We start from the raw sequence: 911,265 nt of genomic DNA on the forward strand, positions 1-911,265 counted from the left end.
CGATGGACATCTCGATCTCCTTCGCCGACTTCCCGACCGAGAAGATCGGCGAGACCTCCCGCGCGTACCGCCAGCTCGGCATCGGCTACGCGAACCTGGGCGCGCTGCTCATGGCCAGCGGCCTCGCGTACGACTCGGACGGTGGCCGCGCGGTCGCGGCGTCGATCAGCAGCCTCATGACCGGCACCGCGTACCGGCGCTCGGCCGAGCTGGCCGGGGTCGTCGGCGCCTACGACGGCTACGCCCGCAACGCGTCCGCGCACACCAGCGTGATGCGCAAGCACGCCGAGGCCAGCACCGCGATCGCGACCGTCGGCGCCGTCGACGTCGCCATCAAGGAGGCGGCCACCGCGCAGTGGCGGCTGGGCAACGAGATCGGCGCGAAGCACGGCTGGCGCAACTCGCAGGCCAGCGTCCTCGCCCCGACCGGCACCATCGGCCTGATGATGGACTGCGACACCACAGGCGTCGAGCCCGACCTGGCCCTCGTCAAGTTCAAGAAGCTCGTCGGCGGCGGCTCGATGCAGATCGTCAACCAGACCGTGCCGCGGGCGCTGCGGACCCTCGGCTACCAGGAGGAGCAGGTCGAGGCGATCGTCGAGCACATCTCGGCGCACGGCCACGTCATCGACGCCCCCGGCCTGAAGCTCGAGCACTACAGCGTCTTCGACTGCGCCATGGGCGAGCGCACCATCGCGCCGATGGGCCACGTCCGCATGATGGCGGCGATCCAGCCGTTCATCTCCGGCGCGATCTCCAAGACGGTCAACATGCCGGAGTCGGCGACCGTCGAGGACGTCGAGGAGATCTACTACCAGGGCTGGAAGCTGGGCCTGAAGGCGCTCGCGATCTACCGCGACAACTGCAAGGTCGGCCAGCCGCTGTCCGCGGTGTCGTCGTCGAAGAAGGAAGAACCGGCGCCGGTCGTCCAGGAAGTCGTGAAGACTGAGAAGGTGATCGAGTACCGCCCGGTCCGCAAGCGGCTGCCGAAGAAGCGGCCGAGCTCGACCGTGTCGTTCTCCGTCGCCGGGGCCGAGGGCTACCTGACCGCGTCGTCGTACCCGGACGACGGCCTCGGCGAGGTCTTCCTCAAGATGTCGAAGCAGGGCTCCACCCTGGCCGGCGTCATGGACGCGTTCTCGGTGGCCATCTCCATCGGCCTGCAGTACGGGGTGCCGCTGGAGACCTACGTCTCGAAGTTCGTCAACATGCGCTTCGAGCCGGCCGGCATGACCGACGACCCGGACATCCGCCTCGCCTCCTCGGTGATGGACTACATCTTCCGCCGCCTGGCCCTGGACTTCCTGGACTTCGACACCCGCTCGGAGCTGGGCATCCTGACCTCCGCGGAGCGCGCCGCCCAGCTGCGCGCCGAGGCGGCGGGCACGACCGGCGAGACGGCGGAGGTCGTGGACCTCACCGAGATGCGCAACTCGGCCCCGGTCGTCAAGCCGGCCGCCGCGGAGAAGCCCGCCAAGCCGGCCGAGATCGACCCCCCGCGCCGCATCGGCTCCTCGACCGAGCTGCTGGAGCTCGTCCAGGGCAAGGCCGCCGACGCGCCGCTCTGCTTCACCTGCGGCACGAAGATGCGCCCCGCGGGCTCCTGCTACGTCTGCGAGGGCTGCGGCTCCACCAGCGGCTGCAGCTGATCATTGCGACAGCGAACGGCCCGGCCATCACGGCCGGGCCGTTTCCGTGTTCCCTACGCTGACCAGGCGGTCGCCAGACGGTCGAGGTGGTCCTTGTACTCGATCCGCTCGTACCAGTCCGCCGGCCAGCCGGAGGCGGTGCCGGCGGCGCCGGCGAAGGAGCCGGCCAGGCAGGCTATCGAGTCCGAGTCGCCGGACGAGGCGGCGGCGCGGGCGATGACGTCCACGGGGGAGTCGGGGAAGAGCAGCAGGCAGTACAGGGCGGTCGCCAGCGCCTCCTCGGCGATCCAGCCCGCGCCGCCCGCCGCGCACGGGTCGGCGTCCGGGCCCAGGTAGCGCACCTGGTCCTCCAGGCCGGTCAGGGCGGCCAGGCACTCGTCCCAGCCGCGGGCGATGAACTGCTCCGCAGACTCGGTCATCGGCTGGCGCCACAGGTCGTCGCCCAGCCAGTCGGCCCGGTAGACGGAGCGCTGCGACGCGCAGCGGTCGCGCAGGGCGGGGAGCAGCTCGGCGACGGGCAGGCCGTCCAGGAGCCAGCGGATCGTCAGGGCGGTCAGCTCGGAGGCGGCCAGGCCCGTCGGGTGGCCGTGGGTGATGGCGGCCTGGAGCTGGGCGGCGCCGGCGCGCTCGTCCTCGGAGAGGCCCGGGACCAGGGCCATCGGGGCGACCCGCATGTTGGCGCCGCAGCCCTTCGAGCCGGCCACCGTCGCCTTCCACCACGGCAGGCCGCGCTGCAGGGCGTCGCACGCGGCCATGCAGGTGGTGCCGGGGGCGCGGTTGTTCTCGGGGCTGCGGGCCCACTCCACGAACAGGCGTGACAGGTGGGGCTCCAGCCGCGCCGCCTGGAGCGGCCCCTCGGCCAGGGCCAGGACCAGCGCGTCGCCAACGGCCAGCGTCATCTGGGTGTCGTCGCTGACCAAGGGCCTGGGCGGGAGGTCGCGGGGGCCGCGGCGGCCGAACGTGGCGGTGATCTGCTCGAAGGTTTGAAACTCGACGGGGTAGCCGAGCGCGTCACCGAACGCGAGACCGAAGAGGGATGCCTTCACCTTGGACATATGCGCAGTTATACCCGGACGACCTCGATCCGGTTGGCCGGTTGGCGGGCGCAGACCGCGCGGGCGCGGGCCTCCGCCCGGTCCGACAGGGCGAGGAGGCGTACGCGTCCGGGCGTGGAGGCGACCGACGCGTCGAGACGGTCGGGGGCGGTCACCGGGAGGTGGTTGTAGATGGCGCCCGCGGTCGCGCCCGACGTGCGCTGCATCGTGGAGAGGAAGAGCGTGAGGCGGTACGACTCGTAGCCGGAGTCGTCGCCCACGACGAGCACCGGCGCGTCGGCCGGGAGCCGGGCGTACGCGCGCAGCAGCAGGTCCGCCTGCGCCGTGCGGGCCGCGTCCGGGCCGATGAGCCAGGACCGGCCCCAGGACCCGCCGAGATGCGGCTGGTACGGCGTGTCACCCCGCCCGGCCCCGGTGAGCGCCACGATCGCGATGAGGGCGGGCACGGCGGCCGGCAGCGAGCGGTGGCGGCGGACCCGGACGGGGGCGGGCAGGTGCAGCGCGACCGCGCCCGCGCCGATCAGCAGCAGGGCGAAGACCAGGTACAGGGCCTTGTTCGCGTAGTACCCGCTGCCGACGCCGAAGAGCCGCTGCCCGATGAGCAGGATGCCGGCGAACGCCGCGACGGGGACGAACGACAGGGAGTACCGCCGCCAGATCCTGCTCCTGCGACCGCGCCTCGTCAGCAGGCCGGTGGCGACGAGCGCGGCCAGCGCGGCGAGGGCGTCGCGGCTGAGGACCAGGTAGCCGATGGTGAACAGCGCGCTTGCCTGGTCGGCCAGGAGCAGGCCGTACGCCATGGGCACGGTCGCGGCCGCACCGCACGTGACCGCCAGGACGAGCGCGACCGGGCGGCGGGCCAGTCGGCGCCAGTGCGTGCCCAGCCAGATGAGCGCGGCCAGGCCGACCGGCGGGAGGTACAGGTAGTAGGTGAACCCTACGGCCGTGAGCAGGCCGGCTATGAGCAGCAGCTGGTCGCGGGTGCGGGCGACCGGGCGGGCCAGCAGCGCCAGCAGCAGCACCGCCTCGGCGAGGCCCAGCACCTGGCTCGGGTAGCCGAAGCTGAGCAGCTCCAGCATCTCCCCGGCCGCGCACACGGCCGTGATGAGCGCGGTGAGCGGCAGGCACCGGGCCGGGGTCAGCGCGCCCGCGCCGATCCACTGGGCCGCCCAGACCAGCGCCAGAGCCAGGAACGTGTACCCGGCGACGGCGAACCACAGATAGTGCGTCAACATCGCGGTACCGCTGCCGAAGTTCGAAGCCGAGGACCGGACGAACCCGTCGAGGAGGCCGGCCAGCAGGTGCGAGCCCTGCGGGTAGTCGATCATGCCGCCGTAGACGTAGCGCTCCGCCCGCGCGTGGTCGGTGAACAGGTAGCCGCCGGTGCGCCGGATCGCGTCGAAGACCGCCGCGTGCCGGGCCAGGTCCTCGCCGTCGAGCATGATCGCCAGGCGGCGGTCCGCGTCCGCGGGCCAGACCGGCCAGGCGGCGACCAGGCCGACCACCGCGGCGCCGGCGCCGGCGACCGCGTCGGACCCGCGCGGACGCGGCAACTGGAGGCGGCGACCGGTGCGGGCGGCGAGCAAGATCAGCGCGGTCGCGGCGGTCCCGGCCACGGCGATGGGGTGCAGGCCCCACGGCCAGAACGCGAAGACGAGGCCGGCCGCGCACGTCGCGCCGAGGAGCAGGCCGGCCGCGAGCATCAGGCGGTCGAGCAGGCTCCGCCCGCCGCGCAGCAGGGCCGCTGTCGCGATCAGCAGCAGGGGTGGGACCACGAGGGCCGCGTGGGCCGCGTACAGCGCTGTGACAAGCAGCCACGCGCCCACGACCAGTGCAGGTATGCGTAGTTGTACACGCCGGGGGGTGGGGATCGGCACGTACGAATAACGGGTTTTCTGGTACATCGGTTATTTGCCGGAAAACTTTGGGTCTGTCCTAATCGTTACTAGTTATGTGATTACGCTGCGTGATCGGTATGACCCGAAGTCCAACGGGCTCGGCCTGCTCCGGCTCGGGCTCGCGCTGTCGGTGCTGGTGGCGCACGCGTGGCCGCTCGGCCTCGGGCGGCCGAACCCCGGCGAGTCGCTGACCCGCGGCCAGGCCGACCTCGGTTCCCTCGCCGTCGACGGGTTCTTCGTGCTTTCCGGGTTTCTGGTCGCCGCGTCCGCGCGCCGGGGCAACGCGGCGCGGTTCCTCTGGCACCGCGTGCTGCGGATCTTCCCGGGGCTCTGGGTGTGCCTGCTCGGCACGGCGCTCGTCGCCACGGTCACCGGGCACTCGGGCGGGCTCGGGTTCGTGCGGAAGAACTTCTTGGGGGCCGTGCACCAGTGGGGGATCGGCACGCTGTTCACGGACACGCCGTACGGGCGGCTGGTGCAGGGCAGCGTCGCGAACGGGTCGCTGTGGAGCCTCGTGTACGAGCTGCTGTGCTACTGCGGGCTGGCCGTCCTGGTCATCGCCGGGCTTCCGCGCCGCGCGCCGTGGGTCGTGCCGGTGCTGGCGGCCGGGGCCTACGTGGTCATCGCGGCCGATGCGGTGCATGATCCGACTGTCCCGAAGTACCGTGGCGGCCTCGGTCCCCTGCCGATCTGGGGCTACGTCGACTTCCAGCTCGCGGTGTACCTGGGCTTCCTGTTCCTGCTCGGCGCATCGATGCAGCTCTACGCGCACCGTGTTGTGCTGCACCCGGCGATCGCCGGCGGTGCCGCTCTGGCCCTGCTCGGCAGCCTGGTCTACGGCGGCTTCTTCGCCGTCGGCTACCCGGCGTTCGCCTATCTGCTGGTGTACTGCGCGTGCGTCGTCCCGCCCCGCCTGCACGCGGTGGGCCGGGAGCAGGACTACTCCTACGGCATCTACATCTATGCGTTTCCGGTGCAGCAGACCGTCGCCCACCTCGGCGGGGCCTCCTGGGGGCTGCTCCCGTACATCACGGTGTGCCTGCCGCTGGCGCTGCTCGTCGCCGCCGCCTCGTGGCACCTGGTCGAGCGGCCCGCGCTGGCGCTGAAGCATCGACCACTACTGTTTGCGCGATGGGGATTTCGGTTGTCTGGCGCGGGGCTTTCGGCTCGGCGGAGCTCTCCGCGCTTCACGCATCGGCATTCGGCGGACCCGGAGCCGCCCGCGACTGGTGGGCCCAGGTCAACGCCCACAGCCTCGGCTGGGTCACTGGCCGGGACGGGGCGGAGCTCGTCGGGTTCGTGAACGTCGCGTGGGACGGCGGCGAGCACGCGTTCGTGCTCGACACGATGGTCGCGGCCGCCTACCGCCGCGGTGGCGCGGGAGCACGGCTGGTGGCCCTGGCCGCCGAGCACGCCAGGACCACCGGATGCCGCTGGCTCCACGTGGACTTCGAACCCCACCTCACGAAGTTCTATGTGGAAGCGTGCGGCTTCACCCCCACGCCGGCCGGGCTCATCTCACTTCTTGCTCTTCCGTAGCGCCTTCAGGTCGGTGTGCGCCTTCTTCGCGGCGTCGCGGATCGGGGTGACCGCGGACTTGATCGCGTCCGCGTCCGCGCCCGGGCGCACGGCGAGCAGTTTGTCGGCCTGCCCGGTGAGGGCCTGCTTGACCGCGTCCGCGCCCGGCTGCTTGTCCGCCATCTTCGCCGCCACGGCGAGTTCGGTGTCGATGGCCGCGGTCAGGCGTACCTTCGGCCCGGTCAGCAGGAACACGCGGTAGTCGTTGACCATGCTCTGCGCGTCCGTGCGCAGCGCCGCCGCCGTCGTCTCGCCGTCCACCTTGGTCTTCAGGGCGGTCAGGCCGGCCCGCTGGTCGGCGACGAGCTTCGTGAGCGTGTCCTTGTGGGCCGCCGTGAGCTGCTTGGCGTCGGCGATCGTGCTGTCGTACTGCTTGAGTGCGGCCAGCCGCTTGTCGATCCGCGCGTCGACGGCCTGCTTGGCCGAGTCGAGGGTGGGCGCGGCCTGCGCGGGCGCGGCCAGTGTCAGGGCCGCGGCGACGGCGACGGCGGCCGCCAGGGCGGTGCGGGTCATGCGGTTCATCAGTCGTCGTCCTCCGGGGTCTGGGCGTCCTTCGCGAGGTCCTGTCCGACCTGGTCGAGCAGGTCGTCGGCGCTCGGACCCACCGTGGTGGTGGTCTGCGCCGGTGCGGGCGCGGGCGTTTCGGCGGGCTGATGGCGCCCCCTGGCGCATCCGCCGAGCAGCAGCACGCCGACGGCCAGCGCGATGGCGAGCGTTCGTCTCATGGCGCCAATGGTGCGGGCCGCGGGTAAGCACTACCCGCGGCCCGATGTAAGGGTTTCGTCAACCCCGTGCGCGGACCGGTACCGCCGCCGTCACCTCGACCTCGAGCAGCGCGCCCGCGCGGAACAGCCGGGCGATCTCGACTGTCGTGCTCGCCGGGGCGGGCTCGGGGAACAGCTCGCGCCGGACCTTGCCGTACTGCGGCAGCAGCCCGAGGTCGGTCACGAACGTCCGGATGTGCGCCACGTGCTCGAAGCCGCCCCCGTGCGCGGCCAGGATGCCGTGGATCACGTCGAAGATGTACCGCGCCTGCGCCTCCATGTCCCCCGGGTGCACGACCGCGCCGTCCTCGTCGGCCGCGATCTGCCCGGCCAGGAACAGCAGCGCCACGTCGCCGGTGTCGACGCGCGCGACGTGCGAATAAGGGCCCGCGGGCCGGACCACGCTCCGTGGGCTGTCCAGAATCACCATGATCGTGACGCTAGGGTTTCCGATCGGATGTCACCAGCGAATGTCTGGCATGGTTGCCATGTCGTGTGCGAATGTCGGACGCGTGCAGACCGAAATGCTCGAGGTGTTCCGCGAGGTGGCCCGTCAGCGCTCCATCACTGGCGCGGCCGCGACGCTGCGGTACACCCAGTCGGCCGTCTCCCGTCAGATGGCCGCTCTGGAGGCCGAGTTCGGAGCCCCGCTCTTCGACCGCCTCCCACGGGGCGTGGCGCTCACCTCCGAGGGCCGCTGCCTCCTGGAGCACGCGACAGCCGTCCTGGACCGCCTGACCGCCGCCCGCCGCGAGGTGCGCGCGGTCACCGACGCCCTCATCGGCCGCCTGCGCGTCGGCGCCTTCGCCACTGCCGATGCGGCACTCGTACCGCGAGCACTTGCCCGCTTCCGCGCGTCGCACCCGGACGTGGAGATCGCGCTGATCGAGGGCCTGACCAGCCGTCTGCTGGCGTCCCTGCTTGTCGACGACGCGGACGTGGTGCTGGTCAGCTCAACGGCCGACCGCCCGTTCACCGACGACCGCTTCGAGGTCCACCACGTCGCGGCCGAGCCGCTGCTGCTGGCCGTGCCGGCCGCCCATCCGCTGGCCCGTTCGGTGCCGCACCACGCCGACGCCCGCGCGGACGCGTCCTCGCACGCTGATGCCCGCGCGGATGCGTCCTTGCACGCCGACGTCCGCGCGGACGCGTCCCTGCACGCCGGCGACCGCGCGGATGCGTTCACCGGGCCGGTATCGGCGCCGATGGCGGACGGGGCGTTGGCGGACGCCGCCGGCGCCGGTCGAGTGGTGCGGCTGGAGGAGCTGGCCGATGCGTCATGGGTGGCGGGGGCGGCGCGCCCGGAGGAGACGCTGCTGGCCGCGAGCGCCCGCCTCGGCTACCGCCCGCGCATCGACTTCGTGGTGCAGGAGTGGACGGCCAAGCTCGGCTTCGTGGCCGCCGGCCTGGGGGTGACGCTTGTCCCCGCGTTCGCCGCCCGGATCGCCCCCCGCGACGTGGTGCTCCTCCCGCTGGACCCGGCCGAGGTCCCACCCCGCCTCGTCGTGGCCGCCACCCTCGCCGGCCGCACCGTCCCGTCAGTCGTCGCGGCCTTCCTGTCCCTCGTCCGCGCGGAAGCGGCGATCGGCGCCGGCGCGATCGGCGGTTGAGGGGCCCTTGCCGGTGCCCGGTTGAAGGGCCGGTGCCGGTGCGCGGCCCGGCGCATCGGGCCCGGTCAGGTGGTCGAGTTGCGGATCCGGCGGAGGCCCACGGCGGCCGAGACGCCCGCGGCGGCCACGTCGGCCAGGGTGAACAGGAGGCGGGAGACGAGCGTCAGGGCCCAGGCGGTCGGCCACGGGATGCCCAGGCCGGCCAGGGCGATGCCCATCAGGAACTCGCGGGCCCCCAGGCCCGAGGGGGCGACGATGACGAACGTGCTGATGCTCATCGCCAGGGCCATGGCGAAGACCGAGCCGACGATGCCGTGCAGGCCCGGGAGGTGGGCCCGGACCAGGAACCAGATGTGCAGGCCGGCCGTGACGTAGCCCACGGCGCACCAGGCGCTGCTGACCAGGACCGGCTTCCAGGTGATGGGGCGGTCCAGGGCGGGGCGGCGCAGGATGCGCATCGCCCGGCTCACCAGATACGTCAGCAGCGGCGGGTAGCAGCACGCCAGGCCGAGCGGCAGGAGTATGACCGCGCACCAGACGGCGATTTTGGCGAACGTGCGGTGCTCGGACGCGTCCGCGCCGTCGAAGGCCACGCCGAAGCCCGGGGCGGTCAGGATCAGGCCGACCGTCACGCCCAGGCCGGTGACCACGGCCGAGCCGATGAAGACCTTGGCCCGGGAGACGCCGACGCGACGGCCCAGCTCCATCTGGACGACGTACGCCCAGACCGTCCCCGGCAGGTACTTCCCCAGCGCGCCGATCAGCTGGATGGGCGCGGCGTCGCGGATGCGCAGCGGGTGGTCCAGGTTGCCCACCATCGCCCGCCAGGCCATCATCGTGGCCCACAGGCACGCGACCGCGCACGCCAGCGAGGCGGCCAGCGACGGCCAGGACAGGCTGCGGAACGTCGCCGAGACCGACGACCACTGCTGGACGGTCGTGGCGACGATGAAGTATGCGATCGCCACCGCCGCGAGGATGCGCACCGCCAGCACCAGCCGGGCGCGCCAGGGGCGGGCCGGTTTCGCCGGCGCCGCGGAGGTCGCCGTCCCGTCGTCCATCGCCACCCCACTCACGGTCGGTCACGCTAGCACGCCACCTGGAGACCCTAGGATGGCGCGATCAGAGACGAGTAGCTGAGGAGCCCGCGTGCGGTACGTCGTCATCGGTGGGGGCATCGTCGGACTGGCGGTTGCGCATCGGCTGGTCCAGGACCGGCCGGATGCCCGGGTCACGGTCGTGGAGAAGGAGAGCGGGTGGGGCGCGCACCAGACCGGGCACAACTCGGGGGTGATCCACGCCGGGGTGTACTACAAGCCGGGTAGCTTGAAGGCCACGCTCTGTAAGGCCGGGAGCGCCTCGATTGTCGAGTTCTGCGACAAGCACGGCATCGCCCACAAGGTCACCGGCAAGCTCATCGTCGCCACCGACGCGTCCGAGCGTCCGCGGCTGCACGCCCTGTTCGAGCGCTCGGTCGCGAACGGGTTGCCGGTGCGGAAGGTGAGCCAGGCGGAGGCTCGGGAGTACGAGCCGCACGTCGCCTGCGTCGAGGGCATCCACGTCGCGTCCACCGGGATCGTGGACTACAAGGCCGTCTGCGCGAAGCTGGCCGAGCTCGCGGCCGAGGCCGGGGCCGTGATGCGCCTCAACACCGCCGTGACCGGCATCCGCTCGGGCGCGCGGGAGGTCGTGGTGCGCACGACGACCGGCGACATCACCGCCGACGTTCTCGTGAACTGCGCGGGCCTGCACGCCGACCGGGTCGCCCGGCTGGCCGGCATCCAGCCGCCGGCCCGCATCATCCCGTTCCGTGGCGAGTACTTCGAGCTGCGCCCCGACCGCCGGCACCTCGTCAACGGCCTGATCTATCCGGTGCCGGACCCGCAGTTCCCGTTCCTGGGCGTCCACCTGACCAAGATGATCGACGGGAGCGTCCACGCGGGCCCGAACGCGGTGCTGGCCCTGGCGCGGGAGGGGTACTCGTGGGGCCGCATCCGCCCGCGCGACGTCGCCGAGGTCGCCGTGTACAGCGGGCTGTGGCAGCTGGCCCGCAAGCACCTGCGGTACGGGGTCACTGAGGTCCGCCGCTCCCTGTCGAAGCGCCGATTCGCCGAGAGCCTGGCCCGTCTTGTCCCCGAGGTCACCGCGGCCGATCTGGTCCCGGCCGAGGCGGGCGTCCGCGCGCAGGCGATCACGCCGGCCGGCGACCTCGTCGACGACTTCCTGATCGTGACCGAGGGTCACCAGGTCCACGTCCTCAACGCCCCGTCGCCGGCCGCGACCAGCTCGCTGGAGATCGCCAAGTACATCACCGCGCGCCTGCCGTTGTAAGGTGCCCGCGTGCGAAGGGTGCTGCTCGCCGTCGTTGCCCTCTCGGCCATGCTCGTCGCCGCGTGCGACGACGCCGGCGCGAGCCCGTCCACCCCGCCGTCGACCGCCCCGGCCGCCGCCGCGGGCGGTGCCTGTCAGCTCCTCGACTTCGCGACGGTCAATGCGAAGCTGGGCCTGCAGCTCTCTGTGGCCGCGGGCGCGTCGATGGACAACTCGTTCACCTGCGTCCTGGAGCCGTCCAGCGGCGGGTACCCGGACCTGGTGCTCGCCATCACCACGACCACCATCGCCGCCGACGTCTTCACCACCACCATCCAGCCCTCGGGCGCGCAGGCCGTGCCGGGCCTCGGCGCTGTCGCGTACCAGCTCCAGACCCCGCCCGCCGACAAGTCCGGCCCCGGCGTCCAGATCGGCTGGCTGGCCGGCAACAAGCGCATCATCACGCTCTCGCTGCACCTGCCCGCGGGAACCGCCGACGACAAGGCCGCGGCGTCCGGGCCGAAGATGGTCGAGCTGGCGAAGCTCATCGATTTGAGCAGCCTGTAGAGCCGGCGGCGGCGCACGAACCCGGCCGGGCCGGAACACCGAGCCGCCCCGGAACACCGAGCCGGGCCGTGTGTCCGGCGGCGTGGCCGGCTGCCCGGGATCACAGGCCGGCTGTGGCGCGGGCTGTCGTGAACTGCGTTTCCGGGTCGCCGAAGTAGCGCCAGGGCCAGGTCGTCGGGTGGCGGCCGGAGAGGGCCAGGTGGGGGCGGGCGGCGGCGGGGTCGCCGGCCTGGTGGTAGAGGGCGGCGAACGCCTGGTGGGCCGGGATCGTCCACGGGTGGGTGGCGTAGGCCGCGTGGCCGGCCAGGAGGCGGGCGGCGGCGGTGTCGGTCTCGCGGCGGACCGTCGAGTCGGCGAAGTAGCGCCAGGCGCGCCAGAAGCGGCCGACGACGGTACCCCGCAGGAGGCCGTCGACGTAGCCCTCGAGGTGTGCCAGCGCGACAAGCGCGTGCAGCGGGTGGCCGTCGGGACGGTCGGCGGTTCGGGTGCGGGCGAACGCCAGCACCTTGTCCTGGGTGCCGTACCAGCGGTGGGTCAGGGCGGTCAGGTGGCGGGTGTGGGCCGCGTACAGGTCGGGGGCCAGGACGCAGGCCCGCTTGAACACGTCGGCGGTTTCGGTCCTGTGCTGCGGAGCGCAGATGACGGCGCCTGTCAGCTCGCTCCAGGGGACCGGATCGTCGCGGGACAGGGCGGCGGCCTGGCGCAGTGCGGTGCGCGCCTCGGCCACCAGGGCCTGCTGCTCCTGGACCAGGCGCTCGGTGGCGACCGGGGTGGCGTGGTTGTCCTCGCGCACGGCCCACGCGGCGGCCGAGAGGGAGGCTCCGAGCAGGAGCCAGCGCTCCGGGCGGTACGCCTGCCGGGCCGCCATGCCGCGCAGCAGCTCGATCCGCAGGGCGCCGGCGGGGCCCAGGACGGCCACGGCGTGCTCGCGGCGGTCGGCGTCCTCGGTGCCGGCGATCAGGTCCAGCGCGGGTGTGGGGTCGCCGTCGTCGGCCAGCGCCCACTGGGCTTTTTCGAGGTACTCGTCCGTGAAAGCCCGGTCAAAACCCACCATCTCAGACTAAGCACCGAAATCACTGCGGCATCGGCCCGATCGATAAAAATCCGCGAATCACCCGGGGGTGCGCTCGTCGTAGCGGGCCCGGGCAGCGGCGATGTCGGCCTGGTGCCGGCGGGCCCAGGTGGTGAGGGTCAGCAGGGCGGCCTGGAGCTCGACGGCCATCGGCGTCATCGAGTACTCCACCCGCGGCGGCACCGTCGGATAGCTCGTGCGCACCAGCAGCCCGTCGCGCTCGAGATTGCGCAGCGTCAGGGTCAGCATGCGCCGGCTGATGCCGGGGATGGCCCGCTCGAGGGCGGAGAAGCGGATCGGGCCGGACGCCGCCGCGACCAGGATGCACACGCTCCACTTGGAGCCGATCCGATCAAGGACGTCCTCCACGGAGCAGAGCCCGGCGGCGTCGGCGGACGGGGCGCACGCACCGGCGGGCGCCGACCCTGCACAGGAGGCGCCCGCCGAAAGGAAGTCCATGGTGCTATGCCGCGGCGACGAAGACCCGGGACGCGACCTCGCGCGGGAGCCGGATGCGCTCGCCCTCACGGTCGATCGAGACGCCGTCGCGCTCCTGGGCGACGGTCACGGTGGCACCCGGGTCGATGCCGGCCGTGTGGAGTTGGCGGAGCACGTCGGCGTCGGTCTGGACGGATTCGCAGATGCGGCTCACGACCACCGAGCCGGCCAGGCCCGGGAACGCCAGGTTGCGCTCCGGGTCGGCCACCTCGTCGGGCTCGCCGCCCTGGAGGGTGTCGAGGCCGGGGATCGGGTTGCCGTAGGGCGAGCGGGTCGGCCGGCCGAGCAGTTCGTAGACGCGCTGCTCGACGGCGTCGCTCATGACGTGCTCCCAGCGGCACGCCTCCTCGTGGGCCTCCTCGTACGGCAGGCCGATGACGTTCACCAGGAGCAGCTCGGCCAGGCGGTGCTTGCGCATGACCGCGACCGCGTGCTCGCGGCCCTGGTCGGTCAGGGCCAGGTGGCGATCGCCCTCCACAATGAGCAGGCCGTCGCGCTCCATGCGGGCGACGGTCTGGCTGACGGTGGGGCCGCTCTGGTGCAGCCGCTCGGCGATGCGGGCGCGTTTCGGTACGACGCCCTCCTCTTCGAGCTCGAGGATCGTCTTCAAGTACATCTCGGTGGTGTCGACTAGGTCATTCACTGCCCCTGCCCTCCCGGTACGCGATGGTACTCGCTGCGTACGACAAGATTGGGAGGTGACAGCCAACCGGGCGATCTTGAACGTCGCCGCTCTCGCCGAGCTGGTGCGGTCCGCCCAACCGCCGACTCTTCTCGATGTGCGCTGGACCCTTGCGAAGGACGGCCGGGCCGCATACACGGCCGGACATCTGCCTGGCGCGGTCTTCGCCGATCTCGACGAAGACCTCTGTGGGCCGCCGGGCGCCGGTGGGCGCCATCCGCTGCCCGATCCCGCCGCGCTGGAGGACGCGCTGCGGAGACTTGGGGTCCGCGCCGGCCACCCGGTGGTGGTGTACGACGCAGGCGGCGCCAATCCTACCGGGGCCGCCGCGCGGGCCTGGTGGACGCTGCGCTGGGCGGGAATCGAGAACGTCCGCGTTCTCGACGGCGGTTACCAAGCGTGGGTCGAATCCGGACAAACGGTCACCACTGAGGTCCCGGATGTCGACGAAGGTGACATAACGGTCAGGCCGGGCGGCATGCCGGTCTGGACCGAGGTGGAGGCGAGCGACCCCCGCAACACGCTGCTGGACGCCCGGATCTCCGCCCGCTACCGGGGCGAGATCGAGCCCGTGGACGCCAGGGCCGGGCACATTCCGGGAGCACACAACCGGCCCGCGGCGGAGACGGTCGACGAACACGGGCTGCTGAGACCCGCCGAAGCACCGGGCCACGAGGTCGGCGCCTACTGCGGCTCCGGCGTCACCGCCGCCCAGCTCGTCCTCCAGGGAGCGGCGACGGCCCTCTACGTCGGCTCCTGGAGCCACTGGATCACCGATCCGAGCCGCCCGATCGCGACGGGGGAAGCATGAGCACATTGGTGGTGTGGGACGAGCGGCTGCTGCGGTACGACATGGGAGATCATCCCTTGGACCCGGTCCGCGTCGAGCTGACCATGGACCTTGCGCGCCGCCTCGGCGTCCTGGACCGGCCGGGCGTCACGATCGAGCCCGCGGAGCCGGCCACCGACGCCATGCTGGAGACCGTCCACGACCCCGACTACATCGCGGTGGTCAAGGCCGCCTCGACCGGCCGCCGCATCGGGATCATGGGCCTCGGCACCACCGACAACCCCACGTTCGTCGGCATGCACGACGCGAGCGCGCTCATCACCGGCGCGACCCGGCGGGCGGCGGAGGCGGTGTGGACGGGCGCGTCCGCGCGGGCGGTCAGCATCTCCGGCGGCCTGCACCACGCGATGCCGGACCGCGCGTCGGGCTTCTGCGTGTACAACGACCCGGCCGTCGCGATCAAGCGGGTGCTCGAGCTCGGGGCGCAGCGGGTGGCGTACGTCGACATCGACGTCCACCACGGCGACGGCGTCCAGGAGGTGTTCTGGGACGACCCGCGAGTGCTCACGGTCAGCCTTCACGAGTCACCGCGCACCCTGTTCCCCGGCACCGGCTTCCCGGACGAGACCGGCGGCCCGGGTGCGCCCGGCTCGGCGGTCAACGTGGCGCTGCCGCCCGGCACCGACGACCGCGCGTGGCTGCGGGCGTTCCACGCGGTGGTGCCCGGCGTGCTGCGGGCCTTCCAGCCGCAGCTGCTGTTCACGCAGTGCGGCGCGGACACGTACCGCCACGACCCCCTGGCCAACCTCCAGCTCACGGTCGACGGGCAGCGCGCGGCCTACCTCGCGCTGCGCGACCTGGCCGACGAGGTCGCGGACGGCAAGTGGGTGGCGAGCGGGGGCGGCGGCTACGCGCTCGTCGAGTGCGTGCCCCGGGCCTGGACCCACCTCATGGCGGTGATGACCGGCGAGGCGCTCGACGGCGCGACACCGACCCCGGCCGAGTGGCGGGACCTGGCCGCGCGCCGCCGCCCGGGCGCGCCGGTGCCGCAGACGATGTCCGACGGCGGCGACGCGGGCTACGACGCGTGGGTGCCGGGCGAGTCCCCGGACGCGGTCGACCGCACGATCATGGCGACCCGCCGCGCGGCGTACCCGTTCTTCGGCCTCGACCCCCACGACCCGCGGGACTGAAGGCCATGGACCTCATGACCCGCGCGGGACTGATGCAAGCCGCCGGGCCGCGGGACTAGTGCTGGACCGCGGCCTCGAGACGGGTCAGGCGCTGCTTGATGCGGTCGAGTTCGGCGAGCATCTGGGACTCGGCCGCGGGTGACGTACCGTAGGCGGCGTCCGGCGATGCGGCGAGCCGCAACATGGCGATCTCGTCCTGCAACGCGATGAGCGTCTGCGCGACCACGTCGAGGAACTGGTCGACCTCGTCCTCGTCATACCCGCGCTTGCCGAACGGCGCTCGAGCGAACCGCAGCGCCTGCACCTCGGCCGGGGTGAGCATCATGGCTGACACCGTAACCCAGACGGGTGGAGACTATGCGGGTGAACGACGTTTCGGCCACACGGGCCGCGGATGTGCTGCTCGCGGACGGCACCACTGTCCACTTGCGACCGATCCGGCCCCAGGACGCGGACCGGATCGTGGCGCTGCACTCCCGGTTCTCGGAGCGCACGCGCTACCTCCGGTACTTCTCCGCGTATCCCCGCATCCCGCAGCGCGATCTCGACCGCTTCGTGAACGTCGACCACCACGACCGGGAGGCGTTCGTCGTCGAGCACGCCGGCGAGCTGATCGCGGTGGGGCGGTACGACCGGCTGGGTCAGGGCTCGCACCAGGCCGAGGTCGCGTTCGTCGTCGAGGACGCCCACCAGGGCCGCGGCATCGGCTCGGTCCTGATCGAGCACCTGGTGGCGGCGGCGAGCACCGAGGGCATCACCGAGTTCGAGGCCGACGTCCTGCCGGTCAACCAGGCGATGCTCCGCGTGTTCATGGCGGCCGGCTTCCACATCGAGCGCGCGTTCGCCGACGGCGTCGTGCACCTGTGGTTCCCGATCAAGACCACCCCCGACTCCCTGCGCGTGCAGCAGGCCCGGGAACAGCGCGCGGAAGCGCGTTCGATCGCCCGGCTGCTCAACCCCAAGAAGGTGGCCGTGTTCGGCGCGCGGGCGCGTGGCACGGGGGTCGGCGCCGCCCTCCTGGCCCACCTCAAGGGCGCCGGCTTCGCCGGAGAGCTGATCCCGGTCCACCCGTCGGCCACCGTCGTGGGCGGCCTTCCGGCAGTGCCAAGCCTGGGGGGTACTGCGGGTGCCGATCTCGCGGTGATCGCGGTACCCGTGGAGTCGGTGCCCGCGGTCGTCGCCGACTGCGCCGCGGCGGGCGTGCACGGCCTCGTCATCGTGTCGGCCGGCTTCGCCGAGTCCGGCCCCGCGGGCGCACTGGCGCAGGCCGCGCTGCTGCGGGCGGTGCGCGATCACGGCATGCGCCTGGTCGGGCCCAACTGCCTCGGGGTGGCCAACACCGATCCCGGCATCCGGCTCAACGCCACCCTGGCCCCGCTGCTGCCCCGCGCCGGGCGGGTGGGGTTCTTCTCGCAGTCGGCCGCCCTGGGCACGGCGCTGCTGGCCGAGGCCGACCGCCGCGGGCTGGGCCTGTCGACGTTCATCTCGGCCGGCAACCGGGCCGACGTCTCCGGCAACGACGCGCTGCAGTACTGGCGGGAGGACCCGCACACCGACGCCGTCCTGCTGTACCTGGAGACGTTCGGCAACCCGCGCAAGTTCGCCCGCATCGCGCGGGAGCTGGCCCGCCGCAAGCCGGTGGCCGCCGTGGCCAGCCCGGTCCGCCCACCCGCGCTCGACGCCGTCACGGTGGGCCCGGACGCGCGCGGGGTGGCGGCGCTCTTCGCCAACTCCGGCGTCATCCGGGTCGACACGGTGGCCGAGCTCTTCGACGTCGGGCTGCTGATCGCCGGGCGCCCGCTGCCGACCGGTGACCGGGTCGCCGTCGTCACCAACGCGGCCGCGCTGGGGGTGCTGACGGTTGCCAAGGCACCGGCCGCGGGGCTGCGGATCGCGGACGGGTACCCCCGCGACCTCGGTCCTTCAGTGAACGACGTCGACTTCGTGCGGGCGGTGCACGCGGCGCTCGACGACGAGTCGGTGGACGCGGTGATCGCGGCGTACGCGCCCGCGCTGGCCGAGGGGGACCAGCTGGGCGTGGCCGAGCTGCTGCGGGTGTCGACGGCCGGTGCCCCGCGCCCCCTCGCAGTGGTCATGCCGGCCGACCCGTCGTTCACTGTCGCCCCGGGCTACGGCGACGACGACCCGGCCGCGCTGCCGATGTTCCCGGCGATCGAGGAGGCGGTGCGCGCGCTCGGTCGCGTGGCCCGCTACGCCGCCTGGCGCCGGGAGCCGGTCGGCGCGCTGCCGGAGCTGCCCGACGTGGACACGGCGCGCGGGAGCGAGGTCGCGGCCCGGCTGGCGGGCGCGGACGCGGAGGACCGGGGCCAGGCCGACGAGCTGCTGGCCGCCTACGGCATCCCGGTCGTGCCCAGCCGGTGGGCCGCCGGCGACCGCGTCGTCGACGTGGCCCGGCTGATGGGGCTGCCGGTCGCGCTGAAGGTGGCCACGAAGCCGTGGCGGCACCGGATCGACCTGGGCGCGGTCCGGCTCAACCTGACGTCCCCGGACGCGGTGGCCGAGGCGTACCAGGAGCTGGAGCGCCTGTTCGGCCGCGGCGTCGAGGTCGTGGTGCAGTCGATGGTCGCCCCGGGCGTCGCCTGCGTCGTCGAGGTCGTCGACGACCCGTCGTTCGGCCCCGTCGTCGGCTTCGGCCTCGGCGGCGAGGCGGCCGACCTGCTGGGCGACCGCGCGTGGCGCCCCGTGCCCCTGACCGACCGCGACGCCGCCGCCCTGGTCCGCGCACCCCGGGCCGCCCCGCTGCTCACCGGCTACCGCGGCGCCGACCCGGTCGACCTGGACGCCCTGGCCGGCCTGCTCCTGCGGGTCGGCCGGCTGGTGGACGAGCAGCCGCTGCTGTCCTCGCTGACCCTCAACCCGGTCCTGGCCCGCCCGTCGGGCCTGGCCGTCCTGCACGCGAGCGCCGAGTTCGCCCCGCACCAGCCCCGACCCGACAGCGGCCCCCGCCGCTTGTAGCAGCAGGGGCCGCGCTCGGTCGTGCTCGTTACGAGGCGTACGCCTCGAGGCGCTTCGCCCGCGACGGGTGGCGCAGCTTCAGCAGCGTCACCTTCTCGATCTGGCGGATGCGCTCGCGGGAGAGGCCGAACTCGCGGCCGACCTCGTCGAGGGTGCGCTGGCGGCCGTCGTCGAGGCCGAAGCGGAGGCGGATGACCGCCTGCTCGCGCTGGGACAGCGTGGAGAGGACGATCTCGACCTCGGAGCGGAGCATGCCCGCCGAGACGCTGTCGGCCGGCTCCTCGCGCGGGTCGATCCGGGCCACGAAGTCGCCCAGGGCGCTCTCGCCGTCCTCGCCGACGGCCTGGTCCAGGCTGACCGGCTCGCGGTCGTACGAGATCAGCTCGATGACCTGGTACTCCTCGACACCCAGGGCGGCGGCGATCTCGGCGACCACCGGCTCGCGCCCGAGCGATGCGGACAGGTCGCGGCGGGCCCGGACCATGCGGTTGACCTGCTCGACCATGTGCACCGGGATGCGGATGGTGCGGGCCTGGTCGGCCATGGCGCGGGTGATGGCCTGGCGGATCCACCAGGTGGCGTAGGTGGAGAACTTGTAGCCCTTGGTGTAGTCGAACTTCTCGACCGCGCGGATGAGGCCCAGGTTGCCTTCCTGGATGAGGTCCAGGAACGCCATGCCGCGGCCCGTGTACCGCTTCGCGATGCTCACGACCAGCCGGAGGTTGGCCTCCAGGAGGTGGGCCTTCGCGGCGCGGCCCTCGCGGACCACCACCTCGTAGGTGTTCATCCACGCCGGGTGGACCATGCCGGTGGCGAGCTTCTCCTCGGCGTACAGGCCCGCCTCGATCTTCTTCGAGAGGTCGACCTCCTGCTCGGCGGTGAGCAGCTTGGTGCGGCCGATCGTGTTGAGGTACGCGCGAACCAGATCCGCTGAGACGCCCGTGTTGTCGAGCGCGTGCTCCTGCTCCTGCTGCTCGTCGGCCTCAATGTCGACGGCACTGATTTCCGTGTTCTCACTCAGCGGCTGGGCCACTTCGCTCGCCTCCCGTGTGGATTGACAAGTGGCGCGATCATCCTTGCGAGAAGTAGCTTCGCTGAGCGGGCGTGAAGTGGCGGTGAGGCGGCGGAGCCGTGGCACGAATCCGTGAGTCTCAGATCTCCAGCAATACGGTCCGCGGTCCCACGTTCACGCTCTCCACCAGCATGTGGGTGCGGAATCGCCCGGTTTCGACGGCTGCGCCCCGGTTTCGCAGCGCGGAGCAGAAGTGCTCGATCAGGGGCTCCGCCGCCTCCGGGCGCGCGGCCGCGATCCAGGTCGGGCGCCGGCCTTTGCGGGCGTCGCCGTAGAGGGTGAACTGCGAGACGACGAGCAGCGGCGCGCCGACGTCGGCGGCCGACTTCTCGTCGTCGAGGATCCGCAGCTCGTACACCTTGCGGGCAAGCGTTTCGGCGGTGTCGGAGGTATCGGTGTGGGTCACCCCGACGAGCACCAGCAGGCCGTCGGCGATCGAGCCGACGACCGTGCCGTCCACGGTGACCGATGCGCGCGAGACCGTCTGGACTAGGGCGCGCACGGCAGCAGGATCCCCCGCTCGACCAGGTGCGAGACGAGCGGCACGGCGACCTCCGCGAGCACCGGCGCCGGCACTTCGTGGGCGACCGCGAGGAGATCCACCTGGTCCTGCAGCGCGACCGAGCCGTCGCAGGCGCCGACGAGCGTCAGCGCGACCGGGTCGACCTCCTCGACCCAGCGCAGGCCGTCGGGCAGGGCTAGCTGCTGCGACCCGACCTCCCAGCCCTCCGCCCCCATGGTGGCCTCCTGGCGCAGCGTCAGCCCGGGCGCGGCCCGGAACCGGGTGCGCAGCAGATCGGCGCCCCGCAGGAAGTCCTGCCGCGAGAACCAGTCCGAGATCAGCGGGCCGAGGTCGCCGCCGACGGTGTGCCGGAGGTCCTCGATGCGCACCGTGGGGTCGGCGTGCCCGCCCGCGCGCAGCGTGATCAGCCCGAACCCGACCCCGTCGACCTTCTGCGCGTCGAACCAGTCGAGCCAGGCCGCGGCCAGCCCCGGCTGCCGCGCCGCGTCCTCGGAGGCGTCGGCCAGCCACAGGTTGACATACGCGAGAGGGTCGGAGACCTCGCGCTGGATCACCCACGCGTCGAGGCCGGTGCCGGCCAGCCAGTCGTTGACCCGCTCGCGCCAGTCCTCGCCGGAGACGTGCAGCCAGTTGGCCAGAAACTGCATGTGCCCGCCGTCGGCCAGCAGCGCCGGCGCGGCCGCGACGAGCTCGGCGCAGACCGCGTCGCCCGGGCGGCCGGAGTCGCGGTAGGTGTGCGCGGTGGTGCCGGGCCCGGCCACGAACGGCGGATTGCTCACGACGAGGTCGAAGCGCCGCCCCGCGACCGGGCGCGTGAGGTCGCCCTCGAGGAGCTCCCACTCGAGGCCGTTGAGCGCGGCGGTCGTGGCGGCGAAGCGAAGGGCCCGCGGCAGTACGTCGGTGGCTGTCACCTGCCGCGCGTGCGTCGACAGGTGCAGGGCCTGCACGCCGCACCCGGTGCCGAGGTCGAGCGCGGTCCCGACGGGGTGGCGCACGGTCGCGGCGGCCAGGGTGCTCGAGGCGCCGCCGATGCCGAGCACGTGATCGCCCGGGAGCGGCCGGCCCGGGCGCATCCCGGCGGACAGGTCGGCCACGACCCACCAGTCGCCGTACGGCTCCAGCTCGACCGCCGCGCGGACGCCCGCACCGTCGGCCTCGAGCAGCGGGACCGCCGCGTCGAGGGGGAGCGGGGCGAGCGCGGCCGCGACCCGGTCGAGCGGCTCCGTCTGCCCGCAGATGAAGAGCCGGATCAGGGTGTCGAGCCGCCCGCCGCCCTCCTGGGTGATGCGCAGCGCGGCCCGGAAGTCGTTGCGCGCGGTAGCGGCCGCGGCGTCCTCGCCGAGACGGGCTCGGATTCCGGAGGCGGTGTATCCCGCGGTGCCGAGGGCCTCGCGCAGGCGGGTCAGGTCGGAGCTGTCAAGCAGTGCGTCCACACCGCCATCCTGGTACGTCAGCGTTGATCGATGCCTATGCAGGCCAGCACCCGGGTCGCGTCCGCGGTCAGGAAGAGCTGAAAGTGGGTCGGCGGATTCTCGATCTTCGCCTCACCGACGCGCAGCGGCCGGTCACCGGCGGTCTGCAGGACGTCGATCGCCTCGGCCGAGCCGAGCATCGGCGTGCCGATCCGGGCCATGTGCTGGGCGCGCCGCAGGTAGCTGCGCGCGAGCTGGTCGGCGGGCAGGGTGTGATCCCACACGACGTATTCGGCACCGGCCTGGATCGCGTCCCGGCACGCTTCGAAGGCCGCTCCCGGCTCCTCACCGAGGAGCCGGAGCAGTGCTTCACGTTCCATGAGCAATATGACCACAAAGCACGGATTTTGACCAGGTTCCTATGCGCAGTTCTTGAGCTGTTTGCGGACGTCGGTGGGCACGGACTCGCAGCTGTTCTTGGCCGCGCCGGAGACCGCCACCCACATCTTCTGGGCGCCGTCGAAGCGGAAGAGGACCGTCGCCCGGTCACCCTCCGTGTGCGCGGTCGCGAAATCGGCGGCGCAGCTGATGTCGGTGAGCCCCTTGCCCAGCTGGACGGCCGCGGCGATCGCGGGGTCGGCGGCGAGGGCCTTCTCGAGGGTGGCGTTGTCGACGGGGCAGCCGGCCTGGGGGCTGGCGCCGGGCTTCAGCGGCGCCGGGCCGCTCTGCGGCAGGAGTGTCGTCTGGTCGGGCGTCGGGACATACGGCGTGGACGGGCCCTGGGGTGACCCGCCGGAGCAGGCCGCGAGGGTGACGGCCGCTCCGGCGAAGACAGCGAGGAGTGTGTATCTCACCCCGGCAATTTACGACACTCGATCGGGTTAGTTCAGGCAACCCTTGAGGTGTGTCGCGACGTCGTCCGGCACCCGGTCCCGGCAGACGCCATCGGTCCCGCCGACGACGGCGGCCCACGTCTTCTTCGCGGCGTCGTATTTGAACAGCACGACCGCCTGATCCATGTTCTCCGGCGTCGCCGTGGCCGTGGCCCAGCCGCCGTAGCAGCTGACGTCCTTGAACCCCTTGCCCAGGAGGATGGCGTCGGCGACCTGCTTGTTGGCCTTGAACGCCTTTTCCAGCACGGCGGCGGTCACCGGGCAGCCGGAGGCCGCCCCGCTGGCCGCGCCGCCGGACGCGGCCTTGCTGCTCGGCGCCTTGTCCGGGCTCGCCGCCTCGCTCACGGGGACGACGGCCTTCGTCGACGCGGGCGGGGCGGAGGTGACCGGCTCGGCCTCGTCGGCGCAGCCGGCCAAGGCGGTCGCGGCGAGCAGCAGGCCCGGTAACGCGACTGGGAGTGCGAATCGAATATTCACACGCGGCATCGTGGGGCCGCCCCGGGCCGCTGTCGACGTCGGGTTCACGACACCGCTATTGCCCTGCGGCAAGGAACCGCTCCAACACCTCCACGACCAGCGCATGATCGTCGGCCTGCGGCAGACCTGACACCGTGACGACGCCGACGACGCCCACATTGCGGACGCGGACCGGGAACGCGCCCCCGTGCGTGGCGTACTCGGCCGGGTCCACCCCGTAGGCCGCGTCGAACACCTTGTCCCGCGCCGCCAGCCGCCGCCCCACCAGGTACGACGAGTTGTGCAGCCGCTCCACCACCCGGACCTTGCGCTCGATCCACCGGTCGTTGTCGGGCGCGGTCCCGGCCAGCGCGGCGTGGAACAGCTGCTGGCCGCCCCGCCGGATGTCGATCGTGATGCCGAGCGAGCGCTCCTTGGCCGTCTCCACCAGCAGGCACCCGAGCGCCCAGGCGTCGTCGTTGTCGAACCGGTCGAACAGCAGCCGGGCCTCCTGGGCCTCCAGCTCCTTGATCAAGTCTTCCACGCGGCGTTCTCCCTTGTTGAAACCCGACTGTCGGGTTTGGGGTCGTCCCGAGTCACCGGCGGCCCCGGCCCGGAGGATTGTCCAGCATGAGAACCCGGACGTTCACCCTGTACATCGCGGCCACACCCGATCGCGTGTGGCGCGCACTCACCGAGCCCGAGCTGACCCGCCGCTACTACCTCGGCCTGGCCGTCGAGTCCACCTGGCAGCCCGGCGCCCCGATCCAGTTCCGCGCGGCCCAGGGCCCGGTCCCGGATGCCCTCTACGGCGAGATTCTGCACGCCTCGCCGGGTCAGACCCTCATATACAGCCTGCTGACCGGCGTCGGACCCGAGCCGGAGCCACACTGCTGGCTCACCTGGGAGATCACGCAGCCCGAGCCGGCACTGACGCGGGTCGCCCTGACCTGCGACGACCTCGAGGACCGCCCCGACTGCGAGCGCGACGAGGCGTGGTCGCGCATCGTGAGCGGCCTGAAGACCGTCCTGGAGACCGGCGCGCCGCTGGTCAGCTGATTCGCGGGTGGGCCGCCGGGGCCGATCGGTCAGCTTTTGGCCGCTTTGGCCTCGGCCTTCATCTGTTTCTTGTACTCCCTCACCTTGGCCAGCGAGGGACCGTCGACGATGTCGGCGACCGAGCGGTGCGACCCTTCCTCGCCGTAGCCCCCGGCCGCGGCGCGCCACCCCTCGGGCTGCACACCGTACTGCTTGCCGAGCAGCGCGACGAAGATCTGCGCCTTCTGCTTGCCGAACCCGGGCAGCCCCTGGACCCGCCGCAGCAGCTCGTGCCCGTCGGCCACGCCGTCCCAGAGCCCGGCCGGGTCCCCGTCGTACCGCTCGGCGAGGACCCGGCACACCTCCTGCACCCGCCCGGCCATGGCCTTGGGAAACCGGTGCAGCGCGGGCGGCGTGGCGAAGATCTGGATGAGCGGCTCCGGGTCGTACTCGGCCAGCTCGTGCGCCGTTGGCTCGTGCCCGAGCCGCCGCACCAGCACGTACGGCGACGAGAACGCCTTCTCCAGCGGAATCTGCTGATCCAGCGTCATCCCGATCAGCAGCGCCAGCGGACTGCGCGTGAGGTACTCATTCGCAGCATCATCAATCGGCAGCGTGATGGCCATGCCGACCATCTTGCCCGGCCCCCGGACGCCCACGCAGCCGAGTCACCCATCCGCCGGCGCGCGGATGCGGCGGGGTCAGCGCGGGGTGGGCGGGCGGGTGAAGCGGGCGCGGGACCAGAGGTAGCCGGCGATGGCCATAGCGGCGGTCCAGCCGAGGGCCCACCACAGGTGGGAGCCGGCGGGAGCGCCGTTCAGGGCCTCGCGCAGGGACTCGATGATCGGGGTGTAGGGCTGGTGCTCCGTGAACGCCCGCACGCCCGCCGACATGTGCTGGGTCGGGGCGAAGGCGCTGCTCAGGATCGGGAGCAGGGTGATCGGCAGGGCGGCGTAGCTGGCGGCCACCACGGTGCGCACGGACAGGCCCATGGCTGTGGTCAGCCAGGCCGCCGCGAACGCTGACAGCGCGACGACGCCGGTCACGGTCAGCCAGCCGGTGAGGGTGGCGTGGGGGCGGTACCCCATGGCGAGGGTCAGCAGCAGGATCAGCAGCACGCACAGAAGGGTCCGCAGGACCGTGCCCAGGACGCGGCCGGTCAGGACCGCGGCGCGGGAGATGCCCATCGTGCGGAACCGGTTGATGATCCCCTCGTTCATGTCGGTGGCCACGGCGACGGCGGTCTGGCCGACGGAGTAGCCGACGCAGAGCACGAGGATGCCCGGGACGACGTAGGCGAGGTACGCGGACGTGCCCAGGGTCGTGGCGCCACCGAAGATGTAGACGAACATCAGCAGCATCAGGATCGGGGCGATAAGCGCGCCGAACATCGTGGACGGGTTGCGGCGGTTGTGCCGCAGGTCCCGGCGCAGCATGGTCAAAGCGTCCCTCATGACACGGGCTCCTTCGTGGCGTGGCCGGTCAGGGCGAAGAAGACGTCGTCCAGGTCCGGGGTGTGGACCGTCAGCGCGTCCGGATCGACGCCCGCGGTCTCCAGTCGGACGAGCAGAGAGCGAAGGTCGGCGGGGGTACCGTCGGTCGGCACCTGCAGCACCAGTGCCTCGTCATCGCGGGCCGCGGTGGGCAGGGCGACGGCGGCGGCGCGGAGCGACTCCGAGGATGAGAACACCAGGCGGACGTGGGCGCCGGGCACCCGGCGCTTGAGTGCGTCCGGGGTGCCGGAGGCGACGATGCGGCCCTGGTCGAGGACGGCGACCTGGTCGGCGAGCTGATCGGCCTCGTCGAGGTACTGCGTGGTCAGGAAGATCGTCACCCCGCCCTTGGCCAGGTCGCGGACGATCTCCCAGACGGTGCGGCGGCTGCGCGGGTCGAGGCCGGTGGTGGGCTCGTCGAGGAAGATCACGCGTGGGCTGCCGACGAGCGTCATGGCCAGGTCGAGGCGGCGCTTCATGCCGCCGGAGTACGTCGCCGGGGTGCGCTTGGCCGCCCCGGTCAGCTCGAAGCGCTCCAGCAGCTCGCTCGCGCGGTCGCGGCCGGCGCGCCGGGGCAGGTGCAGCAGGTCGGCCATGAGCAGGAGGTTCTCCTCGCCGGTGAGGAGGCTGTCGACGGCCGAGAACTGGCCGGTCAGGCCGATCGCGGCGCGGACCTTCGCGGGCTCGGTGGCCAGGTCGTGGCCCGCGACGGCCGCCGTGCCGCCGTCGGGCGGGATGAGCGTGGCCAGGATGTGCACCATCGTGGTCTTGCCGGCGCCGTTGGGGCCGAGCAGCGAGAAGATCGCGCCGGCCGGGACGTCGAGGTCGAGCCCGTCGAGGACGACCTGGTCCCCGTACGACTTGCGCAGCCCGGAGACGGTGATGCCGGAGTTGGTCATGTCGGGTCAGCCATGCCGGAGTCGGTCATGGCATCACTATGGCACCACGCTTGGCGCCATTCAAGTGGCTTTTGGCGCCATGAGGTCGTGGCCGGGGGTCCATGGGGGCGGGAGCCCCCTACCCGGGGCGGGAGCGAAGCGGCCCCGGAATCCTAGGCAAGCGTCTTGTGATACGCCTCCATCCAGTCCTGCTGGGCTCGGACCAGGGGGCTCGGCTGGTTCGCCACGTGTTCGAAGATCGTCGCGACGGTCGGCTCGGGCATCGACATGCATGCATCTCGGGTCTCCTGCGCGAGCCGGTCGGACTCGGCCGCCAGGTCGGCGTCGAACTCGGGCGACGCCCAGCCGCGGGCCCGGATCAGCGCGTCGAGGCGGGCGATCGGGTCGCGCCGGCGCCACACCTCCACCTCCGCGTCCGCGCGGTAGCGGCGGGGGTCGTCGGACGTGCTGTGGCCGGCCATGCGGTACGTCATCGCCTCGATCAGCACCGGCGGCCCGCCCCGGCGCAGCGACTCGGCGGCCCGGGCGGTCACGGCGTGCACGGCGAGGACGTCGTTGCCGTCGACGTGGTACGACTCCAGGCCGAACCCGACCGCGCGGCGGTGCAGCGGGGCGCCCATCTGGCGGCTGGTGCTCGTCGAGATCGCCCACTGGTTGTTCTGGCAGAAGAAGATGACCGGCGCGTCCGCGACGGCCGCCCAGTTCAGGGCCTCGTTGACGTCACCCTGGCTGCTGGCGCCGTCGCCGAAGTACGCGAGGACGACGTCGTCGGCGCCGTCGAACCGGACGCCCACCGCATACCCGGTGGCGTGGAGTGCCTGCGTGCCCAGGACCAGGCTGTAGATGTGGAAGTTGTAGCGGGCGGGGTCCCAGCCGGAGTGCGCGACGCCGCGCCACTGGGCCATCAGCTCGGTCGGGGTCACGCCCCGGCAGCGCGCGGCCGCCTGCTCGCGGTAGCTGGGGAACACGTAGTCGCTCGGGCGCAGCGCCCGCATGGAGCCGACCTGGGCCGCCTCCTGTCCGAGCGACTGGAGCCACAGCCCGAGCTCGCCCTGCCGCTGCAGCGCCAGCGCCTCCTCGTCGAACCGGCGGGCCAGCACCATGTCCCGCAGCAGGGCCCGGCACAGCTCCGGGGTCACCGTGAGCGGGGCCTCGTCATCGTCGCGTAGCGTCCCGTCCGGCGTGAGCAGCTGGATCATGATGCTTCTCCCCTGAGGTGTCGCCTCCTGCTCATCATCCTCCCCGTGGCCGCCTTATCGATGGCGCCATCGGCGCCATGCAATTTGCCATACTTGCGGGCATGGACCTGACCAGCTACGTGGAGGGCCTGCGCGCCGAGCTCCTCGCGGCCGCGGGTCCCGAGGAGTCCGCCCTGGCCGAGCGCCTGGCCGCGGCCGTCGCCTCGGCCACCCGCCTGGCGATGCTCGACGCGCTGACCGACGCGGCCGACGAGATCACCCGCGACCTGGCGCCGGGGTCGGTCGAGGTGCGGGTGCGGGATCGCAACCCGTACTTCGTCGTGACCACGGCGGCCAACGAGCCCGCGCCCGCGCCTCCGGCGGAGCCCGAGCCCGCCCCCGACGGCCCGGTCGGCCGGATCAACTTCCGGCCGCCGGAGCAGCTCAAGCAGCGCATCGAGGAGGCGGCCGCGCGCGACGGGCTCTCGGTCAACGCGTGGCTGACCCGCACGCTGAACGCCGCCCTCAACGCCGCCTCGGCGGGCGCGCCGGCACCGGCCGCGACCGCGCCACGAACCGGGGCGAAAGGGACGTTCGTCGGCTGGGTGGGGTAGCTACGCGAGGTCGCGCCACGTGTCGGTGGTGGCGAAGAAGCGCAGCAGGCCCAGCAGGCGACTGGCCGGCGGGGCGGTCCAGTGCCGGGCCGACGACGGGTCCGGGTCCCGCAGCCGGGCGAGAGCCCAGGTCAGGTGGTGCCAGAGGACGCGCGGCTCCATGTTGGGCTCGCCGTATCCCCGCAGCGCCCACGGCACGACGGTGAGCGGGAGCTTGGCGAACTCGGTGGCGGGGTCGGCCAGCATCGCGTCGCCCCAGTCGACCAGGCCGGTCAGCGTGCCGGACTCGACAATGATGTTCTGCGGTGCGACGTCGCCGTGGATCGGTACCGGCAGCGGGGCGATCGGCACCCTCGGGGCCAGCCGGTCGAACCATCCGGCCAGCCACTCGGCCGCCTCCTGGTCCATGCGCCCCTCCGCGCGCAGGTCCGAGACCAGGGCCCACGGGTCGGGCGGCGGGCCGGCCACCGGGAGCCCTGGCGCGGGCGCGATGCGGTGCAGCTTCGCGAGTTCGCGCCCGACGCTCTCGAAAAGCTTCGGCGGCAGTACCCCCTGCGTCTGCAGATCCACCCCGCGGACCCGCTCGGTGACCAGGTAGGGGACCGTGCGGTCGAACTCGATCACGGCCGGGGTCAGGACACCGGCGCGGCGGGCGGCGGGAATGATCACCGCCTCGGTGAAGAGGGCGGCCGCGTCCGCGCGGGCGCGGGGAATCCGCAGGACGAGGTCGTCGCCCAGCAGGTACACGAGGTTGGCGCCACCGGGCGGCCCGGGGTGGACTTTCTCGGCCGGCACTGCGTGTCGCGCGGCGATCGCCTCCGGTAACCCGTCCACGGTAGGTGACTCTGTCACCCGTAGGCGTAGGACGACAACGGATGCGGGCCGGGCTCACCGGCCGTAAGGTGCCTCTGTGCTGAAGGGATTCCGGGATTTCATCTCGCGTGGCAACGTCATCGAGCTCGCCGTCGCAGTGGTCATCGGCGCCGCGTTCAACGGCGTCGTCACCGCGTTCACCGACGGCTTCCTCAAGCCGCTGATCAGTCTGACCGGCGGCATCGGGGTCGACGACAAACAGGGCCTCCAAGTCGGTTCGCAGGTGCTCAACTGGCCCGCGTTCGTCAACGCCGTGATCACGTTCATACTGACCGCGGCCACCGTGTACTTCCTCGTAGTCCTGCCCATGAACAAACTCGCCGAACGCCGTAAGCGGGGCATCGAGCCCGAGCCGGAGGCCCCCAGCGACGAGATCCGCCTCCTGACCGAGATCCGCGACCTCCTGGCCACCGGCACCACCCAGCGCGACCAGGCCGGCCCCATCACCGGCCCCGGCGGCGTAGCACCGGGCACCCCGGTCAAGCCGACCGACCGGTAGCACCACCGCCACGACGCCCGTTCTTGCGCCCCGCGAGGGCCCGCTGCACTGATGCCGCGGCTCTTCGCGGGGCCGCGTGCTGTCGGGCCCACGTTGCTGAGCCGCACGCAATGGAGGCCAGGCGCAGCTGGGCCGCACGCCGTTGGGGCTCGGGCGCTGCTGCGCCGCAGGCTGTTTGGCTTGAGCGCGGCTGTGCCGCAGGCTGTTTGGCTTGGGGCGCGGCTGTGCCGAATGCTGTTGAGGTCGCGCGCTGCTGGGCCGCGCGCTGCTGGGCCGCGCGCTGTTGAGGCCGGGCGCTGCTGGGGCCGGGCGCTGCTGGGCCGGGCGCTGCGGCACGGCACGGTATTGAGCTCGGGCGCTGCTGCGCCGAATGCTGTTGAGCTTGGGCACTGCTGGGCCGGAAGCTGTTGAGGCCGCGCGTTGCTTTGGGACGGACGCCGGATCGACACCGCAAGGCAGAGCCGATGCGCGTCCCCGCTCTCGTCTTGCCGCGGCCACGCCCGTGCTCGGACGTGTCGCACGAGGGGGAACATACCTTCGCGCGGATGCGCCTTGCCCGGGCTCACCTACGCGCGGGCGCGCCTATTTCTGCGGACACATCTATCGCCGGACGCACCTATCCGCGGACCCAACGAAGCGCCGGCGCGAGGACCACCGGAGCGCTACTCGGCATCGATGACCTTGTGCTCACGCTCGGTCAGGGCCTGCTCCGGATTCGGATGCGAGGTCGGCTTGCGCCGAAACTTGTTCCGGAACCGATTCTCTTCCCGCACGGGCGCATCATTGGCCAGCAGCACCGCAACCATGGGCAGAAACACACCACCGGCGACGCAAATGGAGATCCACAGCCAGAACAGCGGAGGCCGAGTAGCCACAAGAATGGCCGCGACAACCACGCAGGCAGCCCGCAGCAGCATCATCAGCACGTAGCGAATCTCACGGGCACGCAGCTCCTGCTCAGGGCTCCGCGCCGCATCGGTGATCAGCTGTGGACGATCCCTGCGACCCATTGGATCGAGTCTGCCACGAACCACAGCCAAACGCCGGACCAGGACACAACCCATCCACCCTCTCCGCCCACGGCCGAGCCCCCACCAGCCTCCCGGCGCGCCCCATCTCCCGGAACCCACCCCGCCCAGCCAATAACCGGGACGCCCAGCCCCCACACCCTGAACCCCGACCCAGCATCCATGAACCACTCCACGCACCGCCCCGCACCAACGCCTCCCCGGCACCAACGCCCCGGAGCCCGCGCACCACAGCCGCACCCGGCACCGGGCCCCGCACCCACGCGCCGCAACCCGCACCCAGGCGCGCCGCCCCGTCCGCGCGCCGCGCTCGGCCCCCGCTTCCGGCCCTCGCGCCGCCTCCGTGCGCCGGTTCCGGCCCCCGCGCCGCGTCCACGCGCCGGTTCCGGCCCCCGCGCCGCGTCCACGCGCCGCGCGCGGGAGCGCGCCCTGCCCACGCGCCGTATCCGCGCGTCGCGCCCGGCCCGCGCGTCGCGCCCGGCCTGCGCGTCGCGCCCGGCCTGCGCGTCGCGCCCGGCCCGCGCGTCGCGCCCGGCCCGCGCGTCGCGTCCGCGCGTCGCGCCCGCTCCCCGCGCCGCGCCCGCTCCTCGCGCCCGCTCCTCGCGCCCGCTCCTCGCGCCGCGTCCGCTCCTCGCGCCGCGTCCGCTCCTCGCGCCGCGTCCGCTCCCCGCGCCGCGTCCGCTCCCCGCGCCGCGTCCGCGCGTCGCGTCCGCGCGTCGCGCGCGGGAGCGCGCCCAGCCCGCGCGCCGCGTCCGCGCGTCGTGCCCGCATTTGCGCGTGCGCGTTTGCGCCCTACGCCGGTCCGCGTCCGTGTGCCGCGTTCACATACCGCGCGCACCGCACGCCGGTCGGGCAGCCAGGTCGCGGCCGCGCTCTAGAGGTCGTCCTGTCCGCGCCCCGTCTGCGTCCGCGCGGCGCGTTCACGCATCGCGTTTTCGTGCCCGCGTCCGCGCGCTTCGTGCCCGCGTCCGCGCGCTTCGTGCCCGCGTCCGCGCGCTTCGTGCGCGTCCGGCAACGCGTGCCAGCCCGCTACTTGCGCCGTCGCCTCGTTCGCGCGCCGCGCCCGGTGTCCGCGTCCGCGCGTTGCGCGCCGTGTGCGCATCCGGGCGTTGCGCGCCGTGTGCGCATCCGGGCGTTGCGCCTTCCGGCCGAGCGGTGGCTGTGCGGCGTTCGGCGGTCGGGTGTTGCCCGTGCGTTTCTGGTCTGGGCTGCGGCGTGCGGTTGGCGGTGGGTGCTCGTCAGGGCCTTGCGCCTAAGTTCTGTACCGCTCGGGCGCCCAAAGTGTTGCCGGCGGCCAGAGCCTCGGCAGGGGGGCGGCCCGTGAGCCAGGCGGTCAGGAAGCCGGCGGCGAAGGCGTCGCCTGCGCCGGTCGGGTCGACGATCTTCGCTACCGGCGTTGCGGGGGCGGCTGTGGTCTGGGTGGCGTCGGCATAGGTGGCGCCTGCTGGGCCCGCCTTCACCACTGCGGCCTTCGCGTGCTGCCGGAGGTCGGCCGGGTTGGTCGAGCCCAGGACCTGGGCCTCGTCCAGGTTCGCGAACAGTAGGTCGACCGGCGGTACCGATGCCAGGAATTTTGGGCCTCCTCGGGATTGCAGAGGAGCGGCTGAGGCGGCGTCCAGGCTTGTGGTCAGGCCGCGGCGGTGGGCCTCCTCGAGGGCGTAGCGGCCCGCGGGGGCGCAGTCTTCGTCGAAGAGGACGTACGCGGACAGGTGGAGGTGGCGCAGCGACGGCAGCGCCAGGGCGCGCTCCACGTCCTCTCGGGACAGGAGGCGGTTGGCGCCGCGGTCGGTGAACATCGTGCGCTCCGCGTCCGAGGTCAGGACCACCACGGTGCCGGTGGCCACGCCCGGGACGCGGCGGATGCTGGTGATGACGCCGGCGGCCTGGAGTTCGGCTGTGCGGGCGTCGCCCGGCTCGTCGGCGCCGGCCACCCCGGCGAAGGCTACGGGTGAGCCGGCGGCGGCCAGCCAGACCGCGGTGTTCGCGGCCGAGCCGCCGCCGGCTGTGCGCACCCGCGCGATGGTGTCGGAGCCGATGGCCAGAGGGCCCTCGTGCACGGTGAGGATGTCGGTGACCACATCACCGATGACGAGGACTGTCACGGGTCAGATCGCCGCGGCGATGCGGGCGGCCAGGTCGGCGTTGCGCAGGATGATGCGGACGTTCACGTCCAGGCTCTTGCCCTCGGTCGCGGTGTGGAAGTGCGCGAGGAGGTACGGCGTGACGTCCTTGCCCGTGACGCCCTCCCGCTCCAGGCCGGCCAGGCCCTCGGCCAGCACCCGGTCGTGCAGCGCCGGGTCGAGCTGCTCCTCGACGGGCAGCGGGTTGGCCACGACCAGGGCGCCCTGGTGCACGTCGTGCGCGCGGGCGGCCCGGATGATCTCGGCGACGGCCCCGGGGTCGTCGGCCGACCAGTCGAGGTCGAAGCCGGCGTCGGTCAGATAAAAGCCGGGGAATCGGCGGGTACCGTAGCCGACCACCCCGACACCGAGCGTCTCCAGCCGTTCCAGGGTGGCGTGCACGTCGAGGATGGACTTGACGCCCGCGCAGACGATGGCGATGGGCAGCCGGGACAGGGCCGTGAGGTCGGCCGATTCGTCGAATGTCGAAACCGCGTCCCGGTGTACTCCACCCAGCCCGCCGGTCGCGAAGACCCGGATGCCGGCCCGCACCGCGATGGCCGAGGTCGCCGCGACGGTCGTGGCTCCGTCGGCGCGCGTGGCCGCGGCCGGGGCGAGGTCGCGCACCGACAGCTTGATCACGCCGTCGCGCTCGGCCAGGTGCCGGATCTCCTCCTCGGACAGGCCGACCACGATCTCGCCGGCGATCATGCCGATCGTCGCCGGTACGGCGCCGGCCTGGCGCACCGTCGCCTCGATCTCCTTGGCCACGGTGAAGTTGGCCGGCCGCGGCAGGCCGTGCGAAATGATCGTGCTCTCCAGGGCGACGACAGGCGCACCGGACTGCAGTGCGGCCTCGACGTCGGCCCCGAGACGAATGGCGTGGTTGATCACCAGGTCACGATAGCCCGGCCAAGTTATCCTCAGGCCGGGCCGGAGTTATCCACAGGGGGAGGTTGGTGCGGGCCAATTCGCGGTGGGCCTGGCAGACTGGGGGTGTGACGACCTCTCCCGAGAACGGTGGTGGAACGCTCACCGACCAGCGCGTCGACGAGCAGACCAGCACCGACTACCGCTACGACGCCGGTGACCACGAGCGCTTCTCGCATTACACGCAGAAGGACAAGCTCATGCAGGCGATGATCGAGGGCACGCCGGTGCGCGCGCTCTGCGGGAAGCTCTGGGTGCCCTCGCGCGACCCGAAACGGTTCCCGGTCTGCCCGGTGTGCAAGGACATCTACGAAAACGTCGTGCAGAACGACGACCCGACACCCCCGAGCTCGTGACGTTCGGCTCGGTTCGGCGCATCGCCGGCCGACGCCCGCTAAGCTGTCAACGCCTTCGCGGTCCGCGCTGACGCGAGGGCGTTTTCATGCGGCCGTGCTCCCACTTCCGAGTGGCGGGAACGGCCCGGGTCTCCGCGTCGCTCGGCTGCTCGCGCGGCCGGTGACGGGTGCGATTCGGCTTCGTGGCGCGGCGGGCGGCTGCCCGGTGAGCGGTGCGGCGGGCTTCGGCCCGGCGAGCTGCTGAAGCGGACGGATCAGCGCGGGTCGGGCCGATCCTGGCCGGCGGTCGCTGGGTGACGTCGCTGAGCCGCTGTGCCGTGCGGCGGCGGATGACCTGGCCGTGGTCCGGCTCCTTCGGGGTGGCGGGCCGGGCGGCTCCGGGTCGGCGGGCGGCAGTTCGGGCCGGCTGAGGCTTCGGCCGGCTGAGGCTCGGCTGGCTGCGGTCGGGCCGGCTGCGGGTCGGGCCGGCTGCGGGTCGGGCTGGCTGCGGTCGAGCCGGCTGCGGGTCGGGCCGGCTGCGGGTGGAGCCGGGCTGAGATTGGCTGGAGCTGGAGTGCGCCGGGGGAGTGGCGGGCAACGGCGACGGCGGTGGGCCGCACGAGTGTGGGCCGCCGGGTGGAATTGACGTGAGGGACGTTTCGGGGAGGGGTGCCGCATGCCGCCGCGTCCGGTGGGGGTGCAGCAAGGTCAGTCGCTCCGGGTGTGGCAGCGCAAGGCCCTGATGGAGTACCTGCGCGGGAAGCGCGAGGACTTCCTCGCGGTCGCCACGCCGGGCGCCGGGAAGACCACGTTCGCGCTGCGGGTGGCGACGGAGCTGTTCGCCGACGGCACCATCGACAATCTGACGGTGGTCACGCCCACGGAGCACCTCAAGACGCAGTGGGCGCAGGCGGCCGCGCGGGTCGGGATCGACCTGGACGCCGGGTTCCGCAACTCCGACGTGCACGCCGCGTCCGACTTCCACGGCACCGTGGTGACGTATGCGCAGGTGGGGATCGCGCCCGCGGTACACAAGCGCAGGACCCTGACCCGGCGGACCCTCGTGGTGCTCGACGAGATCCACCACGCCGGCGACTCGAAGTCGTGGGGCGACGGGGTGAAGGCGGCGTTCGAGCCGGCCGTGCGGCGGCTGATGCTCACAGGGACGCCGTTCCGGTCGGACGAGAATCCGATTCCGTTCGTCGAGTACGAGCGGGGGCCCGACGGCATCCAGCGGTCCCGGTCGGACACCGTGTACGGGTACTCGGAGGCGCTACGGGACGGCGTCGTGCGGCCGGTGATCTTCCTGGCGTACTCGGGAGAGACCCGCTGGCGCACGTCGGCCGGTGACGAGCTGTCGGCCCGGCTCGGTGAGCCGATGACGCAGGACCTCATCGCGCAGGCGTGGCGGACGGCGCTCGACCCCAAGGGCGACTGGATGCCCCAGGTGCTCAAGGCCGCCGACGCCCGCCTGGACCGGCTCCGCTCCGGCGGCATGCCCGACGCGGCCGGCCTGGTAATCGCCAGCGACCAGCAGAACGCCCGGGCCTATGCGAAGGCGATCAACGAGATCACCGGCGAGAAGGCCGTCGTGGTCCTGTCCGACGACGTCGGCGCGTCCGGCCGGATCGCCGCGTTCTCCGCGTCGACGGAGAAGTGGATGGTCGCGGTACGGATGGTGTCCGAGGGCGTGGACATCCCCCGCCTGGCCGTCGGCGTGTACGCCACGAGCGCCTCCACCCCCCTGTTCTTCGCCCAGGCCATCGGCCGGTTCGTGCGGGCGCGGCGCACCGGCGAGACGGCCACGGTCTTCGTCCCGAGCGTGCCCCACCTGCTGGAGCTGGCCGCCGAGTTGGAGGCCCAGCGCAACCACGTGCTCGGCGAGCCGAAGACCAAGGACGGCTACGACGACGACGAGCTCGAGCGGGCCAACCGCGAGGAGAAGGCCAGCGGCGAGCTGGAGGGCAGCTTCGAGGCCCTGGGCGCGACCGCCGAGCTCGACCAGGTCATCTTCGACGGTGCCACCTTCGGCATGCCGGCGCAGACGGGGTCGGACGAGGAGGAGGAGTACCTGGGCCTGCCCGGCCTCCTGACCCCCGACCAGGTCACCGCCCTGCTCACCAAGCGCCAGTCCGAGCAGATGGCCGCCGAACGCCGCCGCGGCACCAACGCCCCCGTGGCCGAGCAGGCCGCCCCGGAGATCCCGCCCCAGCCCCGGACCGCCGGTGAGCGCCGTATCGTCCTGCGTCGCCAGCTCAACACCCTCGTCGCCGCCCACCACCACCGCACCGGCCTGCCCCACGGCAAGATCCACGCCGAGCTGCGCCGGCTGTGCGGTGGCCCGCCGAGCGCTCAGGCGACGATCGAGCAGCTCGAGGAGCGCATCGCCACCATTCAGACGCTGTAGGGGCGCTTGGGGTTGGCTGGTTTGTCCGTTAAGTCGGGCACTCCGTGCCGCGACTTAACGGATTTTTCGCCCGACAACCTTTAAATCCGATATGTCGGTTGTGAAGCGGTCGACATATCGCGCAAAGCGGGCATGGATCCGGGGCGGATTGGCGGCAGGTACCGCACCCCCCGAAGCGGTAGACGGCCGCGTCGATCCATATTCGGGCGTGACTCCTTGCCCGCCGGCTGGCTGCGAGCGTGCCTGGCGTACACGGGGTCAGGGCCGGTCGGCGGATGTGGCTGCTAGAGGCCCAAGGACGAGCAGCGGCCGCGGAGACGCCCGGGACGCCGTCGGCTCGCTGTGGCGGTCGAGGAGCGCCGGCGAGACGACCGCGGACCCTGATCCGGCCTCCTGGAGGCCGGCTGAGCTGCGCCGGGCACGAAAAGACCGCAGGGGACCTCGGAAGGTCCGCCTGCGGTCGGCGTATTGGTCTCAGCTGGTCGGGAGCTCAGTGCCGCGCCACGTGAAGTCCGGGGCTACTGAGTACTCGACTGCGATCTTGACCAGCTGATCGGCGTACTTGTTGGCGTGATGTCCACAGAAGATCAGGTCGCCGCCTTCGGCGAGCCTGACCCGGAGTTTCCCTGCCGCGTTACAGCGGTCGCACCGTTCCTCGGCGGCGGGGGGCGCTGCCGTTTCCGGCGGCGGCGTGAGGGTCGGGGTCATCGCCTTCCTCCTCTGATCGTCACCGACGAACGCTTCCTTGCGTCGTTCACAGATGGTTCAACACTGCCTTGCCCGACATCGTTCCCGCCTTGCGGACAGGACCCATGTCACATTTGCTACCCACTCACGAGCACCGGACCCACGAGGATCTGAATACCCGCTACGTGCTTCCTATCGCGCCAAGCTTGCGATCACAAGTGGCTTGGCGCGCCGCCACGGGTCTGTAATGCCCGTGGTGAGCGGAAACACACCCGGGCCGCCCTTTGGGGACGGCCCGGGTTCGCGCAGAGCGAAAAACGATCGTTCAGTCGAGGTAGTCGCGCAGGACCTGCGAACGCGACGGGTGGCGCAGCTTCGACATCGTCTTGGACTCGATCTGACGGATGCGCTCACGGGTCACCCCGTACACCTGCCCGATCTCGTCAAGGGTGCGCGGCTGGCCGTCGGTGAGGCCGAAGCGGAGCCGCACGACGCCCGCCTCGCGCTCCGAGAGCGTCTGCAGGACCTGCTGGAGCTGGTCCTGCAGGAGCGAGAACGAGACCGCGTCGACGGCCACGACCGCCTCGGAGTCCTCGATGAAGTCGCCCAGCTGGCTGTCGCCCTCGTCGCCGATGGTCTGGTCGAGGGAGATGGGCTCCCGGGCGTACTGCTGGATCTCCAGCACCTTCTCCGGCGTGATGTCCATCTCCTTGGCCAGCTCCTCCGGGGTGGGCTCGCGGCCCAGGTCCTGGAGCAGCTCTCGCTGGATGCGCCCGAGCTTGTTGATGACCTCGACCATGTGCACCGGGATGCGGATGGTGCGGGCCTGGTCGGCCATGGCGCGGGTGATGGCCTGGCGGATCCACCAGGTGGCGTAGGTGGAGAACTTGTAGCCCTTGGTGTAGTCGAACTTCTCGACCGCGCGGATGAGGCCCAGGTTGCCTTCCTGGATGAGGTCCAGGAACGCCATGCCGCGGCCCGTGTACCGCTTGGCCAGCGACACGACAAGCCGGAGGTTGGCCTCGAGCAGGTGGTTCTTGGCCCGCTCGCCGTCGCGCGAGATCCACAGGAAGTCGCGGCGGCCGGGCATCTGCATCGGCTCGCCGGCGTCCTCGGCCGCGCGCAGGCGCTCGGCCGCGTAGAGCCCGGCCTCGATCCGCTTGGCCAGCTCCACCTCCTGCTCGGCGTTGAGCAGCGGGACCTTGCCGATCTGCTTGAGGTAGGCCCGCACCGAGTCGGCCGAGGCGGTGAGCTCGGCGTCGCGCCGGGCCTGCTTGAGGGCCTCGGACTCGTCGTCGTCCCACGCGAAGTCGTCGTCGGTGGCCGTGGCCTCCGCGTCGGCCTCGGCGGCCTGGGTCGCCTCGACCGGCTCGTCGACGACGACGTCCTCGATCTCGGCGGCCAGGGCGGCGTCGTCGATCTCCTCGAGCTCCGGCTCCTCGCCGGGCACGCCCGGGTTGGCGGGGTCGGCCGGTGCCTTCTTGGCGCCGTCCGGTGCCGCCTTGACCGGTCCGGCCTTCTTCGCCGCCGCCTTCTTGGCCGGCGCGGCCTTCTTCGCCGCGGCCGCGGCCGGAGCCCCGGCAGCGGGTGCCGCGGCAGCCGCGGCGGATGCGGTGGGCGCCGTAGGCGCGGCCTTCTTCACGGGGACCTTCTTCGCCGCCGCCGGGTCCGGGACGGACTCGACGGCTGTCAGCGGCTTGGCCGCGGGAGCCTTGCGGGCCGGTGGCGCGGCCTTCGCGGTGGCCGCCTTGGATGCGGGGGTCGCCGATCGAGCCGCTGCGACCCGGCGCCGGCTGTGAGCGGAGTCGTCGACCACGACGGTGACGCCCGCCTCGGCCAGGCTCCTCAGCAGCTTCTTGGCGTGCGCGGGGGTTACGTCTGCCGTGTCGACCGCCTGGGCGACCTCCGCCGACGTCAGGTGCCCACCATTGGAGGCGGCACGCGCAATCAGCGTGTCGGCGAGGGAACGTACGTCAACGCTGGGCTGGTGAGCTGCTGTCACGAACGACCTTCCGGTGCGATGAGCGAGCGACGGCCGGTGCGGCCGGGTTCGCGCACGGCGCGGCCGTGCTGAGTGGCCGGGTTGCTTGTGTGGTGGCGCCCGTGTGGGTCGTGACTCCGGGCGGATTCACGAACGACAGCGGGCAGCGCGTGAATTGTAACGCTCTCTCGCCCCAACATCCCCTCTTGAGGGTGCGGGACGCGCGTCTTGTGACCGAACGGATGGGCTTCGCGGGTCGCGAGCGGCTCTTTGTAAGGATAGTGACCATGAACCAATCGGCCGAACTGCTGGCCCTCGCCGTCTCCGTCGCCCGCGCCGCCGGCGACCTGGCCACCCGCATGCGGGCCGACGGCGTGGCCGCCGTCGCGACCAAGTCCACGGCGACCGACGTGGTCACCGCGGCCGACCGGGCGGTCGAGCAGCTTGTCCGCGACCGGCTGCGCGAAGCCCGCCCCGGCGATGTCGTGTTCGGCGAGGAGTACGGCGGGGGGCAGGAGCGCGCGGCCGTCCGCTGGATTCTCGACCCGATCGACGGGACCGTGAATTATCTGTACGACATCCCGGTTTATGCGGTGTCGCTGGCCGCCGAGGTCGACGGCGTGGTGGTGGCGGGGGTCGTCATCAACGCCGCGACCGGCCGGGAGTGGACCGCGACCCTCGGCGGGGGAGCGTACTGCGGCGATCGCCGGCTGCGGGTCTCCGGCGAGACCGACCTCGGTCAGGCGCTGGTCGGCACCGGGTTCGGCTACGCGGCCGGGCGCCGCCTGCACCAGGCCCGGGTGCTCACCGGCCTCATCGGGCACATCCGGGACGTCCGGCGGATCGGCGCCGCCTCGATCGACCTGTGCCTGGTCGCCGAGGGGGCCCTTGACGCCTACTACGAGAAGGGCCTCAACCCGTGGGACCACGCGGCCGGCGGCCTGGTCGCGGCCGAGGCGGGCGCCCTGGTGACCGGTCTGGACGGCAATGCGCCGGGCGTCGACATGGTGATCGCCGCTCCACCGGCCCTGCACGCGCAGCTGCACGATCTCCTCAGCAAGCTCGACGCATCCGGCGGTCCCTGACCGCACGCGTTTCGAAACAACGCTTTTCAGAAAAGCAGACTGCGTTTCGAAAGAACTGCATTGCCGGACTCGGGAGCGCGTTGGGCGCGTCCGTCGCTCCCGCCAGGTCCGCGATTGCGGACCCGGCACGCCTCAAGAACCCGCTGAAGCCGGTTCAGAAAGCCGAGAGCCAGCCCTCAGCTGTCGTCCTTCGCGCACGTCCCCGGGGGCAGCTCCGGGTTGCCGAGCGCGGCAATTGCCTGGTTGACCTCGGTCGTGGTCGGCAGCTGCTTGAACTTGCCGCCGAGGATGATCTCCACCTTGTCGTCCTGGCGGGCCTTGTCGAACTCGGCGGTCGCCCGGTTCAGGAAGTACGCACGCACGAGCCAGGCCGCGCCCACCGTCGCCGGGCCGTAGCGGATCACCGCTACCTCGTCGCCGGGCTTGTTCACGGGCGGGTTCGGGGCCGCGGTGACCACCTTCGCCTCCTTGAACTGGCGGCTGAGCAGGTCGTTGGCCACGTCGGAGCCGGCGCCCGAGCGGCTGGTGGCGTTGAAGATGGTGACCTTGACGTCCTGCTGCCGGGGCAGCTTGGCGTCGGCCAGCACCGAGCCCTCGGGGCACTTGCCGCCCTCCGCGGCCGGACCGCCCTGGTGGTCCTTCACCACAGCGACGATCACGAAGATCGCCGCGGCCACTATGAGGACGCCCACCACCGCGAGTGCCCTCACCCGCGCAAAACTCATGGCCCGCTCCCCGCGCCCGCGTCGACCGGCAACGCGCTGGCTGCCGACCCATATCAAGTTCCGTCACCAGAGATGACGCTCTGGCTGCCGGAGAGGTTAGCGCCTGGCCGGGAGAACCGCTGAAGTCCCCACCGTGGATACCGCAAAGTTCCCACTCCCCGTTGCTTGACGACTGCCCACGGAAAACGGTTGGGGCGGGTATCGTCGCATCGCCGTGAGGGGGTCGGCGCGCGTGAGCGGCCCGGACGGTGCAAGATCGTTGTGTCGCCTCGGTCACAGTGGGAACAACTTTCCGCGTGCGGGCGTACAACAAACGCACGAGGGCGGTAAGGTACGCCGCCTTTGGACGTTGTAGCCGACGTTGCTATGGGCGCCCAACCACCCGGCGACACGAAAATTGGGAGTGTGAACACCGATGGCCACCGACTACGACGCGCCACGTCGCGACGAGGTCGACCTCGGGGAGGACAGCCTCGAGGAGCTCAAGTCCCGGCGAACCGACGCGCAGTCCGCGATCGTCGACGTCGACGACACCGATCTCGGCGAGAACTTCGAACTCCCGGGCGCCGACCTGGCCGACGAAGACATGACGGTCAAGGTGCTGCCGATGCAGACGGACGAGTTCCGCTGCTCGCGCTGCTTCCTGGTCCACCACCGCAGCCAGCTGGCGACCGAGCGCAACGGGGAGCTGATCTGCCGCGAGTGCGCGTGAGTGGCGTCACGCCCGCGCCCGTGTCCACGGGCTCGGCGTCGCCGCCTCGGCGTGCGATCGGCACCGTGTGTGGGAACAGCGTGAAAAGGGCATGAAAACGGCGGCTCCGCAGCAGCGGAGTTGATCGCGCGGAACTGGCGTCGGCGTGCTGCAGTGATGTGAGCGGCGATCGATTACCTCCGGAGGTTTCACGATGGTCGAGCCGGTGCCCGCCGACGAGGCGGCCGAGAACGCTCCTGTCCAGCCGGAAGGGCAGGCCGGACCAGGCTCCCTGGCCGGCCCGGCGGACGAGGCGGAGCTCTCACAGGCCGTTGTCGCGCTGACCGGTGACGACGTCCCGGCCAAGGAGCGGCGGCGGCTGCTGGGCCGGCTGGTCCGCCTCGAGGTCGGTGAGCGCGGTGTGCGCGACCTCTTCCGACCCAAGAAGGCGCTGGGCTGGATCGCCGACTCGGTGACCCGGGTCGCGCCGCACATCCCGGTGCGCGATCTGGAGACGCTGCGCGCGCACTACGACGGCCTGGAGGGCGACGCCCTGGCCGAGCGGCTCATCCGCAACGCGGGCCGGGTGACGGCCGGCATCGGCGCGACCGGCGGCGGGGTGGCCGCGGTCGAGTGGGTCGCGACCCCGACCCTGCTCTCGGCGCCGATGCTCCTGGCGGCCGAGACGGTCGCCGTGGTCGCGGTGGAGATGAAGCTGATCGGGGAGCTGCACTCGGTCTACGGCCGCCCGATCCACGGTACGGGTTCGCAGCGCGCGGTCGCGCTCGTCCAGGCGTGGGCCGAGCGCCGGGGCATCAACCCGCTGCGGGTCGGCGGCAGCGTGGCGGCGGCCATGGGCACCGCGGTGCGCAAGGAGCTGCGGGACAGGCTGCTGAAGCGGTTCGGGCGCAACCTGAGCACCATGGGGCCGTTCCTGACCGGTGCGGCCGTCGGCGGCTTCCTGAACCGCCGGGCGACCCACTCGCTGGGCCACGAGATCCAGAAGGACCTCAAGGGCCTGGGCGAGGGTGGTCAGCGGGTCATCGAGGCCTGAGCCTCGCGCAGCGCCGCCACCAGCGCATCCGGGTGGCGGGTGCTGATCAGCCAGTACGGCGTCGGGTCGGCGTCGTCGCGCACGTCCACGCGCACCGCCGGGCCGATCCAGGGCCGCTGCACGACGAACGCCTCCGGATCCGCGTACGGGCCCAGGAGGTCGTGCTTGTCCGCGGCGGAGACGGGCGTCACCTCACCGACGTACCGCAGCGGGATGTGCGCGTCGTCGACCCGCAGCTCCCCGTTGGACACCTCGATGCGGATGCGGCCCAGCCACCACAGTCCGCCGACCGTGAGCGGCAGCAGGATCAGGTAGGCGATCCACGTCGCCGCGCCCGGTGCGCCCAGCTTCACCTCGGCGGCCAGGGCTCCGGCGACCGCCAGCGCGGGCAGCCAGAGCCACCATGACAGGCTGAGTCGCTCGCGGTACGGGTTGGGCTGCGTCACTTGGCCAGGGTAGGTGTTGGCGCCGGCGCGGGGCGGGGCAGGATGGGTGTCGAAGGAAAGGACGCCGGAGGAATGGACGTACACGTGCGGCAGCTGGACCCCGGTCTGCCGGTGCCCGCCTACGCGCACCCGGGTGACGCCGGTGCCGACCTGTATGCGGCGCGCGACGTCGAGCTCGCGCCGGGCGAGCGGGCGCTGGTGCCGACCGGGATCGCGATCGCGCTGCCGGAGGGGTACGTCGGGCTGGTGCACCCGCGCTCCGGGCTCGCCGCGAAGCTGGGCGTCACGGTCGTCAACGCCCCCGGGACTGTCGATTCGGGCTACCGGGGCGAAATCCTGGTGAACCTCATCAATCACGATCGAGTGATATCGGCAAAGATATCCCGGGGTGACCGAATTGCCCAGCTTGTGATCCAGCGCGTGGAGCGGGCACACTTCCACGTCGTCGACGACCTTCCCGATACTGTGCGCGGGGCTGGTGGCCACGGGTCCACCGGCGGGCATGCCGGGCTCGTCCCGGCCGCGAGGACTGCGGTACCGACCGCGAACTTGGAGGCAGAGCAGTGATCTTCTCGCGCAATCGCGGGAGTGGCCGGCACGCCAAGTCGGGCCCGGAGGGCCGCGAGGCGCTCGACCGCGACCTGGACGGGGACCTCGACGCGTTCGAGGACGACGGCGAGCCGCGGGCCGGCAAGTCGGACCGGGCGGACGGCCCCTACGACATCAGCGAGGCCCCCGAGGGCATCGCGCAGCTCGACCTCGGCGCCCTGAAAGTTCCCGCGGTCGAGAACGTCGAGGTGCGGGTCCAGGCCGACAACGACGGCAAGATCCAGCAGATCGTGCTGGTGTTCGAGGAGAGCGCGCTGCAGCTTGGCGTGTTCGCGGCGCCGCGCAGCGAGGGCATCTGGGACGAGGTCCGGGCCGAGATCCGCAAGCAGCTGTTCAACGACGGCGTTGCGGCCGAGGAGGTCCAGGGCGACTACGGCACCGAGCTGCGCGCCCGGGTGCGGACCCCGGACGGCCTGACCGACATCCGCTTCGTCGGCGTCGACGGGCCACGCTGGCTCGTGCGCGCCGTGTTCCAGGGCCCGGCCGCGGTCGACCCGCAGGCCGCCCCGCCGCTGCTGGAGTGCCTGCGCAACCTGGTCGTCGAGCGTGGCAACGAGGCCATGCCGGTGCGCGAGCCGCTGTCGCTGCACCTGCCGAAAGAGGTCACCGAGGGCGGAGCCGAGGCGTCCGGGGCCGACCCGGCCACGCCTGCGGCCGGGTCCGCCGCCGCCGACGGCGGGGATGGTAGCGCCTCGGGCCGCCGCCGGCCGTCACCAAGGCCACGTCGCAAGTAGGGAAAAAGCGCGTACCGTCGTAATGAGGGTGTCATAGCGGCCGAAGGAGAGGGTGGCACCGTCATCATGGCCACGGACAGTGAAAACGCGGTCGAGGATCATCAACGCGGCCTGCGGAAGTTCTTCCGCCGGCTGACCGCGAGCGACTCGGAACTCGACGCGGAGGAGCTGCAGCGCGACGCGCAGCAGTGCGGAAGCATGCCGGCGCTGAAGTGCCAGCGCGGGCAGGTGGTCAGCCTCAAGGGGCGGCTGCGGACAGTGGTGTACACGCCGCGCACCAATCTGCCGACGCTCGAGGCGGAGCTCTTCGACGGCAGCGACCTGGTCACACTCGTGTGGCTGGGGCGCCGCCACATCGCCGGCATCGAGCCGGGTCGAGCGATCACGGCGAAGGGGCGCATCGCCGTGCGGGATGGCCGTAAGGTGCTCTACAACCCGTACTACGAGCTCGACACGCCGCGTTGAGCCCCGACACGCCGCGGATGAGGCTCGACACACCACGATGAGGACGGATGCAGCCAGGTAGCCCAGGAAGGCCGACCACGCCCGAGGCCGCGACATCCACGACCCCGCCCGGGAACAAGGCGACGGACGACGAGGAGCCGCTCCCTCCGTTCTCGGTGCAGATGGCGCAGCAGCTCGGCGGGGTGCGCGGGCTCGTCGAGTCCAGCATCCCGATCACGCTGTTCATCGTGGTCAACTTCCTGGGCGACCACTTCAAGTGGTGGTCGCTGCAGACGTCGCTCATCATCGCCGTCGGCGCTGCGCTGTCGCTGGCCGTGTATCGGCTGGCCCGCCGCGAGCCGATCCGCCACGCGCTCAACGGCGTCTTCGGCATCGCGATCGGGGCGTACATCGCCTGGAAGAGCGGCGACGCCAAGGACGTCTACCTGCCCGGCATGCTGCTCACCGTCGGCTACGTCATCGGCATGCTGGGCTCGATCGCCCTCGGCCGGCCGCTGGTGGGCTGGCTGTGGTCGGTCACCCTGGACGGCGGCGCGACCCGCTGGTACGACAACACCCGCCTGCGCCGGGCCTTCATGTGGCTGACCGGGCTGTGGGCCTTCGTCTACGCGCTCAAGCTCGGCGTGCAGATCCTCATCTACCGGGACACCAGCGCCGACTCCGACGACCTGCTGGGCATCGCCCGCCTGGCGCTGGGCTGGCCGCCCTACGCCCTGCTGGCCGCGCTCACCGTGTGGCGGGCCCGCATCATCCTCCGCGAGGAGCCGGCCGCAGCGGACGAGCCCGCGGAGGCGGGCTCGTAAGGCGCTGACGGGGGCGACGGCCCGGACCACCGCGGACCCGGGCCCCGCCGTTAGGGCTTCTTCTTGGAAGAGATGCTGTCCTCGCCCAGGATCACGGCGCGGACCGTGTCCTCCATCTCGGAGGTCACCACGAAGACCAGCTCGTCGCCCGACTCCAACGGGTCGTCAGGGGTCGGGACCAGGACGCGGCGGCCGCGCAGGATGGCGACAAGGGCGGCGTCGTGGGGGAGCGGGACGTCGCGGACCGGGTGGCCGACGTAGGGCGCCGTCTCCGGCAGGGTGATCTCGACCAGGTTGGCCTCGGACTGGCGGAAGGTCATCAGCCGGACCAGGTCGCCGACCGACACCGCCTCCTCGACGAGGGCCGCCATGAGCCGCGGCTTGCTGACCGAGACGTCGACGCCCCACTGCTCGTTGAACAGCCACTCGTTCTCGGCGCGGTTGATGCGGGCGACTACGCGCGGCACCGCGAACTCGGTCTTGGCCAGCAGCGAGACGACCAGGTTGACCTTGTCGTCGCCGGTCGCCGCGACCACCACGTCGCACGAGGACAGGTCGGCCTCCTGGAGGCTCGTCAGCTCGCAGGCGTCGGCCAGGATCCACTCCGCCGCCGGCACCCGCTCCGGCCGCACCATCCTCGGGACGCGCTCGATGAGCATGACCTGGTGGCCGTTGTCGACGAGCTCCTTGGCGATGGACCGGCCCACGTTGCCGGCCCCCGCGATCGCGATGCGCATGGTCAGTGTCCCCCCTCGGGCGCCGAGCCGGTGACCTTCGCCACGGAGGCGGACAGCTCGTCGGTCAGCAGCATGAAGGCCAGGTCACCGTCCTGGATCACGGTCGACTCGGTGGGCAGCATCGCCAGACCGAAGCGCATGAGATACGCCAGCCGCGCCCCGCTGCGGGCCTCGAGCTGGGCGACGGTGTGCCCGATCCAGTCGGGGTGCATCGGCACCTCGACGATCGACACGGTGCTCGTCGGGTCGCGCCAGACCTCGACGTTGCCCTCGGGGACCAGCTGGCGCAGCATCCGGTCGGCCGTCCAGCGCACGGTGGCGACTGTCGGGATGCCGAGGCGCTCGTAGACCTCCGCGCGCTTCGGGTCGTAGATGCGGGCCACGACCCGCTCGACGCCGAAGGTCTCGCGGGCCACCCGGGCCGAGATGATGTTGGAGTTGTCGCCGGACGAGACGGCGGCGAAGGCGTCGGCCCGCTCGATGCCGGCCTGCAGCAGGACGTCACGGTCGAAGCCGACCCCGTTGACGGTCGTGCCGTGGAACTCCCCGCCCAGGCGGCGGAAGGCGTCGGCGTCGACGTCGATCACCGCGACCGAGTGTCCGCGCTGTTCGAGGCTCTGCGCCAGCGTGGAGCCCACGCGGCCGCAGCCCATGATCACGACATGCACGTGTCCCCGCCTCCGTGTCCTGATGCACTCGAACACGAGGATGTCATGGCCGGGCGGCGACCGGTGCAACGGGAGGCGGCACTGCCCGTACGCTTAGGCGTCGTGGCCAGTCCCACCTCCCTCGCAAAGCGGCTGCTTCTGGGCCGACCGTTCCGCTCGGACCGGCTGAAACACACGCTGCTGCCCAAGCGCATCGCGCTGCCGGTGTTCGCCTCCGACGCGCTGTCGTCGGTCGCGTACGCCCCCGACGAGATCCTGCTGACCCTCTCGATCGCGGGCGCGACGGCGCTGACGATCTCCCCCTGGATCGGTCTCGCTGTCGCAGTGGTGATGCTCACAGTCGTCGCCAGCTACCGCCAGAACGTCCATGCGTACCCGTCCGGCGGCGGCGACTACGAGGTGGCCACGGTCAACCTCGGGCCCCGCTTCGGCGTGGCCGTGGCCAGCGCGCTGCTCGTGGACTACGTGCTCACCGTGGCCGTCTCCACCGCCTCGGGCGTGGCCAACCTGGGCTCCGTCGTGCCGTGGGTGGCGACCCATAAGGTGGCGATCTCGATCATCGCCATTGCCCTGCTCACGGCGATGAACCTGCGGGGCATCCGCGAGTCGGGCGCGGCGTTCGCGATCCCGACCTACGGGTTCATGATCGTCATGATCGGCATGGTGATCACCGGGTTCTTCAAGATCTTCGTGCTCGGTGACGATCTCCGGGCGCCGAGCGCCGACCTGGTGATCCACGCCGAGCACTCGAACATGAGCCAGATGGCGATGGCGTTCCTGCTGCTGCGGACGTTCTCGTCCGGCTGTGCGGCCCTGACCGGCGTCGAGGCCATCTCCAACGGCGTGCCGGCGTTCAAGGAGCCGAAGAGCAAGAACGCGGCGACCACGCTGCTGCTGCTCGGCGCCCTCTCGATCACGATGCTGCTGGGCATCATCCTGCTGGCCAACAAGACCGGTCTGCGGTACGTCGAGGACCCGAGCCAGATCGAGAGCGGCCCCGCCAACTACGTGCAGAAGACGGTCACCACGCAGCTCGGGCAGACCGTCTTCGGGGCCGGCTCCATCCTGCTGTACGTGGTGGCCGTCATCACCGCACTGATCCTGTTCCTGGCCGCGAACACCGCGTTCAACGGCTTCCCGGTGCTCGGCTCGATCCTGGCCCAGGACCGCTACCTGCCGCGCCAGCTGCACACCCGCGGCGACCGGCTGGCCTTCTCCAACGGCATCATCCTGCTGGCCCTGGCCGCGATGGTCCTGATCATCGGGTTCAACGGCGAGGTCACCCGGCTGATCCAGCTGTACATCGTGGGCGTGTTCGTATCGTTCACGCTCTCCCAGGCCGGCATGATCCGGCACTGGAACCGGCTGCTGCGCACGGTCCGCGACAAGCAGGCCCGCAACCGGATGATCCGGTCCCGGACGATCAACATGATCGGCCTCACGCTGACGGGCGCCGTGCTCATTGTGGTGCTCATCACCAAGTTCCTGCTCGGCGCCTACATCGCCATCATCGCCATGATCGTCATCTACTTCCTGATGGTCGGCATCAAGAAGCACTACGACACGGTCGCCCGGGAACTGGAGCCGTCCGAGGTGCGGCCCGTGCTGCCCGCCCGCAACCACGCCATCGTCCTGGTCTCCAAGGTCCACCGCCCGACGCTGCGGGCCGTCGCCTACGCGCAGGCCACCCGGCCCGACTCGCTGACCGCGCTCACCGTCAACGTCGACGACCACGACACCCGGGCGCTGCAGGAGGAGTGGGAGCAGCGGGGGATCCCCGTCCCGCTGACGGTCGTCGACTCGCCCTACCGGGAGATCAACCGCCCGATCCTGGACTTCGTGCGCGGCAAGCGACTGAAGGCGCCGCGCGATGTGGTGACCGTCTTCATCCCCGAGTACGTCGTCGGCAAGTGGTGGGAGCACCTCCTGCACAACCAGAGCGCGCTGCGGCTCAAGGGCCGGCTGCTGTTCGAGCCGGGCGTGATGGTCACCAGCGTGCCGTGGCAGCTCAGCTCCATCGACGGCGTCGACATCGACCGGCTGGACGCCACGCTGATCCGCGGTCCGAAGCGGGGGCCGCGCTCATCGGTCACCCCCGAGCCGTGACCGAGCCGCTCGAGCTGGAGGTCGGCGCCGTCGCGCACGGCGGGTTCTGCGTCGCCCGGCACGAGGGCCAGGCCGTGTTCGTCAGGCACGCGCTGCCGGGGGAGCGGGTCCTGGCCCTGGTCACCGAGGAGCGCAAGGGGTTCCTGCGGGCCGACGCCGTGCAGATCCTGCGGCCGTCGCCCGATCGTGTCGTCCCGCCGTGCCCGTTCGCGGGGCCGGGCGCGTGCGGTGGATGCGACTGGCAGCACGTGTCCTGGGAGGCACAGCGCCGCCTGAAGGCGCAGGTGCTCCACGAGCAGCTGCAGCGGCTGGGCGGCCTGAGCGACGTTCCGGAACTGTCCGTGCTGCCCCTCCCCGGCGGTCCGCTGTCGTGGCGTACCCGCGTGCAGTACGCGGTCGACGGCGAAGGGCGGGCCGGCTTCCACCCGCACCGCAGCTCGGCCGTGATCCCGATCGACAGCTGCCGCATCGCGCACCCGGCGATCCAGGCCCTGCCCATCACGGATCGCGAGTGGCCGCCCGGCTCCACTGTCGAGGCGGCCGTGTCGTCGCTCGGGGACACCGCGATCCTGCCGCGGGCCAACCGCACCGGGCCGCCGTCCGCGCCGGTGCCGCAGATCCGCGAGCACGCGGCCGGGCACGAGTGGCGGCTGGCCGCGGGCAGCTTCTGGCAGGTCCACCCGCACGCCGTCGAGGCGTTCACCGGCACCGTGCTGGAGCAGCTCGCACCCGCGGCGGCCGAGCGGGCCTGGGACCTCTACGGGGGCGCCGGCGTGTTCGCGGCCGCGCTCGCGCCGCACTGCGGCCCGGTCACCGTTGTCGAGTCGGATGCCCGCGCGGTCGCGGCCGGGCGCCGGGCCCTGCGCGACCTCACCAACGTGACGTTCGCCCGCGGCGACGTGGCCCAGGTGCTGGCCAACCCGCGCTGGCGGCGGGTCGACCTGGTCGTCCTGGACCCGCCGCGCTCGGGCGCCGGCCGGGCCGTGGTGGCCGCGATCGCCGCCCGGGCGCCGCGGGCCGTGTCGTACGTGGCCTGCGACCCGGCCGCCTTCGCCCGCGACGTACGCACGTTCGGTGAGCTCGGCTACGAGCTGAGCGCCGTCCGCGCGTTCGACAGCTTCCCGATGACCATGCACTTCGAGACCATCGGGCTGCTCACCCCGCGCCGGGGCGCCGCTTGAGGGTCCGCGCGTAGTCCTGGAACCGGGCCTTCGCGATGACCTTGCGGTCGGGTGTGCGGAACACGATGCCCTCCGCGCGTCCGCGCGTGTCGTCGAGCCCGACGAGCGTCTCCGGGAGGCGCTCGGCCAGCAACGCCTGCATGCCGGCGATGGACTGCGGCAGCGCGTCGGTGCGGAACAGCCGCGGCGTGACCTCCAGCCCGGCGGCCTTCGCCAGCCCCTGGAGGGCCTCCTCGTCCGCGTAGGGCTGGCCGCCCGCCTCACGCCAGGCCGAGATCTGCGCCTGCGGCCAGGTCAGCGCGGTCGCCCAGTCGTCGAGCAGCACCACGTCGAACAGGCGCCACCCGAAGCGGCTCGAGTCCTTCGTGTACTGCTTGGCCGCGCCGCCGACCTTCCCGCCGTACAGCTCCATGAAGTAGACGTGGATGCCGCCGGCGTGCCCCTCGGCCAGGCGGTCCGCGACCGGGCGCAGCTGCTCGACGATGCCCAGCGCGGGGTTGGCGATCAGGTCGCCGCGGGCGTGCAGGAACTCCTCGCGGGAGCCGATCAGGTAGCTCCCGTCGGGCAGCAGCACGATGCGGCTGTTGGTGCCGTCGACCTTCTCGGTCGCGATGACGTCGCCGGAGAACGCGGTCGCGGACTCGAGCAGGACGCCGTTACGGGGGTCGAGCTCGTGGTAGGTCGGGATCGACGGGTACTTCGTGAGCGAGTTGAGCACCCGGAGATCCGCTGCGCGCACGTCGAAGCGAGTCATCGGATCAGGATGGGCCACGGAAAAATAGCGCCGCGACCGAATTTCGCCCGCGTAGCGTCCCCTGCACTGCATCGAAGGCGGGTGAAACCAATCATGGCGAAGCTCAATGTGCGCAAGGTGCGCGCGGCGATCGGGCGCGGCCCGGTCGCGGGACCGGCGCGGGTGGCCGGTCCGACCTACGAGGGCGGCGCCGGATACGCCCGCGACCTCAAGTCCGAGCTGTTCCTGCTGGCCGTGACCAACATGGTCGGCGAGCAGACGTTCTACGAGCCGGCCGCCGAGCGCGACGAGCGGTACTCCCGCCTGGTCCGCGCGGCCGCGGTCGCCGACCCGGACTGGACCGGGCGCTTCCTGGCCTGGCTGCGGACCGGCGCGAACATGCGCACCGCGGCCGTCGTCGGCGCGGCCGAGTTCGTCAAGGGGCGCCTGGAGGCGGGTGCGCCGTCCACCGGCGAGAACCGGCGGGTGGTCGCGGACGTCCTCCAGCGCGCCGACGAGCCGGGGGAGCTGCTGGCGTACTGGATGTCGCGGTACGGCCGGGCCGTCCCGAAGCCGGTCAAGCGCGGCATCGCCGACGCCGTCCAGCGCCTCTACACCGAGCGCAACCTGCTCAAGTACGACACCGCGAGCCACGCGTTCCGGTTCGGCGACGTCGTCGACCTCACGCACCCGGGCCCGGCCGCGCCGTGGCAGGGCGACCTGTTCGCCTATGCCCTCGGCCGCCGGCACGGCCGCGAGGACCTGGCGGTGCCGGCGTCCCTGGGCGTGATCGCGGCGAACGAGCGGCTGCGCGCGGACGCGGCGGCCGACCCGGCTGTCCTGCTGGACGCCGAGCGGCTGCGCGAGGCGGGCATGACCTGGGAGGACGCGCTGTCGATGAGCGGCGGGACGGCCGTGGACAAGGCCGCACTGTGGACCGCGCTGCTGCCGTCGATGGGCTACATGGCGCGGCTGCGCAACCTGCGCAACTTCGACCAGGCCGGCGTGGCCGACGACGTGGCGGCCCAGGTCGCGGCGAAGCTGGCCGACCCGGAGCAGGTCGCGCGGTCGCGGCAGCTGCCGATGCGGTTCCTGTCGGCGTACCGGGCGGCACCGTCGCTGCGCTGGAGCTGGGCGCTGGACCAGGCGCTGACGGCGAGCCTCGCGAACGTGCCGGCCCTGCCGGGGCGGACGCTCGTGCTCATCGACACGTCGGGCTCCATGCACTCCGGGTTTTCGCGCGACGGCACGCTGATGCGCTGGGACGCGGCGGTGGTCTTCGGCGTGGCCCTGGCCACCCGGTGCGCGGGCGCGGACGTGGTGTCGTTCTCGACCGGCTCGACCGTGTTCAAGCTGCGCAAGGGCGAGTCGGTGCTGAAGGCGATCGAGCGGTTCCGGGCCGAGGGGCACTTCCACGGCCAGGGCACCAACACGGCGACGGCGGTGCGCAAGCACTTCAAGAGCCATGACCGGGTGGTGATCCTGACGGACGAGCAGGCCTCCTTCGACGGGTCGGTGTCGGATGCGGTACCCCGCGACACGCCGATCTTCACCTGGAACCTGGCCGGCTACCGGCTGGGCCACGCGCCCGCGACGGCGAACCGCTGGACGTTCGGCGGCCTGTCCGACGCCGGGTTCGGGATGATCCCGCTGCTGGAGGCCGGGCGCCACGGCGACTGGCCGTTCTGACCCCCGTAGACTCCCCCTGTCTTCACGGGCAGGGGGAGTCTTCAGTGGCAACGCAGACGCTGCGGGAGCGGCTGACCGGCGGTGCGCCGCTCGTCGCGGTCAGCTTCGGCGACGAGGACCCCGCGGGCCACGCCGCGCGGGCGCGCGCGCTCGGGGTCGACCTGGCCGAGCTGCGCATCGACTGGCATCGCAGCGCCGAGCCGGCCGACGTGCTCGCCGCGATCGCGCCGTTCCGGGCGGCCGGCCTGCCGACCCTGGCCACGATCCGCTCCAAGGCCGAGGGTGGCTACTGGTCCGGCGACGACGCGGCCCGGCTGCGGCTGTTCGCGGCCGTCCTGCCCGCGGTCGACGCGGTTGATGTCGAGCTCTCCTCGGACCAGGTCCTGCCCGGCGTGGTCGCCGCGGCCCGGGCGGCCGACCGGCCGGTGATCGTGTCGTACCACGACTTCGACCGGACACCCGGCGCCGCCGAGCTGCGGGCGAAGGTCGAGGCGGCCCGGGCGGCCGGGGCGGACGCCGTGAAGATCAGCACCATGGCGCAGGGCTCCGAAGACCTCAGGGTGCTGGCCGGGCTGCTCGTGGAGTACGACCGCATGATCGTCATCGGCATGGGCGCGGAGGGCGCCGGGTCGCGCGTCTTCTTCCCGCTGCTCGGGTCGCGGATCACGTATTCGGCGATCGGCGGCCGTCCCGCCCCGGGCCAGCTGCCGTTCGAGGAGACCAAGCGGCTGCTGACAACCTTCTCGCCGGAGTACGCCGCCTCCGCGGAGGCGGCGGCATGAGCTACCCAGTTGATCCGGATGAGGAAGAGGGGCGGCCGCGGCGGGACCCCTGGCGGGCGCTGCGCAAGACGGTCGCGCAGATCGTCGTCGTCTTCACCATTCCGTTCGTCTTCGCGATCGGGCGGGCCGCGCTCGGGCTCAACAAGCTCAAGGTCGACCGCAGCCCGGCCGACTGGACCGTCTGGGGCATCGGGATCGCGCTCATGGTCGCGGCGTCCGGGCTGGCGATCCAGGCCCTGCGCGGCAAGGCGCCGGCGGCGCTCGGGGAGCGGGCCGCGTGGGTGGCCGGCGGCGTCTGGCTGCTCGGGCTCGTGTTCACCATCGTGTATTCGCAGATGGTGCCGCCGCCCGTCCGCTGAGCCCATACCGGTCGGCGCGGGTGGCGGGCGACCTCTATCTTCTTGAGGCATGACCCAGCCCCCGACCACGCCCGAACCGGACGAGCCGGTCGAGGTGCGGCCCGCCGCGTACGACCCCTCCCAGTCGTACGTCGTCTACCAGGCCGCCCAGCCGCCCGCCTATCTCCAAGGCTTCGGCATCCCCCTCTCCACGGCGCAGGCCGGGTTCGACCCGATGATCAGCCCGGACTACAACGGCTGGTGGCAGCGCAGCACCACGATCTTCAAGGGCGCGTGGAGGCAGCTGGCGATCCTGCAGCTCATCGGGTTCGTGCTGACGCTCGTGGTGGTCATCCCGGAAGGCATCTGGAGCCTGAAGGTGACGGCCGACTTCATCGACGCCGCCAACGCGAGCGAGGCCACGCCGTCGCTGACGCCGCTTGTCGCCCCGTTCGCGCTGCTGTTCCTCGGCACGGTGGTGGCCGGAATGGTCGGCAGCATGATCACGGTGGCCGGCAACCAGATCGCGGTCACCGTCGCGGCCGGGCAGCCCCCGCGCCTCGGGCCGGCGTTCGCCCTGGCCGTGCGCCGGTTCCTGCCGCTGTGGGGCTGGAGCCTGCTCAGCGCGCTCATGATGCTCGTCGGCTTCTGCCTGTGCATCCTGCCCGGCATTTACCTCTACGCCGTGTTCCTGATCCTGCCGGCGGTCGTCACCTTCGAGCGCGGCTCCGGGGCGATCGCGCGCTGCTTCCAGCTGGTCCACCGCGACTTCGGCGCGGCGATCGCCCGGATCGCGACGATCATCGGCCTCACGCTGCTCGTCGGCCTGGTCTCGTACTTCGTCGGGCAGATCATCGAACGGACCATGGGCGGCGTCCCGGAGTCGACGCTCGGGTCGACGAGCACCGGCGCGCAGCGCTTCACGATCACCACGACCGCGATCGTGACCATCGCGGTGAGCCGGCTCGTCACCACCCTGCTGGAGACGGCGATGAAGCTGTTCACCGACGTGCTCACCGTGACCGCGTACGCCGACATGCGGGCCGGCCTCGACCCGCAGCTGACCACCGCGCACCTGGCCGCCGAGGCCGGCGTCCCGGTGGCACCGGCCGCGCAGTGGACAGCGCCACCGCCGGCCGCCGCCTGAGTGCTGCCGAAAACCCAAGGCGTTTTGGGGGTACCGCACCAAAAGCCCGATTTGCCGGAGAATACTGCTAGGCATGGGAGTCAGCCGGAGGGGCCTGCTCGCCGCCGGGTTCGCGGCGCTGGCCCTGCCCGGCTGCGGCGGTGGTGCGGCACCCCAGGCCGAGCCGGACCACAAGGTCGAGGTCTTCTCGTGGTGGGCCGGGCCCGGTGAGAAGGAGGGCCTCGAGGCCCTCGTCGCCGACTTCGCGAAGCACAACCCCGGCATCGCCTTCGACAACGCGGCGGTGGCGGGGGGCGCCGGCACCATCGCCCGGACCGTCCTCGCCACCCGCCTGCAGAACGACGACCCGCCCGACTCCTACCAGGCGCACGCCGGGCGCGAGCTCACCGAGGACATCCGGGCCGGATACGTCGAGGACCTCCGCGACCTCTACGAGGAGCAGGGCTGGCTGGACAAGCTGCCCGGCGGGCTGGTGCAGGCGATCACGGTGAACGGCGCCATCCACTGCGTGCCGGTCAACATCCACCGCTCCAACCTGCTCTGGTACCGCCCCCAGACCCTGGCCTCGCTCGGCCTCACGCCCCCGGCGACCTGGGCCGACTTCCTGACCCAGGCCGATGCGATAGCGAAGCGCGGCCTGACGCCGCTGTCGATAGGCCCCGGCTGGACGCAGAAGCACCTGCTGGAGAACGTGCTGCTCGGGGTGCTCGGGGCGCAGACCTACGCGGGGCTGTGGACCGGCGGCACCGACTGGTCGAGCGCGCCGGTGCTGGCCGCGCTGCAGGTCTTCACCGACGTGCTGGCCCGCTCCGACGTCGCCACGCCGGCCGGGGACTGGCAGCCCGCGCTGGACCGGGTGGTGACCGGGAGCGCCGCGTACAACCTCATGGGCGACTGGGCCGACGCCTATCTGCGGACCAAGGGCCTGGTGTTCACCGACGGTTACGGGGTCGTCGCGAGTCCGGGGACCGACCGGGTGTACAACTTCCTCTCCGACTCCTTCACGCTCCCGCGCGGTGCCCCACACCCCGGCGCGGCCCGCAAGTGGCTGGTCGAGTGCGGGTCGGTGGACGGGCAGGACGCGTTCAACCCGCAGAAGGGCTCGGTCCCCGCGCGGATCGACGCCGACCGGGCGAAGTACACGGGCTATCTGGCGGCCGCGGTGGCCGAATGGGCCGACGCCGGCACCCGGGTAGTGGGCTCGCTCACCCACGGGGTGGTCGCGGACACCGCCTGGAACGCGAAGATCGACACCGCGCTGTCCACGTTTGTGCAGGACCGGGACGCTGTCGCGTTCGCCCGGGCCGTCGCGGCCGGGCGGACCGTTTCCTGAGTGCGGCCGGGATGTGTGGAACCTGTCAAGATTCGTTCGGCCAACGTGCAGTGCTGCACGGCCGCACTAGACTCGGCGGGCATGAGCACAGAAGAGAACGAGGCCGCGTCCTTGCTGAGCACGGTGCAGGCCCCGGGCGATCTTCGTAATCTGACCGCTGAGCAGCTCGACGTGCTCGCCGCGGAGATCCGCGACTTCCTGATCTCGAAGGTCTCGCGGACCGGCGGTCATTTGGGTCCGAACCTCGGCGTCGTCGAACTGACGCTCGCGCTGCACCGCGTCTTCGACTCGCCCAAGGACCGCATCCTCTTCGACACGGGCCACCAGGCATACGTACACAAGATCGTCACCGGTCGCCAGGACGGCTTCGACCTCCTGCGCCGCCGCGGCGGGCTCACGGGCTACCCGAGCCAGGCCGAGAGCGAGCACGACATCATCGAGAACTCGCACGCCTCGACCGCGCTGTCCTACGCCGACGGCCTGTCCAAGGCGTTCGCGCTGCGCGGCGAGCCCCGCCACGTCGTCGCGCTTGTCGGCGACGGCGCCCTCACCGGCGGCATGTGCTGGGAGGCCCTCAACAACATCGCCGCGGCCAAGAACCCCGTGGTGATCGTGGTCAACGACAACGGCCGCTCCTACTCGCCGACCATCGGCGGGCTGGCCGACCACCTGTCCAACCTGCGCCTCAACCCCGGCTACGAGAAGGTCCTCGACCTGGTCAAGGACTCCCTCGGCCGCACGCCGCTCGTCGGCGCGCCTCTCTACGAGGTGCTGCACGCGGTCAAGAAGGGCATCAAGGACGCCGTCGCGCCGCAGGCCATGTTCGAGGACCTGGGCATCAAGTACGTCGGCCCGGTCGACGGCCACGACCGTGAGGCGGTCGAGTCGGCGCTGCGCAAGGCCAAGAACTTCGGCGCCCCGGTGATCGTCCACGCGGTGACCCGCAAGGGCTTCGGCTACCGCCCCGCGATGGAGGACGAGGCCGACTGCCTGCACGGCCCGAGCAGCGCCTTCGACATCGAGACCGGCAAGCTGCTGGCCCCGGCCTCGGTCAAGTGGACGGGCGTCTTCGCCGACGAGCTCGTCGCGATCGCCGACGAGCGGGCGGACGTCGTCGGCATCACCGCCGCCATGGCCGAGCCGACGGGCATCGCCAAGCTCATGCGGAAGTACCCCGAGCGGGCCTACGACGTCGGCATCGCCGAGCAGCACGCCATCACGTCGGCCGCGGGCCTGGCGATCGGCGGCCTGCACCCGGTCGTCGCCGTCTACGCCACGTTCCTCAACCGCGCGTTCGACCAGGTCCTCCTCGACGTGGCAATGCACGGCCTCCCGGTCACGATCGTCCTCGACCGGGCCGGGATCACCGGGCCCGACGGCCCGTCGCACTACGGCATCTGGGACATGTCGGTCTTTGGTGTGGTACCGGGGCTGCGCCTGGCCGCCCCCCGCGACGCCCAGACGGTCCGCGAGGAGCTGCGCGAGGCGGTCGGCATCGAGGACGGCCCGACGATCGTGCGCTTCCCGACCGGCTCCGTCCCGGCCGACCTGCCGACCCTGCGCCGGGTCGGCGGGGTCGACGGCTTCGGCGGCGTCGACGTGCTCGCCGAGGGCGAGCGCAAGGACGTGCTGCTGGTCAGCGTCGGCGCGTTCGCCCACATGGCGGTCGACGTGGCCGCGCGCCTCGGCGAGCAGGGCTACGGCGTGACAGTCGTCGACCCCCGCTGGGTCCGCCCGGTCCCGGTCGAGCTGGTCGGCCTGGCCCGCGAGCACCGCCTGGTGGTCACGCTCGAGGACGGCATCCGCACCGGTGGCGTCGGTGACGCCGTCGCCAAGTCGCTGCGCGACGCGGACGTGTGGGTTCCGCTGCGCGACCTCGGCGTCCCGCAGGGCTGGCACCCGCACGGCTCGCGCAACGAGATCCTGGCCGAGCTGGGCCTGACCGCGCAGGACGTGGCCCGCCAGGTCACCGAGTGGGTCAGCCGCATGGACGAGCCCGCGCCGCTGCCCGCGGGCCCCGCCCGCACCAGGGCCCCGCGCCGCTGACGGCTTCGCAACCGAACGACGGACATGGGACTCTCTCTCCATTGAGGAGAGGGAGTCCGTGCCCGAAGCGATCATCGAGCTCGACGTCAGTGCCGCCTGGGAGCCGCCCGAGCGGCCCGGCCCGGCCGTCGCCCGGCGCCGCCGGAAATGGCGGCGGGTGCTGCTGACGCTTGCCGTGTTCGCCGCGGCCACGCTTGTGCCCGCCGGGGCGGCCGCCGGCCACGGGCTCGACCCGCTCTACGCGGTCGAGTTCCAGGTGCTCGCGGTCGACGCGGCCGGCGGGCGGATCCTGGTGCACCGCTACGGCCCGACCGGGACCGACCCGGTGGCCGAGGCGCTCGACGCCCGGACCGGCCGGGTGCTGTGGCAGCGCGCCGGGCGGACCGACCAGTCCTACGTCGGGCTTACCGATCAGGTCGGGCTGGTGCAGACCGAGCGGACCGACAGCGACGGGGCCTTCACCGGCTACCTCCAGGCGTTCGACGCGGCCACCGGGCACGACCTGTGGCGGCGGGACGACGTCCGCCCGGTCGGGCTGGCCCCCGGCGGCACCGTCGTCGTCCAGGAGCAGGCGTGGCCCGGCGAGGACGACGGCTTCGACCCCTCCTACGGCAACCCCGACGACGCCTCGGTCGCGCTGCCGCAGCTGCCGCACCACGAGCGGTTCATCGGGCTGGACGAGCTGACCGGCGCCGCCAGATGGACGACCGACCTCGCCCCGGGGACGCTGCCGCGCTTCGACTACCGCGACTATCCGCGGATCTCCGGCTTCGCCGAGCTGTCGGCCGCCGGGGTGCTGCGCAACCGCGACCTGACTACCGGGGCCGTCACCTCCCAGTACCCGCTGAACCTCGACGGCACCATCGCCCAGCACTGGGCGGGCCTGCCCGGGCAGGAGGTCGTGCTGGCCGCCGGGCGGGACGGGGCCTCGGTCTACGACTGGGCGACCGGGCGGCGGCTGTGGCGGTGGACCAGCGAGCTGCCCGCGTTCAACGGCCCCGTGCCGTGCCTGCGCGTGCACTACTGCGTCTTCGGCGACAGCGACACCGCCGTGCTCGACGCGGCCGACGGGAAGGTGCTGTGGCGGGCGCGCGGATACACGGCGCTGCTGCGCGACCTCGGCGACCGGCTGCTGATGTTCCGCCAGGTCAAAGACGACATCCACCCCAGCGACGTGGCCGCGTTCGACGGCGGCACCGGGGCCGTGCTGTGGCGCCGGCAGGGGTGGTTCCTGGCCAATGGATACTTCAACGCGCCCCGGGTCGGCGGCACCTTCGTCTGGCGGTCGACGAGCACCACCGACGCGGTCATCGGGCAGCTCGACCCGCGCGACGGGACGGTCCGGGTGATCGGGCGGGCCCCCGACTTCTACGGCACGCCGCAGTGCACGGCCACCGCGACCCGGGTCGCCTGCCTCGCCATAGGCGTCCTCTACGTCTGGCCGCACCCGTGAGCGCTCCGGGGCGTGTGACGGGGCCGGTCGGCATGGGTTCGGCCGGGTGGTCGTGCGTCCCGGGCCGGGTGGAGAGCGCGTGAGCGGTCCGGGGCTTGTGACGGGGCCGGTCGCCGCGGGTTCGGCCGGGTGGTCGTGCGGCCGGGGCGGGGTGGAGGGCGCGTGAGCGGTCCGGAGCTTGCTACAGGGCCGGTCGCCGGGCTGATCGAGCTGGGGGACACGACCGAGGCGTGGGCGCCGCCGCCGGCGCCGATCCCGGCCCGGCAGCTGCTCGCGGTCGTCGTCGCGGTGCTCACCGCCTTCGCGGCCGTGGCGCTCGCGGCCGACGGGCCCGGGCTGGCCCCACCGGTGTTCACCCTGCCGGACCGGGTGATCGACGCGACGGTCGGCGGCGGGCGGCTGTTCGTGACCCGCTACGAGCCGGACACGGCCGGCCGGTTCGAGGCCCGGACCATCGGCGGGCGGCTGTTGTGGACGCGGCCGCGGGCGCAGGAGTCCGAGCGGCTGCTGTTCGCCTACGACGGGGTGGCGGTGGTCGTCGCGTTCGACGGCGGCGGGTCGGCCGCGCCCTACTCGGTGACCGCGCTCGACGCCGACAGCGGGGCCGAGCTGTGGCACCGCGACACGGCGATCGTGAACGGCTACGCCGACGGCCGGTTCGTGCTGCGCGACGTCGGCGCCGAGGACGGCTGGCGGGGCGACCAGCCGGTGCGCCTGGAGGCGGTCGAGGCACGGACCGGAGCCTCGGCGTGGACGGCGACCCTGGCGCCCGGCTCGATGCTGAGCTGGCCGGGGGACGGCTACGCGATCACCTCCATCGACGAGCTGACCCTCGACGGCAACGTCCAGCGCCACGACCCGGCCACCGGCGCGGTGACGTTCGCCCAGCGGCTGGCCGGGTTCGACCGCGAGGCGGCGACCGACTTCTCGATCTACGGCGGCGAGGCGGTCGTCGGCCGGCCCGGGTCGCGCTCCGCCGACGTCTACAGCCTGGCCTCGGGCCGGCTGGTGTGGCAGTACGAGACGGCCCTCGACTGGGGCCTGTTCGCCTGCGGCGCCATGCGCTGGTGCACCGCGAGCGGCGAGGGCATCCGGGCGTTCGACGCCGCGACCGGGCGGGCGGCGTGGGGGATCGGGGAGTACAACGACGTCTTCGGGCTCAGCGGCGACCGGCTCGTGCTGGGCAGCCTCGGCAACACGGCGTCGATCGCGCATCGCACGGTGGTCGTCACCGTCGACGCCCGCACCGGGGCGATCCTGGACCGGCTGGACGACTGGGTCGGCACGTTCGGCGGGGTCGGCGACGAGTTCCTGCTGTCGCACACCGACGCCGGGCAGTGGGTGGGGGTCGTCGGCCTCTACAACGCGCGCACGGGCGCGATGCGGATCGTCGGCCGCGGCCGGATCGGCCCGGCCCCCCAGTGCCGGCGCAGCGAGGGAGCCGTCGTCTGCATCGGCAACGGGCTCAACGTCTGGCGCCTACCGTGACCGCTCCCCAACCCAGCGCCGACGTCCCGGTGACCGCATCCACCGAGCGTGCTGACGGCTCCGCGCTCGCGTCCACCGAGCGTGACGACGGCTCCGCGCTCGCGTCCACCGAGCGTGCTGACGGCTCCGCGCTCGCGTCCACCGAGCGTGCTGACGGCTCCGCGCTCGCGTCCACCGAGCGTGCTGACGGCTCCGCGCTCGCGTCCACCGAGCGTGCTGACGGCTCCGCGCTCGCGTCCACCGAGCGTGCTGACGGCTCCGCGCTCGCGTCCACCGAGCACGCCGAAGGCTCCGCGCTCGTGTTCGGGCGCCGTGGTGACTTAGGGCTGCGCGCGGGTGCGTTGAGGGCTCCGCGCTCGCGTCCGGGCGCGGGGGTAATCCGGGGGCTGCGCGCGGGCGCGTCGAGGGCTCCGGGGTCGCTTCCGCGCGTCGGGGTGATCCGACGGCTGCGTCCGAGCGCTTTGACGGCTCGGTGCCTGCGCTCGGGCGCGGTGGTGATTCAAAGGCTGCGCGCGGGCGCGTTGAAGGCTCCGCGCTCACATCCGGGCGCGGGGGTAATCCGGGGGCTGCGCGCGGGCGCGTCGAGGGCTCGGGGGTCGCTTCCGCGCGTCGGGGTGATCCGACGGCTGCGTCCGAGCGCTTTGACGGCTCGGTGTCTGCGCTCGGGCGCGGTGGTGATTCAAAGGCTCCGCGCGGGTGCGTTGAGAGCTTGGTTGCTGCGCTCGGGCGCGGTGGTGATTCGGGAGTTGCGCGCGGGCGGGTTGAGGGCTCCGCGCTCGCGTCCGGGCGGGGTGGTGATTCGAGGGCTGGGCGCGGGTGCGTTGAGGGCTTCGTGGCTGCGCTCGGGCGCGGGGGTGAGGTGGTGATCGAGCTTGGGGATGTGGGCGTGCCGTGGACGCCGGTGGTGGGTCCGCGACCGCGCGTGGAGGCGCGGCGGCGGCGCCGGGCGGTGGCGTTTGTGGTGGTGCTGCTCGTAGGGGCGGGGCTGCTCGTCGCGTCCGCGCGTGAGCGGCCCGGGGCGCTGTTCAGCCTGCCGGGGTGGCCGGCGGGCGTCGAGCTCGCCGACGGGCGCGTGTACGTCACGCGGTCGCAGCCCGACGTCGTCGAGGCCCGCACCGCTGAGGGGCGGCTGCTGTGGTCGCGGCCGCGCAGCTCCACCGACCAGGGGCTGGCCGCGGTCACGGGTGGGGTGGCGGTGCTGAGCACGCAGTACGGCGGCGAGAGCACCCGCGAATCGCTCAGCGTCGTCGCCGTCGACGCGGAGACCGGCGCGGAGCTGTGGCGGCGCGCGGGCGCGCGGGTCGAGGGGCCGGCCGGCGACCTGTTCCTGCTCGAGGACGTCGCCGGGCCCCACCGGCTGCTCGGCCTCGCGGCGCGCACCGGCGCGCCCGTGTGGTCGGTGGACCTGCCGGCCGACGCGCTGCTCTCGTGGAACGGTGTTGAGCTGTCGTCGCTCGACGAGCTCGATCCGGACGGCACGCTGATCCGCCGGGAGCCGCTCTCCGGGGCCGTGACGGTCAGGCGGTCGCTGCAGCAGTGGCCCGGCAAGGGGGTCTACCTCTTCCAGGTCCTCGCCGGGCAGGTCGTCACCTGGCCGGCCGACCACCCGGGCGCCGACGTGTACGACCTGGCCACCGGGCGGCTGCGATGGCCCTTCCCGGGGGAGTTCAGCCCGCAGCTCGTCGACTGCGGGCCGGGGCGGCTGTGCACTGTCGGCGGGGACGGCGTGCGGGCCTACGACGCGGCGACCGGGCGGCCGCTGTGGGTGATCCGGGAGTACAACGAGATCTTCGGCCACGGCGGGGACCGGATGATGCTCGGCGGCTACGGCAACTCGGCCGCGGCGTCGCACGAGCCTGTCGTGTTCACTGTCGACTCCCGCACGGGCGCGCGAATCCACCGGCTCGACGGGTGGATCGCCACGAACTCCACCGGGGACGGGCGGACAGTCGTGTTCCACCCCGACCCGGGCCGGCGCGACGGCATCGTCGGCCTCTACGACCGCTGGCACAGCGGTGTGCGGGTCCTCGGCCGCGGCGTCTTCCCCATCGGCCCGTACTGCGCGATCGGCCACGGCCTCGTCGCCTGCGTCAACGGTGACCTGATGGTATGGAGGATTCCGTGAGCGCGCGCGGTCGCGGGCTCGTCGCGTGCGTCAACCGTGACCTGATGGCGTGGAGGAATCCGTGAGCGGTTCGGCGGGCGGCACAGGACTGTCGCGGCCGTCGGGGTGCCGCGGTGCCGGTGTGAGCGCGCGCGGTCGCGGGCTTGTCGCCCGTGTCAACGGTGACCTCATCGGCTGGAGGGTTTCGTGAGCGGTCCCGAGCACGGCGGCGGCGTGATCGAGCTCGGTCAGGCCGACTCCTGGGTGCCGGAGGAGACGCCGCGTCCGCGCCGCGGGCTCTCCGGGCCCGGACGACTGGTGCTCGCGATGCTGGTGCTGGCCGTCGCTGTTGCCGTGCCCGTGCGGTCGGAGCCGGCGCTCGGGGCGCTCCTGCACATCGGCACCGGGGGCTCCGCGGTGACGCTCGGGGGCGGCCGGATCTACGTCATTCGGGCCGGGCAAGGGCTTGAGGTGTACTCCGCCCACGGCGCCCGGCTCTGGACGCGCACCCTGAGCGAGGCGCAGCAGCTCGACTACGGCACCGCCGGCGCGACGGTGATCGGCGGCCGGGGCGGGCCGGGCGCGGCCCTCGACACGGTCACCGTCCTGGACCCGGGCACCGGCGCCGAGCGGTGGACCCGCAGCGGCGTGGCGGCCGCGGGGCGGGCCGGGCGGCTGGTCGTACTGCTGGACACCAGCCAGTGGCGGGCCGACCCGCCGCTGCCGCCGGTCCACCTGATCGCCGTCGACGAGTCGACCGGGGCGCCGGTGTGGGACGTGCAGGTCCCGGACGGCTCGATGCCCGAGTACGCGCATGCCGGCGACATCAGCTGGGACCTCACGTCGCTCACCGTGCTGGACCCGGACGGGACCCTGCGCGAGTACGACCTGGGGACCGGCGCGGTCGCGCGCACCAGCCACCTGCAGCGGCCCGGCGGCCCGATCGGGTCGGTCACGCTCGGCCCGGGCGGGCGGCAGGTCGCGGTGGCCGGTACCGAGGTCGGGGCGGGCGAGCAGGTGTACGACCGCGCGACCGGGCGACTTCTGTGGCAGGTCGATGACAGAGAGTATCGGCTGGACCCGTGCGCGCCGCAGCTCTGGTGCCGTCCGGACGGCGGAAAGCTGCTCGCGTACGACGCCGCCACCGGGCGGGAGGCGTGGCGGGTGGACGGCTTCGACACCGTCCTGGCCGCCGAGGGCGGTGCGCTGGCACTTGGCAGTCTGGGCCGGATGGACGCCGTCACGGGCGCCACCGTCCTCGTGGTCGACGCCCGCACGGGCGCGGTGCGGGCCCGGCTCGACGGCTGGCATCCGGTGCCGGTCCAGGGCGGCGGCGTCGTCGTGTGGCACCGGCCGGAGGGGGAGCTGACGGCCACCGTGGGGCTGCTGAACCCGGCCAGCGGAGCGGTAGCCGTCTCCGGCACCGGCGACGGGTGGGGCGGCCAGCCGTCCTGCGCCGCCGACGACCGCATCGTGGCCTGCGGTGTCGCCGGTGACCTGACCGCCTGGCCCCGCCCGGCGGCGGCCCGACCCTAGCGGTCGACGGCGGCCACGCGCCGCGACCGCGCCCGCGGGCAGCGGCTTCCCGATGACCCGGCGCCGGAGTCTGACCGCGATGGCAGGTCGCGGGCAGTGGGCGATGGCAGGTGGGCGATGGCCGGCGGCGGGCGACGGCGGGGCGGCCGGCGTTGGGCGATGAGCGGTGGCAGTGCGGCCGGCGGTGGGCGGTGGGCGGTGGCAGGGCGGTGGGCGGTGGCCACTGGATCGGTTTTGGCCTGCGGTGGCGGCGGTGACCTGACCGTCCGGCCCTTTCCGGCGGTCGGCGGCGCCAGCAGAATGGGAGTGTGCCGCCGAGCACGTTGCCCGCCGCCGCTGATGGCGTCCCCGTCGCCGTGATCGAGCTGGGGGACGTCGCGGAGTCGTGGGATGCCGACCTCGACGGGGGGCCGGTCGGGCTGCCCCGGGGGTGGGGGCTGCTGCTGAGTCTCGGGCTGGTGCTGTCGCTCGTCTCGGCCGTGCCGCTGCGGGAGACGGTGACGGAGCTTGCCCGGCAGCCGCTGCGCAACGGCGCGTTTCAGCTGGCCGGAGACGTGCTGCTGGTGCTCGAGAGCGATCGGACGCCCACGCCGGTCGAGGCGTTCGACGGGGGTGGGGACGCGCCGCGGTGGACGTTCACGCCGGACGGGCTGTCGACGCTCGCCTACGCCTCCGCGGCGCCCGGGGACGTCGTCGTGCTGTGGCCCGATCTGTGCCGGTCCGGGGTCACGGGGACGACCGTCGGTGTGGACCGGCGCAGCGGGCGGGTCGTGTGGCAGGTGCCGGGCGTGCCGGTGCGGACCGCGGCCGCCGTGCCGGGGACCGTCGTCATGCGCAGCCTCTGGTCGGACGGGTGCGGCGCGCTGGCGGCGGGGGCGCCGATCGGCGGCGCGCTGCGGTGGCAGGACCTCGGGGCCGGGGGCGCGGTGCGGTGGGAGGTGCCGGTCGAGGCGGGCACGCGGGTGGCCGTCGACTCGGCCGAGAGCGGTGCCGGCTGGGCGGCGCTCACCGATCGGGACGGGGCGATAAGCATCGCCGACTTCGCGACCGGGCGGCGGGCGGCGGCCGGGGCGCTGCGGGCCGGGCCGGGAGAGCTCGTGGCGGCGGCCGGAGACCTGCTCGTCATCGCCGGCATTGACGGGCGGGCGGATGTGTCGGTGCTCAGGGCGTACAGACGCGGCGTTTGGGATGTGCCGATCTGGCAGGTGAGTGTGCCCACTGGGGCGGCGTCCGGGCGGACCGACAGGTTCACCGTGCGGCCGTGCGGGCCGGTGCTGTGCGTGGCCGGGCAGCGCACGATGGTGCTCGATCCGGCGACCGGGGCGGTGCGCTGGACGCCGGGGGTGCGCGCGGAGCTGGTGGCCGCGCCGGGCGGGCGGCTGGCCACGGCCGGGTCGCCCTCGTCGGCGCTGCTCGACCCGGTGACCGGGCACGCCACCGCCGCGCTGCCGGGGTGGTCGCCGCTCGGCGCGGACGCGACCCGGATGCTGCTCGGGACCGCCGCGGGCGCGGACGCGACGCTGCTCGGCTGGCGGGACGGTGACCGGGTGGCCCCGCTCGGGACCGTCGAGGGGCGCCTCATCGCCTGCGCGCTCGACGGTCCGCGGCTGGCCTGCTCCACCGACTCCGACGAGGTGGTGCTCCTTCGACTGGCGACCTAGGCCGGCAGCGGGGACGCTTGGAGCGTGGGCGAACTGATCGATCTCGGTGAATCACACGGGGCTGTCGACGGTGACGCGCTGCTCGAGTGGCCGCCGCCGCGGACCGCGCGTAGCCGGCAGTGGCCGATCGTGCTCATGCTGACGTTCGTGATCCTGTTCGCCACCGCGTCGCGGCCCGGGAGCGCGATCGAGGAGGCGGGCACGCTCGTCGAGCACACCTCGGCCCTCGTCGCCGATCGCAACGCCGTCTACGCCATGCGGGAGGAGCCCGCGCTCACCGCGTTCGACTGGACCACCGGTCGGGCGAAGTGGACCCGCTCCCTGGCCGGTGACGCCGGAGGGCAGGCGTGGCTGGCCGCCGACCGGGCGTACGTGCGGCACCGGCCCTGCACCGCGACTGTCGGCTGGAGCCTGGAGCGGCTCGACCCGGAGACGGGGCGGCAGCTGTGGTCGCGCGGAGGCGCGCCGGTCGCCGTCGTCGCCGGGCCGGCCGGGTCGGCGCCGGGGCTGCTCACCGTCGACGACCGGGCCGCCGTCTGCCCGCCGGTCGTCCCGGGCCGCAACGCCCAGCCCACGACAGTGCACCTGGCCGGGGTCGACGCCGAGAACGGCGACATCCGGTGGGCGTTCGACCTGGCCGCCGGGGCCCGCGTGGTCGTGCCCGACGTGCCCGGGAGCGGCTGGTTCGCTGCCTGGTTTCCGGGCGGCCGGGCCGAGGTGCGCAGCACCGTCACCGGCGGCGTGACGGCCGTGGCCCAGGTGCCGGAGCTGGCCGACACCCCGCCCACCAGTGTCCGGATCGTCGGCGACCGGCTGGTCATCGTCGCGGTCCGCGCGGACGGGGCACTGATCACGACGTACACCGGCAGCGATTTGCAGTATCAATGGCACACCCTGTTCACCTCGGCCGAGCAGGCCCCCATCGCGGAGCTGGCCTACGGGCCGGTGGTGGTGGCGTGCGGCCCGATGATCTGCGTGCCGAACTGGCGCGACCTCGCCGTCCTCGACCCGGCCACGGGTGCGGAGGTGTGGCGCCGCCCGGTCCAGCTCGACGCGGCCGGCCCCGGCGCCCTTGTCGCCCGCGACCGCGAGGACTTCACGCACGTGCGGATCATCGACTGGCACTCCGGCGATGACCGGGCCGACCTCGCGGGCTGGGCCGTGGTGCCGGCGGCCAGTGAAGGCGCTGACGGCTCGGACGACGACGACATCGGCTTCGCGCCGGTCGGCTCCGCCCTCGTGCAGCACCCCGAGGGCGACGGCGCCCGGGTGGCCCGCATCGACCTGCGCACGGGCGCGATCACGCCGCTCGGCCTGGTCACCCCGATCCCGTCGCGCTGCGCCGTGCGCCACCACCGCCTGGTCTGCGTGGCCGGCGGCGACGCGGTGCGGCTCTGGCGGTTGCCCGGGTAGCTACCCTGGCCCCGGGGCTTTCACCGGGACTTCACGTCCGCTGCCCCAGACTGTTCCGGATCGGCTGGGGGTGAGCAGGGCGTGCGCGTGCTGGTGATCGAGGACGAGACGAATCTGGCCGACGCGATCGTCCGAGGGCTGCGGCGGCAGGGGATGGCCGTCGACGTCGCCTACGACGGGACCAGCGGCCACGAGATGGCGATGGTCACCCGCTACGACGTCGTGGTGCTCGACCGGGACCTGCCGGGCGTGCACGGCGACGACATCTGCGCCGACCTGGTCGCCTCGGGGGCGCTGACCCGGGTGCTGATGCTGACCGCCAGCGGCAGCGTCGCCGACCGGGTCGAGGGCCTGCAGATCGGGGCCGACGACTACCTGCCGAAGCCGTTCGCGTTCGACGAGCTCGTCGCCCGGGTGCAGGCGCTGGGCCGGCGGGCCACCCCGGCCGCGCCGCCGGTGCTGACAATCGGTGATCTTGTACTCGACCAGGCCAAACGGGTCGCAACGCGGGCCGGGCAGCCGCTGGACCTGACCCGCAAGGAGTTCGGACTGCTGGAGGAGCTGCTCAAGGCCCGGGGCGCTGTCGTGTCGAGCGAGGAGCTCCTGGAGCGCGTCTGGGACGCCAACGCCGACCCGTTCACGACGACCGTGCGGGTGACGATGATGACGCTGCGCAAGAAGCTCGGCGACCCGGCGCTCATCGAGACGGTCGTCGGCGCCGGGTATCGGACGCGGCCACCGCAATGACCATCTACGACGCGCGCCGCACCGCGATCTTCCGCCCCACCCTGCGCCTGCGGCTCACGCTGCTCAACGGCATCCTGCTCGTGGGGGCCGGGCTGGTGCTGGTGGTGCTGGCGTACATCCTCGTCGACGGCGCGCTGAAGCCGGCCGACCAGCTCCAGCACGGCACGACGGTGGTGCTGCAGGACGGCCGCGAGGTCGACGCGCACACCTGGCAGGAGGAGCTCGTCGACTCGGCCGAGTGGGAGCTGCTGACCCGGGGCAGCCTGGCCCTGCTGCTCATCGGCGCGGTCGGGGTGGCCGGCGCCTACGTGGTGGCCGGGCGCTCGCTGCGGCCGCTGCAGCGGGTCACGACCACGGCCCGGCGCCTCTCCGGTGAGTCCATGGACGCCCGGATCAGCTACGACGGCGCCGACGACGAGGTGGCCGAGCTGGCCAAGACGTTCGACGCGATGCTGGACCGGATAGCCGGGGCGTTCGAGACCCAGAAGCGCTTCGTCGCCAACGCGTCCCACGAGCTGCGCACGCCGCTGGCGGTCATGCGGACCGAGGTGGACGTGACGATGGCGGACCCGGACGCCGACGTGGAGGAGTACCGCCGCATGGCCACCGTCGTGCGCGACGCCTCGATGCGGGCCAACGCGCTCGTCGAGTCGCTGCTGCTGCTGGCCCGCACGGAGGCCCAGGCCGGGCGGCGGCTCGGCCGGAAGGTCGACGCGGACCTGGCCACCGGGGTCACTGTCGCGCTGTCGGCGATGGGCCGGGAGATCCAGCGGGTCAAGCTCGACGTCACGACCGAGCTGGCCCCGGCCGGCGTGGTCGGCGACCCGGCCCTGCTGGAGCGGCTGGCCGGCAACCTGATCGAGAACGCGGTCCGGTACAACCACCTGGCCGGGCGGGTCTGGGTGCGCACCGGCGCCGACGAGACCCTGGCCTGGCTGGTGGTCGGCAACACCGGCTTCGAGGTCGAGCCGGCCGACCTGCCGGCGCTGTTCGAGCCGTTCCGCCGGGGCGGGCGGGAGCGCACCGGCGCCCGCGGCACCGGCCTGGGCCTGTCGATCGTCCGGGCCATCTGCGAGGCCCACGGCGGCGGCGTGTCGGCGGTCGCCCTCGACGGCGGGGGGCTGGAGGTTACCGTGTCCCTGCCCGCCGCGGCCGTCACTCCCGTGCTTTCCGGTACCGCGCCGGTTGTGACGGGCGGCACACCCGCTCAGCCCACACCGGTTGCGCGCCGATGAGGTCAGCGTTCTCCCGATAGCGCTGATGGTGGGATGGGGGCGGGGCGAATGCGCCTGCGCAGCTGGCTCGTCGTCGGCATCAGCATGGCCCTGCTGCTGGCCATCGGGGCCGTCGGCATCTCCGTCAACCGCTCGGCGCTCAACGCCGCCGAGACCGCCCACCGGGCCGACTCGCTGGCCCTGGCCACCAACAACGGCGGCCTCGCCGCGCAGGTGCTGCTGGTCTCGGCCAGGGACCTCAACGACTTCGTGACGAACCATCCGCTGTCGATGACCCCGCAGGACCCGGGCGACACGGCGGCGCTGCAGGAGTATGCGAAGAAGTCCGCGAACTTCGGCTACGGCCTGGTCATGACCGACCTCACCGGCAACCCGCTGAACGCGACAGGGCCGGCGAACATGTTCCCCGGCACGCTGTCGGCCGGGTTCAAGCCGCTCATCTCGTCGCTGGCCCTGGGCAAGCCCGGGTTCTCCTCGATCATGACGGTGCGGGACACGCTCGTGCAGGCCGTGGCCGTGCCCATCGTCGTCGGCAGTGCGCCGGTGGCCATCCTGTACGGTTTCATCCCGCTCGTGCGCAGTCAGCTGCAGGAGTACATCGTCAAACTGAAGGACGACTCGCACGTCTCCATGCTTGTCGACAACGCCGGGATCGTCGGCGCGGCGAGCGACCCGGCGCTGCTGGGGACCCGCGCCGACCCGGCCATCACCGCGAAGATCGCGACCACCGAGTCGGTGTTCGTCACCTACTCCGAGCACGGGCACTCGATGATCGCCACCGTCAACGGCGGCCTGCCCGGCGGCTGGGCCTACGTGCGCACCCAGTCGACGGCCACCTTCGACGGCCCCGTGCGCAGCCGGAGCCTCACGATCAACCTCGCCCTCCTGACGATGCTCCTCGTCGGCGTGGCCGGTCTCGCGATTCTGGGGTACCGCAGCCAGCTCGTCCGCCGCCGCGCCGAGGAGCGCTTCTCGGCGCTCGTCGAGCACGCCCCCGACGTCGTGACGGTCCTCGACAGCGACGGGAAGGTCCTTTATGCCAGCCCCAGCGGTCAGCGCATACTCGGCCTGTCGGCGGTCGGCTCGCCCGTGTTCGACCTGATCCACCCGGACGAGCGCCCGCTGGTCCGGGAGCGGTTCGCGGCGCTTGTCCACGACCGGGGCGGCCTGGAGCGGATGCAGGTCCGGGTCCGCCAGGCGGGCGGCGACCACCGCTGGTTCGACTTCACCGCCTCCAACCAGCTGCACAACCCGGCGCTGGAGGGGATCGTCATCAACGCCCGGGACATCACCGACAGCCGGGAGATGCAGGACCGGCTGGCCCACGACGCCCACCACGACCCGCTGACCGGCCTTCCCAACCGGCGCCGGCTGCAGCAGAGCCTGGCCGATTCGCTGGAGTCGGCCCCGGTCGCGGTGCTCTTCGTCGACCTGGACGGGTTCAAGCCGGTCAACGACGAGCTCGGGCACGAGGCCGGCGACGAGCTGCTGCGCCAGATCGGGGTGCGGCTGAGCGCGTGCCTGCGCCCGTTCGACGTGCTGGCCCGGGTGGGCGGGGACGAGTTCGTGATCCTGCTGCCGGGGGTGGGGACGGCGGCGGAGACCGCGGCGGTGACGCAGCGGCTGAAGGCGTGCGCGGACGCGCCGTTCGAGCTGGCCGGGCACGAGGTGCGGATCGGGGCGAGCATCGGCGTGCACGTGGCCGCGCCGGGGGAGCACCCGGACGCCGTGCTGCGCACCGCGGACGAGGCGATGTACGCGGTCAAGCACCGCTCCGACCGGGCCGGGCGGCATCGCGCCTGACGCTCAGGGGGCCGGTCGGAGCCGGCTCATTCCCGGGCCGGTCCAGGTGGTCGGTGCGGGGCCGGTCCAGGGTGGTCCGGGCCGGCCGCCGGTCCTTTACGGGCTGGCCAGGGCCGGTTCCTTGGCCGGCTCCGCCGGCTTCGCCACGAGGCTGACCGTGAGCGTCGTGCGGACTGCGCCGCGCTGGACGACCTCGATCGTCAGCGCCGTCACGCGTGTGGGTGTCACGTGATCCCCTTCGGCTCCGGACCCGCCGCCGTTCACCTGTCTACCGCTCCCGTCCTGCGTGCGCACCGTAGTCGCCCATGTCGTACGAACCCGTACGGTTCCATCACTCGGCGTAGAGTGATCCACCCTCTACGGACGGTGTAACACGCTCGGAAGCGCCCGCCACGCTATGGTCTATATCACAGAGCGTCACGAAGTCTCAGATACGTCGTGTTACCGACGGTCACGAACGCAAGAGGGTATGGGTGGTTTTTGCGCATATGGCGAAAACCCGTTTTCCGGGCTACCCACAGAGGGGGACAACTCCTAGGTTCTCGGGACATGGCCGTCAGCGACGACGTCGCGCCCGACGAGTGGGAGTGCCGCGTCTTTCTCGCCGTGGCCGAGCACCGTCAGCACACCAAAGCGGCGGAGGCGCTCTCCCCGACCCGCCCCGCCCACCTGCGCGACCGCCCGTATGCGCGCCAGTTGGTCGGTAAGACCATCGCGCGGATCGAGCGGTGGTGCGGCGAACCGCTCTTCGAGGGCAACCGCGGGCAGTTGCGCCTGACCGAGCGCGGGCGCGAGTTCGAGAAGGCGGCCCGCAGCGTCGTCGGGGAGTACGAGCTGATGCGCCGGGCGGCCCCGAGCGACGGGCTGCCGCGCCTGGCGTGCCTGCCGCACCACGCCGCGTTCGTCGCGCCCGCGCAGGCCCGGCTGCTCGAGCGGTTCGGGCGGGCGCGGATCGCCGTGGAATACCTGGAGCCGCATCGGCACGCGGCCTCGGAGCTGCACCGGCATGCGCTGCTCATCGGCTCGCCGGCGGTGCCCGGGGGCCGCTCCGTGCGGCTCTACACCGCGCGGCTCGAGGCAATGGTGCCGGCGGCGCACTTTCCGGGTGTGCGGCTCGCGCTTCCGGAGCTGCTGCGGCGCTACCGGCCGATCGCGCACCTGACCGGGGTGCCGGAGGAGCGGCGGGTGGCCTGGGGGCTGGACCGGGCCCCGGGGGCGAACTCCGGGCGGCCCATCGGCGACACCGCGGGTGCCGTGCTGCGGCTGCGGCACGAGACGGCGGCCCGGTGGGACGGGCGGGTGCTCGTCGCGCCGTCCGATGTGGCGCTGCCGTTCAAGTCGGGGATGGAGTTCGGCGGGCGGTATGCGGACCGCTTCAAGTGGGTGCCGGTCGTCGCTGATGCGCCGTTGACGTTCGAGGTGCACCTGACGGTTCGGCCCTCGGGCGCGGACGACGGGGTCGAGGCGGCGGTGGCCGCTGTGCAGACCGCGGCTCGCGCGCTGCCGCACCTCGGGGGGAGCTAGCGGCGTCCCGCGCTCACCTGGCGGCGGCCCGCGCTCAGCACCTGGCGGCGGCCCGCGGGCACTCAGCGGCGGCCGCGGGTCAGCGGGATGAAGACCTCGTCGACGATCTCGACGAGGACGTCGTCGGGGACGCTCGGGTGGCCGCGCATGGCGTACTCCGCGCGCAGCAGCATGATCGGTGTGGTCGCCACGCGGATGTGGACGGCGGCCGGTGGGACCTCCCCGCGCGCGGCGGCTCGCTCCAGCATGGCCAGCCAGGTGCGGTCCATCGTGTCGGCGCCTGATCGTTCGCGCATCCGGGACAGCAGCTCCGGGTCCTCGGCGGCGGCCGCCAGCAGGCCGCGCAGGATCGCGCCGTGGGGGGACGCCCAGGTCTCGTTGGCCCGGCGGAGCAGTTCCAGGGCGTCGGTGCGCAGGCTGCCGGTGTCGGGGCTCGGCATGTTCTCGTCGGAGAGCATGCGGTAGGCGGCAATGCCGAGCGCGGCCCGGCTCGGCCAGCGGCGGTAGATCGCGTTCTTGTTGGTGCCCGCGCGGGTGGCGACGCGGTCCATGGTCATGCCCGCGTAGCCGGACTCGCGGAGCTCGTCCGCGGCCGCGCGCAGGATCGCCTGCTCCAGCTCCTCACCCCGCCGCCTGGTGGTCATGGGTTGTAGGGTACGCCCTGTACCTTATAAGGTACTGGACGTACCCTATTAGCGGGAGGTCTTGGGGTTATGCGGGTGTTCGGCATCAACTACGACGCCGGGTTCGTCAGCGGCGGGTCCACGACGCACGAGCCGTTCGATCCGGCCGTCGTCGCCCGGGACATGCGGGTGATCCGGGAGGAGCTGCACTGCGACGCGGTGCGGATCACCGGAGGGGTCCAGGACCGGCTGGAGATCGCCGCCCGGCTGGCCGCCGAGGCGGGGCTCGAGGTCTGGTACTGCCCGTTCAACAACGGGCTCGACCGGGACTCGCTCATGGCGTTCGTGCTCGAGGCGGCGCAGCGCGCGGAGCGGCTGCGGCGCGCGGGCGCGGCTGTCGTGTTCCTCACCGGGTCGGAGATCAGCATGTTCACCGACGGGTTCCTGCCGGGCAAGGACCTGGCCGAGCGGTTGGCGATGTTCGGCGACCCCGTGCGGCTGCGCGCGGCGGTCCCGGCGGCCCGGGCGGCGGTGCACGAGTTTCTTACAGCGGCGGTGCCGGCCGTGCGGGAGCGCTTCGGCGGACCGATCTCGTATGCGTCGGTGCCGCTGGAGGGCGTGGACTGGGCGCCGTTCGACATCATCGCCAGCGACGCCGCGTATCGCGACGCGTCGAATGCGGCGGCGTTTCCGGAGTCGCTGGCGGCGGCGGTGGGGCAGGGGAAGCCCTACGCCGCGACCGAGTTCGGCTGCTGCACCTTCCTCGGGGCCGGCGAGGTCGCGGGGCAGGGGGAGCCGGTCACCTTCGGGCCGGACGGGCGGGCGCTCACGCTGACCCGGGAGCTGCAGCGGGACGAGGAGGGGCAGGCGGAGTACATCCTGTCGCTGCTGCGGGACCTGGAGGCCGGGGGAGCGTCGGCGGCGTTCGTGTACACGTTCGCCAACCGGCACCTGCCGGGCGAGTTCGACCTCGCGGCCCGCGGGATCGTGCGGGTCCTCGACGACGGGTCGTGGACGCCCAAGGCCGCCTTCCACGCCCTCGCGGCCTACGGGGCGGCCAGGCGTTCGAAGTAGTCCCGCACGCCCGCGGCATGGTTCACGGCGACCATGAGGGCGGCCAGCGCCTTGGCCGATGACAGGTTGCCGGCGAGCACCGCGCCGACCCGCGCGGCCAGGCCGTTGGGCGGCTGCGGAGGGCGCGGCGCGCGGGTGCGCGAGGTGACGACCACCGGGATGTTCCACTCGACCAGGTCGGCGATCGTGGCGAGGAGGGTCACCGGGACGTTGCCCTCGCCGGTGCCCTCCAGCACGATGCCGCGGGCCCCGGCGTCGGCGAGCGTCATCAGGAGCTGGGCGGCGATCCCCGGGTACACCCGCAGCAGCCCGATGTTGGTGTCCGGATGACCTTGCGGTGCCGGTGGGCGCGGCGGGGGGTCGGCCGTCAGCGCGACGCCGGCCGGGCTCACTCGACCGAGCGGCGGGGCCGGCCGGGAGGTGAATCCGTCCGCGTCCGCGCGCACCCAGCGCGCGGCGTGCAGCTCGTCGCCGATGCAGGCGACCGCGCCGACGCCGTGCAGCCGCGGGTCGCCGGCGGCGCGCACGGCGGTGCGCAGGCCCGGGCCGGGGGTCGTGAAGACGATCGCTCCCCGCTCCGCGGCCCGGCCCGCGACCAGGTCGGTCAGGTAGGCGGTCGCCTCGAGGGTGTCGGGGCCGTGCGGGACGACGACGCCGGCGAAGCCCTCCTCACCCAGGGCCCTGCGCACGCGCCGGGCGATGGCGGCCATCGTCTCCTGGGTGGTGTCCCAGTCGATCTCGGCCGGCGACTCCTCGACCACGACGCCCGACGGTGGCGCCTCCGCGCGTGTGGTCGGCGTGGTCAGCAGGAGCACGCCGCTCACTGGAGGCGCTCCTCCAGGCGCTCGATGCGGGCCAGCAGTGCGTCGAGGGAGGGGGCGGCCTGGGCCTGGAGGTGGACGTACCCGGCCAGGGCCGCCGTCACCGCCCGGCGGGTCAGGCGCAGCTCGGCGCCGAGCGAGCGCAGGGCCTGCCCGGCGACGCCGTCCGGCTCGGCGACGAGGCCGAGCAGGAGGTGCTCGCAGCCGACGTAGTTGTGCCCGAGCGCCGTCGCCTCCGTCACGGCCAGCTCCAGCGCGGCCGCCGCGGGGCCGCTGAACTGCCCGCCGGTGCCGTCCTCGGCACCGGCCCGGACGGCGGCCGGGACGCGGGCCGGGTCGATGTCGATCGCCCGCAGGACCTGCAGCGCCAGGTTCGCGCCCTCGTCGAGCATCCCGGCGAGCAGGTGCCCGGTGTCGAGGGCGGGCGCGCCGACGGCCCGCTGCGCAGCCAGGCGCAGGACGGTGCGCATCCGCGCGGTGAAGTGCGGGAGCCGGGCGGCGAGCGCGTCGTCGTCGAGGTCGCCCAGGACCGTCTCCCGGATCGCCGTCACCCGCCGGACGGCCTGCTCGAGGGCCCGCTGGCAGATCGCGGAGACGGGCACGCCGGTGGCCTTGACCGCCTCGGCGAGCTCGTCGGGCAGGTAGACGTTGATTTTCGGCACGCTCTAGATATACCCCCACAGGGGTTACACCGTCGAGCTCGGGCGCCGGCTCAGCCGATCGCGGCGCTGTGGGCCCGCATGAAGGGCAGCGGGTCGACGGCGTTGCCCGGCGAGGTCGGCGGCGTGCTCACGTGGACCTCGAAGTGCAGGTGCGGGGCGGAGGAGTTGCCGGAGCTGCCGACGTAGCCGATGACCTGGCCGGCCGCGACCTTCTGGCCCGCCTGGACGACGCCGCGGCGGACCATGTGGCAGTACAGGGTGGAGACGCCGCCGGCGTGCTGGATCTTCACGTACCAGCCGCAGCCCCCGATCGCCGCGCTGCCGGCCTGGTCGCAGCTGTGGCCGGCCTCGATGTTGCACACGACCTCGACGACGGTGCCGGCCGACGCGGCGTGGATCGGGGTGCCGACGAACGACATGATGTCGACGCCCACGTGGTTGGGGTTGGTCGGCGTGCGGAAGCCGGGCCGGGCCGAGAAGCCGGGCAGTGGGCTCACCCAGCGGCTCTGGCCGGCCTCGGCGGCGGGTGCGGGAGCCGCGGCGGCGGGCGCGGGCGCGGCGAGGGAGTCGCAGGACGGCGGGGCGGTGGCGCGGTTGACGTAGGCGTCGGAGACGTACGCGCCGGTATCGAGGCGGTCCCACCTGTCGGTGACCCGCATGGTGCCGGCGATCTGCTCGCCCGGCAGCTGGCAGACGATGTTCAGCGGGGTGCCGTTCGCCAGGCCGGCGTAGAGCACGGCGGCGCGGGCCGGGCCGCTGCGGGTCTTCAGCGCAACGGCGCCGGAGGCGACGGTGCCGGCGGTCGTGGCGGCGGTGGCGGGAGCCGCGGCGGCGGCCGGGGCGGCGACGGTCTGCGCGTCGGTGCACGGCGGGAACTGCTGGCCGTGGCGCACCCAGGCGTCGCTGACGAACGAGCCGTCGGTGAGGCGGTCCCACTGGTCGGTGACCCGGACCGGGCCCTGATTGATCAGCTGGCCCTTGACCTGGCACTCGACGGAGACCGCGGTGCCGTTCGGGAGGGTGCGCAGCGGGCGGGTCCAGACGGCCGCGCCCGCGCGGACGTTCAGCGGGCGCTTCGGGGACACGACCGTGGCGGTGGTGGCCGCCTGGGCGCCCACCGGTATCAGCAGCGTGGCCGCGGTCGTGGTGGCCGCCACGGCCGCGGCGAAGATCGTTTTGCGCATGGTGCACCCCCGGGGACGAGATGATTCCGCGCTCGGGCCGGGGGGACCACGAACCCCGCCAACGCTAGGCGTGACGGGGTCCGCGGTCCTACATTTCCGGATTCATTCACCCATTCGGGGCGTTTGCCACGCCTTCCGCGAGGAAGCGGGCGCCGGTGACCTTCTCGGAGATGCCCTCCCGGTCCAGGTAGGGGCTGACGCCGCCGAGGTGGAACGGCCAGCCCGCGCCGAGGATCATGCACAGGTCGATGTCGCGGGCGTCGGCGACGACGCCCTCGTCGAGCATCAGGCGGATCTCCCGGGCCAGCGCCTCGGTCGCCTCCGCGCGCAGCTGCTCGGCGGTCGAGGGGGTCGAGCCGACCTCCAGCAGGGCCAGTACCTCGGGGTCGGGGTTGCCGTCCCGGTCGGTGAAGCCGCGCTTGCCGGCCTCGACGACCCGGCCCAGGTTCGCCGAGACACCGAAGCGGTCCGGGAACGCGTGGTGCAGCGTCTCCGCCACGTGGTGCGCGACGGCCGGGCCGACCATCGTGAGCAGGGCCATCGGGCGCATCGGCAGGCCCAGCGGGTCGAGCGCCGAGTCCGCGACCTCGATCGGGGTGCCGTTGTCCACCGCGGCCGTCACGACGCCCAGGAAGCGGGTCAGCAGCCGGTTGACGACGAAGGCCGGAGCGTCTTTGACGAGAACCGACGACTTCTTCAGGGCCTTGCCGACGGCGAACGCCGTCGCCAGTGTCGCGTCGTCGGTCCGGTCGGCCCGGACGATCTCCAGCAGCGGCATCATCGCGACCGGGTTGAAGAAGTGGAGGCCGACGACGCGCTCCGGGTGGGCCAGGTCGGCCGCCATCTCGGAGACCGACAGCGATGAAGTGTTGGTGGCCAGGACGCAGTCGTCGCGGACGATCGCCTCGACCTCGGCCCAGACCTGCTTCTTGACCTTGAGGTCCTCGAACACCGCCTCCAGCACGAGGTCGGCGTCGGCGAACGCGGCCTTGTCGACGGAGCCGGAGATCAGGCCCTTGTACTTCGCGGCCCGCCCCGCGTCCAGGCGCCCCTTGCCGACCAGCTTCTCGATCTCGGCGTGGACGTAGCCGACGCCCTTGTCGACGCGCGCCTGGTCGAGGTCGGTGAGGACCACCGGCACCTCCAGGCGCCGCACGAACAGCAGCGCGAGCTGCGAGGCCATGAGGCCGGCACCCACGATGCCGACCTTCGTGACGTCGCGGGCCAGGCCGCGGTCCGGGGCGCCCGCGGGCCGCTTGGCCCGCCGCTGCACCAGGTCGAACGCGTAGAGGCTGGCCCGCGCCTGGTCGCCCATGATCAGGTCGGCGAGCGCGTCGTCCTCGGCTGCGGTACCCACCGAGAAGTCGGCGTCTTTCGCCAGGGCCAGCAGCTCGAGCGCCCGGTTGGCGGAGTGCACCGCACCGTGCAGGCGCTCGTCGAGCTGGTGCTTGGCGAAGTAGAGCACGCCGTCCCACATGTCCCGGTCCACCTCGGGCCGGGTGACGGTGATCGAGCCGTCGACGACGCCCTCGGCCCACGCGAGGGAGCGCTCGAGGTAGTCGGCCGGCTCGAAGATCGCGTCGGCCAGGCCCATCTCGTGCGCCTGGGCCGGGCGCAGCTGCTTCTGCGTGAGCGGGTTCTGCAGGATGACCTGGGCGGCGCCGGCGATCCCGATCAGGTTGGGCAGCAGCTGCGTGCCGCCCCAGCCCGGGACCAGCCCGATCGCGACCTCGGGCAGCGCCAGCGCGGCCGCGCCCGAGGAGACCGTCCGGTAGTGGCAGTGCAGGGCGACCTCGAGGCCGCCGCCCATCGCCGCGCCGTTGATGAACGCGAACGTCGGGACGGGCGAGTCCTTGAACTTGCGGAAGACCCGGTGGCCGTACCGGCCCAGCTCCAGCGCCTGCGCCCGCTCGGTGAGCAGCGGCATGCCGGTGATGTCGGCGCCGACGCAGAAGATGTAAGGCTTGCCGGTCAGGGCGATGAACTTCGGGTTCGCCGCGACCGCCTCGTCGATCGCCGCCTCCAGGCTCGCGAGGCCGCCGGGGCCGAACGAGTTGGGCTTGGTGTGGTCGAAGCCGTTGTCGAGCGTGATGAGCGCGGCGCGCTCGCGGCTCGGGAGCGTGACGAAGCGCAGCAGCGCCTTGGTCACGACCTCGTCGGGAAAGCTCAGCGCGGCTGTCACTTCTCGCCCTTCCAGTTGGGGTTCTCCCAGATCACGGACGCGCCCATGCCGATGCCGACACACATCGCGGTCAGGCCGTAGCGCACGTCGGGCCGCTCGGCGAACTGCCGCGACAGCTGCGTCATCAGGCGCACCCCGGACGACGCGAGCGGGTGGCCCACAGCGATGGCGCCGCCCCACTGGTTGACCCGCGGGTCGTCGTCGGCGATCCCGAAATGATCCAGAAACGCCAGCACCTGTACCGCAAAAGCCTCATTGAGCTCGAAGAGCCCGATGTCGTCGATGGACAGCCCGGCCAGGCGCAGCGCCTTCTCGGTGGAGGGCACGGGGCCGAAGCCCATGACCTCGGGCTCGACGCCGACGAACCCGTAGGACACCAGCCGCATCCCGATCGGCAGCCCCAGCTCCCGGGCGACGTCCTCGGCGGCGATGATCGACGCCGTCGCCCCGTCATTGAGCCCGGCCGCGTTGCCCGCGGTGACGCGCCCGTGCGCCCGGAACGGCGTCTTGAGGGTGGCCAGCTTCTCCAGGCTTGTCTCGCGTGGCGCCTCGTCGACTGTCGCCAGCCCCCACCCGGTCTCCGGGTCGCGCGTGGCCACGCTCACCAGGTCGCCCTGCAGCTTCCCGGCGGCGTACGCGGCGGCCGTCTTCACCTGCGACGCGTACCCGAACCGGTCGGCCCGCTCCTTGGTGATGCCCGGCAGCCGGTCGTGCAGGTTCTCCGCGGTGGAGCCCATGACGAGCGCGGACGGGTCGACGAGCTTCTCGGCGAGGATACGCGGGTTGGGGTCGACGCCCTCACCCATCGGGTGCCGGCCCATGTGCTCGACCCCGCCGGCGATGGCCACGTCGTAGGCCCCGAACGCGATCCCGCCGGCGACGGTCGTGACAGCGGTCAGCGCGCCCGCGCACATGCGGTCGATGGCGTAGCCGGGCACCGTCTTGGGCAGCCCGGCCAGCAGCGCCGCCGTCCGCCCGATCGTCAACCCCTGGTCGCCGGTCTGCGTGGTGGCCGCGATGGCCACCTCGTCGACCCGCTCCGGGGGCAGCTGGGGATTGCGTCGCAGCAGTTCCCGGATACAGCGGATGACGAGGTCATCGGCGCGAGTGTTGGCGTACATCCCACCGGCCTTGCCGAACGGGGTACGCACGCCGTCGACGAAGACGACGTCGCGGACAGCACGGGACACAGAAGTCCTCCTAGTGGCGAATTACGAGCCATGTTACTCGCCAGTAGGTCTGCCTGTGCTGTGAACCCTTTCACCCACACGCTCCGGCCCGGCCGCGGGCGTCGCGGCGCGCCGGGTGCTCGGCCAGGCGGCCGTTTCGGTCAGGCCGGGCCCGCGCGCCCGGATGAGGTGGCGGGCGCGCTGGGCGATGGGCTGCCGGTGTCGTCGGGGGGTGGAGGGGCCCGGCTATTCGGCCGGGGTCGTCAGGGCCTGCGTCAGGCCGGGGGAGACCAGGGCCACCTGCCAGGGGCGGGCGCCGTAGCCGGAGAGGACCGCGGCCACGGCCTCCTCGGAGAGCTCCTCCGGCGGGGACCAGGCCAGCCGCCGTACCGAATCCGGGGTGATGAGGTTTTCCGGAGGCAGGTGGTGCGCTGCCGCCAGGCCGGTGACCAGCTCGCGGCACCGGGCTAGGCGGGCGGCGGCGACCGGGTCGCGCTCGGCCCAGCGGTGGGGTGGGGGCGGACCCTCCGAGGGGGGAGTGGTCGGCAGCTCCTTGTCCGAGAGGGCCCGGGCGTCGGAGAGGGCGGTCAGCCAGGTCGGGGCCAGCCGGCGCACCGAGCGGCCGCCGAAGCCGGCCAGGGCCAGGAGGGCGCGTTCGTCCTTCGGGTCCGCCTCAGCGGCGGCGATGATGGCGGCGTCGGCCAGGACCCGGCCCGGGGAGGCGTCCCGGCGCTGGGCTATCTCGTCGCGGGCGGTCCAGAGCGCGCGGACGCGGGCCAGGGCGCGGGCGCCGCGGACCCGGTGGATGCCGGAGGTGCGCCGCCACGGGTCGGCCCGGACCCGCGGGGGGTCGCCGGCCGAGGCAACGAGGGCGGCGAACTCCTGGGCGGCCCATTCGGTCTTGCCCTGCTTGGCCAGCTCCTCGACGAGGATCTCGCGCAGCTGCAGCAGCAGCTCGACGTCCAGGGCCGCGTACGTCAGCCAGGAGGTCGGCAGGGGCCTCGTCGACCAGTCGGCGGCCGAGTGGTGCTTCTCGAGGGTGTACCCGAGCAGGCTCTCGGTGAGCGCGGCCAGCCCGACCCGCTCGAACCCGCACAGGCGGGCGGCCAGCTCGGTGTCGAACAGGCGGGTCGGGCGCAGGCCCAGCTCGGTCAGGCACGGGAGGTCCTGGCTGGCGGCGTGCAGGATCCACTCCGTGGGCGAGATCACCTCGTCGAGCTCCGGCAGCTGGCCGAACGGGAGCGGGTCGATGAGGACGGTGCCGGCGCCGGCCCGGCGCAGCTGCACCAGGTAGGCGCGGTGGGTGTAGCGGTAGCCGGAGGCGCGCTCGGCGTCGACGGCTACCGGGCCGGTGCCGGCGGCGAACCGTTCGACGGCGCGCGCCAGCTCGGCCCGGTCCACGATCGGCTCGGGGGTCCCGTCTCGGGGGGCGGTCAGCAGGACGGGCTCGGTCTTTGGGTCCGGAATGTCCGGACTGTCTGCCTCTTCGTCCCGACGCCGCACGGGGGGTTCGTCGGTCACGTCGACCACCGTACGTTGCGGCACAGTTCGCCGTGTGCAGCCGGTCCGGCGCGTCGGCGTTCTTGAGTGTGTAGAGACACTGTGAAAGGGACAGACAGCCTCTCGCTGTAGCCGGTACGGTTCGCGGGCGCGGGCGGTCCGGTTCTGTACAGAGGCTGCTTCGACGGTCGCGGCACTTGTGCGGGCCGTCTAGGGTGAGGGCCGACTGCGGTATTGCCGATCGCTCCCGAGCGTGAACTGGCAAAACGGGACACTACGTGCGGTGTGCTCCAAACGGTGAGGAACCGTGACAGGAAGGATACGAGAAGCATGACGGCCGGGTATGACCCCTCCAACCCGGTGGCTTCCGGCAGCTCGGAGTACGACGACCGGCCGCGGCACGCCGCACCCGGCGACGACTCGGAGCGACTCGGTCCACTTCCCCCTCGGATCACCCAGACCGGCTCGTTCCCGGCCGCGCCGCCGAACCAGGTCACCGGACAGCTCCCGGCCCAGCCCACCAGCGCGAGCCCGCTGCCGGCCCAGCCCACGTCGCTGCCGCCGCAGTCCACCAGCTCCTGGCCGGTGTCCGCCCCCGCCGGGCCGCCCCCGCACAGCGGGCCGCCGGTGAACACCGCCCCGCGCCGCAGCCCGCTGGCCGCGATCGCGCTGGTCCTGGTCGTCCTGCTGCTGATCGTGGCCGGCATCCAGACGGCGTTCATCGTCGACCTGGAGAAGAAGGTCGACAAGGCCGACGCCGCCGCCAAGGCCGCCGCGACCGCCGACGCGTCCCGGCTCAAGACCCTCGAGGACCGGGCCGACAAGCTCGAGCAGAAGACCGGCGGCAGCCTCAACGCGGCCGAGGTCGCGGCGAGCGTGCGGCCGAGCGTGTTCCGGGTCAGCACGAAGTATGCGATCGGCACCGGCTTCGCGATCGGCAAGTCCTCCGGCGGTGGCACGAACCTGATCACGAACTACCACGTGGTCGCGGACGCCTACGAAAAGGGCGAGAAGGACGTCAGCCTGGAGCGGACCGACCAGCGCTTCCCGGGCAAGATCATCGAGGTACACCCGGACAAGGATCTTGCGGTCCTGCACACGGAAGAAGAGTTCGCCAAGCTCTCCGCCGCGGCCGCCGCCCCGAAGGTCGGCGAGCCCGTCCTCGTCATCGGCTCCCCGATGGGCCTGGAGGACACCGTGACGACGGGCGTCGTGAGCGCCTTCCGCACCCTCAACGGCGAGCAGCTCATGCAGTTCGACGCGGCCATCAACCCGGGCAACTCCGGCGGTCCTGTGTTCAACGCCAAGAAGGAGGTGGTGGGCGTCGCAACGCTGAAGGCCCAGCAGGCCGAGGGCATCGGCCTCGCCATTCCGATCTCTGTGGTCTGCGACACCGTCCCGTCCGTCTGCTGAGACCCGCTGTACCCCATGCAGCTTTCCCCGGTGACAACCCGGGGACGCACCAACCCGCCCGGCGCTTTCCCGGTCGCGCCGGCGGTCGTACGACTCCCACCGGCGCGCTGACCGGCGGGGCTTTCAGGAGGTAAGAGACCATGACATACCCCCAGGGGAACCCGAACGACGGCTACGGCTTTCCCGACCCGAACGCCCCGGCCGGCGCCTACCCGCCGCCGCCCGGGCAGGCTCCCGCCTCCGGCCCGCCCGGCTACCCGGCCACCGCGCCCGCGTCGCCCTACGGCGAGCAGCCCCAGCCGCAGCAGTACGCGCAGCCGCAGCCCCAGCAGTACACGCAGCCCCAGCCGGGCCAGCCGTACCCGCCGGCGGTGCCGCCGCAGCCGCAGCCGACCCACGACCAGGGGACGTCCCAGCTGCCCGCGTACGGCAACGAGGGCGCCTACAGCCTCGACCCCTCGGTCTCGGCCCCGCCGACCGCCGCGCTGGGCCAGCCGGCCCCGCCGATGTCCGCGCCGCCCATGTCGGGCCCGCCGATGTCCGGCCCGCCGATGGGCTACGGCCCGGTCTCCGGCCCGCCCACCACCGGGTTCCCCGGCGCGCCGATCGGCTACCCGGGCGCCGAGCCGCCGAAGAAGCGCGGCATCGCCGTCCCGCTGCTGGCCAGCCTCCTGGCCCTGGCGGTCATCGCGGCGGGCGTGTTCGTGGGGCTGTACATCGACAAGTCGGGCAAGCTCGACAAGTCCGAGAAGCAGTCGGCGCAGCGCCAGGCCGCCCTGGACCAGTCGAACAAGGACCTGGAGCAGACCCGCAAGGACCTCACGGCCAAGGCCGACGAGCTGACCAAGGCCCAGCAGGACCTGCGCGGCACCCAGGCCGACAGCACCGAGGCCAAGCGCCAGCGCGACGTCATCGGCACCTGCCTGAAGCTGCTGTTCGAGGCGCTGGACGCGTCGGCGGCCGGTGACAAGACGACCACTCAGAACAAGATCAATGAGATGGACAAGCCGTGCAACGAGGCTCAGGTCCTGCTCGGGATCTAGTCCGGTAAAAAGGCGCCCCCGTTGCCGGGGGCGCCTTTTCATGAGTACGCATTTCATGAGTGGAGTGCGGTGACGCCCGGTGGTGGCAGGCCGGCCGTCGAGGCCAGCAGCGCGCACCACGCGTGCACGTGGGCCTGCATGTCCTCCGTCGTCGGCGTCCACGAGGCGCGGATCTCCAGGTCGGCCGCGGCCGGCGGCCCCGCGAGATCCCCGAACCGGGTCGACATCGTCTGCGTGACGGTGCCACCGATCGCCGTGTACGCCGCGCTGTGCCCCTCGAGCGCGTCCACCAGCCAGCTCCAGCCGACGCCGGGCAGCAGCGGATCCGTGGCCATGTCGGCCTCGAGCTCGGCTGTCACGTACGTCACCAGCCGCATCGTGCCGTCCCACGCGTCATGGCCGGCCGGGTCGTGCAGCAGGATCAGCCGCCCGGTCGCCACCTCCTCGCCGTGGCGCAGCACGGTGCCGCCGATCGCGTGGGCGTACGGGGCCAGCCGCTGCGGTGCCGGGACCTCCTCCAGCGTGATCTCCGGCCGGGTGGTCGCGGCGCGCAGCTCCTCCACCGCCCGGGTGAACGTGGGGGGAGTCGCGGTCGATGGCGCCATAACGGAAGACTAAGACCGAAACGTGCGCAGGGGGTGCCGCCGCGCCGCCCGGACACGCACAGTGAAACGATGGACGGCACCATGAAGCTTCTGTTGCGCGCCGTACGCGGCGAGGTCGTGCCCCGCCCACCCGTCTGGTTCATGCGCCAGGCGGGCCGCTCACTGCCCGAATACCGCGCACTGCGCGCGGACGTGGGCATGCTGGAGTCCTGCCGCCGGCCCGACCTCGTCTGCGAGATCACCCTGCAGCCGGTGCGCCGGCACCAGGTCGACGCCGCGATCCTGTTCAGCGACATCGTGGTACCGCTGCAGGCCGCCGGCATCGACCTGGACATCGTCGCCGGCACCGGCCCCGTCGTCGCCAGCCCGGTCCGCACCATGGACGACGTCACCGCGATCCGCCCGCTCGACCCGACCGACGTCGCGTTCGTCGACACCGCCATCCGCCTGCTGCTGGCCGAGCTGGGGCAGACCGAGACCGCACTCATCGGGTTCGCGGGCGCCCCGTTCACGCTGGCCAGCTACCTGGTCGAGGGCGGCCCGTCGCGGCACCACGCGAAGACGAAGGCCCTCATGTACGGGGCGCCGGACGTGTGGAACGCCCTCTGCGCCCGCCTGGCCGCCATCACCCGGACCTTCCTGGAAGTCCAGATCGCCGCCGGTGTCGACGCCGTCCAGCTCTTCGACTCCTGGGCCGGCTCCCTGTCGGAGGCCGATTACAGGCGCTTCGTGCTCCCCCACTCCAAGGCCGTCCTCGACGGACTCTCGGTCCCCAAAATCCATTTCGGCGTGGGTACCGGCGAGCTGTTGCCGGCAATGGCCGAGGCGGGCGCGGACGTGGTGGGCGTCGACTGGCGCACGCCGCTCGACGTCGCCGCTTCGCGGGTGCCGGGGAAGGTGCTGCAGGGAAACCTGGACCCGTGTGTCCTGACGGCCCCGTGGCCGGTGGTGGCCGCCGAGGCGCGGCGCGTCATCGCCGAGGGCAAGAAGGCGCCGGGCCACATCTTCAACCTGGGGCACGGGGTGCTGCCGGAGACGGACCCGGACGTCCTGACCCGACTCGTCGAGCTGATCCGCAACGCTTAGTGGTGCGCGGTTGACGGTACGTGTTTTCGTCGATGATCCGTTAGGTCCGGCGTGCTAGGTTGTGGAGAAGCAGCGCGCCGGCAACCCGGGTCGCACCGTTCAGCCGTTCATGGCCTCGCGTTGGCCGGGTGATGGGGTGATCGCCGGTCATGAGTCAGGTCGCCAGCCGTGGTCGCCGGTCGGCTGCCGGAGCGGTCAGGACTCGGGCCGCCAGCGGGGCCAGCCGTGGTCGCCGGCCAGCTGGGACAGGCGCGATCCGAGCATCAGGTGCGTGGCCGGCTCGACCGACTGCAGGCGGTAGTGGACGAGCTCGGCGATCTCGGGGGCGCGATACTCGGCGTGCTCCAGCAGCTGCAGGGTGACCGACCACCAGTAGCGCTCCTCGTCCGAAGCGTGCGGAGCGCCCGCCCGGAACCAGTCCGCCAGCCCGTCGATCAGGTCGTCGCCGACGCCGTCGGGGTCGGTCAGGCGCAGGGCCGCGCAGACCCGGGCCACCACGTCGTCGTCCCAGCCCGACAGGTGGCCACGGACCAGGGTGTGCAGCGACGCGTGGCCCAGGGCGCCGGCGGCGTCGATCTCCAGCGAGAAGACGTTGTCGCGGGCCAGGCGCTCGTGGAGCACCGGCAGCACGCGGGTGTCGCGGCGGCGGGCCAGGCCCAGCAGCGCCTCGCACCGCGTGTCGTCGTGCGGGTCCTCCAGCCGCGCCACGAGCGCGTCGCGGATGGTCCTGGTGTCCACTTCGGACAGTTGGGTGCCGAGGGCGAAGCAGGCCCAGTCGCGCACGTCGTCGTCGGGGTCGGCGCTCAGGCGGATCAGGGCGTGGACCGTGTCGTCGGGGACGGACTCGCCGAGGACGCTGGGGAGGGCCTGCGCGACGGCCCGGCGTACTGACGGGTCGGGGTGGCGGGCCAAGGGGAGCAGCAGGGGGAGCGCGGCGTCGTCGTAGCACCAGGCGACCGCCTCGGCCAGCTCGGCCGGGGTGGTCGTGGGGGAGTTGAGCAGCGCGGCGATGCTGCGGGCGGTCGGCTCCACGTCGTCGACCGGCGCGTCGAGCGGCGCTGGATGGGCGATATGTGCGGGAAAATCGGAAATGGGCGAATCGTCCGAAAAACCGGAGTTCCCGGAGTGGCCCAGGGCGGCCTCGTCGTCGGCCGCTGTCCAGGAGCCGGCGCCCGGCCAGGACTCGTCGGGCCAGCCGGCCTCGTGGGGTGCGGCCGGCCAGGGGAACTCCTGAGCAGGGCCGTCGGAGGGCGTTGTCGTCCAGGGGCGCTCGGGCGGGCGGCTGCCGTCGGTGTGGGTGCCCTCGGCGGGCCACGGTGTCTCCGCAGTGGCGCCGGGGCGGGTGCCGTCGGCACTGTCGGGACCCTCGGAAGGGGTGGCGGCCTCGGCTGGGGACTGCGGCCACGTCGTGTTGGAGGCGGCTGGGGAAGGCGCGTCGGAGGGTGTGCGGGCGTCCGGGATCGTGTAGCCCGTGAGATCGCCGTATTGCGTGACGAATCCCGTCATATCGGCGTTGGGGTTTCCGAAGCCGCTGGAGCCGGCGAAGTGGGGGATGTCGTTGCGGAGCGGGCCTACCTCGTTCGCGGCCGGCCTCGTCTGGTCGGGGGCGAAGCGGGGCGGCGCCGCGGCCTGATCCGGCTCCGGGGTGCGCAGGTCGGCCAGGTCGGCGATGACCTCGGCCAGTGGGCTCAGCGCCAGCTCGTCCAGCTCGTCCAGGCGGTCCAGGCGGTCCAGCTCGGACTCCGGGGACGGCTTCGGATCCGAGGGTTCCCGGGCGGCGGGGACGAAGAGGTCCGCGGCTCTCGGGAACAGGCCGGACACGTCGGTCGGGCCGCCGGGAATCGGGTCCGGCGGCTCTTCGGGCGCGGGGCGGGAGGACGCGAGGTCGCTCATCCCCGAGAGTGTGCGCGCCTTGGCTCGGATCTTCCAGAGGGGTTCGCCCCTCAGATGGACAAGGTCGGCGGACGATCACCCTACTCGCTGACATATCGACCGGGTGACGGTCGCCCGCGTCAGCGGGCCCGGGTGTTGAGGCGCAGGGACTGCCAGGAGCCGTCGGCGGCCCAGCCACCGTCAACGGAGAGGGTCGTGCCGTTGATGAAGCCGCTCTTCGCCGGGTCGGCCAGGAACGCGACAGCCCGCGCGATGTCGTCCGGCTGGGCGAATCGGGCCATCGGGACGTGGTCGGTGATATCGGTGTCCACGTAGGCGCCGCTCGACTGGGACGCGTCGTCCATCTCGGTCTTCACCCAGCCCGGGCAGACCGCGTTGACGCGGACGCCGCGGCCGCCCCACTCCACGGCCAGGGTCCGGGTCAGGCCGATCAGCCCGTGCTTGCTGGCGTTGTACGCGACCCGGTCGGCCACGCCCAGGAGGCCGGCCACCGAGGCGATGTTGACGATCGAGCCCGTGCCGCGGACCAGCATGCGGCGGCCGAACGCCTGGCTGAGCAGGAACGGGCCGGTCAGGTTGACGTCGAGGACGCGGCGCCACTCGGCGGCGGTGGTCTCCTCGGCCGGCGCGATCGAGGCTATGCCGGCGTTGTTGACCAGGACGTCGGCGCGGCCGTAGCGGGATTCGACGGCGGCCACGAAGCGGTCGACGTCCGCGTCGTCGGAGACGTCGCCCTGGAAGGAGAAGAAGTCGGGTACCGGCTCGCGGTCGATGACGGCCAGCCGGTAGCCCTCCTCGGCCAGGAGCTCCGCGGTGCGGCGGCCGATGCCGTGAGCCGCGCCCGTGACCACTGCCACCCGTTCATCGCCCATCCCGCGACAATAGACTCCACGTATGAACAAACGGGTCGTGGTCGTCGGTGGAGGGATCGCCGGGCTGGCCGCGGCGCATCGGCTGCACACGCTGCGGCCGGACCTGGACGTCGTGCTGCTCGACCAGCGGGACCGGCCCGGCGGCAAGCTGTCGACGGGCGAGCTGGCCGGGCGCCCCGTGGAGCGCGGAGCCGAGTCGTTCCTGGTCGGGGGGCCGAGCGCGGCGATCGAGCTGGCCCGGGAGGTCGGGCTCGGCGACGCCGTCGTGCACCCGACCGGGGCCAGGGCGGCCGTGGCCATCAACGGGGTCCTGCAGGACCTGCCGACCGGCACCCTGATGGGCATACCGCTCCAGGGCGCCGAGGAGGCCGCGGCGACACCCATCCTCGGGACGGATCGCGACGTCAGCGTCGGCGAGCTGATCAGGCCGCGGCGCGGGGACGAGGTCGTCGACCACTTCGTCGAGCCGCTCCTCGGCGGGGTGTACGCGGGCCGCGCCGATCGCCTCTCGGTCCGCATGGCGCTCCCGGCCCTGGCCAAGGCGGCCGAGCACCACACCACGCTGAGCGCCGCCCTCGCCGAGGCCACCGCCTCGAGCGCCGGGCGGGAGCCGGGCGCGCCGATCTTCGGGGCCATCGACGGCGGCATGAGCCGGTTCGTCGACGCCATCACCGCCACCCTGCCCGACGTCCGCACCAACACGACGGTCCGCGAGCTCGAGCAGCACAACGGCGGCTGGCGGCTCACGACCGGCCCCACGCGGGACCCGCGGACACTCGACGCCGACGCCGTGATCCTGGCCGTCCCGGCCGCGCCCGCCGCGCGGCTGCTGCAGCGGGCCATCGACCTGGAGTACGCCAGCATTGCCCTTGTCGCCCTCGTGCTGCCGAGCACCAAGCTGCCCGACCTCTCGGGCTTCCTGGTCCCGGCGACGGAGGGGCTCACCATCAAGGCGGTCACCTTCTTCGACCGCAAATGGGCCCACCTGCGCCGGCCGGACACCACGATCCTGCGCGCCTCCATCGGCCGGCACGGGGACGAGGAGCAGCTCCAGCGCACCGACGAGGAGCTGAAGGACCGGGTCCGCACCGAGGTCGCCCGGCTCATCGGCGTCGACGCGCTTCCGGAAGAGCTCGCCTTCGGGGTGTACCGCTGGGGCGGCGCCCTGCCCCAGTACGCCCCCGGCCACCAGGCCCGCATCCGAGCACTCAGGGAAAGCCTGCAGGACACGGCGCCGATCGCGGTCGCGGGCGCGGCCTACGACGGCGTCGGCATCCCCGCCTGCATCACGTCCGGGCGGACGGCCGCCGCGGCGGTCCTGGCCAGATTGGGAGAATGAGCAGCATGACGAGCACGAACGCCGCCCGCATCAAGGAGATCAACGACACCATCCGCTACACCATGTGGTCGGTGTTCCGGCTCGAGGCGCCGTTCGGGGCCGGTGAGCGGGACGCGGCCGAGGTCGCGGCCTTCTTCGCCGACCTCGCGGCCAAGGACGTGACGGTGCGCGGGACCTACGATGTCGCGGGGCTGCGGGCCGACGCCGACGTGATGATCTGGTGGCACGCGGCGAGCGCCGAGGCGCTCCAGGAGGCGTACTCCGGCTTCCGCCGCACCGGACTCGGGCAGCGCCTGGCCCCGGTGTGGTCGCAGATGGCGCTGCACCGGCCGGCCGAGTTCAACAAGAGCCACATCCCGGCGTTCCTCGCCGACGAGCACGCCAAGGAGTGGGTCTGCGTCTATCCGTTCGTCCGTTCCTATGAGTGGTACCTCCTGCCCGACGAGGAGCGCCGCGCGATGCTCGCCGAGCACGGGCGCCAGGCCCGCGGCTTCCCCGACGTGCGGGCGAACACGGTGGCCAGCTTCGCCCTCGGCGACTACGAGTGGATCCTGGCGTTCGAGGCCGACGAGCTGCACCGCATCGTCGACCTCATGCGTGAGCTGCGCGCCTCCCGGGCCCGCCGCCACGTCCGCGAGGAGGTCCCGTTCTACACCGGCCGCCGCCGCGAGCTGACCGACCTCATCGCCAACCTTCCGTAGCGCCGCTCATTGCATGAGGTTCGACCAGCCGGACCAGACGCCGAGGCCCTTCAGCCACAGCTGGGTGACCAGGTTGCCGTTCGACACGGCGTAGATCTCCGTGTTGGCCGTCCACGGGTTCAGCACGACCACTGGGTCGGTGTCCAGGGCGCCGCCGATGCCGACCCAGGGCGTCCAGCCGCCGCCGGGCATCACGAGGGTGTACTGCAGGTCGCCCCCGCCCACCGCATAGATCTCGGTCGAGCGGTACTGCGGGTTGTAGAAGATCGCCGGGTCCCCGGAGAGCGAGCCGCCCAGGCTGTTCCAGTTCGACCACTGCGTCCCCGAGTAGTACTTCTGGACCAGGCGGCCCGCGGACGAGCGGGCGTAGATCTCCGTGGTGCCGTACAGGGGGCTGCGGAACGCCGCCGGATCGCCGCGCAGGTCGCCGCCGAGGTCGTTCCAGCCCGACCAGCCGGCCGCGAAGTACTTCTGGACCAGGCGGCCCGACGACGAGCGGGCGTAAATCTCGGTGGTCCGGTAGACGGGGTTGTAGACGATCTCGGCCGGGTCGCCCACGAGGTCGCCGCCGAGGTCGTTCCAGGCCGACCAGCCACCGGAGTAGAAGCGCTGCATCAGGTGGCCGTTGGAGCCGCGGGCGTAGATCTCGGTCGAGCCGTAGCGGGGGCTGTAGAACACGACCGGGTCCCCGGCGATGTCCCCGCCCAGGTCGGTCCAGTCCGACCAGCGGCCCGCCTGCCAGTACTTCTGCGCCAGGTGGCCGTCGCGGGTGCGCGCGTACACCTCGATGGTCTTCGCGGTCGGGTTCTGCAGCACGTGCGGGGTGCCGGCGATCCCACCGCCGAAGTTGCTCCAGCTCGACCAGCCGTAGCCGGGGGACCAGTACCGCTGCGAGAGGCCGTGGCCCGCGTCCGTGTAGACCTGCATCTGTGCGGTCGGCGCGTGCGGGACCGCGGCCGGCTGGGCGATCAGCGGCTCGGGCGGGTCGATGCCGGCCAGGCGGCGCAGCTGATCGAGGGAGCCGTTGAACACGTCCTTGTCGTAGTTGCCGGGCTGGGTGTTGTCGCCGCCGGTGTACTGCCAGAGCGTCCACTTCGACCAGCCGCCCGGCAGTTTCGGGGTGGTGCCGCTCCAGCTCGCGATGTCGAGGGGGTACGACGAGAACTGGGTGGTGCTGCCGACGCACTGGTTCCACCAGGTCGCCGCCGTGTAGATCATGGCCTTGCGGCCGATGCGCACCTGGATCTGGTCGAGGAACGCCTGGATCCAGGCGCGCATCGCCGTCTGGTCGAGGTCGTAGCACGGGCCGATGTTGCGGAAGTAGGGCCACTCGAGGTCGACGAACGGGACAAGGGTCTTGGAGTCGTTCACCCAGGCCGCGTTGTCGATGAAGATGTTCGCGTCGCCGACCGGGTCGGCGTGGTCCGGCCGGGCCCACGTGTACGCGCCGGCGAGGAGCCCGGCCCGCTTCGCGTCGGCGAGGTCGCGGGCGAAGTACGGGTTGATGTAGTTGTTCGTCTCGGTTGCCTTGACGTAGGCGAACTGGACCCCCTGCGCGGCCTGGCCGGCCCAGTCGATCGTGCTCGACGCGCTGTGGTCGTGGCTGGAGACGTCGATGCCCTTGACCGTGTACTGCGGCCCCGGCGTCGCGGCCGCCGCCTCGGCCCGGTCGTGCGCCCCGGCCTGCGCGTGGCCGTTCGCCCCGGCCTCCGCCCGGTCGTTGCCGGCCGGGGGAGTGGCCGGATTCAGCAGCCCGGCGAGCATCACGATCGCAAGCACGCTTCGCATTGGGGCACGTTATCCGGACGATTCGGTCTTACGTGGCGTTTCTGAAATGTCCGACACAAGTGATCGGACATTGCACATATATGACCGGTCAGGCGATAAGTCCGAAAAGTCGCGCACGCAGTGCCCGACTTTTCGGACCGGCGCGGGTGGGCTAGGCGCGCGTCTTGGTGCGGAACAGCAGGGCTGCCGCGAGGATCGAGACGAGCATGATGCCGGCGCACCATGCGACGGCGCGCCACGGGGCGGTGCCGACCGGCTGGTCCAGGAGGAGGCCGCGCAGGCTCTCCGTGATCGGGGTGACCGGCTGGTTGCCGGCGAAGCCGCGCAGCCAGGAGGGCATCGTGTCGATCGGGACGAAGGCGCTGCTCGCGTAGGGCAGGAACGTGATGCTGAACGTGTAGCCGCTGGCCGCCTCCGGGGTGCCGGCGAGCAGGCCCATGCACGCGGACAGCCAGGAGACGGCGGCGATCGTCAGCACCAGGATGCCGACGGCGGCCAGCCACTGGCCGGCGTGGGCGTGCGGGCGGAAGCCGAGGGCGAACGCGACGCCCAGGACGAGCGCGCTGGAGACGACGTTGCGGGCCAGGCTCGCGAAGACGTGGCCGGAGATGACCGCGGCGCCGCCGACGTCGAGGGTGCGGAGGCGGTCGACGATGCCCTCCTTGAGGTCGTTGGCGACGGAGACCGCGGTCATCGCCGAGCCGAACGACACGCACAGGAGCATCACGCCGGGCACGACGTAGGTGACGTACTCGGTGCCGGTCTGGATGGCCCCGCCGAACAGGTACACGAAGACGATCATGAGCATGACCGGCAGGGCGATCGACATGATCAGGGCCTCGACGTTGCGCCGGCCGAGGCGCAGTGCGCGGCCGCTGAGGACCGTCCACTGGGTCAGAGCGGTGCTAGACACCGGCTTCGATCCTTTCTGCTCCGGGGGTCGATGTGGTGAGGGAGAGGAAGACGTCGTCGAGCGTGGCGCTGTGCAGGGAGAACCGGCGGACGCCCGAGCCCGCCGGGTCGATCTCGTCGAGCACTGAGCGCACGTGGGCGGCGCTGCCGTCGGTGGTCACGCCCAGGGTCAGCGCGGCCTCGTCGCGCTGGACGACCCGGGCGCCGAGCCGGGCCGCGGCGGCGTCGAACGACGGGCGGTCGGCCAGGTGGAGGTCCAGGCGCTGGTCGCCGAAGCGGCTCTTGAGCTCGGCCGGGCTGCCCTCGGCGACCACGCGGCCGTGGTCGACGACGGCGATGCGGGCCGCGAGCCGGTCGGCCTCCTCCAGGTACTGCGTCGTCAGGAACACCGTCCGGCCCGCCGCGACGAGCCCGTCGACGACGTCCCACATGGCCTGGCGGCTGGTGAGGTCCAGGCCGGTGGTCGGCTCGTCGAGGAAGATCACCGGGGCCGACGCGGTCAGGCCGGCGGCCAGGTCGAGGCGGCGCCGCATGCCGCCCGAGTAGTGCCCGGCCCGCCGGTGCGCGGCCGCGGTCAGCTCGAAGCGCTCCAGGAGCTCCTCGGCCCGGCGCCGGGCGGCGCGGCGGGACAGCCCGGCCAGCCGGCCCATCATCCGCAGGTTCTCGGCCCCGGTCTGCAGCTCGTCGACGGCCGCGTACTGCCCCGTGAGGCTTATCGCCCGGCGCACCGCCGACCGCTCCCGCACGACGTCGTGCCCGGCCACCCGGGCCGTGCCGCCGTCCGGGCGGACGAGCGTGGTGAGGATGCGCACCGTCGTGGTCTTCCCGGCGCCGTTGGGCCCGAGCAGGCAGAACACCGTGCCGGCAGGCACCTTCAGATCCACGCCGGTCAGCACGTCGAGCTTCCCGTAGGACTTGCGCAGCCCCGCCACCTCGATCGCGTATGGCGTACGCTCTTCTGCGTATGTCGTACTCGTCATGCGTACGTTATACGCAGAAGTAGAATGTCCAGTCAATGAGCGCGCACGAAAACGGCATACCGAAGGTCCTCGCGGCGGCCTGGGGGCTGAAGGAGCGGCCGGGCAAGGGGCCGCGGCCGGGGCTGACCCTGGACCGGATCGTCGCCGCCGGGGTGAAGGTGGCCGCGACCGAGGGGCTCGGCGCGGTGTCGATGGCCCGCGTCGCCGGCGAGCTGGGCGCGGCCACCATGTCGCTGTACCGGTACGTGTCGGCCAAGAACGAGCTGCTCGATCTCATGGTCGACGCCGCCATCGGCCCCGCCCCCGAGACCGACCCGAGCCTCGGCTGGCGCGAGGGGCTGCGCGGGTTCGCCTACAGCTACCTCGCCCTGCTGCGCCGCCAGTCCTGGGTGGTGCGCGTCCCGATCAGCACCCCGCCGATCACCCCGCACCAGATCGGCTGGATGAACCACGGCCTGGCCGTCATGCGCGAGACGAACCTGCGCCACGACGAGCGGCTCTCCACGATCATGATGGTCAGCGGCATGGCCCGGAACTGGGCGCTGCTCACCGCCGACATCGACGCCGCCGCCCACGCCGCCGGCGGCACCACCGAGCAGGCGATGTCCGAGTACGGGCGGCTGCTGTACACGCTCGTCGACCCGGTGCGCTTCCCGGCGATCGGCGAGCTGATCGAGTCCCGGGTCCTGGAGACCTCCAGCGCCCGCCCCGACGACGACTTCGAGTTCGGCATCGAGCGCTTCCTCGACGGCCTCGACGCCCTGATGCAGCGCCGAAAATAGCCTTTCGAGTGGTTTTCGCCCACTCCCTCGCCCCCCGGTCGCGCGTTGCATACCTTGCGACCAAGGACCTGGGGAGAAGCGGAGCGCCGGTGACAACAACTGTCGAGCGGCGGACCCCGGTGGCTCCCGCCGCATCCCGCACCGGGTGGCGCATCCCCGCGTGGGTCCCGCCGGCCGCCCTCACCGGCCTGGTCGCCGTGGGCCTGGAGTTCTACGGGGTCCCGTTCCCGACGACCGCGATCTTCCTCCTGTACCTCCTGGGCGGCATCGTCGCGCCCGGCACCCTGATCTGGCGTGCGGTGCGGGGCCGCTCGGGCTGGATCGTCGAGGACCTCGGCGCCGGGCTCGCGCTCGGCTACGCCGGGGAGGTGCTCGCCTACATTCCGGCCCGGGCGATCGGGCTGCCGCTCCTGGTGCTCGTCTGGCCGGTCGCGGTCATCGGCGCCTTTCTCGCGGTACCCCCGCTGAGAAGGTTTTGGCGGTTCAGCTCCGACGCCCGGGACCGCACGCCCCTGTGGTGGTCGCTCACCCTGTCCGCGACGGCGGCCGTCGTCTTCTACTGGAGCTGCGTGCGCTTCTTCCGCACGCACGACCTGCGCGAGCCGGGGATGCTCAGCCCCGACGCCGACTCGCCGTTCCACCTCGCGCTCATCGGCGACGCCAAGCACCACATGCCGCTGCTCTCCCCGTGGCTGTCCGACCAGCCGGTCCTGTACCACTGGTTCGTCTACGCCGAGATGGCCGCCACCTCCTGGGTCACCGGCATCGAGCCGCACGTCCTGCTGGTCCGCCTGGGCCCGATGCCGATGCTGTTCGGCCTGGTCGCGCTCCTGGGCGTCATCGGGCGGCGGCTCACCGGGGTCTGGTGGGCGGGCGCGGCGGCCGCCGTCATCACGTTCTTCGTGCTGACCCCGATGCCCTACCACTGGCCCCTGGAGGGCTGGTTCTCCGCGTTCGGCACCAACGCGTTCGAGGACGGCTCGTCACTGCGGGCCCAGCTGTGGACGAGCCCGACCCAGACGTTCGGGGCGCTGCTGTTCGCCGGGCTGGCGCTCGCCCTCATCGAGGCCCTCGCCGGGCACACCAGGGCGCGGTGGCTGCTTGTCACGGTGCTGATCGCGGCGGTGACCGGGGCCAAGGCGACGTTCCTGCCGATGCTGCTGGCCGGGCTGCTGCTCGTCGTCGCCGTCCGGCTGATCACCCGCCGCCGGGTGCACCCGGGCGCGCTCTACGCCGCCGGGGTCACGCTCCTGGGGCTGCTGTTCGCGCAGTTCGTGCTCTTCGGCGGCGCCTCGCAGGGCATGGCCATCGACCCGCTGCACTTCGCGCAGATCTCCGGCGCGCCGTACACGCTGAAGTTCGCCGCGCCGGAGTACCCGCACCCGCTGTGGCGGCTGCTCGTCGTCACCCTGCTCACGGTCCTGTGCTGGGCCTGCATCTGGCCCGGGCTGCTCGGGCTCGGCCGCCTCGCCCCGACCATCCAGCACGCCCGGCGGGTGCGCCGCGACCTCGGCATCGCCGCCGACCCGGTGATCGCGATGTTCGGCATCGGGCTGTCCGGCGTCGGCGCGCTCATGGTCTTCGGGCACGAGGCCGGGGCCGAGGGCTGGTTCATGGTCTCCGCCCGGCCCTACCTGTCCCTCGCGTCAGTGGTCGGCCTGGTCCTGCTGACCCCGCGCGGGCTTCCCGACCGGCCGATGCTGCGGCAGGTGTCGCTCGCGACGGGCGCCGGCGCGGCGGTCCTGCTGGTCGTGCACAAGATCGGCTCGATGCACACGCCGAAGCTGCAGAACACCGGCAGCCTGGCCGTGACCACCGGGGCCCTCATCTGGCCCTACCTGCTCGCCTACGGCCTGCTCGGTGCCGCCGGCTACTGGATCCACCGGCACCGCGCACCGGTCTGGCGCACGCTCGTCTGCGCGATGCTCGCCGGCGCGTGCATGATCACCGCGCTGCAGCACGTATACCTCATGACCCGCGCCTCCTACCTCGGCGGCTGGCGGGGCGTCGTGCAGATCGCGACGTTCGTCACGCCCGGCACGCAGGAGGCCGGGCGGTGGCTGCGCGATCATTCGGACCCGGACGACCTCGTCGCCACCAACGCCCACTGCGTCGGCGACCCCTACGCGCTGACCGGCTGCGACAACCGGCACTTCTGGTTCTCCGCCTACAGCGAGCGGCGCTTCCTGGTCGAGGGCTGGGGCTTCACCAACCGGGCCCACGAGGAGGCGGCCCGGGCGGGTGTCAACGCAATCTTCGCGCCGTACTGGGACCCGCAGAAGCTCGCCGACAACGACGCCGCGTTCTACCACCCGACGGCTTCGACAGTCGGTCTCCTGCGGGACAAGTACCACGTCAAGTGGCTGATGGTCGACGAGGGTTACCTGCTGCTGCCCTCGACCTGGATCCAGGACTACGCGCAGTTCCGGTATCGCGCGGGCCGGATCGCCGTCTATGAGATGAGGGGTTGATGAGCACGCTTCTGGACACCCGACAGGACCGCCTGGCCTCGGTGCTCGCGTGCCCTCGCTGCCGCGGCTCATTGAGCTTCGACCTGGTCTGCGTCGTCTGTGGCCCGGTGGGCACCCGGCACGGCGCCACGCTGGACTTCGGGGGCTTCGGCGAGTCCGAGCTCAAGGCCGACGCGCTCAACCGGGTCAAGGAGCTCGTCAAGACCCGGTTCCACCGGCTGTATCCGGCCGCCATCAAGGTGCTCTCCCCGGTCCAGGACCGCCCCGGGCTCGTCATGCCGTTCCTGCGCAGCTTCGACCTCGACCGGGACCTCGTCGCCGACTTCGGCTGCGGCACGCACCGCCGCGACGAGCGGGTGATCTGCATGGACGGCGGGTCGTACGGCAACGTCGACATCGTCACCGACCTGCGCCGGCTGCCGCTGGCCGACGGGAGCCTGGCCGGCGGGGTCAGCATCGCCGTGCTCGAGCACGTCCCCGACCCGGCCGCCCACATCGCCGAGATGCACCGCGTCCTGCGCCCCGGCGGGCGGATGCTTGTCTTCGTGCCGTTCATGCAGCCGTTCCACGCCTCGCCGTACGACTTCCAGCGGTACACCGAGGTCGGGCTGCGCGAGCAGTTCGGCGCGTTCGACGTGCTGTCGGTCAAGGTCGGGGCCGGGCCGACGTCGGGGATGCTGTGGGTGCTGCAGGAGTGGCTGGCCATGCTGCTGTCGTTCGGCAGCCGGCGGCTCTATCGGGCCATCCTGCCACTGACCTGGGTTTTGTCGCCCTTGAAGGTGCTTGACCTCCTGCTGATCCACCACCCCATGGCGGCGCAGGCGGCGTCGGGGTTCGTGATCGAGGTACAGAAGCGGCCTTGATCTTCGGTTTTGGTAGAACTGACCCCATGAACGATCCGCGCGCGCAACGACTCTTCGGCGGCTCGCCCGGCGACATCGCCGGCAGCCCCTTCCGGGCCGACCGGGACCGGATCGTCGCCTCGCCGTTCTTCGCGCGGCTGGCCGGGGTCACGCAGGTGATCAGCCCCGGCGGCTCGGGGCTCCTCGTGCACAACCGGCTCACGCACAGCCTGAAGGTGGCCTCCGTCGCCCGGGGGATCGTCGAGCAGCTCGGCTCCTCGCCGGAGTCGCGGACGCTGCTGGACAAGCTGGGCGGGTGCGACCCCGACGTCGTCGAGGCGGCCGCGCTCGCCCACGACCTCGGGCACCCGCCGTTCGGGCACCTCGGCGAGCACGTGCTCGACCGGCTCGCGCGGGAGCGGCTCGGGCTGCCGGACGGGTTCGAGGGCAACGCGCAGTCGTACCGGATCGTCACCAGCACCCAGATCCGCGGGGCGACGATCGGGCTCGATCTCACCGCGGCGGTGCGGGCGGCGCTGCTGAAGTATCCGTGGACGCGGCGGACGTACCCGGACCCGCATCCGATGCACATGCACCCCACGCCCCGCGGCGCCGGCGGTGACCCGGCGGTCGGCTCGGGCAAGTTCGGCGCCTACGTGACCGAGCTCGCCGACGTCCGCCAGGCCCGCGCCCCGTTCGCCGGCCGCCTCGCCGACTGGCAGCAGACCGCCGAGGCGTCGGTCATGGACACCGCCGACGACATCGCCTACGCCATCCACGACCTCGAGGACTTCCACCGCGTCGGCGTCCTGCAGCAGGGCTCGGTCGCGACCGAGCTCATCGCCTGGCTGCGCGACTTCGACGCCCTGCGCAACCTCGGCGACACCCAGCTGCGGGCGACGGGGCGCCGGCCGGGCCGCTCCGTGGAGCTCCTGCGCCGGACGCTCGTCGCGAAGGACAGCTGGATCTACGACGACGACGCCTTCGCCGCCGCCGTCGCCCACGTGCGGACCGAGCTGGCCGACGGGCTCCTGGCCGCCCCGTTCGACGGCTCCATCGACGCCGAGCAGGCCGTCGCCCGGTTCTCGGCCCGCTGGACCCGCCGCCTCATCGACGCCGTCCACGTGCGCCCCGACCCGCCGGTCCGCTCCGGGCACGTCCTGCTCGCCTCGGCCCAGTGGCACGAGGTCCAGGTCCTGAAGTTCATCCACCACCGGTTCGTGCTCGAGCGCCCCGACCTGGCCCTGCACCAGCGCGGCCAGGCCCGGCTGCTGGCCAGCCTGGTCGAGGCGCTGCACGCGTGGCTCACCGACCCGGGGGAGGAGGCGCGGCTGCCCCGCCGCCTCTACGACCTGGTGGAGCTGGCCGAGGCGGAGACGGTCGAGCTGTCCCCGGCCGACTACGGCCTGGACCGCATGGACGTGCCGGCCATGGCGCGCGGGCGGGCGATCGTCGACTTCGTCGCCGCGCTCACCGACGGGCAGGCGTCCGGGCTGCTCGACGCGCTGTCGGGGCGATCGCGTCAACTCTGGACCGACGCCTTCGTCCTGTGAGAGCCGCGCCCCTCGCGGGTACGACCGCTCCCGGCCACGCCGGGAGTTCGTATTGTGAGGGCCATGCTGGTTTTGCGTGCCATGACCCAGGACGAGCTCGAGGCCCGGCTGCCCGTGCTGCACGAGGAGTACGCCGACGACGAGCTGCGGGCCGGGCGGGACCGGCCCGAGACCGTGCGCTCCAACGTCGCCGCGCTGTTTCGCCAGCTCCTGCCGGACGGGGTGGCGACGCCGGGGCACCTGCTGTTCAGCGGCGTCGACGACGGTGGGGCGGTGGTCGGGTGGATCTGGCTCGCGCTGCCGGGCGTGAAGCGGCCCCAGGCGTGGGTGTACGAGGTGCAGGTCGACCCGCCCTTCCGCCGGCGCGGGTTCGGGCGGGCGCTGGTGCTCGCGGCCGAGGACGAGCTGCGCTCCCGCGGGGTGTCCGAGCTCGGCCTCAACGTCTTCGGGCACAACGCCGGGGCCCGGTCGCTCTACGAGTCTCTCGGCTTCTCGGTGAAGTCGATCACGATGTCCAAGGATCTCGCGTGACCTCGCGTCTGGTGGTCATCGGGGGCGACGCGGCCGGGATGAGCGCCGCGTCGCAGGCGCGGAAGCGGCGGCCCGCCTCCGACCTGGAGATCGTCGCCTTCGAGCGCGGGCAGCACGTGTCGTACTCGGCCTGCGGCATCCCCTATCTGGTCGCCGGCGACGTCACCGACCCGGATGCGCTTGTCGCCCGGCACCCGGCGGAGTTCCTGAAGCTGGACATCGATGTCCGCCTGTCGAGCGAGGTCGTGGCGATCGACCTGGACCGGCGGTCGGTGGTCTTCCGTTCGGCCGCCGGCTCCGGCGCGTCCGCGCGCGAGTCGGTGCTGGGCTTCGATCAGCTCGTCATCGCCACCGGGGGCGTGCCCACCCGGCCCGACGTGCCCGGCTCGCTGTCCGTCGGCATCCACGGCGTGCAGACCCTCGAGGACGGGATCCGGCTGCTCGGGTACCTCGACCGCCACCAGCCGCGCAGAGCCGTCGTCGTCGGCGGCGGGTACATCGGCCTCGAAATGGCCGAGGCCATGCTCCGCCACGGACTCGACGTCACGCTCGTGGACGCGGCCGAGCAGCCGATGCGTACCCTCGACCCGGACATGGGCGGGCTCATCGCCGACGCCCTGCGGGCCGAGGGTGTCACGCTGCGGCTGGGTGAGCGTCTCGAAGGCTTCGCGAGCACGGCCGGCCGGGTCACGGCCGTGCACACCAGCGGCGGGGAGATCCCGGCCGACCTGGTCATCCTCGGCCTCGGCAGCCGCCCCGACAGCGGCCTGGCCCGGGCCGCGGGCATCGCCGTGGGCGAGACCGGCGGCGTCCGCACCGACCGCCGCATGCGCACGTCCGCCGAGGGCGTGTGGGCGGCCGGCGACTGCGTGGAGACGCTCCACCTGGTCTCGCTGCGCCCGGTCGCCATCGCCCTGGGCACCCACGCCAACAAACAGGGCCGCGCCGCGGGCATCAACATCGGGGGTGGCTACGCCACGTTCCCAGGCGTCGTGGGTACCGCGGTGTCGAAACTCTGCGGCACGGAGGTCGCCCGCACCGGCCTGTCCACCGCGGAGGCGGCCGCCGCCGGGTTCGCGGCCTACAGCGTGACAACCGAGTCGACGACCCGCGCCGGCTACTACCCGGGCGCCCGCAAGATCAAGACAAAGATCATCGCCGAGCGCACGACCGGCCGCCTGCTCGGCGCGCAGATCGTCGGCGAGGAGGGCGCCGCGAAACGCATCGACGCCCTGGCGGTGGCGCTGTGGCACGGGATGACCGTCGAGGAGATGACGTCCCTGGACCTCTCCTACGCGCCGCCGTTCGCGCCGGTCTGGGACCCGGTGCTCATCGCGGCCCGGAAGGCGGCCGAGGCGCTAGGTTCCTTCTCATGATCACATCCACGTTCGCGTCGCTGTCGGCTTCGGACCTGTACCGGATTCTGCGCCTGCGCTTCGAGGTCTTCATCGTGGAGCAGCACTGCGTGTACCCGGAGCTGGACGGGCGGGACACCGAGCCGGCCACGCTGCACATGTGGCTCGACGCCCCGGACGGCTCGGTCGCGGCCTACCTGCGCGTCCTGACGGAGCCCGACGGCTCGGCCCGCATCGGCCGGGTCGTCACCGCGGCGCCTTCCCGGGGCAAGGGGCTGGCCGGTCAGCTGATGGCCGCCGCGCTCGAACGGCTCGGCCCCGACCGTCTGGTGGTGCTCGACGCCCAGACGGTCGCGACCGGGCTGTATGAACGCTTCGGCTTCGTGGTGACCGGCCCGGCGTACGACGACGAGGGGATTGAGCACGTGCCCATGGCCCGGCGGCCCTAGGGCGTCTCGGCTCTCGCTCGACGCCTTCGGGCCTCATACCTTGGGGCCGCACACCTTCGGGCCCGCGCCTTGGGCTCTGCGCCTTTGGTTTTCCGCCTTTGGGCTCTGCGCCTCGGTTTGACGCCTTGGGTTTTACGCCTTTGGGCTCTGCGCCTTGGGTTTTACGCCTTGGGCTCCAGCTTGATCGACAGGCTGTTGACGCAGTGGCGGGTGTTCTTGGCCGTCATACGCTCGCCGCGGAAGACGTGGCCCAGGTGGGAGTCGCAGTTGGCGCAGCGGATCTCGGTGCGGACCATGCCGTGGCTGTGGTCGTCGATCTCCTTGACGGTGCCGGGGATGGCATCGTCGAAGCTCGGCCAGCCACAGTGGGAGTCGAACTTGGCGTCACTCGCGAAGAGCTGGATCCCGCAGGCGCGGCAGCGGTAGACGCCCTCGGTCTTGGTGTCGACGTACTCCCCACTCCACGGCGCCTCGGTGCCGGCCAGCCGCAGCACCCGGAACTCGTCCGGGGTCAGCCGGGCCTTCCACTCGGCGTCGGTGGTGGGCAGGGTGTCGAGTGGCTCAGTCATACCCCAACGGTAGGCCGCGGGGGCTTATCAGACCATTACGGTTTCCTTCCTCGACGTGCCCGGCCTCGACCGCCGCCCGGCGCCGAACGCTCGCACCAATCCGGACTTTCGGCGCAAACCGGCCGAATCGTTTTGCCTCGGCGTTTCGTTGGTCTACCGAAAGCCACGATTCGGACTTTTGTGGTGCAATGGCACGAACCGGCTTTGGGAGTAGGGACCACCATGAGGCTGCTGTACAAGGCCGTCGCGCTGGGCGCCGCCGGCGCCGCGAGCGTCACCCCGCTGGCCACCGCCGCCCACGCGGCCGAGGCGCCGACCCAGCACCCCCAGGACCTGAGGGCGACTGACGCACCACTGAGCGCGCTGCAACTGGCCGACGCGGAGACCTCCCTGGCGCCCCACTCCCAGAGCTCCAACACCCCCACTACGACGAACACCGCATGGCACGGCTCAGCCGCCGCGTCGACCAACACCGACTACGCCGCCGCGGACGACAGCGGTTACGGCGCCGCCAACGCGGCCGGTGACGACGACGGCTACGGCTCTGGTCGCCACGCGCGCACGTGGGGCGACGACCACCGGACCCGCGGCGCCGTGAACGACAGTGGTTATGGCGCCGCCAACGCGGCCGGTGACGACGACGGCTACGGCTCTGGTCGCCACGCGCGCACGTGGGGCGGCGACCACCGGACCCACAGTGCGGCAAACGACACCGGCAACGGCTACGGCGGCCAGACCAACAGCAACGGCGCCCGAGGCAATGGCAACAGCGCCCATGGCAACGGCAATGGCGGCTGGGTCCACGGCAACGGCGGGCACGGTAACGGCAACGGCGGGCAGGCGGGCGCTGGCGGCTACGGCAACGGTGGCTGGAGTAACGGCGGCCAGGGCAACGGCCACAGCGGGCTCGGCAACGGCGGGCACGGCGGCGGCTGGGGTCACGGCAGCGGCGGCCACGGTAACGGCAACGGCGGCCACGGGAACAGCAATGGCTACGGCGGCGGGCCCGGGAGCACGCATACCGGCGGCGGTGGGCACGGTCAGGGCAACGGCTTTCCGGGCGGACCCGGCTCGACCACGCCGGGCGGCGGCGGTGGGCAGGGCAACGGAACCGGCTCGACGACACCCGGCGGCGGTGGCGGTCAGGGGAACGGAACCGGCTCGACCACGCCCGGCGGCGGTGGTGGGCAGGGGAACGGCAACGGCGGTCCGATCACGGGCGGCAACAGCGGCCCGGGCGGCGGGGGCCAGGGCAACAGCGGTTCGACTCCCGGCGGCGGCTCAGGCACCGGCGTGAGCCCCAGCGGCGGCGGCACCGGAACCGTGGCCGGCACCCCCGGCGGCGGTGGCGCGGCGACAAGCATTCCGAGCACCAGCACGACGGGCACCGGAGCAGGCGCGGCCGCGGCGATCAGCGGGCTTCCGGTCACCGGCCCGAACTCCTCGATGATGACGACCATCGGCTTCGCCTTCATCATCGGCGGCGCGGGCGTGCTGTACCTGACCCGCCTCGGCGGCGAACGGGACGACGAGCGAACCAAGCGCCGCGTCCCCGAACCCCGCCGCCGTCGTACCCCCAGCGAAGAAGACCTGACCGACCACTACGCGCGCCGCCCCCGCCCCGCCCGCTCCCGCCGCGCCAACTGACCCTCCGCGCCACCTAACCTCGGGCCATCGGTCCGGACCCACGTCGCCTCGCGCTGGGCTACTTCGGCTCGCGCGGCCCTGCGTGGGTGGCGGGTTGCCCGCGTCCGCGCGTGGTGCCCGCGTCCGCGCGTGGTGCCCGCGTCCGTGCGTGGTGGCCGCGTCCGTGCGTGGTGGCCGCGTCCGTGCGTGGTGGCCGCGTCCGTGCGTGGTGGCCGCGTCCGTGCGTGGTGGCCGCGTCCGTGCGTGGTGGCCGCGTCCGCGCGTGGGTGCCCGGTGCTACGCGCATTCGCGCGTGTGGCCCGCATCCGCCCGTGCGTGCCCTGCGCTCCGCGCGTCCGCGCGTCCGCGCGTCCACGCGTCCGCGGGTGTGTGTGGTGCGTTGCTCGCGTCCGGGCTTGTGGGCCCCGCGCCGGCTGCGTCCGCGCTTCCTGCTGCTGCGCTGCCCGGGGTCGCGCTGCTGCGTGGGGCTGCGTCTTGCTGGTCGCGGCCGCGCCTCGTGCGGCGCTGCTCGGGTTCGCGCTGCTGGCCGCGGCTGGGGCTCGTGGTGCTGCGTCGTGCCGGCTCGGGTTGCTCGTCGGTTCGTGGTGTGTTGGGGCTGTGGTGCGTGCTGTTCGTCTTCGGCCGGTGGTTGGCCTGGACTTGGCCGCGTCGTGTGGGCCCGGTCAGCTCCGGAACGCGGCGTTGAACGCAGACAACGGGTGGGGGAGTGGGTGGGGCTTGTGGGCGTGTCGGCGGGTGGGGGCGGCGTATGGTCCTTGGCATGGCCGATGCGCTTGAGGTCGAGGTCGCCGGGCGGGGTGTGCGGCTCACGAGTCCGGACCGGGTGGTGTTTCCCGAGCGGGGGTACACCAAGCGGGACGTGTTCGAGTACTACCTGGCCGTCGGGGACGGGATCATGCGGGCGCTCGGGAATCGGCCCACTACCCTGCAGCGGTTTCCCGAGGGGATTGACGGGGAGACGTTCTTCCAGAAGCGGGTGCCGACGCGTGGGGTGCCGGCGTGGATCGAGAAGGCGCAGATCGCGTTCCCGTCCGGGCGCAAGGCGGATGAGCTCTGCCCGGCCGATCTGGCCCACGTGGCCTGGGCGGCGCAGATGGGGACCATCGTGTTCCACCCCTGGCCCGTGCGGCGCCAGCACGTCGACCAGCCCGACGAGCTGCGGATCGACCTCGACCCGCAGCCGGGGACCGACTTCTCCGACGCGGCCGCGGTGGCGGAGGTCCTGAAGGGGGTGCTCGACGAGCTCGGGTTCATCGGGTGGCCCAAGACGTCCGGCGGGCGCGGGCTGCACGTGTACGTGCGGATCAAGCCGCAGTGGTCGTTCGTCGAGGCCCGGCATGCGGTGATCGCGCTGGCCCGCGAGGTCGAGCGGCGGGCGCCGGAGCGGGCCACCACCAAGTGGTGGAAGGAGGAGCGCGGGGAGCGGGTGTTCATCGACTTCAACCAGATGGCCCGGGACCGGACGATCGCCTGCGCGTATTCGCTGCGGGCCAACCCGCGGGCCACCGCCTCCACGCCGCTGCGGTGGGACGAGATCGGGTCGGTCGAGCCCAACGACTTCGACCTGCGCACGGTGCCGCAGCGGATCAAGGAGCTCGGCGACGCGCACGAGGGCATCGACGACGTCGCCCATGACATCGGCGTGCTGCTCGAGTGGTTCGAACGGGACGCGGCCAACGGCGAAGGCGACATGCCCTACCCGCCGGAGTACCCCAAGATGGAGGGCGAGCCGATGCGCGTCCAGCCCAGCCGGGCGAAGAAGCCGGAAGCCTAACCGGCCAGGAGGAACTCGACCACCGCGTCCGGCCGGCTCAGCGCGAGCAGATGCCCGCCGGGCACGACAGTGGCGTCCAGGCCCAGGCGCTCCCTGGCCACCCGCACCTGGAAGTCGGCCGGAAACAGCCGGTCATCGCGCCCGCACAGCACCCGGGTCGGCACGGCGGGCCACGCGGGCAGCGGCCACGGATCGGCGAACGGCGTCCCCGACTGGAGCGCCTCCTCGCCCATCGCCTGCGCCGCGATGTCCGGCGGCACGTCGTGGAAGAACGTCACGGCCGGGTCGAACGCCGCATCCGGGTCCCGCCCCTCACGGCGGTCGAGCTCCCGCTTCGCCACGTCCTGCCCGGTTGCGGTCCACCACTCGCCGCCGGTCTCCCCGGGCCGCGGAATCATGGCGTTGACCAGCACGATCTCCCGGGCCGCGAGCCGATCGCAGGCGAGCGGCGCGCTCAGCCCGCCCATCGACTGTGCGACCAGGACGGGGCCGTCGTCAGCGGCGCCGGCCGGGGAGCCGGCCGCCGCCACGATCGCGTCGGCATAGGCGGGCAGGTCGGCCGCGTCGTCGCCGGCCGGAAGCTCGACGGCGACGGCCGCGTGCCCGTGGGCCTGCAGCAGCGCGACCACGCGGTGCCAGTACCACGCGCTGCCGCCGGCCCCCGGGACCAGGACGAACGAGGTCACGGGCTACTTCTCGCAGGTGGTGTTGGCGGGGGGAACCTTGAGGTCGATGAAGTAGCGGTTGACGGCGTCGATGATGCAGCCCGTCTGGGGGTAGGCGGTGTGGCCCTCGCCCTTCCAGGTCACCAGGGTGCCCACGCCAAGCATCTTGGCCAGGGCGGGAGCCTGCTCGTACGGCGTGGCCGGGTCGCCCAGGGTGCCGATGACGACGATCGGGGCGGAGCCGGTGGCGGCGCCCGTCGGGTACGGGTCGCGCTTGCCCGGCCACTGGGCGCAGATCAGGTTGAGGGCGAGCGGGCCGCCGAACAGCGGGTACTTCTGCCGCCACTGCGACTGCAGCGTGCGGTCCTGCTCGACGGTGGGTGTGTCGTCGGAGTCGGCGCAGTTCACGGCCGAGTTGGCGTCGAACATGTTGGAGTATTTGCCGTTGGCGTCGCGCTCGGCGTAGGAGTCGGCCAGCTGGAACATCCGCGCCGGCTTGCCGTTGCGCAGGTCGTCCATGGCCTGGGCGAGCAGCCGCCAGCTCGACTCGCTGTAGAGCGACGACACCACCGCGGTGAAGACCCAGCCCGACGTCGCCTTGCGGCCGCCGGCGCCGGTGACCGGGTTGGCGCGGGCGTCGGCGATGGCCTTCATGACCACGGCGCGGGCGTCGGGGCCGATGGGGCAGGAGGAGGCGTTGCTCTGGCACCACTTGCTGAAGTTGGTGAACGCCAGCTCGAACCCGGCCGCCTGCTTCTCGGCCGACTCCTGCATCGACTGGGTCGGGTCGACGGCGCCGTCGAGGACCAGGGCCCGCACGTTCTTCGGGAACAGCTGGGCGTAGACGGCGCCGAGCAGCGTGCCGTAGCTGTACCCGAGGTAGGTCAGCTGCGGCTCACCGACGGCGGCGCGCAGGGCGTCGAGGTCGCGGGCGGTCTGCTCGGTGGAGAACAGGCGCAGGTCGTCGCCGTATTTGGTGCCGCAGCTCTGGGCCAGGTTGCGGGTCAGCGTGACGAATGACTGGAAGCCCTCGTCGCTGACCGGGTCGGGGTCGATCCCGAAGTTCTGGTCGAGGTCGGCGTCGGAGAAGCACTTGACGGGGGAGGAGCGCCCCACGCCGCGCGGGTCGAAGCCGATGATGTCGAAGCGGCGCACGATCTCGGCCGGGAGGAACACCGAGCGGTAGATGCCATATTCGAAGCCGGAGCCGCCCGGGCCGCCGGGGTTGATGAACAGCGAGCCGACCCGGTCGCGCTGGGTGGTCGAGCGGCCACGGACCATGGCGATGTCGTACGTCCCGCCGTCCTTCGGATGCGCCCAGTCCTTCGGCACCTTCACGGTGGCGCAGGTGAAGTTCACGTTCTGCGGCGGGTTGGGGAAGATCCCCTTGTACACGTCCGGGCACGGCTGCCAGTCGGCGGCCGGGATGTCCAGGCCGCCGGACTGGTTGGCCTTGCCGCCGGGCCCGCCGGACGGTGCCGTGGACGCCTTGCCGAGCGGCCGGCCCGAGGTCGGCTGGGTGAACTGGGTGCCCGACGTGCAGCCGGCGGCCAGCGCGAACACCAGTGCGAGGGGGAGGAGGCGCCGCAGCTTCACGGACGCCCCGCCAGCACGGACTCGACGTCGAAGCGGATCGGGCGGTCCAGCTGCTCGTAGGTGCACGAGCGCGGATCGCGGTCCGGCCGCCACCGCTTGAACTGGGCGGTGTGGCGGAACCGGTCGCCCTCCATGGCGTCGTAGCCGACCTCGACGACCAGTTCGGGCCGCAGCGGTACGAAGGAGAGGTCCTTCTTGCCCGTCCAACGGCTCACGCCGCCGGGCAGGCGCGTCCCCGCATCGGCCGGCTGCGACTCGAGGCTCGTGGCCTGCGTGCCGGGGGCCTGGCCCGCCCAGTTCCACGGGTGGTCCTCGACGTTCTCGCGGTATTGTGCGAGCTCCTCGACCAGCTCGGCCCGCCGCTCGCGGGTGAAGGAGGCGGCGACACCGATGTGGTGCAGCCGGCCCTCGTCGTCGTACAGCCCCAGCATCAGGGATCCCACGATCGGCCCGTCCTTGTGCCAGCGGAACCCGGCCACGACGGCGTCCGCCGTGCGGGAGTGTTTGATCTTGAACATGGTGCGCTTGCCCGGCTCGTAGATCCCCTCGGCCGGCTTGGCGATGACCCCGTCGAGGCCGGCGCCCTCGAAGCGCTCGAACCAGTCCTGGGCCACCGCGATGTCGGTCGTCACCGGCGTGACGTGCATCGGGGCCTCGACGCCGCCGAGCGCCTCGGCGAGGCGGGCCCGGCGCTGCGAATACCCCTGCTCGACAAGGGAAACCTCATCGAGCGCGAGCAGGTCGAACGCGACGAACGAGGCCGGGGTCTGCTCGGCGAGCAGCTGCACCCGGGACGCGGCGGGGTGGATGCGCTGGCCGAGCAGCTCGAAGTCGAGCTTGGGCTCGCCGGTGTCGCGGCGGATCACGATGATCTCCCCGTCGACCACGCACCGCGCCGGGAACTGCGCCTTCACCTGCGCCACGACCTCGGGGAAGTATCTGGTGAGCGTCTTGCCGCCGCGGCTGGCCAGCTCGACCTCGTCACCGTCGCGGAACACGATGCACCGGAACCCGTCCCACTTCGGCTCATAGCTCATGCCGGGCGCGCTGGGCAGGCTGGGAATGCTCTTGGCGAGCATCGGTTCGACTGGCGGCAGGACGGGCAGCTCCACGGGCCCAAGTCAACCACACGGGTACGACAAAATTCAGAACCGCGCGAACGACCGGACCGTCATCCGCGGCCCGAAGCGCGGCGCCGCGATCCCGGCCCGGGCGATCAGGCCGCACACCCGCCCGCGGTGCGGCGCGAACGGCGCGAGCAGCTCCAGCATCTGCTCGTCGGTGCCCCGGGCCGCGCCGGTCAGGGCGAACGTGACGTGGTTCTTGATGTGGTAGTCGCCGACGGAGACCGCGTCGGCGTCGCCGTAGGCCACCCGGGTCACCTCGGCCGCCGTCCACGGCCCGATCCCGGGGATGCTGACGAGGCGGGCCGTGCAGTCCGCCGCGTCCGTGCACCGCTCCAGCACCGCCGCCACCGCCGCGGCCCGGCGCAGCGTGTCCGCGCGCTTCTGCTCGACGCCGAGCGGGTGGAACGCGTAGTACGGCTGCGCGGCGATGACCTCGGGCTCCGGCGGCAGGTGAAGTCCGGGCCGGGGCCCGGGCGCGGGCTCGGAGAACTTGCGCAGGATGCGCACGTAGGAGAAGTGCGCCTCCTTGCCCGTCACTTTCTGCCCGAGGATCGCGCCCAGCAGCGGCTGGAACACGCGCCCGGTCGCGCCGAGGCGCAGCCCGGCGTGCTCCCGCGCGAGCCGGTGGATGAGGGGGTGCGCCCGGGCCAGGTCGTCGAAGCCGGTCAGGTCGTCGCGCAGCCCGGCGATCGCGTCCGCGCGCTCCAGGAGCCAGCCCGCCCCGGGGCCGAAGGCCTCCCAGGTCAGGTCGTCGCCGCGCAGCACGAACCGGATGGTGCCCGGCCCGGACGGCGTGCGGGTGGCGAACCACGACTCGCGGGCGCCGATGACCATGGTGATGTCGCCCTGCAGCGGCGTGAGCCCCCGCATGGTGCCGGCCAGGTCGTAGCGGAGCGGAACCTTCACGCCGCGGCCCGCGACAGGGCCCGGTGCAGCAGGCGCGCGTCCCCGAGCATGGCGCGCAGCTTACGCTCCAGCCCCGCGATCGGCACCAGGTTCTGCGGCGCCCGCGGGTCCTTGTACGCCTGCGAGGCGAACCGCGGCAGCGTGACCGCCGACAGGTGGGCCAGGGCCACGGCGTCGGCCGGCGTGAGATCGGCCGAGCACTCCGCCCGCACGATGCCGGACCAGGGTGCGCCCGCGGGCCCGGGCAGCCGCAGATACCAGGCGAACCGGTGCCACGACGTGCCGAGCACGAACACTGGCGTCCGCTGCCCGCCCCGCAGCCCGGTCACGACGGCCGTGAGCTCGGTCGGCAGGTACTCGACCCGGTGCGTCTTGATGTAGCCGAGCGCCCGCGGCAGGTGCGCCCGCTCCTGCAGCGGCCCGTCGACGATGAGCAGGTCACCGTCGGTGCGCTCCTCACCGGACACCCCGACCTCCAGGGCCCGCATGTGCCGCTGCACCCCGAGCGCCAGATCTTTGGGCTCACCACGGGAAATTCTTCTTGGTGGGTACCGCACATTGCCCGCCCCCACCGCCGCGAGGTTCTCGGCCGGGGTGAACAGCCCGCGCTCGATCCGGGTCGTCGCCACGCGCGCCGAGCCCCGCTCCAGCTCGCAGCAGACGACCCCGGCGGCGTACGACGCGGCCACGCCCGGATGCGTCGTCCCCTCGTCGTCGGTGATCCAGACCCGGGCGTCGATGCGCTGCACCCCGTCGACGATGAGCACACTGCCGGGCGCCGCCAGACCGGCGGGCGGGTCGATCGCCCGCCACGCGTCAGCGGGCAGCTCCACGTCGGGCTGGATCTGCGCGGTGCTCTGCCCGGGCGGCCCGGACTCGCTCGCGTCGAACGACTGCCCGTACGCGGGGTCCCAGGCGTCGACGTGCAGCTTCACAGGCCGACCCGTTCGATCTTGGCCGTGCGCGCGTCCCGGCGGACCTCGAAGCGCACCGGGATCCGCTCGGCCAGGGCGCCCACGTGCGTGACGACGCCGACCATCCGGTCGCCCCGGGCGGCCAGGTTCTCCAGCGTCACCGCGACCGTGTCGAGGGTCGTCGCGTCAAGGGTGCCGAAGCCCTCGTCCAGCACGATCGACTCGAGGCTGGCGGAGGCCGCCGACAGCCCCGCGAGCTGCTCCGACAGGGCCAGCGCGAGGGCCAGCGAGGCCTGGAACGTCTCGCCGCCGGAGAGGGTCCGCACGGCCCGGCGCAGGCCCGCGTCGTGGTGGTCGACGACGAAGAACTCGCCCTTCTCGTGGCCCAGGTCGTACTGCCCGGAGGTGAGCTCCCGCAGCGTGCGCGAAGCGCCTTCGACGAGCGTGTCGAGGGCCTCCGCGAGCAGCCACCGCTCGAACCGGTCGGCCCGCAGGTGCTGGGCCAGGGCCTTGGCCACCTGGGCCTCCCGGGCGACCTCGTCGCGCTGCTCGCGCATCCGGGCCGCGTCCGCGCGCCGCTCCTCGATACGCCGCTTGGCCGCGTCCGCGCGTTCGAGGGCGATCGCGGCGTCGCGGGCCGGGTCGCCGCCGGGCACGGCCAGCCCGGCCGCGGTGAACGCGGCGGCGAGCTCGTCGCGGACGCCGGCGACCCGCCGCTCGGCCGCGCGGACCTCGTCCTGCGCCGCGGGGCGCCCGGCCCGGCGGCGACCGGCCTCGCCGACGGCCCAGCCGTGCAGGGTGGCCCAGGCGTCGGCCAGGTCGTCGCGGTTGGTCGGCGGCGGCCCGAACGCGGCAAGCCCGTCGCGGGCACCGTCGAACGCCCGCCAGGCGCTGCGCAGCCGCTCCTCGGCCTGGTCGGCCTGGCGGGCGGCGCCGCGGTGGGCCTCGCGGGCCTTGCGCACCTCGGCCCCGGCCTGCTCCAGGCGGCGGGTCAGGGCGGCGATGCCGTCGAGGTCGCGCTGCAGGGCCTCGGGCGGGGGTGCGCCCTCCAGGTCGCGCTCCAGCCCGGCGATGCGCTTGTCGAGCTGGTCGGCCTGGGCCCGGGCGGTGGTCAGCGCGCGGTCGAGGTCGCGGGCCGCGCGGTCGCGCTCCTCGACGGTCTTGTCGGCGGCCGTGCTGCGCTTCCGCGCGACCTCGCCGGCCTTCTTCGCAGCGACCACGGCGGGCTCGTGCGGCATCGGCGGCAGCGCGTGCACCGGCTGCTCACATACCGGGCAGGCCGCACCGACGGTGAGCCCGGGGCGCAGCGCGGCCGCCTGATCGGCCGCCATCGCCGCGTTGTACGCCTCGAACGCGGACTCCAGGGCCTGGCGCGCCGCCGTCGCGTCCGCGCGCGCCGACGCCAGGGCCCGGGCCGCGCGCTCGTGCTCGGCCTCGGCGCCGGTCAGCGTCGAGCGGACACCGGCCGCCTCGGCGAGCAGCTTGGCCCGCGAGGCGTGGTGGTCGAGCAGGCGGCGCAGGGCGTGCGCGTCGCCGGCCGCCTGCAGCTCGCCGCGGAGCTTGTCCTCGCGCTCCTCGGCCGCGCGGGCGGCGTCCATGGCCCCGGCGACGGCGGCCCGCGCGGTCGCGGCGGACGCGGCCAGGCCGGCGGCGTCGGCGGGCACCGACACCGCGGCCAGGCGGCCGATCTCGGCGTCGAGCGTCGCCAGCGCGGCCGCCGCCTGCTCGGCGAGGTGCCGGGCGTCCTGCAGCTGCGGCGCGATCCGGTCGACGGCGGCCGCGACCGCGCGCAGCGCCTCGACCCGGGAAGCGGCCGCGGCCAGCGCGGCGTCGTCGATGTCGGCGAACGCGTGGAGCTGGTCGTCGAGCACCTTGAGCTTCGTCTCGGCGGTGGTGGCCTCGCTCTGGGCCTTCTCCCGGATGCGGCCGTACACCTCCAGCCCGAGCAGGTTGACCAGGATCTTCTGCCGCTCGGCCGGCTTCGCGTGCAGGAACGCCGCGAACTCGCCCTGCGGCAGGACCACGCACTTGGTGAACTGCTCGTAGGGCAGCCCGACGACGGTCAGGACCGCGGTGTCGACCTCGCCCGGCGTGCCCGCCAGGACCTCGGCGATGTCGGACTGCTCCAGGCCGAACTCGAGCTTGGCGAGGTCGAGGCCGGGGGTCAGCATCTCCAGGCCGGCGTGCTTGGTGCTGACCGTGCCCTTGGTGTCGCGGCGCACGACGCGGGTGAGGACGTAGCGCTTGCCGGCCGACTCGAAGATCAGGCGGACTCGCGCCTCGGCGGCCGACGGCGCCAGGGCGTTGCCGATCGCGCGCCGGTCGCCCCACCGCGGGACGGTGCCGTACAGCGCGAAGCACATGGCGTCGAGGACCGTCGACTTGCCGGAGCCGGTCGGCCCCACGAGCGCGAAGAAGTCCGTGTCGGTGAAGTCGACAGTGGTCGGCTCGCGGAACACGGTGAACCCGTCGAGATCCAGCCGAACTGGCCTCATGAGTGCATCACCTCGTCGTGCAGCCGGTGGAACAGTGTCACTGTCGCCTCGTCGGCGTGGCCGCGCTGGCCGAGGTAGTCGGCGAACAGCTCGCCCGCGGAGCGTCCGGCCCGGGCGGCCTCGGCCCGGCCCGCGCCGGGGCCCGGCAGCAGTTTCGGGTCGATGCGCACCTCGAGGGCCTTGGGCAGCAGGTCCTGGACCTCCTCGCGCAGGCCGGCCCGGGGCGCCTCCTGGACGTACACCCGCAGCCAGGCGTTTCCAGTGTCAAGCGTGGACAGCTGGGCGAGCGTGCCCCGCACCGTGCGCAGCGACGTGGCGACCGGCAGCGGGATCTCCCGGACCCGGGCGGCGGTGGCCTTGGTGACGTCGACGATCGCGACCGAGACCAGGTTCTCCTCCTCGCCGAAGTCGATGGGCAGCGGGCTGCCGCTGTAGCGGATCGGGCAGGGGCCGGCGATCGCCTGCGGCCGGTGGAGGTGGCCGAGGGCCGCATAGTGCAGCGACGAGGGGAAGACGGCGGCGGGGACGGCGTAGCCCATGATCGAGTGGGCCTCGCGCTCGCCGCCGCCCATCGTGGCGCCGATGACCGTCAGGTGCGCGGTGAGCAGGTTGACGGTGTCGTCGCCGAACCCCTGGGCCAGCCGGGCGATGAGGTCGCCGACGTAGCCCGCGTAGGACTGGGTCATCTCGGCCGCGGTGAGCTCGAACATCTCGCTCGCGCGGACGGCGTAGCGCTGGGAGAGGAACGGCAGCGCGATCAGGCGCCACTGCTCGCCGTCCCGGGTCGTGCCGGAGATCAGGTGGTCCTCCGGCTTGCCGATGGCGCCGCGGATGGTGATCCCGGCCGCGTCGGCCCACGGGCGCAGCGCGTCGAGGGCCTTGCCGTTGTCGTGGTTGCCGCCGATGACGACCACGTCCGCGCCGGTCTTGCGCAGCGCCGACAGGCCGCGGGTGACGATCTTCGTCGACTCGGCGGTCGGGCTGGCCGTGTCGTAGAGGTCGCCGGCCACGATGATCAGGTCGGGCTGCTCCTTCTTCGCGACGTCGACGAGGCCGCCGATCGCCGCGATGTGGTCGTCGTTCCTGGACTGTCCCTTGAGGACCTTGCCGACGTGCCAGTCCGACGTGTGCAGGACACGCAACCTGATGACCCCTTCCTAGAACGGGATGTCGTCGTCGCTGATGCCGCCCGCGCCCACGTGGGCCACGACGGCGAACGGGTCGGTGGCGTGCTGGGCGATCGAGCGCAGCGTCGCGGCCGGGGGCGGGCCGGCCTCCGCGGGCCGGGTCGCCCAGGACGGGAACGGGAACTCGATGCACAGCGGCACCGGGATCTCCGGCTGCGACACGAACATGGTGCCGGGCTTGGCCAGCAGGGCCCGCTGGCGCTGTGCGGGCGGGAGGAAGCCGTACTCGGGACGGGACGCCTCGGCCGGGTCGAGCCGCCCGACGACGCGGATCGCCGAGTTGGCCACGATGCGCCGCTCGACCTCGCTGGCCGTCTGCTGCGCGCCGATCAGCACCACGCCGAGGGAGCGGCCGCGCTCGGCGATGTCGAGCAGCACCTCCTTGATGGGGCTCGTGCCCTCCCGCGGTGCGTACTTGTTGAGCTCGTCGAGTACCACGAACAGCAGTGGTTTGGCGGTTCCGGCCTTCTCCTTGCGCTCGAACTCGGTCCGCAGCGTGACACCGACCACGAAGCGCTGTGCCCGGTCCGGCAGGTTGTGCAGGTCGACCACGGTGACCTGGGCCGACTCCGCGGTGTTGATCTGGTGCGGCTTGCGCTGGGCGAGGTCGCCGCGGATCAGCCGGGACAGGTCCTTCTTGCTGCCGATGAGCCGGCGGGCGAAGGCGTTGACCGTGCCGAGCCCGACCGCGCTGCCGGCCCACTGGCCGCGGGTGGCGTCGTCGGTGATCTGCTCGACGAGGTAGTCGACGAGGTCCGCGTAGGAGTTGAGCCGGGTCCCGTCGACGGCGACCCCGCCCTCGGCCGGCTGCGCGATGCGGGCCAGGTGGGCGGTGACCGAGTGGACGACCATCGTGTACTGCTGGCGCTCGTCGTCCGCGTCCGCGAAGACGTAGGGCAGCAGGCGGTCGGTGCAGAACTCGGTGAGCGTCCAGTAGAACGCGTCGACGCCGGAAAGGCGACTGCTGACGTCGGGGGTACCGGATGCGTCGCCCACGCGCGGCGGAGCGTAGACGCGCACGTCCGGGAAGGGCCCCGCGACCAGCCCGAGGCGCGCGTAGGCGTCCTCGGTGGCCTGGTTGAGCCGGCTGTTGGGATGGTCGAGGAAGAGCAGGTCCTCGCCCTTGACGTTGAAGATCAGCGCCCGCGTGTTGGCGGTCTCACCGGCCCCGCCGAGGACACCGGAGCGGAAGACGGAGTAAAGCAGGAATGTCGCGAAGCTGGTCTTCGTGGCCACGCCGGAGATGCCGGAGATCGACACGTGGGCGCCGCGGGAGCCGTCGAGGAAGTCGGCGTTGAGGAACATCGGGGCGCCGTCGCGGCCGAAGCCCATCGGGATGGTGCGGTCCATCCGGTCGAAGTAGAGCGCTCCGGCCCGCGCGTCACCCTGGGCCCGATGCACGAGCGCGCCCGGGGTCGGAGGGACGTACACCTCCGGGTCGACCCGGGTCGTGGTGATCTCGGCCGCCTCCTGGATGGTCGCGGGCAGCGTGCCGTCGGCGACGAGGAAGACGTCGGAGTCGAACACGACGCCCTCGTGGCGGGCCCGGACCGCCGTCACGACACCGGCGATGGTGATCGGATCGTGCTCCGGCAGGTCACGCTCTGTCACGACGACGTCGTCGAGCTGTAGGTACGCCCCGTCCTCGACGGCGACCCAGAACGTCAGCGGCGTGGCGTCGGCGGTGCCGAGCACCCGCCCGACCACCGGCCCCGCCGCGGCCGCGGCCGCCTCGTCCTCCATGTGCTCGACCCCCAGTACAAGTGTTCGCCTGTGCATCGTGCCCCACCGGGGCCACCAGGTCGAAGTCACCACGCGATCGGGTATAGATGAGTGTCCCATTCACCCGGACAAAACCGCACAAACTCGGTCGCGACACGCCTTTGTCCACAGGGTCCGGGGCCCTTGTCCACAGGGGTGTGGACAGGACTGTGGTCAACGCGCGTGCCGCAGGAACAGCAACCCGTCGTCGAGCAGTACGTGACGCAGTGTGAGGTTCTCCGGTGCCGCAATGGGCGCGCCCGCCGTGATCCGGGTGGCGCCGGGGCCGGCCAGGAGCGGCGAGACGGTGAGGCACAGCTCGTCGACGAGCCCGGCCGCGGTGAGCGAGCCGAACAGGCGCGGCCCGCCCTCGCTGAGGAGGTGCGCGTGGCCCCGCTCGCGCAGCTCGGCGACGGCGGCCACGAGGTCGACCTCGCCCTCGCCGGCGGCGACGATGTCGGCCACGTCGGCCAGGGGGCCGGGGTCGTGGCCCGCGCAGGTGATGATGATCGGGCGCACCGGGGCGTCGGCCAGGGCCTGGTGGGCCGGGTCGAGGTCGAGCCGGGCCGAGGCGATGACAAGCACCGGATACTCGCTCAGCCCGTTCGCCAGGCGCCAGTCGCGCCGGGCGGCGTCGAGGCGCAGCGCGTGGTACCCCTCCTCGCGCAGCGTCCCCGCCCCCACGACGAGCGCGTCGCAGAGCATCCGCAGCACGCCGAAGATGCGCTTGTCGGCCGGCCCGGACAGCGGCGCGCTGCGCCCGTCGACGTGCCCGGCCCCGTCGAGACTCGTCACGAAGTTGAGCCGGAGCCGGGGCCCGGGCGGATCTCGATAGAGGTCGATCAGGTCGGGATCCTGGACGGGCGTGGGCCACAGCTGCTGCACCCGTGAACTTTACCGGGTGGGAGATCGCCGCGTAGGGCTGCGCCGCGGGGGTTCGGCACCCGACAATGGCTGCACCATGGCTCGCGAGATCTATCAGCTGCGCATCGCGCTCGACGGCGTCGACCCGCCGGTCTGGCGCCGGGTCCTCGTGCCCGGCGCGTTCACGCTCGACCGGCTGCACCGGGTGATCCAGCTCGCGATGGGCTGGGGCGACCGCCATCTCCATGTGTTCGACATCGACGGAGAGCAGTACGCGGTGCCCGACCCCGACGGGCTGCTCGAGGTCCGCGACGAGCTCGACCACCGCATCGACGCGGTGGCGGCCAAGGGCGCGCGGCTGCGGTACACCTACGACTTCGGCGACTGGTGGGAGCACGAGGTCGTGGTCGAGGACGTGGTCCCGGCCGACCTCGGCCTGCGCTATCCGATGTGCACCGGCGGCGAGCGCGCCTGCCCGCCCGACGACGTCGGCGGGCCGTCCGGCTATCGCGAGTTCCTGGCCGCCTACGCCGACCCGTTCCACCCCGACCACGAGGCCATGCGCGCGTGGCTCGGGCGCGACTTCGACCCCGCCGCATTCGACGCCGGCCGGGCCGGCACCCTCCTGCGCCGGATGACGTAAAACGGCCGGCGCGTTACCCCGCGGACCGCGTGCGCAAACGTGGCGTCGGCAACTTTCACGTGACGTAGGGCCCTAACTTCCCGCCGTCACTGTACGTAACTGTGGATCAAGGCTCCCACCTGCGCAAATCGGGCGAAAAGCGGGCGCAGAAATCTCGCGGTAACGAAATGGGAACGCTCCCATTGCCCCATTGACACGTCGGCGTTCACAGTCCAGTCTCATGGGAGCGCTCCCGCGGCTGTGGCCGGTGCCACACCCCGCGGCCGTGGGAGACATCAAAATCGCATGTCCGCCATACCGCCGGTGGGGCTTCCCCATGCCCACCGCCGTGAGCATCACACCCCCACACACCACACCCATCACGACCTGAGAGAGGGGTCAGGATGAGCTTCACCTCGCGCCGCATGCGATCCGTCGCCGCGGCTGCGCTGACCGTCGGGCTCGCCCTCGGCATCGGCGCCTGCAGTGCCAAGAAGGACGACGGCGACGCCGGCAACAACGACACCGGACCGGTCACGATCTCGCTGTCCTACTTCGGCACGCCCGGGTTCACCCAGGCGGTCAAGGACTTCGAGGCCGCGAACCCGAACATCAAGGTCGACGTGAAGAACGAAGGCCAGACCAAGGACTTCGTGCCGAAGCTGGCCCAGCAGCTCTCCGCCGGCAGCGGTGCGAGCGACGTGGTCATGCTCGAAGAGGGCATGCTCCTGCAGTACCTGAAGGACAACAAGCCCTTCGTGAACCTGCTCGACCTCGGCGCGAAGTCGCTGGAGAACGAGTACCTGCCGTTCAAGTGGAAGAACGCGTTCACCGCGGACGGCAACAAGCTCGTCGGTCTCGGCACCGACGTCGGCCCGCTGGCCATGTGCTACCGCACCGACCTGTTCCAGCAGGCCGGCCTGCCGACCGAGCGCGACAAGGTCAGCGCCCTGTGGAAGACGTGGGACGACTACGTCAAAACCGGTGAGACCTTCAAGTCCAAGAACCTCAAGGCGACCTGGCTCGACTCGGCGACGTCGGTCATGCAGCCGTACATCATGCAGAACAGCGACACCTGGTTCTACGACAAGAGCGACAAGTACATCGGCGACACCAACCCGGTCGTCAAGACCGCGTACAACCTGGGCCTCGACATGGCCAGCAAGGGCCTGACCTCGAAGCTCGCCCGCTGGTCGACCGACTGGGACGCCGCGTTCAAGAACGCCGCGTTCGCGACGGTGCCGTGCCCGCCGTGGTACACGGGTGTCATCAAGGAGCGTGCCGGCGACGCCGGCAAGAACAAGTGGGACATCGCCACCATCCCCGGTGGCGGCGGCAACTGGGGCGGCTCGTACCTGGGCATCCCGACCCAGAGCAAGCACCAGAAGCAGGCGTTCGAGCTCATCAAGTTCCTGACGGGCAAGCAGGGCGGCATCGACGCCTTCAAGGAGGCCGGCCCGCTGCCGTCGTCGCAGTCGGCCCTGGCCGACCCGCAGATCGCGAGCGCGACGAACGACTACTTCAACAACGCGCCGGTCGGCAAGATCTACGTCGACGCCGCGAAGACCCTGAAGCCGATCTACCTGGGCCCGAAGCACCAGGCCCTGTGGGAGAACGCCTTCGAGCCGGCCATGCAGGCCGCTGAGCAGGGCAAGCTGAGCGCTCAGGCCGGCTGGGACAAGGCCATCAAGGACAGCAAGGCGCTGGCCGAGGGCTGATCGGAACCCCGATCGACACCGGGCGGAGGTGGCGGCAACTCGCCACCTCCGCTCGCCAGCGACCGGCTACGGAAGAAGGACCTCCACACCATGACCTCCAACGTCGGGGTCGCCGGGCCCCGCCACGGGCGAAGGGATCCGGTGACGCCGCCGCCGCGGCGCACGTCGCGGTTCGGCAAGCTGGACATCAAGTACTCGCCGTACATCTTCGTCGCCCCGTTCTTCCTGCTCTTCGCGGTGTTCGGCGCATACCCGCTGGTCTACACCGCGGTGCTGTCGCTGCGCAAGAACACGCTCACCGGCGGTGACAAGGGCTTCGTCGGGTTCGAGAACTACACGAAGGTGCTCACCGACGAGCACTTCTGGACCGTCATCGGCAACACGTTCGGCCTGTTCATCATCTCCACGGTGCCGCAGCTGATCCTGGCCCTGATGATCGCGAGCTGGCTGAACAAGAAGATGCGCGCCCGCACCGCGATCCGGATGGGCATCCTCATCCCGAACATCACCTCGGTCGCCGCGGTCGGCATCGTCTTCGGCCTGATCTTCGCCGACCGCTACGGCCTGGCGAACTGGCTCCTGCAGACCGTCGGCTTCGACCCGGTCGAGTGGCGCAACCACCGCTGGTCCTCCTGGACCGCTATCGCGTTCATGGTCGACTGGCGCTGGACGGGCTACAACGCGCTGATCTACCTCGCCGCGATGCAGGCGGTGCCGAAGGAGCTCTACGAGTCGGCCTCCCTCGACGGGGCCTCGGCGATGCGCCGCTTCTGGCGGATCACGGTGCCGCTCATCCAGCCGACGATCCTCTTCACGGTGATCATCTCGACGATCGGCGGCATGCAGCTGTTCACCGAGCCGCTGCTGTTCAACTACGGCCGCGTGCAGGGTGGCTCGCTCAACGAGTTCCAGACGGTCGCGATGTACATCTACGAGACCACGTTCTCCAACAACTTCAACGTGGGTCGCGGCGCCGCGATCTCGTGGCTGCTGTTCCTGATCATCCTGATATTCGCCCTGGTCAACTTCGCACTGGTGCGCCGATCGGTGAAGGGGCAGACGCGATGAGCACCATGACGCCGGCCCGGCCCCACCGGACCACGCCGGCCCCGCCGCCCAAGAAGCGCTCCGGCCGCGTCCGCAGCGCCTCCGCGGCGCTGTGGGACGCCAGCCCGCTGACCTACCTGGCGCTGATCATCACGATCGTCCTGTCGGTCTTCCCGATCGTCTGGTCGTTCATCGTGGCCTCCCGGGACAACAGCGCGGTGACGGACATCCCGCCGCCGCTGCTGCCCGGCGGCAACTTCTTCGACAACGCGCAGCGCGTGCTCGACAACACCGACGCCAACTTCGTCTACGGCCTGATCAACTCGGCAGTCGTCTCCGGCTGCGTCACGCTGTCGGTGGTGTTCTTCTCCACCCTGGCCGGCTTCGCGTTCGCCAAGCTCAAGTTCCGCGGCAAGAACGCGCTGCTGCTGGTCATCATCATGACGATGATGATCCCGACGCAGGTCAACATCATTCCGCTGTACCTGCTGATGGTGAAGCTGGACTGGACCAACACGCTGCAGGCCGTGATCTTCCCGTTCCTGGTGAAGGGCTTCGGCGTCTTCATGATCCGGCAGTACGCGGAGTCGGCGATCAGCGACGAGCTGATCGAGGCGGCGCGGATGGACGGCGCCTCGACGTGGCGCACGTACTGGAGCGTCGTGCTCCCGGCGCTGCGCCCGGCCGCGGCCGTCCTCGGCCTGCTGACGTTCATGGAGACGTGGAACGACTTCCTGTGGCCCTACGTGGTGCTCAACGGGGACACGCCGACCGTCCAGGTCTCGCTGAACATTCTGGCGACCGGTTACTACAAGACGGACTACGTGCAAGTCTTTACCGGGACAGCTCTGGCGATCATCCCGCTGCTCCTCGTGTTCGTCGCATTCGGTCGCCAGATCATCGGCGGCATCATGGAAGGTTCGGTCAAGGCGTAATGAGCAACATCGACCCGCTGACGTTCCCACCCGGTTTCCTCTGGGGGGCGGCTACCGCGTCGTACCAGATCGAAGGGGCGGCCGCCGTTGACGGCCGCACCCCGTCGATCTGGGACACGTTCAGCCACACCCCCGGCCGGACCAAGGGTGGCGACACCGGCGACGTGGCGTGCGACCACTACAACCGCTACCGCGAGGACGTCAAGCTGATGGCCGACCTGGGGCTGAGCTCCTATCGGTTCTCCATCGCCTGGCCCCGCGTGCAGCCGGGCGGCCGCGGGTCGATCAACGGCAAGGGCATCGACTTCTACCAGCGGCTCGTGGACGAGCTGCTGGGGCACGGGATCACCCCGTGGGTCACGCTGTACCACTGGGATCTCCCGCAGGAGCTCGAGGACGCGGGCGGCTGGCCGGCCCGCGACACCGCATACCGGTTCGCCGAGTACGCCGCGCTCGTGCACGGCGCACTCGGCGACCGGATCAGCAACTGGACCACGCTCAACGAGCCGTGGTGCTCGGCCTTCCTGGGCTACGCCTCCGGCGTGCACGCCCCGGGCCGCAAGCACGCGCCGGACGCGCTGGCGGCGACGCACCACCTGCTGCTGGGCCACGGCCTGGCGGTCCAGGCGATCCGCGCCGCCGACCCCGCGGCCAAGGCCGGCATCACGCTGAACCTCTACGCGATCTCCCCGGCCGACCCGTCCCGCGCGGACGACCTCGACGCCGTCCGGCGCATCGACGGTCTGGCCAACCGCATCTTCCTGGATCCGGTACTGCGAGGTGCCTACCCCGAGGACGTGCGGCAGGATTTGGCCGGGGTCAGCGACTTCGGCTTCGTCCAGGACGGGGACCTGGAGGTCATCTCCACGCCGCTGGACCTGCTGGGCATCAACTACTACAGCCGCCACGTCGTCGGCGCCCCCGACCCGGACGTGCCGGCCGAGCCCTACTGGCGGGCCTCCACGTCCTGGCCGGGCAGCGAGCACGTGCGGTTCCACAAGCGGCCCGGCCACCCGGTCACCGACATGGACTGGGAGGTCGACGCGCCCGGCCTCACCGAGACCCTGGTCCGGGTCGCGCGGGAGTACCCGGCGATCCCGCTGTACGTCACCGAGAACGGGGCGGCGTACGTCGACGTCCCCGACGCGAACGGCGAGATCGCCGACATCGAGCGGGCCGAGTACTTCGACGCCCACTTCCGGGCCTGCCTCGACGCGATCGCACAGGGTGCGCCGCTGCAGGGCTACTTCGCCTGGTCGCTTCTCGACAATTTCGAGTGGGCATGGGGGTACACCAAACGCTTCGGGCTTGTCGCAGTCGACTATGCGACCCAGACGCGCACCCTGAAGACCAGCGGGCACCGCTACCGCGAGGTCATCCGGCGCAACGGCCTGGCTGAGTAGCGTGCACCGCCCGACACTCGACGAGGTCGCGGCCCTGGCCGGTGTCGGGCGCGGCACCGTCTCGCGGGTCATCAACGGTTCGCCCCAGGTGAGCCCGGAGGCCCGTGCGGCGGTGCAGAAGGCGGTCGACGCGCTCGGCTACGTACCCAACCGCGCGGCCCGCGCACTCGTGACCCGCCGGACGGACTCCGTGGCGCTCGTCGTCTCCGAGTCCGAGGAGCGGGTCTTCGGCGAGCCGTTCTTCGCCGGAATAGTGCGTGGCGTCAGCTCGCATCTGGCCGACACCCAGATGCAGCTGTGGCTCGCGATGGCGCAGTCGGTGGCCGAGCGCGTGCTGGTCGAGCGCCACCTCAACGACCAGCACGTCGACGGCGTCCTGCTGCTGTCACTGCACGACGACGACCCGCTGCCCGGCCTGCTGGCCGGGCGGGGGCTGCCGACCGTCCTGGGCGGGCGCACCGCGCTCATGCTCGAGACGGGCACCACCGGCGGCGAGCACAACGGGCACGCCATCTCCTTCGTCGACAACGACAACGAGGGTGGCGCCCGGCTGGCCGTCGAGCACCTGCTCAACCTGGGGCGCCGCTGTGTCGCGGCGATCGCCGGTCCGCAGGACATGGGGGTCGGCAAGGCCCGCCTGCGCGGCTACCGTGAGGCCCTGCGCCGCGCGGCCCACCCGTTCGACGACCGTCTCGTCGCATACGGCGACTTCAGCGAGGCGAGCGGCGCCGAAGCGATGTACCGCCTGCTGCATCTCAACCCGGGGCTCGACGCCGTCTTCGCCGCCTCCGACCTGATGGCCGCCGGGGCCATCCGCGCCCTGCGTGAGCAGGGCCGGGCCGTCCCCGCGCAGGTGGCCGTGGTCGGCTTCGAGGACTCCGCCGTGGCCCGGCAGACCCTGCCGCCACTCACCACCGTGCACCAGTCGGTGGAGGGTATGGGTCGCGAGATGGCCAGGCTCCTGCTGGCCCGCATCGCCGGCGGGCCGGCCCACTCGACCGTGCTGGACACGCACCTAGTGGTGCGCGAGTCGGCCTGAGACTGTGCCTTCCCCGGTGGGCACGCAAGGAGGCAAAACGTGCGCTTCGGCCACTTCGACGACGAACGTCGCGAGTACGTGATCGACCGGCCTGACACGCCGCTGCCCTGGATCAACTACCTGGGGACGGAGTCGTACTTCGGCATCATCTCCAACACCGCCGGCGGCTACTCGTTCTATCGTGACGCGCGGCTGCGCCGCCTCACCCGCTACCGGTACAACAACGCCCCCTTCGACTTCGGCGGCCGCTACCTCTACCTGCGCGACGCCGGCAGCGGCGAGTACTGGTCGCCGACCTGGCAGCCGACGCAGACCGAGCTGGACGAGTACGAGTGCCGCCACGGGCTCTCCTACACCCAGATCGCCTCCGGCTACAAGGGCATCAAGGCCAAGGTGTCGTACTTCGTCCCGCTGGGCGAGACCCTGGAGGTCTGGCGCCTGCAGCTGACGAACGAGCGGGAGTCCGCCGCCGAGCTCTCGGTCTTCTCCTCGGTGGAGTTCGCCCTCTGGGACGCCCAGGACGACGCCACCAACTACCAGCGCAACTTCAACACCGGCCAGGTCGAGGTCGAGGACGGGGTGATCTACCACAAGACGGAGTACCGCGAGCGCCGCGACCACTTCGCCTACTTCGCCTGCTCCGAGCCCCTCGCCGGGTTCGACACCCAGCGTGAGGCGTTCCTCGGCCCCTACCGCGCCTGGGACCGCCCGATCGCCGTCGAGCGCGGCACCTCGTCCGACTCGGTAGCGCACGGCTGGCAGCCGCACGGCTCCCACCACGTGCGGATCACCCTGGAGCCGGGGGAGAGCCGCGAGATCGGCTTCGTGCTCGGCTACTGGGAGAACCCGAAGGACGCCAAGTTCGACCCGCCCGGCTCGCAGACCATCAACAAGCAGACGGTCCGCCCCGTCATCGAGCGCTGGCTGCAGCAGGAGACGGTCGACGCCGGGTTCGCCGCGCTGCGCGCCAACTGGGACCGGCTGCTCGGCACCCTGCAGGTGCACACCCCGGACGGCGACACCAACCGGATGGTCAACATCTGGAACGCGTACCAGAACATGGTCACGTTCAACATGAGCCGCTCGACGTCGGGCTTCGAGACCGGCATCGGCCGCGGTATGGGTTTCCGCGACTCCAACCAGGACCTGCTCGGCTTCGTGCACATGATCCCGGAGCGGGCCCGGGAGCGGATCCTCGACATCGCGGCCACCCAGCTGTCGACCGGTGGGGCGTATCACCAGTACCAGCCGCTGACCAAGCGCGGGAACAACGACATCGGCTCGGGCTTCAACGACGATCCGCTGTGGCTCATCCTCGGCGTCGCGGCGTACCTGAAGGAGAGCGGCGACCTCTCCATCCTCGACGCGCCGGTGCCCTACGACAACGAGGCCGGCAGCGAGCAGCCCCTCTACGACCATCTCCAGCGCTCCCTGCAGTACACCCTCGATCGTCTGGGCCCGCACGGCCTGCCGCTCATCGGGCGGGCCGACTGGAACGACTGCCTCAACCTCAACTGCTTCTCCGACACCCCGGGTGAGCCGTTCCAGACGACCGAGAACGCCACCGGCGGGGTCGCCGAGTCGGTCTTCATCGCGGGGCAGTTCGTGCTGGCGGCCAAGGAGCTGGCCGGGATCGCGCTGTGCGTGGGCAAGCCGCACCAGGAGTACCTCGACGCGGCCGAGAAGATGGCCGGCACGATCGCCGAGCACGGCTGGGACGGCGCCTGGTTCCGCCGGGCCTACGACTTCTACGGCAACGTCATCGGCTCGGCCTCCAACGACGAGGGGCAGATCTTCGTCGAGCCCCAGGGCATGTGCATCATGGGCGGCGTCGGCGTCGAGGACGGTCTCGCGGTGAAGGCCCTGGCCAGCGTGCGCGAGCGGCTGGCCACCCCGCACGGCGTGGTGCTCCAGCAGCCGGCCTACAGCTCCTACCGGCTCGAGCTCGGCGAGATCTCGTCCTACCCGCCCGGGTACAAGGAGAACGCCGGCATCTTCTGCCACACCAACCCGTGGATCATGATCGCCGAGGCGATCGTCGGCAACGGCGACGCCGCCTTCGACTACTACCGGCGCATCCTGCCCTCGGCCCGCGAGGCCATCAGCGAGGTGCACCGGTGCGAGCCGTACGTCTACGCGCAGATGATCGCCGGCAAGGACGCCCCGACCCACGGCGAGGCCAAGAACTCGTGGCTCACCGGCACCGCGGCCTACAACTTCACCGCGATCAGCCAGTGGATCCTCGGCATCCGGCCGGAGCTGACAGGCCTTCGCGTGGACCCGGTGATCCCGACCGATTGGCCCGGGTTCACGGCGGTTCGCCAGTTCCGGGGAGCGACGTACCGGATCTCCGTGACGCGCGGTGCGGTGCGGGCGCTCTCGGTCGACGGCCAGGACTTCGATCCCGCCGGAGTCCTCCCGTTGGCCCCCGAGGGCTCGGTCGTTGAGGTGAACTTGACGGTTTCCTGAAAGATCGCTGGGGCTGCTGGGTGGCCCGGTGACGGGATGTGCGCACAATGAGGCGTGAACATCCCGTCCCCGGGCCGCCCGCGTTCCGCCGGCCGGCCCACGCTCGATGAGGTCGCCCTGCGGGCCGGCGTCGGCCGCGGCACCGTCTCGCGCGTGGTCAACGGCTCACCCCAGGTGAGCCCCGAGGCCCGCGCGGCGGTCCAGAAGGCGATCGACGAGCTGGGGTACGTGCCCAACCGCGCCGCCCGCGCCCTCGTCACCCAGCGCACCGACTCCGTCGCCCTCGTCGTCTCGGAGTCCGAGGAGCGGGTCTTCGGCGAGCCGTTCTTCGCCGGCATCGTGCGCGGCATCAGCTCCGCCCTGGCCGGCACCCAGCTCCAGCTGTGGCTGGCGATGGCCCAGTCCCCGGCCGAGCGCGAGCGGGTCGAGCACCACCTGACCAACCAGCACGTCGACGGCGTGATGCTGCTCTCCCTGCACGACGCCGACCCCCTGCCGCTGCTGCTGGAGCGCCGCGGCCTCCCGGTCGTCCTCGGCGGCCGCCCGGCCCAGATGCTGGCCGACGACGAGCAGCTCAACTTCACCGCCCAGCTGTCGCAGCTCTCCTACGTGGACGCCGACAACGAGGGCGGCGCCCGCATCGCCGTGGGCCACCTCCTCGACCGCCAGCGCCGCCGGATCGCCGCGATCGCCGGCCCCCAGGACATGGCCGCGGGCGTCTCCCGGTTGGCGGGGTACCGCGAGGCCCTGCAGCGCGCGGGCCTTCCGGTGGACGAGAAGCTGATCGCGTACGGCGACTTCTCGGAGGCCAGCGGGGAGCGCGCGATCCGCGAACTGCTGGAGTCCGACCCGTCGATCGACGCCGTCTTCGCCGCTTCCGACCTGATGGCCGTCGGCGCCTTGCGGGGCCTGCGGGCGCTCGGCAAGCGGGTGCCGCAGGACGTGGCCCTGATCGGCTTCGACGACGTGGCCATCGCCCGCCAGACCGACCCGCCGCTGACCACCGTCCACCAGCCGGTCGAGGCGATGGGCCGGGAGATGGCCCGCCTGCTGATCGCCCGCATCGGCGGCGCCGCGTCCTCGTCCGTGATGGTGGAGACCCACCTGGTCCGCCGGCAGTCGGCCTGACCAGGGGCTTGTCGTTTCGCCGCTCCGGGCGGCGTTTGTTTTTCCGCCGCCCCGGGCATGCCGGTCATCGGAGGAGGTGGCGATTTCGATGAGCAGTGAGTGGAAGAAGCGTAAACGCCGCGCGGAGAGTGTGGCCGAGGACGCCTGGGACTACCTGAACTCGGCCCTGGACAGCGCCCGCTCGTTCGGCGGCACCGTGAAGGACCGCGCCGGCGACCTGGCCGACACCGCGTCGGACCGGTACGACACCGCGTCGGACCGCGTGGGCTCGGCGTACGCCAAGACGTCGGACCGCGTCGGGTCGGTGTCCTCGGAGGCGTGGAAGCGCGCCAACCGCGCGCTGGACGCCCTGTCGGGCAAGCAGCCCCGCAAGCCGTGGGGCTGGATCGCCGTAGCCGTCCTGGGCGGCGTGGCGGTGGGCTGGGCGGTGGCGGCCTCGGCGCCGAAGGCCATCCAGGCGGCGACCGACCGCTTCAGCGACGAGCCGGACGAGCTGTCGAGCACGGCTGACGCACCGGCCCCCTACGAGCGCGTCGTGCCGAACCCGAACGAGCCGGTGATCCCCCCGACGCCCTGACAACCGCGGCGACGCCCCGATCGTCCACCGCTCTGGTGCGTCTCCTCTATGTGCAAGCCAGCGACGAACAATCTGCGCAGCTGCTCCGGCCGCTTCGACCCGGCCGACTGCTTCGGTGAGGGCCGGCACCCGCTTATCGGGTGCCGGCCCTCAAGCGTCGATGGCGTCACAAACGACATCGGGGTTCTCGACTCGTCGAAGTCATCGAGGGAGTTCGCCGTCCGGAGCCGCGCTCAGGTCGCGGCGGGCGCGATCTGCGAACGCAAGCCACGCAGCACGCCGCCAAGGTCATCACCTCTTGGCTGTTCGAGGATCGTGCGTGGCGGGGCCGAGCGCGGCGGCGGCGAGCGCTCCGGCCGGTGCGTCGTCCCGGGCGGCGACGACCGTCCCCGCGAGCAGTGCGAGCACACCGGCGGCCTGAGGCGCCGTTAAGGTTCGCATGCTGCCGGAAACTGGGGCGGCGTCAGGAAACCTCCGTGGAACGTGGCCGTCACGAGCTGAGCCGACATTGAACCAGGCGAGCGATCGAACCGAACGGAGGCCGCCATGGCCGCAGCTGACACCGAAGTCCACGTCATCACCGCCGAGGTCCGCGAGGGCACCTACGGCGGCAAGGTCGCGGCCGTCGAGCCGGGCGGCGCCGAGCTCATCCCGCTGTCCGACCGGCACGGGCGGCCGCTGGACCTGTTCTGGACGTGGATGTCGCCGAACCTCGAGTTCGCCACGATCTTCGTGGGCGTCATCTCGATCCTGTACTTCAAGCAGTCGTTCTGGGCGGCCGTCGCGGCGATCGTGGTGGGTACCGGGCTCGGCTCGCTGACCCATGGGGTCCTGTCGTCGCGGGGGCCGCGGGCCGGCGTACCGCAAATGATCCTGAGCCGTATCGGGTTCGGGCACCTCGGCAACATCCTGCCGGCCGGGCTCAACGCCGTCGTGGCGGGCGTCGGGTGGTTCGCCGTCAACAGCGTGTCCGGCGCGTTCGCGCTGGCCACCCTGACCGGCTGGGACAAGCTGCCGTGCCTGTTCATCGTGGTGGTGGCCCAGGTCGTCATCGCGTTCTTCGGGCACAACCTGGTGCAGGTCTTCGAGCGGTACGCCTTCCCGGTGCTCGCCGTCGCGTTCCTGCTCGCCGTCGCCTGGACGTTCGCCAAGACCGACCCCGGGGCGGCCGCCGCGAAGGGCGGCGGCGGCATCGGCGGCTTCCTGCTGACGGTCGGCGCCGCATTCGGCTACGCGGCCGGGTGGAACCCGTACGCCACCGACTACACCCGCTACCTCGAGCCGGACACGAGCCCGCGGGCCGTAGGGCTGTGGGCCGGCCTGGGCGTCTTCGTCTCCTGCACGGTCCTGGAGGTGGCCGGCGCCGCGTCCGTGACGATCCCCGGGCCCATCGGCGACAACCTGACCGGCAACTTCACCCAGCACCTGCCGGTCTGGCTGGCCGACGTCACGCTGCTGGCCATCGCCGTGGGGGCGGTCTCGGCCAACGTCATCAACATCTACTCGGGCGCGATGTCGTTCCTGGCGCTGGGCATCCGGCTCCCACTGAACCAGCGGCGGGCGATCGTCGCGCTGATGTTCGGCGTGGCCGGGTTCGTCCTCGCCTGGACGGGGCTCAAGGACGCGGGCGCGAAGTACGAGGGTTTCCTGCTCGTCATCTCCTACTGGATCGGCCCCTGGCTGGGCGTGTACCTCACCGACTGGTACCTGCGGCGGGGCAAACGGGTCGACGGCTTCCTCTTCGACCGGCGGCACAACCCGTGGGCCGGCGTGCTGGCGATGGCGATCGGCATGGCGGTGTCGGTCCTGCTGTTCTCCAACCAGCAGGACTACACCGGGCCGGTGCCGGCGCACGTCAAGCAGTTCGGCGACTCGACCTTCGAGGTCGGGTTCGTCGTCTCGGCCGTCCTCTACTGGATTGGCTTCCAGCTGCAGGGCGGCAAGGACCGCGAGGAGACGCTCACGTTGGCTCCCGCAGGAAGCTGACCGGCTCCTCCACGCCGTTCCACCGCACCGTCGTCTCGGCCGGTCGCGTGCGCGCCACCTCGCGGCCGGCTCGCAGCACCAGGTACCGCGGCGCGACCAGCCGCACGGCGTCCACCTCGGACGGCGCGTCGAAGACGACCAGGTCGGCCGGGCCGCCCTCCCGCACCCCGTAGTCCTCGAGGCCCAGCGCGGCCGCCGGGTTCACGGTGATCATGTCGATCAGCCGGCGCAGCTCGGCGTCGCCGCTCATGTGGCCGAGGTGGGCGAGCACGAACGCCGCCTGCAGCGGGTCGCCGTAGCCAAGCGGGTACCACGGGTCCATGATCGAGTCGTGGCCGATGCACACGTTGACGCCAGCCTCCTGCAGCTGCTTGACCCGCGTGTGCCCGCGGCGCACCGGGCCGGTGTCGAAGCGGCCCTGCAGCACGGCGTTGTCCAGCGGGTTGGTCACCATGTGCAGCCCCGCCCGGGCGATGTTGCCGACCAGGCGGTAGGCGTAGGCGGCGTTGTACGAGTGCATCGCCGTGGTGTGGCTGGCTGTGACCCGGCCGGTGAGGCCCCGCCGAATCGTCTCGGCCACCATCACCTCGATGAAGCGCGAGTGCTCGTCGTCGGTCTCGTCGCAGTGGATGTCGACGCGCAGCCCGTGCTCGTCGGCCAGCGCGAACGCGAAGCGGACCGACTCGACGCCGTCCTCCCGGGTCAGCTCGTAGTGCGGGATCGCGCCGATCACGTCGACGCCGAGGCCGACCGCCCGGCGCATGAGGTCGCGGCCGCCGTCGTAGGACAGGATGCCCTGCTGCGGGAATGCGACCAGCTGCAGGTCGATCGTGCCGCGCACCTCCTCCCGGAGCTCGGCCAGCCCGCGCAGCGCCCGCAGCTCGGGGTCGCACACGTCGACGTGGCTGCGCACGGCCTGCACGCCGTTGGCCAGCTGCCACCGCAGCGCCTGGGCCGCCCGTGCCTTCACGTCCTCGACGGTCAGCTCCTTGACCCGCTCGGCCCACACGGCGATGCCCTCGAAGAGCGAGCCCGACACGTTGGGCCGTGGCTGCCCGACGGTGAGCACCGCGTCGAGGTGGATGTGCGGCTCGACCAGCGGCGGCGTGACGAGCCGGCCGCCGAGGTCGATCGTGCGCGCGGCGGGCCCGGACGACGACACGATCCGGCCGTCGGCGATGGCGATGGCGCGCGGCGCGGTCTCGCCCGCCACGAGCGCGTTATCCAGCCTGAGGTCGATCATTCGCCAGCTCCCCCAGGGTTCGCCGCCCGCTCGCGGAACCTCACGAGCTCGCGGCGCAGCGCCACGCCGAGCCGGTCGGCCCGCACGTGCAGCTCGTCGCGCATCCGCAGCGGCAGGCCGGTCAGCGTCATCGTGCTCTGCAGCGCCAGATCCTCGGCCAGGACGGCCTCCTCGAACGCGCACTCGCGCGCCACGACGTCGGGGCCGGGCCGCTCGGCTCCGCCGATGCCCCACAGCAGCATCTTCGTGTAGATGCGGGTCCGGGTCAGCGACTCGGGCTGGGCGAAGAACAGGATCGTCTTCACCGCGCCCGCGTCGAGCTCCTCGAGGCGCAGCATCAGCTGGAACGGTGCGCGGTACACGTACGTGGCCCGGCGCCGCTGCCGCACCGGCCGCACCCCGTCGAGCACGCCCGGGTCCTCCGGGTTGTCGAACCACTGCTCCTGCACGCTGCGGCACCCGTCCGGATCGCCCTGCACGGTGTACTCCGGCACGGCCCGCTCCTCCCCGGCGCCGAACGTCCCGGCGTGCACGAACGGGAAGTGGGCGACGTCGAGGAAGTTGTCCGCGACCACGGCCGCCGCGACGCTGGTCCGGGCCGGCGGCAGCCAAGCGCCCGCGAACTGTCGGTCCTCGCGATCGGGATCGTCGAACAGCTCCGTCAGCGGCTCCTGCGGGGCCAGCCAGACGAGCCCCCAGCGCGTGGTCACCGCATGCGGGGCCGGCTCGACGTGCAGATCCTCGTCCACGCTCCAGGCCTCGCCGAGCAGCTCCGCGGTGAACGGCAGCTCGGCGACCAGCCCGACCGGATGCCACGCCCGCCGCAGGGCCGAGTCTTCGTTGGTGCACAGCTCGGGCGGATCGCCGGGCGCCGGCGTCGCGCGGTCGAGCCAGACGCGGCCGTCGCGCTCCTGCACCGCAGGCCCCGGCGGGAGGTCGGCGCGCGGCGGGACGGCCTGGCCGGGCGCCGACGGGATGGCCACGCAGCGCCCGTCCGGCCCGAACTCCCAGCCGTGGTAGGCGCACCGCAGCGTCCCGCCGGTCGGGGTCGCCGCCGACAGCGGCACGAGGCGATGCGGGCACCGGTCGGCGAAGGCCCGCACCGGCCCGCCGTCGGCGAACCGGACCAGCACGAACGGCAGCCCATCGAGCTCGACCGCGAGGGGTCTGGTCGTGACATCGGCGCTGCGCGCGACGGGCGTCCACTGGCTCACCCGATCATCATGCGCCCCGGATGTTTCGGTCGGAACCGCTCCCGCGGGCCAACCGCGCCGGTCAGCGGTTACAGCCGCCGAGCGTCGCACCGTGACGCACCGGGCCAGGCGACAGGCTCGGCGGGCACAGGAGCGGAGGCAGCACACCTGTCGTCGCGAGAAGGCGCTCGCTACGAGAAGACTCCGGTCATACGGCGCCGTCGTGAGGTCGGCCAGTCAACCGCTTGGTCGCGGGCCGGAGGGACGGCACGCGGATGTGCGTGCCGTCCCATGGTGCCGGTGGCGGCGGGCCTCGGCGATGAGGACTGCTTGCCGGTGCCGGTGCCGGGCTTCGGCGGTGCGGCTCGGCCGGCCATTGGAAGGCCGTTCGCGGGGGCGTGGATCGTGCGGGGGCGCGGGTGGAGGCGAAGCCTCCCCCGCCGCGAGCGAAGCGAGCTAGGAAGCAGCGTATTTGCGCAGTTCGCGCCTTGCCAGGGAGGCTCGGTGGACCTCGTCGGGGCCGTCGGCCAGGCGTAGGGTGCGGGCGTTCGACCAGAGGGCGGCCAGCGGGGTGTCCTGGCTCACACCGGCGGCGCCGTGGGCCTGGATGGCCTTGTCGATCACCCACTCGGCCATCGACGGTACGGCGATCTTGATGGCTTGGATCTCGGTGTGGGCGCCCTTGTTGCCCACGGTGTCCATCAGCCAGGCGGTCTTCAGGACCAGGAGGCGGGCCTGCTCGATGCGGACCCTGGACTCCGCTATCCACTCCTGGATGACGCCCTGCTCGGCCAGGGGACGGCCGAAGGCCGTGCGCTCGTTGACGCGGATGCAGAGCAGCTCCAAGGCGCGCTCGGCCATGCCGATGAGGCGCATGCAGTGGTGGATGCGGCCGGGGCCGAGGCGGGCCTGGGCGATGGCGAAGCCCTGGCCCTCGCCGGCGATGAGGGCGTCGGCGGGGACGCGGACGTTGTCGAACACCACCTCGGCGTGCCCGCCGTGGGACGCGTCCGTGTAGCCGAACACGTGCATGCCGCGCTTCACGGTGATGCCGGGGGTTTCCCGCGGTACCAACACCATTGTCTGTTGCCTGTGTCGTTCGGCCGTGGGATCGGTCTTGCCCATGACGATGAGGACCTGGCAGTTGGGGTTCATCGCGCCGGACGACCACCATTTGCGGCCGTTGATGACGTAGCCGTCGCCGTCGCGTTCGATGCGGGTCGCGATGTTGGTGGCGTCGGAGGAGGCCACGTCCGGCTCGGTCATGCAGAACGCCGAGCGGATCTGGCCCTCGAGGAGCGGCTTGAGCCAGCGGTCCTGCTGCTCGGGCGAGCCGAACTGGGCCAGGACCTCCATGTTGCCGGTGTCGGGGGCGGCGCAGTTGAGGGCCTCGGGGGCCAGGCTGGGACTGCGGCCGGTGATCTCGGCCAGGGGGGCGTACTGGAGGTTCGTGAGCCCGGCGCCATGGGTGGTGTCGGGGAGGAAGAGGTTCCAGAGGCCGCGCTCCCGGGCGGCGCGCTTGAGGTCCTCGATGACGGGCGGGCGCGCCCACGGGTCAGCGGCCGACTCGAGCTGCTGGTCGAGGATGGGCTCCGCGGGGTACACCTCGTCGTTCATGAAGTCTGTGAGCTTTTCGTGCAGCTCGGCCGTGCGCGTGTCGAATCCGAAGTCCATCAGCTCTCTCCGTTGATCGCTGCGATGCCCTCGTCGAGCAGGGGCGGGACGAGCGCCCCGATCTCGTCGAAGCCCTTGCCGACGGTCTGGCCGTGCGTGAAGCGGTAGTGGATCCCCTCCAGGACGACGGCCAGCTTGTAGCAGGCCAGGCCGACGTACCAGTGCAGGTCGTCGCTGAGCGGGGCGGTGCGGGCGTAGCGGGCGAGCAGGTCGTCGCCGCTCGGGAAGCCGGCCGCGGCGCCGAGGCCGTCGGCTATCGGGTTGCGGCCGACCTTGATGCGGTCCAGGACGTTCCAGTACGCCAGCAGCAGCCCCAGGTCGGTCTGCGGATCGCCGATCGTGGCCATCTCCCAGTCCAGGACGGCGGCGACGTGCAGGGTGTCGAGGTCGACGATGAGGTTGTCGAGGCGGTAGTCGCCGTGCACGATGGCCGGGCGCGGGCTGGCGGGAATCGTCGCGGCGAGCCGCTCGCGCAGGGCGTCGGCGGCGGGCAGGTCGCGGCTGCGGGAGCCCTCGAGCTGCTTGCTCCACCGGCGCACCTGCCGCTCCAGGAAGCCCTCCGGCCGGCCGAACTGCGCCAGCCCGGCCTCCGCGGGGTCGACCAGGTGCAGCTCGGCGAGGGTGTCCATCATCGCGAACGCGACCCGGCGGCGGCCGTCCGCACCGAGCGGATCGGTCTGCTCGCGGTGCCTGAGGACGGCGCCGGGCACCCGCGACATGAGGTAGAACGGCGCACCGAGCACCGTGTCGTCTTCACACAACAGCAGCGCCTCCGGTACCGGCACAGCCGATGCGCCGAGCGCGGAGATGACGCGGAACTCGCGGGCCATGTCGTGCGCCGTGGCGAGCACATGGCCCAGCGGCGGCCGGCGCAGGACGAACACCTCGTTGAGGACGTACGTCAGGTTGGATCGGCCGCCGGCCACGAGCTCGGCGGTGAGCGGCGCGCCGACCAGGCCGGGGGCCTTCGCATCCAGGTAGGACTGCAGGCGGGGCAGGTCGAGACCGGGCGGGGTGGTCATGCGCTCAGTCCATGGTTGAGACACGTTCTCTGTCAAGGCAGTCGCGGCAATGTGTCCGGGTTTGCCGCTTTCCGGGCATCGGCAAACGTTCCGCTGCCGACACCGCTGCGAAACGGCGCGGAAACTCGCGGTAGGCAACCTGTGCGCAGTACCGGAGAGCAAGGCGTACACCAAAGGCGGCGTGCACCTCAGCCACAGGACGAACGGGAGGTCGACTCAGATGCTGCTACGGCTGAGAGTTGCACTACCCGACCGTCCCGGCTCACTCGGGCAGGTTGCCCGGACGCTGGGTGTGGTCGGCGCGGACATTGTTTCGGTAGTAGTACTGGAGCGTGTCGGCGGCCGTGCGGTGGACGACTTCACCGTTGCATGGCCGGCTTCGGGCTCGGTCGACCGCGTACTCACCGGCCTCGCCGCGATCCCAGGCGTGCGCGTGGACGGTGTGTGGCGCGGCACCGAGCTCTCGGAGCCGAGCAGCGGCCGCGAGGTCGCGCTAATCGGACAGGTGGCGGCGAACCCCGATCACGGCCTGGCGACGGTCGTGGACGCGGCACCGGCACTGTTCGGCGCGGACTGGGCGGTCGCGATCCGGGTCGGATCCGACTGGGCGGGCGGCGGCGCGCGCGCCCGGGCATGGTCCGACTCTTCGGTGGTCAGCGCCAGTTGGCGCGCTCCGGATGTCCCCCCTCAGGTGGACATCGCACCACTCCGGCCCCGTGCGTTGAGCGCAGCTGACGGCGTTTATCTCGCTGTCGCGCCTTTCCAGCGCGGAGGTCTGGTCCTTGTTGTCGGACGCGGCGGGGCGGACGGCGACGCGGGAGCACCACCGTTCCACAGTTCCGAGGTGGGACGGCTGGCGCAGTTGGTCGGTGCAACCGCATCTGTGCTGGGGGATCGGCTGGCGGGGCCGGGTTTGGCGGAACTTGGCCCCGCCGGCACAAACTCCTCACGGGTGGCCTGATGGGCCTCTGGCGAATCCGGGCCACAGTCGACGACCGGCCCGGGTTCCTGTCGGTGCTCACCGCGTCGCTGGCCCTGCGGAAGGTCAACATCCTCTCCGTGCAGGTGCACACCACCGAGTCGGGCGCCGTCGACGACTTCCTGGTCGAGGCGCCGGACGGCCTGTCGCGGGCCGACCTGGCCGACGCCGTCATCCGCGGGCGCGGGCGCGACGCCTGGATCGCCCCGGCCGACGTCCGCGGGCTCATCGACGAGCCCACCCGGGTGCTCGCGCTGGCCACCAAGGTGCTGGACGGCAGCGCCTCGCTCGAGCAGGCGCTCGACTCGCTCCTCGGCGATTGCGACATCTCCTGGCGCTCCACCGGCGCCGGCGGCTTCACGGCCACCGGCATGCAGTTGGCCGACCCGGCGGGCGGCATGCTCTACATCCGGCGTCCGGCCCCGGCCTTCACGCCGGCCGAATACGCCCGCGCCCAGGCCCTTGTCGAGCTGACCCGCGCCGCGTCGAGGCACACCGCCGCCTGAGACCAGCCTGAGAAAGCCCCCTCGATCCGTCGAGGGGGCTTTTTCGTTGTGTCTGTCTACGTGTAGCGTGTCGACATGTCGGTCGGGTACATGTCGGGGGGCGACGTATGAGCGCGTTGGAGTACGCCCGGATGCAGTTCGGGCTCACGGCGTCGCTGCACTTCACGTTCGTCATGGTCACGCTCGGGCTGGTGGTGCTCGTGGCCGTCATGCAGACGCGGTTCGTGGTGACGGGGCAGGACGTGTACGGGCGGATGGCCCGGTTCTGGGGGCGGCTGTACGCGATCAACTACGCGGTCGGGATCGCGACCGGGCTCGTCATGGAGTTCGAGATCGGGCTCAACTGGAGCGGGCTGTCGCGGCTCACCGGCGATGTGTTCGGGGCGCCGCTGGCGCTGGAGACCCTCGTCGCGTTCGTGCTCGAGTCGACGCTGCTCGGCATGTGGATCTTCGGCTGGGGGTGGCTCGGGAAGCGGCTGCACCTGGCGCTGATCTGGGCAACGGCCGCGACCGCGCTGCTGTCGGCGTTCTGGGTGATGGTGAGCAACGCGTTCCTGCAGCGGCCGGTCGGGTACACCATCGATGCCGGCGGCACCGCCCGGCTGACCGGCTTCGGGGCGCTGCTCACCAACAGCGCACTGTGGTTCGCGCTGGTGCACGCGGTCGCGGCCACCATCGTCGCCGGGGGAGTGCTCGTCGCCGGAGTGTCGGCCTGGCGCCTTCGCCGGAGCCTGGCCGGGCCCGACCACGAGCTGTTCCGGCGCTCGCTGCGGCTCGGGATCCGGGTCGGGCTGATCGGGACGTTCTTCACCATCGGGTTCGGGTACGCGCAGTTCGGCTGGATCGGCGCCAGCCAGCCCATGAAGATGGCCGGCGGCGGCGAGCGCGCGCTGGAGCGGCAGGCCGAAATGGTGCAGCGGTTCGGCCCCGGAAACTACCTGGTCAGCGACAACGTGGGCGCCGCGCTCGGGTTCATGGTCATGGTGGCCAACCTGCTGTTCCTGATCCTGGTCGTCGCGCAGGTGCTGACGTACCGCGACGTGCTCATCCGCAAGCGCTGGGCCCGGCCGGTGTCGTGGCTGCTCACCGCGCTCATCCCGATCCCGGTGCTGGCCGCGCTGGCCGGGTGGTTCGTGCGGGAGGAGGGCCGCCAGCCCTGGGCGGTGTACGGGCTGCTGCGCACCGCCGACGCCGTGTCGCCGATGAGCGCGGGGGCGCTGCGACTGTCCACGTTCCTGTTCTCCGCGCTGGTGATCGCGCTGGCGCTCGCCGACTGGTGGCTGCTGGCCCGGGCCGCGGCGCGAAAACCCGGCGGCGACCCGGACGCCGCGTTCGGCCAGGAGGACGACGGCGTGCGTATCGACAGGCAGGAGGTCACGGTGTGAGCACCCTCTGGTACTGCATCCTCGGCGCGATATTCGTCGCCTACTTCGTGCTGGGCGGGCTCGATCAGGGCGTGGCGATGCTGCTGCCGGCGATGCGCGGCGACGACGCGCGGCGGCGGGCGCTCAACGCGATCGGGCCGATGTTCCTCGGCAACGAGGTCTGGGTCGTCGGCGCGGCCGGCGTGCTCATCGCCGCCTTCCCGCGGCTGGAGGCCGAGCTGTTCCACGGGGCGTATCCGGCGCTCATCGCCGCCGTCCTCGGGCTCGTCGCGTTGAACGCCGGTGTGCAGCTGCGCTCCCGCGGCCGGCGGCGGGGCGGGTTCGACGCGCTCATCGCCGCGGCCGGGCTCACCCTCGCCGGGGCCTGGGGCCTGGTCTTCGGGTTCATGCTGCACGGCCCGGGCGCGTTCACCGCGCCCGCCGTCTGGCTCACCGCTGCGGCCAACGTGCTCCTGGTCGTAGCGCACGGGGCGGCGTTCCTGCGACTGCCGCTGCTGAGCCGAGCCGGTCCGGTGGCCGGCGCGGCAGTGCTGCTGGCCCTCGGCGGGTGGTACCTCACCGCGCCCGAGCACATCCGCAACCCGGCGCTCGCCACCGCGCTCGCACTCGCCTGCGCGGGCGCGGCGGTGGCATCCGCGTTCGCCCCGAAGCCGTGGGTGTTCACCGCTGTGGCCTGCGCCCTACCGGTCGTCGCGGCCGCGTCGGCGCTGTTCCCGGGCGTGCTAGCGTCCACGCTGGACCCGGGCGCGACGGTGACCGTCGACGGGGCGGCCGCCGGCGAAGCGACGCTGCGGCTGCTCGCACTCGGCGCGGCGCCGCTGCTCCCGGTGCTCGTCGCCGTCCAGGCCGCCGGCTGGTGGCTCTTCCGGCGCCGGACGTCTCTGTACTGGTAGGGCGGCGCGACACGTGGACAGAAGACTGCTGCGGATCGGCCCGGTCCGGCGCTACGCGATGGTGCTGGCCGGATCGGCGCTGGTGGCCGCGGTGCTCGTGGTGGCCCAGGCGGTGGGGCTGGCGACAGTGCTGGTGGCCGCGGCCGACGGGAGGCTCGATCGGCACGCGCTGACGATCACCGCGGCGGCCGTACTGCTTCGAGGACTGCACACCGGCGCGCTCACCGCGATCGCCGGGCGCGCGGCCGCCGGGGTGAAGGCGCACCTGCGCGAGCAGCTCCTCGACGCGTCCGCGCGGCGCGGGCCGGCCTGGCTCAGCGGGCGGCGGGCGGGGGAGCTGGCCACGCTGGCCGGGCGCGGGGTCGACGGCCTCGACGGATACCTGACCGGGTATCTGCCGCAGGTCTTCCTGGCCGCGTTCGTCCCCCTCGCCACTCTCGGCTGGCTCGCGTTCACCGACTTCGCCTCGGCCGTCGTCGTCGCGCTCACCCTGCCGCTCATCCCGGTCTTCGGCATCCTCGTCGGCAAGTCCACCGGCGCGCGGACGCAGCGCCAGTGGCACGAGCTGACCCGGCTCGGCGGGCACTTCCTGGACACGGTGCGCGGGCTGGCGACGCTGCGCGCGTTCGGGCGCGAGGCCGCGTACGTGCGGCGGGTGCGGGAGAACGCGGAGGGGTACCGGCGGGCGACGATGCGCACGCTGCGCCTGGCGTTCCTGTCGGCGCTGGTGCTGGAGCTGGTGGCCACGGTCTCGGTGGCGCTCGTCGCGGTGCCGGTGGGCCTGCGCCTGCTCGACGGCCGGCTCACGCTCGGTGTCGCGCTGGCGGTGCTGCTGCTGGCCCCGGAGGCGTACCTGCCGCTGCGGGCGCTCGGCGCCAGGTTCCACGCCAGCCAGGAAGGGCTGGCGGCGTCGGCGGAGATCGATGCGGTGCTGGATCGGGCTCCGAACGCCACGACCGAGGCCCGGCTGCCGTCACCCGACGCGCCGATCGCGCTAGACGGGGTGGAGGTCCGCTACGGCGACGTCGTCGCGCTGCGCGACGCCACGCTGGCGATCGAGCCGGGTGACCGGGTCGCGCTCGTCGGGCCGAGCGGCGGCGGCAAGTCGACGCTGCTGTCGCTGATCCTGGGCTTCACCGAGCCGGCCGCCGGGCGCGTCCTCGTCGGCGGCGCCGACCTGCGCGATCTCGACTCCGCCGCGTGGCGGGCCCGGCTGGCCTGGCTGCCGCAGCGGCCGCACCTGTTCGCCGGCACGGTCGCCGACAACATCCGCCTGGGCGCGTCCGCGCGCAGCCTGGACGACGTCGTCGCGGCCGCGCGGGCCGCCGAGGCCGACGGGTTCGTGCGGGCGCTGCCGGACGGGTATGACACGGATCTCGCCCTCCACGGCCTCTCCAGCGGGCAGCGGCAGCGGCTGGCGATGGCCCGGGCGTGGCTGCGCGCGGACGCGTCGGTGCTGCTGCTCGACGAGCCGACCGCGCGCCTGGACCCGGCCAGCGAGGCGGCGATCGTCGCGTCGGCGGCCCGGCTCGCGACCGGGCGGACCGCGCTGCTCGTCGCCCACCGCCCCGCGCTGCTGACGATCGCCACCCGCATCGTGACCGTCGACGGCCACCTCACCGAGGCCCGCCGCCCGGTGGTGGCCGCATGAGGCTGGGCTTCGGCGTCGTGCTGCGCCTCGCCTTCGCGGGCCTGCTCGGCGTGCTCACCGAGGCGGCCGGGATCGGCCTGGTGGGCACGGCGACGTGGATGATCGTGCGCGCGGCCGACCGGCCGCCGTTGGCCGCCCTCGCCGTCGCGATCGCCTCGGTGCGGCTGTTTGCACTGCTCAAGGGCGGCATCCGGTACTCCGAGCGGCTCGCCGGGCACGATGTCGTCCTCCGGGTGCTGGCATCGCTGCGCACCCGGGCGTTCGCCGCGCTCGTCGACCGGCGCGGCGTCGTCCCGGGCGCCGCGCCGGGTGACGGGCGTGGCGTTGCCCGTGGCGCGGCGCCTGGTGATGGGCGCGGTGTTGTGCGTGGCGGCGCGTCTGGTGATGGGCGCGGTGTTGTCCAGGGCGACGCGTCGGGTGATGGGCGTGGTGATGCTTCGGGTGATGTGCGTGGTGTGATTCGTGGCGATGCGCCGGGTGGCCGGCGTGGTGTGGTTCGTGGTGTGGCGCCGGGTGGCCGGCGTGGTGTGGTTCGTGGCGCGGCGCCCGGTGGCCGGCGGGGTGTTGTCAGTGGCGATGCGCTGGGTGGCCGGCGTGGCGTTGTGCACGGCGATGTCTTGAGTCGTGTGGTGTCCGATGTGGACGCCGTGCAGGACCTTCTGCTGCGCGCCGTCCTGCCCGCCGCCGTCGCCGCCCTCGTCGGGGCGCTGACGGTCGCCGGGTTCGCGCTCGTCTCCACGCCCGCCGCGCTGCTCCTGCTGGCCGGCCTGCTCGTCGCCGGCGTGCTGCTCCCGATGCTCGCCCGGGCCATGTCCGGCCAGAGCACCGAGCTCGCGACCGCGCGGGCATCGGTTGTCGAGTCTACTGTGGACATCGCGCACGGCGCGGCCGAGCTGCTGGCCTTCGGAGCCATGCCCGCTGCACTGGCCGAGGCGTCCGCGCGGGGGCAGCGCCTGGCCCGGCTGGAGACGCGCGCCGCGACTGTCGGCGGCCTCATCGCCGCGGCGGCGGCGTTGGTGCCGTCCGGGAGCGCGCTGGCCATAGCCCTGCTCGTGTCCGGGCCGTCGGTGCCCGTCCTTGCGCTGATCGCCCTGACGGTCGGCGAGGTGGTGGTGCCACTCGCCGCCGCGTCCGCGCGGCAGACCGAGGTCCGGGCCGCGGTACGCCGGGTGCGCGAGTTCGTCGACGGCGTGCCCGAGCAGTCACCGTCCCGCCCGCATCCGAGCGACACGGACGTGACCGGCAGTGACGCCGCGGGCGGGTGGTGGGCGCGCGGGCGCGTCGACGGCGCGCCCGAGTCGTCGCCGTCCCGCCCGCATCCGAGCGACACGGACGTGACCCGCGGTGACGCCGCTGGCGGCCGGCGGGCGCGCGGGCGCGTCGACGGCGCGCCCGAGCCGTCGCCGTCCCGCCCGCATCCGAGCGACACGGACGTGACCGGCAGTGACGCCGCGGGCGGGTGGTGGGCGCGCGGGCGCGTCGACGGCGTGCCCGAGTCGTCGCCCCGGCCGCATCCGAGCGATACGGCGCCGGTCGGTGGTGACGCGGCGGATGGCCGGCGGGCGGGTGGCTTCGGGGACGGCGCGGTGGTTGTGGAGTCGTCGCGCCGGCGGTCGGGCGACGCCGGTCCGGTCGGCGGGGGCGTGTTCGGCGGGCAGCGGGTCTGGCCCGAGCCGGTCTCGCTGCGGCTGGAGGGCGTCTCGGTGCGCTACCCGCACGGTGCCCGCGACGTGCTCAGCGCGGTGGACCTCGAGCTGCCGGCCGGCCGGCGGGTGGCGGTCGTCGGGGCGAGCGGGTCCGGGAAGTCGACGCTGCTGGCCGTGCTGGCCGGGGGACTGGAGCCGACGGGCGGGCGCGTTGAGGGCCGCCCGGCCGGCGCCGAGCCGTGGCAGGTGGCCGGCGGTGTCTTCGCCGACGCGCACGTCTTCCACGCGACCGTGCGCGAGAACCTGCTGCTCGACCGGGACGGCTTCACCGACGACGACCTGCGGGCGGCGCTCGGCGCGGCCGGGCTGGTGGAGTACGGCGAGCGCCTCGACGAGCTCGTCGGCGAGGACGGCGGCCACCTGTCGGGCGGCCAGCGCCAGCGGCTCCTGCTGGCCCGCGCGCTCGTCGACCCGCCGCCGGTACTGCTGCTCGACGAGCCCACCGAGGGCCTCGACCAGGCGGCGGCCGCCGCCGTCCTCGCGACCGCGCTGCGGGCGGCCGGCGAGCGGACCGTTGTCGTCGTCACCCATCGCCGGGCCGACCTGGCCGGCTTCGACGAGATCGTGACCGTCGACGACGGACGAGTGACGATCGTCCCGGGTGCTTCGGGACTTCTGGCACTGACGTGAACGCTGTGGGATTCTGGGAGACGTGGGTGTGCCCAGACCCGTCCGCCCGATCGACGCCTACGTCGACGACCTGAACGCGGCCCTGCGCGGGCCGCGGCGCCCGCGCGCGGAGATGATCACCGAGGCCCGCCACAGCCTCGAGGACGCCGCGCTCGCCTTCGCCGACGACGGCCTCCCGGACCTCGCGGCCGAGCGCCGCGCGGTCGCCGAGTTCGGGACGCTCGACGAGGTCGCGCCGGCCTACCAGGAGGAGCTCGCGGTCCAGCAGGGCCGCCGCACCGTGACCTGGATCGCCCTGGCCCTGCCGCTGGTCAACGTCCTGGCCCCGCTGATGTGGTGGGACAGCCCGTGGAGCCGGACGGACAACGTGAAGCCGTACTACTGGCTGCTGGTCGACCACTTCATGTACACGTCGTTCATAGCCGCCGTGATCGCCGCCCTGGTGCTTGTCGGCTTCTCGCGCGGCAGCCTGCGCTACGCCCGCCTGGTCGGCGTGGGCGCGGTGACGTTCCTGCCACTGCACGCGCTCCTCGGCGCCGCGGTGCTCGGCCTGAGCCTCTACCAGTGGCCGGCCGCGGTGACCTGGCCGCCGCTGATCGCGGGGATGGCCTTCAACCTGGGCGCGTTCGTCTACGCGGGCCTGCTGTCGGTCCGGTGCGTGCAGGTCACGGGCGGCCTCAGGACCCGCTCGGTCGCGTAGCCTGCCGTCGCTTCGTCGCTTCGTCGCTTCGTCGCTTCGTCGCTTCGTCGCTTCGTCGCTTCGTCGCGGGTGTCGGCTCGCGGGTTGTCGGCTCGCGGTCGCCGTGCTGCAGTCGGTCAGTTCGCGGGGGCCGGTGGGGGCATGAGGACCGCACCGATGGTGTCGGTGAACTCCTGCCAGGCCGAGCGCTCCTCGGACAGCACCTTCCGGCCGGCGCTGGTGAGGCGGTAGGTGCGCCGCTCGCGGCCGCCGACCGTTGACCAGGCGCTCTCCACGTAGCCGGCCCGTTCCAGGCGGCGCAGGGCGGGATAGACGGTGCCGGTGGGCAGCGACAGCGTGCCGCCGGAGCGCTCCTGGAGGGCTTCGATGATGGCGTACCCGTGGCGGGGTTCGCCGTCGAGCACCGCGAGCAGGAGTGCGTCGAGATGCCCGCGTAGCGCGTCCGCCTTCATGTGTAGCGAGTCTACGGGTTCCAGGTCCGTACCGCTATGGCAGGGGGTTCGGGCCCGTGGCCTTGGCTTCCGGCGCGCGGACCCGGCTCGTCGTCGCTCGGGCGCGTCGCTCGGATGCGCGGCTCGGGCACGTGGCTTGGACGAAGGGCCCGGGCGCGTGGCTTGGACGGGGGGCTCGGGCGCGTGGCTCGGGCGCGTGGCTCGGGCGCGTGGCTTTGCGTCGCTCCCACGCGGGGCTTGCGGGCGGGGACGGTCGTGGCTCGGGCGCGTCGCTCGGGGGCGTGGGCGTTTGGCGCGTAGGCGCAGGTGTGGGTCCGGGCGGGGGCGAGGCGCCGGCACGAGGGCGCGGACGGTTGTCGCTCGGGCGCGTTGGTCGACGGCGTGGGTAGTTGTCGCGCGGGCGCGGGCGGGGATGTGGGCGTGGGGGATTGGATGCTTGTCGCGCGGGGGCGGGGCGTGGGTGGTGCTGCGGGGCCGGGGCGTGGGCTTGGATGGTTGGTTGTCGAGTGCGTCGCTCGGGAGTTGGGTGGTTGTTGCGCGGGCGGGGCTGGGGCGGGGGAGCGGGGCTGGTCGTTGGGGGGCGGGTTTAGGGATTGTGGGCCTGGGCAGGACCGGAGCGTTCATACGATCTGGGGGGAGCGGCATGAGGGGGCGGACGGGGACCGCGCGGGGCGTGGACCGGCAGTGGCCGACCGGGCTCGGGGTGGCGCTGGCGATCGCGTCCGGGCGGATGCTGGCGCAGCGTCGGGGAGTACAGCGGCCGGCTCTTTGGGGGTTTGGCAATGCCGGTGCCGTTGATGCGGGCGCGGTCGCGTCGTGGCTGACCGGGCAGCTGCCTCCGGGGGAGTATCAGGGGCTCGTCATCGGCTCGCCGCACGGCGCGGCGCTTCATCTCGCGGGCGCGCTCGGGGTGCCTTGGCTGCCGGCCGCTTTTGAGCTGGCGACTCCGGACGTCGCGCGGCGCAGTGGGAGTGTGGGGAGTACCGCCGAGGACAACACCGCAGCGGCGGACGCGGGCGAGCGGGGCGCGGGTGCGGTCCTCGCCGCGAATCCGGACGTCGCGGTGCGTCAGGTGTACGACCCGGTCTGGCGTGGCTGGTCGGCCTCCGCGGCGGCGTATGCGGTGGTGCGGTGGTTACGGCTGCCCGCCGCGTACCGCGACTGGATCGCCGACCACCTGCGCCCGGGCGCGCCGATCATCGTCACGCGCGACGTTGGCCGGTGGCCGACGGTGGCCGGGCGGCCCGGGTACGCGTTCCAGCTCGGCAGCCGCGCCTCCGGGCTGACCCCCGACGACTACCTCGACCGCCGCGCGGTCGCGGTCCTGGGCGAGCCTGCGGTGGACAGCGACGGCGAGCAGAGCGTCGATCGCACCCTGGTCGAGGACCTCCGCCGCTTCGCGTCCGCGCACGGCCACCCGGTCCGCCAGATCCTGTACCGCCACCCGGACGTCCTGAGCGGCGCGGTGGCCGACCTGTACCGCACCTGGCTGCGCGCGGGCGCGCGCACCGGCAACCGCCTCGTGGTGGAGTGCGGCCGCCTCCTGGACCCGTGGCACGTGATCCGGGCGGGGCTGGTGCCGTACTGGTGCGAGTTCCCGCTCCGCTCGGCCGTCCGCGCCGCGTCGTGGTGGCTGGCCGGCAGCGAACCTTTCACGAGCGTCGACGTGTACCCCTCCCCGCCGGGCCTGACGTTGCCGACGACCGCCCCGGCCGCCGACTGGGACGCCGTCGCGGCGTTCGCGACCCGCCACGGGGCGGTGGACGCCCGCTGCGCCCGCGCGTATCCGACAGGCACCGTCCCGCCGCACCATACGACCCAGGCGCTGCGGGCGCAGCCGTCGGACCTGCCGTACCTGCCGTATCTGGACGCGGGGGCGGCGTTGACCGGGCTGGCCGACCGCGGTCAGACGGACGGCCTGCTCATCCTCTGAGCCGCCGACGCACCACGACGAGGGCCAGCACGCCGACGAGCACCGCTCCCGCGCCGGCCGCCCACTTGGCCGTGTCGCCGTCCGCCTTGGGCCGGGGCGGCTCGGCGGTTTCCGGCGGTGGCGGTGGGGTGGACGGGAGCTGTGCGGTGAGCGCGGCGACGGGGTTGACGATGCCGAAGCCGTACTCGTCGTCGCGGCCGGGCTTGCCCTTGTCGGTGGCGGTGGCCGTGATGCGGTGGACGACCGCGGCGGCGGGCAGGTCCGGAAACCTGGCCCGGACGAGCGCCGCGACCCCGGCCACGATGGCCGTCGCATCACTCGTCCCGGTGCCCAGCCGATACTTGTCGCCGAGCCCCACGGACATGACCTTGACCGCGGGCGCGGCCACGAGAACCTCCGGCCCGGTCGCCGCGATGTCGGCATGCGCACCACTGCTGTCGGTCCCACCGACGGCCAGAACGCCGGGAAGCCTGGCGGGGAACGCGACCGAGGTCGACGCCGGTCGGTTGCCTGCCGCAGCCACAACCACCACATCGGACCGCAGAGCGCGTTCGATCGCCTTCTCGAGCCGATCGTCCTCACCGGTCTGCGCGGCGATACAGATGACCTGGGCGCCCTGGTCGATTGCCCACTCAACACCGGCCGCCATCGGCTCCGGCGACCCGAACCCGTCCTCGCGCGTGATGACCTTCAGCGGCAGGATCGTCGCCTTCGGCGCCACGCCCAGGACGCCGCCATCGTGCTGGACCCCCTGTCCGACGATCAAGGCGGCCATTGCCGTGCCGTGCCCGATCCGGTCGCTCCGGCCGTCGCCGTCGTTGCCCTCACCGAATCCCTTGCCGGGCCGCACGGCCCCGGCGAGCTCGGCGCGTGTGTCCTCGACCCCCGTGTCCGCCACCGCGACGATGACGCCGTCGCCCTGACTGAACTGCTGCGCCTCCGGAATCCGGAGCGCGGCCAGGTGCCATTCGCTGTCCCGGATGCTGTCGGCGCCGGCCGGAGTCGGGTTCGCGACGAGCGCGAGCATGACCGCCGCCAGCACCGCACCGGCGCGCCGTCGCCGGCCGGTCAACGATCGATTCCCAGCACGCCGGGGCCGGGGTCGTGCGGTCGTTCAGGGGGCGCCTCGATCACCGGGGGCACGCCTTCCCGCACCGGCCACCGTTCGTCCTGGTCGCCCTCGGTCCGGCCGGCGCGGCGTCGCTGGCGGTACGCCTCGTACGACGGGTCCCGGTAACCGTCGGAAGCTCCGCGTGCTCTGTGCGCGCGGGTCTGGTCGGGTGCGATGATCTGGCTTCCGGCAGCTCGGCGTCGAGCGGTGGGCGGGGTAGCTCCGGCCCGTTGGACGGCTCCGCCGATCGGTGCTGTCGTGGATGGCGGCGGCGCTACCGAAGTGCTCGGCGGTTTCGGCGCGCTGATGACCCCGCCCGGGCCGAGGACCGACGGCGCCGTGGGTTGGCTCGACGTCGGGTGACTCAAGCTGGTTCCCGGGCCTCCGCCGATCAACCCGGAGAAATCCGGCTGCGGTGCCGGCGAAGTCCAGTCGCCGGGGCGGCCGGTCAGGACCGGGCCTGTGCCGCCGCCGATCGGGCCTGCGGTGGTCGGGCCGGCGTCGGTGAGGGCCGGACGCGGCGGGTCGAACACCGGCGCCGGGAGCAGCGTCGATTGCGCGCTCCCGCTCGACGTGCGGCTTTCGAGCCGAGCGATCCCGCCGCTCGGCGCGCCGGGGTCGACGGTTTCGGTGCTGTCGGCCGGGGCCAGCATCGGCTCGGGCAGGGGCGTGTCGATCAGGGCGGTTGCCTTGACGATCGTGGCGTCGGTGGTGATGAGGGTCTGCCTGGCCTCGCGGTCGAGGTCGGGGCGGCCGACGGTGATGGGTAGGCCCGGGGCGGTCGGGTGTTTGTGGAACTCGGTCATCAGGGATTCGAGGAGGCGGCGGGCGTCGCGGAGGGCGGCGTAGGTCTGGTCCACGCCGGTCGTGATGCGGCTCGTGGCGGCGGCGGTTGTGGTCATGACGTCGAGCAGGCCATTGATGCGGGCTACGAACGCGGCGGCGGCCTCGCTGCGGTCCGGGGGCCAGGACTCGGTCAGGCGGTCGCGGTGGGTGCGGAGGTTGTCGCGCTGCTGTTCCAGGGCCGCGCGGAGGCGGTTCAGGGTGTTGACGTGGGTGAAGCCGGCGTCCGGATCCTCGGCGGCCAGGGATCTCCACAGGTCCGGGAGGCGGTAGGACAGGTAGGTCTCCGGCATCAGCGGCCGCCCTCGACGGTCAGGTCGGTGCGTGCCTGGGCGTCGGCCTCGGTGTACGCGTCGGCTATGGCGTGGGCGGCCTCCGCCATCGCGGCGCCCTCGTGGATGAGGGTGTCGAGGACGTCGAAGAGCTCGATCAGCCGGTCGCGGTAGGTGAGCGCGGCCCGGTGCACGTCCGGGCTGGCCGTTGCGGTGCCGAACAGGCCGGCCGCGGAGAAGAGGTGCAGGGTTTGGGTCTTCTCGCGGACAGGTGGACGTCCAGGTCGTGCTGGAGGTCGGTGGCGAAGGTGTGCAGGGCCGCCGGATCGGTGGTGAAGCCCTGGTGATCACCCACTGCGGCCTCCCCGTCGCTGTGCGGATCGGAACACTCGCGACCGTACCGGAGGGGTCAGGGGTGCGGCGACCCCGAAGTGGTGCTCGTGAAGAAGGCGCGAATCGGGAACGGCCACTTCGGGGCCGGGGTGGGGTTCGTCCAGCCGGGGAACGGGTTGCGGGTCGGGGGGAATGTGGTGCTGGGGAACGGGTTGGTGGAGCCGGGGAAGGGGTTGGGGTCGGGGGTTGTGGTGCCCGGGAACGGATAGGTCGGGGTGGTTGTGGACGGGGTGGTCGGGAATGTCGGGGATTGTTGCTGGGTCGGGATCGCCGACAGGCGGCCGGTGTGGAGGCCGCAGCCGTCGAGGCCCTTGTCGTAGCCGTCGAAGAAGGAGAGCTGGCGCTGTTCGGGGGTGCCGTGGGCGCCTTCCTGGAACCAGGGTTCGTCCTTCGGGTCGCCGACGGAGACCAGGCCGGCTTTCAGCTCCTCGACGTCGCCGGTCTCCAGGTCCAGGTCGCCGCTGCGGACCGAGTCGCCGAGCGAGGCGCCGGAGAGGCAGTCGGCGTTGAGCTCCTGGAAGATCGTGTACTGGTAGCTGATGCCCAGGCGTTCCTGAATCGCGTGGCCGTATTCGTGGGTCAGCAGGTAGAAGACGAAGGCGTCGCCCATTTTGGTGTAGATCTGCTCCGACCAGGCGCTGTCGTAGGCGATGAAGTCACCGATCGGGCAGTAGGCGGCGTTCTGCGTGGGGATCGCCTGGGTGCCGCACATGACCTCGCCGTCCTCGGTGTATGGGATGACTTTGGTCACGGGTTGGAAGCCCACGATCTTGTGGGCCCAATAGTGTTCGGCTACCCGGACGGCGGTGCTCATGTCGGCGGAGAAATTGCCGCCCGAGGCGGATTCGGCGCGCGCGGGGGATTGCCACAGCAGGATCCAAAGTGCCGCGAAAACCGGGGTGACCAGCCACTTCATGGCCGGGTGGTACCCGGGAGCGGCCCCCGAAAGAGGACCGCTCCCGAATGGCAACTCAGGCCGATAGGGCCACCGGCGAGCGGCCGGCGGTCAGCTGGGCCGAGCCGTCAGCGACCGGACGGCAGCCGGGCCGGCAGTGTCACCGGCGACCCGACGGCGGTCAGGCGGCCGGTGGCCGGCCGGCGGGTCACGCCGACAGCGCCACCGCCGTCGGCTCGACGGGGCTCGGCAGGGTGCCGTCGCCGCCCAGGTAGGCGTGGATCGAGGCGGCGGCCGCGCGGCCCTCCGCGATCGCCCACACGATCAGGGAGGCGCCGCGGTGCATGTCGCCCGCGATGAAGACGCCGGGGGCCGAGCTCTGCCAGGTGGAGTCGGTGTCGATGCCGCCCCGGCGGTTGCGGGTCAGGCCCAGGTTGGTCAGCAGCGGGCCTTCCTCGGTGCCCTCGAAGCCGATCGCGAGCAGGACCAGCTCGGCCGGGTACTCCCGCTCCGTCCCCTCCACCACGGAGACCACCCGGCGGCCGTCCACTCTGGACACCTGCACCTCGGCGATGCGCACCGCCGTCAGGTTGCCGTCGTCGTCGCCCTCGAAGGACGTCACGGCCACCGCGAACGCGCGGTCGCCGCCCTCCTCGTGGGCCGGGTAGTTGCGCAGGATCCACGGCCAGGTCGGCCACGGGTCGCGGGACTCGTCGCGCTCGCTTGGCGGCAGCGGGTACTGGTCGAGCTGCAGGACCGACGCCGCGCCCTGACGGTGGGCGACGCCGAGGCAGTCGGCCGCCGTGTCGCCGCCGCCGATGATGATGACGTTCTTGCCGGCCGCCGAGATCGCCGCGGAGGGCTGCTTGCCGGCCACTACCCGGTTGGACTCGACCAGGTGCTCCATGGCCAGGTGCACGCCGTGCAGCGGGCGGCCCGGGGTGTCCGGGGTGTCGCGGCCGGCGAGGGCGCCGCAGGCGAGCAGCAGCGCGTCGTGCGACGCGCGCAGGTCGTCGACGGACACCGTCACACCGACGTTGACGCCGGTCCGGAACTCGACGCCCTCCGCGCGCAGCTGCTCGAGGCGGCGGTCGACGTGCTCCTTCTCGAGCTTGAAGTCCGGGATGCCGTAGCGCAGCAGGCCCCCGAGCGCGTCGTCGCGCTCGTAGACCACGACGTCGTGCCCGGCTCGGGCCAGCTGCTGGGCCGCGGCGAGCCCGGCCGGGCCGGAGCCGACGACGCCGACGCTCTTGCCCGAGCGCTCGGGAGCGGGGCGCGGCACGATCCGGCCCGCGGCCACGGCCCGGTTGATGATCTCGACCTCGACCTGCTTGATGGTGACCGCCTGGCCGCCGGCGATGGACAGCACGCAGGCCGCCTCGCACGGTGCCGGGCACAGCCGCCCGGTGAACTCCGGGAAGTTGTTCGTGGCGTGCAGAGACTCGATCGCGAAGTCCCAGTCACCGGTGCGGACCAGGTCGTTCCAGTCGGGGATGCGGTTGCCGAGTGGGCATCCGTCGTGACAGAACGGGATGCCGCAGTCCATGCACCGGCTGGCCTGCTCGCGAATGAGCTCGTCCGACGCCGGCGGATAGACCTCACGCCAGTCCCGCAGTCGTACCGGCACAGGCCGACGAGCCGGCAGCCGCCGCTCGTAGCGCAGGAAACCGTTCGGGTCAGGCACGGGAAACCTCCATGACAGCCGCATCCACGTCGCGGCCGGCAGCCTCGGCGGCCCGCATTGCCTCCATCGCGCGCTCGTAGTCGCGCGGCATGACCTCGGTGAACTCTGCCACTGCGGTGTCCCAGTCGGCGAGCAGGCGCTCCGCGACCGCGGAGCCCGTCTCGGCGCGATGCTCCTCGACGTACAGCCGCAGCCTCTCGGGGTCCGTGACGGGGCGCAGGTCGACAAGTTCGGCGTTCACCAGGCCCCGGTTCAGGTTCCAGACGTACGCCACGCCGCCGGACATGCCCGCCGCGAAGTTGCGGCCGGTGTTGCCGAGCACGACGACGGTGCCGCCGGTCATGTACTCGCAGCCGTGGTCGCCCACGCCCTCGACGACCGCGAGGGCGCCGGAGTTGCGCACGGCGAAGCGCTCGCCGGCCCGGCCGCGCATGAACAGCTTGCCCGCGGTGGCGCCGTAGAGCACCGTGTTGCCGCCGATGGTCTGGTCCTCGGCGACGAACGGGGCGCGCTCGTCGGGCCGCACGATGAGCCGGCCGCCGGAGAGGCCCTTGCCGACGTAGTCGTTGGCCTCGCCGACCAGCCGGAGCGTGACGCCGGTGGGGACGAAGGCGCCGAAGGACTGCCCGGCCACGCCGCGCAGCGTGATGTCGACGGTGTCGTCGGGCAGGCCGGTGCCGCCGACCCGCCGCACGACCTCGCCGCCGAGCATGGCCCCGACCGAGCGGTGCTCGTTGCGGACCGCGACCTCCAGCTTGACCGCCTCGCCGGCGTCGAGCGCCGGGCTGACCGCGGCGATGAGCTGGTTGTCGAGGGCCCGCTCGAGGCGGTGGTCCTGCTTGGTGGTCTGGCGCCGGGCGGCGTCGTCGGCCAGCGGCGGCACGTGCAGCAGCGGCGAGAGGTCGAGCCCGCCGGCCTTCCAGTGGTCCACGGCCGGGCGCACGTCGAGCAGCTCGGTGTGGCCGATCGCCTCGTCGAGGGTGCGGAAGCCGAGCTCGGCCAGGTATCCGCGGACCTCCTCGGCCAGGAACCAGAAGAAGTTCTCGACGAACTCCGGGGAGCCGGTGAACCGCTTGCGCAGCACCGGGTTCTGGGTGGCGATGCCGACCGGGCAGGTGTCGAGGTGGCAGACCCGCATCATGATGCAGCCGGAGACGATGAGGGGCGCGGTGGCGAAGCCGTACTCCTCGGCGCCGAGCAGCGCCGCGACCACCACGTCGCGGCCGGTCTTGAGCTGGCCGTCGACCTGGACGCTCACCCGGTCGCGCAGCCCCGACAGCAGCAGTGTCTGCTGGGTCTCGGCCAGCCCGAGCTCCCACGGCGTGCCGGCGTGCTTCAGGGAGTTGAGCGGCGAGGCACCGGTACCCCCGTCATGTCCGGAGATCAAAATGACGTCCGCCTTGGTCTTCGCCACGCCGGCGGCGACGGTGCCGACGCCGACCTCGGAGACCAGCTTGACGTGCACCCGCGCGGACGGGTTGACGTTCTTGAGGTCGAAGACCAGCTGGGCCAGGTCCTCGATCGAGTAGATGTCGTGGTGCGGCGGCGGCGAGATGAGCCCGACGCCCGGCGTCGCGTGGCGGGTCTTGGCGATCCAGGGCCACACCTTGTTGCCGGGCAGCTGCCCACCCTCGCCGGGCTTCGCGCCCTGGGCCATCTTGATCTGCAGGTCGTCGGCGTTGACCAGGTACTCCGTGGTGACGCCGAACCGCCCGCTGGCGATCTGCTTGACCGACGAGCGGCGGCGGGCGTCGTGCAGCCGGTCGACGTCCTCGCCGCCCTCACCGGTGTTCGACTTGCCGCCGATGTTGTTCATGGCGATGGCGAGCGTCTCGTGGGCCTCGGCCGAGATGGAGCCGTACGACATGGCGCCCGTCGCGAAGCGCTTGACGATCTCCGCGGCCGGCTCCACCTCCTCGATCGGCACCGGCTGGCGCACCCCGGTGCGCAGCTCGAAGAGCCCCCGCAGGGACCCGGCCCGCCCGGCCAGCTCGTCGACCTTGCCGGTGTAGCGGCGGAAGACGTCGTACTGCTTCGAGCGGGTCGCGTGCTGGAGGAGGAAGACGGTCTCGGGGTTGAACAGGTGCAGCTCGCCCTCGCGCCGCCACTGGTACTCGCCGCCGACCTCGAGGCGCCGGTGCGCGCGCTCAGCGTCGTTGGCCGGGTAGGCCCGGGAGTGCCGCGCGGCGATCTCCGCGTGCACCTCGGCCAGGCCGATGCCGCCGATCTTGCTCGGTGTGCCCGTGAAATACCGCTCCACGAAGCGCGGGTCAAGGCCGACGGCCTCGAAGACCTGGGCGCCGCAGTAGGACGAGACTGTCGAAATGCCCATCTTCGACATGATCTTCAGGACGCCCTTGCCGAGCGCCTTGACGTAGTTGTAGATCGCCTTGTCAGGGTCCACGCCGGCCAGCGCGCCGGTGCTGATCAGGTCCTCGACGCTCTCGAAGGCCAGGTAGGGGTTGACCGCGGAGGCGCCGAAGCCGGACAGCAGCGCCACGTGGTGCACCTCGCGGCAGTCGCCGGACTCCACGACGAGCGACACCTGGGTGCGGGTCTGCTCGCGGACCAGGTGCTGGTGGACGGCCGCGGTGAGCAGCAGCGACGGGATCGGGGCCAGGTCGACGGTCGAGTCGCGGTCGGAGAGCACCAGGATGCGCACGCCGTCCTCGATGGCCTCGGAGACGCCGCGCATGATCTCGACGAGCCGGCGCTTGAGGCCCGTCGCGCCGTCGCGCACCGGGTAGAGCCCCGAGACCCGGACCGCCTTGAAGCCCGGCAGATCGCCGTCCTCGTCGATGTGCAGGATCTTCGCCAGGTCGTCGTTGTCGATGACCGGGTACGGCAGCGCGATCTGGCGGCACGAGGCCGGCCCGGGGCGCAGCAGGTTGCCCTCCGGGCCGATGGTGGCCGCGACGCTGGTGACCAGCTCCTCGCGGATCGCGTCCAGCGGCGGGTTGGTGACCTGGGCGAAGAGCTGCGTGAAGTAGTCGTACATCAGCCGCGGGCGGGTGGAGAGCACCGCCACGGGGGTGTCGGTGCCCATCGACCCGAGCGGCTCGGCGCCGACCCGGGCCATGGGGCCGATGAGGATCTTGAGCTCCTCCTCGGTGTAACCGAACGTCTGCTGGCGGCGCTGGACGGAGTCGTGGGTGTACACCACGTGCTCGCGCTCCGGCAGCTGCTCGAGGTCCATGAGGCCCGCGTGCAGCCACTCCTCGTAGGGCTCGGCCGCGGCCAGCTCGGCCTTGATCTCGTCGTCCGTGCGGATGCGCCCGGCGGCGGTGTCGACGAGCAGCATCTTGCCGGGGGCGGAGCGGCCCTTGGCCACGATGGTGGCCGGGTCCAGGTCCAGCACGCCGGCCTCGCTGGCCAGCACGACCAGCCCGTCGCTCGTCTGCCACCAGCGGCCCGGGCGCAGCCCGTTGCGGTCGAGCACGGCGCCGACGACCGTGCCGTCGGTGAACGCGACGCTGGCCGGCCCGTCCCACGGCTCCATGAGGCACGCGTGGAAGCGGTAGAAGGCCCGGCGGTGCGCGTCCATCCGCGGGTCGTTCTCCCAGGCCTCCGGGATCATCATCAGTACCGCGTGCGGCAGGCTGCGCCCCGCGAGGTGCAGCAGCTCCAGGACCTCGTCGAAGTTGGCCGAGTCCGACGCCTCGGGCGTGCAGATCGGGAACAGCCGGCGGATGTTGCCCGGCAGGTTCTCGCTGGCCAGGAGCGCCTCGCGGGCGGCCATCCAGTTCCGGTTGCCGCGGATCGTGTTGATCTCGCCGTTGTGGGCGATGATGCGGTACGGGTGGGAGAGCTCCCAGGACGGGAACGTGTTCGTCGAGAAGCGGGAGTGCACGAGCGCGATCGCGGAGGCGACGCGCTCGTCGGACAGGTCGGGGAAGAACGAGACGACCTGGTCCGGGGTGAGCATGCCCTTGTACGTGATCGTGCGGGACGACAGCGACGGCAGGTAGAGCTGGAGCCCGCGCTCCCGGGTCTCCCGCTCGGCCTGCTTGCGCACGCAGTAGACGACGCGGTCCAGGTCGAGGCTTTCCAGTACCGTGCCCGGCGCGCCGAGCTTCTCCGCGCTGAGGAACACCTGGCGGATGCGGGGCATGGCGGCCAGCGCGGTGGCCCCGAGGTCGGTGGCGTCGACCGGCACGTCGCGCCAGCCGAGCACGTGGGCCCCCTCGACGAGGGCGTACTTCTCCAGGACCCGCTGCGCGCGAGCGGCGGCGGCGTCGTCGGTGGGCAGGAAGGCGAGGCCTGTCGCGTACTGCCCGGCGGGGGGCAGGGCGAACGGGACGACCTCGCGCAGGAACGCATCCGGGATCTGGATCATGATGCCCGCGCCGTCGCCGGTGTTCGGCTCGGCTCCGCGGGCGCCACGGTGGTCCATCCGGCGCAGCGCCGAGAGCCCCTTGAACACGACATCGTGGGACCTGCGGCCGTGGATGTCGGCGACGAAGGCCACCCCGCAGGCGTCGTGCTCAAAGGCCGGGTCGTACAGACCCTGCTGCTGCGGTCCGGGGAAAACCATCGGGCCTCCTGACGTCATCGATTGCGAGTCGGGACAACGTCGGCCCTAAAGGAGCGGTCTTGCCAGTGTACGCGAAGAGCGGACGCAAGTTGCATGATCGGTACCCGAGTCCGTACCACCATGCGAGCGCGCCCGCCGCGTATGTTGCCGCACAACGTACCGTGCGTGCGGGCGTGAACCTACTGCGTGAGATCGTGACAAATCCCACGGGCCGGGGCCGCTCCCGCTCGTTACAGAACTGTCACGCAACCTCTGACAGTCCGGAAGACGTCTGACGAATGGATGGCCGCGAGCTTGCGGCCTTCCTACGATGTTGCAAGATCTCTCGCGTTTCGAACCAGGTGGCATGAACACGGGATACACCGGTGTCGTAACCGGTACATGCTCTAGCCCAACGAAGGAGGTGTGGACATGGGAGTCTCCGCACGCGCACTGGCCACGATCGCCGCTCTGACAAGCGTCGCACTTCTCGCTGCGGCCTGCAGCAACAGCGACGATTCGGTCAAACCGAAATGGACCGGCTCGGACAGCAGTGCCGGCGGCCCCTCGGCTTCCGCGTCCGCCGCCGAGTTGCCGAAGGCGGCGATCGCCGCGCCCAACGACGGAGCGAACAACGTCTCCACCGCGACCGACTTGGCGCTGCAGGCCGATCCGGGCAGTAACGCCCAGGTGACGCTGACGGATGCCTCGGGTGCCGCGGTGGCCGGCGGGATCAGCGCCGACGGGAAGTCGTGGGTTCCCGGCTCGCAGCTCAAGTACGGCACGCAGTACACCGCGACGGTGACCTCGGCCGGCGACAGCGCCGGGAAGAAGGTCACGTTCACCACGATGGCGAAGCCGGGCAAGACGGTAAACGTCTCCACGGCGGTCGCCGACAACAAGACGTACGGCGTGGGCATGCCCATCGTCGTGCGGTTCGGCTCCAGCGTCCCGCAGGAGATGCGGGCGGCGGTGGAGAAGCGGCTCATCGTCACCACGAACCCGCCGCAGGTCGGCACCTGGTACTGGTTCAACGGCGGCGAGGTGCACTACCGGCCGAAGGAGTACTGGCAGGCCGGCACGAAGATCAACGTCCGGCTCGCGGTCGGCGGTCTCCAGCTCACCAAGACGGGCTGGGGCTCCAAGGACGTCACGAGCACGTTCAGCATCGGCGACCGAATCGTCATGACGACCGACGACAAGACCCACCAGATGACGGTGGAGCAGAACGGCCAGGTCATCAAGACGGTCCCGGTCAGCCTGGGCAAGGCCAAGACCCCGTCCTCCAGCGGGAGCATGGTGGTCATGGACAAGAACGAGTCCGAGCTGTTCGTCGGCACGGACCCGGAGGACCCCTACCGCGAGACCGTGTACTGGACGCAGCGCATCACCAGCGGCGGCGAGTACATCCACGCGGCCGACTGGTCCGAAGGCGACCAGGGCAAGCGCAACGTCTCGCACGGCTGCACCAACGTGTCGGTGGCCAACGCGAAGTACCTGTACAACCTGACCAAGATCGGCGACGTCGTGATCGTCAAGAACACGACCCGCAAGCTCGCCTGGGGCAACGGCTGGACCGATTGGGACAAGCCCTGGGACGAGTACGTGAAGGGCAGCGCACTTCCCCCGCCGGGCGACGCGACGGTCGTGGTCCCCTCGACCTCCGCGGCTCCTTCCGCCTCGGCGGCGGCGTAGTCGTTCTCACCAGGGCAGTAAGGCTTCCGGGGCCGCCGTGCATCACGGCGGCCCCTTTGCCTGCCGCAGAATGGTCGCCGTGCATCCACACTTCGGCCCCGTGGGCGCGACGGTCGTGGCACTGCTCGCCGCCTGGTTCGTGGTGCGCATCGCCCGCTCCCCGGTGACTGTCGCCCGCCGCCGGGCGCAGATCGAGGCTCGGCCTGACGGCCGGACAAGATTCCATCGGCGGTACGTCCTGAGCTGGTGGCTGCTGACGCTCGTCGCACTGGTGCCACTGTTCACCGACCCGCGACTGCGACCTTCCGACTACGGTCTGCAGCGGCCGTCCTTCTCCGGGTTCGCGTTCGCGCTCGGCGCCTTCGCGGCGATGGTCGGCCTCCTGGCCCTGCGGGGCCGCCGGGTGGTCAGCGCACCGCCGAGGGTCGCGTTCCTCCTGCCTCGCAACGGCCGCGAACGCGCGTGGGGCGTCGCCACCGCATGCACCGCCGGCATCGGCGAGGAGATCGTGTTCCGCGGCGCCTTCCTGGCCTTTGCGGTGGGCGTGCTGCATCTGCCGTTCATCTGGGCCGCGCTCGCGGTGAGCCTGTTCTTCGGCCTGGGCCACCTGTACCAGGGCTGGACCGGCGTCACCGCCACGACGCTCTTCGGCCTCTGCGCCACGGTGCTGTACTCGTTCAGCGGCAGCCTGTTACTGCCGATCCTCGTCCACACCGCCGTCGACCTCGGCCCTTTCGTGTTGATGCGCTACTCGCAGCCGGCAAGTGTCGGCTCCACGATCCCCGGATGATCAGACTCATCGACGGGCGCTAGCCTCTCGCGCATGGCACTGGTCCGGCGCACAACCGTCCTAGGCTCCAACAGCAACCGGGTCGTGGCCGCGGCCACCGTCGCACCCGCAAACCTTGCCCAGCCACCCGCTGCGGCTCCTGCACCCACCGCCGCTCCCGCCGGCGCCGGGTCCCCCGCTCCCACGGACCAGGAGGCCACACAGCGAATCCCGGCACCCGAGATGGGCGCCGCCGTCACCGTCGGCCCGGACGCCCCACCCCCGGCCCCGGGCAGCGAAGCGGCCGCCGTCACCACCCAGCCGGCCGGCATCGGCTCCCTGATCGCCGCCTTCGTCCTGGTGGCCGCGGGCGGCGCCGGCTCCTGGTCCCTGTACCACTACGGCATCAACGCCGACGAGATCCACCTCCCCGACGCCACAGCCCTCTTCGGCGTCCTGTTCGCCTTCGCCACCGCCGTCGAGCGGGTCCTGGAGCCGTTCGCCCGCTTCATGCCGGGCCGCCACGCGAAGGGCGACCTGGAGAAGGCCGTGGCCAACATGGCGAACAAGTACCACGACGCCACGCTCGACGACCTGATCCAGGTGGCGCACGCCAAGTCGATGGTCGACCGCGGCCGCGCCGACCGCGGCCTGATCTCCTGGGGCATAGCCGTAGCCCTGGCCACGGTAGCCTCCGCCTCAGGCGGCCTGTACCTGCTGCACTCCATAGCCGGCGACGGCTGGCACGGCATCCCGGTCTGGATCGACGCCATCATCACGGGCGTCGTGGTGGGCAGCGGCACCAAGCCCCTGCACGACGTCATCAGCAAGGTCCAGAAGAACAAGGAAAAGTCCGAAGACACCACCGCCGCCTGAGCGCGGTTCTACCCTTTTTCGGCTTTTGCGTCTTCTTGAGGATCGGCGCTCGGGGTCCGCTGAGCGCCGATCTGCTCCGATACCGTCGCAGTGCACACGGTGTTGGGGAGGGGCGCGGTGGGTGATCAATCCGGCTTCGTGGCCGATCCCGGTACGGTGCGCGCCTTCGGCGCCGACCTGCAGCGCGACCTGGACATCCACCTGTCCGCCGAGAAGGTCGAGACGCTGCATCTCTTCTCCGGCGCCCCGGTGTTCGGTCTGCGCGCCGTCAGCGCAGAGGTCCAGCAGACGGCCAGGGACTACGTGGCCCGCCTGCAGGACCTGTTCGAACTGATGGAGGTACTGCTCCACAACGGCGCCGTCCTGGCCCGGGCCGCCCACTCCGTAGCCGACGCCTACGAGTCCGCGGACACCCTGACCGCCGATCAGGTGAGCGGCGCCCTCGGCAACGCCAGGGCTTCCGTGTCGGCGGAGACGAGCGCGACCGACCCGGAGACGGGCAGGCTCGTCTGATGGTGGAGTCCTATGGCGGGTACCGGTTGCCGGACCTCTGGAAAATCCTGCAGGACGAGGACCCGGAGTCGGGCTTCACCCACGTCAACACCCTGAACCGCCTGCGCACGGCGCTGACCCAGCAGCGCGACAACCTCCGCGCCCACCGCGACCGCCTGACCGAGGGCTGGCCCCCAGACCGAAGCGAAGCCGCCACCGCCTTCGTCGCGCAGATCAACGACATGATCGACGCGCTCGAAGCCACAGCCGGCGCGGCGGGCTACGTGTGCATCGGCGTCGACGAGGCGTTCGCCGCAATCCGCGATGCCAGGCGGCAGCTGGAGCCGCTGGTAGCCGACTACGGCCGCCGTCCGATCGGCGCCGGCCTCGCCGTGCCCACCACGGACAATGCGGCAGCGGACGAGCAAGCCCGAAACATCCTCATCGCCGCCGACGCAAAGGTCGTTGCCGCCGCTCGGAAGATCAACGTGGGCATGCCCAAGTATCGCCGAGTCGGTATCAGCGGTGAGCCGATCAACGTCGGTACGGACTCGGGCAGCCAGTCGCTGTCAGCTGGAGGCGGAGGCGCTGTTGCGACCGGAACCCGTACGCCACCACTGCCCGCCCCTGCTTTTGATCCTCCGCCGCCGTCAGATCCGCGAGATGCGGCGACTATCGCGGACAGCCCAGCGCTGGCCAGCGGTTGGCCCGCAGGCGGTGGCGGGATCCCCAGCACTGGCTCGCCGGGTGTGATCGGGGGTGGAGACCGGACGCAAACAGCAACTCCTGGATCATCGCCCCTTGTTCCGATCCGACCCGGCGTCCTGCCTCCAGGAGGGGTAATACGGCCCGCACGACCCCAGCAGACTGACGGGCCGCCGGTGTCGCCAGTGACCGGCCAATACATCCGGCCGGGCGCCCCAGATGCAAAAGCCGGTCAGGCGAGGCGCGGATCGGTTTCGGGGTCGGAGACGCGCGATACTCGATCCACCAGCGGCACTGCAGGCGGATATCGGGATCGTTCTTACGAGGAGTACATCGAGCGACGCAGGCACAGGAGGAAGACCGAAGGCAACGAGGTCTGGCCGGTCGCTGAGGGCGTGCCGCCGGTGATCGAGCCGCCGAGCGAACGACCACACGATCCGGGCCCGGGTGTCCTGGGCATCGACCGTTGATCGCCGTCGGCCGCTTGACTTTCGGCGGGGCCGCCGTCGCCCTGCTGCTGCTTGTCACTGCGGGCACCGCGATCGCCGACACCGTCCGAGACAGGCAATGGCACCTTGTATCGCTCGGCATCGCTGATGCACACAAGGTGAGTCAGGGCGAAAGTGTGATCGTGGCAATACCCGACACAGGCGTGGATACCAGACACGCGGAGCTCACGACAGCCGTTCTCTCGGGTAAGGGCCTCGGCGAGGGAAACACCACCGATGGAAGGACCGATACCGACGGACACGGAACTGCTGTGGCCGGCCTCATTGCGGGACGCGGCCTGCCGAACGGTGGGGGCGTTCTCGGCATTGCGCCGAAGTCGATGATTCTTCCCATTCAGACCACCAGGGGCGGTGACAGCATTGGCTCGCCGGCACTGTTGGCCGAAGGCGTCGATTGGGCAACCACCCACGGCGCCAAGGTGATCTGCATCGCTGCGGTGACCAACGAGGACCCACGACTTCAGGAGGCCGTTGAACGTGCACTGACAGCCGACGTGGTTGTGGTTGCGGGCGTCGGTAACACCCCGGAACAGACTGAGGTCGGCTTCCCGGCAAAGCTTCCGGGTGTACTGGCGGTAGGCGGAACCGGCCGTAACAGTGAGCACGCCAGTATCTCAGCGACTGGGCCGGAGACGCTGGTCGCTGCTCCCGCGGCGGATATCGTGTCCACCAGACCGGCCGGGCAATATGCATCCGGCTCAGGGACGAGCTATGCGACGGCGATTGTTTCTGGGGTGGTGGCGCTGGTGCGGGCCAAGTTTCCCGGCCTGTCGGGGCCGGAGGTGGTTCGGCGGATCACCGCTACCGCGGTGGACAAAGGTAAGCCCGGCCGCGACGAGGAGTTCGGTTTCGGGGTCGTCGATCCGTTGGCTGCGTTGACGGCGACCCTCCCCTCCGCCGCCCCCCAGGTGTCGGCGGTGCCGTCGGAGGTGGGATCGGGGCCGGTGGGGGGCGGTGGGGGTGTCGGTGGTTGGGGCGTATGGATCGGGGTGGTTGGGGTTGTGGCCGTCGGGGTCGTCGGCGTGTTGCGGTGGAGGAGGTGGAGGGCGGGATCCTGATCACCTCGCCCGGGTTGTGTGGGGATCACCCGTTGCGGGTAAGCGCGGCCAAATGCGGGATACGGTCTTCGACACGCTCATGCCGCTGGGGATCGCGCTCGGAGCGGCGCTCCTGGCGTTGCTTGCGGTGCACATCGTGCATCGGGTGCTGCTGCGCGCCGGGCGGCGGTCGGCGCTGGCTACCGAGTTGGCTGAGCGGGCGCATCGGCCCACGCAGTGGGTTGTCGTGCTGTGCGCTGTCTACTTCTCGGTTCGCAGTAGCGCTGACGAGGCGTCGTGGCGGCATGCGTTTCTGCATGCCGATCAGCTGATCATCATCGGGGCGGCGGCGTGGCTCGTTGCGGCGCTGCTCGTGGTGGCTGAGGATGCGGCGCTCGCTCGGTTCCGGACCGATGTGCCGGACAACCGGAATGCTCGGCGGGTGCACACGCAGGTGGTCATGATCCGGCGGGTCACCGTGGCGGTCGTGGCGGTGCTCGCCGTGGCGGTGATGCTCATGACGTTTCCGCAGGCGCGGATCGTCGGGACGTCGGTGCTGGCCAGCGCCGGGTTCGCCGGGGTCATCGCCGGTCTGGCGGCCCAGAGTGTGCTGCGCAACATGTTCGCGGGGCTGCAGCTCGCCTTCTCCGACGCGGTACGGCTGGGCGATGTCGTGATCGTCGAGCAGGAGTGGGGGCGGGTCCAGGAGATCACGCTGTCCTATGTCGTCGTGCACGTGTGGGACGACCGGCGGCTGATCCTGCCCACGTCGTACTTCACCGAGAAGCCCTTCGAGAACTGGACCCGCAGCGAATCGGCCCTGCTCGGCGCGGTCATGTTCGACGTCGACTGGTGGCTGCCGGTGCCCGAGATGCGCGAGGAGCTGCGCCGGGCGCTCGAGTCGACCGACCTGTGGGACGGGCGGGTGTCGGTGCTGCAGGTCGTGGAGGCCACCGGCAGCGCCATGCAGCTGCGGGCCCTCGTCAGCGCCGAGGACGCGCCGAAGCTGTGGGATCTGCGGTGCTTCGTGCGTGAGCACCTCGTCACCTGGCTGCGCGACACCCATCCGGCGGCGCTGCCGCGGGTGCGGGCCGAGATGACCTCGGCCATGCCCCTGCACGCGACGCTCACCGGGCAGACGCTCACCACCGACGGTGACTCGCGGGTCTTCAGCCACAGCGTCGACGGGCGGGCCCGCGCGGAGGCGTTCACCGGACCGGAGTCGTAATCACCCGTACGGCCGGGCGCCGACACGACGAGCGGCCAAGCGAATTGTCCGAAAAGACCGGCCGACCTCAGTGAACCGCCGGTGGACGGCGTCTCAACTGATGGGGCCAGGGCCGGGGCAGCGGATACGCCCCGTGAAGGAAGGGCTAGCCTCAGAGTGTGACTCGACGCGCCAAAATCGTCTGTACGCTCGGCCCGGCCACTGCGTCGGCTGAGCGGCTCCGTGGCCTTGTCGACGCCGGAATGGACGTCGCGCGGCTCAACTTCAGCCATGGAAGCCACGAGGACCACGCCTCGGTGTACAACCTCGTTCGGGAGGCCGCCATCGGCGCCGGCCGCCCCGTGGGCATTCTCGCGGACCTCCAGGGGCCCAAGATCCGTCTCGGCAAGTTCGCCGACGGGCCGCATGAGTGGAAGAACGGTGACACCGCCGTCATCACGAGTGACGTGATCCTCGGTACCAAGGACCGGGTCTCGTGCACTTACACGAAGCTTCCGCAGGAGGTCAAGGCCGGCGACCGGCTGCTCATCGACGACGGCAAGGTCGCCGTCGAGGTGACCGCCGTGAACGGCAACGACATCAGCGTCCTCGTGACCGAGGGCGGCATGGTCTCCAACAACAAGGGCATCTCGCTGCCGAACGTGGCCGTGAGCGTGCCCGCCCTGTCCGACAAGGACGCCGAGGACCTGCGCTTCGCGCTGCGCCTCGGTGCGGACTGGATCGCGCTGTCCTTCGTGCGCTCGCCTGACGACATCAAGCTCGTCCACGAGATCATGGAGGAGGAGGGCATCCGCCGGCCGGTCATCGCGAAGGTCGAGAAGCCCGAGGCGGTCGCCGCCCTCGAGTCGATCGTCAGCGCGTTCGACGGCGTGATGGTCGCCCGCGGTGACCTCGGTGTCGAGATGCCGCTGGAGCAGGTGCCGCTGGTCCAGAAGCGCGCCGTGCAGCTGTGCCGCGAGCAGGCCAAGCCGGTCATCGTCGCGACCCAGATGCTCGACTCGATGATCGAGAACGCGCGGCCGACCCGGGCCGAGGCGTCCGACGTCGCCAACGCCGTGCTCGACGGCGCCGACGCCGTCATGCTGTCGGGGGAGACGAGCGTCGGGAAGTACCCCATCCTGACCGTCGCGACGATGGCCCGCATCGTGGCCACCACCGAGGGTGGGGCCTTGACCGTGCCGCGCCTGCAGCACGACCCCCGCACCCGGGGCGGCGCGCTGACCTCGGCCGCCTCCAACATCGCGCGCAACATCGGCGCGAAGGCCCTGGTGGCGTTCTCCCAGAGCGGCGACACCGTGCGCCGCCTGGCCCGCCTGCACTGCGAGCTGCCGCTGCTGGCGTTCACCCCGGAGCCCACGGTTCGCAACCAGCTCACCCTCAGCTGGGGCGTGCAGACGTTCGACGTGCCCTACGTGGAGCACACCGACGAGATGTTCGAGCAGGTCGACCTGGCCCTCGTCGGGCTGCCCTGGCTCTCGCCGGGCGACGACGTGGTCATCGTGGCCGGCTCGCCCCCCGGCACCCCGGGCTCCACGAACACCCTGCGGGTCCACCAGCTGGGTGCGCTCAGCTGAGCAAGTAAGTTGTCCGTGTGAACGGACAAGTTGCGGTGGACGACCTCGTCCGGCTGCTCGATCTCGAGGCGCTGGGGGACGATCGGTTTCAGGGCGTCAGCCCGCCGGTCGGCCCCCAGCGTGTTTTCGGCGGTCAGGTCGCCGCCCAGGCCCTGGTCGCCGCCGGTCGCACGGTCGAGCGCACAAGAACAGTGCATTCCCTGCATGGGTACTTCGTCAGGCCCGGCGACCCCGAAGAGCCGATCACGTACGCCGTGGAGAACATCCGCGACGGGCGCTCGTTCTCGGTGCGCCGATCGGTCGCGCAGCAGCACGGCAAGGTGATCTTCTTCATGTCGGCGTCGTTCCACCGCCAGGAAGAGGGCTTGGACCACGCCGAGCCCGCCCCGCTCGACGTGCCCGCCCCCGACGAGGTGCCGACGATGGCCGAGCGGTTCGCGAAGTACGAGGACCGGGCCGGCATCTGGGCCGTCCTCCCGCGCCCGATCGACCTGCGCTACGTCGGCGAGCCCGGCTGGGTGCCCGCCGGTGACCGCCCGGCCGAGCCGCGCCAGCGGGTGTGGATGCGCCTGGACGGCAAGCTGCCCGACGACCCGGTCCTGCACACGTGCGTGCTCACCTTCGCCTCCGACCTCACGCTGCTCGACTCGATCCTCTCGGCGCACGGCGCGGTCTGGGGCCCGGGCGGGTTCATCGGGGCCAGCCTCGACCATGCGATGTGGTTCCACCGCCCGTTCCGCGCCGACGAGTGGTTCCTGTACGACACCGTCAGCCCCTCCGCCTCGGGCGCCCGCGGGCTGGCCACCGGCCGGATGTTCACGCTCGACGGCCGACACATCGCGACCACCGTGCAGGAGGGGCTGCTGCGCCGCGTGGGTGGCTGAGCGTGAGGTGCCGATCACGCCGGTCTGACGCGCCGCGCGGGCGGCCGGGCGGCACGGTCGGCGGCTGAAGACAGCGGCGGCTGGCGTGGGAGGATAGGGGTATGCGCCTTTCGGCCCGAGTGGATTACGCGTTGCGCGCGGTGGCGGAGCTGGCGGCCTCGTCGACCGACGGCAAGCTGGTGACCGCGGACCGGCTGGCCGCCGCCCAGCAGATCCCGCCGAAGTTCCTGGAGAGCATCCTGCTCCAGCTGCGCCGCGGCGGGGTCGTCGTCGCCCAGCGCGGACCCGAGGGCGGATACCGGCTCGCCCGCCCGGCCGCCGAGATCTCCCTCGCCGAGATCATCCGGGTGATCGACGGCCCGCTCGCCAACGTGCGGGGGCAGCGGCCGGAGGATCTCGGATACCACGGTGCCGCCCAGGCCCTCCAGGACGTCTGGATCGCGCTGCGGGCCAACGAGCGCCTGATCCTGGAGACGGTCACCATCGAGGACGTCGTCACCGGCGAGCTGCCGGAGCGGGTCCGCGACCTGGTTGCCGACCCTCGCGCCTGGGTGTAGGCCCGTCCACCAAGGACGCTATTTCCTATCGGAAAAATAGGGGATAGGATCGGCGCGTGATCGTTGTCGTCTCAGGGAACCCCAGACCCGGCTCGCGGACGCGGCACCTCGCCGACGCGGTAGGTGCGGCCCTCGCCGAGCGGATCGGGCCGGCGAAGCCGCGCACCGTCGACGTCGCCGAGCTCGGCGTGGGGCTGCTCCAGCCCGGCGACGCGGCGGTGGCCGAGGCCGTGGCCGCGCTGCGCGGGGCGAGCCTGCTCGTGGTCGCCACCCCGACGTACAAGGGAAGTTACACGGGTGTGCTCAAGGTCCTCATCGACCAGCTGCCCGCCGAAGGGCTCAGGGACATTCCGGCCGTCACGGTCGTGACCGCCGGCGTGCGGCCGCAGGCCGAAGCGGCCGAGCGCCACCTGCGGGAGCTGCTCGGCGAGCTCAAGGCCGCCCTTGTCGAACCGGGCCTGGCCGTGACCGAGGCGGAGCTGGCCGACATCGACGCGACGGTCGCCGGCTACGTGCGGGGGTTAGCTCTGCAGAGCCGCGGCTGACGCAAGCAGGGCGTCGTGCTCGCCCCGGCCGTCGCTGCGCTCGATGAGCTCGTTGAGGGAGCGGGCGATGCTCACCAGCGCGTACGTCTGCGTCACCCGCAGCGTGCGGTCCATCTCCAGGTCGTCGGCCATGTCCAGCTCGGCGCGGATGCTGTGCAGGAAGCCTTCGGCCGCCTGCAGGTACGGGTCGTGCGCTTTCGACATAACCCGAGGGTAGGGCCGCGAACCGCCCAAGAAAGCCAAACCGCGGATCAGCGCGGCTGCCAGGCGGCCGGGGGCGTGGTCAGCCGGCGCACGTGCGCGGGCATCCGGCCGCGCACGACGTCGGCCAGGCTGACCTCGTCGAGCACGTTGCGCACCGCGGCCCGCACCGCGACCCAGAGCTGCTGGAGGTGTTCGGCGGTTCCGGAGTACATGGCCTCCTCCGGGCGCACGCCGCGCACCTCCGCCAGCGGCCCGTCGACCGCGCGCAGCACGTCGCCGACCATGATCTCCGAGGGCTGCCGGGTCAGCACGTAGCCGCCGTCGACCCCGCGCTGGCCGCGGACCAGACCCGCGCGGCGCAGGTCACCCAGCACCGCCTCGAGGAACTTGCGTGGCATGTCCTGCTCGTCGGCCAGGCCTGCGGCCGACACCACCGCGGGATAGGCCGCGGCGAGCCCGAGCGAGGCACGAACCGCATAGTCCCCGCGCGCCGAGATGTGCATCGAACTCCTGCCTTTCCGGCCGGGCTGATGGCATTGGTGTCCTATACCAATATGTACGGTCGCCGCTCCGGCGTGATCGCCGGGGTAGCGTTGTCGGATTATGCGGACGGAAGAACCACGGCGGGGCGCCGACCACAACGTCATGCGCGAGGTCAACCGCTCGCTCGTGCTGGCCCTGGTCAAGGAGGGCGGCCCGGTGTCGCGGGCGAGCATCGCGCGCTCGACGACGCTGGCCAAGCCCACCGTGTCGGCGATCGTCGACGAGCTGATCGCCGAGGGCCTGGTCCGGGAGATCGGGCCGGGCTCCACCGCGGTCAGCGGCGGCCGCCCGCCCATCCTGCTCGAGTTCAACGCCCGCTCGCTGCTGGTCGTCGGCGTGCACATCGGCGCCCGGCGGACCACCATCGCCATCGGCGACGCGACGGGCGAGGAGGTCGCCCGCCGCGAACTGCCGACCCCCAAAGATCAAACCCCGGCGGTGGTACTCGCGCAGGTCGCCGCCGAGGCGAAGGACGCGATCGCCGGCGCGGGGCTGCCGGGCGCGAAGATCGCGGCGGTCGGCGCGGTCCTGCCCGGGCTCACCGACTTCCACACCGGCATCTGCCTGCTGGCCCCCAACCTCGGCTGGCGGGACGTGCCGGTCCGCGACCTCCTGGCGGCCGCGCTCGACGACGCGCCGGTCTACGTCCACAACGCGGGCCAGGCCGCGGCCGTGGCCGAAAACCTCGAGGGCGCGGGGGAGCGGGTGGGCGACCTCGCGCTGCTGTACACCGGGACCGGCCTGTCCGCGGGCGTGCTCTCCGACGGCCGGGTCTTCCACGGCGTCGGCGGGACCGCGGGCGAGATCGGGCACAACGCGGTGCCGGGCAACACCGAGCCCTGCAACTGCGGCAAGGTCGGCTGCCTGGAGACGGTGGCGTCGGGCCCGGCGATCGTGCGCGCGGCCCGCCGGGCGGGGCTCGACGGCTACGACGCCCGGGACGTGACGGCGGCCGCGCGCGCCGGCGACCCGGTGGCCCGGCAGGTCATCGCGGAGGTCGGCGAGCACCTAGGGCTGGCGGCGTCGTGGCTCATCAACGCGTACAACCCGGCGCTTGTCGTCGTCGGGGGCGGGCTGGCCGCCATCGGCGAGCTGTTGATGGACCCGCTGCGGGCCGCCGCGGCCAAGCACGCCCTGGCCCCGGCGCTGCGCGGGGTCGAGATCCGGGCCTCGAAGCTGGGCGCGGACGCGGAGGTGCGCGGCGCGGTACTGCTGGCGTTGCAGCACTCGGAGACGTACTACCGGGTGGTTTTCCGGGCCTGAAACGAGGTTAGTTCTGTTCTTGAACAAACCCCCCGACGCGGCGTAACGTGTGCGGCAACCCGCCTACACCCCGCCCTCCGAAGAGGTTTTTCATGAACGATTACCAGCCCCAGCGCGAAGACAAGTTCTCCTTCGGACTCTGGACCGTCGGCTGGCAGGCCCAGGACGTCTTCGGCGGCCCGACGCGCGCGCCGCTGGACTCCGTCGAGGCCGTCCACCGCCTGTCCGACCTCGGCGCGGCCGCTGTCACGTTCCACGACGACGACCTGTTCCCGTTCGGCAGCGACGACGCGACCCGCGACAAGCTCATCTCGCGGTTCAAGGACGCGCTGAACGAGACGGGCGTCCGGGTGGAGATGGTCACCACCAACCTGTTCGGCCACCCGATCTTCAAGGACGGCGGGTTCACGTCGAACGACCGCGCCGTGCGCCGCTTCGCCCTCAAGAAGGTGCTGCGCAACATCGACCTGGCCGCCGAGCTGGGCGCGGAGACCTACGTCCTGTGGGGCGGGCGCGAGGGCGCCGAGTCCGGCGGGTCCAAGGACGTGGCGGCCGCCCTCGACCGGTACCGCGAAGGACTCAACCTGCTCTGCCAATACGTGCGCGAGCAGGGGTACGACATCCGCTTCGCCATTGAGCCGAAGCCCAACGAGCCCCGGGGCGACATCCTGCTCCCGACCATCGGCCACGCCCTCGCGCTCATCTCGACGCTCGACGAGCCCGACCGGGTGGGCCTCAACCCCGAGGTCGGCCACGAGGAGATGGCGGGCCTGAACTTCGCCCACGGCATCGCCCAGGCGCTGTGGCACGGGAAGCTGTTCCACATCGACCTCAACGGGCAGCACGGCCCGCGGTTCGACCAGGACCTGCGCTTCGGCGCGGGCAACCTGCGCGGCGCGTTCTGGACCGTCGACGTGCTGGAGACCGGCGGTTACACCGGCTTCCGCCACTTCGACTACAAGCCCCCGCGCACCGAGGACTACGACGGCGTCTGGGCGACCGCGGCCGCCTGCATGCGCAACTACCTGATCCTGCGCGAGAAGGTCCGGGCGTTCCGGGCCGACCCGGAGGTGGTCGCCGCCCTCGCCGACGCGCGCGTCGACGAGCTGCAGCAGCCGACCCTGGCCGAGGGCGAGACCATCGCGTCGCTGCGCGAGGAGGAGTTCGACGTCGACAAGCTCGCGGCGCGCGGCAGCGCGTTCGAGGTGCTCGACCAGCTGGCGATGGAGCACCTCCTCGGGGTTCGTTCATGACCCTTGTCGCGGGGGTGGACACGTCCACCCAGTCGACGAAGGTGGTGGTCTGCGACGCGGACACCGGTGCGGTCGTGCGGGAGGGCCGCGCCGGGCACCCCGACGGCACGGAGGTCGCGCCCGCGCACTGGTGGACGGCGTTCCAGGAGGCGACGGCGGGCGGCCTGCTCGACGGCGTCGCGGCGATCGGCGTCGGCGGCCAGCAGCACGGCATGGTGCTGCTGGACGAGGCCGGTGAGGTCGTCCGCGACGCGCTGCTGTGGAACGACACCCGCTCCGCCGGCGCGGCCGAGGACCTCATCGCCGAGCTTCCCGGCGGCGCGGCCGGCTGGGCCGAGGCGGTCGGCCTGGTGCCGGTGGCCAGCTTCACCGTCACCAAGCTGCGCTGGGTCGCCCGGCACGAGCCCACCGTGGCCGACCGGGCGGCGTCGGTCATGCTGCCGCACGACTGGATCACCCACCGCCTCCGCGCGGACGGCGGGGAGCCGACCACGGACCGGGGCGACGCCTCCGGCACCGGGTACTGGTCTGCGGCGACCGGCGCCTACCGGACCGACCTGGTGCGCCTGGCGTTCGGGCGCGACCTCGCGCTCCCGCGCGTCGCCGGCCCGGCCGAGGTGGTCGGCGAGACCGCCGCGGGCGCGCTGCTGGCCGCGGGCACCGGCGACAACATGGCGGCCGCGCTCGGGCTGGGCCTGCGCCCCGGTGACCTGGTGGTGTCGCTCGGCACGTCGGGCACGGTGTTCGGGGTCTCGGCGGCGCCGGTCGCCGATCCGAGCGGCACCGTGGCCGGGTTCGCCGACGCGACAGGGCACCACCTGCCGCTCGTCGCCACGATGAACGCGGCCCGGGTGCTGACCGCCGTGGCCGGGCTGCTCGGGGTGTCGCTGTCCGCACTCGCCGAGCTGGCGCTGGCCGCGCAGCCGGGGGCGGGGGGACTGACGCTGCTGCCGTACCTGGACGGGGAGCGCACGCCCAACCTGCCCGACGCGCGCGGGCTGCTCAACGGGCTCACGCGCGGAAATGCGACCCCGCAGAACCTGGCGCGGGCCGCGTACGAGGGCATGCTCTGCGGTCTGGCCGACGGGCTGGATGCTGTGCGGGGTCTGGGAGTACAGGTGCAGCGGGTTTTGCTCATCGGCGGGGCGGCCGCTTCACCGGCCGTCCGGTCGATCGCCGCGGGCCTGCTCGGGGTGCCGGTCAGCGTGCCCTCGCCGGGGGAGTACGTGGCCCTGGGGGCGGCTCGGCAGGCGGCCTGGGCACTCAGCGGTGCGGCGGAGGCGCCGGACTGGCCGGTGTCCGCGGTGGACGCGGCCGCAACGGAGGAGTCGGGCGTGCGCAAGGTCTACGCCGACGTGCGCGACCGGGCGCGGCCGCTCCTGCATTGACCTCAACGGCGGTTGAGGTTGCACGCTTGCAGGCATGCTCGAATTCAGTGATGTGGAGCAGGCGTACCTGGCCTCACAGAGGCTGGGGCGCCTGGCCACGATCCTGCCCGGCGGCTACCCGCACAACAACCCGGTCGGCTTCGCCCTCAACGCCGCGCTCGGCACCATCGACATCGGCGGCCACAACCTGGGCGCCAGCAGGAAGTTCGCCAACGTCCGGGCCAACCCGAAGGTCAGCTTCGTGGTCGACGACATCGTGTCGCACTCGCCGTGGCAGGTCCGCGGCATCGAGATACGCGGCGAGGCCGAAGCGCTGTCCGATGTGGACCCTCTGCACTCCGGCCTCAGCCGCGAACTCATTCGTCTGCATCCCACCCGCATCCGCAGCTGGGGTCTTCTGTCGCCGGTTCCCTAGCCTGGCAGGCGAGCTCAGTCGTCGGGCCACTCGCCGGTGAGGCGGCGCACACCCGCCGCCCCGCCGCGGTCGATCGCGGCCTTGACCACGGCGAAGATCGCTCCCTGCAGGGCGGCCGCGGCGAGGACCTCGCCCCAGCCGTACTCCTGCGAGGTGGCCTCGGGCGCTTCCGGCTCGCCCGAGATCCGCTTCCACACCTGCTTGAACACGATGCCCGCCGCAATACCGCCGGCCACGCTGAAGGCGATGCTGAACGGCTTGTACAGGATCTTGTTCACATCGTCTCCTGGCGGCTGCGGTAGCCGACGAGCCCGGCCAGCACCAGCAGGGCCGAGCCGACGATCCACGGCGCCGGGTGCTCGCGGGCCGAGTCGAGCAGCCGCCGCATCCCGCTCTGCAGCGCCGTCCTGGGATGCGTCCGCAGCTCCCGGCCGGCGTACGCGGCGTTGACCGCCACCTGCTCGGCCCCCTCCCGCACGCGCAGCTTGGCCGCCTCGACCCCCGAGGACACGCGATCCTTGGCGTTCTCGACAGTGGTGTGCACGGCCTCCTGGGCGCGGGCCTTCACGTCGGCCTTGGCCGCGAGCGCCTCGACGGTCTCGCCGAGCCCGGCCCGGGTCCGGGTGATCTCGGCCCGCAGCGCCTCCGGGGTCGACGGGGTGTGGCTGTGCCCGCTCGCGGTGTTGCCGCTCGTGGTGTGACCGTTGGTCGTGTGGCCGTTCGTGGTGTGGCCGTTCGCACTGTGCTGCGAGTCGGTCGCGGTCATCGGGTGCTCCCGTTGTGGCCGTTGTTGGTGTAGTGCTTGATCGACGCCGACACCGTGTCGACGTCGGCCTTCACGCTGGCCACCGTCTCCTGCGGCATGGCCGGGACGGCCTGCTTGACCTGGCGCTTCCCGACGAGCGCCAGCACGCCCGCCACCGCGAACAGCGCAACACCGACGATCAGCGCGGCCAGCCAGGCCGGCATGACCGCGGCGAGCCCGATGATGAGCGCCGCCAGCATCGCCCCGACGCCGTACAGCGCGACAACCCCGGCCCCGCCGAACATCCCGACACCGAGACCGGCGCGCTTACCCTTTTCGGTGAGTTCGATCTGAGCCAGCTTCAGCTCGTCGCGTACCAGCGTGGAGACCTGCTCGGCGGCCAGCTTCACGAGCTCGGCCGTGGACGCAGTGCCCCGATCAGCAACATGCAACGCCGGCGCCACGGCCGGGCGGTCGTTCAGGGTGGACGTCATGGTTTCTCCTCTCGCCCGTACCCACCTTGTTCCCACCCCGCGCCAGGGCTAACCCGCAACCAGCACCAGTTCGACCCACACCACCCCAGCTCTCCCACCCAACCCAACCCACCCCTCCGTCCCACGCCACCCGACCCCACCCCAAGCCGCCCGCCCGTCGCCTCACCGACGTCGCCCGCTCGGTCGCGTTGCTCGGTCGCGTGCCGCTCGGTCGTTCGTCGCCCAGACCGTGCCGCCCCAGACCGTGCTGCCGAAACTGCACTGCCCGAACCGTGCGCCAGACGGTGCCGCCGAAGCCGTGTGTCCGGACGGTGCTGTCCAAACGGTGTGGCCGAAGCCGGGTCTGGACGGTGCCGTCCAGACGGCGCCGGGCCGAATCGGGGTCGGCTGAACCGGGGTCGGCCGAAGCGGGGTCGGCCGAAGCGGGCATCGGTGGTGTGGCGCGTGGTTGCGTGCGTCTTTGCCCGGTCGGGTCGGCGGCGGGTGCGTCTGTCGAGGGCTCTGCGGTGGTCAGAAAGGCGGGAGGTCGGGCGGGTCGGTGGGGGTCATGGCTTGGGCTTTGCGGCGCGCAGTTGCTCCAGCACCAAGGGGTCGATGGCGCCGTCGGCCAGGCGCTCCTCGAGGTTCTCGACGCCGGCCCAGGCGGCCAGGGAGGTGTAGCCGAGTGCTGTCACGCGCTCGTGTACCTCGTGGGCCAGGTCGTCGACGAGGGGGAGGAGGGTGGTGGGGTCGGGCTTGGTGAAGTACAACTCCCAAAGGCTTATTAACTGTGACATCCGGCCCACCGGATCGGGGTCGTCGTCGACGCGCAGGTCGATCTCGGTGTCGGTCGCTCCGCCGTAGCCGGCGCCGTGGCGTACCGAGTAGAGGGCGGCGCTCTGCCGGCCGCGGCTGTCCCCGCCCGCGGCGTCGCCCGCGGCCAGTGCGGCGTGCAGGCGGCGGGGCAGGGAGAGGGCGGAGCCGGCCAGCCAGGCGCGCTCCATCTCGGCGACGACCTCGGGGCCGGTCAGGATGTTGCCCTGGATCGCGTAGCCGTCGCCGGTCACCCCGCCCGCCCACGCGAAGCACTCCGGGCCCGTGTAGGACGCGCCCGGGCCGGTCGGGGCGACGACGCCCACCTGGCGCTGGGCGCGGCCCGGGTCGGCGGCGACCAGGCCGGCGATGACGTCGGCGGCGGCGGTGCCGGTGCGCAGCAGTGCCAGGCCCTGCTCGCGGAACGCCAGGTTGGCGAACGCCTGCGTCGCGAGGGCCCCGACGCCGCTCACGGCGGCCGGGACGACCGCCCCGACGGCGAGGAACTTGCTGGCCACGGCCACACCGAGGGACTGCCCGTCGGCCGAGCGCCCGACGATCGAGAACGTCATGGGCAACACCGTACGGCAAATGCTTCCGTTCGAAAGCTTTAGCCGCCCGCGATGACACCCGGCGGCTGGGACAGGCACACGAACGGGCCGCGCACCCCGGCGCTGAACCGCTCGGCCGCCCGCAGTGCCGTCTCCACCCGCCGCTGCGGCGCCATCCGCGACTGCGCGGTCGCGAACAGGGCGCCGAGCGCGATCTCGTCGCCGACGCCGACCGCCGCATAACCGTCCGCCGCCTCGGCGACCTGGTAGTCGTCGTGCACGGTGAACAGCCGGCCCTTGACGCCGACCAGGAACGTGCCGCCCTCCTCGCGCTCGCTGTCCCGGCGCGCCCAGCCGCCCGCCTTCAGGCACTCGCGGACCGTGTCGATGAAGCGGGTGGCCATGAACCGCTCGATGTCACCGACGGGCTTCGGGGGCTTGAGGGAGTACCGGATCAGCTGCCCCATGCGGAAGGACGTGGTGAAGCCGAAGAGGTACCCGTTGTTGTGGAACACCTTCGAGTCGGCCCGCACGGTCAGGCTCCAGCCCGAGGCGCCCGCGCTGTCGCCGCCGATGTACACGGTGCCCTGGTGGACCAGGCCCACGATCGCCGTCATGCCGCACCGCCGCCGGGGCGGGCGTGCCGGGCCAGGCCGTCGAGCATCAGGTCGAGGGCGAAGGCGAAGCGGTCGTCGCCGCTGCCCTCGATCATTGTGGGGGCCAGGGCGACCAGGTTGGGGAACTCGTCGGCGGGCAGGCTCGCGAAGTAGTCACGGACCTGGTTGAGGTACGGCTCGGCGTCGGCCTCGCTCTGCCGGCCCAGGTCGGCGTGGACGGCCTGCTCGAGAGCGTCAGCGACGATGACCATCGACATCTGGTCCATGCTCCACGCACAGATCCGGTCGGGAATACCCGCCCCCCGCAGCACCGCCAGCATCGCCTCGGTGTACCGCAGCGAGTTGGGCCCGGTCGGGATGTTGGCCCGGGCCACCCGCACCAGGTCGCGATGGGCCGCGAACACGTTGCGGCTGGCGAAGCAGCTGCTCTTGACCTCGGCCACCCAGTCGTGCGCGTCCGCGCGCGGTAGCGGGATCTCGCCGACGACCCGGTCGAGGAGCTGCTCCAGCAGCTCGTCCTTGTTGGCGAAGTATGCGTAGAGCGAGGCCGCGCCGGTCCCCAGCTCCTGCGCCACCCGGCGCATGCTTACCGCGTCGAGCCCGTCGCGGTCGACGAGGCGCAGGGCGGTGCTCAGCACCGCCTCCGCGCTCAGGGGTTGGCGGGCGGCATGCGCTTTCTTCGGCGCCCGCCACGGTGGCGCGGGGATGTCGGCAGACGGCACCTCGACATCGTACTGACTTCTCGCTTGACGCGAACACCGTTCGAATGTAGAACGATGTTCGTGAAAAACGAACAGCGTTCCAAACATTGGCTGGTACTCGCCGTGGTCCTCGCGGCCGAAGTGATGGACCTGCTCGACGCGACGATCATCGCCATCGCGGGCCCGTCCATCCGGGCCGACCTCGGTGGCGGCACCGCCTTCCTGCAGTGGCTCGCGGCCGGGTACACCCTTGCCTTCGCCATCGGCCTCGTCACCGGCGGCCGGCTGGGCGACATCTTCGGCCGCCGCCCCATGTTCCTGGCCGGTGCGGCCGGCTTCACGCTCATGTCCCTGCTCTGCGCGGTCGCGCCCGGCCCGGCCTGGCTCGTCGCGTTCCGGGTCCTGCAGGGCCTCTGCGGCGCCGTCCTGATCCCTCAGGGCCTGGGCCTGATCAAGGCCGCGTTCCCGCCGGAGAAGCTCGGTGCCGCGTTCGGCGCGTTCGGCCCCGTGATGGGCCTGTCCGCGGTCGGCGGCCCGATCCTGGCCGGCGTACTCGTGGACGCCGACCTCTTCGGCACCGGCTGGCGGGCCATCTTCCTGATCAACCTGCCGATCGGCCTGGCCGCATTGGCGGGCGCCGCGTTCGTGCTGCCCCGAAACGACGACCGCGACGCCGGCCTGCGCCTGGACCTCCCCGGCACCGCGCTGCTGGCCGGCGCGCTCCTGCTGCTCGTCTACCCCTTGGTCCAGGGCCGCGAGCTGGGCTGGCCGGCGTGGTGCTGGGCCGCCATGGCCGCGTCGCCGCCCGCCCTGTGGCTCTTCGCCCGCTACGAGCGCCGCCGCGTCCGCGCGGGCCGCACGCCGCTCGTCGAGCCGTCCCTGCTCGCGAAGCGCCGCTTCAACGCCGGCCTCGTCGTCGGCCTGATCCTGTTCGCCGGCATGATGGGCCTCTCGCTCATCCTCAGCGTGTACCTCCAGCTGGGCCGCGGCTACACCCCCGTCCGCGCCGGCCTCACCCAGGCGCCGTGGGCTCTGGGCACCGCGCTGGGCGCAATAGCCGCCTACGGCCTCAACACCCGCTTCGGCGGCCGGAAGGTCCTGGTCGGCGGCGTCGCGGTCATCGCCGTCGGCGTCGCCGCGTTCCTGGTGACGCTCGCCGCGACCGGCACCTCGACCTCGCCGTGGCCCCTCCTGCCGGCGCTGCTGGTGCTGGGCTTCGGCATGGGCGCGTCGATGACCCCGTACTTCGATCTGGTGCTGGCCGCCGTGGACCCTCACGAACTGGGCTCGGCGTCCGGCACCTTGACCGCCGCCCAGCAGATCGGCGGGGCCATGGGTGTCGCCACGCTCGGCACCGCGTACTTCTCCTGGGGCTCACTGCACCGCGTCCTATGGCTGGAGCTGGCTCTCCTGGCCGCCGCCACCGCGCTGTGCTTCCTGCTGCCACCCCGAGCCCGCGAGGACCCCGAACCCGCCCCCGAGCACGAACCGGCCCAACCAGCCGCCGCCCACTGACCGTCCCCGCACCGCTCTCGCCCGGCCCACGAGCACGACGGGCGGCGGCGGGAGTCGGGCGCCGGTGACGAGGGCGCGGGGCAGTCGCCCGGCCGGCCGGGCCGTCAGGGTGCCGGCGGGGGAGCGGCTGCGCGTAGGGCGGCGACGGCGGTGGCGATTGCGGGGCGGGTGACGGAGGACGCCCGGACGGCCGCGGTGATCCGGCGCTCCAGGGGGTCGCGGAGCGGGTGGGCCGTCACGTTGTAGCGCGCGTCGACGGCCAGTTCGGGCAGCAGCGTCACCGAGAGGCCGGCCTCGACGTGGGCCAGGAGCGGGCCGTAGGAGGAGAACAGCGCCGTCAGGTCCGGCTCGAAGCCCGCGCGGCGGCCGGCCCGGGTGATCAGGTCGTGGGTCCACGATCCCGGGCGCTCGGCGGACCAGAGCGCGTCCGCGAAGTCCGGCAGGTCGGCGACCCGGCTGGTGGTCGCGGCGGTCACCAGGACCACGCGGTCGGTGGTCAGCGGGGTGTGGATCACGTCGGCGTCCACGGGTGCGGTGCCGTCGAAGAGGTCGGCGGTCACGGCTACGTCGCACGCGCCCCGGCGCAGGGCCGGCACCCCCTCGGTCGGGTCGAGCTCGCGCAGGTCGACGCGCAGGCCGGGAGCGGTGGAGCGGAGCCGGTGGATGGCGGCCACGACGAAGGTGTTGACGGCGCTGGTGAACGCGCCGATCGTCAGGCGGCCGGTGGCGTCCAGGCCGGCCAGCTCGGCCCGCGCGGTCTCCATCTGATCCAGGATCGTGCGGGCGTGCCGGGCCAGGGTCCGGCCGGCCTCGGTCAGGCGCAGGCGGCGGCCGGCCCGCTCGAACAGCCGGGCCCCGGCCTCCCGCTCCAGCACTGCGAGCTGCTGCGACACCGTCGACGGGCTGAGGTGGGCGGCCTGCGCGACCGCGCGGACCGTGCCGAGCGCGGCCAGGTCGGCGAGCAACTTCAGCCGCCACGGGTCGAGCATGCCGTTGTTCTACGTTACCGAACAGGCTGTCCGCAATTGTGAGCTGGAGCTGCACACCGCACGGCCGTAGCGTCGGGGCATGGCGGACTTCTGGAGCGACGTCGAGCGGCACGTGGTCCGTTACGGCGGGGTGTTCACACCCGAGATCATCGTCGGGGCCGAGGGCAGCTACGTCGTCACCGAGAGCGGCCGGCGGATCCTCGACTTCACGTCGGGGCAGATGAGTGCGATCCTCGGGCACTCGCACCCGGAGATCGTGGCGACCGTACGGCGGCAGGTCGGCGAGCTCGACCACCTCTTCAGCGGCATGCTGTCCCGGCCGGTCGTCGAGCTGTCCCGGCGGCTGGCCGAGTCGCTGCCGGCGCCGCTGTCCAAGACGCTGCTGCTGACGACCGGCGCCGAGTCCAACGAGGCGGCCGTGCGCATGGCGAAGCTTGTCACCGGCGGATACGAGATCGTGTCGTTCGCCCGCTCCTGGCACGGGATGACCCAGGCCGCGGCCGGCGCCACCTACAGCGCCGGCCGGCGCGGCTACGGCCCGCCCTCACCCGGCAACTTCGCCATCCCGGCCCCGGACGGCTACCGGCCCGAGTTCACCCGGCCCGACGGCTCGCTCGACTGGGAGCGCCAGCTCGACACCGGGTTCGCGCTGTTCGACGCCCAGTCCTCCGGTGCGCCCGCCGCCTGCCTGGTCGAGCCGATCCTGAGCTCGGGCGGCGTCATCGAGCCGCCTGCCGGGTACCTCCGCCGCCTGCACGAGAAGTGCCGGGAGCGGGGCATGCTGCTGATCCTCGACGAGGCCCAGACCGGCCTGGGCCGGACCGGCACCTGGTACGCCTTCGAGCGCGACGGCATCGTCCCCGACATCATCACGCTCTCCAAGACCCTCGGCGCCGGGCTTCCGCTGGCGGCCGTTGTCACGTCGGAGGAGATCGAGCAGGCGGCGTACGAGCGCGGCTTCCTCTTCTACACGACCCACGTCAACGACCCGCTGCCCGCCGCGGTCGGCAACACCGTCCTGGACATCCTGGAGCGCGACGGCCTCGTCAAGCGCGCGGCCGAGCTCGGCGACCGGCTGCGGCGTGGCCTGCTGGAGCTGCAGTCCCGGCACGAGACCGTGGGCGACGTGCGCGGCCGCGGCCTGCTGCAGGGCCTCGAGCTGGTGACCGACCGGGCCACGAAGACCGGCGCGGACAGCCTGGGCGCCGCGGTCACCCGGCGGTGCCTGGAGCTGGGCCTGCACATGAACGTCGTCCAGCTGCCCGGCATGGGCGGCACGTTCCGCATCGCGCCGCCGCTGACGAGCACCGACGAGGAGCTGGAGCGCGGCCTGGCCATCCTGGACGAGGCGCTGGCCGGCTGATCAGCCGAGGTGGTGGCGCACCGCGTACAGGGCGGCCTGGGTGCGGTCCTGGACGCCGAGCTTGGTCAGGATCGCGCTCACGTGGGTCTTGACGGTCTTCTCGGCCAGGTTCAGGGCGCGGGCGATCTCACGGTTCGAGCGGCCGCGGGCGACCTCGGCCAGGACCTCGCGCTCGCGGGCGGTCAGCCGCACGCCATCCGCCGGGCCCGCCTCCGTGAGCAGGCGGGCCACCTCGGGGTTGAGCAGGACGTGCCCGGCGTGCACGGCGCGGATGGCGGCGGCCAGCGCCGGCGGGTCCACGTCCTTGTACACGTAGCCGGCGGCGCCCGCGCGCACGGCCGGCAGCACCGCGGCCGGCTCGGTGAAGCTGGTGATGACCAGGACCCGGGCCCGGGCCGCGGCCGCCGTCAGCGCGTGCAGGGCCTGCACGCCGTCGCCGCCGGGCATGCGCAGGTCGAGGAGGATGACGTCCGGATCGGTGCGCGCCGCCTCGGCCACGCAGGACGTGCTGTCGGAGGCCTCGCCGACCACCTCGATGTCGTCCTGCACATCGAGGAACGTGCGCAATCCCTGCCGTACCACCGGATGATCGTCGACGACGAGGACGCGAATGGGCTCAGGCAACCGGCACCTCCATGGTCACGGTCGTGCCCTCACCCGGCGCCGAGCGGATCAGCAGCCGCCCGCCCACCGCGCGGGCGCGCTCGTGCATCGAGATCAGGCCGAGGCGGCCCTGCCGGCCGGCGGTCGAGAAGCCGCGGCCGTTGTCGGCGACGGTGAGCGTCACACCCTGGGGCGTGCGGCGGAGCTCGACGGTGATCCGGGTCGCGGCCGCGTGGCGCAGCGCGTTGTGGAGCGCCTCCTGCGCCACCCGGTAGGCGGCCTCCTCGGACGCCGCCGGCAGTCGCGGGACAGGGTCCATCGCCAAGGACACCCGCGCCTCCTGTACCCGCTCGAGCAGCTCGATCTGCCGACGCAGCGCCGCGGCCAGGCCGTCCCCGGCCAGGTCGACGGGGCCCAGACCGACCACGATGGACTTCAGCTCGGCGGTGGCCTCGGCGGCCAGCCGCCGGACCACGTCCAGCTCCGCGGCCGCGCGGGCCGGGTCGCGCGCGATGAGCGTGAGCGCGGCGTCGGCGGTGAGCCGGAGGCTGAACAGCTTCTGCGTCACCGCGTCGTGCAGCTCCCGGGCGATCCGCTGCCGCTCCTCCACAATGGACAGCTCGCGGCTGCGCTCGTAGAGACGGGCGTTGACGATGGCGATCGCGGCGTGCGCGGCCAGGAGCTTCAGCAGCTCCTCGTCGTCGGCGTCGAACGACCCGCCCTGCTTGTTGGCCAGGAACAGCTCACCGAGGATGTCGGCACCGTCCACAATGGGCATCCCGAGGAAGTCCACCATCTCGGGGTGGCCGCTGGGCCAGCCCTCGAAGCTCGGATGCCGGCGGATGTCGGCCGCGCGGACCGGGTTCGGGTCGTGCAGCATCGCGCCGAGCAGGCCGTGCTGCCGCGGGATGGGGCCGATGCGGCGCCACTGCTCGGCGGTGAGGCCGTCGGCCAGGAACTCGCGGAACGAGCCGTTGCCGTCGGGGATGCCCAGCGCCGCGTACTGCGCGCCGAGGAGCCGCCGGGCCGCGGAGACGATCGTCTGCAGGACCTCGCGCACCGAAAGGTGGGCGGTGACGGCCAGCACCGCCTCGCTCACCTCGCGCAGCTCGTCGCGATCGCACTCGCCCACACCGACCACCGTACGCAGGGCGGGTCCTAGGTCCAAAGGTCCGGGCCCACCGCGACCGCGGCCCGATGGCAGCCGGATCGGGGCGCCATAGCGTCGGACCCATGAACAAGCCAACCGCCATCGTCACCGGCGTCTCACGCGGTCTCGGCAAGGCTCTCGCGGAGGGCCTCACGGACGCGGGCTGGACGGTCATCGGCGACGGGCGCACCCTCACCGCCCGCCAGCGCGGCCACGTCCCCGGCGACGTCACCGACTCGTGGCACCGCGGGCTGCTCGTCGAGACCGCACTGGAGACCGGCCGGCTCGACCTGCTCGTCAACAACGCCGGCATCCTGGGCCCGAGCCCGCAGCCGTTCCTGGCCGACTACCCCGAAGCCGAGCTGCGGCGGGTCTTCGAGGTGAACGTCGTCGCGCCCCTCGCCCTCACCCAGCTCGCCCTGCCCGCACTGCGCGACCACGGCGGCGCCGTCGTGAACATCAGCTCGGACGCGGCCACGGGCGCGTACCCGGGCTGGGGCGGCTACGGCGCCGCCAAGGCCGCTGTCGAGCAGCTGAGCAACGTCCTGGCCGCGGAGGAGCCGAAGCTGCGCGTGTGGTGGGTCGACCCCGGCGACCTGCGCACGCAGATGCACCAGGAGGCGTTCCCGGGCGAGGACATCGGCGACCGCCCGCTGCCCGAGTCGGTAGTGCCCGCGCTCCTCGACCTCCTCGCGACCCGGCCCGCGTCCGGCCGCATCAAGCTGTGAGCGCCGTCCTGGACTTCACGCTGCCCGCGTCGCTCGAGGCGCACGAGCCGCCGGAGGCGCGCGGTCTCGGCCGCGACGGGGTCCGGCTGCTGGTGGCGTCGGGCGCCGGGGTGGCGCATCGGCGGTTCACGGAGCTGCCGGAGCTGCTGCGGGCCGGGGACGTGCTCGTCGTCAACACGTCAGGGACGCTGGCGGCGGCGGTGGGAGTGCTGGGGGTACCGCTGCGGCTGCACTTCTCGACGCGGTTGCCCGACGGGCGATGGGCGGTCGAGGTCCGCGACGCTTCCCGGCGCCCGCACCCTGGCGCGGCCGGTGAGCTGCGGCTTCCCGGCGGGGCGAGCGTCACGCTGGAGGAGCCGTACACCGGTGGGCGGCTGTGGGCGGCGACCGTGCGCACCGGGGTGCCGGTGCCGGAGTTCCTGCGCCGGCACGGTGAGCCGATCCGCTACCCGTACGTCCGCCGCCGGTGGCCGCTGGCGTCCTACCAGACCGTGTTCGCCCGCGAGCCCGGCAGCGCCGAGATGCCGAGCGCCGGCCGGCCGTTCAGTGAGCGGGTCGTGACCCGCCTGGTCGCCGCGGGCGTGCGCTTCGCACCGCTTGTCCTGCACACGGGGGTGGCCTCGCCCGAGGCGCACGAGCGGCCGTATCCGGAGTGGTTCGCCGTCGCCGAGACCACCGCCCGGCTGGTCAACGACACCCGGGCCGCGGGCGGGCGGGTCGTCGCGGTCGGCACCACCGCCGTGCGGGCGCTGGAGAGCGCGGCCGGGCCGGACGGCCGGGTGGTGGCGCGCAGCGGGTACACCGATCTGATCGTCACCCCGCAGCGGGGTGTGTCCGCCGTCGACGGCCTGCTGACCGGATTCCACGAACCGCGGGCCTCACACCTCGACCTGCTGGCCGCGGTGTCGGCGCCGGACGTGCTCGCCGCCGCGTACGCCGAGGCGGTCCGCGAAGGCTACCTGTGGCACGAGTTCGGGGACGTGAACCTGCTGCTGCCGTAGCCCGGACCCGGCCGCCGCGCGGTGTCAGGCCGGGAGGGCGTCCATTGCCCGGTAGATGCGTACGTCCGAGATCGGGTAGGCCGTGCCGAGAGCCTGGGCGAAGAGGCCCACCCGGAGCTCCTCGATCATCCAGCGGATCTCGCGCAGCTGCGGCGTCATCGGCATCGCGGCCAGGAGCTGGTCGTACTCCTTCTGGATCTCCTGGACCGTGAGCATGCGGTCGCGGTCGCGGCCGGTGTCGGTCGGCACCTTCTCCAGGCGCTTCTCGATGCCGCGCAGGTAGCGCTCCAGGTCCGGGAGGCGCTGCCAGCCGGTGTCGGTGACGAAGCCGCGGTACACCAGCTTGGCGAGCTGGCCGCGCATGTCGGTCAGGGCCGGCAGCAGCAGCGGGTTCTTCGTGCGGGCCAGGCGCTGCTCGACGTCGTACGACGCGGCCAGGATCTTGCGGACGCTCGACACCACCTCCAGCGTCAGATCGACCAGGTCGGCTCGCACCTTGTCGCGCAGGGCCGTGAACGCGGCCTCGTCCCACGCCGGGCCGCCCGCGTCGGTCATGAGCTGGTCGATGGCGGCGGCGGCGCAGTCGTCCAGGAGGTCGACGGCGCTGCGGTGGGGGTTGCGGCTCAGCGCCAGCTTGTCGGCGTTGGAGAGGCGGCCCTGGACGAAGCGGGCCGGCGGGGGGAGCGTGAGCTGGAGGAGGCGGCGGGTGCCGCGCCACATCTCGTACTCCTGCCGGGCCGGGATGTCGAACGCCTGGACCGCCACCGACTCGCCCTCGTCGACCAGGGCCGGATACACGGTGAGGGTGTGGCCGGCGACGGTGCGGTCGAGGCGGCGGGGCAGGGTGCCGAACTCCCAGCGCGTCGTGCCCTTGCGCACCACGTCCACGGCGGCCTCGGCGACCGTCTTCTCCAGGCGCGGGGCCAGGCGTGCCCGCAGTACACCCAGGTCCTTGCCTTCGCCCAAGACCTGGCCGGCGTCGTCGACGATGCGGAACGTCATCTTCAGGTGCTCGGGGACCTTCGACAGGTCCCACTCGGCGCGGGGGACCGAGACGCCCGTCATGCGGCGCAGCGCCAGCTCGAGCGAGTCGAGCAGGTCGGCGGCCCGGGGCGGCATGTCGAGGAGGGCGTCGCGGGCGGTGTCGGGGGCCGGGACGAAGTTGCGGCGGGTGGCCTTCGGCAGGGACTTGATCAAGGCGGTGACGAGGTCCTCGCGCAGCCCGGGGACCTGCCAGGCGAAGTCGGCGTCGCGGACCGAGCCGAGCAGCGGCAGTCCGATGTGGACGGTGACGCCGTCGGCCTCCCGGCCCGGCTCGAACTGGTAGGTGAGCGCGAAGCGGCGGCCGTCCTGCTCCCAGGCGTCGGGGTACTGCTCCTGGCGGATCTGGTCGGCGCCGGCGTTGACGAGCATGGCCGGGTCGAACGTCAGCAGGTCGGGGGAGTCGCGGCGGGTCTTCTTCCACCAGCTGTCGAAGTGCCGGCCGGAGACCACCTCGGCGGGCAACCGGTTGTCGTAGAAGTCGAAGAGCGTCTCGTCGTCCACGAGCAGGTCGCGGCGGCGGGCGCGGGCCTCGAGCTCCTCGACCTCGCCGAGCAGGCGGCGGTTCTCCTCGAAGAACGCGTGAGAAGTCTCCCAGTCGCCCTCGACGAGCGCGTGGCGGATGAACAGCTCACGGGAGAGCGCGGGGTCGATCCGGCCGTAGTTGACCTTGCGGTTGGTGACGATCGGGACGCCGTAGAGCGTCACCCGCTCGACCGCCATGACCGCGGCCTGCTTGCGCTCCCAGTGCGGCTCGCTGTACTGGCGCTTGACCAGGTGCTGGGCGAGGGGCTCGATCCACTCCGGCTCGATCTTGGCGGCGACCCGGGCCCAGAGGCGGGTCGTCTCGACCAGCTCGGCCGCCATCACCCAGCGCGGCGTCTTGCGGAACAGGGAAGAGCCCGGAAACACGGCGAACTTCGCGTTGCGGGCGCCGAGGTACTCGCTCTTGTCCCCTTCCTTCAGCCCGATGTGCGAGAGCAGGCCGGCCAGGAGCGACACGTGAATCGGGTAGGCCGCCGCCGGCTCCTCGTTGGGCGTCACGTCCATCGTCTTGAGGACCTGGCGCAGCTGGCTGTAGATGTCCTGCCACTCGCGGACGCGCAGGTAGTTGAGGTATTCGGCCCGGCACAGCTTGCGGAACTGGTTGCTGGAGAGCTCCTTCTGCTTCTCCTGCAGGTAGTTCCACAGGTTGATGAAGCCGGTGAAGTCCGAGTCCTTGTCGGCGAACCGGGCGTGCGACTGCTGGGCCTGGGCCTGCTTGTCGGCCGGGCGCTCGCGCGGGTCCTGGATGGACAGCGCCGCGGCGATCACCATGACCTCGCGCACGGCGCCGTTCTTCTCGGCCTCCAGGACCATCCGGGCCAGCCGCGGGTCGACCGGCAGCTGCGACAGCTTCCGGCCGAGCGGGGTCAGGGCCTTCTTGTCATCGAGGGCGCCGAGCTCTTCGAGCAGCTGCACGCCCGCGGTGACGTTGCGCTTGTCGGGCGGGTCGATGAACGGGAACGCGCCGAGGTCGCCGAGGCCGAGCGCGATCATCTGCAGGATGACCGACGCCAGGTTGGTGCGCAGGATCTCCGGGTCGGTGAACTCGGGCCGCGCGTTGAAGTCGTCCTCGCTGTAGAGGCGGATGCAGATGCCGTCGGACGTGCGCCCGCACCGGCCCTTGCGCTGGTTGGCCGATGCCTGGGAGACGGGCTCGATCGGCAGTCGCTGAACCTTCAAACGGTGGCTGTACCGCGAGATCCTGGCCGTCCCCGGATCGACGACATACTTGATGCCGGGGACGGTCAGCGAGGTCTCGGCCACGTTGGTGGCGAGCACGACCCGGCGCCCGGAGTGCGGCTGGAACACCCGGTGCTGCTCGGCGAAGGAGAGCCGCGCAAACAGCGGCAGGATCTCCGTGTTGGGCAGGTCCAGCTTGGTGAGCGCGTCGGCGGTGTCGCGGATCTCCCGCTCGCCCGAGAGGAACACCAGGACATCGCCCGGGCCCTCGTCCTGCAGCTCCATGACGGCCATGGCGATCGCGTCGAACTGGTCGACCTCGTCCTCGCCCTCGTCGGGCGCCACGAGCGGCCGGTAGCGGACCTCGACCGGGTAGGTGCGGCCGGAGACCTCGACGATCGGGGCGTCACCGAAGTGCCGGGAGAACCGCTCGGGGTCGATGGTCGCCGACGTGATGATGAGCTTGAGGTCGGGGCGGCGGGGGAGGAGCTGCTTGAGGTACCCGAGGATGAAGTCGATGTTGAGGCTGCGCTCGTGGGCCTCGTCGATGATGAGCGTGTCGTACCGGCGCAGCAGCCGGTCCTGCTGGATCTCGGCCAGCAGGATGCCGTCGGTCATCACCTTGACCATCGTCTGCTCGGACGACTGGTCGGTGAAGCGCACCTTGAAGCCGACGGTCGCGCCCAGCTCGGTCTTGAGCTCCTCGGCGACCCGCTCGGCGACGGTCCGGGCGGCGATGCGCCGGGGCTGGGTGTGGCCGATCTGCCCGCTGACGCCGCGGCCCAGCTCCAGGCAGATCTTGGGCAGCTGGGTCGTCTTGCCCGACCCGGTCTCGCCGGCCACGATCACCACCTGGTGGTCGCGGATCGCCGCCAGGATCTCGTCCTTGCGCTGGCTGACCGGCAGCTGCTCCGGGTAGGAGATCTCCGGCCGGGCGGCTCTGCGGGCGGCGACGCGCTGCTCGGCCCGCTCGACGTCGGCCTTGATTGCCTCGGCGATGCCCTGGGCGTTGCGCGAGCGCTTGGCCCCGTCGATCCGGCGCCGCAGCCGATGCTGGTCCTGGGGCATCAACCCGGCGAGGCGAGCGCGCAGCTCACTCAGGCTGGTCGGCTGGGGCGTTTCAGACATGGCGTCCGCAAGCTTAGGCACGCGGCGCCGCGATTGCCCGTCAATTTTGGCCCGGGGGCCGCGTCGAGCCCGTTTTGTAGCCGGCGTCACCGCCTCGCGCCGCCCGGACGGCCGTCGAAAGTTGCGCAGGCGGCTTGTCGAGCGTTGCGCGGGGCGGCCTGTCGAGTGTCGCCCGGGCGGCTTGTCGGGCGTTGCGCGGCCGGCTTGTCGGGCGTTGCGTGGGCGGTGTCGCGCGAGGTGCGGTGCGCGGGGCCGCGCGGGCGTGACGTGCTGCCGCGGGCGTGGCGCGGCATGGTGCTGGCGGGTCGTGGCTCGGCGCTGCCCTGCCTGGTGCGCGGCCGTGGCTCGGCTGGTGGGCTGCGTGGTGCGTGGGTCGTGGTGCGGCGGCGGGCTGCGTGGTGCAGCGGGCGTGGCTTGGCGGTGGGGTGCGGTGTGTTGCCCGGGGGTCTGGGCGGGCGGGTGCGGTAGTGGGCGGGTTGGGGCCCCAAGTTGGGGGCGGCCCGATGTGACGCTTAGTCACTCCAGTCACTAATGTCACACCCATGGCCTTGCCCGCGGTCCCCAATCAGCCGTCGCCCTCCGGCGCGGTCCCGCCCCGTCAGACCCCGCGGCATGCGGCGCCCAGCCAGACGTTTTCCGCCGGCACCTTCGCGACAGGTGCCTTTCCGACGCTCTCCCCGGCCCGCCCCGGCCCGGCCCGGCCGCGCCCACCCAAGGCGCTGACGCTCGGCACGGTGGAGGAGGACGACCTGCGCGACGACGCCGCGTATCAGGCCATCGGCTTCTACGACCTGGCCCTGACCGGGCGCAGTGCGAAGTCGGCGCAGTTCGTGCAGTGCCGGTTCAACCGCACCGACATCACCGGCACCGCCCTGTCCGGCGCGATCCTCACCGACTGCCTGCTGGAGCGCACGACCCTGGACCACGTCCACGCCGACCACTCCGTCCTGCACCGCGTCACGCTGCGCGACTGCGGCCTGGCCGGGCTGCAGTGGCTGGGTGGGACGCTGCGGGACGTGACGGTCCGCGACTGCCGGGCCGAGCGCAGCGTGTTTCGCGACGCCCAGCTGCACTCGGTGTTCTTCACCTCGACCGACCTGGTCGGCGCCGACTTCACCGACGCCGACCTGACCGGGGCCACGTTCAGCGGCTGCGACCTGTCCGACGCGGTCTTCACCGGCGCCCACGCGGCCGGTGCCCGCTTCGAGTCGTGCACCATGGCCGGCGCCGCCGGCATCGAGGGCCTGGCCGGCGCCACGATCGCCGGCGCGGACGCGGACGAGCTGCTGTCCCTCTTCGCCACGGCCCTGGCGATCACTCTCACGGATGACTGACGTCTATCCGACGATTGCCGCTACCCGGGCCACCCGAGGTTGGGGCGCTTCCGCGCGGTCACCTCGATCTCGATCTTCATGCGCGGGTCGGAGAGGCCGCACACCTGCATGGTGGCCGCCGGGCGTACGTCGCCCATCCAGCGCTGCAGCACCGGGAAGCACGGCTCGAAGTCGGCCGCGTCCGGGAGCAGGTAGCGGACCCGCACCACGTCGGCCGGGGCCGCACCCGCCTGCTTGAGTGCGGCGTCGATGTTGCGCCAGCACTGCTCGGCCTGCGCCACCACGTCGTCCGCGATCGTCATCGCCGCGTAGTCGAAGCCGGTCGTCCCGGACACGTGGACCCAGTCGCCGTCGACGACCGCGCGGGAGTACCCGATCTCCCGCTCGAACGTCGACCCGCTCGAAATCAACCGCCGTTCGTTCATACCTCAGACGCTAGACGGCAGCTGTCCCAGCTGGCGCATGAGATCCACATCATCACTCATCACCCAGATGTCGGTGATGCGGCCGTCGCGCACGGTCAGGATGTCGTTGACCCGGATTTTCAGCCGCTTGCCGGTCGCCTCCGCGCGTCCGAGCGGCGTCTCATAGGGCCCGACGTGCCGCACGTGCATGTAGAACCCGATGACGATCTGGTCGCCGGTCTCGATCCGGTGCACCAGCTCGGTCCGGCGGTCCGCGAACGCCGCCTGCAGCCCGCGCGCCCGCGCGGCGAGCTCCTCCGCGGTGACGGGCACCCCGTTCACCGGGACGGGGTCGGCGTAGTACTTGCGGAAGTCCGCCGCTTCACTCGGCTGGTCCCAGAGCGCCAGCACTGCATCGAGGTCCATGGCTCAATGGTGCCGGGCACCGATCGGGTTCCAGGCATGCTTGTCGACATGCCGTCCACCTTCACCAGAGATGAACTGCTGGCCGCGGCCGGCCGTCTATTACCGGATGTGCTCGTGCCCGGGCTCGACGTCCTGCTCTGCGGCATCAACCCGGGCCTGTGGTCGGCCGCCACCGGGCACCACTTCGCCCGCCCCGGCAACCGCTTCTGGCCGGCCCTGCACCGCTCGGGCTTCACACCGCGGCAGCTTCGCCCCGACGAGCAGGACCTCCTGCCGACGTGGGGCCTCGGCATCACGAACCTGGCCGCTCGCGCCACCGCCCGCGCCGACGAGCTGACTCGCGCGGAGCTCACCGAGGGCGCGGCGATCCTGCGGGCGAAGGTGGCCGACTACGCCCCGAGGTGGCTGGCCGTCCTGGGCGTCACCGCGTACCGGACCGCGTTCGGCATCCAGGGCGCCAAGGTCGGCCCGCAGGAGTCGACAGCCCTAGCGCCGACCCGCCTGTGGATCCTGCCGAACCCGAGCGGCCTCAACGCCCACTACCAGCTCGCCGACCTGGCCGAGGAGTTCGGACGCCTACGCGAGGCCAGCGGCGCCGGCCAACGGGGCTGACAAGGCCGACCACCGAAGCTGACGAGGCCTGGCACCGGCGTAGGACAAGCGCAGCTGGCCACAAGCCTGGCTGTCGCGAGCGCGGCTGCCACGAGGGCGGCTGTCACGAGGCGGCCGGTCGCAAGGGCGGCTGGCCACAAGCCTGGCTGTCACGAGCGCGGCTGTCACGAGCGCGGCTGCCATGAGGGCGGCTGCCACGAGGGCGGCTGGTCGCAAGGGCGGCTGGTCGCAAGGGCGGTTGGTCACGAGCGCGGCTGGTCACAGGGGCGGCTGGTTACTGACCCGGCGGTTGAAGCTGACCAGGCCGGCTCTCCGCGCGAGGCGGGTGGACGGCCACGGTCACGGCGGGCGAAGGCGGAGCGTCGCGACGGCTGCATGAGGGGCGGAGGGGCGGCGTGGCGGAGGGCTGCGTGGCGGAGGGGTGTGGGTGGCGGAGAGGCGGCGTGGCGGAGGGCGGCGTGGCGGAGGGGTGTGGGTGGCGGAGAGGCGGCGCGGCGGAGGGGTGTGGGTGGCGGGTCAGGTGAGTTCGGCGGGTGGCTCGTAGCGGGAGGCGCGCTCGGCCAGGAGTTGGCCGAAGACGCCGCTCGGGCGGGCGCAGTCGGCGCAGACGAAGTTGTCGTCCAGGCGCGGGCTGCCGCAGTGGTCGCAGGTGCCTCGGTCGCGGGGATCCTGGTAGCGCAGCAGGGCCTCGGTCAGGGCCCTGACGACCGGCGCGCGCAGGGCGATGACCTGCTCGCCGACCCGCACCTCGGCCACCGCGGGCCCGGGTGCGGGGTCGAACACGTCGAGCCGATCGTTGAACTCCCGCAGCGCCCGTGCGACAGCATCGTTCATACCTGCACCCTAGAAGCCCGGCCGCCCCGCGCCGACCCCGGGACCGCGCGGATGGCAACCGGCCGACCCCGCCACGCACCACGACCCGCGGGGGCGGCAGCGACGAGAGCCGGCCGCGCGGGTGCGGCGAGCGCCCAGCACCGCGGCAGTGAAAGCAGGTCGCGGGGGCGTTCGGCTCCGCGGTGGTAGAGGCCGGTCACACGGAGGCGCGAGCGTCCGCTGTTGCGCTGGTGAAAGCCGGTCGCGCGGGGGGCGAGCATGGCGGTCGTGAGGGCAGTCGCGCGGGGGCGAGCGCCGCGGTTGTGAGGGCGGTCGCGCGGGGGCGAGCATCGCGGTTGTGAGGGCAGTCGCGCGGGGGCGAGCGCCGCGGTTGTGAGGGCGGTCGCGCGGGGGCGCGCATCGCGGTTGTGAGGGCGGTCGCGCGGGGGTGTGCGCCGCGGTTGTGAGGGCGGTCGCGCGGGGGGCGTGTGCTGCCGTCGCGCGGGCGGTCACGGGTGGGCGGGCACCTCGGCGGCGGTGCGGGTGGCCAGCACCGGGGCCAGCAGCGCGATCGCCAGCGGTAGCACGGCCAGGCCGAGCAGCGCGTGGCCCAGGCCCGTCACGTCCGCGAGGGCGCCGATGAGCGGCGGGCCGACCAGGATGGAGCCGTATCCGATGCTCGTCACCACGGCGATCGCCGCCGCGGGCCGGCCGGTCTCGCCCGCCGCACTGATCGCGGCCGGAAAGACCAGGCAGATGCCCAGACCCCAGAAGATCGCGCCGGTGTACGTCACGAGCGTCCACGGTGCCAGCACCGTCGCGAGCACCCCGGCCAGGCCCGCCAGCGCCCCGAGGCGGACGGCGGCGGCCCGGCCCAGGCGGGCGACGGCGGTGCTGCCGGCGAACCGGCCAGCGGTCATCGCGGCGGCGAACGCGGTGTAGCCGATCGCGGCGTCGGCCTGGCTGAAGTGGCGGCCGGTGTCGAGGTACAGCGCGAGCCAGTCGCCCGCTGCGCCCTCGGCCACGGTGGCGCAGAACGTGACGAGGCCGATGACCAGGATGACGCGGCTCGCTCGGAAGCGCGGGCGCTCGCCGGGGCCGGGCTCGGCGGTACCCACGCGCTCGTCCAGATAGAGGGTGAGCCCGGCCAGCGTCACGGCGAGGGAGGCCAGCGCGGCCATCGCGAGATGGGTCGCGACGTCCAGGCCCGTCCGGGCGGCCAGGGAGCCGGCCGCGGCGCCGCCGATCGAGCCGAGGCTCCAGCAGGCGTGGTACCGCGGCATCCACTCGCGGCCGGCCTGCCGGTCGACGTGGCTGCCCTGCACGTTCATCGCCACGTCCCAGGAGCCGTAGGCCAGCCCCAGCAGGAACAGCGCCCCGGTGAGCGTCAGGAGATCCCCGGCCAGGCCGACCGCGCTCAGCGCGACGGTGGCGACGATCGCGGTGGCGGCGACCCAGGTGCGGCTGCCGAGGCGGCGGCAGGCGATCCCGGTGAGCGGCATCGAGACGAGTGAGCCGATGCCGAGCGCGAGGAGGGCCCGGCCGAGCTCACCGTTGGTGATCCCGAGCCGCTCGACGACCGCCGGGATCCGCGCGACCCAGCCGCCCACGACGGCGCCGCTCGCGGTGAACACGAGGGCCGTGCCGAGCGCGGCCTTGTGCACGCGTGGTCAGTACTCGTCGGGGCGGCGGAAGATGACTGTCTGGTCGGCGCCGCCGGGCGCGCCGTTCGGGGTGGCCCCCGGCTGGATGACCTGCGTCGGGCCGCTGGGCTGGCCGCCGAGGTCGTGGTGGCCGGCCGGGCCGCCGCCGAAGTTCGGGTTGATCATCTGGGTGGCGGCCGACGGGTTGCCGTAGGTCGCCGGCTGCGGGGAGCCGTAGGTCGTCGGCGCGGACGGCGGCGGGTTGTACGCGGGGAAGCCGCCGGCCGGGGCCGGCACGACCGGGTGCATGCCCGTGTCCGGCTCGTTGCGATCCTTGCGGCGGAAGTAGAAGAGGCTGCCGATCAGGCCCAGCGCGCCGACGATCGCGATGATGCCGACCCAGAGGCCCAGGCCCATCCCGCCGCCGCTGCCGCTCGTCCGCTCGGTCGCGGGCTCGGACGCCTGCGGGACCGCGACCCCGCCCCCGTCCGCCGGCGGGGCGAACGTCTCGTCGCCGGCGAGCGTCGGCTGGTCGGACGCGTTCGCCGACGACGTCTTGGTCGGCTTGACCGACTTGGTGGCCGTGGGCGACGCGCTCGGAGCGCCGGTGGCCCTCAGCGTGAAGTTCTCGGTGTTGCCGCCCTGGACGCCGATCCGCCCGGCCGCCTGGCCGCCGGTCTTGATGGTCATCACGATCGCGCCGCCGGCCGACTTGTCCGGGGCCAGGGTGCCGTTGGCCCGGCAGCTCGCGGTCCGGCCGCCGCCGCCGATGTTGCAGCCGGGGTTGTCGCCCGCCTCCATCACCGCGTTGGGCGGGGTCTGGACCCCGATGACGACGGTGGCCGGCTGCTTCGCGTTGTTCTTCACGGTGAAGCGCAGCTGGACCTTGTCGCCGGCCTTGCCCTGGACGGCGTTGTCGGCCTTGAGCTCGAGCGGGTCGGCGGCCCAGGCGGGGGCCGCGGACACCGCGAGCAGGCCGATGCCGAAGGCCGCGACGACACCCGCCGCCGCGCTCCAGCGCTGAAACCTCCACACGTTACCCATAGCTTTGGCGGACACTAGCAGCATTCACGAACGATCGCCGCCCACCGGGCTGGTGGACGAATCGCTCAGACTACGTGTTTCGGACATAGGTGCTGTCTGAAACAGGCGAAACAGCCACCACAGCGACGGTGTCAGAATGACGGCACCCGCGAGGACGGCCCACAGCGTGGCCCGCATCACGGCCGGCGCCGCCGCGGTGCCCGCGACGGTGGTCGACGGTGGCAGCAGATAGGGGTACTGCGCGGCCGCCCACCCCCACAGCACGGCCGCGACGGCCAGGCCGGCGGTGACGCGGACGGCGACGTAGCGGCCCGCGGCGAGCAGCGCGATCGAGGCCAGCCCGGCCAGCACCGACACGACGATCAGCGCGCCCGGCACCGGCCGCCAGAGCCGTTCGGCGAGCCAGCCGGCGTCCAGCTCGACGGCGACCAGGCCGACCGCCGCGAGTACCCCCGCGCCCGCGCCCGCCCACAGGGCTCGGCGACGCATGGGGGGTACCAGATCCGGCTCGTGGTTCTTGGCATCCTGGCACAGGAATACCGCGGCGAGATAAGCGCACACGGTGACCGCGAGGACACCCGTGGCGACCGAAGTCGGGTTCCACCACGCGGTGAGCAGGTCACCCCGGCCCGCGGTCCACGGCGGCACCCGCGCGGACGCGATGCCACCGGCCACGGCGCCGAGGAAGAACGGCGTGACGAGCGACGAGAAGGCGAAGAGCGCACCGAAGATCCGCTGCTGCGTGAGCGTGGTGCTGGTCTTGCGGAAGGCGAAGCCGGCGCCGCGGCCGATGATGCCGAGGGCGGCCCCGGTGAGCGGGATGTACATGGTCGCGGCCACGCCGGCGAACACGGCCGGGAAGCCGGTCCAGAGCAGCACCACGGCGAAGATCAGCCAGACGTGGTTGGCCTCCCAGACCGGGCCGATCGCGTGCTCGATCAGCTTGCGCGTCCGCGCGCCCGTGCGGGCGCCTCCGGCGAAGAGGTCCCAGAACCCGGCGCCGAAGTCGGCGCCGCCGAACAAAGCGTAGGCGGTGACGGCGGCGAAGAGCACGCCGAGGAGCGCGTCGGCGGCCGTCATCACGGCACCGGGAACGTGGCGACGTCGGACTCCTGGGGCGCGACGGGCACCGGGCGGTCCCTGGCCAGGCGGCGCAGGACGTACACGGTGGCGATCGTCATCAGGTAGTACACCAGCAGCAGCACGTAAAGACCGGTCCGCAGGCCCGGCGCCGTGTTCACCGCGTCGTGCGTGCGCAGGATCCCGTAGACGACCCACGGCTGGCGCCCGGTCTCGGTCGTGGTCCAGCCGGCCTCGAGGGCCAGGACGGCGGCGGGTCCGCACAGCGCGGCCGCGCGCAGGAACCACCTGTTGGTGAGCCAGCCGCGGCGCCGCCACCAGATGAAGCCGAAGATCGCCGCGACGCCGAGCATCGCGAAGCCGGCCGCGACCATGAGCTGGAACGACAGGTGGACGACGTTGACCGGCGGCTGCTGGTCGGCCGGCACCGTGTTCAGCCCGCGGATCTCCGCGTCGGGGTCCCAGTGGGCCAGCAGCGAGAGGCCGTTCGGGATCTCGATGGCGTAGCGCAGCTCCCCGTCGACAGCGACGCCGCCGAGGTGCAGCGGCGCGCCGCGCTCGGTCGCGTAGAGGCCCTCCATCGCGGCCAGCTTGACCGGCTGGTAGTCGGCGACGAAGTGCGCGGCCCAGTCGCCGACGCCGACCTGGACGGGCGCCATGACGGCGGCGACGGTGAAGGGCACCAGGAAGCCCAGCCGGTGGTACCTGTCCACGCGCCCGCGCAGCATCCCCACGGCGTAGACGGAGGCCATGCAGAAGCCGGTGACCATGAACGCGGCCACGATCATGTGCACGGACTGCGGCCCGGTCGCGCGGTTGAACATCGCGCCGAGCGGGTCGACCCCGGTGATCTTCCCGTCGACCAGGTCGAAGCCCTTCGGCTGGTTCATCCAGGCGTTCGCGCTGACGACACAGAACGTGCCGACGACCCCGGCCACCAGGATCGGCACCCCCGACCACAGGTGGACCCTCGGCGAGAGCCGGTCCCAGCCGTAGAGGTAGATGCCGAGGAATATCGCCTCCACGAAGAACGCGAAGCCCTCCAGGGTGAACGGAAGGCCGATCACCTGGCCGTAGGTGCCCATCAGGCCCGGCCAGAGCAGGCCCATCTCGAAGCTCAGGATGGTGCCGGAGACGGCTCCGACGGCGAACAGGACGCCCATGGCCCGGGCCCAGCGTCTGGCGAGGATCTTGTACTCGACCGAGCCGGTGCGGTACCCCCGCCACTCCATGAACAGGGTGATGGCGGGCATGGCGACCCCGAAGCTGGCGATGATGATGTGCCAGCCCAGCGACAGGGCCATCTGGGTGCGGGCGGCGGCGAAGTCACCGGGTGTGGCCGCCTCGGCGAAGAAGGACAACGGTTCCACATGCCCGTTCTATCCCCGTCCGGGCAGCTCAAGCCCGGCGGGACGTGTGAAAGCGGTGTTGAACACGTTCGGTTACTTTCGGCGGCTTATACGTGTAGCATGGCTACACGTACCATGCCTACATTTCAGCCGGTCCGCTGAACTGGGCCAGCCCCAGCAGCAGGAGCAGGACGACGAATCCGATGTAGACCAGCCGGCGCCGGCGGATGTTCTCGTACGCGTGCCACCAGGCGATTGCGGCCTCGGCCGCCGGGCCCGCGATGAAGGCTTTGCGGCGCGGGACGACGATCGGCGCCAGGCGGACCGCGGTGGAGACGTAGCGCTGGACCGCGCGCCGCTGGCCGGCGCCTTCCGGGGTGACGGTGATCTGCCGGTCGTCCTCGATGTGCTCCGCGTCCTCGGCCGCGTAGTAGCGTTCCGAGCGGCGGTGGAAGGTGCGGTCCAGGTAGTCGTCGGCCGCGCCGTCCTGGCCGAGCCGGGTGCGCTGCAGCTCCAGCCAGGGCCAGCGGGTGGCGACGTCGGTGAGCACGTCCACATACAGGTAGTCGGCGTCCTCGTCCCCGCCGACGACCCGCGACGAGTCCCGCCGCAGCGGCTCCAGGTGACGGCTGACGAACGCGACGTAGCCCGGCGGCGGCTCCGATGTCATCCGCATCACACCCACGCGCATGCCATCATCGTCGCGCTGCCGCCGTTGTTTTGGGAACGCCCCGGCTTCGGCAAATACGGCGGTGTTGCGCGCGGGTGCGATGATCGGCCCCGTGGGCTCCGCGTTACCCGTCGGCCGGGAGGTCCTCATCCCCGGCGAGCTGTCGGTCGCCATCGACGAGGGTGGCATCCGCACGGCCTCCGGCATGCTGCCCGCGCTGCTGTACACGACGAACGGCCTCGAGCGGCACGGCCAGCGCGAGATGGTCTTCGCGATCGCCCGCACCGGCGCGCCCGCGCCCGGCTTCCCGCTCACCATGGCCCGCACGGTGCACCGCTTCGCCGCCGAGGGCCGCCTGGTCGACGCGGGCGACGTGAGCGTCTTCGGCCGGCCCGGGGTCGACATCGACGAGCGGGTCACCGGATTCGTGTACGCCGACCCGCCGGCCGCCCTGCCGTCCACAGTGGAGCTCGCCCGCCCGCCGCTCATCGCCCTGCCCCTGCTGGGCGGGGAGACGGCAGTGGTCCAGCGCTTCGGCCACGCCCGGGTGCTGGCGCTGCTCGGTGCGCAGGAGCGGTACTACCCGCACCCGTGGTGGTTTCGCCCCGGCCGCGCCGCGGTCCTGGACGACGCCGAGTTCCGGGCTGCGACGATGCTCTCCCGCGCGCCCGCCTACAACCTGCCGTTCCTGCACGTCGTGCACGACGGCGACCGGCTCGAGCTCTCCGTCTCGCCCGACGAGCTGCCCGCGCTGCGCGAGGCCATGCGGGAGGCGCCGGAGGTGTGCGCGTACCTGCCGGGCCTGGCCGGGACCCCGAAGACGTACGTGTGGTCGCCCGGCCAGTCCGGTCCGGCCGCGATCGTCGCCCCCGGCGGCGAACGCGCGACCCGGCTCGCCTGCAACTTTCTGCTGATCGTGCGCGGCGACGGCCAGCCGACGGCCCGTCAGGTCGAGGACGGTTTCGCGGTACTGCTGACCGGCGCCATGCACGCCCGTCTCCTGCAGGCGGTGGAGGCCGGCCGTCCGGTGGAGATCGGCCTGCCGGACGGCGCGGTCCGCTCGCTGGCGTTCCGGGTCGGCGCGGACGCGACCTCCCTGGCCGACGTCAACGCCCTGCCGCCGACCATGCTCTCCGGGGTACCGGCCGCCACCACCATGCCCGCGCCCGCGCCCGCCGCGCCCACCCCCGCCGCCCCGCCGCACGGGCGGATCGTGCTGCTGACGAGCGAGGAGCAGCTGCGGCAGGCCACGACACCGTCGGAGCTGAGCGACTTCCTGGACCGCGCCCGCCGCGTGGTGGAGGGCCTCTTCGCGGGCGTGCGCCACCACACCGAGGAGCTGATGGTCGAGTTCCGGCTGGCCCCGAACCGCCCGGTCCGGGTCCGCATCATGGCCCGCCCCATCGCGCCGCCCCGGGAACTGCTGGTGGTCCTGGAGCGGCAACTCCAGGCCCTCCCGCCCCCGACGATCCACTACACCGAGGTGGCGTTCCAGCTCCACCTGCCGATCGGGGGCTCGGCCTAGCGGCGGGCGGCCCTCAGGGCCCACCACACCAGGGGTACCTGGAGCGGCAGCCGTCCCCACGCGACAGCGCGCCGCGCGGGTGTGGCGTCGCGCCAGTCGACGGCCATCTGCACGTTCGCCGGGAAGACGGCCACGAAGAACCCGGCCGCCGCCAGCGCCGCCCCCCTTCGGGTCCGCGGGTGCGCCAGCCCCGCGGCCAGGGCGAGCTCGCACGCCCCGCTGACGTACGTGTACGCCCGCGCCGGCCCCGGCAGCGACCGCGGCACGATGCTGTCGAACGGGCGCGGACGCGCGAGGTGCGCGACGCCGGCCACCCCCAGGAGGGCGGCCAGCGACAGCGCGGACCGGCTCGTCAAGACGAGAGCCGGATGATCATCTTGCCGGTGTTGGCGCCCTTGAGCATGCCCAGGAACCCGTCCACGGCGTTCTCGATGCCGTCGACGAACGTCTCGTCGGCGCGCACCTTGCCGTCGCGCAGCCACTGCGCCATCTCCTCCATGAAGGCGTCCTTGCGCGACCAGTGGTCGAGCACCAGGAAGCCCTGCATGGTGAGCCGCTTGCTGATCAGCAGGCTCAGGTTGCGGATGCCCTTGGCGTCCGGGGTGTTGTACTGCGAGATCGCCCCGCAGATCGCGATCCGCCCGTGCAGGTTCATCCGGAACAGCGCCTCTTCCAGCTGCTCCCCGCCGACGTTGTCGAAGTACACGTCGATGCCGTCCGGAGCCAGCCGCTTCAGCTGCCCGCGGATGTCGCCGTCGCGGTAGTTGAAGGCCGCGTCGAAGCCGAGCTCCTTGGTCAGGTACTCCACTTTGGACGCCGACCCCGCGGAGCCGATCACCAGCCGGGCCCCGCGCAGGCGGGCGATCTGCCCGACGATCGACCCGACCGCGCCGGCCGCGCCCGAGACGAACACCGTCTCCTCGGGCTTCATGCGCGCGACGTCGAGCAGCCCCGCGTATGCGGTGAGCCCCGGCATCCCGAGCACCCCCAGATACGCCGAGGCCGGCGCGGCCGCGGTGTCGACGACCCGGACGTGCGCGGCGGGCAGCAGCGCGTACTCCCGCCAGCCCAGCCCGTGCAGCACGCTGTCGCCGACCTTGACCGACGGGTCCTGCGACGCGACGACGGTCCCGACCGCACCACCCTCCAGCGGCGCCCCGAGCTGGAACGGCGCGACGTACGACTTCACGTCGTTCATCCGCCCCCGCATCGCCGGGTCCACGGACATCACGTCGTTGCGCACCAGCACCTGCCCGGCCGCCGGTTCCGGCACCTCCTCGGTGCGCAGGTCGAAGTCGGACGGCGCCGGGAACCCGTCGGGCCGCGCGGCCAGATACCAGACGCGGTTGGTGGCGGCACTCACTTGGCGACCTCGATGTGCACGTCGATGTTGCCGCGGGTCGCGTTCGAATACGGGCACACCTGGTGCGCCGTGTCCGCCAGCTCCTGCGCCTGCGCCGCGTCGGCGGCCGGCAGCGTCACCGTGAGCCAGACCTCCAGCCCGAACCCGCCGGCGCCGTTCGGCCCGATCCCGACCCGGGCCTGCACCTGCGAGCCTTCGACGAGCGGCAGCGTGTTCTGGCGGCGGGCCACGCTGCGCAGGGCGCTGTGGAAACAGGCCGCGTACCCGGCCGCGAAGAGCTGCTCGGGGTTCGTCGCCTCCCCGCCGCCACCCATCTCCTTCGGCGTGCGAACGTCGAAGTCGAGGATCCCGTCCGAGCTGGTGACGTGGCCGTTGCGCCCGTCGCCGGTGGCGTTGACCTCAGCCGTGTACAGCACCTGCATCGATTTCTCCCTGTCGCTGGAGTGCGGCGGTGAGCCGCACGAGGGTGTCGCGGAGCTCTTCGAGCTCGCCTACGTCCAGGCCGCCGTCGCAGACCAGCCGGGCCGGGATGCCGGACGCCGGCGTGCGCAGCGCCTCACCCTGCTCGGTGAGCCGCACGGTGACCGAGCGCTCGTCGTCGGTGCGTCGCTCCCGCGCCACGAGGCCGGTGGCCTCGAGGCGCTTCAGCAGCGGCGACAGCGTGCTGGAGTCCAGCTGCAGCGCCGCGCCGAGGTCCTTCACTGTCCGCTCGTCGCGCTCCCAGAGCGCGAGTAGCACGAGATATTGCGGGTAGGTGAGCCCGAGCTTGTCGAGCAGCGGCCGATAACGCCCCGTCACCGCCCGCGTGGCGGTGTAGAGCGCGAAACAGACCTGCCGGTCCAGTGGGAGCACGTCCACACCAAGAGCCTATCGCACGATTAGATCGCGCACGACATAAAAAAACTGAGATACAAACAACCCATGCCGCGTCGGTACTGCCTGTGGTCCTCGATCGCCGCACCACTCCTGCTCATCGGCGGCTGGACGCTGGCGGCCGCCGTCCAGCCGGACGCCTTCAGCTCGACCCGCGACACCATCAGCGCCCTCGCCGCCCGCTCCGCCGACCACCGCTGGATCATGACGCTGGCCCTGGTCGGCGTGGGCGCCTGCCACCTGGTCACCGCCCGCGGCCTGCAGCCACTGGCCCTGCCGGCCCGCGTCATGCTCGGCGTGGGCGGCGCGGCAACAGTCCTGGTGGCCGCGTTCCCACTGCCCGCCTCCGGCCCGTCAGCCATGCACCAGAGCGCCGCGACGGTCGCCTTCGCCAGCCTGTCCCTGTGGCCCGCCCTGTGGCGCCAGCCCGGCAGCACCGCGGTCCGCCCACCGGCAACCGTCATGATCCCGGCCACCGCGATCCTGGCCGCCCTGGTCCTGCTCTTCACCGCCGCCCTGGCCACCGGGACCCTCGTCGGCCTGGCCGAGCGCGTGGCCGCCGGGGCCCAATCCCTCTGGCCCTTGGCGACGGTCCTCCTGCTGCGCCGCCCCGCCACCCGCTGACCCTCACACGCCACCACCCGCGCGTCGGCGCGTCGCGGTGCGGATCGTCTGCGCTTCCGCGCGTCGAGAACGCGTCGGGGGCGCCCGCGCGGCCGGGCGGTGCGTGGGCTGTGTGGGTGTGCTGATGGTGCTGGTGGTGGCGGTTCAGTTGGTGATCAGGGTGGCGGCTTTCTCGGCGATCATGTAGACGGGGGCCATGGTGTGGCCGCGGTTGATTGTCGGCATGACCGAGGCGTCGACCACGCGCAGGCCGGTGACGCCGTGGACGTTGAGGTCCGGGTCGACCACCGCGTCCTCGCCGGTGCCCATGCGGCAGGTGCCAACCGGGTGGTACAGGGTTTCCGAGTGCTCGCGGATCGACGTGGCCAGGGTGGTGTCGTCCGCGGGGCCGGTGTACGGGGGCATCGGCGGGCCGGCGTACGGCTTCATGGCTGTCGTGGCGGCCAGGCGCTCGGCCTGGCGCAGGCCCCACATGAGCATCTCCAGGTCGCCCGGGGTGCTCAGGTAGGCCGGTTCGATGATCGGGGGTTCGGCCGGGTTGGCGCTGGCGGGAGTGACGGTGCCGCGGCTCGTGGGCTGCAGGAGGACGGCGCCGATGGTCAGGCCGTGGCCCGGGGGGTCCACCTGGCCGTGCTCGATGAAGGGCACGGGGGCGAAGATGAGCTCGATGTCGGGCGGGCCGCCATTGCGGGACAGGAAGGCCACGGCCTCGGCCACGTTCGAGGAGAGCATGCCCTTGCGGGTCAGCAGGTAGCGGGCCACGTTGCCCAGGGACTCGGCGGCGACCATGGTGATCGGCTCCGGGCAGGTGAGCACCACGCCGGCGCTCAGGTGGTCCTGGAGGTTCGCGCCGACGCCGGGGAGCTCGATCAGCGGGTCGATGCCGGCCGCGCGGAGGCGGTCGGGGTCGCCGATGCCGGAGAGCTGCAGGATGTGGGGGGAGCCGACGGCGCCTGCGCAGAGGAGGACCTCGCGCTGGGCGGTGAGCTCCCTGACGGTACCGTCGGCGGCTCTGTATGAAACGCCTGTGACGCGCTTGACCTTGCCGGGGCCGGACAGGCGCAGGCGGTCGACGGTGGCGCCCGTGACGACCGTGAGGTTGGCGCGGCGCATGGCCGGGCGCAGGTAGGCGTCGGCGGCGCTGTGCCTCGCCCCGCGGCGCTGGGTGACAGGGGTCGGGGAGCAGCCGCTGTTGTCGGGGCCGTTGAGGTCGGGCGTCGCGCGGATGCCCGCTTCCGCGCACGCGGCCAGGAACGCGGCTGTGATCGGCGAGGGGCTGCGCAGCTCCTCGATGTGCAGCGGGCCGCCCGGGTGTGTGATGCGCTCGAAGTGGGGGAGGACCTCGTCATACGACCAGCCGGGCACGCCCCAGCCGTCGTAGTCGGCCGCGCAGCCACGGATCCACATCTGCGCGTTGATCGACGTCGAGCCGCCGAGCACGCGTCCGCGCGGCCAGAACAGCTCACGGCCGGCCAGCGCCGGCTGGGGCGCGGTCCGGAAGTTCCAGTCGTAGGCGGTGGTGAACAGCTTGCTGAACGCGGCCGGGATGCGGATCTCCCGCGCCTTGTCCGGCCCGCCGGCCTCCAGCAGCACCACGCGGTTGCCCGGGGCGGCGGACAGGCGGTTGGCCAGCACGCACCCGGCCGGACCGGCCCCGACGACGACGTAATCCGCGCTGTCCGGCGCGACGGTTGCAGCAGGCATGGCGGCGCCTCCTCGACGCCGACCCTACGCCGTTAGCGGTACCCGTCAATGCCCAAATGCTTTTCCGGGTTCGACACCAGATAGACGCCCGCGATCCGCCCCTCGGCCATCGAGATGCTGAGGGTGTACCGCACCCGCCCGCCCATCAGCCGCGCCGGCTCGCCGTTGATCTCCGCCGGGGCGTCGGTGAGCGTCCGGCCGGCGATGGCGACGAAGAACCGGATCGCCTTGTCCCGGCCGACGATCGGCTTGCGGGCCGCGCGGACGCGTCCGCCGCCGTCGCTCCACACCACGACATCCTCGTGCAGGAGCCGCTCGAGCCGCGCGAGGTCGCCCCGCCGGGCCGCGGCCAGGAAGCCGTCGAGCACCCGGGCCAGCTCCCCGGCATCGGCACTGAACCGCGCCTTGCCGTCCAGCGCCGCGACCGCGCGGTGGTACAACTGCCGGCAGTCCTCGGCCGAGCGCTCCAGAATCTGCCCGATCTCCTGGTACGGCAGCGCGAACGCGGTCTTCAGGACGTACACGGCCCGCTGGGGAGGGGTCAGGCGCTCCATGAGGTGCAGGACCGCGATCGAGAGGTCGGAGGTGTCGACCGCCCCGAACGGCGACGGGTCGGTGGACACCGGCTCCGGGAGCCACGTGCCGACGTACGACTCCCGCCGCACTTTCTGCTTGTGCAGTGTGTCGAGGGCCAATCGGGTCACGATGCGCGTGAGGTAGCGCCGGGGCTCCGCGACGTCCCCGCGGTCCTGCCCGCTCCATCGCAGGTACGCCTCCTGCAGCACGTCCTCGGCATCGTGGACGCTGCCGAGCATCCGGTACGCCAGCCCGAACAGCATCGGCCGCGACTCTTCAAAAGCGCTCACAAGCTGCACGATGGCTCCCGCGCGCCGGACGTGACAATCCCGGGTGTGGCCTTGACCACTGTGTTGTCTAGGGTCAGCCTCATGACCACGACCTGGCGCCACCTCCCGCCCGCCGCCCGCGCGATCGCCAACGCCGCCGTGGCCGCCGTGGAGGCCGCCCGATCGAAGGACGCGGAGGCGTACGACGAGGCCGTGGAGAAGCTGGCCGCGCTGGACTCCGAGCAGACCGGCCGCGTGCTGGGCGCCGTGGTGCGCACCCTGCTGGAGGAGCGCCACCCGGACGGCCTGGACGGCGACGACATCCGCGCGGCCCTGGAGCACGCGGTGCGCGCGGCCGCGACGTGGCGCGACGTGGACCCGCAGGTGATGGTCGTCCTGCTGGTGGGCGCGCTGGGCATCCACGAGACCGACGAGGAGGCCCCGCTGCCGCCCCGCGCGCTGGCCGAGCACGCGCCGCTGCTGATCGACGACCTGCTGGCCGAGCGCAGCTTCGCGGCGCTGCTGACGCGGGCCTTCGCCGAGATCGAGCGCGCCGAGATAAACGACTGACTCCCGCTGGCGGTGTCCGGCTTGTCCTCGGCCGGCCCGCGCTTGTGCCCAGCCGTCTCGCGCCTGTGTTCGGCCGTTCTCACGCTTTTGCTCGGCCCGCCTCACGCCTGCGCTGGGCCGTTCTCACGCCTGCGTTCGGCCGGTCTCGTGCTCGTGGTCGGCCGTCTCTTGCCTGTATTCGGCTGGTCTCGTGCTCGTGGTCGGCCGTCTCTTGCGTGTGCTCGGCCGTCTCGCGCCTGTGGGGGCGGGTCAGCGGAAGCCGTTGCGGAAGCGGCGGAAGAAGCCGCCTTCCTGGGGGAGGGGCGGGGCGGCCGGTGGGGCAGTGGCGCGCTGGCGGGCGATCGGGCGGTCGTAGTCGGTCCGGGCGATGGCGTCCACGACCTGGTCCTCGGTGAAGTGCTCGGAGCCCTCGATCATCGGCACGAAGCCGACCAGGATGCCGTCGCGCATGACCTGGGCCTCCAGGCCCGCGGTGCCGTCGGTGTCCCAGACGGCCAAGCGGCCGTCGAAGAGCTGGACCCGGACGCCGAACTGCGACAGACCGGCCTTTGCCATTTCCAGATGGGCCGGCACGCCGCGTTGGCGGAGCGCGTCGACGACCCTGCGCGCCTCGAACTCATCCATCCCGGAACATTAGCTCCAAATGCTGTGAGCTGGCTGAACGCGAAGCGCCCCCGGCCGTGTTCACGGAACTCGGCAGAGGGCGCAGATCGCGATCGTGACCCCGGCTCACCCGGCCGGCGATGGCCGGCGTCGATCGTGCAGGGGCTGCTCTTACTTGGACGGCTGCGGGAGATCGCAGTTGATCTTCGGGTTGACCCCGAGATAGTTCAACGGGCCCGCGATGATGGTGACCGCGATGGTGCCGGCCTTGGCGCAGTTCGCTTCGTCGCTGTCGAAATAGCCACGCTGGCCGGCCGCGACGATGCCGATGATCAGCCAGATGACGACAATAATTCCGCCGATCGAGGAACCCCGGCCCACAGCTGCCTCCTTGTCGATGAGATCGACGGATTGATACCCCCGGGCCATGCAGCGGCAAACAAGCCACCCGGTAGCGGCGTGATCACGAGCGTGACCTGGGTCGCAACCGGTGTCGGCTTGGCAGCAAAGGGGGAGTGCCGGGCAGCCGCGGGCGCCTAGCGTTGCCGGTGCATGTCTTACGACAATGAAAATTCAGGGAGCGCGGCAGATATGAGCGACGACTACACCAACTTCAGCACCGACCTCGACGGCAACGGCACCGAGGACCCAGCGGCGATCTACACCCTCGACGACGGCAGCAACGTGCTCGTCGGCGACCTGGACCACGACGGGCAGATGGACATCGCCGCCCTGGACAGCGACGGCGACGGAGTCTACGAGCAGGCGTACGACCCGGCCACCGGCACCGTGACGGACCTGACCGACGGCGCGGGCATCGACAGCTCGGGCACGGACGGCGGGGCGGACCCGGACTACAGCGCCGAGTACGACGGTGAGGGCGGCAACCTCGACGGCGACGTGGCGAGCGGGGCCGAGCCGAGCGGCGGCTACTACGACGCCGCCGCGGTGTCGGACATGATGGCGATGCAGCACGAGACGTCGATGGCGATCATCAACAACATCTGACGCGTGTTCCTGACATGAGGTGGCAGGAATAGCGGCCAGGATGGGGCTCATGACTGGATTCGCGAGCCTCATCATGGTCAACATCGACTGCGCCGAACCGCCGGTGCTCGCCACCTTCTACAGCGAGGTCCTGGGCTGGGACGTCACGCACAGCCAGGACGAGTACGCGATGATCAGCGACGGGGCTACCTCGATCGGCTTCGGCCAGCTGCCGGGCTACGCGGCGCCGACCTGGCCCGAGGGCCCGACGCCGAAGCAGTTCCACCTCGACTTCTACGTCGACGACCTGGCCGACGCCGAGGAGCGGGCGCTGAAGCTTGGCGCGACGAAGCCGGAGTTCCAGCCGGGCGGCGATCGGTACACGGTGCTGCTCGACCCGGCGGGCCACCCGTTCTGTGCGTGCCTGCGCTCGTAAAACGGTTATATCGTCTGACGGGGTATAAGTCCGATATGTCGTGGCGCGCCAGCGCCCGACATATCGGCCCGGGTTCGCGTTGGCCCGGGTTCGCGTTGGCCCGGGTTCGCGTTGGCCCGGGTTCGCGTTGGCCCGGAGTTTCGCGGCTTGCGTCGATCGCGCTCCGGCTCGCCGCGGCACGTATTGGCTGCGGCGCGGTTGCGGTGTGCGGTGACTGCGGCGCGGGGCGGGGCGGTTGCGGTGTGCAGCGGCTGCGGCGAGGGGCGGCTGCGGTGTGCGATGGCTGCAGGCGCGGGGCGGTGTGCGGTGGCTGCGGCGTGGAGTGGTTGTGGTTCGCGGTGGCCGTGCTGCGGGCTCGGCGGGGCGCAGGTTGGTGGTAGGCGTTGGCCGCACCTCGCGTTGGCCGCACCTTGCGTGGGCCAGGGTGCGTGCTGGCCGTGGCTGCGGCAACGCTCGTGCTGGTCACAGCCTCGCGCTGGCCAGGGTGGGCGCCGGTCACAAGCAGCGGCTCGGGGTTGGCCACGGCGTGCGGTGGTGGGAGTGCGGGGGTCTGGGCTATCTGGCGGGGGTCTGGGCTACTTGGTGAGGGAGGAGCCGGAGACGGATGGTGGGCGGGCGCCCAGGAAGAAGATGCCGGGGAAGCCGTCTGTCTCGAAGCCGGCGCTCGGGTTTTTGCGCAGTGTGGAGCTCTCGATCGACATGGTGCCGGTGCGGTCGTTGCTGACGAAGAAGACTGCGCCGCCGCCCTCGTTGGCCTTGTTCTGCTCGATCAGGGTGCCGGCCAGTTTGACGGTGAAGTTGTCGCCGTCGCAGTAGATCGCGCCGCCGCTGCCGCCGCCCGGGGTGCCGGCGCGGGCTGGGTTGGCGCCTCGGCCTACGGCCGTGTTGTAGGAGAAGATGCTGTTCAGGACCACCCAGGAGACCTGGATGCTGGACAGCGCCCCGCCGTTCGCGCAGACGCCGCCCTGGCCGGAGGAGCCGCCGAAGGTGCTGCCGACGATGTAGACGGGCTTGTTCTGGTACTGGCTGAGCACCCGTACCGCCGCGCCGCCCAGGTCGGGGCCGGTGTCGTCGCAGCGGTTGCGGACGAACTTGGCGTTGACCGCCTTGAACCGGCCGCCCCGCACGAAGACGGCGCCGCCGCCCCCGCCGTCCGTCTTGTCGCCCGTCGAGTTGCCGTCGGCGAGGACGATGTTCTGCACGGTCAGTGCCGGGGTGGCCTGGTCCTGGCAGTGGTCGGTGGTCCACTCCAGGTCCTTGTCGCAGGTGTTCTGGTACAGGATCCGGCGCTTGCCCTCACCGCTCAGCGTGACCTTGCCGCCGCCGTCGATGACGACCTTGGGCGAGCGGTTGCGGATCTTGGCGGTCTCCTTGACGACGATCGTGAGCGGGCTCGGGCCGCAGTTGAACGTGATCGTCCCGCCCGCCTTCACGGCCGCGACGAAGCGCTCCGAGGTGCAGCTGGCCGGCGTGCCGTCGCCGATCACCCAGGTCGGCTGGGCCACGCTCTCGGCCTTGGCCTCGGCCGGGACCGCCGCGTGCCCGTCGGGATTGCCGAAGGCGAACGACTGGGCCGCCTGTGCGGGACTCGAACCGCCGGGTGCGGCCCCCACGCTACCGGTGCCGCCGGGGTCGTCCGACGCCGCGTCCGAGGGCGCGGCCGCGGCGGACGCGAAATGGTCCCCGGGGTCCGTCGGCAGCGCCTCGTCGTCGCCGCACGCCGTGAGCCCGAGCACCGCCACCAGCAGGATCGCCCCGAACCGCGTTCGCATGCGGCGATGGTAGCGGTGCCTCGCGGTCGCCGGCTCCCTCCCCGGCCGCGGGCTGCGCCGACCCGCACCCCGGGCGGTGCGCACAGGGCCGCGGACGCGTCGTTGCGTGCGGCCGGCGAGGACTGCGCGCCGCTGCTCAGCGGCGGCGGCGCAGCTCGCGCTCCCAGTCGACGGCGGCCGCCTCCAGGGTCTCGGTGGTCAGGTCGAGGGTGACCGGGTAGTCGAACGTCACCGCCTGCTCGTCGCCCAGCCAGCCAGGTGCCGTGGCGCGGGAGAAGCCGACGACGATGCGGGGCTGGCCGACCTCGTGCTCGTCGAACGTGAACGACAGGTCCGCGAACGTCAGCCGCTCCTGCGGCTCGATGCGCCCCTTGGCCGCCTTGAGCAGCCAATCCCCGAGGCGCTTGGCCTCCTCGGCACTCAGCACCGGGCCGCGGAACCGCCAGGCGCGCCCGTCGAGCGTATCGACCGTACCCTCGACGAGCAGTGGTTGGTCGATCTGCTTGATCGCTCGTAACTCGACGTAGGCCCCGGTGCGCGTTTGCAGTCTCACGCGCCCAGCATTGCAAACGACACGTCGGGCCACACCACACGAAAGGCCGGATACGGTACCCCCATGAGACCGCAGTTGGCCGAAGAGCTGGACATGCAGCCCCATCCGGAGGGCGGCTGGTATCGCGAGACCTGGCGCTCCCCGCACACCTTCGCCCCGCCCGGCTATGCGGGCGAGCGCAGCGCCGCCACCGCGATCTACTTCCTGCTCAACCCGGGCGAGGAGTCGGCCTGGCACCTGGTGCGCTCCGACGAGCTGTGGTTCTGGCACTCCGGCGGCCCGCTGACACTGCGCCTGGGCGGCTCCGGCCCCCGCCCCGGCGCCGGCACCGAGATGGTTCTCGGTGCCGACGTGGCCGGGGGCCAGCGCCCGCAGATCCTGATCCCCGGCGGCGTCTGGCAGGCCGCCGTCCCCGCCGCCGACCAGCCGGTCCTGGTCAGCTGCGTGGTGGCACCGGGCTTCGACTTCGCCGACTTCCGGCTCGACGACTAGTCAGCCCACGACGCGCCGGGCGAACCGGAACGCGTAGATGGGCGAGATCTTCACGCCGTCGCGCTCGGTTGAGGCGTGGACGATCCGGCCGCCGCCGATGTAGATGCCCACGTGGCCCGAGGACGGGAAGACCAGGTCGCCGGGCTGGAGCTCGCCCCGCGACACCGGACGCCCCATCCCGGCCAGGCCGCCGGTCGAGCGGGGCAGCGAGATGCCCAGCCGGCGGAAGGCGGCGACGACCAGGCCCGAGCAGTCGTACCTGTCCGGCCCGGTCGAACCGAAGGAGTACCCCTTGCCGACCTGCGCCATCGCAAAGCCCACCACACCGCCGGAGTTGCCGGAGTAGACGGTGGTGGCGGGGCCGCCGGTGCTGCCGGTGCGCGTCCGCGCGGGCCTGCGGGTCGGTGGCCGGGCCGTCTGCGGGCGCACCGAGCGCTGGGACCGGGTCGCCGAGCGCGAGGCGCGGGTCGACGACTCCGCCCGGGCGGCCCGCGGCGGGGCGGCGGCCGGGGCCGGGGGTGGGGCGGCGGCGACCGGCGGCGGTGGTGCCGGCGGCTGCGGGATGCTCCGGGTCGCGGAGCGCAGTTCGAGGAGGCGGTCCGGTATCGCCTCGGCGGCGATCGCGGCGGATCCGGAGCCGTGGGCGGGCGCGGCGTGCGTCGTGTGGCCGCTCATGAGGGCACCGGTGAGGACGGTGCAGGCGATGGTGCAGACGGTCGTGGCCGCGGAGAGGCTGCGGCGCAGGTCGTAGCTGTACAGATGGGGCTCCCCGTTCGGCCCGGGGCACTCATGCGCTCTTCCGAAACAACACAGTCCGTCGCGGCGGCGGGCAATGCACCCGTCGCCGCGCCGGATCGGAAGACCCGGGCAAATGATCTGCTTGCCGAGAGCCAAACTAGAACCGCGAGATCCAATATGTCGGGCATTTGCCGAAAAATACCCACATCGGCGCGGTTCATTGCGGAGGAAAAAGCCCGTCAATCACCGGGCTCCGAGATGTCCGCGACCGTCGCATTCAGCACGTCGATGGCCGCGTCCGCGCGTACCGCGAGGGCCAGACCGAGCCGGCCGCCGCCGAGGCTTATCTCGCGGCCGCGGATGCGCTCGTCGGCGATCACCGGCCACGCCGTGGTGGCGCCGAACGGCGTGATGGTGCCGCGCTCGTAGCCGGTCACGGCCTTGGCCGTCGCGGCGTCCGGCATCGACATGCGGGCCACGCCGAGCAGGGTGCGCAGCTTCGGCCAGGAGATGACCCGGCCGCCGGGGACCAGGACGAACCGGTAGTCGTCGGCGGAGAGCCGGACCACTATGGTCTTGACGATGTCGGCGATCTCGACGCCGCGCGCCGCGGCCGCCTCGGCCAGGCCGGCGACGGGGCCGTGCTCGACGACCCGGTAGTCGATGCCGGAGGCGGCCACCGCCTCCACCGCCGGGCTGGTCACCGCTCCACCAGCGGGCGGACGCGCTCGGCCACGAAACGTACGAACCCTTCGGGGTCCGGATCGTCGGCCGTGGGCTGCAGAATCACGCGGTCGGCCCCCGCCTCGGCCCACTGCCGGACCCGCGCGGCGACCGCGTGCTCGTCGCCGGCGGCCATGACGTCGAGATCGTCGGCGTAGCCCCACCGGGTGCGCTCGGCCGCGAGACGCGCTGTCGCGTCCGGGCCGGTCGCGCAGTGCAGGTAGACCACGAGGTGGGAGGGGTCGGTGCGGCCCGCGGCCGTGCGGCCCTCGTCGGCAAGGGCGCGGGCGCGGCGTACCCCCGCCACATCCGTGCCCGCGGTGAGCAGCGTGCCGTCGCCGACCTCACCGGAGAGGCGGATGGACTTCGGGCCCGTCGCGCCCACCAGGATCGGCGCGGGGCCGGTCGGCGGCCAGTCCAGCGCCACGTCGTCGAGGCGCACGTAGCGGCCCTGGGTCGAGACCCGCGCGCCGGCCAGCAGGGCCCGCAGCGCCAGCGTGTACTCCCGCAGCAGCGTCAGCGGTGACTCCGCGCGGGCGCCGACCTGGCCCATCCAGTCCTGCACGCCGTGCCCGACGGTAATGATCGGGCGGCCCGGGAACAGCCGGAACAGCGTGGCCACCTCCATCGCGGCGACCGCGACGTTGCGCAGCGGGACCGGCAGCAGCCCGACGCCCACCCGAAGATTCGAGCTCCAGGCCAGCGCGGCGGCGGCGGTGGTGAGGCCGCCCTCCAGGAAGCAGTCCTCCCACAGCCACAGCTCCTCGAGCCCGGCGGCATCGGCGGCGGTCACGACGGACCGCAGCCGCTCCGGCGGCAGCTGCGGCAAGAACACGGCACCCAGGGTCGTCATGTGGATCAGTCTTCCACCCGACTGAAGGTGGCGGTGGCACGGAATGGAACGCGCACAGGGCATGACGCACACACACGCCGTCGTCCTCGGCGGCAGCATGGCGGGCCTGCTCACCGCGCGGGTGCTGACCGAGCACTTCGAGCGGGTGACGATCGTCGAGCGCGACTCCCCGACCGGCGGGTGGACGGGTGATCCGCATGCCGATCCGCGCGAACGGGAGGTGCGCCGAGGGGTGCCGCAGGGCCGGCACGCGCACGGCCTGCTCGCCGCCGGCCTCAACGTGATCGAGCGGCTGTTCCCGGGCGCCACCCGGGAGCTGGCCGCGGCCGGGATGCCGACCGGTGACGTGCTGGGCAACGTGCGGTTCTGCGCGAACGGGTATCGGCTGAAGCAGGTGCCGGCCGGGATGGACGCGGTGTCGTTCAGCCGGCCGTATCTGGAGACGTGGATCCGCTCCAAGGTGTTCGCGCTCCCGGGCGTGGCCGTGCGCGGCGGGCACGACATCGTCGGGATCGAGGCCGACGCCGCGCGGACGCGCGTGATCGGGGCCCGCATCCAGGCCGCCGGAGAGCCGGCGGAGACGCTCACCGCCGACCTGGTCGTCGACGCCACCGGCAAGGGCTCCCGGGCCCCGCGCTGGCTGGCCGAGCTGGGCTACGAGCGTCCGCGCGAGGAGCGGCTGCAGGTCGACCTGGCCTACGTGTCCCGCCCGTACCGGGTCGACCCGGCCCTGCTCGACGGCGACATCGCGATCATCATCGGCCCGTCGGTGGCGGCGCCGCGCGGGGGCGCGGTGATGCTGCAGGAGGGCGGCCGGGCGGTGATCACGCTGTTCGGCATCCTCGGTGACCACTCACCGCTCGACGACGCCGGCTACCGCGCGTACGCCAAGCGGCTGCCGCTGCCCTACGTGTCCGACATCATCGAGGCGTCCGAGCCGCTCGCCGCCGAGGCGGTCAAGTACCGGTTCCCGGGCAGCACCCGGCACCGCTACGACCGCCTCCGGCGCTTCCCGCAGGGCTTCGTGGTGCTCGGCGACGCGATGTGCTCGTTCAACCCGATGTACGGCCAGGGCATGTCGGTCGCGGGCATCGAGGCGCTCAAGCTGGGCTCGCTGCTGGAGCGCGGCGAGCTCGACGCGCTGCGGTTCTTCCGGGAGGTCAAGCCCGTCGTCGACATCCCGTGGCAGATCGCCACCGGCGGCGACGCGGCGCTTCCGGGCGTGCAGGGCGGCCCGAAGGACATCGGGACCCGCATGGTCAACCGGTACCTCAACCGCCTCTACGCCGCCGCCGAGCACGATGAGGTCGTCTCGCTGGCGTTCAGCCGGGTCACCAACCTGCTCGACCCGCCGACCGCCCTCATGCGCCCGCGCATCGCCCGGCGGGTGTTGGGCAGGCGACGCTTGGCGGCCGCTTAAGGGCGTGACGTGCGACGATCGGGAGGTGCCGTACCGCCGGATCGCCGACATCGACTTCGCCGCGCTCACCCGGGGGCCGTTCCACCCGTCCCCGGACGACTGGGCCGACGAGGTGCTCTACTTCCTGATGGTCGACCGCTTCTCCGACGGCGGCGAGCGTGGCTACCGGGACAGCGACGGCACCACCGTCATGACCGGCACCACGCCGCCGCTGCGGGAGGCGGACCGGGGCAACGCGGTCCGGACCGCCGCCGACGCCGCGCGGTGGCGTGACGCCGGCGTCGGCTGGGTGGGCGGCACCCTGAACGGCCTGCGCTCCAAGCTGGGCTACCTGCGCCGCCTCGGGGTGAGCGCGATCTGGGTGAGCCCCGTGCTCAAGCAGGTCAGCGGGGCCGCGTCGTATCACGGGTACGCCATGCAGGATTTTCTCGCGGTCGACCCGCACTTCGGCACCAGCGAGGACCTCAAAGCCCTGGTGGCGCAGGCGCACGCCGAGGGACTCCGGGTCGTGCTCGACGTGGTGCTCAACCACGCCGGCGACGTCTTCGGTTACGAGGGCGACGCGCAGCCGGTCTGGACCGGGCAGCGCTATCCCGTCCGCGGCTTCCGCGCCCCCGACGGCCTCGCCAGCCTTCCCGTCGGCCCGATCCCGCAGTCGTACCCCGACGGCGGCGTCTGGCCGGCCGAGCTGCAGAGCACCGCGACGTTCACGGGCAAGGGGCGCATCGTCGACTGGGACCGCTATCCGGAGTACCTGGAGGGCGACTTCGAGGACCTCAAGGACATCGCGCTCGGTACCGGACCGGCCGACGACTACACGCCCTCGGCCGCGCTGCTGGCGCTGGTGCGGGCATACCAGTACTGGATCGCCTACGCCGACCTCGACGGCTTCCGGGTCGACACGGTCAAGCACATGGACCCGGGCGCGGCCCGCTACTTCGCCTCGGCGATCCACGAGTTCGCGCAGTCGATAGGCAAGGAGCGCTTCTACCTGATCGCCGAGATCACCGGCGACCGCGCGTTCGCCTACAACACCCTCGACGCCGTCGGCATGGACGCCGCGCTCGGCCTGGCCGACGTGCAGGACCGCCTGGAGCGCACGGCCAAGGGCGGCACCGACCCGGCCGAGTACTTCGCGCTGTTCCGCAACTCGCTGCAGGTCGGCCGCGACTCGCACGCCTGGTTCCGGGACAAGGTGGTGACCGCCTACGACGACCACGACCAGGTCCGCAAGGGCCCGTGGAAGGCCCGCTTCGCGGCCGACGAGCCCGGCCGCCGCCTGGCCCTTGTCGCGCTCGCGCTCAACGCCGCCACGCTCGGCATCCCGTGCATCTACTACGGCTCCGAGCAGGGGTTCGACGGCCAGGGCGGGCACGACCGATACATCCGCGAAGCCATGTTCGGCGGCGAGTTCGGCCCGTTCCGCAGCCGGGGCGGGCACGCGTTCGACGAGGACCACGAGACGTACCGCCAGCTCAAGCAGATCCTCGCCGTCCGCCGCCGGCTCCCGGCCCTGCGCCGCGGCCGGCAGTACCTGCGCCCGGTCTCGGCCGACGGGGTCGTCTTCGGCCCGCCCGCCCCGCGCGGTCTCCTGCCCTGGTCGCGCATCTTCGCCGATCATGAGGTACTGATAGCCGTCAATACTGATGCGGACCGGGTGCGCACCGCCTGGGTCACCGTCGACAACGACCTGCACGCCGAGGGAGACCTGCTGACCTGCCGATACTCCAGTGAGCCGGCGTTCGCCGGCGGTCGCGTCTCGGTCTCGGCCCGCAACGGCAAGGCGGTCCAGCTGACCGTCCCACCGGCCGGGATCGTCATCTACGAATAGCTGTCGATGAACAACCAGACACGGTAATATCACCGGTCGTTACATCGATCACCGGGAGTGCGATGTGCGAACGCGTGAAGTGCCTGACCACATCTTCGAGAAGCTGATCGGCGCGCTCGTCGGCGAGTCGGCGATCGCGCTGCTGACGCAGCGGGCCCGCGGGGCGACCCTGCACGCCGGCGAGGCGTTCGGGCGGGTGCTGGCCTGGCTCTGGGAAACCGCTGACGACGTCGTACCGTATGTGGCCGATCTGATCGCGCAGGTCCGCTACCACGCGCCCGGGGCGTGCCCGGAGATGTCGCTCGACGACGTGCTCGGGGCGGTAGGCCGGGCCGCCGCCCCCATGCCACCGGCCGAGGCCGCGGCGATGCTGGCCACCCTGCGGGCGGGGCTGCCGGCCTACCTCTGACGCCACTGCCGGAGCAGCTCGGCCTCGCGCGCTCGGCTGAGCCGGCCGGGCTGCGCGGGCTCCAGCCGGGCGTCGCGGATCGTCTGCGCGAGCGGCCGGAACGTCAGCCCGGCCGCGATCGCCCTCGCCGGATCGGCCCGGTTGACCGCGGCCTCCTCGTCGGCGGCCGGCCAGAGCGGCAGGTCCTCGTGGCCGACGCCGCGCGCGAGCAGGAACTCCGGATCGACCCAGGTCAGGGTGGCGTCGGTGCCGTCCTGCATTGCGGTCAGCAGGTCGCCGAACGAGAGCCGCTCCGCGGGCCCGCTGGGGTGGAAGATCCCCGGCCGGGACCGCGCGGTCATCTCCAGTGCCCAGGCGGCCAGGTCGCGGGCGTCGATGAGCTGGATGGGCTCCTCCGGCCGGCCGGGCGCCAGCACCTCGCCGCCCTCCGCGATCCGCTTGACCCACCAGGTGAACCGCACCAGGTGGTCGTACGGCCCCACGACGTAGGGCAGGCGCAGGATGAGCGGGCGGCCGAAGCGCTCCTGCGCGACCCGCTCGCAGGCCGCCTTGAGGCCGCCGTACGAGTCGTCGTCACGGAGGCGGGCGTCCTCGGTGTAGCCGGCCGGCGGGTCGTCGTACACGGACACCGTCGAGATGAACGTGTAGAACCCGGTCTCGAGCACCTCGGCGAGCCGGGTGACCTGCTCGGGCCGGTACGCGCTCACGTCGATCGTGGCGTCCCAGCTCCCCTCGGCCACCTCGCCGAGGTCGCCGTCCCGGTCCGCGATGATGTGGCGGGCCTGCGGGTACAGCTGCCGCCCGGTCTTGCCTCGATGCAGCAGAGTGACCTCATGCCCGGCGGCCAGCGCCGCCTCGACGATGTGCCGCCCGACGAACTGCGTCCCGCCGACGATGAGCATCCGCATGCACGCATCTTCGCAGAGGTGCGGTGCCGGAATGCCTGGGTCGTTCGGGTGGCGGCTGCGTATGATCAACGGAGTGCTTCCGGATAGGCACGGACAGTACGGTGCCTGCATGGCCCCTGTGGCGGCGTTGGCACACTGGTGGGACGGGCCGCCGCGCCGCCAGGTCAGCCACCTGAGCGGGGTGGTGCCGGACCTGCTCGCCGTGGCCCTCGACCCGCTGCCGGCCGCCGCGCCCGCCGTGGTGTCGTTCCGCCCGGCCCCGCCCGGGTCTCCTGGTGATCAGGTGCACGACGTGCTGCGCGGGCTCGACCGGGCGGCCGTCGCCCTCTTTCCGGCCTGGCTGCCGGGCGCCGAGGCCCTCGACGGATCGAGCGCGCTCGGCGTGGCCGCGGTCCGGGCCCTGGCCGAGCGCACGGCCGCCGGCTCGCACAACTTCGGCCCGTTCCTGGCCGACCTCGCCGCCCGTGCCCTGTCCGGTGTCAGCGGGTCCACCTTCCCCGCGGAGGTGCGCGCGGCCGGGCTGGCCCGGGTCATCGCCGCCGCCTACGGCCGCGACCACCTCGTCGTCATCGCCGAGCTGCCCGGCGACGCGGACCCGGCCGCCGAGCGGGCGCTGGTGCACGCGGCGGAGTGGCTGGTCCACCACGCCGACGTGACGGTCTGGCTCGCGGGCGCCCCGCTGCGCAGCGTCGACCGGGTGCGCTCCGTGCGGTTCACCCTGCCGCCGGCGATCGCCACCCTGCCGGTCCCGCCGGTCCGCCCGGCCGCGGGGGCGCGCGTGACGTACCCGCCGCGCTCGGGGGTGCCGCGCGCCGACAGCCCGGCCGAGCAGGCCCTCGAACGCGCCCTGGCGGGGTGCGACTGGGCCCACGGCCGGCACTGGAACCACGACTACGACCCGGCCCCGCTGGGCCGCCGCTACCGCCTGGACCTGTACTGGCCGGCCGAGCGCCTGGTGGTCGAGGTCGACGGCGACGAGCACCGGGGCGTGACCCAGTTCGCCGACGACCACCGCCGCGACGTCCACCTCCAGCTCCACGGCAACCACGTCCTGCGCTTCACGAACGAGGACGTCCTGGCCGACGTCCGGCTCGTCGTCCACAACATCAGACAGCTGCTCGAACGGCGGCGGAAAGGCTCTTCGCGATGAAACCAGCTCTGGTCAAGATCCTCAAGGTTCTCCAGGAAAACGGCCCGATGGACAACAAGCAGCTCAAGGCGGCGGGGGCGGGCGAGCTCACCGGAACGGACAAAAACAAGCTGAACGATCAGGGCCTGGTCGTCACCGAAAAGGTCGGGCGGGCGTTCGTACACACGCTCACGCCGGCCGGTCGCGAGCAGCTCCCGTCGCTGGAGCAGCCGGTGGTGCGGCGGCCGGTGCCGGCCTCCGCGCCGAAGCGGCCGGGCGCCGGCCTGTCACCGAATCAGATCCTGGCCGTTGTCGTGCTCATGGCCGAGGCTCGGGAGCTGACGAATGCCGAGTTCGCCGAGATCGCCGGCTTCCCGCTCAACGGCCGGGACAACGCGAGGCTCGTGAAGCTCGGCCTGGTCGAGACCGACAAGAGCACCCGGCCCTTCTCCCACCAGCTCACCGACGCCGGCTGGAGCCTGGCCCGGACCCTGCACGAGACCGAGCCGCCGAAGGAGGGCCGCTCGGCGATCCGGACCCTCTTCGCGCTGATGGCAAACGTCGGGCGGGCCCTGGATCGGCTGCAGATCAGCCACGGGGAGTTCTTCAAGCAGACGCAGGGCACCGTGGACGCGGCGCCGGCCGGCACCGCCGGGCCGGAGGACCTGGAGGGCGCGATCCGGGCCGCGTACGCCGAACTCGCCAACCCGCCCGGCGCCTGGGTCGGCCTGGCCGATGTGCGGGACCGGCTGCCGGACGCCGACCGGGCGGCCGTCGACGCGGTGCTGCGGGCCATGCTGTCCCAGCCCGGCGTGCGGGTCATTCCGGTGGCCAACCTGAAGGCGCTGCAGCCCCGGGACCGCGCGGCCGCGGTACGGATCGGCGGCGAGGACAGTCACATGATGGCGATCAAGTCGTCATGATCACCGAGATGCAGCGGGCGGTGCTGCGCTCCTTCGACTTCAACCCGGCGCCGACGCCTGACGACGTGTGGCGCGACTCCCGGTACAACGTGCCGGAGCTGCACGAGAAGACGGCGAAGGAGATCGTCAGCGGCACCAACCGGGCCCGGCGGGAGGACATCTCCAAGCCGCTGAGCGTGGCGATGCAGGGCCGGGCCGGCTCGGGCAAGACGCATCTGCTCGGCGCCATCCGGGAGACGATCCAGGCCAACGGGGGATACTTCGTCCTGGTCAACATGATCAGCGGCCGGACGTTCTGGTCCAGCACCGCCCTGTGCATGGTCGAGTGCCTCGATCAGCCGGCGAAGGGCTGGACCAGTCAGCTGGTGCGGTTCCTGCGCACGCTCAGCGTCGACCTGCACCTGCCGACCGAGGTGCGCGACGCGATCGCCGGTGACAAGGCGCTGACCAGGTCGGACCTCGACGCCTTCATCGATGCGCTGCGGACCGAACACCGCGACGTCGGCAAGCAGTGTCAGGACACCGCCCGGGCTCTGGTGCTCAACGGGTCGAAGGACTTCGAGGCCCAGGACGTCGGCTACGCGCACCTCATCTCCGAGCTCGGTGACCCCGAGGGGCGGCGGCGGTGGGGCCTGTCGCAGGCGGTCCGCAGCCCCCAGCAGATCGTGCAGGACATCTCCCGCTTGATGGCGCTGCCGATGGACCCGACCGTGATCGCGATCGACCAGATCGACACCCTGTTCGCCCAGACCACCACCACGGTGTTCGGCCCCGCGGAGACCCTCGACGACGAGAAGGCCGGCCTCCTCGGTCAGGTCGCCGACGGGCTGCTGGTCCTCCGCGAGATCACCCGCCGCACGCTCGTCGTGGTCTCCTGCCTGCCCGACACGTGGGCCCTCATCGAGCGCAACGCACCGGGCCCGGTGAAGGAGCGGTTCCGGCTCGAAGAGTTGCCCGACTGGATCCCTACCGATGAGATCGCCGAGGCGATCGTCGCGCGGCGCCTGCGTGCCACCACCTTCGGGGCCGCGTACGACACCTGGCCGATCCGCCCTGAGGCGTTCAAGGGAATCCGTTACAAATACACGCCCCGTGCGCTGCTGCGTATGGTCGAGGCCCACGTGCACCGGTGCCTCGACGAGGAGCGGGTCGTGGAGCTGGACCGGTTCCCGGACAACGTGGATGATTCGACGTCAGCGACCGTGCGGAAGGCCGAGGCCCCGCCGGACCACCTGGCGGCGATCGACGTGCGGTTCGCGGAGCTGGTGGGGGCGCTCGACGTGTCCGCGGCGCTGCAGCACACGACCGAGGACGCCCAGATACCGCCGTTGCTGGCCGCCGGGCTCACCGCGTGGATCGACGAGCAGGCGCCGACCGGGGTCACCTACAAGCACGACCCGCTGCCGAGCCGGAAGCCCTCGCTGCACGGGCGGCTCATCGAGGTGCTCGACGAGTCGATCGAGAACGAGGCGCACTGGGGGTTCCGGGCGATCAACAGCCCGAGTGCGGTGGCCGTCATCAGCCGGGTCAAGGCGGCCTCGACGATGGCCGGGCTCGACGCGGCCGTGCCGCAGCGGCGGCTGATCGTGCTGCGCAACTCGCCGTGGCCGACCGGGAAGCGCACCGGCGAGGTCGTGGACGCGTTCCACGCGGCCGGCGGGGTCGTGGTCAGGATCTCGGAGCGGGACCTCAAGGTCTTCGCCGCCCTGCAGCACCTCGCGGTGGCGCCGCCGCCGCATTTCCAGGAGTGGCTGCAGTCGAGGCGGCCGGCCAGCGGGACCGCGCTGTTCGCGGAGACGCTGACCCCGCCCGCTAACGCGTCCGCGCGTGAGGTGGCCGAACCGCCCGCGTCCGCGCGTGAAGTGGCCGGATCGCCCGCGTCCGCGCGTGGCGTGGGCGGGCCGCCCGCGGTTGCGGCGGGCACGATCACGCTGGGGAAGGAGGCGGAGTCCGGCGCGGCGTTCACCGTCGGGCTGGAGTCGCTGCGGCGGCACACCGTGGTGTTCGCCGGGTCCGGGTCCGGCAAGACGGTGCTCATCCGGCGGCTCGTGGAGGAGTGCGCGCGGGCCGGGGTCTCGTCCATTGTGCTCGACCCTAACAACGACCTGGCCCGGCTCGGCGACCCGTGGCCCGCGGCGCCCGCCGGGTGGGGGCCGGGCGACGACGAGCGGGCCGCGGACTACCTGGCGAACACCGATGTCGTCGTCTGGACGCCGCGGGTGACGAGCGGGCGGCCGCTGGCGTTCCAGCCGCTGCCGGACTTCGCGCCGGTGCTCGACTCCGCCGACGAGTTCGACCAGGCCGTCACGTCCGCGGTGGAGGCGCTGGCCCCGCGGGCCGGGGTGCACGCCGGGACCCGGGTCGCCCAGCAGGGGCGGGCGGTGCTGACCGAGGCGCTCGTGGCCTACGCGCGGGCCGGGCACTCGGGGCTGCGCGGGTTCGCGGACTTCCTGGCCGACCTGCCCGAGGGCGTCAGCCGGCTGGCGAAGGCGGCCAAGCTGGCCGGGGACGCGGCGGAGACGCTCAAGGCCTCGATGGTGACCGATCCGCTGTTCGGCGGGCAGGGGGCCGCGGTCGACCCCGGGGTGCTGCTCACGCCGCCGGCCGGGAAGCGGGCCCGGGTGTCGGTCATCAACCTGGCCGGGCTGAACTCCGACGAGCAGCGGCAGAGCTTCGTGAACCAGCTGCAGATGGCGCTGTTCGCGTGGATTAAGCGGAATCCGGCGGGGGATCGGCCACTGGGCGGGCTGTTCGTGATGGACGAGGCGCAGACGCTGGCGCCGGCGACCGGGAGCACGCCGTGCACCGCGAGCACGATCGCGCTGGCCGCGCAGGCGCGCAAGTACGGCCTCGGGCTCGTGTTCGCGACGCAGGCGCCGAAGGGGCTGCACAACCAGATCTCCGGCAACGCGACGACGCAGTTCTTCGGGCTGCTCAACGCGCCCGCGCAGATCGATGCGGCAAAGGAGCTGGCGCAGGCCAAAGGCGGGCGGCTACCCGATATCGGGCGGCTGTCCAGCGGGTCGTTCTTCGCGGCCGGGGAGGGGTTCTCGTTCGTGAAGATCGCCGCGCCGATGTGCCTGTCGCACCATCCCTCGGCGCCGCTGACTCCGGAGGAGGTGGTGCGGAGGGCGCGCGGGTGAGGTACCGCCGCGCCCTCCGCAGTGTGCATCAGTTGAGTGTGAACTTTTGGGCGGCGCTGCCGTTGCAGTCCCAGATCTGCAGCCGGGTGCCGTTGGCGGTGGCGCCGTTGGGGGCGTCGAGGCAGCGGCCGGACTGGGGGTTGCGCAGCGAGCCGTCGGCCTGCTGCTGGAAGACCTGGCCGCCCACGCCGTTGCAGTCCCAGAGCTCGACCTGGGTGCCGTTGGCGGTGCCGTTGCCGTTGATGTCGAGGCAGCGGCCGAGGGTGCGCAGGGCCCCGTTGGACTGGTGGAACCAGTGCTGGTCGGCGGCGTAGGACTGGCAGTCCCAGAGCTGGACGGCGGTGCCGTTGACCCCGGAGTCGTCGGCGGCCACGTCGACGCACTTGCCGCCGGGGCCGACGTTCGTGCCGCCGCCGTTCACGGCGAACTTCTGCGCCGCGGAGCCGTTGCAGTCCCAGATCTGCAGGCGCGTGCCGTTGCCCGTGCTGCCGTTCGGGGAGTCGAGGCAGCGGCCGGACTGCGGGTTGCGCAGCGAGCCGTCGGCCTGCTGGACCCACTGCTGCCCGCCGACGCCGTTGCAGTCCCAGAGCTCGACCTGCGTGCCGTTGGCCGTGCCATTGCCGTTGATGTCCAGGCAGCGGTTGATGGTGCGCAGCGAGTTGTCGGCGAAGTGCGTCCAGTGCTGGTCCTCGGCGAAGTTCTGGCAGTCCCAGAGCTGCACGCCCGCGCCGTTGGTGCCGGTGTCGTCGGCGGCCACGTCGACGCACTTGCCGCCGGGGCCGGCGATGGTGCCCTGCGGACCGTTCGGCACGTTCGTCTGGCCGCTGTAGCCGACGCTGACGACGTTCGTCTGGATCGCGTTCTCGGCGGCGTCGGTCGGGTATCCGGCCACCATCGCACCCTCGAACCAGGTGCCCCGGTTGCGGTTGGAGTTGTCACCGCCGATGCCGAGGATGATGCCGCCTTCCTGGTGCATCGGGCGGTACCCGGCCTTGTCTGTCGGCAGCGCGCCGTTCCACCAGGTCGTGAGCCCGCCGGACTGTGAGTTGCCGCCTTTGAGGGCGTACGTGGTCTGGCCGTTGTTCTTGAGGACGGCGGTGACGTACGCCGAGTTGTTCCCCGGGTTCGGGTTCGACCCGTTGCCGCCCTGGAACATGCCGTTCTCCATGTCCGCCTCGATCCACGGGCCGGAGCCCTGGCACGGCGGGAAGAAGCAGGTCGTGGCGATGCTGACGGCGTCCATGTGGCCGTTGCCGGTGTCGAACGGCGTCGACTCGGCGTTGCCGTAGTCGAAGCAGCAGTCCGAGTTCACGTGCGTGCCGCTGGCGACCATGTAGACGCCCTCGGGCTGGCCGTTGACGGCGACACCGGGGGCGCGGCCGTTGAAGCGGTAGCCGACGCCGGGTGACACCCACAGCCCGTACACCTTGTGGCCGCCCGCGGTCACGGCGATCTCGGCCGCGTCCGCGCCCCGGTCGCCGGAGCCGGCACCGCCGTCGGGCGCGATGGTGAGGTCGCTGTGGTTGCTCGTCTGGTCGTAGATGCGCGTGATCCGGCACGTGGTGCCGTTGCAGAACGCGTCCTGGTCGGCGGCGTTGGCGTACCCGCCCGCGGCGAGCAGCCCGATGTTGTGCGTGGCCCCGCTGTCGGCCCGCTGCACGGTGTAGAGCGGCCCGTTGTACGCCGCGAACAGCGCCCGGGTCGTGCTGTGCGCGGCCACGCAGGCCGTGCCGTTGGAAGCGTAGATGTCGCACGGCAGGGGCCCGGCGGCCTGCGCCGTCCCGGTGAGCCCGACAATGCCGGCGGCGGTGAGGGCCAGGCTCGCGACGAGGGAGAGGACCACTCTCCGCCGCCGGCCTGGTCGTGATCGACTGACCACGGAGGACCTCTTTCGTTCGGGGGTGTGATGGAGCCCGATGGCGGTGGACCCCGGCAACGCATTGGTGTCTCAGTATGGTTGTTCACGATCGTCTTTGGTAGAACATGTTGATAAGTGTTGGATCACCGGCGTTTCGGTGTGACGGGACTGTCATATACGCCCGATCGGCGTGTCGTGAGCCATCGGGGTTGCATGGTTATGCAGAGTCTCGTATATGCTTGAGGCGTGTCCAAGGTCCTGAACTCCCTGCCTCTTGGTGAGCGCGTCGGTATTGCCTTCTCCGGTGGGCTCGACACGTCGGTTGCGGTTGCGTGGATGCGCGACAAGGGCGCCATTCCGTGCACCTACACGGCTGATCTCGGGCAGGCCGATGAGCCCGACATCGCCTCCGTGCCCGGGCGGGCGACCGCCTACGGGGCGGAGATCGCCCGGCTCGTCGACTGCCGGGCCAGCCTCGTCGAGGAAGGGTTCGCGGCGCTGGCCTGCGGGGCGTTCCACATCCGATCGGGCGGGCGGGCGTACTTCAACACGACGCCGCTCGGGCGGGCGGTGGCGGGGACGCTGCTCGTGCGAGCGATGCTCGAGGACGACGTGCAGATCTGGGGCGACGGCTCGACGTTCAAGGGCAACGACATCGAGCGCTTCTACCGCTACGGGCTCCTGGCCAACCCGGCGCTGCGGATCTACAAGCCGTGGCTCGACGCCGAGTTCGTTGGCGAGCTGGGCGGGCGCAAGGAGATGTCGGAGTGGCTGGTCGCGCACAACCTGCCGTATCGCGACAGTACCGAGAAGGCGTACTCCACCGACGCGAACATCTGGGGCGCGACGCACGAGGCCAAGTCGCTTGAGCACCTCGACGCGAACATCGAGATCGTCGACCCGATCATGGGCGTGCGGTTCTGGGACCCGGCCGTCGAGATCCCGGCGGAGGACGTGACTGTCGGCTTCGCCCAGGGGCGCCCGGTCAGCATCAACGGCAAGGAATACGCCTCCGCCGTCGACCTGGTGCTGGAGGCCAACACGATCGGCGGGCGGCACGGCCTGGGCATGTCCGACCAGATCGAGAACCGGATCATCGAGGCCAAGAGCCGCGGCATCTACGAGGCGCCGGGGATGGCCCTGCTGCACGCCGCGTACGAGCGGCTCATCAACGCGATCCACAACGAGGACACGGTCGCGGCGTACCACAACGAGGGCCGCAAGCTCGGCCGGCTCCTGTACGAGGGCCGCTGGCTCGACCCGCAGGCGCTCATGCTGCGCGAGGCCCTGCAGCGCTGGGTCGGCTCGGCCATCACCGGCGAGGTCACCCTGCGCCTGCGCCGCGGCGAGGACTACTCGGTCGTGGAGACGGCGGGCCCGGCCCTGTCGTACCACCCGGACAAGCTCTCGATGGAGCGCGTCGAGGACGCCGCCTTCGGCCCCGTGGACCGCATCGGCCAGCTCACGATGCGCAACCTGGACATCGCCGACTCGCGGGCGAAGCTGGAGCAGTACGTCACGCTGAACGTCATCGGCAGCCCGCACCCGATGCTCATCGGCGCCAACCAGACCCCGTCGGCCGACCTCCTGGGCGCCATGCCCGCCGGCGGCGCGGCCGCGATCGCCGCCCGCGGCCCGGCCCTCGTCACCACCGACGCGGACGCCGAGCTGCTCGACAGCGCGGCAATGGAGTTCGGCACCGACTGACCCCCCAACCCTCCGGGAGATCATGGCGGCGCACCGGCCGGGCCAGGACAGCCCGGCCGGCTGCGCCGCGCCCGCCGTCGACGGGGGCCCGCTCGGCGGCTGTCACAGGCGGGGCATCGCCGGGGACCAGCGCACCGGTGGGGTGCCGGCCGCCATCAGCGCCGCGTTGATCCGGCTGAACGGGCGGCTGCCGAGGAAGCCCGACGTGTTCATGGGGCTGGGGTGGCCGGCCCGCAGGACGACGTGCCGCGGGTTGGTGATCAGGGGTGCCTTCGCCTTCGCGGCCGCGCCCCACAGCACGAACACGACCGGCTCGGCCCTGTCGTTCAGCGCCCGGATCGTGGCGTCGGTGACGTTCTCCCAGCCGTGGCCCTTGTGCGAGTTCGGGGTACCGGCGCGGACCGTCAGCACCGCGTTCAGGAGCATCACGCCCTGGCGGCACCAGGCGGTCAGGTCGCCGGACGGGGGCGGTTCGACGCCGAGGTCGTCGCGCATCTCCTGATACACGTTGCGCAGTGACGGCGGGACCGGCACGCCCGGCGGCACGCTGAAGCTGAGGCCGTGGGCCTGGCCGGGCTTGATGTACGGGTCCTGCCCGAGGATGAGCACCCGCGTCGCCGCGAGCGGGCACAGCTTGTACGCGGCGTAGATGTCCTGCTTGCGCGGGTACACGGGGCCGGAGTTGTACTGCTCGACAACGAACGCGGAGAGCGCGGCGACGACGTCGGGGTCGACGTAGGGGCTGACCGCCGCGCGCCAGTCGTCGGGCATGAAGTCCAGCAGGTACACGGGCTTCGTCGGTTCGGCCATGGCCGGCAATCTATCGCGTCCGCGGGAGGCGGACGGCCGCGGCGACGCCGGCCGCCGCGATCAGGGCCATGAGGGCGAAGACGACGGCGAACGGCGCGGCCGGCGCGGCCGGGCGCACGGTGAAGACGGCGCCGGTGACCGCGACGCCGGTGACGGCCGCGACCTGCCGGATGGTGCTGAACATCCCCGATGCGGCGCCCGCGGCGGACGGGTCGACGGCGGCCATGGCGGCGACCGACAGCGGCGACCACGCGACGGCGTTTGCCGCTCCGAGCACCGCTGCTCCACACGCAGACCACCACGGGTGTACGTCAAGCACGACGACGAGCCCGATGAGCAGCATGCTCGCGGTGAGCAGCGCCAGGCCCACGATCGCCGGCCGGCGGGGCCCCGCACGGTCGACCCACCGGCCGCCTGCCGGCGACAGCAGCGCCGCGATCACCGCGTCCGGGGCCATGACCAGTGCGGCCTCCAGCGGTCCGAGGCCGCGGACCTCCTGCAGGTACAGCATCGCCGGCAGCGCGGACGCGATGACCACCGTCCCGAGCGCGGCCACCGCGACGCTCGCCGCGCGGAACCCGGGCGAGCGCAGGACCGCCGGCGGGGTCAGCGCCACGGGCCCGAGCCGCCGCTCGCGGGCGACGAAGGCGGCCAGCAGTACCGCCGCCGGCCCGCCCGCGGCGGCGATCCCGGCCGCCGGAAGGTCCCGCCAGGCCAGCAGCGCCCAGACGAGCAGGCCGAGACCGGCGGTGCTGAGCAGCGCCCCGGGCAGGTCCAGCCCCGCGGCGTGGCCGGGGCTGCCCGGAATCCAGCGGAGCCCCAGCAGCAGCGCGGCGCCACAGAGCGGGACGTTGACCAGGAACACCCACCGCCAGTCCAGGGCCGCGGTCAGCACCCCGCCGAGCAGCGGCCCCAGCAGCGCCCCGGCCGACGCGACGGTGCCCCACAGCCCGAGGGCCCGCCCGCGCTCGCCGGCGTCGAACAGCCGCCGGATCAGCGTGAGCGGCTGCGGCGCCATCGCGGCCGCGGCCAGCCCCTGCACGACGCGCAGCAGCACGAGCCAGCCGATCGACGGCGCCACCCCGCACAGCGCCGAGGCCACCGCAAACCCGGCCATCCCGGCCAGGAACACCCGCTTCGGGTCGTACCGATCACCCAGCCGCCCGGCGACGAGCAGCGGCACCGAGAACGCCAGCAGGTATCCGGCCGTCACCCAGAACACCCCGGCCACCCCGGCCCGCAGGTCCTGCTGGATGCGCGGGCTCGCGACGGCCACGATCGTCGTGTCGAGCAGGATGACGAAGAACCCGGCGAGCAGCGCGGCCAGCCCCGCCCACCGGCCCGTCACCGGCCGGGCGCGCGGCACGCGGCCAGGGGCGGGCGCTCCGCCCGGGAACGCCGGCTCCACGGAACCTCCGTCAGGAGATCGAGCCTGCCGGGGCTACCAGCCTCTGGCGCGCCACTGCGGGATTGACGGGCGCTCGGCCCCGAGCGTCGAGTCCTTGCCGTGGCCGGGGTGGATCGTCGTCGAGTCCGGTAGCGGGCCGAAGACCTTCGCCTCCAGGTCGCCCATCAGGGAGTTGAAGTCGGCTGGGTTCGTCGTCTTCCCGGGACCGCCGGGAAACAGGGAGTCGCCGGAGAAGAGGTGGCCGCCGTCCTGCGCGTAGTACAGCGCGATCGAGCCCGGGGTGTGGCCCACCAGGTGGATCACCGAGAGCGTGCTCGCGCCGACCTGGAGGGTGTCGCCCTCGTGCAGGTAGGCGGTGACGGCCGGGATCTCGGGGGCGTCGGCCGGGTGGGCCAGGGACTCGGCGCCGGTGGCGGCCAGGACCTCCTCCAGGGCGATCCAGTGGTCCGGGTGGCGGTGGGTGGTGACGACCGCGCGGATGCCGCCCGGCTCGATGAACTGCAGCAGGCGGGGTGCCTCGTTGGCCGCGTCGATCAGGACTGCCTCGCCGGTGGCGCGGTCGCGCAGCAGGTACGCGTTGTTGTCCATCGGGCCGACCGACAGCGACGTGATCTCGAGTCCGGTGGTCATTTCCAAGCCTCCAGGTCGGGCCGGTCGCCGGTGAGGTCCGTGCCGTCGCTGCGGCCAGTGAGCCAGGCGGCCAGGGCGTGGACCTCGCCGGTGACGGTCGGGGCGTCGGCGACGGCGAGCAGGGTGGTGCCGTCGGGGGTGGTCAGGGTCGCGGCGCGCGGGGTGGCCGGGTCGTGCAGGATGCGCCGGGAGAACGCCTCGGGCCAGTCGGACGGCCGGTAGGCGGCGTCGAGATCGACGTGGTGCAGCTCGACCTCGCAGAGGCGGGACCAGACCAGGCGGGCCGCGGGGATCTCGGTGCCGGAGGGCAGGGCGACGACCGCGGACCAGGACTCGGCGGGCAGGGCGTCGATCGCGGTGGCGAGGCGGGTCGCGGCGGCGGCCAGGTCGGCGCGCTGGACTTCGGCGGGGCGGCCGGCGCCGGCCTCGATGTCGGCGTCGCGGGCGGCCGGGGAGGCGTAGGCGGGGGTGCGGACGCTGGTGCGGGCCCAGGTCAGCAGGTTGACGTACGCGTCGGCGTTGCGGGCCAGGTGGGTGACCACGTGGCCGCGGGTCCAGCCCGGGCACAGCGACGGCCGGGTGAGGTCCAGGTCTTCGAGGGTGGCGAGGAGGCGGGTGGTGGCCCGCTCCAGCTCGGCGTTGAGGGCCAGCGGATCGGCGGTCACCGCCCCACCCTAGCGCTGCCGGACGCCCACCTCGCGCGGGAGGTCGCCGACGGCCCAGTGCAGTTCGTCCTCCCAGTCGGCGACGCTCAGGTCGACGGTCTCGAAGGACAGGCGGGCGCCGATGGGCTTGCCGAGGTACCCGGCGAAAAGATCATGGACCGCGACGAGCCGCTGGCCGACCGCGAAGGCCGCGGGGTCGCCGCCGGCGGCCGGGCGGACCTCCAGGCGGCCGTACACGCCCATGTCCGCGTCCGTCCCGCGCTCCTCGACGATCACGTCCAGGATCTCGTCCTCGGCGCCGACGTGGAAGCCGTAGCAGGCGCCGCCGAAGGTGAGCCAGAACCGCATGAGCGAGTCGTCCTGCCCGGGGGAGACGTGCCACTGGACGTCGGCCCGCTCCAGGCGGAGTCCGACGGCGCCGGCCAGCACATGCGAGGGGAGCACGCCCCGACCATAGCCCCGATATTCGGTTTCGCGTTGCGGACGCGCTACCTACCGTGGGTTTCCGAACGCTCGTTCGGATCGGAAGGACTACCGTGAGTATCGACCTGTCGGCCCTCGGCTGGGACGACGGCTTCGCCGAGTGCTTCCGGCGCGCCTTTGCGCTGCCCGGGCACCGGCCGGCGCGCGTGAGCCGGGTGGACCGGGGCGTCTGTACCGCGCTCACGTCCGCCGGGCCCGTGCGCGCCAGTGTGGCCGGCGGACTGCTGGCCCGGGCCGCGCACGACCCGCGGGCGCTGCCGTGCGCGGGGGATTGGCTCGTGGTGCGGGAGTGGCCGGACGGGCGCGTCACGGCTGAGGCGGTACTTCCGAGACGCACGGCAATTGTCCGGGCCACCGCCGGTGAGGACTCCTTCGGCCAGGTGCTGGCGGCCAACCTCGACGCCGTCGCGGTGGTCGAGCCGGTCGACCCGTCGCCCGACATCGGCCGGATCGAGCGCCTCCTGGCGCTCGCCTGGGAGTCGGGGGCGCGGCCGCACCTCGTGCTGACGAAGGCGGACCTGGCCGCCGACCCGGAGGCCCTCGCGCTGCAGATGCCCGGGCGGGAGTCCGGGGTGGCCGTGCACGCGGTCAGCGCGCGGACCGGGCTGGGCCTGGACGGGCTGCGACCCCTCGTGGCGCGCGGGCGCACGCTCGGGCTGCTGGGCCAGTCCGGGGCCGGGAAGTCGAGCCTGGTCAATGCGCTGGCCGGGGCGCCGCTGATGCAGACGCGGGCGCTGCGGGCCGACGGGCGGGGCCGCCATACCACCACATACCGCGCACTCATCCCCATGCCGGACGGCGGTGCCGTGCTGGACACCCCGGGCGTGCGGCTTGTCGGCATGTTCGACGCGGTCGCGGGGCTCGACCGCGCATTCGGGGATGTGACGCTGCTCGCGCAAGGCTGCCGTTTCCAGGACTGCCGGCACGGTGACGAGCCGGGCTGCGCCGTCCGGGCGGCCGTCGAGGACGGCGAGCTCAGCGCCCGTCGCTTCGCCAGTTGGCAGAAACTGCAAAAAGAGCAGAAGCTGGCATCGGTACGGCGGGTCCGTCGCGAAAGCCGCGAACGTCGACGACCGGCCAGGGGATGAGCAGCGGCGTTTCCCCCGTTCGAGAGCGGTCGGACGGGTAGGGCGCCAGAAAATGTCATACCCCCTGGCTAGAGTTGTCGGCTGGCACCGGGACGGTGTTCCGACCTGCTGAATGACCGGTCGATTACTCGCCAAGGGGAAGCATGTCCGACCGCTTGATCATCCGTGGCGCACGGGAGCACAATCTCCGCGACGTCAGTCTTGACCTGCCGCGCGACGCGATGATCGTGTTCACCGGGCTCTCCGGCTCGGGCAAGTCGAGCCTTGCGTTCGACACGATCTTCGCCGAGGGCCAGCGGCGTTACGTGGAGTCGCTGTCGTCCTACGCGCGGCAGTTCCTCGGCCAGATGGACAAGCCCGACGTGGACTTCATCGAGGGCCTGTCCCCGGCGGTCTCCATCGACCAGAAGTCGACCTCGCGCAACCCGCGCTCGACGGTCGGCACGATCACGGAGGTCTACGACTACCTCCGGCTGCTCTACGCGCGCGTCGGCGAGCCGCACTGCCCGGTCTGCGGCGAGCTGATCACCAAGCAGACGCCGCAGCAGATCGTCGACCGGGTTCTCGCGATGGAGGAGGGCACCCGCTTCCAGGTGCTCGCGCCGGTCGTGCGGGGGCGCAAGGGCGAGTACATCGACCTGTTCGCCGAGCTGCAGTCCAAGGGCTACGCCCGGGCCCGCATCGACGGCGTCGTGCACCCGCTGACCGAGCCGCCGAAGCTCAAGAAGCAGGAGAAGCACACCATCGAGGTGGTCGTCGACCGGCTCGCGGTGAAGAAGTCGGCCAAGCAGCGCCTCACCGACTCGGTGGAGACCGCGCTCAAGCTGGCCGCCGGCATCGTGATCCTCGAGTTCGTCGACGTGCCCGAGGGCGACGAGCACCGCGAGCGGCTGTTCTCCGAGCACCTCGCCTGCCCCAACGAGCACCCGCTGTCGATCGAGGATCTCGAGCCGCGCTCGTTCTCGTTCAACGCGCCCTATGGCGCCTGCCCCGACTGCACCGGCATCGGCACCAAGAAGGAGGTCGACCCGGAGCTGATCATCCCGGACCCCGAGCGCACGCTGCGCGACGGCGCCGTTGCGCCGTGGGCGACCGGGCACACGCTCGACTACTTCCTGCGGCTGCTGGAGGCGCTCGGCGACGAGGAGGGCTTCAACCTCGACACGCCGTGGCAGGGGATCTCCTCGCGGGGCCAGAAGGCCATCCTCTACGGCTCCGACGACCAGGTCCACGTCCGCTACCGCAACAAGTACGGGCGCGAGCGCTCCTACTACACCGGCTTCGAGGGCGTGGTGCAGTGGATCGAGCGGCGGCACGCCGACACCGAGAGCGACTGGTCCCGGGACAAGTACGAGGGGTACATGCGCGACGTGCCCTGCGGTACCTGCGGCGGCACCCGGCTCAAGCCCGAGATCCTGGCCGTGACGATCGACGGGCGCAGCATCGCCGAGGTCTGCAACCTGTCCGTCGGCGAGTGCGCGGACCTGCTGGGGCAGATGGAGCTCACCGACCGGCAGAAGATGATCGCCGAGCGGGTGCTCAAGGAGATCAACGCCCGGCTGCGCTTCCTGGTCGACGTCGGCCTCGACTACCTCTCGCTCGACCGGGCGTCCGGCACGCTGTCCGGCGGCGAGGCCCAGCGCATCCGGCTGGCCACCCAGATCGGCTCCGGGCTGGTCGGCGTGCTCTACGTGCTCGACGAGCCCAGCATCGGCCTGCACCAGCGCGACAACCACCGGCTCATCGAGACCCTGGTGCGGCTCAAGACCCTCGGCAACACGCTCATCGTCGTCGAGCACGACGAGGACACCATCCGCACCGCCGACTGGATCGTCGACATCGGGCCCGGCGCCGGCGAGCACGGCGGGCGGGTCGTGCACAGCGGGCCCTACGAGGGGCTCATCGCGAGCGAGGAGTCGGTGACGGGGGCGTATCTCGCCGGTCGCCGCAGCATCCCGACGCCGGAGATCCGCCGGCCCCGCACCCCCGGCCGCGAGCTCGTGGTGGTCGGCGCGCGCGAGCACAACCTGCACAACCTCACGGTGTCGTTCCCGCTCGGGCAGCTCACCGCGGTCACCGGGGTCTCCGGCTCCGGCAAGTCGACGCTCGTCAACGACATCCTGCACGCCGTGCTGGCCAACACCGTCAACGGCGCCCGGCTCGTCCCCGGCCGGCACACCCGCATCTCCGGGCTCGACCTCGTCGACAAGGTCGTCGGCGTGGACCAGTCGCCGATCGGCCGCACGCCGCGCTCCAACCCGGCGACGTACACCGGCGTCTTCGACAACATCCGCAAGCTCTTCGCCGAGACGACCGAGGCGAAGGTGCGCGGCTACGGCCCCGGCCGCTTCTCGTTCAACGTCAAGGGCGGCCGCTGCGAGGCGTGCGCCGGCGACGGCACGATCAAGATCGAGATGAACTTCCTGCCCGACGTCTACGTCCCGTGCGAGGTCTGCAAGGGGGCGCGGTACAACCGCGAGACGCTGGAAGTGCACTACAAGGGCCGGACGATCGCCGAGGTCCTGGACATGCCGATCGAGGAGGCGTCGGGCTTCTTCGAGGCCATCCCGGCGATCCACCGCCACCTGAAGACGCTCGTCGACGTCGGCCTCGGCTACGTGCGCCTGGGCCAGCCCGCCCCGACCCTCTCCGGCGGCGAGGCCCAGCGCGTGAAGCTGGCCTCGGAGCTGCAGAAGCGCTCGACGGGCCGCACCGTGTACGTCCTGGACGAGCCCACCACCGGCCTGCACTTCGAGGACATCCGCAAGCTGCTCATCGTCCTGCAGGGCCTTGTCGACAAGGGCAACTCGGTGATCGTCATCGAGCACAACCTCGACGTCATCAAGGCGGCCGACTGGATCATCGACATGGGCCCGGAGGGCGGCCACAAGGGCGGCACGGTGGTCGCGGCCGGCACCCCGGAGGAGGTGGCCGAGATCCCGGAGAGCTACACCGGCCAGTACCTCCGCCACGCCCTCCACCTGAAGGGCGACCCCACCGGCGACCCGGCCGCCCGCGACCGCGCCGCCCAGTCCAACGGCACCAAGCCCGCCCCGACCGCCCGCAAGTCCACGACGGCCGCACGGTCCACCGCCGCCAAGTCCACCCCCGCGAAGGCCGCCCCGGCCAAGGCGGCCCCGGCCCCGGCCCCGGCCAAGGCCACTGCGGCCCGGACGACAGCGACGAAGACCACTGCCGCGGCGGCGACCAAGGCGGCGGCTGCTACGAAGACGGCAGCGGCGAAGAAGGCGGCACCGCGCAAGACGGCCGCGAAGAAGGCCACGACGAAGAGCTGACCCGACCGGCCGCCGCCCGCCCGCCTGGCTCCTCGGCGGACGGTCGGCGGCCGCACCGCTCGCCGGCCGATGTGGAGACCCCGGGCACCGCCCCGCAGCACCCACATCGTCAAGCGATGACCCATGCGCTCTGCTGCGACCCGAAATCCACCGGCGGGCTTCGGTGGCCCCGCCCGGCCGCGCAGCAGACTCAAGCGGCGTCACGCCACGCGCTCCGATCCCGGCCGCCGTCCGCGCGCGCTCGACCCGGACATGGGCCGGCCCGGCGGCTGCTTGAGCGGGGCTCGAAGGTCCTCGGCCCCGCACTGCCCGCGCTCGGCCTCGACAGTGATCAGTTCGGGCTCCCGGCCGGACGGTCGCCTGGCCGGCCTCGTGCCATCCTCTGCGTCATCGACCGCCGCGGGCTGACCGGCATCCTGGCGATGATCTCTTGACGCCCATCGGAGCGTGGTCTCGGCGATCGTGGCGCCGAACAGGACCCGCCTGACATCAGCCATCTCCTCGTAGGGCGCATATGTGCTCGCCGCCGGTGTGGCCACGATAAGTCGGGCGCTCCGCGCCGCGACTTATCGGACTTATACCCTGTCAGGCGATATGGCGCTTATATCCGTTTCGCGGGCACAAAACTCGCGATGAGCGGAGCGGGGCGGCGGTCAGGTTGCGCTGCTACGGTGGCCGCTGGCGAGGCTGACCTCAGGAGGAACCGCGTGCCAGAAGAGGACGTCTTCAACCTTTGCTCCGCGCGCTCCGGGCGCCGGGCGCTGCTGCTCGGTGCGAGTGCCATGGGCGTCGCCGTGCTGGCCGGCTGTGGCGGCGACGATGCAGCCCCGCCGAGCGCCGCAGGCAGCCCGGGCGGCTCCAGTGCGCCCGCCGCGCCGGCCACGACCGGGGGCAATCCGTTCGACGACGGCGGGTCGTCGGGCGGGGCCGGGCAGCAGGTGCCGGGCAACTCGCTCATCGGCGTGGGCGAGGTCCCGGTCGGCGGTGGCGTGATCGTCAAGGACAGCGTGCTGGTGCTGCAGCCGACGAAGGGGGCCTTCAAGGCGTACGAGGCGGCCTGTCCCCATGAGGGTGCGATCCTCGACCCGCCGTTCGACGGGAACCCGATCATCATGTGCCCGCGGCACAACTCGAAGTTCAAGGTCGCGGACGGGAGCAAGGTGTCAGGGCCCACGCCGCGCGGGCTCAAGGGGATCAAAGTGGATGTCAAGAGCGGGTACGTCGTGCGCAGTTAGTCGTAGCCGTCCGTGATGCCTAGATTGCGGATTGGGTGCCGAACTCCCAGTTTTTGTTGAGCATTGAACCGTATCCTCCATGATCTGTGTATCTCTGGCCAGAGCCTGCGGGCACCCGACCATTGGAGGAACTGGATGAGTGAGACGACCCGCCGCGCGGTGCTGGCCGGGGCGGCCGGCGTGACGGCCGTGAGCGTCCTGGCCGCCTGCGGCGACGACAGTGGCTCGGACAGCACTGCGAGCTCCGGCTCGACCCCGGGAGGGCCGATCGCCAAGAAGGCCGACATCCCGGTCGGTGGTGGAAAAATCGTTTCTGCTGATGGGGGTACCGTCATCACGCAGCCCGAGGCCGGAACGTACAAAGCGTTCACAGCGATCTGCACCCACCAGAACTGCGTCGTGACGAGCGTTGCCGACAACACGATCGACTGCAAGTGCCACGGCAGCTCGTTCTCGGCCAAGGACGGCTCGGTGACCAACAAGCCCGCGACCGCGCCGTTGAAGGAGAAGACGCTGCGGTTCGAGGGCGACGACATCTACGTGACGAAGTAAGACCTGACAGTCCGCGCTGCGTTGGGCGGACGCCAGGGCCGGTTGCCGCGTTCGGTGACCGGCCCTCAACTTTTTGTCGTACCCCCCGGATAGTCTCGAACCGTGCCAGACCCGTCCACGTATCGACCAGCACCCGGGACCATTCCGGACACCCCGGGCGTCTACCGCTTCTACGACCCGTCCGGGCGGGTCATCTACGTGGGCAAGGCCAAGAGCCTCCGGCAGCGGCTCAGCAGCTACTTCGCCGACCTGTGGACGCTGCACTCGCGCACCCAGCAGATGGTGACGACGGCCGCGCGGGTCGACTGGGTGACGGTCGGCACCGAGGTCGAGGCGCTCCAGCTGGAGTACAACTGGATCAAGGCGTACGACCCGCGCTTCAACGTCCGCTACCGCGACGACAAGAGCTACCCCTACCTGGCCGTCACGCTCGACGAGGCGTACCCACGGCTGCAGGTGATGCGCGGGTCGAAGCGCAAGGGGGTGCGGTATTTCGGGCCGTATGCGCACGCGTGGGCCATCCGCGAGGTGCTCGACCTGCTGCTGCGCGTCTTCCCGGCGCGCACGTGCTCGGCGGGGGTCTTCAAGCGGGCCGGGCAGATCGGGCGGCCGTGCCTGCTCGGGTACATCGGGAAGTGCTCGGCGCCGTGCGTCGACCGGGTGAGTGAGGACGAGCACCGCCAGATCGTCGAGGGCTTCTGCGACTTCATGGCCGGCAAGACCGACACCATGGTCAAGCAGCTCGAGAAGGACATGTACGAGGCGTCCGACGAGCTGGACTTCGAGCGCGCGGCGCGGCTGCGCGACGATCTGGGCGCGCTGCGGCGGGCGATGGAGAAGCAGGCCGTTGTGCTCGGCGACGGTACCGATGCCGATGTCGTCGCTTTTGCCGACGATCCGCTCGAAGCGGCAGTGCAGGTGTTCCATGTGCGGGGCGGCCGAGTGCGGGGGCAGCGCGGCTGGATCGTCGAGAAGACGGAGGACCTCACCCCGGGCGACCTCGTGCACCACTTCTGCACGCAGATCTACGGCAGTGAGGCGGCTGGCGCGGGTGCCGACGCGGCCGACCTGCCGCGCGAGCTGCTGGTGCCGGAGCTGCCGGCCGACGTCGACGCGCTCGCCGACTGGCTGAGCCGGCTGCGCGGGAGCCGGGTGTCCATCCGGGTGCCGCAGCGCGGGGACAAGAAGACGCTCGCCGAGACTGTCGCGCGCAACGCACTGCAGTCGCTGCAGCAGCACAAACTGCGCCGCGCCGGCGACCTGAGCACGCGCAGCAAGGCCCTGGAGGAGATCGCCGAGGCGCTGACGATGCCGGCCGCGCCGCTGCGCATCGAGTGCTACGACATCTCGCAGATCCAGGGCACCGACGTGGTCGCCAGCATGGTCGTGTTCGAGGACGGGCTGTCGCGCAAGAGCGAATACCGGCGCTTCGCGATCAACGGCGCGACCGACGACGTGTCGGCGATCTCGGAGGTGCTGCGGCGGCGGTTCGCGCGCTACCTCGACGCCAAGGTCGAGATCGACGAGGCCGCCGAGGTCGACCCCTCCCGCCCCGGCATCGACCCGACGACCGGTCGGCCGCGCAAGTTCGCCTACCCGCCGCAGCTCGTCGTCGTCGACGGCGGCCAGCCCCAGGTCAACGCGGCCGCGCAGGTGCTGCTCGACCTGGGCATCGACGACATCACGGTGTGCGGCCTGGCCAAGCGCCTGGAGGAGGTGTGGCTGCCCGACGACGAGTTCCCGGTCATCCTGCCGCGCGCCTCCGAGGGCCTGTACCTCCTGCAGCGGGTCCGCGACGAGGCGCACCGCTTCGCCATCACGTACCACCGGCAGAAGCGCTCGAAGCGCATGACGACCTCCGCCCTCGACGACGTGCCCGGCCTCGGCGAGATCCGCCGCAAGGCGCTGCTGCGGCACTTCGGCTCCCTCAAACGGCTGAAGTCGGCCACCCTTGACGAGATCGCCGAGGTCCCGGGCATCGGCCGCCGCACCGCCGAAGCCATCCAGGCCGCCCTCAACGGCGACCCCCTCGCCTCCGCCCGCCCTCCGGCCGACCGCACCACCCCGCCGGTCGACGTCACCTACGAGCCCGACCCCGACGCCAACCACGCCGCCCCCGCATCGCGCGCTCCAGCGTCGCCCAGCGCTGCATCGGCCGATCCCGCGTCGCCGGATTCTGCGCTGCCGGATTCTGCGTCTCCGGATTCTGCGTCTCCGGATTCTGCGTCGCTTGGTCCCGCGTCGCTGGAGCCGGGTCTTAGCCCCGCCGAGCCGGCCGAACGGGCGCACCGCCCGTCGTCCGGGGCCGATGCGGAGCCGGCCGAGCCCGCGCAGCGCTCGCCTTCCGAGGTCGAGTCGGCCGCGGGGTCCGGGGACGGGCCGAGATCTGCGCCGGAGCCCCGGCCCGGGGTGAGTTCGGATGCGGCCTACGCTTCGTCGGCGGATGGCGACCAGGCCGGCGTCGCGGGCGGTGCGGTCGATCGGGCGGCTGTCGGGTCGGGCGTGAAGGCCGGCGGCGATCTGGTTGACGGTTCGTGAGATCAGTCGTCAGCGCTGGCTTGTGAGGCCGCCGACGAGAGACTCGGGCCCCTCCTGGACAGGTCGGTGAAGGCCTTGGGGCTCGGGCCGGCCCACCTGCGAGGGTCTCGGGTCCGTGGTGGGCCGCCTATTGGGGTCCCGTGCCGGCCCGCCTTCGAGGAGTTCGCGGCCGCGCTGACGATCACGCTCCCGGCGGCCGGATCCCGCGCTGACCCGTGCCGGCCCGTCGCCGGGCATCGGACCCCCGTGCTGTCCATTGACGAGAGCGGCGGTGGTTTGCGCCCGGTGCTCGTCCGGCGGCGGTCGTTGTGGGCTCGTTCGGGGGTGCGGTGGAGGTGCCCGGGGCGTCGGGGCGGGGCTGTGGTGACACGGATGGGGGATATGGCGCTTCTGGGGCTGGAGGGGCTGGAGAGATCTGCGACACGCCCGAGCGCGGGTCGGGAGCGCAGAAAAGGCGGTTCGGGCTGGCTGTCGGTGGGGTGGGGTGGGCACCGGGGGGTTTACCGCGAACTAGTGCAAACCGACCGACCGTCCGATGCCGATGGCGCAACGACATAAACTCTTCGACGTGTCGAGAGAAGGCGACGTGCCCAGAGACGCCGGCGCGTCCGACGGTGGCGTGCTGTCGCCTGGGGGTGACGGTGTGTCCGATGGTACCGACAGTGCTCGCGACTTCACCTCAGGTGAGTATGTAGCAGCGCTGCGTGACGAGGTCGAGGACGGGTTCGGTGTGGTCGACCCCGACGGGGGAAGCCAGGCCGGGCGGAACGCCACCGACCTGGTGATCGTGACCGGGGTGTCCGGGGGTGGGCGCAGTACCGTCGCGCGGGCGCTCGAGAACGTCGGGTACTACGTGGTCGACAACCTGCCGCAGGCGCTCCTGCTCGACATGGCCGAGCTGGCCCACGCCGCCCAAGGGGCCGCCCGGCGGACCGCGATGGTGCTGGACGTGCGCAGCCACGCGTTCTCGACCGACCTGCCGGGTGCGGTGAAGTCGCTGCGCGAGCGGGGGTTCAATCCGCGGATGGTCTTCGTGGACGCCGACGACGAGGTGCTGATCCGCCGCTTCGAGAGCGTGCGGCGCTCGCACCCGCTGCAGGGCGCCGGGCGGCTCTCCGACGGCATCGCGGCCGAGCGGAAGCTGCTGCAGGAGGCCCGTGAGCAGGCCGACGTCCTGATCGACACCAGCCACCTCAACGTCAACCAGCTGCGCGGGCGCATCGAGGAGATGTTCGGCGAGGAGGACACGACCCAGATCCGGGTCACCGTCCTGTCGTTCGGCTTCAAGTACGGCCTGCCGCCCGACGCCGACTTCGTGCTCGACGCGCGGTTCCTGCCCAACCCGTACTGGGTGCCGGAGCTGCGGGAGCACACCGGGCGCGAGACCGACGTCAGCCGCTACGTGCTCGGGCAGCGGGGGGCGATCACGTTCGTGGAGACGTACGCCCGGCTGATCAACGCGACGGCGCCCGGGTTCGAGCGGGAAGGCAAGCGGTACCTGACGATCGCCGTCGGCTGTACCGGTGGCAAGCACCGCAGTGTGGCCATCGCCGAGGAGCTCGCCCGGCGGCTGCGGGAGATGCGGCTGTCGGCCTCGCCGCAGCACCGTGACCTGGGACGCGAATGACGAGCCGGCATACGGGCGGCAATGGGGCCGCACGGAAACCGGCCGGTGAAGGCAAGCCGCGCCCGGACGGTCCCGGCGCGACCGCGACGGTCCGCCCGGGCGACGCCGAGGCCGTGCGGGTCGTGGCGTTCGGCGGCGGTCACGGGTTGTCCGCGACATTGCGGGCGCTGCGTGGAGTACAAACGCAGATGCCTTTGGAAATCACGGCCGTCGTGACGGTTGCCGACGACGGTGGGTCAAGCGGGCGACTGCGCCGGACCCGGGACATTCTGCCGCCGGGCGACCTGCGGCAGGCCCTGGCCGCGCTGGCCGACGAGGCGGCGATGGCGGAGCTGTTCCAGCACCGGTTCACCGGCGAGGATGACATCGCCGGGCACCCGGTCGGCAACCTGGTGCTCGTCGCGCTCCTGGAGCAGGCCGGCGATCCGGTGGCCGCGCTCGACCGGGCGGCGGCGATGCTGCGGTGCCACGGACGGGTGCTGCCGATGTCGCGGGACCCGCTGCACATCGAGGCGGATCTTTCGGACGGCGACGAGGTCGTCACCGTGCGCGGGCAGCACGAGGTCGCCGTGACCGCGAAGACGATCGACCGGGTGCGGCTGACCCCGGACCCGCCCGAGGCGTGCGCCGAGGCGGTCAAGGCGGTCCGCGAGGCCGACTGGCTGCTGTTCGGGCCCGGCTCGTGGTTCACCAGCGTGATCCCGCACCTGCTGGTGCCGGGGCTGGCCGCGGCGATCACCGCGAGCGCGGCCCGGCGCCTGGTCACGCTGAATCTGGCCGCCGACAGCGAGACGGCGGGATTGACACTGCCGGAACACCTGGCCGCCCTGCGCCGTTACCTACCCGGGCTCCAGGTCGATGTAGTTCTGGCCGACGGGAAAGCCGTAGGCGACCCCGAACCGGTCCATCGTGCGGCAGAATCGCTTGGTGCGCGGCTGGTGCTGGCTCCGGTCGCCGTCAGTGACGGGGCACCCCGCCACGACCCGCAGGCGCTGGCGATGGCCCTCGAGCCATTGCTGCGCGTCGACACCCGGGCGGCCGGCCGGAGCAGCGGCAACGGCCGGGTGGGTGCGAAGAACCAGACGAGTGCGCGAAACGCGAACGGCACGGGTAGTGCGCGCGGCAAGGACATGACGCTGAACACGAAAACCGCGAGGTGACTTCAGGATGGCGATGACCGCTGCGGTCAAGGACGAGCTGAGCCGGGTGGACGTGGCGAAGCCCTGCTGCCGGCGAGCCGAGATGGCCGCGCTGTTGCGCTTCGCGGGAGGGTTGCACATCGTCTCCGGCCGGGTGGTCGTCGAGGCCGAGCTCGACACCAACGCCGCGGCCCGGCGGCTGCGGCGCGAGGTGTCGGAGGTGTACGGGTACGGCAGCGAGATCCATGTCCTCGCGTCGGGCGGCCTGCGCAAGGCCAGCCACTTCATCGTCCGCGTGGTCAAGGACGGCGAGGCCCTCGCCCGCCAGACCGGGCTGCTTGACGTGCGGGGACGTCCGGTGCGCGGGCTCCCGCCGCACGTCGTGTCCGCGAACATGTGCTGCGCGGTCGCCGCGTGGCGCGGCGCGTTCCTGGCCCACGGCTCGCTCACCGAGCCCGGCCGCAGCTGTGCGCTGGAGATCACATGCCCGGGGCCCGAGGCGGCGCTCGCGCTCGTCGGGGCGGCCCGGCGCATCGGGATCACGGCCAAGGCCCGCGAGGTGCGCGGGGTCGACCGGGTAGTGGTCAAGGACGGCGACGCGATCGCCGCGCTGCTGACCCGGATCGGCGCCCACCAGAGCGTGCTGACCTGGGAGGAGCGCCGGGTCCGGCGCGAGGTCCGGGCCACCGCCAACCGGCTGGCCAACTTCGACGACGCCAACCTGCGCCGCTCGGCCCGGGCCGCGGTGGCCGCGGCCGCGCGGGTGGCCCGGGCGATGGAGATCCTGGCCGACACCGCCCCCGACCACCTGTCGAGCGCCGGGACCCTGCGGCTGGAGCACCGGCAGGCGTCGCTCGAGGAGCTCGGTGCCCTGGCCGACCCGCCGCTGACCAAGGACGCGATCGCCGGCCGTATAAGGCGTCTGCTCGCCCTGGCCGACAAGCGGGCCCGCGACCTGGGCATCCCCGACACCGAGTCGGCCGTCACGCCGGAGATGCTCGTCGGCTGAGACCGGGCTCACACGCCGGATCGGGTGACCTACGTCCGTGACCAGCGATGCAGGCCGCGCCGGGGCTCGGGCACGTACTCTCAAACGTGGGCTCCGACACCCCCGCGAGGTCGTGACCGGTTCGAGACGATAGGGTTCCCCGTGTTCGGCGATGAAGCCGACTCGGGTCGCTCCTCGCTGTTCGATCGCCGCCGCGACACGCGGCCGGGCCCAGCACCATCGGGTGGGTCCGGACCGGCGGGACCAGGGTGGGCGAGCCAATAACACTCATCTGGCGCACGGCAACGGCATGGCAAACACCGCCGGGGTGCGACGAGTACGAGGAGATGTGTCGAAGTGACCATCCGGGTTGGCATCAACGGCTTCGGCCGTATCGGCCGCAACTTCTTCCGTGCGGCCCTGGCCAAGGGCGCGGACATCGAGGTTGTCGGCGTCAACGACCTGACCGACAACGCGACGCTGGCGCACCTGCTGAAGTACGACAGCATCCTCGGCCGGCTGGGCGAGGAGATCAAGGCGACCTCGGACGAGATCACCGTCGCGGGCAAGACCTTCAAGGCCCTGGCCGAGCGCGACCCGTCGAAGCTGCCCTGGGGCGACCTGGGCGCGGACGTCGTCATCGAGTCGACGGGCATCTTCACCGACGCCGAGAAGGCCAAGGTCCACGTGGCCGGCGGCGCCAAGAAGGTCATCATCTCGGCCCCGGCCAAGAACGAGGACCTCACGATCGTCTTCGGCGTGAACGAGGACCAGTACGACCCGGCCAAGCACACGATCATCTCCAACGCGTCGTGCACCACCAACTGCCTCGCCCCGATGGCGAAGGTCATCAACGACACGTTCGGCATCGAGCGCGGCCTCATGACCACGATCCACGCGTACACGCAGGACCAGAACCTGCAGGACGGCCCGCACAAGGACCTGCGTCGCGCCCGCGCCGCGGCCCTGAACATCGTGCCGACCTCGACCGGTGCGGCCAAGGCGATCAGCCTGGTCATCCCCGAGCTCAAGGGCAAGCTGGACGGCTACGCGCTGCGTGTGCCGATCCCGACCGGCTCGGCGACCGACCTCACAGTCACCGTGGGCCGCGACACCAGCGTCGAAGAGGTCAACGCCGCGATCAAGGCGGCCGCCGAGGGCGCGCTGGCCGGCATCCTCACCTACACCGAGGACCCGATCGTCTCCAGCGACATCGTGACCGACCCGGCGTCGTGCATCTTCGACGCGGGCCTGACCAAGGTCATCGGCAACCAGGTGAAGGTCGTCGGCTGGTACGACAACGAGTGGGGCTACAGCAACCGCCTCGTGGACGCCGTCGTCCTGGTCGGCACCGGCCTGTGAAGACGCTCGACGACCTCCTGAGCGAGGGCGTCGCCGGTCGGCGCGTGCTGCTGCGCGCCGACCTGAACGTCCCGCTCGACGGAGACAGGATCACCGACGACGGCCGCATCCGGGCCGTCCTGCCGACCATCAACGCTCTGCGTGAGGCCGGCGCGGCGAAGATCACCGTCATGTCGCACCTCGGCCGCCCGAAGGGTGCGCCGGACCCGAAGTACACCCTCGCGCCCGTCGCCGCCCGCCTCGCCGAGCTGCTGGGCACCGATGTCGCCTTCGGCCGCGACGGCGACCTGGTCCTGCTCGAGAACCTCCGCTTCAACGCGGGGGAGACGAGCAAGGACGAGGGTGAGCGCAAGGCGTTCGCGCAGGAGCTGGCCGCGCACGGCGACGTGTACGTCGACGACGCGTTCGGCGCCGTGCACCGCAAGCACGCCAGCGTGTACGACGTGGCCGCGCTGCTGCCGCACTACAGCGGGTATCTGGTGGCCAAGGAGCTCGAGGTCCTCGGCAAGCTGACCGGCGAGGCCGAGCGGCCCTACGTCGTCGTGCTCGGCGGCTCGAAGGTCTCGGACAAGCTCGCCGTCATCGAGGCGCTGCTGCCCAAGGTCGACAAGCTGCTCATCGGCGGCGGCATGTGCTTCACCTTCCTCAAGGCCCAGGGCCACGAGGTCGGCAAGAGCCTGCTCCAGGACGAGATGCTCGACACCTGCAAGGACCTGCTCGAGCGGGGCGGCGACAAGATCGTGCTGCCCTCCGACGTCGTCGTGGCGACGCAGATCAGCGACGACGCCGCCACCAAGACGGTCGGCATCGACGCGATCCCGGCCGACGAGCTCGGCCTGGACATCGGGCCGCAGAGCGTGGCGGAGTTCGCGGGCATCCTGACCGGCGCCAAGACGGTCTTCTGGAACGGCCCGATGGGCGTGTTCGAGAAGCGCCCGTTCGAGGCCGGCACCCGCGGTGTCGCCGAGGCGATCACCAAGGTCGACGGCTTCACGGTCGTCGGCGGCGGCGACTCGGCCGCGGCGGTGCGCGCGCTGGGCATCCCGGAGGACGGCTTCAGCCACATCTCCACCGGCGGCGGCGCCTCCCTCGAGTTCCTCGAGGGCAAGGCCCTGCCGGGCATCACGGCACTGGAGGCCTGAGGCGATGGCCGAGGTCACCGGACGCCGTCCGCTCATGGCGGGCAACTGGAAGATGAACCTGAACCACCTCGAGGCCATCGCGCTCGTCCAGAAGCTGGCCTTCACGCTTACCGAGCAGCAGCTCAACGACGTGGAGGCGGTGGTGCTCCCGCCGTTCGTCGACATCCGCAGCGTGCAGACGCTCATCGACGGCGACAAGCTGCTCATCGGCTACGGCGCGCAGGACATCTCCGCGCACACCGCCGGCGCCTACACGGGCGAGATCTCCGGCGCGATGCTGGCCAAGCTCGGCTGCCAGTACGTGGTCGTCGGGCACTCGGAGCGGCGCCAGTACCACGCCGAGGACGACACCCTGGTCAACGCCAAGGTGAAGGCGGCGCTGGCCAGCGGCATCGCGCCGATCCTGTGCGTGGGCGAGGGCCTGGAGATCCGCGAGTCGGGTGAGCACGTGGGATACACGCTCGCGCAGCTCGACGCGGCCCTCGAGAAGGTCAAGACCGACGAGGTCGAGAAGATCGTCGTCGCGTACGAGCCCGTCTGGGCCATCGGCACCGGCAAGGTGGCCACGCCGCAGGACGCGCAGGAGGTCATCGGGGCGATCCGCACCCGGCTGGCCGAGAAGTACACCGGCGGCACGGCCGACCGGGTGCGCATCCTCTACGGCGGCTCGGTGAAGCACGACAACGTCGCGGCGATCATCGAGCAGCCCGACATCGACGGCGCGCTCGTCGGCGGCGCGAGCATCGACGCCGAGGGCTTTGCCCGGATTGTCCGGCTGGGTAAGTAGTCGCAGGAACACCAGACGTCGCGGGGCCCTCACCGGGCCCCGCGACGTTGTGTTTTGTGACGCATCCGCTGTACCGCGGCGCATGAACGACGCCTAAAGTGGCTCCGTCCACCACCCCTTGACCAGGCGCCGAGGCTCACAAGGCCGCTATCGACAGGCGTCGTGAGGATCAGCATGCGCCGTCGTCGGACAATCATTGCGACAATCTCCGGCCTGGTGTTACTGGCCGCCGCCGGATGCAGCGACGCCGACGCGAAGAACGGGCCGCAGCCGCCGCGGACCGGCGGCACCGTGCACGTGGTGGTGAGCTCCAAGCCCACGCACCTCGACCCGCAGCGGGTGGCCACGGCCACCGAGGCCAACCTCAGCCGCCTGCTCACCCGGACACTCACCACGTTCCGGTCCGAGCCGGGCGCCGCCTCCAGCGAGATCGTGGGCGACCTGGCCACCGACGCCGGCCGGCCCAGCGAGGGCAACCGGGTCTGGGACTTCCAGCTCAAGGACGACGTGCGCTGGGAGGACGGCACCCCGATCACCTGCGCCGACGTCAAGTACGGCGTCGAGCGCAGCTTCGGCGGCGCCTTCTCGGTCGCCCAGCCCTACGCCAAGACGTACCTCGCCAACGCCGAGAACTACGCCGGGCCCTACAGCGGTGGCCAGGAGCTCTCGTCCGTCCAGTGCGCGGACACCCGCAACATCAGGTTCACGCTCAACCAGCCGATCGGCGATTTCGGGTACACCGTCGCCATGTCCGTCTTCGCGCCGGTCCCCGCGAAGCAGGACACGAAGGACGGCTACGACAAGAAGCCGTTCGCATCGGGACCTTACAAACTGCAGGAAAACACCGAACAGCAGATGGTGTACGTCCGCAATCCGTTCTGGAACCGCACGACCGACAGCGTCCGCAAGGCGTACCCCGACAGGATCGTCGTCCAGGTGAACGGCGACCTGCCCACCGTCACGTCGAACCTGATCACCAGCGACGGGGAGAACGCGGACACGCTCGACCTGGACAAGAACGTCGCCCCGAACTTCGTGCAGCAGGTCATCAACGACCCCGCGCTGTCCGCCCGCGCCGTCCAGGGCAGCTACGGCGGGGTCCGGTACCTCGCGATCAACACGAAGCGCATCGCGAACCTGGACTGCCGCAAGGCCCTCGTGTACGCCTTCGACAAGCGCAAGTTCCGGGCCGCGGCCGGAGGGTCGGTCTACGGCGACTACGCGACGACGATGATCGCGCCGCAGCTCAAGGCCCACAAGGACTTCGACCTCTACGACAGCGCCAACAACGTCGAGGGCAAGCCCGACGTCGCGCTCAAGCTCATGGACGACCAGCAGAAGGCCGGCAAGCCCTGCGCCAACACGCTCACGCTGTCGATCCCCGACCAGAAGGACGTCCGGCGGCTGGCCGCGACGATCGTGGAGACGTACCAGCAGATCGGCATCCAGATCAAGATCAATGGGATCGACCCGAACACGTACTTCGACGTGATCGGCAACCCGGCCAACGCCAACGACCTGCTCTGGGCCGGCTGGATACCGGATTGGGCGAACGGCTCGGCGGTCATCCCGCCGCTGTTCGACGGCCGGCTGATCCCGACGAAGGCCGGCGCCACGAACAACCAGGACTATGCGCTGCTCAACAACCCGGAGATCAACGACCAGATCTCCGCGGCGCTGGCGGAGTCGGTGCCGGACCGGCAGTACCGGCTGTGGGGCGAGCTGGACCAGCGCATCGCCGAGCAGGCGGCGACGATCCCGATCGTCTACATGAAGGCGCTGCGCATGGCGGGCACCAACATCCGTGGCGGCTTCATCCACCCACAGTTCGGCCAGCCCGACCTGTGCGCAATCGGACTCGCCTAGTAAGCTGTCGGACGCTGTGCTTGACGACGAACACTGACCGCCCATCGAGAGGACGACCGCGCCATGACGGCGTTCGCCTACACCCTGATCGTGCTGCTGGTGATCACCAGCATTCTGCTGACCCTGCTCGTGCTTCTGCACCGCGGCAAGGGTGGCGGCATGTCCAGCATGTTCGGCGGCGGTGTGTCCTCCAGCCTCGCCGGCTCGTCGGTGGCGGAGAAGAACCTCGACCGCTACACGCTGCTGGTCGGGATCATCTGGTTCGCGTGCATCGTCGGCCTCGGCCTGTGGCTGAAAATCGTGGAAAACGGCGGCGCCTGACCGAGGTTTGTCCACCGTAGGACGGGCCCCGCTCCGATTTGGGAGCGAAGCCCGCCAACATCGGAGTGGGTGTCCACTAGACTCGTGCGCGCGGCCTGCGAAAGTTGCAGGCCGCGCGCAGGTGTTTACGCCCACACTCCTGCACTCCGTAAGACGTCGTACCCCCCCGACGAACAAGGAGAGAGCAGCCGTGGCAGCTGGTAATGCCATCCGCGGAACCCGAGTCGGCTCCGGCCCTGTGCGTTGGGCCGAGCGCGGTGAACAGGCGCCCCGCAACGTCGTCGCCTACTGGTGCTCGAACGGGCACCGCACCGAGCCGACCTTCGCGGCCGAGATCACGCCTCCGGACACCTGGGACTGCCCCCGGTGCGGCCAACCGGCCGGCCGGAACGAGCAGGCCCCACCGGAGCGGCCGCGGGCCGAGCCGTACAAGACCCATCTGGCCTACGTGAAGGAGCGGCGCACCGACGCCGACGGCGAGGCCATCCTCCAGGAGGCTCTGGCCCGCCTCCGTCAACGCACAGGTCGATAACCAACTGACAAGGGCGCCGGTCTCGACCGGCGCCCTTGTCACACGAGACTGCGGAATCTCGGCGGAAGCTCGTGCGCCGCCGCCGAATCCAGCAGCCACAGCGTCAGATCTCTTCCGTGGACTCCGGCCGCCGGAATCTGCCGCGGCCCGGCCGAGGCGAGGGCCAGGCCCACAGCGGAGGCCTTCCCGGCCCCGGAGGCGATGAGCCACACCTCATCGGCCGTGTTGATCGCCGGCAGCGTCAGCGTGGTCCGCACCGGCGGCGGCTTGGGGCTGCCCCGCACCGCCGAGACCGGCCGCGTCTCCAGGGTCACCGGGTGCTCCGGGAACACCGAGGCCACGTGGCCGTCCTCGCCGACGCCCAGCAGGACGACGTCGAAGTGCGGCAGCTCGGCGTGGCCCGGTCGGGACGAGTCGGCCAGCTCGGTGGCGTAGCGGGCGGCCGCCGCCTCCGCGTCGTCGCCGTCCGGCCCGTCGCTGGCCGGCATCGGGTGCACCCGGGCCGGGTCCAGCTTCAGCCCGTCGAGCAGCGCCGCCCGGGCCTGGGTCTCGTTGCGCTCCGGGTCACCGGCGGGCAGGAACCGCTCGTCGCCCCACCACAGGTTGACCCGCGACCAGTCGACCGCGTCGCGCGCCGGGCTGTCGCGGATCGCCTGGTAGATCTGCGCGGCGATCCGCCCACCGGTCAGCACGACGGTGGCCTCGCCCCGCTCGGCCTGCGCATCAGTGAGCCGCACGATGAGCCGGGCCGCAGCGGACTCCGCCAGCAGGCGCGGCTCGGTGTGTACGACGACCTTCGACTGGGTCATGAAGCCCTTCCGCGAGTGTTCACGACGCCACCGCTTCCTGCAGCGGCTCGGCGGTCTCCGGCTTCTCGGCCAGCGCCGGGTCCTTCCAGATGTGCACCCGCGGGGCGCCGCGCTCGGTGAGCAGGCGCTTGCCCGTGCCGGCGGCCAGGGCGGCCGCGTAGGGCTGGTCGGGGTCGAGCCGGCGCAGCTCCTCGGCCAGCTCGTCGCCGAGCGGGCGGCGGCTCAGCGGCAGGATGCGGTCCGGCTGGCCGGTGCGCTGCAGCGTCGCCACGCCCGCGTTGAGGTCGCGGACGAGGTTCATGGAGTTGCCGTCCTCGAGCTCGAGCTCGACCGCCTCCATGATCTTGCCGCTGCCCTCGCGGCGGGTCGGGTGGACGCCGAGGCGGGCCTCCAGCCAGCCGCCGAGGAGCAGGGCGGTCGGGTCGTGCTCGGGGGCGACGACAGTCACCTTGCGCACGCCGGTGCGGTTGGCGTCGAACGCGCCGGCCAGCAGGGTGCGCCACGGGGTGATCCGCGACCAGGCCAGGTCGGTGTCGCCGGGCACATAGTCGTCGGAGCGCACCTGCAGTGCGGCCACCGGGTCCGCGGCCTGCGCGCTGTCGGTGATGCGCCGGTCGGCGACGACGCCCAGCGGGTCGTACGCGATCCGCTCCGGCGGGGCGCACTGCCACCAGGTCACCACCGGCACGTCCGGGGCGAGCAGCGGCATGACGACCGACTCGGCGTGCAGCGCCAGCCGGCCCTGCATGCGCATGACGACGGCCTCGCACGGGCCGAGGCGTCCGCCCACGACGATCTCGGCGTCGAGCCGGGACCGCTGCTGGGTGACGTCGGCCCGCACGATGATGAGCAGCCGGCAGGGGTGGGCGGAGGCGGCGATGGTGGCGGCCGCCTCGGCCTCGCGGACCTGCCGCTCGTCGACCACCGCGATAAGGGTCAGCGCCAGGCCACTGGTCAGGCCGCCGGCACTGCGCCGCTCGTTGGCCAGGGCCTTGACCACCTCGATGCCGGTGGTGTCCCACAAACCGATCATGTCCATGTCTCCCTCTATGCCCGGCGCCAGGCGCGGCCCTCGCGGGCCAGCATCTCGTCGGCGGCCCGCGGTCCCCACTCGCCCGCGCGATACGGCTCGGGCGTCGAGCCGGCCCACGCCTCCTCCAGCGGGTCGATCACATTCCAGCTGGCCTCGACCTCGGCCGAGTCCGGGAACAGCGTCTTGTCGCCGATGAGCACGTCGAGGATGAGCCGCTCATAGGCCTCGGGGCTGGCATCGGTGAACGCCTCGCCGTATTGGAAGTCCATCGCGATGTCGCGGACCTCCATGGTCGTGCCCGGCACCTTCGAGCCGAACTTCAGCATCACGCCCTCGTCCGGCTGGACCCGGATGACCAGCTGGTTGTTGCCGAGCATCTCCACGTCGGCGTCGCTGAAGGGCAGGTGCGGCGCCTTCTTGAACAGCACGGCGAGCTCCGTGACCCGCCGCGGCATCCGCTTGCCGGCCCGGATGTAGAACGGGACCCCGGCCCACCGGCGGTTCTGGATGCCCAGGCGGGTCGCGACGTACGTCTCCGTCTTCGAATCGGCCGGGACGTCCTTCTCCTCCAGGTATCCGGGCACGCGCTCGCCGGCCACCCAGCCCGTCAGGTACTGCCCGCGGACCGTGTTGGTGAACACGTCGGTCGGCGGCTTGATCGCGTTGAGCACCTTGAGCTTCTCGGTGCGGATCGCGTCGGCGTCGAACGCGGTCGGCTCCTCCATCGCCATCAGCGCCAGCAGCTGGAGCAGGTGGTTCTGCAGCACGTCGCGGGCGGTGCCGACCTTGTCGTAGAAGCCGGCCCGGGTGCCGATGCCGACGTCCTCGGCCATGGTGATCTGCACCGAGTCGACGTAGTTGGAGTTCCACACCGGCTCGAACAGGTTGTTGGCGAAGCGCAGCGCCATGATGTTCTGGACGGTCTCCTTGCCCAGGTAATGGTCGATGCGGAACACGTCCTGGCCGGTGAAGGCGTCGTCGACGAGGTCGTTGAGCTGCTTGGCCGAGGCGAGGTCGTAGCCGAACGGCTTCTCCACCACGACCCGCCGCCAGCCGCCGGACTTCGCGTTGTCCGACATGCCGGTGCGCTCCAGCTGCTTGAGCACGACCGGGAACGCCGACGGCGGGATCGACAGGTAGAAGGCGGCGTTGCCGGGGATGCCCGACTCGTCGTGCAGGTCGTCGAGGGTCTGGGCCAGGTGGTCGAACGCCTGGTCGTCCTCGAACGAGCCGGGCACGAACTTGATGTTCCCGGCCAGCCGCGACCACACCTCCTCCCGCCACGTGGTGCGGGCGCCGTTCTGGGCCGCCTTGCGCGCCAGATCCTCGAAGTCGCCGTCACCCCAGTCGCGCCGGGCGAAGCCCAGCACGGCGAAGCTGGGTGGCAGCAGACCCCGGTTGGCCAGGTCGTAGACGGCCGGGATCAGCTTCTTGCGGGCCAAATCACCGGTGACGCCGAAGATGACCAGCGCACACGGCTCGGGAATCCGAGGCAGTCGCCGGTCCTGCGGGTCCCGCAGCGGATTGGTCATCAGTTCTCACCCTCCGAGGGCGGCCAACAGTTCTTCTGTACCGGTTGCCCGGTCGGTCAGATGCAAACGCAGCACCGGCCCGTCCGCAGTGCGGGCGGCCGCGGCTTGGAGCTCGCCGAACGTGTACGACTTCCCGGGCACCCGCACATCGTGGGTGACCGCGCCGGTGATGATCAGGGTGGCGCCGGGGCGCGTACCCCAGCCGAACGTCACGGCCCGGTCGACCCGCCCGGCCAGCGCATCCCGGGCCTGCGCGATGCGCACGTCGCCGACCGGGTCGAGGTGGGCCGCGATGGCGACCCGGCCCCCGGGCGGCACGGCCCGGGCCAGCTCGTCGATCGCGCCGATGAGCGTCGTCGCGCCGGTCTCGCCGTACACCTCGACGGCCCCTTCGACCAGGGCCGGAGTCTCGGCGGGCCGGCCACCGTCCAGCCGGCGCAGCAGGTCGTTGTCCGTGTCGACGGCCGGCGGCGCGAACGACCCGGCGACCATCGCCGCCTGCTCCCAGACGAGCAGATGCGCACCGAGCGGCCCGTTGACGCAGATGTCGGGCCGGATGCCACCGCCCGGCATGATCGCCCGCCCGAGCACGCCGCCGACGGTCACGCCGAGCACGTCGGCCCCCGCGTGCCCCCACGACGACGGATTCTCCAGCGCGACAGTCACCAGCGCGGACCCGAACAGCCGCTCGATCCAAGGCCCCAGCCCGTCGATCCCGGTCCCGTCGGAGGCGACGGCGAGCTTGTCCCGCCCGCTGCGCACAGCCGCAGCGATCGCCTCGCCGAGCGCGACGCCCGGCAGCACGGGGGCGGGATGCGTGGCGGCGTCGGCCGGGCCGGGGGAGGGGCCGAACCCCGCGGGCGCGGCGAACCCGATGGGCCGTCGCTGGGCGGGTGCCGGCGGCGCGGTGAATGCCTCGGCCTCGGCCAGGAGGGCGGCGGTGTCGGCGCCGGCCAGGCCGGCCGGGACGAGGGCGTAGGCGCTGAGGGCGGACGCCGTCGGGGGAGCGAGAAAGAGCGGCGCGCCGAGCTCGCGGGCGAACGTCTCATAGGGGGAGCCGGGCGCGGTCACCACAACGAGACGCCGGCCCGGATCATGCCGGCCGGCGTCTTCGAAAGCCTGGAGGAAAGCCCGCCGCAGCGCATCCGTCAGCACGGTCGGGGCGGGCGCGGCCAGCACGACGACCGTGCGGCTCACGTCGGCCAGGACGGCGTGCAGGCGGTGCGGATCGGCGGTGTCGAGCACAGTGAGCGGGAGGCCGAGCGTGGCGGCGATCGCCGCGGCGCCGGCGCCCGGCCCGCACAGCACCACCCGGTCGAGGCCCTGCGCGCGCAGGTCGGACCGTAACGAGGCGATCCGGGAGGTCAGCTCCGGGCCGGGCAGAAAAGGAAAGGGGGCGGGTACGTCCGCCGGACGCGCGGTCGCCGCGACACCGAACACCGAAAGTCCGGCCGCCGCGACAACCTCGTCGAGCAGATCAGTCACCCGCCACCCCCTGCTTGCCATCTCATCGTGCGACACATGTCTCACCGGCGACGATGGATTCGGCCGGCGGCGGCGCGCACGAACGCGAGGTCCGTGCGCGCCAGGTTCACCCGGACGTCAGGACGCGGAGTTCAGCGCGTTCTGGACGGTGTCGATCATTTCCTTGCCGCTGACGTTGAACTTCTCGACGCCCTCGCGCTCGAGGACCTCCACGACGTCGTCGTAGTCGATGCCCAGCGCGGCCAGGGCGTCCATGACCTGCTGGGCCTCGGCGTAGCTGCCGGTGACGGCGTCCGGGCGGACCTCACCGTGGTCGGCGAACGCGTGGATCACCGCTTCCGGCATGGTGTTGACAGTGCCCGGGGCGACGAGCTCCTCGACGTAGATGACGTCGCGGTACTCCGGGTTCTTGGTCGAGGTCGAGGCCCACAGCGGCCGCTGCGGCTGCGCGCCCGCGTTGGCCAGGGCCTGCCACCGGTCCGAGGAGAACAGCTGCTCGTAGAGCTTGTAGGCCAGCTTCGCGTTGGCGATCGCGGCCTTGCCCTTGAGCGCCTTGGCCTCGTCGGTGCCGATCTTGTCGAGGCGCTTGTCGTATTCGGTGTCGACCCGCGACACGAAGAACGACGCCACCGAGCCGATCTTGGACAGGTCGTGGCCGTTGGCCTTGGCCTGCTCCAGACCGTCGAAGAAGGCGTTGATGACGGCCTCGTAGCGCTGCAGCGAGAAGATCAGCGTCACGTTCACGCTGATGCCCTTCGCGAGGGTCTCAGTGATCGCCGGCAGGCCCTCCTGGGTCGCCGGGATCTTGATGAACAGGTTGTCGCGGTCGACGAGCCACCACAGCTCCTTCGCCTCCGCGTGGGTGCGGTGCGTGTTGGCGGCCAGGGCCGGGTCGACCTCGATCGAGACGCGGCCGTCGATGCCGTTGCTGGCGTCGGCGGCCGGCTTGAGCACGTCACAGGCCCAGCGCACGTCGTGCGCCATGATCGAGCGCATCGCCTCGGGCACCGAGGTCTCGCGCAGGGCCAGGTCCTTGACCTGCTCCGCGTAGTCCTCGGCCGCGGTGACGGCCTTGGCGAAGATCGTCGGGTTGGTGGTCACGCCGACGACGTGCTGCTCGCGGCGGAGCTTGTCCAGTCCGCCACTGGTCAGCCGCTGCCGGGAAAGGTCGTCGAGCCAGATCGCCACACCAGCGGCGGCGAGCTCGGCCAGCCGATCGGAACTCATCGTGGTCTCCTTCTTGCTTTCAGTTGCCGGTGGTGAAGCCGGTGATCGCGCCGACCTTGGCGAGGGAGGCGTGGGCCGCCGCCACGACCTTGTCGACGGTGAAGCCGAACTGCTCGAACAGCACCGTGTAGGGGGCGCTCGCGCCGTAGTGCTCGATGCTCACGGCCTCGCCGGCGTCGCCGAGGTACTTCTGCCACGACATCGCGATCCCGGCCTCGACCGTCACCCGGGCCTTCACGCCGGTGGGGATGACCTGCTGGCGGTACGCGACGTCCTGCTCCTCGAACCACTCCTGGCACGGCATCGACACGACCCGCGTGGGCGTGCCGTCGGCCTCGAGCCGCTCCTGGGCCTGGACGGCCAGCTGCAGCTCCGACCCGGTCGCGATGATGATCACCCGCGGCTGCCCGTCGGAGGCGTCCTTGAGGATGTAGCCGCCCTTGGCCACGTTCTCGGCCGGCGCGTAGACGCTGCGGTCGAGCGTCGGCAGGTTCTGCCGGGTCAGCGCCAGCGCCACCGGCTGGTCCTTGCGCTCCAGGGCGGCCTTCCACGCCTGCGCGGTCTCGTTGGCGTCGCCGGGGCGCACCACCGCGAGGTTCGGGATCGCCCGCAGCGCCGACAGGTGCTCGATCGGCTGGTGGGTCGGGCCGTCCTCGCCGAGGCCGATCGAGTCGTGCGTCCACACGTAGACGACCGGCTGCTTCATGAGGGCGGCGAGGCGCACTGCGGGCCGCATGTAGTCGGAGAAGACCAGGAACGTGCCGCCGTAGGGCCGCGTGGGCCCGTGCAGCTTGATGCCGTTGAGGATCGAGCCCATGCCGTGCTCGCGAATGCCGAAGTGCAGGGTGCGGCCGTACTCGTCGCCGGGGAACGCCTTCGTGGCGTACTCCGAGGGCAGGAACGACGGCTCGCCCTCCATCGTCGTGTTGTTGCTCTCGGCCAGGTCGGCCGAGCCGCCCCACAGCTCCGGCAGCACCGCGGCCAGGGCGCCGAGCGTGTCACCCGACGCCTTGCGGGTGGCGACACCCTTCTCGCTCGCCGGGAACTCGGGCAGCGCCTTCTCCCAGCCGTCCGGCAGTGCGCCGGCCAGGAGGCGGTCCAGCAGCGCGGCCCGCTCGCCGGCGCTCTCCCGCCACTGCGCGAAGCCCTTGTCCCACTCGGCGTGCAGCGCCTTGCCCCGCTCGATCGCGCCGCGGGTGTGCGCGAGGACCTCGTCGGCGACCTCGAACGTCAGCGCGGGGTCGAAGCCGAGGACCTCCTTGGTCGCCTTGACCTCGTCGGCGCCCAGGGCCGAGCCGTGGATCTTGCCGGTGTTCTGCTTCTTCGGCGCGGGCCAGCCGATGATGGTCCGCAGCGCGATGAACGTCGGCTTGTCGGTGACGGCGTGGCCGGCCTGGATCGCGTCCCAGAGCGCCTGCACGTCCTCCTGGTAGACCCCGTCGCCGGCGTCGTGGCCCTTGCGCCAGTCGACGACGTGCACGTCGAAGCCGTACGCCTCGTAGCGCTTGGCCACGTCCTCGCTCTTGGCGACCTTGGTGTCGTCCTCGATCGAGATCTCGTTGTCGTCGTAGATGACCGTCAGGTTGCCCAGCTTCTGGTGGCCGGCGAGCGCGCTCACCTCGTGGCTGATGCCCTCTTCGATGTCACCGTCGGAGCACAGGACATACACGTTGTGGTCGAACAGGCTCTGCCCGAGGGCCGGCTCCGGGTCGAACAGGCCGCGCTCGCGGCGGGCCGCCATGGCGAAGCCGACCGCGTTGCCGATGCCCTGGCCGAGCGGGCCGGTGGTGGTCTCGACGCCGGAGGTGTGCCCGTGCTCCGGGTGGCCGGGGGTCAGTGAGCCCCACTGCCGCAGCGACTTCAGGTCGTCGATGCTCAGGCCGTAGCCGGCCAGATACAGCTGGATGTACAGCGTCAGGCTGGAGTGGCCGCAGGAGAGCACGAACCGGTCACGTCCGAGCCAGTTCGGATCGGTCGGGTCGTGCTTCATGACCTTCTGGAACAGAAGGTAGGCGGCCGGCGCGAGGCTCATCGCGGTGCCGGGGTGGCCGTTGCCGGCCTTCTCGACGGCGTCCATCGCCAGCACCCGGACCGTGTCGACCGCGCGCCGGTCGACGTCGGACCAGGAAAGCTCGGGACCCTTGCCCTTTTCAACGCTCACGGCGGTGCTGCTCCTGTCGAACGGCGTGTGTAAAAAATCCTCGAGGGTTATCAGGTCGACCCTACCCACGATCGGGTGGCCCCACGCGCAGTCGACCATGTTTCGGACATCGGCGACACTGCCTGCGGCAACGGTAATCGATGGCCGCATCGGGCCGCCGGGCCCCGGATGAGCAGTGATCCGGGCAAGGTGGCCACGCCGGGACGAGTTAAGCTCTGCGCGAAATTCGACCCCTGGCCAGCCGGTCGGTTGCCGGTCCCGGGGTCGCCGTCCGAGCAGCCACGATCCTGTTCTACGATGCGGGAGCCCGCTGATCTCGGCGGTGCACCGGCTCGGCCCTCGCCCCGGAAGGTGGCAATCCAGACGTGACGCAACTCGTCGACCACAGTGCCATCGCGAAGCGTCCGGCTGGTCCCACCGAGAGCCCTGTCCGCCCCACCACCGCGGCCGCCCTGGCCCGCCGGCAGCAGCAGGAGGCGGCCGAGCGCCGCGCCGGCGTCGCCGCGGTCGTCAAGGCCTACGTCTCGCTGACCAAGCCGCGGATCGTCGAGCTGCTGCTGGTCACGACCGTCCCGGTCATGTTCCTGGCGGCCAAGGGGCTGCCGTCCCTGTGGCTCGTGCTCGTCGTGCTCGTCGGCGGCTCGCTCGCGGCCGGCGCGGCCAACGCGCTGAACTGCTACATCGACCGCGACATCGACCAGCTGATGAACCGCACCAAGCGGCGCCCGCTGGCCACGCACACGGTCTCCCCGCGCAGCGCCCTGATCTTCGGCCTCACCCTCGCCGCGGTCTCCACGGCGCTGATGGCCACCTTCACCAACCTGCTGGCCACGGCCCTGACCGCCGGCGCGATCGTCTACTACGACCTCGTCTACACGCTGTGGCTCAAGCGGACCACGCCGCAGAACACGGTGTGGGGCGGCGCGTGCGGCGCGGCCCCGGTGCTGATCGGCTGGGCCGCGGTCACCGGCGGGCTGTCGTGGACCGCGTGGATCCTCTTCGCCGTCGTCTTCCTCTGGCAGCCGCCGCACTTCTACGCCCTGGCCATCAAGTTCAAGGCCGACTACGCCCGGGCCGGCATCCCCATGCTGCCCGTCGTGCGCAGCCTGCGCCGGGTCGGGCTGGAGACGGTGATCTACAGCTGGCTGACGGTCGGCGCCTCGCTCGCGCTCTGGCCGTTGGGGATGACAGCCCTCTACGGCGTGGTCGCCGTCGTCACCGGCGCGTTGCTGCTGGTCGAGGCCCACCGCCTCTACGGCCGGGCCCGCCGCGAGGAGCCCCTGAAGCCGATGCGGCTGTTCCACTGGTCGGTGACCTACCTGACCCTGCTGTTCGCCGCCGTCGCGATCGACGTCTTCCTGCAATAAGGGAAAGTTTCACCCGGAAACGCCCGAATTTTTCGCCGCAACTCGCGTCACTCTTCCGAGGGTTCACCGCGCGTGATGCATGTCTCGCTGTGCGCGCCCCGAGGTCGTGAAGAAAGTCCGGATATTTACGGACATGGCGGGGCAAATAGCGGAGCGTTACTGCTAAACATGATCGTAAGAACGGTCACACCGCACCCGGAGTTCACCCGCACGTGGCTTTGCGCCCCTCTAGTCTGGCGCTCATGGCAGATGGTTCCGATACGACGATGACCCTCAACCGCCCGGTGCCGGGCGGCCTGATCGCCGGCCTCAAGTCCTTCGCGGAGGACCACGGCGGCGCGAAAGCGGTCATCGAGTACGTCGGCCGGCGCGGTGCTCGCATCGTGCTCGTCGGGGAGGACGGCGTCTGGGGCGACCAGATGGCCGATGGCACCGACACCGCGCGCGCCGCCTGCGCCCAGGCCGGGGTCAAGATCGAGAACGCGTGGGAGCGGGAGCTCCTCGAGCACATGCGGCCGAGCAACGACCTCTGGCGCTCCATGGGGCGCCGGACGCTCTCCCGGTAGTGCCGGCCCGCCGCGGGTACAGTCGCGGCGTGACCCAAGATCCAAACCAACACAACGTTCACCAGGATCCAGACCGCGATACTTCCCCGTCCAATGCGACCCGGGCCGCCGCCCGGGTCGCTCTCGTTACCTGCGCCGAACTGCCGGACCTCGACGAGGACGACCGCTCGCTCATCCCGGCCCTGGCCGCCCTGGGCATCCCGGCCGAGCCGGTCGCCTGGGACGCCGCCGGGGTCGACTGGGCCGCCTACGACCTCGCCGTGGTCCGCAACACGTGGGACTACGCGAAGCGGCGGGCCGAGTTCACCGCCTGGGCCCGCTCGGTGCCCAACCTGGCCAACCCGGCCGCCGTCATCGAGTGGAACACCGACAAGCGGTATCTGCGCGAGCTCGCCGCGGCCGGCCTGCCGATCGTCCCGACGACCTGGGTCGAGCCCGGCGACGCCTTCGTGCCGGAGGGCACCGGCGAGATCGTGGTCAAGCCCGCGGTGAGCGCCGGCAGCATCGACACCGGGCGGTACGACCTGGCCACCCAGGCGCCGCTGGTGGCCAAGGAGGTCCGGCGGCTGCAGGACGCGGGCCGGCTCGTGATGATCCAGCCCTACCTGGACGCGGTCGACACGGCCGGCGAGACCGCGCTGCTGTACTTCGCCGGCGAGTTCAGCCACGCGATCCGCAAGGGCGCGATCCTGACCGGTCCGTACGTCGAGGGCAGCCAGCTGTACCAGCACGAGGAGATCTCGCCGCGCACACCCTCGGCGCAGGAGCACGCGCTGGCCGCCCGGGTCCTCGAAGCGCTCCCGGTGCCGGCGGCCGACCTGCTGTACACCCGCGTCGATCTGCTGCCGTCCCCGGACGGCCCGGTGGTCATCGAGGTCGAGCTGGCCGAGCCGTCGCTGTTCTTCGGCTACGCCCCCGGCTCGGCCGACCGCTTCGCCGCGGCCGTGCAGCGACGCCTGAGCAGGAGCGACGGCTAACAAAACCGGAGCCCCCGCCGATGTCAAGACCGTGAAACGGCGCATCGGCGCGGGCCTGGTCCTGCTCTCCGCCCTGGTCACCGGGGTGGCCGGGTGCAGCATGCTGCCCGGCTTGAGCGGCGCCACGCCGGGCGGGACGGGCGGCGAGACCAAGCGCGACGGCAAGGTCGTCAACCTGCCGGAGAAGACGGTGTACTCGCGCGGCGACGCGGTCGACCCCAACGCCTCCAACACCACCGGCGCCCCGGTGCGCGGCCCGATCGCGTCGCTCTCGCCGTTCCCGTCGCGCACCCAGACCCGGCCCACGCCCAGCTTCAGCCCGACCGACTGCATGGGCGTGTATCGCCAGGGCGTCGTCAACGGCGCCGACGTCACCCCCGCCGCGACGTCGGCCGTGGTCAGCTGGTGGAACATCGGCGACCCGTCGCTCGTCGAATACCGCCTCGCCGCCGTCCCGCAACGCCTCTACCAGGGCCCGCAGCCGGCCTGGGTCTGGCAGACGGTGGCCCGGGGCGCCGGCTGCAGCCGGGTCAGCGCGACAGTCACCGGCCTGACCTCGGGCGATCCGTACGTCTTCGTCGTCCACGCGGTCCTGAAGAAGTACGAGACATTGCCGCCCATCATCCCGGAGGTGGCCCGCAGCAGCGCGACAGTCATGCTGTAGGGCATGGGCAACCACCGCGCACCCGAGCCGCCAGAGCCGATCCAGCCGTCCCTGCTGACCTTCCACGACGCCGCCACCGGCGAGTACACGGCGCTGAGCGCGTCCGAGCTCGGCGAGTGCGCGGCCCAGGTGGCCGGTCTGCTGCGCGAGGGCTGCGGGCTCGGCGACGGCGGCCGCGCGGCGATCCTGCTGCCGCCGCACTGGCTCACCGCCGCCGTGCTGATGGGCGGCTGGTCGGCCGGGCTGGCGCTGTCGCTGCAGGGCCGGGCCACCGCCGGGCTGGCCGTGCACGAGCCGGGCGCCGACGCGCCCTACGACGTCTCGTTCGTCGCCGCCGACCGGATCGGGTCGTACCTGGAGAACGTGCCCCCGGCCAAGCACCAGTTCACGCTGTTCACCGAGGAGCCGCCGCCGGGGTACCGCGACCTCGAGACGGCCATCGACGAGTTCTCGCCGCACCTGCCGGCCTTCGGCCGCACCCGCCCGGGCGACGCCGCCACGCCCGACGGCACCAGTTACGGCGAGTGGGGTGCCCTGGCCGCGGAGGTGGCCGGCCAGATCGGCCTGCGCCCCGGCGACCGCCTGCTCGTCGACGCGGGCGAGCACGAGCACCCGCTGAAGTGGCTGTTGGCCCCGATGGCGGCCGGCGCATCGGTCGTCATCTGCGCCAACGCCACCCCGGAGGTCCTCGCGGCCCTGACCGCCAGCGAGGGGATCACCCACACGCTGCGTTAGACAACCTGCTGGTTGTTAAACCGCCGAGTTGTCGGTACCGTCGCAGCCATGGCGGTTCTGACGCAAGCCCAGAACAGTGATGACCTCAGCGTCGTCTTCGCGGCCCTCGCCGACCCCACGCGCAGGGCCATTCTCGAGCGCCTCGCAGAGGGCGAGGCCACGGTGCAGCAGCTGGCCGAGCCCTTCGCGATGACCCAGCAGGCCGTCTCCAAGCACCTGAAGGTCCTGGAGACGGCCCGGCTGATCTCCCGTACCCGCAACGCCCAGGCCCGGCCCTGCGCCCTGGAGCCCGAGCGGCTCACGCAGGCGGCCGGCTGGATCGAGCGGCACCGCGCACTGTGGGCCGATCGCCACGACCGCCTGGCCGCCCACCTGGACCGGCTGTCATGACCGGCCCGGAGCTTGCGGAGGGGCCGGTCATCGGGGGGCGCAGTTCGACGGTCGGGTGCCCGGAGCGAAGCGGAGGGTGCATGACCGGCCCGGAGCTTGCGGAGGGGCCGGTCATCGGGGGGCGCAGTTCGACGGTCGGGTGCCCGGAGCGAAGCGGAGGGTGCATGACCGGCCCGGAGCTTGCGGAGGGGCCGGTCATCGGGGGTGCAGCTCGGCGGTCGGGTGCCCGGAGCGAAGCGGAGGGCGCATGACCGAGGTCGGCGAGCTGACGTTCAGCCGCATCCACCAGGCGGCGCCCGCGCTGCTGTTCGACTGCATGACGCGGCCCGAGCACCTCACCCACTTCTGGGGCCCCACCGGCACCACCACCCCGCTCGATGGCATCGTGGTCGAGCTGCGCCCCGGCGGCCGCTTCGAGACGACGATCGTCGGCGCCGACGGCGGCACCCACACCATGCGCGCCGTCTACGCCGAGATCGACCGCCCGCACCGCCTCGTGTGGGTCGAGCCCGGGGTCGAGGGCGGGATGCGCACCGAGGTCACCTTCCACGACCTCGGCGACGGCCGCACGGAGGTCATCACCCACCAGACGAACGTGCCCGAGGCGTTCCGCCGCGCCGAGGCCCGCGCGGGCTTCGCCACCAGCCTCGACCGCTTCGACGCCTACCTGACCACCCTGTGAGGAGCATCATGCCCACCGTCACCTCCGCCGACGGCACGCCCATCGGCTACGACACCACGGGCCGCGGCCCCGCCCTGATCCTCGTCGACGGCGCCATGTGCCTGCGCGCCGGCGGCCCGATGCCGCTGCTGGCCAAGCACTTGCAGGACCACTTCGAGGTGTACTGCTACGACCGCCGCGGCCGCGGCGAGAGCGGCGACACCGGGCCCTACGCCGTGGCCCGCGAGGTCGAGGACCTCCAGACCGTCGTGGCGGCCGCGGGCGGGTCGGCGCGCGTCCACACGATGTCGTCAGGCGCCGCGATCGGCCTGGCCGCGGCCGCGCAGGGCACGGGCATCACCGCCCTCACCGCGTACGAGCCCCCGTTCGGCAGCGACTCGCCCGAGTACACAGCCGAGCTGACCCGGCTGCTGGCGTCCGGCGCGCGCGGCGACGCCGTGGCCCTGTTCATGGCCAAGGTCGGCCTGCCCGCGCCGGTCATCGACCACATGCGGCTCGCGCCGGGCTTCGCGAGCCTCGAGGCGATCGCGCCCACCCTCGCCTACGACGACGCCGCCCTGCGGGAGCCGCTCGACTGGTCGGCGATCCGGGTGCCGTGCACGATCGTCGCGGGCGGGGCCAGCCCCGAGTTCCTGCAGCACGCCGCGCGCACCACCGCCGAGCGAATCCCGGGCGCCGCGCTGGAGGTCCTCGAGGGCCAGGACCACAACGTGGACGCGGCCGCCCTGGCCCCGCTGCTGATCACACTGCTGAGCTGACCGCACGGCTGGGCTAATCCCACGGCTGGGCCGATCGCACGGCTGGGTTGATCGCACCGCTGGGTTGATCGCACGGCTGGGCCGATCGCACGGCGACCTGATCAAGCCGCCGAGCCGAGCATGTGCCTGTGCCTGCGCCGGCGCAGGCGGATCCCCGTCAGCGCCGCAGTGACGCCGATCAGCAGCACGGTGGAGCCGATCCCGTGGACCAGGCCCTCAGGCTGCGGTGGCCGCCCGCTTCATCCCGTAGGCGTCGAGGGCCCGGTCGACGAGCAGCCCGGCCGCGCTCAGGTCTCCGCCGATGCCGCTCTTCGCCAGGTTGGCCCGCATCACGTCCGGGTGCACCAGCAGCCCTTCGAGCGCGGCCCGCAGCCACGACACGGCCGAGCCGGTGGCGACGAGCAGCTCACGCAGCGGCCGCCACTCGGCGTGCCAGGCCCCGGCCGCCTGCTCGTGCTCGTGGACCATCGCCGCCAGGAGGTTGGCCACGAGCCCGGGCGCCGCGGCCGCGCACCCGAGCGCGCATACGGCCGCCGGTGAGCCGGTCGACAACTCGTCGACCTCGGGCTGGGCCAGCAGCGTCAGGTCGCGGGCCACCTTGGCCACCGCCCCGGCGGCCGCGCCCAGTGCACCGGCGAGGTCGGCGATGCGGGTGCGCTCGGTGTGCCAGGGCATGGCCGGCTCGCTCAGCCCGAGCAGCGTGGCCAGCCCCTCGACCACGTCGGGCCCGGCGTCGCCGAACGGGGCCAGGGTCCCGGCCGCCCCGCCGAACTGCACGGCCAGTCGCTCGGCCCGCACCTGGTCCAGCCGCCTGCGGGCCGCGTCGAGCCCGCCGAGCCAGCCGGCCGCCTTGAGCCCGAACGTGGTCGGCGCGGCCCGTTGCAGCCCGGCCCGCCCGACCATGACCGTCTCCCGGTGCTCCCGGGCCAGCCGCGCGGTCAGGTCGGCCGCGGCCCGCAGGTCGGCCAGCAGCGGCCGCAGCGCCCGGGCGGCGACGAGCATGCCGGCCGTGTCCAGCACGTCCTGGCTGCTCGCGCCGCGGTGCACGGCCTGCGCCGCGGGCTCGGGCACGGCCGCCCGCAGCGCCCGGACCAGCGGCACCACTGGGTCACCGCTCTGGGCCGCGGCCGCGCCGATCGCGGCGACCGAGAACGAGCGCGGGCTCGCGCAGGCCAGGCCGATCGCGTCGGCCGCATCCTGGTCGAGCAGGCCGGTGAACGCCTGCACCTCGGCCAGGGCGGCCTCGACCTGCAGCATCGCGGTCAACCAGGCGTCGTCGGCCACCGCCGCCGCCACCTCGCCCCGGGCCAGCACCCCGCCGAACAGGCTCGCGTCAGCTCCCACACCCTTCCTATCGGGCCTTCCGCCTGCCGGAAGAGACTTTGCGGCAAGCCGTCCGCCGCTCGAAGGTTGAGGGCATGAGCGGTACGGAGCGCAGCGGAGTGGCCGCGATTCATGAGTGCAGGGTGGAGTTCATGTCGGCGCCGGAGCTTGCGGAGGTGTTGGCGTGAGCGGTACGGAGCGAAGCGGAGTGGCCGCGATCCGGCAAGCGCAGGGTTGGGTCAGGTCGGCGCCGGAGCCTGCGGAGGTGTCGGCATGACCTTTCTCGTCGACGCACCGCTCGGGGCCGGGACCCGGGACGTCATCGAGCCGGCGACCGGGGCCGTGCTCGGCACTGTCGGGCTGGCCGCGCCGAGTGACGTGGCCCCGGCCGCCGCGGCCGCGGCCAGGGCGCAGCGGGAGTGGGCGGCCGCCTCGTTCGAGGAGCGGGCGGGGGTACTGCGCCGCGCGGGCGCGCTGTTCGAGACGCGGGCCAAGGACGTGGAGGAGTGGCTGGTCCGCGAGGCCGGCTCGATCCCGCCCAAGGCCGGCGTGGAGACGCACGTGGCCGCGCAGGAGTGCTACGAGGCCGCCGCCCTGGCCGCTCGCCCGCTCGGTGAGATCCTGCCCAGCGCGCTGCCCCGCCTGAGCCTGGCCCGGCGGTCACCGGTGGGCGTGGTCGGGGTCATCGCGCCGTTCAACTTCCCGCTGATCCTGGCCATCCGCGCGGTGGCGCCGGCGCTGGCCGTCGGCAACGCCGTGGTCCTCAAGCCCGACCCCCGCACCGCTGTCGGCGGCGGGTTCGCGATCGCCGCGATCCTGCGAGAAGCCGGGCTGCCGGAGGGTGTACTTCACGTGCTCCCCGGCTTCGCGGACGTGGGCGCGGCCCTGGTCGAGGACCCCACCGTGCGCGTCATCGCCTTCACCGGCTCGACGGCGGCCGGGCGGAAGGTGGCCGAGCTCGCCGGGCGCCACCTCAAGCGGGTGCACCTGGAGCTCGGCGGCAACTCGGCGCTCATCGTGCTGCCCGACGCCGACCTGGACCGGGCCGTCTCCGCCGGAGCCTGGGGCGCGTACCTGCACGCCGGGCAGATCTGCATGACCACCGGGCGTCACCTGGTGCACGAGTCCATCGCCGACGAGTACGTCGCCCGCCTCGCCGCGCACGCCGAGGCCCTGCCCGTCGGCGACCCGCACACGGAGCAGGTGGCGCTCGGGCCGCTCATCGACGAGGGGCAGCGGGACAAGGTGCACGCGCTCGTCACCGCGACCGTGGACGGGGGCGCGCGGCTGGTGGCGGGCGGGCGGTACGACCGGCTGTTCTACCGCCCGACGGTGCTCGACGCCGTGCCGACCGGCGCGCCGGCCTACGCGAACGAGGTCTTCGGGCCGGTCGCGCCGGTGGTGCGCTTCGCCACCGAGGAGGAGGCGGTCGCGCTGGCCGCCGACTCGGAGCTCGGGCTGTCGCTGGGCATCCTGACCGGCGACGCGATGCGCGGGCTGGCCCTGGCCGAGCGGATCTCGACCGGGATCGTGCACATCAACGACCAGACCGTGAACGACGAGGCGGTCGCCCCGTTCGGGGGCGTGCGCGACTCCGGCACCGGGGCGAGGGCCGGCGGGTCGGGCAATATCGACGCCTATACGGATCTGCGCTGGATCACGATGCGCGGATCGATTCCGCAGTATCCGTTCTAGCGGCCCGATACCGCGGCGCCCCTGCGTCGGTCGGCGCCGAAGCCGGCGCCGACCGACTGCGTCTCTTCGGTGCAGGTATGTGTCGCCTGACAGCCGGCGCCGACCGACTGCGTCTCTTCGGTGCAGGCATGTCGCCCGACAGTGTGGCTACAGGAAGTCCGTGAACCCCGGACGGAAGCGGTCGTCCGGCTTCCCGATTGTGGTGAACGCGAGCCCACCCCGGGGTTCGACGCCGGGCAGATGTTCGATCATGCGATCGTGCTCAATCACACACGACAATGCCTGCGTCAGGTCGGACTCGAGCTGGTGGACCGCCTCGTCGAGGTCCTCCTCCCGCCGTGACCAGTCGATATCTGCCTCCCGCAGCTGCTGGCCGGCCAGTTTTGCAATGGCCTGCGGATCGGTGACCGCAACCTCCAGGCGGCAGTAGATCTGCATGATGAGCGGTTCCGTGAGCCCCATTGCAAGAGAATTGCACATGCTCCATACCGCACCATAGAAAGTGCAGATGAATTTACAACTTGGCAATGAGAGGTAGCCCTGGCGGTTATGGGTGAAAGATTCGTGGTGATCCCGTGGAGGCGGCGCTCGAAGCCGATCGCGGCGGGCAGCATCGGGCCGTGCCTTCGACGCTGCCGACCCACCCTCTCGCGGTCCTGCCGCTGAAGCTCTGGAAGCCCCGCTGGTTCGACGGGGTCGCCCTGGCCACCGGCGCATGCGCGCCCGACTTCGCCTACGCCCTCGACGGGCCCGGCATCCTCATCCCCAGCCACACGATCGCGGCCCTGTTCTGGTGGAGCCTGCCGACGGCCGTCGTCGTCGCGCAGCTGTGCCGATGGGGCGCGCCGGCCGTCGCCGCCAACCTGCCGCCGTGGTTCCACGTCCGCGACTTCGGCGTGCTCGGCCGGGTGCGGCACCGCTGGTGGATCACCGCGTCCTCGGCGCTGCTGGGCGCGGTCAGCCACCTGCTGTGGGACCTGGTCACCCACCCCGGGCCGGTCGCCGCCTGGTGGCCGATCCGCGAGGCCAGCGACGCCGCGGCCGTCGTCCTGATGCCTGTCTTCTTCCTGTACGTCGCGGTGCGGCGCAAGCTGCGCGAGTGGCACGGGGAGCCGCCGGCGCTCACGGCGCGCCCGGGGCGGTTCTGGGGTGCGACGGCCGCGGTGCTCGGCGCCGGGTGCGCGCTCACGCTGGCGCTCGGTGATCGCGAGTACTACACCGGGCACGTGCACGTCTTCCTGGTCCGGCTCATGGTCGCCGGGGCGCTGGCGCTGCTGGCCGGAGCGCTCGCCGTACAGTCGCAGCGTGCTGACGACCGAGCGCCTCGTGCTGCGGCCCTTTCGCGCCGCTGATGCCCCTGTGCTGTCCGCTTACCGGTCGGATCCGGCGATCGCGCGGTACCAGGGCTGGGACGCGCCCTTCGCGTTGGCGGCGGCCGAAGCCTTCGTGGCCGGGCTGGACGGGCGCGATCCGCGGGCCGAGGGATGGTTCCAGTACGCCGTCGAGCGTGCGGCCGACGGCGTGCTGCTCGGCGACGTCGGCGTCAACCGGCACGACGAGGGGCGGCAGGCCGAGATCGGGTTCACGCTGGCCGCCGGGCACCACGGGCGGGGCTACGGGGCCGAGGCCGTGCGCCGGGTCGTGCACTTCCTGCTGGCCGAGGAGGGGCTGCACCGGGTGCACGCCTCGGTCGACGGGCGCAACGGCCCGTCGGCCCGGCTGCTGGAGCGGGTCGGCTTCCGCCGCGAGGGTCTGGAGCTGCAGAGCCAGTGGTGGAAGGGGGAGTGGACCGACGACCTGCGCTACGCCGTGCTGGCCAGCGAGTGGTCCTCGGTCCGGGCCGGCTCCTGAGCGCTCGCGGCCGTCACCCGGGCCAGGAGGTTCAGCGTCGCCGTCCACACCAGGCAGGCGCCGAGCATGTGCAGGATGACGACGGGCCAGGGCAGGCCGGTGAAGTACTGCACGAACCCGACGACGCCCTGCGCCAGCTCGACGGCCACCAGGATCGCCGCCGCCCGCGTGACCCGCAGCGGTGCCCCGAGCGCGCGCAGGCCGAACCACATGGCCACGGAGAGCCCGACGAGCACGAAGACCACGTCGGTGTGCAGCTGCGACACCGACTCCGGATCGAACCCGGTGCGCGCGGCCTTGCTGTCACCGGAGTGCGGTCCACTGCCGGTGACGACCGTGCCCAGGACGAGTACCCCCGCGGAGATCACGGTGATGAGCACGCCGGCGCTGCGCATCGCCCGCGGCGCCGTCCACCGCGGCGACGCTTCGCGCGTGCGGTCCCACAGCGCGTAGGCCAGGGCGATGAGCACCATGGACAGCAGGAAGTGGGCCATCACGGTCCACGGGTTGAGCGCCATGCGCACCGTGATGCCGCCGAGAATCGCCTGCGCCGCGACCCCGGCGAGCACCAGCAGCGCCGGCCGCAGCGCGGTCCGCTGCCGCCACGCGGCGGCCAGGGCCAGGATGGCGAGCACGCTCACGACGCTCGTGAGCGTCCGGTTGCCGAACTCGATGAGCCCGCGGTTGCCCATCTCGGCCGTCGTGACGTACGAGTCGTCGGTGCACCGCGGCCACGTCGGGCACCCGAGCCCGGACCCGGTCAGCCGCACGAGCCCACCGGTGCAGACGATGCCGATGTTGGCCACGAGCGACGCGAGCGCCGCCCCCCGCAGCGTCCCGGGCCGCTCCAGCCACGCCTTGAGCCAGTTCACGGGGCCCGATACTACGCCTCGCTATATATCGGGTCCCCAACGGGAGCCGCGGAGTTTGGTTAGGTTTACCTTTCGTGCGGTGGATCACCCGGGCGGTGGTTTGCCGTGGGTTCGCGATTTACGTAACGTTGGTGTTGTGAAAAACGTGGAGACGGCTGCTGCGCTCGACATGCGCACCCGCGACCGCGTTTCCGAGCTGCTGCTGCAAGGTGCCGCGACCGCGACCGAGCTCGGGCAGATTCTCGGGCTGAGCCCGGCCGGCGTACGTCGCCACCTCGACGCCATGCAGGCCGACGGGCTCGTCGAGTGCCGGGAGCGGCTCGAGCGCGGACCGCGCGGGCGGGGCCGGCCGGCGCGGGAGTTCCTGCTGACCGCGGCCGCGCGCGAGACGTTGCCGCACACCTACGACGGCCTGGCCTCCTCCGCGCTGCGCTGGATCGCCGAGCACGGCGGGCCGGCGGAGGTCGCCGCGTTCGCCGCCGCCCAGGTGGAGGGGCTGGAGGAGCGCTGCAAGGCGGCCATGGCCGAGGCCGGGTCCGACCCGCTCGCCCGGGCCGAGGCGCTCGCCCGGGCCCTGACCGCCGAGGGTTACGCTGCCGGCGCGACGGCGATCGCCACCGGCGGGCAGCTGTGTCAGCACCACTGCCCGGTGGCCCACGTGGCCGCGGAGTTCTCCCAGCTGTGCGAGGCCGAGACCCAGGTGATCTCGCGTCTCGTCGGCACGCACGTCCAGCGGCTCGCCACCATCGCCAATGGCGACGGCGTCTGCACCACCCACATACCGGCGACCCATCATGTTTCAGCTCCAGGTCAGACCGGAGCCCGTCCAAGTAGGCAAAGGATCGTGAGATGACGACTGCCGATCAGCTGGCCGGTCTCGGCCGGTACGAGTACGGCTGGGCCGACTCCGACTCCGCGGGGTCCTCGGCCCGCCGCGGCCTGAACGAGGACGTCGTGCGCGACATCTCGGCGAAGAAATCCGAGCCCGAGTGGATGCTCGACCTGCGGCTCAAGGGCCTGCGCCTGTTCGGCCGCAAGCCGATGCCGGCCTGGGGTGCCGACCTGTCGCACATCGACTTCGACAACATCAAGTACTTCGTCCGCTCGACCGAGAAGCAGGCGGCGAGCTGGGACGAGCTGCCCGAGGACATCAAGAACACGTACGACAAGCTGGGCATCCCCGAGGCCGAGAAGCAGCGGCTCATCGCGGGTGTGGCGGCGCAGTACGAGTCCGAGGTCGTGTACCACAAGATCCGTGAGGACCTCGAGGAGCAGGGCGTCGTCTTCCTCGACACCGACACCGCGCTCAAGGAGCACGAGGAGCTCTTCAAGGAGTACTTCGGCACCGTCATCCCGGTCGGGGACAACAAGTTCGCCGCGCTCAACACCTCGGTCTGGTCCGGCGGCAGCTTCATCTACGTGCCGAAGGGCGTGCAGGTGGAGATCCCGCTGCAGGCGTACTTCCGGATCAACACCGAGAACATGGGCCAGTTCGAGCGCACGCTGATCATCGTCGACGAGGGTGCCTACGTGCACTACGTCGAGGGCTGCACCGCGCCGATCTACTCGTCGGACTCGCTGCACTCCGCCGTGGTCGAGATCGTCGTGAAGAAGAACGCGCGCTGCCGGTACACCACCATCCAGAACTGGTCGACAAACGTCTACAACCTGGTCACCAAGCGCGCCGTCTGCCACGAGGGCGCGACGATGGAGTGGATCGACGGCAACCTGGGCTCCAAGGTCACGATGAAGTACCCGGCCGTGTACATGACCGGCGAGCACGCCAAGGGCGAGGTCCTCAGCGTCGCCATGGCCGGCGAGGGCCAGCACCAGGACGCCGGGGCCAAGATGGTCCACGCCGCCCCGCACACGTCCTCGACCATCGTGTCGAAGTCGATCGCCCGTGGCGGCGGCCGCACCTCGTACCGCGGCCTCGTGCAGGTCCTGGAGGGCTCGCACCACTCGAAGTCGACTGTCAAGTGCGACGCGCTGCTCGTCGACACGATCTCGCGCTCGGACACCTACCCGTACGTCGACATCCGCGAGGACGACGTCTCGATGGGCCACGAGGCCACGGTGTCGAAGATCAGCGACGACCAGCTGTTCTACCTGATGTCGCGCGGCCTCACCGAGGACGAGGCCATGGCGATGATCGTGCGCGGCTTCATCGAGCCGATCGCCAAGGAACTGCCCATGGAGTACGCGTTGGAGCTCAACCGGCTCATCGAGCTGCAGATGGAGGGCGCAGTCGGATGACCGCCCCTGCACTTGTCCCCCCGAAGACCCGGGCGCAGCAGGTCCGAAGCTTCGACGTCAACGACTTCCCGGTGCTCACCGGCCGGGAGGAGGAGTGGCGCTTCACGCCGCTCAAGCGTCTTCGCGGGCTCGACGCCTCGGTCTCGACGATCTCGGTCGCTCCGAAGATCTCCGTCTCCGAGCTTCCGGCCGGCGTCACCGTCTCGACCATCGACCGCAGCGATCCGCGAGTCGGCTCGGCGCTGACGCCGTTCGACCGGATCAGCGCGCTGGCGGCCGGCTCGGCCACGGAGGCGCTGCTCATCGCCGTGTCCGCCGATGCGATTCTCGACGAGCCGGCGGTGGTACGGCTGGTCGGTGATTCGGTCGACGCCTCGTTCGGCCACACTGTGGTGGAGGTGGGCCGGTTCGCCGAGGCCGTCGTGGTGCTCGAGCAGACCGGAACTGTCACCCTGGCCGACAACGTCGAGGTGCTCGTCGCCGACGGCGCGAAGCTGACGTTCGTCACCGTCACGGACTGGGCCGCGGACGCCGTCCAGGCCCAGCACGTGCGCTTCCGCATCGGCCGCGACGCCAGGGTCACGCACGTCCAGGTGACCCTCGGCGGCGACCTGGTGCGGCAGTACACGAGCGTCGACTACACCGGCCGCGGCGGCGAGATCGAGGCCTACGGGCTGTACTTCGCCGACGCCGGCCAGCACCTCGAGCACCGCCTCCTCGTCGACCACTCGGTGCCGGACTGCCGCAGCTACGTCGCCTACCGCGGCGCGCTGCAGGGCGCCGACGCGCACACGGTGTGGGTCGGCGACGTGCTCATCCGCGCGGAGGCGACGGGCACCGACACATACGAGATCAACCGGAACCTGGTGCTGACCGACGGCGCCCGGGCCGACTCGGTGCCCAACCTCGAGATCGAGACGGGCGAGGTCGCCGGGGCCGGGCACGCGTCGGCCACCGGCCGCTTCGACGACGAGCAGCTGTTCTACCTGATGTCCCGGGGCATCCCGGACGAGCAGGCCCGCCGGCTCGTCGTGCGCGGCTTCTTCCACGAGCTGCTCGCGAAGATCCCGGTCGAGGAGCTGCGCGACCGCCTCGGCGCGGCCATCGAGGCCCGGCTGAACGAGGCCGGCGCCTGATGATGCGTGTGTGCCCGGCGGCCCAAGTTGCCAAGGGTGAGGTCGTGCAGGTCACCGTCGAGGGGACCGAGATCGCGCTCGTCCACGCCGACGACGGCAACTTCTACGCCGCCCGCGACGAGTGCTCGCACGCGGCTGTCGCGCTGAGCGAGGGCGAGGTCGAGGGCTGCACCCTGGAGTGCTGGCTGCACGGCTCGCGCTTCGACCTGCGCACCGGCGCCCCCAGCGGGCTGCCCGCCACCGAGCCGGTCCCGGTCTACCCGGTCGAGGTTCGCGACGGCGACGTCTACATCGACCTGAACCCGAGCAACGGAGTTGTCAAGTGAGCGAGCTTTCGATCAGCAACCTGCAGGTCTCGGTCAAGCTGCCCGACGGTGAGCTCAAGCCGATCCTCGCCGGCGTCGACCTGACCGTCCGGGCGGGGGAGACCCACGCCATCATGGGCCCCAACGGCTCCGGCAAGTCGACGCTCGCCTACTCGATCGCGGGCCACCCGCGCTACGAGGTCACCGGCGGCTCGGTGACCCTCGACGGCCAGGACGTGCTGGCGATGAGCGTCGACGAGCGGGCCCGGGCCGGGCTGTTCCTGGCCATGCAGTACCCGGTCGAGGTGCCCGGCGTGTCGGTGGCCAACTTCCTGCGGACCGCCAAGACCGCCATCGACGGCGAGGCGCCGAAGCTGCGCACGTGGGCCGGCGAGCTGCGCGGGGCCATGGAGAAGCTGCAGATGGACCCGGCGTTCGCCCAGCGCAACGTCAACGAGGGCTTCTCCGGCGGCGAGAAGAAGCGCCACGAGATCATGCAGCTCGAGCTGCTCAAGCCGAAGATCGCGATCCTCGACGAGACCGACTCCGGCCTCGACATCGACGCCCTGCGCATCGTGAGCGAGGGCGTCAACCGGGTGCGCGAGCAGGGCGACACCGGCCTGCTGCTCATCACGCACTACACGCGGATTCTGCGGTACATCAAGCCGGACTACGTGCACGTCTTCGTCGGCGGCCGGATCGTCGAGGCGGGCGGCTCGGAGCTGGCCGAGCAGCTGGAGACGACCGGTTACGAGCGCTACCTCGCCGGTGCCGGCCCGGCCTCGCTGTAAGGGGTTTCACATGACCGCCCTGGACGTCGAGTCGCTCCGCAAGGACTTCCCGATCCTCGACCGCACCGTCAACGGCAAGCCGCTGGTGTACCTCGACTCGGGCAACACCTCCCAGAAGCCGCGCCAGGTGATCGACGCCGTGCGGGAGCACTACGAGCGGCACAACGCCAACGTGGCCCGCTCCGTGCACACGCTCGGCACCGAGTCGACGGAGGCATACGAGGGGGCGCGCGAGCGGATCGCCGCCTTCATCGGGGCCCCGTCGCCGACCGAGCTCGTGTTCACGAAGAACTCGACCGAGGCCATCAACCTGGTCGCGCACTCGTTCGGCGCGGGCTCCGCCCTGGGCGGGACCGACGACCCGCGCTTCCGCCTCGGCCCCGGCGACGAGATCGTCGTGACCGAGATGGAGCACCACTCGAACATCGTGCCGTGGCAGCTGCTCGCGCGGCGCACCGGCGCGACACTGCGCTGGTTCGGCCTGACCGACGAGGGCCGCCTGGACCTGTCGAACATCGACGACCTGATCAACGAGCGCACGAAGCTCGTCGCGGTCGTGCACTACTCCAACATCCTGGGCACGATCAACCCGGTCGAGCTGCTCATCGCCAGGGCCCACGCGGTCGGCGCGCTGGTCCTGCTCGACGGCTCCCAGTCCGTCCCGCACGTCCCGGTCGACGTGGCCGCGCTCGGCGCCGACTTCGTGGCCTTCACCGGCCACAAGATGCTCGGCCCGACCGGCATCGGGGCGCTCTGGGCCCGCTACGAGCTGCTCGACGCCATGCCCCCGTTCCTCGGCGGCGGCTCGATGATCGAGACGGTGTCCATGACCGGCACGACGTTCATGCCGCCGCCGGCCCGCTTCGAGGCCGGCACCCCGCCGATCGCCCAGGCCGTCGGTCTGGGCGCGGCGGTGGACTACCTGGTCGACGTCGGCATGCCGAACGTGGTGGCGCACGAGAAGCTGCTCACCGCGTACGCGTTGGACGCGCTCGGGTCGTTGGGGTACATCCGGATCATCGGCCCTTCCGACACGGTGGACCGGGGCGCGACCATCTCGTTCACCGTCGACGGGGTCCACCCCCACGACGTGGGGCAGATCCTCGACGACGAGGGCGTGCAGGTCCGGGTCGGCCACCACTGCGCCCGCCCCACGTGCGTCCGCTTCGGCGTGCCGGCCACGACCCGGGCGTCGTTCTACCTGTACACGACCACCGAGGAGATCGACGCCCTCGTCCGCGGGGTCGAGCGGGTCCGGAAGGTCTTCGCCTGATGCAGATCGACCAGCTGTACCAGGAGATCATCCTGGACCACTACAAGCACCCGCACGGCCGTGGCCTGCGCGAGCCGTTCGACGCCGAGGCGCACCACGTCAACCCGACGTGCGGCGACGAGGTCACCCTGCGCGTGCTGCTGAAGGCCGGCAGCGTCGCCGACGTGTCCTACGAGGGCATGGGCTGCTCCATCAGCCAGGCGGCGGCGAGCGTCCTCTACGACCTGGTGAAGGGCGCGACGGTCACCGACTCCCAGCGCCGCCAGGAGGCGTTTGCCGAGCTCATGGCCGGCCGTGGCCAGGTCGAGCCGGACGAGGCGGTGCTGGAGGACGCGGTGGCGTTCGCGGGCGTGGCCAAGTATCCGGCGCGCGTGAAGTGTGCCCTGCTGCCCTGGATGGCCTACAAGGACGCCCTGGCCCGGGCGTCCGCTGATTCTGATTCTGGTGCATCTGAGGAGAAGGCATGACAGCCGCGCTGGCCGACATCGAAGAGGCGATGAAGGACGTCGTCGACCCCGAGCTGGGCATCAACGTCGTCGATCTGGGCCTCGTGTACGGCATCCACGTCGACGAGGAAGAGAACATCGCCACCCTGGACATGACCCTGACGTCGGCGGCCTGCCCGCTGACCGAGGAGATCGAGGACCAGGCCCGCAGCGCCCTCTGCACGGGCCCGGGCGGCGGCCTGGTCTCCGACATCCGCATCAACTGGGTCTGGCTCCCGCCGTGGGGCCCGGACAAGATCACCGACGAGGGCCGCGACCAGCTGCGCGCGCTGGGCTTCAACGTCTAGCCCGCTCACCCCCTCCACTCCACTCCGCCCCGCCACCGCCTGCCGGTCGGCGGGGCGTCGTGCTCCCGCGATCCGCCGATATGTCGGGCGCTCACGCGCCACGCGAGCGCTCGACATATCGGACTTATCGCCTGACGGGGTATTCGGGCCGGTAGTCCCCACCGCGTGCTATGTCGGTTCTGGCGGCGCTACTCGCCGACGATCTGGTACTCGCCCCCGCACGCCTCGGCGAGGGTCGGGCCGAACAGCGCCGCCGGCGTGTACGCGCCCGGCTTCCCGGCCCCGTCGAGCAGGAGGCGGACCACCTCGGCCGGGACCGTGCCCGTCCAGAGCTGCGCCTCGCCGACGCGCAGCCAGCCCTCGCGGACGCTGCCGTCGGCCCAGTGGGCGACCGCGTGGCCCCAGGAGTGCTCGCGGGGCTTCGGCCTGGGCTTTGTCGACACGGCGGCCAGGCGGCGGCGGGCGAACGAGCGGACCGGGCCGAGCGCCAGCAGGGCCGTCGCCACCGGCAGCACCGCGCGGGCCACGGGCGACGCCGGGGCCTCGCTCGACGCCGACACGACGTCGGGTGCGCCGCTGGCCCGCTGGGCCGCCATCAGCTCGCCCAGCGGCATGCCCGCCGTGGTGACGCTCGAGCCGTCGGGCAGGACCAGGTGCAGGGGCTCGGCGGCGAGGCGGGCGGGGACGAGGCGGCCGGAGCGGTACCGGCGGCCCTGGAACCGCCCGCCGCCCGCGAGCCCCGGCAGGCCCTCCACGATCGTGCCGGCCAGCGCGTCGCCGACCACGCCGCCCTCGCCGGCCAGGGACGGCACCATGTCGACCCGGACCCGCAGCGGCGCCGGCCGGCCCTCACAGAGCTTCACCACGACGCTTTCGGTGGCGGTCACGCCGAACCCCGCGCCGGTGACGGCGGTGCGCCCGGCGGACGCGAACGCCGGGCCCCGCTCGAGCGTGGCCGCCACCGCCGCCAGGTCGTTGGCCAGGTCCAGGTAGTGGGTGTGCGGCAGGCACGCGTCGAGCAGCGGCCCGGCCGTCTCGATGAACGGGCCGATGGTGTTGACGACCACGGCGGGCCGCTCGCGGCGGATGGCGTCGGCCGTCGCCGGCACCGAGCCCGCCACCACGGTGCGCGCCCCGTCCGCCGCCGCCCGCAGCCGCTCCGCGTCGCGCCCGACAAGCACCGGCTCGATACCCCGGTGCCGCAGCTCGCCGGCGATCGCGCGCCCGCTGCGGCCGGTACCGCCCAGAATCCACACCTCAGTCATGGCACAGCTCCGCCCTGGTGCAGCGCTCGTCCCGATGACGACACGCAATGTCATCACCATACTGCCGACGACACGCAATGTCATCACCGCTACACTTGGGAAATGGCCCGATGGCGACCCGACGCTCGCGAGCGCCTGCAGCAGGCGGCGATGGAGCTGTTCGCCGAGCAGGGTTTCGCGGCGACGACGGTGCCGGCGATCACCGCGCGGGCCGGCCTGACGACCCGGACATTCTTCCGCCACTTCGCGGACAAGCGCGAGGTCCTGTTCGCCGACGAGGCCGAGATCCCGGCGTTCGCGGCGAAGCTCATCGCCGAGGCCCCGGAGGGCCGGCCGCTCGCGATGATCCTGGGCGGCCTGCGGGCGGTGGCCGAGGCGCACTTCGAGGGCCGCAAGCCGGCGCTGCGCCGGCGCCGGGCGATCGTGGCGTCCGACCCGGGCCTGCGCGAGCGCGACCTGCACAAGCGGGCGGTGCTGGCCGAGGTGACGCGGGAGGGCTTCAAGGCGCAGGGGCTCGACGCGGTGCGGGCAGGGCTGCTGGCGGAGACGGCGGTGACCCTGATGTACGTCTCCGTCAGCGAATGGCTCGACACCGACGACGACCGCAGGCTCGTCGACATCATCGACGCCGCTCTTGCGACCCTGCGCGCCGAGCTGCAGTAGATAAATCGCTGGCCGGGCGGTGCCGGCGGGCGGCATCATCTGGCGCATGAGTCGACGCCCGGGATTGTCGTTGCTGGAAACCGTTGCCCTCGGCGATGGGGTCGAGCGACAGCAGTCCGGCTCTCTGACGGAGGCGAGCCGCCGGCCCCGGTCATGAGCGCGGTGGTCCTGAGCGGACTCCTCGCCGGATACGCCGTGGCCGTCCCGGTCGGGGCGATCGGGGCGCTCATCGTCACCCTCGCCTCGCGGCACTCGTGGAAGGTCGGGGCCGCGGCGGCGCTCGGGGTGGCTACCGCCGACGGGCTCTACGCCGTCATCGCCGTGCTCGGGGGCGCGGCCCTCGCCGGGGTCATCGCGCCCGTCTCCGGGGTGCTGCGGTGGGTGGCGTTCGGAGTGCTGCTGGTGCTCGCGGGCAAGATGGCGTGGGATGCGCTGCGGCATCGGCGGGAGGCGGCCACCGCGCGCAATGCCGACGGCCGGATGGCCAGACCGCTCGGAGCCTATGTGAGCCTGCTGGGCCTCACCCTGCTGAACCCCGCGACGATTGTGTACTTCGGGTCCCTGGTCCTGGGCCGACGAGCCGACGAGGGCCAGCCGGCCGCGGCCGCGGCGGTCTGGGTGGCGGCGGCGTTCGTGGCCTCGGCCAGCTGGCAGCTGTTCCTCGCCGGCGGTGGGACGCTGCTCGGGCGGCTGCTCACCGGGGCGCGGGGACGGCTGTGGACGGCGCTCGGCTCCAGCGCGGTCATCGCCGCCCTGGCCGTCAGCCTCATCGTGTCAGGTGCTTGAGCGCCTCGCGGGCCGACAGCGCGGACAGGCCGGGGTGGGTGTCCACAAAGGACCTCACCCGGGCCGGGTCCGTCTTCGCGTACTCCCGCAGGGCCCACCCGATGCCCTTGCGGATGAAGAAGTCCGGCTCGGTCTGCCAGCGCTCGCAGTAGTCGAACAGGCGGTCGGCGTCGGTGCGGGTGCGGTACTTGAGCTGGTGCAGGATCGCCGTGCGCACCAGCCACAGGTCGGTGCCCGGCTCGGTCCAGGCGTCCATTGTGGACACCAGGGGCGGGAAGGCGGTCACCAGCGGACCGACCACACTGGACGCCAGCGCGTCGACCGTGTCCCACCACGACTTCGTAGTGATGAGCTCGCGCAGGACGGGCACGGCCGCCGGTGACAGCAGCCGGACGTGGCGGATCAGGTAGTCGCAGGCGAAGTACTGGTACTCCCGCTCCGGCAGCGCCCAGCACGCGCGGGCCACGGCCAGCACGTCCGGCTCGGCGGTGGGGCGGGCGGCCTCTCGCAGTACACCCACTGTCAACTGGCGGCGGGCGACGCTCTGGATCCCCAGGAACTCGAAGCGCTCCCGCATGTATGCGCGCATCGGCGCGGCCAGTCCGGGGTCGGCGGCCGCGCCGAAGGCGTGCTGTAGGTGCTCGACGAGGTCGACTGTCACAGGCTGTTGGTGCTGAAGGTGTCGCACTGGCGCGGGTCGCCGGTGCTGAACCCCTGCGTGAACCACTTCTTGCGCTGGGCCGACGTGCCGTGGGTGAAGCCGTCCGGGTTGACCTTCTGCCCGGCCTTCTTCTGAATCGTGTCGTCGCCGATCGCCTCGGCCGTCTGGATGGCCTCGTCGATGTCCTGCTGGGTGATCGACTTGAACAGGGCGTCGCCCTGCGGGTCCTTCGTCTCGGTCGCGTGGTTGGCCCAGGTGCCGGCGTAGCAGTCGGCCTGCAGCTCCAGGCGGACCGACCCCGAGTTGGCGCCCTGCTGCCCGCCCTGCTCGGCCTTGGCGTTGGTGCCGAGCAGGTTCTGGATGTGGTGGCCGTACTCGTGGGCCAGCACGTACGGCGCCGCGAACTCGCCGGACGCGCCGAAGCGGCTGTTGAGCTCGTTGTAGAAGGTCAGGTCGATGTACACCATGCTGTCGGCCGGGCAGTAGAACGGCCCGACGCCGGAGTCGGCCGCGCCGCAGCCGGTGTTGACCTGGTTGCTGAAGAAGTTGGTCTTGGCCTGCGTGTACTGCTTGCCGAACGCGGCCGGCATCTCGGTCTTCCAGTACGCCTGGACCGAGTTGATGTAGAGCACGTTGCGGCAGTCGGCGTTCTTGAAGCGGTCCTTGTTCGACTTGTCACACGACTTGTCGATGTTCGCGTTGTCGGCCTTGTTGTCGCCGCCGCCCCCGCCGAGCAGGCCGCTGCCGAACAGGCCACCGCCGCCGCAGAGGACCACGGCCAGGATGATCACCGTGATGATGATCCCGCCCTTGCCGCCCCCCATCGGGATCGGGATCCCGCCGAGGCCGCCTCCGCCGAAGCCGCCACCTCCACCGCCACCCGACCCGCGCAGGTCGTTGACCTGGCTGGTGTCGAGATCGGCGTCGTCGTTGAACTCCATGGGTCCACCTCGGGGGTAAGTCGGAATCGACCGGTATCTGGTGCGCACGTACCCGTTGATCTTGTGACGTAATCGTGTGGCGGAGCGCCCCGGGTCGCAAGGTAGACTATCGGCGTGATCACGCAGAGGGAGTGACCCCAGTACGACACCTGGAGTCCGTCTTCGTCCCTTCTGCCCGAGAGTGAGTTCGTACCGTGATCACGGCCAACAGCCTTGAGCTGCGCGCTGGCGCCCGCATCCTGCTCAGCGACATCAACCTGCGCGTGCAGCCCGGCGACCGCATCGGTCTCGTCGGGCGCAACGGCGCCGGCAAGACCACCACCCTGAAGGTCCTCGCCGGTGAGGGCACGCCGCACGCCGGCAACGTGGAGCGCCGCGGCCCGGTCGGATACCTGCCGCAGGACCCGCGCACCGGCGACCTCGAGGTGACCGCCCGCGACCGGGTGCTCTCCGCCCGCGGCCTCGACACGATCTACGCCGAGATGAAGGCGCTCGAGGCGAAGCTCGGCGACGACGAGCGGCTGATCCGACGCTACGGCCAGCTGGAGGACCAGTTCGCGGGGCTGGGCGGCTATGCGGCCGAGGCCGAGGCCGCGCGGATCTGCGCCAACCTGGGCCTGCCGGACCGCGTCCTGGCCCAGACCATCGGCACCATGTCCGGTGGCCAGCGCCGCCGCATCGAGCTGGCCCGCATCCTCTTCCGCGACGCCAGCGCCACCGGCGGCGGCATCCTGCTGCTCGACGAGCCGACGAACCACCTCGACGCCGACAGCATCTCCTGGCTGCGTAACTTCCTCTCCAGCCACAAGGGCGGCCTCGTGGTCATCTCCCACGACGTCGACCTGCTGGACGCGATCGTCAACAAGGTGTGGTACCTCGACGCCAACCGCGCCACCATCGACTTCTACAACGTCGGGTGGAAGCTGTACCAGCAGCAGCGCGAGACCGACGAGAAGCGCCGCCGCCGCGAGCGGGCCAACGCCGAGAAGAAGGCCGGCGCCCTGCTGGCCCAGGCCGACAAGATGCGGGCCAAGGCCACCAAGACGGTCGCCGCCCAGAACATGGCCCGGCGCGCGGAGAAGATGCTCGGCGGCCTCGAGGAGGTCCGGGTCGCCGACAAGGTGGCGAAGGTCCGCTTCCCCGAGCCGAAGTCCTGCGGCAAGACCCCGCTCACCGCCAAGGGCCTGTCCAAGTCCTACGGCTCGCTCGAGATCTTCATGGACGTCAACGTGGCCGTCGACCGCGGCTCACGCGTGGCCATCCTCGGCCTCAACGGCGCCGGTAAGACCACGCTGCTGCGGATGCTGGCCGGCGAGCTGACCCCCGACACCGGCGAGGTCGTCTCCGGTCATGGACTGCAGCGGGGGTACTACGCGCAGGAGCACGAGCAGCTCGAGGTCGACCGCACCATCCTGCAGATCATGCGCTCCGCCGCCCCCGAGCAGAACGACACCGAGCTCCGCAAGATCCTCGGCGCCTTCCTCTTCACCGGCGACGACGTCGACAAGCCGGCCGGCGTGCTGTCCGGCGGCGAGAAGACCCGCCTGGCCCTGGCCACCCTGGTCTGCAGCGGCGCCAACGTGCTGCTGCTGGACGAGCCGACAAACAACCTGGACCCGATCAGCCGCGAGCAGGTGCTCGACGCCATCGCCCGCTACCCGGGCGCGATCGTCCTGGTGACGCACGACCCGGGCGCCGTGCAGGCCCTGAAGCCGGACCGCGCGATCCTCCTGCCGGACGGCGTCGAGGACACGTGGAGCGACGATCTCCTGGAGCTCGTCGAGCTGGCCTGATCTCCCCGCGCGGCTTCGCGCGGCGGGCAGGGGGTTCAGGGGGCCTCGGAGTCCGCATGGTTCGTCAGCGTTGCCAGGTCTTTCCGCGTCGCGGCGCGAAATGTCGGACGCTGCGCGTCACGCTTCGCTCGACATTTCGGACTTATGCCCCGCCGGGTGGCATGTCGGTTTCCTACCACGGTGTCACGAGTACCGCCTCGATGATCATGGCAGCGATCGCGCCCAGCCCGACCAGGATCAGCGGGGCCGGGGGCAGGGCGCCGGCCGGGCGCTCGGGAGCCACGGCGGCGACGGTCAGCCACGGGAAGAACGGGAGCCAGGCGTGCTCGACGCCGCCGCGGGCCAGGCCTGCGACGATCGAGAAGAGGACCGCCGCGCCCGCGCCCACCAGGAACGGCCACATGGCGGTGTTGCGGACCTTGCGGGCGCTGGCGATTAGGGGTGGGCCGGCGGCCAGCAGGAGGACCACGACGCTGATGGCGCTCCACCAGAGCACCGAGCGGTACGGCGCCACGCGGGCCGCGTAGTCCGTCTCCGCGGCCACGAGGCCGGCGGCCCAGCTGAAGCCGAGCAGCTGCGCGCCCAGGACCGGCAGCAGCGCCCCTACGCCGCTGAGGACGTTGAGGGAGGGTCGGCGGCGGGCGAAGTACACGCAGACCAGCGAGAGGCCCAGCCACGGCGCGGAGTAGGAGAACAGGGCGGCCACGCCCACCAGGAGCCCGGCCAGCAGCGCCCAGCCCGCCGGCGCCCAGCCCTGCATCCGGCGCCGGCTCGCCCGCAGTCCCGCGACGATCGCGGCCGCCCCGAGCACCGCGACGAGACCGTCCAGGCTGACCGCCGTCCAGATGGCGTACGGGGCCAGCACCAGCACCGGAAGGTAGCGGCGGGCCGCCTCCTCGCCGACCGAGTCGCGCACCGCGGCAAGCACGAGCGGAATCGCCAATATCGATACGGCGGCGATCAGGAAACCGAGCACAATGTGGTTGGTGACGCCGATTTGCCGCAGCGCCCACAAAAAGAAGACGGGGCCCGGAGGATGGCCCCGGGAAGCTACCGAGTGGTACCCGGCGTCGGCCGTGAAATGTCTGAGGTATTCGAACGGATCGTCACCGACCCGGTTGACGTCCCCCAGATATTCCTCGGGCGAACCTAAGGTTTTCGTAAGACCCGACCAGCCATCGACAAGCGCCAAAGCGATTGCCCACGCGAGGCCCAACATGTACCCGAAAAGCTGAATTTCCCGCCACCTCAGGCGGGTGAACCGGGGCCCGGCGGCGGCCCAGAGCACGCCGGCGGCCACGAGCGGCGCAAGCGCCGTGCCCGGACCGACTCTGATCTTGTACCTGCCGAGGAAGGGGGCACTGGCGGTCCCCAGACGGGCGTCGAGCTGCACCGCAAGCGCGGCAAATGCGAGTCCCAGGAGGGCCAGCAGGAGCCAACACAGCGCATCGAGGCGCTCACGGTGCGCAGTCCGTGAACGGTTGACGGACGGTTCGCTCATCACGGCGCATCACGGTATCGGGTAGGCGACAATGCTCTGCGTGTCGGTTGGCGCCCCGTCGATATCTAGCGCATGATCGTTCGAGGCGGTCTAATAGGTGGGACCGCACCAACCGCTCTGTCTGGGACGTGAGGGATCAGCATGGCAGCCACCGCCACCACCAGCACCGAGAAGGGTCGCCGGATCATCGGCGCCGAAAGGCAGACGCTGGCGAAGGACCTCGTGAAGCGGTACACCAACGGTGAGAGTATCCGTGCACTCGCCGCTTCCACCGGCCGTTCCTATGGATTCGTACACCGGGTTCTGACCGAATCCGGCGTGCAGCTGCGTCAGCGGGGCGGCGCTCGGCGTCGCAAGAAGGCGTGAACGCCTCCACCTCCTCGGCGAGCGCGGAGCCCCGATCGGGTGACGCGCGATTCGACCTCGACGGGCCGGTCGCGACGGTGACGTTGTGCCGGCCCCAGGTTCTGAACGCGCAGACGCCCGCGCTGTGGGCCGATCTGCGCGAGTTCGGCCGCACGTTGCCGGGCGACGTACGCGTCGTGGTGATCCGTGGCGAAGGGCGGGCCTTCTCAGCCGGGCTCGACACCAAGGCCGCCGTGACGACGCTCGGCGAGCTCGCCGCCGCCCCCGACGCCGACGAGCGCATCGCCGGCTTCCAGGAGGCGTTCTCCTGGCTGCGGCACCCGTCGCTGATCACGATCGCGGCCGTCCAGGGCCACGCCATCGGCGGCGGCTTCCAGCTGGCCCTGGCCTGCGACTTCCGGGTCGTGGCCGACGACGTCGCGTTCAGCATGGCCGAGATCAGGCTCGGCCTCGTGCCCGACCTCGGCGGCACCAAGCGCCTGGTCGAGCTGGTCGGCTACGCCCGCGCGCTCGAACTGTGCGTGACGGGGCGGCGCGTGGCGGCGGCCGAGGCGTCCCAGATCGGCCTGGCCAATGTGGTGGTACCGCGGGAAGAGCTCGACGACGCCGTGAAGGACCTCACGGCGGCGGTGCTCGAGGGGCCGCGCGACGCCGTCATCGAGATCAAGGCCCTGCTGGCCGCGGCCGCCGGGCACACGTTCGCGCAGCAGGAGGCCGCGGAGCGCGCGGCCCAGCAGCGCCGGATCGCGGACCTCTCGGGCCGCGGAGAGTAAGAAGACCTAGGTCCAAAGCCCCGGTCGCGATGGGGAAGCTGTCGTGCCCTCGAAAAGTTGTCGTACCTGCCGGGCACAATCGGAGCCGGCAGGTACGACGGGTTTGGGGGCGTGTTCATGTCATCGCCGATGAGCAGCATGACGGGGTGGGAGACCCTGCGCTCGCTGCGCAAGGCCGACGAGCTGGCCGGCAAGAAGCTCGGCCGCGACACGACCAAACGGATCATCCGCTTCGCCCGGCCCTACCGGCGCGACATCGCGGTCTTCCTGGTCACCGTGGTTCTCGGGGCCGGCACCGGGGTCGCGACCCCGTATCTCGCGGGCGACGTGATCAACAAGATCAACCAGGGCGGCCCCGACGCCGGGAACGCTGTCGTGCGGGTCGCGCTGCTCATCGGGGCGCTCGCGCTGGTGGACGCGCTGCTGTCACTGGTTCAGCGTTGGTACTCCGCGCGGATCGGTGAGGGCATCATCCTCTCGCTGCGCCGGCTGGTGTACGACCACGTCCAGCGCATGCCCCTGCAGTTCTTCACCCGCACGCAGACCGGGGCCCTGGTCAGCCGCCTCAACAACGACGTGCAGGGCGCGCAGCGGGCGTTCACGTCAACCCTGTCGGGCGTGGTCAGCAACGTCATCCAGCTCGTGCTCACGGCCGCCGTCATGCTGACCCTGAGCTGGCAGATCACGGTGCTGTCGCTCGTCATGCTGCCGCTGTTCATCCTGCCCGCGCGCCGCGTCGGCAAGCGGCTGGCGGCGATCACGCGGGAGGCGTACCAGCTCGACGCGAAGATGAACGCGACGATGACCGAGCGGTTCGGGGTCGCCGGCGCGCTGCTGGTCAAGCTCTTCGGCCGCCCCGACGCCGAGGCCGAGCGGTTCGCCGAGCGGGCCGGGCGGGTCCGTGACATCGGCATCCAGACCGCGATGTTCAGCCGCGTCTTCTTCGTCAGCATGCTGCTCGTGGCCTCGCTGGCCCAGGCGCTGACCTACGGGCTCGGCGGCTGGTACGCCGTGCACGGGCACATCACCGCCGGGACGGTCGTGACACTGGCCCTGCTCCTCACGCGCCTCTACGGCCCGCTGACGGCCCTGTCCAACGTGCGCGTGGACGTGATGAGCGCACTCGTCAGCTTCGAGCGCGTCTTCGAGGTGCTCGACCTGGCCCCGTCCATCGCCGAGCGCCCGGATGCGCGGGAGATCCCGCGGGGTGCGGCGGACGTCGAATTCAGGAACGTCCATTTCCGGTACCCGTCCGCCGCCGAGGTGTCGCTGGCGTCCCTGGAGGACGTGGCCACCCTCGACCGGACCGTCACCGAAGAGGTGCTCCGGGGCATCTCGTTCACCGTCGCGCCCGGGAAGATGGTCGCGCTCGTGGGGCCGTCGGGCGCCGGCAAGTCCACGACCGCCATGCTGCTGCCGCGGGTGTACGACGCCACGGAGGGGGCGGTGCTGGTGGGCGGGGTCGACGTACGCGACGCCACCCTGCAGTCCCTGCGCGACACGATAGGCGTCGTCACCCAGGACTCCCACCTGTTCCACGAGACGATCGCGGAGAACCTGCGGTACGCGAAGCCGGACGCCACCGACGAGGATCTCTGGACGGCCCTGCGCCGGGCCCAGGTCGGCGACCTCGTGGCCACCCTGCCCGACGGCCTCGACACCGTCGTCGGCGAGCGCGGCTACCGGTTCTCGGGCGGCGAGAAGCAGCGCATCGCGATCGCCCGGCTCCTGCTCAAGGCTCCGTCGATCGTGATCCTGGACGAGGCCACCGCACACCTCGACTCGGAGTCGGAGGCCGCGGTCCAGCGGGCGCTGTCCGAGGCCCTGTCCGGCCGCACCGCCCTGGTGATCGCCCACCGCCTGAGCACCATCCGCGACGCGGACGAGATCCTGGTCGTCGACGGTGGCCGCATCGTCGAGCGCGGCACCCACGAGGCTCTGGTCGCCGCGGGCGGGTTGTACGCGGAGCTGTACCGCACCCAGTTCGCCATCGTCGACTCCCCGCTGCCGCGCTCCGCCACCCCGCCGGTCCCGACCCCGTAGGCATCCGCCCGCGTCGCCGGGCTGCTCGGGCAACGGGCGCGCGCCCGGTCTTCCGGCTGCTCACGCTCGGGCGCGCCCGGTTTCCCGACTGCTCGGGCTCGGGCGTGCGCCCGGTTTCCGGCTGCTCACGCTCGGGCGCGCCCCGGCCTCCCGGCTGCTCGGGCTCCGGCGTGCGCCCGGTTTCCGGGTGCCAGGTGAGTGTGCGGAAGGGGCGAGGGCGGGGTGCGGGTTCGGGGGCACCCCGCCGGTTCGCTGTATTTGGCGCCGGTTTCGGTGCGGCGGACCGCGATCGTCAGGCCAGGAGGGGCCAGGCGAGCTGGAGGTGGGTGGCCGCCAGCGACGGGGTCTGCGGGTAGTCCTGGCTCGGGAGGCTGACGCGGATCGCCTCGATCCAGTCGCGGTACGTGGCGCTCTGCGGCAGGCCGGCCAGCGCCGACAGGGCGACGTAGGTGAATGCGCCGTTGGGACGGCCGTTGAACGTGGCGTCGTAGGCGTACTCGGTGTCGGCGCAGCCGGCCAGCAGCAGCGCCGTTGGGCGGTGGTCGGCGGGCCGCGGCCGGTCCGGGACCCGGTGCGGGCCGGCGCCGGTGACTGCGGTGTGGAGCCGGGGCGTGGCGGCGGTGTGACGGCGCGGTGGGAGGTGGGTGTCGATGGTGCTCGCCCGCCGGCGGTCCTGCGGCGTGAGGAAGGTGGCGGGCGGCAGGAAGCGGGTGCGGGTCGGGTGGTCGCCCAGCGGGCGGTTGAGGCGGGTCAGGGTGCCGGAGTGGCAGGAGTCGGAGATCAGGACCGTGCGGACGCCCGGGCCGCTCCGGGCGAACAGGTCGTGCAGGTCGTCGTCCAGAAGCGGGCCGTTCTCGGCGATGTCGTGCGGGCACAGGGCCTCGTCGCGGTGGTCGGGCTCGTCGCCGCCGGTGTCGGGGACCCACGTGCCGTGGCCCGAGTAGGTGATGACGACCGTGTCGCCGCTCGTGGCGGTGGTCAGGAGGTGGCGGATGCCGGCCCGGATCGCCTCGCCGGTCGCGGCGCCGTCGATGAGGCTGTCGATGGCGAAGCCGCGGGCGCTCAGCGCCGCGGCCCAGTCCTCGGCGTCGTTGCGGCAGCCGGCCAGGTCGTTCTCGGTGCCGGGGTAGTCGTTGATGCCGATGCACAGTGCGAGTTTCATGGTTCCCCCGTAACTCGGTGCGAGACCTTACGCATCGATGGCGTTACGGAGCGTGCTGGCGGTTGGGTGTGCGTTATCGGCTTATGGGCGCGTCCTGCCGCTACCCACAAATCGGACACCCTCCGCTACGGCGGTGGGAGCGGGCCGGGCCGCCGGGAGCCGTCGCGCAGGAAGGGACCGCGGGGCTCCGCGTCGTTCCCGGGGGCCGGCTCCGCCGTGGGCGGGGCGATACGGGCGCGTTCGGTGGGGATCGGGTCGGCCACGGTGAAGAGCCGGCGGAGGTCGGCCAGCAACGCCTCGTCGTCGGCCTCGTCGGGGGTGGTCATGACCGGGTCGGCGGGAGGTCCGTCCGGTGAGCGGTGGCGTCGGCGCGATGGTCGCCGGGTAACGCGGTGGGCTGCGGCTGCATGGGTGGTTCTCCGTCCCCGTGGGGCGCCGCCGAAGTGGGGGGTTGCGGCGCCTTGCCGCTGACATGAGGACGGGCCGGTCGTTCCTGATACAAGTCAGGCGAAATCATTCGGATCCTGTCGTTCTCGACCCGGCGCTCTGGCTCTGTGTGCGGGCAAAGGGCCGTTGACCTTCGGATTCCGTCGTCGAACGATCGTCCGGCGGGACCGTTCGTTCGGGCTCGTACTGTCCGGAATCGGGCAGCCTGCGCTCCCGGTCGTTCGGGCCCGGCCAACCGATCTCGCCGGGCCTCCACCGCCCATCGGACGGCCGCGGGGGTACGGCGGGCGGTCAGATGGCGGTGATGACGCCGCCGTCGATGCGCAGGGCGGTTCCTGTCAGGTAAGAGGCCGCCGGGGAGAGGGCGAAGGCGGCGACGCGGCCGAACTCCTCCGGGCGGCCCATGCGCCGCAGCGGGATCGTGGCGGACCGGTCGGCCTGGGCCTTGGCCGGGTCCGGGGCGGCGGCCATCAGCTCGAGGTTGCGGTCGGTGAGGAAGGCGCCGGGCAGGAGAGAGAAGACGCGGATGCCCTTCGGGCCCAGCTGGTTCGACAGGTCCTTGGCCAGGCCCGCGAGGCCCGGGCGGAAACCGTTGGAGATGGCGAGCGTGCTCAGCGGCTGGCGTACCGATGAGGAGAGCACCAGGCCGATCGCCGCCGCGTCGCCGGGCGGGCGCTCGCCCAGGGCCGCGGCCAGCGTGCGGGCCAGGCGGACGGTGCCCATGAACAGCGTGGCGAAGGCGGCGTGCCAGTCCTCGTCGGCCACGTCCAGCACGCCACCGTGCGGCGGCCCGCCGACCGAGATCAGCGCACCGTCCAGCCGGCCGAACCGCGTCCGGGCCGCGGCCACCAGCCGGTCACCGGTGTCGGGGGCACCCAGGTCGGCGACCAGGCCCACGGCCCGCTCCGGCCCCAGCGCATCGACGGCCGCCTTCACCGTGGCCTCCGTGCGCCCCGAGACGACCACGTTCGCGCCGTCCGCCGCGAGAGCCTGCGCGGTGGCGAACCCGAGGCCGCGGGAGGCGCCGGTCAGCACGTACACGCGATCGCTCAACCCGAGATCCATGCGCGCGATCCTACGGCGGCCAGGCGGGGCTGAGGGCTCAACCTAGCCTCCTAGGAAGCCGACGGCGGGCGTGAAGGTGGAGCATGTGGACGGCGGGCGGGCGAGGCCGGGTCGGAGCATGGTGGTGCGTCAGCGGCGGCGGAGGCGGAGGCGGGACCAGAGGGAGCGCGGGCGGGGGGTCGGGGGAGCGGTGCCGTCGTACGCGTACTCGCGCTCCCGAGCGTCCAGCTCTTCGCGGGCCAGGGGAGGCAGCGCGGTACCCATGGAGCGGGCGAAGTCCCAGCCGTCGCGGAGAGAACCCTGCGGTGGGCGGGACTCGGCCCAGGCGGCGAAGCGCTTCGGCCAGTCCTTGCCGTACGACGCGGCCAGGAACGGCCAGCGGGCGGCCACCTCGCCGGCGCGTTTGCGGCGCAGGGCGCTCTTCGTTGCCAGGACCGCCGCCGGGTCGAAGCCCTCCGGTAGTTCACCGCCCGCGACCAGGGCGGCGACCAGGGCCTGCTGCGCGGTGGCCAGGTCGGTCATGTGATCACCGGCCAGCCGGCGGCGGTGGCGATCGCGTCCAGCTCCGCGGTCAAGGTGGCGGCGGCGGGGTAGTCGCCGTCGCGCTCCAGCATCAGGGCCGGTGGGGTGGTGCGGGCGCAGAGGTCCTTGATCAGGGTGAGGACCTCCGCCGGCACGGCGTCCGTGTGGGTGTCGTGATAAAAGCCGCCGGCCTCCGTGCCGCCGGCCACGTGGACGTACGCGATGCGCTCCAGCGGGAGCTCGTCGAGCAGCGCGGTGGGTGACTCGTGGCGGTTGCGGGCGTTGGCGTAGACGTTGGCGATGTCCAGGAGCAGGGCACAGCCGGTGCGGTCGAGGATCTCGGTGAGGAACTGGGCCTCGGTGAGCTCCGGGTCCGGCCAGTCGAAGAGGGCGGCGATCGGCTCCAGCGCCAGCGGTACCCCGCCCAGCGCCGACTGCGTGCGCCTGACGTTGGCGACGATCGCGGCGACCGCCTCGCGGGTGCGGGGGACCGGCAGGAGGTGCCCGGCCTCGACGCCGCCGGCCCGCACGAACGCGATGTGCTCGCTGACCAGCGGGGCGTTGAGCAGCTGCGCGCATTCGTAGAGGTGGGCGGCGCGTTCGTCGGCGATCGGCTCGGCGCCGCCCAGGGAGAGCTTGACGCCGTGCGGGACGACGGTGACGCCGCGCCCGACGAGCTCGGCGAGCGCGTCGGGCACCGGCGCGTGCGTGTGGATCGACTCGGCGACGACCTCGGTGAAGCGCAGGCCCGGGAGGCCGGCGACGTAGCCGGCGATCTCGGGGCGCCAGCCGATGCCGACGCCGTACCGCGGGCCGCTCATCCCCCGCAGCCCCCGCCGCCGCAGCTGGAGCCGCAGCTCGAACCGCTGCTGCAGCTGGAGCTGGAGCCCGAGTCGCCGGAGCTGGAGCTGGAGCAGCCGTAGGAGGTGCTGCCGCCGGAGTAGCCGGAGCCGGTCAGGGCGATGTTGCGCTGCAGCTCGGCCTCGGCCGCGAACGCGGGGTCGGCGACCAGGAACGCGCCGACGCCGAAGAGGCCGACGCTCAGGGCCGCGGCCTGCGGGCCGTAGGTGGCCCATGAGGGCTTCTGGCCGGGGGAGAGGTGCTGCGCCGCACTGCGCATCCGGGCGAGCAGGCGCTTGCCGCTCGACGACACCCGCGGTACCCCCAATAGGAACAGTGCAATGACGAGCACCGGGATCATCATGAGCACCAGGTTGGTCACCGGGCGCTCGTTGGCGATACCGGCGAACACCCGGGCGATGCCGAGGGCGACGACCGCGAAGACGACGAGGGCGCCCATCCGCACGGTGCGGCGGGCCTGGCTGTCGAGGATCCAGCCGGCCTGGGCCAGCTCGGACTCGGCCCGGTCGAGGACGGCCCGGACGGTCGGGTGCGTCTGCACGCCGGTGGTGGTGATGCCGTTGGCGGCCACCGAGTAGATGGCCCGGTCGAGCTCCGGCGCGCCGGTCGGCGGGATCGCGGTCTGGCGGAGCTTGCCCTGCTTGTCGGTCTCGATCGAGCCGGCGGTGCGCAGGGCGGCGAGGGAGGAGTAGACGGCGAGGCGGCGATCCCCGTTGATCAGCGCGGCCTGGGTCGGGGTGAGGTCGCGGGCGCTGCGCAGTGACGGGCCGCCCGTGATCGAGCGCCGCCAGATGAGCACGCCGATGATCGCGACAGCGGCGAGGCCGAAGTACAGCCACAGGAACTGCGGGCCCGGGATGCCCCAGGTGTCACCCGGGGCCGCCACGATCGAGGTCTCCATGTCGCAAGTGTGGGTGCGGGTGTCGAGCCGGGCGTGTCACCGGCCGGACACTTGAGCAAACCTTGTGGCTACTTTTTTCGGACTGCCGCTTCAACCAGGCTCAGTACGGCCTCCAGGTCCTCGACCGGCCGGCCGGTCGCGAGGTGCAGGACGAGGCCGTCGTAGGCGAGCTCCAGGAACTGGGCCAGGGTGGCGATGGGGACGTCGTCGCGCAGGACGCCGGCCTCGAGCTGGCGCTGGAGGCGCTCGCGGGTGGCGGCGGTGATCGCCTCGGCCCGGGCGGCCCAGCGCTTGGCGAACTCGGGGTCGGTGCGCAGCCGCCGGGAGACCTCGAGCTGGCTGCCGAGCCAGCCGGTGACGTCGGGCTCGCCGGTGCCGGAGGCCGAGGCCTCCGAGAGCAGGTCGCGCATGACTTGGACGAGGCCGTGCTGGGCGACGGTGGCTACCATGGTGGCGGCGTCGTCCTCGGCGACGGCCAGGAAGAGCGAGTCCTTGTCCCGGAAGTGGTGGAAGATCGCGCCGCGGGACAGGCCGATCTCCTCTTCGAGCCGCCGCACGGTCGCGCCCTCGTAGCCGTGGCGGGCGAAGCACGTCCGGGCGCCGGTGAGAATCTCCTTCCGGCGCGCGTCGAGCTGGTCCTGGCTAACCCTGGGCACCCGTCGATTATGCAAGCCGTACATACGGTTTGCGAACAGGATGGTTTCGGCCGCGTTTCTTGCTGGCTTTTTGCCCGGATTTGCACCGGTATGCCAAGCCGTACGTGAACCTGACTATCTGTTCGATATCAATCCGGTCACGTACCCTGCCCGCGTGCCCCTGTTGTTGCTCAGCCTGGACGACACCCTGCTTGACAGGGCTGGGGCGTTCCGCGCTTGGGCGGCGGAGTTCCTCGGGCAGATCGGCGCGCCTGAATATGATCTCGAGTGGCTGCTCTCGATCGACGCCGACGGCATGAACTCCACCTGGGACGTCGCCGAGGGGCTGCGGGGGCGGTACGGGCTGCGGTACAGCGCGCTCGATCTGGTCGAGGAGATCCGGCAGGCGATCATGGACCGGATCCGGCTCGATCCGCTGACCGCCTGCGCCCTGGCCATCGCCGAGGACTCCGGCTGGGTGCCGGTCGTCGTCACCAACGGTGAGTCGCGGCAGCAGGAGGAGAAACTGCGCAAGACCGGCCTTGACCGGTACCTCGCCGACTGGGTCATCTCCGAAGAGGTGGGCGTGCGCAAGCCCAACCCGCGCATCTTCGCGATCGCCGCCGAGCGGGCCCGGATGCGCCTGACAAACGCCTGGATGATCGGCGACAGCCCGGAGGCCGACATCGGCGGGGCGGACGCGGCCGACATCCGCAGCGTCTGGCTGCACCGGAGCCGCTCCTGGATCGAGACCCGCTACGCGCCGACCCGGACGGCCGACGGGGTGATCGCGGCGATCGCCGAGGCCATGGCGTCGCGATAATTCGCTTGCCGGCCCGGCCGGGGTGCTCCACCCTGGCACCAACCACGACTCTTCGTTTCGGAAGGAGGCGAGTCACATGGATGCCGTCACGGCGCGCTTTCGCCTGCCCATGAACTCACCCTTTCTGACTCTGGAGACCTCGCGTTGCGCGACCATAACCACGCTTCGTCACGCCGCCGTTTCGATGACGACGACCCGGCCTTTCTGAAGCGCCTCTCACACGACTTCGACATCGCCTGGGACTCCGCCGAGGAGCCGGCCGGCGATGGGCACTACACCTCCTGGGACGCCCCCGGCGTCCTGCACGGCCCCGAACCCCGCCCCGGGTGGGTGGTCACGGAACTGGCCGCGCGGGACGTGGACCTCGGCGTGCTCAAGACCGGCAAGGAGGCCGACGTCCACCTGGTGGAGCGGGCGATCCCGGACGGGCGGCGCTCGCTGCTGGCGGCCAAGCGGTACCGGGACGCCGACCACCGCATGTTCCACCGCGACTCCGGCTACCTGGAGGGCCGGCGGGTCCGCGAGTCCCGGGTCACCCGGGCCATGCAGAGCCGCACCTCCTTCGGGCGCGAGGCCCTCGCGGGGCAGTGGGCGGCGGCGGAGTTCTCGGCGCTGGCCCGGCTGTGGGAGCTCGGGGTCGCGGTGCCGTACCCGGTGCAGCTGCTCGGCACGGAGCTGATGCTCGAGTTCGTCGGCGACGACGACGGCACCGCCGCCCCTCGCCTCGCCCAGACCCGGCCCGCGCGGCCGGAGCTGGAGTCGCTGTGGTGGCAGCTCGTCGACGCCCTGCGGGTGCTGGCCCGGGCCGGCCTGGCCCACGGTGACCTGTCCCCGTACAACCTGCTCGTGCACGGTGAGCGGCTGGTCCTGATCGACCTGCCGCAGGTCGTCGACGTGGTGATCAACCCGAACGGGTCGCAGTTCCTGGCCCGCGACGTCAACAACGTGGCGCGCTGGTTCGCGGGCAAGGGCTTCGCCGTCGATCCCGAGCCGTTGATCGTGGAGCTCCTGCACGACGCCGGCGTGCGTTGAGCGACGGCAGGCCGCCGGCTGCTTGAGGCGGCGGCCGTGGACTGCGGGCCCGCCCGGCTTCGTGATCGGGCGGGCCCGCAGCGGGTGCGGGTCGCAGCGGGGAGGGTGGTCCGCTGTTGCCGCAGCTCAATCGGGTGGTGGCCGATAAGTCGGGCACTGCGTGCCGCGCTCCGCTCGACTTATCGTACTTATACGGCGCCGGGGTATATGTCCGTAAAATTTACGGCGTGAAGTGTCTGGATTGTTCGTGAACAGCCAACGGTGATCAACGTGCACGATGATCATCCCACAGGCTCGGCAGCGGCCACACTGATGGGGAGGCCTGCGCCTTCGAGCCCGGCCGACCGCCGCACGGGCCGCGGCGCGCGCCCGCGCCGCGCCCCGCCTCGTGCTCGTGCCCGTCGAGCCGATCAGCCCGGTGCGGCCCGGCCCGAGCGAACGCGCAGGCGATGCACTGCCCGTCGTGGGTCCGTGCGCGCCCGACTGTACTTATGGCGGGCTCGTTCTTTTGTGATCGCGATCACGGAACAATGAGCAGCTTTCCGGTGGTCCGGCGGCCCTCCAGGGCGACGTATGCGTCGGCCACCGCATCCAGTGGATAACGCCCCGTAACGGCGGCCTCGACAACGCCGTCGGCCACCCATCCGAACAGCGTTTCCGCGCGCTCCAGCAATTCTGCCCGCGACGCGATGAAATGGCCGAGCGTCGGCCGGGTGAGGAAATAGGAACCGGACATCAGGCGCATCGGGTCGAATGGCGGGACCTGGCCACTGGCCGCGCCGAACAGCACGAGCGTCCCCCGCGGCCGCAGGGCCTGCAGGCTCGTCTCGAACGTGTCGGCGCCCACGCCGTCGTAGACCGCGTCGACACCGGTGTCCCCGGTGACCTTGCGCACGGCGTCCAGCGCGTCGGCGTAAGCAACTGCCACAACCGCCCCGTTGCGTACCGCCAGATCCCGCTTCTCCGGCGTGGAGGCCGTCGCCACCACCCGGCCGCCGAGATGCGTGACGATGCGCGTGAGGAGCTGCCCCATGCCACCCGCGGCCGCGTGGACGAGCACCGCCGCGCCCGGCCGCACGGCGAACGAGTCGTGGGTCAGGTAGTGCGCGGTGAGCCCCTGCAGCATGACCGCGGCGGCCTGCTCGGTGCTGACGCGCTCCGGCACCGGCACGAGCCGCGCGGCCGGCACGAGGGCCTGCTCGGCGTGGCTGCCGGGGACGCCGGTCCAGGCCACCCGGTCGCCGGGGGAGAAGCCGCGCACGTCGTCGGCGAAGGACAGCACGGTGCCCGCCCCCTCGCTGCCCAGCCCGGCCGGCAGGGCCAGCTGATAGGTGCCGGTGCGCTGGTACACGTCCATGTAGTTGACCCCGCTGGCCCCCACCAGCACCAGCACCTCACCGGGGCCGGGCTCCGGGTCCGGGCGGTCCCGGACGCTCAGGACGGAAGTGTCGCCGTACTCCTCGAACATGACTGCGCGCATGGGACAGCCTCCTCGCCGTTTGTCAGGTTCTTGTCTACCCCAAACCGCCGATCGGATTTGTCGTACCCCTGCCGTAGCATCCGGGCAGTCATTGGAGGTGACGTCGAGTGGGCCCCACCCCGACCCATCGTCTCGCGATCGACCTGGGCACCTGCCACACCGTCGCGGTCGTGCGCCGCGGCGACGAGGCACCGCGGGCGCTGCTCTTCGACGGCTCGCCGGTGATGCCGTCCGGCATCTACGCCGACGAGCAGGGCCGGGTCACGGTCGGCCGCGACGCCGAGCGGCTCTCGCAGCTGAGCCCGGAGCGCTTCGAGCCCTACCCGAAGCGCAGCATCGACGAGGGCGCGGTCCTGCTCGGCTCGAGCGAGGTCACCGTCGTGGAGATGCTCGCCTCCCTGCTGCGCCGGGCCGCGGAGGAGTCGCTGCAGGCCGGCGTCAACCCGGTCGGCTCGACGGTGCTCACCTGCCCGGCCGACTGGGGCGGGCAGCGCCGGGGCGTGCTGCTGGAGGCGGCCCGGGCGGCCCAGCTCGGCCCGGTGGTCCTGGTCGACGAGCCGATCGCGGCGGCGGAATACTGCCTGCGCGTCCTCGGCCAGCAGGTCGCCCCGCTGCAGAGCCTGGCGGTGTTCGACTTCGGCGGCGGCACGCTCGACGTGTCGGTGGTCCGCCGCGAGTTCGACGGCCTGCGGGTGCTCGGCATCGGCGGCCTCGACGACCTCGGCGGCGTCGACATCGACGCGGCCCTCGTCGGCCACCTCGGCCAGCTCATCGGCTACCGCAACCCCGAGCTCTGGCAGCGCCTGTCGAACCCGGACAGCACCGCCGCCAAGCGCGACCGGCGCGAGTTCTGGAGCGAGGTCCGCGCGGCCAAGGAGATGCTCTCCCGGGCCGCCTCCGCCCCCGTGCACCTGCCCGGCACCGACGAGGCCGTCCACCTGACCCGGGAGGAGCTGGAGCGGGTCGCCGGCCCCCTGATCGACCGGGCCGTCGACGAGACCCGCCGCGTGCTGGAGCGGGCCGGCGTCGACGTGCGCCAGCTCGCCGGCATCTTCCTGGTCGGCGGGTCCAGCCGCATCCCGCTGGTGGCCAGCCGCCTGCACGCCCGGTTCGGGGTGGCGCCGGTGGTGCCCGAGCAGCCGGAGCTCCCGGTCGCCTACGGCGGCATCCTGGCCATCGGCGGCCGGGCGCAGCCGGCGCAGTACGGCGCGCCGCCGCCCATGCACACCCCGCCGCCGATGCACACACCCTCGTCGGGGATCCCCATGCCGGTCTCGGCGACGCCGGTGTCACCGTCGGCGCACCCGGTCTCGGTGCCGTTCCCGGTGTCCGCGCCGTTCCCGGGCGCTCAGGCCTCGCCGGCCCCGCCGATGCCGCCGCGCATGATCCCCCAGCAGTCCGGCCCGCCGGGCGCGCCGCCGATGGCTCCCGGGCAGCCGGCCTACGGCGTGGGCGTCCCGGTCGTGCAGCAGCCGCGCCGGCGCCGGACCGGGCCCTGGATTGCGCTCGTCATCGTGCTGGCGATCATCGGCGGCTGCGTGTACGGCGGCAACCGGCTCTTCGGCTGGGCGGGCGACCAGTTCCAGTCGGTCAAGGACGGCTTCCCCGACCTCGGCAACGGCGACTCCGGGCCGGGCAAGTCCGAGGGGCTCACCGTCGGCGAGCCGATCAGCCTGGGCGCCGGCGGCAAGGTGACCGCGGTGGCCGGCGCCGGTGCGGTGTTCACGGCCGTCGTCAACTCGGGCAAGGTCGACGTCGACGCCTACCCGACGACCGGCGCGAAGCGCTGGACGGCCAACGTGCCGATGGAGCCCGAGGACGTCTCCCTGCGGGTCGTCGGCGACCTGCTCATCGTCGACGGCGAGCGCGACACCCAGCGCGACGGCAAGAACGCCCGCAGCGTGATCAGCATCGGCGACGGCGCCGTCAAGTGGACCGACAAGTGGGACAGCAGGATCGACCTGTTCTACGCCGGCACCGACGCCATCACCGAGATCCGCGACGGCGACACCGCGGTGCAGCGCACCGACCTGCTGACCGGCAAGGCGCGCTGGTCGCACAAGGGCAAGGGCGGCTTCATCACCACCGGCGACCGGCTCGTGCAGCCGTCGCTCGTCTGGCCGGCCGAGAAGCGCAGCGGCGCGCTCGTGCCCAGCTATGCGCTGACCTTCCAGAACCCCATCCCGTTCCAGGAGTCGCTGGACGTCGACCCCGGCACTGTCGTGCAGATGCAGTCGGAGGGCAAGGCCGGCGTCGTCGACCTGTCCAACGGCCAGCTGAAGGCCAACGGTACCGTCGCCTCCGCCGGCGACCTGCCGTGGATCGCCTACGCCGGCCTGGCCATCTTCAAGAAGAAGGACGCCGACAACTCGATCGTCGCCTACCGGCTCTCCGACTTCGGCCTGGCGTGGGAGTTCAAGACGACCGCCGGGGTCGACATCGAGGACTTCCGCCCGTGCGGGGAGGCGCTGATCTGCGTCAAGGCGAAGCAGTCCAGCTACAGCCTCATCGGGGTCGGCACCGCCGACGGCAAGCCCAAGTGGACCAAGCCGGAGAAGGACGAGCCGAACTGGTACGTGCTCGACGGCCGGCTCGTCCTCGGCGGCGGCGCGTTCACCAGCATCCAGGACCCGATCGTCAGCGACCCGGGCAACGGCAACGACAAGTACGCGCTGGGCGCCGGGCTGTCCTCGAAGAACGCATACGCCGGGTCGAGCGGCCGGGTCGCCATGGTGACGATCCGCCTCACCGGGACCGACACGGTGTGGCAGGTCGCGGTGGTCGGCACGGCCGACGGCAAGGTGATCGGCACCGCCGACTACGACAAGGACAACATCATCACCGACGTCTCGATGAGCGCCGACACGGTCGTGCTCATCGACGAGAAGACCCGCAAGATCTACCGCTTCGGCATCCCGGGCGCCAAGTAGGGCCGTCCGCCCGGCCGCCACGCCGAGCACCGCGAGGAGAAACGGGTTTCCCGCCGCCGCGCCGGGCACCGTGACGACGAACGGGCTCCACGCCGTCGCGCCGGGCACCGCGAGGAGAAACGGGTTCCCCGCCGCCGCGCCGGGCACCGTGACGACCAACGGGCTCCACGCCGTCGCGCCGGCAGGGCCGCGAGGTCTGGGCGGATGACGGAAACGGCGCCGCGTCCACAGTGGACGCGGCGCCGCTCGTTCGGCCGGAGGTGGAGTCCTACGCGGCGATCATCTTGCGCAGGACGTACTGCAGGATGCCGCCGTGGCGGTAGTAGTCCGCCTCGCCGGGGGTGTCGATGCGCACGACCGCGTCGAACTCGGTGCCGCTGTCCGTGGTCACCTTCACCGTGCGCGGGGTGGTGCCGTCGTTGAGCGCCTCGACGCCGGTGATGGTGAACGTCTCGGTGCCGGACAGGCCCAGTGAGGCGGCCGACTCGCCCTGCGGGAACTGCAGCGGCAGGACGCCCATGCCGATCAGGTTCGAGCGGTGGATGCGCTCGTAGGACTCGGCGATGACGGCGCGCACGCCCAGCAGTGCGGTGCCCTTGGCCGCCCAGTCGCGCGACGAGCCGGAGCCGTACTCCTTGCCGGCCAGGATCACCAGCGGCACCCCGGCCTCGGCGTAGGCCACCGAGGCGTCGTAGATCGTCGTCTGCTCGCCGGTGAGGTGGTTGACCGTCACGCCGCCCTCGGTGCCCGGCGCGAGCTGGTTGCGCAGCCGGATGTTGGCGAACGTGCCGCGGATCATGACCTCGTGGTTGCCGCGCCGGGAGCCGTAGGAGTTGAAGTCCTTGCGGTCCACGCCGTGCTCGGCGAGGTACTTCCCGGCGGGCGAGTCGGCCTTGATGGAGCCGGCCGGCGAGATGTGGTCGGTGGTGACCGAGTCGCCCAGCTTGGCCAGGACCCGGGCGCCGCTGATGTCGCTGACCGGCGACGGCTCGGGTGCCATGCCCTCGAAGTACGGGGGCTTCCGGACGTACGTCGAGTCGCCCGCCCAGTCGAACGTGTCACCGGTCGGCGTGGGCAGCGAGCGCCACTGCTCGTCGCCGGCGAACACGTCGGCGTAGCGGGTGGAGAACAGGTCGGCCCCGATCGCCGCGGCGATGGTGTCCTCGATCTCCTTCGGGTTCGGCCAGATGTCGCGCAGGTAGACCGGCTGCCCGTCCGAGCCGGTGCCCAGCGGGTCGTTGGTGAGGTCGATGTCCATCGTCCCGGCGAGGGCGTAGGCGACCACCAGCGGCGGCGAGGCCAGGTAGTTCATCTTCACGTCCGGGTTGATCCGGCCCTCGAAGTTGCGGTTGCCGGACAGCACCGACACGACGGTGAGGTCGTGCTCGTTGACGGCCTGGCTGACCGGCTCGGGCAGCGGCCCGGAGTTGCCGATGCATGTCGTGCAGCCGTAGCCGACGAGGTTGAAGCCGAGCTTGTCGAGGTACGGCGTCAGGCCGGAGCGCTCGTAGTAGTCGGTGACGACCTTCGACCCGGGCGCGAGCGTGGTCTTGACCCACGGCTTGCGGGACAGGCCCTTCTCGACGGCGTTGCGGGCCAGCAGGGCCGCGCCGATCATGACGTGCGGGTTGGACGTGTTGGTGCAGGACGTGATGGCGGCGATGACGACGGCGCCGTGGTCGAGCTCGTAGTCCTCGACCCGGACCGGCTTGGAGGTGCGGCCGTTGGCGCCCGACGCGGCCGAGACGAGCTCGTGCGGCTTGTCGCCGTTGGAGTCCTGGTTGTTGGCCGGCGGGTCGCTGGCCGGGAACGACTCGGCGCTGGCCTCGTCGGCCGGTCCTTCGACCCCGTCACTGGCGCCGGTGCCGACGTAGTCGTCGAGCACGCCGCGGAACAGCTGCTTCGCCCTGGCCAGCGGCACCCGGTCCTGGGGCCGCTTCGGGCCGGCCAGGGAGGGCTCGATGGTGCTGAGGTCGAGCTCGAGGCGCTCGGAGTAGTCCGGCTCGGCGGCCGGGTCGTGCCACAGGCCCTGCTCCTTGGCGTACGCCTCGACCAGCGCGACCTGGGCCTCGTCGCGGCCGGTGAGCTTCAGGTACTTGATGGTCTCGTCGTCGATCGGGAAGATCGCCACCGTCGAGCCGTATTCGGGGCTCATGTTGCCGATCGTCGCCCGGTTCGCCAGCGGCACCGCGGAGACGCCCGGCCCGTAGAACTCGACGAACTTGCCGACCACGCCGTGCTTGCGCAGCATCTCGGTGATGACCAGCACCAGGTCGGTCGCGGTGGTGCCCTCGGGCAGCTCGCCGCTGAGCTTGAAGCCGACGACCCGCGGGATCAGCATCGACACCGGCTGGCCGAGCATCGCGGCCTCGGCCTCGATGCCGCCCACGCCCCAGCCGAGCACGCCGAGGCCGTTGACCATCGTGGTGTGGGAGTCGGTGCCGACGACCGTGTCCGGATACGCCTGCCCGCCGCGGCTCATGATGACCCGGGCCAGGTACTCGATGTTCACCTGGTGCACGATGCCGGTGCCCGGCGGCACGACCTTGAACTCGTTGAACGCCGTCTGGCCCCAGCGCAGGAACTGGTAGCGCTCCCGGTTGCGCCCGTACTCCAGCTCGACGTTGCGCTCGAAGGCGTCCGGGCGGCCGAAGAGGTCGGCGATGACGGAGTGGTCGATGACGAGCTCGGCCGGGGCGAGCGGGTTGACCCGCTTGGGGTCGCCGCCGAGCTCCACGACCGCCTCGCGCATGGTGGCCAGGTCGACCACGCAGGGCACGCCGGTGAAGTCCTGCATCAGCACGCGGGCCGGGGTGAACTGGATCTCGACGCTCGGATCCGCCGCCGCGTCCCACCCGCCGAGCGCCCGGATGTGCTCGGCGGTGATGTTCGCGCCGTCCTCCGTGCGCAGCAGGTTCTCCAGCAGGATCTTCAGGCTGTACGGCAGCCGCTCGGCGCCCTCGACCTTGCCGATCTTGTAAATCTCGTAGCCGGCGTCACCGACGCTCAGCTGACTCTTTGCTCCGAAGGAGTCGAGGCTCGCCACGGCGTGTGCTCCTCTTCCGTCAAGTCGTTCGGTCTTCCTGGTCGCGCTGCTTGCTGTACGCCAGTCTTCCCCAGCGCACGGCCGTCCCAGGCTGCGGGGTGTCGGGTGCCCGGGAGGCACCCCATGCTCAAGAAAACCGTACGTCCGTCTTGCTATGAGCGCAAGTCTGTCCCGCCCCGCGGACACGCGCCGGCTTCGCCCGATATGACGCAGTATCGAACCGTCACCCGTGAACGGCGCCCGTCGATCGCCGCGCAATCCGGGAATGGCGATCCGGACCGTTCATGGCGCAATTACCGGCTCCGCCGAGGACTACCACCGCCGGCCGCGCGCCGCGCGGGCGGACGGCCGGCGACGAGCCGACGCCGGCGGCCGTGCACCGTGCCCGGGCCGGAGGCTGAGGACTGGGACCGGGGCTACGGGAGCCGGTAGGGCTCGGCTCGGCGGGCGGCCAGCCACGACTCGACGTCCGCGGCCGTGCGCGGCAGGCCGTCCGACAGGTTGCGCGCACCCGACGGCGTGACCAGGACGTCGTCCTCGATCCGCACCGCGAGGCCGCGAAGCTCGGCCGGTACCAACTCGTCTTCGGGCTGGAAATAGAGCCCGGGCTCGACGGTGAGCACGTAGCCGGCGTCGAGGTTGCCCTCGCGGTAGCGCGCCTTGCGGGCGTTGGCGCAGTCGTGCACGTCGAGGCCGAGCATGTGGCCGAAGCCGTGCAGGGTCCAGCGGCGGTACAGGATGTTCTCCTTCTCCATCGCCTCGTCGACGCTCACGGGCAGGACGCCGAGGTCGGCCAGGCCCTGGGCGAGGACGCGCATGCACGCCTGGTGCACGTCGTCGAACGCGACGCCGGGGCGGATGGTGTCGATGCCGGCCTGCTGGGCCGCGAACACGATGTCGTAGACGGAGCGCTGCAGCGGCGTGAAGATGCCGGAGACCGGGATGGTGCGGGTGACGTCGGCGGTGTAGAGGTTGCGGTTCTCCACGCCCATGTCCATGAGGAGCAGGTCGCCGGGGCGGGTGGCGCCGTCGTTGCGCATCCAGTGCAGGATCGCCGCGTGCGGGCCGCTGCCGACGATCGAGCCGTAGCCGACGTCGTTGCCGTCGTGGCGGGCCCGCAGCCAGAACAGGCCCTCGATCAGCCGCTCGCTCACGGGGCGGTCGGCCGGGATGGCCCGGGCCGCGTCCTCGAAGCCGCGCACCGTCGCGTCGATGGCCTCCTGGAGCTGCTCCAGCTCCCAGGCGTCCTTCACCAGCCGCAGCTCGGACAGCGTCTGCGCCAGCTCGGCGTCGCGCTCCGGGCTCGCCGAGCGCACGGCCGCGTCGACGAGCGGGTCGAAGCCGCGCAGCACCCGGGTGCGGCCGGGCGCGATGTCGTCAAGGGCGGCCGGCAGCTCCGACACGTGCGCGGTCTGCAGCTGCAGCTCGGTCGCCTTCTCGGCCAGGGTGTGCCGGCGGCCGATCCACAGCTCGCCGTGGTTGCGGTCGGTGAAGAACTCGTCGGTGTCGCGGGGCGAGCGCGGCCGCACGTAAAGGGTGGCGTCGCCGGAAGGGCTGACGATCAGGACCGACTCGGGGTCGTGCTCGCCGGTGAGCCAGACGTGCTCGGTGCCGGGGCGGAAGCTGTAGTTGGTGTCGTTGGAGCGCACCCGCTCGACCCCGGCCGGGATGATCAACGTCTCACCCGGGAACGCGGCGGCGAGCTCGGCCCGGCGCTTGGCGTGGTCGGGAGCCTCCGGGCGGGGCGCGACATCGAGGGACGAATCGCGCCAGCCGGTGCGCATGAACTGCCGGAAACGCTCCGGAAAGTCAGGGTCGTGCGACTGACTGCCGGTTGCCTCGTCCATCGGGTCCCCACTTCCCCAAGCGTGGAAATTCGTGCTGCACCTGCGACCGTACCCCGTGCGAGGATGCAAGCCATGGCGGGTCTTCTCACGTTCGTCAGCGCGCGGGGCGGCGCGGCGGCGCAGCGGGACGCGGTCGCCGACGCACTCGGGCTGCTGCGCCACCGCGGCCCGGACGACGAGCGGATCGTCGCCGACGACGACGTGATCTTCGGGGCCGAGCACCTGACTGTCGCCGAGACCCGGACGACCCAGCCGGTCACCTACCCGCCGGCCGGGGTCACCGCCGGGCGATACATGATCGTCCTGGACGGGGCCATCCTCAACGCCGCCGAGCTGCGGGCCGAGCTGGAGGAGGACCGCCGGGCCGAGTTCGGGGCCGGCTCCGACGCCGAGGTCATCCTGGCCGCCTACCACCACTGGGGCCCGGGCGCGGTGAGCCGCCTGCGCGGCATGTTCGCGTTCGTGATCTGGGACTCGTCGGCCCGGCGGGCGTTCGGGGCCCGGGACCCGTTCGGCCTCAAGCCCCTCTTCCAGCTGCAGACCCCGCAGGGCGTGTACCTCGCCAGCGAGAAGAAGGCCCTCCTGCCGTTCACGCAGGAGGAGAAGGCCGTCGACACGAAACGGCTCCAGTACTACCTGACCATGCAGTACGTCCCCGAGCCCGGCACCATGCACCCGGAGGTGCGCCGGCTCGGCGCGGGGGAGACGTTCGTGTACACCCCGGGCGGGCCGTTGGCCAACCGGCGGTACAACCAGCTGCACTTCCGCCCGGGCCCGGTCGACGAGGAGGCCGTCGTGCGCCGCATCGCCGACGCCCTCCGGGAGAGCGTGCACGCGCACATGCAGGCCGACGCCGAGGTCGGGGCGTTCCTGTCCTCCGGGATCGACTCGACGGCGATCGTCGCCCTGGCCGCCGAGAAGGACCCGAACCTGCGCACGTTCACCGTCGGCTACGACGCGGCCGGGCCGGGCGCGCAGTACTCCGAGATCGACATCGCCGAGCAGTCCGCCCGCGCGCTCGGCGTGCCGCTCACCGCGACCGTCGTCACCGCGGCCGACTTCATGCGGGCCCTGCCTCGGATCATCTGGCACCTCGACGACCCGGTCGCCGACCCGGCCCTGGTCCCGCTGTTCTTCCTGGCCGAGCGGGCCGCCCGGGACGTCACGGTGGTGCTCGGGGGCGACGGGGCGGACGAGCTCTTCGGGGGGTACCCCATCTATCGGGAGCCTTTGTCGTTGTCGGGGGTCAGCCACCTGCCGGGCTCGATGCAGCGCGGGCTGCGGGCGGTGTCGCGGGTCATTCCGCAGGGCGTCAAGGGCAAGAGCTTCCTGGAGCGCGGCACGACACCCATCGAGGAGCGCTACTACGGCAACGCGCGGATCTTCACCGACGAGGAGAAGGCCGCGCTGCTGCGCCACTACGAGCCCGACGTGCGCCACACGGACATCACCGGCCCCGTGTTCAAGGAGGCCGGCGCGCTCGACGACGTCACCACGATGCAGTACATCGACCTGTACACGTGGCTGCGCGGCGACATCCTGGTCAAGGCCGACCGCATGACGATGGCGCACTCCCTCGAGCTGCGCACGCCGTTCCTGGACCGGGCCGTGTTCGACGTCGCGGCCGGCCTGCCCAGCGAGCTCAAGGTGCCGCCGCGCTCCCAGGAGACGAAGGCGGCGCTGCGGCGGGCCCTGGCCGGTGTGGTACCGGAGCCGATCGTGCACCGCAAGAAGCTGGGCTTCCCGGTGCCGATCCGCCCGTGGCTGCGCGGCGAGATGTACGACTGGGCCCACGGCCTGCTCGACACCTCCGGCGCCGATGACCTGCTCGACCTCGACGTCGTGCGGGGACTGCTGCGCGGCCATCGCAAGAAGGAGGCCGACCACTCCCGCAAGATCTGGACGGTGCTCGTCTTCTGCGTGTGGCACGCGGTCTTCGTGACCGGCACCATGCGCCCGAGTTTCACGGGCGCACCGTTGGAGGAGGTGGAACCATTTCAGGCTACGGAGTGGTGATCGGTGAGGCGCTCATCGATCTGCTCGAGTCCACCTCGGGCGGTGAGCTCGTCTACCGCCCCGCGGTCGGCGGCGCCCCGTTCAACGTCGCGGTCGGCATCGCCCGCCTGGGCGCGGACGTGCATTTCGTCGGCTCCTTCGGCGACGACCCGTTCGGCCATCGCCTGCTGGACTTTCTCGACAAATCCGGCGTCGGTACCGATGGTGCGCAGACGATCCCGGACGTGGCGACGACGCTCGCCGTCACGACGTTCCAGGGCCACGAGCCGACGTTCCGGTTCTACGGCTCGCCACCTTCCTACGGCCTCCTCGACGCCGCACGCGTCGACGTCGACCGCGTGGCCGGGGCGCGCCTGCTGTACTGCGGGTCGATGTGCCTGCTCGCCCCGCCCGTCCTCGCGGCCGCCCGCCGGGCCTGGGCCGTCCCCGGACCCGTCCGCGTCTTCGACCCCAACGTCCGCCCCGTCGTGGGCCTCAACCCGGACGTGGTCGAGGAGTTCGCCGCCACCGCCGACCTGGTCAAGCTGAGCTCGGCCGACGCCACCGCCCTCTGGGGCGAGTCCCCGGAGGCGGCCACCGAACGTCTCCTGGCCGCGGGGGCGGGAGCCGTCGTCGTGACCCTCGGCTCACAGGGTGCGCTCGTCGCCAAGGGCTCCGCGTCGGTACTCGTCCCCGCCCCGCAGATCACACCCGTCGACGCCACCGGCGCGGGCGACGCCACGATGGCCGGCCTCAGCTGGGGCATCCTGTCCCAGGGCAAGCCGGCCGACCTGGGGGAGTGGGCGACGCTGACCCGCGTCGCGGTCCACGTGGCCGGCTACGTCTGCGAGTCTCCCGGCGGCGCGGTCGCCATGCCGACGGTCGCCGACCTGCGCGCCCGGTTCGTCGACCTCGCCGTGTGACGGCCGGCCGGTGACCACGCCGGGTGACGGGCGGCGGCCCTCGCATCCGGTTCGTAGACTTGGCCGGGTGACGCCCAGGCGGTTCGGCCGTTACGTGACGGGATCGAAGGCGGCGGCCGTGGGGGTCGCCGCGGTCATCGTCGTGCTCCGGGTCCTGTACGAGTTCGGCGTCACTCCGTCGAACACGCCCCTCTGGCTCGCGGTCGCGCTGCTGCTCGCCCCGATCTTCGTGCTCAGCGCCGCCTTCATCGTGTTCGGCATCGTCTTCCGCCCGCTCGTGGACCCGCCGCCGGCCGCGCTGCGCGTGCGCGGCGACGCGTTCGTGGTGCCCGGCTCGCCGATCCTGATGGGCCGCCTGACGATGGGCTGGGCGCTGCTCGGGACCGTGTTCCTGGAGAGCGACCCGACGGTCTCCCCGACCACGCGCTTCGGCATCAACGCCGGCGCCGCCCTGGTCATCGCCGGCGCGATCATCCCGCTGCTGCGCGGCCCCCGGATCGTGGTGAGCCCGGCGGGCCTGAACATCCGGGCCGGCGGCCGGCGCATCCTGGCCTGGGACGACCTCGTCCGGGTGCCGGCCAACCCGCTGCCGATGACGGTCCGCGCCCCGAAGCTGGCCCTGAGCATCCGCCGCCCGGGCCGCACCGATCCGGGCTGGCTGCTCATCCCGCTGGAGCTGCTCGCCGTCGAGCCGGTCTTCCTCGGCTCGGTCGTCGAACACTACGTCGAACACCCCGACCGTCGCGGTGCGATCGGGACGGCGGAGGAGTACACCCGCCTGACCGGCGTCGCGGCTTAGGGGCCCGGCACCTCGGCGCGCGTCGCTATGCTCGGCCGATGGAGCCCGCAGTCCAACTCTGCCGGTGCGTCGGGCACTCGACCGACACCCGGCCGCCCCGGGTCACGTTCCACGCGGAGCGCCAGGACACCGGCTCCCCGGTCTGGCACCGCCTGCTGGCCCTGATCGACGAGGCCGCCGCCGACGGCCGCCAGGAGTTCACGCCGCTGCGCGACATGGACGCCGACGAGGTCCGCCAGGTCGTCACCCTGCCCCCGACGATCGCGAAGCTGACGAACGTCCGCCGCCTGTCGCTCTACGGCACGAACCTGGTCCGCCTGCCTCCCGAGATCGGCGCGATGACCAGCCTGGAGGACTTCGACCCGTACTGCTCGCACCGCCTGCACTGGTACCCCTACGAGCTCACCCGCTGCACGAACCTGAAGACCAGCCGGGTCAGCACCCGCGTCCTCTACGGCAACTTCAAGTTCCGCCCGCCGTTCCCCTCCCTGCACAGCACCACCGGCGCCGACCTCACCACCCTGGACCCGGCCGTGTGGGGCGCCGACGGGGCCCGCACCTGCAGCGTCTGCACGACCGCGCTCACCGGCGAGCTCCACCAGGCCTGGATCTCCCTCCGGGTGGCCACCGACGTCCTGCCGTTCCTGGTCAACGCCTGCTCCCAGCGCTGCATCGCCGCCCTCCCGGCCCCGGAGCCCGGCTACGTCCCGACCCCGCACACCGGCGGCCCGTCAGTCGAGCAGCCACCACCCCGCCGCTGACCCACACCCTCCGCGGACCCTTGCTCTGCGCCGGCCCTTGCTCCCGGCGCTTCCGGGCGATTCACGAGCATCGAAGCCGATAGACGATGGCATTCCGGCTGATGCTCAACCAGGATGACCGGAATGTCGGCCGGTGCGGATGAAGGCGGTCCATTCGACGCGTTCCTCCGTCGGGAGGCGACCGCCGGCTTGGCGCTGCCGCCCGGAAGGCTGAGCGCGACCGAGGCCGTGCTGCACCTGCACCGCGCGGCCAACGCGGTCCGCCAGCACGTCGAACAGGAAGTCCTCCGCCCCCGCCAGCTCACCTGGACCGGCTTCGTCGTCCTGCGCACCGTCTGGGCCGCCCGCCGCATCGAAACCCGCCACGTCGCCGAACAGGCCGGCATCTCCAAGGCCACCCTCACCGGCGTCGTCGACACCCTCTCCGGACGCGGCCTCGTCAAACGCACCATCCACCCCGACGACGGTCGCCTCGTCGTGCTCCAGCTCACCCGCGGCGGCCACCGCCTCCTCCGCGAGCTGCTTCCCGAGTCGCAGCACGCCGAGGCCTACGCCCTCTCGTTCCTCGAACCGGCCGAACTCAGCCGCATCACCGCCGCGCTGCGCGGACTCGTCGATCACCTGGAGCGGCGAGGGCGAGGTGGCCCGGCTCTGTCGGATGGGTGACGGTTCCACCTGGGGGGCAACCCGCGGCGGTCACCATGCGCGCATGAACGCTTTGATCGTGCTCGGCGTTGTGGTCGTGCTGGTGATCGTGCTCGTCTGGTGGGCGGTGGCCACGTACAACTCGCTGGTCAAGGCCCGGACCCAGGTCGACGCCTCATGGGCGCAGATTGATGTGCAGCTCAAGCGGCGGCACTCGTTGATTCCGAATCTCGTCGAGACGGTGAAGGGGTACGCCGCGCACGAGCGCGGGACCCTCGAGGCCGTCGTGGCGGCACGCAACGCGGCGGCTCAGGCGGCGCCCGCCGGGCCGGCGCAGCTCGCGCAGGCCGAGGGGCAGCTGACGCAGGCGCTGGGGCGGCTGTTCGCGCTGTCCGAGGCGTACCCGGACCTGAAGGCCAACCAGAACTTCCTGCAGCTGCAGAGCGAGCTGGGCGGCACCGAGGAGAAGATCGCCTACGCCCGGCAGTTCTACAACAGCGCCGTGCAGACCTACAACCAGAAGATCCAGACGCTGCCGGCAAACCTGATCGCCGGCGTGGGCGGGTTCCAGGCGCGGCCGTACTTCCAGGCCGCCGGCGGCGAGCGGGCCGACGTCAACGTGCGGTTCTGACGCGATGGACCCGCAGTTCCTCGTCGAGGCGGCGATCGCGCTGGCCGGGCTCGGGGCCTGGCTCGCCGCGTTCGGGGGCGCGCTGTTCGTGACACGGCCCCGGCCGGTCGCCGCCCCGCCACCGACGCAGGACTTCGGCGGCAGCGAGTCGCCGGCCGTCGTCAGCATGATCACGGGGCGCTGGGAGCTGACCGAGGACGCGGCCGAGTCGACGCTCATCGACCTGGCGGCGCGGCGGGTGCTCGAGTTCCGCCAGCCCGGCAACGACCCGCTGCAGACGACGGTGCATGTGCGCGAGGCGGCGCCGTCCGGCCTCAACGCGTACGAGACGATGATCTTCGAAAGGATCAAGGCGCTCGCCATGGGCGGGATGGTGCCGCTGACGGCGCTCACGTTCCGTGACGAGGCGCAGGCGGCCGGGTGGACGAAGCGGCTGAACGCGGCGATCGTCGCCGACGCGCGGTCGCGCGGGCTGTCCCAGCGCCGGTTCTCCAAGCCGGTCGTGACGGCGCTGAGCGTGTTTGCGCTGGTACCGGCCTTTGCGCTCACCCTCGCGGCGCTGCTCTACAACCGGCGCACCGGCGGCGACTCGGGCGTCTCGTTCGTGCTCGGCATCTTCATGTGGTTCGCCCTGTTCTACGTGGCCGGCAAGTCCCGCGGCGAGCGCGACACCCCCGCCGGCCGGCAGGCGGCCGCGCGGTGGCTCGGCCTGAAGGCGTACCTGCGCGCGCACGAGAGCTTCGCCGACCTGCCCCCGGCCGCCGTCACCGTCTGGGACCGCTACCTGTCATACGGCGACGCCGTCGGCGCCACCCGCGTCTGCGCCGCCGTGATCGACCTGGGCATGGGCAACCGCAACAAGGTCTGGAGCTCGTTCGGCGGGACGTGGCACCGCGTCAAGGTCAAATACCCGAGCGTTTTTCCACGGTACGGCCAGAAAGCCCTGCGGCTCGCGCTGAAATCCGTCGCCGCTCTGGTGATTGCCGCGCTGATCACGCGGTACAACGCGATCGCCTTCGACTTCGCCCCCGACTCGGTGACGAGCTGGGTGGCGCTGGCGGTGCGGATCCTGATCCTGTGGCCGCTGCTCTACGGCGGGTACACGCTGCTCGGCACCCTCGTCGACGTCCTCACGCCGGTCACGGTGACGGGGGAGGTGCTCTGGCTGCAGACCTGGAAGACGCGCAGCCAGGGGGAGGACGAGCCGTCGATCCCGGTGCTGCACCACCTCGCGGTGGATGCGGGGGTCACGGACCGTACTGTCGCCTGGGCCTGCCCTTCCGAGATCGCCGCGAAGTGCGACGTCGGCGACATCGTGACACTCACCGCACGACGCTGGACGCGCCGAGTGCTCTCGCTCCAGGTCGACGCCGGCGCGCGGATGCGCCGGCAGACGTACGGCGACGAGAAGACCGACGCCCTCATCCTGAACGCCATGAACGCGGGCGCACCGGCCCTGGCCACCGCGGTCCACCCGACAACTGTCACAGCATCGTCCCTGGTCACGGCCGAAGAGGCCGGCCGCGTCCTGGGCCGCCAGGTGACCTTGGCCGGCCGCGGCGGTGACGCCGACGGCGGTGGCGGCGGTGGTGGCGGTGGCGGCGGTGTGGCCATCGGGCCGATGACGCTTGCCGAGTACGTGGCGGCCGACCGCTCCGCCCTCCTCGTCACGGTCGTGACGGGCACGGCCGCCCGCTTCGCCATTGGCACCCACCGCGGCGGCACCCCCGTACCAGGCGTGGGCGAGGAGGCGTTCGCCTCAGGCCGCTGGGCGGTGGCGCGGCGGGGGGAGACGGTGATCAAGCTGGAGCAGCGCACTTCGGGCACCATTCACCAGCCGTACCTGGTGTGGCTGCTGGGTCTCGCGGTCGCCCGCCTACCCTGACCCGCGCAGCGGCGTTTCGCTTGGTCGTTCGCCTGCTCTGACTTGCGCGGCGGCGTTTCGTGCGGTCGTTGCCGGGCTCTGACCTGCGCGGCGGCGTTTCGCTTGGTCGTTCGCCCGCTCTGACTTGCGCGGCGGCGTTTCGTTTGGTCGTTCGCCCGCTCTGACTTGCGCGGCGGCGTTTCGTTTGGTCGTTCGCCCGCTCTGACTTGCGCGGCGGCGTTTCGTTTGGTCGTTCGCCGGCTCTGACCGGTGTTGCGGCGCTTGGTGCGGTCGTTCGCCGGCTCTGACCGGTGTGGCGGCGTTTCGTTGGTCGTCCACCTGCTCCGACCCCCGCGGTGACGTTTCGCGCGGTCGTCCGCTTGCCGTGACCTGTGCGGCGGTGCTTCGTTTAGTTGTTCGCCTGCTCTGACCTGCGCGGCGGCGCTTCGCGCGGTCGTTCGCCAGCTCGGACCGGGCGGCGGCGCGCTTCGTTTGATCGTCTACCTGCTCCGACCTGCGCGGCGGCGTTTCGTGCAGTCGTCCGCTTGCCGTGACCCGCGCGGTGACGTTTTGCGCGGTTGTCCGCCTGCCGTGACCTGCGTGCTGGCATTTGCTCACTTCACTCGGTGCACGTTGCGCAGCGCCCGTTGTGTGCGATGCGCGGCCCGTGCACTGCGCGGCGCGCGTTGTGTGCGCTGCACGACCTGAGCGGTGCGCGACTTGTGCGGCCCGTGCACTGTGCGGTGCAAGATCTGAACGGTGCGCGACTTGTGCGGTGCGCGACTTGCACGGTGCATGTTGTTTGCGGTGTGCGACTTTTTGCGGTGCGCGATCTGAGCGGTGCGCGACTTGCACGGTGCACGGTGTGAGCGGTGCGCGACTTTTGCGTGCGCGATCTGAGCGGTGAGCGACTTGGGCGGTGCGCGACTTGCGCGGTGCACGTTGTGTGCGGTGCGCGGTCTGAACATGGGCGGCCCGGCGTGGGCGGTGCGCGGGCTTGGGGCACGTGTCTTCGCGTTCCGGCAACACGGCGTTTGCGCGTTTGCGCGTTTGGGTCGGGTGGTGCGCGGTTTGGTGGTGGGCGTTCGCGGTTCCACGCGGTGCTTGAAGATTTTCCGTCGACGACGCGCGGCCGCCTCACTTGAGGACGACGTTCGTTGGGTAAGAGGATTCCCGGAAGACAGCTGTAGCCACCTTCGCAAGGAGATTGCGCATGTCCGACCGTCCGCGCCCGCCGTCGCCGTACGACTTCCTGCCCGCGGTGCCGGCGTTCAGTTTGACCAGCGAAGACCTGACCGACGGCGGCTCGCTGCCCGACGCCCAGGTCTACGAGCGCGGCAACACCTCCCCGCACCTGGCCTGGTCGGGCGCGCCGGAGGGGACCAAGAGCTTCGCGGTCACCTGCTACGACCCGGACGCCCCGACGGGCGGCGGCTTCTGGCACTGGATCGTCTACGACATCCCGGCCTCCGCCACCGAACTCCCCACCGGCGCCGGCACGGGCGACAAGGACGGCTTGCCCGACGAGGCCATCCACGCCCGCAACGATTACGGCACCCGCGACTTCGGCGGCGCCGCCCCGCCTCCGCAGGACGCCCCCCACCGGTACTTCTTCGTCGTCCACGCCCTCGACACCGACTCCCTCGGCGTCGACGCGGACGCCTCGGCGAACGTGGTCGGCTTCAACCTGACCGCCCACACCCTGGGCCGCGCGGTCCTGGTCTCATCGTTCGGCTTCTAACCACCCGGCCGGCAAGGCTCGAACCCCCGCCGGCCCACTTCCCGCTCCACCACAAACAGCAGGACCACGAAACACGTCGTCAGGACCACACGGCCCGCCGCCTCCCAGGTCGGCGGGCCGTCGGCCTGCAAACCACTTCCCACGCGGACCCCCACGACCCGTAACGGCCGCCTGTCTGGCACGCCGCTCACCGTCCGCCGCGCGCCAGAACCGGGCCTACGATCCGCGAGCGTTGGCGCACGCACAAGCTGCGCGTTTGTGCAGTCCTCATGCTCGATCGTGTCGTCTGCCTGCGTGTCCACGTGTTGCGCGTGTCCACGTGTTGCGCGTTTGCACGTGCCGTTCGCGCTGCCACTGGCCGCTCACGCTCACACTGACTGTTTGCTGCTCGCGCTAGCCGGGCCGCTGTACGTCTGCGCGTGTTGCACGTTCGTGCACAGCGTCAGCCCGCGCTCACCCACGCGCCCGCGCTCATGCTCGCGCTCACCCACACGCCCGCGCTCACCCACGCGCCCGCGCTCACCCACGCGCCCGCGCTCGCGCTCGCGCTCGATTGTGCGAGTTGGCGCCGGTTGTCAGCCGATCCAGAACGTGTCGTGTTCGAGCATGAATGCGGCGCGCTCCTCGTCGGTCATCTGCGACAGGTTCGGGAGGCCCTCGAAGTAGGCCTCCCGGGGTGCTCCGGGGGCGAAGTGGAGCAGCATCTCGGCCGGGGCGCCGGACTCGTTGCGGAATGCGTGCACGCCGCCCTCCGGTACGTGCACGAAGTCCCCGGGCTCGGTGTCGATCCAGCGCTTGCCGTCGTAGATGCGCACCGAGCCGCTCAGAATGAAGAACGACTCGGAGATCGAGCGGTGGAAGTGCGGGTCGGGTCCGCTGGGCTGCGGGCCCATCACCCAGCGGTACAGGCCGAACTCGCCGCCGGTCGACGCGCCGGTGGCCAGGTAGTGCACGGTGTTGCCGCTGGCGTACGTGAACTCCGGCGGCGTGCCGACCGGGCGGTACGTGGCGCTCGCCTCGCCGGTTTCAGCGTGATATTTCGGTTCTGGATACGACATGCCCTCATGTTAGGGATTCGCGGGCGGCGTGCGCGGCCGCGACGACGTTGGCCAGGGCCGCGCGCACCTCGTCGTACGTCCGCGTCTTGAGGCCGCAGTCCGGGTTCACCCACAGCCGCTCGGCCGGGATCACCCGCAGCGCCGCCCGCAGCCGCCCGGCGATCTCGTCGCGGTCCGGGATGCGCGGCGAATGGATGTCGTACACGCCCGGCCCGATCCCGCGCGCGAACGCCGTGACCGCGAAGCCCGAGCGGGCGGCCTCGATGCTCGTGACGTCGGCGTCCAGCGCGTCGATCGCCTCCAGCACCGCCGACGCCTCCGAATAGCACAGATGTGTGTGAATCTGCGTGGCGTCCGCGGCGCCGCCGGTCGCCCGCCGGTACGCCGCCACCGCCCACTGCAGGTACTCCGCCTGCCGCCGCCTGTCGAGGGGCAGCAGCTCCCGCAGCGCCGGCTCGTCGACCTGGATGATCCGGATGCCCGCCGCCTCGAGATCCCGCACCTCCTCGCGCACGGCCTCCGCCACCTGCAGCGTCACGTCCGGCAGCGCTCGATCGGGCCGCACGAACGACCACGCGACGATCGTCACCGGCCCGGTCAGCATCCCCTTCACGGGCCGCGCAGTGAGCGATTGTGCAAACTTCGCCCACCGTACGGTGATCGGTCCGCGCCGCCGCACATCCCCGTGCAGAATCGGCGGCCGTGTGCAGCGCGATCCGTACGACTGCACCCACCCGTTGCGCGAAACCGCGAACCCGTCGAGGTGCTCAGCGAAGTACTGCACCATGTCGTTTCGCTCAGGCTCACCGTGCACGAGTACGTCCAGGCCGAGCGCCTCCTGCTCGCCGATGACCCGCGCGATCTCCGCCTCGATGCGCGCTTCGTACTCGGCCTGACCAAACGAACCATGGCCGGGCGGCATCTGGCGCTCGCCCAGCGAAGCCTGGCCCAGCGAGGTGCGCGCCTTGCGCAGTTCGCCGGTCTGCGGAAACGAACCGATCGTCGTCACCGGCAGCGGCGGCAGTCCGAGGTCGGCCTGGGCGGCGACGCGCTCGGCGTATGGACGGCGAGTGTCCATGTCGGGTGCGCGAGTGGGCCGCGGCCGGGTCGGCAAGGGTCCGGGCTTCGGGCCCAGCGCGGCCAGCGCGACGACCTCGGCGACCTTCTCCTCCGCGAACGCCAGGCCGTCGGGGAGCCCCGACTCGCCGCGCAGGGTGTACGGCACGTGCAGAAGCGAACAGCTTGTGGACACCGATGTTGCATCGGCCGCCGCCAGCAGCGCCCGCGCCGCGTCGAAATCCGTCCGCCATACGTTGCGCCCGGACACGACGCCGCCGACGATGGTGCGTCCGGCAAAAAGCTGCAGGGTTTCTGGTACTCCGTGTGCCAGATCGATCGCCACCCCGTCCACGGGGGCCACGGCAAGGGCCGGCAGCGCGTCCTCGGCACTGCCGAAGTACGAGGCCACCAGCAGTTTGGGCCGCCGTTCCAGCGCGGCCAGCCGCCGGTACGCGTGCCGGATCGCGGGTGCACCCCCGTCGACGACCGTCACCGGTTCGTCGAGCTGCACCCACTCCACGCCCGCGTCGGCCAGGGACCGCAGCAGCTCCCCGTACACGTCGAGCAGATCGTCCAGCCGCTCCAGATGACCGTGCAGGAATGTGACCGGACCGACCAGGACCGGGCGGGTTTCGTGCCCGAGTGTGCGCGCCTCGTGCACCTCGCCGAGCATCTTGTCCGGCACCGCCCGGAACCGTGTCTTCGGCCCGATCTCGGGCACGATGTAGTGGTAGTTGGTGTCGAACCACTTCGTCATCCGCAATGCCGGCACGTCGTCAGTGCCGCGGGCCATCGCGAAGTAGGGATCGGCGGCGTCGCGGAACCGGTCCGGCACCGCGTCGACCGCCACCGCCGCGTCGAGCACATGGTCGTACAGCGAAAACGTGTTGGACGGCAGCCCCTCCAGCCCGAGCTCCGCCAGCCGCCGCCAGGTCTCGGCGCGCAGCTGCCTTCCGGTTGCAGCGAGCGCGTCCCGGTCGATCCGCCCCGCCCAGTACCCCTCCAGCGCCCGCTTCAGCTCGCGCTGCGGCCCGATCCGCGGATACCCGAGCACCGTCGATTTCGGAAAGTCATCTGTCACCGCGCGATCGTGTTCGTTTGTGCGCGCGGCCGCGCGATCGATAAGCGCCGTGAATAGTGATTCGGTTCTCGGTCGATAAGCGGCGGTGATGGCCGATACTTGTCGGCATGGCGGGGCTGCGCGACATCGAGTGCTTTGCGCTGGTGGCGCGGCACCGCTCGTTCTCGCGGGCGGCGGATGTCCTGTCGCTGTCGCAACCTGCCGTGAGCCAGTCGGTTGCGCGACTTGAGCGCGAGCTCGGGCTGCGGCTGTTCATTCGCTCAAGCCGGACGGTTGCGCTGACGAGCGCGGGCGAGTCGCTGCTGCCGCACGCCGAGGCGGTACTTGCGCAGGCGGGTGCGTTTGCGGTGGAGGCTGCGCGACTGGCGGTACAAACGCTGCCTGGTTTGCGGTTGGTTTATGCGCCGCTTGTCGGGACCTTTGCGGCTCGCCTCGCGCGGCGGTTGGCGGCGCGGAAGCCGGGGCTCGATGTGGCGCTCGAAGCGGGCGGGTGGTCGGCGGCGACCGAGGCGCTGCAGCGGGCGACGGGCGGGGTGGCGGCGCTGATGAGCTCGCCGTTTCCGGCCGGGTTCGCGACGGCCGCGCGGTTTCACGTGGCGTTGAGCCACCTGGCGCTGCCGGCGGGCGACCCGCTGTCGACAGTGACGACCGTGACGCTCGACCGGGCGCGGCGGCTGCTGTTGCCGCGCGGGATGGCGCTGCCGGCGGGGGCGCGGCTGGCGGCGGAGGCGGTGGACGACCCGGCGGCGGCGCTTGACCTGGTGGCGGCCGGGCGGGGTGCGCTGCCGGTGCCGCAGCTGCTTGTCGACACGGTGCGCCGGCCCGACGTCCGGTTTGTCCGGCTCGGCGGAGCGGCTCCACGGCTGACGTTTGCGCTGGTCTGGCGGGCGGAGTCGGCCGGGGAGGACGTGATGATGCTGGTCCAGGGGGCGCAGGACCTGTTGCGGCGCTAAGTATGCGGGCAGGCGCCGGGACGCAGCGTATGTCGATGCGGGGCGCTGTATGCACATCCGGCTGCACGCGCTGTCAGGTGACGGTCGCGCCGCCCCGCCCGTAGCTCAGCGGGACGCAGGGAGTGGCGGCGGTGGTAGGACCGTTCCCCCGAGGGCCATAGGTTCACGTTTCCGGTAAACTAGGCAACCCATGACTACCGTCGACCGGCCGCTTCGGATCGTCCGGACCTATCACCTGCGTGGCGGGCGGCTCAGCGGTCGGCACCTCGACGCGCTGGAGCGCCTCGCCGCGCGGTACGACTTCGTGCCCGGACAGCCCGTCGACGTGCTCGAGATCGGGTCCGGGATGGGCGACGCCACCGCGCAGATGGCCGCCGCCGACCCGCAGCGGCAGTACCTGGCGGTCGAGGTGCACACGGCCGGCGTCGCCAACCTCCTGCACCTGATCCACGAGCGCGGCCTGACGAACGTGCGCGTGGCCGAAGTGGACGCGTTCGAACTGCTCGCCATGCACATTCCGGCCAACAGCCTGCACGCGGTGCACGTGTTCTTTCCGGACCCGTGGCCGAAGACGCGCCACCACAAGCGGCGGCTGATCGTTCCTGAGCGAGTTGCCGTCCTGCGTGAGCGAATGCGCAGCGGTGGGGTGCTGCACTGCGCAACCGACGACGAGGGGTACGCGCACGCGATGCTTGAAACGCTCAACGCGGACAGTCATCTCCGCAACCTCTTCGACGGGTTCGCGCCGCGGCCCGCGCACCGGCCGGTGACGAAGTTCGAGCAGCGGGCCGTGCGCGCGGGCCGCAAGGCCTACGACGTGATGTTCGAGAAGCGATGAGGAACCTGGCCGCACGCGTCCCGCGGGACGGCGACCCCGACGCCATTTTCGAGGCGTTCTCCGAATGGGCGCAGGAGCAGGGCCTCAGCCTGTATCCGCACCAGGAAGAATCGCTCATCGAGATCGCCACGGGCGCGAACGTCATCCTCAACACGCCCACCGGGTCGGGCAAGAGCCTGGTCGCCGCGGGCGCACATTTCGCCGCGCTCGCCACCAACCGCACGACGTTCTACACCGCGCCGATCAAAGCGCTCGTGTCCGAGAAGTTCTTCACGCTCGTGGACATGTTCGGCCCGGAGAACGTCGGCATGCTCACCGGTGATGCCAGCGTCAATGCCGATGCGCCGATCATTTGTTGTACTGCGGAAATCCTCGCGAACATCGCCCTGCGCGACGGCGAGCGGGCGGACGTCGGCATCGTCGTGATGGACGAGTTCCACTTCTACGCCGATCCCGACCGCGGCTGGGCCTGGCAGGTCCCGCTGATCGAGCTGCCGCAGGCCCAGTTCGTGCTCATGTCGGCGACGCTCGGCGACGTCACGCGGTTCGAGGACGACCTCACCCGGCGCACCGGGCGCGCGACGGCCGTGGTGAAGAACGCGGAACGCCCTGTGCCATTGATGTTCAGCTACTCGATGGACCCGATGCACGAGACCATCGAGGAGCTGCTCAGCACCAAGCAGGCCCCGGTGTACATCGTGCATTTCACGCAGGCGGCCGCGCTCGAACGGGCGCAGGCACTCATGAGCGTGAACGTCTCGACGCGCGCTGAAAAGGACATGATCGGCGAGGCGATCGGCAACTTCCGGTTCACCGCCGGCTTCGGCAAGACGCTTTCCCGGCTGGTGCGGCACGGGATCGGCGTGCACCACGCGGGCATGCTCCCGAAATACCGCCGGCTCGTCGAAACCCTGGCCCAGGCCGGCCTGCTGAAAGTCATCTGCGGGACCGACACGCTCGGCGTCGGCATCAACGTGCCGATTCGCACCGTGCTGTTCACGGCACTGTCCAAATACGACGGGCAGAAGACGCGGCTGCTGTACGCCCGGGAGTTCCACCAGATTGCCGGACGCGCAGGACGTGCAGGTTACGACACCGTCGGCACGGTCGTCGTGCAGGCGCCCGAGCACGTCATCGACAACGAGCGCGCACTGGCCAAGGCGGGCGACGACCCCAAGAAGCGCCGCAAGGTCGTGCGCAAGAAGCCGCCGGAGGGCGCGATCGGCTGGGGCCGGCCCACCTACGACCGGCTGATCGAGGCCGAGCCGGAGCCGCTCAAGTCCAGCTTCCAGGTGTCGCACGCGATGCTGCTCAACGTGATCAGCCGCCCCGGCGACGCGTTCGCGGCCATGCGCCACCTGCTCACCCAGAACCACGAGGACGCGGCGTCGCAGCGCAAACTCATCCGCCGGGCGATCGCCATCTACCGCGCGCTGCTGGCCGGCGGCGTGGTCGAGCAGCTGCCGGAGCCCGACGAGGAGGGCCGCCGGGTCCGCCTCACCGTCGACCTGCAGATGGACTTCGCGCTCAACCAGCCGCTGTCGCCGTTCGCGCTGGCCGCGATCGAACTGCTGGACCGCGAGGCCCCCGGCTACGCCCTCGACGTCCTCTCGGTCATCGAGTCCACATTGGACGACCCGCGCCAGGTGCTGTCGGCCCAGCAGTTCAAGGCCCGCGGCGAGGCGGTCGCGGCGATGAAGGCCGAGGGTATCGAGTACGAGCAGCGGGTCGAGCTCCTCGACGACGTCACGCACCCGAAGCCGCTCGCCGAGCTGCTCGACAACGCGTACAACATGTACAAACAGGGCCATCCCTGGGTCGCCGACTATGCACTGTCGCCCAAGTCCGTTGTGCGCGACATGTTCGAACGGGCAATGACGTTCGTCGAATACGTCGGCTTCTACAGTCTGTCCCGTTCCGAAGGGCTGGTTCTGCGGTACCTCGCGGACGCCTACAAGGCCGTCCGTCAGTCGGTGCCGGAGGACGCCCGCACCGAGGACCTGACGGACATCATCGAGTGGCTCGGCGAGCTGGTCCGCCAGGTCGACTCCAGCCTGATCGACGAGTGGGAGCGGCTGCGCAATCCGGGCGCGGAGCGACCCGAGGTCCGCGACGATCGCCCACCGGCCGTCACCCGCAACCTCCGCGCCTTCCGCGTCCTGGTCCGCAACGCCCTCTTCCGGCGCGTCGAGCTGGCCGCGCTGCACCGCTACGAGGAGCTGGGCGAGCTCGACGGCGAGGCGGGCTTCAACGCGGACGCCTGGCAGGATGCGATCGAGGCGTACTTCGATGAGTACGACTCCATGGGCGTCGGCCCTGATGCCCGCGGCCCGGCGCTGCTGGTGATCGACCAGAAGCCGGACCGCTGGCACGTCCGGCAGATCTTCGACGATCCCGAGGGCGACCGCGACTGGGCGATCGTGGCTGAGGTCGATCTGGCCGAGTCCGACGCCCAGGGCGCGGCCGCGGTCCGCATCCTGTCGGTCGGCCCGGCCGAGGGCTTCGACCGGGAGCCGCAGAGCGACGGTCAATAGGCAGGATCACGCCCGACCGCGATTTTGGTCGGCCGGTGCGGTCAGGGTGTCGCCCCGGTCAGCACCCGCAGTGCCTTCGTGACCGTCTCGGCCATGTCGTGCCGGGCCGTGCGCAGGTATTTGCGCGGATCGACGACGGTGACGTCCTGTGCGATCGCGGCCCGGATCGCGCCGGTGAACGCGATGTTCAGGGCGGTGCCGATGTTGATTTTCACCAGGCCGCCGCGCACGGCCGCGCGCAGTTCGTCGTCGGGCACGCCGGACGAGCCGTGCAGCACGAGCGGGACGGACACCGCATCGTGCAGCAGTTCGATCAGTTCGTGGTCGAGCCGAGCATCGCGGTTGGTCATGGCGTGCGAGGAGCCGACCGCGACGGCCAGCGCGTCGACGCCCGTCGACTGCACGAAGGCCGCGGCCTCGGCCGGGTTCGTGCGCACGCCGGGTTTGTGGGCACCATCCTTGCCACCGACTTCGCCGAGCTCACTCTCGACCCACAGCCCGGCGGCGTGCCCGCGCGCTACCGCACACGCCGTGGCGGCGACGTTGTCGGCGTACTCGAGCTTGGAGGCGTCGTACATGGCGGAGCCGAACCCGTTGGCCGCGGCCTGATCGAACAGCTCGTCGCTCTCCACATGGTCGAGGTGCAGCCCGACGGCCACTGTGGACAGTTCGGCGACCGCGCGGGCGGCGGCGGCGATCGGGGCCAGGCGGCCGTGATGGAAGCGGACCGCGTTCTCGCTGATCTGCAGGATCACCGCACAGCCCGCCGCCTCGGCCCCGCTGACGACGGCTTCGGCGTGCTCGACGGTGATGACGTTGAACGCTCCCGCTCCGACTCCGAGCCGCCGGGCCTCCGCAACGATCTCACCGGTGGGCGTCAGCATCGGGCAACTCCTCTATCTTGACGGCCGGCCCCGGCCGGTCCCGTGTGTCGTTTCGTCCAGCCGCGCTGCTTGCTTCGGTGGCGCTGTTTGCTTCGGTCGCGCTGCTTAGTTCCGCGGCGCTGTTTGGTTCCGCGGCGCTGCTTGGTTCGGCGGCGCTGTTTGCTTCGGTGGCGCTGCTTGGTTTCTCGGCATGGCTTGGTTCGGCCTTGCCGTTTGGTGTCGCCGTGTTGTGTGGTTCCGCCGTGTCGTTTTGCTCGCTCCGGTCGGCAGGACTGCGCACGTCGGGTGAGGTGACGGTGATGCGGGTTCGCAGGTGCTCGTAGCGGGCTTTGTCGACGGCACCGGCCACGGGCGCGGCGACTGCGGCGGCCGACAGCGCGACGGCATCGGCCAGCAGGTCCGGCCAGGGCGTCCGGTCCCGCAAGCCCCTCGCGATGGCGGCGACACACGCGTCGCCGGCGCCGGTTGGGTTACCGATCTCTGGAGCCGGCGGTACGGCCCGCCACACGTTGTCGCCGCTGATCGCGAGCAGGCCGTCGGCGCCGCGTGAGATGACGACGCAGCCGGCGTTCAGGCCGCTCACCGTGCTGTGGCTCACCGTGCTGTGGCTCACCGCGCTGTGACTGACGGGGCCCTCGCTGGCGGCTTTGCTACTCGCGGCCTCGCTGTTGATGACGTGTTGGTGCATGGCTGGGTTAGTGGTGGCGTAGCTGTTCGCGGCGCGGCTGTTCGTCCCCTGACCGTTTGTGCTTGCGCTGTTCGTGGTCGGGCCGTTCGTGCTTGCGCTCGTGACAATTTGGCTGCTCGTGGTTGCGCTGTTTGTGGCCTGCCTGCTCGTGGCTTGGCTGTTCGTGGTTGCGCTGTTCGGGGTGTTGTTGTTCGCGGCGAGCAGTGTGGACAGTTCGTCGGTGTTCGGTTTGATGACGTCCGGGTTTGCGGTCAGGCCCAGGCGCAGTGGCTCGCCGCTCGTGTCGAGGATCGTCGCCGCGCGGTGGGTGCGGGCGATGGCGATGAGGTGCGCGTACGCGTCCGTCGGCAGCCCGCGTGGCAGCGACCCGGACAGTGCGACGACTGTGGTGCCGGCCAGGAGCGTGCGGTACAGCTGCAGGAATTGCTGCCACTCGGCCTCCTCGACGGCCGGGCCGGGCTCCCAGAGGCCGGTTGCGTCGACGCCGTCCGCGATGGTCACCGTGCGGCGGGTCTCGGCGGCGATGGAGGTGAACGCGTGAGGGATGCCGGCTGTGGTCAGCAGTTCCCGCAGCCGGTTGCCCGTTGCGCCGCCGAGCAGGCCGGCGGCCCGGACCGGTTCGCCCTGTGCGTGCAGCACGCTCGCGACGTTCAGGCCCTTGCCGCCTGCGCGTTCGTGCACTGCGCGCACGCGGTGCGTCGTGTGCGGGCGGAGTTCGTCGACCGTGTACGTCAGGTCGAGGGCTGGGTTGAGCGTCACCGTGAGGATCATCGGCTGGCTGTTTCTGCGCGAATGGACGCTATATGCGCATGATCGTGCAGCTGATAGCGTCCATTCGTGCATTCGCCCGAAGGAGTGACGATGGACTCGAAGGTGTCGATGGACGTTCTTGTCGTTGGCGACGCGAATCCGGACCTGGTGCTGCGCGGTGATGTGCGGCCGCGGTTCGGGCAGGAGGAGCAGCTGCTCGACGCGGCCGATCTGGTGCTGGGCGGGTCGGCGGCGATCACGGCGATGGGCTGCGCCCGGCTGGGTCTGCGTACGGGGCTGCTGGCCGCCGTCGGCGCGGACGTGTTCGGGACGTTCACGCGGGCCCGGCTGGAGGAGCGCGGCGTGCGGCTGCTCGCACCGGCGGCCGATGTGACGATGACGCCAACCGGGCTGAGCGTCATCCTGTCGGCGCCGGGGGACCGGGCGATCCTGACGCTTCCGGGCACGATTCCGGCGCTGCGGCCCGAGGATGTGACCGACGAACTGCTCGCAGGTGCGCGGCATGTGCACGTCTCGTCGCTGTTCCTGCAGCCCGGACTGCACGCGGGGCTCGCCGGAGTGTTCAAACGTGCACGCGCGCTCGGTGTGAGCACGTCGCTCGACACGAACTGGGACCCGTCCGGGCAGTGGGCCGGGCTCGAGGAGATCCTCGCCGTGACCGACGTGTTCCTGCCGAACGCCGCCGAACTGCTCGCGGTCACCCGCGCCGGAACGATGCACCCGGCGGCCGACGTGCTTGAGGCGGCGGCCGAGCAGCTCGTCGTGATGGGGACGGCGGTGGTGCTCAAGGACGGGGCGCGCGGTGGGCGGGCCTGGTGGCTGGGCAGCGGCGGTGCGGTTGTCGCCGCGGCTGCGCCCGGGGTGGCGGTGGACGTCGTGGACACCACCGGCGCGGGGGACAGCTTCAACGCCGGGTTCCTGGCCGCTCGGCTGGGTGGGCTGGACATCGCCGGGGCGCTTGGATGGGCGGCGCGGGCAGGGTCGTTGAGCACGCGGGCCGCCGGGGGTACGGCGGCCCAGGCCACGCGGGAGGAGGTCATCCCTTCAGCCCGCTGAGCGTCATGGTCGCCACGAACCGCTTCTGCGCGAACAGGAACGCGAGGACCAGCGGCATCGTGGCGACCACGTTGCCGGCCATCAGCTGCGACCACTCGGTGCGGCGCATGCCCTGGAACGAGGCCAGGCCGACCTGCAGCGTGTACTTGTGGTCATCGCTGATCGCCACCAGCGGCCACAGCAGGTCGTTCCAGCTCGACAGCAGCGTGAACACGGCAAGAGTGGCCAGGGCCGGGCGGGCCAGCGGCAGCACGATGCTCACGAACGTGCGGAACACGCCGCAGCCGTCGATGCGGGCCGCCTCCTCGAGTTCGACCGGCAGCGAGAGGAAGAACTGGCGCATCAGGAAGATGCCGAACGCCGAGGCCAGCCACGGCACGAACGCCGCGGCCAAGGTGTCCACGATCCCCAGTCGGGCGAACATGAGGTACGTCGGAATCATCAGCAGTTGGATTGGAATCATGACGGTGGCGAGGACCGCGGCGAACGCGAAGCCACGGCCGGCGAACCGCAGACGGGCGAAGCCGTAGCCGGCCGCCGAGCACAGCACCAGATGTGCAACAACCGACACGGCGGCGACGACAACCGTGTTGCTCAGCCAGAGCAGGATGTGCGTTTCCGCGAACAGTTTGCGGTACCCGTCCAGGTGCAGGCCGTCCGGGATGAAGCGCGGCGGGAACCGGTTGAGCTCCGCCTTGGTCATGAACGAGGCGAGCACCATGTGCACGAGTGGCAGCACGAATATGAGCGATACGGGCATCAGCAGCAGATGCCAGGCACTGAACGGCAGGATCCTGCGGCGCATCAGAACGTCTCCTCGCCGCTGCGGCGGCCGCGCCACAGCACCAGGGCGGTCAACAGCAGCGTCACCGCGAAGAGGATGTACGCGACCGCCGCCCCGTATCCGAGGCGCCGGGTCTGGAAGGCCAGCTCGTACACGTAATAGACGACGGTCTGCGTACTGTTCATGGGACCGCCGCGCGTCGTCGTGTAGATGAGGTCGAACAGCTGCAGCGCGGTGATCGTCTGCCACACGGTCGCGAACAGCGTGACCGGGCGGAGCTGCGGCAGCGTGACACTGCGCAGCACCCGCCACCGCCCGGCCCCGTCGACCGTGGCTGCCTCGATCAGCTCCTTCGGCACGTCCTGCAGCGCGGCGAGGTACACCACCGATGTGAAACCGACCTCGCCCCACAGCGCGACGATGCACACGACGATCAGCGCCTGGCGCGGGCTCTCCAGGAACTGCTGCGCCGGCAGACCGACCTGGCGCAGCGCCTCGTTCGCGAGCCCGAACTGTGGGTTGAACACGTAGCCGGCCAGGATGCCCGTCGCCGCCGCCGAAGCCACGTACGGCACGAAAATGCACGTCCGGTAGAACCCGATGAAACGGATGCGCCGGTTCAGGGCAATGGCCAGCAGGAGTCCGAGCGCGATCGATCCCGGCACGAACAGTACCGTCAAGAACAGTGTGTGTTGAGCCGCCGCGGCGAGGTCCGGGTCCTGCGCCAGGCGCTCATAATTCGCCCAGCCGATGTCCTGCGGCTGGGCGATGCCGTTCCACTTGGTGCGGGAGATGAAGAATGCCCACACCGCCGGGAACAATGACAGCCCGACCACGATGACCGTCGCCGGTCCGGCGAACGCCCATCCGGTGAGCGTCCGCCGTACCGATCGTTTGCCGCGCGGTTTGGCGGCGGCCGGCGCCGGGGCGTACTTCGAGGCCGCGAACGTGAGCGTCACCCGACTGCCCCGGCCGATTTCTTGGCCGCCTCGTCCAGCGCCTCCTTCGGTTTCGCCGCGCCCTGCAGCACTTTCGAGACGGCGTCGCCGACATTGCGCGACATCTCCTCATAACCGGCGACGGTGGGCCGGGCCTGCTTGGCATTCTTGAGGTTGTCGAAGAACTTCTGGCCGCCTGGGTACTGCTTGATGTAGTCGGCGTACTCGGGCGTGCCCTGCTCGGAGGCGCGCAGCGGCAGGTTGCCGACCGCGAGGTTCCACTTGGGATCGACGTCCTTGCTGGTGAGCCATTTGACGAAATCGCGCGACGCGCCCGCGCGGTTGGCGTCGCTGTGATTGAACAGCACCCACAGGTCGGGCCCGGAAACCGTCTGATGGTCGCCGTTGTACCCGGGCAGGTCCGCGACACCGTAATCGAGGTTGGCCTCCTTGATTTCGAGCAGCGCCCACGGCCCCGACAGCATCATGCCGATCCGGCCGTCGTTGAAGAGCTTCGCGTACTGCTCGTCGGTCTGATCGAGGTACATCGACTTGTCGTCGACCGCCATGGCGCGCAACAGTTCCAGCGAAGCGACCCCGGCATCGGAGTTGAAGGCCGGCTTGTTGCCGTCGAGAATCTTCCCGCCGCGCTGCCACAGCATCGGCCACAGGTGCCAGGTCGTGTCCTCGCCGCCCGACACCGAATACGCGGTCCCGTACAGGTTCTGGGCCGGGTCCGTCAGCTTCTTGGCCGCGCTGCGGAAGTCGTCCCACGACCATTGATCGGTCGGGTACGCCACCTTCGCATCATCGAAGATCTTCTTGTTGTAGATGAGCGCCAGATTGTCGACGAGCGCCGGAACGCCGATGACCTTGCCCTCGTACGTGGCCGTCGCGCGCGCCGCCGCCGGAATCTCCTCCCAGCCGAACGACGCGTCGGCGACGTACTTCGCCAGGTCCTGGGTCTTGCCGCTGGTGGCGAGTTCACCGGCCCAGCTGCCGTACGCATACGAGATGTCCGGGTAGCTGTCGCCGGTGAATCCCGCCGAGAGCTTGGTGAGCAGGTCATCGGTGGTCGCGGCGCCGGACGACGTCTTGATCGTCACGTTCGGGTGCGCCTTCATGTACTCCGCCGCGAGATCCTCCGCGACCTTCTCCTGCTCGGACGGCTGCCCGGTCCACCAGGTGATCGTGACTTTGGCGGCCGGGTCATAGCCCTCGGCGGCGTCCTTGCCGGAGTCGGCCTTAGCGCCGCCGCCACACGCGCCGAGCAGGAGCGTCAGGCCGGCGATCCCGGCCACCATCGATGTCCGTCTCGTGCCACGGGTAGGGGTCATCATCGCTGCACCTCTTCACTGGGGGGATGCGAGGAGCTGTCGTTGTGTGTTCGTTCCGCACCACGCCGGGCGGGCAGGTGCGCGTTCGGTTGTCCGCTTCGCTGTTCGTTTGTGCGCGTCGTGTCGAGCGCTGCGGTTGAGGTGGTGCGCAGATATGTCGGGCGCTCCGCGCCGCGACATATCTGATTTATCGCCCGACAGGTCATATGTCGTATTCGTAGGTTCGACGGTTACCTGGGCGGGATGTGCGGTTGCGCAGTTGGCGTGGCTCTAGGGCCGGTCGTGGTGGGACCGGCGGTGGTTCAGGTGAGGACTACGGAGCGGGTCAGAAGGCGGGGGCGGTCGGGGTCGAGGCCGCGGTGGGCGGCGAGTGCGACGGCGAAGCGCTGGGCCAGGACGAGTTGGGCGAGCGGGTCGCGGTCGTCGCGGTACGGGCGGGCGCCGGCGTCGAGCGCCGCGTCGTCGAGGGACGCGGGCACGGCGCCGAACGACCAGACCAGGCTGCGCGGACCGGCGACGGCGACGGGGCCGTGGCGGTAGTCGCGCGCCGGGTACGACTCGGACCATGCCTGGGCTGCCTCGCGTACCTTGAGCGCCGCCTCGTGGGCGAGCCCGATCGTCCAGCCGGTGCCGAGGAACACCAGGTGGTCGATCTCGCTCGGGTCGGCCGGCAGCGGTGCGGCCAGCGCGGCCCGGCCGTCGGCGATCAGGTGCTTGAGGTCCTCGCCGAACGCGGCGCGGGCCATTGCCAGGACGGTGGTGGGGAAGCGGGTCTGCACAACGCTGCGCTCGTCGGCGAAGTCGAGCAGGAGGCGGGTGTCGACCAGATCGTCGACCGGCTCGCCGGCGACCGCGGTGATCGCCACCCGGTGCGCGCCGTCCGGCACCTGTCGCAGCGCCTCGAGCACCTCGGTGGACGTGCCCGAGCGCGTGACGGCGACAACCCGGTCGTACCGGCGCCGGGGGACGTACTCGGACGCGCACACCGCATCGGTCTCGCCCAGCCCGGCCGCCTCGCGCAGTTCGGCGATGGCCTGCGCGACGAACCACGAGGTGCCGCACCCGAGCACGAGCATCCGCTCACCGGGAGCGCCGAGCGCGGCACGAGCCTCATCGGCCCGCCCGAGCCCGACGGCCCAGACCTCAGGCTGACTGGAGATTTCGAGCGCAGTGTCGTTCATGCGCGAACGCTATGCGCGTTTGCGTTCGCTACACAAGGTTTGCTGCGCAAGTGAACATTCGACGTTGCACGTTTGCGCGCGATTCGATCACTTAGCTGCAATCACGCCTGCCGCCGCCCGCCGCCTGTCGCACGCACTCGCGCTTTGCGCACACCGCTGAGCCGCACTGCGCGCGCTGCATGTCTCGCGCGCTGCATGTCTCGCGCGCTGCATGTCTCGCGCGCTGCATGTCTCGCGCGCTGCATGTCTCGCGCGCTGCATGTCTCGCGCGTTGCACGTGTCGCGCGTTGCACGTGTCGCGCGTTGCACGTGTCGCGCGCTGCACGTCTCGCGCGCTGCACGGTGCGTTGTTCGTACTTGCGTGGTTGTCGATGTTCGCTGGGTGCGTCGCTCAGTTCGTGCATGCCGAGAGTTGCTCGTTCGGCTGCGCGTGTGTGGTGCCTCCCGGATCGTGCGCGGCGTTGTTGGATGTTGCGGTGCCTCCCGGACCGGGCGCGGCGTTGTTGGGTGTTGCGGTGCGTCCTGGACTGTGCGCGAAGGTGTGCGTGTTGTGGTGGGCCGGGCTGTGCGCGCAGTTGGGTGCATCGCGGTGAAGCAGTTGCGTGCATCGCGGTGAATGGGTTCGGTGACGAGCCGGGCGGGGTGGGGGAGGGGTTACAGGGTTACGGGGGTACGCAGAGGTTCGGGGAGGAGGGAGCCGTGGGCGGCCGTCAGGTCGTTGCACAGGGACCAGATCTGGTCAACGGTCAGGGTCGCGGCGGTGTTCGGGTCGACCATTGCGGCCTGGCGGACCAGGCGGGGGTCGCCGGTGAGGGCGGCTTGCACGGTCAGTTCGCCGACGCTCACGAAGCCGCGGTTGACGGCTGCGCATTGGGGCGGGAGGGCTCCGACCCGCTGCGGGTGTACTCCCAGGCGGTCGACCAGGCACGGCACCTCGACGCCGTAGCCGTCGGGCAGGTTGGTGATCAGGCCCCGGTTGGCGACGTTGGCGTGGATTTCGCGTAGGGTGCCGGTTTCCATGCTGTGGATCACCTGGGGTGCGTACTCCGTTGCCTCGCGGTGCAGGTCCAGGGGCTCGCCGGCCAGTACCGCGGTGCGGACCGCGGCGTATTCGGCCAGGTTGTCGGAGCTGATGCGCAGGTAGTCGCCGACCGGGATGCGTAGGCGCTCGACCTCGCTGTCGTGGTGCAGGTACCAGGGGACGTACTCCGACGAGTGCTCGCTCGTCTCGGTCGGGAAGTAGCCCAGGCGGCGGTACATGTCCATGCGTACACGGCGCTGGAGCTGCGGGTCGGCGGCCAGGCGCGCGTCCAGGCGCGGGTACAGGCTCTCGCCCCGGTGCTCCCAGTGCAGCAGCCACGCCTGGTGGTTGACGCCGGCGGCGCGGTAGTCGACCTCGTCGAGCGGTACGCCGAGCAGTTCGCACAGGTCGTGCACGGTCCAGAAGACCGAGTGGCACAGGCCGGCCACGTTGAGGTCGGGGGCGATCGCGGCCAGGTAGGACACATTCATCGCCATCGGGTTCGTGTAGTTGAGCAGCCACGCGTCGGGGCACTGCTCGCGCATGTCCGCGGCTATTCCGGCCAAGACGGGGAACGTGCGCAGGGCGCGGAAAATGCCACCCACGCCGAGTGTGTCGCCGATCGTCTGTCGCAGGCCGTAGCGGGCCGGTACCTCAAAGTCAGAAACCGTCGCAGCGTGCATGCCGACCTGGATCGAGTTGATAACGTACGACGCGCCGGACAGGGCCGCTCGACGGTCGAGGTTCGTGGTGATCACCGGTTTGGCGCCGAGCTGTTCGGCTGTGCGCCGGGCGATCGCCTCCGCCGTCTCCAGGCGCTCAACGTCGATGTCGTGCAGCGCGAGCGTCACGCCGCGCAGTTCGTCGAACGACAGCAGGTCGGCCAGCAGCTCCCGCGTGAACACGACGCTGCCGGCTCCAAGGAACGCGATCACAGTCATGGACGGGATTGTTGAGAAACATGCACACTCGCACAAGGTTCTTTGACCATTCGCGCACAAGTGGACTATCTTCACTGCGCGTTTCGTCATCCGAGCAACCGTCACCGAACCGACCGTCGACCAAGACCACAGCAGGCAGACAACCGTCACCCAACCGCTCGTCGACAAGCACCACGGCAGGCAAACAACCCCCGCGCAGCCGACCGTCGACCAAGACCACGGCAGGCAAGCAACAGTCACTCAACCGGCCGTCAGCCAGGACGACAGCAGGCAAGCAGCCGTCGGCCAAGAGCACCGCGAACGAGCAACCACCACCTACGCGACCGTCGGCCAAGCCGGGCCGAGGCAAGCGACCGCCGCGCACGTCGGCGGGAGGCAAGCGACCGCCGGCCACGTGGACGGCAGGCAAGCATCGGAGGCCCATGTCACTGAGTCCGCTGCGCCGAGCTGACCGCATGTCGGCGATCCTCGAGCACGTCGCCCGCAACGGGTCGGTCGATGCCGGTGCGATCGCCGAGGAGTTCGGTGTCTCGACCGCCACGATCCGGCGTGATCTGCAGGTGCTGGAGGACCAGCGGCTCGTCGCGCGCACGCACGGCGGGGCGGTGGCCGTCGACGTGGCCTATGAGCTGCCGGTGCGGTACCGGACCGGGCAGCATCGCGAAGAGAAGGTCCTCGTGGCCCGGCGCGCCGCCGAGCTCCTGCCGCGCGGCCCGCTCACGCTCGGGCTCAGCGGGGGCACCACCACGCTGCTGCTGTCCCGGCTGCTCGCCGACCGGGTCGACCTGACAGTCGTGACGAACGCGCTCAACATCGGGTCCGAGCTCGTGCTGCGGCCGCGGCTGAAGCTCATCATGACCGGTGGGGTGTCGCGCACCCAGTCGTACGAGCTGGTCGGGCCGATCGCCGACCAGGCGCTCTCGGGCCTGAACATCGAGATCGCCGTCATCGGCGTCGACGGCATCAGCGCGCGGGGCGGCCTGACCACGCACGACGAGATCGAGGCGCACACGAACGCGGCAATGATCCGGCGGGCCGACCGGGTCATGGTGGTCGCGGACGGCTCCAAGGTCGGCCGGACCTGCCTCGCCGCGATCGCCCCGATCACCGACGTCGCGATGCTTGTCACCGACGCGACGGCCGACCCGGAGCAGGTCGCCGCGATCCGGCGGGCAGGCGTCGAGGTCACGGTGGCCGAATGAGCACGACGCCGGCGTTGAATCACGAACGCAAGTGTCGATACGCACATCGCAGTCGTCATGGCGGAGTGAGCGCGGCGGCGGCGTCGAGCCACGAGCGTGACGGTCGATACGCGCATCGCAGTCGTGGTGGCCGAATGAGCGCGGTGCCGGTGCCTGTCGCGGTCGTCGGGGCCGGTACGCGCGACGTGGTCATGGTGGCCGCATGAGCGCGGCGCCGGTGCGGCTGCTCGTCGTCGGGGCGGGGCAGCGTGGCACCTGGTACTCGCGCCTCGCCGTGCGGACCGGTCGCGCCGAGATCGTCGCGGTGGCCGAGGCGGACCCCGCCCGGCGGGCCGCGTTCGCGAGCGAGTTCGGGATACCGGCGGAGCTGACGTTCGCGGGCTGGGAGCAGCTCGAACACGGCACTCGCCTCGCCGAGGCGGCGATCGTCGCCACCCAGGACGCCATGCACGAGGGGCCGGCGGTGCTGCTGGCCGGGCAGGGGTACCACCTGCTGCTCGAGAAGCCCATGGCCCCCGAGGAGGGCGCGGCCCGGCGGATCGCGGCCGCTGTCACCGAGGCCGGTGTGATCGCGGCGGTGTGTCATGTGCTGCGGTACACCCCGTACACCGCCGCGCTCAAGGAGCTGCTCGACGCCGGGCGCATCGGCCGGCTCGTGAGCATGCAGCACCTCGAACCGGTCGGTTGGTGGCACCAGGCGCACTCGTTCGTGCGCGGCAACTGGCGCAGTGCGGCCGTCTCGTCGCCGATGCTGCTGGCGAAAGCCTGTCATGACATCGATTGGCTGCTGTACCTCGCGGGCGAGCCCGTCCGCCGGGTGAGCTCGTTCGGCGGCCTTGCGCACTTCCGGGCCGATCAGCGCCCGGAGGGTGCCGGCGACAGGTGCCTGGACTGTGCGATCGAGCCCGAATGCCCGTACTCGGCGCCGAAGCTCTACTTCCCGCTCGCGAAGGCGCCGCAGGAGCGCGCGGCCGGCGAACCGGTCGGCTGGCCGCTTTCCGTGGTGACCGCCGAAGGCACCCCGCAGAGCGTGCGGGAAGCGCTTGAGCATGGGCAGTACGGCCGCTGCGTCTATGCCTGTGACAACGACGTCGTCGATCACCAGGTGGTGTCGATGGAGCTGGCCGGCGGGGGGACGGTGTCGCTCACTATGACCGCGTTCACGCCGCTGGAGCACCGCAAGACGCGGCTGTTCGGCACCCATGGATTCATCGACGGCGATGGGCATGCGCTGCGCGTCGTCGACTTCCGCACCGGGGCGGACGAGACGATCGACGTGGCCGCGCCGCGCCCCGGGGACCACTCCGACGGCGACGCGAACCTGGTGGCGGCGTTCGTCGGCGCGGTGGCCGCGAACGACGGCGGGCTGCTGCGCTCCGATGTGCACACCAGCCTCGCCGGGCACCTGGTCGTGTGGGCAGCCGAAAAAGCGCGCCTCGACGGGACCGTCGAGGCGCTCTGATCCGGGGGACTGTTCAGCAGCGAACCTGGCGCAGCGCGTCGAGGAACCGGCCCGGCTGGGTGAACGCGGCGAAGTGGCTCGCGCCCTCGATGAGGACCAGCTCCTTCTGCGGCGCCTGGACCTCGGCGAAGTACTCGACCGCCGGCTCGGTCAGAGTGACCACGTCGTTGGCGCCCTGGAACAGGTAGAACGGGACCTCGAACGAGGTGCCGTGCGCCCGGGCGTCCCACTGCATGAACTGACCGAACATGGTGTCGCGGGACTTGCCGAAGCCCTTCAGCCACGCCTGCACGTCGGCCAGCGAGTAGTCCGGCTTGGTGAGCAGCAGCTTGAACAGGTTGGTGAGCGCGGCGTTGCCGGTGGTCGGGTCGGTGCCCATGCTCCACTGCATGCGCACGCCCCACTGCTTGACGTCCCAGGCACGCGGGTCGGCGTCGAGCTTCTCGAGCGCGGCCACACCGCGCTTGTTGCCCGCCTCCCGGAGGCGCTCGATGGTGTCGAGGCGGCCCTGGCGCTCGTTCTCGACCATGTTCACGTAGAAGTCGGTGCCGACGTAGGCGCAGAACAGGTCGGGGCGCTGCTGCACCATCGGCACGCCCACGATGGTGCCCATCGAGCCGGCCATCAGGACGATGCGCTCCTGGCCGAAGTACTCGCGCAGGTGCTCCGCGACCGCGATGCCGTCGCGCACCATCAGATCGAAGTCCATCTCGGCCGCGTTGAAGCCGTTGCGCCGCAGGGTCTTGCCGGCGCCGCGGCGGTCCCACTGCACGACGGTGAAGTGCCGCTCCCATTCGCGCAGCACCGGGGTGAAGACCGAGTAGGGGGAGCCGGGGCCGCCGTGCACGACGAGCAGGACCGGGTTGTTGCGGTCCTCGCCGCGGATCTGCAGCCACTGCTCGACGCCGCCGACGTTGAGGTATCGGCCCTCGACCACGCGGTCGGGGCCGGTGATGCGGGCGTCGGCGGCGCGCTGCTGCTTGCGGATCGCCCGGTAGGCGAGCGGTGCGGCGGCGACGACGGCGGCGGAAGCGGCGGTGATGGCGAGAACAGACATTGTGGAACCCTCCCCGGTTTGCCTTGCGGCGTTTCCTTGATGCCATGACTGTACACAAGTCTCAGACGTTTGTACAAGACAGAATTTTTAGACGTATGCTTCAGACATGGGTAACCGGGAGAAGCTCCTCGACGGCGCGCTGCAGTGCCTGCTCGAGAAGGGGTACGCGGCCACGACCGCACGCGACATCGCCAAGGCGGCCGGGGTGAGCCTGGCGGCGATCAACTACCACTTCAGGACCACCGAGGGCCTGCTCAACGAGGCTCTCCAGCAGGCGCTTGAGCAGTGGGGCGACGAGATGGAGCGGGCTCTGACATCGGCGGGCGACGTCGCCGACCCGGCCGAGCGGTTCGAGGCGGTGTGGACGAACGTGATCGCCTCGGTGACCGCGAACCGGCAGCTGTGGACCACGCAGTTCGAGCTGGTCACGCAGCTGGGCCGGCAGCCGGAGCCGGCACCGCAGTGGGCCGAGCCGCAGCGGCAGGCCCAGGCCGGGCTGGCCGCGCTCTTCCACGGGATCGACGCGGGCGCGGAGCCGGAGCTGGCCCGGGTGGTCGGCGGCTTCTACCACGCCCTGCTCACCGGCGTGGTCGTCCAGAACCTCACGACGCCGGGCCAGGCGATGAGCGGCCGCGATCTCGCTGTGGCGCTGCGCGAGATCAGCCGGCGACTGGCGCCAGCCACCGCCTAGGGAGCGCGGACGGCTCGCCTTCGCGCGGCGCGGACGGCGGCTTCCCGTCGCGCCGCGCGGGATCGGCCGGCGGCTGCTGGCGGCGTGGACCCGTGTCGGTCGCCTCGCTTGCCCGCGAGAGCGGCCGACGGCCCGGGGCCATCACGGTGAGCGCGCGGACGGTCGGCTTGTGCCGTGCCGCCCGACACCGGCCGCCAGACACCGGCCGCGCGGTGATGTAACAAATGGCTACAAATCGGGCGAATACCCCGTCAGGCGAAAAATCCGATATGTCGAGGCGCGCCAGCGCCCGACATATCGGCCGCAGCGTGCGCAGCGAGATCAGCGCGGGGGCTCAGGTCAGTGCATTCAACTGCAGATATCCCCGCTGTACCGCGGGCAGGCTGACATCCTGCGGAAACGGTGACTTGGCGGCGACCCGCTCCGGTGGTGCTCCGTCCGCGTCGCCTTCACGGATCAGCCAGGCCAGGGCGGCCAGGTGCTCGTGCTGGGCGGTGACGAAGGGGAGGCCGACCACGGCGCCGTGGCCCGGTACGACGAGGGAGTCCGGGGTGAGCCGGGTCAGGAGCGCGGCTACTGTGTCGGGCCAGTCGAGCGGGTACGCGTCGTCGAACTGCGGCGGGCCGCTCTCCTCGACCAGATCTCCGGCGATGAGCACGTCCGCGTCGGGGACCAGCACGGCCAGGTCGCCGATCGAGTGGCCGCGGCCGAAGTGGCGCAGCTGCACCGGACGGTCGCCCAGGTCGAGGTCGGCCGCGGCGCGGACCAGTTCGGTGGGCGCGGACGGGGTGGTGCAGGCGAGTTCGGAGGCCATGTCCGGGTATTCGACGGCGGCCCGCGCGTGCATCGCCGGGCCGATCAGCCGGGCGGCCTCCTCGTGGGCCCAGATCTTGGCGCCGGCGAAGACCTGGTTGCCGAAGCTGTGGTCGAAGTGATGATGGGTGTTGACGACGGTGAGCGGGAGCGCTGTCACCCGGCGTACTGCGGCCAGAAGCTCCTGGGCCTGCACCGCCGTCGACAGGGTGTCGACGACGAGCGCCGACTCGCCGCCGACGACGAGTGTCGCGTTGACGTCGAGCACCGGGTGGCGCAGGACGTGCACCCCGGAGCCGATCTCGTGCAGGAACGTCATGCCCAACCCCCCGAACAAGTGTATGCCGCGCCCGGCCGACGGCCCTGCGCCCGTCACGCGCCGTTCGCCGTGCTGGTTGGTGCTACTCCATGATGTTCGCCAGGAAGCGGGCGCGGTCCACGATCACCCGCTCGATCCGGCCCTCGGCTACCACCTGTTTGCCGTCGCGGACCACGATCTCGAACGTCAGGCGCCGGCCGTCGACCTTTGCCAGGCGGGCCTCGGCCGTCACGTGGCCGCCGATCGGGGTTGCGGCGCGGTGCTCCAGGTCGGCTCGGGTGCCGACGGTGGTGTAGCCGGGTGGGAGGCGGCGGGCGGTGGCCCCGACGGTGGCCGCCTCGGCCAGGGCCAGGACGCGGGGTGTGGCCAGCACGGGGACGTCGCCCGAGCCCATGGCCTGGGCGGTGTCGGCGTCGGTGACCGTGAGCTCGACACGGGTGACGGCACCGGTCCAGGAGGAGGCATCAACCGAGTGAGGCTGCATACTCGCAAGCTTATCGACCGGACATTGCCTACCCTGAGCGCCATGTACGAGGCGACGGAGTGGATCGCACAGGGGCACGTGGTGGCGCTGACCGGGGCCGGGATCTCCACCGACTCCGGGATTCCGGACTTCCGCGGGCCCAACGGCGTGTGGACGCGCGATCCGGAGGCGATGAAACTGTCGTCGATCGAGCACTACGTCGCCGATCCGGACGTGCGGCGGCGGGCCTGGCAGGAGCGGCTCACCCATCCGGCCTGGTCGGCGCAGCCCAACGCCGCGCACCTGGCGTTGGCCGACCTCGACCGGGCCGGGCTGCTCGACGCGGTGGTCACGCAGAACATCGACGGGCTCCACCAGCGGGGCGGCCTGCCCGGGGACAAGGTCATCGAGCTGCACGGGACCGTGCACGAGACCGAGTGCCTGCAGTGCGGCGCGCGCGGCCCGATGCCGGAGACCCTGGCCCGCGTCCGCGCGGGCGAGGACGACCCGGCCTGCCTCGGGTGCGGCGGCATGCTCAAGTCGGCGACGATCTCGTTCGGGCAGCAGATGAACATGGCGACACTGACGGCCGCGGCCGAGGCGTCCATGTACTGCCGCACGTTCATCGCCATCGGCACGTCGCTCACGGTCCACCCGGCCGCGGGGCTCGTCACGGTGGCGGCGAAGCAGGGCGCGAAGATCGTCATCCTGAACGACGCCGAGACCCCCTACGACGCGATCGCCGACGAGGTCATCCGGGAGCCGATCGGCCAGGTCCTCCCGAAGCTGACCGCCCCCGCCACCTGACCCACCCCGACCGCCCGATGCGGGCGCCTTACGTGCCGCCGTTCCCGTCGTGCGCGCGGGCGCCCGTATCGGGCGTCGCTTCCACGGGGCCGCCCGCGTCCTCCGGGGGAGCGGCGTCCGGTGGGGGAGTGGCGGCGCGGGTGGTGGCCAGGTGGGCGGTGTAGGTGTGGCGGGCGGCGCGGGAGCGGGTGGCCAGGTCGTCGGCCAGACGGTAGGCGTCGGCGGCGTCGCGGAGGCGGGCGGTTGCGCTCAGGCGGCCCGCCGTGTCGACCGTGACCGTGGCCAGCGACAGGGCGCGCTGCCACGGGCCCTGGGTGATGCGGACGCTCTGGACGCGGGCCAGCGGTACGGCTATCAGTTCGCGGGTCAGCACGCCCTCGCGGACCACGACGAACTCGTCGGTCACCGCGACCCCGATGCGTGACCAGGCCAGCGGCGCCAGCCATCGGGCCCGGCGCGGCGGTGCGGCCACGGGGAGCGCGTGGGCGTCGGCTGTGGTGAGGGCGGCCTCTCGCAGTACCGCCGCAATCAGTTCGGCAGTGTCGGAGGCCGACGCCACCGGCACCAGCGTTCCGGCGCGGAGTTGCTCCTCGCCGTCGCCTCCGTAGCCGGCGACGTCCATGCGGGCGCGGGCCCAGCCGGCCGGGCGCCACAGCAGGGGCCACGTGACCTTGATGCCCTGCACGCGGCGCGGGGGGACCGACTGGCTGCGCTTGTTGAGCAGGCCCTGCCGCACGCGCAGGGCGGTGCTGTCGTCGGCGATGCGGAAGTCCCACTCGTCGAGGACGCGGCGGACGGGCACCTGGAAGATGCCGAGGAACGCGGTGATCGTGCTGGCCGCGCCGATCAGGGTCCAGTCGGGGTGGTTGATCGCCGGGCCGAGCACGAAGACGGCGCCGATCGGCACCGACAGCGCCTGCGGGGTGAGCAGTTGGGCGAGCATCAGGCGGCGGTTGTCGACGGCGAAGAGGGGGCGCTCCTGGTCGGGCCGGGTGGGGGCGGCGCCGGTGGCCAGGCCGAGGAGGGAGGCGCGCAGTTCGGTGGCGCCGGCGACGGTGAGGTACGCGAGCGGCGCCTCGGTCTTCCCGCCGCCGATCACCTCCAGGCGCAGCTCGGCCAGGCCGAAGATCCGGGCCAGCGCGGGTCGCACGACGTCGATGGCCTGGACGCGTTCGAGGGGGATGCTGCGCACCCGGCGGGAGAGGAGGCCCTCGTGGATGCGCAGCTCACGTCCGGCTATCTCGTACCCGGTCACCGCCCACGCCACCGCCGAGACGACGATCGCGCCGACCAGGATCACCAGCATCGCCATCAGCCAGTGCACGAGGCCCAGGTCGCTCAGCCCGCGCCAGGAGACGGCGACGGCGGCGAGTGCGACGAGCTTGGCCCCGCGCACGAGCGGCGTCAGGGGGTGCAGCCGCCGTCGGGTCACAGGCCCTCTTCGCGGATCTCGCCGAGTGCGGCCAGCCGGTCGCGCAGCCGGGTCGCCTCGGCCGCCTGGAGGCCGGGGACGGTGGCGTCGCTGGCGGCGGCCGCGGTGTGCAGGGTGACGGTGGCCAGGCCGGCGGCGCGTTCCAGGGGGCCGGCGGTGACGTCGACGAACTGCATCCGCGCGTACGGCACGATCGACAGCCGGCGGATCAGCAGCCCGTGGCGGACCAGGAGGTCGTCGGCCCGCTCGGCGTAGCCCCAGGCGCGGATGGAGCGGCGCAGGAAGAACGCGCGGACGCCGGCGACGACGAGCACCGCGGCCGCGGCCGCGAACATCCACTTCGACCAGAGCACCCCGGCGACGAGTGCGGCGAGGGCGAACAGGAGTGCCCAGGCACCGAGGACGGCCACCTTGACCAGGAAGTATCGCGGGGAGACCGGCCGCCAGGCGACCGTGTCCGGCCACGGGCGCAGCGGGTCCGGTGCGAGGGGACTCACCCTTCGAGCCTATCCCGGGCATCGATCGGCGCGGTCTCGCGGAGGAACCCGCGGGCGCCGAGGAAGTCCGACAGGGAAGCCCGATGTTCCTCGCAGGCCAGCCAGGTCTTGCGCCGGTCGGGCACGTGCAGTTTCGGGTTGTTCCACAGCAGCCGCCAGACAGCCTGGGAGCGGCACCCCTTCGCGGAGCAGATCAGCTCGTCCACACGTCGAGTGTGCGGCACGCCGGGAAAGGTGAGCGCCGGGCGGCCACGGGGGAAGCCGCCCGGCGACAGATGAATCGTACCCACTGCGGCACGGGTGATGTCCAGTCGTCCCGCCGGCCGGGTGACGAATATCCCGCCATCAATAGCCGCGTATGCGATATATCGGACGAAGCGGAAAACTAGGGAACTCTCAGCGGGCTCCCAGCGGCATCGGATCGCGATCGGTCGCCGCGCCGTGCGACGCTAGGTTGACCGACGCTAGGTTTGTAACCGCGTTAGGTTGACTGCAAAGCCGAAATCGTGCGTGGAGGACCGGTGACCCAGCCGAGCAACCCTGTCTCGACCCCCGCTCAGGACGCGACCGTGCTCGAACGGGCCCTCTTCGAGGTCAAGCGGGTGATCGTCGGCCAGGACCGCATGATCGAGCGGATGTTCGTGTCGCTGCTGAGCCGCGGCCACGTGCTCCTCGAAGGCGTGCCCGGCGTGGCGAAGACCCTCGCCGTCGAGACCCTGGCCCGGGTCGTCGGCGGCACGTTCTCCCGTATCCAGTTCACTCCCGACCTGGTGCCGGCCGACATCGTGGGCACGCGCATCTACCGGCAGTCGAACGAGAAGTTCGACGTCGAGCTGGGGCCGGTGTTCGTCAACTTCCTGCTGGCCGACGAGATCAACCGCGCGCCCGCCAAGGTGCAGTCGGCGCTGCTGGAGGTCATGGCCGAGCAGCAGGTGTCGGTCGGCGGCCAGACCTACGAGGTGCCGCGGCCGTTCCTGGTCATGGCCACCCAGAACCCGATCGAGCAGGAGGGCGTCTACCCCCTGCCCGAGGCCCAGCGCGACCGGTTCCTCATGAAGATCCAGGTGGGGTACCCCACCGACGCCGAGGAGCGCGAGATCGTCTACCGGGTCAGCGTGAAGACCCCGGAGCCGGTCGCGGTGCTCACCACCGACGAGCTCATGGCCCTGCAGGACCGGGCCGACGACGTGTTCGTGCACAACGCGCTCGTGGACTACGCGGTGCGGCTGGTGGTCGCGACCCGCAACCCGGCCGAGCACGGGCTCGGCGACATCGCGCACCTGATCCAGTACGGGGCCAGCCCCCGCGCCTCGCTCGGCATCGTCCGGGCCTGCCGGGCGCTCGCCCTCCTGCGCGGCCGCGACTACGCGCTGCCGCAGGACGTGCAGGACATCGCGCCCGACATCCTGCGCCACCGGCTGGTCCTGTCCTACGACGCCCTGGCCGACGACATCCCGGCCGACGACGTCGTGCGCCGGGTGCTCGCCGCGGTGCCGCCGCCCACCGTCGCGCCCCGCCAGCAGGCCACCACCGCGCCCGCGGGCCCGCCCGGGCAGCCGGGGCAGCCGGGCGCGACGACGACCATCACCACATGGCCGGGTCGGTGAAGATCGAGAGCGGCGCCGGCCTGGACGACTCCCGCGCGGAGGTCGTCCTCAACCGCATGCAACTGCTCGTCACCCGCAAGCTCGACGGCCTGCTCCAGGGCGACTACCTGGGGCTGCTGCCGGGGCCGGGGACGGAGGCGGGAGAGTCGCGGGAGTATCGCCCGGGCGACGACGTGCGCCGCATGGACTGGCCCGTCACCGCCCGCACGACGCTCCCGCACGTGCGCCAGACCGTCTCCGACCGCGAGCTGGAGACCTGGCTGGCCGTCGACCTGAGCGCCAGCCTCGACTTCGGCACGGCGCTCTACCTCAAGCGCGACCTCGCGGTGGCCGCCGCCGCCGCCATCGCCCACCTGACGGTCCGCGGTGGCAACCGCATAGGAGCCGTCGTGGGTACCGCGGACGCGACGAACCGCCTCCCGGCGCGCCCCGGTCGCAAGGATGCGCAGGGCCTGCTGCGCACGATCGCGCACACCCGGGGCCGGCCCGGCCGCGCCGATCTCGGTGCGCTCATCGACATGCTCAACCGGCCGCCGCGCCGGCGCGGGCTGGCCGTGGTGATCTCGGACTTCATGACCCCGCCCGAGCAGTGGGCCCGCCCGCTGCGCAAGCTCGGCGTGCGCCACGACCTGCTCGCCGTGGAGGTCGTGGACCCGCGGGAGCTGGAGCTGCCCAACGTGGGGGTCATCGCGCTCGTCGACCCGGAGACGGGGCGCATGCACGAGGTACAGACGGCGGATCCGAAACTGCGGCACCGGTATGCCCATGCGGCCGCCGCCCAGCGCGCCGAGATAGCCGCCGCCCTGCGCGGCGCGAACGCGGCCCACCTGCGGCTGCGCACCGACTCCGACTGGCTTCTGGACATCGTCCGGTTCGTCGCGGCCCAGCGACACGCTCGAACTCGAGGTACGACCCGATGATCCGTCTGCTCTCGCCGTGGTGGCTGCTCGCCCTGATCCCCGTGGCCGGGGTGATCGGCATATATGTGTGGCGGCAGCTGCACCGCCGCGCCTTCGCCGTGCGCTTCACCAACGTGGACCTGCTCAGCAGCCTGGTGCCCAAGGGCATCGGCGCGCGCCGGCACGTCAGCGCGGCCGCGTTCCTGCTCAGCCTGGTGATCCTGGCGTTCGGCCTGACCCGCCCGTCGGTCGACACGAAGGAGCCCCTGGAGCGGGCCACGATCATGCTGGCCATCGACGTGTCCCTGTCGATGCAGGCGACCGACGTGGCCCCGACCCGGATCGACGCGGCCAAGTCGGCGGCCGAGGACTTCGTGCGCCAGCTGCCGGCGAGCTTCAACGTCGGGCTCGTCTCGTTCGCGAAGACCGCGAGCGTGCTCGTCTCGCCGACCAAGGAGCGCAACGCGGTCATGCAGGCCATCCAGGGCCTGACCCTGCAGGAGTCGACGGCCACCGGCGAGGCGGTCTTCACCAGCCTCGACGCGATCCGCACGGTGCCCGCCGACGGGGCCAACGGCCCGCCGCCGGCCCGGATCGTGCTGCTCTCCGACGGCTTCCGCACCGCGGGCCGCTCCCTGGAGGACGCGTCAGCGGCGGCCTCGGCGGCCAACGTCCCGGTGTCGACGATCGCCTTCGGCACCGACGAGGGGGTCGTGCGCATCGGCAACACCCCGCAGCGGGTGCCGGTCGACCGCCCGTCCCTGCAGAAGGTGGCGGAGGTCACGAAGGGGTACTTCTACGAGGCCGCCAGCAAGGATGAGCTGAAGCGGGTCTACTCGGACATGGGCAGCTCCATCGGCTACCGGACGAAGCCGCAGGAGATCACCCAGTGGTACCTCGGCTTCGGGTTCCTGATGGCGCTGTGCGCCGGCGCGCTGAGCCTGCTGTGGGGCTCGCGACTACCGTAGCGGTGACGTGCGGTCCGGTCGGCGTGCTAGTGCGCGCCGACCAGGAAGAACAGGGCGGCGACCCAGACGGCGGCCAGGAAGAAGCCCAAAGGCGCGACAAATCGGCTCACGACATGCTCCAACGGGTGTTGTCTCAGCAGGATTCAGCGCCGGCTTCAGCCGGACGATGAAGAGGACAGACACACGGGTAGCCGTGGCGGGTGCGGTGCTGGTTACCGGCCACGACTGGAAGGATCGCTACTTCGCACAGCGATCACCTCCGCAGAGCAGCTGCCGTGCCGGACGGTCAGCGAAACGGGCCCAGCGCGCAGCGCGGCCAGACGTCGTGGACGATTCCGATCGTACTCCCAGTCACCAATCCCGGCATCAGCCGCCCGCCGCGTTGGGTCCTACCATCTGGTAACGCCTACTCTCCTGTCGACGACTCACGCATGTAACGAAAGGCGGCACCGTGGCGAGGACCGTGCTGGTCACCGGCGGCAACCGGGGCATCGGACTGGCGATCGCGCAGGCGTTCGCCAAGCAGGGGGACCGCGTCGCCGTCACGCACCGCGGCTCCGGCGCTCCGGAGGGGCTGTTCGGCGTGCAGTGTGACATCACCGACAGCGCCGCCGTCGACGCCGCCTTCACCGAGGTCGAGAACGCGCTCGGCCCCGTCGAGGTGCTCGTCGCCAACGCCGGTGTCACACAGGACACGCTGCTGCTGCGGATGAGCGAGGAGCAGTTCACCGGCGTCATCGACACGAACCTGACGGGCTCGTTCCGCTGCGCCAAGCGCGCCGCGAGCAAGATGCTGCGGGCCCGCTGGGGCCGGATCATCTTCATCTCGTCGGTCGTCGGCCTCTACGGCAGCCCGGGCCAGGTCAACTACGCGGCCAGCAAGGCCGGCCTGGTCGGCATGGCCCGCTCGATCACCCGGGAGCTCGGCAGCCGCAACATCACCGCCAACGTGGTCGCGCCGGGCTTCATCGAGACCGACATGACCGCTGTGCTGCCCGAGGCGACGCAGGCGGAGTACAAGAAGAACATCCCGCTGGGCCGCATGGCCAAGCCCGAGGAGGTCGCGGACGTCGTGACGTTCCTCGCCGGCGACGCCGCCGCCTACATCACCGGGGCCGTCATCCCGGTCGACGGCGGCATGGGCATGGGCCACTGAGTTTTCCGAGTCTTCAAGGGAGATAGCGCAACCATGGGTGGACTTCTCGAGGGCAAACGGGTGCTGATCACCGGGATCATCACCGACCAGTCGATCGCCTTCTCCGCCGCGAAACTCGCCCAGGAGCAGGGCGCCAAGGTGGTGCTCACGGGCTTCGGCCGGCTGTCGCTCGTCGAGCGGATCGCCCGGCGGCTGCCGGAGCCGGCGCCGCTGATCGAGCTCGACGTGACGAACCAGGAGCACCTCGACGGCCTGGCCGACAAGGTGCGCGAGCACGTGGACGGGCTCGACGGAGTGCTGCACTCCATCGGCTACGCCCCGCCGAGCTGCCTGGGCGGCGACTTCCTGGCCGCGCCGTGGGAGGACGTGGCCACCGCGCTGCACGTCTCGACGTTCTCGTTCAAGTCGCTCGCCGTGGCCTGTCTGCCGCTCATGGGCCAGGGCGGCTCGATCGTGGGCCTGGACTTCGACGCGACCCGGGCCTACCCCGTCTACGACTGGATGGGCGTGGCCAAGGCCGGCCTGGAGTCCACGTCGCGCTACCTGGCCCGCGAGCTCGGCCCGCGCGGCATCCGGGTGAACCTGGTCGCGGCCGGCCCGCTGCGCACCATGGCGGCCAAGTCGATTCCGGGCTTCGCCGTGTTCGAGGACACCTGGTCGAAGGCGGCCCCCCTCGGCTGGGACCTCTACGACCAGGCCGCCGCGGGCAAGGCGTGCTGCGCGCTGATGTCCGACTGGTTCCCGGCCACCACGGGTGAGATCGTCCACGTCGACGGCGGATACCACGCGATCGGCGGCACCGCCTGACCATCCACCGCGACCGGCAGTAGGCCGGATCACCCGCGGCGACCCCGGCGATCGGGCGAGCGTCGATGCGGGGCGCCTACTGCCGGTCGCCGGCCGGGCTTGGAGCAGAATAGGGGCGTGGTTTACGACGCGTTCCTCTTGCTTTCGTTCGGCGGCCCGGAAGGGCAGGACGACGTCCTGCCCTTCCTGGAGAACGTGACGCGCGGCCGGGGCATCCCGCGCGAGCGCCTGGAGGCCGTAGCCGGGCACTACCGGCACTTCGGCGGCGTCTCGCCGATCAACGCCCAGTGCCGCGAGCTCATCGAGGCGCTCCGCCCCGGGTTCGAGCTGCCGATCTACTGGGGCAACCGCAACTGGCACCCCATGCTCGCCGACACGGTCCGGCAGATGCGCGACGACGGCGTGCAGCGTGCGATCGCCTTTGTGACAAGCCCCTTCGGCTCGTACTCGTCCTGCCGCCAGTATCGCGACGACATCGACCGTGCCCGGGCCGAGGTGCCCGGCGCCCCGGTCATCGACAAGATCCGCCACTACCACGACCATCCCGGGTACATCGCCCCGCACGCCGACGCGGTGCGCGCGGCCGTCGCGGGTCGCACCTCGCCGCGCCTGGTCTTCACCGCCCACTCCATCCCGACGTCCATGAACGCGGCGAGCGGGCCGGGCGGCGTCGGCCGCTACCAGGCGCAGCTGCTGGAGACGGCCCGGCTGGTCGCGGCGCAGGCCGCACCCGAGCTGTCGTGGGACCTGGTCTGGCAGAGTCGCTCCGGGCCGCCGCAGGTGCCGTGGCTGGAGCCGGACATCAACGACCACCTCGAGCAGCTCGCCAAGGACGGCGTGACCGAGGTCGTCGTGAGCCCGATCGGGTTCATCTCCGACCACCTCGAGGTCCTGTGGGACCTCGACGAGGAGGCGAAGGCGACCGCCGACCGGCTCGGCCTCGACTACGTCCGGGCCGCCACCCCGGGCGCCGACCCGCGGTTCGTGGACCTGATCCGGGAACTGGTCGCGGAACGAGTGCTTGCTCACGGTAACGTGCGTCACGCCCTCGGAACGATCCCGACCTGGGATTTCTGTCCGGCCGACTGCTGCGTGTCACCAAAACGGCCATAGGCTCGAAACGTTTCTGAGGGAGTATGGTGCGCGTGAGAGAACGCAAGCCCATCGAGTCCTGGCTCACCGACATGGACGGGGTCCTCGTGCACGAGGGCGAGCCCGTGCCGGGCGCACCGGAGTTCGTCAACCGGCTGCGCTCGTCCGGCAAGCCGTTCCTGATCCTGACCAACAACTCGATCTACACCGCGCGTGACCTGCAGGCCCGGCTGCGCCGCATCGGCTTCGACGTGCCGGAGTCCGCGATCTGGACCTCGGCCCTGGCCACCGCCCAGTTCCTGGACACCCAGCGCCCCGGCGGCACGGCCTACGTCATCGGCGAGGCCGGCCTGACAACGGCGATGCACGAGGTCGGCTACATCCTGACCGACACCGAGCCCGACTACGTCGTCCTGGGCGAGACCCGGACGTACTCCTTCGAGGCCATCACCCAGGCGATCCGTCTCATCAACAACGGCGCCCGCTTCATCTGCACCAACCCCGACGCGACAGGCCCCTCCAACGAGGGCGCCCTGCCCGCCTGCGGCGCGGTCGCCGCCCTGATCTCGAAGGCCACGGGCATCGAGCCCTACTTCATCGGCAAGCCCAACCCGATGATGATGCGCTCGGCCCTGAACTCCATCGACGCCCACAGCGAGACGACGGCGATGATAGGGGACCGCATGGACACCGACGTCCTGTGCGGCCTGGAGGCGGGCCTGGAGACCATCCTGGTCCTGAGCGGCATCTCCACCACCGCGGACGTGGAGCGCTACCCGTACCGCCCGTCCCGCATCATCCCGTCGGTCGCCCACCTGATCGACGAGGTCTGAGCGTCCTTCCCTCCGATCCCGCCGACCCCCCGCTGGTCCAGCCGCCCACCCGGGCCGGCAACCAGCGGGCCGCGGGTCCATCGGCACGTCCTGCGACGTCGGGGTCGTCGCTTTCCGGTACCGCGGCCGGAGGGGCACCGCATTGTGTCCTCGGCCGATGGGAACCACCGAGTAGCGTGGTCCGGACCGCAATCTGGTCGCCGTACATCGGCCGGGGCCCGCAGTCTGCCGCCGGGCCCGTAGTGGTCATCATTCGGTGGTAACGATTCGCGAGCGCCTGCGGCGAAAAAGAAACGCCTGCAACTCGTAAAGGGTGAAATCCCGGACCGAGCGCCGAGCGTTTCAGCAGCTGGAATGACGACCAGGAAATATTTGTTCCGCCGCAGGCGTCCCCGGCCCGCAAGCACTGAATGACGACCACGACGGACCGGGCACATCACCGCGGACCCCGGCCGACAAACGGTGACCAGACAATGGTCCGGACCACGCCATCCGGTCCTTCTCCCGCGACGACATCACCGGCCCGAGCGCCGAGCGTTTCAGCGGCCGGAATGACGACCAGGAAATGTATTGTTCCGCCGCAGGCGCCCCCGACCCGCAAGCACCGAATGACGACCACGACGGACCGGGCACATCACCGCGGACCCCGGCCGACAAACGGTGACCAGACAACGGTCCGGACCACGCCATCCGGTCCTTCCCCCGCGACGACATCACACGCCGCGGTGCCGGTCCAGCCGGTCGCTCTCCACCCCGCACCTCGACGGCAAGGCCAGACCCACCGGCGTCGGAAGCGGCCCCAACAGCGGCGAGATCGGCCCCAACAGCGGCGGAAGCGGACTCAACAGCGGCGGGGGCGGACGCAACAGCGGCCGGCGCAGGGCGCGTTGCAGGCACGATGGGCGCTGGCGCGAGGGGCACGAGATCGGCGTCAAGCGCCCGATCGGCAGCGGACGCGAGATCAGCGCTGGGCGTGAGATCGGCGCTGGGCGTGAGATCGGCGCTGGGCGTGAGGTCGGCAGCAGGCGCCAGTTCAACAGCGGGCGCGAGATCGGCAGCGGGCGGGGGATCGGCAGCAAGCGTCAGACTGGCAGCTGGCGCAGCAGCGGGCGTGAGGTCCGCAGTGGGCGCGGGCGCGGCGGCAGGCGCGAGATCGGCAGCGGGTGCGAGACCGGTAACAGGCGCGTCAACCGAACACCCGCGCAGGCGTCGAAGCTTGGCCGAATGCCGCTGCGCAAGCCCCCAATCCCGATGCCGCGCATGCTCCCGCCGAAAAGCCTCATTCACCGGAGAATAATTCCGCCGCCGAGTCCGGTCGCGCATGGAAGCCGTTTCCGCCCGCCCGAACAAACTCATCTGCCCAGCCACACGACAATCGTCCCAGGCCCCATGTTAACCCAGCGTTAGCAAGATCCCTGACGCCAGGTTTTATGGCGCCAGCCATATGCTTGTCTCAAACCGCGGACCCGGAAGGGAGGCGCCCCCGGCGCCGACCGGGGTCTGGCGGGAGCAGCGGTCCGCAATTGTCGCGGACCCGAGTAAAAATGCTCTTCAGCTTTGAAACTCGGACCCTATGGGCCGATGGCGGTCAGACGTCTTCGTCGGGTTCGGTCACGAAGTCGATCAGGCGCTCCATTGAGTTGATCAGGGGCGTTTCGACGTCCCGGAAGTTTGAGACCGAGCGGAGGATTCGCCGCCACATCTCGGCCGGTTCGGCCACGCCCAGAGCGGCGCAGACGCCCTCTTTCCAGGGGCGGCCCGGTGGGACGACCGGCCAGGCGCGGATGCCCACGGCCTCGGGCTTCACGGCCTGCCAGACGTCGACGTACGGGTGGCCGGTCACCAGCACGTACGGGGACTGCACCGAGGCCACGATCCGGCTCTCCTTCGAGCCGGGCACCAGGTGGTCGACGAGCACGCCCAGGCGGGCCACGGGGCCCGGGCCGAAGTCGCGGATGGCGGCCGCCAGCTCGTCGATGCCGTCGAGCGGTTCGACCACCACGCCCTCGATGCGCAGGTCGTCGCCCCAGATGCGCTCGACCAGGGCGGCGTCGTGGATGCCCTCGACCCAGATGCGGCTGCGGCGGGCCACGCGGGCGGACTGGCCGGCCAGGGCTATCGAGCCCGACGCCGTCGTCTTGCGCTGCTGCACCCGGGTGGGAGCCGGGCGGACGAGCGTGACCGTCCGGCCTTCCAGGAGGAATGCGGCCGGGTCCAGCGGGAAGTTGCGCCGGTTGCCGTGGCGGTCCTCCAGGACCACGGCGCCGTACTCGAACGCGACGACGGCACCGCAGAAGCCCGAGTCCGCGTCCTCCACGACCAGGTCGAGTTCGGCCTCGACCACGGGGACGGCGCGCCGGCGCCGCCAGTCGTTGTTCGCCAGGACGTCCATGGGCGGCAAGCGTATCGGCTGACGGCCTCTTCGCCTGCGAGACATACCGGCACGTCAGCACGTACCCTTGCTCCCATGTCCCCCGCAGCACGCGCGGCGACCCTCCAGGCGCGCCGCTCGGCGCGTTTCGTGGCATGGGTCCGGGCGTGGCGCGCCGGCCTGGTGCCGTGCGACGACGCCGCCGCCGAGATCTCCGGCGACGAGGAGCACATGGTCTCCGACGTCCCCGGCACGTGGTCCGATGTGTCGCTTCCGGCCGCCCTGGCGCCGCTGTCGAAGCTGCACCCCGACGAGGTCCGCCTGGTGCTCCCGGCGCCCGGCGACCCCCGTGGGCTGCCCGGCCCCGGGCCGTTCACCAGCGCCGCGCTCCTCGCCGGCGAGGGTGTGATCGCGGGTGAGCTGGGGTTCGTGCCGGAGGTACGGCTGCACACCTCGGGCTCCGGCGACGAGTTCGAGACCGTCCGCTGGCAGGTGTTCGCGCTCCCGCTCGACCGGCCGCGCACCTACGAGCCGAGCGCGGCCGAGGCGGAGGCGGAGCTGTCGGCGGAGCTCGTCACGGCCACGCGTACGCTCGCGAAGCTCGACATCGCCCAGTGGCGTCCGGAGCTCGCCGGGGCCATCGAGGCCATCCGCAGGCCCGACGGCGCCACTGACCTGCCGCCCGGCTACGACCCGCGGGCCCGCCGCCTGTATGCCCGGGCCAGCGTCCTGGACCGGGTCCTCGCCCTGGCCGAGCACGCCGCCCCGGGCGGCGCGATAAACGGCTACGAGGTGCAGCAGCGCGACGCCGCCCTGCGCCCGCTCACCACCGCCTGCCGCCGCGCCCTGGTGGCCGCCTGCAACGCCCCGCTGCTGTGAAGCGCGCCCGGCCGGCGGTGGCTCACTCGTAGTGGAAGCGGCAGGCCAGGATGATGATCTCGCCGGCCTCCACGGTGTACACGAGGCGGTGGGTCTCGTCGATGCGGCGGGACCGCAGGCCGGACAGGTGGCTGCGCAGCAGCTCCGGCTTGCCGATGCCGGGGCCGTCGGGGTCGCGCTGGAGGTCGGCGATCAGGGCGTTGATCCGCCTGAGCGTCCGGCGGTCCTGCCCCTGCCAGTACAGGTAGTCGTGCCAGCCCTCGTCGGTGAACCGGATTTTCACTCGTCGAGGTCCAGCTCTCGCACGGTCGCCTTCCCCGCGCGCCACGTGTCGATGCTCTCCGCGAGGTGCCTGGCGTTGGCCGGCGTCCGCAGGAGGTAGTCGGTCTCGACGATGGCGTCCCAGTCGTCCTTGCTGACGAGGACCGCGTTGCCGTGCCGCGACACGATCTCGATGGGCGTGTGGTCCTGGTTGACCCGTTCGATGAGCGGAAACAGGCTCCGGCGGGCCTCGCTGGCACTTATCGCTCCGGTCACGTCAACCTCCCAGGCACTTGTACCGGATATGGTACAAGTGCCCGTCCGGCGTCGCCGGGTTCGCCCGGCGGGCTGAGCGTCAAATATGAGGGCCATATGGCCACAGTACCGTAGGGCTATATGCCGGTCAATGTCTCACTCCGTCGCCGGCCACGGGTCGCGGGTGAAGACGGACGAGGCGATGTCCAGGGCGACCACCTCACCCGACGGGGCGCGGCGCACCTGCAGCACCTCGCCGTCGTTCTCGCCCGACCGCCCGCGCCACCGGTCCGGGGCCAGCCCGTCGGGCTCGAAGCGCCATGGCGCCCCGCCGGTCGTCAGCGGTGTCACGGTCAGGGCGCCGTCGTGCCAGGCGGCCTCGTACTCGCGGCCCATCCACCACCAGCGCCCTGTCAGCGGCGCGACGGCGGGCGGCGGGGGAGTGCCGGGGCGCCACGGGGCCGGGCGGGCCGGCTCGTGCTCCAGGACGGTCTCGAGCAGGTCGAGGGCGAAGCCGCTCAGGCCGCCGGGATACTGCATCGTGTACGCGTTCGCGAACCCCACCACCGCGGAGCGGGACGGGCGGTGCACGGCAAGGGCGGACACGTACCCGGGCATCGAGCCGCCGTGCCCGACGAAGACCCGGTCGCCGCGCCGCCAGAGCTGCAGGCCGAGGCCGTGGCCCTCCCGCCAGCCGTCCAGGTCGCTCAGGACGGCCGGTGCGCACATCTCGGCGACGGTGGCCGGGGCGAGCACCACGGGGTCGGGGTCGGCCAGGAAGGCGGCCCAGCGGGCCAGGTCCTCGACCGTCGACCAGAGCTGGCCGGCCGGGGCCATGGCGCCCGCGTCCGGGCGGGGCTCCTCGCGCAGGTGGTCGAGCCACGGGTGCACGACGTACCCGCGGGCGAAGGGCTCCTGGGCGGCGTAGGTGGTCCGCGTGAGCTCGAGCGGGCCCAGGATGCGCTTCTGCAGCAGCTCGCACCAGTCCTCCCCGGCCAGGCGGGCCACCACGGCTCCCAGGAGGCCGTAGGCGAGGTTGGAGTAGTGAAAACCGTGCAGCGGGGGGTACGCGACCTTGTCGGCGGTGAGCGTGGACAGGAACGTCTCGACGTCGGTACCGCCGTTGCGCTCCCACCAGTCGCCGTCCGGCTCGCGCTGCACGCCGCCCGCGTGGCTCAGGAGCTGGCGCAGGGTGACGGCGCCGACGGGGGTGCCGGGCAGGTGGCGGTACAGCAGGTCGTCGAGGGCCAGGCGGCCTTCGTCGCGCAGTGCGAGTACGAGCGCGGCGGTCATGGTTTTGGTGATGGAGCCGAGGCGGAACTGCCGGCCGGCGGCGTAGGGGCCGGCCGCGGAGACGTGGGCCAAGGCGCCGTCGCGGACCACGCCGGCGACAAGTGTGGGGACCCGGGCACCGGCGTGCGCCGTGGCGAGAAGTTCGTCGAGCCGGGCGGTGGTTGCTGTCAGGAGGGGCAAAGCGGTCACGATCGACCAACTGTCTCGGCAAGGTTCCCGCAACGGGCGGTCACCGGGCACGGCGGAACGTGCATCGGCGTGACACGATCGAGGGGTGGATGTCTGGCTGATCGTCTGGTTGATCGTCGGCGCCGCCCTCGTCGCGGCGGAGGTCTTCACGACCACGTTCGTGCTGCTGATGTTCGCGATCGGCGCGTTCGCCGCCGCGGGGGCCGCCGCCCTCGGGGCCAACGAGCCGGTCCAGGCCATCGTCTTCGCCGTGGTGAGCGCGCTGTCGTTCGCAGCAGTGCGCCCCACGCTGCGCCGATACATGCACCGCGACGAACGCGACACCCAGATGGGTGTCGAGGCCATCGAGGGTTCGATGGCGCTCGTGATGGAGTCCGTGGACAACGACAACGGCATGATCAAAATTGACGGTGAACTCTGGCGGGCCCGTCCGTACGACGCCACCCAGACCTTCGAGCAGGGCGAGCGCGTGCGGGTGATCGAGATCAAGGGCGCTACCGCAATGGTGTGGAAGGACTGAGGCCCAGTGGACCCAAGCGTGTTTCTGGCGGTGCTCGTCATCGCCGTCGCCCTCATCGGCATCATCACCATCGTCAAGATGGTGAAGGTCGTCCCCCAGCAGGTCGAGTACGTGGTGGAGCGGCTCGGCAAGTACAGCCGGACACTCACCCCCGGCCTCAACATCCTGGTGCCGTTCATCGACTCCGTGCGCAACAAGGTCGACAAGCGCGAGGCGGTCGTCAACTTCCCGCCCCAGCCGGTCATCACCTCGGACAACCTGGTCGTCTCGATCGACACGGTGTTGTACTTCAAGGTCGTCGACTCGGTCCGCGCGACCTACGAGATCTTCTCCTACCTCCAGGCGATCGAGCAGCTGACGGTCACCACCCTGCGTAACGTGATCGGCTCCCTCGACCTGGAGAAGGCCCTCACGAGCCGCGACGAGATCAACCGTCACCTCTCCGGCGTCCTCGACGAGACCACCGGCCGCTGGGGCATCAAGGTCACCCGCGTCGAGATCAAGGCGATCGAGCCCCCGCCGAGCATCCGCGACTCCATGGAGAAGCAGATGCGCGCCGAACGCGACCGCCGCGCCGCGATCCTGCACGCCGAGGGCCTCAAGCAGTCACAGATCCTTACTGCGGAAGGCGAAAAGCAGGCGGCCGTACTGCGAGCCGAAGGCGATCGCCAGTCGCGCATCCTGACCGCCGAGGGCCAGGCGAAGGCCATCCGCACGGTCGTCGACTCCATCCACCTGGCCAACCCCGACAGCAAGGTCATGGCCTACCAGTACCTGCAGTCCCTCCCGCAGATCGCGGCCGGCCAGTCCAACAAGCTCTGGATCCTCCCGGTCGAGCTGACCAAGGCCCTGGAAGGCATCGGCGGCGCCCTGGGCGGCCTCTCCTCGATGAGCAACGAGGACCGCAGCCGCCACGTCGACCAGAGCTCGCTGGAGGAGTACGAATCACAGGAGGTCCTGGAGGCCCGCCGAGCCGCCGAGGAAGCCGCCGCCGCCGCGAACGCGGAGGCCGCCGCGGCCGCCGCCCAGGTCTCCGGCGACCAGCCCACCCAGCAACTGCCGGCGTCCCCGGGGACCCCGGCCTCCCGCTACGACGCTCCCCCGACCCAGGACCGCGACAACGCCTGACCCGGCGCCAGGACGAGGATCGACCAGGCCGACGGCTCCAGCACCAATGGGCCGTCGGCCTTCGCGTGCCGCCGGGCGCCCAGGCGGCTGCCGAGAGAACCGCCGGCGAGGTCGGTGTCCAAGCCCGGCTGCGGTGATCCGCGGCATCGCGATGGGTGCGGGGTGCAGGTCTATCAACCGACCCCGAGTGAGTTCGCCGGACGGGCCGGAGCCGGGGCACTGAACAGGCGACGACTCCGGTTGTAGCATCCGCGCTGATGTTTCCTTCGGTCCGGGAAGTGCTTGCCCTCGAGCCGGTGCGCAACGGCGCGCCGCGGGTGGTGGCGGGTGAGCGCGGGCTGGATCAGGTGGTTCGGTGGGTGCACAGCTCTGAGGTGCCGGACATCGCCACCCTGCTGCGGGGTGGGGAGCTGGTGCTGACCACCGGGATCGGGCTGCCGGCGGACGAGGCCGGGCTGCGGCGCTACATCGCCGATCTCGCCGAGGTCGGGGCCTGCGGGCTGGCGGTGGAGCTCGGGCGGCGCTACGCGCGGCGGCTGCCGGCGGTCATGGTGAAGGCGGCGGACTCGTTCGGGTTGCCGCTCGTCGAGCTGCACCGGGGTACGCCGTTCGTGGCGATCACCGAGGCCGTGCACTCGATGATCATTGATGGGCAGCTGGCCGAGCTGCGGGCCGCCGAGGAGATCCATCAGCGGTTCACCGACCTCTCCGTCGAGGGGGCCGGGCCGGCCGAGGTCGTGGCCCAGGCGGCCGCCCTCGCCGGAGCGCCGGTGGTGCTCGAGAACCTCTCGCGCCAGGTGCTCGCCTACGACGCCGCCGGGGAGAAGGCCGAGCTGCTGCTGGCCAGCTGGGAGGCGCACTCGCGCGGGATCCGGCCGGGCGGGCGGACCGGGTACGACGCCGGGTCCGGGTGGCTCGTCACAGCGGTCGGGGCGCGCGGGCAGGACTGGGGGCGGCTGCTCATGCGGGTGCCGGCGGCCGAGGCGCGATACACGATCCTGATCGAGCGGGCCGCGTCGACGCTGGCGCTCGGGCGGTTGATCGACCCCGACCCCGAAGGGCCGCAGCGGACGCTGTTGCAGGCGCTCATCAACCACTCGATGCCCGTCGAGGAGGTGATGGTGCGGGCCCGGGCTCTGGGAGTACCCCTGGAGCGACGCTCTTTGGCGGGGATCGTCATCAGACCGGCGCTCGCGTCGGCGGCGGAACGGGTCTTGTCCGACATGTCGGTCAAGGGGCTGGCGGGCACGCTCGACCCCAACTCGGCCGCGGTGCTGATCACGCAGGCGACGGACGAGGTGCTGCGGGCGTTCGCGGAGCGGCTGCAGAAGATCGACCGGTCGGCCATCGTCGCGGCCGGGGCGATCGTCGCCACGCCGCGGGAGGCCCGGGGCTCGCTCGTCGAGGCCGCGCAGGTCGCCGAGGCGGTCCGGCACCCGGTCAGCGGCGTCGTCCGGCTCTCCGACGTGGGGCTGGCCGGGCTGCTGCACATGCTGCGCGACGAACCCCGGCTCCAGACGTTCGTCGAGCGCGAGCTCGGGCCGCTGCTCGCCTATGACGCCCGCAACCCGCGTGAGCAGCTGCTCGACGTGCTGCGGGTGTACCTCGAGTGTGGTCGCAACAAGTCGGCCGCGGCCGAGCACAGCCACGTGTCGAGGCCCGCGTTCTACGAGCGGCTGGCGAAGATCGGCAAGATTCTGGGCGCCGACCTCGACTCCGTCCAGGCGTGCCTGTCACTGCACGTCGCGCTGCTCGCCCTCGACGCCCTGCGCAGCTGAGCGCGGGTCGAGGCAATGCGTCTCACCGGCCCGGCGACGCCCGACGCCTGGGCCGCCCGGCCGTATCGCGCAGCCGAACCGCGGCACTGGCCCGGTGCGCGGTCACCCGGTGCGAACACACGGCACCGGCGCGGGCAGAATCGGGCGGGTGCCGGCAGCAGAGATGATCACCGACCCCGAGGACGAGCGCCTGGCCGACTACCGCGCGCTGACGGACGTCGCCCTCCGCACCCGGTTCGAGCCGCCCAACGGGCTCTTCATCGCCGAGGGCGAGCTGGTGATCCGCCGCGCGCTGCGGGCCGGTTACACGCCGCGATCGTTCCTGGTCGACGCCAAGCGCGCGGCCGACCTGTCTGATTTATCGGATTTATCGGTACTGTACGCCGCGGATCAAGGGGTCCTGGAGCGCACGACGGGCTTTCACGTGCATCGCGGCGTCCTCGCCTCCTTCTACCGCAAACCCGAGCGGAGCGCCGCCGAGGTCCTCGCGACCGCGAAGCGCGTGGCGATCCTCGAAGACCTGAACAACCATACGAACGTCGGCGCAGTATTCAGGAGCGCGGCGGCACTGGGCATGGACGCCGTCCTCCTCTCGCCCACGTGCGCGGACCCCCTATACCGGCGCAGCGTGCGGGTCAGCATGGGCGAGGTGTTCGCCATCCCGTACGCGCACCTGCACCCATGGCCGGCGGCGCTCGCGGAGGTACGGCAGGCAGGCTTCACCGTGCTGGCACTCACCCCGGCCGCGGACGCGGTCCCCATCCAGCACCTCAGCGCGGCCCAGCGCGCCAAGCCGGCCCTCCTGCTCGGCGCCGAAGGCCCGGGTCTCACGGCCGGCGCCCTCGACGCCAGCGACGGCCGCGTCGTCATCCCGATGCACCGGGGCGTCGACTCCCTGAACGTGGCGAACGCGGCAACCATCGCCTTCTGGGAACTCGGCCGCACCGACCACACACCGGGTGCCGAATAGCACTCCGCTCCGCGAGCCGGGAGGCATCCTCGCGGCTACGCCTCCTCGCGACTCCAACCCGCCTTGACGGCCATCATCTGGGCGGTCTTGGCGGGGTCTCGGTCCACCAGGTCGCCGAGTATCGCATCGATCTTGACGACGAGGTCGTCGGAGAGGCGAACGCCGGCCGCTGCCGCGTTCTCGGTGACCTGTTCCGGACGGGTCGCGCCGATGATCGCCGAGTTGACGCCCTCCTGCCGCAGTGTCCAGGCGATCGCGAGCTGGGCCATTGACAACCCGGCCTCGTCGGCGAGTGGACGCAGCTGCTGGATGCGTTCGAGGAGCGTTTCGCCGAGAACCCGGCGGATGAACCGCGGCGCGCGGCCGGCACTCGAGGCGCGCGATCCCTGCGGCGGCGGCCGGCCGGGGAGGTACTTGCCGGTCAGCACGCCCTGCGCGAGCGGCTGGAACACCATCTGCCCGATGCCCGCGCTGCGGCACAGCGGCAGCACCTCGGGCTCGATGACCCGCCAGAGCATGTTGTACTGCGGCTGGTTGGCGACGATACGGCTGCGCAGGCCCAGTCCTTCGCCGAGGTCCAGGGCGGCCTGGATCTGCGGCGCTGTCCATTCGGAGACGCCCAGGTAGAGCACCTTGCCCTGCCGGACGAGATCGTCGAATGCGATGAGCGTCTCGTCGAGGGCAGTGCGCTCGTCGAAGCGGTGGGCCTGGTAGAGGTCGACGTAGTCGGTACCGAGCCGGCGCAGCGAGGCGTGACACGACTCCATGATGTGCTTGCGGGACAGGCCCTGATCGTTCGGTCCGTCGCCGGTCGGCAGGCATACCTTCGTCGCGATCTCCACGGATGACCGGCGTACCGGACGCAGCGCTTCACCGAGCACTTCCTCCGCGGCGCCGAACGCGTAGACGTCGGCCGTGTCGAACGTCGAGATCCCGGCGTCGAGCGCGGCGCGAATACAGGCCAGCGCCGAGTCCCGGCCCACGAGTTCGCCGTGCGTCAGCCAGTTCCCGTAGGTGATCTCGCTGACGTTGAGACCACTGCGTCCCAGGCGTCGGTGATCCATGGACAGTGATCGTAGCCCCTCGTCCGCTGCCAACGGGGTGGCATCGAGCAGTCACGATTGGTGGTATGCCGATCCTGGTGGTGCTCGCCACGGTGCTCGCGGTCCTGACGCCGGAGCTGTCGCTGGTGCTGCTCGGGGCCGCCTGGACGTACTTCCTCATCGCACCGGTCCTGGAAGCCAGGCGGCGCAGGGTGCGCGATCCGTCCGCGGCGGCGGAGCGCTGGCTCGCCGGGAATCCCGATCCGGCCGAGGTGGCGTTCGTCGCCGGCGGCCCTTCCCGGACGCCTGGCGCACGAATCCCGGTCCTTGCCACCACTCTGGCCACCGCCGGGCTGCTGTACCCGGTCCGGGCCCGGCCACTGGTGCCGCCGGTCTGGCGCCAATGCGCGTACCTGAGCGCGTCCGGGATCGCGGCGTCGGCGGTGGTGCTCGGTCTGCGGCACGGCTGGTGGGGCGGGTACGGCGCATTCGGCGTGCTGCTCGGGGTGGGCCTGGTGTTCGGCACGATCCCGATGTTCGTGGCGCCGGACCCCCCGGGCGGCGTGTTCGGCGTGCGGAGCCCGATGGGCGAGCGGATGCTGGAGCTTGCCGCGCAACGCCCGGAGTACGCGGAGGCACTCGGCGACGGGCCGGTGGACTGGTCGGTCAAGCTCGATGACCTGCCGGCCCGTGAGCAGCGGGAGGACTGGATGGACACCGTCGTCGAGCTGCTCGACACGGCGGCGGACGACATCTGGGACGGCGACGGACACCACTCCATCTGAACCGGGACTCAGCGTCGATGCCCTCGACCTTCACCTGATCGGCACACGTTCCCGCCGATTTCCACAAGCGCGCCTCCTAGCCTGTGCTGATGGTCGAACGCCGCCGCCTGTCCTTTGTGGACGGATTCTGGTCCTTCGTCGTCGGTGGCGTTGTCATCGCCTCGGCGCTGCTCGCGCTCGACCCGATCACGCGACCGGAGGACTGCCTCAACACGGCCGGCAACGCAAGCGCATTCGACAATCCCGTCTGGGACGGTTATCTCGTGCTTGCGGTGATCGTATGGTTCAGCGCGGTCGTTGTTGAGCTGGGAGTACTGGCTACCTTGCGGCGCCGACGTGCGGTCGACATCGCGCTTCGAGCAACATGCGTGCTCACCCTGACGATCCTGATCTCATGCGAATGTCTCGGCCTGCTGCTCGTATGTCACTGAAGGCGAGCTTCTGTCGTGCCACGATCGACACACGCGCCAATCTGCCCATCTCATCGCCTGGATACGGGCCGCACTGGCGGTGTTCTTCCGTTTCGGCATCGCCGCGAGCGTCCTGCCGCCGTCGGGTGACCGCGTCCGAGCTGTTTCGCCGGTCCGCGGGGCGCTACTGCATCGAGATGTGGACGTGGTTGTAGTGGTCGCCGGCCGGGGTACCGTCCCCGCCGTACGACTTCCAGCCGGTGCTCGGCTGCCAGATCCGTTTGTACCAGATCACGTACTTGATCCCGAGGTTCTTCTGGTTGGCCACGCCCCAGGCGGCCAGGTTGTCGCCGTAGGTCTTGTCCGCGCCGGTCGCCCTTGCGTTGACGAACGTCGATGCGTTGGCGGAGAAGTCGCAGGCCTTCCCGAGTGGGTGGTCGCCGCCCCCGCCGCTGCGGTAGCAGGACGTGTAGTGCGTGAACCCGGCCTTGCGGGCCTCGCCGAGCATGTTGGTGGTGCGCGGTGACTGGCAGCCGGAGGTCGTCGGGTCCTTGAGGGTGCAGCCCTCTTTCGGATACGAACCGTCGGAGTTGCGGGGCACGTTGTTCGTGGTGACCTTGCCGCCGGAGGGCAGGCCGCCGCCGCTCACGTCGGCGCCGCCGCCGGCCTTCTTCAGCGCGTCCTCGGCCGCCTTCTTGCTGGCCTCCAGGACCTTGAGCTGGGCCTGCTGGTTGGCCACCGCGGCGTCGATGTCCTTGCGCTGCTGGTCGAAGGTGCGCTGGGCCTCGGCGGTCTCGCGCAGCTGCTTGTTCTGCTGCTGCAGCATGTACTCGACCGTGACCATGTTGTGCATCATGTCGGTCGGGTCCTGGGCGCCGATCATGACGTTGACCATGCTGACCCGATTGCCGCGGTACGCCGCGTTCGCGATCGCCCCCGCGGAGACCTGCAGCTCGGCCAGGCGGGCCTGGGTCTTGGCCATCTGGTCGCCGATCGCGGCCTGGTCGGCCACCGACTTGTCCAGGCGGCCCTTGGCGTCGTTGTACTCGGCCGTCGCCTTGTCCAGAGCCTGACGCACGGTGAGGTTCTGGCCACCGTCCTCGTCCGCGCCGCCTGACGGCTCGGCCCTTGCGGCGTCACTGAACGTGGTCACCAGAAGCACAGCGGTGACCAGGAGCGTGAAGAAACGTCTCGGTGCCGTCGACATCGCCGGTCAGCATATCGAAGCATTGTGAAAACGCCAGCGCGAGAATGACGGGATGGATGACCTTCTCACCCGGCATCGGCGGGTAATGCCCGGCTGGATGCCCGTGTACTACGAGGAGCCGATCGAGCTCGTCACGGGGCAGGGTTCTCGCGTCACGGACAGTAATGGAAAAACGTACCTGGACTTCTTCGGCGGTGTGCTGACGAACTCGCTGGGTTACGACCTGCCGGAGGTACGGGAGGCGGTCGAGCGGCAGCTGCGGACCGGGATCGTGCACACCTCCACGCTGTACCTGATCCGGCAGCAGGTGGAGCTGGCCGAGAAGATCGCGAAGCTGTCCGGCATCCCGGACGCCCGGGTGTTCTTCACCAACTCCGGCACCGAGGCCAACGAGGCCGCGCTGCAGGTGGCGACCAACCACCGCGGCAGCAACAGCATCCTGGCCGTGCGCAACAGCTACCACGGGCGCACGGCGGCGACGATCGCGGTGACCGGCAACCGCTCCTGGTCGGCGTCGGCCTACAGCCCGTACAACGTCAGCTACCTGCACTCGGGCGACCGGCTGCGGGGGCTGCTGCGCGGGATGAGCGACGAGCGATACCTGGAGGCGGCCGAGGAGGACCTGCGGGAGGTGCTCGCCACGACCACCGCGGGGCCGGTCGCGGCGCTGATCGCCGAGCCGATCCAGGGCGTCGGCGGGTTCACGCACGGGCCGGACAAGCTGATGTCGGTCTGGCAGCGGGTGCTCGACGAGCACGGCATCCTGCTGATCTCCGACGAGGTGCAGACCGGGTGGGGGCGCACGGGGGAGCACTTCTGGGGGTACCAGGCCCACGGCGTGACGCCCGACCTGCTCACGTTCGCCAAGGGCATCGGCAACGGGTTCGCGCTGGCCGGCGTGGTCGGCCGGGCCGAGGTGCTGGAGGCCGTGCAGGGCATCTCGTTCTCGACGTTCGGCGGCAACCCGATCGCGACGGCGGCCGGCAACGCGGTGGTCGACTACATCCTGAGCCACGACCTGCAGGCGAACGCGGCCCGGACCGGCGCGATCCTGCTCGAGGGCCTGCGCGCGGTCGACAGCCCGATCGTGGCCGAGGTGCGGGGCAAGGGGCTCATGATCGGCATCGAGCTGACGAGCGCGGCCGCGACCGCGGCGGTGTTCGAGTCGTGCAAGCGGGACGGGCTGCTGGTCGGCAAGGGCGGTCTCTACGGCACCGTGATCCGGATGGGCCCGCCCCTGAACCTGTCCGAGGCCGACGCTCGCGAAGGTTTGGAAATTCTGACCAACGTGTTACGGGAGCATGGGAGCGCTTCCGGCTGAAATTCGGCAGTACTCCGGGCGAAGCGACCAATTCGCCCGAAAAGAAGTAACAAATCGGACGTATTTGCGCCGACCTTCTGCCCGCCGACCGGCCCCGGGTGATGTCCTGAGGCCTGACGGCGGGCAGCTGTCGTTTCAAGATCAAAAAGTACCCTGAGCTGCGTTTTTAGGCCCCTTTAAGATCCCCGGCGCAGGTAACAGTTTGAAAACTTCGCCCAACTCCTTGACACGAAGGGGGTCTCAGTAAGAACTTTTACCACTAACAGTTAAGGAACCTTGCTGAAAGGGAACGCGATGGTGTCACGCGAGGAAGTCACGACGGCGGTGCCGACCGCTGTCAGTGCCTCGCCGCTGTCCGCGGTCCCCGTCTCGCCGGCGCCGATCGACGGCTTCCAGGCCGCCGGCAACGGCGAGAGTGTCCTGGTCAGGGTCCGGGCCGGGCTGCCCGAGTTCACCGGCGCCCTGCAGCGCGTGGCCGAGCTGATCCTCGCCGACCCCGCCGCCGCGGCCCGCTCGACGATCGTCGAGCTCGCCGAGCGCAGCGGCACCTCGCCCGCCACCGTCACCCGGTTCTGCCGGGCTCTCGGCTTCGTCGGCTACGCCGACCTTCGCCTGGCCATCGCCGGCGAGACCGGCCGGGCCGCCCGCACCGGGGGCTGGACGATGGACATCGGCCGGGAGATCCAGCCGACCGACCCGCTGGAGCGCGTGCTCGGCCAGATCATGGCGGCCGACACCCAGGCGATGCACGACACCGCCTCGCTGCTCGACCTCACCGAGATCGAGCGGGCCGCGGAGGCCATCGCCCGCGCCGACCGGGTCGACATCTACGGCGCGAGCGGCAGCGCGCTCGTCGGCGGCGAAATGCAGTTCTGCCTGCACCGCATCGGCATCGCCGCCTGGGCCTGGACCGACGTGCACAACGGTCTGGCCAGCGCGGCGCTGCTCAAGGCCGGCGACGTGGCCCTCGGCGTCTCACACAGCGGGCAGACCCGCGAGACGATCGAGATGATCGCCGAGGCCAGCAGCCGGGGCGCGACGACCATCGCGCTGACGAGCTTCCCACGCTCGCCGCTGGCCGAGGTCGCCGACATCGTCCTGCTCACCGCGACGCAGGCGACCACCTTCCGGCCGGACGCCCTCTCGGCCCGCCACCCGCAGCTCGTGGTGCTCGACCTGCTGTACATCGCGGTCGCCCAGCGCACCCACGAGCGCGCCCACGCAGCGTTCTCCGTCACGGCCCAGGCGGTCGCCGGCCATCGGTCGGCCTCCGGAAAGGACGTGCCGTGACCACTGTTCAGGACGCTCGCGCGAGAAAGGGCGACGGGATGGCCGTCACCGCTCACGGTTACGTCTCCGCGATCCAGTCGGTCATCGACCGGATCGCCCTCACCCAGGCCGACAACATCGGTGCAGCCGCGGACCACATCGTGTCCGCGATCCGCACCGGCGGCCTCCTACAGGCGTTCGGCACCGGGCACTCCGAGGCGGTGGCGGTGGACTTCGCCGGCCGCGCCGGCGGTCTCGTGCCGACGAACAAGATTCTCCTGCGGGACCTCGTCGTCTACGGCGGCGAGGACCCGAAGATCCTCGAGAACGAGAAGCTGGAGCGCGATCCCAGTATCGCGGTCAAGCTCTACGAGATCGCCGCGCCGCGTCCCGAGGACGTGTTCGTGATGGCCTCGCAGTCGGGGATCAACGGGGGGATCGTCGAGATGGCGCTGCTGATCAAGCAGCGCGGACACAAGTTGATCGCAATCACATCGGTCGAGCACACCGTCCGGGTGGCCCCCAGGCACCCCTCGGGAAAGCGGCTCGCCGACATTGCCGACGTCGTGCTGGACAACGGCGCGCCGTACGGCGACGCACTGCTGTCGCTGGATAGCGGCGGCGCGGTCTGCCCGGTCTCTTCGGTCACCAACGCGCTCATCGCGCAGCTGGTGGTCGCCGAGGTCGTGCGACGCATCGAGGCTGCGGGCGAGGTGGCTCCCGTCTACCTGTCCGCAAACGTCCCCGGCGGGGACGAGCACAACCACACCCTCGAGTCGCGGTACGCCGGACGTGTCCGGCGAACCGCCTGACCCGAACCGAGGAGACCCCCAAATGTCCAATGAACTGACTCGTCGTACCGTCCTGCGGCGCGCGGCGGCTGCGGGCCTGCTCGCCACGCCCGCCGCCGGTCTGCTCTCCGCGTGCGCCGGTTCCGACTCCGACACTCCGAGCTCGAGCGACGGCGGCACCAAGTCGGCCGACAACCCGTTCGGCGTCAAGGACGGCAGCACCGTCAAGGTCGTCGTCTTCGACGGTGGTCTGGGCACCGACTACGCGAAGAAGGACGTGCAGATCTTCAACGCGAAGCACGGCAACGTCACGGTGAACCAGAGCGCCACCCAGAAGATCAAGACGCAGGAGCAGCCGAAGATGGCTACCACTCCGAGCGACCTGATCAACAACTCGGGTGCCGACATCATGGACACCAGCACGCTGATCAGCGAGAACGCCATCCAGCCGCTGGACGACCTGCTCGACGCCCCGACCTGGGACGGCTCCGGCAAGATCCGCGACTCGCTGCTGCCGGGCACGATCAACGACGGCACCTACAACGGCAAGTTCTACACGCTCAAGTACGCCTACACGGTGTGGGGCATGTGGTACAACGCCGCGCTGTTCGAGAAGAACAGCTGGACCGCGCCGAAGACCTGGGCCGAGTTCTTCACGCTCGCCCCGAAGATCAAGGCGGCCGGCATCGCCCCGTTCGTCTACGACGGCGTGCACGGCTACTACCCGCGCTGGCACGTGATGCAGACGGTGTGGAACGCGGCCGGCAAGCAGGCCGTCATCGACATCGACAACCTCAAGGAAAACGCCTGGAAGGCGCCGGGCATCCTCGAGGGCCTGCAGAACATCGAGAAGATGGTCAAGGACGGGCTGATCCTGGCCGGTAGCTCGGGCCTCAACCACACCCAGTCGCAGCAGGCGCACCTGGACGGCAAGGCCGCGTTCATCCAGGTCGGCACCTGGTACAAGAACGAGATGGCGAAGACCCTGCCGCCGGACTTCAAGCTGACGCTGTCGAACTACTGGGACGTGGACAGCCCGAAGGCCCCCGGCGCGGTCTACGCCGGTGCCGGCGAGGACTGGGTCGTCCCGGCCAAGGCCGCGAACGCCGCCGGTGCGAAGGAGTACCTGCGCGCGATGCTCTCCACCGAGGGCGCCGGCGCCTTCGCGTCGCTCACCAAGTCCCTCGCGTCCGTCAAGGGCTCGGGCGACAAGGTGGACGACACCTCGCTGGCCTCCGCGAACGCCCTCATGAAGAGCGCGCCCGCGGACCTGATCTCCTTCCGTTTCCCGGACTTCTACGCCGACTACGACAAGGAGAGCCAGAACCTCGTCGAGGACCTGATGGCCGGTCGTACCGACGCCGCCGGGTTCGTGACGAAGATCCAGGCCGTCGCGGACAAGATCAGCAAGGACTCGAGCATCAAGAAGCAGACCCGCGACAAGTAGTCCGTTTCCCTCGGTTAGGTAGTGACTGATCATGCGGCACGGTAAAGCGCGGTTCGTGACGGGCTTCCTCGCCCTACCGGTACTGCTCTTCGCGTTCTACGTGGTGTGGCCGTTCGCCCAGGCGGTGGGGTACTCCTTCACCAACTGGGGCGGCTACTCGAACAAACAGGACTTCGTTGGCGTGGACAACTACGTCAAGTTGTTCCAGGACGAGCTGGTGCACAAGGCCTTCTGGCACAACGTGTTCTTCCTCGTCACCGTGCCGCTGTTCACGATCGCGCTGGCCTTGTTCTTCGCGTTCCTCCTCAATGTGGGCGGGCGCGGAGACAAGGCCGGCATCCGGGGCGTCTTCGGGTCCAGCGTCTACAAGGTCATCTTCTTCTTCCCGCAGGTGCTCTCGCTGGTCCTCATCGCCGTGATGTGGCAGCAGATCTACCGCTCCGACGACCAGGGCCTGCTCAACGGCCTGCTCATCAAGCTCGGGCTGATCGACGCCGACAAGCCCAACCTGTTCGTCGCCGACCCCACCCCGATCCTCGGCATCCCCGCGGTGCTCTGGTGGCTGCTGCTCATCGCGGTCTGGAGCGGCGTCGGCTTCTACATGGTCCTGTTCTCGGCGGCCATGCAGGGCATCCCGAAGGACATCTACGAGGCGGCGCTGCTCGACGGCGCCGGCCGCGTGTCGACCTTCGTGCGGATCACGCTGCCGCTGCTGCGGGACAACATCTCGGTCGCCTGGGTCTACCTGGGCATCACCGCGCTGGACATGTTCGCCCTAGTCTACGTCATGACTCCCAGCCAGGGCGGCCCCGACCACGCGTCCGAGATCTTCGCTTCGGTGATTCAGTTCACCGCCTTCAACCGCGGTCAGTTCGGATACGCCTGCGCCCTCGGTGTGGCGCTGGCCATCTTCACGATGCTGATCGCCGCCCTCCAGCTGCGGATCACCCGCCGCGAACGAATCGAGTTCTGACATGGCTGACCTGGCGGTGAACGACCGGCGGACTTCCCCCTCCGGCAAGGGCGGTCATCACCACGCGGTACCGAAGGCGTCCTCCGAGCCGGTCAAGCTCGGCGACCGGGTGTTCGGCGGCTTCTCGCACCTGTTCCTGGTCGTGTGGGCCATCATGGTGCTCTACCCGATCATCTGGGTGGTGGTGTCGTCATTCAAGGAGGACAAGTACATCATCAAGGAGCCGCTGTCGCTCAACCCGCACTCGCTGCAGTGGGACAACTTCTCCCGGGCCTGGACCAAGGGCGGGCTCGGTGAGTTCTTCTTCAACACCGTGATCGTCGTCGGCGGCGGCGTCATTCTCACGATGCTCCTGGGCTCGATGGCGGCCTATGTCCTGGCCCGCTACGAGTTCCCCGGCAACCGCGCGATCTACTTCCTGTTCCTTTCGGGACTGACGCTGCCCGTGTACCTCGCGGTCGTACCCCTGTTCAAGGGCGTCGCGAACACCGGGGTGTCGTTCCCGCTGCTGGGCCTCAACTCACGGCTGATGCTCATCCTCGTGTATGTCGCCTGGTCGCTGTCGTTCACGATCTTCTTCATGCACTCGTTCTTCCGCACCCTGCCGACCTCGGTCGCCGAGGCGGCGCTCGTGGACGGGGCGTCGCACAGCACGCTGTTCTTCCGCGTGATGCTCCCGATGGCCAAGCCGGGCCTGATCAGCATCGGCATCTTCAACGTCCTCGGGCAGTGGAACCAGTGGTACCTGCCGACGGTACTGATGCAGGACCTCAGCGGCGCCGGCAAGGTCCACGAGGTGCTCGCCCAGGGCCTGATCAGCCTCTCGGTGCAGCAGGGTTACAAGTCCGACTGGTCCGGCCTGTTCGCCGGCCTGACGATGGCCATGCTGCCGGTGCTGATCGTGTACATCGCCTTCCAGCGGCAGGTCCAGGCCGGTCTCACCTCCGGCATCTCGAAGTAGTTCGCACCCATAGGCCCGCGCGGCCCCGGCGCTTTCACGAGAAGTACCGGGGCCGTGCGAAGCACTCGCCGGCCGGCTGTGCCTTCACCCGCTCGGCCCGTGCCGCCTGATGTAACTTGCCAATATGCTCGTCGCGGTGACGCCCTCGGGGGCCGGTGGCCGGCTCCGGCCGCTGGCCGACGACGGCACGCCCGCAGGCGACGAGCAGCACGTCCAGGACCTGGCGGGGGCGGTCAAACGAGTCGAGTCACGCGACCGTCCCCGCTGGCTCTGGGCCTCGACGGCCGAGATCTACCCGCGCCTGCATCGCGCCGGCGTCCGCGTCGAACGCTGCCACGACCTGGAGCTCGCCGAGGCTCTCCTGCTCGGGGCGGAGGGCGCGTGGGGACAGCCCCGGACGCTCGCCGCCGCCAGTGCCCGCCTCGCCGGCCGCCCCGTCCCACCGGACCCGCCGGCCCGCGCCGCCGAGCCGCCCGGCCTGTCCCAGGACTCGCTCTTCGACGCCTTCGACGACGCGGCGACCGTACCGCTCGAGGAGCTCGCGGCGGTCTACCGGGCTCAGCGGCGCCGGGTCACCGCCCTCCCCGAGCTCGAGTCCGCCCACGCGCTCGCCCCGCGGGCCGGCGGCATGCGCACCCTGATCGCCGTCGAGTCGGCCGGTGCCCTGGTCGCCGTCGAGATGGGCCGGGCGGGCCTCCCGTGGCGCGCCGACGTCCACGACGCCCTGCTCCGCGAGCGCCTTGGCCCGCCCTCACCGGTGGGCGGCCCCCCGGCCCACCTGGCCGAGCTCGGGGCCCGTCTGAACGAGGCCCTGGGCCAGCGCGTGCACCCGGACTCACCGGCCGAACTGCTGCGCGCCTTCGCCCGCGTCGGCATCATGCTGCGCAGCACCCGCAAGTGGGAGCTGGAGCACGTGGACCACCCGGCCGTGCCGATCCTGCTGGAGTACAAGGAGCTCTACCGGCTCTGGACCGCGCACGGCTGGACCTGGCTCGACCAGTGGGTGACGGACGGCCGCTTCCGCGCGGAGTACATCCCCGGCGGCGTCGTGTCGGGCCGCTGGGCCACGCGCGGCGGCGGCGCACTGCAGATCCCCAAGGTGGTCCGCCGGGCGGTGGTGGCCGACCCCGGCTGGACCCTTGTCGTGGCCGACGCCGGCCAGTTGGAGCCGCGAGTCCTGGCCGCCGTGTCGGGCGACCGCCGCCTCGCCCGCGCCGCCGCCGAGGGCGACCTCTACGCCGCACTGGCCGCGGAGGCGTTCGACGGTGACCGGACGAAGGCGAAGATCGCACTGCTGGGCGCGATGTACGGCGCAACCAGCGGCATGGCCGCCCCGGCCCTGGCCGCGCTGCGCCGCTTCTACCCGGCCGCCTGGGACCTGGTGGAGGAGGCCGCCCGCACGGGCGAGTCCGGCGGCCTGGTCCGCACCTGGCTGGGCCGGACCTGCCCGCCGTCGTCAGTGACCTGGCGCGAGGGCTACGACGAGCCGGGCGCCGAGGCCGACTTCCGCGGCGGCGCGAAGGGCCGGGCCAGGGGCCGCTTCACCCGCAACTTCGTCATCCAGGGCACGGCCGCGGAGTGGGCGCTGGTCCTGCTGGCCCGCCTGCGCACGACACTGGCCGGCCACGCGGCCGAGCTGGTCTTCTTCCAGCACGACGAGGTGATCGTCCACTGCCCCCGGGCCGAGTCCGACGCGGTGGCCGACGCCATCAACTCCGCCGCCGACGAGGCCCGGACCCTGCTCTTCGGCGACACCGAGGTCCGCTTCCCCCTGGACGTCTCGATCGTGGAGCGCTACTCCGACGCAAAGTGACCCACCGTGACGCGCCGGCCCGAGCGTCACGGCGCTGCGAAGTACGCCGCCAGCATGTCGGTGTGCGTCGGGAAGCACAGCGGGCGGGGGCCCACGGCGATCTCGAAGCCCAGCGACTCGTCGGTCGGCACCGACGCGGGGAGGGTGTTGTACGGGCGCGGTGGCAGGACGCCGAAGACGATCAGGTTGCCGCTGCGGACGCTCTGGACGTCGAACAGGCGCACCTCGGCCGGGTCGGCCGGGATCGTGGTCTCCTCGCGCAGCTCGCGGGCGGCGGCCTCCTGCCAGGTCTCGCCCAGCTCGATGAAGCCGCCCGGCAGCGCCAGCTCGCCGCGCATCGGTTCGATGTCCCGGCGCACCACCACGATGCCGCGGCCCTCGTCCGTGTCGACCGGGAGGAGGACCACCGCTACCGGGAGTGGGTTGCGCCAGGTGGTCTCGCCGCAGGAGGTGCAGGTGCGCGGCCAGGGGGCACCTTGCGGATAGGCGGCGCCGCAGTACGAACAGTGATCATGGAGGGCCATGGGTTAGCAGCGTACCGACGGCGTACTAATCTGATGCGCGTCGGTGCTGACCGGTCGGAGGTAGGAGACCCCGCTGAGCGCGATTGTCGGACTGGTACTCGCCGCAGGTGGTGGCCGCCGGTACGGCGGTCCGAAGGCCCTCGTGCGCCACGAGGACGGACGCCTGCTGGTCGAGCGGGCCGTCGCCAACCTTCGCGACGGCGGCTGCACACGTATCTGGGTGGTCCTGGGGGCCGAGGCCGGCCGGGTCCGCGATGAGGCTGTGCTCGGCGACGCCGAGCTCGTCGAGAATCCGGTCTGGAAGAGCGGGATGGGCTCGTCGCTGCGGGTCGGGCTGGCCGCGCTCGCCGAGACCGACGCGGTGGCGGCGGCCGTGCTGCTCGTCGACACGCCCGGGATCGGGGCGGACGCGGTGCGGCGGCTGCTGGACGCGGCGCCCGGCGGGCCTTCGGCGCTGCTCACGGCCACGTACAAGGGGAAGCGGGGGCATCCGGTGATCCTCGGGCGCGACCACTGGAGCGGGGTGTCGACGCTCGCCACGGCCGACGTGGGTGCCCGGGCGTACCTGGTCGCCCACGCCGATCAGGTGCAGGGCGTGCCCTGCGAGGACATCGCCGACGACACCGACCTGGACGTGCCGCCGGAGGAGTGAGCGCGGCCGTCGACGGGGGACCCGCCCCGGCCGCTCCGCCCGTGGTGACGGTGGGTCATCCGCGGCGGCGGTTGGCGTGGGTCCACAGGGCGGGCCAGCCGGAAGGTTCGAGCCAGGCGGCCGGCACCAGCAGGCCGTGCGCGACGATCCGATACCAGAAGGCGGCCCGGTCGGCGCCCAGCTCCTCCGCGTCCGGCCAGGCCGCGGCCCACGGGCCGGTCTCGTCGTTCAGGGCGGAGGCCGGGAAGCCGGCGACGTGGACGCGGCGCGGGCCCAGGACCGGGACGCCCGGGCCGGACCAGGTCGTCACGGCCAGGGCGCAGGCGCAGAGCATCGGCACGTCGATCCCGTACGGCCGCCGCCCCGCCAGCGCCGCCGAGCCCGCCCGGAGCAGGCCGCCGAGGGCTCGGCGCACCCGCTGCGCGACGAGTTCCGCGGTGCGGGCCTCGGCGATGCCGGGCGCCTTGGCGACCGTCCGCAGCGAGCCCGGCAGCGGCGCGTCGACGGCCAGCGGCCGCAGCTCCGGCCCCGGGTACTCGGCCAGGGCCGCGGTCAGCGGACGGGCGCCCCCGGCCCGCCACGCCTGCGCCGCGGTGAGGCCGCCGCCCGGCTCGAGAGCCGCGGCCAGGGCCCGCATCAGCGCACCGGGAGAGGCCCGGCGCAGCGCGGTAAGCGCCGCGAGGTCGTCACCCACCGCAGGGGGCTCGACCGGGGCGCGGCCGGGCGCCGCCAGGTCGCGGGCCCGGAACGCCTCAGCGGTCGGGTAGATCCGGGCGCCGACGTGGTCGTACCGCTCGCTCTCCGTGAGCAGCGGCGCGAGGCGGGCCAGCAGCCCCACCGGCTCGGCCGCCTCCGCCACCGCAGCGGCCGCGCGGGTGCCGAGCGAAGGTCCGTGGTCGGCGGCGACGCGGGCGGCCGGAGTGCGCACCCGGCCGCGCCGGGGACGGGCCGGCGGGGGCGGGGCCTCGGCCGGGGCGGCGACCGGGGGCGGGGGCAGGGCGGCGACCCAGGCGCGGAAGCGCTCGGCGAGCTCCGGCTCCGGGTCGTGGTTGAACCGGGCCCGCACCTGCTCGGTCCGCCACCCGCGCGCGGACGGGCGCAGCTCGGCGTTGAGCACCAGCAGGCCGGCGGCCCGCAGCGCGACCAGGACGCACCGCCCGTCGAGGGCCGCGTCGACGTAGTCGGGGCCGCCGATGCAGTTGCCCATGTACCCGCCCCACTCGGCGATCTGCCGCGCGGTCCGGGCGATCTCGATCAGCTCCGGGCCGCCCGGCAGCGCGGAGCCGTCGGTGGCCAGCACCGCCTCGGGCACCACGAACGCGGCGGTCAACGCCTCCGCCACGGCCGCCGCCTCCTGCAGCGAGGTGATGAGCCCGGCCCAGGTCCGGGCCCGCCGCGCCGCCGCCGCGACAGCAGTGCCGGCCCGCAGCCCGGCCAGCCCGGCGAGCTGCGCGGTGCCGGCGGCGGCGAGCGCTATCGAGTCCAACGACGGGTCGAGCGGCGAGCGCTCGGCGGCCGGCGGGTCCCAGTCCACGTGCAGCACCGGCCCGTACCGCACCTCCGCCGCCGCGTGCCCCTCGAGCACGGCCAGGGCGTCGCCGAGCTCGGCCATCCACAGCAGATCCCCGACGTGCTCCGGGGCGGGCTCGCCGCGCTCGATGAGCTGCCCGAGGCTGAGCCCTTCGGCCAGGCCGAGCCGCGGCGGCTGCAGCCACCGGGCCGGTCGCTCAGGCGAGAACAGCCCGACCGCCTCCCGCCACGCGGCCATCGAACCCTCCGCCCAGCGCAGGGCTGCTCCCCGTACCAGACCCGGCGGTTCGTCGTGCACGGCATATTGCATGTCGACCGCGTTCTCCAGGGCCAGCCACCCGTAGATCCGGGCGTCGGCGACCGCGGCGCGCACGAGGGCGTCGTCGGGCCGCTGCGCGATCCGGCGCAGGACGATGCCGGGGCGGGCCGGGAGGTCGACGAAGCCCTCGATCGTCTGCGCCGCCAGCCGGGCGTGGTGCTTGTGCAGCAGCGCCGCGGCGGCGGTGATCTCCGCGCGGTGCTCGTGCAGGGCCGCGGCGCTCCCGCGGTCGGCGACCGAGATCGCCAGCCGGACCAGCACCGTCGCCGCGAGGCAGTCCCACAGGATCGCGTTGGCGCGCTGTTCGCGGTACCACAGCGGCGCCTGCCACCGGGCCGCGTCAGCGACGGTGGGCTCCCGGCGGACGGTTCGGCGGACCGCCTCGACGATCTCGTCGTCGAGGTAGCGGGCGTGGCGCCCGCGGAGCTGATGCAGCCGGCCCTCGCCGGCCTGCGTCGCGCGCCGCCGGGCCCGGTGCCGCCGGTCCTCCTCGTGCGCGCAGACGCCGGCCCACAGGTCCTGGAGCAGGGCGAGGCGGCGCGGCCGGGGGAGCGGGTCGAGGATCTGCCGCAGGTGCGTCCCGACGACGGAGGGCAGGCCGTCGGGGAAGGGGTCGAAGCCGTCCGGCGCGGTCAGGCCGAGCAGCGTCACGAGCTGCTCCGGCCCCAGCACCTCCGCCGCCGTCACCGCGAACCGCAGCGCCGCCCACCGCCCGGCCGCCACCGCCGCCGTCGCGGCCGCGCCGAGGGGCCGTGTCGCGTCGATCCCGAACAGCGCCACCGACACCGCGGCCGGCGCGCCGAGCGGCGCCGCCCCGACCACCCGCAGCGCGGCCAGCACACCGTCGCGGCGGTTGCCGGCCCCGCCCTCGATGCGGGCCGAACGGAAGCCGTCCCCGAGATCCACGCCGGCGTCCGCCGCCACCACGCCACCGGCCGCGACCAGGGACGCGAGCCGCTCCAGCGCCGGGCCGGGGTCGGCGTCGGCGGGGCCGACGGCGACCGGGGTGCCCGGCCGGTCGGCGCCGGGCGGGAACACGCGTTCGCTGGCGGCCGGGATCACCCCGCCGGAGAGGCGTGTCGTCACCCGGTCATGATGGCGCCGCCGATACCGCGGGCGCAGGTGTATTTTTCCGGGCCGCGAGGCATAGTGGGGGGCGTGCCGGACTTCGCGTCGCCGGCCGCACTCGCGGCGCGCCTGGCCGACGTGGGCTACCTCGCCGACGAGGGGCTCGCGATGGCGGGCTTCCTCGCGCTGCGCCTGCACCGGCCGATCTTCCTCGAAGGTGACGCCGGCGTCGGCAAGACCGCGTTCGCCGCCGCCCTGGCCGCGGCCGCGGACGTCGAGCTGATCCGGCTGCAGTGCTACGAGGGGCTCGACGCGGCGCAGGCGCTGTACGACTGGGACTTCCCGCGCCAGGTGCTCCACCTGCGGGCCGTGGAGGCCGCGGCCGGCCGGGCGCGATCGGCCGACGAACTGGAGGCGGACCTCTACGACAGGCGGTTCCTGCTCGCGCGGCCGCTGCTGCAGGCGATCGAGCGCGCGCCCTGCGTGCTGCTTGTCGACGAGGTCGACCGGGCCGACGACGAGTTCGAGGCGTACCTGCTGGAGATGCTGGCCGACGCCGCGGTCACCGTGCCCGAGCTCGGCCGGATCGTGGCCGAGGTGCCGCCGGTCGTCGTCGTGACGAGCAACCGCACGCGCGAGGTCCACGATGCGCTGAAACGGCGCTGCCTGTACCACTGGGTCGCCCACCCCGAGCCGGAGCGCGAGGCCGCCATCCTGCGGATGCGCCTGCCCGGGATCGAGGAGCGCCTCGCCGCCCGGGTCGCCGCGGCCACGGCGAAGCTGCGCACGCTCGACCTGGTCAAGCCGCCCGGGGTGGCCGAGGCGATCGACTGGGCGGCCGCGCTGCGCGAGCTGGGGCTGCCGGAGCCGGCCCGGGAGACGCTCGGCGTGGTGCTCAAGGTGCGCGAGGACATCGAGCTGGTGAAGGCCGCCGATGTACTCGCTTGACCGGCGCCTGGCCTTGCTGTCCGCCCTCGACGCGGTGGGTCCCGAGCACGCGTACTGGGTCGGGCGGCTGACGCTGTGCGGGTCGCCCGAGGACATCGCCGCGTACGACGCCGTGGCCCGCGATCCGGCCCCCAAAGGCAGTCCGTGGCCGGTGCGGCGGCTGCCGGAGCGGTCGCTGTTCCGCGCGACGATGCCGCCGCAGGTGGGGGCCGAGGAGGGCGATCCGGCGCTGGCGGTGCGGGCGAGCGCTGAGGAGGTACTGCGAAACCGGGATCTGGCAACGCTGTCCACTGTGGAGCGTGCGGAGGCGGCCCGGCTTCTGGCCCTGACCGCGCGAGTCAAGCCGGTGCGGGCCGGGCGGCGCTACACGCGCAGCAGCACGGGGCCGGTCGACCGGCGCCGCACCGTGCGCGCGCTGCTGCGCGGCCCCGACGTGCTGCTGCGCAAGGCCCGGCGGCCGCGGCCCCGCAAGGTCGTCCTGCTCGTCGACGTCTCGGGCTCGATGTCGCCCTACGCCGATGCGCTGCTGCGCTTCGCCCACGCCATGGTGCGGCACCGTCCACGGTGGACGGCCGTCTACGCCCTCGGCACCCGGCTCACGCCGCTCACGGCCGCGCTGCGCACCCGCGATCCGCAGACGGCGCTGCGCGTCGCCGGGCAGGCGATCCCCGACTGGCGCGGCGGCACCCGGCTGGCCGGCACGGTGAGCGCGTTCGTGCGCGGCGACGGCCACCGCGGCGCCGCCCGGCGGGCCGTCGTGGTGGTGTTCAGCGACGGCTGGGAGACCGGCGACCCGGCCCGCCTGGCCGATGCCGTGGCCCACCTGCGCCGCCTGGCCGCGCGGGTGGTCTGGGTGAGCCCGCACGCGGGGCGCCCGGGGTTCGCGCCGTCGGCCGGGGGCCTGGCCGCGGTCCTGCCGCACATCGACGCGCTGGTCGCCGGGCACACCGTCGCGGCGCTCGAGGAGCTGGTGCGCAGCCTGGAGGTGCACCGTGCGTGACGTCCTGCCCGACCTGATGACCTGGTGGCGGCGCGGCGAGCCGGTGGGGATGGCCACGGTGGTCCGGACCTGGCACAGCTCGCCCCGCCCGCCCGGCGCCACCATGCTCGCCGGCCCGGACGGCACCGCCGTGGGCAGCGTCTCCGGCGGCTGCGTGGAAGGCGCCGTCTACGAGCTGGCCCGCGAGGTGGTCGCTACGGGGGTGCCGGTCGTGCAGCGCTACGGCGTCAGCGACGACGACGCCTTCGCGGTCGGGCTGACCTGCGGCGGCATCATCGAGCTGCTCGTGGAGCCGGTCGACCCGGCCCGCTTCCCGGCCCTGGACCGGGTGGCCCGCGCGATCGAGCAGCGCGCCGCGGTCGCCGTCGTGTCGATAGTCGAGGGCCCGGGCGAGCACATCGGCCGCCGCCTGGTCGTCTGGCCGGACGGCGTCGACGGCACGCTGGGCTCGGCCCGGCTCGACGCCGCGGTCACCGACGATGCCCGCGGCCTCCTCGCGGCCGGGCGCACCGACACCCTGCACTACGGCCTCGACGGCGAGCGCCGCGGCGAGGGCCTCGCGGTGTTCGTGGCCTCCTACGCCCCTCCGGCCCGCATGCTCGTGTTCGGGGCCATCGACTTCGCCGCCTCCGTGGCCCGCATCGGTGCTTTCCTGGGGTACCGCGTGACGGTCTGCGACGCCCGCCCGGTCTTCGCCACCTCGAAACGCTTCCCCGGCGCCGACGAGGTCGTCGTCGACTGGCCGCACCGCTACCTCCAGGGCGAGATCGACGCCGGCCGGGTCGACGACCGCACCGTCGTGTGCGTGCTCACCCACGACCCGAAGTTCGACGTGCCGGTGCTGCGGGTGGCGCTGAGCCGCGAGTTCGCGTACGTCGGCGCGATGGGCTCACGCCGCACCCACGACGACCGCATGGCCCGCCTGCGCGAGGCCGGGATCGCCCCGGCGCAGCTGGCCCGCCTGTCCTCGCCGATCGGCCTGGACCTGGGCGCCCGCACGCCGGAGGAGACAGCGGTGAGCATCGCGGCCGAGATCATCGCCGGGCGCTGGGGCGGTGGCGGGGCCCGCCTGACCACCACGGCGGGCCGCATCCACCACGACGTTCACCAGGACTGAATCGCGGCGGCGAGCCGGGCCGGCTGATCGAGCGGGATCAGCGTGGCGGTGTCGTCGATCGTCACCAGCTTCCCCTGGGGGAGCAGCGCGGCCAGCCGGCGGCCGTGCTCGGGCGGCATCACCCGGTCGCCGGCCGCCCACACGACGAGCGCCGGCCGGTCGAACGTCCGCAGGTCCTCGGCGGCCCGCAGCAGGATCGCCCGGTCGGCGAAGAGCGACCGCAGGGCCCGCACCGCGTCCCGGGCGATCCCCGGCCGGGTCAGGATCGGCTCCATCCAGGCCCGCGTGGCCGCGTCGCCGCGCTTGGTGAGCCACCCGAACGCGATGGGCAGCCGCCGGGCCGGCTTCAGCCGCATCTGCTGCATGAAGGCCCGGAACAGCCCGGGCGGCAGCTTCCCGAGCGCGGCCACGGTCCGGCCGGTGAGCCCGGGCGGCAGGTTGTCGAACGCCTCGCACGCGACCAGGACGAGCCGGCCGACCCGGGGCGACGCCGCGGCCACCAGCTGCGCGACCGCCCCGCCGGTGTCGTTGCCGACGAGCGTCACGTCGCGCAGCTCCAGCCGTTCGAGCAGCTCCGTCGTGACGGCGGCGATGCCGGCGAGGGAGAGGTCGGCGTCGGCATGCACGGCCGTGCGGTGGGCGCCGAGCGGCAGGGTGGGCGCGATGACCCGGAAGCTGCGGGAGACGTCGGCAATGACGGCATCCCACAATGTCGCGTCCATCAGCAGCCCGTGCAGCAGCACCATGACCGGCCCGTCGCCTCCGGTGTCCCGGTATTCGACGATCCCCACCCCGAGCTCGATCTCCGCCATGCCCTGAAGTGAACCACGTGGTTCACATCAGGCGCCAGCCCCCTCCTCGCGCTCGAGGGCCCGCAGGAGCGCCCGCAGCCCGGCCTCGACCCCCTCCTCGTCGCCGCCGGTCACCCGGTCGAGCAGCAGCCCGCGCAGCGTGGCCAGGACCATCTCGGCGACCTCGGCCCGGCGCACGTCGTCCCACTCCGACGGGCACAGCGACAGCAGCGCCGGCAGGTAGACGGCTGTCGCCTCCCGGCCGAACCGCGCGTAGCGCCCCGGGTCGTACATCGCCAGCCCGGTCGACTGCTCCAGGACCCGGTGCCCGAACCGCGGATCGGTCAGCACCGGCCACAGGGCCGCGACCCGGGCGGCCAGCCCGCTCGTCGAGCCCGCCGCGGCCGCCAGCCCGGACCCGATCCGCCGCTCGCGCAGCCGGTCGACGGCCTGGACGAGCAGGTCGTCGACGCCCTCGAAGTGGTACAGCAGCACCTTGTGCGTCGTGCCCGCGGCCCGCGCCGCCCGCCGCAGCGAGAAGTCCACGAGCCCGTTGGCGGCCAGATCCTCGACGACCTTCTCCAGCAGCTCCAGCCGCCGCGCCTCACCACGCGCAGTCCCCGCCGAGCGCCGATACCCGCTGCTCTCCACGGGGTCAGCATTCCAGCGCCCTTTTTGTACCCGCAGAGCCGGTACCACTCCCGCCGAAGCCTTTCGTACCATGCTGCAATGCTCGCGACGATGATCGCCGCGGCGGCGACGGCCGGCGTCTATGCCCTGCTCATCGCCCGCCACGTCCTCAGGTCCACCGCCCCGGGCCGCCTGCACCGCCGCCGCGCCGCCGCCGAGGGCCTGGCCACCGCCCGCCTCTTCACCGGCGACCTGGACCGCGCCACCTACCGCGCCGAACTCGAGACGCTGGCCGCCCTGGACGCCGCCGAGCGCCCCCTGGTGGTACCGGCCGCGGAGCACTGACCTCAATCCCGTATCTGCGCCATTGCTGTCAGTGGTGATCCATTGCCACCATTGGCCATGGCGTGGGCGTGGTGGATGCGGCTGCTGCTCGCGGGATCATCGGTGCTCCTCGGCATCGGCATCGGCATCGGCGCCGTCGCGGGCGTCGTCGCTGTCTCCCCGGTCGTGCTCGACTGGTCGTCGCACGAAGTGTGTGTCGTCGCGCGGCCATCGGGACCGGGCCCGGCTCGGCGACGCGGGCCAGGCATACGGTGGCGCCTCGGCGGTGCTGTCCGGTCTCGCGCTGTGCGGCATCGCCCTGTCGCTCGCGCTGCAGTGCCGCCCGGCATACCAGCTCGATCTGGCCAAACTTGCTGTGGACCACCCCGATTCGCTCATCGTCGACGGCGTCCAGGCGCCGGCGGACCGGGTCGACGGGGACCGTTTCGGAACGGTGAAGTCGAACCCCGTCCGGAGGTGCCGCCGCTGCGCTCGATTCGTCCGGGCAAGGAGCTCCGGCGGATGGTTGGCGAGGTCAGATGCCCGGGCACATCGGCAGCGACGGATCCTCCGACCCGGCCCGGCTGCTGCAATCCGGGAGTTCCAGAGGATCCGGGTGACGTCTCGGCGCTCGGCTCGACCATCCCGCCGTGGCCGCTTGGTCCTTCGAGCGGGAGCGGGGCCTGCCCCCTGCCGAGCGCTGCCGCCGAGCCCGGCAGCGACCGTGAGGTGCGGCGTGCGCTCCGGAGCGTGACCTCGGCGCCCGACCGCGCTCGCAGGTGCTGATGATCGCCGTGACGGCACTCCTGGGCACCGCGGTCGTCGACGCGCTGACCGCGCTGGCCCGGTTGCTGGGCGACCCGCGCCGCGGCGCGTTTGCCAAGCGTGTCGATCTGCTCGTCGATCCGACCCGTGACCAGGCCTGGCGGGCACTGCAGGCGGCCTCTCGAAGTGCCGAGGACACGCTGCTCGTGCATTTCGTCGGCCCTGCTGCTGGACTGGCTCCGCATCGATCAGGACGACCTGGCCGACGTGACCCGGCCCGGTGAGGGCTTCGGCCTGCCCGCGCAGGTCCTGCCGCACCGTTCGCCGGACTCCGGCGCGTTCCTGCTGACCGGCACCGGGGAGCGGCCCGGCGTGCTCACCGAGTCCCTGGTCGCGCTGCTGCAGCAGGGTGGCGGGCGGTACGACACGCCGGATTCGCTGGCCGGTCTGCTCGGCCGGCACGCCGCGGAGCACAGCTGGCCGGCTTTGCGTTTCGCCGCGACCGGCCGGGGCGGTGCCATCGCCCTGTCCCGACTCGTCCCGGCCCCGTCCGCCGACCCGTTCATCGGCCGCGAGGCGGCGATGCAGGTCGTCCTGTCATGGCTGGACCGGCCGGCCTCGCCGATACTGGAGGTGCGCGGAGACCCGGGCTCCGGGAAGTCGGCTCTGCTGCGCGCGCTGGGCCACAACACCGACGGGACCGCGTGCCGGTGGCCGGCCGCCTACGGACGGGCTGATGCTGGTCGTGTCGGGGGCCGGGCTGCGGTCGTTGCGGATGCCGGGGGCGGTCGAGGGCTTGCAATGATCTTCGCTCTGCGGTCTGCTGATCAGGCAGATCCAGGTGGCCCGTGTTGCGTCCGCCGCGTGACGGGCCGTTTCGGCACGTCCCCCGCGGGAGGCCAGCTTGTCTTCTTCCCAACGTGTTCGCGTGAGTGTCGACGTCGACGGCAGCCGCTACGTCGATGATGTCGAGCCGCGGACCCTTCTCGTCCACCATCTTCGTGAGCGGCTCGGCAAGGTCGGCACGGTCGTCGGGTGCGATACCAGCAACTGCGGCTCGTGCACCGTGCTCATGGGCGGCGCGGATGAGGCGCCGCGCAGTGTCAAGAGCTGCTCCGTGCTCGCCGTGCAGGCCGACGGGGCGTCGGTCATCACCATCGAGGGCCTGGCCGGGCCCGACGGCTCGCTGCACGCCGTCCAGAAGGCGTTCCACGAGCTCCATGCGCTGCAGTGCGGGTACTGCACGCCCGGGATGATCCTGGCCGCGGTCGACCTCCTGCGCGACAACGACGACCCGTCCGAGGACGAGGTGCGCGAGGGGCTCAACGGCAACCTGTGCCGCTGCACCGGCTACCAGAACATCGTGCGGGCGGTCCGGGCCGCGGCGGCCGAGCTGCGGCAGGCTCAGCGGCAGGAGGTGCAGGCATGACCTCAACGCTGGAGCCCGAGGTCGGCGCGGCCCGGCGGCGCAAGGAGGACGCGCGGCTCATCACCGGGCGGACCCGCTGGACCGACAACATCGCGCTGCCCGGGATGCTGCACCTGGCCATCCTGCGCAGCCCGCACGCCGCGGCCCGGATCGTGCGGGTCGACGTCTCCGGCGCGCTGCGGGAGCCGAACGTCGTGGCCGCGTTCAGCGGGGCCGACGTCGCCGAGATCCAGGGCAGCCTGCCGTGCGCGTGGCCGGTCACCGAGGACATCGTGCACCCGGTGCGGCCGCCGCTCGCGGTGGACTTCGTGCGCCACCACGGGGAGGCGGTCGCGGTCGTCGCCGCCCGGGACGCCGCCAGTGCGATCGACGCGCTCGAGGCCATCGAGGTCGAGTACGAGCCGTCGGAGCCGGTGCTCGACCTGGAGGCCGCGTCCCGCGACGAGGGGCTCGTCCACCCGGACAAGGGCACCAACCGGTCCTACACCTGGGTCTTCGACTCCGCGGACGCGGGCACCGGCACGAGCGTCGCCGACGTCGACGCCGAGGTGCGCATCCAGCGCCGGTACATCCAGCAGCGCCTGATCCCCGCCTTCATGGAGCCGCGCAGCGTCGTGGTGGACCCGGGCATGGGGGAGTACACCATCTGGTCGGCGACCCAGATCCCGCACATCCTGCGGGTCTTCTACGCGCTGCTCACGGGCGTGCCCGAGCACAAGATCCGGGTCATCGCGCCGGACGTCGGCGGCGGGTTCGGCGGCAAGCTGCAGGTCACGCCGGAGGAGATGATCGCGTTCCTGGCCGCCCGGCGGATCGGCCGGCCGGTCAAGTACACCGAGACGCGCGGCGACACGATGGTCTCGGCGCACCACGGGCGCGACCAGATCCAGGACATCACGCTCACCGCCCGCCGCGACGGCACGCTGACCGGCGTCGACGTCAAGCTCATCGCGAACATGGGAGCCTACCTCGGGCTCGTCGGGCCGGGCGTGCCGATCCTCGGCGCGTTCATGTACAACTCCATCTACAAGGTCGAGGCCTACCGCTTCGAGTGCACGGGCGTCTTCACCAACACGACGATCACCGACGCCTATCGCGGTGCGGGGCGGCCCGAGGCGACCTACGCGATCGAGCGGGCCATGGACGACCTGGCCGACGAGCTGGGCTTCGACCCGATCGAGCTGCGCCGCCGCAACTGGATCAAGGCCGAGGAGTTTCCGTTCACCACGGTCGCCGGCCTGGTCTACGACTCCGGTGACTACGACGCGGCCACGGACAAGGCGATGGAGCTGTTCGGCTACGACGAGCTGCGGGCCGAGCAGATCAAACGCCGAGAAGCAGCGGATGTCGTACAGCTGGGGATCGGGGTGTCGACCTATACGGAGATGTGCGGCCTGGCGCCGTCGCGGATCCTCGGCGCGCTGCGGTACGCGGCGGGCGGCTGGGAGAACGCGGCCGTCCGGGTGCTGCCGACCGGCAAGGTCGAGGTCGTCACCGGCACGAGCCCGCACGGCCAGGGCCACGTGACGGCCTGGAGCCAGATCGTCGCCGACGAGCTCGGGGTGGCGTTCGACGACGTCGAGGTCCTGCACGGCGACACCCGGACCGCGCACAAGGGCCTGGACACCTACGGCTCCCGCTCCCTCGCGGTCGGCGGGGTCGCGCTCGTCGAGGCGTGCCGCAAGGTGCGCGACAAGGCCCGCACGGTCGCCGCGCACATGCTGGAGTGCAGCCCCGACGACCTCGAGTTCTCCGCGGGGGCGTTCCGGGTGCGCGGTACCCCCGATGCGGCCAAGACGATCGGGGACTGCGCGTTCGCCGTCTTCGCCGCCCACGACCTGCCCGACGGGGTCGAGGCGTCGCTCGACGCCGACGCCACCTTCGACCCGCAGACGTTCTCCTTCCCGCACGGCACCCACCTGTGCGCGACCGAGGTCGACACGCTCACCGGACGGGTCACGATCCGGCGGTACGTCGCCGTCGACGACGTGGGCCGGGTGGTCAACCCGCTCATCGTCGAGGGCCAGGTCCACGGCGGCGTGGCCCAGGGCATCGCGCAGGCCCTGCACGAGCAGGCGGTGTACGACGCGGGCGGCACGCTGCTGTCCGGCTCGTTCGTCGAGTACACGATCCCGACCGCGGCCGATCTGCCGACGATCGTGAGCGACCGGACCGAGACGCCGGCGACCTCCAATCCGCTGGGGGTCAAGGGCGTCGGCGAGGCCGGTGCGATCGCCGCGACCCCGGCCGTGGTCAACGCGATTGTCGACGCGCTGCGCCCCTACGGCGTGTCCGACGTGGCGATGCCGTGCACGCCCGAGCGGGTGTGGCGGGCCCTGAAGCGTGGCCCCGGCGCCGGGGTGCGCTCCGGGCCCGCGGTCAGCGCCGAGCAGGTCATGCCCGGTGCGGTGCACGCCGACCGGCCCGGAGGTGAGTCATGATCCCGGTCGCGTTCGACTACGTGCGGGCGTCCACTGTGGAGGAGGCGGTGGCCGCGCTCGGTGCGGCCGAGGAGGGCAAGGTGCTGGCCGGGGGCCAGTCACTGCTGCCGGTGCTGCGGCTCCGGCTCGCCGCGCCGACGGTGCTCGTGGACCTCGCGGGGGTGGCGCAGCTGCGTGGAGTACACCTCAGGGAAGGCGCTCTGGTCATCGGCGCGATGACCACGCACGCCGAGGTGGCGGCGTCCGACCTGGTGCGGGAGCACGCACCCCTGCTCGCCCTGGCGGCCGGCACGGTCGGTGACCGCCAGGTCCGTCACCGCGGGACGTTGGGTGGATCGCTCGCCCACGCCGACCCGGCCGCCGACCTGCCCGCTGTGGCGGCGGCCCTGGATGCGACGTACGTCGTCCAGGGTCCGGCGGGCCGGCGGTCGATCGGCGCGGCCGACTTCGCGATCGGCCTGTTCACCACCGCGCTGGCGCCGGACGAGGTGCTCGTCGAGGTGCGCCTGCCCTCGACGGCCGGCTGGGCCGTGCACTACGAGAAGTTCCACCGCACGTCGCAGTCCTGGGCGATCGTCGGCGTGGCGGCCGCGGTCCGGCGCGACAACGGCGGTATCGGCGCGGCCCGGATCGCGCTGACGAACGTCGGCCCCGTGCCCCACCGCGCCCGCACCGTCGAGGAGGCGCTGACCGGGGCCCCGGCCACGCCCACCGCGATCGCCGAGGCGTGCGGCCCGGCCGCGGCCGGCACCGCTCCCGTCGACGACCTGTCGGCCTCGGCGGACTACCGCCGGGAACTCGCCCGGGTCCTGACCACCCGGGCGGTGTGCAAGGCACTCGGTGTCTGACCCGGTCGGTAGGGCTAACGTCTAGGTGGTCCCGGCGCTCGCTCGGCCGGGGCCACCGACTTTTCGGAGGTAGGGCCCGTGCAACTGGAGAACTCCTTCACCGTGCCCGTCCCCGTCGACCAGGCGTGGGCGGTCCTGCTGGACATCGAGCGGATCGCGCCCTGCATGCCCGGCGCGACGCTCACCGCCGTCGAGGGCGACGACTTCACCGGCACCGTGAAGGTCAAGCTCGGCCCGGTCAGCCTGACGTTCAAGGGCACCGGGAAGTTCGTCGAGCGCGACGAGGCTGCGCACCGGGTCGTCATCAGCGCGAACGGCGCGGACAGCCGCGGCGGTGGCACGGCCCGGGCCACTGTCACCGCGACGCTTGCCGGTGCGGGCGACGAGACGCAGGTGAACGTCTCGACCGACCTCGACGTCACCGGCAAGGCGGCCCAGTTCGGCCGCGGGCTCATCGGCGACGTGAGCGGCCGCCTCATCGGCCAGTTCGCCGACTGCCTGGCCGGCAAGCTGGCCGGAACCCCGGTGGGAACGCCGTCCGCCTCCCCGGAGCCCGCCGCGGCGCCCGTGGAGGCCGCGCCGAGTCTCGACCTGGCCGAGTCGCGGGCGGGCGAGCCGATCGCTCCGGTGCGGCCCGAGTCCGAGGCGATCGACCTGCTCGCCGTCTCCGGTGTGGGCTCGGCCGTGCGGCGCGTGGTGCCCTACGTGATGACCGCCGCGGCCGGGTTCGCGGTGGTCTTCGGCATCGTCTGGTGGATCCGGCGCCGCTGATCCGGCGGCCCGGGTGCCGGGCCCGATGGTCCGGACCGCACTGAGCGGTCTTGATCCACAGCGCCGGTTGGTCCGATATGGTGACTTTGAGTTACTGTCGGACAACTGAAGGTGATGTCATGCACGGCATCGGTAGACGGCACCGCCTGGGCACCGTGGCGCTCGCGGCGGTCGCCGTGCTCGGCCCGGGGCTGCCGGCGAGCGCCGCGCCCCCCATGGGCATCGTGGCCAACGAGGCTGTGACGGGCGAGGCCAACGGCTACGTGGTGATGCTCAGGGAGCCGCCCGGCGCCCAGAGCGCGGCCCAGGCCAAGGCGTCGGTCGCCGACGCCGCCCAGAAGATCGCCAAGCAGTACGGCGGGCAGGTCCGCGAGCAGTACAGCACCGCGGTGCGCGGTTTCGCGATCGACAACATTGACGAGAGCAAGGCCGCGCAGATCGCCGCCAACGGCAACGTGGTGAGCGTGGAGCGCAACATCCTGCTGCACGCCGACGCCACGCAGTCGTCGCCGCCGTGGGGCCTGGACCGCATCGACACCCACGCGAACGCCCGCGACAGCACCTACACCTACCCGAACGCGGCCGCGGACGTCACCGCGTACATCCTCGACTCCGGCATCCGCATCAGCCACAACGACTTCGGCGGCCGGGCGTCCTACGGGTACAACTTCGTCGACCGGAACACCAACTACTACGACAACCCGGACAACGTCAACAACAGCAACGACCCGGCCAACGCCAACGACTGCGACGGGCACGGCACGCACGTGGCCGGCACGATCGGGGGCACCAGCTACGGCGTGGCCAAGCAGGTCTCGCTCGTCGCGGTGCGCGTGCTCGACTGCAGCGGCAACGGCTTCCTGTCCGAGGTCGTGCACGGCGTCGACTGGATCACCGCGTATGCCCAGCACCCGGCCGTCGTCAACATGAGCCTCGGCTCCGACACCCCGACGGTCATGCTCGACGCCGCCCTGAAGCGCTCGATCGCCTCCGGGCTCACGTGGGCCGTCGCGGCCGGCAACGGCGACGACAACGGCAACCCGACGAACGCCTGCAAGAACTCGCCCGGCAACATCGCCGAGGCGATCGTGGTGGGCGCCGCGACGATCGACGACAAGCCGGTGTACTGGTCCGACTACGGCCCCTGCGTGGACCTCTACGCGCCCGGCGTCGGCATCACGTCCGACTGGATGACGAGCGACTCGGCGACGAACATCCTGGACGGCACGTCGATGGCCTCGCCGCACGTCGCGGGGGCGGCCGCGCTGATCCTGCAGGCGCACCAGGACTACAGCCCGGCCCAGGTCCGCAACGCGCTCGTCCAGGGCTCGTCGGTGGGCGTGCTGAACATGTCGTCATACCCGGCCTACGCCCGCGTCGGCACCCCCAACCGCCTGCTCTTCGTGCGCCAGAGCGACCCGCCGCGGCCGGTGGGCCGGGAGCAGAGCCTGTACAACCCGCGCTTCGGCACCACCGAGGTCTACGCGCGCTCCGACGCGAGCGACCACCTGATCTACTCCTACTGGTCCGGGGACTGGTCGGACTGGACCGACCTCGGCGGCTCGCTGCAGGGCGACCCGGCGGTGCTCTACAACCCGCGGTTCGGCACGACCGAGGTGTACGCCCGGCTGGCCAACAACCACCTCGGGTACCGCTACTTCTACAGCAACTGGTCGTCCTGGATCGACCTCGGCGGCAACCTCGCGGGCAACCCGGCGGTGATCTACAACCCGAAGTACGGGACCACCGAGGTGTACGCGCGCACGGCGACCGGATCGCTTGCCTACACCTACTACTCGGGTGGCTGGCAGGGCTGGGTCGACCTGGGCGGGACGCTCACCGGGGACCCCGGCGTGCTCTACAACCCGACGTACGGCACCACCGAGGCGTACGCGCTGCAGAGCACCGGCCTGTCCTACGTCTACTACCTCGGCGGCTGGTCGGGCTGGACGAGTCTGGGCGGGACCGTGCAGGGGACGCCGGCCGTGCTGTACAACCCGAAGTACGGCACCACCGAGGTGTACCTGCGCACCGCGGCCGACCAGCTGGCGTACGTGTACTACCTGGGCGGCTGGTCGCAGTGGATCGGCCTGGGCGGCAGCCTCGACGAGGACCCCGGGGTCGTCTACAACCGCTCGTCGGGCACGACCGAGGTGTACGTCCACACGCCCGGCGACGAGCTGCGCTACGTCTACTATCTCGGCGGCTGGTCCGGCTGGAACAACCTCGGCGGCAACACCGACGGCAGCCCGTCGGTGCTGTACAACCCGCGCTTCGGCACCACCGAGGCGTACACCCGCCAGCACGACGGGCACGGGTACTACAAGTACTACGCGGGCGGCTGGTCGTCGTACATCGACCTGACGCCGTGACCGGTTCCCGGTCTCAGCAGGGGTAGCGCGGTGGCGCCGGCGGCAGGGTGAAGGTGGAGACCCCGTCGGGTGCCCGGCCGGAGGCGGCCCATTCGGCCAGGGCCGCCCCGGTCGCCGGCGCCATCATGATGCCGGTGGTGAAGTGCCCGCCGGCGAACCAGCCGTTGGTGACCTCGGGCAGCCGGTCGACGACGGGCTGGCGGTCCTCGATCTGCGGCCGGAAGCAGCACCACCGGTGACTGATCCGCGCGTCCGCGGCCGCCGGGATGAGCGTGGCCAGGCCCTTCGCCATCGGGTCGGCGACCTCGGGCCGGACCTCCCGGCTGCGGTCGCCCTCGTCGAACGTCCCGCCGCAGACCACGCCGCCGCCGGGTAGCGGGGTGCCGCCGCCGAACGGCCCGGCCAGGACGCTGCCGAGCCGCCAGGGGCCGGGGGCGACGGCGAGCATGTGACCCTTCACCCAGCGCTGCGGGACCCGGCGGTGCCACGGCGGCGGGAGCAGGCCGGTGGCCACGATCAGGGCGCCCGGGGTGAAGTCGCCGGCGGTGGTGTGGACGGTGCCGACGCGGTCGCCGCGCACCGAGACCCCGAGCAGCCCGACGCCGGTCACGACCTGCCCGGCCCGCGCGGCGAGGGCCAGGGCCAGCCGCAGCGGATCGACGGCCAGCTGCCCCTCGGCCAGCCGCGCCTCGGCCCCGTCGGGCAGCCGGACGTCCGGCTCGAGCTCGCGCACGTCACTCTCGCTCAGCGGCCGCGGGCCGCCCTGGTCGGAGCCGGCGGCGGCACTGCGCTCCGGGAACGTGCCGGCCGGGCGGATGTCCAGCCATCGGGTCGGCCAGGTGCCGATGGCGTGCTCCCATTCGGCGTCGAGATCGCGGTACAGCTGCCGGCTCCTGCGCCCGAACGCCACGAACTCGGGGCTGTCCGTGGCCACGTGCATGTCCGGGGCGATGGCGCCGCCGTTGCCGGACGACGCGCCGGGGGCCAGCCGCGGGGCCCGCTCGATGAGCACCACCCGCCCGAGCCCGGCCCGGCGGGCGAACACGGCCGCGGCGAGCCCGATCGCGCCGCCGCCCACCACGAGGACGTCCGGGCTGCGGTCGAGGTCCAGCGGCCGGCCGGGCGCGAGCAGGGCCCGCTCGCCCGCGTCCAGCCGGTCGTCCCAGACAGTCACACGATCCACCCGGCAATTGTTGCTCACGTATGGGCAATTTTGGATCACGGTCTGTCGCGGTCCGGGTCCACCCGCGCGGCGGCGTTCTGATCAGCGGAAAGCTGCGCTGCGAAATAGACAGTCTGCGATCTAGAATATGGCACGGCCAAAGGAGGTCACCGATGTCACTGCTATCGGCGCTGGACTCCCGGCACACGGTCGCGCCCGAGGGCTACAGCCGCTGGCTCATCCCGCCGGCGGCGCTCTCCGTCCACCTGTGCATCGGTCAGGCGTACGCCACGAGCGTCTACAAGAACTCGCTCATCGCCCACTTCGGCGTCAGCCAGACCGCTATCGGCATCATCTTCAGCATCGCCATCGTCATGCTCGGCCTGTCCGCCGCGGTCGGCGGCACTTGGGTGGAGCGCAACGGCCCACGCAAGGCCATGTTCGTCTCGGCGTGCTTCTGGGGCGCCGGGTTCCTCGTCGCCGCCCTCGGCATCAGCACCAGGCAGCTCTGGCTGGTGTACTTCGGGTACGGCGTCCTGGGCGGCATCGGTCTCGGCATCGGGTACATCTCGCCCGTCTCGACGCTCATCAAGTGGTTCCCGGACCGGCCCGGCCTGGCCACGGGCCTCGCCATCATGGGGTTCGGTGGCGGCGCCCTGATCGCCAGCCCGCTGTCCCGCCAGCTCCTGTCGCTCTACGACGCCGGCTACGACCCGGGCGACGCCAAGTCCGTGGCCGGCGGCTCCGCCCTGGTCCTGCTCTTCGTGACCCTGGGCGTCGGCTACTTCCTCATCATGATGTTCGGCGTCTTCAACGTCCGGGTCCCCCGCGAAGGATGGCGCCCGGCCGGCTTCGACCCGGCCTCGATCCGGGAGAAGCCACTGGTCACCACGGCCAGCGTGAGCGCCGCCAACGCCCTGCGCACCCGCTCGTTCTGGCTGCTCTGGATCGTGCTGTTCTGCAACGTCACCGCCGGCATCGGCATCCTGGAGCAGGCCAGCCCCATGATCCAGGACTTCTTCCGCGACAACGGCACCTCGTCGGTGAGCGTCGCCGCCGCCGCGGGCTTCGTGGGCGTCCTGTCCCTGTTCAACATGGCCGGCCGGTTCGCCTGGTCCACCACGTCGGACATCATCGGCCGCAAGCCCATCTACATGGTCTACCTGGGCGTCGGCATGGTCCTCTACGCCCTGCTGGCCTCGGTCGGCCACACCGCGACCGCCTTGTTCGTCCTGCTGGCCGGCGTCATCCTGTCCTTCTACGGCGGCGGCTTCGCCACGGTCCCGGCCTACCTGCGTGACCTCTTCGGCACCTACCAGGTCGGCGCCATCCACGGCCGCCTCCTGACCGCCTGGTCCGCGGCGGGCGTCGCCGGCCCGCTCATCGTGAACGGCTTCCTGGACGCGCAGGGCAAGCCGGGCACGCTCACCGCCTCGGCCTACCAGCCGGCCCTGTTCACCATGGTCGGCGTCCTGGCGGTCGGCTTCATCGCCAACCTGCTGATCCGCCCGGTGCCGCAGCGCTACCACGAGCCCGCCCCCGAACCGCAGAAGGTGGCGTCATGAACAGTCAGCAGTCGGTCCGCCTGCTCGTGAGCTGGGCCCTGGTCGCCGTGCTCCTGGGCTACGGCATCATCCAGACCGTCATCACCGCCGTCAAGCTGTTCAGCTGACCCCGGCCCCGCCCGGCGGCACCCGCGCGGTGCCGCCGGGCGGGCGCGTGACCCCTAGCTCGCCGCGGTGCGGCGCCCCTCCTCGAAGAACGCCAGCAGATCGGGCAGCGCCCGGACGGGGTGCGCGGCACCGAACGACACGTTCCAGAAGTCCCCGGTCCGCGCCTTCCACGGCCCGACGTACGCATACGGCTCGTCGATCGTCGAGTCTCCGGCCGACACCCCGTAGTTCACCTCGTCGAGCGAGATCCCGAGGTCGAAGTGCTCCGGCCACAGCACCGGCTCGACGTCCCCGCTCAGCGCCCGCAGCGCCGCGTCGCCGGCCGCGAACGCCTCCAGGATCTGCGCCGCACCGTCCAGCACGACCACATCCTCGGCCGCCGCTCCCGACCCGTCCGGGTACAGGTTCTCGGGCGCCCCGATCGCGACCCCGGCCGCCGCGGCGACCTCACCGAGCGTCCGCCCGGCGAGGTCCACCCGGTGCCCGTCGCCGCGCACGAGTGCGTCAGCGGTGACGGTCAGCTCGGGCGCGGCCACGGTCCGGAAGCCTCCGCCACCCACCCCCAGCCGGATGGTCCCACTGCTGCGGTACTGCGGCCCGGCCAGCACCAGCTCCGCCAGCCCATGAAGAGAACGTCGCGTCAGGTTTGTCACGAACCCATGATGCCCGCCCGGCCCGCTGCCGGACGACGCAGCACCCGGCTCCCCGCGCCTTCAGCTGCGAGCCGACCCGATGCCCATCAGCACGGCGATGCCCAGGGCGCTGCGGGCGGAGTACGGCTGGCGCCACAGCCCGCCGTGCGCCGCCGCGAACGCCTCGTCCTGCCACGGGTGCTCGAGGGCGGGGCGGCTCACGTTGAGGTCGTGGACCAGCAGGGCGGCCATGAGCGAGTTGCTGGTCGCCGGCTCGAAGATCTCGATCCCGAAGCGGTGTGCGCCGGCGAAGGCGGCGGCCAGGAGGCGGTTCTTCACCACGCTGCGGGTGCGGGTGGCCGGGGCGACAGTCAGCGACACCGGCGTGCCGGCGGCCCGGGCCTCGGCCGCCCGCCAGCGCTGGAGCCGCTTGGCGAGCGCGTAGTTGGGGCCCTGCTGCGGCACCAGGCTGTCGTTGATCCCCGGGTACAGGCCCGGCGGGTAGTTGCGGGTGAGCAGGCGCCCCGCGCTCACCAGGCGCAGCGGCCGCCGGAGCCGCCCGATGCCCATCGCCGCCGCGTATCGCCGGGTCGCCTCGTCGACGGCGTCGTCCGGCACGGCGAACACGTCGGTCGGCGTCGCCAGGAACGCGAGCGCCAGGTCGGGCCGCCGATCCCGCAGGTGGACGGTGAGCGCGTCGACGGCCATGGCGACCCGCACGTTGAGGGCACCGTCGGCGTACACGTAGTTGCCGAGCACCAGCCGCCCCGGCTGCCCCTCGATCCAGCCGGCGACCCGGCCGAGGTCGTGCAGCAGGTCGGCGCCGCGCACGTCACCGGCGGCCGGCACGTGCAGCCGCCCGGCGTACCGTTCGGCCAGCGCCGTCAGCCGCTGCCAGATCGCCGGGCGGGGCAGGTCCACGGCGACCACGTCGGCACCCCAGCGCAGCAGCGCGCGCAGCGGCCCCATCTCGGCCCCGGCGCCGAGGACGACGACCCGCCGGTCGGGCAGGGCCAGCCAGTCCGGGTTGGCCGCGACCGTCCGGACCGCGTCGGCGCAGGAGCGCTCGATCGTGCCGGCCGCGACCCAGTCCTCGAGCTGCCGGTCGAGCTCGGCCCCGCGCAGGCGCCGCCCGCGGTACGGCACCGTCAGCTCCCGCTCGGCCTCACCCTGCCCCGCGACGGTCACCGTGGTGAGCGGCGGGCCCTCGGTGCCGAAGGCGGCCGTCAGGGGCGCTTCGTCGCCGTCGGGTCCGGCGCGGTACCGCATCCGCGTGTGCAGTGAGCCCAGCCCGTCCCGGGCGATGCTCAGGGCCGCGTCGCGGGACGGCAGCCCGGCCTCGATCAGCCGCCGGAAGTGCACGAGGTAGTCGTGGCGCCAGTTCGTCGACGCCTGCGCACCCCGGGCCCCGACCGGGTCGACGGCGCGCAGCGCGTCGGCGACCACGGCCCGTCCCAGCGCTGAGGTGCTGGCCCGGCCCTCGACGCTCGGGATGACGACTCCTGTCGGATTCTCGTTCGGCACAGCGCTCAGTCTGCCAGCCGGGCGCGGGTCCGGCCCGGTGCCCGCACGCCGGTCACCGAGGCGGGCGGGAAGGCGTGAACAACCGGCGGTCATGTGACGTAGGGGTGCGCTCGGGCGTGTAGATGGTATGACGACGATCCACACGCTCGACGGTGTTCCGCCGCCGACCGTCGCCGGGAGGGCCATGCCGCCCGATTTCACCGAGTGCTACGCCGCCTCGTTCGCGCCTGTCGCAGGCCAGCTCGCGGTGTACCTGGGCAGCACCGAGGAGGCCCAGGAGGTCACGCAGGAGGCGTTCACCCGCGCCTGGAGCCGGTGGGCCCGGATCTCCCGCTACGACGACCCGGCCGCCTGGGTCCGCCGGGTCGCCTGGAACCTGGCCACCAGCCGCATCCGCCGGGCCCGCACGGCCCTTCGCCACTGGCGCACCCAGCGCCCGGAGCCGGTCGCCGGCCCCGGACCGGAGCGGGTGGCCCTTGCGCACGCCCTGGCAACGCTGCCGCCCGCCCAGCGCCGCGCCGTGGTCCTGCACTACCTCGCCGGCCTCCCGGTCGCCGAGATCGCCGAGCTCTGCCGCGTACGCGAGGGTGCCGTGCGCACCTGGCTGTACCGAGCCCGGATCGCCCTGGCCAAGCACCTGACGGATGAGGTGGACGACAGTGCCTGAGCTCGACGAACTCCGAGACGCCCGGCTCCGCGCCGCCCTGGGCGAGCTGCACGACCGCGCCCGGTCGGCCCTGCGCCCGCCGGGCCCGGACCGCATCCCCGCGCTCGCCCGCCGCCGCCGCTTTGCCGCGGTCGGCGCCGGCAGCGCCCTGCTGCTCGCCCTGGCCGGCGCGTTCTGGCTGGCCGGAGCCGCACCGGCGGCCCACCAGCCGGCCGCCCGGGTCTGTACCCCGGTCCAGGCCCGCGCCTTCCTGCGGCCGGACGCCACCCCGAGCCAGACCGAGGACCTCCGCGCCGCGATCGCCGCCTCGCCCGAGATCTCGGATTACGGCTTCGAGTCCCGCGAGGAGGCCTACGAACGCTTCAAGCGCCAGTTCGTCGACGCCCCCGAGCTGGTCGCCGCGACCCAGGTCGATGACCTGCCGTCGAACTTCTGGTTCGACCTGCCCTGCGCCGCCGACTTCCCGGCCGTCCAGGCGCGCCTGAAGCCACTGGCCTCCGATGTGACATGCCCGTGCGTGCCGGACCCGGAGGCCGACCGCTCGGTCCAGCCGGCCGACTCGCCATCGACCTCGCAATCCCCGCGCCGCTGACCGGCTCCGAGGCGGGCATCACGCGACGGAGCCGGGGCTCTTCGGCCGGCGGTGCGGCGGTGTGCCGGGACGACGCCGCCCGCCTGTTCGACCCCGACGACCGCCCGGCGGTCAGCGGGTGAGGATCAGGTCGGCGCGGTCGCGGGTGCCGGCGATGACGGCGGCGTTGCGTTCGTCGCTGCGGAAGACCCAGTCCTGGGCGGCGGGAAGCTCGAGGCCCTTGGCCATCTGGCGGCGCAGCAGGGACTCCTGCCGGACGGAGTCGGGGGCGTCCAGGTACAGCACCAGGTCGAGCAGCCCGCGCACGGACGCCCAGGGTCCCTGGTCGAGCAGCAGGTAGTTGCCCTCGACGACGATGACCCGCACGTCGGCCGGGACCGGGATGACCCCGCCGATCGACTCGTGGAGGGTCCGGCTGTAGCTGGGCGCGTAGACGAGGTCCTCACCCGCGCGCAGGCGCCGGAGCAGGTGCACGAACCCGGCCGCGTCGAACGTCTCCGGCGCGCCCTTGCGGTCGGTGAGCCCGAGCCGGCCGAGCTCCACATTGGACAGGTGGAACCCGTCCATCGGCACGGCCACGCTCGTCAGTCCATCGTGGACGTTCAGCGCGTCGGAGAGGGCGCTGGACAGTGTGGACTTCCCGGCGGCGGGCGGTCCGCAGATGCCGACGATGGAGCGCCCCTGCCGCCCGCGGACGAACGGGACGACGACGTCGAGCGCCGGCTGGAGGACGTCGGGTTGCCGCATGCTCATGCGAGACTGTCGCGCAGGCCGCGCATCCCGGTGAGCCACCGATCCGTGTCAGTGGCCCGGTGCAGGTAGTACTTGGCCACCTCGGGATGCGGCAGGATCAGGAACTTCTCGGCGTCCAGCCCCTGGATGACGGCCTCGGCCACCTCCTGCGCCGACAGCACTGCCCCTCCGGCCGCCGTCACCTTGGCGCCGATGTGCCCCTCCTTGAGCCCTTCCTGGAGCATCGGGGTGTCGACGCCCTGCGGGCAGAGCGCGCTGACCTTGATGCCCTGGCTGCCGTAGGTGATGGACAGCCACTCGGCGAACGAGACCGCCGCGTGCTTCGTCACCGCGTACGGCGCGTCGCCGACCGAGGTCAGCAGCCCGGCGGCCGAGCACGTGTGCAGCAGATACCCGAAGCCCCGCTCCAGCATCGACGGCAGGACCGCGCGCGCGGAGTACACGTGCGACAGGACGTTCACCGCCCAGGTCCGCTCCCACGTCGCGTTCGACGCCTCGAGCCCGGCTCCACTGGTGACGCCGGCGTTCGCGCAGAACAGGTCGATGCGGTCGTAGCGGTCGAGCGCCTCCTGCACCAGCTCCGCCACCTGCTCCTCGCTCGTCACGTCGGCCTCGACGCCCACCGCTTCACCCGGCAGGGACGAGGCGAGGTCGGACGCCGCGGAGCCGTTGAGATCGGCGAGTACCAACGCTGCCGCGTCCTGGCTTGCGAAGCGCCGCGCCAGTGCGGCACCGATCCCACCGGCGGCCCCGGTGATGACCACGACCTTGCCATCGACCTTCACGTTCGCGCTCCCAGGCGTCGCAGTGTCTGCAGGAGTGCCGGCGCCCCGCCGGTCACGAGCTCCCGGGTCGGCAGCAGCGCAATCACCGGTGTCGTCACGCCTGCGGCCGCGTACCGCTCGACGTGGGCCCGGCACACCTCGGCCGAGCCGTGGACGATCAGCTGGTCGACGACCTCATCCGGAATCGCTGCCAGCGCGCCCTTGCGGTCGCCGGCCGCCCACGCGTCCCACATGGGCTTCAGGACGGCGCCCCGCCCCAGCCAGCGATGGAACGCCGCGTAGGCGGGCACGGTGAGGTACGCCGCGATCAGCCGCCGCGCGGTGGTGCGGGCCTCCTCGGCGTCCTCGGTCGGGCACACGAAGATCCGCGCGGCGACCTCGAAGTGCTCGGGCGCACCGGCCAGCTCGGCGCGCGCGGTCGCCACATCTTCGACGGACAGCCAGTTGAGCACGGCACCGTCGGCTTCGGCCGCCGCCAGGCGCAGCATGCGCCCGCGCAGACCGGCCAGGAGCAGCTTCGGCGGTACCTCCGGCGGCCGCTCCAGGCGGAAGCGCCTGACTGTGAACGTGTCGAAGGCCCCGTCGACGAGCTCGCCCGCCAACGCCGCGCGGAGGAACCGGAGGATGTCACGGCTGCGCTCGAACGGCTGTTTGAAAGCCACCGCGTTCCAGTCGTTGACCACAACCGGTGACGACGATCCGATGCCGAGCGCGAACCGGCCGGGTGCGGCCTCGGCCATCGTCGCGGCCTGCATGGCCAGCAGGCCGGGGCCGCGGGTGAAGACCGGGACGATCGCGGTGCCCAGGCGCAGCCGCGGCGCCCAGGCGGAGGCGAGGGCCAGCGGGGTGAACGCGTCAGTGCCGGCCACCTCGGAGGACCACACGTCCGTGAACCCGATGTCCGGTAACGTGGCGACCAACGCAGCGTGATCGGGCAGCGGGACGCCGGTCAGTGGGATCGTCAGCCCCCATTGGCTGTTCATCAGCCGATCATCTCCACGAAACGGCCGATGTGGCAAGCAGAACGGCACACTCGGCCGCGACCTCCGACGTTGCAGCGGGTAGACCCGCGACGTAGCCTGACGCGGGTTTCCACCGAGAGAAGGAGCGCAGCATGCTGGGTCTGGAAAAGAAGCTCATGAAGGAGTGGGAAGGCAAGAGCGCTCAGGAGATCGCCGACGCCCCCGTCACCGCGATCGCCGGCGTGAGCGACGGCGACGCCGAGAAGCTCCTCGCCGCCTTCAACATCAAGACCGTCCGTGACCTGGGCACGAACAAGTACTTCCGCTGGGCTCAGGGCATCGTCAACCTCGCCGACTGAGCTTGCTCCCGGCGTCACCGCGACGGCCGCTCCCCGCTTCGGGGGCGGCCGTTTCGTCGTCTCGGAGCCGGCCGGCGCGGGCCGCACAGCTGACGATCGCAGCGGCTGGCGCCGACCCGTTACCGTCTTTGGGATGCGACGGCGCCACGTGCTCACCCTCGCCGCCGTCGGGGCGGTCGCGTCCGGCTGCTCACCCGACGAGCCGAAATCCGGCCGCCCCGCGGCGACCCCGGCTCCCGCGGCCGGCGAGGCGTCGACGCTCGGGCCCGGCGGGCTCGCCTTCCCGGCGGGGTTCGCCTGGGGCGCCTCGACCTCCGCGTATCAGGTGGAGGGGGCCGCGGCCGAGGACGGCCGCGGGCCGTCGGTGTGGGACACGTTCAGCCACCAGCCGGGGCGGACCCGCGACGGGGATACCGGCGATGTGGCGGCCGACCACTATCACCGGGTGTACGAGGACCTCGACCTCATGAAGAGCCTGGGCCTGAAGAGCTACCGGTTCTCGATCTCCTGGTCCCGTGTCCTGCCGCAGGGCCGGGGTGCGCTCAACGCCAAGGGGCTCGACTTCTATCACCGGCTGGTGGACGGCCTGCTGGCCCGCGGCATCACCCCGGTGGCGACGCTGTTCCACTGGGACACGCCACAGGCGCTGGAGGACAAGGGCGGCTGGGAGCAGCGCGACTGTGCACAGTGGTTCGCCGACTACGCCCAGCAGATGTTCTATTCGCTCGGCGACAAGGTTGCGACCTGGCTGACGCTCAACGAGCCGAAGACGGTGGTGGCGCTCGGGTACACCACCGGCACCCACGCTCCCGGCCGGAAGGATCGGCGGGTGGCGAACGTGGCCGGCCACCACCTGCTGCTGGCCCACGGCCTGGCCGTGCAGGCGTTCCGCGGCACCGGCCGCAAGGGCGCGATCGGCGCCGCGCTCAACCTGTCCCCGGTGTACCCCGCTGACGGCTCGGCGGGGGCGGCCAAGCAGGCGGCCGCTCTCGACATCGAGGAGAACCGCCGCTGGCTGGAGCCGGTGCTGCTGGGGAAGTACCCCGACGGGTGGCTGGCGTCCCAGCCGGCCAACGCACCGATCCGCGCGGCGGTCCGCGACGGCGATACGGCAGTCATCGGGTCGAAGGCGGACCTGCTGGCGGTGCAGTACTACAACCCGGTGTTCGTCACCGCGCAGGGCGGCCGGGTGACGAAGCACCCCACGACCCAGGCCGGCTGGCTGGAGGTGTACCCCGACGGGCTGTACGACCTCCTGACGCGAATCAAGCGCGACTACGGTGACATCCCCCTGACCATCACCGAGAACGGCATGCCGACGACGAACGACGTCCAGGACGACGACCGCATCGCGTTCCTGCGCGACCATTTCCGGGCCGCCCACAAGGCCGTCCAGGCGGGCGTGCGGCTCCAGGGCTTCCACGTCTGGTCGCTGCTCGACAACTTCGAATGGGCCGAGGGCTACTCCCAGCGGTGGGGCCTGATCCGGGTCGACGCGACGACCCGGGAGCGCCGCTACAAGGCAAGCGCCGACTGGTACCGCACCGTCATCGCGAAGAACGGCATCGACCCCTAGCCCGGCGGGTCCCGGCGACCGGCTCGCCGGGCGATGTCAGCGGCCGCGTCAGGGCGCTGGCGGGGCCGTGTCAGTCCCGGCCGCGATGGTGGTGGCACAACGAACCGCCACATCGCAGCCCGAGGAGCGCCCACCATGTCGATCACCCTCACCGACCAGGACAAGACCACCCTGCGCATCGCCGCCTACGGCGCCGTCACCCTGCTTTGCGCGGCCGGAGCCGTCGGCGGCTCCCCGCACCGGATCGCCACCAACGGCAGCCTGGCCCTCGGCGCCGCAACCGGGCCGGTCGGGCACGTCCTCGCCGACTACCCCAAAGGCAAGCAGCTCAACGGCAAGTCGGTGGCCGAGATCGCCGACCGGGTGCTGCCGGCGCTGACCGCGGCCATGACCCTGCTCAACGCCCAGGACCCGGCCGAGGCCGGGAACTTCCGGCACACCGTCGTCACCGCCATCGAGTCGGCCGTCCACGACAGCCGGCCGACCCCGGTCATGACCGACGTCATTCGCAAGATCACCGACGCCCTCGACGCCGCCTGACAGGCGACCCCGGCCCGGACGGCCACAGGACCGGCCCTGTGGCCGTCGTCGCTGCCGGCGGCCGACCACCGCCACTACGGTGTGGCAGTGACGCTCCTGCTGCTGAAGCTCACCCTCGCCCCGCTGCTGGTAGTCGGATCGTCGCTGGCCGGGCGGCGCTGGGGCGCGCGCGTAGCCGGGATGATGGTGGCGTTCCCGGTCGTGGCCGGGCCGATCCTCGTCATCGTCGCGCTGGAGCACGGTGCCCGGTTCGGGGCGCGGGCCGCGGCGGCGTCGCTGCTCGGGCTGGTGTCGCTGGCCGTCTTCGCGGTGGTGCTCGCCTACGCGGGCCGGCACCGGCGCTGGCCGGCGGCGCTCGTCGTGTCCTGGGCGGCGACCGTCGGAGCCGACGTCCTGCTCGCGCGGGTCGAGATCGGTGTCGGCTGGGCGTTCGCGCTGATCCTCGGCGTGGTCTGGGTGGCCCACCGCTGCGTGGCGGCGATCGGATCGAAGGCCGGTCCGGCCGGCGGAGCGGTGCCGCGGCCGCCGTGGTGGGACCTGCCCGCCCGGGCGGCGGCCACCGTGGTCATGGTCCTGTCGGTGACCGGGATCGCGGCCCGGGCCGGGCCGGTCGTGGCCGGCGTGCTGGCCCCGTTCCCGGTCGCCTCGAGCGTCGTCGCCGGGTTCGTGCTGGCGCAGCAGGGTGCGGCGGCGGCCGTGCGGATGCTTGCCGGGTTGATGCAGGGGCTCGTCGGCTTCGCCGTCTTCTGCGGGCTGGCGGCGGTGCTGCTCGAGCCGTTCGGGGTGGCCGGTGCGTTCGCCGTGGCCGTGGCCGGGGCCCTGATCACGCAGGTCGGCCTGGCGGTGCCGCGCAGGGGCGCTCAGCCGAGCCAGCCGGGGCGGACCAGGCCCGCCTCGTAGGCGAAGACGACGAGCTGGGCGCGGTCGCGGGCGCTCAGCTTGATCATGGCTCGGCTGACGTGGGTCTTGGCGGTGGCCGGGCTCACGTACAGCTTCGCGGCGATGTCCTCGTTCGACAGGCCCGCGCCGACGAGGGCCATCACCTCCCGCTCGCGGTCGGTCAGGGTGTCGAGGGACATGGGGGCCAGCGGCGCGCGGGAGCGGCTCGCGAACTCCTCGATCAGCCGGCGGGTCACGCCCGGGGAGAGCAGGGCGTCGCCGGCCGCCACCGCCCGCACGCCGCGCAGGAGATCGACCGGCTCGGTGTCCTTGACCAGGAAGCCGCTGGCGCCGACCCGGAGGGCCTCGAAAACGTACTCGTCCAGGTCGAACGTGGTGAGGATGACGATCCGGACGTCGGACAGCGCCGGGTCCGCGGCGATCTGCCGGGTGGCCTCGAGGCCGTCGAGGACCGGCATCCGGATGTCCATGAGGACCACGTCGGGGCGGGTCCGGGTGGCCTGGCGGACGGCCTCGGCCCCGTCGGCGGCCTCGGCGACGACCTCGATGTCGGACTGGGCGTCAAGCAGCGCGCGGAAGCCGGCCCGCACCAGGGCCTGGTCGTCGGCCAGCAGCACCTTGATCACGGGGTCTCCTCCTCGCTCAGCGGGATGCGGGCGACGACCGCGAAGCCGCCGTCCGGCCGCGGGCCGGCCTCCACCGAACCGCCGAACGTCGCCGCCCGGTGGCGCATCCCGGGGATCCCGTTGCCGCCGCCCGGCCCGGCTCCGCCCGGCGCGGCCGGTGCCGCCTCGGCCTCAGCCACCGCGCCCGGGGCCGGCTCGGCCGGACCGACCCCGTTGTCGGTCACGGTAAGCGTCAGCTCACCGGGAGCGTAGGCGACGATCACCGTCGCGGTGGCGTCCGGCCCCGCGTGGCGGCGGACGTTTGTCAGGGCCTCCTGCACGATCCGGTAGGCCGCCCGGTCGACCTGGGGCGGCACGGGCCGGGCCGCGCCGATGGTGTCGACAGTGACCGGCAGGCCGGCGCTGCGCGCCTCACCGGCCAGGCGCTCCAGGTCGGCCAGGCCGGGAGCGGGCGTGCGCGGAGCGGCCTCGCCGGGGTTGAGCCCGGCCAGGACGGCCCGGGTCTCGCGCAGGGCCTCGGCGCTGGCGTGCTTGATCGCGGCCAGCGCGACCCGGGCCTGCTCCGGCTGCTCGTCCATCAGGTGCAGGCCCACGCCGGCCTGGACGTTGATGAGGGAGAGGTGGTGGCCGATCACGTCGTGGAGCTCGCGGGCGATCAGGAGGCGCTCGTCGCTGGCCTGGCGGCGGTGCTGCTCCTTGCGGGCCTTCTCCTCCTCGGCGCGGGCCAGCGCCTCCTGGTGGGCGCGGTCACGGGCCATCTGCGCGTATCGCTGGCCGCGGACCCGGGCCCCCTCGCCGAAGAACGCGAAGATCACGCACCACACGCCGATGGCCACGAGGCGGCCGACGGAGGCGTCGGGCAGGACCCAGACGACATAGGTGGTGTACGCCGCAATCACGCCCAGCCACGTGAGCCAGCGGAAGCCGGCCGACAGCGCGCCGAACACGGCCACGAGGGCGGCGATGAAGCCCGGGCCGTTGGGGTACAGCATCGCGAAGTAGGCGACAGTGGCACTCAGCGCGCCCGCGAGCGCCAGCAGCGGCGACTTGTGCCGCAGGAGCAGCGCGGCGGGGCCGGCGAGGAGCAGCAGGTAGCCGGTCTGGTCAAGGGCGTGGGCGCCGTCGGTGCCGTAGGCGGCGGCGCGGGTGCCGAGGACCTGGATGAGTGCGATGAAGATGGCGAGCGGGACCGGGTGCGGGCCGTTGAAGTGGCGGCCGCGGCGGCGCTCGATGCGCTCCTCGAAGCGCTTGAACTTGCGCTCGAGGCGCGCGGCACGGTGCTCGCTGGCCCAGGGCGCATGTCTCACAGCACAAACCGTAGTGGAGGCGTCTCACCAGCGGCATCGGCTCGCGGGTGCGGCGGGCGTACTCCCGCCGGAGTAGGCCGGGCCGCGGACTGCGCCGCCGGTGGTAGCACACGAGCCGTCCCCGGTGCGACGCGCTCGGAGCCCCCGTTCGGCACGCTGGAGTCCATCAACGGAAGGGGGCCGAGAACATGGCCGGCGAGAGGGTACGCGCCTCGGACGAGGAGCGCGAACAATACGCCAACATGGTGCGGGCCGGCATGACCGAAGGCCGGCTCACGCTCGAGGAGGGGGAGGAGCGGCTCGCGGGGGTGTACGCCGCGAAGTTCCGCGACGAACTGCCGCCGCTGACCGCGGACCTGCCCGAGGGGGGCCGGCGCGGCCTGCACGAGACGCCGGAGGCCAAGGAGCAGTTCGCCCGGGACTCGCGCCGGCACCTGTGGGGGCACGCGGGCTTCGTCGCGGTGGTCGCGGCCGCGCTGACCGGGCTGTGGGCGCTCTCGGGTGCGCACTTCTTCTGGCCGGCGATCCCGCTCTTCTTCATGGCGTTCGGCCTGGCCAGGCATGCGCGCTGGCGGGCGTACGGCGGGCGCCCGCGCTTCGGGCGGGGCCCGTGGGGACATCACCACGGCCACGGGCGTGGTGACTGGGGACGCGGACCGTGGGGGGCCGCGTCCGACCGTCAGCAGGGCTGGAGCCGCTGACACCGGGGGCCGCCGTCGCCACACGGCGGCCCCCGCCGCGTCCGCCCGGACCGCAACGCCGGGAAGACACACCGCCGCGACAGTCGTGACGTTCGCGGCGACCGCACCGTCGAACAGGGGAAACACTGTGACGTTCGCCGTGACCGCACGGTCGAGCAGTAGAGCCGCCGACCCCGGGGAGGGCGTCGTGTTTGCATCATCCTTCGAGCTCAAGGGCCGCACCGCGGTCGTGCTGGGCGGCTGCGACGGCGTCGCCGCGGCCGTCTGCCGGCTGCTGTCGGAGCGCGGCGCCCGGGTCGCGATTGTCGGACCCGACGAGCTGGCCCTCGCCGACCTGGTCGACGAGCTGCGCTGGAACGGCGCGGAGGCGGTCGGGATCGTCGCGGAGCGCCTCGACCGGGCGGACGCCGCGGCCATGGACTCGGTCCGGGGCAGCGTCATCGGCGAGCTGGGCCCGCCCGAGCTGCTGTTCGTGCTGCCGGGCGCCCTGGACAACCGGAGCTGGCAGCGGACCGTCGACAATGGACTGACGGGGACCTTCCTGGCGCTGCAGGCGTTCGTGCCCACCATGGCCGAGGCCGGGTGCGGCGCGGTCGTGACGCTCGCGCCCGTCGGGGCCGACCCGGCCACAAACGCGGTCGGCGGGGGAGTGACGGCGCTCACACAGCACTACGCCCGGCTGTTCGCGGCGGCGGGTGTGCGGGCGAATGTCGTGTCCTGGACACCGTGCGACTCGACGGTCGAGGACGCCGCCTTTGCCGCCCTCTACCTGGCCTCGGACGCCGCGGCGCGGATGACGGCAACGACACTCGACGTTGCGGGCACATTGATGCGGCTGTAGATCCTATGTACGAATGACCGTCCACCTGGGATAGTCACTGCGCATGATGGGCTCGTCGCATGCGCTTTCCGGGGCGGCCGTCTGGTTGACGGGATCGCTCGCGCTCGACCAGCTGGCGGGCTTCCACCAGACGCCGCTGCAACTCGCCGTCGGCACCGCGATCTGCGCCGGCGGCGCGCTGGTGCCTGACCTGGACCTCTCCGGCCGGGTCACCAGCCGGCAGGGCGGCGCGACGGTGGCGCACACGTTCGGCGTGTTCTCGCTGTTCCTGGCCGAGTGCATCGAGAAGCTCTCGCTCGGCGTCTACCGGCTCACCCGGATGAAGTACGACCCGCCGCGGCGCAACGGCCACCGCACGCTGACGCACACCATCGTGTTCAACGTCGGCCTCGGCTACGGCACCCTCGCCCTGTGCGAGGCCTACGGCAAGTGGGCAGTCATGGGCGTGCTCTTCTTCGCCTTCGCGCTTGCCCTGCGCGGCCTGTTCGAGCGCTGGGCCGAGCGGGCCGGCTGGGTCATCGTCACGCTCGCGTCGGCCGGTGCGGCCTTCCTCGTCTACGAGCGGCTCCCCGGCGACCGGGGCTATCCGCTGCTCGGTGTGGCCGTCGGCGTGGGCGGCCTCATCCACCTGCTCGGCGACATGATCACCCGGCACGGCTCGCCGATACTCTGGCCGATCCCGACCGGCCGCCGCATGTGGCGCTGCTTCGGCCTGCCGCACCGGATCGCCCTCACCGCGGGCGACAAGACCGAGACGGTGCTGCTGCGCACGGTCTTCGCGACAGTCGCCATCTTCGCGGGCGCGTTCCTGGTGGCGCCGATATTGCTGCACCGGTTCCACATCACGCTCGGGTCCTGAACGGGCGGCCGGCCCGGCGGCGGGCGGCGAGCCCCGGGCTGACGCTAACCTGGCGCTCGTGAGCGAAACCCGGCTGGTCATCGTCGTGCGGACCGACCTCGGCATGGGCAAGGGCAAGATCGCGGCGCAGGCGGCCCACGCGGCGGTCGGGGCGGCGCTGCGCAACCAGGGGACGGCCGCGTTCGCCGACTGGTGGCGGGCCGGGCAGCCCAAGGTGGTGCTGAAGGTGGCCGACGAGGACACGCTCGGGCTGGTGGTGGCGGCGGCCGCGGAGGCCGGGCTGCCGGTGGAGGTCATCCACGACGCCGGGCGCACGCAGGTGGCGGCCGGCACCGCGACCTGTGCCGCGATCGGGCCGGCGCGGCACGACGCGCTGCAGCCGGTGACGGGCGCGCTGTCGCTGCTGTAGGACACCCCGGCCCGGCGGTGCGGCGCTGCGGTGGGCCGGTGCGTCAGCCGATGACCGGGGACCTGTCGCTGCTCTGACCGACGAGCTCCATGAGCCGGGCGGCGTCGCGCTGGGCCTGGCCGGCGCAGCAGTTGTTCATCAGGACGTGGACCTCGTCGGCGTCGGCGGCGAGCATGTGGAGGCGGGCCGCCCAGTCGGTCAGCTCGCGCTCGGAGTAGGCGTAGCGGAACTTGTCCTCCTTCGAGCCGCGCTCCCAGGCCGAGCTGTGGCCGTGGAACCGGACGACGGCGGGCGAGGCGGTGACGGCCAGCACGGGGGGCACCGACGAAGAGAAACCCTGGGGCATGTCGACCGCGACGAACGACGTGCCCGCCCGCTGCAGCATCAGCAGCGTCTCCAGGGTGCGCTGGGAGCCCGCGAACCAGGAGCCGTGCCGCAGCTCCACCGCGGCCGCGAGCGGGCGGCAGCGGGCGATGGTGTCCTCGATGCGGCGGACCCCGGCCTCGCCGTACGCCAGCCACGGCGGGAACTGCAGCAGCACCGTGCCGAGCCGGTCGCGCAGCGGCTCCAGTGCGGTGTGGAAGCGGCGCCAGAGCTCGTCGAGCACCTCCGGCGGCAGGTCCGAGCGGCGGATCATGCCGGTGGCCCGGGCGGCCGGGCGCAGGTCGGACGGGAGGGTCCGGGCCTGCGTCGAGTGGCCGGTGAGCAGCGCGTAGGCCTTGACGTCGAACGTGAAGCCGGGCGGGGTGGCCGCCGCCCAGCCGGCCGTCATCTCCGGCGCCGGGATCGCGTAGTAGCTGGTGTCCGCCTCGACCAGATCGAACCGGCTCGCATAGAACGCCAGGCGCTCGGCCGAGGTCTTCACCTCCCGCGGATACCAGCCGGAGGTCAGGAGCTGCCGGTCCGCCCACGACGCCGTACCGAGCCGAATCACACCCATGTAATTCAGTGAAACCCGTCAGCCCCTGCACCGCCACCGGAGCGGCCCTGTAGTCTGACGGCTGTCCGTGACCCGGCCGGGGAGGTGAGACCCATGAACGCTCGAACGATGTGGGGCTCCCCGCTTGCCGTCACGGCTGGGCGATCGATGTAGGTGTCGCCGGGAGCGCCGATCCCCAAAAGGCACTCCCGAAAGGCAACACCACACATGTACGACGTGATCATTGCCGGCTGCGGCCCCACCGGCGCGCTGCTCGCCGCCGAGCTGCGCCTGCACGACGTGCGGGTCCTCGTCCTGGATCAGCAGACCGAGCCCACCTCGTTCGTCCGGATCGTCGGGCTGCACATCCGCAGCCTCGAGCTGATGGCCATGCGCGGGCTGCTGGAGCGGCTGCTCGAGCACGGCCGGCAGCGTCCGGCCGCCGGCTTCTTCGCCGCCATCGACAAGCCCGTGCCCACCGGCCTCGACTCCCCGTACGCCTACCTGCTGGGGATCCCGCAGCCGGTCATCGTGCAGGTCCTCGAGGACCACGCGAAGAACCTGGGGGCGCAGGTCCGCCGCGGTGCCGCGGTGCGCGGGCTCGCGCCCGACGAGCAGGGCGTGACGGTCGAGCTGGCCGGCGGGGAGCGGCTGCGGGCGCGCTACCTGGTCGGCTGTGACGGCGCCCGCAGTACCGTGCGCAAGCTGCTCGGCGTCGGCTTCCCCGGCGAGCCCGCGCGCAACGACACCCTGATGGGCGAGATGGAGCTCAGCGCGGCGCCGGAGGAGATCGGGGCCAAGGTGCGGGCCGACCGGCGGCTCGACATCCGGCCGTTCGGCGAGCGGCTGTATCGCGTCATCGTGCCCGCCGCGGGTGTGAGCGACCGGGCCGAGCCGCCGACCATCGAGGACTTCCGGGAGCGGCTGCGAGCCGTCGCCGGGACCGACTTCGGGGTCCACTCGCCGCGCTGGACGTCCCGGTTCGGCGACGCGACCCGGCTGGTCGAGCGCTACCGGGTCGGGCCGGTGCTGCTGGCCGGCGACGCCGCCCATATCCACCCGCCGATCGGGGGCCAGGGCCTCAACCTGGGCATCCAGGACGCATTCAACCTCGGCTGGAAGCTGGCCGCCCAGATCCGCGGCTGGGCTCCGGCGGCGCTGCTCGACACGTACCAGGCCGAGCGGCACCCGGTCGCCGCGGCGGTCCTGGACAACACCCGGGCGCAGACGCAGCTGCTGTCCGCCGAGCCGGGCGCGCAGGCGGTGCGCCGGCTGCTCACCGAGCTGATGGACTTCAACGAGGTGAACCGGTATCTGATCGAGAAGATCGCCGCGGTCGACATCCGCTACGACTTCGGGCCGGGGCCGGACCTGCTCGGCCGCCGGCTGCCCGACCTGGACGTGCAGTCGGGCCGCCTCTACAGCCGGCTGCACCGGGGGCGCGGCCTGCTGCTGGACCGCACGGAGCGGCTGAGCACCGGCGCCTGGTCGGACCGCGTCGACCTGCTCGGCGATGCGACGGCGGCCCTTGACGCCCCGGCCGTCCTGCTGCGCCCCGACGGACACGTCGCCTGGGTCGGCGACGAGCAGCGGGACCTGGACGAGCACCTCCCGCGCTGGTTCGGGGCCGCCGGCGACTGACCGGCTAGCGGCGGCGATGCCATCGCAGTGGGCGAGGGTCGAGCGTCCACACCAGGCGGCGCCACCACGGGCGGCGGCCCCGCAGGTCCTCGACGTACGCCGTGGCCTGGGCCGTCGCCCGCACCGCCTGGGACTCGCCCGGGCCGGAGGCGCCGGCGAAGGCGACCGCGTTGACGAGCACCGCGAGCTCGTCGACAGGCGGCACCGCGGGGCGCAGTGAGCGGCCGGCGGAGTGGGCGCGGGGCTCGGCGGCGTTGGCGGCGTACCTGGCGATCTCCTCGGCCGTCAGGTGCGCCGGCGCCGGCCGTCCGGCCTGCCGCAGCCCGATGAGCACCTCGTTCCAGGCGGCGTCGATGCGCACCGACGGCGGCCCGGTGGAGAGGCGCTGCCGCCGGCGGCGGGCGACGAGCAGCGGTACGGCCACGAAGTAGGTCAGGAGCAGCACGGGAACACCGGCCGCCACCACGAGCACCAGGACGTTGCCGCCGCCGGAGGTGACGGCGGGCGCCGCTGAGGGGCGGGCCGAGTGCGACGCCTGCACGCTCGTCGCGTCCGAGGGCGGCGGGACCGACGGCGGTGGGGGGTTGGAGGGCGGGGCCTTGGGCTTGAAGTCGTCCTCCACCGGCCGCTGCACGGTGTCGGACTTCGGCAGCGGATCGAACGCCACCCAGCCGAACCCCTTGAACTCGACCTCCGGCCAGGCGATCGCGTCGGCCCCGCGGATCGCCGGCGAGCCCTTGTGCGTCTGGAAGCCCACGGCCACCCGGGTCGGCAGGCCGGCCAGCCGGGCCAGCACGGCGAACGCGGCGGTGAACTGCTCCGACGTGCCCTTCTGCCCGCCGATCTGCCTGTTGCCGAAGAGGAAGTGCTCGACGTTCGGGTACGAATGGCCGCTCGGCGCGTCGGCGACCAGCTTGTAGTGCTCCTCCAGCCACTGCTGGATGGCGAACGCCCGCTGGTACGGGTTGGAGACGCCCTCGCCCAGTTGGCTGCCGAGCTGCGCGATCGAGTCCGGGACCTTGCCGGGCAGGGCCAGGAACCGCCCGGCCTCCTCGGGCGAGGGCACCTCGGCGACGAAGAGTTCCTGATCGTCGGGGCGCGGCTTCTGCCGGGACGTGACGGTGTACCGCAGCCCCCTGGCAACGGGGTCGGCGAGCGCAATGGTGCCGGTGTCGGCGTCGTAGGCCACGCGCACGCCCTCGACCCGCTCCGGGGTGGCGATCCCGGGCAGCAGGCGGCCGTCGAGCTCGTCGATCGTGATGGTCTGCGTGACCGCGGGGCCGTCGCCGTCGGAGCGGCCCAGGACCCGGCCGGCGTTGCGGTACACGGAGCCGATCCGCCAGGTCACACCGTCGTAGTCGTTGAGGATCGCGAGCCGGATCAGCGGCTCCTGCTGCGCCCCCGGCCCGGGGGCGACGACGGCGTCGAAGAGGTGCTGGTCCTTGTTGAGGTTCCAGCCGGACAGCCGGACGAGCGGGTTTTCGTCGAGGGCGTCCAGCTGCGGCGGGGTCACGTAGTTGCGCGGGTCGACGGGCGTGTCGTTGCCCTGCTCGGCGACGGTCGGGCCGAGCAGCTGGGACAGCAGCACGATCACCGCGAGCCCGGCCAGCGCGCCGCCGCCGAGCCGCAGGCCGAGCGTCCGGCGCTGGGCGCCGGTGAGCGCCTCGCCGCCGAGGTCCGGCCGCGCGCTCGCGATGAGCCCGAGGATCGCCAGCGCGGCGTAGACCAGCGGGATCCACGTCGTCGTGCGGGCCGCCGTGGTGTCGGGCCCGACCAGGTAGAGGGCGCCGCCGAAGAGGACGGTGGGCGCGCTGTAGGACAGCAGCACGCGGCGGTACCGCACCCCGGCCTCGGCCGCCGCCAGCCCCGCGAGCCACGTGGCGATGACCGGCAGCAGGACGGTGTCGGGCTGCGGCTCGATCGGGATCAGCGCGGTGAGCAGCCGCGGGATGCTGTTGGCGAGCGCCTCCCGGGCCACGTCCGGCACCGGCCCGGCGACCTGCCCGGCCTGGGCCGACACCCGCACGGTCGCGAACACCATGGCGGCCAGGCCGAGGACCGACGCGGGTGCGGCGGTGTATGCCGGCAGCCGCCGCACGGCCACACTGATGAGCACCGAGGCGGCCGCGGCGATCGTGACGAGCAGCGGCAGCAGTGTCCCGTTGTAGATGGGCGCCAGCTGCAGCCCGCTGAGCACCAGCATCCCGAGCAGCGCCAGGGCAACGAGCACCCGCCTCACGACACGGCCTCCGCGGCGGCCGGGGCAGCGGTGCGCAAGGAGGCGGCGGTGCACAAGGAGGCGGCGGGGCTGCTCACCACACCTGCACCCCGTCCCAGGCGGCGGCGAACTCGGCGCCGTCGCGCACGGCCAGGACGACGATCCGCTCCAGCGCCGGCCGCGCCGGCCCGAACACCCCGGCCACAAGCGTCGGGTAGGCCGTGCGCAGCGTGCTGACCTGCGCAAGGTCCGGGTCCCCGGTGAGGTAGATCAGCGTGTCCCCGACCCGTTGGGTGCGCAGCTCCTCGATCGACCGGTCCGACGTCGCCGAAGCGCCCGCCTCGGACGAGCCCGGCCCGGACAGCTCCGACTCGGCCAGCAGATCGAGGTAGGCCCGCGCCGAGCGGTCCGCGGCCGAGCGGCCCGACAGCAGCCGCAGCACGATCGGCAGCTCATCGCGGAACGCGGCCATCACCAGCGAAGCCGCCGCCTCACACGCGGCCTCGAACAGGTCGGCGTCCGGGTACGACGAGCGGCGGTCGTCGAGCAGCACCGCCAGCCGCGGCAGCGACGTGTCCAGCTGCTCGCGCACCATCAGCTCGCCGACCTTCGCCGACGTCCGCCAGTGGACCCGGCGCAGTTCGTCGCCGACGACGTACTCCCGCAGCGTGTCGAAGGTGATAGTCCCGTGCGGCACGCGGTCGTCGCGCCCGTCCAGGGATCGGGTGATGCCCGTCGGCACGGCGGTGAGGCGGTGCACGCGCGGGTACACCCAGACCTGCGCCGTGCCGCCGTAGCCGCGGGCGAGGGTGATCAGGCCGAGCGGGTCGTGCCGCACCACGCGCAGCGGGCCGATGCCGACCACCCCGCGCCGATCGGTGGGCACCGGATACTGCGCGGTGGTCGATCCGCCGGCTTTCAGGCGCAGCAGTGGTACCGCCACGGACGCCGCCCCGCACCGGTCATGGGCGATGAGCGTGGCGCCCCGCAGCCGGCTCGTGTTGCCGACCTCCAGCGTCACCGTGCTGGATTCGCCGCGCATGACCCGGTCGGGGTCGACGCCGCGGGCGACCGTGAGCCGCGGCCGGAACCACACGTACCCGCCCGCGAACAGCAGCGCGGCGACGCACGCGGTGCCGAGGACGACGAGGTGGCGATACCCGAAGATGAGCCCGGCGGCGAGCAGGACCGCGGCCGCCGCGCCCAGCCCGGCCCCGCGTGCGGTGAGGCGCATCAGGCCGCGACGGGGGAGGGCACCGGCACCGCCTCGAGCACCTGGCGCACGACGTCGGCCGGGGCCACGCCGCGCACCTGGGCGTCGGGGGAGAGCAGGAGCCGGTGCGAGAACACCGGCTCGGCCAGGGCCTTGAGGTCCTCCGGCACCACGTATCCGCGGCCGTCCGTCAGCGCGTAGGCGCTCGCCGCCCGGGTCAGCGCGATGATGCCGCGCGGGCTGACGCCGACGCGGATCTGCGGATGCGCGCGCGTCGCGTTGCCGAGCTTGACCGCGTAGGCGAGCAGGGGGTCGGCGATGTGCGCGCGCCGGGCCAGCCGCACCAGATGGGCGACGGTGGCCGTGTCGGTGACCGGGTCGAGGGCCTCGGGGGAGCGGGTCACGGCGCCGCGCAGCACCTCGATCTCGACCGCCTCGGCCGGGTAGCCGACGGAGAGCTTCATGAGGAACCGGTCGAGCTGCGCCTCGGGCAGCCGGTAGGTGCCGTCCATCTCGATCGGGTTCTGGGTGGCGACGACCAGGAAGGGCCGGGGGACGCCGTGGCGGACGCCGTCCACTGTGACGTACCGCTCCTCCATGACCTCCAGCAGCGCCGACTGCGTCTTGGGCGAGGCCCGGTTGATCTCGTCGGCGATGACGATGTTGGCGAAGACCGGCCCGGGGTGAAACTCGAAGCCGCGGGTCGCCTGGTTGAAGATCGTCACGCCGGTGACGTCGGACGGCAGCAGGTCGGGCGTGAACTGGATGCGCCGCCACTGGCCCTGCACGCTTGCCGCGACGGCCCGGGCCAGCGTGGTCTTGCCGACGCCGGGCACGTCCTCGAGTAGGACGTGGCCCTCGGCCAGCAGCGCGGTCACGGTCAGCCGGACCACGTGCGGCTTGCCGAGCACGATCGACTCGATGTTGCGCGCGAGCCGGCCCACCAGCTCGGTGGCCGCGGCGACCTCCTCCGCGCTCGGTGGACCCTGGGGCGTCGACGTCACTTCAGCCGAGATCACGGTTCTCCATCAGCATTGCTTCAGCGGCCCCGTGCCGCCGGGCAGATCAAACCAGGCGTAGGGGATGTAGTTCTCGCCCTTGAACGCGATCTTGATCCACTGGGTGCTCTTCTTGCCGCCGTAGGGCTCGGCGTTGATGCTCGTGTTCGTGCTCGAGTTGGTCCAGCAGATCGCCGTGTACTGGTCGGGCGCATAGACGTCGCCGATGCCCGAGCCGCTCTGCGACGGGCCCGTGTACACCCAGATGCCGCCGTTCGACGCCCCGTGCCCGCAGTAGCTGGTCTTGGTGCACACCACGGTGCCCTTGTAGACGGGCGTGCTGACCGTGCCCGTGCCGCTGGCGGTCATGCCCGCACCGTTGGCGATGGTGACGGTGTAGTTGTAGGCGGTGTTGGGCCACAGCCCGTTCAGCGTCAGCGAGCCCGAGCAGGTGCCGGTGGTGCTGCCCGCGCCGGCCGCCTCCAGCTTGCACGTCCCCGGCGCCCCGCCGTCGGTGGCGGTGAAGCGCACGGTGATCGAGTTGAGCGCGGCGGTCGCGCCGGCCACCGTCATCTTCGGTGCGGCGAGCGTGGCGCCGGAGCCGGTGGCCGGCGCGCCCGGGCCCGCCTGGTTGACCGCGCGGAGCTGGATCGTGACCGCCTCGGCGTCCTTGAACCCGGCGAACTCGTGGGTAAGCGCGGTGCCGATGGTCTGCTTGGTGCCGTTGACGGTGGCCTCGTATCCGGTCAGCGGCGAGCCGTTGTCGGCCGGCGCCTTCCAGGTGGCGACCACGGTGCCGCGCTTGGTCGTCGACGCCTTCACGCTCAGCGCGCCCGGCGCACCCGGCTTGTTGAACGGCACCACCGACGGGCTCAGCGGCGACTGCGCCGAGCTGCCCCCGATGTCGTTGATCGCGGCGACCTTGAACGCGACCTGCGTGCCGTAGGGCAGCTCCCCGGCCGGCACCGAGAACTGCGGCTGGGCCGACTCGAACGTCTTGGACTCGCCGCTGCCGACGGTCGTGATGACGTACTTCGCGATCTTGTGCCCCTGGCCGTTCGCCGCCGGCCAGGTCAGCGCGACGGTGCCGTCGGGGTTGGCCACCGCCGCCACGCTCGGCGGCGCGTCGGGGACGTCCCGGGTCGGCGTGACCGGGTTCGCGGCCTTCTTCGGCCCGCTGCCCTTGGCATTCACCGCATAGACCGTGAACCTGTACTGCTGGCCGTTGGTGAGCCCCGCGATGTCGACGGCCCGCTGGCTGGCCCCCACCTCGTGCGGGGCCGCCCCGTCGCCCTCGACCACATACTTCGTGACCGCGCTGCCGTTCGGCGGCGCCGCGGTCCAGGTGATGCGGGCCGTCATGTTGCCGGCCACGGCGTTGACCCGGGCCGGCGCGCCGGGCGCGGTCACCGGCGGCTTGGTCTGCTGGGGCGGCGGCGGCGCGGGCGGCGCGTCACCGCCGAGCACGTCGTTGGCGTACTTGTCGACGGTCGTCACGTGGTTCTTCGCGTCCACGACCCGGGCCGTCGAGCCGCCGGGCGCGTTGATGAACATCCGGTCCTCGCGGACCTCGATCTCCAGGGGCTTGCCGCCGGCCTGGATGCGGATCGGCTCGAGGGCCTTGCCCTGGCCGTCGAGGACATACACGGTGCCGGTGGCGTCGTCGGCGCAGTAGAACCGGCCCGACCACGCGACGCAGGGCTGCAGCTTCGGGCTGTCGCCGGGCACCGTGAAGTCGCTCACCCGGTCGTTGTTGACCACGTAGACGTGGCTGCCGTCGATCACGGTGACCGGCACGTCGCCGCCGACCGTCCGGTCGGGTATCCCGCCCTCGCCGTCGAGCTTCAGCGGCACCTTCTTCACCGCGTCGCCGCGCAGGGTGGTCAGCGTCGTGGTGGTCTTGTCGAGCACGGCCACGCCGGAGTCCAGAATGGACAGTGCCAGGTCGTGGTTCGGCTCGGCCACGCCGATCGTCTTCACCTTGGCCGGGCTGCCGGTGAACCCGCCGCCCTGGCCCCCGGGGTTCGGGCTGGCCCCGGCTCCGGCCCCGCCGGCCGGGGCGGTGGTCGTGAGCTTCGCCGCGTCGATGCCGACGACGGTGCCCTCGGACGGGACCAGCAGCCACAGCCGGCCGTTGTCGTCGAACGTGCCCGCGGAGATGTTCGGCGGGAAGCTCAGCGTCTCCCCGACCGGCAGGAGCGTCATCGGGTCGAGCTGGCGGACCTGGCCCTGCACGGTGTCGATGATGAACGCGGTGTCGTCGTGCACCGCGACGACCACGCCGATGCCGGGTGTCGCCTGGGTGGTGGCGCCGAGGGTGAGGCTGGACAGGTCCAGGACGCTCACCTTGCCGGTGTTGACGTCCCGGAGGATCACGAATCGGTCACTCTGTGTGACTTGCATCGTGTGGCCCTGCGCGTCGGTGATCTTCGTGCGGGTGTCCACCTTGCCGGTGACGCCGTTGACCCGGGCGACCTCGCCCTTGTCGGCGCTCCACAGCCAGGCGCTCACGTCGAAGCTCGCCACGGCATGGTTGGCCGCGCCGGTGCCCCACAGCGTCAGGCCCAGCACCGCGACAAGTGCGACGATCGTCCCGCCCGTGATCAGCGCGCCGGTGCGACCCGACCGCAGGTTCCATGACATGGGCTTAGTCATCACATCCGTGCCGTCCGACCGCAACGACCGTCGGCTTCTGGCATCTCGTCACCTTTCCGGCCCCCTCCGGCAAACCGCGGCTCATCATATTCCCGTCGATGTGTGCCGGATACCCGCTCACGGAGCGTGGTTGTTGCACTATTTGCGCTTCGTGCACGCGAGGTCCGAGAGTTGCACGTCCGCGGTGCCGTAGACGGCGGCGACGCTGAAGCAGTAGTCGAGCTTGGCGTTGAGGCCGTTGATGGTGTACTTCGTGGTGCCCGCCGGAAGCCCCTGGAGCTGGCGCATCGCGCCGTCGGTGCCGCCGGCCACGATGAACGGCACGGTGCCCTTGCTCGGGTCCGTCCAGGTCAGCGTGACGCTCGTCCGGTCGTCCTTGAGCTGCAGGTTTCCGGGCGCCCGGGCGTTACCCGGCGCGGCCGCGCCACCCGTGGTCGCCGCGGCCGATGCCGGCGCGGGGTCGTGCGCGGCCACGGACCCGGCCGGCCCGGCGCCCGGCTCGTCCCGGCCGGCCGAGACGAACGCCACCGCCGCCGCGATCCCGCCACCGAGCACCGCGACGATCACGATGACCAGGACCGCGATCATCGGCGACCACCGCCGCCGCTCCTCCGATTCACCCGGATGCCGGACGTCGCCCGCCGGCCGGTAGTCACCCGCCCGCTGGTATTCACCCGGCCGCTCGTATGCACCCGCTCGCCGGTAGTCGCCGGCCCCCCGGTCGTCCTCCACCGGCCGGTACTCGTCCGGACGCCCGTAGTCGTCGTACCGCGGCCGGTCCCCCCACGGCGGTCCGGAGACGGGCTGCTCGGGCCAGGGCGGCGCGGAGGCGGGCTGCTGTTCGGGCCAGGGCGGCGCGGAGGCGGGCTGCTGTTCGGGCCAGGGCGGCGCGGACGCGGGCGGCTGCTGCGACCATGGCGACCCGGAGGAGGGCGGCTGCCCGGGCCGCGGAGGTCCGGACGCGGGCGGCGGCCCGGACGCCGGCTGCGCGGGCCACGTCGGACCCGGCGCGGGCGGGTGGGGCGCGGGCGGATGGCCGGCTCGCTGCCACGGCGCGGGCTGATAGTCGTCCTCGTCCTCGGCGGCCTCGCCGTACGCCGACCCGCCGTACGCTGAGCCGCCGGAGGACGGGGCGTCGTACGCGGCCTCGTGGTGTGCGGCTTCGTCGGTTGCGGGCCGCGGCGGCGGGGGTGGGTGCTCCTTGCGCGGGGCCGGGCGGAAGATGGGGCGGTCGTCCACGGGCGCGCGGGGTGCCGGTGGGGTCAGCGGCTCGAAGGTGACAGGCGGGGGCGGCGGCACCGGGGCGTCGCCCTCCGGCTCGGGCAGGCCCAGGTAGTCCCGGGCCGCGCGCACGCTCGGATGGCCCTCGCCGAGCGCCTGCGGGCCGAGCTTCACGACCAGGTTGTAGCGCCGCTTGGCCTCGAACACGTTGCCGAGCTCGCCGGCCACCCGGGCCAGCTCGAACGAGAGCGCCAGCATGACGGCGTGGCCGTCGCCCAGCCGCTGGTAGCCGGCCGCGAGCCCCTCCTCGAGCACCCGCCGCGCGTCGTTGAGCTCGCCGATCTCGGCGTGGTACTTCGCGAGCTGCACGGTCGCCGTCAACACGTCGGGATCGTCGCTGCCGGCGCGGGCCGCGGCGTCGTCCACGGCGCGGTCGAGCAGGATCAGGGCGCCCCGTTTGTCGCCCTGTGCGGCAATCGCGCGGGCTCCTTGCACGGCGTTGGCCAGCTGGGCGGACGTCGACACGCGGATACTGTGCCCTGTCGCGGTGCCCGTCCGCCACCCGGCGAGGGGCGCGGGGGCCCGACCGGGGCGGCCGCGGAATCCTGATGGGTGAATCCGGCCCCGTTTGGCGGTCCGAACGATACTTGTCACATGGCGACCGATTCAGTGGACGCGGTCCCGAGTGCCCGGTCGCTCGGCCAGCTGCCCGGCGCCCGCGAGGGCCGCGACCCCAGGCGGGCGATCAAGCGCGGCCCGAGCCGGGTGCCGCCGGAGGTCATCGCGGCCAACCAGCGCGAGCGGCTGTACGACGCGCTGGTGCACACGGTCGCCGAGAAGGGCTACGCGAACGCGACGGTCAGCGACATCTGCCGCGCCGCCGGGGTGACCCGCCCCGCCTTCTACGCCCTGTTCGCGGGCAAGGACGACGCGCTGATCGCCACGTACCGGCACGGCACGGGCCTGCTGTTCAAGATCATGGAGGACGCGTACCGGGCCGAGCCGACCTGGCGGGCGGGAACGCGGGCCGCGCTGCGGGTGCTGCTGCACGTCCTGGCCGAGCTGCCGGCGTTCGCCACCACGGCCGTGGTCGAGATCGACGCGGCCGGACCGCACGGGCGCGAGGAGCGGGCCCGCATGCTGCGCCGGTTCGACCGCTTCTTCGCCGACGCGCCCCGGGCGGCCGACCTGCCGATGCCGGAGGAGCTGGTCGAGACCATCGTCGGCGGCATCTACGCCACGGTGTACCGCTATGTCGCCAGCGGCCGCGTGGAGCAGCTCCCGTCGCTGCTGCCGACCATCGCGTACTTCACGCTCGTACCGTTCGTCGGCCGGGAGGAAGCCGCATTGGAGCTGGAGCCGCCGGCGCTTCCGGGACCGGCGAAACCCGCGGAGTGCCGAATCGCGCCGTGATCCAAATGCGATTCACCCGGTTTGTACGGATCGAGGCGGTCGCATTCCTTCCTTATTACTCCGGTCATCGCCGACGCCTACCTCAATCGCGGTGATCGGCTACTCAAATGACCTTTCGGCGGACCCCTCCGGTCGAAGTGCCGCCACCAGCTGTACCGCACCCTCGCATGCTTCGTCGAACGCGTCCTGCGATCCGGCTGCCCGGGCGAGCACGTAGCCACCCTGCACGACCGCCACGACCGCCGCCGCCACGGCCGCCGGATCGGCACCGCGCCGCAGCTCCCCGGACGACTGCCCGTCGGCCACGATCGCCGCCAGCCGCCCGCGCAGCCAGGCGAACGTCTCCTCGACCGGCGCCCGCAGTGCCGGATCGGCGAGCACCTCCGCGTCGGCCGCGTGCCGCCCGACCGGGCATCCGCGCAGCGCGTCGCGCTCCCGCCGCAGGTATGCCGTCATCCGCTCGACCGCCCCGCCGCCGCTGCCGAGCACGCCCTCGGCCCGCTCCCGCTCGGCCGCCGCGGTGGCTGCGAGCGCCGCGGCGGCGAGCTCGGCCTTGCCGGCGAAGTGGTGGTACATCGAGCCCTGCCCGGCCCCGGCCCGCTCCTGGATCGCCTTGGGACTCGTCCCGCCGTAGCCGCGCTCCCACAGCAGCTCCTGTGCACTCGCCACCAGCCGCTCCCGGGCGCTCATGCCGGCCAGCGTACCCATGGGCGCCTACGCGTACCCCTATCGAGCTAAGCACCGTCTCGATCGGGTGAACCGCACGTGCCACATTGCCGGCGCGGTGCGGCGGCGGGCTCAGGCCGTGCGCGGCGTCAGGCGACCGGGCAGGGCGGAGCGCTGGTGCGGCACGCGCGGTGCGGGGGAGCGGTGCAGGGCGGCCCGGAAATTGCCCGGTGACTGGCCGGTCTCGCGGGCGAAGAAACGGCCGAAGTTGGTCGGCTCCTCGAAGCCCAGCCGCCGCCCCACATCGGCCACCGGCAGGTCGCTGACGGCCAGGACGCGCTTGGCCTCCAGGGCCACCCGCTCGTCGATGAGCTGCTTCGCGCTGCGCCCCGTCACCGCCAGGCTGGCCCGGGTCAGGGTGCGCACCGAGCACCGCAGCTGCTCCGCGTAGTCCTCGACCCGCCGGTGGCGCACCTCGCGCTCGAGCTCCCGGCGCAGCTGGCCGATGAGCAGGTCGGCCGGGCTGCGCCGCGGCACCGGGGCGAGGGCGGAGATGCGCATGAGCAGGACGGCGACCGAGTGCGCGATCAGGGTCGTGCCGAACGACGTGCCGCCGAAGCGGACCTGGTCGACGCCGATCTGCGCGATCTCGGCGACGATCGCGTCCTCGTCCTCGCCGGCGGGCTGCCAGCACGCGGGTGCGAACGGGTCGGCCAGCAGCTCCGGCAGCGGCAGCTCGGGCAGGATGGCCGGTGAGAACGTCAGCACCGTGGCGTCGAAGCCGGCCTGGCCGCCGAACTGGTGGACCTGGCCCGGCCGGCCCCACAGGAGCGTGCCGGGCCGGCAGGCGTACGTCACGAAGTCGAGCGTGTGCGTGCCCTGCCCGGCGGTGACCAGGACGATGACGTGGTTGCTGGTCTGCACGGCCGAGTGACCCAGGGGCAGGTCGCTGAGACGCGCCGCGCCGACGGGGTCACCGGTAAGGCCGCCGAAACTGACCATGACCTGCCCGATCGTACCGAAGGCCGGCCAATCGGCAACCAGGGCACGGCTTTCACACCCGGATGCCGGCCACCGCGAGCTCGGCCGCGCGGACCTCCTCGAACGCCGCGCCCAGCTCGTCGAGCCGCTGCGGCGACAGCGCCTCGCGCAGCTCGGGCAGCAGCACGGTCTCCTCGTGCTCGACGTGGTGGCGCACGGCCGCGATGAACTCCTCGAGCTTGTCCTCGAAGTCCGGCCCCTCGGGCGAGATGCGCTGGAGGTCGTGCAGCAGCCGCTCGGCCTCGTGGTGCTCATCGGCGCCGTGGTGCGCCTCGTCGGCCGAGGGCAGGTGCGGGTACACCCGCTGCTCCTCGGCGTGGCTGTGTGCGGTCAGGCGGGCGGCGCACTCGTCCAGCAGCAGCTGGCGGTCCCCGTCCGCGTCGCGCAGGCGGTCGAAGAGTTGCTCCATCATCCGGTGGTCGGTCGTGATCAGCGTGACGGCGTCGGAAGCCATGTCTCCTCCTTGGTTCGTCCTTCCCACGGTCGCGCGTGCGGCCCCGATGCCGCGGCCGAATGGCCGAAACCGGTCCGGCCCCCGAAGATCTAGGGCATGGTTTCGTACCTGTTCGTCGCCGGTGCCCAGCCTGCCGCTCTGCTCGACGGGCCACCGGCCGGGCCCGGCGGCTGGGTGCGGCTCCCGGCGGGCGAGGCCGGCCTGCGCGCGGCGAAGGCCGCGGTGGTGCCCGGCATCGCGGGAGTGTGCGCGTCGGCGGCGGGCTCGGCGTCGGAGCTGGCCGCCCTCGGCGCCGCTCTGGCCGAGGCCGAGGAGGCGACCGGCCGGGCGATCGGTGAGGTCGCGGTCATCCCGGTGCTGGAGACGGCGGCCGGGGTCCTGGCCGCGGCCGAGCTGGCCCGGGCGCCCCGGGTGGCCCGGCTGCTGCTCGCCGAGGCCGCGCTGGTGCGGGAGCTGCGCCTGCGGCCGGGCCCGGACGAGCGGGAGCTGCTGTGGCTGCGGTCGATGGTGGTGACGGCGAGCGCCGCGGCCGGGGTGGGGGCGCCCCTGGCGGACGTCTGCCCCGATCCCGGCGGGTTCGGCGAGTCCTGCGCGGCGCTGGCCCGGCTCGGGTTCGGCGGGCGGGTCTGCGCGGACGGCGATCAGCTGGAGCTTGCCGCCGGGATCTTTGCCTACGCATGAACATTGTCGGTTAATCATATTTTCTCGCGACAATGAGTCACGGTACGTATTGTCGACAATGCATTCTGTCACCATTGCGGCAGGGTAAAGTAAACATCACACAGGGGTTGCTCATATCGGAAGACATCAGTCGGAAATCGGTCCGGTCCAGCCGTTTGGGTCCGTACGGGTTGACGTCCCGACGGCGAACGGATGATGCGGATACAGGCGATCGTCGTTCGATCACGTACGTCGGTATTGACACGGATCGGCCGCTCTGTGATTGTGCACAACGTCGATGCGACAGCCGGGGGATTGGGCCACTTGCCCTGCTCGGCGCGGTCTGCGTTCGACGCGCATTGTCAATCTCGGATGCCTGCGGGGACTTTTCGTGACCCAAAGCCAGAGCTCGCTGCCCGTGCCCGCCCAACGGCAGGGTCGCGACCCGCGGCAGAGCCCCGAGCGTCGGCCTACCCGTCATACCGCCGCCCTCGCCCGCCGCGATCAGACGCTGCCTCCGGGCCGCGGCGGTGACGAGCGGCGCTCCGGGCAGCGGGCGGGCCGCCGCATCGTCGACCAGCTCCGCCTCATCGTCGCGGTCCCCCTCGTCGCCGTCGTCGTCTTCGCCGGTGTCGCCTTCTTCTCCACCGTGCAGGAGGTGAACCAGGCCCGGACGCTGCAGGACCTCTCCGCCCTGGCCACCGACGCCGGCGGCCTGGCCCACGCCCTGCAGCGCGAACGGGCCGCGGCCGTCAACGTCGTCCTGCGCAACGAGGCGACCCAGCAGGACGCGTTCCAGCAGCAGGTGCTGCTGACCGACGACGCCGTGCACAAGTACGGCACCCAGCGCAACAACCTCGCCGGCGGCGGGGACTCGGAGACGCTCGACCGGATCGACCAGGGCCTCGGCTCGCTGTCGAAGCTGCGCGACCAGGTCCGCAACGGCAAGCAGGCATCGGTCTCCGCCGTCGCGTTCTCCTACCGGATCATGATCGCCGACCTCCTGGACTACCGGGAGTCGGTGGCCCGCTCCGGCGCGCCGACCGACCTGGCCGACGAGATCCGCGCCGCCGCCGCCCTCGCCCGCGCCGCCGAGGCGGTCGGGCAGCAGCAGGCGGCCGTGCTGCGCGGTATCGCCGCGGGCGAGCTGACCCCGGCGCTGCAGCAGGAGATCACCGCCACCCGCACGAGCTTCACGGAGCAGTCGGTCGCGTTCAACGCCCTCGCGCCCGTCGAGTGGCGGACCTGGTACGAGCAGGCCGGCATGGGCGACCAGGTCGTCGCCGCCCAGCGCCAGCAGGACCAGGTCGGCCGCACGCAGCCGGGCACCCGGATCAACCTCGACTCGGCCGCCTGGATCAACGCGATGTCCGGCTACGAGGGCCTGCTGTACCAGGTGGAGCAGCAGGTCGACGAGAGCATCGAGCAGTCCGTCGCGGTCGTCCATGACGACCAGATGACCCGGGCCGCCCTGCAGACCGCGGGCGTGGTGGTCGTGCTGCTGGTCGCCATCGTGCTCACCGGTTTCGTCGCCCGGCGCCTGACCCGGCGGCTGCGGTACCTCCAGGACGCGGCCCGGACCGTCGCCTACGACCAGCTGCCCTCGGTCGTGGCCGAGCTGCGGGCCGCCGCGCCCGGCACCGTCGATCCGGACGAGGTCGCCGACCGCGCGTCCTCGACACTTGTGGTGTCCGGCTCCGACGAGGTCGCCGACGTGGCCCAGGCGTTCCGGGCCGTCCACCGCGAGGCGGTCAAGATCGCTGGTGAGCAGGCCGTCATGCGGTCGAACGTCGCCGAGATCTTCGTCCACCTGTCCCGCCGCGAGCAGCGACTGGTCGACGCGGTGCTGGCCCAGGTCGACCGGGTCGAGCGCGACGAGACCGACCCGGACCGGCTGCAGGAGCTCTACCAGCTCGACCACCTGGCCACCCGGATGGCCCGGATCAACCTGAGCCTCCTGGTGCTCGGTGGCTCCGGCGCCGCCCGTGTCCGCCGCGAGGACGCGCCGCTGGGCAAGGTCCTGCAGGCCGCCATCTCCCAGATCGAGCACTACGTGCGGGTCCGCTTCGGCAGCGTCGACGACGACGTGGCAGTCGTCGCCGAGGCCGTCGACGAGATCGTGCACCTGCTGGCCGAGCTGCTGGACAACGCGACCGGCTACTCGCCGCCGGAGTCCGAGGTGTGGGTCACCGCCCGCGGCCTCGGCGACCGGGTCATCGTCCAGATCGTCGACACCGGCGTGGGCCTCTCCCCGGCTCGGCGCGAGCAGCTCAACGAACTGCTGGCCCGGCCGCCGGCGATCGACATCGCCGCCGTGCGCGCCATGGGTCTGACGGTGGTCGGGCACATCGCCGCCCGGTACAACATCGGCGTGGCGCTGCGCCCCGGCCAGCACACGGGCACGCTCGCCGAGATCATCATCCCCAAGGAGGTCTTCCGCCCGATCATGGCATCGGAGCGGGGACCGCAGCTGACCTCGGCCACCGCCGGGTCCCCCGAGTCCAACGGGAACGGCTCGCGCCCCGGCGGCGGTGGCGGCGACCTGTTCACCCCGCAGCCGCGCTCCGAGCCGAGCCTGTTCGAGGTGCCGACCCAGGCCCAGCAGTGGGCGACCCAGGAGCTCGCGCCGATCAACTCCTCGGCCGCGACCCAGGTGTTCCAGGCCCCGGACTACGACGCCCCGTACGACCCGGCGCCGTACGAGGCCGCGGCCGGCAGTCAGGCCGCCGCCGCGTACCCGCCGGCCGCCCAGTCGTCGTCGTACGCCCAGCCGGCCCCGCCCGGGCCCGGCATGTGGCCGCCGCTGCCGGAGCCCGAGGTCCCGTCGATCCTGGCCTCGGCCGAGGACGAGGCGATGGAGCTGCCGATCTTCAAGTCGGTGAGCGGCTGGTTCCACGTGGAGTCCCCGCCCGACCTGGAGCCCGAGGCCGCCCGGCCCGTCGCCGAGCCGGTGATGGCGACGGCCGGTGCCCCGGCCGAGCCGAAGAACTGGGAGTCCTCCGCCGACACCGGCTGGCGGGCGGCCCAGGAGGCGGCGACGCCCCAGGTCAGCGCGACGACGTCGGCGGGTCTTCCGGTCCGGGCGGCCGGGCGGCACCTGGTGCCCGGCGCGGCCGAGTCCACACAGCAGCGTCCGGGCAAGCCGGTGGAGACCGGCACGCCCAAGCGGGACCCCTCGCGGGTGGCCGCGGCGATGTCGGCATACGCACGAGGCGTCGCAAACCGACGCCCGCAAGGCTGATCGGCTCCGGGGGGAACCGTTGGGATGTATATGCAACAGCTGGAGAGGACCACTTCTGTGACCGACCCGAGTAATCTCGGTTGGCTGCTGGATAGCTTCGCGAGCCGCACCCCCGACGTCAGCCATGCGCTGGCGATCTCCACCGACGGTCTCGTGCTGGCCCACACCCGGGCCCTGCCCCGGGACCGGGCCGACCAGCTCGCCGCCACCGGCAGTGGTCTCGTCGCGCTCCTGGCCGGCGCGGCCCGCTTCTTCGACGCCGGCCAGGTCATCTCCAACGTGACCCAGCTCGACGGCGGCTTCATGTTCTGCATGGCGTTCAGCGACGGCGCATCGATGCTGGTGCTCGCCTCGCCCAACGCCGACGTCGGCAAGGTCTCCTACGAGATGACCGAGCTTGCCAACCGGATCGGCGATGCGCTGACGCCCGCGATTCGGGGCCAGATGTGACCGATCCGCATCGGCGGGGGCGCCCCACCGCCGTCAAGATCATCATCGCGGGCGGCTTCGGTGCGGGCAAGACCACGCTCGTCGGCGCGATCTCCGAGATCCCGCCGGTGACGACCGAAGCCGTCATGACCGCCGCCAGCCTCGCGCACGACGACGCGTCGCTGGTGCCGGACAAGGGCAGCACCACGGTGGCGATGGACTTCGGCCGCATCACGCTGTACCAGGATCTGGTCCTGTACCTCTTCGGTACGCCCGGCCAGAAGCGCTTCTGGTTCATGTGGGACGAGCTGTGCCGCGGCGCCATCGGCGCGGTCGTCATCGCCGACACCCGGCGGCTGGCCGACTGCTTCGGCGCCATCGACTACTTCGAGAACCGACGCCTGCCCTACGTCGTCGCTGTCAACAACTTCGACGGTGCAGCGCGCTACCACCTCGAGGACATCAGGGACGCACTCGCTGTGCACCGCAGCGTCCCGATGCTCGACGCCGACGTGCGGTCACGGTCGTCGGCCAAGGAAATCCTCGTCGCCGTGACCGAGCACGCCCTGGCGCAGCGCGCCGGCGTACGCCGCTAGAAACCCCCCTCAAGGAGAGTCATGTTCCCCCGACGATTGGTCAGCATCGCGCTGGCCACCGGCCTGGTGCTTGCGGGCGCCGGATGCGCCAAGGACGACGCGAAGTCGGACAGTGCCGGCGCGGCGTCCACCCTGAAGATCGGCTTCCTCGGCTCGCTGACCGGCACCTACCAGGCCGTCGGCACCGACCTGAAGAACGGCTTCGAGCTCTACCTGAGCCTGCACGGCAACAAGCTCGGCGGTCACCCGATCGACCTGAAGGTGGCCGACGAGGGCGACGGCGCGCAGACCGCGGTCCCGGCCGCGACGAAGCTCGTCAAGGAGGACCAGGTCATCGCCCTGACCGGCATCGTCGGCGGTGGCTCCGTGGCGGCCGTGGCGCCGCTGCTGAGCCAGGCGAAGATCCCGCTGATCGGCTCCAACGGCCGCCCCGAGCTCAAGGACCTCAACGGGGTGTGGACGACGAGCTTCATGTCCTCGGACCCGGGCCAGTCGGTGGCGCAGTACATCAAGGACAAGGTCAACGGCCCGGTCTTCGCGATCGGCCCGGACTACCAGGGTGGCTACGACGAGGTCGGCGGCTTCACCACCGAGTTCGCCAAGATCGGCGGCCAGCTCGCCAACACCGGCGGCAAGACGCTGTGGACGCCGTTCCCGCAGACCACGAACTTCCTGCCGTACTTCAGCCAGATCAAGTCCAGCGGCGCGAAGGCCGTCTACACCTTCTACGCCGGTAAGGCCGCCATCGACTTCGTGAAGCAGTACAAGCAGTCCGACATCAAGGACGTGCCGCTCTACGGCGCCTTCCTGACCGAGGGCTCGGTGCTGCAGGCCGAGGGCGACGCCGCCAAGGACGTCTTCACCACCTGCAACTACTCGCCCGACCTCGACAACGAGGAGAACCGCAAGTTCGTCGCCGCGTGGCGTCAGAAGTTCCCCGACGCGACCCCGACCACGTACGCCGTCGCGTCCTACGACGCCGCCGCCGTGCTCGACCGGGCCATCGCCGCGGCCGGCAGCAACGTGACCTCGGAGACGATCAACGAGCAGGTCGGCAAGCTCGGCCAGATCTCCAGCCCGCGCGGTCAGTGGCAGTTCGGCAAGAACCACGCGCCGGTGCAGAAGTGGTACCTCCGGCAGGTCCGCAACGACGGCCGCGCGCTGGCGAACACGCTGGTGCAGGACCTCGCGACGGTCGGCCAGTAGTCAGTTGGACGCGTACCTGATCCCGGCGGTCGACGGCGTGGCCTATGGGCTGCTGCTGTTCGTCGTCGCCGCCGGGCTCACCCTCGCCTTCGGCGTCGGTGATGTGCTCAACCTCGCGCACGGGACGCTGTTCGCGTTCGGTGCGTACGCCGCCGCGAAGATCAGCGATGGCAGCTGGGGCTCACTCGCGCTCGCGGTGCTTGTCGGCACCGCGGCCGCGGGCCTCGGCGGCGCCCTGCTCTCCGCGCTGCTCGTGCCGCTCGCCAACCGCGGCCACCTCGCCCAGGCGCTGCTCACGTTCGGCGTGGCGCTCGTGGCCGGCGACCGGCTGACGGCCCTGTTCGGCAAGGACGACCTGCCGATCGCGGTGCCGCCGGTGCTCGACCGGTCGATGGACCTGTTCGGGCACAGCTACCCCCGCTACCGCCTGGCCCTGATCCTCGTCGCCGCGCTCATCGCGGCCGGGCTCGGCCTGGTCGTCACGCGGTCCCGGGCCGGCAACTTCGTGCGCGCCACCGTCGACGACCGGGACATGGTCGCCATGCTCGGCGTCTCGCCGTTCACGGTGCGCACCAGCGTCCTGGCCGGCGCGGGCGCGCTGGCCGGTCTGGCCGGTGCGCTCGGCGCCCCGATCATCGGCGCCGGCCCGCGCACCGCCGACCAGGTGCTGCTGCTCTCGCTCGTCGTCGTGGTGCTCGGCGGCATGGGCTCCATCGCCGGTGCCCTCGTCGCGGCCATCGCGGTCGGCGAGATCCAGAACATCATCGCGCCGCAGTGGCCGGCCGTCGCCCCCTTCGCGCTGTTCGGCGCGATGGCGCTCGCCCTGGCCGCCCGGGCCCGCGGCCTGCTGCCCTCGGGACGCACGGCATGAGGCTGCTGCGCTACCTGCTGACGATCGCCGTCCTCGGCCTGCTCGTCTCGTTCGCGTGGACCCTCGACCGGTACGCCACCGGCATGTTGACGCGCATGCTCATCATCGGCCTGCTCGCGGTGAGCGTCGCCCTGCTCACGGGCGTCGCCGGGCTGCCGACGCTGGGCCAGACCGCGCCGTTCCTGGTCGGCGCCTACACGACCGCGATCATGGTCACCCACGACATCACCGTGGGCCTCTGGCATCTGCTGGCCTCCGCCGGTACAGGCGCCGCATTTGCCCTTGTCACCGCACCACTTGTCGTCTACGCCCGCGGTGTCGTCGTCCTGATGATCACGCTGGCGCTGGGCGAGCTGACGTCGACCATCGCGGGCCAGTGGAAGTCGCTGACGCACGGCACCGACGGGCTCACGAGCTTCGCCGACATCCAGCCGCTGCCGGGCCTCGTCGACCTCGACACGGACGCGTCGAGGTACCTCTACACGCTCGCCGTCGTCGGCGTCCTCGTCGCCGTGGTCCTGCTCGTGCTGCGCTCACCGGCCGGCGCGCTGCTGCGGGCCACCCGCGACGACGCCCGGCGCATGCGGGCCAGCGGCCACCCGGTCGCCGGCTACCTCACCGTCGCCTACGTCGCCGCGGGCGCCCTGGCCGGCGTGGCGGGGGCGCTGCTGTTCACCGTGCAGTCGTACGTCTCGCCCGGCGACGGCGGCTTCGACGTCGCCGCGCTGATCCTGCTCGCGGTCGTCATCGGCGGCGCGACGTCGATGGTCGGCGCGCTTGTCGGCGCGGGCCTGGTGGTCGGCACGCGGGACTGGATCGCCGAGGCCGGGCACGCCCCGCTGCTGCTGGGCCTGCTGTTCATCGCGTGCGTGTACCTGCTGCCGAACGGCCTGCTGGGCGAGCACGCGGCGTTGTCGTCCCTGGGCCGGTTGGGCCGCCGCCGCCCGCCGCCGCGGATTCCCGCGCAGCGCGGCCCGCTCCCGTCGGAGCAGGAGGTGGCCCGATGATCCTGCGGGTCGAGAACCTGGGCCGCCGCTACGGCGACCTGGCCGCCCTGGACGGCGTCGCGCTGCAGCTGCGGCCGGGGGAGCGCCGGGCCCTGATCGGCCCGAACGGCGCCGGCAAGTCGACGCTGCTCAACCTCGTCGCCGGCGCCCAGCGCCCAACCACGGGCCGGATCCACTTCAACGACCGCGACGTGACGCGCATCGGCCCCGCCCGCCGGGCCCGGCTCGGCATCGGCCGCACCCACCAGCACCCCGCGGTGTACCCGACCCTCACGGCCATGGACAACGTCCTGGTCGGGGCCCGGCGCCCGTGGGGCCGGCTGCGCCCGAACGCCCGCGAGTATCTGGCCACCGTCGGCCTCGCCGACGTCGCCGGCGTGCGGGCCGGGAGCCTCTCCCACGGCCAGCGCCGCCAGCTCGAGCTCGCGATGGCCCTGGCCGGCGAGCCCGCGCTCCTGCTGCTCGACGAGCCCGCCGCGGGCCTGGCCCCGCCGGAGGTCGAGCTGCTGGCCGGGCTGCTGGCCACCATGCCGAAGACGGTCGCGGTCCTGCTCGTCGAGCACCACCTCGACCTCGTCTACGGCTTCGCCGACAACGTGACGGTCCTGCACTCGGGCCGCCACGTGCACACCGGCACCGTCGCCGAGACCAGGCGCTCGCCGGAGGTCAAGGCCGCCTACGCGGGGGTGACACCATGACGCTCACCGTCGAGGACGTGCATTCGGGCTACGGCGGCGGCACCGTGCTGCACGGCGTCGGCCTCGCGATCCCCACCGGCACCGCCCTGGCCGTCCTCGGCCGCAACGGCGCCGGCAAGACCACGCTCGTCCACACGATCTGCGGCCTCATCAAGCCCAGGGCCGGCCGGATCGCCCTGGACGGCCTCGAGCTCGCCGGTCGTCCGGCCCACCGGGTCGCCCGGGCCGGGATCGCGCTCGTACCGCAGGGCCGCCGCGTGTTCGCCAGTCTCACGGTCGCCGAGCACCTGGCCCTCTCCCGCCGCCGCGGCGAGTGGACGGTGCCCCGCGTCCTGCAGCTGCTGCCCCGTCTCCAGGAGCGCCTGCGCAACCGCGGCAACCAGCTCTCCGGCGGCGAGGCCCAGATGCTCGCCATCGCCCGGGCCCTGCTGACCCAGCCGAAGGTCCTCCTGCTCGACGAGCCGTGCGAGGGCCTCGCCGTCGACCTGGCCGACCGGGTCCGCGCGGTCGTCGCCGAACTGGCCCGCGGCGGCCTGACGGTCCTGCTTGTCGAGCAGCAGCCGGAGCACGCCCTGGCGGTGGCCGACCGGGTGGCCCTCCTGGCCGACGGCATGGTCGCCGCCACCCACACCGCCGCGGAGCTGCGCGCCGACCCGTCCCTGACCGACCGCGTCCTGAGCGTCGCCAGCCACTGACCGGGCGCGGCTGCGCCGGTCACGATCGGCAGGACGGCGGCTGTCGTGCCCTCGACGGCGACCGGCCCGGCCACGGACAGGGCGAGGTGCGCGAATGCGGAGGCCAGCCCGCGCAGCGCGCCGATCGGGTCGCCGCCCGCCGTCCACGCCTCGACCCGCAGCCCGGCAATCCGCAGCGTTTCCAGCTGCGGCAGGATCGGCGCCTCCGCGAGGGTGCGCAGGACGTCGAGGTCGGTCGCGTCGAACTCGCTGCGGCCGAGATCGAGGTGGCGCAGCCGCGGGAAGGCGGCCGGGGTGAGCTCCTCGAGCTGCTCGGGCGGGCAGGCGGTGCCGAAGACGTCCGGGCCGATCTCCAGGCGCAGCGTGACGAGGCTCGGTGCCCGCGTCGGGAAGACCGCCCCGTCGGCCCGGAGCGCTCCGCGCAGCCGCAGTTCGGTGAGGGAGTCGCTGTCGATGTCGTCGAACAGCAGGCCGCCCTCGGCGGTCAGCTCCCGCAGGCCCGGGAGCGCCTCCCACAGCCCGTTGGCCGCGTCACCGACGAACCCCTTGTGCAGCCGGCCGAGCGGATCGAACGTGCCGCCGGTCGACGTGCGCTGATGCTCGAAGAGGTATTGGAAGTCGTGCCCGAAGTACAGGACGGCAAGCTGCTCGTGAGCGGTGGCGACGAGCGCCTCGGCGGCCCGGCGCGCGGAGTGGTGGAAGTCGGTGAGGTGCAGCTCCAGGCTTCGCAGCGCACCCGCCGCCGGATCGCCGAGCAGCGCCTCGATCAGCGCTGACTCCCACTGCTCCGCATCCCCGGCATCGGCTCCGAGCCGCTGCACGAGCGCCCCGCGGTCGGCGGCCGTGTCCGGGTCCAGCCGGAACACGGCCCGCTCCAGCCGCTCACCGGACCACGTCATCCGCCAGGAGCCGTCGGCCCGCAGCTCGTCGAAGATCGTCACCGCCGCATCGTAGGCACCGGCTTCCCGGCGGTCGGCCCGGGCCAGAAGACGTGTCAATGCGACGGCTCCGCCGCACGGGGCGGTTCGACGCCGGCGCCGGCGTCGGCGGCCTGCCCGGTGGCGACCGGCTCCGCCCGCTCGGCGACGGGGGCGGGGGCCCGGCGGCGGGTGGACAGGACCGAGCCGGCCAGGATGAGGGCGAACGCGGCGCCGGTCAGCCAGGTCACCGACTCGCCGAGCACGAGGAAGCCGAGCACCACCGCCACCGCCGGGTTCACGAACGTGATGACGGTGGCCCGCACCCCGCCCACCTCCGCGATGAGCGCGAAGAACAGCACGAACGCCAGGGCCGTGCAGATCACCGCGAGCCCCAGCGCGGCCAGGGCCGGCCCGGGCGTCACGTGCCGGGCCAGGCTCGGCAGCCGCGGCACCGCCACGGGCGCGAACAGCGCCGCGCCCACGACAAGCGAGGCGGCGGCGACCCCGTAGCGCGGTACATCCGAAAGCCAGCGCTCGATGATGAGCGGCCCGGTCGCGTAGCACACGACGACCCCGCCCAGTTCGAGCAGCGCCACCGGCCCGCCACCGCCCGCGTGGAAGCCCAGCAGCAGCGCGACGCCGGCGAACCCGGCGAGCAGCCCGGCGACCCGGCCCGCGGTGAGCCGCTCGGCCCGGTCGGTGACGCGGGCGACGACGGCCGCGACGAGCGGCGTGCCGGCGATGACAAGCCCCGTGAACGAGCTGTCCACGTGCCGCTCGGCGTCGGAGAGCAGCAGCCACGGCAGCCCGATCTCGACGATCGTGTATGCCAGCAGCGGCAGCCACGGCCGCACCGACGCCCGCAACTCCCGGCGGGCCAGCGCGATCGGCAGCAGCAGGACGGCCCCGAGCGCGGTCCGCACGAACACCAGCTCGGCCGGCCCGATCTCGCGGACCGCGACCTTGATCAGCAGGTAGGGAACGCCCCACACGACACACATGGCGCCGAACAGGAGCCAGCCACGACGACTCATGCCCCCGATTCCACGCCCGCCCGCGGCCCGCGGTCTTGAACGCTCTTGCGGAATGCCGCCGGTGTGACGCCCGTGACCCGCTTGAACCACCGCGTCAGGTGCGCCTGGTCGGCGAAGCCCACGGCCCCGGCGACCTCGGCCGGTGTCCGCCCGGCGGCCAGCAGGCGCCGCGCGTGGCACACCCGCTCCAGCACGAGCCAGGCGTGCGGCGGGAAGCCCGTCGCTTCACGAAAGACCCTGATCATGTGGTACTGCGACAGCTCCACCCCCGCCGCCAGCTCCCGCAGGCTCGGCGCACACCGCAGGTCGGCCAGCAGCCGATCGCGGATCGCATCCACCTTCCGCACGGCCGCGGCGTCCCTGGCCCGCAGGGCGCCCTCGGCCACCCGCCGCTCCCCGTGCCGCCCGATCACCGCCGCGAACGCCCACACCAGCCGCGACTGCCCCGCGAGCGGATCGACGCCGGCGGTCAGCTCCTCGTGCGCGGCCCGGACCAGCCGCACACTGCGCGGATCGGTGACGACGGGCTCGCGGAAGTGGGTGGGCTCGGGGTGCCCGTCGAAGAGCAGGGCGGCGCTGGGGTACAGCACCCGGTAGGCCCACCCCTCAGGCCGCCCGGCCATGCCGTCGTGCGGCTCGCCGGGCTCGAGGATCGCGAGGCTCCCGACCCCGGCCCGCCGTAGCGCGCCCCGGTAGTGGAACTGCTCCTCGCCGCAGGTGACCACACCGATCGCGAACGTGGCGTGGCTGTGCCGGGCGAACTGATGCCGCCGATAACTGGCCGTCAGCAGGTCGAGCGCGAACCGCCCGGCACCCACCCGGGTCCACTCCGCCGACTCCGCCATACTGCGAACGTAGCGCGCGCCGGCCTCGACAAGTGACCGGCCGGCCCGCCGACGACCCGGGCACGCGAAATGCCGGACCGGTCCGAGTGTCGACCGATCCGGCAGTGCGAGCGTGCTGAGCGCCGTGCTACCCGCGGGCGCGGGCGGTTTCCCGGCGGTTGGCCTTCACCAGCGCCTCGACCAGCTGCGCCTTCGTCATGCGCGAGCGGCCGCGGATGTCCAGGCGCCGCGCCAGGTCCAGCAGGTGCTGTTTCGAGGCGTTGGCGTCCACGCCCTCGGCGGTGTCCCGCGGCCGGTTGCGCGCCGCGGGTCCGCGCTGGGCCGCCTGAGCGTCGCTCGGGCCGGCCTCGTCCTTCGGCTCCCAGTGATCGCCGACCTTCTCGTACGTGTGCTTCAGCGCCGAGAATGCCGTGCGGTGCGCGCGCTCGCCGTCGCCGTAATGCTCGGCGGCCGAGTCATGGGTCTTCTGCCACGTCGCCTGCGCGTGCTTGTCGGAGCGCTGCAGGGTCGAGGGCAGGTCATTCTCGCGCGGCTTGCGGGGAGCCATCCGGGATCACCAGTCCTTCATCCAGGGGAACTGCGCGTCCAGCCAGGTGTTGAGCCGGGCGACCTGGTCGACGTCGGTGTCGAGCCAGCTGACCTGACCGGTCAGGGCGAGGATGCCGAACACGACGGCGGTACCGCTGATCAGTACACCGAGCGTCCCGAGCCCACGGCCGGCCACGTTGGGCCGCACGCCGGCGATGATGCCGCCGAACGAGAACAGCAGCCCGAGCGCGCCGACGGGAATCGCCCACGTGGCGAGCAGGCCGGTCAGCGCGATAGCCACGCCCGCGACACCCAGGATGACACCGAGCGCGGCGAGCATGCTCACCCGCGCGGGGGCCTGGCGGACGGGCACGGGCTCCGGCGTGGTGACCGGCTCCGGTACCGTCACCGGCTCCCGGTCGATCGTCGGGCGCATCGCCGGCTTCTCGGTCTCGCGGTCCATGACCCCGACGGCGGGAATGGTCCCCGTGGTCTTCGCCTCGGCCCGGTCGTCGACGCCGTCGCCGTCCTTGTCGTGCCGGCTCTTGAGACGCCAGGTGCGGGTCTCGCTCGCGGCCTCGGCCCGGTCGTCCACCCCGTCGTGGTTACGGTCGACGGTGGGACTCTCGGCGCGGTCGTCGACCCCGTCGCCGTCCCGGTCGGTCGCGCTGCGACCGCCGAAGAGCTGCCCGATGCGTGCCACTGTGCTCTCACCTCCAGGTAAGCGCCCGGCCGGTCACCGTGGGGTGCGGAGTCCGGAACGAATCGGGCGGATGAGAACCGGCTACCCAAGCGCGCCGGTTCTCAATCGGGGGTGAGGCCGTTTCGGGGGATTTCGCCCGGGTAGCTACACATTCATGGAGCGAGGAAACACGAAGCACGGAGTCGCGCTCGACGACCGGCTCCGGCGCGAAGCCGAATACGAGGTCCGCCAGGTCGACCCGGAGGGCGAGGGGGACCGCTCGGGCGGCGCACCGTTCGGCATGACCCCTGACGATGTCGAAGCCAGAAGCAATCTCGGCCGGTACATCCCCAAGTCCAGCCTCCCCGGAGACCGCGACGACCTGATCGCCGGGGCCACGGAGCTGGACGCGCCCGACGAGGTGCTCGACGCCTTGGAGGCCCTGCCACCGGCGACGCAGTTCGAGACGGTCAACCAGGTGTGGGCCGCACTGGGCGGCCGGAACGAGGATCCGGCCCACCGGCCGTAGCCGCCTGGGCCGGTTCCCGCGCCGGCGCCGGAGCCGATCCGGTGGGCGGCGGCGGGTCGGGGCGGACAGTCCACCAGCGCACGGCGAAGCCCCCTATCGCAAGAGCCGGTCGATCCCCGGGGCCCGCACGCCCCGGGGATCGCGTCCATGTGTGTTGCGGCTGCGCTGCGAGCGCCGACGACGGTCGTGCGCCACCTCGGCGCGACCGGCTCTCGGTGCGGTCGTGTGCCCGTCCGGACGATCTCGGCAGGCCGCGGCGCCGGGGAGTCCCGTGCTGCGGCCGCACCGGCGTCGTCTTCCCGGCACCGGCCCACATTGCGCTGCGGGACGGCCCGGGCCGCGGGACGGCCCGGCCGCAGGACGCGCCCGCTGTCGTCGGCTGTCAGTCAGCTGTGGTCGGCTGCCAGTCAACTGCCAGTCGGCTGTCGTCGGCTGTCAGTCGGCGAGGATGGCGTACAGCTTGCGCCGGGTCTCGGTGAGCACCTCGAGCGCCTGGGCCCGCTGCTCCGGCGTCCCGTTGAAGCCCACCTGCCGCAGCGCGTCCATGATCCCGAACGCCGCGTCGCGGAACTCCTGCGCCTGCGAGACGTTCTCATCGCCGTACTCCTGCCACGGCGCGTTCTGCGCCGCCGCCTCCGCCTCGGGCCGCCCCGTGTCGGTGAGCACGAACCGCTTGCGGCCCCCGCTCTCCTCGGCGACGATCAGCCCTTCGTCCTCGAGCATCTGCAGCGTGGGGTACACCGACCCCGGACTCGGCCGCCAGATGCCGCCGGTGCGCTGCTCGAGCTCCTGGATCATCTCGTACCCGTGCATGGGCCGCTCATGGAGCAGCGCGAGCACCGCGTTGCGTACGTTCGGCCGACCCCCACGGGCCCGCCCCCGACCATGCCCGTGGTGCCCCCGGCCACCCCAGCCACCACCGCGTCCGCCCTCGGGCGGGAACGGCGGGATGAAGCTGCCGAAGCCGCGCTGCCAGGCCCCGGTGTCAAAAAATCCGTGTCGCGACCTCATGTCGCATCCCCCATTTCGTGGATCGCCGCCACCGCTTGGCGGCTCATCGTCTTCTTGATACGTCGACGATATATCGGGAACCTATCGCCGACAACCCTTCCCGATAGTGACCCAAGCAACGTGGCACGCAACCCGACGCAACCGCCCAAACCCCCACCCACCGCACCCAGATGCACCAACCGGCGGACCGTTGCCCGCACCGCACACCACGCAACAAGCACAGACCAGGGCGCCCAGCGGACAGGGACGATGCGCACAACGGACAGCTCACGCACTGCGCACCGTACGGATGGCGCACCGCACGGATGGCGCACCGCGCAGATCGAGCACCGCGCAGATCGAGCACCGCACGGATGGCGCACCGCGCAGATCGAGCACCGCGCAGATCGAGCACCGCACGGATGGCGCACCGCGCAGATCGAGCACCGCGCAGATCGAGCACCGCACGGATGGCGCACCGCGCAGATCGAGCACCGCGCAGATCGAGCACCGCACGGATGGCGCACCGCGCAGATCGAGCACCGCGCAGATCGAGCACCGCAGGCGACGGACGGCGATGTTGCGCGCAGCGGGCAGTCTGCGCACCCAGCACTGCACGCGACGGACATCGACGATGCGCACGCCGGACACTGCACGCGGCGGACGATGTTCACGGTGAGCGCTGCGCACATCGGAAACTGCTCACACCGGCCAGTGCACGCGGCGGACGATGTTCACGGTGAGCGCTGCGCACACCGGAAACTGCTCACACTGGACACTGCGCGCGGCGGACATGGGCGATGCGCGCGGCGGACAGTTCGTGCATTCAGAAGCCCGCGCGCACCGAACACCCCACGCGACGGGCGAAGACGGTGTGCGCACCGGCATCTCGCGTACGAGCACTGCACGCGAGGCGGGGAAACGACGGGTGGTGGAAGGCGTCGGAGGTGGCGGGAAGCGACAGGAAGCGACGAAAGCGCCGGGCGAGGTGTGCGCGGCGAAGTCGGCAGGGGTCAGGGTAGGGCGGCGGCCTTGCGGAGGAGGACTGCGCGTTCGCGTTGGTTGGTGCAGAGGCGGGCGGCCAGCTCCAGTTCGGCGCGGGCCTCCAGGTGGCGGCCCAGGCGGGTCAAGAGTTCGCCGCGGACAGTCGGGACCAGATGCGAGCCCGGAAGGCGGTCCCTCGCTATCAGATCGTCCACAATGGACAGCGCGGCGGCCGGGCCCACGGCCATTGCCACGGCTACGGCGCGGTTCAGTTCGACCACCGGTGACGGTGCGACGCGGCCCAGGGCCTCGTACAGCACGACGATCCGGTCCCAGTCCGTTGCCTCGACGGTGGGCGCGGACGCGTGGGTGGCGGCGATCGCGGCCTGTAGACCGTACGGGCCCAGGCCGCGTGCTGAGGCCTTGACCAGGGCGGCCAAGCCGCGGTGGATCGCCGCGTGGTCCCAGCGCCGGCGGTCCTGGTCCTCCAGGAGGACCGGGGAGCCGTCGGGGGCGGTCCGGGCCGGGAAGCGGGCGGCGGTCAGTTCGAACAGGGCGAGCAGGCCGTGCACCTCCGGCTCGTCCGGCTGCAGTGCGGCAAGGGTGCGGGCCAGGCGGATCGCCTCGTACGCCACGTCGGTGCGCACCAGCCGGTCGCCCGACGTGGCCGTCGAGCCCTCGGTGAAGATGACGTACAGGACGCTCAGCACGCCGCCGAGGCGGGCGCGGCGCTCGTCGGGGGCCGGTAGCTCGAACGGGACGCCGGCCGCGGCGATCGTCTTCTTGGCCCGCGTGATGCGGGCCTGGACGGTCGGGACCGGTACGAGGAAGGCTCGTGCGATTTCCTCGCTGGACAGGCCGGCGACCACGCGCAGGGTCAGCGCGACCCGGGCCTCGCGGGAGAGGACCGGGTGGCAGCTGATGAACATGAGCGCGAGCACGTCGTCGTCGATCCGGTCGCTGTCGCTCGCCTCGTCGAACGACGGTGCGGCGTCGGGATCGGCGGCGAGCAGGGCGTAGCGGTCGTGCAGGGCGGCCCGGCGGCGGATCGCGTCGATCGCGCGCCGCCGGGCCGTGGCCATCAGCCAGCCGGCCGGGTTGGCCGGGGCGGCGGTGGGCCAGGACACGAGTGCCTCGGCCACCGCCTCCTGCGCCGCGTCTTCCGCCAGCCCGAAGTCCCCCGTGAACCGGGTCAGCGCCGCGACGATACGGGCCGACTCGATGCGCCAGACGGCTTCGACGTCGGCCGCACCCATCAGACGTCGCCGCCGAGCGGCTTCTCGTCGTCGCCGGCGACCCGGCGGACCTCGATCTTGGAGCCGCGGACCGACGGCACGCGCCTGGCCCACTCGACCGCCTCCTCCTTCGAGGCGACGTCGAGCAGGAAGTAGCCGCCGAACAGCTCCTTCGTCTCGCCGTACGGGCCGTCGGTGACGACTGGCGCCTCGCCGCTGAAGTCGACCACGACGCTGTTGTCCGCCGTGTCCAGACCCTCGGCCGCGAGGAACACGCCGGCCTTGACCAGCTCCTCGATGAAGGAAAATGTCCTGGGTGCCAGCTCCTCGAAGTTGGCCATGATGGCCTCGTTCGACTCGTCGGTGCCGCGCATGATGAGCATGTACTTCGACATCGCTGCGTCTCTCCTCGGATCGGCGAGGACCGCCGCTCGGCCCCGCGCACACCCCCTTGTCGAACGGCTGACCCGCGGATCGACAACGGCCCCAGAAATTTCCGGCGCGACCGGCAAAGTGATCTTGCCGGGCGTTTCGAAGGCATCTAATCCGGCAAATACCCCGTCAGGGTAAATGTCCGATATGTCGAGCGAAGCGCGGGCGAAGCGCCCGACATATCGATCCGCCCGACATATCGACCCGCCCGGCGCAGCGCGCTCAGAGCGTGATCACCGTGCGGAGGACCTCGCCGCGCTCCATCTTGTGGAAGGCGTCCTCCACGTCGCCGAGGGAGGCGGTCTCGGTCACGAACTTGTCCAGCGGCAGGCGGCCCTGCAGGTACAGGTCGACGAGCACGGGGAAGTCGCGGGAGGGCAGGCAGTCGCCGTACCAGCTGGACTTGAGCGCGCCGCCGCGGCCGAAGACCTCCAGGAACGGCAGGGTCAGCTGCATGTCGGGGCGGGGTACTCCCACCAGCACCACGGTGCCCGCCAGGTCGCGCGCGTAGAACGCCTGCTCGTACACCTGCGGCAGCCCGACCGCCTCGATGACCACGTCGGCGCCGAAGCCGCCGGTGAGCGACCTGATGGCCTCCACCGGGTCGGTGTCGCGGGAGTTGACGACGTGCGTGGCGCCGAACTCCTTCGCCCACTCGAGCTTCCGGTCGTCGAGGTCGACGCCGATGATCGTCGACGCGCCGGCCAGGCGGGCGCCGGCGATCGAGGCGTTGCCGACGCCGCCGCAGCCGAAGACGGCCACCGAGTCGCCGCGGCCCACGTTGCCGGTGTTGACGGCGGCGCCGATGCCGGCCATGACGCCGCAGCCGAGCAGGCCGGCGACGGTGGCCGGGGACTCGGGGTTGACCTTCGTGCACTGGCCGGCGGCGACGAGCGTGTGCTTGAGGAAGGCGCCGATGCCCAGGGCGGGGGAGAGGGGCGTGCCGTCCTTGAGCGTCATCTTCTGCTTGGCGTTGTGGGTGTTGAAGCAGTACCAGGGGCGGCCGCGCCGACAGGCCCGGCACTGCCCGCACACGGCCCGCCAGTTGAGGATCACGAAGTCGCCCGGGGCCACCTCGGTCACGCCGGGGCCGACCGACTCGACGACGCCGGCCGCCTCGTGGCCGAGCAGGAACGGGAAGTCGTCGTTGATGCCGCCTTCCCGGTAGTGCAGGTCGGTGTGGCAGACTCCGCAAGCCTGCACCTCGACGCGCGCTTCACCAGGCCCCGGCTCGGGTACAACGATGGTCTCCAGGCTTACGGGGCGGCCCTTGCCCAGGGCGACGACACCTTGCGTCTCGATTGGCATACCTGCCGTCCTATCAGAGAAAGTTGGTACTGAGGCGCCATGAGTGCGGAAGAACTGCGGCGGGTCGCGAGCGAGAGTTTCGGATGGGAGCGGCTGCGCGACGAGCAGCTGCGGGCCATGGAGGCCCTCATGGCCGGCCGGGACGCGCTCGCGGTGCTGCCGACCGGGGCCGGCAAGTCGGCGATCTACCAGGTGCCGGCGCCGCTGCTGCCGGGGCCGACGATCGTCGTCTCCCCACTGCTCGCGCTCCAGCAGGACCAGATCTCGTCGCTGACCGCGCGCAACCACGAGGACCTGGTCGCGGTCCGGCTCTCCTCCGCCGAGGGCAAGACGGAGCGCGAGGAGGCGCTGGAGTCGCTGCGCAAGGGCGACGCCGAGTTCGTGTTCCTGACGCCCGAGCAGTTCGCCGACCCGGCCCGGGTGGCCCAGATCAAGGCGCTCAAGCCGAGCCTGGTCGCGGTGGACGAGGCGCACTGCGTGTCGGCCTGGGGGCACGACTTCCGCCCGGACTACCTCCAGCTCGGCCAGTTCATCCGGGAGCTCGGCCGCCCGCCCATCGTCGCGCTTACCGCGACCGCCTCGCCGCCGGTGCGCGAGGACATCATCGACCGCCTTGGCCTGCGCGACCCCGAAGTCGTCGTCATGGGTCTGGACCGCCCCAATTTGTACCTCGAGTCGGTCCACTGCGCCGACGAGGAGATCCGCTACCGGCGCCTGGTCTCCCGGATTCAGGAGTCCGAGATGCCCGGCATCGTCTACGCCCCGACCCGCCGGGCCACCGAGGAGCTGGCCGAGCGCCTGTCCCAGGAGGGCCTGAAGGCCGTCGCGTACCACGGCGGGATGAGCGCGGGCGACCGGGAGCGGGCGCACGAGGCGTTCCTGGCCGACGAGGTCCCGATCATGGTCGCGACGACGGCGTTCGGCATGGGCATCGACAAGCCCAACATCCGCTGGGTCAACCACGTCTCCCTGCCCGACTCCCCGGACTCCTACCTGCAGGAGATCGGCCGCGCCGGACGCGACGGGCAACCGGCGCACGTCCTGCTGCTGCACCGTACCGAGGACACGGGTCTGCGGAAGTTCTTCAGCAACGTCTCCGTCGACAAGGAGGAGGTCGCCTCGCTCGCGGCGCTGCTGCGCTCGGCGAAGGAGCCACTGACCCGCGGCGAGCTGGAGGAGCAGACCGGGCTGGGGGAGCGCAAGCTCGGGCAGCTGCTCGGCCTGCTGGAGGAGGTCGGCGGCGCCCGCATGCTCCACGGCGGTAAGGTCAAGGCCCCGCGCTGGGCGCCGGCCCCGGCGAAGGCGGCCGAGCTGGTGGAGGCCCAGGCCGAGCGCCAGCAGACGGTCAGCCGGTCGCGGCTGGACATGATGCGCAACTTCGCCGAGACCCAGCAGTGCCGCGGGCGCACGCTGCTCGCGTACTTCGGGGAGCACCTCGAGGGCACGTGCGAGCACTGCGACAACTGCACCGACGGCAGCGCCGCGGAAGGGCTCGCGGCGGCCGACGAGGCGCCGTTCCCGATCCACGCCGAGGTCCGGCACGGGGAGTGGGGCAAGGGCGTGGTGCTGTCCTATGCGGGCGAGCAGATGACGGTGCTGTTCGAGCAGGTCGGGTACAAGACCCTGTCGGTCCCTGTCGTCAAGGAGCACCGGCTGCTGCGGAAGGTGTAGTCCCGCGCAGCACACCGCCGGACTCGGTGAGCACGGCGTCGAGGTCGGCCGCGGGCAGGGGCCGGGAGAAGTGGTACCCCTGCGCCTGCGGGCAGTCCAGCTGGCGCAGGCGCTCGGCCTGCTCCGGGGTCTCGACGGCCTCGGCGATCGACGACAGGTGCAGGCTGTTGCCGAGCTCGACGATCGCGCGGGTGAAGGCCAGCTCCTCGGCGACCTCGCCGCCGGGTGTGAACGCCCGGTCGATCTTGAGAATGTCGACGGGCAGGTGGCGCAGGTAGGACAGGGACGAGTAGCCGGTGCCGAAGTCGTCGACGGCGATGCGCACGCCCTCTGCGCGCAGCCGGAACAGCAGCTCCGTCACGTCGTCGGCTTCGGCCGACACCAGCACCGTCTCGGTGATCTCCAGGATCAGCGCCGCCCCGGGCAGCCCGGCCGCGTCGAGGGCGGCGATAACGGTGTCGGCGAAGTCGGCCTCGCGCAGCTGGCGGCCGGAGACGTTGACGGTGACCGAGATGCCGAACCTGTCGTACCACGCGCGCGCGTCCCGGCACGCCTGCTGCAGGACCCAGGCGCCGATGGGCACGATGAGCCCGTACTGCTCGGCGATGGGCACGAACTCCAGCGGCGGCACCGCGACGCCGCCGCGCGACCAGCGCAGGAGCGCCTCGACCGCCGTCACCCGCCCGGTGGCCAGGTCGACCACCGGCTGATAGTTGACGGTGAACTCCGCGTTGGCGATGGCCCGGCGCAGGTCGGCGGCGATGCGCATGTGCTCGGTGCGCTCCACGGCCAGCCGCTCCTCGTAGACGGCGAGGCGGTTCTTGCCGGCCTCCTTTGCCGCGTAGAGGGCCAGGTCGGCGTTGCGCAGCGCCTCCGACGGCGTCGTGGGGGCGGCGAACAGCAGGGAGCCGACGCTGGCGGTGACCGACAGCTCGCGCTCGTGCACGAGGAACGGCTGCCCGATGTCGTCGATCACCTGCCGGCCGGCCGCGGTGACCCGGGCCGCGTCGGCGTCCTCCATGAGGATCGCGAACTCGTCGCCGCCGAGGCGCGCGAGCGTGTCGGACGCCGCGACGACCCCGACCAGCCGGGCCGCCACCTCGATGAGCAGTGCGTCGCCGGTCGGGTGGCCGTACGAGTCGTTGACGTCCTTGAACCCGTCCAGATCGAGCAGCAGCAGGCCGTGCGTGGCGTGCGTGCGGGTGAGCGAATGTTCGAGCCGCTCCTGCAGCAGTGCGCGATTGCCCAGGCCGGTGAGCGCGTCGTGCAGTGCGCGGTGGGTCAGTTGCTGTCGCAACGCGTCCTGTTCGCGCAGCGCCTCGCCCAGCGCGACGGCGTGCGCGTCGAGCTCGGCGACGCGGCGGTTGGCGAAGCGGACGAGCTGGCTGAGCCGGGCGATGAGCAGGATCGACGTGACCACCGACGTGGCCAGGGGCACGAGCACCCACCAGCGCGACGGCAGCGGCCGCACGGCCAGCAGCATGGCGATGACGACGACCGGTCCGACAAGGGCAAGCACGGAGTACAGCCAGACCCGGTGGCGGGGGATGACCAGCTGCGAACGCTCGGGCCGGCCCGCCGCGGCGGCCATCGACGGGTGGAGTGCGGCCGTGCCGATCAGGGTGTACGCGCACAGGTACAGCGACGTCGACGCGCTGTCCCCGCCCGGCCGGCCCGTCCACGCGAGCGCGGCGTAGTAGACGACGTCGCCGGCGATGACCGTGGTGATCGCCGAGGACACCAGCGCGTGTGCGGGGCTGCGCACGCTCGCGGTGAACATCATGCGCGCCGTGAGCACCACGAGCGCAAGATCGATCGAAATGTACGTCACGTGGCTGATCGCCGGCCCGGCGTCCACATGCCGCACGAACAGCAGCGGGTGCACGATGAACGTCCAGGCGAGCACGGCCACGCCGGAGGCGACGATCCCCGAGTCGATGAACCGCTCGGCGCGCGGCCGCGCCGGGTCCGGGCGCACCCAGCGCAGCGTGCCGAGGGCCATGCAGACGTACGAGCCCAGGTACGGCAGGTCCTTCCAGCCGGGTGTCGTCGAATGCCCGGTGATCGTGTACTGCAGGGCGTAGACGACAGCCGCGCCCACCGAGCACCAGAGCCCGGCCGCGAAGTACGCCCAGCTGCGGCGCTCCTCGGGCCGGAACCGGCGCACACCGGCGGTCACCGCGATCGCGGCCGCAACCCCGATGAGCGTGTACAGTCCCTGCCGCGCGAGTACCGGCAGGAACCCTCCGGCGGCGACGGCCCCGAGCCCGAGGCCCGCGTACCAGCGCCATCCGGCCATGGTCTCCCCACGCTTGCCGTTTTGTCCGTTATGTTCATCAGGTGGTATCGGCAGTTCGGGCATTTTCGTGAGGATTCGCGCGGGAGCGTGCGGGTAGGGAGCGCGACATGACGGTTGGCCCGATGAAGGTCGCGCTGCTCGGACCCATCGCGTGGCGTACGCCCCCGCGGGCCTACGGACCCTGGGAGCAGGTCGTGTCGCTGCTGGCCGAGGGCCTGGTCGCCCGCGGCGTCGACGTCACGCTCTTCGCGAGCCTCGACTCGGTGACCACGGCCCGCCTCGACGGCGTCGTCGCGCACCCCTACAACGAGGACGGCTCCTACGACGGGCGGGTCTGGGAGGCGATCCACATCGCGCACTGCTACCGGCGCAGCGCGGAGTTCGACATCGTGCACAACAACCTCGACTGGCTGCCGTTGGCGATGAGCGATTTCTGCGGTACCCGCCTGCTGACGACGGTCCACGGATTCTGCTCGACAGCCATTCTCCCGGCCTATCAGCGCGCCCGGTCGCAGTACGTGTCCATATCCGACGCCGATCGCGGCCCCGGCCTCGACTACGCCGCGACGATCTACCACGGCATCGACGTGGCGCAGTTCCCGTTCCGCGCGGAGGCGGGCGAGACCCTCGTCGCGTTCGGGCGCATCCACCCCGACAAGGGCACCGCGGAGGCCGTGAAGATCGCCCGCGCGACCGGCCGCCGCCTGCTGATCTGCGGCCCCGTGCACGACGAGGTGTACCACGCCGAGCAGGTGCTGCCCCACATCGACGGCGAGCAGATCGTCTACGGGGGCAACGTCGGCCCCGCGGAGCGCGCCGAGATCCTGGGCTCGGCCGCCGCCTTGCTGCACCCGATCGGGTTCGCCGAGCCGTTCGGGCTGTCGGTCGTGGAGGCGATGGCCTGCGGTACCCCCGTCATCGCCTATCCGCTCGGCTCGATGCCCGAGATCGTCGACGAGGGTGTCACCGGGTATCTCGCCCCGGACGCCTTCAGCGCGGCCGCGGTGCTCGACGACGCGCTGAAGCTGGACCGGGCCCGGGTCCGCGCCCGCGCGCTGGAGCGCTTCTCGGCCGACCGCATGGTGGACGACTACCTGGCCCTCTACCAGCGGATGCTCGGCTGATTCGGGCCCTCGGTCCGGTGCGGCTGCCCGCGGGGCGGGGCCGAACCGGGTTGGGCGAATTCCCTTAAGGCCCCGAGGTTCCGGCCGAACCTTGGAAGTGTGCGGCGCCCGCGGCTTGACGCGGTAACGCGGACGGCTCGGCTCCGGCAGCGACGTGGCAGGCTGCCGGAGCCGATGCCATCGCCGAATCTTTGCGTGATCGAAGTCTGGCGTTGGGTCACCGGCATCCCTAAGCTCTCGGGAGCGGAGGGATGCTGTGAGTGCTGTCGATGTCACCGAGAGTTTGGACGCGATCGAGCGGCTCGTCGTCGGCTGGGACTTCCCGGGAGCCCGCGCCGAGGTCCAGCGGTTGCTCGACGAGCCCGGTCTGTCCGACGACGACCGGCTGACCGCCCGCCGGCTGCTGGCCGAGGTGCTGCGCGAGCTGGGGGAGCTCGACGCCGCCTACGACCTCGCCGAGGCGGTCGCCGCCCAGGCCGAGCGCCGCTACGGCCAGATCGACCCGCGCACGGTCCACGCCGTGGCCGTGCTCGCCGCGGTGCGCCACGACCACGACGAGTGGGACGAGGCCGAGCGGCTGTACCACCGGGTGCTCGACAGCGGCATCGACGAGGACGGCACCGATCCCTGCTGCCGCGCCGTGCGCCTGGCCCGGGTCAACCTGGCCCTCCTCCAGCGCGACCGCGGCGAGACGGGCCTGGCGCTGGCGATGCTGAACGCGGCGTACGTCATCCACCGCCGCGAGTACGGCGCGGAGGACCTCGACACCATTCGCATCGCGGCGGAGCTGGCGGCGTTGCAGTACCAGAGCGGCGATGTTCTGCAGGCTCGTCGACTGTTCACGCTCGCGCATGCGGCGGCGCGGGCGCGGCTCGGGACCCGGCATCCGTTCACGAAGGCGGTCGAGTGGGAGCTGGCCGCCGTCGAACCGCCCATGCCGTCCGCGCCGATCTCGGTGATCCCGACGCCGGTGGTGGTCGACCCCGTGGTGCCGCCGCCCGCTCCTGCGCCTCGCTCGGCTCCACCTCCCGCGGCCTCCTCGCCTCCTCCGGGCCCGGCGCCTGTTTCGCCCTCGCCTTCCGCGGCCTCCTCGTCTTCTTCGGCCTCCTCGCCTTCGTCGGCGCGCGTGATGTGGCCGTTGATCTCGCTGGTGGCCGTGCTGGTGGTCGGGGCTGGGGTGACGGCCGGCTTCCTCCTTCTGCGGGACGGTTCGCCGCCGAGCGCTCCGCCGGTCGCCGCACCGGGCGCTTCAGTGGCCGTCTTACCGGCGACGGCGTCGACGGTCGGAGGGGGAGATTTGTCTGGGGGGTCGGAAGTGCCGGCGTTCGTGGTGCGTGACCTGAAGGTCCAGCCGGGCGGGCGTGAGCTGGTCGTCACCTGGGCCGCACTGCCGGTAAGCGTCGTGGTGGCCCTCTCGCGCGCCGGTGCGCCGGCGACGGTGCTGGGGACGGTGCCGCCGGGCACGTCACGCTACGTGGTGAAGGACATCGACCCGGCCGGCGCATACTGCGTCGTGTTAGGACCGGTCAACGAGACGGTGAACATCGCACCGGCGACGTCAGCGTGCACGTCCGGTCGCTGACAGTTTCGCATGAAGATTCCGTGACGCAGGCGCGCGTATCGCAAGGTTGGCCGGGTATAGTCGCCGCGATGCGGCTTACAGACCGGACCCTCAATCTGCTGCCGAGGCAAGTAGCGGAGCTGCTGCGGAAGAAGCGCGAGACGGTGAAGTTCATCATCGTCGGCGGTCTTTGCTACGTGGTCAGCCTGGTCCTCAACTACGGCCTCCGGTTCACGGTCTTCGAGGAGAAGCCGGTCACCGCGCTGACGATCGCCAATGTCGTGGCCACGGTGGTCTCGTACTTCCTCAACCGCGAGTGGTCCTTCCGCACCCGCGGCGGCCGCCGCCGCCACCACGAAATGCTCCTCTTCTTCGTGGCCAACGGCATCGGCGTCATCCTGAACTCGGCTCCGCTGTGGGTGGCGCAGTACGTGTTCGGCCTGCACAAGCCGAACATCAGCGCCGCCGCCGAGGAACTGTCGGACTTCATCTTCGGCATGGTCATCGGCGTCGCCGTGGCCATGGTCTTCCGCCTGTGGGCCTACCGCGTCTGGGTCTTCCCCCACGACGACGTCCGCCCGGCCCCGAAGCGCTACGAACCCCCGGTCCAGGCCGGCGCGGTCCCGGCCCCGAGTGCCTCAGACGCCTCGAACGCGTAACTTTCGCCCTTCTGCACCGCCCGTCTCGCACTGTTTCAAGCGCGACTCAGGGATACGCGCAGCTCACCGCCCCGCTTGTTTCGGTGTGCTCTTGCGGCGACGAAATCTCGGGCGCTGCGCGTCGCGACATTTCGGACTTATACCCCGACGGCGTTTATATCCGTTACGCGGGTTTTAGGAGCTTCGATGCGGATGCGGATAGGGCTATTGCACGCACGGCCATCCGCATACGAAAGATCGCTCGCTCGGCATCGCGCGGTGCGAACGACGAGCGAGGTGGTGCCGTCGACGACCGTGGTGCGGACGACGACCGTGGTGCGGACGACGAGTCCCGGCCCGCGGCGGAGTGAGCTACCACCAGCCCGTCCGTAGCGCGGCAGATCGCGGGGGCGCAGTTCAACGTCCGTAGAATGGCCCGATGCCCACCCGTGCCGAGCAGCGCCGCAACACCGAGGCCCGGATCCTGGAAGCGGCCAAGCGCATGTTCGCCGACGTCGGCTACGAACGGACCACCATCCGCGCCGTCGCCGCCGCCGCCGGTGTCGACGCCGGGCTGGTCATGCACTACTTCGGCTCGAAGGTCGAGCTGTTCACGCAGGCCGCGGAGCTGCGGGCCGAGCCGGCCCCGTCCGGCGCACCCGACGAGGTGGCCGAACAACTGCTCGCCTCACTGGCCCGGCGGCTGCGCGACGAGCCGGTCGGGTCACTGGCCGTGCTGCGCTCCATGCTCACCCACGACGGCGCCGAAGAGGGCTTGCGCGCCGCCGCCGCCCCCCGGCTGGACAGCCTGACGAGCGCAATCGGCGGCGACGACGCCCAGCTCCGGGCCGGCATCATCGGCGCGATCACCCACGGCATCCTGATCGAGCGCTACCTCCTGAAGCTCGGCGGCCTCGAAACCGCCGACCCCGACGCCATCATCGACCTCCTCCGCCCGGTCTTCCACCGCCTGACCGGCGCCGACCCGCACCCGAACCCGCAACCACCGGACCCCACCGCTCCAACCCCAGCCGCGCCAAGCCCATCTGGCCCCGGCGCACCCGCTCCATCCCCAACCGCCCTCAGCCCGTCTGCCCCAGGCTCGACCGCTTCAGGCCCGACCGCGCCAAGCCCATCTGCCCCGGGCGCGTCAGCCCCGGATGAGGCTGATTCCCGAAAGGCCACACCGAGATAAGGCCGCTCCTGCCCCGGCCGGTCACGACCCCCCAAGCACGCGGGGGAGCAGGCGTCACTCGTAACTCAGCCGGCCGGAATCGAGCGCTCCTGCCGGCCCGAGCGAAACGTCGACCGATAAGCCATAGGCGAGACGCCCAGGTTGGTGTGCAGATGCAGCCGCAGTGAGGCCCCGGTCCCGAAGCCCGCGGAAGCGGCCACCCGATCGACCGGCCAGTCGGTGGTCTCCAGCAGCTTCCGCGCATACGCCACCCGCTGAGCGGTCACCCACTGCAACGGCGTCAACCCGACCTCCCCGCGGAACCGGCGGCTGAACGTGCGCACGCTCATCCGCGCCCGCCCGGCCAAAGCGGCAAGTGTCAGCGGTTCGTGCAGCCGCTCCAACGCCCACTCCCGCACCTCCGCCGTCCCCGCCGACTCGGACGACGGCACAGGCTGCTCGACGTACTGCGCCTGCCCCCCATCGCGCCACGGCGGAACGATGCACAGGCGGGCGACCCGGTTCGCCACCTCGCTGCCGTGGTCGCGGCGGACAAGGTGCAGGCACAGGTCCACGCCCGCGGCCACCCCGGCCGCGGTGAGCACGTCACCGTCGTCCACGAACAGGACGTCCGGGCGCAGTTCGACGTCAGGGAATGCGGCCCGGAACTGCTCGGCGCGGTTCCAGTGGGTCGTGGCCGGGCGTCCGTCGAGGCGACCGGCGGCGGCGAGGGCGAACGCGGCCGTGCACATCGACACGATGCGCACACCTGGCGCGACCCGGGCGAGCGCGTCCTTGAGCGAGGCGGGCAGCCACTGATCGCCGGAGTCGTCGGAGCAGCCCACGAACGGCGGGATGACGACGGTGTCGGCCGTGGACAGCAGCTCCGGGCCGTGCTCGACAGCCACCGCGAAGTCGGCATCCGTGCGCACCGTGCCGGGGCCGGGTCCGGCGTGCACCCCGCAGGTGAGCACCTCGTACAGCGGGGTGCCGTCCGGCGCTCCCGCGGTACCGAAGATGCGTTTGGGAATGGTCATCTCGAACGGATAGACGCCGTCGACCGCCAGCACGACGACACGGTGAGCAGGCATGGCCGGATTTTTTCACATGTTGGCGATCCAGCCACTCGAGCGACCGGACACAAACGGACACGATCGTGCACATGAAAGCGATCGCTCAGGACATGTTCGGCGGCCCGGAAGTGCTGCACGTTGTCGACAAGGACCAGCCCACGGCCGGATTCGCGCAAGTCCTCGTGCACGTTCGTGCAACAAGCGTCAACCCGACCGACTTCTGGCACCGCGCGAGCGGCGGGCTCCAAGGCCGGATCGTCCCGCTCGGCTGGGACGTGTCGGGCGTGGTCGCGGCGATCGGCCCCGGCGTGACGCTGTTCGCACCCGGCGACGAGGTGTTCGGCATGCCGCGCCAGCCGGAGCCGGCCGGGACGTACGCCGAGTTCGTCGTCTCCCCCGCCCGCCACCTGGCCCGCAAGCCGGCCGCGCTGTCACACGAGGAGGCGGCCGCCCTACCGCTCGTGGCGCTCACCGCCTGGCAGGCGCTCGTCGACGTGGCCGAGGTCCAGCCCGGCCAGCGGGTGCTCGTCCACGCCGCCGCCGGCGGAGTCGGCCACGTCGCGGTGCAGATTGCCAAGGCACTCGGCGCCGAGGTGATCGGCACGGCAAGCGCACCCAAGCACGCATTCGTCCGCGCACTCGGCGCCGACCGGGTCGTGGACTACCGGGCCGAGGACTTCGCGGACGTGGTCGCGGACGTCGACGTCGTCATCGACCCGATCGGCGGCGACTACGGCCCGAGATCGCTGCGCACACTGCGGCCCGGCGGCATCGTGGTCTCGCTGGCGTCCCCGGCCGAGACCGCGCTGACCCCCATCGCCGCGGCTCAGGGCCGCCGCGCCCGGTTCATGGTCGTCGAGGCCGACCGCGCCGGCATGCTCGCGATCGCCGACCTGGTCGAACGCGGGCTGCTGCGCCCACACCTGGACACGGTGCTCCCGCTCAACGAGGCCGCGAAGGCGCACGAGCTGGGCGAGCGAGGCACCACAACCGGCAAGATCGTGCTCACGACCGAGCCGTGAAACGACAAACGCCGACGCCGCAACTGACGACCGCGACACAAAGCGACAAACGCCGCTGCCCGCAGCACGTGATCAGCGCGTGAAACGACAAGCAGCACGTGATCAGCGCGTGAAACGACAAACGGCGGCGGCTCACGACTGATGCGCGGTAGCGCTCACCTTCTCCGCCGCCGCCGCCACAGAACTGCGCGTCGTCGCGGCCAGGCTCGTCTGTTCGTGCAGAGACGCGGCCACCTCCCGCTGCGCGGTGGCCACCGTCCCGAGCCGATCGGCAACGCCCCCCACGGCCCCGGCCGCGGCGGTGGCCCCGGCCACCACCTGCCCGACCGTCGCCTCGATCCGGCTCGTCGCGGCGGCGGTCTGCGCGGCCAGCTCCTTGACCTCGTTGGCCACCACGCCGAACCCCTTGCCGGCCTCACCCGCCCGGGCGGCCTCGATCGTGGCGTTCAACGCGAGCAGCTTCGTCTGATCGGCCACCGCCTGAATGAGCCCCGCAACCGTCGCGATATCGGCGATCGCGGTCTCCAGCTCACCGATGACCGTGCGCGCATGGTTCGAGTCGGTGAGCGCGGCCTCCACATCGTGCACGGCACCCTGCACGGTGGTGTTCATTCCGGCCAGAGCCGACTCGAAGGACTCCATCGCCGAGCCGGCCTCCGCACCCAGACGCACACCGGCGTCGGCCACATCGGCGAGCACGGTCTCCAGGCGCCGGCCGAGCTGCTCACTGCGCGCAACCTGCTCAGCGGCGTTCGCGGCGGCCTGCTCCTCGCGCGCCGTCGCGCCGTCGGCCGCCGCCCGCAGCTGCTCCTGGTTCTCGACGGCCAGGCGCTCCCGCGCGATGTCGGCCTCCGCCTCGGCGACGGCCGCGAACCGCCAGTACGCCAGCTGCGTCAGACACATGCCCACAACGAACACGATGTGCAGCAGCGAGAACCAGACCGGGTGGGCCCGGGCGAGCGGCGTGGAGTACACCATCCACGGCATGGTCATGCCGATGGCCAGATGGTGCACCCCCACCAGCAGCACACCTAGAAAGAGCGGAAGCCAGTCCTGGTACAGGCTCACCAGCCCCACCACCAGGAAAAAGTGGAAGTGCAGGTCGGTGAGCCCGTTCCCGGCGTGCACGAGCGCCATGGCGCCCAGCAGCAGGCCGATGGACACGGCCACCGACCCGCCCCGCCGCGTCCGGGCCATCCCGCCGGCCATTGCGCACAGCAGCACACCCGCGTTGAAGCACCAGATCAGCCACGCCTCACCGTGCGCGTGCGCGCCGACGACGCTGTGGCCGGTGAGGATGCTGACGACCACGAGTACGGGAAGGTGCAGCCACAGCACAGCGGTCAGCGCGCGGTGCCGCGAACGGTACGCGGCGTCGCTGAGCCTGACCTTCGGCATGAGCCAGGAGAGCACTCCGGGCATGTTCAGCCCCCAAAACGGTCGGATCTGCCCTGCTCATCGGCAGCCGCCCGGCCGTCTGTAGGCCGCCGCTCAGAAGCTGAACACGGCGCCCGTGGTCGTGCTGAGCGTGCACGCGTTGCCGAACGTGTGCCGGTACGCGACCTTGCGCCCCTTCCAGCGGCCGCTCGCGGTCACCGTCACCGGGTCCCACTGGTCGGTGCAGACGCCTCCGGCCAGCTGGAGCCGGTCGAACCGCCCGCCGACCTTGGCCAGCTCCACGCACGCGGTGCGGGCCTGCTTGTGGCTGCCGCCGGCCGGCTGGCAGGTCAGCGACGCGCGCTGCTGCGCCGGCGCCGTCGACTCGCCCTTGGCCACGGTCAACACGAGCCGGGTCGTGCGCGCGTTCGCCGCCACGGTGGCCGCCGTGGCCGCCCCGGACCCCGCCGCCTCCACCGCACCGACCGCCGCCAGCAGCACCGCCGCCGACGTGATGGCCCGCGTTACACCCATTTGCTACCTCCACTGCAACCGAACTTGGTGCGCAGAGCGTACGCCGATTTGCCCGAATTGTAGGCAAAAACTGACATGTGCCGGGAGGTTGTTTTTCGCGTCGCCGCCCCTGTTGATCGACGTGCGGAGTTAATGTGGGCCACTGGAGGTAGCCCAGTGCCGATGGAAGCGCAGGCCCAGAAGCTCGTCGCCGGCTTGGTCCGGGTGGCCGTCATGGCCCCCGTCGACGGCCCGGCACCCGCGCACGGCCTGCCCCCGGCCCACCGGCAGATCATGCTGCTGCTCGGCCGCCGCGAACGCGAATACCGCCTCTCCGACCTCGCCGCCGAGCTTGGCTCGACGGTAGCGGCGACGATGGCCCTGCTCTCACCCTTGATCGCCGACGGCCTGGTCGAGATGCGCCCGGCCCCGTCCTACGCCGCCCGCGACATGAGCGTCGCCGCCACCGATCGCGGCCTGTCGATGACGCCCGCCCCGGCCAACTGGGCCGACCAGCTGCTCTCCGAGGTCGACGGCCTGTCCGAGAGCCAGCAGGCCCGCCTCCTGCGGATGGTCACCGCCCGGATCGGCCTGCTGCAACAGCAGGGCAGCATCCCGGTCACCCGCATGTGCGTGTCGTGCCGCTTCTTCGACGGCTACCGCCACCCCGGAACCGAGACCCCGCACCACTGCTGGTTCGTCGACGCCCCGTTCGGCTACCGCGAACTGCGCCTGCACTGCCCCGACCACATCCCCGGCGAGCCCCCGAAACCGGCTTTCTGAAAACCGGCCACACATCAAAAGCCGGAACCAAAAGCCACAAGCAAAATGCACAAGCCTCAAGCCGAGGATTCCGAGGCCGCTTCGCTCCCGCCCCGGGTGGGGGGCTCCCGCCCCCATGAGCCCCCTGCGAAGCCCGCACGCTCCGTACGCGCCCCCAAACCCGGGTTACAACACGCTCCGTGCAAGATCTTGCACCACCGGCCGATGCGGTGTGCCGTCCCGCACGCACCGGTGAACCTTGGCACGCCGCCCGCTGCGCCCGGCGGGAAGTGCTCTTATGCTGTTCGCGTGACAGCCTGGGGCACACCATGAGCATGTCGGTGACCACCAACGTGATGATGGACGGATCGACAGTACTCTCCGTCCGCGGCGAGATCGATCACAGTAACGCGGCCACGCTGCGTCAAGAAATCGTCTCCGCCGCCACCGACCGCCGCCCAAGCTCTTTACGCGTAGACCTGGGCCTCGTGACATTTCTGGACTCAGCAGCAGTAGGCGCCCTCGTAGCCGCCCAACGCGAGTCCGGCGCCGAGGGCGTCCGAGTAGTCATCTGGCGAGCCAGCCCCTTCGTAACCCGCCAACTCCAAATAGCCGGCGTCCACGAACTCCTGGGCGTCCCCACAGAACCAGACGCCGACCACATCGCCTACTGACCCCCTCCGGCCCTCCGCCCCGCCATCTCCGCACAAACCGCCACGCCTCCGCAACCTCTCACTCTCGCAACCGCCACTTCGCACCGCACCCCTCGCGACAGCCACTTCCGCAACCGCACCCTCGCAACCTCGCCCCTCGCGACCGCCACCTCTCGCGACCGCCAGGGCGCGGCGGGAGGGCAGGACGCGCCGGGAGTCCAGACGGACTTTCGCGCAACCGCTCCCTCTCGCAACCGCCACCTCCCGTAGAGACCGCCGCGCTGCGCACAACCGCCTTCTCGTGCACGGACCGCCACTTCCGCGCACCGGACGCAGCTCACACGGGCCCTGGGTCGCTCGGTGCCTCCCGCGCCCCCTGCATCGGTCCTCGGCCACTCGTGCCCCGGCACGCCTGGAGTGCCGCAACTTCCCAACGGTCGCGAAGCGACGAGCAAAAGCCACGAGTTCGTTCAACGACCGTTGACCGACGCGCTCGGCTCGTTCTACGCTCGTTGAATGAACACTCATGAGGAAACGCTGACGGCTCGGCAGGTTGTCGAGCGAGTGCTCGATGTGGGCCGAAGGCAAGACGCCGAGGCGTTCGTCGAGCTCCTGGCCGACGATGCTGTGATCGAGTGGCCGTACCGGCCGGAGGGTGTGCCCGGGCGGCTGCAAGGGCGGGGCGAGATCCGGGCGTTCATGCAGCGAACGGCGCGGTCGCTCGTGAGCTTCGACGAGTACCGCGAAATCGTCATGCACGAAACGGCGGACCCCGAGGTCGTCATCGTCGAGTATGAGGTGCTCGGACGCGTCACCAGGACCGGCGAACCGTTCCGGCAGACCGTGATCGCGGTGATCCGCGTCCAGGGCGGGCTCGTCGTGTCCTACCGCGACTACATCAATCCACTCCCGCTCATGGCCGTGCTGGCCGCCGCGAACGAGAGCTGACTCGCCGGCTCCGCGGCCGCCCTGGTGCGCGCCGCGAGCGGGAGCTAGTTCGCTACGTCCGCGGGTGGCGTGTGGGTGCGGAACGCGGGTGCCAGGACCACGATGCCGGCGGCCAGGACGGCCGGGATCACGAACGCCCAGCGCAGCGACAGGCTCTCCGCCACCGCGCCGATCAGACCGGCGCCGACGATGAAGCCGACGTAGTTGAACAGGTTGACGCGCGCGATCGCGATGCCCGTGCCGGCCGGGTCCAGGCGGCCCGCGGCGGAGAACGACTGGGGGACGACCAGGGAAAGGCCCAGGCCGACGACGGCGAAACCGGCGATGCTCAGCGCCGGCGTACTCGACACCGCGACCAGGATCAGCCCCAGCCCGCCGACCACCCCGCCGACCGAGACCACCGCAGTGGGACTGAAGCGGCTGACGAGACGGTCGCCCGCAGTACGACCCAAGAGCATTGTCGTCTGGTACGCGGCCAGGCCCAGCGCGGCGACGCTCGTCCCCGCGTGCAGGGCCTTCTCGATGAAGACGGAGCTCCAGTTGGAGACGGCCGAGTCGGCGATGAACATGAGCATCATCGCGATGCCGATCAGCACGATCGGGCGCCACGGGATGTTCGCCTCGACCGCGGCCTGGGTGGCGGCCGGGGTCTCCAGCGCCTCCTCGGACCGGCGGAGCTGGCCCCGGCCGGCGATCACGGCCAGGATCGCGCCGATGACGGCGACCGTGGCCAGGGATTCGCCGATCGACCAGTGCAGCCGGGCGGTGCCGGACGTGGCGAGGGCACCGAGGATGGCACCCGCGCTCCAGACGGCGTGGAAGGAGTTGAGGACCGGGCGGCCGTAGCGCCGCTCGACGCCCACACCCTGCATGTTCATCGTGGCGTCGACCAGGCCCAGCATGAAGCCGACGAATACCAGCGCGAGGTACAAGTGCCAGCGCTCGGCGGCGAAGCCGGTCAACGCGATGGCCAGCGCTACGCCGGGCCCGCCGACCCGCAGCACGGGTGAGCTGCCGAACCGGGTGCTCAGCAGGCCCGCGACCACGCTGCCGACGCCGGACACGACAGGCACGGCGAGCAGGACCAGCGACAGCTGCGTGTCGTCGAACCCGAACTTCCTCTGCAGCGTGGCGACCTGCGTGAGGAGCCCGGCGAAGCAGAAGCCCTGCACGAGGTACGCGCCGGCGACCGCGATCCGGGCGCGGCGGTCCCGCGGGCCGACCTCGTAGCTCGCCGTGGCCGAGAGCTGATCCACTGGCCGGCTCCCCGATGAAGAGAAGTGAAATTAATTCGGAAGCATTGCCGACCGTGCGGCCTTGCGCAAGAGCACCATACGGTGTGCCTGGACCGTCGCGGCGTACCCGACGAGCGTCAGCAGGTGAAAGAGGTACAGCCACAGCGCAACGGCCACTGTCGCGCCGACGCCGTCGAGCCCGCCGAACGGCGTGCCCAGGTTCAGCGGCAGCGCCCAGAACAGCACGAACCCGTGCGCGAACCCTGACACATTGGCGGCCGTGAACGAGCCGACCGCCGTGGTGACCGCCCAGCTGGGGCGCAGGGGTGCGATCAGGCGGTACACGAGGATGACCACCGGGCTCAGGCACAGCCAGAGGATCAGGAAGCTCCCGATCACCGCCCACACCGCCGCCCCGCCGCCCGCGCGCAGGTGCCGGGCCGGCCCACCGAGCGCCGCCAGTAGGGCGAGGACGAGGACCGGCCCGCAGGCGAGCAGCGGCAGGACGAGCAGCCGGCCCAGCCACCCCGTCGTCGCGCCCCCGGCCTCCCCGGACAGCGACCCAAGCCCGCGCCGGAGCCCCTCGCCGTAGAGCGTGGCCGGCACGAGCGCGACGAACGTCAGCCACCACGACATGCCGAGGCCCGCATCGAGCAGCACATCGGCCCCGGCCGCCATGCGCTCGGGCATGGCGGCCACCACCGGTTCGGCCAGGTGGCGCACCCGCGCATCCCCGACCAGCGCCGCCGCCAGCCGCAGCACGAGCAGCCCGACCGGCACGACCGCGATCCCGCCGTAAAAGGTGATCGCGGCCGCGTGCAGATTGAGGTCGCGCCCGCGGAAGAACCGCCCCACCAGCCGCGCAAAACGAACGATCACTCCGGTGACGTACCCACCTGAGCGCTCAACAGAACTGTCAGAAATTGCCGGAGCAGCTCGAGCCCGTCATAACTGAGCACCGACTCGGGGTGAAACTGCACGCTCACGAACGACCGCCCCCGCAGCGCATGCACATCCCCGTTCTCCGCATCGAACGCCACCTCGACCGGACCGTACCCGGTGTCAAACACCGCCCGCTCGCGCACAGCCCCTTCCCGCACACCGACGGCCACACCCCCTTCGTGCACCCCGGCGGGCACAGTCCGTTCGCGCACGACGGCCGCGTGTGCGGTTGTCGGGGTTGCGTGTTCGTGCACGTCGGTTGGGTGCGCGGTTGTCGCGATTGAGCGTTCGTGCACGGCGGCCGCGTGTGCGGTTGTCGGGGTTACGCGTTCGTGCACGGCGGCTGCATGCGCGGTTGTCGCGATTGAGCGTTCGTGGGTCGCGGTGAATGTCGAGTAGAAGCCGACCTGTGTGCGAGTGCCGAATAGGTCGATCTCGCGCTGCATGCCCTGGTACGGCTCGGCCTTGCGGCGCAGCGGCAGTCCCAGCAGGCCGGCCGTGAGCTGGTGGCTCAGGCAGATCGCCAGCATGGGGCGGCCGCTTTCGAGCAGGCCGGACACGATGTGGCGCATGCGGGCGATTTTCGGATCGTCGAGCTGGCGCGGGTCACCCGGGCCGGGGCCGGGGATGACGAGGTCGAACTCCTGGTCGGGGATTTCGCTGTCGTGCCGCACCAGCGTCGTCGAAAGGCCCAGCACGCGCAGTTGATGCACGAGCATGCCGGTGAACGTGTCCTCCGCGTCGATGATGAGCGCGTGGCGGCCGGTCAGTGCCGGATCGGCCGCCATACCGTCGCGGGGCTGCAGCCAGAACGGTGCCAGGGAGACGTTCCGGGCCACCAGGGCCGCCTGCACCTCCGGGTCCGACACCAGCGTAGCGGCGGCCGGCGTGTCTACCGGGGACGGGGTGGTGCCCAGGCCGAGTGCTCGCAGTACAGCCGCCGCTTTGGTGTGTGTCTCGCGCACCTCACCCTCCGGTGTGCTGTGCCGGACGAGCGTTGCACCCACCGGAACGCGGATGTGTCCGGCGGTGTCGATTTCGGCGGTGCGGATCAGGATGGGCGCGTCGAGCGTCGGCCGGCCCTCCGTGTCGCGGCCGAGCAGGGCCAGGACGGCACCGTAGTATCCGCGGCCGCGGTGTTCGTGGCGGGCGATGACCCGGCAGGCGTTCTCGAGCGGGCTGCCGACCACCGTGGGCGCGAACATCGTTTCGCGCAGCACGTCGCGCACGTCGCGGGAGCCGCGGCCGGCGAGCAGATACTCGGTGTGGACGAGGTGGGTCATCTCCTTGAGGTACGGGCCGATGACCTGGCCGCCCAGGTCGGCGACGGTGGCCATCATCTTGAGCTCCTCGTCGAGCACCATGGACAGCTCGTCGATCTCCTTGCGGTCGGCGAGGAACTCCAGGACGGCCGGCTTGGACGGCGCGCCGCGCAGGGTGCCGCTGATCGGGTTCATCATGACCAGTCCGTCGTCGACGCTGACGTGTCGTTCCGGGGTGGCGCCGACGAGCGTTCGTTCACCGGTGTGCACGACGAACGTCCAATATGCGCCACGTTCGCGTGTCAGCAGGCGGCGGAAGACGGTGAGCGCGGCGGTCATGGCGTCGCCCTGCAACGACGCCTCGAACACGCGGTGGATGACGAAGTTGGAGCCCTCGCCGCGGCCGATCTCTTCGCGCAGGACGGTATCGACGATCGACGCGTACTCGTCGTCGCTGATGTCGAAATGTGTATCCTCGAGCGCGATCGCGGTGTCCGGCAGCTGCGCGAGCATGTCGGCAACGGACACCTCACGCCGCTCGGCGATGTGCAGCACGGACAGCGGCGCGCCGTCGTCGATGCAGTCGAATGCACGTTCGCGCACCTGGCGAAACGGCACGAGCGCGAGGCACTCGTCCGGGATCTGCGCGAGCGTGTCGACGGTGGACACCGGCCCGGTGAGCACTTCGACGAAGTCGCGGCCCTCGCGGCGCAACAACGCGAACGGCGAACCCAATGCGAACGACGAACCGAACGCCGACAGCGAACCCGAAGCAGGCAGCGAACCCGCCGCGGACATCGAACTCAACGCGGACGGTGAACCCGACGCGGACGGTGAACCCGACGCAGATGGCGAACCGGGCGTGGACGGTGAACCGGGGGTGGACGGTGAACCAGGTGCGGGTGGTGAATCGGGCGCAGATGGCGAACTCGACGCGGACGCTGAACCAGGCGTGGGCAGCAAGCCGGGCGCGGCCGGCGAACTCAGCGTGGACGGTGAGCCGAGTTTGGACGGCGTAAGCGGCGAGTCCAGCTTGGACGGCGTGGACGGAGAAGTCGACGCGTGCGGCGAATCGGGCGTGGACGGCGAACTCGACGCGGGCGGCGCGTCGGGTGTGGACGGCGGGTTCATGGGGCTTCTCCTCGGAGGTCGGGAGGCGGCCTCCGGGGGTGCCCGGGAAATGCGAAGCGGCCGCCTCGAAGGGCGGCCGCGGTAGTCATCGCGCGGAAGTGGGCCGCCTGGTCAGGCGGGCCACCAACTCGTCATGCGCGCGGTCACGGGCAGAGCGTACGGGATGTCCGCCCGCCCGCGCCAGCGTTCACTTGTTCAGGGAGCCCATTTCGGCGTACCGGGCGCCGGCCACGTTGCGGCCGATCGAGAGCTTCTCGATGGCGGCGAGGTCGTCGGCGGTGAGTTGGACGTCGAGTGCTGCCGCGTTCTGCTCCAGATAGGTGCGGCGCTTGGTGCCGGGGATCGGGACGATGTCGTCGCCCTGGGCCAGTACCCAGGCCAGGGCCAGCTGGGCGGGGGTTGCGCCCTTCGCCGCGGCGATCTGCTGCACCTCGGCGACCAGATCGAGGTTCTTCTGGAAGTTCTCGCCCTGGAAGCGCGGGTTCGTGGCCCGGAAGTCGTCGGCGCCGAACTGCGAAGGGCTGGTGATCTCGCCGCTGAGGAAGCCGCGGCCGAGCGGGCTGTACGCGACCAGGCCGATGCCGAGCTCCCGGAACAGCGGGATGATCTCGTCGTCGGGCTCGCGGGTCCACAGCGAGTACTCGTACTGCCCGGCGGTGATCGGGTGCACCGCGTGGGCCCGGCGGACGCTGTCCGGTGACGCCTCGGAGATGCCGAGGTGGCGGACCTTGCCCGCGGCGACCGCTTCGGCCAGCGCGCCCCAGGTCTCCTCGACGGGCACGGCGGGGTCGACGCGGTGCTGGTAGTAGAGGTCGATGTGGTCAACGCCGAGGCGCTGCAGCGACGCGTCGACGGCCTGCCGGACGTACTCGGGCCGGCCGTTGATGCGCCGTGTCCCGCCGTCGCGCTGGATGCCGAACTTGGTGGCCAGCACGACCTCGTCGCGGCGGCCGGCGATGGCCCGGCCGACGAGTTGTTCGTTGGTGAACGGACCGTACATGTCGGCGGTGTCGAGCAGTGTCACGCCCAGGTCGAGCGCGCGATGGATGGTGGCGACGGACTCGGCGTCGTCGCCCGGGCCGTAGAACTCGCTCATGCCCATGCAGCCGAGGCCGAGCGCGGATGTCGTCAGTGAACCGAGGTTTCTGTTCTGCATGCCACCCACGTTGCCCCTTCGAGCGCGCTCGAAGTCAAATACAGTCACACGTGTGGAGAGTTACACGATCGCCGAGGCGTCCGAACGCACAGGCCTCACTGCGCACACGTTGCGCTATTACGAGCGAGCCGGACTGCTGGCGCCGCCTTCAAGAGCGACAAGCGGGCATCGGAGGTACTCCGAGCAGGATCTCGGCATGCTGCGGATCCTGACCCGGCTCAAGGCGACGGGCATGTCGATCGCGGAGATGCGCCGCTACGCGGAGCTGTGCCGGGTCGGCCCGCAGACGTACAGCACCCGGAGGGAGATGCTGGAGGAGCATCGCCAGCAGGTGCTGGACCGCATCGCCGCGCTGCAGACCGACCTCGAGCTCATCGAATCCAAGATCAAACACTACGCCGAGGGTGACACGCGGGATTTGGCCAGCCCGTAGAGGCACACGAGCGCCGCCAGCACCATCGGCGTGCCGTCGCGGATGAGGCCGTCCGCGCCCAACAGCAGGTAGCACAGGGTCGGCTGGACCAGCAGTACAAATGCGGAAATGCAGCCGAGAAGCGTCCGCGCCCAGCTGTGCCCGAACAGGGTGACGAAGCTGATGATGCCGGTGACCAGGCCGATCACCAGGCCCAGGACGAACCACGACACGACGAGCGGCACCGAGATCTCCGGGCGCAGCCGGGGAGTCGAGAACAGCGAGCCGAGCGCGACGAGGCACGGCACGAACATCAGCGCCGAGTACGACAGCGCCGCCACCCGCGACGTCAACACCCACGGCGGAACCGGCCGGCGCGGCCGGCGCCGGGTCAGGTGCTCGTCGATGCCGGGGGAGCGGAACAGCATCCACACCACCGCCGCGCACAGCGTGCCGACGATGACGAGTCCGGCCAGCACCGGCACCCGCGGCAGGAAATCGCCCTCCTTGGGCTGCACGAGCCGTGCGGAAGCGAACACCGTGGTGACGGCGAGGATCAGGCCAAGCGGCCGGGCGGTGAGCCGGCCGAACCGCACCTCGCGCATCAGGAACAGGAACCCGAGCGCGCGCAGCACCGCCCAGAACGTGCGCACACCGAGCCCGAACCCGGCCTCGGCCGAGTACTGCAGGTTGACCGCATCCACGGCCACCGTCGCCACCGCGGTGAGCAGCATCAACCGCCGCAGCCGCCGGCTGGCCGGAGTGGGCGCGGGCGCCCGCTCGAACCGCACGAAGTCGCCGAGTGAGCGCCCTTCGCCGGTCATGAATCCGCACGCTACTGCATGAGCGCGCACAGCGCCCGCCGACGACGACCAGCCGATGACATTCGGCGCCGGCGCCGCGGGTTTCGGCTCGGCTGCACGAACAGTCGCAGGTGCGCAATGACCCGAATCGTGCTCGCGAACTGCGCCTCGGACCGGTCCTCGTAACCTGCACCTGCGACGCGACGTGCGACGTGCGCGTGAACGCGACGTGCGACGTGTGCGTGCGACGACGCGCCGCGACGTGTGCGTGCGACGACGCGCCGCGACGTGCGCGTGCGACGACGCGCCGCGACGTGCGCCTGCGCCGCGATGTGCGCCTGCGCCGCGATGTGCGCCTGCGCCGCGATGTGCGCCTGCGCCGCGATGTGCGCCTGCGCCGCGATGTGCGCCTGCGCCGCGACGTGCGCTGCGACTCGACGTGCGACGTGCGCCTGCTAACTGTGCGAACCGTCCAGTCACGCGGGCAGTTGCTGCGCGCAGTGTCCACTTGTGCTCGCAAGACGCGCGAATTGGTCCGTATGCGCGGACGGTTGCAGTGCATGGTGTCGAGATGTGCTCGCAAGATGCGCGGGCTGGTCCATATGCGCAGACGGGCCGGAGCGTGATGCGTCGCGGTGCTCGCATGGTGCGCGAAACAGTTCGTTTGTGCGGACGAGACACTGGTGCGCACTGTCGCGTGACGCCCCTGGGTGCGCGAACTGGTGCGGTTGCGCGGGCGGCGGGGTGCGCGAATTGGTGAGGTTGGGTGAGCGGTTGGGGTGCGCGGTGTGGCGGTGTGTTCGGGTAGTGGGCGGGTCGGGGGCGGTTGGGGTGCGCGGTGTGGCGGTGTGTTCGGGTGGTGCGCGGGTTGGTGGGGTTGCGTGAGCGGTTGGGGTGCGCGATGTGGCGCGGTGTTCGGGTGGTGCGCGAGTCGGCGGGGTTGCGCGGGCGGTTGACATGCTCGACGTGGCGGCGTGTCCAGGTGGTGCGTGAGTTGGTGCGGTTGTGCGAGCTAGTGGGGTTGTGCGAGTGGTTGCCGTGCGCGGTGTCACTGGTGCTCACGGCGGGTGTGAACAGGTGGGAGTGGGTCGGCGAACTCGGGCATTCTCCGCCGTAGCAGCGCATATCGTTAGCACATGTTGGAGCATCTGCGCGTCCTCGTCGTCGACGATGAGCCGGACCTGTGCGAGATCGTGCGCAGGGTGCTCAGCCGGGCCGGAGCCGAGGTGCTCACCGCGTCCGGGCTGGCCGGGGCCGAGCGCGTGCTGGCCGACCGGCCCAAGGGCATCGACCTGGCCATCACCGACCTGAAGCTCAACGACGGCTCCGGCGTCCAGGTGGCCGAGGCCGTCCGCGCGAGCAGCCCCGAGGCGCTCATCATGTTCATGTCGGGCCTGCCGTACTTCGATGCCGCCGTCATCGACCTCGGCCCCGACGCGTCGGTCATCGCCAAGCCGTTCCGGGCGACCGAACTGGTCGACACCGTACAAACGGCACTGATCAGGGCCGGAAGGGTCCCGCCGGAGGGTTAACGGGCGGTCGCGCGGGGGCATAGGGATCGTGGAGGTGGCGTTTGTGACCGCTGAAACCGAAGACCCCGGCACCCATGCGCTGGCGAGCGCGCACGAACGCGCCCGCGTGCGTGAACAGGCACCCGCCCCGAAGGGCGGCGACGCGCACGGGCCGGCCGACGCGCAGCAGCGGGCGGACACGCAGCAGCGGGCGGACACGCAGGAGCGGGCCGACGACCCCGTGTCGGGCGGGCCCGACAAGCCCACGGAGCTGAGCAGGCGGACCTGGTTCGGCGTGCTCAAGCGCACCGTGAAGGAGTTCAACAACGACAACCTGAGCGACTGGGCCGCCGCCCTGACGTATTACGGCGTCCTGTCCATCTTCCCGGGCATTCTCGTCCTCCTGTCGGTCTCCGGCCTGCTGCTGACCGACACAACGCAGTCGGCGGTACTCGACAATGCCCGACAGCTCTTCCCGGGCACCATCGCCGGCCCCATGACCGACGCGATCAGCGAGCTGCAGAAGGGCGCTCACGTCGCGGGCCTGCTGGCCATCGTCGGTCTGCTCGGCGGCGTGTGGACGGCGTCCGGCTACGTCGGCGCCTTCATGCGGGCCGCGAACGCCATCTACGACGTACCCGAGGGCCGCCCGATCTGGAAGGTCCTCCCCATCCGCCTGGGCATCACCGTCGCCGTCGGCACCCTCATCGCCGTGTCCGCCCTGAGCATCGTCTTCACGGGCAAGTTCGCCGAGCAGGCGGGCGGCTGGGTCGGCCTGTCCAAGCAGTCGGTCGAGGTCTTCGACATCGCCAAGTGGCCGGCCCTGCTGGTCGTGGTCATGCTGATCCTGGCCATCCTCTACTGGGGCGCCCCGAACGCCCGCCACCACGGTTTCCGCTGGATCACGCCGGGCGGCATCCTGGCCGTCTTCATCTGGCTCGTCGCATCAGCCGGCTTCGCCGTCTACGTGTCGAACTTCGGCTCGTACAACAAGACCTACGGCACCCTGGGCGGCATCATCGCCTTCCTGGTCTGGCTCTGGATCTCCAACATCGCCATCCTCCTGGGCGCCGAGTTCGACGCCGAGCTGGAGCGCGGCCGCGCCATCGAGGCGGGCCTGGGGCCGGACGAGGAGCCGTACGTCCCCCTGCGCGACGACAAGCACATCAACAAGGACCAGGAGATAGGGCTCAGCTAGCGGGCCGGCCATGAGCGGTGGCCGGGACGTGGCCCCGGCCGTCAGCGGGTGGACGGGGTGAGGGCGGCGCCGACCTGGGTGACCAGGCCCGACATCTCGTACGCCACCTGCCCCACGTCGCATGTCGGCTGGACGAGCGCGGCCAGGCTGGCCAGGGTGTCGCCGCCGCCCAGGGCGATCACCAGCAGCAGGCTCCGGCCCATCTCGACGATCGTCCGCTCCACGGGGCCGGAGTCGGTGGTGGCCGACAGGCCCTGAGCCAGGGAGACGATCCCGGCGACCATCGCCGCCACCTGGTCGGCGCGGGCCGGGGCGAGTTCGTTCGAGGCGGCCACGAGCAGGCCGTCGCCGGACACGGCGACCGTGTGGCGGACGCCGTCGACGCGGGTGGTGAAGGTCGTCAACAGCCAGTCCAGCCCCGTGGTCGGTGTCATGCCGACTTTCGTCCTTCCCTCAAGGCCTGCTGGAACCCGGACGTGTGCTGGTAGCCGGTCATGAGGTCGCGGACGGACTCCGGCTCCAGGACCACCGTAGGGCCGTCGGAGGTCTGAATGGGCCCCGGCACCACCGGTACGAGGGTCGAGCGCGGGTGCGGTACGTCCACCGGCTCGCCGCCCGGGAGGGCGCCGCCGCGCTCGAAGGGGCGGGGTGGCAGGCGGCGGGCGACCGGCGGGTCGGTGGCCGGGGACGGGGAGTCCAGGACCAGGTCGGCCGGGATGCGGACGATCGCGCGCAGGCCCGTGCCGGACGGCGGTGGGCGCAGGGTCACCGTGAGGCCGTGGCGGGCGGCCAGGCGGGCGGCGACGGCCAGGCCGGTGTGGTGGGCCTCGGACGCGTCGAGCGGGGGCGGGTCGGCCAGGCGGGCGTTGAGCTCGGCGAGGCGCTGCGGGTCGAGGCCGGCGCCGCGGTCGGCGACCTCGACGACGGCGGTGGTGCCCTCGCGGCGGCCCTCGACCAGGACGGGGCGGTCGGGCGGGCCGTAGCGGGTGGCGTTGTCGAACAGCTCGGCCAGGAGGTGCACGACGTCGTCCACGGCGTCGGGGGCCAGGTGCACGTCGGGGGCGACCATCGAGTACTCGATGCGCGGATAGTCCTTGATCCTGGACTGTGCGGCCCGCAGGAGGTCGAGGAGCGTGACCGGGTCGCGGCGGCCGATGACCGTGTCGGCGCCGGCCAGCACCAGCAGGCTCTGGTTGTCGTGGCGGATCCGGGTGGCGAGGTGGTCGAGGGCGAAGAGCTGTGACAGGCGGTCGGGGTCGGCCTCGTCGCGCTCGGCCGCGTCCAGGTGGTGCACGAGCTCGTCGGCGAGGCGCTGGCTGCGGCGGGCCAGGCCGATGACGGCGGCCGAGGTGCCCACCCGCAGGGCGGTCTGCTCCGCGACGGCTCGCGCGGCCTCCAGACGTACCACCTGGAATTCTTCTGGATCGATCGGCTCGGCAACCTTCCGGCGCGGCACCCGGGCGGCCCGGACGGCGAGCAGGATCGACGCGGCGGCGATCGCGAGCACGGCCGCGAGACCGGCGATGAGCGTGCGCTGCTGCTCGCTGCGGGCGGTGCCGGCGGCTGCGGCCGAGTCGTCGCCGGCGTACGCGGCCAGTCCGCTCAGCGCGTCGAGCGCCGGCTGCGGATCACCGCCGAGGCCGTTGGGGACGTGCGCGAGGCGCTCACGCCAGGGCGCGGGGGCGGTCTCGCCGAAGCGGCGCAGGGCGTCGAGGTGCGCGGCCTGGTGCGCGGCGAGGCTCTCATGCCACGCGGGAGTGTCGGCGCCGCGGCGTTCGAGCAGTTGAATCTGCGCGAGTTGTTCGCGGGCGACAGCCAGCCATCCGGAAGCGCGCAGCAAACCGTTCACGGCGGCCGGCGCGGGGCGGCGCGGAAGGTCCTGGCGGAGCTCGACGACGTCACTGATCATTTGGGTGTACTGCATGAGGTAGTCGCCGGCCGCTACCTCCTGCGGGGCGGCGGCCACGCGCTGGCGCAGGTCGGCCAGGCCCGCCGGCGGCTGTGCGAACTGCGCGTCGGTTGCACGTATCTGCGCGGTGTACGCGGACCGGGCCGGCTCGGACCCGGTGAGCAGCAGCGTCAGCGCCGTGTACCGCTCCTTCGTCAGCTCGGTCGCCGTACGGTCGGCCGCGACACCGACGCTCACCAATGCGCGCGGATCGTCCAGGCGGCCGCTCGGCCCGACGTACAGGTACGCCGCCACTCCGGCCACCGCGAGCAGGCCGAGCAGTGGCAGCAGGAGGATGGTGAGGAGCCGCGGGCGCACCGCGGGAGCAGCATCGATCGGCACCGCTACCCCCTGCCATAGACCGGTTACCTATGGGTACCACCACTAGCGTTCGGTACGGAAGAGATGACTTTGAGTGACTTTGAGTGAACGGCCCATTTGTACGCATTCATGGGTGTGAACGGGTGACTTAAGCCAAAAGAAAGGCAAAGTTGAACCGGGCTCGCACCGGCCACCTTGAGGGCCGATCGGCCGCTCACTAGATTTTGCAGCGTGCCAGAGCGGCTCTTCTCCGACGACCCGGGCGGCGCGCCCAAGCAGGTGAAGGGCGCGTTCTTCGCCGACTACACGGGCGAGTTCCCCGTGCCCCGGGCCCTGCGCCAACCTTCCGGCACCGCCGCGGAGACGCCGGCCGATCAGGACGGCAACAACAACAAGGCGGCTGGTCCGGTACCGGCCTGGCTGCGCACCGGCCGCCCGGCCCTGCACGAGCTGACCCGTAACCGCCGCCAGGCCCTCATGGCACTCGGAGGCGGAGCGGTCGCCCTGGGCGCGGTCGGGACCACCGCCGCCGCCGTGTTCGGCCCGCCGTCGGCCGACCCGGACGACTTCGTCAAGACCGGCAGCGGCGGCGGCAACGTGTCCCCGCGCGACGCCGGCTCCTTCTCCAACCGCGACGCCAGCTACACCAGCGGCCAGGGCGACCTCAACGACCTCGGCGCGTCCGGCACCGCCGAGACCCCCTCGGCCGCCGCGGTCGCCGCCCTGCGCGCCACCCCGCGGTTCCCCACCCCGCTCAACCGCGACCCCGTCCTGCACCTGCTGCGCCGGGCCACGTTCGGGCCGACGGTGGCCGACATCGCCCTGGTCAAGCAGGTCGGCATCGACGCCTGGATCGATCAGCAGCTGGAGTGGGACAAGCTCGCCGACCCGGTCGCGGACGCCGCCCTCAAGGCCGTCCCGACCGCCACCATGACCACGGCGGAGATCCGCGCGACGGTCAAGGACGGCGACAACAAGCCCCAGATGGACCTCACCAAGGCGGTCATTGCCCGGCAGATGTGGAGCAGCCGGCAGCTGCTCGAGGTGATGGTCGACTTCTGGAACAACCACCTCAACGTGACGAGCCCGTTCGACGGCGGCTGGGACGTGCGCGGCCCGTACGACGCCGGGGTCATCCGCAAGCACGCGCTCGGCAAGTTCTCCGACATGCTCATCGCCTCCGCCCGCGACCCGGCGATGATGCGCTACCTCGACAACACCTCGTCCGACAAGCGCAACGTCAACGAGAACTACGGCCGCGAACTCCTCGAGCTGCACACCGTCGGCATCGACGGCGGGTACAACGAGAAGGACGTGCGCAACTCGGCGTACCTGATGACGGGGCGCACCGCGACGCGGGACGGGCTGTTCAAGTACGAGCAGAACAAGCACTGGACCGGAGCGGTGAAGGTCCTGGACTTCCAGCACGCCAACAAGTCCGCGAAGGACGGGCTGGCGATCGGCGACGCGTACCTGCTGTACCTGGCCACCCACCCCTCCACCGCCCGCTACATCGCCCGGAAGCTCTGCGTGCGCTTCGTCTGCGACACGCCGCCGCAGGGCCTGGTGGACCGCTTGGCGAAGACGTACCAGGAAAGCGGCTCGGCAATTGTCCCGGTCCTCAAGATGCTGTTCCGCTCGCAGGAGTTCTGGATCGCCACGGGCTTGAAGACCCGTCGGCCCCTGGAGAACTTCATCGCCACCGGCCGGGTCATCGGCACCACGCCCGGCGCGGACACGGGCAAGGCGCTCGACGACATGTACCAGTTCACGAACAAGCTCGGCCAGCCGCCGCTCGGCTGGGGCCCGCCCGACGGCTACCCGGACGTCGCCACCGCCTGGAGCTCGGCCGCGGGCATGCTGGAGACGTGGAACGCCCACCGCGCGTTCGTGGGGCAGCAGTGGAAGGGCCTGAACAACCCGCGGGCCGACTCCCTCGTCACCCAGCCCGCCGCCACCCTCGGCACATACCTGGACGTCCTCGCCAACCGCCTCATCTTCCAGCCGATGCAGCCGGCCGAGAAGGACGCCCTGATCAAGTTCCTCGGCTCCAAGGCCGACACCCGGATCACCGACCCGAACCTCGGCGGCAAGCTGCCCCTGCTGGCCCCGCTGATCCTCGACTCCGTCTACCACGCGCTGCGGTGAGGTCCGATGAGCTCCCTTCCTGACGACCGCTCCGCGCGCTCCCGCGCCCCGGGCTCCGCCGCGCCCGGCCCCCGGGCCGCGGGCGTACGCTCCGCCGGCGCCGATCCCGCCGACCGTGCCGGGCGGGCGGCGTCTTCGGGCCACGACGGCCCTGCGGCGTCCTCGGGCCACGACGGTCGTGCGGCGTCTTCGGGCCGTGACGGTTCTGCGGCGCTGTCGGGCCGTGGCGGTTCTGCGGCGCTGTCGGGTCGCGGCGGTTCTGCGGCGTTCTCGGGTCGTGACGGGCTGCCGGCGGGGGAGCGGAGGCCGGAGAGTCTCGAGGAGCTGCGGCGGCACGGGCCGAACCTGTGCGAGGCCGCCCTGCGCGTGCACGCCGAGAAGGTCACCGACGAGCTCGCCGCCGAGCGGGACCGCTGGAGCAAGGGCTTCACCCGCCGCCGCCTCGTCCAGGGCGCCGGTTTCGTCGGCGTCGCCGCGCTCGGGACCCAGCTCGTGACGAGCCGGGTCTCGTTCGCCGCACCCGAGGACAACAAGAACACCCTGATCGTCATCTTCCTCCGCGGCGGCATGGACGGCCTCTCCGTCGTGGCCCCCGGCGACGACCCGAACTACAAGCAGATGCGCCCGAACATCGCCGTCCCGATGGCGGCCATGAAGGCGGTCGGCCGCGGCTTCGGCCTCAACCCGGCGATGACCTCCCTGTACCCGCTGTGGGACGCGGGCCAGATGGCCGCCGTGCACGCCGTGGCCTCCCCGGACGCCAGCCGCAGCCACTTCCAGGCCCAGGACGCCCTGGAGCGCGGCGCCGCCTCGGTCGCCGTACGCACCGGCTGGCTCGACCGCGTCCTGGCCCAGATGGGCCCCGGCACCACGTTCCGCGCGATCGCCCAGGGCTCGGCCCTGCCCCGCTCCCTGGTCGGGGGCGAGCAGGCAATCGTCCTCAACGGCATGCGCGACTTCCGCATCGACAACGACAACATGCGGGCCCAGACGATGGATGCACTCAAGACCCTGTACACCGGCCTCGACCACCCCCTGTCGACGACGGCCGGCTCGACGCTGCAGGCCATCTCCACCGCCCAGAAGCTGGCCACCACGCAGTACAAGCCCTCCGAGGGCGTCACGTACCCGGGCGGCGGCCTGGCCGACCGCCTGCGCGACATCGCCCAGCTCCTGAAGGCCAACGTGGGCCTGCGCATCGCCGCCCTCGACGTCGGCGGCTGGGACATGCACACGAACCTCGGCAAGGTCGACGGCGGCGACATGAAAAACTCGCTGACGAACATGTCCGACGCGATCGCCGCCTTCTGCACCGACATCGGCCCCCTCCTGGAGAACACGACGATCGTCACCATGAGCGAGTTCGGCCGCCGCGTCCAGGAAAACGGCAACGTGGGCGTCGACCACGGCCACGGCAACGCGATGCTCCTCTTCGGCGGCGGCATGAACGGCAGCAAGGTCCACGGCAACTGGCCCGGCCTGGCCCCCAACTCCCTGGACCAGGGCGACGTAGCCGGCGCCAACGACTACCGCGACATCCTGGCCGAGATGCTGAAGAAGCGCTTCAACGTGTCCGACTCCGCCGCCATCTTCCCGAACCACGACTTCAAACAACTGGGCGTCTTCAAGGGCTGACCCATCCCCAGTCACCCCACCGCCCACTCACTCACCCGCCCGCCCGCCCGCACCCGCCCGCCCGCCCGCCCGCACCCGCACGCTCGCGCACGTTGGGCACCCGCGCACGTTGGGCACCCGCACGCCCACGCACCTGCACACGTCGGGCACCCGCGCGCCACGCGCATCCGGACACCGCGTGGCACGCCCACAGCGAGCGAGTCGACATGGGCTTGACCCGTTTTGACGGACAGGGTCGATGTGGTGGTTCAGGCTACCTTGCTGAGCGGTGGGTCGATCCTGCTGGCCTCGTAGGCGGTTGGGCTGAGGTAGCCGAGGCTGGAGTGCCGGCGTCGGGTGTTGTACCAGCCCTCGATGTATTCGAAGATCGCCTTGCGTGCGGCGGTGCGGGTGGGCCAGGCCTGCCGGTGCACGAGTTCGGTCTTGATGGTGGCGAAGAACGATTCGGCGACGGCGTTGTCCCAGCATTGCCCGCGCCGGCCGACGGAGAGCCTGACGCCGTGGCGGTTGGCGAGCCGTGCGTGCTGGGCGCTGACGTACTGACAGCCGCGGTCGGAGTGGAAGATCAACCCGTCCGCCGGCCTGTGGCGGTGCACCGCGTCGGTGAGCGCGGCGTCGACGAGGTCGGTGCGCAGGTGCTCGGCGACGGCCCAGCCGACGACGCGGCGGGAGGCCAGGTCGATGACGGTGGCCAGGTACAGCCACCCTTCCCACGTGTTGATGTAGGTGATGTCGCCGCACCAGCGGGTGTCGACCGCCGCCGGGTCCGGGGCGAACCCACGCTGGATCAGGTCCGGACGCGCGGAAGCGGCTGGGTCCGGGACCGTGGTGACCCGCCACCGGCGTGGGGACCGGCCACGGCGGCCGGTGCCGTGCAGCAGCCGGGCGATGCGTTTGCGGCCGTGCCGCCGCCCTGCTGCGGCGAGTTCGGCGTGGATGCGCGGCGCGCCGTAGGTGCCTTTCGACGCGTCGTGGATCGCGATGATCTGCGCGGTGAGGTCCTGGTCGGCGCGGGCCCGGTCGGAGACGTGATTGCGGCGGTAGTAGGCGGACCGGGAGACCTGCAGCAGCTCACACGCACGTTTCATGTTGCGCTTGCCGGCCTGCTCCGCCTCGATGAACGGATACACGTTCACCGGGTCTCCCTCGCGAAGAAAGCCGTGGCCCGTTTGAGGATGTCGACGTCCTCCTGCAACCGGCGGTTCTCCCGCCGCAGCCGGGCCAGTTCCGCCCGTTCGTCCGACGTCAACCCACCCGCCGCCGGCGCACCCGCCGCCGAACCGCCACCGCTGCTGGCGTTGCTGTCGATCGCGGCCTGCTTCACCCAGTCCCGCACCGCGGTCTCGGTCAGATCGAAATCCCGGGCCACCTGCCGGACCGAACGGTCACCACGCTGGCACAACTCCACGATCTCGGCCTTGAACTCCGCCGTGAACGAACGACGAGGCCGAGGCCGTTGCTTGCCCATACTCTCCATGATGCTGGACATCCTCCCGAAGCCCACAGGCTCCTGATCTCAGATGTCCGTCAAAACGGGGCAGGCCCAACATGGTTACGCGCTCACTCACGTGAACGTCAGCTCGGCATGCGCCCGTGCGTGAGTGCCCTCTGACGCCCGGAGGCCGCTCACCCGCGCGGGAAGCGAACCTGCTGAAACGCCCATCGCGCAGCCGCATGCCCACACATCCTGTGCACATCCGTTCAGGCCGCGCACTCGTGCATGTCCGCGTGTTCATATGTGTGCGCATTCGTTCAGGCGTGCTCGCTCGTTCAGGCCGCGCGTTGGGACTGTAAGAAAAACGGAAACCTCTATGTCGCCGACCCCTTGACACAGAGAGGTGCCGTTTTCTTGACAGTCCCCGCGCGTTCGCGCATAGGCGTGCGTTCGCTAGGTGTGCGTTCGCGCATCGCGTGTGCGTTCGATTTGCCGCGGGTTGCATCGTGCTGGTTCGATTTGGCCGCGGGTTGCATCGCGCGGGTTCGTTCAGGGCTTGCGTTCGTGCATCGTGTTGGCCACGGGTTGCCTCGTGCGAGTTCGTTCAGAGCTGCGCTCGTGCATCGTGCGCGTTTGTGTTCGTTCGGGGCGTGAGGGTTTGCGTGGCTCGCTCATGCGTTGCTTGCTCGTTTGCGCGGCTTGCTCATTTGCGTGGCTCGCTCATGCGTTGCTTGCTCATTTGCGCGGCTTGCTCATTTGCGCGGCTTGCTCATCTGCGCGGCTTGCTCATTTGCGCGGCTTGCTCATTTGCGCGGCTTGCTCATTTGCTCGGGTGTCGGTTTGTGCAGGCGGGCGTTTGTGCATTCGGGCGGCTGTTCGTGTGGGTGTGGTCGGGCGTGCAGCGGCCGCCCGGTGGTTGAAGCCGGGCGGCCGGTTGAGCGGTGGAGCAGGTCTGTCGGTGGAGCTGGTGGAGAGTGCTGAGCAGGTCGAACGGTGTAGCCGGTGGAGAGTGGGAGCGGGTTGAAACAGGGACATGTAGAGCTGGTCGAACGACCCGACCGTGGAGACGGAGAGCAGGGGAAGCGGGAAAGGAAGTGGAGAAGGGGGAGTGGTCAGCCGAAGTGGACCGGGGCGGCCTCGGCGTCGGGTTGGGTCTGGTCGCCGGTGTTGTTGCGGACCATCAGGATGACTACGGCGGTCGCCACGGCCATCAGGACGGCGCTGGCTACGAAGGCGACGTTGTACCCGTGGATCGCCGCGTGCGCCTGGGTCAGCGGTGAGCCGGCCTCGGCTGCGTGGTCGGTGATGTAGCCGGCCACCGCCGTGGTGAAGATGGTGTTCAGCAGGGCTGTGCCCAGGGAGCCGCCCACCTGCTGGGTCGTGTTGACCATCGCGCTGGCCACGCCCGCGTCGTGGTTGGCGATGCCGGAGAGGGCCAGGCTCGACAGGGGGACGAAGACCAGGCCCATGCCCAGGCTCATCGCGATGAACGACGGCAGGATGCTCACCGCGTAGCTCGAGTCCAGGTCCAGGCGGGTCAGCCAGATCATGGCCGCGGTGGCCAGGACGCCGCCGATGGACATGAGGAGCTTCGGGCCGGTGCGGGGCAGGAGGCGGGAGGCGATGACGGCCGCCGCGATGATGCCGCCGGAGAAGGGCATGTAGGCCACGCCGCTCTTCATGGCCGACCAGCCCAGCGTCTGCTGCAGGTAGAACGTCATGAAGAGGAACATCCCCAGCATGCCGGCGCCGAGCAGGATCGAGACGAGGTACGAGGCGCCGCGGTCGCGGTCGAACAGGACGCGCAGCGGCAGCAGCGGGTGCGCCGTGCGCGCCTCCCAGAACAGGAAGGCCCCGAGCAGTACCACCGCGGAAGCCAGCCAGGCGATCGTCACGCCGGAGCTCCAGCCGTCGGTCGCGGCCTTCGTGAAGCCGTAGACCAGGGCGACCTGTCCGGCGGTCGCCAGGACGGCGCCGGGGATGTCGTAGCGGGTGTCGCCGGTGGCGCGGCTCTCGCGGACCAGGGGTACCGCCGCCGCGAACGCCAGGATCGCGATGGGGATGTTGACCAGGAGGCACCAGCGCCAGTCGGCGTACTCGGTGAGGACGCCGCCCGCGAGCAGGCCGATCGCCGCGCCGCCGCCGGAGATGCCGCCGAAGACGCCGAACGCCTTCGCGCGCTCCTTCGCCTCGGTGAACGTGACGGTGATCAGGGACAGGGCGGCCGGCGCGAGCAGCGCACCGAAGAGGCCCTGCAGGGCGCGGGCGGCGAACAGGGTCTCCGCGTTGACCGCGGCGCCGCCCAGCGCGGAGGCGCCCGCGAAGCCGAGCAGGCCGATGAGGAACGTGCGCTTGCGGCCGAAGTAGTCGGCGACGCGGCCGCCGAGCAGGAGCAGGCCGCCGAAGGTGAGCGTGTACGCGGTGACGATCCACTGCCGGTCGGCCGTGGAGATGTCGAGGGCCTGCTGGGCCGACGGCAGCGCGATGTTCACGATTGTGGCGTCGAGGACGACCATCAGCTGGGCCACGGCGATGACGGCCAGCGCGAGCCATCGCCGGGGATCAGGCGGTACCATAGAAGATGATTTATCGGTTATGTCCGTTGTAAGGACAGCATCGTTCGCCATGTGGGAGTCCCCCTGAGTGAGAAGGTCCCTCAGCCGCGCTGAAGGATCGGAATCAACACGCCGTCGATGAGCCGGGCCATGAACGCCTCGTCGAGCGGGCCGTTCTGCCACATGCGCCGGCTCGTGACCATCGCGTGCAGGACCTCGTGGAGCAGCTCGGCCGACGTGCCCTCGGGCACCTCACCGCGCTCCGCCGCCCGCTTGAGCATCGATTCGTACATGCTGTGCTTGGTCTCGTACGTGCAGCGGTACAGCACCTCGGCCAGCTCGCCGTTGTGCGTGGCCGCCGTGAGCAGTCCGGTGAACACCGCGCCGTCCGCCCCGCAGGCCGCCGTGCACACGGCGCTGAGCTGGGCGTACAGGTCGCCGCGCAGCGAGCCCGTGTCGGGGGGCTCCATTGCCCCGCCGTACCGGTGCTCGACCGCCTCCATGACCAGCTCGGGCTTGCTGGGCCAGCCCCGGTAGATGGTCGCCTTGCTGGCGCGGGCCCGCGCCGCCACCGCGTCCATCGTCATCCGGTCGTAGCCCACCTCGCCGAGCAGCTCGAAGACCGCGTCGCAGATGGCGGCGCGGCGCTCCGGGTTGCCGGTGGTAGGAGGCACGCGATCACCGTAACTCGTCGCGTCCGCCGAAACGAAACGGTTTCGTACACCTCTTGTGTGAACGACGCCACAGGGTAACTTTCAGCGCCGGGCCGTGGTCGTGAGCCGGTCCGGTGACGGCCGTTTGACGGTCGGTGACGCCGGCCGCGAGGGTCGCGGGATGAGGCGCCTACTCGCCATCGCCGCCATTGCCGCGGCCGCCGTCGTGGTCGTTCCCTCGCCCGCGTCCGCCGCATCAGCCGGCTGCACCGTGCAGTACACCGTCGGCAGCCAGTGGCCGGGCGGCTTCAACGCCGGCGTCGAGATCACGAACACCGGCGCCGCGCTGAGCGGCTGGAGCCTCGGCTGGGACTTCACGGCCGGTCAGCACATCGACCACATGTGGCAGGCCGTCTACACGACCTCGGGACGGCACGTGACGGCGAGCAACCAGACGTTCAACGGCAACGTGCCCGCCGGCGGCAAGGTCCTGTTCGGCTTCAACGGTTCGTGGACGGGCAGCAATCCGGTGCCCGGCGCGTTCACCCTCAACGGCGTCGCCTGCAACGGCGGGACCTCCACCCCCGACCTGCACGTCGACAACCCGTTCCAGGGCGCGCAGGGCTACGTGAACGCGGACTGGTCGGCCCGGGCGGCGGCCGAGGCGGGCGGCGGCCGGGTCGCGAACACGTCCACCGCGGTCTGGATCGAACGCATTGCGGCGGTCGCCGATGTGCGCCGGCACCTCGACGCCGCCCTCGCGCAGGCGACGACGGCGAAACCCGTCGTCGTGCAGTTCGTCCTGCGCGATCTGCCCGCCCGCGACTGCACGAAACCGCGCCCCGACGGCGAGCTGACCGCGGCCGACCTGAGCCGGTACGAGACCGAGTTCATCGACCCGATCGCGGCGATCCAGGCCGACCCGAAGTACGACCGTGTGCGCATCGTGAACGTCGTCGAACCTGACGGCCTGACCGACCTGATCGTCGGTGCGAACATGCAGTCCTGCGCGAATGTGCTCGCCAGTGGCGTGTACGTGCAAGGCACGCAGTACGCACTGAACCGGCTGCACAGGGCGAACGCGTACAACTACCTCGGCGCCGGCCACCACGCGAAGCTCGGCTGGGACCCCGACTTCACCGCGGCCGTCACCCTGTTCGCCGACACCGCCCGGGGCAGCACCGCCGGCGTCAACGCGGTCGACGGTTTCGCCGTCAACACGGCCGACTACGGCGCGACGACCGAGCCGTACTTCACCATCGCCACCACGGTCGGCGGCGTCTCGATCCGCCAGTCCCGCTGGATCGACTGGAACCAGTACGTCGACGAGCTCACCTACACCCAGGCCCTCCGCGCGGCCCTGATCGCCGCCGGCTTCCCCTCGACGATCGGCATGCTCGTCGACACCTCGCGCAACGGCTGGGGCGGCCCGGCCCGGCCCACCGGCGCCAGCACCTCGACAAGCGTCGACACCTTCGTCGACCAGAGCCGCATCGACCGCCGCTCCGTCGCCGGCAACTGGTGCAACCAGAGCGGGGCGGGCCTGGGGGAGCGGCCCCGGACGAGCCCGGCCCCCGGCATCGACGCCTACGTGTGGATCAAGCCCCCGGGCGAGTCCGACGGCGCGGCCACCGGCGGCAACCTCTCCTGCGACTCGACGTACTCCGGGAGCGGCAACGGCTACCACCCCACCGGCGCGCTGCCCGGCGCCCCGGCCCGCGGCTCCTGGTTCTCCGCACAGTTTCAGCAGCTCATGACCAATGCGTTCCCGCCGCTGTGACAAAAGCCGACGATTTCGGTGGTACTGCCGGAGCCTCCCGACGCCTATCGTCAGGTCCATGACAGAGCTGTCGACCGAGCGGCGTTTGTGGTCGCTCTATGAGCCCTTGCACGCGGTCAGCTACTTCGCCCCGCAGGGCCGGGCCGCGTTCGAGGAGGCCGGCGTCCGCGGATTCTGGCGGGGCTACTTCGCCGGCCGGGCCGCCCCGCTCGGTCCGGTCGGCGCGGCGCCGGTCATCGCCGCGTTCTACGGCTTCGCGCCGCAGATGGTGCAGCGCGCCCTGCCCGACGTGTGGACCCGGATCACGCCCGAGGCCGCGCTGGAGGCCCGGCTCGAGGGCGCCCGGCGCGCGCTGGGCCCGGCCGTGGAGGGCATCTCCGGAGTCGACGAGGCGGCCGCGCTGCTGCGGGAGGCCGCCGCCAACGCCGAGGTGTACGGCCGCATCCTGGCCGCCGCCAACGCCGCGCTGCCGTGGCCGCAGGACGCGCTCGGGACCATGTGGCTGGCCGCCACGATCCTGCGCGAGCACCGCGGCGACGGGCACCTGGCCGCCCTGCTGGTCGAGGGGCTCGACGGGGCGGAGGCGATGGTCTGGCGGGTGGCCCTGAACGACGGCCGCGGCCGCAAGATGGCGCAGCCGGCCCGGGGCTGGTCCGACGAGGAGTGGGACGCCGCCCGCACCCGGCTGCACCAGCGCGGGTACCTCGACGGCGAGGGCGCGGCGACGGAGAAGGCGCGGTGGGCGTACAAAACCCTTGAGGAGACGACGGATCAGCTCGCGGCGCGACCGTGGCAGGCGCTCGGTCCGGAGCGGACCGAGCGCCTGGCGGTGCTGCTGACCCCGATCGCCGAGCGGATCAACGCCGAGCTGGGGCCGTACTACCCCAACTGGATCAAGCTGCCGATGCCAGCTCAGGGTGCTTCTTGAGGTAGGCCGCGATGAACGGGCACTGCGGCACGATGCGCTTGCCCGCGTCATTGGCCAGGGTCAGGGCGCCGTTGGCCAGCTTGCTGCCGACGCCCTGGCCCTCGAACTGCGGCTCCACCTCGGTGTGGGTGAACACGATCTCGTTGTCGGTCGCCGTGTAGTACGCCCCGCCGGCCAGCTCGCCGTCGACCCGGATCTCGAACCGGTGCCGGTCCGGGTTGTCGATAACCTGGAAGTCCATTCAGGACGCCTCTCCCCGCACGTCGGCGTGCGCCGCGGGGATGCTGCCGAGCCGGCCGGCCTGGTAGTCCTCGAACGCCTGCACGACCTCGGCCTTGGTGTTCATGACGAACGGACCATACATCGCGACCGGCTCGCGGATCGGCTGACCGCCGAGGAACAGCACGTCGAGCGCCGGGTGGTTCGGGTCCTGCTTCGCGTCGGCGGTCAGGGTGACGTGGTCGCCCTCGCCGAACACGGCCAGCTGCCCGAGCTCGATCGGCCGCCCCTTGGGCCCGACGGTGCCCTTGCCGGCCATGACGTACGCGAGCGCGTTGAAGTCCTTGCGCCACGGCAGCGTCAGCGACGCCCCGGGCGAGATGGTCGCGTGCACCATGGTGATCGGCGTGTAGGTCGACCCGGGCCCGGCGTGCCCGTCGAGCTCGCCGGCGATGACCCGCAGCAGCGACCCGCCGTCGGGCGAGGTGAGCAGCGAGACCTGCCGGCCGCGGATGTCCTGGTAGCGGGGCGCGACGAGCTTGCTGGCCTTCGGCAGGTTGACCCACAGCTGGAAGCCGTGGAAGAGCCCGCCGCTGACGACGAGGTGCTCCGGCGGCGTCTCGATGTGCAGGATGCCGGCGCCGGCGGTCATCCACTGCGTGTCGCCGTTGGTGATGGTCCCACCACCGCCGTTGGAGTCCTGGTGCACGAACTCCCCGTCGATGATGTACGTGACGGTCTCGAACCCGCGGTGCGGGTGCCACGGCGTCCCCTTGGGCTCGCCCGGCGCGTAGTCGACCTCACCCATCTGGTCCATGTGGATGAACGGGTCGAGCGCCCGCAGGTCGACGCCGGCGAAGGCGCGACGCACGGGGAACCCCTCACCCTCGTATCCCTTGGGTGCGGTCGTCACCGACACCACCGGCCGCGCCTGCGACGCGATCGGGTCGGGTGTGCCGACACGGGGCAGTGCGAGAACGTTGTCAACGGTGATCGCGGGCATGTGACGCCTCCCAAACTTCCAGCTCTGACGCCACCCACAACGATACTTGTCGCGCAAGTATTCCGCAAGTCAACAAATTTGCGGTTCGGTCGCCGCCGAAGCGTCGGTGGGGATGATGGACCGTATGAGCACCGACGCCGCCGACCTCGCCGCGCTGGCCGCGCTGCTGGCCGACGAGACCCGGGCGGCCATGTGCCTGGCCCTGCTGGACGGGCGGGCGTGGACGGCGGGGGAGCTGGCGGCGCACGCCGGGGTGGCCCGCTCCACCGCGACCGGGCACCTCGATCGGCTTGTCGGCGGCGGGCTGCTCATCGAGGAGCGGCAGGGCCGGCACCGGTACGTCCGCCTCGCCGACGCGTCGGTCGCGCACCTCCTCGAGGACCTCTCCGTCCGCCTCCAGCCGCGCCCGGACCAGCCCCGCGGCCTGCGCCAGGCCACCGCGACGGCGGCGATGAAGCGGGCCCGCACCTGCTACGACCACCTGGCCGGCGAGCTGGGGGTGGCGGTGGCCGACGCGATGACCGCCCGCGGGCTGCTCGACCAGCGGGGCGGCTTCGCGCTCACCGCGGCCGGGCTCACCTGGCTCACCGAGGACGCCGGGATCGACGCGCACCGGCTGCAGGGGCGGCGCCGCCCGCTCGCGCGGGGGTGCCTGGACTGGACCGAGCGGCGGCCCCACCTGGCCGGGGTGGCCGGCGCGCAGCTGTGCGAGCGGTTCCTGGCGCAGGGCTGGATCCGGCGGATCGGCACGACGCGGGCCGTCAAGGTGACCGACACGGGGCGCAGAGGGCTCTCCGCGCTGCTGGGCATCGATTAGTTTTCGTGGGCCCGGGGTAGTCAGCGGTCAACGTAGACGATATATAACCCCCCGGAGGCTTACGTGTTCGCCGTGATCGCCGCGATCCTGTTCGGAATCGCCCTGCTTGTCGACCTGCTCGGGGCCGACACCGGCCCGATCTTCGATGCCGGCACGCTGAGCCTGGCCGGGTTCCTGTTCATCGCCCTGCACCTGGCCGGCGTGGGGACCTGGACGTCGAGCCGCTGGGGGAACCGCCGGCGGGCCGGGCGCCGGTAGCATCGGGCGTCATGGACGGCGCACTCGCACTGCTGCTCGTGTTCGGTGTGCTCGCGGCCGTGTGCGCGGGGCTGGTCCTGCTGGCCCGGCGCATCCGGCGGCGCAACCTCCACGGCGGCCTCATGAGCGTCGCCGAGGAGCTCTACCTGCCGTCCGCCAAGCGCCTGCGCGGCGAGACCCAGGAGGTCCGGCAGGCCGAGCAGGGCAGCGGCGAGAAGCTCTGAGCCGCTAGGCGGTCCAGGCCGACAGGTCGGGCCCGGCGGGGACGATGCCCGACGGGTTCAGGTTGGCGTGGGTGCCGTAGTAGTGGCGCTTGATCTGGTCGAAGTCGACGGTGTCGCCGAACCCGGGCGTGTTGAACAGCTCCCGCGCGTAGCGCCACAGGTTCGGCATCTCCGCGAGCTTGTTGCGGTTGCACTTGAAGTGGTTGTGGTAGACGGCGTCGAACCGGACGAGCGTCGTGAACAGCCGCACGTCGGCCTCGGTGATCCGCTCGCCGAACAGGAACCGGCGGCCGGCCAGGCGGGCCTCCAGCTGGTCGAGGCGGGCGAACAGGCGCGCGTACGCCTCCTCGTAGGCCTCCTGGGTGGTGGCGAAGCCGCAGCGGTACACCCCGTTGTTGACGTCCTGGAAGATGTCCTCGATCAGCGCGTCCATCTCGGGCCGCAGCTCGGCCGGCAGCAGCTCCGGTGAGCGGGTGGCCAGCGGCGCCCAGTCGGTCGAGAAGTCCAGCGTGATCTGCGGGTAGTCGTTGGTGACCACCTGCCCGGTCACGGTGTCGACGAGCGAGGGCACCGTCACCCGGCCCGTGTACGCCGGGTCGGTCGCCGCATACGCCTCGGCCAGGAACCCGATCCCCAGCACCGGGTCGCGGCCGCCCTCGTCGAGCGTGAACCGCCAGCCGCGCTCGTCGCGGATCGGGTCGACGGTGGCCACCGAGATGGCGTCCTGCAGCCCGAGCAGGCCGCGGACGATCACCGCACGGTGCGCCCACGGGCACGCCTTCGACCAGACCAGCCGGTAGCGGCCCGCCTCCAGCGGCCAGCGGCCCTGGTCGTCCGGGCCCTCGCCGGGGCCGGAGGTGGAGTCGGCGGTGACCCGCCCCGTGAACCGGTTGGGCTGCCGGACGAACTCGCCGCGAGTGGAGGTCTCCGCCGTCGTCATGTCGAGAAGACTAGTCCGCGTGACGGTGCGACCGGAGCACCGCGATCGACTCGCTGGCAGCGGCCTGGGCGGGGTCTAGGGTGATCAGCGTGGTGAACAGGGATGACCTCGAGGCGGCGGCGCGGCGGATCGAGGGCTACATCAGACCCACGCCGTCCTACGAGGTGCGGCCCGGCCTGTGGTTCAAGCTGGAGCTGCTCCAGCACAGCGGCTCGTTCAAGGCGCGGGGCGCGTTCAACCGCATCCTCGCCGCCCGCGAGGAAGGGACGCTGCCGAGCGCCGGCGTGATCGTCGCGTCCGGCGGCAACGCCGGGCTCGGGGTGGCGTACGCGGCGGCGACGCTGGGGGTGCGGGCCGAGGTGTTCGTGCCGGTGACCGCGCCCGCGACGAAGGTCGCCCGGCTGCGGGACCTGGGCGCGCACGTCCACCGGCACGGCCGCGAATACGCCGAGGCGCACGCCGCGTCGATGATCGCCGTCGCCGAGACCGGCGCGATGTTCGTGCACGCCTACGACCAGCCCGAGATCGTGGCCGGCCAGGGCACCGTCGGGCTGGAGCTGCCGCGCGCCGACACGGTGCTCGTCGCGGTCGGCGGCGGCGGGCTCGTCGCCGGGGTCGCGGCCGCGGTCGGCGACCGGTCCCGCGTGGTCGCCGTCGAGCCGGAAGGGGTGCCGACCCTGCACGCCGCGCTCGCCGCCGGGGCCCCCGTCGACGTGGCCGTGGACAGTGTGGCCGGCGACTCCCTCGGCGCCCGGCGGGTGGGCACCATCGCGTTCGACCTCGCGGTCCGCAACAACGTCGCAAGCGTCCTGGTGACCGACGAGGAGATCGTCGCGGCCCGGCGCCGCCTCTGGCTGGAGCACCGCCTGGCCGTCGAGCACGGCGCCGCGGCCGCCCTGGCCGGCCTCGACCGGCTCGACGACCCCGGCACCACGGTGGTCGTCCTGTGCGGCGCCAACACCGACCCCTCGACGCTGTACGCCGAGACGGCGCATGCCACCGGATGAGGTGTTCGACGCCGCGCTGAGGAAGTTCCTGGCCCGGCAGCGCGTCGACATGCGCGCGCTCGCCGCCGAGCTGGGCATCGGCCGGGCGACGCTCTACCGCCGGGCGGGCGGCCGTGACCAGGTGCTCGGCCACGTCCTGTGGTACCTCACCGACCGCAACCTGGACCGGGCCGTCCGCGCCGCCGAGGGCCGCCGCGGCGCCGAGCGGATCGCCGCCGTGATCGGCCACTTCCTCAACACCGTCAAGGACCAGCCGAGCCTGCGGCACTTCCTCGCCACCGAGCCCGAGGCGGCGCTGCGCATCCTGACGTCCAAGCGCGGCGTCGTGCAGGCCAGAGTCGTGGAGCACCTGGAAAATCTCATGCAGGAGGAAATTGCCGCCGGGAACTTCCACCCGCGGCCGGATGCGCGGACATTGGCGTTTGTACTCGTTCGAATCGGGGAGAGCTTCCTGTACGCCGACGCGATCGCCGATGGCGAGCCGGACGTCGAGGCGGCGCTCGACGTGATCGGACGCCTGCTCTCGGGTTAGGGGGCTGCGATGAAGGTCAGGGCCGATGTGTGCATCGTCGGTGGGGGACCGGCCGGCCTGGTCCTGGCCCTGCTGCTGGGCCGGCAGGGCATCGACGCCGTGGTCCTGGAGAAGCACGCGACGTTCCTGCGCGACTTCCGCGGCGACACCGTCCACCCGTCGACGCTGCAGCTGATGGACGAGCTCGGCCTCGGCGACGAGCTGGCCCGCCTCCCGCACCGCATCGTGCGCGACTTCAGCATCACCTACGAGGGCGGCGACACCTTCCGCCCGGCCGACTTCACCCGGCTGCGGGTGGCGCACCCGTACATCATGATGCTGCCGCAGTGGGACTTCCTGGAGCTCCTCGCGCGGCACGGGGACTTCACGCTGTACCGCCGCTGCGAGGTCATTACGGTGAACCGCCGCGACCGCCGGGTGGTCGGCGTGACCGCCCGGACCCCCGACGGCCCGGTCGAGGTGGTGGCCCCGTTGACGGTGGCCTGCGACGGGCGGCATTCGACGGTACGGCGGGATCTGGGCCTGAAGTCCCGCGACTACGGTGCCCCGATCGACGTCCTGTGGTTCCAGCTCCCGCGCGAGCCCACCGACCCCGAGGGCCTGGCCGGCCGGATCGGCTCCGGCCGCCTGTTCATCGGCATCGACCGCGGCGACTACTGGCAGCTCGGCTGGGTCGTGCCCAAGGGCGGCGACAAGCGCATCCGCGCCGCCGGCCTGCCCGCGTTCCGCGCGGGCATCGCCGCGAGCGTCCCGTATCTGGCCGAGCGCGTGGGCGAGCTGCAGCGCTGGGACCAGATCAGCACGCTGACGGTCCGCGTCGACCGCCTGTACCGCTGGCACGTCCCCGGCGCGCTGCTGATCGGCGACGCCGCCCACGCGATGAGCCCGGTCGGCGGCGTCGGCATCAACCTGGCCATCCAGGACGCCGTCGCCGCCGCGCACGTCATCACCGCCGCCTTCGCGAAGGGCCGCCCCCCGACCGAGCGCGAGCTGGCCCTGGTCCAGCGCCGCCGGACCTTCCCCACCGCCGGCACCCAGCTCGTGCAGCGCGCCCTGCAGCGGGCGGTCCTGGTGCCCGCGGTGACCGGCCGCCCCGCCCGCCCACCGCTGCCCGTCCGCCTCCTCGACCGCTACCCGCCCCTGCGCGCCCTCCCGGCCCGCGTGATCGGCATCGGCCTGCGCCCCGAGCACGTCTGAACGTCCGGCGGCCTTCGCCCTGCCGAGAGCGGAAGGAGGCGCGGCGGTCGTGGTCGCCGTGCGTGCACAGGCTGGTTACTCACCGGTAGCCGTCCGAGCGGAAGCCGGGGCGAACGGGCGATGTCGCCTGGTGAAAATTAGTACATGTCGGATTCGTCCATAGACCGTCAAGACTGTGGCTGGACAACGGCTGTACCTTCTTCGCATGGCCACGGTGCTGCTGGTTGAGGACGACCATGTCGTGCGGGGTGCCCTGCTGCGCTCTCTGACCGACCGGGGTCACACGGTGCACGCGGTCGGCACCGCGCTGGAGGCGCTGCGCCGCTTCGCCGCCGAGACGCCCGACCTGGTCGTGCTCGACCTCGGGCTGCCCGACCTGGACGGCGCGGACGCGCTGCGCATGCTGCGCGGCATCGCCGACACGCCGATCATCATCGCGACCGCCCGCGACGACGAGGCGGAGATCGTGCGGCTGCTCAAGGCGGGCGCGGACGACTACATGATCAAGCCGTTCACCTCGGCCCACCTGGACGCGCGGATGACCTCCGTGCTGCGCCGGACCGGCCGGGCGAGTCGCGAGGAGCCCACCGCCATCGAGGTGGGAGGCTTGCGGGTGGACATCGGCCAGCGTCAGGCCTACCTGCACGGTGAGCCGCTGACCCTGACCCGCAAGGAGTTCGACCTGCTGGCGTACCTCGCCGCCCGGCCCGGCCGGGTGGTCTCACGCCGTGAGCTGTTGGAGGAGGTATGGCGGCAACCCTCAGTGGGCGAGGACCAGACGATCGACGTGCATCTGTACTGGCTACGCCGGAAACTTGGCGAGAGCGCGTCAGCACCCAGATACCTGCACACCGTGCGGGGCGTGGGCTTCAGGTTCAGCGCCCCGGACTGAGGCGCACCCTCGCCTATGTGTCGGCGGCGGTCTCCACGATGGTGGCGCTCGCCTTCCTGATCCCGCTGGGGCTCGTCGTCCAGCAGCTCGCCCGCGAACGCGCCCTCGCCGACGCCGAACGCCAGACCGCAGTGGTCGTGGCGGTACTCACCGTGACCACCGACCAGCTGAGCATCGAGCGGGCCATCGCCAGCACCGGCGGCCCGGCGGTGACCCGCGTCTCCGTGCACAACCTCGGTGAGTCCGGGGCGGAGATCGGCCGGGGCCACGCGGCGGCCGGCGACCTCACCAAGGCCGCGGACGCCGCGGCGCCGGTCATCGCCGACGTCGACGGCGGCGAGTCGTACCTCGAGCCGGTCGACCTGGGCGCCGGGCGCACGACCGTCGTCGAGGTCTTCATCCCGGAGTCGGAGCTGTCCAACGGGGTCGCGGGGGCCTGGTGGGCGCTGGCCGCGGTCGCGCTGGGGCTGATCATCGCCTCGGTGTGGGTCGCCGACCGGCTCGCGTCGCGGATCATCGTGTCGGCCCGGCAGCTGGCCGGGGCGGCCGGCGCGCTCAGCGAGGGGTACCTCGACGTGCGCATCGACCCGCAGGGGCCGGCCGAGCTGGCCGACGCCAGCTACGCACTCAACGTCATGGCCGACCGGATCATGGCGCTGCTGTCCAACGAGCGTGAGCTCGTCGCCGACCTGTCGCACCGGCTGCGGACCCCGCTGACCGCGCTGCGCCTCGACGCCGAGACCCTCGACGACTCGCAGGACGCCGACCGCATCCGCGACGCGATCGCCGCGCTCGAGGTCGAGGTCGACAAGCTGATCCGGGCCATGCGCGAGCCGATCGACGCGCACTCGCCGACCCCGGACCGCGGCGAGCGGGCCGACGGCGCCGCCGCCACCACCGGCGACGAGGGCTGCGACGTGGCCGAGGTCGTGCGGGACCGGATGATGTTCTGGTCCGCCGTCGCCGGTGACCAGGAGCGTGACTGCAAGTCGACGGGCACCGACGCTCCGGCGCCCGTCAACGTGCCGAAGAGCGAGCTGGCGGCCGCGCTCGACGCGCTGATCGGCAACGTGATCAGGTACACACCTCAGGGTGTGCCGTTCGAAGTCGCCGTGACGCGCCGCGAGGACGGTTACGTGGTGCTGCGCGTCGAGGACGGCGGCCCCGGCATTCCCGACCCCGAGCTGGCCATGCAGCGCGGCGAGAGCCAGCAGGGCTCGACCGGCCTGGGCCTGGACATCGTGAAGCGGGTCGCGATCGCCGGCAACGGCACCGTCAACATCGGCACCAGCTCGACCCTGGGCGGGGCCAGCGTGGTCATCGTCATGACCGACGCCGACCCGGCCCCGCAGGAGGAGGCCCCGCCACCGCCGCGCTGGCTCGTCGGACGCCTCTCCAAGGAGCCCAACGAGCGTCGATCCCGCCGTCGCGGACAGTAAGGAAGGTTGGCGGCCATATGGCGGGCGCAAGTCTCGATTAGGACTGTCTTAACTGCACCCTTTCGAGTGGAACGCAGGCGTGCCACGTGGCTATGGTCAGCGCGTTCCCACGTGGATGCCCGGCTCTCACCCGCCTTGCCACCCTCGAAAGCCGGCGTCCCCGCGCGCGGCGAGGATCGGTACCTCTGCCCTGTGCCGATCCTCGCCGCGCGCCTCTTTCCCCTCCGGAGGACCCGAGCGTGCAAGCGCGACCCGACAAGCCCCCTCGCCGGCTACGCCGCATCGTGATGATCTCCGCGGTCGTCGCGCTCGCCGCCGGCGCCGCCATCGCCGGCACCGGCTCGCTGTTCAGTGAGCAGCGCGACGGCAACAACCCGACGGCGATCGCCCAGGTGCCGGGGGACAACCCCGATGAGGGCCTGATCTACGAGGGTCTGACGCCCGCGAAGAAGGGTGAGCCCTGCGTCGGTGGTTACGTGCTCACCGAGCGCGACCAGTGCAGCCACGGCCCGGACAAGCCGCCGGTGGGCCTGAACGTCAAGAACGTCGTGGCGCCGATCGCCGGTGCGACGACGCAGAACCTCCCCGCGGTCGACACCGCCGCCGCTCCGCAGGAGCAGACGGTCCTGGCCGACGAGAACGTGGCCGAGGGCTCCGACGGCGGCCTGGCGGTCGTCCCGGACGCGGTAGCCGCCGACGGCACGGCCGACTTCACGATCGGCGCCAGCGGCGTGGCCTGCGACGGCGACGGCGTGACCGGCAAGCGCGTCCAGGTGCTGTACGTCCGCGACGCGAGCACGGCGAGCAAGTTCAGCGAATACTTCGAGTCGTTCCGGACCTGGGCCGCGGGGATCGACACGATCTACAACGCCAGCGCCCAGGAGACCGGCGGCGAGCGCCACGTGCGCTTCGTGACCACCGCCGACTGCAAGGTCGACGTGCGCGAGGTCGAGCTGCCCAACGGCGGCATGGCCACCTTCGACGCCACGATCAACGGGCTCAAGGCGCTCGGCTACAACCGCACCGACCGCAAGTACGTGATCTTCGGTGACGCCAAGGTGTACTGCGGCATCGGCACGTGGGCCGGTGACGCCCAGCCCGGCGTGAACAACCGCAGCAACGGCGGCCCCGGCTACGGCCGCAGCGACCAGGGCTGCTGGGCCGCCTCCGTCGCCGCCCACGAGCTCGGCCACAACCTCGGCGCGGTCAACAACAACGCCCCGAACTCGAGCAAGAACGGCCACTGCGTCGACGAGTGGGACCTCATGTGCTACTCGGACGCGGCCGGCGTGGTGATGCAGTTCAAGTGCGGCACCGAGAAGGGCGACAAGAGCCACGACGTGCGGCTCGACTGCAACCACGACGACTACTACAACACCAACCCGAGCCCGGGCAGCTACCTGGCGAACAACTGGAACGTGGCCAACAACCAGTTCCTGATCGCCGGTGGCGCCACGACGCCGCCGCCGACACCGACGCCGACGAAGACGACGGCCGCGCCGACGCCGACGCCGACGAAGACCACCGCGTCGCCGACCCCGTCGAAGACCACGTCATCCCCGACGCCGACGCCGACCACCGCTTCGCCGACCCCGACGAAGACGGCCACGGCCACGCCGACGCCGACCCCCACGCCCACCAAGACCTCCACCGGTGGTCTGAAGGAGCTGCGGACAAGTGCTGTCGATGCGACCTCTGTACGTCTGTCCTTCGACTCGGCCGGAGCGGGCAGCCGCTACGCCGTCGTCGTCAACGGCCGCTCCATCGGCCGCGTGGCCGCCACGAACGTCCGCATCGTCGGCCTGCGCCCCGACACCGACTACCAGGTCGGGATTTCGCTCGCGAAGAACGGCGCCCTGACCCCGTACACCGGCACGGTGACGGTCCACACGGCCACGGCGAACACCCCCGCGGTCGGCGCCTGGACGGTCTTCGGTAACAGCCTCACCGGCGGGGTCGTCGACCTCTTCGGCGCCCGCCGCGCGGCCGGCACCCCGGCGATCCTGTACAGCCGGCACAACGGCGCCAACCAGCAGTGGAAGCTGGAGCAGACCGGCAACGCGTTCACGGTCCGCTCGAAGGCGACGAACGAGTGCCTGAGCACCGCGGACAACAAGGACGCGGCCGGCGCCACGGTGGTGCAGACCGACTGCAGCACGGCCCTGAAGTGGACGGTCACCAAGACCGACTACGGCATGGCGCTCACCTCACCGTCCGGCCTGGTGCTCGGCGTGAGCGGCAGCGAGTACTTCGGCAGCCGCCTGCTGGTGCTGCAGAAGGCCAACGGCGCGAAGTACCAGAGCTGGGTGCCGCAGCAAGTATGATGCACCCCCCGTTCGATCGTCCCGGCCCGGCGCCCATGTGGCGCCGGGCCGCGGCGTGCCTGGTGGTGACCGTGCTTGCGGTCGCCGTCGCGGTCTTCGGGTTCGCCGAGGACGCCGACGCTCACGGCGGTGTCGTGCTGACCCTGCACGGTGACGGCGCCGGCTCGGTCTGGGTCACCGCGGTCTGGGAGGACGGCCACCCGGTCACCGAGCCGATCGGCATGACCATGCTGGCGACGTCCGGCACCGGCCAGCGGGTCGGCCCGGCGCCGCTCAAGCGCAACGGGGACGCGGTCACGTACAGCGGGACTCTGACGCCCGGCGAGTGGACGGTCGTGGCCGACATGGGCACCCCGGCGATCGGCCGCTGCGAGGGCGTCCTGCACGTGGCGGCGGCGGGCGCGACACCGGCCCCGGACGAGAAGAAGTGCAGCCCACCGCCGGTCTCGGCCGCTGCGGCCCCGCCATCCGGCACTTCCTCGTCAGTTTCATTTTCCTGGATCTGGTACTCGCTGGGCGCGATCGCCGTCCTGGGAGCTCTCGGTTTCCTGTTCTTCCGCCCGGCGCGCCAGGCCCCGAAAAAGCGGACGAAGTCCCGCAAAGCGCGTCGCTAGGCGGTCTTTACCGATATAGACTTGACCGGTACAGCGCGGCGGTTTACTGTACCGGTATACAACACGTTGCACCGGCCGACTGGGGTTCCCACCGGCTTGGCCTGTGTCGCCCGTCAGCTTTACCGGTACAGACGGAGGAGACCCGCAATGAGCACGTTCCCGTTCGCCATGATCGTGTCCCAGTCCTCCCTCGCTGAGCAGTACGGCTCCGCGTGGAACGGCGAGACATTCGAATACGCGAGCGCCCTGCCGAGCGCCCCCGTAGTCACCCACGCTGTGGCGGTGCGCCCTCCGCGCGCCTACCGCACCCGCAACGCCCTGGCCGCGACCCTGCGCCGGGTGGCCGAAGCGGTGGCCCCGGCCCCGGCGGTGCATTCGCGTCCGGCGCGTTAAGGTTCTGCGGGAAGTACACAAATATCGACAAGGGAGGCCGCTGCGGTGGGAAGGGTGACCCTGCAGACGATCGCCGACCGGGTCGGCGTGAGCCGGATGACCGTCTCGAACGCGTTCTCCCGCCCCGACCAGCTGTCCCCGACCCTGCGCGACCGGATCCTGGCCGTCGCCGACGAGCTCGGCTACGTCGGCCCGGACCCGGCCGCGCGGGCGCTCGCCCGCGGCACCACCGGTGCCGTCGGCATCCTGCTCACCGACTCGCTGAGCCAGGCGTTCAGTGACGAGGTCGCCACCACCTTCCTGGGCGCCATCGCCGACGAGCTCGCCCCGACCGGCCTGGGCCTGACCCTCCTGACCACCAACCAGGCGGGCAGCGTCATCCCGGCCCGGGACGTGGCGATGGACGGCGCCCTGGTGTACTCCTGCGACCCGGAGAACACCGGAGTCGAGTGGCTCCTACGCCGCAAGATCCCACTGGTCTTCATCGACCAGAACCCCGCCGATGGGGTACCCGCCGTGAACGTCGCCGACCGCGCCGGCGCCCGAGCCGCGGCGCAGCACCTGGTCGACCTCGGCCACCGCCGCGTGGGCATCGTCACCTCCGGCATCCGCGGCCGCCACGGCCTGATCGCCCCCGAAGACACCGGCGACGTCATCGACGGCTTCGTGGCCGACCAGCGCCTGACCGGCTGGCTGGACGCCCTGACACCGGCCGGCATCACCCCGGTGATCGCCCGGCAGCCCCACGGCGACCCCGACTCGGGCTACCGCGCCGCGAGCGAGCTGCTGAAGGCCGGCGACCCGCCGACCGCGATCGTCTGCTTCTCCGACGCCCTGGCCCAGGGCGTGATGGAGGCCGCGGTGGACGCCGGCCTGACGGTCCCGGAGGACCTGTCGGTGGTCGGCTTCGACGACAGCCCGGCCGCCGCCCGGATGCGCCCGCCGCTGACCACTGTCCGCCAGGACATCCTGGCCAAGGGCCACGCCGCGGCCGCCGCCCTGACCCGCGCCATCGAGGCCACCAGGACCGGCGAACCCCAGGCCGCCGAGCACCTCTGCCTCCCGGCCGACCTGATCGTCCGGGCGAGCACCGCCGCTCCGCGCGCCTGACGCTCTGTCGCCAGCCCCGCTCACCGTCACCAGGTCTCCGCCGGCCACGACCGCGAGCGCGCCGCCGTGATACAGGAGGGTGAGACCGTTCAGACCCTCACCCGCTGGCCGGCCCACCTCGTCACCCCGTGACCCCGGCCGCCGCACCGCCACCCGCAGCAGCCGCTCCGGTCGAGCGTCGGGCGGGCGCGCATGCGCACGAACGGCGATCGCGTCCCGCACCTCGGTGACGACGTGCATCGACCACCCGGCGGCCGGGCCGCTCCAACTCTGGCCCTGCTGATGAGGAGGTGAACTCTGCCGGGCGAGCCGTGGTGGGTCTCGCACGAAGTGTGGGGGGACGGGTGCGCGGGGGTGCCGGAGACGGGTGGTCGGTGGATGGTTCGGCCGGCGCCGAACGGTTGCGGGCCTAGCGTGAGGGGCATGCTTTCGTATCCTGTTCCCGAGGTCGAGCCGGCGGCCCGCGGTATCGGTTGGCTGCGCGCGAACGTCAGCCGGTTCGCCAACGGTGAGGTGCATGCTCGTCGCCGCGCCATTGTCGAGGAGATCGTTGCCGGCATTGATCTCGATGGGCTTCGGCGGGCGTACGACGGGCATCCGGTCGCGCCGCTCGCTCGGGCGCTCGGTGTCGCGGAGCGGGTGATGCCCGGCGTCGTCGCCGACGTGCGGGTTGCGGCGGCGGCGTACCAGACGGGGGACGCCGCGGCCGACTCCGCCGTTGATCGGCTCGTCGCGGTGTTCGGTGGTGAATACGACGAGCGGACGGCTGCACACATCCAGGTGCTGGTCCAGGCGTGCGACGCCACCGCGACGCTCATCGAGCGGGCGCGGACGCGGACGGTCGACGAGGTGCTGCGCACCGACCCGCCGGTGGCCGCCACGCGCCGCGTCGGCCCGGACGGCACCGTCGTCGTCGTGCCGCTGACCGCAACACCCTTCGGCGCCGGGCCGCGGGGCTGTCCCGGGCGCGAACATGCGCTCGCGCTGGTGGAAGGTGCGCTGCGGTGAACGAGCACGAGTTCGCGTCGCTGCACGTGCCGGGCAAGCCCCTGGTGTTGCCCAACGTCTGGGACGTGGCCGGGGCCCGGGCGCTCGTGGCCGCCGGGTTCCGGGCGGTCGGGACCACAAGCCTCGGCGTCGCGGCCAGCCATGGCCTGCCCGACGGTGAGGACGCCACCCTGGACGAGACGCTGCGGCTCGTTTCGCGCCTGGCCACGCTGCCGGTGCTGGTCACCGCCGACATCGAGCGCGGCTCGGTCGCGGCGGCCGTCGCCGCGGCCGAGGCGGGAGCGGTCGGCGTGAACGTCGAGGACGCGTTCGGCGACGCCGCCGTGCACGCTTCGCTCATCCGCGACATCAAACGCGCAGTGCCCGGACTGTTCGTGAATGCACGAACTGACACACACTGGCTGCGCGCCGGCGACATCGGTGAAGCGGTTCGACGCATGCGCATGTATCGCGACGCGGGCGCTGACGGCGTGTTCGTGCCCGGTGTGCGCGAACCGGGCGACATCGCCCGGCTCGTAGCGGCGGCCGACGTGCCGCTCAACGTGCTCGCGCAGCCGGGCGGGCTCACCGTCGCCGAGCTCGGCGGGCTCGGCGTCGCCCGGATCAGCCTGGGCTCGCTCCTGTTCCGCGCCGCGCTTGCCGCTGTGGTGGAGACGGCTGTGGCGGTACGACTCGATCACGATGTGCGCGCCGACCTCCCGACATATCAGGAGGTCAACGGCTGAAACGCACACCTCGTCGCTCCTCGTCGCTTCTCGCCGTTCCTCGTCTAACCTCGCCGTTCCCCGTCGCTCCGGAGCCTGCGGCCGCATCGGGGTAGCTCCGGAGTCTGCGGCCGCATCGGGGTGGCTCCGGAGTCTGCGGTCGTATCGAGCAACGGACCGCTCCGGTCGAGTGCTCACTTGGTGCTCAGTCGTGTTGACTCGCGCAAAACCACAGCCACGGCGACAGCCCGAGGCGACGGCTCACAGCAATGGCCAAAGTGAACAGCTCACCGCCGACGGTTTACAGCAATGCTCAATGTGAACAGCTCACCGGCGACGGCTCACGGCAGCGCTCAATGTGAACAGCCGAAGGGCGACACCCACGGTCATGGCCGCAGTCGCCGCCGTCCGGAGAGAGCAAACGGGGTGTCGCGTCGTGCACGAAGTTGCACGAGTGCTCACGCCGGCAGTGAGCGGGTGCTTTCGCGGCGGACCAGGGTGGCCTGGGCGGGCTCGATGCGGGGAGTGTCGGGGCTGTGCGTGTCGTCCAGGGCCATCGACATCGCGCGGGCGCCCATTTCGGCCAGGGGGAGGCGGACCGTCGTCAGGGGCGGGGTCACGTCGCGGGCGATCGGCATGTCGTCGAAGCCTATGAGCGAGATCTGGTCCGGCACCGCGATGCCGCGGGCGCGCAGCGTGCTCAGGGCGCCCACCGCCATCTGGTCGTTGAGGGCCACGACGGCGGTCAGGTCGGGCGAGGAGTCGAGCAGTGCGGTGATGGCCTCGGCGCCGCCGTCGCGGTCGAAGCCGGCGTACGCGACGCGGCGGGCCGGCACCGTGCCCCGGAACTCGCGGGCGGCGCGGCGCAGGCCGGCCAGGCGGTCGGTGGTCGTGGTGAGGACCTTCGGGCCCGCGATGACGCCGACCCTGCGGTGGCCGCTGCCGAACAGCTCGCACCCGGCCAGGTAGCCGCCCTCCTCGTTGGCCGGCATCACCGCGTCGCCGGGGAGCTCGTGGCGGCCGATGACGCTTACCCGGCCGCCGGTGCGCGTGTAGGCGGCGAGCTTCGCCTTGAGGGCCTTGGTGAAGGCGGCGTCGTGGTAGCCGGAGCCCGCCAGCACGATCGCGGCGACCTGCTGGGCCCGGAGCAGCTCGACGTACTCGAGCTCGCGGGCCGGATCGCGGTAGCTGTTGCAGATGATGACCAGGCGCCCGTGGGTGGTGGCGACCTGCTGCAGCCCGCGGGTGATCTCGGCGAAGTAGGGGTCGGAGACGTCGTGGACGATCACGCCGACCGCGGTGCGCTGGGCCCGGGCCAGGAGCTGGGCGTGCGCGTTCGGCACGTACTGCAGCTCGTCGACGGCCCGCAGCACCCGCGCCCGCAGCTCGTCGGTCACGAGCTTGGTGCTGCCGCTGATGATCCGGGAGGCCGTTGCCGGTGACACACCCGCGCGGCGGGCTACGTCGGCGAGCGTTGCCATCGCTAAGACCCCTATCTCTCCATTGACCCGTGCTCAGCGTACCGGCTAGCCTCAGGAAAGCGGTTTCCTGCACTGGGGGTACACCTTGAGATCCTATTTGCCGGGCGCGGTCGGCGTGTCCCGCCTGTCGGTGTATGACACCACCGCCCCCGACGGGCTGCACGGTGGCACGCCGCACATGCATCTGACGTGCTCCGAGGGGTACGTCGTGATCACCGGGCAGGGCCACGTGCAGACGCTTTCCGGGGAGGGCTACCGCGAGACGCCGCTCAAGCCCGGCACCGTCGCGTGGTTCCGCCCGGGCACCATCCACCGGCTCGTCAACGAGGACGGCCTGCAGCTCGTGGTGCTCATGCAGAACGCGGGCCTGCCCGAGGCCGGCGACGCGGTCCTGACGTTCCCGGCAGACGTGCTCGGCGACCCGGAGCGGTACCGGGCCGCCGCCACGCTGCCCGGCGGCGCGGACCTCGGCCCGGCGTACCGCCGCCGCGACCTCGCCGTCACCGGCTTCCTCGCGATGCGCGCGGCCGGCCCGGAGGCGTTCACCGAGTTCTGCCGCACGGCCGCCGCGCTCGTCGCCCCGAAGCTCGCCGACTGGCGGCGGCGCTGGGAGACCGGCCCCCTGGAGGTGGCGCTGGAGACCGGCCGCCAGCTCGACGCCCTGGAGAAGTCCGACCCGGCCCACCTGGCCGCGGGCGGCATCGAGGTGCTCGCGAACCCGACCGAGTCCGGCAAGCACGGCATGTGCGGCCTGCTCGAGACCTACATTCCTGTTTCTTCGTAAGGGAGCCACGTGAACCGCGTTCCGATCGGCATCGTGCTCAACGGCGTGACCGGCCGTATGGGCTACCGCCAGCACCTCGTCCGCTCGCTGCTGGCCATCCGGGACGAGGGCGGGCTGCCCGCCGGCGACGGCCGCCGCATCTGGCCCGAGCCGATCCTGGTCGGCCGCAGCCCGGCCAAGCTGCAGGAGATCGCCGAGCGGCACGGTCTCACCGACTGGACCACCGACCTCGATGAGGCCCTGGCCCGCGACGATGTCCAGATCTACTTCGACGCCCAGGTGACCCAGCAGCGCGAGAAGGCCATCCGCGCCGCGATCGAGGCCGGCAAGCACATCTACACCGAGAAGCCGCTTGCCGACGACACCGCGGCCGCCGTCGACCTGTACCGCGCGGCCGTCGCCGCCGGGGTCAAGCACGGCGTGGTGCAGGACAAGCTGTTCCTGCCCGGCCTGCGCAAACTGGCCCGGCTCGTGGAGGGCGGCTTCTTCGGCCGCATCCTGTCCGTCCGCGGCGAGTTCGGCTACTGGGTGTTCGAGGGCGACTGGCAGTCGGCCCAGCGGCCCTCCTGGAACTACCGATCCCAGGACGGCGGCGGGATCGCTGTCGATATGTTCCCCCATTGGCAGTACGTCCTGGAGCGCATCTTCGCGCCCGTCCGCTCCGTCCAGGCCACGATCGTGACCCACATCCCGTCGAGGGTCGACGAGTCCGGCGCCGTGTACGAGGCGACCGCCGACGACGCCGCCTACGGCACCTTCGAGCTCGAGGGCGGGATCGTCGCGCAGGTCAACTCGTCCTGGGCGGTGCGGGTGTACCGCGACGAGCTCGTCGAGTTCCAGGTCGACGGCACCCACGGCAGCGCGGTCGCGGGCCTGCGCGAGTGCCACGTCCAGCACCGCGCCACCACCCCGAAGCCGGTGTGGAACCCGGACCTCCCGGCCACCGAGCAGTTCCGCGCGCAGTGGCAGCGGGTGCCGGACAACGAGGAGTTCGACAACGGCTTCAAGGTCCAGTGGGAGCACTTCCTGCGCCACGTCGTCGACGACGCCGCGTTCCCGTGGGACTTCGCCGCGGGCGCCCGCGGGGTGCAGTTGGCCGAGCTGGGCCTGGAGTCGGCCCGCACCGGCCGCCGCATCGAGATCCCGTCGCTGGACCTGTAGCCCGCCCGCGGTGCCCGTCGCACCCGCGGCGGGCCCGCGCCGGTGCGGCCATGAGCGAGAGGCAACAACGATGAGTGACCTGTCGCGGTTCTCACTGAACCAGGCGACGACCAAACGCTGGCCCATGCGGGAGACCGTCGCGGGGTGTGTGGCGGCGGGGGTACCGGGAATCGGCCTCTGGCGCGACCAGGTCGACGAGCTCGGCGTGGAGCGCACGGCGGCGCTCGTCCGGTCGGCCGGCCTGACGGTGACGACACTGTGCCGCGGCGGCTTCTTCACCGCTGACGGCTGGCGCGACGACAACCTCCGCGCGATCGACGAGGCGGCCGCGCTCGGCGCACCGGTGCTCGTGCTCGTGAGCGGCGGCCTGCCGCCCGGGAGCCGCGACGTCGACGGCGCCCGCCGGATGGTCGCCGACGCCATCGCAGCTCTCGTGCCGCACGCTGAGGCGGCCGGAGTACAACTGGCCATTGAGCCTTTGCACCCGATGTTCGCATCCGACCGCTGCGTGATCGCCACGCTCGGCAACGCGCTGGACATCGCCGACGCATTCCCGGCGGCAGCGGTCGGGGTCGCCGTGGACACCTACCACCTCTGGTGGGACGACCAGGTCTGGACCCAGCTGGCCCGGGCCGGCGCGGCGGGGCGGATCGCCTGCTTCCAGGTCGCGGACTGGATCACCCCGCTGCCCGAGGGCGTGCTCCTGGGCCGCGGCCTGCCGGGGACGGGCTGCGTGGAGCTGCGCCGGTTCCGGGAGGCGGTGGACGCGGCCGGCTACCGCGGCCCGATCGAGGTCGAGGTCTTCCACGAGGACGTCTGGTCCCGGCCGGGCGAGGACGTGCTGGCCGAGACCATCAAGGGGTACCTCCAGCACGTCCTCTGACCCGCCCCCTCGCACGGCCGCCCACCGCCGGGCTCCCTCGGACGCGCACCCGCGCGAGGGAGCTCCGGCGGTGACCCACCGCGGCCGCCCGTGCGCACGGTGACAAGTCCCGGGTGAGCCTCCCGGCGCGTCCGCGCGTGACGCTCCCTGCGTGAGGCTCCCCGCGCGTGGCGCTTCCTGTGCGCGTCCGCACGTGACGCTCCGTGCGTGAGGCTCCCCGCGCGTCCGCGCGTGAGGCTCCCCGCGCGTCCGCGCGTGAGGCTTCCCGTGCGCGTCCGCGCGTGGCGCTGCTCGCCCGACGGCTCGGGCCACGCGCGCGGTGAGCGCGCAGGATGGATGTGGCTCCCGGCGCACGGTGAGCGCCGGGCTCGGGCGCGGTGAGCGCGGCGCTCGCGCGTGGCGCGGTGAGCGCGGCGCTCGCGCGAATCCTGGCCCTGGGCGCCATGACCCTGACCGCCGGTGGCGCTCCTTGCGCGCACCCGTGCGTGAGGCTCCCTGCGCGTCCGCGCGTGAGGCTTCCCGTGCGCGTCCGCGCGTGGCGCTGCTCGCCGACGGCTCCGGCCACGCGCGCGGTGAGCGCGCAGGATGGACGCGGCTCCCGGCGTACGGTGAGCGCCGGGCTCGGGCGCGGTGAGCGCGGCGCTCGCGCGTGATGCTCCTTGCGCGCACCCGTGCGTGAGGCTCCCTGCGCGTCCGCGCGTGGCGCTCCTCGCCGACGGCTCGGGCGGTGAGCGCGGCGCTCGCGCGTGGCGCTCCTTGCGCGCACCCGTGCGTGAGGCTCCCTGCGCGTCCGCGCGTGAGGCTTCCCGTGCGCGTCCGCGCGTGGCGCTGCTCGCCGACGGCTCCAGCCACGCGCGCGGTGAGCGCGCAGGATGGACGCGGCTCCCGGCGCACGGTGAGCGCCGGGCTCGGACACGGTGGACGCGGCGCCGGCACACAGTGGGTGCGGCTCCCGTGCGTGGTGAGCGCCCGGCTCGGCACGGTGGGCGTGTGGCTTGGGCGCCGGGTTCGGGTGTGCGGTGCGGGTGGCGCTCGGAACGCGATGGGTGCGGGCGGGGCGAGCGTGCAGTGTGGCGTCGGGCTAGGGCTTGGTGGGCGTCGGCTCGCTGGCGCGTCGGCGAGTGCGGAGGTCCCGGCGGTGGGGGCCTGGGCGCCTGTTACGGGGTGGGGACGATCGGGACGCCGCCGCCGTTGCCCTCGGTGGGGGTTTCGGTCGGCGTGGGGGTGGGGTCGGTGACCGGGGTGGGTCCGGCGGTGGTGGGCGGCGGGCCGGTGGTCGTGGTGGTGATGACCAGCGGGGCTGTGGTGGTCGGGGTGACCACCGGGCCGTTGACGGTCTGGGTTGGGGCCGGGGGCTGGGCCGCGTTGGTGGGGTTGCCGATCCTGGTCTCGGTCACGCCGGGGTTGGGGCGGCCGCCGCCTCCGCCGATCACCGAGGTGATCGGGGCCGGCTGCTGGGACAGGTCGGTGGTGACCGCGTCGCCGCCGGTGTTGCCGCGGTGGTTGTCGGTGCCGGGGTTGCCGCCCATCATGTCGGACGTGGTCTCGGCGGCGGCGAAGACCAGGGCGAGGGCCATCGGCACGGCGATCGCCATCGACGTGACGCGGCGGCGTGACATCTGGGCGGGGGCGCGCAGCCAGCGGCGCTGGACGGGTACTGTCGCGGCTTCCAGGTCGTCGATCGCCAGGCCCAGGAGCAGCTGCCGCGCGTCCGGACGGTCCTGCGGGTCGCGGCTGAGCGCGGCGGCGACCAGGTCGCGGACCGGGTCGGGGATGCCGCTGAGGTCGGGCTCGCCCTCCAGGATCTTCCAGGCGCGGGCCGCGGCCTCCTCGCCGCCGTAGGGGTGCCGGCCGGTCGCGGCGAACGCGACGAGGCAGCCCCAGCCGAAGATGTCCATCGCGGCGGTGGGCTCCTCGGCGCGGAGCTGCTCCGGAGAGGCCCAGCCGAGGCTGCCGACGATGTTGCCGGTCCCGGTGATGTCGCTGGCCGCGTCGAGGGCGCGGGCGATGCCGAAGTCGATGATCCGGACGCCACCGAGCGTGACCATGAGGTTGCTCGGTTTGAGGTCGCGGTGCACGAGGCCGACGTTGTGGATGGCCGCGAGGGAGGCCGCGACGCCGAGGGCCACGCTGTGCAGCATGGCCGGGTCGAGCGGGCCGTCGTCGGCGACGAGGCGGGAGAGCGGGATGCCTTCGAGGTATTCGGTGACCAGGTACGGCCGCTCCTCGAACACCCCCGAGTCGAGGACCCGCGCGGTGCAGAAGCCGGGCACGCGCTGGGCCGCCCGGACCTCGCCGGCGAAGCGGACCCGGAAGCGGGGGTCGCGGGCCAGGTGCTGGTGGACCAGTTTGACCGCGACCCGGCCGCCCTCCGGCGACTGGGCCAGATACACCGTGCCCATGCCGCCGATGCCGAGCTGGCCGAGCAGGCGGTAGTGGTCGATGCGGATCGGGTCGTTCGCGGTCAGGTCGCCGACGGTGGCGCGCCGCGCGGGCGCGGCCGAGCGCAGCGGCAGGTCCGGCGGGCCGGACTCGCCGGCGTCGTCGTGCTTGCCTGCCTCGGTCATCGGGGTCCTTCCAGGGTCTTCAGGGGTTGTACGGGGACGTGGTGCTCCCCAGCAGTCTGGTCCCTTCGTCGGGCATTGAAAAGACCACGCTGTATGCATCAATTGTGCCCGTTCGGGCACCGTTGTGGATTCGCGGCACTGCCTCGAACAGTAGTCCAGCGGAGCGCGAATCTCCGCGCCGGAGGTCACACCGTTACGGCACTGTTCCGGTCTCGTTCCAACGATCGAAAGCCGGAAAAATGACGTAAATACCGCACCCTGCCTACCGCGATCGCTCCAGGTGATCGACGAGTCCACGCAGCGCGGTGGTGATGCGGGTGAGTTCGGCGGGTTCGAGGGAGGAGAGGGCGTAGGCCTCGGCGTTCTGCGACTCGGGGAGCAGTTCGCGGATGAGGCGGTGGCCTTTGCGGGTGAGCTGGAGCAGCACGAGGCGGCCGTCGTCGGGGTGGTTGGTGCGTTTGACGAGGCCGCGTCCGGAGAGGGTGTCGACGACGCCGGTGAGGGTGGCTTTGGAGATGCCGGCCTGTTCGGCGACGTGGCGGGTTTCGATGCGGCGGGCGGCCCAGACGGTGCGCAGGACGACGAAGCCGGTCCAGGTGAGCTGGCGGGGGCGGAGGACTTCCTGTTCGACGTGCTGGCGGACCGCGTTGGCCGCGCGGTGCAGGTGCAGCACGGCCTCGGTCGCGCCCGTGAACGCACCGCCCTCCCGGCCCACCGTTGCGGTCACCGTGTCCCGCGCAAACGTGCCCGTACCGACGCGACCCCGTGCTTGCCCATATGGGCGGCCCCCCTCCGGTCCCCACATCGAGTACTCAGAATATCGGGAACATGTCGGTTCCGTTGCCCCGTAATCACCCTGTGCAGTCCCATGACGACCCTCCGGCGCGTGCCTTTTCGGCATTCACCGCGTTTGTCCGGCTGTTCTGCCGGATATCCGATGAATTGAAACGTGTGGGTACTCCCGGGAGCCCGACCATCCCGCAGCCGCCCGCACTGGACGAGAGAGGGGCCGCGGGTCCCCTGATACATCCGTCACCTCGGATGCGGCGCGGGCCGGCCACCCGATCGGCCGCCGGTGGGTGCCGAGGTGGCGGCCCGGGTGCGCGGTTCGGCGACCGGCCGCAGGCGTGGACGGGCCCGGGGTGCGGGTCGGTCGGCGGTCGCCGGATCTGCCGGTGTTTCTGCCGGTTCGCGGTGGCGCTCCGTAGCCGCCGGGGCGCGCGTCAGGGTGACGGCGGTGCGCTTCGCGGTGCTCCGGCGCGTGTGGGAGTACAGCCGCCGGTTTTGGCTCGTATGCGGGCTAGTCGCGATCCTTGCGGTTCATGAGGTGGCGGCGCTGCCAGACGAGGAGCGCGAAAAACGCGGCGATCACGAAGATCGCGCAACAGAACTTGGCCACGGGTGCAGCCTACGACCAGTTCGGCACTTGGTCAGGGGTGCGGCCGACGGTCAGGCCGCGGCGGGCGGCGAGGCGGGCGAACGCGACGGCGTCGGTGATCGCGGCGCAGCCGGGGTCGTTGTTGAAGTACACGTAGATGTCCTCGCTCCCGAACGCCTCGGCCAGGCGGCCCATCCAGGTGTCGAGGGCGGCGCGGCCGTAGCGGGGCCAGGGGTTGGCGCGGCCCTCGTGCAGGCGCAGATAGCCCCAGCCGGCCGTGCGCCACAGTGGTGCCTGCGGGCGCCCCTTGCGGTCCGACCAGCACAGGGCTGCGTCGTGCCGGGTGAGTACGTCCTTGATCGTCTCCGTCCACCACGAGTCGTGCCGCGGCTCGACGGCGACGCGGACGGTGCTCGGGAACGCCTTGAGCGTGCGCTCCAGAGCGTCCGGGTCGGCGTGCATGGTGGGTGGGAGCTGCAGCAGTACCGGTCCGAGCCGGTCGCCCAGGCCGGCCGCCCGCTCCAGCAGGCGGGCCACCGGCTCCTCCGGCTCCTTCAGGCGCTTGACGTGCGTGAGGAAGCGGCTGGCCTTGACCGTGACGATGAAGTCGCCGGGGGTGCGGGCCCGCCACGCCTCGAAGGTCGTGCGCTCGGGCAGGCGGTAGAACGCGTTGTTCACCTCGACCGTGTCGAACGCCGCTGCGTAATGCTCCAGCCACAGCCGGTGCGGGACCTCGCGCGGGTAGAAGCGGCCGCGCCAGTCCCGGTACTGCCAGCCGGAGGTACCTACGCGCATCATGTCTCGGCCTGTTCCCCGTTTGGCCTGGGGTTACTCGTTTTCGGCCGAGGATGACTAGGCGCCGGGGTGACATACGTAGGTGGGTCGGGGCCCCGTCTACGTATGTCGGGGCGGCGGGATTACGTAAGCGATACCGATGGAACGCGGGGCTTACTCGGACACGATGGAGGCACGAGGTTGAGAGGGGTCCGAATCATGAACGTCCACGATGGTCTGCTGTCCGAGCTCGTCCGCCAGCGCCGCCTCGACGTGTTCGACGAGAGCAGGCACTGGACAAGCCGCGTGCGGCTGCGTCGTCGAAACCGGCGCGAGCATCTCTCCTGAGCCGGCCGTCCACGGCCCCAGCTCTCACGCGACCGAACCGCGGGGGAGTGCAGCCCCGGCACGTCTTCACCGACGTGCCGGGGCTGTTCTGGTTGTCGGGCCCCGGCCCTGCGGCTCGGCTGGGCGGTTCGGTTTGGCGGCTCGCTGTCCGGCTCCGACGTCGGGGCTCCGCTGCCGGCCGTGGGGATGACTAGGCCCGGTGTGGATGACTAGGCCGGGTCGAGGGTCGAAGATACGTAACAGGTGCAGATGGCAGAGGCCCCTTACGTCGCGACGATTGGACCGTCAGCGAAACAGTCCGGCCGAGGAGTCCAGATGATGCACCCGGTTTTTCTCTACAGTCAGCTTCAGCACCGCCAGCAGGGCCTGCTGGGCCTCGAGATCCGCCGCGGCGCGGCCGGGCGGGACGCGCGCCGCCTCTGGTGGCGCTGGTCGCGACCGTCACAGCCGGAGGAGCGCCCTCCCGCCGGTAGGCTGGTGACGTGCGGGCCAGCCGTAGCGGAATGAGCCAGGTGATGGTCGGCCGCGACGATGAGCTGCGCCGGTTGCGCCGCCTCGCCGACGGGTCCGAGCCCTCCATCGCCATGCTCGGCGGGGAGCCGGGCATCGGCAAGAGCCGTCTGGTCCAGGAGCTGATCGCGGGCCTGCCCGAGACCGTTCCTGTGCTCGACGGCCAGGCCGACCCCGGCACCCTCAGCCGGCCCTTCGAGGTGCTGCTCGGCGCCATCGACAGCAGCCGCCGCTCCGAACTGCTCGACCCCGAGCCGCTCCGGGTCGTCACCGACGCGTCCCGCTCGATGATCGACCGTATCCAGGCCGGGCTGGAGATCGTGCAGCAGCTGACCGAGCCGGGCACGTCGCTCGTCGTGTTCGAGGACCTGCACTGGGCCGACTCGGAGAGCGTCGCGCTGTTCGAGCGGATCGCCGAGCTGCCCGGCAGCCGGCTGCTGATCGGCACCTACCGGCCCGACGAGATCACCCGCCGGCACCCGCTGGCCGACCTGCTGACCCGGCTCGAACGGCGCTACACGGTGACAAACGTGCGGCTCGAGCGCCTGAGCCTGGCCGACACGTCGATGTTCCTGAAGTCCGCGACCGGGCGCCCGCCGACCTACCGGACCGCGCTGTCGCTGCACAACCGCACCGGCGGCAACCCGTTCTTCCTGGAGGAGCTGCTCAAGGCCAACGGCGACGCCGACCTTGACACGCTGTGCGACAGGCCGCTGCCCTGGAACATCGCCGAGGCGCTGCGCCGCCAGCTCGACGACCTCGACGACGCCGAGAAGCGCATCGTCGAGGCGGCCGCCGTCCTCGGCCGTAAGGTCCCGTTCGACCTGCTCGCCGCGGTCACCGGCTTCGACGAGAACGAGCTCATCGACGGCCTGCGCGACCTGGTCCGCCGCGGGCTCATGGTCGAGACGGGCGACGACGAGTTCAGCTTCCGCCACGCCCTGACCCGCGAGGCCCTGGTCGACGAGATGCTCGCCCGCCAGCGCCGCCGCCTCCACGAGCTCGCCCTGGAGACGCTGCTGTCCACCGGCAGCAAGGACTACGCGCTCGTCGCCCACCACGCCAAGGGCGCCGGCCGCTACCTCGACATGGTGGAGGCCGCGCGCCGCGGACTCGTCGTCTACCTGGAGATGGGCTCGCCCTACCAGGCGCTGCAGCTCGCCGAGATGGGCCTCGACGAGCTCCCCGACGACGTCGAGCTGCTCTCCTGCGGCGCCCGCGCGGCCTGGCTCGCCGGCCTCCTCGACGACGCGCAGGAGCTCGGCCGCCGCTGGCTCGACGCCGCCGCCACGGGTGACGAGCGCGCCGACGCCCTGCGGCTGCTGGTCCGGCTCAGCTGGGAGGTCGGCAGCAGCGGCAGCATGCAGGAGCGCGCGGCCCAGCTGCGCCGCGAGATCGCGCACCTGCCCGACGGGCCCGCGAAGGCGCAGGCGTATGCGGCGATCGCCCAGGCGTACATGCTGCACGACGACACCGAGCGGGCCGTCGCCTGGGCCGACATGGCGATCGCCCTCGGCGAGGAGCTCGGCCTGCCCGCGGTCTGGCTGGCCGGCAAGGTCGAGAAGGGCTCGGCCCTCGTCAACGTCGCGGCCGGCGTCGACGAGGGCGTCAAGCTGCTCAACGAGGCCGCCCAGGAGGCCGAGGAGGCCGGCGAGTGGCTGCTGGCCGCGCGGTCGCTCAACAACCTGTACAACCTCCTGCCCGGCGGGCCCGCCGACTGGGCCGCGGCGCTGGAGCGGATGCGCACCTTCGCCGAGCGGGCCGGGTTCGAGTCGCTCGCCGTGGCCGCGTACTTCCAGGGCCGCGCCCGCCTGGCCGTCCAGGAAGGCAACCTCAGCGGCGCCTTGGCCGAGCTCGAGGCCGCCCGCCGCCGCGACAAAGGACTCCTGCGCACCCGCAACGGCAGCGACTACCACGGCGTCTTCTTCACCGGGCTGCTCCTCGAAGCGGGCGAGCTCGACAAGGCCGACATGGTGATCCGCGGCCTGATCGAGCAGTCCAACGACGCCTACACGATGCTCACCCAGACCTCGGTCCCCGGCCTGCAGTTCCACCTGGCCTGCCGCCTGGGCCGCATCGACCTCGCCCGCGACCTGCTCCGCACCGTGCTCGACGCGGTCCGCGTCACCGGCGTCACCGGCCGCGACTTCGCCCACGACATCATCTCCGCGGGCCTCGCCGCCGGCCTGAGCGCCGACGAACTGCGCCCGATCGCCGCCGCCATCGACGACCCGCTCTTCGACGACGCGTACCGCTGGCTGGCCGACGCCCAGATCGCCGAGGCCGCCGGCGACACCCCGGCCGCCCTGCGCCTCTACCGCCGCGCCACCGCCGAGCCCACCATGCTCCTCCCGGCCCAGCGCGGCACCGGCCACCTGGGCGCCGCCCGGTGCCTCATCGCCGCGGGCGACCTCGACGGCGCCCGAGCCGAGGTACGCGCGGCCGAGCCCCACCTGGCCCGCTGGGCCGGCTGGCGCGTCGCCGAACTGGCCGCCCTGCGCAGCCGCCTCGGCCTGAGCGCGCCCACGGCCGGCGGCGACGAGAGCCTGACGCCTCGAGAGCGCGAGGTCGCCGTCCTGCTGGCCGAAGGGCTGACGAACGCCGAACTCGCCCGGCGGCTGTACATCTCGCCCCGGACCGCAGCCGTGCACGTGTCAAACATCCTGAGCAAGCTGAACCTGGAGTCGCGTACGCAGATCGCGGCCTGGGTCAAGTCCCGCCCGCCCGCGCGGTAGCGCGCCGGGCGGGTCGTTCGGGCGGGCTGCGGTGGTTGGGCGGCGGTCTTTGCTCGGGGCGTCGTTGTCGGCTGGGTTGCGTTTGTGCGGCTGGATAGCGCGGGGAACTGGGCGGGGTGGAGATACTCCCGTGGGCTGATGTGTGGGTTGGCGGGAGTGTCTAGCATCGGTGGCATGTCGTGGTCGGTGACCACCCTGCTTGCCGCGTGGGCCTTCGTCGGCTCGCCCGGTGACATGCTCGCCGTGGCGACGGCCGTGCTGGCCGCCGTTGCTGTCGTGCTGGCTTCTCGGCTCGTGGCCGGAGCGCCGGCGGGTTCTGCCCGGCTGCTGGTGCTGCCCGCGCGGGCTCGGAACGGGCTCGGCCGGATCGTGCGCTCGGTCGATCCTGATGCCGCGGGTCGGCCGCGGCCTCGGGCGCCTGGTATCTGAAACTCGCGCGTACCGCGGACTGCCCTCCGGCTGCCCTGCCTCCTGGATGCCGTGCCTGGCGATTGCCCGGCTGCCCCTGTTTCCGTGTTGCCCGTTGCCCGGTTGCGCGACTGTCCGGCTGTCCGGTTGTCAGGCTGCGCAGCTGCGCGCCTGTCCGGTTGCGCGCCTGTCCGGTTGCGCGGCTGTCCGGTTGCGCGGCTGTCCGGTTGCGCGGCTGTCCGGTTGCGCGGTTGTCCGGTTGCGCGGTTGTCCGGTTGCGCGGTTGTCCGGTTGCGCGGTTGTCCGGTTGCGCGGTTGTCCGGTTGTGCGCCTGTCCGGTTGCGCGGTTGTCCGGTTGCGCGGTTGTCCGGTTGCGCGGCTGTCCGGTTGTGCGCCTGTCCGGTTGCGCGGCTGTTCGGTTGCGCGGCTGTTCGGTTGCGCGGCTGACCTGCTTCGCGGCGCCTTGGCGACCGTTGACCGGCAGCGTGGCCGCGTCTCGCGTGAGGAGTCTGCCCGTCTGACCTAGCCCGATCGGCCGCAGCGGCGGCTCGGCTGCGTTGGCCCCTGAGCGTCTTCGGGCTTGGTGGTCGGCTCGGCTGCTGTGAGCGCGTTGCGGTGCGGGCGATCGTCGGACGGTTTGGCTGTGGTTGTCCATTGGCGGCGGCTGGGGCTGGGCGGGTCTCGGCGGCGGCTCTGCTCGTGGTGTGCGTGGGCTGTTCGTCCGGTGCGCGAATGCACATCTTCAACGAGATCGACATGGCCGGCCTCGGTTTTCGGGGCTTGGCGCTGGTGTCGCTCGGGGCTCGGCCCTGTGCGGCGCACATCTGTGCGCGTTTGGCTCGGCTGGTGCCTGCGCGTGGTTTCGTTTGACGTTCTTGACCAGAAGGGTCGAGGTTGTGGTGCATCATGTGCTGCTCGTGCTCGCCGGGGTGCTGGGATCGGTGCCGGCGGCGATTGTGGTGGCGTCGCTGGTGTTGCGGGCCGGGTTGTTGCCGTTGAGCGTTCGTGCATATCGGGCTGAGCGGATACGGGCGTCATTGGCGCCGGCGCTTGCCGGGCTGCGGAAGCGGCACGGGCACGAGCCCGTCGTGCTGGCCGAGAAGTCGGCGGCGCTCATGCGGGAGGCCGGGTCGGGGCCGTTTGCCGGGCTGCTGCCGATGCTCGCGCAGGCACCGTTCGCCTGGGTGCTGTACCGGGAGTTCACCAACGGCGGCATGCGCGGATACGACCTGCTCGGCGCCGACCTCACCCAGCGGCTCTCCGCGCAGCCCGCGCTGCTCGCCGGATGGTTGATCGTGTGCGCGCTGGCCGGGATCGCCGTGTGGAACGTGCGGCAACTGCCGGAGGGGTCGCCGCGGTATGTGCGGGTGCTGTCGTTCGGCACCGTGGTGTTCGCGGCGTTCGTGCCCGTCGCGGCGGGGATCTACCTGGTGACCACCGGGCTCTGGACGGCCGTCGAACGGTGGTACTTCCGGCGCTGACTACCGCACAGGGCAGTGGTGCAAGGGCGGGGCACTCGGAGTACACCCGAAATGCTCCGCCCTTGGCTCTTGCAACGTGGTCAGCCGGTCTCGCCGGCGATGGACAGCGTGCGCAGCCGCTGGATCGCGTAGAGCGTCGACGCGAGTGTGAACACCGCGGCCATGACCAGGCTCAGGGGCACGGCGACGTTGCCGTGCAGGAGGTCGGTCGGGGCCAGCCAGTCGACGATCGCCTGGACGTACTGCTGGATGGAGAGCTTCTGCGTGCCCGTCAGGATGTTGCCCAGGACGCCCTCCCAGAGCACGACGTACGCCAGGCCGACGAGCACCGGGCGCCGGCTCAGCACGCTCAGCAGGACGAACAGCGAGCAGTAGGCCAGGGAGCCGATGACGCCGCCGACGAACAGGGCGAACGCCAGCGGTGGCTCGCCGGCGATCAGGCCGACGACGAAGAGCGGGACGCCGGCGAAGACCGCGGTGACGCCGGTGGCCACGGCCAGCTTGGTGAGGATGATCTCCGAGCGGGGCAGCGGCTTGCTCAGGATGTGGGTGATCGTGCCGTCGTCGATCTCGGACCCCAGGACGCCGGTGCCGATGATCAGGGCGATCACCGGGAGGACCGCGGAGAAGCCGAGGCCGCCGATGACGCCTTCGCCCCACTCGGCGGGCGCCGGGCCGAACGCCTTCACGATCAGGGTGAGGCCGATGAGCAGCAGCGGGAGCGGCACCAGGAGCCAGATCCGGCGGCGGCCGAGCAGGCCCCGCGTGGTGATCATCGCGACTGTGGCGTTCATCAGGCACCCACCAGGTAGGAGAAGACGCTTTCCAGGGACTCGTCGGCCGGGATGAGGCGGCGCACGCGGACGCCCTCCTTGAGCGCGACCCTCGGCAGGGCCCGGGTGAACGTGCCGTAGTCGGACGCGCGCACCTGCAGGCCGGTGGTGTCGATGTCGACGCCGGCGACCGAGTCCTGGGCCATCAGGGCGACCGCGAGGCGGCGGTCGTCGCTGGAGCGGATGGTGAAGACGTGCGGGCGGTTGGTCATCAGGCGCCGGATCGTGCGGAACTCGCCGGACGCGGCCAGGCGGCCGGCCACCATGACCTGCACGGTCCCGGACACCTGCTCGACCTCCTCCAGGATGTGCGAGGAGAACAGCACGGTGCGGCCGTCGTCGCCCATCTTGTGCAGCAGGTCCATCATGTGGAAGCGCTGCCGCGGGTCCATGCCGTTGAACGGCTCGTCGAGCAGCAGGACGCTCGGTTCGTGCACGAGCGCGGCCGCGACCCGGATGCGCTGGCGCATGCCCTTGCTGTAGGTGTCGATGCGGCGGTCCTGGGCCGGCTCCATCTCCACCAGGGCGATCGCCCGGCGGGCCGCCTCGTCCGGGTTGGCGAGCCGGAACAGCTTGGCGCTGGCGAGGACGAACTCGTGCCCGGTCAGGAAGCCGTGCACGCTCTCGCGCTCGGACACGAGGCCGAGGGTGCGGTACACGTCCGGGTTGCGCCAGGTGGGAGCGCCGTCCACGGTGAGCGAGCCGCGCGAGGGCGCCAGGAAGCCGGACATCATGTGCAGGAGCGTGGTCTTGCCGGCGCCGTTCGGGCCCAGCAGACCCGTGACCCCCGGCCCGAGCGTCATCGTCACGTCGTTGACGGCGACGACATTGCCGTACCACCGCGAGACGTGCTGCAGATCGACAGTACTCATCTCAGGCGGCCACCTTCCGGTAACGCTGGAGCAGGAGCAGGAGCGAGCCGCCGAACAGGACCACGGCCCCGACGCCGTACGCCCAGCCGAGATTGCCGATCGGCATGCCGCCGTTCTCGGGCGCGCCGAACATCCACTGCTCCACGCCCATCATCAGGAACATCGGGTTCACCAGGAACGCCAGGTGCTGGATGGTGTCGTTGCCGAGCGTGGCCAGGATCGCCGCGATCGGCGAGGTGATGAGGAAGACGCCGACAATGAACGCGGCGGCGAACGCGCGCCGGCCCGACAGCGACGCGACGAGCAGCGAGATCGAGCCCAGGATCAGCGCCCGGATCAGCGCGGCGGCGAGGCCGGGGCCGAGGTCGCCGAGCTCGTCCCAGGCGCCGGAGAAGCCGTCCGTGCGGGTGAACACCGCGCCGATGTAGATCAGCAGCTGCGGTACCGCGAGCAGGATGATCACCGCGGTGCCGATGGCGCCGAACTTGGCCAGCGCGTAGTCGGTGCGCGACAGCGGGCGGGAGAAGTACAGCGGCAGCGTGCGGTCGCGCAGATCCCTGGACACCAGCTCCGGGGCGACGATGGCCAGGAACAGCATGACCGGGTAGCTGAGGCCGTCGACGTAGGCGCGGTACGACATCAGGGTCTGCCCGCTGATCGACCGGTAGGCGATGACGACCACCGCGACCAGCAGCACGATGCCGATGATCATCCAGGGGAAGATCTTGGCCTTGGCCCCGCGCCCGATGCCGAACGCCGCGCGGACGCTGTGCTCGTAGAGGGAGCGGTTGGCGTACCAGCGGCCGAGGCGCGGCCCCGTGTATCGCTGGTAGCCGATGTCATGGATGACACTAGTCTGCGGCGCCACGGCCGGCCTCCTGAGCGCTCAGCGCGGGTGCGGTGACGGAGTGGGTCTGGAACAGCTCGGCCACCCGGTGGCGGCGCTGGTCGAGCCGGTGCAGCGGCAGGTCCAGCTCGGCCACGGCGACGAGGATGCGGTCGTACATGTCCTCGCTGTCCAGCGGCACGTTGAGCGCGGCACCGTCGCGGCTGGCCGAGATGCCCAGCTCCGCGAGGCGGGCGGTGAGCTGGTCGACGCCCTCGGACACCTCGACCATGAGCACGTCCCGGCTCGTCGTCATGTCCTCGACCGTCGCCGAGCGCAGCAGCCGGCCGCCGTCGATGGCGATGATCGAGTTGCAGATCCGCTCGACCTCGCCGAGCAGGTGCGAGCACACGACGATGGAGATGCCGAACTCGGTGCCGATCCGGTGGACCAGCTCCAGCATCGCGTCGCGCCCGGCCGGGTCGAGGCCGTTCGTCGGCTCGTCGAGCAGCAGCAGGTCCGGGTCGTGGGCCAGGGCCTGGGCCAGCTTCACCCGCTGCTTCATGCCCGTCGAGTAGCCGCCGATCTGCCGGTACCGCTCCTCGTACAGCCCGACGTGCCGCAGCGCCTCCGATGCACGCTCGCGTGCGGCGGTAGCCGGAAGACCGCTCATTCGCGCAAGGTGCGTGACGAACTCGGCCGCCGACACCTCGCCCGGGAGGCAGTCGTGCTCCGGCATGTACCCGACCCGCGAGCGCACCTGCTCGGCGTGCGTGGTCGGGTCGAGCCCCAGGACGCGAAGCTCGCCGTCGGAGGGCGGCAGGAGACCCAGCATGATCTTGATGAATGTGGACTTTCCGGCGCCATTGGCCCCGACCAGACCGATGATCCCCGGCTCAACGGCCAAGGTCAGCTCCGACAGGGCGGTGACGCCACCCCCGTAGCGCTTCGTCAGCGCCCGCGTCTCGATGAGTGTCACGTCGCCGAGACTACGGACCGTACACCCGCGCGCCTATCCGGAACGCACCTGAAAGCTGTTCCTTAGGGGTGCTACCTGTGATTCCTCTCAGGTTCGTCCATCACTCAGGTCAGGGTTCGTCTCGCCGAGTGCTCACTCACGAAGGTCGACGAGGCGCCGGTCCGCACGCGGTCGCCGCGGTCGCCGCGGTCGCCGCGGTTGCGGCGGTCGCCGCGGTTGCCTTGGTTGCTTGCCCGTTGGTGCACGTTGCTTGCCCGTTGGTGCACGTTGCTTGCACGTCGGTGCGCGTTGTGGACGTGGGTGGGTGTTGGGTCGCCTCGCCGTTGTGCGTGCCGGTCGCGGGTGCGTGGGCGTCGGTGCGCGTTTGGACACCGGGGTGTATCGGTCAGGTGCGCGCATCGCCGGTTGCCGGGGTGAGGTCGGCCAGGTTGAGCAGCAGGCGCTTGACGTCGGTTGCGCGAACGCTCGTCGGGTTGAACGCGGGGTCGTCGCACAGCCACACGGGTCCGTCGGCCGGATCGGTCGGCAGCAGGCCGTGTGAACCCCTGATCGCCCGGGCGCCGGCATCCAGACCGATCGCGCTCATGCGATACCGGAAACCCAGCTTTTTGCGCAGCAACGCCAGTCCGGCCCGCGCCTTGGCCGCACCGGGCCCGGCCGGGTCGAAGAGCAGCTCGGCGGGGTCGTACCCGGGCTTGCGGTGAATCTCGACAAGCTGCGCGAAGTCGGGCGCGCGTTTGTCGTCGAGCCAGTAGTAGTACGTGAACCAGGCGTCCGGCTCGGCCAGCAGGACGAGCTCACCGGCGCGCACATGGCCGAGCCCGTCGCGCACTTCGCTCACCCCGGACAGCGATTCGCACAACTTGCGCACAGCGGGGACGTCGTGCGCGTGCTGCACGTACACGTGCGCGATCTGATGGTCGGCGACCGCGAACGCGCGCGATGTCCACGGGTCCAGGTACTCCATGCCGTCCTGGGTGTGCACGTTCAGCCAGCCCTCGGTGCGCAGAAGGCGGTTGATGTCGACAGGATGCGACACGCTCGTGATGCCGTACTCGGACAGCGCCACGATCGTTCGTCGCTGTTCGCGCGCCGAGTCGAGCAGCGGGCCGAGCACCGCGTCCAGCTCAGCGGCGGCCGCGGCGGCGCGCGGGTCGTCAGGGCCGTAGCGCTGGAGGTCGTAGTCGAGGTGGGGGAGGTACACAAGCGTCAGGTCGGGGTCTTTGCTCTGCATGATGTGCTGCGCGGCGCGCGCGATCCAGGTGCTCGACGGGATGCCCGCGGACGGCCCCCAGTAGGTAAACAGCGGGAACGGGCCGAGCGCATCGTGCAACTCGTCGTGCAGCTCCGGCGGGAACGTGTAGCAGTCCGGCTCCTTGCGCCCGTCCGCGTAGTAGATCGGCCGCGGCGTGACTGTCCAGTCGACGTCGGCGCCCATCGCGTACCACCAGCAGACATTGGCCACCGTGTAGCCCGGCTCGACCCGCCGCGCCGCCTGCCACACCTTCTCGCCGCCGACCAGCGCGTTGTGCTGACGCCACAGGAGCACCTCGCCGAGCTCGCGGAAGTACCACCCGTTGCCGACGATCCCGTGCCCGGCCGGCGTCTCCCCGGTCAGCAACGTCGACTGCACAGAGCAGGTCACGGCCGGCAGCACCGGCTCCAGCGGCACGGCCGACCCCAGCTTCGCCAGGTTGGGCATGTGGGGAAGCAGCCGCGGTGTAAGCCCCACGACATCGAGGACAACGACTTTCCGGCTCACGCCGACACCTCCGCGGACTGTGATGTCGCCCCGCGCCTTTCGAAAGCAGCCGATTCGCCGCGCTCACCGGCGCTCATGGCGACACTCGATGTGGACGAACGGACATGTGCGGACCGGCGCCGTGGGCGAGCTGCGGCAAGCGCTGGAGCTCCGCCCCTGGCCCCACGGTGGGCGAACAGATTGCTGCGTTTCTTACCGTTCATATCGATGGTGGGCGTGCACGTCATATCGATGGAGGGCGCGCACGCAGAAGACGTCATCGAGGTCGAGCGGTCGAAGGCGGCCACGACACCGTTGCAGCGTGCGGCATCGGCCTGAGCCCTGTGCCGCGCCCGTGATGAGCGACCGATCGGTCCTGGCGGCGCCGGCGTGCGTCGCCGTGCCGGCCTACAGCTGCCCCTCGAGGCCGGAGGCTCGCTCATGGCTTCAACCCCAGGTCAAGGAGGGCGTCCCGAGCCCAGGCCAACTCCGCGGCCATGCCGTGCGCGAGGGCACGCGGACCGTCGGGCCGAAGAGCCAAGGGCAAGACATTCCAGGTGTACGTCTCCACCTCGAGGTGGTCGCACACGGCAGTCGGCCCGCCGGTCAGCGCCGCGAGCCCGGCCCGCAGCACGGGAGTGGTCGAGCGCAGCGGCGGCTCGGCTTCCGCGTGCAGCGGCACGTGGTAGTGCACGCGCCACGGCTCGCCGCTCACCGCGGTGTTCATTCGTGCAGCGTCGAGCGCCTCGTCGAGGTCGTCGAACGCATTGCGACACCCGGCGGTGCGCGTCTGGTGCAGAAACCGCGGCTCGGCGTACCGGCGCAGAACCTCCCGCGCACCGGCCGGGTCGGGCACCTCCAGCGCGGCCGAGACCTGCACCTTCACGACGGGCAGCCCGGCCCGGGTCAGGCGCTGCACGGCGACGACCGGGTCCTCCCACTGGCACGCCAGATGCGCGAGGTCGACACAGACGCCCAGGAAACGACTATCGACATTGGCCAAGTGCACGGTCGCCTGCAGCGTGTTCTCGATGATGCAGCCCGGCTCCGGCTCGAACGCCACCCGCACCGTCCGCCCGGTCAGCGCCTCCAGCCCGGCAAGCCCCTGCGCCAGCGCATCGAGAGCCCGCCCGACCCGCGCCACCTGCGGCCCGTCCCACGGCTCCCGCCAACCGAGCGGCAGCGTCGAGATCGACCCGCGCACCGCGTCGTCCGGCAGCAGGTCGACAAGGACCCGAGCCAGATCGAGGGTGTACCGCAGCCGCGCCGGATCAGCCCAGTCGGGCGAGTACACGGCCCGCTTCACGACCGGCGCATGGAACTCGCGATACGGAAACCCGTTGAGCGTCACCACCTCCAGACCGCGCACATCGAGCTCACGGCGCAGCCGTCGCCGCGCAGCCCCGTTGGCGGCGAGCTGCGCAGCCACGCCGGCGCTCAACCACAGCCCGAGCCCGAGCACGTCGGTGTCAAGCCGTGCCCGCATCGGCACCGCGTACGTGTCCATTTGCGCAACGATCCCGGCCAGGTCCTCGGCGGGGTGCACGTTCGTGCAGTACGCCAGGTGCACGATCTGTCCGTCCGGGTGCCGCAGCCGCATCAGTCACCCCCGCGCCGGATCGAGTTGCCCGCGTAGGTATCGCCGCTGCCCAGGCCGTCGGTGTTTGCGGTGCTCGAGATTGCGCGGTTCGGATCTGTGGTGTTCGGATTTGCGGTGTTCCGGTTTGCGGCGTTCGGGATTGCGGTGTTCGTGGTTGCGGCGCTCGGGTGTGCGGCGTTCGGGATTGCGTTGTTCGAGGTTGCGGGGTTCGGGATTGCGGTGTTCGTGGTGAGCAGGTCGAGGCGCTTGGACTGGCCGTAGAACTCGATCGGGTTGCGCCACAGCACGCGGTCGACGTCGTCGGCGGTGAAGCCGCCGGCCAGCATCGCCTCGCCGGTGCGGCGGGTGAGCAGCGGGTCGCTGCGGCCCCAGTCGGCGGCGGAGTTGACGAGCATTCGCTCCAGGCCGTATTCGCGCAGGATGTGCACCATGCGCTCGGGGGTCATCTTCGTGTCCGGGTAGATGGAGAAACCCATCCAGCACCCGGACTCGGCGACCGCGGCCACGGTGACCTCGTTGAGGTGGTCGACGGCCACCCGGCCCGGGTCGATGCCGGATTCGTGCACGACGCTGAGCGTTCGTGCAGTGCCGCGGGCCTTGTCGCGGTGCGGCGTGTGCACGAGCGCCGGCAGTTCGTGTTCGATCGCGAGCGCGAGCTGCGCGGCGAAGACCTCGTCCTCCTCGGGTGTCATCGAGTCGTAGCCGATCTCGCCCACCGCGACCACGCCGTCCTTCTCCAGGTAGCGGGGCAGGATGGCGAGCACCTCCCGGCATCGGGGGTCGTTGGCTTCCTTCGGGTTGAGCGCGATCGTCGCGTGGTGGCTGATGCCGAACTGGCCGGCCCGGAACGGCTCCCACCCGACGAGCGCGTCGAAGTAGTCGGCGAACGAACCGGCGTTCGTGCGCGGCTGCCCCAGCCAGAACGCGGGCTCGACAAGCGCTTTGACCCCGGCCGCGGCCATCCGCTCGTAGTCGTCGGTCGTGCGGGACGTCATGTGGATGTGCGGGTCGAAGATGCGCATCACTGGCCCCTCTCGCGTTGTGGCTGCAGCCGCCCCGGCAGCTCGGCTGCGTCGGTGGTCACAGAGGCCGCGCCGGTGGCCAGGGAATGGTCCGCGACGCAGTGCTCCTCGACGGGGCTGGTGGGCGTCGCTGTCAGTTGCGCATCGCCGCCTTCGGACGCAGTGGCGTCATCTGCCCCGGATGCGCGCTCTGGCGGCCCGGTTGGGTCGGCGCCTTGCGAGCGGTCGGCGGTGCCGTGCTCCTCGGCGCGCCTCATGAACATCGTGGTCAGTCGTTCGAGCAGCTCGGCTGCGTCGGGGGCCAGAGAACGGCCGGCGGCTCGGCGCTCTTCGGCCAGGCCGGCGAGCATCGTGGTGAGCTCCGCGTCGGCGCGTTCATCGAGGTCGGCGATGTCCGGCAAGGCAAGCCCCATGAACACGGCCTTCAGTACTCCCTGGCGCCACGCGGCCGCGTCGAGCACCCGCGCCGCCGGGCCGAGCGCCGCCGCGACGAGCCTTGTGTCGTTGGTGCGCAGGGCGTCGTGCAGGATTGTGCGCATGTCTGTCGCGGACAGGTCGAGCTGCGGCAGCGCACGGAGCACTGCACGTTTCTCGGCCGCGTCGCCGTGGCGGTACAACTGCGGCACGTCGCTCTGGTCCTTGAGACGGAGGAGCAGGAGCACCCTGGCCGCATCGTCGACGCTCCAGCCGGCCGGCTCCGGCAGCATCCAGCGTCCGCAGCGCCGCCCCACCGCCGGGAACAGCCGGACGATCGCGGACGGCTGGCGGGCGACGGTTTCGAGCGCGGTGTCCAGCCAGACGGTGTCGGTCAGCTCGGTTCGCAGGAGGGTTTCGAGGCTCATCGCGCCTCCATTTCGCGCAGGAACGCCAGTGATCGGCGGGCGATTTGCGGTGCGGCGTGGCTGTGGCGGGGCAGCTCGACCGCGACGAGCCCGCCGTAGCCAATCTCGGACAGCGCGCGCAGTACCGGCGGGAAGTCGACCTCGCCGGTGCCGAACTCCAGGTGCTCGTGCACACCGCGGCGCATGTCGTCGATTTGCACGTTGACGATCGAACCGGCGGCCTTTCGCACACACTCGTCGGCCGGAAGCGGCTCCAGGCAACGGCAGTGGCCGATGTCGAGCGTCAGGCCGAAGTGGACAGGCGCGCCGAGGTCGGCCCGCAGCCGCTCCCAGTCCGCGATGGACTCGACGAGCATGCCCGGCTCCGGCTCGAAGCCGAGCGGCATGTCGGCGCCCTCGGCCGCGCCCAGCACCTCGGCGCACCCGCCGACCAGCCGCCGCCACGCCTCGTCGCGGGGCCGGTCGCGGGGTGGGACGCCGGCCCAGAAGCTGACGGCCTCGGCGCCCAGGTCGGTGCCGATGTGCACGGCACGGCGGAGGAACTCCAGGCGCGGCCCGGGCTCGTCGTCAAGCAATGTCGGTGCGTGCTTGTGCCACTTGTCCAGGAGGTATCGTGCGCCCGTCTCGATCACCACGGCCAGCCCGAGGCTGTCCAGGCGGTGAGCGGTCGTGCGCACATGGCGGGAGATGTTGGCGTCGAACGGGTCGAGGTGATGGTGGTCGAGGGTGAGCGCGACCCCCTCGTACCCGAGGTCGGCAATGACGGCGAGCGCGTCGTCGAGGCGGTGGTTGCTGAAACCATTGGTGCCGTACCCGAAGCGCAGCCCGCTCATGTCGGCGACACCTTCCGCGCAAGTCTGCGGGCTAAGGGAGCAGCGGCGGCGACGGCCAGGCCGAGCAGCGGCGCGCCGGCGCGGGCGATGAGCGCACCCTGCAATGCGGGCAGGTGCAGAATGCCCGCCCCGACCGACTTTCGGATGTTCGCTGCGCTCGGTTCGCGCACCGCGTCGAGCTGTGGCCGCCCGTACTGCAGCGCGTACCACCCCGCCAGCCCGGCCGACACCGGCGCCCCGCCGGCCGCCGCCGCCACCGCCGCCGTCCCGGCGAGTGTCCGCTTCGGTAGCCGCGCGGTCGCACCGTCCACTTCGGAACCGGACAACAGGGTCACCGTGTACGTGTGCGCGAACACCGTCGCAGCCGGCCAGACTGCACGTTTCAGGTCACCGCCGCTCGCGCCGAGCAGAACGTTCAGTGCGCGACAGGCGGCCATGACACCCGGATGGCGGGCGCCGAGGTCGTACGCCCACACCGTCGCCGCCAGCGGCACCGCGATATTGAGCGCTTTCCGCCCGCCGGCCAGCCCGGCGCCGACCACGGCCGCGCCGGTCAGCCCGGCGGCGAGGGCGAGCGCGGCCCGTGCCGAGATGCGGCCGGAGGGAATGGGCCGCTCGGGCCGCTCCTTCACGTCGATGTCGCGATCGGCCCAGTCGTTGGCGGCCATGCCGGCCCAGTACAGCAGCACGCTCGCCCCGGCCAGCCCGGCCGTCCGGGGCCGGATGTCGTTGGCTGCCGCCGCTCCGGCGATGACGTCTCCCGGCACGGACAGTGCTGCCGGTGCTCGGACGAGTTCGGTCAGTGCGCGCATGTCCCACCGTCGGGGTCGGACGTTGTTGGCTGCCGTTGTTCGCGCGATGACGTCTCCTGGCGTGGAGAGTGCTGCCGGTGCTCGGACGAGTTTGGTCAGTGCGCGCATGTCCCACCGTCGGGGTCGGACGTTGTTGGCTGCCGCTGCTCCCGCGATGAGGTTGCCCGGCACGGACAGTGCCGCCGGTGCCTGGACGAGTTCGTGCAGTGCGCGCCGGTCCGACCGTCGTGGTCGGTTCATGTCAGGCTCGCGGTGAACTCGGCCAGGGTGTCGAACTGTGCGGCCAGGCCGTGATCGGTGGCGCCGAGCGGATCCTTGAAGAAGAACGCCAGCTCCGGCAGCGGCCCCACCCGGCCGTTGCGGTGTGCGGCGGCGGTCAGCCGGGCCAGGTCGAGCACCAGCGGCGCGGCGAGGGCGGAGTCGCAGCCGTGCCAGGTGAACTCCATGCGCATCGCCGTGCCGAGGAACCCGTTGAACGTGACCAGGTCCCAGGCCGTCTTGAAGTCGCCGAGTCCGGGCACGTACTCGATGCGCGTATTGCCGTCCGGCACATACCCGAGCGTCTCGCCGAGCACCCGCTGCTTGCTTGCCGACTTCGCGGCATTCGCGGCCGGCTCGGCCAGTGTCGCCCCGTCGCCGCCGCCGAGCAGGTTGATGCCTGACCACGAGGTCGCCTGCAGCCTGCGCATGGCGAACATGGGTGCCAGCACCGACTTGACGAGCGTCTCGCCGGTCTTGCCGTCGTGCCCGGCGTACGGCAGACGGTTCGCTGTCGCCAGTTCGTGCAACGCGGGCAGTCGCGCACCCGTCGACGGCGTGAAGTCGACATATGCGCAGCCGGCGCTGAACGCCGCGTACGCCGCGATGGAGCTGGCGGGCAGCGCGAAGTCGGGAAGCGCCATCGCACGCTGCAGCGCCGTGAGCGATTTGTGCGCGGATTGCGCGACTATTGCCGGCTCGGTGGACGCGACGTTGACGACAACGACACGATCGAGTGCGTGTTTCTGCCGGAACGTGTCCATATCTGCACACAGACGCGCGGCGACGGCCTCGGCGGTGTCGCCGGGCGGCATCTGGCGCACGTCATCGTCCACGGCGGACAGTTCACTGTGGAGCGCCGCGACGAGTCGTGCGGGCACGACCCCGGCCGCGGCGAGCGCCTCGGCCCGTTTGACGAGCGCGGTATTGACGACATCGTGGCCGCCGAAGACGAGGTCCCCGTACCCCGGCAGCGCATCGCTCCGCAATCGCGGATGTTCAGTGACGCACCCGACCGGCTCAGTCAACCCGGCCCGTAGTGCAACGGCCCCGACAATGCTGGTGACGGCGACAGAACCGCGCGCGCCAACCAGCCACACACCCGTACGCACGGGCTCCTCCTAGCGGTGAGGAACGTGTCGATTGGGATTCATGGATGGGGCGACATCGCCGAATGTCGCTGGATTGCCAGCGTAGATCGATCGCTACCGTTTCGCTAGAGGTGGTCGAACTTTTGTAGAAAATCAAAGAACTTCTGCGTCTGTACTGCAAAAGCTCACACGCGCGCGCCGAGCCCTCGACAAGCCACTCACGGCGCCGGCGTGCATGGCCCGTCGTGCTGGGTGCATGCCGTCCCGGAGAGAAGGCGCACGTGAGCGGCGGTGTCGTGGCCGCTCCGGGCGATCGGTCCACGGTGACGATGTCGCCGGTCGACCGCATCCGGCAGGCAGGTGCTCAGGCGGACCGCAACCACACGCCGGCGACCGGCAGTGTATCGGCGCGGGGACGGTCGGGCCGCGGGTCAACGTGACAAGGACCCAGCGACGTGTCCGTGCGGGGTGGCCCAGCGGCGTGTCTGCCGATGGTGACCGCGGTGCTGATGGTGACTGCGGTGCCGATAATGAGCGCGGTGCCGAGCGTGACAGTGGTGCCGATGGTGACCGCGGTGCCAGTAAGGCTGCGGCGGGTGGGTGGCTGAGTGGTTGGGGCTCGGGGGTGGTTCAGAGTTGGCCGGTTCGGGAGTTGGCGGCGGGAGCCGGGTCGCTTGTGGCTCGGGCCTGTAGCAAGGCGTGGACCTCGGCTATGTCGGCTGGTGAGGTGCGGGCGGCCAGCCAGTACATGATGCCGGTGGGGATGAAGAAGACCTGGAATGCGGCCAGGCCGATGGCCAGGTTCGCCGGTGGGGGGAAGCTTCTGGCCAGCGCGGCGAAGACCACGCCGACCAGGCCGTTGCCGGCGGCGCGGCCCACGCCGTTGACCAGGTTGCCCAGGGAGTAGACGGTGCCGCGGTGCTCGGGTGGGTTGACGTCGGCGATCAGGGCGAACCAGTTCGGCGCGTTCGCTGAGGTGAGGGCGAGTGCGACGAGCGCCAGCAGGAACGCGCCGAGCAGGGACGGCGATGTGAAGAGGCTGCCGAGCACGATCTCGATCGCCGGTTTGTGCTGTGGTGCCGGGAGGCTCACCGGGGCGAAGAACAGCAGGACGTACAGCGGAATCCCGGCCAGGATCCCGACGGCGGCGACCTTGGCTCGGCCGCCCTTGTCCTTGCGTTGCCGGCGGTCGCCGATCAGGCCGCCGACGATCGAGAGCACGCCGCCGAGCTGGAACAGCGTGGCCAGGAGGCCGCCGACGGCTATCGCGGTCTGCTCGTCGTAGCCCTGGGCCTGGGCGCGGGCCTGGAACAGCCGCGGCAGCCAGACCAGGGAGCCGAACGCGGCCTGGGCGGTGAGGCCCTGCAGGATCAGCCAGACGTTCGTCCGGCGGGCGGCGATGCGGGGCAGGTCGTCAGTGGAGATGCGGTGCTCGTACTCCTCGCCGGCCGCGAACACCGCCGCGAGGTCCGGTTCGCTCTGGCCGCGGCGGATGTCGGCGGTGGTGAAGTACGCGGCGGACGCGGCCACGCCCAGCGCGGCCAGCACCCAGAACGGGGTCTTCCAGTCCCGGCCGCCGAGCTGGCTGGCGATGAGCACCCCGGCCAGCGTGCCGACGCCCTGGGACAGGCCCCACAGGCTCATGACGAGGCCGCGCCGCTTCGGCGAGATCAGGTCGCTGACCACCGAGAACCCGACGGAGCCGACCGCCCCGAGCCCGACGGCGGCGAGGAGCTGGGTGGCGAAGAAGGTCCAGTACCCGTCGGCGAGCGCGCTGCCCCCGGTCCCGGCGGCCCAGATCAGCGTCCCGATCATGAGGACGGGCTTGCGGTCGGTGCGGTCGCCGGCGTAGGCCCACAGGACCGCGGCGACCGCCGTCACCAGGTAGCTGATCGCGGTGACGACCCCGAGCGCCCCCTCGCCGACCCCGAGCGCCCGGCTGATCGGCGAGTAGAGCGGCGGCACGAGCCCGATCGCCACGTTATCGAGCGAGGCCAGGATGATGAACACGACCACGCTGTAGACCCGGTGCACCGTCACACCCAATCATCGCCTGTCGCCGCGGGTGCGGGCAGGTGGGGAGGGGGCCGGGGCGTCAGTTGCCGAACGCCCTCTGGTGGCTCGGTGGGGTGAACTGGACGACCGGCTGACCCTGGAGGGCGGCCTTCAGGGTGTAGGCGACCGCGTTGTTGATGACCGGGTGCGACATCGTCTTGTTGATCTGGGGGTTGTCCGGGTCGGTGAGGATGCCGGCCACCGCGAGCTGCTTCGTCATCGCCACGAACGTGGCGCTCTTGCCGCTGTCGGTCGTGCCGGTCTTCCCGGCGACCGGGCGGCCGACGTCGCCGCGGACGCCTGTCGCGGTGCCGGAGGGCGGGCAGTTGTTGAAGGCGGACTGGTCGCCGACGGGGCAGCGGGCCATGTCGACGGCGGCGCGGGCGATGTCCGGGTCGACCACCTGCTTGCACTGCGGCTGGCCCGTATCGATCTTGTTGCCGGAGAGGTCACGGATCTCCGTGATCGGCGTCGGGGCGCAGTACTTGCCGTCGGCGGCCAGTGTCGCGTAGGCGCCGGCCAGGTCCAGCGGCGTGGTGTCCGAGACGCCGAGCGTGAACGCGCCCCAGGTCTTGGCGTCCTTGGCCAGGCCGACGTCGACCGAGGAGCGGAACTGGATGCCCAGCCGCTTGGCCACGTCGACGACGTGGTCGGCGCCGACGCGCTGCTCGAGGGGCACGAAGTAGGTGTTCAGCGACATGCCGAAGCCCTGCCACATGTTGAACACGCCTGTCGGGTCGCCCTCGGAGTTCTTCGGACAGTAGTGCGGGCCGTTGCAGGCCGCCGGGCTGCTCGCGCTGATCGGGTAGTCGGACACGAACTGGGCCTGGACGTCCTCCTGGTGGGCCAGCGGGAGCCCGGACTCCATCGCCGCGACGGCGGTGAAGATCTTGAACGAGGAGCCGGCCTGGTAGCCGGGCACGTCCGGGCCGCCGGTGATGAACGGCACCGTCGTGTTCGGATAGTTGCCCTTCTGCCCCTTGCGGTCCGGGTTGGTGCTGGTGCCGTTCTGTGACTGGTCATTGCTGAAGTTGCGGTTGGTGGCCAGCGCCTGGACCCGCCCGGTGCCCGGCTCGACCGCGGCGACCATCACGGCCTCGGAGTTGCCCATGCCCACGTTCGCGGAGCCGACGTCGGGCTGGTTCTTGGCGTACTTGAACGCCGCCGCCTGCGTCTGCACGTTGAGCGAGCTGATGATCGTGTAGCCGCCCGAGCGCAGCTTGTTCTCCCGGTCGTACGCGTCCGCGCCGAACGCCGGCTGCTCGTCCCACCAGCGCCGCAGGTAGTCGCACAGGAACCCGGCGCCGAGATCGGCCCGCTGGACCTGCTCGCAGCCCTCCGGCGTGCGCTGGCCGACGATCGTGAGCTTCTGCGCCTTGGCCTCGTCGCGCTGCTGCGGGGTGATGTACTTCATCAGGACCATCTGGTCGAGCACGTACCCCTCGCGCGCGATCGCCTTCGGCAGCCCGTCAGCCGTCGCCGGGTCGTTCGTCGACGGCGCCTTCACCAGGCCCGCCAGCAGCGCCGACTCGGCAAGCGTGAGATCCTTCGGGTCCTTGCCGAAGTACACGTGCGCCGCCGCGTAGATCCCGTAGGTCCCGTGGCCGAATGTCGAGATGTTCAGGTACCCCTGCAGGATCTGCTGCTTCGAAAGCTTCTTCTCCAGCGCCATCGCGAGCTTCATCTCTTTGAGCTTGCGGGTCGGCGTCTTGGCCGTCGCGTCGACGACCTCCTGCGGGGTCTTGGCCGAGTAGGCGATCACCTGCCGCACGTACTGCATCGTCAGGGTCGAGGCGCCCTGCTGGTCGCCACCCTCCTGGTTGTTCACGAACGCCCGGGCGACGCCCTTGAGGTCCACGCCCCGGTGCTCGTAGAACCGGTTGTCCTCGGCCGCCACCATCGCCTGCGTCATCACCGGCGCCACGTCGGCGATCGCCACGTCCCGCCGGTTCTCGTCGTACATCATGGCCAGGAGCGTCTTGGCGTCACTGGCGTAGATGTAGGAGATCTGCGGCGACGGGAGCACGTCGAGGTCGGTCGGCAGATCCTCGAACGTGTCGGCCCCCGACTTCACGGCCAGCCCGGAGAAGGCCAGCCCGGGGAACGCGGCCGCGGCCACCACCACTCCGGCGAACAATCCGCTGAGCAACAACGACGCGACGGCCTTCAAGGCAACATTGGGACGCAAACGCACCCTGCAAGCGTTACCCCACCCGGCGGCCGGCGACACGTGAAAAATGACACCGGATCGCCTGACAACCGAATTGGCACTCTGACGTGAGGAGGATGTTCATCGGTGAACGGCCGCCGCCTGCTGCGCTGCGTGCCATTGGCCGCAATAATTTCCCTGCTGGCCGCGCTGCAAACCCGCGCCTGGGCAATGCCGTGGCCGCTCACGCTGGCGGTCGCGCTCGCGCTGGGCGCCGCCGCGCTGATCCGCCACCGCCCGGCCGCCGTCGCCGTGGCGGCCGCCGCGCTCACCGCGTGCACCTACGCCGGCTACGGTCAGGGCCGGCTCGGCTGGCCCTGGCCGGCCGTCGGCTGCGCCGAACTGCTGATCCTGCTGTACCGCCAGAGCGCCCGCACCCGGCGCCGCGACGCCCTCGCGGCCGGCGTCCTGATCCCGCTCGCGATGCTGGTCCCGGCCGCGTGGACCGTCCCGCTGCCGTGGGGCCTGATCCTCCTCACGACCACCGCAACGCTCGTCGCGCTCTGGCTGGGCGACAGCGCCCGGACCCGCCGGGAGGCCCAGACGCGCCTGCGGCAGGAGAGCGCCCGCCTGGCTGTACTGCAGGAGCGCGCCCGGATCGCGAGAGACCTCCACGACGTGGTCGCCCACCACCTGTCCCTCATCGCACTGGAGTCCCAGGCCGCGCCGCTGCGCACCCCGGCGCTCCCGCCGGCCGCCACCGAGTCCTTCGCGCAGGTGCACCGCCTGGCGCGGGCGGGCCTGGTGGAAATGCGATCGCTGCTGCGGCTCCTGCGCTCCCGGAATCCGGACCTGCCCGCCTTGATCGCGCAATTCCAGGCGGCCGGCGCGGTAATCACCTGCACCGCGGACGCGGCCTTAGACCACCTTCCGGAAGTTGTCCAGCTGACCGCGTACCGAATCGTTCAGGAATCTCTCAGCAATGCCACCAGACACGCGCCTGGCGCTCCCATTCAACTCGCGATCACGCAATTGTCGGGTCGCGTACGGCTGACCGTCAGCAACGCTGTTCCCGCAATGTCGGACATGTCGGAAAAGACGGAGGGGCTGGGGCTTGTCGGCATGCGGGAGCGGGTGGCGGCCCTGGGCGGCACCCTGGTCGCCGGGTCCTCGCCGGAGGGCTTCATCGTGGAGGCCGAGCTGCCGACCGACGGGGGAGTGACGTGATCCGGGTGCTCATCGCCGACGACCAGCCCATCGCCCGGCAGGGCCTGGCCACGCTCCTGACCACCGCACCCGACATCGAGGTCGTGGGCCTGGCCGCCGACGGCCGGTCCGCGGTCGCGGCGGTCGCCGGCCTGCACCCGGACGTCGTGGTCATGGACGTCCGCATGCCGGTGCTCGACGGCATCGCCGCCACCGCCGAGATCACCGCGGCCGGCCCGGCCAGGGTGCTGGTGCTCACGACGTTCGACGTGGACGAGTACGTGTACGACGCCCTCCTGGCCGGGGCCAGCGGCTTCCTGCTCAAGGACTGCGACGCCGCCGAGCTGGTGCGGGCCGTCCGGGTCATCGCCGCCGGCGACGCCCTCCTCGCCCCGGCGGTGACCCGGCGCCTGCTGGCCGACTTCCAGCGGGCCCGCCCGCCGCGGCCGATCGCGGCGGCGACCTCCCGCCTGGCCACCCTCACACCGCGCGAGCGCGAGGTCCTGGCGGAGGTCGCCCGCGGCCTCGCCAACGCCGAGATCGCCGAGCGCCTGCACGTGGCCGAGGAGACGGTGAAGACCCACGTGGGCCGGGTGCTGCACAAGCTCGGCCTGCGCGACCGCGCGCAGGCCATCGTCGTCGCGTACGAGACCCGGCTGGTGACACCGCCTGGCTCCTGAGAGCTACGGGGAAAGCCACCTCCGGGCGGGACGACCGCGCGCCCGCGCGGGCCTAGCGTCGGCGGGCATGGCGAACATCGCAATCCGCGGCCTGACCAAGCGGTTCGGCCCCGTCACCGCCGTCGACCGGCTCGACGCCGACGTACGCGAGGGCGCGGTCACCGGCCTCCTCGGCCCGAACGCGGCCGGCAAGACGACAACGCTGCGCATGCTGCTCGGGCTGATACGCCCGGATGCGGGCGCGGCCACGATCGGCGGGGTGCGGTACCACCGCATGGAACGTCCGTCCTTGACCGTCGGCGCCGCGCTGGACGGCGCCCAGCCGCATCCCGGCCGCACCGGCCGCGCCCACCTGCGCATCCTCGCCGCCGCGGCCGGCCTGCCACGCACCCGCGCCGATGACGTGCTGGACACCGTCGGCCTGACCGCCGCCGCCGGCCGCCGCGCCGGCACGTACTCCCTCGGCCAGCGCCAGCGCCTGGCCCTCGCCGCCGCCCTGCTCGGCGACCCGCCGGTCCTCATCCTCGACGAGCCGGCGAACGGCCTCGACCCGGCCGGCATCCGCTGGCTCCGCGACCTCCTCCGCGCCCGCGCCGCCGAGGGCCACACGGTCCTCGTCTCCAGCCACCAGCTCTCCGAACTCGCCCGCACGGCCGACGAGGTGATCATCATGGCGGCCGGCACGGTGCGCGGCCAGTTGCCGACGGCCGATCTGACCGCCCACAAGCTCGAGGTGTTGTACCTGCGGATGACCGGCGAGCACGATGTGTGAGCTGATCCGGGCCGAGTCGCTCAAGCTGCGCGCCACCCGTTCGACGGGCGGGCTGGTGGCCGGGCTGGCCGTGCTCGAGGTGCTGACCGTGCTCCTGCCGCTGGCCCTGGCCCCGCTGCACGGCGGGCGGTTCGCGCTGGCCGGCGACTTCGCTCAGCGCACGCTCGCCTGCGCCGGCGGGACCGCGGCCGGCCTGGTCGCGATCGTGCTGGGCGTGCTGGGGATGGCGGGGGAGTACCGGCACCGGACGCTGACGCCGACGCTGCTCGTCACGCCGGACCGGACCCGGCTGCTCGCCGCGAAGGCCTGCGTCGCCGCGGTCGCCGGCGGGCTGCTCGGCGCGGGCGCCGCCGCGGTCTCGCTGGCCGCCGTCGCGCTCGGGGTGCCGCTGCGGGGTGCGCCGCTCGTGCTCGCGGGCGGGGACGTGGCGGCGATCGCGGTGGGCGGGGTGCTGTACCCGGCGCTGGCCGCGCTGCTCGGGCTCGGCATCGGCGCGGTCGTGCGCGACCCGGTCGTCGCCGTGTCCGGAATACTGGCGCTGTTCTTCGTCGTCGAGACCGTGCTCACCGCGGTCGCGCCCGGGCCGGCGCGGTGGCTGCCCGGGCAGGCCGGTTCGGCGCTGGCCTTCCCGGCGGGCCCGGCCGCCGAGGGCGGTCCCCTCGGCGGCCACGTGCTCGACCAGGCGACGGGCGGGCTGACGCTCGCGGGCTACGTGGCCGCGGTCGGCGTCGCCGCACTGCTGGTGACCCGCCGCCGGGACATCACCTGAGCGCGTTGCCGGAAGTCCTGTCCGCTGGGCCGACTCAGACGGCCGGGCCGTCGGGCGACAGCCGCCGGGGTTACGGACAGGGCTTCTGAGCAGGCGCTCAGCGCACGTCCCCGGACCGGGCGCCCTACAGGATCTTCAGGTGGAAGCCGCCGTCGACGTCGATGACCTGGCCGGTGGAGAACGGGAGCAGGTCGCCGGCGATCGCGACCACCGCCTTGCCAACGTCCTCGGGGGTGCCCCAGCGGCGGATCGGGGTGACGCCCTCGTCGAGGATCAGGCGGTCGTACTTCTCCTTGACCCCGCCGGTCATGTCGGTCGCGATGATGCCGGGCCGGACCTCGTACACGTTGATGCCGTGCTCGGCCAGCCGCGCGGCGTACAGCTTGGTGAGCATGGACAGGCCGGACTTGGTGATGCAGTAGTCGCCGCGGTTCGTGCTCGCCGTGTACGCGCTCATCGACGAGATCGTGACGATCCGGCCCGCGGTGCCCGCGCTGATCATGCGGTTGGCGACCAGCTGGGTGAGGAAGTACGGCCCCTTGAGGTTGATCGAGACGAGCCGGTCGAACGACTCCTCCCCGGCCTCCAGGATGTCCGCCCGCACCGACGGCGCGACACCGGCGTTGTTCACGAGCAGCCCGATGTCCCCGAACGCCCGGTACGCCTCCTCCACGAGCCGGTGGCGGTCCTGCGAATCGGCTACGTCTGCGCGTACGACAGCTGCCTTGGCTCCGGCCTTTTCGACATCGGCCGCCACCTCCTCGGCCGCCGCCGCGTTGCTCGCGTAGTTGACCACGACGTCCCAGCCGGCCCCGGCCAGGGCGAGCGCGATGCCGCGGCCGATCCCGCGCGACGCTCCGGTGACGATGGCGGCGCTCATGCCACGCCGCCGAAGAAGGTGTAGTACGGGCCGCTGTCCAGGCGCAGGAGGTACAGGCCCAGCTCGCGGAGGTGGTAGTCGCCCCACATGCTCGACTCCCCGTTCGGGACCTGCTGGCCCTCGTGGATCTGGTCCCAGCCGTTGGGGCGGTGGTAGACCGAGTGCAGCAGGAGCCCCTGGTGGCTCGGGTCGGTCGCGAGGTACGGCTCCTGGAGCAGTGCCCGGGCGACCGTGAGGCCGGCCTGGGTGTACCGCTGGTCGCCGAGCGCGTGGCCCAGGCGCAGGAGGCCCTGCGCACCGATGGCCGCGGCGCTGGAGTCGACCGGCTCGTGGGCGTTGTACGGGTCGGCGGGGGCGTCGAGGTCGAGGTGGTGCAGCCCCGGGGCGCCGGTGTCCCAGTACGGCACGCCGTCGGCGGGGGAGGAGTCGATGTAGAAGTCGCAGGTCGCCTGCGCGGCCTCCCGGAACGTCTCGTCGTCCTCGAACTCGAGCAGCTCCGCGAAGCCCAGCATCGCCCAGGCCAGCCCGCGGGTCCAGGTGGAGAAGGGGGAGTACCCCTGCTGCGTGGACGGCGCCCGGAAGCGCCCGTCGTTGGTGTTGAACAGCGCCTCGTGGACGGTGCGGCCGCGCACGTCGTAGGCGTCCCGTCCGGTGCCGTAGAAGACGTTGTACCGGGCGGTGTTGGCCGCGTGCTGGCGCATCCGCTCGCGCAGGTCGATCTTCTCGTCGTGCTCGCCCATGAGCACGTGGCCGAGCCGGTGCGCGACGGCGAGGGAGCGGCACGAGCGGATCGTGTCGACGAAGAGGGACTGGGGGCCGTTGAAGCTGTAGATGTACCCGGTACCGTCCTCGATCTTCTGCCACCGAGCCGCCTGCACCGCCCCCGATACCTTGAGCGCGAGCTCGGCCGCGACCTGCTCGGCCGGCTCGATCCGGCCCTCTTTGATCAGCCTGAGGACGGCCCCGTAGGTGCTGACGTTGTTGAACCCGTGGTCGTGTACCCCGATGTGGCTGACGTGCGGCGCCATGACCTTCCTGGTCTGCTCCAGCCCGAGCTCCCTGAACCGCTCGTCGCCGGTGGCATCGAACTGCAGCAGCGCCGAGCCGACCTGGAACCCCTGCGTCCACTCGGTCCACCCCCGCGCGGTGTACCGCCCGTCGACCGTGAACACCGGCGAGCCGTCCGTGCCGTAGGGGTCGAGCGCCAGGATCTTCCCGGCGGAGAGCTCGAACATCCGCTCAACGTCGCCGAGGAGATCCTTGGAGCTGAGTGCATAGTCGATCCGCAACATGCTTCCGCATGCTACTCAGGAAAGCCCTTTCCTGAAACCCCGCCCGCTCGCGCCCGCCCCGCCCGGCCCGCAACCGGCCCTTCCGAGGTGCACCGACGCCCGCCCGGAGCACAACGGACACCGAGCCCGACACGGCGCCAGCCGACGTGCGCAGCGAGGTCGGCCCGCTGCCGAGCCGACACGGAGATCAGGGTCGATGCCGAGTCAGGGTTGGCGCGGGATGGGCGGCTCGGACCCGCCGCGTCTCGCTGTCAGCCGGCAGTTCTGCGCTGTGCACGCTTGCGGGCGGTGCCTGCCGTCGCGGACCCCAGAGCGGGCGTGGAGCCCGAAGCGGACGTGGAGCAGGGCCCCGCGCGGATCAGCGGACGCGGAGATCAGGGGCCGGCGCGGGGTCGGATTCGGCGGGAGCTCGGGGCCGTGGGGCGGAGCGTGGTGCGGGTCAGTGCTCCAGGAGCAGGTGGGGCATGAGGCGCTCGATGGCGTTGAGGTCGTACACGCGGCGGACCTCGGTGACCAGGCCGGCGTCGTTGATGGTCAGGAACTCGGCCAGGCGGAACGTCTCGCCGGACAGGGTGCAGTCGTACACCAGGGCGGCCCGGCGGTCGAGGACGGTCTGGGAGAAGACGGTGATCGACTCGACGGCCGCGGCGTAGTCCGTCAGCAGCTCGATGAAGTCGCCGTCCGGGTCGAGGTTCGTCTCGATCGCCGGGGCGGCGGCCAGCAGCTTGAAAAGGTCCGTCGTACGCCCCGTCGTCCAAGCCCGGACCCAGCGGGCCGTGACGTCCTCCACCGCGATGTCCATCGCCCATATCCTCGCATGCCGACCATCCGCCTCCGCAGCCACTCGGCAAGCAGTCACCGCGTCCCGTGCGCGCTCCCCCTCGGCGCGCGCACTCACCCGATGACACAAGCAACCACCCGCCCTCACCCCCGATGGCACGAGCAAACACCCGCCCTGATGCACGCACTCAACCCCATGGCACGAGCCGCGCTCACCCCCGATGCGCGCACTCATCCCGATCGCGCGAGCACGCCCTCACTCCCGACGTGCGGACTCACCCCTGATGGTGCATCGCAGCGCGTTCGCGCGCAGAACACCGGCCAGGGTGGCGGCGGGCCCGAATGGGCACACTCGCCCGGTGGTGCATCGCAGCCTTCGCGCAAAGAGCACCGGCCACGGCGGGGCGGCGGCGAGCGGCGAAGGCGGGACGCGGGGCGGTGAAGGCGGGACGGCAACGATGGCGAGGGCGAGCCGGCGGGGCGGTGAAGGCGGGGCGGCGACGGCGGCGAGGGCGGCGAGGGCGGGCCAGCGACGGCGGCGAGGACAGGGCGGCGGCAACGGCGGCGAGCGGCGAACGCAGGACCGCGAGGCGGCGACGATGGCGAGGGCGGCGACGGTGACGGGGGCGAGGGCGGGGCGGACCGGGCCGGCCTGTGGGTAGGTCGGCCCGGCCCCGCCCGGACGGCGCGGCTCCGGCACACTCGCGGCATGGCGCTACTCCGGCGCGGTGCGGGTCCGCGGCCGGGTGCTGCCGCCCGCGAGGTCGACGCGGCCTCGGTCCGAGCCGCCCGGCGATCAGGAGCGGGTCACCAAACCCGGTGGCCCACGGGTAACGGCGTGGATGTCTGGCCGGCGCGAACTCATCCCCTTCACACCACCAAGCCTGACCCCTCCCCACCCCCACCGGAAGAAGAACTTCCCGCCTGTGGATAACCCCCGAACCCCGAGCCCACAACGCGATCCACAGTGGACACAGCCGGGAACGACGAAGGCCGGACCCCCGGGGAAGGGGCCCGGCCGACGCCAGGAGGGAACAACGAGAGCGGTCAGGCGACAGTGGTCATGGCCGCGGCCGAGACGAAGGTGTAGCCCAGTCCCTGAATCCCGTCCACCGTCTGCTGCAGGTACGAGGTGCCCAGGTACGGGTGGTAGAAGAAGCTCGCCACCCCGTCCCGCACCGCCAGGTTCGCCTTCGCGTTGGCGATCAGGTCGGCCGGCAGCACGGCCGGGTGCTGGTTGAACGGCTCCGGCTCGATGTTGCCGATGTTCTCCGGGATGACCGTCGAGCCGTAGACGTCGCGCACCGTGTACGGGAAGAACTGTCCGACCATGTGCGGGACGCTGTTGTCGACGGCGGTGCCGGACAGGACGCCCGGGAAGTACAGGCCGCGGTCGTAGCGGGTGCCGAAGAGCGTGTTGACGGTCTTGTAGTCCAGGGCCGAGGCCGCGTAGTGCGGGGGCTCGAAGATGGTCGGCTGCGTGAGGCCGGCCATCATCCAGTCGGCGCGGGAGGCGGTGACGCGGGCGGTGACGTTCAGGGCCGAGTCGTTCTTCACCGGGCCGTCGTAGATGACGGCGTCGTTCGCGTCCACGTGCGCCAGGAAGAACTCGAAGTCGTTGGCGCTCACGCCGTCGTACGGGTTGTTCAGCGCGTCGAGCTGGTGTGTGTAGCCGTGCATGAGCAGGGTGCCGCCCTTGCTCTGCATGTACTTCAGGGCGCTGACCACCAGTGGCCGCTGGCGCAGGGTGTAGTCCTCGGCCTTGCCATTGTTGTTCACGCCCTTCGGGTCGCGGTAGCGGCTGTAGACGGCGACGGTGAACGGGATCTTCTTGCTCGACAGGTAGTCGGCGACGGCGCGCAGCTCGGCCGGGTCGGCGTCCGGGCCGACGTCCTCGATGCGGACCAGGGCGCGGTGCCGCTCGGCGGTCTTCGGGGCCAGCGCGTCGTAGAGCAGGTCGGAGAAGGCCAGGTACCTGTCGTTCGACGTGATGTACGAGAACGGGATCTCGCCGATGTACGTCAGGTTGCCCGACTTGATGCCCCACGGGAACTTCGTGCCGTCGGCCCGCACCGCGTCGGCGACGGAGACCGCCTTCGCGCTGTCGTACACCGCGTAGTCCATGATGCCGGCCAGGTTGCGGGTGTCACGGGTGAGCGCGGTGCCCTTGTAGTCGACCTCGGCGACCGTCGAGACGTCAAAGCCCTTCCACGTGTACCCGTACTTCGTCGCAAAGTCCGAAGAGCGCGCGGTGAGCTGCCAGATGTTGTCGTACAGCCACACCACCGGCTTGGTGGTCGCGAGCACGTCGTCCAGGAAGGCGGTCGGGATCGGCTCGTCGTAGGTGGAGCCGACGTAGACGACGGCGCTGTACTTCGCCAGCTCGCCCGCGGTGTAGGAGCCCACCGGGTGGGCGGTCCAGGCGCCGAAGTGCGAGACGAGGTTCGTGGCCATCATCCCGTAGTCCTCGCCGAGCCAGGCGTACTCGCCGGTGTAGTCGTAGAGGACCAGGGTCTTCGTGGAGGCGCTGGAGCCGGCGGCACCGGCTCCGGAGACCGTCTTGGCAACGGTGACGGCCGAAGCCGGTGCGGCCAGGCCGAGCACCGCGACCAGGACCAGGCCGAGCAGAGCTGACAACTTACGCATGGAACACCAATCAGACGAGCGAGGCGGACGAGGGCATCGGGGAGGGCACTGAGGCCAGGCCGAGCATTGCCGCGACGGCCTGCTCGGTGCGCTGCGAGGCGAGTCCGTCGCCGTACGGGTTGCCGTTCGCGGTCATCGACTGCCGCAGCATCGGGTCGTCGAGCAGGCGCGCGGCCTCGGAGACGATCAGGTCCTCGTCGGTGCCGACGAGCTTGGCGCAGCCGGCCTGCAGGGACTCCACGCGCTCGGTGAGCTCTCGCAGTACCAGGGCAGGCACTTGGAACGAAGGGGCTTCCTCCTGGATGCCGCCGGAGTCCGTCAGGGCCAGGTAGGCCTGCGACAGCACCCGGGCCAGGGCCGGGTAGGGCAGCGGGTCGGTGATGGTCACCCGCGGCACGCCGGCCAGGCCGGCCTCGACCTGGGCGCGCACGGCCGGGTTGGCGTGGGCCGGGAGCACGACCCGGATGTCGGGGTACGCCTCCACGAGCCGCCGCACCGCCCGCAGGATGCGGTCCAGGGGCTCGCCCCACGACTCGCGCCGGTGGGCGGTGACGAGCACCAGGCGGGCCTCGCCGTTCTCGGCAGCGTCGACGGCGGCGGCGACCCGGGCGTCGTCGAACGGCAGCTCCTTCGCCGCGATCTCCAGCGCCGCGTCCACGACCGTGTTGCCGGTGATCAGGACGTTGGCCGGGGCGATGCTCTCGTCGAGCAGGTTCGTGGCGGCCAGCGCGGTGGGCGCGAGGTGCAGCGCGGCGAGCTGGCCGACCAGCTTGCGGTTGGCCTCCTCCGGGAACGGCGAGTCCAGGTCGCCGGAGCGCAGGCCCGCCTCCAGGTGCACGACCGGGATGCGGCGCCAGAACGCGGCCATCGCGCCGGCGAGGGTCGTCGTGGTGTCGCCCTGCACGATCACGGCGGCCGGCTTGCGGACCTCCAGCAGCGCGTCCAGCTGCTTGATCATCTCGGTCAGGAGCTCCGGCTGGCTGCCGGTCACGCGCTGCAGCGGGAGCGTGACGTCGGCCTCGGTGTCGAACGCCTCGAGGGCCTGGGTGACCATCGCCGGGTGCTGGCCGCTGGCGACCATGACGGGGGCGAGGCGGCCGGCGGCGCGCATGGCCGCGGCGACGGGGGCGAGCTTGATGGCCTCGGGACGGGTACCGGCGATGAGGAAGACTTCAGGAAGCATGTGTGCGTCACCTTGGGAGGAAGAAGTGACCGCATCCGTGCGGATAAATCCATGAGTTGACAGGTCAGGCGGCGACTGGCTCTTCCGCGAGCCGCTCGGTCTTGGCCCAGGCGTTGCGCCGGGCCACCTGCCGCCCGATCGCCCGCCAGGTCGAGACCAGGCCGAGCATCAGGAAGAACGGGTAGGCCAGCGCGGCCCGGAGCAGGACCGAGAACTTCTCGTCGCGCAGCTGGTAGCGGTGCACGCCGGCCCACACCAGGCCCGGCACCGTCATCCCGACGGCGAAGAAGAGCAGGACCTCGGCGAGCTGGCTCCACGAGTGGATCAGGAACGTCTCGCCGTGACCGGGCAGGAGCTGCCACGCCGAGTACCCCCACAGCCCGAACACCGCCGCCGTGCCGAACGCGTTCATCCACGGCGCGAGCAGGTAGTAGAGCATCTCCAGGAGCGCGTGGTTGCGGATCTTCCGCGACGCGACGAGCCTCGGGACGTACGCGATGCACTGCAGGTTGCCCTGGGCCCAGCGGGTGCGCTGCCGGACCAGGCGCTTGACGTCCACGAGACCCTGCTGCTGCACGTGGGCGATCGAGGTGTACCGGATGCGCTCCCCGTTGAGGTGCATCCGCAGCCCGAGCTCGAGGTCCTCGACCAGGCAGTGCGACCAGGGCGCGTGGCCCAGCCGCATCAGCGACGACAGCCGGGCGAACTGCCCGTTGCCGCCCAACCCGACCGTCCCCGCCGCGTCGCGCAGCAGCTGGCTGGCGTTGGCGATGGCCGCGAACTCGAGGTCCTGCACGGCGCCGAGGACGCGGTTGCGGTTGTGGATGCGCACGCGCACCTGGACCGCGCCGACCCCGGGGTCGCGCATGAGCCGGGAGATCTCGGAGAGCAGGTTGGCGCTGCCGCGCCCGTCGCCGTCGATGACGCCGACCGCGACCCGGTCCGGGTCCTCGCCGTTGGCCAGTGACAGGTCCCGGATGGCCCGGAACGCCGCGTTGAGCGCCTCGCCCTTGCCCTGGCGGGCGTTCGGGAAGTCCCGGCGCAGGACGGTCAGGCCCGGGTGGTCGATGGCGGCCAGTACGTCCGGGGTGCCGTCGTCCGATCCGTCATCGACCACCAGGACCCTGGTGCGTGTCCCCTCCGGGCCGCTCAGCGCCAGGGCGGCGCCGACGGTCCGGCCGACCACCCGCTCCTCGTTCAGGGCGGGCACGACGATCCAGAAGGTCTGCGGCTCGTTGCCGTTCGGCGCGATGGCATCGCGCCGGCGGCGGTGTCCGGCGGTGGCCGCGTCGCCGGCGGAGAACGCCACCAGCGCCAGGTTGTACGCCGGCCACAGCGTCAGCAGCGCGAAGCCGACCAGCAGGATCGCCGTCATCGGATCAGGCGGCGCTGCGGTTGAAGCGGGACGCCCGGACCATCAGGAAGCCGGTGACCACGAGCGCGATCCCGGCGACGACGATGGCGAAGACCGGGCTTCCGGTGACGGGCAGCGAACCGGCGGTTGCCCCGCCCGTCACGACCACGCCGGTGACCTTCGAACCTGACATGACAGCTTCCCCTCGGCTATCCGGTGGTGGTGCGCGGCGGCTCCCTGGCGGCAACCGTCGTGCACCTTGTCCGAGAAGCTTGGCCCGGACCAGCGCCGATTACAACGGGTAATGGGGTGGCGAGCATCAAGTTCGACCGAGGACCTGACATGGCCCTTACGCTGGGAAAACCCGGCGATTACGCACCGTGGCGAGACGGTGCTTCGTAGCTCTCGGTGAAGTCGCGGCGCTGCCGCCAGCCGGGTGCGAACTCGGCCCAGAGGGAGAGCGCGACGGCGGCGCTCTCGGGCCGCTCGTCGGGGCGCTTGGCCATGCACTGGCGGCACAGCTCGGCCACCGAGCGGGGCAGGCCCGGCGTGAGCACGACGGGGGTCGGCGCGGCCTGGAGCAGCCGGGCGCCGGGCGCGTGCGGTGAGCGGCCGGTGAGCATGTGGTACAGCAGGACGCCGAGCGCGTACACGTCCCATGCCGGAGCGTGCTCGACCCGCGACGCCGACGGGTGCGCGAACGGCACGGCGAGCCCGAAGTCGATGATCTTCACACCGGCGGTGGTCAGCATGACGTTGTCGGCGGTCAGGTCGCGGTGCGCGATCCCGCGGCGGTGGGCGACGGCGAGCAGCTCGGCCACCGAGGCCGCGATCTCCACCGCCTCCTGCCAGGGGACCGGGCCCTCGCCCAGGCGGGTCGCGAGGGGTACCCCGTTGAGCAGTTCCATCGCGACCGCCGGCACCGAGACGCCCTCGGCCTCGATCTCACCGAATGCGAAAACTTTCGGCACGGTCGGATGGCGCATGCGCTGCATCAGGTGAGGCTCGCGTCGCGCCGCGTAACAGGCGCGGGTATTGCTCGCGAACGTGGGTGCAAGTACCTTCACCGCGGCCGGGCGGATCCGCTCCAGGTCGACGGCCTCGTACACCAGGGACATCCCACCCCGGGCGATCGGGCGGACCAGCAGGTAGCGCTCGAGCACCCTGCGGCCAACCTCGATTCCGGACACAAACGACGACTATTCCCTATCCGGTCCGCCCAGCGATAGCCCCCGCGAACTTCGACACAACACAGATTAGGGTGAATTCCTGCTTGGGTAACTGTGATCGAAACCGATAGTTGACATCGCCGTAACTCTGACTGACGCTGACCGCAGGAATCGCTCCCACAGGAGATCTGATGCCTGAGCACCCTGAGTACCTCGAGCACCACGCCCAGCACGCCGCCGAGCCCGTCCAGCCCACCGTCACCGAGGTCGCCGCCGCCGCCGGCGTCTCGGCCGCCACCGTGTCCAGGGTCCTGACCGGCCGTGTCCGGGTCAGTACCTCCGCGCGGGTGTCGGTGCACGACGCCATCGCGCGGCTGGGGTACGTCCGCCACCGTGCCCCGCGCCGCACCGACCACCAGGCCGCCGGCCTGCCCGTGGCGGCGGTGGTGTTCGAGCCGGCCGCCCGGCTGTTCCGTGACGGTTTCGTCGCCCGGCTGCTGGCCGGCGCGGAGGAGGAGCTGGCCGAGCGCGGGGTACCGCTGCTCACCATGTCCGCCCCGCGCGGCACGGTCGCCGGCGCCACCCAGTTCCTGACCGCGGGGGCCGTCGGCGGCGTCCTGCTCGTCGGCGCGCCCGCCCGCCACCCCCTCGCGGTGTCCCTGGCCGCGTCCCGGGTGCCGCTGCGCTCGGCGGGCCGCCCGGAGCTGGACATGCCGTTCGTCGACGTCGACAACAGCGACGGTGCCCGCCAGGCCGTCGAGCACCTGCTGCTGCGCGGCCGCCGGGTCATCGCGACCATCGCCGGTCCGCCCGACTCGCCGGCGGCGGCCGATCGGCTGGAGGGGTACCGTCGCGCCATGATCGCCGCCGGGCGCCAGCCCCTGATCGCTTACGGTGACTTCACCACGCCGTCCGGCGGTCACGCCGCGGCCTGGCTGCTCGACCGCACGCCCCGCCTCGACGGGCTCTTCGTGGCCTCCGACGCCATGGCCGCCGGCGCCCTGCAGGCGCTGCGCAAGTTCGGCCGGCGGGTCCCCGAGGACGTCGCGGTCGTGGGCTTCGACGACGTCCCGTTCGCCGCCATGACCGCCCCCGCGCTCACCACTGTCCGCCAGCCGGTGGAGGAGCTCGGGGCGGTGAGCGCCGCACGCCTGCTCGACCCGGTCGACGACAACCCGATCCTGCCGACCGAACTCGTTGTGCGGGCCTCCACGTAACATGCGCGGTGCACAGCTGCGGGAGGGCGACATTCTCGCCCGCCGCTACATCCTCTTGAAGCCCGTCGGCGAGGGCGGCATGTCTGTCGTCTGGCGGGCCTGGGACTCGACACTGGAACGCACGGTGGCCGTCAAAGTCCTCGACGGCCCCATCGCGTCCGACGGCGGCCAGCGCGACCGCATCCGCCGCGAGGCCCGCGCGGCCGCCCGCATCGAGCACCCGAACGCGATAGGCGTCTACGACTACGGCGAGACCGTCACCCCGCGCGGCCGCATCGCCGCGTACGTGGTCATGCAGCTCCTCGACGGCGCCTCGCTCGCCGTCCGCCTGGACGAGGGCCCGCTGCAGTGGCCGGAGGCGATCCAGGTCGCCGCCACCGTCGCCGACGTCCTGCAGGCCGCCCACCGCCGCGGCGTCGTGCACCGCGACGTCACCCCCGAGAACGTCATGCTGACCACCGACGGCATCCGCCTGCTGGACTTCGGCATCGCCGCCGACATCGGCCAGCGCGAGGAGGCGATGACGTTCGGCACCCCGCCGTACGTGGCCCCCGAACGCCTTACCGGCGCCCCCGCCAGCGGCGCCACCGACGTCTACTCCCTGGGCGTCCTGCTCTACGAGATGCTCACCGGCGCCCCGCCCTACCCGGCCACCACGTGGGAGGAGCTGGAGCGCGCCCTCGCCGCCGAGCGCCGCCCGACCCTGAACGTCCCCGGCCTCCCCGCCGCCGTGGCCGCGGTCTGCCTGCGCTGCCTCTCCACCGACCCCCAGCGCCGCCCCTCGGCCGCCGAGGTCGCCGAGATCCTGGAGCCGGGACCCGGGCCGGCCCGCGGGCTGACCTGGCGCCGAGCGTTGCTGGCCGCCCCGGTCGTCGTCATTGCGGTGGGGGTACTCGTCCTGCTTCTCCTGCAGGGCAACGACCCCGACACCCGGCAGGACAACGCGGCTCCCTCGGTGGCCGTGAGCATCCTGGTCTCGACGGTCCCCGCCCCGCCCAACGGCCAGCCGACCACGACCGGCAACGCCCAGTCGAAGCCCCCGCCCCGCCCCACCTCAGCCGCCGCCACCTCCCCGGCCGCCCTCCCGCTCCCGCTCACCCGGCAGGCCGCCGGCAAGGCGGTCCTGGACGTGGTGGACCGCCGCTCCCAGTCCGGCGAGATCCGCTCCGACGTGGCCCAGGACATCCGCAACCAGATCAACAACATCCTCTCCAGCCCGTCCGACGCCGCCGGCCGCATCGCCCGCCTCCGCCAGCAGCTGAGCGACCGCACCCAGGACAACTCCATCAAGCCCGACGCGTACACGGAGCTGGACGCCGCAGTGGAGCAGCTCAGCCGGACCTTCGCCACCCCGTCGCCCTAGCGGCGACGCCCCGGCCTCCGACATGTCGGGCGCTGCGCGCCACGACATGCTCGGATTTATACCCGTCAGGCGATGAATCGGGCATGTCCGTTTCGGCGGCCGGAGTGCACATCTCGCGCCCGAGTCATCGACGCCGACAACAATCCGCCTGACCCGGCAAACCCCCTTCGGGCCAACATCCGTGGCCGTTCAGGACAGGGCGGTGTGCAGGGCGCCGAGCAGTTCGCCGTCGGGGGTGTCGCCGGCCAGCTCCCAGCAGAAGACGCCGCGGAGGTGGTGGGTGCGGGCGAACTCGGCCTTGCCGGCCAGCGTTGCCGGGGTGTCGTAGCTCCACCACTGGGTGCCGCAGTGGGCGTACGCGGTGCCGGCGACGGTGCCGGTCGGGGGGCATGTCGATTTGAGGACGCGGTAGTCCTCGGCGCCCGGGTCGCGGCGGCCGGGGGCGGCGGCCGTGGCCGGGGCGCCGGGGGTGTCGCGGGTGACGCCGGTCCAGCCACGGCCGTAGAAGCCGACGCCGAGGAGGAGCTTCGCCGGCGGTACGCCGCGGTGGGTCAGGTCACTGATGGCGGCCTCGGCGGCGGGCAGTGGGGAGTGCGGGGCGGTGGGGCCGGTCGGGTCGGCGGTGCCGGCGTAGTCGTACGTCATCGCCATCAGCCAGTCCAGCGAGCCGGCGGCCCGGGGGTAGTCGGCGCGGGCCAGGCGGCCGCCGGGCGTCGCGTCGGCGGTGACGGCCGCGGTCACGAGCCGGTCCGGGCCGAGCGCCCCGCGCAGGGCGGCGGCCAGCCTCGGCAGCGCATCGGGGCCGCTCGAGTCGCAGGTGGCGCCGCACGCGTTCGGGTACTCCCAGTCGATGTCGATGCCGTCGAACAGCCCGGCCCAGCGCGGATCGTCGAGGAGGGCCCGGCACGAGGCCGCGAACGCCACCGGATCGGCCGCGGCGGCGCCGAAGCCGGACGAGCCGTTCCAGCCGCCGAACGACCACAGCAGCTTCAGGGCCGGCCGGCGCTGCTTGAGTGCGCGCAGCGCCTCGAACTCGGCCGGGTCGGCAGCGCTGCCGTTGGCGCACCGCCCGCCGCTGACGGACCCGAAGGCGTACACCAGGTGTGTGAGCCGGTCCGGCGCCCCGCTCCGCTCGAGGTCGGCGACGTGATATGAGGCGGCCCCACTCCTCGGCACGTAGTAGCCGACGAGCAGCGGCGCCGGCGCCTGGCTCGCGGCGTCCGGCCCGCAGCCGACGAGGCCGGCCAGCAACAGCAGCAGTGCGGCGAGTCCCCATCGAGCGGCCATGGAGGGCTCAACGCCGCCACCGGTCCACGGTTACGGCCGACGCGCGCATCCCACCCGCCGGCTCACCCGGCGCTGAGATCAACATCGAGCCTCGGAAACGGACGAATACCCCGACGGGCGAAAAGTCAGATATGTCGTGGTGCGAAGCGCCCGACATATCGTCCCGGCCGGCGCCCGGTACAAACGAGCTGGGCAGCGGATGCCAGGGCGGCCGGAGAGTTCAGCGCTCGGGAGCGAGGCGGTGGCGGACGGCCCAGAGGGCGGCTTCGGTACGGGAGGCGGCGCCGGTCTTGCGCAGAAGGTTGGAGACGTGGACGGTGACGGTCCGGATGGAGATGCCCAGGGACTTCGCCACCTGCTGGTTGGTCATGCCGGCGGCCAGGCAGCCCAGGACCTCGATCTCGCGGACGGTCAGGTCGCCGCCCGCCCGCAGGCTGTGCAGCAGGGTCTCCGCCTCGGTCAGCCGCCAGCCGGGCCAGTGGGCCAGCAGCGCCACCGCGCGCTCGGCGTGGCGGCGGGCCTCAGCGGCGCGGCCCAGGCGGATCAGGGCGTGGGCCACGGCCGTGTGGGCCGCGGCGTCCTCCGGGCGCCCGCCGGCTTCCGCGCGGGCGTCCGGGGCGGCGCCCTCGGCCTCGGCCGCGCCGTCGGCCCGGTCCCGGGCGCCGTCCATGAGCGCCGCGGGCAGCAGCGCCACCGCGTCCGCGTCCCGTCCGGCGGCGACGGCCAGGAGGAGCTGGAGCAGTACCGGCGGGTCCGGCACCTGCTCTTCCACCACCGATGCGGGCACACCGCCGTGCAGGGCCCACCGGGCCGCCTCCGCCAGGCGCGCCGGGCCGCAGCGGCCCACGCAGTCGCGCAGCGCCTCGGCCGGGTCGACCGGGTGCACCCCGCGGGCGGCCACGGCCACCCGCAGGACCCTGACCAGGCCGGAGTCGCGGCCCTCGGCGTCGGCGCGGGCCAGCATGCGCACGGCCAGCGGGTCGTCGCCGCGCTCCAGGGCCAGCAGGCCGGCGCGGGCGGTGAAGCGGAGGCGTTCGGTGGGGTCGCCCTCGATCGGGAGGCGGGACCAGACCAGGGCCTCGGCGCGGGCCAGGTCGCCGGTTCGCACGGCATGGGCCACACCCAGGGTGGTGGTGCGGCCGGCGCAGAACTCCAGGCCGTAGCGGTCGATCGTCGCCATCGCCTCGTCGAACAGCCGCCAGCCCATGACCTCGCCCAGCCGCGGCAGGCTCACGGCGACCAGGTTGTGCACGGCCCGGCCGATGGTCACCGGGTCGTGCTCGCGGGCGGCGAGCTGCCGGGCCGCCCGCAGCAGCGCGACGCCGCGCTCGTGGTCGCCGGTCAGGGCCAGGGCGGTCCCGAGCGTCACCGATGCGGAGGCGATGCCGGTGCCGGCCCGCTCGGCCGCGGTCAGCGCGGCCTCGGCGAGGGACAGCGCCGTGGCGGCGTCCTCGGTGCGCAGGGCGCTCTCCGCCTCGGCCGCGCGCTGCCGGGCCAACGACGCGGGCGATCCGCCGACGGCCGCGGCCCGGTCGAGGGAGCGGCGCTGCCCCACGGGGTCGCCGAGGCACCAGCGGACCGCCGCGAGCTGCCGGTGCGCGTCGGCAATCCCGTCGCGATCATCGGTGTCCTGGACCGCGTTCAGCCAGTCCGCCGCGTGCTCCGCGGCCACCTCGAAGCGCGCGCTGACGAAGGCGGCCGCGGCGCCGACGGCGGCGAGGGTGACCCGCTCCTCGTCCGGGCCGGCGTCGGAGGCCGGCTCGCGCAGGCTCAGGCCCAGGGCGACCAGCTCCACCGCGGCGTCCGGCAGCCCGGTGGCGAGGCTGGCGACCGCTCCGCGGGCAGCGGCGGCCCGAGCTTCGGCGCTCGCCCCCAGGGCGGCGGCATGCCGGGCCAGCGCGGCGTCGTCGCCGAGCTCGACGGCCAGCCGGCGGGCCATCGTGTGCACCCGCTTGCGCTCCCGCGGCATCACGCCGGCGGCCAGGGCCTCGCGCAGGAGGGGGTGGCGGAACCGGAGAGTGCCGGTCGGGGCCCGGTCCGGCGCGAGGAGCAGCAGGCCGAGGTCGAGCAGCCGGCGCAGGGCCGGCTCGACGTCGCCGCCGCAGACGTGGAACAGCAGGTCGCTCTCCACCGGATCGCCGAGCAGCGCGGCCGCCCGGGCCACCCGCCCGACCAGCTCCGGCTCGCTCGACAGCGGCTCGACGAGCAGCCCGACGACGTGCGCGGGGAGGGGCGCGGCGGGCAGGGCGTCGGCCGTGTCGTACGCCGCGAGCAGCTCGGCCAGCCAGAACGGGTTGCCGCCGGTGCGCCGCAGCGCGCCGCGGACGGCCTCGGGCGCCGGGGCGCTGCCGTACGTGGCCTCGATGAGCTCGGCGGTCTCGCGCGCGTTGAACGGGGCGACGTGCACGCGCAGGACGGACGGGGACCCGCCGAGCCGGCGTAACGTGCGCGCGGCGGCCGGGGCGAACGCGGCCTCCTGCGGTGGCCGGCTGGTCACGATGAGCAGCGCCGGCAGCGACTCCGCGGCGGCGGCCAGCTCGGCGACCAGGGCCAGGCTCGCCGGGTCGAGGTCGTGCAGGTCCTCGACCAGGATGATGCCCAGCTCGTCCGGCTGGTTCACGTGCAGCAGCGCCCGCACCACGTCGACCGCCGCCCGCAGGGTCGTGGCCGGGGCCAGCCGGGGCTCGCCGGCGTCGGAGGAGCGCTGGCCGAGGCGGTTGAGCAGCGACTCCTCGACCGGGAGCGACGCGGCCGCGCGGCCGTTGAGCACCGAGGCGAGCCAGTCGTACGGCGCCGCGCCCTGGGCCCGCGAGGAGCCGCGCAGCACCGGCGTGTGCGCCAGGTCGAGGCGCCGGAACACCTCCGCCACCAGGCGGCTCTTCCCGCCCCCGCCCTCGCCGGTGATCAGCACGACCCCGGGCCGGCGCCCCGCCCACGCGGCCTCGATCTCGGCGAGCTGGGCCGCTCGTCCGATGAAGGGGGCGGTCGGCATGCGGTCACGATACGCACAAGTGCGTAGAGACGCCCGCCGTATCGATGCGGCACGCTGGCACGCATGGCAGAGGGCGTGGCAGAGGACGTCATCGACGGGGGACATCAGCCGCTGGCGCTGCACTGGGCGGCGCGCACCGACACCGGCCTGGTCCGCACCCAGAACCAGGACTCGGTGTTCGCCGGCGACCGGCTGCTGGCCGTGGCCGACGGCATGGGCGGCATGGCCGCCGGTGACGTGGCCAGCCGGCTGGCGATCGAGGCGATGACCCCGCTCGACGAGGAGTTCGCCGGCAACGACCTGCTGACCGCCCTGCGCACCGCGGTCTCCGACGCCAACCGCCGCATCCGCGACGAGGTCGAGGAGGACCCGGCCAAGCTGGGCATGGGCACCACCCTCACCGCGATCCTGTTCTCCGGCGACCGGATCGGCCTGGTCCACATTGGAGACTCGCGGGCGTATCTGCTGCGTGGCGAGGAGTTCGCCCAGATCACCAAGGACGACACCTACGTGCAGCTGCTCGTCGACGAGGGGCGGATCACGCTCGACGAGGCCACGACCCACCCGCAGCGCTCCCTGGTCAGCCGGGTGCTGCAGGGTCAGCCGACCGATCCGGTGTACTCCGTGACGGCGGCCCGGCCCGGTGACCGCTACCTGCTGTGCAGCGACGGCCTCTCGGGTGTGCTCCGCGCGGAGACGATCGAGGAGGCCATGCGCGAGTACACCGACGTCGACGAGTGCGTCGAACGCCTGGTGGACATGGCGCTGCGGGCCGGCGGGCCGGACAACATCACTGCCGTCGTGGCCGACATCGTCGGCGACGACGTGCCCGAGCGCAAGGGCCTGCGCCACCGGCTGCGCTCCTGGCTGGGCCGCGACGAGATCAGCAACGCCCGCCTGCCCGCCTGAGCTCTTCAAACACCAATGGTGATTTCTCACAACCGAGCAGTAACCGCGGGCGGCCCGGGTCGTTGACGAGGGTGAGCACATCCCCAGGCTCCCCCTCGCGAAAGCGGCACTGCGATGGTCGGCAACCCGCGCACGTTCTGGCTCGTCCTGCTCACCGCGGCCGCGGCTCTCGGCGCCGCTGCCGGCATCGGACCGGTCCTCAGTCTGGCCGTGGTCGCAGCGGCGGCCGGCGCGACAGCACTGGTCCACGCCGGGGCGTTGATCCGGCTCGCGTTACGCATCCACCACGGACGCCGCGACTTCGGGCCCTGCCGCGGTGCGGGCTTCCTCGGCCTGGGTGCGCTGATCACCGGGGCCGGGGTCCTGGCCACCGGCCTGCCCGGCGTCGAGCCCGGCCCGGTCGCGGCGGCCACGACGCTGCTCGCGGCGCCCACCTACCTGCTGGGCCTGCTCCTGCTGCCCGGCACCGCGCCGACCCTCGCGGCCCGGCTGCGCCGGCTCCTCGACGGCGCCGGCATCGGCGTGAGCCTGCTCTACTGCGCCTGGGTGCTCACCCTCGGCCGGACCGCCACCGGCCTGGGCCCGCTGCGCCTGGCCGTGGCGATCACCGGTGCCGTGGCCGTAGCCGTGGCCGTCGTCACCGGCCTGCGGGCCGTGCGCCATCGTCCCGCGGCGCTCGGCTGCAGCGGCGGTGCGGCCCTTTCCACTCTCGGCTCCGGTGGGTACTCCCTGTCCCTGCTCGGTCACGAACGCGCCTGGATCCAGGCCCCGGCCGCCGTCACCGCCGGCCTCGTGCTGGCCGGCCTCGCGATGATCGCGGCGCCGTTCCTCATCACCGCCGGGGCGCGCCGGGCCGACGACGAGCCGACCCGCCCGGAGGCGTACGACGAGGACGGCTCCCTGGCCGCCTACCCGCTCCTGATCGCCCCGGCCCTCCTGGCCGTTGTCGTCTCCGCGTTCCACCTGCTCACCGGCGGCCGGTTCGACTCCACAGCCGTCGCGCTGGGGGCCGGGGCGCTGGCCGTCCTGGCCGTGCGGGAACTGCTGGCGTCGCGGGACATCCGGCGATACGCACGCACCCTCGCCGGCCGCGAGGCCCGCTTCCGCACCCTGGTCTCCGGCTCGTCCGACGTGACGATCGTGCTCGACGCCGACCTCGTGGCCCGCTGGCAGAGCCCGGCCGCGGCCCGCCAGTTCGGCCTCGCCGACTCCGACGTGCTCGGCCGCGCCTTCACCGACCTGCTGCACCCGGACGACGCCGCCCCCGTCACCACCGCGCTGCGGGCCGTGCGCGACGGCCGCCAGGACGGGCTGGTCCAGGCCCGCCTGCGCGACGGCTTCGGCCACTGGCGCGACACCGAGTCGACGGTGAGCGACAGGCGCGGTGAGCCCGAGGTGGCCGGCCTCGTCATCCACGTCCGCGACGTCGGCGACCGGGCCCGGCTCCAGCGGACCCTCGACGAGGTGACCTGGACCGACGACCAGACCGGCCTGGCCAACCGCCGCAAGTTCCTCGCCGCCGTCGCCGCGAACGCCCGGGGCTCGGTGCTGGCCCTGGAGCTCGACCGCTTCGAGACCGTGGCCGACCTGCACGGCCCGACAGTGGCCGCCGCCGTGCTGATCGAGGCCGCCCGCCGCCTGCGCGCGTCGATCGCGCCGGACGACCTCCCGGCCCGCCTGGGCGGCAACGCGTTCGGGGCCCTGACCGACGCCCCGCTGGTCCGCGCGTTCGCCCTGGCCACCCGCCTGGCCACGGCCCTGGCCGAGCCCTTCCACCTGCCCGGCCACACCGTCCACCTCGCGGCCGACGTGGGCGTGGCCGGCGTCGAGGGCACGGCCGCACCCGAGGAGACCGTCCGCCGCGCCGACGTGGCCCGCCGCCGGGCCCGCCAGCTCTCCCGCTCCTCGGCCGGCGGCCGGGTCGAGTGCTACGACAGGTCCTTCGAGGCCGCCCTGGTCCGCCGCACCGACATCGAGCAGCAGCTCCCCGGCGTCATCGGCCGCGGCGAGCTCGATCTGGTCTTCCAGCCGGTCGTCGATCTCGCGACCCGCCAGCCGGTCGGCGCGGAGGCCCTGCTGCGCTGGCGGCATCCGCGGCTGGGCAACGTACCCCCGGCGGAGTTCCTCCCGATCGCCGAGGAGCTGGGCGGCCCCCTGCCGGAGGAGATCGCTGCCTGGGTGCTGCACAGCGCCTGCCGCCACCTCTCCCGCTGGCACCGCGACGGCCGCGACCTGTGGGTCTCGGCGAACGTCTCCGCCCGCCAGCTGGCGGCCGACGGCTGGCTCCGCGCGGTGGCCACGGCCATCGACACCCACGACGTCCCGGCGGAGTCCCTCGTGATCGAGGTGACCGAGGCCGCCCTGCCCGACGACACGGTGGCCGTGGAGCAGCTGGCGGGCCTGCGCGCCCTCGGCGTGCGCACCGCCCTGGACCACTTCGGCACCGGCCCGACGGCCCTGGCCCACCTCCGCCGCCTCCCGATCGACGTGCTGAAGATCGACCAGGCCCTCTTCAACGAGCCCGCGGGCCGCCGCGGCCCGGCCACGCCGATCGTCGATGTGGTCGTCACCCTGGCCCGGCGCCTGGGCATCGACGTGATCGCCTGCGGCCTGGAGACCCAGTCCCACGTCGACGTCGTGCGGGCGGCCGGCTGCCCCCTGGGCCAGGGCTACCTCCTCAGCCCGCCCGATCACGCCGAGCACGTCGAGGCCTACCTGGAGCGCCACCGCACCCCGATGCTGTAGTGCCTTGCCGCCTCAGCCGGCCTTCGCCCGCAGCGCCGCCGCCAGCCGATCCCGGACCGCGGTCTGGGCGGCGATCCGCCCGTCGAGCACGGCCAGCCGGTCCCGCGCGATCGGCCCACCCCGCCGCCCGACCACCACGACGTGCGCCCCGTCCGCGGCAAACGCCCGAGCCGTAGCCCGCCCGATCCCGGTACCGCCCCCGGTGACCACGACAACCCGGCCGTCCGGCGACCCCATGACACTGTCCATGCCGGGATCGTCCAACCCTGCCACCAACGACAAGGTCAACCCCGCACCGCCGACGCCGGCGGGGAGCCCGCTCAGCGCCGGGAGTCCGGCGCGGGAGGGGTGCGCAGCGTCAGGATCAGGTCCAGGACGAGCGCGGTCCAGCCCGTCTGATGGGCCGCGCCCAGGCCGGCGCCGGTGTCGCCGTGGAAGTACTCGTAGAACAGCAGCAGGTCGTGCCAGGCCCCGTCGCGCTGGAACAGCTCCACGTCGCCGAAGAACGGCCGGCGCCCGGACTCGTCGTTGAGGAACAGTTTGACCAGGCGGTGCGACAGGTCGTCGGCGACCGTCGCCAGTGTGGCCATCTTGCCGCTCTTCGCCGGGTACTCGACCTGCAGGTCGTCGCCGAAGAACTCGGCGAAGCGGCGGACCGCCTCGATCAGGATGTAGTTGACGGGCATCCAGATCGGGCCGCGCCAGTTGGAGTTGCCGCCGAAGAGGCCGCTCGTGGACTCGCCCGGCTCGTAGCCGACGGTGTACGCGTGGTCGCCCAGGTACACCGTGAAGGGCTCCTCCTTGTGGGCCCTGGACAGCGTCCGCAGCCCGTAGGGCGACAGGAACTCGTCCTCGTCGAGCATGCGCTGCAGGATGCGGATCAGCTGGTCGGGGCCGACCATCGAGAGCAGCCGCAGCTGCTGGCCGCCGCGGCTCTTCTTCGCGCCGACCACGTCGCCGTATTCGGGCTTGTTCGTCAGGAACCAGCGCAGGCGGGCGGCCACGTCGGGCAGGCGGCGCAGCGTCGACGAGCTGATGATCGTGGTCGCGGTGAGGGGGAGCAGGCCGACGACCGAGCGGACCTTCAGCGGGATCTGGTGGCCGTCGGCGGTGCGCAGGACGTCGTAGAAGAACGCCTCCTCCTCGTCCCACAGCCCGAACTCGTAGGCGGCGTCGGCGATGTACGCGAAGTGCTCCAGGAACTTCGCCGCGATGTCCTCGTAGACCCGGTCGTGCACGGCCAGGGTGAGCGACATGTCGAGGAGGTTCAGCGCGTACATCGCCATCCAGGCGGTGCCGTCGCTCTGCTCCAGCCGGCCGCCCACCGGCAGGGCCGCGGAGCGGTCGAACGGGCCGACGTTGTCCAGGCCGAGGAAGCCGCCCTCGAAGACGTTGTTGCCCTCGGCGTCCTTGCGGTTGACCCACCACGTGAAGTTGAGCAGCAGCTTGTGCAGGACCCGGGCCAGGAAGTCGAAGTCGTTCGAGCCGTCGAGGACGAAGACGCGCAGCGCCGCCCAGGCGTGGACCGGCGGGTTGACGTCGCCGAACGCCCACTCGTAGGCGGGAATCTGGCCGTTGGGGTGCATGTACCACTCGCGCAGGAGCAGCAGCAGCTGTTCCTTGGCGAACCCGGGATCGACGCGCGCGATGGCGACGCAGTGAAAGGCCAGATCCCAGGCGGCATACCAGGGGTACTCCCACGGGTCGGGCATCGACAGCACGTCGCAGCTGTTCATGTGCCACCAGTGGCTGTTGCGCCCGTATCGCCGGCTGTCCGGAGGCGGCTCCGACACCGGGTCGCCCTGCAGCCAGCGGGCCACGTCGAAGTGGAAGAACTGCTTGCCCCACATGAGCCCGGCGACGGCCTGCCGGACGATCATCTTCTCCTCGTCGGTGGCGGCCGCGGGGACGAGGGCGTCGAAGTAGGCGTCGGCCTCGGCCCGGCGGCGGCTCATCGTCGACTCGAAGTCGGCCTTCAGGTCGGCCGGGGCGAGGTCCTTGGCGCCGGGCGCGTTGAGGTTGAGCCGGAGGCGGATCTCGCGGGTGCCGCCGGGCTCGACGGTGAGCCGGTAGTGCAGCGCGCCCTTGGTGCCGACGCCCTCCGGGTTGACGCTGTCGGCGCCGTGGATGATGTGGTCGCCGATGCCGTCCTTGGGGTACTCCTCGCCCTCCTTGCCCCAGATCCGCGGCCCGTTCGTCTCGTTGTTGCAGAACAGCGGGCGGGGCGCGCCGTCGCCGGTCAGCGCCAGCCGGCCGAGCAGCCGGTGCTCGGCGAGCAGGCCGTTGTCCTTGGCCCGGATCTCCGGGCGGTAGTCGCGGCCGGGCAGGCCCCAGGCCCAGGTGTTGCGGAACCACAGGGTCGGCAGCACGTCGATGGTCGCCTCGTCGGGCCCCATGTTCTTCACGGTGATGCGGATGCACATGTCGGTCGGGCCGGCCTTGGCGTAGTCGGCCTCGACCGCCCAGTAGCGGTCCTCGTCGAAGATGCCGGTGTCGGCGAGCTCGTACTCCGGGTCGTTGCGCCCGCGCCGGCAGTTCTCGGCGACCAGGTCGTCGTACGGGAACGCCGCCTGCGGGTAGTGGTAGCGCCAGGTCATCCAGGAGTGCGTCGGGGTGGAGTCGACGTACCACCAGTACTCCTTGACGTCCTCACCGTGGTTGCCCAGGTCGCCGCCGAGGCCGAACATCCGCTCCTTGAGAATCGAGTCCTTGCCGTTCCACAGCGCGAGCGCGAAGGCGAACGTCTGCCGGTCGTCGCAGATCCCGGCCATGCCGTCCTCGTTCCACCGGTAGCACCGGGAACGGGCCTGGTCGTGCGGGAAGTAGTCCCAGGCATTGCCGTACGGGCTGTAATCCTCCCGGACCGTGCCCCAGGCTCGCTCGGACAGGTAGGGCCCCCAACCCCGCCATGGGCGCTCCCCGCTGTCGGCTTCCGCGAGCCGTCGGCGCTCGGCGTTCCCATCGTCCTCGATCACGCGGCTATTCTCCGTCGTTCATGTTTCGGTCAAGTTGAGCCCACCGGGCCCGAGCCCATATGCGGCTTTCGTTCCTACACCAAGATGCTCCTTGATCAATAATTTTGCGGGGACCCCCTCGTCGCCCGCCACCCGCAGCCACCAAGATTGTGCGCATGGTCATGTTCGGCGCGCAGGTATGTGGTGATTTGTCAGCCGGGGCGGCACGCGAGTGGCTCGTCCCGGACGGAACCGGCGGCTACGCCATGGGCACGGTCAGCGGGCTGCGGACCCGGCGGTATCACGGGCTGCTCGTCGCGGCCGAGCCCGGGCAGCCGTCCCGCCGGCACCTGGCCCTGGCCGCCCTCGACCCGGTGCTCACGCTGCCGTCCGGCGCCGAGGTCGAGCTCGCCGTGCACGAGTGGGCCGGCGGCGCGACAAGCCCGGCCGGCCACACGCTCCTGGAGCGCTTCGACATGGTCGACGGCCTGCCCCGCTGGCGCTGGCGGATCGGGCCGGTGGTGATCGAGCGCGAGCTGGCCATGGTCCACGGCCGCGCGCACGTCGGCGTCGTGCACCGGGTGCTCAGCGCGCCCGGCCCGGTGACGCTCAGCCTCAAGGCCCTTGTCACCTGGCGAGACGCGCACGGGGAGCGGACCGCCGCGGGCCCGGCGCCGCGCGTAGAGGCCCACGACGAAGGGGCCGTCGTCGAGGGCAGCTTCCGCCTGCAGGGGCCGGGCTTCGAGCAGATCTCGCAGTGGTACCGCGGCGCCTATGCGCGAGCCGAGGCCGAACGAGGCCTCCCGGCGGCCGAGGACCTGTGGTGCGCCGGCCGGTTCACCGAGCGCCTGGAGCCGGGCGAGGCCATCGCGGTCGAGGCGTGGACCGGCACCGGCGACGAGGCCCGGGGCGCCGAGTGGATCATCGAGCGGGCCCGGCGGCGCAACCGCTCCCTGACCCATGACGCGAGCGACGCGACCGACGCCGCACTGGTCCTCGCGGCCGATGCGTTCGTGGTGGGTGGTGCTGCCGGAGCGCCCGACGTCGTCGCCGGGTACCCCTGGTTCGGCGCCTGGTCGCGCGACACCATGACCTCGTACGAGGGGCTGTTCCTGGCCACCGGCTGGTACGACGAGGGCCGCGAGCTGCTGCGCGCCTACGCCGCCACCCTCGACGGCGGGATGCTCGCCAACACCGCCGACACCGGCCGGACCGAGCACAACACCGTCGACGCCACGCTGTGGTTCCTGCACGCCGTCGAGCGGCACGTCGATGGCACCGGCGACGACGAACTGGCGGTCGAGGTCCTGCCCGCCCTCGACGAGATCGTCGCGGCCCACCTGCGCGGCACCCGCTACGGCATCCGGGTCGACGGTGACGGGCTGATCACGCAGGGCGCTCCCGGCGTCGCGCTCACCTGGATGGACGCCCGGGTGGGGGAGATCCCGATCACACCCCGGGTCGGCAAGCCGGTCGAGGTGAACGTGCTGTGGATCAACGGCCTGGCCGCGATCGTGGCCCTCAAGGAGCGCCTCGGGCGGGACCCGGGGGCGCTGCCGGCGCTGCTGGACCGGGCCCGGGCAAGCTTCGGGAGCCGGTTTCCGATCGCCGGACCGTTGCACTCCGCAATGGGGCTGCAGGATGCAAGGCCGCTCTACGACGTGGTCGACGGGCCCGGCGGCGACGACCCGGCGCTGCGCCCGAACCAACTGCTGGCGTGGAGCCTCCCGCGCGGGCCGATGCGCGGGCAGGCGGTACCCGCCGAGGTGTCTGGCCTGATCACGCCGCTCGGGCCACGCAGTTTGGCGGTCGGGGAAGCGGCCTACATCGGCGCGCACCGGGGCGGCCCGGCCGAGCGGGACGCGGCCTATCATCAGGGCACCGTCTGGCCCTGGATGATCGGCCCATACGTGGATGCCCACTCGGCTACATCTGCAAAAAATCACGGTGCGCTACTGGAAGGTATCGAAGCACATCTGTGGGAATGGGGTGTAGGTTCGGTCAGCGAGACCGCCGACGGGGACGCGCCGCACCGGGCCACCGGATGTCCGTTCCAAGCCTGGTCGGTCGCGGAGGCCCTCCGCGTTCGAAGGAATGTCGGCTGACCGTTACACCCTAGAAATGTGATTTGCCGCCCCGGTAACCCTGGCGGGGCAGGATGAGTCATATACCCACCCAACAGCTCACACGCAGGGGTTATAGCGCGTGTGTATTTCAGGCTGCCGTGGGTACATGGGCGAGCGTTTTGATCAAAAACATCTGGTGGGGGCGGCCACGTGAACGAGACCGGCGGGACAGGATTCCGGCTACCGATGCGCATTCTGATGTTGTCGTGGGAGTACCCGCCGGTGGTCGTCGGCGGGCTCGGGCGGCACGTGCACGCGCTGGCCACCTCGCTGGTGGCGGCGGGCAACGAGGTGACGGTCGTGACGCGGCACGCGCCGGGGGCGCCCCTGGAGGAGTACTCGGAGGGCGTGCGGATCGTCCGCGCGGCCGAGGACCCGCCGCTGTTCCCGCTCGCGACGTCGACGCTGCTGGCCTGGACGATGGCGTTCAACCACACGCTGACCCGGGCCGCGCTGCGGGCCGCGGCCACCGGTGAGTACGACGTGATCCACGCCCACGACTGGCTCGTCACCCACACGGCGGTCACCCTCAAGGAGAGCCTCGACCTGCCGCTCGTGGCCACGATCCACGCCACCGAGGCCGGCCGGCACCAGGGCTGGCTGCCCGACGAGATGAACAAGTGCATTCACTCGGTCGAGTGGTGGCTCGGGCACGAGGCGTGCCGGGTCATCGTCTGCTCGGAGTACATGCGCTGGGAGGTCACCCGCCTGCTCGACCTCGCGCCCACCCGCGTGTCGGTCGTCGCCAACGGGGTCGACGCGAGCGTCTGGCGGGCGCCGTCCCGGGCGGTCAACGCGGCCCGCGCGCGCTTCGCGGGGGACGGGCCGCTGCTCGGGTACGCCGGCCGCCTCGTCTACGAGAAGGGCGTCCAGGACCTCATCTCCGCCCTGCCCGAGCTGCGCGCCCGGCACAACGGGCTGCGCGTCGTCATCGCCGGCGACGGCCCGCACAAGGGCGAGCTGCTGGAGGAGGTGCGGCGGCTGAAGCTGCAGCGCGCGGTCAGCTTCGCCGGGTTCATGGGCGAGGGTGAGCTGCCCGCGCTCATGGCCGCCACCGACGCGCTCGTCGTGCCGAGCATCTACGAGCCGTTCGGCATGGTCGCCCTCGAAGGGGCCTCGGCCGGGGCGCCCCTCGCCGTCGCCGCGACCGGCGGGCTGGCCGAGATCGTCGAGCCCGGCGTCACCGGTGTGACATTCCCGGCCAAGACCCCCGACGCGCTGGCCGCCTCGGTCGGCACGCTGCTGGAGGACGAGCCGTTCGCCCGCCGCGTCGCCAAGCAGGCCCGGTCCATGGTCTCCGAGCGCTACGGCTGGTCGACGATCGCCGCCGACACGGCCGACGTATACGGCACCGCGGTGACCGAGGCCCCCGGGTTCGCCGCGAAGCAGGCCGCGGCGTTCCTCGAGAACGGCCGCCCGAAGGTCGTCGTCCCGGACGGCAACCTGCTCACGATGTAAGGATCGGGTCCGGATGCATCCGGTTCCCGAACACCCCGGCGAAGGATTTTGCCGGGGTGTTGTCACGAACTGCGGCATTTTGGGTCTCGCCATGCCGTTCCGCTCCCGGTACGGTTTCCCAGGAACAACGACCGGAATCGATCAGGACGGCAACTGGGTTGAGTGGCAGCGCCGATGAGGTCCTCGGCAACCGATACCGCCTGATCGCTCCCGTCGGCAGTGGCGGCATGGCGGTCGTCTGGCGCGCCCGGGATCTGGTCCTCGACCGGGACGTCGCCGTCAAGCTCCTCGCCGGGGAGCTGGCGAACAAGCCCGGCAACCGCGAGCGGATCCGCTCCGAGGCCCAGGTCGTCGCCCGCCTGCAGCACCCCAACATCACCGCCGTGCACGACTACGGCGAGGCCGGGGACGTCTCCGCCGGGCGCACCGGGCGCCGCCCCTACGTCGTCATGGAGCTCCTCGAGGGCGAGCTGCTCTCCGACCGGCTGCGCAGCGGGCCGATGTCCTGGCGCCGGGCCACCCAGATCTGCGCCCAGGTCGCGGCCGGGCTCGCCGCCGCGCACGAGAGCGGCGTCGTGCACCGCGACATCAAGCCGAGCAACGTCATGCTCGTGGCGTCCGGGGCGAAGATCCTCGACTTCGGCGTGGCCGGGCTGGCCGGCTCCTTCGACCCCGACGACGAGCGCGACGGCACCGTCTTCGGCACCCCCGCCTACCTGGCCCCGGAGCGCCTCCTCGGCGGCGGGGTGGTCTCCGCCACCGACGTGTACACCGTCGGGCTGCTCGCCTACCGCTGCCTCACCGACCGGCTGCCCTGGCACGCGGACACCCCGACGCAGATGATCGCCAATCACGTGTACGAGCCGCCGAACCCGCTGCCGGACATCCCCGGGATGCCGGCCGAGGTGGCCCGGCTCATCACGCGCTGCCTGGCCAAGGACCCCGACAGCCGCCCGTCCGCGGCCGAGGTCGCCGGCATCCTGGCCGCCGCGACGGGCATCCACGTTGTGCTCCCCGGCGAGGACGGCCTGGCCACCCAGGAGGTGCATGCGCCGCCGGCCAGCGAGATCACGCCGGTCCCACGGCGCGCGGAGTTACCCCGGCGGGCTACCGGCGGGGGCAGCCATCACCGGCCCCCGAACCCGATGGCCCGGCGCACCTGGACCGCTGTCATCGCCGCCGTCGCCGTGGCCGGCGCGACCACCGGCATGATCATCTGGAAGCCGTGGGCGCCGAAGCCCGCGTGCAACGTCGACTTCTACATCCACCCGCAGGAACTGCCGGGCATCGACAAGGCGTTCGAGGCCCGCGCTACTGTGGCCAACATCGGCAACCGCACGCTCGACCCCTGGTATCTGTCCTTCCTCTTCCGGGGCGGTCAGCAGGTCGACCGCGTCGAGGGCGCCGGCTGGGAGCAGGCCGTGGGCGGTCTCAAGATCACCGGGCCGGCGGCGCTCCCGCCCGGCAAGGCGGTCACGATCGGCGTCTACGGCCACGGCGGTGTCGTGGTCAACAACCGGCCGCCGCTCCCGCCGAGCGACTTCGTGCTCAACGACACCGGCTGCGACGTGCGCTTCGAGATGCGCGGCCCGGACGATCAGCTCCCGGGCATCAGCGAGATCATGGACGCGCCGCCGGACGCGTCGCGCCCGCCGACCGGCCAGCCGCCGGGCCCGCAGCCCGGCGGCGGCAACGGCGACCCCGGCGGGCCGCAGCCCGGCTTCGACCCCAACGACCCCGGCCGGAGGCCGGACCGCAGCCCGCAGCCCGGCCAGTCCACCCCGCCGGCCTACCTGCGGACCACCCAGCCCGCCCAGCGCACCCGCCGCGGGCGGCATGCCTGAGGTTCAGGGCCCCGTCGGCTTCGTGTTCGGCGGCGGGGGAGTGCTCGGCGCCTACGAGGTCGGCATGGTGCGCGCGGTCCTGCACCACGGCATCCGGCCCGACTTCGTCATCGGCACCTCGATCGGCGCGCTCAACGGCGCCGCCGTGGCCGCCGCGCCGGACGAGCACGTCGCCGCGCGGCTCACCGAGATGTGGGCGTCGCCGCAGGCCCGCACCGTCTACGGCGACTCACTGCCCAGGCAGCTCGGCCGGTTCGCCCGCAGCACCCACCTGCACTCGCCGGACCCGCTGCGCCGGATGCTCGAGCACCACCTCGGCGCGGACACGACGTTCGCCGACCTCGCGGTCCCGTTCCAGTGCTGCGCGGCGAGCATCGAGCGGGCCGCCGAGCACTGGTTCTCGTCGGGCCCGCTCATCGACGCCGTGCTCGCATCCTCCGCGGTGCCGGGGCTGCTGCCGCCGGTACACCTGGGGGACGAGCATTTCATCGACGGCGGCATCGTCAACTCCGTGCCCGTCGGGCGGGCCGTGGCGCTCGGGGCGAGGACCGTCTTCGTCATGCAGGTCGGGCGCGTCGAACGCCCCCTGCGCCCGCCGCGGCGGCCCTGGGAGGTCGCCCAGGTGGCGTTCGAGGTCGCCCGCCGGCACCGTTTCGCGCGCGAGATGGAGGAGACCCCGGACGGCGTGACCGTGCACGTGCTGCCCACCGGCGGCGGCTCCGCGAAGGACGACTCGCCGCTGTCGTACCGCCGGATCGAGCTCGCCCGCGGCCGGATCGAGCGGGCGTACGAGGCGACCTGCGCGTATCTCGAGGCGCTGGACTAGCCGTGCCGCCCCGCTGGATTCGCCGCCTGATCATCACCCCCGTGGCCCTGGTCCTGATGGTCGCGGTGCTGGCCACGATGCCCGTCTGGCTCCTGCTGGCCGCCGCCCTCAGCCCGCTCGGCTCCGGCCGCCTGCGGGCCCTGCGGGTGACGTGGATGATGGCGGTGTACCTCTTCATGGAGGCTCTGGCGCTCGTCGTGCTCTTCGCCCTGTGGGTGGCCAGCGGCTTCGGCTGGCGTCTGCGCGGCCCCGGGTTCCAGCGCCTGCACTACGTCTTCATCGGCCGCATCCTGAAGGTCGCGTTCCACCAGGCGCGCTTCGCGCTGCGCGTGAAGGTCGCCGTCGTCGGCACCGCCCCCGACGTCGCCGCCCCCGGCCAGCCGGAGCTGGTCTTCTCCCGCCACGCCGGCCCCGGCGACTCCTTCCTGCTGATCCACGCACTGGTCAACTGGTTCGACCGCGAGCCGCGCATCGTGCTCAAGCAGACCCTGCAGTGGGACCCCGTCATCGACGTCCTGCTCAACCGCCTCCCCAACCACTTCGTCGCCGTGGGTGCCGGCAGCGAGGAGCGCATCGCCGAGCTCTCCACCGGCCTGGACGAGAACGACGTCCTGGTCCTCTTCCCCGAGGGCGGCAACTTCACCCCGAGCCGCCGCGTCCGCGCGATCCAGCGCCTGCGCGACCTGGGCCTGACCGCGATGGCCGAGCGGGCCGAGCGCATGCGCCACGTCCTGGCCCCCCGCCCGGGCGGCACGCTGGCCGCCCTGGACGCCGCCCCGGAGGCCGGCGTCATCTGGGTCGCCCACACCGGCCTGGACAAGCTCCTGACGATCGGCGACGTCTGGTCCCACCTGCCGCTCGACCTGACCATCACCATGCGCTGGTGGTCGGTGGAGCCGTCCGAGATCCCGGCGGGCGAGCAGGAGCGCATCGAGTGGCTGTACGAGTGGTGGGCCCGCATCGACGAGTGGATCGGCCACCACAACCCGTGACCGGCGGCCCGTGGGCCGTAGGCAAGAATGGTCCGATGCGATTCGGCGTACTGGGCACTGGACACTGGGCGACTGTCACACAGGCGGCCGCGCTGGCGACACACCCCTCGGCGACGCTTGCCGGCGTCTGGGGCCGCAGCCCCGACAAGGCCGCCGACCTGGGCTCCCGCTACGGCGTTCCCGCCTACGCGGACGTCGAGGAGCTCTTCGCCGCCGTCGACGCCGTGGCCATCGCCCTGCCCCCGGACGTCCAGGCCCCGCTGGCCGTCCGCGCCGCCCGCGCCGGCAAGCACCTGCTGCTGGACAAGCCCCTGGCCCTGGACCCGGCCGCGGCCGACGAGGTGGTGGCCGCGGCCGCCACCGCCGGCGTGGCCACCGTCGTGTTCTTCACGAACCGCTTCGTCCCGTCGGTCGACACGTTCCTGACCGCGAACGCCGAGCTGGGCGGCTGGTACGCCGCCCACGGCACGATGTACGCCTCGATCTTCCAGCCGGGCAACCCCTACGCCGGCTCCCTCTGGCGCAAGGAGCACGGCGGTCTGTGGGATCTGGGCCCGCACGCCCTGTCGGTGGTACTGCCACTGCTCGGCCCGGTCCTCGACCTCTCCGCCGCCGAGGGCCCGCGCGACACTGCCCACCTGCTGCTGCGCCACGAGAACGGCGCCGCGAGCACGCTCTCCCTGACCGTGGACGCCGCGCCGGACGCCACGAGCTTCGGCTTCTCGTACTTCGGCGAGCACGGCGCCACCACCCTCCCCCCGTGGGACGTCAACCAGGTGGAGGCCTTCGGGAACGCGGTGACGGCCCTGATGGATGTCGCCGCCACAGGCCGCCGCCACCCCTGCGACGCCGCCCTCGGCGCCCAGGTGACCCACATCCTCGCCGCCGCCGAGCAGGCCCGCCGCACGTCGACGATCGTGGCCGTCTGACGCCGTCGGCGGGCCGCCCGGTGCTCGGCGGGCCGGGCGGGAGTCATCGCATCCGGCCCATGGCGCTGCGGAGGCGGGACAGGTCGCGGAGGCGGCGCTCGTAGGTAACGGCGAGCCCCACCAGCAGGGCGCCGGCCACGGCGAGGGGGGCCCAGCGCGGCAGGCGGTCCCAGAACAGCAGTACCTCGTGCCAGGCCAGCACCGCGAGGACGGCGCCGCCGGCCGCGATCGGGGACTTCAGGCGCCAGCGCGCGCCGGCGAGGACCACCGCGACAGCGGCCGCCCCCAGCAGCAGGCGGCGGACCGGCTCGCCCTCGTCGACCACGACGAGCGCGAGGCTGGGCAGGAACCCGAACAGCAGCGCGGGGCCGAACGCGACCCAGCTGGTCAGGCCCGGGCTGCGGCGGGCCGCCAGCCACCCGGCGACGAGCGCGGCCAGGCCGATCGGTGCCGTGTACGCCTCGGTAAGTGTCGACTCCCGCGCCACCAGCACCAGCTCGTAGGCGACGAGCTCGGCGACCACCGCGGCCACCGCGTGAGCCGTGCGGTGCGCTCCGGCCAGGGCCCGCACCCCCAGCGCCAGGCCCCAGAGCCCGGCGATCCCCGCGGCGGCGGCCAGGTCGGCCACGGCCAGCAGGAACGCCACCGCGGCCACGGCGTGCGCGAGCGCGTCGAGGAGCCGGCCTTCGCCCGGCCGGCGCCGCAGCAGGAAGCCACCGGCGAAGGCCGCGCCGGCCGCCGCCAGCACCAGGTACGCCGTGGCCCGCAGCGGCAGGTCCGCGGCCTGGCCGGCCGCGAACGCCAGCCACGCCCCGCCCGCCCCGGCCGCGAACCAGGCGAGCATCCGGGAGGTGATGGTCCGCCCGGCGATCCCGGTGAACGCGGCGGCGACCGTGATGACGCCGAGCGCGGCAAGTGTCGACCAGGCCGCGGCCAGACAGCCGGCCAGCCCCGGAACGATCCCGGACCAGCAGGTGAGCGCCCCCGTCACGGTCCCCGGCGACGGTTTGCGCAGCGCGGCGCCGATCGCGGTGGCGATGCCGCCGGCAAGCGTCAGCGCCGGTACCGCCGGCCAGGGCGCCCCCGCCGCGATGCATCCGAGCACGGCCCCGAGCAGCACGGGCGGCGCCGCCAGGCTCCACCGGGACAGCCCGAACCGCCCGGCCGCGAGCACCGCCAGCACGGCGAGCAGCCCGAGCGTCACGGCCGAGGCCGCGGCACCCAGCGCCGGTGGCTGACCGTCCCACCAGCCGGTGCCGTCCGCCCCGAGCCCGACCCCGGCCGGCGCCCCCTGCCAGACCGCCCCGAGCCACGTCAACGGCCGCAGCAGCGCCTCGATCACCGCCGGCGCCAGCGACACCAGCACGAGCAGCGCCGGCACGACAGCGGCCACGGCATGCACGGGCCCGGCAGCCTGGTGGTCGGAGGCGGCGGGCGCGGTGGGCGGCTTGCGGAAGGCGCGGGCGTCCGACGCGAGCCAGACGCCGAGCAGGGCGGCCGCGCCATAGACGCCGAACCAGGTCTGCCCGCCGTTCGCCGAGGACTGGACCACGGCCGCGATCGTCACACCCGCGCCGGCCGTGGCGGTGGCGACGGTGCCGGCGTTCCCGGCCCGGCTCCCCAGCACGACGGCGGCCGCGACGACGAGGGCCAGGCCCGCCGTGGCGCCCGCGAGCGCCGGCGGGATCGGCCCCGATGCCGCCGTGCCGAGCGACGACAGCCGGAACGCGGCGGCGCCCAGGATCGGCAGGGTCAGCAGCGCGACGGCGGCGGACGCGAGGCCCACCGCGCGCCCGGTCGCCCGGACCGCGACGGCCGTGGCCAGGGCGGCGAGCAGGGCCTGGGTCAGCAGCGTGGCGAGCGGTGAGACGAGGCCGGTGACGGCCAGGTGCGCGCCCACGACCGGCGCGGCGGCGAGGGCGAGCGTCCGGTGCGAAGCCCACAGCAGGGCAGTCGCGGTGAGCAGGACGAGCGCGGCGCCGTCGACGGCGGCGGCCAGGGCCGGGCCGCCCGGCACGCAGGCCGGGCCGGCGAACGTGAGGAGCACGAGCGCGGTCCACAGCACTGCCCGGTGCCGCAGCGCCAGCCAGAAGGCGCCGGCCAGGATCAGCAGGGCGGCCGGCTCCTGCCAGTCGAAGAGGCGGCCGGGCCCGGCCGGGTCCGGGTGCCACGCGGGGAGGGCGTGGGCGGCCGAGCGGCCGGCGGCGAGGAGGGCGAACAGCGCGTACGGGGCCGCGAACGCCGCGGTCACCACGAGCGCCCCGACCCGCGCGCCGGCGCGGAAGCGCTCCGGGACCGCGAACGCCGCGGCGATCAGCAGCAGCGCCAGCGCGGCGAACGCCACGTACCGCTGGTGCGGGAGCACCTCCGCGACCAGCCGGGCGCCGGCCAGGGCGACGATCCCCACGGCGATGCCGGCGGCCGGGTGCGCGGTGCGCGGGTGCATCGATCCGGCCCCGACGACCAGCGCGGCCAGCAGCGCCATCACCGAGGCGATGCGCACCGCCGCCGGTACGCCATCCACAGTGGCCAGTGCATGCAGCGCGGGCGGCAGCGTGGCGAGGGCGGCGGCACCCGCGGCGAACCAGGCGAGCGGCTCGACGGTCCGGGCCAGCAGCAGGTTGAGCCCGGCCGCGCCGGCGAACACCAGGGCCCAGCCGGTGGCGCCGGACCCGTGGTGCAGCGCGAGCAGCGGCAGCACCGGCTGGACCGCGAGGACGGCGGCCAGGCGCGGCGCCCGCAGTCCGGTCAGCGCCGCATAGCCGCCCGCGACACCGGCAGTGACGGCGAACGTGATGCCCGCGTAGGTCGTCGGGATCGTGGCGTCGGCCAGCCCGGCGAGGTTGACGTACCACGCCGCGTAACCGTCGAGCACGACCAGCAGCAGCCCGAGCGCGGCGAACGTCTCCGCGGTGGCGCGCAGCCCCCGGCGCTCGACGAGCGGCGGCACGGCGAGCGTCACGAGCGTGATGACCGCGAGGACGGCGGCCCGGCCGAGCACGCCGAAGCTGGCCCAGGCGACGGCCGTGAAGACGATCGCCGCCGCCCCCAGCAGCAGCCCGCCGAGGATGAACAGCAGATTCTGCACCGTGCGCGGCGCCGCTTCCGGCCGCCGGGCGAAGCCGCCGGCCGCGTCGGGACCTGGCGCACCGGCGTCGGCGGCGACGGGGCCGGCAGCGACGAAGCCGGGCGTGGAGGGTGCCGGGCCGGCCGCGGGAGCGGGAGCGGGCGCCGGGCGGCGGTACGCGGCGGCGGCCACCTCGGCCTTGATGCGGGCCGCGAGCTGATTGCGCCGGGAGACGGTCTCGTTGTAGCGCAGCACCGCGGAGCCGAGGCGGGTGCGCGCCGCCTCGACCTCGGCGTGCAGCCGCTGCGTCTCCCCGTTGAGGCGGACGACCTCCGCGGCGTCGGGGAACGGCGGCCGCCCGCAGTTGCCGCAGCCCGACTCGAGGCCGGCCGGCGCACCGCAGAACGGACACGGATAGCTCACCATGCCAGTCAGCGTGCGGCACCGTGGCGTCCGGCGAATCGGCTGCGGTACTCAAACCGGGCCTGAGTACCCCGACTTTGTGTCCGGCGCCGGGGAGGGCATGCTGACCGGATGCGGTTGCTGACCGAGGTCGAGTACAAGGCGACGATGGAGCCGGAGCCGGTCCAGCTCGGGCCGGACGCCGACCCCCCGTTCGACTTCTGGCCCTACTTCGACCGGATCCCGCCGGGCGACCTGCAGGGGCACGACTTCTCCGAGGGCGTCGTCACCTACGCCTGGCACATGCCGCTGGGCAACCTGCAGCACGTCCTGGTCAACTGCGAGCAGCCCAGCGTGTTCCTGGTGCTGGTCCTGGACCTCGCCGGCAACCGCGTCCTCGGCCACTACCTGCTGGACATCCTGCGGGTCCAGGACCGGGCCTAGTACTCCAACGTCACTTCGCGGCTGGGTGCGGCGTGGCGTGGGCATGAAGACGGCCACCGCGGTGATCATCGATGGTTTGTGAAGACAAAAGAAGATCAAGCGGTGGCCGCGTGCCACAGCGTAGACCCTGAGCGGTGGGGTGCGCTGCTCGACACTGGCATGGCCCGCATCGCCGGCCGGTTCGCCCGAGCCGAGGTCCGCCGGACCGCGGCGGCGTTCGTCGCGGGTCTGCTCTCCACGGTAGAACGCAAGACCTGCTGGTCCTTGGCCGAGCACGCCGGGCATCCGGATCCGCAGCCGATGCAACGGTTGCTGCGTAAGGCGGTGTGGGACGCCGACGCCGTCCGAGACGACACCCGCGACCTGCTGCTCGAACAGGTCAGTCACGCCGACGGCGTGCTGATCGTCGATGAGACCGGCTTCGTCAAGAAAGGCCGATCCTCGGTCGGGGTCCAGCGGCAGTACACCGGTACCGCGGGCCGGATCGAGAACAGCCAGGTCGCGGTGTTCCTGGCCTACGCCTCCCCGCGCGGTCGTGGTCTGATCGACCGGCGGCTCTACCTGCCCGAAGCCAACTGGTGTAACCAGCCAGACCGGCGCGCCCGAGCCGGCGTGCCCGACGACACCGTGTTCGCCACCAAACCGGCCCTGGCCCGGCAGATGCTCACTGCCGCGTCCGTCGCCGGCGTTGCAGCCAGCTGGGTCACCGCTGATGAGGTCTACGGCGCCGACCCCGACCTGCGCGCCGACCTCGAAGCCCGTGGTGTCGGCTACGTCCTGGCGATCGGCTGCGACCGGCGAGTCCGCATCAACCACGGCCGCACCATCATCCGCGCCGACACCCTGACCGCCCGTGTCCCCGCCGGCAGCTGGCAGACACACAGCTGCGGCCCGGGCGCGAAAGGACCACGCACCTACCAGTGGGCCTGGATCACCACCGCCACCCATCCCGGCGAGCATCGCTGGCTGCTCGTGCGCCGCAACCCGCACACCGGCGAAGTCGCGTTCTACCTGTGCTGGTCACCCCGGCCGGTGCCGCTGCGCGTGCTGGTCCGGGTCGCGGGCAGCCGATGGAGCGTCGAAGAACTTTTCCAGACCGGCAAGAACGAGATCGGCCTGGACCACTACCAGGTCCAGACCTGGACCAGCTGGCACCGGTTCATCACCCTGGCCATGCTCGCCCTCGCCCTGCTCACCACGCTCGTCCCAGCACCCGAGCCGGTCACCGAACCCGACCTGCAAAGCCCCACGATCGCGCTCACCGTGCCCGAGACCCGCCGCCTCCTCAACGCCCTGACCCTCCACCGACCCATCGATCCCAGCCACGCCCTGCGCTGGTCACTTTGGCGACGAACCGTCCAAGCCCGCGCCCGCCGATCCCACTACCAGCGCAGACTCACACGCAACGGCTGAAGTGACGTTGGAGTACTAGGCGTCCAGGCCCCGCTCGATGGCGTAGCGCACCAGATCCACCCGGCTGTGCAGCTGCAACTTGCCGAGGGTGTTCTGCACGTGGTTCTGCACCGTCCGGTGCGAGAGCACCAGCCGCTCGGCGATCTCCTTGTACGTCACGCCCTTCGCGACCAGGCGCAGCACCTCGGTCTCGCGCTCGGTCAGCCGGGGCGCGTCCGGGTCCTCGGCCCGGGTGACGCTGGCCAGCCGGCGGAACTCCCCGAGGACCAGGCCGGCCAGGCCCGGCGTGAACACGGCGTCGCCCTGGGCGGTGCGCTGCACGGCGGCCAGGAACTCCTCGCGGGCCGCGGACTTCACCAGGTAGCCGGTCGCGCCCGCCTTCACCGCGTCGAGCACGTCCTGCTGCTCACCGCTGGCCGACAGCATGAGGATCCGGGCGCCGGGACAGCTCGCGAGGACCCCCTGGATGACCTGCACCCCCGAGGAGTCCGGCAGCTGCAGGTCGAGCACCACGACGTCCGGGCGCACCGACGGGGCGATGCGCACCGCCTGGGCCCCCTCGCCGACCGCGGCCACCACCTCGTATCCGGCCTCGGCCAGGTCCCGCGCGACCCCCTCGCGCCACATCGGATGGTCGTCGACCACCATCACCCGCAACTTCGCCCCGCTCTCCACCCGAACACCCTAAAGCGTCAGCGTGGCACCGTGAGTTCCACTTCCGTACCGGTTCCCGCGGCGGACGTCACGCTCACCGAGCCGCCCAGGTCCCGGATCCGCCCGCGGATCGACTGGGCGACGCCGAGCCGGCCGTCGAGCTCGGCCTCGGCCAGGCGCCCGTCGGGGATGCCGGCGCCGTTGTCGCGGACCGACACCGTGACCTGATCGTCGAGCTCCTCGAGGAGGATCCAGGCCCGGGCGCCGGGCCCGGCGTGCCGTTCGACATTGTCGAGGGCCGCGCCGACCGCGGCCACGACCTCGCCCGCCACCGACCCCGGCAGGAGCACCGGGGTGGCCGGGGCGGCGATCGTCACCGCCGCCGAGGCGTAGGCGTCGAGCAGCGGCCGGACGTCGACGAACGCGTCGGCCGTGGAGACCGGGCTGCCGGCCGCGACCAGGGAGCGCAGCACGGACTCCTGCTCACCGGCGAGCCGGCCCAGCTCGGCCGCCTCGCCGCCGAGCTCGGCCCCGCGCCGCTGGACCAGGGCCAGGACCTGCAGCACCGAGTCGTGGATGCCGCGGGCCAGCCGCTCGCGTTCCCGGGTGGCCGCCTCCACCTCCATGGCCTGCTGGAGCCGGGTCTCGGCGTCGATGGCGAGCCGGGCGATGTGCCCGACCCCGATGCCGGCCAGGATCATGAGCACCGGGCCGTTGGCGGTGGCCTGGCTGAAGCCGTTGCGCACGATGACGTCGGCGACGCTGAGCAGGATCGCCGCGATGGCGCCCCGGCGCCGGCCGCCGGAGATCGCCCAGGCCACGACCGGGGAGGCGACCCAGGCCATGGGCAGCGTCGGCGCGCCCACGCCGAGGCCCGGCGGGTGGACGATCCAGCGGGAGGCGAGCAGGCAGAGCGCGGCCACGGCCAGGTCGGCGCCGAGCAGGGGCCAGCCCCGCCGCTCCGGCCGCGCGTACGCCAGGCTGCTCACCACCGTCCAGACGGTCATCACCGCGATGATGAGCCAGCCGCCGAGCGGCCACGCGTATTCGCGGAAGTTGTTGACCATCAGGACGGCGGCGTAGCCGAGCGCGGTGATCCTGAACACGAGCAGCGCCCGCCACAACGGCCCCTCCAGACCGGGCAGCCGCCGCTCGCTCATCCGGCTAGGCCCAGTGCACGGCGGGCAGGCCGGCCTCGGCGAGGGCGGCGTCGATCTGGCTGAACGGGCGCGAGCCGAGGAAGCCGGCCGGGTTCATGGGCGAGGGGTGCCCGGCCTCGATGACCACGTGCTGGGGGTTGGTGACGAGCTCGGCCTTCTTGCGCGCGTAGCTGCCCCAGAGCACGAACACGACGCGCCTGTCGAAGGCGTTGAGCGCGTGGATGGCCGCGTCGGTGAAGTGTTCCCAGCCCTTCTTGGCGTGGGTGCCCGCCTTGCCGGCCCGGACGGTCATGATCGCGTTGAGCAGCAGCACCCCGTCGGCCGCCCACGGGGTCAGGTCGCCGTTGGCGGGCGGTGTCACGCCCAGGTCCTCGCGCAGCTCCTTGTAGACGTTGCGCAGGGACGGCGGGATGGACACGCCCGGGCGCACCGAGAAGCTCAGCCCGTGGGCCTGGCCGGCCTTGAAGTAGGGGTCCTGGCCGAGGATCAGCACCCGGGCCTGCTCCGGCGGGCACAGCCGGAAGGCGGTGAACAGGTCCTCCTGCGGCGGGAACACCGTCTGGGTCGCGTACTCCTGCTCGACGAACGTCTGCAGTCGCCGCACGACGTCGAGGTCGAGATAGGGCTTCATCACGTCACGCCAACCGGCGGGGAGGAGCTCCAGCAGATCCAAGGACATGCCCGGCACTCTACGAGCCGGGTGCGACATTTTTGGTACCGGCTGTAATGCGGATTTATCCGGATAAAATCGGACCATGACGCAGATAGGACCTGTGGGCGGCAACGGTGAGCCGCTGACCGTGCTCTGGTCCTGGCGGCAGCGGCTCGAGCAGGGGGACGAAAAGCCGAAAGAGCGTGAACAGCCGCAACGACGGCCGAAATACCCTGCGCCAAAGGACAGTCTTGCACAGGCCGAGCCGGTGGACGGGCCGAAACAGGGCGATCAGGGGTACCTCGCCCAGCTGCAGCTGCGCCTCCGCGCGGCGCTCGGCGACTTCCACGGTGCGATTCGCATCCTGGCGGAGGTACCCCCGCAGATGCGCACTGTGCTGCACACGGCGGTCGCCGAGGACCCGGCGGCGGCCGAGCGCGGGCTCGTCTGGCTGGTCGAGCACTTCGACCAGCCCAGCGCGGTCGTCCCCGCCCTGGGCCGGCTCGCACCGGCACTCGACGCGCTGATCGGCACCCGGGCCCGCCAGCTCGACCTGTTCGGCGACGCGCTGGCCGAGGCCGTGCGCGAGGCGCGCGAGGAGCGCGGCGAGCGCTGGAGCGACGAGGACGCCGGGGCCTGGCGCGACGCCTGGCGGTTCGCGGTCGGCTGGCTGCGCCAGGGCGCGCAGCTGCACCAGGGCGAGACCCCGTACTGGACGGGCACTGTCGTCGCCCACGACCGGCGCCGCGACGACGTGGCCGTGCTGACCGTGATGACCGACCTGCCGTACCCCTTCCGGGCCGGGCAGCGCGCGATAGTCGAGTGCCACCAGGTGCCGGGCGCGTGGCGGGCCTGCTGGATCGGTGACCCGCCGGCCGAGGACCACCACATCGAGATCCACGTCCAGGCGCTCCCCGGCGACCGGGCCACCGGCTGCCTCGTGCGCGACGGCGGCGTCGGCGACCCGATCCGGCTGCACCGGGCCGAGGGCGACTTCAAGATCGAGGAGGGCCGGCCCGGCTCGGTGCTGATCGTGGCCGAGGACGTGCACGTCACCCCGGTCAAGGCGCTGCTGAGCGAGCTGGCCCTGCGCGGCGACGAGCGGGTCGTGCACCTGTTCTGGGGCGTGTCGACCCGCGACGACCTCTACGACCTGGAGTCGCTGCGCGAGCACGCGGCCCGGTGCGCGCACGCGTTCGTGCACGCGGTGGTCGCGCGGGGGCCGGCCCACCCGTACGTCAGCGGTTCGCTGCCGCAGGTCGTCGTGGACTTCGGCGAGTGGACCTCGCACGACGTCTACCTCAGCGGCAGCGGGCTGGCCGTCGGCGTCATGCGCAACATGCTGCTGCAACGCAACGTCGACCCGCGCCGGATCCACACGGTCACGCTGGAGCCGATCAGCGCGCCCTGACGGGCGGGTCCGATGTCATGAACAAGAGATGGTCCGGCCGCGCGGTCTCTGCGACGATGGATTTTCGGGCGCGAACGGATGTCACGAGTAGGAAATGTCGCAGTGACGCGCCCCGCCGCTTGGTGGGACGGGTGGATCTGTAATCCTGCGCGGAGGCGCCATAAGCGCCGGTCGTGGGCAATGACGGCCGCGGCCAGGAGCCGGACTGCGGGACGAGACGGGAACGACGCGCATGAGTGAGTACAACATCACATACCCCGACGGCGAGCTCGAGCTCAAGGTACGCAAGGCGACCGAGGGCCCGGCCGGGCTGGAGATCGGTGCGCTCCTCAAGGACACCGGCCAGGTCACCCTCGACACCGGCTTCGTGAACACCGCCTCCTGCGTGTCGTCGATCACCTACATCGACGGCGACCAGGGCATCCTGCGCTACCGCGGCTACCCGATCGAGCAGCTGGCCGAGGGCTCGACCTTCCTGGAGAGCTCCTACCTGCTCATTCACGGCGAGCTGCCGAGCGCGTCGCAGCTCGCCGAGTTCAGCGGCAAGATCCAGCACCACACGCTCCTGCACGAGGAGATGCGCCGCTTCTTCGACGGCTTCCCGCGCGACGCGCACCCGATGGCGGTGCTCTCCTCCGCGGTCAGCGCGCTGTCCACCTTCTACCAGGACAGCCTGAACCCGTTCGACAAGGAGCAGGTGGAGATCTCCACCATCCGCCTGCTGGCCAAGGTGCCGACGATCGCGTCGTACGCGTACAAGAAGGCCATCGGCCAGCCGATGCTCTACCCGGACAACTCGCTCGGCTACGTCGAGAACTTCCTGCGCATGACGTTCGGCGTCCCCGCCACGCCTTACGAGATCGACCCGGTCGCGGTCAAGGTGCTCGACATGCTGCTGCTCCTGCACGCCGACCACGAGCAGAACTGCTCCACGTCGACGGTCCGCCTGGTCGGCTCCAGCCAGGCCAACCTCTTCGCCTCGGTCTCGGCCGGCGTCAACGCGCTGTTCGGCCCGCTGCACGGCGGCGCCAACCAGGCCGTCCTGGAGATGCTGCAGCAGATCCACACCGACGGCGGCGACATCCAGTCGTTCGTGCGGAAGGTGAAGAACAAGGAGGCGGGGGTACGCCTCATGGGCTTCGGGCACCGCGTGTACAAGAACTACGACCCGCGGGCCGCGCTGGTGAAGAAGGCCGCGCAGGAGGTCCTCGGCCGGATGGCGACCCCGGACCCGCTCCTCGACCTCGCGATGCAGCTCGAGGAGATCGCGCTGGCCGACGACTTCTTCGTCTCGCGCAAGCTCTACCCGAACGTCGACTTCTACACCGGCCTGATCTACAAGGCCATGGGCTTCCCGACCACGATGTTCACCGTCCTGTTCGCCCTCGGCCGGCTCCCGGGCTGGATCGCCCAGTGGCGCGAGATGATCAACGACCCGGAGACCAAGATCGGCCGCCCGCGTCAGGTGTACACCGGCTATGGCGCCCGCGATTACACGCCGATTGCCGCTCGGTAAAGACCCGCTGCGCGGAGCGGTTCTTGCTCGTTTGTCTACTTGACGGAGATCGACCCCGGCTGTCTCATAACTGAGTCCGTCCTGGGGCCGTCTGGGGTCGTTATCCGTTTTTGGGCATTTGAGCACATGGAGCGAGCATGAGCGCGTCAACGTTGTCGCCGCTGTTGACCGCGGCAGTGCAGGACCGCACGTCCGGTGCTACCGGAGTGGCCCGCCAGGTGCTGGACGGGCTCGGCGAGTTCGTGTCCGATCCGGCCACCCTGCGGGCGATGGTGGCGCCGCTGCCCGGGCTGCTGCCGGGGTACGCCTCCATGTGGCACATCGCCCGCGCGGCCAACAGCGCCGACCCGGGCCCGGCCCTGCGCGCGATCCGCGAGCAGCTGGACCGCGACGTGGACCGCTCGGTCGCCCTGGCCACCCGGGTCCTCGAGCAGCGGGGTGGCTGGGTCCGCACCGCGCCGAGCAGCGCCCTGGTCAAGGCCACCGTCGCCGGGCTGCCCGCCGGCACCGTCGACGCGCCCGGCACCGAGGGCCTGGAGCCGGTCACCGGCCTGGCCGGGGCCGACGCGATAAGCCCCACCCGGGTCCTCAACATCAAGGGCACGCTGGACCTGGCCCGGTCGATTCCCACGATCGTGGTCACCACGTCGCTGAAGCTGGTGCCCGAACACGTCTTCGAGGGCCTGGGCTCGCCGCTGTTCGAACGGATTCCGCTCGATGCGTTCTGGGCCGTGGTGCTCGACGGTGAGCTGCTGACACCGGCCGAGGCCGGTCGCCGGGCGGCCCAGCTCGGCTGACCGGGCCCGCCGGCGCGACGGATTCCCAACCATCGCCGCCGCCATGATCAAGTAGACCTTCACCAATTCGTGGGAGCGCTCCTATCCGGCCGCCGTCTGGGGAGGCTGGAGTGATAGTCGCCCATGAATGCGTGTGGCCCGGCGGCGGCCGGGCCGTCCCCGGTGAAGATCCACAACGGATTCCGAAGCGGGGCAACGGATGCGGCCGTCTGGCTCCACATTGGACAACCGGGAAGACGGCACGATTTAGGACTGTGCAGACGGTCGGCGGGGGAGTACATTTCGTGCAACCCAAGGACAGCCGGGGCCGCCGCTTCCCCCGTGGCGGCGGCCCCGGTCTTGGGTTTCTTTCGTCCGCCGGCCGCTGACCGGCGCCTGTATGCCCTCGCGGGGCCCATGTTTGCCCTCGCCGGGTGAGGGAGACCAGACCCTCATGGCTTCCGTCGATACCCGGCCCAACGAGACGCCGGCGCCTTCCGGTCCGCCGCCCCGCACGGTCTACATCGTCGGCGGGGTCATCGTCGTCGTCCTCATCGCGGTCGCCGCCGTCCTGGCGGTCGTATGGCCGCAGATGCACGGGGAGAACGCGAACGACACCGCCCACACCGTCACCGGGGCGGTCAACGGGCGCGACCACGCCACCCTCGACCTGGTGACCGGGGCGACCTCGGTCAACATGCAGGCCGCCGACCTCGGCGACACGCTCTACCGGGTCGACACGCCGCAGACGGCCTCCGTCCACGACACCGGAGAGCGGATCGAGGTCCAGGTGACCGACGGCAACGCCGAGGTCACGATCCAGCTCAACCGGGACGTGACCTGGGCCGTGCGCTTCACCGGCGGCGCCCAGAGCAACACCGCCGACCTGCGCAGCCTCAAGCACCTGGCGAGCGTCGAGTACGTCGGCGGGGTCTCCGCGATCGACGTCACCCTGCCGACTCCGACCGGGACCGTCCCCGTCCGTGTCGACGGCGGCGCCAGCGCGGTGCGGGTCATCGCGCCCAGCGGCACGCCGGTGCGGGTCCAGGCGGCCGGGGGAGCGGGCCGCGTCACCGTCGACGGCACCGAGCACAGCGGTGTCGGCGCCGGCGGCACGTTCCCGTCGAACGGCTGGGATGCGGCCCAGAACCGCTACGACGTCGTGGCCGCCGGCGGTGTCTCAGCCTTTACGGTCGAGCACACCTAGGTCCATCGGCGCCCCGGACGTCGGGGCGTCGTCGGGCAGGTCGGCCAGGCCGAACAGCTCGGTCAGCCCGGTGATCTGCAGCAGCCGGTGCACGAACGGCGACGGGCTGCGGACCTCCATGCGGCCGCCGGCCTCGCGCACCTTGTTGTTGGCGGCCACCAGCGCCCCGATGCCTATGGAGTCCATGAACGGCACCCGCCGCAGGTCCACGGCGAGCAGCTGCGGCCGGTACGCCTCCACGGTGTCGAGCACGACGGAGCGCAGCGCCCCCACGGTGGCGGCCTCGAGGGGACCGAGCACCTCCACCACGACAGTGCCGCCGGGTATCTCGCCGGACTGGTGCGTCCGGACCATTGCGTCGCCCATTCAACTCGCGTACCCAGCCCGGGAAACCGGAAACGTGGAGCGTGCGGGTGGCGACGTCACGCGTTCGCGGAGACCAGCAGCGGGAGCATCAGCCCGTATGCGCACAGCAGCACGCAAGCCTCCGGACGGGTGATCCGGTTGCCCCGCTTGAGCAGCAGCCAGGCCAGGACCCCGGCGACCACCATGGCCGTCACCGCCAGGAAGCCGAACGGCGCGATCCGCTCCCTCCCCGCCGCCAGCCCGACCACCGCGCCGCCGACCAGGCTGTTGAACAGGTTCGAGCCGAGCAGATTGCCGACCATCAGGTCGCCCCAGCCGCGCCGCTGCGCCTGCACCGACGTCATCAGCTCCGGCAGCGACGTGCCGAGCGCGACGAACGTGAAGCCGATCACGGCATCGCTCACGCCCCACCGGTGCGCCAGCGTCGACGCGTTCGTCACCAGCAACTGCGCGCCGCCGAGCGTGGCGGCCAGCCCGATCGCGCACCGGGCCGCCTCGACCCACCAGCGGCCGGGCGGGGGCGGTGGCTCCACGAACGCGGCGACGTCATCGGGGAGGGGATCGTCGGGGGGTACCCGCGAAAGCCGCACCAGGAGCCACAGCGCGCCGAGGCTCAGCAGCGCCAGCAGTACCCCGGCGATGAACTTGAGCCCGACGAGCGCGAACGCCCCGAACACGCTCACCCCGGCCACCATGAGCGGCGCCTCGCGCACCGGCACGGACGAGCGGACGAGCACCGGCGAGACGACGGCGACGACTCCCAGGATCAGCGTCACGTTGAGGATGTTCGACCCGACGAGGTTGCCCAGCGCCAGCCCCGCGTTCCCGCGCACGGCCGCGGTGCCCGACACGACGAACTCCGGCGTGCTCGTCCCCAGCCCGATGATCACCACGCCGACGATCACCGGCGCCACCCGCAGCACCGTGGCCAACCGGCCCGCGCCGACCACCAGCTGATCCGCCCCGACGGTGAGCAGCGCCAGGCCCACGATGCCGAGCCCGGCCACGAACAGGGTCGACATCCGCCTCCTCCCAGCGCCGCGCCTGGCTCGACACACTACCGGTACACGCACCCGCCCCGGCGCCCGCGCGGTTGCATTGTGCACGGGCCCGAAACCGGTTCCGGCGGATTGCCGCCTTCCACCGCTGGCGCAAAAGCGCGGAGCGCTCTACAGTTTTCAACGAGACCGGCGTCTTCCCCCGTGGATGCCGGTCTCACCACTATTTTCGGGGTCTGCTCCATAGTGGACGGCACCGGTACATTGGGCCCCGGCGGAGGGAGCAGTCTGGTGCCTTGTCCACGGTGCGGAGCCACGGGCGTCGACCCGGCCGGCTACTGCGTGCAGTGCCGGCTCTTCCGCGGCCCGGCGGGCCCGCCGCCCCAGGCGTTCTATCCCGTGGCCCCGCCGCCGCCGAAGCAGCGCAACCCACTGCTGATCCCCGGCATCATCTTCGGCGCCGTCGCGCTGCTCCTGGCGGCGGGCGTCATCGTCTACGCCGTGGTGGGCGGCGACAGCCCCGCCGCCGATCAAGGGCTGACGGGCGGCACCAACCCGGTCGTCGCCCCCAGCCTCACGGCGGCCCCCGACGACCCGACCCCGACCCCCACGGCGACGGTGACCGCCACGCCCGGCGCGTCGGCGTCGGGGAGCGCCGGGACCAGCCCGACCGCCGGGCCCTCCTGCGTCGTCGGCGTCTTCCTCGAGGAGCAGCACACCGAACAGGTGACAGTGCTCAACACCGGCACGTTCCCGTTCAGCGGCAGCGGCGCCTACCACCGGTACACCGACAGCGGCCGGGTCACCCTCGACTACGGCGACGGCATGAGCCTGCGCGGCACCAACGGCGCCAACCAGTACGAGTACATCTTCGCCGGCTACATCTCGTACACGTACAAGTACGAGAACGGCGTGCTCACCTTCTCGTCGCCGCGGCCCGACCCGCAGGGCACCGAGACGTTCATCCGCAACGGCAACGTCGACTTCAAGGGCAAGCTGGAGGCCCGCGTACCCCCGCCGATGAAGGTCAACTGCGGCGGCGTCGCCATGAGCCTCAGCAACCAGATCACCACGATCCAGCTCAAGCGCACCAGTAAAGCACCGTGACCTCACGGGCGGCTTTGCTCAGGTGAGCGGCGGGCGTGCCGATCATGCACGGCGGAGGAGGAGCCTGCATGGACAACACGCTCGCCATGGTCATCGACGACTCGCGCGCGATGAGGGGCATCCTGAAACGGATTCTGCTGCCCCTCGGCTTCGAGACCCGCGAGGCCACCAACGGCAAGGACGCGCTCGACCAGATCTGGGACCACGACCTCAAACCGGCCCTGGCCCTCATCGACTGGAACATGCCCGAGATGAACGGGCTCGAGTTCGTCATGGCGGTGCGCAAGCAGAAGCATCTGCGCCAGATGACGCTCATGATGGTCACCACCGAGAGCGAGCACGGTCAGATCGTGCGAGCCCTCGCCGCGGGGGCCCACGAGTATGTGATCAAGCCGTTCACGGCGGAAGCGATCGTCGACAAGCTGACGTACCTGGGACTCGTCCCGCTGGCCGGCGCCGAGCCCGCGGTCAGCGCGTGATCTGGGGGGTTGACCTGAAAGGCACGGCACTGGGTCCGATAGGCGACGGAAGAACACCAGGCGCCGAACTACCGTGCGACACATGACGATCGACTTCCCGCACGGCTGGTGGGGCACGGACCTGGGCGCCGCCCGGGCGAGCATCGGAACCTACGAGCTCTACCCCACCGAGAGCCTGCCGGCGGTGGACGAGTCACGCTCCGACGGCAGCTTCGCCTGGCTCGTCCCCGGCGCGCCGCACGACCCACTGCGGGCCATGGAGGTCGCCGCCCTCGCCGAGCACATCGAGCTGCCCGTGCCGTTCGCGCGGTTCATGAGCAGCCAGGTGCTCATGGACGCCATCCCGTCGTGCACCGGCTGCGACTTCGACCTCGCCCCGCGCCCGGTGCCCAGCCCCGTGGAGCCCGCGGCGCAGCTGGTGCGGTTCCTGCGCGATCAGCAGGACGCCGTCATCTGGTACCTCTACCTGCGCCCCGGCACCGAGCCGTTCGTGATCGCGTCGCCCTGGCTGCTGGAGATCGTCGGCCTGGAGGACGTCGACCGGGCCACGCTCATCGCCAACATGGTCCACGTCGCCGACTCCTTCGAGCAGTTCATCCACCGCTTCTGGCTGGAGAACTCGCTGTGGTTCGGCGTCAACGAGGGCGACGCGACGACCGATGAGATGAACCTGTACCTCGCCCATTACACGGCCGCCATTTAATCTCTTGCGAACCGGACGCACCGGGCCTATCTTTGAATACGTCAGCGAGAAGCGAACAGAGGAGATCGGACGATGAGCGGGCGCCGCGAGCTACGACTGGAAGCGCACAGCGCGACCAGCGCCGCCGCGTGGCTGTCGGCCGCCGGTCGGTCAGCGCTGCTCAGCGGCTTGTCGACGGGCTCGGGCAGGTGGTTTGACTAGGGGTGCCCCTTGCGTCACACCAACCGCCCGCGCATTCGCCGGGCGGTTTTTTCATGCCATTATACATTTACGTCTATCAATTGAACCGTGGTGGCCCAACGGCAGAGGCGTCCCCCTCAAAAAGGGAATGGTGCGGGTTCGACTCCCGCTCACGGTACGCAAGGTCGTTTGGTATCGGGTAGTGCAGCTGAAGGAAGGAGGCCCGGTGACCGCAGTATTGGTGCTCAACGCCGACCTCGGACCCCTGCACCGGGTCTCAATCCGCCACGCCATCCGCATGATCCTGCGCGAGGTGGCCGTGATCCACGAGGCGGAGCCGGACCGGGTGATCGGAGTCTTCCCGCTCCCGCGGGTCGTGCGGCTCGTGTCCTACGTCGTCACCCGCTGGCGCTTCACCGGCGGGCCGGCCTGGTCCCGCGCCGGCGTCCACGCCCGTGACGGCCGCCGCTGCGGCTACTGCGGCCGGGAGGCCACGACCATCGACCACATCCTGCCCCGCTCCCGCGGCGGCCGGAACACCTGGAAGAACACCGTTGCGGCCTGCACCGGCTGCAACCAGCGCAAAGGCGACCGCACCCCCGTCGAAGCGGGCATGGTGCTGCGCGTGCGCCCGTCGACTCCGACGTGGCACGCGCTCGTCCAGCGCTGAAACGGCCTCGGGCCGGGCGGCTCCTTCGCCACCGCCGCCCGCCCGGGGTCGACCACTGTGTCACAGGTACAGGGGCCTCATAGCTCATCAGGTAGAGCGCCGCTCTTGCAAAGCGGAGGTGGCCGGTTCGAGACCGGCTGGGTCCACGCCCGGGTAGCCCAACGGAAGAGGCGTCTGGTTCAGGGCCAGAAGGTTGGAGGTTCGAATCCTCTGCCGGGTACGCAGGTGCAGTTCGGAAGGTTGGCCGAGAGGTAAGGCTGCGGCTTGCTAAGCCGTCGACGGGGGCGACCCCGCGGGGGTTCGATCCCCTCACTTTCCGCGACCACAACTTCACAGCCTGGGAAGGCCAGCCGATTGGTGCCGGCACCCGTCTCGAAAACGGCGTTGGGTCAACGCCCGTGTGGGTTCGACTCCCACCCTTCCCGCTCGCCAGTAGGCCGACGACGGCGGTGAATGAGCCGCTGAGCCGTTTTGGCCAGCCGCCCTAGGCCCGCGTCTACCTCGGAGCGCTCGGAGGCGCTGAGGGGCCTCTCGTGCCACACCGGAAACATCGCATCGCTCCCTCGTCAGTCCCGCATCAGGACGACTTCGTCCTGATACCGAGACGACGAACGGCGGCGGCGAAACCGGACAGCGATCAGCGCGGGCGGCCGAACGCATATTTGGTGAGCACCCGCACACTCTCCGTGCTGCGCTGCTTCGCCGCCGCCGGCAGCATCGTGAGCGCATGGATCCGCGACGAGAGATGCCACCGTGCGGCCTTCGCGGCCCGCGGCCAGCCGTGCGCATCCATCTGCTCCGCGGCCGCGAGGAAGAACGACCGCGCCTCACTGAACCGGTTGCCGGTGACCGCCGTCGACGCCGAGAGGCTCTCGTTGTGCCGCCGATACTGGAACACCGTCACGTCGTCGGCGACGAGTGACCCACCCCGGGCAACAAGCGCCAGGATGAGCTTGAGGTCCTGGATCACCTTCAGCTCGAGGTCGAAGCCGACCGCCTGGACCTCGCGGGTGCTCCACACGAGCGACGGAAAATACAGCCAGTTGCCGCGCAGCAGGCTCACCGCCAGGTCCTCGCCCGTGAGCCGGGTGGTGCCGGCGACCCTGGGGGAGTACACCCGCCGCTTCGTCGTGTCCGCAAGCGTCTTGACGACCGCCCCGTCCGACCCGATGACCTCGACGCCCGGCTGGATCAGCACGGCGTCGGGGTGCTGCCCGATCAGGTCGTGCACGCGCGCCACGTAGCCGGGCAGCATGACGTCGTCGCACCCCATCATGCTCAGGAACGGCGCCTCGGCCCGGTCGACGCACTGCTGGAAGTTGCGCGTGATACCGAGGTTCTGCGGATTGCGGTGGTACCGCACCGACGGATGCCCCAGCCCCGCGAAGTACTCCGGCACCCCGGTCACCCGCTCCGCCGGATTGTCGTCGAACACGGTGAGGCGCCACCGGTCGTCGGTCTGCGCGAGCACGCTCTCCACCGCGGTCCGGAGCAACGGCAGCTCACCGTAGTGCGGCAGCATGATGTCGAGCACCGGCCGATCCTAGCCGCCGCCGCACCGCCACCCCCGCCGCCGGTGCCGCCCGGGCGGCGCAGAAAAAAACCGGCCCGCTCGTGACAACGAGCGGGCCGGTCGGGTGCGTCTGAATCAGTGTCGGGCTCGCCGCGGACCGGCCGGGGGCTGGCCCGCCGCGGCGCGCTTCGAGGCGTGCTCCGCGGGGGCCGGGGAGTCCTCGTCCCAGGCCTTGGCCTTGCGGATCTCGTCGAAGAAGCCGAGCAGCCGGTCGAGCTCCTGCGTGCTCGTCTTGTCGTCGGCCCGGACGGTCTTGCCCTTCTTGTTGTGCGAGCGGATCTCGCGGCCGGTGGCCGTCGAGCCCGTGTCGTCGAACTCGCTCTCGTCCGACATCGGGGCCCGCGGCGCCGGCATGCGGCCGGTCGGCTCCTCGAGGTGCCGGTTCGGCGGCGGCGAGACCGGCTCGAAGTGGTGGTTGTCGTAGTCCGGCGCGTCGAAGCTGTACCCCTGCTGCGGGCCGGCCGGGTGCAGCGGCTGGTCCTCGCGGTGGAACGCGCGCGGCGGCGCGACGTGCACGTCCGGGTGCATGGGCGCGTGCCCGTTGAACCCGCCGTTGTAGCCGTTGGGCGGCTGCGGCTGCGCGTGCCCGTTGAAGCCCCCGGGTGCGGCGTACCCGTTCGCCACCGGCCGCTGACCGTTGACGTGCCCGTGTCCGTTGGAAGGAGCGTGCCCGTTGACCGGAGCGTGGCCGTTGACCGGGCCGCCGGCCGGGTGCTGCGGACCGGGCACGACCGGCACCATCGGCGTCGTCGCGTCCGGAGCGCCGTTGCGGAAGGCCGCCGCCGGGAACGAGCCGGTGGTCTCACCGGGCCGCTGGCGGGGCTGCTGCGGGGGCATGGGCGGCATCGGCGGCTCGGTGGCCGGGTAGCCACCGCCCCGCCCGGGCCGCTGCGAACCGTTCGGGGTCAGCGGCGAGAACGAGCCCGTCGGCTCGCCGACCGCCGGGAACGCCCCCGTGTGGTGGCTGCCGTTGCGCTGCGGCGGCTGCTGGACATGCGGCGGCTGCTGCCCGTGCGATTGCGGCGGAGCCGGCCGGTCGAACGCGGTGGTCGGCGCGTCCGCGGGCGGGAAGGCCGGGAACGAGCCGGTCCGGGAGCCGGCGCGGTCGGAGTACCCGCGCTCGTAGTCCTGCTCGGGCGCGTTGGAGCGGGGCACCGTCGGGTGCGCGCCGGACGGGTGGCCGTTCGCGGGCCGCCCGTCGACGAGGTACGGCCCGTTCGCGTCGCCGTGGCGTCCGTGCCGCGGGCCCTCGGCCGCCGCCGGCGTGACGGTCGGGAATGAGCCGCTCGTCGTCGGGGTCGAGGGCGAGACCAGCTCGACCTCGCCCGGCTCCGGCAGCGAGTCGAGCAGGCCGGTGGCGAGGATGAACACGTTCGGGGCGGCGCCGCGCGGCACGGTGATGTACGCCCGCTTCCGCGCGTCGATCGGCAGCTTCTCGAGGACCTCGGCGATCGTGTGGGCCGGCGGCGGGATCTCGGCCGCGTTCGGCGCACCGACGATCACGGCGCAGCGGTTGACGTCCACCGGGAGGCTGCGGACCCAGTCGGCCGGGTCGTTGAGGTGCTGCGGGCGGACCCACAGGCCGGCCTGCACGACCTCGAGCACCCAGCCGGAGCCCAGGTCGAAGGTGGCCTGGCCGGCCGCCTCGCCGAGCACGTCGGGGCAGGGGTTGATCCAGTCGACCGGGCGGGGGGCGCCGTTGCGGGGCGCGTGCCACAGCTCGCGGGCGAAGGTCCGCCAGCGGGGCAGGCCCTTGTGGTCGATGGTGACGACGGCCCGCTGGCCGGCGGGGGCGCACAGCGGCAGGCCGGTGCGCACGTGCACGGCCCGGCCGAGCACGTCGGCGACGACCGGTCCGACGGGGCCGTCGGCGATCGGGTTCTGGCCGTAGGGCGTGAACACGCAGCGGTCGGCGGCCAGCGTCGGCACCGAGGTGACCGCGCGGGCCAGCTCGTCGCGGTGCAGCGGCTCGTCGCCCGGGTGCCCGAGGATCATCGAGGGGTTCTCGTGGTCGGTCGGCACCGAGTACGCCAGGTCGGTCACGCTGCCGACCCGGCGGCGGTGCAGCCACAGGCCGGCCGGGATCTGGTCGAGGACCAGGTCGCCGGGGAGCTCGGGAATCTCGCTGCACAGGTCCGACTCCCACGCGGGGGCCGGGAAGCGCCAGCCGACCCGGACCGCGGGCGCGCCGGTGCGGAACCGCCAGAAGCCGCCGGGCCGCTGCTCGCCGCGCCCGACCGGGGCGAAGAGCGAGCCGCCGGGGACGCCCAGGAGCGGGCCGGCCGCGGCGATGACGTCGATGCCGAGCCGCATGGCGATCATGTGCGCGGCCGCTGGGCGCTCATTGGTGGCGCAGGCGCCGTCCCAGGCGACGAAGCGCATCGCGGCGAACCCGCGGGGCAGGCCGTTGGCGAGGACCTCGGCCAGCTCCTCGATCATCGCGGGCTGCAGCTTCACCGTATGGGAGCTGATCACCACCGCGCACTCGGCCGACCCGTGCGGCGAGACGACAAGCGCCGCCGCGCCCGGGCTGGGCTCGTCACCGGAGTGGACGACCGCGCCGGCCCCGAGCCAGGAAACCTTCATCCCGGGCCAGTGGCGCAGCCGCACCTGCATCGCCGTGCTCATGCAGACCTCTCAGCGCTATGGAGCCGTGCTCCGCAGAGGGCGGCTGCCGGCCGCGCGACCACCGTCCGAGCCGACGGCCGCGAACGGCCCGGCATGTCCGGTGTGCAGGCTGCAAGCGGGCAGCAACGAGACAAGATTGCCCTCCGTCGGGTGTGCCACGAGCGGTGCAGTGTGGAGGGGGTTCCACGCCGATCACCGCAGGACAGCTCTGCCGGATCGTACCGCGCTGAGTGACGGACGCAACCATCTCGTTTGTCCGCGAACGGGTGCGAGAACGCGAACCGGCGGGGGGATTGCGCCCGATTTGCTAGTCTTGGTAGTGACTTCTCCGGAGAGTTGCTCATGCTTCGAGCTGCAGTCCGCCGAATACTGGCTGTCACCGTCGGCCCGCTCCGGCGTGCTGCCGCAGTGGTCGTCGGGATCGTGCTGGTCATCGTCGTCGCGTCGACGCTGAGCTCCTGCAAAACCTCTCCAATCGGAACTTCCGGGACCGGCCCGTCGCCGGGCCGTTCTCCTGCATACCCGCCGAGCGGGGTGCTCGTCCTGTATGACACGACCGGGCAATACGGCTCCCTGGGGGAGCTGTATGCGGTCCAAGCTGGGAATCTGGCCTCCCACTTCGGATCATGGGACGCCGTGCCAGTGACGAAGTACACGCCTGGTTCTACCCAGAAGTACCGGTTGACCATCTACATCGGATCGACGTACGACGAGCCGCTGCCGCAATCCTTCCTGACCGACGTGTCCGCCGGCGCCAACGTGCTCTGGCTCGGGGCCAACCTCTGGCAATTGATCGCAAAGTACCCGGGAATGGGCTTCCAGGCAGCGACGATCGACGATGCGGCGCCGACCGGGATCCGTTACCGCGGCACGGATTTGACCCGCAGTCCGAGCGCCGGGGGCCTCGTTTCGACGACCTTGAGCCGAGGGGTGTACTCCCACACGCTCGCCGAGGCCGAAATGCCCGACGGCCGCTCCCGGCCCTGGGCGGTGCGGGTCGGCGCCGTCACGTTCATCGCCGAGGTGCCGTTCACCTACGTCTCCTTCGACGACCGGTACCTGGTGTTCGCCGACCTCCTGTTCGACCTGCTCGCGCCGCAGACGAAGGAGCGGCACCGGGCGCTCGTGCGCATCGAGGACGTCGGCCCGCACTCCGATCCGGCCCAGCTCCGCCAGATCGCCGATTATCTGCATTCGCGTAATGTTCCGTTCGCCGTGGCGGTTTTCCCCGTTTACGACGACGCGGCAGGCGTGTATTCCGGCGGCGCCCCCGTGCACCGCACGCTGAGCGGATCCCCGCAGGTCGTGGACGCGCTGCGATACATGCAACAGCAGGGCGGAACGCTGATCATGCACGGCTACACCCACGGCTTCGCCGGCGCCCCGAATCCGTACGGCGTGAGCGCCGAGGATTACGAGTTCTACCGGGCCCACATCGACGGCGCGGGCACGGTGGCCCTGGACGGCCCGGTCCCCGGCGACTCGGCGGACTGGGCGCTGGGCCGCCTGGACGCGGCCCGCGCGGAGTGGACGAAAGCGGGCCTGACCCCGCCCTCCATCTGGGAGTTTCCGCACTACACGGCCAGCGCGGCCGACTACCGGGCGATCGCCGGCGCTCCCGGCATCCAGGCCCGCTACGAGCAGGTCCTGTACTTCAACGGCATCCTGGGCGGCACCGGAACACGCTCAGTGAGCCAGTACTTCCCATACCTCGTCAAGGACGCATATGGGACGCCGGTCATTCCGGAGACGCTTGGAAACGTTGCAACACAAAGATTTAACCAGCACGGTGTCCGCCTGGCCCCCGACCTGCTCGCCTCGGCCAGGCGTCAGCTCGCGGTCCGGGACAACGTGGCGAGCTTCTTCTACCACCCCTTCCTGGGCCTGCAGTACCTCCCGGAGCTGATCGAGGGCCTCCAGACGATGGGCTACACCTTCGTGGCCGCCCCCTCGCTGCTGCCGTGAGTGCACAATCCGAAATCTTGAACGCCTCAAGTCTTTCCGTTTTAACTGACGACCATCACTTCGAGCACACCATTTGCGCACTGCAGAGCGGTCCGTAATCACCCGCTCACGCCAGCCCACCGCCGCCGGCGGTCTCCGCGGTCGCCCGGCGCTCGGCGAGCAGCAGCCCGGCCGTCCAGGCGGCGCGATCGACAGGCCGGCCGAGCGATGAGCGAGCGACCGGGCGCCCGAAGTGGCCGGTGGCCGGGTCAGGGCGCGGCGGCGGTCGCGCGGACGGCGGCCGGGGCCGTGGGCGGGGCGGGGTCGAGGTTGCGGAAGCACAGCAGCGCGGCCGCGGCCAGGGCGCCGACCAGGCCCACCGCGGCGAAGCCCCACGCCGGGGAGCCCAGGTCGATGGCCCAGCCCGCGAGGGGTGAGCCGATGGCCAGGCCGGCGGTCAGGGAGGAGCCGTGCCAGCCCATCGCCTCGCCGCGGGCGGACGCCGGGACCAGGCGGCTCACCAGGTCGGCGCTCGCGCTCAAGGTCGGCGCACACAGGACGCCGGCCGGCAGCAGGGTCAGGAACAGCAGCGGCCAGGCGTCGCCGACCAGGCCGGCCGGGATCGTGCACACGGCCAGGCCGCCCAGCAGGGCCACGAGCGACAGCGCGCGGGGGAGGGCGCCGTAGACGAAGCCGCCCACGAGCGAGTAGACGGCCCACGCGGCCAGCAGCGCGCCGACGACCTCGACCCGGCCCGCGTCGCGCAGCACCGCCACGATGCCCAGGTCGGTGCCGGCCAGGACCACAGTGGTGGCGGCGGTCGCGGCGCAGACGGCCACGAAGCGCGCGGTGAGCCAGTCGCGGCGGCGGACCGGTGCGGCCGCGGGGGCTTCCGTGCCGGAGGGGGAGACGACCGGCGGGTTGACGATGTAGAGGGCGATGCCGGCCAGGACCATCGTGGCGCCGATCGACCACAGGGCGACCCGGCCCGACAGGGCGCTCGTGAGCAGGACGGCCAGGGGCGGGCCGGCCATGAAGCTGAGCTCGACCGACATGGAGTCGAGCGCGTAGGCCTGGCGGCGCTGGTCGGCGGGGACCAGGGCGGCGATCGACTGGCGGATCACCGAGAAGACCGGGAGCGAGAGGACTCCGGCCACCAGCGCGCCGGCCAGCAGTACACCGAAAGGCAGAAACGGTGCGAAGGCCCAGAAGAGCGCCTCGGCCACGGTCGTGACCACGAGCATCGGGCGCAGGCCGCGCCGGTCCACGAAGCGGCCGTTGAGCGGGCCGCCGAGCGCCGTGCCGACCGTCAGCGCCGCCCCGACCAGACCGGCCGCGCCCCAGCCCTTGTGGAGGTCCAGGGCGACGTGCAGGGTCATGGTCACGCCGATGGCCGTGATCGGTATCCGGGCCAGGAGGGCGAGCACCATGAGCGACCGCACGCCCGGTAGGGCGAGAACGCGGCGGTAGGGGTCGAGACGCATGAGGACATCATGGCGGCCGGGTACGACAGAAAATCCCGCCCGGCGGGTAAGAATGCCCGGGAACCGATCGACACCCCCCGCAGTCCAATGAGCAAGACCTATGGATGGAGCTGAACCATGAAGTCCCGGATCCTCGTTGCCGCCCTGCTCACACTCACCCTGGCCGCCTGTTCGGACGACCCCGGCCAGGCCGATGCCGCCGCGAGTGGGGCCGCGACGACCGGCGGGGTCCCCGCGAGCAGCAGCAGTGCGGGAGCGGCCGGCGGCAGCCCCGCGGCCGGCACGAGCGCCGGGCCGAACACGGACCCCAGCTCGAAGGCCAACGCGGGCGGCAACCAGACGGCCACGGACACGCTCGTGTCGTTCACCCGGACCGGCGGCCTGGCCGGCAACAACGACTCGCTCGTCGTGCGCCCGGACGGCTCGTACACCATCCAGACCAAGCAGGCCAAGCGGGACGGCAAACTGACCGACGAGGAGCTGGGCGCGCTCAAGGCGGCCCTGGCCTCGACCGACTTCAACAAGCTGCCGACCAACAACGACAGCGGCGCGGTCGCCGACGCGTACACCTACACGATCACCTACGGCGGGAAGCAGATCACGGCGAAGGACGGGTCCATCCCGCCCGCCCTCCAGCCGGTGATCAGCGCGCTAGGCGCCTTCCTCAGCAAGTAGCCCGTCGATCCGGTCCAGCTCCTCGGGGGACAGCGGCAGGTTCTGCAGTGCCCCGAGGTTGTCCAGCAGCTGCTTGACGCTCGACGCCCCGATGATCAGCGAGGTGACCCGCGGGTCGCGCAGTGCCCAGGCCAGTGCGAGCTGGGCCAGGCTCTGGCCGCGCCCGCGGGCCACCTCGTCCAGGGCCCGGATGAGCCGGAGCCGGGCCGGGGTGAGGTCGCTCTCGTTGAGGAAGCGGCTGGTGCGCACCCGCGAATCCTCAGGGATGCCATCGAGGTACCGGTTGGTCAGCAGCCCCTGCGCGAGCGGCGAGAACGGGATGCAGCCCGCCCCGGCCTCCTCGAGCGCGCCGAGCAGTTCGGGCTCGATCCAGCGGTCGAGCATCGAGTACCGCGGCTGGTGGATCAGCAGCGGCGTGCCCAGCTCGCGCAGGATGCGCGCGGCGGCGACCGTCTGCTCGGCGCTGTAGTTGGAGATGCCCACGTAGAGGGCCTTGCCCGAGCGCACCGCCGCGTCCAGGGCGCCCATCGTCTCCTCGAGCGGGGTGTCGGGGTCGGGGCGGTGCGAGTAGAAGATGTCGACGTAGTCGAGGCCCATCCGGCTCAGCGACTGGTCGAGGGAGGCCAGGACGTACTTCCGCGACCCCCACTCCCCGTAGGGCCCGGGCCACATGTCGTAGCCGGCCTTCGTGGAGATGATGAGCTCGTCGCGGTAGGGGCGCAGGTCGTCGGCCAGGATCCGCCCGAAGTTGCGCTCGGCCGACCCCGGCGGCGGCCCGTAGTTGTTCGCCAGGTCGAAGTGCGTGACGCCCTCGTCGAACGCGCGCCGGACGATGGCCCGCTGCGAGTCGAGGGACCGCTCGTCGCCGAAGTTGTGCCACAGCCCGAGCGAGATGGCCGGCAGCTTGAGCCCGCTGCGGCCGCTGCGCCGGTAGAGCATGTCCTGGTATCGGCCCGAAGCCGCCTCGTACACCACACGGTGATCATAAACTGGCCGAATGGACGAGGTGCCGATCGAGGAGCCAGTCGAAGCGCCGCCCGAGAAGCGTCCGACGGTCGCGACGATCCTCGTGGCCGAGGACGACGCCGACATCCGCGACCTGTTCACGATGGCCCTGGAGGGCGCCGGCGTCGAGGTCGTCGCGGTCGAGAACGGCGAGGCGGCCCTGGCCGAGCTGGAAGGCCGGACCTTCGACATGCTCGTCACCGACATGTGGATGCCCCGGGTCTCCGGGCTCGACCTGTGCAAGAAGATCCGGGCCGAGCCCGCGACGCAGGAGATGCCCGTGCTCATGCTCAGCGCCTACGGGCGCCTGCGCGGCCGGGAGGAAGCAAAGATGGCCGGGGCCAGCGATTATCTGATGAAACCGCTGCGCCCCAGCCAACTCGTGAGCAAGGTGGACGCCATGCTGGGCGGCCGCCTGGTCATGCGAACCTAAGCGATCGGCTCCGCGAACGGGTCCTCGGCCGTGTCGACCGGGATCTCGGCCGCCGCCGCCCGGGCCTGCTGGGCCCCGCGGGCCGAGCGCTCCTCGTCGGTGATCGGGAAGTGGCAGGCGACTGTCTGGCCCGGCAGGAGCTCGCGCAGCATCGGCTCCTCCTGGGCGCACAGGTCCTGCGCCTTCCAGCACCGGGTCCGGAAGCGGCAGCCCGACGGCGGGTCGATGGGGCTCGGCACGTCGCCGGTCAGCAGGATCCGCTCCCGCTGCGCCTTGTCGCGCCGGCCCGGGTCGGGCACCGGCACCGCGGAGAGCAGCGCGAACGTGTAGGGGTGCAGCGGCGTCACGTAGAGCCCGTCACGCCCGCCGACCTCGACGACCTTGCCCAGGTACATGACCGCGACCCGGTCCGAGATGTGCCGGACCACCGACAGGTCGTGGGCGATGAACACGTAGGTCAGGTTGAACTCGCGCTGCAGGTCGTCGAGCAGGTTGACGACCTGGGCCTGGATCGACACGTCTAGGGCCGAGACCGGCTCGTCGGCGATGATGAGCTTCGGCTGCAGGGCGAGCGCCCGGGCGATGCCGATGCGCTGGCGCTGGCCGCCGGAGAACTCGTGCGGGTAGCGGTTGTAGTGCTCCGGGTTGAGGCCGACCAGCTCCAGCAGGCGCTGGACCTCACGCTTCTGCCCGTGCGCCGTCTTGATGTTCTGCACCTGCAGCGGCGCGCCGACGATCGAGCCGACCGTGTGGCGCGGGTTCAGCGACGAGTACGGGTCCTGGAAGATCATCTGCACGTCGCGCCGCAGCGGCCGCATCTGGGCCACGTTGAGGTGCGAGATGTCCCGGCCATCCAGGACCACCTGGCCGCCGGTCGGCTCCAGCAGGCGGGTCATGAGCCGCCCGGTGGTCGACTTGCCGCAGCCGGACTCGCCGACCAGGCCGAGGGTCTCACCGGCCTTGACGGACAGGTCGATGCCGTCGACCGCGCGGACGGCGCCGACCTTCCGCTTGATGAAGGCGCCCCGCATGATCGGGAAGTGCTTCTGCAGGCCACGTACCTCGAGGAGGTTCTCGCCGCCGCGCTCCGGCGCCGCCGCCGGCTGGGGTTGGGTCGTCGTCGACACTGTCGTGCTCCTCAGAGGTTCGGGGCGATGTCCGACTTGAAGATGGCCAGCCGCTCCGCGTGCGGGATGTGGCAGGCGACGCCGTGTTCGGGCGTGCCCTCCGCCAGGGTCGGCTCGACCGTCTTGCAAGGGATGCCGTTGCGCTCCACGTAGGGGCAGCGCGGGTGGAAGGAGCAGCCGCTCGGAAGGTTGATCAGCGACGGCGGGTTGCCCTTGATGGGCACCAGCCGGTCGCGCACCTCCCGGTCGACGCGGGGCATCGACGAGAGCAGGCCCCAGGCGTACGGGTGCTCGGGGCGGCGGAAGATGGTCTCCGCGGTGGCGTGCTCGACGCACTTGCCGCCGTACATCACCAGGATGTCGTCGGCCACCTCGGCCACGACGCCCAGGTCGTGCGTGATGATGATGACGGCGGAGTTGAACTCCGACTGCAGGTCGCGGATCAGGTCCAGGATCTGCGCCTGGACCGTGACGTCGAGCGCCGTGGTGGGCTCGTCGGCGATGAGCAGCTGCGGGTTGTTGACGAGCGACATGGCGATCATCGCGCGCTGGCGCATACCGCCGGAGAACTGGTGCGGGTAGTCGTCCACGCGCCGCGCGGGCTGCGGGATGCCGACCCGGTCGAGCATCTCGATCGCGCGCTTGCGGGCGTCGTTCTTCGAGACCTTGTGGTGCACCCGGTACGCCTCGATGATCTGGGCGCCCACCGTGTAGTAGGGGTGCATCGCGGTCAGCGGGTCCTGGAAGATCATCGCCATCTTGTTGCCGCGCAGCAGGCGGACCCGCTCGGGCGCGGCCCCGATGAGCTCCTCGCCGTCGAGCCAGACCTCACCCGAGATGGCGGCCGAGCCCCGCCGGTGCAGGCCCAGGATGCCCAGGCTGGTGACCGACTTGCCGGAGCCGGACTCGCCGACGATGCCCAGTGTCTCGCCGCGTTCGAGCTGGAAGTTCAGTCCGTCCACGGCCTTGACCACGCCGTCGTCGGTCTTGAAGTGGATCCGCAGGTCCCGCACGTCGAGGAACGACGATGCGGTCTGCGGCCCGGGCCCGCTCGGGCTCGGGGTGCCGTCGGTGAGCAGACTGCTTGACATGCTCACTCCTCTCCAGGATTGCCGTGGTGCGGGGGACGGGGCGCGGCAGAGGTCATCCGAGCCGCACCCGCGGGTCGATCACGGCGTAGAGCACGTCCACGATCAGGTTGGCAAAGACGATGAAGAACGAGGCGAACAGCGTGGCGCCCAGGATGATCGGGAGGTCCTTGGAGGCCACCGCGTCGACGCTGAGCTTGCCGATGCCGGGCAGGCTGAAGACCCGCTCGGTGAGGATCGCGCCGCCGAGCAGCGTGCCGAGGTCGAGGCCGAAGATCGTCACGATAGGCGTCAGTACCGCACGCATGGCGTGCTTGCCGATGACGACCCGCTCCTTCAGACCCTTCGCGCGAGCGGTGCGGATGTAGTCCTCGCCCATGGTCTCGAGCATCTGGGCCCGCGTCAGCCGCGCGTAGGTGGCGGCGAACAGCAGGGCGAGGCTCACCCAGGCGAGGAACAGCTTGTTGGCCCAGCCCAGGGGATCATCGACGAAGTTGATGTACTCGCCACCCTGGAAGATCTTCCACTGGTGGACGAAGAGCGACTGGAACACGAGGCCCGTGAAGTACACGGGCAGTGACACGCCGGCGAGGGCCAGCAGCATCACGAACCGGTCGGCTATCTGCCCGCGTTTCAGCGCGGATATGACGCCGCCGGCCACGCCCCCGAACAGCCAGATGATGGCGGCGCCGATGGCGAGGGAGATGGTGACGGGGAGGCGGTCCAGCAGCAGCGGCCAGACCTCGCGGTCGGTGCGGAACGAATACCCGAAGCAGGGGGCCGAGCAGTGGGTCACCGAGGGGCCGTTGTTGTAGTCGCGGCCGACGACGAGACCTTTCACGAACATGCCGTACTGCTGGTAGACCGGCTTGTCCAGGCCGAGCTTGATCCGCGTCTGAGCGACGGCGTCCGGGGTTGCCGTCTTGCCGACGTACATCTCAGCGGGATCGGCGTGCGCCGCCTTCGGGATCAGGAAGAAGATCGCGAAGGTGACCATCGAGACGGCCACGATGAGCAGTGCCGCGGTGACCAGGCGGCGCAGGATGTAGTTGATCACGTGTGCGGCCTGACGCCGGCCGGCGTGACGGGGGTTCCCGTCGCACCGGCCGGCGCCGTGGCCCTCACCTGCCTTCTGTACTCGTGAAGGGCGGGTTACCGGCTGTTCAGGCTGTGGCTGCTTCGGTGCTGGAGCGAGGGTCCGGACCCGAGGGTCAGGACGACACGCCCAGGCTGCCGAAGTCGTACATGCCGTAGTACTCCGTCACGAACACGTTCGTGACGCGGGGGTTGCGGTAGTTGAGCGCCTTGTCGTAGACGAACGGCACCATGACCGAGGCGTCCATGACCTTGTGGTTGATGTTCGTCCAGATGTCGGCGGCCTTCTTGGGGTCGGCCTCCGCCTTGGCCTGGTCGATCAGGCCGTTGATCTCCGGGTCGTTGAGCTCGGCGTAGTTGTTGTTGCCGGACGCCGAGATGTTGCGACCGTCGACGAGCACCTGCAGGAAGCCGAAGGCGGTCGGGAAGTCGGCACCCCAGCCGGCGAACATCAGGCCGTAGCCCTTGGCCGCCACGTTCGACGGCGCACCGATGGTCGAGCGGAAGTACAGCGACGGCTCGGTCGGGTCGAGGCGGGCGTTGATGCCCACGTTCTTCAGCGCGGCCTGGAGGGCCTCCGCCGTCTTGAGCTCCTTACCCGTGTTACGGGTGGCGATCACGGTGTCGAAGCCGTTCGGCTTGCCACACGCGGCCAGCTCTTCCTTCGCCTTGTCGATCTGCGGCTTGCCCGACTTGGTGTTGAACGGGTCGTAGTCGTCGTGACCCGCGATGGTCGGGGGCAGCATGTTGGTGGCGATGTCACCACCGGCGTCGGCGCCACCGCGCGCGGTCTGCAGCGTGACCTTGTCGGTCGCGTACTGCACGGCCTTGCGGCAGTGGATGTCGTTGAACGGCGCGACCTTGGTGCTGATCGAGAAGTAGCGGATGAAGCCCGTGTTCGGGGCGTCCGCGTTCTTCTTCTTCTCCGGGTCGAGCAGGATCTTCGGCTGCGAGCCCTGCTGGACACCGGTCTGCGCGGTGTCGATGTCGATGTCCCCGCCCAGCAGCTGGTTGTCGATCTCCTCGACGGCCGTGCCGATGGTCAGGTCGATCTGGTCCGGCAGCGCCTTGCGGACGGTGTCGGTCTTCTTGTCCCACTGGTCGTTGCGCACCAGGACGGCCTTCTTGCCCTGGTCGTACGACTGGAACTTGTAGGGGCCGGAGGAAACCGGCTTCTCACCGTACTTGTCGCCGGTGTCCTTCGCCGCCGGCACGGGGCCGGCGCTGGGCATCGCGAGCAGGTACGAGAAGTCCGACAGCGGTTCCTTCAGCTTGAAGATGATCGTGCTGTCGTCAGGCGTCTCGACGGACTTGAGGCCCAGCTTGTTCGGGTCGGTGTCCTTGTACGGGCCGGGGTACTTCTGGCCCTGGTCGAGGACGTCCACCAGGTACGGCGGGCCGCCGGAGAGCACGTCGGTGGCGAAGTTGCGCTCAATGCCGTACTTGATGTCCTTCGAGGTGATCGGCGAGCCGTCCTCGAACTTGACACCCGACTTGAGCTTGAAGGTGTAGGTCTTGCCGCCGTCGCTGAGCTCGGGCAGGGCCTGCGCCAGGTCGGGAACCAGCTTGAGCCCGTCGTCGCCCGGCTTCGCCTCGTTGGTGAGCAGCGAGCGGACGTAGAAGCCCTTCTGGAAGTTCCACACCCATGCGTAGTACGCCCGGGCCGGGTCGAACGAGTCCGGGTCGGAGTTGTTGACGAGCTTGAGCGTGCCACCGGCCTTGTCGGACGGGTTCACGACGCCCTTGGTGGCGGCGTTGAAGCCGGACACACCCTGGGAGCCGCCGCTCTCGCTGGTCTTGGGGCTGTTGCTGCCTGAGCCACAGGCGGACAACACCAGGGCGACAGCGGCCGAACCGGCCACCAATGCCCCTGTCCTCATTCTCACTGGGTTTTCCCTCCTTGTTTGGCGCGACCCGCCGAGGGACGGGCCGTCCGAGCTGTGCTGTGGTGCGAGTGAAGCTGCGGTGTGCACAGGGGTGCCGACCGGGCTGTCGGGACAGCGCCGGGCGGGTGGTGCCTGTGTATGCGTGACGGCCGAAGGCCACCGGTGGCCCGTGACGGGGCTACCGGTTGGCCTTCGGGTCCAGGGCGTCACGCAGGCCGTCGCCGAACAGGTTGAAGGCGAGGACCATGAGGAAGATCGCGAGGCCGGGCACGAACATGTACATCGGGTCGTACTCGTAGTACTGCACGGCGTCCGAGAGCAGCCGGCCCCACGAGGGAGTGGGCGGCAGCACACCGACGCCGAGGAACGACAAGGCCGCCTCGAAGAGGATGTTCGTGGGGATGATCAGCGTCGCGTAGACCAGGATCGGCGCCGTGAGGTTGGGCAGCAGCTCGCGGAAGAGGATGCGGGGCGAGCCCGCACCGATGCTGCGTGCCGCCTCGACGAACTCGCGTTCTCGCAGGGAGAGAGTCTGGCCGCGGACGATACGCCCGATGTACGGCCAGCTGAAGAACGCGATCACCGAGATCACCACGCCGACCCGCCAGCCCGTGCTCGCGGGCACGACCGAGATCAGCGCGATGGAGAACAGCAGGTAGGGGAACGCCAAGATCAGGTCCATCAGCCGGCTGATCGCACTGTCGACCCAGCCACCGAAGTAGCCGGAGACGACGCCGAGGACCACGCCGATGGCGACCGCGACGATCGTGGCCGACAGCGCCACGAGCAGCGAGACCTGGGCGCCGTAGATGATCTGCGAGAACAGGTCGCGGCCGGTGACGGGCTGGACGCCCAGCAGGAAGTCCTTGCTGACGCCGCCCCACGTCCCGATCGGCGGGTAGCCGCCGAGGTTCGCGTCGATCTGGTCCGAGTGGTACTCGTTGACCGGGTGCCCCCACACCTTGTTGATCAGGGGGGCGAACACCGCGACCAGCACCAGGAAAATAATGAACCCGCCTCCAATGAGCGCGACCTTGTCGCGCTTGAGCCGGGTCCACGCAATCTGACTGAGCGAACGGCCCTCAATGGCCTTCGCGGGAACACCGGCAGGCGTGGCGGTCGCCTCTTCGACCGTCGGCACCTGCTCGTCGCTCTTCGACGTGACGGGTCCCATAGTCATGGGCGTGGTGCCCCTCTCCCCGGCCGCCTGCCCGCCTTACGAATGCCGCCAGCGATGACCGTCGCACCGTGCAGTGAGCATGCGTCGGCCAGACCGGGGCCCGTCGCAGTCAGCAGCCGATCGGCTGTGTCTTCGTGGACTCCTGGTGCCCTATCCGCAGGTTCGGTCCACGGGCAGAGCGTGCACGAAGCCGACGGGTGTTGTCGCCTTCGTTGGAGGAACCCTGTCTCCCGTTCGGCCGATCGTCAAGGGTCACCCCCTGTCCTGTAACCAAGTCCACGCCGCGCCGTGATGAGGGCGTGATCCAAGCACAACGACTTTTGGATCATACACCCCCTAAACGGGCGAATCCCTGGCGAATCGTAACGGTGTGGTCACGCTACGTGGTGGAAAGATGGCGCCAAGAACGGCGAGAACGGGCTATCCAGGACGATCGTTGATCGTTTCACACTTAACAGTACGGTCCGGTCAGCGCTCATCGTGACACAGCGTGCTCAAATATCGAAATCGATCACGACGGGCGCGTGGTCGGAGGGCCCTTTGCCCTTCCTGGCCTCGCGGTCTATATAGGCACCCTTGACCGCACCCGCGATTGCCGTGCTGACCAAGGCCAGGTCGATCCGCATGCCCTTGTCCTGGTGGAACATACCGGCCCGATAGTCCCAATAGGTGAACGGATTCGGGCCTTTCATCGGTTTCGGGACGATGTCCGACAGCCCCGCCGTGACCAGGGCGGCGACCGCGTCCCGCTCCGGCTTCGTCACGTGCGTCGAGCCGATGAACGCGGCCGGGTCGAACACGTCGGAGTCCGCCGGCGCCACGTTGAAGTCGCCGCACACGGCGACCGGCCCCCCGGTGGCCAGATCCTGCGAGACCGCCAGACGAAGAGCCTCGAGCCAATTGAGTTTGTACCCGTAATGCGCCGACTCCGGCGCCCGCCCGTTGGGGACGTAGACCGACCACACGCGCACGCCACCGCAGACGGCCGAGACGGCCCGGGCCTCCAGCTTCGGCTCCTCGAAGAGCGGCTCCTCGCCACCGGGCTCGCCGCCCCAGCCCGGGTCGCCCGCGAAGCCCCGGCGCACGTCGTCGAGCCCCACCCGCGACAGCAGCGCGACGCCGTTCCAGCGCCCTTCCCCGTGGTGGGCGGTGTCGTAGCCGAGCGCCTTGACCTCCTCCGCGGGGAAGGCGTCGGTGGCCAGCTTCGTCTCCTGCAGGCACAGCACGTCGGGCGCCGAGTGCTCCAGCCACTCCAGGAGCCGGGGCAGCCGGGCCTTGACCGAGTTCACGTTCCAGGTAGCAAGCCTCACGACTGCCACCTTGCCATCACGAGGCGATCTATGCGGACTCCCGCTTCACCAATTCCGTCGGGAGGAGCAGGACGGGCTCGATCTTCTCGCCGGACGCCATCCGCAGCACCTGGCGGGCGGCCATCCGGCCGAGGTCGGTGATCGGCTGGCGGACGGTGGTCAGCGGCGGCTCGGTGTCGCGGGCGAAGTCCATGTCGTCGAAGCCGACCACCGCCACGTCGTCGGGGACCCGGCGGCCGGCCTGGCGCAGCGCCCGCAGCGCGCCCTCGGCCATCGCGTCGGAGGCGGCGAAGACGGCGTCGAGGTCGGGGTCGTCGCCGAGCAGTTGGCTCATCGCGAGCGCGCCGGACTGGCGGGTGAAGTCGCCGACCGCGACGATCGAGCGGCGGCCGCTGTCCTGCATCGCGGCCCGGTAGCCCTTGAGCCGGTCGATGCCCGCGCTCATGTCCTGCGGCCCGGCGATCGTCGCGACCCGGCGCCGGCCGGTGTCGAGCAGGTGGCGCACGGCGGCCCGGGCGGCGTCCTCGTTGTCGACGTCGACGTAGGGCACCGAGGACTGGATCAGCAGCCGCCCGTTGCACACGACCGGCACCCCGGCCCGGCTGAGCCGCTCCGGCAGCGGGTCGGCGCCGTGCATCGAGAAGATGATGGCCCCGTCGACGTGCCCGCCGGTGCAGTAGCGCTCGACGCGGTCGTGGCTGGGCCCGCTCGGCCCGACCATCATGAGCACGAGCTGCTTGTCGACGGCCTCGAGCTCCAGGCTGACCCCGCGGATGATGCTGGAGAAGAAGGGGTCGTCGGAGAAGACCCGGCTGGCGGTCTCGGACGCGACGAGCGCGATCGAGTCGGTCCGCTGGGTGACGAGGCTGCGGGCGGCCTGGTTGGGCACGTAGCCAAGCGCTTCGACGGCGTTCAGCACTTTGTCGCGGATGTGCGGCGCAACCGACGTCGATCCGTTGACGACGCGCGAGGCGGTCGCGCGCGACACCCCCGCGCGCTGCGCGACGTTTTCCAGCGTGGGCCGGTCCCGCCCCGACATCACCATTGTGCCGTCCCCCATATCTGTCAGCCGGACCATCATGACTGAAGTTCAGCAATGTGTAGCGCACAAACAATGACGGGCGATGGAGCATGTCGCTCCATCGCCCGTCGCACCCTCACACCGGTTACACCCTGATCACGATTTCGCCGTGCGCGATACGCCGGTCACCCAAGCCGCCGTCTCGGCCGGAGAGCGCTCTCAGAACTGGAATCAGACTGGCCCATGACTAGCCGGATGTCAATCACGGAAACGGTTGAGAGCGCTCTCCGGAATATGTTGTGGGAAACGCCAAAACCCCTTAGACCAAACCGGCGGTCCAGGCCAGGGAGGGCCGGGACCGCCGGAAGTGGGGCAGTGGTGTGGTGTAGATCGCTCAGCCCGCCACCTCCGCACGCTGCGTCGCCGAGCCGGGCCGAAGACCGCGTTCCCCGTGAGCGGCCACGTCGCTGCTCATGCCGTCGCCTCCGCAAGCTCCGGCGCCGCCCTGAGCGCCACCCTGCAACAGGGATGAGCGGCCACTCCGCTGCGCTGCGTACCGCTCATGCCGTCACCTCCGCAGGCTCCGGCGCCGGCCTGAGCCCCGAGCTGTAACACTGATGAGCGGCCACTCCGCTGCGCTGCGTACCGCTCATGCCGTCACCTCCGCAGGCTCCGGCGCCGGCCTGAGCCCCGAGCTGTAACACTGATGAGCGGCCACTCCGCTGCGCTGCGTACCGCTCATGCCGTTACCTCCGCAGGCTCCGGCGCCGGCCTGAGCCCCGAGCTGCAACACTGATGAGCGGCCACTCCGCTGCGCTCATGCGCCCGCTTGGCGGCGGCGGCACGCCTCCAGGTGGGCCGCGATGACGGGGGCGCTCGACGAGCGCACGCACGCGTCCGCGCCGGCCTCGAGCACGTCGACCACGGCCTGGTGGTCGCTGTACGGGCTCAGGACCGCCACGATCGAGGCGGCCGGATGGCGCAGGCAGGCGGCCGTCACCGAGCGGGGCCCGGGGTCGTCCAGCAGCACGATGTCGGGTTCCCGGCAGCCGGCCGGCATCTCGGCCCGGCGGGTCACCATCCAGGTGGCGGGCAGGTGCCGGTCCAGGTCGCTCAGGCGGTGTGCGGGGGCGATGAGCAGGACGTCGATCCGGTCCAGGGTGTCGGCGGCGGGGGAGTGCTGCGGCAGGGTCACAATCGTCATGCCTTCTTTATCCCGTGCGGGGCTGACATCCCCCTCGGTTCCACCTGCGAGAATCCTGGAAGCCCCGAGGCGCGCACGGCGGGAGGCCCCAGTGATCGTCTGGCTCAACGGCCCTTCCGGCGTCGGCAAGGCCACCGTGACCGCCGAACTGTGCCGCCGCGAGCCGCGGGCCCGGGCCTTCGACGCCGAGCGCATCGGCTGGGTGCTGCAGCGCACGGCCGGTCTGCTGCGCCCCGCGCTACCGGCCAGGCCGGGGGTCCGCCACGGCGACTACCGTGACCTGCCCGCCTGGCGCGCGGCCACCGTCGCCGCCGCGGCCCGCCAGGCCCGCGGGGCCGACCCGCTGCTGGTGCCGATGACGATGCTGCGCCGCGGGCACCTGGAGGAGATCCTGGGTGCGCTGCGCGACCGCGGCCATGAGGTGCGGCACGTGCTGCTCGACGTCTCCGCCCCGGCGCTCGTCGAGCGGGTCGAGGCCGACGACGGCCCCGACGCGCGCGGCTGGCGGCTGGAGGACCTGGGGGCGTACCTCACCGCCCGCCGTGACCTGCGCTCCCTCGGCGCCGTGGTCGACACCGACGACCTCTGCCCGGACGAGGTCGCCGACGAGGTGGAAGACCTGATCAACGCATGGAGACACGCCTGAGATCCACCCGGGGGCCTGAAGGCACCGGCAGGGCTTCGCAAATGCCGATTCGGCCCGGGACCCCGGAGCCACCCAGCCCGAATCGGCAGAGCTTCGCAAATGCCGATTCGGCCCGGGACCCCGGATTGACCCGCCCTACCGGCGTACGAAAGTCTGGTCGCCATGCTCTCGTGGGGGCGCTTCCGGCGGTCGGCGCCGGATCTCGCCGCGGCCGGCCGCTCGCTGCTCTACCGCAGCGGCGTCGGCCTCGCCTACCTGGGCACCGTGCGCGCCGACGGCGGCCCGCGGGTGCACCCGGTCAGCCCCCTGCTCGTCGAGGAGGGGCTGTTCGCGCTGCTCATGGTCTCGCCGAAGCTCGAGGACCTGCTGCGCGACAGCCGGTTCGCACTGCACACGTTTCCGATGGAGGCCGGCGAGGAGGCGTTCTACGTCACCGGCCGCGCCGTGTTCCCGCGCGACCCGGCTCTGCGCCGGTCGGTCGCGGCGGCGTTCACGGCCGAGCGGGCGCTTGCCACGCCGCCGCCCGGCTTCAGCCAGCACGTGCTCGTCGAGCTGCTGGTCGGCACCTGCGTGCTCAACCGGGCCGGGCAGTACATCACGTGGGCGGCCGCCGAGGTGCCCGCGAACGAGCTCCCCGGCGGCCGCCACCGCGCCGTGATCTAGGACCTGTACACCTCGAACTCATACAGCGAGTAGCCGTAGGACGTGGCCCGGGCGACACCGGTCATCCGCACGTAGCGGGCCGTGACCGGCGCGAACGTCACGTTGTCGATGCCGCCGCGGGCGGAGTCGACGCTCGCCGCGGTCGTCCACGTGCGGTTGTCCGCCGACACCTCGATCCGGTACCGCGTGGCGTAGGCCGCCTCCCAGCGCAGGATCACCCGCCGGACCGGCTGGGCCGAGCCGAGGTCCACGGTGATCGACTGGCTGTCCGACCACCCGCTGGCCCACCGGCTCGTCGGGTTGCCGTCGACGGCCGCCCCGGTGGAGTAGCCGAGCTGGGTCGAGCTGGCGCTCACGCTGCGGCCCTGGGCCAGGTTGGTGAGGTCGTCGCCGCGCTTGGCCGGGAACGACACCACCTGCTGGAACGTCGGCCGGTTCTGCCACGAGATCTTGTCGTGGGTGATTCCGCCGAGCGGTGACTGGATGATCGTGTCGGCGCACCACGGGTCACCGGCCGCGCAGTTGGCGTCACCCGGATAGGTGGTGTTCGCCGGCTCGGCGGCGGCCGCGGCCAGGGTGGCCGCCAGGACCTGCCGGCACGCGGCGAGGTTCCCGCCGCCGCAGTAGGACCGGCCGAGGCCGCTGCGCACCGGGTCGCCCAGGACGCCGCGGAGGTCCTTGTCGAGGTACCCCCACCACCCGTACTGGAACGAGGAGCCCTTGTGGGCCTGGGTCTGGTTCAGCGACCCCGCGTTCGTCGGCCCGGTGTAGCCGGAGGGCGACTCGTCGATCTGCAGGGTCCTGGTCAGCGCGGCGTACACGTCGTCGCCGAGGCCGGGCCGGAAGGCCCCGTCGACGAGCTTCGGCCACCAGGCGTCGAACAGCCGGATCGCCGCGGCGTGCTGGTACACGTGCGAGCCGGGCGTCGTCTCCACCCGCTCGGCCCCGGCCGCCTGCCAGGCGCGCAGGGCCGCGACGCCGGCGTCGGTGCCGGTCCCGGCGGGGTCGAGGATGCGCAGCAGCTCGGGCAGCAGGTTCTCGGCCCGCAGGTCGGTGACTGCGGCGTCCTCGACGATCCGCACGACCCCGGCCCGATCGAGCTTGTTGCCGCCGCTCAATGCGGTTCTCACGCGTTTGTCGAGCAGGTCCGCGCGCTGTACCGCACCGAAACTGAAGTTGCCGTCGGCCGCTGAGAAGTCCTTACTTTGCTTGTTATTCCAAGAGACGAAATAATCCTGTCCCGTGGACTGCGGATGCTGGGCCGCGGGAATGTAGTCGGCGGTATTGGTGTCGGCATTCCAGCCCGACCATTCATATGCCGGGTCGGCCTTCGCCGGCAGGTTCGGGTCGGCGCCGGTCCTGCGCACCGGGTTGCTGCCGGAGTTGAAGTACGCGGTGTCGGTGGCGTTCACGTAGAACCAGTTGAACGCGTAGCCGACGTCCGACGCCGAGGCGATGAACTGGGCCGGGTTCGCCATCGCGGCCGGGTCGTTGAACGCCTGGAACCCGATGGCCGAGTCGGCCTCGTGGCGGTACGTGGAGCGCAGCTGCGTGAACGCCATCGGCCGGCCGTCCACTGTCCCGCGGTACCCGAGAAGACCGTATTTGGTCCTGTATGTAACGAGTTGATAGGAGCCCGCGGCGGTGCCGTCGGCCACGGTCGGGGTCCAGGCGTTGGTCTGCGTCAGCGCCTCCATGGGCGTGCAGGCGCCGTGGAAGAGGTACGCCGTGGACTGCAGCGTCGCCGGCGAGCCGTCCGTGTTGCACAGCGGCACCGCGTAGGTGTCGGTGATGTCCTGCTCGGCCGAGGTGGCGCTCCACGCGTAGTCCTGGCCGCGGCCGAGGAGCACGTAGAGGTTCAGCCCGGCGAACGCGACACCGTGCGCGCTGATGCCCGGGCCCTGCAGCTCCTGGAGCATCAGCAGCTGCGGGGAGAAGTAGCCGGTCTGCGGCCCGAACACCGCGATCGGGTGCCCGGTCGCGGAGTGGGCGGCGTCGAGCACCACCGCGTTGGACATGCCGCGCCTGGCCGCGCCGCCCGGGGCGAGGCCGGCGGTCGTGGTCGCGGACCCGGTCGGGTTGTAGACGACCGGCTGCGCGACGACGCTGCCGTTGTCCGGCAGGGCGACGCCTGGCGCGTTCGGGTCGGCCGCACCGTAGGGGAACGACTGGCCGTCGTGCAGCGTGAGGACCGTCTCCTCGTCGTTCTGCTCGCGGAAGGCGGCCCAGAGCCGGTCTCCCTCGGTGACGCCGTAACGGGCCCGCGCGGTGACCCGGACCAGCGCCGACTCGACCTCGCCGCCCCCGCCGCCGCCGAACAGGCCGCCGACGACGCCCGCGATCGCGATCAGATCGGTCATCTGGAACGGCTCGGGCCCGCCCGCGTTGGTGATCGCGTCCAGGTGCCCGGTCAGCACGTACTCGCCAGGGCAGTTGCGGCCCGACATGCAGGCCGCGATGTAGGCGTTGATCCCGGCGACGTAGCTCTGCACGTCGTCGTAGAGCTGGGCCCCGCGGGTGCCCTTGGTGCGCAGCGCGGCGACCTGGGCCTGCAGGTCGGCCTCGGTGTACGGGGCCTGCCGCCAGATGCTCTGCTCCAGCTCCCGGTTGCCCGGCGCGCCGCCCGCGAACGGGGTGAGCCGGCCGCGGCCGACCCGGCGGAGCAGGTCCATCACGAACAGCCGGTCCTCGGCCCCGGCGTACCCGGCGCCGAACATCGTCCCGGCCCGGGTCGTGCCGGTCACGTGCGGGACGCCCAGCCTCTTGTCCCGCACGATCGTCACGTCGGCCCGGGGGCTGTACGTGCGGTCGACCTGGCCCGCGGGCACCCCGAACGACGCGTCGTTGTAGAAGTCGGCGATCTGCTCCTCGGTCAGCCCGGTGTAGGCCGACACGAGGTTGGCGTACGGGGCGAGCTGGTCGGCCGAGTGCGCCGGCCGGAAGCCCAGGGCCTTGTGGGCCAGGATGTCGGCCAGGGTGGCGTTGCCGTTCTGCCCCGGCGGCAGGATGTCGTTGCACTGGTCGAGGCAGTAGTCGTTGGGGGCGAGCACGGCCGCCTGGGCGGTGCTGCCGCTCGTCACGAGCTGGGGAGCGACGAGGACGGCGGCGGTCAGCAGGAAGGCGCCGAGGGCGCGCTTGACGACGGGCAGGGACATGGGCGGATCCCCTCCGGTTGCTGCGAGCCAATATGAAAATGACTCGGGTTACCGGATGGTAACAACGACGACCTTCACTGAATAGAGGTGTCGCACCGTCGATACGCTGGGACTCCATTACGCTTCACCGGTGCTCGTGGTCCATGCGCTCTGGGTCGACGGTCGAGTCGCCCTCTGGGCCTCCGACGGCGACACGCTGCTGGCGGGCCTGAACCTGAACGGTGACACGGGGGTCGCGGCCGAGCGCATCCTGTTGCTGCCGACTCGTAACCGCAAGCTCGAACCCTGGCCGGCCGTCACCGAGAAGGCTGCACTGAAGCCGTGGACGGTGGGGACTGTCGAGTACGAGCCCGATGAGGCCCTTCGCCTGCTGCCCGGCCTGTGTCAGCTGATCGGCGACGACATCACCCTCGCGCAGTCGACCGAATGGTTCGTCGCGCTCGCCGAGTTCGCGTGCGCACTGGTTGCCCGCGGCCGGATGCTGCCTGCGATCGTGGACGGGCGGCCCCGCTGGGCCCCGGTCCTCACCGGCCGCGACGCCGCCCACGCCCGGGCCCTCGCCCTCGCCCTGCCCTCCGCGGCGCTCCTCGGCATGGCCCGGGCCGCGGTCGTCACCGAGGCCCTCGACGCGTTCGTCGACGCCGCCGCCCGGGCCGACCTGCCCGCGGAGGCGCAGACCTGGCTCGACAGCATCGCCGGCGTGCCGCCGCAGCGCCTCACCGCCTGGGAGGCCGACGCCGTCGGGGGCGCCGTGCGGGCCTGCTTCCGGCTCGTCGAGCCGCCCGAGCCGAAGATCGGCGAGGATCCGGCCCCGGATCCGCACTGGACGCTCGAGTTCGCGCTGCAGGCGGCCGACGAGCCGACGCTCGTCGTCGACGCCGACCGGGTGTGGCGCTCCCGGGGCGCGCTCAAGGCCCTCCAGCGGCACATTGCGGCCCCGCAGGAGACGCTCCTGGCCGAGCTCGGCCGGGCCAGCCGCCTCTACCCGGCCCTGGAGGACGCCCTGCGCGAGGCCCGCCCGGCCGCACTGCCCCTCGACACGGACGGCGCCCACCGCCTGCTGAGCGAGGGCGCCCCGCTGCTGGCCGCGGCCGGGTTCGGCGTGGTGCTGCCGGGCTGGTGGCGCAAGGCGTCGGCCCGTCTGGGCGCCCGTCTGAAGATCAAGGACGGCTCCGGGGGTACCGCTCCGGGCACCGTGAACACGGACAGCGGCCTGGGCCTGGGCGCGGTCGTCGACTACGACTGGGAGCTGGCGCTCGGCGACGAGCCGCTCACCGAGGACGAGCTGCGCCGCCTGACCGACCTCAAGACGCCGCTCGTCCGGCTGCGCGGGCAGTGGGTCGAGCTGGACCCGCGCCGGCTCGCCGAGGGCCTGTCGTTCCTGGAGCGCCAGCGCGACGCCGAGGCCATGACCGTCGCCGACCTGCTGCACCTCGCCGGCGGTGCCGAGGAGGGCCCGGGCGGCCTGCCGATCGTCGAGGTCGTGGCCGACGGCTGGCTCGGAGACCTGCTCAGCGGCGAGGCCGACCTGCGCCTCGACGACGCCGACGCGCCTTCGGGGTTTCAGGGAGAGCTGCGGCCGTACCAGCGCAGGGGTTTGAACTGGCTGCGGTTCCTGGAGCGGGCCGGGCTCGGCGGCATCCTGGCCGACGACATGGGCCTGGGCAAGACCGTCCAGCTCCTCGCGCTGCTGGCCGGCCCCGCGCCCGGGCCGACGCTGCTCGTCTGCCCGATGTCGCTCGTCGGCAACTGGCAGCGGGAGGCGGCGAAGTTCGCGCCGTCGCTGCGGGTGCACGTCCACCACGGCGCCGACCGGGTCCGCTCGCTCGACCCTTCCGCGTTCGACCTGGTCGTGACCACCTACTCGGTGGCGGCCCGCGACACCGGGATGCTGGGGGCCGTCCCCTGGCACCGGGTCGTGCTCGACGAGGCCCAGGCCGTCAAGAACGCCGCGACAAAACAGGCATCGGCGGTACGTCAGCTGCCGTCCCGCCACCGCATCGCCGTCACCGGGACCCCCGTCGAGAACCGCCTGGCCGACCTCTGGTCGATCATGGAGTTCGCCAATCCGGGCCTGCTGGGCAGCGCGACGAAGTTCAAGGAGCGCTTCGCCGAGCCGATCGAGCGCGACGGCGACGCCGACGCCGCCGCGCGCCTGCGCCGGATCACCCAGCCGTTCGTGCTGCGCCGGGTGAAGACCGACCGCACGATCATCTCCGACCTGCCGGAGAAGCTGGAGATGGACGTCGTGTGCAGCCTGACCCCGGAGCAGGCCAGCCTCTACCAGGCCGTCGTCGACGACATGCTTGCCCGCATCGAGAGCAGCGAGGGCATCGAGCGCCGCGGCCTGGTCCTGGCCACGATGACCAGGCTCAAGCAGATCTGCAACCACCCGGCCCTGGCCCTGCGCGACGGCTCGCGCCTCCCCGGCCGCAGCGGCAAGCTGGCCCGCCTGGAGGAGATCACCGAGGAGGTCCTGGCCGCGGGGGAGCGGGCGCTGATCTTCACGCAGTACGCCGAGTTCGGCCGCATGCTGCGCACGTCGCTGGCCACCCGGTTCGGCCGGGAGGTGGCGTTCCTGCACGGCGGCGTGCAGAAGGCGGCCCGCGACGCGATGGTCGCCCGGTTCCAGGAGGCGGCCCCGTCCTCGCCGCCGCTGTTCGTGCTCTCCCTGAAGGCGGGCGGGACGGGCCTGACCCTGACCGCGGCCAACCACGTCATCCACGCCGACCGCTGGTGGAACCCGGCCGTCGAGGACCAGGCCACCGACCGCGCCTTCCGCATCGGCCAGCGCCGGGCCGTCCAGGTCCGCAAGTTCGTCACCGCCGGCACCGTCGAGGAGAAGATCGCCGCCCTGATCACCGACAAGCGCGGCCTGGCTCAGAAGATCGTCGGCACCGGCGAGCAGTGGCTGACCGAGCTCTCCACCGCCGACCTGCGCGCCCTGCTGACGCTCGACCCGGCCGCGGCGGTCTCCCCGTGAGCGCGCGATTATGCGTCTTCGTGTGCCTTGTCGGTGAGCCCGGGATGCCGCCGCGGGAGGAGCTGCACTGGCGGCTGCACGACGCGATCGAGGAGGCGGCCGGGCGGGCGGGCGTCGACTTCGCGGACGTACAGCTGCAGATGCTCGGCGACGGGGCGCTCGCGGTCTTTCCGGCCGGCGCGAACGAGCCGCGGGCCTTTGCCGCGCTCGTCCGCGTCTTCCGGGCCGGCCTGCCCCCGCCGGAGCAGGCACCGGTCCGCATCCGCCTCGCCGCCGCCGTGGGCCAGCCGTCGGTCGCGACGATGGAGGTGACCCGGCTGATCGCCGGCGACGACGGGGGCGCGGTGCTGCACGTGGTGCTAGGCCGGGAGGGGCTGGGCGCCTAGTCCCTTGAGCGATCGGTGCAGGGACCTGGCCGTCGAGACGTTCAGGAAACAGTGGGCGACGCGGTCACCGAGCTGCCACTGCGGCTGGGTGAGGCCGTCCCAGAAGGTGTACACGTCCTTGCGCTCGTACAGCTGCGTCTCGCTCAGCCCGAGGAACCCGGCGACGAGCGTGAAGCACGCCTTGGACACCGTGGCGTTGAGCGCCTTCGGGTCGGCGGGGAACGGCCCGGCGGGCGCCGTCCACACCCCGACGAACTCGGTGTCGTGGTCCTCGGCGCACCCGACGGGCGTCACCGCGTCGACGCTCGTGTAGAAGCCCTCCGGCGTCAGGTCCCCGCCGTCGAGGTCGACGCACGTGAGCGCCAGGGGCGCCGCGCCCTTGAGCGAGTCGGCGAGGCTGCCGGTGCGCTCCTTCGGTGCGAAGAGGTCGTCGCTCGCCTCGGCCAGCCCGCACACGTAGGTCCGGGCGCCGCCCTTCCACGCGGCCGGGCGCGGCAGGGCCAGGAACGGGAACAGCCGGCCGGCGTGCCAGTCCCCGCCGACGAACTCGGTGACCTTCTGGCTGCAGTCGGCGTACGCGGCCCGCGCCGGGTCGGAGTCCCAGGCCGGCGGCTCGGTGCCGTCGGCCGCGCCGGTCGCCACCACTTCGACGGTGTGCGGGCCCGTGCAGGCCGTCTCGTCGAGCACCGCCCGGTCCGGCTGCTCGAACGCGCTGAACGGCCCGCCGGCCAGGCACTGCCCGACCGCCGGCGGCCGGAAGGCGGCGCTGGGCAGCATCGCCCACCCGTTGGTCAGGTCCCGATCGGTGTGCGCGGGCGCACTGCAGGCCGCCGCGGCCAGGGCGACGGCCACGAGGAAGGGGAGCCCCTTAGTCCGCAAGCCCATTGCTGCAGGGCGTTCCCGGTTCGAGGCTGGCGGTCTCGCGATACTTCTTGATGAACTGATCGACGCGCGGGTCGTCGGCCTTGTCGAGGCGCAGCTGGTATCCCCACGCCTGCAACGAGATCGGGCTCGGCTGCCCTTCGTAGGGGCTCATCAGCATGAAATCGTTGTTGCGCACCTTGCCCGCGAGCTTGTCGACATCGCTCTTGGCCAGGCTCGGCTGGTAGGTGATCCACACGGCGCCGTGCTCGAGGCTGTGGACCGCGCGGCCTTCGACGACGGGCGCGGAGTACACGTCGCCGAGGCACCGCTGCCAGTTCCCGAAATGCCGCCCACCGGCCGCGGGCACCATCCGATACTCCGGCTTCTCCCCGTCCGCGAGATGCTCCCGCTCCAGCCAGTCGGGGTGCGTGAGCCGGTAGTCGATCACCCCACTGATCTCGCCCGACGCCTGCGAGGGGCCGGCGTCACGCGCCGTGCCGACGAAGTAGAACGCCGCGACGACCCCGGCCACGCAGAGCAGCCCGAGCACCCCGACGACACTGAGGGCGATGACGACACCCCGATTGCCCTTCTGCGCCGGCGCCCCGGCCACGTAGGGCGGCGGCGGATAACCCCCGGGCGGCGGCCCGTACTGCCCCGGCGGCGGCCCGTACTGCGCCGGCGGCGGCATCTGCTGTCCCGGCGGCGGGAACCCGCTGTCCACGGGCGGACCATAGGGCGGCACCGGCGGCGGAGGGGGCTGCTGGCCCTGCGGCTGGGGCGCGCCGTACGGCGGCGGCTCAGGATAGGCGCCGGTCATAGCGCCGACACTACCGGAACGCCCACCAGCTCTGGCGTTCCCGGTTCGCCGCTGCCGCCTCGGCGTCGTGCTCGGTGGCGGACGCCTTGCCGGTCGCTGCATGCCGGCAACGTCGATGTACGAGGGGTGGGGGCGCGATATGTCGGGCGCTGTGCGCCACGACATATCGGACTTATACCCCGTCAGGTGATATGTCGGTTGTGAGGCTTTCCGGCGGTGGCCGGTGGCAAGATCGACCGCGGTTGGCGCGATGGGCACGCAAGCATCGCTGCCACGGACGGCTCGATGCTGCGGCGGGAGTGGCGGTGCGGACCAGCCGGCACGGTGTATCGACGAGGGCGGCGCTGCCCGCGACCGGCAGGATGTGGCGACGGTGCCCGGCCGGCAGGGCGTCGCGGTGGGTGTCTGGCCGAATCGAAGCTGCGGCGGTGCGGAAGGGCAGCTCGATGTTGCGGCGGTGCGGGCGGCGGGACCGGCGCCGCGGCGGTGTGGACGGGCGGGCGGCTCGGTGCTGCGTGGTGCGGGCGGTGGGACCGATGCTGCGGCGGTGTGGCAGTGCGGCTCGACGTTGCGGTGGTGCGGGCGGGCTCGATGTTGCGGCGCGAGTGGCGTTGCAGGCGGCCGGTGCAGTGGATCGATGCGCGCGATGGTGCCGGCGGCCGGTGGGGGCGGGCGGCTCGGTGTTGCGGCGTGAGTGATGTGCGGGCGGCCGGTGGGGGCGGCGGCTCGGTGTTGCGGCGGGAGTTGCGGTGTGGGCGGCCGGTGTGGTGGATCGATGTGGGCGACGGTGTCCGCGGACGATGGGGGCGCTGTGGGATGCGCTGCGACGTTCATCGACGCGCGATATGGTCGGCCCCATGGCGGCCGAGTGTGCGATCGATGGATGTGCGGTCCTGGCGATCGGGCGGTGCCGGGAGTGCGGGCGCGCGTTCTGCATGTCGCACCAGGCCCACAACGAGGTCACCGGCGAGGGGTACGCCGCGCTCTGCATCCAGTGCCTCCAGCGCCGCCAGCGGGTTGCCGGTGCCGCCGATCCCAAGGTCGACGGGCGTGAGGCGGCCGAGCGCACCTGGGTGACGTCCGGCCAGGCGGCCATGGACCTGTATGCGGCCGGCATCGCGCCCGTGCCGGTGGTCGAGCGCCGGTCGCGCTTCGTCAAGCAGCGCTTCGGCCGTCCGCGCGAGGAGATCGACGAGATCGAGGTCGGCGCACTGTGGGTGATCGGCCGGTTCGAGTGGACCGAGATGCAGGAGATCCCCGAGACCCGGGAGTGGAACACCGGCCTGCTCGTGCGCCCGTCCGGCGGCTACCCGGTCGCGATGGTCGCCCGGGCCGTGGCCCGCTGCAAGGTCACCGACGGCCTGGCCACCCTGATCCGCGACGCCCGCTACGGCGACAGCTTCACCCAGCTCGAGCGCCGCGAGATCCCCCGCATCATCGCGGCGATCCGCGCCCTGGTCCGCTCGACGACCGGCGACGTCCCCGCGCCGTAGCGACGACGACCACTCATCGCGAAACAGCACACCCGCTGATCGCGAAGCGGCCCGGCCGGCGGCGCCGCGGCCGTGACGGCAAGGGCTCGCTAGCGCGGGGCGCCGAGCGCGGCCAGCGCGTCCAGATAGCGGGCCGGCACCACGTTCGGCGCGTCCCCCTTGAACGCGGCCTCCACCTCGGCGTCGCTCGGCAGCGCCGGCACCTGCGCCGCGAGCGCCCGCACGATCGGGGCGTCGCGCCAGTCGGGGTGCTCGGTCAGCAGCCGGAGCGCGACGAGTGACTCCTCGATCTCACCCACGCACTCGAAGGGCTTGTGCGCGGTCAGCCCCATCAGCTCGCGGTACCCCTCGAGCTGGCTCATGTCCGTGAAGACGTCGGTGCCGAAGATGTGCACCAGGCGATCACGGCCGGTGAACGGGGCCAGGGCCAGGAACACGAAGCGGCACTTCGGGCAGTGGCCGCACCAGCGATCGCTCGCATCGCGCTGCTTGAACGCCGCGTTGCAGCTCGTCACCACGTCGTCGTAGGTCGTGTGCTTCGCGAACAGGCCCGCGATGTGCAGTTCGGACAGTCCGCGCAGCAGCGAGAAGTACGCGTCGCGCAGCCCCGCGTGCGCCAGCAGCGCGTCGCGCAGGTGCCGCTCGGCCGGCAGGCCCTTCGACCACTGGTGGTTGATGTCCCGGCCGAGCCAGCTGAGGTTCGGCACCGACGCCGAGCTCTCGTTGGACATCACGACCGGCCCGAGCCCGTGCATGAGCGAGGTCGCCACCGCGATGAGCGAGTTGATCGCGGTCACCGGGATGTGCCCGTTGAGCGCGCCCGCCTCGTTCAGCTCGCGCATCCGCGGGTCGAGCGTGCGCCGCACAGTGCGCACGGGCTGCGGCGACACCGCCATCACGCTGCGGATGATCGCGTTCGGGTTGACCGCGAACAGGACCGGGTCGAGCCCGGCCAGCTGCAGTGCCTCCATGGTCACGATCGAGTCCTTGCCGCCGCCGACGGCCGCGAGAGGCGCTCCGGGCGGGGCATGCACAAAAGCCGGAGACTCCGCCTGTACCGCCAGTGCGATAGGCAGTTCGAGGACGTACTCGAGCTTGTTCTGGTACGCGAACTCGCCAAGCCCCTCGTGGAAGAGCGCCCGCACCCACGGCATCGCCCCTTCGGCCAGCGCGAGCTCGCCGAGCTCGACCCGCCGCGGCGCCGCGATCTTGTAGTACGAGGTCGACGCGGCCACGTACAGCAGGTCGAGCACGCGATCGAGCGCCGGATGCGGCTCCACGGAGGCCGGCCCGAAGTCGACGGTCTCGGTCAGCACGAGGTCACCGAGCGCATAGTGGAAGCGCGCCACCCCGGTCGCGGGATCGAACTCCCGCCCGGGGAACCTCAGCGCCTCAACCTGCTCCCACGCGTTCACAACCGCTCCGTCCCACGCCGTCCGGGTACCACACCGCCGCGCAATGGTAGCCCGCACCGCCCGGCACCGAAGTTTGCAACCGGTACCCGGGTACAGGCTTATCGTTGCCGCATGGTGCAACCCGCAACCGGCCTGCGCACCGGCGAGGTCGCCGAACTGGCCGGGGTCAACATCCAGACACTGCGGTACTACGAGCGCCGCGGCCTGCTCGCCGACCCGCTGCGCAGCCCGGGCGGCCACCGCCTGTATCCGCCCGACACGGTGGCCCGGCTCACCGCGATCAAGGCCGCCCAGCGCCTCGGCTTCACCCTCGACGAGGTCGCGGACCTGCTGAACCGCCACCGCCGCCCGGGTGGTGGCCTGCAGATCCGCGCCGCCGACAAGCTCGCCGAGATCGACCGCCGCATCGCGGCCCTGACCGACGTCCGCGCCACCCTGGCCCGCGTGGTCGCCGCGAACTGCGACAGCCTGACCGACTGCACCTGCCCCGACTGCCCGCTGCCCGACCCGCGTCAGGTGCGGTGACGGATGCTCCACAGCATCAGGGCGGCGACGAGCCCGGTCAGCAGCAGATAGAGCCCGGTCTCCAGGCACTGGAACGCCCAGAACCGGTCGTTCGGCTGATACGCGATGTCCAGGTGCAGGTCGTGTGACTCCAGACACGGCGACGAGTCGCCGAACGTGCCCGTCGCGCCCGTCTTCGGGGCCCGCATCAGGCAGTCGTCGAAGACCTTCGGGTCGAGCGGCCGCCCGTCGGCGGTCAGCAGCTCGCTCACCGAGGTCACCCACACGCCCGGGATCTCGATGCCCTTCAGCACCGGCGCGTTGCCGAGCGTGCCGAGCCCGTGGGCCTGATCGATCGCGGCCGCGGTCATGTGGCGCGACTCGTGATGGGCGGGCATGAGGTGCGGCCGGATCGCGTTCGGCATCACGAACAGCATGATCAGCACGAGCAGCCCGGTGACGGCCATGGCCGGCAGCGTCCGCCGCGAGAACATGCCCACCGCCGCCCCGAGCGCGGCCGCGAGCGCGGCCTGGCCGACGGGGGAGAGTCCCCGGGCGCCGAAGTTGACGGTGCCGAAGCGATCCTGGGCGATCGCGTCGATCGGCGCCGCCGCCCAGCTGAGCAGCAGGCTCGCACACGCCCCGACCACCATCGCCGCGAGGACCACTGTCGCCAGCCGCACGGCCAGCCACCGCCGCCGGCTGACGCTCTGATTCCACACCAGCCGGTGGGTCCCGGCCTCCAGCTCCCGGGCCACCAGCGGCGCCCCCCAGAACATCCCGATCAGCACCGGCACCAGCCCCAGCACGCCGGCCAGCACCAGCAGCGGGCTGCGGTAGTCCCCGACCAGCCGCACCATGGCCCCGGCACAGTCGCCGGTGACCTGACACTGCGCAAGGTACCCGTCCCGCGCGTCACGAACATCAAGCCCGATCTTGATGAGGTACGCCGACAGCGCCCCCAGCACCACCACACCCGCCAACGCCTGCGTCCGGAACTGCCGCCAGCTCATCCAGATCATGCCGTCGCCTCCGCAAGCTCCGGTGACGGCCTGAGCTCCGAGCTGTGCTTCTGATGAGCGGCCCCTCCGCTGCGCTCCGGACCGCTCATGCCGTCGCCTCCGCAAGCTCCGGTGACGGCCTGAGCTCCGAGCTGTGCTTCTGATGAGCGGCCCCTCCGCTGCGCTCCGGACCGCTCATGCCGCCACCTCCACGGCCGCCGCCCGCCCGAGGTACGCGAGCACGAGCTCCTCCAGCTCCACCGGCACGGCCCCGGCCGGCGCCGCTTCCGCCCGCACGACGCAACCGTGAACATGCTCGACTCCATCGCGACCGGACCGGCCACCCATCCATCCGGCCCCCGCGGGCGGCGACCCGTCGCGCGGCTCTCGCCCCACGTCGCTGGCCGCGCCCGGCCGCCGGAAGTGCGTGGCGAGCAGGTCGGTGACGTCGCCGGCCAGCTGCACCCGCCCGCCGGCCAGCACGATCAGGTAGTCGCACACGCGCTCGACGTCGGCCAGCAGGTGTGAGCTGAGGATCGCGCTCGCCCCGATCGCGGCCACGGACTCGAGCAGGCTGCGCAGGAACGTGTCGCGGGCCAGCGGGTCGAGGGCGGCCGCCGGCTCGTCGAGGATCAGCAGCTCGGGCCGCTTCGCCGCGGCCAGGGTGAGCGCGAGCTGCGCCCGCTGCCCGCCGGAGAGCCGCCCGGCCCGCTGCGTGAGCGGCAGCCCGGCCTGCGCCACCCGGTCCCGGGCCAGCCCGTCGTCCCAGCCCGGGTTCAGCTTCGCGCCCATCCGCAGGTGCTCGGCGACGCTCAGCCCGGCGTACACCGGGGCGTCCTGCGCCACGAACCCGACCCGCGCCAGGTGTGCCGCATCCGCCGCCGGCCGCCGCCCGAGCACCGTCAGCGTCCCCGCGCTCGGCTCGATGAGCCCGCAGGCCAGCTGGAGCAGCGTCGACTTCCCGGCCCCGTTCGGCCCGACCAGCCCGATGATCCGCTGGGCCGGCACGTCCAGTTCGACCTCGCGCAGCGCGGCCCGCCGCCCGTACCGCTTGTCCAGTGCCGCCGCCCGCAGCACCGCATGTGTATTCGCCATGCCGGAAATGCTCGGCCGCCCGGGCCCGCCGAGCATCGTGCCGAAGCGGGGTACCGGCCGTACTTTTGACCGGTTCGCCGCCCGCGCCCCGATCCTAGCGTCGAGACCATGAAGCTCATCGACCTGGCCCTGGCCGCGGTGTGCACGGCCGCGCTGGCGTTCACCGCGTACATGCTCGCGAACAGCTGGGGCGGCACCTCCTGGCTCCTCGACACCGTCTCCGGCACCGCCGTGCTCGTTCTCGTCCTCCTCCGCCGGCGCTGGAGGCCGGCCCCGGCCGCGGCATTGGCGACAGCGCTGGCCGCCGCGCTCCTCGCCCGCCTGCTCGACTGCCCCCAGGCCCCGGGCCCGGCGACGGCGCTGGCCCTGGCCGCTCTGGTCGCCTGGTCGGTTCCCCGGTCCGCCTTCTGGATCCCCGCCGCCGCCCTGGGCGTCGTCATCGCCACGTACGCCACCGCCTGGCCTGACGATCGCGGCTTCACCGCCGTGACGGTCATCAACGCCGTCGCCTGGGCGGCCGGCCTGGTGGCGGGCCTAGCCATCCGCCTCGCCCCCGCGAGCCCCGCGGCGTGAAACCGCAGCGGTCGTACGTTCGGATGGTTACCGATCCGATCGGGGTCACTACGGTGTGTTCATGGATCCGGAGCTGAAGACGCTTGCCGAGCGCGCCGCGACCGTCCTGGTCGGCGCGATGGCCGAGACCGGCGGCCCGGCCCGGCAAGCACAGTTCGCCCGCCTGCTCGGCCGCGGCAACACCAGGGCCGAGCAGGCCGCGGCGGCAACGCTGGCCGAGGACGCGGCCGGCCTCACGCCCCGGTCACAGCCGGACACGATCACCGCGTGGCGGATCCGGCTCCAGGACCTGCTACGGGCCCACCCCGGGGCGGCGGAAGACCTCCGAACCCTGCTCGCTCATGACGAGGCCGGCCGCGAAGGCCGAGACCCCGAGCCGCGCTAGACGGCCGTCGCAGCGGTCGGGCCGCTGGCTGCGGGGGTGCGCGGACGGGTCAGGAGCGCGGGCGGTACCAGCGGCGCAGGCGGCGCAGGGCTTCGGCGCCGCCCAGCTCCGGCGGGGGTGGTGGCAGCTGACGCAGCAGCAGGTCGCGCTCGGTGGCGTGGGACGGCACCGGGTCGGTCAGCGGGACCGGGGACAGCCAGAACCGTTCGATCTCCACGTCCGGCTCCGGGAGGTTGGCCAGGGCTCCGGCGGTACCGATGGGGGAGGGCATTTCGGCAGTTGACGGCTCCGGCTCGTCCTCCGCCAGGGCCTCGACGTGCGAGCCGGCCCGGATTGTGCGCAGCGCGGCCAGCAGGGCGTCGCGGGCACGGCCGCGCCACAGCAGGATGTCGAACGGGTCGGCGTCGAAACGCTCCGCCAGCAGGTAGAACGTGGCGGCCAGGTGCTTGCACGGGACAGCCTGGTCGGGGCAGCTGCACCGCATCGCCAGGTCGGCCAGGCGGGCCGGGAACAGCGGGGCGCCGGCGGCCAGGCAGACGTCCTCCACGTGCGGCGGCAGCTCGCCGGCCAGCAGCTTCGCGGCGCCCAGGGCCTCGGCGGCCAGGGCCTGCTCGATCGCCGCCCACGCCGGGTCGGGGAACACCGCAAGCGCGATCGTCACCTCGTACGGCCGCGGCCGCGAACCCTGCACGCTCGCGCGCACCGTGCCGGGCGCGATGTCCAGGCTCAGCACCTGGCCGGCCCGGGCGTAGTTGCGGCCGCGGGTCAGGCGCGTGCCCAGCGCGAACGACTCGAGCACGGCCAGGAAGCGCTTCGACCACCAGGATTCGCCGATCGCGCCGCGCGTGCTGCGCGCACGGATGCCGCCCTCCACGCGGACGGTGCGCGCACCCCAATAGTCAGGTGTCGTCACCCCTGCAGACGCTCCAGCCCGGCGGCCACCCGGCGCGGCGTGAACTCCACGATCTGGTACTCCGCCAGGCCCTTCTGCCGGAACGGGTCGAGCGCCAGCCGGGCCTCCAGCTCCGCTCGCGCCAGCCCGGTCGCCAGGATGACGCCGCCCTCGCGCGGGGTCATGGCGCCCGAGGCCACGAACACCCCGTCGTCGTACTGCCCGTCGACCCACTCGGTGTGCGCCTGCAGGTTGTCGTCGATCTGGTCGAGCCCGGCGACGTATCGCAGCGTGATGACGAACATGCCGCGCAGTCTACGTCAGCCCCGGAACGCGGCGATGACCTGCGACATGGGCTCCATGCAGTCAGGATGCGGCAGGCGCACCATCACTTCCTGCACGCCGCTGTCCGCCAGTGCGCGAAACCGTCCGATGTGGTCGTCCACGGTGCCCGCATGGACAGCCGCCGCATACGTGTCGCGCGGCCGCCGCCCACGGCCGGCCTCGACCAGGGCGTCAAGAGCCCGGTCGTCCCGGGAGACCAGCGCGGTCGTGAGGTGGGTGAGTGCGGTCTGCCGGTTGTACTGCCGCAGGACCGACGCTTTGCGCCGAACCGTCTCCAGGTCGCCCATGACGTTCGCCGCGTCCGCATACTGTGCCGCCAGGCGCAGCGTGTGCCGCTCACCGTTCCCGCCGACGATGATCGGGATGCGCCCGTGCACCGGGCGCGGGTAGCACATCGCCTCGGGGACGTTGAGCACCCGGCCCTGGAAGCCCGGGCTGCCCTTGCCCCACAGGAGCGGCAGGAGCTGGAGGGCGTCCTCCAGGAGTGCGTACCGTTCGCGCACGTTCGGGAAGTCCCATCCGTACGCCTTGTGCTCGTCCTTGAACCATGCGAGCCCGAGCCCGCACACGGCGCGCCCACCGGACAGGACGTCGAGCGTCGCCGCGATCTTGCCGAGGTGGGCGACGTTGCGGTACGTCACCCCGCTCACGAGCGTCCCGAGCCGCACCCGCTCCGTGCAGGCCGCGATGTACGCGAGGGTCGTCCAGCTCTCGAGGAAGTCGTCCCAGGCCCGCCCGACCTGCGGAATCTGCCGGAAATGGTCCATCACGTACACCGCGTCGAACCCGGCCGCCTCGGCCGCCTGCGCGGTCGCGCGCACGTCGACGCCCTTGAACTCGGCGAGGTGCAGCCCGAACCGCAGCCGGGCCGGCGCTTCGGCCTGTCGCTGCCGGGCGGTTGCCGCCTCCGCGAACGCCGGCGGTGCGGTGCGGACCGCCGTCTCGTGCAGTACCAGCGAGAAGCCTTCGTCCGGCAGGACGTCACGCGTGCGTGTCCATTCGCGCAGTTGCCGGGTGAGCACGTCGGCCGGAATCCGCTTGCCCGTGCGCGCCCGGTTGCGCGCCCGGCACTGCGCCGCCGGAGTGTCGAACGCGACAGCCACGCACGGCATGCCGCACTCGCGCGCGAGCCCGATCCACCGCCGCCGCCGTGCGGCGTCGAGCCCGAGGGTGTCGACGACTGTGGTGAGCCCCCGCCGTACCCGCCGCTCGACAACCAATTCGAGGATCTCGAACGCATCACCGCTGGCCGCGATGTCATCCTCACCGGCCCCCGCCAGCGCCCGCAGCGCATCGGACGACACGACCCGATCACTGCGGAAGTGCGCCGCCGCCCAGGTCGACTTCCCAGCCGCCCCGGGCCCGACAAGCACGACAAGACAAGGCTCCGGCAGTGTCAACACCACGCCATTGTGCGGCCCGGACCCACCCGAAACCCATCGCCCACGGGCTTGCCCGACGTGCAGTCACCCGCACACCGCGCGGCCGTTTGGTCGTTTTGGCCGTTGCATGCGGTGCGCGTTCGTGTGCCGGGGTGTCCGATAGTGGGGCACGAATGCGCACGTCCGACGTGGAGTCCTTGCACGCCGCGCGGCGGTTGGTCGGTTTGATCGTTGCGTGCGGTGTGCGTTTGCGCGCGGGGCGACCGGTAGTGGGGCACGAATGCGCACGTCCGACGTGCAGTCCTTGCACGCCGCGCGGCGGTTTGGTCGGTTTGATCGTTGCGTGCGGTGTGCGTTTGGGCGCGGGGGTGCCCGGTTGCAGGGCACGAACGCGCACGCCCGAGCGGTCGGCGTGCGCGATCGTGTCTGCTGCGGCGGTCAGTGGGCCGCGGCCATGCGGCCCCGGCCGCTGCTCTGGTGCGTCAGTTGGTACGCGGCGACCATGAGGAGGACGCCGCTGATGATGGCGTATACGCCGATGGTCCAGGCGATGGCCAGGGCGCCCGCGGCCGGGCGGATCATGATGAACAGGCCGGCCACGATGGCCAGGGCGCCGATGAGCGCCATCGACCAGCCCCCGTGCTGGCGGGTGGCCAGCCACAGATCGGACAGGCCGATGACCACCGCCCACACGCCGACCAGGATGGCCAGGGTCACCGCGGTCACCCCGGGCCAGACGACAGCCATGACGCCGACGACCAGGCCGACCAGCCCGGCGATGCCGCGGGCGATCCGGGGGCCGGTGCCGTCCGCGAAGCCGGTGACCGGGTTCGACGGGCCGGCGGTCGGCCGGATCGCGTGGATCAGCTGCTCGACGCCGGTGACGATGGCGAAGATGCCGAACAGCAGCGCCAGCGCGATCACGGTGACGCCGGGCCAGATCACGGCGAGGACACCGAACACGACGGCGAGTACGCCGCGGATGCCCAGCAGCCACGCTTCCCTTTTCAGCATGGAACCCCTCCTCTGATACTCGTTCCGTCCGTTCCCTGCGCATGTTCGTTCAGTGCGCCGGTGTGCGTTCCGTCCGCCGTGCACGTTCGTTTCGTGCGCGGGTGTGCGTTCGGTCTGTTCGCTATGCGTGTTCGTTTCGTGCGCAGGTGTTCATGTCGTGCGCGAGTGTTCGTGTTGTGTGTGCTCACGTAAGGCGCGGTGCTCATGCTGTGCGCGGGTGTTCGTGTCGTGCGTGCTCATGCTGTGCGCGGCGTTCATGTTGTGCGTGGGTTGAAGGTCGACTCTCGGGCGAGCGATACGAACAGTGCACGCTCGCTGTCGGTGAGCGGTTCGGGCACCACGATGTGCAGTTCGACGAGCAGATCGCCGGGCGTGCCGCGCGGGTTCGGCAAGCCGAGGCCCGGTAGGCGCAGGCGTCTCCCAGAAGGCGAGCCGGCGGGGACGTCCACCTGCACGTCGCCGCCCGGCAGATCGACCGGCACCACGGCGCCGAGTGCGGCCTCCCACGGGCTGACCGGCACCGCGACCCGCACGTCGCGCCCGGAGACCCTGAGCCGGGGATGGGGGGCAAGGTGCACCTCGAGCAGCAGGTCACCCGCGGCCCCACCGTGTACGCCGGGCTCGCCCCGGCCGGCCAGCCGCAGCCGCTCGCCGTCGGCGACACCCGCCGGGACCACCACGTCGTACTGCCGTGGCCGCCCCGCCGGTCCGTCCACCGTGACCACCCGCCGCCCGCCGACGTACGCGACCTCGACCCCGACCGTGACCCCGGCCCGGACATCGGCCCCGCGCGCCCCTCGGAACAGCTCACCGACCAGATTCGGCCCCGGCTCCGTTCCACCGTCCGATCGCCGGTCTGCTCCACCGTCCGACTGCCGGTCCGTTCCACCGCCCGACCGGCGGTCAGGCCCACCGTCCGATCGCCGGTTTGCCTCGCCGTCCGACCGTCGTTTCGGTCCGCCGTCCGACCGCCGGTCCGGTCTGCCGTCCGACCGCCGGTCCGGTCCGCCGTCCGGAGGCTGATTAGGCCTGCTCGAAGGCGCGGCTCCGGCACCACGGCCATCGTCGGCATCACAGTCGCCGACCGGCTGCCGTTGTGAAGCCCAACGTTCCGGCCGCACGGCACCGCCGCCGCCGGTCCATGGTCCCGGTGCGGTCGACTGCCCGCGAGCAGCCGGACGTCCCGACCCCCCGGCATCGCTGTCGGCCGCCGTACGTCTCGGTCCTGCGGCATCGCTGTCTCCGGCCGAACGTCCCGACCCCGCGGCATCGCTGTCGCCGGCCGTACGTCGCGGTCCGGTTGGACGTTCGCGCCAAGCTGAGCGTTCCGGTCCTGCGGTGCCGCTGTCGCCCGTCGGGCGCCCCGATCCGGGTGAACGCTTCCGTGACCGGGCGATGAGCACCCGGTACGCCGAGCCGATCTCCTTGAACCGCTCCTCCGCACCGGCCTCGACGCTGACGTCGGGGTGGAAGCGGCGAGCCAGCCGCCGATACGCACGCTGGACCTCCTCCCGCCCCGCACCGCGCGCCAAGCCGAGCACCTCGTACGGGTCGCGGCCCACAGCGGCCATTGCCGGCCGTCCCCGGAAGCCGGAGCGCCGCCTCAGCTCGTCGCGCTCCGGCCGACCTGGCCGGTGCTGCCGACATTCGCCGATCCGACCTGCTGGCTCGCCGGTCCGGGCCGCGACTGCCCCTCTTTCATCTGCTTGGCCTGAGCGGCCGGCGTGTCGGGCAACCCGCCCCGCGCCCCCGAATCGCCCGGCCGCGCCTGCGGTGCACTGGCCCGCACGAACGGCATCCCGGACCCAGAACCAGACTCAGAGCCAGAACCAGAACCAGAACCAGAACGGGAACCGGGGCTCGAACCAGGGCTTGGACCAGCGCCAGGGCTTGCACCAGCGCCGGAGCTGGACCCGGGCCGCGCCGCCGCCCCGGAAGGCGCCGACGAGGTGCCCGGAGACGTACCCGACGACGAGCCCGACGAAGCGGCCAGCGACGAGCCCGAGGAGGCGTCCGGGGGCGAGTCCGACGCAGCGTCCGCCCGCGCGCCGACCGCGATCCGCCGGGTCGCCTGCTCCCGCAGCTTCGGCGCCACGATCGTGAGGACGCCGCCGTCGAGCTCGGCCGAGACGTTGTCGGCGTCGACGTCGCCGGGGAGGGCCACCAGATACTCGAACTCGCCCGTGCGCCGGGCCTGGTGCCGCAGCGTCCCGTCGCGCTGCCGCTCCTTGAACGAGCCCCAGACCCGCAGTTCGCTGTCGCGCAGCTCGATCTGGACGTCGCCCGGGGCCACGCCCGGCAGGTCCAGCTCGATCAGGAACGCCTCGCTCGTCTCCTCGATGTCGACGGGTGCGCCGCCCGTCACGGGCAGCCCGAGCGCCGGGTACAGGGCCAGTGATCGGCGGGGACGGGTGACCAGCAGTGTCATGGTGAGGCCTCCCAACAGGGTTTGGGTACCCCCCAATGCTTGGCGACCCCCGGATGAGCCGGTTCACCCACCCGGGATGGCCGCGCCCGCACTCGCCGTCGCCGAGTGATGGCCGCTCACCTCGGACGCGGGCAGCGTTCAGCGCATGTACGAAGACGTTTTCATCGCGGAGGTACGCGACCGGACCGGCATCACCGACCCCGAGCGCGCTCGCCGGGCCCTGCGCGGCGTCCTGCACGCCGTGGCGACCCGGCTCCCCGACGGCTGGGTGCACCAGCTGGCCGCCGAGCTGCCCCCGACACTCGCCGAGCCGCTGTGGTCCCACCAGTACCTGTACGACCAGGAGGTCCACCTCGACTTCCTGGAGGACGTCGCCGCCCGGTCCGCGGTACCCAAGGCAGAAGCGGAACGCCTCGCCAGAGCGGTCTTCGCGGTCGTGGCGAGCGCCTGTGACCCGGCCCTGCTCCGGCGCGTGTACCAGCCGCTGACCAGCGACATCCTGGCCCTGACCGAGTCCGGCTCCTCGCTGCTGCCGGTCTGAGCGAACCGCCCGAAACCAGAGCAGTCCGAGCGGTTCGACCAAAACCCGAGAAGTCCGAGCGGAGAGATCAAAAACGCGAGCCAGTGCTGGCGTGACCCGACATTTTGGACACATACCCCGTCAGGCGAAAAGTCCGATATGTCGCGGCGCGCCAGCGCCCGACATATCGAGCCCACCCGACCATCGAGCACCGGCGCCAACCGCGAAACCGCTCAGCTCCCCGAGCGCAGCTCCGAAACCAGCGAGACCCCACCCGGGTTCCAGCCGAGCTCCCGCGCCCGCGCCCCCGAAGCCTGCTGATCGAGCAGCAGCGCATCCGCGAACGCCGCCCCCAGCCGGCCCCGGCTGTCCTCGACGCTTTCGGGCGCCACCCCGGCCGCTCCCGCCGCGGCCTCGGCCAGCTCGAGCACCGTCGGGTTCGTGCCGGACGCGATCACGAGGCGGCCCAGCGGGGAGCCGTGCTCCAGCACGATCCGGTACGCGGAGGCCACGTCGTCCACGTGCACGGACGTCCAGTGCTGGGAGCCGTCCCCGATCAGCCGGACGCGGCCCTGGTCGTCGCGGGCCGGGGCCAGTACCCCGGCCGGAATCCCGCCGCCGTGCCCGTAGACGATGCCGGGGGCGACGATCGTCGCCGCGATCGGCGAGTCGAGCAGGGACTGCTCCACCGGCACGCGCCAGGCGGTGAGCGCCGGCGGCTGCAGGGGCGAGGCCTCGGTGATGTCGGCGTTGTCGCCCCAGAGCCAGATGCCGCTGGTGTGGACGAACTGTTTCGCGGTACCGCGGAAAGCCTCCACGGCCGCGCCGACGATCGTCCGGTCCAGGTCGGCGGTGTCGGGGCCGCCGGTCGCGGCGATGTGCGCGGCCGCGTCGGCCTCGGCGAAGCGCTCGGCGGTCCATGCGCCGTCGAACAGGTCGCCGACGATCGGGTCGGCGCCGTGCTTGCCGGCCTTGCCGGCCGCCTCGTCACTGCGGACCAGCGCGGTGACGGCATGCCCGGCCGCGACCAGTTCCCGTACCACAGCCGACCCGATGTATCCGGTTCCCCCGGTCAACACGATCCTCATGCGCTCACGCTAAGGCGTACCGGGCCCCTCGCGCTGCGTGTGCAACAACTCGCCGCTGCGCGGGAATACGCGCGACGGTCAAGAGGTGATGCGCAGGTCTGCGACGATGCGAACCGTGGATGTCACACGCCGGCTCGCGCGGGCCGGGCTGCTCGCGGCCGGCACCGCCGCGTTCGCCGTGAGCCTCGCCGGGGTGCTGGTGCGCGGGAGCATCGAGGCGGCGTACGGGCTCGCGTACAGCGACGGCGGTGCCGGTCGGGCCCGCACCGCGCTCGTCGTCGGGGTGTTGCTGGGGGCCGCGGCGGCCGGCTGCTGTCTGTACGCGGCCGAGCACCTGCGCACGAGCGGGGGCCGGGGACCGGCGTGGCTCGTGTGCGCGCTGCTCGCCGGCGGGCTGAGCCCGGCGCTGTTCGGCGGCGGGACGATCGCCGCACCGCGGATCGTGGGCGCGGGCGCGACGGCGGCTGAGATCGGGGCGGACATCGCCGCGCTCACGCCCCGCTGGTACGTGCCCGTCGTCGCGACCCTGTCGATGCTCACCGTCTGTGCAGCGATCCTCGTCGCAATGTTGCTTGTCGTTCCCGCGCCGCCGGCGCAGCCACCCCGCTGAGCGCCTGCTCAGAGGTCCTGTCCGTAACCCCGGCGACTGTCGCGCCGACGGCCCGGCCGTGCGAGTCGGCCGGCGGACAGGGCTTCCGGCACGGTGCTCAGGCCGACGACCGGCCGAACGAGCAGCGCCGGGCGTGGCAGAATCGCGCACGTGCAAATCGGGATACTTGGGCCGTTCGAGGTGCGCACGGCCGGCGGTGACCGGGCGGACGTGCCGGGTGCGCGCCTGCGCGGGCTGCTTGTCGCCCTCGCGCTCAATCCCGGGCACGTGGTCTCCAAGGCGACGCTCGTCGACTGGATCTGGGACGAGCAGCCGCCCGCCGACGCGACGAACGCGCTGCAGCGGCTCGTGTCCCGGCTGCGCAAGGCGTTGCCGGACGGGGCGATCGAGGGGCAGACCGACGGCTACCGGCTGATGGTCCCGGCGGACGCCGTCGACGCCGTGCGGTTCGAGCGACTCCTGCAGGCCGGGCGGACCGGCGAGGCGCTGGCGCTGTGGCGCGGGAGCGCGCTGGAGGACGTGGGGCTGCAGGGCAGCGCGGCGTTCGACGCGGCCGCCACGAGGCTCGACGGGCTGCGGCTCACGGCCCGGGAGCAGCAGTTCGAGGCCGACATCGAGCGCGGCCGGGGCGCCGAGCTGGTCGCCGAACTGCAGGATCTGGTCGCCGCGCACCCACTCCGGGAGCGCCTGGTCGCCGCGCTCATGCGGGCCCTGGTGGCCGCCGGCCGCAACAGCGATGCCCTGATGGTGTACCAGCACACCCGCGAATCGCTCGCCGACGCCCTCGGTGTCGACCCGTCGGCGGAGCTGTCCGCGCTGCACACCGCGCTGCTGCGGGGCGAGGTCGGCCGCGGCGGCGACGAGGACCGGCGCACGAACCTGCGGGCCGAGCTGACCAGCTTCGTCGGCCGGGAGGCCGAGGTCGCCGCCGTCCGGGCCCTCGTCGCCGGGCACCGGCTCACCACGCTCACCGGGCCCGGCGGCGCGGGCAAGACCCGGCTGGCCACCGAGACCGCGCGGGCGATGCTCGGCGAGGGTGGGCTGCCCGACGGGGCCTGGCTGATCGAGCTGGCCGCCGTCGTCGCGGGCGGTGACGTGGCCCCGGCGGCGCTGTCCGGGCTCGGGCTGCGCGACGAGCTGCTCGGCGCCGCCTCCAACGCGGACCCGGTGGACCGGCTCGTCACGGCGATCCGCGACCGCGAGGCGCTGCTCATCCTGGACAACTGCGAGCACGTCATCGAGCAGGCGGCCGCGTTCGCGCACCGGCTGCTCGGCGAGTGCCGGCGCCTGCGCATCCTCGCGACCAGCCGCGAGCCCCTCGGCATCACCGGCGAGGCGCTCTGGCTGGTCGAGCCGCTGGCGGCACCGGGGGCCGAGGCGAGTACCAAAGCGATGGAACATGCGCCGGCAGTCCAGCTCCTGCGCGACCGCGCGAGTGCGGTCCGCAGCGATCTCATGGCCGACGTGCACACCCTCGCCACCATGGCCCGCATCTGCCGGGCCCTCGACGGGATGCCGCTCGCGATCGAGCTGGCCGCGGCCCGGCTGCGCACGCTGACCGTCGAGCAGCTGGCCAACCGGCTCGACGACCGGTTCCGGCTGCTGACCGGCGGGAGCCGCACCGCGCTGCCGCGGCACCGGACGCTGCGCGCCATGGTCGACTGGAGCTGGGAGCTGCTCAGCGACGCCGAGCGGGCCGTCCTGCGCCGGCTGTCGGTGTTCGCGAGCGGCGCGAGCCTGGAGGCGGCCGAGCGGGTCTGCGCCGGCGGCGACGTCGAGCCCGAGGACGTCATCGAACTGCTCACCGCGCTGGCCGAGAAGTCGCTGCTGCGCACCGCGGGCGAGGGCGCGCCGCGCTACCGGATGCTGGGCACCATCAAGGAGTACGCCGCCCAGCGGCTCGCCGAGGCCGCGGAGACAGCGGCAACGGCAAAGGCCCATCTGGTGTACTTCACCGAGCTCGCCGAGGCCGCGGAGCCCCACCTGCGCCGGGCCGAGCAGCTCGAGTGGCTCGCCGTGTACAAGGCCGAGCACGACGAGATCGGGGCCGCGCTGCGCGGCGCCCTGGCGGCCGGTGACGGTCCGGCGGCGATGCGGCTCGCGGCCGGGGCGGGCTGGTACTGGTGGCTCGCCGGCTACAAGGCCGAGGGCCTCGAGCTGCTCGTCGCCGCCACCGAGCTGCCCGGGCCGGACGGGCCGGCCGAGGTGCGCGCCATCGTCTACGGAATCGTGTCCATGTACGTGACCTCGGGCCGCTCGGGCGAGCAGCAGGCCGCGGACTGGATCCGGCGGGCCGCCGAGGCCGACCGCAACAGCCGCACGCACCACCCGCTGAGCGTGCTCATCGCCCCGATGGAGCGGATGCTCGCGGCGCCCGACGACAGCCTGCCCGCGTTCGAGTCGCTGCTGGGCACCGAGGACCCCTGGGCCCGCGCCCTGGCCCGGCTGCAGCTGGGCAAGATGCGGATCATGCTCGGGGTCGGCGGCGACGAGGCGGACGCCTATCTCGCCACAGCCCTCGCGGAGTTCCGCGGCATCGGCGAGCGGTTCGGCATCTCGTTCGCGCTGACGGAGCTGGCCGACCGCATCGCCATGCGCGGCGAGCTGGAGCGGGCCTGCGAGTACTACCGCGAGGCCATCGCGGTCCTCGCCGAGATCGGTGCCGGCGAGGACACCATCCGGGTGCGGGCGCGTCAGGCGAAGCTGTACTGGCTGCTCGGCGACCACGCCGCCGCGCAGGCCGCGGTCGCCGAGTCGGACCGGGCCGCGGAGCGGGTCACCTGGCCCGACGCGCTCGCCGACCTCGCCCTGACCAAGGCCGACCTGGCCCGCTGGGCCGGCGACGCCGCGCAGGCCCGCCGGCTGCTCGGCGTCGCGACCGGGCTGCTGGGCGCCGAGGCGGAGGAGCCCCACAACCGCCTGACCGTCCACGACCTGCTCGGCTACCTGGCCGAGGACATCGACGAGGCCCGGGCCCACCGCGCGGCCGCGTGGCAGGCGGCGGAGGAGCTCGGCTACGGCCCGATGGTCGGCCTGGCCCTGATCGGCGTCGCCGACCTCGCGCTGCGCCTCGGCCGGGACGAGCAGGCGGCCCGGCTGCTCGGGGCCGTCGTGGCCGTCCGCGGCATCCGCGACTGCGCCAACCCGGACGAGGGCCGGATCGAGGCGCAGGCGCGGCGCCGCCTCGGTGACGAGCAGTTCACCGAGGCGGCGCGCGAGGGTGCCGGTATGGCGTGGCCGGAGCTTGTCGCGCTCACGCTCGCCGGCTGAACGTCGAGGACGCCCACAGGTAGCCGACCAGGCCGATCCCGGCGCACCAGGCGACCGCCGCGATCGCGCTGCCGGTCGGCACCGAGCCCGCGAACAGGCCGCGCAGCGTCTCGATGATCGGCGTGAACGGCTGGTACTGCGCGAACTGCCGCACCCCCGGCCCCATCTTGTCGGCCGGCACGATCGCGCTGCTGAAGAACGGCAGCATGACGAGCGGGACGCTGGTGATGCCGGCCGCCTCCGGCGTCTTCGCGGCCAGGCCGAGCGCGACGGTGAGCCAGCCGAGCGCGAAGCTGAGCAGCAGCACCAGCCCGATCACGCCCAGCCAGTCGGTGAGCCCCGCCGACGGCCGGAAGCCCAGCGCGAACGCCGTGGCGAAGATGCCGGCGATCGCGATGAGGTTGCCGAGCACGCTTGTGACGACGTGCCCGGTCAGCACCGCCCCGCGCGACACGTCCATCACCTTGAACCGGTTGATGATGCCCTTGGTCATGTCCGCGTTCACCGAGGTCGCGGTCGAGCCGAGGCCGTAGCAGACGGCCAGCAGCAGCATGCCCGGCGTGGCGTAGTCGATGTAGTCGACGCCGACACTGAACGCGTCGCCGAGGACGTACACGAACATCAGCATGATGATGACCGGGAACAGCAGCCCGTTGAACACCGCGACCGGGTTGCGCAGGACGTGCTTGAAGTTGCGGCGCAGCATGATTGTCGCGTCGGTGTTCACTGTGCGACCCCTTCCGTGCTCATGTTCGTTGCCGTGTCAGTTGCCGTCGTTTCGCTGTCCGTTACTGCGCGCGGGCCGGCGTGCCCGGTCAGTGCGAGGAAGACGTCGTCGAGGTCGGGCGTGTGCATCGACACCTCCGCGGCGACGATGCCGTGCTCGTCGAGCCGGTTGAGCAGCGCGCGCAGCGACTCGGAGTCGCCGTTGCCGGGGATCCGCAGCGACAGGTCCTGCTCGTCGGCGGTTGCTCCCCGAAAAACCCCGGCGGCTGTACTCCACGCGCCCGCATCGGCGAACCGGAGCCGCACGTGGCTGCCGGGGATCTGCCGCTTGAGCTCGTCCGGCGACCCTTGCGCGACGAGCCGCCCCTGGTCGAGCACGGCGATCCGGTCGGCGAGCTGGTCGGCCTCGTCCAGGTACTGCGTGGTCAGGAAGATCGTGACCCCGCCCGCGACCAGGCTCCGGATGATGTCCCACATGGTGCGCCGGCTGCGCGGGTCCAGCCCCGTGGTCGGCTCGTCCAGGAAGATGATCCGCGGGTTGCCGACGAGCGTCATGGCCAGGTCCAGCTTGCGCCGCATGCCACCGGAGTAGGTCGACACGGGCTTCGCCGCGGCGGCGGTGAGGTCGAAGCGCTCCAGCAGCCCACCGACCAGCCGCCCGCCGTCGCGCACCCGCTTGAGATCGGCCATGAGCTGCAGGTTCTCCCGGCCGGTGAGCAGCTCGTCGACCGCCGCGAACTGGCCGGTGACCCCGATCGCGGCCCGGACCCGCTTGGTGTCGCGGGCCAGGTCGTGCCCGGCCACGTGGATGGTGCCGGCGTCGGCCCGCAGCAGCGTGGTCAGCACGTTGACGGTTGTCGTCTTGCCGGCCCCGTTGGGCCCGAGCATCGAGAAGATCGAGCCCGTCCGGACATCGAAGTCGATGCCGTCGAGCACCACCTTGTCCTTGAATGATTTGCGCAGTCCCGCGACCGCGATCGCCGTATCCGTCATGCGGACAACGATCGCGGCCGGCCCGAACACCGCCCTGTCACGGCGCTGACACGGGGCCGGGGGCGTGTCAGCGCTCCCGCGCCGGCCCGGTCAGTGGGAGACGTGGGCGTGCACGATGCGCCAGCCCTCGGGCAGGCGGACCCAGGTCTGGGACTGCCGGCCGGGGCGGTCCGCGGTCCCCGGGTAGTCGAACAGCGTGGTCACCGTGGCGAAGTCGGTGCCGAACGTCGTCACCCGGGTCTCGAGCAGGCGGCGGCCCGGCGGGAGCGGTGGCTGCGCGGCCCGCCAGGCGTGCAGCTGCGCGGCCCCGGTCTGCCGGTCGGCGATGCCGAACCGGGTGACGTCAGGTGAGCTCCAGAACCAGGCGTCGAGCGCCCCGACGTCGTTGGCCACGAGCGCCTTCTCGTAGTCGTGGAACGCGGCCGTCACCTCGGCCACGACGTCGGGGCGGTCGATGTGCACGTGGTTCCTCCTAGGCCGCGGGGGCCGGCTCGGGGTCGGCGGCGGTCGCAGTGGGCGCGGCCGCCGGGGTGGGCTCAGGGTCGGCGGCCGCAGTGGGTTCGGCGGCCGGGGCGGGCTCGGTGTCGGCGGCCACAGCGGGTGCCGCACCGTGGGCGCGGTCCAGCTCGATCTCGTCGGGCTCGGGCACGCGCGGGGCCGGGCGGGTGAGTGCGAACAGGCCGCAGACGACGGCGATGAAGAGGTACCCGAGGGCGACCGGGCCGGCCGCGTTCCAGGCGATCTTCTCGGCGTGGATCAGGCCCACGAACGACAGCAGCGAGCCGCACGCGGCGAAGACGGCGGCGTGGACGAACCGCTTGTCGATGACGAACGCGACGATCGACCCGAACACCAGCCCGGCCAGGATCGCGCCCTGGCCGAGGGTGAGCAGGCCGGAGTACACGACACCGTTGCCTTCCAGTGCGTTCTCGCCGACCTTCGCCGCCGTCGTGCCCGCCGCCGCCAGCGAGTTGTCGATCTGGCCGGTCGCCCACTGGGCGATGTTCGGGACCAGGGCCGCGATGACCGCCGCCGCGTGCGCCCGTGGCGTGAACTGGAACGCCTGGGCGCCGATGAGCAGCCCGATGTACAGCAGGATGGGCACGATCGCCGGCATCGGGAACAGCGCCCCGAGCAGCCCGAACATGCTCAGGAAACACAGCACGGCGATGACGATGCCGGTGGCCATCGAATACCCGTTGCCGCCGCCGGCCTTCTTCCAGCCGGGGTGCCCGACGTAGACGGCGGGCGGGAACGGCGAGCCGAGCGCCGAGCCGATGATCGCCCCGGCGCCGTCGGCCAGCAGGACACTGCGCAGGTTGTAGTTGTCGCCGGCGGCCGCGGCACTCTCCACGTTGGACATGCCCTCGGTGAAGTTGTACACGCCGAGCGGGATCGCGGTGGCGAGCAGCGGTGCGACGTCGGAAAGCCCCGAGAACAGCAGATTGAGGTGTACGCCGGGCAGCGCGAACCCCACCTCGTGCGCCGCAGTGGACACGGCGTTGCCGTCCATGGCGCCCCCGATCCAGCCGATCGCGGTGCCCAGCAGGAGTGCGGCGAGGCCGATCGGGAAGTTGCCCGGCAGCTTCGTGTCGGTGAGCAGGCCGATGAGCAGCAGCGCGAAGACCGGCAGCGCAACCCAGGCCAGGTTCCACATCCGGGCCGCGGGCAGCATCGAGATGAAGGTGATGGAGATGCCGGCGAGGGTGCCGAGCAGTGCGGCCCGCGGTGCGTAGCGGCGGATGTACGGGCCGACGAACGCGCCGATCAGCACGATGACGCCGATGATGAACGCCCAGGCCAGTCCCGCCTTCCACGCTTTGGTGGCGTCCTGCGTCTTCAGGTACACCGGCAGCATGATGACGAAGATGACGATGAACATGTGCGGCACGCTCGGGCCGTAGGGCAGCGCCGTGACGTCCGTGCGGTTCTCGCGCCGGGCGAGCCGGCGGGCCAGGAACGTGTAGTAGACGTTGCCGACGACGAGCGCGATGCCCAGGGCCGGCAGGATGGCGTGGAACACGTCGTGCTCGCTGAGCCTGACCACGCCCAGGCACAGGGCGGTCAGGGTCAGCACGTTCACCAGCACGTTGACGCCGAAGCCGAAGAACGCGTTGGTGTCGCCGCGCACCCACCACGGCACTTTCAAAGCTGAGGTCTCGGTTGCCATGTCGTCACGTCCTTTGCAGAGCGGCTATGAAAGCGGGCGACTCGGCGACCCACCCGAAGATGCCGCCCTGCGCGGCGATCATCCGCAGGCCGGCCGCCTGGAACTCGGGAAAGTAGGAGCCGACGCAGTCGGCGAGCACGAGGCACTCGTACCCGCGGTCGTTGGCCTCCCGGACCGTGGTGTGCACGCAGACTTCCGTGGTGACGCCGGTGACGACGAGGCTGCGGATGCCCTGCGCAGCCAGGAGGTCGCCGAGCCCGGTGGCGTAGAACGCACCCTTGCCGGGCTTGTCGATGACCGTCTCGCCCGGTGCCGGGGCGAGCTCGTCGATGATGTCGTGCCCGCGCTCGCCGCGGATGAGGATGCGCCCCATCGGCCCCGGCGCGCCGATGCGCACGCTCGGGTCGCCGCGGTTGAGCTTGGCCGGCGGGCAGTCGGACAGGTCGGGAAGGTGGCCCTCCCGGGTGTGGATGACGGTGAGCTGCTGCTCCCGCGCGGCCTGGAGGAGCTTCGCCGTCGGCTCGATGGTCCGGCGCAGCTGCCCGACGTCGTTGCCGAGCGTCTCGCCGAACCCGCCGGGCTCGAGGAAGTCCCGCTGCATGTCGATGACGAGCAGCGCTGTCGAGTCGGGCTCGAAGGTGTACGGTGCCGGATCGGCCGGAAGAGTGGCCACAGTGGACGCTCCTAACTGGACGTCGCCGCGATCACGTCCTGCGACGTCGCGACACAGCCGAAAACCCCGCCCTGCATGGTCACCATGTGCAGCGCAGCCGCGTGGTTGCCCGGATCGGTGGCGCCCGTGCAGTCCGAGAGGATCAGGCACTCGAACCCGCGGTCGTTCGCTTCGCGCATGGTGGTGTGCACGCAGACGTCCGTGGTGATGCCCGTGAGGATCAGGTGGGTGATGCCGTGTGTGCGCAGTACCAGATCCAGGTTCGTGGCATAGAAGGCGCCCTTGCCCGGCTTGTCGACGACGACCTCCCCGGCGACCGGCGCGACCTCGGGCACGATCTGCCAGCCCGGCTCACCCCTGACCAGGATCCGCCCGCAGGGCCCGGCCGACCCGATCTCCGCCCCGATCTGCGCCGACCGCCACCGCTTGTTCGGCGGCAGGTCAGCCAGGTCGGGTGCATGCCCTTCGCGGGTGTGCACGACGAGCATGCCAAGCGCACGAACGTGGTCGAGCAACTTGGCGGTGGCCGGCAACCCACCCCTCGTGAGCCCGATGTCGTACCCCATGCTGTCGACGTAACCGCCGGCCCCACAGAAGTCGACCTGCCAGTCAATACACAGCAGCGCCGTACGCTCTACCGCAACCCGCCCGTCATAGGGCCACGCATACGGCCGAGCCCCGACAACCGGCCCAATACTTCCTCCGCTGCTCATGCTGTCGATTGTCGACAATCCTGTTACGACCACCAGCACGCCATGTAACGCATTGATGTCCGCTCCCTCTCAACCCGTAAACCCCACCCCGCCACCCAAACCACCACTCACCGGCCCACACGCCAAGACCGCAACGAGCCAAACACGGGCAGACGCATCCAGCCGTCCCGCCCCGCCGACGGCCGCGATGAGCCGCAGGTGCTCGGCAAGGACGGCGGGCCAGTCACAACCCACACCACCCAACACCAACCGCCGCCACCCGCCCCGCCTGCCCGCCCGCCCGCACACGACATGAACACCGGCGCGCATAAGGGAACACCGCACAAACGGACACCGCGCAAACGATCGCCGTGCTGGCGCCGCGGCGGATGGACTGCCGGCCGCTGCTGGCGCGCAACGACAACCATGCACAAAGGGCACCGCGCGCAAACGAGCACCGCGCGCAAAAGGGCGCCTCGCACGTGAACGCCGCGCACGACGAGCGACGAGCGCCGCGCGCGGCGACCACCGTGCACCAAGGGCACCGCGTACAAACGAGCACCGCGCGCAAAAGGGCGCCTCGCATGTGAACGGCGCGCGCGACGAGCGACGAGCGACGAGCGACGAGCGACGAGCGCCGCGCGCGGCGACCACCATGCACCAAGGGCACCGCGTACAAACGAGCACCGCGCGCAAAAGGGCGCCTCGCACGTGAACGCTGCGCGCGACGAGCACCGCGCGCGGCGACCGCCGTGCACCAAGGGCACCACGTACAAACGAGCACCTGAGCAGCTCGTGGATGTGCTGGGCGGCGTGCGGCAGGAACGGCGTCAGCAGCGTGCGCAAACGAGCACCGCGTAAATAGATGTCGCGCGCAGCGAGCACCGCGCCCAAGCGTTCGCCGCGCAGATGAACGCGTGTGCAACGAGCTGACCACCCGCGCATGACTTGAACACCGGCGCGCACAGGGGACACCGCACGAACGGGCACCGCGCAATGAGCACCGCGCACAAATGGGCGCCGCGCACGTGAACGCCGCCCGCAATGAGCGCCGCGCACAAGCGGGCACCGCGCAGATGAGCGCGTGCGCAATGAGCACCACGCGCAAAAAGGGCACCGCGCGAATAAACGCCGCGTGCAAGGAGCACGGCGCGCAAGGAGCACGGCGCGCAAGGAGCACGGCGCGCAAGGAGCACGGCGCGCAAGGAAGGAACATCGCGCCAATGACATGGCGCAGGTGAATGCGGCATGCAAGGAGCACGGCGCGCGACGAACATCGCATGCAAACCGGTCGCTGCTCAAGTGGGCAGCGCGCGCGAACGGGCACTGTGCAAGTGGACGCGGCGTGCAGCGAGCATGGCGCAGCGAACATCGCGTGCAGATTGAGCGCTGCGCAACGGACGCTGCGTGCAAACGAGCAACGTGCAGGTGAGCGGTGCGCACACTGAGGTGGGGGCGGCGGAGGTAGGGGGTGAACGGTTATGCGGGCAATGAGCGGTGCGTTCACGAGGCCGACCTCGCGGGGCCGGCCTCGTGAACGGGGGTGCCTGGGCGGAGTTATGCGCGCGTTCAACGATGGTGCTGGTGCTGATCACGGTGGCTGCGGTAAGAACTGCATCCCGCCGGGCAGGGCGAGGCGGTTGGTGGGGCTGTGACGGGGGTCCGCGCGGTCCGGCGCTGGTGGTGGAGATTGTGCGGGGGTGCGGGTGGAGGCGGCGCCTCCCCCGCAATGAATGAAACAGCCAGCTAGCGGAGGGTTTCGATGTCGATTACGAAGCGGTAGCGGACGTCGGAGGTCAGGACTCGCTCGTAGGCCTCGTTCACCTGGTCGGCGGTGATGAGTTCGACCTCGGGGGCGATGCCGCGCTCGGCGCAGAAGTCGAGCATCTCCTGGGTTTCGGCTATGCCGCCGATGCTGGAGCCGGCGAAGGTGCGGCGGTTGGCGAAGAGGGCGAAGACCGGGACCGGCAGCGGCTGTGGGGGTGCGCCCACGCTGACCAGGGTGCCGTCCAGGCGTAGGAGGCCCAGGTAGGCGGCCATGTCGATCGGAGCGCTTACCGTGTTGATGATCAGGTCGAAGGTGTTGCGGAGGAGTTCGAAGGTCGCGGGGTCGGCGGTGGCGTAGTAGTGGGCGGCGCCGAAGGTCAGGCCGTCGTCCTTCTTGCTCAGGGTCTGCGACAGTACCGTGACCTCGGCGCCCATGGCCGCGGCCAGCTTGACGGCCATGTGGCCCAGGCCGCCCAGGCCGACGACGGCGACCTTGCGGCCCGGGCCGGCCTTCCAGTGGGCCAGCGGGGAGTAGGTCGTGATGCCCGCGCAGAGCAGGGGGGCCGCCTTCTCGTACGGGATGCTCTGCGGCACCCGCAGCACGAAGTCCTCGTCGACCACGATGTGCGTCGAGTATCCGCCCTGCGTGACGGTTCCGTCGCGGTCGACGCTCGTGTACGTCCCGACGTTGCCGTTCAGGCAGTACTGCTCCTGCCCGGCCCGGCAGTTGTCGCACTCGCGGCAGGAGTTGACCATGCAGCCGACGCCGACCCGGTCGTCGACGGCGTGGCGGGTGACGTCCGGGCCGATGGCGGTGACGCGGCCGACGATCTCGTGGCCGACGGTCTGGGGGTAGGCGATGTCGCCCCACTCGCCGCGGACGGTGTGGATGTCGGAGTGGCAGATGCCGGCGTAGCGGATCTCGATGAGGACGTCGCGCGGGCCCAGGTCACGCCGCTCGATGGTGGTGCGGACGAGCGGGTCGGTGGCCGAGGTCGCGGCGATGGCGTTGACGGTGAGCATGCTGTCCTTCGGGTCGTGGCGGTGCTTTCTGTACCAGTAAACCCCGGTTCGCCCGGCCGCGCGCGGAAGCTCGATCGTCCGGGTGCCCCCGCCGCGGGGAAAGTGCCGCTGAAGGAACGCATCGCCCCGGCAAACCGCGCCTCATCGCGGGCCGTGCATCATCAGGGCCGCGCGTCGCCAGCGCTTCGCGTCGCCGGGCAGATCAGAACAGGTGCCTGCGCGTGGCGGGGTCGGCGACGGGCCGCCGGGCGACGGGGCGGTGGGTGGTGACGGGCAGTGGGTGACGGGGCCGGTGGACGACGGGGTCAGGGGCCGGCCAGGTAGGAGCGGGCGCCGTGGTCGTTCAGGGCGGCCAGGACCGCCTCCGGGTCGCGGGCCGAGACCGCGTCGAAGAGGCGCTCGTGGCGGTGGACGCCGTCGTGCGGGCGGGCGACCGCGGCCTCCCGGCGCAGGTTGAGCGCCATGTACAGCTGGATCTTCACCAGGACGGAGGAGTACACCAGGGAGAGCTGGCGGTTGCCGGCCAGCGCCACCACCGCCACGTGGAAGTCGCGGTGTGCGGTGGCGACCTCGAACTGGTCGCCGTGGGCGTCGGCCTCCTGGAGGGCCTTCATCGTGGTCGTGATGCCGGTCAGGTCGGCGTCCGGCGGGGTGGCGGTGACGGCGTGGCGCTCGAGGACGTCGCGGACCTCGTACAGCTCGCGGATGTCGGCGTCGGAGAGGATCGCCACCCGGACGCCCCGGCGCGGCATGTGCTCGACCAGGCCCTGCTGCGCGAGCAGGCGCAGGGCCTCCCGCAGCGGCGCCCGGCTGATCCCGAAGCGCTTGGTCAGCTGCTCCTCGACCAGGCGCTCGCCGGGCTCGGTGCCGCCGCCGAGGATCTCGCGGGTGAGCCGGAGCACCGCGAGCTCGACCAGGCTGGCGCTGGTCAGCTCTGCGGTGTCCCTCATCGCACCAGTCTCGCAGACGCGTCTATACGGACTGCAGGCCGTGGAGGCGGGCGAAGAGGCCGCCCGCGGCCAGGAGCTCTTCGTGGGTACCCACCTCCGCCGGACGCCCGCCGCTGAGCACGACGATGCGGTCGGCGTTGCGGATCGTGGCCAGCCGGTGCGCGACGACGAATGTGGTCCGGCCCCGCATCAGGCGTGCGAGGGCCTGCTGCACGAGCGCCTCGGACTCGCTGTCCAGCGCCGACGTCGCCTCGTCCAGGAGCAGGACCCGGGGGTCGCGGACGAGCGCGCGGGCGATCGCCAGGCGCTGGCGCTGGCCGCCGGAGAGCAGGGCGCCGCGCTCGCCGACCAGGGTGTCCCAGCCGTGGGGGAGGGCCTCGACGAACTCGAGGGCGTTCGCGTCGCGCAGGGCCGCGGTGACCGTCGCCGCGCCGAGCTCCCGGCGGCCGTACGTGACGTTGTCCCAGATCGACCCGTCGAACAGCACAGGCTCCTGCGGTACGACCGAGACCGCCTGTCGGAATGCCCGCAGGTCCAGGTCCTCCATGTCGCGGCCGTCCAGGCGGATCCGGCCCTCGGTGGGGCGGATGAACCCGATGAGCAGGTTCAGCATCGTCGACTTGCCGGACCCGGAAGGCCCGACGAACGCGATCGTCTCGCCCGCGGCCACGGTCAGGTCCACGCCCGTCAACGCCGGGGCGCCCGCCTCCGGGTAGCGGTAGCCGACGCCCTCCAGCGCGATCTCGCCGCGCACCCGGGAGATGCGCTCCTTGCCCTCGTTGCGTTCGAGGTCGGGCGCCGACAGTACCTCCCCGATCGAGCGGATCGACTCGAGTCCCTTGGTCACGATCGGGGCCAGCCCGAACAGGCCGATGACCGAGCTCGTGAGCACCGCGAAGTACGTGCTCAGCAGCACCACGTCACCGGCGCTGACCGGCGCGTATCCAGTCCACGCGGCCCAGCCGGCGGCGATCAGGCAGGCCGCGCCGAGCAGCTGGTACGTCACCCACGACATGGCCCCGAACCGCCCGTTGACCAGGTCCAGGCGCAGCCCCGCGGCCCGGACGTTCTCGACGGTCCCGCGCATCCGGTGCACGGCCTCCTGCTCGAGGGCGTGCGCGCGGGTGATCGGCATCAGGTGGGCCATCTCGTCGACCCGGGCGGAAAGCTCCTCGACCCGGCGCCGGAACTCCTCGTTGCGGGCCCCCGACCGCCGCCGCACGGCCGCCACGAGGGCCGCGGTGCAGGGCACGACGAGCAGGAACAGCGGCACGAACGCCGGCACGCGGATCGCGGTGAGCGTGATCGCCCCCAGCAGTGTGAGGATGGCGGAGGTACCGCCCGCGGCGACCTGCTGCAGCATCATCTCGACGTTCTCGACGTCCCGGACCAGCTTGGTCTGCAGCAGGCCGGCCCCGGCGCGGGTGTGGAAGGCGATCGACAGCTGCTGCAGCCGCCCGGCGAGCTCGGAGCGCAGGTCGGTGCCCAGGTGCCGCACGATGTGGCTCATCTGGCGCACCCAGAGCATGTGCATCGGGATGTTCTGCAGCAGGATCGCGGCGAGGACGGCCGCGTTGAGCCACAGCTGGGCGATCGGCCGGTGCTGGACGACCACGTCGATGATGTTGGCGGTGAGCAGCGGCAGCAGCCAGATCGGGCTGTCCTTGACCGCGAACGCGAGCGTGGCCAGGATCAGCCGCCACTTCGACGCGGCGAGCAGGTGCAGGATCGTGCGCACCGGCCGGCGCCCGTCGAAGTCCATGCCGAGCATTCTTTACCGTGCAAGTCTCAGCCGGATTGCCGACTGCGTCACACCCGAACTGGGGGCGATATTCCGACAACGTGCGTTGTAGCCTGCACGTCATGACGCAGCCACCGTATGGAACCCCCAATCCGTATGGGCAGCCGGATCCGTACGGACAGCAGCCGCAATATGGACAGCAGCCGCAGTACGGACAGCCGTCCCCGTACGGCCAGCAGCCGGTGCCGTATGGGCAGTCCGACCCGTACGGGCAGCCGGCCCTGCCCCCGCCCATGTCCAGCCCTCCGGCCTCGAGCCCGCCGTCGTCGGGCCAGCCGTACGGCACGTACCAGATGCCGCCGGTCTCCGGCGCACCCGCCTCGGGCGGCGCGTACGACCCGTACGGGCAGGCCGCGTACGCGCAGCAGGCCGCATACGGCGTGCCGGCGGCGTACCCGGGCGTGGTGGCGCAGGCGTACGACCCGCTGACGGGCCAGCCGTACTCCGACAAGAGCAAGCTGGCGGCCGGTCTCCTCCAGCTGCTGCCGGGCCTGATCTTCGCCGTGGGTGGCATCGGCCGCCTCTACGCCGGCAACATCGCCCTCGGCGTGACCCAGCTGATCCTCAGCTTCGTCGTCGGCTGGGGCGCCTTCATCTGCGGCTTCTTCCTGTTCCTGGTCCCGTGGGTGATCACCGGCGGGCTGTGGCTCTGGTTCATCATCGACGGCATCATGATGCTCGCCGGCCGCCCGGTCGACGGCCAGGGCCGCCCGCTGCGCCCCAACTGAGTCAGCCGGCCCGCCGCCCGCGGTGCCGGTGCAGCAGGATGTCGCCGGGCCCGAAGAACCGGTGCCCGACCACGCACCGCAGGTGCACGTGCTCGACCGGCCCATACGTGCCGGCCAGCTGCCCGCCGCTGCGCGCAGTGGCGGGCAGTCCGCATTCGGGGCAGTCCACGAGCCGCATCATCTCCATGTCACCGCTCCACGCGCCCCGGTCCGCCCCCGGCTCACCGCCGTCACCAACCCGACGGAAACCCCGGCGGGCCTACGGGCACGGCCGTCGATCGATACGGTGGCGGCATGCCGAGCGTCGAGCGCCTGATCGCCCACCCGCGGCTGCCGTTGGTCGCCGGGCTGGAGGCGGCCGGGCCGGCGGTGCACGTCTGGGACTGCGCGGACGGCGCGCCGCGGAGGTCGGGCGGGATCGAGCGCCGGGGTGAGCCCTACGACGACGAGGCCGCCTTCGGGTGGGACCGGCGCGAGCGCACGCCCGCCGTGGCCTGGCACCCCACCGATCCCGTCCTGGTGGTCGCCACCGCCGAAGACCTCGTGCAATGGACGCCGGAGACCGTCGCGCCGCTGCCGGTGCCGACCGGAGCGCGGCTGCCCGCGATCGCGTTCGCGCCGGGCGGCCGCGCGCTGTGGACGCCGGCCGGCCGTCTGGACCTCGACACCGGCGACCTGCGCGAAGGACCGGAGTGGGACACCGGGCTGGCCGTGCACCCGGCGGGCCGGGTCGCCGCCGCACTGCGCAGCGACCAGGGGGCGACGCTCGTGCTGTTCACACCGTTCGACGCCGGGCAGCTCCACATGCGCATCCTGAACCAGGCGCTCATCCTCGCCGCCGACGGGTATCAGACGCCGGTCTTCAACGCCGACGGGCGGCTCCTCGCGGTCCGCGGCAACAACTACGAGCACTCCGTCGACGTGTTCGCGTTCCCGTCGCTGCGCAAGGTCCTCGCCACGAGGCTCGACGGGCCCGACGAATACTGGGACTGGTCGATGCACAACCTCGCCTTCGGTGCGCACCCCGGCGTCCTCTACGCGGGCACCCCGGCCGGGACGGTGATCGCGATCGACGTCGAGCGGCGGGCCGCGGCCGAGCACCCCGCGCTTGACGGCTCGCCGGTGACCGCCCTGGCCGCCCTCGCGACCGGCGGGCTCGTCGTGGCCGGCGCCGGCGGCGAGCTGCGGCTGTTCGGGGAGGCGGCCGGCGAGACGCGGCCCGACGCCGAAGCCGCAACGACATTGCTCGGGGGTACCGCACCGATGCCCGACGACGCCGACGAGCCGGAGTACCTGACCGATGGTGTGCGCAGCTGGGGGCCGGGCGACCTGGAGACGGTCACCGAGGCCGAGCCGACCGACCCGTCCTGGCTGCGGATCGCGGCGCGGATGAACGGCCTGCGGTCAGGGGCGGACGCCACGGATTGAGGCGTCGAGGACCTCGGCCGTGTGGGCCAGGCGGATCGTGCGGCCGGCCCGGTTGACCGCGGCCGCGATCTGCATCAGGCAGCCCGGGTTGGCGGTCACGAGCAGCGAGGCGCCGGTGGCCAGCACGTTGCGGGCCTTGCGGTCGCCGAGCTCGGCGGCCGGGGCCGGGTTGAGGACGTTCCAGATGCCGGCCGAGCCGCAGCAGATCTCCGGGTCGGCGATCTCGCGGAGGGTCAGGCCGGGGATGGCGTGCAGCAGGGAGCGGGGCTGGGCGCGGATGCCCTGGGCGTGGGCCAGGTGGCAGGCGTCGTGGTACGCGGCGGTCAGCGGGATCGGGTGCCGGGTCGCGACGGGGCCCAGGTCGGCCAGGAACTCGGCCAGGTCGAACGACTTGGCCGCCAGCGCGCCGGACTCCTTCAGCGATGAGCCGCAGCCGGCCGCGTTCACGATCAGCGCGTCCACGCCGGCGAACGAGCGCTCCAGGGCGGTGGCGAAGCGGTCGGCCTCGGCGGTGCGGCCGCTGTGCCGGGAGAGGGCGCCGCAGCAGCCCTGCTCGGCCGGGATGACGACCTCGCAGCCCTCCGCGGCCAGCACGCGGGCGGTGGCCGCGTTCACGCCCGGGAAGAACGCGTGCTGCACGCAGCCGGTGAGCATGCCGACCCGGGCCCGGCGGCGGCCCAGGGCGGAGACGATCCGGGGGAGACGGGCCCTTCCCGACGCCGGCGGGGCCAGGTCCAGCAGGGTGCGCAGCGCGGCCGGGAGGTGCCGGCGCAACGGGGTGCCGAGCATGCGGTACCCCCGCAGCGGCGCCTTGGCCAGGGCGAGCCGGCGGCGGTAGGGGAAGAGCGCGAACACGGCGGCCCGCAGTGCTCGGCCGGCCGGGGGACGGACCTGCTCGACCATGGCCCGGGTCTCGGTGATGAGCTCGTCGTACTTGACGCCGGAGGGGCACGCCGTCACGCAGGCCATGCAGCCGAGGCACGCGTCGAAGTGCCCGGCCATCGTGGGCGTCAGCGGCTCGCCCTGGCTCTGCTGGAGCATGAGCTGGATGCGGCCGCGGGGGGAGTCCATCTCCTCGCCCCACAGGACGTAGGTGGGGCAGGTCGGCAGGCAGAACCCGCAGTGCACGCAGTCGCCGATGAGTTCGTTGCGATCAGCCATCAGATGCCCCCGACGAAGCGCCCGGGAGCGAGGGTGCCGCCCGGGTCGAACTGGTCCTTCACGCGGCGCATGAGGTCGAGGCCGTCCACGTGGCCCCACACGTCGACGCGGGCGCGGACCGGGGGCGGGGCGGTCAGCACCACGCAGTGCCCGGCGCCGGCCCGGGTCGCGGCGCGCAGGTCGCTGATGACGCCGGCCACGACGCCGGGGTCGGTGTCGCCGGGCAGGCCGGCGTAGAGGACGCCGGTGCCGGCCGAGCCGCGCACGTGCAGGGCGACGTCGTGCAGGCGCGCGGTGACACCGGCCGCGGTGAGCAGGTACGGCACGCGGGACAGGGCGCAGGTGAGCTTGATGCCGACGTCGCCGGCCGCCCACGGGTACGTGCCCCACGCCGGGGGCGGCGTGTCGGCCGGTGCAGCCTCGTAGCCGAGGAGCTTCTCCAGGTCGGCCGCGCGCCGCTCGACGCCGGCGGGGACGCCCTCGACGAGCGCGGTGACGGTGAGCGGGCCGTCGCCGGCGGCCATGTCGACCTCCAGGGCGCTGGGCACGACCTGGGCGGCGAGGACGGCGGCGACCGCGCGCCCGGCCGCGTCGGCGGTGTCGGCCCGGGCCGAGACGTAGCGGGCCGCGCCCGGCAGCGGGTGCAGGCGGAACGCGCACTCGGTGATGACGCCGAGCGTGCCGTAGGAGCCGGCGACGAGCTTGCCGAGGTCGTAGCCGGCGACGTTCTTGACGACCTTCCCGCCCGCGCGGGCCACGACCCCGTCGGCCCGCACGACGGTGACGCCGATCAGCAGGTCGCGGACGGTGCCGTAGAGCATGCGGCGGGGGCCGGAGGCGTTGGTGGCGACGGTACCGCCGATCGTCGCCCCGGGGATCGGCTCGTCGAGCGCCAGCTGCTGCCCGGCCGGGCGGAGGGCCTCCTGCACCTCGCGCAGCGGCGTGCCGGCCCGCACGATCGCCACCAGGTCACCGGCCGCGTGCTCGACCATCCCGCACACGCCGCGCATCTCGAGGATCAGGTCCAGCCGCTGCGGCGGCAGCGCCCAGTCCTGCCGGGTGCCCGCGCCCCGCACCACGAGGGTCAGCCCCTCGCGGGCCGCGTCGTGCACGCAGCTTGCGACCTCCGCGGTCGAGGCCGGCGCCGCCACCCGCGACGCCGGCATCCCGGCGATCTCACCGACGACCGTCACCGTCAGAACACCTCCATGCCCCGCTCGTGCCAGGGATTCGGGCCCCGATGGCGGCCGGGGACCTCGCCGCACAGCCGCGGGGTCGGGAACACCTTGCCGGGATTGGCCAGGCCCCGTGGGTCGAACGCGCATCGCAGCAGCTGCATGGTGTCGAGGTCGGCTTCGGAGTACATCCGCGGAAGGTGTTTGGCCTTGTCCATGCCGACGCCGTGTTCTCCGGTGATCGAGCCGCCGTGCTCGACGCACAGGTCGAGGATCGCCCCCGAGACCGCCTCGGCCCGCTCGGCCTGCCCGGCCTGCGCCTCGTCGAACAGCACGAGCGGATGGAGGTTGCCGTCGCCGGCGTGGAAGACGTTCGCCACCCGCACGCCGTGCTCGCGGGCCAGCTCGCCGATGCGGGTCAGCACCTGCGGCAGCGCGGTGCGCGGGATGACGCCGTCCTGCACGATGTAGTCGGGGGAGATGCGCCCGACCGCCGCGAACGCCGACTTGCGGCCCTTCCAGAACAGCGCCCGCTCGGCGTCGTCAGCGGCGATGCGGATTTCGAACGCGCCGTGCCCGCGGCAGAAGTCCACGACCGCGGCGAACTGCGCGTCGACCTCGGCGGCCGGCCCGTCGAGCTCGACGATCAGCACCGCGCCCGCGCCCGCCGGGTAGCCGCAGTGCACCGCCGCCTCGGCCGCCTCGATGGCCAGGGCGTCCATCATCTCCACGGCCGCCGGCACCACGCCGGCCGCGATGATCGCCGAGGTGGCCGCGCCGGCCTCGTCGGTGCCGGTGAACGCGGCCAGGAGCGTGCGGACCGTTTCCGGCAGGCGCACCAGCCGGACCGTGACCTCGGTGGCGATCCCGAGCGTGCCCTCCGACCCGACGAACGCCCCGAGCAGGTCGTAGCCGGGCGCGTCCGGCGCCCGCCCGCCCAGGTTCACCAGGTCGCCGTCGGGGGTGACGATCTGCACGCCTGTCACGTGATTGGCGGTGAAGCCGTACTTGAGGCAGTGCGCGCCGCCGGAGTTCTCCGCCACGTTGCCGCCGATGGAGCAGATCTGCTGGCTGGACGGGTCGGGGGCGTAGAAGTACCCGTGCGGGATCGATGCCTGTGACACCTGCAGGTTGATCACTCCGGGCTCCAGGACCGCCCGCTCGTCCTCGGGTGCGACCTCCCGGATCGCCCGCAGCTGCGAGGTCACGATGAGGGCGCCCTCGGCGTGGGGGAGCGCCCCGCCGGACAGGCCCGTCCCGGAGCCGCGGGCCACGAACGGCACCGCGTGCCCGGCGCAGGCGCGCACCACGGCGGCGCACTCCTCGGCGGTGCGGGGCAGCAGCACGATGCCGGGCACGACCCGATAGTGGGCCAGGCCGTCGCACTCGTACGTCCGCAGCCGCGCCCGGTCAGTGATGATCTGATCCGGTCGCAGGATTGCCGCCACGGCGTCGCGGAGGCCGGTGAGGCTCATGGCATCCGTTCGTACGCCGGAATCGTCAAGAAGTCCACAAAATCGTCGGCCACCGCCACCTCCATGAACAGGTCCCGGGCCGCGGTGAGGTCCCCGCCCAGCTTGGCCAGCTCCTCGCCGGCGATGCGCTCGACGAGCTCCTTCGTCACCGGCTCGCCCGTGTCGTCGAGCACCACGCCGTTGTGCAGCCACTGCCAGACCTGCGAGCGCGAGATCTCGGCCGTCGCCGCGTCCTCCATGAGGTTGTTGATGGCCACGGCACCGGTACCGCGAAGCCAGGCGTCGAGATACTGCACGCCCACGCTGACGGCGCCGCGCAGCCCGGTCTCCGTGCGCCGGCCGGGCGTGGCGGCGACGTTGAGCAGATCGTCGGCCGTCACGTGGACGTCCTCGCGGAGCCGGTCGAGCTGGTTGGGCTTCTCCCGCAGCACCCCGTCGAAGATCTCCCGGCACACCGGGACCAGATCGGGGTGCGCGACCCATGATCCATCGAAGCCGTCGCCCGCCTCGCGCGTCTTGTCCGCGGAAACTTTCTCGAACGCGGCCTTGTTGACGGCCGGATCGCGGCGGCTCGGGATGAACGCCGCCATGCCCCCGATCGCGTGCGCGCCGCGCCGGTGGCAGGTGCGCACGAGCAGCTCCGTGTAGGCCCGCATGAACGGCACAGTCATCGTCACCGAGTCCCGGTCCGGCAGCAGGAACTCGCGGCCGCGGGTGCGGAACTTCTTGATGACGCTGAACATGTAGTCCCAGCGCCCGGCGTTGAGCCCGGCCGAGTGTTCGCGCAGCTCGTACAGGATCTCGTCCATCTCGAACGCGGCCGGGAACGTCTCGATGAGCACCGTGGCCCGGATCGTGCCGGTCGGGCGGCCGAAGCGCTCTTCGGCGAACGTGAACACCTCGTTCCACAGCCGCGCCTCGAGGTGGGACTCCATCTTCGGCAGGTAGAAGTACGGCCGGGTGGCGAGGTGGTTGTGGAAGAAGTACAGCCCGAAGTCGGTGAGCGAGCCGGAGGTCGGCTGCCCGTCGACCCGGATGTGCTTCTCCGGCAGGTGCCAGCCGCGGGGCCGGACCACGATCGTCGGGCGCGGCCCGTCGTTCAGGCGGTAGTCCTTGCCCTCCGGCGACGTGAACGCCAGCCGGCCGGCCACCGCGTCACGCAGGTTGAGCTGGCCCTGCACGACGTTCTCCCACAGCGGCGTGTTGGCGTCCTCGTGGTCGGCCAGCCACACCTTGGCGCCCGAGTTGAGCGCATTGATCGTCATCTTCGCGTCGGTCGGCCCGGTGATCTCGACCCGCCGGTCCTCCAGGCCGGGCGCCGGTTCGGCCACCCGCCAGTCGCCCTCGCGCACCTCGCGCGTCTGCGGCAGGAAGCCCAGCGTGCCCCCGGCCTGCAGGTCAGCCTGCCGCTGCGCGCGCAGGTCCAGCAGCTCCAGGCGGCGCCCGTCGAAGCTGCGGTGCAGCTCTGCCAGGAAACTCAGAGCTTCTTCGGTGAGGATCTCGGCGAACCGCTCGCCGAGCGGTCCGGTAATCTCGACGCCCGTAGCGTTGCCCATATGACCGACCTTAGGGCATGTCACGGCCCTACCCCGGTGCGTGGCGCCGGGCGTGTGGTATGGGAAGCTCTGGCGAACGAAACTCAGGTCCGTCTGTGTGCGGGGCCTTCCACCAGGGGAGTCGACGAATCGTGAGCGATCGGGGCAGGAACCGCCGCCCGGCAAGGTCGACCAGGGCCACGCCGGCCAAGGCCACGCCGGCCTCCGCCGAGTCCTCGGCTGACGCCACAGAGGAGGACGCCTCCGCGACGACCGGAGGATCCGCGCCGACGGTCGGGACGGGGCCCACGGTCGGGGCCATGCCGGCCGGGCCCGCGGCCGGCTCCGACCCCACGTCCCCGGCGGACGACACCGACGGCGAGCTCGCGGGCGACGCGGCCGCGGCCGGCGCTGACAAGTCGGATTTGTCGGACTCGTCCGACGAGGCGGTCGACGCGGACGACAGCGACGGCGCCGACGACAGCGACGGCGACGAGTCCGGTGCGGACGACGACGAGGACAAGCCGGCCGTGACGAAGCCGGCCCGCGGCAAGGGCCCCGCGCCGCTGACGAAGGCCGAGAAGCGCGCCGCGGCCCGGGTCGCCGCCAATCGGGCCGCCCGCCGCAAGCGCGTCGGCCAGGCCATCGCCGGCACCGTCATCGTCCTGCTGGCCATCGGCGGCGCCTTCGCCGGTGTCTGGTACTTCGGCGACCGGGCCGAGCAGCAGAAGACCGAGTGCAAGAAGCCGGACCAGAGTTCGTATCCCCCGTTGCTCGGCGGCTTCGACAAGCGCCTGGCCGAGGAGCCGAAGACCGAGGCGGGCAAGGAGCAGAGCGTCGCCCTGCGCCAGGTCACCACCCTGATCCAGGGCAAGTGCAAGACCGTCAAGGCCGGCGACACGGTGGTCGTGAACTACATCGGCCTGACCTACAAGGACGGCAAGAAGTTCGACTCGTCCTGGGACCACAAGCAGACGTTCCCGGTGCAGGTCGGCATGCTGGAGCAGAACCAGCAGGCGCAGGTCATCGAGGGCTGGGACCGGGGGCTCGTCGGCCTCAAGGTCGGCAGCCGGGTCATCCTCGACATCCCGGTCAAGGAGGCCTACAACAACGCCGAGGGGTACCCCCAGGGCGACCTGCGCTTCTACGTCGACATCCTGGACATCCAGGCTGCGGACGCCAGCGGCGGCCTGCAGATCCCCGGCAACTAGGCACACCGCTCGCCGGCGGCCCCGACCGATCCGGTCGGGGCCGCTTCGCGTCGCGCGGCGGCCGGGCCGCGCTAGGTTTCGGGTATGAGCGATGTGCTGCTGACCGGGGCCACGTCCGGGCTCGGGCGCTGGCTGGCGCCCCGCCTGGGGCAGGCCGGGCTGACCGTCCTGGTGCACGGCCGCGACGAGGCGAAGGTCGAGCGCGGGGTGGCCGAGGTCGAGGCGGCCGGCGGGCGGGCCGAGGGGTTCGTCGCCGACCTCGCGCGCCGGGCCGACGTCGACCGGCTCGCCGCCGAGGTGCGCGACCGGCCGCTGACCCACCTCGTCAACAACGCGGGCGTCGGCTTCGGCGAGCGCGGCGGCGCCCGGGAACTCTCGGCCGACGGTGAGGAGCTGCGCTGGGCGGTCAACCTGCTCGCCCCGGTCCGGCTGACCCGCGCGCTGCTGCCCACGCTGCGGGCCAACGCGCCGGCGCGGATCGTGAACGTGGGATCGCTGGGCCAGGAGCCGATCGACTTCGACGACCTGCAGCTGGAGGCCCACTACGACGGCGTGCGGGCGTATCGGCGCAGCAAGCTGGCGTTGGCCGCCTGGACGTTCGCCCTCGCCGACGAGCTGGCCGGCACCGGGGTCACGGCCAACTGCCTGCACCCGGCGACGTTCATGGACACCGAGATGGTCCGGCAGTACGGTCAGCGGCCGTTCTCGACGGTGGACGAGGGCGGCGCGGCCACCCTGCGGCTGATCCTCGAGGAGACCGGCAGCGGCGAGTTCTTCGACGGCCACCGGGCCGCCGCGCCGCACCCCGACGCCCGGGACCTCGCCGTCCAGGCCCGCCTGCGCGCGGTGGTCCCCGGCTTCTGAGCGCCGGGCGGCCGCCCTCAGGGCGTGGTCGCGACCTGGCGCAGGCGCTCGACGACGCCGGGGTGGGGCCATCCGCGCAGCCGGTAGCGCTCGGGGACCACGCCGGGCTCCGGGTCCAGGTCGACCTCGCGGGCCACGTCGTCCCAGGCCACGAAGAACGGCTCGGCGGCGCCCGACGGGAAGGCGACGTAGTCGGCCCGGGGCAGGAGCGTGTCCACGCCCTCGGCCCAGCTGGCGACCGTGAACGCCGTGCCGTCCGGGCGCTGCGCGCTCGTGCACGCGGCCACGAACGCGTCGGTCTCCAGGTGGGCGGCCTGCGCGGCGTACTCCGACGACGCGATGATGACCTCGGTGCGGTGCGTGACGGCGTACAGCGGGTGGTCGCGCGGCACCAGGAACGGCACGACGGCGCCGGCGTCGTCGACGGTGAAGGCCATCGGGGAGATGGGCCGGGCGGCGTCGCGGAACTCCTGCTCGACGAGCTCGAACACCTTGCCGAGGCTCTCCGGGGTGTCGTCGGGGCCGCGGCCGACGAGGAGCACGCCAGTCGTGTCGGGGACGAAGGCCAGCGGCGGCCCGCCGAGCCGGGGCTGCTGCGCGGCGAGCCAGCCGTCGACGAACAGGTGCGAGGCCCAGTAGGCGTCGCCGTCCTCGACCATGCGGACAAGCGAGCGCCGGCCGGGCGCCGCGCCCGCATCGGGCTCGGCCCGGGTCAGCCCGCCCATGTTGCGCCGGGCCCGGTCGAAGATGCCGGACTCGGTGACGCCCCACTCCTGGGCCTGCTTCTCGGTGACGTACATGACCGACGTCGGCTGGTCGATGACGACGAACTCGGCCAGGTAGGCCCACGCCGGGCGGCGCAGCGGGCGGGGCGCGGACGCGGGCATCCCGGCGCCGAACGTCACGGTGCGCAGCAGCGGCCGCAGCAGCGGGGCGACCTCCTCCCAGCTCGTCGGGGCGCCCGGGTTGAACACGACGGCGCTCAGGAACGAGGCGATGCGCTCGCGGCGCTCGTTGCGCCCGGAGCGCTCGCACTCGCGGAAGATGTTGCCGAGGTAGGCGATGGCCGGCTGCGCCTGGGCCGAGTCCCGGCGGACCTCGATGGCGAACTGGTCGGGCAGATACCGCGCCGAGGCCACGCCGGCGTCGCGCATCGCGGTCAGCACGCGGCGGGCGAAGCGCTCCTGCGGTGTGCCGCGGAGCCGGTCGAGCATCCCCATGCGGCCGTACGGTACCGGATGCGGACCGGATGTTTCGCCGCCCCGGTCGGGGCAAAAGGCAGTGGTATGCGCGCTCAGCCCCGGGGCGCCCGCGGCACCGTCGGGCACCCGTATTCGGCCCTGAACCTCCGTCTGCTGCTGGCCGCCTTCGGCTTCGTCACCAGCACCGTGCTGGGTGCGCTGTCCCTGGCCGCCGGCTTCGTGTGGCTCGCCGTCGCCCTGTGGGTGCTGGCCGCCACCGCGCTTGCCGACTCCGTGGTGGTGGAGCTGCGGCGGCGCGCCCGCATCCGGGAAGGCGGCGGGCGCGGCTCCCTGTTCGAGTGAGCCTCAGGGCGTCGGGCCGAGCGTGGCGGTCCCGGCGAGCGGGGACGGCTCCTTGAGCTCGACGAAGATGGTGTGCGTCGCAGTGTCGCCGATGTTGTGCCCGACGTGCTCCTGAGCGCCGACCCAGCGCACGGCCCCGGCCGGGATGTCGACCTCGACGGCCCGCTCGCCGCTGGTGACCCGGCGGCGGAACGCGGTGAGCGTGTACATCACGCTGTCCGGGTGCCGGTGCGGGTGGGTCCGGTCGCCGGGCTGGTCGCGGTATTCCAGCACGCGCACCCGCTCGTTCTCGAAGATCACGGTGTAGTGCTCGGGGTCGGTGACGGCCGGATCGTCGCCGACTTCGTGGGACTCCAGTACCATGGGACTACGGTACCATGATGGTAATGTCAGTACCATATGAAGCCACCGGCCGCACCGGGCAGAAGTCGCGCACCCGTCAGGCGCTCGTCGAGTCCGCTCGCAAGCTGCTCGCCGAGGGCCTGACCCCGCGGGTCGAGGACGCGGCGGCGGACGCCGGGATCTCCCGGACCACGGCGTACCGGTACTTCACGAACCAGCGGGCCCTGCTCCTGGCCGCGCAGCCGCAGATCCAGCCGGACTCGCTGCTCGGCCCGGACGCACCTACCGATCCCCGGGCCCGCCTCGACGCGTTCATGCGGGCTTTCGCGGAGTACAACCGCGAATGGGAGCCGCAACTGCGCTCGGCGCTGCGCCTTTCGCTGGAGGCGCGGCCGGAGCGCCCGCTCCTGCGCCGCGGGCGGGCCGTCATGTGGATCGAGGATGCGCTGGCGCCGCTGGAGCTGACCCATCCGGCGGTGGACCGGCGCGCGCTGGCCGTGGCGATCCGCTCCGCGACCGGCATCGAGACGCTGATCTGGCTGCTGGACATCGCCGGGCAGAGCTGGGCCCAGGCCGCCGAGACGGTTCGCCGGACGGCCCGGGCCCTGCTGGAGGCGGCGCTACACGAACACCCCGAGCAGTAGGATCAGCGCGATGGAGACCACGGAGATGATGGTCTCCATGGCCGACCAGGTCTTGAAGGTCTCGCCGACGGTCATCCCGAAGTACTCCTTCACCAGCCAGAACCCGGCGTCGTTCACGTGCGACAGGAACAGCGAGCCGGAGCCGATGGCCAGGGCCAGCAGCGCCGTGTTGGTGCCCGGCAGCTGAGCCAGCAGCGGCGCCATGAGGCCCGCGGCGGTCACCGTCGCCACCGTGGCCGAGCCGGTCGCCAGCCGGATGCCGACCGCGATCAGCCAGCCCAGCAGCAGCGCCGAGATCCCGCTGGCCGCGGCCGCCTTGCCGATCGCGTCGCCGATGCCGATGGCCACCAGCACCTGCTTGAACCCGCCGCCGGCGCCGATGATGAACACGATGCCGGCGATCGGCAGCAGGCTGCCCGCGACCATGTCGCTGACGGTGGTGCGGGAGAAGCCGCGCAGGTAGCCGAAGGTGAACAGGGCCAGCAGGACGGCCAGCAGCAGGGCGACGAACGGGTCGCCGATCGAGTCGAACACCTTGCGCACCAGGTTGTTCTTGTCGTCGGTGACGATGTCGGCGATCGCCTTGCCCAGCATCAGCACGACGGGCAGGAGCACGGTGACGAGCGTGAGCACGAAGCCGGGGCGGGTCGTCGTGCGCGCCTGGTCTTCGCCTTCGCCTTCGCCCTCGGCCGGTGCGCCGTCGCCCGCGGCCTCGGTGGCGGTCCGCGCCCGGGCGCCCTCGAACTCCGCGACCAGGCGGGCCGGCGGTGCGGGGGAGACGAAGCGGGCGATCCAGATGCCGTACAGCGGCCCGGCGATGATGACCGTCGGGATCGCGACGAGCAGGCCGAACGCGAGGGTCTGGCCCAGGTCCGCGTGCAGCGCGTTGATGGCGATCAGCGGGCCGGGGTGCGGCGGGACCAGGCCGTGCATGACCGACAGGCCGGCCAGCGCCGGGATGCCGACCCGCACGATCGAGCTCTGCGCGCGCCGGGCCACCAGGAAGATGACCGGGATCAGCAGCACGACCCCGACCTCGAAGAACAGCGGAATGCCGATGATCATGGCGATCAGGGCCATCGCCCACGGCAGGCGCGCGGGGCCGGCCCGGCCCACGATCGTGTCAACCACCTGGTCCGCGCCGCCGGAGTCGGCCAGCAGCTTGCCCAGGATCGTGCCGAGCGCGACGAGGATGCCGACCCCGCCCAGCGTGGTGCCGAACCCGGACTCGAAGCTGCTTATCGACTTCGTGGCGCCGAGGCCCGCGCCGAGGCCGACGACGGCGCTGCCGAGGATAAGGGCCAGAAACGGATGGATCTTGTACCGCGTGATCAGCACGACGACCACCGCGATGGCGACGGCGGTCCAGATCACCAGCGTCGTGTCGTGCAGCGTCCAGTACATTGGCGGGCTCCTCTCGGCGGCGAGGCCCGGCGGCCGGTCACGCGGCGGGGTGGCCTCCCACGTCCGGATACGTGCGCAGGATCGCCGCCACGATCTCGCCCGGCGGCGGCTCGACCGAGACCTCGGTCACGCCCTCGTCCGGCGTCGGCGGCTCCAGGTCCGCGAACTGGCTGTCGAGCATCTCCACGCGCATGAAATGGCCGTGGCGGGCCGTGAGCCGGCGCGTGATCAGCTCCCGGGACCCTTCGAGGAACACCACGCGCACCTGCGGCCGGCCGTGGCGCAGCCGGTCCCGGTACGCGCGCTTGAGACCCGAGCACGTCACGACCCCGGACTCCCCGGCCGCCGCCCGCTCGTCGATCCACGCGCCGATGGCGTCGAGCCAGGGCCGCCGGTCGGCGTCGGTGAGGGGAGTGCCCGCGGCCATCTTCTCGACGTTGGCGACGGGGTGGAAGTCGTCGGCCTCGGCGTACTGCCAGCCGAGCCGCCCGGCCAGCAGCCCGCCCACGGTGGTCTTCCCGGTCCCCGCAACTCCCATCAGCAGGAACACGGGCGGCGCGTCTGGCATGGCCACACGGTACCCCCGCGCCCCGCCCGCCACACCTCGTGCCGCCCCGCCCGCCCGCTATCGTGCGGGGCATGACGCCGCGCCCCGCCACCGACGCCGACCGGGCCTGGATCCGCGACCTGCTCACCGAGCGGTGGGGCGAGAGCCGGATCGTGGTCGGCGGCCGGGCCCGCGACGCGGCCGGGCTGCCGGCGCTCGTGGCGATCGGCGACGACGGGCGGCCGGCGGGGCTGCTGACGTACGACACCGGGCCGGCCGGGCTCGAGGTGGTCTCCCTGGACGCGGTCGAGCGCGGCGGCGGCGTGGGCACCGCCCTGCTGGCCGCGGCCCGCGCGGTCGCGGCCGGCCTGGGGCTGCGCCGGGTCTGGCTCGTCACGACCAACGACAACGTCGACGCGCTGCGGTTCTACCAGCGGCGCGGGCTGCGGATCACGGCCGTGCACCCCGGCGCCGTGGACCGGGCGCGGCTGATCAAGCCGGGTATCGCGGCCACGGGGGAGCATCGCATCGGGCTCCATGACGAGATCGAGCTGGCGGTGCCGGTGTCGCCGGCCCGGATCCGCGCCGGGGCCATGGACGACATCCCGGCGGTGCTCGGGCTGCTCGACGCCGCGACCGAGTGGCTCGTCGCGCGGGGGCGGACCGGGCAGTGGGGGACCGAGCCGCACTCCGGCGATCCGCGCCGCCGGGCCCAGCTGGCCGCGTGGGTGCCGCCGGGGCATCTGCACATCGCCGAGCTGGACGGCCGGCCGGTCGGCGCGCTCGTGGTCGGGGCCGCGCCGGCGCACGTGCCGGCCGCCGGCGAGCCGGAGCTGTACGTCGAGCTCCTCGTCACCAGCCGCGGGCACGCGGGGCACGGCCTCGGCGGCGACCTGCTCGACCACGCCCGCGTCCTCGCGCTCGGGCGGGGGCTGCGGCTGCTGCGCGTCGACTGTTATGCCGGCGGTGACCGGGCGCTCGTCGGGTGGTACGAGCGGCAGGGGTTCCGCGCCACCGACGCGTTCGCGGTCACCCGGCCCGATGGGACGCAGTGGCCCGGGCAGGTCCTGGCGCAGGAGCTCGGTTAGCTCAGTCGGCGAGGCCGAGGAGGTCGGCGCGGTCGGTGATGTGGCGGGTCCGGCTCACCGCGCTCGCGGGCAGCTGCGAGTACAGATGCGGAAACGTCCCGTGCTTGTTGCTCTCCCAGCGGATCGCCTCGCCGAACGGCTCGGTGGCGATCGACAGCACGACCAGGGCGGGCTCGTCGGCGAAGAAGCGCGTCGCGGTGGTGTGGACCTGCTCGGCCGTCGACAGGTGGATGAAGCCGTCGGCCCGGTCGAGGGGCGAGCCGGTGAACGTGCCGGCCCGTTGGAACGCCGCCCACTCGGCCGGGAGCAGGATCTTGTAGACGATCATCGGTCCCCGCGGATGCGGCCGTAGACGAGGACGTCGCGCCAGGCGCCGTCGCGGAAGTCGGCGGAGCGCAGGATGCCCTCGCTCAGGAAGCCGACCTTCTCGAGGGCCTTCTGCTCGGCGATGTTCTCGGGCTGGATGCGGGCCTCGATGCGCTGGGCCGGGGTGCTGGCGAACAGGTAGTCGCACAGCAGGGTCTGGGCCCGCCAGCCGACGCCGCGGCCGCGCCACTCGGGGAGCAGGATGATGCCGACGCCCCAGTACTGCGCCAGCCCCGACCCGATCGCGAACCACTGCACGAACCCGGCCGCCGTCTCGTCCGCCTCGACCATGAGCCGCCCGTCGTCGGCGCCCAGGTATCCGTCGAGCGCGAAGCGCCGGGCCGGCCCGTTGGGCTCCTGGTAGCCGGTCCAGGCGGGGCCGGCCAGCCCCGGCTCGGTCGCGAACCGGCGGAACATGGCCAGGTCCCCCTCGACCACCGGCCGCAGCCGCACCCAGGTCTTGTTCACACGCCCCCACCTCTCGGCCGCAAGATCGCCGTCATCTTCGCCGAAGATGGCGGCCCACGCCATCCGGCAGACTACTTGCTCAGCGCGGGCGCGACCTCCTTGCGGATCAGTTCGAAGGAGCGGGCCCGGGCGTCGATGTCGTAGACCATGCAGGTGAGCATGAACTCATCGGCCTGCGTCGCCTCGAGCAGGTCGCCGAGCTGCCGGCGCACTGTCGCGGGGGAGCCCAGCGCCTGGCCCTCGCGGCGGGACAGGACGAACTCGCGCTCGCGGTCGCTGTACTGGTACGCCGCCGCCTCCTCCGGGGTCGCCATCGGCTCGGGGCGGCCCGAGCGCAGGCGCAGGAACGACAGCGCGCTCGGCCCGGACAGGAACTCGGCCTCCTCGTCGGTCTCGGCGGCGATCGCGCTCACCGCGACCATCGCGTACGGCTCCTGCAGCCATTCGGAGGGGCGGAAGTTCTGGCGGTACAGGCCGAGGGCGGGCAGGGTGTTCTGGGCGCTGAAGTGGTGCGCGAAGGCGAACGGCAGGCCGAGCAGCCCGGCGAGCTGCGCGCTGAACCCGCTGGAGCCGAGCAGCCACACGTCGGGCTTGGAGCCCTTGCCGGGTGAGGCGAGGATGCGGGTGCCACCCTCGAAGTACGCGATCAGGTCCTGCAGCTCCTCGGGGAAGTTCTCCGCCGAGAGGCCCTCCATGCTGCGGCGCAGGGCGAGCGCGGTGTACTGGTCGGTGCCGGGCGCGCGGCCGATGCCCAGGTCGATCCGGCCCGGGTGCAGCGCCTCGAGGGTGCCGAACTGCTCGGCGACGACGAGCGGCGCGTGGTTGGGCAGCATGACGCCGCCGGACCCGACCCGGATCGTCGACGTGGCCGCGGCGAGGTGGGCGAGGAGCACGGCCGGCGAGGAGCTGGCGATGGCGGGCATGTTGTGGTGCTCGGCGACCCAGAACCGGCGGTAGCCCATCGCCTCGACCCGGCGGGCGAGCTCGGTGGTGTGCCGCAGCGCCTCCCCGGTCGATCCATTGACGGCCACGGGCGCGACATCGAGCACGGAAAGCGGAAGTTCACTCACAGATCAAGGTCAACACGCACTCGGCCCGGGTTATTCCCTCCGGACGGGCTGTTGCCGGCCGCCGGTGGTTTGTACCCTGCGAACGTGACAGCTGATCCCGCGGTGTGGCGGGTCAAGGGCATGCCGCTCGCCCCGGCCACCGGGTCCGGGCCGCTGGACGGCGTGCGGCTCGCGGTCAAGGACCTCTTCGCGGTGACCGGGTTTGCCGTCGGCGCCGGCAACCCCACCTGGCTGGCCGAGGCGCTGCCGGTGGCCGCCGACGCCCCCGCCGTCGCCCGCCTCCGCGCGGCCGGCGCCGTCGTGGAGGGCATCGCCCACACCGACGAGTTCGCGTACTCCCTCTCCGGCGCCAACGTCCACTACGGCGCCCCGCCCAACCCGGCCGCCCCCGACCGCGTCACCGGCGGCTCCTCCAGCGGCCCCGCCTCGGCCGTCGCCATCGGCCAGGCCGACGTCGGCCTGGGCACCGACACGAGCGGCTCGGTCCGGGTCCCGGCCTCGTGCTGCGGCCTCTTCGGCTTCCGCCCCACCCACGGCGCCGTGCCGACGGACGGCGTCATGCCCCTGGCCCCGTCGTTCGACACGGTCGGCTGGATCACCCGCGACGCCGCGACCCTGCAGGCGGTGGGCGGCGTGCTCCTGCCCGAGGGGCCGGCCGATCCGCCGTTCGAAGTGCTGGCCCTGGGGGGTACGTCACGTGCCGCCGCTCGACTCCACCGGCCGGTCCGCGCCATCACCCTGCCCACCTGGGACGACCCCGACGAGCTCATCCTCGCCTTCCGCCACGTGCAGTCGGCCGAGGCGTGGCGGGCCTACGGCTCCTGGGTGCAGGCACACCCGCGCCGCCTGGCCGGCGACGTCGAGGCCAGGTTCCGCTTCGGCTCGACGGTGAGCGCGGCCCAGGAGGCGTCCGCCCGGGAGCGCATCGCCGCCTGGCGGGCCGAGCTGCTCGACCTCCTCGGCACCGGCGCCTGGCTCGCCCTGCCCGCCGGCGGCCCCGGCCACCACCGCGACCTGAGCCTGGCCGGCCGCGACGAGTGGCGCCGGGCGACGCTGCGGTGCTCCGTCCCCGCCAGCGCATACGGCCTCCCGAGCGTCTGCGTCCCCACCGGCTCCTCCCCACCGGCCGGGATCGCCCTGGTCGGCCCGCCCGGCGGCGACCGGGCCCTGCTCGCGCTCGTCGCCGCCGCCTTCGCCCAGGACCGGGCCTAAGGCGGCTTCGCGCTGCCGGCCCGACTCATGCCGCCTGACGCATACGGGCCTGACTCCTGCCGGCCCGGCGCTGCGTTGGGCCGGGACTGCTCACGGTAGGAGTGCGGCGCGGACGGCGGCGGCCGGGGCGGTGAGCGATCCGTGCACCAGGTCCGTGCGGTGCACCAGCCGGGGTTCGACGACCGGGACGCCGCGCAGCCCCGGCGTCAGCGCCGACTCCGGCAGCAGCGCCAGTCCCGCCCCGGCGGCGACAAGGGCCAGGAACACCGCGGCGTCGGTGCCCGGGTACGCCGGACCGCCCCGGAAGCCCTCCGCCCGCGCGAGCGCCCGCAGCTGCGCCGGCGGCGTGGCGACCTCGGGCGCGTCGAGCCACACGGCGTCGGCCAGGTCGGCCAGCCGGACCCCGCGCCGCCCCGCGAGTGGGTGGCCGGCCGGCAGCGCGACGACGGCCGGGCGCTCACCGACGGCCGCGGTGGACAGCTGCCCGGTGTCGGGCAGGGGCAGCGGATCGCTCGGCGCGGTCACCCCGTCCACGAGCCCCAGGTCGAGCCGGCCGACGGCGACCCCGGTGGCGACCTCGGCCCGGCCGGCGACGTGCAGCGTGAAGGCGACCCGCGGCATGGCCCGCTGCACGCCGACCAGGGCGACGGTGTCCACACCGGACAGTGGGGTCGCGCCGAGCACCACCGCCGCGGGTGGCGGCCCCGACAGCCGGGCGACGTCGGCCCGCGCCGCGGCCAGCCGCAGCAGGATCGGCCCGGTGTGCTCCAGCAGCCGGGTCCCGGCGTCGGTGAGGGCGACCGGCCGCCGGCGCAGGAGCGCGGCCCCGACGCTCTGCTCCAGCGCCGCGATCTGCTGCGAGACGGCCGACTGGGTGTACCCGAGCTCGTCCGCGGCCGCCGAGAACGACCCGAGGCGGGCGACGGCGGCGAACGTGCGCAGCAGGTGAGGGTCCACGACATCATTCTTGCTTATGCCGGTACCACAAACAGTCGTTGGACTTATCTCGCCCGCCGGCCGCAAGCTCAGAGCATGACAACGACTCGTACCGCCCGCGTGGCGCTGGTCGGCGACCGCTCCGCGCACGTGCGCTCCCACACCCGTATCCCGGGCCTCATCGAGGTCCTGCGCGAGCAGCACGGCCTGGCCCTGGACGCGTACTGGGTCCCGTCCGAGGAGGCCGACGCCGACGCGCTTGCCGGGTTCGACGGGATCTGGCTGATTCCGGGCTCGCCGTATCGCTCCGAGGCGGGCGCGCTCGCCGCCGTCCGCGCCGCCCGCGAGCACCGGGTGGCGTTCCTGGGCACGTGCGGCGGCTTCCAGCACCTGATGCTGGAGATGCTCCGCGACGTGGCCGGCCGGCCGGACGCCGCCCATGCCGAGAACGACCCGGCCGCCGCCAGCCCGGCGATCGTGCCGCTGTCCTGCTCACTCGTCGGCCACGAGGGCGCGGTGAACCTGCGCAAGGGCAGCCTGGCCGAGCAGATCTTCGGTGTCGAGCGCACGGTGGAGCGCTACCACTGCGCGTACGGCCTCGACCGCTCCTACCTGCCCCTCCTGGAGGCCCACGGCCTGCGCTTCACCGGCCACGACGACGACGGCGAGGTCCGCGTGGCCGAGCTGGCCGACCACCCGTTCCTCGTGGGCACCCTCTTCCAGCCCGAGCTGTCCGGCGACGGCACCCGCGTGCACCCGGTGATCCGCGCCTTCGCCGAGGCCGCCGTGGCCGTCGGCGCCGCCCGCGAAACCGCCGCCGCCTGACGAGCTCCCGCAGCGGCCGGCACCCGGCATGGTGCCGGGCGCGGCGGGGTGGCGATGCCCGTGGCGCCGGGCCGCGGCCGGGTGGGATGCCGCCCGTGGTGCCGGGCCGCGGCCGGCGTCGGAAGGCTCAGTCGAGCAGGGTCGCGTCGCGCAGGATCAGCGGTGACCACTGCGGTGCGCCGGTGGTGCCGTGCCGGGGGTCGACGGCGACGAACCGGGCGCCGCCGGCCCGGGTGACGGTGTGCCGGGCGTCCCAGTCCACTGTGGAGCGGTCCCGGATGCGTTCGCGGCAGCGCCACGCGCGCCGGTCCCAGTCGATGATCGTGGAGTGGCCGTGGACCTGGGAGAAGGGCATCGGCGGGCCGTCTTCGAGCCACTGCGGGTACAACGCCGTCGGCGCCTCCGTCCACAGGGGGCCTTCCGCGTGCCACAGGACCGGCTCGGGCCGGGTGTTGAGGAGCGCGGCGGCGGTGGACGCGGTGACCGGCTCGCCGAGCTCGCCCCAGGCCCAGCGGCTGAGCCCGGCGTGCGTGACGAGCAGCTCCTCCCCGTCGCCCGTGCGCACGGCCGCGGCCACCTGCAGCCGCTCCCGCCGCCACCAGTCGCGCAGCCGGGCCGCGTCGGCGTCGGGGAGCCGCTCGGGCCAGAACGGCTCCAGCCCGAGGTACTGCGCATCGTGGTTGCCGATCAGCTGCACCCAGCGCGGCCCGGCCAGCCGGTCGGCCACGTAGGACAGCACGCCGGAGCTGTCCGGTCCCCGGTCGACGAGGTCGCCGACCTGGACGACCACTGCCGCGGGATCGTCGAGCGCGTCGACGGCCGCGGCGAGCTGCTCCAGGCAGCCGCCGACGTCACCGATGATCGCGATCGTCGCCACGGCGGCGACAATAGCTCGCGAAGGTTACCGGCGCGGGGCCACGCACGGTGACCGGCCGATGGCGGGGCGGGTCGCGATCAGCGCCGGCGAAGGCTCCAGTCGAAGCTGCCCCGGCACACGACCTCGCCGTCGACGTCGCGGATCTCGGCCTCGGTCATGGCCCGCGCCGTCCCGGTCTCGCCCGCGAACAGGGCCTTGACCGCCGCTCGCTCCTCCGCCTCCAGCCGGCAGGTCGCGACGAGCCTGCCCCGGGCCGGGGCCAGGAACCGCAGCTCGGCGGCGCCGCCGAGCGGGATGACCCCGGCGAAGTCGTCCGGGTTGTCGACGGCCCCGATGAGCGCGGCCAGGCCGGCCGCGTCGACGAGCGTCATGAGGCCGCTGGAGTGCAGTGAGCCGATGACGTTCGTCAGCGCGTGCGGCACCTCGGCGGCGACCTCGGCCTCCCCGTCCGCCGCCCGCACGACTTCGAGGCCGAGCGTGACGTGCGCGGGGATCGGGCCGAGCAGCTGCCGGGCGAGTTCGGTCGCGTCCATGCCCGGACGTTAGCGCTGGTAGCGGGCCAGCCGCACCCTACCCGCCGGTAACCGGAGCATGCACACTCCTTCCGGGCCGGGCGCTACTTCCCCTTCGGGACGTTGGCGAGGGCCGTGCGCCCGAACCCGGCCATGACCTCGTCGAGCTCGAGGCTGTTGAAGCGGTCGTGGTTGTACCCGTGGAACGTCAGCGTGAGGAACACGTCCTGGTCCAGGCACCACAGCATCGCGTCGGCGTTCTCGGCGGCCGGGTCGAGCTTGTGCCCGGCGAACCCGCCCTGCCCGCACTCGACCGGCAGCCGCGTCATACCCGCCGGCCCCCGAGCCGCCTGGAACTTGCTGGAGGCCGTGTTGCTCACGTCGACGCGCAGTTCGAGCCGGCTCCCCGTCGCCTCCGGGCTGTGCGAGTCGTGCTTGAACGTGTAGTTGCACACACCGTTACCGCCCTTGGCGCTCGTCTCCAGCGGCGCTCCGAGCTGCGTGCCGAACGTCTCCTTGCTCAGCAGCTGGCACGGGTCCGACGGCTGGCGGTGCGAGGTGTCCGCGGCCGAGCCCGGCAGGCCCTTCTCCACGATGAACGCGGCCGCCGTCCCACCGAGCGCGCACAGCGCCAGCAGCCCGCCGACAATCGCCACCATGACCCCGGTCCGCGGCCGGAACGGCGTGGCCGCGGCGGGCGGCTGGTACGCGGCCGGTGCGCCCGGCTGCTGGTACATCGGGGCCGGCTGACCTGGCTGCTGGTACGTCGCCGGCTGCTGGTACCCGGCCGGCTGCTGGTACCCGGCCGGCGGCTGGTACCCGGCCGGCGGCTGGTACCCGGGCGGCGGCTGGTACCCGGGCGGCGCGGCTGCGAACCCCGGCTGGGCCGGCGCCCCGTATACCGGTTGGGCCGGGGCCGCCCCGGACACCGGCTGGGCCGGCGGCTGCCCGGGAGTGGACGCGGGTGGCGGGTACGGCGCTGGCGAGTACGGCCCGGGTGCCGGCTGGCCGGGGTACTGCTGCTGGAACGGGTCCTGCTGCGGCGACGTCACGCGGGCAGTATGGCAGGCCGGGGCGCGGCGTTCGTCAACCGATCGTCACCACCTTCGCCCACTCCGGTGGACGGTCCGGCTCGTAGTCGGGGTCGCTCTCGTCGTACGAGCTCAGGTCCGTCCGCGGGAACAGCCCCACCACCGTGCGGCACGGCGGTTGCCGGTCCGGCCAGGGCGTCTGCCCGTCGGTCAGGACCACCACCACGTCCGGCTGCGGGCTCTGCCGCAGCGCCCGCGCGAACCCGGCCCGCAGGTCGGTGCCGCCGCCCCCGAGCAGCGCGATCCCCTCTCCCCGGCACAGCGGCACGGCCAGGTGGGCGGCGGCGTCGCACGGCACCACGGTGACCAGGTCCCGGCGCCCGCCGACGGCCCGGGCGATCGCCGCGACCTCGAGGATCGCGCTGCCGAGCTCGCCGTCGCTCACCGAGCCCGAGGTGTCGACGACCACGCACACCCGCGGCGGACGCCGGCGCAGGCTCGGCAGGACGACCCCGGGCAGGGCGGCACTGCGCCGGGCCGGCCGCCCGTACACGTAGTCGTCCCCGCCGCCACCGCTCGCGGCCGCGGTACGCAGCGCCGCCCCCAGCAACTGCCGCCACGGCTGCGGCGGATGGAACGCCTCGTCCGCCCACCGCTGCCACCCCTGCGACGCGCTCCCGGGCGCGCCGCGAATGCCCTCCGCCACCCGGAACCGCACCGCGTCGCGCTCCTCCTTGCTCAACCCGTGCGCCCCGCCCGGCCCCAGGTCCCACGGCCGCGCCAGCCCGTCGGCCCCGCTGCCACAGTCGAGCCAGGCATGCTCCTGCGTGCGCGGCCCGAGCCGGAACTGCGGCAGATACTCCTCCATGAGTTGACCGGTCGGCAGCTGCAAACGCTGCGGCTGTACCGCACCCGCCGGCGTCGGCAGCCCCTCGCCGAACGCGTCATCGTTGATCTCGCAGTCGGCCGCGATGTTCATCCGCAAACGGTCACCGGGCCCGTCCAGCCCGTCCCGAGCCGCCAGCCGATCCCCGCGCCCGTGGTGGTCGCGCAGCAGGTGCGACACCTCGTGCACCCACACGGCCGCCAACTCCTCCAACGGCGTGGCGTCGACGAACGCCGGGTTCACATAACACCGCCAGTACCTGTCCACCCCCATGGTCGGCACCAGCCGCGACGGCACCGGATGCAACGCAAAGAGCGCCGCCGCCAGGTAGGGCCGCATCCGCGTGGCAAACAGCCGCGCCGAGAACAACTTCTCCTCGTCGAGCCCATGCACCACCTCGCCGCCACGCACGACTTTCCGTTCATGTTCGTGTCCGTGTTCGCGCACGTGTCCGCGGTCGTGTTCGCGTCCGCGGTCGTGTTCGTGTCCGCGGTCGTGTTCGTGTTCGTGTATATGTCCGCGGTCGTGTTCGTGTCCGTGCACGTGTTCGTGTCCGTGCATATGTCCGCGGTCGTGTTCGTGTCCGTGCACGTGTTCGTGTCCGTGCATATGTCCGCGGTCGTGTTCGTGTTGGTGCACGTGTTCGTGTCCGTGCATGTGCCGGCGGTCGTGTTCGTGCACATGTTCGTGTTCGTCTTGGTGTTCGCGGTCGTGCTCGTGCTCGTGCACATGTTGGTGTTCGCGGTCGGGCCGCGCGTTGCGCACGGTCATGGGCGGGTTCATCGGCGGGTGGTGGCGCGGTCGGCGGCGCGGGACAAGGAGACGACGCCGGCGAGGCGTTCGATCGCGGGCGGGAGTTCCCAGTCGTCGTCGCGCTGGGCGGCGAGGGTGGTGGCGGGCACGACGACGAGGTCCGGCGGGCCGGTCTCGACCGCCCGGGCCAGGATCGCCCAGGCCGCGTCCCACCGTTCGCGGGTCGCGCGCCGCCGCACCGCTTCCACTACGGCGTCGAGGACGGCCTGGCGGAGGTCGCCGCGTTCGGGAAGTACGGCCGAAGCCGGGTCCTGCAACAGCTCTTCCGGATCTGGAAGGTCCATGCGGTCCAGGCTCGCGAGCAGCTCCAGGCCGGGCCCGTCGCCGACCGCGCCGCGGACGAGCATCGACAGGACATCGCGTGACGTGTCCGCGGCCGTGGCGAACGCGACCAGGCGTAGCGCCATGTCCCAGCTGCGCGGCGACGGCCACGCCCCGCCGCGCCGGGTCTCGGTCGCCGGGAGCTGGTGCACGAGTTTCGGCCGGGCCGACAGCAAACCGCACACCGCCCGCCGCGCGAACGTGACAGCTTCGCTCAGCCGATGCGCATCGAGCTCCGGCAAACGCGCACTCGGCCACACACCGCCGAGCCCGCGTACGACGACATCGTGCTCGAATGTCCATTGCAGATGCACGAATCTGTTCGCGAGCGGCGCGCTCAGCTCCCATCCGTCCGCCGCGGACGAGCGCGGGTTGGCGGCGGCGACGATACGCACACCGGGCGGTAGGGTGAGCGCCCCGATCCGCCGTTCGAGCACCACCCGCAGCAACGCCGCCTGCACGGCCGGCGGCGCGGTCGAGAGCTCGTCGAGGAACAGCAGCCCGCGCCCGGCCTTCACGAGCCGCACGGCCCAGTCGGGGGGAGCCATCGGGACCCCTTGCACCGCGGGATCGTCACCGAGCACCGGCAGCCCCGAGAAGTCGGACGGTTCGTGCACGCTCGCGATCACCGTGGTCAGCGGCAGGTCCAGCGCCGCCGCGAGCTGGTTGAGCGCGGCGGTCTTCCCGATGCCCGGCTCGCCCCAGAGCAGCACGGGCAGATCCGCGGCGACGGCCAGGGTGAGCGCCTCGAGCTGCGCGTTCTCCCGCCATTCAGTGTCGGTGTCGGCCAGCAGTTTGAGCAGGTCCGCAGCGGTTTCCAGGGTAGGCATATGCGGCATCACCTTGTTTGTCCGAGGGGAGGTCAGCGGGAGGTACCCCGGCGGCGCGACGCGCGGCGCTCGGGAGAGGTGTCCCGGCGGCGCGACGTGCGGCGCTCGGGGGAGGTGCCCTGGCGGCGCGGTACGCGGCGCGCGGGCACGTTGCGGCCGATCAGCCCGGCCCGGAACAGTCCGTGCACGATCCGGCGCTGCAGTTCGGTCTCCAGCGCGTCGCGGAGTGCACCGGCGCGCAGCAGCACATTCGGACCGAGCAACTCCTCGACGGCGGCGAGAGCCCCGGCGGCGTCGCCGTGGTCGAGCCGCGCCTGGACGTCGTCGAGGCCCTCCGGATGCCGGTGCACCCGGTCGATGGCCCGCAGGCAGGGCAGCGGCGTCCCGCCGAGCGCCATGAGCAGCTCCTCACGCCGGAGCTGCCCGGCGTCGTGGTCGAGCGCGGTCAGGACGCCGTCGACGAGCCCGATCCGATGCACCGCACCCCGGCATTCCACGGTCCGCGTGGCTGACTTGCCAGGCCTCGCCGCCCACCCCGCCGCCGACGTGTCCAACGCGACCGATCCGTTCGCCGACGACGAACCGTTCAGCGTTCCTGACCTGTCCGCACCCGCCAATTCGTGCAGCGCGTCCGACGCGCGCAGCGCGCCCGATCCGTGCACTGCGGTCGACTCGTGCGATGCGGACGGTCCGTGCACTGCGGTCGATCCGTGCGCTTTGGTCGATCCGTGCAGTGAGGATGATTCGTGCAGTGCGGACGGTCCGTGCGCTGTGGTCGATCCGTGCAGTGTGGATGATTCGTGCAGTGCGGCCCACTCGTGCGGTGCGGCCCACTCGTGCGGTGCGGCCCACTCGTGCGGTGCGTTCGAGTTGTGCGGTGCGGACAGTCCGTGCAGTGCGGCCCACTCGTGCGGTGCGTTCGAGTTGTGCGGTGCGGACGATTCGTGCAGCGTGGCTGACCTGTTCGGTGTGGCCGGATGTGGCGTTCGGGATGCGTGGTGCGGGATCAGGGCGGCGGCGACAAGTGGGTGCAGGTCGGCCGGGTCGATGAGCCCGGCCTCCAGGAGTTCGAGGTCGGGGGCGGGCCAGGTCGAGGCGTAGGGCAGCAGCGGAATACTGGCGTCGCGGGTGCGCGCCGGGCGGACCTCGCCTGATGGCACGTCGAGGAGCAGGCGGCGATTGGCGGCGCGGACGAGTACCACCGGGGCTTGGAGAAATGCGGCCTCGGCCACCCAGTCCGGGCGCGCACGATTGCGCAGTTCGGCACTGCATCGCGCATCCCAGAGGTGACGGTGCCGGTCCAGGCGGAAATAGCGGTCCGGCCGGGGGTGCGGGTGCGGGCCGCCCGTCTCGCCCGACCACAGCGCCAAGCTGAACCGCTGGCCGGCCGACGCCCACGCGGGCGGGGTGCGGACGACCAGCTGCAGGTCCGCGTCGTACCTGGCCAGCGCGATGGTCAGCCCGGGCCGCAGCAGACCGTCGGGGCTGATCCGGGGCAGGTGCCAGCGCAGCAGGTCAGGGGCGAGATGGCGCAGGTCGGCGCGGACTTGGGCGGCTATGTCGGGGCCGCGCTGACGGGCCAGCTGCCGCAGGTTGAGGTCCACGTCGACGTGGGCGGCCGCGCAGGCCGCGGCCCAGTCACCGGCGAGGCGCCGGGCGGTGGACGTTTCGATCATCGGCTGCGGCACGGCGTACTGCCGCACCCGTAGCCAGAACTGAAGCCGGGTCTCTCCGTGCGCGAGGTGAGCGTGCATCAGCACTCACCTTTGGCGGACGGGACCCCCAATCTGCACATGTTCGTTCGCATCGTGCATGAGCGTACAACGCGCACGCCATCCGCCAACAGTCCCGCGCCGGGCCGGGGTCTGCGGACCGGCCCGGAACACCTCAATTCCGAGCGGAAAGTCGGTTAGCCCGGGAGCAGTCCGTTGATGTACTTCTGCACGTTGGTGTAGCCGGTGTCGTCGAAGTCGCCGGTGCCGTTGCTCGCGTTGTTCGGGTTGAGTCCGTGCGCGCTCTCCGCCTTGGCCGGCGAGCAACGGTTGTGCGCGTTGGCGAACAGGTTGTTGTACCAGATGTGCGGCCCGGTCTCGGTGTGCACGGGCGAACTGCCGGCCGATCAGGTCGGCGTCGACCGAGTGCTGCACGGTGATGTTCGTGGCGCCCACCGCGTCGATGTCGTTCCACTGCGCAAACTGGACCTGCACCAGCAGCGCACTGTTGTCGGCCGGTGCGCCGGTGACGTCGATGCACTTGCCGGCGGCCAGGGTGTACACCCGTTGCCGACGGGCGTGGTCGCGGCCTCGGCGGGCCATACCGCGACGGCGGTGACCGCACCGGCGGCGACGACCCGTCACGGCGCCGGATGTGCGTGCGCGAGTTCGCGCCGGACCGTCCTTTCTTCCATCGATAGGCGAGGGTCATCACGAAGATGTCGGCCGGAGGGATCGACAACGCTTTTTGCCATCCGGGTCACCACGGACGGATGAAGAACGTGAACGGTACGCGGCAGCGTCAGTCGTCGCCGCCGTACCGCAGCGTCGGTTCGCCGTTTTCGCACGTCACCTGCAGTCGCACCGACCCGCCGCCGGAGCGGGCCTTGAACCGCAGCGCCGTCGTCGCCGCCGGCCCCCGGGCCAGATGGTCCACCTCGTACCCGGATTTCGGGATGTACGACTCGATGTACGCCAGCCCGCCCGTGCAGCTCGCGATCAGGCTTCCGCCGTCCGTGGACAGCGCCCGTTTCGTCGCCGGCGGGCCGCTGGCCCCGGGGACGGTGGCCGCCGAGCTCGACGGGCCGGGTGTCGACGGTGACGGCGTCGTCGGCGGGCCGGTGAGCTGGGCCTCGACGTCGGACTCCAGCATCGGCGCGTCGCCCGGGCCGAACAGCCCGCGCAGCGTCCCGACCGCGCCGACCGAGGCCGCCGTCGCCAGCGCCGCGGCCGCCACCCATCCCGCGGCCACCACGGGCCACCGCATCCTCATGCCGTCCAGTGTCCGCCGCCGAACGATAAAGCGCGGTTAAGCTCGCCATATGGCCAAGGTGTTGATCGTGGAGGACGACGCGACGATTCGCACCGGGATCCTGCGGGCGCTCGCTGCTCGGGGGCATGTGGTGGTACCGGCTGGGACCGCACTCGACGGCCTGAAGCTCGCGGTCGCCGAGGCCCCCGACGTGGTGCTGCTGGACCTGGGGCTGCCCGACCTCGACGGGCGCGAGGCGCTGCGCATGCTGCGGGCGGTCAGTCAGGTCCCGGTGATCGTCGTCACCGCCCGGCGCACCGAGGGCGAGATGGTGCGCGCCCTGGACGCCGGGGCCGACGACTACGTGGTCAAGCCGTACGGGGCCGAACAGATCGACGCCCGCATCCGCGCCGTTCTACGCCGCACCTCCCCGCCCGACCAGGAGCGGGATCCGGCTGTCGAGGCGGACGGGGTGCGGGTCGACCCGCGGGCCCGGACCGCGACCCTGGACGGCACGGCGCTGGAGCTCACGCCGCGCGAGTTCGACCTGCTGCACTTCCTCGTGTCCCGGGCGGGTGAGGTGGTGTCGAAGCGCGAACTGCTGACCGAGGTGTGGCAGGTCCCGTACACGGCCGCCGACAAGACCGTCGACGTCCACTTGTCGTGGCTGCGCCGCAAGCTCGGCGAGACCGCCCAGGACCCCCGCCGCATCCACACCGTCCGCCGCGTCGGCGTCCGCTACGGCCTACCCACGTGAGCGACCGCTCCGCGCATCCGACCTTTGCGCGTTTCGTGTCCGCACAGTGCGCACTTGCACGCTCGTTGTCGTCAGCCCATCGCGCGCTTGCACGTTCGGCATCGACAACGCATTGCGCGTCTGCACGTTCGGCGTCACCGGCATCGCACGAGTCTGCACATCTGGCGTCGGCCCGGTGTGCGTTTGCGCGTTCGGTGGCCGCACGTCGTGTGATTGCGCGTTTGGTGTTCGCCTGGGGAGCGGGTGCGCGTTTGTTGGGTGTGCACTGCGCGTCTGCACGTTTGGTGTTCGCGCGCTTCGTGTTCGTGCGCTTCGTATTTGCGCGTTCGGTGTTTGCGCGCTTCGGGTTCGTGTGGTGCGCGTTTGGGCGGCTTGCGTGAGGCGCCGGTTGGCATTGCTCGTGACGGCGGCCATGGCGTTGGTGCTCGTGGCGTTTCTGGTGCCGCTTGCCCTGCTGTTGCGGGCCGGGGCTGAGGACCGGGCGGTCGCCACGGCCACGGTGCAGGCGCAGTCGCTCGGTGCGCTCGTGGCCACCGCCGACGCCGAGTCGCTGCGGTTGACCGTTGAGCAGGCCAATGTGGACAGTGCGCACCCGGTGTCCATCTACTTTGCCGACGGCACCGTCGTCGGCGCCGCGGTGCCGATGACACCGGGAGTGCGCCTGGCCGCCCAGCGGGGCATCAGCTTCGGCGTCGCGCATGCCGACGGCCGCGAGATCCTGATCGCTGTGCAGGGGCTGCCCGCCGGCACCGCGGTCGTGCGTTCGTTCGTCCCCGAACGGGACCTGCGGCGCGGCGTCACCCGGGCCTGGCTCGTGCTCGCCGCCGTCGGTGCCGGGCTGCTGCTGCTCGGTCTGGCCGTGGCTGATCGGCTGGCGGTCGCCGTTGTGCGCCCCATACGTACCCTCGCCGCAGTCTCTGAAAGCTTGTCCGCCGGTGACCTGGACCGGCGCGCGCCGGCCGCCGACGGACCCGGCGAGGTGCGCGCGGTGGCCGCCGCCCTCAACCGGCTCGCCGGCCGGATCCGTGACCTGCTGCGCCAGGAGCGTGAGGCGGCCGCCGACCTTTCTCACCGCATGCGCACGCCGATGACCGCACTGCGCCTCGACGCCGAGGGTATTTCGGACCCGAACGAGTCGGCGCGGATGCTCGAACATGTCGCCGCGCTCGATCGTGCGCTCACCGCCGTGATCGAAGATGCACGCCGCGAACGGATTGCGCCGGAATGCGACGCCGCCGCAGTCGTCGCCGAGCGTGTCGCGTTCTGGTCGGTGCTGGCCGAGGACCAGGGCCGGGTCGTACGCACTGTGCTGACCCCGGGTCCGCTGCCGGTGGCGGTGTCCGCCGGCGACCTGGCCGCCGCCGTCGACGCATTGCTGGGCAACGTCTTCGCGCACACCGACGAGGGCACCGGCTTCGCCGTCGAGCTGCACGCCCGCCCCGGCCGGACCGAGCTGGTGGTCGACGACGAGGGCCCCGGCTTCGACGCACAGGCCGCTGCGCGCGGAGTGAGCGGCGGCGGCTCGACAGGCCTCGGCCTGGACATCGCCCGCCGCACCGCCGAGTCCACCGGCGGCCACCTCATGATCACCGGCGCCCGGGTGACCCTGGAGCTCTTAACCGATCCTTAGCCTCGCGCCAGGACCACGTTGACAAAGCGCACGGGAGCGTAGGTCGCACAAGCACAAAGCGATCCGGAAGGTGTACCTCCAATGCGCAGACTCCTCATCATCAGCGCGACGACCGCGGCGGCCCTGGCGGTCGGCGGCACGGCACTGGCCGCGAGCTCGGGTTCGGGTCCGGGCCGGGCGGACGACCACCCGTCTCAGGTAGTGGTCAGCGGAAGTGCCACTGCGGAGGACAACCCGTCCCGCAGTGTGGACGACAACCCGACCCCGGGCGAGAGCGTCACGTCGACCGCGCCCGCCCCGGCGATGAGCGCGACGACCATGCCGTCGCCGAGCCGCACCGTCGATGACAAGGGCGGACTCCGCACGCACGACAGCACCCACGAGGCCGGCGACGATCACGGCCGTGGCGGCCACGGCGCCGACGACGGCCCCGGCGACGACCACGGCAACCACCACGGGGGCGGCGACGACCGCGACGGCGACGATCATGGGGGTTCCGGCCGCCGCTGATAGCTGCGATCATGTCGCCGTGCCCCTGCTCGACGACGACGCCCTCGCCGGATCGGCAGTGGTGGCGAACTCCGCGATGAACCGCGAACGCGGCCTCGACGGTGTCAACAGCTACGAGCGCGAGCTCGGCTTCAGCCCCGTCGAGGTCATCGCGGCCCTGCTGCGCGTGACCGGCGCCCCGGACACGGTGGCCTGGCTCGACCTGTGCTGCGGCTCCGGCCGGGCGCTTGTCGAGGCCGCGGGCCGTCTGGCCGAGCAGGGTGTGGCCGACCGCGTGCTGTGCGAAGGCGTCGACCTGGTCGACGCCTTCGTCCCGGCCCCCGATGTCCCATGGCTGCGCCTGACCGCGGTGCCGGTGCTCGACTGGACCCCCAGCCGCCGGTACGACCTCATCACCAGCGTCCACGGCCTCCACTACGTCGGCGACAAGCTTGGCCTGCTGGCCCGGGCGGCCGGCTGGCTGACGGACGGTGGGAGGCTGGTGGCCGACCTCGACCTGGCCGCCGTCCGCCTGGCCGACGGCTCTCCGGCGGGCCGTCGCCTGGCCACCGACCTGCGTGAGGCCGGCTTCAGCTACGACGGTCGCCGCCGCCGCATCGGCCGTGACGACCGCGGCGACGTCGACCTGCCCTACGAGTACCTGGGCGCCGACGACCGCGCCGGCCCGAACTACACGGGCCAGGACGCCGTCCACTCCTACTACCGCCCACGCGCCCGCAAGCCCCGACCGGCTTAGGTCGGTACCCACCGGTCGGGCCGCCCGACCGGCGCAGAGGCACCCGATCGGCCGAGGCACCCAGCCCACGCCTCACCCGCGCTTGCCCTACGCGTCCGGGCGTGGCGTGGCGTGCGCGTGCGCCCGGGCGCGTCCTGCCGTCGGTGTGGGACGCCGATACTGACCGGGCCGCCCGCGTGGTGTACGCGTCCGCGCGTCCGGCGCTCGTGCGCTCGGTAGCGAACCGGCGTGACTCAAGCGCCAGTCGCGATCGCGCCTGCGGATCGAGCCGGTGGATCGGGCCGTTGGATGTCGCGGCGCTCGGGCGCGTGTGACAGAGGCGGCGCTCGGCGCGTGCGGCAGGGGTGGTACTCGAGCGCGTGCGGCAGGGGTGGTGCTCGAGCAGGCGCCGGTTGTCGGAGGGCGGCGGTTGGATGCGCCGGTCGGTGTGGGGTCAGCGGGCGAGGAAGGGTAGCCCGGCGTACCCCAGCTGCTCGGCGAAAGCGGCCCCGTCGACCTTGCCGGACAGCTCCAGGCTCACCATCCCGTGCGCGAGGGCCCACAGGTGCAGCGCCACCGGCTCGGGATCGGTGCCTGTGAAGACGCCCTCGGACTGGCAGCGTGCCACCGCCGTCACCAGCGGCCGGTACGTCGCATCGGCCGCCTCCGTGTGCCCGAACCCGCCGGTGAACATGAGGCCGTACAGGTGCGGGCTGGCCAGCGCCGCCTCCCGGTAGGCGAAGCCGAGCGCGACCAGGTCGGCCAGCGCGTCGTCCGTGCGCGGCACCGCGGCCAGTGCCAGCCCCAGGCGCCGGAACCCCTCACGATGCATGGCGTCCAGCAGCCCCTGTTTGTCGCCGAAAAGGGTGTACACCGGCATCGTCGACACGCCCGCAGCCGCCGCCACTTTGCGCAGCGAAAGACCGCCCGGGCCGTCCTCGACGAGGATTCGCGCCGCGGCGTCGACCAGGCGGACGGTGAGCTCAAGGTTGACGGGCGCCACGACAGGCGACTATAACAGTGTTATGAGCGATAACGTTGTTATTCCCCTGCACGCCGCCGCCGCGACTGTCGCTCTGCTGCTGGGCGCCTTCAACCTCCTGCGCCGCACCCGTGGGGACCGGCTGCACCGTGTGGCCGGCCGCGTGTGGGTCGCCGCCATGTACTTCACGATCGTCAGCTCGTTCTTCATCAAGGCCCTGAACCCGGGCCACTTCAGCTGGATTCACGGCCTGTCGGCGTTCACGTTCGTGACACTGAGCCTCGGCCTCTGGGCCGCGGTGACGGGCCGCATCGAGCGCCATCGCCGATTCATGACGGGCTCGTACCTCGGCCTGCTCGGCGCGTTCGTCGGAGCGGTGGTGGTTCCGCAGCGCGACATTCCACAGTGGATAGTTCACCGTCCGCTGGAGCTGGCGCTGGGCCTCCTCGGCTGCGTGCTGGTCGCCGCCCTGGTGGTCCTGTCCGGCCGCCGCGCTGCGCCCGCGCAGCAAATCGGTCAAGACGCGCATATGCGATAAATCCGATATGTCGTGGCGCGCCAGCGCCCGACATATCGGCGGACAGGCTCGTGCGTGTGGACAGGCTCGTGCGTGTGGACGCCGCTACGACCAGGCCAAAGCGGAACGGGTGCGCCAGTAGTCGTCCGGGGACTCCGGGCTCGCGGCCGGAGCCGGAGCCGTCGCCGTCGCCGTCGCCTCGAGCGCTCGCAGGTTGCTCGTGAGCTGCGCGACCGTGGCCGCCCCCGACAGGACGATGTCCGCAAATGGCTGGGCGAGCGCGGCGGCCAGTGCGGCGGAGTCGTTGCCGGCCAGGCGGCCGTTGGCCAGGCCCTCCTTGACGACCACGCGGCGGCCGTCCGCGTGGGCCTCGGTGAGGGCCGGGCCGGCCGAGCGCTCCAGCAGGTTCCACGTCGCCTGGACGGTGCGGAACAGTGGTTCGCCGTCGACCTCGACCCGTAGCGCCGCGCGGATGGCGTCGGCCTGGTGGGGGCCGCTTACCGACAGTCCGATCGTGACGCCTGTCGCGGCCAGGGAGGCCAGGGCCCGGTGGAGCGTGCGGTCCGTGAGGGCCGGGCTTTCGGGCGTTACGGAATGGATCTGGTACGTGTCCAAGCGCCCGCCCAGCAGCGCGCGCGTCTCGTCCAGCTGCCGGGCGAACGTTGCGGGGGAGTGGTCCTTCGCCTCGTGCACGGGGGCGTCGACGCGCCAGCCGGCGGTGTAGGTGTACCCCCACTTCGAGGCGACCACCACGTCGTCGTGGCCGGGGAGCCAGGCGGCCAGGAACTCCTCGGCGCGTCCGTAGGAGCGGGCGACGTCCACGTAGCGCACCCCCGCGGCGTACGCGGCGTCAAGCAGTTCGTGGCTGCGGCGCCGGAGGGCGTCGACCGTGCGCTCGGCGGGCAGGTCGCGGTCGCGGCCCAGGTTGATGTAGCCCGGGCGGCCCACCGCGGCCAGGCCCAGTCCGATGCGCATCAGGCGGGCTGCAGGTGCTCGGCGAGGATGGCGAGGTGGGTGCCGCGCGCGGCGGTGTGCCGGGCCAGGCCCTCCTCGGTGAGGTTGACGAAGACGCCGCGGCGGTCCTCCTCGCACAGGGCGCGCGCGACGAAGCCGTGCCGCTCCAGGCGGGCGACCGCGCGCGACAGGGCGCTCTGGCTGAGGTACATGTCGGAGGCGAGGTCCTGCATGCGGCGCTTCTCACACTGCTGCGTGGAGAGGCGGTCGAGGATCTCGAACTCGCTCAGCGTCAGCCCGTGCCGCTCCGACAGGGCCCGCTCCAGGTGGGCGGCCAGCTCGTTGTAGCTGCTCAGCAGCGAGCGCCACTGCTCGATCAGGGCTCCCTCGGACCTCATGCGCGGCATCTTACTCCTCGGCCCATCAGATTGCACCTGCATTAAATGTACGCGTATCTAGTGCGTAGACATCTGATGCACACGCATCTAATGTTCCTGCTCGTGACCATGACCCTGACCCACGCGGAGCGCAGTCAAACCCCGGCCCGGCTCTGGGGCGTGCTGGCCGTGCTGTGCACCGTGCTCTTCCTCGACGGCCTGGACGTCTCGATGGTCGGCGTGGCGCTGCCGTCCATCGGCACCGAGCTCGGCCTGTCCACGACCTCGCTGCAGTGGATCGTCAACGGATACGTCCTCGGCTACGGCGGCCTGCTGCTGCTCGGCGGGCGCACCGCCGACCTCCTGGGCCGCCGCCGCATCTTCCTGATCGCCCTGGCCGTGTTCGCGGCGGCCAGCCTGGTCGGCGGCCTGGTCGACGACGGCACGCTGCTCATCGCCACCCGTTTCGTGAAGGGCCTGGCCGCCGCGTTCACCGCCCCGACCGCCCTGTCGATCCTGACCACCACGTTCGCCGAGGGCCCTGCCCGCAACCGCGCGCTGTCGGTCTTCTCCGTCTTCGGGGCCAGCGGCTACTCGTCCGGCCTCATCCTGGGCGGCCTGCTCACGAGCGCGGGCTGGCGCTGGACGTTCCTGATCCCGGTACCCCTCGCGCTCGCGGCCCTGATCGCCGGCATCGTGCTCATCCCGCGCGACAGGGCCGCCGCCGAGGGCGGCCACGACCTGGCCGGAGCCGCCACGCTGGTGAGCGGCATGCTGCTGATGGTGTACTCCCTCGTCTCCGCGCCGGACCGAGGCTGGCTGCACCCGGTGACCCTCGCACTCGCGGCGGCCGCGATCGCCCTGCTTGCCGCATTCCTGGTGATCGAGCGCCGCGTGCGCCACCCGCTCATCCGGCTGGGCATCCTGCGCACGGGCGCGATCGTGCGCGCGAACCTGAGCATGGTGGCGCTGTTCGGGTCGTACCTGAGCTTCCAGTTCATGATGACGCTGTACCTGCAGAACGTCCTGCACTGGTCGCCGCTGCGCATGGCCCTGGCCCTCCTGCCGGCCGGCCTCCTGGTCGCGTTCGGCTCGCCCTTCACCGGCCGCCTCATCACGAGGTACGGCACCGCCCCCCTCATCACCGGCGCGATGCTCTCGATGGCCCTCGGCTACGGCTGGTTCCTCCTCACCGCCGGCGCGACCCCGCACTACGTGGTCACCACCCTGCCGACGATGCTCCTGCTGGGCGGCGGCTTTGCGTTCGGCTTCAGCTCGATCATGGCCCAGGCGACCGACGGCATCGAGGACTCCGAGCAGGGCCTCGCCTCCGGCCTGGTCCAGACGTCCGGCCAGGTGGGCGCCGCGCTGGTCCTGGCGCTGGTGACCGCCCTGGTGGCCGCGGCGAGCCCGGCCTCCCGCGCCGACTTCACCCAGTTCCACCCGGGCGTCAACCTGGTCACCGGCGTCGCTGTCGCCGGCCTCCTGCTGAGCCTGACCCCGCTCCTGACCCGCCGCCGCTGAGCGGACCGGACCCGCGTCCTCCTCGCCGTGAGAGCCCGTGCCCGTGAGGGCGGCCGGCTCTCACGACGGAGGCCGAGCCGCACCACGAGGCGCGGCCCCGGTCAGGGCAGGCGGGTCGGCAGGGGAAGGCCCGGGACAGTGGTCGGGAGGATCTTCGTCGGCAGGGGGAGGCCCGGGCCGGTCGTCGGCAGGATCTGGGTCGGCAGGCCCGGGATCACCTGGCCGCCGCCGTCACCGTCGCCGTTCCCGCCGCCGCCGTTGCCCCCGGTGGTCGGGTTCGCGGCCGGGGGTGTGGCGCCCGGGGCGTCGGTGGTCGGCGCGGGCTGTGCCGTCGGCGCCGGTTGGGTCGACGGCGGTGCGGGGGAGACCTCCGGCGGCGGGAGCGTGGCCGGGATCTGCTCGCGCAGGTCGGTGATGCGGTCCAGGAGACGCTGGCGGGTGCCGGCGTTGTCCACCTGGTTCGCCTCCGTCGTCGCGACGTCCAGGTGGTGGCGGGCGTCGTCGTAGTGCGCCGTGGCGATCGACTGCTCGGCCTCGGCGATGGCCTGCTCGGCGGCCCGGGCGTGGGCCTGCTCGGGGTACAGGACCTCGGTCAATGGCCACAGGGGACTGTCCGGGCCCGAATGCTGGGCGCCGATGGCCAGTCCGGCCAGCACGACGATGCCGGCGGCGACGGCCATGAACGCCCGGCGCAGCCCGGCCCCCGGTCGCGCGCCCCGCTCCCCGCCGCTGCCGCCGCGCCGGGCTCGCTTCGCCCCGCCGCCCCACCGCCGGCCACCGCGCCCGCCGTCGCCCTCGTCCGGCAGCGAACCCAGCGTCTCCGTGGTGTCGGTGTCGCCGGCCGGCGCGGCGGCGCGCAGTTCGGGAATGTCCGGCAGTGAACTGTCGATGCCGTTGGTGCTGCGCGAGCCGTCCACCGCAACGGTGGGCCCGGCGGTCAGCGTGGCCAGGTCGGCGACGGTGAAGGCGGGCAGGTCGGCGCCGAGGTCGGCCCGCCACTCGGCGAAGAGGCCGGCGAGGGGGCCGGCGACCGGATCGGTGTCCGGGTCGGGGGAGGGCGAGGCGCCGCGCGACCAGGTGTCGAGCAGGGCGTCGTCGGCGCGCACGGTGGCCAGGTCGATCGGTGGCTCGCCGTCGCGCGCCGGCATCGGTCCGCCTCGTTCCGTCATGCCGCCACCTCGCCCAGCGTATCCCCGGCCAGGGTACGCAGCTTGGCCAGCGCCCGGGACTGGTACACCCGGACGGCGGCCGGCGACATGCCGACGATCACGCCCACCTCTTCGGCCGAGAGGCCGGCGGCGACGCGCAGGACGACGATCTCCCGCTGCTGCTCCGGGAGCTGGGCCAGCAGCACCGAGAGGCGGCGGGCGAGGTCCGTGGAGACGGCCTGCTGCTCCGGGCCCGGCGCCGCGTCCGGGCGCTCCTCCAGGGTGTCGACCGGGGCGGGGCCGGCGTGGCGGACGGCGGCCCGCTGGGCGTCGGTGACCTTGTGGGCGGCGATGGCGTAGACGAACGCGGTGAAGGGGCGGCCCTGATCGCGGTACCGCGGCAGGGTCTTCAACAGCGCGAGACACACCTCCTGGGCGACGTCGTCGGCCGTGGTGTAGGCCCCGCCGACGCGGCCCAGCCTGGCGCGGCAGTAGCGGACCACGCCCGGGCGCAGCTGCTCCAGCAGCGCCGCCGTGGCCTCCGGCTCGGACCGCACTGCGCGGTCGACGAGCCCAGGATCGATAGTCACAGTCATCGCGTTGGCCGGAACACCTTTGTGCCGAGAACGAGAACCGAGGGGGTCAACGCACCGTAACCGGAAGACGCCGAGACCACCACACGAGGCCCGCGAAGAAATTTCGCGCGACGATGTTGCGCCCCGAAGACGGGCACCGATGTCACAGGTGCAAGGCGATCAACCAGGGGAGGACCACATGGGCGTCGAGGTGCAGGTGGAAGGGCTCACGAAGTCCTTCGGCGCCTCGCCCGTGTGGTCCGACGTCACGCTCACCCTGCCGGCCGGCGAGATCTCGGTGCTGCTCGGACCGTCCGGGACCGGCAAGTCGGTGTTCCTCAAGACGCTCGTCGGGCTGCTCAAGCCCGACCGCGGTGCGATAGTCGTCGACGGGCACGACCTGACGAAGCTGCGCGAGCGCGAGCTGTACGAGGTGCGCAAGCTCTTCGGCGTCCTCTTCCAGGACGGCGCGCTGTTCGGGTCGATGAACATCTACGACAACGTGGCATTCCCGCTGCGCGAGCACACCCGCAAGCCGGAGCGCGAGATCCGGGAGATCGTCGCGGAGAAGCTCGACATGGTCGGGCTCAACGGCGCCGAGACCAAGCTGCCGGGCGAGATCTCCGGCGGCATGCGCAAGCGCGCCGGGCTGGCCCGGGCGCTGGTGCTCGACCCGGAGATCGTGCTGTTCGACGAGCCGGACTCGGGCCTCGACCCGGTCCGCACCGCGTACCTCAACCAGCTCATCATCGACCTCAACCAGCAGATCGAGGCCACGTTCCTGATCGTCACGCACGACATCAACACCGCGCGGACGGTCCCGGACAACATCGGGCTCATCTACCACGGGCACCTGGCGATGTTCGGCCCGCGCGAGATGCTGCTGTCCAGCACCGAGCCGGTCGTGCGGCAGTTCCTCAACGCCCAGCGGATCGGCCCGATCGGCATGTCCGAGGAGAAGGACGCCGACGAGCTCGAGGCCGAGGCGGCGGCCGGGGCCGAGCCGCCGCCGCTGCCCCCCATCCCGCTGCAGCTGCCGCCGTCCGACGGGCGGGCGCGCCGGGCCGAGCGGGCCCCGGGCCAGTGGTGCTCGGTGCACGGCGTGACGCCGCCCGAAGGGTCGTTCCGGCAGTGACCGCCGCCGGCCTGTTCTTCGCCTTCGCCCTGGACGCCCTGCGCGGTCTGTTCCGGCGGCCGTGGCAGGTGCGCGAGTTCGTGCAGCAGGCGTGGTTCGTCAGCTCGGTCTCGATCATGCCGGCCGCGCTCGTGTCGGTCCCGTTCGGCGCGGTGATCGCCCTGCAGCTGGGGTCGCTCGTGCGTCAGCTCGGCGCTCAGTCGTTCACCGGCGCGGCGTCCGTACTCGCAGTCGTCCGGGAAGCGGGCCCGATCGTCACGGCGCTCATCATCGCGGGTGCGGGCGGCTCGGCGATCTGCGCCGACCTCGGCGCGCGGAAGATCCGCGAGGAGCTCGACGCGATGGAGGTGCTCGGCATCGACCCGCTGCAGCGCCTGGTCGCGCCCCGGATCGCCGCCACGATGCTCGTCGCGGTGCTGCTCAACGGCCTGGTCAGCGTGGTCGGGGTGGCCGGCGGCTACTTCTTCAACGTGGTGCTGCAGCACGGGACGCCCGGCGCCTACGTGGCGAGCTTCCAGGCCCTCGGCCAGCTGCCGGACCTCGTCGTCGGCGAGCTCAAGGCCCTGGTCTTCGGGGCGGTGGCGGCGCTCGTGGCCTCGTACAAGGGGATGACCGCGAAGGGCGGCCCCAAAGGCGTCGGCGACGCGGTGAACCACAGCGTCGTCATCACGTTCATGCTGCTGTTCGCGCTCAACTTCGTCATCACGGCCGTGTACTTCCAGGTCGTGCCGCAGAAGGGGAGCTGACATGGCGCTGCAACGCCTCGACGATCTCGGTGGCCAGCTGCGGTTCTATCTGCGCGCGTTCGCCTGGACACCGCGCACGCTAAGCAGGTACCACCGCGAAGTCCTGAAACTGCTCGCCGAGGTGAGTTTCGGCACCGGCGCACTCGCGGTGGCCGGCGGGACCGTGGGCGTCATCTGCTTCATGACCTTCTTCACGGGTACCGAGGTCGGCCTGCAGGGGTATCAGGCCCTCGACCAGATCGGGAGCTCGGCGTTCACCGGCTTCATATCCGCGTACTTCAACACCCGCGAGATCTCCCCGCTCGTCGCCGCGCTCGCGCTGTCGGCCACCGTGGGCTGCGGCTTCACGGCCCGGCTGGGTGCGATGCGGATCTCCGAGGAGGTCGACGCGCTCGAGGTCATGGCCGTGCCCTCGCTGCCGTTCCTCGTCACCACCCGCATGATCGCCGGGCTGATCGCCGTCGTGCCGCTCTACGTCGCCGGGCTGCTGTCGAGCTACCTCGCCACCCGGACCATGGCCATCGTCTACTTCGGACAGTCGGCGGGCACCTACGACTACTACTTCCACCTGTTCCTGCCGCCGGGCGACGTGCTCTGGTCGTTCGTGAAGGTGGTCGTGTTCAGCATCATCGTCGTGCTCGTGCACTGCTACTACGGGTACACGGCGAGCGGCGGCCCGGCCGGTGTCGGCGTGGCCGTCGGGCGCGCGGTGCGCCTGGCGATCGTCGCGGTGAACGTCGTGGACTTCTTCCTGTCGCTGGCCATCTGGGGTGCGACGACGACGGTCCGGATCGCCGGATGAGCAACCGCGTGCTCGGCATCGTCTTCATCGTGCTGCTCGGCTCGGCGCTCGGGCTGTCCGTGCTGCAGTACAACAAAGTGCTCACGCCCGGTTTACATGTCCTGCTGAAGACTTCGCACACGGGCCTGCAACTGAGCCCGGGCGCCGAGGTGAAGCTCTACGGCGTCGTCGTCGGGGAGGTGCGCAGCGTGGACAGTGACGGATCGGCAGCCACACTGCGGCTGGTGCTCGACCCCGAGCTGGCGCCGCAGATCCCGGCCGCGGTCAGCGCGCGGCTGCTGCCGAAGACGCTGTTCGGCGAGCGTTACGTGGCGCTGATCCCGCCCGCCGTCTCCGTCCGCGCCATCCAGGACGGCGACGTGATCAGCCAGGACCGCAGCTCCAGCGCACTCGAGCTGGAGCGGGTGCTCGACGACACGCTGCCGCTGCTGCAGGCCATCCAGCCCGACAAGCTCGCCGCCACCCTCGGTGCGCTCTCCACGGCGCTGGAGGGCAAGGGCGACCAGCTGGGCCGCGACATCGGCCGGCTCGACACCTACCTCGCGTCCCTCAACGAGGACATGCCGCTGATCGCCGAGGACGTGCGCCGGCTCGCGGCGGTCCTGGACGTGTACGACGGTGCGCTCCCGGACCTGCTCAACCTCCTGCGGGACGCCTCCGTCACCGCCGGCACCGTCACCGAGCAGCGCGACCAGCTCGCCACGTTCTGGACCGACACCACGGCGGCCGCCGACACCACCCGCTACTTCCTCGAGCGCCACGGCGACCAGCTCATCAAGGTCGGCGACGTGAGCCGCCCGGTGCTGGAGCTGCTCGCGGCCTACGCGCCGGAGTACCCGTGCCTGCTGCAGGGCCTCGTCGCGCTGCAGCCGCGGGTCGAGCAGGCGTTCACCGGCGGCCGGATGCACATCACGCTGGAGGTCACCCGGGACAACGGGAAGTACCTGCCCGGCGACCGCCCCGTCTACGGCGCCGACAACGGCCCGAACTGCCGCGGCCTGCCCGGTCCCGGCGTCCCGGCCCCGGGCGTGCCGATCGACGACGGCTACGACTACGGCACCGCCCACCCCGGCACCACGAAGCTCCCGGTCGGCACGATCCCGGCGACCGCGGGCACCCAGACGGTCGGCGCGCCGCCGTCGTCCGAGGCGGGCTCGCCGGAGGAGCGCAAGCTGCTCGAGCCGCTGATCGGCGGGGCGATGGGCGTGCCGCCGGTCGAGGTGCCCGACATCGCCATGCTGCTGTGGGGTCCGCTGCTGCGCGGCGCGGTGGTGGGTGCGAAATGACAAAGGACCTGCTCAAGCTGTCCGTCTTCGCGGCGGTGACGATCGCGCTGACCGCGCTGCTGGCCCAGTCGCTCGGCGCGTTCTCGGGCGGCGGCACGCAGTACCGGGCCCGGTTCACCGACGTTACCGGCCTGCTCGCCGGCGACGACGTCCGCATCGCCGGGGTCAAGGTGGGCACGGTCCGCGACATCCGGGTGGCCGACAACCGCATCGCGGAGGTCGCGTTCACTGTCGGCGAGGAGATCCCGCTCGCCGCGAGCGTGCACGCCACGATCCGCTACCGCAACCTCGTCGGCCAGCGCTACGTCGCCCTCACCGAGGGCCCGGGCGACGGCCGCCCGCTGCGCCCCGGCCAGACGATCCCGGTCGCCCAGACCACTCCCGCGCTCGACCTCACCGTCCTGTTCAACGGCTTCCGCCCGCTGTTCACCGCGCTCACGCCGCAGGCCGTCAACCAGCTGGCCTACGAGATCATCCAGGTCCTGCAGGGCGAGGGCGGCACGGTCGCCGGCCTCCTGCGCAGCACGGCCTCGCTGACCGGCACGCTGGCCGACCGTGACGCCGTGATCGGCCGGGTCATCACCAACCTGCTCAACGTGCTGTCCACTGTGGATGAGCACCGCGACGACCTCGACACCACCATCACCCGGCTCCAGCAGTTCGTCTCCGGTCTGGCCGCCGACAAGGACGCCATCGGCGACGCCCTCACCAACACGGCCGCGCTCACCGGCGCCACCGCGAGCCTGCTGCAGGACGCCCGCCCCGCGCTGCAGGCCGACATCGACCGGCTCGGCACGCTCTCGGGCACGCTCGACGACAACGCCGCCGTCATCGACAAGACGCTGCAGAACCTGCCCGGCCGCTACGCCGACCTGACCCGGGTGGCGTCGTACGGCTCCTGGTTCAACTTCTACCTGTGCGACTTCGACGGCCGGGTCACGCTGGCCGGCCAGAAGCTGGCCCCGGCCACCTTCACCTCGACCGCCGCCCGCTGCAACCCGGGAGGCGCCGCATGAGACCGTTCCGGGAGCGCAACCCGTTCGTCGTCGGGGCGATCGGGCTGGCGGTGCTGGCCGGGCTCGTGCTCGGGGCGTTCAAGGCCGACGTGCTCACCGGCCTGACCGCCACCGGCTACCGGGCGGCGTTCCGCGACGCCAGTGGGCTCGCGCCCGGCAACGAGGTGCGGGTCGCGGGCGTGCGGGTCGGCAAGGTCACCGCCGTCGGGCTGGCCCGCGGCGACGCCGGGCCCTACGTGCGGGTCTCGTTCCGCCTCGAAGACGATGACGTCCGCCTGGGTACCGCCACCCGCGCGACGATCCGCATCAAGACCGTCCTGGGGCAGAAGTACCTCGCGCTGGAGCCCACCGGCGACGGGCGGCTGGCCGCGGACGCCGAGATTCCGCTCGACCGCACGGCCGCGCCGTTCGACGTGGTGCAGGCGGTCACCGGGCTGGCCGACACGCTCGACCAGATCGACAGCACCCAGCTCGCCGACGCGTTCACCACCCTCGCCCAGGCGTTCGCCGACACTCCCGGCAGCGTGCAGTCCTCGCTCGACGGGCTGTCGCGGATCTCGAAGACGGTGAGCGACCGCGACACCGAGCTGCGGGCACTCCTGCAGCGCGCGCACGACGTGACGGGCGTCCTCGCGGCCCGCGACGACGAGTTCCGCAAGCTGGTGGCCGACGGCGACGCGCTGCTGGCCGAGGTGGCCAAGCGCCGCGACGCGATCCACGACCTGCTCGTCGGCACCAACGCCCTCGCCACCCAGCTGGCCGGGGTCGTCGCCGACAACAAAGATCGGCTCAAGCCGGCCCTGGAGCGGCTGCGCGCCGTCGTCGGCATCCTGCAGCGCGACCGCGACGACCTGGAGCTCACCCTGCAGCGGATGGGGCCGTTCGTCGCCGCCTTCGCCAACGTCACCGGCAGCGGGCGCTGGTTCGACTCCTACCTGGCCGGGCTCCTGCAGCCGTACGTCCCCGCGACGGGGGTGAAGCGGTGAGCAAGAAGCTGCTCGCCTTCGGCGTGGCCGTCGTGGTCGGCGCCGCCGTGGCCCTCGTCATCGCCGCCACCGGGCACCCGCAGCGGCGGCTCGTCGCCCACTTCACGCGGACCGTCGGCGTCCACGAGGGCTCGTCGGTGCGGGTGCTCGGGGTCCGCGTCGGCGAGGTCACAGCGGTCAGGCCGGAAGGGCGGACGGTCCGGGTCGAGATGCGCTACGACGCCGAGTGGCCGATCCCCGCCGACGCGCAGGCCGTCATCGTCCCGCCGAGCGTTGTCAGCGACAGGTATGTGCAGCTCACGCCCGCGTTCACCGGCGGCGCCACCCTCGCCGACCGGGCGGACCTGCCCGTCGGGCGGACCGCGGTGCCGATGGAGATCGACGACATCTACAAGGCCCTCGACGACTTCAACAAGGCCCTCGGGCCCGGCGGCGCCAACGCCGACGGCGCGCTCAAGGCGCTCGTGCAGACCGGGCAGGCCAACCTGCAGGGCAACGGCGACAACCTGCACATGGCGATCGACGGGCTCGACAAGGCGCTGACCACCCTCGCCGACGGCCGCGACGACCTGTTCGGCACGCTCGTCAACCTGCAGCAGTTCACCACCGCGGTGGCCGGCAGCGACGCCGCCGTGCGCGCGTTCAACCAGCGGCTGGCCGAGGTCGCCGGGCAGCTGGCCGGCGAGCGCGACGACCTGGCCGCGGCCCTGCGCGCGCTGGCCACGGCCCTGTCGGACGTGACCGCGTTCATCCGCGACAACAAGGCCACGCTGGTGTCGAACGTCGACGCGCTCGCCGACGTCACAGGCATCCTGGCCAAGCAGCAGAAGGCGATCATCGAGATCCTCGACGTGGCGCCGCTCGCGCTGTCGAACCTCAACCTCGCGTACAACCCGGGCTCCGGCACGCTCGACACCCGCGACGACGCGCTCGGGCCCTACGACGCGGCCGGTTACGTGTGTGCCGTCCTGCGCGACAACATCCCGGTCGCGCAGATCCCGCAGCAGTGCGTCGCCCTCGCCCAGACGCTCAACGGCCTCGGCCAGGCGCTCCCGCCGACGCCCGCGAAGACGGACCCGGCCAAGCCGCCCGCCCCGGCCCTGCCGACGCTGCCCGAGGTCACCCAGGACCTCACGCTCGGCGGCATCCTGCGGGGTGTGTCGTGAAGCGAACCCTGATCGCCGCGGTCGCCGGTGCCTGCCTCCTCGCCGGCGGCTGCGGCCTCCCGCTGCCCGGCGGCGCGCCGTCCGGCCCCGGATACCGGGTCACCGCCGAGTTCGAGGACGTGCTCGACCTGGTGCCGCAGGCCGCGGTCAAGGTGAACGACGTGACCGTCGGCAGCGTCGAGCAGATCTCGCTGTCCGGCTGGACGGCCCGGGTGCGGCTGCACGTCGACAACAAGGTGAGCCTGCCCGGCAACGCGGTCGCCGCGATCCGGCAGTCAAGCCTGCTCGGCGAGAAGTACGTGGCACTGGAGGCGCCGGCCACCGAGTCGCCGCGGGGCAGGCTCGCCGACGGGTCGGTCGTGCCGCTGAGCCGGACCCGGCGCTCGGCCGAGGTCGAGGAGGTGCTCGCCGCGCTCGGCCTGCTGCTCAACGGCGGCGGGCTGGCCCAGCTCAAGACCATCAACGAGGAGCTGGCGACCGCGTTGCAGGGCCGGGAGCCGGCCGCTCGCGACGCCCTGCAGCAGCTCGACACGTTCGTCGGCGGGCTCGACGCGCAGAAGGCCGACATCGTGCGCGCGCTCGACGCGCTCGACCGGCTCACGGACGCACTTTCCAGGCAACGGGCCGTCATCGGTACCGCACTGGCCTCCCTCGCGCCCGGCCTCACAGTGCTCGAGGACCAGCGCCGGCAGCTCACCGCGTCCCTGACCGCGCTCGGCGACCTGGGCAAGGTCGGCACGCAGGTCATCGCGGCGAGCCGGGACGACACCCTGGCCTCGCTCAAGGCGCTGCAGCCGCTGCTCGACCAGCTGGTCAAGGCCGGCGACGCGCTGCCGAAGTCCCTCGACTTCCTGCTGTCGTTCCCGTTCCCGCCCAACGTGAGCGGCGCCATCGTCGGCGACTACGTCAACCTCGGCGCGACAGCCGATCTCGACGCCACCACCATCCTCTCGAACCTGCTGGTGAACACCGCCCCGCCGGCGGCGCAGACGCAGACGCAGAAGCCGGCGAGCGGCTCGCAGTCGAAGCCCGGCGGCTCGGGAGGAGCGACATCGGGCAACTCCGGCTCGGGAAGCTCGTCGCAGAAGCCGCCCGTGGACGTGCCCGGCGTGATCGGCGTCCTGCCCCTCAACTGCCTGCCGATCGGCGGGCTCCTGCCGCCGGGGTGGGTGCCGCCGAAGGGCTGTGAGCTGCCGAAGGACTGCAAGCTGCTGGCCCCGGGCACGAAGGCGCCGCCCGGAAGCCTGCTGCCGCCCGGCGGGGTCGTGCCGCCCGGCACCGTGTTCCCGCCCGGGACGCTGCTGCCGCCGGGGACCGCGCTCACGCCGGCCTGCCTGCTGCCGCCCGCGACCGGGGCGACGAACGGGCAGCAGGGCGGGCTCGGCGACGTGCTCGGTGGGGGGCTGCTGCCGTGATCCGCAACTCGACGAAGCTGCAGGTGCTGGCCTTCCTGGTGGCCGGACTCATCGGGGTCGTGTACGTCGGGCTCGAATACGTGGGCCTCGGCGACCGGCTGCTCGGCCGCGGCACCACCGTCTACGCCGATCTGGCCCAGGCCGGCGGGCTGTTCGCGAACGCGCCCGTCACCTACCGGGGCGTGCCCGTCGGTCGGGTCGAGTCCGTGACCCTCCACGACCAGGGGGCGCGGGCCCGGCTGCACCTCGACGACGGGGTGCGGGTGCCGGCGGACACGAGGGCGATCGTCGGGCAGCGCTCGGCGGTCGGCGAGCAGTTCCTGGACCTGCGCCCGGACGGCGAGTCCGGGCCGTTCCTGCGCGACGACTCCGTGATCCCGCGCGAGCGCACCGGCGTCCCGCTCGCCCCGGAGACGCTGCTGGCCAACCTGGACGCGCTCGTGCAGTCCGTCGACCCGCAGGCGCTGACGGTCGTCATCGACGAGCTCGGCACCGCCTTCGAGGGCAACGAGCAGGCTCTCCGGCACCTGCTCGACGCGGCCGAGCTCCTGCTCGACTCGGCCACGGCGACGCTGCCGCAGACGCACACGCTGCTGGCCGACGGGCGGACGGTCCTGCAGACGCAGCAGGAGTCGGCGCAGGCGATCCGGCAGTGGGCGGCCGGCCTGGCCCAGATCGCGGCGACACTGCGCTCGTCCGACGCCGACCTGCGCCGGATCATCGCCGACGCACCGCCGGCCGCCCGTGAGCTGGTCTCGCTGCTCGACGGCCTCGACCCGTCGATAGGCCCGCTGCTGGGCAACCTGATCGCGGTCAACGGGGTCGCGGCGCGCCGGCTGCCGGGCATCGAGCAGATCCTGGTGGTGTATCCGCTCGTCGTCGCGGGCGGCTTCACCGTCACGCCCGGCGACGGTACCGCCCACTTCGGCCTGGTCCTCAACGTCAACGACCCTCCGCCCTGCAACTACGCGACCTCGGCGAAGTGCAGCCTGGTGCGCGGCACCGGCAACGCGCCCCGCCCCGGCACCTCCGGCGACCCGGGCGCACCCGGCGGCCCGGGCTCACCGTCGGTCGACCCCGCGACCGGCACAGTCCTCGCCGCCGACGGCAACCCACTGCTCTTCGGCACCACCGGCGGCCAGTACGCCCTCGCCGGCGACCAGTCCTGGAAACAGCTCCTACTCGCCGGCCTGACGCCGTGAAGGAGGACCCCATGCGCACAGCCACGGCCCACCACCCGCGCCGACCCGCGCCCCCCGCCGCCGGCGGCCGCGCCACGGTGAGCGGTCCCGCCGGCGGCGGTCACCTGTGCGGCCGGCGGTCGGCGCCGGCCGGTGGCGGCCGTGAAGGAGGGTCCCGTGCCCGCGTCTGAGGAGCGTGGCCTGCGGCTCGTGGCGGGCGGTGCGGAGTCGTCCGGGCGGCCCGAGGCGTCCGAGGTCACGCCGCGCAGTGTCCGGCGGCGGGCGGCGGCCCGGCGGCGGGCTCCGGTGAGCCGGCGCCGGGACACGATTGCGCACGTCCTCGCCCATCTGGACGAGGAGCCCGAGGTGCTCGACACCTCTTCTGACGTTGCTCCAGACGAGGATGACGCCGGGAAGCGTTCTCGTCGGCGAGCGGCGCCGCGCCGGCGGGGGCCCGCCCAGCCGGTGCGGCGCCGTCTCGCGAAGCCCGTGCAGCGGCGCCGGCTCGCGCGGCCGTCGCTGCGGACAGTGCTCCTGGCGCTGCTGGTCTGCGCGGCGGTGGCGGCGGCCGCGGCGGCCGGCCAGCGGTGGTACGCCGGGCGCGCGCTCGACCAGGCCCAGCAGCAGGCGCTCGCCGCGGCGAGGCAGACGACCGTCGACTTCGTGTCGGTGAGCGCCGGCAGCGTCGACCGCGACCTCCAGCGGATCGTGGCCGGTGCGACAGGTGACTTCCGCGACGAGTTCACCCGCGGCCAGGCCCAGGTCCGGGCGGCGGTCGTCGAGAACAACGTCGACTCGAAGGGCACGGTGCTCCGAGCCGCCCTGGTCTCCGGGGACCGGCATTCGGCGGTGGTACTCGTCGCCGTCGACGCCACCGTCAAGAACGCCAAGGCCCCGGAGGGTCGCGCGTCGCACTATCGCATCCAGGTCGACATGGCCCGGGACCGCGACTCCGGCCGCTGGCTGGTGGCCAAGCTGCAGTTCGTCGGCTGACTCGAGGAGGTACCAATGAAGCGGCTTCTGCTTGTTGTTCTGGTCCTGCTCGGGCTGGCCGGCGCCGGCCGGTACTACGCCGACCAGCACCACCGCCGCGACGTCGCCGTGCGCCAGTCCACGGCCGCCGCGAACGCCGCGGCCCAGGCGATCTTCTCGTACGACTACCGCAGCTTCGACGCCAGCGTGGCCAACGGCAAGGGGTTCGCGACGGGGGGCTTCGCCGACGAATACGCGCAGACGACCGCGGCCCTGAAGAGCAACGCGGTGGCCGAGCAGGCCATCGTGCGCGCGTCGGTCTCCGCCACCGGCGTCGTGAGCGCGAGCCCGTCCCAGGTGGAGCTGCTGCTGTACGTCGACCAGTACCGCCGCAACGCCAACATCACCGGCGAGAAGGTCGACCAGAACCGCGTGGTCCTCACCATGGTCCCGGTCGCCGGCTCGTGGAAGGTCTCCCACGCCATCGCCGTCTGAGCGGCGCCGGTCGCCGCCGGCGGCCGGGGGCAGTGACCGGCGCCGGGCCCGCGCGTGCGGAAGGCCGGGGTCGCGGAAACCGGTTGCGTCGCGGGGGTCGGTGGGTATCGGGTGGAGATATGGACGTGGACGAGATCCTTGCGCGCTTCGACCGGGAGGTCCGGCAGCGGCCGCAGGAGGGGCCCGGTGCGGTGATCGAACGGGAGCCGGGGGTCGTGCGGGTGCTGGGTGGCGATGACGGGTGGACCGGGATCACGTGGTCCGGGCTCGGCGGGCTGGACGCCGACGAGGTCATCGCCGAGCAGGTGCGGCGGTTCGCCGGGGCGCCCTGGGAGTGGAAGCTGTACTCCCATGACGAGCCGGCCGACCTCGCCGAGCGGCTCCTGGACGCCGGGTTCGAGCCGGGCCCGCCCGAGGCGCTGCTGGTGGCCGAGGTCGCCGGGCTGCCGCAGGACGTCGTGCTGCCGGACGGGGTGCGGCTGGTGCCGGTGAGCGGGGCGGACGCGGCGGCGATGGTGGTGCGGGTGCACGACGAGGTGTTCGAGGGCGATCACTCGGCGATCGGGCGGCATCTGCTGGAGCGGCCCGACGACGTGAAGGCGGTGGTCGCGGTGGCGGGCGACCGGCCCATCTGCGCGGGGCGCATCGAGCTGCACCGGGGTACGCAGTTCGCGAGCCTCTGGGGCGGCGGGACCGTCGAGGACTGGCGCGGGCGCGGCGTGTTCAAGGCCCTGGTGGCCTACCGGGCGGCCCAGGCGGCCCGGGCCGGATACCGCTACCTGCAGGTCGACGCCAGCGACGACAGCCGGCCGATCCTGCAGCGGCTCGGGTTCGTGCGGCTGGCCACGACGACACCGTTCGTGCACGCATGACCCACCGGTCGCGGCTGTTCGCGGTCCTCATCGACGTCCCCGGGGAAGACCGCGACGCCGCCACCCGGTTTTGGGCGGCGGCGCTGGGGGCCGACGCGGCCGTCGAGGCGCACGAGCCCCAGTTCACCAGCCTGGCCGGCGGGATCGTCAAGGCCGCCCTGCAGCAGATCGAGGGCGAGGCGCGCTACCACCTCGACTTCGAGACCGACGACCTCGACGCCGAGGTGGCGCGGCTGCGGGCGCTGGGGGCCGAGCCCGTCTCGCGGTATCTCGACTGCCACGTGCTGCGAGCCCCCGGCGGCCACCTGCTGTGCGTGCTCCCGGTCCACGGCGACCGCGACGAGTTCGAGGCCACGGCCAGGGTCTGGGGCTAGGACTGCCGCCGGCGCGCCTTGACGTGGCGCATGATGAGCGCGCCGGCGCAGGCCAGGACGGCGACGCCGGAGACGGCGCCCAGGATCGGGTTCACGGTGGACAGGGCGGCGTTGAACCCGGCGGCGACGGCCAGGGCGGCCCACAGCAGCGTCGTCGTGCGGCGGTCGTTCGTCATGATGGCCTCCAGGGACCGGATGCGGCGGGAACTGCTGACACCGGCAACGCTATGAATGGGCCGTCGCGCCGGCGATGCCCTGCGCTGCACAACCCGGGTACCGCAGGCTGTACTTTCGGCGCATGGCTTCCTCGGCCCGGGGCCGCGCCGCCCTCGACGCGCTCGCGCGGCTCGTCGGCGGGCTCGCCACGGCCATGCTCGCGTTCATCGCGCTGCTGACCTGCGTCGTGACCCTCCTCGCGAGCGCGGCCGGCATCGGGCTGGTGGTGGCGCCGTTCGCGGTACAGCTGCTGCGTCTCGTGGCTGACCGGGAGCGCGACCGGCTGTCGCGGACCGGGCCGGAGCTGCTCGGGCACCTGCCCGCGCCGACCCGTGTGCGGGCCGTGTTCACCGACCGCACGGTCCGGCGGGAGCTGCTCTGGGCCGCGATCCACGGCACGGCCGGGCTGTTCATCGGCGTCTTCGGCATCGCGCTGCCGGTGAACGTGCTGCGCGACGGCTCGTTCCCGCTCTGGTACCGCTACGTCCCGGAGGAGGGCCGCACGGCGTCGATCGGGTTGGGCGTGGTGCACTCGCTCACCGGGGCGCTCGGCGTGTCGGCCCTGGCGCTGGTGTGGCTGTTCCTGCTGTTCTACGGCACGCCGGTGCTGGCCCGGGCCCAGGAGGCGCCCGGGCGCAAGCTCCTGGCCCCGCCGCCCGGCACCGACCTGATGCTGCGGGTCGCCGAGCTGACCGCGACCCGGGCGGCGGCGCTCGACGCCCACGCGACCGAGCTGCGGCGGATCGAGCGGGCACTGCACGACGGCACCCAGAACCGCATCGTGGCGGTGAGCGTCCTGCTTGGCGCGGCCCGGCGGGCCGTCGGGCGGGACCCGGCGACGGCCGACGAGATCCTCGAGCGGGCCCAGAGCGCGGCCGAGGCGGCCCTGGCCGACCTGCGGGCGGTGGTGCGGACGATCCTGCCGCCGGTGCTCACCGACCGCAGCCTGCCCGACGCGCTGCGCTCGCTGGCCGCGAACTGCGCGGTGCGCGTCGACGTCGACGCCGAACTGCCCGTGCGGTGCGCGGCGTCGGTGGAGGCGACGGCGTACTTCGTCGCGGCCGAGGCCCTCACCAACGTCGCCAAGCACAGCGGCGCCGAGCACGCCACCCTCCGCCTGCGCCGCACCGGCGACCGGCTGCACCTGACCGTCACCGACGACGGTCACGGCGGCGCGGACGAGCACGCCGGGTCGGGCCTGACCGGCATCCGGCAGCGGGTCCAGGCCCATGACGGCATCGTCGATCTGACCAGCCCCGTGGGCGGTCCGACCACCCTGAAAGTGAGCATCCCGTGCGGATCGTGATCGCCGAGGACGACGCCCTGCTGCGCGAGGGCCTGGCCATGCTGCTGCGGGCCGAGTCGCTCGACGTCGTGGCGACGGCGGACAACCCGACGACGTTCCTGGCCGCTGTCGACGAGCACAAGCCGGACGTGGCGATCGTCGACGTGCGGATGCCCCCGACCCATACGGACGAGGGCATCGTGGCCGCGGTCGAGGCGCGCCGGCGGATGCCCGACCTCGCGGTGCTGGTGCTGTCGGCCTACGTCGAGCAGGCGTTCGCGACCGACCTGCTGGCCGTGGGCGGGGCGCGGCTCGGCTACCTGCTGAAGGAGCGCGTCGGCCGGGTCGAGGAGTTCCTCGCGGCGCTGCACCGGGTCGCCGGCGGCGGCACCGCGATCGACCCCGACGTCGTCGCGCAGCTGCTGAGCCGCAGCCGCCCCGACGCCCGCCTGGAGCGCCTCAGCGCCCGGGAGCGGGAGGTCCTGGCGCTGATGGCCGAGGGCCTGGGCAACACCGCGATCGCCGAGCGCCTGTTCGTCACCGACGGGGCCGTGCACAAGCACATCCGCAGCATCTTCGCCAAGCTGGAGCTGGCCCCCGACGACCGCACGGATCGCCGGGTGGCCGCGGTGCTGCACTACCTGGAGGCGTCCTGAAGCTGCGGCCGGGCCGCGGCTCGGCGTCCAGGCTCTGCGCCGGCCGGGGTGCAGCCGGCGCTACCCGCGCATCTTGGCCACGGCGGCGAGCAGCTCGGACTGGGTGATCGGGCCGGAGGTGCGGCCGCTGCGGGCCTCGCCCATGGCCTTGTCGAGCTGGGCCCGGCGCAGCGCCTCCTTGAGGTCGGCCCCGGTCAGGCCGGTCGCCGCCGCGGCCAGGGCGTCGGTGTCGACGTCCTCGGCGAACATCCGGAACCCGGGCCGCTCGTGCCGCGCAATGAGCGCGCGGATCTGCTTGGTGAGGATCTGGGCCCGAGCGGCGGGACCCGGCAGCGGTACCGCCAGCTTGAGATCGAAGCGCCCGGAGCGCACGAGCGACGCGTCGACCCGGTCGGGGAAGTTGGTCGTCGCCACGACGATGACGTTCGGATTGGCCTCGATGAGCGTGTTCATCTCCTGCTTGAAGATGCCGGCGACCGCGTTGATCATCTGCCCGGCGGCGTCGAACGCGGCCCCCGTGTAGCTGATGATCGAGTCGAACTCGTCGAAGAGCAGCACCGTCGGCCGGCGCAGGCCGCGGGCCTCGGTGAAGATCTTCTGGATGTTCTTCTCCGAGTTGCCGACCCACTTGTCGAGGATCTCGGGGGTGCGGATCTCGCGCAGGTCGCCGCCGATCTCGTTGGCCAGGGCCTGGGCCAGCATCGTCTTGCCGGTGCCGGGCGGCCCGTAGAGCAGGATGCCCTGCGGACGCGTCGCGCCCCAGCGGGCCATGACCTCCGGGTGCCGGAAGGACACGGCGACGTCACGGAACTGGGCGACCACGTCCTCGAGTCCGCCCACGTCGTCCAGCCGGACGCCGTCGGGCCCGCCCTCCACCGCGGCCGCCGGGCTCACCGTCACGGGCCCGTCGGCGCCGATGACCTGCATGATCGCGAGGACGAGCGCGGCCAGGGAGCTCGAGCGCAGTACCAGATCCGGACCCTGCTCCTGCACGTGGACCGCCGGATCGTCGACGTCCGCGGCCCGGACCGGCCGGGTGCCGCGGGCGACGCCTATCGCGATGATCGTGCCGAGGACCGCCCCGGGCAGCCCGAGCAGCCGGAACAGCGCCCCGCCGGCCGCCCCGCCCGCGAACAGCTTGGCGAACGCGGGCAGGCTGAACGCGCCGCGCACCCACCGCGCCCGGTATCCGTCCGGCTCGACGACGATCTCGATGCCGCGGTTGGGCAGGTCGTGCCCGACCACGTCCCCGGCGCTCAGCCGGTGCCCGTCGACGATCCGCACCACCCGCCCGCCGACATCGACAACCTCGATCTCGGGTCGCAGCTCAAGCTCGGCCATGTGTTCGAGTCTGCCACGCAATCGCCCGCCCGGCCGGGTTGTGCGCGGGCCGCTGTTTCTCGGCTCCGGCCGCGCAGGACCGGACAAATTACGGATACTGGACAAGATCGCCGACTGGAGCGAAGACGTCTGGACATGAAACATCCCCGGAGTAACGTCCCGGGGGATACGAGAGGGGTGTCATGCTCGAACGGTTCAACGGCCTCGCGCCCGAGGCCGCTGAGGCGGCCCTGCTCGCCTGCTGCGCGTCGCCGGGCTGGGCGGCCCGGGTGGCGGCGGCGCGGCCGTACCGGACGGCCGCCGACCTGGTGGTGGCCGGTGTGACAGCGTACGACGAGCTCGGCTGGGGCGAGCTGCAGCGGGTCCTCGCGGCGCACCCGCGGATCGGGCAGCGCCCGTCGGGCGGCGGCGCCGAGGCCGCGTGGTCCCGCCGCGAGCAGTCCGGGGTGGAGGGGGCGGCGGACGAGCTGGCCCAGGTCAACGAGGCCTACGAGCGCCGGTTCGGCCACCTGTTCCTGATCTTCGCGACCGGCAAGTCGGCCGAGGAGGTCCTCGCCGCCGCCCGTGGCCGCCTGCGCAACGACGACGACGCCGAGCGCGTGGTCGTCCGCGGCGAGCTGCGCAAGATCGTCGAGCTGCGGCTCGAGCGGCTGGCGGACGCGGAGGTCGCATGAGCGGTACGGAGCGCAGCGGAGTGGCCGCTCATCAGCAGTGCAGCTCGGAGCTCAGGCCGGCGCCGGAGCTTGCGGAGGTGGCGGCATGAGCGGTACGGAGCGCAGCGGAGTGGCCGCTCAACAGTGTTGCAGGGTGGAGCTCGGGCCGGCGCCGGAGCTTGCGGAGGTGCTGGCATGAGCGTGTCCACGCACGTGCTGGACACCGCCCGGGGCATTCCGGCCGCGGGGGTGCCGATCCGCCTGGAGACCGCCGACGCGATAGTCGTCGGCGACGGCGTCACCGACGAGGACGGGCGGCTGCGCTGGGACGACGCGGGCACCGGCCGCTACCGGCTCGTCATCGACACCGCCGCCTATCTCGGGCCCGACGCCTTCTTCCCCGAGGTCGCCATCGCGTTCACCGTCGCCGACGCCCGCCACCACCACGTCCCGCTGCTGCTGAGCCCGTTCGGCTATTCGACCTACCGGGGGAGCTGAGCGCATGCCGACCTTCGAGCTCGGCCCCAACCAGTACGGCAAGGCCGAGATCCGCCTGGTCCACGTCGAGCGGACCGGGGCCGGCGACCGGCTGACCGACCTCAACGTCAGCGTCGCCCTGCGCGGCGACCTGGCCGCCAGCCACCTCACCGGCGACAACGCCGCAGTGCTCCCGACCGACACGCAGAAGAACACGGTGTACGCCTTCGCCCGGCAGTTCGGCATCGCCGGCATCGAGGCGTTCGCGACGCGTCTGGCCGAGCACTTCGTCGCCACGCAGCCGTCGATCCACGAGGCCAGGGTGACGATCGAGCGGTACCCCTGGATCGATGTGGACAGCCGCCACTGCTTGCGGCGCTCGGGCGGCGAGGTGCACACCGCGACCGTCCACCATGGACACTACGGGACCCAGGTCGTCGCCGGCGTCGCCGGACTGGTGCTGCTGAAGACCACCGACTCCGAGTTCCACGGGTACCTCAAGGACCGCTACACGACACTGGCCGAGACCCGCGACCGGATCCTGGCCACGTCCGTCAACGCCACCTGGCGCACCGCTACCGGGTTCACCGACCCCGAGCCCGCCCGGGCCGCGCTTGTCGAGGCGTTCGCCGACACCTACAGCCATGCGCTGCAGCAGACGCTGTTCGCGATGGGCTCGCGGGTGCTCGACCGCTGCCCGGACGTCGTCGAGGTCAAACTCTCGCTGCCCAACCGGCACCACTTCCTCGTCGACCTGACGCCGTTCGGCCTCGACAACCCGAACGAGGTCTACTACGCCGCCGACCGTCCGTACGGCCTCATCGAGGGTGTCGTACGCCGCGACGGTGCCACGATCCCGCCGGAGGTCACATGGACTTTCTGAGACCCTCCACCTGGGACGAGGCCCTCGCCGCCAAGGCGGAGCACCCGGACGCCGTGCCGATCGCGGGCGGCACCGACGTGATGGTGGAGCTCAACTTCGACAGGCGCCGGCCGGCGGCGCTGCTGGACCTGACCCGGGTCGCGGAGCTCGACGAGTGGACCGCGGACGGCGATGCGCTGCGGATCGGGGCCGGCGTCTCGTACCGCCGGATCATCGACGAGCTCGGCCGCCGGCTGCCCGGGCTGGCCATGGCCGCCCGGACGGTCGGCTCGCCGCAGATCCGCAACCGCGGCACCGTGGGCGGCAACCTCGGCTCGGCCTCGCCGGCCGGCGACGCCCACCCGCCGCTGCTGGCCGCCGGCGCGGAGATCGAGATTGCCTCCCGCCGCGGCGTGCGGCGGGTCCCCGCGGCCGACTTCTTCACCGGCCCGAAGCGCAGCGTCCTGGCGCCCGACGAGCTGATCGCCGGCTTCCGCCTCGCCCCGGCCCCGGGCCCGCAGCAGTTCGCGAAGGTCGGCACCCGCAACGCGATGGTGATCGCGGTGTGCTCGTTCGCGCTCGCGCTGGACCCGGTGCGGCGGAGCATCGGGACCGGGATCGGCTCGGCCGGCCCGACACCGCTGCGCGCGCCGGAGGCGGAGTCGCTGGCGGCCGAGCTGCCCTGGGAATCCCGGGAGCCGCTGCCCGACGCGATTGTCTCGCGGTTCGGCACGCTCGTCGCCGCGGCGGCCCGGCCGATCGACGACGTGCGGGGTAGCGCCGCCTACCGCCGGCACGCCCTGAGTGTGCTCGGTGCAAGGACCTTGCGGTGGGCGTGGGAGGAGTTGCGATGCGGGTGAACGTGACAGTGAACGGCGAGGCCGTCGCCGCCGACGACGTGTGGGAGGGTGAGAGCCTGCTCTACGTCCTGCGGGAGCGGCTCGGCCTGCCCGGCGCCAAGAACGCGTGCGAGCAGGGGGAGTGCGGCTCCTGCACCGTCTACCTCGACGACACCCCGGTGTGCGCGTGCCTGGTCGCGGCCGGCCAGGCCGAGGGCCGCACCGTCCGGACCGTCGAGGGGCTCGCCGGCCCCGCCGGCCTGCACCCGATCCAGCAGGCGTTCCTCAGCGCCGGTGCCGTCCAGTGCGGGTTCTGCACGCCGGGTCTCATCGTGGCCGTGCACGACCTGCTGGAGCGCAACCCCGACCCCAGCGACCCCGACATCCGCGAGGCGCTGGCCGGCAACCTGTGCCGCTGCACCGGCTACGAGCACATCGTCGCCGCCGTGAAGCTGGCGGCGGCCCGATGATCGTCATCGAGGGCTGCGCGGTCGCCACGGTCGACGCGGACGGCACCGAGCATGCCGACGGGCACATCGTGGTGTCCGGCGACCGGATCGTGGCGGTCGGCTCCGGCTCATACCGCGGCGACGCCGACGTCACCCGGGTCGACGGCCGCGGCTGCCTGGCCACGCCCGGGCTCGTCAACACCCATCACCACCTCTACCAGTGGGCCACCCGCGGCTACGCCCAGCAGGAGATCCTCTTCGGCTGGCTCAAGGAGCTGTACCCGGTCTGGGCCCGCATCGACGCCGGGATCGTGCACGCCGCCGCGGGCGCGGGCCTGGCCCAGCTCGCGCTGTCCGGCTGCACGACGAGCACCGACCACCACTACGTGTTTCCCCGCGGCGGCGGCGACCTGCTGGCCGCCGAGATCCAGGCGGCCGGGGAGGTGGGCCTGCGGTTCCACCCGTGCCGCGGGTCGATGGACCTGTCCGAGAAGGACGGCGGGCTGCCGCCGGACTCCGTCGTGGAGGACACGGAGGCCGCCCTCGCCGCGACCAAGGACGCCATCGACAGGTTCCACGACCCGAAGCCGGGTGCGATGGTGCGCATCGCCGTCGCGCCGTGCAGCCCGTTCTCGGTCACGCCGCGGCTGATGCGGGAGGCGGCCGAGCTGGCCCGGGCCGAGGGGGTCCGGCTGCACACGCACCTCGCGGAGACGATCGAGGAGGAGCGGTACTGCCAGGAGGTCCACGGCTGCACCCCCGTCCAGTATGCGGAGAGCCTCGGCTGGCTCGGTGACGACGTCTGGCTCGCCCACACCGTGCACCTCGACGACTCCGCGATCGCCCGGCTCGGCGCGACAGGCACCGGCGTCGCCCACTGCCCGAGCTCCAACGGCCGCCTCGGCGCCGGCATCGCCCCGGTCCGCGACCTGCTGAGGGCCGGGGCGCCGGTCGGCCTCGGCGTCGACGGCGCCGCGTCCCAGGAGGCCGGCCAGCTCGGCGCCGAGCTGCGGCAGGCCCTGTACCTGGCCCGGCTCCGCGGCGGCCCGGCGGCGCTCACCGCCCGCGAGTCCCTGGCGCTGGGCACCATCGGCGGCGCCCGCTGCCTGGGCCGCGCCGACGAGCTCGGCTCCCTCGAAGCGGGCAAGCTCGCCGACATCGCCCTCTGGCGCCTCGACGGCCTCGGCCACGCCGGCATCGCCGACCCGGTCGCCGCCCTGGTCCTGGGCCCGCCCGCACCCCTGGCCCTGCTCCTCGTGGGCGGCCGCGCGGTGGTGCAGGACGGCACGCTGTCCACTGTGGATGAACATGCCCTTGCCGAGGCACTCGGCCGGGCGGCCGGGGAGCTGCGATGAGCAGCGCTGTCAAGAGCGAGACCGCGGGTGTCATCGGTACCTCACCGATCCGCCCCGACGGCACGCTGAAGGTCACCGGCGAGTTCGCGTTCTCGTCCGACCTGTGGGCCGACCGGATGCTGTGGGGCGCCACCCTGCGCAGCCCGCACCCGCGGGCCCGGATCGTCTCCATCGACCTCACCGGGGCCGTGGCACTGCCCGGCGTCCACGCGGTCCTGACCGCCGAGGACGTGCGCGGCGACAAGCACTACGGCCTGGAGCACCGCGACCAGCCGGTCCTCGCCATGGGGGAGGTCCGCTACGCGGGCGAGCCGGTCGCGATCGTCGCCGCCGACCACCCCGAGACCGCCCGCCGCGCCGCCGCCCGGATCGTTGTCGAGTACGAGGTGCTGACCCCGGTGATCGACGCCGAGGACGGTGAGGTCCTGCGCCACGTGCCGATCCGCAAGGGCCCGCAGGACGTCACCGCGCCGGTGGTGGTGACCGGCGAGTACGAGGTCGGCATGCAGGACCAGGCGTTCCTCGGCCCCGAGTCGGGGCTGGCGATCCCGGCCGAGGACGGCGGCGTCGACCTGTTCATCGCGACCCAGTGGCTGCACGGCGACCTCTGGCAGGTGGCCGACTGCCTCGGGCTGCCGCACGACAAGGTCCGGCTCAGCCTGGCCGGGGTCGGCGGCGCGTTCGGTGGCCGGGAGGACGTGTCGATGCAGGTCCACGCCTGCATGCTGGCGCTGCACACCGGCCGGCCGGTGAAGATGGTGTACTCGCGCGAGGAGTCCTTCTTCGGGCACGTCCACCGGCACCCGGCGAAGCTGCGCTACGAGCACGGCGCCGACGAGGACGGCCGCCTCCTCTACGTCAAGGCGCGGATCCTGCTCGACGGCGGCGCCTACGCCTCGACGTCGGCCGCGGTCGTCGCCAACGCCACCACCCTCGGCGTCGGCCCCTACCGGGTGCCGAGCGTCACCGTCGACGGGTACGCCGTCTACACCAACAACCCGCCGTGCGGCGCGATGCGCGGCTTCGGGGCCGTGCAGGCGTGCTTCGCCTATGAGTCGCAGATGGACCGGCTCGCCGAGGCGCTCGGCCTCGACCCGGTGGAGGTCCGGTCCCGCAACGCCCTGGAGCCCGGCGACACCATGCCCACCGGCCAGGTCGTCAGCGGCCCGGCCCCGATCGCCGACCTGCTGCGCCGGGTCCGCAACGCCCCACCGCCCGCCGAAGCCGCGACCGACCTGCGCGAACTGCCCGGCGGCGTCGCGAACACCACCCACGGCGAGGGCGTGCGGCGGGGCGTCGGCTACGGGATCGGCATCAAGAACGTCGGCTTCTCCGAGGGCTTCGACGACTACTCCACCGCCCGGGTCCGCCTGGAGCTGGTCGGCGGCGAACCGGCCGCGGTCGTGCACACCGCCGCCGCGGAGGTCGGCCAGGGCCTGGTCACGATCCTCGCGCAGATCGTGCGGACCGAGCTCGGCGTGGAGCAGGTCACGGTGGCGACCGCCGACACGACGATCGGCAGCGCCGGCTCGTCATCGGCGTCCCGGCAGACCTACGTCACCGGCGGCGCGGTGCAAGCCGCCTGCGCGGCCGTGCTCCGGGAGCTGGAGCGCCGCGGCGGCGTGCTCGGCGACGAGCCGATCGACGAGACCGTCGAGTGGCGGCACAAGCCGACGTTCCCGCTCGACCCGCAGACCGGCCAGGGCAACGCGCACGTGCAGTACGCGTTCGCCGCCCACCGGGCCACCGTCGACGTCGACGTCGAGCTCGGCCTGGTCCGGGTCGTCGAGATCGCCACCGCCCAGGACGTGGGCCGGGCACTGCACCCGCAGTCGGTCCGCGGCCAGATCGCCGGCGGCACCGCCCAGGGCCTCGGCCTCGCCGTCATGGAGGAGATCCAGCTCGTCGACGGCCGGATCCGCAACCCGTCGTTCACCGACTACCTGATCCCGACCATCCTCGACGTGCCGCCCATGCACATCGACGTGCTGGAGCTCGGCGATCCGGAGGCGCCGTACGGGCTGCGCGGCATCGGCGAGCCCCCGACCATCTCCTCCACCCCGGCCATCGTCGCCGCCATCCGCGCCGCCACCGGCCTGGCCCTGCGCCGCGTCCCCGTCCGCCCCGAGCACCTGACAGGAACGTGACGGCGATGGCCCTGACCGACCGCGATCTGGAAGAGCTGCTGGCCCGGGTCGGGCCGGCCACCCCGGCCGCCGTCCCCCTCACCCGGCGGCCGATCCACACGGTGTATGTCCCGGCCGCGGACTTCACGACCGCGACCGTGGGGGAGTGGGCGAGCGCGGCCCGGATCCTGGTCCGCGATCACGGCCGCCCGCCGTTCCCGGACGACATCGTGGAGATGATCCTGTCCAAGCTGGTCACCACGCCGATCGAGGACCTGCGGGTCGACTTCGAGGACGGCTACGGCCACCGCCCCGACGAGGAGGAGGACGCCCACGCCACCGCGGCCGGCGGCGCCCTGCGCGGCGAGCCACCCGCATTCTTCGGCCTGCGCTCCAAGAGCCTCGAGCCCGCGACCGTACTGCGGGCCGCCCGCACGATCGACCTGTTCCTCACGGCGCTCGGACCCCCACCGGAGGGGTTCGTCATCACGTTCCCGAAGGCCGGCTCGCCCGCCTACGCCGAGGCCGCCGTCCTGCTGTGCCGGCAGCTGGAGCGCGCGCACGGCCTGCCCGACGGCACGCTGCACTTCGAGCTGCAGGTCGAGACCCCGCAGGCGATCCTCGGGCCCGACGGGCGCAGCCCACTCCCCGAGATGATCGCCCGCTCCCAGGGGCGCCTCACCGGCCTGCACTACGGCACCTACGACTACAGCACCGCCCTCGGCATCGCCCCCGGCCACCAGAGCCTCGAACACCCGGTGGCCGACCACGCGAAGGCGGTCATGCAGGTCGCCGCGGCCGGCACCGGTGTCGACGTCGTCGACGGCTCCACGAACATCATCCCGGCCGGCGCCACCGAGGACGTCCACCGCGCCTGGGCCCTGCACGCCCGCCTGGTCCGCCGCAGCCTGGAGCGCGGCATCTACCAGGGCTGGGACCTGCACCCCGGGCACCTGGTCACCCGCTGGGGGGCCACGTTCGAGTTCTACCGCGACGGCGTCACCGAAGCCTCGCGCCGCCTGGGCCACTACCTGGGCCGCCGGGTCCGCGGCCACCTCGACGAGCCGGCCACGGCCCGCGCGATGGCCCGCTTCCTGCTGCGCGGCCTGCACTGCGGCGCCCTGCGGCCCGGCGACGTCCGCCACCCCGTCGACGTGCTGGAGGCCCTGTGACATTCTCCCTGCGCTCCCGGCAGGTCTACCTCCCCGACGGCCCGCGCGCCGCCACCGTGACCGTCCGCGACGGGCGGATCGCCGCGGTCGGCGACTTCCAGTCCACGGTGGACGGTCCGGTCACCGACCTCGGCCCGCTCGCGCTGCTGCCCGGGCTCGTGGACACGCACGTGCACGTGAACGAGCCCGGCCGGACCGAGTGGGAGGGCTTCGCCACCGCCACCCGCGCGGCCGCCGCCGGTGGTGTCACGACGATCCTCGACATGCCGCTCAACTCGCTGCCGCCGACGACGACGGTGGCCGCGCTGCGGGAGAAGCAGGCCGCCGCGCTGGACAAGTGCTTCGTGGACGTCGGGTTCTGGGGCGGCGCGATCCCCGGCAACGTCGACGATCTGCGGCCGCTGCACGAGGCCGGCGTCTTCGGCTTCAAGAGCTTCCTGGTCGACTCCGGGGTGCCCGAGTTTCCGCCGCTCGACCGGGCCGGGCTGCACGAGGCCTTCGGCGCCGTCGACGCGCTGTTCATCGTGCACGCGGAGGACCCCTCGCGGCTGCACGACGCCCGCGCGTCCCGGGCCTACGCGGACTTCCTGGCCTCCCGCCCGGCCGCGGCCGAGGTGTCGGCGGTGCAGACGGCGCTCGAGGTCGCCCGCGCGACCGCCCGGCGGGTGCACATCCTGCACCTGTCGGCCGCCGACGCGCTGCCGCTGCTGCGGGAGGCCCAGGCCGGCGGGGTCCGGGCGACGGCGGAGACCTGCCCCCACTACCTGATCCTCGACGGGCAGGCGGTGCCGGACGGGGCGACCGAGTACAAGTGCTGCCCTCCGATCCGAGACCCGGCCAACCAGGACCGGCTCTGGGGCGGCCTGGCCGACGGCACCATCTCACTCATCGTCTCCGACCACTCGCCGTCGACCCCGGAGCTCAAGCGCCGCGACACGGGCGACTTCGCCGCGGCCTGGGGCGGGATCGCCTCGCTGCAGCTGGGCCTGCCCGCGGTGTGGACGGCGGCCCGCGAGCGCGGCTTCACCCTGGCCGACGTCGTGCGCTGGATGGCGCTCGGCCCGGCCGACCTGGCCGGTCTGCACCACAAGGGCCGGATCGCCCCCGGCGCCGACGCCGACCTGGTCGCCTTCGACCCGTCCGCGACGTTCGTCGTCGACCCGGCCGCGCTGCACCACCGCCACCCGGTCACCCCGTACGCCACCCGCGAGCTCACCGGCACCGTCCGCACGACCTGGCTGCGCGGCGAGCCGATCGGGGACACCCCGAAGGGCCGTTTCCTGCAACGGGAGGATGCCCGATGACGTTCACCGACCTGACCGACCTGGCGTCGCGGCTGCTGGGCGGGGGCGTGGTCGCGGCCAACGACGAGTTCTTCGCGGCCATGGACAACCTCGTCAACCCGGCGCCGTCGCAGTTCGAGACGTGGACCTACGGCCCGAAGGGCAAGGTGTACGACGGCTGGGAGACGCGGCGGCGGCGCGCGCCCGGCCACGACTGGGCGATCGTCCGGCTCGGCGCGCCCGGGCGGATCCACGGCGTGGTCGTCGACACCGCCCACTTCACCGGCAACTTCCCGCCCTTCGCATCGGTGGACGCCGCCGAGCTCCCGGGCCACCCGTCGCCGGCCGACCTGGCGGCTGCCGACTGGACGCCCATCGTGCCGAAGTCGCCGCTCAAGGGCGACAACCGCAACCACTTCCCGGTCGCGCCCGGGCCCCGCCACACCCACGTGCGGCTCAACATCTTCCCCGACGGCGGCGTCGCCCGGCTGCGGGTGCACGGCGTCGTGGCGCCCGACCCGGCCCTGCTGCACGGCCTGACTGTGAACCTGGCCGCGATGGAGCTCGGGGCCGTGGTGGCCGGGTGCAGCGACATGTTCTACGGCTCCCCGGGCAACCTGCTGCTGCCCGACCGGGCCCGCCAGATGAGCGAGGGCTGGGAGACGGCCCGCCGCCGCGAGCCCGGCAACGAGTGGGTGCTCGTCCGCCTGGCCGCGGCCGGCCGGGTGCGGCTGGTGGAGCTGGACACCACCCACTTCAAGGGCAACGCCCCCGGCTCCGCCGCCCTGCGGGCCACCGCCGACCCGGGCGACGAGACGGCCTGGTTCGACCTGGTGCCCCAGACGCCACTGCAGCCGGACACCCGGCACTTCCACCGCATCGACTCGCCGCATCCGGCGACGCACGTGCGGCTGGACATCCACCCGGACGGCGGCCTGGCCCGGCTGCGGGTGTGGGGCGAGACCGACGGTTAGGAGCCGAGCTTCAGCCGCATCGCGGTGTTCGTCTCGCGGGTGAAGCCCAGCCGCTCGTAGACCGACTGCCCGTCGGGCGTGGCGAACAGCCGCACGGTCGGCACGGCCCGATCGCCGAACCAGGCCAGCAGCGCTTCGAGGCACGCGGTCGAGAGACCCCGGCGGCGGTACTCCTCGTCCGTCGCCACATTGAAGATGTACCCGATCGAGCCGTCCGGGTTGCCGGGCGAGCCGAGGTGCACGTCGATCGTGCCCACGGCGCACGCGGCCAGCCCGGGCCCGTCCGGCCGGTCCACCACGAACGCGGCGAGGGAGGCGTCCGGGCCGGGCAGCCGCCGGTGCAGCTCGGCCGCCGCGCGCCGGGACCAGTCACCCGGCGGCACCCGGGAGCCCTCCATGGCTGACAGCATCACGATCCGCAGCCGGATCAGCTCATCGGTGTCGGCCAGGGTCGCGCGCCGCACGGAAATGCCCACAGCCGGCAAACGTACCCGGAGCACCGCGGCCCGGCGCGGCCGGCACCCGGCGGAGCCGTCCGCCCCGTGACGCCGGCTGTCCGTCAGATACCGCCGACATCTTCCGGCGTGAGATCGGCGGACAGCGTGAGCGTCTCGACAGGCACATCCACACTGTGCCGGCGGTGCGGCCAGGCCGCTCCCGGCGCGCCCGGCCGCTGCACCTACTGCGGCTCGCCCCTCAACCGTGCGGCCGCCTTCCCGGTGCGCGGCCCGGCCGCAGCAATCGCACCGGCGATCCCGATGGCACGAACGCCGTACGAGGGGCCGGTCCACCGGTTCGAGCCCGCGCGGCTCGACGCCGGCGGGCCCGGTCTGAGCCGCCGGACCCGCCGGCTGCTCGGGGCCGGGGCCGCCGGCGCGATCCTCGCGGTGGCGGCGCTCATCGTGCTGCGACCCGCCCCACCCAGCCCGGCCGGCGCCGTCCGGGACTACTTCGACCACCTCGCCGCCGGCGACACGGCGGCCGCCCTGGCCCTCGTCGACTCCGGCGAGTCCTATACGCCGCGGGCCGCGCCGCTGCTCGTCGCGGCCGCCCTCGCCGACCCCGCGAACCGCCCCGGCGGCCTCACCGTCACGGCCACCGAGGAGCCGGAGCGCGGCGGCCCCTACTCGACGGTGACGGCCACCTACAAGCTCGGCGGGCAGACGGTGGAGCAGCTGTTCGCGGTCGTCGCGACGCCTGACGAGCAGCCGCCGTACCGGCTGGAGCGGCCCTTCCTGACCCTTACCGCGCAGGTGCCGGTCGGGCTGGCCACCACCGTCAACGGGGTCGCCGTCGACGGGGCCGCGCTCGCCCGGGGCACCCCGGCGTTCCCGGGCGTCTATACGGGCACGACGAGCGGCAATGCGCTGTTCGCCGGCGGCACCCGGGCCGCGACCGTCCGGTCCGACGGCCAGGGCGCCCGGGCCGACATCGCGTTCGGGGCGCCGGCTGTCGCGCCGGGGGCGCCGAAGGCCGTCCAGACCGCTGTCGAGGAGTACCTGGACCGGTACTGCATCAACGGCCCGGTCACCTCCCAGTGCCCGCTGCGGGGAGCGCCGTACAAGGCGTACGGGCAGAAGACCACCTGGGCGATCACCACGTATCCGCAGGTCCAGCTCACCCCGGACAGCTCGGGCCGGGTCCAGGTGGCGTTCGCGACCGCCACCGAGGGCTCGGCGGCCTACACCGTCACCTGGTCCGACTCCAGCGGCGCGCCGCAGACCGCGACCGGCACCGTGCCGGTCACTACTCGGGGCTACGCGAGCCTCGGCAACGACGGCACCATCACCATCTCGCTCGGCTACTGACGACACCTGGAGGAGCGTTGACCACCACCGATCAGTGGGGCGCGGCCGGAGCGCCCGACGAGGACATCGCATACCGCACCCAGTCCCTCAAGTTCCGCGGCATCGAACTCGCGCTCGACGAGTCGGTGTCGGCGCAGGCGATCGTCCGGCTGTGGCTCTACGCCGCGGCCGCCAGCGTCACGGTCTTCATGGTGTTCTTCGTGCTCGCGCTGTTCGCCCTCATCGGCGGCGGGGCGAGCGGCAGCGCCGCCGGGTTCGCGGGCTTCGGCATCATGCTGCCGCTGGGCGGCCTGGCCGGGTTCGTGGCGTTCTGGCTGGTGCTGCTGCTGGCGAAGTTCCAGGAGCCGGTGGCCGAGTGGAAGACGCTCATCGAGGGCAAGGCCGCCGCGGCCGAGTCGTCCTACGCGGCGATCTACCACTCGCTGGCCCGCCGCCGCATCCCGGTCGGCGTCACCGCCCGGCGGATCCGCAGCGACCTGCTGAACGAGTCGGTCAACAACCGGCTGATCGTCACCGAGCGGACGTACGTGGCCTACGTGTCCGTCTTCGCGTTCGGCACCTCGCTCTACGTCGGCTGGATGATGTGGCGCAACCGGCGTGGCGCGAGCCTCATCGCCCAGTTCGTGAAGGACCTCGTCGGCAGCATGCTCGGCCGCACCGGGATCATCAACCAGATGCTGCGCACCGAGCGGGTGCGGGCGATGCGCGAGGCCGTCCACTCGGCCGTGCGCGAGGGCGTGGACGCGGCCGTCGACGGCATCCAGATGCCGATCGCCGCCACGTTCGGCTACGAGATCCCGATCGAGTCGGGCGCGACCGCCCCGGCCATCCCGGCCTACGCCGCCAACCGGCCCCAGCACGGGCTGAGCTGACGACATGACGGCACTGCCCGGTCTCGCACCGAGTGGCCCGGCGTCGGTGGCGGGGGTGCTGACCGCCGCCGGGCCCGGCGTCGTATGGGCGTGGATCGCCCTGGACGTGCAGCCGGTCCCCGATCGGACGTCGGGTGAGGGCTCGGACGCACAGCGGCGGGCCGAGGCGGCCCGCGCCGACGCGGCCTGGCTCGGCGGCCAGTGGGACCCGGGCGCCGGGACCCGGCTGGAGCTGCGCTACCTGCACCGGCCGGGCGAGCCGCTGCGCTGCTGCCTGCTGGGCTGGGTGCAGGCGCCGACGGCCGACGCCGCGGTCGCCGCCGCCCTGCGGCTGCGGGACCGGCTCGGCGTCCTGCCGGCTCATGTGCGGGCCGCGCCGGTGGCCGACCTGGCCGGGGTCGGGCACCGGCTGGACCCGTTCCCCGCGCACCCCTCCGGCCTGGTCGAGGTGCGCAAGCCGATCCGGGCCGGGTGGCCGTCCCGGCCGGACGCGGGCGTCGCCTACTACCTGGCCGTCCCGCGGTTCGCGGGCGGTGCGGCCGGCTGGGAGCCGCTCTGGCAGAGCGTGGCCGGCCTGGAGCAGCCGTTCCTGCTGACCGTCGGGCTGGAGCCCTACATGCCGTCCGCCGGATTCCTCGACATGCTCGCCGAGGTCGCCCGCAACTTCCGGCGGCTGGCCACCGCGGTCCAGGCCGGGGGCGGCGCGCTGCGCGGCGGGCGCAACGCCGTGCTGCTGCCCGACCCGTTCGCGCAGTACGCGGCCCCGCTCTACGAGGACGCCCGGTGGCGCTACCGGTCCGGGGTGTTCCGGACCCGGATCACGATCGCGTCCCCCGGGCCGCTGCCGGTGCCGCTCGTGACGACGATCGCCGCGACCATCTGCGGGCCGCACGGCGACGGCGAGTCCGCGTATCACATCGTCGTGCCGGAGCCGGACGAGCTGGGCACCGCCTGGCACAACGTCACGACGCTCGACAACCTCCAGTGGGACCGGGCCTACCTGCGGCACCTGCCCGGCCCGGTCCCGCCCGGTGTGCGGCTGCTGGCCGAGGTGATGGACGCGGCCGAGGCGGCGTCCGGCTGGCGGCTGCCACCGGCACCGTCCGCCGGGAGGCCGACCGTGTTCAACGTGGGTGGCGACTACATCAGCGTCAACGGCAACGACAACAAGATCAAGAATGTGGGCGCGGCCCAGGACGACGGGCCGAAGCGGCGCATCCTGCTCGTGTGCGCCGGCCCGCGCGACGACGAGGCCCGCGACCGGCTGACCGCCCGGGACGACCGGCTGCTGCGCGCGGCGATCCAGCGCTCGGCCGAGCGGGACCGGATCGAGGTCGTGACCCTCAACGCGGCCACCATCGACGACCTGCGCCAGGCGCTGATGCGGGGGCCGTTCGACATCGTGCACTTCTCCGGCCACGGCACCGAGGAGGGGCTGGTCTTCGAGGACGACGACGGGCAGCCGTTCGTCCCGGCGAGCAGCGCCCTGGCCGAGCTCTTCGCCCGGCGCAAGGTCCGGGTGGCCGTGCTCAACGCGTGCTACTCGCTGTCGGTCGGGGGGATCGCCGCGATCGGCACCGAGTTCACCATCGCGGCCGCGGGGCTGCTGTCCGATCCGGGGGCCGTCGAGTTCACGCGGGGCTTCTACGACGCGCTCGGGGCCGGGCTGGAGGTCCCGGACGCGTTCGCGGAGGGCCGGGGCGCGGCCGCGCTGAAGGGCCACAGCTTCGACGCCGTGCTGCTGCGCTCCGCGGAGAGGCCCGGATCACCACCTGATTGGACCGGTTCCTGACGGGTAGGGGAGGGGAGAACCTGCACCACCGAAAGGAGACGAGCACGATGGATGTCGCGTTCCTGGTGTCCAAGGAGGGAATCGAGCAGGCCGAGCTGACCGAGCCCTGGAAGGCGGTCGAGCACGCGGGGCACAACCCGCGGCTGATCTCGCCCGAGCCGGGCAAGGTCCAGGCGTTTCACCACCTGGACCCGGCCGACTCGTTCACTGTCGACATGACGGTGGCCGACGCCCGGGCGGGCGACTTCGGGGCCCTGGTCCTGCCGGGCGGTGTCGCCAACGGCGACCTGCTGCGGTGGCAGCCGGAGGCGGTCGAGTTCGTGCGTGAGTTCACGGCGCTGGGCCGGCCGATCGCGGTCATCTGCCACGGCGGGTGGGTGCTCATCGAGGCCGAGGCGGTCAGCGGCAAGCGGCTCACCTCGTGGCCGTCGATGCGGACCGACTTCCGCAACGCGGGCGCCACCTGGGTCGACGAGCCGCTCGTGGTCGACGGGAATCTCATCAGCAGCCGCAAGCCGGACGACCTGCCGATGTTCAACCAGGCGCTCACCGAGGCGCTCGACCGTTAACAACGGGCACGAAGAGGCCGCCGCTCGGTGTCGAGTGGCGGCCTCTCGCGGTACCCACGAAATCAGCTCTTCTTGACGCCTTTTCCACTGCGGAACAGCTTCACCATGCCGGCGAAGAACCGCTCCATCTCGGATCCGAACGGGTTGTCGCTGACCACGTAGGTCCAGGTGGCGCTCGGCCGCACGAGGCCCGCGTCGGCCGGCTCCCAGTCGGGCCCGGTGATCTCCTGCTCCTCGAACTCGGCGACCGTGCGGTTGTCGATCTCCGCGAGGAGACCGCGGAAGGCCGGGATGGCCTCGCGGTGGAACTCGTCGAGCGGGTCCTGCGAGCCCAGGACGCGCAGGTGGATGCCCTCGCGGAGCTCGCTCATGTCGGCCAGATGCTCCGACCACGCCTGGTCGGCGTGGAACAGGGCGATCGTCCGGGCGATGCGCAGCAGCGCCTCCTCGCCCAGCTCCTCGGCGAGCTCGTTGTACTTGTCCGGCGACCGCTCGGCCAGGAGCTCACCCGCGGCGTCGGTGGTGAGCAGCTCCTCGCGCCGCTTGGCGTGCAGCTGGCGGTGCTGGTCGAGCAGGTAGTTGTACCGCCACGTGTTGCGGTGGATCTCCAGGTTGACGGTCTCGGCGACCCGCTGGGCCGAGCCGATCGCCCACCGGACGTCCTCGTCCTCGATCGCGCCCTCGGCGTCGGCCTGGCCCATCGGCATCGGCTCGGGCCCGTAGCGCTCGATCAGCTCGTCCTCGAGCGAGACGAAGAACATCGACTCACCGGGGTCGCCCTGCCGGCCGGCGCGGCCGCGCAGCTGGTCGTCGATGCGCCGGGAGTCGTTGCGCGCGGTGCCGATGACGAACAGCCCGCCGAGCTCGGCGACCCGCTCGCGCTCCTTCTCGTCGCTGCCGCCGAGGCGGATGTCGACGCCGCGGCCGGTCATCTGGGTCGAGACGGTCACCGCGGAGAAGGCGCCGGCCTCGGCCACGATCCCGGCCTCGGCCTCGTCGTTCTTGGCGTTGAGGACCACGCACTCCACGCCCTCCTCGGCGAGGGTGGCGGCGAGGCGCTCGGACTCGGCGACGCTCAGCGTGCCGATCAGGACCGGGCGGCCGGTGTTGTGCATGGCGACGATCTCGGCGACGACGGCGATGTCGCGCTCCTCGGCGGAGGCGTAGACGCGGTCGGGCCAGTCCTTGCGGATGTTGGGCAGGTGCGGCGGGATGACCGCGACCTCGAGCTTGTAGAACTCGCGGAGCTGGTCACCGACGGGCATCGCGGTGCCCGTCATGCCGCAGATCCGCTTGTACTGGGTCAGGAACGCCTGCACCGTGATGGTCTGCAGCACGGTACCCCCGCCGCTGCTCCTGATCTTCTCCTTGGCCTCGACCGCGGCCTGCAGCCCGTCGGGCCAGCGGCGCCGCTGGGCGACCCGGCCCCGGAACTCGTCGATCAGCTCGACCCGCTCGTCGCGCACGATGTAGTCGACGTCGCGCACCAGCAGCGCCTCGGCGTGCAGCGCCAGGTTGACGGCGGTCAGCATGTCGACGTTGTCCTCGGCGTAGAGGTCGACGTCGAGCGCGGACTCGACCTTGGCCAGGCCGCGGGTGGTCAGGTGGGCGGTGCGGCCCTCGTCGACGACCTCGTAGTCGCGGTCGCGGTGCAGCCCGCTGACGATCTCGGCGATGGCCGTGGGCTGGTCCTCCTCGGCGATCGTCGAGCCGGCCAGCACCAGCGGCACCCGGGCCTCGTCGATCAGGATCGAGTCGGCCTCGTCGACGATGACCGTCGCGAACTCGCGGTGCACCCGGTCGGCGGTGTCGGTCACGATCGAGTCGCGCAGCAGGTCGAAGCCGGCCTCGGACACCGACACGTAGGTGATGTCCTTCGCGTAGGCGGCGCGCCGCTCCTCGGCCGTCGAGGACTCGTTGACCCAGCCGACGGTCAGGTCGAGCAGCTCGTAGACCGGCCGCATCCACTCGGCGTCGCGGCGGGCCAGGTAGTCGTTGACCGTGATGACGTGGACCGGGCCCATCGCGGCGTAGCCGGCGGCGGCGATCGCGGCGGTGAGCGTCTTGCCCTCACCGGTGGCCATCTCCACGACGTGCCCGGCCAGCAGGACCTGCGCGCCGAGCAGCTGCACGTCGTAGGGCCGCTCGTCGAGAGCCCGCTTGGCCGCCTCCCGGCCGAGCGCGCACGCCTCGACGAAGTCCTTGGGATCTTCCCGCTGGTGCAGTGCCTTGGCGGCGGCACGAAGCTCGTCATCGGTGAGCTCGGACAGCTCGGCCTCGCGCTCCTCGATCTCCGGCAGCAGGGCGCGCATCGGCTCGAGGTCGATCGTGGTGCCGGGCTGCTCCTGCAGCTTCCGTCGCCACGCGTTGAATTTGCTCACCAAACCCATGCCGAACACGATACGTCGGGAACTGCGTTGCCTGTGCGCCCCGTCACGTGGTTTTGTCCAGAGGTGGATTCTGGAGAGATCGAGCGGTTTGTCCGGGACGGTTTTATCAAGATCCCTTCGGGTGTACCGCGGGAAACCGCAGCTCAGTGCGAAGAGCTGCTCTGGGCGCAGATCGAGGCCGAGCCGGATGACCCCGCCACCTGGACCAGGCCGGTGTACTGGGTGGGCGGCATGGCCCAGGAACCTTTCACCGCCGCCGCCAACCAGCCGGTCCTGCTCGACGCGTTCGACGCGCTCGTCGGCCCCGGCCGCTGGGCCCCGCGGACCGAGCTCGGCTCGTTTCCCCTGCGCTTCCCGCACGAGGAGGAGCCCGACGACGCCGGCTGGCACATCGAGGGCAGCTACACCCCGCCGGGCGAGACGGGCTTCTGGACGAACGTGCACTCCCGCGGTCGCGCCCTGCTCATGCTGTTCCTCTTCACCGACGTCGACGAGCACAACGCCCCGACCCGGGTGCGGGTCGGCTCGCACCGCGACGCCTACGCGGTGCTGGCGCCCTACGGCGAGCGCGGGGCCTGGGGCAACGAGCTCGGCCCCCGGCTGGCCGCGGCCTCGGCGCACCGGGAGCAGGTCCTGGCCACCGGGAAGGCCGGCGACGTGTACCTCTGCCACCCGTTCCTCGTCCACGCCGCCCAGCCGCACCACGGCGACCGCCCCCGGTTCATGGGCCAGCCGGCGCTGCACCCGTCGGCGCCGTATTTCGAGTCCGGGCCCTTCGTCGACTCCGCATACCCCGTCGCGAGGCATATTTGATGGCGTGGAACAGTCAGTCGCGGCGCTGAGCGCGCTCGTGGGCAAGGGTGGGGTGCTCGTGCTCAGCGGGGCGGGCCTGTCGACGGAGTCGGGCATCCCCGACTATCGCGGGCCGAGCGGGCTGCGGCGCGGCAACGCCCAGCCCATGACCTACCAGACGTTCACCCGTGACCCGATCGCGCGGCGGCGGTACTGGGCGCGCAGCCACCTGGGCTGGCGCACCATCGCCCGGGCCGCCCCGAACGCGGGCCACCACGCGGTCGGCCGGCTGCAGGACCTGGGCCTGCTCACGGGCGTCATCACGCAGAACGTCGACGGCCTGCACCAGGCCGGCGGGGCGGCCGGGGTCATCGAGCTGCACGGCGCCCTGGACCGGGTGATCTGCCTGGACTGCGGGCAGCTCTCGGGCCGCGACCTGCTCGACGCCCGGCTGGGCGCGGCCAACGCCGGCTACGCGGCCGAGGCCGGGGCGCTCAACCCCGACGGCGACGTGGAGCTCACCGACGAGCAGGCGGCCGGCTTCGCGGTCGTGGACTGCACGGACTGCGGCGGCATGCTGAAGCCGGACGTGGTCTTCTTCGGCGAGACGGTGCCCGCGCCGCGCGTGCAGGCCTGCTTCGACCTGGTGGAGCGCTCGGCGGCGCTTGTCGTGCTGGGCTCCTCGCTGACCGTGATGTCCGGTCGCCGGTTCGTGGTCCGGGCGGCGAAGCTGGGGCTGCCGGTGGCGATCGTCAACCAGGGCCCGACCCGCGGCGACGGGCTGGCCTCGCTGCTGCTGGACGCCCCCTTGGGTGCCGTGCTCTCGAAGGTGGCGTGGGACCTGCGCAACTGAGCGATGGCCGGGCGTCCGGCTCTTCGCGGCCCCGGGCCCTGGCCGCCTGGTCTCTTGGCGGCCCGGGCTCTGGTCTCTGGGCTCTTCGCGGCTCGGGCTCTGGGTTCTTGGCGGCCCGGGCTCTGGGCTCTATGGCGGCCCGGGCTTTCGTCGCGCGCCGGTGGCCTGGGTTCGTCGGGCGTCGGTGGCCGGGTTTTTGCGGATCGGGCCCGGGGCGGCGCGTTAGGCGATGGAGCGGGCGCTCGACCAGACCGACAGCGCCAGGCGGACCAGCTCGGCGTTGTCGGCCACCGGCTCGCCGTCCGGGCCGGTCAGGGTGTCCTCGAGGCCGATGCGGGTCGGCAGCCCGAGCCGCCCGGCCAGCGCGACCAGGTCCCAGCAGTGCTCGCCCTCGCCGTGCAGGAGCCGCTCGCCGGCCACCCCGAACTCGTCGAGCCGGCGCAGGATCGCCTCGGGGTCGTCGCCGGCCCGCATGATCTCGACGAGCACCCGCGGGACGCCGCCCGCGATCGACAGGGCGTCGGCGTCGCCGAGCGTCCAGACCCCGGCCTCGACGGCGATGTCGAGCTCCTGCAGGGTGGCCGCGAGCTCGGTGAACCCGGGCTCGGACACGTTCACGGAGGCGAAGTCCGGCCGCTGGTACCGCGACAGCCCGGCCCACCCCGCCACCGCCTCCTGGCGTTTCGTGACATCCTTGCCGGTGATCCACAGCCCGGTGCTGACGCCGACGGGTGTGGCCGGGCAGGTCCGCCGCACGGCCGCGACCGCCGCCCCGATGTCCTGCGCCTCCAGCGACTCGCGTGTATCCTCACCGCGGGCATGCAGGTGCACGGCCTCGGCTCCGGCGGCGACGGCTCCCTGGGCGGCCGCGCCGAGCTCGTCAGGCGTGCAGGGCAGGGCCGGGTGGGCGCCGGCGGGCCGGCTGCCGTTGAGCGCCACTTTGAGCCGGGCAATCGGGGACATCACCGTACAACTGTTACCTTCCGGAACGGACTCGGCAAGATCACGCGCGGCTAGATCCACGAACGAGTGGGCCGGTGCGTTGAAACGCACTTTACCGACATATGTCTTGTCGGGCGATAAGTCTGAAAAGTCGCGGCACGGAGTGCCCGACTTTTCGGGGGGTTTGTCGGTGCTGATCTGCCGTTCAGCTCGGTGGTCGGGAAGTCGATGACGGGAGTCCAGAACCGGCCGGGAACTCGGTGGCGGCCGCGATGTCGGGGTAGCGCTGGGGCGCGCCGGCCCGCTCACGGGACACGGCGGCCGGCCGCCGCGTCGCCACCGGCCGGGTCGTCGAGCCGCCCTTCACCGTCGCCTCGATGGGCCGCACCATGCCGTCGGTGAGGACGCGCGAAGGCGTTACCCGGCGATGCGTGCGCCCCACTGGTGAGCAAGCCGATGGTGCGTGCGCGCGGGTGGGCGCGCAGCAGTACGCCGGGGGTGGGCCGGGCCGGTGAGCGGCCTGGATGTGCGAATCCCCGGCCGCGGGGGAGCGGGCCGGGGAGCGCGAAGTGCTTGGGGTGTCTTCAGTGATCGGGGGTTATCTGCGGAGCCGGGGGCTCCGTGTGGGGAGACCGGTAGGTCCAGACGCCGCCCGCCACACCGATGGCGCAGAGCGCCAGCACCGTCCCGAAGACGCTGCCGGCGGCCAGGCCGATGATGACGCCGACGACGGCGGCTATGGCCATGGTCACCGAGATCACCCGGCGAGGCGTGATCCGGCGGGTCAGGGCCCGGTTGAAACCATTGACGAAGCGCGTGTCACTCTGCAACGCGGCTTCGATGTCTGCGAGCCGCTTCTGCTCGCTCTCGCTGAGCATGACGCCCAACCTCCTCCGACGGGCCTGCCCGGTGCGCGACGTGTACCCGCTCCGATCGATCGTCACACACAAAGCGCCGCTATGGGTCCACCAGTTGGCGTCAACTCGAATTCTGCTGGTCAGCGCCGTGACGTTTCGCGGCAAATGTCGGATCGGGCGACCTGCGAAAGATGTCGGCGTATGCCATTCTCGACGGCGAATGGCGCGCTAGCCGCGAGTGAACATCGCGAGACGCGTAGCACGCAGTAACCGTGCCGTGGCATGGGGGAGGATAGGGATCGTGGACCCGAGGCAGTGGCAGCAGCCCGACCCGAACGGTGGCTACCCGCCCCAGCAGCAGCCGCAGTACCCGCCGCAGCAGCCCCAGCAGCCGCCGCAGTATCCGCAGTACCAGCAGCCGCAGCCGCCGGGCTACCCGCAGCAGCCGCCGCCCCAGTACCCGCCGCAGTATCAGCAGCCGCAGCAGTACGAGCAGCCGCAGCAGTACGAGCAGCCGCAGCAGTACGAGCAGCCGCAGTACCAGCAGCCGCAGCAGGGTTCCCAGCCCTACTCGGCGGTGCCGTACGCGTCGCAGCCCTACAGCGCGCCCCCGGCCTACCAGCAGCCGCCCGCCTACCAGCAGCCGCAGCCGGACTATCTGACCCCGGCCCCGCCCGTGGGTGACGGCGGGGGGCGCAGCAGGCGGTTCCTCTGGATGCTCGTCGCCAGCTCGGTGCTGCTCGTGGTCGTCGTGGTCGCCATCGTCGTCGTCGCGCTCAACCGCGGCCCGGACACGCCGGCCAACCCGGCCGCCGCGTCGTCGGCGCAGGCCGGCCCGGTCGACAAGTGCCTGGTCGGCAAGTGGAAGCAGACCTCGTACCAGAAGCTCGTCGACCTCACCGGCACCGACACCGCCAAGCGCGGCAACCTGACGAAGGTCAAGATGAACGGCGGCGGCAAGATCTGGGAGATCAAGGAAGACGGCAGCGCCATCGAGGACGACACCAACACCGTCTACAGCGGCAAGACCGACGACGGGCGGACCGTGACCGCGACCTGGGCCGGGCGCACGGAGTGGAAGGTCAGCACCAAGGACGGCCAGATCTCCTACGCCGGTGGCGAGGCCACCACGACCGTCACGATCAGCGTCGACGGCACCCAGGCCGGCAAGATCGAGCTGGAGCCGAACCTCGACCCGGTGAAGTACACCTGCAACGGCGATATCTGGCGCACGTCCAGCAAGGACAACGACGACGACTTCTCCCGGTACGACCGCCAGAAGTAACCCGCCGGCGCCCCCTGGTTGGCCACCGCCGCAAAGGGGTACACGCCGGGACATGACCCAGTGGTTTACGCAAGTCGGCGAACGGGCGCGGACCCGCCTCAGCACGGTCCGCGAGATTCCGCCGTTCGCCGGCCCGGTCGAGGTGCGGCCGGCGTCCACTGTGGAGGATGGCATCCCCCGCGGCGTCAAGGTCGCGGGGGCCTGGGCCTGGCGGCTGGTGCTGTTCATCCTGACCGCGTACCTGCTGCTGCGCCTCATCTCCGCGCTGCGCCTGGTCGTCATCCCGGTCGTCGTGGCGATTCTGCTGGCCGCACTGCTCGAGCCGGCCGCCGGCGCGCTGCGCAGACGCGGCCTGAACCGGTCACTGGCCGCGGCGATCGTCCTGGTCGGCGGCCTGCTCCTGGTCTTCGGCGGGCTGGGCGTCATCGTGTACACGTTCATCGCCCAGTTCGACAACCTCTCGGGGCGGGTCACCGAGGGCCTCAACGAGATCCAGCGATGGCTGGCCGCCGGCCCGTTCCACATCTCCCAGCAGCAGCTCAACGACGCGATGGACTCGCTGCGCAAGCAGTTCACGTCCAACCGCGGCGCGCTGACCTCCGGCGCGCTGAGCACCGCGACCACGCTCGGCGAGGTGCTCACCGGGTTCTTCGTGGTGCTGTTCACGCTGTTCTTCTTCCTGCGCGACGGCGGGTCGATCTGGACGTTCCTGTGCCGGCTGCTGCCGCATCAGGGCCGCCTCCCCGTCGCGCGGGCCGGGCACTACAGCTGGTACACCCTCGTCTCCTACGTGCGGGCCACGGTCCTGGTGGCGTTCGTCGACGCGGTGGGCATCGGCATCGGCCTGGCCGTCATCCGCGTCCCGCTCGCCCTGCCGCTGGCCGCCCTGGTCTTCCTCGGCGCGTTCATCCCGGTCGTCGGGGCCACGCTGTCGGGCGCCGTGGCGGTGCTCGTCGCGCTCGTCACCAACGGCCCGGTCAGTGCGCTGCTCGTGCTCGGCGTCGTCATCGCGGTACAACAGCTGGAGGGTCATGTCCTGCAGCCGCTCATCATGGGGCGGGCGGTGGCCCTGCACCCGCTCTCGGTCATCCTCGCCATCACCACGGGTGTCGTGGTGGCCGGGATCGTCGGCGGGCTCGTGGCCGTGCCGCTGCTCGCGGTCGGCAACACCGCGATCCGCTACCTCGCCGAGCACCCCGGCGGCGAGCCGACCGACGACCGCGAGCCGCCCGGGACCGAGCCGACCGACGAGGACGAGAAACGCGAGGAGGACGCCGAGGAGCGGGCCGGTGCGGCGGCGCGGGAGGGTAGCGTCGCCAGAGAGATCCACGACACGTGAGGAGCACCAAGCATGCCGCTGTCCGGTGAGTACGAGCCGAGCCCCAGCGACCGGGCCCGCGACCAGGTGGAGCTGTTCGAGCGCACCAACGGTGCCGAGGGCAACACCATGAACGGCCGGCCGGTCATCGTGCTGACGTCCGTCGGCGCCAAGTCAGGCAAGATCCGCAAGACCCCGCTCATGCGGGTCGAGCACGACGGCGAATACGCGGTCGTCGCCTCGCAGGGTGGCGCACCCACCCACCCCGTCTGGTACCACAACCTCGTCGCCAATCCGCACGTCGAGCTCCAGGACGGCCCGGTCCGCAAGGACTACACGGCCCGCGAGGTGCAGGGTGAGGAGCGGCAGCAGTGGTGGGAGCGCGCCAACAAGGCGTGGCCGCACTACGACGAGTACCAGACGAAGACCGACCGCCAGATCCCCGTCTTCGTCCTGACCCCGCAGCCTTCGCAAGCGCCGGCCGCCGACCAGGAACACTGAGTCCGTGGCGAGCGGCCCCGCCGCCGCGCCGCCGACCGGGCCCGGAGGCCGGCCCGAGGTCCTGCTCACGCTGCTGGCCATGCAGCGGCAGAACTGGGAGCAGGGCGTGGCCATCCACGCCCTGCTCGACCTCGGTGAGCTCGACCTCGCCGACCGCCTGTCGCGCGACGCCGCCGTCCACCAGAGCGCCGACGGGCGGCTGGGCACCATCGGCAACGAGCGCGGCGCGGTGAATTCGGCGGCCATATTCCCGGGAGTCGTACGTCTGGGGCTCACCGAGGCCGCGCGCCGCCAACTGGAGTGGATCACCGACCGCGCGCCCCGAGCCGCCGACGGCACCCTCTACCACGTCCTGGACGCCCCGGAGATCTGGGCCGACTCCGTCTACATGGTCGTGCCGACCCTCGCGGCGGCCGGCCGGCTCGACCTGGCCGTCCAGCAGGCCGAGGGCCATCGCCGCCACCTGTGCCGCGACGGGCTCTACGCGGCCGCCGACAACCGCCCCAAGCTCTGGGGGACGGGCAGCGGCTGGGTCGCCGCCGGCCTGGCCCGAGCGGTCCGGCACGCACCCGAGCTGGCACCGCAGCTGTCCGCCCACGCCCGCGAGGTCCTCGACGCCTGCCTGGTGTACCGCCGCAGCGACGGCCTGTTCGGCGACGTCCTCGACGACCCGCAGTCGTTCCGCGAGGCGAACCTGGCCCAGATGCTCGCCTACACCGCATACACGGGCGTCGCCGACGGCTGGCTCCCGGACTCCTACCGCGCCACCGCCGACTCGCTGCGCGCCGCCGTCGCGCCGTACGTGGTGGACGGCCTGGTGACCTCGGTCTGCGGCGCGCCGACGTTCGACCGCCCCGGCACCTCCGCCGAGGCCCAGGCGTTCTACCTGCTGGCCGAGGCCGCCAGCCGGCGCTGAGGCCACCCGCCGACTCGGGCCCGGCCACTCGTCCCGCAGCACCCACCGATCGGTGTGGTCGCGGAGGTGCTCGGGAAGCCGGCGCACACGGCGGCGCGGTCCTGTGCTTCGCTTGTCCCGTGACGGATGACGGGGAACTGCTGCTGGTGGCGCTCGTCGAGCTGGTGGCCGGGGCGGAGCCGGAGTCGGCTCGCTACGAGGACGAGGTGCTGGCCCTGCTGACCCGGCACGGTGGCGCGCTCGAGGCCCGGCTGACCAGCGGCGAGACCGAGGTGCAGACCATCCGCTTCGCGCGGCGGTCCGGGTTGGCGGCGTTCCTGGCCGATCCCGACCGGCAGACGCTGCGGGAGCGCTACGGCCCCGCCGTCCCGGCGACCCGGGTGCTCGAGGTCCGGCCGCGCTGAGCCTCCATCGGTCGGCCGGCGCTCCTCGCCGGCCCGCGGGCGGCGGCCGGCTCGTGTCGGCCGGGTCGGCGCTGTGTGGCGGCGCGGTGGTCCCGCGCGGCGGGCTCTTCGTGGTGAGGGGGCGGTGACTTCGGGTACCAGGGAGGCATGCACGTTCCGACTTGGCTCAAGACGACCGCCGCGGTGACCGTCGCGGCCGGGATCGGGTCGTTGGTGACACGGCCCGGCGACAGGTGGTACCGGCAGTTGGAGAAGCCGCCGTGGCAGCCGCCGCCGAAGGCGTTTCCGCTGGTGTGGACGCCGCTGTACGGGCTCATCGCGTTCGCCGGGGCGCGCGCCCTGGATGCGTCGCGGGGCCGGGCGCGGCGGGAGTTCGCCGTGGCGTATGCGGCAAACCTGGCGCTGAACGCCGGCTGGACGGCCGTCTTCTTCGGGGCGCGCCGGCCCCGCGCCGCGCTGGCCGAGATCGCGCTGCTCAACGCCTCGAACCTCGACCTGCTGCGGCGCGCGTGGCAGGCCGACCGCACGGCCGGTGCCGCCCTCGCGCCCTACGTGGCCTGGACCGGCTTCGCGACAGCGCTGAACGCGTCGATCGCCCGCCGCAACTGAGCGGTGCCGTCCGGCCGGGCGGTGCCGACCGGTCCGGGCGCTCGCTCGCCGGTGGTGTCGGGAGCCGGAGGTCAGCGGTTGCGCTGGCGCCAGGTGGAGAGGCCGGCCTCGATGCGGTTCTGGTTGCGGGTGCTGCCGAGGCCGCGCTTGGCCCGGCCGTAGAGCCACATGCCGCCGCCGACCACGAGCGCGCCGAGGATCAGGTAGCCCAGAACGCTGAACAGGGCGTGGAACACCCATGAGGCGATCGCGCCGACCACGAAGAGGCCCACGACGACCGCGATGGCACCAACCAGGAAACGACCCATGCATCAAGCATGCCCCGGCCGTGCCACCCCGTCATCAGGGTCTACCCCGAATCATGCGGCAAGGGTCGCGTAGGCCCCGGCGCCGGCGACCAGACTGTCGTGGGTGCCGCGCTCGATGATCCGGCCGTGGTCGACGACGGCGATCTGGTCGGCGGCGCGGACCGTCGAGAGCCGGTGCGCGATGGTGATCGTGGTGCGGCCCTCGGCCAGATCGTCGAAGGCGCGCTGCACGGCCCGCTCGGTCTCGTTGTCAAGCGCGCTGGTCGCCTCGTCGAGCACCAGGATCCGCGGGTCGCGCAGGAGCGTCCGGGCGATGGCGATGCGCTGCTGCTCGCCGCCGGAGAAGCGGTAGCCCCGCGAGCCCACCACCGTGTCGTAGCCCTCGGGCAGTGACGCGATGAGGTCGTGGATGCGGGCCGCCGCGGCCGCCGCCTCGATCTCGGCGTCGGTCGCGTCGGGCTTGGCGTAGCGGAGGTTCTCCCGGACCGTGGTGTGCAGCAGGTACGTCTCCTGGCTCACCACCCCGACGACCGACGCGAGATCGGCCAGCCGCAGGTCGCGCAGGTCCACGCCGTCGATGGTGATGCGGCCGGAGCCCGGGTCGTACAGGCGGGCGATGAGCGCGGCGATCGTGCTCTTGCCCGAGCCGGTCTCGCCGACGAGCGCGAGCGACGTCCCGGCCGGCACGTCGAGGGAGACCCCGGCGACCGCCGCCGTCTCGCTGCCCGGGTAGGCGAACGTGACGTCCTCGAACCGCAGGTGCCCGCGAACGGCGGGCAGCGGCTTCGGGTACGCGGGCTCGGCGACCTCGACGGGCAGGTCGAGGTACTCGAAGATCCGCGCGAACAGCGCCAGCGAGCTGGTCAGCTGCACGCCGACCCCGAGCAGGCCCATGAGCGGCCGGAACAGCCCGGCCTGCAGCCCGGTGAAGGCGACGAGGGTGCCGATGCTCAGCGAGCCGGCCGTCATCGGCAGCCCGGCGCTGAGGTAGATGATCGCGGGGATGGCCGCGAAGATGATGCTCATCGAGGCCATCCGCCAGCGCCCGGCCAGCTCGGAGCGCAGCTCCAGGTCGATCAGGCGCTCGGAGGACTCGGTGAAGCGGCGGATCACGGCGCCGCCCGCGCCCATCGTCTTGGACAGGCGCACGCCGCTGACGGAGAGCCCCTCCTCGATCGTCACGTTGAGGTCGGCCAGCTCGCGCTGGCGCTGTGCGGTGATCTCGCGGCGCATGCTCGCGACCTTGCGGGTCAGGTAGATCGCGGGCGGCAGCACGACGAGCGAGACGAGCGACAGCCGCCACGACAGCGCGGCCATGGCCACGGCGGTGGCGACAGCGGTGGTCAGGTTCGAGGCGATGGACGTGGCGGTGTTGGTGACAACCGCCTCCATCCCGCCGATGTCGTTGGTGATGCGGGACTGCACCTCACCGGTGCGGGTCCGGGTGAAGAAGCCGACCGACTGGCGCTGGAGGTGCGTGAACACGTCGACGCGCAGGCGGTGCATGACCAGCTGGCCGACCTTCGTCGACTGCCACGTCTGCACCACCCCGAGCGCGGCGGTCACGGCGGCCACGGCGACCATGCCGAGGACGAGCCAGACCAGGAGGCGCACGTCACGCTCGGGCAGCGCCCGGTCGATGACCTCGCGAAGCAGGAACGGTGACGCCATCGCGAGGATCGACGACACCACGATGATGAGCACGACGCCGGCCAGCCGGCCGCGGTGCTGGGTGAAGAGCCGCCCGATGCGGGCCAGCGAGACGTGCTTGGCCTGCTCCTTCTCGGCGGCGGAGAGCTTACGGGACCCGCGGGCGCGGGTGGGGGGATTGGGCTCCAACGGGAGCTCCTCTCTGTCGGAATATGCTGAGGGTACCTCACTATGAGGCAACAACACCATCCCCTGCTATCTTGTTCCCGTGGAGGAGGAGAGCCTCTCCGAGCTGTTCTGGGCGGTCGCCCGCCGACTGCGGCACATGTCCCACGAGACGCTGCAGCCGCTCGGGGTCACGCCCGGCCAGGTGCGCGCCCTCAAAGTGCTGGCCCGGCACGGGGTCATGCGCCTGAGCGAGCTGTCCGAGCACCTGCGCATCGCGCCCCGCTCGACCACTGAGGTGGTCGACGGCCTGCAGGAGCGCGGCCTGGTCGAGCGCTCGCCGGACCCGGCCGACCGCCGCGCGACCCTCGTCGCGCTCACCCCCGCCGGCACCGCCATGTCCGAGAACATCCGGGCCGAGCGCGGCGCCCAGGGCGAGCGCCTGTTCGCGTCCCTGCCCGAGCGCGACCAGGCCGAACTGGCCCGCATCCTGGCTGCCCTGCGGGTGCCCGAATCCGAGTGAAAGGGTGCCCGGTCGGGTCGAACCGCCCGGATCGCCGGTAGCTTCCATCGAGATAGCGGAGTATCTCGATGGGGAGGAACCGCATGATCCGATTTGGACGGATGCTGCTCGCCGCGGCGCTGACGGTCGGGATGGCCGCAAGTGTCGCGGTGGCAGCGCCCGCGTCGGCCGCCAGCAGAGCGGCGGCGAACGCGACGGACACCGATATCCGTGACCGCCTCGAAGCCGTGCCCGGCATCACCGTGCTCGAGGAGCAGCCGGTCGTCGCGCCGTACCGCTTCTTCATCCTCAGCATCACCCAGCCGGTCGACCACACCAACCCGCGCGCGGGCACCTTCGAGCAGCGCTTCACGCTGCTGCACCGGGGGACGGACCGGCCGACGGTCCTGCACACGACCGGCTACAACGTGCCGGAGTACGCGTTCCGCTCCGAGCCCACCCGGCTCATCGACGGCAACCAGATCTCGGTGGAGCAGCGCTTCTTCACCCCGTCGCGGCCGGTGGACCCGAAGTGGGAGCAGCAGCTGACCATCTGGCAGGCCGCGACCGACCACCACCGCATCGTGGCCGCGCTCAAGCCGATCTACTCGCAGAAGTGGATCTCCACGGGGGCCAGCAAGGGCGGCATGACCTCGATCTACCACCGCCGCTTCTACCCGAAGGACGTCGACGGCACGGTGGCCTACGTGGCGCCGCAGGACGTGGTGAACGAGGAGGACTCGGCGTACGACAGATTCTTCACCAAGGTCGGCACCGCGGCCTGCCGGGCCGCGCTCGACGCGGTGCAGATCGAGGCACTGCAGCGCCGCGGCGAGCTTGTCGCCCGCTACCAGGCGTGGGCCACCGAGAACCAGCGCACGTTCGGGATCGTCGGAAGCGCCGACCGGGCCTTCGAGTTCATGGTCAACGGCACGACATGGGCTTTCTGGCAGTACTCCCTGGAGTCCGACTGCGCCGACGTGCCCGCGCGGACCGCGTCGAGCGACGACATCTGGAACTGGCTCGACCTGATCTACGGACTCGACTCGAACACCGACCAGGGCATCCAGGGCTTCATCCCCTACTACTTCCAGGCGTCCTACCAGCTCGGATACCCGGACGTGAGCCTGCCCCACCTCAAGGGCCTGCAGCACTACCGCGGCCAGGACCGCGCCCAGTCCTATATCCCGCGCGAGCTGGTGCCGCACTTCCAGCCGCTCGCGATGCTCGACATCGACATCTGGGTCAAGTTCGCGGGCAGCCAGCTGCTGTTCGTCTACGGCGGCAACGACCCCTGGGGCGCCGAGCCGTTCCGCCTGGGGCCGTTCACCCGTGACTCCCAGTGGTACGTGGCGGCGGGCGCCAACCACGGTGCCAACATCGCCGCGCTCAAGCCCGACGAGACCGCGAGGGCCACGGCCGCCGTGCAGCGCTGGGCCGGTGTGACGGCCCCGGCGGCGAGCTCGTTCGGCGCGTCCGGGGCGCCGGGCTACATCGCCGGCCTCGACGACCACAACCTGGCCCTCGACCGCAGGTTCAACCGCTGATATCCCGGGTACGGTGGGTCCGTTCGGGGGCCCACCGTACTCAACTCGGGCGCGGACCTGCCGATCGGTCAGGCATGGTGCGCAACCTCCCGATCGCCGCGAAGCTCACCTCGACCGTCGCGGTCGTCTGTCTCCTGCTGATCGGCGTCGGCCTGCTCGGCATCCGGCAGCTCGGCGACGCGCAGGACCGGCTGCACCTGATGTACTCCGACAACCTGCAGGACATCGGCGACCTCGACGACGTGGCCCTGGACTTCCGGATCGTCCAGGCCGAACTCATGAACATCGCCCTGGCCACGACCGACACCGACCAGAGCGCCGCCAAGCAGCACCTCCAGGACGCGAACACGGGCCTGGACAAGGCGTGGAGCGAGTTCGTCGCGCTGCCCGCAGCCGGCGCGGACAGCGACCGCAAGGGTTTCGAGCAGGCGTTGGCGAGCTACCGCACGGTACTGCAGCGGGACCTCATGCCGTTGGCCACGGCGCCCGACACCGACGGCACGCTGCTGTTCGAGGTGATCCGGACCAAGGCGACCCCCCAGGTCACCGCCGCCCAGGGTGCCCTGGACCGCCTCACGGCCGCCGTGGACACGAAGGCCCAGGACTCATTGACCGCGTCGCAGCGGGCCTACGGCCAGTCCCGCCTGCTCATCATCGGCATGATCGTGGCCGCCGTCGTGCTGGCCGCGATCCTGGTGACTGTCACCAGCCGCATGATCGCCCGTCCGCTCCGCGACACCGTCCGGGTCCTGGAGTCGGTGGCCGACGGCGACCTCAGCGGCCGCCTGGGGGTGTCCGGCCAGGACGAGGTGGGCCGCATGGGCGCCGCGCTGAACCGCGGTCTGGAGCGCCTGAGCGACTCGCTGCGCGACGTGGACGGCAACGTGAGCCGCGTCACCACCGCCGCCGCCCACCTCACCAGGTCGGCCGGCGCCATGACCGGCAGCGCCGCCCGCTCCTCCGACGAGGTCCGCCTGGCCTCGCAGGCGACCGACGGCATCACCCAGGACATCGGCACGGTGGCCGCGGGCTCCGAGGAGATCGGCGCCTCGATCCAGGAGATCGCCCGCAGCACCTCCGCCGCCGCCCAGACCGCCGATCGAGCGGTTCGCGACGCGGCCGAGGCGGCGGCGGTCCTCGCCAGCCTCGGCCAGTCCTCACGAGAGATCGAGACAGTGGTCAAGCTGATCACGTCAATTGCCGAGCAGACGAACCTGCTGGCCCTGAACGCCACCATCGAGGCCGCGCGGGCGGGCGACGCGGGCAAGGGCTTCGCCGTGGTGGCCACCGAGGTGAAGGACCTGGCCCAGGAGACCGCCAGGGCGACCGAGGACATCGCCCAGCGGGTGGCCGCCATCCAGCGCGACTCGACCGCCGCCGTCACCGCCATCGAACAGATCAGCACCGTCATCGCCACCATCAGCGACGCCCAGGCCAGCATCGCCGCCGCCGTGGAGCAGCAGTCCGCGACGACGGCCGAGATGACCAGAACGGTGAGTCAGGTGGCCGGGCGAGCAGCCCAGATCAGCACCAACGTCACGGGGGTGGCCACCGCCGCCGACGAGACGACGTCAATCGCCAAGGACACGGCGAGCACTGCCGAAGACCTCGACACCGTGGCCGCCGACCTCCGCCGGACGGTCGCCGTGTTCCGCTACTGATCCAGGTCGGCCAGGCGGTCGGCGGGCAGGACGGCATACTGGCGCAGCGACAGATCGCGGAAGGTGACAGGGCCGCGGGGGCCGGGGACGCGGTCGATGTTGATGCCGGTCTCCGGGACGTTCAGGAGCTTGAAGCCGTCGAGCAGCCGGGTCGTGGCGTTCCAGAAGGCGCCCGTCCCCGCGTATGCCCCCAGGAACTCCCGGGCCGCCCCCGCGTCCTCCGTCACGATGCCCGCGGCCAGCCCCGACGTCTCCTCGTTGGCCAGCCGGGCGGCGTCCAGGGGGCCGTCGACCGGGGCCAGGGTGATGGTGGCCTCGCGGTCGGAGTCCAGGGCCCACTCGTAGCCGAGCGGGTGGGCGTGCGGCGGCGGGGAAACCGTGATCGCCGGGCCCACGGCCTCGGTCACGCGGGGGAGCAGTGCGTCGTACCGGGACCGGTGGATGAGCAGCAGGTTGAGGCGGTTGCAGACGCCCAGGCGGTCAAGGCCGGCGGTGATCAGGGCGAACGCCTTGTCCAGGTCCGCGGCGGCGTCGATGTAGAGGACGCCGCCGCCGTCGGCGTGGGCGAGGGTGCGGACGCCCTGGAGGGCGGCCTTCTCGGCCAGCTGCCGGGTGCTCTCGCCGCTGCCGCGGAGGATGACCAGGGGGATCAGGCCCGGCTGGGCGACGAGCGCGTCCGCGGTCTCGCGGCCGCGGGCGCGGATGAGCTGGACGGCGGCCGGGTCGAGGCCCGCCTCGGCCAGGGACGGGGCGACGACCTCGTCCATCAGGGCGATCGCCGAGGCCAGGGCGGCCGAGCCGGTGCGCAGGACGCCGCCGTTCTGGCTCTTGATGAGCTGGGAGGCGACGTCGACGGTGACGTTGGGGCGGGCCTCGTAGTTGGCGCCGATGACGCCGACCGGGCGGCGCCACTCCTGCAGGATCAGGCCGTTGCCGAGCTCACGGACGGTGCGGCGGGCCGGCTCCGGCTCGACGTCGGCCAGGATCGTGAGCTGCTCGGCCATGCCGGCCAGGCGGGCGGCGTCGAGGCGGAGCCGGTCGAGCAGGCCGCCGCTCATGCCGTCGGCCTCGGCCCGGGCGACGTCGGCGCGGTTGGCCTCCAGGATCGCGTCGGGGCCGGTGGCGAGGCGGCGGGCCATGCCGCGCAGGGCCTCGTCGATCGTCTTGGCCGGCGCCGCGGCGAGCGAGCCGGCGGCGGCCCGGGCGGACCGGGCGGCCGCAGCCACAACCTCGTTGACGTCCTGGTCCACGGCGGCCTCCAATCAAACGTTCCGTTTCCGTGCCTGCAGAGTGTATGTAAGCGGCAGACGCTCCGGTCGCTCGGCCAGCCGGTGCTCGCCCTGCTCGTCCTCGACGGTGGCGCCGGGGTAGAAGTCCCAGGGGCAGCTGTCGTGCTCCTCCAGCATTGTCAGGTCCAGGCCGGCGCCGAGCAGCGCTGTCACGATCTCGCCCAGGCCGTGGTTGAACGAGTGCGAGACGGTGTTGGTGAACTGCACGCCGTCCGTGTCCACGTAGGAGCCGCCCTCGTCCCAGACCAGCGGGTCGGGCCGCTCGAAGTAGGGGAACTCCAGCGCGATCAGGCCGTCCTTGCGGGTCTCGTCGACCGCCCACATGGTGGGATGGCCCTCCCGGATGAACAGCCGGCCGCCGGGGCGCAGCAGCACGCTGACGGTCTCGGCCCACCGCCGGATGTCGGGGAGCCAGCACAGGGCGCCCACCCCGGTGTACACGAGATCGAAGGCTCCGGCTTCCAGCACGTCGAGCGCGCCGTACACCTCGGACTCGACGTACCCGATGTCGGCACCGGCGCGGCGGGCCAGCTCGCGGGCCTCGGCCAGGGACGCCGGGGAGAAGTCCAGGCCGGTGACCTGCGCGCCGAGGCGGTGCAGGGAGAGCGTGTCGGTGCCGATGTGGCACTGCAGATGCACCGTGCGCAGGCCGCGCACGTCGCCGAGCCGGGGCCGGTCGAAGCGCACGACCTCGCTCAAATACTCCGGATCATCGAGAAAGCCCTGGATGTTGTACCCGCGCGACGCCGCGTGCGCCGATGCGCGCTCATCCCAGTGGGCCCGGTTCACCTGTACTGAATCCACGACCCGACCGTCGCACGACGGTCAAACGGATATCGCCTCCGTCGCGGCGTGCATCACGTCCGTCCGGGCGGGCAGGGGCCGCAGCACCGGAGGGACGTGCACCGGCACGTCCACCGCCGCCGAGAGCAGCAGCGCGACGGCGACGCTCGTCGGGCGGGCCTCGGGCAGCTTGGACAGGCTGGTGGTGCACACCTCGGCCACCTCGTCCGGAAGCCCGGCGATCTCCGGCAGCGGCGCGGGCGGCGTGTGCCGGTGCGCGAGCAGCATCTGCTCGTCGGTGTTCGCGGGCCAGGGCAGCCGGCCGGTGAGGCACTGGTAGAGCAGGACCCCGACGGCGTACACGTCGGCCGGGGGCGCCGCCGCACCCCGCTCCAGGCGCTCCGGCGCCAGGTACGCCGGGGTGCCCAGCAGCGTGCCGTCGGGCAGCTGGTCCGGCTGGCCGGTCCGGGCGGCCACGCCGAAGTCGAGGATCTTGGCGCCCGACGCGGTGAGGACGATGTTCGCCGGCTTGATGTCGCGGTGCACGACGCCGTGCCCGTGCGCGGCGGCCAGCCCGGCCCCGACCTCGGCGCAGATCCGCCCGGCGACCTGCCAGTCGAGCGGCCCGTCGAGCATCACCCGATCCAGCGCCTGCCCCTCGACAAGCTCCATGACCAGATACGCGGTGCCCCGCCCGGCCCGCCGCGACGTGCCGAAGTCGTAGACCGACACGACGTTGGGGTGGGCGAAGCGGGCGCCGGACCGCGCCTCGTTGCGGGCCCGCTCGAACGCCTCCGCGTCGGCCGTGTGCTCGGCAGTGAGCAGTTTCACTGCGACATCGCGGTCGAGGACCTCGTCGTGCGCCTCCCAGACAGCGGCCATCCCGCCTTCGCCCAGCTTGCGGCGTAGCCGGTACCGTCCGCCCAGAACTCGCACGCCGTCATGTTGCCCATGATGCGGGTCTTTCAAAAGGCGAACCGTCAGGCACCCGGCCGGGCACCGGGCCCGCAACCGCCGCCCGGTGAGCTGGAGGGCATGCACGGACGCCGGCGGTACTTCGCGGCGGCCGGCGCCGCCGCGGTCGTGGGATCGTCGCTGGCCGCCGGCCAGCTCGGCCGCGTCCTGTGGCTCGTCACCGCCGTCGCCTGCAGCGCGCCGATGCTGGTCCGCGCGGTCCGGGACCGCCGGTCGATCAGCACCGCGTGGGGGCTCGTCGCGGCCGGTTTCGTGACCCGGCTGCTGGCCGACGCGGTGTGGTCGGCCGAGTCGATGCTCCACGACGGCGCCGTGCCGTTCCCGTCCTGGAACGACTTCGGGTACCTGCTGTCGTACGGCCTGCTCGTCACCGGTCTCATCGGCGCCGCCGGGGGCCGGGCCCGCGTCGCGCTGCTCGACGCGTCGATCCTGGTGGCGGGCGTGGCGGTGATCGACTGGATGGTGCTGATCCACCCCTACCTGCACCGGACCGAGATCGGGCCGCTGGCCTTGGGCCTCGCGCTCGCGTACCCCCTCTGCGATCTTGTGCTTTTTGCCGTTGCCGTTCGCGTGCTGCTCTCGGGGGCGGCCCGCAACCGGGCCAACCTGCTGCTGCTGGCCGGGGTCGGGCTGATGCTCACCGCCAACACGATCTTCTTCGCGCACGCCGCGAACGGGCGGGTCCGCGACGTGCACTGGCTCGACGACGTGCTGTGGCTGGGCTCGTACCTGGCGCTGGGGCTGGCCGGCCTGCACCCGCGCGTCTTCGGCCGCCGCGAGCCGCGCCGCCCGCAGGCCGGGGACGAGCGCGACGTGCTGTCGGCCGGGCGCATCCTGCTCTTCGGCGCCGCGACGCTGCTCGGCCCGGCCGCCACCGTCTATCGGCTGGCCACGACCGACGGCAGCCGGGCGCCGGGGGAGTGGCGGCACCTGATCGTGCCCGCGCTGCTGGCCGGTCTGCTGTCGGTGCTGCTCGTCGTGCGCCTCGGCGGCCTGGCCCGCCTGGCCCAGCGCCGCCTCGCCGACCTCGCCACCAACGAGCGGCGCCTGGAGGCGGCCCTCGTCGAGCGGGTCTCCCTGGAGCACCAGCTGCGCCACGGCGCGTTGCACGACCCGGTCACCGGCCTGGCCAACCGCGCACTGCTGACCGAGCGCATGGACTGGGCCCTGGCCCGGCCCGAGCGGCGCCACCACGCCCTGCTCCTGCTCGACGTCGACCGGTTCACCGACGTCAACGACGCCTACGGGATCGGCTTCGGCGACCAGGTCCTCGTGGCCCTGGCCGCCCGGCTGCGCGCCGTGGCCGCACCCGGTGACACGCTGGCCCGGCTCGGGGGTGACGAGTTCGCGCTGTTCGTCGAGCACGCTCCGGCCGAACTGCCGGCCGAGCGGCTGCGGGCCGAGGTGAAGGCCCCGCTGCGGGTCGGCGCGCGGGTGGTGCACCTGACCGCCAGCATCGGCCTGGTGGACATCAATGGCCAGACCCCGCCGGACGTGATCGCCGACGCCGAGCTCGCGCTGCGGGCGGCGAAGCGGGGCGGGCGCGACCGGGTGGTGCGCTACCGGCCGGAGCTGCGCAGCGCCCGGGAGACCTTCACGCGCATCAGCGCCGGGCTGCGCCACGCGGTCGAGCGCGGCGAGCTGGCCGTGCACTACCAGCCGGTGGTGGAGCTGCCGGGCGCCCGGATCGTCGCCGTCGAGGCGCTGCTGCGCTGGACCCCGGCCGACGGCCCCGTGCCGCCTGACGACTTCATCCCGGTCGCCGAGGAGACAGGCCTCATCGTGCCCATCGGCGCCTGGATCCTGGAGCAGGCCTGCCGCGCCGCCGGCACCTGGCACGAGCGGTTCGGCACCTCGATCACCGTGAACGTCTCCGTGCGCCAGCTCGCCGAGCCGCACTTCGCCGACGAGGTCCTCGCCGTCCTCGACCGCACCGGCCTGCCCGCCGCGGCCCTGGTCCTGGAGATCACCGAGTCGGTGTTCGCCGGCGACGCCGACGCGCTCCCGGACGCCCTCGCCCGCCTGCGCGGCCACGGCATCCGCATCGCCATCGACGACTTCGGCACCGGGTATTCGTCGCTGTCGTACCTCAACCAGCTGCCCGTCGACATCCTGAAGATCGACCGCTCGTTCGTGCCGTCCGGCCCCGGCTCCGACGGCGACCACGCGTTCACCCGGGCCGTGCTCCAGCTCGGCAGCAGCCGCAGCCTGCCCGCGATCGCCGAGGGCATCGAGACCGCGGAGCAGGCCGAGGTGCTGCACGCGCTCGGCTGCCGGCTGGCCCAGGGCTACCACTTCGCGAAGCCCGGCCCGGCCTCGCAGCTCGAGGCCGCCTTCGCCCGCCTGAACCCGGTCCGCACCGGATGAGACGCGACCCGGTCGTCATCGCCATGATCGGGGCCACGGCCCTGCTCACGGCCTGGTTCCTGCTCGGCCCGGCCGACGCCGCCACCCAGGTCCGCGTGTTCTGGACGCTGCTGCCGCTGTCCGACTATCTGCTCGGGTACTTCGCGCGCCGCGTGACAGCGCTCGACCTGCCCGCCGACACCCGCCGTTTCTGGCGCGCCGCGAGCCACGTCTCCCTGATCTTCATCGTCGGCGACGCCAGCCAAACGGTCGTCGCCTGGCTGCACCCGGGCCCGGCCGCCGCCGTCCCGAACGCCTTCCAGGCCGCCACGCTGATGGCCGGCATCGCCTGGATGGTCTGGATCATGCTCACCCACCCGGGCCGGATCGCCACCCGCCAGGCCCGCATCCGCTTCTGGCTGGACGCCGCCTCGGTCCTGGTCGGCGCGGGCGTCCTGGTCTGGCTCCTGCTGCTCCCCAGCGGCGCCGGCCGCCCGAAGACCGCGCTCGTGGCCCTGCTCCTGGGCACCGTCATCATCCTCGTCGCCGCCTTCGCCGCGGTGAAGCTCATCCTCAGCGGCAACGCCCCGCTCTCCGTGTGGGCCGCCGCGCCGATGCTCCTGGCCGGCGTCGTGCAGGGCGCGGTCGGTGCCCTCGTCGGCCGGGAGGGCACGCACCTGCGCGTGCTGCTGGCGGCCCAGATGCTCTCCTCGGTCCTGCTCATCGTCGGCCCCCGCCTCCAGGAGCTGAGCGGCCCACCGGCCCCGGCGTCCGAGCGCGTCGCGAAGCCGTACAGCCTGTTGCCGTACACGACATTGGCCGGCCTGTTCGCCGCCCTCCCGTTCGTGCTGCGCGACGGCGTGGGCCCCGACGACTGGCTCCTGCTGGGCGGCCTCTTCACGGCGACCGTCCTGGCCGTGACCCGCCAGCAGATGACCTTCGCCGAGAACGCGGCCCTGATGCGCGAACTGCGCCACCGGGCCACCCACGACGGCCTGACCGCCCTGGCCAACCGCGCCCACTTCGACACCACGCTGGCCGCCTTGACCGACCACAGCGCCGTCCTCCTGGTCGATCTGAACGACTTCAAGCTGATCAACGACACCCACGGCCACCACGCGGGCGACACCGTCCTGACCGCGGTCGCCACCCGCCTGGCCCGTGTCACCCCACCCACCGGCCTGGCCGCCCGCCTGGGCGGCGACGAGTTCGCCGTCCTCCTGCCGGGCGCCGACGCCGACGAGGCGGCCGCGGTAGCCGCCCGCTTCCTGACGCTGTTGCAGGCCCCGATCCCGGTGGAAGGCCACAGCCTGCGAATCCGAGCGAGCGTGGGCCTGGCCGACGGGCCACCGGGCAACCCGGACGCCCTGCTCCGCCGGGCGGACTCGGAGATGTACCGCCGTAAGCGGGGGGCGTCTGCTGTTGCGTTGCCGAAAAGTCGGGCGCTGGGGCGCCCCGCTGCGCTTGACTTTTCAGACATTTACCCCGTCGGGCGATAAGTCCGATGTGTTGGTTTTCTTCGGGGCATTGGTAGGTGTGCGCGCCACTTGCTGATGGCTGCTTTGTCGGCGCCTGCTCCGAGTTGACCGATGCGTAGTTCAGCTGTTTTCTTGCGCCCTTTGCGGTAGGGCGTGGATCTTGCTAACGCTGGGTTAACGTGGGGGTTGGGAGCATCATTGTGTGGCTGGACAGGGGAGTTTCTTCAGTCGGACGGAAACGGCATGCATGCGGGACCGGACCCGGGCGCGAAATTATTCGCCGCTCAATGAGGAGTTTCGGCGCGAACACGCCCGGCATCGCGCTTGGGGCCTTGCGCAACGCCATGCGACCAAGCTCCGCCGCCTCCATGGCGAGGCGTCATCAGCCCTGACTCCCGAACCACTATCCGACCTCGCCCCGCTCGCCTCGGCCCCGCCGGTCGCTGAGTTCGTGTCTGTTGCTGTCGGTCCGGCGCCGCTCGCCTCGGCGCCTGCTGAGTTCGTGCCTGTTGCTGTTGATCCGGCGCCGTCGATTCCCGCCCCGGCCCCGACTACCGCTGAGATCGTGCCTGTTGCCGTCGGTCCGGCCCCGCTCGCCTTGGTCTCAGCCGCGGTCGATCCCGAGCCGTTCATCGCAGGTCCGGCCGTCGTTGAGTCTGCGTCGTTTGCTCCAGCACCGGCTGTCACTCGGCTCGTGCCACTACTCGGGCCAGCCCCGGGTGCCGACGAGGGCGCGGCGCATGTCGGGTTCGCGGTGGCTGGTCTTGTCCCGGCTGTTGACGAGCCTGCGCCGGGAGGTCTGGCTGCTGGCGGGGCTGCGGTGGTTGCTGGAGCCTTGGCCGGCGTCGCGTCTGTGCCGGTCGCGCTGATTGCCACCGTCGAGTCGGTCGGTTCTGCGGGGGCTGCCGTCGAACCAGCACCACTCGCTCCAGCCTCGGTCGCCGTGCGGTCCGCGCCGGTTGCTTCTGCTCCGGTTGTCGTCGAGTTTGTGCTGCTCGCTCGGGCCGCAGGTGTCGTCGAGTTCGCGGTGGTTGCTTCGGCCTCGGCTGTTGTTCGGGCCGTGGTGCTCGCTCCAGCCGCAGGTGTCGTCGAGTTCGTGCTGGTTGCTTCGGCCTCGGCTGTCATTCGGGCCGTGATGCTCGCCCCAGCCGCAGATGCCGTTGAGTTCGCGGTGGTTGCTTCGGCCTCGGCTGTTGTTCGGCTCGTGGTGCTCGCTCCGGTCGCAGGTGCCGTTGAGTTCGCGCTAACCGCGGCGGGTGTCGAGTTTGCGCGGCATGCCGTGCGTGTGCGTGCTGGCCCTGCCTCGTGCGGTGTTGGGCCCGTTGCCTTCGGGGTCGGCAGGACGGCGGCGAGGGCGTACTCGGCGGCGCCGATGGACGGGCCGTCGGCGCCGAGCTCGGCCGGCACGAGGCGTCGGTCGAGTGCGCCTTTGCTCGGTGTTGCGTCTGTCGCTGCCGGCTGGACTGGCTGGGCTGGCAGGACTGCCTGGGCTGACAGGACTGGCCGGGCTGGCTGGGCCGCGGTGGAAGTCGCGCCGGTTGTTGTGTGTGTGGCGGATGCTGGGCGTGGGCATGTCGGCTCGGCCTCGGGCGTGCGGCGTTTGTTGCTCCCGGTCCCGTTCCCGCCGCTCTTCGGGCCTCGCTGGCCGACGGAGGGCGCATGGTGAGGGGGTGCGCGGGGAGGGGGGTGTCCCTATGTGTTTTGTCAAGCGGCGCGGACGGCGGGGCGCGCCTGGTAGGGGGTCTTCGCGCGGAGTATGGCGTGGAGGACGTCGATGCGGCGGCGGGCCAGGCAGATGAGGGCGGCGTTGTGTTTCTTGCCTTCGGCGCGTTTGCGGTCGTAGTAGGCGCGGGACGGTGGGTGGGACAGCGACGCGAACGCCGCTAGGAAGAACGCGCGTTTGAGCTGCTTGTTGCCACCTTTGGGTGGGTGTTCGCCGCGGATGCTGGAGCCCGAGCGGCGGGTGACCGGGGCCAGACCGGCGTAGGCGGCGAGGTGGCCGGGGGTGGGGAACGCGGCGATGTCACCGACGTCGAGCAGGAGGCGGGCTCCGGTCCTGACCTCGATGCCGGGCATCGAGGTCAGGACCCCGGCAAGAGGGTGGGCATCAAGCATCCTCTCGACCTCGCCGGCGACGTCGGCTCGCTGGCGCAGCACCTCGCGCAGGGTGCCGGCCAGGCGAGGCAGGATTGTCTCGTCCGCGGCGGTGCCGGGCACGACCACTGTCTGCTCGGCCAGCGCGGTGATGATCTGTTCGACCAGTCGCTCACCCATCCGTGGCGCTTTCGGCCGGGCGATCTCAACCAGCTTGGCCCTGCCGGCCTGGCGCAAACCGGCCGGGCCGCCGCAGCGGGCCAGCAGTTCGAGCACGGCCGGATGCTGCACTTTCGGGCCCAGCACACGTTCCAGTGCCGGGTGGATCTAGGTGAGCAGGCCGCGGATGCGGTTGGACACCCGGGTCGACTCACCGGCCAGGTCGTCGTCGAAGCCGATGAGGACCTCGAGCTCGGCCAGGGCCTCGTCGCCGGTGTCGACCCGGCGCAGCGTGTGCGGCAGGGTCCGAGCCGCGTCAGCGATGACGTAAGCATCACGCGCATCGGTCTTCGCGCTGCCCGGATGCAGGTCAGCGGTGCGACGCATCGCCAAACCAGGCAGATAGGCCACCTGATGGCCGCCGGCCCGCGCGACCGCGACCGGCAACGCGCCGATCGAGGCCGGCTGGTCAACCACCACGAGCACCGTGCCGTGCCGGGCCAGCTTCGCAAACAACGCCTGCAGCCTGGCTTCGGTATTGGGCAGCGGCGCGTCGTGCAGTCGCTTGCCGTCGAGGGCCAGACCCACCGCGTGGTGTTCGCCTTTGCCCACGTCCAACCCGAGGAACACGCTGTATTCGCCGTGCACCACGCCTCCACACCGTCGACGAAGCGGTCTCGGCCGCCGGTCCGGCGTCGGACTGCCGGCACCCACGTTACGAAGAGACCAACCCCAGACGGGGTGGCCGGGTCCCTATCAGCGGTCCGCCGACGCCACCCGGCCTGGGGACAACACCCCCGGATCATCCCAACGACAGGGGCAGTAAGTCATACCAGGCCGAGCGACCGAGCAGTCCCCGGCTGGGGACGATCAAAAACGTAACGGGGAGAGGTGCGTGGGAGAGGGCGGTTGGATTGCACCGCAGGAGGTGGCGTCGACCGTGAAGCAAGGGTCGGATGGCGCGGCGTGATCGGTGTTTGGTCGCCGTTTGCTGGTTGAAGAGCGTGGCTTGGTTTGGTTTGTCGTGGTCGTCCATTCGGGAGGTGTGATCCGCGCGGGCGCCTATAGTAAAATTAGCACTATCCCCCTCTCTATCTTTTCCTCCTTGGTGTCTTCATGGGTCACATTCCCGCGTCAGTACGACGGGCATCATCAGTGTGCATTCTTCGTCGTGAGTTTGCGGATCTGTGCCGCACAATAACGGGCACTCTTGACCACGTGGCGAATAGATGGTCGCGGTAACAGGATCAGGAGTTTGCGCGGCGGGTGAAGAGGTGGCGTTCGGCGGCGTTGGTGGTCAGGGTGGCGGCCTCGGTGAAGGCGGCTCGGGCCTCCTGGTGGCGGCCCAGGCGGGCCAGCATGTCGCCGCGGGCGGCGGGGAGGTGGGGGTAGCCGGGGAGGTGTAGCTGGTCCAGTAGGGCCAGGGCGGCGGCTGGGCCCTCGGCCATGCCTACGGCTACGGCTCGGTTGAGTTCCACTACGGCGGAGGGGGCGACGTGGGCCAGCAGGCGGTACAGGGCGGCGATCCGGGGCCAGTCCGTGGCCGCGAACGTCAGGGCTCGGGCGTGGCAGGCGGCTATGGCGGCCTGGAGACCGTACGGGCCGAGGGTGCCCAGGGACTCGGCTCGGGCCAGTGCGGCCAGGCCGCGGCGGATCAGCAGGCGGTCCCAGCGGCTGCGGTCCTGGTCGGCCAGGAGGATCGGGTGACCGGCGGGGTCCGTGCGGGCCGGTAGGCGTGACGCTTGCAGTTCCATGAGGGCGCTCAGGCCGTGTACCTCGGGTTCGCCGGGAAGGCGGCCGGACAGTACGCGGCCCAGGCGCAGGGCCTCCTCGATCAGCTGCGGGCGGGACCAGCCGTCGCCGGCCGTTGCGGCGTAGCCCTCGTTGAAGATCAGGTAGGTGGTGCCCAGGACGGCGGCCAGGCGGGATGGGAGTTCGGCGGGGGAGGGGAGTTCGAACGCCACGCCGGTCAGGGCTCGCTTCGCCCGCAGGATGCGTTGCGAGACGGTCGCCTCGGTGGTCAGGAAGGCCCTGGCGATCTCGCCGGTGCGCAGGCCGCCGAGCATGCGCAGGGTCAGGGCGACCTGCGACTCCGTCGTCAGGGTGGGGTGGCAGGCGGTGAAGAGCAGCCGGAGGGTGTCATCGCCGATGTGGTCGTCGATCGCGTCCACGATCAGTGCTTCCTCGTCGAGCGCTTCCGCAGTACCCACCAAGGCCAGTTTGTTGCGGTAGTTCTCCTGACGGCGCAGATGGTCGACCGCACGGTGCTTGGCGGTGGCCATCAGCCAGGGGCCGGGCGCGTCCGGCACGCCGCGTGCGGGCCACTGCTCCAGGGCGGCCACGAGCGCGTCCTGGGCCAGCTCCTCGGCCAGGCCGACGTCCCGGACCAGCCGGGCGAGCGCGCCGATGATGCGGGCGGACTCGATCCGGTACACCGCCTCGACGACGCGCGTCACGTCCGGCCGGTCGGGACTCATCGAAGCCTCAGAACTCCATGACCTGCAGGATGCGGCACGTGCCCGCCCACTCGGGCCACAGGTCGCGGTGCACCTTCATGAACCGCGAGCACCACTCGACCGCCTCCTCCTTGGAGCGGACCGAGTACACGGCGTAACTGATCATCTCCTTGGTCTCGGCGAACGGCCCGTCGGTCACCGTCAGGCCGCCGCCGGTCACGGTGATCATGGCTCCGGCCGCGGAGGGCAGGAGGCCGGCGTTGTCCAGCAGCGCACCGGCCGCTGTCGCCTCGGCGCCCAGCTTCATGATTGCGTCCATGAGCTCGGCGGGCGGCGGGGTGGCCGGCTGGTCGGCCTCGAGCAGCATCACGTAGCGCATCCGTTTTCTCCGTCTCTGGTGGATGACCCGTCGTCAGGTACTCGAACGAGCGGGACCGGATCCGACACGCGCGCCGCTACGAATTTCGGGTGATGTCCGCGACCTCCTGCGGCGTCAGCTTGATGCCGGCCGCCGCGATGTTGTCCTCGAGGTGCCCGACCGAGCCGGTGCCCGGGATCGGCAGGATCGACGGCGAGCGGGCCAGCAGCCACGCGAGCACGATCTGGCGCGGCGTGGCCTCGTACTTCTTCGCGACCGCCTCGATCGTCGAGTTGCCGTCGAGGTTCTGGATCGGCGCCCACGGCAGGAACACGATCGACTCCTGCTCGCACAGGTCGACAAGGGACTCCGAGCCGCGGTCGTCGACGTTGTACCGGTTCTGGATCGACACGATAGGCGTGATCCGCTGGGCGATGCGCAGCTGCTCCTCGGTGAAGTTCGACACGCCGAGGTGCCGGATCTTCCCCTGGGCCTTGAGCTCGGCGAGGGCCCCGATGGAGTCCTCGACGGGCACCTTCGGGTCGGGCCGGTGGAACTGGTACAGCGCGATCTGGTCCAGCTTCAACTTGCGCAGGCTGCCCTCCAGGGCCTCGCGCAGGTGCTCGGGGCGCCCGTCCGGCTGCCAGTTGCCCGGCCCCGGCCGCACGAGCCCGCCCTTGGTGGCGATGACCAGGTCGTCGGCGTACGGGTACAGCGCCTCGGCGATCAGCTCCTCGCTGACGTCGGGGCCGTAGGAGTCGGCGGTGTCGATGAAGTTCACGTCCAGCTCGACGGCCCGGCGCAGGACCCGCTTGGCCTCCTCGCGGTCCCGCGGCGGCCCCCAGACGCCGTCGCCGGTGATCCGCATGGCGCCGAAGCCGAGCCGGTTGACCGTCAGGTCGCCGCCGACGTCGATCGTGCCGGCGTCCGCCGCGCTGCTGTGTGCTGACATGCGTCAGATCTCCTTCGGGGAGGTACAACAGAAGTGCTCTCGCCTTTGAATCTAGCCACGTCTGTGAGAATCCGGCCCCCTGCGGCTCTGGATTAGCGCAGATCACCCTGGGTATGGTGGCCCGACCCGCCCGTCCCCCGCACCTGCGAGCACTGGGAGTGAGCAGCATGAACGCGCATGACCCGACCCACATCGACCCCAACAGCCCCGAGGCCGCGGCCCGGGAGGCGGCCCGCTTCGCCGCGGAGCGCGAGCAGAGCATCGCGCACCGGGAGGCCCAGGGCGGCCGCGTGGACGACGGCGCGGTCGACTCCCACGGCCGCCGCATCGCCGATCCGCGCCGGGGCACGCAGCTGGACGAGGACATCTAGCAACTTTCATACCCCACCTGGGGTTCCGCCGCGTCCGGCCGCTGATTCGGCGGCCGGGCCGGTGCGGGTGCCTACGCTCCGCCCATGCATGCCGTGGTTCTTGCACTCACTGCAGCTGTCGGTCTGGTACCGCCGGTCGTGCACCACCCCACCAACGGCTTCTCGCCACACGGTCCCTGGAACACGAAGCTGCCCCCGAACGTCCGGCTGGCGGCCAACTCCGCGGCCGTGGTGGAGAACATCCGCCTCGACAAGGTGAACAACTACGGCTCGTGGGCGGTCAACACCGACGAGTACTCGACGCCGATCTACACCGTGGATCGCAGTACGCCCCGGCAGCGCTGGACGTTCTCCGACTGTCTGGACAAGCCCGAACTCGCCCCGGTGATCGCCGACAGCCTGGCCGCCGTGCCGACCCCGGCGAACCTGACCCCGTCCAAGGGCACCGACGCGGCGGTGACGATCTACCAGCCCTCGACCGACACGTACTGGGACTTCTGGCGGGCCGAGCAGGCCCCCGACGGGCACTGGACGGCCTGCTGGGGCGGCAAGATCGAGCACTACTCGCGCAACCCCGGGATCTTCACCAACCCCCTCGGCGCCACCGCGACCGGCCTGCCGATGGGCGCGTTCACCATCAGGATCGATGAGCTGCGGCGGGGGTACATCGACCACGCCGTCAACATCGCGACGGTCCGCACGCGCGCAGGCTGCCACTCGTGGCCGGCGACCCGCGACGACGGCAACACGCCCGGCGCCGATATCGCCTGCGAGGGCCAGCGCTTCCGCCTCGACCCCGCCTTCGACGTCACCACCGTCCGCAGCCCCGTAGGCCGCATGATCGCGCGGGCGATGCAGGAGTACGGCGCCATCCTGACCGACAAGGCCGGGGCCCTCGTCACGTACGCCGAGGACCCCCGCCCCTGGATGCTCGCCACCGGGCAGCCGGACCCGTACCCGGCCCTCATGGACCCCGACGACCTGGTCCCGGACGGGGCGGAGAAGTACCTCATCCTCGGCGACATCCCCGTCGAACGCCTCCAGGCCCTCCCGTACGACTACGGCCGCCCGTGCCGCTGAGCGCCCCGTGACCCGGGCGGTCGATGCGTTCGGTGCATTGACGCAATGCATCACGGGAAGGTTCCGATATATCGCCGATATGTATTACGTTCCCGGGCATGAAGCTCTGGGAACGACTGTTCGTGCGCGCGACGGTGGTCGAGGCCGAGACCACCGGCCGGTTTCGCCGCCTGCGTCTGCAGGCCGCCGCGCTCGGGACGGCCGAGTGGCGCCCCGGCCAGCAGGTCCGGGTCGACGTGGGTCCGGCCCGGGCGATGGCGCCGCTGCTGCGGACCTACTCGGTGTGGAGCCGCGACGGTGACACCATCGAACTCCAGGCGCTCCTGCACGGCAGCGGCCCGGGCGCGGTCTGGATGGGCGGCGCCCGGGTCGGCGACACGGCGCTGCTCAGCAGGCCCAAGGGCGACTTCGTGACCCGGCCCGCGGCGTACCACCTGTTCGTCGGCGAGGAGACCGCCTCCGTCGCGTTCGGGCCGATGCTGCGGGCGCTGCCGGCCGCCGAGCGGGCCGCGAGCCGGGCCGTTGTCGAGATCTCCGGGCCGGCGGACCGGCTCGACCTGGACGGGGACGTGACCTGGGTCGATCGCGCCGGCGACAGTGCGGCGGAGTCGGGGCGGCTCGTCGCGGCAGTACAGCTGCTGGATCTTCCGCCGCAACCCGGGCAGGCTTATGTGGCCGGGGAAGCCCGCACCGTGCAGGCCGTGCGCCGCCACCTCGTCCAGGACCGGGGCTGGCCACGCCGATCGGTGCTCACCAAGCCGTTCTGGACGCCGGGGAAGCGCGGCATGGAGTAGCCACATCGGACCTATCGAGCGCGATCGCCCGTCGCGGTCGGACCTTGCGGGCGACTCTTCCCGGCTGATAGACACAATTCATCCGATGTTTGGGAGGGCTTCGTGACCGCTAGTGGGGAGTTCGACGGTCTCGCCGTCGTCGTCACGGGGGCCGGGTCGGGGATCGGCCTGGCCACCGCCGTCCACCTCGCCGACCGGGGCGCCCGGGTCGCCGGCCTCGACCTGCGCCCCGACGACCTGCCACCCGGGATCGAAGGCTTCGTCGCCGACGTCACCGACGACGCCGCCGTCCGGGCCGCCGTCACCGCCGCGGCCGCGCACCTCGGCGGCATCGACATCCTGGTCAACAACGCCGGCATCGGCGCGATCGGCACCGTCGAGGCCAACTCCGACGACGAGTGGCACCGCGTGTACGACGTCAACGTCGTCGGCATGGTCCGCGTCACCCGCGCCGCCCTGCCCTACCTGCGCCGCTCCGAGCACGCCGCGATCGTGAACACCTGCTCGATCGTCGCCCACGCCGGCCTGCCGGACCGCGCCCTCTACAGCGCGACGAAGGGCGCCGTGCAGTCGCTCACCGCCGCGATGGCCGCCGACCACGTCCGCGAGGGCATCCGCGTCAACTGCGTCAACCCCGGCACCGCCGACACCCCGTGGATCCGCCGCCTGCTCGACCAGGCCGCCGACCCCGCCGCCGAACTGGCCGCCCTGAACGCCCGCCAGCCCGCCGGCCGCCTGGTCTCGGCGGAGGAGGTCGCCCACGCCATCGCGTACCTGGCCAGTCCCCTGGCCAGCGCCACCACCGGCGCGGTGCTGTCGGTCGACGGCGGCATGCACGGCCTGCGGGTCAGGCCCCGGGCATGATCCTGGGCCTCGGTTGCGCGCAGCTGGGGAACCTCTGCCGGGAGCGGGGCCTGCTGTGGCACTGACCGACGAGGCCATCGACAAGATCAAGGGCATGATCACGTCGGGCGAGCTGGGCCCGGGCGACCGCCTGCCCAAGGAGTCGGACCTGGCCGAGCGGCTGGGCCTGTCCCGCAACTCGCTGCGCGAGGCCGTGAAGGCGCTGTCGATGATCAGGGTGCTGGACGTCCGGCGGGGCGACGGCACCTACGTCACGAGCCTGGAGCCCGACCTCCTCCTCGACGCCCTCAGCTTCGTCGTCGACTTCCACCGCGACGACACCGTCCCGCAGTTCCTGGAGGTCCGCCGCATCCTGGAGCCCGCCGCCACCGCCCTGGCCGCGACCCGCATGACCGACCGGGAGATCGTGACGCTCCGGTCGGTCCTGGACGAGCTCGGCACCGACTCCACGACCGAGGCCCTCGTCGCCAACGACCTGGAGTTCCACCGCCTGATCGCCGCCGGCTCCGGCAACGCCGTCCTGTGCTCCCTGATCGACGGCCTGTCCGGCCCGACGGCGAGAGCCCGGACCTGGCGCGGCATGACCCAGGAGGGCGCCGCCGCCCGCACCCGCGAACAGCACCTGGCCATCGTCGACGCCATCGCCTCCCGCGAGCCCGACCTGGCCCGCTCCTGGGCCGCCATCCACGTGGCCGGCGTCGAGCAGTGGCTGCGCCGCGCCGTGTGATTTCGGGGTCGTTCTTCGCCGGAGGGCGGCAAGTGCTCAGAAGTCGCGGTGGCGGGCCGATGGGGTAACCGTTCGCGGGACGGCGTAAGGGGCGTGGCGTGGCTGGCGACAAGAGGCGATGGCTCGCCGACATGCCGATGGCGCGCAAGCTCATGCTGCTCGTGCTCGTCGGGTGTCTGGTGGGGGCGGCGGTGCTCGGGGTCGGGGTGTACAGCCTGAAACAGGTGAACGACCAGGCGGCCGAGCTGTATCGGCTGAACCTCGTGCCGGCGGCGCACCTGGCCTCGCTGGACCGGGCGGCGCTGCGGGTGCGCAACGACGTGGCAAACCTCGCGCTGTCCAACGGGCCCGTCGCCAGCAAGTCGTTCACCGACGACATCGCGGCGGCCGATCAGCAGGTCGACGCCGAGGTGGCGGCCTATCGGGCGACGATCCGCGACGTCAAGCAGCGCCAGCTCCTGAACCGGTTCGCGATCTGGTGGGGCGCGTTTCGCAACATCCGCGACCACCGGCTGATCCCGCTGATCCAGGCCGGGAGCAACGCGGACTTCCAGCAGGCGTACCTCGGCGACGGCGAGACCGTCGGCGGCAACGCGATGAACGCGCTGTCCGACCTGATGGCGTATGAGCAGACAAGCGGCAAGGACGGGGCCGCCGAGGCCGCCGGCGCCTACCGCACCGCCCGCATCGCCATGGTGATCGCGCTCGTGGTCGGGCTGCTGCTGGCCATGGTCCTCAGCCGGTACCTCACCGGCCTCATCGTCCGCCCGATCCGCCGCGTGCACGCGGTCCTGAACGCGGTTGCGGCCGGCGACCTGACCGCCGAGGCCGACGTGGCCCAGCGCGACGAGGTCGGCGAGATGGCGCGGGCGCTCGGCGCGGCCACCGCCAGCACCCGCGAAGCGGTGAAGTCGCTCGGCGACAACTCGGCGACGCTCGCCGCGGCGGCCGAGGAGCTCACCGCGATCAGCCGGCAGATCGACACCAGCGCCAAGTCGGCCAACACCAAGGCCGGCGACGTCGCCCGGGCGGCCGGCACGGTCAGCGAGCACGTCGCCGCGGTCGCCGGGAGCACCTCGGAGCTGGGCGACGCGATCGACGAGATCTCCCGCAACACGCAGCGCGCCGCGACCGTCACCGCATCGGCGGTGGCCATCGCGGCGACCACCAACGACACGATCGGCAAGCTCGGCGCGTCGTCGACCGAGATCGGCGAGGTGGTGAAGGTGATCACCGCGATCGCCGGGCAGACGAACCTGCTGGCGCTGAACGCCACCATCGAGGCGGCCCGGGCGGGCGAGTTCGGCAAGGGGTTCGCGGTCGTCGCGCAGGAGGTCAAGGACCTGGCCCGGGAGACCGCCCAGGCGACCGACGACATCGGCAAGCGGGTGCAGGCGATCCAGGTCGACACCGAGGACGCGGTGGGCGCGATGGGGCAGATCGGGGAGGTGATCGCGCAGATGAGCGAGTATCAGAACGCGATCGCCGCGGCGGTCGAGGAGCAGGCGGTCACCGCCCGCTCGATGGGCGAGAGCGTGGGCGCGGCGGCCAGCGGCTCGACCGAGATCGCGGGCACCATCGCGGGCGTCGCCGACGCGACCGAGCTGACCAACCAGGGCGTCACCAGCACCGGCAAGGCCGTCGACCAGCTCGCGTCGATGGCGTCCGAGATGCGCGTGCTCGTCTCCCGCTTCAAGTACTGAGGTCGATATGCGCAAGATGCTGGCCGCACTGGCGGCGACGATGCTGCTCTCCGGCTGCACGGAGGCGCTCACGACGGACGCCGGCGACGGCCTGGACGCGCGGGTGGCGCTGCTGCTCCCCGAGCGCAAGGCGAGCCGGTACGAGGCCGGTGACCAGCCGTACTTCGCGCAGAAGCTGGCCGAGCTGTGCCCCGGCTGCACCGTCGACTACCGCAACGCCGAGCAGAGCGCGGCCACCCAGCTGCAGCAGGCCAAGGAGGCGCTCGACCAGGGCGCGAAGGTCCTGGTCCTGACCCCTGTCGACAGCATCGCCGCGGGCCAGATCGTCACCGAGGCAAAGAGCCGCAGCGTGCCGGTCATCTCCTACGACCGCCTGGTCCTGAAGGCGCCCGTCGACTACTACATCTCGTTCGACAACGCGAAGGTCGGCGCGTTGCAGGCGGCGGCGCTGCTGCAGGCCCTCGGCGCCAAGGCGTCCCAGGGCGAGATCCTGTGGATCAACGGCTCCCCGACGGACAACAACGCGACACTGTTCAAGCAGGGCGCCCACGCCGGCCTGGACGGCAAGGTGAAGGTGGCCGCGGAGTCCGACACCGCGGAGTGGAGCCCCGACAACGCCCGGAAGTGGACCGCGAGCGTGCTGCCGACGCTGCGAGGCCGCACGATCGTCGGCGTGTATGCGGCAAACGACGGCACGGCGGGCGCGGCGATCGCGGCCATGAAGGCGGCCGGCCTGCCCCAGGTGCCGGTGACCGGCCAGGACGCGGAGACCGCGGCGCTGCAGCGCATCCTCGTCGGCGACCAGTACATGACGGTGTACAAGGCGATCCGCACCGAGGCCGAGACCGCGGCCACGCTCGCCGACGACCTGCTGCGGGGGAAGAAGCCGGCGGAGACCGCGAACGTGGACAACGGCGCCGGCCAGGTCCCGTCCATCCTGCTCGACCCGGTGACTGTCACGAAGGACACCATCGCCGGCACCGTCGTGAAGGACGGCTTCGTCACACCGAGCGCGCTGTGCGCGGGCCAGTACGCCGACGCCTGCCGCGCCGCCGGCATCGGCTGAGGGCGCTCGCCGTCACGCGCGCTGGATCTCGCCTCACGTGCGCCTGATGGAGCCCAGCAGCTCGTCGAGTTCGCGTTCGAACGCCGGCTCGTCGGTCTCGGCCAGGGCGTGCACGAACTGGCCGTGCCCGTCCTCGACGAGCGCCTCCCGCATGTGCACCGCCGACGCGCCGCCGATGCCGGTGTGGACGTGTACCCAGTCGGTCGGCAGCCCCAGCAGCCGCCCGCCGGAGCGGGTGACCGCGTCGGCCGGGAAGCGCTGGTGGACCAGGTTGGGTGCGCTGCCGCGGTAGAGCGTCACCGAGGCGAACGGGCCGCCGAGCGGGGTGAGGCGCAGCAGGCGCAGCACGACGAACGAGAGGCCGGACTCCTGATACGCCACCCACCCGGCCCGCACGTCGGCGGTCAGGATCGTCTCCCCGTCGAGCCCGGCCAGCACCCGGCTCCCGGCGTGCGCGTCGAGCGGGCGCTCCCCGGGCCGGACCGTGCGCAGGATCTGCGCGGCCAGCTCGGTGAGCCCGTCGCGATCGTCGGCGGCGTTGGGCGACACGAACAGCTGGATGCGGACGATCCCGGACTCGGCCGTCCGCACGAACGCGTCAGCGATGGGCACGGCCTGCCGCGCGGAGTCCAGCGGGAAGTACCCGTAGCCGACCGTGTCCGGCCCCGTGTCCAGCGGCACCAGGTGCTGCCCGGGCGGCAGGTCCCAGCCGCCGGTGACGCCGTCGATCGCGGCGCGCAGCTCGCCCGGCACGACCCGGAACAGCTCGGACGCCAGCAGCACCAGCCGCTCGCCGCCGACGTCGTACAGCACCCGGGTCTCCGTCTGCCCCGACGCCGCCACCCCCATGAGCGACTGTCCCCGCGCCTCGGCCCGCGCGCCCGCCGGCAGCGTCACCGTGAGCCGGTCGTCAAGCAGCGGGACGACCTGCTCCGCCGCGTAGTTCCGCCCGGCCTGCGCGAGTGCTCCCACACCCGCACCCTACCGCCAGGCGGCGTGCCGGTCCGCCGGCGGACGCGACGCCGGCGGCCGGTGCCGGCCTCAGCAGGCGGGCGCGCTACCGCCGGTCGTGCTCGAGATGTAGGCGTGGCTGAGGTACTGCCCGGTGCCGATCCGGTCCCAGCGGGTCGTCGTGCTGTAGGGGCCGGCGACGGACTGCCCGGTGACCCAGCACTCGATCGGGACCTGGGCGGACGTGGCCGCGTACCCCTTGCTCGCGAAGCTGGTGCCGGCCCCGGCCCGGATGTTCAGCGGGCCGCTGCCGACGACGCCGCGGACGCCGGTGCCGGTCCACAGGTACGCCACGTCGACCCACGAGTTGTCGGTCAGCAGCAGCCCGTCCAGGAAGACGCCGTCGCCGAGGTCGATGCCGGCCGGGTTCGCGACCGCGCGGCCGAACTGGTCTTTGCCGCCGTTGTAGCCGCTCTGGTACGCGGCCTGGGCCTCGGGGCGGCCCTGCGGCAGGTCCTTCCAGGACTGGCGGGTGGCGGCCGGGTTCCAGTAGTCGTCGGTGGTGTTCCACGGGCCGACGTCCCAGACCGGGGCGAACTCGCAGCGCGACCCGCTCGTGGTGCAGACCCGCACGGTGTAGTCGCCGGTGTTCTTCGGGGCCAGCCCGCGGCGGGACGGCAGCGCGACGAAGTGGTCACGGGCGGCGATGACGTGGCCGTTGGCGGTGGTGGCACCGACGAGTCCCTCGCGGGTGGCGTAGACGCGAGAGACGTTGCCGGCCGCGGCCAGGCCCGCCGCGGGCGGCGCCGGCGGCACGGACGCCGCCACCAGCACGACCGCGTTGACGGCGGCCGTTTCGCCGGTGAGCGCCACGCGGATCTGCACGGTCACGACGTCCTGCGCGAGCGCCGTGCCGGCGGGCGTCCACTCCGACCAGGCGCCGCCGGCCGGCCGGCCGCGGTACTCCACGTCGACCCCGGCCGTCGCCTTCGTGGTGAACGCGCGGACCTGGTTGGCCGCGGTGGCCAGGTCGTGCGGCGCGAGCACGAGCAGGCCGGAGACGACGGGCGAGCGCCGGCCGGACGGGACCGCGGCCGGGTCGGCGATGCGCAGGGCATCGCCGCTCCAGGCCACGTTGACGTCGTCGTCGGTGACGACCTGCAGGGCGGCCGGCCATGAGTTGCTGGGCGTCCCGGCCTCGGGCGGCCCCGGCGCGGCCGCCGCGGGGGTGACCGCCAGGCCGACGAGCAGGGTGCACACACCCGCGATGAAGAGCGTTCGCATGCGGTGCAGACAATCATTATCGTCTATGCACAGTCAAGGCTGTCAGCGGATCGGTCGTGGGTTGTCAGCGGCCCGGGCCATGGTCGGCGCATGAAGCACACCACGGTCCTCATCTCCGGCGCCGGCATCGCCGGCCCCGCGCTCGCGTTCTGGCTGGCCCGCTACGGCTGCGACGTCACGGTCGTCGAGCGCGCCCCGCAGCTGCGCCCCGGCGGCCAGGCTGTCGATTTCAAGGGCGCCACGCACCGCACGGTCCTGGAGCGCATGGGCCTGCTCGACGCCGTGCGTGCGCGCCAGACCGGCGGCCGCGACCAGACGATCGTCGACGAGCACGGCCGGCCCCTGGCGGTCATCCCGGGCGAGTTCACCGGCGGCGACATCGAGATCGGCCGCGGCGAGCTCGCCGCACTCCTGCACGCCCGGACCGCCGGTGCCTGCGAATACCGCTTCGGCGACTCCGTCACGTCGCTCACCGAGACGGCCGGCCGGGTGCACGTCACGTTCGCCGGCTCCGCCCCGGCCGGCTTCGACCTGGTCGTGGGGGCCGACGGCATCCACTCCAACATCCGCCGCCTCGCCTTCGGCCCCGAGCCCGACTACGTCACCTTCCTGGGTCACTACTACGCGCTCGTCGACGGCCTCACCGCGGACGGCGGCCGCGAGGACGAGGCGTTCATGTACAACGAGCCGGGGCGGATGGTGGCGACCGGCGGCCCGAAGGCGCCCGCGTTCTTCGTGTTCCGCTCGCCGCAGCTGCAGTACGACCGCTACGACCCGCAGGCCGCGAAGCGCATCCTGCGCGGCGCCTACAGCGGCGGCCGGTGGCGCATCCCGGAGCTGCTCGACCGCCTCGACGCCGCGGACGACGTGTACCTGGACTCCATCAGCCGCGTCCAGGTCCCGGCGTACTCCAAGGGCCGGGTGGTGCTCCTGGGTGACGCCGGATACGGCAACACGCTCGGCGGCTTCGGCACGGGGCTCGCGGTGGTCGGCGCCTACGTCCTGGCCGGCGAGCTGCGGGCGGCCGGCGGCGACTTCCGCACGGCGTTCGCGGCCTACGAGGCCGCCTTCCGCGGGTATGCGAAGGTCTCCCGGCAGGGCAGCGCCGGCCCGTTCCTGGCCCCGCCCAGCGCGCTGCGGATCGCGATGCGCAACTGGACGTTCCAGTCCCGGTGGCTGCTGCGGATGATGCTGAAGCTGACCGACAGGTACGCGACGGGCATCGAGCTCAAGCAGTACTGACCAGTTTTCCGGCCGGACGGTGTCGATACGGGCATGACTGGACAACTGACCGCCGTCGTGACCGGCGGGACGCGGGGATTCGGGCGGGGCATCACCGAGGCGCTGGCGAAGGCCGGGTACACGACCGTCACCGTCGCGCGGGGCGACGACGCGGACGTCGTCGCCGATGTGGCCGCGCCGGGGGTGGCCGAGCGCGTGCTCGCCGAGCACGCACCGGCGGTGCTGGTGCTGAACGCGGGCGCGGTGCCCGACATCCGGCCCGTGCACGAGCAGACGTGGGAGTCGTTCTCCGCGCCGTGGGAGGTCGACGTGCGCCAGGCCTTCGAGTGGTGCCGGGCGGCGCTGCGCGGGCCGCTGGCGCCGGGGAGCGTGGTGGTGCTGCTGTCGAGCGGCGCGGCGCTGGCCGGGTCGCCGCGCAGCGGTGGATACGCGGGGGCGAAGGCGATGGTCCGGTTCGTCGCGCGCTATGCGGACGAGGAGGCGGCCCGCCTCGGCCTGGGCATCCGGTTCGTGGCGCTGCTGCCGGGCCTCTCGCCGGGCACCGGCGTCGGCGACGCGGGCGCTGACGCCTACTCGGCGAAGCAGGGCATCTCCGTGGAGGAGTTCACGGCCCGCCTCGGCCCCGTGGTCACCCCGGAGGGGGCCGGCGCCGCGGTGCTCGCCGTGCTCGACGACCCGGGCGGCGCCTACAAGCTCAGCGCGGACGGCCTGGAAGTGCTGCAATGACGGTGATGAGCGTGCTGGATCGGGCCCGGGGCGGCGACACGGGGGCGTTCGCCGAGCTGATCGAGCCGTTCCGGCGGGAGCTGTTCGTGCACTGCTACCGCATGCTCGGCTCCGTCCAGGACGCCGAGGACGTGCTGCAGGAGACGCTGACGTCGGCCTGGCGGGGGCTCGGCGGGTTCGCCGGGCGGGCGTCGGTGCGCACGTGGCTGTACCGGATCGCGACGAACCGGTGCCTCAACTGGCTGCGCGACGCCGGCCGGGCCCGGCCGGGGGCCGACCCGGCCGCGCGGGCGGACCTTCCCGCGCCGACCCGCACGGGCGAGACGATCTGGCTGCAGCCGATTCCCGACGCGCTCCTGGAGGGGCTGCCCGACGACACGCCCGGGCCGGAGGCGCGCTACGAGCGGCGGGAGGCGGTTTCGCTGGCGTTCGTGGCCGCGGTGCAGTCACTGCCGCCGCGGCAGCGGGCGGTGCTGCTGCTGCGCGACGTCCTCGGGTATCGGGCGGCGGAGGCGGCCGACCTGCTGGGCGTGACCGAGGACGCGGCGAACGCGCTGCTCAAGCGGGCCCGGTCGATCTCGTTCGAGCGGCCGGCGGCCGAGCCGGCCGGGGCCGGACGCGGTGAGGCCGGGCGCGGTGAGGCCGGCCGGGCGGGTGCCGGGCCGCTGTCGGCGCGGCAGCGCCTCGCCGCGAGCCGGTTCGCCGACGCGATCGAGGCCGGCGACGTGGATGCGATGGTCGCGCTGCTGACCGACGACGCGTGGCTGACGATGCCGCCGGCGCCGTTCGAGTATCAGGGGCGGGCCGCGATCGGCGAGTTCTTCCGGCACGTCGGGCTGGCCGACGGGCGGCGCCGCTACCGGCTGGTCCCGACGGGCGCGAACTGGCAGCCGGCCTACGGCTGCTACGTGTCCGGCCGCGCCCACGGGCTGCTCGTGATCACGATGCGGGGTGAGCTGGTGTCGGCCTTCACCCGGTTCCTGGACAACGCCACGCTGCCCTACTTCGGGCTGCCCCGCAGCCTGTAGGGCTTGACGGGTCCAGGCTAACATCATTAGCTTTTAAGCTATGAGAATGAGCCTGGAGGCCGGCGTTGCCTAGGGCCGGCCTGACGCCCGCGGCGATCGTGGACGCGGCGCTGCGGGTCGTCGACGCGGGCGGGCCGGCGGCGCTGACCCTGGCCGCGGTCGCGGCCGAGTGCGGGGTGGCCACGCCGTCGCTCTACAAGCACGTGGCCGGGCTCCCCGAGCTGCGCGGACTGCTGACGGTCCGCATCTACGAGGAGCTGACCACCGCGGTGATCGATGCCGTGATCGGCCGCAGCGGCGACGACGCGCTCGAGGCGGTGATGCTCGCCTATCACGGCTACGCGATCGGCCACCCGCACCGATACTCGCTGGCGCCCCAGCGTCCCGACGTCACCGACCCGGCCGCCGCGGCGGCCGCGAGCCGGATCCTCGACGTGCTCTTCGCCGTGTTCAAGGCCTACGACCTCACCGACGAGCAGATCGTGCACGCGACCCGCGTCCTGCGGGCCGCGATGCACGGGTTCGCCGTCCTGCACGGCGCCTTTCAGATGGTCGAGGACGTCCGGACCACCCAGCGGATCCTGATCGAGACGATGAAATCTATTCGTGTGGCAGCAAAAATCGCCAGTTGAGTTGGGCCCGGCGGCCGTCGGGCAGCTTGAGGACCGGCCACTGCGGCTGGTCCGGGTGCGGCACGGCGCGCATGAGGGCGCGGGCCTGGCGGTCGCGCAGGTCCATCTGCGTCAGGAACTCGTCCTTGCGGAACTGCGGCACCGGCACCCCGGCCGGCCACGGCTGCACGGCGGTGGTCGGCTGGGCGGCGTCGAGCAGCACGACGACCGCGCGGACCGCGTCCGGGTGGAACGCGGCGCCGGAGCCGGTGACCCGGTTGCGCAGCTGGGTGAGGTGGTCGAGGAGGGAGTACGCCGGCGTCGGGTACGCCCGGTCGCGCCGCGTCTCCTCCAGCCCCTCGAACGTCAGGCTGAACTTCCGGCCGTTCGCGCGGGCCGTGAAGACCGTCGACGGCACGTCCGCGATCATCGGCGCGCCCGGGCGGCGCTGGCCGTTGGCCGGGTCGCGCAGCACCGTGGTGGCGTGGTTGCGCAGCGAGCGCACCTCGCCCGGGCCGATCCGCAGCCGCTTGGCCGCGTCCGCGATCAGCACGCCGTCGTCGTACGCGACGAGCCGCGGCGCCCGCAGCGCGCTCCAGCCCGCCGGCACGAACCCGCCGACCAGCTCCCAGGTCAGCATCGGCCGCGCGGGGCCGCCGCGCTCGGGGCCGGTCGCGGCGATGGCGGCGGCCGCACCCCCGACGGCGGTCGTGACGCCGACGGCCCCGGCCGCCAGCAGCAAGCTCCTGCGGTTCATGATGTCGAGCTCCCGTCCGGTCCGGGCCCCGGGCCCGGCCACTGCACTGTGTGACGACAACCGTGTAACGACAATTCGGACAAAAGGACCCGCAACGATGACCGATCACTGGCACGCACCCCTGCGGCACATCCGCGGCGCCGAGCTCACCGGCGACACGCGGCAGACGTCCGGCATGAGCCGCCTGGAAGCGATCTCCGGGCGGACCGTCGGCTCCGAGAAGCTCTGGATGGGCCGCACGCACGTCGCGCCGGCGACGAACTCCGGCGACCATCACCACGGCGAGGCCGAGACCGCGATCTACGTCGTCTCGGGCCACCCCGTGTTCGTCTTCGCGGAGGGCGCCGAGGAGATCCGCCTGGAGACCGAGCCGGGCGACTACGTGTTCGTACCGCCATTCGTCCCGCACCGCGAGGAGAACCCGGGGGACGAGGAGGCTGTCGTCGTCATCGCCCGCAGTACCCAGGACGGGATTGTGGTGAATCTTCCGAGTCTGTGGGGCTGACGCCGAACGCTGCAAAAGTTCGTCGCAAACTTGCGGCTTTCATATCGAAGTATTGCGTTGGGAGCGCGGACCCTGGCAGGATCTCACGCCAGAAGCCGACAATGTCAGCGCCGCCAACCACGCGCCCCCACCCGGCGTGAGCGGTCCGCGAAGCGGAGCCACTCACCATCGGCACAGGTGTAAGCCGATGCCGGAGCCGGTGGAGGGGCGGTGTTGCTGCCTTATGCCGGACGTGTGCGGGCCCCCGCCCAGGGTCCGTTCCCCCGCCGTGCCCGAGGAGTCCACCCATGGGAGTTTCCCGCCGCTCCGTCATCGTCACCTCGATCGCCGCCAGCGCCGCCGCCGCCGTGCCGATCGCCCTGAACGCCGGCGTGTCCGCGGCGGCCAGCGCGCCCGGTGACGTCGTCGGCAAGATCACCGTCGGCTACCAGGGCTGGTTCGCCGCGCCCGGCGACGGCGCCCCGATCAACGGCTGGTGGCACTACAGCCCCGACTGGTCGCAGCCGCCGGCCCCGGGCGCGTGCTCGATCACGTGCTGGCCCGACATGCGCGACTTCACGAAGGGGTACCGCACCAACTTCGCCAACCTCGGCAACGGCCAGCCGGCGAACCTGTTCTCGTCCTACGACCAGCAGACCGTCGACACGCACTTCCGCTGGATGCAGCAGAACGGCTGCGACACCGCGGCCCTGCAGCGCTTCAACCCCAACGGCGGCGAGGGCGCGACCCGCGACGCGATGGCTCAGAAGGTGCGCCAGGCGGCGGAGGCCTACGGCCGCAAGTTCTACATCATGTACGACGTCACCTGGTGGCTGACGATGCAGAACGAGATCAAGGCCGACTGGGCGAACAAGATGTCCGCGCACGCCGCCTCCGCGGCCTACGCGCGGCAGAACGGCAAGCCGGTCGTGTGCATCTGGGGCTTCGGGTTCAACGACGACGGCCGCCCGTTCGCCCCGGCCGCCTGCCTCGACGTCATCAACTGGTTCAAGGGCCAGGGCTGCTACGTGATCGGGGGCGTGCCGACGCACTGGCGGCTCGGCACCGACGACTCGCGGGCCGGGTTCATCGACGTGTACCACGCCTTCGACATGGTCTCGCCGTGGATGGTCGGCCGGATCAGCGACAACGCCGGCGCCGACTGGTACTACCAGAACCGCGTGCTCGGCGACCTGGCCGACCTCAACGCCCGCGGTATCGACTACCAGCCGTGCGTCATCCCCGGCGACCTCGCCGCCGGCCACCGCCGCCACGGCGAGCTGATGTGGCGGCAGTTCTACAACCACACCCGGGCCGGCGTGAAGAGCGCCTACATCTCGATGTTCGACGAGTTCAACGAGGGCAACCAGATCGCGAAGACCGCCGAGAGCGCGGCCTGGCAGCCCACGAACTCCGGCATGCGCGCGCTCGACGAGGACGGCACCCCCTGCTCGTCCGACTACTACCTGCGCCTCACCAACGACGGCGGCCGGATGCTCAAGGGCCAGATCGCGCTGACCGAGGCGCGCTTCACCGCCCCGTTCCCGACCGGCCCGGACCAGAGCGCGCCGTCGGTCCCCGGCAGCCTGCGCGTCACGGGCACGACCGACACCACAGTCGCCCTGGCCTGGAACGCCGCAACCGACAACGTCGGCGTCGCCGGCTATCGCATCAGCCGGGTCGCAGGAGCGACGAGCAGTGTCGTGGGTACCACGACCACGCTCGCCTTCACCGCGACGGGCTTGAGTGCGAGCACGGGGTACACGTTCACGGTCGCCGCCTTCGATGCGGCCGGCAACGCCTCCGGCGCCTCGAACGCGGTCACCGCCACGACGACGGCCCCGCCGAGCGGCTCCACGAACCTGGCCGCCGGTCGGCCGACCGCCGAGAGCAGCCACACCCAGACGTACGGCAGCGGCAACGCGGTCGACGGCAACACCGGCACCTACTGGGAGAGCGCGAACAACGCGTGGCCGCAGTGGCTGCAGGTCGACCTCGGCAGTGCCGTCGCCACCCGGCGGATCGTCCTGACGCTGCCGCCGCAGTCCTCGTGGGCGACCCGGACGCAGACGGTGGCGGTGAGCGGCAGCACGAACGGGAGCAGCTTCACGGGGATCGTGGGCGCCCAGGGGTACACCTTCGATCCGGCTTCCGGAAACACGGTCACGATCACCTTCCCGGCCACCGTCACCACCCGGTATCTGCGCCTGACGTTCACGGCCAACACCGGCTGGCCGGCCGGGCAGGTCTCGGAGCTGCGCGTCTACAGCGCCTGAGACGTCCGCGCGCCGGTCGCCGCCGAAGGCCGGTCGCGCGGATCGGTCGTGCCGTTCCCGGCTCCGGCGCCGACGGTACCGGGAACGGCACGACCCCTTCGCCCGGAGCGGATCGCGACAGCCATCAGCACCCCGGCCGCGATCCCGAGCCCGAACCGCCCGGCCGCCGCGGTCAGTCCGGCTGTCGACGGCTGATGTTGTTGTAACAGAAGTTGTTGCTTTTGGTGCGGGTTTGGCCGAGACTGGGCGCGTGGCGGCCAACAGCAGGGTGACGATCGCGGCGCACGCGCTGGCGTGGCTGGAGCTGGCCCGGCGGCAGGGCCGGGAGGTGCTCACCTCCGAGGAGGTGGCGGCGAGCGTCAACACCAACCCGGTGATCGTCCGGCGCAGCCTCGGCGACCTGCAGCGGGCGGGCCTCGTGACGGCCCGCCGCGGTGCCGGCGCCGGGTTCTCGCTCGCCCGTGGGGCCGAAGACATCACGCTGCTCGACGTCTGGCTGGCGGTGTCCCCGGAGCCGCTCCTCGCCCTGCACCACTCGGAGCCCAACCTGGAGTGCCCGGTGGGCCGCGGCATCCGTCCCGTGCTCAGCGACCTGTACGACGAGGCGACCGAAGCGTTCCGGGCGACACTGGCCCGCCAGAGCGTCGCCGCCGTTCTGGAGAGGATTCTGCAGTGATTGTCGAGCTGCGGCAGTACACCCTGCGCGAGGGCCGGCGCGACGAGCTCATCGACCTGTTCGATCGCGAGTTCGTGGAGACCCAGGAGGAGCTGGGCATGGCCGTCCTGGGCCAGTTCCGCGACCTCGACGCCCCCGACCGCTTCGTCTGGCTCCGCGCCTTCCCCGACATGCCGTCGCGCCGCGCAGCGCTTGAAGCGTTCTACAACGGTCCAGTGTGGACAAAACACGGGCCGGCCGCGAACGCCACGATGCTCGACTCCGACGACGTCCTGCTCCTGCGCGCGCTGACGCCGCTTCCACCCGGCCGCCGGGGCGGCGCCGGCCCGCAGTCACTGCTGCACGCCTCCATCTGGTACTCCGACCGCCCGTTCCCCGAGGAGCCGCCCACCGGGCCGGACGCGCTGGCGGTGCTGCGGACGGAGTACGCCGAGAACACCTTCCCCCGCCTACCCGTCCGCGCGGGCGAGCACGTTCTCGTCCACCTCACCCGCTCCCCGCTCCCGCCGGCCACCCCGGCCCACGTCGTGCGGGCCGAGCACCTGCGCCTCGCCCCGACCAGCCGCTCCGCGCTGTTCTGAGCGCCGTCCCCGCGGCCGGGGGTGCAGGAGGTCAGCTCAGGTGGTGCTCGATCTGGCGGGCCAGCCGGGTGGCGCCGTCGCCGACCTTCTTGCGCCAGCCGATGAAGAGGCGGTTGGCCAGCGGGACGGCCCAGGCGCCGCGGGCGGCGATGTTGTAGACGCGGTAGACGACGGTGGTGCCGTGCTCACCGGCGGGCTCGGCGCTGATCTCGCCGCGGTACCACCAGTGGCCCTGGAAGCCGACCACGCCGGGGCGGTGATCGATGTCGACGTATGCGCGCTGCTCGGGGCCGAGGAACGCGGTGAGCACCCAGCCGTCGTCGATGAGCGCGAGCACCCGCTCGACGGGCGCCGCTACCGGGGCGGAGGCCTCGAACAGGAGCTTCACGAGCCCTCCTCCCGCAGCAGTGCCTCGACGCCGGCGATCTCCAGCGGCGATCCGGGCCACTGCAGCGCGCCGCGCTCGATGTCCGCGGCTATGCCCTGCACCCAGGCGGCCTCCGCGGCCAGGCGGGCGGCCTCGTACTCGGTCTCCAGCAGCAGGATCCGGGGCAGCGGCAGCCCGAGCGCGCCCAGTGCGGCCCGGACGCGCCGCTCGAGCTCGGCCTGGCGCTCGTGCAGCGCGTCGACGACGACCGGCGGCGGCAGGCACCCCGCGTAGTTCAGCGCCGCCGTGAACAGCGTCGAGTCGGCGTCGGGGATGCGCATCAGCCGGGCCACCCACTCCCGCAGCCGCTGGCCGCCCGGCTCGGTGAGTGCGTAGACGGTCCGCTCCGGCCGCCCCGGGTCCCGGCCCGTGCCGGCGACCGTGATGTCACCGGTGGCGACGAGCCGGTTCGTGGCGTGGTAGAGGCTTCGCGGCAGCCCGGTGACGAACGTCTTGTGCGTCTTCTCGATGAGCCGGTGCATCTCGTAGGTGTGCCGGGGCCCGGTGAGCAGCAGCGCGAGCACCGTCAACGCCACCAGGTCCCGATCGGCCTTCGGCACTGCATGCTCCATGCTAGTGCATTCTGCACTATTGCATCGTGCATGAGCAAGCCCGGTGGTCGGCCGTCATGCTCGCGGCTCCGGCGACGCGAAGGCTGCGGGCCGGTAACCTTGTCGCGCCCGCGCACACAGAGAAGAACATGAACGTCGTCAACGAACGCGACGCCGACTGGTTCCGCGGCATCTACGCCCGGCACTATCCCGATGTCGTGCGCTACGGCCTGCGCCGGCTGGACGGCACCGCCGCGGCGGAGGAGCTCGCCCAGGAGGTGTTCCTGGTCGCGTGGCGCCGCCGGCGGGAGGCGCCCGCGCGCACGCTGCCGTGGCTCTACGGCGTGGGCCGCCGGCTGCTGGCCAACCACTGGCGCGCCGAGCGGGCCGCCCCGCCGCCGCTCGCGCTGCTCGACGTCCCCGATCGCGACCGCCACGACGCGGTCGCGCGCCTCGTCGACGTGCGGGCCGCGCTGGCCCGGCTGCCCGAGGACGACCAGGAGATCCTGCGGCTCGTCGCCTGGGAACAGCTCGCGGTGCGGGAGGCCGCGGTGGCCCTCGGCTGCACCGTCACCGCCGCGAAGGTGCGGCTGCACCGGGCCCGCAGGCGGCTGATCGAGCAGCTGCGCGACGAGCCGGCCACCCCGCCCGCCCGGATCGGAGGGACCCGATGAACCACCAGGAGCTCCACGCCCGGCTGGAGGCGGCCGACCCGGCCCGCAACGTCCCGATCGGCCCGGGCGACCCCGATGCCGTGCTGCGGCGCGCGGCCGTCGCGGCGGACCTCGACCCGCCCCGGCGCCGGCGGGCCCTCGCCGTGGCCGCGGTCGCGCTGGCCGTCGTCGCCGTGCTCACCGGGGCCGCGGTCCTGCTGCGGCCGCACCCGTCGGTCCAGCCGGCGCCGCCGCCGGTGGCGCCGACGGTGCGGGCCGGCTGCTTGGCCGAGCTCGCGGGGCAGGTGCAGCCGGCGCCGTACGACGGGGTGCGCGGCGCCTACGAGTACCAGCGGCAGAGCATCCCCGGCAGCCGCGTCTACGCGATTCCCGGCCATCCGGGGCAGGTCGCCGGGGCCTACTGGCATGCCGAGGTGCAGACCTGGCGGGCCGCCGACGGCTCGGGCCGCCGCGTCACCGACAACGGCATCGTCACCATCGGCGACAACGCCTCGCTCGAGTACTTCCAGGCGCACCAGGACCAGCTGCCGACGCCGGCCCCGCACGAGGACGAGTCGTTCGGGCCCGGTCGGCTGCCGGCCGCCGCCGCGCTCGACCTGAGTGTCGCCCTGCCCCCCGCGCAGGCGCTGGCGACGGTCGCCGAGCTGAACACGGACCGGATCCCCGGCCGCGACCAGCGGGCCGCGATCCTGCGCTACCTCGCCGCACTGCCGGGGCTGGCGTGCGAGGGCCTCATGAACGTGGGCGACTCCGGCGCCGGACTGCTGGTCACCGCCCGTTCCGGCGCGAGTCCCGCCCCGGGCCCCGGGGACGGCGATGCGGCGGCGGTCTTCAACCGCTCGACCGGCGAGCTGATGGCTTTCGGCCGCACGGGAGGGCGCTGGAAGTGCGTCTACCTGCAGCGCAACATGGTCAATTCGAAATAGTGTGTCGGTCTCCACACAGATCAATACCGTTTGTCCAAATCCTCACCGGCAATCCAGAAAGGGACCCGAACGAACGAGGAGGATCAATGGAGAACCCCAAGTTCCGTACCGCCCTCGGTGCGATGGCGATGGTCATCGCGATGGTCGCGCTTTCCCTGGTGGGCGGCACCGCGGCCAACGCGGCCCCGGCCAAGGCGGCGGCACCGGACGCGGTGGGCACGCTCACCTCGGTGGTGACCGGCACCTTCACGGACGCCCAGGGCGGCACCGGCACCTTCGCCGGGACGTTCACCCCGTCGCAGTTCACCCCGGCGGCCGACCACGTCGACGCCACCGGCGTGCTGGCCGGGCAGCTCACCGACTCCACGGGCGCCGTGCAGAACGTCTCGCAGACCCAGACGTTCGCCGTGCAGGACATCAACCCCATCGGGTGCCAGGTGCTCGACCTGAACCTCGCCCCGCTGGACCTCAACCTGCTCGGCCTGGCCGTGCACCTGGACCGCGTGCACCTGAACATCACCGCGATCCCGGGCGCCGGTAACCTGCTCGGCAACCTGATCTGCGGCATCGCCGGCCTGCTCGACGGCGTCGGCCTGTTCGCGCAGATCTCGCAGCTGCTCAACCAGATCCTGGGCCTGCTGGGCCTGCTGGGCGGCCTGTAACCGAATGAGGGGCGCGGCCGATCGGGCCGCGCCCCCTCCCTGTCTCAGATCCGGCCCATGAGCCGCAGTCGCAGCGCCCGCAGCACGAGACCGGGCCGGGCGAGTGCGGCCGGATGCGTCTCCATCGACGTCACGCGGTTGAGCTCGCGGCACGTCGGCTCGTCGACCATCGAGGCCCGCTGCACCAGGTCGCCGGCCCAGCGGATGATCCGGTATCCGCGCGGCTGCCCGGACGTGACGTGCGGCAGCCCCAGGTCGGCGAACGTCGAGATCTGCCACGCCGCGTCCACGACGACGCGGACCTTCTCGAAGTACTCCCGCGCCGGGGTGGTGGTCACGTCCGGCCCGGTCTGCAGCCAGGCCGACAGGCACGAGGCGTGCAGCGTCGCCGAGGTCATCCCCTGGCCGTACACGGGGTTGAACGAGGCGACCGCGTCGCCGGCCGCGACGAGCCCGGCGGGCAGCCGGTCCACGGCGTGGAAGTCCCGGCGGCGGCTGTCGGCCTGGTGGTACGTGATGATCCCGCCGATCATCCGGCCCTTCTCGGCGATCTCGCCGAACATCGCCGGGAAGTACCTGCGGCAGCGCTCGGCGTACTCCGCCGGGTCGCGCGAGGGCCGGTCGTCGTCGTATCCGGCGACGAGCATCAGCCAGCGGTTCTGCTCGACCGACAGCACGCCGCCGATCCGCGCCACCCGCCCCGGCCCCGGCGTCTCCTGGGTGACGACGACCCACGCGTCGCTTATCGACTCGTCCCGCTCGAACAGCGCCGACGCGTAGTTGAGCCGGATCGGCATCCGCTGCATCGGCGCCCGCGGCCAGCCGTGCTCCTCCAGCCAGTCGTTGAGCCGGCTGGAGCGGCCCATCGCGTCGACGACCAGGTCCGCGTCGAGCAGCACCGGCTCGTCCTGCCCCGCGGGCACGTACGCCGCCCCGGTCACCGCCGAGTCGGTGAACCGCAGGCCCTCGGCCCGCCCGCACACGACGCGCACATTGGGCAGCGCCAGGACCCGGCGCCGGACCTGATACTCCAGGAACGGCCGGGTCGTGATGAGGATCGGCCGCTCCGGTGGCGGGTCCGGCACCTCGCGGAGCTTGTTGTTGATGTACACGCGCCCGTCGCTGCGCCCGTAGTCCGGCGCCCCGGCGGCCACGGCCGCGTCGGTGAACCCCGGGAACCAGCGCTCCAGCTGCGTCTGCCCGGCCGGGAGCAGGGCGTGCACCTGCGTGCCCTGCGGCACCCCGGGTCGCGGCTCGGCTCCCTCGGTGGGGTCGCGCTCGACGATGACCACCTCGCCGGCGTGGTCGCTGAGCACCCGGGCCGCCATCAGCCCGGCCATGCTGCCGCCCAGGACGACGGCGCGCTCCAGGATCCGGCGCGGCGGGCCCGGCGGCGCGGAGGTACTGATCTCGGCGAAGACCTGTGGTGCGGAAGGTGCCATGGAAGTTGATTTTACTGATGCAAATATTTCCCGCTGTCGAACGAGCCGGGCGGCGCCGTGGACCTGATCAGCGCAGGCGCACAATAGCGATCATGCGCTTCAGCATCCTCGGGCCGCTCGAAGTCCACGACGATGCCGGAAACGCCGTCGCCGTGGCCGGGCCGAAGCCGCGGGCGCTGCTGGTCCGGCTGCTGCTCTCGGCCGGGCGGGTCGTGCCGTTCGAGCGGCTCGGCGGCGAGACACCCAACGCGCTGCAGGCCCAGGTCTCGCGGCTGCGGCGGGCGCTGCCGGGCGGCCTCGTCGAGTTCGCCGGGGCCGGATACCGCATCGCGATCGACCCCGACGACGTCGACGTGCACCGGTTCGAGCGCGGCGCCGCCGACGGCCGGAGGCTGCTCGCGCTGGGAGAGTGCCGAGCCGCGGCATCAGTACTGCGAGCAGCGCTTGACCTGTGGCGCGGACCCGCCCTGGCCGACCTGCCGGAGGCCGCGGCGCAGGTGGTGCGCCTGGAGGAGGCCCGGCTGGCCGCGGTCGAGGACCTCGTGGAGGCGGAGCTCGCCCTGCCCGCGGGCACCGCGATCGGGCCGCTGCGCCGGCTGGTCGCCGAGCACCCCTTCCGCGAGCGGCTGCGCGGTCAGCTCATGCGGGCACTCCACGCGGCCGGGCGCACGGCCGAGGCCCTCGGCGAGTTCGACGACCTGCGCCGGCTCCTCGCCGCCGAGCTCGGCACCGACCCTTCGGCCGCGCTGCGCGCAGTACACCTGCGACTGCTGCAGGGGGAGAGCGCACCACCCGCGCGGCGCGGCCCACCGGCACCGCTCACCCGCCTGATCGGGCGGGCGGCGGAGCTGCAGCGGCTGGCCGCGCTCGGGCCGGCGCGGCTCGTCACGCTCGTCGGGCCCGGAGGAGCCGGCAAGACGCGGCTCGCGGTGGAGGCGGCCGGGCCGGGAGCCTGCTTCGCCGACCTGTCCGCCGTCGAGGACGCGGCGGGGGTACCGCTGGAGGTCGCCGCGGCGCTCGGGCTGCGCGACGGCGGCCTGGCCCCCGCGGCCGCGGCCGATCCCGTGCGGCGGCTGGAGTCCGCCCTCGCCGGCCAGGAACTGCTGCTCGTCCTGGACAACTGTGAGCAGGCCCTGGACGCCGTCGCCGGGCTGGTCCGCACGCTGCTCGGCGCGGGCCCGGGGCTGCGCGTGCTTGCGACGAGCCGGGAGCCGCTCGGGCTGACCGGCGAGGTGCTCGTGCCCGTCGGCCCGCTGCCGCCCGAGCCGGCGCTGGCGCTGTTCGCCGAGCGCGCCGCGGCCGTGCGGCCCGGGTTCACGGTCGGGGCCGGCAACGCCGAAGCGGTCCGCCAGGTCTGCGCGCTCGTCGACGGGCTGCCCCTCGCCATCGAGCTGGCCGCGGCCCGGCTGCGGCAGCTGGACATCCACGCGCTGGCCGCGCGGCTCGCCCAGCACGAGCACTTCGCGGTGCTGTCGCGCGGCGACCGCACCGCGGCCGATCGGCACCGCACCCTGCACGCCGTCGTCGACTGGTCGTGGCGGCTCCTCAGCGACGAGGAGCGCACGGCCGCCGGCCGCCTGTCGGTGTTCGCCGGCGGCGCGACCGGGCCGGCGGCGCTGGCCGTCTGCGGTGCGGGGGAGGAGGTGCTCATCGATCTCGCCGATCGCTCGCTGGTGGTGGCGCGCGATGGGCGGTACAGGATGCTGGAGACGATCCTGCTCTTCTGCCGCGGGCGGTTGGGCGCGGCCGAGCAGGCCCGCCTGCAGCAGGCCCACGCCGCCTACTTCCTGCGGCTCGCGTGCACCGCCGACGGGTTCCTGCGCCGGGCCGAGCAGCTCGACTGGCTGGCCGTCCTGGCCGCCGACCACGACAACCTGATCGCCGCCGTCCGCCACGCCGACCGCCCCACGGCGATGCGGCTGATCACGGCGCTGGCCGCGTACTGGTGGCTGAGCGGCCGCCGCCGGGAGGTCGCGCCGCTGGCCGCCGCGCTGCTGGACGGGCCGGTCGAGGGGCTGGAGGAGGAGTACGTCAGCTGCGTCGTGCACGCCGAGTCCATGGCCCCGCCGGCCCACCGCGCGCACGCCGACGCGGTGGTGGCCGCACTTGACCGCCCGCTGCGCCACCCGTTCGGCGCCGCCGTGTGGGGCATGTCCCGGGCCCCGGGCACCGGCCCCGACCCGTCACCGGCGATCCTGGCCGGCGATCCGTGGAACGAGGCGCTGCAGGACCTCGGCCTGGAGCTGCTCCAGGTCCTCGGCGGCCACCCGGCCGAGGCCCGCCTCCAGGACGTGCACGCCCGGTTCCTGGCCCTCGGCGAGCGCTGGGGCATCGGCCAGTGCCAGGACTGGCTGGCCCAGGTGGCGTCGTGGCGCGGCGACCACGCCCTGGCCCACGAGCGCTGGGCCGTGTCGATCGGCTGCTTCGACGAGCTGGGCGCCGCCCTCGAAGCCGCGGACGTCCTGTGCCGCCGCGGCTTCGACAGCATCCGGCAGGCTGCCCTGCCCGCCGCGGAGGCGGACTTCCGCCGGGCGATCCCGACCCCGGCGAGCGCGCTCGGCCTGGCCGAGGTGGCCCGCCTGCGCGGCGACCTCCCGCTCGCCGCGGCCGAGCTGGAGCGCGCGGCCGCGGAGATCCGGCCCGGCGACCCGGCCTCCGTGTACGTCCGCGCGAGCGTCCTCACCGCCCGGGCCCGCCTGGCCGAGGCCGAGCACCGCCTCGACGACGCCGCCCGCCTGCACGAGGACGCGTGGACCGCGGTCCAGCGCGCGCCGCTGCCCGCGAACCTGGCCGACGTCCTCGAGGGCCGGGCCGGGCACGCGCTGCTGACCGGCCGGGCCCGGACGGCCGCGGTGCTGCTGGGCCGGGCGGTGGCACTGCGCGGCACCGCGGTGGCCGGCGACCCCGACGTGGCCGCGACCGCCGCCGGGGCGACCGCCGCCCTGGGCCCTTCCGCGTTCGCGGACGCCTACGCGGAAGGGCTGCGCGGAGACGCTCAGAACAGCGTGTGAGCGCCGGGGAGCAGCACCCTGGCCGTGTCGGGGACGGGGCTGGTCACGGTGATCGCGCCGGTGGCGCGGTCGAGCCGGCCGACGCGGGTCGGCTCGTGGGCGACCATCAGGACGGCGTCCCCGGCGACCGCCGCCGGCCGCCAGGCGGACCCGGGCGGCAGGGCGAACTGCCGCTCCACGGCGCCGGTGGCCAGGCTGATCTCCAGCAGCCGGACCGCGCGATGGTCCTGCTTGACGGTCATGGTGATGCGGGTGCCGTCCGCTGACACCAGCGCCGGGTCGGTGCCGCCGTTGAACAGCTCCTGACCGGGGCCGAGGGCGGCCTGGCGGGCGTCGACGGCGACCGTCCGCTCGGCGCCGGTGGCCGGGTCGAGGATGTGCAGCGTCAGCGGCCGGCCGCGGTCCACGACGACCAGCTCGCCGCTGGGCAGGACCGCGATCACCTCGTTCGCGACGGGCGGCCGGTAGGTCACGACCTGGCGGCTGGTGAGCTCGACGCGGGTGTAGCCGAAGGTGTCGCCGCCGAGCACCGACCACATCACGAGCCAGCGGCTGTCGGGCGACCAGCCCATCGGCTCCCACACGCCCGACCGCAGCCGGTCACCGAGCGGCGCCTGCGGTGCCGCGTCGCTCGTCAGGTCGCGCAGCCGATACCCGCTGCCGAACAGCGCGGCAACCCACCGCCCGTCCGGCGACAGCGACGGCGTGCCGAGATCGCCCAACCGGCCGAGCGCGTAGCGCCGCCCGTCCACCAGCACCGTCACGTCGGCATCGCAGGACCCTCCGGTGCACGGTTCGTGGTAGAGCAGCGAGGCCGCGCCGACCGCCGCGTCCGGCAGCGCCGGGAGCGTCGGCCGGCGGCTGGTCAGCACGGTCGGCACCGGTGCGGCGGGCTCCGCCCCCGGCCGGCCGCCCGGCCAGACGGCCACCCCGGCGGCCAGCACCACCGCCGTGGCCGCGGCCGCCGCGGCGGCTCCGGCCAGCCGCCGGCGGCGGCGGATGCGGTGCGCCCGGCGCAGCACCACGACCGCCCGCTGCCGCGGGGTCAGCCGGGCCAGCGCGGCCAGCAGCGCCACCCGATCGGTGACCTCCGTCGCCTCGTCCCGCCCGGCCGCACCGTCGAGCTCGATCGGCGCCCGCCCCTGCACCTCGAAGCGCTGCCGCCGCCACCAGCTCGTGCGCTCGTTGACCATGATCCGCCGCACGTACGCCTCCGGATCGCCGCCGACCACGAGCCGCGACCATCGCAGCGCCGCCCGTGCGAGCGCCGTCTGCACGAGGTCCTCGGCGAGCTGATGGTCACCGGTCAGCAGGAACGCGATCCGCGACAGCCTCGGCCCGCGCGCGACAACGAACGCCCGGAAGCTCTCTTCACCGTCCACACCTACCCACACGCGATCCACCCGGCTCCGGTTGGGTGCCGCACCCGGGCGCTTTCCGCCCGGCGTGGTGGCCGCGAGGGTCAGCGCACGGTGATGACGACCTTGCCGAAGGGGTCGGCCGACTCGTAGTGGTGATAGGCCTCGCGGGCCTGGTGGAAGGGGAAGGTGCGGGCGATCGGCGGGTGGAGGTCGTGGGCGGTGATGAAGGCGTTCAGGGCCTCGAACTGCGTGCGGGTGGCGACCGCCACCGCGCGGACGGTAGCCGCCTTGGCGAAGATGAGCCGGGGGTCCAGGGCGGGCCAGTCGCCCGACACGGCGCCGACGAGGGCCACGTGGCCGTCGAGCGTGAGGCAGTCGAGGGCCTCGGGCAGCGCACCGGCGGTGTCGATCACCCGGTCGGCGCCGCGGCCGGCGGTCAGGCGGCGGACCTCGGCGGGCCAGTCCGCGCGGCGGTCGAGGACCGCGTCGGCACCCAGGGCGCGCAGCCGGTCGGCCTTGGCCGGTGAGCCGGTCGTGGCGAGCACGCGCAGACCCAGCAGACGCCCCAGTTGTACCGCGAACAGCGACACGCCCCCGGAGCCCGTCGCCACCACCGTCTGTCCGCGGTGGACTCCCCGGCCGTCGCCGGTCAGCGCGTTCCAGGCGGTCACCGCCGCGCACGGCAGCGTCGCCGCCTCCGCGTGCGTCAGGTTGGCCGGGGCGTGCACCAGCGCCCGCTCCGGCAGCACCACCTCCTCGGCCAGCATCCCGTCGAGCGTGCCGCCCAGCTGGGGCAGGCTTTCCGGCGTGAGCGGGCCGTCCAGCCAGTGCGGGAACAGGGCTGCCGCGACCCGGTCGCCGGGCTTGAACCGCCGCACGCCGGGGCCGACCGCGACCACCTCGCCGGCGCCATCGGAGACCGCGACGACGTCCGGCTTCACCGGCAGGACGTAGCGGCCGCGGGCCACGAGGAGCTCGCGGAAGCTCAGCGACACCGCGTGCACGGCGACGTGCACCTCGCCCGGTGCGAGCGCGGCGGGGACGGGGTCGTGCTCCCGGAGCGTCAGGCCCTCGATCCCGGCGCCGCTGGTGATGTGCCAGGCCCGGATCGGCTGGATGGAAGTCATGGGCAGCACCATCCGGCCGCGGCGCGCGCGGCGGCAATTCCCCGGAGGGAATCGGCGGGCGGGCGGGTGAAGCGGTAGACAGGAGCGGTGACGGAGCGGTTCGGTGGTGCGTTGCGGGAGTGGCGGAGCCGGCGCCGGGTGAGTCAGCTGGAGCTGGCCGTGCGGGCCGGCACCACGCAGCGGCACGTCAGTTTCCTGGAGAGCGGCCGGTCCGCGCCCGGGCGGGCGATGATCATTCGACTGGCGGAGTCGTTGGAGGTGCCCGTTCGCGAGCGCAACGATCTGCTCCTCGCGGCCGGGTTCGCTCCCGCGTACCCCCGAAGTGCTCTGGATTCTCCGGAGCTCGCCCCCGTCCGGGCGGCGCTCGAGCACGTGCTGCGCGGGCACCTGCCGTATCCGGCGGTCGTCGTCGACCGGCACGGCGACCTGGTGTCGGCGAACGCCGCGTTCCACCGCCTGACCCGCGGGGCCGATCCGGCGCTGCTGGAGCCGCCGGTGAGCGTGGCCCGGTTCCTGCTGCACCCGCGGGGCCTCGCGCCGCGCATCGTGAACCTCGACGAGTGGGCCTGGCACGTCGTCGACCGGGTCCGCGCCGAGGCCGCCCGCAACCCCGACGAGCGCCTCGTCGCGCTGGCCGCCGAGCTGGCCGGGCTGGCGCCCCCGCGGCCGGCCCAGCCGGGCCTGCACCACCTCGGTTTCGCGGTACCGCTGCGCCTGCGCGACACCGACGACCGCGAGCTGAGCCTCATCACCACGCTCACGCACTTCGGGACCGCGGTGGACGTGACGATCGCCGAGCTGCGCCTCGAGGCCTTTCTGCCCGCCGACGCCGCGACGGCCGCGGCGCTGGGCAGGTCCTGACCGGGCGCGGCCCGACCCTTATTTCGGAGCGTGTCAAAAGGGTGGCGGACGCGGTACGGTGCCTTGTGCCAGTCGCCCCGCGCCGCGCCCGGATCGCCGGCTGCCTGCTGTTCCTGCTGTTCGGCGGCGCGCTCGGCGCCTGGACGGCGCGGGTGCCGGCGATCAAGCACGGGCTGGAGCTCGACGACTTCCGGCTCAGCGTGGCGCTGCTCGGGCTGGCCGTGGGCGCGATCGCGGGGCAGCTCGGGGCCGGGCGGCTGGTGGACCGGTTCGGCAGCGTGCGGGTCGCGCGGCCGACGGCGCTGCTGGAGGGGGTCCTGCTGCTGCCCTCCGCCTACGCGCCCTCCCTGCCGCTGCTGACCCTGGCCCTGCTGGTGTTCGGCCTCAACCACGGCGTGCTCAACGTGTCGATGAACGCCAACGCGCTCGGGGTCCAGCGGGCCTACGGGCGCCCGATCATCTCGTCGTTCCACGCGGTGTACAGCATCGGCGGGTTCGCCGGGGCCGCGCTCGGCGGCCTGTGCGCGCACCTGGGCTGGTCGCCGCGCGGCACGTTCCTCCTCGTCGGCGCGCTCGCCGTGGCCCTGGCCGGGTGGGCGCTGGGCTGGATCGCGACCGAGCCGCCGCCGGCCGCGCCGGAGCCGGGCCGGGTGAAGGCGGGCCGGCTCGACGGTGTGTACCTGCTGGGCGGGCTCGCGTTCTGTGCGCTGGTGGGGGAGGGGGCGGCGGCCGACTGGAGCGCCGTGTACCTCCGCGACGACCTGGGCGGCACCGCCGGGTTCGCGGCCGCCGGATACGCCGCGTTCGCCATCGCCATGACCGCCGGCCGCCTCGTCGGGGACCGCCTCACCGTGCTGCTCGGCCCGGTCGGCCTGGTGCGCCTGGGTGGCCTGGTGGCGGCGGCCGGGCTGGGCGTCGCGCTGCTGATCGATGAGCGGATCGCGGGCGTGGCCGGGTTCGCGGCCCTGGGCGCCGGTCTCTCGTGCGTGGCGCCCCAGGTGTTCTCGGCGGCGACGGCCCGCAACCCGGCCCAGCCGGCGCGGGCGCTGTCGGTCGCGGTAAGCCTGGGCTACGCGGGCTTCCTCGCCGGGCCCGTCCTGATCGGCGCGGCCACGCAGGTGGTGCCGCTACCGGTGGCCCTGCTCCTGCCGGTCGCCCTCGCGCTCCTGGTCGCCGCCGCGGCCGGCGCGGTCCGGGCTCCGCGCGCCGCCGACCACGTCGACGACGGCCGCGACAAGCGCGACCACCACGAAGCCGATCGTCACCCATAGCGACGCCTGGAACGCCAGCTCCCAGTCGCCGCCGTGGTGGGCCAGCCGGTTGAAGAACACGGCCCCGACGGCGGCGATCCCGACGGCGGTGCCGATGCGCTGCCCGGTCTGCAGCACCGCCCCGGCGCTCCCGGCCCGCCGCACCGGCACCTCGGCGAGGGTGAGCGTCTGGTTGGGGCTGATCACCAGCCCGCTGCCGATGCCGGCGACAAGCAGCGGCAGGGCCGTCGCGAAGCCGGCCCCGCGGCCGGGCACGAGGTGCAGGGCGAGCTCGGTGCCGCCGAGCCCGAGGCCGACGAGCACGAGGCCGGCGACGACGAGCGGCCGGCCGTAGCGGTTCACGATCCGCCCGCCGATGGCCGCGGCCGCCGCCGAGCCGAGCGCGAACGGCGTCACCGCCAGCCCCGCCTCCAGCGCCGAGTAGTGCAGCCCGCTCTGCAGCAGCAGCGTGAACGTGAAGAAGATGGACGTGAACCCGCCGAAGTAGAACAGCCCGACGAGCGCGCCGAGCCCATAGGAGCGCACGCCGAAGAGCGACAGATCGATGAGGGAGGTACCGCGGCGGGCGAAGCGGCGCTCCCAGGCGACGAAGCCGGCCAGGATGGCGACGGCCGCGACGACCAGCAGCCACTTCGCCGAGCCCTTCCACTGCTGCTCCTGCACGAGCGGCAGCAGCAGCGCGACGACGCCGACGCCCAGCAGCACCACGCCGACCGGGTCGAGCGGCTCGCGCTCCCGCGCCTGCGGCGAGCGCCCCGGAATCCACTTGGTGCCGAGCAGGATGGCCACGATGCCGATGGGCAGGTTGATGTAGAAGATCCACCGCCAGCCCTCGGCCGTGCCGAACACCTGGATCAGCAGCCCGCCCAGCAGCGGCCCGACGGCTGTCGAGACCCCGATCGTGGCCCCCAGCAGCCCGAACGGCCGTCCCCGCTCGGCCGGCTCGAACAGCTGCTGGATCAGCCCGGACACCTGCGGGTTGACGACACCGGCGGCGGCGCCCTGCACGAGCCGCGCGACGATGAGCCACAGCGCCCCGGTGGCCAGCCCGGCCGCCGCGCTCGCCAGCGTGAACACGGCCAGCCCGGCGATGAACGCGTTGCGCCGCCCGCGGGCGTCCCCGAACCGCCCGGCCGGCACGAGCAGCAGCCCGAACGTCAGCGCGTACCCGGACAGGACCCACTGCAGCTCCGCCGAGCTCAACGCCAGGTTGCCCCGGATCGACGGCAGCGCCACGTTGACGATGCTCACGTCGAGCAGCGTCATGAACCCGGCCACGAGCACGACACTCATCGCGCGCCAGCGGTGCTTCAGGGGCCCATCGTCGCTCGTCACCGCCTGCCAGTGCCCAACCGGGCCCCCGGCAAACCAGCGATCGGGCCGGCCGCCGGAAAACCGGTCGGCGGGCGCGGGCCGGGCGGCTAGGTTGCCTCGCATGGGGATCCGGGCCAACTACGTGGTGATCGAGGACGGGGACACCTACCTTGCATGGTCGCGGTGGGGCGGTGACCACGTCGTGGCCGACCTCCGCGCCGGGCCCCGCGCGGCGACCGATGCCATCCGCCCGCCGCACCCGCCGGTGGTGCCCGCGCCCGACACGGCCGAGGCGCTGCTGTGGCGCGGGCCGGTGCGCGTCGAGGAGCTCATGACCGACGTCTACTGCGAGGGCGCCGCGCTCATCGACCACGACCGGCGGGTGCTGCTCGCCTTCCAGTGGGTGGAGGACTACGCCGCGTTCATCGACGGGCTCGCCGCGCTCACCGAGGCGTGGCCGGGCTGGCGGGTGCGCTGGGCGTTCGACGGGGTGCTCGACCTGGCCGCGTACCTCGGGCGGGACCGCGAAAGGCTACGTGAGAACCGGCTGCCCGATGCGTCGGTGTTCGCGGGTCGCCCGGCACCGTTCCACGGCCCGGGGCGGTGTGTCCCGGACGCGTCGGACACCTACTACGAGGGCGTGCTGAGCGTGCGGCATCCGGACGGCTCGCTCGAGCTGTACCTGGCGACCGAGCGCCCGTCAGTTGTCGCCTTCACCACCGCCGCGGCGATCACCGCCCTGGAGCCGGGCTTCCGCACCCTGACCCGCCAGGTGTTTCCCCGCTGGGGTCTGCACCTCGAGCCGGAGTCGCGCACGGCCGGGCTGTGGAGCATCGACCTGTTCGAGGGCGCCCTCATCGACCCGGAGCCGAACTGGCCGGGCTGGACCTGGGACGTGTGGGGCGGCGACATCCGCCGGCAGCTCGACGCCTGCGGTGGTGCGCTGCGGGTGCCGCCGCTCCCGGCCGCGCTGCGCGATCTGCCGGCCGTCGGCGTGTGAGCGGCCGGCGTCAGAAGCCGGCGCGCACCGCGTGGCTGCGCAGGGTGGCCAGGGCGCGGGCGGACTGACTCTTGACGGTGCCGGGGCTGCAGCCGAGCGCGCGGGCGGTCTGTTCGATGGAGAGGTCGCAGCAGTACCGCAGGACCAGCACGGCCCGGCGGCGGGGCGGTAACCGGTTGAGGAGGTCCTGGACCGGGAGGCGATCGACGATGGCGTCCGGGGCCTCGCCCGGGTGGCGCTGGAGGGGCATGGGAATCGTGTCCATGCTGCACGATGGACAACGATCCTGACGCACCGCTGAAATCAGCCTGACGCACGCAGCCTCCGGGCTTCCAGGTGCGCGCGCTGGGCCGGGCTGAGCTCCAGGGCGAGCGCGGCGGTGAAGGCGGCGGCCGCGGCCGGGTACAGCGCGTGCCCGCCCTTGATGACCGTGGCCGCGGCCCGGAAAGGACACTCAGCCGTGCAGGCGGGCACCTTTGAGGATCCGGTCCACGGCGTTCTTCGGCCCGTGCACCGCGACCCCGGCCAGGTGCAGCTCGGCGCGGGGCACGGCGCGCACGGCGGCCCGGTTGTCATCGTCGTTGCCGGTCTTGAACAGCTCGTCGGTGAATACGGCGAGGGCCACGCCGCGCTCGATCGCCCGGGCGTGCGCGGCGGTCAGGACGTCGGCCGAGCCCTCGAAGACCAGGACGGGCTGGCCGAGCATCGGCAGGTAGCGGGTGCCGTCCGCGTCCTCGTAGTCGGCGCCGAGCAGCTCCGGCCGGGTGCCGGCCACGCCGCTGACGACGAAGGCGGTCACGTTGAGCCGCTGCCAGGTCGGCAGGTCGTCGCGGAGCAGGACAGCGATCTTGGTGGGGAACGTCATGTGCTCAGCCTGCGCAAGGGGCGGCCCGCTGGCTTGTACGTTTAGCACATGGCCGCTGAGCTGGTGACGGCGTGGCGCCCGCGGGTGCCGGGGGTCGCCGAGGTCTTCCACGCGCACTTCGTCGACCACGCCTATCCGCTGCACGTCCACGATGCCTGGACGCTGCTCATCGTCGACGACGGCGCGATTCGCTTCGACCTCGACCGGCACCACCGCGGCGCGGCCGGCGCGGCGAGCGTGACGATCCTGCCGCCGAACGTGCCGCATGACGGCCGGGCGGCGACCCGTCACGGGTTCCGCAAGCGGGTGGTGTACCTGGACACGGCGGTCCTGCCCGCGACGCTGGCCGGCGCGGCGGTGGACTCGCCGGGCTTCGACGACGCCCTGCTGCGCCTGCGCATCCACCAGCTGCACGAGGCCCTGGACCGGCCGGGCGACGAGCTGGAGGCGGAGAGCCGCCTCGCCCTGATCCGCTCGCGGCTGCAGCGCCACCTCGACCGGCACTTCCACGAGCCCGCCGCGCCCCGGCACCTGGCCGCGGCCCTGCGCGAGCTGCTCGACGAGCGCAGCGCGACCGGCCTGACCCTGCAGGAGGCCGGGACGCTGCTCGGCAGCCATCCCGGGCACCTGGTTCGCGCGTTCACCGCGTCGTTCGGGCTGCCGCCGCACCGCTACCTGCTGAGCCGGCGCATCGAGCGGGCCCGCCGCCTGCTGCTGGCCGGCTGGCGGGCCGCCGACGTGGCCGCCGAGGTCGGGTTCCACGACCAGGCGCACCTGCACCGGCACTTCAAGCGGTTCGTCGGGGTGACGCCCGGCAACTACGCGGCCTGACCGCCGAGACTCAACCGGCGGTCGGCCGCGGCGGCGTTGCGGCGGAGGCGTTCGGTCTCCGCGCTCAGCAGGTCGCGGCCGATGCCGGTGAGGCGGTAGTAGCGGCGCAGCCGCGACGCGACGACCTCCTCGCGGTCGACCTCGATCAGGCCGTCGGCGCGCAGGCGGTCCAGGATCCCGTAGAGCGTGCCGGCCTGGAGGCGGACCCGGCCCTCCGAGATGCGCCGCACGTCGTCCAGGATGCTGTACCCGTGCTGGGATTCGGCCGCCAGTGCGGTCAGGACCAGGAACGTCGGTTCGCGTAACGGTAAGCCAGTCATGTTCATCACTATATAAAGATCATCGATGTATGCCATCATCCGATCGGTCAGCGGCATAACGGAAAACAGTTAACTGTCTTAACAGCAACGCGTCAATGCCGGCCGACCCTCGATTACATAATGCCCAGATGCACAAGTGTCTCGGCGCACGCGTGCACCTGCTCGAGGGACACCCGCTCGTCGGGGCAGTGGCCGTAGCCCACACCCGGCCCGAACTGCACCGCCGGGACGCCGCGGCCGGTGAGCAGCCGCAGGTCGGAGCCGTAGGGCGCGCCGACGACGGCCGGTGCGGCGCCGCCGGTGGCCGTGTGGGTCCGAACGACCCGCTGCACCAGGTCGGTGCCGTCCGGGCAGCGGCCGGAGGCGAACTGGCCGCCCCACCACTCGACGGTGACCGGGTGCTCCTTCAGCCACGGGTCGGCGGCGCACGCCTGCGCGACGGTGGCCTCGAACTCGGCCCGGGCCTGCTCGACCGGCTCGTCGAGGGCGACGCCGAAGCGGCCCTCGGCGACGAGCAGGTCGGGGACGGTGGAGGCCCAGTCGCCGGAGCGCACGGTGCCGATCTCCAGGGGGTAGGCGATGTCCCAGCGGCGCATCATCGGATCCACTGTGCGGTTGCGTGTCGCTTCGAGTGCCCGCAGCACCGGGAAGATCAGCTGGAACTTCTCGACTGCGCTGACACCCGACGTGCGCGCACAGGCGTGGGCGGCGAGCCCGGGGACGCGCAGCCGGAAGGTGAGCGCGCCGCCGTTCGCGGCGAGCACGTCGAGCGCGGTCGGCTCGGTGATCACGCAGGCGTCGGCCCGCCAGCCGCGCTCGAGGGCGGCGAACGTGCCGAGGCCGCCGTCCTCCTCCCCGACGACCGCGGCCAGCAGGAGATCGCCGCGGGGCCGGGCGCCGGAGCGGTGAATCGCCAGGAATGCCGACAGGGCGGACACGAAGCCGCCCTTCATGTCGCAGGCGCCGCGGCCGTACGCGTGGCCGTCGCGCACGTCGCCGGACCACGGGGAGCCGCTCCACGTGTCGGGGTCGCCCGGGGGTACGACGTCCAGGTGGCCGTTCAGCATCAGCGAGGGGGCGTTTTCGGTGGATCCGGGCAGCCGTGCGACCAGACCCCAGGCCTCGTCCCGCTCGACCTCCATGCCCGGGAAGTCGGGCCGGGCCGCCAGTTCGGCGACGGGGATCGGCCACAGGTCCAGCTCGACGCCCTCCGCGCGGAGCAGATCCGCGACGTGGTGGACGATCTCGCTTTCCGCGGCGGTGCCGCCCACACTGGGAATGCGGATCAGGTCGGTCAGGGTGCGGACGGTCTCGGCGCGCGCATCGCGCAGGGCGTCCAGCGCAGGTTGTACTTGGGTCACGGGGGCACGATATGTCGCTGACGCTGTTGACGTACAACATCAAAAATGGCGGCGGTGACCGGCTCGCCGCGATTGCGCGGGTGATCACCGGGGAGCGGCCCGACGTCGTGGCGCTGCAGGAGCTGCGCGGCACGCCCCAGCTCGGGGCGCTGACCGGGATGCGGCAGTTCGTGGCCGGGTCCTGGCGCGGGCAGCCGGTCGGGCTCCTCGTGGCGCGGCACCTGCGGGTCCTCGCCGCCGGCCGGGTGGCCCGGCCGTTCTTCCACGCCGCCGCCTGGGTGCGGATCGCCTCGCCGATCGGGGCGATCACGGTGATCTCCGCGCACCTGTGCCCCTACTGGGGGCGGCTCCGGCAGGCGGAGGCCGGCTGGCTGGCCTCGTTCCTGCGCAAGGGTGTACTGCTCGGCGACCTCAACACCCTGGACCCCTGGGGCGAGCACGCGGGTGAGCTGGCGACGCTGCCGGAGCAGTACCGGCGAAGGCACCTCAACGGCCGCGAACCGGACATCCGCGCCACGGCGCTGCTGGCCCGGCGCGGCCTCGTCGACGTCTTCCGCCAGTGCGGCACGGGGCCGGCCCCGACCGTGCCGACCACGCAGGGCGGCGGCCACGAGTTCGCGCGCCTGCGGCTTGACTACCTGTGGGCGACCCGCGACGTGGCCGCCCGGTTCACCGACTGCCGGGTCGTGACCGGCGGGGAGGCGGAATCCGGTTCGGACCACTACCCGCTGGTTGGCCGGGCAGCGTAGAGATCTGCGCGGCCGCGGCCTGGGCGGCGGTGCCCGAGGTGCGGGGGTCGATCTGCTGGCGGGGCGGCGGCTGGCGGCGGTTGCCGCCGAGCGGCGGGTTGGCCACCCAGCGGATGACCGGGCCCTGGCCCGGGGCGGGCAGCCAGCCGAGGAAGCGCTGCCAGAGCTGCTCGGAGCTGAACTGGCGCAGGTCCTCGGCCGCGTCCGCGACCCGCAGCGCCATCAGCGTCCGCAGCTCGGCGGGGTTGTCGGCGTATTCGGCCACAAGCTGTTCGCGTTTGGCCGCACAGGGCCAGGGGTCGGCGCATCCGGTGCACCGCCACTGCGGCCGAGCGGGCATGTGTGCCTCCGTCACCCGAGGCTCCCCGGCCTGACCTCCAGGCGGCGCAGGGCATAGACGAGCACCGAGTTGCGGGCCGTCACGTACTGATCGCAGGGCCACGGCTGGCCGCAGTCACGGCACAGCTCGCCGCGCTTGAACTTGGCGGCCAGCCACCCGCGCGGCCGCGGCTGGTGGCGGCGGCGCTGGCGGACCAGGTCTGGGAGCTCCATCGCGAATCCTTCAGGTCGCCTTGGACGGGCGGGAGTCAGACGGGCGGGAAGACCTGCCGATCCGCAGGCCCGCGTGGACCAGGTGCGGCTGCGGCAGGATCGTCAGGTGCTGCGCCGCCGGATGGGGCCGGTTGCGGGCACCTTTCGTGCGGTACATCGCCGCGTCCGCCCGGTGGACGGCGTCGGCGAGGTGTGCGCCGGGCTCGACGGGGACGAGCCCGACGGACACGCTGACGGTGACGACCTGGCCGGCCAGGCGCATCGGGGCCGCGAGGACCTCGGCGAGCCGGTCGGCCTGCTCCTGTGGACTGCCCTGACGGACGGCCAGCAGGCCGGCGAACTCGTCGCCGCCCAGCCGGGCCACCAGGCCCCGCTGTGTGCCCGGGTCGTCGGCGTATGCGGCCAGCCGGCGGGCGGTCGTCACGAGCACCTCGTCGCCGGCCGAGTGGCCGAACACGTCGTTGATCTGCTTGAACCCGTCGACGTCGAGCACGACCGCGACCAGGGGGTGCAGTGCGCGGTCCGCGACCAGGTCGGCGCCGCGCTGATAGAAGGCGCGGCGGTTGGGCAGGCCGGTGAGCGGATCGTGGCTCGCGGCGTGCTGCGCGACCTCGAGCTGCGCGCCCAGCCGGGCGGCGAGCCGCTCCGCGCGCCGCGCACGGAGATAGAGGGGAAGGGTCGCACACACCCCGGCCGCCGCGGCCGAGCCGGCCAGAAAGGCGAGGGGATCCATGGGTGCGTGTCCCTTCAGATCGCAGCTGGGGAAGCCACTCGATCGTTTTGGTGGTCGGTGTCCGGTTGTGATCACAAACTGTGAGCGCCCCCGTACATCGGCACATGCGCTAGCATGCGCTTTATCGGCTGCAGACGCAAGAGCCGATGCACGTGCAGATGCCGGTTGCTTGGTGAACTTTCAACCAAGGTCATCAGAGAGATGTCGATGGAGCAGACGTACAACGGGATGCCGGCCGGGCACCTAACCGGTGTGACCTGGCAGAAGAGCCGCCGCAGCAACCCCAGCGGCAACTGTGTCGAGCTGGCCCGCCTGCCGCACGGGGCCGGCTTCGCCATGCGCAACTCGCGCGACCCCGATGGCCCCGTACTCATCTACACCTACGAGGAGATCGCCGCCTTCGTCGGAGGCGCCATCGACGGCGACTTCGACAACCTGCTGGCCTGATCGTTGCGGCCCGCACCGGCTCGAGAAGCCTGAGTAAACCCTGTCCGAAGATCGAGCAGGCTCGCATCCGCCGCGCTTCGCGAGCCCACTCCCGCTTACTGTCCGGTCATGGCATGCTTACTCCGGCCGCGGGGGTGGTCCGCGGTAAGGCAGACTGTTCGACCATGACGGTCCCGGAGGCAGCACGGTGACGACCGGTCTAACTGAAGGAGGAGCGTCCGGAGGCCCAACGGTCCTCCGGATGCTGCTGGGCGCCCACCTGCGGCGTCTGCGCGAAGCCCAGGGGGTGACCCGCGAGGACGCCGGCTGGGAGATCCGCTCGTCCGAGTCGAAGATCAGCCGGATGGAGCTCGGCCGCGTCGGCTTCAAGGAGCGCGACGTCGCCGACCTGCTGACCCTCTACGGCGTCGACGACGGCGAGGAGCGCTCGCGCCTGCTGGCCCTGGCCCGCGACGCCAACAACCCGGGCTGGTGGCACCGCTTCGGCGACGTGCTGCCCAGCTGGTTCCACTCCTACCTCGGGCTCGAGGCGGCCGCCGCGCTCATCCGGACCTACGAGGTGCAGTTCGTCCCCGGTCTGCTGCAGACCCAGGAGTACGCCCGCTCGGGCGTCCTGCTCGGCCACGGCCGGGCCAAGGAGGACGAGATCGAGCGCCGGGTCGAGCTGCGCATGCAGCGCCAGCAGATCCTGACCCGCAAGGACGCGCCGAAGCTCTGGATGGTCGTCGACGAGGCCGCCCTGCGCCGCCCGATCGGCGGCCCCGACGTCATGCGCGCCCAGCTCGACGCCCTGCTGGAGATCAACAGCACGCTGCCCAACGTCCGTCTCCAGGTCATCCCGTTCAACGCGGGCGGCCACGCGGCGGCTGGCGGTGCCTTCACGATCCTGCGCTTCCCCGACGACGACCTGCCCGACGTGGTCTACATCGAGCAGCTCACGTCCGCGCTGTACCTCGACAAGCGCGACGACGTCGACCTCTACGCCGAGGCCATGGAGCGGCTCTGCGTCGAGGCCCGTCCGCCGACGGACACCGCGAAGATCCTCGAGGAGATCCGCCGGGAGTTCGCCTAGAACGGCACCCCGCCGGCCCAGATCGAGATGGGGCCGACGGTCATCGTGCGCGGGAAGCGTGTCGCCGAGTTGTCGACGCCGCCGGCGACGGCGACGTTGAGCAGCAGGAACTGCGGCCCGCCGAAGGGCCAGGTGCGCCCCGAGGCCAGCGCGTCGGCGGCCCACAGCGACATCGTCGGCCGGCGGTCGACGTAGAAGCGGACCGTCTGCGCGTCGAAGTACACGCCGAACACGTGGCTGCGCGCGTCGAGCGGCAGCCCGACGTCGGTGGTGCCGCCGGCCTCACCCCAGCCGTACTGCCGGTCCGTCCTCGGGCTGCCCGCGACGGCCATGTGCACCGCCGACTGCACGAGCGTCGGCCGGCTGCCGGTGCCCTCGAACGCGTCGAGCTCGCCGCAGGCCGGCCAGCCGACCGTGTCGATGTCCGCGCCGAGCAGCCAGAACGCCGGCCACACCGACGCGCCGACCGGGGCCGTGATCGCCGCCTCGACGTACGAGCCGGCCGCGACAGTGACCTTGCCGTGGGTGGTGAGCCGGGCGCTGGTGAAGCCCTGCGCGGTCCGCACCGCCGTGATCGCCAGGTGGCCGGCGCCGTCGAGCCGTGCGTTGGCCGGGCTGCTGGTGTAGGTCTGGCGCTCCCCGTTGCCCCAGCCGCCGCCACCGAGGTCGTAGCCCCAGACCTTCGGGTCGATCGCCGGGCCGGAGAAGCCGAGGACCCGGGACGGGCCGGTCCGCACGCGGGCGGGCGCCGGCGCGCTGACGCTCTGCACCGATGCGCCGGTCACCTGCACGTCGAACGGGCCGGCGGTGGGCAGCGACAGGTACAGCGCGGTGTCCGCGGCACCGGCCGCGGTCGCCACGAACGTGCGCGTGACCAGGTGCCAGCGGGAGTCGGCCGGTGCGGCGTACTCCGCGGTCTCGGTGGGGCGGTGGCGGTACTCCCCGCTGGCCAGCAGCAGCCCGAAGGTGCGCCCCGGCCCGGCGGTGTCGCGCAGCCAGACGCTCATCCGGTAGGTCTGGCCCACCGTGAACGCGGCAGGGGTGCGCAGGGCCACCAGCGCGTACGCCCACGCCCCGGATGCGCCGCCGCGGCTGAGCCGGACCCCGGTGGCCGCCGCGGGCCCGCCCGTGAGGCCGGTGACCCGCTGTACCGCCACGGGCCCGGCCGCCGCGGCCGCCGACCAGCCGGTGAGGTCCTGGGCCGCGGTGGCGTTGCGAACGAGCTCGGCCGCCACGGGCGTCGCCACGGCGGCGGGGCCGGCCGCCGCGAAGGGCCCGAGCGCCGCGAGCGCGGCCAGGATGCGCATCATCACGCCGGGCTCATCGGCGCGCCGCCGGTGAACCGCAGTGCCTTACCCGGGGTGCCACCGCACGGCAACCCTGACGCGTCGATCAAGCCGCGGGGTGGACCGCAGTACCCATCGACGGACTTCGTGCCGCTGCGGGCCTCTAGGACGGCAGGAAAGCGGACGCGGCGAACGACAGTAGGACGGCCGCGGCGACGAACATGACGATCAGCAGCAGCGGGCGCATCGGGCCCGGGCCGCGGCGCCGGGGCGCGCGCAGGCCGCGGCGCAGGCGCTGCACCCGGGTCGCGCGCACGGCCCGGCGCTCGGCGGCCTTGGCCCACTCGGCGTCCAGGCCGGCAAAGGGGTCACTCACAGTGAGCCAGTATGCCCTCCGCCGGCCCGCCGCGGTGCCCCGTGTCGGTGCCCTCTCGGCGCCCCGTCTCGATACCCGGCCCGGTGTCAGGCCCGGTGTCAGGCCGGGTGGCCGGTCAGATCGCGGCCTCGATGCGGTCGATCGCGGTGTTGCGGGGGATGTACCGGTTCAGGAGATTGTGCTGACCGGCCGCGAAGATTCCGGCCACCACCGGGGTCTCGGCCTTGCGGATCTCCAGGTCGGTCTCCTCGGCCGCGGCGATCGCCAGCTGGGCCGCGACCGGGCCGGGCAGGGCGCGCCAGGTCGGCAGCAGGGTGACGTTGATGGCGTCGTCGTACCAGTCCGGCACGGTCGGGGGCGGGATGTGGCCGGAGCGCCAGCGGCGCACCAGGGTCTGGGCCCAGCGGTCCCAGAAGGCGAGCTCGGCCAGGACGGTGGCGACGTCCCAGCCGGGCGTCACGGGTTTGCGAAGGCCGTCTTCGCTGAGGGCGTCGATGAGGGAGGTCAGCCGTTGCCGCGCGGCGGCGTTCTCGTCCAGGGGTACTCGTTCCACCCACTCAACGGTAAGGGCGATACCCGGCCCCCGCATGATCCACTCACCCCGAAAGCCATGACCGATTCCCGCCAGCATCGCGGCCCGCGCTGCGCCACGCTCGAAGCATGTTCACCGTTCACGCGATCGACGCCGAAGCCCTCGACTCCGTTCGCCGCAGCCGCAAGGACGTCTCCGGGAACGCGCCCGAGCCGTGGGTCGCCGAGGGCGGGGAGCCGCTGCGCTGCTGTCTGCGCGACGCCCGGCCGGGCGAGCACATGCTGCTGTTCGGATACGAGCCGGCACTGCCGGCGGGCACCCCCTACCGTGAGATCGGCGCGGTCTTCGCGCACACCGAGCCGTGCGCCGGGCCCGCCGGCCCCGGCTACCCGGCGGACTGGCGGACCCGGCCCCAGGTGCTGCGCGCCTACGACGCCCGCGGCTGGATCCACCCGTCGACCCGGGTCCACGACGGCACCGACCCGGTGGGCGCGCTCGAGGCCGTCCTGGCCCACCCCGAGGTGGTCCGGGTCGACAGCCGCAACGTCGCCTACGGCTGCTACATGTTCACGGTGACCCGCTGACGCTCGGCGCGCCGCTGAACAGGTGGGTCACCTCGGGCTCGCCGTCGGCGAACGCGCGGGCCCGGCGCTCGTCGTCGTAGTCGGCGGCGGTGAGGCGCTCGTCGTGCTGGCGGCGGTGCTCCTCCCACGACGAGACGGTGTAGATCTCGACCATCGTCCCCGGCTCCTCGCCCGCGCGGAACACGCCCCACTGCAGGGCGCCGGTGCGCAGCCGGGCGTCGCGGACCCGCTGCATGGCGCCGACGAACGCCGGGTGGCGCTCCGGCGGCACGCGGTAGCGCAGCAGCACCACGACCGGGCCCTCGGCCTCCTCGGGCTCGATGAGCAGGTGCGGCTCGGGCCAGTGGACAGGCGTGCCCCGATCGAGGGGCCCCGTGTCCAGGTACGGCCACCAGCGTCCGCTGATCAGGGCGAGCAGGAGCAGTACCCCCGACAGCAGCATCGGGATTGTGATGCCGAACCGGTCGGCCGCCACGCCCCAGGCCGCGGCCGCGACGGCCTGGGAGCCGGAGAACACGAACTGGTAGGCGGACAGGCCCCGGGCCCGGACCCAGCCGGGCAGGAACAGCTGGACGGCCGCGTTGGAGTTGCTCAGGACCACGATCCAGGCCGCGCCGGCGGGGACGAGGACGGCGCCGCACAGGACCGGCGAGCGGGTGAGCGCCAGGACGGCGAGCACGGCGGCGTAGACGGCGGCGCAGAGCGCGTAGGCCCGGTTCGGGCTCAGGCGGCCGCGCAGCCACGGCAGGAGGAACGCGCCGGCGATCGAGCCCGCGCCGACGGCGGCCAGCAGCAGCCCGTAGCCGGTCGGGCCGAGGCCGAGGCGGTGTGCGGCGACGACGGGCAGCAGCGCCCACAGCGCGACCGCGGGCGTGATGAAGAGCGCTATCCGCAGGAGGATGCGGCGCAGCTCGGGGGAGAAGCGGACGTAGCGCTCGCCCGCCCGCACGGCCGCGAGGAACGCCTCCGGGCGCGTCTCGGCGGGGGCGCGGCCGCGCAGGGTGGTCATCACGACGGCGAACGCGGCGAACGACAGCGCGTTGAGCGCGAACACGGCGGCCGGGCCGAGCCGGGCCACGAGCAGGCCGGCTACGGCGGGTCCGACGGCGCGGGCCAGGTTGACGCTGAGCGAGCCGAGCGCCGACGCCGAGGGGAGGTCCGGCCGCGGCACCAGCTCGGGGATCATCGCCTGATACGGCGCGACGGTGAGTGCGGCTCCGCACCCCAGCCCGAAGGTCAGTGCGAGGAGCTCGGCCGGGCCGAGCCGGTCGAGCAGCGCCAGGACGGCTATCGTCGCGGCCAGCGCGGCCTGCGCGCTCTGGACGGCGATGAGCAGGCGGCGGCGGTCGAGGACGTCAGCGAGGGCGCCCCCGGGCAGCGCCAGGAACAGCACGGGCAGCGTCGTCGCCGTCTGGATGAGCGCCGTGGTCGTGGCCGCGTGCGGGTGCTGCAGCAGGATCCACTGGGCGCCGACCGTCTCCATCCAGGTGCCGACCTGGCTGGCGAGGGCGGCGATCCACAGGGCCCGGAACGCCGTGTGCCGCAACGGCGTCCAGGCCCTGCTGATCATCCGCTCATGGTAGTCGCCGGCCCGGTTACGAGCAGGTGACGGTGGGTGCCGCGTTGGTGGCGTTCCACGACGCGAGGAACCCGAAGGTGGCCGGCGGCGCGGTGTTCCAGGACGCCGGCGTCACCGTCACGCTCGCCCCGGACTGGGTGAGCGTGCCGCCCCAGAGCTGGCTGATGGTCTGGCCGTTGGCGAATGTCCACTTCACCGTCCAGCCGGGCCTGGTCCCGGCCACGCTCACCTCGCCCTGGAAGCCGCCCGGCCAGCTACCCGTGATCTTGTAGGTGGCCGTGCAGGCGCCCGCGGGCGGCGGGCTCGTGCTCGTGCTCGTGCTCGGGCTGGCGCTCGCGCTGCGGCTGGCCGACGCCGACGCGCTCGGCGACTGCGGCGTGCCCCCGAGCGCGGTCACGATCGTGCCGTACAGCGACGTCTTCTTCTGGAGGTTCTCGTCCCACGGCAGCGCCGCCCCCTCGCCGGAGAAGACGCCGGGAATCCACGAGTACTTGTCGGTGTAGTCCCAGATCGTGATGCCCACGCAGCGGGTCACCGCCAGGCACGCCTTGACCACGTTGCTGTAGTACGTGGCCTGGGTGGCGTCCTTCGTCGCGTCCCGCGGCAGGACCATGCGCACGTCCAGCTCGGTGATGGCGACGTCGACGCCGAGGTCGGCGAAGCGCTGGAGGTTGGCCTGCATGTTCGTCGGGAAGCCGTACTGGATCGCCAGGTGGCCCTGGAAGCCCACGCCGTCGATCGGCACGCCCTGCGACTTGAGCGTCTTCACCAGGTTGTACATCGCGTCGGCCTTCGCGCCCTGGCCGTCGGTGTTGTAGTCGTTGATGTACAGCTTCGCGTCCGGGTCGGCCGCGCGGGCCGTGCGGAACGCGTCAGCGATGTAGTCGATGCCCATCGCGGTGTAGAACGGCGAGGTGCTGCGATAGGTGCCGTCGTCGTTGAACGGCTCGTTGACGACGTCCCAGGCGAACACCTTGCCCTTGAAGTGCGTGGCGACGTTGGTGATGTGGTTCTCCATGGCCGCCTGCACCTGGGCCGCGGGCAACTGCGCGACCCAGCCGGGCAGCTGGTTGTGCCACAGCAGCGTGTGCCCGCGCACCTTCATGCCGTGCGCCTGGGCGAACGCGATGACGGCGTCGCCCTTGGTGTAGCTGAACGAGTTCTGGGACGGCTCGGTGCTGTCCCACTTCATCGCGTTGCCCGGGGTCGTCTGGCCGAACTCGCCGCCGCCGAGGACGGCGGTGTAGGCGGTGTCGGTCAGCTCCGGGTTGTCGGTGGCGGAGCCGAAGTACCGGCCGCCGGCCGCGGCGAGGGACTGCAGCGTCTGCTCCGCCGCCTCGGCCCGGCTGTTGACGAGCGTGAACGTGCCCACGGCGGCCAGCAGTGCGGCCGCGCCGGCGATGCGTGTCCTTCTCATGAGGAGACCCCCGCCAGGTGGTCCTTGATGCCCTGGCCGAAGCTCGTCGCGGTGCCGTTGTAGTTGCTGATCAGCGACGGGCCGGTCGAGCAGTCCCAGGTGTTCCAGGTCCAGCCGAGGTAGCCGATGCCCTTGGTGTCGGCCCAGTTCATGACCGTGTCGACGAACCCGTGGGCGCAGTCGTTCTCACCGATCTCGGTGAGCGACAGCGGGACCTGCGCCGCCACGGGGGCGAGCTGGCTGTCGAAGCAGGAGGTGCTGGAGCAGGTGTTGAAGTTGTAGATGTGCGCGAACGCCGCGAGGTTGTTCTGCGGGTCGGTCGGCTTGTACTGCAGCCACTGCGTGAGGTCGTTCGAGTACGCGAGGCCGCCGATCATGATGACGTTCGTGGCCCCCGTCGCCCGCACGGCGTTGACGAGCGACTGGAAGCCGGCCACCTGGTAGCCGATGCCGCTGCAGGTGCCGCCGTCGCGCCAGCAGGCCCAGCCGGTCGTCGCGCTGCCGGTGGCGCGCTCGGGGTACGGCTCGTTGAACAGGTCGAAGACGACCGCGTCGTTGCCCTTGAAGGCGTTGGCGACGCCGGTCCAGAACGTGGGGGCGTACTGCGCGTCGGGCATCGGCTTCTGGCAGGTCGCCTTGACGTCGCTGCAGCCGGCCGACGGGCCCGTGTACTGCCCGTAGTTCCAGTGCATCTCCACGATCGGCGTGATGCCGTTGCTGACGAGCAGGTTGACGTAGGCCTTCACCGCGCTCTGATAGTTGGCGCCGCCGTAGGCCGCCGGCACGTCGCTCGTGCCGACCCAGCACTCCTCGTTCAGCGGCACGCGCACGGTCCGGATCTTCCAGGTGCGCATGGCGGTGATCGACGCCTGGTCCATCGGCCCGTCCCAGATGCCGTTGCCCTGGATGCAGGCGAACTCGCCGCCGGAGCGGTTGACGCCCAGGAGCCGGTAGGTGGCCCCGGTGCCGGTGACGAGCTTGTTGCCACTCACCTTGAGCTTCGGGGCGGAGCCGGCCGGCGGCGGGGACGTCGACGCGGACGGCGACGGCGAGGTGCTGCGGGAGGGCGACGGCGAGGCCGAGGTCCGCGAAGCCGACGGTGAGGCCGTCGTGGTCGACCCGGTGCAGGTGACACCGTTCAGCGTGAACGCGGCCGGCTTGGGGTTGGAGCCGGTCCACGAGCCGTTGAACCCGATGCTCGTGCTGGCGTTGGTGGCGAGCGCGCCGTTGTACGACAGGCTGGCGGCCGTCACATTCGCGCCGGACTGCGTGAACGTCGCCGACCAGCCCTGGTCGACGTGCTGCCCGGCCGCGAACGTCCAGCCGAGGTTCCACGACGACACGGCGTCGCCGAGGTTCTTGACGGTGATGGCGGCGGTGAAGCCACCGGGCCAGTCGCTTGTCGTGTACGTGACCTGACAGCCCGCGGCGGCCTGTGCCGAGGTCGGCAGCAGGACCGCCCCGGCCGACGCGAGCAGCAGGCCGCCGGCCACCGCGAGGGTGGTTGTGCGGTACCGCATGGGGCTCCTTAGGGAGGCGTTTTCGCTTCCTCGATGGCGGTGGAAGCGCTCCCATCCTTCGCCTCGCCAACGCGTGGTCAAGCGCTTCGATGTGTTCGTCCGCGCTGCCTGGGGCGGGACCTGAAATTTCCATCTCAATTACCGGAGTGTTGACTCCGAATTATCAGGAGTCTACGCTCCGCTTTGTGACCACAGCCCGCCACGCGCTTGCCGAACGCTTCCTGCGAGCGGTGACCGCCGACGACCCCGGCACCATCGCCGACTGCTACGCCGAGCACACGACGATCGAGATGCCCTTCGCCGTCCCCGGCCTGATGCCGCCCACCATGGCGATCTCCCGCGAAGACCTGAGAGCCAGATTCCGCGGGGGTACCGCCCTGAGGCGCTACCTCCGCGTGGAGAACCCCCGCATCCACGAGCCCGCCGACGGCTCGACGCTGATCCTGGAGTACACGGTCCACGGCGAGATGCGCCCCACCCCGACCCCGTTCGCCCTGCCCTTCGTGATGGTCATGACCGTGCGGGACGGCCTGATCGCCCACACCCGCGACTACACCGACCCGATAGCCGGCGCCCGCGCACTCGGCCGCCTCCCCGACCTCGTCGCGGCCATCGGCTAACGTCGCTGGGTATGTCCGACTGGTGGTCCGACGAGCCGATCCTGCACTCCGAGGACGACCGCTTCGGCCGACGCCGCTTCATCGACCACGCCATCTCGCTGGTACGCCAGATCGGCACCCGGCCCAGCAGCGCCGTCATCGGCCTGGTCGGCCCGTGGGGCAGCGGCAAGACCAGTTCGATGCGCCTGATCGCCGCGGGCCTGCCCACCGCCGACTGGCGCGTGGCCTGGGTCAACCCGTGGGCGGTCGGCGGCCCGGACGCGGTGACCGCCGAGGTGCTCGGCGCGATCCAGTCGGTGCTCCCGCCCGGAGGGAAGGCACAGCGGGCGCTGTCCCAGGTGACCCGCCACAGCCGGCATCTGACCCCGGCCATCGCACTCCTCCCGTACGCCGGCGAGCCCTTGAAGGCCGGCGTGGAGTCGGTCCTCAACGAGGCCAACGGTTCCGGCACGCTCGCCGAGCAGTTGGGCAAGGCCGAGAAGGCGCTGCTGAAACTGCAGCAACCGGTACTCGTGGTGCTCGACGACCTCGACCGTCTACAGCCCGACCAGCTCCTGACCGTCTTCCGGGCGATCCGCGTTCTGGGCCGCCTTCCGTACGTGCACTACCTGGTGGCCTATGACCACCAGACCCTCCTCGACGTGCTCTGCGCAACGCCCATAGCCAACGGGCGGGTCGACCGCGCCGTCGCGTTTCTGGAGAAGATCGTCAACCTTCCCCTCGACCAGCCCCCGTTCCGCGAGGAGCACGCTGAGCGCCTGCTGACCGAGGGCATTGCCGCCGCCCTGGACGCCGCCGGGGTCGGCATCACTGACGAGGTCGCCGACCGGCTGGCCGCCGAGCGGGATGTGCTGCTCAGTCTGCTCGCCGAGCCCCGCGCGCTGTCCCGTCTGGTCGCTCAGCTGCGCATCTATCTGCCGCTCGTCGGCGCCGACGAGGTCGACTTGGTGGACTTCCTCGTGCTCACGTACCTGCGCCTGGCGCACCCGCTGTTGTACCGCGACCTGTCCATGCGCAGTGGCCTGCTCACCCTGGTCGTGCCCGGAAAGGAGTCGAGCCTGCCGAGGTATCGGTACGACGCGGAAAGCCTCGTCGAGCGCTTCCACGTGCCCGATGTACACGGTCGCCGGGTGGCGAGAATTCTGCAGCGTCTGTTCCCCATCTTGGACCCGGACAGCCATCCGGCCCAGGACTCGGCTTGGCGCGCGAAGCGTAAATACGACCACCGGGCCAGCGACCCGGATTGTGTGGACCGCTACTTCGCGCTGGCGGCCGACGAGAACGATGTGGGCCGGCGCAGTCGCCGCCGGGCGGTCGTACCGCGGGTGCCGATGCCGGTGGGGTCGGAGGGTGAAACCGGCGGATCACCCGTTTCCTGAAGGGGTTGGCGGGCCGGTCGTCGGCACGATCATTCGCATGTTGCGTCTAGAACCAGACAGCGTCCTCGTCATGACCGCCGCCGAACTGCAGACCCGCCACCTCGAGCGCGACCCCGACGATCCGGCCCGCTGCGGCGCCTGCGGGGCGCTGCTGCCGTGCCCGACCGAGGCGGCCGCCGCCCTGGTGTGCCGGGCCGGGGGGCTGTGGCTGGAGGGGGACACGATCGCCGAGGCGCTCGAGCCGCCCACGCAGCTGCTCGCCATCGTGCCGGCCGAGGTGTGAGCCGGCGAGATTCTGAGATGATCTCTGCATGAGGCTACGGCCGTATGCGGAGGAGGATCGCGACCTCACCGCGCAGCTCGAACGGGACGCTGAGGTCATGCGGCACCTCGGTGGGGCGGCGCCGGCCGGGCGGGCCGAGCGGGTGCATGAGCGGCGTCTCGAACGGCGGGGCGAGGAGTGGTACCGCACCATCCTCGCCGGCCCCGACGACACTCCGGTCGGCGTGGTGGCCGTCTTCCGCACGATGTGGGAGGGCCGGGACATCCATGAGCTCGGCATCATGCTGCTCCCCGGCCGGGCCCTGCGCCACGGCCTCGGCGCCGCCGCGGTCCGCCTGGTCGTCGACGAGGTTCGCGCGGCCCGGACGGTACGCGAGATCCACGCCTTCATCGGTGCCGACAACCGGGCCGCCGCCATGGTCGCCCGCCGCACCGGCTTCCGCGACACCGGCCCCTGTGCGCTCGACTACGAAGGCGAGCCGATCCTCTGCAACCACTGGGTCCTGACCCTGGAGACCGGCGAGCCCGCGGCCGGGGTGTGAGCCCGAGCCGCTCAGGCCGCCGGCGAGACCTCGCTCGTCGCCTGGAGCCACTCCACGGCGGCCGCGTACGGCAGCGGGCGGGTGAACAGGTAGCCCTGGCCGTAGCCGCAGTGCAGGTCGGCGAGCCGCTTGCGGTGGGCCTCCGTCTCGATGCCCTCGGCCACCACCTCCAGGTCCAGGGTGCGGGCCAGCTGGACGATGCCGCGGACCAGGTCGTACTGGCGGCGGGAGGAGCCGATGGTGTCCACGAAGGACTTGTCCAGCTTCAGGGCGTCGACCGCCACGCGGTGCAGGTAGGACAGGGACGAGTAGCCGGTGCCGAAGTCGTCGATGGAGACGCGGACGCCGGCGGCGCGCAGGGCGGCCAGGTCGGCGTGGATGTGCTCGTCGTCGCCGAGCAGGAGGCTCTCGGTGATCTCGACGGTCAGGGCGCCGCAGGGCAGGTCGGCCTGGGCCAGCTCGGTCAGCACGCGCTGGACGAAGCCGGGGGAGCGGAACTGGCGCACGGAGACGTTGACGCTCATCGTGAGGGAGTCGGCCGGGTACAGCGAGCGGAAGGACACGGCGGCGGCGATGGCGTGGCGCATCACCCAGTCGCCCAGCGGGACGATGAGGCCGCACTCCTCGGCGATCTCGATGAACTCCAGCGGCGGGACCAGGCCCAGGGCCGGGTGCTGCCAGCGGACCAGGGCCTCGAAGCCGTGCGGGCGGCCCGTGGCCAGGTCGACGATCGGCTGGTAGTGCAGGACGAACGCGTCGGTGACGAGGGCCTGGTCGAGGTCGGTGCGCAGGCGCATGCGGCGCACGGCCTGCTCGTGCATGGCCGACTCGTAGCGGCGCCAGCGTTCGGGGGTGCCCTTGGCGCTGTTGAGGGCCACGTCGGCCTCGCCCAGGAGCTTCGCGGCGTCGGGGGCGTCGGAGGTCATGGCCACGCCGATGTTGGGGACGGCGGAGACGACGCTGCCGCCGACCAGGAACGGCGGGCGGAACTCCTCGACGATGCGCTCGGCCAGGTCCTCGACCTCGGCGACCGAGGCCTGGGAGACCAGCACGCCGAACTCGTCGCCGCCGAGGCGGGCCACGGTGGCCGTCATGGGGCTCACCGAGGTCAGCCGGGCGCCGAAGGCGCGCAGCAGCTCGTCGCCCACCTCCTGGCCCATGGTGTCGTTGACGGTGCGGAAGCCGTCGATGTCGACGATGAGCACGGCCGCGCCGATCGCGGTCTGCACGGCGTCCTGGAAGCGCAGGCGGTTGCCGAGCCCGGTGAGCGGGTCCAGGTATGCGCGGTCGAGCAGCTCGCGCTCCAGGCGGCGGCGCTCGGTGACGTCGTGGATGGTGAGGACGCGGCCGTCGACTGTCGGCTCGCCGGTCAGGTCGCGGACCGTCACCTCGACCTCGGCCGTGGTGCCGTCGGGGCGGCGCAGGGCGTGCAGGCCGGGGTTCAGCTGCGGGAAGGTGCGCCCGACGACGCCGGAGCCGAAGAGCGCGGTGGCCGAGGGGCTGGCGTAGGTGACGCGGTCGTCGGCGCCGACGATGAGGATGACGTCGGCGGCGTTGAGGACCAGGGTGCGGAAGTACGCCTCGCTGTCCCGCTTGATGATCTCGCGGTTGAGCGCGATGTGGTCGAGCATGCTCGCGGCCTGGCCGGCCAGGACCCGGGCCGACTCCTGGAGGGTGACAAGCGCCCGCTCGTCCGCGGCGACCCACAGCTCGCCGAGCTGGACCCCGCCGACGGTCAGGGGGCAGTGCAGGGCCAGCTCGAACCCGTCGAGTTCGCGGGCGAAGTCCTCGGGCAGCGACGCGACGTAGCGCATGCTCATCGTCGGCGCCGGCGACGAACCGGGGGCCACCCGCAGGAGCGCGCGGTGCGCGGTGCCGGGGCGCAGCAGCGAGCCGACCGCGCGGCGGACCACGGCCTCGACCATTGCCACCTCGGTCGCCGACAGCAGCGCCTCGCACGCCTTGCGCAGGGCGCGCTCGCGCGACAGCGTGTGCCCGACGCTGCGGGCGGCCACCCCGCCGCGGCTGAGCGACAGGGCGACGAGCGCGGCCGAGCCGATGGCGATGACGACGCCGTTGTGGACCGGGCCGTCCAGCGCCTCGGCGAAGAGGATGCCGGGGGCGACGAGGGAGGCGACGCCGAGCACGGCCCGGCGCGGCTTGACCTGGGTGGAGCCGATGACCCGCGGCTCGGACAGCTGGGCCATCGACGGGTGCAGCGCGGCCAGGCCGCCGGCCGCGAAGAAGACGATCCAGCCGACGTCGACGAAGCTGCCCAGGCCCCAGTCGCCGTTGAGCCGGCGGAGGCTGAACACGACGTCGGAGACGAGCAGGACCGCCCCCGACGTGAGCAGCAGGGCGACGCTCCAGCTGCGCCGGGCCTCCAGCACCATCCGGACCATGATGGCCAGCAGCATCACGTCGCAGAGGGGGTACGCGATCGAGATCGCCTTCTGCGCGACGTTGAGGCTGGGGTCGGACAGGCCCGGATCGATGAGGAACACCCAGGCCAGCAGCCCCGCCCCGGCGGTGAAAATGGCCGAGTCGATGACGGTGGCCCAGTCCCGGTTGGCCGCGCCGGACCGCGAGAGCAGCAGCAGGCCGAGCAGCAGCAGCGGGAACGTGCCGCCGAGCGAGATGGCGTCGACGGCCGTCGGCCACGCGTTCGAGTGCAGGACGTCGGTCTGCACGACGGCGGCCGCGGTGCCGACCGCCAGGACCAGCGAGCCGCCCGCCCACAGCAGCCAGGGCAGCTTGCGGCGGGGCCGGTGCGCGCGGATGCCGTAGAGCATCGCGGCGAGCGTGGTCAGCACGAGGCCGGCGAAGCACACGAGCCCGGCCGCCGGGAACAGGAGGTAACTGACGGCAAGGACGAGCGCACACAGCGCATACGCCCAGGTCACTCGCCGTGTCACGCTGCTCCTTTCCGCACGCCAAGAGCTACTTTGTCGCCCCGATCGAGCGGGGGCAAGGTCTGATCCACCGGTATATGTATCGGCCGCGCGGCGGAGGAGTGAAGGTTCTGGCAAGGTGCGCGCATGGACTTTGCCTGGCTCGAGGTCACCACGCTGGCCGAGCGGCCCGACCGGACGGCCCTGACCTCGGCTTTCGACGACCCGACGGTGGCGCCGTTCCTGTATCACGACCCGATTTCGGCGGCGCTCTTCCCGGCGTTGGTCGCGCGGCACCCGCAGTACACCCTCATGGCGGTGGAAAAGGAGAACGGCCGCGCCGCCGGGATGCTCTGCACGCTGCCGTTCACGGCCGCCGAGGGGCTGCCGCCGGGCGGATACGACGCGGTGCTGCTGTCGGCGGCGGGCGCCCCGGAGCGCGGGCCCGACGTTTCGGCCCTGTTTGCCACTGTCCGGCCGGATCTGCGCGGGCGCGGCGTCTCCGGGCACCTGCTGGACCTGGCCCGGCACAACGCCGCCGCCCTCGGGCACACCGCGCTGGTGGCGCCGGTGCGTCCGACCCACAAGCACGAGCATCCTGGGGTACCGCTGGAGCAGTACGTCGCGCGCCGCCGGCCCGACGGCACCGCGCAGGACCCCTGGCTGCGCGTCCACGAGCGGGCCGGCGGACGGTTCGTCGCCGTCGCACCCCACTCGATGACGATCACCGCAACGCTCGAGCGCTGGCGGGAGTGGACCGGCCTGCCGTTCGACACCGCCGGCCCGGTGGTGGTCCCGGGCGGGCTCAACCCGGTGCTCTGCGACCCGGAGCGGGACATCGCCACGTACGTCGAGGCGAACGCCTGGTATCGGCACGACCTCCAGGCAGGGCGCCAGAGCTAGAGGAGGTCCCGCGCGCCGTGCTTGACGGCGTACATCGCGGCGTCCGCGTCGCGCAGCAGGCCGTCGGCGTTGGCCAGCGAGCCGTGGGCGGCGCCGATGCTGGCCCGGATCGGGATCAGGGCGCCGTCGAGGTGGACCGGCTCGGCGAAGACCTCGTGCAGCCGCCGGGTCAGCTCCTCCGCGTAGTCAAGCGCCGTGTCCGGCAGCAGCACCGCGAACTCGTCGCCGCCGAGCCGGGCCACCGTGTCGGTGGGGCGCACGCACCGGCGCAGCCGCTCGGCGACCGCCCGCAGGAGGGCGTCGCCGGCGTGGTGGCCGTAGGTGTCGTTGACGGCCTTGAACCCGTCCAGGTCGATGATCAGGATCGACGCGGCCTTCCCGGCGACGGCGATCCGCTCGGCGAACAGGGCCCGGTTGGCCAGGCCGGTCAGGGCGTCGTGGGTGGCCTCGTGGCGCAGCCGGTCCTGGAACGCGACGACCTCGGTGATGTCGTGGGCGTTGTAGACCACGCCGCGGATGCCGGGCAGGTGGATGAGGTTCGTGGCCACCGCGGACAGCCAGCGGGGCCGGCCGTCGATGTGCGGGACCTGCAGCTGCATGGTGACGCTGGCGCCGGGCCGGGTCAGCAGGTCGGCCAGGCGGGCCTGCCACTCGTCGCGGGCCTCGGCCACGGTGAGCTCGTTCATCCGCAGGCCGATCACCGACTCGGGCGGCACGCCGAAGGTGCGCTCGACGGCCGGGCTGGCGTAGCTGACGATGTGGTCGGGGCCGGCGATGAGCGTGATGTCGGAGGAGTGCTGGACCAGGCCGCGGAAGCGCTCCTCCTGCTCGGCCAGGGCGCGCAGGCTGCGGTCGACCTCGCCGAGGAGCCGCGCGTTGTCGGTGAACGCGATGAGCTGGCGGGTCACGACGATGCCGGTGACGAGCAGGACGCCGATGACCACGCCCCAGACCCGGGCGTCGAGCGAGCCGCTGGACAGCGACACGATCAGCAGGACGTACGCGGCCAGGACCCCGAAGTACGGCAGCAGGCTGAACGGCCGCATGGTCCGGCGGGCCAGGACGTCCGGGTCGGCCCGCAGGTTGGCCTCGTTGATCCGCGGGACGGCGGCCAGCAGGGCGCACGGCAGGAGCCGGGCCAGCATCGACACCTCGGGCCGGGCCACCTCGACCAGGGCCGCGGTCAGGCCGGTGCTGAGCCCGACGAGCACGCTGGCCAGCCCGGCGCTCCAGCCGGCGATCGGGGTGAACGGCATGTTGCGCCCGAGCATGAGTTTGACCAGCCCGAACGAGCCGGCCAGGCTGACCCCGGCCGAGGCCAGTGCGAGCAGCAGGGCCCCGCCGCCCTCCCGGAGGTCGACGCTCGGGGAGAGGTACCAGACGAATACCGCTGTCGCCGCGACGACCGTGGCCGCGTCGAGCATGAACCGCAGCCGCTCCCGCCCGGCCGTGTTCGTCGGGTGCAGGACCATGGCCAGCAGGGCGATCACCGAGCCGAGCGTGACGAGCCCGGACTGCACGGCCCCGCCCTGGACCATCCCGTCGACCGGGGTCGCGAACGTCTGGACGCCCTGGACGGTGTCGCCGATGGTGAAGAACACCCCGGCGACCGCGACGAGCCGCCAGAACCGCCGGTGCGCGGCCGACACCCCGGGCAGCGCGCTCATCCGGGCCGACAAGATGGCGAAAATGACGTCGAGCACCACCTGAAGCGGCCAGAACAGGGCAAGCTTCGCCGGAGCGCCGGCACCGGGTATCGCGTACCAGACCGCGAAGGCCGCCGTGAACAGCAGGAGGGCGCGCAGCACCGGATCGCGCAGCAGCGCGGACCGCGCCGACGGGCGAGGCCGCAGCTCAGTGGATGTGCTCACGGCACTCCTTCATTGCGCCGGACTCTACCGCGTGGGCGGGCACCCTAGGGTGTCGTCTACATCGTCCATACGGCCGAAGACCTGAGTCAGGCTGAAGCGCCTCCCGAAATCGCTCGGAAAAGTACGCGCCAGGCGCCGCGGACGGCCCCGGCGATGGCGAGCGCGGACGGCAGCGCCGCGGCCGCGAGGGCGGCGAGGCCCTCCCAGGCGGCGAGCGTGGTCAGGCCGTCGGCCCGGATCGGCGCGATGCACAGTCCGACCAGGTGCGGCAGCGCCGGCAGCACGAACATGCCGAGGTAGTACAGCGCGACGGCGGTGCCCGGGACGTAGAGCCACAGGTAGCGCCGGGCCCACACGACCTCGCGCGGGTCGGCCTCCGCGAGCTGGCGATGGTCGTCCGGTCCGGCCCGGCGCAGGTACCGCCGCAGCAGCGCCCCCTTGGTCGCCCACAGCGTCTTGCACCCGGTCGCGTTGACCAGCAGCGCGTAGATGTCGGTCCGCACGAACACCATGGCCTGGGCCACGAGCGCGGTGAACTGCAGCACGATCAACGCTCTGAGCAGGCGCACCACCAGCCCGTCGGGCACCGCCACCTGCACGAGCAGCGCGCCGCTGAGGATGGCGGCGTCCCAGGCCATGCCGGCCAGCAGCGGCCCGTAGCGGGCGCGGCGCGGCACGCTCCACAGCCGGGTGAGATCCGCCTGAAAGGTGACGAAGTACAGCCGGCGGCTCACCGACAGGCGGCTGCGCAGTCCGAGCGCGGCCGTCGCCAGGACGTGGGCCCCCTCGTGCGCGGCCACCGCCAGCATGCCCAGGACACTGGCGGCGACGATGTTGAGCAGCTGCGTGTCGAAGGGAAACGCGTCTCGGAACGTCGGGCGCAGCGCGGGCACGGCGACCAGGAGCACCGCGGCGGTCAGGGCCAGGACGGCGTAGGCGCTCCAGGCGATGCGCCCGAACAGCGCCGCCCCGGCCCGCTGCCGCAGCGTCCCGGTGAGCGGCGCGGCGCCGTCGCCCTCGGCCAGCAGGCCCTCGTCGGCCAGGGTCTGCATGAAGTCCTCGACGTCGACCGGCTCGCCGGCCAGGTCCGCGGCCCGGCGGCCGGCCTCGGCCACGCTCGCGCCGTCCTGCAGCCACTCGATGATGCGCGCCCCGATCTCGGGCACCTCGACGTAGGCGGCGGTGTGCGGGCTGCCCACGACGTAGTTCTCCCCGTCCCGCACGAGTGTGAGCTGGGTCAGCACAGCGGGCACCGGGGGTTGCGGGGCCACGGGTCGCGGGTGGTGCGCATGCCGTCGGCCAGCTCGATGGTGTGGTAGACGCCGGCCGCGACCGGCGGATCGGTGCGGGTCAGGTACCGCCCGGCCTCCATCGTCACGAACCCGGCCAGCAGCTGCGCGACCGGTCCGGTGGCCCGGTTGACCCGGCCCATGGGGAGTACGACGGACTGCCCGGCCAGCTCGGGCATGCGCTCGCCCTGCTCGGCGCGGTTGAGCTCCAGGCACATCCGGCACGCGCTCACGCCCGGCTCGACGGACCAGTAGAAGAGCGTGGAGTACAGCAGGCCGCCCGTCACGAACGGGATGCCGAGGGCGAAGCAGGCCTCGTTGACCCGCAGATGCACGTCGTCGGGAGAGTCGATGGCGCAGACGACGATCGAGGCGCCCCGCCCGAGCCGGACGATCGCGTCGACGTCGGTGACCCGCTCGTGGACGGCCTCGACGACTGTGCCGTCGCGGGAGTAGCGGGCCGCCCAGTCGCGGGCCGCGTCGACCTTGGGGCGTCCGAGGTCGTCGTGGTCGTACGCGAACTGCCGGGCCAGGTTCTTCTCCTCGACCACGTCGAAGTCCACGAGCCGGACCCGCCCGGCGCCGAGCCCGACAAGCGACTGCAGGACTCCGCTGCCCATCCCGCCCGCGCCGAGCAGCAGCACGTCGGCCGCGGCCATGGCCCGCTGGAACTGCGCGCTGGGCCGGTCGAGCCCCGCGTAGAGGTCGTAGAAGCGCAGGTTGCTCTCGTGCCGCCGCCGCGTCGCGGGGTCGAGCCCGGCGTCGGCTCCGGCGCCCAGCAGGACGCCGACGTCGTCGAGGGCCGCGACCGCGGCGGCCATCTCGTCCTCGGTGACGGTGAACCCGCGCCGGTGCATGGCGGCCGGGAGCTCGGCGACGGTCCGCGACCCTTCGGCCAGCACCTGCAGCAGCGCGGTGACGCTGCCGTCGGCGTCGTCGAGGTACGTCGCCTCGAGCGCGCGGCCCAGGAGGATCACCTCGTCCGGCCGCTGGATGACGGAAATAGGTTTGAGCTTGGGCATGACCCGCATCGGAAATCTCCTCCGGACAAGCGACAGGCCCGGCGGGGTGTCCGCCGGGCCGGTCATTTATGTGGGTCAGACGGCGCCCTGGGGCGCGTCCGGGTCGAGGTGGATGCGGGTGGCCTCGATCGGCTCGACCTTCTTGACCTTGATCTTCACGTGGATCTCCCAATGGTTGTGGGTTCTATGTTCCGGCCGGGCCGGTAGCCCGCCGTTGAGAAAGAACTTAGGCAACGCATTGACCGCGAACAGTCACGGAGTCGACTGGCCGAGCGCGAAAAAACTACGTATCAGATCGAGGGTGTGCGCCCTCAGGGCACTTTCCGGCTGATCCGGTACCCGAGCGTGAGGAACGGCAGCCCGAAGACGGAGAATGCGTGGTCGGCCCGCAGCTCACCGTCCTGTACATAGACGTCCAGCTCTTCGGCGAATCCCGGGACGCCAAGGGTCGTGAGGTTGCGGCTGGCGGCGTCGACGTAGCTGAGGTAGTGCCCGGTCTGCCCGTCGTGGCCCTTGCTGGTCAGCCGCAGCCCGCCGCCGGCCCGCCCGCGCGGTGCGAGCGTGGCGGTGAAGTTGGCCTGCGGGAGCGGGAAGCCGACGCTGACGTATCCGCGGCCGTCGTGGCGGTACGTCGTATAGATGCCGACGTAGATCGGCTCGCCGCTGTGGGCGAAGCTGCGAATCCACCCGCGCGTGCGCACGGCGCCGTCGGCCCCGCTGATGGTGTCGATGCGGCTGTGCACGCCCCGCTGGGCCTCCCGCAGGTTCATGGGTACGTTGGCCTGCCCGAGCGGCCGCGCGACGAGGGTCCGGTAGAGCAGATACCCGGGCCGCACCCAGGCCCGCCAGCGCGGCTCGATGTCCAGCGCGAACCGGGTGGTGTGCTCGTAGAACTCCCGCACCAGGGGGTCGACGCCGCCCGGGTCGAAGTCGGGACCTTCGAGCGCGTCGAGGGAGGCGACGATGCCGACGTCGGCCGCCGCCTCCTGGTAGGTGCCGCCGGTGGCCGCGGCCAGGTCCCGGACGTAGCCGGTGCCGACGTAGCGGGTCCGGGCCTCCAGCGGTACGACGAACGGCAGTTGCTCGGCGGTCGCACTCTCGGCGAGCAGCTGGATCTGCGGCTCGCGGAACACGAGCTGCGACACCGTCCGGAACGTCACCACGGTCGCCGCCGCCACCTGAGCCGCCGGCCGCCGGCGCATCGCCGCCCCCACCGCCAGCCCGACGACCGGCCCGAGCGCAACCTTGTGCGGCCGCACGCCCATCGCCCCGGCCACCGTACCGGCCGCCACCCCGACCGCGAGCGACGACGCCCCGGCCTTCCCGGCGGCCCACCCCACGGGCGCGGCCAACGCCCCGCTGGCGGCGATCCGCGACCAGACCGCCGGCACCTCGTCGGGCTTCTGGCGGGCCCGCGCGGCGGCGTCGACGGCCGCCAGCACCCCGGCCCCGGCCAGCGCCCCACCGAGCACCGCCCGCGGCCGGCGATGCCCGGCGAGCGCCGCCCCGGCCGCCGCCCCCAGCAACGCCGCGAACCCGATCCCCTGCACCCGCTTCGCATCCACGCGCCAAGTCTCACACGCCGGGACGCAGGGCCATGGCCGGGCACTTGTCCGCGAGCGCCGGGTCAGCCCCGGCGGCGGCCCGCTGCGGCTCGCGCCCGGCCGGCCCGACGAGCGCCGGCCGTTCACACTTGCGAGCGCTCAACCGGAGACCGCGCAGGGCCTATGTTTGTCGCATGACCAGGGCCGGCCTGACCCTCATCCGGTCCGTGTTCGTGGCCGTCGCCGTCGCCGCCGTCCTGCTCGGGCTCAGCGGGATGCACCAGCTGCTGCAGGCGCGCTCGCCGGGCTACGACCGCTGGGATCTGCCGTACTACACCCTGCAGCTGTTCGTCCTGAGCTCCGAGCCGCTCCAGGACGGCGGGCCGTACCCGTGGCAGCTGGAGGTGGCCCGCTTCCTGGCTCCGCTGTTCACGCTGCTCACGGTCGTGGAGACCGGGCGCGTGCTGCTCGGCGAGCAGCTGCGGCGGCTGCGCTCCCGCGCGGCGCGCGAGCACGCCGTGGTGCTGGGCGACACGCCGTTCGCGCGGGCCCTGACGGAGCGGTTGACGGCGGCCGGCCGGCGGGTGGTGACGGTCGCCGCCCGGCCCGGCGACACGATCACCCTCGCGATGCTGCGCGGGGCCGGGCTGCGGCAGGCCCGGCACGTGTACGTCTGCGGCCGCCACGACGAGACCAACCACGCGGCGACGGTCGTCGTCCGTGACGCCATCGCCGGGCTGGCCCGCCCGCCGTGGGTCTACGTGCAACTCAACCGGGCCAAGGAGTGCCAGGCGCTGCAGGCCCGCCGGCTCGGTGCGGCCGGCGCCGGCCGCTTCCGGCTCGAGTACTTCCACGTCGACGACATCGCCGCCCGCAACCTCTACCGGCTGCATCCGCTGCACCCGCCGGCGGGCGGCGGCCCGGTCCGGGTGATCATCGCCGGCGCCGGTGACTTCCGCCGGCCGCTCATCGTCGAGACGGTGGCCCGGTTTCGCCACGCCCCGGCGCAGCTGCGGCTCACCGTCGTCGGGCCCGGCTCGCAGCGCACGGTCGCCGAGCTCGCCGCGCGCTTCCCGTTCCTGGCCGCCGCCGACATCGCCGCCGGCGAGGACGAGCTCGACCCGGGGCGGCCCGGCGCCGCCGGCTGCGAGCGGCTCTACCTCTGCCACGCCGATGAGCAGGCGTCCCTGGACCTGGCGCTGAGCAGCCCGGCGCTGTGGCGGGCGGTCACCGGTACCATCGTCGTCGTCACCCACACCCACGGCGCCCTCGCCGAGGCGTTCCACGGCCGCCCGGGTGTCGACCTGCTCGACGAGGTCGGCCGGAAGCTGCTGATCTTCCCGGTCCTGACCCGCGCCTGCGACGCCGGCATCATCACCGACGATCTCACCGAGCGCCTGGCCCGCCGCATCCACGAGCGCTATCTCGCCACCTCCGGCCAGGGCGGCGGACCCGGCTGGGCCGGCCTGGCCGAGTCGGTCCGCAACGCCAACCGCGCGCAGGTCGAGGGGATCGCCGAGAAGCTGCGGGCGCTCGGCTGCGTGATCGCGGTCCGTGGCCACCAGGATGGCGATGCGAGCATGCGGCCCGAGGAGATCGAGCGGCTCGCGATCGTGGAGCACGACCGCTGGCAGGCGGAGCGGCGCGCGCAGGGCTGGCGCCACGGCCCGGTCCGCGACGACGGCCGGCGTCGCCACCCCGACCTGGTGAGCTGGCCGGAGCTGAGCGAGGCGAGCCGGGAGCAGGCCCGCGACGTGGTCCGCTGGCTGCCGGAGCTCCTCGCCGACGAGGGCTTCTCGCTCGTGCGGCTGCAGCCGGCGAGCGCGCCGGCACCGCGGCTCAGCGGCCGTTGAGCGCGCGCAGCGCCTGGACCCAGCTCACGAACCGGCCGGGCAGCTCCGTGCCGGAGCCGAGGCGGGCCAGGTCCTCGTCGGTCACCGCACCGCGGCGGGTCAGCTCCTCGACGAGCGTGCGCACCCGCGCGAACGCGGCCTGGTCGGCTCCGGAGGCCGGGTCGGGGGTGCTGCGCTCGCCGAGCACGGCCGCCCGCAGCTCCTGCAGCGCCTCGGCGACCTGCGGCAGCGCCTGGCTCACCTGGGTCAGCACCGCGGTCTCGGCCGAGCTCGACCCGCGCAGCTCCTGGGTCGCGACCGCGTAGGAGATCGGGGTGACGACCCGCTCCATGTTCTGGTCCAGCCAGGTGATCGACTCGCGCAGCTGGTCCTTGGCCCGGTCCAGCGCCTCCGGGTCGAAGTCCACGAGGATCGTCCGCATGCCGTGCACGTCGAACGGCAGCACCTGAGTGTGCTCGATGAGCTGCACGAACGGCTTGCGCACCGCGTGTCGCACGGCGAGCTCGTAGAAGACGTTGGGGTTGAGGTCGGTCAGGTCGGCGATCACCAGGTCGTCGCTGATGATGCGGTCGATGACCTCGGAGGTGATGTACCCGACCTTGTTGATCTCGTCGCCGCGCTCGGCGACGAAGCCCATCTCCTCGACGACCGGCTTGATCAGATACCGCATCACCTTGTTGCTGCGGACCCGCGTCGGGCTGCCCTCGTCACCGATCGGCGCGATCACGAAGCAGCGTCGGGGTGTTTGCGCGGTCACGGGGTCCGGCATGCGACAAGCGTAGACGAGCTGTACCAGGCATCGGCGCCGTGGGGATGGGTGCGGCGCCACTCGGCCAGGTGCGCGGCGGCCGCGTCCCGGGCCGCCGCCGCGGCCCGCTCGGAGGCCGGCTCCTGCCGCCAGCGGTGCACCCGGGCCAGCATCCGCGCGGTCACGAAGCGGCCCATGTCCGTCAGCGCCGGATGGCGCAGCAGCATCCGGGCCACGTCGTGCGTCGCACCCGCCCACCGGTGGAACTGCACGTCGGCCTCGTCCCTCGCCTGCGGGTCGGCCTCGACGAGGCGCTGGGTGCGCCAGAACCGGGCGACGGCCAGGAAGGCGTAGGCGCCGTCGAGCAGCGCACCGAGCGGGCGCGGATCGGATCGCCACGGGGCGTAGTACAGCTCGCCCGGCGCCTCCTCACCCAGCAGCGGATGGAGCCGGGCCAGCACGATGAACTTGGAGTGCTGCAGCTCGTGCGCGAGCGCCAGCGCGGTCGTGCGCGGCCCGGCCGGGGCCGACAGCGCCACCGCACCGAACGCCCCGGCGAACGTGCTGCTGGTCGTGCCCTGCGCCGGGTCGGCCAGCGGCACCAGCACCCGCAGCGCCGCGGCGACCTCGTGGGCCGTGCCGCGGTGATGCGAGCCGAGCAGCGCCCAGGCCGCCGCCAGCCCGTCGCGCCAGCGGTCGGGCTCCGGCTCACCGGGCCCGACACCCCGCTCCGCGCAGTACGCGGCGCCGAGCGCATGGTGCCACGACGCGAAGTCGAGATCGGCGGCCAGCCGCAGCCCGTCGTGGGTCGTGTCGATCCGCACGGCCGGGTGCCAGCGCGGGCCGCCACCGGCCGGCACCGCCACCGGCTCCGGCTCCCCGCCGGGCCCGGTGCGCAGCCGCAGCAGGCCGGCGGCACCGGCGTCGAACCAGCCCACGCCCGGCAGCGCGATGTACCGGCCGCCGTCCGGATTGGCCGGCACGTCGACCAGGGCCGGCAGCCCCGCGCGGGCCGCGGCCGACGCGGCGACGGCCGCCATGAACCCGGGGTTCGCGCCGTCCGGCCGCGCGCCGTGCAGCGTCCGGACCGTGTGCACCGCCCACGCCGCGACGGCCGGATGGGTCAGCAGCGCGACGACGCTCGCCGCGGCGGCCCGCTCGACGTCGAGCAGCACCGCGAACGCCCGCCCCACGAGCGCCGCGTGCGGATGCCGGACGGCGGCGCTGCGCTCGACGATGTGGTGCATCAGCAGCCGCGTCCGGCTCAGCTCCGCGTCGCGCAGGCAGCGCACCGCCACCGGCCCGCCCCCACCGGCCGCCAGGGCGCACAGGACCCGCCGGGGCAGCTCGTGGCTGGGAACGGTCATTGGCGTCAGGCCGAGAGCCTGGGCATCCGCTCCACGTCGCGGGCGACGGCCCGCCGGATGTGGCTGATGAGGGCGAAGAGGTCGGGGCAGTACACGGACGGGTTGGCGAACCCGTGGCCGGCCCGGTAGCGGTGGGCCGGCAGCCCGCCGCCGCAGACGCTGAGCAGGGCGCACGCCCGGCACTGGGCGCCGAGCCGGTGCAGCCCGGCGAGCCGGGCCCGCACGGCGGGAACGGTGAGCACGTCGTCGAAGGCGTGCCGGACGACGTCGAGGCCGGTGTCGGCCGCGCCCTCCAGGGAGGCGTTGACGGTGTCGCCGCACTCGACGGTGCCGTCGGTGTTGACCACGAGGTAGCCGGCCGGGCCGCGGCCGACGCCGTCGACCCGGGAGCGGCCGCCGAGCAGGGTCTGCATGATGTCGTCGAAGAGCCGGACGCCGGTGGCGCCGTCGCCGGCGTACCAGGCGTCGAAGATCGGGATGAGCCAGTCGGCGTAGGGCGTGGCCCCGGGGTCGGGTCCGCGGCGCGGCGGCGGGGCCGTCCAGTTGCCGTGCGGCAGGAGGAAGTCGATCTGCGGCGGGGCGTGGGTGAGCAGGGCGCGGTAGGTCCCGATGGGGTCGTTGCGCAGGTCGACGGTGCACAGCAGCCCGCTGAACAGCGGCCGGTACTCCGGCCGCGCGAGCCGCTGCAGCGCCTGCTGGACCCGCTCGTGGCTGCCGTGCCCGTCGCGCCGGCGGCGGTGGCGGTCGTGGGCCCGGGCGTCGCCGTCCAGGCTGACGCTGACGCCGATGCCGTGCTCGGCCAGGACGGTCAGCACGGCGTCGTCGAGCAGCACGCCGTTCGTCTGGATGTCGACCCCGGCCCGGCACCCGGCCGGCAGGGCGTCGCGCACGGCCGCGGCCACCTCGCCGATCGGGCCGGCCCCGGCCAGCAGCGGCTCTCCGCCGTGCAGCACGACGCTGACGGCGTCGAGCCGGTGCGCGCGGGCGTGCTCGCCGATCCGCTCGGCGGTGCGGCCGGCGATGGCGGCACTCATCAACGCCGGTCGATCACGCCAGCGGCGGTCGGCCATCGTGTAGACGTAGCAGTAGTCGCACGCAAGATCGCAGCGGCCGGCCAGCTTCAGGACGAACTGGCTGAACGACGCATTGGCGAAGTTGTATTCTGGGTGCAATGATCTGTCACCAAAACTGCTAGACATCGTGCTCCACAGTGGTGACGATCGACCAAATCTATTGCGCGCTGACTGGATGTTACCGTAATGGCACGTCGCCAGTCCAGCATCGGCGGTGATCACTGTCATCCAACGGGGGACGGGCGCGGCGCGGCGCTCGTCGGCAGCCACTACGATGACGACGGGACGGATGGGTGCAGCGACGTGGAAGCGGAGCGGGAAGAGGCGGCGGCGCCCCTGGTGGACGTCGGTCACCTGCGGTTCACCGACCTGCAGGCGATGGCCCCGACGGTGCTCGCGGCGGCGATCGAACGGGTGTTGCGCGACGCTTGCGCCCCCGGTCCCCGTGACAGGAAGTTCGAGAGTGCGTTGATCCGGGAAAGCGCGCCGAATTGATCACCGTCCCCTGACTGGTGGCCGTTCGGTTGACCCATTCCGGAAATGCGCTGGTGTCAACTGGGCGGAGCGGTGCCGAACAATCGGCCGACGCGTCCGGCCGCTTCGGCAGGGGAGTGACATGAGCACGTCGGGCACCGAGGCAACAACGACCGCGAAAATCATTGCGTTCGTCTCCCCGGCGCCGGGTGCCGGGCGGACGAACGCGCTCACGAACATCGCCTGGATCCTCGCCGCCGCCAACCGGCGCGTGCTGGTCATCGACTGGTGCGTGAACACCCCGCGCGTCGCCGACTTCGTGCGCCCCTTCCAGGCCGGCTCGGTCCGGGCCGACCAGATCCTGCCGGCCGACGTCGTCGGGCTGCTGCACCCGATCGGGCCGGGCGCCCCGACGGTGCAGACCTACCACCTCACGGCCGCGCGCGCGGAGCTGACGATGATCAGCTCCGACCAGGCGTATCCGGCCGGCGGTGACGGCGCGATAGGTCTGCGCCGGCGGCTGGGCGAGCTGCCGTTCGACTACGTGTTCATCGACGCGCCGCAGGAGCTCGGCGATGCGGCGGTGCAGTACTGCGGCCGCCTGTGCGACACCGTCGTCGTCTGCGCCCCGGAGCGGCGCCTCAGCGCGCTGCAGCAGGTGAACGAGATCGCCCGGAAGCTCGCGGAGGCGGCCATCGCCCGGATCCGCGTGCTGGCCATGCCCCAGTACGAGTTCCACGCCTCGGGGCGGGCCGGCTCCGTGCGCCAGATCAAGGCCACCCTCGGCCCGCTGCGCGACGAGGCGCCGGAGGTGGAGGCCGGCCGGCTGGAGTTCGAGATCGTCGAGGTCCCCGGCTATCGCTACGACACCTATCAGCACGTGCTGTCGGTGCTGGCCGACGAGCCGGAGATCGAGGACCTGCCGCTGGCCGCCTACCTCGCCGCCGCGCGGCAGCTGAGCGGCGACCAGCAGATCAAGTCGCCCGCCATCAACCCCGACGTGCGCCGCCGTTACCTGCGCAGCGTCCAGCTCGACACCTCCGGCCTCGGCGAGCAGATCGTCGTGCAGTACCCGCCCGCCTGCCGGCAGTGGGCCGACTGGGCGGTCGAGCAGCTCACCGACGCGGGGGCGCAGGTGTGGCGCAAGAGCCGGCCGGCGTCGGCGGGTGACCGGCCCTGCGCCACGCTCGTGGTGGTGGACGGCAGCGAGGCCGTCGCCGGGCCGGCCGATGACGGTGACGCCCCGGGCGAGACCTACTGGCTGGTGGTCGCCGGCGAGGAGCCCACGGCCGTCGGCGGCGCCCAGCTCGTCGATCTGCGCGATGTCGGCGACGCGGAGCGGGCCCGGGCCCGGCTGCTGAGCACCTTCGGGCTCTTCCCGCTGGCCCGGGGGGCCGGGGCCGCGCGGGCCCGGCTGCCGGGCGAGCTGCCGCCGCTGTTCATCCGGGTGCCCGAGCGCAGCCGGATGTTCACCGGCCGCAGCGCGAGCCTGGAGATGGTCAAGGACGAGCTCGCCGAGCACCCGAAGATGACGCTCACCGGCGGGCCGGGCGTCGGCAAGAGCGAGCTGGCCCGCGAGTTCGTCTACCGCTTCGCCCACGAGTACGACCTCGTGTGCTGGATTCAGGCGCAGAACCCGGGCTCGCTGCGGGCCGGGCTCACCGCGCTCGGCAAGGCGCTCAACGTGCCCGAGACCGTCGGCGGTGCGGCCGAGGCGGCGCTGCAGGAGCTCGGCCGGCGCGAGCGCTGGCTGCTGGTCTACGACAACGCCGAGAGCTTCGACGCGCTGCGCGGGTTCCTGCCGGTGGTCGGGGCCGGCCACACCCTGATCACCTCGCGCGACTACGGCGAGTTCGGGCTGCCCTCGCCGCTGGAGATCAGCGGCCTGCGCCGCGAGGAGAGCATCGAGCTGCTGCGCGGGCGGGTGAACGACCTGGACGAGCGCAGCGCCGACGGGCTGGCCGACCGGCTGGCCGACCTGCCGCTCGCGCTGCAGGTGGCCGCGTCGCTGCTGGTGCAGTACATCCGGCTGCTGCGCGGGCGCGGGCGCGCGCCGGAGTTCGCGTTGCAGTGGAGCGTCCGCGAGCTGATGGACCGTCTCCGCGACGCCGACGGCGCGGCCGAGGACAGCCTGAGCCGGGCGATGACGATCAGCATCGCCGCGCTGCGCCGCTTCGGCTCGCGGCAGGCCGAGCTGATCCTCGGGCTCGCGGAGCTCGTCGCGTTCCTGTCGCCCGACGGCGTCTCGATGCGCCTGCTGCGCTCCCGCCCGATGCTCGTGGCGCTGGCCGCCGCGGTCGGGCGCGACGAGGACATGACGCTGTTCGAGGCGGACGACGTGGACCGGGCGCTGCTGGAGGGCGCGCGGTTCGGGCTCTTCGAGGTCGCCTGGGGCCGGCCCGACGCGACGCTCGTCATGCACCGGGCCGTGCAGCAGTTCGTGCGCGACCGGATGCCGGAGCCGATCCTCGAACAGCGCCGGCGGCAGGCACTGCGCGGCCTGGCCCACTACTCGCCGACGGACCTCCAGCACGGCGATCCGCAGCTGCGGTACCGCTTCGACGAGCTGCAGCCCCACCTGGACCACACCGAGGCGTGGCGCTGCCCCGATCTCATCGTGCGGCAGTGGATCGTCGCCCAGGTGCAGCACCTGTACCGCAACGGCGACGGCGAGCCGTGGCCCTCGGCGCTGGACGTGGCCAAGCGGGCCCTCGCGCACTGGATCGAGCACCCGCTGCCCGACCCCCTGCTGCCGGATCCGCAGCTGCCCGACCCGCTGCCGCCGGGTCCGCTGCCGGCCGGTCCGGCGCCGGTCGCCGTCGCACCGCTCGAGGAGCGGCCGCTCGGCGAGGACGAGTTCGGCGAGGACGACGACCTCGCGGAGGACGACGAGCCGGGCCGCCCGACGCCGCACCAGAGCCTGATCTGGCGCCTGCAGACCCAGATCGCCAACCTGCACCGCGGGCTCGGCGCCTTCGACCGGGCCGGCGAGGTCGACAGCGTCATGCTCGACGAGCAGCTCCAGGTGCTCGGCCGCAACCATCGCGCCACGCTGACCACGATGCGGGGTCTCGGCGGCGACCTCCGCGGACTCGGCTCGTTCCGGGAGGCCCGGTCGAACGACGCGGAGACGCTGTACGGCTTCAAGGCGCTGCTCGGCGAGGAGCACCCGGAGACGAGGATGGCGGCGCACAACTACGCGGTCGCCGCCTACCTGGCCGGGGCCACCGCCCTGGCGCTGGAGCTGGAGGAGCAGGAGTTCGAGGCGCGCCGCCGGCTCTTCGGCGACCAGGACCCGCGGACCTGGCGCTCGGCCGGGTGGGTCGGGACGTTCGAGCGCGACCTGGGCTACTACGAGCGTTCCCGCCACACGCTCACCGACGCCCGGCAGCGCATGTCGGCACTGCTCACCCCCGACCACCCGGACGAGCTGGCGATCCGCCGGACGCTCGCGGTGACCTACCGCCGGCTCGGTCAGCACGACGCCGCGAAGATTCTCAGCGCGGAGGTGTACAAGGGCTATCACAAGCTCTTCGGCGAGAACCATCCGCACACCCGGGCCGCCCGGATGAACCTGGCCATCGACTACTACCGGGCCGGTGACAACGAGAACGCGGTACACCTGGCAGAGTTCTGCAAGCGGGGTCTGCAGCAGCGACTGGGCGAGCAGCACCCCTTCGTCGCCGTGGCCGCCATCGACCTGAGCCTGTTCCACAGCCGCCAGGGCCAGCTCGACCTGGCGTTCCGCGAATCGGCCAAGGCACTGGAGTCGCTGCAGGACCGGCTGGGCCGGACCCATCCGTGGACGATGGCGGCGAGCACCAACCACGCCGGCCAGTTGACGCTCCGCGGCGAGTTCACCCTGGCCGAGGAGCTCCAGCGCGACGCGTTCGACAGGTACGTCCGCGTGTACGGGCGGGAGCACCCGTACACCCGGGTCGCCGAGCAGAATGTGAACCTCATCCGGGAGGCGCAGCGGGCGGGCGCGATGACGCGGCCCCCGACCGATCTGGCCGACATCGACATCGAGATCCCGCAGACGTGAGGAGCGCGACAATGGCCGCCAGCAGCCCGCCCGGGGCCCCGATCCACATCAACGACCCGACCCGGGGGCGGTTCGGCAATGCCCGGCGGATCGAGATCTGCCGGCCGGGCCTCGAGCGCGGCCTCGACTACGTCGCCCACCACACGAGTGGCGGGCTGGACTTCGCCGTCGACCGGCTGGAGGCGTCCGGCGCCGGCCCGGCCGACCGGCGCCGGCTCGAGGGTCTCGGCACCGAGCTCGCCGGCCGGTTCGCCGAGCTCGACGCCGTGGTGCGGGCCTGGCACAGCGGCGACCTGATCCGGCTGGTGCTGCACGGCACCGAGCGGCTCATCGTCTGCAACAGCGTCACCGCCGACCAGCTGCTGATCAGCTCGGCGCCGGTCGAGCCCGGGCTCATGCACCGCCAGGATCGGGCCGCCGCCGAGCTCGTCGAGGCCCTGCGCCGGCTGATCGATCTGCAGAGCCAGAACCCGGGCGGCTTCCAGAGCCGGCCGCCGGACGAGCCGGCCGGGCCGGACGAGTCCGCCGGTGAGCCGTGGGAGTCGTGCCCGCCCACCGATCCTCAGGTCGAGGGGGAGCACAGCGCGGCCCGGACGGCGCTGCGCGCCGCCGTCCACCCCGCCGATCTGCATTTCGCGGCGTACCTCAGCGGCGGCGCCTGGCGATGCGCGGCCGACGTGCTCAACCATGCGGCGCTTGCCGCCTTCTACAGCCGCGAGTTCACCGCCGCGGACCGCCGCGGCTGGTACGAGGAGTTCGGCCGGCGCCTGTGCCTCGGCCCGATGTCGCTGCTCGGCCAGCTGAGTCTGGATCTGGAGGATCAGATCGGCGAGCTGTGGCGGCTCGTGCTCGACGTCGAGCAGGGGGCGTTTTACGGATATCGCCGCGGAATCGACGATTTCGTGCTGGGCGCGACGCTCGCTCAGAATAGGGTGCAAAAGGCCGACGAAAAGGTGGAACGGCTGCTCGCCGCGGTTGCCGAATAAAACTGAATGAGCCGTGATGCATGCGCAATTCATTGATAGGAACGATTGCCTTCGGTATGCTGAACGTCCGTAAAGGCGGCCGGGAGGGGGCGCCGTGAGGATGCTCGCCCGGCTTCAGGTGTCGCTGGTGAGCGCTGTCGCGCTCGGGTGGGGCCTGAGCCTCGCGGTCGACACGAGCGGATTCCTCGCCTCGCGCCCGTACCAGTTCGCTGCCGCCGCCCTCCTGGCCGTCGGCCTGATCGCCACCACCCGCGACATCGTCTTCGCCGAGCTGCGCGGCCGGATCGGCATTGTCGTGCTGGCCGTCACGGTCGGCGTGCTGGTCAAGGCCGCGGTCATCGTGCTCGTGCTGCTGCTCGTCCAGCCACTGCCGCTGGCCTGCGTGCTCGGCATCGCGGTGGCCCAGATCGACCCGCTCGCGGTCGCGGCGATGCAGCGCAACCGCCTGTCCCGCCGGGCCCGGAGCATCCTGTCGGCCTGGGCGTCGTTCGACGACCCGATCACCGTGCTGCTGACCATCTACGCCACCGCAGTGGCGCTGTCGCTCGACGGGCAGCACCGCCCGTCCGCATTCGGCACCGGCGGGCAGCGGCTCGGCGACTTCGCCGTGGATCTGCTCGGGAACGCGGTGTTCGCCGGCGTCGCCTGGCTGCTGTGGCGGGGCGTGCGTCGCCTGCGCGGCGGCAGCGCCGATCCGGGCGGCCCGCAACCGGCCCGGCGGCGGGCCTTCGCCGCCGCGGTGCTCGGGTGGCTGCTGCTGGCCGCCGTGGTCGTGGTCGGGGCGGCGCTGCTGCTCATCCTCGGCGTCGCGGTCGCCGGCCTGTTCGTGCGCCCGGACGCCGGACGCGCGCTGGCGCGCGCCAGCACCGGCGCGTTCCACGTCGCCGCCTTCGGGCTGGGCATGCTGCTCGTCGAGGGGGTCGACGTGCGGACCGGTCTGGTCCTGGCCGTGGCCGCCGTCGCCGCGCACGCGGCGGTGTCGGTGGTGATCGGCCGCGGGCTCGACCGCGCCGACCGGGCCTACCTGGCAGCGGGCCAGCAGAACGGGATGACCGCGGTGATCCTGGCGCTGCTGCTGGATCGCGACTTCCCCGGCGTCGTGGCCGTTGTCGCACCGGCGATCGTGGTGATCGCGGCCATCCACTTCGGACTCAACGCCGCCCTCGACCGGCGCTTCGGCCTCCTGGTCCGGCCCGCGACCGGAGCGGCGCCGGCGGAGCGGCGGATGCCGGTGGCCGAGATCCGCCGGCTCCGCGCGCTGGAGCGGGCGCAGCTCGCACAGCGCTGATCGCGTTGCGCCCGGCGCCCGCAGGGGCGGCCGGGCGGCGGCTCAACCGTAGGCGCGCACGGCCTGGTTGACCCGGGCGCCGAGGCCGTCGAACAGGCCCCGGCCGCCGGTCTCGGCGGCCCCCGGGCTCGCCAGGGCGCCGAATGCGGTGAGGGAGCCGAGCTCGAAGAGCGGCAGGAGCCCGGCCGCGGTGTCGTACACGCCGCAGATGCGGTCCAGCTCGCGTTCGGGGGCGCTGCCGGGGTGCTCGGCGCGGCGGCGGTACCACTCCTCGACAGCGGTGCGGAACGCCTCGATGAGCCGCTGCAGCAGCGCGGAGGTGGCCAGCGCGGGGGCCGCGTTGCCCGGCCGCAGCAGCCAGTGCACGACGCCGGCGTCACGGGGGTCGGCCGGCGCCGGGGTGGAGCCGAAGGTCTGCCCGAGGAGGACGTCGAAGCGCCAGAGCCCCGACAGGGCGTCGAGCGCGTCCAGGAACACCTCCTGGACCCGGGTCGGCAGCAGCGACGGGCGCAGGCCCGGCGGGCCCGGCGGCCCGGCCATGACGGTGCTCGCGGCCGGGCCCGGCCCGACGGCCCGCTGGACGAGGCTCAGCTCGGTGTCGACGAGGGTGTGCACCGTGTCGAGCTGATCGGTCATCTGCTGCATCATCCGCTGTAGATGGGCCTGCTGGCGGTGCAGCCGATCGACGGCGGCCGTGCCGGCGTCGGCGCCGACACTGCGCTCGAGCCGGCGGATCGCCGACGTGACGGCCTCGGCGAACTCCTCGGCGAAGGCCGGCGGCTCGAACAGGATCGGGTCGGTGGCGAGCAGGGCCGCGAGCGGCGCCGCGAGCTCGGGCGCCAGGTGACCGGCCACGACCAGGATCGCCTCGCTGTCCGGCACCGCCAGGCGGATGTCGGCCAGCCGGCGGGCGAGGTCGTCGACCGCCTCCGGCTTGAGCACCGACTCGGTGATGAGCACCGCGCACCCGGCCGCGCGCTCGGTGCCGTCGAGGAACGAGACCCAGAAGTCGACGGGGGTGGCGACACCGTTGGCCGGGAGCAGGTAGCTGCGGTGGTAGTCGTGGCCGCCCTCGCCGAGCAGCCGGGCGACGGCGGCCTGGGCGCCGGGCACGGCGGGGCCGTCGAAGTGCTCGTGCAGCACCGACCGGACCATGGCGTAGTCGACCCGCGTGCCCGCCCGGACCGCGGTGCGGTACAGGTGGAAGCACATCCGGATCACCCGGCGGGGCACGCCGCCGGTGACGTCGGCGAGGTAGGCGGCCACCTCGGGGGTGAACGGGGCGAGCGTGTCGAGCCCGAGCGCCCGGTGCTGGCTCTGCTGGATGAACCAGGCGATGTCCGCGCCGTGCAGCGGCGGCAGGCTCAGGGTGAGCCCGAACCGCTGCCGGGACCGCTCATCCATCTGCGCGAGCAGCTCCGGCGGGCCGGTGACGGCGAGGAACGCGCCGCCCGCGGTGAAGCTCTCGACCAGCTGCGCCCACAGCTCGGCGGTGGTCTCGGCGGCCCGGTTGGAGGCGGTCAGCAGCCGGTCGACGTCATCGAGGGCGACGACGAGGTGATCGCCGGAGTGCCCGTAGAGCCAGGCGACGAGGCTCGCCGCGTCCATGGCGAGGGCCTGCGGATCGGTGCCGGAGGGCAGGCCGTGCTCGGCCGCCTCGGCGGAGGACAGCTCACCGGCCCACCAGCTCCACGCGACCGCCTCCCGCTCGGGGCGCAGGAGCATCGCCAGCGCGACGGCGAGCGCGGAGCGGTCGGTGGTCACAGCGATGCGGCGCAGCAGCGTCTCCGGCCCGGCCTGCGGGTCCGCGCTCACCAGCGTGTGCAGCCGGCGGCGCACGTCGCCCGGGCCGATCTGCGTCAGGAAGCTGCGGCACACGGCGGTGAATGTCGCGGCCCGGGCGTCCAGGTAGACGGCCTGCACGCCCGGCCGGTGCTCCTGCCGGGCCCGGGTCAGCAGGTGCGCCAGGGCATGGGTCTTGCCGTATCCGGCGCCGCCGAGGATCGCCAGGGTCGTGCCTGGCGCACCGGCCCGGGCGCCGGCGAGATGGTCCGTCAGGTAGGCCGAGATGTCGCGGACGGCGGCCGTGGGCACGGTGATCGCCGCGTGCTCGTCGGTCGGAATGGAGGCCACCGCAACTGATGAAAACGGATTGTTAATGGCGGAGGCCGGCTGCTCGTCATTTTCAATCATCGTCGGTGATCCTTCATCGATGCGACAGCTGGTGGCAGTCGCAGGCGGCGGGCACCGATGATATCGGTGCTGAATAAGGTTACCCTTGCCCGCGCGCCCGGGTGGATCACCTGAGGAGGTGTCTGGCTTGCTCTGAGCAAGTTGGGTGCGGAATTCCCCCGAAAGGTCGCACTGGTGTGCGCCGTTGCCGGTGTGCGGGCGATGATCGGGTGCACGCCGCCGGCTGCCGGGCCGATGGGCCGTCGCATGAACGTTGATCGAACCAGATTCGCCGGGCCCGGCACAAGGGCGGCCGCGCGCCTGTGGATAACGCTCCGGATCATTCTGCCGGCTCCGCACGACCCCAGTGTGCGGCGGGAACGCAAGTACTGTTACCGGCACGAGTACCGTCAATGCGTGGGTTCAGGAAAATTGCGTTGGGGCAAATGCCGGTAAGGCCGATGGCCCGTCCACCGAAAGCACGAAGTTTTCCGGCTGGTGAAGGAAGATACATGTCCGACGAACCCGACCTGTTGGTGACCCTTGACGCGGCGGACCTCGAGGCCGGTGAGGCGGGGGAGTCCGTCCGCCGTCTGTGGCGCGAGCTCGACGCGCTCGACGTCGACGGCGTCGAGCAGCTGCCGGTGCCGCCGCCGGAGCCGGCCAAGGGTCCGGGCACGGCGCTGACCCTGGCCGTCAAGATCGGCGCGGCCGGGCTGAGGACGGTGGTGGCGAAGATCCGCGACTGGGTGTCGCGCAACGACCGGACCATCGAGCTGACCGTGCGCGGCGACACGATCAGGATCACCAAGGCCACGCCCGAGCAGCAGCAGCGACTGCTCGACGCCTGGCTGGCCCGGCACGAGCGGCGAGGGCCGGGCTGAGACCGGGCAGCGCAGCGGCGCTGCCTGCCGCGCTAGGCGTCGGGCGCCTGCCACAGCCGGATCGTGCCGTCGTCGCCGGCGGTGGCCAGCAGCTCGCCGGTGAGGCTGAACGCGACCGACTTGACGGCCCGGGTGTGCCCCTCGAGCGGGTTGCAGACCTCCCGGCGCCGCCGCCAGTCCCACAGCCGCACCCGGCGGTCGTCGGCGGCGGCGAGCAGCCGGCCGTCGGCGCTGAAGGCCAGTGATGCGGGCCAGCGCTGCTGCTTGGTGATGGGCCGGTCGGCCTGGTGCGGGTCGCGCAGGTCACCCAGGTCCCACAGCCGGATCGCCTGGTCGAGGCTGCCGGCGGCCAGGACGCTGTTGTCCGGCGCGATGGCCATCGATGTCACGATCTGCGTGTGGCCGGGCAGCCGGGCGATCTCGCCGGTCTCGGCCAGGTGGATCTCGATCGTGTCGTCCTCGCGGGCGACGGCCAGCATCCGGCCGTCCGGGCTGAAGACGAGCGAGCGCACGTGCGCGCCCTCGTTGCCGGGCGGGTCCAGCTGCTCGCCGGTGGGCACGGCCCAGAGGCAGACCGTCCCGTCCTCGCTGCCGCTGGCCAGCTGCCGCCCGTCGGGGCTGAACGCGACGGACGTGACGGGGAACAGGTGATCGCTGAGCGGGTCCATCAGCGGCGTGCCGTCCGCGGCGTTCCAGAGCCGGACGGTGCCGTCGCCGCCGCCGCTGGCCAGGATGTCGCCGCCGGGGCTGAACGCCACCGCGCGCACCCAGGACGAGTGCCCGGCCAGCGTGTTGATGAGCCGGCCGTCGTGCGGGTTCCAGAGCCGGACCAGGTCGTCGGCGCCGCCGCTGGCCAGCACGTCACCGAGCGAGCTGAACGCGATCGCCTCGACCGGCTTGCGGGTCTTCAGCACGCGCACCGTCGTGGTCGGTATCGCGGTCGGCGCCAGCGTCACCGCCGGCTTGTCCGGCGTCGCCGGCTGCGCGGCCGGCGCGACAGCGGTCACGGCCGGGGACACCCCGTCGCCGGGCGCCGGCGCGGTGCGCTGCCCGGGGATGGGGCCGGGGCCGTGCAGGGCCCGGAGCGCGGCCTCGGCGACGAGCGGCACGTCCCGGCTCGCGATCAGCTGCAGCTCCTGCCGGGCGGCGAGCGCGACGGCGGGGTTCGGCGAGCGCAGGAGGTCGGTGAGCACCTCGATGGCGGCGTGCCGGACCGGCGGATACGGGCTTTCGAGGTTCGCCCGCAGCGCGGCGGGCAGCGGCGCGGGCTGGACGGGCAGCGCCCTCGGGTTGCGGGCGAGGACGATCTCGCCCTCCCCGCCGAAGATCGAGTGCTGGGGCGACTGGTCGCTGCCGGCCTTGTCCATGGCCGCGACCGCGTAGTTGAACGCCTCGATGACGGAGATGAAGCCCTCACCGGTGCGGTCCGCCTCGCCGGTGCGCAGCCCTTCGACGAGCGCGGCGGTGAAGACCGACCGGATCGGGGTGTCGGGCGGCGCGGTGCCCTCGAAGGAGAGCTCACCGTCGCGGCACGCGGTCAGCACGACCCGGCCCCGCTGCTTGCGGGCGCCCTTGGTCAGCTGGTCCTGCACCAGCTGCTCGAGCGGGCCGCCCTTGTTGGCGAAGGAGCCGCTGAAGCAGCAGTCGAGGATGACGATCTGGCTGCGGGCGCGGCAGCTGTCGAGCACGTCGAGCAGCAGCGGCGAGCTCAACGCCGTGGTCGGCAGGAGCCGCCGGCTCGTGTCGGTCCCGATCAGGTGCAGGCGGCCGCGGGTGTCGAGCGCGCCGTGGCAGGAGAAGTACAGCAGGATCAGGTCGTCCGGATGCCGCCCGTCGAGGAACTCGCCGATCCGGCGGCGAATCTGGTGATCGGGCAGGTCGATCGCCGCGTCGACGTCGAACTGGCCGACCTCGGGGTCGCCGAGCACCTCGATCATGTCCCGGGCGTCCTGGCCGGGCGCGTGCAGGGTCGAGAACGCCGCATCCTCGTACTGCCCGGTGGCGACCACGAGCGCGAACCGTCCGCCGGAGCGCTCGGATGGCACAGTCATGGCAGGTAGCCCCATTCCGCGGCGTCGGTGGAGTATCTGTCGGTGGTGAAGCGATAACCATAGGTCATCGGCACCGGTCAGCGTAGTGAAGTGCTGACGGACCGCAGTTGAGGCATCGGACCCCGGCGGGGAGTCGCTCCGCGGGACGCGGTCGTGCGTGAGCGAAATGTTGCGTACAATTTGAGCACGTGGGCGGTCAAATTGGCGGCCGGCGGGCAAGATTGCACACAATCGAGGTGGATGTATGAGTCGGATGTCGGAATTTGCGGGCCGGTCGGGTGCCGAGTACACGATGGCGGTCGAGCGGGGAAAGATCCGCGAGTTCGCGGCCGCCGTCGGCTCGGATCATCCGGCGTACTTCGGCGACGAGCCCGTATCGCCGCCCACCTTCCTCGCGTCCAACGCGTTCTGGACGACCGACGGCAGCGACCCCTGGGGTGATCAGGGGCCGGACCTGTCCCGCGTCCTGCACGCCGGGCAGCGCTACGTCTTCCACGGGCCGCCGCCGCGGGCCGGGGCCGTCCTGCAGTGCCGCCAGCGCATCGACCGCGTCTACACCAAGCAGGGTCGCCGCGGCGGGGCGCTGGAGTTCGCCGACATCGTCACCGAATACCGCGACGCCGACGGCGAGCTCGTCGCCGAGTCCATCGCCACGCTCGTCGTCACCGAGCAGGCACCCCAGTGAGCCGCGCACTGGGGCCGGTCGGGCCGCCGCTCGTCGAGGGGCCGCTCACCGTCACCGACTTCGTGCGCTACCAGGGCGCGTCCGGGGACATGAACCCCATCCACCACGACACCGCGTTCGCGCAGGCGGCCGGGTTCCCGAGCGTGTTCGCCGTCGGGATGCGCCAGGCCGGAGTCCTGGCCGCGTACCTCGGCGAGCACCTCGGCCCCGACAACGTGCGCCGGTTCGACGTGCAGTTCCGCGCCATCGCCTGGCCCGGCGACACGATCACCTACACCGGCGAGATCGTCGCCGCCGAGGACACCGGCGCGCACACGGTCTGCACTGTCGAGGTGCGGGCGACCCGGCAGACCGGCGAGATCCACCTCGCCGGCACCGCCGTCTTCGCGATCCCGAAGCGCACCCCGCAGCTATAGCCGCTCCACGATCGTCGCGTTCGCCTGCCCGCCCGCCTCGCACATGGTCTGCAGCCCGAAGCGCCCGCCGGTCTGCTCCAGGTGGTTCACCAGTGTCGCCATCAGCCGCACCCCGGAGCCGCCCAGTGGATGGCCGAGCGCGATCGCGCCGCCGCGCGGGTTGAGCCGCTGCGGGTCCGCGCCGACCGCGGCCGCCCAGGCGAGCGGCACCGGCGCGAACGCCTCGTTCACCTCATACGCGTCGATGTCACCGATGCCCAGCCCGGCCTTCGCCAGGACCTTGCGGGTCGCCGGGATCGGCGCGGTGAGCATCATCACCGGGTCGTCGCCGGCCAGGGCGAAGGCGTGGAACCGGGCCCGCGGGCGCAGCCCGAGCGCGGCCGCCCGGGCGGCGCTCATGATGAGCGCGGCCGCCGCCCCGTCGGTCAGCGGTGACGAGTTGCCGGCCGTGATGTGCCAGCCGATCTCCGGGAACCGGTCGGCGTACGCGGCGTCGAAGAATGCGGGCCGGAGGCCGGCCAGCCCCTCCGGCGTCGTCGCCGGCCGGATTGTCTCGTCCCCCGCCGGCGGACCGACGATCTCACGATCGAACCCGCCGGCCGCCGCGGTCGCGGCGGCGAGGCGGTGTGACCGGGCGGCGTACGCGTCGAGCTCCGACCGTGAGAACCCCCAGCGCGCGGTCACCAGCTCGGCCGCGATGCCCTGCGGCACGAGCGACATCCGGGCGGCCACACCCGGGCCGAACGGGTCGGCCCCGCCCACCATCGCGGTCCCCATCGGCACCCGGCTCATCGACTCGACCCCGCACGCCACGGCGACGTCGTAGGCCCCGGCCATGACGCCCTGGGCCGCGAAGTGCATCGCCTGCTGGCCCGAGCCGCAGGCCCGGTCGACGGTCGTGGCCGGGACGCCGAGCGGCAGGCCCGCCGACAGCACGGCGTTGCGGCCGATGTTCGCCGCCTGCTCCCCGGCCTGCCCGACGCAGCCGGTGACGACGTCGTCGATGAGCACCGGGTCGATCCCGGTCCGCTCGACGAGCGCGCGGAGCACCCCGGCGAGCAGCTCCACGGGGTGCCGGCCGGACAGCGCGCCGCCGGGCTTGCCGCGCCCGGAGGCGGTGCGGACGATGTCGACGATCACGGCGTCGTTCACGATGCTCCTTCGAACAGTGCGGCATCCACGCCCCAGGTGCGGGCGATGTCGCCGGAAGCGGCGGCGCGGGCGATCGGCAGCCGGGGCATGCCGTCGATGAAGAGGTCGCGGGCCACCGCCTGGCCGTGCCGGGGTGCCTCGCTGAGGTCCAGGACCGGGGCCAGGCAGGCGTCGGTGCCGGCGGCGAGCGCGGCCCACTCGTCGCGGGTGCGGGTCAGCACGGCCGCCGCGATCGCCGCCCGCAGCGCCGGCCAGCGGGCCGGATCGTCGCGGTCCGCGCACACCGCAGCGTCCAGGCCCAGCAGTGCGGCCAGGGCCGCGAAGAACTGCGGCTCGAGGGCGCCGATGGCGACGTGGCGGCCGTCGGCGCACTCGTACACGTCGTAGTAGGGCGCGCCGGTGTCGAGCAGGTTGGTGCCGGCCTCGTCGCGCCACTGCCCGTCGCGGTGCATGCCGTAGAGCATCGACGCCAGGTACGTCGTGCCGTCGGTGATGGCGATGTCGAGGACCCGCCCCGTGCCGGTGCGCGCACGTTCGAGGAGCGCGGCCAGCACCGCGGTCACGAGGTACATGCCGCCCCCGCCGAAGTCGCCGAGCAGGTTGGCCGGCGGGGTGGGGCGCTGCCCGGCCCGCGCCGCCGCGTGCAGCGCCCCGGTGACGGCGATGTAGTTGATGTCGTGGCCGGCCCGCGGCGCCAGGGGCCCGGCCTGGCCCCAGCCGGTCATCCGGCCGTAGACGAGGCGGGGGTTTATCGCGTGGCAGTCCTGCGGCCCGAGGCCCAGCCGCTCGGCGACGCCGGGCCGGTAACCCTCGAGGAGGACGTCGGCCGAGGCGACGAGCCCGCGCACCGCGGCCAGGACCTCGGGGTCCTTCAGGTCGACGGCGACCACCGGCCGCCCGCGCTCCAGGCCACCGCCGCCGGGGACCTGCCCGGGGCGGCGCAGCGCGAGCACGTCGGCCCCGAGGTCGGCCAGCAGCATGCCCGCGAACGGCTCGGGCCCGATGCCCAGCAGCTCGAGGACGCGCACGCCGTGCAGCATGCCGTCAGCCATTGCGCCGTCCTTCCATGTCCGCGGCGGGCGGCGCGGCGGCGACGGCCGCCCGCAGTGCCCGGCCGAGCTCGCCGGGGTCGTCGGGCTGGGTGAACGTCGGCTCCAGGTGCCAGCCGGAGGCGATGCCGACCTGCGGGCCGCGGATGTCGAAGACGCGGCCGGTGACGTCGGCGGCGTCGGGCCCGCAGAGCCAGGCCACGACCCGGGCCACCCAGCTCGGGTCGAGTGCGTGCCGCCGCTCGTCGGTGATCGCACCTTCGTGGCGCAGCAGCGGCGCCTCGGTGAGGCGGGTCAGCGCGCTCGGCGCCACGCAGTTGACGCTCACCCCGTATGGCCGCAGCTCCTGCGCCGCGACGAGCGAGAACCCGGCGATGCCGGCCTTGGCCGCCGCGTAGTTCGACTGGCCGATGTTCCCGTACAGGCCCGAGGCCGAGGTCGTCGTGATCAGCCGGGCGTCGACCGGGCCGCCCGCCTTGGCCCGCGCCCGCCAGTGCGCGGCGGCGTGGTGGGCAACGGCAAAAGTGCCCTTCAGGTGTACCGCGATGACGTCGTCCCACTCCGCCTCGCCCATCGAGGCGAGCGTCCGGTCGCGCAGGATGCCCGCGTTGGCGACGACGACGTCGAGTGCACCGAAGCGCTCGACGGCGAGCCCGACGAGCCCGGCCGCCGCGGCGAAGTCCGTCACGTCGTGCGTGCTGGCCACGGCCGTCCCGCCGGCGGCCTCGATCTCGGCGACGACCGCGGCCGCCGGGCCGTCCCCCAGGTCGTTGACGACGACGGCGTGCCCGGCGGCGGCCAGCGCCAGCGAATACGCCCGCCCCAGCCCGCGCCCGCCCCCGGTGACGACGGCGCTCATCCGGCCACGATCCCGCGCCGGAGGAGCTCGGCCCAGCGCTCGTCGTCCACGCCGGCCAGCGCGCCGAGGACGGCCCGCGTGTGCTCGCCCAGGCGCGGGCCGACGCTTGACACCTCGCCCGGTGTGCGGCTGAACTTCGGCACGATCCCGGCCATCGGCCCCGCCTCGCCGTCGGCCGTCTTCGGCCGCAGGACCATGTCCCGGGCCGCGTAGTGCAGGTCGGTGAGCATGTCCGGCGCGGTGTAGATCCGCCCGGCCGGCACGCCGTGCTCCGCGAGGACACCGAGCAGCTCCTCGGCGGTGCGCGAGCCCGTCCAGCGCTCGATCTCGTCGTCGAGGATCACCGAGTTGCGGCCGCGGGCCTCGTGGTTGTCGAAGCGCGGGTCGTCGGCCAGCTCCGGGCGGCCCATGGCTTGGCAGAGCCGCCGGTAGACCGCGTCGGCGTTGCCCGCGATCGCGATCTCCGCCCCGTCCGCGCTGGTGTACACATTGGACGGTGCGACGCCCGGGAGCACGCTGCCGGTGCGGGTCCGCAGCACGCCGGCCCGCTCGTAGTCGACCATCGTCGACTCCATGAGCGCCGCGACCGCCTCGTAGATGGCGACGTCGACCTCCTGGCCGCGGCCGCTGCGGGCCCGCTCGACGAGCGCGGTGGAGGTTCCCACGACGGCGAACAGCGCGGCCAGGGAGTCGCCGATGCTGATGCCGGTCCGGGCCGGGCGCGAGCCGGGGTCGCCGGTGGTGAACCGGATGCCGCCCATGGCCTCGCCGATGCTGCCGAACCCCGCCTCGCGCGAGCGCGGGCCGGTCTGCCCGAGCCCGGAGACGTGCACGACGATGATGCCCGGATTGACCGCGGCGAGCGCCTCGTAGCCCAGGCCCCACTTGTCGAGGGTGCCGGGCCGGAAGTTCTCCAGGACCACGTCGCACTCGGCGGCGAGCGCGCGGGCCACGGCCTGGCCGTCCGCGTGGCGCAGGTCCAGCGCGACCGACCGCTTGTTGCGGGCGATGGCCGGCCACCAGAGGCTCTGCCCGTCCTGGACCACGCCCCAGCGGCGCATCGGGTCACCCCCGCCGGGCGGCTCCAGCTTGATGACCTCGGCGCCGTAGTCGGCCAGCAGCTGGCCCGCGAACGGGCCGGCGATGAAGCTGCCCAGCTCGAGGACCCGCACGCCCGACAGCGGGCCGGCAAAAGTCTGCGAAGTCACTATCGCTCCCCGGGAATGTGCACAATCTGACGTTCTGAGTCCATAGAAGTCGCAGTTTCGCCGGGCTCGTCTGCACTATTGCACACAATCCTCGGCTGCGGCACACTCCGACCATGTACGCCGCACACATCGCACGGACCCACCCCGACCGGTTGGCGATCCTGATGGCGCAGGCCGGCACGCGGATCACCTTCGGTGAGTACGAGGCGGCGGCCAACCGTCTGGCCCGACTGCTGCGGGGCAGCGGCCTGCGCTTCGGCGACCACGTGGCGATGTTCATGGAGAACAACCCGCGCCTGCTGGAGAGCGAGGCGGCCGCCGAACGCAGTGGCCTCTACTACACCTGCATCAACCACTACCTGTCGCCCGACGAGGCGGCCTACATCATCAACGACAGCTCGGCCCGCATCGTCGTCACGTCGGCGGCCAAGCTCGACGTGGCCCGGCAGCTGCCGCAGCGCTGCCCCGGCGTCGAGCGGTGGCTGATGGCCGACGCCGACGACCCGCCGGCACCGTTCGAGTCCTACGAGCGGGCGGTGGCCGCTCAGCCGGACGGGCCGATCCCCGACGAGCAGCAGGGCATGGCGATGCTGTACTCGTCCGGCACCACCGGCCGCCCCAAAGGCATCTACCACCCGCTTGTCGAGGCCCACCCCAGCGAGGAGCCGCCCGGCTCGCGGATCCAGCGCGAGCGCTGGGGACTCGACGAGCACAGCGTCTACCTGTCACCGGCGCCGCTGTACCACTCGGCCCCGCAGGGCAGCATCTCCATGACGCTGCGGGCCGGCGGCACCGCGATCGTCATGGAGTCGTTCGACGCGGACCGCTACCTCGAGCTCGTCGCGCTCCACCGGGTCACGCACTCACAGCTGGTACCGACGATGCTCTCGCGGCTGTTGAAACTGCCGGACGAGCGCCGCCGGGCCGCCGACGTCTCCTCGCTGCGCACTGTCGTGCTCTCGTCGGCTCCCTGCCCGCCGCAGATCAAGCGCCAGATGATCGACTGGTGGGGCCCGATCATCATGGAGTTCTACGCCGCCAGCGAGGGCATCGGCTACACGTTCTGCCGCTCGCAGGAGTGGCTCGAGCACCCCGGCACCGTCGGGCGAGCGGCCCTGGGGGAGCTGCTCATCCGGGCCGATGACGGGAGCATCTGCCCGCCCGGCGTCACCGGCACCGTGTGGTTCAAGGGCCCGGCCGGCTTCCAGTACTTCAACGACCCGGGCCGGACCGCGGCCACCCGCGACCCCGTGCTCGGGGCCAGCTCGGTCGGCGACATCGGCTACCTGGACGAGGACGGCTACCTGTACCTCACCGACCGCGAGAGCTTCATGATCATCTCGGGCGGCGTCAACATCTATCCGCAGGAGACGGAGAACCTCCTGATCACGCACGAGAAGGTGGACGACGCGGCGGTCATCGGCGTGCCCGACGAGGACTTCGGCGAGGCGGTCAAGGCGGTCGTCCAGCTCGCCGCCGGCGTCGAGCCCGGCCCGGAGGTCGAGGCCGAGCTGATCGCGTTCTGCCGGGCGTCGATCGCCCACTTCAAGTGTCCCCGCTCCGTCGACTTCGTCACCGAGCTGCCGCGGCTGCCCACCGGCAAGCTCTACAAGCGCAAGCTGAAGGACGCGTACTGGGCCGGGCGCGAAAGCCTGATCCGGTGACCGAAATCCGGCAGCTGGTCGCCGCGTTCCTGCGCGACACCGAGGGGGCCGACCGGCCGGCGGCCCTTGGCGCGCAGTTCGACGCCGGACTGGCCTGGGTCCACCACCCGGCCGGGCTCGGCGGGCTCGGCCTCGCGCCGGACCGCCAGGCCGAGGTGGACGCCGAGCTCGCCGCGGCCGGCCGCCTGGAGTCCTGGGAGCGCAACCCCATGGGCATCGGCATGGTCGCGCCCGCGCTGACGGCCCACGGCACGCCCGCCCAGCAGGCCCTGCTGCGGCCGATCTTCACCGCCGAGCACATCTGGTGCCAGCTGTTCTCCGAGCCCGGCGCCGGCTCCGACATCGCCGGGCTGGCCACCCGGGCGGTCCGCGCCGGCGACGGCTGGGTGCTCGACGGGCAGAAGACATGGACGTCCCTCGCCCACACCGCCCGCTACGGCCTGGCCCTGACCCGGACCGATCCGCAGGCGCCGAAGCACGCCGGGCTCACCGCGTTCCTCATCGACATGCGCGCTGCGGGCGTCGAGGTGCGGCCGCTGCGCGACCTGACCGGGGGCGCGCACTTCAACGAGGTATTCCTCGACGGGGTCCGGCTCGGCGACGACGCCCGCCTCGGCGGTGTGGGGGAGGGCTGGGCCGTCGCCACCACCGTGCTCATGAGCGAGCGGGCGGTGATCGGCGCATCGGTCGGGGAGCGCGGCTCGGGCGCCATCGCCCTGGCCGTCGACACCTGGCGGCGGACCGGCTCCGACCCGGACCGGCGGGCCGAGCTGACCCGGCTCTGGGTCGACGCCGAGGTGCTGCGCCTGGCCGCCCTGCGCGACCGGGAGACGCGGGCCGAGGGTGGCCCCGGGCCGGGCGGGTCGGGCCTCAAGCTGCGCCGCGCCCTGCTCGACCAGCGCATCGCCCGCTTCGCCGCCGACCTGCTCGGCCCGGCCGGCCTGGTCTACGACGCCGACGCCGTGCGGACGGGCGGACCCGCCCCGGACGACCCGGTCTGGACCTGGCTGCAGTCCCAGGCGTACACGATCGCCGGGGGCACCTCCGACGTCATGCGCACCATCATCGGCGAGCGGGTGCTGCGGCTGCCCAGGGAGCCGGGCCTGCCCCGCGACACGCCCTGGGCGCAGATCCCGCGCTGACCGGTACGGCGATTGACCTGCGGCGTCGCCGCGATGTAAAACTGAAACTGACGTTAGAATTACCTGGAGAGGTGGCGTCATGACCACTGCGGCCCCGACTCGGCCGACGAAAGACTTCGCCGAACGGCGCCAGGACGTGCGGCGCTTCGTCGACGAGGAGCTGATCCCGCGCGAGCCGATCCTGGACCGCAACGACGACAGCAGCGCCGAGGCGATGGCCGAGCTGAAGCGCCTGGCCAAGGAGCGCGGCGTCTGGGCGCTCGGGCACCCGGCGGCGATCGGCGGCGGCGGGCTCCCGTTCATGGACTACGTGATGATCAACGAGATCGTCGGGCGCTCCTACTGGGGCACCGAGGCCCTCGGCACGCTGTCGTTCCAGGACTGCCTGATGCTGCTCGAGTTCGGCACCGAGGCGCAGCGGGCCAAGTGGGTCCCGCTGCTGTTCGAGGGCGTGACCGGGCCGACGATCGGCATGACCGAGCCCGAGGTCGCCGGCTCCGACCCGACGCTCGTGCAGAGCACCGCGGTGCTCGACGGCGACGAGTGGGTCATCAACGGCCACAAGTGGTTCACGTCCGGGGCCAACAAGGCGATGTACACGAGCGTCTTCGTCAAGACGGACCCGGATGCCCCGAAGCACCAGCAGTTCTCGCTCATCCTGGTGCCGACCGACACGCCGGGGTACCGCATCGAGCGGGTCGTGCGGACCATGGGCCACTACGGCGGCAACCACTGCGAGGTCCGCTACGACAACGTGCGGGTGCCCGCCGAGAACCTCCTCGGCCCCCGCGGCGGCGGCTTCGCGGTGGCCCAGGCCCGGCTCGGCCCGGGCCGCATCACCCACAGCATGCGCTGGCTCGGCCAGGCCCAGCGCGCCTTCGAGATCATGTGCGACCGGGTGCAGACCCGCTACGCCCACGGCTCGGTGCTGGCCGAGAAGGGCGAGATCCAGCGGTACATCGCCGAGTCGGCCGCGCAGATCCAGGCGGCCCGGCTCATGACGCTCGACGCGGCCCGGCGGATCGACGCCGGCCAGGACGCCCGGGTCCAGATCTCGCTCATCAAGTTCTTCGGCGCGCAGATGCTGCACGACGTCATCGACCGCGCGCTGCAGGTGCACGGCGCGATGGGCGTCACCGAGGACACTCCGCTGGAGCGCATGTACCGCGACGCCCGCTACGCCCGCATCTACGACGGCCCCGACGAGGTGCACCGGATGGTCGTCGCCAAACGCCTGCTGCGCCGGGACTACCGCAATGAGGCACCGTGGTCGGAGATCGTGCGATGACGACGAACGACGACACCGCCGTCGCGGCGGAGGTCTCGCTGGCGCTGGCCGAGCGGCTGGTCGCGGCGATCGACGCCAACGACCTCGACGCGCTGCGCAACGAGGTCTACACCCCCGACATCGTGGTCTGGCACAACGACGACCAGCACGAGCAGCGGGTCGACGAGAACCTCAAGGTGCTCAACTGGCTGCACCGCAAGGTCGCCGGCAAGCGCTACGAGGACGTCGTACGCCACACGACCCCGACCGGCTACGTCGAGCAGCACGTCCTGCGCGGCACCGCGCCCAACGGCACCGAGCTCGAGATCCACGCCTGCCTCGTGGTGCGGGTGCGCGACGGGCGGATCGCGCGCATCGACGAATACCTGGACAGCCGGGCCGCCGCCGCACTGCGCCCATGAGCGGTCCGGAGCGCAGCGGAGGGGCCGCTCATCATCGGTACAGGGTGACGGTCAGGCCGGCGCCGGAGCCTGCGGAGGGGCCGGCATGACCGGGCTCAGCGCGGCCGAGCGTGAGCAGTGGCGCGCCTCGGTGGCCGCGGTCGCCGCCCGTTGCGCCGCCGGCGGGCGGTGGGACGCGCTGTTCGACCTGGGCGTGGCCGAAACCGGGCTCGAAGACCTGGCCGTGGCGATCGAGGAGTGCGGCGCCATCCCGGCCGCCTCCCCGCTGCTGGGCCACATGTTCGGCGTGCGGGCCCTGCACCACACGCCCGCTTCGCCCGAGCGCGACCGGCTCCTGGCCGCCGCGATCGGCGGACGGCACCGGGTCGCGCTGGTGCTGCCCGAGGGCTTCGCGCTCGAAGGCGGCGCGGCCGACACCTTCGTGGTCGCGGGCCCCGAGCCGGCGATCGTGGCGGCCCACGCCGTGGTCCGGCGTGCACTGTCCACACTGGACCACACGCGGCCGCTCTGGCGGGTCGAGTCGCCGGAGCCGGGAGCGCTGCCCGAACTGCTCCGGGCCGAGCTCGCCGCGCTCGTCGCGGCCGACTCCGCCGGTGGCGCGCGGGCGGTGCTGGAGGGCGCGGTGCAGTACGCCCGGCAGCGTCTGCAGTTCGGCCGCCCCATCGGCTCCTTCCAGGCCGTCAAGCACCGCCTGGCCGACGTGTCGAGCCTGGTCGACGGGGCCGGGGCGGCGCTCGGATATGCGCTGCGCCGCCTCGACGCCGGCGCGCCGGACGCGGTGCTGGCCGCCTCGGTGGCCAAGCTCGCCGCGGTTGACGCCTACCGGGCGAGCGCCGAGGCGGCCATCCAGACGTACGGCGGCATCGGCTTCACGTGGGAGCACCCCGCGCACATCTATCTGAAGCGGGCCCACACCAACGGTCAACTCGCCGGCGGTGCGGCGCTGCACCTGGCGCTGGTGGCCGACCGGGCCGGGATCGGCCCACGCACCTGAATCGGAAGGGAACCAGCATGGCCGAGAAAGAGTTCGAGATCGGCGGCATCAACCACCTGGCGCTTGTCTGCAGCGACATGCGCCGCACGGTGGACTTCTACAGCAACGTGCTCGGGATGCCGCTCATCAAGACGGTGGAGCTGCCGGACGGGACGGGGCAGCACTTCTTCTTCGACTGCGGTGGCGGCAACGCCCTGGCCTTCTTCTGGTTCCCGGGCGCGCCGGCGAAGGTGCCCGGAGTGACGCACCCCGGGGCCATGCCGGGCTTCGGTGACATCGCCAGCGCCGTCGCGTCGATGAACCACGTGGCGCTGCAGATCCCGGTCGACAAGTTCCACGAGTACCGCCAGAAGCTCAAGGCGAAGGGCGTGCAGGTCGGTGTCGTGCTGTTCCACGACGACAGCCCGTCGACGATCGCCACGAAGATGCACCCCGGCGTCTACGTCGGCTCCCTGTACTTCTTCGACCCCGACGGCATCCTGCTGGAGTTCGCGGCCTGGACGCGGCCGCTGACCGCCGACGACGTGCGCCACGAGCCGGCCGCCCCGGCCGTGGGCACCGCCCCGGTGGAGACGGTCGCGAAAGCCTGATCGCTTTGCCGTTCCATTTTTCTGAAACTGATGTCAGTATCAGGCCCCACACCCCCCTTTTTCCTGGCCTTGATGGAGGCATAGATGAGGACGCTGCGGACCCGCCTCGCTGCGGCGGCGCTTGTGCTGCCGCTCGCGTTAGCCGGCTGTAGTAACGACAAGACCCAGTCACCGGCGGCCAACCCGGGCGGCGGTGGCTCGGCCGCCGCCGGCAACCCGGTGAAGGTGATGCTGATCTACGACGAGACCGGCTCGGGCGCCGCCCCGGAGCTCGTCGACGGCGCGAACGCCGGCCTGGCCCGGGTCAACGCCAACGGCGGCATCAACGGCCGGCCGCTGGAGCTGACCGTCTGCAAGACCGGCAACGACCCGAACACCGCCGACAACTGCGCCCGCCAGGCGCAGAGCCTCGGCGTGGCCGCCGTGGTCGGCGAGCTCACCCTGCAGAAGGGGCACGAGAAGATCCTCCGGAGGCGAAGATCCCGATCATCGGGGCGGTCACCTCCGGCACCGACCTCACGGAGGTCGCGCAGTTCCCGCTCGACGGCAGCACCCCGATCCAGACCGCGTCGCTGGCCAACGCGCTTGCCGCGCAGGGCTTCAAGAAGATCAGCATGGCCCGCATCCAGATCGACGGCGGCGGCGCGTTCAGCGGCTTCGCCAACCAGGGCCTCACGTCGGCCAACCAGAAGATCCTCAACGACGTGCCGGTGCCGACCGGCGCCGCGGACATGGCGCCGTACGTCCAGGCCGTGCTCGCCAACGGCACCGACGCCATCCTGACCGTGCTGCCCGGCACCGACTCGACAGCGTTCATCAAGCAGCTCAAGAAGGACAACCCGAACATCGCGATAGGCATCATCGGCACGCAGAAGGAGAAGGTCGCCGACGCGCTCGGCACCGCCTCCGACGGCCTGTACGAGGCGCTGGGCTACCTGCCGCCGTCCTACGCGAACGCGGCCACCAAGAACTTCGTCGCCGACATGTCGAAGCTCGGCTTCTCCGAGACCCGGGGCTTCCGGCTCAACGCCTACGCGGCCGTGCTCGCGTTCGCCGAGGCGGCCCGGAAGGCGCCCGAGCCCACCAGCGCCGCCCTGTGGACCGCCCTGCCGACGATGAGCGGCATCGACATCGGCCTGACCCCGCCGATCCAGTGGACGAAGGGCAACGTCGGCGGCTACCCGCGGATCTTCACCTCGTGCGCGTTCATCGTGAAGTACAGCGGCGGCAAGGAGCTGCCGGTGTACGACACCTTCCGCGACGCCTACACCGGCCAGAACTGCACCACGCCGGCGAAGAGCTGAGGATCGGGCCCACGCATGCTGACCGACGTGATCAGGTTCGCCGTCCTCGGGCTCGGGGCCGGTGCGATCTATGGCTTGTCCGCCCTCGGGATCGTGCTCATCTACCGCGGCTCCGGCATCCTGAACTTCAGCCAGGGCGCGGTCGGCATGGTGGGCGCCTACGTCTTCTACCTGCAGCGCGAGAACGGCATGGCCACGCCGCCGGCGGCACTGCTCGCCATCGGCGTGGGCCTGCTCATCGGGGCGCTCGTCCACCAGCTGGTCATGCGGCCGCTGCGCGACGCGCCCCCGGTGTCCCGGCTCATCGCGACACTCGGCGTCTTCGCGTTCCTGTTCGGGCTGGGGCAGTACCTCTTCGGGGTGGGCCAGGCCCGGATCGTCGACTCGATCCTGCCGGACGGCTCGACGACGGTGCTGCCCGGCATCCGGATCGGGACCGACCGCCTCGCCATCCTCGCCGCGGGGATCGTCCTCGCGGCCGTCCTCACGGCCGTGTACCGCTCCACCCGCTTCGGCCTCGCCACGTCGGCGGTGGCCGAGAACGGGCGGGCGAGCTCGGCGCTCGGCATCTCCCCGGACACCGTGGCCACCGTCAACTGGATGATCGGCTGCGCGCTCGCCGTGGTGTCGGCCGTGCTCATCGTCAGCATCGGCACCCTGCAGGTGGAGAACCTGGCCATGCTGATCGTGCCCGCCCTCGCCGCCGCGCTGCTCGGCGGGTTCAGGTCCTTCCCGCTGACGATGGCCGGCGGCCTGCTGATCGGCATGCTGGAGTCGGAGGTGGCCTGGATCGGCACCCGCCAGCACGCCGACGGCTGGGGCCAGACGGTGCCGTTCATCGTCATCATCCTGGTGCTCGTCATCTCCGGGCGGTCCCTGCCGCTGCGGGGCGAGGCGATCCAGCGCCCGCCCCAGCTCGGCACCGGCGTCGTGCGCCCGCCGGTCCTGCTCGGGGCCGGGCTCGTCGCCCTCGGGCTGCTGTACTTCGTGTTCCCGCCGGCGCTGCTCGGCGCCACCGAGATCACCCTCGCGCTCGGCCTCGTCGTGCTGTCCCTCGTGGTCGTCACCGGCTACACCGGCCAGCTCTCGCTCGCGCAGATGGCCCTGGCCGGCATGGGCGCCTGGATCGCCGCCCGCCTGGTCGCCGACCACGGCGTGCCGTTCTGGGCCGCGCTGCTGCTCGGCGTGGCCGGCGCGGTCCCGGTCGGCATCGTCGTCGGCCTGCCCGCGCTGCGCACCCGCGGCATGAACCTGGCCGTGGTGACGCTGTGCCTGGCCGTCGTCCTGGAGCACCAGATCTTCTCCTCGACCGAGCGCACCGGCGGGTTCACCGGCATCAACGTCGGTTCACCGAAGATCTTCGGCGTCGACATGGACACCTACTTCTGGCCCAGCCGCTACGCGATCTTCTGCCTGGTGCTGTTCATCCTGGCCGCGCTCATGGTGGCCAACCTCCGGCGCGGCCGGGCCGGTCGTCGCCTGGTCGCCGTCCGGTCCAACGAGCGGGCCGCGGCCAGCATCGGCATCAGCGTGGCCCGCGCCAAGATCTTCGCCTTCGGCATCTCGGCCGCCCTGGCCGCGGCCGGCGGTGTCCTGCTGTCGTTCCGCCAGCCGAACGTGACGTTCGTGCCGACCTACACCGCGTTCCAGTCGATCTTCGCGGTCGTCTTCTCCATCATCGGCGGCGTCGGGTACCTCATCGGCGCCGTCATCGGCGCGATGTACGCCCCGGCCGGCCTGCTCTCCGGGGTCATCTCGCAGCTGTTCCCGGGCACCGCCTTCGCGCAGTTCATCTCCCGCAACGAGGTCGGCCAGATGATCCTCGGCCTGACCCTGCTGCTGGTCCTGCCGCAGCTGCCCAACGGCCTGGCCACCCAGCGCCTGCCCGGGTGGATGGTGCCGGGGTGGGTCAAGGCCCGGGGCGGGCGCCGGGTCAGCCGCCGCGACCGCGCCGAGCTGGCCGGGGACACCGCGTTCACCGTCGTCGAGCGCCCGGTCGACGTGCGCGCCCTGACCGTGCGCTTCGGCGGCGTGACGGCCCTCGACGACGTGGCGCTGAAGCTGGTGCCGGGCGAGGTCCACGGGCTCATCGGCCCCAACGGCGCGGGCAAGACCACGCTCATCGACGCCCTCACCGGCTTCGTGGACAGCCCCGGCGCCGGGCTGACCCTCGACGGCCAGGACATCAGCCGCTGGCCGGCCCAGCGCCGCGCCGCCGCCGGCATCAGCCGCTCGTTCCAGAGCCTCGAGCTGTTCGAGACGATGACGGTCCGGGAGAACCTCCTGGCCGCCTGCGACCGCCAGGACTGGCCCGCGTTCGTGTCAAACCTCGTCCGGCCCGGCCGGGACCGGTATTCACCCGCGGCGCTCGCCGCCATCCGCGAGTTCCGTCTCGAGGACGACCTCGAACGCAAACCCGACGAGCTGCCCTACGGCCGCCGCCGGCTGCTGGCCATCGCCCGCTCGGTCGCCACGGGGTCCTCGGTCCTGCTCCTTGACGAGCCCGCGGCCGGCCTCGACGACGCCGAGACCGCCGAGCTCGGCCGGCTCATCCGCCGGCTCGCCACCGAACTGCGGATGGCGGTGTTGCTCGTCGAGCACAATGTGTCGGTCGTGCTCGACGTCAGCGACCGGGTCTCGGTCCTCAACTTCGGCAAGCTGATCGCGACCGGCACCCCCGCGGAGATCCGCAACGACCCGGCCGTCATCACCGCCTACCTCGGCGACGCCAGGAAGCCCGCTCCGGTCACGGTGACCGATCGCGAGCCGGTGCACCCCGCCGGCGAGCCGCTCGTCGAGGCCCGCGGGCTCAGCGCCGGCTACGGGGACCTCGCCGCGGTGCGCGACCTCGACCTGGTGGTGCGGCCCGGCGAGATCGTGGCGCTGCTCGGGCCCAACGGCGCGGGCAAGACCACGACGCTGCTCACCCTGGCCGGGGAGCTGAAGCCCCTCGCCGGGACGGTGCGGTGGCGCGGGAGTCCGGCCGCGGCCCGGCTGCACCGGCGGGCGCGGGAGGGGATGGCCTTCGTGCCCGAGGAGCGCTCGGTCTTCATGCAGCTGAGCACGGCCGAGAACCTGCGCCTCGGCCGGGGCCCGCGCGCGGCCGCCCTCGACGCGTTCCCCGAGCTGACGCCGCTGCTCGACCGCCGGGCCGGGCTGCTCTCCGGTGGCGAGCAGCAGATCCTGACCCTGGCCCGGGCGCTGGCCGGCCGGCCCGCCCTGCTGCTCGCCGACGAGCTCTCGCTCGGCCTGGCCCCGCTTGTCGTCGACCGGCTGCTGAGGGCCATCCGCCGGGCCGCCGACGAGGGCCTGGGCGTCCTGCTCGTCGAGCAGCAGGCGGCGCGGGCGCTGGAGGTCGCCGACCGCGCGTACGTGCTGCGCCGGGGCCGCGTGATCACCGAGGGCCCCGCGGCGGAGCTGGCGCGCGACTGGGCGAACCTGGAGCGCAGCTACCTGAGCGAGGTGACGAGTGGGTGAGCTCAACGCGGACCGCGTCCTGCCCGGCCTCCTCCGGCGGCGCGCGACCGAGCTGGCGGACCGGGACTACCTCGTCGACGTCGCCCAGGGGCGGCACACCTACAGCGATTTCCAGCGCCGGGTCGAGGAGTTCACCGGGCTCCTGCGCGAGCAGGGCGTCGGTCCGGGTGACCGGGTCGCCGTCCTGCTGCCCACGTGCGTCGACGAGCAGGCCCTGTGGATCGCGTGCGGATGGCTGCGGGCCGTGCAGGTGCCGATCAACCCGGCCTACCGCGGCGCGATGCTCCGGCACGTGCTGGACGACTGCGGCCCCCGGCTGGTCGTCACCGTCGCCGACCGCGCCGACGAACTCGATGCGGCCCACGTCTTCGTGCTGGAGCTCGGGCAGCCGCTCGCCCACGACCCGGCGGTGCTGGACGGGCTGGACGACCCGAAGCCGTGGGACACGGCCGCGGTCATCTACACGTCCGGCACCACCGGGCCGTCCAAGGGCGTCCTCACGCCCTGGGGGCAGCTCGTCACCGGCATCGACGCCTTCGACGACATCGGCCCCGGCGACGTGCTCTACGCGCCGTTCGCGGCCTTCCACCTCGGCGGGAAGGTGCCGCTGCAGATCGTCGCCCACTGGGGTGGCACGTTCGTGTTCCGCGACGGCTTCAAGACCGACCGCTTCTGGCCGGACGTCCGCGCCCACGGCTGCACCCGGGCCTGGGCCTTCTACGCGATGGCCAACTTCCTGTGGCAGCAGCCGCCGCGCCCCGACGACCGCGACAACCCGCTGCGCAGCATCACCGGCGGTCCGCTGCTGCCCGACCACGCCGCGTTCGCCGAGCGGTTCGGGGTGCGGATGCGGACCAACTACGGGATGACCGAGGCCGGCTGGCCCATCGCGACGGGCGACCTGGTCGTCGACCACCGCAGCTGCGGCCGCGCCCGCCCCGGCTACGAACTGCGCATCGTCGACGACTTCGACACCGAGGTCCCGCCCGGCCGCATCGGCGAGCTCGTCATCCGCGCCGACCGCCCGTGGACGATGAACACCGGCTACCTCGGCCGGCCCGCGGACACCGCCCGCGCGTGGCGCAACGGCTGGTTCCACACCGGCGACGCCTTCCGCCGCGACGAGGACGGCAACTACTTCCTCGTCGACCGGGTGAAGGACGCGGTCCGCCGGCGCTCTGAGAACATCTCGTCGTTCGAGGTCGAGTCGATGGTCACCGCCCACCCCGAGGTCCTCGAGTGCGCCGCGATCGGCGTGCCCTCCGAGGACGGCGAGGAGGAGATCAAGATCTGCGTGGTACCGATGCCGGATTCGAAGCTCGAAGCACCGGCCCTCGCCGAGTTCCTCACGGCGACCATGCCGCGGTTCATGGTGCCCCGCTACATCGAGCTGCTGGACGAGCTCCCGAAGACCCCGACGAGCAAGGTGCGCAAGGTGGACCTCAAACGCGACCCGTTCACGGCGGCCACCTGGGACCGGGTGAGCGCCCGATGACCGCGCCGACCGTCGACGAGCACCTCGCCGCGGCCCTGGGCGCGCCCGTGCGCGGGCTGGAGCGGCTGACCGGCGGCTCGTCGCGGGAGGTCTGGGCGTTCGAGTCCGCCGGCCGCCGCCTGATCCTGCTCAGCGATCCGCCGGGGGAGCGGCGCGGCGGCGGCGCCGGGTTCGAGGCGGGCGTCCTGCGGGCCGTCCGCGCGGCCGGGGTCGCGGCGCCCGAGCCGGTCGCCGTGGTCTCCGGCGGGCTGGTGCTGGAGCGCCTCGACGGCGAGACCGTGCCCCGCCGGATCCTCGACGGGCTGACGGGCGGCGCGGCCGGATCGCGCCTGGCCCGCCAGTGCGGCGAGGCCCTCGGGCGGCTGCACACCGTCGACCCGTCGGCGGTGCGCGGCCTGCCGGACGAGGACCGGCTCGCCGGCTATCGCGCGACCCTCGATCGGCTCGACCCCGACCGGCCGGTGCTCGAGCTCGCCTACCGCTGGCTGCTGGAGCGCCGCCCGCCGCACCGGCGCACCACAGTGGTCCACGGGGACTTCCGGCTCGGCAACTTCGTGGTGGGCGGCGACGGCCTCGTCGGCGTCCTGGACTGGGAGTCGGCCCACCGCGGCGACCCCCTGGAGGACCTCGGGTGGATCGCGGTGCGCAGCTGGCGGTTCCGCGGGCCGGGGGTTGTCGGCGGGTTCGGTGACGCGGGCGACTTCCTCGACGCCTACCGGTCCGCGGCCGGCGTGGAGCTGCCGGCCGGCGACTTCGACTGGGCGGTCGTGCTCGGCACCTGGATCTGGGCCGTCGGCTGCCTGCAGCAGGCGGACCGGCACCTGTCCGGCACGACCCGCTCGATCGACCTGGCGCTCGTCGGCCGGCGGGTCGTCGAGGTCGAGCACGACCTGCTGGAGCTGCTGCGATGACGGGACGGGAAAGGCCGGCGCACGCCGCGGTGCCGGGCCCCGACGACCTGCTGACGGCCGTCGTGGAGACGCTGCGCGACGAGATCCTGCCGCAGTCCGGGGGCCGGTCGCGCTACCTGCTCAAGGCGTGTGTCGCCGCCCTGGAGACGGTGCGGCGGGACCTGGTCGCCGGGCCGGAGCGGGCCGCGGTCGAGGCGGCGGTGTTCGCGGCGCTCGAGGTCCAGGACGAGCAGGCGCTGGTGTCGCAGATCAGGGCCGGGCTCACGCCTGAGCGCTTCGCGCGGGTGGTGGCCGAGCTGGACCGGCGCACCGATGTCGAGCTGCGCGTGCTCGGGCGGGGCTAGCCGTGCTCGTCGGCGCGCCAGTAGATGGCGTGATACCAGATGCTGGCCAGCGAGTCGATCGCCGCCTGCTCGTCGACCACGGAGCCGGCGTTGTCGCCGCCCTGGGCCAGCCACACGTAGCAGGAGAGCTCCAGCATCGAGGACAGCGCGGAGGACGTCATCCGCACGTCGATGCCGGGGCAGTAGCCGTCCTTCTGGGCCCGCTCGACGCCCTGGACGATGAAGTCGATGGCCGAGCGCCGGATCTCCCGCCAGCTCTCCAGGAAGGCCGGGTCGGCCATCGACGCCTGGAAGACGCCGCTGAGCGCGCCCAGGCGGTCGCGGTACGTCTCCCAGAAGATGGTGATCGCCAGCCGGATGGCCTCCGCGGGCGGGCGCCCCTCCTGGTACGGCACCGAGATCTGGGCCCGGGTGTCCTCGTGGAACGCCTGGGCCAGGGCGGCGAGGACGTCGGCCTTGTCGGTGAAGTAGTTGTAGAAGCTCGCGGACGAGCGGCCGGCCGTGCGCGCGATGTCCTCGACCTTGGTCAGCAGGTAGCCGCGGGCCGCGAACTCCTTGTTGGCCGCCTCGAGAAACGCGGCCGCCGTCCGTGCGCCCTTCGTGTACTGGCGTGGCATCGGCCCTGCCCTCCCGTGTCGGCGCCCGTGGTCCGCAATCTAAAAGTGATATTAGCATCAGCATTTTCGTCCGATTTCGGGCGTACGCGACAGGAGACAGCGGCATGATCGAGACGCGCTTCACCCGCGAGTTCGGCGTCCGGCACCCGATCGTGCAGGGCGGGATGCAGTGGGTCGGCCGGGCCGGGCTGGTCGCCGCCGTGGCCGACGCCGGCGCGCTCGGGTTCATCACCGCGCTCACCCAGCCCACGCCCGAGGACCTGGTCAAGGAGATCGCCCGCTGCCGCGAGCTGACCGACCGGGAGTTCGGCGTCAACCTCACGATCCTGCCCGCGATCACCCCGCCCCCCTACGCCGAGTACCGCGCGGCGATCATCGAGTCGGGCATCCGGGTCGTCGAAACGGCCGGCTTCAGCCCCGCCGACCACATGCCGGCCTTCAAGGCCGCCGGCATCAAGGTGATCCACAAGTGCACGAGCGTCCGCCACGCACTCAAGGCCGAGAAGCTCGGCGTGGACGCCGTGAGCATCGACGGCTTCGAGTGCGCCGGCCACCCGGGCGAGGACGACGTCCCCGGCCTCATCCTCATCGCCGCCGCGGCCCGCCGCCTCACGATCCCGATCGTCGCGTCGGGCGGGATCGCAGACGCCCGCGGCCTCGTCGCCGCCCTGGCCCTGGGCGCCGACGCGGTGAACATGGGCACCCGCTTCATGTGCACCGTGGAGGCCCCGGTCCACGACAACGTCAAGCGCCGCATCGTCGAGAGCAGCGAGCTGGAGACCACCCTCATCTTCCGGACCCTGCGCAACACCTCGCGCGTCGCGGTGAACGCCGTCAGCAACGAGGTGGTCGAGATCCTCCGCCGGGGCGGCGAGTTCGCCGACGTCCGCGACCTGGTGGCCGGCGTCCGCGGCCGCGAGGTCTACGAGACCGGCGAGCTGGACCGCGGCCTGTGGACGGTGGGCCAGTCCCAGGCCCTGATCGACGACGTCCCGACCGTGGCCGACCTGGTCTCCCGGATGGTCGCCGAGGCGTCGTCGATCATCACCTCCCGCCTGGCCCCGCTGGTGTCGCAGCCCCGATGAGCGCCGGCGCCGTACGACTCACCGCCGACGGGCCGGTAGCCACGATCACCCTGGCCCGCCCGGACCGCCTCAACGCCCTCGACCTGGCCGGCCTGCGCCTGCTGACCGCCCGCTTGCGCGAGGCGGCCGCCATCCCCGGCGTGCGCAGCCTCCTGCTCACCGGCGAGGGCCGGGCCTTCTGCACCGGTGCCGACGTCTCCCCGTCCGGTGCCGCGGCCGGCGGCGCGGACGGCCGCGCGATCGTCGCCGCGGCCAACGACGTCGTCCTCACCGTCATGCGCACCGACCTGCCGATCGTGGCCGCGGTGAACGGCCCCGCGGTGGGCGTCGGCGTCTCGTTCGCCGTCGCCTGCGACGCGGTCATCGCGGCCGACACGAGCTGGTTCCAGCTGCCGTTCGTCACCATCGGCCTCACCCCCGACGGCGGCGCCAGCCACCTGCTGCCCGCCGCGATAGGCCGCGTGCGCGCCGCCCGGATGGCCCTGTTCGCCGAGCGCGTGCCGGCCGCGGCCGCGCTCAGCTGGGGCCTGATCTCCGGCACGGCCCCGTCCGCCGACCTCCTGACAACCGCCCGGGCCCTGGCCGCCGGCGCCGCCGCCGCGTCCCGTGAGGCACTGCGCCGCACGAAACTGGCCCTGCGCCGAGCCCAGGCCGACGCCTTGGAGGCGGCCATGCGGCACGAGCTCGAGGCCCAGGCCGAGCTCCTGGACGGCCCCGACTACGCGGAGGGCCTGGCCGCCCTCCAGCAGAAGCGCCGGCCCGTCTACCCCGCGTAGGGCCGGGCCGGGCGCCCGGCCCGGTGGTGACGATCCGGTGCCGCGGTGACCGCCGCTCACCCGTGGCCCGCCGGCCTACCCCGCGTACGGGCGCTCGCGGCGCAGCTCCTCGCGGGCGATGGTGCGGCGGTGGACGGCGTCGGGGCCGTCGACGATGCGCAGGACGCGGGCCCAGGCGTAGAAGTACGCGAGGGGCGTGTCGTCGCCGACCCCCGCGCCGCCGAAGACCTCGATCGCCCGGTCGATGACAGCCGTCGCCATCGCCGGCGCGGCCACCTTGATCGCGGCGATCTCCGTGCGGGCGCCCCTGGCGCCGTGCCTGTCGATCAGCCAGGCCGTCTTGTACACCAGCAGCCGCGCCTGGTCGATGTCGATCCGCGACTGCGCGATGAGCTCGCGGACCACGCCCTGCTCCGCGAGCGGCCGGCCGAACGCCACCCGTGACGTCGCCCGGCCCACCATGAGTGCGAGGGCCCGCTCGGCCATGCCGATCGCCCGCATCGCGTGGTGGACGCGGCCCGGGCCGAGGCGGGCCTGGGCGATCGCGAACCCGTCGCCCTCGCCGCCCAGGAGGTTGGCCGCCGGCACGCGCACGTCGGTGAGAAGGAGCTCCGAGTGGCCGTGCTGGTCCTGGTACCCGAAGATCGGCAGGTGCCGGACGATCTGCAGGCCGGGTGCGTCCCGCGGGACCAGGATCATCGTCTGCCGGCGGTGCGGCTCGGCGGTGGGGTCGGTCCTGCCCATGACGATGAAGATCTGGCAGCGCTCGTCGGCGACGCCGGTGATCCACCACTTGCGGCCGTTGACGACGTAGTCGTCGCCGTCGCGCACGATGGTCGTGGTGATGTTGGTGGCGTCGGAGGAGGCGACGTCGGGCTCCGTCATCGCGTAGGCCGAGCGGATCGTGCCGGCCAGCAGCGGCTCCAGCCAGCGCTCGCGCTGCGCCGGGGTGGCGAAGCGGTGCAGGGTCTCCATGTTGCCGGTGTCGGGGGCCTGGCAGTTGACGGCCTCGGGGGCGATGACCGGCGACCAGCCGGACACCTCGGCGACCGCCGCGTAGTCGAGGTTGCTCAGCCCGGACAGCTCCGGCAGGAACAGGTTCCACAGGCCGCGCCGGCGGGCGGACGCCTTCAGCTCGTCCATGACCGGCGGGTAGGCGTGCGCGCCGTGCTCGGCCAGGTACGCGGCCCACACCGGCTCGGCCGGGAACACCTCCTCCCGCATGAAGTCCCACATCCGCCCGACGGTCTCCTCCGCCTCCGGCGACAGCGCGAAGTCCACGAGTTCAGCCCCTCCGGTCGATGACTGTCAAGCCTTCGGCGGCGATGCGCCGGACCTCGTCGTCGAGGTCTCCGAACGTCTGCCCGGCCATCGCCCCGGCCGCGGCCCGGGCCGCCACCCCCTGCGCGATGACGGCGAACTTGAAATGCGCGAACGCCTCGTAGAACGCGAGCCCGGCCAGGTCCGCACCGGTCCGGCGAGCGTAGCGCTCGGCGAGGTGGGCCCGGCCGGGAAAGCCCGGGCCGCGGGTGACGGCCGGGGTCAGCAGCGGCCGCGGCTCGCCGGGCTCGCGCCAGTAGAACAGCAGCATCCCCAGGTCGGCCAGCGGGTCGCCCAATGTGGACAGCTCCCAGTCCAGCACGGCCCGGATCGTCGCCGGCCGCGCCTCGTCGAGCATGCAGTTGTCCAGCCGGTAGTCGCCGTGCACGATCGTGGAGCGCCGGGTCGCGGGCACCGCGCCGGTCAGCCGGGCGCCCAGCTCGTCGAGCTCGGCCACGTCGTGGGTCTTCGAGGCGTCCCACTGGCCGCGCCAGCGGCGCAGCTGCCGGGCCATGAAGCCGGCCGGCCGCCCGTAGTCGCCGAGGCCCACCGCCTCCGGCTCGACCCGGTGAATGTCGGCGAGGACGTCGACGAGCGCGTCGGCCATCGCGAGCCGGTCGGCCGGGCCGGGGGCGTATCCGGCCGGCAGCTCGTCGCGGACGATGCGGCCGCCGACCTTCTCCATCACGTAGAACGGCACGCCGAGCAGGTCGCCGGTGCGCTCCTCCAGCAGGATCCCCGGCACGGGGACCGGCGTCGGCGCGAGGGCTCGCTGCACGCGCGCCTCGCGGCCCATGTCGTGGGCGCTGGGCAGGCGCTCACCGGTCGGCGGCCTTCGCAGTACCACCGAACCGGCTCTGCTCTGCAACAGGAACGTGAGGTTGGACTTGCCGCCGGCGATGAGCGTGGCCTCGAACTCGCGCCAGCGCTCGTCGCCGAGTTCGCCGGCCAGCCGCGGCCCCAGCCGATCCGGGGAAACCAGGTCGCGCACCGGCTAACGGCCTTCCCACACCGGCGCACGCTTCTCGGCGAACGCGGCCGGCCCCTCGACGGCGTCACGGCTGCCGAACACGGCCCTTGTCGCCTCGTCGTTGACGGTCCACGGCTCCTGCCGCGACCACTGCGGATCCCGGTCCGAGCCGGCCTGCGCCACCTGATGCATGACCCTTTTGGTGTACTGCACCGACAGCGGAGCATTTGCCGCGATGCGCTCGGCCAGCTCCATCGCCTCCGCGAGCGCGGCGCCGGGCCGGGCGACGACGTTGACCAGACCCCATTCGGCCGCTTCCTGCACGTCGACGGCGTCGCCGGTGAGCGCCATCTGCAGCGCGCGCTTGATGGGGATCTGCCGCTGGAGCCGCACCACGCCGCCCGCGGCCGCGATCAGGCCCCGCTTGACCTCGGGCAGGCCCAGCTTGGCGTCCTCGGCCGCGACGACCAGGTCGCAGGCGAGGGCGATCTCGGTGCCGCCGCCCATCGCGTAGCCGTTGACCGCGGCGATCAGCGGCTTGTCGATCCAGTGCCGGACGAGCCCGGCGAAGCCCCACTCTGGGTGCTCCGGCGCGGCGACGGAGCGGCCCGCGGCCAGCTCCTTGAGGTCGGCGCCGGCGCAGAAGGCCCGGCCGTTGCCGGTGACGATCACGACCCGCACCTCGGGGTCGGCGGCCGCCCGCTCGAGGGCGGCGCCGACCGCCGCGGACAGCTCGGCGTTGACGGCGTTCAGCGCCTCCGGCCGGTTCAGCCGGATCACGGCGATGTGGCCGGTCCGCTCGTACAGGGCGGCGGTCATCGGGCCTCCAGGACGTCGCGGGCGATGATGTGCTTCATGATCTCGGTGGTGCCGCCGTAGATGGTGGTGACGCGGGTGTCGGCGTAGGCCCGGGCGATGGGGTACTCGCGCATGTACCCGTAGCCGCCGAACAGCTGCACGCACCTGTCGACGAGCCGCTTGTGCATCTCCGTCGCCCACCACTTCGCCTTGGCCGCGTCGACGGCGTCGAGCTCGTCGCGGTTGAACCGCAGTACCGACTCGTCCACATAGGACTGCGACACCTCGAGCTCGGTCAGCATCTCGGCGATGGCGAACCGGGTGTGCTGGAAGTCGGCGATCGCCCGGCCGAACGCCTGCCGCTGGGTGACGTAGCCGATCGTCCAGGCGAGTGCGGCCCGGGCCCCGGCGCAGGCGGCGACGGCTATCCCCAGCCGCTCCAGGGGAAGGTGGCTCATCAGGTAGTGCAGCCCGCGGCCGGGTTCGCCCAGCACGTTGCCGGCCGGGACGACCGCGTCGTCGAAGAACAGCTCCGCGGTGTCCTGCGAGCGCAGGCCGACCTTGTCGAGCTTGCGGCCGCGGGTGAAGCCGGGCGTGCCCCGTTCGACGACGATGAGGCTGAACGCGCGGCCGCGCGCGGCCGGGTCGGGGTCGGTGCGGGCGACCACGATGACGAGGTCGCTGGTGATGCCGTTGGTGATGAACGTCTTGGCCCCGTTGATCACCCAGCTGTCGCCGTCGCGCCGGGCGGTGGTGCGGATGCCCTGCAGGTCCGATCCGGTGCCCGGCTCGGTCATGGCGATGGCGCCGATCGCCGCGCCGGAGCACAGCGCCGGCACCCAGCGCGCGGCCTGCTCGGGCGTGGCCAGATCGAAGAAGTACGGCAGCACGATGTCCGCGTGCGTGGAGAACCCGGAGCTCAGCGAGGTGGCGCCGACCTTCGCGAACTCCTCCATCACGACGCAGCGGAAACCGAAGTCGCGAAGACGACCGCCGCCGTCGTACTGCTCCGGCGCATTGATGCCCAGCAGCCCCTGGCGACCGGCCTCGAGCCACGGCTCCCGCGGGATGATGCCGGCCTCGTCCCACGGCTCCACGTTCGCGGTGACGTGCCGGCTGAGGAACTGCGCGACGGTGCCGCGCAGCGCCTCCTGCTCGGCGGTGAAGAACTCGCGCCGGGCCCACAGATCCCTGGCCATGGCTAGAGCCGCTCGATGACGGTGGCGTTGGCCATGCCGCCGCCCTCGCACATGGTCTGCAGGCCGTATCGGCCGCCGGTCGCCTCCAGGTGGTTGAGCATCGTGGCCATCAGCCGGATGCCTGACGCGCCGAGGGGGTGGCCGAGCGCGATGGCCCCGCCTCGCGGGTTGAGCTTCTCCGGGTCGCCGCCGATCTCGGCCAGCCACGCCAGCGGTACCGGGGCGAACGCCTCGTTCACCTCGTAGGCGTCGATCGCGTCGATGCCGAGCCCGGCCCGGGCCAGGACCTGCCGGGTGGCCGGGATCGGCGCGGTCAGCATGAACAGGGGGTCGTCACCGGCCACCGCGAACGCGTGGAAGCGGGCCCGCGGGCGCAGGCCCAGCGCGGCCGCGGTGTCCTCGCCCATGACGAGCGCGGCCGAGGCGCCGTCGGTGAGCGGCGAGGAGTTGCCGGCGGTGATGCGCCAGTCCAGGTCGGGGAAGCGCTCGCGCATGGCCGGCCCGTCGAAGGCGGTCTTCAGCCCGGCCAGGCTCTGCGGTGTCGTCGCCGCGCGGATCGTCTCGTCGGCCGCGAACCCGCCGACCGGCACGAGCTCGCGATCGAAGCCACCGGCCCGCGCGGTCTCGGCGGCCAGGCGGTGCGAGCGGGCCGAGTAGTCGTCGAGCCGCTCCCGGGACAGGCCCCACTGCTGCGCGATCAGCTCGGCCGACACGCCCTGGTTGACAAGCCCCTCCGGGTAGCGGCGGGCGAGCCCCGGCCCCTGTGGGTCCTCGCCCATCGTGGACGAGCCCATCGGCACCCGGCTCATCGACTCCACGCCGCCGGCGACGACGATGTCGTAGGCGCCCGCCATCACGCCCTGGGCGGCGAAGTGCAGCGCCTGCTGGCTGGACCCGCACTGCCTGTCGATGGTCGTGGCCGGCACCGACTCCGGCCAGCCGGCCGCGAGCACCGCGTTGCGGCCGATGTTCATGGCCTGCTGCCCGGCCTGGCCGACGCAGCCGGAGATCACGTCCTCGACCCGCGCCGGGTCGAGGCCGTTGCGCTCCACGAGGGCGCGCAGCACGGTGGCGTACAGGTCGACGGGGTGCGTGCCGCTGAGCGCACCACCGGGCTTGCCCTTGCCCGAGGGGGTCCGGACGATGTCGACGATTACCGCTTGACGCATGGTTGCTTCCTTCTCTCGGGCTCGGCGGTCACCGCGGGGCCATGCGGATGGCTCCGTCGAGGCGGATGGTCTCGCCGTTGAGCATCGGGTTGGCGATGATCGCGGCGACCAGCTGCGCGTATTCGGCCGGGCGGCCGAGCCGGCTCGGGTGCGGCACCTGGGCGCCGAGGGAGTCGCGGACCTCCTGCGACAGCCGGCCGAGCAGCGGCGTCTCGAAGGTGCCCGGGGCGATTGTCACGACGCGGATCCTCAGCCCGGCCAGGTCGCGGGCGATCGGCAGCGTCATGCCGACGATGGCGCCCTTCGACGCCGAGTACGCGGCCTGCCCGACCTGCCCGTCGAACGCGGCCACCGACGCGGTGTTGACGATGACCCCGCGCTCCTCACCGGCCGGCTCGTTGCCGGCCATCGCGGCGGCGGCCAGGCGCAGCACGTTGAAGGTGCCCACCAGGTTGACCCGGATCACGCGCTCGAAGTCGGCCAGCGGGAACGGCCCCTGCTTGCCGACCGTCCGGAACGCGTTGCCGATGCCCGCGCAGTTGACGAGCACGGCCAGCCCGCCGTCGTCGTTGGCCAGGTCGACCGCCGCCTGTACCGCACCCTCGTCGGTCACGTCGGCCCCGGCGAAGCGGACCGCGGCGCCGAGCGCGTCGAGCCGGCCGCGGTCGGCGGAGGGCAGATCCAGGGCGACCACCCGCGCTCCGGCGGCGACGAGCGTCTCCACCGTGGCCAGCCCGAGCCCGGACGCGCCGCCGGTGACGAGTGCCTGCTTACCCCGGACATCCATGCCTTGACCTCCCGCGGGTCTACTGAGCTAGCGATCGCTAAGGTAACGTACTGAGCGATCGCTAGCTAGGGAGAGTGACATTTGCGCAACTGGCGGGATTACCCCCCACTTGAGCTGCAGCCGCTGCTGGCGCTGGCGCTCGACGAGATCGTCGAGCACGGCTACGACGGCACCTCGGTGCGCAAGATCGCCGGCCGGGCCGGGGTCACCGTGCCCGCGCTGTACTACCACTTCGAGAACAAGCAGGCCATGCTGCGCGAGCTGCTCGACCACGCGATGCGCATCGTGCTCACGCACACCCGGGCCGCGCTCGACGAGGCCGGCGAGGACTGCCCGGCCCGGCTCAGCGCCCTGGTCGAGGCCCTCGTCCTCTACACCGCGCACCATCGAGACCTGGCGTTCCTCGACTCCGAGCGGCGCAGCCTCACCCCGGAGAACCGGGCCCACTACGTCGCCCGGCGCGACGAGCTCGAGCGCGACCTGCGCGACACGATCCGCGGGGGAGTGGCGCAGGGCGTCTTCCACACCCCGCACCCGGACGAGTGCGGCCGGGCCATCCTGTCGATGTGCCAGGGCGTCGCCGGCTGGTATCGGCCGGGCGGCCCGGTCGACCCGCCCACCATGGCCCGCCGGTACGCCGACCTGGCGCTCGCCACCGTGGAGTACCGCCGATGAACGGCCCTTTGCACGCGTTCCGGCTCGACGACCGGGTCGTGGTCATCACCGGCGCCAGCTCCGGCCTGGGCCTGGGCTTCGCGCGGGCCGTCGCGGCGGTCGGCGGCATTCTGGTCCTCGGCGCCCGCCGCGTCGACCGCCTGCGGGAGCTGGCCGCCGAGCTGCGTGCGCAGGGCGCGACGGTGCTTGTCCAGGCCCTCGACGTGACGGTGCCGGAGCAGTGCCAGGCCCTGGTCGACGCGGCGGTGGCCTCCTTCGGGCGGGTCGACGTGCTCGTCAACAGCGCCGGCCTGGGCGGCTCCGTGCCCGCCTCGCGGGAGACGCCTGACGGCTTCCGCCAGGTGATCGACGTCAACCTCAACGGCTCGTTCTGGATGGCGCAGGCGTGTGCGCGGGTGATGCCGCCCGGCTCCTCCATCGTCAACGTGGCAAGCGTGCACGGCGTGGTGGCGTCGCGCTTCCCGGGCGCCTCCTACGCGGCGAGCAAGGCCGGCGTCATCGGCCTGACCCGCGACCTGGCGCAGCAGTGGTCGCGCCGCAAGGGGATCAGGGTCAACGCCCTGTGCCCCGGCTACTTCGCCACCGAGATGACGACCGCGCACGGCGAGGACGACCTCCGCGAGATGGTCGCCGAGCACAGCCTGCTGGGCCGCTTCGGCGAGCAGGCGGAGGTGGACGGCGCCCTGCTGTTCCTGGCCGCCCCGGCCTCCTCCTACGTCACCGGCACCACACTCGTCGTCGACGGGGGCCTGTCCGCCACAGTCTGAATCAGTACCTGTCGAACGGCGGGATCGGCGGCGCGAGGGCCGACAGCAGCTGCAGGAGCACCAGCGCCCCCATGCTGACGTAGGTGTCGACGAGGCTCAGCGCCATCGCCCCGGCGTAGCAGGCCTGGTAGAACACGATCCGCCGGCGCAGGGCCCCGAGCACGTCGTCGGTCTTGAACATCCCGTGCCGCGCGGCGTAGCGCAGGCTCGCCATCAACACCAGCCCGAGCAGCAGCAGGTTGAGCCAGTAGGTCACGAACGGGATCCGCGCGGTCGGGTACTCACCGACGAAGTTCGTGGAGAACGGCATCAGGCACACCAGCGCCAGGAACGCCAGATGGATCCAGGTGAGGTGCCGATCGGTCCGGGCGAAGTGGTTGAGCTGCGTCTGCTGCCCGATCCAGAAGATCCCGAGCGTCATGAAGCTCATGACGAACGGCAGGAAGTGCGGCCCGACCTCGACGAGCACCTCCCAGGCCGCCCGGTCCGCCGAGCGCCCCTGCGCCGTCCAGACCGGATGCTGGCCGGTCACCTCCCCGACCGGCACGCGCAGATCGAGCACCAGCAGCGTCAAGGCGACAGCGAAGATTCCGTCACTGAGCGCGGCCAGCCGCTCGAGGCTCTGCCCGGCAATGCGTGGATACGACGTGGTCACCCCGACACGCTACGGTTCCGGGCCGGCCGTCGCTGTCCCGCCGGGCGTGCTCAGTCGCGCCGCGGTGCCAGGCCCAGCGTGCGGGTCGCCCGCTGCGCGCACCTCGTGACCGCGGCGATCGCGTCGCGGACGATGTCGGGTTTGGCGCGGAAGCCGAACACCGTCATCGCCAGGACCGGGCTGCCGGCGCTGTCGAAGACCGGGGCGGAGATGACCCGGGCCTCGGCGAGCACCGCGTCGGTGAGGTCGGCCGGCTCGTAGTCCAGGGAGGCGACGAGCGCGTCGAGCTCCTCGTTCGGCACCGCGCCCGGCTCGGCGGCGAGCTGTTCGAGCGCGGCGGCGAATCGGCGGTGGCCCTCGCTGCCCAGACCGATGGAGAAGCCGCGCTCCCGGATGCGGGCCAGGGCGCGGATCTCGGCCTCCTGCGAGTCCGGGGAGAAGCGGGCCACCCACGCCGCCTGTTCACCGGCCGGGGCCCACGCCTCGAAGATGGACGGCCCGTGCGGGCGGAACGGCAGGCGCTGGCCGACGAGCGTGGTGGGCCGGGCGGCGACCGAGCCCGACGGCGGATCGAGCTGGCCGATCACGACCACGCTGTCGCTCACCGGGGCCGTCACCAGGCAGCGCAGACCCTGGTCGGGGAGCTCCTGCGCGATCGAGCGGATGAGCTCGAAGTGGCGCAGCGGGCGGGTGAGGCTCATGTCCGGGTCATACGCGGTGAGCGTGAGCGGGGAGAAGCTGCCGTAGCCGCTGCGGAAGAACAGCAGCGGCAGCTCGGTGCTGGCGGCGTCGAGGTGGCGGACCTCGGCCAGGGCGATCTTGTGGTCGCCGGCGTCGTGGACGGCGACCGGGACGCAGTCGATCCAGGCGACGGCGCCCTCGATGATCGGGGCGCCGGACGGGGCCGGGCGCCACGGGACGCCCTCGAAGCGCTCGGCCAGGGGCGCTGTCGCGATGCGCCGGCAGACGTCGGACTGGTGGGCGGCGAGGATGTTGACGCACCAGTGGCTCGCCCGCTGCAGGTGCGGCCAGGTCTCCGAGGTGTTGCTCGGGTAGAAGCCGACGAGCGGCGGGTGCATGGAGACCGACGAGAACGAGCCGACGACCATGCCGATCGGCGGGCCGTCCGCCGGCTGGGCCGTGATGACACAGACGCCTGTGGGGTACTGCCCCAGGACGTGCCGGAACCAGGCGGGGTCCTCGGGCGAGCGGTGGGCGGTGCTTGTCGACATCATTTCCTCACACGTCCCCGGGCCGCAGTTCGCGGTCCTCGCGCAGCCCGACCGCGTCGGCCCAGAGCGCCGTCAGGTGGTCGATGACGCCCTCCGGGTCCAGCGGCGGGTCGGGCGGGTCGGCGACGAAGGCGTCGTAGCAGTACGCGCTGACCATCAGGCTCATGGCCCGGGCGGTCTCCTCCGGGTCGAGGCCGGCCCGGACGTGCCCGCTCTTCATGCCGCGGGCCAGCGAGCGGGCGAACGAGTGCCGGAAGTTGGCGACCCACTCCCGGCGCAGCGCGGCCAGGCGGGCGTCGCTGTGGCTGGCGGTCTCCCAGAGGCTGAAGAAGTCGCGGTTCTCCCACTGGGTCGTCACGATCGCGCTTATCGCCCGGCGCAGGCCCAGGCGGCCGGTCGCGGCGTCCCAGAAGTCGGCGCCGAGGTTGAGCATGCGCAGCGCGCTCTCGGCGGCGATCGTCGCCACGATGTCGTCGCGGTCGGCGAAGTACTGGTAGACGGTCCCGAGGCTCACCCCGGAGCGCTGGGCGATGTCACCGAGGGACACGTTCGCGTAGCCGTCGCGGGCGAAGAGCTCCTCGGCGACCTCGAGCAGCTTCTTGCGGGTCCGCATGGCCCGCGGCCCGACAGGCGTCTCCCGGCCGTCCTGGCGGCGCACCGCACCGCGCAGGTCGGCGGCGACCTTCTCCAGGCGCCGGCTGCGCGCCGGGTCGGGATCGTCAGGCAGATCCTGCATACCGCCACCTTTCGTCGCCCGGAGTGAACGCGGAAAACCATAACGCCATCCGTGTGTCGTACGCCACCCTGAATCTGAATAGATTCAGGTAAGCCGTTCGGCGGCCTTCCGCGCTCAACGATGTCGAGACTCATGGATGCGGCCACGTTCGCCCGCGACCGCACGGTGTCGAACATGTTTCCGGGAGCTCTTGCGCTTGCCGAGTTTCTGAGTAGATTCAGCAATCACTTACCTGAGACCGGCGTCACATACGCGCGGTCGGTCCGGCTCTGCTCTCGATCGACACCCGCTTCTGAGGGGGAACCCCATGGCTCGTCCGGCGCCCATGACGTTCGGTGTGTTCATCGCCCCGTTCCACGCGAACGACGACAGTCCCGTGCTCAGCCTCCGCCACGACCTGGCGCTCATCGAACTGGCCGACCGTCTCGGCTTCGACGAGGCCTGGGTCGGCGAGCACCACTCGACGGGCGTCGAGCGCATCGCCGACCCGTTCATGGCCCTCGCCGCGGCGGCCGTCAAGACCTCGCGGATCCGGCTCGGGACGGGCGTGGTCAGCCTCCCGTACCACCACCCGCTGCTGGTCGCCGACCGCACCGTGCTGCTGGATCACCTCAGCCTCGGCCGCGCGATGCTCGGTGTCGGACCGGGCGCGCTCATCTCCGACGCCGACATGATGGGCATCGCGCCGGTGACCCAGCGGTCCCGGATGAACGAGGCGCTCGACGTGATCATCAAGCTGCTCGACGGCGAGGTCGTAACCGCGTCCACCGACTGGTTCGAGCTGCGCGAGGCCCAGCTGGCGTTCCTGCCGCTCAACCCCGGCGGTGTGCCGATCGCCGTGGCCAGCACCACCTCGCCCTCGGGTGTGAGCACGGCCGGCCGGCACGGCGTCGGCGTGCTGTCGCTGAGCGCCGGGTTCATCGGCGGCAAGAAGGACATGCGCACCCAGTGGGAGATCGCCGAGCAGGCGGCCAAGGAGGCCGGCACGACCATCAGCCGGGACGGGTGGCGCATGGTCGTGCGCGTCCACCTCGCCGAGGACCGCGAGCAGGCGATCCGCGACGTCGAGCGCGGCCGCGAGCAGGAGCGGCAGGACTACTTCAAGCCGGTCCTGGGCCTGGAGAACGACTACACCCTGGCCGACGAGATCGCCGACGACAGCTCCATCATCGGCACCCCCGCGGACGCCATCGCGGCGATCGAGCGGATGCTCGAGCAGACCGGCGGCTTCGGCGGATTCATGATCATGACTCACGACTGGGCGAGCCGCGAGAAGGCGCTCACCAGCCTCGAACTCTTCGCCCGCTATGTCATGCCGCACTTCCAGGGCACGCTCACCGCCGCCCAGCGGTCCGCCCGCGTCGTCACCGAGAAGCGGCCGTCCTACAAGCCCCTCGCGCAGGCCGCGATCTCCAAGGCCTACTCCGACTCCGGCCGCGAGCTGCCCGCCGGGGCGAACATCCAGAGCCTGCGCTGACCTGGTCCCCGTGCTGCACACCCCCGCTGCGTACGCAGACAGCTCGGATAATCCGAAAGGACCGACATGCCCATCCCCGCACCCCGCCATGTCCTCGCCCCTTTAGCCATCCTCGCCCTCGCGGGCAGCCTCGCTGCCTGCCGCGGTGAGGACCAGCCCGGCAGCACCGCGGCCGGCAACACCGGCCCGATCAAGATCATGCAGATCGGCACCTTCGAGAGCCCGAACCTCTCGCTGAAGGACGCCAAGGCCGGTCTCGACGCGCACGTGCAGTCCATCAACGCGGCCGGCGGCATCGACGGCCGGAAGATCGAGGTGGAGTTCTGCAACGACGCCTACAACGCCAACACCGGCGCCGCCTGCGCCCGCCAGGCCGTGAGCGACGGCGTCGTCGCCGTGGTCGGTGCGGCCAGCTCGCAGGCGCCCGCCGAGCTGCCCGTGCTCGAGGCGGCCGGCATTCCGTGGCTGGCCGGAGCCGGCTCGGGCGGACCGACCGAGGGCACGAGCAAGGTGTCGTACCCGATCACCGGCGGCACCCAGTCGATGCAGGTCGGCCTGGGCCGGCTCCTGGCCAACAAGGGCGGCAGGAACATCGCGGTCATCGTGGCCGACGCGGCCGCCGCCTACGCCGCCGCCGACGACATCGCCAACGGGGCGAAGGCCGGCGGCGCCCAGTCCTACCGCATCCTGGCCCCTCTGGGCGCACCCGACTTCAGCGCCGTGGCCTCCTCCGCCCTGGCCAAGACCCCCGACGCCATCGCCGTCGCCTCGACCGCCACCGACGCGCCGCGCATCATCCGGGCCGTGCGCCAGGCCGGCTTCAAGGGCAACATCGCCACCCTGGCCAACATCTTCAAGCCGGCCGACCAGAAGGCGCTCGGCGACCTGGCCAACAGCGTGTTCATCACGTCCTCCGCGGTTCCCGTGACGAACACCTCGGTGCCCCAGGTGAAGCAGTTCCTCGACGACATGGCCAAGTACCACCCGGAGGCCGTGACCGACAACGGCTCCCTGGGCACCTGGAGCTCGATCACGTTCCTGGTCGAGATCGTGAAGCGCCTGGGCGGCAACGTCTCGGCCGCCGCGATCACCGGCCTGCTCGACAAGCTCGACAAGCCGATCGTGCTCGGCACCGTCCCCGACTACGCGGGCATCCCCAGCCCGCCGGTCGTCGCGACCTACCCGCGGGTGCCGACCTTCAAGGTCTACGTGTCCGAGGCCGTGGGCGGCACGCTCAAGCAGGACGGCGACGCGATCGACCCGCTGGGCACCAAGTAGATGACGGCGGCGGCAGTGGCGTCCGATGACGCACCGGTCCTCGAGCTGCGCGGACTCAGCGCCGGCTACGACGACCTGGCGGTGGTGCGCGACATCGACCTGCACGTGATGCGCGGCGAGATCGTCGCGCTCCTCGGGGCCAACGGGACGGGCAAGTCGACGACGATCCTGACCGCGGCCGGCGAGCTGCCGCCGATCGGGGGCGAGGTCCGGTGGCGCGGCGCGGTCACGACCGCCCCGCTGCACGTCCGGGCGCGCCTGGGCATGAGCTTCGTGCCCGAGGAGCGCTCGGTGCTGATGGGCATGTCGGTGCGCGACAACCTGCTGCTCGGGCCGGGGCGCATTGAGCGGGCGCTGGAGCTCTTCCCGGAGCTGCGGGCGCTGCTGGCGACCCGGGCCGGGCTGCTGTCCGGCGGCGAGCAGCAGATGTTGTCGCTGGCCCGGGCCCTGGCCGCCGAGCCGGTCGCGCTGCTGCTCGACGAGCTCTCCCTCGGCCTGGCGCCGCTCGTGGTCGACCGCCTGTTCGCCGCGCTGCGGCACGCGGCCGACCGGGACGGCGTGGCCGTCCTGCTCGTCGAGCAGCAGGCCCGCCGGGCCCTGGCGGTCGCCGACCGCTGGTACCTCCTGCGGCGCGGCGCGGTCGCGGCGTCCGGGAACGCCGCCGACGGCATCGCGGCCGTCGAGTCCCTGTATCTCGGTGACGCCACCGAAGCCGGAGCGCAGTGATCATGGAAGTCGTCCAGTTCATCCTGCTCGGCCTGGGTATCGGCGCCATCTACAGCCTCCTGGGCCAGGGCCTGGTGCTGATCTACCGGGGCTCCGGGATCGTCAACTTCGCCCAGGGCTCGCTGGTGATGGTCGGCGGCTACGCCTACTACGAGTTCCGGGTGGCGGCCGGCTGGCCCGCGCTCCCGGCCGTCGTCTGCGCGACGGCGGTCGGGGTCCTGCTCGGGGTGGCCGTGCAGCACCTGATCCTGCGGCCGATGCGCACCTCGTCCCCGATCGAGCGGGTCATCGCGACCCTCGGCGTGCTGCTCACCCTCCAGGCCGCGGCCGTCCTGCGCTACGGCGTCGGCCCGATAAGCGTGCCGTCGTTCCTGCCCACCGACGCCGTGGAGGTGCTGCCCGGCACGACCCTCGGCGTCGACCGGCTCATCATCCTGCTCATCGGGGTCCTGCTCACCGCCGCGCTGTACGCGGTCTTCCGCTGGACGTCGTTCGGGCGGGTGGCCAGCGCCATGGCCGAGAACCAGCGCGCGGTCGCCAGCCTCGGCCACTCGCCGGACCGGATCGCCACCGCCAACTGGGCGCTCGCGGCCGGGATCGCGGCCCTGGCCGGCGCGCTCATCGGCCCCATCACCTACCTGCAGCCCACGCAGCTCACCCTGCTGATCGTGCCGGCGCTCGCGGCGGCGCTGCTCGCCCGGTTCGTGTCGTTCCCGATCGCCTTCGCCGGCGCGCTCGCCATCGGCGTCGTGCAGTCCCTGATCACCCGCTACGTCACGGTGACCGGCTGGGGCGACAGCGTGCCCTTCATCGTCATCATCGCCTATCTGGTCCTGCGGGGAAGCTCGCTCCCGCTGCGCAGCCACGTGCTGGAGCGGCTCCCGAGCGTCGGCGACGGCCGCATCCGGGTCGTCCCCACCGTCGTCATCGTCGGGGTGTTCGCGTTCCTGATCGCGTTCGTCGTGTCGCCGGTGTGGGCGCAGGCGCTGACGGTCACGATGGCGTTCGCGATCCTCACGCTGTCGGTCACCGTGGTCACCGGATACGCCGGCCAGCTGTCCCTGGCCCAGTACGTGCTCGCCGGCGCGGGCGCGTTCGCCGCGGCGACGTTCGTCCACCGCGCCGGCTGGGGCTTCCTGCCCGCGCTCATCGGCGCGATGCTGGCCGCGGCGCTCGTCGGCGTGCTCGTCGCGCTGCCGGCGCTGCGGACCCGGGGCATCAACCTGGCCATCGCCACGCTCGGCATGGGCATCGTGCTGTTCAGCCTGGTGCTCAGCGACTTCGCGCTCACCGGGGGCGACGTCGGCATCCCGATCGGCGAGCCCTCGATCCTCGGCTGGGACTTCGGCGCGATCCGGCACCCGTACAACTACGGGCTCGTGGCCCTGGCCGCGCTGACCCTCAGCGCGCTCGCCGTGGCCAACCTGCGCCGCGGCCGGGTCGGGCGGCGCCTGCTCGCGGTGCGCTCCAACGAGCGCGCGGCGGCCGCCCTCGGCGTCAACGTGCTCGTCGGCAAGCTCTACGCGTTCGCCCTGGCCTCCGCGCTCGCCGCCGTCGCCGGGGTGCTGCTGGCCTTCCAGGGCGTCGCCGTGCTCCCGGCCCAGTTCGACGTGCTCACCTCGATCACCGTCATCGGCATGGCGGTCGTCGGCGGCATCGGCACCATCGGCGGCGCGCTGCTCGCCTCGACGCTGCTGCCCGGCGGCGTCGGCACGCAGATCCTGCACGGGGTCGACAACCTGGAGAGCTACCTGCCGCTGGTCAGCGGGCTGTTCCTGCTCTACGTCCTGCGCAGCGGCCGCAACGGGCTCTACGAGATGAACGCCCACCTCGTGCGCCGCCTCGGCCGCCTGCTGCGGGTGCCCGCGCTGCCGTCCCGCCCGCCGTCCGCCCGGGCCGCCGCGCCGGAGCCGGCCGGGGCGGCGGAGCACGAGCGCCGCCCGTCGCGCCGCCTGCACGTGGCCGACCTGCGGGTGCAGTTCGGCGGCGTGGTCGCCGTCGACGGCGTGACACTGGACCTGGTGCCGGGCGAGGTGCACGGCCTGATCGGCCCCAACGGCGCCGGCAAGACCACTGTCATCGACGCGCTCACCGGGTTCGTCCGGCCCACCCGCGGCACCATCAAGCTCGACGACCAGCCCATCGGTCAGTGGAGCGCGCGGCGCCGGGCCCGGGCTGGGGTGGCCCGCTCCTTCCAGTCCCTCGAGCTCTTCGCCGACCTGTCCGTCCGGGAGAACCTCGCTGTCGCGTGCGACGACGACGGCGCCCGCCGTTACGTGAGCGACCTCGTGGCGCCCGGCCGCATCCAGCTCACCGCGCCCGCCCTGGCCGCGATCCGGGAGTTCCGGCTCACCGACGACCTCGACCGCAAGCCCGGCGCGCTCGCGTTCGGCAAGCGCCGCCTGGTCGCCATCGCCCGCGCGGTCGCGGCCGACCCGCGCGTGCTGCTCCTGGACGAGCCGGCCGCCGGGCTCAGCGACGAGGAGGCCCGCGAGCTCGGCGCGCTCATCCGCACCCTGGCCCGGGACTGGGACATGAGCATCCTGCTCGTCGAGCACAACGTCGACCTGGTGCTCAGCACCTGTGACCGGGTCACCGTGCTCGAGGCCGGGGCCGTGCTGGCCCGCGGGACACCGCAGGAGGTCGCCCGCGATCCGCGCGTGGTGGCCGCCTACCTCGGCCGCGAGACGGACGAGGCCACCCCGACGGGCGAGGCCACCCCGACGGGCGAGGCCACCCCGACGGGCGAGGCCACCCCGACGGGCGAGGCCACCCCGACGGGCGAGGCCAACCCGGCGGACGAGGCCCGCGAGGCCGACGAGTCCGACGACTCCGCCGAAGGCGCACGCGTGTGAACGGCCTCCCCACCCCCCGAACCGAGCCCGATCCGCAGGAGGTTGCGATGAGCACGCCAACGACGCACGAGTCGGTGGCCGCGGAGGCGCACGCGTTCTTCGCGGCCCGGGCGCCGAAGCGCGAGCGGCGCGGCATGCTGCACGGCGTCGGCGACGACGACGTGGTGGGCGTCGGGCTCACCCAGCCGGAGGACGAGGCGGCCGAGGTCGCCGAGGCCCAGCGGTGGCAGCGGGAGCTCTTCGACGCCGGGCTGGCCTGGCTCGACGGCCCACCGGCCCTCGGCGGGCGCGGCCTCGGCCCCGACTACGTCGAGCTGGTCGCCGGCATCGCGGCCGAGTACGAGCTGCCGTCCACGGGCACCTACATGGTGAGCCACGGGATCGTGGCGCCGACCATCCTCGCCCACGGCACCGAGGAGCAGCAACGGGCCTTCCTGCCCGGGATCTGGCGCGGGGACCTGATCTGCTGCCAGCTGTTCTCCGAGCCGGAGGCCGGCTCGGACCTGGCCAGCCTGCGCACCACCGCGGTCCGCGACGGCGACGACTGGATCGTCACCGGCCAGAAGGTCTGGTCGTCCTTCGCGCACGTGGCGAAGCTCGGCGAGCTCCTGGTGCGCACCGGGCCGCCGGAGAGCCGCCACCGCGGCCTGAGCATGTTTCTCATCGACATGGACTTGCCGGGCATCGACGTGCGGCCACTGCGCCAGGTCACCGGCTCCGAGCACTTCAACGAGGTGTTCCTCGACGGCGTGCGGGTGCCCGACGCGCGGCGGCTCGGCCCGGTCGACGGCGGCTGGAACATCGCCATGACCACCGTCGGCAGCGAGCGCTCAGTGCTCGGCCGGGCCCACAACGGCATCATGATCGAGCCGGTCATCCGGCTGTTCGCGCTGGCCCGCTCGACCGGGGCCATCGAGGACCCGGCCATCCAGGACCTCCTGGCCGAGTGCTGGGCCCGCGAGCAGGTGCTGCACGAGACGGCCACCCGGCTGCGCGACGCCGGCGGCCCCGCCCCCGGCTCCGTGGTCAAGCTCATGACGACGTCCGACATGGAGTACTACTCCGACGTCGCCGCCCGGCTCCTGGGCTACCGGATGGTCGCCGACACCGGCGCCTGGGGCACGTACTCCTGGTCGCAGCTGCTGCTCAGCGCGCCCTCGCACCGCATCGCCGGTGGCAGCGACGAGATCCAACGCAACATCCTCGCCGAGCGCGTGCTCGGACTTCCGCGCGAGGAGCGACCCGTGAGCGAGAAGAGCGCCTAGGTATGGACGAGATCGAACAGCTGCGCCGGGTGGTCCGCGACCACCTGGCGCGGGACCCGGGCGCGGCACTGCGCGGCGGACCCCTCGCCCCGGACGCGGCCCGGCGGGTCGACCGGGACCGCTGGCGGCGCCAGGCCGGCGAGCTCGGGCTGCCCGGAGTCCGCATTCCCGAGCAGTACGGCGGCGCCGGCATGGGGCTGGCCGAGGAGGTCGCGGTCCACACCGAGCTGGGCCGGGCCCTCGACGACGGCCCGTTCCTGACCACCTCGCTCGTCGCCGCGGCGCTGACGGCCCTCACCGACGACGAGGCGAACCACGACCGGCTGGCCCGGATCGCGTCCGGTGACCTGATCGCCGTGCCGGTGCTGCCCATCGAGGAGACGTTCCCGCTGCAGTACCCGCACGCCAAGGCCGGCCCGGACGGCGACTTCGAGGTGACCGGCGAGCTGCCCTGCGTGGTCGACGCCACCGTGGCCGACGCGATGCTCGTGCTCGCCGACTACCGGGGCTTCCACGCCTTCTTCTGGGTCGAGACGAGTGATCCCGGCGTCGAGGTCGACGCGTTGAAGACGCTCGACCTGACCCGGCGGATGGGCGCGGTGCGCCTCAACGGTGCCCGGGCCCGGCTGCTGGCCGAGCAGGACCGGGCGAGAGCCGGGGTGGCCGCCATCCGGCAGGGCGCGATCCTCGGGATGGCCGCCGAGTCGGTCGGTGCCGCCGAGCGGGCGCTGGAGATGGCCGTCGAGTACGTCAAGGTGCGCACCCAGTTCGGCCGGCCCATCGGCTCGTTCCAGGCGGTCAAGCACAAGTGCGCGGACCTGCTGGTCTCCCTCGAACGGGCCCGCTCGGCGCTGTCGGTCGCGGTGCGCTCGGTGCAGCACAACGACGCCGTCGGCCGGCGGCCCGAGTCCCTCGCGGGGCTGGCCGTGGCCCGGATGTACTGCGGGCGGGCCGGTGCCGAGATCACCCGCGAGGCGATCCACCTGCACGGCGGCATCGGGTTCACGTGGGAGCACCCGGCCCACCTGTACTACCGGCGGGCCGTGTCCAACCGGCAGCTGCTCGACTCCACCGGCCAGCAGCCGCGGCTGCTGACCGCGTCGGTGCTCGCGGCGCACGGCGAGGACACGCAGCTGGCCTCGTTCTACGCCGGGAAGGTGGGGCGATGATCCTGCGCGTCGAGCACGGCGGGGTCACGCTCGACGACCTCGACGACCTCAAGCGGCTCAGCGCCCACGTCGAAGACGACGGCGCGCTCGGCGAGTGGGGGCGCCGCGAAGCCGGCCACGTGGTGCTCACCACGCATCAGCTGCTGCGGCTGGCCGGTGCGCGAGCGGGCGATTCGCAGTGGCGGAGCCGGTTCGACGGCATGGTGGATTATGCGCGCCGGCACGGCTGGATCGACGGCGACGAGGTCCGCATGCACATCGTCGGCGAATAGGAGTACCCCCGATGCAGCTTTCGGGTCTTGGACCTGGTGACTGGGTCACGTTGCATGCGCGCTTCACGCCGCAGGCCGACTTCCTGCTGGCCGCGGACGGGAGGGTCCGCACCTACGCCGAGGGGGAGGCGCGGATCACCCGGCTCGCCCGGTCCCTGCAGCGGATCGGCATCGGCCGCGGCGACCGGGTGGCGCTGCTGGGCGTCGACTCGCCCGAATACTGCGAGGTGCTCCTCGCGTGCATGAAGCTCGGCGCGACATACGTGGCGCTCAACTTCCGGCTGTCCCCGGCCGAGATCCGCACGGTGATGGCGGCCAGTGGGGCGGAGGTCATCTTCCACAGTGAGCGCTACCGGGAGATCGTCGAGTCGCTGGCGCTGCGGGCCGCCGTCGAGTTCGAGTCCGGCTACGAGGAGTTCCTCGCGAGCGGACCGGACGGCGGCGAGCTGCCGTCGGTGAGCCACGACGACGACATCCTCAGCATCTCCTTCACCAGCGGCACCACCGGCACCCCGAAGGGCGTCCTGCAGTCCCAGCGCATGATCAAGGCGATCATTCAGTCCGGAGTCCTCGAGCTCGGCCTGCGCCCGGGCGACCTGATCTACGCCGGCGCGCCGCTGTTCCACGCCGCCGGGTTCGGCCACGTGCTCTACGGCCTGGCCCGCGGCGGCGCCTCCATGATCATGCCGCAGTGGGACGCCGACCTGGCGCTGGCCTGGCTCGGCTCCGGGCGGGTGCGGCACACGACGCTCGTCCCCAGCATGATCATCCAGCTGCTGGAGCACCCGAAGCTCGCCGAGGCGGACTTCTCCGGGCTGCGCTCCATCATGTACGGCGGCGCACCCATGCCGACCTCCGTCGTCCGCCGGATGGTCGAGGTCTTCGGCTGCGACCTGCACAACGGGTTCGGCGCCGGCACCGAGGCGGGCGGGCAGCTCGTCCTGCGCCCGGAGGACCACCGGCGGGCCCTGGCCGGCGAGGAGTGGCTGCTCGGCACCATCGGCCGGCCCGCGTTCGGCTGCGACGTGCGGCTGCTCGACCCGCTCGGCGCGGAGGTGCCCGACGGGCAGATCGGCGTGATCGCCAGCCGCGGCGACACCGTGATGAGCGGCTACCTGGACCGGCCCGACCTCACCGCCGCGGCCGTCCGCGACGGCTGGTTCGTCGCCGGTGACCTGGCCTGGAAGGACCCCGAGGGCTTCCTGCACCTGGCCGGCCGGGCCGACGAGATGATCATCCGGGGCGGCGAGAACGTGTATCCGGTCGAGATCGAGGACGTGGTCGGCGGGCACCCCGCGGTGGCCGAGATCGCCGTCGTCGGCGAGCCGGACCCGCTCTGGGGCCAGGTGGTGACCGCCATCGTGGCGCTGCGCGACGGCCACGCCGCCCCGTCGGCGGCCGACGTGAAGGAGCACTGCCGCGGCCGGCTGGCCAGCTACAAGGTGCCGCAGCGGATCGTCGTCGTCGAGTCCTTCCCCCGCAACCCGGCCGGCAAGATCGACAAGCTCCGGCTGCGCGAACTGCTGGCCTGCGACCCATCAGCTGTGCAAGAAGAGGAGCCGTCCTGATGCTCACCGGCGATCAGTACTTCGAGTCCCTGCGCGACGGCCGGCGCATCTTCGTCAACGGCCACTCGGTGCCCGACGTGACGGCCGAGCCGCTGCTGCGGGGCCCCGCCCTCGCCGCGAAGCTGGGCTACGACAAGCACTACCGGCCCGGCGAAGACGTCCACGGCCCGTACTTCTTCATCCCGCAATCCGTCGAGGAGCTGCGCGAGATCCAGCAGCAGCAGCTGCACTGGGACTTCCCGACCATCTCGACGGCCAACGGCCTGCTCATGGTGCTGACCGCGGCCAGCCGGATGCGGGCCCAGCAGCCGCAGTACGCCGAGCGGGCCCTCGCCTACTTCGAGGAGAGCAAGCGCCGCGACATCCGCATCGTGCAGTGCATCACCGACTCCAAGGGCAACCGGGCGCTGCCGCCGGGCAAGCAGGACGACCCGGACCTGTACGTCCGCATCGTCGACCGCCGCCGCGACGGCGTCGTCATCCGCGGCGCGAAGCTGCACATCTCCTCGGCCGCCGTCGCCCACGACCTCATGGTCATGCCGACCAAGCGGATGAAGCCCGGCGAGGAGGACTGGAGCATCGCCGCCGCGGTGCCGGTCAACTCGCCGGGCGTGCGGGTCATCAACGCCTCCTTCGCCCCGCGGCCCGACCTGGACCCGGACTTCTACCCCTACAGCTCCCGGCACGTGATGACCGAGGGCCTCGTCGTGTTCGACGACGTCTTCGTGCCCAACGAGCGCGTGTTCCTGGCCGGCGAGCTCGAGCACTCGGCGACCTTCGTGCACTCCCTCGGCCTGTGGGAGCGCCTCGGCAGCGTCGGCAGCTACGTGCGCCTGGCCGACACCCTGGTGGGCCTGGCCCAGCTCATCTCCGAGGCCAACGGCCTGACCCGGATCGGCCACATCAAGGACAAGATCGCGGAGATGATCATCTACGCGACGCTCATCCGGGCCGGCTTCGAGGCCGCGATGACCCACGCCACCTTCACGCCGGAGGGCTGGGCGTCGCCCGACGAGCTGTTCACCAACGCCGCGAAGTACCACGCGGCCGCCCAGTTCAGCACCATGGTGCGCAACCTGCACGACATCGCCGGCGGCTCGATCCTGACCGCGCCGTCCCTGCGCGACCTGAGCAACCCGGAGACGTCGGCCGACCTGCGCAAGTACATGCGCACCATGGACGGCGTCGAGGCCGACTACCGGATGCGGCTGTTCCACACGATCCGCGACTTCACCGCCGACGCCTACGGCGGCTGGAAGCACGTGACGGTGATCCAGGCCGGCGGCGGGCTCTACGCACAGAAGGTGGTCGTCACCAACCACTTCGACATGGACACGGCGAAGGCCCTGGCCCGCGAGACGGCCGGCGTCACCGAGTCCGGCGAGGTGCTCAGCGACCTGCACCGGTTCGGCCCGCACGGGCTCGCGTCGTGAGGTACGAGGAGCACACCTTCGCCTGGGTCGACACGTCCGGTGCGTCGCGGCCCGCGTCGCTTTCGCGCCTGCTGCTCGACGTCGACGACGGCGTCGCCACCCTCACGCTGAACCGGCCCGACCGGCTCAACGCGATCGACGGGCCGACGCGCCACGAGCTCGCCGCCGCCCTGCGCTGGTGCGATGCCGACGACGAGGTCCGCGCGGTCGTGCTCACCGGCGCCGGCCGGGCTTTCTGCGCCGGCTCGGAAATGACCGGGAACGGCTTCGGGGGTACTGCGTCCGGGCGCGCCGACACCGAGTGGATCGCGCCGTATCAGGTCCGCAAGCCGGTGGTCGCCGCCATCCAGGGCGCGGCGGCCGGCCTCGGGCTCACCCTGGCGATGCAGTGCGACGTCCGGTTCGTCGCCTACGACGCCGTGCTCTCGCTGCCCTTCGTCCGCCTCGGCGTCACCGCGGAGCTGATGGGCCACTGGAACCTGGTCCGCCACGTCGGCCTGCAGCGGGCCCAGGAGCTGCTGCTCACGGGCCGCCGCTTCACCGGGGCCGAGGCGGCGATGTGGGGGCTGGCCGTCTCCGCCCTGCCGACGGAGCAGGTGCTCCCGCGCGCCGTCGCCCTGGCCCGCGAGATCGCCGAGCACGCCGCCCCGGTCGCGGTCGCCGCGACCAAGCGCCTCCTCTGGGAGACCGGGGACATGGGCCCGCTCGCCCACGCCCACCGGGAGCGCCTCGTCATGGAGACGCTCCTCGACCGCCCGGACGCCCGCGAGGGCGTGTCGGCGTTCCTGGAGAAGCGCCGCCCCGTGTGGACCGGGCGCCCATCGACCGACCTGCCAGCTGTTGAGGAGGACTCCGCGTGACCACCATCGAGCAAGAGTTCATCGGGGTACCCTCGCCGGCGCTGGGCCGGGCGGGCGCCGGCGGCCACCCGCTGCAGGGCAACTACTACACCCCGGCCGGCCGGCCGCCGCGCACGGCGTTCATCGCCGCGCACTACAACGTCGACTTCTCCGAGCACTACATGGCGACCCGGATGGCCGAGCGCGGCTACGGCTTCCTGGGCTGGAACACCCGGTTCCGCGGGGCCGAGCACCTGTTCACCCTCGACCACGCCCTGGCCGAGATCGGCGTCGGCGTGCAGCTCCTGCGCGACCGGGGCGTCGAGACGGTCGTGCTGCTGGGCAACTCGGGCGGCGGTTCACTGATGGCGGCGTACCACTCCCAGTCCCGGGAGCCGAACATCCGCCCGCCCTACGGCCGCACGAAGGTGTTCGAGCCGGCCCTGCACCTGCCGCCCGGCGACCTGATGGTGTTCCTGGCCGCGCACCCGGGCCGCCCCGAGTGGATCACCAGGACCATGGACCCGTCGGTGCTCGACGAGGCCGACCCGAACTCCGTCGACCCCGACCCGGGCCTGAACATGTACGACCCGCGGCACGGCTCCTCGTTCTCCGACGAGTTCCTGACCCGCTACCGGGCCGCCCAGATCGAGCGCAACCACCGCCTCACCGCGTGGTGCAAGGAGCAGCTGGACGCCGTCCGCGACAAGCCGGCCCGGGACCGCATCTTCACCATGGCCCGCACGTGGGCCGACCCCCGCTACGTCGACGCGGGCATCGACCCGTCCAAGCGCCCGACCCCGCTGTGCTACTTCGGCGACCCGCGGCGGGCCAACTACGGCGTCATGGGCGTGGGCATGGTGAACACCATGCGCACGTGGCTCACCATGTTCAGCCTGACCGAGTCCGACTGCGTCGCGGCGCCGCACCTGGCCCGCATGGACCTGCCGACGCTCGTGATCCAGCCGGACGCGGACAGCGGCGTGTTCCCGAGCGACGCCCAGGGCCTCTACGACGGCGCGGCGACGGCGGACAAGGAGTTCGTGACGCTGCCCGGCGACCACTACTTCGTGGAGCCCGCCGACGCCCGCGACACGGTGGCCGACACCATCGCCGGCTGGCTCTCGGGCCGGGCGTCCTAGTCGCCGTCCTCCTCGTCGCGCAGGGACTGGACGATCGTCGAGCGCGCGGCCAGGATGTGCGCGCGCATGACCGCCTCGGCCCACGCGCCGTCGCGGGCCCGCAGCGCCTGCACCAGCTCGGCGTGCTGACGCACGCTGGTGCGCATCCGCTCGCCGCCGTAGCGCTGAAAGGTCCGGAAGATCAGCGGCGTGTCCATGATGCCGCGGACGATGCCGTCGAGCTGGGTGTGCCGCGACGCCCGCAGGATGGCCCGGTGGAAGTCGCCGTTGAGCACCGTGAGCTCATCGGCGGCGGCCGCTCCCTTGCGGCTGAGCGCGGTCATCCGGGCGGCGATCCGGGCGATGGCGTCGAGCTCGTCATCGGTGATCCGCTCCGCCGCGAGCCGGGCCCCGTAGCTCTCGAGCATGGCCCGGACCTCGTAGTTGTCCTCGAGCTCCTGCTCGGACCAGGCCACCACCCGCGCGCCCCGGTTGGGCGTGAACTCGACGAGCCCTTCCGCGTCCAGCCGGCGCAGCGCCTCGCGGATCGGCGTCCGCGACACCCCGGCCCGGGCCGCCAGCTCCTCCTCGCGCAGCCGCTGCCCGCGCGCGAACTCGCCGGACAGGATCCCGGCCCGGATGGCCTCGTACGCCGTCTCGGCCGCCTTGGCCATCGGCTACTTGTCGACGGTGGCGGCGGACGGGCAGCCGTTCTTCTGCTGCCAGGTCTGCAGCTCGGCGACCGGGGACTTCTCCTTGCCGGCCTTCCACGCGTCGAGGTAGGACCACGGCCAGATCACGCCGCGGCGGGTCCACCAGTCGCCGGTCTTGGCGCAGGCGGGGGAGAGGCCGAAGTGGATGTGGCAGGCGCTCGCGTCGCCGGTGCGGCCGACCTTGGCGACCGGCTGGCCGGCCGCGACCTTGGTGCCGGCCTCGATGCCGTCGTCGATCGTGGCGAAGTGGGACATGTAGTAGCGGGCGCCGTCGTTGCCGAGGATCGACACCGAGAGGCCGCCGCGGGAGGAGCCCTCGTTGGCCTTGGCGGTCCAGGTGTCGACCTTCGTGACCTCCAGGACCGTGCCGTCCACGGGGGAGAGGGCGTTGAGGCCGCAGTTGGCGATGATGTCGCTGGCCGGGTAGTCGTGGTGGTCGTGGGAGTACGAACCCTTGCCCTGCAGCGGGAAGGCGTGCTTCGCGGTCCCGCCGGCGGCCGCGGCCGACTTGGACGACTCGGGGGCCGGCCCGGCGGCGTCGTCGGCGCTCGCCGACGGCTCGGTGCTCTGGACCTGGCGGCCCGCGGACTCCTGGGCGGCCGGGGTCACGGGGGCGGGGTCGCTGCCACAGCCGGCCGTGGCCAGGGTGGACACCAGCGCGATCCCGAGAAGACTCACACGCAGCGCGGACATCGTCAGCCACCATACGCCGCTCAGTAGCGGGCGGCGTAGCTGGTCGGCGGCTCCCCGAACATGTTGGAGAAGTCGCGGGTCAGATGGGCCTGATCGGCGTACCCGAGGTCGGCCGCCAGGACCGCCCAGTCGACGGCCGAACGGCCGGCCATGCGCTCCGTGACCTCGTGGAGGCGGAACCGGCGCAGCACCCACTTGGGGCCGACGCCGACGTGCTCGGCGAAGAGCCGCTGGAGCTGACGCTCGCTGACGTTGTACCGCCCGGTCAGCTGATCCACCCGCTGCAGCTCGCGGGTCGCCACGATGTCGTCGACCCAGCCGGCCACCTCGTCGCCGATGGGGTCGGCGGCGGGAAGCCGCCGGCTCAGGAACTCGTCCAGATCGGCAATGTCGGTTGTGTGGGCCGCGCCGGGAAAGATGGTGTTCGCCGCGACCGAGAGGTCGGTGATCGACTCGACCGGGGCGCCCAGGAAGCGGCGGAACACCCCCGGCCGGAAGGCCACGCCGACGACGGAGCCCCGGCCGGACAGCGCCCGCGTGACCCGCCCCCGGCTCACGCCGCGGACCCAGCGCTCATCGCCGGAGAACGTCAGCTGCACGTTCGGGTACGGCACCATCAGCTGCACGTAGTCCGGCTGGCCGGTCAGATCCCAGCGGGCCCACCAGTACCGCGACACCACGCAGCGCAGCGCCGGGGCCGGCTCCACGAACCCGTGGCTCTGGAACGAGGCCCAGGCCCCGTGCAGTGAGCGTGGGTCGCGCATGCACCGGATGATGCCACGCCACCGAAGGGGGAACACCTCGGCAAATTGTCCGAAATGAGGGATATGTAAGTTCTACTGAACCTGTCACGAGTACGACGCGACTCCACCGCGGCAACGGGGGACGGTGGAGGCCGTGGAGCAGCGGGTCCGGTCGGCAACGGCGCCGACCGGACCCGTTTCTGTACAGTTCCCTCCGTGACCGCGCACGACCCCGCAACCGACGACCGTATCGACCCCGACCGGCTGGCCATCTGCCTCGCCGTCTTCGAGGAGCTGCAGCAGCTGCCGCCCGAGCACCCGGACGTGCAGCGGGTGCGCCGCGCCACCTCGCACCTCTACAAGCACGTCAAGCGGCAGCGGCGCAGCGAGCGCCGGGCCGCCGTCACCGAGGCCGACCGCCAGGTGACAGCGGCCACGGCCACCGGCGCGCCAGGCCGCATCGACGACGAGACGCAGGGCATCCCGCTGGTGTCGCCGACCGCCGGGGCGAGCGCGGGGACGCTGCGGCGGGCCCGGTCCTGCTACACGTGCAAGAACCGGTACGTCGACGTCGACGCGTTCTACCACCAGCTCTGCCCGGACTGCGCGAAGCTCAACCGGGAGCGGCGCGACCAGCGCACGGACCTGACCGGCCGGCGGGCGCTGCTGACCGGCGGCCGGGCCAAGATCGGCATGTACATCGCGCTGCGCCTGCTGCGCGACGGCGCCCACACCACCATCACCACCCGGTTCCCGAACGACGCCGTGCGCCGGTTCGCCTCGATGCCCGACAGCGCCGACTGGCTGCACCGGCTGCGGATCGTCGGCATCGACCTGCGCGACCCCGGGCAGGTCGTGGCCCTGGCCGACGACATGGTGGCGCAGGGGCCCCTCGACATCCTGATCAACAACGCGGCCCAGACGGTGAAGCGGGCCGCCGGCTCCTACGCGCACCTGGTCGCGGCCGAGTCGGCGCCGCTGATGCTCGACGGCCCGATGCCCGCGGTGGTCACCTTTCACAAGGCCGAGGAGAACCTGATCCTGGAGGCGGCCCGTACGCCGTCGCTGATCACGCCCGAGGTGCTCACGGCGATGTCCCTGACCAGCCGCCAGACGGCGATCGACGCCGGCGGCCTCGTGCCCGACCTCGCGCACACCAACAGCTGGGTGCAGACGGTCGAGGAGGTGGACCCGGTCGAGCTGCTGGAGGTCCAGCTGTGCAACGCCACCGCGCCGTTCATCCTGGTCTCGCGCCTGCGCTCGGCGATGAAGCGCTCCACCGCCCGGCGCAAGTACGTCGTGAACGTCTCGGCCATGGAGGGCCAGTTCAGCCGCCGGTACAAGGGCCCCGGCCACCCGCACACCAACATGGCGAAGGCCGCGCTCAACATGCTGACCCGGACCAGCGCCGAGGAGATGCTCACCGACGGCATCCTCATGACGGCCGTCGACACCGGCTGGATCACCGACGAGCGGCCGCACCCGCAGAAGATGCGCCTGCACGAGGAGGGGTTCCACGCGCCGCTGGACCTCTCCGACGGGGCGGCCCGCGTCTACGACCCGATCGTCCGCGGCGAGCGCGGCGAGGACCTGTACGGCTGCTTCCTCAAGGACTACGAACCATCCGCCTGGTGAGCACCGCCTGGTGAGCACCGCGTGGTGATGCCTACCGGAGCTGGTACATGAGCATGAACTTGCCGACCTGGACCTCGTCGCCGTCGTTCAGGTTGGCGCTCTTGACCCGCTCGCCGTTCACGTAGGTCCCGTTGAGGCTGCCCAGGTCGAGCATCGAGTAGCCGAACCCGCCGCTGTTGCGGTGAAACTCGACGTGCTTGCGCGACACGGTGTTGTCGTCGAGCACGATCTGGTTGGCCGAGTCACGGCCGCAGTGCACGACGTCGGCGTCCAGGGCGAACTCGGCCCCGGCCTCGGCGCCCTTGCGGATCAGCAGCGTCGCCCGGCCGGACGGCAGCTTCTCCATGTGCGCGGTCAGGTCGAGCGGCTGGGTCGGTCCCTCGGGCGCCTGGACGGAGGCGGCGTTGAGCAGCTCCTCCGTGGTCAGGATCGGCACGCCCCAGTGCCGGGCCAGGGCGATCGCCTCCAGCGGTGCCGCCGGCACCCGGATGCCCGGCCCCAGGACCAGCTGGAACGGCCCGTGCGCGGCGACCACCTCGATCGCCCGCAGTGGCGCGTTCAGCGCCATCAGCGCGCGCTGGAACAGCTCCGCGCTGATGGGTTCGTCCATGCTGCGCGGACCGCCCTCGACCGGCAGCTGCAGGTGGCGGCCCGTCGGTTCGTCCTTGAGCAGGACTACGGGACGGCTCTGCCAGGTCTGCGCACGCACACCCACCACGACGAGCTCTCGCATGCCCCGCCTCCCGCTCAGTCAACGGCTGTCAACCCCTGTGCGCCTAACGGTACCGTGTCGGGCGATCGTTCCCCTGGGCCGGTCAGGTGGACGTCTATCGTCGGATCTGCCCGATGTGTCGCATCAGGGCGTCGACCTCGGCCGCCCAGTCGACCGTTTCGTCCCGGTTGTAGCGGGTACCCACCGTTTGGTTGACGTGCAGCGCGACGAAATCCGCCCCGGTCGTGAAGCCGACAGCCACCTCGGTGGCGATGTCCTGGTACTGCGGCGCGACCCAGAACTCGAACACTTGCGACACATCCGCCGAATTCAAGCGGAAACCCAGCGTCCTCAGCGCGTCGAGCGCGGCCGCCTCGGCCGGCAGCGGGTGCACGGCCAGGAAGTCCATGTCGCCGGGGTCGTGGGCGAAGGCGACCTGCAGGTCGGTGCGCACGCCGACGGCCAGGCCCGGGACCCGCTCGCCGTAGACGTGCGTGATCGGGGTTTCGAGTGGCACGTGCAGCACCAGCGGGATCTCCCGCGTCGCCCCCGCCTCCAGCCGGAACTCCCCGGCCAGCTCCTGGCGGCCCAGCTCCCGGGCCGCGACGCCGTCGCGGGTCACCAGCGTGAGCACGATCCGCTCGATCTCCACGCCGCGCTCGCCGCCGGTCAGCCGCACGACGCCGCTGATCGACGCATTCGGGAAGCTCTCAGGATTGGCGAGTACGGTGTCGACGGCCGGACCGCCGACGCCCAACGCCGCGCGGCGCAGGCTCCGGAACACCATGGCGGGCACACTAGCACGCGGCACTGTAGGGTTGGGTACGTGTCAAAGCTGCTGCGGATCGGGGAGCTGGCCAATCTTTCCGGCGTGTCGACCCGTACCGTCGACTTCTACACGGGCCTCGGCCTGATCGAGTCGACGGAGCGGACGGCCGGAAACTTCCGGCTCTACGACGCCTCCTGCATCGAGCGTATCGCCGCCATCAAGGCCCTGGAGGCCAACGGGGTCAGCCTGGCCGACATGGCCGAGGCCCTGGAGCGCGGCTCCGGCGTGGCCGACCTGACCGGTCAGCTCAGCCAGGTGCAGGGCGATATCGAGACCCTGCGCGAGGCGGCCACCAACGCGGGCCCGGCCGCGCACCAACTCCTGCTCGCGCTCACGGCGCGGCTGCAGTCGCTGGTGCACACGGCCATCGAGCTGACCCAGAACCTGCCCCCGCTGGGCTGAGCCCTAGCCCACGCTGACGCGCACGAGCTCCGCCACCCGGCGGCCGTGCCCGGCGGCCGTCGCGTGACCGTCCTGCAGCAGCTGCGCGGCCAGCCCGCGCAGCGGCTCCATCGCCGGCGTGACGTCGGCCAGGGTCAGCTCGGCCTCGGCCACGTGGACGTCCAGGTGCAGGACGTCGGCGAGCACCCGCACGATGTACGGGCTGTTGTGGTCCCAGCCGAACTTCGGCGTGCCCTCGCCGTAGCCGCCGCCCCGGCTCATCGCGAGCACGGCCGGCCGCCCGGCCAGGGGCTTGCTCCCGCCGCCGCCGAAGTCCTGGTTGAGCAGGACCAGGTCGATCCAGGTCTTGAAGTGCGCGGGCACGCCCCAGTTGTAGAGCGGGACGGCGAAGACGTAGGCGTCGGCCTCCAGCAGCTCCGCCGAGAGCTGCCGGGTCAGCTCGGCCGCCTCCGGTGCGGCCGGCGCCGACGGGTCGACGGCCGACCGGGCCGCCTTCGCCCAGAGCTCGCTCGGCAGCGGCTCGAGGCCGATGTCGCGGCGGGTGACGGTCGCGCCCGGGTGCTCGCCGAGCCAGGCCTGCTCGGCGGTGTCGGCGAGCGCGCGGCTCACGGACCCGGACGTACGGACGCTCGCGTCGAGACGGAACAGGTGCATCGCTGACCTCCACAGAATGCCGCACGAGGTTGTGCGGCCATGGAGAAAGTCTGCGTCACAGAACATCTGGTGGCAAGAGTGAGTGAGCTGCTTATCATTGCTGTCATGACGCAGGCGGCGAACACCAACGTCGACCACACCGAGCTGCAGGCCGATCTCGGCTGGGCGCTCGGCGTGCTCCTGCGCGGCTACGCGAAGGGCGCCCAGTCGGTCATCGCCGACGTGCCCGGCGGTCCGCGCGGCTATCAGGTCCTGACCTCGGCCGTGGACGGCGCGGCGACCACCCAGCTGGCCCTCGCGAACAAGCTCGGCATCGACCGGACGGTCATGACGTACCTCCTCGACGACCTCGAGAAGGCCGGCCTGATCGAGCGCAAGCCCGACCCGGCCGACCGCCGCGCCCGCCGCATCCTGGCCACCGAGGCCGGCCGCGCGCGCCTCTGCGCCCTGCAGCGCCAGCTGCGCCACATCGAGGACCGGGTGCTCGGCGCCCTCGCCGAGGCCGACCGCGCCCGGTTCCGGGAGATGCTGCAGACGGTCGCCGTCAACATCGACGCCCAGGACCCGCTGCACGACGCCTGCTCGGTGGTCGAACAGGTGGCGGGCGCCGATCCGGCCACCCGCCCCCGCCGCCGCGCTGTCTCCTAGTCCTGCTTCTTCGCCTTCGTGCTGTGGTCCCAGTGTCCTGATCGGACAGTGGGCCGGCCTTCGGCGATCAGGTCGTCCCGCCGTTACAGCACCAGCTCGGCGGTCTGCTCGGCGATCGCGAGCTCCTCGTCGGTCGGCACCACGCACACCGCGACAGCCGTGCCGTCCGGGCTGATGACGCTCGCGTTCGCGCCGTTGCGGGCGGGGTCGACCGCGATGCCCCAGGTTTCCAGGCCGGCCAGGCAGGCCGCCCGGACCGCCGGCGCGTGCTCGCCCACGCCGGCCGTGAAGACGATCGCGTCCAGGCGGCCGAGGACGGCGTGGAAGGCGCCGACGTACTTGCGGATCCGGTGGCAGTAGACGTCGAACGCCAGCGTGGCCGCCTCGTCGCCGGCGGAGCGGCGCTCCAGGATCGCCCGCATGTCGTTGACGCCGCCGAGGCCGAGCAGGCCGGCGTGGCGCTGCAGCGCGTCGTCGACAGCGGCGAAGTCCATCCCGGCCACCCGGTGCAGGTACGCGGGGACGGCCGGGTCCAGGTCGCCCGAGCGGGTACCCATGACCAGGCCCTCCAGGGGCGTCAGCCCCATTGACGTGTCGACGCTCCGGCCGCCCCGCACGGCTGTTGCGCTGGCGCCGTTGCCGAGGTGCAGCACGATGCAGTTGAGGTCCTCGAGGGGCCTGCCCAGCAGCGTGGCGGTGCGGCCGGCGACATAGCCGCACGAGGTGCCGTGAAAGCCGAAGCGCCGGATGTCGTACCGCGCGGCGAGCGCCCGATCGATGGCGTAGGTGGACGCGGCGGGCGGGATCGTCGCGTGGAACGCCGTGTCGAAGACGGCCACGTGCGCCACCGTGGGCAGCTTCGCCCGGGCCGCCTCGATGCCGGTGATGCCGCCGGGGTTGTGCAGGGGCGCCAGCGGCACCAGCTCGCGCAGGGCGGCCAGGACCGCGTCGTCGATGACGGCCGGCGCGTTGAACCGCGACCCGCCGTGCACGATCCGGTGCCCGACCGCCTCGATGGGCACGTCACCCAGGTTGTCGAGCACCTGTTCGAGTGCGGCGGCGTGGTCGGGTACACCTCCCGGCTCTCCGATCTTTTCCACGAGCCCCCGCGTCCCCGCGCCCGGATCGCCGAGATCCACGACACGGAACTTCACCGAGGACGAGCCGCTGTTGAGCACCAGGATCATGCCAGGCAGACTAACGCTGTGGCCCGCATCGTGTACCTCGTCGAGCACGGACCCGACTCCGGCAAGTCGGCCGTCGCCCTCGGACTCGCCGAACTGCTGTCGCGCAAGGTTCCGCGGATCGGGGTCTTCCGCCCCGTCGCCCCCGCTTCGCAGGACGTGCTGCTGGAGTTGCTGCGCTCGCGGTACAACATCGGTGACGAACGCCTCTACGGCGTCACCTATGCGGAGGCGTCGGCGATGTTCGCGGCCGGGCGCTCCGAGGAGCTCGTCGGGCTTGTCGTCGAGCACTTCCGCCAGGTCAGCCAGCACCACGAGGCCGTCGTGGTCATCGGCACCGACATCGACGACGACCTCGCCTTCAACGCCCGCCTGGCCAACGAGTTCGGCGCGGTCGTCGTGTCGGTCGTCAACGGCACCGGCGCCGACGAGCCCGCACTGGAGTCGATGGCCCGCCAGGCGTTCCACGCGCTGAGCGACCTGGACGCGACGGTCGCCGCCGTGGTGCTGAACAAGACGCCGGCAACGGTACCACCGCCGAAACTCCCGGTTCCCTGCTTCGTGATCCCGGAGGTCCCCACCATCGGGGCCCCGACCGTCGCCGAGGTCGCCGCCCAGCTGGGGGCCAGCGTCGTCACGGCCGGCACCGACCGGGACGCGGCGCTGGGGCGCGACGTGCTCGACTACGTCGTCGGTGCGGCCCAGGTGCCGACGGTGCTCTCCCACCTCACGCCCGACTGCCTGCTCATCACCCCCGGCGACCGGGCCGACCTGCTTGTCGCGGCCGGGGCGGCGCACGCGTCGGGCCTGATGCCCCTGGCCGGGATCGTGCTCACCCTCGGCATCGCGCCCGACCCGGCCGCGCTGGCGCTGTTCGAGCGGCTCAACCCGGGCCTGGCCGTGCTGTCCGTGCCGCGGGCCAGCTACGACACCATCGCGTCCTCGACCCGCATGGAGCACCGCCTGAGCGCGGCCAACCCGCGCAAGGTCGAGGCCGCGCTCGGCGCGTTCGAGTCCAATGTGGACACCGCAGCGCTGGCCGACGTGCTCGAGCTGACCGCCTCGTCGCGGGTGACGCCGCTGATGTTCGAGTACGACCTCATCGACCGGGCCCGGGCCGACAGGCGACGGCTGGTGCTGCCGGAAGGTACCGAGGAGAGGATCCTGCGGGCGGCGGACATCCTGCTGCGCCGGGGCGTCGCCGACCTGGTGCTGCTGGGCGACCCGGCGGTGATCCGGGCCAAGGCGCGCGACCTGAGCCTCGACCTCGCCGCCGCGTCCGTCGTGGACCCGGTGAGCAGCCCGCTGCGCGAGGAGTTCGCCGCCGTCTACCGCGATCTGCGGGCGCACAAGGGCGTCACGTTCGACCTCGCGCACGACGTGGTCGCCGACGTCTCGTACTTCGGCACGCTCATGGTGCAGCTCGGCCACGCCGACGGCATGGTGTCCGGGGCCACGCACACGACGGCGGCGACGATCCGGCCGGCCTTCGAGATCATCAAGACGGTCCCGGGCCTGAGCGTCGCCTCGAGCGTCTTCTTCATGCTGCTGCCCGACCGGGTCCTGGTCTATGGCGACTGCGCGGTCAACCCCGACCCGGACGCGGAGCAGCTGGCCGACATCGCGCTGTCGTCGGCGGACACGGCGGCCCGCTTCGGCGTGACGCCGCGCGTGGCGATGCTGTCGTATTCGACTGGCACCTCCGGGTCGGGCGCGGACGTCACCAAGGTGGCCGAGGCGACGGCCATCGTGCGCGCGCGGCGCCCGGATCTGCCGGTGGACGGCCCGATCCAGTACGACGCGGCCATCGACCCGGCCGTGGCCGCCACGAAGCTGCCCGGCAGCCCGGTCGCCGGGCAGGCCACGGTGTTCGTGTTCCCGGACCTGAACACGGGCAACAACACCTACAAGGCGGTGCAGCGCTCGGCCGGCGCGGTCGCGGTCGGCCCGGTCATGCAGGGCCTGCGCAAGCCGGTGAACGACCTGTCCCGCGGCGCCACGGTGAAGGACATCGTCAACACGGTCGCCATCACCGCGATCCAGTCTCAGGGCTCGTAGGGTTTCTTGTCGTACCCATGGGGCACGATGGGAGGATGATTGCGAGAGTTTCCGCCGTCGTCCTGGACACCACGGACCCGCAGGCGTTGGCCCGGTTCTACTCGGAGCTGCTCGACCTGCCGATCACGAAGGTCGACGGTGACTGGATCGACATAGGTGACGGCGCGAGCCGGATCAGCTTCCAGCACGCCCCCAACCACATCCCGCCGCAGTGGCCCGACCCGAACTACCCCCAGCAGATCCACCTCGACATCGTGGTCGACGACATCGACGCGGCCGAGGCGAAGGTCCTGCGCATGGGGGCGCAGCTGCTCTCCACGAAGGAGGCCGGCTTCCGCGTCTACTCCGACCCGGCCGGGCACCCCTTCTGCCTCGGATACAGCTGAATCACGCCTCCCGCAGGAGCGCGGCCATCTCGGGGAGCTTGAAGAAGCCCGCCGTGGCCGTCGCGGAGGGCGCGCCGCCGTCCGGGTCGGCGCCGGCGGCCAGCAGTGCGCGGACCGTCTCGGGGTTGCGGCGGAACACCGCCGCCGCGAGCGCGGTCTGACCGCGGTCGTTGACCCGATCGGGGTCCGCACCCTGCTCCAGCAGCGCGGCGACCGTGGCCGGGTGGTTGTGGTACGCCGCCAGGATCAGCAGCGTGTCGCCCTTGTCGTTGGTGAGGTTGACCGGCAGCCCGGCGACCACGTTGGCGACCAGCTCGCCGGTCTCGCCCGACCGCGCGAGGTCGAACATACGGTGCGCGAACGCGAGGGTCTCGTCATCCAGATCCGCCACACCTGACGCTCTACCCACTGCGCGGCCGGTTAGTCGCGGACCCGGCCGGCGGCAACGCCGCGGACCGGCGTGCGCTACCGACTGTGCTCCCCATCAACTGTGCCCCCGCCGACCGCGCGCCGATCGGCACGCGGCGCGATGCCGCGGGCCGATCCCGGCCGCGGGGCCGAGATCGGATCGAGCTGCCGGGCCGGCGGGTCAGCGGCTGGGCTGGCCGCTGCCCGGGCACTCGCCGGCGCCGGGGCCGGCACCGTCGGGCTGGTGGGCCGGGGTCGGGGAGCCGGCGTTCACGTGGACGCGGGCGCCGCACTTCGGGCAGCGACTGATGGCCTGCGTGGCGGTCGACGACATGGCGGTACACCTCCGATGAAAGGCAGAAGCCGGACCTAGGAGTGATTCCCCAGGTCCGGCCCTTCCGAACATCACATGTGCATGTGTCAGCCGGCGGCCAGGGTCAGCATCTGCTTGATCTGCTGCGTGCGCGACAGCCTGACGCGCTCCGCGAACTGCTGCACGGTGCCGTTCTGGCCGGTGGTCGCCAGCTGCTGGGCCAGCTCCACGGCGTTGTGCTGATGCGCGATCAGCAGGTTGAGGAACTTCGTCTCGAAGTCGGCGCCCGTCGCATCCTGCAGCGCCTGGATCTCCTCCGGCCCGGTGGCGGGCCGGCCGCCGTGGGCCGCGTGCAGGGCGGGGTCGGTGATCTCGGCCGCCGGGACGTTCCAGGCCTGCAGCCAGCGCTGCATGGACCGCACCTCCTCGGCCTCCACCACGTCGATGGCGCCGGCCAGGTCGACGACCTCCTCGCGGACGGCCTTCTGCTGGCCCAGCTTGAGCATCTGCAGACCCTGCTGCTGGTGGGCGATCATCATCTGCAGGAACATCACGTCGAACTCGTTGTGTGGGCCCGCGGCCGTCACGGCGTCGGCCTGGGCGATACCCTGGCTCGCCTCCAGCGGCGGGATGACGGCGGGCGACTTCGTGCAGGCGGCCAGGGAGAACAGCACCGCGAGCGCGATCAGGGCGCGTCTCATACCGGCAGCCACAGCGCGAGGGTGTAGATCGGCTCCCAGGTGTAGATGGACCGATGCGACTGCCGGCACTGGTACCGCTTCCCGTCATACGTCACCACATCGCCCACGTGATACAGCGTGTCGGCGGCCCACGCGACACCGGCGACGGGCGGCGGCGCCGTGGTGGCGGACGTCGCCGGGGCCTTGGTGGCGCTCTTCGTCGGCGTGGGTGCGGCGGTCCGGCTCGGCGCCGGGTTCGCGGTCTTCGTGGGCGTGGGAGTGGGGCTCGCGCCGCCGGAGCCGCCGATCTGCAGGTCGATGCAGTTGTAGAACGCGTTGGCGGTGTCCGCGATGTTCCAGACGGCCAGCACCTTCTGCCGCCCGGCGAAGCCGGCCAGGCTCACCTGGTGCGACACGGTGGCGTTGGGCTGCCGGCCGCCGTCGTCGAACGCCGCGATGCGCTGCCCGCCGATGTAGTACTCCCACGTGCTCGTCGCGTGCCGCGCCGTCAGCACCCAGTTGAACGTCACCGACGTCCCGACCGCCGTCGCCGGCCAGGTGCGGCTGTCATCGTCGAGCACCGCGAACCGCACGTTCCCGCCGGCACAGCTGCGCAGCCCCTTGGGCCCCTCGACGCTCTGCGGCTCGTACTGGATCGCGCCGCAGTCGGCCACCTTCCCCTGCGCGCACAGCGCCTGCCGGCTCGGCGGCGACGACACGTAGCCATGAGCCGAAGCCGGGTCCCCGAACAGGAGCGAGCCGGCCACGGCACCGAGGGCGACCAGCGGATACAGGACCGTTCTGCGCATTGTCGCCAACCATTCTCTCGGGTACTGCGAAACGTATCCGAGCGGCGCTTAACGAGCCCTCTTGCGATTTGCAAATCCGCCCTAACGCCGTTTTATGGTCCCGTTAATGGCCCGGTTCTCGCAGGTGAGCGGCGCGTGGGCCGATGGAACCGATTGGAACGCCATCGCAGCGGTGACGCGAGGGTGCGGCGAGCCGGGAACGGTCCGGCGCAGGTCTCACGTCATGACAACCATTTCCCGGCCCGACGTTGTTGACCGGCCAGGGAGGTGACAGGTGGAGGACTTCGAGGCGTACGTCGGCGTGGCGTGGCCGCGGCTGCTGCGCTCGGCGTGGCTGCTCACGCACGACTGGCACCGGGCCGAGGACCTGGTCCAGACGGTCCTGGCCCGCGGCTACGGTCGCTGGCCCCGGATCAAGGACGGTGCGCCCGACGCGTACTTCCGCGCGATGCTCGCCAGCACGTATCTGAGCTGGTGGCGGCGGCGCTGGCGGGGCGAACTGCCCACGGAACAGCTGCCGGAGCGGCCGGCGGGCGGGGGCGAGCTCGAAGGGGTCGAGCTGCGGCACCTGCTCGCCGGCGCCCTCGCGCGGCTGCCGCGGCAGCAGCGGGCGGTGCTGATGCTGCGCTTCCACGGCGACTTCACCGAGGCCGACACGGCCCGGGTCCTGGGTCTGCGCATCGGCACGGTGAAGTCACACACAGCGCGCGCCCTGGCGGCGCTGCGCCACGACCCGCAGCTGCGGGCACTGTTGAGCGAAGGAGTGCAGTGATGAGCGACGAGGAGGTCATCGACCTGTTCGATCGGGCGGTTGCCGAGGTCCCGCCGGCGCTGCTGCCGGCACCGCACGCAGCGATCCGGCGCCGGGTGCGCCGCCGCCGCGCGACCGGCTGGGGGGCCGCGACGGCCGCCGTCCTGGCCGTCGTCGCCGGGTTCGCGGTGGCGCGGGCAGATCGGGCATCCGACTCGCCGCAGCCGGCCGCGTCAAGGGAGCCGGCGGCGACGGCGGGCGTGCCGTGGGCCGGCGCCCGGATCGACCGGGCCGGCACCCGGATCACGGTGTACGCGGTGCCGAGGCTCGGCAAGTGCGTCGAACGGGACCCCGCCCACGACGATCTGGTGCTCACCGACGACAAGATCACAATGTCCCTGGACGGCGCATACACCGGCTGTGCCGACGACACGCAGGTGACGGCCCGGACCTTCGAACTGCCGCAGGCGGCCGGGACCCGGCTGCTGGCCGACGGGCGCAGTCCGTGGGGGCAGCCGTTCATCTTCTCCGACACGGACCTGCCGGACCTCGCGGCCGGCGGGTGGAGCGAGCAGCCGCCGTCATGGCTCGGCTCCGGCGACCCCACCCTCGCGCTCCGGTTCACCCGGCCCGGCGGTCCGGACCTCCGGGTGCTGGCGGTCCGCTCGCAGCCGGAGCCCGGCAGCCAGGACGAGACGCCCGATCACGCCCTGATGGTGAACGGCAAGCGGATCGACGTGTACGGCCGGGCCGGCCGCCTGACCGCCAGCTGGTGGTCCGCCGACGCCGGGGCCGTGCACTTCACGATGGACGTGTCGGGCGCGGCGCTCGGAGTGTCGGAGTTCGACGCGATGCTGCGTGGCCTGACCTGGGCGTGATGCCGCCCTGACCGGGCCCCGCACCGGGCGACCCGGCTGGCATGATCGATCGCATGTCCATCTCCGCGGTGTTGCGGGCGGCGCAGGTCGCCCGGGTGCTGGCGGCCGGCTGTATCGGGCGGTTGCCGCTCGGAGCGGCGCCCGTCGCGCTGCTGCTCTACGCGCGCGAGAGCGTGTCGATCGCCGCGGCCGGGCTGCTCGTCGGGGTGTACACGGCCGGGCTGGCGGTCGGCGGTCCGGTCCTGGCCCGGATCGCCGACCGGTTCCGGCAGCCGCCGGTGATGCTGAGCGGGGTCGTGCTGTCCACCGTCGGCTTCGTGGTGCTGGTCCAGGGTGTACCGCTCTGGGCCGCCGCGGTCGCCGTGCTGTTCGCCGGTCTCGGTGCGCCGCCGTTCGAGGCCGGGCTTCGGGTGCTCTGGCGCGACCTGCTCGACGAGACGCAGCTGCAGACGGCCTACACGCTCGACATCGCGGTGCAGGAGCTCATCTTCATCTTCGGGCCGCTCATCGCCGGGCTCGCGGTCGCGGCCGGGGGTGGGGCGGCCGGGGTGTACGTCACGGCCGGGCTGCAGCTGCTCGGAACCGTGTGGTTCGTGACCACACCGGCGGTGCGCGGGTGGCGGGGTGAGCGGGCCGAGCGGCACTGGGCGGGGGCGCTGCGCTCGCGGCCGCTGCGGCTGCTGCTCACGGCGGTGGTGCTGGTCGGGGCCGGGGTCGGGTCGCTGCCGGTGGCGATGCTCGACTACGCCGAGTCGGTCGGGCACCGGTCGTTCTCCAGCTGGCTGCTCGCCGCGCAGGCGGTCGGGGCGCTCATCGGCGGGCTGGCCAACACGCGGCTGAACGTGAACGCGCGGCGGCTGCCGGTGCTCGGTGGCCTGCTCGGGATCGGCTACGTCCCGCTGCTGCTCACGCCCGGCAACGCGCTGCTCATGCTGCCGCCGGCCGTGCTGTGCGGGCTCTGCCTGCCGATCCTGCTGACCGCCGCGTTCCTCACCGTGGACCGCGTGGCTCCGGCCGGTACCGCCGCCGAGGCTTTTGCCTGGGTCGCCACCGCATTCTCGGTCGGGGCGGCGCTGGGGGCGGCGGTGGACGGCGCGATCCTCGACGCGGTGAGCTCCACCCGGGCCGGGTTCGTCCTGTCCCCGGTGGTCATTCTGCTGGCGGTGCCCTGGCTGCGGCCGGTGGCCCGCCATGCGCCTGGCGGGAAAGTTCAAGACTCCGGGGGTACCGCCACGGCATCCTCGCAAGCATGAAGAAGCACTTGCTGCTGGCGGAAGCCGCACCTGTCACGCTGGCCGTCGTCGACCTCGTGAAGCCGGGTGACCTGGACCGGGCCACGCCGTGCGCGGAGTGGGACGTGCGCGCGCTGTGCGCGCACCTGCTGGAGTGGGGGCCGCCGCTGGAGGGCGCCGCGCGCAAGGAGTCGGTGCCGCCCGGGGACGGCTCGGGGGACGTGCGCGGGCAGTTCGAGCGGCTGGCCGCCGGGTGGTCGGCGCCGGCGGCGTGGGAGGGCATGACCGTCATGGCCACGATGGAGCTGCCGGCCGACCTGGTGGGCGGGATGGTGCTCGCGGAGTTCGTCCTGCACGGGTGGGACCTGGCCCGGGCCCTGGACGTGCCGATCGCGTTCCCCGACGACGTGCTGCGCCTGATGTACGACGAGGTGGCCCGCACGGCCGATCAGGGTCGCGCGATGGGGGTGTACGGGCCCGAGGTCGCGGTGCCCGCGGATGCGCCGCTGTTCGACCGGGTGCTGGGGCTCAGCGGCCGCACGCCGGGCTAGTACCGCAACTGCCTACTCCATGATCGGCAGGACCCGCCTAGGCGCCGACGGCGGTCCAGACGGGGTACTTCGGCGCGCGGCCGTCGCCGGACGAGCGGCCCTGCAGCCGGCGGGTGACCCAGGGCAGGACGTGCTCGCGGTAGTACTTCGCCTCGGCGAGCAGGCCGCGCGCCGAGGCCGGGCCGGGGTCGACCCGGTGAGCGGTCGTCGGGTGGCCGAGGGCGGTGAGCACGAGCCCGGCCACGCGGCGGTGGCCGTTGGCGTTGAGGTGGAGGCGGTCGGCGGACCAGTAGGGCGCCCGGCGGATCTCCTGGTCGCCGAAGATGTTGACGAACAGGGCGTCGTACTTCGCGGCCAGCTCCGTGACGGCCGCGGACAGGATCGTGCCCTTGCGCCGGATCACGTGGCCGAACGGCAGGTGCTCCGACGGGTCGGCCCCGCTGAGCAGGAGCATCTTCACCCCGGCGGCGGTCGTCTTGCGCAGCGCGACCTCGGTGAGCTCCAGCAGCCGGTCGATGTCCGTGCCGCGGCGCATCATGTCGTTGCCGCCACCGTTGAGCGACAGCATCGTGGGCGCCGGGTCGAGGCCGAGCGCCACGTCGAGCTGCTCGTCGAGGATGGGTCCGAGCAGCCGCCCGCGAATGGCGAGGTTGGCGTACTGCACCGGCTCGCCTGTCGCCTCGGCGATCCCGGCGGCCACGAGGTCCGCCCAGCCGCGCGGGGTCCCGTCGGCCCGCTCGTCGCCCATACCTTCGGTGAAGCTGTCCCCGATCGCCACGTACCGCACACGACCATCATGCTCTTGCACCGAGGCTCCGTCACACGCGGGTCGGCGGTGCTCGCGCGGGTCGGCGGTGCTCACGCGGCGAGGCCGAGGGCCCGGCCGTCGCGACCCTGCGCCCGGGCCCGGCGCCGGTGCGCCAGGCGGTACAGCGGGCCGAGCGCCAGCCCGGCCGCGAACGCCCAGCCGTGATGGTCCCCGGCCACGATCAGCACCGCGGCGGCGAGCACCGCGACCCCGACGAGCGTGAGGTCGGCCCGGCGCGGCCGGCGGCTCCGCGCGAACTGGTAGCACCAGGCGCCGGCCACGATGACGACGATCGCCACGCCGAAGTTCACGAGGAGGCCCAGGGTGATGGCGGCCAGGAAGTAGCCGACGAACATCAGCGACACCGACGGCGCCCGCTCGCCGAGCACGACGGCCACCGCGAGCAGCGCCGCAACCCCGAGCACGGCGACCGACGTGCCGCCGCCGGGCGGCTCGAGCCAGTAGCCGGTCGCCTGCCCGGCGACCCCGCCCACGGCGTAGCCGGCCAGCCACCACCGCGGCCCCAGCACCCACTCGGCCCCGACCCCGATGACCGCGAGGAACAGCATGTTGCTGACGAACTGCGCGGTCCCCGACACTCCGGGCGACGCCATCTGTGTGAGCAGCGGCGAGAACAGCCGCCACCAGTGCCCCCACGTGAGCCCGGCGGGGTCGCGCTCCAGCGCCGCCCCCCAGCCGGGAACCGTCCACTGTAGAATCTCGGCGACCGCTGTCACGGCGAACACGATGGCGGTGACGATCGGGAACGGGCGCTGTCTCATACGGCAAGCGTAGGAATCGCGGCCGTCGGCGCGGTAGGGACAAATGTCACCGGAGTTCCGGTGCAGATCGCCGTGCGCCGCGCTCAGGCGCCGAGCTGGGCGATGTCGTCGGCGGTGAGGCGGAGGCGGGCGGCGGCGATGTTCTCGTCCAGGTGGGCCGGCGAGGACGTGCCGGGGATCGGCAGCATGACGGGGGAGCGGTGGAGCAGCCAGGCGAGGGCGACCTGGGTGCGGGTGGCGCCGTGCCGGTGGGCGACCGCGGCGACCGGGTCGTCGGCGGCGGCGCCGGTGAAGGGTGCGACCGGGAGCCAGGGGACGAAGGCGATCCCGTGCTGCCCGCAGTAATCCAGGACCTCCTCGGAGGCTCGGTCGGTGAGGTTGTAGCGGTTCTGGACGCTCACGATCGGCGTGATCTTCGCGGCCTCGGTGAGCTGGGCGACGGTGACTTCCGAGAGGCCGACGTGGCGGACCTTGCCCTCGTCCTGGAGCGTTCGCAGCGCGCCGATCTGATCCGCGAGCGGCACCGCCGGGTCGATGCGGTGCAGCTGGTAGAGGTCGATGCGGTCGAGCCGCAGCCGGCGCAGGCTCAGCTCGGCCTGCTGGCGCAGGTATTCGGGGCGGCCGAGCGGGATCCACCGGCGACCCAGGTTGATCTGGCCGCCCTTGGTGGCGATCACCACGCCCGGCCGGTACGGGTGCAGCGCCTCGGCGAGCAGCGCCTCGTTGTCGCCGAAGTCGTAGGAGTCGGCGGTGTCGATGAAGTCGACGCCGAGCTCGACCGCGCGCCGGGCGACGGCTCTCGACGCGGAGCGGTCCAGCCGGGCCGGCGCGCCGGTCAGCCGCATGGCGCCGAATCCGAGCCGGTGCACCGGCAGGTCGCCACCGATGGTCACGGTGGTGGTGTCGGACAACGTGTGCATTGCTCACCTCAACAGGTCGGGAGTACGCCATCCACGTTGACGTGAGCTATACATAAGGACAAGTGATTGTTCGTTCACTCCACCGCGTAGCATCGCTACAGTGTTGAACCTGGAGCGGCTGCGCGTGCTGCACGCGGTGTTCACGACCGGGTCCATCGTCGGCGCCGCCCGCGCCCTGCACGTCACCACCTCCGCCGTCTCGCAGCAGATGGCGCGGCTGGAGCGGGAGGTGGGCCAGCGGCTGCTCGAACGGCAGGGCCGGGGCGTGCGGCTGACCGAGGCCGGCGATCTGCTCGCCCGCCACGCCGGCGACCTGCTCAGCCACGTCGAGCGGATCGAGTCCGGCATCGCCGGGCACCGCGGCGCGGTCGCCGGGGCCCTGGCCGTCGCCGCGTTCGCGACCGCGGCGCGCGGGCTGCTGCCCGCCGTCCTGCGGGACCTGCGATCGCGGTATCCGGACCTGTCGGTGGCGCTGTCCGAGCGGGAGCCGCACGAGGCGATCCCCGCCCTGGCCCGCGGCGACCTCGACATCGCGGTCGTGCAGGACTGGGCCGACGATGCGCTGCGCATCCCGGATGACCTGGCGTGGCGGCACCTCCTGGACGACGTCCTCGACGTGGCGCTCCCGGCCGATCACCCGCTGGCCGGGCGCGCCGCCGTGGCCGTGCGTGAGCTCGCCGGCGAGGACTGGATCAGCTGGAGTGCCGGGCAGATGTGCCACGACTGGCTCGTGCGGACACTGCGCATCGACGGCGTGCCGCCACGTGTCGCGCACACCGCCTCGGAGCACTCGACGCAGCTCGCGCTGGTCGCGGCCGGCCTCGGTGCGGCGGTGATCCCGCGGCTCGGCCGCGATCCCGTGCCGCCGTCGGTCCGCTTCGTCCCGGTCGACCCGGCGCCGGTCCGGCGCGTCCTGGCACTCTGGCGCCGCAGCGCCACCGGCCGCCCCGCCGTCGGCGCCGCCCTCGACTCGCTCCTGCGGCACTGCACACCGGCGGCGGGCATCGGCCGATGAGCCCGGCGACAGCCCTAGCGCCAGCCGCGGGGGTGGGTGGCCGACCGCGGGCCGCTGCCGCGCAGCTCGGCGCCCGCGGCCTCGGCGAAGATGTCGGCAAGCGCGGCGTAGTCGTCGTGGATCAGGCCCGCCGTGATGCGGACGTGGTCGGTGTCCAGGTGGGTGACCTCGAACGGGGCGCCGGGGGCGACGGCTATCCCGTGCGCGGCAAGCGTCAGGAGGGCGACCTGCTGGTTTGCCACGGCCATCCAGATGTTGATGCCGTCGGCGCCGGTGGCGGTGACGCCGCGGGCCTCGAGGGCGGTCAGGAGGGTGGTCCGGCGGCGGGCGTACTCGGCGCGGGCGTCGGCTACCTGCCGTACGGTCGCCGGGTTCTGCAGGAGATCGAGCAGGACGGCCTGTAGCAGGCGCGACGACCAGCCGGGGCCCAGCAGGCGGCGGTCGGTCACGGCGGTGACCACCCGGGACGGGCCGCCTATGGCGGCCAGGCGCAGGTCCGGGCCGTGGCTCTTCGAGAAGCTGACCACGTGGACGGTGCGGTCGGGTAGGCGGCGGCCGAGGCTGACCGGGGCGGCGGTGGCGATGGCGCCGGCGTGGTCGTCCTCGATCACGGTGATGCCCGGGTGGCGGGCCAGGATCCGGGCCAGCTTGTCGGCGCGGGCCGCGGTCATGCTGGTGCCCGTCGGGTTGTGGGCCCTCGGCTGCAGGAACAGGGCCACCGGGTCGCAGGTGCCCAGCGCGGCGGTCAGGGCGTCGGGGCGCAGGCCCTGGTCGTCGAGCGGCACGCCCACCACCGTCGCGCCGACCGTTTCCAGCAGGTCGAGCGTCGGGGGGAATGCGGGGTCCTCGACCAGGACGTGGTCGCCGAAGCGGACCACGACGCCGGTGATGCGGTCCAGGGCGTCCATGGCGCCGTCCACGACCGTGATCGCCTCCGGCGGGAAGGGCCAGCGCTCGCGGAGGACCTCCTCCAGGCCCGGCAGCACGGCGCCGTCGAGGTAGGACGTGGTCAGGCGGGCGTCGCCGATGCGCCGCAGGGCCTCGCTGAGACCGGGCAGGAGGTCGTAGTCGGGGATGCCGGTGGAGAAGTCGCGGATCAGGCCGCCGCGGACCTCGCTGACCCGGCTGCCCAGCTGGGCGTAGCGCAGGCGCTGGCGGGGGACGGCGGGGGCGGCCACGAAGGTGCCCGAGCGGCCCCGGGTCTGGATGGCGCCCGCGCGGGCCAGGCTGCGCCACGCCTCGCTGACAGTTGTCGGGCTGATCCCGAGCTCGCGCGCGACGTCGCGGACGGTCGGCAGGCGGGCGCCGGCGGGCAGCGTGCCGGCGGTGACAAGGCGGCTCACCGCAGCCGCGATGCCCCGGGCGCTGCGGTCGTCGACGGCCCCGGTGATGAGCGCGAGCAAATTACATCTCCGAAACATTCTGTAACGCTTGGACCATTGTCCGCCTAGATTTGTGTCGTTAGTGTCCTACGGCATCCGACCCGAGACAAGGCTCGGTCCTATGCCCGGACAACCCCGCTACGGCCAATGTGGACCGACCAGAGAGGGGCAGCCATGACAGTCGTCCGCGCCGCCATCGTCCAGACGAACTGGACAGGCGACAAGGAGTCGATGATCAAGGCGCACGAGGACTACACCCGCCAGGCCGCCGCTGCGGGCGCCCGGGTGATCTGCTTCCAGGAGCTGTTCTACGGCCCGTACTTCTGCCAGGTGCAGGACTCCGCGTACTACGAGTACGCCGAGTCGATCCCCGGCCCGACCACCGAGCGCTTCCAGGCCCTCGCCGCCGAGCTCGGGATGGTCATGGTGCTGCCGATGTACGAGCAGGAGCAGCCCGGCGTCCTGTACAACACCGCGGCCGTCGTCGACGCCGACGGCAAGTACCTCGGCAAGTACCGCAAGAACCACATCCCGCAGGTGAAGGGGTTCTGGGAGAAGTTCTACTTCCGCCCCGGCAACCTCGGCTACCCCGTCTTCGACACCGCCGTCGGGAAGGTCGGCGTCTACATCTGCTACGACCGGCACTTCCCCGAGGGTTGGCGGGCGCTGGGGCTCAACGGCGCACAGATCGTGTTCAACCCGTCGGCCACGTCCCGCGGGCTGTCGGCGTACCTGTGGCAGCTGGAGCAGCCGGCGTCGGCCGTGGCCAACGAGTACTTCATCGGTGCCATCAACCGCACCGGCATCGAGGATCTCGGCGACAACGACTTCTACGGCACCAGCTACTTCGTCGACCCCGAGGGCAAGTTCGTCGGCGAGGTCGGCGACTCGCACAACCCCGAGCTCATCGTCCGCGACCTCGATCTCGACCTGCTCGCGACGGTACGGGACAGGTGGCAGTTCTATCGCGACCGCCGCCCGGACGCCTACGGAGAGCTGGTCCAGCCGTGATCGCCGCGGAGCGAAGCGAGGAGGCAGCGTGACCGGCTTGCTGATCAAGGGCGGTACCGTCGTCGGGCCGCAGGGCGCCATCCCCGGTGACGTGCTCGTCGTCGGCGAGAAGATCTCCGCGATCTTCATGCCGGGCGACGGGCCGGTCGAGGGTGACTTCGAGACCCTCGACGCGACCGGGAAGTACGTGATCCCCGGCGGCGTCGACGCCCACACGCACATGGAGCTGCCCTTCGGCGGCACCTTCGCCAGCGACACGTTCGACACCGGCACGCGGGCGGCCGCGTTCGGCGGCACGACCACGATCATCGACTTCGCCGTCCAACGCACCGGCGAGGTGGTGCAGGACGGCCTGGCCGCCTGGCACGCGAAGGCGGCCGGCGAGTGCCACGTCGACTACGCGTTCCACCAGATCCTCGGCGGCGTCGACGACGAGTCGCTCAAGGCGATGGACCAGCTCGTCACCGACGAGGGCATCACGAGCTTCAAGCTGTTCATGGCGTACCCCGGGGTCTTCTACAGCGACGACGGGCAGATCCTGCGGGCCATGCAGAAGGCCCGGGACAACGGCGCCATGATCATGATGCACGCCGAGAACGGCCCGGCCATCGACGTGCTCGTCAAGCAGGCGCTCGAACGGGGCGAGACCGATCCGCTGTACCACGGCCTGACCCGCCCGGAGGCGCTGGAGGCGGAGGCGACGAGCCGCGCGATCTGGCTGGCCAGTGTGGCCGCGGACTGCCCGCTCTACATCGTGCACCTCTCGGCCAGCAAGGCCCTCGAGCAGGTCGCCGCCGCCCGCGACCTGGGGCGCAACGTGTTCGCCGAGACCTGCCCGCAGTACCTGTACCTCACCCTCGAGGACCAGCTCGGCGCCGACGGGTTCGAGGGTGCCAAGTGGGTCTGCTCCACCCCGCTGCGCAGCAAGCACGAGCCGCACCGGGCCGACCTGTGGAAGGGCCTGCGCAGCAACGACCTCTCGGTCGTCTCCACCGACCACTGCCCCTTCTGCTTCAAGGACCAGAAGGAGCTGGGCATCGGCGACTTCTCGAAGATCCCCAACGGCATCGGCAGCGTCGAGCACCGCGTCGACCTGCTGTACCAGGGGGTCGTCGACGGGAAGCTGTCGCTGGCCCGCTGGGTCGAGACGATCGCGACGACCCCCGCGCGCATGTTCGGCCTGTACCCGCGCAAGGGCATCGTCGCGCCCGGGTCCGACGCCGACATCGTGCTGTACGACCCCTCGGCGCGCACCCGCATCAGCGTCGAGACGCACCACATGAACATGGACCACTCGGCGTGGGAGGGCTACGAGATCGCCGGCAAGGTCGACACGGTCATCTCCCGCGGGACCGTGATCGTCTCCGGCGACGCCTACCACGGCCGCAAGGGGCACGGACAGTTCCTCCGCCGCGGACTGTCGGACTACCTCCTCTAGGAGCTGGCAATGCGAGAGATCAAGCACTGGCTCGACGGGCAGGCCGTCGCCGGGACGAGCGGCCGGCAGCTGCCGGTCTGGGACCCGGCCACCGGCGAGCAGCAGGCGTACGTCGTCGCCGCGACCGCCGCCGAGACCGACGCCGCCGTGGCGAGCGCCCTGGCCGCGTTCCCGGCCTGGCGGGCCGCGTCGCTGTCCCGCCGGGCCGAGGTGATGTTCCGGTTCCGCGAGCTCGTCGACGCCAACCGCAAGGAGATCGCCGCGCTCGTCTCGGCCGAGCACGGCAAGACCGTCGCCGACGCCGAGGGCGAGCTGGCCCGCGGCCTGGAGAACATCGAGTTCGCCACCGGCGCCCCGCACCTGCTCAAGGGCGGCTACAGCGAGCAGGCCAGCACCGGCGTCGACGTGTACTCGATCCGCCAGCCGCTGGGCGTCGTCGCCGGCATCACGCCGTTCAACTTCCCGGCGATGGTCCCCATGTGGATGTTCTGCAACGCGCTGGTCTGCGGCAACACGTTCGTGCTCAAGCCCAGCGAGAAGGACCCGTCCCCGGCGCTGCTGCTGGCCGACCTGCTGCGCCAGGCCGGCCTGCCCGACGGCTGCTTCAACGTGGTGCAGGGCGACCGCGAGGCCGTCGAGCGGCTGCTCGTCCACCCCGACGTGCAGGCGCTGAGCTTCGTCGGCTCGACGCCCATCGCGAAGGCCGTCTACGAGGCCGGCACCCGGGCCGGGAAACGGGTCCAGGCGCTGGGCGGAGCCAAGAACCACATGGTCGTACTGCCCGACGCCGACATCGCCGCGGCCGCCGACGCCGCCGTGTCCGCGGGCTACGGCTCGGCGGGCGAACGGTGCATGGCGGTCTCGGTCGTCGTCGCCGTCGGCGCCGTCGCCGACCCGCTCGTCGCCGCGATCAGTGAGCGGATCGGCCGGATCGCGGTCGGCCCGGCCACGGACCCGGCCGCCGAGATGGGGCCGCTCATCACCCGCGAGCACCGCGACAAGGTGGCCGGCTACCTCGCCGAGCCGGGCACGGCCGAGGTCGTCGTCGACGGCCGGGACGCACCCGTCAGCAGCGGGCCCGGGTTCTTCCTCGGCGCCTCACTCGTCGACCGGGTCACGACCGACTCGCCGCTGTACACCGACGAGATCTTCGGGCCCGTCCTGTCCGTGGTGCGGGCCGACTCCTACGACGAGGCCGTGCGGCTCGTCAACGACAACGAGTACGGCAACGGCACCGCGATCTTCACCCGCGACGGCGGTGCGGCCCGGCAGTTCCAGTACGACGTGGTCTGCGGCATGGTCGGGGTCAACGTCCCCGTGCCCGTCCCGGTCGCCTACTACAGCTTCGGCGGCTGGAAGTCGTCGCTCTTCGGCGACCTGCACATGTACGGCCCCGAAGGCATCCAGTTCTACACGCGCAGCAAGGTCGTGACCTCGCGGTGGCCGGACCCGGCGACCTCGCGGGTCGACCTCGGATTCCCGAAAGTGCGGTGACCCGATGGACGTTGGGGTGGTGCTCCAGTGCGATCCGCCCGCGATGGGCGTGGTCGAGCTGGCGAAGAAGGCCGAGGCGGCCGGGTTCAGCCACGTGTGGACGTTCGACTCCCACGTGCTGTGGCAGGAGCCGTTCGTCATCTACAGCAAGATCCTCGCCGACACCGAGCGGGTCGTCGTCGGCCCGATGGTGACGAACCCGGGCACCCGGGACTGGACTGTCACCGCGTCGCTGTTCGCCACCCTCAACGAGATGTACGGCAACCGCACGGTCTGCGGGATCGGCCGGGGCGACTCGGCCGTGCGCGTGCTCGGCTCGCGGCCGACCACCCTGGCCGAGCTGCGGGAGAGCATCGAGGTCATCCGCGAGCTCGGCAACGGCCGGGCCGTACACCTGCGGGATCGGGATCTGCAGTTCGCGTGGGCGGCGCAGAGCCGCCTGGAGGTGTGGGTCGCGGCCTACGGGCCCAAGGCGCTGGCGCTCACCGGTGAGGTCGGCGACGGCTACATCCTGCAGCTGGCCGACCCCGACATCGCGGCGTGGATGATCAAGGCGGTGCGGGCCGCGGCGGAGAAGGCCGGCCGCGACCCGGCGGCCATCAAGTTCTGCGTCGCCGCGCCCGCATACGTCGGGGACGACTCGGCCGAGTCCCTGGCCCACCAGCGGGACCAGACCCGCTGGTTCGGCGGCATGGTCGGCAACCACGTGGCCGACATCGTCGAGCGCTACGGCGCCGACGGGGCCGTGCCGGCGGTGCTCACCGACTACATCAAGGGCCGCAAGGGCTACGACTACGCCGAGCACGGCCGGGCCGGCAACACGCACACCGACTTCGTCCCCGACGAGGTCGTCGACCGGTTCTGCATCCTCGGCCCGGTCGAGCACCACCTGAAGCGCCTCGCCGAGCTCAGGGAGCTCGGCGTGGACCAGTTCGCGCTGTACCTGCAGCACGACGCGAAGGAGTCCACGCTCGCCGCCTACGGCGAGCACGTCATCCCGTTCGCTTCATCGAAGTGATGTCTGGATGAAGCGAATCCTGGGCGCCCTCGCCGGCCTGGCCGCCTTCGTCCTGCTCTGGGAGGGCTACAAGGCGGTCGGGAACGACGAGGGCACCGTCCTCTTCGGCGTGCGCATCCTCCCGCGCGCCGACGATCTCTCGATGCCCCATCTGTACTCCGTGATCGAGCGACTGTCCCGCCCGGAGCTCACCGGCGGGCGCCCGATCTGGCGGGTGGTGCTCGATGCGTGCCTCTTCACCCTGGGCGTCACCGCCGTCGGCTTCGCCGCGGGCGTCCTCATCGGCTTCGTCCTGGCCGCCCTCATGCAGCGCTTCCGGGTCGTCGAGCGCGGGCTCCTGCCGTACGTCGTGCTGTCCCAGACGGTGCCCCTCGTCGCCCTGGCGCCGCTCGTCGCCGGCTGGAGCGGTGCGCTGTCGTTCGGGCCGTACCCGTGGCAGGACTGGATGACCGTGTCCACGATCGCCGCCTACCTCGCGTTCTTCCCGGTCGCCGTGGGGCTCCTGCGCGGCCTGCAGTCGCCGTCCGCGGCCGGCGTGGAGCTCATGCGCAGCTACGCCGCCGGCTGGTGGCGCACGTTCGTGAAGCTGCGGCTGCCCGCGGCACTGCCGTTCCTGTTCCCGGCGCTGCGCCTGGCCGGGGCGGCCGCGGTCGTCGGCGCGGTGGTCGGTGAGATCTCCACCGGCACCCGCGGCGGGATCGGGCGGCTGGTCATCGAGTACTCCCGCGAGGCCACCTCCGACCCTGCGAAGGTCTACACCGCCATGCTCGGGGCCGCGCTGCTCGGGCTGTGCGTCGCCGGATTCGTGAGCCTGCTCGAAGTTCCCCTGATGCGGCATCGGCGTAAGGTCGAGGTGAACGTCATATGACCGCGGTGTCGATCGCCGGTGTCACCAAGGTGTTCAATCAGGGCCGTCCCGACGAGGTGACGGCACTGTCCGATGTGGACCTCACGGTCGACAGTGGACAGTTCGTGTCGCTCATCGGCCCGTCCGGGTGTGGCAAGTCCACGCTGCTGCGGCTGATCGCCGACCTCATCGCGCCGAGCTCCGGCACCGTCACCGTGGCCGGGAAGCCGGCCGGGCAGGCGCGCCGCGACCAGGAGTACGGCATCGCGTTCCAGCAGGCCGGGCTCTTCGAGTGGCGCACCGTGCGGCGCAACGTCGAGCTGCCTCTGGAGCTGCGCAGGATCCCGCGGCAGCGGCGGCGGGAGCGGGCCGAGGAGATGCTCGCGCTCGTCGGGCTCGCCGAGTTCGGCGGCCACTACCCGGCCCAGCTCTCCGGTGGCATGCAGCAGCGGGTGGCGATCGCTCGCGCGCTGGCGGTGCACCCGAATCTGCTGCTGATGGACGAGCCGTTCGGCGCCCTCGACGAGATGACGCGGGAGCGCCTGCAGACGGAGCTGCTCCAGATCTGCGCGACGACCGGCACCTCCACCGTGTTCGTCACGCACTCGATCTCCGAGGCGGTGTTCCTGTCCGACAAGGTCGTCGTGATGTCGGCCCGCCCCGGCCGGATAACGACAACTATCGATGTCAACTTCGAGCGGCGCGATGAGGCGACCCGGCAGTCGGCCGAGTACTTCGAGGTGGTCACGGCCGTGCGGAAAGCGCTGCGGTCATGAGACGGGTCGTGCGGGTCCTCCCTCCGGTCCTCGTCGGCCTGCTCGGGCTCGGCCTGTGGGAGCTGGTCGTCAAGGCCGGTCGGATCGCGCCGTTCATCCTGCCGGCACCGTCGGCGATCTGGGCCGAGCTCGTCGAGCAGCGCTCAAACGTGCTCGACGCGGCCCTGGCCAGCGGGGCCAACGCCCTCGCCGGCCTGATCGGCGGGACCGTCGTGGCGATCCTGGCCGCCCTCGCCACCAGCCGGGTGCGAGTGCTCAGCGAGATCTCGGTGCCGTTCGCGGCAGTGCTCAACGCGCTGCCGATCATCGCCCTGGCCCCGATCCTCAACAACATGTTCGAGTCCACCAGCAGCGTGCCACGCCGGCTGGTCGCCGGGATCATCGTGTTCTTCCAGGTCTTCATCAACACCCTGCGCGGCCTGCGGGAGGTCGACCCGACCCACCGCGAGCTGATGGACAGCTACGCCGCGGGCTCATGGACGTTCGCCCGGCTCGTGCGGCTGCCGGGCGCGCTGCCATACCTCTTCACCGGCCTGCGACAGGCATCGTCGCTGGCCGTCATCGCCGCGGTCGTCGCGGAGTACTTCGGCGGGCTGCAGGACGGGCTCGGGGCGCGGATCACCTCGGCGGCCGCGTTCACCGCGTATCCGCGGGCGTGGGCCTTCGTGGTCGGCGCGTGCGCCCTCGGGCTCGTCTTCTACCTCACCACGCTCCTGCTGGAGCGGCTCGCGATGCCGTGGAAGTCCCGTTTCTGACATTCGGGAAGGTCCCCCATGAAAAAGTTCGCCTTCGTCCTCGCGGCCGGGCTGGTCCTGGCCGGCTGCGGCACTGCCGATTCCACGTCCCCCACCACCACCACAAGCGGCGGCCTGACCACCGTGAAGCTCCAGCTGCAGTGGTTCTACCAGGCCCAGTTCGCCGGCTACATCGCCGCCGTCGACAAGGGCTTCTACAAGGAGCAGGGCCTCGACGTGCAGCTGCTCGAGGGCGGCGTCGACATCGTGCCGCAGACCGTCCTGGCCACGGGCAAGGCGGACTACGCGGTCGCCTGGGTGCCCAAGGCCCTCGCCTCGCGCGAGCAGGGCGCCGGCATCACCGACGTCGGGCAGATCTTCGCCCGCTCCGGCACCTACCAGGTCGCGTTCGCCAGCTCCAACATCAAGTCCCCGGCCGACTTCAAGGGCAAGAAGGTCGGCAACTGGGGCTTCGGCAACGAGTTCGAGCTCTTCGCCGGCATGACCAAGGCCGGGCTCGACCCCGGCAAGGACGTCACCCTCGTCCAGCAGCAGTTCGACATGCAGGCGCTGCTGAAGAAGGAGATCGACGTCGCGCAGGCCATGTCCTACAACGAGTACGCGCAGCTGCTGGAGGCCACCAACCCGGCCACCGGCCAGCTGTACAAGCCCGAGGACTTCTCGATCATCGACTGGAAGACCGTCGGCTCGTCGATGCTCCAGGACGCGGTGTGGGCCAACACCGAGAAGCTCAAGGACCAGGCGTACCAGGACCGGACGGTGAAGTTCCTGACCGCCACGATCCAGGGCTGGGCCTACTGCCGCGACCACGCCGAGGAGTGCCGCGACATGGTCGTCGCCAAGGGCTCGAAGCTCGGCAAGACCCACCAGCTGTGGCAGATGAACGAGGTCAACAAGCTCATCTGGCCGGCGGCGAAGGGTGTCGGCCTGGTCGACGAGGCCGACTGGAGCCGCACCGTCGACATCTCGCAGACGACGAAGAACCAGACCGGCGACACGGTCCTCAAGAAGAAGCCCGAGGGCCTCGCCTACACCAACGACTACATGCAGAAGGCCCTCGACGCCGCCAAGGCGGCCGGCGTCGACACGACCGGCTCCTCCTTCAAGCCGACGACCGTCACCCTGACCGCCGGCGGCGCCTGACGTAACTTTCAGCGGCCCGGGGCCGCCGGGGACAGGTGACCTGCCCCGCAGTCGCCCCGGGCGTTGACGCCGATCGCCTGGCGTGGGCCTACTGAAGCGCTTCAGTAGACCCACGCCAGGAGGCGTCCGCCAATGCATCAGCCCGATCGCCCCGCGGCCGGCCGGCCGTCGCTGCGGCGCCGGTTCGCGCTCGCCGCCGCGGCCTGTGTCGCGGTGCTCGCCGCCGCCGTCGCCGTGCCGCTCGTCCACGCGTCCGCCGCCACCGCCGGCTTCGTCAGCCGCTGCGGCATCCACTTCTGCCTGGGCGGCCACCCGTACTACTTCGCCGGCGCCAACGTCTACGACACGTTCACCTACGGCGGCAGCTACGGCGACACCGAGACGCAGTGGATGGACAAGACCCGCATCGACAACCACATGGCCGAGCTGGCGGCCGACGGGGTCACCGTGCTGCGCACGTGGATGTTCGACCACGAGACCTGGCACGGCTTCGAGCCGAGCAAGGGCGTCTACAGCGAGCAGCAGTTCGCCGAGTTCGACTACATCCTCTACTCGGCCGCGCAGCACAACATCCGGGTGATACCGGTCTTCGAGAACTACTGGGAGGCGTACGGCGGCATCGACACCCGGCTGTCCTGGGAGGGCCTGGGCACCGGGCAGGCGAACCGCTGGCGGTTCTTCAACCAGGCCGCGTGCCCGGGCTGCTTCACGCAGTACCAGCATTACGTGTCCTACGCGCTGAACCGCACGAACCACTACACCGGGGTGAAGTACAAGGACGACCCGGCGGTGTTCGCGTGGGAGCTCATGAACGAGCCGCGCTACGAGGGCCAGGGCGCCGCGGAGAGCGTGAACGGCACCACCCTGCGCAAGTGGGTCGACACCATGGGCGCCTACATCAAGGGCATCGACAGCAACCACATGGTCGACGCCGGGCTCGAGGGGCACGGCACCAGGTACGGCTTCGGCGGCGACGAGGGCAACCCGTTCGTGGCCGTCCAGCAGTCGCCCTACATCGACTTCACCTCGGCGCACCCGTATCCGAACGAGGGCTGGGCCAACCTCACGCTCGCGCAGACGGTCACGCTCGTCGACGCCTGGCTGGCCGACTCGCACGACGTGGTCGGCAAGCCGTTCTTCCTGGGCGAGTTCAATACCCAGGGCGTGGACCGCAGCACGTGGTGGAGCTCCATCTACGGCGACCTGCAGAGCCGGGACGCGGACGGCAGCGCGTTCTGGTGGTATCCGGACGCGCAGGCGGGCGGCGACAACTACAGCGTCAAGAAGGGCGCGCCGGAGCTGTCGGTGTTCCGGGCCCACTCCGCGTTCATGGCGGCCAAGAGCGGTGGCAACCCGCCCGTCTCCGGCAGCCCGTCGGCGTCGCGGTCGGTGTCGTCCTCGCCGTCCCGGCCGGCCTCCGCCTCCGCCTCGGCCTCACCGTCGCGCTCGTCGTCGTCGCCCTCGGCCCCGGCCGCCGGCGGGTGCCGGGTCGGCTACGCGCTCAACGACTGGGGCGGCGGCTTCACGGCCACCGTGACTGTCACCAACCCGGGTCCGGCGCCGATCACCGGCTGGACCCTGAAGTGGACGTTCGCCGGCAACCAGGCGATCGGCAACGCCTGGAACGCCACCGTCACGCAGTCGGGCCAGGCGGTGACCGCGGCCGCCATGTCGTACAACAGCACCATCCCGGCGGGCGGCAACGCACAGTTCGGCTTCCAGGGCACCTACAGCGGCGCGAACGCGGTCCCGGCGCAGTTCACCCTCGACGGGGTGGCCTGCGCCAGGACCTGACCCCGGTTTCAGGCCGTCGCGTGGGCGTCGGCCGCCTCCAGGGCATCGTCGATGGCGTCGATGCCCTGGAGCAGGTCCTCCTCGGAGATGATCAGAGGCGGGACGACGTGGATGCGGTTGAAGTGGGTGAACGGCCAGACGCCGCGGGCCTTGCAGGCGGCGATGACGTCGGCCATCGGCTTGGCCGCGGGGCCCGCGGCGTTGTAGGGGACGAGCATCTCCCGGGTCTCCTGCGAGCGGACCAGCTCGATCGCCCAGAACAGGCCGAGGCCGCGGATCTCACCAACCGACGGGTGGCGGTCGCGGAGCTTCTCCAGGCGCGGGCGCACCACGCGCTCGCCGAGGTCGCGGACGCGCTCGGGGATCCGCTCCTCGCGCATGACCTCGATGGTGGCGACGGCAGCGGCGCAGGCGAGTGGGTGCCCGGAGTACGTGAGGCCGCCGGGGAACGGCCGGTCGGCGAAGGTCTCGTAGACGCGGGGGCCGAGGATGACGCCGCCGAGGGGTACGTATCCGGAGTTGACGCCCTTCGCGAAGGTGACGAGGTCGGGTACGACATCCCAGTGGTCGACCGCGAACCACTCACCGCACCGGCCGAAGCCGCTCATGACCTCGTCGGCGATGAGCAGGGCGCCGTGGCGGTCGCAGAGGGCGCGCACGCCGGCCAGGTAGCCGGGCGGGGGCACCAGGATGCCGTTGGTGCCGACGACTGGCTCGAGGATGACCGCCGCGATCGTCTGCGGCCCCTCCATGGTGAAGACCTCGTCGAGGTGCTGCAGGGCACGCTCGGTCTCCTGCTCGGGGGACTCGGCGTGGAAGGGGGAGCGGTACGGGTACGGGCCGAAGAAGCGGACCACGCCCGGCATCGCGGGCTCGTTGGCCCAGCGGCGCGGGTCGCCGGTGAGCGTGATCGAGCCCGTGGTCGCGCCGTGGTAGGACCGGTAGGCGGCCAGGATCTTGTGGCGGCCGGTGGTGCCGCGGGCCATCCGGATCGCGTGCTCGTTGGCCTCGGTGCCGCCGTTGGTGAAGAACACGTGCTGCAGATCGCCCGGCGCGGCCTCGGCGATCAGGCGGGCCGCCTCGCTGCGCGCCGCGTTGCCGAACGTCGGCGCGACGGTGCACAGCTTCGCGGCCTGCTCCTGGATCGCGGCCACGACCCGCGGGTGCTGGTGGCCGAGGTTGAGGTTGACCAGCTGGGAGGAGAAGTCGAGGTATCGGGTGCCGGCCTCGTCCCAGAACGTCGCCCCGAGGCCGCCCTCGATCACGACCGGGTCGAGGGTGCGCTGGGCGGACCAGGAGTGGAATACGTGTGCGCGGTCGTCACGGTAGGCGTCGGAGCGTTGTCCCGTCATGGTGTGACGCTAATCGCACAGACGCGGCCGTACAATATCCGGTCTGTTTCAAACTGTTACCAGACGTATCCTGACGTCCATGCAGATCACTTCGGTATCAGAGCTGGAGGACCTGCTCGGCGCACCGATGCCCCGGGCCGTGCACAAGGAACGCAACCGCCTCAGCCAGACCGACCGCGACTGGCTGGCCCTCTCGTCGTTCGTCCTCGTCGGCACGGCCGACGCGGACGGCAACTGCGACGTCTCACCCAAGGGCGACCCGCCCGGCTTCGTCCACGTGCTCGACGACCGCACGATCGCGGTCCCGGAGCGCCCCGGCAACCGGCGCGCCGACGGGTTCCACAACATCCTGGCCAACCCGCACGTCGGCCTGATCTTCCTGGTCCCCGGCCGCCGCGAGACGCTGCGCATCAACGGCCGGGCCCGCCTGCTCAGCGACGCGCCGTGGTTCGACGAGCTGATCGTCGAGGGCCACAAGCCGATCCTGGCCATGGTCGTCGACATCGACACGATCTTCTTCCACTGCCAGAAGGCGTTCATGCGCTCGAAACTGTGGAAGCCCGAGACGTGGACGCCCGACGCCCTGCCGACCCACGCGAAGCTCGTGAAGAGCGTGATGGAGACGCCGGAGTCGGTGGAGGAGCTCGAGGCGTACTACGCCGAGGACAACTACGGGCGCAAGCTCTACTCGCATTAGGGTCTTAGCCCCACTGTGCCTGTCGCGGAGCCGGACCAGAATGGCGTCATGAAGGTGTGGCCGTTCGTACGCCGGGGGCTGATCAGCGCCGCCCGGGTGGTGCTCATCGGCGTCCTCAGCGTGCCCGTTCACATCGTGCTCATCGTCCTCACCGTGCTCTCGTTCGCGCTCACCGTCGTCGGGGCCGGCCTGGTGCTCGCGCCGCTCGTGCAGCTGCTGGTGCGCCGCTACACCGACCTGCGGCGGTGGACGGCCCGCGAGTGGGGCGGCGCCGACATCCCGTCGCCGTACCGGCCCCGGCCGGCCGGGGCGTGGATCGGGTCGCCGCGGCGCTGGCTGTGGCTCGTGCGCGACCCGGCGACCTGGCGCGACCTGCTGTGGCTGGTCGGCGGGGCGCCGCTCGGGTTCGCGTCCGGGCTCGCGACGCTCGTCATGTTCGTCTACGGCGCGCAGGGCATGCTCGTGATCCCGGTCATCGCCGACGTGGCCTCCGACGACTACTCCGGCTACGGGGTGACGTGGCCGCTGAACCCGAGCAGCTACATCACCGTGCCGTTCCAGGGTGCGCTCGTCACCGCGGCCGTGCTCTACGCGGCTCCGTGGGTGTTGTGGGGGATCGGGCGGTACGACCACAGTCTGCTGGCCCCGACGAGCTCGGCCGTGCTCGCCCGCCGGGTCGACCGGCTCACCGAGACCCGCACCCAGGTCGTCGACGCCCAGGCGGCCGAGCTGCGGCGGATCGAGCGCGACCTGCATGACGGCGCCCAGGCCCGGATCGTGGCGCTCGGGATGAGCCTCGGGATGGCCGAGGACCTCGTCGTGCGCGATCCGGCCGCGGCCCAGCTGCTGATCGCCGAGGCGCGGGAGGCCAGCGGGATGGCCCTGGCCGAGCTGCGCCAGCTGGTGCGGGGCATCCACCCGCCGGTGCTGGCCGAGCGCGGCCTGACCGGCGGGCTCTCGGCGCTCGCGCTGACGTTGCCGCTGCCGGTCGCCGTCGCGGGCGACCTGCCGGGGCGGCCCGCGGCACCCGTGGAGTCGGCGCTGTACTTCGCCGTGGCCGAGGCCCTGGCCAACGTCGTCAAGCACAGCGGCGCCACCGAGGCGTGGGTGTCGCTGACCTACTGTCATGCGACACAGGTGTCGGCGGCAGCGGCGCAGCCGGCCGGTGGCGGCTCCGGCGGCGCCATATACTGCACCGTCGGCGACGACGGGATCGGCGGGGCGGCACCGCGGCCGGGCTCGGGCCTGGCCGGGGTCGAGCGGCGGCTGGCCGCGTTCGACGGCGCCCTGCGGGTCGACAGTCCGCCCGGAGGACCGACAGTGCTGACGATGGAGCTGCCGTGCGTGTTGTCATCGCCGAAGACCACGCCCTCCTCCGCGACGGGCTGATCCGTCTCCTCAGCGCCTACGGCTTCGAGGTCGTCCAGGCCGTCGACAACGGCACCGACCTGCGTGCCGCCCTGCTCGGCCACCGGCCCGACGTGGCCGTCGTCGACGTGCGCCTCCCGCCGACCTTCACCGACGAGGGTCTGCGCGCGGCGATCGCGGCCCGGGCCGAGGTGCCCGGCCTGCCGGTCCTGGTCCTGTCCCAGCACGTCGAGCAGCTCTACGCCCGCGAGCTGCTCTCCGACCGCAACGGCGGCGTCGGGTACCTCCTGAAGGACCGCGTCTCCACCGTCGGCGAGTTCGTCGACGCCGTCCGCCGCGTGGCCGGCGGCGGCACCGCGATGGACCCCGAGGTCGTCTCGGCGCTGCTCGCCCGCAACGCCGGCGCCCCGACCCGGGCCCTGACACCCCGCGAACGCGAGGTGCTGAGCCTGATGGCCGAGGGCCGCTCCAACGCGGCCATCGCGGGGCAGCTCTTCGTCACCGAGAAAGCGATAGGCAAGCACATCAACAACATCTTCGCCAAGCTGGCCCTGCCCCAGTCCGAGGACGACAACCGCCGCGTCCTGGCCGTCCTGGCCTACCTGAACGCATGAACGCCGCCGAGTTGACGGCCCGCCTGCGGGCGGCCGGGTGCGTCTTCGCCGAGGAGGAGGCCGGGCAGCTGCTGGCCGCCGCGCCCTCCCCGGAGGCGCTGGCGTCGATGCTCGCGCGCCGGGTCGAGGGGTTCCCGCTCGAGCACGTCCTCGGCTTCGCCGACTTCGCGGGGGTACGCGTCGAGGTCGCCGACACCGTGTTCGTCCCCCGGCACCGCACGGAGCTGCTCACGTCGACGGCCCGCACGATGCTCCGCGACGGCGGTGTGGTGCTGGACCTGTGCTGCGGCACGGGCGCGCTCGGCCTCGTGGTGGTCCGCGGCTTCACCGGCGTACGCCTGGTCGCCACCGACATCGACCCCGCCGCCGTCGCCTGTGCCCGCCGCAACTTAACCGGTTCAGCCCAGGAGGTCTACGAGGGCGACCTGTTCGCGGCGGTGCCGGCGGCGCTGCGCGGGACCGTCGACGTGCTGCTCGCCAACGTGCCGTACGTGCCGACCGCGGAGATCGCCTTCCTGCCCGAGGAGTTCCGGGTGCACGAGGCCCGGGTGGCCCTGGACGGCGGCGGCGACGGCCTCGACGTGTTGCGCCGCGTCGCCGCCGAGGCCGCCGGGTGGCTCGCTCCGGGCGGGGTGCTGCTGACCGAGGCCGGCCCGGCCCAGCTGGAGACCGCCCACGCCGTGCTGCGCGCGGGCGGCCTGCGGCCCTACACGGTCACCGACGACGAGACCGAGACCCACGTCGTCGTCGCCCGCCGCCCGGCGACCGCCTGAGCTCGCGGAAGGACCTCAGCGGCTCAGGCGTTCATGGAGACGCGCTGGCCGAGCTCGTGGCTGATGCGCTCGAAGGTGCCGGCGTTCTCCTGCTGCTGCACCAGGTTGGTGCGCAGGATCTGGGCGCACTGGACCTCGCCCATGAGCAGTGCCTTGTCGATCAGGGCCTGGTAGGCGGCGATGCCCAGGTGGGCCAGGCGGGTCTCGGCGTCGACGGTGAAGATCTCCACCGCCTCCATGCCCGGGGTCTGGCCCAGGAACTGCTGGAACTCGGCGCGCAGGCCCTCGGTGGCCATCGACGGCACGTCGTCGGGCTCGGCCTCCATCATGGCGAAGCAGGTCTCCAGGTTCTGGATCTTCTGGCGGCCCTGCTGCTGCTGGGCGCGCAGCACCTGCGCGAGCGGGCTCTGCTCGGTGTGGCCCAGGATCTCGCCGACCAGCTGGTTGGTCTTGCGCTCGGCGTCGTACGCGCCGGACAGCTCGTAGAGGAACAGGTCGGCGGGGTTGTCGAGTGGCATGCGCCATCTCCCTAGCTCGTGGGTTGTCCGTTCGGGGTCGACGAGGGTCCTACCCGTAAATTTCATGGGCTCTGCGCTGGTGGCGGGGGACTACGAGGGTGGTTCGTTGACCGTTTACTGAACCGGTTAATACGTTGTCGCCCAACGAGAAGGGAGCTCGAATGAGATTGCGCAGCCAGATCACCCTGGCCGCCACCGCGGTGCTGGCGGTCGTCGTGTCGGTGCTCGTCGCCGTGCCGTCCGCGTCCGCGGCGGCCGGGTTCACGGTCAGCAACGGGCGGCTGTACGACGCGAACGGCAACGAGTTCGTGATGCGCGGGGTCAGCCATGCCCACACCTGGTACCCGTCGCAGACCGGTGCGTTCGCGAACATCAAGGCGCTCGGTGCGAACACGGTGCGGGTGGTGCTGGCCACCGGTGACCAGTGGGCGAAGAACGACGCCGCCGACGTGGCGAACGTCGTGTCGCTGTGCAAGGCCAACCGGCTCATCTGCGTGCTCGAGGCCCACGACACCACCGGCTACGGGGAGGCCGGCGCCGCGGTGTCGCTGGACAAGGCGGTCGACTACTGGCTGAGCATCAAGAGCGCGCTCGTGGGTCAGGAGAAGTACGTCATCGTCAACATCGGCAACGAGCCGTACGGGAACAACGCGGCCACCGTCGCCAACTGGACCACCGACACCGCCAACGCCGTGAAGCGGCTGCGGGCCAACGGGTTCGAGCACACCATCATGGTCGACGCCCCGAACTGGGGGCAGGACTGGACGTTCACGATGCGCGACAACGCGGCGACCGTCTTCGCCGCCGACCCGCAGAAGAACACCGTGTTCTCCATCCACATGTACGGCGTGTTCGACACGGCGGCCGAGATCGACGACTACCTGAACCGGTTCGTCGCCGCGAAGCTGCCGATCGTCGTGGGCGAGTTCGGGTTCAACCACTCCGACGGCAACCCGGACGAGGACACCATCATGGCGACGACCACGGCGCTGAAGATCGGCTACCTCGGGTGGTCGTGGAGCGGCAACGGCGGCGGCGTCGAGTACCTCGACATGGTCACGAACTTCAACCCGGCCCAGCTGACCAGCTGGGGTGAGCGCATCTTCAACGGCGCCAACGGCATCAGGGCCACCGCGAAGGAGGCGTCGGTCTACGGCGGGACGGCGTCCCCGTCACCGTCGCGGACCTCCGTGTCCCCGTCGCCGTCGCGCTCGTCGGCCTCGCCGTCCCCGTCCCGCTCGGTGACCATGTCCGACCCGGTGCTCGGGGCGTGCAAGGTGACCTACACGGTCGTGGGTCAGTGGCCCGGCGGCTTCCAGGGCGAGGTGCGGATCGCCAACACCGGCACCGTCGCGGTCAGCGGGTGGAAGCTCACCTGGAACTACATCAACGGCCAGGCGATCAACCAGATGTGGGGCGGCACCTACACCCAGACCGGCGGGGCCGTGGCCGTCACCAACGCCGCCTACACGGCGCCGATCCCGGCCGGCGGCGCGGTGAGCTTCGGGTTCCTGTCGAGCTGGAACGGTACCAATGCCACGCCCTCGTCGTTCATCCTGAACGGCCAGTGGTGCTCCTAGCCCGCCGGCCAGCTCTGCTCGATCGCGTCCAGGACGTCCTTCGTCGGCTTCCCGTTCAGCCAGTCGATCATGCCGGTCCAGAACGTGCCGGTGCCGACGGTTGCGGGCATCATGTCGGAGGCGTCGAAGCGGAAGACGGTGTCCGGGTCGGTGAGCAGTTCGGCCGACAGCTGCTCGATCGGTGAGCGCAGTGCGGTGCGGTCGATGGCCTGGTTGGCGCTCACCGCACCGCCGAGCCGGGCCCGGCGGTCGGCCCACTGCGGCGTGGACAGGTAGGCCGCGACGGCCTGCACCTCGGGGCGGGTGGTGAAGGCACCCACGAACTCGCCCGCCCCGAGGACCACCCGGGGCCCGGCCGGGTCCACCCGCGGCAGGTAGAACGCGTACACGTCGCCGTCGGGGGCGATCCGGGTCCCGTCCGGCCACTCGTTGGCGTAGAACGACGCCTGGCGGTGCATGGCGCACGTGCCCTGCAGGATCGGCAGCCCGCCCTCGGACATGGCCACGGTGGCGATCGACTGCACGCCGCCGTAGCCGCCGTTGACGTACCGCGGGTCGCGCAGGATCGCACCGGCCCTGTCGAGAGCCTCGACGATCCGCTTGTCGTTGAACGGAATCCGGTGCGCGACCCAGTCGTCGTACACCTGCGGCCCCGACGTGCGCAGCAGGACGTCCTCGAGCCAGTCGGTGATCGGGAAGCCGCTGGCCGCGCCCGACTCGGCACCCGCGCACCAGGGCTTCACCCCGGCGGCCGCGATCCGTTCGGTGAGCCGCATGAGCTCGTCCCAGGAGGTGGGCGGCGAGTACCCGTGCTCGGCGAAGAACGACGGCGAGTACCAGACCAGGGATTTGATGTTGGCGTTGAGCGGCGCCGCGTAGAGCTTGCCGTCGACAGTGCCGTAGGTCTGCCACGCCTGGGACCACCAGCGCTGCACGTGGGCCTGCACGTCCGCGGAGACCGGCTGCAGCCCGCCCTCGTGGGCCATGTCGGCGATGAGGCCCGGCTGCGGGAACAGCGCGAGGTCCGGCGGGCGGCCCGCGGCGGTGCGGTCCTTGAGGTCCTGCTCGAACGCGGCGATCCCGTCGTAGTCGACGGTGATCCCCGTGCAGTCCTCGAAGTCGTTCCAGGAGCGCAGCAGCTTGTCCGCCTCGGCGTTGCGGATGGGCCCGGTGACCGAGACGGTGGTGCTCTCGTGACGGCCATACCGGGAGTACTCCACGCAGGCGTCCGAGGCCCGCTCGGCGGGGCTGCCGCCACCCCCGCAGCCGGTCAGTGCCAGCGCGAGGGCGAGCAGCGCCGCGGTCCGTAGCCTCATAACGAGTTGATCTTAAGCGGTGAGGACCGGGCCGGGGGCGCAGTCGGACACGGCGACCCGGCCCTTGCCGCCGGCCTTCGCCGCGTACATCGCCTGGTCCGCGTCGTGGAAGAACGCGTCGACGTCGGCCTGCCCGCGCCACTCGGCGACGCCGATGCTGGCCTGCGGCACCAGCTGGACGGCCCCGAACGTCACCGGCAGCCGGAGCGCGGCGAGCACCCGCCCGGCCACGGTGCAGGGGTCCTCGGCCCCGGCGAGCAGCACCGCGAACTCGTCGCCGCCGAGCCGGGCCGGGGTGTCCGCCCCGCGCACCAGGTCGCGCAGCCGGTCCGCCACCGCCACCAGCAGGTGGTCGCCCGCGGCGTGCCCGTGCACGTCGTTGACCTGCTTGAACCCGTCGAGGTCGATGAGCAGCAGGGCGACCGGCGCGCTCGGCCCGGCCGCGAGCAGCGCCCGCTCGGTCCGCTCGCGCAGCAGGACGCGGTTGGGCAGCCCGGTCAGCCCGTCGTGGTACGCACGGTGGTTGAGCTGGTCGAACGCGTCCCGCAGCACGCCGACGGTGTTGTTGAGCGACCGGCTCATCTGCCCGACCTCGTCCTGCGAGTGCTGCTCCAGCCGCTGGTGGAAGTCGCCCGCGGCGACCGCCGTGAGCACGCTGACGGCGCGGCGCAGCGGCCGGCTGAGCTGGCGGGCGGCCAGGACCGCCACCCCGGCCGCGACGATCCCGCCGACGATCAGCAGGATCGTCACGTTGCGGCTGGTGCTGGCGGTGCGCTCGCGTATCTGCCGGCTGCCGGTGGCGACCGCGTCGACGAGCTGCTGGAGGAACTCGTCGGCCCGGGCCTTGACCGCGTGCGCGACCGACTCGGAGCGCACCAGCACGATCGAGACCGCGTTGTCCTTGTCGCCGCGGCGGCTGGCGGCCAGGCCGGTGTCGCGGGCGGTGCGGTACTGCCCGATGACCTTCTCCAGCAGCTCCAGCTCCCGCAGCTCGGCCTTGGTGAGCTCGATCGTGGCCAGCTCCGTGAAGTGCTCGTCGATCTGCGTGTCGGTGTCGGCGATCTCGGCCTCGTAGCGGTCCCGGTAGAACCCCGGCTGCGAGAGCAGGTGCGACTGCACCGCCTCCATCTGCAGCCCCACGGCCGAGCGGACCGCGACCATGTGCGTCATCGCCACGACGTCACGCCGATACTGCGCCTCCTGCTGCGCCGCCACCTCGCGCAGGTTGACCAGGCCGTACACGGCGATGCCGGCGAAGATGGAGGCGACAAGCATCGCGATCCCCACGATCTTGGTGGCGATGCTGCGATTGCTGACCCAGGACGGCACGATGATCTTTATCGACCGTCCGCGGTTGCCCCGGAGTACTTCGAGGTTGCAACCTGGGCGGGTGGATCCGGTCGTGATCGTGGGTGCGGGCCCGGTCGGCGTGACCGCCGCCGTCCTGCTGGCCCAGCGTGGCGTCCCCTGCCTGGTGCTCGAGCGCTACACGCAGATGTACCCGCTGCCCCGCGCCGTCCATGTCGACGACGAGGTGGTGCGCATCCTGGACGCCGCGGGCGTGGCCGCCGGGTTCCTGAAGATCAGCCGCCCCGGCCTGGGCCTGCGCCTGCTCGACGCCCGGCACCGTGTGATGGCCACGTTCGCCCGCTCCCCGGCCGGCTCCGGCTACCCGCAGGCCAACATGTTCGACCAGCCCGACCTGGAGCGCCTGCTGCGTGCCCGGCTCGGCGACCTGCCCGCCATCGAGCTCGTCGGCGGCGCCACGGTGCTCCAGGTGACGTCGTCGTCCGTCCGCTACCGCCTGGGCGGGTCGGAGCACGAGGTCGCCGCCTCCGCGGTCCTGGGCTGCGACGGCGCCAACAGCACCGTCCGGGAGCAGATCGGCGCGTCGCTCGTCGACATGCACTTCGCCGAGCGCTGGCTTGTCGTCGACGGGGTGTGCGCGGCCGACCTGCACGCGTGGGGTGGCGTGCACCAGGTGTGCAACCGCCGCCGCGCGGCCACGTTCATGCAGCTCGGCCCGCGCCGGTACCGCTGGGAGTTCCGCCTGCTGCCGGGGGAGAGCGCCGCGGAGCTGCCGGTGGAGCCGCTCCTGGCCCCGTGGCTCGGGGACGTCTCCGTGCGGATCGTGCGGCGGGCGGAGTACACCTTCCGCGCCAACGTGGCCTCGAAGTGGCGCGCGGGCCGGGTCTTCCTGCTGGGCGACGCCGCCCACCAGACGCCGCCCTTCATCGGCCAGGGCCTGGGCGCCGGGCTGCGCGACGCGTACAACCTGGCCTGGAAACTGGCGGCCGACCTGCGGTCTGCGGGCGGCGAGGCCGACCTGCTCGACTCCTACGAGCGTGAGCGCTCCCCGCACGTCCGTGCGCAGATCCGCCTGGCCATCGTGGCCGGCCTGGCGATGACCGGCGGTCGGGTCCGCGGCTCGATCTGGCGCCTGCCCGGCATGAAGGCCCTCGCGCTGCGCTCGACCTCACCACCGCTGCGCGGCGTGGGCCGCGGCCGCCTGGCCGGCACCCTGGCCCCCGTGACCGGCCTGGACCCCGTGCTCGGCGACGGCTGGTCGGTGCTCTACACGGGCGGGGAGCCGGCCGGCTTCGGCTCCCACCGCCTGGTGTGCGTCACCGACGAGCTGGACCCGACGGGTGCGCTGCGGCGCTGGATGGGCCGCCGAACTGTCGTGCTTCGGCCAGACCGGGTCGTGCAGGCGGCGCTGCGCCGCTGACGCGGGCGGACACGCCGTAACAATTCCGATAAGTCGGGCGCTGGCGCGCCGCGACTTGTCGGATGTATCGCCCGACGGGGTATTGGCGGGAATTTTTTCACCGTTGCGCCGGTGACCATGGCTGGCCTATGTTGTTCTCAGATCGAGTAAGACTCAAATCGAGAAAGACTCCACCTGAGAAGGACTGGCGCCGTGGCTGACTCCGAGGCCGACTTCCTGGCCAACTACGACCCGTCGCGCTACCCGCCGGTCGCGGTGACCGTCGACGTCGTGGCCTTCACGATCCGCGAGGGGCGCCTCAACGTGCTGCTCGTGCGGCGCGCCGGCCCGCCCATGCGGGACATGTGGGCGCTGCCCGGCGGGTTCGTGGGGGAGTGGGAGGACCTGCCGACGGCCGCCGCGCGGGAGCTGGCCGAGGAGACCGGGGTCGCGAACGCGCACCGCCGGCTGCACCTCGAGCAGCTCGGCACCTACGGCGCGCCCGACCGGGATCCGCGGATGCGGGTGTTCTCGGTGGCGTACCTGGCCTTCGCCCCGCACCTGCCCGACCCCGTGTCGGGCACCGACGCGCGGGAGGCGGCCTGGGTGCCGATGGACGAGCGGCCCGAGACGCTTGCCTTCGACCACACCACGATCCTCGCGGACGGCCTCGAACGGGCCCGCTCGAAGCTGGAGTACTCGCCGCTGGCGACCCGGTTCGTCGACGAGGAGTTCACCATCGCCGACCTGCGGGCCGTGTACGAGACGGTCTGGGGCGAGCCGCTGCACGCCGGCAACTTCCACCGCAAGGTGCTGTCGGTGCCGGGCTTCGTCGAGGGGACCGGCGCGACAACCGAACGGGGCGGGGCTCGAGGGGGGCCCCGCGCCAAGCTGTACCGCGCCGGTGACGCCCAGCTCCTGCACCCCGCGCTGCTGATGCCGAGCCGGGAGGAGGCCGTGCGGTGAACGTCGACGAGGCGATCGCGCTCGTCGAGCGGGCCTCCGCGGAGGAGCTGTTCGGCGGGGGCGATGCGCAGCGGAAGTACCGCACCCTGGCCAAGCTGGTGCATCCGGACTTCGCCGGGCCGCGGGGCACGACGGCGTTCGCGCGGCTGTCGGAGCTCTGGCGCGGCCGCAACGCGATCCACACGGCCCGCGGCTCGTACTCGACCGAGGCGCTGGCGTACCGGGGAGACCTGGCCAACCTGTACAAGGTGCCGGAGGGCCACCTCAAGCTGGCCCGGGACCCGTCCTGCAACGACCTCCTTGCGCGGGAGGCCACGGCGCTGCGGCAGATCGCCGAGCAGGGGGATCCGCGGTACCTGCCGTACGTGCCCCGGCTCGTCGACTCCTTCCGGCACAGGTCCGACACGGGCGAGGTGCGGCGGGCCAACGTCATCGGCGTGTCGGCGGCGCGGCTGCACTCCCTCGAGGAGGTGCGGGCGAAGCGGCCCCACGGGCTGGATCCACGCGACGCCGCGTGGATGTGGCGGCGCCTGCTGGTGGCCCTGGGCCTGGCGCACCGGGCCGGCGTGGTGCACGGGGCGGTGGTCGCCCGGCACGTGCTCATCGAGCCCGACGACCACGGCGTGGTGCTCGTCGACTGGTGCTACAGCGTCGCCGACCCGCATGAGCACATCCCCGCGGTGGTACCGGGGCATCGGCCGGACTATCCACCGGAGGTCCTGGCTCGCGGTACACCCGGGCCCGGCACTGACATCCATATGGCGGCCGGTCTCATGTCGCAGCTGATGGGGGACCGCGCGCCGAAGGCGTTGCGGCGCTTCGCCGACGGCTGCCGGCTGGCCTCGCCCCGGCAGCGCCCCGACGACGCGTGGCAGCTGCTGGCCGAGCTCGACGAGCTGCTCCTGCGCCTCTACGGACCGCGCAGATTCCGTCCATTCGTACTGTGAGGAGTTGATCATGGGAAGTGGAGCCTGGTCCACCGACGTCTACGACGCCGCCGACCGCTACCGCCGGGCCACGGGCAAGAGTGCGTTCGCGTACAGCGACTCCGGCGCCCGTACCGTCCACAAGGCACTCGACCCGAAGGGTGTCGGCGTCCGGGAGAGCCGCGACTCCGACGAGCACCCCGACTCGGTCGCGATCGCCGTGCTGTTCGACGTCACCGGCTCGATGGGCTCGGTGCCGCGGGTCCTGCAGCAGAAGCTCCCGCAGCTGCTCGGCCTGCTGCTGCGCAAGGGATACGTGACCGACCCGCAGATCCTGTTCGGCGCGATCGGCGACGCCACCTGCGACCGGGCCCCGCTGCAGGTGGGCCAGTTCGAGTCGGACAACCGTCTCGACGACGACCTCGGCCGCTTCGTGCTCGAGGGCGGCGGTGGCGGCCAGATGACCGAGTCGTACGAGCTGGCGATGTACTTCATGGCCCGCCACACGAGCATCGACTGCCACGAGAAGCGCGGCAAGCGCGGCTACCTCTTCATCATCGGCGACGAGCAGGCGTACTCCCGGGTCAAGATCTCCGAGGTCCGCGACGTCATCGGCGACGAGCTCACCGAGCCGATCAAGCTGCGGGCCATCGTCGAGGAGGTCCGCCGCAAGTACGACACCTACTACATCCTCCCGGCCGGCTCCTCCTACGCGGGCAACACCGCGATCCTCGACTTCTGGCGCGACCTGCTCGGCCAGAACGTCATCGCGCTCGACGACCTCGACGCGGTCTGCGAGACCATCGCCCTGACCATCGGCCTCGGCGAGGACAGAATCGACCTCGACGAGGGCCTGGCCGACCTGGGCGAGGTCGGCTCGGCCGCGGCCGGCACCGTGGGCAAGGCGCTCGCCCGCATCGGCGGCGGCCGCGCCCCCGTGGCCCGCGGCGCCACCCCGCCGGACCTCGCCGCTCCGGTAAGCGTGGAAAGGCTGTAGACGTCAGTGCACTACATCGTCGTGGACCTCGGGTTCGGCGACTGCGGCAAAGGCACGACCGTGGACTACCTGTGCGCGACCCGCGACATCGACACCGTCGTGCGGTTCAACGGGGGCGCGCAGGCGGCGCACACGGTCGTGCTCGCCGACGGGCGCAAGCACACGTTCGCGCAGTTCGGCTCCGGGTCGCTGCGGCCCGGGGTCCGCACGCACCTGTCGTCGTTCATGGTCGTCGATCCGCTCGCCCTGGTGACGGAGGCCGAGCACCTGGTATCGCTCGGTGTCACCGACATCTGGGACAGGTTGACCGTCGACGCGGCCGCCCTGATCACCACGCCGTACCACCGGCTGGCCAACCGGTCGGCCGAGCTGGCCCGGGGCGCCGATCGGCACGGATCGTGCGGCATGGGCGTCGGGGCGACGACGGAGTACGCGCTGGCCTACCCCGACGACGCGCTGCGGGCGGCGGACTGTGCGGACCCGCCGGTGCTGCGCCGGAAGCTGGCGCAGACCCGGGCCCGCCTGGGCGTCGGCGGGCCGCCGGTGGAGGCGTGTCTGGCGGCGTTCACCGGATTCGCGTCGCTCGTGCGATTCGTCGATCGGTTGAGCGCCGCCGGCTCCTGCGTCTTCGAGGGGGCGCAGGGCGTGCTGCTCGACGAGTGGCACGGGTTCCATCCGTACACGACGTGGAGTACCACGACGTTCGCCAACGCTCTGGAACTGCTGCGGGTCGCCGACCTGCCGGACAGGTCGGTCACGCGGCTCGGCGTGCTGCGCACGGTGACGACCCGCCACGGCGCGGGCCCGCTGCCGACCGAGGCGCCGGCGCTCGGCATCACCGACCCCAACAACCCGGCGAACGACTGGCAGGGTGCCTTCCGGGTGGGCCACTTCGACGCGCCGCTGCACCGCTACGCACTGGAGGCGGCCGGCGGCGTGGACGGGCTGGTCCTGACCCACCTGGACCTGCCGGTGGACCGCATGTGCCACGCGTACGACCGCGAGGTGCTGCGCCCCGGCGCCCCGGGCGACCTGGACCGGCAGGCCGCGATGACCCGGGCGCTGGCGACCGTCGAACCGCAGTACACGCCCGTCACCGACTGGGTGGGCGCCGTCGAGTCCGAGCTCGGCGCGCCGGTGGTCCTGGAGTCGTGGGGGCCGACGGCACAGGACAAGAAGCCGACAACCTGAACCCGCAACTCAGCCGCACCACATCCGAACCTCAGCCCCGGGTGCGAACCTCGCCCCATCGTCGGTCGAACGAGGGGCGGATTCCATGGGGCTGGCACGCGAGGCGATCCGGGCAACGTCGATGGCCGCCGCCGCGGGCCTCGCCGTCGGCGGCGTGTTCGGCCTGATCGCCCCGGCCGCGGCCGAGGCCGGCAGCACGACACCCGGCCACCGCGAACCGGCCGCGCTCGCTCCGGCCGTCGTGACGAGCGTCGACCTCCTCGGCGCGGGCCCGCTGGAGGTCACCGTGAGGTTCACGAACACCGGCCGGACCGTCGAGCACCTCACCGGCTTCGACGTGCTCGCCGACGGCCGCCCGCTCGCCCACGCGGACCGGCCGGCCGCCGTCGACCTGCACCCGGGCGCCACCACCGACGAGACGCTCGCCTTCGCGGCCCCGCCGGCCGCCGCCGACCTGGTCCTCACCCTGCCCGGCGGCGAACAACTCCCGCTGGAGCTCTGAGCCGCCACCGGGCGGCTCCCGACCGCTAGTCCGTGCGGGGGCGCTCGCGGCGCACCACCGGGCGGCGGCCCTTCAGCGTCGTGCGGCGCAGGGTGTCGATGACCTCGTCGACGGCGCCGTCCGGGACCTCGACCAGGGCGAACCGGTCGGCGATCTCGATCGCGCCGACGTCGCGGCCGGTCAGCGAGGACTCGCCGGTGATGGCGCCGACCAGGTCCTGGGGGCGGATGCCGGCGGCGCGGCCGGCACCCACGAACAGGCGGGTCATGCCGCCCGTGGGGGCGCGGCGCCCGCCGGTCTCGCGGCCCCGGCCTCGGCCGTCGGCGTCGCGGACGCTCACGCGGCGGTTCGGGTTGGGGCCGCCGCCCTGGCCCTGGCGATCGTCGCGGTCGCGGGGCTGGCGGAGCGTGACGTCGGGGATCTCCTCCTCGTCGTTCTCGCCGACCGCCGTCGCCTCGTGGGCGAACTTGACAGCGGCCAGCGCGATCTCCATCGGGTCGAACTCGTCACCCAGGGACTCCACGATCGCGCGGAAGCGCTCCGTGCCGTCCTCGGCCACCAGGATCTCGTGGAGCTTGGCCCGGGTGAGCTCCATGCGCCGGGCGCGCAGGTCCGCGACCGAGGGGACCTTCTCGATGATGATGCGCTGCTTGGTGACGCGCTCGATGGTCTTGAGCATGCGGTGCTCGCGCGGCTCGGCCAGGGTGATGGCGACGCCCTCGCGGCCGGCCCGGCCCACGCGGCCGATCCGGTGCACGTACGACTCCGGCGCCGAGGGCACGTCGTAGTTCACCACGTGCGTGAGGTGCTCGACGTCCAGGCCGCGGGCGGCGACGTCGGTGGCCACGAGCAGGTCGGCGGTGCCGTTGCGGAGGCGGGCCATGACCCGGTCGCGCTGCTCCTGGCCCATGCCGCCGTGCAGGGCCTCGGCCCGGTACCCCCGGCCGTTGAGCGTCTCGGTGAGCTGATCGACCTCGTCGCGGGTCCGGCAGAAGACGATCGCCGCGCCCGGCGCCTCGACGTCCAGCACGCGACCGAGCGCGGCCGGCTTGTGGGCCCGCGGTACCACATAGGCCATCTGGCGAACCAGCGGCGCCTCACCGGCCGGGGTGGGCTCGCGGCCGATCTGGATCCGGACCGGGTCGGTCAGGTGGCTGCTGGCCAGGCCGTCGATGCGCGGCGGCATCGTGGCCGAGAACAGCACCGTCTGGCGGTCTTCGGGGGTCGCGGCCAGGATCGCCTCGATGTCCTCGGCGAAGCCCATGTCGAGCATCTCGTCGGCCTCGTCGAGGACCACGACGTGCAGGTCGTGCAGGCGCAGGGTCCCGCGGCCGAGATGGTCGAGCGCGCGCCCGGGCGTGGCGACGACCACGTCGACGCCGAACTCCAGCGAGCGCAGCTGCCGGCCGATCGGCTGACCGCCGTAGATGGGCAGGACGCGGACGCCGAGGTCGCGGCCGTATCGGTGGATCGCCTCCGACACCTGCACGGCGAGCTCCCGGGTGGGGACCAGCACCAGCGCCGACGGGTTGTCGCCGCCGGGCGCGGGGAGCCGTTGCAGGAGCGGCAGAGCGAATGCGGCGGTTTTTCCGGTACCGGTGGCGGCCTGCCCCAGCAGGTCCCGCCCTTCGAGCATCGGCGGGATGGCCTCGCGCTGGATCGGCGTCGGCTCCTCGTAGCCGAGACCGGTCAGGGCTTTGAGCAGTTCATCGCGCAACCCGAGCTCGCCGAAGCCGGTCACGTCCCCATCATCGAAGCTGGCGGTCACGGGGTGCTCCTCACTCGGGCAATGCAGGCGGCCTTACTAGCATCCCAAACGCCCCGGAGGTACCCAGTGGCGCGGTCGCTGAGTGTGATCTGCGACCGGTTACAGTTTCGAACGTGAGCGGCCCGGAGGTTACGTGAGCGACGACTGGCGGGATCAGCGGGCTCGGGCGGTCGCCCATCACGGCGCCGAGCTCAACCGCCGCCGCGAGGCCGAGGCGGCGCGGGCCCAGGAGCTGATCGCTGAGTTCATCGCCGCCGCCGAGCGGGCCAACCTTACCCCGGAGCCGCTGCGGGCGCGCTCCTACAGCGGCCGGTCCTACCGCACGCCGCTGCGTGGCTGGTATCTGAACCCCGCCCGGACGATCGCCATCTCCGAGGAGGGGGAGTACTACTCGCTGCTCGTCCCCTCGTCGGCCCGGGCCCTGATCGCGGGGGCCGACCCGAGCCCGTCCGCACCGCGGCTCATCGTCGGTGAAGGGGCCCGCGACGGCGAGTCGATGCCGCTCGCCGACCTGCTGCAGCGCCTGCTCAAGGGGTCCGGATGAACTCCGGGGGGACCTCATCGGTGAGCCAGACCCCGTTCTGCGACCGGTAGAACGTGTGCCCGCCGCGGGCCATGTCGCCCGCGAGCACCGTGAGGATCACCGTGGCCCCACCGCGCCGGGCGCCGACCCGCGCAGCGGTGGCGGTGTCGGGGGACAGGTGCACGTGGTGCCGGCCACCCCGGTTGAGCCCCGTCGCCAATATCGAAGACAATGAGGCGGCGGCGGTACCGTGGAAGAGCATTTCGGGTGGTTGTGACTCCTCCAGGCCCAGCTCGACGGGGATCGAGTGGCCCTGATTGGCCCGGATGCGCTCGATGCCGTCCGCGCCCACGGCGACGGCGAACCGCTGTTTGTCGTTCCCGGCGACCACCGCGTCGAGCGTGGCCCGATCGAGGTGCATGGCGGCCAGAAACTCGTCGACCGGCACCCAGCCGGCCGCATCGAGGGTGAGCCCGGCGCGCGCCGGTTCGTGGCGGAGTGCCTTGGACATCCGCTTGCTGATCTTCACTAACTGTGCATGTTCCATATCGGCCTCGATTGTGCTCCGCCGCGGTGGCGCCGGTCACGCCATTTTTCGCAGCCCGTCCAGGATGACGCCGACCGCGGTGGCCCGGATCTTCGCGTCCGGCGCCCACCTGGCCGCGTGCGACGCCCCGACCGCGACCGCGATCACCTCGGCCACGCCGACGTCGCCGCGCAGGGCTCCGGCCGCGCCGGCCTGCGCCGTGAGCACCTCGATGGCGGCGAGCAGCTCCCCGCGGACGTCCCCGACGACCTCCGTCACGTCCACGCCGGCCCCGGACAGCGCATCGGCGAACGCGTTCTTGGTGGCGCTCTGCTCGATGACATGCTCGAGGAACCCGAACAGTGCCGGACCCGGCTCCCCACCCTGCGCGGCCGCGCGCGCGTGGGCCACGAGGGCCCGCATCCGCTCGACGAGTACGGCCTCGAGCAGGGCCTCCTTGGTGGGGAAGTGGCGGAAGACGGTACCGATGCCGACCCCGGCCCGTCGCGCCACCGCCTCGGTCGAGGCCCCGACCCCCTCGGCCGCGAACACCGCCTCGGCCGCCTCGAGCACGCGCGCCCGGTTCCGCCGCGCGTCGGCCCGCAGCGGCCGGTTGACATCCGGAGTATCCGCTGCGTTGCGTTCAATCGGAGTCACGAGTCCGATTGTACGGTCGGGGGGTTGCCGTGTTCGCCACCGTCCTCCCGACCCTTGTCGCCGGCTTCCCGCCGCACGCACACGCCCGGCCGGTAGCTCCCGGCCCCAGTCACGCCAGGCGGGCCCGGAGGTGCTGCCCGCGCGCGGCGGAGACCTGGGCCGCGACCGCCGCCCGGACCAGCCCGCTGCGATGCCGCACGTGCCCGCCCGGCCCCTCCACCAGCAGGTGGGCGTGCACCAGCTGGTCGACGGCCCCGAGCACGTCGTCGAGCTCCAGGCCGCCGGCCGCCGCCACCTGCTCGACCCGCAGCGACCCGAGCGCCGCGGTCAGCCGCAGGATCTCCCAGGCCGCCGGCGGCATCCACCGCGTGCGCTGCCGAGCCAGGTGCATGGCCACCTCCAGCGCCAGCTCCTCGGAGAGCTCCCGCGCCGCGGTGACGAGCGCCGGAATCCCGCCGCTGGCCTCCAGCAGCGCGCCGGGCAGGTCCCCGGCCGAGAGCGGCGCCAGCCGCAGCACGAGATCGGCGTCGAGCGCCCCGAGCGGCCGCTCCGCGATCGCCGACGGGTACCGGTACGACACCACCACCCGCACCCCCCGCTCCCGCAGCCACCGCAGCTCGGCCACGGAGTCGGCGTCGAGGTGCTCGGCGTCGTCGATGGCGACCACCGCCGGCCGCCCGCGCCCACCCTCCCGCAGCCGCTCGGCGATCCCGTCCAGCTCACTGGGCAACAGGTGCCGCCGCGCCGCCATGGCCGAGTCGAGCACGTCGTCGGCCGGCACCCCGAGCTGGTGCAGTACCGTGCGCAGCCACCCCAGCCGCAGCGCCCCACCCGGCCCCGGCCCCCGCCCGAGCCCGGCCCGTTCGGGGTACAGCTCCCGCAGCCGCTGCAGCAGCGCCGACTTCCCCGCCCCCGCCGGCCCGGCGACATGCACGACACCTGGCCCGTCGGCGAGCACCTGCAGCTCCGCGCCCCGCCCGGCGAACGCGGGACCTTCCGCCGGCGCCGCCGCGGCCGCGGCGACCGGGCGGTTCAACTCGGTGACAGTGGCCATGCTCTCTGCCACGTCCCGCACGACGGCCAGGTTCGCCCGCCCGGCCGGCTCGCCCGGGCCGGCCTCACCCGGCGCCGGGCCGAGCGGCGCGCGGCCGGTGTGCGTCGGCCCGTCCGCGGGCCCGTCCTCCGGCGCCGGGAGGTCGCGGACGGCCTTGCGCCGGTCGCCGCGCCGCCTGTCGAACGCCGGTGGCCCGCCCTCCAGCGAGGCGAGGAGGGCGTCGCGCAGGGTGGTGGTCGCTGCGGCCGGCGCGGCGCCGAGCTGGTCGGTGAGCGAGCGCAGGCACATGTCGTACCAGCGCAGCACCTCCTCCTTGCGCCCCTGCCCGGCGGCGGCGCGCATGGCCACCCGGTAGGCGCCCTCGGCGAACGGCTCGAGCTCGACCGCTTCCCGCGCGAACCGCAGGGCCCGCGCCGGGTCCCCGTCGGCCGCCCGCTCGGCCAGGTCGAGCAGCGCCCCGACGAGCACGCTCTTGACCTCGGCCCGGACCGGCAGGGCCCAGTCCGCGTACTCGTCCTCGGTGAACGGCAGATCCCGCGCGAGCCGGACGATCTCCTCGCGCACGTCCGCCCGACCGGGCTCGTCCTCGGCCGCGCGGGCCGCCACCCGCAGCTCGGCCAGGTCCAGCCGGGCCCGGTCGGTGGCGAACACGTAGCCGCCCGCCCGGGTCACGATGAACGACCGCGACGTCGGCACGCCCGGCTGCAGCGCCCGCCGCAGCACCGACACGTAGTGCTCGAGCGCCGCCGCATGGTTGCCCGGCAGCTCCTCGCCCCACACCGCGTCGGCGAGCGCGTCCTTGGACTGCACCCGATCGTGCCGCGCCGCGAGGACGCCGAGCACCTGCCGCGCCCGCCGGGGCAGGTCGTCCCCGGTCAGCCGTCGCCCACCCACATCGGCGGGGTCGTTGATCTCGATACTCCCGAGCACCCGAACGTCCACGCCGCCGCGATCGGCAGCCTCCGCGTCGACCTGAGCCCTCCCCCCGGTGCACTTCGGTTCCCGCCACCGCCCGCCGGGCCGGCCGGCCGCTGCCCCCGCGCGCGGGCGTGTGCGACTGCCGCTTCAGCCGCTCCACAGCCGGACGTCAGCCCGTGGTGCTTCCCTGCACGGATGAAGCACCACGCCGCTCACGCCGCGCCCGCCCTTCGCCTCACGTGGCGCATCCTGCTGGCCGCCGCGGTGCTCGCCGCCCTGGCCGCCGGTCTCATCACCACCGTCGTCTCCGCGTTCGGCTGACGCTCTCAGCAGAGCGGCAGATCGGCCCGCGCCACGATCAGCGGCGGTGCCGTCATGCGCCACGCCTCCGTGATGAGGTCGCCGAGCTCGTCCTCGTGCGCCTTGCGCAGCCGGACCTGGACCCAGCCGATCCGCCCCGACGCCCGCGCCTTCTTGTAGGCCCGCGGGTCGTCCTCGACAAGCGCGGCCGTGTCCTCCCGCGACGCCTTCACGAGCATGGTCAGGTCGTACGCGCAGAGGTACGCGAAAGCCCTGTCCCGCACCCGGAAGCCGATGTCCTTGCCGTGCTGGCGCTGGTCGACCTCGGGCAGCATGAGAACCATCCGTAGCGCCTCGTCGACGCTCACCCCGCGTACGGTCCGCAATCCCATGGTTCTGGTGTAACAGGCCCCCGCGGCACTTTTCCCGGGAACCGATTTTCCCCATTTGCCGAGTTTGTCGATCTTTCCCGGCCGGATCCGTATCGCCGCAGCTCGGAGGGGCCGTGGCGAAAAAATGTCGGTGGGCCTCGCTACTCTGTCGCCCGTCGGGACCGATCACGAGGGGACGACAGCGCCATGATCGAAGATCAGTACGTGACGCCCGCCGCGTGGCAGCGGCACCTCCTGCCGCGCCGGGGCGGGCGGCCGGTCCCCTACACGCCCGAGCCCGGCGCGGCGAAGGTCGTGGCCGCGGCGCTCCAGGACGAAGCCGGCCTGCGGGGGAGCCTCGCCCACGCCAAGACGCCGGCCGACGTGGCCGCGGCCGGGCTGGCGCAGCTCGACGGCGATCCCGCCGCCACCGCGCTCGGCGCCGCGGCCGTTGCCGCGTTCGTGGTCGGGCCGCAGCAGCACGCCGACGCCAGGACCAGCCGGGCCATCGCCGACGAGTGGGTGCGCACCCGCGGGCTGGCGTTCGCCGTCCGCGCGGGCGCGGAGCTGGCCGACCTGCGCTGCATCAGCCGGCAGGAGCAGCGATACGGTGAGGTGTTCGCGGCGCCTGTCACACGGTTCGGGCCCGGCCAGGCTCCGCAGCACATCCAGGGCAGCGGCGTGGCGCTGCTGCTCAACCGGCTGCGTGTCGCGACCGCGGCGGCGTCCGACGAGGACTATGCGGCGGCGGTGCGGGCCCTGGGTGCGCTCCGCGCCGCCGGGCCCGCCCTGCACCAGGCGGTCGTCGCGAGCTTTCTCGCACCGACGGAGGAGTCGTGGGTCCGCGCGGACGCCGGTGCCGTCGTGGGGCGCCGGGGGATGGAGTGGCTGCAGCTGCTGCTGACGACCTGCGTCACCCGGTCCGAGCGGCTGCGTCCGCTGCTCACCGGATACGTGTCCAACCACCTCACGAGCTCGCCCGAATACGTCTTCACGGTGGCCGAGGGGCTCGGTGCGGACGGGCTCGAGGCGTTCCTGGAGCTGCTGTCGTCGAACGCCGCCTGGGGTGACGGAGTGCGGCTGCTGTTGACGGCGATTTCGGCGGTACCGTCGGATGAGGCTTTTCTCGCGCTCGTCGAACGGTCGGACTCCAAAGCGGGCTCCCTCGCACTGGGTGAGGCGGCGGACCGCTTTCCGCGGCGGGCCGTCCGCCTGCTCGCGACGGCCTCCGGCTCCGGTGCGCGCGCAGTCCTGCTCGGGGAGCTGCTGCGCACCCAGGTGATCCGCCATCGGGCGGCGGCGGACGAGGTCCTGGCGGCGCTGCCGGAGGCGGCGGCCCGGCGGGTCGCGGCGATCACGGCGCGGGTCGACGCGGTGCACGAGGCCCCGGCGGAAGCGGTGCCGCCGCTGCTGGCCGCGCCGCCGTGGACCGCGGGCGGCAAGCCGCGCAAGCCGATCGTCGTCGCCGGGCTGGAGTGCACGGACCCGTTCGAGCTGCGCTGGGCCGAGGGCGAGCGGGAAGCGGGGCTGCAGGCGCGGCAGGGCTACCGCTCCTACGGCCGCCGCGACTTCGACACGCTCGAACAGGAGATCCGGGCCGGCCGGGCGCGGTCCTACGACGAGGTCGGGTTCTTCGAGGCCGCACCGGAGGCACTCGCGGCACCGCTGCTGGAGAACTGGCGGCCGAAGGAGTTCTGGAACGCCGAGTTCTGGCTCCCGGCCCTGGTGGCCCGCTACGGGCTGCTGGCGCTGCCGGCCGTGCTCGCCGCTGCCCCGTCCGCGGCGGCGGCCGTCGCGCAGGCCCTGCAGCCGGTCACCGGGCCGCCGGTCGCGCCGCTGATGGCGGAGTATTTCGGGCGGCTCAAGACGGTGCGGCCCACGGCGGCGGCCTGGCTGCGGCGGCACCCGGAGGCGGCCGCGCGGGGGCTTGTGCCGGTCGCGCTGGGCAAGGCCGGGGCGCCGCGGCGTTACGCGGAGCGGGCCCTGTACTACCTCGCCGGCGAGGGCCACACCGGCGCGATCCGGGCCGCGGCGCAGTGGTACGGGCCGGCCGCGGCCGAGGGCATCGCGGCACTGCTGGACGCCGATCCGGTGCAGCTGCTGCCGGCGAGGATGCCTGTCGTGCCGGACTGGGCCGAGCCCGCGCTGCTGGCGCCGATCGAGCTCGTCGGGGGCGCGGGGAGCCTGCCCGACGCGGCGGCCCGCTCGGTGCTGATGATCCTCGCGATGTCGCGGCTCGGTGAGCCGTACGCCGGGCTCGCCGTCGTCACCGAGACCTGCACCGCCCGGTCCCTCGCCGAGTTCGCGTGGTCGCTGTTGCAGCGGTGGCAGGTCGCCGGCTATCCGTCGAAGGAGTCGTGGGTGCTCGACGCGCTCGGGTTCCTCGGCGACGACGACACCGTGCGCCGCCTGGCCCCGCTGATCCGGGCCTGGCCCGGGGAGAGCGGCCACGCCCGCGCCGTCGCCGGCCTCGACGTGCTGGCCGAGATCGGCACCGACGTGGCCCTCATGCACCTGCACGGCATCTCGGAGAAGGTGAAGTTCCGCGGGCTGAAGGAGAAGGCGCAGGAGAAGATCGCCGAGGTCGCCGACGCCCTGGGCCTGTCGCCCGAGCAGCTCGCCGACCGGCTGGTGCCCGACTTCGGCCTCGAACCCGACGGGACGCTGGTCCTCGACTACGGCCCGCGGGCGTTCGTGGTCGGCTTCGACGAGCAGCTCAAGCCGTATGTGGCAGGCGAGGACGGGAAGCGGCGCAAGGACCTGCCGAAGCCCGGGGCCAAGGACGACCCGCAGCTCGCCCCGGCCGCCGCGGCCCGCTTCGCCGCGCTCAAGAAGGACGTGCGAACCGTTGCCGCCGACCAGATCCGCCGGTTCGAGCGGGCGATGGTCTGGCAGCGGCGGTGGAAGCCGGACGAGTTCCGGCAGTTCATCGTCGAGCACCCCCTCGTGTGGCACGTGGCCCGGCGCCTGGTGTGGGCCGCGTACCCCGCCGGCGACCCCGCGGGCGCTGCGCTGATGAGCCTGCGCGTCGCCGAGGACCGCACGCTCGCCGGCGCCGACGACGAGCCCACCGCGATCCCGGACGGCGCGCTGATCGGCGTCGCGCACCCGCTGCAGCTCGGGGCCGACCTCGCCGCGTGGGGTGAGGTGTTCGCCGACTACGAGATCCTCCAGCCGTTCGAGCAGCTGTCCCGGGCCGCGCAGGCGCTGACCGAGGCGGAGCGGACCGCTACCCAGCTGACGCGGCAGGCCGGGGTGAAGGTGCCCACCACCCGAGTGCTCGGCCTGGAGCGGCGCGGCTGGCGGCGGGCGGCACCGGAGGACGCCGGCGTGCAGCCGGCGATGGAGCGCGACCTTCCCGGCGGCGACGTGCTCATGCTCGACCTCGACCCGGGGATCGTCGTCGGGCTCGTCACCGAGTTCGAGCACCAGACGCTCGGCCCGGCGTTCATCCTGCCGCAGGGGAGCTTCACCTGGAACCGGCCGAAGGGGAAATCGTTGGGCAGCCTCGACCCGGTCACGGCGTCGGAGATCCTGCGGGACCTGGCGGAGGTGACCCAGTGAGCGAGATCGACGTCGTCGCGGTCGACGGCTCGGCGTCGGTGCAGCGGCCCCCGGCCGAGGTGCGCTACGCCGACGAGCTGCGCCGGCTCGCCGCGGCGGACGAGGGTCCGCGGCCGCCCGGGTGGGTGCTGAGCCTGACCGCGGCCCGGCGGTTCATCGTCGGCGACCAGGATGCCGGGATCAGCCGCAAGTTCGTCGGCGACCCCTCGCTCATCGACCGGGCGCTCGTGTCGCTGGCGACGAGTCGCGGGCTGATGCTCGTCGGCGAGCCCGGCACCGCCAAGTCGCTGCTGTCGGAGCTGCTCGCCGCGGCCGTCAGCGGGGTGTCGACGCTTACCATCCAGGGCGGCGCCGCCACGACCGAGGACCAGATCAGGTACAGCTGGAACTATGCGTTGCTCGTCGCCGAAGGGCCGTCGACGCGCTCCCTGGTGCGGGCGCCGCTGCTGCGGGGCATGGCCGAGGGGCGCACCGTGCGGTTCGAGGAGATCACCCGCTGCCCCCTGGAGGTCCAGGACAGCCTGCTGTCGCCGCTGTCCGACCGGGTCCTGGCGATCCCGGAGCTGACCGGGCCCGACGCGATGGTGTTCGCCCGCGACGGGTTCAACGTCATCGCCACCGCCAACACCCGCGACCGCGGCGTCAACGAGATGAGCGCCGCCCTCAAGCGCCGGTTCAACTTCGAGACCGTGTTCCCGATCCCCGACCTGCAGACCGAGCTCGCGCTCGTCGAGGCCGAGGCGGGCGCGCTGCTGCGCCGGTCCGGGGTGACCGCGCCGCCGCGGCGGGACGTGCTCGAGGTGCTCGTGACCACGTTCCGGGAACTGCGCACCGGGCGCACGGCCCGCGGTGACGCGATGGACCGGCTCACGGCGGTGATGAGCACGGCCGAGGCGGTGTCGGTCGCGCATGCGGTGGGGCTGCGCGGCTGGTTCCTGCGCGGTGAGGCGGGGACGGCGGCGGACCTCGTCTCCTGCCTCGCCGGGACCGCGGCCAAGGACAGCCCGGAGGATCTGGCGAAGCTGCGGCGCTACCTCGAGCAGCAGGTCAGCTGGCGCCCCGGCGACCAGTGGCGGGCGCTGCACGCCGCCCGGCACCAGCTGCCGGGCTGAGGTGCGCGATGCCCGCGACCTTCATCGGGGTGCGCCACCACAGCCCCGCCTGCGCCCGCCTGGTCGGCGACACGATCGCCGCCCTGCGGCCCGCGTTCGTGCTCGTCGAGGGGCCGGCGGACATGAACGACCGGATCGGGGAGCTGCTGCTCGGCCATGAGCTGCCGATCGCGGTGTTCAGCAGCTACCGCGACGAGGAGCGGCACGCCGGGTCGTGGGCGCCGTTCTGCGAGTACTCGCCCGAGTGGGTCGCCCTGCACGCCGCCCGCGACGCCGGGGCCGACGTCCGCTTCATCGACCTGCCCGCGTGGCACGAGGCCCTCGCCGGGCGCGAGAACCGATACTCCGACGCCGAGGAGCGCTACGAGGAGGCGATCGACCGGCTGTGCACGTCGTTCGCCGTCGACAACGTGGACGCGCTGTGGGACCACCTCTTCGAGATCGAGCCGGCGGCCGGCCTCGAGGACCGGCTCGCCGCCTACTTCGACCTGCTGCGGGGCGAATCCGAGGCCGGCGCCGGGGACCGGGCGCGCGAGGAGTACATGGCGCGGTGGGTGCGGGCCGCGCAGCGCGATGCCGGCGAACGGCCGGTCGTCGTGGTCACCGGCGGGTTCCACCGGCCGGCGCTGATCCGGCTGGCGGCGCAGGAGGACGCCGGCGCGGACTGGCCCGAGGCGCCAGTGCTGCCCGCCGGGGCGGTCGGCGGAAGTTACCTCGTCCCGTACTCGTTCCGGCGGCTCGACGCCTTCGACGGGTACCAGTCGGGGATGCCGTCACCGGAGTACTACCAGCGGCTGTGGGAGTCCGGGCCCGACCGGGCGGCCGAGGGGCTGGTGGCCGCCGTCGTCGAGCGGCTGCGGGCGAAGCGGCAGCGGGCCTCCACCGCGGACCTCATCGCCGCCCGGGCCTGCGCGGCCGGGCTCGCCACCGTGCGGGGGCACGCGTCCCCGGCCCGCACCGACATCCTCGACGGGCTCTCGGCGGCGCTCGTGCAGGACGCTCTCGACGAGCCGCTGCCCTGGGCCACGCGCGGGCGGCTGCGAGCCGGGACGCACCCAGTCGTCGTGGAGATGGTGGCCGCGCTGAGCGGCGAGCGGGTCGGGCGGCTGCACCCCGGCACGCCGCTGCCGCCGCTCGTGCACGACGTGACAGCGGCGATCGAGCGCGAGGGGCTGGCCGTCGCCGGGACGGTCGCGGTGGCGCTCACGAGCGCGGACGGGCTGCGACGCAGCCGGATGCTGCATCAGCTGCGGGTGCTGGCGATCCCCGGGTTCGTGCGGCGGCGCGGCCCGGCGACCGGGATCGACCCGGTGCTCGACGAGCAGTGGACGGTCACCGATCACGAGCACCGGCTGCCGGCGCTCATCGAGGCGGGGGCCTACGGGGCGACGCTGGAGCAGGCGGCGGCCGCGCATATCGCCGAGCGGATCGCGGCGGCCGGCGGCAAGGTGGGCGTCCTGGCCGGGGCGCTGTTCGACGCCGCGCTGTGCGGCACCGGCCGGCTCTCCGACCGCGTGCTGCAGGACCTGCGCCTCGGCATCGCGGCGGCGCAGGAGCTGGGTGAGCTCGGGCACCTGCTCGGGGTACTGCTGGCGCTGTGGCGGCACGACCGGCTCCTCGGCACCGCCGGGTCCGCGGCCCTCGACGCGGTGATCGTCGCCGCGCACGACCGGGTGCTCTGGCTCGCCGAGGGCGCGCGGGGTGCCGCGCTGCCGGCCGACCCGGCCCGCATCGGCGCGATCGTCGCGCTGCGCGACACGGCCCGGCACGGCGGGCCCGGCGTCGACCGGGAGGCGGCCGCCGCCACGATGGCGCGGGTCGCGGCCGCCGCCGAGGCGCCGCCCGACCTGCGGGGCGCCGCGTTCGGGTTCGGCTGGGCCCTCGGCGAGCCCGACGATCCGCTGCGCGCGGTCCGGGGCGCGGGCGGGCCGGTGGCGCTCGGCGACTGGCTGGCCGGCGTGTTCGGCGTGGCCCGCGAGGAGGTCCTGCACGCCGACGGGGTCCTCGACCTGCTCGACGAGATCGTGTCCGGGCTCGGCCCCGACGACTTCCTGATCGCGCTGCCGGCGCTGCGGCAGGCGTTCGCATACTTCCCGCCGCGCGAACGGGAGACCATCGCCGGCCACGTGCTGCAGCGCCGCGGCCACCGCGGCTCCGGCCGGGCCCTACTGCGCCGCCCGGCCGCCGACCCGCAGGTGCTGGCCCGCGCCGCCGCCCTGGAGGCCCGCGTCGACTCCGCCCTCGCCCGCCAGGGACTCCTCCGATGAGCACCGGCCCGACGCCACCCGACCCCGCGTCCGACCCCGCGCCCGATCCCGCGCCCGGCGCGGTTGGTGAGCCGGTGGGCGGCGGGGCGGATGCGGGGCTGCAGCGGTGGCGGCTGGTGCTCGGGGCGGCGGCCGACGGCGCGTTCGGCCGCGGTGGCGGGGCGGGTGGAGCGGGCGGCGGTGGGGTGCTCGATGCCACCGGGGAGGGGCAGGACGCGGCGCTCGACTGGCTGTACGGGCGGGACGAGGAGCAGCAACGGCGTGGGGTGCGCCGGCAGCAGGGGCAGGCCGGTGGGGACGGGCCGTCGATCGTGACGACCGTGGACTGGCTCGATCAGATCACCCGGCTGTTCCCCAAGGAGACCGTCGAGCGGCTCGAACGCGATGCCGTGGAGCGGTACGAGATCCATGACGTGGTGACCGATCCGGCGGTGCTGGCCCGCATCGAGCCCAACGAGACCCTGCTGCGGGCCGTGCTCAGAACGAAGCACCTCATGAACCCGGAGGTACTGCAGCAGGCCCGGCGAATCGTCGAAGCGGTGGTGCGCCGGCTCCTGGAGCGGCTCGCGACGGAGGTCCGGCGGGCGTTCACCGGGGCGCGCTCGCGCCGGCCGAGCCGGTTCCGGCTGGCCCGGGACTTCGACGTGCGGCGCACGATCCGGACAAACCTCGGGCACTACCGGCCGGCGGAGCGCAAGGTCTACGTCGAGCAGGCGTACTTCTTCTCGCGCAGCCGCAAGCACATCGAGCGCTGGCAGCTGATCCTGCTCGTCGACCAGTCGGGGTCGATGGCCGGCTCCGTCATCCACGCCGCCGTGACGGCCGCGTGCCTGTGGGGGCTGCCGGGCGTGAAGACCCACCTGGTCACGTTCGACACCGATGTCGTCGATCTCACCGACGACATCGACGACCCCGTCGAGGTGCTCATGAACGTGCAGCTCGGCGGGGGTACCGACATCGCCCGGGCGGTCACCTACGGCGCGCAGATGGTCGAGCAGCCCCGCCGGACCATCGTGGCGATCATCAGTGACTTCTACGAGGGCGGTGACCCGCATCTGCTGGTGCGGCAGGTGAAGTCGCTCGTCGAGCAGGGCACCAGGGTCCTGTGCCTGGCGGCGCTCGACGAGCAGGCCGACCCCGTGTACGACCCGGCGATGGCCCAGCGGCTCGCCGACGCCGGCGCGGCGGTGGGTGCGATGACGCCGGGTGAGCTGGCGAACTTCGTGGCCGAGCAGGTGGGGCGATGAGGGCCGACGTGCTCGCGCTCACGCCCGAGGCCCTGGCCGCGCTCACCAACCGGGGGCTGGTGAAGCGGGCCGCGCGGGAGGTCGAGGCCGGGCCGCCGGCGGTGGCGGAGGACGCGGCCGGGACGCTGCGCGCCACGTTCGCCGACGGGGCCGCGCCGGCGCTGCCCCGGGGCGGCCTGGAGAAGGCGGCCTGCACCTGCGGCGCGGTGGGCGTGTGCCGGCACGTGCTCGGGCTGGTCCTGGCGTATCAGGCGGCGGGGGCGCCGGGCCCCGACCGGGCCGGCCCGGCCGCAGCATTCGAACCGTGGTCGCCGGGCGAGTTCACCGATGAGCAGCTGGCCGGGCGGGTCGGGGCCCGGATGCTGGCCGCGGCCCGGCGGGCGCGCAAGGCCGGATACACCGCGCGCGTGTACCGCCCCGGCGGCGCCGAGGCCGCGCCGCGCGTCGACCTCGGGTCGGCCACCGTGCGGTTCCTGGTGCCGCACGACCTCGGGTTCGTGCACACCGACGCCGTCGCCGGGACACGCGACGACGTGATCGCGCTGGCCGTGTGGGCGTTCCGGGTCGCCGACGAGCAGGCCCCCGACCAGCCCGACGTGCAGGTCGACGTCGGGGACCGCCGGGACCGGCCGGAGACCGACGGGCTGGGCGCCGCTGTCGAGCTGGCGAGCGAGGTGCTGCTCGGCGGCGCCGTCAACATCGGCGGCGGGATCGTCGCCGGGCTGGCCGACGTGCGGCGGCGGCTCGACCGAGACGGGCTGCGCTGGCCGTTGCTCGCGGTGGAGGAGCTGGGGGAGCAGCTGGAGGCGTACCGGGGGCGGGGCAGCGGATACACCCCGGAGCGGCTGGCCGGCGTGCTCGGAGAGCTCCACGCGCGGGCCCGGGCGGCGCGGGGGCTCGGCGGCGGCGCGCGGGCCCGGCTGCTCGGCACCGAGGAGGCGGCCGAGACGCCCCTGCGGCGGGCGCGGCTCGACGGGCTCGGGTGCCGGGTCGTGGCCGCCGGGAGCGAGGCGGCGGGCGACGAGCGGCGGGTCGTGGAGGTGTTTCTCGCGCACGCCGACAGCGCCACCGTGCTCGTGCTGCGCCGGGCCTGGCCCGGGGCCGAGACGGGGGCCCAGCTCGGGCGGCGGCGGCTCGCCGGGGTCAGCGTGGCCCAGCTGGCGGCGGGCAACCTGGTGACGGAGTCGGCCGTGCGCAGCGCCAGCCGGGCGGTCCGCCTGACGGCGAGCCGGGTCGCGAAGACCACCGTGACGGCGTCGAGCGGGGCCTGGGACCGGCTGCCCGACGCGCTGCTCGTGCGCGACCTGGGCGCGCTCGTCGCGGAGCTCGACCGGCTCCCGCCCCGGGTCGTGCGGCCCCGCGTGGAGGCCGAGCTGGTCCGGGTCCTCGCCGTCGCCGAGGTGCGCGAGATCACCTACTCACCGGGCGCCCAGCGCATCGACGCCCTCCTCGCCGACGCGCAGGGCAACGTGGCCACCCTCACCGCCACCCACACCGCCGCCGCACCCGGCCGCCTTGACGCGCTCGCCGCCGCGCTCGCCGCCGGCCCCGCGTTCGTCAGCGGCGTCGTCCGCCGAGCCGGCGGCGGCATCGAGATCGACCCCCTCGCCATCGCCGTCCCGGACCGCCCCGCCACCCCGCTCACCGGCCCGAGCAACACCGCGCCCGTCGGGCCGGGCGGCGCCCCGCTCACCGGCCCGAGCAGTGCCCTGCACGTCGGCCCGAGCGGCGCCTCGCACGTCGGCCCGAGCGGTGGTCAGGGCGGCGGGCAAGCGGGCGGAGCGCGTGGTGAGCAGGGGGGTGGGACGGTGGTGGTGCCGGATCTGGCCGAGGCGGTCGGTGGAGCGCTCGGGCCGCACTGGGCAGACGGGCGGGATGCGCTGCGGGCGGTGCTCGATCAGGCGATCGGGGTCATGGCCGAGGTGCCGCATCGGGGTCTTCGGCACCTGCCGCCCGGGTTCGGTGACCGGCTGGGCGCGGTCGGTGACGGGTTGACGAACGTCGGTCTGTATCGGGCCGCGGAGGCGGTCGGGCGACTGCGCGCGAGCCTCGGACCGGAGCCCGGCGCGGCCGCCGCGGAGGCGTGGGTGGACGCCCATCTGCGACTGACGGTGACCGCCGAGATGCAGTAGCCAGAACCCGATAGGGCCGCCGCGAAACGCCTGTTCATCGACTGACCGTGACCACCGAATCGCAGTAACGAGAAGCACAGCGACACGAATGGGAGGACCGCGCCCCGGATGCCGAAAATCGCCGCCGGGGCGAGTAGGGTCCAGGGCCGGACCTGTCAGACCGAGCCCCGGGGGGTTGAGCATGGCCGACTCGTTCGTGCATCTCCACGTGCACACCGAGTACTCCATGCTCGACGGCGCCGCGCGCCTCAAGGAGATGTTCGCGGAGGCGAACCGGCTCGGCATGCCGGCCGTGGCGATCACCGACCACGGCAACATGCACGGCGCGTACGACTTCTACAAGCAGGCCAAGGGTGCGGGCGTGACGCCGATCCTCGGGGTCGAGGCGTACGTGGCGCCGGAGTCGCGGCTGCACAAGCAGCGCGTCAAGTGGGGGCGGCCGGACCAGAAGAACGACGACGTGTCCGGCTCCGGCGGCTACACGCACAAGACGATCTGGGCCCGCAACAAGACAGGCCTGCACAACCTCTTCCGGCTCAACTCGCGGGCGTCGATCGAGGGGCACTTCGTCAAGTGGCCCCGGATGGACGCCGAGATCATCGCCGAGCACGCCGAGGGCCTCATGGCCACGACCGGCTGCCCGTCGGGTGAGGTGCAGACGCGGCTGCGGCTCGACCAGTTCGACGAGGCGCTGAAGGCGGCGGCCAAATACCAGGACATCTTCGGTAAGGAGCACTACTTCCTCGAGGTCATGGACCACGGGCTCGACATCGAGCGGCGGGTCCGCGAGGGTCTGACCGAGATCTCCAAGCGGCTCAACATCCCGCCGGTCGTGACGAACGACTCGCACTACACGCACCAGGCCCAGGCCGAGGCCCACGACGTGCTGCTGTGCGTGCAGACCGCGGCGAACATCAACGACCCCAACCGGTTCCGGTTCGGCGGGTCGGGCTACTACCTCAAGTCGGCCGACGAGATGCGGGCCGTCGACACGTCCGAGCTGTGGCAGGCCGGGTGCAAGAAC

The 911,265-nt window shown here is 72.3% G+C and carries 839 protein-coding genes, 5 tRNA genes and 10 pseudogenes (2 of these 854 running past the window's edge); 469 read left to right on the forward strand and 385 right to left on the reverse strand.

From position 1 onward, the window contains the following. A protein-coding gene (locus Dvina_RS08935; protein WP_223101939.1) for a vitamin B12-dependent ribonucleotide reductase crosses the window boundary here: on the forward strand, positions 1-1,649 show its 3' portion. 1,213 nt of this gene lie to the left of the window's left edge; the window shows 1,649 of its 2,862 coding nt (coding positions 1,214-2,862); its start codon lies off the left edge, out of view; it ends in the stop codon at positions 1,647-1,649. Between the two features lie 53 nt (positions 1,650-1,702). Here Dvina_RS08935 and Dvina_RS08940 read toward each other — a convergent pair whose 3' ends face one another. Further along, a complete protein-coding gene (locus Dvina_RS08940; RefSeq protein WP_223101940.1) occupies positions 1,703-2,704 on the reverse strand; it encodes an ADP-ribosylglycohydrolase family protein in 1,002 nt (333 codons plus the stop codon). An 8-nt stretch (positions 2,705-2,712) separates the two neighbouring features. Continuing rightward, complete coding sequence (locus Dvina_RS08945; RefSeq protein WP_223101941.1) at positions 2,713-4,530, reverse strand: hypothetical protein; 1,818 nt, start codon at positions 4,528-4,530, stop codon at positions 2,713-2,715. A gap of 208 nt (positions 4,531-4,738) precedes the next feature. On the opposite strand from Dvina_RS08945, the pseudogene Dvina_RS54100 reads away from it, so the two are divergent. Together Dvina_RS54100 and Dvina_RS08950 are read left to right on the forward strand one after the other, a co-directional pair. After that, positions 4,739-5,614: pseudogene (locus tag Dvina_RS54100) on the forward strand (acyltransferase family protein); the annotation flags it as partial. A 119-nt stretch (positions 5,615-5,733) separates the two neighbouring features. Continuing rightward, complete coding sequence (locus Dvina_RS08950) at positions 5,734-6,141, forward strand: GNAT family N-acetyltransferase (protein ID WP_223101942.1); 408 nt, start codon at positions 5,734-5,736, stop codon at positions 6,139-6,141. On the opposite strand, the gene Dvina_RS08955 is transcribed toward Dvina_RS08950, so the two are convergent. Genes Dvina_RS08955 through Dvina_RS08965 form a run of 3 tightly spaced genes read right to left on the reverse strand, consistent with a single transcriptional unit; the run spans position 6,121 to position 7,374 of the window. Next, on the reverse strand, positions 6,121-6,702 hold the full coding sequence (locus Dvina_RS08955) for a hypothetical protein (RefSeq protein WP_223101943.1): 582 nt from the start codon (positions 6,700-6,702) through the stop codon (positions 6,121-6,123). The genes Dvina_RS08950 and Dvina_RS08955 overlap by 21 nt on opposite strands. Then, entirely contained in the window at positions 6,702-6,905 is a 204-nt protein-coding gene (locus Dvina_RS08960) for a hypothetical protein (RefSeq protein ID WP_223101944.1), read from the reverse strand. Before Dvina_RS08960 ends, Dvina_RS08955 begins: the two co-directional genes overlap by 1 nt. Before the next feature lie 58 nt (positions 6,906-6,963). After that, positions 6,964-7,374 carry a RidA family protein gene (locus Dvina_RS08965; RefSeq protein WP_223101945.1) on the reverse strand — a complete coding sequence of 137 codons (411 nt, stop codon included), beginning with the start codon at positions 7,372-7,374 and terminating at the stop codon, positions 6,964-6,966. 82 nt (positions 7,375-7,456) lie between these two features. On the opposite strand from Dvina_RS08965, the gene Dvina_RS08970 reads away from it, so the two are divergent. Beyond that, positions 7,457-8,554, forward strand: coding sequence for a LysR family transcriptional regulator (locus tag Dvina_RS08970; protein ID WP_223101946.1), 1,098 nt, complete (start codon positions 7,457-7,459; stop codon positions 8,552-8,554). A 65-nt stretch (positions 8,555-8,619) separates the two neighbouring features. Here Dvina_RS08970 and Dvina_RS08975 read toward each other — a convergent pair whose 3' ends face one another. Beyond that, positions 8,620-9,630, reverse strand: coding sequence for a lysylphosphatidylglycerol synthase transmembrane domain-containing protein (locus Dvina_RS08975; protein ID WP_223101947.1), 1,011 nt, complete (start codon positions 9,628-9,630; stop codon positions 8,620-8,622). 73 nt (positions 9,631-9,703) lie between these two features. Here Dvina_RS08975 and lhgO point away from each other — a divergent pair, with 73 nt between their 5' ends. Further along, the gene (lhgO, locus tag Dvina_RS08980; RefSeq protein ID WP_223101948.1) at positions 9,704-10,885 is read left to right on the forward strand and encodes an L-2-hydroxyglutarate oxidase; all 1,182 of its coding nucleotides are present in this window, start codon (positions 9,704-9,706) and stop codon (positions 10,883-10,885) included. A 9-nt stretch (positions 10,886-10,894) separates the two neighbouring features. After that, positions 10,895-11,431: a hypothetical protein gene (locus Dvina_RS08985; protein ID WP_223101949.1), complete on the forward strand. Its 537-nt coding sequence runs from the start codon at positions 10,895-10,897 to the stop codon at positions 11,429-11,431. 100 nt (positions 11,432-11,531) lie between these two features. On the opposite strand, the gene Dvina_RS08990 is transcribed toward Dvina_RS08985, so the two are convergent. From Dvina_RS08990 to Dvina_RS09000, 3 genes are read right to left on the reverse strand one after another with little or no spacing between them, the layout of a single operon-like run. After that, the gene (locus Dvina_RS08990) at positions 11,532-12,485 is read right to left on the reverse strand and encodes a tetratricopeptide repeat protein (protein WP_223101950.1); all 954 of its coding nucleotides are present in this window, start codon (positions 12,483-12,485) and stop codon (positions 11,532-11,534) included. A 57-nt stretch (positions 12,486-12,542) separates the two neighbouring features. Continuing rightward, the gene (locus Dvina_RS08995; RefSeq protein WP_223101951.1) at positions 12,543-12,962 is read right to left on the reverse strand and encodes a winged helix-turn-helix transcriptional regulator; all 420 of its coding nucleotides are present in this window, start codon (positions 12,960-12,962) and stop codon (positions 12,543-12,545) included. 4 nt (positions 12,963-12,966) lie between these two features. Beyond that, positions 12,967-13,617 (reverse strand): iron-dependent transcriptional repressor DtxR, encoded by a 651-nt coding sequence (locus Dvina_RS09000; protein ID WP_281428412.1) that lies wholly within the window; start codon positions 13,615-13,617, stop codon positions 12,967-12,969. Positions 13,618-13,699: 82 nt separating this feature from the next. On the opposite strand from Dvina_RS09000, the gene Dvina_RS09005 reads away from it, so the two are divergent. After that, on the forward strand, positions 13,700-14,494 hold the full coding sequence (locus tag Dvina_RS09005; RefSeq protein ID WP_380027113.1) for a sulfurtransferase: 795 nt from the start codon (positions 13,700-13,702) through the stop codon (positions 14,492-14,494). Next, complete coding sequence (locus tag Dvina_RS09010) at positions 14,491-15,666, forward strand: acetoin utilization protein AcuC (RefSeq protein ID WP_223101954.1); 1,176 nt, start codon at positions 14,491-14,493, stop codon at positions 15,664-15,666. Before Dvina_RS09005 ends, Dvina_RS09010 begins: the two co-directional genes overlap by 4 nt. A gap of 55 nt (positions 15,667-15,721) precedes the next feature. Here Dvina_RS09010 and Dvina_RS55110 read toward each other — a convergent pair whose 3' ends face one another. Next, positions 15,722-15,991, reverse strand: a complete 270-nt coding sequence (locus Dvina_RS55110; protein ID WP_223101955.1) for a DivIVA domain-containing protein — start codon at positions 15,989-15,991, stop codon at positions 15,722-15,724. Positions 15,992-16,029: 38 nt separating this feature from the next. Here Dvina_RS55110 and Dvina_RS09020 point away from each other — a divergent pair, with 38 nt between their 5' ends. Beyond that, entirely contained in the window at positions 16,030-18,642 is a 2,613-nt protein-coding gene (locus Dvina_RS09020; RefSeq protein ID WP_246656113.1) for a bifunctional acetate--CoA ligase family protein/GNAT family N-acetyltransferase, read from the forward strand. Between the two features lie 28 nt (positions 18,643-18,670). On the opposite strand, the gene sigB is transcribed toward Dvina_RS09020, so the two are convergent. The 7 genes from sigB to Dvina_RS09055 form a co-directional block, all read right to left on the reverse strand. Then, positions 18,671-19,645, reverse strand: a complete 975-nt coding sequence (gene sigB, locus Dvina_RS09025; RefSeq protein ID WP_379993006.1) for an RNA polymerase sigma factor SigB — start codon at positions 19,643-19,645, stop codon at positions 18,671-18,673. Between the two features lie 148 nt (positions 19,646-19,793). Beyond that, on the reverse strand, positions 19,794-20,216 hold the full coding sequence (dtd, locus tag Dvina_RS09030; protein WP_223101957.1) for a D-aminoacyl-tRNA deacylase: 423 nt from the start codon (positions 20,214-20,216) through the stop codon (positions 19,794-19,796). Continuing rightward, on the reverse strand, positions 20,204-21,670 hold the full coding sequence (locus Dvina_RS09035) for a DUF7782 domain-containing protein (protein ID WP_223101958.1): 1,467 nt from the start codon (positions 21,668-21,670) through the stop codon (positions 20,204-20,206). The genes dtd and Dvina_RS09035 overlap by 13 nt, the downstream gene beginning before the upstream one ends. A gap of 17 nt (positions 21,671-21,687) precedes the next feature. Then, positions 21,688-22,029 (reverse strand): hypothetical protein, encoded by a 342-nt coding sequence (locus tag Dvina_RS09040; RefSeq protein WP_223101959.1) that lies wholly within the window; start codon positions 22,027-22,029, stop codon positions 21,688-21,690. A 39-nt stretch (positions 22,030-22,068) separates the two neighbouring features. Further along, positions 22,069-22,503, reverse strand: a complete 435-nt coding sequence (locus Dvina_RS09045; protein ID WP_223101960.1) for a hypothetical protein — start codon at positions 22,501-22,503, stop codon at positions 22,069-22,071. Positions 22,504-22,530: 27 nt separating this feature from the next. Further along, positions 22,531-23,019 carry a hypothetical protein gene (locus tag Dvina_RS09050; RefSeq protein WP_223101961.1) on the reverse strand — a complete coding sequence of 163 codons (489 nt, stop codon included), beginning with the start codon at positions 23,017-23,019 and terminating at the stop codon, positions 22,531-22,533. A 55-nt stretch (positions 23,020-23,074) separates the two neighbouring features. Next, positions 23,075-23,542 (reverse strand): heme-degrading domain-containing protein, encoded by a 468-nt coding sequence (locus Dvina_RS09055; RefSeq protein WP_223101962.1) that lies wholly within the window; start codon positions 23,540-23,542, stop codon positions 23,075-23,077. 86 nt (positions 23,543-23,628) lie between these two features. On the opposite strand from Dvina_RS09055, the gene Dvina_RS09060 reads away from it, so the two are divergent. After that, the gene (locus tag Dvina_RS09060; protein ID WP_223101963.1) at positions 23,629-24,057 is read left to right on the forward strand and encodes an SRPBCC domain-containing protein; all 429 of its coding nucleotides are present in this window, start codon (positions 23,629-23,631) and stop codon (positions 24,055-24,057) included. 29 nt (positions 24,058-24,086) lie between these two features. On the opposite strand, the gene Dvina_RS09065 is transcribed toward Dvina_RS09060, so the two are convergent. The 4 genes from Dvina_RS09065 to Dvina_RS09080 form a co-directional block, all read right to left on the reverse strand. Next, on the reverse strand, positions 24,087-24,662 hold the full coding sequence (locus tag Dvina_RS09065; protein ID WP_223101964.1) for an HhH-GPD-type base excision DNA repair protein: 576 nt from the start codon (positions 24,660-24,662) through the stop codon (positions 24,087-24,089). A 75-nt stretch (positions 24,663-24,737) separates the two neighbouring features. Next, entirely contained in the window at positions 24,738-25,490 is a 753-nt protein-coding gene (locus Dvina_RS09070; protein ID WP_223101965.1) for an ABC transporter permease, read from the reverse strand. Continuing rightward, positions 25,487-26,428: an ATP-binding cassette domain-containing protein gene (locus Dvina_RS09075; RefSeq protein WP_223101966.1), complete on the reverse strand. Its 942-nt coding sequence runs from the start codon at positions 26,426-26,428 to the stop codon at positions 25,487-25,489. The genes Dvina_RS09070 and Dvina_RS09075 overlap by 4 nt, the downstream gene beginning before the upstream one ends. Positions 26,429-26,580: 152 nt before the next feature. Beyond that, complete coding sequence (locus tag Dvina_RS09080; RefSeq protein ID WP_223101967.1) at positions 26,581-27,627, reverse strand: thiamine pyrophosphate-dependent dehydrogenase E1 component subunit alpha; 1,047 nt, start codon at positions 27,625-27,627, stop codon at positions 26,581-26,583. Between the two features lie 101 nt (positions 27,628-27,728). Between Dvina_RS09080 and Dvina_RS09085 the strand changes: the two genes are divergently transcribed. Continuing rightward, complete coding sequence (locus tag Dvina_RS09085) at positions 27,729-28,220, forward strand: toxin-antitoxin system HicB family antitoxin (protein WP_223101968.1); 492 nt, start codon at positions 27,729-27,731, stop codon at positions 28,218-28,220. Here the strand turns inward: Dvina_RS09085 and Dvina_RS09090 are convergent, their stop codons facing one another. Further along, positions 28,221-29,054, reverse strand: a complete 834-nt coding sequence (locus Dvina_RS09090) for a phosphotransferase family protein (protein ID WP_223101969.1) — start codon at positions 29,052-29,054, stop codon at positions 28,221-28,223. Positions 29,055-29,130: 76 nt separating this feature from the next. Between Dvina_RS09090 and mscL the strand changes: the two genes are divergently transcribed. Further along, the gene (gene mscL / locus Dvina_RS09095; protein ID WP_223101970.1) at positions 29,131-29,592 is read left to right on the forward strand and encodes a large conductance mechanosensitive channel protein MscL; all 462 of its coding nucleotides are present in this window, start codon (positions 29,131-29,133) and stop codon (positions 29,590-29,592) included. 662 nt (positions 29,593-30,254) lie between these two features. Here the strand turns inward: mscL and Dvina_RS09100 are convergent. The 3 genes from Dvina_RS09100 to Dvina_RS09110 form a co-directional block, all read right to left on the reverse strand. After that, the gene (locus Dvina_RS09100; RefSeq protein ID WP_223101971.1) at positions 30,255-30,602 is read right to left on the reverse strand and encodes a DUF3099 domain-containing protein; all 348 of its coding nucleotides are present in this window, start codon (positions 30,600-30,602) and stop codon (positions 30,255-30,257) included. Positions 30,603-31,858: 1,256 nt separating this feature from the next. Beyond that, on the reverse strand, positions 31,859-32,722 hold the full coding sequence (locus tag Dvina_RS09105; protein ID WP_223101972.1) for a carbohydrate kinase family protein: 864 nt from the start codon (positions 32,720-32,722) through the stop codon (positions 31,859-31,861). A 3-nt stretch (positions 32,723-32,725) separates the two neighbouring features. Then, positions 32,726-33,634: a pseudouridine-5'-phosphate glycosidase gene (locus Dvina_RS09110; protein WP_223101973.1), complete on the reverse strand. Its 909-nt coding sequence runs from the start codon at positions 33,632-33,634 to the stop codon at positions 32,726-32,728. Between the two features lie 104 nt (positions 33,635-33,738). Between Dvina_RS09110 and Dvina_RS09115 the strand changes: the two genes are divergently transcribed. After that, positions 33,739-34,026 carry a DUF3039 domain-containing protein gene (locus Dvina_RS09115; protein ID WP_223101974.1) on the forward strand — a complete coding sequence of 96 codons (288 nt, stop codon included), beginning with the start codon at positions 33,739-33,741 and terminating at the stop codon, positions 34,024-34,026. A 655-nt stretch (positions 34,027-34,681) separates the two neighbouring features. Continuing rightward, the gene (locus Dvina_RS09120; RefSeq protein ID WP_223101975.1) at positions 34,682-36,412 is read left to right on the forward strand and encodes a DEAD/DEAH box helicase; all 1,731 of its coding nucleotides are present in this window, start codon (positions 34,682-34,684) and stop codon (positions 36,410-36,412) included. 474 nt (positions 36,413-36,886) lie between these two features. On the opposite strand, the gene Dvina_RS09125 is transcribed toward Dvina_RS09120, so the two are convergent. Next, positions 36,887-37,120 (reverse strand): DUF7455 domain-containing protein, encoded by a 234-nt coding sequence (locus Dvina_RS09125; RefSeq protein WP_223101976.1) that lies wholly within the window; start codon positions 37,118-37,120, stop codon positions 36,887-36,889. A gap of 304 nt (positions 37,121-37,424) precedes the next feature. Next, positions 37,425-39,101 carry an RNA polymerase sigma factor gene (locus tag Dvina_RS09130; protein ID WP_223101977.1) on the reverse strand — a complete coding sequence of 559 codons (1,677 nt, stop codon included), beginning with the start codon at positions 39,099-39,101 and terminating at the stop codon, positions 37,425-37,427. 266 nt (positions 39,102-39,367) lie between these two features. Between Dvina_RS09130 and Dvina_RS09135 the strand changes: the two genes are divergently transcribed. After that, positions 39,368-40,165, forward strand: a complete 798-nt coding sequence (locus Dvina_RS09135) for an inositol monophosphatase family protein (protein ID WP_223101978.1) — start codon at positions 39,368-39,370, stop codon at positions 40,163-40,165. Positions 40,166-40,341: 176 nt separating this feature from the next. Here the strand turns inward: Dvina_RS09135 and Dvina_RS09140 are convergent, their stop codons facing one another. Beyond that, positions 40,342-40,890 carry a LytR C-terminal domain-containing protein gene (locus Dvina_RS09140; protein ID WP_223101979.1) on the reverse strand — a complete coding sequence of 183 codons (549 nt, stop codon included), beginning with the start codon at positions 40,888-40,890 and terminating at the stop codon, positions 40,342-40,344. Between the two features lie 415 nt (positions 40,891-41,305). Between Dvina_RS09140 and Dvina_RS09145 the strand changes: the two genes are divergently transcribed. Further along, a complete protein-coding gene (locus Dvina_RS09145; protein WP_223101980.1) occupies positions 41,306-41,602 on the forward strand; it encodes a DUF4193 domain-containing protein in 297 nt (98 codons plus the stop codon). Between the two features lie 193 nt (positions 41,603-41,795). Beyond that, positions 41,796-42,635, forward strand: coding sequence for a hypothetical protein (locus tag Dvina_RS09150; protein ID WP_246656114.1), 840 nt, complete (start codon positions 41,796-41,798; stop codon positions 42,633-42,635). Here the strand turns inward: Dvina_RS09150 and Dvina_RS09155 are convergent. Continuing rightward, positions 42,614-43,081, reverse strand: coding sequence for a DUF3093 domain-containing protein (locus tag Dvina_RS09155; protein WP_223101981.1), 468 nt, complete (start codon positions 43,079-43,081; stop codon positions 42,614-42,616). The genes Dvina_RS09150 and Dvina_RS09155 overlap by 22 nt on opposite strands. A 72-nt stretch (positions 43,082-43,153) precedes the next feature. Here Dvina_RS09155 and dut point away from each other — a divergent pair, with 72 nt between their 5' ends. From dut to Dvina_RS09175, 4 genes are all read left to right on the forward strand, one after another. Beyond that, entirely contained in the window at positions 43,154-43,648 is a 495-nt protein-coding gene (gene dut / locus Dvina_RS09160; protein ID WP_223101982.1) for a dUTP diphosphatase, read from the forward strand. Beyond that, on the forward strand, positions 43,645-44,424 hold the full coding sequence (locus Dvina_RS09165) for a DUF3710 domain-containing protein (RefSeq protein WP_223101983.1): 780 nt from the start codon (positions 43,645-43,647) through the stop codon (positions 44,422-44,424). The genes dut and Dvina_RS09165 overlap by 4 nt, the downstream gene beginning before the upstream one ends. A 66-nt stretch (positions 44,425-44,490) precedes the next feature. After that, positions 44,491-44,889 carry an OB-fold nucleic acid binding domain-containing protein gene (locus tag Dvina_RS09170; RefSeq protein ID WP_223101984.1) on the forward strand — a complete coding sequence of 133 codons (399 nt, stop codon included), beginning with the start codon at positions 44,491-44,493 and terminating at the stop codon, positions 44,887-44,889. Positions 44,890-44,936: 47 nt separating this feature from the next. Then, on the forward strand, positions 44,937-45,692 hold the full coding sequence (locus Dvina_RS09175; RefSeq protein WP_223101985.1) for a DUF3159 domain-containing protein: 756 nt from the start codon (positions 44,937-44,939) through the stop codon (positions 45,690-45,692). Positions 45,693-45,742: 50 nt separating this feature from the next. Here Dvina_RS09175 and Dvina_RS09180 read toward each other — a convergent pair whose 3' ends face one another. Together Dvina_RS09180 and Dvina_RS09185 are read right to left on the reverse strand one after the other, a co-directional pair. Next, entirely contained in the window at positions 45,743-46,435 is a 693-nt protein-coding gene (locus Dvina_RS09180; protein ID WP_223105419.1) for a potassium channel family protein, read from the reverse strand. Next, a complete protein-coding gene (locus Dvina_RS09185) occupies positions 46,432-47,097 on the reverse strand; it encodes a potassium channel family protein (protein WP_223101986.1) in 666 nt (221 codons plus the stop codon). The genes Dvina_RS09180 and Dvina_RS09185 overlap by 4 nt, the downstream gene beginning before the upstream one ends. Positions 47,098-47,199: 102 nt before the next feature. Between Dvina_RS09185 and Dvina_RS09190 the strand changes: the two genes are divergently transcribed. Together Dvina_RS09190 and Dvina_RS09195 are read left to right on the forward strand one after the other, a co-directional pair. Then, the gene (locus Dvina_RS09190) at positions 47,200-49,203 is read left to right on the forward strand and encodes an APC family permease (RefSeq protein ID WP_223101987.1); all 2,004 of its coding nucleotides are present in this window, start codon (positions 47,200-47,202) and stop codon (positions 49,201-49,203) included. Continuing rightward, entirely contained in the window at positions 49,182-50,384 is a 1,203-nt protein-coding gene (locus Dvina_RS09195; protein WP_223105420.1) for a class I SAM-dependent RNA methyltransferase, read from the forward strand. Before Dvina_RS09190 ends, Dvina_RS09195 begins: the two co-directional genes overlap by 22 nt. On the opposite strand, the gene Dvina_RS09200 is transcribed toward Dvina_RS09195, so the two are convergent. Further along, positions 50,359-51,138 carry an RNA ligase family protein gene (locus Dvina_RS09200; RefSeq protein WP_223101988.1) on the reverse strand — a complete coding sequence of 260 codons (780 nt, stop codon included), beginning with the start codon at positions 51,136-51,138 and terminating at the stop codon, positions 50,359-50,361. The two genes, Dvina_RS09195 and Dvina_RS09200, sit on opposite strands and share 26 nt — an antisense overlap. Before the next feature lie 93 nt (positions 51,139-51,231). On the opposite strand from Dvina_RS09200, the gene Dvina_RS09205 reads away from it, so the two are divergent. From Dvina_RS09205 to Dvina_RS09275, 15 genes are all read left to right on the forward strand, one after another. Then, the gene (locus tag Dvina_RS09205) at positions 51,232-52,806 is read left to right on the forward strand and encodes a TROVE domain-containing protein (RefSeq protein ID WP_223101989.1); all 1,575 of its coding nucleotides are present in this window, start codon (positions 51,232-51,234) and stop codon (positions 52,804-52,806) included. 44 nt (positions 52,807-52,850) lie between these two features. Continuing rightward, positions 52,851-53,588 carry a type I 3-dehydroquinate dehydratase gene (locus Dvina_RS09210; RefSeq protein ID WP_223101990.1) on the forward strand — a complete coding sequence of 246 codons (738 nt, stop codon included), beginning with the start codon at positions 52,851-52,853 and terminating at the stop codon, positions 53,586-53,588. Continuing rightward, the gene (locus Dvina_RS09215) at positions 53,585-53,947 is read left to right on the forward strand and encodes a hypothetical protein (RefSeq protein ID WP_223101991.1); all 363 of its coding nucleotides are present in this window, start codon (positions 53,585-53,587) and stop codon (positions 53,945-53,947) included. The genes Dvina_RS09210 and Dvina_RS09215 overlap by 4 nt, the downstream gene beginning before the upstream one ends. A gap of 49 nt (positions 53,948-53,996) precedes the next feature. Continuing rightward, positions 53,997-55,073, forward strand: coding sequence for a hypothetical protein (locus tag Dvina_RS09220; protein WP_223101992.1), 1,077 nt, complete (start codon positions 53,997-53,999; stop codon positions 55,071-55,073). Positions 55,074-55,146: 73 nt separating this feature from the next. Then, positions 55,147-56,406 carry an ABC transporter substrate-binding protein gene (locus Dvina_RS09225; RefSeq protein ID WP_223101993.1) on the forward strand — a complete coding sequence of 420 codons (1,260 nt, stop codon included), beginning with the start codon at positions 55,147-55,149 and terminating at the stop codon, positions 56,404-56,406. An 81-nt stretch (positions 56,407-56,487) separates the two neighbouring features. Further along, positions 56,488-58,452 carry a 1-deoxy-D-xylulose-5-phosphate synthase gene (gene dxs, locus Dvina_RS09230; protein ID WP_223101994.1) on the forward strand — a complete coding sequence of 655 codons (1,965 nt, stop codon included), beginning with the start codon at positions 56,488-56,490 and terminating at the stop codon, positions 58,450-58,452. 58 nt (positions 58,453-58,510) lie between these two features. After that, a complete protein-coding gene (locus Dvina_RS09235; protein WP_223101995.1) occupies positions 58,511-59,905 on the forward strand; it encodes an outer membrane protein assembly factor BamB family protein in 1,395 nt (464 codons plus the stop codon). A gap of 162 nt (positions 59,906-60,067) precedes the next feature. Further along, positions 60,068-61,393 carry an outer membrane protein assembly factor BamB family protein gene (locus tag Dvina_RS09240; protein WP_223101996.1) on the forward strand — a complete coding sequence of 442 codons (1,326 nt, stop codon included), beginning with the start codon at positions 60,068-60,070 and terminating at the stop codon, positions 61,391-61,393. A gap of 862 nt (positions 61,394-62,255) precedes the next feature. Further along, complete coding sequence (locus Dvina_RS09245) at positions 62,256-63,518, forward strand: outer membrane protein assembly factor BamB family protein (protein ID WP_223101997.1); 1,263 nt, start codon at positions 62,256-62,258, stop codon at positions 63,516-63,518. A gap of 186 nt (positions 63,519-63,704) precedes the next feature. Continuing rightward, positions 63,705-65,033 (forward strand): outer membrane protein assembly factor BamB family protein, encoded by a 1,329-nt coding sequence (locus Dvina_RS09250; protein WP_223101998.1) that lies wholly within the window; start codon positions 63,705-63,707, stop codon positions 65,031-65,033. A gap of 308 nt (positions 65,034-65,341) precedes the next feature. Further along, on the forward strand, positions 65,342-66,694 hold the full coding sequence (locus tag Dvina_RS09255) for a hypothetical protein (RefSeq protein WP_223101999.1): 1,353 nt from the start codon (positions 65,342-65,344) through the stop codon (positions 66,692-66,694). Positions 66,695-66,718: 24 nt separating this feature from the next. After that, a complete protein-coding gene (locus Dvina_RS09260; protein WP_223102000.1) occupies positions 66,719-68,107 on the forward strand; it encodes an outer membrane protein assembly factor BamB family protein in 1,389 nt (462 codons plus the stop codon). Between the two features lie 81 nt (positions 68,108-68,188). Further along, positions 68,189-68,854 (forward strand): response regulator transcription factor, encoded by a 666-nt coding sequence (locus Dvina_RS09265; RefSeq protein WP_223102001.1) that lies wholly within the window; start codon positions 68,189-68,191, stop codon positions 68,852-68,854. Continuing rightward, positions 68,851-70,089 (forward strand): sensor histidine kinase, encoded by a 1,239-nt coding sequence (locus Dvina_RS09270; RefSeq protein ID WP_223102002.1) that lies wholly within the window; start codon positions 68,851-68,853, stop codon positions 70,087-70,089. The genes Dvina_RS09265 and Dvina_RS09270 overlap by 4 nt, the downstream gene beginning before the upstream one ends. Before the next feature lie 33 nt (positions 70,090-70,122). Beyond that, positions 70,123-71,892 carry a sensor domain-containing diguanylate cyclase gene (locus Dvina_RS09275; RefSeq protein ID WP_246656116.1) on the forward strand — a complete coding sequence of 590 codons (1,770 nt, stop codon included), beginning with the start codon at positions 70,123-70,125 and terminating at the stop codon, positions 71,890-71,892. A 96-nt stretch (positions 71,893-71,988) separates the two neighbouring features. On the opposite strand, the gene Dvina_RS55115 is transcribed toward Dvina_RS09275, so the two are convergent. Further along, a complete protein-coding gene (locus Dvina_RS55115; protein WP_281428380.1) occupies positions 71,989-72,120 on the reverse strand; it encodes a hypothetical protein in 132 nt (43 codons plus the stop codon). A gap of 321 nt (positions 72,121-72,441) precedes the next feature. On the opposite strand from Dvina_RS55115, the gene Dvina_RS09280 reads away from it, so the two are divergent. Further along, a complete protein-coding gene (locus Dvina_RS09280; RefSeq protein ID WP_223102003.1) occupies positions 72,442-73,416 on the forward strand; it encodes a LysR family transcriptional regulator in 975 nt (324 codons plus the stop codon). 62 nt (positions 73,417-73,478) lie between these two features. Here the strand turns inward: Dvina_RS09280 and Dvina_RS09285 are convergent, their stop codons facing one another. Then, the gene (locus Dvina_RS09285; protein WP_223102004.1) at positions 73,479-74,060 is read right to left on the reverse strand and encodes a TetR/AcrR family transcriptional regulator; all 582 of its coding nucleotides are present in this window, start codon (positions 74,058-74,060) and stop codon (positions 73,479-73,481) included. Positions 74,061-74,129: 69 nt separating this feature from the next. Between Dvina_RS09285 and Dvina_RS09290 the strand changes: the two genes are divergently transcribed. Continuing rightward, the gene (locus tag Dvina_RS09290; RefSeq protein ID WP_223102005.1) at positions 74,130-75,113 is read left to right on the forward strand and encodes a hypothetical protein; all 984 of its coding nucleotides are present in this window, start codon (positions 74,130-74,132) and stop codon (positions 75,111-75,113) included. Here Dvina_RS09290 and Dvina_RS09295 read toward each other — a convergent pair. From Dvina_RS09295 to Dvina_RS09320, 6 genes are all read right to left on the reverse strand, one after another. After that, on the reverse strand, positions 75,086-75,937 hold the full coding sequence (locus Dvina_RS09295; protein WP_223102006.1) for an asparaginase: 852 nt from the start codon (positions 75,935-75,937) through the stop codon (positions 75,086-75,088). The genes Dvina_RS09290 and Dvina_RS09295 overlap by 28 nt on opposite strands. After that, the gene (locus Dvina_RS09300) at positions 75,934-76,596 is read right to left on the reverse strand and encodes a Clp protease N-terminal domain-containing protein (protein WP_223102007.1); all 663 of its coding nucleotides are present in this window, start codon (positions 76,594-76,596) and stop codon (positions 75,934-75,936) included. Before Dvina_RS09300 ends, Dvina_RS09295 begins: the two co-directional genes overlap by 4 nt. Before the next feature lie 50 nt (positions 76,597-76,646). Continuing rightward, positions 76,647-77,780, reverse strand: a complete 1,134-nt coding sequence (locus Dvina_RS09305) for a peptidoglycan DD-metalloendopeptidase family protein (RefSeq protein WP_223102008.1) — start codon at positions 77,778-77,780, stop codon at positions 76,647-76,649. A 106-nt stretch (positions 77,781-77,886) separates the two neighbouring features. Then, complete coding sequence (locus tag Dvina_RS09310; RefSeq protein ID WP_223102009.1) at positions 77,887-79,962, reverse strand: 3-hydroxyacyl-CoA dehydrogenase NAD-binding domain-containing protein; 2,076 nt, start codon at positions 79,960-79,962, stop codon at positions 77,887-77,889. Next, positions 79,959-81,152 (reverse strand): thiolase family protein, encoded by a 1,194-nt coding sequence (locus tag Dvina_RS09315; protein WP_223102010.1) that lies wholly within the window; start codon positions 81,150-81,152, stop codon positions 79,959-79,961. The genes Dvina_RS09310 and Dvina_RS09315 overlap by 4 nt, the downstream gene beginning before the upstream one ends. A 225-nt stretch (positions 81,153-81,377) precedes the next feature. After that, complete coding sequence (locus tag Dvina_RS09320; RefSeq protein ID WP_223102011.1) at positions 81,378-82,652, reverse strand: HRDC domain-containing protein; 1,275 nt, start codon at positions 82,650-82,652, stop codon at positions 81,378-81,380. A 309-nt stretch (positions 82,653-82,961) separates the two neighbouring features. On the opposite strand from Dvina_RS09320, the gene Dvina_RS09325 reads away from it, so the two are divergent. Together Dvina_RS09325 and Dvina_RS09330 are read left to right on the forward strand one after the other, a co-directional pair. After that, a complete protein-coding gene (locus tag Dvina_RS09325) occupies positions 82,962-84,044 on the forward strand; it encodes a S1C family serine protease (protein WP_223102012.1) in 1,083 nt (360 codons plus the stop codon). Positions 84,045-84,184: 140 nt separating this feature from the next. Beyond that, the gene (locus Dvina_RS09330) at positions 84,185-85,087 is read left to right on the forward strand and encodes a hypothetical protein (protein WP_223102013.1); all 903 of its coding nucleotides are present in this window, start codon (positions 84,185-84,187) and stop codon (positions 85,085-85,087) included. 53 nt (positions 85,088-85,140) lie between these two features. Here the strand turns inward: Dvina_RS09330 and Dvina_RS09335 are convergent, their stop codons facing one another. Beyond that, positions 85,141-85,692: a DUF3000 domain-containing protein gene (locus Dvina_RS09335; RefSeq protein ID WP_223102014.1), complete on the reverse strand. Its 552-nt coding sequence runs from the start codon at positions 85,690-85,692 to the stop codon at positions 85,141-85,143. Positions 85,693-85,761: 69 nt separating this feature from the next. Between Dvina_RS09335 and hemE the strand changes: the two genes are divergently transcribed. Further along, positions 85,762-86,778 (forward strand): uroporphyrinogen decarboxylase, encoded by a 1,017-nt coding sequence (gene hemE / locus Dvina_RS09340; protein ID WP_223102015.1) that lies wholly within the window; start codon positions 85,762-85,764, stop codon positions 86,776-86,778. A 195-nt stretch (positions 86,779-86,973) separates the two neighbouring features. On the opposite strand, the gene Dvina_RS09345 is transcribed toward hemE, so the two are convergent. Next, positions 86,974-88,671 (reverse strand): HEAT repeat domain-containing protein, encoded by a 1,698-nt coding sequence (locus tag Dvina_RS09345; protein ID WP_223102016.1) that lies wholly within the window; start codon positions 88,669-88,671, stop codon positions 86,974-86,976. 119 nt (positions 88,672-88,790) lie between these two features. Then, positions 88,791-89,543, reverse strand: a complete 753-nt coding sequence (locus Dvina_RS09350) for an SDR family NAD(P)-dependent oxidoreductase (protein ID WP_223102017.1) — start codon at positions 89,541-89,543, stop codon at positions 88,791-88,793. Positions 89,544-89,565: 22 nt separating this feature from the next. On the opposite strand from Dvina_RS09350, the gene hemG reads away from it, so the two are divergent. Next, positions 89,566-90,882: a protoporphyrinogen oxidase gene (gene hemG, locus Dvina_RS09355; RefSeq protein ID WP_223102018.1), complete on the forward strand. Its 1,317-nt coding sequence runs from the start codon at positions 89,566-89,568 to the stop codon at positions 90,880-90,882. Positions 90,883-90,887: 5 nt separating this feature from the next. Continuing rightward, the gene (gene hemQ, locus Dvina_RS09360; protein ID WP_223102019.1) at positions 90,888-91,583 is read left to right on the forward strand and encodes a hydrogen peroxide-dependent heme synthase; all 696 of its coding nucleotides are present in this window, start codon (positions 90,888-90,890) and stop codon (positions 91,581-91,583) included. 6 nt (positions 91,584-91,589) lie between these two features. Here the strand turns inward: hemQ and Dvina_RS09365 are convergent, their stop codons facing one another. The 3 genes from Dvina_RS09365 to Dvina_RS09375 form a co-directional block, all read right to left on the reverse strand. Beyond that, positions 91,590-93,371, reverse strand: coding sequence for a GH25 family lysozyme (locus tag Dvina_RS09365; protein WP_223102020.1), 1,782 nt, complete (start codon positions 93,369-93,371; stop codon positions 91,590-91,592). Between the two features lie 151 nt (positions 93,372-93,522). Further along, positions 93,523-94,284 carry an ABC transporter permease gene (locus Dvina_RS09370; protein ID WP_223102021.1) on the reverse strand — a complete coding sequence of 254 codons (762 nt, stop codon included), beginning with the start codon at positions 94,282-94,284 and terminating at the stop codon, positions 93,523-93,525. Continuing rightward, on the reverse strand, positions 94,277-95,263 hold the full coding sequence (locus tag Dvina_RS09375; RefSeq protein WP_223102022.1) for an ATP-binding cassette domain-containing protein: 987 nt from the start codon (positions 95,261-95,263) through the stop codon (positions 94,277-94,279). The genes Dvina_RS09370 and Dvina_RS09375 overlap by 8 nt, the downstream gene beginning before the upstream one ends. A 35-nt stretch (positions 95,264-95,298) precedes the next feature. Between Dvina_RS09375 and Dvina_RS09380 the strand changes: the two genes are divergently transcribed. The 7 genes from Dvina_RS09380 (at position 95,299) to Dvina_RS09410 (ending at position 103,246) form a co-directional block, all read left to right on the forward strand. Continuing rightward, on the forward strand, positions 95,299-96,045 hold the full coding sequence (locus Dvina_RS09380) for a TetR/AcrR family transcriptional regulator (RefSeq protein ID WP_223102023.1): 747 nt from the start codon (positions 95,299-95,301) through the stop codon (positions 96,043-96,045). Positions 96,046-96,134: 89 nt separating this feature from the next. Continuing rightward, complete coding sequence (locus tag Dvina_RS09385) at positions 96,135-98,516, forward strand: hypothetical protein (RefSeq protein ID WP_223102024.1); 2,382 nt, start codon at positions 96,135-96,137, stop codon at positions 98,514-98,516. Next, complete coding sequence (locus Dvina_RS09390; RefSeq protein WP_223102025.1) at positions 98,516-99,379, forward strand: class I SAM-dependent methyltransferase; 864 nt, start codon at positions 98,516-98,518, stop codon at positions 99,377-99,379. The genes Dvina_RS09385 and Dvina_RS09390 overlap by 1 nt, the downstream gene beginning before the upstream one ends. Positions 99,380-99,405: 26 nt before the next feature. Next, a complete protein-coding gene (locus Dvina_RS09395; protein ID WP_223102026.1) occupies positions 99,406-100,911 on the forward strand; it encodes a deoxyguanosinetriphosphate triphosphohydrolase family protein in 1,506 nt (501 codons plus the stop codon). Between the two features lie 63 nt (positions 100,912-100,974). Continuing rightward, positions 100,975-101,442, forward strand: coding sequence for a GNAT family N-acetyltransferase (locus Dvina_RS09400; RefSeq protein WP_223102027.1), 468 nt, complete (start codon positions 100,975-100,977; stop codon positions 101,440-101,442). After that, positions 101,439-102,818 (forward strand): FAD-dependent oxidoreductase, encoded by a 1,380-nt coding sequence (locus tag Dvina_RS09405; protein WP_223102028.1) that lies wholly within the window; start codon positions 101,439-101,441, stop codon positions 102,816-102,818. The genes Dvina_RS09400 and Dvina_RS09405 overlap by 4 nt, the downstream gene beginning before the upstream one ends. Continuing rightward, positions 102,815-103,246: a GNAT family N-acetyltransferase gene (locus Dvina_RS09410; protein WP_223102029.1), complete on the forward strand. Its 432-nt coding sequence runs from the start codon at positions 102,815-102,817 to the stop codon at positions 103,244-103,246. Before Dvina_RS09405 ends, Dvina_RS09410 begins: the two co-directional genes overlap by 4 nt. A 161-nt stretch (positions 103,247-103,407) precedes the next feature. On the opposite strand, the gene msrB is transcribed toward Dvina_RS09410, so the two are convergent. Next, on the reverse strand, positions 103,408-103,815 hold the full coding sequence (gene msrB / locus Dvina_RS09415) for a peptide-methionine (R)-S-oxide reductase MsrB (protein ID WP_223102030.1): 408 nt from the start codon (positions 103,813-103,815) through the stop codon (positions 103,408-103,410). Between the two features lie 222 nt (positions 103,816-104,037). Between msrB and Dvina_RS09420 the strand changes: the two genes are divergently transcribed. Together Dvina_RS09420 and ligD are read left to right on the forward strand one after the other, a co-directional pair. Further along, positions 104,038-105,462 (forward strand): hypothetical protein, encoded by a 1,425-nt coding sequence (locus Dvina_RS09420; RefSeq protein ID WP_223102031.1) that lies wholly within the window; start codon positions 104,038-104,040, stop codon positions 105,460-105,462. Between the two features lie 760 nt (positions 105,463-106,222). Continuing rightward, the gene (gene ligD / locus Dvina_RS09425; RefSeq protein WP_246656117.1) at positions 106,223-107,236 is read left to right on the forward strand and encodes a non-homologous end-joining DNA ligase; all 1,014 of its coding nucleotides are present in this window, start codon (positions 106,223-106,225) and stop codon (positions 107,234-107,236) included. Here ligD and Dvina_RS09430 read toward each other — a convergent pair. The 9 genes from Dvina_RS09430 to Dvina_RS09470 form a co-directional block, all read right to left on the reverse strand. After that, a complete protein-coding gene (locus Dvina_RS09430; protein WP_223102033.1) occupies positions 107,233-107,922 on the reverse strand; it encodes an alpha/beta hydrolase in 690 nt (229 codons plus the stop codon). The genes ligD and Dvina_RS09430 overlap by 4 nt on opposite strands. Before the next feature lie 3 nt (positions 107,923-107,925). Further along, positions 107,926-109,497: an alpha/beta hydrolase gene (locus Dvina_RS09435; protein WP_223102034.1), complete on the reverse strand. Its 1,572-nt coding sequence runs from the start codon at positions 109,495-109,497 to the stop codon at positions 107,926-107,928. Continuing rightward, positions 109,494-110,609, reverse strand: coding sequence for an ATP-dependent DNA ligase (locus Dvina_RS09440; RefSeq protein ID WP_223102035.1), 1,116 nt, complete (start codon positions 110,607-110,609; stop codon positions 109,494-109,496). Before Dvina_RS09440 ends, Dvina_RS09435 begins: the two co-directional genes overlap by 4 nt. 33 nt (positions 110,610-110,642) lie before the next feature. Beyond that, positions 110,643-111,494: a DNA-3-methyladenine glycosylase family protein gene (locus Dvina_RS09445; protein WP_246656516.1), complete on the reverse strand. Its 852-nt coding sequence runs from the start codon at positions 111,492-111,494 to the stop codon at positions 110,643-110,645. Positions 111,495-111,526: 32 nt separating this feature from the next. Beyond that, a complete protein-coding gene (locus Dvina_RS09450; RefSeq protein WP_380029359.1) occupies positions 111,527-112,465 on the reverse strand; it encodes a hypothetical protein in 939 nt (312 codons plus the stop codon). Then, entirely contained in the window at positions 112,462-114,939 is a 2,478-nt protein-coding gene (locus Dvina_RS09455; protein WP_223102037.1) for an AAA family ATPase, read from the reverse strand. Before Dvina_RS09455 ends, Dvina_RS09450 begins: the two co-directional genes overlap by 4 nt. After that, positions 114,936-116,081, reverse strand: a complete 1,146-nt coding sequence (locus Dvina_RS09460; RefSeq protein WP_223102038.1) for a metallophosphoesterase family protein — start codon at positions 116,079-116,081, stop codon at positions 114,936-114,938. The genes Dvina_RS09455 and Dvina_RS09460 overlap by 4 nt, the downstream gene beginning before the upstream one ends. A 15-nt stretch (positions 116,082-116,096) precedes the next feature. Then, positions 116,097-117,869 carry an ATP-binding protein gene (locus Dvina_RS09465; protein ID WP_223105423.1) on the reverse strand — a complete coding sequence of 591 codons (1,773 nt, stop codon included), beginning with the start codon at positions 117,867-117,869 and terminating at the stop codon, positions 116,097-116,099. Between the two features lie 192 nt (positions 117,870-118,061). Next, positions 118,062-118,772: a pyrimidine reductase family protein gene (locus tag Dvina_RS09470; RefSeq protein WP_223102039.1), complete on the reverse strand. Its 711-nt coding sequence runs from the start codon at positions 118,770-118,772 to the stop codon at positions 118,062-118,064. A gap of 76 nt (positions 118,773-118,848) precedes the next feature. On the opposite strand from Dvina_RS09470, the gene Dvina_RS09475 reads away from it, so the two are divergent. The 9 genes from Dvina_RS09475 to Dvina_RS09515 all read left to right on the forward strand — a co-directional run bounded on the left by Dvina_RS09475 (position 118,849) and on the right by Dvina_RS09515 (position 129,689). Further along, positions 118,849-119,394 carry a plasmid pRiA4b ORF-3 family protein gene (locus Dvina_RS09475; RefSeq protein WP_223102040.1) on the forward strand — a complete coding sequence of 182 codons (546 nt, stop codon included), beginning with the start codon at positions 118,849-118,851 and terminating at the stop codon, positions 119,392-119,394. Between the two features lie 383 nt (positions 119,395-119,777). Continuing rightward, positions 119,778-121,091, forward strand: coding sequence for an ABC transporter substrate-binding protein (locus Dvina_RS09480; RefSeq protein WP_223102041.1), 1,314 nt, complete (start codon positions 119,778-119,780; stop codon positions 121,089-121,091). 90 nt (positions 121,092-121,181) lie between these two features. After that, positions 121,182-122,159, forward strand: a complete 978-nt coding sequence (locus Dvina_RS09485) for a carbohydrate ABC transporter permease (RefSeq protein ID WP_223102042.1) — start codon at positions 121,182-121,184, stop codon at positions 122,157-122,159. Next, positions 122,156-123,073: a carbohydrate ABC transporter permease gene (locus Dvina_RS09490; RefSeq protein WP_223102043.1), complete on the forward strand. Its 918-nt coding sequence runs from the start codon at positions 122,156-122,158 to the stop codon at positions 123,071-123,073. Before Dvina_RS09485 ends, Dvina_RS09490 begins: the two co-directional genes overlap by 4 nt. Beyond that, on the forward strand, positions 123,073-124,476 hold the full coding sequence (locus tag Dvina_RS09495; RefSeq protein ID WP_223102049.1) for a GH1 family beta-glucosidase: 1,404 nt from the start codon (positions 123,073-123,075) through the stop codon (positions 124,474-124,476). Before Dvina_RS09490 ends, Dvina_RS09495 begins: the two co-directional genes overlap by 1 nt. Next, entirely contained in the window at positions 124,469-125,515 is a 1,047-nt protein-coding gene (locus Dvina_RS09500) for a LacI family DNA-binding transcriptional regulator (protein ID WP_223105424.1), read from the forward strand. The genes Dvina_RS09495 and Dvina_RS09500 overlap by 8 nt, the downstream gene beginning before the upstream one ends. Before the next feature lie 39 nt (positions 125,516-125,554). Beyond that, a complete protein-coding gene (locus Dvina_RS09505) occupies positions 125,555-127,984 on the forward strand; it encodes a glycoside hydrolase family 94 protein (protein WP_223102053.1) in 2,430 nt (809 codons plus the stop codon). A 60-nt stretch (positions 127,985-128,044) separates the two neighbouring features. Further along, the gene (locus Dvina_RS09510; RefSeq protein ID WP_223105425.1) at positions 128,045-129,112 is read left to right on the forward strand and encodes a LacI family DNA-binding transcriptional regulator; all 1,068 of its coding nucleotides are present in this window, start codon (positions 128,045-128,047) and stop codon (positions 129,110-129,112) included. A gap of 88 nt (positions 129,113-129,200) precedes the next feature. After that, positions 129,201-129,689 (forward strand): hypothetical protein, encoded by a 489-nt coding sequence (locus Dvina_RS09515; RefSeq protein WP_223102055.1) that lies wholly within the window; start codon positions 129,201-129,203, stop codon positions 129,687-129,689. A 291-nt stretch (positions 129,690-129,980) separates the two neighbouring features. On the opposite strand, the gene Dvina_RS09520 is transcribed toward Dvina_RS09515, so the two are convergent. After that, positions 129,981-130,130 carry a hypothetical protein gene (locus Dvina_RS09520; protein WP_223102056.1) on the reverse strand — a complete coding sequence of 50 codons (150 nt, stop codon included), beginning with the start codon at positions 130,128-130,130 and terminating at the stop codon, positions 129,981-129,983. A 105-nt stretch (positions 130,131-130,235) separates the two neighbouring features. Here Dvina_RS09520 and Dvina_RS09525 point away from each other — a divergent pair, with 105 nt between their 5' ends. After that, positions 130,236-131,675 (forward strand): purine-cytosine permease family protein, encoded by a 1,440-nt coding sequence (locus tag Dvina_RS09525; RefSeq protein ID WP_223102058.1) that lies wholly within the window; start codon positions 130,236-130,238, stop codon positions 131,673-131,675. On the opposite strand, the gene codA is transcribed toward Dvina_RS09525, so the two are convergent. From codA to Dvina_RS09545, 4 genes are all read right to left on the reverse strand, one after another. Then, positions 131,650-132,918, reverse strand: a complete 1,269-nt coding sequence (gene codA, locus Dvina_RS09530) for a cytosine deaminase (RefSeq protein ID WP_223102059.1) — start codon at positions 132,916-132,918, stop codon at positions 131,650-131,652. The two genes, Dvina_RS09525 and codA, sit on opposite strands and share 26 nt — an antisense overlap. Beyond that, positions 132,915-134,132: a Rieske 2Fe-2S domain-containing protein gene (locus Dvina_RS09535; protein WP_223102061.1), complete on the reverse strand. Its 1,218-nt coding sequence runs from the start codon at positions 134,130-134,132 to the stop codon at positions 132,915-132,917. The genes codA and Dvina_RS09535 overlap by 4 nt, the downstream gene beginning before the upstream one ends. Before the next feature lie 435 nt (positions 134,133-134,567). Continuing rightward, positions 134,568-135,785, reverse strand: a complete 1,218-nt coding sequence (locus Dvina_RS09540; protein WP_223102063.1) for an acyl-CoA dehydrogenase family protein — start codon at positions 135,783-135,785, stop codon at positions 134,568-134,570. Then, positions 135,785-136,807 (reverse strand): phosphotransferase family protein, encoded by a 1,023-nt coding sequence (locus tag Dvina_RS09545; protein WP_223102064.1) that lies wholly within the window; start codon positions 136,805-136,807, stop codon positions 135,785-135,787. The genes Dvina_RS09540 and Dvina_RS09545 overlap by 1 nt, the downstream gene beginning before the upstream one ends. Before the next feature lie 220 nt (positions 136,808-137,027). Here Dvina_RS09545 and Dvina_RS09550 point away from each other — a divergent pair, with 220 nt between their 5' ends. From Dvina_RS09550 to Dvina_RS09590, 9 genes are all read left to right on the forward strand, one after another. Further along, entirely contained in the window at positions 137,028-137,768 is a 741-nt protein-coding gene (locus Dvina_RS09550) for an ACT domain-containing protein (protein ID WP_223102066.1), read from the forward strand. Then, positions 137,768-138,292, forward strand: coding sequence for an ACT domain-containing protein (locus Dvina_RS09555; protein ID WP_223102067.1), 525 nt, complete (start codon positions 137,768-137,770; stop codon positions 138,290-138,292). The genes Dvina_RS09550 and Dvina_RS09555 overlap by 1 nt, the downstream gene beginning before the upstream one ends. A gap of 107 nt (positions 138,293-138,399) precedes the next feature. Next, positions 138,400-139,677 carry a cytochrome ubiquinol oxidase subunit I gene (locus Dvina_RS09560; protein WP_223102068.1) on the forward strand — a complete coding sequence of 426 codons (1,278 nt, stop codon included), beginning with the start codon at positions 138,400-138,402 and terminating at the stop codon, positions 139,675-139,677. Beyond that, the gene (locus tag Dvina_RS09565; protein WP_223102073.1) at positions 139,674-140,570 is read left to right on the forward strand and encodes a cytochrome d ubiquinol oxidase subunit II; all 897 of its coding nucleotides are present in this window, start codon (positions 139,674-139,676) and stop codon (positions 140,568-140,570) included. Before Dvina_RS09560 ends, Dvina_RS09565 begins: the two co-directional genes overlap by 4 nt. Positions 140,571-140,628: 58 nt before the next feature. Further along, on the forward strand, positions 140,629-142,221 hold the full coding sequence (cydD, locus tag Dvina_RS09570) for a thiol reductant ABC exporter subunit CydD (protein ID WP_223105426.1): 1,593 nt from the start codon (positions 140,629-140,631) through the stop codon (positions 142,219-142,221). A 318-nt stretch (positions 142,222-142,539) separates the two neighbouring features. Continuing rightward, on the forward strand, positions 142,540-142,680 hold the full coding sequence (locus Dvina_RS09575) for a hypothetical protein (protein WP_223102074.1): 141 nt from the start codon (positions 142,540-142,542) through the stop codon (positions 142,678-142,680). Positions 142,681-142,683: 3 nt separating this feature from the next. Next, complete coding sequence (locus Dvina_RS09580; protein WP_223102076.1) at positions 142,684-142,842, forward strand: hypothetical protein; 159 nt, start codon at positions 142,684-142,686, stop codon at positions 142,840-142,842. Positions 142,843-142,850: 8 nt separating this feature from the next. Beyond that, positions 142,851-144,557, forward strand: coding sequence for an ATP-binding cassette domain-containing protein (locus Dvina_RS09585; protein ID WP_223102078.1), 1,707 nt, complete (start codon positions 142,851-142,853; stop codon positions 144,555-144,557). 22 nt (positions 144,558-144,579) lie between these two features. Continuing rightward, positions 144,580-145,257: a permease prefix domain 1-containing protein gene (locus tag Dvina_RS09590; protein WP_223102079.1), complete on the forward strand. Its 678-nt coding sequence runs from the start codon at positions 144,580-144,582 to the stop codon at positions 145,255-145,257. Between the two features lie 116 nt (positions 145,258-145,373). On the opposite strand, the gene Dvina_RS09595 is transcribed toward Dvina_RS09590, so the two are convergent. Continuing rightward, complete coding sequence (locus tag Dvina_RS09595; RefSeq protein ID WP_223102080.1) at positions 145,374-145,709, reverse strand: PadR family transcriptional regulator; 336 nt, start codon at positions 145,707-145,709, stop codon at positions 145,374-145,376. A 643-nt stretch (positions 145,710-146,352) separates the two neighbouring features. Between Dvina_RS09595 and Dvina_RS55120 the strand changes: the two genes are divergently transcribed. Beyond that, positions 146,353-147,642, forward strand: coding sequence for a hypothetical protein (locus tag Dvina_RS55120; protein ID WP_223102082.1), 1,290 nt, complete (start codon positions 146,353-146,355; stop codon positions 147,640-147,642). Here Dvina_RS55120 and Dvina_RS09605 read toward each other — a convergent pair. The 6 genes from Dvina_RS09605 to gltB all read right to left on the reverse strand — a co-directional run bounded on the left by Dvina_RS09605 (position 147,632) and on the right by gltB (position 157,374). After that, positions 147,632-148,714, reverse strand: coding sequence for a S8 family serine peptidase (locus Dvina_RS09605; RefSeq protein WP_223102084.1), 1,083 nt, complete (start codon positions 148,712-148,714; stop codon positions 147,632-147,634). The genes Dvina_RS55120 and Dvina_RS09605 overlap by 11 nt on opposite strands. Beyond that, a complete protein-coding gene (locus tag Dvina_RS09610; RefSeq protein ID WP_223102085.1) occupies positions 148,711-149,889 on the reverse strand; it encodes a hypothetical protein in 1,179 nt (392 codons plus the stop codon). Before Dvina_RS09610 ends, Dvina_RS09605 begins: the two co-directional genes overlap by 4 nt. Beyond that, a complete protein-coding gene (locus Dvina_RS09615) occupies positions 149,889-150,062 on the reverse strand; it encodes a hypothetical protein (RefSeq protein ID WP_223102086.1) in 174 nt (57 codons plus the stop codon). The genes Dvina_RS09610 and Dvina_RS09615 overlap by 1 nt, the downstream gene beginning before the upstream one ends. Positions 150,063-150,277: 215 nt before the next feature. Then, complete coding sequence (locus Dvina_RS09620) at positions 150,278-151,012, reverse strand: neutral zinc metallopeptidase (protein WP_223102088.1); 735 nt, start codon at positions 151,010-151,012, stop codon at positions 150,278-150,280. A 352-nt stretch (positions 151,013-151,364) separates the two neighbouring features. Beyond that, on the reverse strand, positions 151,365-152,840 hold the full coding sequence (locus Dvina_RS09625) for a glutamate synthase subunit beta (RefSeq protein WP_223102089.1): 1,476 nt from the start codon (positions 152,838-152,840) through the stop codon (positions 151,365-151,367). After that, a complete protein-coding gene (gene gltB / locus Dvina_RS09630) occupies positions 152,833-157,374 on the reverse strand; it encodes a glutamate synthase large subunit (RefSeq protein WP_246656118.1) in 4,542 nt (1,513 codons plus the stop codon). The genes Dvina_RS09625 and gltB overlap by 8 nt, the downstream gene beginning before the upstream one ends. 411 nt (positions 157,375-157,785) lie before the next feature. On the opposite strand from gltB, the gene Dvina_RS09635 reads away from it, so the two are divergent. The 11 genes from Dvina_RS09635 to Dvina_RS09685 all read left to right on the forward strand — a co-directional run bounded on the left by Dvina_RS09635 (position 157,786) and on the right by Dvina_RS09685 (position 168,224). Further along, positions 157,786-159,048, forward strand: a complete 1,263-nt coding sequence (locus tag Dvina_RS09635; RefSeq protein WP_223102093.1) for a L,D-transpeptidase — start codon at positions 157,786-157,788, stop codon at positions 159,046-159,048. Between the two features lie 79 nt (positions 159,049-159,127). Next, entirely contained in the window at positions 159,128-159,838 is a 711-nt protein-coding gene (locus Dvina_RS09640) for a CPBP family intramembrane glutamic endopeptidase (protein ID WP_223102100.1), read from the forward strand. Between the two features lie 33 nt (positions 159,839-159,871). Beyond that, positions 159,872-160,693 carry a hypothetical protein gene (locus tag Dvina_RS09645; RefSeq protein WP_223102102.1) on the forward strand — a complete coding sequence of 274 codons (822 nt, stop codon included), beginning with the start codon at positions 159,872-159,874 and terminating at the stop codon, positions 160,691-160,693. Between the two features lie 117 nt (positions 160,694-160,810). Then, positions 160,811-161,206 (forward strand): hypothetical protein, encoded by a 396-nt coding sequence (locus Dvina_RS09650; protein ID WP_223102104.1) that lies wholly within the window; start codon positions 160,811-160,813, stop codon positions 161,204-161,206. Next, entirely contained in the window at positions 161,206-162,360 is a 1,155-nt protein-coding gene (locus Dvina_RS09655; RefSeq protein ID WP_223102105.1) for a hypothetical protein, read from the forward strand. The genes Dvina_RS09650 and Dvina_RS09655 overlap by 1 nt, the downstream gene beginning before the upstream one ends. Further along, positions 162,357-163,457, forward strand: coding sequence for a S8 family serine peptidase (locus Dvina_RS09660; protein WP_223102107.1), 1,101 nt, complete (start codon positions 162,357-162,359; stop codon positions 163,455-163,457). Before Dvina_RS09655 ends, Dvina_RS09660 begins: the two co-directional genes overlap by 4 nt. A 52-nt stretch (positions 163,458-163,509) precedes the next feature. Further along, positions 163,510-164,664: a mechanosensitive ion channel family protein gene (locus Dvina_RS09665; protein ID WP_246656119.1), complete on the forward strand. Its 1,155-nt coding sequence runs from the start codon at positions 163,510-163,512 to the stop codon at positions 164,662-164,664. 158 nt (positions 164,665-164,822) lie between these two features. After that, positions 164,823-166,238, forward strand: coding sequence for a pyruvate kinase (pyk, locus tag Dvina_RS09670; RefSeq protein ID WP_223102109.1), 1,416 nt, complete (start codon positions 164,823-164,825; stop codon positions 166,236-166,238). 17 nt (positions 166,239-166,255) lie between these two features. Then, the gene (locus Dvina_RS09675) at positions 166,256-167,122 is read left to right on the forward strand and encodes an acyl-CoA thioesterase (RefSeq protein WP_223102110.1); all 867 of its coding nucleotides are present in this window, start codon (positions 166,256-166,258) and stop codon (positions 167,120-167,122) included. A 101-nt stretch (positions 167,123-167,223) separates the two neighbouring features. Then, positions 167,224-167,679, forward strand: coding sequence for an RrF2 family transcriptional regulator (locus Dvina_RS09680; RefSeq protein ID WP_223102112.1), 456 nt, complete (start codon positions 167,224-167,226; stop codon positions 167,677-167,679). Positions 167,680-167,735: 56 nt separating this feature from the next. Then, positions 167,736-168,224, forward strand: coding sequence for an NADPH-dependent FMN reductase (locus Dvina_RS09685; RefSeq protein WP_223102113.1), 489 nt, complete (start codon positions 167,736-167,738; stop codon positions 168,222-168,224). On the opposite strand, the gene Dvina_RS09690 is transcribed toward Dvina_RS09685, so the two are convergent. After that, positions 168,201-168,428, reverse strand: a complete 228-nt coding sequence (locus tag Dvina_RS09690) for a hypothetical protein (RefSeq protein WP_223102115.1) — start codon at positions 168,426-168,428, stop codon at positions 168,201-168,203. The two genes, Dvina_RS09685 and Dvina_RS09690, sit on opposite strands and share 24 nt — an antisense overlap. A 47-nt stretch (positions 168,429-168,475) precedes the next feature. Beyond that, positions 168,476-168,931 carry an RrF2 family transcriptional regulator gene (locus tag Dvina_RS09695; RefSeq protein WP_223102116.1) on the reverse strand — a complete coding sequence of 152 codons (456 nt, stop codon included), beginning with the start codon at positions 168,929-168,931 and terminating at the stop codon, positions 168,476-168,478. Positions 168,932-169,031: 100 nt separating this feature from the next. On the opposite strand from Dvina_RS09695, the gene Dvina_RS09700 reads away from it, so the two are divergent. The 4 genes from Dvina_RS09700 (at position 169,032) to Dvina_RS09715 (ending at position 173,290) form a co-directional block, all read left to right on the forward strand. Beyond that, complete coding sequence (locus Dvina_RS09700) at positions 169,032-170,234, forward strand: ROK family transcriptional regulator (RefSeq protein ID WP_223102118.1); 1,203 nt, start codon at positions 169,032-169,034, stop codon at positions 170,232-170,234. A 92-nt stretch (positions 170,235-170,326) separates the two neighbouring features. Further along, entirely contained in the window at positions 170,327-171,487 is a 1,161-nt protein-coding gene (xylA, locus tag Dvina_RS09705) for a xylose isomerase (RefSeq protein ID WP_223102119.1), read from the forward strand. Further along, on the forward strand, positions 171,484-172,875 hold the full coding sequence (gene xylB / locus Dvina_RS09710; RefSeq protein ID WP_223102120.1) for a xylulokinase: 1,392 nt from the start codon (positions 171,484-171,486) through the stop codon (positions 172,873-172,875). The genes xylA and xylB overlap by 4 nt, the downstream gene beginning before the upstream one ends. Before the next feature lie 34 nt (positions 172,876-172,909). Next, complete coding sequence (locus tag Dvina_RS09715) at positions 172,910-173,290, forward strand: PPOX class F420-dependent oxidoreductase (protein ID WP_223102121.1); 381 nt, start codon at positions 172,910-172,912, stop codon at positions 173,288-173,290. A gap of 14 nt (positions 173,291-173,304) precedes the next feature. Here the strand turns inward: Dvina_RS09715 and Dvina_RS09720 are convergent, their stop codons facing one another. The 6 genes from Dvina_RS09720 to Dvina_RS09745 form a co-directional block, all read right to left on the reverse strand. Further along, positions 173,305-173,568, reverse strand: a complete 264-nt coding sequence (locus Dvina_RS09720) for a DUF4235 domain-containing protein (protein ID WP_223102122.1) — start codon at positions 173,566-173,568, stop codon at positions 173,305-173,307. Then, entirely contained in the window at positions 173,565-174,056 is a 492-nt protein-coding gene (locus tag Dvina_RS09725) for a DUF3618 domain-containing protein (protein WP_223102123.1), read from the reverse strand. The genes Dvina_RS09720 and Dvina_RS09725 overlap by 4 nt, the downstream gene beginning before the upstream one ends. Continuing rightward, the gene (locus tag Dvina_RS09730) at positions 174,053-174,529 is read right to left on the reverse strand and encodes a phage holin family protein (RefSeq protein ID WP_223102124.1); all 477 of its coding nucleotides are present in this window, start codon (positions 174,527-174,529) and stop codon (positions 174,053-174,055) included. Before Dvina_RS09730 ends, Dvina_RS09725 begins: the two co-directional genes overlap by 4 nt. Positions 174,530-175,074: 545 nt before the next feature. Beyond that, complete coding sequence (locus Dvina_RS09735; protein ID WP_223102125.1) at positions 175,075-175,893, reverse strand: DUF1028 domain-containing protein; 819 nt, start codon at positions 175,891-175,893, stop codon at positions 175,075-175,077. A gap of 38 nt (positions 175,894-175,931) precedes the next feature. Beyond that, on the reverse strand, positions 175,932-176,489 hold the full coding sequence (locus tag Dvina_RS09740; protein WP_223102126.1) for a hypothetical protein: 558 nt from the start codon (positions 176,487-176,489) through the stop codon (positions 175,932-175,934). Then, on the reverse strand, positions 176,486-177,211 hold the full coding sequence (locus tag Dvina_RS09745) for a TetR/AcrR family transcriptional regulator (protein WP_223102127.1): 726 nt from the start codon (positions 177,209-177,211) through the stop codon (positions 176,486-176,488). The genes Dvina_RS09740 and Dvina_RS09745 overlap by 4 nt, the downstream gene beginning before the upstream one ends. Positions 177,212-177,271: 60 nt before the next feature. Here Dvina_RS09745 and Dvina_RS09750 point away from each other — a divergent pair, with 60 nt between their 5' ends. Next, entirely contained in the window at positions 177,272-178,705 is a 1,434-nt protein-coding gene (locus tag Dvina_RS09750; protein WP_246656120.1) for an MFS transporter, read from the forward strand. 104 nt (positions 178,706-178,809) lie between these two features. Here Dvina_RS09750 and Dvina_RS09755 read toward each other — a convergent pair whose 3' ends face one another. Then, a complete protein-coding gene (locus tag Dvina_RS09755) occupies positions 178,810-179,694 on the reverse strand; it encodes a LysR family transcriptional regulator (protein WP_223102129.1) in 885 nt (294 codons plus the stop codon). A gap of 79 nt (positions 179,695-179,773) precedes the next feature. On the opposite strand from Dvina_RS09755, the gene Dvina_RS09760 reads away from it, so the two are divergent. Beyond that, positions 179,774-181,057, forward strand: coding sequence for an aspartate aminotransferase family protein (locus Dvina_RS09760; RefSeq protein WP_223102130.1), 1,284 nt, complete (start codon positions 179,774-179,776; stop codon positions 181,055-181,057). Here the strand turns inward: Dvina_RS09760 and Dvina_RS09765 are convergent, their stop codons facing one another. Continuing rightward, positions 181,058-181,681 (reverse strand): response regulator, encoded by a 624-nt coding sequence (locus Dvina_RS09765; protein WP_223102131.1) that lies wholly within the window; start codon positions 181,679-181,681, stop codon positions 181,058-181,060. Further along, positions 181,674-182,792 carry a GAF domain-containing sensor histidine kinase gene (locus Dvina_RS09770; protein ID WP_223102132.1) on the reverse strand — a complete coding sequence of 373 codons (1,119 nt, stop codon included), beginning with the start codon at positions 182,790-182,792 and terminating at the stop codon, positions 181,674-181,676. Before Dvina_RS09770 ends, Dvina_RS09765 begins: the two co-directional genes overlap by 8 nt. 101 nt (positions 182,793-182,893) lie before the next feature. On the opposite strand from Dvina_RS09770, the gene Dvina_RS09775 reads away from it, so the two are divergent. Both Dvina_RS09775 and Dvina_RS09780 read left to right on the forward strand, forming a co-directional pair. After that, the gene (locus Dvina_RS09775; protein WP_223102133.1) at positions 182,894-183,538 is read left to right on the forward strand and encodes an SDR family NAD(P)-dependent oxidoreductase; all 645 of its coding nucleotides are present in this window, start codon (positions 182,894-182,896) and stop codon (positions 183,536-183,538) included. Beyond that, on the forward strand, positions 183,535-184,539 hold the full coding sequence (locus tag Dvina_RS09780; protein WP_223102134.1) for an S-adenosylmethionine:tRNA ribosyltransferase-isomerase: 1,005 nt from the start codon (positions 183,535-183,537) through the stop codon (positions 184,537-184,539). Before Dvina_RS09775 ends, Dvina_RS09780 begins: the two co-directional genes overlap by 4 nt. A 24-nt stretch (positions 184,540-184,563) precedes the next feature. On the opposite strand, the gene hrpA is transcribed toward Dvina_RS09780, so the two are convergent. After that, complete coding sequence (hrpA, locus tag Dvina_RS09785; RefSeq protein ID WP_223102135.1) at positions 184,564-188,433, reverse strand: ATP-dependent RNA helicase HrpA; 3,870 nt, start codon at positions 188,431-188,433, stop codon at positions 184,564-184,566. A 542-nt stretch (positions 188,434-188,975) separates the two neighbouring features. On the opposite strand from hrpA, the gene Dvina_RS09790 reads away from it, so the two are divergent. Beyond that, entirely contained in the window at positions 188,976-189,767 is a 792-nt protein-coding gene (locus tag Dvina_RS09790; protein WP_223102136.1) for a pentapeptide repeat-containing protein, read from the forward strand. 20 nt (positions 189,768-189,787) lie between these two features. Here the strand turns inward: Dvina_RS09790 and Dvina_RS09795 are convergent, their stop codons facing one another. Continuing rightward, positions 189,788-190,192: a RidA family protein gene (locus Dvina_RS09795; RefSeq protein WP_223102137.1), complete on the reverse strand. Its 405-nt coding sequence runs from the start codon at positions 190,190-190,192 to the stop codon at positions 189,788-189,790. A gap of 3 nt (positions 190,193-190,195) precedes the next feature. Then, on the reverse strand, positions 190,196-190,597 hold the full coding sequence (locus Dvina_RS09800; RefSeq protein WP_223102138.1) for an ester cyclase: 402 nt from the start codon (positions 190,595-190,597) through the stop codon (positions 190,196-190,198). 36 nt (positions 190,598-190,633) lie between these two features. Between Dvina_RS09800 and mug the strand changes: the two genes are divergently transcribed. Beyond that, positions 190,634-191,209, forward strand: coding sequence for a G/U mismatch-specific DNA glycosylase (gene mug, locus Dvina_RS09805; protein WP_246656121.1), 576 nt, complete (start codon positions 190,634-190,636; stop codon positions 191,207-191,209). A 516-nt stretch (positions 191,210-191,725) separates the two neighbouring features. On the opposite strand, the gene Dvina_RS09810 is transcribed toward mug, so the two are convergent. The 6 genes from Dvina_RS09810 to Dvina_RS09835 form a co-directional block, all read right to left on the reverse strand. Continuing rightward, complete coding sequence (locus Dvina_RS09810) at positions 191,726-192,043, reverse strand: hypothetical protein (protein ID WP_223102145.1); 318 nt, start codon at positions 192,041-192,043, stop codon at positions 191,726-191,728. 488 nt (positions 192,044-192,531) lie between these two features. Continuing rightward, positions 192,532-193,686 (reverse strand): MFS transporter, encoded by a 1,155-nt coding sequence (locus tag Dvina_RS09815; protein WP_223102146.1) that lies wholly within the window; start codon positions 193,684-193,686, stop codon positions 192,532-192,534. A gap of 6 nt (positions 193,687-193,692) precedes the next feature. After that, entirely contained in the window at positions 193,693-194,700 is a 1,008-nt protein-coding gene (locus Dvina_RS09820; protein ID WP_223102147.1) for a hypothetical protein, read from the reverse strand. 33 nt (positions 194,701-194,733) lie between these two features. Next, a complete protein-coding gene (locus tag Dvina_RS09825; RefSeq protein WP_223102148.1) occupies positions 194,734-195,789 on the reverse strand; it encodes a cytochrome d ubiquinol oxidase subunit II in 1,056 nt (351 codons plus the stop codon). Continuing rightward, positions 195,789-197,159, reverse strand: coding sequence for a cytochrome ubiquinol oxidase subunit I (locus tag Dvina_RS09830; protein ID WP_246656122.1), 1,371 nt, complete (start codon positions 197,157-197,159; stop codon positions 195,789-195,791). Before Dvina_RS09830 ends, Dvina_RS09825 begins: the two co-directional genes overlap by 1 nt. Before the next feature lie 118 nt (positions 197,160-197,277). Then, the gene (locus tag Dvina_RS09835; RefSeq protein WP_223102149.1) at positions 197,278-197,829 is read right to left on the reverse strand and encodes a hypothetical protein; all 552 of its coding nucleotides are present in this window, start codon (positions 197,827-197,829) and stop codon (positions 197,278-197,280) included. 91 nt (positions 197,830-197,920) lie between these two features. Between Dvina_RS09835 and Dvina_RS09840 the strand changes: the two genes are divergently transcribed. After that, positions 197,921-199,333, forward strand: a complete 1,413-nt coding sequence (locus Dvina_RS09840; protein WP_223102150.1) for a hypothetical protein — start codon at positions 197,921-197,923, stop codon at positions 199,331-199,333. Here Dvina_RS09840 and Dvina_RS09845 read toward each other — a convergent pair. The 4 genes from Dvina_RS09845 to Dvina_RS09860 are packed head-to-tail and all read right to left on the reverse strand — an operon-like array spanning position 199,330 to position 201,554. Next, positions 199,330-199,689, reverse strand: coding sequence for a DoxX family protein (locus Dvina_RS09845; RefSeq protein WP_246656123.1), 360 nt, complete (start codon positions 199,687-199,689; stop codon positions 199,330-199,332). The two genes, Dvina_RS09840 and Dvina_RS09845, sit on opposite strands and share 4 nt — an antisense overlap. Then, positions 199,686-200,696, reverse strand: a complete 1,011-nt coding sequence (locus Dvina_RS09850; RefSeq protein ID WP_223102151.1) for an NADP-dependent oxidoreductase — start codon at positions 200,694-200,696, stop codon at positions 199,686-199,688. The genes Dvina_RS09845 and Dvina_RS09850 overlap by 4 nt, the downstream gene beginning before the upstream one ends. Beyond that, positions 200,693-201,118, reverse strand: a complete 426-nt coding sequence (locus Dvina_RS09855) for an organic hydroperoxide resistance protein (protein ID WP_223102152.1) — start codon at positions 201,116-201,118, stop codon at positions 200,693-200,695. Before Dvina_RS09855 ends, Dvina_RS09850 begins: the two co-directional genes overlap by 4 nt. Further along, a complete protein-coding gene (locus Dvina_RS09860) occupies positions 201,096-201,554 on the reverse strand; it encodes a MarR family winged helix-turn-helix transcriptional regulator (protein ID WP_223102153.1) in 459 nt (152 codons plus the stop codon). Before Dvina_RS09860 ends, Dvina_RS09855 begins: the two co-directional genes overlap by 23 nt. 63 nt (positions 201,555-201,617) lie before the next feature. Here Dvina_RS09860 and Dvina_RS09865 point away from each other — a divergent pair, with 63 nt between their 5' ends. After that, complete coding sequence (locus tag Dvina_RS09865; RefSeq protein ID WP_223102154.1) at positions 201,618-202,193, forward strand: DUF998 domain-containing protein; 576 nt, start codon at positions 201,618-201,620, stop codon at positions 202,191-202,193. Positions 202,194-202,337: 144 nt separating this feature from the next. Here Dvina_RS09865 and Dvina_RS09870 read toward each other — a convergent pair whose 3' ends face one another. Together Dvina_RS09870 and sigJ are read right to left on the reverse strand one after the other, a co-directional pair. Continuing rightward, positions 202,338-203,897: a GMC family oxidoreductase gene (locus tag Dvina_RS09870; protein ID WP_223102155.1), complete on the reverse strand. Its 1,560-nt coding sequence runs from the start codon at positions 203,895-203,897 to the stop codon at positions 202,338-202,340. Positions 203,898-203,929: 32 nt separating this feature from the next. Next, a complete protein-coding gene (gene sigJ / locus Dvina_RS09875; RefSeq protein WP_246656124.1) occupies positions 203,930-204,763 on the reverse strand; it encodes an RNA polymerase sigma factor SigJ in 834 nt (277 codons plus the stop codon). Positions 204,764-204,844: 81 nt separating this feature from the next. Between sigJ and Dvina_RS09880 the strand changes: the two genes are divergently transcribed. Continuing rightward, the gene (locus Dvina_RS09880; protein WP_223102156.1) at positions 204,845-205,312 is read left to right on the forward strand and encodes a hypothetical protein; all 468 of its coding nucleotides are present in this window, start codon (positions 204,845-204,847) and stop codon (positions 205,310-205,312) included. A 249-nt stretch (positions 205,313-205,561) separates the two neighbouring features. On the opposite strand, the gene Dvina_RS09885 is transcribed toward Dvina_RS09880, so the two are convergent. Both Dvina_RS09885 and Dvina_RS09890 read right to left on the reverse strand, forming a co-directional pair. Beyond that, positions 205,562-205,936 (reverse strand): hypothetical protein, encoded by a 375-nt coding sequence (locus tag Dvina_RS09885; RefSeq protein ID WP_223102157.1) that lies wholly within the window; start codon positions 205,934-205,936, stop codon positions 205,562-205,564. A 150-nt stretch (positions 205,937-206,086) separates the two neighbouring features. Beyond that, the gene (locus tag Dvina_RS09890; RefSeq protein WP_246656125.1) at positions 206,087-206,296 is read right to left on the reverse strand and encodes a hypothetical protein; all 210 of its coding nucleotides are present in this window, start codon (positions 206,294-206,296) and stop codon (positions 206,087-206,089) included. A 210-nt stretch (positions 206,297-206,506) separates the two neighbouring features. On the opposite strand from Dvina_RS09890, the gene Dvina_RS09895 reads away from it, so the two are divergent. Next, positions 206,507-206,923, forward strand: a complete 417-nt coding sequence (locus Dvina_RS09895; RefSeq protein WP_223102159.1) for a hypothetical protein — start codon at positions 206,507-206,509, stop codon at positions 206,921-206,923. 49 nt (positions 206,924-206,972) lie between these two features. Further along, complete coding sequence (locus Dvina_RS09900; protein WP_223102160.1) at positions 206,973-207,338, forward strand: VOC family protein; 366 nt, start codon at positions 206,973-206,975, stop codon at positions 207,336-207,338. A gap of 575 nt (positions 207,339-207,913) precedes the next feature. Here Dvina_RS09900 and Dvina_RS09905 read toward each other — a convergent pair. Both Dvina_RS09905 and Dvina_RS09910 read right to left on the reverse strand, forming a co-directional pair. Then, a complete protein-coding gene (locus Dvina_RS09905; protein WP_223102161.1) occupies positions 207,914-209,110 on the reverse strand; it encodes a hypothetical protein in 1,197 nt (398 codons plus the stop codon). Between the two features lie 136 nt (positions 209,111-209,246). Continuing rightward, positions 209,247-209,663, reverse strand: coding sequence for a WapI family immunity protein (locus Dvina_RS09910; protein WP_223102162.1), 417 nt, complete (start codon positions 209,661-209,663; stop codon positions 209,247-209,249). Positions 209,664-209,726: 63 nt separating this feature from the next. Between Dvina_RS09910 and Dvina_RS09915 the strand changes: the two genes are divergently transcribed. After that, positions 209,727-210,155, forward strand: a complete 429-nt coding sequence (locus Dvina_RS09915) for a cupin domain-containing protein (RefSeq protein ID WP_223102163.1) — start codon at positions 209,727-209,729, stop codon at positions 210,153-210,155. On the opposite strand, the gene Dvina_RS09920 is transcribed toward Dvina_RS09915, so the two are convergent. The 3 genes from Dvina_RS09920 to Dvina_RS09930 all read right to left on the reverse strand — a co-directional run bounded on the left by Dvina_RS09920 (position 210,156) and on the right by Dvina_RS09930 (position 212,469). Next, the gene (locus tag Dvina_RS09920) at positions 210,156-210,830 is read right to left on the reverse strand and encodes a C40 family peptidase (RefSeq protein WP_223102164.1); all 675 of its coding nucleotides are present in this window, start codon (positions 210,828-210,830) and stop codon (positions 210,156-210,158) included. A 302-nt stretch (positions 210,831-211,132) separates the two neighbouring features. Then, positions 211,133-211,597: an aminoacyl-tRNA deacylase gene (locus Dvina_RS09925; protein ID WP_223102165.1), complete on the reverse strand. Its 465-nt coding sequence runs from the start codon at positions 211,595-211,597 to the stop codon at positions 211,133-211,135. Next, positions 211,594-212,469, reverse strand: a complete 876-nt coding sequence (locus tag Dvina_RS09930) for an LLM class flavin-dependent oxidoreductase (RefSeq protein ID WP_223102166.1) — start codon at positions 212,467-212,469, stop codon at positions 211,594-211,596. The genes Dvina_RS09925 and Dvina_RS09930 overlap by 4 nt, the downstream gene beginning before the upstream one ends. 61 nt (positions 212,470-212,530) lie before the next feature. Between Dvina_RS09930 and Dvina_RS09935 the strand changes: the two genes are divergently transcribed. From Dvina_RS09935 to Dvina_RS09945, 3 genes are all read left to right on the forward strand, one after another. Further along, positions 212,531-213,889: an FAD-dependent oxidoreductase gene (locus Dvina_RS09935; protein ID WP_223102167.1), complete on the forward strand. Its 1,359-nt coding sequence runs from the start codon at positions 212,531-212,533 to the stop codon at positions 213,887-213,889. Positions 213,890-213,914: 25 nt separating this feature from the next. After that, the gene (locus tag Dvina_RS09940; RefSeq protein ID WP_223102168.1) at positions 213,915-215,720 is read left to right on the forward strand and encodes an alpha-amylase family glycosyl hydrolase; all 1,806 of its coding nucleotides are present in this window, start codon (positions 213,915-213,917) and stop codon (positions 215,718-215,720) included. A gap of 64 nt (positions 215,721-215,784) precedes the next feature. Continuing rightward, positions 215,785-216,129, forward strand: a complete 345-nt coding sequence (locus Dvina_RS09945; protein ID WP_223102169.1) for a hypothetical protein — start codon at positions 215,785-215,787, stop codon at positions 216,127-216,129. On the opposite strand, the gene Dvina_RS09950 is transcribed toward Dvina_RS09945, so the two are convergent. After that, a complete protein-coding gene (locus Dvina_RS09950; RefSeq protein ID WP_223102170.1) occupies positions 216,120-217,037 on the reverse strand; it encodes an NAD-dependent epimerase/dehydratase family protein in 918 nt (305 codons plus the stop codon). The genes Dvina_RS09945 and Dvina_RS09950 overlap by 10 nt on opposite strands. A 109-nt stretch (positions 217,038-217,146) precedes the next feature. Between Dvina_RS09950 and Dvina_RS09955 the strand changes: the two genes are divergently transcribed. The 3 genes from Dvina_RS09955 to Dvina_RS09965 are packed head-to-tail and all read left to right on the forward strand — an operon-like array spanning position 217,147 to position 222,232. Further along, the gene (locus tag Dvina_RS09955; RefSeq protein ID WP_223102171.1) at positions 217,147-218,187 is read left to right on the forward strand and encodes an endonuclease domain-containing protein; all 1,041 of its coding nucleotides are present in this window, start codon (positions 217,147-217,149) and stop codon (positions 218,185-218,187) included. Beyond that, entirely contained in the window at positions 218,184-219,089 is a 906-nt protein-coding gene (locus Dvina_RS09960) for a hypothetical protein (RefSeq protein ID WP_223102172.1), read from the forward strand. Before Dvina_RS09955 ends, Dvina_RS09960 begins: the two co-directional genes overlap by 4 nt. Beyond that, positions 219,086-222,232, forward strand: a complete 3,147-nt coding sequence (locus Dvina_RS09965; RefSeq protein WP_223102173.1) for an ATP-binding protein — start codon at positions 219,086-219,088, stop codon at positions 222,230-222,232. Before Dvina_RS09960 ends, Dvina_RS09965 begins: the two co-directional genes overlap by 4 nt. Before the next feature lie 28 nt (positions 222,233-222,260). Here Dvina_RS09965 and Dvina_RS09970 read toward each other — a convergent pair whose 3' ends face one another. Continuing rightward, a complete protein-coding gene (locus Dvina_RS09970; protein ID WP_246656126.1) occupies positions 222,261-224,075 on the reverse strand; it encodes an arabinofuranosidase catalytic domain-containing protein in 1,815 nt (604 codons plus the stop codon). A 261-nt stretch (positions 224,076-224,336) separates the two neighbouring features. On the opposite strand from Dvina_RS09970, the gene argG reads away from it, so the two are divergent. Further along, positions 224,337-225,797, forward strand: a complete 1,461-nt coding sequence (argG, locus tag Dvina_RS09975) for an argininosuccinate synthase (protein ID WP_223102175.1) — start codon at positions 224,337-224,339, stop codon at positions 225,795-225,797. A gap of 102 nt (positions 225,798-225,899) precedes the next feature. Here argG and Dvina_RS09980 read toward each other — a convergent pair whose 3' ends face one another. Genes Dvina_RS09980 through Dvina_RS10000 form a run of 5 tightly spaced genes read right to left on the reverse strand, consistent with a single transcriptional unit; the run spans position 225,900 to position 229,754 of the window. Next, positions 225,900-226,607, reverse strand: coding sequence for a uracil-DNA glycosylase (locus tag Dvina_RS09980; protein ID WP_223102176.1), 708 nt, complete (start codon positions 226,605-226,607; stop codon positions 225,900-225,902). Positions 226,608-226,617: 10 nt separating this feature from the next. Next, positions 226,618-228,015, reverse strand: a complete 1,398-nt coding sequence (locus Dvina_RS09985) for an MFS transporter (RefSeq protein ID WP_223102177.1) — start codon at positions 228,013-228,015, stop codon at positions 226,618-226,620. Between the two features lie 33 nt (positions 228,016-228,048). Next, positions 228,049-228,645: an MBL fold metallo-hydrolase gene (locus Dvina_RS09990; RefSeq protein ID WP_223102178.1), complete on the reverse strand. Its 597-nt coding sequence runs from the start codon at positions 228,643-228,645 to the stop codon at positions 228,049-228,051. Continuing rightward, positions 228,642-229,310 (reverse strand): maleylpyruvate isomerase family mycothiol-dependent enzyme, encoded by a 669-nt coding sequence (locus tag Dvina_RS09995; protein ID WP_223102179.1) that lies wholly within the window; start codon positions 229,308-229,310, stop codon positions 228,642-228,644. Before Dvina_RS09995 ends, Dvina_RS09990 begins: the two co-directional genes overlap by 4 nt. Before the next feature lie 9 nt (positions 229,311-229,319). Continuing rightward, on the reverse strand, positions 229,320-229,754 hold the full coding sequence (locus Dvina_RS10000; RefSeq protein ID WP_223102180.1) for a hypothetical protein: 435 nt from the start codon (positions 229,752-229,754) through the stop codon (positions 229,320-229,322). 92 nt (positions 229,755-229,846) lie between these two features. On the opposite strand from Dvina_RS10000, the gene rsgA reads away from it, so the two are divergent. From rsgA to Dvina_RS10070, 14 genes and pseudogenes are all read left to right on the forward strand, one after another. Next, positions 229,847-230,881, forward strand: a complete 1,035-nt coding sequence (gene rsgA / locus Dvina_RS10005; protein ID WP_223102181.1) for a ribosome small subunit-dependent GTPase A — start codon at positions 229,847-229,849, stop codon at positions 230,879-230,881. A 143-nt stretch (positions 230,882-231,024) separates the two neighbouring features. After that, positions 231,025-233,928, forward strand: a pseudogene (uvrA, locus tag Dvina_RS10010) (excinuclease ABC subunit UvrA); the annotation flags it as partial. Positions 233,929-234,884: 956 nt separating this feature from the next. Further along, complete coding sequence (locus Dvina_RS10015; protein ID WP_223102183.1) at positions 234,885-235,412, forward strand: Rieske (2Fe-2S) protein; 528 nt, start codon at positions 234,885-234,887, stop codon at positions 235,410-235,412. Between the two features lie 135 nt (positions 235,413-235,547). Then, complete coding sequence (locus Dvina_RS10020) at positions 235,548-235,964, forward strand: QcrA and Rieske domain-containing protein (RefSeq protein ID WP_223102184.1); 417 nt, start codon at positions 235,548-235,550, stop codon at positions 235,962-235,964. 102 nt (positions 235,965-236,066) lie between these two features. Then, positions 236,067-238,016, forward strand: a pseudogene (gene uvrC / locus Dvina_RS10025) (excinuclease ABC subunit UvrC); the annotation flags it as partial. Between the two features lie 1,216 nt (positions 238,017-239,232). After that, complete coding sequence (gene rapZ, locus Dvina_RS10030; RefSeq protein ID WP_223105431.1) at positions 239,233-240,129, forward strand: RNase adapter RapZ; 897 nt, start codon at positions 239,233-239,235, stop codon at positions 240,127-240,129. Then, positions 240,126-241,289: a gluconeogenesis factor YvcK family protein gene (locus Dvina_RS10035; RefSeq protein ID WP_223102185.1), complete on the forward strand. Its 1,164-nt coding sequence runs from the start codon at positions 240,126-240,128 to the stop codon at positions 241,287-241,289. Before rapZ ends, Dvina_RS10035 begins: the two co-directional genes overlap by 4 nt. Positions 241,290-241,296: 7 nt before the next feature. Next, positions 241,297-242,277: a DNA-binding protein WhiA gene (gene whiA / locus Dvina_RS10040; protein ID WP_223102186.1), complete on the forward strand. Its 981-nt coding sequence runs from the start codon at positions 241,297-241,299 to the stop codon at positions 242,275-242,277. 336 nt (positions 242,278-242,613) lie between these two features. Continuing rightward, on the forward strand, positions 242,614-243,618 hold the full coding sequence (gene gap, locus Dvina_RS10045) for a type I glyceraldehyde-3-phosphate dehydrogenase (protein ID WP_223102187.1): 1,005 nt from the start codon (positions 242,614-242,616) through the stop codon (positions 243,616-243,618). After that, positions 243,615-244,760 (forward strand): phosphoglycerate kinase, encoded by a 1,146-nt coding sequence (locus Dvina_RS10050; protein WP_223102188.1) that lies wholly within the window; start codon positions 243,615-243,617, stop codon positions 244,758-244,760. The genes gap and Dvina_RS10050 overlap by 4 nt, the downstream gene beginning before the upstream one ends. Positions 244,761-244,764: 4 nt before the next feature. Beyond that, positions 244,765-245,547, forward strand: coding sequence for a triose-phosphate isomerase (gene tpiA / locus Dvina_RS10055; RefSeq protein ID WP_223102189.1), 783 nt, complete (start codon positions 244,765-244,767; stop codon positions 245,545-245,547). Positions 245,548-245,721: 174 nt separating this feature from the next. Continuing rightward, entirely contained in the window at positions 245,722-247,413 is a 1,692-nt protein-coding gene (locus tag Dvina_RS10060) for an ABC transporter substrate-binding protein (RefSeq protein ID WP_223102190.1), read from the forward strand. 63 nt (positions 247,414-247,476) lie between these two features. Further along, a complete protein-coding gene (secG, locus tag Dvina_RS10065; protein ID WP_223102191.1) occupies positions 247,477-247,734 on the forward strand; it encodes a preprotein translocase subunit SecG in 258 nt (85 codons plus the stop codon). A 238-nt stretch (positions 247,735-247,972) separates the two neighbouring features. Beyond that, the gene (locus Dvina_RS10070) at positions 247,973-248,266 is read left to right on the forward strand and encodes an RNA polymerase-binding protein RbpA (protein WP_425516540.1); all 294 of its coding nucleotides are present in this window, start codon (positions 247,973-247,975) and stop codon (positions 248,264-248,266) included. Positions 248,267-248,304: 38 nt separating this feature from the next. On the opposite strand, the gene pgl is transcribed toward Dvina_RS10070, so the two are convergent. The 6 genes from pgl to tkt form a co-directional block, all read right to left on the reverse strand. Then, positions 248,305-249,075 (reverse strand): 6-phosphogluconolactonase, encoded by a 771-nt coding sequence (gene pgl, locus Dvina_RS10075; protein WP_223102193.1) that lies wholly within the window; start codon positions 249,073-249,075, stop codon positions 248,305-248,307. 19 nt (positions 249,076-249,094) lie between these two features. Then, complete coding sequence (locus Dvina_RS10080) at positions 249,095-250,108, reverse strand: glucose-6-phosphate dehydrogenase assembly protein OpcA (protein WP_223102194.1); 1,014 nt, start codon at positions 250,106-250,108, stop codon at positions 249,095-249,097. A gap of 14 nt (positions 250,109-250,122) precedes the next feature. Then, positions 250,123-251,640, reverse strand: coding sequence for a glucose-6-phosphate dehydrogenase (gene zwf, locus Dvina_RS10085; RefSeq protein WP_223102195.1), 1,518 nt, complete (start codon positions 251,638-251,640; stop codon positions 250,123-250,125). A gap of 6 nt (positions 251,641-251,646) precedes the next feature. Continuing rightward, positions 251,647-253,125 carry a glucose-6-phosphate isomerase gene (locus Dvina_RS10090; protein WP_223102196.1) on the reverse strand — a complete coding sequence of 493 codons (1,479 nt, stop codon included), beginning with the start codon at positions 253,123-253,125 and terminating at the stop codon, positions 251,647-251,649. Positions 253,126-253,242: 117 nt separating this feature from the next. Then, on the reverse strand, positions 253,243-254,352 hold the full coding sequence (tal, locus tag Dvina_RS10095) for a transaldolase (RefSeq protein ID WP_223102197.1): 1,110 nt from the start codon (positions 254,350-254,352) through the stop codon (positions 253,243-253,245). Between the two features lie 19 nt (positions 254,353-254,371). Further along, on the reverse strand, positions 254,372-256,429 hold the full coding sequence (tkt, locus tag Dvina_RS10100) for a transketolase (RefSeq protein ID WP_425516562.1): 2,058 nt from the start codon (positions 256,427-256,429) through the stop codon (positions 254,372-254,374). Positions 256,430-256,905: 476 nt separating this feature from the next. Between tkt and Dvina_RS10105 the strand changes: the two genes are divergently transcribed. From Dvina_RS10105 to Dvina_RS10140, 8 genes are all read left to right on the forward strand, one after another. Continuing rightward, positions 256,906-257,880 (forward strand): heme o synthase, encoded by a 975-nt coding sequence (locus tag Dvina_RS10105; RefSeq protein ID WP_380029488.1) that lies wholly within the window; start codon positions 256,906-256,908, stop codon positions 257,878-257,880. A gap of 242 nt (positions 257,881-258,122) precedes the next feature. Next, the gene (locus tag Dvina_RS10110) at positions 258,123-258,446 is read left to right on the forward strand and encodes a hypothetical protein (protein ID WP_223102199.1); all 324 of its coding nucleotides are present in this window, start codon (positions 258,123-258,125) and stop codon (positions 258,444-258,446) included. Between the two features lie 29 nt (positions 258,447-258,475). Beyond that, a complete protein-coding gene (locus tag Dvina_RS10115) occupies positions 258,476-259,423 on the forward strand; it encodes an ATP-grasp domain-containing protein (protein ID WP_380029420.1) in 948 nt (315 codons plus the stop codon). Positions 259,424-259,454: 31 nt separating this feature from the next. Then, positions 259,455-260,087, forward strand: coding sequence for a fibronectin type III domain-containing protein (locus Dvina_RS10120; protein WP_223102200.1), 633 nt, complete (start codon positions 259,455-259,457; stop codon positions 260,085-260,087). Between the two features lie 3 nt (positions 260,088-260,090). Further along, positions 260,091-260,822 carry a TIGR03089 family protein gene (locus Dvina_RS10125; protein ID WP_223102201.1) on the forward strand — a complete coding sequence of 244 codons (732 nt, stop codon included), beginning with the start codon at positions 260,091-260,093 and terminating at the stop codon, positions 260,820-260,822. Between the two features lie 48 nt (positions 260,823-260,870). Next, positions 260,871-261,212: an ArsR/SmtB family transcription factor gene (locus tag Dvina_RS10130; RefSeq protein WP_223102202.1), complete on the forward strand. Its 342-nt coding sequence runs from the start codon at positions 260,871-260,873 to the stop codon at positions 261,210-261,212. Between the two features lie 247 nt (positions 261,213-261,459). Then, a complete protein-coding gene (locus tag Dvina_RS10135) occupies positions 261,460-261,894 on the forward strand; it encodes an SRPBCC family protein (protein WP_223102203.1) in 435 nt (144 codons plus the stop codon). An 8-nt stretch (positions 261,895-261,902) separates the two neighbouring features. Next, positions 261,903-262,652: an alpha/beta fold hydrolase gene (locus Dvina_RS10140; protein WP_223102204.1), complete on the forward strand. Its 750-nt coding sequence runs from the start codon at positions 261,903-261,905 to the stop codon at positions 262,650-262,652. A 216-nt stretch (positions 262,653-262,868) separates the two neighbouring features. On the opposite strand, the gene Dvina_RS10145 is transcribed toward Dvina_RS10140, so the two are convergent. Beyond that, positions 262,869-263,996, reverse strand: a complete 1,128-nt coding sequence (locus Dvina_RS10145) for a lyase family protein (protein WP_223102205.1) — start codon at positions 263,994-263,996, stop codon at positions 262,869-262,871. Positions 263,997-264,248: 252 nt separating this feature from the next. Here Dvina_RS10145 and Dvina_RS10150 point away from each other — a divergent pair, with 252 nt between their 5' ends. Then, entirely contained in the window at positions 264,249-265,670 is a 1,422-nt protein-coding gene (locus tag Dvina_RS10150; protein ID WP_223102206.1) for a benzaldehyde dehydrogenase, read from the forward strand. 147 nt (positions 265,671-265,817) lie between these two features. Here the strand turns inward: Dvina_RS10150 and Dvina_RS10155 are convergent, their stop codons facing one another. Then, on the reverse strand, positions 265,818-266,132 hold the full coding sequence (locus tag Dvina_RS10155) for a hypothetical protein (RefSeq protein WP_223102207.1): 315 nt from the start codon (positions 266,130-266,132) through the stop codon (positions 265,818-265,820). 158 nt (positions 266,133-266,290) lie between these two features. Between Dvina_RS10155 and Dvina_RS10160 the strand changes: the two genes are divergently transcribed. Together Dvina_RS10160 and Dvina_RS10165 are read left to right on the forward strand one after the other, a co-directional pair. Continuing rightward, entirely contained in the window at positions 266,291-267,022 is a 732-nt protein-coding gene (locus tag Dvina_RS10160) for a DUF4184 family protein (RefSeq protein ID WP_223102208.1), read from the forward strand. After that, positions 266,976-267,521 carry a GNAT family N-acetyltransferase gene (locus Dvina_RS10165; protein WP_246656127.1) on the forward strand — a complete coding sequence of 182 codons (546 nt, stop codon included), beginning with the start codon at positions 266,976-266,978 and terminating at the stop codon, positions 267,519-267,521. The genes Dvina_RS10160 and Dvina_RS10165 overlap by 47 nt, the downstream gene beginning before the upstream one ends. Here Dvina_RS10165 and Dvina_RS10170 read toward each other — a convergent pair. Next, positions 267,473-268,393, reverse strand: a complete 921-nt coding sequence (locus tag Dvina_RS10170) for a COX15/CtaA family protein (protein WP_223102209.1) — start codon at positions 268,391-268,393, stop codon at positions 267,473-267,475. The genes Dvina_RS10165 and Dvina_RS10170 overlap by 49 nt on opposite strands. Before the next feature lie 169 nt (positions 268,394-268,562). Here Dvina_RS10170 and Dvina_RS10175 point away from each other — a divergent pair, with 169 nt between their 5' ends. From Dvina_RS10175 to Dvina_RS10210, 8 genes and pseudogenes are all read left to right on the forward strand, one after another. After that, the gene (locus Dvina_RS10175) at positions 268,563-269,246 is read left to right on the forward strand and encodes a helix-turn-helix transcriptional regulator (protein ID WP_223105435.1); all 684 of its coding nucleotides are present in this window, start codon (positions 268,563-268,565) and stop codon (positions 269,244-269,246) included. Further along, positions 269,243-270,649, forward strand: a complete 1,407-nt coding sequence (sufB, locus tag Dvina_RS10180; protein WP_223102210.1) for a Fe-S cluster assembly protein SufB — start codon at positions 269,243-269,245, stop codon at positions 270,647-270,649. Before Dvina_RS10175 ends, sufB begins: the two co-directional genes overlap by 4 nt. Beyond that, positions 270,646-271,785: a Fe-S cluster assembly protein SufD gene (sufD, locus tag Dvina_RS10185; protein ID WP_223102211.1), complete on the forward strand. Its 1,140-nt coding sequence runs from the start codon at positions 270,646-270,648 to the stop codon at positions 271,783-271,785. The genes sufB and sufD overlap by 4 nt, the downstream gene beginning before the upstream one ends. Beyond that, positions 271,785-272,111, forward strand: a complete 327-nt coding sequence (locus Dvina_RS10190; protein ID WP_223102212.1) for a non-heme iron oxygenase ferredoxin subunit — start codon at positions 271,785-271,787, stop codon at positions 272,109-272,111. The genes sufD and Dvina_RS10190 overlap by 1 nt, the downstream gene beginning before the upstream one ends. Then, on the forward strand, positions 272,108-272,881 hold the full coding sequence (sufC, locus tag Dvina_RS10195) for a Fe-S cluster assembly ATPase SufC (protein WP_223102213.1): 774 nt from the start codon (positions 272,108-272,110) through the stop codon (positions 272,879-272,881). The genes Dvina_RS10190 and sufC overlap by 4 nt, the downstream gene beginning before the upstream one ends. A 10-nt stretch (positions 272,882-272,891) precedes the next feature. Next, positions 272,892-274,154: a cysteine desulfurase gene (locus Dvina_RS10200; protein ID WP_223102214.1), complete on the forward strand. Its 1,263-nt coding sequence runs from the start codon at positions 272,892-272,894 to the stop codon at positions 274,152-274,154. Continuing rightward, positions 274,154-274,621 (forward strand): Fe-S cluster assembly sulfur transfer protein SufU, encoded by a 468-nt coding sequence (sufU, locus tag Dvina_RS10205; RefSeq protein ID WP_223102215.1) that lies wholly within the window; start codon positions 274,154-274,156, stop codon positions 274,619-274,621. Before Dvina_RS10200 ends, sufU begins: the two co-directional genes overlap by 1 nt. Positions 274,622-274,623: 2 nt before the next feature. Then, a pseudogene (locus Dvina_RS10210) lies at positions 274,624-274,947 on the forward strand (metal-sulfur cluster assembly factor); the annotation flags it as partial. 188 nt (positions 274,948-275,135) lie between these two features. On the opposite strand, the gene Dvina_RS10215 reads toward Dvina_RS10210, so the two are convergent. After that, entirely contained in the window at positions 275,136-276,212 is a 1,077-nt protein-coding gene (locus Dvina_RS10215; protein WP_223102217.1) for a saccharopine dehydrogenase family protein, read from the reverse strand. A gap of 102 nt (positions 276,213-276,314) precedes the next feature. On the opposite strand from Dvina_RS10215, the gene Dvina_RS10220 reads away from it, so the two are divergent. After that, the gene (locus Dvina_RS10220; RefSeq protein ID WP_223102218.1) at positions 276,315-276,875 is read left to right on the forward strand and encodes a TetR/AcrR family transcriptional regulator; all 561 of its coding nucleotides are present in this window, start codon (positions 276,315-276,317) and stop codon (positions 276,873-276,875) included. A 153-nt stretch (positions 276,876-277,028) separates the two neighbouring features. Then, entirely contained in the window at positions 277,029-277,661 is a 633-nt protein-coding gene (locus Dvina_RS10225; RefSeq protein ID WP_223102219.1) for a LysE family transporter, read from the forward strand. Here the strand turns inward: Dvina_RS10225 and Dvina_RS10230 are convergent. Together Dvina_RS10230 and ypfJ are read right to left on the reverse strand one after the other, a co-directional pair. Beyond that, the gene (locus Dvina_RS10230) at positions 277,642-278,322 is read right to left on the reverse strand and encodes a DNA alkylation repair protein (RefSeq protein WP_223102220.1); all 681 of its coding nucleotides are present in this window, start codon (positions 278,320-278,322) and stop codon (positions 277,642-277,644) included. The two genes, Dvina_RS10225 and Dvina_RS10230, sit on opposite strands and share 20 nt — an antisense overlap. Then, positions 278,319-279,263 carry a KPN_02809 family neutral zinc metallopeptidase gene (ypfJ, locus tag Dvina_RS10235; RefSeq protein ID WP_223102221.1) on the reverse strand — a complete coding sequence of 315 codons (945 nt, stop codon included), beginning with the start codon at positions 279,261-279,263 and terminating at the stop codon, positions 278,319-278,321. The genes Dvina_RS10230 and ypfJ overlap by 4 nt, the downstream gene beginning before the upstream one ends. A gap of 194 nt (positions 279,264-279,457) precedes the next feature. On the opposite strand from ypfJ, the gene Dvina_RS10240 reads away from it, so the two are divergent. Next, entirely contained in the window at positions 279,458-281,056 is a 1,599-nt protein-coding gene (locus tag Dvina_RS10240) for an ABC-F family ATP-binding cassette domain-containing protein (RefSeq protein ID WP_223102222.1), read from the forward strand. A gap of 172 nt (positions 281,057-281,228) precedes the next feature. Here Dvina_RS10240 and Dvina_RS54115 read toward each other — a convergent pair whose 3' ends face one another. Further along, positions 281,229-282,032, reverse strand: coding sequence for a hypothetical protein (locus Dvina_RS54115; protein WP_246656128.1), 804 nt, complete (start codon positions 282,030-282,032; stop codon positions 281,229-281,231). 666 nt (positions 282,033-282,698) lie between these two features. Between Dvina_RS54115 and Dvina_RS10250 the strand changes: the two genes are divergently transcribed. From Dvina_RS10250 to Dvina_RS10260, 3 genes are all read left to right on the forward strand, one after another. Beyond that, positions 282,699-282,923, forward strand: coding sequence for a helix-turn-helix domain-containing protein (locus Dvina_RS10250; protein ID WP_223102223.1), 225 nt, complete (start codon positions 282,699-282,701; stop codon positions 282,921-282,923). Beyond that, complete coding sequence (locus Dvina_RS10255) at positions 282,920-283,696, forward strand: enoyl-CoA hydratase/isomerase family protein (protein WP_223102224.1); 777 nt, start codon at positions 282,920-282,922, stop codon at positions 283,694-283,696. The genes Dvina_RS10250 and Dvina_RS10255 overlap by 4 nt, the downstream gene beginning before the upstream one ends. A gap of 117 nt (positions 283,697-283,813) precedes the next feature. Beyond that, positions 283,814-285,739, forward strand: coding sequence for an ABC transporter ATP-binding protein (locus tag Dvina_RS10260; protein ID WP_223102225.1), 1,926 nt, complete (start codon positions 283,814-283,816; stop codon positions 285,737-285,739). Between the two features lie 292 nt (positions 285,740-286,031). Here Dvina_RS10260 and Dvina_RS10265 read toward each other — a convergent pair whose 3' ends face one another. The 7 genes from Dvina_RS10265 to Dvina_RS10295 all read right to left on the reverse strand — a co-directional run bounded on the left by Dvina_RS10265 (position 286,032) and on the right by Dvina_RS10295 (position 291,353). Next, positions 286,032-286,901 (reverse strand): caspase family protein, encoded by an 870-nt coding sequence (locus Dvina_RS10265; RefSeq protein ID WP_223102226.1) that lies wholly within the window; start codon positions 286,899-286,901, stop codon positions 286,032-286,034. A gap of 125 nt (positions 286,902-287,026) precedes the next feature. Then, positions 287,027-287,227, reverse strand: a complete 201-nt coding sequence (locus tag Dvina_RS10270) for a hypothetical protein (protein ID WP_223102227.1) — start codon at positions 287,225-287,227, stop codon at positions 287,027-287,029. Between the two features lie 412 nt (positions 287,228-287,639). Next, complete coding sequence (locus Dvina_RS10275; RefSeq protein WP_223102228.1) at positions 287,640-288,413, reverse strand: SDR family oxidoreductase; 774 nt, start codon at positions 288,411-288,413, stop codon at positions 287,640-287,642. Positions 288,414-288,542: 129 nt separating this feature from the next. Next, positions 288,543-288,935 carry an SCO6045 C-terminal-like domain-containing protein gene (locus Dvina_RS10280; protein ID WP_223102229.1) on the reverse strand — a complete coding sequence of 131 codons (393 nt, stop codon included), beginning with the start codon at positions 288,933-288,935 and terminating at the stop codon, positions 288,543-288,545. Then, on the reverse strand, positions 288,932-289,756 hold the full coding sequence (locus Dvina_RS10285; protein WP_223102230.1) for an MbnB/TglH/ChrH family RiPP precursor modification enzyme: 825 nt from the start codon (positions 289,754-289,756) through the stop codon (positions 288,932-288,934). The genes Dvina_RS10280 and Dvina_RS10285 overlap by 4 nt, the downstream gene beginning before the upstream one ends. Further along, on the reverse strand, positions 289,753-290,697 hold the full coding sequence (locus Dvina_RS10290; RefSeq protein ID WP_223102231.1) for a TIGR04222 domain-containing membrane protein: 945 nt from the start codon (positions 290,695-290,697) through the stop codon (positions 289,753-289,755). The genes Dvina_RS10285 and Dvina_RS10290 overlap by 4 nt, the downstream gene beginning before the upstream one ends. A 68-nt stretch (positions 290,698-290,765) precedes the next feature. Further along, entirely contained in the window at positions 290,766-291,353 is a 588-nt protein-coding gene (locus Dvina_RS10295; RefSeq protein ID WP_223102232.1) for a TetR/AcrR family transcriptional regulator, read from the reverse strand. A 154-nt stretch (positions 291,354-291,507) separates the two neighbouring features. Here Dvina_RS10295 and Dvina_RS10300 point away from each other — a divergent pair, with 154 nt between their 5' ends. Together Dvina_RS10300 and Dvina_RS10305 are read left to right on the forward strand one after the other, a co-directional pair. After that, entirely contained in the window at positions 291,508-292,155 is a 648-nt protein-coding gene (locus tag Dvina_RS10300) for an HAD family hydrolase (protein WP_223102233.1), read from the forward strand. Between the two features lie 144 nt (positions 292,156-292,299). Beyond that, positions 292,300-293,187: a serine protein kinase RIO gene (locus Dvina_RS10305; protein ID WP_223102234.1), complete on the forward strand. Its 888-nt coding sequence runs from the start codon at positions 292,300-292,302 to the stop codon at positions 293,185-293,187. 520 nt (positions 293,188-293,707) lie between these two features. Here the strand turns inward: Dvina_RS10305 and Dvina_RS10310 are convergent. After that, a complete protein-coding gene (locus tag Dvina_RS10310) occupies positions 293,708-294,667 on the reverse strand; it encodes a quinone oxidoreductase family protein (protein ID WP_246656129.1) in 960 nt (319 codons plus the stop codon). Positions 294,668-294,774: 107 nt separating this feature from the next. Here Dvina_RS10310 and Dvina_RS10315 point away from each other — a divergent pair, with 107 nt between their 5' ends. Next, complete coding sequence (locus Dvina_RS10315; protein ID WP_223102235.1) at positions 294,775-297,597, forward strand: Hsp70 family protein; 2,823 nt, start codon at positions 294,775-294,777, stop codon at positions 297,595-297,597. Positions 297,598-297,865: 268 nt separating this feature from the next. Here the strand turns inward: Dvina_RS10315 and Dvina_RS10320 are convergent, their stop codons facing one another. Both Dvina_RS10320 and Dvina_RS10325 read right to left on the reverse strand, forming a co-directional pair. Further along, positions 297,866-300,643 (reverse strand): aconitate hydratase, encoded by a 2,778-nt coding sequence (locus Dvina_RS10320; protein WP_223102236.1) that lies wholly within the window; start codon positions 300,641-300,643, stop codon positions 297,866-297,868. Between the two features lie 416 nt (positions 300,644-301,059). Further along, positions 301,060-302,490 carry an aminopeptidase P family protein gene (locus tag Dvina_RS10325; RefSeq protein WP_223102237.1) on the reverse strand — a complete coding sequence of 477 codons (1,431 nt, stop codon included), beginning with the start codon at positions 302,488-302,490 and terminating at the stop codon, positions 301,060-301,062. Positions 302,491-302,562: 72 nt separating this feature from the next. Here Dvina_RS10325 and asnB point away from each other — a divergent pair, with 72 nt between their 5' ends. The 8 genes from asnB to Dvina_RS10365 all read left to right on the forward strand — a co-directional run bounded on the left by asnB (position 302,563) and on the right by Dvina_RS10365 (position 311,849). Continuing rightward, the gene (gene asnB / locus Dvina_RS10330; protein ID WP_223102238.1) at positions 302,563-304,506 is read left to right on the forward strand and encodes an asparagine synthase (glutamine-hydrolyzing); all 1,944 of its coding nucleotides are present in this window, start codon (positions 302,563-302,565) and stop codon (positions 304,504-304,506) included. Further along, entirely contained in the window at positions 304,503-305,408 is a 906-nt protein-coding gene (locus Dvina_RS10335) for a carbohydrate kinase family protein (RefSeq protein ID WP_246656130.1), read from the forward strand. Before asnB ends, Dvina_RS10335 begins: the two co-directional genes overlap by 4 nt. 67 nt (positions 305,409-305,475) lie before the next feature. Further along, entirely contained in the window at positions 305,476-306,207 is a 732-nt protein-coding gene (locus Dvina_RS10340; protein WP_223102239.1) for a hypothetical protein, read from the forward strand. 38 nt (positions 306,208-306,245) lie between these two features. Then, positions 306,246-306,968, forward strand: a complete 723-nt coding sequence (locus tag Dvina_RS10345) for a leucine-rich repeat domain-containing protein (RefSeq protein WP_223102240.1) — start codon at positions 306,246-306,248, stop codon at positions 306,966-306,968. A gap of 114 nt (positions 306,969-307,082) precedes the next feature. Next, positions 307,083-307,634 (forward strand): MarR family winged helix-turn-helix transcriptional regulator, encoded by a 552-nt coding sequence (locus Dvina_RS10350; RefSeq protein WP_223102241.1) that lies wholly within the window; start codon positions 307,083-307,085, stop codon positions 307,632-307,634. Between the two features lie 43 nt (positions 307,635-307,677). Continuing rightward, entirely contained in the window at positions 307,678-308,244 is a 567-nt protein-coding gene (locus Dvina_RS10355) for a LemA family protein (protein ID WP_246656131.1), read from the forward strand. Between the two features lie 4 nt (positions 308,245-308,248). Continuing rightward, on the forward strand, positions 308,249-310,129 hold the full coding sequence (locus Dvina_RS10360; protein WP_223102243.1) for a DUF2207 family protein: 1,881 nt from the start codon (positions 308,249-308,251) through the stop codon (positions 310,127-310,129). A gap of 1,192 nt (positions 310,130-311,321) precedes the next feature. Beyond that, positions 311,322-311,849 (forward strand): YbhB/YbcL family Raf kinase inhibitor-like protein, encoded by a 528-nt coding sequence (locus tag Dvina_RS10365; RefSeq protein ID WP_223102244.1) that lies wholly within the window; start codon positions 311,322-311,324, stop codon positions 311,847-311,849. Between the two features lie 575 nt (positions 311,850-312,424). Here the strand turns inward: Dvina_RS10365 and Dvina_RS10370 are convergent. Continuing rightward, positions 312,425-312,907, reverse strand: coding sequence for a cupin domain-containing protein (locus tag Dvina_RS10370; protein WP_223102245.1), 483 nt, complete (start codon positions 312,905-312,907; stop codon positions 312,425-312,427). Between the two features lie 4 nt (positions 312,908-312,911). Beyond that, entirely contained in the window at positions 312,912-315,047 is a 2,136-nt protein-coding gene (locus Dvina_RS10375; protein ID WP_223102246.1) for a 5-methyltetrahydropteroyltriglutamate--homocysteine S-methyltransferase, read from the reverse strand. Between the two features lie 107 nt (positions 315,048-315,154). Between Dvina_RS10375 and Dvina_RS10380 the strand changes: the two genes are divergently transcribed. From Dvina_RS10380 to Dvina_RS10390, 3 genes are all read left to right on the forward strand, one after another. Beyond that, complete coding sequence (locus Dvina_RS10380) at positions 315,155-316,000, forward strand: LysR family transcriptional regulator (RefSeq protein WP_223102247.1); 846 nt, start codon at positions 315,155-315,157, stop codon at positions 315,998-316,000. A gap of 190 nt (positions 316,001-316,190) precedes the next feature. Then, positions 316,191-316,838 (forward strand): tRNA (guanosine(46)-N7)-methyltransferase TrmB, encoded by a 648-nt coding sequence (gene trmB, locus Dvina_RS10385; protein ID WP_223102248.1) that lies wholly within the window; start codon positions 316,191-316,193, stop codon positions 316,836-316,838. Further along, positions 316,835-319,372 (forward strand): DEAD/DEAH box helicase, encoded by a 2,538-nt coding sequence (locus Dvina_RS10390; RefSeq protein ID WP_223102249.1) that lies wholly within the window; start codon positions 316,835-316,837, stop codon positions 319,370-319,372. The genes trmB and Dvina_RS10390 overlap by 4 nt, the downstream gene beginning before the upstream one ends. Before the next feature lie 41 nt (positions 319,373-319,413). Here Dvina_RS10390 and Dvina_RS10395 read toward each other — a convergent pair whose 3' ends face one another. Both Dvina_RS10395 and Dvina_RS54120 read right to left on the reverse strand, forming a co-directional pair. After that, positions 319,414-320,256, reverse strand: coding sequence for a class II fructose-bisphosphate aldolase (locus Dvina_RS10395; RefSeq protein WP_223102250.1), 843 nt, complete (start codon positions 320,254-320,256; stop codon positions 319,414-319,416). Continuing rightward, positions 320,237-321,715 (reverse strand): 1-phosphofructokinase family hexose kinase, encoded by a 1,479-nt coding sequence (locus Dvina_RS54120; protein ID WP_246656132.1) that lies wholly within the window; start codon positions 321,713-321,715, stop codon positions 320,237-320,239. Before Dvina_RS54120 ends, Dvina_RS10395 begins: the two co-directional genes overlap by 20 nt. A gap of 90 nt (positions 321,716-321,805) precedes the next feature. Here Dvina_RS54120 and Dvina_RS10410 point away from each other — a divergent pair, with 90 nt between their 5' ends. Continuing rightward, the gene (locus tag Dvina_RS10410; RefSeq protein ID WP_223102251.1) at positions 321,806-322,771 is read left to right on the forward strand and encodes a carbohydrate kinase family protein; all 966 of its coding nucleotides are present in this window, start codon (positions 321,806-321,808) and stop codon (positions 322,769-322,771) included. Here Dvina_RS10410 and Dvina_RS10415 read toward each other — a convergent pair. The 5 genes from Dvina_RS10415 to melA form a co-directional block, all read right to left on the reverse strand. Then, positions 322,752-323,576: a carbohydrate ABC transporter permease gene (locus Dvina_RS10415; RefSeq protein ID WP_223102252.1), complete on the reverse strand. Its 825-nt coding sequence runs from the start codon at positions 323,574-323,576 to the stop codon at positions 322,752-322,754. The genes Dvina_RS10410 and Dvina_RS10415 overlap by 20 nt on opposite strands. Continuing rightward, positions 323,576-324,514 (reverse strand): carbohydrate ABC transporter permease, encoded by a 939-nt coding sequence (locus tag Dvina_RS10420; RefSeq protein ID WP_223102253.1) that lies wholly within the window; start codon positions 324,512-324,514, stop codon positions 323,576-323,578. The genes Dvina_RS10415 and Dvina_RS10420 overlap by 1 nt, the downstream gene beginning before the upstream one ends. After that, positions 324,511-325,833, reverse strand: coding sequence for an ABC transporter substrate-binding protein (locus tag Dvina_RS10425; RefSeq protein WP_246656133.1), 1,323 nt, complete (start codon positions 325,831-325,833; stop codon positions 324,511-324,513). Before Dvina_RS10425 ends, Dvina_RS10420 begins: the two co-directional genes overlap by 4 nt. 299 nt (positions 325,834-326,132) lie before the next feature. Further along, entirely contained in the window at positions 326,133-327,011 is an 879-nt protein-coding gene (locus Dvina_RS10430; protein WP_223102254.1) for an SIS domain-containing protein, read from the reverse strand. 654 nt (positions 327,012-327,665) lie between these two features. Further along, positions 327,666-328,973, reverse strand: coding sequence for an alpha-glucosidase/alpha-galactosidase (gene melA, locus Dvina_RS10435; RefSeq protein WP_223102255.1), 1,308 nt, complete (start codon positions 328,971-328,973; stop codon positions 327,666-327,668). A gap of 455 nt (positions 328,974-329,428) precedes the next feature. Here melA and Dvina_RS10440 point away from each other — a divergent pair, with 455 nt between their 5' ends. Both Dvina_RS10440 and Dvina_RS10445 read left to right on the forward strand, forming a co-directional pair. Beyond that, positions 329,429-330,175: a DeoR/GlpR family DNA-binding transcription regulator gene (locus Dvina_RS10440; protein ID WP_246656134.1), complete on the forward strand. Its 747-nt coding sequence runs from the start codon at positions 329,429-329,431 to the stop codon at positions 330,173-330,175. Between the two features lie 202 nt (positions 330,176-330,377). Further along, positions 330,378-331,637: a Gfo/Idh/MocA family protein gene (locus tag Dvina_RS10445; RefSeq protein WP_223102257.1), complete on the forward strand. Its 1,260-nt coding sequence runs from the start codon at positions 330,378-330,380 to the stop codon at positions 331,635-331,637. Positions 331,638-331,650: 13 nt separating this feature from the next. Here Dvina_RS10445 and Dvina_RS10450 read toward each other — a convergent pair whose 3' ends face one another. Beyond that, positions 331,651-332,694, reverse strand: coding sequence for an alpha/beta fold hydrolase (locus Dvina_RS10450; protein ID WP_223102258.1), 1,044 nt, complete (start codon positions 332,692-332,694; stop codon positions 331,651-331,653). Between the two features lie 106 nt (positions 332,695-332,800). Here Dvina_RS10450 and Dvina_RS10455 point away from each other — a divergent pair, with 106 nt between their 5' ends. Continuing rightward, positions 332,801-333,385 (forward strand): TetR/AcrR family transcriptional regulator, encoded by a 585-nt coding sequence (locus Dvina_RS10455; protein WP_223102259.1) that lies wholly within the window; start codon positions 332,801-332,803, stop codon positions 333,383-333,385. A gap of 334 nt (positions 333,386-333,719) precedes the next feature. Here the strand turns inward: Dvina_RS10455 and Dvina_RS10460 are convergent, their stop codons facing one another. Continuing rightward, positions 333,720-334,517: an MBL fold metallo-hydrolase gene (locus Dvina_RS10460; RefSeq protein ID WP_380029449.1), complete on the reverse strand. Its 798-nt coding sequence runs from the start codon at positions 334,515-334,517 to the stop codon at positions 333,720-333,722. Positions 334,518-334,599: 82 nt separating this feature from the next. Continuing rightward, complete coding sequence (locus Dvina_RS10465; RefSeq protein ID WP_223102261.1) at positions 334,600-335,001, reverse strand: thioesterase family protein; 402 nt, start codon at positions 334,999-335,001, stop codon at positions 334,600-334,602. 42 nt (positions 335,002-335,043) lie between these two features. Between Dvina_RS10465 and Dvina_RS10470 the strand changes: the two genes are divergently transcribed. Then, complete coding sequence (locus tag Dvina_RS10470) at positions 335,044-335,787, forward strand: SIR2 family NAD-dependent protein deacylase (RefSeq protein WP_223102262.1); 744 nt, start codon at positions 335,044-335,046, stop codon at positions 335,785-335,787. 28 nt (positions 335,788-335,815) lie between these two features. Here the strand turns inward: Dvina_RS10470 and Dvina_RS10475 are convergent, their stop codons facing one another. Genes Dvina_RS10475 through Dvina_RS10485 form a run of 3 tightly spaced genes read right to left on the reverse strand, consistent with a single transcriptional unit; the run spans position 335,816 to position 337,922 of the window. Further along, positions 335,816-337,219, reverse strand: a complete 1,404-nt coding sequence (locus Dvina_RS10475; protein ID WP_223102263.1) for a PH domain-containing protein — start codon at positions 337,217-337,219, stop codon at positions 335,816-335,818. Further along, positions 337,216-337,716 (reverse strand): PH domain-containing protein, encoded by a 501-nt coding sequence (locus Dvina_RS10480; RefSeq protein WP_223102264.1) that lies wholly within the window; start codon positions 337,714-337,716, stop codon positions 337,216-337,218. Before Dvina_RS10480 ends, Dvina_RS10475 begins: the two co-directional genes overlap by 4 nt. Further along, positions 337,713-337,922 (reverse strand): acetone carboxylase, encoded by a 210-nt coding sequence (locus Dvina_RS10485; protein WP_246656135.1) that lies wholly within the window; start codon positions 337,920-337,922, stop codon positions 337,713-337,715. The genes Dvina_RS10480 and Dvina_RS10485 overlap by 4 nt, the downstream gene beginning before the upstream one ends. 315 nt (positions 337,923-338,237) lie before the next feature. On the opposite strand from Dvina_RS10485, the gene Dvina_RS10490 reads away from it, so the two are divergent. The 7 genes from Dvina_RS10490 to Dvina_RS10520 all read left to right on the forward strand — a co-directional run bounded on the left by Dvina_RS10490 (position 338,238) and on the right by Dvina_RS10520 (position 345,078). Then, positions 338,238-339,323 carry an AAA family ATPase gene (locus Dvina_RS10490; RefSeq protein WP_246656136.1) on the forward strand — a complete coding sequence of 362 codons (1,086 nt, stop codon included), beginning with the start codon at positions 338,238-338,240 and terminating at the stop codon, positions 339,321-339,323. After that, positions 339,308-340,243 carry a DUF58 domain-containing protein gene (locus tag Dvina_RS10495; protein WP_223102266.1) on the forward strand — a complete coding sequence of 312 codons (936 nt, stop codon included), beginning with the start codon at positions 339,308-339,310 and terminating at the stop codon, positions 340,241-340,243. Before Dvina_RS10490 ends, Dvina_RS10495 begins: the two co-directional genes overlap by 16 nt. Next, positions 340,240-341,190: a VWA domain-containing protein gene (locus Dvina_RS10500; RefSeq protein WP_223102267.1), complete on the forward strand. Its 951-nt coding sequence runs from the start codon at positions 340,240-340,242 to the stop codon at positions 341,188-341,190. The genes Dvina_RS10495 and Dvina_RS10500 overlap by 4 nt, the downstream gene beginning before the upstream one ends. Positions 341,191-341,641: 451 nt before the next feature. Then, entirely contained in the window at positions 341,642-342,346 is a 705-nt protein-coding gene (gene fabG / locus Dvina_RS10505; protein WP_223102268.1) for a 3-oxoacyl-[acyl-carrier-protein] reductase, read from the forward strand. Between the two features lie 33 nt (positions 342,347-342,379). Next, positions 342,380-343,153, forward strand: a complete 774-nt coding sequence (fabI, locus tag Dvina_RS10510; RefSeq protein WP_223102269.1) for an enoyl-ACP reductase FabI — start codon at positions 342,380-342,382, stop codon at positions 343,151-343,153. 117 nt (positions 343,154-343,270) lie between these two features. Further along, positions 343,271-344,266, forward strand: a complete 996-nt coding sequence (locus Dvina_RS10515; protein WP_223102270.1) for a ferrochelatase — start codon at positions 343,271-343,273, stop codon at positions 344,264-344,266. Positions 344,267-344,289: 23 nt separating this feature from the next. Next, on the forward strand, positions 344,290-345,078 hold the full coding sequence (locus Dvina_RS10520) for an HAD-IIA family hydrolase (protein WP_223102271.1): 789 nt from the start codon (positions 344,290-344,292) through the stop codon (positions 345,076-345,078). A 1,588-nt stretch (positions 345,079-346,666) separates the two neighbouring features. Here the strand turns inward: Dvina_RS10520 and Dvina_RS10525 are convergent. Further along, a complete protein-coding gene (locus Dvina_RS10525) occupies positions 346,667-347,470 on the reverse strand; it encodes a DUF3097 domain-containing protein (RefSeq protein ID WP_223102272.1) in 804 nt (267 codons plus the stop codon). 75 nt (positions 347,471-347,545) lie between these two features. Here Dvina_RS10525 and Dvina_RS10530 point away from each other — a divergent pair, with 75 nt between their 5' ends. After that, complete coding sequence (locus Dvina_RS10530) at positions 347,546-348,328, forward strand: hypothetical protein (RefSeq protein WP_223102273.1); 783 nt, start codon at positions 347,546-347,548, stop codon at positions 348,326-348,328. Positions 348,329-348,350: 22 nt separating this feature from the next. On the opposite strand, the gene Dvina_RS10535 is transcribed toward Dvina_RS10530, so the two are convergent. The 3 genes from Dvina_RS10535 to Dvina_RS10545 form a co-directional block, all read right to left on the reverse strand. Next, the gene (locus tag Dvina_RS10535; protein ID WP_223102274.1) at positions 348,351-348,611 is read right to left on the reverse strand and encodes a Txe/YoeB family addiction module toxin; all 261 of its coding nucleotides are present in this window, start codon (positions 348,609-348,611) and stop codon (positions 348,351-348,353) included. Next, positions 348,608-348,865, reverse strand: a complete 258-nt coding sequence (locus Dvina_RS10540; protein ID WP_246656137.1) for a type II toxin-antitoxin system Phd/YefM family antitoxin — start codon at positions 348,863-348,865, stop codon at positions 348,608-348,610. Before Dvina_RS10540 ends, Dvina_RS10535 begins: the two co-directional genes overlap by 4 nt. A 135-nt stretch (positions 348,866-349,000) precedes the next feature. Then, on the reverse strand, positions 349,001-350,317 hold the full coding sequence (locus Dvina_RS10545) for a serine hydrolase domain-containing protein (protein WP_223105442.1): 1,317 nt from the start codon (positions 350,315-350,317) through the stop codon (positions 349,001-349,003). A gap of 94 nt (positions 350,318-350,411) precedes the next feature. Between Dvina_RS10545 and Dvina_RS10550 the strand changes: the two genes are divergently transcribed. From Dvina_RS10550 to Dvina_RS10565, 4 genes are all read left to right on the forward strand, one after another. Further along, positions 350,412-350,846: an NfeD family protein gene (locus Dvina_RS10550; RefSeq protein ID WP_246656138.1), complete on the forward strand. Its 435-nt coding sequence runs from the start codon at positions 350,412-350,414 to the stop codon at positions 350,844-350,846. 78 nt (positions 350,847-350,924) lie between these two features. Beyond that, positions 350,925-351,974 (forward strand): SPFH domain-containing protein, encoded by a 1,050-nt coding sequence (locus Dvina_RS10555; RefSeq protein ID WP_223105444.1) that lies wholly within the window; start codon positions 350,925-350,927, stop codon positions 351,972-351,974. Between the two features lie 257 nt (positions 351,975-352,231). After that, positions 352,232-353,752: a PucR family transcriptional regulator gene (locus Dvina_RS10560; RefSeq protein WP_223102276.1), complete on the forward strand. Its 1,521-nt coding sequence runs from the start codon at positions 352,232-352,234 to the stop codon at positions 353,750-353,752. Between the two features lie 163 nt (positions 353,753-353,915). After that, the gene (locus tag Dvina_RS10565) at positions 353,916-354,722 is read left to right on the forward strand and encodes a TrmH family RNA methyltransferase (protein ID WP_223105445.1); all 807 of its coding nucleotides are present in this window, start codon (positions 353,916-353,918) and stop codon (positions 354,720-354,722) included. 35 nt (positions 354,723-354,757) lie between these two features. Here Dvina_RS10565 and Dvina_RS10570 read toward each other — a convergent pair whose 3' ends face one another. Continuing rightward, the gene (locus tag Dvina_RS10570) at positions 354,758-355,786 is read right to left on the reverse strand and encodes an aldo/keto reductase family protein (RefSeq protein WP_223102277.1); all 1,029 of its coding nucleotides are present in this window, start codon (positions 355,784-355,786) and stop codon (positions 354,758-354,760) included. A 65-nt stretch (positions 355,787-355,851) separates the two neighbouring features. On the opposite strand from Dvina_RS10570, the gene Dvina_RS10575 reads away from it, so the two are divergent. Next, on the forward strand, positions 355,852-356,550 hold the full coding sequence (locus Dvina_RS10575) for a hypothetical protein (RefSeq protein ID WP_223102278.1): 699 nt from the start codon (positions 355,852-355,854) through the stop codon (positions 356,548-356,550). Positions 356,551-356,639: 89 nt separating this feature from the next. Next, positions 356,640-356,981 carry a hypothetical protein gene (locus Dvina_RS10580; RefSeq protein WP_223102279.1) on the forward strand — a complete coding sequence of 114 codons (342 nt, stop codon included), beginning with the start codon at positions 356,640-356,642 and terminating at the stop codon, positions 356,979-356,981. Between the two features lie 163 nt (positions 356,982-357,144). Here Dvina_RS10580 and Dvina_RS10585 read toward each other — a convergent pair whose 3' ends face one another. Continuing rightward, complete coding sequence (locus Dvina_RS10585) at positions 357,145-358,167, reverse strand: coiled-coil domain-containing protein (protein ID WP_223102280.1); 1,023 nt, start codon at positions 358,165-358,167, stop codon at positions 357,145-357,147. A 52-nt stretch (positions 358,168-358,219) separates the two neighbouring features. Between Dvina_RS10585 and Dvina_RS10590 the strand changes: the two genes are divergently transcribed. The 7 genes from Dvina_RS10590 (at position 358,220) to Dvina_RS10620 (ending at position 366,742) form a co-directional block, all read left to right on the forward strand. After that, a complete protein-coding gene (locus Dvina_RS10590; RefSeq protein WP_223102281.1) occupies positions 358,220-359,488 on the forward strand; it encodes an aspartate aminotransferase family protein in 1,269 nt (422 codons plus the stop codon). 294 nt (positions 359,489-359,782) lie between these two features. After that, complete coding sequence (locus Dvina_RS10595; protein WP_223102282.1) at positions 359,783-360,778, forward strand: MurR/RpiR family transcriptional regulator; 996 nt, start codon at positions 359,783-359,785, stop codon at positions 360,776-360,778. Between the two features lie 38 nt (positions 360,779-360,816). Further along, positions 360,817-361,569 (forward strand): sugar isomerase domain-containing protein, encoded by a 753-nt coding sequence (locus Dvina_RS10600; RefSeq protein ID WP_223105446.1) that lies wholly within the window; start codon positions 360,817-360,819, stop codon positions 361,567-361,569. A 22-nt stretch (positions 361,570-361,591) separates the two neighbouring features. Continuing rightward, entirely contained in the window at positions 361,592-362,995 is a 1,404-nt protein-coding gene (ngcE, locus tag Dvina_RS10605; RefSeq protein WP_223102283.1) for an N-acetylglucosamine/diacetylchitobiose ABC transporter substrate-binding protein, read from the forward strand. A 31-nt stretch (positions 362,996-363,026) separates the two neighbouring features. Further along, positions 363,027-363,968: a carbohydrate ABC transporter permease gene (locus tag Dvina_RS10610; RefSeq protein ID WP_223102284.1), complete on the forward strand. Its 942-nt coding sequence runs from the start codon at positions 363,027-363,029 to the stop codon at positions 363,966-363,968. 154 nt (positions 363,969-364,122) lie between these two features. Further along, positions 364,123-364,929 (forward strand): carbohydrate ABC transporter permease, encoded by an 807-nt coding sequence (locus Dvina_RS10615; RefSeq protein ID WP_343217190.1) that lies wholly within the window; start codon positions 364,123-364,125, stop codon positions 364,927-364,929. A 124-nt stretch (positions 364,930-365,053) separates the two neighbouring features. Continuing rightward, complete coding sequence (locus tag Dvina_RS10620) at positions 365,054-366,742, forward strand: bifunctional 3'-5' exonuclease/DNA polymerase (RefSeq protein WP_223102286.1); 1,689 nt, start codon at positions 365,054-365,056, stop codon at positions 366,740-366,742. A 26-nt stretch (positions 366,743-366,768) separates the two neighbouring features. Here Dvina_RS10620 and Dvina_RS10625 read toward each other — a convergent pair whose 3' ends face one another. After that, positions 366,769-367,266, reverse strand: a complete 498-nt coding sequence (locus Dvina_RS10625; RefSeq protein ID WP_223102287.1) for an NUDIX domain-containing protein — start codon at positions 367,264-367,266, stop codon at positions 366,769-366,771. Positions 367,267-367,408: 142 nt separating this feature from the next. Here Dvina_RS10625 and Dvina_RS10630 point away from each other — a divergent pair, with 142 nt between their 5' ends. Beyond that, positions 367,409-367,918, forward strand: coding sequence for a nucleotidyltransferase family protein (locus Dvina_RS10630; RefSeq protein ID WP_425516543.1), 510 nt, complete (start codon positions 367,409-367,411; stop codon positions 367,916-367,918). Between the two features lie 55 nt (positions 367,919-367,973). Here the strand turns inward: Dvina_RS10630 and Dvina_RS10635 are convergent, their stop codons facing one another. Next, the gene (locus Dvina_RS10635) at positions 367,974-370,853 is read right to left on the reverse strand and encodes a PcfJ domain-containing protein (RefSeq protein ID WP_223102288.1); all 2,880 of its coding nucleotides are present in this window, start codon (positions 370,851-370,853) and stop codon (positions 367,974-367,976) included. 72 nt (positions 370,854-370,925) lie between these two features. Between Dvina_RS10635 and Dvina_RS10640 the strand changes: the two genes are divergently transcribed. The 3 genes from Dvina_RS10640 to Dvina_RS10650 are packed head-to-tail and all read left to right on the forward strand — an operon-like array spanning position 370,926 to position 373,900. After that, positions 370,926-371,783, forward strand: coding sequence for an AAA family ATPase (locus Dvina_RS10640; RefSeq protein ID WP_223102289.1), 858 nt, complete (start codon positions 370,926-370,928; stop codon positions 371,781-371,783). Beyond that, positions 371,770-372,783 (forward strand): vWA domain-containing protein, encoded by a 1,014-nt coding sequence (locus Dvina_RS10645; RefSeq protein WP_223102290.1) that lies wholly within the window; start codon positions 371,770-371,772, stop codon positions 372,781-372,783. Before Dvina_RS10640 ends, Dvina_RS10645 begins: the two co-directional genes overlap by 14 nt. Next, positions 372,776-373,900: an XdhC family protein gene (locus Dvina_RS10650; RefSeq protein WP_246656139.1), complete on the forward strand. Its 1,125-nt coding sequence runs from the start codon at positions 372,776-372,778 to the stop codon at positions 373,898-373,900. The genes Dvina_RS10645 and Dvina_RS10650 overlap by 8 nt, the downstream gene beginning before the upstream one ends. Here Dvina_RS10650 and Dvina_RS10655 read toward each other — a convergent pair. Both Dvina_RS10655 and Dvina_RS10660 read right to left on the reverse strand, forming a co-directional pair. Next, complete coding sequence (locus Dvina_RS10655; protein WP_223102291.1) at positions 373,888-374,712, reverse strand: alpha/beta fold hydrolase; 825 nt, start codon at positions 374,710-374,712, stop codon at positions 373,888-373,890. The two genes, Dvina_RS10650 and Dvina_RS10655, sit on opposite strands and share 13 nt — an antisense overlap. A gap of 27 nt (positions 374,713-374,739) precedes the next feature. Continuing rightward, a complete protein-coding gene (locus Dvina_RS10660; protein ID WP_223102292.1) occupies positions 374,740-375,342 on the reverse strand; it encodes a TetR/AcrR family transcriptional regulator in 603 nt (200 codons plus the stop codon). A 78-nt stretch (positions 375,343-375,420) separates the two neighbouring features. On the opposite strand from Dvina_RS10660, the gene Dvina_RS10665 reads away from it, so the two are divergent. The 9 genes from Dvina_RS10665 to Dvina_RS10705 all read left to right on the forward strand — a co-directional run bounded on the left by Dvina_RS10665 (position 375,421) and on the right by Dvina_RS10705 (position 384,271). Further along, the gene (locus tag Dvina_RS10665; protein WP_223102293.1) at positions 375,421-375,666 is read left to right on the forward strand and encodes a hypothetical protein; all 246 of its coding nucleotides are present in this window, start codon (positions 375,421-375,423) and stop codon (positions 375,664-375,666) included. A gap of 265 nt (positions 375,667-375,931) precedes the next feature. Then, positions 375,932-376,399, forward strand: coding sequence for a hypothetical protein (locus tag Dvina_RS55660; RefSeq protein ID WP_223102294.1), 468 nt, complete (start codon positions 375,932-375,934; stop codon positions 376,397-376,399). A gap of 31 nt (positions 376,400-376,430) precedes the next feature. Then, positions 376,431-376,694 carry a hypothetical protein gene (locus tag Dvina_RS10675; RefSeq protein ID WP_223102295.1) on the forward strand — a complete coding sequence of 88 codons (264 nt, stop codon included), beginning with the start codon at positions 376,431-376,433 and terminating at the stop codon, positions 376,692-376,694. Then, on the forward strand, positions 376,678-377,376 hold the full coding sequence (locus tag Dvina_RS10680; protein WP_223102296.1) for a P-loop NTPase family protein: 699 nt from the start codon (positions 376,678-376,680) through the stop codon (positions 377,374-377,376). Before Dvina_RS10675 ends, Dvina_RS10680 begins: the two co-directional genes overlap by 17 nt. Next, positions 377,339-377,839 carry a (2Fe-2S)-binding protein gene (locus Dvina_RS10685; protein ID WP_223102297.1) on the forward strand — a complete coding sequence of 167 codons (501 nt, stop codon included), beginning with the start codon at positions 377,339-377,341 and terminating at the stop codon, positions 377,837-377,839. The genes Dvina_RS10680 and Dvina_RS10685 overlap by 38 nt, the downstream gene beginning before the upstream one ends. Beyond that, positions 377,836-380,280 (forward strand): xanthine dehydrogenase family protein molybdopterin-binding subunit, encoded by a 2,445-nt coding sequence (locus tag Dvina_RS10690; RefSeq protein ID WP_223102298.1) that lies wholly within the window; start codon positions 377,836-377,838, stop codon positions 380,278-380,280. The genes Dvina_RS10685 and Dvina_RS10690 overlap by 4 nt, the downstream gene beginning before the upstream one ends. Then, positions 380,277-381,128 carry an FAD binding domain-containing protein gene (locus Dvina_RS10695; protein ID WP_223102299.1) on the forward strand — a complete coding sequence of 284 codons (852 nt, stop codon included), beginning with the start codon at positions 380,277-380,279 and terminating at the stop codon, positions 381,126-381,128. The genes Dvina_RS10690 and Dvina_RS10695 overlap by 4 nt, the downstream gene beginning before the upstream one ends. A 78-nt stretch (positions 381,129-381,206) precedes the next feature. Next, positions 381,207-381,899, forward strand: coding sequence for an SRPBCC family protein (locus tag Dvina_RS10700; RefSeq protein WP_223102300.1), 693 nt, complete (start codon positions 381,207-381,209; stop codon positions 381,897-381,899). 119 nt (positions 381,900-382,018) lie between these two features. Further along, positions 382,019-384,271, forward strand: coding sequence for a S8 family serine peptidase (locus Dvina_RS10705; protein WP_223102301.1), 2,253 nt, complete (start codon positions 382,019-382,021; stop codon positions 384,269-384,271). Between the two features lie 13 nt (positions 384,272-384,284). On the opposite strand, the gene Dvina_RS10710 is transcribed toward Dvina_RS10705, so the two are convergent. Next, positions 384,285-385,454: an NAD(P)/FAD-dependent oxidoreductase gene (locus Dvina_RS10710; RefSeq protein WP_223102302.1), complete on the reverse strand. Its 1,170-nt coding sequence runs from the start codon at positions 385,452-385,454 to the stop codon at positions 384,285-384,287. Positions 385,455-385,612: 158 nt separating this feature from the next. Between Dvina_RS10710 and Dvina_RS10715 the strand changes: the two genes are divergently transcribed. Beyond that, positions 385,613-386,998, forward strand: coding sequence for an OFA family MFS transporter (locus Dvina_RS10715; RefSeq protein ID WP_223105449.1), 1,386 nt, complete (start codon positions 385,613-385,615; stop codon positions 386,996-386,998). After that, positions 386,995-387,105 (forward strand): MFS transporter small subunit, encoded by a 111-nt coding sequence (locus Dvina_RS55665; protein WP_425516544.1) that lies wholly within the window; start codon positions 386,995-386,997, stop codon positions 387,103-387,105. Before Dvina_RS10715 ends, Dvina_RS55665 begins: the two co-directional genes overlap by 4 nt. Before the next feature lie 54 nt (positions 387,106-387,159). Here Dvina_RS55665 and Dvina_RS10720 read toward each other — a convergent pair whose 3' ends face one another. After that, a complete protein-coding gene (locus tag Dvina_RS10720; RefSeq protein ID WP_223102303.1) occupies positions 387,160-387,759 on the reverse strand; it encodes a hypothetical protein in 600 nt (199 codons plus the stop codon). A gap of 60 nt (positions 387,760-387,819) precedes the next feature. After that, positions 387,820-389,262: a hypothetical protein gene (locus tag Dvina_RS10725; RefSeq protein WP_246656141.1), complete on the reverse strand. Its 1,443-nt coding sequence runs from the start codon at positions 389,260-389,262 to the stop codon at positions 387,820-387,822. A 127-nt stretch (positions 389,263-389,389) separates the two neighbouring features. Between Dvina_RS10725 and Dvina_RS10730 the strand changes: the two genes are divergently transcribed. Together Dvina_RS10730 and Dvina_RS10735 are read left to right on the forward strand one after the other, a co-directional pair. After that, complete coding sequence (locus Dvina_RS10730; protein WP_246656142.1) at positions 389,390-389,929, forward strand: RNA polymerase sigma factor; 540 nt, start codon at positions 389,390-389,392, stop codon at positions 389,927-389,929. After that, on the forward strand, positions 389,922-390,521 hold the full coding sequence (locus Dvina_RS10735; RefSeq protein ID WP_223102304.1) for a permease-like cell division protein FtsX: 600 nt from the start codon (positions 389,922-389,924) through the stop codon (positions 390,519-390,521). The genes Dvina_RS10730 and Dvina_RS10735 overlap by 8 nt, the downstream gene beginning before the upstream one ends. A 111-nt stretch (positions 390,522-390,632) precedes the next feature. On the opposite strand, the gene Dvina_RS10740 is transcribed toward Dvina_RS10735, so the two are convergent. From Dvina_RS10740 to Dvina_RS10750, 3 genes are read right to left on the reverse strand one after another with little or no spacing between them, the layout of a single operon-like run. Further along, positions 390,633-391,274 (reverse strand): nucleoside/nucleotide kinase family protein, encoded by a 642-nt coding sequence (locus Dvina_RS10740; protein WP_246656143.1) that lies wholly within the window; start codon positions 391,272-391,274, stop codon positions 390,633-390,635. Beyond that, positions 391,271-392,059 carry an SDR family oxidoreductase gene (locus tag Dvina_RS10745; protein ID WP_223102305.1) on the reverse strand — a complete coding sequence of 263 codons (789 nt, stop codon included), beginning with the start codon at positions 392,057-392,059 and terminating at the stop codon, positions 391,271-391,273. Before Dvina_RS10745 ends, Dvina_RS10740 begins: the two co-directional genes overlap by 4 nt. Next, positions 392,056-393,024 (reverse strand): LLM class F420-dependent oxidoreductase, encoded by a 969-nt coding sequence (locus tag Dvina_RS10750; RefSeq protein ID WP_223105453.1) that lies wholly within the window; start codon positions 393,022-393,024, stop codon positions 392,056-392,058. The genes Dvina_RS10745 and Dvina_RS10750 overlap by 4 nt, the downstream gene beginning before the upstream one ends. Positions 393,025-393,173: 149 nt before the next feature. Between Dvina_RS10750 and Dvina_RS10755 the strand changes: the two genes are divergently transcribed. The 4 genes from Dvina_RS10755 (at position 393,174) to Dvina_RS10770 (ending at position 396,396) form a co-directional block, all read left to right on the forward strand. Beyond that, the gene (locus Dvina_RS10755) at positions 393,174-393,380 is read left to right on the forward strand and encodes a hypothetical protein (protein WP_223102306.1); all 207 of its coding nucleotides are present in this window, start codon (positions 393,174-393,176) and stop codon (positions 393,378-393,380) included. Between the two features lie 133 nt (positions 393,381-393,513). Further along, positions 393,514-394,956 (forward strand): GH1 family beta-glucosidase, encoded by a 1,443-nt coding sequence (locus Dvina_RS10760; protein ID WP_223102307.1) that lies wholly within the window; start codon positions 393,514-393,516, stop codon positions 394,954-394,956. A gap of 135 nt (positions 394,957-395,091) precedes the next feature. Beyond that, positions 395,092-395,496: a hypothetical protein gene (locus Dvina_RS10765; protein WP_223102308.1), complete on the forward strand. Its 405-nt coding sequence runs from the start codon at positions 395,092-395,094 to the stop codon at positions 395,494-395,496. An 87-nt stretch (positions 395,497-395,583) separates the two neighbouring features. Continuing rightward, positions 395,584-396,396: a hypothetical protein gene (locus Dvina_RS10770; RefSeq protein WP_223102309.1), complete on the forward strand. Its 813-nt coding sequence runs from the start codon at positions 395,584-395,586 to the stop codon at positions 396,394-396,396. Here the strand turns inward: Dvina_RS10770 and Dvina_RS10775 are convergent. Both Dvina_RS10775 and Dvina_RS10780 read right to left on the reverse strand, forming a co-directional pair. Then, entirely contained in the window at positions 396,357-397,022 is a 666-nt protein-coding gene (locus Dvina_RS10775) for a response regulator transcription factor (protein WP_223102310.1), read from the reverse strand. The two genes, Dvina_RS10770 and Dvina_RS10775, sit on opposite strands and share 40 nt — an antisense overlap. Continuing rightward, positions 397,019-398,329 carry a sensor histidine kinase gene (locus Dvina_RS10780; RefSeq protein ID WP_223102311.1) on the reverse strand — a complete coding sequence of 437 codons (1,311 nt, stop codon included), beginning with the start codon at positions 398,327-398,329 and terminating at the stop codon, positions 397,019-397,021. The genes Dvina_RS10775 and Dvina_RS10780 overlap by 4 nt, the downstream gene beginning before the upstream one ends. 188 nt (positions 398,330-398,517) lie before the next feature. On the opposite strand from Dvina_RS10780, the gene Dvina_RS10785 reads away from it, so the two are divergent. From Dvina_RS10785 to pth2, 4 genes are all read left to right on the forward strand, one after another. After that, positions 398,518-399,030, forward strand: a complete 513-nt coding sequence (locus Dvina_RS10785) for a DUF1707 SHOCT-like domain-containing protein (RefSeq protein ID WP_223102312.1) — start codon at positions 398,518-398,520, stop codon at positions 399,028-399,030. Between the two features lie 187 nt (positions 399,031-399,217). Continuing rightward, positions 399,218-399,871: an SDR family NAD(P)-dependent oxidoreductase gene (locus Dvina_RS10790; RefSeq protein WP_223102313.1), complete on the forward strand. Its 654-nt coding sequence runs from the start codon at positions 399,218-399,220 to the stop codon at positions 399,869-399,871. 43 nt (positions 399,872-399,914) lie between these two features. After that, the gene (locus Dvina_RS10795) at positions 399,915-400,730 is read left to right on the forward strand and encodes a metal-dependent hydrolase (RefSeq protein ID WP_223102314.1); all 816 of its coding nucleotides are present in this window, start codon (positions 399,915-399,917) and stop codon (positions 400,728-400,730) included. A gap of 58 nt (positions 400,731-400,788) precedes the next feature. Further along, positions 400,789-401,139: a peptidyl-tRNA hydrolase Pth2 gene (pth2, locus tag Dvina_RS10800; RefSeq protein ID WP_246656144.1), complete on the forward strand. Its 351-nt coding sequence runs from the start codon at positions 400,789-400,791 to the stop codon at positions 401,137-401,139. A 43-nt stretch (positions 401,140-401,182) separates the two neighbouring features. On the opposite strand, the gene Dvina_RS10805 is transcribed toward pth2, so the two are convergent. Next, entirely contained in the window at positions 401,183-402,079 is an 897-nt protein-coding gene (locus Dvina_RS10805; protein ID WP_223102315.1) for a DUF72 domain-containing protein, read from the reverse strand. 207 nt (positions 402,080-402,286) lie between these two features. Between Dvina_RS10805 and Dvina_RS10810 the strand changes: the two genes are divergently transcribed. Further along, positions 402,287-403,699, forward strand: a complete 1,413-nt coding sequence (locus Dvina_RS10810) for an FAD-dependent monooxygenase (RefSeq protein WP_223102316.1) — start codon at positions 402,287-402,289, stop codon at positions 403,697-403,699. A gap of 4 nt (positions 403,700-403,703) precedes the next feature. Here Dvina_RS10810 and Dvina_RS10815 read toward each other — a convergent pair whose 3' ends face one another. The 5 genes from Dvina_RS10815 to Dvina_RS10835 form a co-directional block, all read right to left on the reverse strand. Next, positions 403,704-405,929: a transglutaminase TgpA family protein gene (locus Dvina_RS10815; RefSeq protein WP_246656145.1), complete on the reverse strand. Its 2,226-nt coding sequence runs from the start codon at positions 405,927-405,929 to the stop codon at positions 403,704-403,706. A gap of 82 nt (positions 405,930-406,011) precedes the next feature. Next, on the reverse strand, positions 406,012-407,151 hold the full coding sequence (locus Dvina_RS10820; protein WP_223102317.1) for a DUF58 domain-containing protein: 1,140 nt from the start codon (positions 407,149-407,151) through the stop codon (positions 406,012-406,014). After that, the gene (locus Dvina_RS10825) at positions 407,151-408,134 is read right to left on the reverse strand and encodes an AAA family ATPase (protein WP_223105457.1); all 984 of its coding nucleotides are present in this window, start codon (positions 408,132-408,134) and stop codon (positions 407,151-407,153) included. The genes Dvina_RS10820 and Dvina_RS10825 overlap by 1 nt, the downstream gene beginning before the upstream one ends. 24 nt (positions 408,135-408,158) lie before the next feature. Then, positions 408,159-410,771, reverse strand: a complete 2,613-nt coding sequence (locus tag Dvina_RS10830) for a fibronectin type III domain-containing protein (RefSeq protein WP_246656146.1) — start codon at positions 410,769-410,771, stop codon at positions 408,159-408,161. Between the two features lie 150 nt (positions 410,772-410,921). Next, positions 410,922-412,529: a hypothetical protein gene (locus Dvina_RS10835; RefSeq protein ID WP_223102319.1), complete on the reverse strand. Its 1,608-nt coding sequence runs from the start codon at positions 412,527-412,529 to the stop codon at positions 410,922-410,924. Positions 412,530-412,658: 129 nt separating this feature from the next. On the opposite strand from Dvina_RS10835, the gene Dvina_RS10840 reads away from it, so the two are divergent. Next, positions 412,659-413,417, forward strand: a complete 759-nt coding sequence (locus Dvina_RS10840; RefSeq protein WP_223102320.1) for a TetR/AcrR family transcriptional regulator — start codon at positions 412,659-412,661, stop codon at positions 413,415-413,417. 99 nt (positions 413,418-413,516) lie between these two features. Here Dvina_RS10840 and Dvina_RS10845 read toward each other — a convergent pair whose 3' ends face one another. The 3 genes from Dvina_RS10845 to Dvina_RS10855 all read right to left on the reverse strand — a co-directional run bounded on the left by Dvina_RS10845 (position 413,517) and on the right by Dvina_RS10855 (position 415,578). Then, positions 413,517-414,107 (reverse strand): TetR/AcrR family transcriptional regulator, encoded by a 591-nt coding sequence (locus Dvina_RS10845; RefSeq protein ID WP_223102321.1) that lies wholly within the window; start codon positions 414,105-414,107, stop codon positions 413,517-413,519. Positions 414,108-414,215: 108 nt separating this feature from the next. Beyond that, positions 414,216-415,085 carry a helix-turn-helix domain-containing protein gene (locus tag Dvina_RS10850; protein WP_223102322.1) on the reverse strand — a complete coding sequence of 290 codons (870 nt, stop codon included), beginning with the start codon at positions 415,083-415,085 and terminating at the stop codon, positions 414,216-414,218. Between the two features lie 52 nt (positions 415,086-415,137). Then, positions 415,138-415,578, reverse strand: a complete 441-nt coding sequence (locus tag Dvina_RS10855) for a hemerythrin domain-containing protein (RefSeq protein ID WP_223102323.1) — start codon at positions 415,576-415,578, stop codon at positions 415,138-415,140. 96 nt (positions 415,579-415,674) lie between these two features. Between Dvina_RS10855 and Dvina_RS10860 the strand changes: the two genes are divergently transcribed. From Dvina_RS10860 to Dvina_RS10905, 10 genes are all read left to right on the forward strand, one after another. Then, positions 415,675-416,259, forward strand: coding sequence for an aldolase/citrate lyase family protein (locus Dvina_RS10860; RefSeq protein ID WP_223102324.1), 585 nt, complete (start codon positions 415,675-415,677; stop codon positions 416,257-416,259). Positions 416,260-416,629: 370 nt separating this feature from the next. Further along, entirely contained in the window at positions 416,630-419,479 is a 2,850-nt protein-coding gene (locus Dvina_RS10865; RefSeq protein ID WP_223102325.1) for a sensor histidine kinase, read from the forward strand. A 57-nt stretch (positions 419,480-419,536) separates the two neighbouring features. Next, the gene (locus Dvina_RS10870; protein WP_223102326.1) at positions 419,537-419,929 is read left to right on the forward strand and encodes a roadblock/LC7 domain-containing protein; all 393 of its coding nucleotides are present in this window, start codon (positions 419,537-419,539) and stop codon (positions 419,927-419,929) included. Continuing rightward, on the forward strand, positions 419,926-420,504 hold the full coding sequence (locus Dvina_RS10875) for a GTP-binding protein (protein ID WP_223102327.1): 579 nt from the start codon (positions 419,926-419,928) through the stop codon (positions 420,502-420,504). The genes Dvina_RS10870 and Dvina_RS10875 overlap by 4 nt, the downstream gene beginning before the upstream one ends. 21 nt (positions 420,505-420,525) lie before the next feature. After that, a complete protein-coding gene (locus tag Dvina_RS10880) occupies positions 420,526-421,710 on the forward strand; it encodes an ABC transporter substrate-binding protein (RefSeq protein WP_223102328.1) in 1,185 nt (394 codons plus the stop codon). 4 nt (positions 421,711-421,714) lie between these two features. After that, entirely contained in the window at positions 421,715-422,581 is an 867-nt protein-coding gene (locus tag Dvina_RS10885) for a branched-chain amino acid ABC transporter permease (RefSeq protein ID WP_223102329.1), read from the forward strand. Then, the gene (locus Dvina_RS10890) at positions 422,578-423,588 is read left to right on the forward strand and encodes a branched-chain amino acid ABC transporter permease (protein ID WP_223102330.1); all 1,011 of its coding nucleotides are present in this window, start codon (positions 422,578-422,580) and stop codon (positions 423,586-423,588) included. The genes Dvina_RS10885 and Dvina_RS10890 overlap by 4 nt, the downstream gene beginning before the upstream one ends. Beyond that, a complete protein-coding gene (locus Dvina_RS10895; RefSeq protein WP_223102331.1) occupies positions 423,585-424,286 on the forward strand; it encodes an ABC transporter ATP-binding protein in 702 nt (233 codons plus the stop codon). The genes Dvina_RS10890 and Dvina_RS10895 overlap by 4 nt, the downstream gene beginning before the upstream one ends. Further along, a complete protein-coding gene (locus tag Dvina_RS10900; RefSeq protein ID WP_223102332.1) occupies positions 424,283-424,981 on the forward strand; it encodes an ABC transporter ATP-binding protein in 699 nt (232 codons plus the stop codon). The genes Dvina_RS10895 and Dvina_RS10900 overlap by 4 nt, the downstream gene beginning before the upstream one ends. A gap of 86 nt (positions 424,982-425,067) precedes the next feature. Beyond that, positions 425,068-425,757: a hypothetical protein gene (locus tag Dvina_RS10905; RefSeq protein WP_223102333.1), complete on the forward strand. Its 690-nt coding sequence runs from the start codon at positions 425,068-425,070 to the stop codon at positions 425,755-425,757. A 218-nt stretch (positions 425,758-425,975) separates the two neighbouring features. On the opposite strand, the gene Dvina_RS10910 is transcribed toward Dvina_RS10905, so the two are convergent. From Dvina_RS10910 to Dvina_RS10925, 4 genes are all read right to left on the reverse strand, one after another. After that, positions 425,976-426,935, reverse strand: coding sequence for a DMT family transporter (locus Dvina_RS10910; protein ID WP_223102334.1), 960 nt, complete (start codon positions 426,933-426,935; stop codon positions 425,976-425,978). Beyond that, positions 426,932-427,780, reverse strand: a complete 849-nt coding sequence (locus Dvina_RS10915) for a helix-turn-helix domain-containing protein (protein ID WP_223102335.1) — start codon at positions 427,778-427,780, stop codon at positions 426,932-426,934. The genes Dvina_RS10910 and Dvina_RS10915 overlap by 4 nt, the downstream gene beginning before the upstream one ends. 127 nt (positions 427,781-427,907) lie before the next feature. Then, on the reverse strand, positions 427,908-428,327 hold the full coding sequence (locus Dvina_RS10920) for a ChaB family protein (RefSeq protein WP_223102336.1): 420 nt from the start codon (positions 428,325-428,327) through the stop codon (positions 427,908-427,910). A 6-nt stretch (positions 428,328-428,333) separates the two neighbouring features. Beyond that, positions 428,334-429,011, reverse strand: a complete 678-nt coding sequence (locus tag Dvina_RS10925; protein ID WP_223102337.1) for a hypothetical protein — start codon at positions 429,009-429,011, stop codon at positions 428,334-428,336. 154 nt (positions 429,012-429,165) lie between these two features. On the opposite strand from Dvina_RS10925, the gene Dvina_RS10930 reads away from it, so the two are divergent. Next, on the forward strand, positions 429,166-429,519 hold the full coding sequence (locus tag Dvina_RS10930) for a DUF2795 domain-containing protein (protein WP_223102338.1): 354 nt from the start codon (positions 429,166-429,168) through the stop codon (positions 429,517-429,519). 435 nt (positions 429,520-429,954) lie between these two features. On the opposite strand, the gene Dvina_RS10935 is transcribed toward Dvina_RS10930, so the two are convergent. The 5 genes from Dvina_RS10935 to Dvina_RS10955 all read right to left on the reverse strand — a co-directional run bounded on the left by Dvina_RS10935 (position 429,955) and on the right by Dvina_RS10955 (position 434,468). Continuing rightward, positions 429,955-430,530, reverse strand: a complete 576-nt coding sequence (locus Dvina_RS10935) for a PadR family transcriptional regulator (RefSeq protein ID WP_223102339.1) — start codon at positions 430,528-430,530, stop codon at positions 429,955-429,957. 267 nt (positions 430,531-430,797) lie between these two features. Continuing rightward, complete coding sequence (locus Dvina_RS10940; RefSeq protein WP_223102340.1) at positions 430,798-431,151, reverse strand: zinc finger domain-containing protein; 354 nt, start codon at positions 431,149-431,151, stop codon at positions 430,798-430,800. Between the two features lie 371 nt (positions 431,152-431,522). Continuing rightward, entirely contained in the window at positions 431,523-432,749 is a 1,227-nt protein-coding gene (locus Dvina_RS10945) for an RNA polymerase sigma factor (protein WP_223102341.1), read from the reverse strand. Then, positions 432,749-433,123, reverse strand: coding sequence for a YciI family protein (locus Dvina_RS10950; protein ID WP_223102342.1), 375 nt, complete (start codon positions 433,121-433,123; stop codon positions 432,749-432,751). Before Dvina_RS10950 ends, Dvina_RS10945 begins: the two co-directional genes overlap by 1 nt. A 259-nt stretch (positions 433,124-433,382) precedes the next feature. Then, positions 433,383-434,468, reverse strand: coding sequence for an S-(hydroxymethyl)mycothiol dehydrogenase (locus tag Dvina_RS10955; protein ID WP_223102343.1), 1,086 nt, complete (start codon positions 434,466-434,468; stop codon positions 433,383-433,385). Between the two features lie 39 nt (positions 434,469-434,507). Here Dvina_RS10955 and Dvina_RS10960 point away from each other — a divergent pair, with 39 nt between their 5' ends. After that, positions 434,508-436,139 (forward strand): RecQ family ATP-dependent DNA helicase, encoded by a 1,632-nt coding sequence (locus Dvina_RS10960; protein ID WP_223102344.1) that lies wholly within the window; start codon positions 434,508-434,510, stop codon positions 436,137-436,139. Here the strand turns inward: Dvina_RS10960 and Dvina_RS10965 are convergent. Further along, on the reverse strand, positions 436,108-438,438 hold the full coding sequence (locus Dvina_RS10965) for a putative bifunctional diguanylate cyclase/phosphodiesterase (protein ID WP_223102345.1): 2,331 nt from the start codon (positions 438,436-438,438) through the stop codon (positions 436,108-436,110). The genes Dvina_RS10960 and Dvina_RS10965 overlap by 32 nt on opposite strands. 107 nt (positions 438,439-438,545) lie before the next feature. On the opposite strand from Dvina_RS10965, the gene Dvina_RS10970 reads away from it, so the two are divergent. The 4 genes from Dvina_RS10970 to Dvina_RS10985 all read left to right on the forward strand — a co-directional run bounded on the left by Dvina_RS10970 (position 438,546) and on the right by Dvina_RS10985 (position 442,956). Next, positions 438,546-439,562 (forward strand): glycosyltransferase family 4 protein, encoded by a 1,017-nt coding sequence (locus tag Dvina_RS10970; protein ID WP_246656147.1) that lies wholly within the window; start codon positions 438,546-438,548, stop codon positions 439,560-439,562. Between the two features lie 256 nt (positions 439,563-439,818). Beyond that, the gene (locus tag Dvina_RS10975) at positions 439,819-441,144 is read left to right on the forward strand and encodes a tetratricopeptide repeat protein (RefSeq protein ID WP_223102346.1); all 1,326 of its coding nucleotides are present in this window, start codon (positions 439,819-439,821) and stop codon (positions 441,142-441,144) included. 68 nt (positions 441,145-441,212) lie between these two features. Next, a complete protein-coding gene (locus Dvina_RS10980; protein WP_223102347.1) occupies positions 441,213-441,782 on the forward strand; it encodes a GtrA family protein in 570 nt (189 codons plus the stop codon). A gap of 418 nt (positions 441,783-442,200) precedes the next feature. Continuing rightward, positions 442,201-442,956 carry a TetR/AcrR family transcriptional regulator gene (locus tag Dvina_RS10985; RefSeq protein WP_246656148.1) on the forward strand — a complete coding sequence of 252 codons (756 nt, stop codon included), beginning with the start codon at positions 442,201-442,203 and terminating at the stop codon, positions 442,954-442,956. A 65-nt stretch (positions 442,957-443,021) separates the two neighbouring features. Here the strand turns inward: Dvina_RS10985 and Dvina_RS10990 are convergent, their stop codons facing one another. Further along, positions 443,022-444,026 carry a GlxA family transcriptional regulator gene (locus Dvina_RS10990; RefSeq protein WP_223102348.1) on the reverse strand — a complete coding sequence of 335 codons (1,005 nt, stop codon included), beginning with the start codon at positions 444,024-444,026 and terminating at the stop codon, positions 443,022-443,024. A gap of 71 nt (positions 444,027-444,097) precedes the next feature. Between Dvina_RS10990 and Dvina_RS10995 the strand changes: the two genes are divergently transcribed. After that, entirely contained in the window at positions 444,098-445,030 is a 933-nt protein-coding gene (locus tag Dvina_RS10995) for an NADP-dependent oxidoreductase (protein ID WP_223102349.1), read from the forward strand. A 132-nt stretch (positions 445,031-445,162) separates the two neighbouring features. Here Dvina_RS10995 and Dvina_RS11000 read toward each other — a convergent pair whose 3' ends face one another. Then, entirely contained in the window at positions 445,163-446,452 is a 1,290-nt protein-coding gene (locus Dvina_RS11000) for a methyl-accepting chemotaxis protein (RefSeq protein ID WP_223102350.1), read from the reverse strand. Between the two features lie 69 nt (positions 446,453-446,521). Then, entirely contained in the window at positions 446,522-446,941 is a 420-nt protein-coding gene (locus Dvina_RS11005) for an SSI family serine proteinase inhibitor (RefSeq protein WP_223102351.1), read from the reverse strand. A 156-nt stretch (positions 446,942-447,097) separates the two neighbouring features. Here Dvina_RS11005 and Dvina_RS11010 point away from each other — a divergent pair, with 156 nt between their 5' ends. The 3 genes from Dvina_RS11010 to Dvina_RS11020 all read left to right on the forward strand — a co-directional run bounded on the left by Dvina_RS11010 (position 447,098) and on the right by Dvina_RS11020 (position 449,283). Then, on the forward strand, positions 447,098-447,703 hold the full coding sequence (locus Dvina_RS11010; protein WP_223102352.1) for a MarR family winged helix-turn-helix transcriptional regulator: 606 nt from the start codon (positions 447,098-447,100) through the stop codon (positions 447,701-447,703). Positions 447,704-448,017: 314 nt separating this feature from the next. Beyond that, entirely contained in the window at positions 448,018-448,356 is a 339-nt protein-coding gene (locus Dvina_RS11015) for an STAS domain-containing protein (protein ID WP_223102353.1), read from the forward strand. Positions 448,357-448,851: 495 nt separating this feature from the next. Further along, positions 448,852-449,283, forward strand: a complete 432-nt coding sequence (locus tag Dvina_RS11020; RefSeq protein WP_223102354.1) for a nuclear transport factor 2 family protein — start codon at positions 448,852-448,854, stop codon at positions 449,281-449,283. Positions 449,284-449,327: 44 nt separating this feature from the next. Here the strand turns inward: Dvina_RS11020 and Dvina_RS11025 are convergent, their stop codons facing one another. Genes Dvina_RS11025 through Dvina_RS11035 form a run of 3 tightly spaced genes read right to left on the reverse strand, consistent with a single transcriptional unit; the run spans position 449,328 to position 453,391 of the window. Further along, positions 449,328-450,539, reverse strand: coding sequence for an MFS transporter (locus tag Dvina_RS11025; protein ID WP_223102355.1), 1,212 nt, complete (start codon positions 450,537-450,539; stop codon positions 449,328-449,330). A 30-nt stretch (positions 450,540-450,569) separates the two neighbouring features. Then, positions 450,570-451,397 (reverse strand): YhjD/YihY/BrkB family envelope integrity protein, encoded by an 828-nt coding sequence (locus tag Dvina_RS11030; protein WP_223102356.1) that lies wholly within the window; start codon positions 451,395-451,397, stop codon positions 450,570-450,572. Then, entirely contained in the window at positions 451,394-453,391 is a 1,998-nt protein-coding gene (locus tag Dvina_RS11035) for an anthranilate synthase family protein (protein WP_343217156.1), read from the reverse strand. The genes Dvina_RS11030 and Dvina_RS11035 overlap by 4 nt, the downstream gene beginning before the upstream one ends. Here Dvina_RS11035 and Dvina_RS54130 point away from each other — a divergent pair. Next, on the forward strand, positions 453,384-453,938 hold the full coding sequence (locus Dvina_RS54130) for a collagen-like domain-containing protein (protein ID WP_246656719.1): 555 nt from the start codon (positions 453,384-453,386) through the stop codon (positions 453,936-453,938). The two genes, Dvina_RS11035 and Dvina_RS54130, sit on opposite strands and share 8 nt — an antisense overlap. Before the next feature lie 102 nt (positions 453,939-454,040). Here the strand turns inward: Dvina_RS54130 and Dvina_RS11045 are convergent, their stop codons facing one another. Next, entirely contained in the window at positions 454,041-455,009 is a 969-nt protein-coding gene (locus tag Dvina_RS11045; RefSeq protein ID WP_223102359.1) for an aldo/keto reductase, read from the reverse strand. Between Dvina_RS11045 and Dvina_RS11050 the strand changes: the two genes are divergently transcribed. Then, on the forward strand, positions 455,008-455,442 hold the full coding sequence (locus Dvina_RS11050; RefSeq protein ID WP_223102360.1) for a MerR family transcriptional regulator: 435 nt from the start codon (positions 455,008-455,010) through the stop codon (positions 455,440-455,442). The genes Dvina_RS11045 and Dvina_RS11050 overlap by 2 nt on opposite strands. Here the strand turns inward: Dvina_RS11050 and Dvina_RS11055 are convergent. Beyond that, on the reverse strand, positions 455,403-456,245 hold the full coding sequence (locus tag Dvina_RS11055) for a hypothetical protein (protein WP_246656149.1): 843 nt from the start codon (positions 456,243-456,245) through the stop codon (positions 455,403-455,405). The genes Dvina_RS11050 and Dvina_RS11055 overlap by 40 nt on opposite strands. A 110-nt stretch (positions 456,246-456,355) precedes the next feature. Between Dvina_RS11055 and Dvina_RS11060 the strand changes: the two genes are divergently transcribed. From Dvina_RS11060 to Dvina_RS11070, 3 genes are all read left to right on the forward strand, one after another. Continuing rightward, positions 456,356-456,850 carry a hypothetical protein gene (locus tag Dvina_RS11060; RefSeq protein WP_223102361.1) on the forward strand — a complete coding sequence of 165 codons (495 nt, stop codon included), beginning with the start codon at positions 456,356-456,358 and terminating at the stop codon, positions 456,848-456,850. 510 nt (positions 456,851-457,360) lie between these two features. Beyond that, complete coding sequence (locus Dvina_RS11065; protein WP_223102362.1) at positions 457,361-457,756, forward strand: response regulator; 396 nt, start codon at positions 457,361-457,363, stop codon at positions 457,754-457,756. Positions 457,757-457,799: 43 nt separating this feature from the next. Further along, positions 457,800-458,933 carry a YihY/virulence factor BrkB family protein gene (locus Dvina_RS11070; protein ID WP_246656150.1) on the forward strand — a complete coding sequence of 378 codons (1,134 nt, stop codon included), beginning with the start codon at positions 457,800-457,802 and terminating at the stop codon, positions 458,931-458,933. Positions 458,934-458,974: 41 nt separating this feature from the next. On the opposite strand, the gene Dvina_RS11075 is transcribed toward Dvina_RS11070, so the two are convergent. Together Dvina_RS11075 and Dvina_RS11080 are read right to left on the reverse strand one after the other, a co-directional pair. Further along, complete coding sequence (locus Dvina_RS11075) at positions 458,975-459,367, reverse strand: roadblock/LC7 domain-containing protein (RefSeq protein ID WP_223102363.1); 393 nt, start codon at positions 459,365-459,367, stop codon at positions 458,975-458,977. Then, positions 459,364-461,223, reverse strand: a complete 1,860-nt coding sequence (locus tag Dvina_RS11080) for a sensor histidine kinase (RefSeq protein WP_223102364.1) — start codon at positions 461,221-461,223, stop codon at positions 459,364-459,366. Before Dvina_RS11080 ends, Dvina_RS11075 begins: the two co-directional genes overlap by 4 nt. A gap of 210 nt (positions 461,224-461,433) precedes the next feature. Here Dvina_RS11080 and Dvina_RS11085 point away from each other — a divergent pair, with 210 nt between their 5' ends. Beyond that, positions 461,434-463,350 (forward strand): DUF1800 domain-containing protein, encoded by a 1,917-nt coding sequence (locus Dvina_RS11085; RefSeq protein ID WP_223102365.1) that lies wholly within the window; start codon positions 461,434-461,436, stop codon positions 463,348-463,350. A 6-nt stretch (positions 463,351-463,356) separates the two neighbouring features. Then, positions 463,357-464,985, forward strand: coding sequence for a DUF1501 domain-containing protein (locus Dvina_RS11090; protein ID WP_223102366.1), 1,629 nt, complete (start codon positions 463,357-463,359; stop codon positions 464,983-464,985). 248 nt (positions 464,986-465,233) lie between these two features. Here the strand turns inward: Dvina_RS11090 and Dvina_RS11095 are convergent, their stop codons facing one another. From Dvina_RS11095 to Dvina_RS11110, 4 genes are all read right to left on the reverse strand, one after another. Beyond that, positions 465,234-466,121, reverse strand: a complete 888-nt coding sequence (locus tag Dvina_RS11095; protein WP_223092314.1) for an IS3 family transposase — start codon at positions 466,119-466,121, stop codon at positions 465,234-465,236. After that, positions 466,118-466,453, reverse strand: coding sequence for a transposase (locus Dvina_RS11100; RefSeq protein ID WP_223092313.1), 336 nt, complete (start codon positions 466,451-466,453; stop codon positions 466,118-466,120). The genes Dvina_RS11095 and Dvina_RS11100 overlap by 4 nt, the downstream gene beginning before the upstream one ends. Before the next feature lie 1,079 nt (positions 466,454-467,532). Next, positions 467,533-468,996: an MFS transporter gene (locus Dvina_RS11105; RefSeq protein WP_223102367.1), complete on the reverse strand. Its 1,464-nt coding sequence runs from the start codon at positions 468,994-468,996 to the stop codon at positions 467,533-467,535. Positions 468,997-469,076: 80 nt separating this feature from the next. Next, positions 469,077-469,649, reverse strand: a complete 573-nt coding sequence (locus Dvina_RS11110; protein ID WP_223102368.1) for a TetR/AcrR family transcriptional regulator — start codon at positions 469,647-469,649, stop codon at positions 469,077-469,079. A 160-nt stretch (positions 469,650-469,809) separates the two neighbouring features. Between Dvina_RS11110 and Dvina_RS11115 the strand changes: the two genes are divergently transcribed. Continuing rightward, positions 469,810-471,408: a glycoside hydrolase family 6 protein gene (locus tag Dvina_RS11115; protein WP_223102369.1), complete on the forward strand. Its 1,599-nt coding sequence runs from the start codon at positions 469,810-469,812 to the stop codon at positions 471,406-471,408. A 58-nt stretch (positions 471,409-471,466) separates the two neighbouring features. Continuing rightward, positions 471,467-472,336: an SCO6745 family protein gene (locus Dvina_RS11120; protein WP_223102370.1), complete on the forward strand. Its 870-nt coding sequence runs from the start codon at positions 471,467-471,469 to the stop codon at positions 472,334-472,336. On the opposite strand, the gene Dvina_RS11125 is transcribed toward Dvina_RS11120, so the two are convergent. Next, entirely contained in the window at positions 472,302-472,577 is a 276-nt protein-coding gene (locus tag Dvina_RS11125; RefSeq protein WP_223102371.1) for a GNAT family N-acetyltransferase, read from the reverse strand. The two genes, Dvina_RS11120 and Dvina_RS11125, sit on opposite strands and share 35 nt — an antisense overlap. Further along, positions 472,578-473,558, reverse strand: a complete 981-nt coding sequence (locus tag Dvina_RS11130) for a pirin family protein (RefSeq protein ID WP_223102372.1) — start codon at positions 473,556-473,558, stop codon at positions 472,578-472,580. It abuts the gene before it with no gap. A gap of 124 nt (positions 473,559-473,682) precedes the next feature. Here Dvina_RS11130 and Dvina_RS11135 point away from each other — a divergent pair, with 124 nt between their 5' ends. From Dvina_RS11135 to Dvina_RS11145, 3 genes are all read left to right on the forward strand, one after another. Further along, entirely contained in the window at positions 473,683-474,375 is a 693-nt protein-coding gene (locus Dvina_RS11135; RefSeq protein WP_223102373.1) for an ArsR/SmtB family transcription factor, read from the forward strand. Positions 474,376-474,438: 63 nt separating this feature from the next. Further along, positions 474,439-474,633 carry a hypothetical protein gene (locus Dvina_RS11140; protein WP_223102374.1) on the forward strand — a complete coding sequence of 65 codons (195 nt, stop codon included), beginning with the start codon at positions 474,439-474,441 and terminating at the stop codon, positions 474,631-474,633. An 11-nt stretch (positions 474,634-474,644) separates the two neighbouring features. Further along, positions 474,645-474,857 (forward strand): hypothetical protein, encoded by a 213-nt coding sequence (locus Dvina_RS11145; protein ID WP_223102375.1) that lies wholly within the window; start codon positions 474,645-474,647, stop codon positions 474,855-474,857. A 4-nt stretch (positions 474,858-474,861) separates the two neighbouring features. Here the strand turns inward: Dvina_RS11145 and Dvina_RS11150 are convergent, their stop codons facing one another. Further along, positions 474,862-475,797: a glutathione S-transferase family protein gene (locus Dvina_RS11150; protein ID WP_223102376.1), complete on the reverse strand. Its 936-nt coding sequence runs from the start codon at positions 475,795-475,797 to the stop codon at positions 474,862-474,864. 89 nt (positions 475,798-475,886) lie between these two features. Between Dvina_RS11150 and Dvina_RS11155 the strand changes: the two genes are divergently transcribed. The 11 genes from Dvina_RS11155 to Dvina_RS11205 all read left to right on the forward strand — a co-directional run bounded on the left by Dvina_RS11155 (position 475,887) and on the right by Dvina_RS11205 (position 487,038). Next, positions 475,887-476,804, forward strand: a complete 918-nt coding sequence (locus tag Dvina_RS11155; protein ID WP_223102377.1) for a serine/threonine dehydratase — start codon at positions 475,887-475,889, stop codon at positions 476,802-476,804. Beyond that, positions 476,791-477,336 carry a QsdR family transcriptional regulator gene (locus Dvina_RS11160; RefSeq protein WP_223102378.1) on the forward strand — a complete coding sequence of 182 codons (546 nt, stop codon included), beginning with the start codon at positions 476,791-476,793 and terminating at the stop codon, positions 477,334-477,336. Before Dvina_RS11155 ends, Dvina_RS11160 begins: the two co-directional genes overlap by 14 nt. A gap of 9 nt (positions 477,337-477,345) precedes the next feature. Next, the gene (locus Dvina_RS11165) at positions 477,346-478,533 is read left to right on the forward strand and encodes an FAD-dependent oxidoreductase (protein ID WP_223102379.1); all 1,188 of its coding nucleotides are present in this window, start codon (positions 477,346-477,348) and stop codon (positions 478,531-478,533) included. Between the two features lie 205 nt (positions 478,534-478,738). Continuing rightward, positions 478,739-479,425 carry a response regulator transcription factor gene (locus Dvina_RS11170; protein WP_223102380.1) on the forward strand — a complete coding sequence of 229 codons (687 nt, stop codon included), beginning with the start codon at positions 478,739-478,741 and terminating at the stop codon, positions 479,423-479,425. Positions 479,426-479,463: 38 nt separating this feature from the next. Next, the gene (locus Dvina_RS11175) at positions 479,464-480,864 is read left to right on the forward strand and encodes a sensor histidine kinase (protein WP_223105462.1); all 1,401 of its coding nucleotides are present in this window, start codon (positions 479,464-479,466) and stop codon (positions 480,862-480,864) included. 239 nt (positions 480,865-481,103) lie between these two features. Further along, on the forward strand, positions 481,104-483,188 hold the full coding sequence (locus Dvina_RS11180; protein WP_223102381.1) for an RICIN domain-containing protein: 2,085 nt from the start codon (positions 481,104-481,106) through the stop codon (positions 483,186-483,188). Positions 483,189-483,253: 65 nt separating this feature from the next. Then, positions 483,254-483,802, forward strand: a complete 549-nt coding sequence (locus tag Dvina_RS11185; protein ID WP_223102382.1) for a hypothetical protein — start codon at positions 483,254-483,256, stop codon at positions 483,800-483,802. Positions 483,803-483,949: 147 nt separating this feature from the next. Next, positions 483,950-484,195, forward strand: a complete 246-nt coding sequence (locus Dvina_RS11190; RefSeq protein ID WP_223102383.1) for a hypothetical protein — start codon at positions 483,950-483,952, stop codon at positions 484,193-484,195. Between the two features lie 45 nt (positions 484,196-484,240). Next, a complete protein-coding gene (locus tag Dvina_RS11195; RefSeq protein WP_223102384.1) occupies positions 484,241-485,305 on the forward strand; it encodes a LacI family DNA-binding transcriptional regulator in 1,065 nt (354 codons plus the stop codon). A 423-nt stretch (positions 485,306-485,728) separates the two neighbouring features. Further along, a complete protein-coding gene (locus tag Dvina_RS11200) occupies positions 485,729-486,313 on the forward strand; it encodes a cytochrome P450 (protein ID WP_223102385.1) in 585 nt (194 codons plus the stop codon). After that, on the forward strand, positions 486,310-487,038 hold the full coding sequence (locus Dvina_RS11205) for an isocitrate lyase/PEP mutase family protein (protein WP_223102386.1): 729 nt from the start codon (positions 486,310-486,312) through the stop codon (positions 487,036-487,038). The genes Dvina_RS11200 and Dvina_RS11205 overlap by 4 nt, the downstream gene beginning before the upstream one ends. 437 nt (positions 487,039-487,475) lie before the next feature. Here Dvina_RS11205 and Dvina_RS11210 read toward each other — a convergent pair whose 3' ends face one another. Further along, entirely contained in the window at positions 487,476-488,498 is a 1,023-nt protein-coding gene (locus tag Dvina_RS11210; protein WP_223102387.1) for a LacI family DNA-binding transcriptional regulator, read from the reverse strand. Between the two features lie 85 nt (positions 488,499-488,583). On the opposite strand from Dvina_RS11210, the gene Dvina_RS11215 reads away from it, so the two are divergent. The 3 genes from Dvina_RS11215 to Dvina_RS11225 all read left to right on the forward strand — a co-directional run bounded on the left by Dvina_RS11215 (position 488,584) and on the right by Dvina_RS11225 (position 491,326). After that, positions 488,584-489,282: a cupin domain-containing protein gene (locus Dvina_RS11215; RefSeq protein ID WP_246656151.1), complete on the forward strand. Its 699-nt coding sequence runs from the start codon at positions 488,584-488,586 to the stop codon at positions 489,280-489,282. A 9-nt stretch (positions 489,283-489,291) separates the two neighbouring features. Beyond that, entirely contained in the window at positions 489,292-490,443 is a 1,152-nt protein-coding gene (locus Dvina_RS11220; protein WP_223102388.1) for a Gfo/Idh/MocA family protein, read from the forward strand. A gap of 70 nt (positions 490,444-490,513) precedes the next feature. Then, entirely contained in the window at positions 490,514-491,326 is an 813-nt protein-coding gene (locus Dvina_RS11225; protein ID WP_223102389.1) for a sugar phosphate isomerase/epimerase family protein, read from the forward strand. Between the two features lie 1,157 nt (positions 491,327-492,483). Here Dvina_RS11225 and Dvina_RS11230 read toward each other — a convergent pair. The 3 genes from Dvina_RS11230 to Dvina_RS11240 all read right to left on the reverse strand — a co-directional run bounded on the left by Dvina_RS11230 (position 492,484) and on the right by Dvina_RS11240 (position 496,069). Next, positions 492,484-493,893, reverse strand: a complete 1,410-nt coding sequence (locus tag Dvina_RS11230; protein ID WP_223102390.1) for a serine/threonine-protein kinase — start codon at positions 493,891-493,893, stop codon at positions 492,484-492,486. 262 nt (positions 493,894-494,155) lie between these two features. Continuing rightward, complete coding sequence (locus Dvina_RS11235) at positions 494,156-494,620, reverse strand: MarR family winged helix-turn-helix transcriptional regulator (protein ID WP_223102391.1); 465 nt, start codon at positions 494,618-494,620, stop codon at positions 494,156-494,158. A 681-nt stretch (positions 494,621-495,301) separates the two neighbouring features. Continuing rightward, complete coding sequence (locus Dvina_RS11240; protein ID WP_223102392.1) at positions 495,302-496,069, reverse strand: DUF72 domain-containing protein; 768 nt, start codon at positions 496,067-496,069, stop codon at positions 495,302-495,304. Positions 496,070-496,264: 195 nt separating this feature from the next. On the opposite strand from Dvina_RS11240, the gene Dvina_RS55125 reads away from it, so the two are divergent. The 4 genes from Dvina_RS55125 to Dvina_RS11255 all read left to right on the forward strand — a co-directional run bounded on the left by Dvina_RS55125 (position 496,265) and on the right by Dvina_RS11255 (position 501,527). Further along, the gene (locus Dvina_RS55125; protein WP_261963647.1) at positions 496,265-496,393 is read left to right on the forward strand and encodes a hypothetical protein; all 129 of its coding nucleotides are present in this window, start codon (positions 496,265-496,267) and stop codon (positions 496,391-496,393) included. Positions 496,394-496,875: 482 nt separating this feature from the next. Next, a complete protein-coding gene (locus tag Dvina_RS11245) occupies positions 496,876-499,638 on the forward strand; it encodes an ATP-binding protein (RefSeq protein ID WP_246656152.1) in 2,763 nt (920 codons plus the stop codon). Between the two features lie 174 nt (positions 499,639-499,812). Beyond that, entirely contained in the window at positions 499,813-500,067 is a 255-nt protein-coding gene (locus Dvina_RS11250; protein ID WP_223102393.1) for a DUF6412 domain-containing protein, read from the forward strand. An 875-nt stretch (positions 500,068-500,942) separates the two neighbouring features. After that, positions 500,943-501,527 carry a YidC/Oxa1 family membrane protein insertase gene (locus Dvina_RS11255; protein WP_223102394.1) on the forward strand — a complete coding sequence of 195 codons (585 nt, stop codon included), beginning with the start codon at positions 500,943-500,945 and terminating at the stop codon, positions 501,525-501,527. An 80-nt stretch (positions 501,528-501,607) separates the two neighbouring features. On the opposite strand, the gene Dvina_RS11260 is transcribed toward Dvina_RS11255, so the two are convergent. The 13 genes and pseudogenes from Dvina_RS11260 to Dvina_RS11320 all read right to left on the reverse strand — a co-directional run bounded on the left by Dvina_RS11260 (position 501,608) and on the right by Dvina_RS11320 (position 517,461). Next, positions 501,608-502,321, reverse strand: coding sequence for an ABC transporter permease subunit (locus Dvina_RS11260; protein WP_223102395.1), 714 nt, complete (start codon positions 502,319-502,321; stop codon positions 501,608-501,610). Next, entirely contained in the window at positions 502,321-503,232 is a 912-nt protein-coding gene (locus Dvina_RS11265; protein WP_223102396.1) for an ABC transporter ATP-binding protein, read from the reverse strand. The genes Dvina_RS11260 and Dvina_RS11265 overlap by 1 nt, the downstream gene beginning before the upstream one ends. A gap of 1 nt (position 503,233) precedes the next feature. Then, positions 503,234-504,100, reverse strand: a complete 867-nt coding sequence (locus Dvina_RS11270) for an ABC transporter permease (RefSeq protein WP_223102397.1) — start codon at positions 504,098-504,100, stop codon at positions 503,234-503,236. Continuing rightward, positions 504,084-505,037, reverse strand: coding sequence for an ABC transporter ATP-binding protein (locus Dvina_RS11275; protein WP_223102398.1), 954 nt, complete (start codon positions 505,035-505,037; stop codon positions 504,084-504,086). Before Dvina_RS11275 ends, Dvina_RS11270 begins: the two co-directional genes overlap by 17 nt. Before the next feature lie 385 nt (positions 505,038-505,422). After that, positions 505,423-506,799, reverse strand: coding sequence for an alkaline phosphatase family protein (locus tag Dvina_RS11280; RefSeq protein ID WP_223102399.1), 1,377 nt, complete (start codon positions 506,797-506,799; stop codon positions 505,423-505,425). A 418-nt stretch (positions 506,800-507,217) separates the two neighbouring features. Further along, positions 507,218-508,378, reverse strand: coding sequence for a metabolite traffic protein EboE (eboE, locus tag Dvina_RS11285; RefSeq protein WP_223102400.1), 1,161 nt, complete (start codon positions 508,376-508,378; stop codon positions 507,218-507,220). A gap of 182 nt (positions 508,379-508,560) precedes the next feature. Beyond that, a pseudogene (locus Dvina_RS11290) lies at positions 508,561-509,400 on the reverse strand (TatD family hydrolase); the annotation flags it as partial. Beyond that, a complete protein-coding gene (locus tag Dvina_RS11295; protein ID WP_223102401.1) occupies positions 509,400-510,242 on the reverse strand; it encodes an EboA domain-containing protein in 843 nt (280 codons plus the stop codon). The pseudogene Dvina_RS11290 and the gene Dvina_RS11295, both read right to left, overlap by 1 nt. After that, on the reverse strand, positions 510,239-511,075 hold the full coding sequence (locus tag Dvina_RS11300; protein ID WP_223102402.1) for a sugar phosphate isomerase/epimerase family protein: 837 nt from the start codon (positions 511,073-511,075) through the stop codon (positions 510,239-510,241). Before Dvina_RS11300 ends, Dvina_RS11295 begins: the two co-directional genes overlap by 4 nt. Then, positions 511,072-511,995, reverse strand: a complete 924-nt coding sequence (locus tag Dvina_RS11305; protein WP_343217157.1) for an SCO3242 family prenyltransferase — start codon at positions 511,993-511,995, stop codon at positions 511,072-511,074. The genes Dvina_RS11300 and Dvina_RS11305 overlap by 4 nt, the downstream gene beginning before the upstream one ends. Positions 511,996-512,123: 128 nt before the next feature. Next, a complete protein-coding gene (locus Dvina_RS11310) occupies positions 512,124-513,257 on the reverse strand; it encodes an inositol-3-phosphate synthase (protein ID WP_223102403.1) in 1,134 nt (377 codons plus the stop codon). 609 nt (positions 513,258-513,866) lie between these two features. After that, positions 513,867-515,282, reverse strand: coding sequence for an MFS transporter (locus tag Dvina_RS11315; protein ID WP_223102404.1), 1,416 nt, complete (start codon positions 515,280-515,282; stop codon positions 513,867-513,869). A gap of 49 nt (positions 515,283-515,331) precedes the next feature. After that, positions 515,332-517,461, reverse strand: a complete 2,130-nt coding sequence (locus Dvina_RS11320) for a transglycosylase domain-containing protein (RefSeq protein WP_223102405.1) — start codon at positions 517,459-517,461, stop codon at positions 515,332-515,334. Between the two features lie 126 nt (positions 517,462-517,587). Between Dvina_RS11320 and Dvina_RS11325 the strand changes: the two genes are divergently transcribed. The 4 genes from Dvina_RS11325 to Dvina_RS11340 all read left to right on the forward strand — a co-directional run bounded on the left by Dvina_RS11325 (position 517,588) and on the right by Dvina_RS11340 (position 520,867). Next, a complete protein-coding gene (locus tag Dvina_RS11325; protein WP_223102406.1) occupies positions 517,588-518,667 on the forward strand; it encodes a sensor histidine kinase in 1,080 nt (359 codons plus the stop codon). Continuing rightward, positions 518,664-519,326 (forward strand): response regulator, encoded by a 663-nt coding sequence (locus tag Dvina_RS11330; protein ID WP_223102407.1) that lies wholly within the window; start codon positions 518,664-518,666, stop codon positions 519,324-519,326. The genes Dvina_RS11325 and Dvina_RS11330 overlap by 4 nt, the downstream gene beginning before the upstream one ends. 67 nt (positions 519,327-519,393) lie before the next feature. Continuing rightward, positions 519,394-520,098 (forward strand): ABC transporter ATP-binding protein, encoded by a 705-nt coding sequence (locus Dvina_RS11335; RefSeq protein WP_223102408.1) that lies wholly within the window; start codon positions 519,394-519,396, stop codon positions 520,096-520,098. Continuing rightward, positions 520,091-520,867, forward strand: a complete 777-nt coding sequence (locus Dvina_RS11340; RefSeq protein ID WP_223102409.1) for a hypothetical protein — start codon at positions 520,091-520,093, stop codon at positions 520,865-520,867. Before Dvina_RS11335 ends, Dvina_RS11340 begins: the two co-directional genes overlap by 8 nt. 124 nt (positions 520,868-520,991) lie before the next feature. Here the strand turns inward: Dvina_RS11340 and Dvina_RS11345 are convergent, their stop codons facing one another. The 8 genes from Dvina_RS11345 to Dvina_RS11380 form a co-directional block, all read right to left on the reverse strand. Continuing rightward, the gene (locus tag Dvina_RS11345) at positions 520,992-521,747 is read right to left on the reverse strand and encodes a 3-ketoacyl-ACP reductase (RefSeq protein WP_223102410.1); all 756 of its coding nucleotides are present in this window, start codon (positions 521,745-521,747) and stop codon (positions 520,992-520,994) included. Beyond that, entirely contained in the window at positions 521,744-523,039 is a 1,296-nt protein-coding gene (locus Dvina_RS11350) for a glycoside hydrolase family 88 protein (protein ID WP_223102411.1), read from the reverse strand. The genes Dvina_RS11345 and Dvina_RS11350 overlap by 4 nt, the downstream gene beginning before the upstream one ends. A gap of 439 nt (positions 523,040-523,478) precedes the next feature. Continuing rightward, positions 523,479-523,841, reverse strand: a complete 363-nt coding sequence (locus Dvina_RS11355; protein WP_223102412.1) for a hypothetical protein — start codon at positions 523,839-523,841, stop codon at positions 523,479-523,481. A 1,025-nt stretch (positions 523,842-524,866) separates the two neighbouring features. After that, complete coding sequence (locus Dvina_RS11360) at positions 524,867-526,465, reverse strand: DUF2334 domain-containing protein (protein ID WP_223102413.1); 1,599 nt, start codon at positions 526,463-526,465, stop codon at positions 524,867-524,869. 10 nt (positions 526,466-526,475) lie between these two features. Beyond that, positions 526,476-527,648 carry a non-hydrolyzing UDP-N-acetylglucosamine 2-epimerase gene (wecB, locus tag Dvina_RS11365; RefSeq protein ID WP_223102414.1) on the reverse strand — a complete coding sequence of 391 codons (1,173 nt, stop codon included), beginning with the start codon at positions 527,646-527,648 and terminating at the stop codon, positions 526,476-526,478. Between the two features lie 64 nt (positions 527,649-527,712). After that, entirely contained in the window at positions 527,713-529,023 is a 1,311-nt protein-coding gene (locus tag Dvina_RS11370) for a glycosyltransferase family 2 protein (RefSeq protein WP_223102415.1), read from the reverse strand. A gap of 4 nt (positions 529,024-529,027) precedes the next feature. Next, the gene (locus tag Dvina_RS11375) at positions 529,028-529,195 is read right to left on the reverse strand and encodes an LPXTG cell wall anchor domain-containing protein (RefSeq protein WP_223102416.1); all 168 of its coding nucleotides are present in this window, start codon (positions 529,193-529,195) and stop codon (positions 529,028-529,030) included. Between the two features lie 178 nt (positions 529,196-529,373). Continuing rightward, positions 529,374-530,165, reverse strand: a complete 792-nt coding sequence (locus Dvina_RS11380; protein ID WP_223102417.1) for a serine/threonine-protein kinase — start codon at positions 530,163-530,165, stop codon at positions 529,374-529,376. A gap of 197 nt (positions 530,166-530,362) precedes the next feature. Between Dvina_RS11380 and Dvina_RS11385 the strand changes: the two genes are divergently transcribed. Both Dvina_RS11385 and Dvina_RS55130 read left to right on the forward strand, forming a co-directional pair. Continuing rightward, positions 530,363-531,388 (forward strand): LacI family DNA-binding transcriptional regulator, encoded by a 1,026-nt coding sequence (locus Dvina_RS11385; RefSeq protein ID WP_223102418.1) that lies wholly within the window; start codon positions 530,363-530,365, stop codon positions 531,386-531,388. A 1-nt stretch (position 531,389) separates the two neighbouring features. Then, a complete protein-coding gene (locus Dvina_RS55130; protein ID WP_223102419.1) occupies positions 531,390-532,751 on the forward strand; it encodes a serine/threonine-protein kinase in 1,362 nt (453 codons plus the stop codon). Between the two features lie 189 nt (positions 532,752-532,940). On the opposite strand, the gene Dvina_RS11395 is transcribed toward Dvina_RS55130, so the two are convergent. Next, entirely contained in the window at positions 532,941-534,038 is a 1,098-nt protein-coding gene (locus Dvina_RS11395; RefSeq protein WP_223102420.1) for a glycoside hydrolase family 18 protein, read from the reverse strand. Positions 534,039-534,258: 220 nt separating this feature from the next. Further along, positions 534,259-537,030 (reverse strand): LuxR C-terminal-related transcriptional regulator, encoded by a 2,772-nt coding sequence (locus tag Dvina_RS11400; protein ID WP_223102421.1) that lies wholly within the window; start codon positions 537,028-537,030, stop codon positions 534,259-534,261. A gap of 63 nt (positions 537,031-537,093) precedes the next feature. On the opposite strand from Dvina_RS11400, the pseudogene Dvina_RS11405 reads away from it, so the two are divergent. Together Dvina_RS11405 and Dvina_RS11410 are read left to right on the forward strand one after the other, a co-directional pair. Further along, a pseudogene (locus Dvina_RS11405) lies at positions 537,094-537,864 on the forward strand (PP2C family protein-serine/threonine phosphatase); the annotation flags it as partial. A gap of 189 nt (positions 537,865-538,053) precedes the next feature. After that, complete coding sequence (locus Dvina_RS11410) at positions 538,054-540,684, forward strand: putative bifunctional diguanylate cyclase/phosphodiesterase (protein WP_223102423.1); 2,631 nt, start codon at positions 538,054-538,056, stop codon at positions 540,682-540,684. A gap of 12 nt (positions 540,685-540,696) precedes the next feature. Here Dvina_RS11410 and Dvina_RS55135 read toward each other — a convergent pair whose 3' ends face one another. Both Dvina_RS55135 and Dvina_RS11420 read right to left on the reverse strand, forming a co-directional pair. Then, positions 540,697-540,933, reverse strand: a complete 237-nt coding sequence (locus Dvina_RS55135; protein ID WP_281428381.1) for an SDR family NAD(P)-dependent oxidoreductase — start codon at positions 540,931-540,933, stop codon at positions 540,697-540,699. 71 nt (positions 540,934-541,004) lie between these two features. Then, complete coding sequence (locus Dvina_RS11420; protein ID WP_246656154.1) at positions 541,005-543,659, reverse strand: MGH1-like glycoside hydrolase domain-containing protein; 2,655 nt, start codon at positions 543,657-543,659, stop codon at positions 541,005-541,007. 155 nt (positions 543,660-543,814) lie between these two features. On the opposite strand from Dvina_RS11420, the gene Dvina_RS11425 reads away from it, so the two are divergent. From Dvina_RS11425 to Dvina_RS11450, 6 genes are all read left to right on the forward strand, one after another. Beyond that, entirely contained in the window at positions 543,815-545,743 is a 1,929-nt protein-coding gene (locus Dvina_RS11425) for an amylo-alpha-1,6-glucosidase (protein WP_380030962.1), read from the forward strand. A gap of 207 nt (positions 545,744-545,950) precedes the next feature. Continuing rightward, a complete protein-coding gene (locus Dvina_RS11430; RefSeq protein ID WP_223102425.1) occupies positions 545,951-547,222 on the forward strand; it encodes a glycosyltransferase family 4 protein in 1,272 nt (423 codons plus the stop codon). A 227-nt stretch (positions 547,223-547,449) separates the two neighbouring features. Continuing rightward, entirely contained in the window at positions 547,450-549,066 is a 1,617-nt protein-coding gene (locus Dvina_RS11435; RefSeq protein ID WP_223102426.1) for a serine/threonine-protein kinase, read from the forward strand. Continuing rightward, complete coding sequence (locus Dvina_RS11440) at positions 549,059-549,892, forward strand: patatin-like phospholipase family protein (RefSeq protein ID WP_223102427.1); 834 nt, start codon at positions 549,059-549,061, stop codon at positions 549,890-549,892. The genes Dvina_RS11435 and Dvina_RS11440 overlap by 8 nt, the downstream gene beginning before the upstream one ends. A gap of 56 nt (positions 549,893-549,948) precedes the next feature. After that, the gene (locus Dvina_RS11445) at positions 549,949-550,884 is read left to right on the forward strand and encodes a 1-acyl-sn-glycerol-3-phosphate acyltransferase (RefSeq protein WP_223105469.1); all 936 of its coding nucleotides are present in this window, start codon (positions 549,949-549,951) and stop codon (positions 550,882-550,884) included. 35 nt (positions 550,885-550,919) lie between these two features. Beyond that, positions 550,920-551,813, forward strand: coding sequence for a Gfo/Idh/MocA family protein (locus Dvina_RS11450; protein WP_223102428.1), 894 nt, complete (start codon positions 550,920-550,922; stop codon positions 551,811-551,813). A gap of 43 nt (positions 551,814-551,856) precedes the next feature. Here the strand turns inward: Dvina_RS11450 and Dvina_RS11455 are convergent, their stop codons facing one another. Continuing rightward, positions 551,857-555,306 carry an SCO7613 C-terminal domain-containing membrane protein gene (locus Dvina_RS11455; RefSeq protein WP_223102429.1) on the reverse strand — a complete coding sequence of 1,150 codons (3,450 nt, stop codon included), beginning with the start codon at positions 555,304-555,306 and terminating at the stop codon, positions 551,857-551,859. A gap of 108 nt (positions 555,307-555,414) precedes the next feature. On the opposite strand from Dvina_RS11455, the gene Dvina_RS11460 reads away from it, so the two are divergent. Both Dvina_RS11460 and Dvina_RS11465 read left to right on the forward strand, forming a co-directional pair. Further along, positions 555,415-555,726: a hypothetical protein gene (locus Dvina_RS11460; RefSeq protein WP_223102430.1), complete on the forward strand. Its 312-nt coding sequence runs from the start codon at positions 555,415-555,417 to the stop codon at positions 555,724-555,726. A gap of 159 nt (positions 555,727-555,885) precedes the next feature. Next, positions 555,886-557,139, forward strand: a complete 1,254-nt coding sequence (locus Dvina_RS11465; RefSeq protein ID WP_223094306.1) for an IS701 family transposase — start codon at positions 555,886-555,888, stop codon at positions 557,137-557,139. Between the two features lie 15 nt (positions 557,140-557,154). Here the strand turns inward: Dvina_RS11465 and Dvina_RS11470 are convergent, their stop codons facing one another. The 3 genes from Dvina_RS11470 to ung are packed head-to-tail and all read right to left on the reverse strand — an operon-like array spanning position 557,155 to position 559,632. Beyond that, a complete protein-coding gene (locus Dvina_RS11470) occupies positions 557,155-557,787 on the reverse strand; it encodes a response regulator (protein ID WP_223105470.1) in 633 nt (210 codons plus the stop codon). Between the two features lie 44 nt (positions 557,788-557,831). Continuing rightward, a complete protein-coding gene (gene macS / locus Dvina_RS11475; protein WP_223102431.1) occupies positions 557,832-558,953 on the reverse strand; it encodes a MacS family sensor histidine kinase in 1,122 nt (373 codons plus the stop codon). A 4-nt stretch (positions 558,954-558,957) separates the two neighbouring features. Then, positions 558,958-559,632: a uracil-DNA glycosylase gene (gene ung / locus Dvina_RS11480; RefSeq protein ID WP_223102432.1), complete on the reverse strand. Its 675-nt coding sequence runs from the start codon at positions 559,630-559,632 to the stop codon at positions 558,958-558,960. A 241-nt stretch (positions 559,633-559,873) separates the two neighbouring features. Here ung and Dvina_RS11485 point away from each other — a divergent pair, with 241 nt between their 5' ends. The 4 genes from Dvina_RS11485 to Dvina_RS11500 all read left to right on the forward strand — a co-directional run bounded on the left by Dvina_RS11485 (position 559,874) and on the right by Dvina_RS11500 (position 564,515). Beyond that, entirely contained in the window at positions 559,874-561,016 is a 1,143-nt protein-coding gene (locus Dvina_RS11485; protein ID WP_223102433.1) for a hypothetical protein, read from the forward strand. 232 nt (positions 561,017-561,248) lie between these two features. Then, on the forward strand, positions 561,249-562,532 hold the full coding sequence (locus Dvina_RS11490) for a citrate synthase (RefSeq protein WP_223102434.1): 1,284 nt from the start codon (positions 561,249-561,251) through the stop codon (positions 562,530-562,532). A 137-nt stretch (positions 562,533-562,669) separates the two neighbouring features. Beyond that, a complete protein-coding gene (locus tag Dvina_RS11495) occupies positions 562,670-563,329 on the forward strand; it encodes a hypothetical protein (protein ID WP_223102435.1) in 660 nt (219 codons plus the stop codon). Between the two features lie 433 nt (positions 563,330-563,762). Continuing rightward, positions 563,763-564,515, forward strand: a complete 753-nt coding sequence (locus Dvina_RS11500) for a cell wall-active antibiotics response protein (RefSeq protein ID WP_223102436.1) — start codon at positions 563,763-563,765, stop codon at positions 564,513-564,515. Here Dvina_RS11500 and Dvina_RS11505 read toward each other — a convergent pair. Together Dvina_RS11505 and Dvina_RS11510 are read right to left on the reverse strand one after the other, a co-directional pair. Further along, a complete protein-coding gene (locus tag Dvina_RS11505) occupies positions 564,489-564,881 on the reverse strand; it encodes an STAS domain-containing protein (RefSeq protein ID WP_223102437.1) in 393 nt (130 codons plus the stop codon). The genes Dvina_RS11500 and Dvina_RS11505 overlap by 27 nt on opposite strands. A gap of 56 nt (positions 564,882-564,937) precedes the next feature. Next, positions 564,938-565,903, reverse strand: coding sequence for a sodium:calcium antiporter (locus Dvina_RS11510; protein WP_223102438.1), 966 nt, complete (start codon positions 565,901-565,903; stop codon positions 564,938-564,940). A gap of 267 nt (positions 565,904-566,170) precedes the next feature. On the opposite strand from Dvina_RS11510, the gene Dvina_RS11515 reads away from it, so the two are divergent. The 9 genes from Dvina_RS11515 to Dvina_RS11555 all read left to right on the forward strand — a co-directional run bounded on the left by Dvina_RS11515 (position 566,171) and on the right by Dvina_RS11555 (position 569,443). Then, the gene (locus Dvina_RS11515) at positions 566,171-566,986 is read left to right on the forward strand and encodes a hypothetical protein (protein WP_223102439.1); all 816 of its coding nucleotides are present in this window, start codon (positions 566,171-566,173) and stop codon (positions 566,984-566,986) included. 68 nt (positions 566,987-567,054) lie between these two features. Beyond that, positions 567,055-567,465 carry a response regulator gene (locus Dvina_RS11520; RefSeq protein WP_223102440.1) on the forward strand — a complete coding sequence of 137 codons (411 nt, stop codon included), beginning with the start codon at positions 567,055-567,057 and terminating at the stop codon, positions 567,463-567,465. A gap of 82 nt (positions 567,466-567,547) precedes the next feature. After that, positions 567,548-568,168, forward strand: coding sequence for a hypothetical protein (locus Dvina_RS11525; protein WP_223102441.1), 621 nt, complete (start codon positions 567,548-567,550; stop codon positions 568,166-568,168). A gap of 285 nt (positions 568,169-568,453) precedes the next feature. Beyond that, positions 568,454-568,526, forward strand: a tRNA-Leu gene (locus tag Dvina_RS11530). 48 nt (positions 568,527-568,574) lie between these two features. Then, the gene (locus Dvina_RS11535) at positions 568,575-569,018 is read left to right on the forward strand and encodes an HNH endonuclease (RefSeq protein ID WP_223102442.1); all 444 of its coding nucleotides are present in this window, start codon (positions 568,575-568,577) and stop codon (positions 569,016-569,018) included. 72 nt (positions 569,019-569,090) lie between these two features. After that, a tRNA-Ala gene (locus Dvina_RS11540) sits at positions 569,091-569,164 on the forward strand. A 1-nt stretch (position 569,165) separates the two neighbouring features. Next, a tRNA-Leu gene (locus Dvina_RS11545) sits at positions 569,166-569,238 on the forward strand. Positions 569,239-569,252: 14 nt separating this feature from the next. Beyond that, positions 569,253-569,337 (forward strand) — tRNA-Ser (locus Dvina_RS11550). Positions 569,338-569,357: 20 nt separating this feature from the next. Then, positions 569,358-569,443 (forward strand) — tRNA-Ser (locus tag Dvina_RS11555). A 212-nt stretch (positions 569,444-569,655) separates the two neighbouring features. Here the strand turns inward: Dvina_RS11555 and Dvina_RS11560 are convergent. Continuing rightward, positions 569,656-570,552, reverse strand: a complete 897-nt coding sequence (locus Dvina_RS11560) for a glycosyltransferase family 2 protein (protein WP_246656155.1) — start codon at positions 570,550-570,552, stop codon at positions 569,656-569,658. A 114-nt stretch (positions 570,553-570,666) separates the two neighbouring features. Then, on the reverse strand, positions 570,667-573,219 hold the full coding sequence (locus tag Dvina_RS11565) for a hypothetical protein (protein WP_223102443.1): 2,553 nt from the start codon (positions 573,217-573,219) through the stop codon (positions 570,667-570,669). A gap of 681 nt (positions 573,220-573,900) precedes the next feature. On the opposite strand from Dvina_RS11565, the gene Dvina_RS11570 reads away from it, so the two are divergent. Continuing rightward, the gene (locus tag Dvina_RS11570) at positions 573,901-575,184 is read left to right on the forward strand and encodes a polysaccharide deacetylase family protein (protein ID WP_223102444.1); all 1,284 of its coding nucleotides are present in this window, start codon (positions 573,901-573,903) and stop codon (positions 575,182-575,184) included. Positions 575,185-575,432: 248 nt separating this feature from the next. Here Dvina_RS11570 and Dvina_RS11575 read toward each other — a convergent pair whose 3' ends face one another. Beyond that, complete coding sequence (locus tag Dvina_RS11575; protein ID WP_223102445.1) at positions 575,433-576,647, reverse strand: MFS transporter; 1,215 nt, start codon at positions 576,645-576,647, stop codon at positions 575,433-575,435. 117 nt (positions 576,648-576,764) lie between these two features. On the opposite strand from Dvina_RS11575, the gene Dvina_RS11580 reads away from it, so the two are divergent. Beyond that, entirely contained in the window at positions 576,765-577,322 is a 558-nt protein-coding gene (locus Dvina_RS11580; RefSeq protein WP_223102446.1) for a hypothetical protein, read from the forward strand. Here the strand turns inward: Dvina_RS11580 and mgrA are convergent. Further along, positions 577,299-578,261, reverse strand: coding sequence for an L-glyceraldehyde 3-phosphate reductase (mgrA, locus tag Dvina_RS11585; protein ID WP_271189642.1), 963 nt, complete (start codon positions 578,259-578,261; stop codon positions 577,299-577,301). The genes Dvina_RS11580 and mgrA overlap by 24 nt on opposite strands. A 58-nt stretch (positions 578,262-578,319) precedes the next feature. Between mgrA and Dvina_RS11590 the strand changes: the two genes are divergently transcribed. After that, positions 578,320-578,760 carry a response regulator gene (locus tag Dvina_RS11590; protein ID WP_223102448.1) on the forward strand — a complete coding sequence of 147 codons (441 nt, stop codon included), beginning with the start codon at positions 578,320-578,322 and terminating at the stop codon, positions 578,758-578,760. On the opposite strand, the gene Dvina_RS11595 is transcribed toward Dvina_RS11590, so the two are convergent. The 8 genes from Dvina_RS11595 to Dvina_RS11630 all read right to left on the reverse strand — a co-directional run bounded on the left by Dvina_RS11595 (position 578,757) and on the right by Dvina_RS11630 (position 588,671). Continuing rightward, a complete protein-coding gene (locus Dvina_RS11595) occupies positions 578,757-579,791 on the reverse strand; it encodes an ABC transporter ATP-binding protein (RefSeq protein WP_246656524.1) in 1,035 nt (344 codons plus the stop codon). The genes Dvina_RS11590 and Dvina_RS11595 overlap by 4 nt on opposite strands. 107 nt (positions 579,792-579,898) lie before the next feature. Continuing rightward, a complete protein-coding gene (locus Dvina_RS11600; protein ID WP_223102450.1) occupies positions 579,899-580,978 on the reverse strand; it encodes an ABC transporter ATP-binding protein in 1,080 nt (359 codons plus the stop codon). 52 nt (positions 580,979-581,030) lie between these two features. Continuing rightward, positions 581,031-582,032, reverse strand: a complete 1,002-nt coding sequence (locus Dvina_RS11605; RefSeq protein ID WP_223102451.1) for an ABC transporter permease — start codon at positions 582,030-582,032, stop codon at positions 581,031-581,033. Positions 582,033-582,186: 154 nt separating this feature from the next. Continuing rightward, positions 582,187-583,950: an ABC transporter substrate-binding protein gene (locus tag Dvina_RS11610; protein WP_223105472.1), complete on the reverse strand. Its 1,764-nt coding sequence runs from the start codon at positions 583,948-583,950 to the stop codon at positions 582,187-582,189. A 184-nt stretch (positions 583,951-584,134) separates the two neighbouring features. After that, positions 584,135-585,136 (reverse strand): ABC transporter permease, encoded by a 1,002-nt coding sequence (locus Dvina_RS11615; protein ID WP_223102452.1) that lies wholly within the window; start codon positions 585,134-585,136, stop codon positions 584,135-584,137. Positions 585,137-585,630: 494 nt separating this feature from the next. Further along, positions 585,631-586,446: an exodeoxyribonuclease III gene (locus Dvina_RS11620; RefSeq protein ID WP_223102453.1), complete on the reverse strand. Its 816-nt coding sequence runs from the start codon at positions 586,444-586,446 to the stop codon at positions 585,631-585,633. Between the two features lie 28 nt (positions 586,447-586,474). Further along, entirely contained in the window at positions 586,475-587,485 is a 1,011-nt protein-coding gene (locus Dvina_RS11625; RefSeq protein WP_223105473.1) for a LacI family DNA-binding transcriptional regulator, read from the reverse strand. Positions 587,486-588,284: 799 nt separating this feature from the next. After that, positions 588,285-588,671 carry a hypothetical protein gene (locus Dvina_RS11630; RefSeq protein ID WP_223102454.1) on the reverse strand — a complete coding sequence of 129 codons (387 nt, stop codon included), beginning with the start codon at positions 588,669-588,671 and terminating at the stop codon, positions 588,285-588,287. Between the two features lie 91 nt (positions 588,672-588,762). Here Dvina_RS11630 and Dvina_RS11635 point away from each other — a divergent pair, with 91 nt between their 5' ends. Continuing rightward, on the forward strand, positions 588,763-589,317 hold the full coding sequence (locus tag Dvina_RS11635) for an AAA family ATPase (protein WP_223102455.1): 555 nt from the start codon (positions 588,763-588,765) through the stop codon (positions 589,315-589,317). A 162-nt stretch (positions 589,318-589,479) separates the two neighbouring features. Continuing rightward, the gene (locus tag Dvina_RS11640) at positions 589,480-589,980 is read left to right on the forward strand and encodes a pyridoxamine 5'-phosphate oxidase family protein (RefSeq protein ID WP_223102456.1); all 501 of its coding nucleotides are present in this window, start codon (positions 589,480-589,482) and stop codon (positions 589,978-589,980) included. On the opposite strand, the gene Dvina_RS11645 is transcribed toward Dvina_RS11640, so the two are convergent. Then, positions 589,977-593,135 (reverse strand): penicillin acylase family protein, encoded by a 3,159-nt coding sequence (locus Dvina_RS11645; RefSeq protein ID WP_223102457.1) that lies wholly within the window; start codon positions 593,133-593,135, stop codon positions 589,977-589,979. The genes Dvina_RS11640 and Dvina_RS11645 overlap by 4 nt on opposite strands. Before the next feature lie 130 nt (positions 593,136-593,265). Here Dvina_RS11645 and Dvina_RS11650 point away from each other — a divergent pair, with 130 nt between their 5' ends. Next, positions 593,266-596,118: a DEAD/DEAH box helicase gene (locus Dvina_RS11650; RefSeq protein WP_246656156.1), complete on the forward strand. Its 2,853-nt coding sequence runs from the start codon at positions 593,266-593,268 to the stop codon at positions 596,116-596,118. Next, positions 596,115-596,504, forward strand: coding sequence for a hypothetical protein (locus Dvina_RS11655; protein WP_223102458.1), 390 nt, complete (start codon positions 596,115-596,117; stop codon positions 596,502-596,504). The genes Dvina_RS11650 and Dvina_RS11655 overlap by 4 nt, the downstream gene beginning before the upstream one ends. Here the strand turns inward: Dvina_RS11655 and Dvina_RS11660 are convergent. Together Dvina_RS11660 and Dvina_RS11665 are read right to left on the reverse strand one after the other, a co-directional pair. Next, positions 596,478-597,389: a septum formation family protein gene (locus Dvina_RS11660; RefSeq protein ID WP_223102459.1), complete on the reverse strand. Its 912-nt coding sequence runs from the start codon at positions 597,387-597,389 to the stop codon at positions 596,478-596,480. The two genes, Dvina_RS11655 and Dvina_RS11660, sit on opposite strands and share 27 nt — an antisense overlap. Then, complete coding sequence (locus Dvina_RS11665; protein WP_246656157.1) at positions 597,373-598,092, reverse strand: thioredoxin-like domain-containing protein; 720 nt, start codon at positions 598,090-598,092, stop codon at positions 597,373-597,375. Before Dvina_RS11665 ends, Dvina_RS11660 begins: the two co-directional genes overlap by 17 nt. 953 nt (positions 598,093-599,045) lie before the next feature. On the opposite strand from Dvina_RS11665, the gene Dvina_RS11670 reads away from it, so the two are divergent. Then, positions 599,046-599,681, forward strand: a complete 636-nt coding sequence (locus tag Dvina_RS11670; protein WP_223102460.1) for an AN1-type zinc finger domain-containing protein — start codon at positions 599,046-599,048, stop codon at positions 599,679-599,681. Between the two features lie 89 nt (positions 599,682-599,770). Here Dvina_RS11670 and Dvina_RS11675 read toward each other — a convergent pair whose 3' ends face one another. After that, on the reverse strand, positions 599,771-601,096 hold the full coding sequence (locus Dvina_RS11675) for a MurL-like N-terminal domain-containing (RefSeq protein WP_223102461.1): 1,326 nt from the start codon (positions 601,094-601,096) through the stop codon (positions 599,771-599,773). Positions 601,097-601,207: 111 nt separating this feature from the next. Between Dvina_RS11675 and Dvina_RS11680 the strand changes: the two genes are divergently transcribed. Then, positions 601,208-601,621 carry a MerR family transcriptional regulator gene (locus Dvina_RS11680; RefSeq protein WP_223102462.1) on the forward strand — a complete coding sequence of 138 codons (414 nt, stop codon included), beginning with the start codon at positions 601,208-601,210 and terminating at the stop codon, positions 601,619-601,621. Here the strand turns inward: Dvina_RS11680 and Dvina_RS11685 are convergent. Continuing rightward, positions 601,609-602,622: an ABC transporter permease subunit gene (locus Dvina_RS11685; RefSeq protein ID WP_223102463.1), complete on the reverse strand. Its 1,014-nt coding sequence runs from the start codon at positions 602,620-602,622 to the stop codon at positions 601,609-601,611. The two genes, Dvina_RS11680 and Dvina_RS11685, sit on opposite strands and share 13 nt — an antisense overlap. Positions 602,623-602,796: 174 nt before the next feature. After that, entirely contained in the window at positions 602,797-603,696 is a 900-nt protein-coding gene (locus Dvina_RS11690) for an ABC transporter ATP-binding protein (protein WP_223102464.1), read from the reverse strand. Between the two features lie 108 nt (positions 603,697-603,804). Here Dvina_RS11690 and Dvina_RS11695 point away from each other — a divergent pair, with 108 nt between their 5' ends. Together Dvina_RS11695 and Dvina_RS11700 are read left to right on the forward strand one after the other, a co-directional pair. Next, entirely contained in the window at positions 603,805-604,269 is a 465-nt protein-coding gene (locus Dvina_RS11695; protein WP_223102465.1) for a hypothetical protein, read from the forward strand. 61 nt (positions 604,270-604,330) lie between these two features. Next, positions 604,331-604,654 (forward strand): hypothetical protein, encoded by a 324-nt coding sequence (locus Dvina_RS11700; RefSeq protein ID WP_223102466.1) that lies wholly within the window; start codon positions 604,331-604,333, stop codon positions 604,652-604,654. 49 nt (positions 604,655-604,703) lie between these two features. On the opposite strand, the gene Dvina_RS11705 is transcribed toward Dvina_RS11700, so the two are convergent. From Dvina_RS11705 to Dvina_RS11730, 7 genes and pseudogenes are all read right to left on the reverse strand, one after another. Next, positions 604,704-605,567 (reverse strand): SWIM zinc finger family protein, encoded by an 864-nt coding sequence (locus Dvina_RS11705; RefSeq protein WP_223102467.1) that lies wholly within the window; start codon positions 605,565-605,567, stop codon positions 604,704-604,706. Further along, complete coding sequence (locus tag Dvina_RS11710; RefSeq protein ID WP_223102468.1) at positions 605,564-605,851, reverse strand: YciI family protein; 288 nt, start codon at positions 605,849-605,851, stop codon at positions 605,564-605,566. Before Dvina_RS11710 ends, Dvina_RS11705 begins: the two co-directional genes overlap by 4 nt. Before the next feature lie 15 nt (positions 605,852-605,866). After that, complete coding sequence (locus tag Dvina_RS11715; protein ID WP_343217158.1) at positions 605,867-607,297, reverse strand: LLM class flavin-dependent oxidoreductase; 1,431 nt, start codon at positions 607,295-607,297, stop codon at positions 605,867-605,869. Between the two features lie 414 nt (positions 607,298-607,711). Further along, the gene (locus tag Dvina_RS11720) at positions 607,712-608,287 is read right to left on the reverse strand and encodes an HdeD family acid-resistance protein (RefSeq protein WP_223102470.1); all 576 of its coding nucleotides are present in this window, start codon (positions 608,285-608,287) and stop codon (positions 607,712-607,714) included. A gap of 254 nt (positions 608,288-608,541) precedes the next feature. Then, positions 608,542-609,003 (reverse strand): DnaJ C-terminal domain-containing protein, encoded by a 462-nt coding sequence (locus tag Dvina_RS54145; protein ID WP_246656158.1) that lies wholly within the window; start codon positions 609,001-609,003, stop codon positions 608,542-608,544. 720 nt (positions 609,004-609,723) lie between these two features. After that, positions 609,724-609,858, reverse strand: a pseudogene (locus tag Dvina_RS55670) (DnaJ domain-containing protein); the annotation flags it as partial. A 32-nt stretch (positions 609,859-609,890) separates the two neighbouring features. Then, on the reverse strand, positions 609,891-610,715 hold the full coding sequence (locus Dvina_RS11730) for an Hsp20/alpha crystallin family protein (RefSeq protein ID WP_223102472.1): 825 nt from the start codon (positions 610,713-610,715) through the stop codon (positions 609,891-609,893). A gap of 145 nt (positions 610,716-610,860) precedes the next feature. Between Dvina_RS11730 and Dvina_RS11735 the strand changes: the two genes are divergently transcribed. Next, positions 610,861-611,256, forward strand: coding sequence for a DUF2267 domain-containing protein (locus Dvina_RS11735; RefSeq protein ID WP_223102473.1), 396 nt, complete (start codon positions 610,861-610,863; stop codon positions 611,254-611,256). A 212-nt stretch (positions 611,257-611,468) separates the two neighbouring features. On the opposite strand, the gene Dvina_RS11740 is transcribed toward Dvina_RS11735, so the two are convergent. After that, complete coding sequence (locus tag Dvina_RS11740) at positions 611,469-612,323, reverse strand: NAD-dependent epimerase/dehydratase family protein (protein WP_246656159.1); 855 nt, start codon at positions 612,321-612,323, stop codon at positions 611,469-611,471. 115 nt (positions 612,324-612,438) lie between these two features. Here Dvina_RS11740 and Dvina_RS11745 point away from each other — a divergent pair, with 115 nt between their 5' ends. After that, positions 612,439-612,933: a hypothetical protein gene (locus tag Dvina_RS11745; protein ID WP_223102474.1), complete on the forward strand. Its 495-nt coding sequence runs from the start codon at positions 612,439-612,441 to the stop codon at positions 612,931-612,933. A 150-nt stretch (positions 612,934-613,083) separates the two neighbouring features. Beyond that, positions 613,084-616,203, forward strand: a complete 3,120-nt coding sequence (locus Dvina_RS11750) for an ATP-binding protein (protein ID WP_223102475.1) — start codon at positions 613,084-613,086, stop codon at positions 616,201-616,203. Here the strand turns inward: Dvina_RS11750 and Dvina_RS11755 are convergent. The 9 genes from Dvina_RS11755 to Dvina_RS11795 all read right to left on the reverse strand — a co-directional run bounded on the left by Dvina_RS11755 (position 616,187) and on the right by Dvina_RS11795 (position 626,959). Beyond that, positions 616,187-616,909: an ABC transporter permease gene (locus Dvina_RS11755; RefSeq protein WP_223105477.1), complete on the reverse strand. Its 723-nt coding sequence runs from the start codon at positions 616,907-616,909 to the stop codon at positions 616,187-616,189. The two genes, Dvina_RS11750 and Dvina_RS11755, sit on opposite strands and share 17 nt — an antisense overlap. A 17-nt stretch (positions 616,910-616,926) precedes the next feature. Next, a complete protein-coding gene (locus Dvina_RS11760; protein ID WP_223102476.1) occupies positions 616,927-617,922 on the reverse strand; it encodes an ATP-binding cassette domain-containing protein in 996 nt (331 codons plus the stop codon). A gap of 90 nt (positions 617,923-618,012) precedes the next feature. Continuing rightward, positions 618,013-618,384: an oxalurate catabolism protein HpxZ gene (hpxZ, locus tag Dvina_RS11765; protein WP_223102477.1), complete on the reverse strand. Its 372-nt coding sequence runs from the start codon at positions 618,382-618,384 to the stop codon at positions 618,013-618,015. 10 nt (positions 618,385-618,394) lie between these two features. Beyond that, a complete protein-coding gene (locus Dvina_RS11770; RefSeq protein WP_246656160.1) occupies positions 618,395-620,092 on the reverse strand; it encodes a SulP family inorganic anion transporter in 1,698 nt (565 codons plus the stop codon). Positions 620,093-620,096: 4 nt separating this feature from the next. Then, complete coding sequence (locus Dvina_RS11775) at positions 620,097-620,765, reverse strand: cysteine hydrolase family protein (protein ID WP_223102478.1); 669 nt, start codon at positions 620,763-620,765, stop codon at positions 620,097-620,099. 11 nt (positions 620,766-620,776) lie between these two features. Next, entirely contained in the window at positions 620,777-621,517 is a 741-nt protein-coding gene (biuH, locus tag Dvina_RS11780; protein WP_246656161.1) for a biuret amidohydrolase, read from the reverse strand. Positions 621,518-623,203: 1,686 nt separating this feature from the next. Then, entirely contained in the window at positions 623,204-624,247 is a 1,044-nt protein-coding gene (locus tag Dvina_RS11785; protein ID WP_223102479.1) for an NAD(P)-dependent alcohol dehydrogenase, read from the reverse strand. 305 nt (positions 624,248-624,552) lie between these two features. Beyond that, a complete protein-coding gene (locus Dvina_RS11790) occupies positions 624,553-625,197 on the reverse strand; it encodes a GntR family transcriptional regulator (RefSeq protein ID WP_223102480.1) in 645 nt (214 codons plus the stop codon). Between the two features lie 22 nt (positions 625,198-625,219). Beyond that, positions 625,220-626,959 (reverse strand): ABC transporter ATP-binding protein, encoded by a 1,740-nt coding sequence (locus tag Dvina_RS11795; protein WP_223102481.1) that lies wholly within the window; start codon positions 626,957-626,959, stop codon positions 625,220-625,222. Between the two features lie 101 nt (positions 626,960-627,060). On the opposite strand from Dvina_RS11795, the gene Dvina_RS54150 reads away from it, so the two are divergent. Continuing rightward, positions 627,061-627,726, forward strand: coding sequence for a TM2 domain-containing protein (locus tag Dvina_RS54150; protein WP_246656162.1), 666 nt, complete (start codon positions 627,061-627,063; stop codon positions 627,724-627,726). A 1-nt stretch (position 627,727) separates the two neighbouring features. Here the strand turns inward: Dvina_RS54150 and Dvina_RS11805 are convergent, their stop codons facing one another. Continuing rightward, positions 627,728-627,913, reverse strand: coding sequence for a hypothetical protein (locus Dvina_RS11805; RefSeq protein ID WP_223102482.1), 186 nt, complete (start codon positions 627,911-627,913; stop codon positions 627,728-627,730). 107 nt (positions 627,914-628,020) lie between these two features. Between Dvina_RS11805 and Dvina_RS11810 the strand changes: the two genes are divergently transcribed. Further along, positions 628,021-629,154, forward strand: a complete 1,134-nt coding sequence (locus tag Dvina_RS11810) for a hypothetical protein (RefSeq protein WP_223102483.1) — start codon at positions 628,021-628,023, stop codon at positions 629,152-629,154. Here the strand turns inward: Dvina_RS11810 and Dvina_RS11815 are convergent. Genes Dvina_RS11815 through aceB form a run of 4 tightly spaced genes read right to left on the reverse strand, consistent with a single transcriptional unit; the run spans position 629,131 to position 634,521 of the window. Then, positions 629,131-630,315 carry a (Fe-S)-binding protein gene (locus tag Dvina_RS11815; RefSeq protein ID WP_223102484.1) on the reverse strand — a complete coding sequence of 395 codons (1,185 nt, stop codon included), beginning with the start codon at positions 630,313-630,315 and terminating at the stop codon, positions 629,131-629,133. The two genes, Dvina_RS11810 and Dvina_RS11815, sit on opposite strands and share 24 nt — an antisense overlap. Continuing rightward, complete coding sequence (locus tag Dvina_RS11820) at positions 630,315-631,508, reverse strand: FAD-binding oxidoreductase (RefSeq protein ID WP_246656163.1); 1,194 nt, start codon at positions 631,506-631,508, stop codon at positions 630,315-630,317. The genes Dvina_RS11815 and Dvina_RS11820 overlap by 1 nt, the downstream gene beginning before the upstream one ends. A 2-nt stretch (positions 631,509-631,510) precedes the next feature. Continuing rightward, entirely contained in the window at positions 631,511-632,965 is a 1,455-nt protein-coding gene (locus Dvina_RS11825) for an FAD-linked oxidase C-terminal domain-containing protein (RefSeq protein WP_223102485.1), read from the reverse strand. Next, positions 632,962-634,521, reverse strand: a complete 1,560-nt coding sequence (gene aceB, locus Dvina_RS11830) for a malate synthase A (RefSeq protein WP_223102486.1) — start codon at positions 634,519-634,521, stop codon at positions 632,962-632,964. The genes Dvina_RS11825 and aceB overlap by 4 nt, the downstream gene beginning before the upstream one ends. A 299-nt stretch (positions 634,522-634,820) precedes the next feature. Between aceB and Dvina_RS11835 the strand changes: the two genes are divergently transcribed. Both Dvina_RS11835 and Dvina_RS11840 read left to right on the forward strand, forming a co-directional pair. After that, positions 634,821-635,711 (forward strand): FKBP-type peptidyl-prolyl cis-trans isomerase, encoded by an 891-nt coding sequence (locus Dvina_RS11835; protein ID WP_223102487.1) that lies wholly within the window; start codon positions 634,821-634,823, stop codon positions 635,709-635,711. Between the two features lie 84 nt (positions 635,712-635,795). Continuing rightward, a complete protein-coding gene (locus tag Dvina_RS11840; protein WP_223102488.1) occupies positions 635,796-636,575 on the forward strand; it encodes an SDR family NAD(P)-dependent oxidoreductase in 780 nt (259 codons plus the stop codon). Between the two features lie 17 nt (positions 636,576-636,592). Here the strand turns inward: Dvina_RS11840 and Dvina_RS11845 are convergent, their stop codons facing one another. Next, positions 636,593-637,795 carry a DUF1444 domain-containing protein gene (locus Dvina_RS11845; protein ID WP_223102489.1) on the reverse strand — a complete coding sequence of 401 codons (1,203 nt, stop codon included), beginning with the start codon at positions 637,793-637,795 and terminating at the stop codon, positions 636,593-636,595. A 66-nt stretch (positions 637,796-637,861) separates the two neighbouring features. Here Dvina_RS11845 and Dvina_RS11850 point away from each other — a divergent pair, with 66 nt between their 5' ends. Beyond that, a complete protein-coding gene (locus tag Dvina_RS11850; RefSeq protein WP_223102490.1) occupies positions 637,862-638,119 on the forward strand; it encodes a hypothetical protein in 258 nt (85 codons plus the stop codon). A 3-nt stretch (positions 638,120-638,122) separates the two neighbouring features. Here Dvina_RS11850 and Dvina_RS11855 read toward each other — a convergent pair whose 3' ends face one another. Further along, complete coding sequence (locus Dvina_RS11855; protein WP_223102491.1) at positions 638,123-638,482, reverse strand: cupin domain-containing protein; 360 nt, start codon at positions 638,480-638,482, stop codon at positions 638,123-638,125. A gap of 23 nt (positions 638,483-638,505) precedes the next feature. On the opposite strand from Dvina_RS11855, the gene Dvina_RS11860 reads away from it, so the two are divergent. Continuing rightward, the gene (locus Dvina_RS11860; protein ID WP_223102492.1) at positions 638,506-639,105 is read left to right on the forward strand and encodes a TetR/AcrR family transcriptional regulator; all 600 of its coding nucleotides are present in this window, start codon (positions 638,506-638,508) and stop codon (positions 639,103-639,105) included. On the opposite strand, the gene Dvina_RS11865 is transcribed toward Dvina_RS11860, so the two are convergent. Together Dvina_RS11865 and Dvina_RS11870 are read right to left on the reverse strand one after the other, a co-directional pair. Then, positions 639,082-640,509, reverse strand: a complete 1,428-nt coding sequence (locus tag Dvina_RS11865) for a GntT/GntP/DsdX family permease (protein WP_223102493.1) — start codon at positions 640,507-640,509, stop codon at positions 639,082-639,084. The two genes, Dvina_RS11860 and Dvina_RS11865, sit on opposite strands and share 24 nt — an antisense overlap. Positions 640,510-640,546: 37 nt before the next feature. Further along, positions 640,547-641,077: a gluconokinase gene (locus Dvina_RS11870; protein ID WP_246656164.1), complete on the reverse strand. Its 531-nt coding sequence runs from the start codon at positions 641,075-641,077 to the stop codon at positions 640,547-640,549. Between the two features lie 71 nt (positions 641,078-641,148). Between Dvina_RS11870 and Dvina_RS11875 the strand changes: the two genes are divergently transcribed. Then, a complete protein-coding gene (locus Dvina_RS11875; RefSeq protein WP_223102494.1) occupies positions 641,149-642,144 on the forward strand; it encodes a GNAT family N-acetyltransferase in 996 nt (331 codons plus the stop codon). Between the two features lies 1 nt (position 642,145). Here the strand turns inward: Dvina_RS11875 and Dvina_RS11880 are convergent, their stop codons facing one another. The 3 genes from Dvina_RS11880 to Dvina_RS11890 all read right to left on the reverse strand — a co-directional run bounded on the left by Dvina_RS11880 (position 642,146) and on the right by Dvina_RS11890 (position 644,048). Then, a complete protein-coding gene (locus Dvina_RS11880; protein ID WP_223102495.1) occupies positions 642,146-642,472 on the reverse strand; it encodes a DUF952 domain-containing protein in 327 nt (108 codons plus the stop codon). Beyond that, the gene (locus tag Dvina_RS11885; RefSeq protein WP_246656165.1) at positions 642,469-642,978 is read right to left on the reverse strand and encodes a GNAT family N-acetyltransferase; all 510 of its coding nucleotides are present in this window, start codon (positions 642,976-642,978) and stop codon (positions 642,469-642,471) included. Before Dvina_RS11885 ends, Dvina_RS11880 begins: the two co-directional genes overlap by 4 nt. Before the next feature lie 71 nt (positions 642,979-643,049). Beyond that, positions 643,050-644,048 (reverse strand): LLM class flavin-dependent oxidoreductase, encoded by a 999-nt coding sequence (locus Dvina_RS11890; RefSeq protein ID WP_223102497.1) that lies wholly within the window; start codon positions 644,046-644,048, stop codon positions 643,050-643,052. An 84-nt stretch (positions 644,049-644,132) separates the two neighbouring features. Here Dvina_RS11890 and Dvina_RS11895 point away from each other — a divergent pair, with 84 nt between their 5' ends. Continuing rightward, positions 644,133-645,260: an amidase family protein gene (locus Dvina_RS11895; protein ID WP_223102498.1), complete on the forward strand. Its 1,128-nt coding sequence runs from the start codon at positions 644,133-644,135 to the stop codon at positions 645,258-645,260. 90 nt (positions 645,261-645,350) lie between these two features. Here the strand turns inward: Dvina_RS11895 and Dvina_RS55140 are convergent, their stop codons facing one another. Further along, entirely contained in the window at positions 645,351-646,217 is an 867-nt protein-coding gene (locus Dvina_RS55140; protein WP_223102499.1) for a LysR family transcriptional regulator, read from the reverse strand. A gap of 75 nt (positions 646,218-646,292) precedes the next feature. Between Dvina_RS55140 and Dvina_RS11905 the strand changes: the two genes are divergently transcribed. Continuing rightward, complete coding sequence (locus Dvina_RS11905) at positions 646,293-647,021, forward strand: CTP synthase C-terminal region-related (seleno)protein (RefSeq protein ID WP_223102500.1); 729 nt, start codon at positions 646,293-646,295, stop codon at positions 647,019-647,021. 127 nt (positions 647,022-647,148) lie between these two features. Here the strand turns inward: Dvina_RS11905 and Dvina_RS11910 are convergent, their stop codons facing one another. The 8 genes from Dvina_RS11910 to Dvina_RS11945 form a co-directional block, all read right to left on the reverse strand. Continuing rightward, complete coding sequence (locus Dvina_RS11910) at positions 647,149-647,898, reverse strand: metallophosphoesterase (protein ID WP_223102501.1); 750 nt, start codon at positions 647,896-647,898, stop codon at positions 647,149-647,151. Positions 647,899-647,975: 77 nt separating this feature from the next. After that, positions 647,976-648,431 (reverse strand): PaaI family thioesterase, encoded by a 456-nt coding sequence (locus tag Dvina_RS11915; RefSeq protein ID WP_223102502.1) that lies wholly within the window; start codon positions 648,429-648,431, stop codon positions 647,976-647,978. An 83-nt stretch (positions 648,432-648,514) separates the two neighbouring features. After that, positions 648,515-649,462, reverse strand: coding sequence for a hypothetical protein (locus tag Dvina_RS55145; protein WP_223102503.1), 948 nt, complete (start codon positions 649,460-649,462; stop codon positions 648,515-648,517). 34 nt (positions 649,463-649,496) lie between these two features. Continuing rightward, the gene (locus tag Dvina_RS11925) at positions 649,497-650,666 is read right to left on the reverse strand and encodes a vWA domain-containing protein (protein ID WP_246656526.1); all 1,170 of its coding nucleotides are present in this window, start codon (positions 650,664-650,666) and stop codon (positions 649,497-649,499) included. Between the two features lie 440 nt (positions 650,667-651,106). Then, on the reverse strand, positions 651,107-652,291 hold the full coding sequence (locus Dvina_RS11930; protein ID WP_246656166.1) for an AAA family ATPase: 1,185 nt from the start codon (positions 652,289-652,291) through the stop codon (positions 651,107-651,109). A gap of 32 nt (positions 652,292-652,323) precedes the next feature. Beyond that, positions 652,324-654,045 (reverse strand): hypothetical protein, encoded by a 1,722-nt coding sequence (locus tag Dvina_RS55510; protein ID WP_343217159.1) that lies wholly within the window; start codon positions 654,043-654,045, stop codon positions 652,324-652,326. A gap of 155 nt (positions 654,046-654,200) precedes the next feature. After that, positions 654,201-654,392 carry a hypothetical protein gene (locus Dvina_RS11940; RefSeq protein ID WP_223102505.1) on the reverse strand — a complete coding sequence of 64 codons (192 nt, stop codon included), beginning with the start codon at positions 654,390-654,392 and terminating at the stop codon, positions 654,201-654,203. A gap of 413 nt (positions 654,393-654,805) precedes the next feature. Then, positions 654,806-655,276, reverse strand: a complete 471-nt coding sequence (locus tag Dvina_RS11945) for a hypothetical protein (protein WP_223102506.1) — start codon at positions 655,274-655,276, stop codon at positions 654,806-654,808. A 49-nt stretch (positions 655,277-655,325) separates the two neighbouring features. On the opposite strand from Dvina_RS11945, the gene Dvina_RS11950 reads away from it, so the two are divergent. The 4 genes from Dvina_RS11950 to Dvina_RS11965 all read left to right on the forward strand — a co-directional run bounded on the left by Dvina_RS11950 (position 655,326) and on the right by Dvina_RS11965 (position 658,888). Then, complete coding sequence (locus tag Dvina_RS11950) at positions 655,326-656,012, forward strand: response regulator transcription factor (RefSeq protein ID WP_223102507.1); 687 nt, start codon at positions 655,326-655,328, stop codon at positions 656,010-656,012. A gap of 388 nt (positions 656,013-656,400) precedes the next feature. Continuing rightward, positions 656,401-657,642, forward strand: coding sequence for a sensor histidine kinase (locus tag Dvina_RS11955; protein WP_246656167.1), 1,242 nt, complete (start codon positions 656,401-656,403; stop codon positions 657,640-657,642). An 81-nt stretch (positions 657,643-657,723) separates the two neighbouring features. Then, the gene (locus Dvina_RS11960; RefSeq protein ID WP_223102509.1) at positions 657,724-658,152 is read left to right on the forward strand and encodes a hypothetical protein; all 429 of its coding nucleotides are present in this window, start codon (positions 657,724-657,726) and stop codon (positions 658,150-658,152) included. 19 nt (positions 658,153-658,171) lie between these two features. Then, entirely contained in the window at positions 658,172-658,888 is a 717-nt protein-coding gene (locus Dvina_RS11965) for a class I SAM-dependent methyltransferase (RefSeq protein ID WP_246656168.1), read from the forward strand. A 433-nt stretch (positions 658,889-659,321) separates the two neighbouring features. Here Dvina_RS11965 and Dvina_RS11970 read toward each other — a convergent pair whose 3' ends face one another. Next, positions 659,322-659,870: a TetR/AcrR family transcriptional regulator gene (locus Dvina_RS11970; RefSeq protein ID WP_223102511.1), complete on the reverse strand. Its 549-nt coding sequence runs from the start codon at positions 659,868-659,870 to the stop codon at positions 659,322-659,324. A gap of 22 nt (positions 659,871-659,892) precedes the next feature. On the opposite strand from Dvina_RS11970, the gene Dvina_RS11975 reads away from it, so the two are divergent. After that, positions 659,893-660,387: a DUF2306 domain-containing protein gene (locus Dvina_RS11975; RefSeq protein WP_223102512.1), complete on the forward strand. Its 495-nt coding sequence runs from the start codon at positions 659,893-659,895 to the stop codon at positions 660,385-660,387. Positions 660,388-660,471: 84 nt separating this feature from the next. Here Dvina_RS11975 and Dvina_RS11980 read toward each other — a convergent pair whose 3' ends face one another. Both Dvina_RS11980 and Dvina_RS11985 read right to left on the reverse strand, forming a co-directional pair. Further along, positions 660,472-661,341 (reverse strand): aldo/keto reductase, encoded by an 870-nt coding sequence (locus Dvina_RS11980; RefSeq protein ID WP_223102513.1) that lies wholly within the window; start codon positions 661,339-661,341, stop codon positions 660,472-660,474. Continuing rightward, entirely contained in the window at positions 661,341-661,718 is a 378-nt protein-coding gene (locus tag Dvina_RS11985) for a MarR family winged helix-turn-helix transcriptional regulator (RefSeq protein WP_223102514.1), read from the reverse strand. Before Dvina_RS11985 ends, Dvina_RS11980 begins: the two co-directional genes overlap by 1 nt. Positions 661,719-661,793: 75 nt before the next feature. Between Dvina_RS11985 and Dvina_RS11990 the strand changes: the two genes are divergently transcribed. Beyond that, positions 661,794-663,221: an MFS transporter gene (locus Dvina_RS11990; protein ID WP_246656169.1), complete on the forward strand. Its 1,428-nt coding sequence runs from the start codon at positions 661,794-661,796 to the stop codon at positions 663,219-663,221. Positions 663,222-663,322: 101 nt separating this feature from the next. Here the strand turns inward: Dvina_RS11990 and Dvina_RS11995 are convergent, their stop codons facing one another. Continuing rightward, positions 663,323-664,390: a hypothetical protein gene (locus Dvina_RS11995; RefSeq protein WP_223102515.1), complete on the reverse strand. Its 1,068-nt coding sequence runs from the start codon at positions 664,388-664,390 to the stop codon at positions 663,323-663,325. Then, a complete protein-coding gene (gene shbA / locus Dvina_RS12000) occupies positions 664,387-664,965 on the reverse strand; it encodes an RNA polymerase sigma factor ShbA (RefSeq protein ID WP_223102516.1) in 579 nt (192 codons plus the stop codon). The genes Dvina_RS11995 and shbA overlap by 4 nt, the downstream gene beginning before the upstream one ends. Before the next feature lie 178 nt (positions 664,966-665,143). On the opposite strand from shbA, the gene Dvina_RS12005 reads away from it, so the two are divergent. The 13 genes from Dvina_RS12005 to Dvina_RS12065 all read left to right on the forward strand — a co-directional run bounded on the left by Dvina_RS12005 (position 665,144) and on the right by Dvina_RS12065 (position 677,390). Then, a complete protein-coding gene (locus Dvina_RS12005; RefSeq protein ID WP_223102517.1) occupies positions 665,144-666,079 on the forward strand; it encodes an ABC transporter ATP-binding protein in 936 nt (311 codons plus the stop codon). Continuing rightward, a complete protein-coding gene (locus Dvina_RS12010) occupies positions 666,076-666,825 on the forward strand; it encodes an MlaE family ABC transporter permease (protein WP_223102518.1) in 750 nt (249 codons plus the stop codon). Before Dvina_RS12005 ends, Dvina_RS12010 begins: the two co-directional genes overlap by 4 nt. Before the next feature lies 1 nt (position 666,826). Next, complete coding sequence (locus Dvina_RS12015; protein ID WP_223102519.1) at positions 666,827-667,627, forward strand: MlaE family ABC transporter permease; 801 nt, start codon at positions 666,827-666,829, stop codon at positions 667,625-667,627. Beyond that, entirely contained in the window at positions 667,624-668,913 is a 1,290-nt protein-coding gene (locus Dvina_RS12020; protein ID WP_223102520.1) for an MCE family protein, read from the forward strand. Before Dvina_RS12015 ends, Dvina_RS12020 begins: the two co-directional genes overlap by 4 nt. Beyond that, positions 668,910-669,929, forward strand: coding sequence for an MCE family protein (locus Dvina_RS12025; RefSeq protein ID WP_223102521.1), 1,020 nt, complete (start codon positions 668,910-668,912; stop codon positions 669,927-669,929). The genes Dvina_RS12020 and Dvina_RS12025 overlap by 4 nt, the downstream gene beginning before the upstream one ends. Continuing rightward, positions 669,926-670,915 carry an MCE family protein gene (locus Dvina_RS12030; RefSeq protein WP_223102522.1) on the forward strand — a complete coding sequence of 330 codons (990 nt, stop codon included), beginning with the start codon at positions 669,926-669,928 and terminating at the stop codon, positions 670,913-670,915. Before Dvina_RS12025 ends, Dvina_RS12030 begins: the two co-directional genes overlap by 4 nt. Further along, positions 670,912-672,081: an MCE family protein gene (locus tag Dvina_RS12035; RefSeq protein WP_246656170.1), complete on the forward strand. Its 1,170-nt coding sequence runs from the start codon at positions 670,912-670,914 to the stop codon at positions 672,079-672,081. The genes Dvina_RS12030 and Dvina_RS12035 overlap by 4 nt, the downstream gene beginning before the upstream one ends. Continuing rightward, complete coding sequence (locus tag Dvina_RS12040; protein ID WP_246656171.1) at positions 672,078-673,496, forward strand: MCE family protein; 1,419 nt, start codon at positions 672,078-672,080, stop codon at positions 673,494-673,496. The genes Dvina_RS12035 and Dvina_RS12040 overlap by 4 nt, the downstream gene beginning before the upstream one ends. Beyond that, entirely contained in the window at positions 673,493-674,698 is a 1,206-nt protein-coding gene (locus tag Dvina_RS12045; RefSeq protein WP_223102523.1) for an MlaD family protein, read from the forward strand. The genes Dvina_RS12040 and Dvina_RS12045 overlap by 4 nt, the downstream gene beginning before the upstream one ends. Before the next feature lie 156 nt (positions 674,699-674,854). Next, positions 674,855-675,670: a hypothetical protein gene (locus Dvina_RS12050; RefSeq protein WP_223102524.1), complete on the forward strand. Its 816-nt coding sequence runs from the start codon at positions 674,855-674,857 to the stop codon at positions 675,668-675,670. Positions 675,671-675,685: 15 nt separating this feature from the next. Next, positions 675,686-676,144: a hypothetical protein gene (locus Dvina_RS12055; RefSeq protein ID WP_223102525.1), complete on the forward strand. Its 459-nt coding sequence runs from the start codon at positions 675,686-675,688 to the stop codon at positions 676,142-676,144. Between the two features lie 119 nt (positions 676,145-676,263). Beyond that, a complete protein-coding gene (locus Dvina_RS12060; protein WP_223102526.1) occupies positions 676,264-677,016 on the forward strand; it encodes a GNAT family N-acetyltransferase in 753 nt (250 codons plus the stop codon). Then, entirely contained in the window at positions 677,013-677,390 is a 378-nt protein-coding gene (locus Dvina_RS12065) for a VOC family protein (protein WP_223102527.1), read from the forward strand. Before Dvina_RS12060 ends, Dvina_RS12065 begins: the two co-directional genes overlap by 4 nt. Here the strand turns inward: Dvina_RS12065 and Dvina_RS12070 are convergent. Continuing rightward, entirely contained in the window at positions 677,387-677,566 is a 180-nt protein-coding gene (locus Dvina_RS12070) for a hypothetical protein (RefSeq protein ID WP_223102528.1), read from the reverse strand. The genes Dvina_RS12065 and Dvina_RS12070 overlap by 4 nt on opposite strands. A gap of 122 nt (positions 677,567-677,688) precedes the next feature. On the opposite strand from Dvina_RS12070, the gene Dvina_RS12075 reads away from it, so the two are divergent. Together Dvina_RS12075 and Dvina_RS12080 are read left to right on the forward strand one after the other, a co-directional pair. Beyond that, a complete protein-coding gene (locus tag Dvina_RS12075) occupies positions 677,689-678,912 on the forward strand; it encodes a sensor histidine kinase (protein WP_223102529.1) in 1,224 nt (407 codons plus the stop codon). Further along, positions 678,900-679,547 (forward strand): response regulator transcription factor, encoded by a 648-nt coding sequence (locus Dvina_RS12080; protein WP_223102530.1) that lies wholly within the window; start codon positions 678,900-678,902, stop codon positions 679,545-679,547. Before Dvina_RS12075 ends, Dvina_RS12080 begins: the two co-directional genes overlap by 13 nt. Before the next feature lie 60 nt (positions 679,548-679,607). On the opposite strand, the gene Dvina_RS12085 is transcribed toward Dvina_RS12080, so the two are convergent. Next, positions 679,608-680,888: an ATP-binding protein gene (locus Dvina_RS12085; protein ID WP_246656172.1), complete on the reverse strand. Its 1,281-nt coding sequence runs from the start codon at positions 680,886-680,888 to the stop codon at positions 679,608-679,610. Positions 680,889-681,070: 182 nt separating this feature from the next. Here Dvina_RS12085 and uraD point away from each other — a divergent pair, with 182 nt between their 5' ends. The 10 genes from uraD (at position 681,071) to alc (ending at position 691,078) form a co-directional block, all read left to right on the forward strand. Beyond that, positions 681,071-681,562: a 2-oxo-4-hydroxy-4-carboxy-5-ureidoimidazoline decarboxylase gene (gene uraD / locus Dvina_RS12090; RefSeq protein WP_223102532.1), complete on the forward strand. Its 492-nt coding sequence runs from the start codon at positions 681,071-681,073 to the stop codon at positions 681,560-681,562. A gap of 174 nt (positions 681,563-681,736) precedes the next feature. Further along, a complete protein-coding gene (gene uraH, locus Dvina_RS12095) occupies positions 681,737-682,039 on the forward strand; it encodes a hydroxyisourate hydrolase (protein ID WP_223102533.1) in 303 nt (100 codons plus the stop codon). Between the two features lie 4 nt (positions 682,040-682,043). Then, entirely contained in the window at positions 682,044-682,901 is an 858-nt protein-coding gene (pucL, locus tag Dvina_RS12100) for a factor-independent urate hydroxylase (RefSeq protein WP_223102534.1), read from the forward strand. After that, positions 682,889-683,740: an FAD binding domain-containing protein gene (locus tag Dvina_RS12105; RefSeq protein ID WP_223102535.1), complete on the forward strand. Its 852-nt coding sequence runs from the start codon at positions 682,889-682,891 to the stop codon at positions 683,738-683,740. The genes pucL and Dvina_RS12105 overlap by 13 nt, the downstream gene beginning before the upstream one ends. After that, positions 683,731-684,189 (forward strand): (2Fe-2S)-binding protein, encoded by a 459-nt coding sequence (locus tag Dvina_RS12110; protein ID WP_223102536.1) that lies wholly within the window; start codon positions 683,731-683,733, stop codon positions 684,187-684,189. The genes Dvina_RS12105 and Dvina_RS12110 overlap by 10 nt, the downstream gene beginning before the upstream one ends. Next, positions 684,186-685,523, forward strand: coding sequence for an 8-oxoguanine deaminase (locus Dvina_RS12115; protein WP_223102537.1), 1,338 nt, complete (start codon positions 684,186-684,188; stop codon positions 685,521-685,523). Before Dvina_RS12110 ends, Dvina_RS12115 begins: the two co-directional genes overlap by 4 nt. After that, positions 685,520-687,670: a molybdopterin cofactor-binding domain-containing protein gene (locus Dvina_RS12120; RefSeq protein WP_223102538.1), complete on the forward strand. Its 2,151-nt coding sequence runs from the start codon at positions 685,520-685,522 to the stop codon at positions 687,668-687,670. The genes Dvina_RS12115 and Dvina_RS12120 overlap by 4 nt, the downstream gene beginning before the upstream one ends. Positions 687,671-687,675: 5 nt before the next feature. Next, positions 687,676-688,821, forward strand: coding sequence for a DUF6986 family protein (locus Dvina_RS12125; RefSeq protein WP_223102539.1), 1,146 nt, complete (start codon positions 687,676-687,678; stop codon positions 688,819-688,821). Next, entirely contained in the window at positions 688,818-690,125 is a 1,308-nt protein-coding gene (gene allB, locus Dvina_RS12130) for an allantoinase AllB (protein WP_223102540.1), read from the forward strand. The genes Dvina_RS12125 and allB overlap by 4 nt, the downstream gene beginning before the upstream one ends. Continuing rightward, positions 690,122-691,078 carry an allantoicase gene (gene alc / locus Dvina_RS12135; RefSeq protein ID WP_223102541.1) on the forward strand — a complete coding sequence of 319 codons (957 nt, stop codon included), beginning with the start codon at positions 690,122-690,124 and terminating at the stop codon, positions 691,076-691,078. The genes allB and alc overlap by 4 nt, the downstream gene beginning before the upstream one ends. On the opposite strand, the gene Dvina_RS12140 is transcribed toward alc, so the two are convergent. Then, positions 691,075-691,554, reverse strand: coding sequence for a GNAT family N-acetyltransferase (locus tag Dvina_RS12140; protein ID WP_246656173.1), 480 nt, complete (start codon positions 691,552-691,554; stop codon positions 691,075-691,077). The two genes, alc and Dvina_RS12140, sit on opposite strands and share 4 nt — an antisense overlap. Positions 691,555-691,836: 282 nt before the next feature. On the opposite strand from Dvina_RS12140, the gene Dvina_RS12145 reads away from it, so the two are divergent. From Dvina_RS12145 to Dvina_RS12160, 4 genes are read left to right on the forward strand one after another with little or no spacing between them, the layout of a single operon-like run. After that, on the forward strand, positions 691,837-692,886 hold the full coding sequence (locus tag Dvina_RS12145; RefSeq protein WP_223102542.1) for a hypothetical protein: 1,050 nt from the start codon (positions 691,837-691,839) through the stop codon (positions 692,884-692,886). A 17-nt stretch (positions 692,887-692,903) separates the two neighbouring features. Then, complete coding sequence (locus Dvina_RS12150) at positions 692,904-693,758, forward strand: adhesin (RefSeq protein ID WP_223102543.1); 855 nt, start codon at positions 692,904-692,906, stop codon at positions 693,756-693,758. A gap of 4 nt (positions 693,759-693,762) precedes the next feature. Then, positions 693,763-695,550, forward strand: a complete 1,788-nt coding sequence (locus Dvina_RS12155; protein ID WP_223102544.1) for a CHAT domain-containing protein — start codon at positions 693,763-693,765, stop codon at positions 695,548-695,550. 47 nt (positions 695,551-695,597) lie between these two features. Then, entirely contained in the window at positions 695,598-696,119 is a 522-nt protein-coding gene (locus tag Dvina_RS12160) for a type 1 glutamine amidotransferase domain-containing protein (RefSeq protein ID WP_223102545.1), read from the forward strand. A 62-nt stretch (positions 696,120-696,181) separates the two neighbouring features. On the opposite strand, the gene secA2 is transcribed toward Dvina_RS12160, so the two are convergent. Beyond that, positions 696,182-698,509: an accessory Sec system translocase SecA2 gene (gene secA2, locus Dvina_RS12165; RefSeq protein ID WP_223102546.1), complete on the reverse strand. Its 2,328-nt coding sequence runs from the start codon at positions 698,507-698,509 to the stop codon at positions 696,182-696,184. Between the two features lie 231 nt (positions 698,510-698,740). On the opposite strand from secA2, the gene Dvina_RS12170 reads away from it, so the two are divergent. Both Dvina_RS12170 and Dvina_RS12175 read left to right on the forward strand, forming a co-directional pair. Then, positions 698,741-699,322 (forward strand): phytanoyl-CoA dioxygenase family protein, encoded by a 582-nt coding sequence (locus Dvina_RS12170; protein ID WP_246656174.1) that lies wholly within the window; start codon positions 698,741-698,743, stop codon positions 699,320-699,322. Between the two features lie 4 nt (positions 699,323-699,326). Then, positions 699,327-700,154, forward strand: a complete 828-nt coding sequence (locus Dvina_RS12175) for a Sir2 family NAD-dependent protein deacetylase (protein WP_223102548.1) — start codon at positions 699,327-699,329, stop codon at positions 700,152-700,154. A gap of 222 nt (positions 700,155-700,376) precedes the next feature. On the opposite strand, the gene Dvina_RS12180 is transcribed toward Dvina_RS12175, so the two are convergent. The 3 genes from Dvina_RS12180 to Dvina_RS12190 form a co-directional block, all read right to left on the reverse strand. Continuing rightward, positions 700,377-701,117 (reverse strand): 3-keto-5-aminohexanoate cleavage protein, encoded by a 741-nt coding sequence (locus Dvina_RS12180; RefSeq protein ID WP_223105487.1) that lies wholly within the window; start codon positions 701,115-701,117, stop codon positions 700,377-700,379. A gap of 184 nt (positions 701,118-701,301) precedes the next feature. Next, complete coding sequence (locus Dvina_RS12185) at positions 701,302-701,487, reverse strand: hypothetical protein (RefSeq protein WP_223102549.1); 186 nt, start codon at positions 701,485-701,487, stop codon at positions 701,302-701,304. Positions 701,488-701,680: 193 nt separating this feature from the next. Beyond that, a complete protein-coding gene (locus Dvina_RS12190) occupies positions 701,681-701,974 on the reverse strand; it encodes a DUF3040 domain-containing protein (protein ID WP_223102550.1) in 294 nt (97 codons plus the stop codon). Positions 701,975-702,254: 280 nt separating this feature from the next. Between Dvina_RS12190 and Dvina_RS55150 the strand changes: the two genes are divergently transcribed. From Dvina_RS55150 to Dvina_RS12220, 6 genes are all read left to right on the forward strand, one after another. Next, on the forward strand, positions 702,255-703,238 hold the full coding sequence (locus Dvina_RS55150) for a hypothetical protein (RefSeq protein WP_281428382.1): 984 nt from the start codon (positions 702,255-702,257) through the stop codon (positions 703,236-703,238). 52 nt (positions 703,239-703,290) lie between these two features. Then, the gene (locus Dvina_RS12200; RefSeq protein ID WP_223102551.1) at positions 703,291-704,577 is read left to right on the forward strand and encodes an AI-2E family transporter; all 1,287 of its coding nucleotides are present in this window, start codon (positions 703,291-703,293) and stop codon (positions 704,575-704,577) included. Between the two features lie 12 nt (positions 704,578-704,589). After that, complete coding sequence (locus Dvina_RS12205; RefSeq protein ID WP_223102552.1) at positions 704,590-705,057, forward strand: nitroreductase family deazaflavin-dependent oxidoreductase; 468 nt, start codon at positions 704,590-704,592, stop codon at positions 705,055-705,057. 4 nt (positions 705,058-705,061) lie between these two features. Then, positions 705,062-705,973: a glycoside hydrolase family 88 protein gene (locus Dvina_RS12210; RefSeq protein ID WP_246656175.1), complete on the forward strand. Its 912-nt coding sequence runs from the start codon at positions 705,062-705,064 to the stop codon at positions 705,971-705,973. A 119-nt stretch (positions 705,974-706,092) separates the two neighbouring features. Beyond that, positions 706,093-706,377 (forward strand): hypothetical protein, encoded by a 285-nt coding sequence (locus Dvina_RS12215; protein WP_223102553.1) that lies wholly within the window; start codon positions 706,093-706,095, stop codon positions 706,375-706,377. A gap of 147 nt (positions 706,378-706,524) precedes the next feature. Then, entirely contained in the window at positions 706,525-706,986 is a 462-nt protein-coding gene (locus Dvina_RS12220; protein WP_223102554.1) for a TspO/MBR family protein, read from the forward strand. A 71-nt stretch (positions 706,987-707,057) separates the two neighbouring features. Here the strand turns inward: Dvina_RS12220 and Dvina_RS12225 are convergent, their stop codons facing one another. Both Dvina_RS12225 and Dvina_RS12230 read right to left on the reverse strand, forming a co-directional pair. Then, positions 707,058-707,294, reverse strand: a complete 237-nt coding sequence (locus Dvina_RS12225) for a hypothetical protein (RefSeq protein WP_223102555.1) — start codon at positions 707,292-707,294, stop codon at positions 707,058-707,060. A 51-nt stretch (positions 707,295-707,345) separates the two neighbouring features. Further along, a complete protein-coding gene (locus Dvina_RS12230; protein ID WP_281428383.1) occupies positions 707,346-709,133 on the reverse strand; it encodes an ABC transporter ATP-binding protein in 1,788 nt (595 codons plus the stop codon). A gap of 79 nt (positions 709,134-709,212) precedes the next feature. Here Dvina_RS12230 and Dvina_RS12235 point away from each other — a divergent pair, with 79 nt between their 5' ends. The 3 genes from Dvina_RS12235 to Dvina_RS12245 all read left to right on the forward strand — a co-directional run bounded on the left by Dvina_RS12235 (position 709,213) and on the right by Dvina_RS12245 (position 712,819). Beyond that, complete coding sequence (locus Dvina_RS12235) at positions 709,213-709,632, forward strand: MarR family winged helix-turn-helix transcriptional regulator (RefSeq protein WP_246656176.1); 420 nt, start codon at positions 709,213-709,215, stop codon at positions 709,630-709,632. A gap of 83 nt (positions 709,633-709,715) precedes the next feature. Continuing rightward, entirely contained in the window at positions 709,716-711,158 is a 1,443-nt protein-coding gene (locus Dvina_RS12240) for a S28 family serine protease (protein ID WP_246656177.1), read from the forward strand. Between the two features lie 74 nt (positions 711,159-711,232). Next, a complete protein-coding gene (locus Dvina_RS12245) occupies positions 711,233-712,819 on the forward strand; it encodes a methyl-accepting chemotaxis protein (protein WP_223102557.1) in 1,587 nt (528 codons plus the stop codon). Here Dvina_RS12245 and Dvina_RS12250 read toward each other — a convergent pair. Genes Dvina_RS12250 through Dvina_RS12260 form a run of 3 tightly spaced genes read right to left on the reverse strand, consistent with a single transcriptional unit; the run spans position 712,813 to position 715,827 of the window. Continuing rightward, positions 712,813-714,069, reverse strand: coding sequence for an aldehyde dehydrogenase family protein (locus Dvina_RS12250; RefSeq protein WP_223102558.1), 1,257 nt, complete (start codon positions 714,067-714,069; stop codon positions 712,813-712,815). The genes Dvina_RS12245 and Dvina_RS12250 overlap by 7 nt on opposite strands. A 12-nt stretch (positions 714,070-714,081) precedes the next feature. Next, positions 714,082-714,912, reverse strand: coding sequence for a class I SAM-dependent methyltransferase (locus tag Dvina_RS12255; protein ID WP_223102559.1), 831 nt, complete (start codon positions 714,910-714,912; stop codon positions 714,082-714,084). Positions 714,913-714,933: 21 nt separating this feature from the next. Continuing rightward, on the reverse strand, positions 714,934-715,827 hold the full coding sequence (locus Dvina_RS12260) for a serine/threonine-protein kinase (protein ID WP_223102560.1): 894 nt from the start codon (positions 715,825-715,827) through the stop codon (positions 714,934-714,936). A 99-nt stretch (positions 715,828-715,926) separates the two neighbouring features. Between Dvina_RS12260 and Dvina_RS12265 the strand changes: the two genes are divergently transcribed. Then, positions 715,927-718,233, forward strand: coding sequence for a putative bifunctional diguanylate cyclase/phosphodiesterase (locus tag Dvina_RS12265; protein WP_223102561.1), 2,307 nt, complete (start codon positions 715,927-715,929; stop codon positions 718,231-718,233). Further along, complete coding sequence (locus tag Dvina_RS12270) at positions 718,230-719,711, forward strand: GGDEF domain-containing protein (protein ID WP_223102562.1); 1,482 nt, start codon at positions 718,230-718,232, stop codon at positions 719,709-719,711. Before Dvina_RS12265 ends, Dvina_RS12270 begins: the two co-directional genes overlap by 4 nt. A gap of 1,683 nt (positions 719,712-721,394) precedes the next feature. Here Dvina_RS12270 and Dvina_RS12275 read toward each other — a convergent pair. The 4 genes and pseudogenes from Dvina_RS12275 to Dvina_RS12290 all read right to left on the reverse strand — a co-directional run bounded on the left by Dvina_RS12275 (position 721,395) and on the right by Dvina_RS12290 (position 725,709). Then, a pseudogene (locus Dvina_RS12275) lies at positions 721,395-722,591 on the reverse strand (IS110 family RNA-guided transposase). A gap of 599 nt (positions 722,592-723,190) precedes the next feature. Beyond that, positions 723,191-724,420, reverse strand: coding sequence for an RNA polymerase sigma factor (locus Dvina_RS12280; protein WP_223102563.1), 1,230 nt, complete (start codon positions 724,418-724,420; stop codon positions 723,191-723,193). A gap of 7 nt (positions 724,421-724,427) precedes the next feature. Further along, positions 724,428-724,778 carry a YciI family protein gene (locus Dvina_RS12285; protein WP_223102564.1) on the reverse strand — a complete coding sequence of 117 codons (351 nt, stop codon included), beginning with the start codon at positions 724,776-724,778 and terminating at the stop codon, positions 724,428-724,430. Positions 724,779-724,854: 76 nt separating this feature from the next. After that, the gene (locus tag Dvina_RS12290) at positions 724,855-725,709 is read right to left on the reverse strand and encodes an aldo/keto reductase (RefSeq protein ID WP_223102565.1); all 855 of its coding nucleotides are present in this window, start codon (positions 725,707-725,709) and stop codon (positions 724,855-724,857) included. Between the two features lie 167 nt (positions 725,710-725,876). Here Dvina_RS12290 and Dvina_RS12295 point away from each other — a divergent pair, with 167 nt between their 5' ends. The 7 genes from Dvina_RS12295 (at position 725,877) to Dvina_RS12325 (ending at position 732,314) form a co-directional block, all read left to right on the forward strand. Then, entirely contained in the window at positions 725,877-726,080 is a 204-nt protein-coding gene (locus tag Dvina_RS12295; RefSeq protein WP_223102566.1) for a hypothetical protein, read from the forward strand. Between the two features lie 84 nt (positions 726,081-726,164). Beyond that, entirely contained in the window at positions 726,165-727,160 is a 996-nt protein-coding gene (locus tag Dvina_RS12300; protein WP_223102567.1) for a hypothetical protein, read from the forward strand. Between the two features lie 98 nt (positions 727,161-727,258). After that, positions 727,259-727,954 carry a siderophore-interacting protein gene (locus tag Dvina_RS12305; protein ID WP_223102568.1) on the forward strand — a complete coding sequence of 232 codons (696 nt, stop codon included), beginning with the start codon at positions 727,259-727,261 and terminating at the stop codon, positions 727,952-727,954. A gap of 102 nt (positions 727,955-728,056) precedes the next feature. Beyond that, the gene (locus Dvina_RS12310; RefSeq protein ID WP_223102569.1) at positions 728,057-728,818 is read left to right on the forward strand and encodes an SDR family NAD(P)-dependent oxidoreductase; all 762 of its coding nucleotides are present in this window, start codon (positions 728,057-728,059) and stop codon (positions 728,816-728,818) included. A gap of 55 nt (positions 728,819-728,873) precedes the next feature. Continuing rightward, complete coding sequence (locus Dvina_RS12315; RefSeq protein ID WP_223102570.1) at positions 728,874-729,545, forward strand: FadR/GntR family transcriptional regulator; 672 nt, start codon at positions 728,874-728,876, stop codon at positions 729,543-729,545. A gap of 98 nt (positions 729,546-729,643) precedes the next feature. Beyond that, on the forward strand, positions 729,644-731,248 hold the full coding sequence (locus tag Dvina_RS12320; protein WP_223102571.1) for a methyl-accepting chemotaxis protein: 1,605 nt from the start codon (positions 729,644-729,646) through the stop codon (positions 731,246-731,248). A gap of 7 nt (positions 731,249-731,255) precedes the next feature. Next, positions 731,256-732,314, forward strand: a complete 1,059-nt coding sequence (locus Dvina_RS12325; protein ID WP_223102572.1) for a sugar ABC transporter substrate-binding protein — start codon at positions 731,256-731,258, stop codon at positions 732,312-732,314. A gap of 33 nt (positions 732,315-732,347) precedes the next feature. Here the strand turns inward: Dvina_RS12325 and Dvina_RS12330 are convergent, their stop codons facing one another. Together Dvina_RS12330 and Dvina_RS12335 are read right to left on the reverse strand one after the other, a co-directional pair. After that, entirely contained in the window at positions 732,348-733,286 is a 939-nt protein-coding gene (locus tag Dvina_RS12330) for a hypothetical protein (RefSeq protein WP_223102573.1), read from the reverse strand. Positions 733,287-733,355: 69 nt separating this feature from the next. After that, positions 733,356-734,549: a hypothetical protein gene (locus tag Dvina_RS12335; protein ID WP_223102574.1), complete on the reverse strand. Its 1,194-nt coding sequence runs from the start codon at positions 734,547-734,549 to the stop codon at positions 733,356-733,358. Positions 734,550-734,639: 90 nt separating this feature from the next. Between Dvina_RS12335 and Dvina_RS12340 the strand changes: the two genes are divergently transcribed. The 4 genes from Dvina_RS12340 (at position 734,640) to Dvina_RS12355 (ending at position 738,177) form a co-directional block, all read left to right on the forward strand. Beyond that, the gene (locus Dvina_RS12340) at positions 734,640-735,791 is read left to right on the forward strand and encodes an FAD-dependent monooxygenase (RefSeq protein WP_223102575.1); all 1,152 of its coding nucleotides are present in this window, start codon (positions 734,640-734,642) and stop codon (positions 735,789-735,791) included. Positions 735,792-735,824: 33 nt separating this feature from the next. Further along, positions 735,825-736,517 (forward strand): SDR family NAD(P)-dependent oxidoreductase, encoded by a 693-nt coding sequence (locus Dvina_RS12345; protein ID WP_223102576.1) that lies wholly within the window; start codon positions 735,825-735,827, stop codon positions 736,515-736,517. Positions 736,518-736,522: 5 nt separating this feature from the next. After that, positions 736,523-737,545 (forward strand): RNA polymerase subunit sigma-70, encoded by a 1,023-nt coding sequence (locus Dvina_RS12350; protein ID WP_246656178.1) that lies wholly within the window; start codon positions 736,523-736,525, stop codon positions 737,543-737,545. Positions 737,546-737,643: 98 nt separating this feature from the next. After that, positions 737,644-738,177: a TetR-like C-terminal domain-containing protein gene (locus Dvina_RS12355; protein WP_223102578.1), complete on the forward strand. Its 534-nt coding sequence runs from the start codon at positions 737,644-737,646 to the stop codon at positions 738,175-738,177. Here Dvina_RS12355 and Dvina_RS12360 read toward each other — a convergent pair. Then, positions 738,146-738,913, reverse strand: a complete 768-nt coding sequence (locus Dvina_RS12360; RefSeq protein WP_223102579.1) for a hypothetical protein — start codon at positions 738,911-738,913, stop codon at positions 738,146-738,148. The genes Dvina_RS12355 and Dvina_RS12360 overlap by 32 nt on opposite strands. 97 nt (positions 738,914-739,010) lie before the next feature. Between Dvina_RS12360 and Dvina_RS12365 the strand changes: the two genes are divergently transcribed. From Dvina_RS12365 to Dvina_RS12380, 4 genes are all read left to right on the forward strand, one after another. After that, entirely contained in the window at positions 739,011-739,418 is a 408-nt protein-coding gene (locus Dvina_RS12365) for a cupin domain-containing protein (protein ID WP_223102580.1), read from the forward strand. A 287-nt stretch (positions 739,419-739,705) separates the two neighbouring features. After that, positions 739,706-741,673, forward strand: coding sequence for a discoidin domain-containing protein (locus tag Dvina_RS12370; RefSeq protein ID WP_223102581.1), 1,968 nt, complete (start codon positions 739,706-739,708; stop codon positions 741,671-741,673). Between the two features lie 250 nt (positions 741,674-741,923). Further along, entirely contained in the window at positions 741,924-742,349 is a 426-nt protein-coding gene (locus Dvina_RS12375) for an Rrf2 family transcriptional regulator (RefSeq protein WP_223102582.1), read from the forward strand. After that, entirely contained in the window at positions 742,346-742,930 is a 585-nt protein-coding gene (locus Dvina_RS12380) for an NIPSNAP family protein (RefSeq protein WP_223102583.1), read from the forward strand. The genes Dvina_RS12375 and Dvina_RS12380 overlap by 4 nt, the downstream gene beginning before the upstream one ends. A gap of 31 nt (positions 742,931-742,961) precedes the next feature. Here Dvina_RS12380 and Dvina_RS12385 read toward each other — a convergent pair whose 3' ends face one another. Next, entirely contained in the window at positions 742,962-743,318 is a 357-nt protein-coding gene (locus Dvina_RS12385; protein ID WP_223102584.1) for a hypothetical protein, read from the reverse strand. Beyond that, positions 743,315-743,929, reverse strand: a complete 615-nt coding sequence (locus Dvina_RS12390) for a PadR family transcriptional regulator (protein WP_223102585.1) — start codon at positions 743,927-743,929, stop codon at positions 743,315-743,317. Before Dvina_RS12390 ends, Dvina_RS12385 begins: the two co-directional genes overlap by 4 nt. Before the next feature lie 128 nt (positions 743,930-744,057). Here Dvina_RS12390 and Dvina_RS12395 point away from each other — a divergent pair, with 128 nt between their 5' ends. The 3 genes from Dvina_RS12395 (at position 744,058) to Dvina_RS12405 (ending at position 746,170) form a co-directional block, all read left to right on the forward strand. Continuing rightward, complete coding sequence (locus Dvina_RS12395; protein ID WP_223102586.1) at positions 744,058-744,582, forward strand: RNA polymerase sigma factor; 525 nt, start codon at positions 744,058-744,060, stop codon at positions 744,580-744,582. After that, the gene (locus tag Dvina_RS12400) at positions 744,579-745,508 is read left to right on the forward strand and encodes a hypothetical protein (RefSeq protein ID WP_223102587.1); all 930 of its coding nucleotides are present in this window, start codon (positions 744,579-744,581) and stop codon (positions 745,506-745,508) included. Before Dvina_RS12395 ends, Dvina_RS12400 begins: the two co-directional genes overlap by 4 nt. 86 nt (positions 745,509-745,594) lie before the next feature. Continuing rightward, a complete protein-coding gene (locus Dvina_RS12405; protein WP_223102588.1) occupies positions 745,595-746,170 on the forward strand; it encodes a hypothetical protein in 576 nt (191 codons plus the stop codon). A 44-nt stretch (positions 746,171-746,214) separates the two neighbouring features. On the opposite strand, the gene Dvina_RS12410 is transcribed toward Dvina_RS12405, so the two are convergent. Beyond that, complete coding sequence (locus Dvina_RS12410; protein WP_223102589.1) at positions 746,215-747,612, reverse strand: FAD-dependent oxidoreductase; 1,398 nt, start codon at positions 747,610-747,612, stop codon at positions 746,215-746,217. A gap of 92 nt (positions 747,613-747,704) precedes the next feature. On the opposite strand from Dvina_RS12410, the gene Dvina_RS12415 reads away from it, so the two are divergent. Continuing rightward, the gene (locus tag Dvina_RS12415) at positions 747,705-750,623 is read left to right on the forward strand and encodes an ATP-binding protein (RefSeq protein WP_223102590.1); all 2,919 of its coding nucleotides are present in this window, start codon (positions 747,705-747,707) and stop codon (positions 750,621-750,623) included. On the opposite strand, the gene Dvina_RS12420 is transcribed toward Dvina_RS12415, so the two are convergent. Together Dvina_RS12420 and Dvina_RS12425 are read right to left on the reverse strand one after the other, a co-directional pair. Continuing rightward, complete coding sequence (locus Dvina_RS12420; protein WP_246656179.1) at positions 750,608-752,017, reverse strand: sigma factor; 1,410 nt, start codon at positions 752,015-752,017, stop codon at positions 750,608-750,610. The two genes, Dvina_RS12415 and Dvina_RS12420, sit on opposite strands and share 16 nt — an antisense overlap. Positions 752,018-752,085: 68 nt before the next feature. Continuing rightward, positions 752,086-753,111, reverse strand: coding sequence for a zinc-dependent alcohol dehydrogenase family protein (locus Dvina_RS12425; protein ID WP_246656180.1), 1,026 nt, complete (start codon positions 753,109-753,111; stop codon positions 752,086-752,088). Positions 753,112-753,198: 87 nt separating this feature from the next. Here Dvina_RS12425 and Dvina_RS12430 point away from each other — a divergent pair, with 87 nt between their 5' ends. Next, a complete protein-coding gene (locus Dvina_RS12430; protein WP_223102591.1) occupies positions 753,199-753,972 on the forward strand; it encodes a helix-turn-helix transcriptional regulator in 774 nt (257 codons plus the stop codon). 152 nt (positions 753,973-754,124) lie between these two features. Beyond that, positions 754,125-755,006, forward strand: a pseudogene (locus tag Dvina_RS12435) (MFS transporter); the annotation flags it as partial. 93 nt (positions 755,007-755,099) lie between these two features. Here Dvina_RS12435 and Dvina_RS12440 read toward each other — a convergent pair. Continuing rightward, positions 755,100-756,536, reverse strand: coding sequence for an MFS transporter (locus Dvina_RS12440; protein ID WP_223105493.1), 1,437 nt, complete (start codon positions 756,534-756,536; stop codon positions 755,100-755,102). A gap of 142 nt (positions 756,537-756,678) precedes the next feature. Between Dvina_RS12440 and Dvina_RS12445 the strand changes: the two genes are divergently transcribed. Next, positions 756,679-757,557, forward strand: coding sequence for a hypothetical protein (locus tag Dvina_RS12445; RefSeq protein ID WP_223102592.1), 879 nt, complete (start codon positions 756,679-756,681; stop codon positions 757,555-757,557). A gap of 10 nt (positions 757,558-757,567) precedes the next feature. Here the strand turns inward: Dvina_RS12445 and Dvina_RS55675 are convergent, their stop codons facing one another. The 3 genes from Dvina_RS55675 to Dvina_RS12460 are packed head-to-tail and all read right to left on the reverse strand — an operon-like array spanning position 757,568 to position 758,422. Continuing rightward, complete coding sequence (locus Dvina_RS55675) at positions 757,568-757,822, reverse strand: sigma-70 family RNA polymerase sigma factor (RefSeq protein WP_223102594.1); 255 nt, start codon at positions 757,820-757,822, stop codon at positions 757,568-757,570. A gap of 38 nt (positions 757,823-757,860) precedes the next feature. Then, entirely contained in the window at positions 757,861-758,031 is a 171-nt protein-coding gene (locus tag Dvina_RS12455) for a hypothetical protein (RefSeq protein ID WP_223102595.1), read from the reverse strand. Then, complete coding sequence (locus Dvina_RS12460; protein ID WP_223102596.1) at positions 758,012-758,422, reverse strand: DUF2000 domain-containing protein; 411 nt, start codon at positions 758,420-758,422, stop codon at positions 758,012-758,014. The genes Dvina_RS12455 and Dvina_RS12460 overlap by 20 nt, the downstream gene beginning before the upstream one ends. Before the next feature lie 48 nt (positions 758,423-758,470). On the opposite strand from Dvina_RS12460, the gene Dvina_RS12465 reads away from it, so the two are divergent. After that, positions 758,471-759,253 carry a helix-turn-helix transcriptional regulator gene (locus tag Dvina_RS12465; protein ID WP_223102597.1) on the forward strand — a complete coding sequence of 261 codons (783 nt, stop codon included), beginning with the start codon at positions 758,471-758,473 and terminating at the stop codon, positions 759,251-759,253. On the opposite strand, the gene Dvina_RS12470 is transcribed toward Dvina_RS12465, so the two are convergent. After that, positions 759,241-759,573: a PadR family transcriptional regulator gene (locus Dvina_RS12470; protein ID WP_223102598.1), complete on the reverse strand. Its 333-nt coding sequence runs from the start codon at positions 759,571-759,573 to the stop codon at positions 759,241-759,243. The two genes, Dvina_RS12465 and Dvina_RS12470, sit on opposite strands and share 13 nt — an antisense overlap. A 113-nt stretch (positions 759,574-759,686) precedes the next feature. Further along, positions 759,687-760,934, reverse strand: coding sequence for an ArgE/DapE family deacylase (locus Dvina_RS12475; protein ID WP_223102600.1), 1,248 nt, complete (start codon positions 760,932-760,934; stop codon positions 759,687-759,689). 11 nt (positions 760,935-760,945) lie between these two features. Here Dvina_RS12475 and Dvina_RS12480 point away from each other — a divergent pair, with 11 nt between their 5' ends. Next, positions 760,946-761,683, forward strand: coding sequence for an endonuclease/exonuclease/phosphatase family protein (locus tag Dvina_RS12480; protein WP_223102601.1), 738 nt, complete (start codon positions 760,946-760,948; stop codon positions 761,681-761,683). Here Dvina_RS12480 and Dvina_RS12485 read toward each other — a convergent pair. The 3 genes from Dvina_RS12485 to Dvina_RS12495 are packed head-to-tail and all read right to left on the reverse strand — an operon-like array spanning position 761,604 to position 762,968. Then, positions 761,604-762,023, reverse strand: coding sequence for a hypothetical protein (locus Dvina_RS12485; protein WP_223102602.1), 420 nt, complete (start codon positions 762,021-762,023; stop codon positions 761,604-761,606). The two genes, Dvina_RS12480 and Dvina_RS12485, sit on opposite strands and share 80 nt — an antisense overlap. Positions 762,024-762,034: 11 nt before the next feature. Then, positions 762,035-762,235, reverse strand: a complete 201-nt coding sequence (locus Dvina_RS12490; protein WP_223102603.1) for a hypothetical protein — start codon at positions 762,233-762,235, stop codon at positions 762,035-762,037. 10 nt (positions 762,236-762,245) lie between these two features. Next, entirely contained in the window at positions 762,246-762,968 is a 723-nt protein-coding gene (locus tag Dvina_RS12495; protein ID WP_223102604.1) for a GGDEF domain-containing protein, read from the reverse strand. A gap of 207 nt (positions 762,969-763,175) precedes the next feature. Here Dvina_RS12495 and Dvina_RS12500 point away from each other — a divergent pair, with 207 nt between their 5' ends. Beyond that, positions 763,176-763,415: a DUF397 domain-containing protein gene (locus Dvina_RS12500; RefSeq protein WP_223102605.1), complete on the forward strand. Its 240-nt coding sequence runs from the start codon at positions 763,176-763,178 to the stop codon at positions 763,413-763,415. A 241-nt stretch (positions 763,416-763,656) separates the two neighbouring features. Next, the gene (locus Dvina_RS12505; protein ID WP_223102606.1) at positions 763,657-764,487 is read left to right on the forward strand and encodes a helix-turn-helix domain-containing protein; all 831 of its coding nucleotides are present in this window, start codon (positions 763,657-763,659) and stop codon (positions 764,485-764,487) included. Here Dvina_RS12505 and Dvina_RS12510 read toward each other — a convergent pair. The 3 genes from Dvina_RS12510 to Dvina_RS12520 form a co-directional block, all read right to left on the reverse strand. Next, a complete protein-coding gene (locus Dvina_RS12510; protein WP_246656528.1) occupies positions 764,484-765,797 on the reverse strand; it encodes a glycoside hydrolase family 16 protein in 1,314 nt (437 codons plus the stop codon). The genes Dvina_RS12505 and Dvina_RS12510 overlap by 4 nt on opposite strands. Before the next feature lie 139 nt (positions 765,798-765,936). Then, positions 765,937-766,149, reverse strand: a complete 213-nt coding sequence (locus tag Dvina_RS12515; protein WP_223102608.1) for a hypothetical protein — start codon at positions 766,147-766,149, stop codon at positions 765,937-765,939. A 115-nt stretch (positions 766,150-766,264) separates the two neighbouring features. Then, the gene (locus Dvina_RS12520; protein WP_223102609.1) at positions 766,265-766,702 is read right to left on the reverse strand and encodes a maleylpyruvate isomerase N-terminal domain-containing protein; all 438 of its coding nucleotides are present in this window, start codon (positions 766,700-766,702) and stop codon (positions 766,265-766,267) included. A 107-nt stretch (positions 766,703-766,809) separates the two neighbouring features. On the opposite strand from Dvina_RS12520, the gene Dvina_RS12525 reads away from it, so the two are divergent. Then, a complete protein-coding gene (locus Dvina_RS12525; protein WP_223102610.1) occupies positions 766,810-767,265 on the forward strand; it encodes a DUF1203 domain-containing protein in 456 nt (151 codons plus the stop codon). Here the strand turns inward: Dvina_RS12525 and Dvina_RS12530 are convergent. The 3 genes from Dvina_RS12530 to Dvina_RS12540 are packed head-to-tail and all read right to left on the reverse strand — an operon-like array spanning position 767,249 to position 771,781. Next, positions 767,249-768,835 (reverse strand): MFS transporter, encoded by a 1,587-nt coding sequence (locus Dvina_RS12530; protein ID WP_223102611.1) that lies wholly within the window; start codon positions 768,833-768,835, stop codon positions 767,249-767,251. The two genes, Dvina_RS12525 and Dvina_RS12530, sit on opposite strands and share 17 nt — an antisense overlap. A 25-nt stretch (positions 768,836-768,860) precedes the next feature. Further along, a complete protein-coding gene (locus Dvina_RS12535) occupies positions 768,861-770,261 on the reverse strand; it encodes a glycoside hydrolase family 10 protein (protein WP_223102612.1) in 1,401 nt (466 codons plus the stop codon). After that, positions 770,258-771,781, reverse strand: coding sequence for a cellulase family glycosylhydrolase (locus tag Dvina_RS12540; protein WP_223102613.1), 1,524 nt, complete (start codon positions 771,779-771,781; stop codon positions 770,258-770,260). The genes Dvina_RS12535 and Dvina_RS12540 overlap by 4 nt, the downstream gene beginning before the upstream one ends. Positions 771,782-771,966: 185 nt before the next feature. On the opposite strand from Dvina_RS12540, the gene Dvina_RS12545 reads away from it, so the two are divergent. The 4 genes from Dvina_RS12545 to Dvina_RS12560 all read left to right on the forward strand — a co-directional run bounded on the left by Dvina_RS12545 (position 771,967) and on the right by Dvina_RS12560 (position 774,604). After that, on the forward strand, positions 771,967-772,401 hold the full coding sequence (locus Dvina_RS12545; protein ID WP_223102614.1) for a nuclear transport factor 2 family protein: 435 nt from the start codon (positions 771,967-771,969) through the stop codon (positions 772,399-772,401). Between the two features lie 11 nt (positions 772,402-772,412). Next, entirely contained in the window at positions 772,413-773,780 is a 1,368-nt protein-coding gene (locus Dvina_RS12550; RefSeq protein ID WP_223102615.1) for a KAP family P-loop NTPase fold protein, read from the forward strand. 70 nt (positions 773,781-773,850) lie between these two features. Next, positions 773,851-774,063 carry a hypothetical protein gene (locus tag Dvina_RS12555; protein ID WP_223102616.1) on the forward strand — a complete coding sequence of 71 codons (213 nt, stop codon included), beginning with the start codon at positions 773,851-773,853 and terminating at the stop codon, positions 774,061-774,063. 28 nt (positions 774,064-774,091) lie between these two features. Continuing rightward, positions 774,092-774,604 carry a GNAT family N-acetyltransferase gene (locus Dvina_RS12560; RefSeq protein ID WP_223102617.1) on the forward strand — a complete coding sequence of 171 codons (513 nt, stop codon included), beginning with the start codon at positions 774,092-774,094 and terminating at the stop codon, positions 774,602-774,604. 11 nt (positions 774,605-774,615) lie between these two features. On the opposite strand, the gene Dvina_RS12565 is transcribed toward Dvina_RS12560, so the two are convergent. Then, positions 774,616-777,519, reverse strand: a complete 2,904-nt coding sequence (locus Dvina_RS12565; protein ID WP_223102618.1) for a putative bifunctional diguanylate cyclase/phosphodiesterase — start codon at positions 777,517-777,519, stop codon at positions 774,616-774,618. Between the two features lie 123 nt (positions 777,520-777,642). On the opposite strand from Dvina_RS12565, the gene Dvina_RS12570 reads away from it, so the two are divergent. Further along, on the forward strand, positions 777,643-778,398 hold the full coding sequence (locus Dvina_RS12570; protein WP_223102619.1) for an N-acetyltransferase: 756 nt from the start codon (positions 777,643-777,645) through the stop codon (positions 778,396-778,398). Here Dvina_RS12570 and Dvina_RS12575 read toward each other — a convergent pair. The 6 genes from Dvina_RS12575 to Dvina_RS55155 form a co-directional block, all read right to left on the reverse strand. Beyond that, entirely contained in the window at positions 778,395-780,269 is a 1,875-nt protein-coding gene (locus tag Dvina_RS12575) for a sensor domain-containing diguanylate cyclase (protein WP_223102622.1), read from the reverse strand. The two genes, Dvina_RS12570 and Dvina_RS12575, sit on opposite strands and share 4 nt — an antisense overlap. An 86-nt stretch (positions 780,270-780,355) precedes the next feature. Then, the gene (locus tag Dvina_RS12580) at positions 780,356-781,513 is read right to left on the reverse strand and encodes a hypothetical protein (protein WP_223102624.1); all 1,158 of its coding nucleotides are present in this window, start codon (positions 781,511-781,513) and stop codon (positions 780,356-780,358) included. Beyond that, positions 781,507-782,580, reverse strand: coding sequence for a HesA/MoeB/ThiF family protein (locus Dvina_RS12585; protein ID WP_223102625.1), 1,074 nt, complete (start codon positions 782,578-782,580; stop codon positions 781,507-781,509). Before Dvina_RS12585 ends, Dvina_RS12580 begins: the two co-directional genes overlap by 7 nt. Positions 782,581-782,655: 75 nt before the next feature. Further along, complete coding sequence (locus tag Dvina_RS12590) at positions 782,656-782,814, reverse strand: hypothetical protein (RefSeq protein WP_223102626.1); 159 nt, start codon at positions 782,812-782,814, stop codon at positions 782,656-782,658. A gap of 77 nt (positions 782,815-782,891) precedes the next feature. Continuing rightward, the gene (locus tag Dvina_RS12595) at positions 782,892-784,145 is read right to left on the reverse strand and encodes a hypothetical protein (RefSeq protein WP_246656181.1); all 1,254 of its coding nucleotides are present in this window, start codon (positions 784,143-784,145) and stop codon (positions 782,892-782,894) included. A gap of 10 nt (positions 784,146-784,155) precedes the next feature. Next, positions 784,156-784,287, reverse strand: a complete 132-nt coding sequence (locus tag Dvina_RS55155; protein ID WP_281428384.1) for a hypothetical protein — start codon at positions 784,285-784,287, stop codon at positions 784,156-784,158. A 31-nt stretch (positions 784,288-784,318) separates the two neighbouring features. Here Dvina_RS55155 and Dvina_RS12600 point away from each other — a divergent pair, with 31 nt between their 5' ends. Then, positions 784,319-785,977: a RyR domain-containing protein gene (locus tag Dvina_RS12600; protein WP_223102627.1), complete on the forward strand. Its 1,659-nt coding sequence runs from the start codon at positions 784,319-784,321 to the stop codon at positions 785,975-785,977. Here Dvina_RS12600 and Dvina_RS12605 read toward each other — a convergent pair. The 3 genes from Dvina_RS12605 to Dvina_RS12615 are packed head-to-tail and all read right to left on the reverse strand — an operon-like array spanning position 785,964 to position 789,264. Further along, positions 785,964-786,746 (reverse strand): hypothetical protein, encoded by a 783-nt coding sequence (locus Dvina_RS12605; protein ID WP_223102629.1) that lies wholly within the window; start codon positions 786,744-786,746, stop codon positions 785,964-785,966. The genes Dvina_RS12600 and Dvina_RS12605 overlap by 14 nt on opposite strands. Next, positions 786,731-788,092: an aKG-HExxH-type peptide beta-hydroxylase gene (locus tag Dvina_RS12610; RefSeq protein WP_223102630.1), complete on the reverse strand. Its 1,362-nt coding sequence runs from the start codon at positions 788,090-788,092 to the stop codon at positions 786,731-786,733. Before Dvina_RS12610 ends, Dvina_RS12605 begins: the two co-directional genes overlap by 16 nt. 5 nt (positions 788,093-788,097) lie before the next feature. Continuing rightward, positions 788,098-789,264: an FxsB family cyclophane-forming radical SAM/SPASM peptide maturase gene (locus Dvina_RS12615; protein WP_246656182.1), complete on the reverse strand. Its 1,167-nt coding sequence runs from the start codon at positions 789,262-789,264 to the stop codon at positions 788,098-788,100. Between the two features lie 87 nt (positions 789,265-789,351). Between Dvina_RS12615 and Dvina_RS12620 the strand changes: the two genes are divergently transcribed. The 4 genes from Dvina_RS12620 to Dvina_RS12635 all read left to right on the forward strand — a co-directional run bounded on the left by Dvina_RS12620 (position 789,352) and on the right by Dvina_RS12635 (position 795,958). Then, positions 789,352-789,660, forward strand: coding sequence for a hypothetical protein (locus Dvina_RS12620; RefSeq protein ID WP_223102634.1), 309 nt, complete (start codon positions 789,352-789,354; stop codon positions 789,658-789,660). Positions 789,661-789,781: 121 nt separating this feature from the next. Beyond that, entirely contained in the window at positions 789,782-793,684 is a 3,903-nt protein-coding gene (fxsT, locus tag Dvina_RS12625) for an FxSxx-COOH system tetratricopeptide repeat protein (RefSeq protein ID WP_223102635.1), read from the forward strand. An 11-nt stretch (positions 793,685-793,695) separates the two neighbouring features. Next, on the forward strand, positions 793,696-794,670 hold the full coding sequence (locus Dvina_RS12630) for a hypothetical protein (protein ID WP_223102637.1): 975 nt from the start codon (positions 793,696-793,698) through the stop codon (positions 794,668-794,670). A 127-nt stretch (positions 794,671-794,797) separates the two neighbouring features. After that, complete coding sequence (locus Dvina_RS12635; protein WP_223102639.1) at positions 794,798-795,958, forward strand: hypothetical protein; 1,161 nt, start codon at positions 794,798-794,800, stop codon at positions 795,956-795,958. Positions 795,959-796,000: 42 nt separating this feature from the next. On the opposite strand, the gene Dvina_RS12640 is transcribed toward Dvina_RS12635, so the two are convergent. Continuing rightward, positions 796,001-798,091: a hypothetical protein gene (locus Dvina_RS12640; RefSeq protein WP_223102646.1), complete on the reverse strand. Its 2,091-nt coding sequence runs from the start codon at positions 798,089-798,091 to the stop codon at positions 796,001-796,003. 551 nt (positions 798,092-798,642) lie between these two features. Here Dvina_RS12640 and Dvina_RS12645 point away from each other — a divergent pair. Then, on the forward strand, positions 798,643-799,014 hold the full coding sequence (locus tag Dvina_RS12645; protein WP_223102649.1) for a hypothetical protein: 372 nt from the start codon (positions 798,643-798,645) through the stop codon (positions 799,012-799,014). Between the two features lie 32 nt (positions 799,015-799,046). Here the strand turns inward: Dvina_RS12645 and Dvina_RS12650 are convergent, their stop codons facing one another. After that, complete coding sequence (locus tag Dvina_RS12650) at positions 799,047-801,065, reverse strand: caspase, EACC1-associated type (protein WP_223102651.1); 2,019 nt, start codon at positions 801,063-801,065, stop codon at positions 799,047-799,049. Positions 801,066-801,309: 244 nt separating this feature from the next. On the opposite strand from Dvina_RS12650, the gene Dvina_RS12655 reads away from it, so the two are divergent. Both Dvina_RS12655 and Dvina_RS12660 read left to right on the forward strand, forming a co-directional pair. Then, a complete protein-coding gene (locus tag Dvina_RS12655; protein ID WP_223102652.1) occupies positions 801,310-801,750 on the forward strand; it encodes an FAS1-like dehydratase domain-containing protein in 441 nt (146 codons plus the stop codon). Further along, positions 801,747-802,166, forward strand: a complete 420-nt coding sequence (locus Dvina_RS12660; protein ID WP_223102653.1) for a MaoC family dehydratase — start codon at positions 801,747-801,749, stop codon at positions 802,164-802,166. Before Dvina_RS12655 ends, Dvina_RS12660 begins: the two co-directional genes overlap by 4 nt. Here Dvina_RS12660 and Dvina_RS12665 read toward each other — a convergent pair. From Dvina_RS12665 to Dvina_RS12680, 4 genes are read right to left on the reverse strand one after another with little or no spacing between them, the layout of a single operon-like run. Beyond that, positions 802,161-803,318, reverse strand: a complete 1,158-nt coding sequence (locus tag Dvina_RS12665) for a thiolase family protein (RefSeq protein WP_223102655.1) — start codon at positions 803,316-803,318, stop codon at positions 802,161-802,163. The genes Dvina_RS12660 and Dvina_RS12665 overlap by 6 nt on opposite strands. After that, entirely contained in the window at positions 803,315-804,370 is a 1,056-nt protein-coding gene (locus Dvina_RS12670) for a CaiB/BaiF CoA transferase family protein (protein ID WP_223102657.1), read from the reverse strand. The genes Dvina_RS12665 and Dvina_RS12670 overlap by 4 nt, the downstream gene beginning before the upstream one ends. Then, entirely contained in the window at positions 804,363-805,226 is an 864-nt protein-coding gene (locus tag Dvina_RS12675) for an SDR family NAD(P)-dependent oxidoreductase (protein ID WP_223102669.1), read from the reverse strand. Before Dvina_RS12675 ends, Dvina_RS12670 begins: the two co-directional genes overlap by 8 nt. After that, on the reverse strand, positions 805,223-806,434 hold the full coding sequence (locus Dvina_RS12680) for a CaiB/BaiF CoA transferase family protein (RefSeq protein WP_223102670.1): 1,212 nt from the start codon (positions 806,432-806,434) through the stop codon (positions 805,223-805,225). The genes Dvina_RS12675 and Dvina_RS12680 overlap by 4 nt, the downstream gene beginning before the upstream one ends. A gap of 113 nt (positions 806,435-806,547) precedes the next feature. On the opposite strand from Dvina_RS12680, the gene Dvina_RS12685 reads away from it, so the two are divergent. From Dvina_RS12685 to Dvina_RS12740, 12 genes and pseudogenes are all read left to right on the forward strand, one after another. Then, positions 806,548-808,098 (forward strand): AMP-binding protein, encoded by a 1,551-nt coding sequence (locus Dvina_RS12685; protein ID WP_223102671.1) that lies wholly within the window; start codon positions 806,548-806,550, stop codon positions 808,096-808,098. Beyond that, positions 808,095-809,240, forward strand: coding sequence for an acyl-CoA dehydrogenase family protein (locus tag Dvina_RS12690; protein WP_223102672.1), 1,146 nt, complete (start codon positions 808,095-808,097; stop codon positions 809,238-809,240). Before Dvina_RS12685 ends, Dvina_RS12690 begins: the two co-directional genes overlap by 4 nt. Positions 809,241-809,319: 79 nt before the next feature. Then, positions 809,320-810,528: an acyl-CoA dehydrogenase family protein gene (locus Dvina_RS12695; protein ID WP_223102673.1), complete on the forward strand. Its 1,209-nt coding sequence runs from the start codon at positions 809,320-809,322 to the stop codon at positions 810,526-810,528. Further along, a complete protein-coding gene (locus Dvina_RS12700) occupies positions 810,525-810,929 on the forward strand; it encodes a nuclear transport factor 2 family protein (protein WP_223102675.1) in 405 nt (134 codons plus the stop codon). The genes Dvina_RS12695 and Dvina_RS12700 overlap by 4 nt, the downstream gene beginning before the upstream one ends. 85 nt (positions 810,930-811,014) lie before the next feature. After that, the gene (locus tag Dvina_RS12705; protein ID WP_223102676.1) at positions 811,015-811,923 is read left to right on the forward strand and encodes an acyl-CoA dehydrogenase family protein; all 909 of its coding nucleotides are present in this window, start codon (positions 811,015-811,017) and stop codon (positions 811,921-811,923) included. Between the two features lie 17 nt (positions 811,924-811,940). Then, complete coding sequence (locus tag Dvina_RS12710) at positions 811,941-812,513, forward strand: VOC family protein (RefSeq protein WP_223102677.1); 573 nt, start codon at positions 811,941-811,943, stop codon at positions 812,511-812,513. A gap of 228 nt (positions 812,514-812,741) precedes the next feature. Beyond that, positions 812,742-812,888, forward strand: a pseudogene (locus tag Dvina_RS55680) (ABC transporter substrate-binding protein); the annotation flags it as partial. Between the two features lie 113 nt (positions 812,889-813,001). Continuing rightward, the gene (locus tag Dvina_RS54180; protein ID WP_281428413.1) at positions 813,002-813,817 is read left to right on the forward strand and encodes an ABC transporter substrate-binding protein; all 816 of its coding nucleotides are present in this window, start codon (positions 813,002-813,004) and stop codon (positions 813,815-813,817) included. A gap of 15 nt (positions 813,818-813,832) precedes the next feature. Further along, a complete protein-coding gene (locus Dvina_RS12725) occupies positions 813,833-817,294 on the forward strand; it encodes an ABC transporter permease subunit (protein ID WP_223102680.1) in 3,462 nt (1,153 codons plus the stop codon). Further along, complete coding sequence (locus Dvina_RS12730; RefSeq protein WP_223102681.1) at positions 817,287-818,789, forward strand: AMP-binding protein; 1,503 nt, start codon at positions 817,287-817,289, stop codon at positions 818,787-818,789. Before Dvina_RS12725 ends, Dvina_RS12730 begins: the two co-directional genes overlap by 8 nt. Next, the gene (locus Dvina_RS12735) at positions 818,786-819,700 is read left to right on the forward strand and encodes a phosphotransferase family protein (protein WP_223102682.1); all 915 of its coding nucleotides are present in this window, start codon (positions 818,786-818,788) and stop codon (positions 819,698-819,700) included. The genes Dvina_RS12730 and Dvina_RS12735 overlap by 4 nt, the downstream gene beginning before the upstream one ends. Continuing rightward, entirely contained in the window at positions 819,697-820,044 is a 348-nt protein-coding gene (locus Dvina_RS12740) for a DUF6285 domain-containing protein (protein ID WP_223102684.1), read from the forward strand. Before Dvina_RS12735 ends, Dvina_RS12740 begins: the two co-directional genes overlap by 4 nt. Here the strand turns inward: Dvina_RS12740 and Dvina_RS12745 are convergent. Continuing rightward, positions 820,041-820,661, reverse strand: coding sequence for a TetR/AcrR family transcriptional regulator (locus Dvina_RS12745; RefSeq protein WP_223102685.1), 621 nt, complete (start codon positions 820,659-820,661; stop codon positions 820,041-820,043). The two genes, Dvina_RS12740 and Dvina_RS12745, sit on opposite strands and share 4 nt — an antisense overlap. A gap of 104 nt (positions 820,662-820,765) precedes the next feature. Here Dvina_RS12745 and Dvina_RS12750 point away from each other — a divergent pair, with 104 nt between their 5' ends. Then, positions 820,766-821,746, forward strand: a complete 981-nt coding sequence (locus Dvina_RS12750; protein WP_223102686.1) for an NAD(P)H-dependent flavin oxidoreductase — start codon at positions 820,766-820,768, stop codon at positions 821,744-821,746. Continuing rightward, positions 821,743-822,522 carry an enoyl-CoA hydratase-related protein gene (locus tag Dvina_RS12755; RefSeq protein WP_223102687.1) on the forward strand — a complete coding sequence of 260 codons (780 nt, stop codon included), beginning with the start codon at positions 821,743-821,745 and terminating at the stop codon, positions 822,520-822,522. The genes Dvina_RS12750 and Dvina_RS12755 overlap by 4 nt, the downstream gene beginning before the upstream one ends. A gap of 75 nt (positions 822,523-822,597) precedes the next feature. Here the strand turns inward: Dvina_RS12755 and Dvina_RS12760 are convergent, their stop codons facing one another. From Dvina_RS12760 to Dvina_RS12785, 6 genes are read right to left on the reverse strand one after another with little or no spacing between them, the layout of a single operon-like run. Then, positions 822,598-823,803 (reverse strand): acyl-CoA dehydrogenase family protein, encoded by a 1,206-nt coding sequence (locus Dvina_RS12760; protein ID WP_223102688.1) that lies wholly within the window; start codon positions 823,801-823,803, stop codon positions 822,598-822,600. Between the two features lie 4 nt (positions 823,804-823,807). After that, positions 823,808-824,833: a phosphotransferase family protein gene (locus tag Dvina_RS12765; protein WP_223102689.1), complete on the reverse strand. Its 1,026-nt coding sequence runs from the start codon at positions 824,831-824,833 to the stop codon at positions 823,808-823,810. 3 nt (positions 824,834-824,836) lie between these two features. Next, a complete protein-coding gene (locus Dvina_RS12770; RefSeq protein ID WP_223102691.1) occupies positions 824,837-825,631 on the reverse strand; it encodes a crotonase/enoyl-CoA hydratase family protein in 795 nt (264 codons plus the stop codon). Then, positions 825,628-826,809 (reverse strand): acyl-CoA dehydrogenase family protein, encoded by a 1,182-nt coding sequence (locus Dvina_RS12775; protein ID WP_223102692.1) that lies wholly within the window; start codon positions 826,807-826,809, stop codon positions 825,628-825,630. Before Dvina_RS12775 ends, Dvina_RS12770 begins: the two co-directional genes overlap by 4 nt. Before the next feature lie 2 nt (positions 826,810-826,811). Continuing rightward, a complete protein-coding gene (locus tag Dvina_RS12780) occupies positions 826,812-827,978 on the reverse strand; it encodes an acetyl-CoA C-acyltransferase (RefSeq protein ID WP_223102693.1) in 1,167 nt (388 codons plus the stop codon). Positions 827,979-828,006: 28 nt separating this feature from the next. After that, positions 828,007-828,765, reverse strand: a complete 759-nt coding sequence (locus Dvina_RS12785; protein ID WP_223102694.1) for a 3-hydroxyacyl-CoA dehydrogenase — start codon at positions 828,763-828,765, stop codon at positions 828,007-828,009. 81 nt (positions 828,766-828,846) lie between these two features. On the opposite strand from Dvina_RS12785, the gene Dvina_RS12790 reads away from it, so the two are divergent. Both Dvina_RS12790 and Dvina_RS12795 read left to right on the forward strand, forming a co-directional pair. Next, complete coding sequence (locus tag Dvina_RS12790; RefSeq protein ID WP_223102695.1) at positions 828,847-829,440, forward strand: TetR/AcrR family transcriptional regulator; 594 nt, start codon at positions 828,847-828,849, stop codon at positions 829,438-829,440. Next, positions 829,437-830,207, forward strand: coding sequence for an SDR family NAD(P)-dependent oxidoreductase (locus tag Dvina_RS12795; protein WP_223102696.1), 771 nt, complete (start codon positions 829,437-829,439; stop codon positions 830,205-830,207). The genes Dvina_RS12790 and Dvina_RS12795 overlap by 4 nt, the downstream gene beginning before the upstream one ends. Before the next feature lies 1 nt (position 830,208). Here the strand turns inward: Dvina_RS12795 and Dvina_RS12800 are convergent, their stop codons facing one another. The 3 genes from Dvina_RS12800 to Dvina_RS12810 are packed head-to-tail and all read right to left on the reverse strand — an operon-like array spanning position 830,209 to position 832,830. Continuing rightward, positions 830,209-830,862 (reverse strand): TMEM175 family protein, encoded by a 654-nt coding sequence (locus tag Dvina_RS12800; protein ID WP_223102697.1) that lies wholly within the window; start codon positions 830,860-830,862, stop codon positions 830,209-830,211. Positions 830,863-830,912: 50 nt separating this feature from the next. Next, entirely contained in the window at positions 830,913-832,097 is a 1,185-nt protein-coding gene (locus Dvina_RS12805; protein ID WP_223102698.1) for a flavin reductase, read from the reverse strand. A 4-nt stretch (positions 832,098-832,101) separates the two neighbouring features. Further along, positions 832,102-832,830, reverse strand: coding sequence for a TetR/AcrR family transcriptional regulator (locus tag Dvina_RS12810; RefSeq protein WP_223102699.1), 729 nt, complete (start codon positions 832,828-832,830; stop codon positions 832,102-832,104). Between the two features lie 307 nt (positions 832,831-833,137). Here Dvina_RS12810 and Dvina_RS12815 point away from each other — a divergent pair, with 307 nt between their 5' ends. The 11 genes from Dvina_RS12815 to Dvina_RS12865 all read left to right on the forward strand — a co-directional run bounded on the left by Dvina_RS12815 (position 833,138) and on the right by Dvina_RS12865 (position 846,854). Further along, positions 833,138-834,307, forward strand: a complete 1,170-nt coding sequence (locus Dvina_RS12815) for an LLM class flavin-dependent oxidoreductase (RefSeq protein ID WP_223102700.1) — start codon at positions 833,138-833,140, stop codon at positions 834,305-834,307. Between the two features lie 198 nt (positions 834,308-834,505). Continuing rightward, on the forward strand, positions 834,506-835,585 hold the full coding sequence (locus tag Dvina_RS12820; RefSeq protein WP_223102701.1) for an ABC transporter substrate-binding protein: 1,080 nt from the start codon (positions 834,506-834,508) through the stop codon (positions 835,583-835,585). Positions 835,586-835,600: 15 nt separating this feature from the next. Next, entirely contained in the window at positions 835,601-836,311 is a 711-nt protein-coding gene (locus tag Dvina_RS12825) for an ABC transporter ATP-binding protein (RefSeq protein WP_223102702.1), read from the forward strand. A gap of 2 nt (positions 836,312-836,313) precedes the next feature. Then, positions 836,314-839,166: a branched-chain amino acid ABC transporter permease/ATP-binding protein gene (locus tag Dvina_RS12830; RefSeq protein ID WP_223102703.1), complete on the forward strand. Its 2,853-nt coding sequence runs from the start codon at positions 836,314-836,316 to the stop codon at positions 839,164-839,166. Positions 839,167-839,213: 47 nt separating this feature from the next. After that, positions 839,214-840,431 (forward strand): acyl-CoA dehydrogenase family protein, encoded by a 1,218-nt coding sequence (locus tag Dvina_RS12835; protein WP_223102704.1) that lies wholly within the window; start codon positions 839,214-839,216, stop codon positions 840,429-840,431. A 2-nt stretch (positions 840,432-840,433) separates the two neighbouring features. After that, positions 840,434-841,600, forward strand: coding sequence for an acyl-CoA dehydrogenase family protein (locus tag Dvina_RS12840; RefSeq protein WP_223102705.1), 1,167 nt, complete (start codon positions 840,434-840,436; stop codon positions 841,598-841,600). After that, the gene (locus Dvina_RS12845; protein ID WP_223102706.1) at positions 841,597-841,872 is read left to right on the forward strand and encodes a hypothetical protein; all 276 of its coding nucleotides are present in this window, start codon (positions 841,597-841,599) and stop codon (positions 841,870-841,872) included. The genes Dvina_RS12840 and Dvina_RS12845 overlap by 4 nt, the downstream gene beginning before the upstream one ends. An 11-nt stretch (positions 841,873-841,883) precedes the next feature. Continuing rightward, positions 841,884-843,440 carry a class I adenylate-forming enzyme family protein gene (locus Dvina_RS12850; protein WP_223102707.1) on the forward strand — a complete coding sequence of 519 codons (1,557 nt, stop codon included), beginning with the start codon at positions 841,884-841,886 and terminating at the stop codon, positions 843,438-843,440. Then, positions 843,440-844,873, forward strand: a complete 1,434-nt coding sequence (locus tag Dvina_RS12855; protein WP_223102708.1) for a 4-hydroxyphenylacetate 3-hydroxylase N-terminal domain-containing protein — start codon at positions 843,440-843,442, stop codon at positions 844,871-844,873. The genes Dvina_RS12850 and Dvina_RS12855 overlap by 1 nt, the downstream gene beginning before the upstream one ends. Then, positions 844,870-845,733 carry an enoyl-CoA hydratase/isomerase family protein gene (locus Dvina_RS12860; RefSeq protein ID WP_223102709.1) on the forward strand — a complete coding sequence of 288 codons (864 nt, stop codon included), beginning with the start codon at positions 844,870-844,872 and terminating at the stop codon, positions 845,731-845,733. The genes Dvina_RS12855 and Dvina_RS12860 overlap by 4 nt, the downstream gene beginning before the upstream one ends. Then, complete coding sequence (locus Dvina_RS12865; RefSeq protein WP_223102710.1) at positions 845,730-846,854, forward strand: alpha/beta hydrolase family protein; 1,125 nt, start codon at positions 845,730-845,732, stop codon at positions 846,852-846,854. Before Dvina_RS12860 ends, Dvina_RS12865 begins: the two co-directional genes overlap by 4 nt. Here Dvina_RS12865 and Dvina_RS12870 read toward each other — a convergent pair. Genes Dvina_RS12870 through Dvina_RS12880 form a run of 3 tightly spaced genes read right to left on the reverse strand, consistent with a single transcriptional unit; the run spans position 846,851 to position 849,003 of the window. Continuing rightward, complete coding sequence (locus tag Dvina_RS12870) at positions 846,851-847,507, reverse strand: GntR family transcriptional regulator (RefSeq protein ID WP_223102711.1); 657 nt, start codon at positions 847,505-847,507, stop codon at positions 846,851-846,853. The two genes, Dvina_RS12865 and Dvina_RS12870, sit on opposite strands and share 4 nt — an antisense overlap. Positions 847,508-847,510: 3 nt before the next feature. Continuing rightward, entirely contained in the window at positions 847,511-848,239 is a 729-nt protein-coding gene (locus Dvina_RS12875) for a M23 family metallopeptidase (protein WP_223102712.1), read from the reverse strand. A 20-nt stretch (positions 848,240-848,259) separates the two neighbouring features. Further along, complete coding sequence (locus Dvina_RS12880) at positions 848,260-849,003, reverse strand: helix-turn-helix domain-containing protein (RefSeq protein ID WP_223102713.1); 744 nt, start codon at positions 849,001-849,003, stop codon at positions 848,260-848,262. 195 nt (positions 849,004-849,198) lie between these two features. Between Dvina_RS12880 and Dvina_RS12885 the strand changes: the two genes are divergently transcribed. Continuing rightward, positions 849,199-850,617, forward strand: a complete 1,419-nt coding sequence (locus tag Dvina_RS12885) for an SDR family oxidoreductase (protein ID WP_223102714.1) — start codon at positions 849,199-849,201, stop codon at positions 850,615-850,617. A gap of 31 nt (positions 850,618-850,648) precedes the next feature. Here the strand turns inward: Dvina_RS12885 and Dvina_RS12890 are convergent, their stop codons facing one another. After that, positions 850,649-851,350, reverse strand: coding sequence for a bifunctional nuclease domain-containing protein (locus Dvina_RS12890; RefSeq protein WP_223102715.1), 702 nt, complete (start codon positions 851,348-851,350; stop codon positions 850,649-850,651). Between the two features lie 94 nt (positions 851,351-851,444). Beyond that, positions 851,445-852,116, reverse strand: coding sequence for a sporulation protein (locus tag Dvina_RS12895; protein ID WP_223102716.1), 672 nt, complete (start codon positions 852,114-852,116; stop codon positions 851,445-851,447). 39 nt (positions 852,117-852,155) lie between these two features. Here Dvina_RS12895 and Dvina_RS12900 point away from each other — a divergent pair, with 39 nt between their 5' ends. Beyond that, complete coding sequence (locus tag Dvina_RS12900; protein WP_223102717.1) at positions 852,156-852,560, forward strand: MerR family transcriptional regulator; 405 nt, start codon at positions 852,156-852,158, stop codon at positions 852,558-852,560. A gap of 3 nt (positions 852,561-852,563) precedes the next feature. Here Dvina_RS12900 and Dvina_RS12905 read toward each other — a convergent pair whose 3' ends face one another. After that, entirely contained in the window at positions 852,564-853,214 is a 651-nt protein-coding gene (locus Dvina_RS12905) for an FMN-dependent NADH-azoreductase (RefSeq protein ID WP_223102718.1), read from the reverse strand. A 105-nt stretch (positions 853,215-853,319) separates the two neighbouring features. Between Dvina_RS12905 and Dvina_RS12910 the strand changes: the two genes are divergently transcribed. Beyond that, on the forward strand, positions 853,320-853,862 hold the full coding sequence (locus Dvina_RS12910) for a MarR family winged helix-turn-helix transcriptional regulator (RefSeq protein WP_223102719.1): 543 nt from the start codon (positions 853,320-853,322) through the stop codon (positions 853,860-853,862). 83 nt (positions 853,863-853,945) lie between these two features. On the opposite strand, the gene Dvina_RS12915 is transcribed toward Dvina_RS12910, so the two are convergent. Next, positions 853,946-855,049, reverse strand: a complete 1,104-nt coding sequence (locus Dvina_RS12915) for an acetate/propionate family kinase (RefSeq protein WP_223102720.1) — start codon at positions 855,047-855,049, stop codon at positions 853,946-853,948. An 18-nt stretch (positions 855,050-855,067) separates the two neighbouring features. Here Dvina_RS12915 and pta point away from each other — a divergent pair, with 18 nt between their 5' ends. Continuing rightward, entirely contained in the window at positions 855,068-857,104 is a 2,037-nt protein-coding gene (gene pta, locus Dvina_RS12920; RefSeq protein ID WP_223102721.1) for a phosphate acetyltransferase, read from the forward strand. Positions 857,105-857,139: 35 nt separating this feature from the next. Continuing rightward, positions 857,140-857,490, forward strand: coding sequence for a VOC family protein (locus Dvina_RS12925; RefSeq protein WP_223102722.1), 351 nt, complete (start codon positions 857,140-857,142; stop codon positions 857,488-857,490). Between the two features lies 1 nt (position 857,491). Here Dvina_RS12925 and Dvina_RS12930 read toward each other — a convergent pair whose 3' ends face one another. The 4 genes from Dvina_RS12930 to Dvina_RS12945 form a co-directional block, all read right to left on the reverse strand. Next, a complete protein-coding gene (locus Dvina_RS12930) occupies positions 857,492-857,839 on the reverse strand; it encodes an ankyrin repeat domain-containing protein (RefSeq protein ID WP_223105495.1) in 348 nt (115 codons plus the stop codon). 240 nt (positions 857,840-858,079) lie between these two features. Beyond that, positions 858,080-858,232: a hypothetical protein gene (locus Dvina_RS12935; RefSeq protein ID WP_223102723.1), complete on the reverse strand. Its 153-nt coding sequence runs from the start codon at positions 858,230-858,232 to the stop codon at positions 858,080-858,082. 86 nt (positions 858,233-858,318) lie between these two features. Continuing rightward, the gene (locus Dvina_RS12940; protein WP_223102724.1) at positions 858,319-858,912 is read right to left on the reverse strand and encodes a DUF305 domain-containing protein; all 594 of its coding nucleotides are present in this window, start codon (positions 858,910-858,912) and stop codon (positions 858,319-858,321) included. Beyond that, positions 858,909-859,700: a lytic polysaccharide monooxygenase gene (locus Dvina_RS12945; RefSeq protein WP_223102725.1), complete on the reverse strand. Its 792-nt coding sequence runs from the start codon at positions 859,698-859,700 to the stop codon at positions 858,909-858,911. The genes Dvina_RS12940 and Dvina_RS12945 overlap by 4 nt, the downstream gene beginning before the upstream one ends. Positions 859,701-859,974: 274 nt before the next feature. On the opposite strand from Dvina_RS12945, the gene Dvina_RS12950 reads away from it, so the two are divergent. From Dvina_RS12950 to Dvina_RS12965, 4 genes are read left to right on the forward strand one after another with little or no spacing between them, the layout of a single operon-like run. Next, positions 859,975-860,472 carry a SigE family RNA polymerase sigma factor gene (locus tag Dvina_RS12950; protein ID WP_223102726.1) on the forward strand — a complete coding sequence of 166 codons (498 nt, stop codon included), beginning with the start codon at positions 859,975-859,977 and terminating at the stop codon, positions 860,470-860,472. Then, positions 860,472-861,329 (forward strand): hypothetical protein, encoded by an 858-nt coding sequence (locus Dvina_RS12955; RefSeq protein WP_223102727.1) that lies wholly within the window; start codon positions 860,472-860,474, stop codon positions 861,327-861,329. Before Dvina_RS12950 ends, Dvina_RS12955 begins: the two co-directional genes overlap by 1 nt. 53 nt (positions 861,330-861,382) lie before the next feature. Continuing rightward, a complete protein-coding gene (locus Dvina_RS12960; protein ID WP_246656184.1) occupies positions 861,383-862,582 on the forward strand; it encodes an MFS transporter in 1,200 nt (399 codons plus the stop codon). After that, a complete protein-coding gene (locus tag Dvina_RS12965; protein WP_223102729.1) occupies positions 862,579-863,112 on the forward strand; it encodes a TIGR03086 family metal-binding protein in 534 nt (177 codons plus the stop codon). The genes Dvina_RS12960 and Dvina_RS12965 overlap by 4 nt, the downstream gene beginning before the upstream one ends. Before the next feature lie 37 nt (positions 863,113-863,149). Here Dvina_RS12965 and Dvina_RS12970 read toward each other — a convergent pair whose 3' ends face one another. From Dvina_RS12970 to Dvina_RS12980, 3 genes are all read right to left on the reverse strand, one after another. Continuing rightward, entirely contained in the window at positions 863,150-863,899 is a 750-nt protein-coding gene (locus Dvina_RS12970; RefSeq protein WP_223102730.1) for an SGNH/GDSL hydrolase family protein, read from the reverse strand. A 71-nt stretch (positions 863,900-863,970) separates the two neighbouring features. Next, positions 863,971-864,534, reverse strand: coding sequence for a hypothetical protein (locus Dvina_RS12975; protein WP_223102731.1), 564 nt, complete (start codon positions 864,532-864,534; stop codon positions 863,971-863,973). A gap of 251 nt (positions 864,535-864,785) precedes the next feature. Next, positions 864,786-865,622, reverse strand: coding sequence for an aldo/keto reductase (locus tag Dvina_RS12980; RefSeq protein WP_223102732.1), 837 nt, complete (start codon positions 865,620-865,622; stop codon positions 864,786-864,788). Positions 865,623-865,722: 100 nt separating this feature from the next. Between Dvina_RS12980 and Dvina_RS12985 the strand changes: the two genes are divergently transcribed. Further along, positions 865,723-866,637 carry a LysR family transcriptional regulator gene (locus tag Dvina_RS12985; RefSeq protein ID WP_223102733.1) on the forward strand — a complete coding sequence of 305 codons (915 nt, stop codon included), beginning with the start codon at positions 865,723-865,725 and terminating at the stop codon, positions 866,635-866,637. Between the two features lie 14 nt (positions 866,638-866,651). Here the strand turns inward: Dvina_RS12985 and Dvina_RS12990 are convergent, their stop codons facing one another. Next, positions 866,652-868,040 (reverse strand): aminotransferase-like domain-containing protein, encoded by a 1,389-nt coding sequence (locus Dvina_RS12990; protein WP_223102734.1) that lies wholly within the window; start codon positions 868,038-868,040, stop codon positions 866,652-866,654. 153 nt (positions 868,041-868,193) lie between these two features. On the opposite strand from Dvina_RS12990, the gene Dvina_RS12995 reads away from it, so the two are divergent. The 9 genes from Dvina_RS12995 (at position 868,194) to Dvina_RS13035 (ending at position 878,295) form a co-directional block, all read left to right on the forward strand. Continuing rightward, positions 868,194-869,030 carry a nitrilase-related carbon-nitrogen hydrolase gene (locus tag Dvina_RS12995; RefSeq protein ID WP_223102735.1) on the forward strand — a complete coding sequence of 279 codons (837 nt, stop codon included), beginning with the start codon at positions 868,194-868,196 and terminating at the stop codon, positions 869,028-869,030. A gap of 28 nt (positions 869,031-869,058) precedes the next feature. After that, a complete protein-coding gene (gene hydA / locus Dvina_RS13000) occupies positions 869,059-870,468 on the forward strand; it encodes a dihydropyrimidinase (protein WP_246656185.1) in 1,410 nt (469 codons plus the stop codon). A 9-nt stretch (positions 870,469-870,477) separates the two neighbouring features. Then, entirely contained in the window at positions 870,478-871,962 is a 1,485-nt protein-coding gene (locus Dvina_RS13005) for a CoA-acylating methylmalonate-semialdehyde dehydrogenase (RefSeq protein ID WP_223102736.1), read from the forward strand. A 4-nt stretch (positions 871,963-871,966) separates the two neighbouring features. Then, positions 871,967-872,980, forward strand: a complete 1,014-nt coding sequence (locus Dvina_RS13010; RefSeq protein WP_223102737.1) for a TIGR03842 family LLM class F420-dependent oxidoreductase — start codon at positions 871,967-871,969, stop codon at positions 872,978-872,980. Between the two features lie 7 nt (positions 872,981-872,987). Beyond that, a complete protein-coding gene (locus tag Dvina_RS13015; protein WP_223102738.1) occupies positions 872,988-873,848 on the forward strand; it encodes an ABC transporter permease in 861 nt (286 codons plus the stop codon). Then, on the forward strand, positions 873,845-874,603 hold the full coding sequence (locus Dvina_RS13020; protein ID WP_223102739.1) for an ABC transporter ATP-binding protein: 759 nt from the start codon (positions 873,845-873,847) through the stop codon (positions 874,601-874,603). The genes Dvina_RS13015 and Dvina_RS13020 overlap by 4 nt, the downstream gene beginning before the upstream one ends. After that, on the forward strand, positions 874,600-875,358 hold the full coding sequence (locus Dvina_RS13025) for an ABC transporter permease (RefSeq protein ID WP_223102740.1): 759 nt from the start codon (positions 874,600-874,602) through the stop codon (positions 875,356-875,358). The genes Dvina_RS13020 and Dvina_RS13025 overlap by 4 nt, the downstream gene beginning before the upstream one ends. Before the next feature lie 18 nt (positions 875,359-875,376). Continuing rightward, entirely contained in the window at positions 875,377-876,501 is a 1,125-nt protein-coding gene (locus tag Dvina_RS13030; protein ID WP_223102741.1) for an ABC transporter substrate-binding protein, read from the forward strand. A gap of 132 nt (positions 876,502-876,633) precedes the next feature. Then, entirely contained in the window at positions 876,634-878,295 is a 1,662-nt protein-coding gene (locus Dvina_RS13035; RefSeq protein WP_223102742.1) for a cellulose binding domain-containing protein, read from the forward strand. Positions 878,296-878,303: 8 nt separating this feature from the next. Here Dvina_RS13035 and Dvina_RS13040 read toward each other — a convergent pair whose 3' ends face one another. After that, a complete protein-coding gene (locus tag Dvina_RS13040; RefSeq protein WP_223102743.1) occupies positions 878,304-879,647 on the reverse strand; it encodes an aspartate aminotransferase family protein in 1,344 nt (447 codons plus the stop codon). Positions 879,648-879,726: 79 nt separating this feature from the next. On the opposite strand from Dvina_RS13040, the gene Dvina_RS13045 reads away from it, so the two are divergent. The 4 genes from Dvina_RS13045 to Dvina_RS13060 are packed head-to-tail and all read left to right on the forward strand — an operon-like array spanning position 879,727 to position 883,099. Beyond that, on the forward strand, positions 879,727-880,344 hold the full coding sequence (locus tag Dvina_RS13045; RefSeq protein ID WP_223102744.1) for a pyridoxamine 5'-phosphate oxidase family protein: 618 nt from the start codon (positions 879,727-879,729) through the stop codon (positions 880,342-880,344). Between the two features lie 48 nt (positions 880,345-880,392). After that, positions 880,393-881,733, forward strand: coding sequence for a sensor histidine kinase (locus Dvina_RS13050; RefSeq protein WP_223102745.1), 1,341 nt, complete (start codon positions 880,393-880,395; stop codon positions 881,731-881,733). After that, the gene (locus Dvina_RS13055) at positions 881,685-882,326 is read left to right on the forward strand and encodes a LuxR C-terminal-related transcriptional regulator (protein ID WP_223102746.1); all 642 of its coding nucleotides are present in this window, start codon (positions 881,685-881,687) and stop codon (positions 882,324-882,326) included. The genes Dvina_RS13050 and Dvina_RS13055 overlap by 49 nt, the downstream gene beginning before the upstream one ends. Then, a complete protein-coding gene (locus tag Dvina_RS13060) occupies positions 882,323-883,099 on the forward strand; it encodes a putative protein N(5)-glutamine methyltransferase (protein ID WP_223102747.1) in 777 nt (258 codons plus the stop codon). Before Dvina_RS13055 ends, Dvina_RS13060 begins: the two co-directional genes overlap by 4 nt. Positions 883,100-883,122: 23 nt before the next feature. On the opposite strand, the gene Dvina_RS13065 is transcribed toward Dvina_RS13060, so the two are convergent. Then, entirely contained in the window at positions 883,123-883,617 is a 495-nt protein-coding gene (locus tag Dvina_RS13065) for a DUF892 family protein (protein WP_223102748.1), read from the reverse strand. Positions 883,618-883,784: 167 nt separating this feature from the next. On the opposite strand from Dvina_RS13065, the gene Dvina_RS13070 reads away from it, so the two are divergent. Next, the gene (locus Dvina_RS13070; protein WP_380030229.1) at positions 883,785-885,197 is read left to right on the forward strand and encodes a cellulase family glycosylhydrolase; all 1,413 of its coding nucleotides are present in this window, start codon (positions 883,785-883,787) and stop codon (positions 885,195-885,197) included. Here Dvina_RS13070 and Dvina_RS13075 read toward each other — a convergent pair. Both Dvina_RS13075 and Dvina_RS13080 read right to left on the reverse strand, forming a co-directional pair. After that, on the reverse strand, positions 885,194-886,513 hold the full coding sequence (locus Dvina_RS13075; protein WP_223102750.1) for an ABC transporter substrate-binding protein: 1,320 nt from the start codon (positions 886,511-886,513) through the stop codon (positions 885,194-885,196). The genes Dvina_RS13070 and Dvina_RS13075 overlap by 4 nt on opposite strands. A 12-nt stretch (positions 886,514-886,525) precedes the next feature. Then, complete coding sequence (locus Dvina_RS13080) at positions 886,526-887,842, reverse strand: diguanylate cyclase domain-containing protein (protein ID WP_223102751.1); 1,317 nt, start codon at positions 887,840-887,842, stop codon at positions 886,526-886,528. A gap of 61 nt (positions 887,843-887,903) precedes the next feature. On the opposite strand from Dvina_RS13080, the gene Dvina_RS13085 reads away from it, so the two are divergent. The 6 genes from Dvina_RS13085 (at position 887,904) to Dvina_RS13110 (ending at position 893,802) form a co-directional block, all read left to right on the forward strand. Then, the gene (locus tag Dvina_RS13085; protein ID WP_223102752.1) at positions 887,904-889,241 is read left to right on the forward strand and encodes a bifunctional 3-(3-hydroxy-phenyl)propionate/3-hydroxycinnamic acid hydroxylase; all 1,338 of its coding nucleotides are present in this window, start codon (positions 887,904-887,906) and stop codon (positions 889,239-889,241) included. 192 nt (positions 889,242-889,433) lie between these two features. Then, entirely contained in the window at positions 889,434-890,186 is a 753-nt protein-coding gene (locus Dvina_RS13090) for an NUDIX hydrolase (protein WP_223102753.1), read from the forward strand. Further along, complete coding sequence (locus tag Dvina_RS13095; RefSeq protein ID WP_223102754.1) at positions 890,183-891,133, forward strand: serine/threonine-protein kinase; 951 nt, start codon at positions 890,183-890,185, stop codon at positions 891,131-891,133. The genes Dvina_RS13090 and Dvina_RS13095 overlap by 4 nt, the downstream gene beginning before the upstream one ends. Positions 891,134-891,143: 10 nt before the next feature. Beyond that, positions 891,144-892,109, forward strand: coding sequence for a hypothetical protein (locus Dvina_RS13100; protein WP_223102755.1), 966 nt, complete (start codon positions 891,144-891,146; stop codon positions 892,107-892,109). Positions 892,110-892,115: 6 nt separating this feature from the next. Further along, positions 892,116-893,300: an adenylosuccinate synthetase gene (locus tag Dvina_RS13105; protein ID WP_246656186.1), complete on the forward strand. Its 1,185-nt coding sequence runs from the start codon at positions 892,116-892,118 to the stop codon at positions 893,298-893,300. Positions 893,301-893,385: 85 nt separating this feature from the next. Continuing rightward, entirely contained in the window at positions 893,386-893,802 is a 417-nt protein-coding gene (locus tag Dvina_RS13110; protein WP_223102756.1) for a hypothetical protein, read from the forward strand. A gap of 25 nt (positions 893,803-893,827) precedes the next feature. Here the strand turns inward: Dvina_RS13110 and Dvina_RS13115 are convergent, their stop codons facing one another. Further along, a complete protein-coding gene (locus Dvina_RS13115) occupies positions 893,828-895,597 on the reverse strand; it encodes a DEAD/DEAH box helicase (protein WP_379992975.1) in 1,770 nt (589 codons plus the stop codon). 106 nt (positions 895,598-895,703) lie between these two features. Here Dvina_RS13115 and Dvina_RS13120 point away from each other — a divergent pair, with 106 nt between their 5' ends. Continuing rightward, positions 895,704-896,114 carry a hypothetical protein gene (locus Dvina_RS13120; protein ID WP_223102757.1) on the forward strand — a complete coding sequence of 137 codons (411 nt, stop codon included), beginning with the start codon at positions 895,704-895,706 and terminating at the stop codon, positions 896,112-896,114. On the opposite strand, the gene Dvina_RS13125 is transcribed toward Dvina_RS13120, so the two are convergent. From Dvina_RS13125 to Dvina_RS13135, 3 genes are all read right to left on the reverse strand, one after another. Further along, on the reverse strand, positions 896,098-896,604 hold the full coding sequence (locus Dvina_RS13125; protein WP_246656188.1) for an RNA 2'-phosphotransferase: 507 nt from the start codon (positions 896,602-896,604) through the stop codon (positions 896,098-896,100). The genes Dvina_RS13120 and Dvina_RS13125 overlap by 17 nt on opposite strands. Before the next feature lie 72 nt (positions 896,605-896,676). Then, the gene (locus tag Dvina_RS13130; protein ID WP_223102759.1) at positions 896,677-897,276 is read right to left on the reverse strand and encodes a TetR/AcrR family transcriptional regulator; all 600 of its coding nucleotides are present in this window, start codon (positions 897,274-897,276) and stop codon (positions 896,677-896,679) included. Positions 897,277-897,385: 109 nt separating this feature from the next. Continuing rightward, the gene (locus Dvina_RS13135; RefSeq protein WP_223102760.1) at positions 897,386-899,272 is read right to left on the reverse strand and encodes an AfsR/SARP family transcriptional regulator; all 1,887 of its coding nucleotides are present in this window, start codon (positions 899,270-899,272) and stop codon (positions 897,386-897,388) included. Between the two features lie 171 nt (positions 899,273-899,443). Between Dvina_RS13135 and Dvina_RS55160 the strand changes: the two genes are divergently transcribed. Beyond that, a complete protein-coding gene (locus tag Dvina_RS55160; RefSeq protein ID WP_261963941.1) occupies positions 899,444-899,569 on the forward strand; it encodes a hypothetical protein in 126 nt (41 codons plus the stop codon). Between the two features lie 5 nt (positions 899,570-899,574). Here Dvina_RS55160 and Dvina_RS13140 read toward each other — a convergent pair whose 3' ends face one another. Beyond that, the gene (locus tag Dvina_RS13140; RefSeq protein ID WP_223102761.1) at positions 899,575-899,940 is read right to left on the reverse strand and encodes an MmcQ/YjbR family DNA-binding protein; all 366 of its coding nucleotides are present in this window, start codon (positions 899,938-899,940) and stop codon (positions 899,575-899,577) included. Positions 899,941-900,126: 186 nt separating this feature from the next. On the opposite strand from Dvina_RS13140, the gene Dvina_RS13145 reads away from it, so the two are divergent. From Dvina_RS13145 to dnaE, 6 genes are all read left to right on the forward strand, one after another. After that, positions 900,127-903,483, forward strand: coding sequence for a DUF4132 domain-containing protein (locus Dvina_RS13145; RefSeq protein ID WP_223102762.1), 3,357 nt, complete (start codon positions 900,127-900,129; stop codon positions 903,481-903,483). After that, the gene (locus tag Dvina_RS13150) at positions 903,480-904,595 is read left to right on the forward strand and encodes an ATP-binding protein (RefSeq protein ID WP_246656189.1); all 1,116 of its coding nucleotides are present in this window, start codon (positions 903,480-903,482) and stop codon (positions 904,593-904,595) included. Before Dvina_RS13145 ends, Dvina_RS13150 begins: the two co-directional genes overlap by 4 nt. 8 nt (positions 904,596-904,603) lie before the next feature. Then, a complete protein-coding gene (locus tag Dvina_RS13155) occupies positions 904,604-906,862 on the forward strand; it encodes a DUF5682 family protein (RefSeq protein WP_223102763.1) in 2,259 nt (752 codons plus the stop codon). Continuing rightward, on the forward strand, positions 906,859-908,109 hold the full coding sequence (locus Dvina_RS13160; RefSeq protein ID WP_223102764.1) for a VWA domain-containing protein: 1,251 nt from the start codon (positions 906,859-906,861) through the stop codon (positions 908,107-908,109). The genes Dvina_RS13155 and Dvina_RS13160 overlap by 4 nt, the downstream gene beginning before the upstream one ends. Then, a complete protein-coding gene (locus Dvina_RS13165; protein WP_223102765.1) occupies positions 908,106-910,241 on the forward strand; it encodes a hypothetical protein in 2,136 nt (711 codons plus the stop codon). Before Dvina_RS13160 ends, Dvina_RS13165 begins: the two co-directional genes overlap by 4 nt. A 181-nt stretch (positions 910,242-910,422) precedes the next feature. Beyond that, positions 910,423-911,265 carry the 5' end (the start) of a DNA polymerase III subunit alpha gene (gene dnaE, locus Dvina_RS13170; protein ID WP_223102766.1) on the forward strand. The gene runs 2,697 nt beyond the window's last position, so the window shows 843 of its 3,540 coding nt (coding positions 1-843); the start codon lies at positions 910,423-910,425; its stop codon lies beyond the right edge, outside the window.

Source organism: Dactylosporangium vinaceum (assembly GCF_019904175.1).
In the GTDB taxonomy this organism is placed as follows: Bacteria; Actinomycetota; Actinomycetes; order Mycobacteriales; family Micromonosporaceae; genus Dactylosporangium; species Dactylosporangium vinaceum.

Excerpts from the sequence above, each read along its gene's own strand:
- Dvina_RS12915 (WP_223102720.1), bottom strand. The coding sequence starts at position 855,049 with ATGATCCTGGTGCTCAACAGCGGCTCGTCCTCGGTGAAGTTCCGTGTC.
- Dvina_RS11880 (WP_223102495.1), bottom strand. The coding sequence starts at position 642,472 with ATGATCGTCTACAAGATCCTGCTCCCGGCCGAGTGGGCGGCGTTCCAA.
- Dvina_RS09080 (WP_223101967.1), bottom strand. The coding sequence starts at position 27,627 with ATGATCCAGCTGCTCACGCCGGACGGGACGCTACGCGACGATGACGAG.
- Dvina_RS11580 (WP_223102446.1), top strand. The coding sequence starts at position 576,765 with ATGAAGTCCCGGATCCTCGTTGCCGCCCTGCTCACACTCACCCTGGCC.
- Dvina_RS13140 (WP_223102761.1), bottom strand. The coding sequence starts at position 899,940 with ATGGGATTGCGGACCGTACGCGGGGTGAGCGTCGACGAGGCGCTACGG.
- Dvina_RS10345 (WP_223102240.1), top strand. The coding sequence starts at position 306,246 with ATGGAGCCCGCAGTCCAACTCTGCCGGTGCGTCGGGCACTCGACCGAC.
- Dvina_RS09905 (WP_223102161.1), bottom strand. The coding sequence starts at position 209,110 with ATGCGAACGCGGTTCGGGGCGATCCTGCTGGTGGCGGTGCTCGGGCTC.
- Dvina_RS55510 (WP_343217159.1), bottom strand. The coding sequence starts at position 654,045 with ATGCACGCTCACCTCGCGCACGGAGAGACCCGGCTTCAGTTCTGGCTA.
- secA2 (WP_223102546.1), bottom strand. The coding sequence starts at position 698,509 with ATGGGTTTGGTGAGCAAATTCAACGCGTGGCGACGGAAGCTGCAGGAG.
- Dvina_RS11625 (WP_223105473.1), bottom strand. The coding sequence starts at position 587,485 with ATGTCGGGGCGGGACCGGCCCACGCTGGAAAACGTCGCGCAGCGCGCG.
- Dvina_RS12960 (WP_246656184.1), top strand. The coding sequence starts at position 861,383 with ATGTCCATCTCCGCGGTGTTGCGGGCGGCGCAGGTCGCCCGGGTGCTG.
- Dvina_RS11595 (WP_246656524.1), bottom strand. The coding sequence starts at position 579,791 with ATGCGGGGCGCCTTCATCAAGCGGAAGGTCGGCGCCGTCCGCGCGGTC.
- Dvina_RS10570 (WP_223102277.1), bottom strand. The coding sequence starts at position 355,786 with ATGGATCACCGACGCCTGGGACGCAGTGGTCTCAACGTCAGCGAGATC.
- Dvina_RS12485 (WP_223102602.1), bottom strand. The coding sequence starts at position 762,023 with ATGCCCGCTCGGCCGCAGTGGCGGTGCACCGGATGCGCCGACCCCTGG.
- Dvina_RS11460 (WP_223102430.1), top strand. The coding sequence starts at position 555,415 with ATGCGGTTGCTGACCGAGGTCGAGTACAAGGCGACGATGGAGCCGGAG.
- Dvina_RS12810 (WP_223102699.1), bottom strand. The coding sequence starts at position 832,830 with ATGCAGGATCTGCCTGACGATCCCGACCCGGCGCGCAGCCGGCGCCTG.
- Dvina_RS55665 (WP_425516544.1), top strand. The coding sequence starts at position 386,995 with ATGAACAGTCAGCAGTCGGTCCGCCTGCTCGTGAGCTGGGCCCTGGTC.
- Dvina_RS10500 (WP_223102267.1), top strand. The coding sequence starts at position 340,240 with ATGATCCGTCTGCTCTCGCCGTGGTGGCTGCTCGCCCTGATCCCCGTG.
- Dvina_RS12600 (WP_223102627.1), top strand. The coding sequence starts at position 784,319 with ATGACCAGGGCCGGCCTGACCCTCATCCGGTCCGTGTTCGTGGCCGTC.
- hrpA (WP_223102135.1), bottom strand. The coding sequence starts at position 188,433 with ATGTCTGAAACGCCCCAGCCGACCAGCCTGAGTGAGCTGCGCGCTCGC.
- Dvina_RS10520 (WP_223102271.1), top strand. The coding sequence starts at position 344,290 with ATGGTGCGCGTGAGAGAACGCAAGCCCATCGAGTCCTGGCTCACCGAC.
- Dvina_RS10850 (WP_223102322.1), bottom strand. The coding sequence starts at position 415,085 with ATGGTCAGTTTCGGCGGCCTTACCGGTGACCCCGTCGGCGCGGCGCGT.
- Dvina_RS12460 (WP_223102596.1), bottom strand. The coding sequence starts at position 758,422 with ATGACGTTCCCCACCAAGATCGCTGTCCTGCTCCGCGACGACCTGCCG.
- Dvina_RS11300 (WP_223102402.1), bottom strand. The coding sequence starts at position 511,075 with ATGAGCGGGCTGCGCTTCGGGTACGGCACCAATGGTTTCAGCAACCAC.
- Dvina_RS09285 (WP_223102004.1), bottom strand. The coding sequence starts at position 74,060 with ATGACCACCAGGCGGCGGGGTGAGGAGCTGGAGCAGGCGATCCTGCGC.
- Dvina_RS12390 (WP_223102585.1), bottom strand. The coding sequence starts at position 743,929 with ATGGAGCATGCAGTGCCGAAGGCCGATCGGGACCTGGTGGCGTTGACG.
- Dvina_RS11225 (WP_223102389.1), top strand. The coding sequence starts at position 490,514 with ATGAGTGACCTGTCGCGGTTCTCACTGAACCAGGCGACGACCAAACGC.
- Dvina_RS12945 (WP_223102725.1), bottom strand. The coding sequence starts at position 859,700 with ATGCGCAGAACGGTCCTGTATCCGCTGGTCGCCCTCGGTGCCGTGGCC.
- Dvina_RS11410 (WP_223102423.1), top strand. The coding sequence starts at position 538,054 with ATGGTCGGCAACCCGCGCACGTTCTGGCTCGTCCTGCTCACCGCGGCC.
- Dvina_RS11835 (WP_223102487.1), top strand. The coding sequence starts at position 634,821 with ATGCCGGCCGGGCCCGCGGCCGGCTCCGACCCCACGTCCCCGGCGGAC.
- Dvina_RS11150 (WP_223102376.1), bottom strand. The coding sequence starts at position 475,797 with ATGACGACGGCGGAGACCTCCACTCGCGGCGAGTTCGTCCGGCAGCCC.
- Dvina_RS55135 (WP_281428381.1), bottom strand. The coding sequence starts at position 540,933 with ATGGACAGTGTCATGGGGTCGCCGGACGGCCGGGTTGTCGTGGTCACC.
- Dvina_RS12940 (WP_223102724.1), bottom strand. The coding sequence starts at position 858,912 with ATGAGACGCGCCCTGATCGCGCTCGCGGTGCTGTTCTCCCTGGCCGCC.
- Dvina_RS09175 (WP_223101985.1), top strand. The coding sequence starts at position 44,937 with ATGCAGCCAGGTAGCCCAGGAAGGCCGACCACGCCCGAGGCCGCGACA.
- Dvina_RS12995 (WP_223102735.1), top strand. The coding sequence starts at position 868,194 with ATGACAGTCGTCCGCGCCGCCATCGTCCAGACGAACTGGACAGGCGAC.
- Dvina_RS11135 (WP_223102373.1), top strand. The coding sequence starts at position 473,683 with ATGAGCACCGACGCCGCCGACCTCGCCGCGCTGGCCGCGCTGCTGGCC.
- Dvina_RS11385 (WP_223102418.1), top strand. The coding sequence starts at position 530,363 with ATGCCTGAGCACCCTGAGTACCTCGAGCACCACGCCCAGCACGCCGCC.
- Dvina_RS11000 (WP_223102350.1), bottom strand. The coding sequence starts at position 446,452 with ATGCCCGGAGTGCTCTCCTGGCTCATGCCGAAGGTCAGGCTCAGCGAC.
- Dvina_RS10900 (WP_223102332.1), top strand. The coding sequence starts at position 424,283 with ATGACGCTCACCGTCGAGGACGTGCATTCGGGCTACGGCGGCGGCACC.
- Dvina_RS12300 (WP_223102567.1), top strand. The coding sequence starts at position 726,165 with ATGCATGCCGTGGTTCTTGCACTCACTGCAGCTGTCGGTCTGGTACCG.
- Dvina_RS55110 (WP_223101955.1), bottom strand. The coding sequence starts at position 15,991 with ATGATGCTCACCCCGGCCGAGGTGCAGGCGCTGCGGTTCGCTCGAGCG.
- hemE (WP_223102015.1), top strand. The coding sequence starts at position 85,762 with ATGGACGGCACCATGAAGCTTCTGTTGCGCGCCGTACGCGGCGAGGTC.
- Dvina_RS11075 (WP_223102363.1), bottom strand. The coding sequence starts at position 459,367 with ATGACACCGACCACGGGGCTGGACTGGCTGTTGACGACCTTCACCACC.
- Dvina_RS11055 (WP_246656149.1), bottom strand. The coding sequence starts at position 456,245 with ATGACCGGCGAAGGGCGCTCACTCGGCGACTTCGTGCGGTTCGAGCGG.
- Dvina_RS12200 (WP_223102551.1), top strand. The coding sequence starts at position 703,291 with ATGACCCAGTGGTTTACGCAAGTCGGCGAACGGGCGCGGACCCGCCTC.
- Dvina_RS09205 (WP_223101989.1), top strand. The coding sequence starts at position 51,232 with ATGGCGAAGCTCAATGTGCGCAAGGTGCGCGCGGCGATCGGGCGCGGC.
- pucL (WP_223102534.1), top strand. The coding sequence starts at position 682,044 with ATGCCGACCTTCGAGCTCGGCCCCAACCAGTACGGCAAGGCCGAGATC.
- Dvina_RS13065 (WP_223102748.1), bottom strand. The coding sequence starts at position 883,617 with ATGCCACTCGACAACCCCGCCGACCTGTTCCTCTACGAGCTGTCCGGC.
- Dvina_RS09525 (WP_223102058.1), top strand. The coding sequence starts at position 130,236 with ATGGCCGCAGCTGACACCGAAGTCCACGTCATCACCGCCGAGGTCCGC.
- Dvina_RS10470 (WP_223102262.1), top strand. The coding sequence starts at position 335,044 with ATGTACGAGGCGACGGAGTGGATCGCACAGGGGCACGTGGTGGCGCTG.
- Dvina_RS09725 (WP_223102123.1), bottom strand. The coding sequence starts at position 174,056 with ATGACCGCGACCGACTCGCAGCACAGTGCGAACGGCCACACCACGAAC.
- Dvina_RS09065 (WP_223101964.1), bottom strand. The coding sequence starts at position 24,662 with ATGGCCATCACGCTGCCGATTGATGATGCTGCGAATGAGTACCTCACG.
- Dvina_RS12270 (WP_223102562.1), top strand. The coding sequence starts at position 718,230 with ATGAGACGCGACCCGGTCGTCATCGCCATGATCGGGGCCACGGCCCTG.
- Dvina_RS11500 (WP_223102436.1), top strand. The coding sequence starts at position 563,763 with ATGGCTTCCGTCGATACCCGGCCCAACGAGACGCCGGCGCCTTCCGGT.
- Dvina_RS09010 (WP_223101954.1), top strand. The coding sequence starts at position 14,491 with ATGAGCACATTGGTGGTGTGGGACGAGCGGCTGCTGCGGTACGACATG.
- Dvina_RS09445 (WP_246656516.1), bottom strand. The coding sequence starts at position 111,494 with ATGCGGGGGCTCACGCCGCTGCAGGGCGACATCACCATGGTCATCGGC.
- Dvina_RS09800 (WP_223102138.1), bottom strand. The coding sequence starts at position 190,597 with ATGGACCTCGATGCAGTGCTGGCGCTCTGGGACCAGCCGAGTGAAGCG.
- Dvina_RS12290 (WP_223102565.1), bottom strand. The coding sequence starts at position 725,709 with ATGTCAGCACACAGCAGCGCGGCGGACGCCGGCACGATCGACGTCGGC.
- Dvina_RS12850 (WP_223102707.1), top strand. The coding sequence starts at position 841,884 with ATGCAGCTTTCGGGTCTTGGACCTGGTGACTGGGTCACGTTGCATGCG.
- Dvina_RS12480 (WP_223102601.1), top strand. The coding sequence starts at position 760,946 with ATGTCGCTGACGCTGTTGACGTACAACATCAAAAATGGCGGCGGTGAC.
- Dvina_RS12735 (WP_223102682.1), top strand. The coding sequence starts at position 818,786 with ATGACCGCGCCGACCGTCGACGAGCACCTCGCCGCGGCCCTGGGCGCG.
- Dvina_RS13165 (WP_223102765.1), top strand. The coding sequence starts at position 908,106 with ATGAGGGCCGACGTGCTCGCGCTCACGCCCGAGGCCCTGGCCGCGCTC.
- Dvina_RS10360 (WP_223102243.1), top strand. The coding sequence starts at position 308,249 with ATGGACCCGCAGTTCCTCGTCGAGGCGGCGATCGCGCTGGCCGGGCTC.
- Dvina_RS12910 (WP_223102719.1), top strand. The coding sequence starts at position 853,320 with ATGACGCAGGCGGCGAACACCAACGTCGACCACACCGAGCTGCAGGCC.
- Dvina_RS12965 (WP_223102729.1), top strand. The coding sequence starts at position 862,579 with ATGAAGAAGCACTTGCTGCTGGCGGAAGCCGCACCTGTCACGCTGGCC.
- Dvina_RS10740 (WP_246656143.1), bottom strand. The coding sequence starts at position 391,274 with ATGAGCATGCGGCAACCCGACGTCCTCCAGCCGGCGCTCGACGTCGTC.
- Dvina_RS09135 (WP_223101978.1), top strand. The coding sequence starts at position 39,368 with ATGAACCAATCGGCCGAACTGCTGGCCCTCGCCGTCTCCGTCGCCCGC.
- Dvina_RS09915 (WP_223102163.1), top strand. The coding sequence starts at position 209,727 with ATGAGACCGCAGTTGGCCGAAGAGCTGGACATGCAGCCCCATCCGGAG.
- Dvina_RS09330 (WP_223102013.1), top strand. The coding sequence starts at position 84,185 with ATGACATACCCCCAGGGGAACCCGAACGACGGCTACGGCTTTCCCGAC.
- Dvina_RS09870 (WP_223102155.1), bottom strand. The coding sequence starts at position 203,897 with ATGCCTGCTGCAACCGTCGCGCCGGACAGCGCGGATTACGTCGTCGTC.
- Dvina_RS10150 (WP_223102206.1), top strand. The coding sequence starts at position 264,249 with ATGACCTTTCTCGTCGACGCACCGCTCGGGGCCGGGACCCGGGACGTC.
- Dvina_RS12605 (WP_223102629.1), bottom strand. The coding sequence starts at position 786,746 with ATGCCGGACCCCGTGACCGCGCAAACACCCCGACGCTGCTTCGTGATC.
- Dvina_RS12770 (WP_223102691.1), bottom strand. The coding sequence starts at position 825,631 with ATGACCGCCGCCCTGTACGAGCGGACCGGCCACATCGCCGTGATCCGG.
- Dvina_RS10945 (WP_223102341.1), bottom strand. The coding sequence starts at position 432,749 with ATGGGTGCGGCCGACGTCGAAGCCGTCTGGCGCATCGAGTCGGCCCGT.
- dxs (WP_223101994.1), top strand. The coding sequence starts at position 56,488 with ATGAGCACAGAAGAGAACGAGGCCGCGTCCTTGCTGAGCACGGTGCAG.
- Dvina_RS12155 (WP_223102544.1), top strand. The coding sequence starts at position 693,763 with ATGACGGCACTGCCCGGTCTCGCACCGAGTGGCCCGGCGTCGGTGGCG.
- Dvina_RS10555 (WP_223105444.1), top strand. The coding sequence starts at position 350,925 with ATGGTGAAGGTCGTCCCCCAGCAGGTCGAGTACGTGGTGGAGCGGCTC.
- Dvina_RS12975 (WP_223102731.1), bottom strand. The coding sequence starts at position 864,534 with ATGGCGTCGCCCGGAGTGTCGGGGACCGCGCAGTTCGTCAGCAACATG.
- Dvina_RS12190 (WP_223102550.1), bottom strand. The coding sequence starts at position 701,974 with ATGCTCAGCGAGAGCGAGCAGAAGCGGCTCGCAGACATCGAAGCCGCG.
- Dvina_RS09365 (WP_223102020.1), bottom strand. The coding sequence starts at position 93,371 with ATGCGAAGCGTGCTTGCGATCGTGATGCTCGCCGGGCTGCTGAATCCG.
- Dvina_RS09345 (WP_223102016.1), bottom strand. The coding sequence starts at position 88,671 with ATGAGCGACCTCGCGTCCTCCCGCCCCGCGCCCGAAGAGCCGCCGGAC.
- Dvina_RS10960 (WP_223102344.1), top strand. The coding sequence starts at position 434,508 with ATGAGTGCGGAAGAACTGCGGCGGGTCGCGAGCGAGAGTTTCGGATGG.
- Dvina_RS09280 (WP_223102003.1), top strand. The coding sequence starts at position 72,442 with ATGGCCGTCAGCGACGACGTCGCGCCCGACGAGTGGGAGTGCCGCGTC.
- fxsT (WP_223102635.1), top strand. The coding sequence starts at position 789,782 with ATGAGCACGTCGGGCACCGAGGCAACAACGACCGCGAAAATCATTGCG.
- Dvina_RS10980 (WP_223102347.1), top strand. The coding sequence starts at position 441,213 with ATGCGGCTTACAGACCGGACCCTCAATCTGCTGCCGAGGCAAGTAGCG.
- Dvina_RS09960 (WP_223102172.1), top strand. The coding sequence starts at position 218,184 with ATGAAACCAGCTCTGGTCAAGATCCTCAAGGTTCTCCAGGAAAACGGC.
- Dvina_RS11065 (WP_223102362.1), top strand. The coding sequence starts at position 457,361 with ATGTTGGAGCATCTGCGCGTCCTCGTCGTCGACGATGAGCCGGACCTG.
- Dvina_RS10895 (WP_223102331.1), top strand. The coding sequence starts at position 423,585 with ATGATCCTGCGGGTCGAGAACCTGGGCCGCCGCTACGGCGACCTGGCC.
- Dvina_RS09485 (WP_223102042.1), top strand. The coding sequence starts at position 121,182 with ATGACCTCCAACGTCGGGGTCGCCGGGCCCCGCCACGGGCGAAGGGAT.
- Dvina_RS10955 (WP_223102343.1), bottom strand. The coding sequence starts at position 434,468 with ATGCCAATCGAGACGCAAGGTGTCGTCGCCCTGGGCAAGGGCCGCCCC.
- Dvina_RS11395 (WP_223102420.1), bottom strand. The coding sequence starts at position 534,038 with ATGGCCGCTCGATGGGGACTCGCCGCACTGCTGCTGTTGCTGGCCGGC.
- Dvina_RS11790 (WP_223102480.1), bottom strand. The coding sequence starts at position 625,197 with ATGAGGGACACCGCAGAGCTGACCAGCGCCAGCCTGGTCGAGCTCGCG.
- Dvina_RS12445 (WP_223102592.1), top strand. The coding sequence starts at position 756,679 with ATGGGGATCCGGGCCAACTACGTGGTGATCGAGGACGGGGACACCTAC.
- Dvina_RS12350 (WP_246656178.1), top strand. The coding sequence starts at position 736,523 with ATGAGCGTGCTGGATCGGGCCCGGGGCGGCGACACGGGGGCGTTCGCC.
- Dvina_RS11845 (WP_223102489.1), bottom strand. The coding sequence starts at position 637,795 with ATGGGGATGCTCGACCGGCTCCGCGGCACACCGCAGGAGCGCTTCGCC.
- Dvina_RS11825 (WP_223102485.1), bottom strand. The coding sequence starts at position 632,965 with ATGAGCCTCACCGGCCTCCGCGACGCCGTGGCGGCAATCCTGCGACCG.
- Dvina_RS12645 (WP_223102649.1), top strand. The coding sequence starts at position 798,643 with ATGTCCGACGAACCCGACCTGTTGGTGACCCTTGACGCGGCGGACCTC.
- Dvina_RS13155 (WP_223102763.1), top strand. The coding sequence starts at position 904,604 with ATGCCCGCGACCTTCATCGGGGTGCGCCACCACAGCCCCGCCTGCGCC.
- asnB (WP_223102238.1), top strand. The coding sequence starts at position 302,563 with ATGGCGGGTCTTCTCACGTTCGTCAGCGCGCGGGGCGGCGCGGCGGCG.
- Dvina_RS11125 (WP_223102371.1), bottom strand. The coding sequence starts at position 472,577 with ATGGACTTCCAGGTTATCGACAACCCGGACCGGCACCGGTTCGAGATC.
- Dvina_RS11660 (WP_223102459.1), bottom strand. The coding sequence starts at position 597,389 with ATGGGCTTGCGGACTAAGGGGCTCCCCTTCCTCGTGGCCGTCGCCCTG.
- Dvina_RS11210 (WP_223102387.1), bottom strand. The coding sequence starts at position 488,498 with ATGGCAACGCTCGCCGACGTAGCCCGCCGCGCGGGTGTGTCACCGGCA.
- Dvina_RS12070 (WP_223102528.1), bottom strand. The coding sequence starts at position 677,566 with ATGACGAACGACCGCCGCACGACGACGCTGCTGTGGGCCGCCCTGGCC.
- Dvina_RS09125 (WP_223101976.1), bottom strand. The coding sequence starts at position 37,120 with ATGACCCCGACCCTCACGCCGCCGCCGGAAACGGCAGCGCCCCCCGCC.
- Dvina_RS10525 (WP_223102272.1), bottom strand. The coding sequence starts at position 347,470 with ATGGACGTCCTGGCGAACAACGACTGGCGGCGCCGGCGCGCCGTCCCC.
- eboE (WP_223102400.1), bottom strand. The coding sequence starts at position 508,378 with ATGCGGCTGCGGCACCCGGACGGACAGATCGTGCACCTGGCGTACTGC.
- Dvina_RS11740 (WP_246656159.1), bottom strand. The coding sequence starts at position 612,323 with ATGAGGATCGTGTTGACCGGGGGAACCGGATACATCGGGTCGGCTGTG.
- Dvina_RS12755 (WP_223102687.1), top strand. The coding sequence starts at position 821,743 with ATGAGCGCCGGCGCCGTACGACTCACCGCCGACGGGCCGGTAGCCACG.
- Dvina_RS08950 (WP_223101942.1), top strand. The coding sequence starts at position 5,734 with ATGGGGATTTCGGTTGTCTGGCGCGGGGCTTTCGGCTCGGCGGAGCTC.
- Dvina_RS09835 (WP_223102149.1), bottom strand. The coding sequence starts at position 197,829 with ATGCGCGTGGGTGTGATGCGGATGACATCGGAGCCGCCGCCGGGCTAC.
- Dvina_RS12725 (WP_223102680.1), top strand. The coding sequence starts at position 813,833 with ATGCTGACCGACGTGATCAGGTTCGCCGTCCTCGGGCTCGGGGCCGGT.
- Dvina_RS10440 (WP_246656134.1), top strand. The coding sequence starts at position 329,429 with ATGTCGGCGATCCTCGAGCACGTCGCCCGCAACGGGTCGGTCGATGCC.
- Dvina_RS08965 (WP_223101945.1), bottom strand. The coding sequence starts at position 7,374 with ATGGTGATTCTGGACAGCCCACGGAGCGTGGTCCGGCCCGCGGGCCCT.
- Dvina_RS12440 (WP_223105493.1), bottom strand. The coding sequence starts at position 756,536 with ATGAGTGTCGTGCTCGTGGCCGGGTTCATGACGCTGCTCGACGTGAGC.
- Dvina_RS12685 (WP_223102671.1), top strand. The coding sequence starts at position 806,548 with ATGTACGCCGCACACATCGCACGGACCCACCCCGACCGGTTGGCGATC.
- Dvina_RS09170 (WP_223101984.1), top strand. The coding sequence starts at position 44,491 with ATGGCCACGGACAGTGAAAACGCGGTCGAGGATCATCAACGCGGCCTG.
- Dvina_RS09680 (WP_223102112.1), top strand. The coding sequence starts at position 167,224 with ATGCGCCTTTCGGCCCGAGTGGATTACGCGTTGCGCGCGGTGGCGGAG.
- ypfJ (WP_223102221.1), bottom strand. The coding sequence starts at position 279,263 with ATGGAGTTCAACGACGACGCCGATCTCGACACCAGCCAGGTCAACGAC.
- Dvina_RS10455 (WP_223102259.1), top strand. The coding sequence starts at position 332,801 with ATGGGTAACCGGGAGAAGCTCCTCGACGGCGCGCTGCAGTGCCTGCTC.
- Dvina_RS55160 (WP_261963941.1), top strand. The coding sequence starts at position 899,444 with ATGAAGCACCACGCCGCTCACGCCGCGCCCGCCCTTCGCCTCACGTGG.
- Dvina_RS12015 (WP_223102519.1), top strand. The coding sequence starts at position 666,827 with ATGGCGCTGCAACGCCTCGACGATCTCGGTGGCCAGCTGCGGTTCTAT.
- Dvina_RS13075 (WP_223102750.1), bottom strand. The coding sequence starts at position 886,513 with ATGAGGCTACGGACCGCGGCGCTGCTCGCCCTCGCGCTGGCACTGACC.
- Dvina_RS10840 (WP_223102320.1), top strand. The coding sequence starts at position 412,659 with ATGGCGACCGATTCAGTGGACGCGGTCCCGAGTGCCCGGTCGCTCGGC.
- Dvina_RS11925 (WP_246656526.1), bottom strand. The coding sequence starts at position 650,666 with ATGCGGCCCTACCTGGCGGCGGCGCTCTTTGCGTTGCATCCGGTGCCG.
- Dvina_RS12560 (WP_223102617.1), top strand. The coding sequence starts at position 774,092 with ATGAGGCTACGGCCGTATGCGGAGGAGGATCGCGACCTCACCGCGCAG.
- Dvina_RS09145 (WP_223101980.1), top strand. The coding sequence starts at position 41,306 with ATGGCCACCGACTACGACGCGCCACGTCGCGACGAGGTCGACCTCGGG.
- Dvina_RS11260 (WP_223102395.1), bottom strand. The coding sequence starts at position 502,321 with ATGAACGCCACAGTCGCGATGATCACCACGCGGGGCCTGCTCGGCCGC.
- Dvina_RS11875 (WP_223102494.1), top strand. The coding sequence starts at position 641,149 with ATGACGCCGCGCCCCGCCACCGACGCCGACCGGGCCTGGATCCGCGAC.
- Dvina_RS10565 (WP_223105445.1), top strand. The coding sequence starts at position 353,916 with ATGATCACCGACCCCGAGGACGAGCGCCTGGCCGACTACCGCGCGCTG.
- Dvina_RS11860 (WP_223102492.1), top strand. The coding sequence starts at position 638,506 with ATGTCAGTACCATATGAAGCCACCGGCCGCACCGGGCAGAAGTCGCGC.
- Dvina_RS12775 (WP_223102692.1), bottom strand. The coding sequence starts at position 826,809 with ATGGCCAGGGATCTGTGGGCCCGGCGCGAGTTCTTCACCGCCGAGCAG.
- wecB (WP_223102414.1), bottom strand. The coding sequence starts at position 527,648 with ATGCTTCCTGAAGTCTTCCTCATCGCCGGTACCCGTCCCGAGGCCATC.
- Dvina_RS12120 (WP_223102538.1), top strand. The coding sequence starts at position 685,520 with ATGAGCAGCGCTGTCAAGAGCGAGACCGCGGGTGTCATCGGTACCTCA.
- Dvina_RS10690 (WP_223102298.1), top strand. The coding sequence starts at position 377,836 with ATGACCTCAACGCTGGAGCCCGAGGTCGGCGCGGCCCGGCGGCGCAAG.
- Dvina_RS10920 (WP_223102336.1), bottom strand. The coding sequence starts at position 428,327 with ATGGCTCCCCGCAAGCCGCGCGAGAATGACCTGCCCTCGACCCTGCAG.
- Dvina_RS11100 (WP_223092313.1), bottom strand. The coding sequence starts at position 466,453 with ATGGGCAAGCAACGGCCTCGGCCTCGTCGTTCGTTCACGGCGGAGTTC.
- Dvina_RS11865 (WP_223102493.1), bottom strand. The coding sequence starts at position 640,509 with ATGTACTGGACGCTGCACGACACGACGCTGGTGATCTGGACCGCCGTC.
- Dvina_RS12105 (WP_223102535.1), top strand. The coding sequence starts at position 682,889 with ATGGACTTTCTGAGACCCTCCACCTGGGACGAGGCCCTCGCCGCCAAG.
- Dvina_RS10110 (WP_223102199.1), top strand. The coding sequence starts at position 258,123 with ATGGCAGATGGTTCCGATACGACGATGACCCTCAACCGCCCGGTGCCG.
- Dvina_RS12880 (WP_223102713.1), bottom strand. The coding sequence starts at position 849,003 with ATGCGCGACCCACGCTCACTGCACGGGGCCTGGGCCTCGTTCCAGAGC.
- Dvina_RS09655 (WP_223102105.1), top strand. The coding sequence starts at position 161,206 with ATGGTGGAGTCCTATGGCGGGTACCGGTTGCCGGACCTCTGGAAAATC.
- Dvina_RS12980 (WP_223102732.1), bottom strand. The coding sequence starts at position 865,622 with ATGCACACGTTGTCCGACACCACCACCGTGACCATCGGTGGCGACCTG.
- Dvina_RS10020 (WP_223102184.1), top strand. The coding sequence starts at position 235,548 with ATGAGTGAGACGACCCGCCGCGCGGTGCTGGCCGGGGCGGCCGGCGTG.
- Dvina_RS13025 (WP_223102740.1), top strand. The coding sequence starts at position 874,600 with ATGAGACGGGTCGTGCGGGTCCTCCCTCCGGTCCTCGTCGGCCTGCTC.
- Dvina_RS10910 (WP_223102334.1), bottom strand. The coding sequence starts at position 426,935 with ATGAGTCGTCGTGGCTGGCTCCTGTTCGGCGCCATGTGTGTCGTGTGG.
- Dvina_RS09980 (WP_223102176.1), bottom strand. The coding sequence starts at position 226,607 with ATGGCCGAACCGACGAAGCCCGTGTACCTGCTGGACTTCATGCCCGAC.
- Dvina_RS11730 (WP_223102472.1), bottom strand. The coding sequence starts at position 610,715 with ATGACACTGCTGGTCACCCGTCCCCGCCGATCACTGGCCCTGTACCCG.
- Dvina_RS10260 (WP_223102225.1), top strand. The coding sequence starts at position 283,814 with ATGTCATCGCCGATGAGCAGCATGACGGGGTGGGAGACCCTGCGCTCG.
- Dvina_RS11770 (WP_246656160.1), bottom strand. The coding sequence starts at position 620,092 with ATGGCAACCGAGACCTCAGCTTTGAAAGTGCCGTGGTGGGTGCGCGGC.
- Dvina_RS12740 (WP_223102684.1), top strand. The coding sequence starts at position 819,697 with ATGACGGGACGGGAAAGGCCGGCGCACGCCGCGGTGCCGGGCCCCGAC.
- Dvina_RS10930 (WP_223102338.1), top strand. The coding sequence starts at position 429,166 with ATGGAGCGAGGAAACACGAAGCACGGAGTCGCGCTCGACGACCGGCTC.
- Dvina_RS12305 (WP_223102568.1), top strand. The coding sequence starts at position 727,259 with ATGAAGCTCTGGGAACGACTGTTCGTGCGCGCGACGGTGGTCGAGGCC.
- Dvina_RS10890 (WP_223102330.1), top strand. The coding sequence starts at position 422,578 with ATGAGGCTGCTGCGCTACCTGCTGACGATCGCCGTCCTCGGCCTGCTC.
- Dvina_RS10365 (WP_223102244.1), top strand. The coding sequence starts at position 311,322 with ATGTCCGACCGTCCGCGCCCGCCGTCGCCGTACGACTTCCTGCCCGCG.
- Dvina_RS13030 (WP_223102741.1), top strand. The coding sequence starts at position 875,377 with ATGAAAAAGTTCGCCTTCGTCCTCGCGGCCGGGCTGGTCCTGGCCGGC.
- Dvina_RS09880 (WP_223102156.1), top strand. The coding sequence starts at position 204,845 with ATGACCACGACCTGGCGCCACCTCCCGCCCGCCGCCCGCGCGATCGCC.
- Dvina_RS09645 (WP_223102102.1), top strand. The coding sequence starts at position 159,872 with ATGGCACTGGTCCGGCGCACAACCGTCCTAGGCTCCAACAGCAACCGG.
- Dvina_RS09930 (WP_223102166.1), bottom strand. The coding sequence starts at position 212,469 with ATGACGACCCTGGGTGCCGTGTTCTTGCCGCAGCTGCCGCCGGAGCGG.
- Dvina_RS11355 (WP_223102412.1), bottom strand. The coding sequence starts at position 523,841 with ATGGACATCGCGGTGGAGGACGTCACGGCCCGCTGGGTCCGGGCTTGG.
- Dvina_RS12400 (WP_223102587.1), top strand. The coding sequence starts at position 744,579 with ATGAACCACCAGGAGCTCCACGCCCGGCTGGAGGCGGCCGACCCGGCC.
- Dvina_RS11190 (WP_223102383.1), top strand. The coding sequence starts at position 483,950 with ATGAGCACGTTCCCGTTCGCCATGATCGTGTCCCAGTCCTCCCTCGCT.
- Dvina_RS12340 (WP_223102575.1), top strand. The coding sequence starts at position 734,640 with ATGAAGCACACCACGGTCCTCATCTCCGGCGCCGGCATCGCCGGCCCC.
- Dvina_RS12495 (WP_223102604.1), bottom strand. The coding sequence starts at position 762,968 with ATGGATCCCCTCGCCTTTCTGGCCGGCTCGGCCGCGGCGGCCGGGGTG.
- Dvina_RS12805 (WP_223102698.1), bottom strand. The coding sequence starts at position 832,097 with ATGATGTCGACAAGCACCGCCCACCGCTCGCCCGAGGACCCCGCCTGG.
- Dvina_RS10625 (WP_223102287.1), bottom strand. The coding sequence starts at position 367,266 with ATGGCCCTCCATGATCACTGTTCGTACTGCGGCGCCGCCTATCCGCAA.
- Dvina_RS11670 (WP_223102460.1), top strand. The coding sequence starts at position 599,046 with ATGGCGGCCGAGTGTGCGATCGATGGATGTGCGGTCCTGGCGATCGGG.
- Dvina_RS12935 (WP_223102723.1), bottom strand. The coding sequence starts at position 858,232 with ATGTCGTCGACCGCCACGCAGGCCATCAGTCGCTGCCCGAAGTGCGGC.
- Dvina_RS10380 (WP_223102247.1), top strand. The coding sequence starts at position 315,155 with ATGGCGGGGCTGCGCGACATCGAGTGCTTTGCGCTGGTGGCGCGGCAC.
- Dvina_RS12295 (WP_223102566.1), top strand. The coding sequence starts at position 725,877 with ATGAACGCGCATGACCCGACCCACATCGACCCCAACAGCCCCGAGGCC.
- Dvina_RS10225 (WP_223102219.1), top strand. The coding sequence starts at position 277,029 with ATGAGCGCGGTGGTCCTGAGCGGACTCCTCGCCGGATACGCCGTGGCC.
- Dvina_RS09795 (WP_223102137.1), bottom strand. The coding sequence starts at position 190,192 with ATGAACGAACGGCGGTTGATTTCGAGCGGGTCGACGTTCGAGCGGGAG.
- Dvina_RS10820 (WP_223102317.1), bottom strand. The coding sequence starts at position 407,151 with ATGCGCCTCACCGCACGCGGGGCCGGGCTGGGCGCGGCGGCCGCGGTC.
- Dvina_RS11165 (WP_223102379.1), top strand. The coding sequence starts at position 477,346 with ATGAAGGTCAGGGCCGATGTGTGCATCGTCGGTGGGGGACCGGCCGGC.
- Dvina_RS11525 (WP_223102441.1), top strand. The coding sequence starts at position 567,548 with ATGACGATCGACTTCCCGCACGGCTGGTGGGGCACGGACCTGGGCGCC.
- Dvina_RS10560 (WP_223102276.1), top strand. The coding sequence starts at position 352,232 with ATGTTTCCTTCGGTCCGGGAAGTGCTTGCCCTCGAGCCGGTGCGCAAC.
- Dvina_RS11490 (WP_223102434.1), top strand. The coding sequence starts at position 561,249 with ATGAGTGAGTACAACATCACATACCCCGACGGCGAGCTCGAGCTCAAG.
- Dvina_RS10395 (WP_223102250.1), bottom strand. The coding sequence starts at position 320,256 with ATGCTGACGCCCACCGGTGAGATCGTTGCGGAGGCCCGGCGGCTCGGA.
- Dvina_RS09275 (WP_246656116.1), top strand. The coding sequence starts at position 70,123 with ATGGGGGCGGGGCGAATGCGCCTGCGCAGCTGGCTCGTCGTCGGCATC.
- Dvina_RS10675 (WP_223102295.1), top strand. The coding sequence starts at position 376,431 with ATGATCGCCGTGACGGCACTCCTGGGCACCGCGGTCGTCGACGCGCTG.
- Dvina_RS12585 (WP_223102625.1), bottom strand. The coding sequence starts at position 782,580 with ATGCCCAAGCTCAAACCTATTTCCGTCATCCAGCGGCCGGACGAGGTG.
- Dvina_RS11430 (WP_223102425.1), top strand. The coding sequence starts at position 545,951 with ATGCGCATTCTGATGTTGTCGTGGGAGTACCCGCCGGTGGTCGTCGGC.
- Dvina_RS09920 (WP_223102164.1), bottom strand. The coding sequence starts at position 210,830 with ATGAGCGGCCACACGACGCACGCCGCGCCCGCCCACGGCTCCGGATCC.
- Dvina_RS09150 (WP_246656114.1), top strand. The coding sequence starts at position 41,796 with ATGGTCGAGCCGGTGCCCGCCGACGAGGCGGCCGAGAACGCTCCTGTC.
- Dvina_RS10175 (WP_223105435.1), top strand. The coding sequence starts at position 268,563 with ATGCGCACCCGCGACCGCGTTTCCGAGCTGCTGCTGCAAGGTGCCGCG.
- whiA (WP_223102186.1), top strand. The coding sequence starts at position 241,297 with ATGGCGATGACCGCTGCGGTCAAGGACGAGCTGAGCCGGGTGGACGTG.
- alc (WP_223102541.1), top strand. The coding sequence starts at position 690,122 with ATGACGTTCACCGACCTGACCGACCTGGCGTCGCGGCTGCTGGGCGGG.
- Dvina_RS09885 (WP_223102157.1), bottom strand. The coding sequence starts at position 205,936 with ATGGATGAGTTCGAGGCGCGCAGGGTCGTCGACGCGCTCCGCCAACGC.
- Dvina_RS10350 (WP_223102241.1), top strand. The coding sequence starts at position 307,083 with ATGACCGGAATGTCGGCCGGTGCGGATGAAGGCGGTCCATTCGACGCG.
- Dvina_RS12840 (WP_223102705.1), top strand. The coding sequence starts at position 840,434 with ATGGACGAGATCGAACAGCTGCGCCGGGTGGTCCGCGACCACCTGGCG.
- Dvina_RS10135 (WP_223102203.1), top strand. The coding sequence starts at position 261,460 with ATGACCGAGGTCGGCGAGCTGACGTTCAGCCGCATCCACCAGGCGGCG.
- zwf (WP_223102195.1), bottom strand. The coding sequence starts at position 251,640 with ATGACCAATCCGCTGCGGGACCCGCAGGACCGGCGACTGCCTCGGATT.
- Dvina_RS11985 (WP_223102514.1), bottom strand. The coding sequence starts at position 661,718 with ATGAGGTCCGAGGGAGCCCTGATCGAGCAGTGGCGCTCGCTGCTGAGC.
- Dvina_RS09490 (WP_223102043.1), top strand. The coding sequence starts at position 122,156 with ATGAGCACCATGACGCCGGCCCGGCCCCACCGGACCACGCCGGCCCCG.
- Dvina_RS09665 (WP_246656119.1), top strand. The coding sequence starts at position 163,510 with ATGCGGGATACGGTCTTCGACACGCTCATGCCGCTGGGGATCGCGCTC.
- Dvina_RS10985 (WP_246656148.1), top strand. The coding sequence starts at position 442,201 with ATGCCCACCCGTGCCGAGCAGCGCCGCAACACCGAGGCCCGGATCCTG.
- Dvina_RS12110 (WP_223102536.1), top strand. The coding sequence starts at position 683,731 with ATGCGGGTGAACGTGACAGTGAACGGCGAGGCCGTCGCCGCCGACGAC.
- Dvina_RS11240 (WP_223102392.1), bottom strand. The coding sequence starts at position 496,069 with ATGATGCGCGTAGGTACCTCCGGCTGGCAGTACCGGGACTGGCGCGGC.
- Dvina_RS11295 (WP_223102401.1), bottom strand. The coding sequence starts at position 510,242 with ATGAGCCTCGAAACCCTCCTGCGAACCGAGCTGACCGACACCGTCTGG.
- Dvina_RS10610 (WP_223102284.1), top strand. The coding sequence starts at position 363,027 with ATGCGGCACGGTAAAGCGCGGTTCGTGACGGGCTTCCTCGCCCTACCG.
- Dvina_RS11335 (WP_223102408.1), top strand. The coding sequence starts at position 519,394 with ATGGCGAACATCGCAATCCGCGGCCTGACCAAGCGGTTCGGCCCCGTC.
- Dvina_RS09220 (WP_223101992.1), top strand. The coding sequence starts at position 53,997 with ATGACCCAGCCCCCGACCACGCCCGAACCGGACGAGCCGGTCGAGGTG.
- Dvina_RS11700 (WP_223102466.1), top strand. The coding sequence starts at position 604,331 with ATGGATCCGGAGCTGAAGACGCTTGCCGAGCGCGCCGCGACCGTCCTG.
- Dvina_RS13010 (WP_223102737.1), top strand. The coding sequence starts at position 871,967 with ATGGACGTTGGGGTGGTGCTCCAGTGCGATCCGCCCGCGATGGGCGTG.
- Dvina_RS09375 (WP_223102022.1), bottom strand. The coding sequence starts at position 95,263 with ATGACGAGTACGACATACGCAGAAGAGCGTACGCCATACGCGATCGAG.
- Dvina_RS10935 (WP_223102339.1), bottom strand. The coding sequence starts at position 430,530 with ATGAGGTCGCGACACGGATTTTTTGACACCGGGGCCTGGCAGCGCGGC.
- Dvina_RS12125 (WP_223102539.1), top strand. The coding sequence starts at position 687,676 with ATGGCCCTGACCGACCGCGATCTGGAAGAGCTGCTGGCCCGGGTCGGG.
- Dvina_RS13045 (WP_223102744.1), top strand. The coding sequence starts at position 879,727 with ATGCAGATCACTTCGGTATCAGAGCTGGAGGACCTGCTCGGCGCACCG.
- Dvina_RS12205 (WP_223102552.1), top strand. The coding sequence starts at position 704,590 with ATGCCGCTGTCCGGTGAGTACGAGCCGAGCCCCAGCGACCGGGCCCGC.
- Dvina_RS55125 (WP_261963647.1), top strand. The coding sequence starts at position 496,265 with ATGAACGTCCACGATGGTCTGCTGTCCGAGCTCGTCCGCCAGCGCCGC.
- Dvina_RS13125 (WP_246656188.1), bottom strand. The coding sequence starts at position 896,604 with ATGTCCAAGGCACTCCGCCACGAACCGGCGCGCGCCGGGCTCACCCTC.
- Dvina_RS10415 (WP_223102252.1), bottom strand. The coding sequence starts at position 323,576 with ATGCGCCGCAGGATCCTGCCGTTCAGTGCCTGGCATCTGCTGCTGATG.
- Dvina_RS12225 (WP_223102555.1), bottom strand. The coding sequence starts at position 707,294 with ATGGGTCGTTTCCTGGTTGGTGCCATCGCGGTCGTCGTGGGCCTCTTC.
- Dvina_RS10125 (WP_223102201.1), top strand. The coding sequence starts at position 260,091 with ATGGGCAACCACCGCGCACCCGAGCCGCCAGAGCCGATCCAGCCGTCC.
- Dvina_RS10450 (WP_223102258.1), bottom strand. The coding sequence starts at position 332,694 with ATGTCTGTTCTCGCCATCACCGCCGCTTCCGCCGCCGTCGTCGCCGCC.
- Dvina_RS09305 (WP_223102008.1), bottom strand. The coding sequence starts at position 77,780 with ATGCGCAAAACGATCTTCGCCGCGGCCGTGGCGGCCACCACGACCGCG.
- xylA (WP_223102119.1), top strand. The coding sequence starts at position 170,327 with ATGAACGATTACCAGCCCCAGCGCGAAGACAAGTTCTCCTTCGGACTC.
- Dvina_RS12525 (WP_223102610.1), top strand. The coding sequence starts at position 766,810 with ATGTTCACCGTTCACGCGATCGACGCCGAAGCCCTCGACTCCGTTCGC.
- Dvina_RS11795 (WP_223102481.1), bottom strand. The coding sequence starts at position 626,959 with ATGGACTTCGACGGGCGCCGGCCGGTGCGCACGATCCTGCACCTGCTC.
- Dvina_RS11960 (WP_223102509.1), top strand. The coding sequence starts at position 657,724 with ATGCGCAGACTCCTCATCATCAGCGCGACGACCGCGGCGGCCCTGGCG.
- Dvina_RS12630 (WP_223102637.1), top strand. The coding sequence starts at position 793,696 with ATGGCCGCCAGCAGCCCGCCCGGGGCCCCGATCCACATCAACGACCCG.
- Dvina_RS12655 (WP_223102652.1), top strand. The coding sequence starts at position 801,310 with ATGAGTCGGATGTCGGAATTTGCGGGCCGGTCGGGTGCCGAGTACACG.
- Dvina_RS12415 (WP_223102590.1), top strand. The coding sequence starts at position 747,705 with ATGCGCTTCAGCATCCTCGGGCCGCTCGAAGTCCACGACGATGCCGGA.
- Dvina_RS08940 (WP_223101940.1), bottom strand. The coding sequence starts at position 2,704 with ATGTCCAAGGTGAAGGCATCCCTCTTCGGTCTCGCGTTCGGTGACGCG.
- Dvina_RS09270 (WP_223102002.1), top strand. The coding sequence starts at position 68,851 with ATGACCATCTACGACGCGCGCCGCACCGCGATCTTCCGCCCCACCCTG.
- Dvina_RS11005 (WP_223102351.1), bottom strand. The coding sequence starts at position 446,941 with ATGGGTGTAACGCGGGCCATCACGTCGGCGGCGGTGCTGCTGGCGGCG.
- Dvina_RS12170 (WP_246656174.1), top strand. The coding sequence starts at position 698,741 with ATGGCCCAGGAACCTTTCACCGCCGCCGCCAACCAGCCGGTCCTGCTC.
- Dvina_RS09715 (WP_223102121.1), top strand. The coding sequence starts at position 172,910 with ATGCTCGAATTCAGTGATGTGGAGCAGGCGTACCTGGCCTCACAGAGG.
- Dvina_RS09395 (WP_223102026.1), top strand. The coding sequence starts at position 99,406 with ATGAACGATCCGCGCGCGCAACGACTCTTCGGCGGCTCGCCCGGCGAC.
- Dvina_RS12780 (WP_223102693.1), bottom strand. The coding sequence starts at position 827,978 with ATGCGTCAAGCGGTAATCGTCGACATCGTCCGGACCCCCTCGGGCAAG.
- Dvina_RS11360 (WP_223102413.1), bottom strand. The coding sequence starts at position 526,465 with ATGCGTAAGTTGTCAGCTCTGCTCGGCCTGGTCCTGGTCGCGGTGCTC.
- Dvina_RS10730 (WP_246656142.1), top strand. The coding sequence starts at position 389,390 with ATGACGACGATCCACACGCTCGACGGTGTTCCGCCGCCGACCGTCGCC.
- Dvina_RS12510 (WP_246656528.1), bottom strand. The coding sequence starts at position 765,797 with ATGATGCGCATCCTGGCCGCGCTCGCGGCGCTCGGGCCCTTCGCGGCG.
- Dvina_RS09455 (WP_223102037.1), bottom strand. The coding sequence starts at position 114,939 with ATGAGGCCAGTTCGGCTGGATCTCGACGGGTTCACCGTGTTCCGCGAG.
- msrB (WP_223102030.1), bottom strand. The coding sequence starts at position 103,815 with ATGACTGAGCCACTCGACACCCTGCCCACCACCGACGCCGAGTGGAAG.
- Dvina_RS09495 (WP_223102049.1), top strand. The coding sequence starts at position 123,073 with ATGAGCAACATCGACCCGCTGACGTTCCCACCCGGTTTCCTCTGGGGG.
- fabI (WP_223102269.1), top strand. The coding sequence starts at position 342,380 with ATGGGTGGACTTCTCGAGGGCAAACGGGTGCTGATCACCGGGATCATC.
- Dvina_RS11840 (WP_223102488.1), top strand. The coding sequence starts at position 635,796 with ATGAGCGATGTGCTGCTGACCGGGGCCACGTCCGGGCTCGGGCGCTGG.
- Dvina_RS11995 (WP_223102515.1), bottom strand. The coding sequence starts at position 664,390 with ATGACGGAACGAGGCGGACCGATGCCGGCGCGCGACGGCGAGCCACCG.
- Dvina_RS12835 (WP_223102704.1), top strand. The coding sequence starts at position 839,214 with ATGAGCACGCCAACGACGCACGAGTCGGTGGCCGCGGAGGCGCACGCG.
- Dvina_RS09895 (WP_223102159.1), top strand. The coding sequence starts at position 206,507 with ATGAGCGACGACTACACCAACTTCAGCACCGACCTCGACGGCAACGGC.
- Dvina_RS11105 (WP_223102367.1), bottom strand. The coding sequence starts at position 468,996 with ATGGTACCGCCTGATCCCCGGCGATGGCTCGCGCTGGCCGTCATCGCC.
- Dvina_RS12855 (WP_223102708.1), top strand. The coding sequence starts at position 843,440 with ATGCTCACCGGCGATCAGTACTTCGAGTCCCTGCGCGACGGCCGGCGC.
- sufD (WP_223102211.1), top strand. The coding sequence starts at position 270,646 with ATGACCGCCCCTGCACTTGTCCCCCCGAAGACCCGGGCGCAGCAGGTC.
- codA (WP_223102059.1), bottom strand. The coding sequence starts at position 132,918 with ATGATCGACCTCAGGCTGGATAACGCGCTCGTGGCGGGCGAGACCGCG.
- dut (WP_223101982.1), top strand. The coding sequence starts at position 43,154 with ATGGACGTACACGTGCGGCAGCTGGACCCCGGTCTGCCGGTGCCCGCC.
- trmB (WP_223102248.1), top strand. The coding sequence starts at position 316,191 with ATGACTACCGTCGACCGGCCGCTTCGGATCGTCCGGACCTATCACCTG.
- Dvina_RS13050 (WP_223102745.1), top strand. The coding sequence starts at position 880,393 with ATGAAGGTGTGGCCGTTCGTACGCCGGGGGCTGATCAGCGCCGCCCGG.
- Dvina_RS10060 (WP_223102190.1), top strand. The coding sequence starts at position 245,722 with ATGCGCCGTCGTCGGACAATCATTGCGACAATCTCCGGCCTGGTGTTA.
- Dvina_RS11905 (WP_223102500.1), top strand. The coding sequence starts at position 646,293 with ATGACAACGACTCGTACCGCCCGCGTGGCGCTGGTCGGCGACCGCTCC.
- Dvina_RS12875 (WP_223102712.1), bottom strand. The coding sequence starts at position 848,239 with ATGTCCGCGCTGCGTGTGAGTCTTCTCGGGATCGCGCTGGTGTCCACC.
- Dvina_RS11590 (WP_223102448.1), top strand. The coding sequence starts at position 578,320 with ATGGACGAGGTGCCGATCGAGGAGCCAGTCGAAGCGCCGCCCGAGAAG.
- Dvina_RS12410 (WP_223102589.1), bottom strand. The coding sequence starts at position 747,612 with ATGGCACCTTCCGCACCACAGGTCTTCGCCGAGATCAGTACCTCCGCG.
- Dvina_RS11930 (WP_246656166.1), bottom strand. The coding sequence starts at position 652,291 with ATGCCTACCCTGGAAACCGCTGCGGACCTGCTCAAACTGCTGGCCGAC.
- Dvina_RS12335 (WP_223102574.1), bottom strand. The coding sequence starts at position 734,549 with ATGCGAACGCTCTTCATCGCGGGTGTGTGCACCCTGCTCGTCGGCCTG.
- Dvina_RS09610 (WP_223102085.1), bottom strand. The coding sequence starts at position 149,889 with ATGCCGGAGACCTACCTGTCCTACCGCCTCCCGGACCTGTGGAGATCC.
- Dvina_RS09690 (WP_223102115.1), bottom strand. The coding sequence starts at position 168,428 with ATGTCGAAAGCGCACGACCCGTACCTGCAGGCGGCCGAAGGCTTCCTG.
- Dvina_RS13020 (WP_223102739.1), top strand. The coding sequence starts at position 873,845 with ATGACCGCGGTGTCGATCGCCGGTGTCACCAAGGTGTTCAATCAGGGC.
- Dvina_RS09775 (WP_223102133.1), top strand. The coding sequence starts at position 182,894 with ATGAACAAGCCAACCGCCATCGTCACCGGCGTCTCACGCGGTCTCGGC.
- Dvina_RS11495 (WP_223102435.1), top strand. The coding sequence starts at position 562,670 with ATGAGCGCGTCAACGTTGTCGCCGCTGTTGACCGCGGCAGTGCAGGAC.
- tkt (WP_425516562.1), bottom strand. The coding sequence starts at position 256,429 with ATGGACGCCGTCGAGAAGGCCGGCAACGGCCACCCCGGCACCGCGATG.
- Dvina_RS12570 (WP_223102619.1), top strand. The coding sequence starts at position 777,643 with ATGGACTTTGCCTGGCTCGAGGTCACCACGCTGGCCGAGCGGCCCGAC.
- Dvina_RS11520 (WP_223102440.1), top strand. The coding sequence starts at position 567,055 with ATGGACAACACGCTCGCCATGGTCATCGACGACTCGCGCGCGATGAGG.
- Dvina_RS11805 (WP_223102482.1), bottom strand. The coding sequence starts at position 627,913 with ATGGAGATGATGCGGCTCGTGGACTGCCCCGAATGCGGACTGCCCGCC.
- Dvina_RS11455 (WP_223102429.1), bottom strand. The coding sequence starts at position 555,306 with ATGGTGAGCTATCCGTGTCCGTTCTGCGGTGCGCCGGCCGGCCTCGAG.
- Dvina_RS54120 (WP_246656132.1), bottom strand. The coding sequence starts at position 321,715 with ATGATCCTCACGGTGACGCTCAACCCAGCCCTCGACCTGACGTACACG.
- Dvina_RS13100 (WP_223102755.1), top strand. The coding sequence starts at position 891,144 with ATGGGAAGTGGAGCCTGGTCCACCGACGTCTACGACGCCGCCGACCGC.
- Dvina_RS12370 (WP_223102581.1), top strand. The coding sequence starts at position 739,706 with ATGGGAGTTTCCCGCCGCTCCGTCATCGTCACCTCGATCGCCGCCAGC.
- Dvina_RS12785 (WP_223102694.1), bottom strand. The coding sequence starts at position 828,765 with ATGGATGTCCGGGGTAAGCAGGCACTCGTCACCGGCGGCGCGTCCGGG.
- Dvina_RS08960 (WP_223101944.1), bottom strand. The coding sequence starts at position 6,905 with ATGAGACGAACGCTCGCCATCGCGCTGGCCGTCGGCGTGCTGCTGCTC.
- Dvina_RS09735 (WP_223102125.1), bottom strand. The coding sequence starts at position 175,893 with ATGACGTTCTCGATCGTCGGGCGCTCGGCCGACGGGCAGTCCCTCGGT.
- Dvina_RS11610 (WP_223105472.1), bottom strand. The coding sequence starts at position 583,950 with ATGAGGACAGGGGCATTGGTGGCCGGTTCGGCCGCTGTCGCCCTGGTG.
- Dvina_RS10310 (WP_246656129.1), bottom strand. The coding sequence starts at position 294,667 with ATGCGCGCAGTCATGTTCGAGGAGTACGGCGACACTTCCGTCCTGAGC.
- Dvina_RS09410 (WP_223102029.1), top strand. The coding sequence starts at position 102,815 with ATGATCACATCCACGTTCGCGTCGCTGTCGGCTTCGGACCTGTACCGG.
- Dvina_RS09215 (WP_223101991.1), top strand. The coding sequence starts at position 53,585 with ATGAGCTACCCAGTTGATCCGGATGAGGAAGAGGGGCGGCCGCGGCGG.
- Dvina_RS55675 (WP_223102594.1), bottom strand. The coding sequence starts at position 757,822 with ATGGACACGATTCCCATGCCCCTCCAGCGCCACCCGGGCGAGGCCCCG.
- Dvina_RS12160 (WP_223102545.1), top strand. The coding sequence starts at position 695,598 with ATGGATGTCGCGTTCCTGGTGTCCAAGGAGGGAATCGAGCAGGCCGAG.
- Dvina_RS12830 (WP_223102703.1), top strand. The coding sequence starts at position 836,314 with ATGGAAGTCGTCCAGTTCATCCTGCTCGGCCTGGGTATCGGCGCCATC.
- Dvina_RS13060 (WP_223102747.1), top strand. The coding sequence starts at position 882,323 with ATGAACGCCGCCGAGTTGACGGCCCGCCTGCGGGCGGCCGGGTGCGTC.
- Dvina_RS10585 (WP_223102280.1), bottom strand. The coding sequence starts at position 358,167 with ATGTCGACGGCACCGAGACGTTTCTTCACGCTCCTGGTCACCGCTGTG.
- Dvina_RS13015 (WP_223102738.1), top strand. The coding sequence starts at position 872,988 with ATGAAGCGAATCCTGGGCGCCCTCGCCGGCCTGGCCGCCTTCGTCCTG.
- Dvina_RS12700 (WP_223102675.1), top strand. The coding sequence starts at position 810,525 with ATGACGACGAACGACGACACCGCCGTCGCGGCGGAGGTCTCGCTGGCG.
- Dvina_RS09990 (WP_223102178.1), bottom strand. The coding sequence starts at position 228,645 with ATGACCACCGGACTCGAGATCACGTCGCTGTCGGTCGGCCCGATGGAC.
- Dvina_RS11990 (WP_246656169.1), top strand. The coding sequence starts at position 661,794 with ATGCACACGCATCTAATGTTCCTGCTCGTGACCATGACCCTGACCCAC.
- Dvina_RS09740 (WP_223102126.1), bottom strand. The coding sequence starts at position 176,489 with ATGACGGCGATCGTGGGCCTGGTCCACCAGGGCACCGTGTACATCGGC.
- Dvina_RS11375 (WP_223102416.1), bottom strand. The coding sequence starts at position 529,195 with ATGTCAGGTTCGAAGGTCACCGGCGTGGTCGTGACGGGCGGGGCAACC.
- Dvina_RS11435 (WP_223102426.1), top strand. The coding sequence starts at position 547,450 with ATGGCGGTCGTCTGGCGCGCCCGGGATCTGGTCCTCGACCGGGACGTC.
- Dvina_RS10425 (WP_246656133.1), bottom strand. The coding sequence starts at position 325,833 with ATGATGACCCCTACCCGTGGCACGAGACGGACATCGATGGTGGCCGGG.
- Dvina_RS11145 (WP_223102375.1), top strand. The coding sequence starts at position 474,645 with ATGGACGGCGCACTCGCACTGCTGCTCGTGTTCGGTGTGCTCGCGGCC.
- Dvina_RS12750 (WP_223102686.1), top strand. The coding sequence starts at position 820,766 with ATGATCGAGACGCGCTTCACCCGCGAGTTCGGCGTCCGGCACCCGATC.
- Dvina_RS55130 (WP_223102419.1), top strand. The coding sequence starts at position 531,390 with ATGCGCGGTGCACAGCTGCGGGAGGGCGACATTCTCGCCCGCCGCTAC.
- hemQ (WP_223102019.1), top strand. The coding sequence starts at position 90,888 with ATGACGAGCACGAACGCCGCCCGCATCAAGGAGATCAACGACACCATC.
- Dvina_RS12705 (WP_223102676.1), top strand. The coding sequence starts at position 811,015 with ATGACCGGGCTCAGCGCGGCCGAGCGTGAGCAGTGGCGCGCCTCGGTG.
- Dvina_RS12540 (WP_223102613.1), bottom strand. The coding sequence starts at position 771,781 with ATGCGGTACCGCACAACCACCCTCGCGGTGGCCGGCGGCCTGCTGCTC.
- Dvina_RS12005 (WP_223102517.1), top strand. The coding sequence starts at position 665,144 with ATGGGCGTCGAGGTGCAGGTGGAAGGGCTCACGAAGTCCTTCGGCGCC.
- Dvina_RS10970 (WP_246656147.1), top strand. The coding sequence starts at position 438,546 with ATGACGGTTGGCCCGATGAAGGTCGCGCTGCTCGGACCCATCGCGTGG.
- Dvina_RS12220 (WP_223102554.1), top strand. The coding sequence starts at position 706,525 with ATGCACGTTCCGACTTGGCTCAAGACGACCGCCGCGGTGACCGTCGCG.
- Dvina_RS12890 (WP_223102715.1), bottom strand. The coding sequence starts at position 851,350 with ATGCGAGAGCTCGTCGTGGTGGGTGTGCGTGCGCAGACCTGGCAGAGC.
- Dvina_RS11975 (WP_223102512.1), top strand. The coding sequence starts at position 659,893 with ATGAGCGATAACGTTGTTATTCCCCTGCACGCCGCCGCCGCGACTGTC.
- Dvina_RS10755 (WP_223102306.1), top strand. The coding sequence starts at position 393,174 with ATGCTGGGTCTGGAAAAGAAGCTCATGAAGGAGTGGGAAGGCAAGAGC.
- Dvina_RS10280 (WP_223102229.1), bottom strand. The coding sequence starts at position 288,935 with ATGACCGACCTGGCCACCGCGCAGCAGGCCCTGGTCGCCGCCCTGGTC.
- Dvina_RS11370 (WP_223102415.1), bottom strand. The coding sequence starts at position 529,023 with ATGACGGCGATCCTGCTGGTCGGCTTCGCGCTGCTGACGCTGTGGCCG.
- Dvina_RS09855 (WP_223102152.1), bottom strand. The coding sequence starts at position 201,118 with ATGCAGGTGCTGTACACGGCTGAGGTCAACGCCACCGGCGACGGGCGC.
- aceB (WP_223102486.1), bottom strand. The coding sequence starts at position 634,521 with ATGGGCAACGCTACGGGCGTCGAGATTACCGGACCGCTCGGCGAGCGG.
- Dvina_RS09420 (WP_223102031.1), top strand. The coding sequence starts at position 104,038 with ATGAGGCTGCTGTACAAGGCCGTCGCGCTGGGCGCCGCCGGCGCCGCG.
- Dvina_RS12280 (WP_223102563.1), bottom strand. The coding sequence starts at position 724,420 with ATGAGTCCCGACCGGCCGGACGTGACGCGCGTCGTCGAGGCGGTGTAC.
- Dvina_RS11175 (WP_223105462.1), top strand. The coding sequence starts at position 479,464 with ATGGTGGCGCTCGCCTTCCTGATCCCGCTGGGGCTCGTCGTCCAGCAG.
- Dvina_RS11980 (WP_223102513.1), bottom strand. The coding sequence starts at position 661,341 with ATGCGCATCGGACTGGGCCTGGCCGCGGTGGGCCGCCCGGGCTACATC.
- hemG (WP_223102018.1), top strand. The coding sequence starts at position 89,566 with ATGAACAAACGGGTCGTGGTCGTCGGTGGAGGGATCGCCGGGCTGGCC.
- Dvina_RS09755 (WP_223102129.1), bottom strand. The coding sequence starts at position 179,694 with ATGCTCGACCCGTGGCGGCTGAAGTTGCTCGCCGACCTGGCCGCGCTC.
- Dvina_RS11090 (WP_223102366.1), top strand. The coding sequence starts at position 463,357 with ATGAGCTCCCTTCCTGACGACCGCTCCGCGCGCTCCCGCGCCCCGGGC.
- Dvina_RS12265 (WP_223102561.1), top strand. The coding sequence starts at position 715,927 with ATGCACGGACGCCGGCGGTACTTCGCGGCGGCCGGCGCCGCCGCGGTC.
- Dvina_RS54150 (WP_246656162.1), top strand. The coding sequence starts at position 627,061 with ATGACGCAGCCACCGTATGGAACCCCCAATCCGTATGGGCAGCCGGAT.
- Dvina_RS10445 (WP_223102257.1), top strand. The coding sequence starts at position 330,378 with ATGAGCGCGGCGCCGGTGCGGCTGCTCGTCGTCGGGGCGGGGCAGCGT.
- Dvina_RS09700 (WP_223102118.1), top strand. The coding sequence starts at position 169,032 with ATGCGGACGGAAGAACCACGGCGGGGCGCCGACCACAACGTCATGCGC.
- Dvina_RS11690 (WP_223102464.1), bottom strand. The coding sequence starts at position 603,696 with ATGGCGAATACACATGCGGTGCTGCGGGCGGCGGCACTGGACAAGCGG.
- Dvina_RS08995 (WP_223101951.1), bottom strand. The coding sequence starts at position 12,962 with ATGGACTTCCTTTCGGCGGGCGCCTCCTGTGCAGGGTCGGCGCCCGCC.
- Dvina_RS09225 (WP_223101993.1), top strand. The coding sequence starts at position 55,147 with ATGGGAGTCAGCCGGAGGGGCCTGCTCGCCGCCGGGTTCGCGGCGCTG.
- Dvina_RS13110 (WP_223102756.1), top strand. The coding sequence starts at position 893,386 with ATGGGGCTGGCACGCGAGGCGATCCGGGCAACGTCGATGGCCGCCGCC.
- Dvina_RS12405 (WP_223102588.1), top strand. The coding sequence starts at position 745,595 with ATGGAGAACCCCAAGTTCCGTACCGCCCTCGGTGCGATGGCGATGGTC.
- Dvina_RS10155 (WP_223102207.1), bottom strand. The coding sequence starts at position 266,132 with ATGGGGCTCACGGAACCGCTCATCATGCAGATCTACTGCCGCCTGGAG.
- Dvina_RS10965 (WP_223102345.1), bottom strand. The coding sequence starts at position 438,438 with ATGGCCGGATGGCGCTGGTACGCGGGCCTCGGGCTCGGGGCCGTCGCC.
- Dvina_RS11950 (WP_223102507.1), top strand. The coding sequence starts at position 655,326 with ATGGCCAAGGTGTTGATCGTGGAGGACGACGCGACGATTCGCACCGGG.
- Dvina_RS10995 (WP_223102349.1), top strand. The coding sequence starts at position 444,098 with ATGAAAGCGATCGCTCAGGACATGTTCGGCGGCCCGGAAGTGCTGCAC.
- Dvina_RS12180 (WP_223105487.1), bottom strand. The coding sequence starts at position 701,117 with ATGTCCCCGATTGCCCGGCTCAAAGTGGCGCTCAACGGCAGCCGGCCC.
- Dvina_RS12870 (WP_223102711.1), bottom strand. The coding sequence starts at position 847,507 with ATGGCCAAGGCGGCCGAGACGGCGTACGAGGCCATCCGGGCCGGGATC.
- Dvina_RS10460 (WP_380029449.1), bottom strand. The coding sequence starts at position 334,517 with ATGACGTTCCTGCACGAGATCGGCTCCGGGGTGCACGTCCTGCGCCAC.
- tal (WP_223102197.1), bottom strand. The coding sequence starts at position 254,352 with ATGAGTTCCGATCGGCTGGCCGAGCTCGCCGCCGCTGGTGTGGCGATC.
- Dvina_RS10705 (WP_223102301.1), top strand. The coding sequence starts at position 382,019 with ATGCACGGCATCGGTAGACGGCACCGCCTGGGCACCGTGGCGCTCGCG.
- Dvina_RS12695 (WP_223102673.1), top strand. The coding sequence starts at position 809,320 with ATGACCACTGCGGCCCCGACTCGGCCGACGAAAGACTTCGCCGAACGG.
- Dvina_RS11850 (WP_223102490.1), top strand. The coding sequence starts at position 637,862 with ATGCGCGCTCAGCCCCGGGGCGCCCGCGGCACCGTCGGGCACCCGTAT.
- Dvina_RS09810 (WP_223102145.1), bottom strand. The coding sequence starts at position 192,043 with ATGAACGATGCTGTCGCACGGGCGCTGCGGGAGTTCAACGATCGGCTC.
- Dvina_RS10580 (WP_223102279.1), top strand. The coding sequence starts at position 356,640 with ATGGTCGAACGCCGCCGCCTGTCCTTTGTGGACGGATTCTGGTCCTTC.
- Dvina_RS10620 (WP_223102286.1), top strand. The coding sequence starts at position 365,054 with ATGCTCGTCGCGGTGACGCCCTCGGGGGCCGGTGGCCGGCTCCGGCCG.
- Dvina_RS10190 (WP_223102212.1), top strand. The coding sequence starts at position 271,785 with ATGATGCGTGTGTGCCCGGCGGCCCAAGTTGCCAAGGGTGAGGTCGTG.
- macS (WP_223102431.1), bottom strand. The coding sequence starts at position 558,953 with ATGAGCGAGCGGCGGCTGCCCGGTCTGGAGGGGCCGTTGTGGCGGGCG.
- Dvina_RS12845 (WP_223102706.1), top strand. The coding sequence starts at position 841,597 with ATGATCCTGCGCGTCGAGCACGGCGGGGTCACGCTCGACGACCTCGAC.
- Dvina_RS12955 (WP_223102727.1), top strand. The coding sequence starts at position 860,472 with ATGAGCGACGAGGAGGTCATCGACCTGTTCGATCGGGCGGTTGCCGAG.
- Dvina_RS09335 (WP_223102014.1), bottom strand. The coding sequence starts at position 85,692 with ATGGCGCCATCGACCGCGACTCCCCCCACGTTCACCCGGGCGGTGGAG.
- Dvina_RS10355 (WP_246656131.1), top strand. The coding sequence starts at position 307,678 with ATGAACGCTTTGATCGTGCTCGGCGTTGTGGTCGTGCTGGTGATCGTG.
- Dvina_RS09695 (WP_223102116.1), bottom strand. The coding sequence starts at position 168,931 with ATGCACATCTCGGCGCGCGGGGACTATGCGGTTCGTGCCTCGCTCGGG.
- Dvina_RS11120 (WP_223102370.1), top strand. The coding sequence starts at position 471,467 with ATGACAGAGCTGTCGACCGAGCGGCGTTTGTGGTCGCTCTATGAGCCC.
- ngcE (WP_223102283.1), top strand. The coding sequence starts at position 361,592 with ATGTCCAATGAACTGACTCGTCGTACCGTCCTGCGGCGCGCGGCGGCT.
- Dvina_RS11600 (WP_223102450.1), bottom strand. The coding sequence starts at position 580,978 with ATGTCAAGCAGTCTGCTCACCGACGGCACCCCGAGCCCGAGCGGGCCC.
- Dvina_RS12145 (WP_223102542.1), top strand. The coding sequence starts at position 691,837 with ATGGCACGAACGCCGTACGAGGGGCCGGTCCACCGGTTCGAGCCCGCG.
- Dvina_RS09515 (WP_223102055.1), top strand. The coding sequence starts at position 129,201 with ATGAGCAGTGAGTGGAAGAAGCGTAAACGCCGCGCGGAGAGTGTGGCC.
- Dvina_RS12325 (WP_223102572.1), top strand. The coding sequence starts at position 731,256 with ATGCGCAAGATGCTGGCCGCACTGGCGGCGACGATGCTGCTCTCCGGC.
- Dvina_RS11230 (WP_223102390.1), bottom strand. The coding sequence starts at position 493,893 with ATGACCGAGGCAGGCAAGCACGACGACGCCGGCGAGTCCGGCCCGCCG.
- xylB (WP_223102120.1), top strand. The coding sequence starts at position 171,484 with ATGACCCTTGTCGCGGGGGTGGACACGTCCACCCAGTCGACGAAGGTG.
- Dvina_RS10950 (WP_223102342.1), bottom strand. The coding sequence starts at position 433,123 with ATGTCGAAGTACATGCTCATCATGCGCGGCACCGACGAGTCGAACGAG.
- Dvina_RS10035 (WP_223102185.1), top strand. The coding sequence starts at position 240,126 with ATGACGAGCCGGCATACGGGCGGCAATGGGGCCGCACGGAAACCGGCC.
- Dvina_RS11250 (WP_223102393.1), top strand. The coding sequence starts at position 499,813 with ATGTCGTGGTCGGTGACCACCCTGCTTGCCGCGTGGGCCTTCGTCGGC.
- Dvina_RS12055 (WP_223102525.1), top strand. The coding sequence starts at position 675,686 with ATGAAGCGGCTTCTGCTTGTTGTTCTGGTCCTGCTCGGGCTGGCCGGC.
- gltB (WP_246656118.1), bottom strand. The coding sequence starts at position 157,374 with ATGGTTTTCCCCGGACCGCAGCAGCAGGGTCTGTACGACCCGGCCTTT.
- Dvina_RS09070 (WP_223101965.1), bottom strand. The coding sequence starts at position 25,490 with ATGAGGGACGCTTTGACCATGCTGCGCCGGGACCTGCGGCACAACCGC.
- Dvina_RS10990 (WP_223102348.1), bottom strand. The coding sequence starts at position 444,026 with ATGCCTGCTCACCGTGTCGTCGTGCTGGCGGTCGACGGCGTCTATCCG.
- Dvina_RS09760 (WP_223102130.1), top strand. The coding sequence starts at position 179,774 with ATGGCGGACTTCTGGAGCGACGTCGAGCGGCACGTGGTCCGTTACGGC.
- Dvina_RS10215 (WP_223102217.1), bottom strand. The coding sequence starts at position 276,212 with ATGACTGAGGTGTGGATTCTGGGCGGTACCGGCCGCAGCGGGCGCGCG.
- Dvina_RS10665 (WP_223102293.1), top strand. The coding sequence starts at position 375,421 with ATGCTCGCGACGATGATCGCCGCGGCGGCGACGGCCGGCGTCTATGCC.
- Dvina_RS11020 (WP_223102354.1), top strand. The coding sequence starts at position 448,852 with ATGAACACTCATGAGGAAACGCTGACGGCTCGGCAGGTTGTCGAGCGA.
- Dvina_RS10695 (WP_223102299.1), top strand. The coding sequence starts at position 380,277 with ATGATCCCGGTCGCGTTCGACTACGTGCGGGCGTCCACTGTGGAGGAG.
- Dvina_RS12710 (WP_223102677.1), top strand. The coding sequence starts at position 811,941 with ATGGCCGAGAAAGAGTTCGAGATCGGCGGCATCAACCACCTGGCGCTT.
- Dvina_RS09955 (WP_223102171.1), top strand. The coding sequence starts at position 217,147 with ATGGCCCCTGTGGCGGCGTTGGCACACTGGTGGGACGGGCCGCCGCGC.
- Dvina_RS12815 (WP_223102700.1), top strand. The coding sequence starts at position 833,138 with ATGGCTCGTCCGGCGCCCATGACGTTCGGTGTGTTCATCGCCCCGTTC.
- Dvina_RS08990 (WP_223101950.1), bottom strand. The coding sequence starts at position 12,485 with ATGGTGGGTTTTGACCGGGCTTTCACGGACGAGTACCTCGAAAAAGCC.
- Dvina_RS11445 (WP_223105469.1), top strand. The coding sequence starts at position 549,949 with ATGGTCGCGGTGCTGGCCACGATGCCCGTCTGGCTCCTGCTGGCCGCC.
- Dvina_RS09595 (WP_223102080.1), bottom strand. The coding sequence starts at position 145,709 with ATGAAGGCGGACGCGCTACGCGGGCATCTCGACGCACTCCTGCTCGCG.
- Dvina_RS11785 (WP_223102479.1), bottom strand. The coding sequence starts at position 624,247 with ATGCTCACCGTCAACGCCATCGCCGCGACCTCGGCCACCGACCCGCTC.
- Dvina_RS12465 (WP_223102597.1), top strand. The coding sequence starts at position 758,471 with ATGGCCGCTGAGCTGGTGACGGCGTGGCGCCCGCGGGTGCCGGGGGTC.
- Dvina_RS10390 (WP_223102249.1), top strand. The coding sequence starts at position 316,835 with ATGAGGAACCTGGCCGCACGCGTCCCGCGGGACGGCGACCCCGACGCC.
- Dvina_RS09965 (WP_223102173.1), top strand. The coding sequence starts at position 219,086 with ATGATCACCGAGATGCAGCGGGCGGTGCTGCGCTCCTTCGACTTCAAC.
- Dvina_RS12895 (WP_223102716.1), bottom strand. The coding sequence starts at position 852,116 with ATGGTGTTCCGGAGCCTGCGCCGCGCGGCGTTGGGCGTCGGCGGTCCG.
- Dvina_RS11945 (WP_223102506.1), bottom strand. The coding sequence starts at position 655,276 with ATGAGGATGCGGTGGCCCGTGGTGGCCGCGGGATGGGTGGCGGCCGCG.
- Dvina_RS10760 (WP_223102307.1), top strand. The coding sequence starts at position 393,514 with ATGCGACGGCGCCACGTGCTCACCCTCGCCGCCGTCGGGGCGGTCGCG.
- Dvina_RS12240 (WP_246656177.1), top strand. The coding sequence starts at position 709,716 with ATGATCCGATTTGGACGGATGCTGCTCGCCGCGGCGCTGACGGTCGGG.
- Dvina_RS12065 (WP_223102527.1), top strand. The coding sequence starts at position 677,013 with ATGACCCACCGGTCGCGGCTGTTCGCGGTCCTCATCGACGTCCCCGGG.
- Dvina_RS09000 (WP_281428412.1), bottom strand. The coding sequence starts at position 13,617 with ATGTACTTGAAGACGATCCTCGAGCTCGAAGAGGAGGGCGTCGTACCG.
- Dvina_RS12395 (WP_223102586.1), top strand. The coding sequence starts at position 744,058 with ATGAACGTCGTCAACGAACGCGACGCCGACTGGTTCCGCGGCATCTAC.
- Dvina_RS12670 (WP_223102657.1), bottom strand. The coding sequence starts at position 804,370 with ATGGCTGACGGCATGCTGCACGGCGTGCGCGTCCTCGAGCTGCTGGGC.
- Dvina_RS10270 (WP_223102227.1), bottom strand. The coding sequence starts at position 287,227 with ATGACCACCCCCGACGAGGCCGACGACGAGGCGTTGCTGGCCGACCTC.
- Dvina_RS11200 (WP_223102385.1), top strand. The coding sequence starts at position 485,729 with ATGCTTTCGTATCCTGTTCCCGAGGTCGAGCCGGCGGCCCGCGGTATC.
- Dvina_RS11160 (WP_223102378.1), top strand. The coding sequence starts at position 476,791 with ATGCCACCGGATGAGGTGTTCGACGCCGCGCTGAGGAAGTTCCTGGCC.
- Dvina_RS12425 (WP_246656180.1), bottom strand. The coding sequence starts at position 753,111 with ATGACTTCCATCCAGCCGATCCGGGCCTGGCACATCACCAGCGGCGCC.
- Dvina_RS11450 (WP_223102428.1), top strand. The coding sequence starts at position 550,920 with ATGCGATTCGGCGTACTGGGCACTGGACACTGGGCGACTGTCACACAG.
- Dvina_RS09935 (WP_223102167.1), top strand. The coding sequence starts at position 212,531 with ATGACGCACACACACGCCGTCGTCCTCGGCGGCAGCATGGCGGGCCTG.
- Dvina_RS11345 (WP_223102410.1), bottom strand. The coding sequence starts at position 521,747 with ATGAGCGCCGCCATCGTCACCGGAGCGTCGCGCGGGATCGGCCGCGGC.
- Dvina_RS09390 (WP_223102025.1), top strand. The coding sequence starts at position 98,516 with ATGAGCACGCTTCTGGACACCCGACAGGACCGCCTGGCCTCGGTGCTC.
- Dvina_RS10465 (WP_223102261.1), bottom strand. The coding sequence starts at position 335,001 with ATGCAGCCTCACTCGGTTGATGCCTCCTCCTGGACCGGTGCCGTCACC.
- Dvina_RS11350 (WP_223102411.1), bottom strand. The coding sequence starts at position 523,039 with ATGTTGCGGATCGACTATGCACTCAGCTCCAAGGATCTCCTCGGCGAC.
- Dvina_RS10370 (WP_223102245.1), bottom strand. The coding sequence starts at position 312,907 with ATGTCGTATCCAGAACCGAAATATCACGCTGAAACCGGCGAGGCGAGC.
- Dvina_RS12115 (WP_223102537.1), top strand. The coding sequence starts at position 684,186 with ATGATCGTCATCGAGGGCTGCGCGGTCGCCACGGTCGACGCGGACGGC.
- Dvina_RS09790 (WP_223102136.1), top strand. The coding sequence starts at position 188,976 with ATGGCCTTGCCCGCGGTCCCCAATCAGCCGTCGCCCTCCGGCGCGGTC.
- Dvina_RS11735 (WP_223102473.1), top strand. The coding sequence starts at position 610,861 with ATGTACGAAGACGTTTTCATCGCGGAGGTACGCGACCGGACCGGCATC.
- Dvina_RS12060 (WP_223102526.1), top strand. The coding sequence starts at position 676,264 with ATGGACGTGGACGAGATCCTTGCGCGCTTCGACCGGGAGGTCCGGCAG.
- Dvina_RS12795 (WP_223102696.1), top strand. The coding sequence starts at position 829,437 with ATGAACGGCCCTTTGCACGCGTTCCGGCTCGACGACCGGGTCGTGGTC.
- Dvina_RS09380 (WP_223102023.1), top strand. The coding sequence starts at position 95,299 with ATGAGCGCGCACGAAAACGGCATACCGAAGGTCCTCGCGGCGGCCTGG.
- Dvina_RS11400 (WP_223102421.1), bottom strand. The coding sequence starts at position 537,030 with ATGCCGACCGCCCCCTTCATCGGACGAGCGGCCCAGCTCGCCGAGATC.
- Dvina_RS11615 (WP_223102452.1), bottom strand. The coding sequence starts at position 585,136 with ATGACTATGGGACCCGTCACGTCGAAGAGCGACGAGCAGGTGCCGACG.
- Dvina_RS11265 (WP_223102396.1), bottom strand. The coding sequence starts at position 503,232 with ATGAGTACTGTCGATCTGCAGCACGTCTCGCGGTGGTACGGCAATGTC.
- Dvina_RS10795 (WP_223102314.1), top strand. The coding sequence starts at position 399,915 with ATGATGGGCTCGTCGCATGCGCTTTCCGGGGCGGCCGTCTGGTTGACG.
- Dvina_RS12185 (WP_223102549.1), bottom strand. The coding sequence starts at position 701,487 with ATGGTGCGGCCCATCGAGGCGACGGTGAAGGGCGGCTCGACGACCCGG.
- Dvina_RS09060 (WP_223101963.1), top strand. The coding sequence starts at position 23,629 with ATGAGAACCCGGACGTTCACCCTGTACATCGCGGCCACACCCGATCGC.
- Dvina_RS12675 (WP_223102669.1), bottom strand. The coding sequence starts at position 805,226 with ATGAGCGCCGTCGTCACCGGGGGCGGGCGCGGGCTGGGGCGGGCGTAT.
- Dvina_RS12745 (WP_223102685.1), bottom strand. The coding sequence starts at position 820,661 with ATGCCACGCCAGTACACGAAGGGCGCACGGACGGCGGCCGCGTTTCTC.
- Dvina_RS09140 (WP_223101979.1), bottom strand. The coding sequence starts at position 40,890 with ATGAGTTTTGCGCGGGTGAGGGCACTCGCGGTGGTGGGCGTCCTCATA.
- Dvina_RS11340 (WP_223102409.1), top strand. The coding sequence starts at position 520,091 with ATGTGTGAGCTGATCCGGGCCGAGTCGCTCAAGCTGCGCGCCACCCGT.
- Dvina_RS10655 (WP_223102291.1), bottom strand. The coding sequence starts at position 374,712 with ATGGCGGAGATCGAGCTCGGGGTGGGGATCGTCGAATACCGGGACACC.
- Dvina_RS12345 (WP_223102576.1), top strand. The coding sequence starts at position 735,825 with ATGACTGGACAACTGACCGCCGTCGTGACCGGCGGGACGCGGGGATTC.
- Dvina_RS10220 (WP_223102218.1), top strand. The coding sequence starts at position 276,315 with ATGGCCCGATGGCGACCCGACGCTCGCGAGCGCCTGCAGCAGGCGGCG.
- Dvina_RS09545 (WP_223102064.1), bottom strand. The coding sequence starts at position 136,807 with ATGACCACCCCGCCCGGTCTCGACCTGCCCCGCCTGCAGTCCTACCTG.
- Dvina_RS12470 (WP_223102598.1), bottom strand. The coding sequence starts at position 759,573 with ATGACTGGCTTACCGTTACGCGAACCGACGTTCCTGGTCCTGACCGCA.
- Dvina_RS12555 (WP_223102616.1), top strand. The coding sequence starts at position 773,851 with ATGACCGCCGCCGAACTGCAGACCCGCCACCTCGAGCGCGACCCCGAC.
- Dvina_RS12535 (WP_223102612.1), bottom strand. The coding sequence starts at position 770,261 with ATGAGAAGGACACGCATCGCCGGCGCGGCCGCACTGCTGGCCGCCGTG.
- Dvina_RS10810 (WP_223102316.1), top strand. The coding sequence starts at position 402,287 with ATGTACGACGTGATCATTGCCGGCTGCGGCCCCACCGGCGCGCTGCTC.
- Dvina_RS10410 (WP_223102251.1), top strand. The coding sequence starts at position 321,806 with ATGGACTCGAAGGTGTCGATGGACGTTCTTGTCGTTGGCGACGCGAAT.
- Dvina_RS09075 (WP_223101966.1), bottom strand. The coding sequence starts at position 26,428 with ATGACCAACTCCGGCATCACCGTCTCCGGGCTGCGCAAGTCGTACGGG.
- Dvina_RS10285 (WP_223102230.1), bottom strand. The coding sequence starts at position 289,756 with ATGAGCGGCCCGCGGTACGGCGTCGGCATCGGCTGGCGCCCCGAGATC.
- Dvina_RS09475 (WP_223102040.1), top strand. The coding sequence starts at position 118,849 with ATGGCTCGCGAGATCTATCAGCTGCGCATCGCGCTCGACGGCGTCGAC.
- Dvina_RS09730 (WP_223102124.1), bottom strand. The coding sequence starts at position 174,529 with ATGACGTCCACCCTGAACGACCGCCCGGCCGTGGCGCCGGCGTTGCAT.
- Dvina_RS12285 (WP_223102564.1), bottom strand. The coding sequence starts at position 724,778 with ATGCGCTACGTGATGCTGCTCGAGGCCGACCAGCCGGCCACCCCGCCG.
- Dvina_RS11685 (WP_223102463.1), bottom strand. The coding sequence starts at position 602,622 with ATGATCTGGATGAGCTGGCGGCAGTTCCGGACGCAGGCGTTGGCGGGT.
- ligD (WP_246656117.1), top strand. The coding sequence starts at position 106,223 with ATGGCCGATGCGCTTGAGGTCGAGGTCGCCGGGCGGGGTGTGCGGCTC.
- Dvina_RS11465 (WP_223094306.1), top strand. The coding sequence starts at position 555,886 with ATGGCCCGCATCGCCGGCCGGTTCGCCCGAGCCGAGGTCCGCCGGACC.
- Dvina_RS13040 (WP_223102743.1), bottom strand. The coding sequence starts at position 879,647 with ATGACGGGACAACGCTCCGACGCCTACCGTGACGACCGCGCACACGTA.
- Dvina_RS09550 (WP_223102066.1), top strand. The coding sequence starts at position 137,028 with ATGCTGCTACGGCTGAGAGTTGCACTACCCGACCGTCCCGGCTCACTC.
- Dvina_RS10785 (WP_223102312.1), top strand. The coding sequence starts at position 398,518 with ATGGCCGGCGAGAGGGTACGCGCCTCGGACGAGGAGCGCGAACAATAC.
- Dvina_RS12085 (WP_246656172.1), bottom strand. The coding sequence starts at position 680,888 with ATGGCCGAGCTTGAGCTGCGACCCGAGATCGAGGTTGTCGATGTCGGC.
- Dvina_RS11510 (WP_223102438.1), bottom strand. The coding sequence starts at position 565,903 with ATGTCGACCCTGTTCGTGGCCGGGCTCGGCATCGTGGGCCTGGCGCTG.
- Dvina_RS10880 (WP_223102328.1), top strand. The coding sequence starts at position 420,526 with ATGTTCCCCCGACGATTGGTCAGCATCGCGCTGGCCACCGGCCTGGTG.
- Dvina_RS10595 (WP_223102282.1), top strand. The coding sequence starts at position 359,783 with ATGGTGTCACGCGAGGAAGTCACGACGGCGGTGCCGACCGCTGTCAGT.
- Dvina_RS11050 (WP_223102360.1), top strand. The coding sequence starts at position 455,008 with ATGCCACCCACGTTGCCCCTTCGAGCGCGCTCGAAGTCAAATACAGTC.
- Dvina_RS11505 (WP_223102437.1), bottom strand. The coding sequence starts at position 564,881 with ATGGGCGACGCAATGGTCCGGACGCACCAGTCCGGCGAGATACCCGGC.
- Dvina_RS12075 (WP_223102529.1), top strand. The coding sequence starts at position 677,689 with ATGGCTTCCTCGGCCCGGGGCCGCGCCGCCCTCGACGCGCTCGCGCGG.
- Dvina_RS11760 (WP_223102476.1), bottom strand. The coding sequence starts at position 617,922 with ATGACGGATACGGCGATCGCGGTCGCGGGACTGCGCAAATCATTCAAG.
- Dvina_RS11810 (WP_223102483.1), top strand. The coding sequence starts at position 628,021 with ATGCCGAGCGTCGAGCGCCTGATCGCCCACCCGCGGCTGCCGTTGGTC.
- Dvina_RS11645 (WP_223102457.1), bottom strand. The coding sequence starts at position 593,135 with ATGTCCCTGCCCGTCGTCAAGCGCGCCCTCGGCGCCTTCCTGCTGACC.
- Dvina_RS12550 (WP_223102615.1), top strand. The coding sequence starts at position 772,413 with ATGTCCGACTGGTGGTCCGACGAGCCGATCCTGCACTCCGAGGACGAC.
- Dvina_RS12925 (WP_223102722.1), top strand. The coding sequence starts at position 857,140 with ATGATTGCGAGAGTTTCCGCCGTCGTCCTGGACACCACGGACCCGCAG.
- Dvina_RS10600 (WP_223105446.1), top strand. The coding sequence starts at position 360,817 with ATGGCCGTCACCGCTCACGGTTACGTCTCCGCGATCCAGTCGGTCATC.
- Dvina_RS09825 (WP_223102148.1), bottom strand. The coding sequence starts at position 195,789 with ATGACGGCCGCCGACGCGCTCCTCGGCGTGCTCTTCGCCGCCGTCACC.
- mug (WP_246656121.1), top strand. The coding sequence starts at position 190,634 with ATGCTTGTCGACATGCCGTCCACCTTCACCAGAGATGAACTGCTGGCC.
- Dvina_RS11640 (WP_223102456.1), top strand. The coding sequence starts at position 589,480 with ATGCTCTCGTGGGGGCGCTTCCGGCGGTCGGCGCCGGATCTCGCCGCG.
- Dvina_RS12020 (WP_223102520.1), top strand. The coding sequence starts at position 667,624 with ATGAGCAACCGCGTGCTCGGCATCGTCTTCATCGTGCTGCTCGGCTCG.
- Dvina_RS11115 (WP_223102369.1), top strand. The coding sequence starts at position 469,810 with ATGAGGCGCCTACTCGCCATCGCCGCCATTGCCGCGGCCGCCGTCGTG.
- Dvina_RS11130 (WP_223102372.1), bottom strand. The coding sequence starts at position 473,558 with ATGCCCGCGATCACCGTTGACAACGTTCTCGCACTGCCCCGTGTCGGC.
- Dvina_RS11870 (WP_246656164.1), bottom strand. The coding sequence starts at position 641,077 with ATGCCAGACGCGCCGCCCGTGTTCCTGCTGATGGGAGTTGCGGGGACC.
- Dvina_RS10200 (WP_223102214.1), top strand. The coding sequence starts at position 272,892 with ATGACCGCCCTGGACGTCGAGTCGCTCCGCAAGGACTTCCCGATCCTC.
- pgl (WP_223102193.1), bottom strand. The coding sequence starts at position 249,075 with ATGACCCAGTCGAAGGTCGTCGTACACACCGAGCCGCGCCTGCTGGCG.
- Dvina_RS11695 (WP_223102465.1), top strand. The coding sequence starts at position 603,805 with ATGAAGCTCATCGACCTGGCCCTGGCCGCGGTGTGCACGGCCGCGCTG.
- Dvina_RS10830 (WP_246656146.1), bottom strand. The coding sequence starts at position 410,771 with ATGTCATGGAACCTGCGGTCGGGTCGCACCGGCGCGCTGATCACGGGC.
- Dvina_RS11305 (WP_343217157.1), bottom strand. The coding sequence starts at position 511,995 with ATGCGCGCACTGACCAAACTCGTCCGAGCACCGGCAGCACTCTCCACG.
- Dvina_RS10265 (WP_223102226.1), bottom strand. The coding sequence starts at position 286,901 with ATGAAACTCGCACTGTGCATCGGCATCAACGACTACCCCGGCACCGAG.
- Dvina_RS11720 (WP_223102470.1), bottom strand. The coding sequence starts at position 608,287 with ATGCTGAAAAGGGAAGCGTGGCTGCTGGGCATCCGCGGCGTACTCGCC.
- Dvina_RS12025 (WP_223102521.1), top strand. The coding sequence starts at position 668,910 with ATGACAAAGGACCTGCTCAAGCTGTCCGTCTTCGCGGCGGTGACGATC.
- Dvina_RS10140 (WP_223102204.1), top strand. The coding sequence starts at position 261,903 with ATGCCCACCGTCACCTCCGCCGACGGCACGCCCATCGGCTACGACACC.
- Dvina_RS13145 (WP_223102762.1), top strand. The coding sequence starts at position 900,127 with ATGATCGAAGATCAGTACGTGACGCCCGCCGCGTGGCAGCGGCACCTC.
- Dvina_RS09350 (WP_223102017.1), bottom strand. The coding sequence starts at position 89,543 with ATGGGCGATGAACGGGTGGCAGTGGTCACGGGCGCGGCTCACGGCATC.
- Dvina_RS10530 (WP_223102273.1), top strand. The coding sequence starts at position 347,546 with ATGTCCCCCGCAGCACGCGCGGCGACCCTCCAGGCGCGCCGCTCGGCG.
- Dvina_RS11045 (WP_223102359.1), bottom strand. The coding sequence starts at position 455,009 with ATGCAGAACAGAAACCTCGGTTCACTGACGACATCCGCGCTCGGCCTC.
- Dvina_RS11855 (WP_223102491.1), bottom strand. The coding sequence starts at position 638,482 with ATGGTACTGGAGTCCCACGAAGTCGGCGACGATCCGGCCGTCACCGAC.
- Dvina_RS12360 (WP_223102579.1), bottom strand. The coding sequence starts at position 738,913 with ATGAACCGCAGGAGCTTGCTGCTGGCGGCCGGGGCCGTCGGCGTCACG.
- Dvina_RS10290 (WP_223102231.1), bottom strand. The coding sequence starts at position 290,697 with ATGGAGACCTCGATCGTGGCGGCCCCGGGTGACACCTGGGGCATCCCG.
- secG (WP_223102191.1), top strand. The coding sequence starts at position 247,477 with ATGACGGCGTTCGCCTACACCCTGATCGTGCTGCTGGTGATCACCAGC.
- Dvina_RS11470 (WP_223105470.1), bottom strand. The coding sequence starts at position 557,787 with ATGGTGGTCGACGACCATCCGATGTGGCGCGAGGGGGTCGCGCGGGAC.
- Dvina_RS10860 (WP_223102324.1), top strand. The coding sequence starts at position 415,675 with ATGGTTTCGTACCTGTTCGTCGCCGGTGCCCAGCCTGCCGCTCTGCTC.
- Dvina_RS10805 (WP_223102315.1), bottom strand. The coding sequence starts at position 402,079 with ATGGGTGTGATTCGGCTCGGTACGGCGTCGTGGGCGGACCGGCAGCTC.
- Dvina_RS09120 (WP_223101975.1), top strand. The coding sequence starts at position 34,682 with ATGCCGCCGCGTCCGGTGGGGGTGCAGCAAGGTCAGTCGCTCCGGGTG.
- mgrA (WP_271189642.1), bottom strand. The coding sequence starts at position 578,261 with ATGCTCTACCGGCGCAGCGGCCGCAGCGGGCTCAAGCTGCCGGCCATC.
- Dvina_RS09900 (WP_223102160.1), top strand. The coding sequence starts at position 206,973 with ATGACTGGATTCGCGAGCCTCATCATGGTCAACATCGACTGCGCCGAA.
- Dvina_RS12610 (WP_223102630.1), bottom strand. The coding sequence starts at position 788,092 with ATGACCGTTCCCAGCCACGAGCTGCCCCGGCGGGTCCTGTGCGCCCTG.
- Dvina_RS11815 (WP_223102484.1), bottom strand. The coding sequence starts at position 630,315 with ATGGCTGATCGCAACGAACTCATCGGCGACTGCGTGCACTGCGGGTTC.
- ung (WP_223102432.1), bottom strand. The coding sequence starts at position 559,632 with ATGTCCTTGGATCTGCTGGAGCTCCTCCCCGCCGGTTGGCGTGACGTG.
- Dvina_RS13035 (WP_223102742.1), top strand. The coding sequence starts at position 876,634 with ATGCATCAGCCCGATCGCCCCGCGGCCGGCCGGCCGTCGCTGCGGCGC.
- Dvina_RS10575 (WP_223102278.1), top strand. The coding sequence starts at position 355,852 with ATGCCGATCCTGGTGGTGCTCGCCACGGTGCTCGCGGTCCTGACGCCG.
- sufB (WP_223102210.1), top strand. The coding sequence starts at position 269,243 with ATGACGACTGCCGATCAGCTGGCCGGTCTCGGCCGGTACGAGTACGGC.
- melA (WP_223102255.1), bottom strand. The coding sequence starts at position 328,973 with ATGACTGTGATCGCGTTCCTTGGAGCCGGCAGCGTCGTGTTCACGCGG.
- Dvina_RS10915 (WP_223102335.1), bottom strand. The coding sequence starts at position 427,780 with ATGGCGGAGTCGGCGGAGTGGACCCGGGTGGGTGCCGGGCGGTTCGCG.
- Dvina_RS10615 (WP_343217190.1), top strand. The coding sequence starts at position 364,123 with ATGGTGCTCTACCCGATCATCTGGGTGGTGGTGTCGTCATTCAAGGAG.
- Dvina_RS11440 (WP_223102427.1), top strand. The coding sequence starts at position 549,059 with ATGCCTGAGGTTCAGGGCCCCGTCGGCTTCGTGTTCGGCGGCGGGGGA.
- Dvina_RS13160 (WP_223102764.1), top strand. The coding sequence starts at position 906,859 with ATGAGCACCGGCCCGACGCCACCCGACCCCGCGTCCGACCCCGCGCCC.
- Dvina_RS12500 (WP_223102605.1), top strand. The coding sequence starts at position 763,176 with ATGGAGCAGACGTACAACGGGATGCCGGCCGGGCACCTAACCGGTGTG.
- Dvina_RS12620 (WP_223102634.1), top strand. The coding sequence starts at position 789,352 with ATGGCACGTCGCCAGTCCAGCATCGGCGGTGATCACTGTCATCCAACG.
- Dvina_RS09635 (WP_223102093.1), top strand. The coding sequence starts at position 157,786 with ATGGGAGTCTCCGCACGCGCACTGGCCACGATCGCCGCTCTGACAAGC.
- Dvina_RS11565 (WP_223102443.1), bottom strand. The coding sequence starts at position 573,219 with ATGAGCACGGCGATGCAGGTGCGGCTGCGCCACTGGCCCGGGATGAAG.
- Dvina_RS11680 (WP_223102462.1), top strand. The coding sequence starts at position 601,208 with ATGGTGCAACCCGCAACCGGCCTGCGCACCGGCGAGGTCGCCGAACTG.
- Dvina_RS11425 (WP_380030962.1), top strand. The coding sequence starts at position 543,815 with ATGGTCATGTTCGGCGCGCAGGTATGTGGTGATTTGTCAGCCGGGGCG.
- Dvina_RS09400 (WP_223102027.1), top strand. The coding sequence starts at position 100,975 with ATGCTGGTTTTGCGTGCCATGACCCAGGACGAGCTCGAGGCCCGGCTG.
- Dvina_RS55120 (WP_223102082.1), top strand. The coding sequence starts at position 146,353 with ATGAGGGGGCGGACGGGGACCGCGCGGGGCGTGGACCGGCAGTGGCCG.
- uraH (WP_223102533.1), top strand. The coding sequence starts at position 681,737 with ATGAGCGTGTCCACGCACGTGCTGGACACCGCCCGGGGCATTCCGGCC.
- shbA (WP_223102516.1), bottom strand. The coding sequence starts at position 664,965 with ATGACTGTGACTATCGATCCTGGGCTCGTCGACCGCGCAGTGCGGTCC.
- Dvina_RS12245 (WP_223102557.1), top strand. The coding sequence starts at position 711,233 with ATGGTGCGCAACCTCCCGATCGCCGCGAAGCTCACCTCGACCGTCGCG.
- Dvina_RS09950 (WP_223102170.1), bottom strand. The coding sequence starts at position 217,037 with ATGCGGATGCTCATCGTCGGCGGGACGCAGTTCGTCGGGCGGCACATC.
- Dvina_RS13005 (WP_223102736.1), top strand. The coding sequence starts at position 870,478 with ATGCGAGAGATCAAGCACTGGCTCGACGGGCAGGCCGTCGCCGGGACG.
- Dvina_RS09520 (WP_223102056.1), bottom strand. The coding sequence starts at position 130,130 with ATGCGAACCTTAACGGCGCCTCAGGCCGCCGGTGTGCTCGCACTGCTC.
- Dvina_RS10080 (WP_223102194.1), bottom strand. The coding sequence starts at position 250,108 with ATGATCGGTTTGTGGGACACCACCGGCATCGAGGTGGTCAAGGCCCTG.
- tpiA (WP_223102189.1), top strand. The coding sequence starts at position 244,765 with ATGGCCGAGGTCACCGGACGCCGTCCGCTCATGGCGGGCAACTGGAAG.
- Dvina_RS12820 (WP_223102701.1), top strand. The coding sequence starts at position 834,506 with ATGCAGATCGGCACCTTCGAGAGCCCGAACCTCTCGCTGAAGGACGCC.
- Dvina_RS08955 (WP_223101943.1), bottom strand. The coding sequence starts at position 6,702 with ATGAACCGCATGACCCGCACCGCCCTGGCGGCCGCCGTCGCCGTCGCC.
- Dvina_RS11630 (WP_223102454.1), bottom strand. The coding sequence starts at position 588,671 with ATGACGATTGTGACCCTGCCGCAGCACTCCCCCGCCGCCGACACCCTG.
- Dvina_RS09100 (WP_223101971.1), bottom strand. The coding sequence starts at position 30,602 with ATGGGTCGCAGGGATCGTCCACAGCTGATCACCGATGCGGCGCGGAGC.
- Dvina_RS09555 (WP_223102067.1), top strand. The coding sequence starts at position 137,768 with ATGGGCCTCTGGCGAATCCGGGCCACAGTCGACGACCGGCCCGGGTTC.
- Dvina_RS11170 (WP_223102380.1), top strand. The coding sequence starts at position 478,739 with ATGGCCACGGTGCTGCTGGTTGAGGACGACCATGTCGTGCGGGGTGCC.
- Dvina_RS10430 (WP_223102254.1), bottom strand. The coding sequence starts at position 327,011 with ATGAACGACACTGCGCTCGAAATCTCCAGTCAGCCTGAGGTCTGGGCC.
- Dvina_RS12365 (WP_223102580.1), top strand. The coding sequence starts at position 739,011 with ATGACCGATCACTGGCACGCACCCCTGCGGCACATCCGCGGCGCCGAG.
- Dvina_RS10275 (WP_223102228.1), bottom strand. The coding sequence starts at position 288,413 with ATGGATCTCGGGTTGAGCGATCGCGTGTACGTGCTGACCGGCGCCTCC.
- cydD (WP_223105426.1), top strand. The coding sequence starts at position 140,629 with ATGGTGCTGGCCGGATCGGCGCTGGTGGCCGCGGTGCTCGTGGTGGCC.
- Dvina_RS12505 (WP_223102606.1), top strand. The coding sequence starts at position 763,657 with ATGCTGCTGGGCGCCCACCTGCGGCGTCTGCGCGAAGCCCAGGGGGTG.
- Dvina_RS09865 (WP_223102154.1), top strand. The coding sequence starts at position 201,618 with ATGCCGCGTCGGTACTGCCTGTGGTCCTCGATCGCCGCACCACTCCTG.
- Dvina_RS12650 (WP_223102651.1), bottom strand. The coding sequence starts at position 801,065 with ATGACTGTGCCATCCGAGCGCTCCGGCGGACGGTTCGCGCTCGTGGTC.
- Dvina_RS12930 (WP_223105495.1), bottom strand. The coding sequence starts at position 857,839 with ATGTTCGACCTCGCGCGGTCGGGCGAGACCGGCGAGCTGGTCGCCAAC.
- Dvina_RS11755 (WP_223105477.1), bottom strand. The coding sequence starts at position 616,909 with ATGCTGCGCCGCAACTTCAAGCACGTCCTGCGCAACCCGGTCGCGGTG.
- Dvina_RS10845 (WP_223102321.1), bottom strand. The coding sequence starts at position 414,107 with ATGAGCGCCCGGGAGCGGCTGGTGGCGAGTGCACAGGAGCTGCTGTGG.
- Dvina_RS09200 (WP_223101988.1), bottom strand. The coding sequence starts at position 51,138 with ATGACTCGCTTCGACGTGCGCGCAGCGGATCTCCGGGTGCTCAACTCG.
- Dvina_RS12490 (WP_223102603.1), bottom strand. The coding sequence starts at position 762,235 with ATGGAGCTCCCAGACCTGGTCCGCCAGCGCCGCCGCCACCAGCCGCGG.
- Dvina_RS09560 (WP_223102068.1), top strand. The coding sequence starts at position 138,400 with ATGAGCGCGTTGGAGTACGCCCGGATGCAGTTCGGGCTCACGGCGTCG.
- Dvina_RS10855 (WP_223102323.1), bottom strand. The coding sequence starts at position 415,578 with ATGGCTTCCGACGCCGTCACGCTGATCACGACCGACCACCGGATGATG.
- Dvina_RS11915 (WP_223102502.1), bottom strand. The coding sequence starts at position 648,431 with ATGGACGCGACCGAACTCGCCCGGCAGCTGCTCGGCCCGATCCCCGCG.
- Dvina_RS09325 (WP_223102012.1), top strand. The coding sequence starts at position 82,962 with ATGACGGCCGGGTATGACCCCTCCAACCCGGTGGCTTCCGGCAGCTCG.
- Dvina_RS09480 (WP_223102041.1), top strand. The coding sequence starts at position 119,778 with ATGAGCTTCACCTCGCGCCGCATGCGATCCGTCGCCGCGGCTGCGCTG.
- Dvina_RS10645 (WP_223102290.1), top strand. The coding sequence starts at position 371,770 with ATGTACTCGCTTGACCGGCGCCTGGCCTTGCTGTCCGCCCTCGACGCG.
- Dvina_RS12530 (WP_223102611.1), bottom strand. The coding sequence starts at position 768,835 with ATGATCAGCAGGGCCTGGACGCCGTTGCGGCACACGGCGTTCCGGGCC.
- Dvina_RS09465 (WP_223105423.1), bottom strand. The coding sequence starts at position 117,869 with ATGGAGGACGAGGCGGCCGCGGCCGCGGCGGGGCCGGTGGTCGGGCGG.
- Dvina_RS11575 (WP_223102445.1), bottom strand. The coding sequence starts at position 576,647 with ATGCGTCTCGACCCCTACCGCCGCGTTCTCGCCCTACCGGGCGTGCGG.
- Dvina_RS09085 (WP_223101968.1), top strand. The coding sequence starts at position 27,729 with ATGGACCTGACCAGCTACGTGGAGGGCCTGCGCGCCGAGCTCCTCGCG.
- Dvina_RS11710 (WP_223102468.1), bottom strand. The coding sequence starts at position 605,851 with ATGTTCGTCATCACGCTGCGATACGTCGCCGGGCTCGACCAGATCGAC.
- Dvina_RS10590 (WP_223102281.1), top strand. The coding sequence starts at position 358,220 with ATGGATGACCTTCTCACCCGGCATCGGCGGGTAATGCCCGGCTGGATG.
- Dvina_RS09540 (WP_223102063.1), bottom strand. The coding sequence starts at position 135,785 with ATGGACTTCGGATTCGACACGCGCACGGCCGAGCTGCACGAAAAGCTC.
- Dvina_RS10130 (WP_223102202.1), top strand. The coding sequence starts at position 260,871 with ATGGCGGTTCTGACGCAAGCCCAGAACAGTGATGACCTCAGCGTCGTC.
- Dvina_RS10325 (WP_223102237.1), bottom strand. The coding sequence starts at position 302,490 with ATGGACGAGGCAACCGGCAGTCAGTCGCACGACCCTGACTTTCCGGAG.
- Dvina_RS12030 (WP_223102522.1), top strand. The coding sequence starts at position 669,926 with ATGAGACCGTTCCGGGAGCGCAACCCGTTCGTCGTCGGGGCGATCGGG.
- uraD (WP_223102532.1), top strand. The coding sequence starts at position 681,071 with ATGCTCGAACGGTTCAACGGCCTCGCGCCCGAGGCCGCTGAGGCGGCC.
- sufU (WP_223102215.1), top strand. The coding sequence starts at position 274,154 with ATGCAGATCGACCAGCTGTACCAGGAGATCATCCTGGACCACTACAAG.
- Dvina_RS09040 (WP_223101959.1), bottom strand. The coding sequence starts at position 22,029 with ATGGAACGTGAAGCACTGCTCCGGCTCCTCGGTGAGGAGCCGGGAGCG.
- Dvina_RS10765 (WP_223102308.1), top strand. The coding sequence starts at position 395,092 with ATGTCGATCACCCTCACCGACCAGGACAAGACCACCCTGCGCATCGCC.
- Dvina_RS09290 (WP_223102005.1), top strand. The coding sequence starts at position 74,130 with ATGCGGGTGTTCGGCATCAACTACGACGCCGGGTTCGTCAGCGGCGGG.
- Dvina_RS10495 (WP_223102266.1), top strand. The coding sequence starts at position 339,308 with ATGGCCGGGTCGGTGAAGATCGAGAGCGGCGCCGGCCTGGACGACTCC.
- Dvina_RS11015 (WP_223102353.1), top strand. The coding sequence starts at position 448,018 with ATGTCGGTGACCACCAACGTGATGATGGACGGATCGACAGTACTCTCC.
- Dvina_RS10250 (WP_223102223.1), top strand. The coding sequence starts at position 282,699 with ATGGCAGCCACCGCCACCACCAGCACCGAGAAGGGTCGCCGGATCATC.
- Dvina_RS12905 (WP_223102718.1), bottom strand. The coding sequence starts at position 853,214 with ATGCACCTGTTCCGTCTCGACGCGAGCGTCCGTACGTCCGGGTCCGTG.